Raw genomic sequence first — 721,093 nt, forward strand, 5'->3', positions numbered from 1 at the left:
CCATACCGTTGGGCAGGCGCTGGCCGTGCCAGTGCACCGCCGTGCTCTCCGGCAGCTTGTTGGTGACGTAGATGCGGACCTTGTCGCCCTCGACCGCCTCGATGGTCGGGCCGGGCGACTGGCCGTTATAGCCCCAGAGATAGCCCTTCATGCCGGGCGCGAACTCGCGCACCACGGGCTCGGCGACGAGATGGAACTCCTTCCAGTCGCCGTTCATGCGCCAGGGCAGCGACCAGCCGTTCAGCGTCGCGACCGGCTGGTAATCCGGCCCCGTCGTCGGAACCAGAGGCGCCTGCGTCGTCGCCTCGGCCATGGTGGGTGCCTCCGGCACAGCGGCGAAGGCTGTGCGTCCCGACACTGCGGTTGCTCCGGCCAGGACGAGCCCGGACGAGCCGATGAAGCCTCTGCGCGATAGCGTGGTCATTGTTCCGCTCCTTCCGCCCGCTCAGTGCCCGCCGCCGCCGGCATCGCCGCCGCCCGCTGCGGCTACCGTGGCCGCGCCTCCGCCTCCGCTGCCGCCACCGATCAGTGCGTGCTTGAAGTCGGTATGAGCGATCCAGAAATCGCGCCGGGCATTGATCGCCGCGACATTCGAGAGGATGCGGTTGCGGGCATCGGTGATCAGGTCGGTCACGTCGTTGAGCATGCCGCTGTAGTGCAGCAGCGACTGCTCCTGGATGATCTTGCGCAGCGGCAGGACGTTGTTCTGGTATTGCCGGGTGATGTCGTAATTGGCGCGATAGGCGGTATAGGCCTCGCGCGCCTCGGAGCGGGCATTGACCGCCTTCTCTGCCAGCTTGTTCGCCGCCTGCATGTAGGTCTGCTCGGCGAGCGCGACCTTGGACTGGCCGAAATCGTAGATCGGGATGTCGATCTCCAGCTCCAGCGTCCGGCTGCGGCTGGATTCGCGCTCGACATGACCCTCCGCGTCGACGCTGCGGCCGCGGTCATAGGTGCGGCGCCCGAGCAGGTCGATATCGTTGACGAAGCGCGTCGCATTGGCGAGGCCGAGCGACTTCGCCAACGTGTCGAGCTCCGCCCGGGCGATCTGGACGTCGACGCGCTTGCGCAGAGCTTCGGCCTCGATCGCCTTGACCGATTGCAGTCGCGGCAGCGGAGGCAAGCTGCCGAGCCGGAATTTCAGGTCGTCACCCCAAAGCCCGAGCTGGCGGACGAGGCGCTCGCGCTCCTGCCGTTGCTGCTGGCGCGCCTGGGCGAGTTGAACCGTCAATTCGGCCTCGAAGGCGAACTCGCGCGCCTGGTCGATCTTGTTGACGCCGCCGGACTCGCCGAGCCGTTTGAACAGTTCGGAGGCGGCGTCGGCAGAGGCCTTGGCCTCCTGATAGAAGGTGACTTGCGCATTGGCGGCGACGGCCCGGTAGTACTGGCGGCGGGCATCGGCTGCGAGCCGAAGCACCGCCTCGATCGCGCGCAATTGCGCGGTCTTGAAGCGATCGCCGGCGATCTCGGCCCTCGCCGGCAAGGTGATGAGCGCGAGCAGGCTGCCGACGATCTGGCGCTCGACCTCAACCTCGAAGCGGCCGGAGAGCTTGGAGATGCCGAAGCGCGGATTGGGCGGCAGGCTGGCGGCGACCATCTGCGCCTCGGCAATCCCGAGCTCGTTGAAGGATGCTTGCAGCCCGCGATTGCCGAGCAGCGCGACCTGGACGGCGCTGTCCGCGGTCAGCGGCTTACGCAGCAGCTGGTCGACACGCGCCTTCGCCGTGAGCGCTATCCTGTCGTCGCCGATCTTGACCACGTCCTTGCCGATATCGGCGTAAGTCGCCGCCTGGATCGGCGCCATCCCGCCATCGGGCGAGAAGCCGGCACAGCCGCCGAGCAGCGCCGCCGTGCCGGCGAGCAGGCCCCAGCGCAGCAGGCGGCGGGCATTCGGCATGGTCGGAGCGATCAAGGTCGGCCTTTCAAGCGACGGAGCAAGCGAAGTGATCGGTTGGACGGGCAGCGTCATGATTTCGGCCCGACCTGGCGGTTGAGCTCGCGCCAGTCCTTGGGCTCGGCCGGGCGGAAGCTCGCGGCGCCGGCCGTCACGCTGCGATAGCCGACAGCCGGAACGCGGGCGTTCGGATCGGCCGGCCGCGCCAGATGGTCTGGGATCGTTGCGGTGCAGGCGCCCAGCGCCAGACCAACCGCCATCAGCAACGGCAACTTCACCAACCTCACGACTCGGCATCCCCTGTTTCGATGCAGCAGGGGTAGCAGCGGCCTTTCGCGGGCGTCCGTTACAAATTGTTTCAAAGCGGCGCGGGCGGTTGGCCGACGAGCGCGCTATTGTGCTGGCGAGATGACAGGAGCCCGCTCGCGGGGACACGGACATTCCAACGCAAGCACAGCCAGAGATGGAGCAGGCTCCCGTCGCGACGACCGTCGACGACCACGGCCATATCCTGGTGGTCGACGACGATCCGCAGATCAGGCTGCTCGTCGCGCGCTTCCTGCAGCGGCACGGCTATCAGGTTACCGGCGCACCGGACGGGCGGGCGATGCTGGAGGCGCTGGCGCACAGCGCCATCGACCTGATCGTGCTCGACCTGATGCTGCCCGGCCGCTCCGGCGTCGAGCTCTGCCGCGACGTGCGCGCGACATCGCAGGTGCCGATCGTGATGCTGACGGCGCGGACCGAGGAGAGCGACCGCATCACCGGCCTGGAGGGCGGGGCGGACGACTACGTCACCAAGCCGTTCAGCCCGCGCGAATTGCTGGCCCGGATCCGGGCGCTGCTGCGCCGGGCAAGGGCAGGGCAGGGTGCGGCCATCGCGCAGACGAATGCGATCGTGAGCTTCGATGGCTGGCACATGGACCTGAGGCGGCGCGAATTGCAATCGCCGTCGGGAACGCTGATCGACCTCTCGACCGGCGAGTTCGACTTGCTCGTCGCCTTCGTCGAGCACGCCAACCGGGTGCTGTCGCGCGAGGCGTTGATGCAGTTCGCCAAGGCGCGGATGAGCGACGATCCCTTCGACCGCACCATCGACGTCCAGATCAGCCGCCTGCGCCGCAAGCTCGAAGCCGATGCCAGGGGCGGCCAATTGATCAAGACGGTCCGCGGTGCCGGCTATCTATTCGCCTCGCAGGTCGACCATCAGCAAGGACAGTCCGCTTGACGAACCTCGCCAAGCGGCTCTGGCCCGACACCGTCGCCAGCCGCGCCATCCTGATCCTGGTCGCGGCGCTGCTCGCCTTCCATCTGCTCGGCTACTGGGCCTATCGCGTCGGCGTCGAAAACCTTGCGACGGCAGGCCAGGATCGCGGCCTCGCCGAACGCATCGTCTCGATTAAGCGGGCGATCGCGAGCCTGCCGCAGGCTCCGGAGCGCGACCGCGTCGCGCACGACCTGTCGAGCGCCAGCCTCGAAGTGCATTGGAGCAAGGTCAGCCTGGTTCTCGGCACCGCCCCGATGACCGAGCGGACCCGGGCGATGGAAGCCCGGCTCAAGGAACTGGCGCCGGAGCTGGCGGCGGAATCCTTCCGGGTCGGTTTCGCCGACGATGGCGCGCTCGGCGCCGGCGAGGCCAATGCCTACAAGCACATGATGCTGGTCTCGGTCCGTCTCGACGACGGTTCCTGGGTCAATTTCTCCTCGTCGGCGCTCGGCGCCTCGCAGCATCTCGACTGGGGCCTGACGGCGATCATGATCTGCTTCGCCGTCGCCATCGTCGTCGTTGCGCTGCTGTTGCTGCGCTGGGCGACGCGGCCCCTGCGCGATCTCGCTTTGGCGGCCGAGCGCTTCAGCCTCGATCAGGTCCTCCAACCTCTTCCCGAGACCGGGCCCATCGAGGTGCGCCGCGCCGCGCGGGCCTTCAACACGATGCGCGAGCGCATCCGAAACCTGGTCACCGAGCGCATGCAGGCTATGGCCGCGGTCTCGCATGATCTGCGCACGCCGATCACGCGCCTCAGGCTCCGGTCCGAATTCCTGGAGGACGATGCCACCCGCGCCCTGATCGACGCCGATCTCGGCGAGATGGAGGCGATGATCGACTCGACGCTGGACTATCTGCGCGGTGGCACCTCGAACGAGCCCTTGCGGCCGGTCGACCTCGCCTCGGTGATCGAGACCATCGTCGACGAGCATGTCGACCAGGGCCATTTCGTCCTGCTGGTCGGGCTGAACTCCGCCCCGGTCTTGGGCAGATTGCTCTCCCTGAAGCGCGCCGCCTCCAACATCATCGGAAATGCCGTGAAGTATGGCGAGGAGGCCAAGGTCAGCATCACCGATGCCGGCGACAGCTTCGCCGTAACTGTCGAGGACAAAGGGTCCGGCATTGCCGAGGCCGATCGGGAGCGGGTGTTCCATCCCTTCGTGCGGCTGGAGGAATCGCGCGGCCGTCAGACCGGCGGTTCGGGCCTCGGCCTCACCATCGCGCTGGCCATCGCCCGCTCGCATGACGGCTCGATCACGCTGGAGAACCGGCCAGAGGGCGGCCTGCGGGTAACGCTGCTGCTGCCGAAACTCGATCGGGCGGCCGGGCCCGCGGCCGATATGCGGGGATGACCGTCAGCCTCTTCGCCAGGCGCAGGGCAGCTCGCTTGCCTCGCTTCGGAGCAGCCCTAGACTGGTGCCATGGCACACTCCCTCAAAGCCGGCGCGACGCCGGCAGCCGTCTCCGCTGGCCTGAACCAGCCGAACCTCGATTCCGACGCGGTCTGGGAGGCCCGGCGCGATCTTGCCGCCTGCTTCCGTATGGCGGCGCGCTATGGTTTCGAGGAGGGCATCTGCAACCACTTCTCGGCGCTGGTGCCGGGCTATGACGACCTCTTCATCGTCAACCCTTATGGCTGGGCCTTTCGCGAGCTCACCGCCTCCAGGCTGCTGATCTGCGACTTTCACGGCAATGTCGTCGCCGGCGAGGGCCAGCCCGAAGCGACTGCTTTCTACATCCACGCCCGCGTCCACAAGAACCTGCCGCGCGCCCGCGTCGCCTTCCACACCCACATGCCCTATGCGACGGCGCTCTCGATGACCGAGGGCGATCCGCTGATTTTCGCCGGGCAGACGGCGCTGAAGTTCTATGGCCGAACAGCGTTCGACCGCGACTATAACGGTCTGGCCCTCGACGAGCGCGAGGGCGACCGTATCGCCGGCGCGGTCGGCGATGCAGACATCGTCTTCATGAAGCACCACGGCGTGATGGTGCTCGGCCCCAACATCGCCGAGGCCTGGGACGATCTCTATTATCTCGAGCGTGCTTGCGAGGTGCAGACCCTGGCGCTTTCGACCGGCCGCCAGGTGCTGCCGGTGAAGCCGGAGATCGCCGAGGCGGCCTATCAGCAGATGCGCGAGGGCGATCCGGAATCGGCGCGCCTGCACCTGGCCTCGATCCGCCGCCAGCTCGATACGGAAGAGCCGGTGTATCGGGATTGAGGGCTAGGAGCCCAGCTCCAACAGCAAGCCATCCAGCCGCGCGATGCCGGCCGCGATCTGTGCTTCGTCGAGCGCCGCATAGCCGATGACCAGGCCGGCACGGCGGTCGGGATCATCAGGCCGGTCATAGAGCCCGCTGACGCCATAGAGGCCGAGCGCCACCGCCGCAGCCCGCTCCGTCAGCTCGCTCTCGCGTGCTTGCGGCAGCCGGTTGATCCAGGCGAGGACATGCAGGCCGGCATCGGTGCCGACGATGCTGACGCGCTCGCCGAGCCGCTCACGCAGGGCCTTCAGCAGGGCGGCTCGCCGTTCGCCATTGCGGCGCCGGATGCGGCGGACATGCCGCTCATAGGCGCCGTTCGCGATCAGCTCGGCCAATGCGGCCTGTTCGAGCTCCGGCGTATGCCGGTCGACCATGCGCTTGGCCCTGGCAAAAACCTCGCGCAGCGCCGGCGGTAGGACGAGATAGCCCAGCCGCAAGGTCGGCGAGAGCGTCTTCGAGACTGTGCCGAGATAGATCACGCTGCCGGCCCGATCGAGCGAGCGCAAAGGCGGCACCGGGCCGACGCCATGGCGATATTCGGCGTCGTAATCGTCCTCGATGACGAAGGCGCCATGGCGCGCCGCCCAGGCGAGCAGTTCCTGCCGGCGCGGCGCCGACAGGATGCTGCCGAGTGGCAATTGATGCGAGGGCGTGACGAAGGCGAGCCGTGCCGGCGGCAGCGTCGCGGTCTGCATGCCCTCGCGATCGACCGGCTGCGGCCAAAGCTCGGCGCCGGCCGTCAGGAAGGCCTGGCGGGCCAGATTGTAGCCGGGGTCCTCGATGACGACGCGATCGCCGGGATCGAGCAGCAGCCTTGTACAGAGATCGAAGCCCTGCTGCGAGCCATTGACGACGAGGATGTCATCGATTTCGCAGCGCATCCCGCGGGCGCGCCAGAGATAGCCTTGCAGCGCCCCGCGCAGCTCTGGCAAACCGCGCGGATCGCCATAGCGCAGGCGGGCGGGTCGCTTCGTCACCGCATTTGTCAGCGCCCGTCGCCAAGCCAGCGTCGGAAAGTCGCCGCCGGCAAGCTCGCCATAGCGGAAATCGAGCGCGAAGGGCTGCGGGTTCCACGGAATCGGCGCGGCGGCCGCCAGCCGTCGGCCATAGGCGGAGAGCTCGGTCGTGCGAGGTGAAGGAGCGTCTCTTGCTGCCGGCTCTGCCTGCGCCAACCCAGCTGCGACCCGGGCCCGTGCGCCAGCCTTCGTTTCGAGATAGCCCTCGGCTGCCAATTGCTCGAAGGCGGCCGTGACGGTGGTGCGCGACAGACCCCATTCGGCCGCGAGCGCCCGGGTCGATGGCAGGCGCGAGCCGGGCGCATGGATACCGGCGGCGATCTCGCGCTTGATCGCCGCGATGACCCGGCGCTGGGCGCCAATCTCGCTTTCGACTGGTCCAGTTGGAATGCTCGAAACTGGCCGTTTCATACGGGCCAGATTAGCGGCATCAGAGCGGCGACCGCAAGGAGACCCATACGATGTACACGCCGCCGGCCTTCCGCATCGACGACCGCGCCGAGATCCACGCGATGATGCGCGCCTGCCGGCTCGCTACCCTCGTCACGGCGACGGCCGAGGGGCTGCTCGCCACGCCGCTGCCGCTGATCCTGGCGGAGGAGGAGGGCGAGTTCGGCGTGCTTCACGGCCATCTCGCCCGCGCCAATCCGCAATGGCAGAAGGCGGCGATCGGCGAGGCCATGGTCCTGTTCAACGGGCCCGACGCCTATGTCACGCCGTCCTGGTACGAGACCAAGCGCGAGACCGGCAAGGTCGTCCCGACCTGGAACTACCAGGCGGTGCACGCCTATGGGCAGGCCGAATTCTTCGACGATCCCGAGCGCCTGCTCGAAGCGGTCACGCGCCTGACAAATCTGCATGAGGGCACGCGGGCGCAGCCCTGGGCGGTCGATGATGCGCCGCCCGCCTTCGTGCAGGCGCAGCTTCGCGGCATCGTCGGCTTGCGCATCCCAATCACCCGGCTCGAAGGCAAGCGCAAGATGAGCCAGAACCGCCCGCTGGCCGATCGTGTCGGCGTTGCCGAGGGGCTGTCCGCGAGCGAGCGTCCCAGCGATCTGGTCGTCGCCGCGATGGTGCCGACCGCGGGCTGATGATCAGTCCTGCGTCTCGCCCTCATAGGGCGTGGCGCGCATCGACGGGCGCTGATTGAAGCGGTCATACCAGCCGGCGAGCCTTCGTGCTCGCGCGCGGAAATCGGGCAGACGCCGGAAGCTCAGCCAGGCGAGGGCCGTCGCGAGCCCGATCTGGCCGACAGTCACCGGCCCGTCGAGATCGGCCTGCGCTTCGAGATAGTCATAGGCCTCGAGCAGCTTGGTCGTTTGCCCCTCGGCGAGCGGCGGATAGCGTAGCGCTTCCGGCCGGCGCTCAGTCTCCCAGCGCACCGCGATGCCGGCATCGCACAGGCCTTGCGCCAGCGCCTGCAGGCGTAGAGCTTCGTAGCGCGCCGGTGCCTCGCGCGGGATCAGCGAACCCTCACCGGCGAGCCGGTCGAGATAATCGCAGATCACCACGGAATCGAAGAGGGCGCCGGCATCGGGCGTCAGCAGCACCGGCACCTTGCCGAGCGGGTTCCGGGCGAAGACGGCATCGTTGCGATTGGTCGGGCTGGTCTCGTGGTGGACCACATCGAGGCGCTCGACCAACCCGAGCTCATGCGCGCAGACCAGGACCTTGCGGGCATAGGGCGAGTGGCTCTGGTAGAGCAGGGTGAGCTTGTCGGACATCACGCCGTCCCGGCGACTTCGGCCGGGGTCAGCCCGACCAGCTCGGCGTAGCGCTCCGGATCGGTCGCGCCCTCGGTGACGACAGCGAAGACGCGGGAGGACGCGTCGAGCTTCAGCGCGGCGCGCGCTTGCGGATCGCGTAGCGCCGCGAGCAGCCCGGCGAAGCCGGCCGCGCCGCTCTCGCCAGCGACGATCGCCGGATCGCTGCCGGCCGGGCGTGCCAGCCGGTTCATCGCTTCGACCGCGACCTCGTCCTCGACCGTCATGAAGGCATCGGCCGTGCGCGACAGCACGCGCCAGGCGAGCGGCGAGGGGTCGTAGCATTCCAGCATCGCCATTACCGTCGGCGCGCCATGGGCGATCTTGGTCGGCTGCCCGGCGCGGGCGCTCTCGAATACACAGGCGGCGCGGGCGGGATCGACCACGGTGAAGATCGGCCTGCTGTCGCCGAGCACCAACGACAGCTGCGCCGCGATCGCCGCGGCGATGCCGCCGACCCCGGCCTGGACGAAGACATGCGTCGGCGCCTCCGGCAATTGTCGCAAGGCCTCACGGATGATCGCGGTATAGCCCTGCATGACGAGGCCGGGGATGCGCTCATAGCCGTCCCAGGAGGTGTCGGAGACGGTCGTCCAGCCCTGTTTATTGGCGACGCGCGCGGCCTCGACGATGGAATCGTCATAGGTACCGGGGACGCGCACGATCTCGGCACCGAAGCGGGCGATCGCCGCAGCCCGCGGCTTGCTGACGCCGCCATGCATGAAGATCACTGAGCGAGCCCCGACAAGCTGCGCACCCTGCGCGACCGAGCGGCCATGGTTGCCGTCGGTAGCGCAGGCGAAGGTCATCCCGGCCGCGACCGCACGGACTTCGGGCGAGGTCAGATCCGCCTCACCAAGCGTCCGCCCGAGCCGTTCGCTCGCCGCTTCCAGCACCAGGCGCGTCACGGCATAGGCGCCGCCCAGAGCCTTGAAGCTGCCGAGGCCGAGCCGCTGGCCTTCGTCCTTGAGATGCAACGCGCCGATGCCGAGCGCGGCGGCAAGGCTGGGCAGGGCGCAGAGCGGTGTCGGCACATGTTCGGCTCTGCCTGCGAGATGCCGCTCGATCGCGTCGGCACCGGTGGGGCCGAGTGTCAGCGCATCGACCGGGTGGAGCGGCTGGCGGAAGTCCGGGAGCTGGTTGAGCAGGAGCACGGCTTGCCTCATTGAGATGTCCAGGTGAAGAGATATTGCAAGCTTCGCGAAAAAGGCGCTGCAATCACCCATCGGCCTTGCAAGTTTGTTTCACGATCATTGCCCCTGGAGCTGCGCTTGAGTGAAACGTCCGCTTCCGCCCTCGATGCCTTCGACCGGGCGATCCTCGCCATCCTGCAGCAGGACAACACGACGCCGCAGCGTGTGATCGGCGAGAAGGTCAACCTGTCGGCGCCGGCCGTGCAGCGTCGCATCCGCCGGATGGAGAAGGACGGCGTCATCACCGCTAATGTCGCGGTCGTCGAGCCGGCGGCGCTCGGTCATCCGATCACGCTCTTCGTCGAGGTCGAATTGGTCAGCGAGACGGCGAAGGACATCGATGCCGCCAAGCGCGCCTTCCTCGCCGCGCCGGAGGTGCAGCAATGCTACTACGTCACCGGTGAGGTCGATTTCATGCTGGTCGTGCTGGTGCCGAGCATGACGGCCTATGAGGCGCTGACCCGCCGGCTCTTCTTCGCCGACGCCAACATCCGCAAGTTCCGGACCTTCGTTGCGATGGACCGGGTCAAGACGGGGCTTAGCGTGCCGGTGGGATGAGGCGCCGCCTTACGACGTCAGCGCGCCCGCGGTCATGCCCTGGACCATGAACTTCTGCAGGAAGATGAAGGCTATCACCAGGGGCAGGCTCGCCAGAACCGAGAAGGCCATCATCGTGTTCCAGTCGGTGACGAACTCGGCCATCAGGCTGTAGATCGCCATGGTCAGCACCCGGTTCTCCCAGGATTCAATCAGCACCACCGCGAACAGGAACTCGTTCCACGCAAGCAGGAAGGTGTAGAGCCCGGCGCCGATGAAGGCGGGGTAGGACATCGGCACCAGCGTCCTGAAGATCGCGCCGAGCCGCGAGCAGCCATCGACCATCGCCGCCTCCTCGATGTCGCGCGGGATATTGATGAAGTAGCTGCGCAGCATCAGGATGCAGAAGGGCAGGGTGAAGGTCAGGTAGACCACGATCAGCGAGGTTCGGGTGTCGTAGAGCCCGAGCGTGATGAAGATCCGGAAATAGGGGATGCAGAGCAGCACGAGCGGGAACATCTGCGTGGTGATCAGGAACATCAGCACCGCCCGCTGGCCGGCGAACTTGAAGCGCGCCAGCGCATAGGCCGCCATCGCGCCGAGGATCAGCGAGAGGGCGGTCACCACCAGCGAGACCACCATCGTGTTGGCGAAGACGAGGAGATAGCGCGGGCTCGCGAAGATCTTGCGGTAGCCCTCCAGCGTGAACACCTGCGGCAGCCATGTCGGTGGCATCCGCATCACCTCGATGTTCGGCCTGACCGAGACCGTCAGCATCCAGGCGAGCGGGAAGAACACGATCGCGATCGCGATCAGCAGTAGGAGATAGGAGGCGGCGTTGATCAGTCGCTCACGCCCGCGAATGCCGATCTTGCCGAGATAGGGCCGTGTGTGCGCTACAGCGCCGTACTGGGCGACGGTCATTGCTGATTGCTCATGGTTCGGCGGACATAGATGGCGCTCACGATGAAGAGCACGATGAACATGACCACGGCCTCGGCCGACGCGTAGCCGAACTTCAGCTTCTGGAAGCCGTCGAAGTAGATCGCCGTCGCCAGCACCTCGGAAGAATGGGCCGGCCCGCCGCCGGTCATCACATAGACCGGGTCGAAGGCGCGGAAGGTCCAGATCGAGTCGAGCAGCACGATCGTGGTGATGACGCCGCGCAGCTGCGGCAAAGTGATGTGCCAGAACTGCCGGAACAGCGAGGCGCCGTCGATCTCGGCGGCCTCATAAAGCTGCTTGGGGATCGCCTGCAGGCCGGCGAGCAGCATCACCATGAAGAAGGGGAAGGCACGCCAGACATTCATCGCCGTCACCGATCCCAGCGCCGTCGAGGGATCACCGAGCCAGGAGATGGTGAAGTTGGTGTCGATGATGCCGAGCGAGGCGAGCAAGCCGTTGAGCACGCCGAAGGGCTGCAGCATCAGCACCCAGATCATGCCTGCGACGGTCGGCGCCAGAAGCCAGGGCACGATCAGGAGGCCGCGTGCGACGGTGCGGAAGGCCGGGTCGAGATTCATGTTGAGCAGCAGCGCCAGGCCGAGCCCGATCACCAGATGCAGCAGGACGCTGAAGACGGTGAAGACGACGGTCTGCCAGAAGGCGCGCCAGAACAGCGGGTCATTGGCGAGCGCGATATAGTTGCCGAAGCCGACCCAGACCTCGCGCTGGAGGTTGCTGTCGTGGAAGCTCAGGCGGACCACGTCTATCAGCGGGTAAATCAGGAGCGCGACGAGGATGAGCAGGGACGGCCACAGGAAGGACGCGGCCAGCAGTTCCTCGCGATATTTGCGTTTGAGCGTAAGCAGCATGACTCGCCGATCGTTGCGGGGCGGCAGCACATCGCCACCTCTCAGAATGATCCGAGTCATCCCGGACAAGCGGCGTAGCCGCGCCGATCCGGGATCCATGCCGGAGCCCCATAGATGAAGGCTCAGGCATGGGTCCCGGGCCTCCCTTCGGTCGCCCGGGACGACGAGTGTCTTGGCGTCACTTGGCCGCGGAGAGGACCTTGTTCCACTCGGCCGCGGCGTCATCCAGCGCCTGCTTTGCGGTCTTCTTGCCCTGCACTGCATTCTGGATCTCGGTGCTCATCACCTTGTTCATCTGCACGGCGTTGGGCATCGACAGGAACGGCGACTGTGCGTTCGGCTGCGCCATTTGCGTCACGAAGGCCTGGAAGAGCTTGCGCTCCTTGAACCAGTCCTGGTTGGCGACGTCGGTGCGGGCCGGGAAACCGCCCGAACCCTTCGCCCACATCTCGATGCCCTTCGGGCCCGAGAGCCACTTCATGAAGGTCCAGGCGGCGTCCTTGTCCTGCGCCTGGCTGCTGATGGTGTTGAGCGAGCCGCGCACCATGGTGCCGGTGCTCTTGCCCTTCGGCAGCGGGGCGATGTCGTAGTTGAGGTTCGGGTTGAGCTGCTTCTGGATGGCGACGCCCCACGGCCCCTCGAACATCATCGCGACATTGCCCGAGGCGAAGTTGGCGCGCTTTTCCTTCTCGCCATTGCTCAGCACGCCCGGCACCGAGACTTTGTCCTTGTTCACCCGGTCGATGTACCACTCGATCGCGGCGACGCCCTCCGGGCTGTTGAACACGGCCTTGTTGGTCGCCGGATCCATGAGCGTTGCGCCGCCCTGCAGCAGCAGCGGGTAGATGTCGTAGGTCATGTTGGTCGGCGGCTCGGCCTGGAGCGTGCCGGTGATCGCGAACTGGCGCTTGTCCGGATTGGTCAGTTTGCGCGCGTACTCGGCGAACTCGTCCCAGGTCTTGGGCGGGCCGGAAAGTCCGGCTTCCTTGAACCGGTCGGTGTTCCAGAACAGCGCGACCGCGCCGCTCTCGATCGGCAGATAGTACTGCTTGCCCTTCCACTTCGCATGGAAGGTCTCCGGGATGTTCGAGAAGAACGCCGCCGGCTCCTTGGCGATGCGCGCATCGATCGGCTCGATCATGCCGAGATCGGCGAATTCGGCGACCCAGTCGACCTGGACTAGCAGCACGTCCGGCAGCTTCTTGGCCTGGTGCAGCACGATGGCACGGTCATGGAAGCCGGTGAACGGCGAGTCGACCGGCGTCAGCTTGATGTCGGGATGGTCCTTCTCGAAGGCGGCCTTGAGCTCGCCCATGAACTTCTCGCCGACCTCGGTGCCCTTCCACTGACCCCAGCGAACCTCCTTCTGCTGGGCGAGAGCGAGCGTCGGCAGGCTGATCGCCGAGGCGAGCGCCATTGCCGCGAGCGTCAGCAAGGAAGACCTGCGATGCTGATCCATATGCGTTTCCTCCCGGTTGATTGTCGTTTTTGGGCTTGAGCGGCGCATCCGTCGTTGCGGGCGCGCCGTAGTCGCGAGGTAGCTTTTAGGCTGCGCGCGCCTTGCGCAGGGCCTCGGGCACCGGCGGGGCGACCTTGACCAGCGTGGTGTTGTCGTCGACCAGCTTGCTCGTCCCGCCCACATTCATCCAACTGAACATGTTGCGGAACATCTCCTGCAGCGAGGCCATGATCGCGGTCTCTGCCTCCTTCGGCATCTCCCAGAACGGCTTCTTCATCACCTTCCAGGACTTCTTGCGGGTGTTGTAGAAGAACTGCGCGTCGGTCTCACCCGCCCCCTTCTCCGAGAGGTGATTGGCGAAGGTGTAGTCCCGGATCTGGTCCCTCAGTGCTTGCGGCAGGGCAGGGTGGTCGAAGATCAGGTTGTTGAAGCCGAGCGCGAGATGGACCTCGACCGCCTCCGCCTTGGGGAGCTTGGCGAGCTGCGTGCCCGGCAGGGTCGAGGCGCCGTGCTGGACCGCGCCCGCCATGTTGTAGTCCTTGCGGCAGATCGTCGAGATCGTCTTCAGCAGCTCGTAGTCGACGTTGACCTGCGCGAGCGTGCCGTCCGGCAGCACCTTGCCGCCGTGATAGGTGCCGGAATTGATCGAGATCTTGCTGACGATCGGCAGCTTGGCGCTGCGCTTGGCCATTTCCTCGAGATAGACCTTCATGAAGGCGCGCAGCTCTTCCGGCGTGGTGTTCTCATGGCCGACCTCGCCGATCTCGGCGCCGAGCGAGATCGAGACGCCCCTGGGCTCGATGCCACGGACGAACTCGGTGAAATGCGCTGTCAGCTCGGCATTGACGCGCTGCTGGTCCTCGACCGTCGCCAGCGACAGGTCGACCACCGTCGAGGCGTCGATGTCGATGCTGTACATGCCGGCCGCTACCTGCTCGCGCATGATGTTTTCAAGCTTGCGGACCTCTGCCTTCGGGTCGGCGAGATAGGCTTTGGCGTTGATCTGGTCGTGGTCGGCCTGGAGGAAGACCGGGCCGGTGTGGCCCTCACGCAGCGCCGCGGCGAGCACCGCCGCGGCGTATTCGAGCGGCGGCTGCTGGGCGTAGAGCGCTTCGCCGACCGCCTGCTCGAAGATGAAGAGCTTGGAATCGAGTTCCTTGCCGGCGCGGAAGACGGAGCGGCAGGTGTGGTAGCTCCAGCCGCGCAGGTTCATCGCCGGCACGGTCTTGCCCGACCATTTGCCGGCGGCGCAGGCAAGGTAGAGTTCCTGGATCGAGGCGGGCACGATGCCGGCGGCATGGGCAGCCTCGCGGATCGCCCAGATCGCCACCGCGCGCGTCTCCGGCTCGGCCAGCGCCGCCGTCTCGGCCCAGCGGTCGATCATCGCATCCGGCGGCCGCTTGCTTTTGCTGAAGTCGGGCGAGGAACCGGCGAGGTCGACGCCGATCGTCTTGAGGTCGTCGGTCAGCTCAGCGAGCGAGGCGCATGCCATGGGTCATACCTTCGAAAACGGCTTCGAAACGGAGAGCGTCGGCGGGCTTCCGGGCTTCCGGCAGGGCGGGCTGGAAGCCCGCCTCATCACGTTCGCAATCAATGCATGGTGTTTTCGTTATCGCAAGTCATATTATCGTTTTCGCGCATTGCAGCATAAGTCATGTTGCAATGCGCAATCGCTCCGCCCCTCAGTTCGGATATGTCTCGCCGGTTGCCAGCAAGGCCTGGACGGCAGCACGATCGGGCATGCCGTCCCAGCCATTGGCGCGCTCGGCCTTGAGGGCCGCGACGGCCGCCGCCAGGCGCGCTGCTTCGACCGGTCTTTGCCCCTCGCACAGCCCGAGCGCATAGGCGCCGTGGAAGACGTCACCGCAGCCCGTCGTGTCCTTCGCCGCGACCTTGAAAGCCGGAACGCTGACGAGTTCGCCATCGATCAGCCAGAGGCTGCCGGCGCTGCCGCGCGTCACGGCGAAGACCTTGCCGGAACTGTTGGCGCAGCGTCGCAGCAGCTCTTCGGCCGGGCCGTCCCCGGCGAAATCGCGCAGGCCCTCGGCTGAGAAGACGATGTGATCGGCCTTGGCGATCAGGCGGCGATTATCCTCCGGCGTGCCGCCGTCGACATCGAGCACGCTCGGGATGCCGGCTTGATGGGCGCGATCCAGGACGATTCCCGCGCCGCCCGGCCAGCGCGTATCGGCCAGCACCGCGCCAGCCTGGTCCAGCCCCTCCTGCGGCAGCACGCTCGTATCCTGCGACAGGCTGCGCCGGTTCGAGACGATGCTGCGCTCGCCGCGCCGGTCGACCAGGACGATCGCCCGCAGCGTGCGCCCCTCTGGCAGGATGGCGACGCCGCTGCAGTCGACGCCGTGGCCGCGCAGCAGCCGCAGGCCCGTCTCGCCGGCAGCATCGGCGCCGACCCGGCCCCAATAGGCCGCTTCGCCGCCGAGATGGCAGATCGCTACGGCGGCCGTCGCGGCCGGCCCGCCGAAGCGCTCGGTATAGCCGAGCACGCCGGTCTTGATGCCGGCCGAGGGCAGGGCCTCGACCTCGAAGACCTCGTCCTGGACGAGATTGCCGACACAGACGATCAGGCGGCGGCTCATGCCCAGCATCCCTTGCCGGGAAAGGCGATCGATTCAACGAGGCGTATCCGCCGGCTTCCTGGCCGCGTGGTCAGCATATTCCGTCCCGCCGGATCTCGTTCTCTGTCGTGCCGGCAGGATCCGATTGCGCGGCGAAGGAGATGATGCCCTACGCTTTCACTTTCGCAACACCATTTTCGCAAACGCGCATTGCGTGAAGAGTGCGACTGGTCGTAGAGACGGTTTCATCGATAGGTTGATACAACCCATCCGGGTTCGGCTCTGAAGCAGGCCTGCAATGGAACCGCTGAGCAAACGTCACGCCGACATTCTCGATATCCTCGGCAAGCGCGGCTATGTCGCGATCGAAGAGATCGTTTCCGCCTTCAACGTCACGCCGCAGACGGTGCGGCGCGATCTGCAGGATCTCGCCGACCGCGGCCTGCTGCGACGCCATCATGGCGGAGCGAGCGCCAATCTCTCGACGGCGAACACCGACTACGGCCTTCGTGTCGTCGAGACGGCGGGCGAGAAGGCCGCGATGGCACAGGCCGCCGCCGAGCTGGTGACGCCGGGCACCTCGCTGTTCATGACGCCGGGCACGACGATGGATGCGCTCGCCAAGGCGATCGCCGAACGCCGCCCGCGCGGCCTGCGTGTCGTCACCAACAGCACGGCTGCCGCTGCGATTCTCGACAAGTGCCCGGAGATCTCGATCCTGATCACCGGCGGGCACTGGCTCGGACCGAACCGCGCCTGCGGCGGCATGCACGCCGCCGCCTTCATCGAGAACTATCGTTGCGACCTGCACATGACGAGCATCGGCGGCATCGACGCGGCGGGGAACCTGCTCGAATATCGCGACGACGAGGCCGTGGTCGGGCGCACCATGCTGCGCAACGCGCGCCGTTCGGTCCTGCTCGCCGACCACACCAAGTTCAGCCGGGTGGCGATGTCGCGCCTGGCGCATCTCAGCGAGATCTCGACGCTGGTCACGGACCGACAGCCGGCTCCTGCGACTGCACAAATGATCCGCGACACCCGCTGCGAATTGATCGTAGCCGGCTGATCACGCAACGGTGAGCACCGGCGCGTTGCGCGCCGCGGGGGTGGGCTCCTATCCTGTGTGAAGGCCGCCCCGCGCCATATGGGCGATCCCGCCGCGGCCGCGTCAGTCAAAAAAATCCTATCGTCGAAAGAGACACGTCATGCGCTATCAAACGCTTGGCCAGACCGGCCTGCTCGTCTCCGAATTGTGTCTGGGCACCATGACCTTCGGGGGCGGTGACACCGGCATCTGGGGCAATATCGGCCGGCTCGACCAGCAGGAGGCCGATGCGCTGGTGAAGACCGCGCTCGATGCCGGCATCAACTTCATCGACACCGCCAATGTCTACGCCGAGGGCAATTCCGAGCAGATCACCGGCCAGGCCCTGCGCAATCTCGGCATCGCCCGCGACGAGGTCGTCGTCGCGACCAAGGTCTTCGGCCGGATGGGGCAGGGGCGGAACGGCTCAGGCGCCAGCCGCTACCACATCCTCGAACAGGCCAAGGCCAGCCTGAAGCGGCTCCAGCTCGACCATGTCGACCTCTACCAGATCCATGCCTTTGACAGCGTCACGCCGATGGAGGAGACGCTGGAAGCGCTGGATGCGCTCGTCCGGCAGGGGTTGGTTCGCTATGTCGGCGTCTCGAACTGGGCGGCCTGGCAGGTCGCCAAGGCGCTCGGCATCTCGGAGCGCCGGCATCTTGCCCGCATCGCCTCGCTGCAGGCCTATTACACCATCGCCGGCCGCGACCTCGAGCGCGAGATCGCGCCGATGCTGCTCTCCGAGAAGGTTGGGCTGATGGTCTGGAGTCCGCTCGCCGGCGGCCTGCTCTCCGGCAAATACGATCGCCGCAACGAGCAGGGCGGCGAGGGCAGGCGCGCCAGCTTCGACTTCCCGCCGGTCGAGCGCGAGCGCGGCTATGACGTGATCGACGCGATGCGTCCGATCGCCGAGGCACACAAGGCCAGCGTCGCGCAAGTGGCGCTCGCCTGGCTGCTGCACCAGCCGGCCGTGACCAGCGTGATCGTCGGCGCCAAGCGGCCCGAGCAGCTCGCGGAGAACATTGCCGCGAGCGAGATCTCGTTTACAGCCGAAGAGCTGGTGAAGCTCGACGCCGTCAGCGCTCTGCCGAAGGAATATCCGGGCTGGATGCTGGAGCGCCAGGGCGCCAATCGCAGCAAGCCTGATCCGCGCCGGGTGGGCTGAGCTCTCAGAAGCGGTCGCTGGCTTCGAGATAGAGGCTGGCGATCGCTTCGATGCCGGCCTGGTCGTCGGCGTCGAAACGGCCGGGCTCCGGGCTGTCGAGATCGATCACGCCGATGACCTCGCCGTCACGGATCAGCGGCACGACCAACTCCGAGCGCGAGGCGGCGTCGCAGGCGATATGACCGGGGAAGGCGTGCACGTCCTCGACCAGCATCGACTCGCGCCGGGCGCCTGCCGCGCCGCAGACGCCGCGTCCCACCGGGATGCGCACACAAGCCGGCTTGCCCTGGAACGGGCCGAGCACCAGTTCGCCGCCGCGCATCAGGTAGAACCCGGCCCAATTGAGAGCCGGCATCGCATCGTAAAGCAGCGCCGAGAGGTTGGCGGCGTTGGCGATCGCGTCGCGCTCGCCATGCAGCAGGCCTTCGAGCTGCTGCATGAGCTCTCTGTAGAAGCCGGGCTTGTCGCTGGCTGAGATCGTCGCCGCCTGGAACATCGTCGCCTCCGTAAAGTCGAGGCTGGATATGCGCCGCCTGGGCGGATTTTGCGAGGGTTATGGCCGGTCGGAGGGCGGGGGGCAGCTGCGCGTCCAGAGCAGGAAGGCGGAGAGCCGCCGCAATTGCCGTGTGGCGAAATAGAGCACGTAGACCATCATGCGTCTCCAGACTGGGAGCCCACGAAAGTCTCGTGGCGCTTTTAGCTTTGGTGACGCGGTGCAAGCTGCTCCAGCAAATCCCGCGACCGGCCCGCATCGCTGCGGTTCGATCTTCAAATCATTCGCAATCACCGCTGCGGGGTCAATGAAACGGCTGTTCAAAGATTTGATGACAGCAGGCGGAATTGTCCCCGGCGGCGGCCCGCCGGGGAATATTCAGGCGAAATGCCGGTTGGCCGGCCGCGGCAGGCCGAGATGGTCGCGCAGCGTCGACCCCTGATACTCCCGGCGGAACAGGCCGCGTCGCTGCAGTTCCGGCACGACCTTGTCGACGAAGTCGTCGAGCCCCTCCGGCAGGTAGGGGAACATCACGTTGAAGCCGTCGCTGCCGCGCTCGGTGAGCCATTGCTCCATCTCGTCGGCGATCGTCTTGGGTGTGCCGACGAAGGCGAGGCCGCCATAGCCGCCGAGGCGCTGGGCGAGCTGGCGGACGGTCAGGTTCTCGCGGCGGGCGAGCGCGATCGTCCGCTCGCGGCCACTCTTGCTGTGGTTGGTGTCCGGGATCTCGGGGAGTGGCCCATCCGGATCGAAGCCGGTCGCGTCATGGCCCAGCGCGATCGAGAGCGAGGCGATGGCGCTGTCATAGTGCACGAAGGAATCGAGCAGCGCCCGTTTCTCGCGGGCTTCGTCGACGCTGTCGCCGACGACGGTCAGCACGCCCGGCAGGATCTTGAGATGGTCGGGATTGCGGCCGATCGCCTCCATCCGACCCTTCACATCGGCGTAGAAGGCCTGGCCGGCCGCGAGCGTACCATGCGCCGCGAACACGACCTCTGCCGTCTCGGCCGCGAGCTGGCGGCCGGGCTCGGAGGCGCCGGCCTGGACGATCACCGGCCAGCCTTGCGGCGGCCTAGCGATGTTGAGCGGACCTCGGACCGAGAGATGCTCGCCCTTGTGATCGATGCGTCGCATTTTATCCGGGTCGAAATAGAGCCCGCTGTCGCGATCGCGGATGAAGGCGTCGTCGGCGAAGGAATCCCAGAGCCCGGTGACGACGTCGTAGAACTCGCGCGCCCGGTCATAGCGCTCGCCATGGTCGACCTGGGCGTCGAGGCCGAAGTTCAGCGCAGCGTCCGGGTTGGAAGTGGTGACGATGTTCCAGCCGGCGCGGCCGCCGCTGATGTGGTCGAGCGAGGCGAAGCGCCGGGCGATGTGATAGGGCGCGTCGAAGGTGGTCGAGGCGGTGGCGACGAGGCCGATGCGCTCGGTCGCGCCGGCCAGCGCCGAGAGCAGGGTGAACGGCTCGAACGAGGTCACCGTGTGACTACGCTTCAGGGCCTCGACCGGCATGTTCAGCACGGCGAGATGGTCGGCCATGAAGAAGGCGTCGAACTTGCCGGCCTCGAGCTTCCTGGCGAAGCGCTTGAGGTGCCCGACATTGAAGTTCGCATCGGGATAGGCGCCGGGATAGCGCCAGGCGCCGGTATGGATGCTGACGGGGCGCATGAAGGCCCCCAAATGAAGCTGGCGCGCGGTCGTCATGGCTGGCCTCGGCAGGCGGTTGCTCAGTGGAAGCTGAGCTATGCCTGCGTCCGCCGCTGCGCCATGGCGCCGCGCAAAAAGCCAAAGACAATCTCCGACACCGGCCCCAGGAGAGAAGAAATACTCCTGGTAGCCAGTGTCGAAAACGCAATCGATCTACCGCCTCAGGCGGCCCTCAGACCGCAGCCTTCTTGATCGCGTCCAGTGTCTCGCTGCCGTACTTGCCGACGAACTCCTTCTCGACCTCGGCGGTGACGACCTTGGCGAAGGAGTCGCGGTCAGGGGTCTCGACCGCCTGCATGCCAGCCTTCTTCAGCTCGGCGAGGCTCGAGCCTTCCGTGTCCTCGTTCATCTTGCGCTGAATGCCGGCGCATTCGAGCGCGATGGCGGCCAGCATCTGCTGGATATCGGCCGGCATTGCGTCGAACTTGCTCTTGTTCATCACGACCGGGCCGGTGGTGAAGGCGTGGCGCGTCAGCGAGAGATGCTTCTGCACCTCGTTGAACTTGGCGTTGAGGATCAGCGTCACCGGGTTCTCCTGGCCGTCGACCGTGCCGGTCTCCAGCGCGGTGAAGAGCTCAGTGAAGGCCATCGGCGTCGGGATCGCGCCGAGCAGCTGGAAGGCCTTGATATGAGCCGGGTTCGGCGTGGTGCGGATCTTGAGGCCCTTGAGGTCGGCGGCGGCCGCGACCGGGCGGCGGTTGTTGGTGAGGTTGCGCCAGCCGATCTCCCAGGTGGCGAGAGCCTTGAGGTTCGAGCCTTCGAGCTCCTTGCGCAGGTCGTCGCCGATCGGGCCGTCCATCACCGCGGCCGCGTGCTTGCGGCTCTGGATCAGGAAGGGCAGGTCGAGCACGTTGAGCTTGGGCGCAAGCCCGGTGAAGAACGGGTTGCCGGTCAGGCAGATGTCGAGTGAGCCGCCGCGCACCGCGCTGATCGTCTGCGCGTCCGAGCCGAGCGCACCGTTGGCGAAGACCTGGACCTCGTAGCGGCCCTGGCTCTTGGCCTTGACCTGCTCGGCGAAGAGCAGCGCGGCCTTGTGCCAGCTATCGGCTTCCGGATGCGGGTGGGCGAAACGCAGCTTCACCGCCTGCGCCAGGGCCGGGCGGCCGATGGCGAAGAGGGTGATGCCGGCGCCGGTCAGCGCAGTCCTGCGGGTGATGGTCATGAGCTTGTCCTCCCTGTTTTGTTGTGGGGGCGGGCGCCTCAGCGCCCGTAGAGCCAGCGCGCCGGGACCGTGATGATCTCGGGCACGAAGATAAGCAGCAGCAGCACGGCAAGCTGAGCGAGCAGGAAAGGCATGACGCCGCGAATGACCTTATCCATCGGGATGCGGCCGACAGCGCAGACGACGTTGAGCACCGTGCCGACCGGCGGGGTGAGCAGGCCGATGGCGTTGTTGATGATGAACATCACGCCGAAATAGACCGGGTCGATGCCGGCCTGCTTGACGATCGGCATCAGCACCGGCGTCAGGATCAGCACGGTCGGGATGAAGTCGAGCGCGGTGCCGACGATGACGACGAGGAACATCATCGCCAGCATCAGCAGCGTCTTGTTGTCGATCAGCGGGCCGAGCAGGGCGGAGACCTGGGCGGGGATGTCGGCGATGGTGATCAGCCAGGCCGAGACCATCGCCGCCGCGACCAGGAACATCACCGCCGCCGAGGTCTTCAGCGCCGCGAGCAGGGCGGGGCGCAGATGCTCGAACTTCAACTCGCGATAGATGAAGCCGCCGACGAAGGCGGCATAGACCGCGGCGACCACCGCAGCCTCGGTCGGCGTGAAGGCGCCGGCTTTCATGCCGCCGATGATCAGCACCGGCAGGCCGAGTGCCCAGAGTCCGTCGAGGACGGACTGGCCGATCTCGCCAAAGGAGGCGCGCTTGACGCGGGCAGCCGGTTCGTCGCGGGCAACGATGTACCAGGTGATGAGCAAGGCGACGCCCATCAGGATGCCGGGCACGATGCCGGCGATGAACAGCCGCGTGATCGAGACACCGGCGGCGACGCCGAAGACGACGAAGCCGATCGAGGGCGGGATCACCGGCGCGATGATGCCGCCGGCCGAGATCAGCCCGGCGGCGCGCGGCAGGTTGTAGCCGGCCTGCTTCATCATGGGCAGGAGGATCGCGGCGAGCGCCGCAGTGTCGGCGACGGCCGAGCCGGAGATGCTCGCCATCACTAGCGCCGCCAGCACCGCGACATAGCCGAGGCCGCCGCGGACATGGCCGATCAGCGTCACTGCCAGGGCGATGATCCGGCGCGAGAGGCCGCCAGCATTCATCAGTTCGCCGGCGAGCATGAAGAAGGGCACCGCCATCAGCGGGAAGGAATCGGCACCGCCGATCAGGTTCTGCGCCAGAATCTGCGAGTCGAAGGTGCCGAGCTGCAGCATCAGCGCGACGCCGCAGACCAGCAGCGCCATCGCGATCGGCATGCCGAGCGCCATCGCCCCGATCAGCGAGCCCAGGAAGATGAAGACGGTCATCAGCGCTTCTCCGCCGCCTGCTGGTTTTCGAAGGCGGTGAGCTCTTCCGATTCCGCCCCGACGACGAGCTCGTCATCGGGCATGCGGCCGCTCAGGAGCCGCATGAGCGCGATCAGGTTGAGCGCGCCGATGCCGATGCCGCCGACGAGGCCGGCGAGATAGGTCACCGCCACGGGCACGCCGGTGACCGGCTGGTGGTTCTCGATGTTGATCGAAGCCTGCTGCCAGCAGCCGACGACCAGCATTCCCATGCAGAACAGCGACATCGCCTCGACTGCGAGCCGGCACCACCAGCGGCCATTGCGGCCGAGCATGGTGACGACGGTGGTCATGCCGAGATGCTGGCCGTCCTTCGCTACCAGGAAGGCGCCGCCGAAGGTGAGCCAGACGAAGATCAGTCGCGACAATTCCTCCGAGGAGATGATGCCGGAGCTGAAGGCGTAGCGCAGCACGACATTGCCGAAGACCATCGCGATCATCACGACGAAGCCGGCGATCAGCACGTCTTCGGTCAGGCGCAGGAGCAGAGCGCGTAACTTCATGAAATGGCTCCCTTGGCGGCGAGCCCGTACCAGCGCGCGGCGTTGTCATGGAACAGTGCGAGGCGCTCAGTTGCCGGCCGCTCGCGGACCGCCGTCTTGAACACGTCGAAGATCGTGCCGAACGGGGCGCAGAGGCTGTCGACCGGGAAATTGCTGGCGAAGGCGCAGCGACTGGCGCCGAAGGCCGAGATGACACCATCGATCACCGGAGCCTGCAGCTCCAGCGTCCAGGCCTGCCCGGGCATGCCGATGCCAGATATCTTGGCGACGACATTCGGCTCGCGGGCGAGCCGGTCCAGCGCCACGCGCCAGGCGGAAAGGCCCTCGGCGCTGCGATCGGCCGGCAGGCCGGCATGGTTCAGGATGATCGTGGTCTCAGGGAAATCGCGGGCGAGTTCGGCGGCTTCGCCCAGATGCCACCACGGCGTCTGCAGATCGAAGCTGAGCCCGGCTCCGGCAAGCAGGGCATAGCCGTCGCGCCATTTGTCATCGCGCATCGAGCCGGGCGCGGCGAAATCCGGACGGTGATCTGCGCGGGCGACCGCCTTGGGCTTGTGCCGGACGCTGCGGACCAGAGGCATCTCGCGATAGGCCGCGACGACCTTGCCGACATCGTCGCGGTCGAGCCAGATCTGACCGATCGCGGCGCTCGGCAGGCCATGCCCGCGCGCGACCTCGGAAGCCCAGCGCATCTCACCGACCGGATCGCGCGGATCCCATTCGCCTTCCATCAGCACGCTGCTGACGACGAGATGCCCGTCGATGGCGCGGCAATAATCGGCCGGCATGAAGTCGCGCCTGATCGCGCTGTAGTCGCCATAGCGGAAGGCGACCGGGTGGTCGCTGAGCCAGGGGTGATAATTGCGGGTGAGGTCGAAGAAATGGTGGTGGGCGTCGATGATCGGCAGGTCGTCATCGGCGCCGGAGGCGAGGAAGCGGGCACGCTGGTCGGAACTTGCCGGCATGGCTCAGCTCCGCCGCTGCGGAAGGCGGGTGTGAGTCAGGCTGTGTCCGGCCGGTCCGGTGCTCGCGCCCGTCATCCCTGCCTCCCGATCGTTTCCTCAGCGGTCGCCCGCTTTCGATTAGCTTTGTTTGACTATTGTATGCTGCATACAGAATGTTGCCGCAAAGTCAAAGCGCGCCCGGGTTGAACAGCGCGTCCTGCTCGCGGCGCAGGCGAACCAGCGTGGTGGTCTCGTCGAGCGCGATGTCGGCGCAGGTGACAACGGCGCCGCGCGCTACCTTGCGCACAACCGGTCGACCGGAAGTGAGGTAGTAGGGGACAGGCTCGCTCGGCCCGAGCGGACGGGCAGGGGTCAATTGCGGCTCCAGCCCTTCGATGACGTGGCGATAACCCATGGTCAGGGTCTCGCCGGGTTCCAGGTCGCGGCTCGCCCGCGCCGTCAGGTCGACGCGCGGCAGGATCTCGGCCCCGCCGGTCGATTGGCCAAGGAGAGCGGCCGAGAGCGCCGACATCGGCGCTTCCGCCCCGAGCAGGTGCACGGGATTATGCAGCAGGACATAGCGGCCATCCGGCGAGCAGGGGATTCCCTTGCCGGCAAAGAGCTTGCCGGTGGCGAGGTCCGGCGTCTCGGCGATGACGAAGACGCCGCCGGCGAAGGAGAGCTCGTCCGGCCTTCTCAGGCAGTTGAACATGTCGACGCGGCCGGTGCCCAAGAGCAGGCCGCCCTCGGCCGCCGGCCGGAACAGGCTTGGCAGCTCGGTCGTGCGCGCGATCGGTGCATGCATCGCCGCCACGTCCGGCATCAGCCCGGTATGGTTGGCGACGATACCCATCTCGCAAAGATCGGGCACGGTGGCGCGCGGGAAGGGCAGCTGGGCGCGGGCGTCGAGCAGGCCACGCGGATCGCTGCCGAACTTGCCGAAGGCCGCGGCGAAATCGGCGGCCGGCACCACCTTCTCCCAGGCCGTGACCGTGCCGGCCTCGGGATCCCAGACGAAATCGGATTCGCTCGACTTGCCGGCGGCGACGATCGGCAGGCCGAGCACGCGGGCCCAGCCGATCAGGCCGATCAGCAGGCTCGGCTGGTCGCCGTCGACCGGGGTATGCACGATGCCGTTCTGCCTGGCGCGATGGGCCAGGATCGGGCCGATGATGCATTCGGCCTCCTTGGTCACCATGACGAGATGGCGGCCGGCCTCGATCGCCGCGAGCGCAGTCATGGCCGCGCCTTCCGGATCGCCGGTCGCCTCGACAACGACGTCGACCGGCAGTCCTTCGAGATGGGCGGCATCGCCGATCAGCGCGACGAGCCCGCGATCAAGCGCGGCCTTGGCCTCGGCGGCGCTATGGCAGTCGACGATCTCGGCCTCGCTGAGGCCGCCGGCGAGCGCTGCCTTGCGGGCGCGGCCGATATCGAGGTCGCAGACGACGCGCGGCTCGATATGCGGGGTGCGCCGGGCCTGGCCGATGAAGCTCGCGCCGAATTCGCCGGCGCCGACCAAAGCAGCGGAGATGACGCGGTCGGGCGCGCTGGGCTTCAGCGCGAACAGGTTCTCGATGTTCACTGGGGTCGCTTTCGTTCAGGCAGGGCAGGGCGGCGGCCGTCAGACGGCCAGGCCCTCGATGGCGTAGATGCGGGCAGGGGCGCCGTCGGCGTTCGGGATCAGCAGCGGCGCCGCCGAGAACAGGTTGCGCGGCGCCGTCAGCTTGCTGGTGTTGACGACGTATTCGATCAGCGTGACGCCATGGCTGAGCAGGACATGGTGCGTCACATGCTCGGGCTTTGGCACCTCCTTGCCTTCGAGCAGGAGCCGGATCGGGTAGTCCTGCGGGAAGTCGAAGGCGACGGCGCTCGGCTTGCGCTGCGCCAGCCACTGCGCCGCCTCCAGCGTCAGCCAGGGTGCTTCAGTCCAGAAGCTCTTGTCGTTGTAATCGCGCCGGTCGTTCCACTGCGTCGCCAGCAGCAGGATCTCGCCATCGGCCCCGCCGGGATCGGCGGCGGCGAGATGCTCGGGGCCGATCGGCTGATTGGCCGGGCGCGCACTCAGATCGAGCACTCGGCAGGGGCCGACCACCTGGCTGAGCGGCGTCGCCTCGATCGTCGGCGCTCCGGCGACGAAATGCGCGGCGGCGTCGACATGCGAGAAGCCATGGCAGGGACCGTTGATCTTCGAGACCCGGAACTGGTCGCCCGCCGCGATGTCGCCCTTGATCGAAAGCTCCACCGGCCAGCGGAAATGCGGCGCGATCGGCATGGAAAGGTCGACGATGTGCATGGCGCTGTCCGGATTGCGGAAAGGGACGCCGGCAACCCGGCGGCTCCGTTCTAGGGGCCGAAATTCTTGTATGCAAGAATTTTTCGACAGCGGAGCGGCCACGCGATATACAGAGCGTCATGGATAGTCCGGCCGACACGACCCCGCTCGCAGCGCTTCTCGCCAAAGTTCCGCAGCCCGAGCCGGGCCGGCGCAAGGGCGCCCTGCACGGCAGCACGGTTGCGCAATTGCGTAATCTGATCGTCACAGGCGCGCTCGCGCCGGGGGCCAAGCTGAACGAGCGGGAGCTCTGCCTCCAGCTCGGCGTCTCGCGCACGCCGGTGCGCGAGGCGATCAAGACATTGACGCAGGACGGTTTGCTGCGCGCGCTGCCAAACAAGTCCTCGGTGGTCGCCGAGCTCGATGTCGGCGAGATCGAAGCGCTGATCGATGTCGTCTCGACGATCGAGGGCTTGGCCGGCGAGCTCGCCGCAGCGCGCGCCACCGATGAGGCAGTCGCCGAGATCGGCATGCTGCACTACCGGATGATGCTGCATCACACCCGCGACGAGCTGCCGGGCTATTTCGAGGCCAACAAAGCCTTCCACCGCCGGATCGTCGAGCTCGCCGGCAATCCGGTCCTGCTCTGGATCTGGGAGTTGCTGGCGCTCCGGGTCGACCGCGCCCGCTACTCGTCGAATCTCTGGCCGAAGCGCTGGAAGATGGCGATCCAGGAGCATGAGCAGATCCTGGCGGCGCTGACCGCCGGGGATGCCGCACTGGCGAGCCAGCGCCTGCGCGAGCATGTCCGCAACGGCTTGTCAGGGCTCGTCGCGGCGCTGAAAGAGAGGGGTGAAGCTGCCAAACCGGGCAGCGCCTGATCGCGGGTCAGTGAGAGGGCTTCCCAACCTCCGGCAGCATCTTCAGCACTGCGATCGCGTCGAGTTCGCTATCGCCCTGCGCGACCAGCATCCGATAAAGCGTCGTCGCCTGCGCAACCATCGGCATGGCCAAATGCTGCTCGCGCCCGGCCTCCATCAGCATTTCCAAGTCCTTCAGCACCTGCCGGGCATAGCCCTTCGGCGCGAAGTCGCGCGCGACCATGCGGGGCATCATCGCCTGCAGCACCGCCGAATTGCCGAGGCCGGGTGCCAGCGCGGCCGGGATCTTGCCGGCGTCGACGCCATAGGCTTCGGCCAGCCGCAGCGATTCCGCCACGACCACGTAATTGGTCAGGCACAGTACCTGGTTGACCAGCTTGGTCGCCTGGCCGGCGCCGACCGCGCCCATATGGGTAAAGAGACCGAGGCTCTCCGCCAATGGCCGCACCGCGGCGATCATCTCGGGCGCGCCGCCGGCCATGATCGCGAGCTTGCCCGCTTCCGCCGCCGGTGGGCCGCCGGAGACCGGCGCGTCGATGAAGCCGATGCCAGCCTCCGCCAGCGCCGCCGCGAGCGCCTTGGTCACGCCGATCTCTGTGGTCGAGAAATCGATGACGATGGCGCCTAGCTGCAGCTTCGCCGAGAGGATGCCGCCGTCGCCGCTGACCACGGCCTGCACCGCCTTGGTGGTGGTCACCGCGATGCAGACGGGATTGGCGCGCTCGGCCACCTCGGCAGGCGAGGCGGCGAGGACGACGCCGAGCGCTTCGGCTTCAGCCCGCCGGGCCGGGTCGAGATCGTAGCCGACGACGCTGCGGCCGGTCGCGATCAGGCGCTTACAGAAGCCCGCGCCCATCAGCCCGAGGCCGATGAAGCCGATGGTCTCGCTCATCTGCCTTGCCAGTTCGGCGTGCGCTTGCCGAGGAAGGCTTCCATGCCCTCGCGGAAATCGGCGCTGGTGTAGCAGAGGGTGACGAGGTCATCGCCGTCGACATCGGCGCTGGCCGCCTGTGTCAGCCGGCGCAGCGCCTCCTTGGTGGCGCGCATGGTCAACGGCGCGTGGCCGCGGATCGTCTCCGCCAGCTCCTTCACCCGCGCCATCAGCGCGGCATGGTCGGCGACGAGCTCGTTGTAGAGGCCGATGCGATGGCCCTCCTCAGCCTCGACCAGCCTCGCGGTGAAGATGATGTCCTTGACGCGGGCCGGGCCGAGCAGGCTGGCGAGCCGGGCGTAGTTCGCCATCGACAGGCAGTTGCCGAGCGTGCGCGCCACCGGGAAGCCGAAGCGGGCCGATTGCGTTGCAATCCTGAGGTCGCAGGCGCAGGCGATCGCCGCGCCGCCACCGGTGACCGCGCCGGCGATCGCCGCGATGGTCGGCACCGGGCAACTCTCGATCGTGGTGATCACCCGCTCGATCCGGTTCTCATAGGCGAGGGCATCTTCCGCCGTCTTGAACTCGCGGAACTGGGAGATGTCGGTGCCGGCGGCGAAGGCCTTTTCGCCGGCGCCGGTCACCACGAACACCTTGGGTGCGCCGTGCTTTTCGGGATTTCCGAGGATCTCGGCCAGTCCCTCATACATGGCGAAGGTCAGGGCATTTCGCGCCTGCGGCCGGTTGAGCGTGACCGTGCCGACCCCTTCGGCGACGTCATAGAGGATCTCGTCGTTCATCGGCTGCCTTTCAGATCGCGCCTTCGGCCTTGAGGTCGGCGATGGCCGCCTCGTCGAAGCCGAGCTCGGTGAGGATTTCGAGGTTGTGGTCGCCGGCGTCCGGCGTCGGCGTCGCGATGCTGGACGGTGTGCGCGACAGGCTGACCGGCTCGCCGACGACGCGGATGTCGCCGAGCTTGGGATGCCGGACCGGCTGCGCGATGCCGAGGTGCTGGACCTGCGGGTCGTCGAAGACAGCATCGACCGCGTAGATCGGCCCGGCCGGCACCGAAGCCTTCTCGCAGGCTGCGAGCCAGTAGGCGCTGTCCTGCGTCGACATGATCTCCTCGAGCAGCGCGCGCAGTTCCGGCCGCGCCGCGAAGCGCTTCTCCATATTGTCATAGCGCGGATCGGTCGCGAGCTCGGGCCGGCCGAGCGCGCCGCAGAAGGAGCGCCAGTGCCCCTCGGCGCCGACGCCGAGATTGATATGGCCGTCGCGCGTCGCATAGACGCCCATCGGCGTCGCATAGGGGTGGTCGTTGCCGGCCTGCGGCGGCACCTTGCCCTCGACCAGATAGCGCGCGACCTGAAAGTCCATCATGCCGATCTGCGCTTCGAGCAGCGAGGTCTGCACCCATTGTCCCTTGCCGGAGACGGCGCGCTCCTGCAGCGCCACCAATGCGCCGATCGCGCCATAGAGCCCGGCGGCAGAATCGGCGACGGCGATGCCGGCGCGCACCGGCCCCTGGCCGGGCAGGCCGGTGACCGACATCATCCCGCCCATGCCCTGCGCGATCTGGTCGAAGCCCGCGCGCAGCCGATAGGGGCCGCTCTGGCCGAAGCCCGAGATCGAGACCAGGATCAGGCGCGGATTGAGTGCATGCAGCGTCTCGAAATCGAGGCCGAGCCGCTCCTTCACATCCGGCCGGAAGTTCTCGACCAGGAGATCGGCATCGGCGATCAGCTTGCGCAGGATCGCCTTGGCCGGTTCCTTCTTCAGGTTGAGCGTCAGAGAGCGCTTGTTCCGGTGCAGGTTCTGCATGTCGTAGCCATGCCGAGGCCCGCTCATGTTCTCATTGGGATCGATACCCGGCGGGCTTTCGATCTTGATCACGTCCGCGCCGAAATCGGCGAAGATGCGGGCGCAGGTCGGCCCGGCGCGTACGCGCGTCAGATCGAGCACGCGCAGGGCTTCGAGGGCGGTCGACGGCTTCGGGCGAGGCATGATGATCCGGATGCGTCACAAGGGCCGCGACTATCCCGTCATCGTCCCGGGGCGTCAATCTTTAGCTTCATCTTGCATGCAAGATCGGCAGATGAGCCATGCGCCAGCCGGACGACGGGAGGTGGCGAGTAGCGGAAAATCGGCGTTGACCTCCGGCGGAAAGCCCTGCGAGCTTGGCGGGACAGCGTCGGCAACGGACGCGGAAGCCCGGAGGATGACGATGACGGTGGTCGCACTGTTCGGTGCCGGCGGCAAGATGGGCATGCGCCTCGGCCGCAATCTCGCCCGCTCGCGCTTCGAGACCCGCCATGTCGAGATCAGCCCGGTCGGCCGGGAGCGCATCCGCGAGGCCTTCGGTGTCGCTTGCATCGAGCCGGATGCCGCGATCACGGGGGCGGAGGTCGTGATCCTGGCCGTGCCGGATACCGCTGTTGGCGCGGTGGCCGCCGGCCTCGTGCCGAAGCTGGCGGCCGGGACGATCGTCGTCATCCTCGATGCAGCGGCGCCCCATGCCGGCCATTTGCCCGTGCGGGCCGACATCACCTATTTCGTTACCCATCCCTGCCATCCGCCGATCTTCAACGACGAGACCGAGGAAGCTGCACGGGCGGATCATTTCGGCGGCATCGCGGCCAAGCAGCATATCGTCAATGCATTGATGCAGGGGCCGGAGGCGCATTACGCCCTCGGCGAGGAGGTCGCGCGGGCGGTCTGGGCGCCGGTGATGCGCTCGCATCGCGTCACCGTCGAGCAGATGGCGATCCTCGAGCCCGGCCTGTCGGAAACCGTCTGCGCGACGCTGCTCGATGCGATGCGCGAGGCGATGGAGGAGACGATCGCCCGCGGCGTGCCGCGCGAGGCGGCGCGCGACTTCCTGCTCGGCCACATGAACATCCTGGCGGCGGTGACCTTCGGCGAGGTCCAGGGCGTGTTCTCCGACGCCTGCAACAAGGCGATCGTCTTCGGCAAGGAGACCATCCTTCGGCCGGACTGGAAACGCCTGTTCGAGCCGGGCGAGATCGCCGACAGCGTCAGGCGCATTACCTGAGGTTGCCCGGCGAGGCTTCGGCCGATCTCGAAGCCATGTTATGCCTCCTTCGCCGGCTGGCCCGGCATGCCTTCGGAGAGTGAGATGAGCGCGATCAGCGAGAAGCCGAGCCTGACTGTCGAGGATCCGGCGCAACTGCGCTCACTGGTCGGTGAAGTGCATCCGCTCGCGCAGAAGAAGGTGCTCGATCGGCTCGACCAGTTCTGCCGCGATTTCATCGCGCTCTCGCCGTTCCTCGTGCTGGCGAGTGCCGATAGCGAGGGCAGGGCGGATGCCAGTCCGCGCGGCGACGGGCCAGGCTTCGTCCAGGTGCTCGACGAGCGGACATTGCTGATCCCCGACCGGCGCGGCAACAACCGGGTCGATTCCCTCGGCAATGTCCTGAGCGCTCCCGGTGTCGGCCTCGTCTTCTTCGTGCCAGGGATCAACGAGACCCTGCGCGTCAACGGCCGGGCGCGGATGACCACGGATGCGGCGCTGCTGGAGCCCCTGGCCATGCAGGAGAAGGCGCCGAAGCTCGGCCTGATCGTCGACGTCGACGAAGCCTATTTCCACTGCGGCAAGGCACTGATCCGCTCGAAGCTCTGGGGTCAGGAGTCACAGGTCGAGCGGGGCAGCTTCCCGACGCTGGGGCGTATCGTCGCCGAGCAGACCAAGGCAATCGACGCCGCCGAAGCCGACGCCAATATGGAAGAAGGCTATCGCACGCGGCTCTATTGAGCGCGCGCGGCCGCGGAGGGCCGGGCATGTCCAAGGCTGACCAGTCCTTGCCGGCGACGCGCTTCAGCTTCCGGCTCGACTTCACGCCGGGCGGACGACTCGGCCCCGGCAAGGTGCAGCTCCTGGAGGCGATCGGCGAGACCGGCTCGATCTCGGCCGCCGGCCGCTCGATGAAGATGTCCTATCGCCGCGCTTGGTTGCTCGTCGACGATCTCAACCGCATCTTCCGTGCGCCGCTGGTCGAGGCGCAGCCCGGCGGCGCCAAGGGCGGTGGCGCCCATTTGACGGCGCTCGGCCGCGAGATCGTCGCCAATTATCGCGCCATCGAGGCGAAGACGCTGGCGGCGGGGGCAGAGGAGATCGCGGCGCTGCGTGCGGCGGTCTCGCTGACGGCTCCACAGCGCGAGCCCGGCAAGAAGGCCTGAGCGCCTAGGGCGTATCGATCGAGACGCTCTTGATCACGGCATAGACAGGGCTGCCGGGCTTCAGCTGCAATTGTTCGGCCGATTTCACAGTGAGGCGGGCGAGCAGGCCGGCGCCATTGCAGTCGAGCCTTACTTCGAGCGCCCCGCCATCGCCATGCCGGGCGCCGATCGCCGAGATCTGCCCCGGCAGGACGTTGAGCGCGCTGATCCCATCGAGCGGCTTGAGGCTCAGCATCACGTCGCTGGCGAGGATGCGCACGCGCAGCGTCGTCCCTTCGGGCACCTTGCGCCGGGCGATCTGTAACGGCCCGGCCGTAGTCTCCAGGATCGTCAGGCCGTGCTCCGGCTCATGCCGCAGCACGCGCGCCTCGAGGATTGCGCCGGCCTCCGCCGAGGCGGAGAGGATCGGCACGTCGGGCCGGGACATCAGCTCGGGGGTCGGCCCGCTCATCGAGGCCTTGCCCTGGTCGAGGATGACGAGATGGGTGGCGAGCCGTGCCACTTCGGCGATCGAATGCGAGACATAGACGATCGGGATGCCGAAGCCGTCGCGCAGGCGCTCGATATAGGGCAGGATCTCGGCCTTGCGCTCCTCGTCCAGCGAGGCGAGCGGCTCGTCCATCAGCAGCAGTCGCGGCTTGGCCAGCAAGGCGCGGCCGATTGCGACGCGTTGCTTCTCGCCGCCCGAGAGCGCGCCCGGCTGCCTCTGCAGGAGATGGCCGATGCCGAGCAGGTCGAGCACGTCGTCGAGCGTGCTGCCGCCATCCTCGGCCTTGGGCGCGAACCAGCGGCCATAGAGCAGGTTCTGCCGGACGGAGAGATGCGGGAAGAGCCGCGCTTCCTGAAAGACATAGCCGATGCGGCGCTTGTGCTTGGGTACGAAGAGGCCGGCGGCGCTGTCGACCATCACCCGCCCGTCGATGACGACGCGGCCGGCCTGCGGCCGGATCAGCCCGGAGATCACGTTGACGAGCGAGGTCTTGCCCGAGCCGGAGCGGCCGAACAGCGCCGTCAGGCGTCCATCCGAGGCGAAGTCCGCGTCGAGCGCGAAGGCGCCCAGCCGGTGCGCCACGGAAACCTCGATGACCGCGCTCATTCGACGGCGATCCGCCGGCCGACCAATCGCGCCAGGAACTCCGAAGCGAACAGCGCCGCGACCGAGATCGCGATCGAGATGAGGGTCAGCCGCATCGCGCCGGCATCGCCGTTCGGTACCTGGGTGAAGGTGTAGATCGCCGAGGGCAGGGTCTGCGTCTCGCCGGGAATGTTGGAGACGAAGGTGATGGTCGCGCCGAACTCGCCCATTGCCTTGGCAAAGCACAGGATCATGCCGGCGAGGATGCCGGGCAGAGCGAGCGGCAGCGTCACCGTCAGGAACACCCAGAACGGCCCGGCGCCGAGCGTTCCGGCCGCATCCTCGAGCTTGCGGTCGATCGCCTCGATCGAGAGCCGGATCGCCCGGACCATCAGCGGAAAACCCATCACGGCGCAGGCGAGCGCGGCGCCCGTCCAGCGGAAGGACAGGACGATGCCGAACCAGTCATAGAGGAACTGGCCGATCGGCCCACGCCGGCCGAAGCCGATCAGCAGGAGATAGCCGGTGACGACCGGCGGCAGGATCAGCGGCAGGTGGATGACGGCGTCGAGCAGCGACTTGCCCCAGAAGCGCCCGCGCGCCAGCAGCCAGGCGATGGCGAGCCCTAAGGGGAGGCTCGCCAGCATGGCGGTGGTGGCGACGACAAGGCTGAGGCGGACGGCCGTCCACTCCTCCGGGGACAGCCAATCGCTCACGAACAAGTCCCTACGAGGAGCTGGCGGGCTTGTTCAGGACCGTGAAGCCCTGCTTCTCGAAGCTCGCCTTGGCGCCATTGCCGCGCAGATAGCTGAGGAAGCCCTGCGCGTCGGGATTGGCCGAATCCTTGGTGATGGCGACGGGATAGACGATCGGCGGATGGGTGTCCTCGGGGAAGGTCGCGATCACCTTGACCTTCGGATCGGCGGCCGCGTCGGTGGTGTAGACGATGCCGAGCGGTGCTTCGCCGCGCGAGACCAGCAGCAGCGCGGCGCGGACATTGTCGCTCTGCGCGATCTTGTCCTTGACCTTGTCCCAGCCGCCGAGCTTCTCCAGCGCCGCCTTGCCGTATTTGCCGGCTGGCACCGAATCGACATTGCCCATGGCGAGCCGGCTGGAGCCGAGTGCGGCGGAGAGATCGACGCCGGGCGCCAGCGTTACAGTGGTCGTGGCATCGGCCGGCGCGATCAGCGCGATCCGGTTGGCGAGCAGGCTGACGCGGCTCTCCTTGTTGATCAGGTTCTTCTGCTGGGCGTAGTCCATCCAGTCGAGATCGGCCGAGAGGAAGAGATCGGCCGGCGCGCCCTGTTCGAGCTGCTTCGCCAGCGCATTGCTCGCCGCATAGGAGATCTTCGGCGCCGGCTTGCCGCTTTCCTTGACCCAGTTGGCCGTGGCTTCGTCGAGCGCGTTCTTCAGGCTCGCGGCGGCGAACACCACCAGCTCCTTGCTCTGGGCGAAAGCCGGACCGGTGAAGGAAGCGACGCCGATCAGCAGTGCGGCGGTGAAGCCCAGGAAGCTGAAGCCCGCGTGACGGCGGTTCGATGTCATGAGGGTCCTCGCTGCGGTTGCTGTCGCTATGTGCGGCCGAATATAACGGCGAGTGACCAAAGGTCGAGTCCGGCAAGAGCCGGCTCGCAAGCTTGTCAGATTAAGGAGACCGATATGAAGATTTCCGCCCGCAACCAGCTCAAGGGCACCATCGTCGAGATCGTGAAGGGCGCGACCACCGCCCATGTGAAGCTCGATGTCGGCGGCGCCATCGTCACCTCGGCGATCACCAATGCCGCGGTCGACGAGCTCAAGCTCGCAGTCGGGCAGCAGGCCTATGCCGTGGTGAAGGCCTCCGACGTGATGATCGCGATCGATTGATCGTTGCGTGGCCGATGCCGGCCGCGTTAGCCTTCCCGCAAAGAAAAAGGCCCACGCCGGAGCGCAGGCCCAAGTCTAGGGAGGAAACGCCCAAGGAGGGCGCCGCAACATCGCTGCTGCGGTGCACAAGAGATAGGGCGCCCCAGGCCAGGCTGCAAGGGGGAAGGGACAGCGAAGCTGACCTTATTTTGAGCAGATTGCGTTTTTTCGCGCCGATCGGACGAAATGGCGGGTGAAAAGCAAATGCCTGAGACGAAACGACGCGGGGCGAACGTTTGCCGAAATGGATTTTCGGCACTGTTCATCACTGTGGCAATGAACGCGGCCGGGGCCGCCGGCGCTCAGGTTCCGCCATCGTTGGCCGAGGTGTCCGCGTATGACGGGCTGCATCTGTCGGCCTATCGCGGCGATCTTGCAGCCCTTCGGCAGGCGATCGCGACCGGCCGTGGCCTCGAAGCCCGCGACGGCGAGGGCCGTACCGCATTGCTTACCGCTGCCCATGCCCGCCAGCGCGAGGCGATGCGCGAGCTCGCCAAGGCGGGTGCCGATCCGCGCGCGCTCGACAACCGCGCCTATGACGCGATCACCATCGCGGCGGTCGCGGATGATATCGAGACGATGCGCACCGCGCTCGCGATCGGCGGCGACCCGCGCGCCATCACCAGCCCCTATCTCGGCACGGCTCTGATCGCGGCCGCCCATCTCGGCCATGACGGCGTGGTGCGCGAATTGATCGCGGCCGGCGCGCCGCTCGACCATGTCAACAATCTCGGCTGGACCGCCCTGATCGAGGCGGTGATCCTCGGCAATGGCGGGCCGCGCCATGTCGAGACGGTGAGGGCGCTGGTCGGCGCCGGTGCGCGCCGCGATCTCGCCGACCGCGAGGGCTCTACCCCGCTCGAACATGCCCGCCGCCGCGGCTATGCGGCGATGGTCGCGCTGCTGCAGTAGTCAGGCGGGGAAGTCCGGCGCGGGCAGGCTTGCGACCAGCGCCGTCAGTCCGTCGCTGTAGCGCTGGCGCAAATCGGCCCAATAGGGGTGGTTGCTGTCGTATTTGGCGAGATGCCGGGTCGAGAAACTGTCGGCCTCATAGCGCAGCAGGTCGATCGGTGGCGCGACCGAGAGGTTCGAGCGCACCGTCGCATCGAAGGACAGCAGCGTGAGCTTGGCCGCTTCGTCGAGACCGCTCGCCTCCTGCAGCGCCCGGTCGAGGATTGGCTTGCCGTATTTTGTCTCGCCGAGCTGGAGGAACTGGGTGCGTCCCGAGGCCTCGACGAAGTTGCCGGCCGAATAGACCTGGAACAGCCGGTGCGGCTCGCCGGCGATCTGGCCGGCGACGAGAAAGGAGCCGTTCGGGTCGCCATAGGGTTCGACGAAGGCGCGATTGGCGCGCAGCACCTCGCGCAGCACGCCGCCGACGATCTGCGCCACGTCGAACATGGTGCGCGCCGCCAGGATGTCGCGGTTCTCGCCGCCGGCAGCGCTGTCCTGCTTATGTCTGGTGTACTGCCGGATCATGGTGATCACGGCCTGCGTCGTCGCCAGGTTCCCGGCCGAGAGGATCGCGATCACGCGCTCGCCCGGCACCTCGAACAAAGCGAGCTTCTTCACCACCGCGATCTGGTCGACGCCGGCGCTGGAGCGGGAATCGGAGGCGAGGATCAGGCCCGACGGCAGCAGGATCCCGAGGCAATAGGTCATGGGTAGCTCCTCGGCACGGGCGCAGCATGCGCAGGGGCAAGGGCTTTGCCAAGCTCTCTCCGTCGCGATTGCGACATGGTCGGGCGAATGCCAAGTTCGCCTTCGATCAGGCCGTGGCGGAGTTCGGACATGCGCAACCTGTCGGACATCGTCGCTTCCGTTCATGACGACCTCGCCGAACATGTCGGCGCCGGCAAGGTCGCCGACTACATCCCGGCATTGTCGCGGGTCGATCCGCGCCGTTTCGGGCTCGCCGTCGTCACCTGCTCCGGCGAGCATGCGCAAGCAGGCGACGCCAATGTGCCGTTCTCGATCCAGAGCATCTCCAAGGTCTTCACCCTGACGCTGGCGCTGGAGCGGGTCGGTGCCCGGCTCTGGCACCGGGTCGGGCGCGAGCCGTCGGGATCACCGTTCAATTCGATCGTCCAGCTCGAACAGGAGCGCGGCGTGCCGCGCAACCCGTTCATCAATGCTGGAGCGCTGGTCGTCACCGATGCGCTGCTGACCGGCCGGACGCCGAAGAAGACGGCGGCCGAGATCCTCGCCTTTCTGCGCAAGTGCTCGGGCGATCGCACGGTCGCGATCGACCAGGAGGTGGCTGGCTCGGAGGCGCAGACCGGCTTCCGCAATGCCAGCCTCGCCAATTTCATCCGCGCCTTCGGCAATCTGAAGAACCCGGTCGCCGAGGTGCTCGACGTCTATTTCCATCAATGCGCGCTGAGCCTGAGTTGCGCCCAGCTCGCCCGCGCAGGCCTCTTCCTTGCCGGCGACGGTGTCGATCCCTTGACCGGCGCCGTGGTCTGCCGTCCGGCGCGGGCGCGCCGCGTCAAGGCGCTGATGATGACCTGCGGCCATTACGACGCGTCGGGCGAATTCGCCTTCAAGGTCGGCCTGCCCGGCAAGAGCGGCGTCGGCGGCGGCATCCTCGCCATCGTGCCGAAGCAGGCGGCGATCGCGGTCTGGTCGCCGGGGCTCAACGCCGCCGGCACCTCGCATGTCGGCGCGCTGGCGCTCGAACGCCTGGTCGAGCGCACCGGCTGGTCTGTCTTTTGAAGGCTCAGCCCTTCGCCGGCCCGGTCGCGACGGGACGGTCGCTCGCGCCCCATTCCGACCAGGAGCCGTCATAGACGGCGCGGGTCGGCTTGCCGATCGATTCCAGCGCCGTCGACAGGATCACGGCGGAGACGCCCGAGCCGCAGGTCGTCATCACCGGCCGGTCGAGATCGACGCCGGCGTCCTTGAAGGCGGCGAGGATGGCCTCGGGCGATTTGAGCTTGCCGTCCGCCACGAGCGCCGAAGAAGGCACATTGAGCGAGCCGGGGATATGGCCTGAACGCAGGCCGGCGCGCGGCTCCGGCGCCTCGCCGCGGAAGCGGTCGGCGGCGCGCGCATCGATGACCTGGGCCGAATTGCTTTCGATGGCGCGCGCAATGTCATCGGCATCGGCGACGGCGGAATGGTCGAGCCTGGCGGTGAAGCTGCGCGGTGCGCGTGGTCGCGGTGCGCCGTCCTCGACGGGCCGGCCTTCCGCCAGCCATTGCGGCATGCCGCCTTCGAGGATCACCACGTCCTTGGCACCGAAGGTCTGGAAGGTCCAGCGCACGCGCGGCGCCGAAAACAGGCCGAGGCCGTCATAGACGACGATGCGCATGCCATCGCCTATGCCCATGGCGCCGACCGCAGCGGCAAAGGCATCCGGCCGCGGCAGCATGTGCGGCAGGCTCGAGCCCTTGTCCTTGACCACATCGATGTCGAAACGCACTGCGCCCGGAATGCGCTGCTGTGCATATTCGGCATTGGCGTCGCGGTTCTGGGCCGGCAGGTAGTACGAGCCCTCGACCACGACGATGTCGGGGGCGTCGAGCCGCTCGGCCAGCCATTGCGTGGAGACGAAGATGTCGTTGCGGGCCATGCGCGTGTCCTCGAAAGAGTCTGTTCTCAGGCTGTTATGGCGGAATGTTCAAGCGAGCGCGATGCGAACGCGCCGGTTCTGCTTGCCCTTCTTCTCGACATCGGTGACGACGACCGCGCCGATCTCCGAGGTGTTGCGGACATGCGTGCCGCCGCAGGGCTGCAGGTCGATGCCCTCGATCGAGACCAGCCGGACGCGGCCTGAACCACGCGGCGGCTTGACCGACATGGTCTTGACCAGGCCGGGATTGGCGTCGAGCTCCTCGTCGGTGATCCAGCGTTCGCTGATCGCCGCATTCTTCGCCACCAATGCGCTGAGCTTCTCGGTCAGCTCCGCCTTGTCGAGCCCGCCTTCGGGGATGTCGAAATCGAGCCGGCCGTCGCCGCTATCGCCGATCGCGCCGCCGGTGACCGGATAGGGCAGGATGACACTGAGCAGGTGCAGTGCGGTGTGGATGCGCATGCGCTTCAGCCGGCGTTCCCAGTCGAGCCTGGCGATCACCTTGTCGCCGACAATCGGCGCCGCCTGGCCTTCGAGCGGGACGTGCAGGATGCGGCTCTTGTCCTCGGGATTGTAGATCGCCGTGCCGATTGTGATCTGCGACCCATCGCTGCGGACGAGCACGCCGGCATCGCCCGGCTGGCCGCCGCCAGTGGCGTAGAATACGGTCCTGTCGAGCTCGATGCCACCGCGTTCGTTGATCGCGACGACGGTCGCGGGCGTCTCGGTCAGATAAGCGTCGTCTCGGAACAGCAATTCGGTCGGCATCGCGATCTCCTTCATCGCCTGAACTTATCGCAGGCGCGGCCGGTGCGGAAAAGATGGTGGGTAGCCAAGCGGAGATGCCGCTGGCAGGGCTTCCGCTGCGGCTTCCGCATCACTAGGGTCCGGCCAGGACTGCCGCGGCATGGAGGCCCGATCGCAACATGACCCCGCCGCGCATGCAACCCAAGGACGGCGTCGCCTGGGTGACCGGGGCGAGTTCGGGCATCGGCGCGGCTGTGGCACTCGAACTGGCACGGTGCGGCTGGACGGTCGCAGCGACCGCGCGCCGGCTCGACAAGCTCGAGGCGCTGGCGCTCAGCGCAGACGGGCTGCCGGGGCGGATCGTCGCCCATGTCGGCGACGTCGTCGATCCCGCCGCGATGGCGGCGGTGGTCGAAGGCATCGAGAGCGTGCATGGGCCGATCGCGCTCGCCTTTCTCAATGCCGGCATCGCACCGCGCAATGGGCCGGGCCTGATCGACGTCGCAGCCTTCGAGCAGGTCTTCGCGGTCAATCTTCTGGGCGTCGTGCGTGGGGCGGCCGCCGTTGCGGCGCGCATGGCCTCGCGCGGCAAGGGCCAGATCGCGGTCAACGCCTCGCTGGCGGGCTATCGCGGCTTGCCGGGCGCGGCGGCCTATGGCGCCTCCAAGGCGGCCGCGATCCATCTCTGCGAGGCACTGAGGTTCGATTGCGAGCGGCACGGCATCCGCCTGCAACTGGTCAATCCCGGCTTCGTCGACACGGCCATGACCCAACGCAACAGCTTCCCGATGCCGTTCATGCTGCCGCTCGACGAGGCGGCGATGCGGGTCGTCGACGGCTTCGCCCGCGGCGGCTTCGAAATCACCTTTCCCCGCCGACTCGCCTGGCTGATGAAGGCGCTGCGGCTGCTGCCCTATCCGGTCTATTTCTGGATGGTGCGCAGGCTGGCCGGCGAGCATCGTGGCGGCCGCCGTGACGGCGCGGTGTAACCGCAGAAGACTCCTGACCCAATGGGTTGCGCCAGGAAGCTCATAGTCGAGGTGAGGACGAGCCGAACCGCGACTCCAGCCAATCGACGCCGAAGGCGGTGATCGCAGCAGCCTCGACCAGTACGGAATGAGCGGCGCCGATCGGGCCTTGCCGGCCTTGCCGGCCTTGGCCGGCGGCAAGGAATTCCGTGACGATTCCCGCAAAATAGTCATTGTCCAGCCCGGCTACGACCGGGTCGCCGGTGTCGAACTCCTCGATCATGCGCCATTGCGTGCCGATCGATGTCGCCAGCGGCACCTCTATCCGCCGGATGCGCTTGCCGGGGATGTCGGCCAGATGCTCGGCATGGTGCAGCAGGGTCAGCGTATCGAGCGGCGCCCCGAGCATCAGCACCTTGCCGCCGGCCTCGACCAGCTTCGCCAATGGCGAGCCCGCACCATAGCCGTAGTCGAGCGGGTGGTCGGCGGTGAACCACTCCGCCCTTGCGCCGAGCGCAACGATGGAGGCGCCGGGATTCCCGCTGCGCAGCGCGCCCGGCGTGGTCCGCAGAAACTCCGGCAGCACGCCATTGTCGCGGATCGCGCGCGAACGCTGCGGGTCGAAGGGCGGGATATGCTCGCGCCACTGCAGCGGAACGCGGCCTTCGTCGTCCACGAGGTCCTCGTAACGCGCTTCCCAGTCGGCATATGCGAGGACCGTGCCCTGGGGGCCGACTGCGTCGCACAGAGCGGCGATGATGGTGTCGGGGCCGTCGAGCAGGCGGCCGACCTTGCTCACGGCGGCGTGGACCATGACGACGTCGCCGGGCGCAAGGCCGAGCCGGGACAGGTCGGCAGCAAGCGAAGCGCGCGTGACGAAGGAGGCGAGAGGCGATGCCATGGTGATCAGTTAGTCCGAACGGAGGGCGGCGAAGGCGTCGAGGGCGCGCCGGCGGCCGAAGTCGAGGGCGATGATCGGTTTCGGATAGTCGCTGCCCAGGACGATCCCAGCCTTTTTCAGTTCGCCCGCAGGTGCATCCCATGGACGGTGGATGAGCTTGTCGTCCAGCTCTGCCAGTTCCGGAACGAAGCGCCTGACATAAGCGCCCTTCGGATCGAATTTCTCGCCCTGCGTCACCGGATTGAAGACGCGGAAATACGGCGCCGCATCGGCGCCGGAGCCGGCGACCCATTGCCAGCTCGCCGGGTTGTTGGCGGGGTCCGCATCGACCAGCGTATCCCAGAACCAGGTTTCGCCGGCGCGCCAGTCGGTCAGCAGATGCTTGATCAGGAAGGAGGCCGTGATCATCCGGACGCGGTTGTGCATCCAACCGGTCTGCCAGAGCTCGCGCAGGCCGGCATCGACAATCGGATAGCCGGTCAGGCCTTTCTGCCAGGCGCTCAACCCGATTTCGTCCTTCTCCCAAGACATCGCGTCGAAGCGGCGATCATAGTTGACGCTGGCGAAATCGGGATTGTGGAAGAGCAGATGGTAGGAGAACTCGCGCCAGCCGATCTCGCTGAAGAACTTTTCGATATCGGCGGCCGAGCCCGGCGTGTTGCCGGCCTCGCGTGCGGCTTGGATCGCATGCCAGATCTGGCGCGGGCTGATCTCGCCGAAGCGCAGATGCGGTGACAGCCGTGAGGTCGACAGCCGATCCGGCAGGTCGCGAGCCTCGCGATAGCCGGCGATTGTCTCGTCGAGGAAGGCGTCGAGCCGACCCCGTGCCCCATCCTCGCCCGGCGTCCAGGCTTCACGCAGCCCGCCGGCCCAGTCGGGTGTCGTCGGCTCCAGAGCGAGATCTGCGACCGTGAGCGCCTGTTCGCGCAGTGCCGCCGGCAATCTCGCCTTGCTCAGGCTGGTTGGGGCAGGGAGCGGCGCCGAGGGCTCGCCGGCTTCGCGCACGGCGCGCCAATAGGGCGTGAACACCTTGAACGGCCCGTCCGCCTTGGTCTTTACCTGCCAGGGCTCATTGAGCAGATTGGCGTTGAAGCTCTCGACCTCGACACCGGTGTCCGCGAGTTTCGCCTTCAGCGCCTTGTCGAGCGCAATCGCGGCGCTGTCATAGCGCCGGTTCCAGGCGACATATCCACTGCCGGTGCGCTCAACGACATCGGGCAGCAGCTCCGCCGGATCGCCGCGCAGGATCAGCAGTTCGCCGCCTTTCGCCGCGATGGCGTTCGACAGCGCCGTCAGCGAGCGCGATAGCCACCAGCGCACAGCGCCGCCGAGCGGCCGGCGCTCCGCCGATGTGTCGAGGATGTAGAGGCAGATGAGAGGGTCGTGTTCGCTCGCCGCTCTCAAGGCTGGATTGTCGGACAGGCGCAGGTCGTCGCGGAACCAGAGCAGGGCAGGGCGTGCGGTCACTCGATCGGGCCTTCTCGATGCGATGCTCTGATACGCCGCCGGGGTTGGATTGGTTTCATGGCGCAAAAGGATAGTGCCGCCGTGAGCCACGCCTGTTCGTGATAGATTGGGTCGGCTGCGCGCAAAAGAAGGGGGACGCATCCATGGCGACGCCGGAAGTCGAGGCCTTGAGTCGTCGGGTCGCTGCGCTCGAGGCGCAGCTTGCCGCCCTATTGCAGGCAGTCACTGTCGGGCGCGGCGGCATGGTCGCCATCAACGCTCCGCTCGGACTGTCGATCACCGCCGGCGGTCCCTGCACCATCAATGTCGGGGCCGAGCTGGCGCTTACGGTCGGAAGCAATTTCCGGACGGTGGTGGGGGCGGCCTATGTCGTCAATGTCGGCACCGGCATACGGGCGACCGCTGGCACGGCCATCAACCTCATCGCAGGCACGGCACTCAGCAGAGCGCCAATCGCGAGATCAGTCTGGCGACCCGCGCCTTCGAGGTCGCGGCTGCGGTCAGCATCGATCTCGACAGCAGCAAGGATTTCGAGATCGCCAGCGGCAAGTCGCTCGCGGTGAAAGCTGCCGACGCCATCCTGCTTGATGCGGGTGCCGCGGATCTCGCTCTGAAGAAGGATGGATCCATCGATCTCAAGGGCAAGGACGTCACGATCCGGGCAAGCGGCAAGATCAATGCGACGGCGAGCTCCGACGTCGTGATCAAGGGCTCGAAGATCAAGCAGAATTGAGCAGCAGCTCAGTCGCCCCCGCCACCGCCACCGCCGCAGCCCCCGCCATCGCCACCGTCGCTTCCACCACTGTCGGAGCTGCTGCCGTCGGAGGAACTGCTGCTGTCGCCGAAGCCGTCTGTGCCTCCGTCGACGGATGAGCTCGAGAAGTCGCCGCCGCATTGCGTGCCACGGTCGCCATTGCGCCTGAGCGCCTCGCAGTCGGGCGCATAGACGAAGCCGTTTGCGATCCTGAGCTTGGTATCGAGCGCGAAGAGCAGGGGCAGGCGCGTCGGGCGGGCCGGGTCGATATTCTCGTCGCGGCAGCATTGCCACCAGACGCGGCGCAGGGCCGAATTGTCGCGGCGCGCGCCTTCACGCAGCATGACGGCCGGCGTGTGATGCAGGAAGCGCCCGAAGGCCTGGTTGCAGAAGCGGCCGTAGTCGCGGGTGTAGAGGATGAACTCGTGCCAGAGATCGTCCGCGACCTGCGAGGGCATCGCGACCTCGCGCCGCCCGGAATTGAGATAGGCGAGGAAGAACTGGCGCAGGCCCTCGGAGACCAGCGCCGACTCCTTGCGGGTGAACCCCGGGTGATGCTGGGCGAGCTTGTCGAGCAGCCCGCGCGGCCAGGGATAGCGCCGGATGAATTCCGCCCGGCGCAGGCGCTTGTACGAAGCGAGCGCATTGCCCGCGACGATCAGGAGAACGACCGCCACCACCATGCCGACGATGATGGTGGCGGCGTTCATTGCGCTACCTCGTCAGTGTGCCTGCGGCGTCGCCTGCTTCGGCTCGGCCGGCTTCTTGCGGCTGCCGAGCTCGGCGAGCCAGCGCACCACGACGTAGAACACCGGGGTGAACAGCAGGCCGAACAAGGTGACGCCGATCATGCCGGAGAACACGGCGATACCCAGAACCTGCCGCATTTCCGCGCCGGCGCCGACAGAAGTCGTCAGCGGCAGAACGCCGAGGATGAAGGCGAGCGAGGTCATCAGGATCGGCCGCAGCCGGGTCCGGGCCGCCGCGATCGCGGCATCGCGCCGGCTCATGCCCTCGTCCTCGGCCTGCTTGGCGAACTCGACGATCAGGATCGCGTTCTTCGCCGCGAGGCCGACGAGCACGACAAGGCCGATATCGACGAGCACGTTGCGGTCGAAGTCCTTGTAGCCGACGCCGATCATCGCCGCGAGGATACACATCGGCACGATCAGGATGACCGCCAGCGGCAAGGTCCAGCTTTCGTACAACGCCGCCAGCAAGAGGAAGACGAAGACGACGGCGAGGCCGAAGGCGATGATCGCGGTATTGCCGGCGAGCTTCTCCTGCAGCGCGATCTCGGTCCATTCGAAGCCGAAGCCGGCCGGCAGCACCTGGCTCGCGATTTTCTCCACCGCCGCGATGCCCTGGCCGGTCGAGTAGCCGCGCGCCATCGACATCTGCACTTCAGCCGCCGGATAGAGGTTGTAGCGCGGCACGCGATAGGCGCCGGTCGTGTCGGAGAAAGTCGCGACCGAGCCGATCGGCACCATCTCGCCATCGGCATTGCGCGTCTTGAGATCGGCGACGTCGCGGATATCGAGACGCTGCGGATTGTCGGCCTGGGCCGTGACCCGGAAGGTGCGGCCGAGGATGTTGAAGTCGTTCACATAGGCCGAGCCCATATAGATCGACAGCGTCTCGAACACGCGCGTCACTGGGACTCCGAGCATCTCCGCCTTGGTCCGGTCGATATCGGCATAGATCTGCGGCGTCCTGGTCGAGAACAGCGTGAAGGGCTGCTGGATGCCGGGCGTCTGGCCCGCTGTCCCGGCCACGGCCCAGGTCGCGCCTTCCAGCGCTGCCAGGCCCTTGCCGCCACGATCCTGGACATAACCCTTGAGACCGCCGCCATTGCCGATGCCGGGAACCGCCGGGGGCTCGATGATCAGCGCGAAAGCCTCGCCGATCGAGAACAGCTGGGTACGCAGATCGTTGAGGATGCCCTGGGTGGTGAGACCCTGCTTGGCCCGTTCCTTGAAGTCGGTGAGCGTGACGAAGGCGACGCCGGCATTGGGGGCAAGCGTGAAGGTCGCGCCGTCGAGGCCGGCGAAGGCGACGGCATGGGCGACGCCCGGCCGCGACAGCAGGACATCGGTCGCCTTGCGGATGACCGCGTCGGTTCGGGGCAGGGAGGAGCCGGGCGGCAGCTGGAAGACCGCGATGAAGTAGCCGCGGTCGAGCTGCGGGACGAGGCCGGTCGGGATTGCGGCGAGCCGTTGGCCGGCGACCGCAATCAAGCCCGCATAGACCAGCAGCATGATCACGCCGAAACGGATCAGGCGCGAGGTCGCCGAGCCGTAAGCGTGCGAAAGCCAGTCGAAGGCCTTGTTGAAGTACTTGAAGAACCAGCGCAGCGGCGCGCTGAGCATCGCCAGGAAGCCCTTCGGCTCCTCATGGCTGTGCGGCTTCAGGAGGATCGCCGCCAGGGCCGGCGACAGGGTCAGCGAGACGAAGCAGGAGATCGCCGTCGAGGCCGCGATCGTGACTGCGAACTGCTGGTAGAAGGTGCCTTGCAGGCCGGTGATGAAGGCGGTCGGGATGAACACGGCGCAGAGCACGAGGGCGATCGCCAGCAGCGCGCCGCCGACCTCGTCCATCGTCTTGTGTGCTGCGTCGACCGCGCTCATTCCCTGCGCCAGATAGCGCTCGACGTTCTCGACCACGACGATCGCGTCGTCGACGACGATGCCGATGGCCAGCACGAGCGCCAGCAGCGAGATCGTGTTGAAGGAGATTCCGACCGCACTCATGATCAGGAAGGTGCCGACCAGCGAGACCGGGATCGCGATGATCGGGATGATCGCGGCGCGCCAGGTCTGCAGGAACAGGATCACGACGATCACGACGAGCACGATCGCTTCGAGCAGCGTCGCGACGACGGCCGAGACAGATTCCCTGATGAACTCGGTCGGGTTGTAGACGATGGTGTACTCGACGCCGGCCGGGAAGTTCTTCGACAGCGTCTGCATCGTCTTGATGAGCGCCTCGGAGGCCGCCAGCGCATTCGTCCCTGGGCGCTGGAAGACGCCGATCGCGACGGCCTCCTTGTTGTCGAGATAGGAGTTCGACAGATAGTCCTGCGCGCCGAGCTCGACCCGGGCGACGTCGCGCACACGGATCGTACCGCCGGCGGCATCAGAGCGGACGACGATGTTGTAGAACTCGTCGATGCTGGTCAGGCGTCCGAGCGTGTTGACCGAGAGCTGGAAAGCCCCGTCCGACTTCGCCGGAGGCTGGTTGATCGCACCCGCCGCGACCTGGATGTTGGCGGCGCGGATCGCCGCGACGACGTCGCCGGCGGTCAGGTTACGCGCCGCGACCTTGGCGGGATCGAGCCAGACGCGCATCGCATAGTCGCGCGCACCGAAGACCTGGACGTCGCCGACGCCCTCGACGCGGGTCAGCACGTCCTTGACGTTCAGCGTGGTGTAGTTCGAGACATATTGCTGGTCGCGCGAGCCGTCCGGAGACAGCATGTGGATGACCATCAGGAAGTCCGGCGAGGCCTTGCGGACCTGCAGGCCGAGCGTGCGGACTTCCTGCGGCAGGCGCGGCTCGGCCGCGGAGACGCGGTTCTGGACGAGCACCTGGGCCTGGTCGACGTCGGTGCCGGCCTTGAAGACGACGTTGATCGTCACGCGCCCGTCGCCGGTCGACTGCGACGAGATGTAGAGCATGTCGTCGACGCCGTTGACTTCCTGTTCGATCGGCGCGGCCACCGTCGAGGCGACGACCTCGGCCGAGGCGCCCGGATAGTTCGCGGTGATCGTGACGGTCGGCGGCGCGATCTCGGGATATTCGGCGATCGGCAGGGTGCGCAGCGTGATGGCGCCGGCGATCGTCAGCAGCACCGAGAGCACGGTCGCGAAGATCGGCCTGTCGATGAAGAAATGGGCGAAGCGGAACATGCGATGGTCCTGGCCTTAAGCAATTCCAGGAAAAGTGGAGACCAGTTTTCCGTTCGGAATTGCGGCGAACACGAAGGCTTGGGCAGGGCGGACGGACAATGCCGTCCGCTCTTTGGTACGGCCTGTTGCGGCCGTCAGTTGGCGGCGGCCGCCTTGATCTCGGTCGGCTGCGGCGTCACAGCGACGCCCGGGCGCACCATCGGATTGGCGATGCCGTTCACGATCACCTTGTCGCTCGCAGCCAGGCCCTTGGTAATGACGCGCAGCCCGTCACTGATCGCGCCGAGCTGAACCGGCTTCGGCACCACCTTGTTGTCGGCGCCGACCGTGAACACGATCTTGTTGGCCTGGTCGGAGACGATGACCGCATCCGGCACCAGCAACGCGTCGCCTTCGCCGGCGAAGAGCCGCAGCCGCCCGAAGGTCCCAGGCGTCAGCTGCCCGTCAGGATTCGGGAAGACCGCGCGGGTCCGGATCGTCGCCGAGCGGGCGTTCAGCGCGTTGTCGACGAAGTCGATCTTGCCTTCGCGGTCCCATTTGGTTTCGCTCGAAAGCCGCACGCGCACCGGCGTGCCGGGCTTCCGCAGATCCTGCGACTTCGCATAGCGCAGATAGTCGGCCTCCGAGGCGTCGAAGACGAACTTGATCGGATCGACGGCGACGATCGTGGTCAGCAGCGTCGCGCCCGACTGGCCGCCGGCGATCAGGTTGCCCTGGTCGACGCGCTTGTTCGAGACGCGGCCGGCGAGCGGCGCCCGCACCTGCGTCCATTCGAGGTTGAGCTCGGCCGTCTTCAGATTGGCCTCGGCCGCCTGCTGGCTGGCGATCGCGCCGTTCAGGTTGGCACGACGCTGGTCGATGTCGCGGGCGGTGATGGTGCGGTTCTGCGTCAGCGCCTCGGCGCGCTCGACCTCGTTCTGGTTGAGGTCGACCTGCGCCTTGGCGCGCGCCACCTCGGCCCGGGAGGCATCGACGGCGAGCTTGTAGGGCCGCTGGTCGATGGTGAAGAGCAGGTCGCCGGCCTTGACCAGGTCGCCGTCGCGGAAATGCACCGAATCGAGGAATCCGGAGACGCGGGCGCGGACTTCGACCTGTTCGCTGGCTTCGAAGCGGCCGGTGAACTCGTCCCAGTTGGTGACGCGCTTGGCGAGTGGGGTCGCGACCGTGACCGGCGGAGCCGGCGGCGCACCTTGGGCGAGGGCCTCGGCTGAGAGGGCCGGGAGCAGGGCCGCCAGGGCAACGAGGGCCCGGCTGGAGCGGCGGATCATGTGAAACTCCGAAAATGCGGGCGCGGCGCAACCTTCACGGTTTCCGGCCAATGCGCAACAACTCCATCACACTGACGATTGTCAAGTTTCTTCACTCGACATTTTGCTGCAATTTTCACCCGAACGGGCCATGTTCGCTCCATCGCCGGCTGGAACCGGTACAACAGGCGCTTGCTGGCGACGGGCCGAAGCTCTACCTGAGGGACGCACGCGACAGCGTCAGCAGCAACATCTCGTGGAAGTCCCCTCATGAATGCGCATGTCCGCCCCGCCGACCCCAAGAAGCTGATCAAGGGTGCGACCGGCGACTGGGAAATCGTGATCGGCCTCGAGATCCATGCGCAGGTCACTTCCAACGCCAAGCTGTTCTCGGGCTCCTCGACCGCCTTCGGCGGCGAGCCGAACGCCCATGTCAGCCTGGTCGATGCGGCGATGCCGGGCATGCTGCCGGTGATCAACGAGGAATGCGTGCGCCAGGCGGTCCGCACCGGGCTCGGCCTCAACGCCCAGATCAACAAGCGCTCGGTCTTCGACCGCAAGAACTATTTCTACCCCGACCTGCCGCAGGGCTACCAGATCAGCCAGTACAAGCACCCGGTCGTCGGCGAGGGCGAGATCGCGGTCGACCTGTCGCCGACCGAGCAGATCAGCGTCGGCATCGAGCGCCTGCATCTCGAGCAGGACGCCGGCAAGTCGATGCACGACCAGCATCCGACCATGAGCTTCGTCGACCTCAACCGCTCGGGCGTGGCGCTGATGGAGATCGTCTCCAAGCCGGACCTGCGCTCGGCTGACGAGGCCAAGGCCTATGTCTCGAAGCTGCGCACCATCCTGCGCTATATCGGCTCCTGCGACGGCGACATGGAGAAGGGCAACCTGCGCGCCGACGTCAACGTCTCCGTGCGCAAGCCGGGCGCGCCCTTCGGCACGCGCTGCGAGATCAAGAACGTCAACTCGATCCGCTTCATCGGCCAGTCGATCGAGGTCGAGGCCCGCCGCCAGATCGGCATCCTCGAGGATGGCGGCACGATCGACCAGGAAACCCGCCTCTATGATCCCGGCAAGGGCGAGACCCGCTCGCTGCGCTCCAAGGAAGAGGCGCACGACTATCGCTACTTCCCCGATCCGGACCTGCTGCCGCTGGAGTTCGACGACGCCTTCGTCGCCGAGCTGAAGGCGCAGCTGCCGGAGCTGCCCGACGCCAAGAAGGGTCGCTTCATCGCGCAGTACGGGCTTTCGCCCTATGACGCCTCGGTCCTCGTCGCCGAGCGCGAGCAGGCCGACTATTTCGAGGCGGTCGCCAAGGGGCGCGACGGCAAGGCCGCTGCCAACTGGGTGATCAACGAGCTGTTCGGCCGCCTCAACAAGGAAGGCAAGGACGTCGCGGATTCGCCGGTCTCGGCGGCGCAGCTCGGCGGTCTCGTCGACCTGATCGGCGAGGGCGTCATCTCCGGCAAGATCGCCAAGGACCTGTTCGAGATCGTCTGGACCGAAGGCGGCGACCCGCGCGAGATCGTCGAGGCCCGCGGCATGAAGCAGGTCACCGACACTGGCGCGATCGAGAAGGCGGTCGATGAGATCATCGCCGCCAACCCGGACAAGGTCGAGCAGGTCAAGGCGAAGCCGACCATGCTGGGCTGGTTCGTCGGCCAGGCGATGAAGGCCTCGGGCGGCAAGGCCAACCCGCAGGCGCTGAACGAGATCCTGAAGAAGAAGCTAGGCATCGAGTGACGCAGAAGGACTTGATCATCCGCGATGCGCTCGCCGCCGATCTGCCGGCGGTCCGCTCGCTTTTGGTTGAGACCTGGCACGACACCTATGACGGCATCTATGGCTGGCGCCGTGTCGCCGAGATCACCAATGCCTGGCATTCGCTCGACGCGCTGAATGCCCAGCTCGGCCGCGACAGCGGCATCTTCCTGGTCGCGCTTCTGGGCGAGGAAGTCGTCGGCACCGCCTCGGCCCGGCGCGAAGCCGACCGCGCCGCCATGCTGACCCGGCTCTATGTCTCGCCGACCAGGCAGGGCGAGGGCATCGGGCGCACGCTGCTGCAGGTCGCGCTCGCCTGCTTTCCCGATGCGCCGGTGGCGCGGTTGGAGGTCGAGAGCCAGAACGAGCTCGCCATCGCGTTCTACGAGCGCATGGGCTTCTTCCTGCAGCGCCAGGCCCGCTTCGACGGGCGCGAGGACACGCCCAATACGCTGATCATGGCGAAGCGCCTGGTGATGATCTGAGCGCAGGCCTGGCGAATCCCCGATGGAGACGATGATGACCGAGGCAGCTGATCTTGCCGCCGTGACGATGCGCGAGGCGCGGCGGGAGGATGCCGCGCGCGTCGCCACCCTGATCATGCTGGGCGCCGCTACGCAGACGCGCACGCTCGCTGAGATCGAGGAGGAGGCGCAGAATCCAGCCTATCTCGCCGCCTTCGCGGAAGTCGACGCCAGCCCCTACAATACGCTTTTCGTTGCCGAACTCGACGGCAAGGTCGTCGGCACCTTGCAGCTCACCCTGATCCCGGGCCTGGCCTATCGCGGCCGCAAGCGCGCCAAGCTCGAGAGCGTCCATGTCCACCCCGACCTGCGCGGCCGGCGCGTCGGCGAGGCCATGGTCGCCCATGCCGTCGAGGTCGCCCGCCAGAAGGGCGCCGGCCTGGTCGAGCTCACCTCGGACAAGGCGCGCGAGGCGGCGCATCGCTTCTACCTCCGCATCGGCTTCAACCAGAGCCATGAGGGCTTCAAGCTGGTGCTGTGAGCGCCGCATGCCGCGCCCGCTCCGGGCGCACGGCCCCGGCGCTTACGCTGGCGGGGCTCACGACCTAGATATCCTCTCGACCCGCAACAACCCGCGAGGACTGGGACATGGCAGCAGTGCAGGGCAAGCCGATCGATCTCCATTACTGGCCGACGCCGAACGGCTGGAAGATCACCATCATGCTCGAGGAGACCGGGCTGCCCTATAATGTGATCCCGGTGAACATCGGCAAGGGCGACCAGTTCAAGCCGGAATTCCTGGCGATCTCGCCGAACAACCGCATGCCGGCGATCGTCGATCCCGACGGGCCGGACGGCAAGCCGATCTCGATCTTCGAATCCGGCGCGATCCTGCAATATCTCGGCCGCAAGACCGGAAAGTTCTATCCGACGGACGAGCGCGGTCGCGTCGCCGTCGACGAATGGCTGTTCTGGCAGATGGGCGGCTTCGGCCCGATGCTCGGCCAGACCCACCATTTCCGCATCTACGCGCCGGAGAAGGTGCCCTACGCGATCGATCGCTACACCAACGAGGCCAACCGCCTCTATGGCGTGCTGAACAGGCGCCTCGAAGGCCGCGACTATATCTGCGACGCGTATTCGATCGCCGACATGGCCTGCGTCGGCTGGGCCCGCGGCTGGGAGCGCCAGGGCCAGGACATCAAGCAGTTCCCCAATGTCGGGCGCTGGCTCGACACGGTGCTGGCCCGTCCCGCCGTGAAGCGCGGCATCGCCGTCGCCGAGGAATTGCGCAACCCGGCCGGCATCTCGACGCCGGAGGAAAAGGCTGTTCTGTTCGGCCAGAAGGCGCGCTGAGCCGAGCGTCATGCTCGGCCTTGACCCGAGCATCTCCGAACGAGAAATCCTCGGGTCTGCGCTTCGCTTCGCCCGAGGATGACGCTCCTGAGCAATCAGTTGCTGCGCGACCACTTCACCGAACGGCAGATCATCCCGCCGAAGACGCAGCCGGCGGTGGTCAGCGTGTCGCCCGAGAGCGACATCGTGCCGGAATAGGTCTTGCCGTCCTCGGGATTGAAGGCGCTGCCGTTCCACTTGCCGGCACTGGCCGGCTTCATGTCGTAGAAGATGCGCTGGCCGACCTTGGCCGGGCCATTGGCTTCCTTGAGCCAGGAGATCGTGCCGCACATCGCCTCGCCGCATTTGGTGAAGCGCACCTTGGAAGCGCCGGTGTCGCGCAGCCAGGTGCCGGTGACATCCTGCGCTGCAGCGGGAACGGCGAGCGCGAGCAGCAGGCCGGCAGCGGTGATGATGGGGCGAATGGCCATGGCGTTCCTCCTCGGTGATGGCGATCTTCGTCGCTCAGATGGTTCAGATATAAACCATATCCGAAGCCGCGCTGGCTTCCAAGATGGCACTTCATGAAGGCGTGCTCGTCAGGCTGACCTTGGGGCAAGGTGAATCGCGGGTTGACACGCCAGTCGCTGCCGAATTTCGATCATATTGAAATCGCTTGTGAATTGGCAGAATGAGTCTGAATCGAATCTTGCTTTAACCGCTCGTTTGCGACTCGTTGAGCTTCGATTCATCTCAAAATTTAGCGGGTTGTTTTACCGCCCGGCCCGAACCTCTCCTCACAAGCCGCGGCCTCCAAACGGGCTGGCATCGAAGGAAAACAGGGAGAGTTTGTCATGGCACGCATGGAAATGAGCGCGATCCCGGCCTCGCTGGCGATCCCGATGGAAGCCTCCGCCGACGCCTATTACGAGCTCGGCCTGATGCATGCGTCCGGCCGCTCCGGCCCGGTCGATCTGGTCGCGGCGCAGACCTGGTTCAACGTCGCCTTCGCCAAGGGCTGTGCTCGCGCCGCCTCGCATCGTTCCGAGCTGGCGCTGGAGATGAGCCGCGACGAGGTCGCCGAGGCGCTGCGCGAGGCCCGCCGGTTCCTGACCCGGCACTGAGCTTCAGCTTCGCAGCCGCGCCATGGTGAGCGCATCGGCATAGGCGCCGGCGCGGAAAGCGTAGGCGCGCAGAAGCCCTTCCGGTTCGAAACCGAATTTGCGGTAGAGCGCGATCGCCGCCGCGTTGTCGGCGTAGACCGTCAGTTCGAGCCGCTTCAGGCCGAACCAGTTGTCGGCAGAATCGACGAGTTCGCCGAGCAGTGCCGTGCCGATGCCGGTGCCATGATGATCGTCATGCACGCCGATGCCGATATACGCGACATGGGACCTTCGACCGCGATAGCGCTCGAAGCCGGCCTGGCCGACCAGCTCGCCGTCGCGAAGCGCGACGATGTTGAGCCCATCGGTGTTCGGATCCTCCAGCCAGCGTCGCGTCACTTCGGTGCGTTGATAGGGCAGGCGCAAGGTGCCGGCACGAAAGCCCGGCAGGTTGACCAGCGCTGTCAGCGCTTCCAGGTCATCGCTGCGCGCAGCCCGGATCAGCAGCCGGCTGGAGCCAGGTAGCTGTTTCGCCTGGTCGGGTTGATCGGCTCTTGTCAGTGTCATGCTGCTCTCCGAGATGACCGGGAGAGCCGAATTCCATCGAACCCTGCTCGCCGCGGCAGGGTTTGCGAGGGATGATCGCTGCGTACTTAGCGCAACGCCGATCCCGCACACCCTTCCAGGTGCGTCGACATCAGGATTACGAGGGCGGTTGCGGCGATCATGGCGCGGATCATAACGGCAGATCGCGCGCCGACAAGGTGGTCGCAGCCTTGTGGCCGGGGGAGGGCATCGCTATAAGCGCGCCGCATTCCCCCGATTTCCCGCAAGGATAATAACGATGGCTGTCCAGCGTACCTTCTCCATCCTCAAGCCCGACGCGACGAAGCGCAACCTCACCGGCGCGGTCAACGCGGTCATCGAGAAGGCCGGCCTGCGCATCGTCGCGCAGAAGCGCATCCAGATGACCACGGCGCAGGCGCAGACCTTCTACGCCGTCCACAAGGAGCGCCCCTTCTTCGGCGAGCTCGTCGAGTTCATGACCTCGGGCCCAGTCGTCGTGCAGGTTCTCGAAGGCGAGGACGCGATCGCCAAGTACCGTGAAGTGATGGGCGCGACCAACCCGGCCAATGCCGCCGATGGCACCGTCCGCAAGCTCTTCGCCCAGTCGGTCGGCGAGAACACCGTGCACGGCTCGGACGCGCCGGAGACCGCCGCGATCGAGATCGCGCAGTTCTTCGCTGGCAACGAGATCGTCGGCTGAGCCGATAGTCCGTTCTGGAAACAAGAAGGGCGGGTCCGCTGGACCCGCCCTTTTTCTTTGCCTGGCTGAAGCGCCTCAGAAGCCGAGATCGAAGGCGTAGCTCGCCGAGATGCCGAAGGTGACGGAATCGCGGTCACCGAAGGCCTTGACGATCGGCGTCTTGGCGGCATCGCCCATCAGGCGCTTGTATTCGACATAGGCGGTGGTCTGCAGCTTGTCGGACCAGTGATAGGTCGCCTGCGCGATCGCACCGACCGAGTGCACGCCGGCATTGTAGCGCTGCAGCAGGCCGCCGGTGCCTGCGGTCGTGCCGCCGAAATAGGTGCGGACATAGTCGGCGCCGACGATGGTCATGCGCGGGCCGACGCCGAGCGACCAGGCGCCGATGCGCTGGAAGACGTCGACCTTGGCCTCGGCCACCATCGCATCATGGGCGACGATGCCGCGGCGCAGGTCGATGCGGGTGCGCAGCCAGGAGGTCGGGTAGAATTCGACGAAGGCGCCGGCCTCGGCACCGAACTTGGTGTCGGGCACGCCCATGATGCGCAGGGCGACATTGGTGTCGGCCTTGCGCTGCCAGAGCAGGTTGCCGGAGAAACCGACGCGCCAAGCCTGACCCGAGAAGAAGCCGATGCTGATCGCGTCGTCCTCGGAGGTCCACCAGGTGCTCTTGGTGCCGCGCCCCAGCGAGATGATCGGCCGTGGCCGGAAGACGTAGTCGTTCGAGCCGGAATAGTCCGGTTGGTAGCGCAGGCCGGCGCCCAGCGTCAGATGCCAGTTCTGCACCTGCTCGGGCGAGGTGTACTGCGCATACTGGGAGGACTGTGCCTTCGCCGGCGCGGTCAGCGCCAGGGAAAGGCAGGCGGCTGCAAGGCCGGCAAGGAACGCAACGCAACGCATCGTCAGAACTCCGGCGCGTGAGCGCCTTGGACTACTCGGATGCGGTCAACTTGAATCATTAGTCTTAACCCGGAGTTGACGAGCAGCCGCCTGCGGCATCGCTGCTCGTTTGGCTGATGGCCCGGCCGAATCCCCAGCCGCCGGATAAAGGCACCTTGCGCCGCCGCCGCAGGGCAATGCAACCGCCCGGCTTCCGCCGACCCTGGACCTGTTCTAGGAAGGAGGCATGACAGAGCTTCCTCGTATCGCGCGCCTGCCTTCGGTCTGCCCGCATGATTGCCCCTCGGCCTGCTCGCTCGAGGTCGAGGTCATCGACGGCCGGACGATCGGCCGTGTCCGCGGCAATAAGCGCCAGAGCTACACGGACGGTGTGATCTGCGCCAAGGTCGCCCGCTACGCCGAGCGCATCCATCACCCGGACCGGCTGCTGCATCCATTGCGCCGCGCCGGCCCGAAGGCCTCCGGCGCCTTCGAGCGCATCTCCTGGGACGAGGCGCTGGACGAGATCAGCAGGCGTTTCCTTGCGATCGAGGCCGAACATGGCGCCGAGGCGGTCTGGCCCTATTACTATGCCGGCACCATGGGCCTCGTGATGCGCGACGGCATCAACCGCCTGCGCCACGCCAAGCGCTATTCCGGCCAGTTCTCGACGATCTGCACGACGACGGCCTGGACCGGCTTCATCGCCGGCACCGGCCGACTCGCCGGCCCCGATCCGCGCGAGATGGCGAAATCGGACTGCGTGGTGATCTGGGGCACCAATCCGGTGCACACGCAGGTCAACGTCATGCACCACGCCGTCAAGGCGCGGAAGGAGCGGGGCGCGAAGATCGTTGCGATCGACATCTACCGCAACGCCACGCTCGACCAGGCCGATCTGCCGCTCGTCCTCAAGCCCGGCACGGACGGTGCTCTCGCCTGCGCCGTCATGCATGTGCTCTTCCGCGACGGCCATGCCGATCGCGACTATCTCGCCCGCTTCGCGGATGCTCCGGAGGAGCTGGAGGCCCATCTTGCCACCCGCACCCCGGAATGGGCGGCGGCGATCACCGGCCTCAGCGTCGCCGAGATCGAGGAATTCGCCACCCTCGTCGGCACGCGCAAGAAGAGCTTCTTCCGCCTCGGCTATGGCTTTGCCCGCCAGCGCAACGGCTCGGTCAACATCCACGCGGCCTCCTGCATCCCGACCGTGACCGGGGCCTGGCAGTACGAGGGCGGCGGCGCCTTCCACTCGAACAGCGGCATCTACAAATGGCGCAAGGGCCTGATCGAGGGGCTCGACAAAGTCGACCGCAGCGTGCGCCAGCTCGACCAGTCGCAGATCGGCCGCGTCCTCACCGGCGATGCGCAGGCACTGCGCCAGGGCGGACCGGTCAAGGCGCTGTTCATCCAGAACACCAATCCGGTCACGGTCGCGCCCGAGCAGGAGCTTGTGAAGCGCGGCTTTGCCCGCGACGACCTCTTCACCGTCGTGCATGAGCAGTTCATGACCGAGACCGCGCAGATGGCCGACATCGTGCTGCCGGCGACGCAGTTCATGGAGCATGACGACCTCTATCAGGGCGGCGGCCACCAGCACATCATGTGGGGCGGCAAGCTCGTCGACCCGCCGGGCGAATGCCGCTCCAACCATGAGCTGATCTGCGCCCTGGCGCAGCGCCTCGGCGCCGAGCATCGCGGTTTCAGCATGACGCCGCGTGAAATCGTCGACTGGACCTTGCAGGAGACCGGTCGCGGCACGCTCGAAGAGCTGGTCGCCAATGATTTCATCGACATCCAGCCGGATTTCGAGACGGCGCATTATCTCAAGGGCTTCGGCTGGCCGGGCGGCAAGTTCCGCTTCAAGCCGGACTGGACCAAGGTGCCGAACAGCAATGCCGGCCTGGTCGGCCCGCACGAGACGCTGCCCTCATTGCCCGATCATTGGGCGGTGATCGAAGCGGCCGACGCCGAGCATCCGTTCCGGCTCGCCACCAGCCCGGCGCGCAACTTCCTGAACTCGAGCTTCACCGAGACGCCGACCTCGCAGAAGAAGGAAGGCGCGCCGACATTGATGCTGCATCCGGCCGATGCGGCGGCGCTCGGCATCGCCGCGGGCGACCATGTCACGGTCGGCAACCGGCGCGGCACGGTCGAGCTCGACGCGGTGCTGTTCGACGGGCTGGTGCGTGGTGTCGCCATCGCCGAATCGATCTGGCCGAACGGCGCCCATCGCGGCGGCCGCGGCATCAACACTATCACCGGCGCCGACTCGCCGGCGCCCTATGGCGGCGCCGCCTTCCACGACAACAAGGTCTGGATTCGCAAGGCGGTGTGACCTTTGCGTCATTGCTTTTTCGCTGGCGCTATGGACCATCCGCGCCCGGGCGACGGCATGGCCTGTCAAGGGGAGATTCGGGTCTCCCGGGCTTGAGCCGCGGAAACGGACAGTGCGAACAATGATCAAGCGGCGGGTTGGTGCGGTCCTCTGGGCCGCTGGGTTGTCCTTGCTGGTTTCCGCCGGAGCGGCGTTGGCTGCCGGCAGCACGAGTTCCCTGCCGCCACCGGATCCGACGGCGAAGAACCTGACGCCCTACATGATCCAGCTGCGTGCCTTCGACGCCTGCCTGGTCACCCAGTCGCAGCTGATGAGCACGACCCGCGAGGCCGTGCACACCCCGTGCAGCTGCTACGCCAAGGGCACGGTCAACGCCATGACCAAGGACGAGCTCCAGGCCTTTCGCGACACCGGCTATTTCAACGACTCGGCCCGCGAGAAGGGCTTCGAGTTCATCGACCGCTGCAAGCTTAAGCGGCCCTGACAGGACGGCGGCCTACGCCGCCGCTTCCTTGAAATAGCGCGAGCGCATGCGCCCGGCATAGGCGACGAGGTTGGCGTGCTCCTGCAGCGCGCCACGGATCGGCGAGTCGAAGACGTCGCATAGCCCTGCGATCATGAAGGCACCGAGCGTCGCATCGGCCCCGGATGGATCGGGCCCGGTCAGGTAGGGATTGCCACCAAGGATTCCGGCGAGCGCGTCGAGCGCCCGCCGCCCCAGCTCCAGCCGCTCGGCGTCGCTGTGACGGCCGATGCCGTGGCCATGCAGATTGCGGCTGATCCGGCGCTTGATCATCGCGATGACCAGCGGCCGCAGCGGCGCGGGCACGGCGTCGAAGAAGCGGCGCGGCCCGCGGTCGAAATTGGCAGGATTGGCCCAACGCTCCTGCACCACCAGCCAGTAGACCTGATCCTCGAGCATCTTCTCGACCGCCCAGGCCGTGCCGCGCTGCTCGGCTGACAGGCCCTTGTCGAAATCGACCCTGTAATTCCGCTCCAGATACATCCGGATGAAGGTGGTGTCGGGGATTGTCTTGTCACCGTCGCGCAGCACCGGGAACTTGCCCTTCGGCGCCTTCTGCAGATTGCCGCGAACCCGGGTGTAGGGCAGGCCGGACATCTCCATCAGGATGATGCCCTTCATGCAGAACGGGCTCGGGTCAGGCTGGCCGAAGGCGGGCCCGAAGACGTGAAGCTCCAGCATGTTTCCTCCCGGCCGATGCATTCGGTATGCAGCATGCGCTGCTGCCACACTCCTGACAATTGATGTCAGGGCGAGTAGAGCAAGATCAGCTTACGCCATCTTCCTATCAGCGGAACTATGCCATGCAACGTGCTGAACGTTTGCTCGATCTGATTCAGGGGTTGCGCCGCCGGCGTCGCCCCGTTACGGCCGAGACGCTTGCTTCCGAGCTCGATGTCTCGGTCCGCACCGTCTATCGCGACATCGCCGCGCTGTTGCGCCAGGGCGTGCCGGTGCGCGGCGAGGCCGGCATCGGCTATGTCCTCGATGCCGGCTTCGACCTGCCGCCGCTGATGTTCTCGCCTGACGAGATCGAGGCGGTGCTGGTCGGCATGCGCTGGCTCTCGGAGCGCGCCGACCCGACGCTGGCGCGCGCCGCCGAGGACGTCGTCGCCAAGGTCGCGGCGGTGCTGCCGCCGCATTTGCGCCCGATCCTGCTCGACGGCGCGCTGTTCGCGCCGGCCTATTGCAAGGATTCGGCGATCGTCGACCAAGTCGACGCCGCCGCGATCCGCGCCGCAATCCGCAATGGCCGCAAGCTCGACATCGCCTATCGCGACGAGGCCGGGGCCGAATCGCGGCGGATGATCTGGCCGATCGGCATGACCTTCTTCGACCGGGTCCGCGTCGTCATCGCCTGGTGCGAGCTCAGGCAGGCCTTCCGCCATTTCCGCACCGACCGCATCGCCGAGCTCACCGCCCGCGAGGAGCGCTATCCCGCCCGCCGCGCCGACCTGTTCCGGCGCTGGCAGAAGGAGGAGCAGGAGGCGGCCGCCCGCCGGGCGATGGAGCATCAGGCCCTGCAAGGAGAGGCGGTGCCGGTGCAGTAGCCCGAATGCGCGTAATGCTCGGGCTTGACCCGAGCATCTCAGGCCGGAAGTGGCCCCGGTTGGTGTCTTCTCATTACGAGATTCCCGGGTTTGCGCTTCGCTCCGCCCGAGAATGACGCATGGGGGAAGCTAAGCGCCGACCGCCACCCCGTCTTCCAGTTTCACAGCTCCTGACGCAACCAGCGCCAGCGCCTCCGGATAGATCCTGTGCTCCTGCTCGAGCACGCGGGCCGACAGGCTCGCCTCGTCGTCGCCGGGCAGCACGGGCACTCTGGCCTGCAGAATGGTCGGCCCGGCGTCGAGTTCGGGCACGACGAAATGGACCGTGCAGCCATGCTCGGCGACGCCGGATTCGAGCGCGCGCGCATGGGTGTGCGTGCCGCGGAAATCGGGCAGCAGCGAGGGGTGGATGTTGATCATCCGGCCCTGCCAGCGCGTCACAAACCAGGAGGTCAGCACGCGCATGAAGCCGGCGAGCACGACGAGCTCGATGCCGTGGGCCTGCAGTTCCGCGTCCAGCGCCCGCTCGAAAGCCTCGCGGTCTTTGCCGAAGGGGCGGTGGTCGACGCTGGCCGTGGCGATGCCGGCCGCGGCCGCCCGCTCCAGCCCGCCGGCATCCGGCAGATTGGCGGCGACCAGCACGATCTCCGCCGGAAAGTCGGCAGCCTTGGCAGCTTCGATCAGCGCGATCATGTTGGAACCGCGCCCGGAGATCAGGATCGCGGTCCGAACCCGCCTTGCCGTGCTCACAGGGCGAGCTTCCCGCGATAGGTGACGGCCTCCTCGGCGTCACGCGCCGTGACCTCGCCGAGCCGCACCGGCTTCTCGCCGGCCTCGGTCAGCGCCGCCATGACGGCGTCCGCCTGCGCCGCCTCGGCGACGACGATCATGCCGATGCCGCAATTGAAGGTGCGCAGCATCTCGCGCTCGGCGACGCCGCCGACGCTGGCGAGCCAGCCGAACACCGGCGGCACGGCGATCGCCGGCAGGTCGATCGCGACGCCGAGATCGTCGGGCAGGACGCGCGGGATGTTGTCGGGGAAGCCGCCGCCGGTGATGTGGGCGAGCGCCTTGATGCCGGGCGCCGCCTTCAGCGCTTGCAGCAGGCTCTTCACATAGATTCGGGTCGGCTCCAGCAGCGCCTCGGCCAGTGTCTTTTCAGAAGCGAAGGGGGCGGGCGCCTCCCAGGCCAGGCCGGAGAGGGCGACGATGCGGCGGACCAGCGAATAGCCGTTCGAGTGCACACCGGAGGAGGGCAGGCCGAGCACGACGTCGCCGGCGACGACATCGGCGCGCGGCAGCAGCGTACCGCGCTCGGCGGCGCCGACGGCAAAGCCCGCGAGGTCGTAGTCGTTGCCGGCATACATGCCCGGCATCTCGGCGGTCTCGCCGCCGATCAGGGCGCAGCCGGCCTGGCGGCAGCCCTCGGCGATGCCGCGGACGATCTCGACGCCGGCCTGCGGGTCGAGCTTGCCGGTGGCGTAGTAGTCGAGGAACAGCAGCGGCTCGGCGCCCTGCACGACGAGGTCGTTGACGCACATGGCGACGAGATCGATGCCGATGGTCGAATGCCGGCCGCTCTCGATCGCGATCTTGACCTTGGTGCCGACACCGTCATTGGCCGCGACCAGGATCGGATCGCTGAAGCCGGCGGCCTTCAGGTCGAACAATCCGCCGAAGCCGCCGATCTCCGCGTCGGCGCCGGGCCGGCGCGTCGAGCGCACCAGCGGCTTGATCGCATCGACCATGGCATTGCCGGCATCGATGTCGACGCCCGCCTGCGCATAGGTCAGCCCGTTGGCGCCCGGTTTGGTCATCGGCTTCGCTCCTTAGAGCCTGTTTTACGGCTCAGGTCGCTTTGACCTGACCAGATACTGCTCATGCTGCGCGAGCGAATAGGCAAGGGCAGGGCTGCGGGCAAGCCCTTCTGCGAAAGCGTTTCGCACTTCTCCCGCCCATGTTCTACCCTGAGCTGCGATTCAGTCGGCAGGTTTCCCGCGATGACGCTTCCGAACCTGATCACCATCGCCCGGCTGATCCTGGTGCCGCTGGTGATCGTCATGATCGTCAACGGCCGCTGGGACGAAGCCTTCTTCCTGTTCGTCGCGGCCGGCGTCTCCGACGCGATCGACGGCTTCATCGCCAAGCGCTTCGACATGAAGAGCGAGCTCGGCGCCTATCTCGACCCGCTCGCCGACAAGGCGCTGATCGTCTCGATCTACATCACCCTCGCCATCATCGGCATCATCCCGGTCTGGCTGGTAATCGTCGTCGTTTCGCGCGACATGATGATCGTCACGGCGGTCATCCTGTCCTGGCTGTTGGAGAAGCCGGTGACGATCGCGCCCATCGTCGTCAGCAAGCTCAATACCGCGGCCCAGCTCGTCTTCGCGGCTCTGGTGCTCGGTTCGAAATCCTTCGAGATCGACGTCGGCGCCATCATGCCGGCGGCGCAGATCATCGTTGCGGCCTTGACGCTCGCCTCCATGGGCGCCTACCTCGCGCTCTGGCTGCGGCACATGGCCGGCTGAACCGACAGCTTGGATGGTTCGGCGCGGATCACCATAATCAGGGCCGATAGGTTCCGTAGAGGCGAGTGCATGAGTCTTCAGCGTCAACTGCTCTTCTGGCTGCTCGCCCTCGCCAGCCTCGTGCTCGCGCTGATGCTGTTCCGGGACGTGCTGCTGCCCTTCATCGCGGCGCTGGCGCTGGCCTATCTGCTTGATCCATTGGCCGACCGGCTGGAGCGGTGGGGGCTCAGCCGGCTCACCGCGACGATCGCGATCCTCTGCCTGTTCCTGCTCGTCTTCGTCGCCGGGCTGGTGCTGCTCGCCCCGCTGCTCAGCCAGCAGCTCGCCGGGCTGGTGGCGCGCCTGCCGGGCGACGCTGCCAAATTGCAGGCGCTGATCATGGAGCGTGGCGCGCCGCTGATCGAGCGCTTCGGCGGGGCCAAGCTGGCGCAGGATGCCCAGAGCTCGCTCGGCAACCTCGTCGGCGAGGCGACGAGCTGGGTCGGCAAGCTGCTGGGCTCGCTCTGGTCCGGCGGCACCGCGATCATCGGCGTGTTCTCGCTCTTGGTGCTGACGCCCGTCATCGCCTTCTATCTGCTCGCCGACTGGGACCGCATGGTCGCGACCGTCGACAGCTGGCTGCCGCTCGACCATCGCGACACGATCCGTGGCCTGCTGCACGAGATGGACGTCGCCATCGCCGGCTTCCTGCGCGGTCAGGCACTGGTCTGCCTGCTGCTCGGGACGTTCTATGCGATCGGCCTGTCGCTGGTCGGGGTCAATTTCGGCGCGCTGATCGGCATCATCAGCGGCTTTCTCTCCTTCATCCCCTATGTCGGCTCTCTGACCGGGCTCGTGCTCTCGGTCGGCGTCGCCACCGTGCAGTTCTGGCCGGACTGGACGATGCCGCTGTTGACGCTCGCCGTTTTCGCCATCGGCCAGTTCATCGAGGGCAATATCCTGCAGCCCAAGCTCGTCGGCGACTCGATCGGCGTGCATCCGGTCTGGCTGATGTTCGCGCTGCTCGCCTTCGGCTCGCTCTTCGGCTTCGTCGGCCTGCTGCTCGCCGTGCCGTTGGCGGCGATCATCGGCGTGCTTGCCCGCTTCGTGCTGCGGCAATACCTCGCTAGCCCCTATTACCGTGGCCAGACTGGCCAGGCTTCGAAGATTCATGCCGAACCTTGAGCCGTCGGTGAAACCGCGCCAGCTCGCCTTCGACTTGCCGGTCGACAGCCGCCACGGCGTCGAGGATTTCCTCGTCGGCCCCTCGAACGAGCAGGCCTATGGGCTGATCGAGAGCTGGCCGGGCTGGCCGGCCTCCTGGCTGCGCCTGGTTGGCCCGGAGGGGGCGGGCAAGACCCATCTCGCCGCAATCTGGGCGGCGCGTGCCCATGCCTGGACGCTGTCCGCCGCCGAGCTCGACGAAACGCAGGTGCCGCATCTGGCCTCCGGCGGGGCATTGGTGATCGAGGATTGCGACCGCGCTCCGCTCGACGAGCCGGCGCTGTTCCATCTGCTCAACGCCACCAAGGCGCGTGGCGCTTCCGTGCTGCTGACGGCGCGGACCGAGCCAGGGCAATGGGGGCTGAAGGTGCCGGACCTGCTCTCGCGCCTGCGCCTCGCGCCGCAGGCCGAGATCGCACCGCCGGACGATGCGCTGCTGCGCGCGCTTTTGGTCAAGCTCTTCGTCGATCGCCAACTCATCGTCGACACCGGCACGATCGAAGCGCTGGCGCTGCGGATGGAGCGCTCTTTCGCCGCGGCGCGCGATCTTGTCGATGCACTCGACAAGCTCTCGCTCGAGCGTGGCCGGCGCGTCACCCGCGCCATGGCCACCGAGGTGGTCGCCTCGCTTTTCCCGGACGAGTGACCGCTCAGGCCTTCGCCGTATTCGCCGTGCCGGTCAGGCGGGCATGGATCGTCTCGATCAGGAGGTCGTGCGCCCGCGCCGCGATCGCGTCGAGCGACGGCGTCTTGACGAACATGGCGGCTGCCTTCTCGGCCAATTCCTCGCGGCTCGGCAGGGTCGGCATGTGCCACTGCGCAATCGCGTCCTGCGCCTGCGCCTGCATCGCATGCAGTTGCTCGCTGGCCCGCGCCTGGAGCGCGGCGAGCGCCTCGCGGAACTCGGGTAGCGTCAGCGTCGGCAGGTGCAGCTCGGGCAGGCCGGGCACGTTGGCATAGGCATCGCGCACGGATTGGACGATGCGTTCCACCGGGACGGAGGCGGCGAGCCGCTCGGCCGAGCGCTCGATCACGCGCGGCGGTAGCGCCTGCGAGCGCTCGACCACCGCCCGCGGTGGCGCTTTCAGATCCCAGGTCAGGCGCAGCTTCGACAGGCCGAGGATCAGGTAATAGGTCGGATCCCACTGCCACCAGCGAAAACCCTGGCGAACGCTGTACTGATAGGCGTGGTGATTGTTGTGCCAGCCTTCGCCCATGGTGATGATCGCCAGCCACCAGTTGTTCCGGCTCTCGTCGCCGGTGACATAGTCCTTGTCGCCATGCACATGCGCCAGCGAGTTGATGCAGAAGGTGCCGTGGTAGACCGCGACCGTCGACCAGAAGAAGCCGACGAACAGCCCGCTCCAGCCATCGATGGCAAAGCAGATCAGCGCCAGCGCGAAGGCCGGCAGCAATTCGAACCTGTGCAGGAAGGCGAGCTCGGGGAAGCGCGTCAGGTCGGTGACGGTCGAGGTGTCGCAACGATCATGGCCGTTGCTGAAGATCCAGCCGACATGGGAATAGAAGAACGAGGTCAGCACCGGCGAGTGCACGTCGTGCTCGGTGTCGGAGAAGCGATGGTGATGCCGGTGCTTCGAGGCCCACCAGATCACGCTCTTCTGCGCCGTCGACTGGGCGAGAAGGGCGAGCAGGAACTGGCCGGCCCGGCTGGTCTTGTAGGTCCGGTGCGAGAAATAGCGGTGGTAGCCGCCGGTCACCGCGAACATGCGCAGCCAGTACAGTCCGAAGGCGAGCCAGAGCGAGGTCGCGCTGACACCGCTCCAGAGCGCACCGAAGCAGGCCAGATGCGCCAGCACGAAGGGAATGGCCGAGGGGTAGACGATGTCGCCGTGGTCGTCGGCGTGCTGGTTCTGCTCTGACAAGTTCGCTCTCTGGACTACGTCTGAAGGCATGCGGGATTCACATGCCGACCAAACAGCAGGGGCGTGACAGGTGCAAGCGCCGTCAGCGTCGCAGCACAGGAAATGGCAGGAAGCTGACGATCAGGCGCAGCGCGGCGGCGCCGAGTAGCACGCCGATGAACGGCCAGTACACCATGTCGGGCTGGGCGCGCTTGCCGAACGTGACCATGAAGCTCAGCCAAATATACCAGGCGCCGAACAGGTGCAGGCGGCGCCAGGCGACCGCGCCGATCCATGCGGCCGTCCGATCGAAGGAGGTCGCCGCCATCACCGCGATCACGAGATAGGCGCTGCCGCCGGCGACCAGCATGCTCGACCCGCCAAGCTCCGCGAACAGCTTCGGATCGGCGACGGCAAGCGCGACGATGGCGATGGCGTGCAGCAGATGCGAGACGGCGAAGCTGAGGCCGAGCTGTCGCCGGTTGCGCAACTGCCAGCGCGTCCACGGATTCGGGCAGATGCGGAACAGCGCGGAGGCGATGAAGGCAAGCAGGAAGAGGACGAGCGAGGTCCGCGCCGTCAGTTTGATCGCCATGCGGATACCTTCGCTGCCGCCGATGGAGGCGAAGGCGGCAAGGGCTGCAACCGTCAAGATGGCCGCGAGCATGCCTGCCAGGGGCCAGCCTTCCAGGCCGGCCGGAAGAGCCGGGCTGCGCCTTGTTTCGTTCGACATTGTCGCTCCCCTCTTGCGTGCCTTCAGCATGTAATCAGTGATTACATGCTGGTGAGAGTGGGACAATGGAATGTAATCGGCGATTACATGATCGTGATGGCCCGGTATGGCGGCTTAAGCTCGGCTGCTGCTGGCTGGGGAACTCGGCTAGGCTCGCTGCGATGAACACGACGAAAGCGAATCGGACGGAACCGAGCGGGGACGCAGCGAGCGCCTCGTCCTATCATCACGGCAATCTGCGCGAGGCGCTGATCGCGGAAGGGATGGCGCTCGCGGCTGAAGGCGGGCTCGATGCGGTCAGCATTCGCGAGGTGGCGCGCCGCGTCGGCGTCTCGCCGGCGGCGCCCTTCCGGCATTTCCCCGACAAGGTCGCGCTGATGACGGCGGTGGCCGAGGAGGCGATGGCGCGCTTCCGGGTCGAGATCGCCGCCGCGCTGGCTCGCGAGACCAGCGACGACCCGATCCGGCGCATCCGCGCCATCGGCAAGGCCTTCCTCGACTGGGCAAGGCGCAATCCGACGCATTTCGAGATCATCTCCTCGCGCCGGGCGATCGATTTCGCCGGCTCGGTCTCGCTGGGCGCGGACAATGCCCAGATCCAGGCGCAAATGGTGAGCCTGCTTGAGGAGGCGGGCCGGCGCGGGCTCCTGCGCGTCGGCGATCCGCAGCTGATTCAGATCACCGGGCGGGCGCTGGTCTACGGTCTGGCGCGCATGTTGATCGACGGGCAGTTCCCGAGTTGGGGTATCGCGGAGGACGAAGCGGAGAACGTGATGGAACGCTCGCTCGATCTTTTCCTTGCCGGTCTGCTGAAACATCCGGTGACCGAAGAGCGTTCATGACGTTTGCGCCTCGCCTGTCATCGAACCGTCACGCTACGATGGCTTCAAGGCGGTGGCGGCCGCTTCGGCTGCAAGCAAACCGACACATAGCACAGCTACAGGACCGGCAGTGGCACGAGCGGCGTCGACAGCGAGAGCAAAGCGCATGACCCAAGATGTGGCGGAATTGCCGGTCCCGAAGACGGTAGCCCCGGTTCCCCCGGCAGCAGTGCTGCATCTCGACGAGGAGCTCAGGCAATCGCCGAAGCGCTTCATGAATCGCGAGCTGTCATGGCTGCAGTTCAATCGCCGGGTGATGGAGGAGGCCTCCAACCGCAACCATCCGCTGCTGGAGCAGCTGCGCTTCCTCTCGATCTCGGCGAACAATCTCGACGAGTTCTTCATGGTCCGCGTCTCCGGCCTGCGCGAGCAGCTCAAGGCGGGCGTGGTGACGCCGAGCCAGGATGGCCTCAGCCCGGCCGAGCAGCTCGCGGCCCTGGGCGAGGGCGTCGCGGCCCTGACCCGCGACCAGCAGATCCGCTGGACCGAGCTGAAGCAGGACCTGGAAGCGAACCGCATCATGCTGCTGCGCCCCGCCGATATCGGCGCGCAGGACCGCATCTGGCTGGAAGACCGCTTCCTGCATTATGTCTTCCCGGTGCTGACGCCGCTGGCGATCGACCCGGCCCATCCCTTCCCGTTCATCCCCAATCTCGGCTTCACCATCGCGCTCGCGCTGGAGCGGGTCAGCGACGGGCGCGCGCTCGACGCGCTGATCCGCGTGCCGGTGAAGGTGGACCGTTTCATCGAACTGCCTGACCTTGCCCGCGAGGGCGTCCAGCGCTTCATCATGCTGGAGGACCTTGTCTCGCTCTTCATCGCCAAGCTCTTCCCTGGCTACGAGGTCAAGGGCACCGGCTCCTTCCGCATCATCCGCGACTCCGACCTCGACATCGAGGAGGAGGCGGAGGACCTGGTCCGCGTCTTCGAGACCATGCTGAAGCAGCGTCGCCGCGGCGTCGTTATCCGTCTCGAACTCCATTCCGACATGCCGGCGCATCTGCGCAGCATGATCATCCGCGAGCTCAAGGTCGATCCCGACGAGATCGTGGTCGTCGATGGCATGATCGCCCTGAACGAATTGTCCCAGCTCGTCGGCGCCGACCGGCCGGACCTGAAGTTCAAGCCTTATAATGCCCGCTTTCCCGAGCGCATCCGCGAGCATGGCGGCGACTGCTTCGCCGCCATTCGCCAGAAGGACCTGATCGTCCACCACCCCTATGAGAGCTTCGACGTCGTCGTGCAGTTCCTGCAGCAGGCGGCGCGCGATCCCAACGTGGTCGCGATCAAGCAGACGCTCTATCGCACCTCCTCGAACTCGCCGATCGTCCAGGCCCTGGCGGAGGCCGCCGAGGCCGGCAAGTCGGTGACCGCGCTGGTCGAGCTCAAGGCGCGCTTCGACGAAGAGGCGAACATCCGCTGGGCCAAGGACCTCGAGCGCGCCGGCGTCCAGGTCGTCTACGGCTTCATCGAGCTCAAGACCCACGCCAAGCTCTCGATGGTGGTGCGCCGCGAGGCGGGCCAGTTCGCGACCTATTGCCATATCGCGACCGGCAACTACCACCCGATCACGGCGCGCATCTATACTGACGTCTCCTTCTTCACCGCCGACCCGGTGATGGCGCAGGACGTCGCCCGCGTCTTCAACTTCATCACCGGCTATGCCGAGCCGGCCGAGCTCGAGCGCATGGCGGTCTCGCCGGTCAACCTGAAGAAGCGCCTGCTCGACGACATCGCCGAGGAGGTCGCGCATGTGAAGGCTGGCCGCAAGGGCGCGATCTGGGGCAAGTGCAACTCGCTGGTCGATCCGGAGATCATCGACGCGCTCTACGACGCCAGCCAGGCCGGCGTGCAGATCGACTTCGTCGTGCGCGGCATCTGCTGCCTCAGGCCCGGCGTGCCAGGCCTCTCCGACAATATCCGCGTCAAGTCGATCGTCGGGCGCTTCCTGGAACACACCCGCGTCTATGCCTTCGGCGCCGGCCACGGCATGCCCTCGGCCAAGGCCAAGCTCTACATTTCCTCGGCCGATCTGATGCCGCGCAATCTCGACCGCCGCGTCGAGGCGCTGACGCCGATTCTGAACGCGACGGTCCACCAGCAGATGCTCGAGCAGATCATGCTGGCGAACTTTCTCGACAACGAACAGAGCTGGACCATCTTGCCCGATGGCGGCTCGCGACGCATTGTCCCGCCATCGGCCGAAGAGTCGTTCAACGCCCACAAGTATTTCATGACGAATCCGAGCCTGTCTGGTCGTGGCAAATCTCTCTCCAGTTCGAGCCCTCGCAGCCTCTCCCGCCGCGCCGGCAAGAAGGCCTGAGCAGGCTTCGGGCCGGCTGAGCGTCGACGACACCATTGCGATCATCGACATCGGCTCGAACTCGGTCCGTCTCGTCGTCTATGAGAACCTGTCGCGGGCGCCCGCGCAGGTCTTCAACGAGAAGGAGATGGCGGGCCTCGGCCGGCAGGTCGCCTCGACCGGCATGCTCGCGCAGGATGCGATCGACAAGGCGCTCTCGGCGCTGGTGCGCTTCCGCATCCTCTGCGAGGCGATGCATGTCGGGCAGCTCCGGGTCATCGCCACGGCGGCGGCCCGCTATGCCTCGAACGGCCCGGACTTCATCGCACGGGCGGAAGCGGCCGTCGGCCAGAAGATCGAGCTGATCTCCGGCGACCGCGAGGCCTATCTCTCGGCGCTCGGCGTGATCTCCGGCTTCGACCAGCCGCACGGCGTCGTCGGCGACCTTGGCGGTGGCTCACTCGAATTGATCTCGGTCGACGGCGACAAGGTCGGGGAGGGGATCAGCCTGCCGCTCGGCGGCCTGGCGCTGATCGACCGCTCGAGGAGCTCGATGAAGGCGGCCGAGAAGATCGTCCGCGACGATCTCGACCATCATCCGCAGCTCGCCGCTATGCGTGGGCGCGATTTCTATGCCGTCGGCGGCACCTGGCGTGCGCTGGCGACCCTGCATCAGCGCCAGTCGGGCTACCCGCTCAACGTCATGCACGGCTATATCGTGCCGGCGCGCGAGGCGAGCGACTTCGTCCGGCTGGTCGAGCGCGCCGACGCCTCGATGCTGGAAGCGATCGAGGCGGTCTCCTCGGCACGGCGTCCGCTGCTCGCCTATGGCGCGCTGGTGCTCGACCAGATCATCAAGCGCGGCCGGCCGCGCAATGTCGTGATCTCCGCCAATGGCGTCCGCGAAGGCCTGCTGCACGAGCAGCTCGACGAAAGCGAACGCTCTGCCGACGCGCTGCTGCGCGGCGCCGAGGACTACAACCAGCTGCGTGCCCGCGATCCGCGCCATGCCGCCGACCTGATCGCCTGGACCGACAAGCTCGTCGCCAGCGCCTATCCGCACGACGATCCGGCGTTGCAGCGGCTGCAGCTCGCGGCCTGCCTGCTCTCCGACATCGGCTGGCGCGCCCATCCCGACTATCGCGGCGAGCAGACGCTGAACGTCATCGCCCATGCCTCGTTCAGCGGCGTCGATCATGCTGGCCGCGCTTTCCTCGCGCTGACGGCGTTCTATCGCTATGCCGGCCTGAAGGCCTCGGCGCCGGCGGCCGAAGGGCTGCGACGGCTGCTGACGGTGCGCCTGCTCGAACGCATGCACATCCTCGCCGCGGCCTTCAGGGTCGCTTATCTGATCTCGGCCGGCATGCCGGGCATCCTGTCGCGGGCGCCGCTGGCCTGTGTCGACAGCCGGCTCGTCCTGCGCCTGCCGGATGATCTGAAGTCGCTGGCGAGCGAACGCGTCACCGGGCGGCTGAAGCAGCTCGCCAAGCTGCTCGGGCGTGAGATCGACATCCGCTGAGCCGCGAGATCTTTTCTAGCGCGTTTTCAGACCTTGGAAGGCCGTCGGCTGGATCGAGATCCGGCCGACGAATGGCCGATCATGCGCCAGGATGACGAAATAGGCGGCCGAGGCGACCAGTAGATAGAGATGCGCGGCGACGACCTGCATGCGGAAGGCATGGCTGTTGCAGATGATGATTGCGAGCAATGTCGTCGTCGAGATCAGCCACATTGCGCACCACTGCGCCCAGGTGATGCCGGCGATCGAGGCTGCCAGCCGCGCCTGTCGGGCGTGACGGATCTCAAGAAGCTGGTTGAGCAGCGGCGAATAGGCCGCCGCAGCATTTTGCCGGGACACCAGATGGATGGCGCCGAGCAGGTGCTTTTCCGACTGATCGAAGACGGGGTCGCTGAGCAGCCTGCTTCTGGCCATCGCCGGCCAGTCGATCGCGACGACCTCGCGCAGATAGGCTTGTAGCCCGCTGGTCAGCTCGGACCGCGTCTCCTCCGGCAGCACCACCGAAAGGGTGAGCGCGGTCTCCACTGCATCGGCCTCGCGCTGCACCGCTGTTCGTGCCGACACGGCATCGTTCCAGATGCCGGCGGCTGAGAAGGCGACGATCAGCGCGAACAACCCCCCACAGGCATTGATGACGGAATCGCGGATCGGCAGCGGCTGGTCCAGCCGGTAGCCGAGCCGCGGGATGGCGAAGCGCACGAGGCCGATCAGCAGCCAGCAGATCGCAAGGCTCAGCGCCAGCACGGCGAGGAACATCGCCGCCAGCGGCAATTGATGGAACAGGATGAACACGTTGCCCCCGAGAATCTGTCTGCGCTCGAACGATCGCAACAGACCTCAGTTTCGTCGCGGCGGACAAGCCCCGCCTTCCGAATAGGGGAGAACAGTCTTTTCCGGCGATCGTCTAGCCGACCGTGACCCGCCCGCGCACGATCTTGAGCGAGAGCGAGCCGTTCTTCAGCGCCAGCGCCTTCTCGCCGAAGATCTCGCGGCGCCAGCCATGCAAGGCCGGCACGTCCGCTTCGTCGTCGCCGGCGATCTCCTCGAGGTCGTCGGTGGAGGCGATGATCTTCGGCGCGACGCGCTCGGCATCGGCGGTCGCCTTGAGCAGCACCTTGAGCAGGTCGAGCACGGCGCCGTTGCCCGGCCGGCCGCGCTCGCGCTCCAGCCGGGGCAGGTCGCGCGGATCGATCGCCAGCGCCCGCTCGATCGCGGCGAGCACCTCGCCGCCGGCGCGCGAGCGTTCGAAGCCGTTCGGCACGGAGCGCAATTCGCCGAGCGCCTCGGCCGAGCGCGGCGCGCGCTGGACGATGTCCATCAGCGCATCGTCCTTGAGCACGCGCTGGCGTGGTACGTCACGATGCTGCGCCTCGCGCTCGCGCCAGGCGGCGAGCTCCATCAGCACGGCCAGCTCCTTCGGCTTGCGCAGGCGGCCCTTGAGCCGCTGCCAGGCGTTCTCGGGCTTGACCTCATAGGTGCCGGGCGAATTCAGCACCGCCATCTCCTCGGCGACCCAGCTCTCGCGACCGCTGGCGGCGAGATCGGCCTGCAGCGCGAGGTAGATGTCGCGCAGATGGGTGACGTCTGATTCGGCATAGACCAGCTGCGCCTCGCTGAGCGGGCGGCGCGACCAGTCGGTGAAGCGCGAGGACTTGTCGACGCGTGCCTTGGCGAGGTCGTTGACCAACTGCTCGTAGCCGACCGAGTCGCCATAGCCGCAGACCATGGCCGCGACCTGCGTGTCGAACAGTGGCGTCGGCAGCACGCGGCCGAGCATCCAGACGATTTCGAGGTCCTGCCGGGCCGCATGGAAGACCTTGACCACGTTCTGGTCGGTCATCAGCGCCATGAAGGGGGCGAGATCGAGCCCCTCGGCCAGCGGGTCGACCATGACGGCCTCGTCCGGCGAAGCGATCTGGACCAGGCAGAGCTTCGGATAATAGGTCGTCTCGCGCAGGAATTCGGTGTCGACGGTGACGAACGGGTGCGCGGCGAGGCGGGAGCAGGCGTCAGCCAGCTCTTCGGTGGTATTGATCAGCTTCATGGCAGGCGCTCTTAGCAGATGAAAGCGCGCCATGTCGCGGGCGTTCTTGATCAGGGCAATTGCTGGAAAGTGGTGCGCGTTCCCTTCCCCCCGCTTGCGGTGGGGAAGGGTTAGGGATGGGGGGCCGCAAAGCAAAGGCCCGGGCCTTCTTCCAGTTCAGCGTCGAGCGGCACTGCCCCCCACCCAACCCTCCCCACCGCAAGCGGGGGGGAGGGCTTGCGCCTGTCATCGACGGTGGAGGTTCCCTTCGGCAACGATCCTGCGTTCTTGACAACCGCGCTGCGCGCGTGTGGTTACGGCGCCAAATCGCTTGCGCGCCCGACCACGGCCGCATGGACGCCCGGAAAGCTGAACCCGTGACCCTGCATCGCTACCGTTCCCACACCTGCGGCGCGCTCCGCGAGAGCGACATCGGCGCGTCCGTGCGCCTCTCCGGCTGGTGCCATCGCATCCGCGACCATGGCGGCGTGCTCTTCATCGATCTGCGCGACCATTACGGCCTGACCCAGGTCGTGGTCGATCCGGATTCGCCGGCCTTCGCCGATGCCGAGAAGGCCCGTTCGGAATGGGTCATCCGCATCGACGGCAAGGTCAAGCCGCGCCTGGCCGGCACCGAGAACGCCAACCTCGCCACCGGCGCCGTCGAGGTCTTCGCCACGGGGCTCGAAGTGCTGGGCCCCTCGGCCGAACTGCCGCTGCCGGTCTTCGGTGACCTCGAATATCCCGAGGACACCCGTCTGAAGTACCGTTTCCTCGACCTGCGCCGCGACAAGCTGCACAGCAACATCATGCTGCGCACCAAGGTGATCGACTCGCTGCGCCAGCGCATGAAGTCGTCCGGCTTCTCCGAGTTCCAGACGCCGATCCTGACCGCGTCGAGCCCCGAGGGCGCGCGCGACTTCCTGGTGCCGAGCCGCCTGCATCCGGGCAAGTTCTACGCCCTGCCGCAGGCGCCGCAGCAGTACAAGCAGCTGATGATGATGGCGGGCTTCGACCGCTACTTCCAGATCGCGCCCTGCTTCCGTGACGAGGACCCGCGCGCCGACCGCCTGCCGGGTGAGTTCTACCAGCTCGACGTCGAGATGAGCTTCGTCGAGCAGGAAGACGTCTTCGCCACCATGGAGCCGGTGATCGCCGGCGTGTTCGAGGAGTTCGGCGAGGGCAAGTCCGTCACCAAGAACTGGCCGCGCATCCCCTATGCCGAGGCGCTGCGCAAATACGGTTCCGACAAGCCTGACCTGCGTAACCCGATCGAGATGCAGGACGTTTCCGAGCATTTCCGCGGCTCGGGCTTCAAGGTCTTCGCCCGCATCCTCGAGGGCGAGAAGAACCGCGTCTGGGCGATCCCTGCGCCGGGCGGCGGCTCCCGCGCCTTCTGCGATCGAATGAACTCCTGGGCGCAGGGCGAGGGCCAGCCCGGCCTCGGCTATCTGATGGTCAAGGAAGGCGGCGAAGGGCAGGGTCCGATCGCCAACAACATCGGCCCCGAGCGCGTCGCGGGAATCGTCGCCCAGATGGGCCTGAAGGCCGGCGACGCCTGCTTCTTCGCCGCGGGCGACCCCGACAAGTTCTACAAGTTCGCCGGCAGCGCCCGGAACAAGGTCGGCTCCGAGCTCGGGCTGATCGACGAGAACGCCTTCGCCTTCGCCTGGATCGTCGATTTCCCGATGTTCGAGTGGAACGAGGACGAGAAGAAGGTCGACTTCTCGCACAACCCGTTCTCGATGCCGCAGGGCGGCCTGAAGTCGCTGACGGAAGACGATCCGCTGGTGATCAAGGCGTTCCAGTACGACATCGCCTGCAATGGCTACGAGCTCGCCTCCGGCGGCATCCGCAACCACCGCCCCGAGGCGATGGTGAAGGCCTTCGAAATTGCCGGCTATGGCGAGGAGACGGTGATCGAGCGCTTCGGCGGCATGTACCGGGCCTTCCAGTATGGCGCGCCGCCACACGGTGGCATGGCTGCCGGTGTCGACCGCATCATCATGCTGCTCGCCGGCGCGACGAACCTGCGCGAGGTCGCGCTGTTCCCGATGAACCAGCAGGCCGTCGACCTCCTGATGGGCGCGCCCTCGCCGGCGACGCCCAAGCAGCTGCGCGAGGCGCATCTGCGCGTGAACCTGCCCGAAAAGGAAGGCTGAGCGACCCATGGCCTTCCTGCCTGCCGGGCGAGCCTTGCTGCTCGCCTGCTTCGTCGCGCTGCCGCTCGGCGCCTGCGTCGCCGGCCACTCCGAGACTGCCGCCGGACGCGCCTCCCTGCTGGCGACGACCGTGTCGCGCGCCATCGCCTGCAAGGCCGGCTCGCCCCAGCGCACGACGTTGGACCGCTTCCTCGCCGCCGAGAAGGCGCGCGGGGCGAGCGACGACCAGCTTGCGGCGGCCCGCTCGGCCTATGTCTCGATTTCCGAGGCCGAGACGATCAACCAGGACATCCGCCCGCAGCCTTGCACCGCCGAGGAGCGGGCGACGCTGCGGGGCAAGATGAACGATGTCCGCGCCGGCCGCTTCGAAGCGCCCTGACCGTCCATGATTGCGCTGAAGCCCAGTCTCGTCGCACTCGCGGCCGTCAGCCTTGCCGGCTGCGCTACCGTGGGGCCGATGCCCGGCACACCCGAGTTCACGGCCGCGCAGGTCTCGCGGGCCTATGATTGCGGGCTGAGGGTCGACCGCGGCCGTATCATCGCGCGCCTGCCGGCCGAGCAGCGCGGCCGCTTCGTCGCCGCCAATGCGAGCTATGCGGTGAAGTCCTACAACGCGCCGCGCCGCTGCGAGGCGCAAGAGCGCGAACGGCTCCAGGCGGAGTTGCGCCTGGGTTCCAAGCGCTGATCGGCTCTTGCCGAAAGCTGCTCATCCCGCGCAGATGCAGGCCATGAGCCATTCCGCCACCGACGTTACCGCCATCGTCGTCAGCTTCGACAGTGAGCAAGTGCTGCCGGCCTGCCTCGCCGCGCTGGCAGGCGAGGGCGTTGCGGCCATCGTCGTCGACAATGCCAGCAGCGACGCTTCAGCCGAGATTGCGACGCTGCACGGGGCCAAGGTCCTGCGCAACGAGCGCAACGAGGGCTATGGCCGCGCCAACAACCAGGGGGCGCGCGCGGCGACGACGTCCTTCGTCCTGATCGTCAATCCCGATCTCGAAATCCAGCCCGGCGCGGTCGCAGCCCTGCTGGCCGCGGCGCAGGCCTATCCCGACGCGGCCGCCTTCGCGCCGCGGCTGGTCGAGCCTTCGGGCCGGGTCTTCCTGCAGCCGCGCTCGCTGCTCTCGCCTAATCATCTCAACCGGGCGCGCCGGATCGTCCTGCCTGAGGGCGATGCCTGCCTGCCCTTCCTGTCGGGCGCCTGCCTGCTGCTGCGGCGGGAGGCCTTCCTGGGGCTCGGGGGCTTCGATCCCGCGATCTTCCTGTTCTACGAGGATGACGATCTCTGCCGTCGCCTGCGCGAGGCCGGCCAGGCGCTGGTCCATGTCGACGCCGCCCACGCCCGGCATGGACGCGGCAAGTCGAGCGCGCCATCGCCGCAACGCCGCTTCACGGCGCGCTGGCACCTCGCCTGGTCGGAACACTATGTCGCGCGCAAATGGGGGCTGCCGCTGCCAGGTTCAGGAAAGATCGCCGAAAACCTCGCCAGGGCAATCGGTTACGGCCTGATCTTGAATCGCGACAAGATGTACGCCCATGCCGGCTCGGCCCTGGGGGCGCTCGCCGGCCGGGCCGGCCGCAGCGCGCTGGCGCGACAGGGGCTGAGCGAGCAGCCGCTCCTTGCTGGTGCGGACCCTCTCTCGCGATGACCTAGGGTGCAGCGCCGGGCAGGTCCTCGATCCGTTCGGACAGAAGCGTCGGAATGAGCCGTCTGATCTCGGATTCCGGGAGCAGCCACCAACTGCTGCGCAGCAGCGCTGCGATGTGCTCCTCGCTCATCCGGTAGCGTACGATCCGGGCCGGATTGCCGGCGACGATCGCATAGGGCGGCACATCCCTGGTCACGACTGCGCGCGCAGCCACGACCGCGCCATGGCCGATGTCGACGCCGGAGAGGATGAGCGCCTGCGAGCCCAGCCAGACATCGGAGCCGATGACGACGTCGCCGCGCGTGACATCGGCTCCGTCCAGGCCCGCGGCGTCGGGCCAGAGGCCGAGCAGGGCGGAGAAGGGATAAGTCGTCGCCCATTCGGTGCGGTGGTTGCCGCCGAGCAGGATCTCGATCCCGTCGGCGATCGAGCAATAGCGGCCGATCGTCAGCTTCGCGCCGCTCTCGGCGAAGCGCACCTTGGGCCTGCCATAGGAATACGCGCCGATCGTGATCTGGCCCGGCCGGCGTGCCACCAGATTGGCGAGATGAAGGCGCGTCTGGTTATGCGGGTTGATCCAGCGGCGCAGAAAGCCGCGTGGGCCGGTCGGGAGACCGGCCCACCAGGTGGTAAGGGCACCCGGACGCCAGTCGGCGTCCGGAGCAGGCAGGATTGGCGAGCTCAACGCGCCGACCTCACTCCGCCGTGGCGTCGACATTGATCTTGTCGAAGATCTCCGTCGGTTCGCCGAGCGCGATCACATCGGCGAGGCCGAGACCAGCCGGCGTCTTGGCGGAGGCCTTGACGGTCAGCGTGCCCGGCTTGGCGACGAATCGGGCGACCGCGTTCGCCAGCGCCTTGGCGCCGTCGGACGGGCCGAGGATCGCGGCGAGACCGAGGCTCGCCATCATGCCGTATTCGCGGCGGACGTCCTCGACCTTGCGCTTCGACTTCTTCGCCTCGTTCTCGATCAGCTTCTCGGCGAGGCCGAGATTCTGCAGCTTCAGCTCGACATTCTTCGCGGTGGCGCCGAGCAGCGCGACCTGCGCGAGCGCGATATCACCGGTGAAAACCTCCTTGCCGATATTGCCGAGCATGCCGGTCGCGTCGAGCCTGGCCATGCCGGCGCCGCCAAGCGAGAGCGTGCGGATGGCGAACTCCTTGCTCGCCTCCTGCCAGGCCAGCGAGAGCTTCGCCGAAAGGTCGATATTGCGGTAGCCCATCGCCAGCAGGTCCTTGGCGGCGGGGTTGTCGGCGCTCTCGACGATCGGGAAGGTGATCTTGTCGAGGCTCAGCGTCATGTCGGTCGGGATGCCGTTGAGCTGCTCGCCGGCCTTGAGCTCGAAATTGCCGAGGCCGACTTGGATCGGCGGCCCGGCCGGGCGGCCGCGCTTGCCGTCCTGCGGCACGCTCATCTGCACGCCGCTCATCTTGACCGTGCCGAGCTTCGGGATGAAGCGGCGGAAGTCGAGCGTCTTGATGTCGACCGCGGAGTTGGCGACGGCTTTGACCTCGCGGATGACACCTTCCAGCGAGAAGCCGGAATAGCCGAACAGGCCGATGACGCCCTTGGCGCCGCTGCCTTCGAACTGCAGCCCCTCGATGGCGACGCCCGACTTCTCGGGGGCGTCCTCGCCGAAGGCGATGCGCGAGAAACGCATGTCGACCGGCTCCGCCTTGGCGCCGGGCTTGGGCGGCGTCTTCAGCGCCATCACGATGTCGCGGACCTCGCCGCTGCCATAGTCGACGGCGTCGAAGATCTCGGCCATGGCGACGAGGAGCTTGCGGTCGCGCGCCTCGCCGATCGCCGGGTCTTCCTTGCTGTTGAGATTACGCGAGGCCTTCTCCGATTCGTCGCTGAGCTCGGCGATGCGGGCCAGGAGCGCGCCCATCGGCTCGGAGGCGACGCGCGCCTTGAAGCCGCGCATCGAGGCCTTGCCGGCGGTGACCTTGCCCTGCTCGCCGAGGTCGAGGACATAGCCGTCCAGGTCCATCTTGCCGATGATCGGCTGCAGCGGGGCGGCCTCGCCGGGCTTGGCCTTCTCGCCGAAGATGCGGGCGATCTGCATGAGGTCGAGCACTTCGAAGCTGGTGCGCTTGATCTCGCCGTTCATCGGGCCGGTGGCCGCGCCCTCGACCTTGATCGTGCCGTCGCTCGATTCGCCGCGCCCGATCCGGCCTTCGCTGATGTCGAAGAACTTGATGTTGCGATAGGTGGTGACCTGCTTCTGCGGGCCGAAAGTCTGCTCCATCACCAGCGTCGGGGCGCTGATCTCGCTGGCTGTGAGCTTGCCGAGCCGGGTGATTGCGCTCTCGCCGGGCTGGACCGCCTGGCTCGCGCCGGCGATCGCACCGGCCACGCCGCCGGCCGGGGGGGCGCTGGTGCCCGACAGGAGCAGCGCGCGGAAGCTGTCGCGGTCGAGCGGCGTGCCCTTCACATCGAGCTTCGGGATCGACACGACGAACTTGCCGAAGTCGAGCTTCAGATTGTCGAGCTGGAAGTCGGCGGCGGAAGCTGAGCCCGTCAGAAGGAGGAGCAGGAGCCCCGCCGTGGGCAGCGGCCGGGAGCTGGCGAGGCGGCGGCCGGACAAGATCGTCATTGATGGTCTCCTGAAGCATCGTCGAGGCCCGCGAGCGCATAGCCCGGGCCAAGCTCCGATTGGCGGCGTCAGAGGCGGATTCGCCGACGGCGCGGCGAATTCGCTTCCGCTGGGAAGTCGGCGCAGACCCTGCCGCAAGGCGGCGGCGAAAGGAAGATGCGAGCGGCCTCGATCGGCGAAAAGCTTGACGGCGGGGCGCAGCTTCGTGCCATTGGCCCCAGAACCGCCACGAGGCCGCGGCAAGGCTGCCGCGGGGATGGCTGTCGGGCGCGAGGCGCGATGATGTCTGTTGTAGAACGTGTGCTGCGGGGCGTCTTTGCCGCCGTGCTGGTCGTCGGCGCCTTCGCCATGCTGCCCAAATCCGCCGAAGCGCAGGGCGCGCCTGCTGCGGGGCTGGAGCCGCTCGCCATCGTCACGAGCTCCGGACGTCACGCCTTCCAGGTCGAGGTGATGCGTACGCCCGATCAGCGTGCGCGGGGGCTGATGCACCGCCAGTTCATGCCGGCCGATCGCGGCATGCTCTTCGACTTCAAGCAGGTCGAGCCGGTCGCGATGTGGATGCAGAACACCTATATCTCGCTCGACATGCTGTTCATCCGCGCCGACGGCACGGTCGCGCGCGTCGCCGAGCGGGCGGAGCCGCTCTCGACCCGGACGATTCCCTCGGGCGAGCCGGTGCTCTCAGTGCTCGAGCTCAACGCGGGTATCGCCGAGAAGCTCGGCATCAAGCCCGGCGACAAGGTCGAGCACCCGCTGTTCAAGCGCTGATATCCGTCTCTAACTTATTGATAGAGAACGCGTGATCCGACCGGGTTGCTACGCAGCCTGATCGGCGCGTGCTCTAGGCCGGGCTTCCGGCTCAGCCCAGCTCTTCGGAAATGGCGCGACAGGTGGCGAGCAACGCCGCCAGCGCCTCGCGATGCTGCGGGCGCGCTTCGCGCCGGTTCAGATAGGGCACGACGATGCTGGCGATCGCCTGCCCCTTGCGATCGAGGATCGGAGCGCTGATGTCGGTCACGCCGACGACATCGTGGCTGTCGGCGATCAGGAAGCCATCCGCGGCGATGGCTTTCAGACCTCGATCCGAATCGGTGCCGTCCCGGAAGGCGAGGATGACCTGGCCGGAGGTCGAGGCGCAAGCAGGCCGGCGATAGCCCAGCCGCAGCGTGAAATTGATGTCGCCCGGCCCGGCGACGGCGACGATCACCACGGTCTCGCTCTTGCTCAACACGACCAGATGCGAGGATTGGCCGATTGTCTCGCTCAGGGTCTCCAGCGCCGGCGTTGCCACCTCGACCAGGTCGCGGGCGCGCGGCACCCGCATGCCGAGCTCGAACAGGCGGTTGCTGAGCGCGATCTCGTCGGTCGCCGGATCGCGATCGAGATAGCCGCGCTCGATCAAGACGAACAGCATGCGGAAGATCTCGTTCTTCGAGCGCCCGAGCCGCTCCGCGATCGCCCGCGCCGAAAGCGGCGTTTGCGCCAGCGCCAGCAACTCGATGATCTCCAGGCCTTTTTCCAGAGCGGGCGCCGGATAGGGGCGGGAGCGGGCATCGGCGGCGGTCTCGGCCGTCATCTGACGTCTCCAGGTTGATTTATTAGCGAAGCTTGACTGCATATACGAAACCGATAGCATTCCGCTAGGTCATTGCCGTTGCTGCCGGGGAGGGCAGGTGCGACTGGCCGCCCGGCTGCGAAGCAGTCGGCACCAACGATAAATCGGGGGAGCATCATGGGACGCGGTTTCAGATCGACGTTGTTTGCCGCCCTTGCCCTGTTTGCCGGGCTCGTCGCCAGCCTGGAGGCCCATGCGGACAAGCTCGACGACATCCTGTCCAAGGGCGTAGTGCGCATCACCGTCTTCGCCGATGTGCCGCCCTTCGGCATGATGAACGCCAAGCGCGAGCTCGAAGGCTTCGACGTCGACATGGCCAAGCTCGTCGCCAAGTCGCTCGGCGTGAAGCTGGAGCTCGTGCCGGTGCCGGCGGCGAGCCGCATCCCCTTCCTGCTCACCGACAAGTCCGACATGAACATCGCGGCGATGTCGATCACCGCCGAACGCGCCCGCCAGGTGATGTTCAGCGCGCCCTATGCCGACACCGCACTTGCCGTCTACGGCGCGAAGGCGCTGGCGGTGAAATCCGGCGCCGATCTCGGCAAAAGCCGCATCGCGGTCGCCAAGGGCACGACCGAGGATCTCGTGCTCTCCGCGCTGGCGCCCTCGGCCGACATCATGCGCACCGAGGACAATGCCACGGCGGTGCAGGCCTATCTGGCCGGCCATGCGCAGTTGCTCGCGGCCAACAGCGTCGTCGTGGTCGAACTCGCCAAGCAGAACCCGTCCAAGGAGTTCGACTTCAAATTCGCTTTGCGGCGGGCTCCGGCCCACATCACCATCCGGCGCGGCGAGCACGACCTGTTGCGCTGGCTCGACACACTGATCTTCCAGAGCACGCTGAACGGCGATCTCGACGAACTCCACAGGAAGTGGCTCGGCGGGCCGATGCAGCCGCTGCCGGCGCTCTGAGAGCGGCGCGGGAGATGTCGAGGCACGACTTCGCGGTCGAAGAGTTCGCCGAACGGCGCGCCCAACTGCGACGGACGATGGCGGAGCAAGGGCTGGACTGGCTCGTGCTCTTCCATCCCGTCTCGATCCGCTGGCTGATCGGGTCGGACGCCAAGAGCTATCAGGAGTTCCAGTGCCTGCTGATCCCGGCGGCCGACGGGCCGCTGGCGATGATGGCGCGCGAGGGCGAGCGCGCCGAGATCCTGGACGATGCGCTGGTCGACCGGTTGGAGACCTTTGGCGGCAACGAGAACGAGGATCCGGTCCCGCGATTCGCGCGCCTTGTCGACGAGCTCGGCCTGCTGGCGGGCCGCGTTGGCGTCGAGGTGCCGGCCTATTACCTCCACCCGCATCACCACATTGCGATCCGCGACTTGTTCGGCTCGGGCTTCGTCGAGGCGACCAATCTCGTCCACGACCTCAGCCTGGTGAAATCGCCGGCCGAGCTCGGTTACATCAAGAGGGCGGCGGCGATCGCGGACGAAACGCTGACCGTCTTCGGTGCGGCGCTACGCCCCGGCCGCAGCGAGCTCGAGATCGCTGGCGAGGTTTATGGCGCGTTGCTGGCGCGCGGCAGCGGCCTGTCGGCGAGCCCGATCAACCTCGTCTCCGGCGAGCGCTCCTGCTACAGCCATGGCGCGCCGACCGAGCGCCGACTGCAGGCCGGCGACTATGGCAGTGTCGAGTACGGCGCGACGGTCCGGCGCTACACCGCGACGCTCGGCCGACAATTCTGCCTCGGCCAGCCCACCACCAGAATGCGCGAGCTCTACGAGATCGTCCGCCGCGCCTGCGATGCCTGCATCGCCGAGATCCGCGACGGCGCCCCCGCGACCGCGCCACACGAGGCGGCCAAGCGCGTGATCGGCGAGGCTGGCCTTGAGCATGGCCGCGTCCACACCTCCGGCTACGGGCTGGCGCCCGGCTTCCCGCCGAGCTGGGGCGAGCCGATGCATATGATCGGTGGCAGCCGCTACATGCTCCGCGCCGGCATGGTCGTCAGCGTCGAGCCGCCGGTCTTCCTGCACGAGGAAGGGTTGGGCGCGCGTCTCATCGACAACGTCCTCGTCACCCAGGGCGGCTGTGAATTGCTGTCGCGCAGCTCGCGCGATCTGATCGTCGTGTAGAGCGTTTTCGAGCGAAGCGGGCACCGGTTCGCGCGAAAATGCGATAACGCAAGCACCCGGATCATCTCCATGTTTCGGGGAAACGCGGACATGATCCGGCTTTGCGACGCCGCGAACTGTTCCCATCCCGTCTGTTCGATGCTATGGCGTAGCGCGTCGCTGCGTCTCGCAAGGATGCTGTGGCGGTTCGGCAAGTGATTCCATGCACTTGCAGGACATTCGGGGTATAGCGCAGCCCGGTAGCGCATCTGCTTTGGGAGCAGAGGGTCCCAGGTTCGAATCCTGGTGCCCCGACCATTTTGGGCTTTGCCGGAAGGCGAGGGGGAGCATGACGGCACGCATCTATTCGCCGGCCCGCAACGCGATGCAGTCCGGCACGGCCAAGACCGGCCGCTGGCTGCTGGAATACGAGCCCGAGCGGCCGCGCGAGATCGAGCCGCTGATGGGCTGGACCTCGTCGGGCGACATGAAGAGCCAACTCAGGCTCTGGTTCGACACGGCCGAGGAGGCCGTCGCCTACGCGACGCGCAACGGCATCGCCTACCGCCTGGAGCAGCCGCATCAGGCCAAGCGCCGCGCCATGACCTACTCGGATAATTTCAAGTTCAACCGCGTCGGCCAGTGGACGCATTGAAATTCAAGTGAACGGCGGACACCAAGTCTGCCGCTCCCTTCAGGGCCCGTAGCTCAGCTGGATAGAGCAGCAGCCTTCTAAGCTGCTGGTCACAGGTTCGAATCCTGTCGGGCTCGCCATCGTTTTCGTTATGAATTTATTTTTCTCCCGCTTTCCGTCGTGACCCGCCAACTGCTGGTCGGTCTGACTTTCGGCCGCCGTCCGTTCGCACGGCGCGGCGCTTTTGGGCGCCATTTACAATCCGTTTCACGGTCTCTTTGAACGTACCGCGATAGCTCCTTCGGCGATATCTGCGTCGATCGTGCCAGTATCTCGCGATCGGTCAGGTCGCCGTGTCGGAACGATGTGATCGACAGTTCATCGATGAGGTCGGCGGCACGGATGAGGCGCTTCACTCGTCCGCATCTACTCAGGCTGGCCCGTTCCCGATGGCCCCGGGGCAAGCGCCGGACGGGCCACCAGATTGGCTTGTCGCACCGCAAGCCCACAGTTTAATATCACTTCGCAGACGAGGCCTGCATTCCGCCAAATGTGCTGACGATGCCCACCTTTTCTAGGAGGAGCCGTGATGTCGCTATCTCCAGCGGACAAAGTGCATATCAATGTCGATTTCGCGACGATCCTCGCAAATTATCCGGCAAACAATCAGCTTCCACCCGCGCTTCAGAAGCTGATAGACGACCTGAACAAACCCTATTTGCCGAAAAAGCCGAACACATCCTGCTGCTTGCAGGTGTGTCACGCGTTCAACAAATCTGGCATCCGTGTCCCTTCGGGCAACTTCAGACCTGGAGACCCCAAGCGCGTAGCAGAGGAAATCCCTCGGAAGTCTGGCGTTTACTATCTCATGGCCGTCGACGAGATGATCAACTACATGTCGGGCGCTTTCGGCCCGCCGATCGTTTTGGGGGCAGCGCGCAGTACAAGCCGAGCCGATGTCGCGGCGCTTACGGCGATGGTACAGGGGCTCGAAGGTGTCATGACCTTCGGCAACGGCCATATCGAGCTTTGGAACAAGTACAACATCGTCCAGGATTCCGGTGCGATGGTCATGGACGCCGGCTGGGTCTGGAGCAAGAAGCCGATTCGGTTCTGGCGGATCGGCTCTTCCAGCGCGACTGCCTTTTCGGGAACGGATTCCCTGAGATTCGCCGGCTGGTGGGACGTCAACGACGGCCAGCAATACTACTATTACATCGATGGAAAGAGCGGAAAAGTCTCCTATACAAAGGCGCGGCCGGCAAACAGCACGATCAAGAACATGAATGTGCACCTGAATAGCGGCGATACCACCATTGCCGGCACCAATATCATATTCGACTGGGACCCCGCCGATGGCGGTGCGACCCGAGAGACGTTCACATTTGATGCCAGCGAACCGACGACCATGAAGGGACGCTCGAACCGCTACGGAGACTTGCTTGCGAAGAAGATGTTCGTCTGACGGACCGCACTTTCTGCAAAGAAAGCCCGACCAGACGCCGATGACCTGTCCGGAGCTCTTCCGCGAGCGTCAGCTCGCGCGCTGTGGTGCCGACGGGAGGCGCGGCTTCCGCTGTTGTTGAGGCCGTCCGAGCCGGAATGACGATGAGAGTTCGCGGTTCACTAGGCCAGTTCAGCCCTCCGCCTCGTCCCGGCGCAGTTCGAAGGCGAGCATGGCGTCTGCCAGCGCTTCCAGCTCGCGCTCCTTGTCCTTGCTGTCGGGCGCGGCGTTGAGCTCGGTCACGCGCTGCTGGGCGCGCTCATAGTCTTCATCGGTGTGAACGGCGATCGGCATCTTCATCGTGCTCCTGCCTTCCTGATGCGTGTACGGTCTCGCGGGCGTCCGGCGCGCCGTGCGCACAAGCAACCCCCGGCGCAATCTAGGGTTCCTTCGCGCGTTTCGCCATGTTCAGGACAAACTTGGCCTCGAATGCGAGCCTGCCAGGGTCGGAACGTGCCGACCCGCGTCACTGTGGATTGCGCCTGCGCGCTTGCCGCGAGCGATGCGAGGCCGTAAACGCGCCGCGGCCAACCCGATTGCCTGTTCGCCGGTCCGCTGCCCGCAAGGGGTGGGCCATGCATGGTTCGGCCACAAGGAGTGTCGATGATCTCGCTCGGCTCCGGTCTCGACCGGCTCGCTAGCTTCGCGTCCGCGAGCCACCGGCGCGCCTGCCTGCTGCTCGTCCTGTTGTCGCTGTCGGCGTTCCTGCCGGGCTTCGCCAGCCTGCAGCCCTTCGACCGCGACGAGCCCCGCTTCGCGCAGGCCAGCAAGCAGATGCTGGAGACGCGCGACTTCGTCGACATCCGCTTCCAGGACGAGGCGCGGCACAAGAAGCCGGTCGGCATCTACTGGCTGCAGGCCGCAAGCGTCGCCGCCGGCGAGGCGCTCGGCGTGCCGCAGGCCCGGACCACGATGTGGCTTTACCGGCTGCCCTCGCTCATCGGCGCGGTCGCGACCGTGCTGCTGACCTATTGGGCGCTCCTCGCTTTCGTCGGCGCCCGCCTCGCTCTTCTCGGCGGGGCCCTCATGGCGGCGGCCGTGCTGCTCGGCGTCGAGGCGCGTTTTGCCAAGACCGACGCATTGCTCGCCGCCTGCGCGGTCGCGACCATGGGCGCGCTCGCCCGCGCCTGGCTCGACTGGACGCGCTCGCTCGCCTTCGTGCCGAGTCGCCACAACTGGCTGGTGTTCTGGTCGGCGACGGCGCTCGGCCTGCTGCTCAAGGGGCCGATCGTACCGATGGTCTGGGGCCTCGCGGTGATCGTGCTCAGCCTTCGCGAGCGTTCGCTGCGCTGGTTCGCGCCGCTGCGTCCGGGGCTCGGCCTGTTGCTTTGCCTCGTCGTGGTGCTGCCCTGGTTCGTCGCCATCGCGATCAAGACCGGCGGTGATTTCTTCGCCGAGAGTGTCGGTAAGGACATGCTCGCCAAGGTCGGGGAGGGGCAGGAGAAGCATTGGGGCCCGCCCGGCCTCTATCTGCTGCTGTTCTTCGGCACCTATTGGCCCTCGGCCGCATTCGCAGCGATGGCGATCCCCTTCGCCTGGGTGAAACGCCGCGAGCCGCAGATCCTGTTCCTCCTCGCCTGGATCGTGCCGTCCTGGATCGTCTTCGAGGCGGTGCCGACCAAGCTGCCGCACTACGTTCTGCCGCTCTATCCGGCGATCACGGCGCTGCTCCTGCTCGCTCTGGTCAATGGCGGCATCAACCGCTTCCGCCGTGGTTCCGACCTGACCGCCTTCCTCGTCGTCGCTGTGCCGGCGGCGCTGGTCGGCGTGCTGCTCTACGGCACCTGGACGCTCGACCGGACCTTGCCCTGGCTCGCTTTGCCGGTACTGGCGCTGGCGCTCATCGTCGCCTTCCGCAGCTTCCTGGCCTATCGCGAGGGCGCCTTCGAGGGCGCGCTCTGGCGTGGCGTGGTCGCGAGCCTGCTGCTTGGCGCCGGCGTCTACGGCCTGGCCTCGCCGAGCCTGCGCGGCCTCAAGCTCTCGCCGCGGCTGGCCGAGGCGGTGCAGGCCGTCGCCTGTCCGAATCCCGAGGTCATGACCGTCGGCTATCGCGAGCCGAGCCTCGTCTTCCTGGTCGGCACCAATCTGCGCATGGGTGCCAACGGCAGCACTGCCGCCACCTTCCTGCGCGAACCCGGCTGCCGGGTCGCACTGGTCGAGGGCCGTTTCCTCGACGGTTTCCGGCAGGGCCTCGCTGCCTCGGGACAGTCGCCGCGGCTGCTGACCACGATCACCGGCTTCAACCTCAACGGCGGCAAGCGCCTCGAGATGAGCGTCTATGTCCGCGAGTGATCGGCGCTTGCCCCGTCGCGACGCTTGACGCAGTTTGCGCGCCGCCATGCAGAAAGACTTCAATCCGTGACCGAACCCGCGCCTTCAGACGGCCAGCCCCGGCTCAGCATCGTCGTGCCTGTCCGCAACGAGCAGGGCAACATCGCCCCGCTCGTCGGCGACATCGAGACGGCCTGCGCCGGCATCGGCGCCTTCGAGCTGGTCTATGTCGATGACGGCTCGAGCGACGGCACCGCCGCGGCACTCGCCGATCTCGCACTGACGCGGCCCTGGTTGCGGGTCGTCCGCCATGCCCAGTCCTGCGGCCAGTCGGCGGCGGTGCGCAGCGGGGTGAGGGCGGCAAGGGCGCCGATCGTCGCGACGCTCGACGGTGACGGCCAGAACGATCCGGCCTTCATCCCGGCGATGCTGGCGCAGATCGAGGCGGCCGGTCCCTCGGCCGGTCTGGTCCAGGGCCAGCGCGTCGGCCGCAAGGACACCGGCTTCAAGCGCATGCAATCGCGCATCGCCAACAAGGTCCGCGGTGCCATCCTCAAGGACGGCACGCGCGACACCGGCTGCGGCCTGAAATGCTTCCGGCGCGAGATGTATCTGGCGCTGCCCTATTTCGACGCGCTGCACCGCTTCATGCCGGCGCTGGTCGTGCGCGAAGGCTTCACCGTCCTGCATCACGACGTACGCGATCGCCAGCGCCTCACCGGCGTCTCGAACTATGGCTTCTTCGACCGGCTCTGGGTCGGCATCCTCGATCTCGTCGGGGTCTGGTGGCTGATCAGGCGCCGCAAGCGCGTGCCGCAGATCGTGACGGAGGCGCGCTGATGCTCATCGACCTGCAGAACATGATCGGGAACTATTTCCACGACGTCTTCGTCAACAATGTCGATTGGTGGGTGCTGCTCGGCGTGGTCGCGCAGGGCCTGTTCACCATGCGCTTCGTGGTGCAGTGGCTCGCCAGCGAGAAGGCGCAGCGCTCGGTCGTGCCGATGACCTTCTGGTGGTTCTCGATCGGCGGCGGCATGCTGCTCCTGATCTACGCGCTCTACCGCCGTGATCCGGTCTTCATCCTCGGCCAGGGCTTCGGCGTGTTCGTCTATCTGCGCAACCTGCAATTCGTCCTGCGGGCCAAGGCGCGCGGCGAGGATACGAATTCCGGGCCGGGCTGAGGCGAGACGTCAGTATTCGCCGACGGGGAAGCCGTGGCGCGCCATCATGGCGCGGTGCCAGTCGCTGCCAATAAGGCTTTCGAGGGCGGCATTGAGGCGCTCCCGCAGCGCGGCGTGCTGCTTGCCGAAGGCGAAGGCTCCGGCCGCTGGCGTGCTTTCGCTGGTGGGCACGCTGACGACCGCCAGTTTTGCATCCGGCTGGCGGGCGAGGTAGCCGCGATGGGCCATGGCGACGCTGGCATAGGCGTCGGCCTGGCCAGCCCTGACCGCTGCTACGGCCTCTTCCTGCGTCGCGACGCGGATCGTCCGCTCCGGTGCGATGCCGGCCGCGAGCCCGGCTTGCTCCTGAACCTGCCCGCCGACGACGACGAGGCGGGCGCCAGCCGCCGCGACGGCACGATAGCCGGTCAGCCGCCCATGATCGGCTGACCGGACCAACAACCCGTCGGCAAGCGTCCAGACGGGGCGGCTGAAATCGACGAGCCGCTGGCGCTCTGTCGTGACGAAGAGCGGCGTGGTCACGGTCCAGCGTCCGCTGGCGAGCCCGGGCAGCAGCTCGGCGAAAGTCGTCAGCTGCTGCTCGAACTCCGTGATGCCGAGCGTCCGAAAAGCCGCCGTCACCAGCTCGACGTCGCAGCCTTGCGCAGTGCCGCTGGCTGCCGGCCAGCAGAAGGGCGGCTCGTCGAGATAGGCGAAGACGATCGGCCGTTCCGACATCGAGGTGGCGTTCAGCTCGCCGCCCTCAGCCGCGTGAAGCCGGCGTCGAGATCCTCCTTCAGGTCCTCCAGGTCCTCGAGGCCGATATGGAGACGGATCGTCGGGCCGTTGAAGCCGGGCTTGGTCGCGGTGCGATAGCGCTTGCAGTCGAAGGGCAGCACAAGGCTCTCATAGCCGCCCCAGGATGCGCCCATGCCGAACAAGGCGAGCCCGTCGAGCAGGGCGGCCACCGCCTTCATCGAGACGGGTTCGAGCTCGATCGAGAACAGCGAGCAGGCACCGGTGAAATCGCGCTTCCAGAGGGCGTGGCCGGGATCGCCGGGCAGCGCCGGGTGAATTACACGGGCGACCTCAGGGCGCGCGGCCAGCCAGCGCGCCATTTCCAGCCCGGCAGGTTGCTGTTCCTTCAGCCTGACGGCCAGGGTCCGGATGCCGCGCAGCGTCAGATAGGCGTCCTCGGCGGCGATGATCACGCCGAGTGCGTCCCAGGTCAGCTTGAGCTGAGCATAGTACTCCGGTGTGCGGGCCGACACCGTGCCGATCAGCACGTCGGAATGCCCGGCGTAGTATTTCGTCCCGGCCTGGACCGAGACGTCGACGCCGAACTTGTGCGCATCGAAGAAGAGCGGTGTCGCCCAGGTATTGTCCATCATCACCATGATATCGCGGGCATGCGCCGCGGCCACGATCGCCGGGATGTCCTGGACCTCCAGGGTCTGGGAACCCGGCGACTCCGTCCAGACCGCCCTCGTGTTCGGCTTGAACAGCTCCGCGATGCCCTCACCGATGAGCGGGTCGTAATAGGTGACCTCGACACCGTAGCGCGGCAGCATCCGGTCGCAGAAGTTGCGCATCGGATGGTAGACGCTGTCGGTCACGAGGAAATGGTCGCCCGCCCTCAGGAAGGCGAGCGTGGGCAAGGTGCAGGCGAGCAGGCCGGAGGAGCAGGCGAGGACGCCGGCGCCGCCCTCCATCGTGTCGGCGGCGGCAAGCAGCGCGTCGATGGTCGGGCTGCCCGACGTGCCGTAGCTGTAGCGCGCCTTGCGGACGAGGAAATCCTCGGTGTTCGGGTAGACCACCGTCGAGCCGCGGACGATCGGCGGGTTGACGAAGCCATAGCTGTCGGACGGGTCGCGGCCGGCGAGGGCAAGGCGGGTCTTCTCGCGCAGCCGCGCGAATTCGGGCTTGGACAGCTTTTTCATGGGGCGGGAGACGAGCCTGGGCGGGATCGGGATGGGGCAGGTTGTGGCCGCACTTGACCACCCCCCGAAAGTCGCATGTGATGTCAGCCGTGAAAAGAGGCAGATATACCAGCTGCCCTTGCTTGACGCTCATGCATGGCTCTGGCAATCGGCCAGCGCCGAACTTCGCATAAGTTTTGGGCATCGAACGGGGCAGCAAGTCGCGACGATGCGAGGGGACCGGCACGTTCCGGCTGGCAAACGCCGGCAGGGCCATCAACGGGAGAAATCGATATGAAGAAATTCATGGCAGCCGCGGTCGCCGGGTTCGGCTTCGCGCTGGCGGCGGCGAGCGCACAGGCGCAGGCGCCGCAGACCCTTAGTCAAGTGAAGAGCCGCGGCATCCTGAACTGCGGTTCCAACACCGGCCTCGCCGGTTTCGGCGTGCCGGATGCGCAGGGCAACTGGACCGGCCTCGACGTCGAGTTCTGCCGCGCTATCGCCGCCACGGTCTTCAACGATCCGGGCAAGGTGAAGTTCATCCCGCTCTCGGCCAAGGACCGCTTCACGGCCCTGCAGTCGGGCGAGGTCGACGTGCTCGTGCGCAACTCGACCTGGACAATGTCGCGCGACACCGCGCTCGGTCTGCAATTCACCGGCGTCAACTATTATGACGGCCAGGGCTTCCTGGTCCGCAAGAAGCTCGGCGTGACCTCGGCCATGCAGCTCAATGGCGCCTCGGTCTGCACCCAGCAGGGCACCACGACCGAGCTCAACCTCGCCGACTTCTTCCGCGCCAACAACCTGAAATACGAAGTCGTCGCCTTCGCCACCTCGGACGAGACCGTCAAGGCCTATGATTCCGGCCGCTGCGACGCCTTCACCACCGACGCTTCGGGCCTCTACGCCGAGCGCTTGAAGCTGACCGCTCCGGACGATCACATGGTCCTGCCGGAGATCATCTCGAAGGAGCCGCTCGGACCGGCGACCCGCAACACCGACGCCCAGTGGTTCGGCCTCATCAAGTGGGTCCACTACGCCATGCTGAACGCCGAGGAGCTCGGCGTGACCAAGGCCAATGTCGACGAGATGCTGAAATCCAGCAATCCCGAGATCAAGCGCCTGCTCGGAACCGAGGGCAAGTTCGGCGAGAGCATCGGCCTGACGACGGACTGGGCCTACCGCATCATCAAGCATGTCGGCAATTACGGCGAGAGCTTCGAGCGCACAGTGGGCCAGGGCTCGCTGCTGAAGATCGCCCGCGGCCAGAACGCGCTGTGGACCAAGGGCGGCCTGCAATACGCGCCGCCGGTTCGCTAAGAGCCCAAGCGGGGCGGGCGCTTTCAGCGTCCGCCCCGATTCTTTTCCAGGGTACTGGACAAGGTGGTTTGCGGGACCGTGCCGGTCACGGCCCGCCCACCCACCGACCGAGAACGGGACGAACCCGTTACGCCAGACAGGGGACATGCATGATCAGGATCATCAGCGCGGCACTGTTCGCCGTCGCGGCGTTGTTCGGCTCCGTGAGCGCGCAGGCGCAGCAGACCCTTGCTCAGATCAAGAGCAGGGGCGTCCTGAACTGTGGCTCCAACACCGGCCTGATCGGCTTCGGCGCGCCTGATCCGCAGGGCAACTGGAGCGGCCTCGACGTCGAATATTGCCGCGCCATCGCCGCGGCGATCTTCAATGATCCGACCAAGGTGAAGTTCATCCCGCTCTCGGCCAATGACCGCTTCAAGGCGCTCCTGGCCAGCGAGGTCGACGTACTAGTGCGCAATTCGACCTGGACGATCAGCAACGACACCCCGCCCGGCCTGCTCTTCACCAACGTCAACTATTATGATGGCCAGGGCCTGATGGTGCGCCGCAAGCTCGGCGTCATGTCGGTGATGCAGCTGGCCGGCGCCTCGATCTGCGTGCAGCGTGGCACGACGACCGAGCTCAACCTCGTCGACTTCTTCAAGACCAATAACCTGCGCCACACGATCGTATCCTTCGACACCGGTCCGGAGACGCTCAAGGCCTATGATGCCGGCCGCTGCGACGCCTTCACCACGGACGCCTCGTCGCTCTATTCCGAGCGCCTGAAGCTGACGGCGCCGGACGACCACATGGTCCTCGTCGAGATCATCTCGAAGGAGCCGCTCGGCCCGCTGACCCGCGACAACGATTCGCAATGGTTCAAGCTTGTGCGCTGGGTTCATTTCGCCATGCTGAACGCCGAAGAGCTCGGCGTGACCAAGGCCAATGTCGACCAGATGCGGGGCTCGACCAACCCGGAGATCAGGCGCCTGCTCGGCATCGACGGCAAGTTCGGCGAAGGCCTCGGCCTGACGGCCGAGTGGGCCTACCGGATCGTCAAGCATATCGGCAATTACGGCGAGAGCTTCGAACGCACCGTCGGCAGCCGCTCGATGCTGAGGATGTCGCGCGGCCAGAACGCGCTCTGGACCAAGGGGGGCTTGCAGTACGCGCCGCCGATCCGGTGAGGTTGCGGCGGCGTAGGCGCCGACGGATCGGTGCGGTGGTTTTGTCCGGGAGAATGGGAAAGGAGGAGGCGGCCGGTGGGGACTGGCCTGGAGCTTGCTAGCTAATCGAGAGCGGGAAAACCCGTTCCGCCAAACAGGGGACAACAACAATGAAACAGATCATTGGCGCGGCGCTCATCGCCGTCTCCGCCGCCATATGCGCGAGCGGAGCGCTAGCCCAGTCGCCTACTCTGGCGCAGGTCAAGAATCGCGGCATCCTGCACTGCGGCTCCGGCACGGGTCTCGCCGGTTTCGGCATCCCTGATCAGCAGGGTAACTGGAGCGGCATGGACGTCGACGTCTGCCGCGCCGTCGCCTCGGCCGTCTTCAACGATCCGACCAAGGTCAAGTTCATCCCACTCTCGGCCAAGGACCGCTTCACCTCGCTGCAGTCGGGTGAGGTCGATCTGCTGTCGCGCACGACGACCTGGACGCTCTCACGCGATACCGCGCTCGGCCTGAACTTCGCCGGGGTCAACTATTATGACGGCCAGGGCTTCATGGTGCGCAAGAAGCTCGGCGTCGATTCCGTGCTGAAGCTCGCCGGCGCCTCGATCTGCACCCAGCAGGGCACCACGACCGAACTCAACCTCGCGGACTATTTCCGCAGCAACAAGATCAAGTACGAGGTCGTCGCCTTCGCCTCCAACCAGGAGACGGTCAAGGCCTATGAGGCCGGCCGCTGCGACGCCTTCACCACCGACGCCTCGGGCCTTTACGCCGAGCGTCTGACGCTCTCGACTCCGGACGACCACATGGTGTTGCCGGAAATCATTTCGAAGGAACCGCTCGGCCCGGTCGTGCGCCATGGCGACGATGTCTGGCTCGATATCGTCAAATGGTCGCTCTTCGCTATGGTCAATGCCGAGGAGCTGGGCATCACCAAGGCCAATGCCGACGAAATGCTCAAATCCGACAACCCGGAGATCAAGCGTTTCGTCGGGACCGAAGGCAAGTTCGGCGAGCCGATGGGCCTGACCAATGATTGGGCCTATCGGATCATCAAGCACGTCGGGAACTACGGCGAGAGCTTCGAGCGCAATGTCGGCTCTGGCTCGCTCCTCAAGATCGCGCGCGGCCAGAACGCGCTCTGGAGCAAGGGCGGGCTGCAATACGCGCCGCCGATCCGCTGAGAACCACCGATGCGCGGCATCCACCGCGCATTGATCCTTGAAGCTGTCTTGTTCCGGCGAACCGGATAAGAATACCGGCCGGCAGTGACCCTCTCGGGTCGCTGCCGGACCCTCGGTCGCCAACACTCGAAAAGGGCGTCAGACGTGTCGACCACTTCCGCAGAGATCAAGCCGGGCAAGGCCTCGCTGCTCTACGACCCGAAGATCCGGGGCTATGTCTATCAGTTCCTGCTGCTCGCCATTGTGGGCTTCCTGATCTGGTCTGCAGCTTCGAACGCGATCGAGAACCTGCGGGCGCAAAAAATCGCCTCCGGCTTCGGCTTTTGGCACAACGCCTCCGGCTTCGACGTCAACCAGAAGCTGATCCCCTACGACGCTTCGACCGGTACTTATGGTCGCGCTTTCTGGGTCGGCCTGCTGAACACGTTGCTCGTCGCCTCGATCGGCATCGTGCTGGCGACCTTCCTCGGCTTCTTCGTCGGCGTCGCCCGGCTGTCGAGCAACTGGATCGTTTCGAAGATCGCGATGATCTATGTCGAGGTCATCCGCAACGTGCCGCTGCTGCTGCAGCTGTTCTTCTGGTACAATGCGGTGCTGAAGCCGCTGCCCAACCCGCGCCAGTCGATCGTGCTGCCGGCCGGTTTCCTGCTCAACAACCGCGGGCTCTACGTTCCCGATCCGCAGTTCGGGCCCGGCGGCAACCTGATCATCTGGGCGTTCCTGATCGGCCTCGTCGCCACCTTCGTGTTCCGGTCCTGGGCCCGCAAGCAGCAGGCCGCGACCGGTAAGCAATATCCCATCGGCCTCGCCGCCCTCGGCCTGGTCATCGTCCTGCCGGCGCTGGTCTATTTCGCCACCGGCCGGCCGATCACCTTCGTCTATCCCGAGCTCGCCGGCTTCAACCTGCGCGGCGGCATCCAGATCTTCCCGGAATTCGTCGCGCTGCTGGTCGGTCTGACGACCTATACGGCGGGCTTCATTGCCGAGGTGGTCCGCGCCGGCATCCTCGCCGTCTCGAAAGGCCAGACCGAGGCTGCCAACGCACTCGGCCTGCGGGCTGGGCCGACGTTGAAGCTGGTGGTGATCCCGCAGGCCATGCGCGTGATCATCCCGCCGCTGACCTCGAACTATCTCAACCTGACCAAGAATTCCTCGCTCGCGGTCGCGATCGGCTATCCCGATCTCGTCCAGGTCTTCACCGGCACGGTGCTGAACCAGACCGGTCAGGCGGTCGAGGTCGTCGCCATCACCATGGCGGTCTACCTGACCATCTCGCTGGTCACGTCTTTCTTCATGAATATCTACAACAAGCGCATGGCGCTGGTGGAACGGTGAGGGCGCCCCGATGACCGACGCAACCACCGAAATGGCCCCCTTCGCCTTCGTCCGCAAGGAAACGCTGGAGCAGCAGCCGGCGCCGCTCTCCGTCGCCGGGCCGCTCGCCTGGGTCAGGCTGCACCTGCTTTCCAGCCCGCTCAACATCGCGCTGACGCTGATCTGCCTTTATCTCGTCGTCGATACGGTGCCGGGGATGATCAGGTTCTATTTCCTCGATGCGGTCTGGTCCGGCACCAGCCGCGACGCCTGCCTCGCCGACAAGGTCGGCCGGCCCGTGGGCGCCTGCTGGGCCTATATCGCCGATCGCTTCCAGTACTTCATCTACGGCTCCTATCCGATCGCGCAGCGCTGGCGTGTGAACATCGTCTTCGCCATGTTCGCGCTCGGCGTGGTCTGGCTGCTCTGGAACAAGGCACCGCTGAAGCAGGTCGGAGTCTTCTTCTTTTTCGTTCTGCTGCCGATCAGCGCGTATGTCCTGCTGCTGGGCGGAAACAATGCCGCGTTCGTGACCAGCTTGGCCCTGTCACTATCCATTGCAGTCGTGGCCGCGCTCTTTGTTCTCTCGGCGTTTCCCGACCTCGCAGGTGCTCTCATCGGGGAGGGGGCGCTCTCCTATGAGAAAGCGAAGCCCATATCCAAGCGCTTCTCGGGCCAGAAACGAATTGCGCTTGCCGCGCTTGTCGTGTTCGGACTGCTTGCTTTCGTATCCTGGGCTCCACCCAAGGCCGATGCTGCCGACGAAGCTCTCGTCGCGTTCGTCAACTTCCCGACTTATGTAAAATACACGCTCTACAGACTCTCCGTGGTCTTGGGACCTGCGGCGTTTGTGTTGCCCAGGGTCGATACCGGCCTCTGGGGCGGCATGACCGTGACCTTCCTGATCGCGGCGGTCGGCATCGTCTTCTCGCTGCCGCTCGGTGTGGTCCTGGCGCTCGGCCGGCGCTCCAAGCTGCCGATCATCCAGCTGCTCTCGGTGATCTTCATCGAGTTCGTCCGCGGTGTGCCGCTGATCACCGTGCTGTTCATGGCCAACACCATGCTGCCGCTGTTCGTGCCGCAGGAATATTCGCCGGACCGGCTGCTGCGCCCGCTTGTCGGCGTCGCGCTCTTCGCTGCCGCCTATATGGCGGAGGTGGTGCGCGGCGGCCTGCAGGCCATGCCCAAGGGCCAGTATGAGGGCGCGATGTCGCTCGGCCTCGGCTATTGGAGCATGATGCGGCTGATCATCCTGCCCCAGGCGCTGCGGATCGTGATCCCGGGCATCGTCAACACCTTCATCGGGCTGTTCAAGGACACGACGCTGGTCACCATCGTCGGCATCTTCGACTTCCTGCGCACCATCGAGGCGACCCTGGTCGATCCGACCTGGGCGACGCCGACCACCCGCGCGACGGGCTATGCATTCGCTGCGGTTTTCTATTTCCTGTGTTGCTGGGGCATGTCTCGCTACTCGATCGCGGTCGAGAAGCGGCTCGCCGCCGGCCAGAAGCGTTGAGGGGATCAAATCATGGCTATGGCAGAAACCACCAGCTCGCGCCCGTCCGCGCTGAAGCAGACCGCGCTCAATACCGCGACCGCCGTCGAGATGATCGGCGTCAACAAGTGGTACGGCGAGTTCCACGTGCTGCGCGACATCAACCTGAAGGTGTCGCGCGGTGAGAAGCTGGTCATTTGCGGCCCGTCCGGCTCGGGCAAGTCGACGATGATCCGCTGCATCAACCGGCTGGAAGAGCACCAGAAGGGCCAGATCATCGTCGACGGCACCGAGCTCACCAACGATCTCAAGAAGATCGACGAGATCCGCCGCGATGTCGGCATGGTCTTCCAGCACTTCAACCTGTTCCCGCATCTGACGATCCTGGAGAACCTGACTCTGGCGCCGATCTGGGTTCGCAAGATGCCCAAGAAGGACGCCGAGGAGATCGCGATGCACTATCTCAAGCGCGTCAAGATCCCCGAGCAGGCACTGAAATATCCCGGCCAGCTCTCGGGCGGACAGCAGCAGCGTGTCGCCATCGCCCGTTCGCTCTGCATGAGCCCGAAGATCATGCTGTTCGACGAGCCAACCTCGGCGCTCGATCCGGAAATGGTCAAGGAGGTGCTCGACACCATGGTCTCGCTGGCGGACGAGGGCATGACCATGCTCTGCGTCACCCACGAGATGGGCTTCGCCCGCCAGGTCGCCGACCGGGTCATCTTCATGGACGCCGGCCAGATCGTCGAGATGAACGAGCCCAACGAGTTCTTCAAGAACCCGCAGCACGAGCGCACCAAGCTCTTCCTCAGCCAGATCCTGCACTGATCCGGCTGGTCTTGCCGGCCACGACGGCGCCCTTTGCGGGCGCCGTTTGCGTTGGTGACATCACATCCGGAGGCGGCGTCGAAAGGGAACCTTTGCCGGCGCTCGCCGTTGCTTTTCCCAACACAGGAGGAAAAGCCGATGAAATTGCTTGCATCGACCCTGGCCGCGGGCCTGCTGCTCGCCGGCTCCGGCGCCTTCGCGCAATCCGTGGATATCGGACCGGGCGGCGTCAGGATCGACCCGCGCACGCCGCAGCAACGCGCGATGGATCGCGAGGATCGCTGGCGCGAGCGTGATCGCTGGGAGCGGCGCCGGGACTATCGCGCCGAGCGTGATTGCCGCACCGAGACGCGGATTCGCGAAACCCCGCGTGGGGAGGTGCGTCGCACGGTGCGGGTCTGCGATTAAGTCGCGTTGAGTTGTGTCGCGTAAACGAGACCGCCGCACCCAGTTGGTACGGCGGCCTCGTTTTGCGGCGTGGTTACTTGGCGTTGCGCGCTTTCACAGCCTGGTCCGGGAAGTCCGAGAACAGCCCGTCGATGCCGAGCGCCAGATAGGCCTTGTACTCGGCCGCCGGGTCGCCCTTGAAGTCGGAGGCGAGGCGCTTGGGCTCGCTGCGGAAGGTCCAGGTGTGGACGAACAGGCCGACGGCGTGGGCGTTCTTCACCACGTCGGTCGGCGGCAGCAGCACGCGGTCGCGCTCGTCGATCGTGCCGTCGCCGTTGAGGTCGCGCGGCTTGCCGTCGTCGCCGATCACCTGCTTGGCCGGCATCAGATAGGGCTTCCAGGGGGCGACGCCATCGGCATAGGTCTTGATCTCCTTCAATCCCTCGGCCGTAACGAGGTCCTTGAAGGTGCGCTTGTCGCCGGTGACGACGAAGTCGTAGGGCTTGTCGAACGGGGCGGCGAGGACGATGCCGCCATCCTTGTCGACATCGTCGGCGTCGACGAGCTGGATCAAACGCAATTGCGTCTTGCCGCGCAGATATTTGAGGTTGGCGGTCTCGAAGCTCTGGATGATCACCGGCGAGGTTTTCTCCGTCCAGCCGGCGGCCTTGAGCTGATCGAGCAGCTTGTCCTCGATCGCCAGGCCCAGGGCCGAGTGATAGGTCGAGTGCTTGATCTCCGGATAGATGCCGATGGTGCGGCCGGTGCGGGCGCTCTCGGCCTTGGCGAGATCGATGACCTGCTGCAGCGTCGGGATCTCATATTTGCCGTTATGCGACTGGTCGCGATCGGCGAAGGCCTGCTTGGCCCGCAGCGTCTTGATCTCGGTGAGCGTGAAGTCGGAGGCGAACCAGTCGGTGGTGTCGACGCCGTCGATCTTCCGGGTCGTCTTGCGCGCGGCGAATTCCGGCCGGGTCGCGACATCGGTGGTGCCCGACATGATCGGCTCGTGGCGGACGACGAGATGGCCGTCCTTGGTCGCGACCAGATCAGGCTCGATGAAGTCGGCGCCTTGCTCGATTGCGAGCTTGTAGCCTTCGAGCGTGTGCTCGGGCAGATAGCCGCTGGCGCCGCGATGGCCGGCAATCAGGGCCGGCTTTCCGTCGAGCGTCGGCACGGGGCTCTGCGCCTGGGCCGGCACGGCCAGTGCGAGGGCAAAGGTCGCCAGCATGGTCGCCGGCTGCAACAGGGGCTTCATCTCGTCCGATCCTCGTTTCCTGCGGAAAGGCGGCGAAACTGCTCGGCGGATATGACAGGCTGGTGAAGGCTTCTTGCCCCTGCGCAGCGCCTCGAACATGTCGTCCATGGGCGCTGCGAAGGAGAGTATCGGGAACTTGTCGAGGCGCTCGCTCGCCATGCGGCTGCGGGCGCCTCCGGACGCTCAGCGGCGGCCTTCCAGCGAGGTCTTGGCGTCCAGGCGCTTGGCCGGCGGCGGCGTGGTGTCGACCGGCTGGGTGGCGCAGGCGGCGAGCGACAGGCAGAACAGGCCGGCAAGCGCGAGGCGGGAGAGGGCGGTCATTGCAGAGTTTCCTGGGCGGTTGGCGTTGCGGAAGGAGTTGTATCGTCTTGCGCCCTGTGGGACGAGGGCGTCAAGGGTGCTGTCGCGCTTCGGAATCGTTCCAAATGGCGCCGGGCTCGAGGGCCGCAATGCAAAGCAAGCACAGGAACTGCCGGACATGACTCCCGCCGCCCGCATCAGCGCCGCCATCGAAGTCCTGGCGGACCTGATCGAGCGCCGGCGCCCGGCGGCCGACGCGCTGAAGGACTGGGGGCTGTCACGCCGTTTCGCCGGCTCGAAGGATCGCGCCGCCGTCGCTTCGCTGGTCTATGACGCGTTGCGCCGCCGCGCGTCCTCGGTGCATGCGCTTGGTGAGGAGACGCCGCGGGCGCTCGTGCTCGGCATGCTGGTCAGCCAGCGCGGCCTGGGCGTCGAGGAAATCTCGGACCTCTTCAGCGGGCAGAATCACGCCCCCGCACCGCTGACCGAGTTCGAGGTCGCCGGGCTCGCCGCCTTCGATCTCAACGCCGCGCCCGGCTGGATGCAGGCCGATGTGCCGGACTGGCTCTGGCCCTCCTTCATGGCTGGCTTCGGCGACGATGCGGTTGCCGAAGGGCAGGCTCTGGCGGGCCGCGCGCCGGCCGATATCCGCACCAATCGGCTGAAGATTGATCGCGACAAGCTGCGCGCAGCGCTGAGCCATCTTCAGCCGGAGCCGGGCGCCTGGTCGCCCGATGCCTTGCGCTTCCTGCCAGGCCCCGATGGCCGCGGCCCGTCGCTGCAGAGCGAGCCGAGCTTCTTCAACGGCGAGTTCGAGATCCAGGACGAAGGCTCGCAGCTCGTGACGCTGCTCGCCGGCGCACAGCCTGGCATGAGTGTCGTCGACCTCTGCGCCGGCGCTGGCGGCAAGACGTTGGCGCTCGCCGCGGTGCTCGGCGGAGAAGGGCGTATCTTCGCCACCGATCTCGACAGCCGCCGGCTGGCGCCGTTGCATGACCGGCTCACCCGCTCCGGCGCCGCCAATGTCGAGGTCCGCGTGCCCAGGAGCCGCGGCCATGACGCGCTCGCCGATCTCGCCGGCACGATCGATCTGGTGCTCGTCGATGCGCCCTGCACCGGCTCCGGCACCTGGCGGCGCAATCCGGATGCGAAATGGCGGGTGCGCCCCGGCGCGCTGGCCGAGCGCGTCAAGGAACAGGCGCAGGTGCTCGCGCGCGCCGCCGGCCTGGTGAAGCCAGGCGGGCGCATCGCCTACATCACCTGCTCGATGCTGCCGGAGGAGAACGACGGCGCGGTCGAGGCCTTCCTGGCGCGCCATGCCGGCTTCGTGCCGGTGGCGACGCGCTCGCTGCTCGACACCGGCGAGGTCGATTTCGGCCTGCTCGGCCGCTTCGCCACGCGCTTTGGCCTGCAGCTCTCGCCGCGGCGGACGGGGACGGACGGATTCTATCTGAGCTGCCTTGCGGCGCCGGGCTGAACCTTGCCCCAGCTCGACGACGGTATCAGTCCTGTTCCTAAGGGCGCGATTTGTGCGTCTTGCTTCGGGGCAGGCTGGGCCGATATCTCCGGCATCTTCCCCAGCAAGGTGCGCCGACCATGACGAGCCCCATCGACGAGACTCTGGTTTCCATCGCAATCCTGAAGGCAAAGCCGGGTCAGCGAGAGGCGTTGCGCGAGAGCCTGCTCGCGCTGATCGAGCCGACGCGGGCCGAGCCGGGCTGCCTCGACTATGTGCTGTTCGAACTGCGCGACGAACCCGGCACCTTCTACATGCGCGAGGCGTTCACGAGTTCTGCCGCCCTCGACCTCCACAAGGCGACGCCGCATTTCCAGGCCTTCGCCGCCAAGGCCGGTGATCTGCTGGCCGAGCCGCTGCGGCTGGTCTTCCTCGACCGTGTCTCGTCCTGAGGCTTCTCGCAATGCCGGCCTGATCCGCTCTCAGCGCCGTTGCGCGCTCGCGCGCGATGGCGTAACCGGGCGCGATGAGCGCTCAGCCCCAGAACCCCGCCCATCACGACTCCATCCTGATCATCGACTTCGGCAGCCAGGTCACGCAGCTGATCGCGCGCCGGGTCCGTGAGATCGGGGTCTATTGCGAGATCGCGCCGTTCCAGTCGGCCTCCGAGGCGTTCCAGCGCCTGAAGCCGAAAGGCGTGATCTTCTCCGGCGGCCCGGCCTCGGTACCCGACGGCAATTCGCCGCGCGCGCCGCAGGAGGTGTTTTCCGCGGGGCTGCCGCTGCTCGGCATCTGCTATGGCCAGCAGACCATGGCCCATCAGCTCGGCGGCACGGTCGAAGGTGGTCATGCCGCCGAATTCGGCCGCGCCGATGTCGAGATCGTCACCCCCTCGGCCCTGTTCGCGGGCGTCTGGGAGCAGGGCGGGCGTTATCCGGTCTGGATGAGCCATGGCGACCGCGTCACGCAGCTCCCCGCTGGGTTCACCGTCAAGGCGACTTCGGAGAACGCCCCCTATGCGGTGGCGAGCGACGAGGAGAGGCGCTTCTATTCGACCATGTTCCACCCTGAGGTGGTGCATACGCCGGACGGGGCCCAGCTGCTGCGCAACTTCGTCGTCGACATCTGCGGCTGCAAGCCGGACTGGAGCATGTCGGCCTATCGCGCCGAGATGATCAAGAAGATCCGTGACCAGGTTGGTACGGGCCGCGTGATCTGCGGGCTCTCCGGCGGTGTCGATTCCGCGGTTGCCGCCGTGCTGATCCACGAGGCGATCGGCGATCAGCTCACCTGCGTCTTCGTCGATCACGGCCTGATGCGGATGAACGAGGCCGAGGAGGTCGTGCGCCTCTTCAGAGATCACTACAACATCCCGCTGGTCCATGTTGCGGCCGAAGAGCTTTTCCTGAGCGAACTCGCCAAGTGCGGTGCCGATCCGGAAGCCAAGCGCAAGACCATCGGCCGGCTCTTCATCGACGTCTTCGATGCCGAGGCGGCCAAGCTCGCAAGTGATGGCAAAGGACCGGCCGATTTCCTTGCCCAGGGCACGCTCTATCCCGACGTGATCGAGAGCGTCTCGTTCAGCGGCGGCCCGTCGGTGACGATCAAGAGCCACCATAATGTCGGCGGCCTGCCCGAGCGCATGAAGATGAAGCTCGTCGAGCCGCTGCGCGAGCTCTTCAAGGACGAGGTCCGCGTGCTCGGCCGCGAGCTCGGCCTGCCCGAGGCCTTTGTCGGCCGCCATCCCTTCCCGGGCCCGGGCCTCGCCATCCGCTGCCCCGGCGAGATCACCAAGGAGAAGCTCGACATCCTGCGCAAGGCGGATGCGATCTATCTCGATGAGATCCGCAAGGCCGGCCTCTACGACGTGATCTGGCAGGCCTTCGCCGTGCTGCTGCCGGTGCGCACCGTCGGCGTGATGGGCGACTACCGCACCTACGACCATGTCTGCGCTTTGCGCGCCGTGACCTCGGTCGACGGCATGACAGCGGATTTCTATCCCTACGACATGGCCTTCCTCGGCCGCACCGCGACCCGCATCATCAACGAGGTCAAGGGCATCAACCGGGTCGTCTACGACGTGACCAGCAAGCCCCCCGGCACGATCGAGTGGGAATGATTTGCCGCAAGCCAACCATGGACGAGCCTGAACCGGCCGCTCATTGGGGCATGCCAAAGGGGGGGTTAAGCTTCCCGCGTTGCGGAACGCTTTGCCTGCCGCTTCGCCCAAATCGGCCGCTCCATATGAAAGTGGTCGGTCGAGCGCAGATACCCCCCGCTCGCATGCAGGCGGGCAATGAGCTTCAGCCCCGGCGTGTCGATGTAGCGGCGCTCGGCATCGATGACGAAGCGGTCGTCGATATGGGCATTGAGCACCCTGCCGATCACGATGGTTTGGAGCGGTCCCGTGACCAGAGAGGTCAGGACTTTGCATTCGAGCGCGACCGGTGCCTCGCCGATGCGCGGCGGCTGGACGGCGTGCGACGGCAGCGGCGTCAGCCCCGCCAGCGCGAGTTCGTCGACCTCGGGCGGCGCGTCGATGCAGGTCTCGTTCATCGCTTCCGCATTCGCTTCCGCGACGAGATTGACCACGAACTCGCCGGTTTCGAGGATGTTGGCGGCGGTATCCTTCAGCCTGCCGTTCTGGGGCATGATGCCGATCGCGACCGTCGGTGGGTCGTTGCCCATCATGTTGAAGAAGCTGAAGGGCGCGGCGTTGACGATGCCTGCGCGTGACAGGGTGGTGATCCAGGCGATCGGGCGCGGCACGATCGTGGCGGTCAGGATCTTGTAGCGCTCCTGCGCCGGCAGCGCTTCCATGTCGAACAGCATCGAGGTCAGTCCTGCCACGTGATATCTTTGCCACCGAGCGTCGCGACGGCGCGCTTGGGCCGGTCATCGACCGTGAGCTGGAACACGTCCGGCCTGGCATAGTGCCCGGCCACGTCGAAATCGAATTTGCCGCGGGCGATCTGCCCGAGATCGATCTCGGCGTAGAGGATCGTTTCGCCTTCGAAGTCGGGCCCGGCCAGGACGGCGCCGAGCGGATCGACGATGGCGCTGCCGCCGCGCATCAGCACGGTCTGCGGGTCATCGCCGAGCGCGCATTCGTAGTCGCCGGCATAGGCACCGCGGCGGATGTGCTGGCATGCGCTCAGTACGAAGCAGCGGCCCTCCAGCGCGATATGACGCATGGAGGGCAGCCAGCTGTCGCGATCGTCGGCGGTGGGCGCGCAATAGATGCCGATGTTCTGCGCAAACATGTGCATGCGCAGCATCGGCATGTAGTTCTCCCAGCAGATCACAGCGCCGATCCGGCCGAGCGAGGTTTCGATGACGGGCATGGTCGAGCCGTCGCCGAAGCCCCAGATCAGCCGCTCCCCCGCGGTCGGCATCAGCTTGCGGTGCTTGCCGACCAGACCCTGCGCGCCGTCGAAGAACAGGACCGTGCAATAGAGCGTGCCACCGTCGCGCTCGATGCAGCCGATGACGGCGAAGAGACCGGTCTCGGCCGTCGCTTCGGCGATCAGCGCAACCTCGGGTCCGTCGAGCGCGATGGCCGCTTCCCAGTAGCGGCGGAACGCCTCCCGGCCCTCCGGCTTGCGCATGCCGACCGGCGCACCGAAGGAATGCCCCTTCGGATAGCCACCGAGAAATGCCTCCGGAAATACGATAAGGCGCGCGTCGGCCTGCGCCGCCTGCCTGATCAGCCCGGCGGCCTTCGCCGCTGAAGCCTGCGCATCATCCGGAACGGAGGCTGCCTGCGCGACGGCAGCCTTGTAGCGTGGCAGGGGTGGCTGCTGCATCGGATCAACTCACTTCAGTCGATGATTGGGAGTGCACGCGGCAGCCCGGATCGGAGCCGCCGCGTGGCTGAGGGGATCAGTTGCCAGGCTCGAGCTCGGGACGGTTCGGCAGCAGCAGCGATCCGATCACGCACACCACCGCGGTGATGACGATGGGATACCAGAGCCCGGCGAAGACATCGCCGACCGACAGCGACAGCCAGGTCGCGAAGAACGGCAGGAACCCGCCGAAGATTCCGGCGCCGATGTGGTAGGGGAAGGACAGTGCCGTGTAGCGGATATTGGCAGGGAAGAACTCGACCAGGAAGGATGCGACGGGGCCGTAGACCATGGCGACGATCAGCGTCATGGCGACGATCAGCGCGACGATCCGGCCTGATGCGACTTGCGCCGGGTCGGCCTTGGCGGGATAGCCCGCCGCGGTCAGCGCCTGCCGGTACGCCGGCGGATCGAAGCCGGGAACGGTCGTTCCCGCGACGCTGACGGCCACTGGCGTACCGGCGACCGGCGTGCCGTACTGGAAGTTGATTCCGCTCGCGATCAGCAGCTTCTTGGCCTGGACGCACGGCTTGGCGTGGTCGGGATGCGAACTGATGAGCGAAGCGGTGAGGCCGAACCGGCAAGCGTCGCTGGCGGCATCGGCATGGACCGTGACCGGTGCGGTCCGCATCGCCGCGAGAAGGGCGGGATTGCCGGCTTCCAGCAGTGACGAGAACAGCGGCTTGTAGAGCAGCGCCGAGAGCGCCAGGCCCGTCATCATCAGCCATTTGCGCCCGACTCGGTCGGACAGCCATCCAAAGAGGATAAAGGCGGGGGAACCGATCAGCAGCCCGATTCCCATCAGCGTGTAGGAGGTCTGCAGGTCGATCTTGGCGACCTGCTGCATGAAGATCATCACGTAGAACTGGCCGGTGAAATAGGTCGCGCCCATTCCGGCGGTGACGCCGAACAAGGCGATCAGCACGAGGCGCAGGCTCGACCAGCGGCCGAACGTGTCCTTGACCGGCGTAGGCGACAGCCGCCGCTCCGCCTTCATCCGGGCGAAAACCGGCGATTCATGCAGCCTGGCGCGGATGTAGACGGAGAAGGCCAGCATGGCGATCGAGAGGATGAAGGGCAGCCGCCAGCCCCATTCCCGGAAGGCGGCATCGCTCATCGCCGCCTGCGTCCCGAGGATGACGAGGATCGAGAGGGCGAGCCCGATCGAGGAGGTGATCTGGATCCAGCCCGTCAGCAGTCCCCGCCGCGCCGGGGCAGAATGCTCGGCGACATAGATCACCGCCCCGCCATATTCCCCGCCGACCGCGAGCCCCTGAACGAGCCGCAGCACGACGAGCGAGATCCAGGCGGCGTGGCCGACCGCCGCATAGCTCGGCAGGAAGCCGATCAGCGCCGTGCTCGTGCCCATCATCACAATGGTGATCAGGAAGGTGTACTTGCGGCCGACGAGGTCGCCCAGCCGGCCGAAGAAGATCGCGCCGATGGGACGGATCACGAAGCCGGCAGCGAGAGCCCCGAGCGATGCGAGCAAGGCGGCGGTCGGATTGTCCGGCGGGAACAGGACCGAACTCATGAAGACGGCGAGCGAGCCGTAGATGAAGAAATCGTACCACTCGAAGATCGTCCCGAGCGTCGAAGCGAGGACGACCTGCTTCTCCTCCGAGCGTGTCAGATCGTGATGGGCCGCTCCGGCCCGCATCGCGGTGTCCATGATATCCCCCGTTCCCCGGTTGTCGTGCTTAAGGCCGACGCCGGAAGCACCTGCATTTTCTCTATAGTCAAATCTGATTGATATTATCAAATGTCGCAAGCTTGAAATTCCATCCCGCCTTGCCCACAATTCAGGCACGCCGCGAATGGGGTTATTCAATTGACGAAAAAGGGAAATTCGCCGGGCGCTTCCGATTCGGCGGCGCGCCTGGCCCGGTCGCGATCCACTTCATCCTCGCAAGCCGAGCGGCCCAGGCCGGCCGCGGAACAGTTCTTCGCGGGTGCAGATGACAAGGCCGCACGCCCGGCTCGGCGCGGCATCCAGTCGATCGAGATCGGCTTCCGCATCCTCGATCATCTGCGCATGGCGCTGCGGCCGGTGCCACTCAAGGCCATCGCCGCGGGCACCGGCATGTCGGCTGCCAACGTCCACTACTATCTGGTCAGCTTCCAGGCGGTGGGCATCGTGCGGCAGGAGGAGGACACCGGCTGCTATGCTCTCGGCCCTTATGCGCTGAAGCTCGGTCTGGCTGCAATCGAGCAGTTCGACGTGTTCACGGCCGCGAGACCGGTCATGACCGGTCTCGCCGAGGAGATCGGCCAGACCGTCTTCCTCGGGGTCTGGGGCAATCGCGGGCCGACGATCATCTACCGCGTCGAGGCCGGCGGGAATCGCCCCATTCTGGAGCTTCGCGTCGGCAGCGTGCTGCCGCTGCTTCGCTCGGCGCTCGGGCGCAATTTCGCCGCGCATCTGCCGCCCGCGTTCAGCGAGGAGCTCGTTGTGGCGGCGCTCAAGGAGGAGCGGACGCGGCATGAGCGGGGAGGGCCTGACGACACGCCGCGCGATCGTGGCGAGCTCGAGACGATGCTGGCCTCGATCCGCGCCGCAGGCATCAGCCGCTGCCGTGACGCGCTCCTGGCGAATTTCACGTCGCTCTCGGCCCCGATTCTCGATCAGACCGGGTTGATGATCGCGGCGATCACCCTGATGGGACCGATCGGCACCATGGACGACGATCTCACCGGTCCGATCGCCGAGGCGCTGCGTTCACGCGCCGCCGCCATATCCAGAGCCGCGGGCTGGGGCGATTGATCGCGGCGGACGCCGAAAGGGGCGCGGAAGCGCCCCTCAGGCCGGGCCACTTTGCTCCGGCAGCGCCGCCTTCAGCGGATGATAGCGGCGGTCGAACCAGATCACGGTCTCGGCCGCCTGCGTCGATTTGAGCAGGGCGACGACCCTCGCATAGAAGACCGAGTGACTGCCTATTGCGCGACGCTCCATGATCCGGCAGTCGAAGGCGGCGACCGCGTCCACCAGTACGGGCGCTCCGGTCTCCAGGGTCATCCAGCTGCCGGTCTCGAAGCGGGTCGTATCGCCGCGCCCGGCGAAGGTGTCCGCCAACGCGACGTGCCTGCCGGCGAGGACGTTGACGCAGAGATTGCCGTTGCCGTTGAAGACGTCGTGCGAGCGGTTCTTCTGGTTCACGCAAACCAGCAGCGTCGGCGGACTGTCGGTGATCGAGCAGACGGCCGAGGCGGTCATCCCATGGCGCCCTTCGGGACCACCCGAGGTGATGAGACTGACCGCGGCGCCCAGGCAGCTCATGCCTTCACGGAAGCTCGTGGCGCTGACATCCATCGGCTCTCTCCCTCGAATTTGTCCGGCGCGTCGCGCTTCAGCGCATGAAGAGCCCGCCATTGATGTCCCAGCAGGCCCCCGTCACCGAGGCGGCGGCCGGCGAGGCGAGCAGCACGATCATCTCGGCGACGAAGCCCGGGTCGATCAGTTGCCCCACCGGGATGTTGGCGAGCAGGCCCTGCATCTTCTCCGCCGGCACAAGCGCATGGACGAGCGGGGTGTCCATGGGGCCCGGCGCGATCGCATTCACGGTGATGCCGAAGGGCGCCAGATCGCGCGCGAAGACCTTGGTCAGGGTCAGGATCGCGCCCTTCGACGCGGCATAGTGGGCGCCGGTCGCCGTGCCGCCGTTCTGTCCGGCGAGCGAGGCGAGGTTGACGATGCGGCCGTAGCCGCGCTTCTTGAAGTGCCGGCCGAGGATTTGGCTGCCGGCGAAGACCCCGCCTGCATTGGTCGCCATCACGGCGTTGAACTCGGCTGGCTCGATCTCCAGCAGCGGCCGCGCAACCGTCACGGCGGCGTTGTTGACGAGAATCTCGACCGAACCCCAGTGGCCGATCGCCTTGTCGCGGACGCGTTCGAAATCCTCCGGCCGGCGGACATCGAGTACGGCCGCAATGACGCTCGCCCCGGCAGGGTCGAGCTCCATGGCCAGACGCCGTGCCGCGTCACCGTCGATATCGGTGACGACGACCCGGTGGCCGGCCTGGTGCAGCGCGCGGACGGCGACGGCTCCGAAGCCTGAGGCCGCGCCGGTGACGATGGCGGTGTGGGGGGTGTCGCTGGCGGTCATGCGAGCTCCGTGCAGGCGATGGGCTGCCTTCAGAGATTGGTCGGAACTTCCAGGGCCCGGCCCATCCGGGCCTCGACCCGGCAGTACTTCCAAAGTCGCTCGTCCGTGTCGCCCACGGGCGTGGTGCGGAAGAGGTTGCAGGCCAGCCGCACGGTCTCGCGGTCCGGAACGTCGGCCATGATGTAGGCCGTCCAGGGGAAGCCGGCCGGAGATGTGCCGACCATGGTTTCGTCGTCGTCGAGCATGCCAAGGATCGTGACGCCGGGCAGGTCCGAAATCCCCTTCATCATCGTGCCGAACGCTTTCCAGACCGGGCCGATCTGCGAGAAGGGGAGGTCGAAGAAATTCTGCTGCACGGCGATGCAGAAGAGCACGCGGATAGGCTTTGCTTGGGTCATTTTCGATCTCCTTAGATCACGATGATTTTGGACAGAATCGGTCCAAAATCATAAAATGTGATCGATTCTAAGAGTTTAGAGCAGGATTCTTGCGAAAAACCGGTTCCCACTTTTTCGCATCCTGCTCTAGGGATAGCCGGGGAAATTGGGCTGGCCGAGCAAGGCCGCGCCGGCGGATGTCCAGGTGCCCTGGCCGAGGAAGGCATGTTGCGCCACGGCGGCGGCATCGAGCATGCAACGCGAGATCAGATGGCCCCTGCGAATGGCCTCCGACCCGGCCATGACGAAGGCCATGCGGGTGACCTCGGCGCCGGCCGCGGCCGCCTCGGTCGCAGCCAGCCGCAGGCGGATATGGACATCGCGCTCGAGTTCGTCGCCGGCGAGAATATCGTCCCACGCCTCTTCGATCGCCTCGTAGAAAAAGCTGCGGGCTGACCGCAGCCTGGCCTCGGCCCGGCCGAGTTCGGCCTGGATGTGCGGGCGGGCGCCGATCGGCGGAGCGCCGGTGATCGCCGGCTTGTCGCGTGCCTCGCGATGAAGCCAGTTCAGCGCCTCGCGGGCGGTTCCCAGTCCGACGACCGCCAGCACCTGGGCGGCCAGCGCCATCGACGGATAGCGGAAGATCGGCTCGTCGCGCAGGGCGCGCCCGCCCCGGATGAAGGTCCATTCCTCCGGGACGACCACGCAATCGACCACCACGTCATGGCTTCCGGTGGCGGACAGCCCGAGCGTGTCCCAGCTGTGCTTGATCTGGACCTTGTCGCGCGGCATCACCGCCATGCGCGGCAGGCCCGAGGATGAGCCTCCCTCGACGCGGATGCCGGCTCCGATCAGGCTCGCCCCCATGCATCCCGAACAATAGGGCCAGCGGCCCTGGACTTCGAAGCCGCCCTCGACCTCGCGTGCGGCCTGCGGTGGGAAAAGCGCTCCGGCGAAGACGGTGTCGGGGTCCTGGCCGTAGATCGCCTTGAAGGTCGCGGGCGGCAGGGCGGCGAGATAGACCGCGGAGACGCCGAAGCTCGCGACCCACCCGGTCGAGGCATCCGCCTCCGACAGTCGTTCGATGAGCCGGCAGAATTCGGCGGGGCTGCTTGCGTCGCCCCCCAGCTCTTTCGGCACGAAGGCACGATAGGCTCCGACGGTCTTGAGCTTGCCGACCATGTCTAGGGGCACATAGGTCAGCTTCTCGAATTCGTCGCGGCGCGCGCGGATCTCGTCGAGAAGTGCGCTCAGGACGGCGTCTCGAGCCGCGCCGGGGTTCAAGGCCTTGTTCATGGCTCTTCCCTCCACAGTTTGCGCTGCGCCTGTCCGGCCACGTCAGCGGCTTGGCCGCACGGCGGTCGATGGCATGCGGGCGAGTTCCTCAATATTATTTACGTGATTATTCACGTAATATGACGCATCCCTACCGCGTTGGCAATCCCTCTTCCCGCTACCCTTCGGCCATATGCACAAAGGGCGCCGGAACGCCCGCCAGTCCCGTGGGGTGAGGAGCGCGAACGGGGGCGCTCAGCCCGGCAGGCGATCGAAGACGCTGGCGAGCAGGTGGTTCAAACGCTGCCGCTCGAGCTCATCGATGCCAGCGAAAGCGTGGGCAAGGACACTCTCGGCGATCGCCCAGGCCTGGTGGCGCAGAGCCTCGCCTTTGGGCGTCAGGCTGACTTCGGTGACACGGCGGTCGCTTAGACTCGGCCGTGTCTCGACCAGCCCGTCCTTCGCCATGCGTTGGACGATCCGCGTGGCGGTGCTGAGCTTGATCACGCAGGCATCGGCGATGGCGGAAACGCTGACACGACGATCTTCGTAGAGCGTCATCAGCACACGATAGCTGGGAACGTCGATGCCGATCCGCTCCAGCGCTGTCTCCATGGTCTGGAAATAGCGGCCGGTGACGCGCGCGATCCAGTAGAACGGCCATTCGGCACGATGGAAATGCACATCAGCTTGCGGTGCTTCGGTCATCGCCGCGAGATTCCGCAATTCGGCGGCGATGTCCAGCAGGTTCGAGATGCACGACCGTGTGCGACCGACTTACCGTCGTCAGGCGGTCTGCTGCCTCAGCGCGGCCGCGACGTTCGCCGCCAGGACGCTGTCGCGCTCGCCGAGGCTGAGGGCTATGTCGAAATGGTTATGATGCGGCATGGCGACCGTTTCGCCGCGATGTCCGGCATCGGCCCAGGCCGCGGCGTAAGCTGAGGTCTGGCGACGAAATTCGCTGGTCTCGAGCCCGCCGACAGCGCTGATCAGCGTCGTCGACGAGCGGCTGGGGATATGGTGCATGGGGCTGTTGCGATCGATCATCGCATCGTCGAGCGAGAGCCAGCTATTGACCTCGATGTGACGAAGCGGCTCGAGCTCGTGCAGGCCGGAGAGGTCGAGCGCGACCTCGATCACATCCTCTGGCATGCCGTAAGCGGCATGCCAGCCGCCGGCGAGCAGCATTGCGGTGAGGTGTCCGCCGGCCGACGAACCGCCTACCGAAACTCCGCCGAAGCCGTAGCGCGCCCGCTCGCGATGGAGAAAGCCAAGGGCGGCGCGGGTTTGGCGCACGATCTCGTCGAGCGAGGCTTGCGGCGCCAGGGTGTAATTCATCACCGCGACGGCAAAGCCTTGCGCCTTCAGGCCGGGCACGACGAAGGCATTGTCGTCCTTCGAGGTCGCCCGCCAATAGCCGCCATGGATCCAGAGGAAGAGCGGTGCGCCCGGTTCGGCGGGATAGATGTCGAGCGTCTCGCCGCTGGCCTCGTCATAGACGATGTCGGCGATGCGCCGATGCTCCCGCTGCGCCGTTTCGCTGCTCGCGAGGTAGCGTGCATATTCCGCGTCGAAGGAGGCGACGCTGCCGCGCGCATCGTATTCGCGCGCCAGGGTCGCCCTGTCCATGCCGCGATAGAGGATCGGTGCCTGCGTCATCCTTCCGCCTCCGTCAGATGCCGAGATAGCGCTTGGCGAGATCCGCCTCGCGATCGAGCTCGCCGGGCGTGCCTGACCAGACCACGCGGCCCTTCTCGACGATGTGGTGGCGGTCGACCAGCGCGGCCATCTCGCCGAGGTTCTTGTCGATGACGACGATGCTCTGCCCCGCCTGCTTGAGCTGGTGCAGGCAGCGCCAGATTTCGGCGCGGATCAGCGGCGCCAGTCCCTCCGTCGCCTCGTCGAGGATGAGCAGGCGCGGGTTCGTCATCAGCGCCCGGCCGATCGCCAGCATCTGCTGCTCGCCGCCCGACAGCGTCCGCGCAGACTGCCGGTGACGCTCGCCGAGGCGCGGGAAGAGCGCCACGACCCGCTCGAGCGTCCACGCATCGCTGCTTTGCGTGTCGGCGCGCGCGGTGGCGACGAGGTTCTCCTCGACCGTCAGCGATGGGAAGATCCGCCGTCCCTCCGGCACGAGCCCAAGTCCCAACCGCGCGATCGCGTGCGGCGCGAGGCCGGCGAGCGTGCGGCCTCCGAAGCTGACACTGCCGCCGGTCGGACGGGTCATGCCCATGATGGCGCGCACCGTCGTCGTCTTGCCCATGCCATTGCGGCCGATGAGCGAGACAACCTCGCCGGCCCGCGCGACCATCGACAGGCCGAACAGGACCCGGCTCTGTCCATAGCCGGCTTCCAATGCCTCGATCGTCAGCATGGCCGATCCTCCCCGAGATAGGCGGCGCGGACTTCCGGATGCCCGCGAACCTCCTCGACCGTGCCCGTGAACACGACCCGCCCATAGACCAGGACGCTGATGCGGTCGGCCAGCGCGAAGACAGCATCCATGTCGTGCTCGACGAGCAGGATGGCATAGCGGCGTTTCAGGCTCTGGAGCAGCCGGGTCAGGCTCGCCGATTCCTCCGCTCCCATCCCCGCCATCGGCTCGTCGAGCAACAGCAGCTTGGGCTGGCGGGCCAGCGCCACCGCGATCTCGAGCTGCCGGCGCTCGCCATGCGCCAGCTCCGCGACCGTGCGGTCGCCCTGCGCTGCAAGGCCGACCTGATCGAGCCAGTCCCGCGCCAGCTCGAGATGGGCGGCATTCCGGCGCGGATTGGACAGCATGTCGAAGGAGCCACCATGCCGCGCCTCGATCGAGAGCAGTACGTTCTCGACCGCGGTGAAGTCGGGGCAGAGTTGCGTGATCTGGAAGGTGCGGCCGAGGCCGAGCCGCGCACGCGCTGGCGCCGGCAGTCCGGTGACGTCGCGGCCGTCGAACAGGATGCGCCCGGCATTCGGCCTGATCTCGCCGCAGATCTGGGTGATCAGCGTCGACTTGCCGGCGCCGTTGGGCCCGATCAGCGCGTGCAACTCGCCGGGGCCGACTTCCAGCGAGACATCGTCGGTCGCGACCAGCGCGCCGAAGCTCTTGCGAAGCTTTTCGATCGCAAGGACGGGCGTCGCGGCGATCCGGGGAAGGGCATCAGTCACGACGGCCTCCGAACAGGCGGCCGGTGATGCCACGTCGGCCGAACAGTGCAACCAGCGTCAGGATCGGTCCCATCACGATCATCCAGTGCTCGGTCCAGGTCGAGAGGAGTTGCTCGAGCGCGATGAACACTGCCGTGCCGGCGATGGGGCCGAGCAGGGTGCCGAGCCCGCCCAGCACGACGATCGCCATGAACTCGCCGGACTTGCTCCAGGCGGCCATGTCCGGGGTGACGAAGCGCGCATAATTCGCCCACAGCACGCCGGCGAGCCCGGTTCCGACCGCTGAGATCACGAAGGCCGCAAGCCGGAACGGGAAGGGGCGGATGCCGAGATTGATGGCGCGCCGCTCGCTCTGGCGCAGCGCCTGGAGGACGAGGCCGAAGCGCGAGTTGACGATCGAGGCGCAGATTGCCGTCCAGGCCACGAGCAGCGCCAGACAGAGATAGTAGAAGGTCTGCGGCCGGGCGAGATCGATCAGTGGCAGTTGGTTGCGCCGCTCCAGCATCAGCCCGTCGTCGCCGCCATAAATCTGCAGCGAGACCAGGACGAAGAAGACCATCTGCGCGAAGGCGAGCGTGATCATGATGAACTGGACGCCGCTCGTTCGCAGCGCCAGCGCGCCGACCACCAGGGCGATGAGCGCGCAGACAAGGAGCGCGAGCGGCCAGACGATCAGGGCGGCGTTCGTGCCCGACCAGCCGAACAGCGGATCGCCGCCGAAGGTGTGGTGAGCGACGATCCCGACCGTGTAGCCGCCGAGGCCGAAGAACATGGCGTGGCCGAAGCTGACCATCGCCCCGTAGCCGATGATCAGGTCGAGGCTGACCGCGGCGATCGCATAGATCAGAATGCGGTTCGCAAGGCCGAGCAGGGCCGGGCTGCCGCTCGCATCGGCAGCGGGCGGAACGGCCAGGAAGAGTGCGAGGCCGAGCAGGATCGCCATCGTGCGCAAGGGGAGGCGCATCTGTCAGCTCCGCGCGGGCAGGAGGCCGAGGGGCCTCACGAGCAGAACGATCGCCATCAGGACGTAGATGCTCGCCGAAACGAGGCCCGCGCTGAGCGTATCGGCGACCGAGGGCGGCAGCAGCATCTGCAGACCTTGGGGCAGGTAGGCGCGGCCGAGGCCGTCGACCATGCCGACCAGCAGAGCCCCGACGAGCGCCCCGCGGATCGAGCCGACGCCGCCGATGACGATGACGACGAAGGTGGTGATCAGCACCCTCTCGCCCATGCCGATCTCGACCGCGAGCAGCGGCGCCGCCATGACGCCGGCCAGTCCGCAGAGCAATCCGCCGAGACCGAAGACCAGCGTGTAGAGACGGCGGATATCGACGCCGAGCGCAGACACCATCTCGCGGTCGTCGGCGCCTGCCCGGACCAGCATGCCGAGCCGTGTGTGGTTGACGAGGAGCCAGAGGCCGATGGCGACGAGGCCGCCGACGCCGATGAAGGCCAGGCGCATCAGTGGATAGTCGAGTCCGGGAAGGACAGCCACCGAACCCTGCAGGAAAGGCGGGATGTCCATCAGGGGCGGGCGGCGGCCAAAGATCAGGCTCACCGCCTCGTTGGTGAACAGGATCAGCCCGAGCGTCGCCAGCACCTGATAGAGATGATCGCGGCGATAGAGCCATTGCACGACAGCGAGCTCGAGCACGACGGCGTAGAGCCCGGCGCCGGCCAGGGCAGCGGCGATGCCGACGAGAAAGGACCCGCTCTTCAGCACCGCAAAGGCAGCGCAATAGGCGCCGACCATGTAGAGAGAGCCGTGGGTCAGGTTGATGACGCCCATGATACCGAAGATCAGCGTCAGTCCGGACGCCAGCATGAACAGCATGGCGCCGTATTGCAGGCCATTCAGGACCTGCTCGATCAAGAGGATCATCCCCGGACCGCCCCTTTATGGATTGAGAACGCCGCCGCTCGACCGCCGGCGGCGCGCGACGTCAGTCGATCTTGCAGCGCGCGGCGTAGGCGTCGCCGTAGTCCTCGGCGACTTTCCTGATGATCGTCTGCACGATCTCGCCGGAGGCGTTCTTCGCGAACTTCGTCAGGTAGTAGTCCTGGATCGGGTGCTGGTTCGGCCCGAGTGAGAACTTGCCCCGTACCGCCGTGAACTGCGCCTTTCGCAGGGCGTCGCGGAACTCCGCCTGTTTGCCGATGTCGCCGTTGACCGCCTTGAGCGCGCTGCCGATGAGGTTGGCCGTATCGTAGGCCTGCTGGGCGTACATCGTCGGGGTGCGCGAATAGGCCTTGCGAAAGGCTTCGACGAAGGCCTTCGACGCGGGATTGTCGAGTTCCGTGGTCCAGACCGCGGAAGCATAGATGCCGTCGGCGGCCTCGCCGGTGGCGCCGATCATGCGCGCATCCATCGAGAAGCTCGGGATCAGCATCGGAACGGACTTCGACAGGCCGGAATTGGCATATTGCTTGGCGAAGTTGATGCCGGCGCCGCCGGGATGGAACTGGTAGATCGCGTGGGGCTGGAGCGAACGCACGCGCGCAAGTTCGACCGAGAAATCGGTCTGGTCGAGCTTCGTGTAGATTTCGGCGATGATCTCGCCCTTGAAGGTCCGCTTGAACCCTTCAAGCGCGTCACGCCCGGCCTGATAGGCCGGTGCGAGCAGGACGACGCGCTGGTAGCCCAGCCGATTGGCGGACAGGCCCGCCGCCTCGTGGAAGGCATCGTTCTGGTAGGACGCGACGAAATAGTTGCGGTTGCACTTCTCGCCGGCGAAGACCGACGGCCCGGGATTGAGGCTGACATAGAAGCCGCCCGCTTCGAGGACGCCTGGCACGACTGCCGCCAGCACGTTCGAGAAATTGACTCCGGTGAAGAGCTTGATGCCGGACTGTACCATGCGGTCGGCCGCCTGCTTGGCATTGGCCGGCTTCAGGCTGTCGTCCTCGATCTCGAGCTTGACCGGCACGCCGCCGAGCGTGCCGTCTTTCAAGGCAAGCTGGAAGCCGTCGCGGATGTCCTCACCGATGTAGCCTGCCGGGGTCGAGAGCGTGGTGATGAAGCCGATCGTGGTCGGCGTCGCCGCGCCGCTCTGGGCGCTGGCCGGCGTGGCCAGAGTCGCGGCGAGGAAGGCCGCGGCGATGGCCGGGCGCGATAAGGCTATCCTTGTCATCTAGTCCGTCCCCTCTTGTTTCGTTGGAATAAAATCAGCCGTCTCGACTCGTCACACCGCCACGACCGGATGGCGGATCGTGCCGATGCCGTCGACGCCGGCTTCCACGATGTCGCCCGGCCAGAGCCATTCCTGCGGTGTCCTGCCGGCCCCAACGCCGTCCGGCGTGCCGGAGGCGATGATGTCGCCGGCTTCCAGCGTCATCGCGGCGCTGATGTCGGCGATCAGCGTCGGGATCTTGAAGAGCATGTGGCGCGTGTTCGACTTCTGCTTGATCTGTCCGTTCACGGTCAGCCACAGGTCGAGCGCGTGCGGGTCGCCGATCTCGTCGGCGGTGACGATGCAGGGCCCGAAGGGTGCGTAGGTGTCCTGTCCCTTCGAATAGATCCACTGTCCGGCGCGGCGGTTGTCGCGCGCGCTGACGTCGATCAGCACGCTGTAGCCGAAGACATGGGCGAGGGCGTCGGCCTCCGAGACGCGCCGGGCGGTCCGGCCCATGACGACTGCGAGCTCGACCTCCCAGTCGAGTTGCTGGGTGATCGCCCGGTTGTGCTCGATCGCATCGCCCGGCCCGATGACGCTGGTCGGTGGCTTCGAGAAGATCACCGGCTGCTTCGGCAGTTCCTTGGATGTGTCGAGCGTGCGAGCCGATTCCGCGACATGCTCGACATAGTTCAGGCCGATGCCGAAGATGTTCTTGCGTGGGCGCGGGATCGGCGCCAGCAGCCGGACATTGCCGAGCGGCAATGCCGCGCCCACCAGCCAGCGCCCGCGTTGATCGTCGAGCGCCTGGCGCAGGGCCGCCAGGGCGGCCGGCCCGAGCTCGATGAATGCGAGCATGGTGGAAGGGAAGCCCAGTCCGGCCTTGGCACCGAGCTGCTCGACATCGACGACGAGATCGTCCTCGATCACGCCGAGGCGGGCCGCAGCGTCGACGACGCTGCGATAGGTCACGAAACGCATGATTGAAGGTCCTCAGGCCGTCAGGGGCTGCTGTCCGCCGTTTTCGCCGAAGGCCTCCTCGCGGTAGAGGCCAAGCGCGTTCATCACCGGCATGTCGTTGAAGCAGAACAGGACGGTGTCCTCGCTGCCAGAGGCGTTGGCGTGCTCGTGCCAGGCCCAGGCCGGCACGCAGAAGATGTCGCGCTCCTGCCAGTCGAAGCGCTTGCCGTTGATGATCGAGTAGCCTTTGCCCTTTGCCGCCTGGTAGATGAAGCTGCCGGTGTGGCGATGGGCCTTGGTGCGCTCGCCGGGGCGCAGCAGCTGCATCGATGCGCCGATCGTCTGCATCACCGGCCCGCCGGTTACCGGATTGACGTAGTTCATCAGGATGCCGTCGAAGGCGGAGCCGTCCGTGACCTTGGCGTAACGCTGCAGTGCCTCGTAGGTCGGCGCCCATTCGTATTTCAGCAGCGGCGAATAGGGCTTGTCCCATTGTGTGCCGTAAGGGCGCAGGCCCGGGTTGCCCCAGGTCCCCGTGGCGTCGTCGACGGGATAGCCGACTGCCTGCTGCAGATCCTCATGGACGGCGTAGAAATTGGCTTCGAGGGTGTTGACGAGCGGGATGTCGAGACCGTCCTGCCAGAGACAGGGCGAGCCGTCCGCGGCGACGCCGTGCTCATGCCAGGTTCCGTTCGGCGTCAGCACGAAGTCGTTGGCGCCCAGCGTCATCTTGTGGCCATCGACGATGGTGTAGGCACCCGAGCCTTCCATGATGAAGCGCAACGCCGAGGCCGAATGAGCGTGAGCCGAGGCGACTTCGCCCGGATTCATCACCTGAAGGCCGGAATAGAGCCAGCCCACGGCTGCTGAGACGTCGCGACGGCCCGGATTGTTGAGATAGATCACCCGCCGCCCCGCCTTTTCCGGCGTGACGAGCTCGATCGAGCGCAGCACGTGCTCGCGCAGATCGCGATAGCGCCACAGCACCGGCTCGGACTTCGATTTCGGCTGCCAGGGCTCGATCTTGTTGGCGACGGTCCAAAGTGCGCCGGCTTCGAGGCGTTCGAGCTGATCGTAATAGGCCAGCAGCTCCGGCGTGTCTTCGACGTTCGCGCGACCGGCGACGTCCTCGCGGTGGTTCTCTCGGGAATTGGACATGCGAGCCTCCCTTCGGATCACGATGGGGTTTATATGGCATGACATATTTTCGAAAGAAAGATATTTTTGCGTTAGACTTCGCGCTGGTGTAGAGCCAGAGGGGAAAGACGAATGAGGAGACACCGGGTGCGTGTGGGGCGAAGCGGAGCACAGCCGGCGAATGACGAGATCCTGGATTCTCAGGGCGGGGCCGCGACCTTGGCAGAGGCCGCCTATCGGCGCCTGCGCCAGGATATCGTCGCCGGCGTCTTCGCGCCGAGCCAACCCTTGCGGCTGGAGCTGCTCAAGCAGCGCTACGGGCTGAGCTTCTCACCTCTGCGCGAGGCCCTGAATCGGCTCCAGACGGAGCGTCTGGTCGCGACCGCGCCGCTGCGCGGCTTTTCGGTCGCCCCGGTTTCGATCGAGGAGATGTGGGATGCGACCGAGACGCGCATCCTGGTCGAGTGCGAGGCGCTGCGTCGTTCGATCGCCCATGGCGATGACGATTGGGAGGCCGGCATCGTTGCCGCCTTCCATGCGCTCGATCTGCAGGTTCGTCGCAAGGCAGCCGCAGGCGGAATTGGCAATGACGAGCTGATCGCGCTCGAGACGCGGCACCAGGATTTCCACCGCGCCCTGATCGCCCGTTGCCGGTCGCGTCGCCTGATCGACATTGCCGACCAGCTCTATGTCGAAACGCAACGCTACCGCCTGCCGACGCTGGCAGGCCAGAATCCCGCCGCCAGCCGCGACGTGGCGCTCGAACACCGTCAGATCATGGAAGCGACGCTGGAGCGCCGTGGCGACGAGGCCGTAGCGCTCCTTGCCGCGCATTACCGCAAGACCTCGACCATCGTCGAAAGCTATATGGAGCGCGCGCCGGCCAAGTAAGCCGGCGCGCCATTCCAGGGGTCAGGGCAGGAGCTTCCAGCCGCCCTGTTCGCTCTTCACTAGAACGCGAGAGCGCTCGTCGACACCGAAGCTGCTTTGCGGCGTGAAGTTATAGACGGCGTGGGTGCCGACGACCTCCTTGCTCGACATCAGCGCCTGGCGCAGCGCCTCCTTGAAGGCGGGTGTGCCGGGCTTGGCACCGCTCTCCAACGCCCGCCTGGCGGCATCGGTGAACACGACCCAGCCGTCGAAAGCATAGGCGGAGAAGCCGTCCGTCGGCTTGCTGCCGTTCGCCTTCTCGTAAGCGGCTCGATAGGCCAGCGCGACCGTCTTGATCGGATTGTCGTCCGGCAGTTGCTCGGCGACGGCGACCGGCCCGGTCGGGCAGATCAGGCCATCCGCAGCCTTGCCGGCGACGCGCAGGAAATCCGTGCTGATCATGCCGTTATTGCCGTAGATCGGGCCCTTATAGCCGCGTTCGCTGAGCGCCAGCACGGGTAGGGCGCCCGGCGTGGCGGTGCCGCCGACCATGATCGCGTCGGGGCGGGCTGCGGTCGTCTTCAGCACCTGCGGCATCACCGAGGTGTCGGTGCGGGCATAGCGCTCGTTGTTGATGACCTTGATGCCGGCTTCCTGTGCCGCCGCGGTCAGCGAATTGTACATCAGGTCACCGAGCGCATCGCTGAAGCCGATGAAGCCGGCGGTCTTGACGTTGCGCTTCTTCATATCCGCGACGACGCCTTGCGCCAGCAGCATCTGTGGGTGCGGGATCTGCACGACCCAAGGGCCGCCATCGCCCTTCGCCGGCTCTGCGATCGGCGAGATCGCGACCATCGGCACCTTGAGCTCGGTGGCGACCGTCGCCATCGCCACTGTCTGGGGAGCGCCTGAGGTGCCGATCAGGAAATCGACTTTCTCCTGCTCGACGAGCTTGCGGGTATTGCGGACCGCGGCCGTCGGGTCGGAGGCGTCGTCGAGCTGGATGATGCGGATCGTCTCGCCGCCGACCTCGCTCCTATAGGCTGCGCCCGCCGCGATGCCCTTGGCGTTGGGGATGCCGATCGACGAAATCGGCCCGCTCAGGCCGGTGACGAAGCCGACCACGATCTCCGCGCGTGCGGACGTTGCAGCAAGTACGAGCGAGATGGCCGTCGCGGCGGCGCAGATCCGGTGACGCATCGAGATTTCCCCTGTTGCTGATGGTGATCGTTTGGAGCGTCGCCATTCGCGGCACGCCATCTGCATCTGCGTGGCATGGCCTCGTCCAATCGCAGGATATTTGCGACCCTGCGGTTTACGTGACGTGGCCGTGCGCGGTGGGACAATCCGTGCCTGAACAATCACTGTCAAGTTTTTCGATGAAATGGAATTCTTACGAAAATATGTGAAAGAGGATATCGTGAGGAATCTCAAAGCCTTGCCTTAGAGGCGGACAGAGCAAAAGCAGGGTCTCGCCCGGTGGCAGGCTTGACGTGAATTAGTTAAGGCATAAAGTAATTGACGGGAGAGCCTGAAGACCGTGCGGTTCGGCTCGTGCGCCCCGAGGGGAGGGAGCGTGCATCGAGCGGTTCCGCCGTCGGCTCGGCGTGGAGGGATCGATGGCGGAACGCTCATTTGCGCGCGAGGTCGAGGATCTGCGCCTCGGCGAGGGCGAGATCTTTCGTGGCGAGGGCATCCTCGCCATCACCAAGGCGCTTCTGCAATCCGGTGTGTCCTATGTCGGAGGTTATCAGGGCTCGCCTATCTCCCATCTGATGGACGTGCTGGCCGACGCCAAGGACGTGCTCGACGAGCTCGGTGTCCATTTCGAATCCTCGGCCTCGGAAGCGGCCGCCGCCGCTTCGCTCTCGGCTTCGGTGATGTACCCGCTGCGTGGCGCCGTGACCTGGAAGTCGACGGCCGGCACCAATGTCGCCAGCGACGCCTTGACCAACCTGGCCTCGGGCGGCGTGACCGGCGGTGCGCTCATCATCCTCGGAGAGGATTACGGCGAGGGCTCCTCGATCCCGCAGGAGCGCAGCCACGCCTTCGCGATGAAATCGCAGCTCTGGCTGCTCGACCCCCGTCCTAACCTCGAATCGATCGTCAAATCGGTCGAGGACGGTTTCGAGCTCTCCGAAGCCACCAACACGCCGGTCATGCTGCAGGTCCGCATCCGCGCCTGCCATGTCCACGGCCAGTTCGTCGCCAAGGACAACCGCAAGCCCGCCTTCACCATCCGCGAGGCGCTGGAGAATCCGCAGCGCGATCTCAACCGCATCGTGCTGCCGCCGGCCTCGATGCTGCAGGATCGGCAGAAGCTGGAACAGCGTTGGCCGGCGGCGGTCGATTTCATCAAGCGCCACAGGCTCAACGAGTTCTTCGGCCCCGATGCCGGCGAAATCGGCATTGTCATGCAGGGCGGAATGTACAATTCCGTGATGCGTGGGCTGCAATATCTCGGCCTGGCCGACGCCTATGGCGACAGCAAGATTCCGCTCTACGTCCTCAACGTCACCTATCCGCTGGCGGACGACGAGGTCGCCGATTTCTGCCGCGACAAGCGCGCCGTGCTGGTCGTGGAGGAAGGGCACCCGGAATATATCGAGCAGGCGATCGGCACGGTGCTGCGCCGCCGCGGCATCGCGGCCAAGCTCGCGGGCAAGGATGTGCTGCCGCTCGGAGGCGACTATACCGCAGCGGTGCTGAGCAAGGGCATCGGCGCCTTTCTCGACCAGAACGCTCCGCACCTGCTCGGCAACCGCCCGCCGCTGCCGAGCGCGGATGCGATCGTTGCGGCTGCCCCCGTCCAGCAGCTGGTCGAGATCGTGCCGCCGCGCCCGGCCGGTTTCTGCATCGGCTGTCCCGAACGGCCGATCTTCGCGGCGATGAAACTCGTCGAGAAGGAACTGGGCGCGCATCAGATCTCGGCCGATATTGGCTGCCATCTCTTCTCGATCCTGCCGCCTTTCAATCTCGGCGGCACGACGATGGGCTATGGCCTGGGGCCCGCTTCAGCTTCAGCCTTCAATGTCGAGGCCGGGAAAAAGCCGATCTCGATCATGGGCGATGGCGGCTTCTGGCATAACGGCCTGTCGTCGGGCGTCGGCAACGCCGTCTTCAACAAGCAGAACCAGGTCATCATGGTCGTCGACAACTATTATTCGTCGGCGACCGGTGGGCAGGACATCATGTCTTCGCGCGCCGACAATGACCGCCGCTCCACCAAGAACCCGATTGCCAGGGCGGTGCGCGGCATCGGCGCCAAATGGGTGCGCGAGATCGACCGCACCTATGACGTGGCCAAGATGCGCGACACTCTGAAGGCGGCGCTGACGTCGAAGGAGGAGGGGCCGAAGATCATCATCGCCTCATCCGAATGCATGTTGAACAAGCAGCGCCGTGTGAAGCCGCTGTTCAACAAGGCGGTCAAGGAAGGCAAGCGCTCGGTCAAGCAACGCTTCGGCGTGGACGAGGATATCTGCACCGGCGACCATGCCTGCATGCGTCTCTCCGGCTGCCCCTCGCTCTCGGTCAAGCATATCGACGACCCGCTGCGCGACGATCCCGTCGCAGCGATCGACAACAACTGCGTCGGCTGCGGCAATTGCGGCGAGGTGGCGGAAGCTGCCGTGCTCTGCCCGTCCTTCTATCGCGCCGACGTCATCTACAACCCGACGCGGCTCGATCGCTGGATGGCGCGGCTGCGCGGCGCCGTGATCGGCTATCTCCAGCGCCGCCGCGATGCGCGCCGGGTGGTGTTCTCGTGAATGCCGTGATGCCCGTAAGCCCTGCCGGTTTGCCAGCCTTCGACCGCCCCCTGTCGATCGCCGTGCTCGCCATGGGCGGCCAGGGCGGCGGTGTCCTGACCGACTGGATCGTTGCCGCAGCCGAACACGCCGGCTGGATCGCGCAATCGACCTCCGTGCCCGGCGTGGCCCAGCGGACCGGTGCGACAATCTACTATGTCGAAATGCTGCCGCCGCGCGACGGACGCCATCCCGTGCTCTCGCTGATGCCGACGCCAGGCGATGTCGATGTCGTGGCTGCCGCCGAATTCATGGAAGCCGGCCGCGCCATGCTGCGGGGCCTCGTCACGCCGGACCGGACGACGCTGATCGCCTCGACCCATCGCAGCCTGGCCGTGAGCGAGAAGGAAAAGCCTGGCGACGGCATCGCATCCTCCGAGCCGGTATTCGAAGCTTCTGATTTCGCCGCGCGCCACGCGATTCAGTTCGACATGCAGGCGCTGGCGGAGCGGAACGGCAGCGTGATCTCGGCCGTGATGTTCGGCGCTCTGGCCGGGTCCGGCGTGCTGCCGTTCCCGCGCGAGACCTTCGAAGCCGCCATCCGCGAGGGCGGTAAGGGTGTCGAGCCCAGCCTGCGCGCCTTCGGAGCCGGCTTCGAGCGGGCCTCGCATCCGGCCGAGACCGCTCCTGTGCCCGAAGCGGAAGCCCCGCCGCCGGTCCCGACGAGTGTCGGCGTGCCGCAGCTCGATGGTTTGCTGGCGCGTATTCACGGCGAGTTTCCGGAGACCGTGCGGCCGATGCTGTTCGCCGGCGTCAAGCGCCTGACGGACTATCAGGATGTCGCCTATGCCGGCGAATATCTCGATCGGATGCGGGATTTGCTGGCGCTCGACCGCCGTCATGGCGGGGAGGTTGCAGGCCATGCCTTCACCGATGCCGCCGCAAAATATCTCGCCGTCGCCATGGCCTACGACGATGTCATCCGCGTCGCCGACCTCAAGACGCGGGCGTCACGTTTCGAGCGAATCGACAAGGAGATCGGCAAGCGAGACGACCAATTGCTCTACATGACCGAGTTCATGCACCCGCGCATGGAGGAGGTCATCGGCACCATGCCGAAAGGGCTTGGCCTTTGGCTCGAAGGCAAGCCCGGCCTCGTCCGCCTGCTGGACCGCGCGGTCAATCGCGGCCGCCGCGTCAAGACGGGTCATGTCAGCTGGTTCCTCTCGCTCAATCTCGTCGCGGCGCTGCGCCCCGCGCGCCGGAGGCTGCTGCGCCATGCGCGCGAGACGGCTCATATCGAGGGGTGGCTAACCCTGGCTACGCGGATCGTCGCGCAGGATTATCCGCTCGCCGTGGAGGTCCTGGGCTGCCGGCGGCTGATAAAGGGCTATTCCGACACCCACGCGCGCGGCGAGTCGAAGTTCGACCGGGTCCTGTCGGCAGCGCCCGGCCTTGTCGGCAAGCCCGACAGCGCCGGCTGGCTGCGCCGCCTGCGCACCGCGGCATTGGCCGACGAGCAGGGCGAGGCATTGGCGGGCGCGCTCATGACGCTGGAGCACGCCTTCGAGGCGTGAGCGTCATAGAGCGCGAGCGGCGACCTCGTGGGCAGTGTCCTAACGCTGCGGGTCGCTCCTGTTGGCGATCAATGCGCGCTTGAGCAACGCAAGCTTCTTGCCGATCTCCTCGATTTCCTCTTCGGGGAATCCAGCCATCGCATCCGCCAGCCAGGCGTTGTGCTTTTTGGCCATGCGGCGGAATTTCTGCCGGCCTTCGATCGTCAGGCAGATGATCTGGATGCGCCGATCCAGATTGGAGGGGCTGCGGGTGACGAAGCCGTCGGCGATCAGGCGCTCGATGATCGGCGTGACATTGGCCTGCGAAACCATCAGCCGCTTTGATAGTTCGCCTTGCACCAGACCGCCGGGCTCGCGGTCGAGCTGCGCCAGGATGTCGAAGCGCGGCAGGGTGAAGTTGAAGTTCTCCCTGAATTGCCGACGCAATTCGGCTTCGATCAGGGTCGAGCAAGCGAGCAGCCGCAGCCAGAGGCGCACTTCGCCCCGGTGATCCTGATCGCCGCCGGACCGCTCGCCGAGGCGGAGATCGTCCAGATCCTCTTGGATGCTCAATGCATAATCCTTTTGAGCTTTAGCCGATCGGTCGGCCTCATATCCGTCATCGCTGATATCGCGCAAAAACATGCGCAGTGGAACCAATCTTTTTGCCGGAAGCGCGTTTGATGCTCGACAGCCCCGATGGTGCTGGTTATGAATTAATTAGTGCCTTAACTAAATGCGAGGGCCCATGTCGCGGTTCGTTCCCCTGCGGTCGAACGATCTCTCGCCAGCTGTCTGGCGTCATACTCTTGCGATCCATTTCGGCCATTGCGACCCGGCCGGCATCGTCTATACGCCGCAATATTTCCATCTGTTCAATACCATCCTCGAAGAGTGGTACGGGCAGGCGCTCGGCATCTCCTATTACGATTTGATCGGCGCGCGTCGTACCGGCCTTGGCTATGCCCACGCCTCGGCCGATTTCGCGATGCCGGCCCGCATGGGCGAAACGCTGGAGGTTGCCGTCGTCATCGAGGCGCTCGGCCGCAGTTCCGTGACGCTGACGCTGCACGCCTTCAAGGATGGGGTCGAATGCGCGCGGGGGAATTTCGTCACCGTCGTCACGTCGCTGGTCGATCACAAGGCCATGCCGGTCCCCGACGATCTGCGCGCGGCCTTCGAAGCCTACCGCCGACGCTGCAGTGCTGCAGAGCAGCCGATGCGCTCGGCGGGTTGAGGAGGCAGGGCGGTCCCCGCCCCCTCAGCGCTTCACCTGATAGCCTGACTTCTCGCGGTCCCAGGTGTTGGGATGCAGGCCGCTCTCGCGCAGCGTCGGCTTGCTGATCTTGCCGTTCTCGGTCAGCGGCATCGCCTCGACGAAGGTCAGGAAGCGCGGCAACGCGAAATAGGCGAGCCTGTCCTCGCAATGGCGCAAGATCTCTTCCGGCGTCAGCGCTGCGTTCGGCTCGAACTGGATCGCTGCCGCGACCTCGTCCTCGCCGAGTTCGGAGGGCAGGGGATAGACGGCGCAGGCGCTTATCGCGGGATGGGCGAGCAGGATCTGCTCGACCTCCCAGGAGGAGACGTTCTCGCCGCGCCGGCGGATCGTGTCCTTGATGCGGTCGATGAAGCGGTAATGGCCGCCGGGCTCGCGCAGGACGCGGTCGCCGGAATGGAACCAGAGATTGCGCCAGGCTTCGACCGTCTTCTCGGCCATGTTGTAGTAGCCCGTGGCGAAGGAATAGGCCTCGGTCGGGCGCAGCAGCAATTCGCCCGAGACGCCGTCCGCGACGGGCGCGTCGTTCTCGTCGACGATGCGCGCCTCGATGCCATCAGCCAGATAGCCCAGGCTGCCGGGATGGTCGGAGGGGATCGGGCTGGCGAAGGCGAAATTCGTCTCGGTCGAGCCATAGCCGTCGAGCAGCGGTACGTTGAACCGCTTCAGGAAGACGTCATGGAAACGAGCCGGCACGCCGCCGCCGAGCGCGACGCGCAGCTTGTGTTCGCTATCCTCGGGGCGCTCCGGCTGTGCCAGCAGGATCGCCGCCATGGCGCCCAGCAGATAGCCGACATTCGCCTCGTGGCGCCGGATCGAATCCCAGAAGCGCGAGGCCGAGAATTTCGGCTCGAGCACATAGGTGCAGCCGTTGATGATCGCCTGGTAGAAGGCGTTGAGCGCGTTGGTGTGGAACAGCGGCAGCGTCGTCAGCAGCGTCTCGCCCTCGCGGATATCGAGCGCGCGGGCCGAATAGACGCCCCACCAGAACATCTGCGCCTGCGGGCAGCAGACGCCCTTGGCGGGGCCCGTCGTGCCGGAGGTGTAGAGGATCGCGACGGTGTCGCCGGGCTTCACCGCTCCTGGCGCGATGCCTTCGCCCAATGCCGGCAGGCCGGTCCAGTGGGCGGGCGCGTCCGACGGTGCTTCGTCGCCGACGATCCAGACCTTTTCGGGCAGCAGCTTTGCGTCGATCGTGCCGAGCGCCGGGATGGAAGCGTCCTCGACCACGAGGAGGGCAGGGCCGGCATTGCGCAGCACATGTTCGAGCTGGCCGCCGCGCAGCGCCAGGTTGATCGGCACGGCGATGATGCCGAGCCAGGCGCAGCCGAGATAGATTTGCAGGAATTCCGGCCGGTTCGAGCACAGGATCGCGACGCGGTCGCCATGGCGCAGGCCCACATCGGCGAGCGTCCGGGCCGAGGCCGCTGCGATCCGGGCGGTATCGGCAAAACTCCAGATCGTGTCGCCGAAGACGAGGAGGCGGCGATCACCATAGCGTTCGGCCTGACGCTGCAGGAGGATCGGCAGCACGCGTTCCGCCGGCTGGAACCGCTTCACCGCATCGGCCGACTCCAGCGGATTGCGATCGAGGTCGCCCATGCGGTTCTCCCATCTCTCGCGAAAGCGATGCGCCCGATGTGGCGCGGGTGTCGTTCTGCAAATTTAGTTCATGCTTGAAGTAATTTGGCAAGTGGCTATCGCGCGTGAGGCAAGATAGCTTTATAGATGAGAAGCTTCCAATCCGGAGAAAGCTTCATGGACGTTCTTGGCCGCTTCTCGTCGCCGCATGACGCCTTCCAGAACGCTGCTCTCCGATCGCCGGGTGCGCCCTTCCTCGTCGCGCCCGCGAGCGCCCAATTGCCCTATGCGCGTGACGGTTTCCGCCTCGCCTACGGCGCGGTCGGAGTGCAGGTCGAAGCGGCGAGGGCAGCTTACGCCCGCGCCGGCTACGGGCGTGGCGCGCGGGTGGCGCTGCTGCTCGACAGCCGCCCGGAATTCTTCGTGCACTGGCTCGCGCTCAACGCGCTCGGCGTGTCGATCGTGCCGATCAATCCGGATCTGCGGCCGGAGGAGCTCGCCTTCCAATTGACCCTTGCCGATGTCGACCTTGCCATCGGGACGGGAGATCGCATTGCGCCGCTTGCCCGTGCGCCCGAATTTGCCCGTTTCCGGCTGATCGAGCTCGGCGCGCCCGTTCCCGATTGCCGCAAGGCGGTGACGGCGCAGGCCGGCGATCTTGCGGCGGAATGCGCGCTGCTTTTCACCTCGGGCAGCACGGGCAAGCCCAAGGGCTGCATCCTCTCGAACCGCTATTTCCTGCAGGTGGCGCAATGGTATCACGGCCAGGGCGGCATCGCCGCCTTGCAGCCTGAGGGCGAGGTCAATCTCACGCCCCTGCCGATGTTCCATATGAACGCGCTGGGCTGCAGCGCTGTCGGCATGATGGTGCAGGGCGGGGCCGTCGTGCCGCTCGACCGCTTCCATGCCAGCCGCTGGTGGGCGAGCGTCGCCGATAGCGGCGCGACCATCATCCATTGCCTCGGGGTCATCCCGGCCATCCTGCTGCAATTGCCGCCGAGCCCGGACGAGCGCCGCCACAAGGTGCGCTTCGCCTTCGCGCCCGGCGTCGATGTGCGTCATCGCGCTGCCTTCGAGGAACGCTACGGCATCCGCATCGTCGATGCCTGGGCGATGACCGAGACCGGCGGCGCCGCTGCGACCACCACAGCCAAGGTCCCCTCCGGTTTCGGCGCGCGCTGCATCGGCGAGCCGGCTGCCGGCATGGAGTACCGGATCGTCGACGAGCAGGGCGGCGACGCCGGAGTGGGGCAGGCGGGTGAGCTTCTCGTCCGCGCGGCCGAGGCGGATCCGCGCGCCGGCTTCTTCAGTGGCTATCTCGACGATCCCGTCGCGACCGAGGAGGCCTGGCAGGACGGCTGGTTCCATACCGGCGACTTCGTCCAGGCTGGCGACGACGGCCTGCTCTACTTCTTCGACCGCAAGAAGAGCATCGTGCGGCGCAGTGGCGAGAATATCGCCGTCCTCGAGGTCGAGTCGGTATTGCAACGGCAGGAGGGTGTGCGCGCCACGGCCGTGACGCCGGTGCCCGACGAACTGCGCGGCGAGGAGGTCTTCGCCTTCATCGTCGCCGACGACGTGGCGGACAAGACTGCCTTTGCCGAGCGGATCGCACGCGAGAGCGCGGCGTTGATCGCCTATCACAAACTGCCGGGTTATGTGGCCTTCGTGCCGGAACTGCCGCTCTCGGCGACGAAGAAGCTCGCGCGCGGCGAGATCAAGCAGCTCGCCGCCAAGGCGGTGAGCGAGGGCACGGCCATCGACCTGCGCGCCCTCAAGGCCGGGCTGCGCAAGCATTGAGGCGCAGCCCAGGGGCGCTGGTTCAGGCGCTCGCCCCGACCAGCGCCAGCACGCGCACCGGGCTGCCCGAGCCGTTCACGATCTTGAGCGGCGTCGCGATGATGATCGCGCCGGTCGGCGGCAAAAGGTCGAGATCGCGCAGGCATTGCAGCCCGTAGCGCCCGCCGCCATGCAGGAAATGATGCGCGGGGAAGGGCGGCTCCAGATGCGCGGCCTGGCCGGCATCGGTGCCGATGGTCTCGGTGCCGAAGCCGATGATGCCGCGCTCCTCGACCAGCCAGCGCATCACAGCAGAATCCGGCCCCGGCGTATGCGGGCCGCCCTCGCCGAGATTGGCATAGTCGCGCCCCTGGCGCTTCGACCAGTCGGTGCGCAGCAGCACCCAGTTGCGCTCGGGAATGCGGCTGTGGCGCGCCTCCCAGGCCTCGACATCGGCGATGCTCAGGAGGAAGTCCGGATCGGCCGCGGCCTGCGCCGAGCAGTCGATGACGCAGGCCGGCGCGATCAGGTCGCGCACCGGCAGGGTGTCGACCGCGTTGTTGGGCAGGTCCTTGCCGGTGAACCAGTGGATCGGCGCGTCGAAATGCGTGCCGGTATGCTCGCTGAGCGTGATGTTGTTCCAGTACCAGGCGGGGCCGGCGGCATCGTAGCGCGAGATCTGCTCGACCCTGAGCGGCGAAGCCTGGCCGAATTCGGGCGGCAGCACGATCACCGGGAAATCCGGGCTCAGCGTGAAGGTGAGGTCGATTACCTTCACCGAGCCGTCGGCCAGCGCGGAGGCGAAGGTCGTGAGGTCGAAAGCGGCCATGGCAGGCTCCTGTCGAGACGATGAAGTCGTTGAATCAGCCCAGTTCGCGTTCGAGCGCCTTGGGGTTGGCGGCGAGGCGGCGGTGGACATCCTGTGCCACGTCGCCGACGAACACCTCTTCCAGCCCGTTGCGCAGGCCCGAGACGATCGCCTCTGCGACGGCGCGCGGCGCCACCTTCGGCGGCGGCAGGGTCTGGAACCAGTCGCCGTCGATCGGCCCGGTGAAGACGTTCATCACCTTGACCCCGCCGCTGCGCAGTTCAGCGCGCAGGCAGTGGGACAGTGAGAGGCAGCCGGCTTGGGCCGCGGCATGGGCTCCAAAGGGAGGCCAGTTCGCCAGCGCATAGACGGAGAGGACATTGACCCAGGCGGCGGCGCTGTCGATGCCGTCGGCGCCGCGCATCCGCATGGCCGGGCCGAAGCTCTGGGCGAGATGCACGAGACCCATATAGGTCTCGGCCAGCTCCATCTGGAAGAAGCTGGTGCCCTGGCGGTCGGTGAGTCCGCCCGGCCGCACGAACTCGGCCGTATTGACCAGGATATCGGTCTTGCCCGCGATGTCGGCGGCGAGGTCTCTGACCGAGCGCTCGTCGCCGAGATCGAGCGGCACGAGCTTGACGGCGGGCAGGGCGCGCAGCCGCTCCTCCTCCGGGAAGGGCTTCCAGTTGTCCGGCACGCCGACATGGACCGTCCGCGCTCCGGCCTTGACCAGGGCATCGACGGCGGCAAGCCCGACTGCGGAGCGCCCATTCGTCACCAGGATGCGGCGGAATTTCGGGTCGGCGGTGAGTTCCCGCCATTGCCGGTCATCCTGCATCGCCGGAGTCTCCTCTTGTGGCTTGGCGAAGGCGACCGCCTGTCCGCTCTTGTCGAGCTGCAGCGAGAGGCGCACCCGCTCGCCTTCGACGCAATCGCCGTGGAGATGGGAGACCAGGATCGGGCCGCAGTCCAGCTCGACCAGGCCGATGCGCCAGGGCGCCCGCTCGCGGAAATAGACGTCCGCCGGTACCAGCACCAGCGTCTCCGACACGAGCTTGCCGCCGTTCGGTGCATCGACGAAGGGCAGTTCCGTCGACAGGCATTGCGGGCAGATGTCGCGCGCCGGATAGCAGAACGTCCCGCAATGGGCACAGCGCTGCAGCGCGAAACGGCCCTCCGCCGCGGCGTGTGTCAGCCCGTGCGAGGTACGGCTGCGTGCCGCCGGCGGCTGCGAGGGAAGGCGCGTCCGGTTGAGCGGACTGCGCTTGCGCGGGGGTGAGAGCGGCTCGGTCATGCCGATGGTCCCGTGAGGATCGCGGCGCCGGAAGACAGCCCGCGGTCATAGTTGATCATGCCGAAGCCGGAGGCCAGCGCCGTGCACGCGCCTTCGACCTGGGTCGGGCCAGCCATGCCGAGGACCTGGCGCAGGGCCTCGGTCATCCCGAGATAGCCGCCGCCGGCTCCGGCCTGGCCGACCGAGAGCTGGCCGCCGGAGGTGTTGTGCGGGAAGTCTCCGCCGATGGTGAGATCGTGCTCGCGGACGAAGCGCGGTCCCTCGCCCTTGGCGCAAAAGCCGAGATCCTCGAACTGCATCATCACCATGAAGGGATAATCATCATAGGTGAGGACGACGTCGATCTCGTCCGGCCGCAATCCCGCCATGCCGTAGAGATCGGAGACGTCCATCGCCCAGCCGCCGCGGGTCTGGACGACGTCCTCGGCGAAGGCGTTGTGGCGCTCGATCGTGCCGGCGATCCGGGCCGCCGGCAGCTTGAGCGAGGCCGCGATGTCCTCGCGCATGACCAGGAAGGCCTCGGCGCCGGCGCAGGGCATCACACAGTCGAACAGGTGGATCGGGTCGGAGATCGGCCGCGCCGCCATATACTGCTCCAGCGTCAGCGGAGCCTTCATCAGGGCATGCGGGTTGCGCAGCGCATTCGCCCGCTGCGAGACGGCGATCCGGCCGAAATCCTCCCGCGTCGCGCCAAAGCGCGTCATGTAGTGCCGGGCGATCAGGGCGAAGCTGGCATTGGCGCCGCCGGCGCCATAGGGATAGGCGGCATCCTGGGCGAAGCGGGAGAAATTCTCCAGCGTGCGGCGGAAGGTGTCGACCTGGTTGGTGTCGCCGGCGATGCAGGCGACGACATCGGCATCGCCGGCCTGGACGGCGCGCGCCGCCTTGCGCAGGCCGGCGATGCCGCTGACGCCGCCAAGGGGGATCGTGTCGAGCCAGCGCGTGCTCAGCCCGAAATGCTGGGTCAGCGCGACGGCGGAGTCGGGCTGCAGCGTGAAACTGGACACCACCAGACCGTCGATCGCGCGCTTGTCCAGACCCGAGGTCTCGACGAGTGCCTTCAGCGCCCGGCCGATCCACCATTGCGCGCTCTCGATCGAGTAGCGCTCATAAGGGATCGTCACTGGCGCCGCGACGACCACGCCGTCATAGGGGCGGCGCAGCCTCGCCGCTTCGCTCATCTCAGACGACCGTCAGCACGACGGGGACGTTGCCGCGCGTCGCGTTGGAATAGGGGCAGCGCTGATGCGCGCCTTCGACGATCTGCTGCGCCAAAGTCCGCTCGACGCCCGGCAAGGAGACCCTGAGCTCGACTGCTAGCGCATAGCCGGTGGCGATTGGGCCCATGCCGACCTTGGCGGTCACGCTGGCATCGTCCGTCAGCGGCACCTTGCTGGTGCGGGCGACGAGCTTGACCGCGCCCAGGAAGCAGGCGGCATAGCCGGCTGCGAAGAGCTGCTCGGGATTGGTCCCCTCGCTACCCGGCCCGCCGAGCGCCTTCGGCAGCGACAGCGTCAGGGCGAAAGCGCCGTCGGGGCTGCTCGCCGTGCCTTCGCGGCCGCCGGTCGCAGTCATCTCGGCCTCGAAGAGGATCTTGTCCGGAACGATGGTCATGGGTGGTCCTCGCTCGATGCTGCTGTGATGGAGGCGCCGCCATGTCGGGCAAGGCGGCTGAAATCGTCTCGCGCGCGCCGGCTGGCGAGCGCGAAGCTCGGGCCTCTACTCGGCTGCGTACCGTTGAGGCGCTGGAGCTGAACCCACATCTCGGCCGATTTCAGCGCTACGGCTGCGCAATTCACCACCGGCGCATGGGCGACTCTGAGATTGTGCTCGGAACAGAGCAGCAAGCCGGGCAGGACGCCTGCCGGCACCAGCACGTCGCAGCCTGCCTCGATCAGGGGCTGGGCGCAGACGGTGAAATCGGCGAGCATGCTGAGTCTGGCACTCTCGTTGCCGGCGAAGGCCTCTGAGAAATCCTCCGGCTTGCAGCCGAGGCCCACGATGCCGCCGATGCGGCTGCCGAGGCCGTAGCGATCGGCCTGCTCGTAGTGATAGGTCGCAAACACCTTGTCGATCGTCACCAGCCCAAGGCGGCGGCCGAGTTGGGAGGCCGCCAGCAATGTCGCCTCGCCGGTGCCGACGACAGGGATCTGAAGGGCCGAGCGCAACTCGTAGAGTCCGGGGTCCTGGAAATGGCCCATGACATAGGCGTCGAAGCCGTCATCTTCGGCTTTCAGCCCGTTGTCGATCGCTGCGACGGCACAGCGCAGTTCGCTGAGCCGGCCGAAATCCCGGTCGGGTGGCGTCAGCCCGGTGACATGGACGCTTGTGCCCGGCGCCGCAATCTCGTTCAGATAGGAGGAAAGCTTGCTGAGATAGGGTCCGTTGAGGCTCGCATCGACGAAGCTTTGCCAGAAAATCTTCATGAGCCGCGAGATCCCTCGGGGTGCGGGCATCATCGCTCATGCCCGAATTAATTAAAGCACGAAGAATCTTTCGGTCAAGCGCGGGTGGCGGCGATCCGATAGGCGACGCTCTCCTCTTATGTTCGGCTGGGCCGCGCTGATCCGGCGCGTTTTGCCGCGATCTCATGCGGTTTTGTCAGCTTCCGTCAGCTGAGAGATACGGAAAGCCAGCGCATGACGGTTGACGGATTTTCGAAAGATATTTAGGACATTAAATAATTGCTCCCCGCCGCTCTCTCCGAGGCGAGGTGAGCCGAAGGGGAACGGAGAAGACGATCGTGGCGAAGCTCACTTTGTCTGCGGAAGGCATCCCATTCCCGGGATCAGCAGCCATGGTCGCGCAGGAAGCCATCGACCTGCTCGGCGAAGATCGCCGGCATCTGGTCGGGGAAGGGCACCTGCGCACCTGGGATGCTGCGCATCACGCTGCCGCAGATCGCAGCTGCGACCGCATTGCCGGATCGGGCATTCGGGTCATTCTCGGGTACCAGCACCAATGTGGGGCAGGCGATCAGGCCGAGCCGGTCTTCCATGCGGTAGCGATTGACGACGCGGTGGCCTTCCACCGCCATCGGCCCGCTGCGCAACGCGTCCGCCATGAAGCGGCGCAGCAGCTCGGTGTCGTTTTCAGGATAGAACGGGCGGCGGCGGTTCCAGAGTTCGGCGAGATGGCTGCCGTCGGCGCGCTCGGTCACGTCGTCGATGACGCGCTGGTTCGCATGGCGCTCTCGGCGGGCGGCGTCGACGAAGGGGCAGGCCGAGAGCACGGCCGCCGCGACGCGATCCGGCGCGCGAGCGGCGATCTCGACTGCGATCGCGGCGCCGGTGTGATGGCCCACGACGGCGAAACGCTCGACAGCCAAGGCGCTCAGCAGCTCCAGGGCAGCTGCCGCCCAGTCCTCGATCGTGGGCATGCCCGGCAGCGGCTCGGAATCGCCGAAGCCCGGCGTATCGATCGCGATGGCGCGCCGGTGTCCGCCGATCAGTGGCAGGACGTCGCGATACTCGTCCCAGGAGCGTGGGGTCTGGTGCAGCAGCAGGACGGGAAAGCCCGTGCCGCACGTCGCGGCGTGCATGCGGCCATGTTCAACGCCGACGAAGTTGCGTTCAACGATGGGATCAGCTTTCGGCATGAGAGATGCATTCCGGAAACAAGTGATCTTCGATGATGGGTGTGTTCAATACTGCTATTGATCTTCGATAACTGATGTCAACCAGGTGAGGGGAAATAAGATGTCACGCTTTGGCAAGACCTGTATTTCGTTCGCTGCTCTCGTAGCGATGACGTCCGTCGCCCGCGCCGACATCACTGTCGGCTTCGTCACCTCGCTGAGCGGGGCAGGTTCCTCGATCGGCATTCCCTATGGACGCGGCATCGCTGCGGCCTTCGCCTATCGCAGCGAAGTCGCGGGCCAGAAGATCAAGCTGATCCAGCTTGATGACGCCTCCGATCCGTCCGCCGCCACCCGCAACGCGCGCAAGCTCGCGGAGGAGGAGAAGGTCGATATCCTGATCGGCACCGCGACCGCGCCCTCGACCATCGCGATGGCGGCCGTCGCCAGCGAGCTGAAGGTGCCCTTCATCGCCGTCTCGCCGATCCAGCCGACGGCCGACCCGAACAATCAATGGGCAATCGCGATCCCGCAGCCGGCGCCGCTGCTGGTCAAGGTGGTGGCCGACCGCATGAAGCGCGACGGCGTCAAGAAGGTCGGCTATATCGGCTTTTCCGATGCTTGGGGCGATCTCGTCTACAATGGCGCCAAGGCTGCCGAAAGCCGCGGTGACATCGAGATCGTCACCAATGAGCGCTATGCCCGCACCGACACCTCCGTCACGGGCCAGATCCTCAAGGTCGTCGCCGCCCGTCCGGACGGCGTCCTTGACGGCGGCTCGGCGACACAGGGCGCGCTGCCGCTGCTGGCGCTGGCTGAGCGCGGGTACAAGGGCAAGACCTACGGCACGACGGCCCTGGTCAATCCCGATTTCGTGCGTGTCGGCGGCAAGGCTGCTGAAGGCATCCTGGTCTCGACCGGTCCGGTCATCGTCGCGGATCAGCTCCCGGACGGCCACTTCTCCAAGGCGCTCTCTGCCTCCTTCCGGGAAGCGTTCCTGAAAGCCAACGCGGTTCCGTCGACCGACGGCTTCTCGGGTTACTCGTTCGACGCCTGGCTCGTGATGCTCGACGCGGTGCCGCGCGCGCTCAAATCCGCGCAGCCGGGTTCGCCCGAATTCCGCACCGAGCTGCGCAACGCCTTGCTCTCGACCAAGGAAGTCCCGGGCGTCCATGCCGTCTACAACTTCAAGCCCGGCACGAGCCACGGCGTCGACGAGCGCAGCCTCGTGATGGTTCAGCTGAAGAACGGGGCCTGGACCTACGCACCCTGACGCGCGGCCAGGCGAGGATAGAGAACCATCGGCATGACGAGCGATATCGCGGCGATTCTCGCCATCGACGGAATAGCGACCGGCGCCATCTATGTTCTGGTTGCGGTCGGGACGGTGCTGATCTTCACGGTCACCCGCGTGATGTTTATTCCCTTCGGTGACATCGCGGCCTTCACGGCGCTGACCCTGGCGGCTCTCGAAACCGGGCATCTCCCGGGAACGGTCGGCCTCGTCCTGGTGCTTGCAGGGCTGGCCTCCTTGGCCGAGTGCTGGTCGCTGGGCCGGAGCGGGAGGGCGCGTCAGATCCCGAAGGCGCTGGCCTTTTATCTGCTGCTGCCAGTGCTGATCGTCCTGTTCGTACGGTTGGCCCTGCCGCTGGCGCCGTCCATGCCGGTCCGCATCGTGCTGGCGCTGCTGCTCGTCATGCCGATCTCGCCGCTGCTCGACCGGATCGTCTTCAGGCCGATCGCGGATGCGAGCGTGCTCCTCCTGCTGATCGTCTCGATGGCGCTGCACTTCGCGCTGGTCGGGCTCGGCCTGCTCTTCTTCGGGCCGGAAGGGGTGCGCACCCAACCGCTGACGGATTCCGCCTTCGCGGTGCTCGGCGTCCACGTCAACGGCCAGACGCTGCTGATCGTGATCGCCTCGATCGTGTTCAGCGGGCTGCTCTATCTGTTCTTCGGCTTCACCCTGACCGGCAAGGCCTTGCGTGCCACGGCGGTGAACCGCACCGGAGCGCGGCTGATGGGCATCCGGCCGGCCAGGTCGGGCACCATCGCCTATCTCGTCGGCTCGCTGATGGCGGGCGTCTCCGGCATCCTGGTCGCGCCGGTCAACACCATCTTCTACGATTCAGGCTTCCTGCTCGGCCTTAAGGCCTTCGTCGGCGCGATCATCGGCGGACTGGCCAGCTATCCCGGCACCGCTATCGGCGCCATCTTCGTCGGCGTGCTGGAGAGCTTCGCTTCCTTCGAAAGCAGTGCGCTGAAGGAGGTGATCGTCTTCTCCCTGCTCATCCCGATCCTGATCTGGCGCTCGATCGTGTCGCCGCATATCGAAGAAGAGGTCGAGGAATGACACGCGCCCAGCTTGCCACCGTGAAGATCGTGGCCGTGCTGGCGCTCGCCGCGGCGCCTTTCCTGCTCAGCCCGTTCTCGATCACGCTGCTGAACTATGTCGGCATCTACTCGCTCGTGGCCGTCGGCCTCGTCCTGCTCACCGGCATCGTCGGCATCATCTCCTTCGGGCAGGCCGCCTTCATCGGCATCGCGGCCTATGCCACGGCCTGGGTCTCGGCGATCAACGGCCAGTCGCCCTGGCTCGGCCTCGGCCTGGCGATCGTGCTCACCTGCACCGTCGCGGCCGTGCTCGGACTGGTGACGCTGCGCCTGCAAGGGCATTTCCTCTCGCTCAGCACCATCGCCTGGGGTCTGTCGATCGGCTTCCTGTTCGGCAATATCGACGGGCTCGGCGGCTTCAACGGCCTGTCCAACATCCCGCCGATCTCGATCGGCTCCTATGCGCTGAGCGAAGGCTGGCAGATCTACTACCTGATCTGGGCGTTCGTGGTGCTCGTGCTGATCCTGCTGCACAACCTGCTGAACTCACGCCTTGGCCGGGCCATGCGCACCATGCGCGGCGGCAAGACGCTGGTCGAAAGCCTTGGCGTCAGCGCCTATTGGGTCAATCTCACCGCCTTCGTCATCGCCGCCTTCCTCGCGGCGCTGTCGGGCTGGCTCTATGCCCATCTCAGCCGCTTCATCAGCCCGACGCCATTCGAGCCGCTTGCCGGCATCGAGTACCTGATGATGGCGATGATCGGTGGTGCGACCAGCCTGCTCGGCGGCATCGTCGGCGCGGCGGTCATCATCTTCCTGAAGAACGCAGTGCAGGACTATCTGCCGCTGATCGCCAAGGGCGCCTCGGGCCAGCTCGAGATCGTCGTCTTCGCCAGCATCTTCATTTTGTTCCTGCAGCGTGCGCGGCAGGGCATCGTGCCGTTCCTCTCGCGTTTCCTGCCTCAGCCGCAGCCGAAGCGCCCGGAGCCTGCGCCGCCCCTGCCGCTGCGCAAGCAGCCGGCGCCGGGCGAGGTGCTGCTGCAGGTCGAAGGCGCCGAGCGACGCTTCGGCGGGCTCATCGCCGTCAACAAGGTCTCGTTCGAGGTCCGCGCCGGCGAGATTCTGGGGCTGATCGGCCCCAACGGCGCCGGCAAGAGCACAATGTTCAACCTGCTGACGGGTGCGCTCGCCTGCAACAGCGGCAAGATCGTCTTCGCCGGCCGCAACATCGAGCGGCTCTCGCAAGCGAAGATCGCGCGTGCCGGCATCGCCCGCACCTTCCAGCATGTGAAGCTGCGCCCGCGCATGACGCTGCTCGACAATGTCCTGCTCGGCACCTATTCGCGGACCAAGGCTGGTCTCATCTCCGGCGCCTTCCGGCTGGAGCGGCAGGAGGAGGCGAGCGCCCGTGCCGAGGCGATGCGGCAACTGGAACGCATCGGCCTCGGCGATAATCCTTTTGAACTCGCCGGCAACCTTCCGCTCGGCAACCAGCGGCTGCTGGAGATTGCCCGTGCGCTGGCCGCCGATCCGCTGCTGCTCGTCCTCGACGAACCGGCAGCCGGCCTGCGCCGCAACGAAAAGCAGAAGCTCGCCGAGCTTCTCGCCAATCTGCGCCGCGACCATGTCACCATCCTGCTGGTCGAGCACGACATGGAATTCGTCATGAACCTCGTCGACCGCATCGTCGTCATGGATTTCGGCACCAAGCTCTGCGAGGGCGATCCGGCCGCGATCCGCAACGATGCCCGCGTGCAGGAAGCCTATCTGGGGAGCACGGTCTGATGGCGCTGCTATCCCTCCGCAACGTCAGCGTTTCCTACGACAAGGTGGAGGCCGTGCGCGGCGTCTCGCTGGATGTCGAGGCGGGCCAGATCGTCTCGGTGATCGGGCCGAACGGAGCCGGCAAGACGACGATGATGCTGGCGACCATGGGGCTTCTGCCGTTGGCGGGGGAGGTGACCTTCGAGGGCTCCAGCCTCACCGGGCTCGAGGTCGAGGAGCGCGTCGAGCGTGGCATCTGTCTCGTGCCGGAAAAGCGCGAGCTGTTCGCCGATATGTCCGTCGCCGACAATCTGATCCTCGGTTCGTACAGCCTGAAGGACCGCTCCGGCGTCGATGYGGCCCTGCAGCAAGTCTACCAGCGCTTCCCGCGGCTGCAGGAGCGTCGGCGTCAAAAGGCGGGCACGCTGTCGGGCGGCGAGCGCCAGATGCTGGCGCTAGGCCGCGCCCTGATGGCCAGGCCGAAGCTGCTCATCCTCGACGAACCGAGCCTGGGTCTGGCGCCGCTGATCGTGCGCGAGATCTTCAGGACGATCTCCTCCCTGCGCGAGCTCGGCGTCTCGGTGTTGCTGGTCGAACAGAATGCCCGCGCCGCACTCGAGACCGCCGATTACGGCTATGTGCTGGAGACCGGCGAGATCGTCCAGCAGGGCAAGGCAGATACCTTGATCCACGATCCAAAACTCATCGCCGCCTATCTTGGGGGCGGCGAGGGGCACTAGACCGTTGCGCCGGCTTGCCAACGCATTGCTAGAATGCGCGACAGCATTCATGGCCGACAAAAACCCGAGTTTCGTCGGTAAGGGCGAGAGTTTCGCTGACTCGATCGCCAGAGGCGGCTGGCGCTTCCGCCTGGGAAATCTGCCGGCGGCGCTTTCAGGGATATGCGGATGACCGAAGAAGAGCGCATCGCCAGAAGCGCAAGGCCCGTCACGGTGGCAAGCCTCGGGAGAGACCTGCTGTCGCTGGGGGTAGCGCCTGGAGACACGCTTCTCGTCCACGCCTCCCTCAGCTCTCTCGGCTGGGTGAATGGCGGGCCGGTCGCTGTGATCCACGCTCTGCTTCAGGCGGTCGGGCCTGAGGGCACCATCGTCATGCCGGCGCAGTCGGCGGACCTGACCGACCCTGCCAACTGGGGCGCTCCGCCCGTTCCGGCGTCATGGCATCAGACGATCCGCGAGACGATGCCGGCTTATGATCCCGGCACAACGCCGACGCGGGACATGGGCAGGGTCGCCGAGCTGTTCCGTGGCTGGCCCGGCGCCGTGCGCAGCGATCATCCGTCGGCCTCGTTTGCGGCGCTGGGCCCGCTCTCCGGGCAGATCATCGGCCATCACGATCTGGCCGATCCGCTGGGGGAGGGCTCGCCGCTCGGCGTACTCTACCGCCTCGATGCCAGGGTCCTGCTGATTGGTGTCGACTTCGACAAGTGCACCGCCTTGCACCTTGCCGAGCGCCGGGCCTGGCCCGACCGGCCGAGGATCACCGAGGGTGCGCCTCTGATGCGCGACGGGCAGCGGCAATGGGTCGCCTTCGACACCCCGAGCGTGATGGACGGCGATGCGTTTCTGCCGATCGGAGCGAGCGCGCTGCGATCGGGAATGGCCACTGCGCGTTCGCTCGGCGAGGGCCGGGGAATCCTGGTCGGGATGCGGCCGCTCGTCGATCACGCCGTCGGGCTATGGGCGTCGGGCCGGTGAGACGCCTCCTCATCGTTGCGATCCTCGCCGGATTGGTCTGCCTGGCGGTGCTGCTTGCGGCTCTGGCCCTTTCCGGCTTCGCCGATGTGCCATGCCAGGACGGCAGCTGGGACGCGGCGAAGAAGACGTGCATTCCCGACTGAGAATGATACCTGAAAAGACGAAGCGCTTGTCCGTATCTGACAGGCCTATCGTCCTTGGTTGCGCCGCATCCGTGCCTTGGGCGCGGTCATGATCGTGACGATGGATGTCCGGCAGGCGCGCGTGGCGATCGAGACCGATCCGAAGAGCAGCAGAATCCTCCGCGCTTATTGCGGGTGAGGCGGTTGCTGCGCTGTTCGCCGGGCCGATGCGGTAATCCCGAATGGTCGGCAGGGATATCTTCCTGCGTCGTTGCCGATGCCCTCATCGGCGCTAGCGTGACGTGCAGAAGCCATTCGCCGAGAGGCGGTTCAGATGGTCACGGCGTTCGCCAGCCTCACGGCGGCTTATCCGGTGATTGCGAGCCTGATCGCGCTCAATTCGGTTCTTGAAGCCGAGCGTGACCGGCTCACCGCGAAAGACATCCTCGTCATCGCTCTGGTCTGCGCCATCTGGCCACTCGTCGCCTGTGTCCTGCTTCTGGCACTGGGACGCCGGACGCTCGGTCCTGGGAAGCGCCAATGTCTGCCCACGATGCGCTGATGCGTCAGCGCCGGACAAACGGCATCCCGGCGGGCTGGAATGGCCCGTCGGGATGTGGTTTGGCCAGAGCAGCCGGACTGGTAGCTGGGCAGATCAGAAATGCGCTTTCGGCTGAAGCCTCAGCGTCGCACGCGTCGAGTCGGCCACCTTCGACAGCAGCCAGTCGGGATTGCCGAGGTTGAAATAGGTCTTCAGCAGGACCCGCCAGAACAGGCGTTCCGCCTGCGATGAAGGCCCGTGCTGGGCGTAGATCCTCGCGCATTCGGCGGCGGTGCGGCTGCCATGGATCGCACTGTTGTTGACGCCCGTCCGTCGGAAGCAGGCGATCGGCTGGGTGATCCGGCCATAGAGTTCCTTCACCAGGGCCCGGCAGAACATGTCGTAGTCGCCGGCATCCCTGTAGGCGATGTCGAACCCGCCCAGTTCCTCGAAAAAGGTCCGGGAGAAGTAGGTCGCCATATGCATGATCGGGTTCCAGCCCAGGCAGACGAGCATGGCCGGCGTCATCCAGTTCGGAGGCGCTGCGAGCCCGCCGAGGCTATGTCCGTTCGAATCGATCCATCGGATCGCGCCGACCACCCAGCGCCGCCGGCTCTTGCGGTAGGCGTCGACGACCGCCGCCGCGGCGCCCGGGAGCATCACGTCGTCGGCGCCCAGGAAGCCCAGCAATTCGCCCGAGGAATTGAAGGAGCCCTTGTTGATGGCGTCGAAGATGCCGCTGTCCTTGCCCTGCATCACCTTCAGCCCGTAGCTGCGGGCGAGCTCCACGGTTCCGTCGGTGCTGCCGCCATCGACGATGACGTGCTCGATCTCGATCCCGCGCGTCGCATTGCAGCGCGCGGATTCGATGCATTCCTTGAGAAAGTCGACGGCGTTCAGCGTCGGGGTCACGATTGTCACGATCATTGGCGCAGTTCCGCTGCTGGAGCCGGTGCGGTCAGACGTGCCGAGGCGCGATTGCCATCTCGGGCCTCGCGGGGATCATCGGCAGCGGCGCGTCCTCCGTCGCCTCGGCCTCTTCGACCACCGGAATCCGGGTCACCGCGTTCTGCATCGCCCACATCGCCGCCTGGGTCCGGTTCCTGACCCGCACCTTCCGAAGGATCGCCTTGACGTGCACCTTCACGGTGGCTTCGGCGATCTCCAGCTTGCGTGCGATCACCTTGTTGGACTCGCCGAGCATGAGCCCTTCCAGGATGCTCACCTCGCGGGCCGAAAGCCCCTGGAACGGGGAGCCGTCAGCCCGGCGCTGGACGCCCTGCAGCAGGCGCTGCGGCTCGACCGCCACTTCGGAGAGTTGCGATAGCAACTCTGGCGGGAACACCGCACCATTGGCGATGACGACTTCCAGCGAGGTGATGAGATCTTGCGCCGAGACGGACTCGACGAGATAGCCGACCGCTCCGAGCTGCATCGCGCGATGCATCAACTCCCGGCTACCGCGCAGGGCGAGCGCGACGATCTTGGCGCTCTTGAACTGCCTCTTGATGTCGCCGACGATGGAGCAGGACATGTCGTCGATCACGACGATGAAGAGGTCTGGTGTTTGCTGGCCGATATCGTATCGGTGAAGATCGAGACTGGCGGTTCGCTGGCTTACGTGGAAGCGAGCGCCATCCAACAACTTGGTTATGCCTTCGCGAAGAAGGGCGTTGTCGCTTAGTACAGCGGTCTCGATGATGTCTGACATCGGTACTTCCCTCTTACTCGACACAAAACTGGGGTGGCGGACGCAGCAAGGCGCATGTAGCCCAGCCGCACCAGCGGAGGTATTCCGTAGCGCTGTTTGAGAAATTCTGAGATGAAGCAGGCGGTGACTAATCCGAAACGGCCACAAAGTGACACTGAGGGATGCAAGCACCCTGAATGTCATCGTTAATAATTAGTTCATTCGGATGTAGTCGTCTTGTCAGGAAAAATACGATCCCGTCAGGAAAATCCTTACACGCGACCTGCGACAAAGCGTCCGATTTCACCAGCTTGGCTTGCAAGCTGGGAGGGAGATTATCTTCAGGTTGCCGTAGAGGAAGACACCGATGCTGGGCCGCTTTCCGCGCGAGCCGCGTCAGCCGGTCGGGTCGGTCTTGAGGATGCGGATCAGATCCTTGGCGAGCACGGCCGCCTCGGTGCGATTGCGGACGTTGAGCGTCCGCATCAGTGCGGAGACGTGGATCTTGGCCGTCGGTTCCGCGATATGGAGGGCCTGGGCGATCTCCCGGTTCGAGAGCCCGTCCGCCAGCAGCGTCAGGACGTCCCGCTGCCGGCGCGTCAGCCCGAACGGATCCTGCTGCGAGCTGCTCCGGCGCTGCGGCGCCTCGCGAGAGCGGTAGGCCTCGGCGGCGGAGCCGAACGGGGTGAGGCCGCGGGGCACCGCGAGGCGGCCGGCGAGGACCTCCTGGACCGCCTCGATGATCTCGTCATCCCGCTGCAGCTTCGAGATGAAGCCGTGGAACCCCTCCGCGATATAGTGCAGGACCTGGTCGAAGGTGCCGTTACCCGAGATGACGACGTAGCGCGTCGTCGGGGAGGCCCGCTTGAAATCCCAGATGATCGCCGGATCGGTGGATCCCGTCAGGCCAAGGCTGACCAGCACGAGATGGATCGGCTGTTCTTCCATCAGGTTGCGCATCAGGCCGTCGAAGCCTTCGGCTTCGAGAAGTTCGGCCTCCGGCAAGGCGGCCTGCAGGATCGTGCGCAGGCCCGTGCGGTAGAGCGCATGTTCGTCGGCAACGAGAATCCTTGCCATGGTCGTGCCGCCGCTCTGGTCGCTTTTTCGGTGGGGATGCGGCCGTGATGTCGGGCTCCGCTGGTCGAAGGCGGTTCCCGAGCGCAGGCCTCTATCCCCGGCCTGTCGTAGCGGGAACGGCTCTTCAAGTCGCGACGCTCTTCGGGAGATGCCGTTGCGGGGGCGTGGCCATTATTGTGCCAGTCACGCCAAGCTGAGTACTCCGCACAGGAGCAAGTCTGGCAATTCAACGCGCCAACGGCTTAGTCAGTATCGTCAGACGTCGAGAATCCAGCCATGGCTGGCGCCGTATCTGATGATGTCGAGACGTGAGTGCAGCATCAGCTTCTTGCAGGCCCTGTAGCGGTAGGTCTCGACCGATTTGATGCCGAGGCCGACGCGCCGGGCGATCTCCTTGTTGGAGTGGCCGACCGCAGCCAGGCGCAGGACCTGCATCTCGCGATAGGTCAGCGTGTCGCTCGCGGTCGCCGTGCTCACGCCGGCCGCCGGACACAGCTTGCGGATCCATTCCGAGCGGAAATCCTCCAGCTCGGAATCGATGTAGACCCCGCCGCTCAGGACCGTCCTCAGTGCCTGGGCCACCTTGTCGTCCGCCGATGCCTTGAGGACGTAGCCGCGAATGCCGGCCCGCAGCGCCTTCTGGACATAGCTCGGCTCTTCGTAATGGGTCAGCATGACGATCAGGGTGTCGGGCAGTTCTTCGAGGATGCGCTCGGCCAGCGTCAGACCGCTCATGCCGGGAAGCCCCATGTCGAGGACAGCGAGGTCCGGGCGTTGTCCGCGGACGAGCGCGAGCGCCTCCGCCGCGCAACTCGCCTGTCCCACCAGCTCGAAATCCGGCAGGCCGAGCACGAGGGCCTTCAGTCCGGCCAGAACGACCGGGTGGTCGTCGACCAGGATGATCCGCGTCGTCACGAGGGGACGCTCCGCGGCGCGACGCCGGTCAGGGGAGCGACCGCGGTGACGATCGTGCCCTTGCCGCAGCGTGGCCCGATACCCAGCGTCCCGCCGAGATCCGCCATGCGCTGGCGCATGCCAGGAAGCCCGATGCCGGTGTGGATGCCATCTCCCGGCCGCTCGGGCTGGCTTCGAAGCCCGGCGCCGTCGTCGGCTATGGTGAGCGAGACAGACGTGCTTGCGAAGTCCAGGACGACATCGAGCTTTCGCGCGCCGAGCGCGTGTTTGAGGGTGTTCGTCAGAGCCTCCTGCGCCACCCGGTAGAGTGCGTCCTCGATGACGGCAGGCATCGGGTCGGGCTCGGGCCCCTTCTTCCTGAAACAGAGATGGAGCCGCCCATCCGCGGCGAACGAGGTCGCCATGGCCTCGATGGCACGGCTGAAGCCGAGCTCCTCGACGATGCGGGGGCGGCCGCTGATGACGGCATGGTGGATCTTTCGCCCGACCCCGGCGACATGTTCGACGATCTCTTCGACGCGCCGTCTCGCCAGTCCCTTCGTGCTCTCCTGCAAGACTCTCAGCTCGACGAGGACCCGGGCCATCTCTTGCCCGGCATGGTCGTGCAGGTCCCGTGCTATGCGCTCGCGCTCGTCGGTCCGGATGTGGTTGAGCTCGTCCTGGAGTTGATGCGTCCGCGCCTCCACGACCCGCAGCGCCTCGGCGACGAAGCAATATTGCTCGACCAGCCGGAGGCGGTCGCTGCGCAACTCGTCGAATTGCTGCATGGCAAGGCGACGTTGCCGCTCGGCCGTCAAGCGTCTCAATCGCTCCGCAACTGCCGAGAACCGCGGATCGAGCAGGGGAAAGAGCCGCAGGAGGAGCGTCGCCGGCTGGCTCTTGCGCCGTGGGACCAGGACATTGCCGAAGCAGCGGTAGTCGCTGGCGCCATCGGGGCCAGTGAAGCCGACCCTTTCGATCAGGGGCTGGCGCGAGCCCGAGCAGGCGAGGAGATAAGTCCGCAAGGCATCGACCCGGCTCGCGCAGATATCGAGCAGCGACGTGGCTGCGTGGCCGGGGGCAAGCAGCTGGCTTGCGGCGCGATTGAGCGCACGGATGCTTCCGTCGGTCAGGGCGATGACCGATGGCTCGAGATAGACCTCGAGATCCAGCTCATGCCGAAGCTGCAGATGCATCATCTCGGAAATATTCCCTCGTCCCCGGGCCCGGCTCCATCCGCTTCAGATGGAGGACCACACGGCATCCAGCTGCCCCTGAGGCAATCGTCTCCTCCAGATCGACCGCGGCGTACCCGACTGCGTTGGCGGTCAGGCGGCCGAAGATGTTCGATGTCAGCATGCACAGTGAGGGATGGTTCGCTGCCGCCCGACCGAGCGGGCACGAGCAATTGCTGAACACGACCCGATCTTCGTCCTGCTCGACGATCGAGAATGCACCGCCGGCGCGGTTTTTCAGGTCGATCAGGATCTCGAGCAGTTGATCGCGGTTGAGGCGCTGGACTCCGAGTGCCGTCTTGTACTGTTTCTCGATATCGGTGCCCAGGCGCGCGGCGATTCCACTGACATAGGCGCAGGCATCTTCGACCCCTGCGATGCTTTCCAGCAGCTCGGCCATGTCGGCCACCAAGGTGTTGAAAAGACCATGATGGTCGAAGTCGATATCGAGAGCGCCGATACTCGGCGAAATATTGGAGACGGATGGAGTCACGCTCGCTAGCCCCCCTGAATTGACAGATGTCCCAAGCGAATACTTTTCGCACGCACCTTTGTACGAGGCTACTGATTCGCTAGAGAAGTTGGAATAAGAGCCTTTCTCCGATGGCATTCGGGAAGGATTAGTTCAGAATTTTATCTCTTTGATCAGAGATACATTTCTTGGTATAGTTCTCTTATTACATCGAGGAGTCGCTTATATAGTAATTTTTCTCGTGGATAAATTGAAATATAGTTCAAAATATCAAGTATGTTGCAACTATGGTTTACAAAACGAGGTCAGTCTCCAAAAGCATAAAATATTGAACTAAATCGTTCTCTTGAGATGGCCCCGCTCAAATTCTGCCGAGATTTTTATGTTGGATATGCCGACGAAAAACACAGGAGATCAGCGGCCGGTAAGGCGTCAATAGAACGGATCGTGCGAGCCGTCTCAGCTCGGAGTGCTTATCTTCAGGGTGATAATAGCACATTATCGGCGTTTGTCTGCCCTGAATCGAGGATGTATTTCCAAAACGGTTTTTTTGAATTACGAATTCTAACATAAGTTGTATCGTCGATTCTGTTTCGAATTTTAGAGAGCTGATGTTGCCGCCCCCTGGGTCGAATAGATAAAGAAATAGGAAAATATTATTCAAATATATATTCTATTTTAATATTTGAAATAAGGTTCAAACAATTTGCAGGTGATTGTCGGCGACGATAAATAAGCTTAGAATCTATAATAGTTGATAGTTCAGACTAGATGTGGCTAATTTTTGCTCATCTAAAATGATTCGTATCTGTACGAATGATGGCGGGCCGCCAAATCATCCTCCCGGTAAGAATTTCGTGATCGATGCGTCCACACGCGCGATTCCGCGGCGAAAACGGCGCGCAAGGCATCGGCGTGCTCGGTTGCCGCTAGGTCAATGTTGACGGCCGTTCACATTTGTCAAGATCTTGGCCGCAACAGAATTCCGTTGCGTCATTCGGCCGGCAGATTCGGCAGGCGAATGTGCCGAGGACGAGGCTGCGAGATCAGCTTGCGAAAGCGTCGCCAGGCAAAGGGCAGAAAGCCCTGTTCGGCGTGATCGCGAGGCGTGCGCAGCGCCAGATCGGGGTCGATCAGCATCGCTCCGCCGGTCAGGGCGGCGAGGCGGCGATTGAAGACGAGGTGCTCGCAGATGGCAGGGCCTGCCTGACGATAGCTGCCGAGACGATACGTCTCGGCGCGATAGAGGCACAGGCCGTTGAAGGTCGAGGCGCAGGCGATCTCCCGATCGGAGGTGAGGGCGCGCTGGTGCGGATAGATGCGTGAGCAGAAGAAACGGTAGTATCTGACGATGTCGGATCGATTTCCCGCGAGTTCATCGAGCAGTGTCGTGAAGGATCTGTGCTCGTCTTCGTAGGCTAGGAGATCGTAATAGTGCGGGCGTGAGCTCGCCGACACTCCGAAGACACCCGGCCGGTCCAGTTTAGCGGCGGCGGCGAGCAGCGCCGGGATCGGGGGCGGCACGGCGATGACGTTGTCGATGTCGAGCACGCAGATGAAGCGGGGTTCGAGGCCCGATGCTTCGAGCTCGCTCTTGAGCCGCTCGCGGCCGAGCGCCATCCGCCTGAGCCGCTCCGGCTCGCTTGCCATGAACGCGGTCGGGACGAGAATGATCTCCCCGCGCATCTGGGCCTGCTCGAGCAACGCCTGCGTTTCGTCATGCGAGCCGTTTTCCCCGACGAAGGCGGCAACGCTCGAGCCGCTGCGCCGCAGCGTTTGCAGTAGCTCCAGAAAAGGCGGGATCGTGGCGGCACAATCCTTGGCCAGGGCCAGGAAGGCGAAATCCGGCCGGATGTCGCCCGCTTGTCTCACGTCTCGGGAGCCCTGATGGCGATCAGCGATTTCGGCAGGAACAGGACGTTCTCGGTCAGGATCTCCGCGTCCGGAAAGAGCTCGGCGAGCTGGGCCCGGTCGAGCATCGTGGTGCCTTCGACGATCTGCATCGCCTGATCGAGGGAGGCGGCCTTCGCGTAGAAGCCGCGGGCCCTGCTCGATACCATCCGCCGCTGCAGCGGCTGCGGCAGCCAGTGCATGATCGGCGCATTGCTGTGCGGGTCGAGCGGAAACCAGAAGTTCGGTGTCTGCACGTAGTAGTTCGGCGCCAGCCGTCTGATTTCGGCCGCAACGCGCTTCATGTCGGCCCAGCGGCCGACATGCTCGATCAGCGAATTGGAGTGGACGAAGTCGAAGCTCTGGTCGCCGAACGCATCGACGTCGCGCGCGTCGCCCTGGACGACGTGGAAGCGCGGATCGGGCGAGGGGGGCTTGGCTTCGATGTTCAGGAGCCAGATCTCCACCCCCGAAGGCGGCAGGTCGAACTGCCAGTAATCGGCGTCTCCTCCGAGGTCGAGGATGCGGCAGGAGCCCCGCTTCTCGATCACCGCGTCGATGATCGGGCGGACATAGGTCTTGAACCGCTCCTCGCGGAACTGGGAGCGGCGGAACGAGCGCGGAATCATGTTCATGAGCTCTTCGCCTCGCGATGACGTGCGGTTCCCGTGCGCGATCCTAGCGCTGAGCGTTCGGTCGGCAGCTTGGTCCGACGACTGAGCGCTAGGGTTTCTGGACTAAGCCGTTCTGGGCAGGCGGCCCCTGATCGGCCCGGATGATCCGGCCGTTCGCCTCCTGGCCGAGATCGCGGAATCGTTCGTAGGAGACCGGCTCTCCGCCCCAGATGAAGAGCGGGGCATTGGCCGGTCCGCGCAGCACATAGGTGTTGCGGTCGAAGCGGTTTCCACCGGTTTCAATGATCCCGAAGTTCGGATTGGAATCGGGAACGTCGCTTGCTCCGCCGGACAGGCCGGAGTTTCCGTCGTAGACGATTTCGTTGTCGTGCACGGCGTTGCGCGCCGTCAGGTAGAACAGCTTCTTTTGGCCGTCCTTGAGCCTGGGTTGATCGAGCCGCTCGCGGCCCTGGTCGACGATGACGATGCCGGTGCCGCCCGAAGCTACGGTGACCTTGTTGCCGTAGACGCTCACGCCTTCGGATGCCGCGATCTGGATGCCGGCGCCCCAGATCCAGGCGCTGCCCTGCTGGCCGCCCCGTCCGGTCCCGTTCAGGCGAACCGTATTGTTGCGGATGATGGCGTCGAAGCTGATCTCGTAGAAGATTCCGGCGTCCGAATTGCGCTCGACGAGGTTGTTCTCGAACAGGACGTTGCGGCAGTCGACATCGCACCAGAGCCCCGAGCCATAATTGTCGTGCACATGATTGCCGCGCAGCGTCAGGCGCTCGACCTTGCCGGCCTTGACGCCGCCGGCCTCCCAGGCGGCGTCGAAGCCGTAGATGTTGTTCTCGTAGATCTCATTGTCCTCGATCACGACATCGCTGCCGTTTGGCGAGATGCCGAGCTGGCCGTTATGATGGACCTTGTTGCGCCGGACGACGCTCCTCTCGCCGGTCGCGATCCCCGATCCGCTGTTGAAGCGGACCTCGTTGTCCTCGATCAGCCAGTCGGTGGCGCGAGGATGCTCGTCGCCGAAGATTGCACCCTGCTGGGCTGGTGTCGCATATTTCTCGACGATCAGGCCTTTGACGGTAACGCCGCGCGCGCCTCGATTGTTGAACGCATAGAGCAGGCGCGTCCGCTCCAGGGACCGGCCGCGCGGATCGTCCGCGAGATAGCTCAGCCCTGTCGCAGCATCGGAGTAGACGCGGCCCGGCTGCAGCTCGGCACGGTCAGCGACCGGCTCCAGCGGTTGGCCATCGAGAAAGAAGCGTCGCGGATCGTTGCAGCGGGCGCGATTGGGCAGGCAGGAACCGAACGGCTTGATCCCGAACTGGGGCATCGCAGTCACCCAGAAGGAGTCCTTCCGGCTGATATTGGTGATCAGTTCGGCGCCGTTCAGGACGGCGCCGGGCTGGCCGATGAAGGTCTGCCGGTCCTTTGGCGAGACCAGCTGGCCCCGATGAGTGCCGGCTGCGATGCAGAATGTAGCGCCCGGCGCGGCCTTGTCGACGAGCGCCTGGATGGATCCGCCGACCGGAACCAGGATCGAACCGGACGGGCAATACGCATTTCCGGCGGCTTCGGAGCGAGAGCTGCCCAGCAATGTCATCGCTCCGAGAAGAGCTGCACCGGCGATGTGCGCGCCGCCGCGTGCAGCGCGACCGAAGCGGACCGGCGGCTCGACGATGTGCCAGGCGCGGTAGACCATCAGCGAGCCGAAGCCGATCCCGAACAGGATCCAGAAGGGGATGCCGAGCATCGGTCCCTCGAGCGCGACGTCGAAGGAGGCGTCGATGACGATCGAGGCGAAATAGCAGACCAGGAAGACGAAATAGCGCGCCCAGTCGAGGTCGCCGCGCCGCCAGGCGAGATGGGCTGCCCGCAGCAGCGCGATCGTCCAGCTGCCGATGGTCAGGAGCCAGAGGGCGAGGCCGGGCACGCCGCCCCGGGCGAGATAGGTCATGTGTACGCTGTGAGGGCTGCGCACGGTCGGTCCGCCGCGCTCGAGGCCGACGACGAAGCCGTCCGCCTCCGCCAGATTCATGCCGAAGCCCTTGCCGGTCCAGAAATAGGGGCCGTGGACGGTGTAATTGCGAATGGCTTGCCACCAGCCCAGCCGCCATTGCTTGGTCCCGTCGAGATTGTTGGCGTCGCTCGATCCGGCGACGCTGGCGAGGTTCTCGACCACGGCGGCCGCGCTGATCGGCCGCTCGCCCCGGGGCAGGTCGATCTCGAGATCGGCGGCGTAGGCCACGAGCATCACGAGCGTGAGGGCGGCGGTGATGGTTGCGAGGCGGCCGATCTGGCCGGTCAGGACCATGGCCAGAAGCAAGGGAAGCAGCAGGGCCAGCATGCCGCCGCGGCTCTGGCTCGCGATCAGCAGGGCCGCACCGAGCGCGATGACGATCCAGGTCCGGCTGACTTTGCACAAGCCGACGAGGACGAGCACGAGCGCGCCGCAGAGGTGCGCGGCGAGTTCTCCCGAGCGCACCGAGATGATCTCGACATTCTGGCCGGGGAGTTTCGGGATCGAGGCGAAGAAGAACCGCGCGATCAGATAGAGGACGATCGCGATCGGGATCAGCACCCGCGCATGGACGCGAAAATAGCCCATGATCTGGGCAATGCGGATCGGACGCTCCACGATCAGCGCCGCAACGATGAAGGCGAAGCCGCCATAGAGCGCGACCGCGCCGTCGCGCAGCGCGTCGACCCCGTAGGCACCAACGCCTTGCAGCGTCCGTAGCAGGACCCAACCCATCAGCAGGGCCGCGCTGAGCGCCGGCACGGTTGTGAGCAGCGTCGTGGTGCAGCCCGAGGCGAGGAAGGCGAGCAGGCCGAGTGCGAACAGCATCTCGCCGACGAAGAGCGGCGGCAGGCCGAGATAGGCGAAGCTCTTGCCGAGAACGACATAGCCGGCAAAGCCGAACGCCAGGATCGGCAAATAGCGATCGGTCGCTCGCCGGTCACTCGCGACGCCCGCCGGTGCTCGTGGCATTCCCTTCACGGTCGACCCTTGCTCTGCGCGGCGGCTGCCGTCTCGCGAGGAGCGTAACTCCCGGCCGGGCCGAAGCAGGCTGGGCATCCGAGGTAGCCAGGCCGGCGAGACAGCTGGCCCACCTTCCTTATGGGCAGTCCCTATGCCCAGCGCCGTCAGGACAAGGGCGACGCTAGACTTCGCCCGAGAAGATGCGACCGGACAATCGTCAGCGGAGGCCCGATGACGTTCAGCGCGGGCAAGATGGGTGGGTATTTCGGCCGGGCGCGGCTTGAGCCGGGTCGTGTCCCCGCAGATCAGCGCGGGCCCGGCAAGGTATCCGAGGGCATGAGGGCACGCCTCCGGGCAATGCGTGATCCGGCGTTGTCCTTTACCGACCAGGCGCTGTCGAGCGCCTGCAATTTCCTGACGACCATCCTGCTCGCCCGCGCGCTCGGGCTCGAAGCCTTCGGGATCTACACGATGGTCTGGCTCGCGCTCTATCTGGCGATGAGCCTTCAGCTCGGCCTCATCGTCAGCCCGATGATGAGCATCGGCACGAAGGAGCAGGGGGCCGAGGCCGAGGCCTACTACACCGTGGTCTTCCTGCATCAGGCCGGTTACGTCGTCGTCGCGACCGCCGCGATCTTCGCCGCCCTGGTCTTCGCGGCAGGCGCGGACTCAGCGCTGGCCGATGCTGCGCTGCCGGGCGCGATGGCCGCAGCCTCCTATCTGACGCAGGATTTCCTGCGCCGTTATCTGTTCGCCCGCCGGCGGCCCGCCGGAATCCTGCTGATCGACGCGATCAACCAGTTCCTCAAGCTCGGCGCGCTCGCAGCCCTCTGGCAGGTGGGGATGATCAGCGTCGCGAATGCGCTATGGGCCGTCGCCGGCGCCGCCACCGTCTCGACGCTGTGCGGATTGAGCATGTCGGGGCCGCTGCTGTGGCGGCGACAGATCCTGACCAGCGTCACCGTGCGGCAATGGCGCTCGGCGCGCTGGCTCGTCCTGACCGGCTCGGTGCAATGGGTGCTGAGCTATAGCGGGCTCCTGGTGACGGCTGGCCTGTTCGGGCCGAAGGTGCTCGGCGCGCTCCGGGCGGCGCAGAGCCTGCTCGCCGCGCTCAACGTGGTGCGCGAGGCGCTGGAGAACATCGTGCCGCCGATGGCCGGGAAGGCCTTTGCCGAGGGCGGCATGCAAGGTCTCCACCGGACTCTCGGTCGCGCCATGCTGTTCGCCGGCGTCGTCGGGGCCGCGACGGTTCTCGGTCTCGGCCTGTTCGGTCCTTGGCTGCTGCACCAGCTCTATGGCGGCGAGATCCTCGAATTCGACTGGGTGATCATCTGGTACGCCTTCGCCTTCCCGATGACGCTGACGAGCCTGGTCCTTGGTTGCGCCTTCCGGGCGCTGGAGCGCACGCGGCCGGTCTTCCTCGCATCGCTCGTCGGAGGTTGCTTTAGCCTGCTGACGGTCTATCCGGCGGCGGCCACCTTCGGCGTGGCCGGGCTGATCGCGGTGACCCTGCTGTCGGAACTCGCCGCTCTCGTCGTCCTGGTGATGCTCGCGCTGCGGGTTCCGGGCCTGCTCGCCCGCCCGCCGGCTGTGCCGGTCAGCGGCCGCATGATGACGGCGCCCTCGCCATGATGCAGCTGCCGCCATCCCAGGTGCATCTCTGGTGCTGTCGTGTCGACCTGCATGCGGCGGAGGCGGCCGGGCGTCGCGCAATCCTGTCGGACGAGGAGCGCGCCCGCGCCGACCGGTTCCATGATGCGAAGGCGCGGATCGCTTTCGTCGTGGCGCGCAACTGGCTGCGGCGCGTCCTGGCGCTCTACGTCCCGATTCCGCCGCCCCGGCTCCGCTTCGGCGAGACGGCTTTCGGCAAGCCGTTCCTCGTGAACGAGTACAGTGGGCGCCCGATCGCGTTCAATCTCAGCCATTCCGGCGAGCTCGCGATCGTAGCGGTCGCCGAGGGCATGCCGGTCGGCGTCGATATCGAGCGGATCAGGCCGGTTTCGGCCGATCTGCTGGCGGGCTGTCTTGCGCCGCGGGAGTTCGCCATGCTCGCGGCTCTGACGCCTGAACTGCGCGAGGAATCCTTCATCCGCTGCTGGACGCGCAAGGAGGCCTGCCTGAAGGCGATCGGCGTCGGCCTCAACGGCTCGCCATCGAGCTTCGAAGTCTCGCTCGATCCGTTCAGGGCGCGGCTTCTGACGGTGGAATCCGACCCGGCCGAGGCCGACCTCTGGCAGCTCGCCGATCTGGAGCCGGCGCCCGGCTATTGCGGTACGCTGGCCGCGCGCCATCGCGGTTGGTCCCCGGTCTGGATGGCCCGGCCCTGATCCTCGCCGACCAAAGGCGCCGCGATCAGCCCCGGCTCCGCCCTGTGACCTCGAGGATGCGTTCGGCCATGGTCCGCGATCCGGCTTCGGAGAAGGCGCCTTCATGGCCTTCGCCGTCGACCGAGACGCAGGGCGTGCCCGGCGCGAGATGGCCAGCCCAGCCCAGCGTTGCATCCGGCGGCCAGCCGGCCGGGATCGCGCCGCTCCTGAAGATCAGGACGCGCCCGTCATAGTTCGGCAACGCGTAGCGCTGGACCAGGGCCTCGAGCTCGTCGGTCGTCCGCCAGAAATCGGCCTCGTCGGCTGCTTCCTCGGCCGGGCGCCAGAAGATCAGGCGCTTCGCCTGCCTGGCGGCGGCGGTCGATTGCAGCCAGAACGACATGCGCGTCACGAAGCTGCGTGGCCCGCCCTGCCAGAAGCGCCGGGCGAAGCGGCCGGCACGCTTCAGTCGGAACCAGAGCCGTGCGCCATAGGGCTGCCGCAGGAAGTAGCCGGGCGCCCAGCAGTCGATCAGCATCACCAGATCGACCTGCCTGCCGCTCGCTACCAGCTGCTTTGCGACCTCCACGGTGATCACGCCGGAGCGGCAGAAGCCCGCCAGCCGATAGCGGCCATCCGGCTCCGTCGCGATGATCGCTTCGCAATAGGCGGCAGCGAGTTGTTCGATCGAGCTCGGCGCTGCGCCGTTCACCAGCGGGTCGAGCAATTGCAGCGCGGCGAAAGGCTGGTCGGGCCCGAGTTCCTGCGCCAGCGGCCGATACAGGCGCAGATTATGGGCGGTGTGGTTGAGCGCGAACAAGGTCGGCTGTGTGCCGTTTTTTTGCAACCAGGTCCGGCGCAGGCCCGTCACGTCGATCACCGGCGGCAATGCCGGCGTCGCCGGCAGCCAGAGCGGCGATGCGATCGGCAGGGAGGTCGGTGCCGGGCGCGGCAGATGGGCGGCCGGGTTGGCGGCGAGCGTCTCCGCCAGGCTCTCGAACTGCGCTGCCAGCTCGCTTGCGGTCGCCTCGTCATAGAGGTCGAGATGATACTCGCAGGTCAGGCGCCAGCCTTCCTCGCGCTCGACCAGGATGAAGTTGAGGTCGTAGAGCGCGCCCGGCAAAGGCGATGGAATCCCTGATAGCTGAAAACTGTCATTGGCGAGCTCGCCGATGAAGGCGCGCTGGACGATGAAGTTGACCGAGATCGGCGGCCGGCCGGTGTCGCCATGGCTTGGCAGCAGTTCCATGAGCCTGTCGAACGGCCATTGGTGATGATCGACCGCGTCCTCGAAGGTGTCGCGCGCGGCCTGGCAGAGATCAAGGAAGCTCTGTTCCTCGGAGACCTTGGTCCGAAGCACGAGCGTGTTGACGAAGGGGCCGACGATCGCCTCAAGCTCGACATCGTCCCGGTTCGCCATTTGCGTGCTCAGCACGAGGTCGCAGGCGCCGGTGCGTTGCCGGAGTAAGGTCAGGAGAACGGCGTAAGCGACTGAAAAGAAAGTCGTACCTTCCTTGCGCGCCAGATCGGCGAGGCCCGCGGTCAGGCGGCGGGGAAGCAGCCGCGACAGCGAGGCGCCGTGCGTACTCCGCGTCGCCGGCCGTGGACGATCGCCCGGCACCTCGACGATAGGCAGTTCGGCGAGCTTGCGTTGCCAATAGGCCTCCTCGCGTGCGAGCGCGCCGCCTTCCATGCTGTCCTGGCTGCCTTCGGCGAAGTCGGAATATTGCAGGGGAAGCTCTGAGAGGACCGGCTCGCGGCCACGGCTGAGTGCCTGGTAGGCCGCGACGAAATCCTTGGCGATGAGACCCATCGACCAGCCGTCGCTGACGATGTGGTGGGCGACGACCAGGATCACCGCCTCGGCGCGGCTCTTGCGCAGCAGAGTCGCCCGCAGCAGCGGCGCTTCGCCGAGATCGAAGCGCGTGCAGGCTTCGTTCTGGGCGATGCGATCGGCCTCCCGGGCCCTGTCCGCCTCGGGCAAGCCGGACAAGTCGATCTCCGGCAGCTTGAAGGGAACCTGCTCGGCGATCGCCTGGACGGGCCGGCCATCCTCCAGCCGAATCGCCGTCCGCAGGGATTCATGGCGATTGAGGATCGCCTGGAACGCATCCTGCGCCAGCGACGCGTCCAGATGCCCGCGGATCCGCCATTTCACGGCGATGTTGAGCGCCGGCGTACCGGGATCCCTGGCGTCGATCTCCCAGTAGCGCTGCTGCGTAGATGAGCACCTGGCCGTCATCACGATGTGCTCTGGCTCGCGCAATTGCGGCTCCGGTTCGCGGGTGAACTGGTTTGCCATGATCGTTCACCCTCTCTCGCGCTGCGAGGCGGCGCTCGGCTCGTTCGGCTGCTGCGCACCGTCGCGCGGGCGTCGCCATGGCCGCTTCCAGAACGTCGCGGCAGGCGCGGCGGCTTCGGCGGCGGGCTCATCGGGAAGCGCGGCTGCGACGGCGGCGATCGTCCGGTTCCGGAAGAAATCCCGGGCCGCGACCTTGAGGCCTTCCCGGCGGGCACGGCTGGTGATCTGGAAGATGCTGAGGGAATCGGCGCCGAGGTCGAAGAGGTCGTCGTGGACATCGATGTCCTCGCGCCGCAGCACCTCGCTCCAGATCCGGATCAGCGTCTCCTCGACAGGGGTTCGCGGCGCAGCGTTGTCAGCCGCCTTCTCGACCTTGGGCGCTGTGCTCTGGGCATCCGGCGCCGGCAGCGCGGCACGGTCGAGCTTGCCGCTCTGGTTCAGCGGCAGGGCCGGCAGGCCGACCCAGGCGGTCGGGACCATGTAGTCCGGCAGGTCCTGCGCCAGCGCCGCCCGCAACTCGGCCAGTGGCGGAGCGTCCGCGCTGGTGACGTAGTAGCAGACCAAACGCGGCTCGCCCGGCACGTCCTCGCGCAGGATCACGACCGAGACGATGCCGGCTTTGCGGGCGAGCACGGCCTCGATCTCGCCGGGCTCGATGCGGAAGCCGCGCAGCTTCACCTGGTGGTCGAGCCGCCCGAGATGCACGATGCGACCGTCGGGAAGGTATTTGGCACGGTCGCCGGTGCGGTAGGCCCTGGCGCTGGTGCCGGGATCGACCGGGTTGGCGATGAAGCTCCTGGCGGTGAGCTTGGGATTGTTGGCGTAGCCGCGCGCCAGGCCCGTGCCGGCGATCAGCAGCTCTCCGGGGATGCCGACGCCGACGGGCTCGTTATTGTCGTCGACGATGTAGAACTGCGTGTTGGCGATCGGCAGGCCGATGGTGACGACCTCGTCCTCTGGCTGGATGCGGGCGAGCGAGGACCAGATCGTCGTCTCGGTCGGCCCGTACATATTCCAGAGCTCGCCGCCGCCTTCGAGCAGCTTGCGGGCAAGGTCGAGTGGCAGCGCTTCGCCGCCGCAGAGCATGCGGAATCCTGGCCGTGAACGGAAGCCGGCTTCGAGTAGCAGGCGCCAGGTCATCGGCGTCGCCTGCAGCACGTTGGCGCTGCTCTGCTGCAGCCGTGCCAGCAATTCGGCGCCGTCCTTGGCCTCGTCCGAGGTCGCGATCGCGACGCGGCCGCCCTGGATCAGCGGCAGCAGCAATTCGAGCGCGGCGATGTCGAAGGTCACCGTGGTGACGGCGAGCATCGTGTCGGAGCTGGAGAAGCCGGGCTCGCGCGCCATGGCGAAGAGCAGGTTCGACAGCCCGCCATGGCTGACCTCGACGCCTTTCGGCGCACCGGTCGAGCCAGAGGTGTAGATCACATAGGCGAGCTGGTCGGGCGCGATCGCCGCCGTCCGGATTCCGGCGAGATTCGCCGTGGTCTGGTCGACATCGATCAGCATGAGGTGCTCGTCCGCCTCGACGACGGCCGGGTCGAGCGGACCTGCGGTGAGAAGCGCGGCGGCCTCGGAATCCCGCAGGATCCGCTGGATGCGCGCCTTCGGCATGACGGGATCGAGCGGCACATAGGGGAAGCCGGCCTTGAGCGCGCCGAGCATGCCGGCGACCAGCGCGGGTGAGCGTTCGATCAAGAGGCCGACGCGGCTTTCGGCAACGTCCACGCGCGCTATCAGCTCGGCCGCGATCCGGTCGGCCCAAGCGTTGAGAGCGGCATAGGAGAGTTGCTGGTCGCCGCATGAGACGGCGATCGCCTCGGGCTGCTGCAGGACCTGGCGTTCGAAGGCCTGGACCGTGCCGTCGTCGCTCTGGAGCGCGACCTGCGTGTCGTTGATCTCGGAGACGAGGCGCTGGCGCTCGTCGCCCTCGATGAGCGGCATCGCCGCTATGATCATATCGGGGTTGGCAACGAAGGCGGCGAGCAGCGTGCGATAGTGGCCGAGCCAGCGATCGATCGTCGCCGCGTCGAAGAGATCGGCGCCATAGCAGCAGTCGATCCGCAGGCCATCGTCGGATTCGCCGATGTTGAAATAAAGATCGAAGGTCGAGAAGGCCTTGGGATTGGGCTCGGCGCTGGCCTTGACCGCAGGACCGAAGTCGAGATTGCCGGCGAGCCGCTCGAGGTTGAACTGCACCTCGACCAGCGGCAGCCGCCCGGACACCGGCGGAACGCGCAGCCGCTTCAGCAGGGCGCCGAGCGTGAAGCTTTGATGGTCATAGGCGTCGAGGATGAGGCGTCCGACCTTGTCGAGATGAGCCGAGAACGGCTCGGCCGGATCGATGCCGCCGCGGATCGGCAGGAAGTTGACGCAATGGCCGACGGGCGAGGGGCCTTCGAGCTGCGATTGCCCGGCGGCGGGGACGCCGATGACGAGGTCGCGCTGGCCCGAGAGCCGCAGCAGCAGCACCTGGAAGCTGGCGAACAGCGTGGCGAACAATGTCCGCCGGCGCTTTGCACCCGCCGCCTTCACCTGGCGATAGAGCTCGGCCTCGATGAAGCTTGTGCGCGTCCCGCCATTGAAGCTGCGCGGCGCCTGCCGCGGCCGGTCGGTAGGCAGTTCGAGCGGCGCGGGAAGCTCCGCGAACATCTTGGTCCAGTAGGCCGCGGCCTCTTCCGTGCGCGGGTCTTGTCGGGTTTCCGTAGCGTAGTCCGCGAAGGGCATCGCTGCCGGCAGTGCGTCGATGTTGGAGCGGTAAGCCGTGGCGATCTCGTCGAGCAGGACGTTGGTCGACCAGCCGTCGCAGACGATGTGATGCGCCGACAGGATCAGGACATGCTTCCGCTCGCCGAGCCGGATGATCTCGGCTTCGGCCACCGGCCCTTGCACGAGGTCATAGGGGCGGCTCGCATAGGCCTCGATCCTTGCCTGCAACGCGGCCTGCGGGTCGGGCTCGCCGCGCAGGTCGCTGATCGCGACCGGGAACATGCCCGAAGGCGAAACCTGCATGGTCTCGCCATCGGCGGAGAAGCGCGCATGCAGGATCGCGTGCCGGCCGGCGACTTGCCTGACGGTCTCGGCAAGGCGCAGCGCATCGATATCGCCGTCGAGCGTCAGGCTGACGGATTCGTTGAAGGCGGCGCTGGCCTCGGGGCCGGTCTGGTCGGATAGCCAGATTTCGGTCTGGGCCTCGGTCAGCGGAAGCTCGATCTCCGATGTCGGGGCGGGCATGTCCGGCCGCAGGCTCTCGGCTGCGGCTCCAGGCAGCATCCCATCCCGGCGCATCAGGGCGAGGCTGTCCTCGAAGGCGGCGATGATCGCCGCGATCTCGGCGTCGCCGTGCTGGGTCGTCAGGAAGCAGGGATAGTGTTCCTGGATGAAGATACCGCGCGCGCGCAGATGGTAGTGTAGCAGGCTGCCGAGGCGGTGATCGCGGCCCGGCTCGAAATAGGCGACGCTGCCATAGCTCTCGATCGACACGTCCCAGCCGACCCTCGCGAAGGCGCGCCGCAACGACTCGACGAGGCTCTGCATGCGCTGTGTCAGGGCATCGGTCAGCGCTGGCCCTTTTTCCTTGACGTGCCTGAGAACGGCGACCGTCGCTGCCAGCGCCAGCGGATGCCGGACGAAGGTGCCCGCAAAGAAGGTGACGCCGACCTCCGGCACGCTGTCGTCGCCGAAGCGCCAGGCGCCGCCGTCGAGCGCGTCCATGAAACGCGGGGTGCCCGCCAAGAGGCCGACGGGCAGGCCGCCGCCGACGACCTTGCCGTAGGTGGCGAGGTCCGGCTTGATGCCGAGCAGAGCCTGCACGCCGGCGGGATGGACACGGAAGCCGGTGACGACCTCGTCGAGCACCAGCGCGGTACCAGCCTTCTCGGTAATGGCGCGCAATTCCTTGAGGAAGGCGACGGGCAGGTAGCCTGGCCTGCGACTCTGCACCGGCTCTACCAGCACCGCGGCGAGCTCATGCGCGTGCTCGCGCAGCCAGGCGAGGCTTTCATCCGTGCCGTAGTCCAGAATGGTCATGCGCCCGACGGCCTCAGCCGGAATCCCGGGGGCCGCAGGCACCGAGCGGTGCTGCTCGCCGACGCCGCGCACCAGGACTTCGTCGAACTGACCGTGATAAGCGCCTGAGAACGCAACGATCCTGTCGCGACCGGTGACGGTGCGGGCGACCCGCATCGCCGCCATCACCGCTTCGGAGCCGGTATTGCAGAAGGCGACGCGGGCATGGCCGGTCAGTTCGCAGAACAGCGTCGAGGCCTCGTGCGCGAGCGGCGATTGCGGCCCGATGGCGAAGCCGTCGGTCAGCTGTGCCTGAACCGCCTCGACGACGAAATCGGGCGCATGGCCGAAGGCGGTCTGGCCGTAGCCATTGACGAGGTCGACATAGGCGTTGCCGTCGACATCCCAGATCCGGGCGCCTTTCGCCCGGGCGGAGACGATCGGGTAGACCATCTCCTTCCAGTCGGCGGCGAAGCCCGAGACGGTGCGAGGATCGGCCAGGACAGGGCGGTGCTGGTCGGCGAGCCGCTTCGAGGTCGCGGTCCTGCCGACATAGAGCTTGGTCAGCCGGGCGATGTGGGCGCGCTGGGCTTCCGTCAGGGTCTCGTTGCCCGTGCGGATCAGCGGCTTGAACCGTGCCGTCGAACCGGCTGCGTTTTTCGCTGAGGCTGGAGGGGCGGGCTGAATCTGTACGACCGCCGGAGGCTGTGGGGCAGCCGAGGGTTGCAAGGCCGGCATTGCGGTTGCGACGGTCGGTACCGCAGCCTGGCCGCTCAGGGTCTGGAGCTGGCGCTCCATCAGGCGCGCCATCACGTCGAGCTGCTCGCGCATCAGCGCGTCCAGGCTCGAGCCGGCCGGTCGCTCAGCCATGATGGCGGGTGCGGGCGCGGCGGGAGCGGGAATGAGGGCTGTGGGAGCCGGTGCGGCCGGTGCGACGGCCAGCACGGGGGCAGCCGGCTTCACCATCTCCTGCGGGCAAAGCTCGGCGATATGGCGCGTGACGTCGTCGACGCTCGGGAGATCGTCGAGCAGCTGGCGGAAGCGGATCTGGACACCGAAGGCCGTCTGCAGGCCCTGCGCGGCCTGCGTCAGCAGGAGCGAGTCGAAGCCGAGCTCGAGGAAGCTCGCACCCATCTCGTCCGCACCGAAGGGGCGCCCGGACAGGTTCTCGAAGATCGCTGCGACCCGGCCGCCGAGTTCCGAATGGCCCAGAGGGATGTCGGTGTCAGCGTGGGGAGCCATGGCCGGTTCCTGCTCGGGTTGAGTGGGAAGGGGTTGAATGGAGGCAGCGGCAGGCGCGGCCACGGAGGTGGTGGTCGAGGCGACTGGCGCTTCGACCCAATGCCGGCTGCGTTCGAACGGATAGGTCGGCAGCGAGACGCGCTTCGGCTTGCTGCCGGCCTGATAGGCCGACCAATCGGGCGCGATCCCGGCTGTCCAGAGGCGTCCGATCGCAGCCGCCAGCATGCCTTCGGCATCGCCCTGCGCATCGGGCAGGCAGGAGATGGCGGCCCGGCCCGCACCGGCACCTTGCAACGCAAAACTGGCCAGTGCGGCGCCGGGTCCCACTTCGAGCAGGATGGGCGACAGGCCGCGGGCCAGCGTCGCGATGCCATCAGCAAAGCGCACGGGCTCGCGGGCGTGCCGCGCCCAATAGGACGGATCGGTGGTCTGTTCGGCGCTGACCCAATCGCCGGTCACGCCGGAGATGTAAGGCAGCTCCGGCGCATTGAGGCGAATGGCCGCGACCGCCTCGGTGAACGGCGCGACCAGCGGGTCGATCATGGCGGAGTGGAAGGCATGCGAGGTTTGCAGGCGTCGATGCGTCGCTCCGCGCTGCGCGAGCTCCGCTTCCAGCGCCTCGATCGCCTCGAACGGCCCGGCGAGCACGCCCATGCCGGGTGCGTTGATCGCCGCCACGCTGACGCTGCCCTGCACCAGCGCCGCGATCTCGGCGTCGGGCAGGCGCACGGCGAGCATGGCGCCGCCAGGCAGCTCCTGCATCATGCGGCCGCGCCTGGCGACGAGCGAGAGCGCATCCTCCAGCGAGAAGACGCCGGCGATGCAGGCGGCGGCGAACTCGCCGACGCTGTGGCCGATCATGGCGGAGGGCTGCAGGCCCCAGCTCATCAAAAGCTGCGCCAGGGCGTATTCGACCGTGAAGATCGCCGGCTGGGCGAGCAGCGTCGCCGAGAGCCGCTCCGGATCGCCGCCATTGCTCGGATAGAGCAGGCTGCGCAGGTCGAGCCCGAGGTCGGGCTTGAGCAATTCGCAGCACAAATCGACTGTCCGGCGGAAGACCGGCTCGCCGGCATAGAGCTCCCGCGCCATCTGCGGATATTGCGAACCCTGTCCGGGGAACATGAAGACGAGATCGCCGACGCCGGTCACGGCCGTGGCGCGCTCGGTGTTCTGCTTGCGCAGGGCCGCGGCAGCCTCGGTATGATCGCCGGCGACTACCGCGAGACGGTGCGGGAAGAGCCGTCGCCCCGCCTGCAAGGTGAACGCGATGTCGGCGAGGTCTTGCTCGGGGTGCGCTTCGACATGCTCCGCCAGCCTGTCCCGCGCCTTCCCGAGCGCCGCTGCGCTGCGGGCCGAGAGCGTCAGGAGTTGGTTGCGACGGGCGGGCGCCACGGCTTCGCTTTCGGGGGCCTGCTCCAGTACGAGATGAACATTGGTTCCGCCGAATCCGAAGGCGCTGACGCCGGCGCGGCGGGGCCCGTTTTGCCCGGCCCACTCCTGACGGTGGTCGGCGATGAAGAACGGGCTGTCGGGTAACTCCAGCGCCGGGTTCGGCTGCGTGACGTGCAGGCTCGCCGGCAACACCCCGCTCTTCACCGCGAGCGCGGTCTTGATCAGTCCCGTAACGCCGGCGGCGGCGTCGAGATGGCCGACATTGGATTTGACCGAGCCGAGCGCGCAGAAACCACGATCCTCGGTCGTCAGCCGGAAGGCGGCGGTGAGGCCGGCGACCTCGATCGGGTCGCCCATCGGCGTGCCGGTACCGTGGCATTCGACATAGCCGATCGAGCGCGCATCGACATCGGCGGCGGCGTGCGCCATGGCGATCGCCGCGGCCTGGCCGTCGACGCTCGGCGCGGTGAAGCCGACCTTGCCTGCGCCGTCATTGTTGACGCCGACACCGCGAATGACGGCGTAGATCTGGTCGCGATCCGCGACCGCATCCTCCAGCCGTTTCAGGACGACGAGGCCGGCGCCGCTGCCGAAGATCGTTCCGTTGGCGCCGGCGTCGAAGGGGCGGCAATGGCCGTCCGTCGAGACGATGCCACCCTCCTGGGCGAGATAGCCGCGCCGTTGCGGGAAGGTGATCGAGACGCCGCCCGCCAGCGCCATGTCGCAGCCATGGCAGAGCAGGTTCTGCACGGCCTGGGCGATCGCCAGCAGCGAGGTCGAGCATGCCGACTGGACGGCGACGCAGGGGCCGGTCAGGCCGAGCTTGTAGCCGATCCGCGTCGCGGTGAAATCTGCGGCCGAACCGACCAGCAGCGGCAGGTTGCCGATCTGGAAGCCCGAGGTGTAGTCGGCGATGGCCGAGCGGTCGTGCAGCAGGTTCTGCAGCAGATAGGTGCTGGAGGTGGCTCCGGCGAAGACGCCGATGCACTGGCCGGGCGCCGCGGGGTCGTAGCCGGCATCCTCGAGCGCTTCCCAGGCGCATTCCAGCAGAAGGCGCTGCTGCGGATCGGTGAGCGCGGCCTCGCGCGGCATCATGCCGAAGAAGGGCGCGTCGAACTGATCGATGTCGTCGAGCACCGGCTTCACCGCAACGAAGTTCGGGAGCGCGCGCGTTGCTGCGTCGAAGCTGTCGTCGAGCTCGGCGGGGTCGAATTTCGTGATCGACTCCACGCCGTCCAGCAGGTTCTGCCAGAGCGTGCCGACAGTCGGCGCGCCGGGGAAGCGGCCGGCCAGGCCGATAATCGCGACAGCGCGCTCCGGGAGGGGGTCAGTCATGCGAGCCACCTAGCGACGCGCTGTCGGGAAAGGACGCGGGCAGGCCGCGCGAGCGCAGGCCGCGTTCGCGTGCCGCAGCAAGGCTGCCGAGCACGCTGGGCTTCTGTGGCGTCAGATGGCCGGCCAGAGCCCGCACATTCGGGTAGCGGTAAAGGTCGACCAAGGCGAACCAGGGCAGCTCCCTGACGAGGCGCCGGTGCAGTTCGGCGACGAGCAGGGAATTGCCGCCGAGATCGAAGAAATTGTCGTCGATGCCGACGATATCGATCTGGAAGACGTCGGCGACAGCATCCGCAAACCGCCGTTCCATGGCATTGCGGGGCGCAGCATAGGGCACGGCTGTCTCCGGCCGGGCGCGGCCGGGCACCGGCAGCGCGGCACGGTCGAGCTTGCCGTTCACGGTCAGCGGGATCTCGGGCACGAAGACGAAGGCCGCCGGCACCATATGCGCCGGCAGGGTCTCGCCGAGGCGAGCCTTCAGTGCTGCGGCCGAGGGGCGTTCCGTGCCATTGGCCACGAGATAGCCGACGAGCCGCTCGTTCCCATCGTCCGAGCGGAGCAGCACGGCGGCCTGCCCGATGCCGGGATGGGCCATCAACGCGGTCTCGATCTCGCCGAGCTCGACGCGGAAGCCGCGGATCTTCACCTGCTGGTCGGCTCGGCCGAGATATTCGTAGTCGTCCTCGTCGACCTGGCGAGCGAGGTCGCCCGAACGGTAGAGCCGGGCGCCGGGCTCGTCCGGATGCGGCACGAAGCGCGCGGCGTTGAGCTCGGGCCGGTTCAGATAGCCGCGGGCCAGTCCTGCTCCCGCGACGAAGATCTCGCCGATCTCGCCGCGCGGCACCGGACGCATGGTTTCGCCATCGAGCAGCTGCAGCTTGAGGTCCGGGATCGGCCGCCCGATCAGGCTCGACCGCTGTTCCGTATCTGCGGGGGAGAGCGGACGATAGGTGACGTGCACCGTCGTCTCCGTGATCCCGTACATGTTGACGAGATGGGCATGCTCGCCGCGGCGCTGGTACCAGCCGGCGAGGCGGCGCGGATCGAGCGCTTCGCCGCCGAAGATCACCAGCCGCAGGGAGAGCTGGTCGCGTCCGCCGCGGTCATGATCGGCGCGGTCGAGGGCAGCGAAGGCCGACGGTGTCTGGTTGAGCACCGTGACGCCCTCGTCGGCGAGCAGCCGCAAAAAGGCGGCGGGGTCCCGCGTCGTGCTCTCCGGCACGATCACGAGACGCCCGCCGTGAAGCAGCGCCCCCCAGATCTCCCAAACCGAGAAGTCGAACGAGACGGAGTGGAACAGGGTCCAGACATCGCTGGAGCGGAAGCCGAACCAGTTATCCGTCGCACTGAAGAGCCGCGTGACCGCCGCATGCTCGATGGCGACGCCCTTCGGCTTGCCGGTCGAGCCGGAGGTGTAGATCACATAGGCGAGGTCGTCGGCCGCAGCCGCGCGCCGCGTCGGCGAAGCTGCCGTCTTGGCGCCTTCGGCCGGATGCGGGTCGATCCGTTGCCGGCCGGGTGGCAGCCAGTCGGTGTGCTCGGAGGCGATGATGAGCGAGGCATCGGCATCCTCGACCATGAAGGCGAGGCGCTCGCCCGGATAGGCCGGGTCGAGCGGCAGATAGCCGGCGCCGCTCTTCAGGATCGCGACCAGCGCGACGATGAGGTCGAGCGAGCGCGGCAGGCAGAGCCCGACCATTGCGCCGGGGCCGGCGCCCATCGCGGTCAGCTGCTCGGCCAGTCGCTCAGCGCGCGCATCGAGGTCCGCATAGGAGAGATGGGTCGCGCCGAAGGACAACGCGACGGCGCGTGGCCGGGCCGCGACTTGCGCGGCGAAGAGATCGACCAGGGTCGCTGGCGCGGTTCGCGGCGCTTCCTGCCGGGTGACCTGCGGGCGGGTGGCTCCAGCGAGATCGGGAGCGGCGGACGCCCGAGGCCGGCTACGACGCGGGGCCTGGCGGGCAGATTTCCTGTCGATGGTCTGTGTCATACAGGAAAGGCTATGCGCCAAGCCCCCGCGACAACATTGGAGCAGTTGGAGTAACGCCATCTTCCCAAGGGGTAGGTGCGCGGGGCGCGGATGACGCGTGCCAAGCGCACTCCGCCGGGCGGAGCATGCCCGAAAGGGCTGTGGATGCGGGGGGGGGGGGGTCGGGGACTTCAGGATCCTAGCCGGAAGTAGAGTCCCGAATAGGTCTCGACATGGCATTCCGGATGGAAGGGCACGTCGAGGCTGCGCGGCTTCTCCCAGGAATCCACGAGCTCATAGCCGAGCGCGAGCAGGCCATCGATGAAGGCGGTGCGCGCCGGAACGCTGTAGGGACAGAACGAGACCTCGCCCGTTCGCGTGATCACCGACTGGATCGTCACGAAGGAGTGCCGCGCGTGGAGTGGCGTACGCTGGACGATCAGGTGCCGGGGACGCTTCGGCCAGGCCTTCAGCCTCTCGTGCAGATAGTTCTCCGGCAGGTATTGCAGCGAGCCTGCTGCGAGCAGGATCTCCATGCCGCAGCCATCGTCGACGCCGTTGGTGAAGCGCAGGCGCGAGGTGGGCTGGCGTTCGGCGATCGCCTCTCCCGCCCGGGTGATGTGCGGCAGGTCGAAGACGGTCCAGCGGAAGTCATCTGGGAAGCCGAGATACCGGTCGTATTGGCGGAAGGCGTGCCCGACATAGCCGCCGAGATCGAGCAGCGTCCGGGCGCCTTCGTCGAGCGCGCCGCGCAGCCAGAACAGCAAGGGATACTCGGTCGCCGGCATCGGCTCGATCCCGCCGGCCATGGTGGTGTAGTGGTCGATGTCCGCCATCGCGTCATGGTCGAAGCCGGAAAGGCCGGTCGGCAAGGCGCGCTCGGCCGCCTCGAAGCCGGCAAACCTGCCGCTGTAGCCGCAGTGATATCGGCCGGCGCGAAAGCGGGCTTCGTAGAGCTTCCGGCGGAACTGGGCGATGCCGGGCCAATGCGCGGAGGCCGTGCGGGCGCTCAGGCGCAGGCTCTGTTTCCATATGGCGCTGGCGGACATCGTTCAGGCCTCGCCGGCGCGTTTTGCCTCGGGGCGAGGGCTCGGTTTCAGTAGCGGCGCCTTGCCGCGCGGCGAGACCTCGGCGGTGCCGGCCCGCTCGGGCCGCGGCGCGAAACCCAACAGCCTGGCGGCAGGCGTGGCAAAGAGCACGGCCAGGATGAGCAGGAGCAGGGCGACTGTCGCCCGGAAACGGGAGGGGGCGGGCGCACTGTGCGAAGCGGGCGTCGAAGAGGTTGAGGACTGTGCCGCCTTGTTCGGAATGGGCGGGGGCGGTGCCCGCCGGGCGGGCGCACCGAACACGGCCTTGGTCAGCTCCGCGCCGCCTTCGTCGATGGCGAGCCAATGCTTGGCGAAGGCGGAGTTCCGGACCGCCGGAAGCAAGGGGGCGGTGCGTGCGCTGCTGCCATCGTCCCGGCTGTGCTTCTCCGAACTCGTCAAGAGTGCCTCCGTCCTGGCCGGGAGAGGGCTTGCTCTCCCCGTCGTCTTGGGATCGCCCGATCATTGAACTGGATCGCGCTCGGCAACGTCGTCGACGGCTGCCCTTTCAGGCATCGCGGCGCGGCTGGCGTGAGCCGTGACAAGGTCATTGCTGGCTGGCGAGGCCGGTAAGCTGGCGTACCGGTGTCTTTGCCGCCTCCCCGGGAAGGGAGCTCTCCGCAGCGCGCGTCTTCGGGGTCACCTGGACGATGTCGCCGGGTTGCAGGGTGGTTTCGAAATTCGCCTGGATCGTCACCGGCGTGAGGCCAGCCTGTCGCGTGATCCTGATGTCCCAATCCGCAGCCGCACCGGAGCCCTGGCTCGCCACAAGTCTGCGACGCCGGCTTTCGGCGATCTCGCGCGCGGTCGGCAGGCTGCGCTCGACCTCGAGGGTCTTCTGCCGGGTTTCCTGGAGCTCGAGCACGACGCGCCGCATATAGGTGGTGTCGAGCTCACGCAGCCGCAGCGTCAGCTCGCCGAGCGCCGTCTCGCTCTTGGCCAGCTCCGCCCGCAGGCGCGCCGCTTCGCCCTGCGTGCGGGTATAGTCGCGCTCGCGCTCAACCTGGACGGTGCGCAAGCCATGGCCGGTCGTCGCCAGCTTATTGTATTCGCTCGATTGCTCGCGCGTCAGCTCGACCTGCCGCTCGACCAGTCGGGCTTGCTCGGTCAGGGCGGCCTTTTCGGACTGGAGCCGTGCCACCTGCTGGCTCAGCAAGTCGCGCTCGCCCTCGCGCGCCCGGCGCTGGAAGTCGAGGATCTCCTGTTCGCCGGCCAGGATCTGGACGCTGCCTGCGCTTCGTGCATCGGCCACGAGCTGCTTGACGCCGTCGCGCTCGGCTTCGAGGCGCTGGCGGCGCGCCGTCAGCGTCTGGAACGAGGCGGTGAGCAGCTGCTCGCGCTCGTCGGCGAGCAGGAGCTCGGATTTGAGCACGGCGATCGACTCGTCGCCGACCCGGTAGCCGCCGGCCAGCGCGACTGCGGCGAGGACGGTGAGCCCGTGCCGGAAGGGATAGGTCCCCGGCGAGCGCACCTCGCCCATGATGTAGACCGGCTTCAGCTCGGCGATCCGCAGGCTGACCACGGCATCGCGCAGATAGCCGTCCATCAGAGCGCTGCGGATCCGCGCTTCCGCTTCCGGTGCCGAGAGCCCGGCGATCCTGATCCGCCCGGCCAGCGGCATGTTGACCGCGCCAGAGCCGTCGAGGACGAAGTCGCCGGAGAGATCGCTCTGGCCGAAGACCGAGATCGTCACCTTGTCGCCGATCGAGAGCGTGTCGGCTGCCTCGCGCTCGGCGGCCGAGACGGTCACGACCAGGATGAGTGCCCAAGCCACCAGCGCCAGGATGAGCGGCCGGAGCCAATGCCGCCCCGATGGGACGGCGAGTGCCGCGGCGCGCGAGGCATGGTGAGATTTCCGGGGGTGGATTGACGTGTCCAAAGCCGGCTCCGACCGTCTTGCCCATAGAGGGGCGATGCGATGCCGGCAGGATGTCAGGGCAGGGCCGCTTTCCGCATTGGCATTCGGGCCAAGGCGTGTCGCTACCGGATTAATCCCATAGTCGAGCGCTGCGGCCATCCTCGGGCCGAGGTGCCACTCGCATCGCGTGGGAGTAGCCCTTCCTTGTTCGCGCCGGGGCGCTCACCTCCCAAAGCGTCCTTTGAGAAGGCGGCGCTTGCAGCAAAGCTTTTGGCTCCTTCCCGTGCACGATCCGGCGGAGCTCAGACATGCAGAAGCGTATCCTCGTCACTGGCGGCGCCGGCTTCCTCGGCTGCCACCTCTGTGAGCGGCTGGTCGCCCAGGGGCACCAGGTCATCGCGGTCGACAACTACTACACCGGGCGCCGCGAGAATCTGACGGCGTTGCTCGGCCTGCCCAATTTCGAGACGCTCAGGCACGATGTGACCTTCCCGCTCTATCTCGAGGTCGACGAGATCTACAATCTCGCCTGTCCGGCCTCGCCGGTGCATTACCAGCGCGACCCCGTGCAGACCACGAAGACCAGCGTGCTCGGCGCGATCAACATGCTCGGCATGGCCAAGCGGCTCGGCATCCCGATCCTGCAGGCCTCGACCAGCGAGATCTACGGCGACCCGGACGTTCACCCGCAGGTCGAGGATTATCGCGGGCTGGTCAGCATCAGCGGTCCGCGCGCCTGCTATGACGAAGGCAAGCGCTGCGCCGAGACGCTGTTCTACGACTACAAGCGGCGCCATGGCGTCGAGATCCGCATCGCCCGCATCTTCAACACCTACGGGCCACGGATGAATCTCGAGGATGGCCGCGTCGTCTCCAACTTCATCGTCCAGGCGCTGCGCAACGAGCCGATCACGCTCTATGGCGATGGCCGCCAGACCCGCGCATTCTGCTTCGTCGACGATCTGGTCGAGGGGCTGATGCGCCTGATGAATGTGACCCAGCCTTTGGACAGCGCGGTCAATCTCGGCAATCCGGTCGAGACCTCCATGGCCGAGATCGCCGAGCTGATCATCTCGCTGACGGGCTCGCGCTCGCAGATCGTCTTCAGGCCGCTGCCGCAGGACGATCCTCGCCAGCGCTGCCCGGACATCAGCAAGGCACACGAGCTGCTGCACTGGCGGCCCAAGGTGCCCCTGCAGGACGGGCTGAAGCGGACGATCTCCTATTTCGAAGGCGTGCTGTCGAAGATGCACGACCCGGTGCGCCGGGTCGAGGTCGCGAGGGCGAGCTCGTGACGCAGGACTGCACGCTTCCCCGCGCACGCATCATGGGCGTCAACGTCAGCGCCATCACCATGGCCGACGCCCTCGATGCGGTCGAGGGCTGGATCGCCCGTAGAGACCGGAACTATGTCTGCATCACCGGCGTCCACGGCGTGATCGAGAGCCAGTCGGATCCCAGGCTCATGGCGATCCATGAGCGTGCGGGTATGGCAACGCCCGACGGCATGCCGCTGGTCTGGATGGCACGCAAGCTCGGCCATGGCCGGACCGAGCGGGTCTACGGCCCGGACCTGATGCTGCGGCTCACGGCGCTGTCGGCCGAGAAGGGCTATCGCCAATATTATTTCGGCGGCGCGCGCGGCCTTGCCGAGCGCCTGCGCGAGCGTCTCACCGCGCGCTTTCCCGGGCTCGCCGTCGCGGGCACCTTCTCGCCGCCGTTCCGCCCTTCATCGGCGGAGGAGGACGAGGAGATTGTGCGCATGATCAACGCCGCCAAGCCGGACATCGTCTGGGTCGGGCTCAGCACGCCGAAGCAGGAATACTGGATGGCCGCGCATCTCGACCGGATCGAGGCGCCGGTCATGATCGGCGTCGGCGCCGCCTTCGATTTCCTCGCCGGCACCAAGCGCCAGGCCCCGGCCTGGATGCAGAAGCGCGGGCTCGAATGGCTGTTCAGGCTGCTCTCGGAACCGCGGCGGCTCTGGCGCCGCTACGGCAAGATCGTGCCGCAGTTCATGCTCGGCGCCAGCCTGCAACTGCTCCGGCAGAGGACCGTGCTCGCTGCTACCTCCAAGAGGTAGGTCTAACCCCAAGAGATAACTCGTCCCAAAAGGGTTATAGTTCCGTTTAACCACCTGATTTAAAAAGATAAAACCGCTATCACTGAGTTCCATTCTTCAATGGAGCGAAGTAATGTCCAAGAAATCTGTGCTGGTTGCCGGCGCTGGCGGCTTTATCGGCTTCCATCTTGTCAATTACCTCAAGGATCGAGGCTATTGGGTCCGAGGAGTCGATATCAAGGACCCGGAGTACCAAGCCAGCGCGGCGGATGAATTCCGCATCCTCGACCTGCGCGAGATGGATGATTGCCGCGAAGCGGTCCAGGGCATGGACGAGGTCTACAATCTCGCCGCCGACATGGGCGGCATCGGCTACATCTCCGGCGCGCACGCTTCGATCACCTTCAACAACACGATGATCAGCGCGCAGATGCTGAAGGCGGCCTACGACGCCAAGGTCAAGCGCTTCCTGTTCTCATCCTCGGCCTGCGTCTATCCGCAATATCTCCAGGACGTACCTTCGGTCGTGCCTCTGAAGGAGGACGATGCCTTCCCCGCCGATCCCGAGCCGGGATACGGGCTGGAGAAGCTCTATACCGAGAAGCTGTGCGAGTATTTCACGGAGGATTACGGCTTCCAGACCCGGCTGGTCCGCTTCCACAATGTCTACGGCCCCCTCGGCACCTGGGACGGCGGCAAGGAGAAGGCGCCAGCCGCCATCTGCCGCAAGGTTGCGATGGCGAAGTCGGGCGAGGCGATCGAAGTCTGGGGCGACGGCAAGCAGACCCGCTCTTTCATGTACATCGACGACTGCGTCGAGGGCATTTACCGCATCATGCGCTCTGACTATTCCGGGCCGCTCAATCTCGGCACGGACGAGCTGGTCGATGTCAGCGGGCTGGTCGACATCATAGCCGGCATCTCCGGAAAGACGATCCACAAGCGCTTCAACATCAATCGTCCGCAAGGCGTGCGCGGCCGCAACAGCGACAACAACCGCCTGCGCGAGGTCCTCGGCTGGGAACCCTCGATCCATCTCGGCGAGGGGTTGATCCCGACCTATGCCTGGATCTCGGGCGAGGTGAAGGCGAGGGCCGAGCGCGAGGCCGGCATCGAGCACATCCCTACGATCGCGGCGCAGTAGCGCCGCCGCCCTCTGCCTGATCGACCGAGATCCCGGGAGGCTGTCATGCCGGATGTAGTCACGACTGTCGTGCCCGCCTCGATCGGCATGGCAAAGCCGGGCCGGCTGCTCGGCGCCAATGTCACGCCAGCCGAGCGGCGGCGGCTTGTCGCCGCCGCTCTGATGGTCGGGGACCTCGTCACGCTGACCATCGTCGCCGGGTTGCTGCAGTTGGGCGCGGCTATCGCCGTGTCGGACACCGACACCAATATGGCGAGCCTGATGCTGGTCTGGGCCCTGGCGCTATGCGGTGCCTTGGGCGGCTTCGGGCTTTATGGTTCCGACCGGTCCGAACCGGTCGACCGCTTGCGCCGGCGCACGCTCGGCAACGTCGTCGCCGCTGCCGTGGTGCTCGCCTGGCTCGCGCTGGATGATCCGGCCAGCCATCTCTGGGGCTTCGTGGTCGCCGGCGCGGGGTTGTCGGTCGTGCTCGGCTATTATGTCGAGGCGCTGGTCCGTGGCGCGTTGGTGCGGCGCGATCTCTGGTCCGCCCCGACCGTGCTCTACGGCACGATGCCGGCCTGCCTGGCCCTGGCGCGCGATCTGGCTTCACACCCGGAGCTCGGCCTGAAGCCGGTCGCCATCCTCACCGACGAGGAGGCCGATGTGCTCACCGAGGCTTTGGAGACTGCGGGCCTTCCGGTGATCACCCGCGGCCAGGCCAACATCATCTCGCCGGGGATCGAGGTCGCGCTCTGCGCCTCGGGGGATCTCCATGTCGAGAAGGCCGACTGGCTGGCCCGCCTGCCGCTGCGCCAGATCTTCGTGGTCCACGACGCCTCGATGCTGCAGGTCCTCAATCCCCAATTGCGGGCCATGGGCGGGCTACTCGGCCTCGAATTGCGCAGCGCCATCCACATGCCGCGCAATCTGCGCCTGAAACGGGTGCTCGACCTCGTCGTCGCGGTCCCGCTCGCCCTTCTCGCTCTGCCCGTGATCGCGGTGCTCGCATTGGCGGTGAAGGCGGTCGACAACGGGCCCGCCTTCTATGCCCAGCCGCGGATCGGCCGGAACGGCCACGTCTTCAAGGTCTACAAGCTGCGCAGCATGTATGCTGACGCCGAGGCGCGGCTCGCCGCGCATCTGGAGGCCGACAGCGCGGCGCGGCAGGAATGGGAGCGCTTCTTCAAGCTGCCGAACGACCCCCGAATCCTGCCGAGGATCGGCCAGCTCATCCGCCGCACCAGCCTGGATGAGTTGCCGCAGCTCTGGAACGTCCTGCGCGGCGAGATGAGCATCGTCGGGCCGAGGCCGTTCCCGGCCTATCACAACCAGTGCTTCGACACTGCATTCCAGGCGCTGCGCACCAGCGTGCCGCCCGGCCTGACCGGCCTTTGGCAGGTCACGGACCGCAGCGACGGCGATCTCGTCGTCCAGAAGCGGCAGGACAGCTTCTACATCCACAACTGGTCGTTCTGGCTGGATTTCTACGTGCTGCTGCAGACGGTCCCGGCCGTTCTGCACGGGCGCGGCGCGAAGTAGCGCAAGGCGATCTGAGCCGGAGCCGGTCGCTCGCGAGGCGCCGGCCGGTTCGGTCGGTATCCCCGGGTGAAACCGCAGGCGAGGCACGAGGCCATGGATCTCTTCAGCGACATGCGAGGCCCCCGTCAGCCTGTGACGCTCGCCAGGCATTATGATGTGGTGACCTTCGACTTCCTCTCCATGCTCTGGCGCCGCAGATTGCTGATCGCCGCAGTCACCTGCGGGGTCATGTTGATGACGGCCCTCTATCTGATGGTGACGCCGCAGCGCTACACCGCCGACCTGGTGCTGCAATTCGACTTCACGCGCGAAGACAGCGGCGGGGGCGGCAAGGCGAGCAGCGTCGCGCTCGATGCCTCGACGCTGGTCGAAAGCGAGGCGCGGATCATTCGCTCGCTCGCGACGGCGCGCGCCGTGGCGGCGCGCCTGGGTCTCGACCAGGCTGTGTCGAGTCAGCCCTCGTCGTTGTCCCGCCTGTTGACGGGCGCGACCGAGCTGGTCTTCCCGACATCGGTTCGCAATACCTTGCACAGTCTGACTGGCTTCGGCGGTGGATCGGCCGAGCCGACCGCGCGCGACATCGTCGCCCAGAGGCTGCTCGGATCGCTCGGCGTCGGCAACGATACCAAGGCCTATCTGGTCACGCTGACCTATCGCGACACCGATCCCGACCGTGCGGCGCTGATCGTCAACACCTTCGGGAACGAGTATCTGCGTCGAAAGATGGAGGCTACGGCGAACGCCTCGCAGCGCTCCAGCCAGTGGTACGGGGCGCAGGCTCAGGAGGCCCGCGCCAATCTGGGACGGATCGAGAAGGAGATCGAAACCTTCCGGGTACGGACCGGCTTCGTCGAGCTCGGACAGGACGGCGCCGACATCCAGCAGCAGCAGCTTCGCGACATGCTGACCCAGCTCAACACGGTTTCCGCCGCGCGGCTCGCCGAGGAGACCCGCCTGCAGCGCGCGCGGGTCTCGCTTGCGGCCGGCAACGTCCCGCAGACCAGCGATCTCGGCAGCTCGCCGGTGGTCCAGCAACTCCTCGACGAAGAGGGCAAGGCCCGCCGGGCGCTCGACGAGATGGTCGCAGTATCGGGCGAGCGTCATCCGGCCGTGCAGCGGCTGCGGCTGTCGCTGACGGCGGTACAGGAGCGGCTGCAGAAGCAGCTGGCGCAATCCGTCGCCAATATCGAGACCGACGTCCAGGCCGCCCGCGCCGCCGAGGCCGCGCTGCGTGAGCGCGTCGCCGCCCTGCAGACCAAGTCGATCGAGGCGAGGGGGCTGGAGGGACAGCTGCGCACCTTGCAGGCCGAAGCGACGGCGGCGCGCGACCGCCTGAAGCAGCTTTCGGATGCCCATCAGCAGGCCAGCGCCGTGAGCGAACTACGGCCGATCATCGCCCAGATCGTCGCGCCGGCCGATATTCCCTCGCTGCCGAGTTCGATCAAGCCGTCGCTGGTGCTGGGGCTGGCCATGGCGGGCGGGTTGATGGCCGGGGCAGGGCTCTCCTATCTGCTGGAGAAGCGCGATCGCGGCTTCCGCAGCGAGAACGAGTTCGCCACCGAGACAAGGACCAACTGCGTCGGCCTTCTGCCGAATCTCGAGCATTATCCGGGCGGGCTGGAGAGCCTGGTCTTCGCCGAGGCGGTGCGCTCGATGGTGGCCGAGCTGTTCCCTGCCAGCAATCCTCCCAAATTCGTGCTGATCACCTCGTCGGCGCCGGGGGAGGGCAAGTCCTTCGTCGCCTCCGCCATGGCGCGCGTGCTGGCGATGATGGGCCAGCGGGTCCTGGTCGTGGACGGCTCGCCCCGGCGCCTGCTGCTCGGCCAGAACTTCCCGCACGAGGCGCTGCTCGACCAGTGCCTGCCGCAGGTCGGTGACGCCGGCGGTCCGGGAACCAGCCCGGTCGCCACGGTCCGGCGCGCGTCCGGCCTGCGCGACAGCCAGAACGTCTATTCGAATCCGGCTTTCGAGGCGATGTTGCGCGAGGCGCGGGCGCGCTACGACGTCATCCTGTTCGAGGTGGCGCCGGTGCTGCTCTCCGCCGACAGTGCCTTGCTGCGCGAGCACGCCGATACCGTGCTGCATGTGGTCAGATGGAACGACACGCTGAAGAGCACCGTCTCCGCGACGCTCGACCATCTCGGCAAGCTCGGTCTGGATGTCGCAGGCGTCGTGCTCAACGGCGTCGATCTCGAGGAGCAGGGCCGGTACGACGTCTCCGACCGCGGCCGGGTCTATCGCAACTACAAGTCCTTCTATCAGGCTTCGGCATGAGCCGGCGCTTGCATCGTTATGCAGCGCTGCTTGCGCCCCCGGACATTGGCGCGCCTGCGCCATCGACGGGCGGCGGGTTCAGCTGCAAGGAGTGCGGGTCGCCCGCCGTCCACCTGCCGAGCGACCTGTCACCCGAGGCGCTGGTCATCTGCGATGGCTGCCAGCGCCCGGTCGGAACGCTGGCGGCCTTCCGCTCCTATGTCGATCGCCTGGCTGCGAGTGCCCAGTTCTGCGACCATCATCTGACGGTCTGCCATTCGGACGGTGGAACCGGGGCGGACCCGACCGCGTTGACATAAGCGGTGATTTCGCCTTCTGGTTTCGAGAATAAGGCCATTTGAGGGCCCGATCTGCGAGGCAAACCGCTGCCTCGGGGCGTATGAGGCCAATCCATCAACAGGATGAGGCTGGCGACGCCAAGAATTAATCCATTGATATATTGTGCCAAAACATGACGATTAGTCCGTTCGGATTAATCCTTCGGAGTAAGGGCTCGTCGGTTTAGGTAGCACCGAATCAGGTCTCAAGGGTATCTAGGCAGCGATCACTTAATGTGTTCCCGCCAAAAAAGGAGCCCCTTTATGGCCACAATTTATGTCTCGACCACCGGAAACGACAACAATACAGGATCGGATGCAAATTCATCTTTCCAGACTTTGGAGCGGGCGGTGGAAGCCATGCACCAGAGCAATGGGGCAGACACGATCTACATTGCCGGTGGCACCTATTATGTGGACGACGCACTCCAGCTGACCTCCGCTGATTCCGGTTCGTCCTTCGTGGCGACCTCCGGAGAGGAGGTCGTGATCAGCGGCGGCACGCAGGTGACCGGCTGGACTGAAGGCGCAGACGGCATCTGGACGGCGCATGTCGATGCCGAGGATGTCCAGCAGTTCACCGTCAACGGCGAGAAGCAGACCGAGAGCCGCTACCCCGACGTCGATCCGAACGATCCGGTTCATGGCGGTTGGCTCTGGGGGCAGGATCTGCCGAGTGGATACGACGCCCAGAAGTCGATGGCGTACAACCCGTCGGATTACCCGGCCGGCGAGGAGCCGAAGGCCGGTGACACGGTCACCGTCTTCACCGAGAACGGCTATTCCAGCGAGGTGCTGACCATCGCCTCGGTTGAAGGCAATGTGATGACCTTCACCACGGAGGCCAATTACGATCTCGGCGCCGCGAGCCGCTACTATGTTTCGCAGGACACGCCGGACAATGTCGGCGAGTGGTCCTACGACGCCGAGACGCAGACCATTTCCTACAAGGCTCCGGACGGCTTCACCGGCCAGGGCGGAGTCGTCTCCGGCGATCACAGCATCTTCGTCGTCGATGGCGCCGACAACGTCTCCTTCAAGGGCATGACCTTCACTGACACCGCCTCGAAGTCGGGTGACCCGACCACCGCGGCGATCGAGGCGAATGATGCGACCGGGCTGGTCGTCGAGGGCAACCACTTCGTCAATGTCGGCGTCGGCGTTGCCCTGCACGGCGACAGCAGCGGGAACCTCGTCTCGGGCAACAGCTTCGAGCACACCTGGTCGAGCGCCGTCGCCATGACGGCGGGAACGAGCGACAACCGCGTCACCAACAATACCGTCGACCATTCGAACGAGGTGTTCGTCCAGTACGGCTCCGTCGACATGCAGGAGTCGGCGGGCAACCAGATCGATCACAACACGATCACGAACGTGCCGCGCTTCGGCATCTCCGAGATCAACTACGATCCCGACAACCAGTCCGGTGGAAACACCATCGAGTACAACGATATCCGCCATTCCGGGCAGCAGACGCCCGATACCGGCGCCATCTACCTGTTCTCGGCCGACGATTCCGGCGCGGACGGCAGCACCATCCGCTACAACACCATCGTCGACACCGGCGGAACGAACACCAAGGATGGCGGCTTCGCGGAAGACTGGAGCTCCGGCATCTATCTCGACAACATGGCGAGCAATGCCCAGATCTACGGCAATTTCGTCCAGGGGACGACGTTCAGCGGCATCCTCGTCCATGGCGGATCGAACAACGAGATCCATGACAACACGCTGCTCGACAACGGCAAGTACGGGATCTCGACGATCACGGCCGACGACAATCCGATCAACGGCAACGAGACCTACAACAACTTCATCCAGGTCTCCGGAGACGGCAGCAACACGATCGATACCGACCAGACCGATCCGAGCCTGATCCACGATAATGTCTACTACAACCCGGATGGTGGCGAGCTGACCATCGCCGACGTCTCGCTGGCGAGCTTCCAGCGCCAGGGCGGCGATTCCGGCAGCACGGAAACGAGTCAGGCGGGCTTCGTCGACGCGGCGAACGGCAATTATGGTTTCGTCTCGGGGTCGGTGGCGCAGGCGCATGGCATCGACTCGGTGCCGTTCGACTTGGTCGGTTCGGCGCTGACCGGGACCTCGCCCGAGGTCGAGACGCCGTCGAGCGGGAACGGGAGCGGCACGCCGCCGACGACCTCCGAGCCGGTCACGGAGACACCGCCGGCAACTTCCGAGCCGGTCACAGAGACGCCTCCGGTGACCGCCGAGCCGTCGACGCCGAGCGAGGAGACGCCGACGACGCCTGCGACCGGGGAGGGCACGACGCCCGGCACCTCCGAGCCCGGCAGCGAGGCCCCGCCCGTCACCGCCCAGCCCGAAACACCGCAATCGGAAACGCCGGTCTCCAATCCGTCCGAGAACCCGGACGTGATCACCATCCCCGATGTCGATACCGGTACTGGCGGAACGGATGCGGAAACCCCGTCGAATTCCGGACATGGTGGCTGGAGCGGCCACGGTGGCTGGGGCGGCCTCAGTGGTGGCCGCGGCTGGTCCTGGGATGGCGGCTCATCGCGCGGCGACGACCATGGCGGCGGCCGCAACGGGTCGCGGGACAGTCAGGTGGCCAGCGACGACACCAGCCGCAACGACTGGCGAGGCGGCCAGTCGCGCCATGACGACGGCGACAACGACCACCACAGCCAGCTCTCGCACTGGCACTGGTAGCGCCTGGAGCATCGGGCCGAAAAGTGGAATCCACTTTTCGGGAAATCCGATGCTGAAACAAAGAGCTAGGTCGCCATTTCACGTCTGTTAGGACGCACGGCGATCTAGCCGCTGCCTCGAGGCGACCCGGCCATGACGGCCGGGTCGCCAATCTCCGCGACGAGCTTCGCGGGGGCCATGCCTTCCTCTCCCAATGATTGCCACCCGCCCGGATACGCCGGCGTCGACGGCGGCAATCGCGCCAAGGAAACCGACGGACATGCTCTCGCAAACGGTTCGCAAGCTGACGCCCGCATTCGCATCGCTGTTCGGGCTTTCCTTCGTGCTGAACCTGTTCGTCTTCGTCTCCCCGCTCTACACGATGCAGATCTATGACAGGGTGCTGACCAGCCGGAACGGCACCACGCTGGTCATGCTGTCGCTGATCGTGCTCGCTTTGTTCGCGGCCTATGCCGCGCTGGAGCATTTCCGCAGCCGGGCGCTGGTCCAGCTCGGCCTCTGCGTCGACAAGGCGCTGTCCGAGCCTGCCTTCGAAGCCGCCTTCCACGGCGCGCTCGACGCGAAGGGCTCGCCGACCCTGCCCATTCGCGATGTCGAGACATTGCGGGCGACGCTCTCCGGCAGCCTGGTGCCGTCGCTGATGGATGCGCCCTGGATTCCGATCTATCTCGCCCTCTGCTTCATCCTGCATCCGGCGATCGGTGCCGTCGCCACGCTCGGCGCCATCGCGATCCTGGGTGTCGCCCTGCTGAACGAGCGCATCACCAAGGGATCGCTGATCCGCGCTTCCGAGCTCAGCCATGGCGCGAACGATCGGCTGACGGCTTCGCTGCGCAACGCCGAGATCATCAAGGCGCTCGGCATGGGCCAGCCGATCCGCGGGCAATGGCAGCGCCAGCGCAGCCAGGCGTTGGCCTACCATACGGCTGCCGCCGATTGGGGTGGGACCCTGCTGGCCGCGACGAAGCTGCTGCGGCTGACGCTGCAATGCGCGGTGCTCGGCGTCGGCGCCTATCTCGCGATCAACCAGAACCTCGCGGCCGGCGCGATGTTCGCGGCATCGCTGATCATGGGCCGCGCGCTCGCGCCGATCGAGGGTGCCGTCGGCCAATGGAAGAGCTTCGTCTCCGCTCGCAGCGCCTTGCAGCGCCTGAACCGGACCCTGAAGGCACCGTCGGATGATACGATGCCGATGACCCTGCCGAATCCGGCCGGCTCGCTGCGGGTCGAGGGCCTGAGCGTGCGCAGCCCGAACGGGAACGCCTTGCTGCTGCACAACGTCTCGTTCGAGGTGGAGCCCGGCGAGATCGCAGCCGTGGTCGGGTTGACCGGTTCCGGCAAGTCGTCGCTGGCCCGGGCGCTGGTCGGCGTCTGGTCCCCGGCCCATGGCGTGGTGCGGCTCGACGGCAACGACATCAGGCATTTCCCCGACGAGCAGCGCGGCCGCATCCTCGGCTATCTGCCGCAGGATGTGGAACTCTTCGCCGGGAGCGTGCGCGATAACGTCACCCGCTTCGATCCCGACGCGACTGACGAGGCCGCCGTCGCTGCCGCCTCGGCCGCATCCGCGCATGAGCTGATCCAGGGCTTCCCGGACGGCTATGCCACTCAGATCGGCGAGGGCGGAGCGATCCTCTCCGGCGGGCAGCGCCAGCGCATCGGGCTGGCACGCGCGCTTTACGGGCAGCCGGCGCTGGTCGTGCTCGACGAGCCGAACGCCAATCTCGACATGGATGGCGATGCTGCGCTGGCGCGCTCTTTGGCCGGCCTGCGCGATGCCGGCGCGATCGTCGTCGTGATCACCCATCGCCCGCAACTGCTCTCGCAGGTCGACAAGATCATCCTGATGCAGAAGGGCCAGGCCGTCAGGGTCGGCGGGCGCGACGAAATCCTGCCGGTGCTGCTGCAGCCGGGCAATGGCGCACGCATCCAGCCGCCACAGCGCGGCCAGACAGGACAGGTCGAGCCGCTCTCGGCAGCAAGGTGGGCACGTCGATGAACTCCGTCCTGAACAAGCTGAAGCTCGTCCCGAACACAATGAAATCCGTCCTCAACCGGCTGGCCTGGCGCCGGCGCCTCGAACCCCTGCTCGCGGTCGCGAGGCAATGGCTCCAGCGCACGAGCTTGCCCGCTGCGGGGGATGGCGATTGGCGCGCCCCGGTGCGCAAGGGCTATGTCGTGGTCGGCCTCGCGCTGGGGGCCGGCGGCCTCTGGTCGGTGACCGCGCGCCTCGACAGCGCCGTGGTGGCGCATGGCAGCATCGTCGTCGAGAGCGATCGCAAGGCAGTGCAGCATCTCGAAGGCGGGCTCGTCGAGGCGATCGCGGTGCGCGACGGGGCCGACGTCAAGGCTGGCGAAACCCTGCTGCGCCTCGATACGACGCAGGCGGCGGCGCAGCGCAGTGTAGCGCGGCTGATCGTGTTGCAGGCCCTGGGTGAGGAGGCGCGCTTCACGGCCGAAATCGACCGGCTCGACCGCATCACCTTCCCGAGCGAACTGCTCGATACCGCCGAAACAAAGGAGGCGCGCCGGGTCATGCTCGACCAGGAGCGTCTGTTCAAGGAACGGCAGTCCACGCAGAAACTGGAGGTGTCGATCCTCAAGGAGCGGCTGACGCAATCCGAAAAGCAGTACCAGTCGAACGAAGCGCAGCGCGAGGCCGCGATCGGGCAGGCCGCGAGCATCAACGAGGAACTCGTCAGCCTGCGGCCTCTCGCCGACAAGGGCTATGTCGCCGCGACGCGGATCAATCCGCTCAAGCGCTCGCTGACCGAATTGCAGGGCCGCATGGGTTCGCTGGAGGCCGATCTGGCGCGGCTTTCGGTCGCCAATGACGAGATCCGGCTCCAGATGAGCCAGATCGGCCTGAAAGCCTCCGAAGAGGCCTCGACCAAGCTCGCCGAATGCCGGGTCAAGCTCGCCGATGCCCGCGAGAAGCTGCGCATGGCAGAGGATGTGCTGGCACGCGCGGAAGTCCGCGCGCCGCGCTCCGGACGGGTCGTCGCCTCCAAGGTCCACACCGTCGGTGCCGTGGTCAAGCCGGGCGATACCCTGATGGAGATCGTGCCGCAGGACGATGAGCTCATCGTCACTGCCAAGGTCTCGCCGATGGACGTGAACAACCTGCATCCGGGCATGGCCGCGGAAGTGCGCCTGCCGTCGTTCAAGGGGCGAGCGACGCCCTTCACCGTCGGCGAGGTCAAGTCGGTCGCGGCCGACGCGCTGCGCGACGAGGTCCTGCAGCAGATGGTCTACGAATTGCGCGTCAGCGTCTCGGCCTCGGGCTTCCCGCCCAAGGTCAGGGCCAAGCTCCGGCCCGGCATGCCGGCCGAGGTCTATGTCCCGACCGGCGAGCGCACGGCCATCGCCTATCTGATGCAGCCGCTGACCGACTCGATGCGGTCGAGCTTCCGGGAGGAGTGAGCGCGGACGGGGTAGGGCGATCGGAGGAGCCGATCGCCCGAGGATGCGGCAACTTCGCTCGGGAGATCAGCCGAGATGGCCGCTTGAGCCCGCCGGTTTCTCTTCCAGTATTGCGGCGCGATCAGCAGCCGCTTTCTGGGAGCAGGGCCCATGCCGAAGATCATCCCGGTCGTGATGTGCACGGGACATGGCGCCGGCCTCTGGCCGATCGCGCGCGCGACGATGCCGAAGCAGTTCATCCCGTTGTTCGGCCGGGATTCCTCCTTCCAACGCACGCTTCGGCTGCTGTCCGATCCGGATGTGTTCGATCTGCCGATCGTGGTGACGGACGCGGACCAGCGCTTCACCGTCGCCGACCAGCTGCAGGTGATCGGCCTCCGCGCCGAGATCGTGCTGGAGCCGAGTGGGCGCGGCGCCCATTCAGCCGCGGCGATCGCAGCTGAGCTCGGCCTCGCCCGAAGTGAAACCGCGCTCGTTGGCATCTTCCCCGCCGACCATGTCGTGCAGGACGGCAAGCTCTTCGTCGAAACCTGCGCCAGGGCCGCGGCGGTCGCCGCACAGGGCCGCATCGTCGCGATCGGCATACCGCCATGCTATCCGGCGACCGCCTACGGCTATATCCGCCCGGGAACGGAGATCGCCGAGGGCGTACGCGGGGTCGAGGACGTGACGGCGAAGCCCGACGCGGCGCTGGCGGCGCGCTATCTCGCCGACGGCTATCTCTGGAACTCCGGCAATGTCGTCTTCGACGCGGCGACGATGCAGGTCAGGCTCCAGGCGGCCACAAGAGGCGCGATCGGCAACTCTGCGGCGATGGCGGCCAACCTTGGAATCCGCATGCTCGAAACCGAGGGGTCGGCCGTTCTGCCGGCGATCGCGGCAGAGCCTCCGGGGCTGGAGCAGGCCGATACGGCGGCGGTGATCGCCGGTCATTTCGGCTGGTCGGATGTCGGCAATTGGAGCGCGGTCTGGCAGCTTTCCGAGAAAGGTGCTCACGGCAACGTCGTCCAGGGCCGCGGCTATGTGCTTGATGGTGCGAACAACCTGGTCCGCTCCGAAGATGCGGTCGTCGCGGTCGTCGGGCTGGACGATGTCGCCGTCATCGCCACCCGCGACGCCATCCTGGTGACGTCGAAAGCCAAGGCCGACAAGGTCAAGGACGTCGTCGCGCTGGTCGCGGCGAACCATGAGCCGGAAGCAGCCAGCCATCGCGAGATCCACCGGCCCTGGGGCAAGTATCTCTCCGTCGATCTCGACGAGCGCCATCAGGTCAAGCGCATCACGGTCAAGCCGAACGGGGTGTTGTCTCTGCAGAAGCACCATCACCGCGCCGAGCACTGGGTCGTGGTCCGCGGTACCGCGCAGGTGACTCGCGACGATGAGACCATCCTCGTGCACGAGAACGAGGCGATCTACCTGCCGATCGGCTGCGTCCACCGCATGGCCAATCCGGGCAAGATCCCGCTCGAGATCATCGAGGTGCAGGTCGGCTCCTATCTCGGCGAGGACGACATCATCCGCATCGAGGACATCTATCAGCGCTGCTGAAAGCGCCGCAGCTACCGCACCTCGTTGACGTAGATATGGGCCCGCGTCGTGGCGCGGTGCCAGCCGAGGATCGTCGGGACCCCGGCCTGGTCATAGGCGACCTCGTCGATCGTCAGCACCGGATCACCAGCGGCGAGCGCCAATAGCGCGACGTCCTCCGCGCTTGCGAGGTCGGCGGTGATCTGCTCGCGCATGGCCGAAATCCGGATGCCGTAGCGCTCGAGCAGATGAAGGTAGAGCAAAGGCGGCAGCTCGGCGATGTCGCGCGGCCAGTCCGGCAGCCGCTCCTGCGCCAGTACCAGCTTGTCGTGCATCACAGGATGGCCGTCGGCATGGCGGATGCGATGGACGCTGATCACGCCGCGGGCCTTGATCTGGAGGGTCTCGGCCTGTGCCTGCGTCGCAGGCAGGGCCTCGACGCTGAGGAACTGGCTGGTCGAGCGCACCAGGCTGCCATCGGCCCGGTGGAGGCGGAAATACTGGAAGACGAAGCGCAGGCTGTGATGCGGCGTGCGTCCGGTCACCACCGTCCCGGTCTTGCGGCGGCGCGTCAGCAGCCCTTCTGCCACGAGATCCGCCATTGCCCGGCGGACCGTGCCGACCGCGATGCCGAAGCCCTGGGCCAGCGAGGTCTCGCTTGGCAGCACCATGCCGGGCGGCCATTCGCCGACGAGGATCGCCTCCGACATGTGCCGTTTCACGCGCTCATAGAGCGGCGCGGCTTCCCCTGCGCCGAAATTCGGCAGGGCCGGCGCCGAAGCCCCGGCGCCGTTGCCCGTTCCGGTGGCAGTGGCCGTCGCTTTTTTGGCATTGACAGGAGGCATGCCGTTCGTTCCTATTTCTATATAGTTTATATGAAAGAGAGGTATCCGCAAATGGCGTTGCCAACTGCGGCTTTTCGAGGGTTCCATCGCAGATCACGCTGCCGCTGGACAAGCGCGGCGTCGTTGGGCTGAGCGATGAGTGAGCCCGCATCCCTGTCGCGTGGTGAAAAGGCGCTGGCCGAGGCCAGCAGCTGGATCGCCGACAATATCGAAGGCGCCGTCGCCGAGCTCCGCCGGATGATCGCGGTCGACACCTCGTTCCCGCCGGGCCTGGGCTATGACGACTTCGCCGAGCTGATGGAAGAACTCGTCGCGCCGCTCGGCTTCGCGACCGAGCGCGTCACCGTGCCGGAGCCGCTGTGGCGGGTTCCGAACGGCCCGGCCGCCGGCCCGCGCACGAATCTGATCGCTCGCCGCGCCAGCGGGCGGCCGGTCTGCGGCCTTTATTTCCACGTAGACACCGTGCCCGCCGCAGCCGGCTGGCAAACCGATCCGCTGCGGATGAAGCGTGAGGGCGATTGCCTGATCGGCCTTGGCGCTGCCGACATGAAGGGTTGCGTCGCCGCGGTGTTGCTGGCTTTGCGGGCGGCCCAGGCCTGCCGCATCCCGCTCGCCTATGACCCGATGCTGCTGCTTTGCACGGACGAGGAAGGCGGGCTGTATCCCGGCATCCGCTACCTCGCCGAGCAGTGCCGGCTCGAGGGCCACATCGTCAACTTCAACGGCAGCGCCGAGGCGCGGATCTGGGCCGGCTGCTTCGGACTGTTCAACCTGCTGGTGCGAATCCATGGCGAGGCGGTTCATGCGGGCGAGGGCAATCGTCGCGGGCTCGGACACAACGCGATGGACGGGGCGCTGCCGCTGCTCAATGCGCTCGCCGCGCTGAAGGCACGGATCGTCTCGCGCGCCTCGGCCCTGCCGCCTCCGCCCGGCAAGCCGCCGCTCACGGGACAGCTCAACGTCGCCACGATCAAGGGTGGCACGTCCGGCGGCCAGGTTCCTGCGCTTGTCGAATTGACGCTGAACCGCCGCTACGCACCCGAAGAATCCTTCGAGACCGTTCTGGCTGAGATCGAGGAGACCATCAGACGCGCCGTCGCCTCCGTCCCCGGCCTGACCGTGGAGACGGCGCTCGTCGGTCATCTAGCCCCGACCGACGATCCGGACGGCCCGCACTGGTCGCGCTGGCAGGCGGCGGTCGGCGCCGGCTTCGGCTATGCGCCCGAGGAATTCCGTCGCTGGGGCGCTGCGAGCGCCTCCGATTTCGGTTGGGTCCAAGGCGCGACCGGGCGGAAGGAAGTCCTGCTCGGCGGCCTTGGGCGGCCGTCTCGCAATATCCACGCGCCGGGCGAGCACACGACTGGCGGCGATATCGTCTCGCTGGCGCAGGCCGTGCTGAATTACCTCGCCGCCGATTTCCGGCCCGACATCAATCCCGATCTGAGCCCGTCCCTGAGCTGAAGGAGCGTTCCATGCCGCGTATCCATCGTCGCGATTTCCTCGCCGCTTCCGCCGCTCTGAGCGGCCTCGCCCTGTCGGGCGCCCCCGCCTTCGCGCAGACGCCGCGCCGCGGCGGCACGCTGCGCGTCAGCGTCGACCAGGCGGTCTCCAAGCTGAATCCGCTCGTGACGCGGGTGAATCCGGAATATCTCGTCGCCGAGCTGCTCTATTCGAGCCTGACGCGCCTCAAGGTCGATATGAGCGCGGAGCCCGACCTCGCGGAGTCCTGGACGAATTCAGCCGACCTCACCGAATGGACCTTCGTGCTACGCAAGGGCCTGATCTTCCATGACGGCTCGCCTTGCACGGCGGCCGACGTGGTAGCCACCTTCGAGGCGATCCTCGACCCGAAGACGGCTTCGCCCGCACGCCAGAACATTGGCCCTGTCGCGAAGGTCGCCGCCAAGGACGAGACGACGGTGGTCTTCACGCTCTCGGCGCCCTTCGCCGATCTGCCGGTGACGCTGGCCTACCTCAACGCCAAGATCGTTCCCGCCGCCGTCATCAAGGGCGGCCTTGAAAAGCTCGACCGCCAGGCGATCGGCACCGGCCCGTTCAAGCTCGTCTCGTTCGAGCCGGAGCGACAGGTCGTGGTCACCCGCAACGACGCTTATTACGACAAGGCCCGCCCCTATCTCGACAAGATCGAGGTCCTGGTCTTCCCGGATGTCAGCGCCGAGGCTTCAGCTCTGATCGCCGGCGACACCGATCTGCTCGGCTCCACGCCGCCGACCGAGTTCGGCCGGCTGCAGAAGGCCTCCGGCGTCAAGGCGCTGCGCCTGGCCTCCGGCCAGTTCTGCAACGTCAATTTCGGCTGCGACCAGAAACCCTTCAACGATGTCCGCGTGCGCCAGGCCCTGGCGCTGACCATCGACCGCGCCGCGATGGTCGACTTCGTCACCGAGGGCTTCGGCTCGCCCGGCAACGACACTCCGCTCAACCCAGCTTACCGCTTCTACGCCGACCTGCCGGCCAAGAAGGCGGACATCGCCAAGGCCAAGGCGCTGCTCGCGGAAGCCGGCTATCCCAAGGGGCTCGAGGCGACGCTGATCGCCTCCGACCGGCCGGGCCAGCGCACGCAGCTCGCCGTCGCGCTGCGCGAGATGGCCAAGCCCGCCGGCTTCGACATCAAGGTCGAGACCATGCCGCACGCGACCTATCTCGACCAAGTCTGGAAGAAGGGCTCGTTCTATGTCGGCTTTTACAACATGCAGGCGACAGCCGACGCCATCTTCTCGTTGCTCTACACCTCCAACGCGGCCTGGAACGAGACGCGCTGGAACAACGCCGCCTTCGACAAGCTGGTCTCCGAGGCCCGCACCACGGTCGACGACGCCAAGCGCCGCACGCTCTATGCCGAGGCGCAGAAGCTGATGTACGCGGAGGTGCCCTCGATCATCCCGGCCTTCTTCGATCTGCTGGCGGGGCAGCGCGATTGGGTGGACGGCTATCAGCTCCACCCGCGCGGCTCGGTCTACCGACTCGATTTTGTCTCGCTCGGCGCCAAGGCGCCGAAGCGCGGCTGAGCGAAAGCGGGCAGCGGACGTGTCGCCGGCCTATATCCTCAAGCGGATCCTGCTGATCGGCTACACGCTGCTGGTCGTGTCGCTGATCGTCTTCGCGATCACCCAGGTCCTGCCGGCCGATGCCGCCGTCATGATGCTGGGCGAGAATGCGACGCCGGACGCGCTGGCAGCGCTGCGCGCCAAGATGGGGCTGAACGACCCGATCTGGATGCAGTACCTGCACTGGCTTTCCGGCGTGCTGCGCGGCGATTTCGGCGTCTCGATGCGCACCGGCCAGCCGGTGGCGCCGGCGATGCTGGAGGCTCTCGGCCGCTCGCTGCTGCTCGCTTTGTTCTCGATCACGCTGATGCTGGCGGTGGCGATCCCGCTCGGCATCGTCGCCGCGGTCAGGCGGGGCAGGGCGGCTGATCTCGGCGTCGGCTTCCTCTCCTATGTCGGTGTCTCGCTGCCGGAATTCGTCACCGCGACGCTGATCGTGCTGGTGCTGGCCGACTGGCTGCAATGGCTGCCGGCGACCGGCTATGTGCCGCTGACCGAGGATCCGCTGCGCGGTCTGAAGCACCTCGTCCTGCCGGTGCTGACGGTGTCGCTGATCCTGATCGCCCATGTCTCGCGCATGGTGCGCTCCGAGCTCGTCGACGTCTTGCACTCCGACTACATCCGCGCTGCCCGGCTGAAAGGCCTGTCGAAGCGACAGGTCCTGTTCAAGCACGCGCTGCGCAACGCGCTGCTGCCGACCATCACCATCGTCGCGCTCGATGTCGGCTATCTGCTTGGCGGTGTCATCGTGGTCGAGGAGATTTTCGCGCTGCCCGGGATCGGCCGGCAGCTCATCGTCGCGATCCAGGCGCGTGACCTGCCCTCGATCCAGGCCGGGGCGCTGATCATGGCGACGACCTATGCCATCGCCAATTTCCTCGCTGACCTCGCCTATGCCTGGCTCGACCGGAGGATCCAGTATGATTGAGATCCTCAGGCGCATGTTGCGTTCCCCGCAAGGCGCGCTCGGCCTCGTGATCGTCGGGCTGATCCTGCTCGTCGTCATCGTCGGGCCCGCCTTCGCGCCCTACGACCCCGAGAAGATGGCGCCCTTGATGCGCTACAAGCCGCCGAGCGCGCAGTTCTGGCTCGGCACCGATCAGTATGGCCGCGACATAATGAGCCGGCTGCTGCACGGCGCGCGCGCCACCGTCCTGCTGGCCGTGCTGGCGACGGCGCTGGGCACGCTGGTCGGGGCGGTCATCGGCACTGTCTCCGCCTTCCTTGGCGGGCGCAGCGACGAGGCGATCATGCGCACCGTCGACGCGATCATGTCGATCCCGAGCCTGCTGCTGGCGCTGCTGATCGTGAACCTGCTTGGCAAGAGCAGCCTCAATGCGCTCTTCGCCATCGCGCTCGCCTTCGCGCCAGGCATGGCGCGCGTCACCCGTTCGGTCGCGCTCTCCGTGCGCAAGCAGGACTATGTCAACGCCGCCATAGCGCGCGGCGAGAGCGCTGCCTTCATCGTCGGGCGCGAGATGCTGCCCAACGTGGTCGCGCCGATCGTCGTCGAGATGACGATCCGCGTCGCCTTCGCCGTGATGCTGTTCGCGACGCTTTCCTTCCTCGGCCTCGGAGCCCAGCCGCCGGCCTCCGAATGGGGGCTGATGGTCTCGGAAGCCCGGCGCTTCATGCACTTAAGCCCGTGGATGATCCTGTGGCCGAGCCTTGCCGTCGCGCTGGTCGCGATCGGCTTCAACCTGCTCGGCGATGGCCTGCGCGACGTGCTGAACCCGAGGAGCTGAGGCGATGGGCGAACCGATCCTCGACATCGCCGGCTATAGCCTCGACTACGCGACACCGGGCGGTTTCACCCGCGCGCTCGACGACGTCACGCTCGCGATCGCCAAGGGTGAGGTGCTCGGCCTCGTCGGCGAATCCGGCTCCGGCAAGACCTCGCTCGCCTGGGCGATCATGCGTCATCTGCCCAAGGGCGCGCGCGAGGCCGGCAGCATCCGCCTGACCGGGCAGAATCTGCTCGAGGCCTCGGAGGCAGAGATCGAGGCGATCCGTGGCAGGCGCATCGGCATGGTCTTTCAGGACCCGAGCACCTCGCTCAACCCGACCCTGCCGCTCGGCGAGCAGCTCGCCGAGGTGCTGGTGCGCCATCGCGGCCTGACGCGTCGGCAGGCTTGGGCCGAGGGCGAGGAGCGCCTCGCCCATGTCGGCTTGAAGGTGCCCGGACAGATGATGCGGCGCTATCCGCACGAGGCCTCGGGCGGCGAGAAGCAGCGCGTCGTCATTGCCACCGCCTTCGCCTGCCAGCCCGAATGCATCATCTTCGACGAGCCGACGACTGCGCTCGACGTCATCACCGCCCGGCAGATCCTCGACCTATTCAAGGCCCTGCAGGAGGAGACCGGCGTCGCCTCGCTCTACATCTCGCATGATCTCGCGCTGGTCTCGCAGATCGCGACCCGGGTCGCGGTGATCCATCGCGGCAGGATCGTCGAGCAGGGTGGGGTCGGCGAGGTCTTCGCCCGGCCGCGCGACGCCTATACGCAAAGGCTGCTCGCCGCCGTGCCGCGGCCCGGCCATCGCCTTGTCGAGGCGGCTCCCGAGACGGCGGACAAGCCGCTGGTCGAAGTTGAGAAGGTCAGTGTCCATTACGGCCGCAAGCCGTTCCTCGGACGCCTGCTCGGCCGGACGAACACGCAGTTCACCGGCAATCGCGAGGTCAGCCTGTCTGTGAAGCCGGGCGAGATCCTCGGCATCGTCGGGGAGTCTGGTTCGGGCAAGTCGACGCTGGCCAAAGCGATGACAGGCCTGAACCGCTTCGAGGGCGAGATCCGCTTCGCTGGGCGCAGGATCACGGGCCTTTCCGACATGGACCGCGCCTATCGCCGCGATGTCCAGATCATCTTCCAGCACCCGGATTCCTCGCTCAACCCGCGCCAGCGCATCCGCGAGATCCTGTCGCGGCCGCTCGCGCTCTATGGCGAGCCGGGTGCGCGCAAGGATGCCGCCGCAATCGGCGCGCTTTTGGAGCAGGTCCGCCTGCCGGCGTCCTATGCCGAGCGCTATCCGCACCAGCTTTCCGGCGGCGAGAAACAGCGCGTCGCCATCGCCCGCGCCTTCGCCTCCAGGCCGAAGCTGGTGATTTGCGACGAGATCACCTCGGCGCTCGACGTCTCCGTGCAGGCTTCGGTGATCGAGCTTCTGGTCGATCTGCAGCAGCGTTTCGGCACCGCCTATCTCTTCATCACCCACGACCTCAACCTGGTCCGCCAGATCGCCCACCGGATCGCGGTGATGTATCGCGGAGACCTCGTCGATCTCGTCGACGTCGCCGCACTCTCGGGCGCGGACCTCCACCCCTACACCCGCTCCCTGCTCGCCGCCGTGCCCGCCCCGGCCACGGCCGCCGCCTGACCTTGCGAGGCTGACGATGAACCCCCGTGACCTGATCCATGTGCTCGACGAGAAGGCCTGCCTCGCGCTGCTCTCCGACTGGGTGAAGCACAAGAGCTACAGCGAGACGGAAGGCGAGAAGGCGCTCGTCCACCATGTCGTCGGGCAGATGCAGGCGATGGGCATCGAGGCTGAGGCGCAAGCTTTCGACGAAGGCCGCCGCGCCAACGCGATCGGCCGCTGGAAGGGCACGGGCGGTGGCAAGAGCCTGCTGTTCAACGGCCATCTCGACACCAACCCGGCGACCGAGGGCTGGACCGTCGATCCCTGGGGCGGGGTTGTCGACGACGAGTTCATCTACGGCATCGGCGTTTCCAACATGAAGGCTGGCGATGCCGCCTCCTATTGCGCGGTCAAGACGCTGCGCGACGCCGGCGTCAAGCTGAAGGGCGACGTGATCCTGACCTATGTCGTCGGCGAATTGCAGGGCGGCGTCGGCACGGTCGCGGCGATCCGCAGCGGCATCCGGGCCGACTATTTCGTCAACAGCGAGCCGACCGACGTGCAGGCCGTGACCATGCACGCCTGCGCCTTCTCCTTCGTCATCGAGCTCACCGGCAACACCCGCCATCTCTCCAAGCGCGAGCAGGCGGTCGATGCGATCATGGCCGCCTGCGACCTGATCCCGAAGCTGAACGCCATGACCTTCTCCGGCGCGCCGTCGCCCGAGCATGAATCGATCAACCGCGTCCATGTCGGCGTCGTCCATGGCGCGCTCGGCAAGGAGCTGCACGAATGGCGCGCCCCGCAGGTCTCGGACTATTGCAAGCTCAAGGGCTCCGGCCGTTATGCGCCGGGGCAGACGCAGGAAGGCGCGCTCGCCGACATGCAGCGCGAGCTCGACGCGCTCGAGCTGCGCTTCCCCGGCCTCAAGGCCTCGATTCGCATCGAGAAGAAGGAAGGGCACCAGTCGATGCCGGCCTTCGAGGTCGCCAAGGATGCGCGGATCGTGAAAAGCATCAACGCCGCCTACCAGATGGTGCGCGGCGAGAAGCAGCCGACGGGTGCGATCAAGCCGCCCGGCTTCTTCGGCACCGATGCCGGCCATCTCTATGCCGAGGCCGGCATGGAAGGCATCGTCTGCGGCCCGGGTGGGCGCTACAACACCATGCCCGACGAGCGCGTCGAGATCCGCGACTTCCTCGACATGGTCCGCATCTACATGCTGACCATCCTCGATATCTGCGAAGTGGCGTGAGCCCGCTTTTCCCACGCGAGGAGTTCGCTGGCCGGGTCGCCAGGGCTCGTGCGGCGATGGCGCAGGCGGGCGCCGAGCTGCTGCTGGTCGATCATGCCGAATTCCTGGCCTGGCTGACCGGCTATACCGTCTCGGAGACGATGTACCGCGCCGCCTTCCTGCCGCGGGAGGGCGAGCCCTGGTTCGTGTTGCGCGCGCTCGATGCCGGCCCCTGCCGCGATGCCTGCTGGTTCTCCGACATCGTCGGCTTTGCCGATACGGCCGAGCCGCATGCGGTGATGGCGCAGGAGATCCGCCGCCGCGGCTTCGCGCAGGCAGCGATCGGCGCCGATCATGCCTCCTACGGCTTCACCGCCGCGACCCGCGAGCGCTTCGCGGCTCTGCTGCCCGAGGCGCGCTTCGTCGATCTTCCGCGTGCGAGCGATTTACTGCGGGCGGTGAAGTCGCCGGCTGAGATCGCCCTGATCGCACAGGCTGCCGGCATTGCCGACAAGGCGATGGCCGCGATCACAGCCAAGGCCCGGCCAGGGCTCTCGCCGCGGGCGGCTGCTGCGATCGCCGCCACCTGCTTCCTGGAGAACGGCGCCGACACCGGCGAGACCGGGCCGATCCTGCCCGGCGTGGGTGACCACGAATTCCTGCACGGAGTCATGACCGGCCAGCCGCTGGCGGACGGCGACATCCTGCATGTCGAGCTGATCCCCAAGGTCCGCAATCACGGTGCCCGGCTGATGCGGCCGGTGCTGATCGGCGATGACCGTCGTGGCCTCGCGCCGCTGGCCGAACGCCTCGTCGCACTGCAGGATCGGCAGTTCGCGGCGATGCGCCCGGGCGCGCTCGCCTGCGAGGTCGACGCCGTCCTGCGCGAGGCCGTGCTCGCCGAGGGTCTGCGCCCGGTCTACGATAACGTCACCGGCTACACGCTCGGCCTCTATGGCCGCACGCCGCGCACCAGCGATTTCTCCCGCGTCTTCCTGCCGAACGCGCGCTGGCGGCTGGAGGAAGGCATGGTCTTCCACATGTACGTCTCGGCTGGCGGCCTCGGCTTCAGTGAGACCATCGTCGTCGAGGCAGAAGGCTGCCGGAGGCTGAGCGCGACGCCGCGCAAGCTGCTGACCGACCGCATCGACTGAGAGACGGCGAGGGGCGGGCCGGTCGCCCGCCGGCGTTCCTGTGTTCTTTTGAATTAGCATTGACTAATGAATTAGTGATTGCTAATTGGTATCGCATGCTTGAGATCGCTTCCGTCTCCACCGTCATGCGTGCGCTCGCCGACCCGACACGTCGGGCCGTGTTCGAGCGCATTTCCGCCTGTGACGAGATCACCGTCGCCGAACTCACCCGCGGCAGCGGCGTGACGCAGGGCGCCATCTCGCAGCATCTCAAATCGCTGAAGCAGGCGGGCCTCGTCGCCGAGCGGCCGGAGGGCCGCAACGTCTTCTATCGCGCCGAGCCGGAAGGCCTGGCGCCGCTCGTCGACTGGATCGGCCATTACGGCGTGTTCTGGCGCGAGCGCTTCGCCAACCTCCGCACCCTTCTCAAGGAGATCGACCCATGACCGCTCTCGACCTGCAGCCCGTGACGCAGGACATCGTCGTCGACGAAATCCTTCCGCACGCCCCGGAGACGATCTGGAAGGCGCTGACCTCGAGCGCGCTGATCGCCCGCTGGATCATGGAGCCCTCCGGCTTCGCACCGGTGGCCGGGACCCGCTTCACCTTCAAGACGACGCCGGCCGGCGCCTGGGACGGCACGATCCGCTGCCAGGTGCTGGAGGTGATCCCGAACGAATGCCTAGCCTACTCCTGGAAGGGCGGCGACGACGGCAATGCCGGCTACGGCTCCCGGCTCGACACCGTCGTCACCTGGACGCTGTCCAAGGAGGCCAACGGCACCCGCGTGCGCCTCGTCCACTCAGGTTTCGAGCTGCCGCGCAATGAGGTCGCGTTCACGAATATGGGCCGCGGCTGGAAGAGCATCCTGCCGCGCCTCGGCGACGTCGCCGGCGAGCCGGCCTGATACAGCAAGATAGCTGCCTGCTCCTGATCTCTTGAGGACATCCGATGAGCCACGCCTACACCGGCGGCTGCGCCTGCCGCGCGATCCGCTATGAGATTTCGGCCGAGCCGATCGAGAGCAATGACTGCCAATGCCGCCAGTGCCAGCAGCAGAGCGGCACCGGCCACAGCTCCTATCTGAGCTTCGTCGGAGCGTCCGTTACGGTCGAGGGCAAGGCCAGCACCTGGGACGTGGTCGGCGAGGGCGGCACGGTCAAGCGCTGCGCCTTCTGCCCGACCTGCGGCTCACCGGTCTATCTGAGCTTCCCGGATATTCCCGACCTGTTCATCATCCGCGCCGGCAGCCTGGACGAGCCCGGCCGCTACAAGCCGGAGATGGTGTTCTGGCATTCGGTCGCCCAGCCTTGGGACCATGTGCCTCCAGGCATTCCGAAGCACGAGAAGCTGCCGCCGCGGTGAGGGCCGGGCGCCGCGGCGGCCCCACCCTCAATAGGGCAGGCCGACATAGTTCTCGGCGACGCTGGCGAGCGCGGCCTGTGACTGCGTGAGGTAGTCGAATTCGGCGCGCCTGATGCGCTGGTCGAAGGCGCTTGCCTCCGGGAAGAGGTGAAGCAGATTGGTCATCGACCAGGAAAAGCGCACTGCCTTCCAGACCCGCGCCAGCGCCTTCGCCGAATAGGCGTCGAGTCCGGCATCGGAGCGCTCCGCATAGTGCTCGCGCAGCGCCTCGAACAGGTAGTGCACGTCGCTGGCCGCCAGGTTCAGCCCCTTGGCGCCGGTCGGTGGCACGATGTGGCCGGCATCGCCCGCAAGGAAGAGCCGGCCGAAGCGCAAGGGTTCGGCGACGAAGCTGCGCAGCGGCGCGATGCTCTTCTCCAGCGACGGCCCCGGCATCACCGCTGCCGCGACTTCCTCCGGCACGCGCCGGCGCAACTCGTCGAAGAAGCGCTCGTCCGACCAGGCTTCGACCTTCTCGTCGAGCGGCACCTGGACATAGTAGCGGCTGCGGGTCTGCGAGCGCATCGAGCACAGCGCGAAGCCGAAGGGCGAGCTGGCATAGACCAGCTCATGCGCCGCCGGCGGCCGATCAGTGAGCAGGCCGAGCCAGCCGAAGGGATAGACGCGCTCGAAGGTCTCGATAGCCCCTGACGGCACCGAGGCGCGGCAGATGCCGTGGAAGCCGTCGCAGCCGGCGATGAAGTCGCAGGCGATCTCGCGCCGCTTGCCCTCGACGATGAAGCTGACGCGCGGCGATGTGCCGTCGAAATCATGGAGCTGGACGTCCTCGGCCTCGTAGAAGGTCGTCGTGCCTCCCGCCTGCCGGGCTTCCATCAGGTCCTGCGTCACCTCGGTCTGGCCATAGACCGTCACCTGCTGGCCGGTCAGGCCCTTGAGGTCGATGCGCTGCAGGTGCTCTTCGAAAGCGAGCGAGAAACCGTCATGCGGCAAACCCTCTGCGGCGAGGCGCTGGCCGACACCGGCTTCGTGCAACAGGTCGACTGTGCCCTGTTCGAGCACGCCGGCACGGATGCGCGAGAGCACATAGTCGGCGCTCTTGCGTTCGAGGATGATGTTGTCGATGCCCTGGCGGCTCAGCAGCTGGCCTAGCAGCAGGCCTGATGGCCCGGCGCCGACGATCACGACCTGGGTGCGCATGGCGTTCTCCCATGAATCCAGTGCTCGCCGAGCCCCGGTACTTTCACACGAATCTGCCATCGTGAGCGCTTGACCGGAATGGAGCTTTCACCCAACCTCTTGGACAGAACGAATATCGGATTGTGCGATGACGCTCGCATCGGTGCCCGCCTACTGGCTCTATGACGAGCCGCGCGAGCAGCGTTTCCCGGATGCGCTGCATATCGAGCGGATCAGCGCTCGCAGTGCCCCGCGCGACTGGCGGATCGAGCCGCATCGCCATCAGGACATGGCCCAGTTCTTCCTGATCGCCTCGGGCGGCGGGCTGGTGCGGATCGACGGCACGGACCATCGCCTGGTCGCGGGCACGGTCCTGCTGCTGCCGCCGCTGGCGATCCACGAGTTCCGTTTCGAGCCGGACACCGAGGGCTTCGTCGCCAGCGTCGCAAGTCCGACCCTGGCGCCACTGATCGAGGCCGAGCCCGCGCTCGGCGCCGTGCTGGGCGAGGCCTTCGTTGGCAGGCGCGGGCCGGGCGACGCCAGCATCATCGAGCTCGCGGCGATGATGGAAGCGGCGCTTGCCGAGTTCGGCCGCAATCGCGGCAGCCGCGAGCTCGCGCTCGCCGCCCATGCGCGCCTGATCGCGATCTGGTTCACCCGGACTGCGCGCTCTCATGCGGTCGCGATCAGCGGCGCGGGTGATGCGCGTGCCGTCCTGGTCCGCCGCTTCATCGAGCGGGTCGAGAGCCATTTCCACACACATGAGCCGCTCGATGCCTATGCGCGCGATCTCGGCGTCACCGGCCCGCATCTCACTCGCGTCTGCCGCGAGCTGCTTGGCCATTCCGCCATGCGGGTGATCCAGGGCCGGCTGATGATCGAAGCGCGGCGGGACCTCGTCTACACCCGCTCGCCGGTCTCGCAGATCGCCTTCCGGCTCGGCTTCTCCGACCCGGCCTATTTCTCCCGCTTCTTCGCGGCGCGGGCGGGGATGTCGCCGTCGGAATATCGGGCGGCGGGGTGAGGGGGATTGTATTTGTTCTTTATTTGTTCTAGGTACTGGAGATGGGAAAGCCGTCTCCGGATCAACCAGATCTGTTCGGTTGGGATCCCCGGTATGGGATTGCGGCGGACCGCGACTGGTCGAAAACCCCAATTGTACCCGGTTGGGTCAGATACTTCTTCGCGGTGGTGCCGCCGCCGGAGCACGCCGCGGCAATCCACGCTTTCGCGCATGCTCTGCGCAGATCGCACGGCTTGCGCGGGTGGCCAATCGGACCGGAACGCTATCACCTCACCTTGGGTGGCATCGAGCGTTACGGCGGGGCCACCGATGAGGAGATCTCGACTTTGGAGAGGATCGCCGCATCCATTGTCGCGTCGTGTTTCTCTGTCGCCTTCGACCATGTCGCGGGGTATGGCGGCCCGGGCGATCGGCAGGCCATCTTTCTGGAGACGAGCGAGACGTTCTCGATCCTCGATAGGCTTCAGAGGAGGCTACGTCGCGAGATGCGGGCGAGAGGCTTTTGGATGCCATCCAAATTCGGGCCGCACGTGACGCTGCTCTACGATGAATGCCCATTCGACAAGCCGATAATCCCACCTGAGAGCTTTCCAGTCCGGGAGTTCGTGCTCATCCGCAGCGTCCATGGCGCAAGCCATCACGACCATCTTGCTCGCTGGCCGTTGCGCGATCGCGCCGCCTCCGCCTAGTCGCCTTCGCCTTCCGGCGCCGTTCGCGGCACTGTGCGCAGCACCTCCGCGGTGATGCCGCCTTGGGCAAGGCGCTCGCGACCGCCCATGCCCTCGATGTCGAAGACGAAGAGCGCCGTGTCGCAATGGCCGCCGAGCCGGCGGATCAGCCGCGCAGTCGCCAGCGCCGTGCCGCCCGAGATCAGGCAATCGTCGATGATCGCGACATGGCGGCCCGCCAGCCGGGCGCCTTTCGAGATCACGACGCCTTCGCCGAGCTCGTAATTCGCCATGATGCTGCGCATCACCTCGTTGCGCAGCGAATCGACCTTGCGGATGTCGATGAAGCCGAGGCCGTTGCGGTAGGACAGCGCCCCGGCAAGGCCGAGCCCACCGATGTCGAGACCGGCCAGCACCTCGATCTCGGCAGGGATCCGCGACGCAAGGGCATCGATGATAGGGCGGGTTCGGGCCGCTTCGCTGGTCGCGATGGAGAGGTCGGGAAAATCCACTCCGACAGCCGGATGATTCTTCCAGGAGCGGAACGGAATATCGAGGTCGTCGTCGCGTTTCGCGACCTGTTGCAGCTGATCGATCATGATGCGTCCATGCGATTCCCTGCTCGCCCGATACGCGCCATCGTTGCCGATCGGATGACGGAACGCGAGAGATGGCTGGTTGTCCGCGCTATTCGAAGTCCAACCCGCGTCTTGGCGCGCGGACGCCTTGTGGTCCGCCTGCTTGATCTCGTGCGGCCGCCATGCCACCCCCGCGCCGACGGCAATCAGGGACGGTCGGGACGATGGTCACGCTCTACGGCATCAAGAACTGCGACACGATGAAGAAGGCCTGGAGCTGGCTCGACGCGCACAAGATTCCCTACGCCTTCCACGATTACCGCGCCTCCGGCATCGACAAGGCGAGGGTCGAGGCCTGGTGCCGCGAGCTTGGCTGGGAGAAGGTGCTGAACAAGGGAAGCACGACCTTCCGCGAGTTGCCAGAGGCCGACAGGCAGGGCCTCGACGAGAAAAAGGCGATCGCGCTGATGCTGGCGCAGCCGACCATGATCAAGCGCCCGGTGCTCGATCTCGGCGAGCGCCGCATCCTCGCCTTCAAGCCCGATGTCTACGCGGCTGCTTTCTCCCGGGCGCGATAATCCGAGAGCAAGCGGACTTGTGTCTTGTCGATCAGGGAACTGGCAGACTGACCGGGTTTAATTAGCTGGCCGTTCAAGGTTTTATTGAACGATATGCGGGATGTCGGATCTCCGCTCTGCACGGCAAATTGCATTACCTTCGGTCTCCTATGGCCCGTTTCGTCACATCGGGGCGGTGCCGTGGCTGATATTGGCTGCGTGGATGCGTGTGCTCGCATTCGCCGGCGGACTGACCGCTGTGCCCGCGATCGTGATCGCCGACGTCTCATTGCTGATGGCCTTCGTGACCGTGACGTGGCGCATGGTCATGGCCAGCCATGGTCGAACCGGCCTTGGGCAATTGGGGTTGCCCGCGAAGCTCAAGATGGCGCGGAGCGTGCTGCTGCCCGTATTTGGTCTGCTGGTCATGGCCGCGATTGTTGCCGCTGGATCCGGCCTTTTCGCCCGGCCGCAGGAGTTCATTCTGGGATTTGACGGCATCGCCTTCGATCAGCGGACGCACCCCGGCCGGGTCTGGAGCGCGTTCGTAGCGGCGGTCGTCCTGATGATGGTTCTGCAGGTCGATGAAAACGCCAAGCCCAGCTTGCCTCGTGCAATCAAGGAGATCGGTCGGCATGCTCTCTGGCTCGTGCCTGGCATTCTTCTGGCAGCCGCGGCTTCGATCCTGCTCCATCCGATCCAGGGCTGGTTTCGGGAAGTGATCGTCGACGCCTGGTTTAAGAAGGGAGCACCGCAGGACCTCAAGATCGTGCTCTTCTTCAGCTATGTCCTGATTTTCGCGACGATCCGGCTCTGGCTGACGGTTGCAATTCTGGTGTTCGCGTTGCGGCAATCCTACCGCACTCGGATGAGCGCCTGAGGGCGGACGCCACGGCACGGATGGCCTTTCGCAAGGCTGCCGATTGCGCTACCTCGCGAACCATGACCTCACTGCCTGACATGTCCGAGCCGCAGGTGTCACAACCCGGCGCGACCGATTTCAGCTTCCATCTCCTCGGCCGGGACGGCGCAGCGCGCACCGGCGAGGTTCGCATGCCGCGCGGCGTGATCCGCACGCCGGCCTTCATGCCGGTCGGCACCGCCGCGACGGTCAAGGGCATGTACCCCGAGCAGGTCAAGGCGCTCGGCGCCGATGTCGTGCTCGGCAACACCTACCACCTGATGCTGCGGCCCGGCGCCGAGCGCGTCGCCAGGCTCGGCGGCCTGCACAAGTTCATGAACTGGCCGCACCCGATCCTGACCGATTCCGGTGGCTTCCAGGTGATGTCGCTCGCCAACCTGCGCAAGCTGACCGAGGAGGGTGTCACCTTCCAGTCGCATATCGACGGCTCCAAGCATGTGCTGACGCCGGAGCGCTCGGTCGAGATCCAGAACCTGCTCGGTTCCGACATCGTCATGCAGCTCGACGAATGCGTCTCGCTGCCGTGCGAGGACAAGGTGGCCGAAAAGGCGATGCATCTGTCGCTGCGTTGGGCCGAGCGCTGCAAGAAGGCCTTCGGCGATCCGGCGGGCAGGGCGCTGTTCGGCATCGTCCAGGGCGGCGCCGTGCCGTCCCTGCGCGTCGAGAGCGCCCGCGAACTCGCCGCCATGGACCTCAAGGGTTACGCCATCGGCGGGCTCGCAGTCGGCGAGCCGCAGGATGTGATGCTGGCGATGATCGAGACGGTCGAGCCGCATCTGCCGCTGGAGAAGCCGCGCTATCTGATGGGCGTCGGCACGCCGGACGACATCGTCGAGGCGGTTCGGCGCGGCGTCGACATGTTCGATTGCGTGATGCCGACGCGGGCCGGACGTCACGGCCAGATCTTCACCCGCTTCGGCCGGATGAACCTGAAGAACGCCAAGCACGCCGAGGATGTCAGGCCGGTCGATCCGCAATCCTCCTGCCCGGCGGCGAACACCTATTCGCGCGCTTATCTGCACCATCTGGTCAAGGCCGAGGAAATGCTCGGCAAGATGCTGCTGACCTGGGTCAACCTGGCCTACTATCAGGAGCTGATGGCCGGCCTGCGCGCCGCCATTGCCGCCGGTCGCCTCGAGGACTTCATCGCTGAGACCAAGGAAGGCTGGGCCAAAGGCGAGCCGGCGTGATCGATCCCGGGTTCGGCTTGCTGCTGCTGAAGATGGCGGTCGCGGCCGCCATCGTCGTCAGCTGTTCGATGCTGGCCGAACGGAGCGGGCCATTGCTCGCGGCGATGATCGCGACACTGCCGATCTCGGCCGGGCCGGTCTATGTCTTCCTCGCGCTCGACCACGACGCCGCCTTCATCTCGGCGAGCGCGCTCGGCAGCATGAGCTCCAACCTGTCGAATGCCGGGCTGTCGCTGGTCTATGTACTGCTGGCTCAGCGCTTCGGCACGGTGATCAGCCTTGCTGCGGCGCTGTTGACCTTCTTCCTGCTCGTCTCCGGCCTGCAGGCTCTGGCCTTGCCTTTCAGTGTTATGCTTGTGGCGACACCGGTCGTCTTCCTGATCCTGCACCGTATCGTGCGTCCCTATCTCGCCGCGCGCCCCGCGATCACGCCGCGGCGGCCCTGGTATGCCATCCCGCTGCGGGCTGCTGCTGTTGCGGCGCTGGCCGGCACGGTCACCACGATCAGCGCGCGTGTCGGCCCGGCCTGGTCGGGCGTGCTGGCGACCTTTCCGATCGTGCTGTCGAGCCTGATCGCGATCCTGCAGCCGCGCATCGGCGGGCCGGCCAGCGCCGCGGTCATCGCCAACAGTCTGCTGGGGCTGCTCGGCTTCGGCTTCGCGATGGCGCTGGTCCATGTCACGGCCGTACCGCTCGGCTCCTGGCCAGCGCTCGGCTTCGGCCTGCTGGTCTGCATCGTCTGGAATCTCGGCCTGATGTCACTGGCGCGACGTCGGCGCCGGGTATCGTAGCGCTCTGCCGCGTCGGCTGCGGTCGTTGAAGCGAGGAGTTTGGCGCGATGTATCAGAGGATCGTGCAGGCGCGGGTGCGCGCGCTGTTCGACGCGGTGAACAGGAGTGACGCGGAGCCGGTGATCGCCGCCTTCGCGCGAACCTTCGAGCATCGCTTCCTCGGCGACGACCACGCGCTCGGTGGCTCGCGCATCTCGCTTTTGGCTGTGCGCGACTGGTATGGGCGACTCTACCGGCTGCTGCCCGACATCCACTTCGATCTCGAGCGGATCGATGTCGCCGGGCCGCCATGGAACACGGTCGTGGTCGTGGACTGGCGCGAGACCAATAGCGGCACCGACGGCGTACGCACCTTCAACCGCGGCCACCATGTCCTGCATCTCGCCTGGGGGCGGGCGACGCGCCTGTTGATCTGCCCGGACACGACGCTGCTCGCGGCGACGCTCGACCGGCTTTTCGCGGCTGGCAATCTGGAGGCGCATGCCCCACCGATCACGGGATGATCGCGGCAAGAGCCCGAAAGGCTAGCGCGCCGCCGCGCGGCGCCACGAGGCGACGAACAGCCCGGCGATGATCAGCGCGATGCCGCCGATCTGCAGCCCGCTCGGGATCTCGCCGAGCACGGGGATCGCAAGCAACGTACCGACGACCGGGATCATCGGCGGAAAGCGCCCGGCGACGGATGGGCCGAGTATCGGCGTCGACCAGCTCCAGATCCACAGGCCGACGATGACGTTGAGCACGCCCTGATTGATCGCGTGCAGCAGCAGGACCCACCAGGGCGCAACGTCGAAGCCGCGGAAATAGAAGGCGAAGTAGATCGGCAGATAGGCCATCGACAGCACTGAAACCACGGCCGTGGCCTTGAGTGCATTGGCCCGCCAGAGCTGGATTAGCAGCGGATAGCCGCCCCAGACCAGTCCGACGCCGAGGAAGCAGAGATCGCCGAAGACGATACTCGGGTTGGAGTGTGTCGTGCCGGCAATGCCGAGGCAGGCGAGGCCGATGAGCACCGCGATCACGCCGAGCACGAGCTGCCGCGTCAAGAGCGCACCGAACAGGACGACGCTGCCGACGATGCCGATCACCGTGACGGTGCCCGGCCCGATCACTGCGCCGTGCGCAGCCGGGGCGAAGGTCAGCCCGGTCATGAGCAGGAAGCTCATCGGGAAACCGCTCATCACCGCCAGGACCAGACCGCGCTTCCAGCCGAGACCGGCGCAATCGCGCAATCCTCCGGCCATCATGAAGCTCGGCAGCAGCAGGAAGCCGGCGGTGACGAAGCGCAGTGCCAGCATGTCGTGCGAAGACAGCCCGTTCAGCACGGCGTGCCGGCTGACGACGAAATTGGCCCCGAAGATCAGCATGGCGAATGTCATGCCGGCAAAGGCGAGTTGCCGGCGCCGGCGCAGCCGCTCGTCCGAAAGGGGCACGGATTGATGCATGCTCCAGCCTAGTTCGAAGCTGGAGCATGCGGTTAGTGGTATCAGCGCATGGCGTGGCCGCGCCGCTGGCTATTGCAGCGCAACAAACTCAGGCCAGCGCCTTCAGCGCCGAGCGGCCGGCATAGACCGCCTGCGCGCCGAGCTCTTCCTCGATGCGCAGCAGCTGGTTGTACTTCGCCGTCCGGTCGGAGCGGGCCAGCGAGCCGGTCTTGATCTGCCCGCAATTGGTTGCGACGGCGAGATCGGCGATGGTCGCGTCCTCGGTCTCGCCCGAGCGATGCGACATCACCGCGGTGTAGCCGGCGCGCTGGGCCATCTCGACGGCGGCCAGGGTCTCGGTCAGCGTGCCGATCTGGTTGACCTTGACCAGGATCGAGTTCGCCGTCTTCGACTTGATGCCTTGCGACAGGCGGGTGACGTTGGTGACGAAGAGGTCGTCGCCGACGAGCTGGCACTTGTTGCCGACGAGATCGGTCAGCGCCTTCCAGCCCTCCCAGTCGTCCTCGGCCATGCCGTCCTCGATCGAGACGATCGGATAGCCGGCGACCAGCTTGGCGAGGTACTTGGCTTGCGCCTTCGGATCGCGGGTTTTACGTTCGCCTTCATAGGCATAGGCGCCGTCCTTGAAGAATTCGGTCGCGGCGCAGTCGAGCGCCAGCGCGACGTCTTCGCCGGGCTTGTAGCCAGCCTTCTCGACCGCCTGCATGACGAAGTCGAGCGCCGCTTCCGCCGACTTGATGTTGGGAGCAAAGCCGCCTTCGTCGCCGACATTGGTGTTGTGGCCAGCGTCGTGCAGGGCCTTCTTCAGCGTGTGGAAGATTTCAGCTCCCATCCGCAGCCCCTCGGCGAAGGAGGGCGCGCCGATCGGCATCACCATGAATTCCTGGAAGTCGATCGGGTTGTCGGCATGGGCGCCGCCATTGACGATGTTCATCATCGGAACGGGGAGGACGCGGGCCGAGGTGCCGCCGACATAGCGATAGAGCGGCAGGCCCGAAGCATCCGCCGCAGCCTTGGCGACGGCGAGCGAGACGCCCAGAATGGCATTGGCGCCGAGCTTGCTCTTGTTCGGCGTGCCGTCGAGCTCGATCATCGCCTGGTCGATCGCGGCCTGGTCTTCGGCGTCCATGGCGACGATCGCCTCGGCGATGTCGACGTTGACGGCCTCGACCGCCTTGAGCACGCCCTTGCCGAGATAGCGGCTCTTGTCGCCGTCGCGCAGCTCGACCGCCTCATGCGCGCCGGTCGAGGCGCCCGACGGCACGGCGGCGCGGCCCATCGAGCCGTCTTCGAGCACGACATCGACCTCGACCGTCGGGTTGCCGCGGGAATCGAGGATCTGGCGGCCGATGATGTCGATGATCGCGGTCATGTCAGGCTCCGGAGCTGAGGTGGGCAAGCGATGCCGCGCTTCTAGACACAAGCGACGGCGACGGGAAGGGGCGGTGGCATTTATCCGGGCCGGGGATTAAAAGCCGCGACAACTCAGCGTCCGCCTGCGGCGGATGTCCATCTATCAGGACCACGACATGACCATCGACGCCTCGACCCTCCAGCTCGGCAAGGCGAGCGACCTGCCGCGGTCGCCGGAGGAAGCCCGCCTCGACCGCGTGCCGAACCCGCATTCCGGCACCGACTATCTCGCGCGCTTCACCTGCCCGGAGTTCACCTCGATCTGCCCGGTCACGGGCCAGCCCGATTTCGGCATCCTGGTGATCGACTATCTGCCGGGCGACTGGCTGGTCGAATCGAAGTCGCTCAAGCTCTATCTCGGCGCCTTCCGCAATCACGGTGCCTTCCACGAGGACTGCACCGTCGGCATCGGCAAGACGCTGGTCGAGCTGCTCGAGCCGAAATGGTTCCGCATCGGCGGCTACTGGTATCCGCGCGGCGGCATCCCGATCGACGTGTTCTTCCAGACCGGCGAGGCCCCGAAGGGCCTCTGGTTGCCCGACCAGGGCGTCGCGCCCTATCGCGGGCGCTAACGCTCAGCGCTGAACCTCTAAGTCCGGCTGCCGGCCAGCGGCAGGATGCGCGGCGTTGCGAAGCCGAGCAGGGTGATCCCGGCGGCGAAAAGCAGGATTGCGCCGCTGGTGCCGAACAGGTGCAGGGCGGCGCCCATCAGCACTGGCCCGAGCGCATGGCCGCAGAACAGCGCGCAGGCGAACAGCGCCACGGCCGAGCCGCGGGCGGTCGGCGCGAGTTCGGTCGCCTGCGCCTGGAAGGTGCCGTGCATCAGGAAGAAGCCGAAGCCGCTCAGCGTGAAGATCGCGACCGCGCTCCACCAGGGCAGGAAAGCGAGCGAGAACAGGGCATAGGCGAAGCCCATCACGATTCCGCCCAGGGTCGTCATCCGGGTCGGCCCGAGCCGCTCGACCAGAATCCGGGTCAGGACGCCGTAGATGATGCCGCCGAGCCCGGTGCCTGCGATGACGAGACCGGCTTGTGACGGGCCGACATCGGCACGCTCGTGCAGGATCGCGGCGATATAGGGCGGCATGCCGAAGATCAGGCTACCCTCGACCACGACGAGACCATAGAGCAGCTTCGAGCGTGGATTGGCGAAGACGGCGGCATAGCTGGTCAGCGCGGTCTTGAAGCTGAGCGGCGGGCGCGACGCGTTCGGCCGGGGCTTCAGCACCAGCACGACCAGCATCCCGGCGATTCCGGCGATCGCACCCGCCATCACGAAGACGTAGCGCCAGCCGAGATGCTCGGCGATCAGCCCGGAGCAGGCTGCGCCGACCATCTGCCCGACGATCATCAGCACCAGGAAGCGGCCGAGCATGATCTGGCGTTCGGCCATGGGCGCGCGGTCGCCGATCGCCGCCATGGCGACAGGAATGACGCCGCCTGCGGCGACGCCGGCAACCGTGCGGACGCCTGTCAGCATCTCGAAAGAGCCGGCGAAGCCGGCGGCGAGCGAGAGCAGGGCGAGCACGCCGAGGCAGACCGCGATCGTCCTGAGCTTGCCGATCGAATCCGCGATCGGGCCGAGAAAGGGCTGGCCAACCGCATAGGCGAAGGCGAAGGCCGTCGCGACCGCGGCGACCTGCGCGATGCTGCGCGTGAACTCCGCCGCCAGCGTCGGTACCAGCGGGTCGAGCAAACGCATGGTGAAGGTCGAGGCGAAGCCGCACGCCCCGAGCACCAGGATGAGCGACTTCAGCGAACCTTGCGGGGGTGCGGGCGGAACCGTGCTGGCGGGCGTTTCAGACATACGCCAGCGTAGAATGCGTCGTGCGCTTGGCAAGCCGATCGAACTCTTGCAGCTCTGCGATCAGCGCATGGAAGTCGCGCAGTGGCACCATGTTCGGCCCGTCAGACGGGGCGTTGTCGGGGTCGGGATGGGTCTCGATGAAGACGCCGGCGACGCCGACCGCGACCGCGGCACGCGCCAGCACCGGCACGAATTCGCGCTGGCCGCCGGTCGAGGCGCCCTTGCCGCCGGGCTGCTGCACCGAATGGGTGGCGTCGAAGATCACGGGCGCGCCGATCTCGGCCATGATCGGCAGGGCGCGCATGTCGGTGACCAGCGTGTTGTAGCCGAAGGAGGCCCCGCGCTCGGTCAACATCACGTTGGGATTGCCGCTCTCGGTCACCTTGGCGGCGACGTTGACCATGTCCCACGGCGCCAGGAATTGGCCCTTCTTGACGTTCACGACCCGGCCGGTCTTGGCGGCGGCGACGAGCAGATCGGTCTGCCGGCAGAGGAAGGCCGGAATCTGCAGGATGTCGACCACCTCGGCGACCGGCGCGCACTGGCTTACATCGTGGATGTCGGTCAGCACCGGCAGGCCAGTGCGCTCGCGGATCTCGGCGTAGACGGGCAGGGCGGCGTCCAGGCCCATGCCGCGCTGGCCCTTCACGCTGGTGCGGTTGGCCTTGTCGAAGGACGCCTTGAAGACCAGCCCGATGCCGAGCTTCTCGGACGTCTCCTTCAGCGCCAGGGCGATCTCCAGTGCGTGATCGCGGCTCTCCATCTGGCAGGGGCCGGCGATCAAGGCGAGCGGCAGGCTGTTGCCGAAGCGGACGGGCCTGGCGAGGTCGGCGCCCACGGTGACGATGGCGTTGGCGGTCATGGCAGGCTCCTAGAGTCCGTTCCGATCGGCTTGTACCGCAAGCTGATCGGAAAAACGGTCTCTGACTAAAAGTGAGAGACGGATTCACCGATCAGGTTGCTTAAACCTGATCGGATCCGGCTCTTGCCGAGGCGGCCGGTTTAGAAGCCACTCGTCGCCATGACAAGTCGAAGCAGGCAAGGAAGCCACTTGCCTTGAAGGACGACGCATCATTGATTAATATCATAGCATTGATGATCGGGAGCGAGCCATGACGGGCATGACGATCCGCAATCTCGACGATCAATTAAAGAAGCGCCTGCGCATGCGCGCTGCCTCGCGCGGACGCTCGATGGAGGAGGAGGCGCGCGAGATTCTGAGAGCAGCCCTTTCGGCCGACCCTCATCAGAACCGGCGCAATCTCACCGATCGAATTCGCAGCCGGATCGCGAAGGTCGGGGGAGTGGAACTGGAAATCCCGGGGCGCGAGCCGATCCGGGAGCCGATCGATTTCGGCTGATGATCATTCTCGACACCAACGTCATCTCCGAACTCCTGCGTCCGAAACCCGATGGCGCCGTGGAAGCATGGCTGGCCGACGAGCCACCGGCGTCAATCTTCACGACGGCGATCACGGAGGCCGAGATTCTCTACGGCATGCGCCTGCTTGCTGACGGCAAGCGGAAGACGGAACTGCTCGCGGCCGTCCAGCCGATCTTCGCCGAAGATTTCGACGGGCGCGTATTGCCGTTCGATCAGGATGCGGCGGGTGCCTATGCCACGCTCGCCGTCGCGCGCCGACAGGCTGGTCGGCCGATCAGCCAGTTCGACGCGCAGATCGCGGCGATTGCCGCCTCGCGCGGAGCCGCCATCGCGACCCGCAACGTCTCCGATTTCACCGATACCGGCGTGGTCGTGATCAACCCATGGACTTATCAGGGCTGACGGTTTGCCCGTCTCCGAATCGATCGCGCTTGCGCGTTGCCGAGCGCTTCACGTCACCTCGAACCAGCTCCACAGCCCGCGGTCGAAGCGCTCCAGCACGGTCGAGGAGATCAGCCAGCGCCCGGGATTGTCGGCGATGAAGGCGATGTGCAGGCGCTTGCCCTCGGGAATCTGCACCGTATCGAGGAAATAGGGCTCCCAGCCGTCGTCGAGCGGATGCAGCAGGCGGAAGCAGTGGCCGTGAACATGGAAGGGCTGCAGGAAGGCGGTTTTGTTGGTGATGCCGATCACCACCGGTGATCCGCGCCTGACGCTGAACAGCGGCTTGCCCTTCGGATCGCCCTGGCCGCCATTGACGGTCCAGGGCCTGGCGAGGTCGATGCCGGCGAGGTCGAGCTTGTTCTCCGGCGTGACCTTGGCGCCGCCCTCGATGATCATCTCGGAGCGCCGGGCGTCCTGGAGCCGCACCGCCGCCGGCAGCGCCGGATTGAGTGGCATGGCCGTGATCGCCGGGCGCGCCGGCTTCGCCGTCCCGTCGCTGACGAAGCGCACCAGCGGCACGCCGGGGCCGATCAGCGCGGTGACGCTGGCGGCGGCGCCGGCCGTCTCCGGCATGTCGAAGATCACGTCGTAGCGCGTGCCCGGCGCGAAAGGCAGCTGGCCCCGGACCGGCTCGAAGGTCTCGGTCGGCTGGCCGTCGACCGCGGCGACGAAGGCCTTCATCTCGTCGAAGCGCAACCGCATGATCCGGGCATTGCAGGCATTGGCGAGACGAAGCCGGACGCGGGCGCCGGGCGGAAGCTTGACCGGCAGTGGCGGCGGCTTGCCGTTGACCGTCAGCCAGCTGCCGAGCCGGCCGGCCGCCGCGCCGTCCTGCGCGTCCGCCGCAAAGGGCAGCAGTTTCTGGTCGTCGCCGAGCAGCCAGTCACCGATCAGGGCGGGCAAATCGAGATCGACCGCAGGCGGCTCCTTCTCCTCGACGATGAGCAGGCCCGAGAGCCCGCGCCCGGCCGGCTCGGAGGAGCCGCCGAGCAGCATCGGACGATAAAGGAAGGTGCCGGAATCAGGTGGCGTCAGTCGGTATTCGAACTGCCCGCCCGGAGGCACCGGCTCTTGGTTGAAGCCGCCCACACCATCCATGGCGTGATCGGCGCGCAGGCCGTGCCAATGCAGCGAAAGCGGCTTGTCGGTCCGATTCTGCAGATTGAGCCGCAAGGTCTCGCCCTGCTTCACCTTGAGGACGGGCCCCGGGGTCGCACCATCGAAGGCCCAGATCTCGGTCTCGGGCGCCGGTGCCGGTCGCAAGCGCAGCTTGGCGGGGGCAGCGACGAGATTCTGTAAGGCGCCTGCCGACGCGGCTTGCGGCGCAGGCGGCGCCTGTTGGGCCAGTGCGGACAGCGGCGAGAGCAGGGTCGCCATGCCGGCGCCCTGCGCGATGACGAGGCGTCGACTGGGATGAGGGCGCGAGGCCGGCGGCGAAGCGTCTTTGCTCATGCTCGCGACATAGCCTCACCGGGTCATTCTGGCGAGCGCAAAGCCACTTGGAAGCCGCCTTCGCAGAAGTGTCGCATTTTTTTGCTGCATGACGCGCCCGAAATGGTATAGCGGCGCGGCCTACGGTGCTGCTGTCGCGAGGACTGCGATGTGGCGCACCGGGTCGGCGGGCGTGGCGGAACTGGTAGACGCACTGGTTTTAGGTACCAGCGGCGAAAGTCGTGGGGGTTCGAGTCCCTCCGCCCGCACCAGGATTCGGATTTCGCGAGCGCGGCGGCGGTCACCCGGCGTCGCGCTTTGGACATTGAAGTAAAGAGCTGTTGAGCGGATCAGAACGATGAACGTGACCGAAACCCTGTCCCAGGGCCTCAAGCGCGAATTTCAGGTGGTGCTGAACGCCACCGACCTCAAGACCAGGCTGGATGACGGCCTCGCCGGTCTGCAGGGCAAGGCCCGCATCAACGGCTTCCGTCCCGGCAAGGTTCCGGTCGGCCATCTGCGCCGGCTCTATGGCCGTTCGGTCATGGCCGATGTCGTCCAGAACGCCGTCAACGAGGCGAACCAGAAGATCGTCGCCGACAACGGCCTGAAGCTCGCCTTCGAGCCGCAGATCAAGTTCCCCGAGAACAAGGACGAGATCGAGGCCGCGATGGAGGCCAAGGGCGATCTCGCCTTCACCGTCGCGCTCGAAGTCCTGCCGAAGATCGAGGTCGCCGACGTCTCCGACGTCTCGCTCGAGAAGCCGGTCGCGGAGGTCCCCGAGGCCGATGTCGATGCAGCGCTTGAGCGCATGGCCTCGCAGAATCGCGCCTTCGAGTCGAAGAAGGACGGCGCCAAGGCCGCCAAGGGCGATCGCCTGCTGATCTCCTTCGTCGGCACACTCGAAGGCAAGCCCTTCGATGGCGGCACCGGCTCGGAAATCCCGCTCGAACTCGGTGCGGGCCAGTTCATCCCGGGCTTCGAGGAGCAGCTCGAGGGCGTCAAGAAAGGTGAGCAGCGCACCGTTTCGGTGACCTTCCCCGAGAACTATGCGGCTGAGAACCTCGCCGGCAAGCCGGCCGAGTTCGCCGTCACCGTCGACGACGTCCAGGCTCCGGGCGAGCTGAAGATCGACGACGAGCTCGCCAAGGGCTTCGGCATGGAGTCGCTCGAAGCGCTCAAGACCGCGATTCGCGAGCAGATCGGCCGCGAGTTCGGCGAGCAGTCGCGCCGCAAGATCAAGAAGGCCCTGCTCGACGCGCTTGACGGCAAGTACAGCTTCGAGCTGCCGCCGACCCTGGTCGAGCAGGAGTTCGCAGCGGTCTGGAGCCAGGTCGAGGCGGACATGAAGAACGCCAACAAGACCTTTGCCGACGAGAACGCCACCGAGGACGAGGCTCGCGCCGAGTACCGCAGGATCGCCGAGCGCCGCGTGCGCCTCGGCCTGGTGCTGGCCGAGATCGGCGAGCAGGCCAAGGTCCAGATCTCGGATGACGAGGTGACTCAGGCCCTGATCGCGCGCGCCCGCCAGTTCCCGGGCCAGGAGAAGGAAGTCTGGGAGTTCTATCGCAAGAACCCGCAGGCGCTCGCCGAGATCCGCGCCCCGATCTTCGAGGAGAAGGTCGTCGACCATCTGCTCGGCCAGGTGAAGGTCTCCGACAAGTCGGTCTCGCGCGAGGCGCTCTTCGCCGACGACGAGGACGAAGGCGCTGCCGAGGCCAAGCCGAAGGCCGCCAAGGCGAAGAAGACCAAGAAGGCTGCGACCGAGGCGGCGGACGAGGCCTCGGCCTGATCCTTCCCAGCTGATCGATGATATCGGCGCCGTCCGCACTCTGCGGGCGGCGCTTCCCTTTTCAGCCGCCGTAGGCATGCTTATGTGGGGTCTTCGCCGCTATCGGCTGATTCCCGCCCGCTTTGACCCCAAGGACCGACGATGATGCGTGACCCGATCGAGACCTATAACAATCTCGTCCCGATGGTGGTCGAGCAGTCGAGCCGCGGCGAGCGCGCCTTCGACATTTATTCGCGCCTGCTGCGCGAGCGCATCATCTTCCTGACCGGCCCGGTCGAGGACTACTCCGCCTCGCTCATCGTGGCGCAGCTGCTGTTCCTCGAGGCCGAGAACCCGAAGAAGGAAATCTCCTTCTACATCAACTCGCCCGGCGGCGTGGTCACCTCGGGCTTGTCGATCTACGACACCATGCAGTTCATCCGCTGCCCGGTGACGACGCTTTGCGTCGGCCAGGCCGCCTCGATGGGCTCGCTCCTGCTGACCGCCGGCGCCAAGGACATGCGCTTCGCGCTGCCGAACGCCCGCATCATGGTCCATCAGCCGTCCGGCGGCTTCCAGGGCCAGGTTACCGACATCCTGATTCACGCCCGTGAGGTCGAGAGCCTGAAGCGGCGCCTGAACGAGATCTACGTCAGGCACACCGGCCGCTCCTACGAGGATATCGAGGGCGCGCTGGAGCGCGACAATTTCATGACCGCCGACCAGGCCAGGGAATTCGGCCTGATCGACAAGGTCATCGACAAGCGTGCGGATGAGGCGGCCTAAGGCTGTCGCGGTACCTCGCGCCTGTGGGTTGGCGAGCGGCTCGCGAAGGGCCATATTGCCTTAAGACTAGGCCCCATGTTTGCATGGGGCATCTGAAGGGCGCGGCAAGGCGCTCGAGCGGTCCGATTTTGGGTCAGTTTCGTCGCCGCCTGCGCCAGAGCGACGCGTTAACCTAAAAATCGTGATCTGAGCGCCTATTATGACGGGGAGACGACATCAGCCTGCCGTTATTCGGTGGCGGATTTTGTCCTCCGAGATGGAGAATCACGATGACTAAGGCCAGCGGCGGCGATTCCAAGAGCACGCTCTACTGCTCCTTCTGCGGCAAGAGCCAGCACGAAGTCCGCAAGCTGATCGCGGGCCCGACCGTGTTCATCTGCGATGAATGCGTCGAGCTCTGCATGGACATCATCCGCGAGGAATCGAAGTCCGCGCTGGTGAAGTCCAAGGACGGCGTGCCGACCCCGAAGGAGATCCGCAAGGTTCTCGACGACTACGTCATCGGCCAGGACCACGCCAAGAAGGTCCTCTCGGTCGCGGTCCACAACCACTACAAGCGGCTCAGCCACGCGACGAAGCACAACGACGTCGAGCTGGCGAAGTCGAACATCCTGCTGATCGGGCCGACCGGTTCGGGCAAGACGCTGCTCGCGCAGACGCTCGCCCGCATCCTCGACGTGCCGTTCACCATGGCCGATGCGACGACGCTGACCGAGGCCGGCTATGTCGGTGAGGATGTCGAGAACATCATCCTGAAGCTGCTCCAGGCCTCCGACTACAATGTCGAGCGGGCGCAGCGTGGCATCGTCTACATCGACGAGATCGACAAGATCAGCCGCAAGTCGGACAACCCCTCGATCACCCGCGACGTCTCGGGCGAGGGCGTGCAGCAGGCGCTGCTCAAGATCATGGAGGGCACTGTCGCCTCCGTGCCGCCGCAGGGCGGGCGCAAGCATCCACAGCAGGAGTTTCTGCAGGTCGATACCACCAACATCCTGTTCATCTGCGGCGGCGCCTTCGCCGGGCTGGACAAGATCATCTCCAGCCGCGGCAAGGGCACCTCGATCGGCTTCGGCGCGACCGTGAAGTCTCCTGACGACCGCCGCACCGGCGCGATCTTCCGCGAGGTCGAGCCGGAGGATCTGCTGAAGTTCGGCCTGATCCCGGAATTCGTGGGTCGTCTGCCGGTGCTGGCGACGCTCGAGGACCTCGACGAGGCTGCGCTCAAGACCATCCTCACCGAGCCGAAGAACGCGCTGGTCAAGCAGTATCAGCGTCTGTTCGAGATGGAGGACACCGAGCTCACCTTCACCGACGAGGCAGTCAGCCTGATCGCCCGCAAGGCGATCGAGCGCAAGACCGGCGCGCGTGGCCTGCGCTCGATCATGGAAGGCATCCTGCTCGAGACCATGTACGAGCTGCCGGGGCTGGAAGGCGTCGAGCAAGTCGTCATCGGGCCCGAGGCGGTCGAGTCGAAGTCGCGTCCGCTGTTCATCTATGCGGACCGCGAAGAAGAGACCAAGTCGGCCTCTGCCTGAGCAATAACCGGATTCCGGTTCAGTTCGGAACGCGCGCCCCTGGCGCGCGTTTTGCTTTGTCGGGCTTGATGGATCCTCCTGCCCGAAACTGCTTTTCCCCTTGCCGGATCCCTCACGGCCTCGTGTGCCGATTGCGGCGGAAGCGGCGGTGGACTGCGTGAGGCGTCGCTTGAAAGCCGGCGTCGAAACATCCACCTTATGATTACCTGTGAGACTCGCGTGCCTGTCGAGGGCGCGATCCGCGGGGGCGCCTGGCGCGAATGGTCGCGCCGCGCGGTACGTCCGCTCGATTGCCTTTCAAAGGGGTCGGCCGGGCGAAAACTTGAAGGACTAGACATGACTGGCTCGACGCCCCGCGCCCCGCTTGTCCCCGGCACGACCGATACCTATCCGGTCCTCCCGCTGCGCGACATCGTCGTATTCCCGCACATGATCGTGCCGCTCTTCGTCGGCCGCGAGAAGTCCATTCGCGCGCTTGAGGAAGTCGTCAAGAACGATGGCCTGATCCTGCTCGCCACGCAGAAGAACGCCGGCGACGACGATCCGGAAACCGGCGACATCTATGAAATCGGCACGCTCGCCCGCGTGCTGCAGCTGCTCAAGCTGCCCGACTCGACCGTGAAGGTGCTCGTCGAGGGCATCGGCCGGGCCAAGGCGACGACCTATACCGCCACCGACAACTTCTATGAGGCGCAGGCCGAGGCCCTCGCCGAGGAGGACGGCAAGAAGGTCGAGGTCGAGGCGCTCGCCCGCTCGGTCGTCAGCGAGTTCGAGAACTATGTGAAGCTCAACAAGAAGATCTCGCCCGAGATCGTCGCGGCGGTTTCGCAGATCGACGAGCCGGCCAAGCTCGCCGATACGGTCGCCTCGCATCTGGCGGTCAAGATCGCCGACCGTCAGGCCGTGCTCGAGGTGATGAACGTCGCGCACCGGCTCGAGAAGGTGCTCTCTTTGATGGAGAGCGAGATGTCGGTGCTGCAGGTCGAGAAGCGCATCCGCTCGCGCGTCAAGCGCCAGATGGAGAAGACCCAGCGCGAGTACTATCTCAACGAGCAGATGAAGGCGATCCAGAAGGAGCTGGGCGACGGCGAGGAAGGCCGTGACGAGCTGGCCGAGCTGGAAGAGCGCATCGCCAAGACCAAGCTGACCAAGGAAGCGCGCGACAAGGCGCTCGCCGAGGTCAAGAAGCTCAGGCAGATGTCGCCGATGTCGGCCGAAGCCACGGTCGTGCGCAACTATCTCGACTGGCTGCTCGGCATCCCGTGGGGCAAGAAGTCGAAGATCAAGAAGGACCTCGCTGCAGCCCAGAAGGTGCTCGACGACGACCATTTCGGCCTCGACAAGGTCAAGGACCGCATCGTCGAATATCTCGCCGTGCAGCAGCGCGCCAACCGGCTCGCCGGCCCGATCCTGTGTCTCGTCGGCCCTCCGGGCGTCGGCAAGACCTCGCTCGGCAAGTCGATCGCCAAGGCGACCGGCCGCGAGTTCGTGCGCATGTCGCTCGGCGGCGTGCGTGACGAGGCCGAGATCCGCGGTCACCGCCGCACCTATATCGGTTCGATGCCCGGCAAGATCATCCAGTCGATGAAGAAGGCCAAGACCTCGAACCCGCTCATCCTGCTCGACGAGATCGACAAGATGGGCCAGGACTTCCGCGGCGATCCGTCGGCGGCCCTGCTCGAGGTGCTCGATCCCGAGCAGAACTCGACCTTCAACGACCATTACCTCGAGGTCGATTACGACCTGTCGAACGTGATGTTCGTGACCACGGCGAACACGCTGAACATCCCGCCGGCCCTTTTGGACCGCATGGAGGTGATCCGCATCGCCGGCTACACCGAGGACGAGAAGGCCGAGATCGCGCGCCGCCACCTGATTCCGGGGACGATCGCCAAGCACGGCCTGCAGTCCAAGGAATGGTCGATCGACGACGAGGCCCTGACGACGCTGGTCCGGCGCTACACTCGCGAGGCCGGCGTTCGTAACCTCGAGCGCGAGATCGCCAACACCGTCCGCAAGGCGGTGAAGGAGATCGTGCTGTCGAAGAAGAAGAAGGTCGCGGTCACGCCTGCGGTGCTGGAAGAGTATCTCGGCCCGCCGCGCTATCGCTATGGCATGGCGGAAACCGAGGATCAGGTCGGTGTCGTCACCGGCCTGGCCTGGACCGAGGTCGGCGGCGAGATGCTGACGATCGAAGGCGTGATGATGCCCGGCAAGGGCAAGATGACCGTCACCGGCAACCTGCGCGACGTGATGAAGGAATCGATCTCGGCGGCGGCGTCCTATGTCCGCTCCCGCGCCATCGATTTCGGCATCGAGCCGCCGTTGTTCGACCGGCGCGACATCCACGTCCACCTTCCCGAGGGGGCGACCCCGAAGGATGGTCCGTCGGCGGGCATTGGCATGGCCACGGCTATCGTCTCGGTCATGACCGGCATCCCGGTCCGCCGCGATGTCGCCATGACCGGCGAGGTCACGCTGCGGGGCAGGGCGCTGCCGATCGGCGGCCTCAAGGAGAAGCTGCTTGCCGCTCTGCGCGGCGGCATCAAGAAGGTGCTGATCCCGGAGGACAACGCCAAGGATCTGGTCGATCTGCCGAAGTCCGTGAAGAACGGGCTTGAGATCGTCCCGGTCTCGCGGATGGACCAGGTGCTCCAGCACGCGCTGGTGCGCCAGCCGACGCCGATCGTCTGGGAAGAGGATTTGAAGGCACCTGTGCCCAAGGGCACTGAGGACGACGCAGCCGCGGCTGGCATCGCCCACTGAGCCCAGCGCTCGCGAATGATGAGGCCGCCGGCATCGCCGGCGGCCTTTTTTGTTGGCCGGGCCCTTGAGCCGCACTCTGCGTCATAGCTTAGCGCTGGGTCAGGAGGTGCCGATGAGCGTGCGAAATACGGGTGAGATCTGGCTCGAGGCCAATGAGTGCGCAGCCCGGATCGGTCTGTCGAAGCGGGCTTTGCGGCTCTACGAAGAGCACGGCCTGATCCGGCCGCGGCGAACGCAGAAGGGCTGGCGCCTCTACGGCGCCGACGAGATCGCCCGTTTGCACGAGATCCTGGCGCTGAAGCGATTGGGGTTCAGCTTGAAGCGGATCACCGCGCTGTTGCAGGGCAAGGCGGTCGATCTCGCCGGTATCCTCGGCATCCAGCGCGACCTGCTGACAGAACAGCGCGAGCGGGCCGAGCAGGGGCTTGCCCTCGTCCGCGCCGCACAGGCCAAGCTCGCCACCGGTACCTCCCTCACTGCCAACGAACTGATCAGGCTCGCGAAGGAGGCCAACATGACCGAGACCAGCACCGACACCGTCGCCTGGCGGCGCTACGAGCAGGCGCGGCCGCGCACCGAGGTCAAGATCGATCCGCGCCGCTTCGAGCGCTGCACCGGCTTCTACCGCCATCCCACCGGCCTGATCATGGCCGTTACCCGGGAGGGCGATCGCCTCTTCCTGCAGCTCACGGGGCAACCGAAGTTCGAGCTCTTCGCCGAGAGCGAAAGCAATTTCTTCCTGAAGGTCGTGCCGGCGCAGCTCACCTTCGCGGCGACTGGTAATGACCGGGCCGAGGCGCTGACCCTTCATCAGGGCGGATACGAGGCAGTCGCCACACGTATCGACGAGGCGGAGGCGAAACGCCAGCGCGAGGAGCTCGGCGAGCGCGTGCGCAATCGGGTTCCGCATCCGCGCAGCGAGGAGACCTTGCGCGAGGTCCTCGAACAGCAGCAACACGGCACCATGCCGTTCGAGCTTCTGAGCGAGGAGCTCGCGGAACTCGTGCGCGAGCAGCAGCCGATCGTCAGCGCCGAGCTCGAAGCGAAGGGCCGTTTGCAATCGCTCGGATTCCGCCGCGTCGGCGAGGACGGCGTCGACATCTACGAAGCGCAGTTCGCTCGAGGCTCCCTGCAATGCGGCATCGGCTTCGGCGGGGATGGCCGGGTCCACACGCTGTGGATGCTGCCAGCCTGAGTCGCACGATGGGAAGGGTTGGTGGGCGGTGACGGGCTCGAACCGCCGACATCCTCGGTGTAAACGAGGCGCTCTACCGACTGAGCTAACCGCCCTTGCCCGCCGTTTAAGGCTACGGGGCCGGCTTCGCAAGCCACAGGACGCGAAGTGCGCAGCTTTGCCCAGCGGCGAGTTTCGCGGCGAAGGGCGCGGGGCGGTCTGAACGGCTCCAGGCCGCCATGCCGGAACGACGCAACCGTGGAGACCGCCGCCCAGATTCGCCGTCGCTGGCCGGGCACGCCGATCGATCAGCATGCGTCGGCTCGATCGCAGAGCTGGAGAACTGCCAGTTTCAGCCTCTTTCCACGGACTTTGGAGATGATCGATATTTTGACGGCTTCTGTGCTTGACAGTCAGGGCCGGGGGCCATAATCCCAACGCCGCCGGGGACGAGTTCCTCCGCCGCCCGCGCGGGCGTAGCTCAGTTGGTTAGAGTGCCGGCCTGTCACGCCGGAGGTCGCGGGTTCGAGCCCCGTCGCCCGCGCCATTTTCAGCACATGATCCCAGTAGGTTGAAGCTCTTGCTTCATGTCGTGCTGAAGCTGTTCGGATGCAGCCTCGCATCCTCCCGTAAATTGCGTGACCGTGCCGGAAGTCGCTCCTGGTTCGGCTCCCCGTCGTGCGGCTCGACGGTCGCCAATGCCGTGCTGAGGCGGCTAGGGAAACGACCGCTAAGGTCCGGGTCGGTTCAGGCCCATGAGCTCCGGGCAGGGCCTGGCATCCGCTCACCAGGGCCGGCGCGGGCCGGTGTCGATATGGATCAGCCCGTTCCAGTAGACCTTGTTGCCGCCGACCTCGGGCAGGGTGCGCGCCCATTCCAGGACGGTGCGCGGCCTCACTCCGGGCACACGGAAATCCATCGCCTCGCAGCGCTTGTGGAAGGAGCCGCGCCGCGCCCGCCAGGGCGGGCGCCAGGTCGAGGTCACCTTCACCGCCCCGTATTTGTCTGAGATCTTGCCGAGAATCGCCTTCAGCACCGGCGGCAGGCAGACGATCGAGGTGCCTGGATCGGTCGAGATGCCTGGCCTGTCGGGCTTCTCGTTGGGATCGAAGGCGGGTTCCTCGGCGGTCTGCCCCGGCGTGCGCTGCGGCCATTCCGGCCCTTCGTCGTCGTCGGGCTGGGCGAGGGTGGGCGCGGGGCCCGGTGTCGTCACGACGCTGGCTTCGACCGGAGCCTGTGGAAGCACGACGATCGGCGGTGCGCCCGGCTTGACCTGCAGGTCAAGATCGAACGGACGCCCGGGCGGCAAGGGCGCAAGCATCATCTGAGCCGCGGCCTCGGCGCCGAACGCCATCGCGACGGCGCAGGCGAGCGCTGTCCTCCGCATTGCGCTCATGCGATCCGGGATGCCGATGGCAGGGCTGCGGCCAGGAGTGCGCGATCACGATGCGTTGTTGGCCACGGCATTCCCGCAACGGTGCTCCTGACGCATCGGCAGCGCTTGCCGACGAATCGTGCCGGCGCCGAAGACTTAACGTTACGTCCCCGTTTGCCATGCTTCTGCGCGCTGCGACAACCGTCTTGCGCCCGGCGTCGCCAGTCACGAAAATCGGCGCCGAAACGGCAGAGAATCGTGACACTTCCGCGGGCCGCTCGCGCATATGCGGCAAAGACATGGCGACAGGCGCGTTGTGCGGCGCGGCGAACCCTTGCGTGATTCTAAAGCAGGGTCTAATCGACTGGCGAGATTGAGGGCGCCAGTCGCGGCGCCGGGTTGAAGCGGGGTGACAGATGCAAGCTCTTCCTGTGCAGTCCCTGCTGTCGGACTACCTGCCTCTGGTGATCTTCATCGGCCTGTCGCTGGTGATCGGCCTCGCGCTGCTGATCGCGCCTTTCGCCGTGGCCTATTCCAAGCCGGACGCCGAGAAGCTCTCGGCCTATGAATGCGGCTTCAACGCCTTCGACGACGCACGCATGAAGTTCGACGTGCGCTTCTATCTCGTCGCCATCCTCTTCATCATCTTCGATCTCGAGGTCGCCTTCCTCTTCCCCTGGGCTGTCGCCTTCGGCGGCCTCGGCTGGGTCGGCTTCTGGTCGATGATGGTGTTCCTCGGCGTGCTGACGGTCGGCTTCGTCTACGAGTGGCGCAAGGGCGCGCTCGAGTGGGATTGATCGCTTTGTCGCAGAGACCTGATACGCTCCGGTCCGTGTTCTTGCATTCGACGAAACCTAAAGGTTCGAACTGATGGCCATGACAGCGATCGATCGTGGTGATCCGCTGGTTGCGCCCGCGCCGCGGGGCCTGCTCGGCCCGGACGGCAAGCCGCTCGGCGCCCGCGATCCCTACTTCGCCGAGATCAACAACGAGCTGGCGGACAAGGGCTTTCTCGTCACGGCGAGCGACGACCTGATCAACTGGGCCCGCACGGGCTCGCTGATGTGGATGACCTTCGGCCTCGCCTGCTGCGCGGTCGAGATGATGCAGCTCTCCATGCCGCGCTACGACGTCGAGCGATTTGGTTTCGCTCCCCGGGCCAGCCCGCGGCAATCGGACGTGATGATCGTCGCCGGCACGCTGACCAACAAGATGGCTCCGGCCCTGCGCAAGGTCTACGACCAGATGCCGGAGCCGCGCTACGTCATCTCGATGGGCTCCTGCGCCAATGGCGGCGGCTATTACCACTACAGCTATTCGGTGGTGCGCGGCTGTGACCGCATCGTGCCGATCGACGTCTATGTGCCGGGCTGCCCACCGACCGCGGAAGCGCTGCTCTACGGCGTGCTGCTACTGCAGAAGAAGATCCGGCGGACCGGGACGATCGAGCGCTGAGGCGCTCGTGGACCGGTGGCTTGCGAAGGTGATGCGATGAGCGAAGCGCTCGTGACATTGGGCGAAGAGATCAAGGCGGCGCTGCCCGGCGCAGTGACCGATATCGTCGTCGCCTATGACGAGCTGACCGTGCTCGCCGAGGCTGCCTCGATCGTACAGGTGCTTAAGACCCTTTATGACGATCAGCGCTTCCGCTTCGTCAATTTCACCGACATCGCCGGCGCCGACTATCCGCAGCGCGAGAAGCGCTTCGAGGTGGTCTATCACCTGCTCTCGCCGCGCCATAACCGACGCATCCGCGTCAAGGTCCAGACCGACGAGGCGACCCCGGTCCCCTCCGTGATCGAGGTCTTCCCGGCCGCGAACTGGTACGAGCGCGAGGCCTACGACTTCTACGGCATCCTGTTCTCGAACCATCCGGATCTGCGCCGCATCCTCACCGATTACGGCTTCGAGGGCTATCCGCTGCGCAAGGACTTCCCGCTGACCGGCTTCGTCGAGGTCCGCTATGACGACGAGCAGAAGCGCGTCGTCTACGAGCCGGTGAAGCTGAACCAGGAGTTCCGCAACTTCGACTTCCTCTCGCCCTGGGAAGGGACGGAATACGTCCTGCCGGGCGACGAGAAGGCCAAGGCGGGCTGAGCGGATGGGCGAAGGCCACAAACTCTCCGGCGGCTGTCTCTGCGGCTCCGTTCGCTTCACGGCGACGATGGCGAAGCCCGAGATGGACGTCTGTCATTGCGACATGTGTCGCAAATGGAGCGGCGGCGTGCTGATGACCGTGCCCTGCGCGGACGTGGCGGTGGCCGACGAGACGCATCTTGCCGTCTACACCTCGTCGGAATGGGGCGAGCGCATCTTCTGCCGCAACTGCGGCACCAGCCTGTTCTGGCGCCAGCGCTCGGGGCAGGGCCATGTCGCGGTGGCGTTCCCGAGCCTCGACGATCCGTCCGGCCTCGTCTTCGCCGAAGAGATCTTCATCGACGAGAAGCCTGACCTCTACGCCTTCGCGGGCGAGCGCCGGCGCAAGACCGGCGAGCAGCTGATCGCCGAATTCCATGCCGCCCAGGAAGGCCGGACATGACCGAACACAACATCCGTAACTTCTCGATCAATTTCGGGCCGCAGCATCCGGCGGCGCACGGCGTGCTGCGCCTGGTGCTGGAGCTCGACGGCGAGATCGTCGAGCGCGTCGATCCGCATATCGGCCTGCTGCATCGCGGCACCGAGAAGCTGATCGAGCACAAGACCTATCTCCAGGCCGTGCCCTATTTCGACCGGCTCGACTATGTCGCGCCGATGAATCAGGAGCACGCCTTCGCGCTTGGCGTCGAGAAGCTGATGGGCGTGACCGTGCCGCGCCGCGGCCAGCTCATCCGCGTGCTCTATTCCGAGATCGGCCGCATCCTTTCACACATCCTCAACGTCACCACGCAGGCGATGGACGTCGGTGCGCTCACCCCGCCGCTCTGGGGCTTCGAGGAGCGCGAGAAGCTGATGATCTTCTATGAGCGGGCCTGCGGCGCGCGCATGCACGCGGCCTATGTCCGGCCGGGCGGCGTCCACCAGGACCTGCCGACCTCGCTGATCCACGACATCGCCGAATGGTGCGATCCGTTCCTCAAGGTCTGCGACGACCTCGAAGGCCTACTCACCGACAACCGCATCTTCAAGCAGCGCAATGTCGACATCGGCGTCGTCGATCTCGAGACCTGCTGGAAGTGGGGGTTCTCGGGCGTGATGGTGCGTGGCTCCGGCGCGCCCTGGGACCTGCGCAAGTCGCAGCCCTACGAGTGCTACGAGGAGATGGAATTCGACATCCCCGTCGGCAAGAACGGCGACTGCTACGACCGCTACTGCATCCGCATGGAAGAGATGCGCCAGTCGGTGCGGATCATGAAGCAGTGCTGCGAGAAGCTGCTCTCCGCCGACGGCGGCGGGCCGATCTCCTCGCTCGACGGCAAGATGGTGCCGCCCAAGCGCGGCGAGATGAAGCGCTCGATGGAAGCGCTGATCCACCACTTCAAGCTCTACACCGAGGGCTACAAGGTGCCCGAGGGCGAGGTCTATGCCGCCGTCGAGGCGCCCAAGGGTGAATTCGGCGTCTATCTCGTCTCCGACGGCACCAACAAGCCCTATCGCTGCAAGATCAAGGCGCCGGGCTTCGCCCATCTCCAGGCCATGGATTTCATGTGCCGCAAGCACATGCTCGCCGACGTCTCTGCGATCCTCGGCTCCCTCGACATCGTCTTCGGGGAGGTCGATCGGTGAGATTGGCCGCTGCCTTGATCGGTCTGCTCGGATGCACGATCGCCGCTTGCGGCGCGTCGGCGCAGTCGCGGCCGACCTATCAGCAGCTTGAAGGGGCCGGGTACCGCTATGTTGCCAAGGATCAGCCTGGCTATGTGAGCTGGTGTTCCTGGATTTATGTGCGCCGCTGCTCGGATGCCGTCTACAGCTGCAGCTGTGGCGGCCAGGATCCGAACTATGGGCGTTGCGCGCCGGCCTTGCCGCGTGCCGCCGCTCACTATCGAAGCTATTGCCAGGGTTGAGAGCATCGAATGTCCGTCCGTCGCCTCGCACCCGATCATGTTCAGCCGGCCTCCTTCGCCTTCAATGCGGCGAACGAGAACTGGGCTGACCAGCAGATCGCAAAGTACCCGGAAGGCCGCCAGGCCTCGGCCGTGATCCCGCTCCTGTGGAAGGCGCAGGAGCAGCATCATGGCTGGCTGCCGCGCGCCGCGATCGAAGCGGTTGCCCATAAGCTCGGCATGGCGCCGATGCGGGTGCTGGAGGTCGCGACCTTCTACACCATGTTCAACCTGCAGCCGGTGGGCACGCATTTCGTCCAGCTCTGCGGCACGACGCCCTGCGCGCTGCGCGGCGCCGAGGCGCTGAAGAAGGTCTGCGAGGACGTGATCGGCCCGCAATCGACCGTAACCCCTGACGGCAAGCTGTCCTGGCTCGAGGTCGAGTGCCTCGGCGCCTGCTGCAATGCCCCGATGGCGCAGATCAATTTCGACTACTTCGAAGACCTGAATCCTGAGAATTTCCGCAAGCTGCTCGAGGATCTGCGCCACGGCCGCCCGACTAAGCCCGGCCCGCAGGTCGACCGCTCCTGTTCGGAGCCGCTTGGCGGCGGCGACACGCTGAAGGATCCGGCCCTGTACAATGGCTCGGTGATCGGCGCCGGCGACTGGCAGAAGCGCATTAGCAGGCAGCGCGAAGAGGCCGCGATCAGGATCGCTAGCGAGAAGGCCGCGGCCGAGGCCAAGGCCAAGGCGGAAGCCGAGACTGCAGCAGCGACGGCCAAGGCCGGCCCGACCGACGTCAAGACCGCGCCGGCTCCCGAGTCCGCTGCGCCGGCGCGTCCCAAGCCGTCCGAGCCGAACCAGCCGGCTAGCGCCGCGCAGGATACTCCCTCCGCGACCGGCAAGGCGATCAAGGATACCCTGGCCAAGGCGCCGGCGGCCAACGCTGCTCCGGCGGCCGAGCCGGCTCTTGCCGTGGCCGAGTCCAAGCCGCAGCTGCTGACTGCGGCCCGCGGCGGCAAGGGCGATGATCTCGAGCTGATCTGGGGCGTCGGTCCCAAGCTCGGCAAGATGCTCAACGAGATGGGCGTCTGGCACTTCGACCAGGTCGCGGCCTGGACCCCGGCCGAGCTCGCCTGGGTCGATGCAAGGCTGACCGGTTTCAAGGGCAGGGCCGTGCGCGACGACTGGATCTCGCAGGCGAAGAAGCTCGCTACCGGCTGGCGGCCGGAGAGCAAGCTCGGCGACAAGCCGGCGAACTGAGGCGATAACGATGCTTGCTGATCGCGACCGCATCTTCACCAATCTCTACGGCCTCCACGACTTGTCGCTGAAGGGCGCCATGCAACGTGGCGCCTGGGACGGCACCAAGTTCCTGCTCGAGCAGGGGCGCGACTGGATCATCGACGAGATGAAGAAGTCGGGCCTGCGCGGGCGCGGCGGCGCCGGCTTCCCGACCGGCCTGAAATGGTCGTTCATGCCCAAGCAGAGCGATGGGCGCCCGCACTATCTCGTCGTCAACGCCGACGAATCGGAGCCGGGCACCTGCAAGGATCGCGAGATCATGCGCAACGACCCGCATACGCTGGTCGAGGGCTGCCTGATCGCCTCCTTCGCCATGGGGGCGCATGCGGCCTACATCTACATCCGCGGCGAGTATGTCCGCGAGCGCGAGGCGCTGCAGCGCGCTGTCGACGAGGCCTATGAGGCGAACCTCATCGGCAAGAACAACAAGCACGGCTATCCCTTTGATCTCTATGTCCATCACGGCGCCGGCGCCTATATCTGCGGCGAAGAGACGGCGCTGCTGGAGAGCCTCGAAGGCAAGAAGGGCATGCCGCGGCTGAAGCCGCCTTTCCCGGCCAATGTCGGCCTCTATGGCTGCCCGACCACCGTCAACAACGTCGAGTCGATTGCGGTCGCGCCGACCATCCTGCGCCGCGGCGCCAGCTGGTTCTCTTCGATCGGCACGCCGAACAATGTCGGCACCAAGCTGTTCTGCGTCTCGGGCCATGTGAACAAGCCCTGCAACGTCGAAGAGGCGATGGGCCTGACCTTCCGCGAGCTGATCGACCGCCATTGCGGCGGCATCCGCGGCGGCTGGGACAATCTCAAGGCGGTCATTCCCGGCGGCTCCTCGGTGCGCATGGTGCCGGCCGAGCAGATCATCGACACGCCGATGGATTTCGACTCGCTCTCCAAGCTGAAGTCGGGCCTCGGCACGGCGGCGGTGATCGTGATGGACAAGTCGACCGACATCATCCGCGCCATCGCCCGCATCAGCTATTTCTACAAGCATGAGAGCTGCGGCCAGTGCACGCCGTGCCGCGAGGGCACCGGCTGGATGTGGCGTGTCGTCAACCGCATGGCGGAAGGGCGCGCCCAGAAGCGCGAGATCGACATGCTGCTCGACGTTTCCAAGCAGATCGAGGGCCACACCATCTGCGCGCTGGGCGATGCTGCCGCCTGGCCGATCCAGGGCCTGATCAACCATTTCCGTCACGAGATCGAGCAGCGCATCGACGACTATGCCGCCAACCCGCATGGCGAGCCGGTCAGGCTCATGGCGGCGGAGTGAGACCATGACCAAACTCCTCATCGACGGCATCGAGGTCGACGTCCCGCCGGAGTACACCGTGCTCCAGGCCTGCGAGGCGGCGGGCGCCGAGGTGCCGCGCTTCTGCTTCCATGAGCGCCTCTCGATCGCCGGCAATTGCCGCATGTGCCTGGTCGAGGTGAAGGGCGGCCCGCCGAAGCCGCAGGCCTCCTGCGCCATCGGCGTGCGCGATCTGCGCCCCGGCCCGAACGGCGAGCCGCCGGTCGTCTCGACCAAGTCGCCCATGGTCAAGAAGGCGCGCGAAGGGGTGATGGAGTTCCTGCTCATCAATCACCCGCTCGACTGCCCGATCTGCGACCAGGGCGGCGAGTGCGACCTGCAGGACCAGGCCATGGCCTACGGCGTCGACACCTCGCGCTATGCCGAGAACAAGCGCGCCGTCGAGGACAAGTATATCGGCCCGCTGGTCAAGACCTCGATGACGCGCTGCATCCAGTGCACGCGCTGCGTCCGCTTCACCACCGAGGTCGCCGGTGCCTCCGACCTCGGCGCCATCGGCCGCGGCGAGGACATGGAGATCACCACCTATCTCGAGCACGCGATGAGCTCGGAGCTGCAGGGCAATGTCGTCGACCTCTGCCCGGTCGGCGCCCTGACCTCCAAGCCCTACCAGAACAAGGCCCGGCCCTGGGAGTTGACCAAGACCGAATCCATCGACGTGATGGACGCGGTCGGCTCGGCGATCCGCGTCGACTCGCGCGGCCGTGAGGTGATGCGGGTGCTGCCGCGCATCAACGAGGCGGTGAACGAGGAGTGGATCTCCGACAAGACCCGCCACATCGCCGACGGCCTCAGGACCCAGCGTCTCGACCAGCCTTACATCCGCGAGAACGGCGCGCTGCGCCCGGCGAGCTGGACCGAAGCGCTCGCGCTGGTCGCGGGGAAGCTCAAGGCCGCCAAGCCTGAGCGCATCGGCGCGATCGCCGGCGATCTCGCCGCGGTCGAGGAGATGTATGCGCTTAAGGGCCTGATCGTCGGCCTCGGCTCGAACAACCTCGATTGCCGCCAGGACGGGGCGAAGCTCGACCCGGCTTTCGGCCGCGCTGCCTACATCCTCAACACCGGTATCGCCGGCATCGAGGATGCGACCTCGCTGCTGATCATCGGCTCGAACCCGCGCCGCGAGGCGCCGATCGTCAACGCCCGCATTCGCAAGCGCTGGCTGCGCGGCGACTTCAAGGTCTCGCTGATCGGCGAGAAGGTCGACCTGACCTATGCCTATGACTATCTCGGCGCAGGCGCCGAGACGCTGGCCGATCTGGTCAAGCGCGCCGGTCCTGCTGGCGAGCGGCCGATGGTGCTGGTCGGGCAGGGCGCTCTCACCCGCGGCGACGGCGCCGCCGTGCTCTCGCTCGCGGCCAAGGCGGCCGAGGTGCTCGGCGCGGTCAAGGATGGCTGGAACGGCTTCGGCGTGCTGCACACCGCGGCGGCCCGCGTCGGCGGTCTCGATCTCGGCTTCGTACCGGGCGAGGGTGGTCATGACGTCGCCCACATGACGAGGGAGGGCGCGCTCGACGTGCTCTTCCTGCTTGGCGCCGACGAGATCGAGGTGCCGGCCGGCGCCTTCGTGATCTACCAGGGCAGCCATGGCGACAAGGGCGCGCACCGCGCCGACGTGATCCTGCCGGGTGCGGCCTATACCGAGAAGTCCGGCACCTTCGTCAATACCGAAGGGCGGGTGCAGATGGCCGCTCGCGCCACCTTCCCGCCCGGCGACGCCAAGGAGGACTGGGCGATCCTGCGGGCGCTCTCCGCCTCGCTCGGCAAGCCGCTGCCCTTCGATTCGCTGTCGGCACTGCGCCGCGAGCTCTATGCCGCCCATCCGCATTTCGCTGCGGTCGACATGGTCGCCGAAAGCGATCGTGCCGGGCTGGCGAAGCTGGCGGGGCAGGGCGGCGCGACCGACAAGGCCGGCTTTACCCCGGCGGTCGCCGATTTCTACACCACGAACCCCATCGCCCGCGCTTCGGCGGTGATGGCGGAATGCTCGGCGCTGGCCTCCGGCCGCATGCGCCAGGCGGCGGAGTAAGCCTCGATGAACTGGGACCTCGTCCTCGATCTCGCGATCATCGCCGGCAAGAGCCTGCTGCTCCTGGTCGCGCTACTGGTCTTCATCGCCTTCATGCTGCTGGCCGACCGCAAGGTCTGGGCGGCGGTGCAGCTGCGCCGCGGCCCGAACGTGGTCGGCCCCTTCGGCCTGCTGCAGAGCTTCGCCGACCTCCTGAAGTTCGTCTTCAAGGAGCCGATCATCCCGTCGGGCTCCAACAAGGGTGTGTTCCTGCTGGCGCCGCTGGTCACCTGCCTGCTCGCGCTGGCGGCCTGGGCGGTGATTCCGGTGGCGGAAGGCTGGGCGATCGCCGACATCAATGTCGGCGTGCTCTACATCTTCGCGATCTCCTCGCTCGGCGTCTACGGCATCATCATGGGCGGCTGGGCTTCGAACTCGAAGTACCCGTTCCTCAGCGCGCTGCGCTCGGCGGCGCAGATGGTCTCCTACGAGGTCTCGATCGGCTTCGTGATCGTCACCGTGTTGCTCTGCGTCGGCTCGCTGAACCTGTCGGCGATCGTCGAGGCGCAGAACACCAAGGCGGGCCTGTTTGGTTGGTACTGGCTGCCGCTCTTCCCGATGTTCATCGTCTTCTTCGTCTCGGCGCTGGCCGAGACGAACCGGCCGCCCTTCGATCTGGCCGAGGCGGAATCGGAGCTCGTCGCGGGCTTCATGGTCGAGTACTCCTCGACCCCGTATCTGCTGTTCATGCTCGGCGAATACGTGGCGATCATGACCATGTGCGCGCTGACCACGATCCTGTTCCTCGGGGGCTGGCTGCCGCCGTTCCCGATCGCGCCCTTCACCTGGCTGCCGGGCGTGGTCTGGTTCGTGCTGAAGGTCATGCTGGTCTTCTTCATGTTCGCCATGGTGAAGGCCTTCGTGCCGCGCTACCGCTATGACCAGCTGATGCGGCTGGGCTGGAAGGTCTTCCTGCCGCTGTCGCTGGCTTGTGTCGTGATCGTTGCGGCGGTGCTGCAGATCACGGGTTGGGGCCCCGCGCCCTGATGTCGGGGCAGGCCGGCCTGATTGGAGCCCTGATCGGCTTCGTCGTCGGTCTGATCGAATATCGGCTCGTCACTGGGCTGGTGGTCGGCGCCTTGCGCCGCACCGACAGCTCCACGACGCAGGCCGAGAAGGATGATTACGAACGGCGCATCCGCCTGTTGAAGGCGGCGGTGCTGGTGGTGTCGGTGGGTGGTTTGCCCATCGTCGGTTACCTGGTCGGCCGGACTCTGTTTGGCTGAGACGAGAGAAGGACGAGACTGATGTCACTCGCGCAAGCCGCCAAGGGACTGCTCCTCAAGGAGTTCGTCGGCGCGTTCGCCTTGTCGATGCGCTATTTCTTCAAGCCGAAGGCGACGCTGAACTACCCCTTCGAGAAGGGCGTGCTCTCGCCGCGCTTCCGGGGCGAGCACGCGCTGCGCCGCTATCCGAACGGCGAGGAGCGCTGCATCGCCTGCAAGCTCTGCGAGGCGATCTGCCCGGCGCAGGCGATCACGATCGAGGCCGGCCCGCGCCGCAATGACGGCACCCGCCGCACGACGCGCTACGACATCGACATGACCAAGTGCATCTATTGCGGCTTCTGCCAGGAGGCCTGCCCGGTCGATGCCATCGTCGAGGGGCCGAATTTCGAGTTCGCCACCGAGACGCGCGAGGAGCTGTTCTACGACAAGGACAAGCTGCTCGATAACGGTGCCCGCTGGGAACGCGAGATCGCGCGCAACATCGCGATGGATGCGCCGTATCGCTGAGGACTACGGCCCGTCGCGCGGTTGTCGCGTCCGGCGGGCCTGACTATAGACGCTCCAAACTGCGGCGGGTCGCGACCCGCCGCTTGATGAAACGAGGGCCGCCCGCAAGGGCGGAAAGGCTGGCGAAGATGAATGCCGCAGCGGCTTTCTTCTATCTCTTCTCAGGCGTCACCATCGCCTCGGCGCTGATGGTGATTTCGGCGCGCAACCCGGTGCATTCGGTGTTGTTCCTGATCCTCGCCTTCGTCAACGCGGCGGGCCTGTTCCTGCTGCTCGGGGCCGAGTTCCTGGCGATGCTGCTGGTCGTCGTCTATGTCGGCGCGGTCGCGGTGCTCTTCCTTTTCGTGGTGATGATGCTCGACGTCGATTTCGCCGAGCTGCGCCAGGGCTTCCTGCAATACCTGCCGATCGGCGGCCTGATCGGCCTGATCTTCGCGGTCGAGCTGCTGCTGGTCGTCGGCGCCTGGGTGATCGACCCGCAGATCGTGCGTGCGCCCGTCGCGGCGATTCCCGCGGGCGTCACCAACACCGCCGCGCTCGGCCAGGTGCTCTACACGAAGTACATCTACTACTTCCAGGCGGCCGGCCTCGTGCTGCTCGTTGCGATGATCGGCGCGATCGTGCTGACGCTGCGCGATCGCAAGGGCATCAAGCGCCAGGATATCCCGACGCAGAACGCCCGCACCAAGGCTGCGGCGATGGATGTGAAGCAGGTGCCCTCGCGCGCCGGCGTTCCGGAGGAGATGGCGTGATGGTCGGGCTTGGATCTTATCTCGCGGTCGCTGCGATCCTGTTCACGCTTGGCGTGCTTGGCATCTTCATCAACCGCAAGAACGTCATCGTCATCCTGATGTCGATCGAGCTGATCCTGCTCTCGGTCAACCTCAACTTCGTCGCCTTCTCGAGCTTCCTGAACGACATCGTCGGCCAGGTCTTCGCCATGCTGGTGCTGACCGTCGCTGCTGCCGAGGCCGCGATCGGGCTCGCCATTCTCGTCGTCTACTTCCGCAACCGCGGCACGATCGCGGTGGAAGACATCAACATGATGAAAGGCTGAGCGCGGCAACGCGCCCGTAACCTGCCATGTATCAAGCGATCGTCTTCCTTCCCCTGATCGGCTTCCTGATCGCCGGCCTCTTCGGCCGGCTGATCGGCGCCCGCGCCTCGGAGATCGTCACCACCACGCTGCTGCTGGTCTCGGCGGCGCTGTCCTGGGTCGCCTTCTTCCAGGTTGGCTTCGGCTCCGGCACCACCCGCATCCAGGTTGCGACCTGGCTGGCGTCGGCCGATCTGCGCGTCGACTGGGCCTTCCGGATCGACACGCTGACCGCGGTCATGCTGGTCGTCGTCAACACCGTCTCCTCGCTCGTGCACCTCTATTCGATCGGGTACATGCACGAAGACCCGTCGCGGCCGCGCTTCTTCGGCTATCTCTCGCTGTTCACCTTCGCCATGCTGATGCTGGTGACGGCCGACAACCTGGTTCAGATGTTCTTCGGTTGGGAAGGCGTCGGTCTCGCTTCCTATCTCCTGATCGGCTTCTGGTATCAGAAGCCCTCGGCCAACGCCGCGGCGATCAAGGCCTTCGTCGTCAACCGCGTCGGCGATTTCGGCTTCCTGCTTGGCATCTTCCTGGTTTTCGTGCTGACCGGTTCGGTCGCCTTCGACAGCATCTTCCCGCAGATCGCCGGTCTCACGGAGCGCAGCTTCCGCTTCCTCGGCTATGACTGGAACGCGCTGACGCTGACCTGCCTGCTGCTGTTCATGGGTGCCATGGGCAAGTCGGCGCAGTTCATGCTGCACACCTGGCTGCCGGACGCGATGGAAGGCCCGACGCCGGTCTCGGCGCTGATCCATGCCGCGACCATGGTCACCGCCGGCGTCTTCATGGTGGCACGCCTGTCGCCGATCTTCGAATACGCCCCGGTCGCGCTGACCGTCGTCGTCGTCATCGGCGCCACCACCGCCTTCTTCGCCGCGACCGTCGGCCTGGTGCAGAACGACATCAAGCGCGTCATCGCCTATTCGACCTGCTCGCAGCTCGGCTACATGTTCGTGGCGATGGGCGTCGGCGCCTACTCGGCCGGCATCTTCCACCTGTTCACCCACGCCTTCTTCAAGGCGCTGCTGTTCTTGGGCGCCGGCTCGGTCATCCATGCGATGCACCATGAGCAGGACATGCGGAACATGGGCGGCTTGCGTAAGCACATCCCGTGGACCGCGGCCGCGATGACGATCGGCACGCTGGCGCTGACCGGCTTCCCGCTCTTCGCTGGCTACTTCTCCAAGGACGCGATCATCGAGAGCGCCTATGCCTCGGTGGCGCATGGCGGCTTCGCCAGCTCCTACGCCTTCGTGCTGCTGGTCGTCGCCGCGCTGATGACCTCGTTCTACTCCTGGCGGCTTTACTTCATGACCTTCGAGGGTGCCCCGCGCTGGGGTGGCCACGGCCATGGTCACGACGATCATGCGCATGGTCACGGGCATGACGATCACGCCCATGCCGCGCATGCTCACGATGATCACGGCCACGGTCATGGTCACGACCACACGCCGCATGAGAGCCCGCTCGTCATGCTGATCCCGCTCGCCGCGCTCTCGCTCGGTGCGCTGGCGGCCGGCTACGTCTTCAAGGAGGCGTTCATCGGCCACGACTACGAGCACTTCTGGAAGGCCGCGCTGTTCACCGGCAAGGACAACCACATCCTGCACGCCATGCACGAAGTGCCGAAATGGGTGGTCTGGTCGCCCTTCGTCGCGATGCTGGTCGGGTTCCTGCTGGCGCTCTACATGTACGTGCTGCGCAAGGACGTGCCCGGCAAGCTCGCCGCGGCCAACCCGGTGCTCTACAAGTTCCTGCTCAACAAGTGGTACTTCGACGAGATCTACGACTTCCTGTTCGTGCGTCCGGCGATGTGGCTCGGCCGCTTCCTCTGGAAGAAGGGCGACGGCGCCGTCATCGACGGCCTAGGCCCGGACGGGGTCTCGGCCCGTGTCGTCGACGTGACCAACCGGGTCGTGCGGCTGCAGACCGGCTATGTCTACCACTATGCCTTCGCCATGCTGATCGGCGTCGCCGGGCTGGTGACCTGGTACCTCATGGCCCGCGGGTGAGATGATGTTAGGCTTCGGTATCCTCACCGGTCTCCTGGTCCTGCCGCTGGTCGGCGCCGCCTTCATCCTGGCGCTGCGCGGCGACGAGGCCTCGGTCAATTCGAACGCTCGTTGGGCGGCGCTGTTCTTCACGACGGGAACGTTCGTCCTAGCGCTGATTGCCTGGGGGCGGTTCGACTCGGCCAATCCCGGCTTCCAGATGGTCGAGACCCATGCCTGGGTCTCCGACATCATCAAGTTCAAGCTCGGCGTCGACGGCTTCTCCTTCCCCTTCGTGGTCCTGACCGCCTTCCTGATGCCGTTCTGCATCCTGGCGTCCTGGACCTCGGTCGAGAAGCGGGTGCGCGAGTACATGGTCGCGTTCCTGATCCTCGAGACGCTGATGATCGGCGTCTTCGTCGCGCTCGACCTCGTGCTGTTCTACCTGCTGTTCGAAGCCGGCCTGATCCCGATGTTCCTGATCATCGGCATCTGGGGCGGCAAGCGCCGGGTCTACGCCTCCTACAAGTTCTTCCTCTACACGCTGCTCGGCTCGGTGCTGATGCTGCTCGCCATCATGGCGATGTACTGGAACGCCGGCACGACCGACATCCCGACGTTGCTGGCGCACAAGTTCCCCGTCCAGATGCAGCCCTGGCTCTGGCTCGCCTTCTTCGCCTCCTTCGCGGTGAAGATGCCGATGTGGCCGGTCCACACCTGGCTACCCGACGCGCACGTCGAGGCGCCGACGGCGGGCTCCGTCATCCTGGCGGCGATCCTGCTGAAGATGGGCGGCTACGGCTTCATCCGCTTCTCGATCCCGATGTTCCCGGACGCCTCGGCGATGTTCGCGCCGCTGGTCTTCGCGCTCTCCGTCATCGCCATCATCTACACCTCGCTGGTGGCGCTGATGCAGGAGGACATCAAGAAGCTGATCGCCTACTCCTCGGTGGCGCATATGGGCTTCGTCACCATGGGCCTGTTCACCCTGACGCCGCAGGGCATCCAGGGCGCGATGTTCCAGATGGTCAGCCACGGCCTGGTCTCCGGCGCGCTCTTCCTCTGCGTCGGCGTGATCTACGACCGCATGCACACCCGCGAGATCGCCGCCTATGGCGGCCTGGTGAACCGGATGCCGCTCTATGCGGTGGTGTTCATGATCTTCACCATGGCCAATGTCGGCCTGCCTGGCACCGCCGGCTTCGTCGGCGAGTTCCTGACGCTGATGGGCGCCTTCAAGGCCAATCCCTGGGTGGCGTTCCTGGCGACGACCGGCGTGATCCTGTCGGCGGGCTATGCCCTCTGGCTCTATCGCCGCGTCGTCTTCGGCGAGCTGGTGAAGCCCGAGCTCAAGGACATCACCGACCTCAACGCCCGCGAAATCGCGATCTTCGTGCCGCTCGTCCTGCTGACGATCTGGTACGGCATCGCGCCCGGCACGATCCTCGACGCCTTCGCGGCGCCGACCGAAGCCCTCATCAAGAACTATCAGGCCGCCATCACCGCCGCGAAGACGGCGATGCTGGCAGTCCAATAAGGTTGCTCCGATGACCACCTTGCCCGCTTTCGGTCCGGCGCTTCCGGAAATCGTCATGGCGCTGGGCGCCATCGCCATGGTGCTTTACGGCGCGATCCAGGGTGAGCGCTCGACGCGCGCGCTCGAGATCGCGGCGCTCGCGCTGCTGGCTCTGGCGCTGGTGCTCGTCCTGCGTGGCGAGGGCAAGGTCGTCACCTTCAACGGCGCCTTCATCGCCGATGGCTTCGCCCGCTTCATGAAGGTGCTGACGCTGATCGGGGCCGCGGCCGCGATCGTGCTTTCGGCCGATTTCCTGCGCCGCGACGGCGCCATGCGCTTCGAATTCCCGATCCTCGTCGTCCTCGCCACCATCGGCATGATGATGATGATCTCGGCCAGCGACCTGATCGGGCTCTATGTTGGCCTGGAGCTGCAGTCGCTCGCGCTCTACGTCGTCGCCGCCTTCGATCGCGACAATCCGCGCTCGACCGAGGCCGGCCTGAAATATTTCGTTCTCGGCGCGCTCTCCTCGGGCATGCTGCTCTACGGTGCGTCGATGGTCTACGGCTTCACCGGCACGGTGAGCTATGCCGGTATCGCCGAAGCGGTGAAGGGCGGTCATCCCGGCATCGGCCTGATCATCGGCCTCGTCTTCGTCGCCGCCGGCGTCGCCTTCAAGATCTCGGCCGTGCCGTTCCATATGTGGACGCCGGACGTCTATGAGGGCGCCCCGACCCCGGTCGCCGCCTTCTTCGCCTCGGCGCCCAAGATGGCGGCGATGGCGATGACCGTGCGCATCTTCGTCGGTGCCTTCCCGGGCGCGCTGCACGACTGGCAGCAGATTATCCTCTTCATGGCGATCGCCTCGATGGCGCTCGGCGCCTTCGCCGCGATCGGCCAGACCAACATCAAGCGACTGCTCGCCTATTCCTCGATCGCGAACATGGGCTACGCGCTCGTCGGCCTTGCCGCCGGCACGCCGGCCGGCGTCCAGGGCGTGATGACCTATATGGCGATTTATCTCGCCACCACGCTCGCCGCCTTCGCCTGCGTCCTGATGATGAATCGCAATGGCAAGCCGGTCGAGGAGATCGGCGAACTCGCCGGCCTGTCCCGCACCAATGGCTGGATGGCCTTCGCGATGTCGATGATGATGTTCTCGCTCGCCGGCATCCCGCCGCTCGCCGGCTTCTGGGCGAAGTGGTACGTCTTCCTCGCCGCGATCGAGGCCAAGCTCTACGTGCTCGCCGTCGTCGGCGTGATCACCAGCGTCGTCGGCGCTTACTACTATCTGCGGATCGTCAAGCTGATCTATTTCGACGATGCCAAGCCGGCCTTCGACAAGGGCGACGCCGGTGTGCGCACCGTGCTGCTGATCTCGGCGCTGTTCGTGCTGGTGCTGTCCTTCCTGCCGGCGCCGCTGTTCGACTCCGCTGCTGCGGCAGCGAAGTCGCTGTTCTGAGGACCTGGGTGCTCGGCGAGGGCGCTCGCGCCGCCGGCTATCGCCTGATCGTCCGCGACGAGGTCGCCTCCACCATGGAGGAGGCGCGGCGGGCGCTGGGCGAGGGCGACCCTGGGCGGCTCTGGATCGTCGCGAAAAGCCAGAATGCCGGCCGCGGCCGGCATGGCCGGCGTTGGGGCTCGCCGCCCGGTAATCTCTACGCCAGCCTGCTCCTGGTCGCGCCATGCGAGCCGGCGCTGGCGCCGCAGCTCGGCTTCGTTGCGGGCCTTGCCTTGCACGATGCTGCTGCAGCCGTGACCGGCCTTTCCGCGCCGACACTCGCCCTGAAATGGCCGAACGACCTGCTGATCGGCGGGGCCAAGACCTCGGGCCTGTTGCTCGAGGGCGAGAACCGGGCAGGGCGCTTCAACGTCGTCATCGGTATCGGCGTGAACATCGCCTCTGCACCGGAGGGGACGCCTTATCCTGCCGCTGACCTTTCCGCGCATGCAGCGGACGTGACCGTAGAGCGCCTGCTGGCGGCCTTGTCGGATGCCTGGCACCAGCGCTTCTCGGCCTGGTCGCTGCCGGGTGGTTTCGGCCCGACCCGCGCCGCCTGGCTGGAGCGCGCCGCCTATCTCGGTGAGACCATCACCATGCGCCTGCCGGAGGGGCCGGTCTCCGGCCGCTTCCTTGGCCTCGACGCCTCTGGACGGCTCGAATTGGAGACGGACGTCGGCCGACGGCTGATCGATGCCGGCGATCTCTATTTCGGCGCTGCCGCGCCAACTTCTCCGATCCAGAGCTGATATGGGCGGGTGCTCCTGCCGCTATGGAGGCAGGGGCGAGGGCATGCTAGAGCGGGGTTCGTTTTGGCGGATACACAGTCCGTCATCCCGGACAGGCGGTCTTGGCCGCGCCATCGCGGCCGAATCGACGGTCGATTTCCTTAGCCCGTGACTTGCGTCAGGATAGCCAGTGACCCGTTCCAGCGACCAGCTCGTCTTCGTTCCGCTCGGTGGCCTCGGCGAGATCGGCATGAACGCCGCGCTCTACGGCTTCGGGCCGGAAAAGAAGCGCAAATGGATCCTGGTCGATTGCGGGCTCTCCTTCGCCGGGCCGGAGGCGCCGGGCGTCGACATCGTCCTGCCCGACCTCAGCTACATCATCCAGGATCGGGCCAACCTGCTCGGCATCGTCATCACCCACGCCCATGAGGACCATATCGGCGCGCTCGCCGCGCTCTGGCCCTCGCTGCGCGTTCCGGTCTGGTGCACGCGCTTCGCCGCCGGGCTGCTGGCGACCCGGCGCCTCTCCGAGCCGGGCGCGCCCAAGGTCGAGATGAACATCGTCGCCCAGGGCGGGCGCTTCACGCTCGGCCCGTTCGACATCGAGTTCGTCCCGGTGGCGCATTCGATCCCGGAATCGAACGCGCTCGCGATCCGCACCCCGGCAGGCCTCGTCGTCCATACCGGTGACTGGAAGATCGACCCGACCCCGCGCGTCGGCCTGCCGACCGACGAGGCGCGCCTGCGCGAGCTCGGCGAGGAGGGCGTGCTGGCGCTGATCTGCGACTCCACCAATGTCCTGCGCGACGGCATCAGCCCGAGCGAGGCGGATGTCGCCGCCAAGCTCAAGGAGCTGGTCGCCTCCGCCCCGAACCGCGTCGCCGTCACCACCTTCGCTTCGAATGTGGCGCGCCTGCGCGCCGTCGCCGAGGCTGCGATGGCCAATCAGCGCGAGGTCGTCGTCGTCGGCCGCGCCATGGACCGCGTCATCGACGTCGCCCGCGAATGCGGCTTCCTCGACGGCATTCCCGCGTTCCGCGGAGTCGAGACCTATGGCTATCTGCCGCGCGACAGGGTCGTGGCGCTCGTGACCGGCAGCCAGGGTGAGCCGCGCGCCGCACTCTCGCGGATTGCTGCCGACGACCATCCCGAGATCGCGCTCTCGCCGGGCGACCGGGTGATCTTCTCCTCCCGTACCATCCCCGGCAACGAGAAGGCCGTCGGCGCTATCCTCAATCGGCTGGCGCGCGACAATATCGAGATCATCACCGACCGCACCCATCTCGTGCATGTCTCCGGCCACCCGCGGCGCGAGGAACTGGCGCGGCTCTATGGCTGGCTGAAGCCGAAGATCGCGATTCCCGCCCATGGCGAGGATCAGCACCTGACCGAGCACGCCACCTTCGCCCGCAGCCTCGGCGTCAAGCATGTGCTGCGCGCCGGCAATGGCGATGTCGTTGCGATCGCCGAGGACGGGGCCCGCAAGCTCACCGAAGTCCAGCATGGCCGGCTCTACCAGGATGGCGAGCTCCTGATCGGCGCTCTCGACCGCACCATTCCCGAGCGCCGCAAGCTGTCCTTCGCCGGCGTCATCTCGATCGCGGTGGCGTTGGATGAGAAGGGCGAACTCGCCGGTGACCCGGAGGTCGCGCTGATCGGCCTGCCGCTTGCCGCCAAGGATGGCACGCCCTTCGACGATATCGTCGCCGACGCGGTCGAGGACCTGATCGAGGGCCTCCCCAAGGGCAAGCGCCGCGATCCCGAGGCCGTGCGCAACGCGCTCGAACGCGGCGTGCGCGCTGCGGTCAACGAGGAGTGGGGCAAGAAGCCGCTGGTGAACGCGCTGGTGATCACGGTGTAGGATCGGGCATATCGCCCGCTGAACGCTGCGCCTGAACGGAGTCTTTGCATGATCGGACGCCTCAACCACGTCGCCATCGCCGTGAAGGATCTCGCCGCCTCGACCGCGCTCTATCGCGACACGCTCGGCGCCCGCGTCTCGCAGCCGCTGCCGCAGCCGGAGCATGGCGTTACCGTCGTGTTCGTGGAGCTGCCGAACACCAAGGTCGAGCTGCTGGAGCCGATGGGCACGGATTCGCCGATCGCCAAGTTCCTCGAGCGCAATCCCGACGGCGGCATCCACCACATCTGCTACGAGGTCGACGACATCCTCGCGGCGCGTGACCGGCTGAAGGCGCAGGGCGCGCGCGTGCTCGGCTCGGGCGAGCCGCGCATCGGCGCCCATGGCAAGCCGGTGCTCTTCCTGCACCCCAAGGATTTCTGCGGCACGCTCGTCGAGCTGGAGCAGGCCTGAGCCATGACCTCCGAGATCGCATTCTTCGGCGAGCCGGAAGCCGGCTCGCTGCGCCCCTTCAGCCTCGCGACGCGGGCTGGTGGCCTTGTCTTCGTCTCCGGCCAGTCGGCGCCCCATGAGCCGGCCAAGGGCATCCTGCGCGGCGAGACGCCGGCCGAGCAGGTGCGGCAGGCGCTGGCGCATGTCGCCGCCATCCTGGCCGAGGCCGGCAGCAGCCTCGATCGCGTCGTGCAGATGACGATGCTGATCACCGACCCCAGCGATTATGCCGCCTGCAATGCTGAATATGTGAAGCATTTCCCGAATGGCTTGCCGGCTCGGCACACGGCGCGCTTCGGCGTGCCGACGCAGGCCAAGGTCGCGTTCGCATGCATTGCCCTGGGTGGCGAGGGCAGGTCGTCATGACGATCGGCGGAGGTCTCGCGGTCTATTTCGTGATCTGGTGGACGGTGCTGTTCGCCGTGCTGCCTTTTGGCGTGCGCAGCCAGTCGGAAAGTGGCGAGGTCGAGAAGGGCACCGATCCCGGTGCTCCAGTCCTGCCGGGCCTGGTCAAGAAGGCGATCGCGACGACAATCCTCGCAGGCATCGTCTTTTGCATGGTCTGGTATGTCTGGACCCAGCTCGATGCCTGAACAGTGTTCAGTAGAGCTTAGCGTATAGACCAAAACAAAAGGCAAGGCTTGCGCCTTGCCCTTGGAAGTCTGTTTTTTTACCGCAGTATCGGCGCGCCGTTATTCCCGCGCACTCATATACCAGACGGCTGTTTGTTCCTCCCGAGACCTGGTCCGCGGCGCCCTGAAAACGGTCGGGCGAGCCCAGCGCCAGAGTGATTAGCCGATCGCAATAATGTTGTCACCTGTTTAGGCAGCTTGCGCCCGAACTTTTTGCAAAATTATTCCAGTTTGTTCTTGTGCGGTGCAACATTGTTCGCCGTGCACGATTCTGCGCCTTGTTCCAGTCATAGGATGCCGCTACCTCGCAACGTCAGATGCGCCGGGCCGTTCCGGCGGTCAGGAGAGGTTTTTCGATGCTTCGCACCACGCTCGCCGCCCTGGCACTTTCCGCTTCGATCGGCCTGGCCCAGTCTCAAGCAAACGCCCAGGCGCCGGCGCCGGCTAATCTCGATCCGCAGAACACCCTGGCACTCGACACCAAGGACGGGCGCGTCACCATCCGCCTGCGGCCGGACCTCGCGCCTAAGCATGTCGAGCAGATCAAGGCCCTGACCAAGCGCGGCTTCTATGACGGCATCGTCTTCCACCGCGTCATCGACGGCTTCATGGCCCAGACCGGCGATCCGAAGGGCGACGGCACCGGCGGTTCCGACCTGCCGAACATCCCGGCCGAATTCACCCCGACCCCCTACAAGGCCGGTTCGGTCGGCATGGCCCGTTCGCAGAGCCCGAACTCGGCCAATTCGCAGTTCTTCATCTGCTTCGAGGGCTGCGGCTCGCTGACCGGCCAGTACACCCTGTTCGGCGAGGTCGTCTCGGGCATGGACGCCGTGCGCAAGATCAAGAAGGGCAGCAGCGCCAACAACGGTTCGGTGAGCGGCCCTGACAAGATCATCCGCATGCGCCTGCTGGCGGACGCCAAGTAATCCGATGCGCCGCTCGCGCGTGCCTGCGCTCATGCTTGTGCTGCTGGCCTGCGCCAGCGGCTCGGCGCAAGCGCAGGACACGCGCGACCTCGGCCTGCCGCCCGCTTCGGGCTTCCAGAACCCCGTGCTGCCACCGCCTTCCGGCTCGCAGAACCCGGTGCTGCCGCCGCAGTCGGGCCAGCGCTACATGCCGGGTGTCGGCGGCCCGTTCGGCGAGGGCGCACGCCGCCCGGTGGCGCCGTCGCCGACGCCCGGCGTCGATCGCGGCGTCATCGGCACCGTCAATCCCGAGACGATCGGCTTCGGCGAAGCGACCGTCGATCGGCTCGACCAGATCGGCCCGGCACTGCGGCGCTGCTGGAAGCCGCCTGCGCTCGATGCCCAAAGCGGCGGCGCCAGCGCCAGTGTCCGCTTCAGCCTGCGCCGCGACGGCACGCTCTTCGGCCAGCCGCGCGTCACCTGGGAGATGCGGCGCGCGCCGCCCGGTTTGCGCGAGCGTTTCAGCGACTCCTTGATGCGTGCGGTGCGCGATTGCACGCCGATGAGGTTGTCGCCGGGGCTCGGAGGGAGTATCGCAGGCCGCCCGATTACCATCCGCTTCTTCGGCCGTGTGCCGACCAACGAAAGATCAGTCTGATGTCGCTCGATCCCGAGAACACCCTCGTCATGGAGACCACCAAGGGCCGCGTGGTGATCAAGCTGCGGCCGGACCTCGCCCCTAACCATGTCGAGCGCATCAAGCTGCTCGCCCGCGAGGGTTTCTATGACGGCATCGTCTTCCACCGCGTCATCGACGGCTTCATGGCACAGGTCGGCTGCCCGCATGGCACCGGCACCGGCGGCTCGAGCTATCCGGACCTCGCCCAGGAATTCAACGCCGAGCCGCATGTCCGCGGCATCTGCTCGATGGCCCGCGCCCAGAATCCGAACTCGGCCAACAGCCAGTTCTTCATCGTCTTCGACGACGCCCGCTTCCTCGATAAGCAGTACACTGCCTGGGGCCAGGTCGTGGAAGGCATGGAGGTCGTCGATACGATCAAGCGTGGCGAGCCGGTGCGCGATCCCGACTCCATCGTCTCGCTGAAGGTGCAGGCGGACGCCTGAGGCGTTCCCACACGCCGCGAACAAAGTCATCCCGGGTCGACTTGGTCGGCCCGGGATGACTTTTTAGGATCGGTCCATGGACGTCGGCCTCTTCGACTTCGACCTGCCCGAGGAACGCATCGCACTGCGGCCAGTGAGCCCGCGCGATGCGGCAAGGTTGCTCGTGGTGCGCCCAGATACCCCCGAGCCATTCGAGGATCGTGGCATCCGCGACCTCGTCGAGCTGCTCCAGCCGGGCGATGCGCTGGTGCTGAACGACACCCGCGTCATCCCGTCCAGGCTGTGGGGGCGGCGCTATCGCGGCGAAGCCTCGGCCCGTGTCGAGATCATGCTGCACAAGCGCGAGGCGGATGACCGCTGGCGCGCCTTCGCCCGTCCGGCCAAGAAGCTCGCCGTTGGCGAAACGATCGTCTTCGACAGCGACGGTGCCGGCAATGCCTGCGAGCTCGCCCGGCTTCAGGCCGAGGTCGAGGACAAGGGGGAGGGCGGCGATATCGGCCTGCGCTTCTCGCTGACCGGTCCCTATCTCGACGAGGCGATCGCGCGGCTCGGCGAGTTACCGCTGCCGCCTTACATCGCCGGCAAGCGCGCGACCGACCAGGCCGACGCCCACGACTACCAGACAACCTATGCCCGCGAGGAGGGCGCCGTCGCCGCCCCAACGGCCGGCCTGCACTTCACGCCCGAGTTGTTCGCCGCACTCAAGGATCGCGGCGTCTCCAGCCACTTCGTCACGCTCCATGTCGGCGCCGGCACCTTCCTGCCGGTCAAGGCCGACGACACCGACGAGCATCGCATGCATGCCGAATGGGGCACGGTCAGCGCCGCGACCGCCGACGCGCTCAACGCGGTCAAGGCTGCGGGCGGGCGCATCGTCGCGGTCGGCACGACCTCGCTGCGCCTGCTCGAAAGCGCGACCGGCGAGGATGGCGTCATTCGGCCGTTCTCGAGTGATACGGCGATCTTCATCACGCCGGGCTATCGCTTCCGCGCCGTCGACCTGCTGATGACCAATTTCCACCTGCCGCGCTCCACGCTGTTCATGCTCGTCAGCGCCTTCAGCGGGCTCGATGTGATGAAGCGTGCTTATGCCCACGCCATCGCCGAGGGCTATCGCTTCTACTCCTATGGCGATGGCAGCCTGCTGTTCCGGGCCGATAAGACGGCCTGAGCTCTACTTCGCCGGCAGCGGCGGCACGCCCTTCTGCCACTCGCCCCAGTTGCCGACGATGTGATCGACGACGCGCGAGCCGACCGCCTCGACATTGGCGACGGTCTCGGCAAAGCCGCCGGCCGTCTGGCCCGGCGCCGGGTCGAGATGCTGCTGGGTCGTCTCGTTCGGATTGCCCTGGTCGAAATTGACTGCGCCGCGCAGGCTGAGGATCCGGTCGGTGCCGAACTGGCGCTTGATCACCAGCGTGATCGCCGCCGCCTCCATCTCGGTGATGACATAGTCGTCGGCGCCATAGAGCTTCGCCATGTACTGCGCCTCCTTCGACAGGCCAGGGCCGTGGAAGAAGGTGTCGCCGGTCATATGCGTGCCGGTCTGGACGGAGGGCGCCGCCCGCGCCTTCTCGTTCGGGTAGCGCTGGCGATATTGCTTCGCCGACTCCGAATCCTGCAGGTTGACCCCGGCGCTGAGCCGCGTCGCCCAGCCGATCAGGGTCGGGTTGAGCTTGAAGACCCGGTACTCCTCATAGCCCTTGCGCGGGATGAACACCGGCTCGCCCGGCTTGCCCTCCTCCGGCGCCCAGCGATGGCCGAGATCATAGTCGACCAGCCAGGTTCCCCAGGAGACGTCGCCGATCGTGCCGCGCGAGGGCGGTGTGCCGGCAACGCCGGTGATGACGAAATAGGCCTGCGAGAAGTCGTAGTCCGGATCGAGCAGGATCGCCTGCATCGAGGAGGACGAGTTGACCTTGCCCATGCCAAGCACCGCGCCGCAGACGCCGTCGTCATTGCAATAGGCCGGCTTCAGCGCGCCGCGCACCTGGTGCGGCTGGCTCTTCTGCCAATAGCGCTCATACCAGTGCTGGAACTCGCCGGCCCGGTCGCCGGTATTGGCGCCGATCTCGAACATCGAGGCGACGAAGACCTTGACCTTGGTCGGTGCCGCCTCGGCCGCGCCGCCAATGCCGAGCGGGGCGAGGCTGAGAAGGGCTGCTCCCAGCCCGCTGGCGATCCGGTTCATGGCGCTCTCCTTGCCCCTGCGTGATGGTGGACGCAGAAGCAAGGTGCCTGCCACGAACGGTGCGATCAAGCGTGGGCTTCGGGCGGGGCGGTCATCGGGATCGGCTTGATCACGTCGATCAGCACGCCGCTCGGATCGGCGGTGATGAAGTGGCGCTGGCCGAACCATTCGTCGCGCAACTCCTGCAGGATCGGCAGGCCGGCTGCCGTCAGCCTGGCATATTCGGTGTCGACGTCCTCGACCTCGAAGTTCAGGATCAGCCCGGAAACGCGTCCGCGGCCGGGGAGGGGGATGGTATCGTGGCTCCCATTCAGCACCGCCAGCGTCACCCGTTCGTCGACGGTCGACTGCAAATGGACATACCAGTCCGCCTCGAACAGGGCCTGGAACCCGAAATGAGCGATGTAGAAGGCGGTGGTCTCAGCGACCTTCTCGGTCATGATCACTGGGTAATAGCTACTGACTTTCATAGGCTTGCGTGCCTCTTCACATAAACATACAGTCTGCATGTTTATGTGAAATAACATACAGGCTGTATGTATGCAAGAATTGGCGCGCCGATCCAACAAGGATCGCTCCGACACCACCCGCGCCGCATTGATCGCGGCGGGGCGCCAGCTCTTCGTCAGCCGTGGCTACGCCGAGACCGGCACGCCGGAGCTGGTGGCCGAGGCTGGCGTGACGCGGGGCGCGCTCTACCACCACTTCGCGGACAAGCGGGCGCTGTTCCGGGCCGTGGTCGAGGCGGAATCGGCGGCGGTGGCGCATGAGATCGAGAGTGCGGCCCGGCCCGGCCTGGCACCGTTGAAGGCGCTCAGCAAGGGCGGAGCGGCCTTCCTGGAAGCGATGCGGGCACCGGGCCGGACCCAGCTGCTGCTGATCGATGCCGCCGCGGTGCTCGGCCGCGAGGAACTCGACGCGATCGATGCTCGTCACGGTGGGCGGACTCTTCGCGAAGGGCTCGCAGCGGCGATACAAGCTGGTGCGCTGCCGAAGCTGCCGCTGGCGGCGACAGCCCAGTTGCTCGGCGCGGCTTACGACCGCGCTGCTCTCGCGATTGTGGCCGGAGCTGACCCGGGCGAATGGCACAAGCTCATCGATGCGGTGGTTGCTGGCCTGGCTGCGCCGGACGCGCCATCGAGATAGGCTTGCGCTGACGGCGCTGTGTGGCCGTTCCGGCTCGCATTCCGCCGGCAAAGATGCTACCCGGCATGCCGCAGCTTTTCAGCTTTGCGCGAATTCTGTTCGCTCGGCCGATTTGGGTCGAGCGGATGGTGCGTGAAGATCAATTCGAGGCGTCATGTCCGATATTTTCCGCGAGATCGACGAGGAGGTCCGCCGCGACAAGGCGGCGGCCGTCTTCAAGAAGTATGGCAATGTCTTCATCGCTATTGGGGTGGTGGCGGTGGCCGGCGTTGCCGGCTGGCAGTTCTGGCAGCAGCAGGAGCGCAAGAAGGCCGAGGCCGTCGGCGCGACGTTCGAGACCGCGGTCCGCGCCTCGCGCGACAACAACGCCAGCGCGGCCGAAGCGACGTTGACCGAGCTCGCCGCCAATGCGCCGGCAGGCTACCGGCTGCTCTCGCGTTTCCGCCTCGCGGCCGAGATCGGCAAGCGCGATGCGGCTGCTGGGGCGACCGCCTTCGACGCGGTCGCCAACGATGCCTCGCTCGACCAGTATTATCGCGATCTCGCCCGCCTGCGCGCCGGCCTGCTGCGCGTCGACACGCTGCCTTATGCCGAGCTGCGCAAGGAGCTCGAGCCGCTGGCGACGCCGACCGGGCTGTGGCGCCATTCGGCTCGGGAGTTCCTCGGCATTTCCGCGCTGAAGGCCAATCTCTTCGAGGATGCCGGGCGCTGGTTCGACGCCATCGTCGCCGACCCGCAGACGCCGCAGGTCCTGCGCCAGCGCGTCGAGCTCTATCTGACGCTGGTGCGCGGCGGCCCCGTCACCATCAAGAACTGACATCGGGCGCCGCCGCCAGAGGCGGTCGCCCTCCAGGCTTGGGCCTCTTCCGGACAGTGGAGCCACTTTCCGGACGAGGCCCAATGCTGCATTAAAGACGGATCATGAGCGCCATCATCGCCATCGTCGGCCGGCCCAATGTCGGCAAGTCGACCCTGTTCAACCGGCTCGTCGGCAAGAAGCTCGCGCTCGTCGACGATCAGCCTGGCGTCACGCGCGATCGCCGCGAGGGCGAGGCCAGCCTCGGCCATCTGCGCTTCACGGTGATCGATACCGCCGGCCTCGAAGAGGCCGACAAGGATTCGCTCGCGGGCCGCATGCGCGCCCAGACCGAAACCGCGATCGACCAGGCCGACGTCATCCTGTTCATGATCGACGCCAGGCTCGGCCTGACGCCGATGGACCAGCCTTTCGCCGATCTGGTGCGCCGCTCCGGCAAGCCCGTCATCCTGCTCGCCAACAAGGCCGAGGGGAACAAGGGCAAGGACGGCGTCATGGAGGCCTACTCGCTCGGCCTGGGTGATCCCGTGCCGTTCTCGGCCGAGCATGGCGAGGGCACCTCCGACCTGCTGGAGGCGCTGGCGCCTTACGTCGACGACGAGCCCGAAGAGGACGAGGAGGAGGCTTGGGCCGATGTGCCCGCCGATGCCCCGTCCGATGAGGATGCCGACCCCAACCGGCCGCTGCGCGTCACCATCATCGGCCGCCCCAATGCCGGCAAGTCGACGCTGGTCAACAGGATGATCGGCGAGGAGCGCCTGCTGACCGGCCCCGAGGCCGGCATCACCCGCGACACCATCTCGGTCGAATGGGAATGGCGCGGCCGGCCGGTGAAGCTGTTCGACACCGCCGGAATGCGCAAGCGCGCCCGCATCGACGAGAAGCTTGAAAAGCTCGCCGTCGCGGATTCGCTGCGTGCCATCCGCTTTGCCGAAGTCGTGGTCGTCCTGCTCGACGCCACCATCCCCTTCGAGAAGCAGGACCTGACCCTGGCCGACCTGACCGAGCGCGAAGGCCGGGCCGTCGTGATCGGCTTGAACAAATGGGACCTCGTCGCCGACAAGCAGGGCCTGCTCGCCGAGCTCAAGGAGAAGGCGCATCATCTGCTGGCGCAGATCCGCGGCGTCGAGATCGTGCCGCTCTCCGGGATCGCCGGCGAGGGCATCGACCGGCTGATGCAGGCGGTCTTCCGCTCCTATGAGGTCTGGAACCGCCGCGTTTCCACCGCGAAGATCAATCGTTGGCTCGAAGGCGTGCTCTCGGCCCATCCGCCGCCGGCTGTCGCCGGCCGGCGCATCAAGATCCGCTATATGACGCAGGCCAAGGCGCGGCCGCCGACCTTCGCGCTGTTCGGCAACCAGCTCGAGCATCTGCCGATCTCCTACATGCGCTACCTGACCAATAATCTGCGCGAGGCCTTCGAGCTGCCGGGTACGCCGGTGCGGCTCCATACCCGCGGCGGCGGCAACCCCTACGACAAGAGCAAGGGCTGATGCTGGAAACCGTCAGCGCGCTCTTCCTGCGCGCCGACGGGCGGGTGTTGCTTGGCCTGCGCGCCTCCTGGAAGCGCGCCTGGGCCGATCATTGGGATGCGATCGGCGGCCGGGTCGAGGCGGGCGAAGCGCTCGACGAGGCGCTGTTGCGCGAATGCCGCGAGGAGGTCGGGCTGGTGCCGCAGACCTACCGGTTGATGCTCTCCGCAGAAGAGCGCTTCCCGGAGCGCAACGGCGCGGCGCTGCACCACATCTATGTCGTCTCGGGCTGGGAGGGCGGCGAGGCGGAGAACCTGTCCGACGAGCATGTCAGTATCGGCTGGTTTTCGCTCGACGAGATGGCGGCCCTGCCGAATCTGACGGTGCCGGACCTGATCGCGATGGTGCGGGAATATGCAGGGGCGGCGTAAAGAGGGCGTCATGCTCGGGCTTGACCCGAGCATCTCGTGACGGAAGAGCGCCTTTTCCGGCCGGAGATTCTCGGCTCTGCGCTTCGCTCCGGCCGAGAATGACGGCAGCCGCTACGCCGGCATCTGCGGCGTCAGCACCTTGGCCTGCGGGAAGTCGAAGATCTTGCCGGTCTCGCTCCACTCCGGCGAAGCGATCGCGACCAGATGCGGCGCCAGCTCTTCGGGCGTCTTCAACGTCATCGGGTCTTCGCCCGGCATCGCCAGGGCTCGCATCCGGGTGCGCAGCGGGCCGGGGTTGACCAGCATGACCCGCAGATTGGTGTTCCGGGTCTCGTCGGCATAGCTGCGCGCCATCGCTTCGAGCGCCGCCTTGGACACCGCATACGGTCCCCAATAGGCCAGGCCCTTATGCGCTGCACCAGACGATACGAAGATCGCGCGGCCGGATTCGGAGGCCTTCAGCGCCGGCTCGACTGATTTGAGCAGCCGCCAATTGGCGCTGACATTGACGTCGAAGACCTCTGCCCATTCCTTGGCGCTGACATGAGTCAGCGGCGCGAGCGGACCAAGGATGCCGGCATTGGCGAGCAGGACGTCGAGCCTGCCCCAACGCTCGAGCAGGGCAGGGCCCAGCTTCTCGATCGCGGCGGCATCGGCGAGGTCGGCCGGCACCAGTGTGGCGCTGCCGCCGATCGCCCGGATCTCGTCGTCGAGCTCTTCCAGCGCGCCGGTGGTGCGCGCCAGCGCGATCACATGAGCCCCTGCCTCAGCAAAGGCGAGCGCTGCGGCGCGGCCAATCCCGCGCGACGCGCCGGTGACGAGCGCGATGCGCCCTTCCAAAGGCTTGGTCATCGAAATCCCGTCGAAAGGCTCAGCCGGCGGCCAGGAGCGAGATCTGCTGCTTGGCGCTCTCGCCGATGACATCGGTCAGCGAGGTCGGATAGTCGCCGGTGAAGCAATGGTCAGTGAACTGCGGCCGGGTCGCGTCGCGCTGCTCGTGCCCCATCGCCTTGTAGAGGCCGTCGACCGAGATGAAGGCGAGCGAATCGGCGCCGACGAACTGGCGCATCTCCTCGAGCGTATGGGTCGCGGCGAGCAGCTTCTGCTGGTCGGGCGTATCGATGCCGTAATAATCGGGATGGGTGATCGGCGGCGAGGAGATGCGGAAATGCACCTCGCGGGCGCCGGCCTCGCGCATCATCTTGACGATTTTCAGCGAGGTCGTGCCGCGCACGATCGAATCGTCGACCAGCACGATGCGCTTGCCCTCGACCACGCTGCGATTGGCCGAGTGCTTCAGGCGCACGCCGAGCTCGCGCACCTTCTGCGTCGGCTCGATGAAGGTGCGGCCGACATAGTGATTGCGGATGATACCGAGCTCGAACGGGATGCCACTCGCCTGGGCGTAGCCGAGTGCCGCGGGCACGCCGGAATCCGGCACCGGCACGATCACGTCGGCCTCGGTCGGGGCTTCGGCTGCGAGTTGCGCGCCCATCGCCTTGCGGCGCTCATAGATGCTGCGGCCCTTCACGATCGAATCCGGCCGGGCGAAATAGATGTACTCGAAGATGCAGGGCCGTTCCGGCACCGGCGGGAAGGGCTTGTGGCTCTCGATGCCCTGCTCGGAGATGACGATGACTTCGCCATTCTCGATCTCGCGGACGAACTTGGCGCCGATGATGTCGAGCGCGCAGGTCTCGGAGGTCAGGATCGGGCAGCCATTGAGGTCGCCGAGCACGAGCGGGCGGATGCCGAGCGGGTCGCGCGCGCCGACCAGCTTCTTGTTGGTGATGCCGACGAAGGCATAGGCGCCCTCGATCTGCCGCAGCGCGTCGATGAAGCGCTCGATGAACTTGGGCTTGCGGCTGCGCGCGACGAGATGGAGCAGCACCTCGGTGTCCGAGGTCGACTGGTAGATCGCGCCGTCACGGACGAGGTTGCGGCGCAGCGTCAGCCCATTGGTCAGGTTGCCGTTATGCGCCACCGCGAAGCCGCCGCCATGCAGTTCGGAGAACAGCGGCTGGACGTTGCGCAGGATGGTCTCGCCGGTGGTCGAATAGCGGACATGGCCGATCGCCTGCTTGCCCTTGAGCTTCTCGATCACGCTCGCATCGGAGAAGGCGTCGCCGACCAGGCCGAGCTGGCGCTCGGTGTGGAAGCGCTTGCCGTCGAAGGAGACGATGCCGGTCGCCTCCTGGCCACGGTGCTGGAGCGCATGCAGGCCGAGCGCGGTCAGCGCGGCGGCGTCCTCATGGCCGAAGATGCCGAAGACACCGCACTCCTCGCGCAAACGGTCGGCGTTCGGATCGAACACGGCGTCGGCATCGTGGATCAGGCTCATCGCAAGGCTCCATCGCGGCTTCAATAGGTTCTCCGTTCCGCGGACGGCCGAACGGAGAAAATCTGCCAACTACTTGTTAGAGCGTGGCGTCATCGCAAGAACGGGTGCCGTTTTTGTGATGAGGCCAGGCTCTGGTTCCAAATCAGGGCCGGCGTTGCGCCGGGGCGGGCGTCGCGCCGGTGGCGGCCGGGGCAGTCGTATCGATCACGCGCTGCAGTGCCTGCCGGTCGGTGGCAGGCGCCTGGGTGCGGCGTTGCGGATCGGCAGGTGCGGTGCCGCCGGCCGGCGGGTTGGTGCCCGGCGTGCGCGGCTCCTCGGCCGGTGCGTCGGTCGATTCAGGCGTCTTCGGCTGCAGCAGCTTCTTCACGAATTCCGAATCGATATCCTGCGGCAGCATTGTGAGCAGGCTGCGGCCGGTTTCCTCCAGCAGGGGCTTGGAGCGCGAATCGCGTGCCCAGGCCGGCTGCATCTTCTCCGGCACCAGCGCGGTGAAGAAGAGATAGCCGACGACGGCCAGCAGCAGGCCGCGGGCGGCGCCGAAGACGAAGCCGAGCGTGCGGTCGAGCGCGCCGATGCGCGAATCGAGCACGAAGTCCGAAATCCGCGCCGTGATCAGCGAGACGACGATCAGCGTCCCCAGGAACAGCGCAGCGATCACCGCGACGAGCGCCACGGTCTTGTTCGGGATGTGCTGCTGCACCAGCGGCAGCAGCTGCGGATGGAAGATCCAGGCGACGACGGCGGCGGCGGCCCAGGAGGCAATCGCCAGCACTTCGCGCGTCAAGCCGCGCACGGCTGCGAGCAAAGCCGAGATCAACACCACGCCGATGACGACGAGATCGAGAATGGTCACAGGCATGTCAGGGCCGCTTCGCTGCAAAATCGGGGCCGGCACGCGTCAAATGGGTGGGCCGGACGGATTTTGCTATACCTGCTCGCGTGCCGCACGTCACCCATCCAGTCGGCTCATTTTGCACTGCGGGAGCCGGATTCGATCAGGTTATCCAAGCTGATCGGAGAATCCGCCTCTCCGCTCTGACATCGGGCCCGCTTCACCGGTCTGCTTGCGGTGCGCGCTGGCTGGAACGGGCACGGGGAGCGCTTGCCGCGATTTCGGCAACGAGCTCGCCGACATGGCTGAGACGCCGCAATCTCAGGCCGTTGCCGTCGCCGATATCGGCTCCCGCAGAAGGTAGTACGGCGCTCTCGAAACCCAGCTTGGCGGCTTCGCGCAGCCGCGCGGCCGTCACCGAAACCGGCCGAATCGCGCCAGACAAAGCGATTTCGCCGAAATGGACCGCGCCGGACGGCAGGATCGCCCCGGTCAGCGAGGAAACGAGCGCCGCGGCGACGGCAAGGTCGGCCGCCGGCTCGCCGACGCGCAGGCCGCCGGCGACATTGAGATAGACGTCGTGCTGGCCGAGCTTTAAGCCCCCATGCGTCTCCAGCACAGCCAGCACCATGGCGAGGCGGCTGTTCTCCCAGCCGACCACGGCGCGACGCGGCGTGCCGAGCGCACTCGGCGCCACCAGCGCCTGGATCTCGACCAGCACCGGCCGCGTGCCCTCGATGCTGGCGAGCACGGCGGCGCCCGGCGCATCCTGGTCGCGTCCGGCGAGGAACAGGGCGGAAGGGTTACCCACTTCGGAGAGGCCGGCGCCGGTCATCTCGAAGACGCCGATCTCGTCGGTGGCGCCGAAACGGTTCTTCTGGCCGCGCAGGATCCGGAAGGAATGCGTGCCTTCGCCTTCGAACGACAGCACCGCATCGACCATGTGCTCGACCACGCGCGGGCCGGCGATCTGGCCATCCTTGGTGACGTGACCGACCAGGATCAGGCAGGCACCAGAGGTCTTGGCGTAGCGGATCAGTGCCTGGGCCGAGCCGCGCACCTGCGTCACCGTGCCGGGCGCGCTCTCGACCTCCGAAGACCACATGGTCTGGATCGAATCGATCACCACGAGGGCAGGGCGCTCGCCCTGGCCGAGGGTCGCGATGATGTCCTCGATATTGGTCTCGGCGGCGAGGTCGACCGACGCCTCGGCGAGCCCCATGCGCTGGGCCCGCAGGCGAACCTGGCTGGTCGATTCCTCACCCGAGACATAGACCACGCGCCGGCCGGTCATCGCCATGGCGGCGCAGGCCTGCATCAGCAGCGTCGACTTGCCGATACCCGGATCACCGCCGATCAGTAGGACCGAGCCCGGCACGAAGCCGCCGCCGGTGACGCGATCGAGCTCGCCGATCCCTGAGACGATGCGCGGTGCGTCCTGCGTCTCGCCCTTCAGGCTCTCCAGCGCGAAGATGCGGCCGCGGGCTCGCCCGCCGGAGGGCACCCGGCCGCCACCGGGGACCGGCGCGGCCTGAGCCTCTTCGGAGAGCGACGACCAGGTGCCGCAGGAATCGCACTTGCCCTGCCAGCGGTGGTAGACCGCGCCGCAGGCCTGGCAGATGTAAGTCGGGCCGCGCTTGGCCATTTACGCCCTAGAGCCCGACATAGCGCCGCGCATGGCGGCGGCCGAGACTGGTCAGGATCTCGTAGCCGATCGTCTTGGCTCCGGCGCCGACCGCCTCCAGGTCGAGTTCGCCGCCGATCAGCGTCACGGCTGAGCCGCGCTTGGCCGCCTCGGTCGGGGCGTCGGAGACGTCGACGATGATCAAATCCATCGAGACGGTGCCGACGAAGGGGCAGCGCACGCCGCCGACCAGCGCCGAGCCGCCCTGCGAACGATCGGTCCAGCTGGCATTGCGCGGGTAGCCGTCGGCATAGCCCAGGCAGATGGTGGCGAGCTTGCGCCGACCCTTCGCCGTCCAGGTGCCGTTATAGCCGACCTGCGTGCCGGTCTCGACCTCGCGCAGCTGGATGATCTGCGCCTCGAGCCCGACCACCGGCCGCATCGGATTCGGCTTTCCGGGCGTCGGATTGCCGCCATAGAGCGCATAGCCCGGCCGGGTGATTTGGTAGGAGGGGCAACCCGGCAGGAAATGGCCAGAGGAATTCAGCAGCGAGGCGGGCACGCCGGGAAAGGCCGCGGCGACTTCGGCGAAGGCGGATACCTGCCGGGCGTTGGCCGGGTCGTTGATCACTTCCGAGGCGGCGAAATGGCTCATCACCAACCCGATGCCGGCGGCGGCGACCACCCCGCTCTTCTCGCGCGCCAGGTCGAGCCCCTCGCCGGGCCAGAGCCCGAGCCGGTTCATGGCGGTGTCGACATGCAGAGCCGCCGGCCGAACCTTGGCGCCGCTCTGCCGGAAGCCGGCCCATTCGAGCAGCTCCTCATGCGAGCCCAGTACCGGCGAAAGGTCGTGCTCGGCGTAAGTCCCGCCGGTTTCCGGCGCGAGGCCGTTGAGCACATAGATCGCCGCTTCCGGCGCGACGGCACGGGCGCGCACCGCCTCGGACAGATGCGCAACGAAGAAGGTCCTGCAGCCGGCCTTGGTAAGGGCCGTGACGGCCGGCTCGATGCCGATGCCATAGGCATTGGCCTTGACCACGGCGGCGGCCTCCGTGCCGGCGCGCTGCTTCAGCATGCGCCAATTGGCGACGAACGCGCCGAGGTCGATCGTCAGGATGGCGCCGTGGCCGGCATTCTCGGGCGTGTCGAAGGCGTTCATTCGAGGCGCTCCGGTAGATGGCTCTGATCGGCCCTGTCGGAGAAGCGCGTCACGTCGGCGTCGAACTGCAGCGCGACGGTTCCGGTCGGGCCGTGGCGCTGCTTGCCGATGATGAGCTCGGCGAGCCCATGGGCTGCCTCCATCTCCATCACCCACTTGTTGTGCTCGTCGGTGCCCGGCCGGGGCTCCTTGCCCTTGAGATAATACTCTTCGCGATAGACGAACATCACGACGTCGGCGTCCTGCTCGATCGAGCCGGATTCACGCAGGTCCGAGAGCTGGGGGCGCTTGTCGTCGCGGTTCTCGACCTGGCGCGAGAGCTGCGAGAGCGCGACGATCGGGACGTTGAGCTCCTTGGCCAGCGCCTTCAGGCTGGTGGTGATTTCGGTCAGCTCCTGCACACGGTTCTGGCCGGCCTTCGAAGAGCCGGAGAGCAGCTGCAGGTAGTCGATGAACAGGATGTCGAGCCCCTTCTGGCGCTGCAGGCGGCGGGCGCGGGCGACGAGCTGGGCGATCGAGATGCCGCCGGTCTGGTCGATATAGAGCGGCAGTTTCTCGATCTGGGCGGCAACGTCGGTCAGCCGGGCGAAATCGCCCTCGGTGATGCGGCCCTGCCTGATCTTGTAGGAGGAGATACCCGACTGCTCGGCGACGATACGGGTGGCGAGCTGGTCGGCCGACATTTCGAGCGAGAAGAAGCCGACGATGGCGCCGTCGGCCGACTTGATCGTGCCGTCCTCCTGGCGCTCGCCGCGCCAGGCCTTGGCCATGTTGAAGGCGATATTGGTCGCGAGCGAGGTCTTGCCCATGGCCGGCCGGCCGGCGAGCACGATCAGGTCGGAGCGCTGCAGGCCGCCCATCCGCGCGTCGAGATCGCGCAGCCCCGACGAGATGCCCGAGAGGCCGCCGGCGCGCTGGAAGGCGCTCGCAGCCATGTCGATGGCGAGCCGCAGCGCCCCGTCGAATTTCTGGAAGCCGCCCTCGTAGCGGCCCTTCTCGGCGAGCGCGTAGAGCTTGCGCTCGGCATCCTCGATCTGCTCGCGCGGCGCCATCTCGACCGGCGCGTCATAGGCGACGTTGACCAATTCCTCGCCGACGCCGATCAACTGGCGACGGACGGCGAGGTCGTAGACGGTCCGGCCATAGTCGGCGGCGTTGATGACGGTCGTCGCCTCGGCCGCGAGCCGGGCGAGATATTGCGGCGCGGTGATGCCGCCGAGATCGATCTCGCCGACGAAGGTCTTGAGCGTGATCGGCGTCGCGATCTTGCCCGCCCGGATCATGCTGCTCATCAGCTCGAAGATCCGCCGGTGCAGCTCCTCGAAGAAGTGCTCGGGCTGCAGGAAGTCCGAGACCCGGTAGAAGGCGTCGTTGTTGACCAGGATGGCGCCCAGCAGCGCCTGCTCCGCCTCGATATTGTGCGGCTGGACGCGGAAGTTCGCCTCGTGACTGGTCTCGAGGCGGGCGACGAGGGCGGTGGCAGTGGCCATAGCCTGCAGGCAATCTCGCTAGGATGAGTCGGAACTGGTTCACTCTAGCATTTGCCGGCGCTTGGCGAGTGTCAGGAACGCAATCCACCCCAGTTCACAGGCGATACGAAAAGGGCGCCGTGTTGCCACGGCGCCCATTGACTCGTGCAAGCCCCTGAAAGGGCTCAGCGGTCGTCGCCGGCCTCGGCCAGCGCCGCGCCGACTTCGAGGCCGAGATCGTCGAGGTCGAACTCCTCGCGGGCGGTGACGTTCTCGCCGGCGGCCTGGCGCTGGGCCTCTTCAGCCGAGCGGGCGATGTTGACGGTCACGGTGACCGAGACTTCCGGGTGCAGCACGACCGGGACGGTGTGCAGGCCGAGCGTCTTGATCGGGGTGTTGAGCGTGACCTGGTTGCGGTCGACGGTGAAGCCCTCGGCGCCGAGCGCCTCGGCGATGTCGCGGGTCGAGACCGAGCCGTAGAGCACGCCGGATTCACCCGACTGGCGCAGGATCACGACCGACTGCCCGTTCAGGCTCTCGGCGACCGAGTCGGCCTCGCGCTTCAGCTCGAGGTTGCGGGTCTCGAGCTGGGCGCGCTGGGTCTCGAAGCGCTTCTTGTTGTCCTCGGTGGCGCGCAGGGCCTTGCCGCGGGCGAGCAGGAAATTGCGGGCATAGCCGTCGCGGACGCGGACGGTCTCGCCCATCTGGCCGAGCTTGGCGACGCGTTCGAGCAGGATCACTTCCATGGGTCTTCTCCTTTGAGTTCTTGAGAGGCGTTTGGGTTCAGGCAGCAGGCGACGCCGGCGGCTTGCGCCGGCGAAGGTCGATCAGCGCGTCGGCGATGCCGAGCAGCGCGAGGAACGGGAAGACGGTGATCAGCATGACCACGAGCGCGAGATAGATCGCGAGCAGGGTCGGCGTCCGCCAGGACTTGCCCCGGCTGAGGTCGTGGACGGCGGCGAGCCCGGCTAGGCCGAAGGCGGCGATCAGCGCGCCCGCTAGGGCTGCGCCGACCAGGCCGATGAAGCCGCCGGCGAAGCTGAGCAGGATGCCGCCGACGAGCCCGGCCACGGCCTGCGCCGGCAGGCGGGTCGAAGGGATGAGGGGCCAGGGCCGCGGCAGGCGGCCGGAGAGCCGCACGGCCTTTGCCGCCAGCCAGAGATTGGCGACGATCATCGGCACGAAGGAGGCGCCGGCGGCGGCAGGCACCAAAGCGGCGAGCTGGGCCGCGATCTCGGTGGCGTCGACGCCGGCCGGCAGCCGTACCACCGGGCCGATGCCTTCGCCGCCGCTGAGCACGAGCTGCAGGCCGTGCGTCATCACGCGGCGATAGGTCTCGAAATCGGTTGAGATCGCGAGCGCGCCGCCGACCGTCACCAGCGTCGCGACGGCGGCGATCCAGACCAGCAGGCGTCCGAGCGGATACCATTCGCTGTTGCCCTGGTCGTCATTGCGGGCCAGCAAAGCGAGATAGGCGATCCACCAGGCCGGCAGGGCCGCGCCGATGGCGAAGGCGAGCCCGAGCGAGAGCTTGAGCACGAGGGTGACCGCGAGCGTGCCGGAGGCGACAGCAACCAGCCCGGCGCGGTGGTTCCAGCCGAGCGCTGCGATGAAGACGGGGAGCGGGGCGACATAGGACAACAGCAGCGCCAGCGGCGATCCGGTGATCACCACTGTGAACAGAAGGGCTGAAACCAGCCCGGCGCCGATGCCGACGATGGGGAGCATATCCGTCCTGCTGTCCCGCTGCTCGAAAAGGGCAGGGTGAGAGGCATTTGGCCTCAACATACCAGATGGGTTTTCACCGCCTGGCGACTCAGAAGCATCGGCCCGAAAAGTGGAAACTGGTTTTCGGAAAAGCCGATGCTGTAGGCTTATGTCAGTTATTAGAAAACCCGGCGGCGCTTGGCGCCGCCGGGAGAACTCTCACCCGCTCAGCGGATGACGTAAGGCAGCAGGCCGAGGAAGCGGGCGCGCTTGATCGCCTGGGCGAGTTCGCGCTGCTTCTTGGCCGAGACGGCCGTGATGCGCGACGGCACGATCTTGCCGCGCTCGGAGATGTAGCGCGAGAGCAGGCGCACATCCTTGTAATCGATCTTCGGCGCGCCCTCGCCCGAGAACGGGCAGGACTTGCGGCGGCGGAAGAAGGGGCGGCGGGCGCCGGCGGATGCAGTCGACATGCTCAGGCCTCCCCAGCGGTGGTTTCGGTGGTCGCTTCGTCTTCACGACGCGGGCGCTCGCGGCGCGGGCCGCGGTCGAAACGGTCGCCGCCCGGACCGCGGTCGAAGCGGTCGCTACGCTCGTCGCGGTCGCGCTTCTGCAGCATGACCGACTGACCTTCCTCGAGCTCCTCGACGCGGATGGTCATGAAGCGCAGCACGTCCTCGTTGATGCGCATCTGGCGCTCCATCTCGGCGACGGCCGCCGAGGGAGCGTTGATGTTTAGGAGCGAGTAGTGCGCCTTGCGGTTCTTCTTGATGCGATAGCCCAGCGACTTCACACCCCAGTACTCGACCTTGGGGACGGAACCGCCATTCGCCTCGACGATGCCCTTGAACTGCTCGACAAGGGCCTCGACCTGCTGCGCGCTGACATCTTGCCGCGCGAGCAGAACGTGCTCGTACAATGCCATGATTGGCCTTTCTTCGTTCACCGGTTTCGTTCGACGCGGAGCCCTCCGAGCCCTGGATAAAGGCCCGACAGGATTTCTTCGAAGGCGGAGACACGGGACGGCGGCCCTTTGATGAGGAGCCTACGAAACGCTTCCTTGTGGGAATCGCTTCGCCGTCCGTTCAGCCTCCGGCCGAACAAACCGAGGCGGTCGTTACAGCGGGACGTCCCGGCATGCAAGCGCAAAACACCGAAAAATGCCGGTGAAGGTCGACTTTCGTCGCGTAAGCGCCTTGACTTGGCCGGCTGCACGGTGCGACTGCGCCTCGACTTGTTAACCAAGCATCGTTTTCAGGACCATTGCGACATGGCGACGGCTTTCATCTTTCCAGGGCAGGGTTCGCAGGCGGTCGGCATGGGCAAGGCGCTCGCCGAAGCCTTTCCGGTGGCGCGCGCCGTCTTTGAGGAGGTCGATGCCGCGCTCTCGCAGAAGCTCTCCACCTTGATGTGGGAGGGGCCGGGCGAGGAATTGACCCTGACCGCAAATGCCCAGCCGGCGCTGATGGCGGTGAGCCTGGCCGCGATCCGCGTGCTCGAGGCCGAGGCCGGGCTCTCGCTCAAGACTGACGCCGCCTTCGTCGCCGGCCATTCGCTCGGCGAGTACTCGGCGCTGGCTGCGGCCGGCACCTTCTCGATCAGTGATGCGGCCCGCTTGCTGCGCATCCGCGGCGACGCCATGCAGAAGGCGGTGCCGGCCGGCGAGGGCGCCATGGCGGCGCTGCTCGGCGTCGAACTCGACCAGGCCCGCGCGATCGCGGCCGATGCCGCCGAGAGTCAGGTTTGCCAGGTGGCCAATGACAATGGCGGCGGCCAGGTCGTGCTCTCCGGCGCCAAGGCTGCGGTCGAGCGGGCGATTGCGCTTGCCGGCGAACGCGGCGTGCGCCGCGCGATGCTGCTGCCGGTCTCCGCGCCCTTCCATTGCGCCCTGATGCAGCGGGCGGCCGAAGCGATGCAGGCGGCGCTCGCCGAGGTCGCGATGCGGGCGCCGGTGGTGCCGGTCATGGCCAATGTCGGCGCCGCGCCTCTGAGCGATGCGGCCGCCATCCGGGCCTCGCTGGTGGCGCAGGTCACCGGCACCGTGCGCTGGCGCGAATGCGTCGAGGCGATGGCGGCGGCCGGCGTCACTCAGTTCTATGAGGTCGGCTCGGGCAAGGTGCTCGCCGGTCTGGTGAAGCGTATCGCGGCAGGAACCGCTGCGGCGTCGATCGGCACCCCCGACGACATCGCGGCTTACAAGGCCCAGAAGGGCTGACCGGCTGCAAGCCGGGATAGGGGAGGCACAATGCTCGATCTGACGGGTAAGAAGGCGCTGGTCACCGGCGCCACCGGCGGCCTCGGCGGCGCCATCGCGCGCAAGCTCCATGCCCAGGGCGCGACCGTGGCCTTGTCCGGCACGCGTGTCGAGGCGCTGGAGGCGTTGGCGAAAGAGCTCGGCGAGCGGGCCGAGGTCACGCCCTGCGATCTGTCGGATCGCGATTCGGTCGAGGCGCTGGTGCCGGCTGCCGAGGCCAAGCTCGGCGGGCTCGACATCCTCGTCAACAATGCCGGCGTCACCCGCGACAATCTCTTCATGCGCCTCAAGGACGAGGACTGGGACCTGGTCCTCGCCGTCAACCTGACCGCGGCCTTCCGGCTCTCGCGCGCGGCAGTGAAGAGCATGATGCGCCGGCGCTATGGCCGCATCGTCTCCATCGGCTCGGTGGTCGGCACCAGCGGCAATCCGGGGCAGGGCAACTACGCGGCATCCAAGGCCGGCCTGATCGGCATGTCGAAGTCGCTGGCCGCGGAGGTTGCGAGCCGCAACATCACCGTCAATGTCGTCGCTCCCGGTTTCATCGAGTCGCCGATGACCGACGTGCTGAACGACAAGCAGCGCGAGGGCATCCTCACCGACGTGCCGATGGGCCGGCTCGGGCAGGGGGCGGACGTTGCGGCGGCCGTGGCCTATCTCGCCAGCGAGGAAGCGGGTTACGTCACCGGGCAGACCCTGCACGTTAATGGTGGAATGGCAATGATCTGAACAGGTTGGCTTGGTCTTCTAATACACTCGAAGGTTTGAGTTCCGCTCTCGCCAGCCTATTACGAGTGTGTTAATGACCCAGCCGGCCAAGCGCCGATCGGTGTTCTGGAGCCGGATCCGATCTGGTTGGATCAACCTGATCGGTGAATCCGTCTCCAGGTTCTTGTTGGAGAGCGCGTGCTTCGATCAGATAGCGTTGCAATCTGGTCGGCGCGTGCTCTTGGGACTTGACGCCGGCCCGGTTGTTGCGTTTGTGCAGCCATGAACTCCCGGCGTGGTCCGCCGCCAGGCGAAGGATCCGGGCCGGGAAATCAGTTTCACCCACGCGTCGCTGTCAGCGGTGTGTTTTCGAGGTTTGAGGGAAAGACCCATGAGCGATGTCGCCGAGCGCGTGAAGAAGATCGTGATCGAGCACCTCGGCGTTGAGCCGGAGAAGGTTGTCGAGGGCGCCAATTTCATCGAGGACCTTGGTGCCGACAGCCTCGACACCGTCGAGCTGGTCATGGCTTTCGAGGAAGAGTTTGGCGTCGAGATCCCGGACGACGCGGCCGAGACGATCGTGACCGTCGGCGACGCGGTCAAGTTCCTGTCGAAGTCGGCCTGACAAGGCCTTGGCACCGGCGCGCGCCGGAGCCGGATGATTTCAGCTGGAAACGCCTTGCGTTTCCAGCTGAAATCTGAATCCGTCTCTCAACTGTAGTTGGAGCAGGATTCATGCGAAAAGCCGGTTTCCACTTTTCGCATCCTGCTCCAGCGCGCCGGAGCTGAATTGAGGAAGACCGATGCGGCGTGTCGTCGTCACCGGACTGGGCATGGTGACTCCGCTCGGATGCGGGGTCGAGCCGAGCTGGTCACGCATTCTGGCTGGCGAAAGCGGTGCCGGCCCGATCACCACTTTCGATGTCTCCGACCTGCCGGCCCAGATCGCCTGCAATATCCCGCGCGGCGATGGCTCGAACGGCACCTTCAATCCCGACGATTGGATGGAGCCGAAGGAGCAGCGCAAGGTCGACGATTTCATCGTTTTCGCCATGGCTGCGGCGACGCAGGCCCTGCGTGACTCCGGCTGGAAACCTGAAAGCTATGAGGACCAGATCGCGACCGGCGTCGCCATCGGTTCCGGCATCGGCGGGCTTGGCGGCATCTATGAAGCCTCGCTGCTGCTGAAGGAGCGCGGCCCGCGCCGGCTCTCGCCCTTCTTCATCCCGGGCCGCCTCAGCAATCTTGCCGCCGGCTATGTCTCGATCGAGCACGGGCTGAAGGGCCCGAACCACGCGGTCGTCACCGCCTGCTCGACCGGCGCCCACGCCATCGGCGACGCTGCCCGCATGGTCGCGCTCGGCGATGCCGAGGTCATGCTGGCGGGCGGCGCCGAATCGGCGATCAACCGCATCGGCATTGCCGGATTCTGCGCCTGCCGCGCGCTCTCGACCGGTTTCAACGAGACGCCTGAGAAGGCCTCGCGCCCCTATGACAAGGATCGCGACGGCTTCGTCATGGGCGAGGGCGCCGGCGTTGTCGTGCTCGAGGAACTCGAGCACGCCAGGGCCCGTGGCGCGCGCATCTATGCCGAGGTCGTCGGCTACGGTATGTCGGGCGACGCCTATCACATCACCTCGCCTTCCGAGGATGGCGACGGCGCCTATCGCTGCATGCAGGCGGCGCTGAAGCGCGCGGGTCTGCGCGCCTCAGATGTCGACTACATCAACGCGCACGGCACCTCGACGCAGGTCGGCGACGAGATCGAATTGCGCGCCGTCGAGCGCCTGCTCGCCAATGCGCCGAACCGGCCGGCCATGTCCTCGACCAAGTCGGCGACCGGCCATCTGCTCGGCGCGGCTGGTGCGATCGAGGCGATCTTCTCGGTGCTGGCGATCCGCGACCAGATCGTGCCGCCGACGATCAATCTCGACAATCCGTCCGTCGAGACCGAACTCGATCTCGTGCCGCACAAGGCCAAGAAGCGGAAGGTCGACATCGTCCTGTCGAATTCGTTCGGCTTCGGCGGCACCAATGCCTCGCTGGTGATGCGCCGCCTCGTCGACTGAGGACAAGCGCGCTTTCGCCACAATTTTCGCTAGGCATATTCCGCAAAAGTGGAACCCACTTTTGYGAGGAGAATATGCCCAGCATATTGAGCTTGCGCGAATTCGTTTCGTTCGGCTGGTTCCAGCCGAACGGAAAGCGCGCTAGCCTGTCGCCGCCGTCGTGCCAGTATGCGGCCGGCATTGCCACTAGAGCCGGATCCGATCAGGTTGACTCAATCTGATCGGTGAATCCGTCTCTCACTTTGAGTTTAGAGACCGTTTTACCGATCAGCTTGCGGTGCAAGCTGATCGGAACGGGCTCTAGGTCGGATCGACGCTGGTAGCGCCGGTCGCGATGTCAGGGAATCGGGCGAAAGCATCATGAGTCAGCCGCCTCGCGTCGCGCCGCGGAGTCCCAACGAGGCGCTGAAGCCTGTCGCCCCGCCGGCCCCGCCGCCGAAGGCGCGCAAGCGTCGGCGCTCGCCCTTCATCGCGCTGCTCAGCGGGCTGTTCACCACGACTCTCGTGCTGGCCGGCGCCCTCGGCGGCGGCATCGCCTATCTAGACAGCCGCAGCAAGGCGCCCGGGCCGCTCGCCAATGATCGCGTGCTGATCATCCCGAAGGAGAACGGGGTGACGGAGATCGCCGACCTGCTGCAGCGCGAGGGCCTGATCGAGCATCCCTGGGCGTTCAAGGTCGCGGCCTACACCTCGGGCAAGGCCGCCAGCCTCAAGGCGGGCGAGTACCTGTTCAAGGCGCGCGCCAGCCAGAAGGACATCCTCGACGTCATCGCCGAGGGCAAGGCGGTCGAGCATTCGATCACCATCCCCGAGGGGCTGACGAGCGAGCAGATCATGGCGCGCCTGCAGCAGAATGACCTGCTGACCGGCGACGTGATCCAGGTCCCGCGCGAGGGCGCGATCCTGCCCGATACCTACAAGTTCTATCGCGGCTCCACCCGCCAGGCGATCGTCGACCGGATGACGCGCGAGCAGCGCACGGTTCTGAACCGGGTTTGGGGTGCCCGGCCAGCCGACCTGCCGATCAAGACGCCGCAGGAGCTCGTCATCCTCGCCTCGATCGTCGAGAAGGAGACAGGCCGCGCCGATGAGCGACCGCGCGTCGCCGGCGTCTTCATCAACCGGTTGAACCGCAAGATGAAGCTGCAATCCGACCCGACGATCGTCTACGGGCTCGTCGGCGGCAAGGGCACGCTCGGCCGTGGCATCACGCGCCCCGAGATCACCCAGGCGACACCCTACAACACCTATGTGATCGAGGGCCTGCCGCCTGGGCCGATCGCCAATCCGGGCCGCGCGGCGCTGGAGGCGGTGGTCAACCATTCGCGGACCAAGGATCTCTACTTCGTCGCCGATGGCAGCGGCGGCCACGCCTTCGCCGAGAGCCTCGAGCAGCACAACCGCAACGTCGCCCGTTGGCGCCAGGTCGAATCGGCGCGGCGCGACTCCGGACGCCCTGCGGTCGAGGGCAGCGTCGATCGCGCCGAGCCGCCTCCGGGGCCGGATCAGCGCACCGAGGCGCCGGCCGCCGGCCGCCCGGACAGCCAGGCAGCGACGGCGCCCGACCAGTCCGAGCCCGAGACCTATCCGGTTCCCGGCAACCGCCGTGCGGCGGCCGGCCAGCCGGTGCAGGCGGGTGCCGCCGGCACGCGGGCACGCGCCTTCGATGCTTCCGAAGGCACGACGCGCGATCCGCTGCTGAACAAGACCTTCGACCTCAACAGCCCCAAGCAGGTCCCACAGCTGAAGCCCTGAGCGACCTTTCCACATCTCGCGCTTGTAGAGCAGGCCGGGCCTGAATAGGGTCCGCGCGCATCGCGCATTCCGCTCGGCCGTTCCGATCGAGCGATCAGAATTCGCGTCAGCATATGAGTTGCGAGAAGGAAGACGGCGGCCTATGGCGATCGAAAGCATGACGGGGTTCGCGCGCGCGGCCGGCACGACCGGGGCGCACGCCTTCGCCTGGGAGGTCCGCAGCGTCAATGGTCGTGGCCTCGATGTCCGCGTCCGCGTCCCCACTGGTTTCGACAGCTTCTCCGAGGCGGCCCGCAAGCAGTTCTCTGCCGCCTTCACCCGCGGCACCCTGCATGTCAGCCTCGCCATCACCAGCGAAGCCTCGGCCCCGCGACCGCGCATCAACCAGGAGGCGCTCGCCGCGCTGATCGAGGCCGCGAGCCAGGTGAAGCTGCCCACGGGCATCGCCCCGGCGACGCTTGACGGCCTGCTGGCGATCCGTGGTGTCGTCGAGGTCTCCGAGGAGAGCGGGGATGTTCTGTCCGAGCTTGAAAAGCCCGTGCTTGCGGCGCTCGCGGAGACGATCGCGGCGTTGAGACAGGCGCGGCTGGCCGAGGGGCGGGCACTCGAAGCCATCATCTCCGGCCATCTCGACACCATTGCCCGCTTGACCTTGGCCGCGGAAGCCCATCCCGGCCGCAGCGTCGAGGCCATCCGCGCCCGGCTCGCGGGACAGGTCGCCGCGCTGCTCGAAGCCAGCAATGCACTGGAGCCGCAGCGTTTGCACCAGGAGGCGGCGCTGCTGGCGGTGAAGGCCGATATCCGCGAGGAGATCGACCGGCTCCATGCCCATGTCGCGGCCTTGCGTGAGCTGCTCGCCCAGGGCGGCCCGATCGGCCGCAAGCTCGATTTCCTGGCACAGGAATTCGGTCGTGAAGCCTCGACGCTCTGCGCCAAGGCCGGCGATCCCGGATTGTCGCGGATCGGGTTGGAGCTGCGCACGGTCGTCGACCAGCTGCGCGAACAGGTTCAGAACGTGGAGTGACGGCGATGGCCGATCTCATTCGCCCAGCCCGTCGCGGCCTGATGCTGGTCCTGTCGTCACCGTCCGGCGCCGGCAAGTCGACGCTGACGCGGACCTTGTCGCAGAAGGAGACCAATCTCGACCTGTCGATCTCGGTGACGACGCGCGGACGGCGCCCCTCCGAAATCGACGGCGTGCACTACCGCTTCATCGATCGCGAGGCCTTCGACCTGCTGCGCGATCGCGACGATCTGCTGGAATCGGCCGAGGTCCATGGCAATGGCTATGGCACGCCGCGCAAGCCCGTCGAGGCGGCGCTGAAGGCCGGCCGCGACGTCCTGTTCGACATCGACTACCAGGGCACGCAGCAGATCCTGGAGAAGGCGCGCGAGGACGTCGTCGCGATCTTCATTCTGCCGCCCTCGATGGCGGAGCTGCGCTCGCGGCTGGTCCGGCGAGCAGAGGACGAGCCGGAGGTGATCGCTCGCCGGCTCGCCAATGCCCGCGATGAGATCGCGCGCTGGAACGTCTACGACTACGTCATCATCAACGACGATCTCGGTGCCGCCTACGAGTCGGTTCGCTCGATCCTGGCGGCCGAGCGGCTGAAGCGCAGCCGTGCCACCGGCATGCCGGCCTTTGTTGAAACCTTGCTGGCCGAGCAGATCGGCTGATCAGCTCCGCGCCGCCGCCAGCGCGTTGGCAAGCGCGACGAAACCGCTGACCGAGACCTCCTCGGCCCGCATCGTCGGCGACAACCCGGCGGTCTCGATCATCGCCGCTGGGTCGGGGAGCACGGCTTTCAGGCTCTGGCGCAGCATCTTCCGGCGCTGGCCGAAGGCGGCGAGCGTCACCCGCTCGAGCAGGCGCCGGTCGCAGGGTTCCGGCTGCTGGCGTGGTACCAGCTGGACGATCGACGAGGTGATCTTCGGCTGCGGCACGAAGGCGGTCTTTGGCACGTCGAACAGGATCTTCGTCTCGCAGCGCCAGTTGGCGAGCACGGCGAGCCGGCCATAGGCAGCGCGCTGCTCCGGCTTCGCCACGATCCGCTCGGCGACCTCCCGCTGGAACATCAGGGTCAACGAGCTCCACCAGGGCGGCCAGGACCCGGCACTGAGCCAGCCGACCAGCAGCGGCGTGCCGATATTATAGGGCAGATTGGCGACGATCCGGGCGGGGCTGCCGCCGAGCAGGCCGGAAAGGTCGACCGCGAGCGCATCGCCGTCGACGACGTCCAGCCGGCCCGGATAATGGGCGGCGATCTCGGCCAGCGCCGGCATGCAGCGCCGGTCGCGCTCGATGGCGATGACGCGCCCGGCTCCGTTTGCGAGCAAGGCGCGGGTCAGCCCGCCGGGACCGGGGCCGATTTCGACGACGGTCTGGCCTTCGAGCGGGCCGGCGGCGCGGGCGATCCGGCCGGTGAGATTAAGATCGAACAGGAAGTTCTGGCCGAGCGCCTTCTGCGCCATCAGCCCGTGGCGCTCGACCACCTCGCGCAGCGGCGGCAATCCGTCCTGGGCGGCAATGCTGCTCATGCGGCTGCTCCGCGCTCGGCCGCAGCCATGCGGGCGGCCAGCCGCAGCGCGGCGCAAAGGCTGTCCGGCCGCGCGATGCCCTTGCCGGCGATGTCGAAGGCAGTGCCATGGTCCGGCGAAGTCCGGATGAAGGGCAGGCCGAGCGTGACGTTGACGCCGTCGTCGAAGGCGATGGTCTTGATCGGGATCAGCGCCTGGTCGTGATACATGCCGAGCGCCACGTCGTAGCCGGCGCGAGCGCGCGCATGGAACAGGGTGTCGGCGGGATAGGGCCCGCTCGCCTCGATGCCGAGCGCTCGCAACTGGTCGATCGCCGGTGCGACCACTGCCGCATCCTCCTTGCCGAGCGCGCCGCCTTCGCCGGCATGCGGGTTGAGGCCGCAGAGCGCCAGCCGTGGGCGTGCGACACCGAAGCGGCGCTTGAGATCGACGGCGGCGATCCGGCCGGTCTCGACGATCAGCTCGGTCGTCAGCTGCTCCGGCACCGCCTGCAGCGGGATGTGGATGGTGACCGGGATGACCGCGAGTTCTTCCGACCAGATCATCATCACAGGCCGCGATGTCGCTTCGCGTCCGCGACCGGCGAGCTCGGCCAGGAATTCGGTATGGCCCGGATGCTGGAAGCCGGCAGCGTAGAGCACGCTCTTGGCAATCGGGTTGGTGACGAGCGCGGCGGCCTTGCCGGTCTCGACGGCTTCGACCCCGCGTTCGATCGCTTCGATTACGCCCGCCGCGTTGGCAGGGTCAGGCCGGCCGGATTGCGCCTGCGCGCGATGCTCGAGCTCGATCACGGGTAATGCGGTGTCGAAACAGGCCTCGGCCTCGTCCCAGTCGACGCTGCGCAGCGGAACCGGCAATCCCAGCCGTTCCGCCAATGCCGAAAGCGTCGCGCTGTCGCCGAGATAGGCGAAGGGCGGGATGCCTCGCTGCTCGCGCTGCCGCCAGGCGGCAAGCGTGAGCTCGGGGCCGATCCCCGCCGGATCGCCTTGCGTCAGGGCAAGCAACCGGCGCAACTGCGCTTAGCGGCTGCTGGAGGAGACGCCGTCGCCCGAGCTGCTCGAGCCGAGACTCTGCGAATAGCTGATCTCGCCGAGCGTGCGCAGTTCCAGGCGGAACATGACGGTCCGCGTGTCGTTCGTTCTGGCTCCGTTGACCGCGCGATCGGCGTAGGACTGGATGTACGAGACGTCGAAGATCGTGCACTCGTCCTGATAGCGCAGCCCCACCGAAGTCGAGGCCGTCTGGAACGGGCCGGTGTTCGGATAGGTCGGGTTGGAGTAAGCGGCAGGATTCGACTGGTAGAGCGCCAGGGCGTCGCGGTAGCGCTCGCGATCGTATTTGTACTTGTCGAGATCGAACAGAACGCTGCCGCGCACGCTCCAGTATTGGGCGAACGAGACGGACTGGGTGATGCTCAGGCCTTCGCGGCGGCGGGTGATGCCCAGATCCGGCTGCGGCTCGTAGCGGCCGTATCCGACCGAGGTCGACAGGAATTTGTAGCTGAACACGGCCGAGGCATCGATGCGCTGTGCTTCGAAGTTCGACTCGTTGAAGCGCCCGCCAGCCTGGAGCAACAGGCCTTTGAAGGGCTGGTACTGCGCCTTGGCGACATAGTCGGAACGGCGGGTGTCCAGTCCCGAATTGAGGCCGGCATTGACGAGGTCGCCGCTGGCGTAGGAGTTGCGGCCGCCCAGGTGATAGGACTGCCCGACCAGCAGGTTGGCGTAGGACTCGGTGCCGAAGGTGCCGCTGTAGCGCAGGCCGACATTGGCGCGGCTGCCGCCCTCGACCCGATCGTAGCCCGAGAACTTGTTCCACTCGAACAGGTTGGTGTCGTCGAAAACCATGCTCTGTGAATCTTCGTTGGCGACGCGCAGGCTGTTGGTCTCGTTCGGCCGTGCGACGACCTGCGCGACCGGCTCGAGGATATGCGTGCCCCAGGAGGTCGAGGCGATGAAGGGGAAGCGATACATCAGGCCGATCGCCGGCATTGCACGGCCGAAGACCTCGTCCGATGCGTCGGCGATCGTCGTCACGTTGGCGTTGGCATATTTCGTCGTGTTCGGGTTGATCGAGAACAGGTCGGCCCTGAGCGAGGCGTAGGGCGTCCAGACCTGCCCGATCGGGTCGACGATGTTGCGCCGCCAGTCGACCTCGGCGGTCGCCCGCGAGATCGAGCCAGCGAGGCCGGTCACCAGGCACTTGCCCTTCTGATAGACGACGCATCCGTCGAACAAGGAGTAACCGAGCTGTCCCGCGCTGGCGTTGCCGGGATTGGTGATCAGATAGCTCTGATTGCTCGGTGTCAGCGCCTTGAAGGAGGCCGCCTCACGGGTCAGGCTCGTGAGGTTGACGGTGAACGACAGCTCGCCGCCGATCATCGACGGCTTGTGGATCCGCTTATTGTAATCGACGACCGGCGCGACGACCGGTTGCTGCTTCTGCCAATCGTAATAGGTCAGAGGCTGGAAATAATAGCCGCGCATGTCGAACCAGGCGTCCGCGCTCTGGCCGTTGAGCGAGACTGTCGAGGTCGATTCCTGCAAGTAGCTCGTGGTGGTGAGGCTCTCGCTGCGGATCCGGTAGTTCTTGAAGAAGTAGCGATCGGTCGCGCCGGCGACATCCCAGCTGAAGGTCCAGCGCGGGTTGAGGAAGACCTTGCCGGAGGTCTCGAGCGAGCCGCGAAAGGTGTCGTCGCCAGCCCCGAGCGGGCTTTTGAGGTAGGCGTCCTTGTCCTGCTGGAAGATGCCGGCGGCGCGGATGTTGTACGAGCCGTTGACGAAACGATGCCGCCACTCGGCCTGGCCGAGAAAGCCCTGGCGCGACAAATAGGTCGGCGTCACCGTCAGATCGTAGTTCGGCGCCAGATTGATGAAATAGGGCAGGCCGACGCCGTAGCCGAGCGCCGCGGTGTTGATGAACTTCGGCGCGAGGAAGCCGGTCTTGCGCTTAACGGTCGCGTCAGGTCCCGACATATAGGGGATGTAGGCGATCGGGACGCCGGCGAACTCGATCCGGGCCTCCTCGTAATAGATCATCTGCTCGGACTTCTTGTGGATGATCCGGGCCGCGCGCACCTGCCAGAACGGCGGGCGCTCGGGCTGGTCCACGCAAGGCTCGCAGGCCGTGTAGATGCCCTTGTCGAAGACGAAGACCTCACCGTCGGTGCGTTCGGCGCGCGGCGCCGAGAAGCGGGTCTTGTCGGTGTTCACGACGCGTAGCGAATCGATGAAGCCGTCGCGGAAGTCGTCGGTCAGATTGAAGCGGTCGCCGGTGATCACCGTGCCGTTGGATTCGGTGATGCGGGCATTGCCGGTCGCGACCACGCGCTTGCTCTGGCGGTCGTAGACGACACGATCGGCCTCGATCGTGCGGCCCTGATAGAGAATCTGGACATCGCCGACCGCGGAGACGGTGTTGTTGTCCTTGTCATAGACGAGCTCGCGCGCGTCGACGACCATGCGTTCTCCGGGCTTACCGGCCGGAGCTTGGGCATAGGCAAGACTCGTCCAGCCGAGGACCGGGGCGAGCGTCGTCACCAGCGCGGTCGCAGCCGCAAGGCGCCGGATGCGTCTTACGCCGGAAGCCATGAACTCAATCCAAAATTAACCATAGCCACCGTATTCTCAGCCATCTTCCTGATGGAGGAGCGCAAGCGCGCCGAGCAGCGTGCCCACGGTCGCGGGCAGCCAAGCGGCCACCGAGGCGTTGACGATCCCCGATGAGCCCAGCTCCTCAGACAACTGTGTCGCGACATAGAGCACGAACCCCGCAGCGACGCCACCTACCACCAATCTGGTCACACCACCAAACCGGAAAAATCTTAAGGAAACGGATGCCGCTACCAGGATCATGGCGATCAGCAGCAGCGGCCGTGCCTTGAGCGATTCGTAACGCAGCTCGTAGCGCGTCGTATCCAGCCCAGCCTTCTGGGTTCGATCGAGCACGGCCGGCATCGACCAGAACCCGACCGAGTCAGGCGGGGTGAAACTTTGTCGCACCTGGTCGGGCTCCAGCGTCGTCGCAACGAGGTATGTCGAGTACGTCTGTGGCTCTTCCGTGGCCGAGGTGACACGTGCCTCCGACAATTCCCAATAGCCGCGATAGAGCACGGCCTGCTTCGCCTCGATGCGCTCTCTGAAGCCGCCATCGGGCGAGAAGGCAAAGAAGGCGACCTGGGCGAGCCCGACGCCTCCATCCAGCGCTGCGGCCGCCCGGATGATCGCCTGGCCGTCGACGCTGCGCTGGCGAATCCAGATTTCCTTGCCGACGACCTGCCCGGTTTTGGCGAAGAGCGAGACTTCGAGCACGGTGGCGCGCTGTTTCAGTTCGGCTGCGATCGGATTGTAGATGCCGACCGAGACCAGTCCGACCAAGCCGGCGACCAGCGCGGCCGGCTGCAGGAACTGCCAGGCGGAGATGCCGACCGAGCGGGCGACCACCAGTTCGAGCTTTCGGCTGAGGTTGAGCAGGGCGAACATCCCCCCGAACAGCACCGCAAACGGGAAGATCTGTTCGGCGACGGAGGGCGCGCGGTAGAGCGCGAGCTGGATGATGCTGGGCGTCGTCGCGGTCGGGGAATCGCCGGCGCGGCGCATCAGCTCGACGAAGTCGAGCGTCGCGATCAGGAAGAAGAAGGTGCCGAACACGCTCAGGATCGCGCGCAGGAAACGCTGCGTCAGATAGCGGCCGAAGGTCTTGAACAGTAGCATCAGGCGCGCCGGAAACGGGCCGCGAGGGCGAGGAAGGGCGCGATCAGCGGCTCCGTCAGCTTGTCGATGAAGACACGCGTCCGCGAACCGAAGCCGATCGCAAGGGCCGCCAGCAGGATCGTACCCAGCGGCAGGACGTAGAGCAGGACGGCGGCGACGGGGGAGCGCACGCTGGCGGTCCAGGCGGCATAGGCGCCGATCCTGATCGCGCCGACCAAGAAGATGGCGATCTGGATCGCGGCGGCGCGCCCTTGCCGGGTCGTGCGGGCCTCGCCGAGGATGGCGAAAGCAACCAGCATGAAGGCGATCGGGTAGAGTGGCGCCGATAGGCGATTGTGCAGTTCGGCCCGGAAACGCCCTTCCTGGATCTTGTAGTAGGGCTCGTTCTTGTCCTGTGTGAGCAGCGCCCAGGTCGTCCGTTCACGCGGCTTGTAGATCACCTTGGCGCCGTCCTCGCCACCGGCCCCGTCGGAATCGCCGGTCAGCGCCGACAGATTCAGCGCGTAACGCTCGAACGAGATGATCGAGCTCGAATTCTGGTTGCGGCTCTCGCGCTGGATCGTGCCTTTCTCCAGCATCAGGAAGCTGTTGCCGTCAGCCTCGGCCGACTGGCCGCGCTCGGCGATGTAGACGGCTGGCTGGTTGGGATCGCGCCGGTCCTGCATGAAGATGCCGAGCAGCGCCTGCCCCTGCTTTTCGCGGTAATGGAAGGTGACGCCGGAATCGAGCGAGACGAACTGGCCTTCCTTGATCACGTTGGCGACGAAGTCGGCGCGGATCAGCGTGATCAGGTCGCGCAGCGCCCGGAAGCCGGCGGGCATCACCACCAGCGACATCCAGCCCACCAGCGCGGCGGTGATCAATGTCAGCGCGAAGAAGGGGCGCGTCAGCCGGTGTGGCGCGACGCCGGCCGCGTTCATCACGATCAGCTCGGAATCGCTGTTGAGCTTGTTGAGCGTGTAGAGCGTCGCCATGAACAGCGCGACCGGGGCGATGCCGGCGATCAGCGCCGGCAGCGACAGCAGCGTGACCGTGAAGAAGATCAGGATCGTCTGGCCCTTGCCAGTGATCAGGTCGACCTCACGCAGCGCCTGCGTCACCCAGATGACGCTGGTCAGGCCGACGAGCAGAATCACCGCCGCGCCGGCGGCGATCTTCAGGATGTAGCGGTCGAGAAGTCCAAAACGCACGAGGGTGACGATCCCGGGGCCTGCATCCTTGAAGAAGGCGCTCCCCTTGGACGGCTCGCCTCGAACTCCCTATGGTATAGCTTCGATCATGGCGCAAACGGGAATCGTTTGTGGCCTTTGCTGGCCTTCCGGGGTCGGCGCCCCGCAAGTCTTTTTCCCGCAACCCGTGAGCCGTCGATGTCGCAGCGCCTGAAGCTTGAGGTCAAAGCCCTGAACGCCATTGCCGGGGAGGATCTGGTCATCCTCGTCTCGGACAGGCTGGCGCCGCCGAAAGTGGCCGAGGATTGGATCGGCTCGGGCGCCCATGCCCTGATCGCGCGTGCCGCTGCCGCGGAACGCTTCAAGGGCAAGGCGCTGTCCGGGCTGACGCTGCTTGCGCCGGAAGACGCAGGCTATGAGCGTCTGATCCTGGTCGGAACCGGGCCGGAATCGGAGCGCGACAAGCTCGATTTCGCCGCGCTCGGCGGCGCCATCGCCGGCCGTCTCGGCCATGGCCGCAGCGTCGACATCATCGCCGCGCTGCCCGAGGGCGAGCTTGCCGCCGCCGATATCGCCGAGATCGGGCTCGGCCTTCGCCTCAGAAGCTATGCCTTCGACCGCTACAAGACCAAGAGCCGCGACAAGGACCAAAACGAGCCGAAAACGGTGACGCTCCGCGCGCAGGACCCCGCCGCGGTCAAGAAGGCGCTGAAGGCGCGCGAGGCGATCGCCGGCGGCGTCGAGCTCGCTCGCGATCTCGTGAACGAGCCGCCGAACGTGCTTTTCCCCGAGGAGTTCGCCGAACGCGCAGGCAAGCTCGACAAGCTCGGCGTCGAGGTCGAGATTCTCGACGAGAAGGAATTGAAGAAGATCGGCATGCGGGCGCTGCTCGGCGTCGGCCAGGGCTCGCATCGCGAGAGCCGCGTCGTGGTGATGCGCTGGAACGGCGGTGACAAGGGCGACAAGCCCGTCGCCTTCGTCGGCAAGGGCGTGACCTTCGACACCGGCGGCATCTCGATCAAGCCGGCCGGCGGTATGGAGGACATGAAGGGCGACATGGCCGGCGCCGCCTGCGTCACCGGGTTGATGCAGGCGCTCGCCGCCCGCAAGGCCAAGGTCAACGCCGTCGGCGTGATCGGCCTGGTCGAGAACATGCCAGACGGCAAGGCCCAGCGGCCTGGCGACATCGTCACCTCGCTCTCCGGGCAGACCATCGAGATCATCAACACCGATGCCGAGGGTCGGCTCGTCCTGGCCGACGTGCTCTGGTACACGCAGGAGCGCTTCAAGCCGGTCTTCATGGTCAACCTGGCGACATTGACCGGCGCGATTCTGGTCGCGCTGGCGCAAGAGAATGCCGGCCTGTTCTCCAATAATGACGAATTGTCGGAGCGGCTCTTCGCCGCCGGCAAGGCGACCGGCGAAACCGTCTGGCGCATGCCTCTCTCGGCGGCTTACGACAAGATGATCGATTCCAAGTTCGCCGACATGAAGAACTCGGCCGGCCGCCATGGCGGTTCGATCACGGCGGCGCAGTTCCTGCAGCGCCATGTCAACGACACGCCCTGGGCGCATCTCGACATTGCCGGCACCGGCATGGGCTCGCCGAACAGCGAGACCAACCGCTCCTGGGGCTCGGGCTGGGGCGTGCGCCTGCTCGACCGGCTGGTGGCGGATCACTACGAGAGCTGATTCGGCTCATCAGCCGAATCATACAAGGCATTGAACTGGCTTACCTTATGGCCGAGGTCCTGTTCTATCATCTGCTGGGACGCCCGCTCGAGCAGGTCCTTCCGACCCTGCTCGAGCGTTCGCTCGCCCGTGGCTGGAAGGCAGTCGTCGAATTGTCGAGCCGCGAGCGTCTGGCCGGGCTCGACGACCGGCTCTGGACCTATGCGGACGAATCCTTCTTGCCGCATGTGACGGCCGCCGAGCCGGACGCCGCCGCGAACCCGATCGTGCTCACCGCGAACTCCGACAATCCGAACGGCGCGCAGGTGCGCTTCTGCGTTGACGGTGTTCGCATTCCCGACGCATTGGACTCTTACGAGCGCGTCATCCTGATGTTCGATGGCGACGATCCCGATGCGCTCGCCTCGGCGCGTGAAGATTGGAAAAAGCTGCGGACGCTCGGCATCGCCGCCACCTATTGGCAGCAGGACGAGACCGGCCGCTGGGAGAAGAAAGCGTGAAAGTTCTTGTTGCCCTGGCCTTGGCGGCTGCGCTTGCCGGCTGTTCCGTCGACATGGGCGGGTTTTCCTTCGTTTCCAACGAGCGCGGCACCCGCACCAGCAGCGCCTCTGCCCGCGTCTCGACGCAGGAGGCGATGCTGACGCCGGAGGGCGAATGCAGCGCCGATGTCTCGCTCGATCCATCGACGCGCCCGCTGCCGAAGGAGATCGCGATCGGCATCACCGAGTGCGAGCTCGTCAGGCTGAAGAACAAGCGGCCGACCGACGTCCTGATTGGCGACAATGGCCGGGGTCAGCGCGAGGTGCAGGTGCTCTATTCCGAGCCGGCCAATCGCGAGATCTACATGTTCACCGACAACCGCCTGAGCCGGATCGTCAAGCCGGGCCAGCCCGAGCAGCAGGGCTGACGCTCGCCAGCTTGTGAACGCTCGGTTCGTCCGGGCTCCGCTAAGCGATCTGATCTGCCGCATGCGCAAGGATGGATCGCCAATGCTCGTATCGCTCGCCCGCTGGAGCCGCATCGCCGTCATGGCGCTTGCGGTCGCATTCGTCACGCCCGTCGCCGCCCAGCCGGCTGCAACTGCGGATACGGCGGCGAACAAGGCGCTCGTGCTCGCCTTCTGGCGCAACGTCTTCGATGCGCAGGACTGGACCAAGGCCAAGGGCTATTTGTCCGAGGGCTACATCCAGCACAATCCCAACGTCGCGAGCGGGTTGAAGGGGTTCACCGACTATTTTTCGAAGCTGTGGCCGGCTCCGAAGCTGGCCGGGAGCGTGGTCGAGACGCAGTTCGCGGCCGTTCTGGCTGAAGGTGATCTCGTCCAGCTGATGATGCGCCGCCCGCGCCCCGAACCGGCCGACGCGACCAAGACCTATGACAGCTATTGGTTCGACCTCTTCCGCGTCAAAGACGGCAAGATCGTCGAGCATTGGGATTCGGCGCTGAAGCCCGCCAAGTGACCGATTGATGAAGCTGGAGAGCGCTCAGGCGCCGCCAACTTATCGCTCAACATTTCTTCGGCCGCGGTGAGCGCGTCGGTCAGCCCGAGCAGCAGGGCTGACACGCGTTCATCGCGCGAGGAATCCGCCTCTGATGCGACCAAGGCAACCGTTCGATCGATTGGCTCGTTGATGAGGTGATCGGAACGGGCGATCGCGCAGAGACGGGAGTGTCGAGATGCAGCTTCAACGGCAGAGGTGGGTGGTATTCGGTGGCCTTGGGCTTTTGGGCGCTGCGCTCATGGCCTTGCCCGCAGCGGCTCAGGTTGTCGATTTCCGCTCCTCCGACCGCGAGATGAACCGCGCAATCGAGCAGGCACGCAAGACGTTGCCGGACTTTGTCGCGCTCTATCGCAGCGGCAAGGGCGAGCGTCATGCCGTTAAGGTCGCGATCCCCTATGACCGAGGGCGCGAACATATCTGGATGAACCTGACGGCCGTTGAAGGCGACGTCTTCATCGGCAAGATCGCGAACGATCCCGTCCATCTCGACAAGCTGAACCGGGGCGACGGCTACCGGGTCGGCAGCGCGATGGTCAGCGACTGGAACTATATGTCGGGCGGCCAGATGTACGGCAGCTACACGACCCGCGTCGCGATCAAGAAGCTCACCCCGACGCAGGTCAGGGAACTCGGCCTCAAGCTCGCGCCGCTGCCCTGAGAGCGCCTCACGCGCTCTCCAGTTCCTCGCTCAGCGTCAGCCATTCCTCTTCGGCCGCAGCCAGCGCCTCTGTCAGCTCGCGGCGCTGACGCGACAGCAGCAGTGCCTTTTCCGGCTCGCGCGCAAAAGCGCCGTTGGCGAGCGCGCCGTCGACCTTTTCGATCAGCCCGGTCAGCTTGGCGATGCGCGCTTCAGCGAGGTTGAGCTTCTGCCTGAGCGGTCCCTGCGCCTGGCGCTTTGCCGCCGCGCCCTTGCGCTCCTCGGCCTTGCCTGCGGCTTCGGCATCGGACTTGCCGCGCTGGGCCGGCTTGTCGCGGCCGAGCACGAAGTCGCGATAATCGTCCATGTCGCCGTCGAAGCTCTTCACCGTGCCGTCCCCGACCAGCCAGAGCCGGTCGGCGCAGGCCTCGATCAGGAAGCGATCGTGGCTGACCAGGATCACGGCGCCGGGATAGTCGTTGATCGCGTTGACGAGGGCGGTGCGGCTGTCGATGTCGAGATGGTTGGTCGGCTCGTCGAGGATGAGCAAATGCGGGCCGCCGAAGGTGGCGATGCCGAGCATCAACCGGGCCTTTTCGCCGCCGGAGAGGTTCTTCACCGGCGTGTCTGCCTTGTTGGCGGGAAAACCGATCTGCGCGGTGCGCGCCCGGACGCGCGCTTCCGGCGCATCCGGCATCAGCTCGCGGATATGGCCGACCGGGGTGTCCTCCATCCGCAACTCGTCGAGCTGGTGCTGGGCGAAATAGGCCGTCTGCAGCTTCGAGGAGCGCCGCATCTCGCCCGAAAGCGGCGCGAGCCGCCCGCCGATCAGCTTGCAGAAGGTCGATTTGCCGTTGCCGTTGGAGCCGAGCAGCGCGATGCGGTCGTCCGGCGCCAGGCTCAGATTGAGCCGCTGCAGCACCTTGCGCTCGCCATAGCCGGCGCTGGCGCTCTCCAGCACGATCATCGGCGGCGAAAGCGGCCGCTCGGGCGCCGGGAAGCTGAACGGCTGGACGTCGCGATCCTGGACGACCGCGATCTCCTGCATCTTCTCCAGCCGCTTGACGCGCGACTGGGCCTGGCTGGCCTTCGACGCCTTGGCCTTGAAGCGATCGACGAAGGATTGCAGGTGCTTGCGCTCGGCCTCCTGCTTCTCGCGTGCCTTGGCGAGATGCGCCTGCTTCTCGGCCCGGAGCTTCTCGAAATCGCTGTAGCCGCCGCGGTAGATGGTGAGCTTGCCCTGATCGAGATGCAGGATGTGATCGACGCAGGTGTCGAGCAATTCGCGATCGTGGCTGACGACCAGCACCGTATGCGGATAGCGCTCGAGATAGTCGTAGAGCCAGAGCGTGCCTTCGAGATCGAGATAGTTGGTCGGCTCGTCGAGCAGCAGCAGGTCGGGCTCGGAGAACAGCACGGCGGCAAGTGCGACGCGCATGCGCCAGCCGCCGGAGAAATCGGAGCAGGGGCGCTGCTGCGCCTCCTCGTCGAAACCGAGCCCGTACAACACGGTCGCGGCCCGCGCCGGAGCGGAATGGGCGCCGATATCGGCGAGTCGCGTCTCGATCTCGGCGATCCGCATCGGGTCGGTCGCGCTCTGCGCTTCCTTCATCAGCGCCGCACGCTCGATGTCGGCAGCCAGCACGACCTCGATCAGCGTTTCGGGCCCGCCTGGGGCCTCCTGCGCCACCCCGCCGATGCGCATGCCCTTTGGCAGGGCGACGTTGCCGCCTTCCGGAGAAAGATCGCCGGTGATGATGCGGAACAGCGTCGTCTTGCCGGTGCCGTTGCGGCCGACGAGGCCGACGCGCGAGCCGGTGGGCAGGAAGGCGCTGGCCTTGTCGAGCAACAGGCGCTCGCCGAGGCGATAGGTGATGTCATTGAGGGTCAGCATGGCGAGCGGGGTGTAGCGCGCTTTCGACCCCGCTGGAAACGGCATGACGACAGGAAATTGTCAGCGCGGCAGGCAAGAGCATGGCTGCCGCAGAGGCATGCCATGGTTTCTCCACTTTTCCGCCACGGCATGGCCGGGCGCTCGCGACACGCATGGACTGGGTAACGCACTGATTCGTATCGAGGATCCATGCAGTTCGACTCTCTGGTCCGGCGGCCGCGCCGGGTGTCGCTAGCAGCCGTCGCCATCGCGCTGTTCACCGTAGTTCTTGGCGGCGCCACCGCGCTCGCCGCCTTCGCGCCGCTGCCAGGCGTCTTGTAAGGCCGTTGCGGCGCGTTAGGCGCTTCAAGCAACGTTAACTGCGCTCGTGTTGGCTGTTCTCGTACAGTCGATGTCGGGCGGAGACCTGATTCGTGTTCAGTCTCAGGATCAGGCTTCCGGTTGCCATGCTCGCCCTGGCCCTGCTCGCCGCATTGGCAGTGGGCTCGTCCGCCTATCTCGCCGTCTCGAACTGGGCGCAGGGTGCCGTGCGCGAGCGCATGCACGCGCTGGCCGAAAGCCATGTCCGCGCCATCGAGCGGCGCTGGTCGCAACTGCGCGCCGAACTCGCCGTCCAGGCCCGCAGCGCCTTCACCGTCTCGGCGCTCGACGAGATCGGCAAATGGCTGGAGCTCGGCCCGCACGATTACCGCAGCATCATCGGCTATTATCAGGGTGACGGTTCGCTCTCGCTGGCCGAGCGCGTCGCCCGCACCGGCCGCGAGCACCAGCACGGCTATTCCTGGCGGCATGTGCCGGTCCACGAGACCTATTCGGCGGCTCTCAAGCAATTCAACTACGCCGATATCTACCTGGTCTCGCGCAAGGGCAGGGTGGTCTATAGCGTCACCAAGGGCCCAGAGTTCGGTCGCCTGCTGAGCGACGAGGATCTCGCCGGCACCGGGCTGGCAAGATCGGTGGCGCTAGCGCGCGGCAAGGCGGCCGGCGAGCAGGTGGTGCTCGACTTCGCACCCTATGACCCGGTCGGCGGCGATCCGCGCGCCTTTCTGGCGGCGCCCTTCTACGATGCCGAAGCTGGGACGGGCGAACAGGTCGGGACGATCGTCATAGCCGTCGACACGCGCCTGATCGACGACGTCCTCGCCTTCAACCCGGCCGGTTCCGGGGCCGAGCGGATCTTCGTCATTGGTTCCGACGGCTTCATGCGCTCCAATCCGGCTGCCCGGCGCAATAGCGCCTCACCGCGCGAAACACTCGATCGCAGTCGACTGGCCGGGCAGCCGGAGCATGCGCTCATCCGCATGACCAGCCATGACGGCCGCTCGCTTGTCGCCAGTGGGCAGGAGGTTGTCATTGGCGATTGGCGCTGGCTGCTCTGGCTGACCGAGCCGGAGGCGAACGCCTTTGCCGTCGTCGGCACGATCCGTAGCGCCGTCGTCTCTGCCGGTTTGCTGGTGCTGCTGCCCTTGTTCGGCATTGCGATCCTGCTCGGCTGGTCGGTGGCTCGCCCGATCGCACGGTTGTCCGACAGGCTGGCGGGCGTTGCCGCGGGCCGGACCGAGGAGGGCATTCCCGGAGCCGGACRCCGCGACGAGATCGGCGGCATCGCCAAGTCGATCGACATGATCCGCGAGACCTTGCGCGGCGAGGCGCAGCGACGGGAGGCCGAGCAGGGGATCCGCCTTGCCGACGCCGAGCAGCACCGCCGCGCCTTGCTGAACGAGCTGGCAGGCGAACTCGAGGAGTCGGTCAGGACCGTCTCGGCCTCCGTCTCTGTCTCAGCGGAGACCCTTGGCACGACAGCACATCAGCTTGCTGAAGGCGCGCGCGAGACCCAGGCCGGCGCCGCCGATACAGACGGGGCGACCGGCAATGCCATCCGCAGCGTTAAGTCGATCGAGCGCGCGGCGCAGGATTTGCTCGGCGCCGTCGACGCGCTCGCCGCCGAGGTGCGCTCCTCGGATGCGACCGCCGGCCAGGCGCGCGAGCATGCGGATTCGGTCAGCCGTATCGTCGATGGCCTCTCCAACGGCGCGGCGCGGGTCTCGGAGGTGGTCGGGCTGATCTCGGCCATCGCCGGCCAGACGAATCTGCTTGCGCTCAACGCCACGATCGAGGCGGCCCGCGCTGGCGAGGCCGGCAAGGGCTTTGCCGTCGTCGCCAACGAGGTGAAGTCGCTGGCGACACAGACCGCCACTGCGACGCAGGACATCGCCCGCCAGATCGAGGCGATGAACCAGGCGACCGCCGCGACAGTCGAGGGCATCACCGGCATCCGCGCGCTGGTGCAGGAGCTGAACGAGGCGACGCGCCGCACCAGCCAGACCATGCGGCGCCAGCACGAGGCAGCCCACGCCATCGCTGCCGACGTCCTCGCCGCGACTCAGGAGATCGTGCTGATCGGCCAGGCCACCAGCCAGGTCGCACTCGCCTCGCGCAACACCGCGGGCGCGTCGGACGCGGTGCTGAAGGCGGCGAGCGAACTGACCGGGCTGGCCCAGGCGCTGAATGCGCGTGTCGACCATGTCATCGGCGAACTGCGCGTGGCCTGAATGGCTTGTCGCGGGAGCCTGCGTTGGCTAACGCTCAGGGCATGAGCCACACCGCCTTCTACGCCGGGTCGTTCGACCCCGTCACCAACGGCCATCTCGATATGATCGAGGCCGCCTGCCGGCTGGTCGACAAGCTGGTCCTCGCCATCGGCGTCCACCCCGGCAAGACGCCGATCTTCTCCGCCGAGGAGCGGGCGGAGCTGCTGCGCGCCATCGCCGGCCCGGTCGCAGCGCAGTTCAAGACGCAGCTCGAGGTCACGACCTTCGCCGACCTGACCATCGACGCGGCCAAGCGCGCCGGCGCGACCATCCTGGTGCGTGGCCTGCGCGACGGCACCGACCTCGACCTCGAAATGCAGCTCGCCGGCATGAACCACACCATGGCGCCCGAGCTGCAGACCGTGCTGCTGCCCTCGACGCCGCAGGCGCGTCACATCACCGCAACTTTGGTGCGCCAGATCGCCGCGATGGGCGGCGATGTTTCCGCCTTCGTTCCGCCCGTTGTCAGCGACAGGTTGAAGGCGAAGTTCGCCAAGCGCTGACGCCCTCCGGACAATGCGATCTGCATTTTTCGCTGAATGCGATCTGCATTAGCGTTTGCAATTTGCAAACGCCGATGGTGTCTCTGGACTAATCTGAATCGGTGCGCGCTCGGTGCATCGCCCCTTCGACGAGTGTTCCATGCGCCTGTCCCGCTACTTCCTGCCGATCCTGCGCGATACGCCCAAGGAGGCGGAGATCGTCTCGCACCGGCTGATGTTGCGCGCCGGCATGATCCGTCAGCAGTCTGCCGGGATCTACTCGTGGCTGCCGCTCGGCCTGCGCGTGCTCAACAAGATCAGCGCGGTGGTCCGCGAGGAGCAGAATCGCGCCGGCGCCGTCGAGATCCTGATGCCGACCATCCAATCGGCCGATCTCTGGCGCGAGAGCGGGCGCTACGACGCCTATGGCAAGGAGATGCTGCGGATCAAGGACCGGCACGACCGCGACATGCTCTACGGCCCGACCAATGAGGAGATGGTCACCGAGATCGTCCGCTCCTACGTCAAGTCTTACAAGGATCTGCCGCTCAACCTCTACCACATCCAGTGGAAGTTCCGGGACGAGGTCCGCCCGCGCTTCGGTGTGATGCGCGGCCGCGAGTTCCTGATGAAGGACGCCTATTCCTTCGATCTCGACAAGGAATCGGCCCGGCACGCCTACAACCGCATGTTCACCGCCTATCTGCGAACCTTCACCCGGCTCGGCCTGAAGGCGATCCCGATGCGTGCCGACACCGGCCCGATCGGCGGCGATCTCAGCCACGAATTCATCGTGCTCGCATCGACCGGCGAGAGCGAGGTCTTCTGCCACAGCGACTACCTGACCTTCGACACGCCGGCCGCGGACACCGATTTCGACAGCGTGTCCGGCCTGCAGGGCATCTTCGACAAGTGGACGAGCCTCTACGCCGCCACCGAGGAGATGCATGACAAGGCCGCCTTCGAGGCGATGCCTGAGGACAAGCGCGTCTCGGCGCGCGGTATCGAAGTCGGTCATATCTTCTATTTCGGCACCAAGTACTCCGAGCCGATGGGAGCGAGTGTCACCGGTCCGGACGGCCAGCAAGTGCTGCTGCATGGTGGTTCCTACGGCATCGGCCCGAGCCGTCTCGTCGCCGCGCTGATCGAAGCCGGTCATGACGAGGGCGGCATCGTCTGGCCCGACGAGATCGCGCCCTTCGACATCGCCGTGCTCAACCTCAAGACAGGTGATGCCGCGACCGACGGCGCCTGCGAGCAGCTCTACAAAGGGCTCGCCGCGAAAGGCTACGACATGGTCTACGACGACCGCGACGAGCGCCCGGGCGGCAAGTTCGCCACTGCCGACCTGATCGGCATCCCCTGGCAGATCATCGTCGGTCCGAAGGGGCTGGCCGAGGGCAAGGTCGAGATCAAGCGTCGCGCCGGCGGCGAGCGCGAGCTGGTCTCGCTCGAGGCGGCGCTGGCGCGTTTCCCGGGCAAAAGTGCGGAGACGAACGCGTGAGCGGAGGAGGGCGGTCATGAGCGCCGTCGCCGAGGCTCGGGAGAGCGTGCCGACCGGCACGAAAGCCTTCGCCGGCTTCGAATGGCTGCTCGCCGGCCGCTATCTGCGCACGCGCCGGCGCGAGGGCTTCGTCTCGGTCATCGCTGGCTTCTCCTTTCTCGGCATCCTGCTCGGCGTCGCGACGCTGATCATCGTGATGTCGGTGATGAATGGCTTCCGCAAGGAGCTGCTGGAGAAGATTGTCGGCGTCAACGGCCACATCTTCGCGACCCCGATCGACCGGCCGCTCGACGATTACGAGCAGGTCGCGGCCAAGCTGCGCCAGGTGCAGGGCATCAAGCTCGCGATCCCGCTGGTCGAGGGACAGGCGCTGGCCTCCTCGCAGGTCGGCAATGGCGGCGTCCTGGTGCGCGGCATCTCGGAGGACGACATCAAGTCGATCCCCTTCATCGCGGGCAATGTCCGCCAGGGCACGCTCGACGGATTTGCTGCGGCCAACGGCGTCGCGATCGGCCGGCGGCTCGCGGGCTCGCTCGGCCTGCAGGTCGGCGACACCATCACCATCGTCACTCCGCGCGGCGCTTCGACGCCGTTCGGCACGGCGCCACGGATCAAGGCCTATCCGGTCACGGCGATCTTCGAGATCGGCATGTCGGAGTTCGACGCCTCCTTCGTCTTCATGCCGCTCGCCGAGAGCCAGGCCTATTTCAACCGCGACGGCGACGTGAACGTCATCGAGATCTTCATCGACAATCCCGATCAGACGCAGGCAGTGCGTGACCGGATCGAGGCCGATCCGCCGCGGCCGCTCGTGCTGTCCGACTGGCGCCAGCGCAATCGCACCTTCTTCAATGCGCTCGAGGTCGAGCGCAATGTCATGTTCATTATCCTGACCCTGATCGTGCTGGTCGCGACGCTGAACATCGTCTCCGGCCTGATCATGCTGGTGAAGGACAAGACGGAGGACATCGCGATCATGCGCACCATGGGCGCCTCGCGCGGCACGGTGCTGCGGGTCTTCCTGATCACAGGCGCAGCGATCGGCGTGGTTGGCACGTTCGCTGGGTTCGTCCTCGGTCTCCTCTTCGCCAAGAACATCCAGACCATCAACAAGGGCTTGAGCAAGCTGTTGGGTATCAATCCCTGGGATCCGACCGTGCGCTTCCTGAGCGATATTCCCTCGGTGATCGACTGGCGCGAGGTTGCCACCGTCGTGGTGATGACGCTCGTCCTGTCGCTGCTGGCGACGCTCTATCCGGCCTGGAAGGCGGCGCGGCTCGACCCCGTCAAAGCCCTGCGGATGGGTTGAGGACGCGACAATGGCAACCGAGACGCCGGCGCTCTTCCTCTCCCAGATCGAGCGCTACTATCCCCAGTCCGACGGTCCGCTCGAGATCCTGCGCAAGGCCGATTTCGCGATCTGGCCGGGTGAGCTCGTGGCACTCGTCGCCCCGAGCGGCACCGGCAAGTCGACCCTGCTCCATGTCGCCGGCCTGCTGGAGAGCCCCGATAGCGGCGAGGTCTTCATCGGCGGCGTGCCGACCTCGCAGCTCGACGACAAGGGCCTGACCCGGCTGCGGCGCACCGAGATCGGCTTCGTCTATCAGTTCCACCATCTCCTGCCGGAGTTCACCGCGCTGGAGAATGTCGTCCTGCCGCAGCGCATTCGCGGCCTCGGCAAGGCCGAGGCTGCATCGCGCGCGACCGAGCTGCTGAGCTTCCTTGGTCTAGGCGATCGGCTCGATCATCTGCCGGGCGAATTGTCGGGCGGCGAGCAGCAGCGCGTCGCCATCGGCCGCGCCGTCGCCAATGCGCCGCGCGTGCTGCTGGCCGACGAGCCGACCGGCAATCTCGACCCGCACACGTCACTGCACGTCTTCAACACGCTGGTGGCGCTGGCGCGCGCTTCGGGCCTGGCGGCGCTGATCGCGACGCATAATCTCGACCTCGCCTCCCGCATGGACCGCCAGGTCACGATCCGCGACGGAATGGTCGTGCCGCTGGGCTGAGATTTTGGCTCAGCCCCCGCCGCGGTCGTAGCACTCGGCGAAATAGAGCATGAAGGCGTCGACCAGCCCGTCCTCGTAAGGAGCGGTCTTCGCTTCCCAGCGCGCGACATAGGCGTCCCAGAGCTTGCCCTTGCGCGAGGAGAGCAGGCCATCGAGCCCGCGCCCGGCGTCGAGCCCCTCGGCGACCGCCTGCGGATCGAGGTCCTCGACCAGCATGCGCAGCGCGTGCTGCATCGCCGAATAGGTCTTGATCTGGTGGACCTTGAGGTCCCTGAAGCTCTCCTCGAACGCCTTCTGCGCGTTGAGGTAGCCGCTCGTCGGCCGGCCGAAGATCAGCTTCAGCGCATCCTCGATCGTCGGCGAGAACTTCAGCGGGTTATTGTCCTGCGCCTGGATCATCGTCTGGTTGGAGCTGCGCGCGATACGCTTGCTCTCGGCCCGCGCCGCCAGCAGCGCCTTCAGCTCGATGGCGATCAGGCGCATCAGCGCGCCGGTCTGCTCGGCGAAGGCGCCGGGATCCTGCCAGGACAGTTCCTCGGCCGGCAGGCCGGCTCCGCGGGCGAAGCGGGCGATGAACTCGGCCGCCGAGATCGACGGGCCACCCGCCGGGGCGCCCGTGGGCGGCGGGGGAGGTGGCGGCGGCGCCATGGGCCGGGGCGGCGGTTCGTAAGGCGCGTCGAAGCTCGGGCGTGCTGGCGGCCCGGCCGGCGCCTCGTCCCAGGGATTGCCGGCGGGCGCGGCCGAGGGGGGGCGGCGCGGCGTCGGGATCGGGGCGATCGGCTCGGGCTCGGGCACCGGCGGCGCCTGGTATGGCGCCCAGGCAAGATCGTCCGGCCGTGACGGTTGAGGTGGCGGAGCCGGCGGCGCAACATAGACCTGCGCCGATTCCGACGGAGTCGGGATATCGGCGGCCCAGTCGATGAACGGGGCGTGCACGGGCTGGTATTTCTGCGGCGGAATCAGGTCACGGCGGGCGATCGGCGGCGCCTCGTCGCCGTTCGAATCCCATAGCGATTCGCCGGGCGGCGGCGGCATCGGCGCCCGCTCTGCCGGGCCGGGCGCTCCGCGCTCGGCCTCGTCGATCGCGACCGCTATGATGTATTGGCCGATCTCGAGCCGGTCGCCATGCTGCAACCGATAGGGTGACTGCACCCGGTAGGCACCGCCATTGACGAAGGTGCCGTTGGTCGAGATGTCGCGCAGCCAGTAGGCGTTGTCGTTGAAGCGGACTTCGCAATGGCGCCCGGAGATGGCACGGCTCGGATCCGGCAGGCACCAGTCGAGATGCTGGTCGCGGCCGATATCCAACCCGCGCCCGCCGCTCAGCGTCACGCTGAGCGGGCCGCCATCCGGCAGCGAAGCCTGGTTCTCGATCGTCAGCGTCAGCGCCATGTCGGGCCGCCCGCCTCGTCATAGCCCGACACCGGCTGCCGCATCGGCGCCGGGGCCATGCTATGCTCTCGTCCTACCGCTTTCGTCATCGATCAGACGAATGCATGCTTCGACGCAATTTCGCAATGCGGCATCGCGCTCTGGCTCGGATACCCGTCCGAGTGCGGTTAATACCGCGATCCGCGCCGTCTGCGCGGTCAAGTCCGGTGGTGCGGGTACGGCATGGCTCGCCACCATGCTGCCGCCGGAATAGCCGGCCGCGAGCGCGACCCAGGTGCCGAGGCTGGCGTGATGGCCGCTTTCGCCGAGCGCCAGGGCAGCACGGCGCGTCTCGTCGGTCGGGTCGCGCACCCAGGTTTCGGCTGCCTTCAGGCCGGGATCGGCCGGGGCTCCGGGCGGCTGCATGCGCTGGACGCTCTGTAGGGCCCACCAGACCGTCTCGCGGCGGGGCATCAGGAAAGCGCAGAAGCCGATCGCGTCCTTGTGATCGCCCGCCGCAACGAGCTTGCGCAGGAAGCTCAGCGGCGGCTCGGTGGTCGGCGCGGTCTGGATGATCTCGCGCGCGGCGGGGAAGGTTTCGAAGACCTCCTGCGCCGTGCTGAACCGAAGTTTCGACATCGCGGCCTCAGTTGATCTTGACGACGCCGCCGGTGATGATGGTCGCACCGCCGCCGTTGATCTCGGTCTTGGCCGTGCTCTGCACCGTGATCGTCGGCGAGGAGATGGTGATGTTGGTCGGCGTCATCGTGATCTCGCTCTGGCCGCAGACCAATTTGATCTCGAGCGCAGCCTCGACATAGCGCTTGCCCTGCTTGACGTGCAGCTTGTCGCTGCCGCTCAGGATCTGGGTCGTGCGGGCGAAGTCGGTTGGACCACCCTCGAATTTCTTGCCGACGTCGCGGGTCTCGAGGTTGAAGACCTCGGTCTTGTGGTCGCGCTCGGCCTGCATGGAGAAGATCTCCTTGCCGGCCAGGTCCTCGAACTTGATCTCGTTGAACTTGCCCGACTTGCCGCCGCCATCGGTCGATTCCGATTTCAGGCCGGACTGGGTCTTGTTGGCCGGCAGGTCGTAGGGCGGCATGTGCTGGTCGTTGACCACGGCGCCGGTGATGATCGGCCGGTCAGGATCGCCGCCGATATAGGAGACGACGACCTCCTGGCCGATGCGCGGGATGATCTGGCCGCCCCAGTTCTTGCCCGACCAGGCCTGCGCCACGCGCACGCGGCAGGAGGTCGACTCCTTCTCGCGATCCCAGTGGAAGCGCAGCCAGATGCGGCCGTATTTGTCGACGTCGATGTCACCTTCCTCACCCTTGTTCTTCTCGCCGACCACCTTGGCGGTGTCGGGGCCGATATGGAGTGGGGAGGGCGTCAGCAGCGGGGCGCGGAAGCGCTTGGTGGCTTTCTGGAGCTCGTAGGAGCCGTGATAGATCGCCTGGTCGGTGCGCTTGGAGGAGCGATAGCTCTGCACGCCGTAGCTGTGCGTCGCCCGCACCACCAGGAACTCGGCGTTCTCCGAGCCGACCGGGTGATCGGCCAGCGTCATCAACGTCCCAGGATTGAGGCTTGGCGCATCGCCGACTGCGAGGCGCCGCTCGTCCTGCGCCTGCTCGGCCTGGACCTGGATACGGGCGAGCTTCTCGCCCTTGCCGCGGTCGAGATAGGCGCCGGGATAGTCGAAAGCCTCGTAGGACTTGGTGCGCGGGAAGCCGTCCTCGGCGCGCGCCGTCAGGTCCGAGGTTGATTTCTCGAAATCATAGTCCTTGATCTCGATCTTGCCGGTCCGCAGCCGCCGCTGCGCCGACCATTGCGTCAGATGCTCGATCCGGCGCCTCTGGGCCCCGTCCGTCGGCATGAAGGGGTAGGCGGCGCCGGCTCCGGTGAAGCTCGGCTCGGCCGCGGCAGTCACCGCATCATGCGAGTTGCGCGCATCCGAGAGGACCAGCTTGTGGTCCCCCTCCGTGTGCTTGAAATAGTAGTAGATGCCGTATTTCTCCATCAGGCGCAGGACGAAGTCGAGATCGGACTCGCGATACTGCACGCAATAGTCGATCTCCGGCGGCGGCTCGCTGACGCGATCCTCGAAGCTCGCCTTGTCCTCTTTCCCGAAGATCGTCTTGATGATGTCGAGCGCCGTCTTGTTCTTGAAGATGCGGCAATCGGAGCGCTGCGAGAGCAGCCAGAGCCAGGGCCGCAGCACGAAGCGGTAGTGGTCCAGATCCTTCTCCCGACCGAGCCACTGCGCCTCGACCAGCACGCCGTTGAAGATCCGGTCTTCACCGTTCTTCAGCGTCATTTTGATATGACATTTCTCGCCAATTAAATTTTGAAGATCGTCGCCTCGAGCAGTACTCACAGCCTCGATTTGATAGACAAACAATTCGCTGAGAGCTTCGCGCGCCTCAAACTTGAGAAGTGAGAAGACATCTTGACCCGCCGGTGTCGTAAAGGAGGCAAGTCTTTTCGATTGTCCTGGAGCGGCGGGCATCAACCAAACCTCGTGGCTTGCGACAAGAGACGACTATTGACGCAGCAAACGCTGCGAGGCATAATTCGCGCCGTCAGTCTTCAACCGCCTCAGCGAACCTAAACGGGAGGAAGACCGTGCGCAAGCAGGCCCTTGTCATGGTTAGTGCCGCTCTTGCCGCAGGCTTCTGCGTCCTGTCGCCGCTTTTTGCGCAGGCGCAAGCCTACAAGTCGGATGATATCGTCAAGCACTTCGGAGCCGCGAAGCCGAATCTCGGCGTCTCGCGCGGTCTGTGCGTCGGCACAGAGGCCGAATGCAACAAGGCCGGCCACGTCGTGAAACCGCCGACCGCCTTCGATCTCGTCGTCAAGTTCAAATACAATTCCGACGTGCTCGAGTCCGAGGCGCGGGTGAATCTCGACGAGTTCGCCAAGGCGCTGAAGGACCCGCAGCTTTCGGCGAGCAGCTTCCTGGTCGAGGGGCACACCGACGCCAGCGGCACCGCGGACTACAATCTGAGTCTGTCGGAGCGGCGGGCCAAGGCGGTCGTGCGCTATCTCAGCGAGCGTGGCGTCGATACCGCCAAGCTCGTGCCGCGCGGTCTTGGCCAGAGCAAGCCCGTCGTTTCCGACAAGTTCTCGGCCGATAATCGCCGGGTCGAGACGCGGCTGCAGGTGGAGTGACGGCCAGGCGGCCGGCCCGATAATCTCGATCGACCGTGAGGGGGCATGGCCGCGCTCAATTTCGCTGATCTGGCGAAGCCGATTTCGGCCGACGACCCCTGCGGTCCCGATCCGGATGCCGATCCCGACGTCATGAACGTCATGGCGCGCCTCGAAGTGGCGCTGCCGACCTCCTATTTCCGCCGCGACGACGAAGGGCGGCAGATTCCGTTCGATCGCAGCACGATCGATTTTCCCGTAGCCTTCGGCGATCTCGGCAAGGTGCTGAAGCAGAGCCGTGACCTGCGTGGCTTCGTCCTGGCGGGCAAGCTTTGTCTGCTCAATCGCGACATTGCCGGTTTCGCCGCGAGCCTCGGGCTGATCGTGAGCTATCTCGGCGATTATTGGGAGGAGGTCTATCCTCGGGCCGAGGACGGCGACTTCATCATGCGCGAGGTCGCGCTGCAGGGGCTCGACGAGAACGCCACCGTCGCCTTGCCGCTGCAGCATGCGCCGCTGTTCCTTAGCAAGCGGCTGGGACAGGTGATGTTCCGCAGCCAGCTCGTCGCCTCGGGCGAGCTGCGCCCCGGCGAGGATGAGCAGCACCCGGACGCCGGCGGGATCAATGCGGCGCTGAAGGAGGCGGAGCTTTCCGACCTGACGTCTATGCTCGGCCATGTCAGCGCGATCCGGGACGCCCAATCCCGGTTGCGTGCGATCTGGAGCGAACGGCTCGGCGCCGACCAGGCGGTGACCTTCCCGCGGCTGGCCGCCCTGGTCGGGCAGATCATCGTCTTTCTCGAGGCCGCGATCGAACGGAAAGCGCCGGGCGGGCAGGGTGTTGCCGTCGCCGACGCGCCTGCTGCCGGCGGCGGTGTTGCGGCTGCTGGGCCGATCGCGGCTGCGGCGCTTCCGGCCGGCGTCTGCACCTCCGTCGACGAGGCCCAGGCCGCGCTCGCCGGCTGTCTCGGCTATTTCCGCCGGGTCGAGCCGTCCAGCCCGGCCGTGCTGTTGATCGGGCAGGCGCAGCGCCTGATCGGCAAGTCGCTGATCGAGGTCATCCAGATCATGTTCCCGGAGCACGTCGACAAGGCGATGCTCGAGATCGGCGACGACACGAAATACCAGCTGCCGCTGGAACGCCTCGGTGGCGACGGTTCTGGCAGCGGCTATGGCGACGATAGCGGTGATGACGACGGCTACGCCTCCGATGGCGACGAAGAGAGCTCGTCCTACGACGACGAGGAAAACTCGTCGGATGCCGAGGAGACGGACGCCGGGGACGGAGCTGACGAGGAAACCGACGACGAAGGGGAGCAGGGCGCCGACGAGGAGGCTGAGAGCGAGCAGCCGCGGGCCGAGACCGAATCCAGAGCGAGCGCTTCCGCGGCGGCCGCATCTGTGCCTGCGATCACCATCGCGAGCCGGGCCGAAGCGATCGCCCGGATGAAGGCCGTCGCCGGCTTCTATCGTCACGCCGAGCCGTCCAATCCGGTTCCCTTATTGATGGACAAGGCCTGCGCGCTGGCACAGCAAGATTTTCTCTCGCTCCTGAGCGATATCCTCCCTGAAGTCGGCATAAGGCAGAGCAGCGGCGAATAGGCCGCGACGGTCCCTTCGTGGAGCGCCGCGCCTCATTCGTTCGGTGGATGCGATAACGTCATCCACCTGCAAAGCTGAGCTGGCTGAATCACCTCATGCAGCCGATGCGAGCAGTTCGACGAGAACTGTCAAGCGGTCGGCAAGTGTGTATGGTATAGCGAGCTCGATCGTAAGCGTGGCATCACGCTCTCCTTGCGTGATGCCTCTAAAGGAAGGGGCGCCGTCATGGCCGGAGATTCGGGGCAGAAATTCATTCGCCGCAACAGGCCGCCGCGGGTCCACATTACCTATGAGGATCCCTACAATGCCGATCAGAAGGTCGAGCTGCCCTTCGTGATGGGGGTTCTCGCCGATCTCTCGGGCAATGCCTCGGCGGTCGAGAAGCCCGACGTCGGCGAACGCAAGTTCCTCGACATCGACATGGACAATTTCGATCAGCGCATGGCCGCGATTGAACCGGGCGCGGCCTTTGCCGTCCCCAACCGGCTCGGCGATGGGAGCGACAAGCTCTCCGTGTCGCTGAAGTTCAAGAAATACGAGGACTTCAACCCGGCTGCGATCGCCCGCCAGATTCCGGCGACGGCCAAGCTGCTGGAGGCGCGCGAGCAGCTCGCCAACCTCCTGCGCTACATGGATGGCAAGGTCGCGGCCAGCGACCAGCTCAAGGCCCTTCTGGCTGATCCGCAATTGATGGCGGCGCTGAAGGACAAGCTCGGCGAAAAGCCGGCTGGTGACGACAAGCAGGACGGTAACGGGTAAGCGAGGCGGCCATGGCGGAAGCACAGATCCAACACCCCGGCGCGGCAACTGCTGAAACGCAAGGCGCCGACGATTTCTCGGCACTGCTGAAGCAGAGCTTCAAGCCGAAGACCGAACGAGCGGCGAGCGAGGTCGAGAATGCGGTCGCGACCCTGGTCAACCAGGCTCTCGCCGACTCGACGCTGATCAAGGGCGACGTACTCGACACGATCGAGGAGATGATCGCCCGGCTCGATGCCAAGCTCAGCGAGCAGATGAACGAGGTGCTGCACGCACCGGAATTCCAGAAGCTCGAAAGCGCCTGGCGCGGCCTCAACTACCTCGTCTTCAACTCCGAGACCGACTCGCAGCTGAAGATCAAGGTGATGAACGTCGGCAAGACCGAGCTCTATCGCAACCTCAAGACCTATCCCGGCGCCCGCTGGGACCAGAGCCCGCTCTTCAAGCAGCTCTACGAGCAGGAGTTCGGTCAGCTCGGCGGCCAGCCCTTCGGCGCGCTCGTCGGCGACTATCACTTCAGTCACGCTCCCACGGACGTGCAGTTGCTGCGCGATCTCTCCAAGGTCGCGGCCGCCGCTCACGCGCCGCTCTTCACCGGCGCCGATCCGAACCTGATGGGCATGGACTCCTGGACGGAGCTCTCCAACCCGCGTGATCTCGGAAAGGTCTTCGACACCCCCGACTACGCGGCCTGGAAGGGCCTGCGCGACGCGGCCGACTCCCGTTATGTCGGCCTGTGCCTGCCGCGGGTGCTGGCGCGGGTTCCTTACGGCGCCAAGTCGGAGCCGGTCGAGGAGTTCGCCTTCGAGGAGGACACCGACGGTCACAAGGGCGAGAAATACGCCTGGATGAACGCAGCCTATGCCATGGCGGTGAACATCAACCGGGCCTTCAAGGAGTATGGCTGGTGCACCCGCATTCGCGGCGTCCAGTCGGGCGGCGAGGTCCTCAACCTGCCGACCCACACCTTCCCGACCGATGACGGCGGCGTCGACCTGAAGTGCCCGACCGAGATCGCGATCAGCGACCGCCGCGAGGCGGAGCTGGCCAAGTCCGGCCTGATCCCGCTGATCCATCGCAAGAACACGGACAAGGCGGCGTTCATCGGAGCGCAGTCGCTCTACAAGCCCAAGGCCTTCTTCGGGCCCGACGGCGTCGCGGCGACTGCTTCCGACAATCTGTCCTCGCGTCTGCCTTACATGTTCGCCGTGTCGCGCTTCGCGCACTATCTGAAGTGCATGGTTCGCGACAAGGTTGGCTCCTACAAGGAGCGCGAACCCCTGCGCCGCTGGCTGCAGGAGTGGATCACCGAATATGTCGACGGCGATCCGCTGAACTCCAGCGAGGAGACGAAGGCGCGCAAGCCCCTGTCCGAAGCGCGCATCGACGTCTTCGAGGACGAGGAGAACCCCGGCTACTACTCGGCCAAGTTCTACCTCCGGCCGCACTTCCAGCTCGAGGGCATGGATATCGGTCTGAGCCTCGTCTCGCGCCTGCCGGCGCCCAAGACCTGAGACCCAGGCGCGTTCCAAGGCGCGCCGGCCCCCCAGGACAACTGTTGGCCCTGCGCTTATCGCGCAGGGAGAGTGGCGACGCATGGGGGGAGCTCTCCAGGCGACGCGAGTTCTATGCCTAAATCACCGCAATCAGCCAATCATTGGAGAGCATCATGGCAAGTGACTTCCTGCTTGAGATCGAAGGCATCAAGGGCGAAAGCCAGGACGCCAAGCACAAGGACACGATCGAGATCGAGTCCTTCTCCTGGGGTGTCAGCAACTCCGGCACGCATGCTGCGGGCCATGGCGGCGGCGCCGGCAAGGCCAGCTACCAGGACCTGCACTGCACGGCGAACGTCAACAAGGCCTCGCCGACGCTGATGCTGAAATGCGCCACCGGCGAGCACATCAAGAAGGCCGTGCTGCACGTCCGCAAGCAGGGCAAGGGCCAGCAGGAGTTCTACACGGTCACTCTCGAGGATCTGCTCGTGTCGAGCTATCAGTCGGGCGACTCGACCGGTGGCAACCCGGTGCCGACCGACCAGTTCTCGCTGAACTTCGCCAAGATCAAGTACGAGTACAAGCCGCAGAACAAGGACGGCTCGCTCGGCTCGACCGTGACCGGCACCTACGACCTCAAGAAGAACCAAGAGTAATACGCCATTCCAGCCGGGTCCGCTCAGGCGGGCCCGGCTGGAGGGCAGCTTCCGGCGTCTTGCCTCGACCGGCGTCGCCGATCCTGTCACGCTCCGCACGGACTCCCCGCGATTGCGGCAGCAATCACCGGGAGTCCGTCGCATTGAGCAGCTTCGTTCGGGATGACCCATATGCTCGACCCCAAGGCGAAGAACCGATTGCGACCGCCGTTGATGTTCGCCTTCCGCGAGGCGCATCGCGCCAAGGACGCCAAGGTCCAGCTCGACCTGCGCGACGCCGGCGGCGAGCGCGTGGTCGCTGGACGCCGCGCCGCACCGCGGACCGCGATCACCGAGAGCAAGCTGCGCCAGGAGATCGCGATCGACCTCGAAGCTCTGGTCAACACGATCAATTTCGGTTCCTCGACCGATCTGTCGCGCTTCGAGCATGTCCGCCGCTCCGTGCTCAACTGCGGCTTTCCGGACGTCCAGAACAAGTCGATCGATGAGCACCGCGTCGGCGCGATCAAGGACGAGCTCGCGCAGGTGCTGCTCGCCTACGAGCCGCGGCTCATGAAGCAGTCGATCGTGGTCGAGCGCGACGAAGGACTCGATAAGGCGGAGCTCAAGATCCGCTTCATCGTGCGGGCAGATCTCAATTGCGAGCCGTTGAATATTCCGGTGCAATTCGTCGCCGATGTCGAGCTCGACACCGGCAAGATCGCGATCAAGAACCGGTAGCGTGGAATGAACCAGGAATTCCTCGATTTCTACAATCGCGAGCTCAGGCTCTTCACCGAGCATACGAAGGAGTTCGCCGAGGAATACCCCGGCATCGCCGAGCGGCTCGGCGGGCTGGTCGGCGAGCGCATGGACCCGATGGTCGGCGGCCTGCTGGAGGGAGCGGCCTTCCTTGCCGCGCGTGTCCAGCTCAAGCTCAAGCACGAATTCCCCGAGTTCACCAACAATCTGCTCGAGCAGCTGATCCCGAACTATCTGGCGCCGACGCCGTCGGCTCTGCTCGCCGGGATCGCGCCCACCTATGGCGATCCGGCTCTGCGCGAGGGCGTCGAGGTGCCGCGCGGCTCCTATCTCGACGCAACCTATGTCGAGCGCGACCGACGCGTCGCCTGCCGCTACCGGCTGAGCTCGCCCGTCACGATCTGGCCGTTCGAGGTCGCCTCGGCCGAATACATCGCCGCGCCGGGGCGGCTGCAGGCGCTGGGGCTCCCGGCCGATGGGCGGGTGCTGTCTGGACTGCGCCTGTCGCTGACCCATCGCATCGCCAGCGACCCGGCCGAGGAGCCATCGCCGGAGCAGGCGAGCAAGCTGCCGAACAGCTGGTTTGCCGGCTGCAAGACGCGCGATCTCACGTTGCACCTGCTCGGCACGGAAGCCGATGCGATCGCGCTCTACGAGCAGATCTTCGCCGATCGCCTCGGTCTCTATTTCCGCTATCTCGACGAATTCGGCGATCCGGTGGTGCTGTCGGGGGCGGAGTGTGGGCTGGAGCAGATCGGCTTCGATGAGGACGAGGCACTGCTGCCGGCAGATACGCGGGTCTTCCGCGGCTTCGACCTGCTGCGCGAGCAGTTCTGGTTCCCGCGCAAATTCCTCGGCTTCAAGCTGACCGGCCTCGACAAGGTGATGTCCCGGCTCAAGGCCAAGACGGTCGACATCATCTTCGTCTTCGATGAGGTCAATACGCGCCTGCCGGCGGCGGTCCAGCGCGAGCTGTTCGCACTCTATGCCGCTCCGGCGGTGAACCTGTTCGAGAAGACGACCGACCGCATCCCGGTACGCCGGAACGAGCACGAGTATCACGTCGTACCCGATCGCAGCCGCATGCTCGACTATGAGCCGCACTCGATCCTCGACGTCTATGCGCATTATAGCGGCGGCCGCGACAAGCAGCCGGTCCACCCGCTCTATTCCTCACCCGAAGGCGCTTCGCCGACCCATGGTCTGCTCTATACGCAGCGGCGGCTGCCGCGCCGGCGCTCTTCGGCCGAGCGCCGCGAGGGGCGGGCGTCCGACTATACCGGCACCGAGATGTTCATCTCGCTCTACGAGCCGGCGACGGTCTCCGATGCCGCAGCCGTGGCCGAACTCAGCATCCGGGCTCTCTGTTCCAATCGCCATCTGACCGAGCATCTGCCGACCGGGGTCGGCGGCGCCGATTTCCGCCTGATTGACAATGTCGTGCTCGACGTGACCTCCCTCGCCGGGCCGACACCGCCGCGCGAGCCGATCGTCTCGCAGCTCCGGCTGCGTTCGGAGACGGCGAGCACCGGCGTCGTCACCTGGCGGTTGATCAATCTGCTCAGCCTCAACCATCTCGGCCTGGTCCAGCGTGGCGCCGGCGAGAACGCCGAGGCGCTGCGCGAGATGCTCTCGCTCTTCGCCGACCTCGCCGACAGCGCCACCGAGCGCCGCATCCGCGGCATCAAGAGCGTCGACAGCCGCCCGGTGATCCGGCGGTTCCCGCAGCGGGCCGGGACAGGCGCCGCCCGCGGGCTCGAGATTACCGTCCTCTTCGACGAAAAGGCGTTCGAGGGCAGCGGCGTCTTCCTGCTGGGGGCGATCCTCGACCGCTTCTTCGCTGAATATGCGGCGATGAACCATTTCACCCAGACGGTGATCCGCACCGTCGAGCGCGGCGAGGTCATGCGCTTTCCGCCGCGCGCCGGCACGAGGCGCATCCTGTGAACAAGAGCGCGCCAACCCTGCCGCCACCGGCCGCGCTCGACGATCTGCGCGTCGAGCCGCCCTTCGTCGAAGGGCTGCGGGCCGAGCCCTGGCGGCATGATTTCTACGCGGCGCTGCGCCGGATCGAGCGCAGCTTCCCCGAACGCGAGCGCATCGGCGACGTCGCCGCCAGGCGCGACGAATACATCGCGCTCGGCGAGCAGCCCTATTTGGATTTCCCAGCCTCGACCATCGCCGAGGCCGATCGCGACCTGCAGGGTCGGCTGCGGCTCTTCGTCAAGTTCCTCGGCCTGCTCGGCCCGCAAGGTGCGCTGCCGCTGGCGACGACCGAGGAGAGCTATCACTGGCAGCTCGTCCGCGACGACGCCTTCCCGCGCTTCCTCGACATCTTCAACAACCGCTTCCTGCAGCTGTTCTACCGGGCCTGGGCGGATTCGCGGCCGGTTGCGCAGCACGACCGGCCCGACAGGGACCGCTTCATCGCCTATGTCGGCAGCATGACGGGCCTGGGCTCGCAGCCCTATCAGAACCGTGACAGCGTCCCCGATCCCGAAAAGCTCGCCCATGCCGGGCTCACCGGCGCGCAGGCCAAGTCGGCTTCGCGCCTGCGCAGCCTGCTCGCCGGCCTCTTCGACATCGAGGTCGAGGTCGAGCAGTTCGTCGGCATGCGGCTGGTCTTCGACCCGGAGGACCGGACCAAGCTCGGCCGCGGCCAATGCGCCCTGGGCAGCAATGTCCTGCTCGGCGCCAGCGTCTACAGCGTCGAGGACAAGTTCCGGGTCAAGCTGGTCGCGCGCGACCTCGAGCAGTTCAACCGGTTCCTGCCGAATGGCGACCGCTGCGAGCCTTTGGCCGATGCCGTGTTCTTCTATCTCGGCGAGCAGTTCGAATGGGACGTCGAGCTCGCTTTGCCGGTCGGCAAGGTCCAGCCGATGCAGCTCGGCCGCTCCGGCGCGCTCGGCTGGTCGAGCTGGATCTCGCCGAACTGGAACGTCCCGGACGGCAGTCTGCGCCGCGATGCCCGTTTCCACCCCGCCGAACGCATGCGCCAGAAACGCAGCCGGAAAAGCCAGAACTTGACCAAGCAAGCTTCCACCAAGCCAGCTTCATCGAAACAAACCTGATCCAAAAAGACAGACGATAGGGGACCGCCATGGCCGACATCAGTCTCGAAGCCGTCACCGGCAAACTCAACCGCGTCGGCTATGAAGCCTTCATCCAGGCGCTGCGCCAGGCCAAGGGGGCCGGCAACCGCAATGTCGAGCTGGCGCACTGGCTCGCCCAGATCCTGCAGCGGCGCTCGACCGATATCGGGTTGACCGCGCAGCATTACGGCCTCGATATGGCCCGCCTTGCGACCGATATCGGCGGCGTCATCGAGGGCTTTCGCAAGAACGAGACGGAGATGCCCGGCGTCGCCAACAACGTCGTCGACGTGCTCGACCGCGGCTGGCACTACGCCACCCTGTTCTTCGGCGAGACCCAGATCCGGAGCGGCCACGTCCTGGTCGCGGCGCTGAAATCGCTCGAGCTCAAGCGGGCGCTGACCGGCATTTCCAAGGAGTTCGGCAAAATCCCGGTCGAGGAACTCGCCGCCGGTTACGCCAAGATCTGGAAGGACTCCGAAGAGGAGAACCTGCGGCCGATGGACGGCTCGGGGCTGCGCGCCGCCGGCACGCCGGGCGCCGAGCAGGCGGATGGCGCCAAGGGCACCACCGCGCTCGACCGCTTCTCGCAGGACCTGACCGAAAAGGCACGCTCGGGCACGATGGACCCGATCCTCGGACGCGACGACGAGATCCGCCAGGTCATCGACGTGCTGATGCGCCGGCGCCAGAACAACCCGATCCTCACCGGCGAGGCCGGCGTCGGCAAGACCGCGATCGCCGAAGGCTTTGCCCAGCGCATCGTCGCCGGCGACGTGCCGCCGCCCTTGCGCGGCGTCAAGGTCTGCGCCCTCGACATCGGCCTGATGCAGGCCGGCGCCTCGATGAAGGGCGAGTTCGAGCAGCGCCTGCGCTCGGTCATCGACGAGGTCCAGTCTTCGCCGACGCCGGTGATCCTGTTCATCGACGAGGCGCATACGCTGATCGGCGCCGGGGGGCCTGCCGGCACGGGCGACGCCGCCAACCTGCTGAAGCCCGCTCTGGCCCGCGGCACCTTGCGCACTGTCGCGGCGACGACCTGGTCGGAATACCGCCAGTATTTCGAGAAGGATCCGGCGCTGACCCGGCGCTTCCAGCCGGTGCAGGTCGATGAGCCGGACGTCGTGCGCTGCTGCACCATGCTGCGCGGCCTGATCGGGCCGATGGAGAAGCACCACAAGGTCCGCATCTCCGACGCTGCCATCGTCGCCGCCGTCCAGCTCTCCTCGCGCTATATCCCGGCGCGCCAGCTGCCCGACAAGGCGGTGAGCTTGCTCGACACGGCCTGCGCCCGCGTTGCGATCAGCCAGACCGCGACACCGGCTGCGATCGAGGACGCCCGTGTCGCCATAGCGGCGCTCGAAAAGGAGAAGATCGCCCTGATCGCAGACAAGGATCTCGGCGACGCCACCGACGAACGCCTCGGCAAGATCGACGAGGAGAGCGCTGCGCTGAAGGCGAAGCTGGAGACGCTCGAAGCCGACTGGGCCTCCGAGCTCGCGATTGTCGAGGAGATCACGCTGCTGCGCGGCAAGCTCGGCGAGAAGGCGGCCGCTGAGGCTGCAACCGCCGACGGCGAGGCAGCGGCCGAGGCTGCGCCTGCCGAGGCGCCGGCCGATCCCGAGGCGACGCGCGCCAGCCTGCGCGAGAAGTTCGACACGCTCGGCGCGATCGATCCGGCCAACCGGATGATCTACGCCCATGTCGACGAGCAATCGGTCGCCTCCGTCGTCTCCGACTGGACCGGCATTCCGGTCGGCCGCATGGTCAAGGACGAGATCGAGACCGTGCTCAACCTTGCCGCGACGTTGAACAAGCGCGTGGTCGGGCAGGGGCACGGCATCGGCATGATCGCCAAGCGCATCGAGACCAGCCGCGCCAAGCTCGACAATCCGAACAAGCCGATCGGCGTCTTCATGCTCTGCGGCCCCTCCGGCGTCGGCAAGACCGAGACGGCGCTGGCGCTGGCGGAATCGCTCTATGGCGGCGAGCAGAACGTCATCACCATCAACATGAGCGAATTCCAGGAGGCGCACACCGTCTCGACGCTGAAGGGAGCGCCTCCCGGCTATGTCGGCTATGGCGAGGGCGGACGCCTCACCGAGGCCGTGCGCCGCAAGCCCTATTCGGTGGTGCTGCTCGACGAGGTCGAGAAGGCCCATCCCGACGTGCACGAGCTGTTCTTCCAGGTCTTCGATAAGGGCCAGATGGAGGATGGCACCGGCCGTCGCATCGACTTCAAGAACACGCTGATCATCCTGACCTCGAATGTCGGCACCGACGAGATCATGCGCATGGCCGGCGACGAGAGCAGCCGCCCGGATTCCGAAGAGCTCGCAATTGCGCTGCGGCCGGCGCTGCTCAAGGTCTTCCCGCCGGCGCTGATCGGCCGTCTGGTGACGATTCCCTACTATCCGCTTTCCGGCGAGATGCTCGGCGGTATCGTGCGCCTGCAACTCGGGCGCATCGGCAAGCGCCTGCGCGACAATCACAACGCCGCCTTCACTTATGACGACGCGGTGGTCGAGCACATCGTCGCCCAGTGCAACGACCCGGATTCGGGCGGGCGCATGATCGACAACATCATCACCAACTCGATGCTGCCGGCGCTCTCACGCAGCATCCTCAACCTGCAATTGGAGAAGAAGCCGCTGACCGAGGCGAAGGTCACGATCGAGGACGGCGCCTTCCACTACGCCTGTAGCTGAGGAGCGGCCGGCGCGATCGTCATCGCAAGCGTAAGCGACGCAATCCAGGGCGGCCGCGTCCGGCCGCACTGGATTGCTTGGTCGCTGGGCTCCACGTGGCGATGGGGCAGAGGCCGGGCTCAGCGAAAGTATCGCTGTCGGCCTGTGTCTGAGGTATACTTGCGCAGCGGGATCGGAGCGGAAACAGAGACGTGCAACCGGTTCGCCTGAAGCGACGGCCTGACGAGGCTGCGAGTACACCCTCTCTCCAGCCGGAGAGCGAGACGCTGCGGCGTCCGCGTAGCGGTGGCGGACGGTCGGGGTCGGGACGCGGCAGCGTGCTGCCCTGGATTCTGGCTGTGCTGGCGATCGTCGGCGCCGGCGTCACCGGCTATCTGCTCTATGAAGAGAAGAGCCGCGTTGCCGCGCTCCAGCAGGAGCAAGCCATCCTGCAGAGCAGTTACGACGAGAAGCTCAAGGCACTGCAGCGCCGCCTCGTCAGCGCCATCGTCGCCTCCGGCAATTCGCCCGGCCTGCCGTCGCAGCCGGGCCAGCCCGCGGCCAGCGGCAAGGCGGGCGACCAGCTCGCCGACCTGATCACCCGCCAGATCGAGCTCGAGGCCCGCCAGGCCCTGCTCGGTGCGCTGACCGGCCAAGCGGTCGGACCGATCCTGCCGCAGGGCGGCGCCAGGGCGCAGGGCGGCAATCAGTTCGCTGACGGCCAGAACGTCCTCGACCGCGTCAATCCCGCCATATTGGCGCAGCAGCGTCGTCAGGTGGCGGCGGCGGTCAAGGCGAGCGAGACGATGTCGCTCGACCAGCGCATCGCCATACTCGGCCAATCGCTCGACCGGGTGCAGAACGGCCAGAACCAGCAGCTCCCGGCGCTCGGGCGCCAGCTCGTCGGCCGCGTGCAGGAGGTGAAGACGGCGCTGTCCGAGATCGGGCTCGACCCCGCCAAGGTCAAGCTGCCGCCGGGCCAGCCGGGCATGGGCGGCCCGCTCATACCGATGACGGTGAAGCCTGGCACCTTCGAGCACGCGCTGATGCAGCTCGGCGAGGCGCGCGCGCTCTTCGGCCGCTGGCGTGATCTGGCGATCATCGTGCCGTTCCAGCGCCCGCTCGAAGGTGACGACAGCACCACCAGCAATTTCGGCCCGCGCTCCGATCCGTTCACAGGCGGCACGGCGATGCATGCCGGCATGGATTTCCGCGGCGAGACCGGCACGCCGATCCGCGCGCCCGGGGCAGGAAAGGTGCTGCGTGCCGAGGTCGCCGGCGGCTACGGCAATCTGGTCGAACTCGACCACGGCAATGGCATCACCACGCGCTACGGCCACCTCTCGGCCTTCGACGTCAAGGAAGGGCAGCTGGTCGCCGCCGGCCAGATCATCGGCCGTGTCGGTTCGACTGGCCGCTCGACCGGCCCGCATCTCCATTACGAGACGCGGCTGTCGGAGGAGGCGCGCAATCCGCTGAAATTCATCCAGATCGGCGAGAAGCTGACGGTCGGGCCGAGCGGCCTACGCTGAGTGAGCGCAAGGCGGGGGCCTGGCGCCTAGCTGGAGCTCACGAAGAAGGACACAAGCCGTTCGCTCAGTTCAGCTGGGCGCTCTTCGGGAACATAGTGCCCGCTATGCGAGGCGATCCAGCCCTGTGGATCTGCCGCGACCCGCTGCATCGTCGCGAGTGCTGCGCCGCGATAGCCGTGCTCGGCGCCGATTGCCAGGACCGGAAGCGTCAGCTTGCGCCCGCCGAAATCCAGATTGTCCTGAAGGTCATGTGACAACAGGGTTCTGTAATAGGCGAACATGCTCCGCAGGCAGCCGGGGGCGGCCGCTGCCGTGGCATAGACCGCGATGTCCGTCTCCGCGACGGCCGTGCGGTCCCACAGCCCGACCTTGTCGCGATGAAGCATATGGCGGATGAACATGTGCTCGCGGCCGGCGACCAGGGCCTCGGCAATGTCGCCCGCGGCGTTGAAGCCGAAATGCCAGCTCCCACCCTGCGCGATGTTCATGGCGTTCTCCTGGCCGAAGCCGGGCAGGCCGGATTCGATGAACACCAGGCCCTTCGCCCGCTCCGGCCATTGCGCGACGAACGGATAGGCCACCTGTCCGCCCATGTCGTGACCGACCACCCAGCATGACGGGATGGCGAGACTGTCGAGCAGTTCGAGCAGGTCGCGTGCGACGCTCTTCTTGTCGTAACCGTCCGGCGGCTTCGAGCTGTGGCCGAAGCCACGTAGATCCACCGCGATCGTCCGGTACCCGGCTTGTGCAAGCAGCGGTGCGACGTGCCGCCAGGCATAGGATGTCTGGGGCCAGCCATGCAGGAGCAGGACCGGCTCGGCATCCCGGGACCCGAATTCCGTCAGATGAAGCCGGATCCCGCTGGGCAGGAATGCCGCAGCAGGACGGACCTCGTTCCGATCACCAGCACTCATCGACGCTCTCGCCTCCGCTCCGACGTCGATAGCGCCCCGGCAAGACCAGCTGCAAGTGAGAGATCAGGCATCCCGATCTCACCTGGCTATCAGGTTGCGCTTGAACCGACTTCCCGCCACGCGCTTCCGGTATCGTAGAAGAAGCGCTCTTCGGCGATGCGGTCGCCCCGCCAGCGCTGGAAGGCGAGCTCTTCGAGCCGGCGCGTCACGCCTGTCTTGTCGGTCGCGTCGAAGATCCAACGCACGACGACATGGTCTCCGTCGACCAGCACCGCGACGGGCGGATGCGTGTGCATCTTGTTGAGCCGCTCCAGCGCCCGCGCTTCGTGAGCCATCAGCACTTCACGGCCGCGGCGCGGCTCGTTGGCGTTCTCCTGCATGGTTGCGTCGTCGGTGTAGAAATCGCGGATGGCGCCGACATGGTCGCCGCTGACCACTGCGGCGACGAAGGCATCCACTCTGGCGCGCTCAGGCATAGTCATCTCCATCTCGTCCAGCCGAGATGGAGAGACTAGCTGCGTCCACAACGGAGCCTGTCAGCATCAGCTCCGGCGCTCGGGCGCGCCGGGCTTGGTCGGGCTTTCCGGTGCGACTGGATCACTGGCGGGAAAGGTGTCCTCCAGCGCCCGGTCGAGCTGACGGTCTCCCTTGCCGCCCGCCTTCTTCTCGTCCTTGCGCTGCTCGCGCTGCTCCTTGCGCAAGCTCTCCACCGCCTGGTTCGCGGAATGTGCCACGGCATTCCCCCTGTTGCGTCGCAGGGCCAGCCTGCATGTCCATTCAACGCAGGAGCCGGAGCGAAAGTTCCTATCGCAACGGCTCAGACGCGCCTGTGAGTACGATGCGGAGTACGTGGAGCAGGAAGGATTTTCTCCTTCTTCCTCGAAATAAGAAAATTCACGCTATCTGATGTAAATTGATTGGCCGGCATTCAGGTTATATGTGGATTGTTCGATTTACAGAACATCCCACTGACCGTTGGTACGGCAGGTGGCGGCAGGCGAGGGTGGCGTCGAGCTGTCCGCGTCGACCTCGCCTGCGCAGAGCAAGCACATGTTCGAGTTGCAGGACCAGGCCGAAAACCTCAATGCTGCGTTCGGAACGTCGGATGCAGCCGAGCGCCTCGCGGGATTGGTGCGGCAGATCGCAGGCCGCCTCGTCTTCACCACCAGCTTCGGCCTCGAGGATCAGGTCGTCACCCACCTGATCGCCACGCAGAACCTGCCGATCGAGATCGTCACGCTCGATACCGGCCGGCTCTTCGGCGAGGTCCATGCGCTCTGGGCGGAGACCGAGGCGCGCTACGGCATCACGATCACGCCGTTCTATCCGCGCCACGACGCGGTCGAGGCCTTCGTGCTCGGCCACGGCATCAACGGCTTCTACAATTCAATCGAGGCCCGCAAGGCCTGCTGCAATGTCCGGAAGGTCGAGCCGCTCGGCCGGGCGCTCGCCGGAGCCGCCGCCTGGATCACCGGCCTGCGCGCCGACCAGTCGGCCGCACGCGGTGGCGTCACGCTCGCCGAGGCCGACCGGGAGCGCGGCCTGATCAAGCTGACCCCCCTGCTCGACTGGTCGCGCGATGAGGCGCTGGCCTTCGCCCGCAAGCACGACGTCCCGCTCAACCCGTTGCACGAGCGGGGTTTCCTCTCGATCGGCTGCCAGCCCTGCACCCGCGCCATCCAGCCGGGCGAGCCGGAGCGGGCGGGGCGCTGGTGGTGGGAAGAAGAGGCCGCCAAGGAGTGCGGCCTGCATGTCGGTCCGGACGGCCGGCTGGTGCGGTCCAAGCCGGCCGCGGAGGTTTTGGCGTGATCCAGCTCAGTCATCTGCAGAAGCTCGAAGCCGAGGCGATCTTCATCATCCGCGAGGTCGCTGCGACCTGCGAGAAGCCTGTGCTGCTCTATTCGATCGGCAAGGACTCGGCGGTGCTGCTGCATCTCGTCATGAAGGCCTTCTATCCCGGCAAGCCGCCATTCCCGCTGCTCCATGTCGATACGACCTGGAAGTTCCGGGACATGATCGCCTTCCGCGACCAGACCGCCAGCCGGCTCGGGCTCGACCTGATCGTGCACATCAACGAGGAGGGCGCGCGCACCGGCGTGAGTCCGTTCGCCTCCGGCTCGCGGCTCCATACCGACGTGATGAAGACGCAAGGGCTGAAGCAGGCTCTCGACAGATACGGCTTCGACGCAGCCTTCGGTGGCGCCCGTCGCGACGAAGAGAAGAGCCGGGCCAAGGAGCGGGTGTTCTCGCTGCGCTCGGCCCAGCACCGCTGGGATCCGAAGAACCAGCGGCCGGAGCCCTGGCGTCTGTTCAACACGCGCAAGGCGCAGGGCGAGAGCTTCCGCGTCTTCCCGCTTTCCAATTGGACCGAGAAGGACGTCTGGGACTACATCGCGCTCGAGAATATTCCGGTCGTGCCGCTGTATTTCGCCGCGCCTCGTCCGGTCGTACGGCGCAACGGCGCCTGGATCATGCGCGACGACGAGCGCATGGAGCTGCTGCCCGGCGAGACGCTGGAAACGCGCATGGTCCGCTTCCGCACGCTCGGCTGCTATCCGTTGACCGGGGCGGTCGAGAGCGAGGCGGCGAACCTCACCGACATCATCGCGGAAATGCGGGCGTCACGCTCCTCCGAGCGCGAGGGTCGTGTCATCGACCATGACGGCTCCGGCTCGATGGAACAGAAGAAGCAGGAAGGCTATTTCTGATGGCGGCGCTCGCGAAGTTGAAGGGCCAGCCCGCTCCGGCTGGCCAGCCGCATCCCGCCAACGACCAGAGCCAACGCACCGAGGGCAGCGCCCGCGCTTTGTTGCGTTTCATCACCTGCGGTTCCGTCGACGACGGCAAGTCGACGCTGATCGGCCGTATTCTCTACGAGGCCGGTGCGGTCTTCGACGACCAGCTCACCGCGCTCGACAGCGATTCCCGCAAATTCGGCACGCAGGGTGCGGCGCCGGACTTCGCCCTCCTTGTCGACGGTCTCACTGCCGAGCGCGAGCAGGGCATCACCATCGATGTCGCCTATCGCTATTTCTCGACCGACCAGCGCAGCTTCATCGTCGCCGACACGCCCGGCCACGAGCAATATACCCGCAACATGGCGACCGGCGCTTCGACCGCCGACCTCGCCATCATCCTGATCGATGCCCGCAAGGGCCTGCTGCCGCAGACGCGCCGGCACTCCTTCATCGTCTCGCTGGTCGGCGTCCGCCATGTCGTCGTCGCCGTCAACAAGATGGACCTGGTCGGCTATGACGAGGCGGTCTTCCGCCAGATCGAGCAGGACTACCGCAAGGCGGTCGCGGGCCTGGGGTTCGCCAGCATCGACTTCGTCCCGGTCTCGGCCCGCGACGGCGAGAACGTCACCAGCCTCTCCAAGCTGATGCCGTGGTATCGCGGACCGGCGCTGCTGCCTCTGCTCGAATCCGTCGTGGTCGTCGCCGAGGCGGAAGTCGAAGCCGGCTTCGCCTTGCCGGTGCAATGGGTCAACCGGCCCGATCTCGACTTCCGCGGCTTCGCCGGCACGGTCGCGCGCGGGCGGCTGCGCGTCGGCGATGCGGTCGCGGCGCTGCCGTCTGGCCGACGCAGCACGATCGCGCGCATCCTCGCGCCCTCCGGCGACGTCTCGCAGGCGAGCGCCGGCCAGTCGGTGACAGTCACGCTCGCGGACGAGATCGACATCTCGCGCGGCGACGTCATCGCCTCGGTCGCGCATGCCCCGATGGTGAAGCAGGAATTGCAGGCGCGCCTGCTCTGGACCGGCGAGGCGGCTTTGCGCGAAGGCGGCGAGTTCATCCTCAAGCTCGCCACTGCGAACGCCAACGCCCAGATCGTGCGGCTGCACCACAGCGTCGATATCGAGAGCTATGCCGAGGCGCCGGCGGAGAGCCTGGCGATGAACGGCATTGGTCTCGCGACGCTGACGCTCGACCGGCAGCTCGCAGTGCTCGACTACACTCATAGCCGCGAGCTCGGCGGCTTCATCCTCATCGACAGGCTCAGCAACCAGACGGTCGCCTTCGGCTTCGTCGAGACCCGCACGGCTCCGAACAAGGTTCGTTCGATCGCCGAAGCTGGCGGCGCCGCTCGTACGGTTCTGCGTCTCGTCGGCTGGCGTGGCGCGCAGGAACGCCGTGCCTGGTTCGAGGCGATGAGCTGGCGCCTGGCGAGCGGATTGTTCGTCTTCGCCGTCGTGGCGCTGTCGACGGGGCAGTGGGGTCTCGCGGCCGTGCTTGCACTCGGCGATATCGCGTTGCGGCCGCTGCTGAAGGGCCTGCATGCTCGCTTGTGGGCAAAGAAGGCGCCGCCTTCACTCTATGACGGGGCGGGCATCTGAGGCTTAAGAGCGCCGGACGGCCTTCTGCCGGCCCGGCGTTGCGCAAGCGGTGACTAGGCCGCCTGGGAATAGGTCGCGCCAGCAGAAGCCCTTGCTCCGAGCTGGTAGGTCTGGCCATAGGCCTCGGATGCACCGCTGATCTCAGCCGGCGGCGGTGGCGGAGGCGGCCGGTGCGAGGCGCGTTCTTCCATCTGCTTCTTGAAGTCGGCCATCTCCTCCTTGGAGACCTTGCCGTCCTTGTCCGCATCCATCGCGGCGAAGAGCCGGCTGAGCAGGCCGTTCGAGCTGTCTCCGTCGGGGGCGACCGCCTTCAGGAATTCGTCCTTGGCGACGCTGCCGTCTGAATCGGCATCGAGCTTGGCGAAGTAGTTCTTGTCCTCGCCATCCTTGGCGTCGGGCTTCTTCGCCGTCGTGGCGTTGGCCGTATCCGACTGGAGCATCAGCAGGAGGGCCTGCGTCTGCTGGTCGGCCTTCTCGAACTTCGCCTTGAAGGCGTCCGATTCCGCCTTGCTGACCGAGCCGTCCTGGTCAGTGTCCATCGCCTTGAACAGTTTCTCTGTCTTGGCGTTGTCGGCGCCTTTCGGCGCGCCGGCGGAGAATTCGGCGAGGTTGAGCACCCCGTCGCTGTTGCCATCGAGCTTGTCGAAGCTCGGCGGCTTTCCTGGCGGTGGCGGGCGAAAGCCCCCAGCGCCGCTGATACTCGTCATGCGATACTCCTGACGATGCACCGCCCGGACTGGGCGGCGCCGTCGAGTATCGTGGCTAATTCTTGGTAAATTCCTACGGGGAGATTTAGCCAGCCAGCACCGCTGTCGCCTCGATCTCGACCATCGCCTCAGGCTCGACCAAAGCGGGGACGGAGACCACCGCCATGGCCGGGAAATGTCGGCCGAGATTGGCGCGATAGGCCGGCCCGAGCTCGGCGAGGCTGTTGCGATAGGCCTCGATGTCGGTGACGTACCAGGTCAGGCGTACGATATCTTCGACCTTGCCGCCGCCGGCCTCGACCACCGCCTTGATGTTGGCGAGCGTCTGGCCGACCTGCGCGACGAAGCCCTTGGCGAAGACGCCCTGGACGTCCCAGCCGACGAGACCACCAGTCACCAGAACCTTGCCTTCGGCGACCATGCCATTGGCATAGCCGCGCGGCTGCGGCCAGCCTTCGGGCAGGACCGCGCGGGCGCGGCGCGAAGCGGAATCGGAGGGCGGGGTGCCGCTGGTCATGGGCGTGGTCTTTCTCAAGCAATAATCAGGAAGCCGAAGCTTCCAGGCGCGCGATCTCGCGCAGGGCGAAGCGCTGTAGCTTCCCGGTAGAGGTCTTCGGCAGGGTTGTCACGAAGGCGATGGCGCGCGGGTATTTGTAGGGCGCGATCGTCGCCTTGACGTGGTCCTGCAGCGCCTTGGCCAACGCGGCATCGCCAGTGAAGCCCTCACGCAGCAATACGTAGGCCTTCACGATCTGGCCGCGCTCGGGGCAGGGCGCACCGACGACGCCGCATTCGGCCACCGCCGGATGCGTCAGCAGGCAGGCCTCGACCTCCGGCCCGGCGATGTTGTAGCCGGCCGAGATGATCATGTCGTCGGAGCGGGCCTGGTACCAGAAATAGCCATCGCCATCGCGCAGATAGGTGTCGCCGGTGACGTTCCAGCCGTCGAGGATGTATTTGGCCTGGCGCGGATCAGCGAGATAGCGGCAGCCGGTCGGGCCGCGCACGGCGAGGCGCCCGGGCGTGCCGTCCGGCACCTCCTTGCCGTCCTCATCGACGATCTTCGCCTCGTAGCCGGGCACCGGCAGGCCGGTCGAGCCCGGCCGGATCTTGCCCCGCGGCGCGCCGATGAAGATGTGCAGCATCTCGGTGGCGCCGATGCCGTCCATCAATGGCAGCCCGGTCGCCGCCTGCCAGGCATCGAAGGTGGCCTTGGGCAAGGCCTCGCCGGCCGAGACGCAGATTCGCAGCGAGGAGAGATCACGCTCGCCGAGCTTGCCGAGCATGGCGCGATAGGCGGTGGGCGCGGTGAAGCAGACCGTCGCCCGGTAGCGCTCGATCGCCTCGGCGAGATCAGGTGGCGCGACCTTGGCCGGCAGGATGCAGGCGGAGCCGATTCGCAAGGGGAAGAGCACGATGCCGCCGAGCCCGAAGGTGAAGGCGAGCGGCGGCGAGCCGATGAAGCGGTCGTCCGGAGCAGCCTGCAGCACGCGCGCGCCATAGGCGTCGCAGATTGCCAGCAGGTCGCGCTGGAAATGCATCGTGCCCTTGGGCTCGCCGGTCGTGCCCGAGGTAAAGGCGATCAGGCAGACATCGTCCTGCGCCGTGTCAGCCGGCTCGAAGACTTCGTAGCCGGCTTTGCCCATCAGGGCTTCGAGCGCGCCGTCGCCCCATGTAATGACAGTCGAGAGTTCCGGCGCAAGTTGTTGTGCGGCCTTGAGTTCGTCGACCAGCGTCGCGTCGCAGAGCGCCAGACCGATCTTCGCCTTGCGGATCGGATAGGCGAGCTCGCCGGCGCGCAGCATCGGCATGGTCGCGACCACGACGCCGCCGGCCTTGAGCACTGCGAAATAGGTCGCGACCATCATCGGCGTGTTGGCGGCGCGCAGTAGCACCCGGTTGCCGGGCACCATGGCCAGATCACGGGTGAGCACGTTGGCGATGCGGTTCACGATTTCGGCGAGCGCCTGATAATTCCAGGTCTCGCTCGGGCCGATCACCGCATCGCGTTCGCCGCGCCCCTCGGTGACATGGCGGTCGACGAACTCGGTGACGACATTCAATCGCTCGGGATAGCTCAGCCCGGCGGCTGCGAGGTCGAGGCGCGGCCAGCTTTCGCGCGGCGGCAGATTGTCCCGCGCGAAACTATCCACATGTCCCGACCGCATGAGATCTGCGGTACCCATCTCGTTCCCCTGGTCTATTTTTCGAGCATGGTCCTGTCGCAAAGCCGGCTCCCCCGTTTGCGGACGATGCTCGTGCCTACTTCAGCAGGTCGCGTGCGATCACGACCTTCTGCACTTCGCTGGCACCCTCGTAGATCCTGAGCGCCCTGATCTCGCGATAGAGTTCCTCGACCTTGACGCCGCGGGTGACCCCGAGCCCGCCATGGATTTGCACGGCGCGATCGATCACCTTCTGGGCGTTCTCGGTCGCGACCAGCTTGGCGAGCGCCGCCTCGCGCGTGACGCGGGCTGCGCCGCGATCCTTGGTCCAGGCGGCGCGGTAGACCAGCAAAGCGGCGGCGTCGACCTCGGTCGCGCTGTCGGCGATCGCAGCCTGCGAGAGCTGGAGGTCGCCCAGCGTGCCGCCGAAGAGCTTGCGGTTCTTCGCATGTGAAACCGTCTCGTGCAGCGCGCGGCGGGCGAAGCCGAGCGCGGCAGCGCCGACCGTCGAGCGGAAGATGTCGAGCGTCGCCATCGCAACCTTGAAGCCGTCGCCCGGCCCGCCGATGCGGTTTGCCGCGGGGATGCGGCAGCCATCGAAGCGCAGGGTCGCCAGCGGATGCGGCGCGATCACGTCGATGCGCTCGGTGATCGAGAGGCCGGGCGTATCGGCCTCGACCAGATAGGCAGAGAGGCCGCGCGCCCCCGGCGCTTCGCCGGAGCGGGCGAAGACGACGTAATGGTCGGCGATGCCGCCATTGGAGATCCAGGTCTTCTCGCCATCGATCCGGACATGGGTATTGCCGTCCGGCGTCGCGGTCGTCGCCAACGCGGCGACGTCGGAGCCGGCCTCTTTCTCGGAAAGGGCGAAGGCGGCGATCTTGTCGCCGCGCGCCACCGCCGGAAGAATGCGCGCCTTCATCTCGGGTGAGCCGGCGACGGTGATCGAGCCTGTACCCAGCCCCTGCATGGCGAAGGCGAAATCGGCGAGCCCGTCGCGGGCGGCGAGGATCTCGCGTGTGAGGCAGAGCGTGCGCACGTCGAGCGCGGCATGCAGTCCGCCATATTCGGCCGGCACGGCGGCCCTGAGGAAGCCGGCTTCGCCCAGCGCTTTCACCCGGGCCCGGCAGGCCTCGTCGACATCGTCATGGGGCAGGCCGGGCAGGGTGGCGTCGGCCCAGTCTGAGAGCCTCTCCGCGAAATCGCGGTGATGCGCCTCGAAGAAGGGCCAGTCGAGCGTGTCGCCAAGAATACCGACGCCAAGAATGCCTGTGCCGAGCGAAACCATCTCAGTTGCCCTCGAACACCGGCTTCCGCTTCTCGGCGAAGGCGTGATAGGCGCGGGAAAAGTCCTCGGTCTGCATGCACAGTGCCTGTGCCACCGCCTCCGCCTCGATCGCGGACTCGACCGACATCGCCCATTCCATTTCGAGCATGCGCTTGGTCATGGCGTTGGCGAAGGTCGGCCCGTCAGCGAGCTCGATCGCGAGCGCCTGCGCCTCGGCGAGCACGCTCTCGCGGGCGATGAGCCGGTTGAGGAAGCCCCAGCGCTCGGCCTCCTCGCCCCTGAGCACGCGGCCGGTATAGAGCAGCTCGGCGGCACGGCCCTGGCCGATGATGCGCGGCAGCATCGCGCAGGCGCCCATGTCGCAGCCGGCGAGGCCGACGCGGTTGAACAGGAAGGCGATCTTGGCCTCGGCCGTGCCGAGGCGCAGGTCCGAGGCCATTGCGATGATCGCGCCGGCGCCGGCGCAGATGCCATCGATCGCGGCGACGATGGGCTGCGGGCAGGCGCGCATCGTCTTGACCAACTCGCCGGTCATCCGGGTGAACTTGAGCAGGTCCTTGGTTTCCATCGCGACCAGCGGTCCGATGATCTCGAAGACGTCACCGCCCGAGGAGAAATTGCCGCCGGCGCCAGTCACGACGATCGCCTTGACTGCCTCCTCCTTCTGCGCCGCCAGGAAGAAATCGGTCAGCTCGCGATAGCTTTCGAACGTCAGCGGGTTCTTCTTCTCCGGCCGGTTCAGCGTCACGGTCGCGACCTTGCCGGCGACGGTGAGCTGGAAGTGCTGTGGCTTGAAGCCAGAGAGCGGCAGGGTGACGGGGTTTGCGCTGGTCATTCGGTGTCTCCCGCCGCGGGCGGCGCGCCGTTCTGGCGATTGCTGATGGCCTGGTGCAGCGAGGTCTTGACCCCACCGAGCAGGCGGAAGAGCTGGCCGATCTCGGCCGGCCCGAGGCCGGCGAAGAGCTCGGCGATCCAGTCCTCATGGCGCTCGGCCATCGCCTTGAAGGCGCGCCGGCCCTGCGCGGTCAGCGTCAGCACCTGGACGCGCCGGTCCTGCGCCGCCGGGCGCTTGTCGACCAGCCCGTCGGTGAGCAGGCCGGCGACGACGGCCGTGACGTTGCCGTTCGAGACCATCAGCCGCTGTGAGACCTCGCCGACGGTCATGCCGGTGGTCGATTTTTCGAGCTGCGCCATCAGGTCGAAGCGCGGCAGCGTCGTCTTGAATTCCTCGCGCAGGCGGGTGCGGATCTCGCTCTCGATCAGGGTCGAGCAGGTCAGCATCCGCAGCCAAAGCCTAAGCTCATCCTTGTGGTCGCCGGGGCGTTCGCTTGCTTTGGTCTCGCGATCGAGCAGGGGGGCGTTGGACGGGATCTCCATGGTCAGAACTCCCCGCCATTGATCAGGATGGATTGCCCGGTGATGCCGCGGCTTTGCGGGCCGCAGAGATTGAGGACGGCGGCCGCGACTTCCTCCGGCGTGATCAGCCGGTGCTGCGGATTGTCCTTGGTCAGCTCGGCCAGCGCCTCGTCGCGGCTCTTGCCGGTCTTGGCGGCGATCGTGGCCAGGCTGCCGGCGACCATGTCGGTGTCGGTATAGCCGGGGCAGACGGCGTTGACGGTAACGCCGCTGCGCGCCGTTTCCAGGGCGAGTGAACGCACGAGGCCGACGACCGCATGCTTGGCCGCGACATAGGCCGAGACATAAGCATAGCCGCGATGCCCCGCGGTCGAGGCGATCGCGATCAGCCGGCCGGAGCGACGCTGGGTCATGGCGGGCAGGGCCGGCCGGAAGCAATTGACGGTGCCGATCAGGTTGATCTCGACCATGCGCCGGAATAGCTGCGCATCGCTGCGCTGGAAGCTGGCGCTTTCGGCGGCGCCGGCATTGGCGACGACGATGTCGAAAGGCTGTTCCGCGGCGAGTCCTGTCATCGCCTCGCTCACGGCGCTCTCATTGGTCACATCGACGGAACGGGCGGCATCTGCCGCGCCGTCGAGCACAGCCTGTTGCAGGATGTCGTGATTGCGGCCGATGATCGAGACGCGGGCGCCGGCCTGGCGCAGGGTGGAGGCGATGGCGCGGCCGATGCCGCGTCCGCCGCCGCTCACCAGGGCATGCTGTCTCGCCAGAGCCGATGCCATGCCGTTCACTCCCTCTTGTCAGTCAATATATTTTAGGTCTGAAACATTTTGCAAGAGGGAGAGTGAGGTATGGGTATGAGTACAAATATCGTCGATATGACAATCGATTATACTGAGTTTGAGCTGGATTGGCCCGCCTGCATCAAGGTCGGTAATGCGGCCGATCAGTCAGGGCTTGAGCCAAAATTATTTTAGGTTTAAAATGATTTCGTGAGCTAGGGAGAGCGTCATGCGCATTGCGGTGGTGGGCGGCGGGCCGGCAGGTCTCTATTACGCGCTGCTGATGAAGCGGGACTGGCCGGCGCTCGACGTTACCGTCTTCGAGCGCAACCGCCCCGACGACACGTTCGGCTTCGGCGTCGTCTTCTCCGACCAGACGCTCGACCTGTTCAAGGCGGCCGACCTGCCGAGCTATGAGGCGATCGTCCGCAGCTTCGCCTATTGGGACGATATCGAGATCCATTTCAAAGGCACGGTGCGTCGCGTGCCCGGCAACGGCTTCTGCGGCTGCTCGCGCCGCACGCTCCTGACGCTGCTGCAGGAACGGGCGCGTCAGGTCTGCGTCAAGCTGGTCTTCTCGCAGGAGATCGAGGATGTCGCTGCGCTGAAGCGCGATTACGACCTCGTCGTCGCCGCCGACGGCATCAACAGCCGCATCCGCGAGGGCGACCGCGAGCGCTTCGCACCTGAGGTTGATCTCAGGCCGAACCGCTTCGTCTGGATGGGCTCGACCCGGCCCTTCGACGCCTTCACCTTCTTCTTCAAGCAGACGCAGCACGGCGTCTTCATCGCCCATTGCTACCAGTACGAGCCCGGGCAATCGACCTGGGTGTTGGAAACCGACCCCGAGACCTTCGCCCGCGCCGGGCTCGAGGACCTGGATGAGGCCGGCACGGCCGCTTTCCTCGAGCAGGTCTTCGCCGAGGAATTGCAGGGCCACCGGCTGATCACCAATCGCTCGCTCTGGCGGCAGTTCCCGATGATCCGCTGCAGCAACTGGGTGGTCGACAATGTCGTGCTGCTCGGCGACGCCAAGGCAACGGCGCATTTCTCGATCGGCTCCGGCACCAAGCTCGCCATGGAGGATTCGATCGCGCTGCACCGCGCCTTCCATCGGGCCGGGCTCGACGTCAAGGCGGCGCTCGCTGCCTTCGAGACCGGGCGGCGCGAGGAGGTCGAGAAGACCCAGCACGCCGCCGACGTCTCGCTGGTCTGGTTCGAGCAGCTCAAGCGCTTCTGGGATTTCGAGCCGCTGCGCTTCGCTTTTGGCCTGATGACCCGCTCCAAGGCGATCACCTACGACAACCTTGCCCTGCGCGCGCCAGACTTCGTCGCGGCGATCGACAGGCTGGTCGCCGACGATCTTGGCGCCGACCAGGCGACGCGCCGCGACGGCACGCCGGTGCCACCGGCCTTCCAGCCCTTCGCCCTGCGCGAGATGAAGGTGGCGAACCGCTTCGTTGTCTCGCCGATGTGCCAGTATTCGGCGCAGGATGGCCTGCCAGGCGACTGGCATCTGATGCATTACGGCGCGCGCGCCATTGGCGGGGCAGGGCTCGTCTTCACCGAGATGACCTGCGTCTCGGCCGATGCCCGCATCACCCCCGGCTGCACCGGCCTCTACAATGACGAACAGGAAGCCGGCTGGAAGCGCATCGTCGATTTCGTCCACGGCAACTCGGCCGCGAAGATCTGCCTCCAGCTCGGCCATGCCGGCCGCAAGGGCGCCAGCAAGCTGATGTGGGACGGGATGGACCGCCCGCTCGCGGAAGGCGCCTGGCCGATCGTCTCGGCCTCGCCCTTGCCGTATTATCCGGAGAGCCAGGTGCCGCGCGAAATGACCCGAGCCGACATGGACCGGGTCAAGGCCGACTTCGTCGCGTCAGCCAAGCGCGGCCTGCGCGCCGGCTTCGACATGCTCGAGCTGCACTGTGCCCACGGCTATCTGCTCGCGAGCTTCCTGTCGCCGCTGACCAATCAGCGCGCCGACGAGTACGGCGGCTCGCTCGAGAACCGCCTGCGCTTCCCGCTCGAAGCCTTCGCCGCGCTTCGCCAGGCCTGGCCGGCCGACAAGCCGATGTCGGTGCGCATCTCGGCGACAGACTGGCAGGAAGGCGGCATCAGCGCCGAGGATTCGGTCGCGATCTCTGAGGCCTTCGCTGGGGCCGGCTGCGACCTCGTCGATGTCTCGACCGGGCAGACCACGCCGCGGGCCCGACCGCTCTACGGCCGCATGTTCCAGACCTCCTTCGCCGACCGCATCCGCAACGAGGCCGGTGTCGCGACCATGTGCGTCGGCGCCATCACCACGGCCGACCAGGCCAATACGATCGTCGCCGCCGGTCGCGCCGATCTCGTCGCGCTGGGGCGCCCGCACCTCGCCGACCCCTCCTTCGTGCTCAGGGCTGCCGCCTGGTATGGGGCGGACGTCGCGCAGCCGGTGCAGTACCAGCCCGGCAAGGACCAGCTCATGCGCAACACGCCGCGCGAGCGCGAGGAACTCCAGGACCTCAAGCTCAAAGCCAAGCCGAGCCGGCATGGCGGCACACCGGCAACTCCGATCGCACGGGCGGCGGAGTAGCCGGAACCTTATCACGCCATGGCGGGTTGATCTCCGAACTCATTGATCAGCTTCGGAGATTCGCCATGATTGCCAGGCCGACGATGCTCGCCTTGCTGACGACGGTCGTGCTCATGGTAACCGCTGCTGCGCAGACACCGCAGACCAGCAAGACGCCCGACAACTCCGGCGTCGGCCCGACTACGACGCATCCGAGCCAGGTCGACAAGGGTCAGAACATGATCCTGCCTTCGGCGGGACAGGCCGGGCAGTCGGCCGCGCCGACCATGGTCTACGACTGCAAGAACAAGCCACAGGATTGCACCATGCCGCCGTCACCGGGTGACAAGAGCAGCATGCCCAAGCAATCGTCGCCGCCGACGAAATAAGCTGGCTCATTGCATTCATGCAATTTATGATTGGATGCGCGCCGTCTTTATGGCGCGGACGCAAGGACTATCTTGGTGGGCAACGCAAGCGCTTCGTCAGATGAAGCGCGCAACCAAGGGGTCCACATCATGCAGCTCACTGGCATCCACCACGTCACCGCCATCACCGCCCAGGCAGCGCAGAACCGGCGCTTCTATGTCGAGACGCTCGGCCTGCGCCTGGTCAAGAAGACGGTGAACCAGGACGACACGTCTGCCTATCACCTGTTCTACGCCGACGTCGCCGGCTCGCCCGGAACCGACCTGACCTTCTTCGATTGGCCGACGTCTCCCGCCCGGCGTGGCACCAACTCGATTACCCGCACCTCGCTCAGGGTCGCCAGCGAAGCTTCGCTCGACTTCTGGCGTGAGCGGCTGACGGCGGCCGGAGTCGCCGTCTCCGACACGCGCCTGCTCAATGGCCGCGCCATCATCGATTTCGAGGATCCGGAGGGTCAGCGCCTGACGCTCGTCGTCGATGGCGGCGCGATCCCCTTCGTCGCCTGGGAGAAGAGCCCGGTTCCGGCCGAGCATCAGATCCGCGGCCTCGGGCCGGTGACGATCTCGGTGCCGCAGATCGAGCGGACCGAGCTTGTCCTGACCAAGCTGCTGGGGCTGGAGCGGATAACGGACTATCGCGATGCGGCCCACGGCTCCGGCGACATCCATGTCTTCCGGATCGGCGAGGGCGGCCCGGCGGCCGAGCTCAATGTCGCGGTCGAGCCCGGTCTTGCTCCGGCTCGCGAAGGCGCCGGCGGCGTCCACCACCTGGCTCTGCGGACGCCGAGCTTCGGGGAGTACGACGCCTGGGCCGAGCGGCTGCGTGCCTCCGGCTATCCCAATAGCGGGCCGGTCGATCGCTTCTATTTCCGCTCGCTCTATCTGCGCGAGCCAAATGGGGTGCTGATCGAGATCGCCAGCGACGGGCCGGGCTTCGCCACCGACGAGCCCTTCGAGACCATGGGCGAGGGGCTTTCGCTGCCGCCTTTCCTGGAGTCGAAGCGGTCGGCGATCGAGGCAGGCCTGAAGCCTCTGGTCTGAGGAAATTCAGGCTATCGAAACGCGCTGCGGCCACGCCGGCCGCAGCGCGAACGGCATTTCGTAAAACTGTTTCGATTCATCGGGAATTAACCAGGTTCGCGCTCAATGCGGAGACGAGGTTGGGGCCTCCCGAGACTGACGAACAGGCCGCTGCGGTCTGCCCGGCGCAATCGAGCGCGATGGCGAGACGAGTAGGGCGCTGCGCCTCAGTGGGAAGCCTGCACGGTGTCCCGAGGCGTTGCGTATGCGTAGCTCGAACAAGTTTGCCGGTTATTCCTATAGCCTGAAGCGCCGGCGCGGCAGCCCCTTCATCCGCCTTGGCGTCCTCGTGGCCGTTGCCGCCAGCGCGATGGCGGGTGTGTCGGTCTGGTCTAGCAGGCAGGCCGAGCAGGCGACGGCCACGCTGCCGCCGGCCCAGAAGCACGCGCTGGCCCACGTGGCTCCTGCCCACAGCGCGACGCCGCTGCTCCGTCCCGGCTATGTCGTCGGCTATGTCGCTCAGTCGCTCGCAGACAGCGCGCCGCTCTCCGGTCGCTTCCAGTCGGCGCCGCAGGCTGTCGTGTTCGATCCGGAAACCACCGGCTCGATCGCGCCGTCCGAGCCGGTCGCTCCGAGCGTGGCGACGACCACGATCGCGATCCAGCCCGCGGTCGAAGCGCCGCGGATCGCCCTGATCGCGCCGCGTCCCGTGCCGCGCCCGTCCGACCTCAAGCTGCCGACGCCGCCCGAGCCGCGCGTCGCGGCGCGCGCGACCTCGCGCCAGGGCAAGGACGTCGTCGCCAAGGCCGAGCCTGCTCCCGACAACCGCTCCTTCTTCGAGAAGCTCTTCGGCGTGAATGCCAATGCGCCGCAGAGCTCCGGCGAACGTCTCGCCTATGCCGCGCCGCAGGACGACATCACCCAGCGCAGCGGCCGCGGCAGTGGCCTCACCGTCACTCCGGCGCCCATGCCTGTGCCCATGTCGTCGGCGACACCGGGGGCCAGCGGCAAGACCGCGGTCTACGACATCAGCGCCCGCGTGGTTCATCTGCCCAATGGCGAGCGGCTGGAGGCCAATTCCGGCCTCGGCGAGATGATGAACGACCTGCGCTTCGTCCATGTCCGTATGAAGGGGCCGACGCCGCCGCACGTCTACAATCTGACCGAGCGCGAGGCCCTGTTCCACGGCGTGCGCGCCATCCGCATGCATCCGGTCGGCGGTAGCGGCAAGATCTTCGGCCGCGCCGGCTTGCTGGTCCATAATTACCTGCTCGGCCCGCGTGGCGATTCAAACGGTTGCGTCTCGGTCAAGGACTACGACCGCTTCCTGCAGGCCTTCCTGCGCGGCGAGATCAAGCAGCTCGTTGTCGTGGGCGGGCGGAGCTGAAGCGCTGCCGCCTGCCTTGCGCCGTGAGGGCCCTGCTGCTCTGATCGGCGGATGACGAGACCGGCCAATCTTGTGACATGCCTGCTGGCGCTTGCCGCGCTGGCGCTCCCTCTGGCGGTGGCCGCTCCGGCCGCCGCCGAAGTGCGTTTCGGCAACAATGTCCGCATTGGCGGGCACGATGCCTCGAACCAGCGCTTCGATCGCCGGAATCGCGGCGTCTACCACATCTACGAAGGACGGCCGCGCAATCCCGGTTGCTCCTGGCGTTCGGATGGCAGAGGCGGGCGGGTCAAGGTCTGCCATCTGCAGCGCATCAGGCGGCGCTGACGAACGAAAAAGGGGCCAGCGTGCAGCTGGCCCCGACCATGTCCCGGTTCAAGCAGTGCGCGGGGGCCCCGGAGTTGCCGCGGCCCCGCGCCGAAGGTTCTGTTTCAGAACTCTTCCCAGCCCGCGTCACCGCCACGGGCATTGACGACCTTGCGGGCAGGGGCCGGCATGGGGGCGGGCACAGCACGTTCGCGGCGCGGTGCCGGCTTGTGCTGGGCAAAGGCGGCTTCCGCACGCTGCTGCAGCCGTCCGGGCTCCGAAGCATTGGCCGATACGAACGCAGCCGATTGTTGCGAGGCGGCGCCCGCGCTCTCACTGGTCCGGAAGCCGGAGACCAGCGCATTGAGCTCGCCGATCTTGCTCGACAGCGCGCCGGCCGAGGCAGCGCTCTGTTCGGCGAGCGCCGCGTTCGCCTGGGTCATTTCGTCCATATGGGCGACGGTCTGGCTCATCTCCTCGATGCCGTTGGCCTGTTCGCTCGAGGCGGCAGCGACCTCGGAGACGGTCGCCTGGACGCTCTGCGAGGCGGAGACGATGCGGGTCAGCGCGTCGCCGGCCTGGCGAACCAGCTTCACGCCCGCTTCGACCTCGGTGTTCGAGGAGGAGATCAGACCGGTGATGTCCTTGGCCGCCTCGCTCGAGCGCTGGGCGAGCGTGCGGACTTCCGAAGCGACGACCGCAAAGCCCTTGCCGGCATCGCCGGCGCGGGCCGCTTCGACCGCCGCATTGAGCGCCAGCAGATTGGTCTGGAAGGCGATGTCGTCGATCACGCGGGTGATGTCGGAGATCTTCTTCGAGGCCTGCTCGATGCGCTCCATTGCCGAGACCGCGTCGGTGACGATGTTGCCGCCGGCCTGTGCGACCTGCATGGCCTCGCCGGCCTGGCGCACCGCCTGCTGGGCGGCCTGGGCCGCGGCCTTGACCGAGGCAGCGAGCTCTTCGGTGGTCGCGGCGCTCTCCTCCAGCGAGGAGGCCTGCTCCTCGGTCCGCTTGGAGAGATCGTCCGCTCCCATATTGATCTCGCGCGCCGACAGGCCGACATCCGCCGACATGGTCTGGATCGTGCTGACGGTCGCCGACAGTCGTGACAACGTCTCGTTGATCGCATCCTTCAATTCGGCGAAGCGGCCGCGATAGGCCGTCGGCACCTGATGGGTCAGGTCGCCGGCGGCGAGCGCCTGCAGCACCGCGACGAACTCCGTGGTGGCGTTGTCGACCACCGCATTGATCTCGTTGATCCCGGCGACCAGCTTCTGCATCTGCTCGTCGCCATGATCGATCTGGAGCCGAGCCGAGAAATCGCCCGCGGCGGCTGCGGCGACGACCTCGCCGACATCCGACACGACCGAGGCCATCGCATCGGCCGAGTGGATGCGCGCGGCGGCGGCGGCGCGCTCCTGCTCCTGCAGCAGCGCGACCTGCTCGGTGCTCTGGCGCAGCACCGAGACTGCCCGGGCCATCTCGCCGATCTCGTCGCGGCGTTTGGTGTGGGGAACCTCGATCTGGGTCTCCCCGGCGGTCAGGCGGCTCATCGTGCCGCCGAGGTCGACGAGAGGACGGATGATCGAGCGCCGGGAGAAGACCAGCGCGCCGAAGATCGCGCCGCCGAGCACCACGATTAGCGCGACGGGCAGCCAGGTCCGCACCTGCCCCGAAAAGGCGCTCGAGGCTGCATCGACCTCGTTGGCGAGCGTCTCGTTGAAGCTGCTCAGCGAAGTGATCTCTTCCTGCAGCGTCGCGCGGTTCTTCTTGCTGGCGTCGCTGTTGCCCCAGGCTTCCGCCGCACGGGCCGAGATCTCGCGGACCATGCGCGTCGTCTCCAGCCTGATGGCGACGAATTCGGTGATCAGCGCGCTGATCTTCTCCATGCGCTCGCGTTCGGCCGGCGGGATGAGCTTGGCGAGATCCTTGCGGCGCTCCTCGACCCTGGCGAGGCCGCCCTCGACCGTCGTCGCGGCGATGCCGGCGAAATGCGGGTTGCGGGCGGTGTAGACGAGGTAGGAATCGGCGACGACGAGATTGACGGCGGCATTGAGCCGTTCGGCAGCGAGGGCGACGTGGTTCTGCTGTGACGAACGATCGTTCATCGCGTCGATGCGGGTCATCGCCAGCAAGGCGCAGCCGAGTGCAACCAAGGCGCCGGCCGCGACGATCGCGATCAGCCCCAGAATCTGGGTCCTGATGGATTTCATGATGTCCCCTCGCAGGCCGCTAGTTCGACTGCGGCGCTGCAAGGTAACGAGAGGCTTTGAATCTGGAGTTAACCGTGGCCGGCTTCAGCCCTCGGCGGCGCCGGCTTTCTTGGCCTTGGCACTCTTCGCCTTTGCCGGCGCCTTCTTGGCCGCCGCCGGCTTCTTGGCAGGTGCCTTCGCCTTGGCAGGTGCCTTCGTCTTGGCCTTGCCGCCGCCGCCAGCCGCGGCCTTGGCGTTGACCAGTTCGATCGCCTGCTCGGTGGTGATGCTCTCCTGCGCCATTGTTTTCGGCAGCGTGGCGTAGACCTTGCCCCAGGCGACGTAAGGCCCGTATTTGCCCGCCCTGACCTCCATCTTGCCGCCCTGCGGGTGCTCGCCGAGCTCACGTCCCGGCGTCGCCGCAGCATTGCCGAAACGGCGGCCGCCCGCACCGCTCTCCTTGGCGACGATCAGGTCGATCGCACGGTTGGCGCCGATCTCCAGGATGTCGTCTTCCTTGTCGATATTGGCGTAGGTCTTGCCGTGCTGGACGTAAGGGCCATAGCGGCCGATGCCGGCGAGGATCGGCTCGCCACTGGTCGGATGCTTCGCGACCTCGCGCGGTAGCGAGAGCAAGGCGAGCGCCTTCTCCAGCGTCAGCGAGCCGACGGTCTCGCCCTTCGGCAGGCTGGAGCGCTTCGGCTTCTCGCCCTCGCCAAGCTGGATATAGGGGCCGAAGCGGCCGTCGCGCGCAGTGACCTCGAGATCGCTGACTGGGTCCTTGCCGAGGATGCGGACGCCATTGACGGCCTGCCCGCCTTCGGCAGAGGCCTCACCCTCGGCGGCGGACGCCGTGAGCGGGCGGGTGAATCGGCATTCGGGATAGTTCGAGCAGCCGACGAAGGCGCCGAACTTGCCGAGCTTGAGCGAGAGCGTGCCGGTGCCGCAGACCTGGCAGCTGCGTGGGTCGCCGCCATCGGCACGTTGCGGGAAGACGTGCTGACCCAGAATACCGTTCAACGCTTCCAGAACGTCGCCGACGCGCAGTTCCTTGGTCTCGCCGATCGACTTGGTGAACTCGTCCCAGAATTCGCGCAGCAGGACCTTCCAGTCGACATCGCCGCTGGAGACCAGATCGAGCTTCTCCTCCAGGCTCGCCGTGAAGTCGAACTCGACATAGCGCTTGAAGAAGGACTCCAGGAATGCCGTGACCAGCATGCCCTTGTCCTCGGGCACGAGGCGCTTCTTCTCGATACGGACATATTCGCGGTCGCGCAGCGTCGCCAATGTCGCGGCATAGGTGGAAGGGCGCCCGATCCCGAGCTCTTCCATGCGCTTGACCAGGCTCGCTTCCGAGAAGCGCGGCGGCGGCTCGGTGAAGTGCTGGTCGGCGGCGATGGCGCGCTTCTCCAGCGGATCGCCGGCCTTCATCGGGGGCAGCTTCTTGGAGTCTTCGTCTTCCTCGTCGTCGCGGCTCTCCTGATAGAGCGTCAGGAAGCCGTCGAAGAGCACGACCTGACCGGTCGCGCGCAGTTCGAGCGCGCGGGCGCCGACCTGGGCGGCGATGTCGACCGTGGTGCGCTCCATCGAGGCCGATTCCATCTGGCTGGCGATGGTGCGCTTCCAGATCAGCTCGTAGAGCTTGGCCTGCTCCGGCTCGAGATGGCGCGAGACCATCGCCGGCAGACGGCCGAGATCGGTCGGGCGGATGGCCTCGTGTGCTTCCTGCGCGTTCTTGGCCTTGACCGTGTATTTGCGCGGGGCGTCCGGCACGTAGTTGTCGCCGAACTCCTTGCCGATGACCCGCCGCGCCGCCGTGATCGCCGAGACGTCCATGTCGACGCCGTCGGTACGCATATAGGTGATCAGGCCGACGGTCTCGCCGCCGATGTCGACGCCCTCATAGAGACGCTGTGCCACCTGCATGGTGCGGGCCGGGGCCATGCCGAGCTTGCGCGAGGCCTCCTGCTGCAGCGTCGAGGTCTGGAAAGGCGGCTGGGGGTGGCGCCTGACCGGCTTGGCCTCGACTTCGGCCACCGAGAACCTTGCGGTCTCCAGCGCGGCCTTGAAGGCCGCGGCCTCATCGCCTGTGCCGATGTCGAGCCGCGTGATCTTCTTGCCGTCAGCGCCGCTAAGGCGCGCGTCGAAGATTGCGCCGCTGGCGGTCGCGAGCGTCGCGATCAGCGACCAGTATTCGCGTGCCCGGAAGGCCTCGATCTCGCGCTCGCGGTCGCTGACCAGGCGCAGCGCGACCGATTGCACGCGGCCGGCCGAGCGGGCACCGGGAAGCTTGCGCCAGAGCACCGGCGAGAGGGTGAAGCCGACGAGATAGTCGAGGGCGCGGCGGGCGAGGTAGGCGTCGACCAGCGCCTGGTCGATCGGGCGCGGATTGGCCAGCGCCTTCTGCACCGCGTCTTTGGTCACGGCGTTGAAGGTGACGCGCTCGACCGGGATGCCCTTGATCGCCCGCTTCTGGTTCAGCGCCTCCAGCACGTGCCAGGAGATCGCCTCGCCCTCGCGATCCGGGTCGGTTGCGAGAATGACCTTTTCGGCGTTCTTGGCCGCCCGCGCGATCTCGGCGACCTGCTTGGCGCCGCGCCCCTCGGTCTCCCACAGCATGGCGAAGTCGTTCTCGGGATCGACCGAGCCGTCCTTCGCGGGGAGATCGCGAATGTGCCCGAACGAGGCGATGACCTCGTAATCAGGGCCCAGATACTTATTGATCGTCTTGGCCTTGGCCGGCGACTCGACGACGAGGAGCTTCATGACGCTTTCGATCTCATAGACAAGGGTAAGGCGGGCACTAGCGACCAGCCTCGCCGAACTTGGCGCGGGGCGCGTTGATAGCGGTTCGGGATTGCGCGCGAAAGTGGTTCACCCGGCCGGTCCTGTCAAACCCGATTCTGCTTTTCGAGGGCAGGGTGGTCAGGCTAGGTCACCAGCCGATGCCGTTTTGATGTATGTCATGGAGACCCAGCATGTCGTCGCAGAACCGGACAAGCCGGCTGACCTCGCTCGATATCCGGGGGCGCAAGGGCGGCGAACCGCTCGTCGCCCTGACCGCCTATACGGCGCCGATGGCGAAGATCGTCGACGAGGTCGCGGACATCGCCCTGGTCGGCGACTCACTCGGCATGGTCGTCTACGGCCTCGATAGCACCGTCCCGGTGACTCTGGAGATGATGAGCCTGCACGGCCAGGCGGTGACACGCGCCACGACACGTTCCCTCGTCGTGATCGACATGCCCTTCGGCAGTTATGAAGAGGGCCGCGAACAGGCCTTCCGTAACGCCGCCCGGCTGCTCAAGGAGACTGGCGCCGGGACCGTGAAGCTCGAAGGCGGCGCGAGGATGGCCGAGACGGTGCGCTTCCTCGTCGACCGCGGCGTGCCGGTGATGGGCCATGTCGGCCTGACGCCGCAGGCGGTCAACACGCTCGGTGGCTACAAGGCGCAGGGTCGCAGCAAGGCCGAGTGGCCGGCCCTCATCGCCGACGCCACGGCGATCGCCGATGCCGGAGCATTCTCCCTGGTGATCGAGGCGGTGGCCGAGCCGCTGGCGGTGGAGATCACCAAAAAGGTCGCGATTCCGACCATCGGGATCGGCGCCTCGGCGGCCTGCGACGGGCAGGTCCTCGTTCTCGACGACATGCTGGGCCTCACCGGCCGCGTGCCGAAATTCGTGAAGGCCTATGGCGATCTCGCAGCACAGGCCCGGGAGGCGGTGCGCGCCTACGCCGCCGAGGTGCACAGCCGCCAGTTCCCAGGTGAAGCACATGTCTACGCGTTGAAAGCGGAGTGACTCACTGAAGAACATGCACGCCGCCTTGCGCCGGCCACGACTCGCCCCTAAACAGCGGTCTTCAAATGACATCGACCGTACCGCTCTATCCGCACCGGCACCTCCTCGGGATCGAGGGGCTGTCCCATTTGGATATCGAGGCGCTGCTCGAGCGCGCCGAGACCTATGTCGCGCTCTCGCGCCAGATCGAGAAGAAGACGGCGACGCTGCGCGGCCGCACCCAGATCAACCTGTTCTTCGAACCGTCGACACGGACGCAGGCCTCGTTCGAGCTCGCGGGCAAGCGTCTGGGCGCCGATGTGATGAACATGTCGGTCGGCTCCTCCTCGGTGAAGAAGGGCGAGACGCTGATCGACACCGCCGCGACGCTGAACGCGATGCGGCCCGACATCCTGGTCGTGCGCCACCACGCCGCCGGCGCGGTCAATCTGCTCGCCCGCAAGGTCGACTGCTCGGTCGTCAACGCCGGCGACGGCGCCCATGAGCACCCGACGCAGGCCTTGCTCGACGCCCTGACGATCCGCCGCAACAAGGGCCGGATCGCCGGGCTGACCGTCGCGATCTGCGGCGACATCGTGCATTCGCGCGTCGCCCGCTCCAACATCATCCTGCTCAACGCCCTTGGCGCCAAGGTGCGTTTGATCGCGCCTTCGACCCTGCTGCCGACCGGTGTCGAGCGCATGGGCGTCGAGGTCTTCCGCGACATGAAGAAGGGGTTGGAGGGCGTCGACATCGTCATGATGCTGCGCCTGCAGCTCGAGCGCATGAACGGCGCCTTCGTTCCGTCCTCGAAGGAGTATTTCCGCTATTTCGGGCTCGACCGCGACAAGCTCTCGCTGGCCGCGCCGGATGCGCTCGTCATGCACCCCGGCCCGATGAACCGCGGCGTCGAGATCTCGTCCGAGGTGGCCGACGGCGCCCAGTCACTGATCCGCGAGCAGGTCGAGATGGGCGTTGCCGTGCGCATGGCGGTGCTCGATGCGCTTGCGCAGCATCTCCCGAATGGCTGAGCCGGATGGAGCTCTTCCTCGCCTGGCTGCTGCGACAGATGCACCGGGCTCGGATCGTCTTCGTCGGACTCTATCTCGTGGTCGTAGCCGGCTTCGTCTATGCCGAGCCGCGCTCCGCCTGGACCTGGCTGATCGCACTGCTCGGCGCGCTCCTCTGCATCGGCATCTGGGGGCTGGTCGGGTTCTGGCATTATGTCTTTACGCAGCGCCGCGAGCGCATGAACGGGGTCGAGCGTAGCGATGGCTGACAGCAGCGAGCAAAAGAGCGGCTGTGCGATCCTCGGTGCGCAGCTGGTCGATCCAGCCTCCGGCCGCGAGGGCGTTGGCAGCGTCCTGATCCGCGACGGCGTGATCGCCGATGTCCATTGGGGTGGCGACCGCCCGGAACTGCCGGCCGGAATCGCGGTCGAGGATGGCCAAGGCCTCGTGCTGGCGCCCGGTCTCGTCGACCTGCGCGCCTTCCTCGGCGAGCCCGGTGCCGAATTCCGCGAGACGCTCGGGACCGGCTCGCAAGCCGCCGCGGCCGGCGGCGTCACCACCGTGATCTGCCGCCCCGACACCGATCCGCCGATCGACGATCCCTCCGTCATCGATTTCATCAAGCGCCGTGCCCGCGACAAGGCGATCGTCAACGTCCTGCCGGCGGCAGCGCTGACCAAGCGGCTGGCCGGCAAGGAGATCACCGAGTTCGGCCTGCTGCTCGAGGCCGGCGCGGTCGCCTTCAGCGACGGCGCCTACGGCGTGCGCAATCCGCAGCTCATGCGCCGCGCCATGATCTACGCGCGCGATTTCGACGCGCTGCTGATGAACCATGTCGAGGATCCCGACCTGCGCGGCGTCGGCGTGATGAACGATGGCGAATTCGCCAGCCGCAAGGGCTTGCCGGGCATTCCGCACGAGGCCGAGACGGTGATGCTGGAGCGCGACCTGCGCCTCGCCCGGGCCAGCGGAGCCCGCTACCACGCCGCCATGATCTCCTGCTCGGATTCGCTCGATCTGATCCGCCGGGCCAAGGAGGATGGGCTTTCCGTCACCTGCGGCGTCTCGATCAACAATCTTTGCCTGAACGAGAACGACGTCGGCGAGTACCGCACCTTCTGCAAGGTCTCGCCGCCGCTGCGGCACGAAGACGAGCGGCTGGCGATGATCGAGGCGGTGGCCGAGGGCCTGGTCGACGTCATCGTCTCCGATCACGATCCGCAGGACGTCGAGACCAAGCGCCAGCCCTTCGCCGAGGCCGCCAATGGCGCGCTCGGCATCGAGACGCTGCTCCCGGCGGCGCTCAGGCTCTATCACGGCGAGCAGATCGGCCTTGCCTCGCTGTTCGCCGCCCTGTCGAGCCGGCCTGCCGAACTGCTGGGCTTGGGCTGCGGTCGACTGGTCGTTGGCGCACCGGCCGATCTCGCCTTGATCGACATCGACGCGCCCTTCGTCGTCGACAAGCGCAAGCTGAAATCCCGTGCCAAGAATTCGCCCTTCGACGAGGCGCGGCTGCAGGGGTTGGTGCAGGCGACCTGGGTCGGCGGCCGGGTAGTCTATCGCGGCGAACCCGCGTAAGCTTGGGCCGAGACGGGCAGGGGAAGTTGCATGGCTGAGGCGTTCGCTTGGGCGTATCCGAGCCCGATAGGGCTCGCCGCGCTCGTCCTCGGCTATCTCCTCGGCTCGATTCCGTTCGGCATCATCCTGACCCGGCTGAGCGGCGGTCCAGACCTGCGCACGATCGGCTCCGGCAATATCGGCGCGACCAATGTCCTGCGCACCGGCAACAAGAAGCTGGCGGCGCTGACGCTGCTCGGCGACATGTTGAAAGGCACGGCCGCGGTCCTGCTTGCCGGCTGGTTGCTGGGCGGCAAGAGCGCGGCGCTCGCTGCCGGCCTCGGCGCCTTTCTCGGCCATCTCTTCCCGGTCTGGCTGCGCTTCAAGGGCGGCAAGGGCGTCGCGACCTTCCTCGGTATCCTGATCGGACTGAAATGGTCGATCGCGCTGATTTTTGCGGCGGTCTGGCTCAGCATCGCCTATCTGACCAAATATTCCTCGCTCTCGGCCCTGATCGCCAGCCTGCTGACGCCGCTGCTGCTCTGGTTCTGGGTGCGCGACGTCCAGATGGCCGGGCTGATGGCGATCCTCGCGTTCTTGCTCTGGTTCATGCATCGCGAGAACATCGCGAGGCTACTCGCCGGCCGCGAGGGCAAGATCGGACAGAAGGGCTGAATGGCGATGGCCGGTTTCGCTCTCGACGACCGGCAACGCCTCGACTGGCTCCGACTGATCCGCAGCGAGAGCATCGGTCCGCGCACCTTCCGCACCTTGGTCAACCGCTTCGGCGGTGCAGCCGGCGCGCTGGACGCCTTGCCGGATCTCGGCCGACAGGCCGGCCGAACGCTGAGGCTGTGTACGCCTGCCGAGGCCGAGCGGGAGTTCGAGGCGCTGCGCCGGCGTGGCGCCCATCTGATCGCGCTTGGCGAAGCCGCCTATCCCGTGCCGCTGCAGGCGATCGATTCGGCTCCGCCGCTAATCGCGATCGAAGGCGACCCGGCGGTGCTGGGTCGCCCTTGCGTCGCCCTGGTCGGCTCGCGCAATGCTTCCGCCGCCGGGCTGAAATTCACCGCGACGCTCGCGCGGGAACTGGGCGAGGCCGGCTTCGTCGTCGTCTCCGGGCTGGCCCGCGGCATCGACACGGCCGCGCATCAGGCGAGCCTGGAAAGCGGCACGATCGCCGTGCTGGCCGGCGGGCTCGACGAGGTCTATCCGCCGCAGAACATCCCCTTGCTGGGGCGCATCAGCGAGCGCGGCGCCGCGCTGAGCGAGATGCCGCTGGGCTGGGCGCCGCGCGGGCGCGATTTCCCGAGGCGCAATCGGCTCGTCTCGGGGCTGGCTTTGGGAACGGTCGTCGTCGAGGCCGCGCGTAAATCCGGCTCGCTGATCACCGCTCGCTTCGCCAATGAGCAGGGCCGTCAGGTCTTTGCCGTCCCAGGCTCGCCGCTCGATCCGCGCGCCGAGGGCGGCAATCACCTGATTCGCGAAGGCGCGATCCTTTGTGCCGATACGGCGCATGTCGTCGATGTGCTGGCGCCGATGCTCCGGCAGGGCGATCTGTTCGGGTCCGCACCCATTCTGGCGCGCGAGGAAACCGGACCGGAGCGCCGGAAGGAAGCGCTCTGGGACGAGCTCGATCTGCCTGAGGTCCTGCCGGCCCCGAAGCTCGAACTCGAAGGGGAGCCTCCGCTGCAGGAGAGCCACGTTGAAGACGCTCCGCGTCGACGACTGCTCGACCTGATCGGGGCAACGCCGATGGCAGTGGACGATCTCGTTCGCGCCAGCGGTCATCCAGTGCGCGAGGTCAGCCGCATCCTGCTGGAGCTGGAACTGGAAGGCATGGTGCAGCGTCACGCCGGCGGCGCTCTTTCGCGATCGACATGACCCTGGCGGCGAGACGGTCAGCCCGCCGCGTCGCCCCAGCGGCTGCGCTCGCGCTCGGCCTCCGGCACCGCAAGCTCGAGGAAAGTCACCAGCAGGTCGAGATCGGCGGCGCGAGCCTGGTTGCCAAGTTCGGCGAGCAAATTCGCCGCCTTTACAGCGACAGCGCGCTGCAGATCGCATTGACGGGCTCGTTTCTCGGCCAGAAGCTGCAAGGCTAGAGCCTCCGGTTCGCCGTGGCGGTACAGGCCTTGCGAAGAGAGAGGGGCGCTGCGAGGGCAGGCGGTCGTCGGAGAAGCCGGCTTCGGGCACTCCCGCTAGGTTGCTGAATGATATTTTTGCAACCTATAGATTAATAATCTGCAAAGTCCGACCTCAGGGCGAGCTGTCGGGATCGGCCACGTCGCCGAGTTGCAATTGGCAGGTCCGTCGATTGATCGCAGCCTCAAGCCGCGTCATTTCGACGAAATAGGCGAGGCTGCTGAGTTGCGCCGCCCGGGCCATGGCGCCGAGCTCGATGGTGATCTCTTCGATATAGGATGCAACCTCCAATTGCATGCGCGCCAGCGCGTCCATGCTGTACGGACCGGGCGAGGCCGAGGCGCTGCGGCCGATACGGGAAACTTGAGGCAAGCAATTGTCATCCCGATAGATTTTATCCTCCTTGATTCGCCGTGATGCTGCTTTCCTCATCTCGCCCACCCCCCGTGGCCGCATTAAATCTGGGAAACGAACCGGCGTTCGACGAAGCTATTCTTGCTACTCGATTTCCAGAAATGCAATCACTGCGTGTAATTATTTTCTTGAAAGGAACACTTTCCGGATTGGCGTGTTGATCTCCAGTCGCAATTCCGCCGCGATTGGTTCAGGCCCGGTTCAACCGGAGCGGGCTAAAACGGGCGTCAAGGCGGGGACCCGCCGAGAAGGAGAATGCCATGTCAGCTTTCGGAAAGAGCCGTTTCCTCGTGACGCTCGCCGTCACCGGCAGCGTTCTGGCAGCGGGCCTGACGCCCGTCATGGCGGGCGAGACCCGCCCGGTCGGCTTCGACAAGAGCCGCCTCGATGCGGCACAGGTGGACTACTCGCAGTATTATCGTCGCGGCTGGCGCGGCGGCAATCGCGGGGCGGCGATCGCGGCCGGCGTCGGCCTCGGCCTCCTCGGTGCGGCGGCGATCGCTGCCAGCCGCCCGGCCTATGCCGAGCCGGTCTACGGCTATGATGACGGCTACTATGACGAGCCGGTCTATGTGGCGCCGCGCCGCTACTACGCGCCGCGTTATTACTACCCTGACAACATCCGCGACCCGGCCGGCGGCAGCTATCGCTGAACGCCGACCAGGATAAACAGCCTTAATCAATTCTGAACGCCTGGCGCCTAGGCTCGAAGGGTCGCTTCCGTCGCATGACGGGGCGGCCCTTTTCATGGCCTACGGGAGCTCGCGGCTCCGATCCCGGGGCTGTCGCTTTGCCGCCCTTGGAGAAAGACGATGAAACCCTCGCTCAAGACACTGCTGTCCGGCTGCGGCGCGGTCGCCCTGGCGGTGCTCTGCTCCAGCGCGGCAATGGCCCAGTACTATTCCGACGACGGCTACGGCCGTCGTCGCGGCTATGACCGGGGCTATGACAATAGTTACGATCAAGGCCGCCGCGACAGGGGCTATGGTCGCGACGATCGCGGCTATGGTCGCGACGACCGGCGCTATGGCCAGGACGGTGGTGGCTATCGGCGCGGCCCCAATCCCAGCAATCCGCTCGCTGGCATGAGCATCGACGACCAGAAGCGGGCGATCAAGAACCATCGCGACGCGCAGAAGAAGGCGATCAAGCGCGGCTACGTCATTCCGTAGCCCAGTCTTCCTCCGGTTCGCTCCCATCCGATCTGAGATGGCCGAGCCGGTCGAGCGCGCCCTGCAGGATATAGGCGGCGGCCATCTTGTCGACGACGGCCGCGCGCCTGGCCCGTGAGGCATCGGCATCGAGCAGCGTGCGGGTGACCGCGAGCGTCGACATCCGCTCGTCCCAGAACACGATCGGCAGCGCCGTCAGCGGCGCGAGATTGCGCACGAAGGCGCGGGTCGACTGGACCCGCGGACCTTCCGTTCCATCCATGTTGAGCGGCAGGCCGATCACGAGGCCGGCGATCGCATGCTTTTCCGCGACTTTCAGCAAAGCCACGGCATCCTGCCGGAACTTGATGCGCTGGATCGTCTCCAGCGGCGTCGCGATCCGGCGCTCGACATCGGACAAGGCGAGCCCGATCGTCTTGGTGCCGAGGTCCAGCCCGAGCAGGCGTGCGTGCTCGGGCAGAGCGAGGAAGTGGTCCAGGGCAACGAGATTGCTCATCTGCCGCCGGTAGCATGGGCCGCCCGCATAGGCGAGCGGCCCGCTTGAGCATTTTCGAGCGAAGTGGATACCGGTTCGCGTGAAGAAAATGCGATAAGACAGAAACTTTGAGCTTCTCCGCAATTCGAAGAATGCGGAAAAGCTCAAATTCAATTGGCGTTCTGCGGCGTCAGCCCGGCGGCCTTCAGCGCCGTTCCCCATTTGGCGACCTCGGTGGCGAAGCGCTTGGCATGGGCCTCGCGCATCCATTCGCTCGCCGGGAAGGCGCTGGTGCCGACGGCCTTGAAGCGCTCGAGCACGACAGGGTCCTTCAATGCGGCCTGCAGCGCGCCGTTGAGCTTGTCGAGCGCAGCGGTCGGCGTGCCCCTCGGGGCATAGAGCCCGTGCCAGATCGTCATGTCGATCTCGGTGCCGACCTCGCGCGAGGTCGGGACGTTGGGCAGCACGCCGAGCCTCTCCAGCGAGGTCACCGCATAGGCTCGGATCTTGTCGGACTGGATTTGCGGCACCGCCGTCGTCGACTGGTCGCAGAGCACGTCGACCTGGCCGCCGACGAGGTCGTTCATCGCCGGCCCGGTGCCGCGATAGGCGACCTGGGCGAGCTTGACGCCCAGCGCCTGCGAGATCAGCACGGCGCACAGATGCGCATTCGAGCCGACGCCGGCATGGGCCACGGTGAGTTTCTCGGCCTGCTGCTTGGCGTAGGGGAAGAAGGCCTTGCCATCGACCGGAGGCAGCGCGAGCTTGCCGGCGATGACCATCGGCCCGGTGTTCACGAGCCCGACCGGTGCGAAGGCGGTCTGGGTGTCGTAGCCGAGATTGCTGTAGAGCGCCGGCGCTGCGGCGAGCGCGAGGTGGTGGATGAGCATGGTGTGCCCGTCCGGCTCGGCCGCGACGAGGCGCTTCGCGCCGGCCGTGCCGCCTGCGCCGGCGATGTTCTCGACGATGACCTGCTGGCCGAGCGTGCGGCCCATATGCTCGCCGAGCAGGCGGGCGATCACGTCGCTGGGGCCGCCGGCGGCAAAGGGCACGATCAGGGTGATGGGTTTGGTCGGGAAGCTTTGGGCCGAGGCGGCTGTGCCTAGTCCCAGGAGGGCCAACCCTGCCAGGGCGCCGCGGCGCGTCATGAGGAATCTGCGGAAATGGGCGATCATTCGTTTCCTCCAGTAGGGCGGCCGCTCTGCGTCGGCTTGGTCGAAATCTCGTGGCTCTCGGCCCTCGAGTTTGGTTCGCTCAGTTTCAAGCGGAACTTTAGGAAACTTCAGCAACAAGCTGATCTTGTGCCGATACAGATGATCGGTTCTCGCACGAAATGGGCAGGGACGGCTCAGCGCAGGTCCGACAGGTAGTGAACCTCCTGGGTCAGACACAGGCTGAGCCTATGCTCGACGGGCGTGCCGTCGAGCGACAGGGCGATACGGTCGATCTGCAGGGCCGGTTCGCCAGCCGAAGCTCCGAGCGCGGCAGCGTCCTCCGCCGAGAGCGCCACCGCCTTCAGCCGCTCTCGCGCATTGGCGATGGTGATGCCGTAGTGCCCCGCATACAGGCTGTAGAGATTGTTCGGGATCGGCCCGTCCTCCAGCCCCGGGAAGAGCTGCTGCGGCAGGCTGACTGTCTCGACGATCAGCGGCGCGCCGTCGAAGGAGCGCTGCCGACGGATGCGGATGACGGCGGCGTCCTCGGCGAGGTCCAGAGCTGCGCGCTCGGCTTCATCGGCGAGAGTAGTCGTCACCAAGAGCACGACGCTGTCGGGAAAACGCGGCGCACCCTGGTCCGGCGCCAGCTTGAAGAACTGGAACAGGATGCGGCGCTCGTCATGCTCGGCGACGAAGGTGCCGCGCCCCTGGCGCCGCACGACGAGGTTCTCGGCGGCAAGCTCGTCGAGCGCCTTGCGCACCGTGCCCTGGCTGACGCCGATCTCGGCGGCGAGCTGGCCTTCGCTCGGCAGAATCGCACCGGGGGCCCAGACACCATCCATCAGCCGGCGCACGAAGATCGCCTTTACCTGGCGGTAAAGCGGCCGGAAGCCGAGCGTCTCCGGCATATCGGGCTCGCGAGGCTGCCCTGCGATTTCGAGCTTGTGCACACTCATATGTCTTATATAAGACTTGGACACAGCCGCGTCGAGCCCGATTTCGCTGAAGCGGGCGACGACGTCGAGGATCACGGGAAACGGTCAGGGATATCAGCCATGAGCAAGCCGCATCTGCTGGTGCACGAGAAGAAGGACACGGTCGGCGTCGTCGTCGTCGAGGGCCTGAAGGCCGGGACCGACATGCTCTGCGTCGTCACCCACGACAATTCCGACTTCCGCCTCGCTGCCAAGATGGACATCCCGATCGGCCACAAGGTCGCGCTCAAGGACATCAAGAAGGGCGATACGATCTGGAAATACGGCCAGGACATCGGCAAGGCCGTCGCCGACGTGAAGCAGGGCGAGCATCTCCACGTCCACAACGCCAAGACCAAGCGCTGGTGAGCGCTGGCCTTCGTCCATCCCGATTCTAGGGCTCCCTTCGGGTCGAGCCCTCAACCGTCCAGGAAACGCCAATGTCCTCCATCGTCGCCAATTTCGACCTCGTCAAAGGCAAGCTCGCCCGGGTGAAGGGCCGCAAGATCGAGGCGCCCGAGTTCAAGACGCCCTTCGTCAAGCGCCCGACCGGCCGCAGCCTCGATTCCTTCATGGGCTGGCGTCGCGAGAACGATCGCGTCGGCGTGCGCAACCATGTGCTGCTGCTGCCGCTCGACGATCTCTCCAATGCCGCCTGCGAAGCCGTCGCCAACAACATCAAGGGCACGCTGGCGATCCCGCATGCCTATGGCCGCCTGCAGTTCGGCGAGGATCTGGAGATCCATTTCCGCACCCTGATCGGCACCGGCTCGAACCCGAACGTCGCTGCCGTCATCGTCATCGGCATCGAGGACGGCTGGACCAAGCGCGTCGTCGACGGCATCGCCAAGACCGGCAAGCCGGTGGTCGGCTTCGGCATCGAGGGTCATGGCGACATCGCCACCATTGCGAAGGCTTCCTATGTCGCCAAGGAGTTCGTGCAGTGGGCGACCGAGCTCCAGCGCGTGAAATGCGGCATCGAGGAGCTCTGGGTTTCGACCAAATGCGGTGAATCGGACACCACGACAGGTCTGTCTTCCTGCCCGACCGTCGGCAACATGTATGACAAGTGGATCCCGCGCGGCGTCTACGGCGTCTTCGGCGAGACTTCGGAGATCACCGGCGCCGAGCATCTCTGCAAGGCGCGTGCGGCCACGCCTGAGGTCGGCGAGCGCTGGTACAAGATGTGGAAGGCCTATCAGGACGACGTGATCGAGGCCCACAAGACCGACGATCTCTCCGATTCGCAGCCGACCAAGGGCAACATCGCCGGCGGCCTGACCACGATCGAGGAGAAGGCGCTCGGCAATCTCGAAAAGATCGGGCGCGAGTGCAAGTTCATCGACATCCTTGAGCCGGCCGAGGCACCGCAGAAGGGTCCCGGCCTCTACTACATGGACACCTCCTCGGCGGCGGCGGAGTGCGTGACATTGATGGCGGCGGGCGGCTATGTCGTGCACACCTTCCCGACCGGGCAGGGCAACGTCATCGGCAACCCGATCGTCCCGGTCATCAAGATCACCGGCAACCCGAAGACCATGCGGACCATGCCCGAGCACATCGACGTCGACGTCTCCGGTATCCTGCGCCGTGACCTGACCATCCCGCAGGCCGGCGACGCGCTGATCGAGAACATCGTGCGCACCGCGAATGGCCGCCTCACGGCTGCCGAGGCGCTCGGCCATCGCGAGTTCTCGATGACCAAGCTATACCGCAGCGCCTGAGGAACTGCACTTCCGGGCGCGACGAGGCAAAAGTGTCGGATAGGATCGTTTCCAAGCTCGTTTCACTGCATGCGCCGGGGCGGGATGTCTTGCCCGCCTATGTCCGTGCCCTGGAAGCGGGCTGGTCCCCGAACACGATGCGCAATGTCGCGCCCGAACAGCTGGCGGCGATCGCGGCCGATCCGGACGCCTTCGTCGCCGGGCTGAACAACCGCGGTGGTACGATCCGCCTGCATGACGGCAGCGAGGTCGCGCGCTTGCCGGACATGATCCGCTGGATCATTGCGACCGACCGGCCGGAGCATCCCTTCGTCGGCAGCATCAATCTGCGCTGGCAGGAGGACGAGGCCGGCAGGCCGGTCACCGAGCTGCCGCCGCATGTGCTCGGCCATGTCGGCTATACAATCCTGCCGGAGCATGCCGGGCGCGGCTATGCCAGCGCGGCCCTGGCGGCAGTGCTCATCGAGGCACGTACTATCGGCCTGCCATTCCTGAAGATCACCTGCGATGCCGGCAATGCGGCCTCGCGGCGGATCATCGAGAAGACTGGCGGGCGTTTCGTCGAGAACTTCGTTGCTCCATTCTACGGGCCGGAGGAGCGGCTGATGTATCGGATCGAATTGCAATCATGACCGAAACGGCCACTTTGCGCCTGACGAACGGACTCGGCCGGCTCGCACCGGGCATCGCCCTTTCGGCGGTGGTGGCGATCGCCTCCGTCCTGGCCGAGCCCATTGTGAAGCAGCTCGCTGGCGGGCGCGTCGGCATTCCGGCCGTCGTCATCGCTCTGGTGATCGGCATGATGCTGCACCCGATCGCCAACACCAGGCGCTTCGAGCCCGGCATGACCTTCTGCGTCAAGAAGCTGCTGCGCTGGGCAATCGCACTGCTTGGCCTGCGCGTCGCGCTCGGCGACATCGCCGCGCTTGGCCTGAGCACCGCCTTGCTCGTCATCGTCGCGATGACCGCGACCGTCGTCAGCGGTTTCGTGCTGGCGCGCCTGCTTGGCCGTGAGTCCGGCGTTGGGGCCTTGGGAGGCGTCGCCACGGCCGTCTGCGGCGCCTCGGCCGCGCTCGCCACCTCGACGGTCGTGCCCGACTACCGCAACAAGGCCGCCGACACCGCCTTCACCGTGATCGCGATGAACGTGCTCTCGACGATCGCGATGCTGGCCTATCCATTGCTCTGCACCTGGCTCGGCCTCTCGCAGCAGCAGACCGGTGTGATGCTCGGCGCGACCATCCATGACGTCGCGCAGGTCGTTGGCGCCGGCCAGGCCGTTTCGGACGAGGCAGCGAACGCGGCAGTGATCGTCAAGCTGTTCCGGGTCTTCCTGCTGCTGCCGGCGGTGCTGATCGTCGGCTGGTGGCTGACCCGCCATGGCGAGACCCATGGCGATGCCAAGGTTCCGGTCCCGGTCTTCGCCTTCGTCTTCCTGATCATGTGCCTGATCAACAGCGTACTGAGCACGCAGGCAGGGCTCGCGGGCATCTACCTGCCGATCCGCGACATCCTGCTCGAGATCTCACGCTGGGGCCTGCTGATCGCGATCGCGGCGCTTGGCCTTGGCACCTCGATCGCGGCGATGGCCCGGCTCGGCTGGCGCCATCTCGCCGTGGTCACCGGCACCAGCCTCGTCATCCTCATCGTCGCCACGAGCGGGATCATCCTGCTCGGCTGACTGAACCTCACAGCGGAAACAGCCATGACCGACATCGTCATCACCGAATTCATGGACGAGGCGGCAGTGGCGGCGCTGAAGGCGCGCTACAGCGTGCACCATGACCCCGAGCTCTTCGGCAAGCCGGACGAGCTGGCGCGGCTGGTGGCCGACATCCCCGCGCTGATCGTGCGCAACCAGACGCAAGTCCGTGGCGAGGTACTGGCGGCAGCGAAGAAGCTGAAGGTCGTCGGCCGGCTCGGCGTCGGGCTCGACAATATCGACATGGAGGCGTGCGCGGCGCGTGGCATCCAGGTCTTCCCGGCGACCGGCGCCAACAGCCTGTCCGTAGTCGAGTACGTGATCGGCGCGGCGATGACGCTGCTGCGCGGCGCCTATTTCGCCAATGCGGCGATGATCGCCGGCGAATTCCCCAAGACCAGGCTGATCGGCCGCGAGATCGCCGGCAAGCGCATGGGCCTCGTCGGCTTCGGCGCGATCGCCCGCGATGTGGCGCGTCATGCCAGGGCGCTGGGCATGACCGTCGCCGCCTATGACCCTTATGCTCCCGCTGGCGATGCCTGGCAGGGCATCGAGAAGCTCGAACTCGACGCTTTGCTCTCGACGTCCGACGTGATCTCGATCCATCTGCCGCTGACGCCCGAAACGCGCGGGCTGATCGGCGAAGCCGCCTTCGCCAGGATGAAGCCCGACGCGATCCTGATCAACGCGGCGCGCGGCGGCATCATGGACGAGGCGGCACTGGTCGCGGCGCTGAAGGGCGGGCGCCTCGGCGGTGCGGCGCTCGACGTCTTCGAGCAGGAGCCGCTCAAGGCCGATGGCGCAAAACTCTTCGCCGGCACGCCCAATTTGATCCTGACGCCGCACATCGCCGGCAATACGGTGGAATCGAACGGGCGCGTCTCCGGTCTCGTGGCAGAGCGGGTGATGGCGGCGCTGGAGGGCAGGGCATGACGAAGCTCTCGCTGGAAGCGGCCGAGCAGAAGGTCGCGGATCTCTTCATCGAGGCTGGCGCCTCGCCCGCCAATGCGGCGTCCGTCGCGCTGGCACTGGTCATGGCCGAGGCGGATGGGCTCAAGGGCCACGGCCTGTCGCGCGTGCCGACCTACATCTCCATGCTGCGCTCCGGCAAGATCGACGGCCAGGCCGTGCCGATCGCGCGCCAGCCCAAGCCCGGCGTGCTGGCGATCGACGCCGCCCACGGCTTCGCCTATCCGGCGATCGACCTCGCCGTGATCGAACTGCCCGAAATCGCGCGCAAGCAAGGCATCGCCGCCGCGCCGATCCGCCGCTCGAACCATTGCGGCGCCGCCGGACTGCATGTCGAGCGGCTGGCGGAGCAAGGGCTCGTCGCGCTGCTTTTCGCCAACACACCCGGCGCGATGGCGCCTTGGGGCGGCGCCAAGCCGGTCTTTGGCACCAATCCGATCGCCTTTGCTGCGCCGCTGGCCGGCCGCGAGCCGCTGGTGATCGACATGGCCTTGTCCAAGGTGGCACGCGGTCCGATCGTCGCAGCGAAGCAGAAGGGCGAGCCGATCCCCGAAGGCTGGGCCCTCGACGCCGCCGGCAAGCCGACCACCGATCCGGCGGCCGCGATCGCCGGCACCATGGTGCCGCTCGGCGATGCCAAGGGCGCGACGCTCGCCATGATGGTCGAGATCCTCGCCGCGGCGCTGGTCGGCACCCATTTCGCCTTCCAGGCTTCGTCCTTCCTCGACGACCAGGGCGGTCCGCCCGATACCGGCCAGCTCATCCTCGCCATCGACCCGGCGAGCATGGGCGGCAACTGGTTCGCCGAGCGCATGAAGCTGCTGACCCATGCGATCGAGGAGCAGCCGGGCACGCGCCTGCCGGGCATGCGGCGCTACGGCTTGCGAGCCAAGGCGCGGGCAGAGGGGATCGAGGTCGCTCTCTGAGCCTCAAAGCCGCAGTCGGCAGTGTGACGCGAGGGAATAATACCGCGACTTTTAGCGGACTTTCTCGCGAAAATTGAAGAACCCCGGAGCTAATCACGACGGCGGTGCGGCCGACGATATGGCCGCGCGGATTTCGTTTGGGGGGACTATGAAGACGATGCTCATCGCCGCATGCGCCGCGGCGTTGCTGGCCGGCTGTCAGACGACAGAGCAGGCGGCCCAGACCATGCGCAGTGACTGGATTGGCGAGAGCGCCGATTCCTTCTTCGTCGCCAACGGTCCGCCGGTTTCGAGCTTTCCGCGCGATAGCGGCGGTCAAATCTACACCTGGCGTGGGGGCGAGGCGAGCATCATCCGGCCCGGCAGCTACCAGACCCGGCGTGTCCCGACGCAGACGCTCGACGGGCGCCGCAGCACCACGACGACGGTGACCTATCAGCCGCCTCAGCGCGTCAACTATGTCTGCGAGGCCCAGATCGCCGCCGACGCGCAGGGCATGATCGAGTCGATTCGCATCAGCCGCGACACCGGCGGGATGTTCCTGTCGTTCTCGCGCTGCAGCGAGCTCTTCAATCGGGGCTAGACAAAGTCGAATCGATCAACATCGACAAGGCCTTTGTCGGTGATCTTGAGATGCGGGATCACCGGCAGGGTCAGGAAGGCGACCTGCAGGAACGGCTCGGCCAGCACGACGCCGAGCGACTTCGCCGCCGCGCGCAAGCCTTCCAGCTCGTGCCGCACCGTCTCGAAAGGCTGGTCGCTCATCAGCCCGGCGACGGGCAGCGCAAGCTCGGCCACGACCTTGCCGCCCTCGGCCACCGCGAAGCCGCCACCGGTCTCGATCAGCCGGTTGGCCGCCGCCGCCATCGAGGCCTCGTCGACACCGACGACGCAGAGATTGTGGCTGTCATGCCCGACCGATGAGGCGATGGCGCCGTGCTTCATGCCAAAGCCATGGACGAAGCCGCTGGCGATGCCGCCATTGCGACCATGGCGCTCGATCACCGTGACCTTGACCGCGTCCTGATCGAGATCGGACAGAGCGAAGCCATCTCGTTCTGGCAGGCGCATCAAAAGGCGCTCGGTGATGATCCTGCCCGGCACGACGCCGATCACCGGAGTACCGCCATCGCGCGCCTCCGCCGCGAAATCCTCCGGCGCGAGCCTGCGGCTGCGAACGCTGCCGAGGCCGACGGGCGGAACCGCCTTCCTGTCCGCGAACAGCCCATCCTCGACCAGTCGGCCGCCGGCGAACACCTGTTTGATACGGCAAGTGGCGAGATCGTTGACCAGCACGATGTCGGCGCGCTTGCCGGGGCCGATGAAGCCGCGGTCGAACAGCCCGAAATTCCGCGCCGCCGACAGGCTCGCGATGCGATAGGTCGCGAGGATGTCGGCGCCGTGCGCGATCGCGGTGCGGATCATGTAGTCGAGATGGCCTTCCTCGGCGATGTCGAGCGGGTTGCGGTCGTCGGTGCAGAAGGCGAGGAAGGGCGAGGCGTCGCGCGTGATCAGCGGGATCAGCGCATGCAGGTCCTTCGAGACCGAGCCCTCGCGGATCAGGATGGCCATGCCCTTGGCGAGCTTTTCGCGGGCCTCGTCGGCCGTCGTGGTCTCATGGTCGGTACGGATACCGGCGGAGAGATAGCCGTTGAGATCGAGCCCGCGCACCAGCGGCGCATGGCCGTCGATATGCCGGTGCGAAAAGGCTTCCAGCTTGGCGAGGCAGCCGGGATCGCGATGCAGCACGCCAGGGAAGTTCATGAACTCGGCAAGGCCAATCACCTTGGGATGGTCCATGAACGGGGTGAGGTCGGCAGCCTCGAGCGCCGCGCCCGCTGTCTCCAGATGCGTCGCCGGCACGCAGCTCGAGAGCTGGACGCGCAAATCCATCCGCATCGCCTCGGCGCAGGCGAGGAAATAGCGGATGCCCTCGGCGCCGAGCACGTTGGAAATCTCGTGCGGATCGCAGATCGCGGTGGTGACGCCGTACGGCAGCACGCAGCGCTCGAATTCGAGCGGCGTCACCAGCGAGGATTCGACATGCAGATGCGTGTCGATGAAGCCGGGGACGGCGATCAGGCCGGCAGCATCGAAGCTCGCCTTGCCCTCATAGCGGCCATAGGTGCCGACGATCGTGTCACCGCAGAGTGCGATGTCGGTCTCGACGAGATCGCCCGAGACGAGGTCGAACAGCCGTGCGCCGCGGATCACGAGGTCGGCCGATTCGTCGCCGCGCCCTTGCGCGATCCGGCGGGCGAGGGTGGCTGCGTCGGTCATAGGTGAAGCTCCGGGTTCAGGCCGGCTTGGCTACGCCATCTCGCCGGCCTAGACAGGCGCTGTCCAGTCGCCTTTTCGCGGAGACCATCATGCAGCTTACCTGGTTCGGCCATTCGGCGTTTCGGCTCGACCTGCCCGGCGCTTCGGTCCTGATCGATCCGTTCTTTACCGGCAATCCGGCCTTCGAGGGCGATGTCGCGGCGGCGAGCAAGGGCGTCAGCCATATCGTAATCACCCACGGCCATGGCGATCATGTCGGCGATACGCTCGCCATCGCCGCAGCGAACGATGCCACGGTGATCACCAACTACGACCTGTGCATGCACCTCGCCTCGAAGGGGCTGAAGACGTTCCAGCCGATGAACACCGGCGGCAGCGTCGATCTCGGCGCCTTCTCGGTGACGCTCGTCCGCGCCGATCATTCCGCCGGAATGGGTGAGGCGGGCGTCGCTGTCCCGGTCGGCAACGCCAATGGCGCGATCATCAAGGCGCCGGGCGAGAAGACGCTCTGGCACATGGGCGACACCGATATCTTCTCCGACATGGCGTTGCTCGCCGAGATTCATGGCGTCGAGGCCTGCATCTGTCCGATCGGCGATCGCTTCACCATGGGCGCCAGGACGGCGGCGCTGGCGATGACCCGCTTCGTCAAGCCGAAGCTCGCGATCCCCTGCCATTACGGCTCCTTCCCGATCATCGCCCAGGATGCGGCCGTTTTCGTCGAGGGGCTGAAGGGCAGCAGCGTCGAGGCGCTGGTGCCGGAGAAGGGCAAGGCGGTCACGGTCTGACGCCACCATCATTCTGGGGCGTGCACTCCCGGCGGACCGCAAGTAAGTGCTGACTTACTGGCGGTCCCCGCGCTATAGCGCTGGCGAACCATTACCGGCGCCGTTGCGCCGATCCCTGCAGGAGCCAGCCCATGTCGGTCGACGCCGCCACCGTCAAACGCGTCGCGCATCTCTCGCGCATCGCCGTCGATGATGCGGATGTGCCGAAGCTGCAAGGCGAGCTCAACGCTATCCTCGGCTTCGTCGATCAGCTCAACGAGCTCGACGTCACAGGTGTCGAGCCGATGACCTCGGTGACACCGATGGTGATGAAGAAGCGCCAGGACGTCGTGACCGACGGCGAGATCGCCGACGAGATCGTCGCCAATGCGCCGGCCTCCGAGGACGACTATTTCATGGTGCCGAAGGTGATCGAGTGAGCGCCTGACGCGCTCCGCTTACCCTCATCGCCCGTTCCTATTACGTTTTACGGATATTTCCCGTGACCGATCTCACCCGCCTGACCCTGACCGACGCCCGCGACGGGCTGAAGGCCAAGCAGTTCTCTGCCACCGAACTAACGAAGGCGCATATCGCCGCCGTCGAGCAGGCGCGCGCGCTCAACGCTTATGTGCTGGAGACGCCCGAGCATGCGCTGAAGCAGGCCGCCGCCTCCGACGAGAAGCTCGCGAAGGGCGAGGCCGGTCCGCTCGAAGGCCTGCCCCTCGGCATCAAGGACCTGTTCGCAACCAAGGGCGTGCGCACCACCGCCTGCTCGCGCATCCTCGGCAATTTCGTGCCGGCCTATGAGTCGACGGTCTCGTCGCAGCTCTGGCGCGACGGTGCCGTCATGCTCGGCAAGCTCAACAATGACGAGTTTGCCATGGGCTCGTCGAACGAGAGCTCGGCCTTCGGCCCGGTGGTCAATCCCTGGCGCCGCCAGGGGTCGAATGTCGGGGCAGGGGCTGCCGGCGCGATCGAGGGCAACCATCTTGTGCCCGGCGGTTCGTCCGGTGGCTCGGCCGCGGCCGTTGCCGCGCATCTCTGCCTCGCCGCCACCGCGACCGATACCGGCGGCTCGATCCGCCAGCCGGCCGCCTTCACCGGCACGGTCGGCATCAAGCCGACCTATGGCCGCTGCTCACGCTGGGGCATCGTCGCCTTCGCCTCCTCGCTCGATCAGGCTGGGCCGATCGGCAAGACCGTGCGCGACACCGCCGTGATGCTGCGCTCCATGGCCGGGCACGACCCGAAGGATACAACCTCGGTCGACCGCCCCGTGCCGAACTACGAGGCGGCTGTCGGCCGTTCGATCAAGGGCATGAAGATCGGCATTCCCCGGGAGTATCGCCTGGAAGGTCTCAACCCCGAGATCGACGCGCTCTGGCAGCAGGGCATCGACTGGCTGAGGGCTGCAGGGGCCGAGATCGTCGAGATTTCGCTGCCGCACTCCAAATACGCGCTGCCGGCCTATTACATCGTCGCGCCGGCGGAAGCCTCGTCCAACCTCGCCCGCTATGACGGCGTCCGCTACGGCCTGCGCGAGCAGGGCCGCGACATCGTCGAGATGTATGAGAAGACCCGCGCCGCCGGCTTCGGCGCCGAGGTCCGGCGCCGCATCATGATCGGCACCTATGTGCTGTCCTCGGGCTATTACGACGCCTATTACCTGCGCGCCCAGAAGGTGCGCACGCTGATCAAGCGCGATTTCGAGCAGGTCTACGACCAGGGCATCGACGCGGTGCTGACGCCGGCGACGCCGTCCTCCGCCTTCGGCATCGGCGAGAAGGGCTCGGCCGATCCGGTCGAGATGTATCTCAACGACGTCTTCACTGTGACGGTGAACATGGCCGGCCTGCCGGGCATTGCCGTGCCGGCCGGCGTCGACAGCCAGGGCCTGCCGCTCGGCCTGCAGCTGATCGGCAGGCCCTTCGACGAGGAGACGCTGTTCTCGCTCGGCCAGGTCATCGAGGAGGCGGCTGGCCGCTTCCCGGTCAGCGAGCGCTGGTGGGCCTGAGCACCGGACCGAAAAGTGGAATCCACTTTTCGGGCGAATCCGGTGCGGCTGGATCAGAGCCCATCGGCGCTTGATCGGTCGCATTCCGAATCCTGACTTCCCCGGCGCTGCACCGGGTGGCAGTCTTCGCGCCTGATCAGGCTGCCGGAGACCGCCATGCCGTCCTATCCGTTCGAAACCGTCGACGTCTTTACCGACCGCCGTTTTGGCGGCAACCAACTCGCCGTCTTCACCGATGCGCGCGGCCTCTCGGATGCCGAGATGCAGGCGCTGGCGGCGGAGATGAACTACAGCGAGACGACCTTCGTGCTGCCGCCGAGCGATCCGGCCAACACGGCGCGCGTCCGCATCTTCCACCGCACTGCCGAGATGCCCTTCGCCGGCCATCCCAATGTCGGCACCGCCTGCGTGCTCGCCGGCCATGGCCGCGACCGCGACGGCATCCTGCTGTTCGAGGAGATCGCGGGCCTCGTCGAGGTCCGGATCGCGCGCGATACCGCCGGGCTGGTGACGGGCGCGACCATCGCCGCGCCGCAGGCACTTTCGCTCGACATCCAGCTGACGCCTGACGCGATCGCCGCCTGCGCCGGGCTCAGCCCGCAGGACGTCCTCACCGGCCGCCATCCGCCGCAGCAGGCCTCGGTCGGTGTCAAGTTCGTGCTGGCCGAGGTCACGCCGGAAGCGTTGACACGGGCGACGCCGGACATCGCCGCCTATCGCCGGCTCGAACAGGCCAATCCGGCCCTTGAAGGGCGGCTGTCGATCTTCTTCTACGCCTGGGACGGCGACAGGGTTCGCGCCCGCATGTTCGCGCCGCTCGCCGGCACCTGGGAAGATCCTGCAACCGGCAGTGCCAGCGCGACGCTGGCGGCGCTGACCCTGTCGCTCTCCGACAAGGACAGCGTGGCGTTCGAGATCGCGCAGGGCGTCGAAATGGGCCGGCCGAGCCTGCTGCAGGTCGCGGCGCGGCGTGTCGGCGGCGATATCCGCGCCACCGTCGGCGGCGGTTGCGTGCCGGTGCTGCGCGGCGAAGCGACGCTGTGAGGAGCTCCGCTCTATAGAGCGCGGGTCGTCCCGGCCGGAGCGAAGCGCAGAGCCGGGACCCATGCCTGAACCTTCGTCGGTTAGGCTCAGGCATGGGTCCCGGGTCTCCCTGCGGTCGCCCGGAGTGACTCGCGCGTTTGGAATGGGAGGATCAGGCGGATAGCCCGAGTTCAGCACGCAGCTTCCGCGTCAGCCCTGCCGCGACCAGCCGGTGGCTCTCGCGCAGATAGTCGCGGAAGGCGTCGTCCGGCAGGCCCTCGTCGGAGAAGCGCTGGATCCACTTCATCCCGCGCGAGGCAAGATAAGGCGCCGGGCGGCAGCCGGGCGCGTCGCGCAGCATCTCATAGGCCAGCGGCGAGCATTTGAACGAGACGAAGAGGGCTCCCTCGGCATCGTCGCGACCGAGCGCGAACACCTTGCCGCCGACCTTCCAGACATCGGCGCCGCCCCATTGCACGACATGCGTGGTTACGGGCAGGGCAGCGCAGAAGGCGTTGTATTCGGCGAGTGTCATATCGTCCTGCTGTCGTGGGGGCGCTGCGTCGGATCGATTGATAGCCCAAACGACACCCGTTGGTGACGGGAGCCGCCGCTTCGATCCACATCGTTCAAGCGCGCTACCTCCGCCAGAAGGGCTTGGCGATCTCCATCTCGACTCGCTGTTTCGTCAGGCCGATATCTTTGAGCAGATGCGGATTCTCCTGCGCCATCTGCGCCAGCTTCCAGCGGACGCGAATCCGCTCGCGCCAGGTCGCGAGGATGCCTCGTTGATCGGCCGTTCCGGTATGGCCCGCATGCGACGCGAGAGTGGGAGCATCGTTCATGGCAACCTCCCATGGTTCGTGAGCGCTCTGCGCCCGGAGTGAAGGGAGGTCTCGTTCTGCGCGATGCAGGCGGCGCGGTCCTTTAGCCCGCCCGAAGAGTTCCAAAAACTTCCAAACGGGCTATGGATTCAGCCCATGCAGGGATCGCGCTTCGCCTTCGGCCCTTTCGTGCTCGATTCAAGCGCGGGAACGCTCCTTGAGAACGATATCCCTGTCACCGCCAGCTATCGCGGCCTGAAGCTCCTTGCGGCACTCGTCGGGCGGCCGCGCGATATCCTGAGCAAGGCCGAACTGCTGGATGCAGCCTGGCCGGGACTGGCGGTCGAGGAGGGCAATCTCACCGTCCAGATCGCGCAATTGCGCAAGCTGCTCGGCGCCCCCGCCGATGGCGGCGAATGGATCGCGACCATCCCGCGCATCGGCTATCGCTTCGTGGGGACCGTCGAACAGCTTGGCGATGCGACGCGGAAGCCCTTGCCTCTGCCCGGCAAGCCGTCGATCGCCGTGCTGCCTTTCGTCAATGTCAGCAACGACCCTGAGCAAGAAAGCTTTGCGGACGGACTGACCGAAGACCTGATCACGGATCTGTCCAGAACCGCGGAGCTCTTCGTCATCGCGCGCAACTCGGCCTTTGCCTACAAAGGCCAGGCGAGAGATGCGCGCGCGATCGCCGAGGAGCTCGGCGTGCGCTATCTGCTGGAGGGAAGCGTCAGGCACGCCGCCGGGCGAGTACGTATCAATGCCAAGCTCATCGATGCCTCGAACCGCGACCATCTCTGGGCGGAACGCTTCGACCGCAAGCTGGACGATATCTTCGCCGTTCAGGACGAGGTCACGGCCCGGATCATCGAGGCCTTGCTCGGCCGGCTGCGCACCCCGCCGCCCCGTCAGCGGCCGAAAAGCCTCGAAGCCTATGACCTCTGCGTGCGTGCGCGCCGGCTGATGGACGATGCGCCCCAGGCGGCGCAGGAAGCGCATCTGCTGCTGACGCGCGCGATCGCGCTCGACCCGGACTATGCCGAAGCCTATCGCTGGCTGGCCTTGAACCATTGGATGGGCTGGGTGCACTCCGGCGGCCCGACGGAGGCGTCGCGCGGGATCGCCCTGGATCTGGCGCGCAAGGCCGTGGCGATCGATCCCGCTGATGCCGGCTGCCGCTGGGCCTTAGCCTATCTGCTCGCCTATGAACGCAGCTTCGCCGAGGCGGACACGGAATTCGCTAGGGCGCTAGCACTCGATCCGAACGAAGCCGATGCCTGGGCGGCGCTCTCCGATATCACCGTCCTGGCCGGGCAGATCGAGGACGGTCTCGAACACATCCGCAAGGCCTTCCGGCTGAACCCGTTTCCGGCGAGCTGGTACTATCTGCCTCTCGGCCAGGCGCTCTATGCCGCCGGCGAATATCAGGCTGCCGTCGAGGCGTTGCGCCGGGACGAGACCCATCGGACGAGCTCGCGCCGTTTCCTGGCGGCGAGCCTCGCTCAATTGGGACAGCTTGATGAGGCGCGCGCCGAGGCCGAGCTCTTCCTGGTCGGCAATCCGGATTTCAGCATCCGCCACTGGGCGATGATGGAGCCTTTCCGCGACGATGCCTTGCGCGAGCGCTTCGTCGCCGGCTTCCGCAAGGCCGGCCTGTCGGAGTGAAGCGGCCCAACACTGGTCATACGGGCAGAGACATCGTCAGATCGAGACTCTGGAACCGGTCCGGCCATAGCCCGTTGATCTGCCGCTCGACAATGTGAGGCGACGATGAAACTCTCGGGCGGCTGCAATTGCGGACAGGTCCGCTACGAGCTCGACGGCGAGCCGGTCCGTGTCGGGATCTGCCATTGCGAGACCTGCCGGAAAGGCTCCGGCTCGACCTTCTCCTATTTCGGCATCTGGCCGAGGGCGAGCGCGACCCTGTCCGGTGAGCTCGCTTGCTGGCAGAGCCGCGCCGGTGGCGAGCGCTTCTGCCCGGCTTGCGGCTCGCTGCTGTTCTGCTGGGCGGAGGGCTCGGACGAAATCGAGATCAAGCTCGGCACATTGGACAGCCCGCCCAGCGCACTGGTTCCGGCCTATGAGCTCTGGACCATCCGCCGCGAGCCCTGGCTGGCGCACCAGAGGGGCGCCGAGCAGCATAGGCGCGATCGTGAGGAGCTCGACACCTAATCGCCGTTAGAAATTCTCGGCATCGACACCATGAGCCTTGGCGGCGGCGACGATCTGCGACCAGGTCTCGTCGTCGAGCGGAATGCCGTCGCGCTCGCGCTCGATCCGCGTCGCGCGCTCCTTGTCGCCCGGCGCCAGCACGGGCTGGGACGGATCCTGTGGCGCGGCAGCTCGGACGAATTTGAGATAGCTCTCGATCCGCTGCTGACGTAAGGCCGCATCCGGCTCGAGCCGGGCAGGGTCGATCAGCACGCCGAACAGCGAATTGATGATCCAGGTCTTATGCGGCTTCTCATCGATACGGGCCGCGCCCATCAGCCCGGCCGAGAGCAGTTCGGCGATCAGCGAGAGGCCGGCGCCCTTGTGATCGCCGAAGGGCAGCAGTGCGCCGAGCGGCACATCTGGCTGCGCGAAGACGTGGCGGGGCTCGACGGTCGGCCGGCCTTCGCCGTCTATGATGTAGCCTTCCGGTACATCGACGCCCTTGTTGAAGGCGACGCGGGCCTTGCCATGCGCCATGCGGCTGGTGGCGAAATCGAGGATCAGCGGCTCGCCGCCGGGCACCGGCAGGCCGATCGAGATCGGATTGGTGCCGAAGCGTGCCTGCTTGGCGGCGAAGGGCGCGACGATCGGCGGTCGGCCGGCGACATTGACCCAGAACACCGAGATCAGCCCGGCAGTCGCCGCGACCTCGGAGTAATGCCCGATGCGGCCGATATGGTGGGAATCGAGCAGGTTGAGCACGGCGACGCCACCTGTCTGCGCGATGGTGATGGCGCGGTCGACAGCATTGCGGGCCGTCGGCTGGCCGAGCGCGACATTGCCGTCGACGATCAGGAAGGAGCCGAGCTCGCTGCGGACAGCGAGCTTGGACTGCGGCTTCAGATTGCCGTCGGCGAGCGAGTTGAAATAGAGCGGCAGCATGCCGACGCCATGGCTGTCATGGCCGCTGAGATTGGCCAGCACCAGATGCTCGGCCGTCTCCTTCGCCTCGTCCTCGCTCCAGCCGGCGGCGGTGATCATAGCGCGAGTGAGGGCACGGAGCGCCTCGGGCCGGTGCAGGCGATAGGATGTCATGGCTGTCTGTCGGATGCTGGGATGATGTGGCCAGAGTGCACGGGCGTGCGCTCCATGCAATGGACGCAAGCAAATGGCGCCGTCCCGGCCGGTGCATCTCGACGTTGCGCTCACCAATCCTTATGTTGCTGTCAGCAATCCTGTTTTCACCGGACCTTGAATCCGGTCGAGGAGGGACGAGGAATGTTTTCGATACCCGGCCTGAAGGTGGTTTCGCTGACCGATGCCGCCGCTCGGCGCATTCGCGAGATCATGGCGCAGTCGGCGCGCGACAATCCGGATTCGCCGGCGCTCGGCTTGCGCGTCGGCGTCAAGAAGGGCGGTTGCGCCGGCATGGAATACACCTTCGAGGTCGCGCGCGCGGCCGGGAAGGGCGACGAGGTCGTGACCGAGAAGGACGCGACCGTGATCGTCGACGCCAAGGCGGTGCTGTTCCTGCTCGGCACCGAGCTCGACTTCAAGACTGACCGCTTTTCCTCGACCTTCGTCTTCAACAACCCGAACCAGGTCTCGGCCTGCGGCTGCGGCGAATCGGTCGAGATCAAGCCGCGTTCGGAGACGGTGCTGGCGGCCCAGTAGCCAGCGATGGATGCCGCCGCCGTCGCGGAACTGTTCGCGCCGGTGGTTGCGGTTCGTACGCGCCGCATGTTCGGCGGACTCGGCATCTATGCCGGCGAGGCGATGTTCGCGCTCGCCTTCGATAGCGAGATTTTCCTGAAGACGACGGAAGCGATGCGGCCGGAACTCATGGCGGTCGGCAGCGAGCCCTTCCGCTACATGGCGCGCAGCCGCGAGCGCGAACTTGGCTATTGGCGTTTGCCGGCGGCGGCTTTCGACGACGAAGATGTGCTGCGCCACTTCACTGAGCTCGCGCTTGCCGCGGCGCGCGAGGCAGCGCTCAAGAAAGGTATCAGGCCGCTCAGGCGACCTTCGCGGCGTCCTGGATCGCGTCCTCGGTGACGGTGCGGTTGCGGCCGTCGCGCTTGGCCTGCAGCAGCGCATTGTCGGCCCGCTCGACGATCGAGCTCGCCGTGTCGCCGCGCCGATAGACCGAGACGCCGAGCGAGATGGTGATCCGCCCGAGGCTCTCATTGGTCGAGCGCTTCACCAATTCGCGGGTCAGCAGCGCCTGGCGCACCGTCTCGGCGCCGAACTTGCCGGCGACGACATCGGCTTCCGGCAGGATGATGGCGAACTCTTCGCCGCCGAAGCGGGTGATGGTCGCCTTGTCCTTGAACTTGTCCTTCATCGTCCGGGCGACCAGGCGCAGCACCTGATCCCCCGTCAGATGTCCGTGCATGTCGTTGAAGTGCTTGAAGAAGTCGATATCGGCCATGACAAGGGCGAAGGGCTCGCGCCGCAGCGTCGCCTGATCGATCGCCTTCTGCAGCATCTCCTCGAAATGGCGGCGATTGGCGAGGCCGGTGAGCGGGTCGGTCAGCGCCTCGGCCCGCGTCGATTCCAGCGCCTCGCGCAGATTGCGGATCTCATGCGCGCTTTCGCGCAGCTGGCCTTCGAGCTGGGTCTTGCGGGCGACCTCCTCACGGGTCGACAGGACCAGCGCCTCGACCCATTCGCGCAGCTTCTGCCGGTCGGCGGACGGGGGTACTTCCTCCGACATGGCGCAGAGCCGGCCATGATACTGCTCGCTGGAGCTGAGCGCCCGGTCGACCAGCACCATCATGCTCTCGATCTCGGCGAGCACCTGCAGGCTGGTGCGCTCCGCCTGTCGCGACAGGCGGTCGGTGCTGACGAATTTCTCGTAGAGCGTGTCGATGTCGGCGACGCCGACTTCGCCATTGCTGGCGGCGATCACGGCCTGCATCGCCATGCTGAGCGCCGGCATCTCGCCGCTGAGATGGGCGTACCAAACTTCGAAAGCGCGCGGATACCCAGGGGAATAATGCTGTCGCATCGCTGCGACGACCTGCTCGGCGAGGTCGTGAGCCTGCGGCGAGCCTGAGCTGCTGTTGGTCATGACATCCTGTCCCCTGCCGAGCGCGAAATTCTTCCGCGCCCGCTACGCGCCTGACCCTAGGACAGACGAAGTTAAAGCAAGGTTGCCAGGAAACGTGTTTTAGCCGACGCGGACGGGGCGCAGCAGGAAGGCAGGGACGTGGTCGCCGAGGCCCTTGACCTTGGGGCCGTCATCGAGGTCGTCGCGGCGGGGAGACCGGCCACGATTGCCGTGCGGCGCGCCGTTGCCGGAGGCTTCTTCGCGACGCGGCGCGCGCGGTGCCTCGTTGCTGCGCGCAGCCTCCACCTCGGCCCGTTCGGGGCGGCTTTCGGACCGAGCGTGCTCGCTCCTTGGCTCGCCCCGCGGCGGCTTGCCATCGCGTCCACCGCGTTGCGGGCGGCCGGCCTTTCGGTCGTCGCCACGGCGGCCACGGCGCTCTTCACGCGGCTCGGCTGCCGGCAAGCTCTCGAGGCCCGGCCCGGCCCATTCGATGCTCTGGCCGGTCAATTTCTCGATCGCGGCGAGGAGCTTGTCGTCATGGCGGGTGACGATGGTGAAGGAGGCGCCCTCGCGGCCGGCGCGGCCGGTGCGGCCGATGCGGTGGACATAGTCCTCGGCATGGGTCGGCACATCGAAATTGAAGACGTGGCTAACAGCGGGGATATCGAGGCCGCGCGCCGCGACATCGCTCGCGACCAGGATCGGGTTCTCGCCCGTGCGGAAGGAATCGAGCGCCGCCATGCGGGCGTACTGGTCCATGTCGCCATGCAGCGCGACGGCCGGGAATCCGTGCTTCAGCAGGGACTTGTGCAGCGTCGCTACATCGCGCTTGCGGTTGCAGAACACGATCGCGTTCTGCAGATCCTTGGCGTCCTTGATCAGCTTGCGCAGCGTATCGCGCTTCTCGTAGTCCTGATTGTGCGAGGCGACCAGGCGCTGTGTGATGGTCGCGGCGGCGGTCGCCGGCCTGGCGACTTCGATGCGAACCGGATTGTGCAGGAACTGCTCGCTGATCCGGGTAATCTCAGGCGGCATCGTCGCGGTGAAGAACAAGGTCTGCCGCGTGAAGGGAACAAGCTTGCAAACCCGCTCGATGTCCGGGATGAAGCCCATGTCGAGCATGCGGTCGGCTTCGTCGATGACGAGCAGCTCGACGCCGGTCAGCAGCAGCTTGCCGCGCTCGACATGGTCGAGCAGGCGGCCGGGCGTAGCGATCAGCACGTCGACGCCACGGGTGATCTTGGCATCCTGGTCGCCGAAGGAGACGCCGCCGATCAGCAGCGCCACCGAAAGCTTCTGGTTGACGCCGTAGCGGACGAAGTTTTCCTCGACCTGCGCGGCGAGCTCGCGCGTCGGCTCCAGGATCAGCGTGCGCGGCATCCGGGCCCGGGCGCGGCCGGTCTCCAGGATGGTCAGCATCGGCAGGGTGAAGGCCGCGGTCTTGCCGGTGCCGGTCTGGGCGATGCCGAGCACGTCCTTGCGGGCGAGCACGTGGGGGATAGCCTGGGCCTGGATGGGGGTAGGCGTCGTGTAGCCGGCGGTCGAGACCGCGGTTAGAACCTTATCGCTCAGGCCGAGTTCGGCAAAAGACATCGATAGTTGCGCTTCTCAAGGGTCGGGGACACGTGGCGGGATGACCGATCGACCGCAACGGTGGCGCGACTTTGCTGGGTTGCGCGCCTTCGGACGCCCGTGCAATGCAGAAAAAACGGGGCAAAGTCAACATTCTAGAGCCTCTTCCGATCTGCTTGCATCGCAAGGCGGTCGTCCGAACGGTCTCTGAACAAAAAATGGGTACGGATTCACGACCGGCTTGCTTCAACCTGGTCGGGTCAAGCCAGAGCAGGATTGGTGAAGAGTGAGCACGATGCAGAGCAAGATACCCGAAGCACTTGTCCTGGTCCCCGGCCTGAATTGCACGCCTGCACTCTATGCCCCGCAATGGCTCGCCTTGGCTTCGGGCCGGCAGATTCTGGTCGCTGACAACGCCACCGACGACACGATCTCCGCCACGGTCGAGCGTTTGCTGGCTACGGCACCTGAGCGCTTTGCGCTGTGCGGGTTGTCTATGGGCGGCTATGTCGCCCTGGAGGCGATCCGTCGTGCACCGGAACGGGTGACGCGACTTGCCTTGCTCGACACCACCGCCAAGCCGCCGACGCCCGAGACCAACGCGCCGCGCGAACAAATGATCGCGCTGGCGGAGAAGGGCGCCTTCGACAATGTCGTGGCCTTGCTCTGGCAGAAGCTGGTCGCGCCCGACCGGCTGGCCGACGAGGCGTTGCGGCTGGAGGTGCGGGCGATGGCCGAGGCGGTGGGACCGCTAGGCTTCATCCGCCAGCAGCGCGCCATCATGGGCCGGAGTGATGCCAGGCCGGTCCTGAAGACGATATCCGTCCCGACGCTGGTCGTGGTCGGCGCAGAGGACGCGATCACGCCGCCCGACGAGGCACGCGAGATCGCCGGCTGCGTCGGGACGAAGGCGCGTTATCTGGAAATACCGGGCTGTGGCCATCTGTCGACGCTGGAAGCGCCGGAGATTGTCACGGCGGTTTTGCGCGACTGGCTCGCTTAGGGCTCAGCGCGGGACCACGCAGGGGTCGAGTTTCGTCTCGTTGGCGCGCTTGACGATCGAACCGGTGACCAGCGGGTCGATTGCCTGGCCCTTCGCCGCGGCCTGGGCGACCTCGCGCATCGCGTCGCGATCGAGCTGTGCGGTGTGGTTCGAGACGAAATTGGCAGCGATGACGGAAAGGAAGGCGATCGCTGCGCCGGCCTTGGCGACATCGGCGACCATGGTGCCGCGCTTGTTGCGCAGGAAGGCGATGACGAGCTGCATCGCAGAACTCCGGAAAGCAAATGGCGTGGATCGCCGATAGACAGAGCATGCGGCAGCGGCTGTAAAAACTTGGTTAGCGAAGCGTCTCTCGCTCAGTTCGCGATCGCTTGGCGCGAATAAACGACTTACGCTAGGACAGTCAGTGGTCGTCACCGTCAAAGGGGCGTCGCATGCTGAAACTGGGTGCCCGGGGTGAGCCGGTCCGCTTGCTGCAGAACCAGCTCAACCTGCTGCCGACGCGGCTCGTCAAGCTCCTCGTCGACGGCATCTTCGGCACGCGGACACACGGCCGGGTACTGGAATTCCAGGGCAACAATCAGCTCGAGAGGGATGGCGTCGTCGGCCCGCTGACCCTCGATCTGATCGCCAATCTGCTCAAGAATCTCAACAACATCCTGCCGGTACCACCACCCATGCCGGTTCCCAAGAAGCCGTCGGTAGTCCGGCTGGTCACCGACGAAATCCTGGGCACCTTTCCCTCCGCGAACAACCTGATCACGCAGGTCATCCCGCCGATCGCGGTCATCCAGACCGCGACCTACAAGCAGGGGGCGGGTGGCCCGCCATTGGATTTCCAGATCATGCCGGCGACGACCGGGCGGCTCGCGATCTTCGCCGCCCGCAACAAAGACGGCATCGAGCGCGCGGTGATCCTGCTGCTGCCGGCGCAGGTCAAACCGGATCGCCTGCTGATCTGCATCAGCCACGGCTTCGGCGGGCAGGGGCCGAAGACGCGGGCCAGACTCGCGGCGCTGAACTGGACCAACCCGCTGTCGAAGCCCTTGATCGACTATGTGCTGCTGAACCACGTCGTCAATCGCTGGGGCGCCCAGACGCTTGCGGCCCAGAAGCGCAATCTCGGCTACATGCAGATCGTCCGTTCCGGCGCAGCCGGCGGCGAGCTCGGGCCCTTCGCGAGGGATGCCGCCTTCCTGCGGCAGGTGCTGACCGAGATGAGCGATCTCACCAACGGCGCCTTCTCGTTCGACACCCTGGAGACGATGACCTTCTCGAGCGGGATCAGCGATCACAACCTGTTCGTCTCGCATGCCGAGAAGCAGTTCGACATCGCCGCCAGCTATGCCATCGATCCCGTACCGCAGACACGGCCGGCGACCTCCAAAGGCAAGAAGCGGCTGTTCCGCAGCGGGGTGACGTCGCAAGGGCCGCCGCTGCCCGGCTCGGATTTCCTGCCGGTCGGTCGCTGGCGCAATGAATGGGCGAATTTTCGCCTGAAGACCGACGGCGAATACGACTACATGCACAATTGGACGATGCCGTTCTACTGCCTCTATCTCGGCATCCAGACCTCCTAGCAGGCGCTCAGCCGCGTCCCTCCAGCTTGCCACGATGCTCGCGGAACAGCTGGCGCAGCCCATCGAGAACCGCCAGTACCGCCGGCCGCTGTCGGCTGCTCTCATGCGAGACCAGGAATATCTCGTCGGCGGTCGCCTCGGGCGGCTCCTCCAGCCGGATCAGCCCCGCATCGGCATCCGCCAGGAAACAGGGCGCCATCGAGACCGCGCCGGACGAGCGGATGCTCTCATAGCGCGCGGCGGAATCGCCGACGCGGGCGGCGATCGGCCGTCCGGCCGCCCAGGCGAGGATGTGCTGCTCGATCCGCGAGGAGACGTCGCGGCTGACCGAGATCACCGGCGCGGTCGTCGGATCGACATCGCGGCGGACATAGAAGGCCTGCGCCAGCTTGCCGACCTTCTGGCCGAAATAGCCGGCGTCACCCGGCGGCTTGCGCATGCGGATGGCGATCTCGGCCTCGCCGCGCGCCAGGTCGAGCCGATCGCGGGTGCTGATGATGACGATCTCGATGCCGCCCGCAGCAGCCGAGAGGCGGGCGGCGTGCTGGGTCAGGAACAGGCTGATCGACGTCGTCGCCGTGATGCGGACGGGTGCGTCGCCGCGGGCGCGGGCGGCGTTCGCCCGCGTCTCGAAGCGCGCGACGGCCTCGGCCGCCGCTGTCGCATCCTCGGCGAGCGAGAGGCCGATCTCGGTCGGGATCAGCCGGTTGGCGCCGCGCTTGAACAGCGGCAGGCCAAGCCGCGCCTCGAAGGATTTCAGGCGTCGCGCGACCGTCGTCTCGCTCAGTCCGAGCGCAGACGCTGCCAGAGCGAGGCCGCCTGTGGCGGCGATGGCGTGGAAGATTTCGAGATCGGCCCAGAGCGAGGTCTGGGCCGAGGCCAGGGCATCGCGTCGAGATGGAGAGGCAGGAGGCTCGCCCATGTGCTCAAGGGCCGGAGATAGGGCGCGGACTCGTGGCGCTGGGCGGGATCATGGTCGGCATCGTGCGGGTCGGTCGACATGCGCCCAAGGTGAGCGCATGTCGGTGGCAAGACAGCCCGGCAGGCTTGCCGGGGAGCCCGGCGCGCAAGCCGGCCAAGCTTCGCCTCACAGGTCGATCAGCTCGCCGGCGAAGGCGGCCCGCTCCTGGATGAAAAGGAACCGCGCTTCCGGCTTGTTGCCCATCAGCCGCTCGACCGTGTCGGAGGTCTCTTCCTTCGCCTCGTGGTCGACCATGACCTTGAGCAAGGAGCGCTTGCTCGGGTCCATCGTGGTCTCCTTGAGTTCGGCCGGCATCATCTCGCCCAGGCCCTTGAAGCGACCGATCTCGGGCTTCTTGCCCTTGAAGACTGTCTCGATCAGCTCGTCCTTGTGGGCATCGTCCCGAGCATAGACGGACTTGGTGCCATGACGCAGCCGATAGAGCGGCGGCACGGACAAATAGAGATGCCCCTTCTCGATCAGGCGCGGCATCTGGCGCCAGAAGAAAGTGACCAGGAGCGAGGCGATATGGGCGCCGTCGACGTCGGCGTCGGTCATCACGATGACCTTCTCGTAACGCAGGTCGTCCTCGCGGAACTGGCTGCCGATGCCGCAGCCCAGCGCCAGGATCAGGTCGGCGAGTTGCTGGTTGGCATTGAGCTTTTCGCGCGTCGCATTGGCGACGTTGAGGATCTTGCCGCGCAGGGGCAGGATCGCCTGGTTGGCGCGATTGCGCGCCTGCTTGGCTGAGCCACCGGCGGAATCGCCCTCGACGATGAAAAGCTCGGAGCCTGCCGCGCCAGCATTGCTGCAATCGGCGAGCTTGCCGGGGAGCCTAAGCTTGCGCGTCGCGGTCTTGCGCGAGACTTCCTTCTCGAGGCGCCGGCGCTGGCGCTCCTCGGCCCGGTCGACCGACCAGTCGAGCAGCCTCAGCGCCTGCTGCGGCGAGGCGGCGAGCCAATGGTCGAAAGCATCGCGTATCGCGTTCTCGACGATGCGGGCCGCTTCCAGCGTCGCCAGCTTGTCCTTGGTCTGGCCCTGGAATTCCGGCTCGCGGATGAAGACCGAGAGCATGGCGGCGCAGGTCGCCATGACATCGTCGGCGGTGACCTGCGCCATGCGCTTTGACTGGCCGATGCGCTCGGCATGGTCGCGCAGGCCGCGCAGCAGGGCGATGCGCAGGCCGGATTCATGCGTGCCGCCTTCCGGCGTCGGAATGGTGTTGCAGTAGGACGAGGAGAAGCCGTCCTCACCGGTCGCGAGCCAGGCCACCGCCCATTCGAGCGAGCCGTGGCCGCCTTCCTTGGTGATCTTGCCTGAGAAGATCGGCTCGGCGACGAGGTCCTTGCCCTCGATCTCGCGGGCGAGATAGTCGCGCAAGCCTCCGGGGAACTTGAATACTGCCTCGGCCGCGACGTCGCCTTCCGGCTGCAAGCGCGACGGCGCGCAGCGCCAGCGGATCTCGACGCCGCCGAAGAGATAGGCCTTGGAGCGGGCCATGCGGAACAGCCGCGCCGGGACGAAATGCGCGCCTTCGCCGAAGATCTGCGCATCGGGATGGAAGCGCACGCGGGTGCCGCGCCGGTTCGGCGCCCGGCCGACTGTCTCCAGCGGTCCGAGCGGGATGCCGCGCGAGAAACTCTGGCGATAGAGCATCTGGCCGCGCGCGACCTCGACCTCGACCAGATCGGAGAGCGCGTTGACGACGGAGACGCCGACGCCGTGCAGACCGCCCGAGGTCTCGTAGACCTTGGAGTCGAATTTTCCGCCGGCGTGCAGGATCGTCATGATCACTTCGAGCGCCGACTTGTCCGGGAACTTCGGATGCGGGTCGATCGGCATGCCGCGGCCATTATCGGTCACCGCGAGCGAGCCGTCGGCGAAGAGCTCGACATCGATGAAGCTGGCATGGCCGGCGACGGCCTCGTCCATGGCGTTGTCGATCACCTCGGCAAAGAGGTGGTGCAGCGCCCGCTCGTCCGTGCCGCCGATATACATGCCTGGCCGGCGCCGTACCGGCTCCAGCCCCTCGAGCACCTCGATGGTGGACGCGTCGTAGCCAGCCTCGGAGGCCGTGCCGCTGCGCGGGGGTGGGGTAGGGCGCGCGGCCGGCTTCGGCGCAGGGGCGGGCGCACGCGATTCCTCGCGCATCTCCTTGCCGCCATCTTCGCCGAAGAGATCGTCCGTCATCGTCACCGCACTCGCTGATTCGCTCAGATCGCAGGATAGCGTATCGGCCTGCCGACCGCCTGCCGGAGCCCCTATAACCCGCCGCTCTCCCGCAATAAACCGATCGGATTGCCGCCGGAAGTCAGGATCAGCGAGACCGTCGCCGAACCGTCATCCCGGGATGGCACAGCCGGCCAAGGAACCTTGGCCGCCGCTGGTCGGTTCAGCAGCCGTTAAGGGCCTCGGTTTCATCATCGTGATGCGAATCGGGACTGGTCCCGACAGCGCATTCGGCTAAGCTGGCTAGAGGGGGAAGGTCTCGTGGCGTCGCGTTCCGCAGTACCCAATATCCGCATTGTCGGCCTCGAGCGGGCCGCGCGTTTCGCTGGCGAGGCCTTCGCCTACGAGGAACTCTCCAGCGCCGAGACGCGGCACGATGCCGAGAGCGCGCAGCTGCGACGGCTCTGGTGGGGCGCCGCCATCGTCGCGTTGATCGGTCTGGCGATCGTCGCGCTGCGCTGAGCGCCGCGGATTCGTAATTCAGGCAGGCGCCTTCAAGCCGTCATAGAAGCTGAGATGGGCGAGGGCGGCTTCGTCCCATAACCTGGCGAGATCGACGCCGATCGCCTCCGCCTTGCGGGCCTGGGCGGCGAGCACGGCTTCGGCGAAGCGCTCGGGCGTGGCGTCGACCGGGCAGAGCACCGTCGCCGGATTGTCGATCTTCGCCTTCAACGCCAGCGCAAGCGCGAACTCGTCCTGCCGCTCCGGTTCGGTCGAGACCAGCGGGATCGCGAGCTGGCTGACCGCCTGGAAGCTGCCGCGCCGCGTGCTGATCCCGTCGGTGAAGGGCAGCAGAAAGACATCGGCGGCGCAGAGCGTCGCCATCAGCTCGCTTTCGTCGTCGATCCGGCCGCGGAAATCGAGCCAGTCGGCGACGCCGAGCTCACTCGCGAGCGCAAAGAAGGCTTCGCGATCGCCAGGTTTGTCCCACAGGAAATCGCCGCAGATCAGCAAGCGCGCCTTGACGCCGCGCTCATGCAGCGCCTTCGCCGTGCGCAAGAGGACATCGGGCCGCTTGCTGGCATAGAGCACGCCGAAATAGCCGATCACGATATCGGCTTCGCTTGCGCCGCTGCCGCGCAGCTTCACCCGTTCCGCCGCGACCCGCTCGGGATCGATCCGTGCCGGCATGATGTTGGGGCCGATCGGGATGACCGGCGCCGCCCGCTTCTTCGCCGCGCCGACCAATGGCGTCGTCAGGAAGTTCTCGCGCTGTTGCGGCGAGACGAGGACGAAGCCGTCGCAGGCCAGGATGTCCGGTACCATCGAGAGATAGCGCAGGCGATTGAGCGAGGCCCATTCGTGCAAGGTGATGGCGATACGGCCCTTGCGGGTCATCAATCGCGCCGCCATCAGCGCCGAGCCCGGCACGACGCTGTTGCCCCAGCCTTCGATCGGCATCTGGAAATGCACGATGCGGTCGCGGCGCAGTTCCTCGGCGATGGCGCCGATGAAGGCGGCCGGGCGTTCCGGTTCGATCGTCCGGATCGCGACGAGGCCTGGACGCAACGCATTGACGGCGCCGGCAAGCCGATAGGCATAGTCCATCACCGCGCAGGTGACGGGCCTGGCCGAGCCGAAGATGACGACGGAGGGGGCGGGAGAGGGTGAGTGCATGCGCCTGCGGTCTTGTGGAGGATGAGGCACGGTCTATCGCACAGCTTTCCTAAGCTTGCGTTGAGTCAGGCAGTCGCGTCCAGCGGGCCGAAGCTCGCGACCAGATTGCAGCGCCGCTCCGGAATGCTGCCGATCTTCTCTGCCCAGCAGGAGTAGCCAAGGACCAGCCGCTTCATCTCCTGAAGCGGGCGGCTGCCATCATCACCGGTCTCGCGCAGGCACGACAGCGTGTCGTAGCCGGCGGCGCGCAACTCGGCCCAGGCCTTCTCGCCGTCCGGCTTGTGGTTGCTCTCGAAGGTGAGGATCGGGCGATGGCGCGCGAAGGTTTCGCGCAGCCCGGCGAAGACGTCGGCCTCGAACCCCTCGACATCGCATTTCACGAAGCCGATCCGCTTCGTGCCATTCGCGATCTCCGGTTCGTGCTGCGCCAGATAGTGGTCGCCCTGGCGCACCGGCAGCACGATGTCGCCCTTGCCGGAGGCGAAGCTGCCGCTGCCGTCATTGCCAGCCTGGAGCAGTGAGAAATGGAGTTCAGCGTCCGCCTGCCCCAGTCCGACCTCGTGCAGGCGGACATTGCCGGCCCCGGACAGCAGAAGATTGGTCTTGAACAGCGATGCGATCGGTGGATTGGGCTCGAAGGCGATCACCTCCGCAAAGGACCCTGCCAGCGATATGGAATGATTTCCTATATTACCGCCAATGTCGAGGAAGGTCGTGCTCTGCAGGTTCCGAGCTTGGAATATGGCCTTGAGCAGCTCGATCTCGCGGCGCTCGTAAATGCCGTTCCCGATGATGGAGATGCCGAGATAATCGGTTGGAATGACGGCCAGCCGGGGAGCGGGCGGGAGGTGCTTCCTGGCGCCGGGCACGATCGCTTTGGCCAGCAGGTCGTAGGCGCGCCGGATCGCATAGGTCGCGCGCGTCTCGTTGATCCTCAGCATGGCCGGCTCATTCGTTGAGATCACAGAACGCGCATCCCTAGCAGCGATCCTCTACGGAACATTTAACCTGCGGTTGCGGCCGCTCGCAGGTCTGAAAGCCGCCCACGAGGAATGGTCGAGCGCCAGGAGCTTGACATTCGAGGAATTTTATCCCATATATGTTCCCGTTATGTTCTAATTGATTCATTGAGGAGAAGCGCATGCCTTCTTTTGCTCTGTTCGACGATACCGTTGTCGCGCGTACTGCCGCTGCCAGCACGGGCTGGACGGCGTTCACCAATCTGCAGACCGTCTTCGACTACGCCCGCAGCCAGAACCGTCCGCTGTTTTTTCAGCCCGGCGTCTATGATTCTCCCACGACCACGATTCTTCCCAGCAATGGCAGCGGCCGGCCGCTCTTCGCGCGGGCCATGCCCGGATCGGTGGTGTTGCGCTTCAACGGCGTCAACACGTTCCTGCGGATCGAAGGTCAGAACCAAGTCCATTTCGAGGGCATCACCTTCGATGGCCAGAACCTGGCATTGTCCGACTATGTGTCCGGCCGCCCGGCGCTGATTGCTATCGCCAATAATGCCCAGGACATCTCGTTCGAGAACTGCCAGGTGATGAACTCGCCGGGCATCGCCGCCTATATCGCGAGTTCCTCCGGCGCTGTGTTCCGCGCATGCTATTTCGGCAACCACTCGGTCGGGATCTGGAGCGAGAACGCGCAGATCAAGGCGCTGAACAATACGCTTGCGGGCATGCAGAACAACGGCATCGCGGTCTGGCGCGACACCATCACCGGTGACAGCTCCACGATCACAGGCAATGTCATCAACGGCGTCGACACCGTCGCCGGCGGGACCGGGCAGAACGGCAACGGCATCAGTGTCTTCCGGGCGATCGGCGTCTCGATCACCGACAACAAGATCTTCAACACGAAGTACTCCGCCATTCGCTGCAATGGCGGCGGGCTGCACAATGTCAGCAACAACAACATCTACAATACGCGGGAGGCGGCGATCTTCATCGAAGCCCCCGGGCCGGGTATCGACCTGACCGGTTGCATCGTCTCGAACAACAGCCTCGACACCGTCGGCTCCGGCATTCTCGTCGGCAACTCCGGTCAGTTCAATGACGGCGTTTCGCGCAGCGTCATCGTCGAAGGCAATCGGATCTCGAACATCACCGACAATCCGATCCCGGATGCGGGCTATTACCCGCCCTCGACCATCGGCAACGGCATCGTCGTCGAGCAGGACTGCGTGGTCTCGGGCAACCTCATCGAAGGCGCGCCGCGCGTCGGCATCATGGCCGGCATCAACACCGGTGCCCGGGACCTCGTCGTCACCGGCAATCTGGTGCGCAGCGTCGCCATCGGCATCGGCGTCTCGAACGAGGCGATCACCAATGCCGGCCGATCGGTCGTGGTCTCCGGCAACATCGTCCGCAGCGCCAGCATCGGCGGCATCGTGCCGGCGGTCTTCACCGGCACGACGATGAACCGCGTCGGCACGGCTGAATACGGCAACGACCTCGCCACCGCGGTCGGCAGCGTCACCTTCGGCCACAACCGCTATCTCTGAGCCGCTTGCGACGGGCTCGGCCCGTGCTCCTTGAGCCAACAAAAAACCGGGGCGTTTCCGCCCCGGTTCGAAGGTGGACTGCGGATCACCGCAGCCAGGAGGAAATCCTGTCCGGACCCGAAGCCCGGTCGGAAACCTGCTCAGTAGGAATAGTACATCGTGAACTCGACCGGGTGCGGCGTCATCTCGAAGCGCGCCACGTCCTGCATCTTGAGCTCGATATAGCTCTCGATGAAGTCGTCGGTGAAGACGCCGCCAGCCTTGAGGAAGGCGTTGTCCTTCTTGAGTGAATCCAGCGCCTCACGCAGCGAGCCGCAGACGGTCGGGATCTTCTTCAGCTCGCGCGGCGGCAGGTCGTAAAGGTCCTTGTCCATCGCCGGGCCGGGATCGATCTTGTTGAGGATGCCGTCGAGGCCGGCCATCGTCAGCGCGGCGAAGGCGAGATAGGGGTTCGCCATCGGATCGGGGAAGCGGACCTCGACGCGCTTGGCCTTCGGCGAGGTTGTCCACGGGATACGGCAGGAGGCCGAGCGGTTGCGCGCCGAATAGGCGAGCAGCACCGGCGCCTCATAGCCCGGGACCAGGCGCTTGTAGGAGTTGGTCGACGGGTTGGTGAAGGCGTTCAGCGCCTTGGCGTGCTTGATCACGCCCCCGATGAACCACAGGCACTCCTGCGACAGGTCGGCGTACTTGTTGCCGGCGAAGAGCGGCTTGCCGTTCTTCCAGATCGACAGATGGACGTGCATGCCCGAGCCGTTGTCGCCATAGACGGGCTTGGGCATGAAGGTCGCGGTCTTGCCGTAGCTCTGCGCGACGTTGTGGATCGCGTACTTGTAGACCTGCATGGTGTCGGCCATGTGGGTCAGCGTGTCGAACTTCAGGCCGAGCTCGTGCTGGGCCGAGGCGACCTCGTGGTGGTGCTTCTCGACCTTGGCGCCCATCGCCGCCATGGCCGCAAGCATCTCGCCACGCATGTCCTGCGCCGAATCCTGCGGCGGAACCGGGAAGTAGCCGCCCTTGATCGCGATGCGGTGGCCGAGATTGCCGCCCTCATACTCGGTCTGGCCGTTGATCGGCAGCTCGACGCTGTCGAGCTTGAAGCCGGTGTTGTACGGATCGGCCGAGAACTTGACGTCGTCGAAGACGAAGAATTCGGCTTCGGGGCCGACATAGACGGTGTCGCCGATGCCGGTCGACTTCAGATAGGCCTCGGCCTTCTTGGCCATGCCGCGCGGGTCGCGGCTATAGGGCTCGCCGGTCGCCGGCTCGAGCACGTCGCAGTTGATGACCATGGTCGAGGCCGAGAAGAACGGGTCGATGCAGGCCGTCGTCGGGTCGGGCATCAGCAGCATGTCGGACTCGTTGATCGCCTTCCAGCCGGCGATCGAGGAGCCGTCGAACATCGTGCCCTCGGCGAAAATCTCCTCATCGATCATCGAGATGTCGAAGGTGACGTGCTGCCACTTGCCGCGCGGGTCGGTGAAGCGGAAGTCGACGTATTTGACGTCATTGTCCTTGATCGCCTTCAGGACTTCTTTGGCGTTCTTCATCTCACGACTTCCTTTGTCGACTGCTAGGGTCTCACGACTGACGCTGCCTGCGGTATCCGCGGGCGCACGCATTCCTTATGGTGTCGGGGAAATATCCTCAGATCGCGTCCGCGCCGGACTCGCCGGTGCGGATGCGGATCGCCCCCTCCACGCTCGATACAAAAATCTTGCCATCGCCGATCCGGCCGGTCTGGGCGGCCTTCTTGATCGCCTCGATCGCACGCTCGACCATGTCGTCGGCCAGCACGATCTCGATCTTCACCTTCGGCAGGAAGTCGACCACGTATTCGGCGCCGCGATAGAGCTCGGTATGTCCCTTCTGGCGGCCGAAACCCTTCGCCTCGAGCACCGTGATGCCCTGGAGGCCGACCTCCTGCAGCGCCTCCTTCACCTCGTCGAGCTTGAAGGGCTTGATGATCGCTTCGATCTTCTTCATGCGCCGACCGACCTCCTTGGCGTGACCTTCGACCACTGTACGCAGCCTTTTTCCGTTCTGACCATGGCGATCGGCCCGGATCAACCTCGGCGCGTCCAGCAAAAACCTCGCCTGTGCTGCTCATAGCATCGGCGCAGTCTGGCCGCCATGACGCCCCCCGGGGCAAAGCGCCTCTTGAAGAGGCTAAAAACCGTCCAAAAAATATGCAGATGCCTATATTGAGTGCAAACAGGGAAATTGCCCGCATCCTTGCCTCGGCGCCTGTGCCGGCAGACAATCATCGTATGATGATGGCTGCCGATGTCTCGCCCCTCGCTTTGCTCAGCGTCGCCGAGATGGCAGCGGCGGACGCGGCGACGATCGCTACCGGCACGCCGGGCATCGTCCTGATGGAGAGGGCGGGCAAGGCGGTCGCCGACGCGGTGATGCGGCGCATCCGCCCCGGTCAGAGCGTCCTCGTACTGTGCGGCCCCGGCAACAATGGCGGCGACGGTTTCGTCGCGGCCCGCCTGCTGGCGGAGCGCGGCTGTCGGGTCACGCTGGCGCTCGTCGCCGACCCCGCCGCCTTGAAGGGCGATGCCGCGCTGGCGGCGCAGGGCTGGACAGGCCCGGTCGCAGCGGTCGGTCGAATCGACCCGGCCCGGCATGACCTCGTGGTCGATGCCCTGTTCGGCGCCGGGCTCAGCCGTGCGATCTCCGGCGAACTCGCGGCACTGGTCGAGCGGATCAACGCCGCCGGCAAAACCGTCGTTTGCGTCGACGTGCCGAGCGGGATCCACGGCGATACCGGGCTCGCGGATGGCCCCGCCAKCCGCGCCGACGAGACCGTGACCTTTTTCCGGCTGAAGCCCGGCCATCTGCTCCAACCTGGCCGATCGCTCTGCGGTGTCGTCACCCTTGCCGATATCGGTATCCGGCCCGAGACGATCTTCGCGCCGGGCAGGATCACGCTATCGACCTTCCGCAATGCGCCGGGCCTCTGGCGCGCTCACTGGCCGGACCATGACGCAGGCGTTCACAAATATGCCCGCGGTGCGGTTGCAGTCGCGGCGGGCGGATTGTCCGGTGTCGGGGCGCCGCGGCTCGGCGCGCGTGCCGCGCTTCGCATCGGCGCGGGGCTCGCGACGATCATCTGCCGGCCGGAGGCATTGGCGGCGCATGCGGCGCGCGGTCCCGACGCCCTGATGCAACGCGCGGCGGCCGACCCAGCGGCCTTCGAGGCGATGCTATCGACGGGCAGGGTCGGCGCGCTGCTGATCGGGCCGGCGCTTGGCCTCGACGACGAAGCGCGCTCCTGGGTGGCGGCAGCTCTGCGCAGCGACCGGCCTTGCGTCTTCGATGCCGATGCGCTGACTCATATCGGCGCGCAGCGGCCAGCCTTCACCGATCTGCTGCTGCAGCGCGCGGGGCCGGCGGTGCTGACGCCACATGAGGGCGAGTTCAAGCGCCTCATCGCCGATGTCGCAGGCTTCGAGTCCGAGCGCGGCAAGCTCGAGCGGGCGCGCCGCGCCGCCCGCCTGATGGGAGCAGTCGTCGTCCTCAAGGGGCCGGATACGGTCATCGCCGCGCCTGATGGGCGCGCTGCGATCAACAACACCGGTTCTCCCGCCTTGGCCACGGCCGGCTCCGGCGACGTCCTCGGCGGGATCGTCGCCGGCCTGCTGGCGCAGAAGATGCCGGCGTTCGAGGCAGCCTGCGCCGCAGTCTGGCTGCATGGACGGGCCGGCGAGGAGCGTGGCATGGGCCTCATCGCCGACGACCTGCCGGAGGCACTCCCTGGCGTGCTGGCCGAGCTCCACGACTGAGACACCCGGCGAAAAAAAGCCCGCCCCGGAGAGGGCGGGCCTTCATTGAGCCTTGTCGGGCCGTTCTCAGCGGGCGGCGTAAGTCACGGCCGGAGCGGAGGTCAGCTGCTCCTTGGTCATCGTGATCTTGCCGTGGTCCGGATACATCTCCGGGCCCTTCTTGGCGGCCGGCGGCGCGTTCATCGCGGTACTGCCACCGGCTCCGGTCCCGCCTGCGGGGGCAGGCGCCGGCGTAACCATCGGCTCCTCGCTCCACTGAACCTGCTCGAACGGGATCGCGACATCCTTGGTGCCGATGCCGAGGAAGCCGCCGACGCCGACGGTGACGATCTCGATCTTGCCGGTCTTGTCGAATACCACCTCGGTGACATCGCCGACCTTCTTGTTGTCGGGGCCGTAGATATCGACGCCCATCAGCTTCGACGCCCGCCACTTGCCCTGGCCGGCGAGGTTGTTCTCCGGAGCCTTGGCGGTTTCGGCGGTCGCCGCCGGGGCAGCTGGCGCGCTCGTCGCGGGCGCGGTCGGCTGCGGGCTCGGCGGCTGGTTCGAGGGCGCGCTGGTCTGCGCAACAGCAGCGGCGGCAAGCATGACGCCGCCGATAGCCGTCAATGCAACGTGACGCTTGTACATCGTAATCCTCCTGTCATGTCCGCACGTGCGGAATGACTGAACAACGCGGAAACGACGCTTTGGTTCGCGTATAGGGAGCATGCACCTGCCGTTTGACGGAGACGGAAGCGCGGGGCGCCTGTCGGCTTAGCGCTTCGGTAAGGCCTGTGCGCTTTGCTGACGGCCCGCCATGAGAGCTAGGAGCCTGACAGGATGCGCAGGAATCTCACGCTTCTGAGCCTCGCCGCCCTCGGCATGATCGCGACGACGGTGCCCGCCGCGGCCTTCTGGGAGCGCTCGCAGTGGCGCGTCTGCTCGGAAGGGACGACGGCAGCCGACTACCAGCGCTGGCGCTGCTGGGAGCTCGACGGCTATGCCGGAGCAATCGCGCCGTCGGGAGGCCAATCCTTCGGTGGAAGGGCGCTGCGGCAACCGCGAGGGAAGCCGCCGGGCGGCATCGTCGAACGTCTGGGCTGAGACGGTAGGGCAGGGCGGTCTGCCCATCCAAATGAAGGACTTCCGGCGTCTCGCCTTGCCTCATGCTGGCGGCATCGTCCGCGCTTCTCCCCGATCGAACACCTTATCGAGCAGATCGCGGCCAGCCATGCCGCATACAACCTGTCTGCCATGCCCGAGGCGAGCCGCCTTGTTTCAACGGGCTTGATTCAGCGCCGGGGGGCTGACGGCGTGGGGAAACAGGAGGCGACACCTCTCGCCCATCCTCTTGCCCACGCCAGCATTGCCTTGTCCTTCTGCTCGATCATGACGAAGCTCCGATCAGCAAGGATCGCTGAAATCGCCAGAACAAGCACGGCCTGGACGATGCCATAGAAAAGGGGGTCCGGAAAGGCTTGCGGATACAGATTGAGGAGGCCGATCCAGGTCAGCGCCATCACTGGGTAATGGATCAGATACAGGGAATAGCTTCGGTTCCCGATCCAAAGCAAGCCTCGATAGACAAGGGAGTTTTTGCTTGGGAATGCGTTCTCCCGAGAGGCCAACAATACTGCTATCGCGAAACAAATACCAATTAACGGCTGTCCGATGCCGTCCATCAGCCTTCGTGATTCGGCGTTGAGCGGGTCTCCGCATGCGATCGCAATCGCAAACGGGGCACAGAGAGCTGCAGCGGCGATAACCTTCCCGGCGCGCCAGTTTGCGAAGTCGGCCCGAGAGGCAAAATAGGTCAGCGCGCCTAGGGCCATGAAGTCGAAGCGCCACGCTGTGAGGTAGACGGAAGTTGACGTATTCACTGCCGGAACGGCGCCGGCCGTCGCTATCGATAATCGATCCCACATGATCAGCGCGTAGACCGCAGCCGCGAGGGAAAAGATAAACGTGCGGGCAAGCCGAGGGGAAAGGCGCAGCGCCGTGACAGCGGCCAGCGCCAGCGCGAAGGCGGTATAGAACTGGAACTCCACCGAAAGCGACCACATGGCGCTATTGGGGTAGAAGCTCTGATTCGTACGATTGATGTGGTAGCCGCCCAGTATTGACAGTGATTGTGCTATGAACTCTTTTCGCGTGGGGGTGAGGTTTGCTACCGCCCATGCGTTTTCGCTGGCAAATTTATAAGCAGCGAGCGCCGTCAGGCCGCTGAGCGCGACGAATCCCAACATCGCCGGGAGCAATCGGAACGCGCGCCGCGACAGGAAGCGGCCCGGGGACATTGATGAGCCTTCGACAATCGTCTTCGTGACAATGAATCCTGATATCACGAAAAACAGTTCGACCCCGAAGAGCCCGATCCAGTAGGTGCTTAATGGCTTCCCTGGCACCATCGCCAACAGCGTGGCAGGCAGGCTGAGGTGAGCGCACAGCACCAAAATGATTGCGAGAGCTCGCAGTAATTGCAGGTCGGCGATCTTTTCGCGCGGAGCAACTGGCAGGCTCGTCGGGGACATCGCGGCTTCCTGATGGGGGCGTCTCTATGACATGCCACAAAAAGTGCAGCAACCGCGCTGTGCGGTGCAGATGAGCTTCTGGATGCGCCTGGTCCGGCATCGCGAGGTGCCAGATGCCATTCGTTCTATCCGATGCCGATGAAAAGAAGCTTTCCGGGAACCACCCTAAGCCTATTGCCCTGATCCGCCGGGCTATCCGCTGGTGCCGTCATCGAATTGGAAGAGCGCGCTGCAGCAGGCGCGTAGCGATTCGGATCCCATAGGATTCGACGCTTCCCGGCGGTCGATCTGCTTCCCAAACTCCCGATCGGAAAGTATTCCGGGAAGCGTTATCTCAAAAAATGTCGCTAAATCAATGATTTGCGATGGTGAGCGGGGAGGGGATCGAACCCTCGACCACATGATTAAAAGTCACGTGCTCTACCACTGAGCTACCCGCCCTCACCGGCGCGCTTCCCGTTCGCTCGATCAGCGAAACGATCGTGCAGCGCGCCAATTCAGTCTGCTCTGGTGCGCTGACATAGGCAGGTGGCGCGCGCCGGTCAACATTGTTCCGGCGGGCGCATCGTGGCAGAAGCCGTGCCGATGGCGAACGAGCGTGCAACCGGAGCAGCGTCGAGCGGCGCACCGCAATACTGGCGCGGCTGGACCACGGCGTTCGTGCTTGCCGCCGTGACGCTGACGGCCTTGCTGCTCGGCTTCATCGTCGTGCTCGATCCCTATGGTGCGCGCCTGCGGGCCGGCCAGCCTGCGCGGCCGCTGATGGATCTCAACCAGCGCTTCATGTACCCGCAGATCATCAGATCGGGCGCCTTCGATTCGGCGGTGTTCGGCACCTCGACGCTGCGCCTGCTCGATCCGCAGATTCTGTCGAAAGGGTTGTCCGCCCGCTTCGCCAATCTCGGCATGAACGCCGCGACGCCCTGGGAGCAGAGCCAGATCGCCGGCCTGTTCGCGCGCAAGGTCCCGGCCCCGAAGGTCGTGATCTGGGGCATCGACCAGACCTGGTGCGAAGCGGATGCGGCCGACGAGGCGCGCCGGTTGACGCCACGGCCGTTCCCGCCCTGGCTCTATGACGACAGCGCCTGGTACAACTGGCCAAAGCAGCTCAACGTCACCACGCTGGAGATCGCGCTGCGCCTGGCTGCCCACTGGCTCGGCCTGCAGCCGGAGCGCCTGCGCGGCGACGGCTACGAGGTCTTCACCCCGCCCGAAGAGACGTACGATCTCGCGCGCGCGCGCTTCTATCTCTATCGCAGCCATGGCGGTAAAGTGCCTGATCTGGCGCCTCAAGCGCCTGCCGCCGAGGTGTCGGCCGCCGAGCGCGCGAGCTGGCGCTTCCCGGCACTCGCCTGGCTGGAGCAGGGCCTCGCCGCATTTCCGGCGTCGACGCGGCGTCTGATCGTGCTGCCCCCGATACATGCCGGCGCGATGCCGCGCGAAGGCGGCGTGGCCTGGCAGCGCTTCGAAGCCTGCAAGGCGCAGATCGCAGCGATCGCGGCACGTCAAAAGGCAGTGGTGGCCGACTACACCCATCCGTCGGGGTTGACCCGCGAGGATTCCAACTACTGGGATCCGCTGCACTATCGGTTGCCGATCGCGCGCCGGCTCGAAGCCGATCTGATCACGCTGGGGCTAGGGGAGCGAGCTCCGGACGACCCGGCCCTGATCGTGATCGGCGCCCCTCGTTAACGGCGCATCAACCAAGCGACTCTACCGTGACGGCATGGTCATCCGCCGTGGTCTCCGCTCCGTCCTCGTCACGCTCGCGCTCTATCTCGTGTCGAGCGCCGTGGTCGGCTATTTCCTGTTCCACGCGCAGCATGGCGCGCGCGGGCTCGAGACCTCGGCTGGCCTGCGCGAGAAGCTCGGCGAGATGGAAGCGGAACTCGCCAGCCTGAACGGCGAGCGGCAGGACTGGGAGAAGCGCCTGGGACTGATGCGCGACGAGGCCATCGATCGCGACCTGCTCGAGGAGAGGGCGCGTGCCGTGCTCGGGCGCATCCACCGCAACGACATCGTCGTCATGGGGCGTTGAAGCCCCGGCCGTGCCCCTGAGGCGAGGCCAGCGAGCCGACGTTCCCACTTGGAAAACAGCTTTACCGATCGGCTGCGAGGCCCTGGTCGAAAGCGGCGCTGAGCCGGCTTTCCCAACGTCAATGGTCGCAAAAAGATCGATTAACTGATAATCGGTTAAATCACATTATCTCAGGTACAGCAGATACTTAGCCTATGTTGCAGTGCGAGATACCCGTCTCGCCAAGGTCTGGGGCTTCCTCTACAACCAAAGCAGTAGAGCTCGGGAGGACCGTTCATGGCCATTGCCGCACGGAAGACGAAAGCAGGGGCGCCTGCGAAGGGGGCCGCAAAGGCGCCAGCGAAGAGCGCTTCGAAAGGTGCGACCAAAACGCTTTCGAACGTCCCGACCTTCAACAAGGACGAAGACCTCCACGCCTATCGCGAGATGCTGCTGATCCGCCGCTTCGAGGAGAAGGCAGGCCAGATGTACGGCATGGGCCTGATCGGCGGCTTCTGCCATCTCTATATCGGCCAGGAAGCCGTGGTCATCGGCATGCAGATGGCCTCCAAGGAGGGCGACCAGGTCATCACCGGCTATCGCGACCACGGCCACATGCTGGCTTGCGGCATGGAATCGCGTGGCGTGATGGCCGAGCTCACCGGCCGGCGCGGCGGCTATTCGCACGGCAAGGGCGGCTCGATGCACATGTTCAGCCGCGAGAAGAACTTCTATGGTGGCCACGGCATCGTCGGCGCCCAGGTTTCGCTCGGCGCCGGCCTCGGCTTCGCCAACTGGTATCGCCAGGACGGGCGCGTATCGATGGCCTATTTCGGCGACGGCGCGGCCAATCAGGGCCAGGTCTATGAGAGCTTCAACATGGCCGAGCTCTGGAAGCTACCGGTCGTGTTCGTGATCGAGAACAACCGCTACGCCATGGGCACCGCGGTCAACCGCGCCTCGGCCCAGACCGATTTCTCCAAGCGCGGCGTCTCCTTCGGCATCCCGGGCGAGCAGGTCGACGGCATGGACGTCCGGGCCGTGCGCGAAGCCGCCAGCCGCGCCATCGAGCATGCCCGCTCCGGCAAGGGCCCCTACATCCTGGAAATGCAAACCTACCGCTATCGCGGCCATTCCATGTCCGATCCGGCGAAGTATCGCTCGAAGGACGAGGTCCAGCGCATGCGCGAGGAGCACGACCCGATCGAGCAGGTTCGCGCCCGCCTGACCCGCGAGCACAAGGTCGGCGAGGACGAACTCAAGGCGATCGACGCCAAGGTCCGCGAGATCGTCAACGACGCCGCCGAATTCGCGACCCATGATCCCGAGCCGGACGTCTCCGAGCTCTGGACCGACATCCTGCTGGAGCCGGCGCAGGCCTGACGGCCGCGCTCGATCCTCCCCGCCCTTTCAGCCCTCGCGGCCATCCCAGAAATCCGGGTGCGTAAATGCCGATCGACATTCTGATGCCCGCCCTGTCGCCGACCATGGAACAGGGCAAGCTCGCCAAATGGCTGAAAGCCGAGGGCGACAAGATCAAGGCCGGTGACATCATCGCCGAGATCGAGACCGACAAGGCGACCATGGAGGTCGAGGCGGTCGATGAAGGCGTGCTGGCGAAGATCCTGATCGCCGACGGCACCGACAACGTCGCAGTCAATACGCTGATCGGCCTGATCGCCGCCGATGGCGAGGACGTATCGGCCGCCGCGAACGGCGCTGCGAAGGCGGTCCCGGCTCCGCAGGCAGCGGAGGCCCCGGCGGCACCGGCCGAAGCGCCTGCCAGCCCGGCTCCTGCCGCGGCAGCGAGCGTTCCGGCACAGGCGAAGTCCTACGACGCCTCCTCCGAATTCCCCGCCGGCGCCGAGATCGTCTCGATGACGGTGCGCGAGGCGCTGCGCGACGCCATGGCCGAGGAGATGCGTCGCGATGCCGACGTCTTCGTCATGGGCGAGGAGGTCGCCGAGTACCAGGGCGCCTACAAGGTCACGCAGGGACTGCTGCAGGAGTTCGGCGCGCGCCGCGTGATCGACACCCCGATCACCGAGCACGGCTTCGCCGGCATCGGCGTCGGCGCGGCGCTGACCGGCCTGAAGCCGATCGTCGAGTTCATGACCTTCAACTTCGCCATGCAGGCGATCGACCACATCATCAACTCGGCCGCCAAGACGCTCTACATGTCCGGCGGCCAGATGGGCTGCCCGATCGTCTTCCGCGGCCCCAACGGCGCCGCCGCCCGCGTCGGCGCGCAGCACAGCCACGACTACGCCGCCTGGTACTCGAACGTGCCCGGCCTCAAGGTGGTGATGCCCTACAGCGCCTCCGATGCGAAGGGGCTGCTGAAAAGCGCGATCCGCGATCCCAACCCGATCATCTTCCTCGAGAACGAGATCCTCTACGGGCGCTCCTTCGACGTACCGAAGGGCGATGATTTCACGATTCCCATCGGCAAGGCCAAGGTCGTGCGCCCGGGCAGCGACGTCACGATCGTCTCCTTCGGCATCGGCATGACCTATGCGCTCGGCGCGGCCGAGGCGCTGGCCAAGGAAGGCATCGAGGCCGAGGTCATCGACCTGCGCACCATCCGGCCGATGGACATCGAGACGGTCATCGCCTCGGTGCAGAAGACCAATCGCTGCGTCGCGGTCGAGGAAGGCTTCCCGCAGTCCGGCATCACCGCCGAGATCGGCATGAAGATCATGGAGGCGGCCTTCGATTATCTCGACGCGCCCGTCGCGCGCGTCACCGGCAAGGACGTGCCGATGCCCTACGCCGCCAATCTCGAGAAGCTGGCGCTGCCTAATATCGGCGAGGTCGTCGCGGCGGCCAAGGCCGTCTGCTACCGGGCCTGACCATGCAGGTGACGATCGGAGCCATGCTGGTTTCGGTCGGCCTCGCGGCGATCGGGGGGCTGGCGAGCTATGCCTATGTCCAGCCCCGTAAACGGCTGGCGCCGCGCCCGCTGACACCGAAAGACCTCGCCACGACGCGGCTCTATCTGCACCGTGTCGACGTGCTCTCTTTTGTGCTCGCCGCCGCCGGCGTGCTGACGCTGATTCCGGAAAGCGTCCAGGCTTTCGCGCCCGAACTCATGGCCGGCACGACGCTGGCCGGCACGGCGCTGGAGCATCTCGACTATATCGCCTTCGTTCTTGTCTCCGTCAGTTTCGGCATGGGCGTCATCCGCCGCATGCTGTTCATCGCATTGGAAAAAGCGAGCCTCCAGCCATGCCCGTGAACATCCTGATGCCCGCGCTCTCTCCGACGATGGAGAAGGGCAATCTCGCCAAGTGGCTGAAGAAGGAGGGTGACGCCATCAAGTCCGGCGACATCATCGCCGAGATCGAGACCGACAAGGCGACCATGGAGGTCGAGGCGGTCGACGAGGGTGTGCTCGCCAGGATCGTCGTGCCGGAAGGCACCGCCGACGTCGCCGTCAACGAGGTGATCGGCGTGATCGCCGGCGAGGGCGAGGATGCCAAGAGCGTATCCGCGCCGGCCAAGGCCGATGTGCCCAAGGCCGAAGCCGCCAAGCCGGACGCGCCTGCGTCAAAGGCGGAAGCCAAGCCTGAATCGACGCCGCAGGTCACCGCGGAATCCGGTTTGAACACCGGTGGCAAACCGGTCTCAGGTGATCGCCCCTTCGCCTCGCCGCTGGCACGCCGCCTCGCCAAGGAGGCCGGCATCGACCTCGGCAAGGTCCAGGGCTCGGGCCCGCATGGCCGTATCGTCGAGAAGGACATCGAGGCCGCCAAGCAGGGCGGGGCGGCCAAGGCTGCGCCTGCTTCCGCAGCCGGCGCTCCTGCCGCGCCGAAGCCTGCGGCCGCGCCGCTCGCGACCGGCCCTTCGGACGAGCAGACCAAGAAGCTGTTCGCGCCGGGCTCCTATGAGGAGATCCCGCATGACGGCATGCGCAAGACGATCGCGCGCCGCCTGACCGAAGCCAAGCAGACCATTCCGCATTTCTACGCCACGCTCGATTGCGAGCTCGACGCGCTGCTCAAGCTGCGCGCCGAGCTCAATGCCGCGGCGCCGGAGAAGGACGGCAAGCCGGCCTACAAGCTCTCGGTCAACGACATGGTGATCAAGGCTCTCGCCCTGGCCTTGAAGGCGGTGCCCGATGCCAACGTCTCCTGGACCGAAGGGGCGATGCTGAAGCACAAGCACGCCGATGTCGGTGTCGCGGTCTCGATTCCAGGCGGGCTGATCACGCCGATCATCCGCGACGCCTGCCACAAGACGCTCTCCCAGATCTCCAACGAGATGAAGGACATGGCGGCACGGGCTAAAGCGCGCAAGCTGAAGCCCGAGGAGTACCAGGGCGGCACCACGGCCGTTTCCAATCTCGGCATGTTCGGCATCAAGGACTTCGCCGCGGTGGTGAACCCGCCGCATGCGACGATCCTGGCGGTCGGCGCCGGCGAGCAGCGCGTGATCGTCAAGGGCGGCCAGCCGGCCGTCGCGACCGTGATGTCGGTGACGCTCTCGACCGACCACCGTGCCGTCGACGGAGCGCTCGGCGCCGAGCTGCTGCAAGCCTTCAAGGGCTATATAGAGAAGCCGATGGCGATGCTGGTGTGAGGCGGCGATGACCCGCCAGGCCCGCATCCTCGCCTTCGGCGATTCTCTCACCTGGGGCCGGATCGCCAACCGGCCGGAACGGCATGGCGACGATGTGCGCTGGCCGCGCGTGCTGGAAAAGGCGCTCGGCGGCTATGCCACCGTCATCGAGGAGGGACTCAACGGCCGCCGGATCGCGCTTGAGGATCCGTTGCGGCCTTATCGCTCCGGCATCTCGCTGCTGCCGCTCTTCATCGAGTGCCATGCGCCGCTCGATCTCGTCATCCTGATGCTCGGCACCAATGACTGCCAGCGCCAGCACTCTCTCGCCCCTTACGATGTCGCCCGCTCGATGCGGATGCTGGCGCAGGTGGCACAGCGTCCGCCGGTCGAGCCCGGCATGCCGGTACCGGAGGTGCTGATCGTTGCCCCGCCGCTGGTGCGCAGGCCCGAAGATCCCGAGCACGAGGCCAATTTCTTCATGGAGGGCGCGCCCGAGAAGATGGCGCTGCTGGCGACCTATTATCGCCGCATCGCCGACGAGATCGGCGCCAGCTTCTTCGACGCGGCGGCGGTCGCGACCGTGACCGGCGAGGACGGCATCCATCTCGACGCCGAGAACACCCGCGCGATCGGGCTGGCCTTGGCGCCCGTCGTCGACGGCCTGCTCGGCCTGCCGCTGCCGGCACGTGGGCCGGCGCTGCGGATCGCAGGCCCGTGAACGAGGTTCGACCGGGGCCTTGCCCCGCAACAGCAACGCTGCCCGCGGTGGGCGGAAAGAGCCGAGGCATTTCCCATGGCTGACTACGACATCATCATCATCGGCTCCGGCCCCGGCGGCTATGTCGCGGCGATCCGCGCGGCGCAGCTCGGCTTCAAGACCGCGATCGTCGAGCGCGAGCACCTCGCCGGCATCTGCTCGAACTGGGGCTGCATCCCGACCAAGGCGCTGCTGCGCTCGGCCGAGATCCTGCATTACGGCCAGCACGCCAAGGATTACGGGCTGACGCTGGAGGGCTCGTTCAAGGCCGATCTGGAGGCCGTGGTGAAGCGCTCGCGCGGCATCGCGGTCAGGATGAACAACGGCGTCCAGTTCCTGATGAAAAAGAACAAGGTCGACGTGATCTGGGGCGAGGCCAAGCTCACCAAGGCCAACACCATCGTGGTCGCGCCGACCAAGAAGCCGGCGATGCAGCCGCAGGGGCCGGTGCCGAAAGGCGCCAAGGGCGAGGGTACCTATACCGCCGACCATATCATCGTCGCGACCGGCGCCCGTCCGCGTTCGCTGCCGGGGCTGGAGCCGGACGGCAAGCTGATCTGGACCTATTTCGAGGCGCTGGTGCCGCCGACCATGCCGAAATCGCTGGTGGTGATGGGCTCGGGCGCGATCGGCATCGAGTTCGCCTCGTTCTACCGCACGCTCGGCGCCGAGGTGACGGTGGTCGAGGTGATGCCGCAGGTCGTTCCGGTCGAGGATGCCGAGATCGGCGCCTTCGCGCGAAAAGCCTTCGAGAAGCAGGGCATGAAGATCCTGACCTCGACCAAGGTCACCAAGGTCGAGAAGGGGGCGAACTCGGTCACCGCCCATATCGAGGACGACAAGGGCAACAAGCAGACGATTACCGCCGAGCGGATGATCTCGGCGGTCGGCGTTGTCGCCAATGTTGAGAATCTCGGCCTGGAGGCGCTCGGCGTGAAGCTCGACCGCGGCGTGATCGCGATCGACGGGTTCTGCCGCACCAATGTGAAGGGCATCTACGCGATCGGCGACGTCGCCGGCCCGCCGATGCTGGCGCACAAGGCCGAGCACGAGGCGGTGATCTGCGTCGAGGCGATCAAGGGCCTGCACCCGCACCCGATGGACAAGGCGATGATCCCGGGCTGCACCTATTGCCACCCGCAGATCGCCAGCGTGGGTCTGACCGAAGCGAAAGCCAAGGAGGCTGGGCTGCAGCTCAAGGTCGGTCGCTTCAACTTCGTCGCCAACGGCAAGGCCGTGGCGCTCGGCGAAGACAGCGGCATGGTCAAGACGATCTTCGACGCCAAGACCGGCAAGCTGCTCGGCGCCCATATGGTCGGCGCCGAGGTCACCGAACTGATCCAGGGCTTCGTGGTCGCGATGAACCTCGAGACCACCGAGGAAGAGCTGATGCACACCATCTTCCCGCATCCGACCCTGTCGGAGACGATGAAGGAGGCCGTGCTCGACGCTTACGGCAAGGTGCTGAACGCCTGAGCGTTCACATCCGCTTCACATAAGCTCAGCGATCCTCCCGTCATTGTTTCGGGAGGATCGCCATGGACCTTCGTGCCGTTCTCGTCGCCATCGCCATCGGCGCCGTCGCCGGCTGGCTCGCCAGCATCGTCATGGGTGGCGGCGGCCTGATCCGCTACATCATCACCGGCCTGATCGGTGCTTTCGTCGGCAGCTTCCTGCTGCAGTTCCTTGGCATCAGTCTCGGCATCGGCAATCCGTTGATTTCGCAGATCGTCACCGCGACGATCGGGGCGATTGTCGTGGTCTTTCTCGCCCGGCTGGTTGCCTGATCGGCGGGCGCTGGCATTTGTCGATGGTGCAAGCCATATCCGGCCGATGAGCCGTGCCCGCAAATCCGCCAGGCCCGACAAGATCGTGCCCGACGAGAAGATCGAGATCCTGCCGCCGCGGCGAGGTCCGACGCTCGACTGGCATCGCCTCCTGCCGCCGGTCGCCTTCGGCACGGCCGCGGGCTTCATCGCCAGCCTGGTCGTCGGTGGTGGCGGCTTCCTGCGCCATGCCGTGGTCGGCCTGCTCGGCATGCTGGTCGGCCAGGGCATCGTGCGGGTCACCGGCTGGCGGGCGAGCACCGGCTACCGCTTCCTCGACTCGATGGCGATGGCGGTGATCGGCGCAATCCTGGTGGTGCTGCTGGCGCGCTTCATTGCGTGACGGAACCAGGCCGCGTTCAGCGCGTTGTGGTTGGCGGCCGGAGGGCCGGTTTTCGAGGGCAGGGGGATTGCCATGAACGACCAGATCTACGCTGCGCTCGGCACGCCGGGCTATGGCTTCTTCATGACGCTGCTGATCGGCATCATCGCCGGCTGGATCGCCGAGCGCGTCACCTCGTCGGATCATGGCCTCTTCACCAACATGATCGTTGGCGTCGCCGGCTCCTTCGTCGGCAGCCGCATCGCCGAACTGCTGGACATCCCGATCTTCGGCTTCTGGCGGACTCTTGTCGCGGCGATCGCCGGCGCCTGCCTGCTGATCGTGGTCTGGCGCGCGGTGCGCAACTGAGTCCCATCTCGCGCGGGTTGCCCGAGCGGCGCTTCGGCATTAGCTAGACGGGAGTGGCTGCCCGTCGTGGCGGCAGCAGGAAGCGGACCCGTCCATGGCCGTCGTGCTCGACCTTCTCAACCGCGATCCGCGCCCCAATGCCGGCAACCCGAAATCCGAGGTGAAGCCGGAGCTGCGCCACCCGGAAAAGCAGAAACGGCCGGAGAACCCGATCCTGCGCAAGCCGGACTGGATTCGCGTGAAGGCCCCGGGCTCGCCGAAATGGGCCGAGACCCAGAAGATCGTGAAGGCCGAGAAGCTCGTCACCGTCTGTGAGGAGGCGGGCTGCCCCAATATCGGCGAGTGCTGGGAGAAGAAGCACGCCACCTTCATGATCATGGGCGACACCTGCACGCGCGCCTGTGCCTTCTGCAACGTCAAGACCGGCGTGCCCGAGGCACTCGATCATGACGAGCCGCGCAAGGTCGCCGATGCCGTCGCCAAGCTCGGCCTCGAGCATGTCGTGATCACCTCGGTCGACCGCGACGATCTCAAGGATGGCGGCGCCGAGCATTTCGCCCGCGTCATCCGCGCCATCCGCGAGGCTTCGCCCGGCACGACGATCGAGATCCTGACGCCGGACTTCCTGCGCAAGCCCGGCGCGCTCGAAGTCGTCGTCGCGGCCAAGCCCGACGTCTTCAACCACAATCTCGAGACGGTCCCCGGCAAGTACCTGAAGGTGCGTCCCGGCGCCCGCTATTTCCACTCGCTGCGGCTGTTGCAGCAGGTCAAGGAACTCGACCCGACCATCTTCACCAAGTCCGGCATCATGGTCGGCCTCGGCGAGGAGCGGAACGAGGTCCTGCAGCTGATGGACGACCTGCGCTCGGCCGAGGTCGATTTCATCACCATCGGCCAGTACCTGGCCCCCTCGCGCAAGCACCACGCGGTCATCCGCTTCGTCACGCCGGACGAGTTCAAGAGCTTCGAGACCATCGCCTATGTGAAGGGCTTCCTGATGGTCTCCTCGACGCCGCTGACGCGCTCCTCGCACCATGCCGGCGAGGACTTCGCCAAGCTGCGGGCAGCACGCGCGGCCAAGCTCGGTAATTGATCGGCCCATATCCATGCCGATGTTCAACAGCACCCGCCGGGTGAAGCATTCGCCCGCAGAGATGTATGCGCTCGTGGCGGATGTCGAGAAATACCCGCAATTCCTGCCGCTCTGCGAGGGGCTGACGGTTCGCCGGCGCACGCCGCGCGACGGCGGTGGCGAGGTGGTGCTCGCCGACATGACCGTCGGCTACAAGGCGATCCGCGAGACCTTCACCAGCCGGGTCACGCTGGACCCGACAAACTTTAAGATCCTGGTCGAATATGTCGACGGGCCGTTCCGCTATCTGGAGAACCGCTGGAGCTTCAAGCCGCACGATAAGGGCTGCGAGGTCGGCTTCTTCATCTCCTATGAGTTCGCCAGCCGCATGCTCGGCCTGCTGATGGGGGCGATGTTCGACAAGGCCTTCCACAAGTTCGCCGAAGCCTTCGAGAAGCGTGCCGACGCGATCTACGGCAGCAGCCCGGCGGCGCTCACCTAGTTTTAAGCGGCCTGCACCATTGTTCCCTCGTTCCGGCAGGGGGAAGGCATGGAAGCTCCAGTGGTGCAGACGCGTGCCGGTGTCGGGGCGCGTCGGATGAGCGCGGTGTTGCCGGTCTTCGCCGGCACGATCTTCCTGTCCGCCTTCCTGCTCTTCGGCATCCAGCCGATGTTCGCCAAGATGGTGCTGCCAAGGCTTGGCGGTTCGCCGGCCGTCTGGTCGACGGCCATGGTCTTCTTCCAGGCCATGCTGCTCGCCGGCTATGCCTATGCGCACTGGCTGGTCAGCCGCTTCAGCGTACGGCGCGCCGCCTTGATCCACATCGCCCTGATGATCGTCGTCGTGGCGACCTCGCTGCCGATCGGCATTGCTGCAGGCTTCGAACGCCCGCCGCAACGAGGCGAATTCGCCTGGCTTCTGCTGCTCTTCACCGCGTCGGTCGGCTTGCCGTTCTTCGCGGTCTCCGCGAACGGGCCGTTGCTGCAGGCCTGGTTCGCGCGCACCGGGCATGCCCATGCCCGCGATCCCTATTTTCTCTATGCCGCCTCCAATATCGGCAGCTTCCTGGCTTTGCTCGCCTATCCATTCGCGGTCGAGCCGACGCTGAGGCTGGCGACACAGGCCTCGGCCTGGGCGTGGGGCTTTGGCCTGCTGCTCGCCGGTATCACGGCCTGCGCCGGATTATGCGTCGGGCGCTCGGCGAGCGGGCTCGACACGACACTGCTTGTCGCAGAGCCCGTCCCGGCCAGCCGCAAGCTGCACTGGCTTTTCCTGGCCTTCGTGCCATCGGGCCTGCTGGTCGCAGTGACCGCTCACATCTCGACCGACGTCGCGTCAGGCCCGCTGCTCTGGGTCGCTCCGCTGGCGCTCTTCCTGCTGACCTTCGTCATCGTCTTCCAGCGCAAGCCGCTGCTGCGCCATGGCTGGATGTTGAATGCGCAGCTGCTGCTTGTCCTTTGCTATATGGCCGCGACGATGCTTCATCTGCGCCTGGGCTGGGGCGGTGAGATCGTCCTCCACCTCGCCATCCTGTTCGTCACGGCGATGGTCGCGCATGGCGAGCTGGCGCGGCTGCGGCCATCCGCGGCCGGGCTGACGGGCTTCTATCTCTGGATGTCGCTCGGCGGCGTGCTGGGCGGGGTGTTCGCCGCGTTGCTGGCGCCCTTGCTGTTCAATTCGGTCGCCGAATACCCGCTTCTGGTGGTGGCGGGCATGCTCTGCCGTCCGGGCTTCACCTCGATCCGGTTGCGGCGCTGGCAGAGCGTTGCGCTCGCCTCCGTCGCAGCTCTCGCGAGCGTGAGCCTGGTCGCGCGCGAAATGGTGCGAACGGACTCGGTTCGCTCGTTCTTCGGCATCCATCGCATTACCGAAATCCAGGATGGCCGCTTCCGCGTGCTCAGCCACGGCAGCACGGTCCACGGTGCGCAGCGCCTGCGCCAGGACGACGGCACGCCGGTGTCCGGGCGCCCCGAGCCGCTGACCTATTATTTCACCGGCGGCGGCATCGCTGACGGGATCGCCTCCGTTCGCCAGGCGAGGGGAGGCACGCTTGCCGCGGTCGCGGCCGTCGGTGTCGGCACCGGCTCGCTCGCCTGCCAGGTCCGCACCGGCGAGGACTGGCGCTTCTACGAGATCGATCCGGCCGTGATCAGGATTGCGACCGATCCGGCGCGCTTTGGCTTCTTCAGCGCCTGCGCGCCCGCACCGACCTTCGTGATCGGCGATGCGCGGCTGACACTCGGCGATGCGCGTGACGGATCGCTCGACCTGATCGTCGTCGATGCCTTCTCCTCCGATGCGATCCCTGTCCATTTGCTCACCGGCGAGGCGCTGGCGCTCTATATGCGCAAGCTCAAGCCGGATGGTGCCGTGCTCCTGCACATTTCGAACCGGAACATGGAGCTCGCTTCCGTTGTGACCGCGACCGCCGCCGCACAGGGGCTCGCAACCTGGCTCAACAAGCCCGTCCGCACGGCCGAGGATCTGCGGGCGATGAAGACTGCACCAGAGGTCGCCCTCGTCCTGCGTCCGGGCGTCGACCCTGGCCCGGCCGTAAGGACATGGAAGCAACAGGTCGGCCCGGGAACGACCCGCCCCTGGAGCGACGACTATGCCGACGTCGTCGGAGCCATCTGGCGGCAGTTTTCGCTGAAATAGAAGCCGCGGCCTACTCTGCCGTCAGCGCGGCTTCGCGCAGCAGATCGAGCGCCTCCAGCACGCTGAGGCGCCTGATTTCGTCGCGTCCCTTCGCGCCGAAGCGCTTCTCGCGATGCAGCGTCCGTGCCCCGTCGGCGCAGGCGAAATGCACCAGCCCGACCGGCTTCGCCTCGCTGCCGCCGTCCGGACCGGCGATGCCGGTGATCGAGACGGCGAGCCGCGATGACAGCCGCTCGCGGCCGCCTTCCGCCATGGCGCGCGCGACCGGCTCGCTGACCGCGCCATGCTGGCGGATCAGCTCGGCCGGGACGCCGGCCAGCACCGTCTTCGCCTCGTTGGAGTAGGTCACGAGGCCGCCGAGCACCATGCTGGATGAGCCGGAGATCGCTGTCAGAGCGCCCGCAACCAGTCCGCCCGTGCAGGATTCGACCGTCGCGACAGTGATGCCGCGCTCGCGCGAGATGTTCAGCAATTCGGCGGCCAGCGAACGGATATCGAGATCGAACATGGCCTCACTCCGGTTCCGGCAGGCGGATCGTCGCGGTGGCGAGTGCGGCGAGGCCCTCGCCACGCCCGGTGAAGCCGAGACGCTCCGAGGTCGTCGCCTTGGTGCCGACCTGGTCGAGGCGCAGGCCCGCGATCTCGGCGATGCGAGCACGGATGGCATCGCGATGCGGGCCGACCTTCGGGCCCTCGCAGACGATGGTCAGGTCGAGATGATCGATCCGCCCGCCGCGCTGCCGGACGCGTTCCGCGGCGAAGGCAAGGAAACGGTCCGAGGAGGCGCCGCGCCATTGCGGATCGCTCGGCGGGAAATGGCTGCCGATATCGCCATCGGCCAGGGCGCCCAGCACGGCATCGGTGAGCGCGTGCAGGGCGACGTCGCCGTCGGAATGGGCCGTGACGCCGCGGCTGTGCGGGATGCGCATGCCGCCGAGCCAGACATGGTCGCCGTCGGTGAAGGCGTGGACGTCATAGCCGGTGCCGGTGCGGGTGACGAGCGGGCGGGCGAGGCGCTGCTCGGCCAGCTCGAAATCGCCGGGATAAGTCAGCTTCAGGTTCATCGGATCTCCGGCGAAGGTCGCGACCCGGTGGCCGGCCCATTCCATGATGGCGGAATCGTCGGTGAAGCCGCCGGCTCCGGCGGCATGGGCGGCCCGGTGCGCGGCGAGGAGCGGCTGGAAGGCGAAGGCTTGCGGCGTCTGCACCGAAACGAGCTGCTCGCGCGGTAGGGTCTCTTCGATCAGGCCTGATGTGTCAACGCGCTTGACGGTATCGGTGACCGCGAGGGCCGGGATCGCGGCGGTGTGCTCTGCGCTCGCCGCCAGTGCCAGCTCGATCAGGGCTAATGAAACGAAGGGGCGGGCAGCATCATGCACGAGCACGCTGCCCGCGAACCCGGCGGCTGCGAGCGCCTCCAGCCCTGCGCGAACCGAATCCTGCCGGGTCTCGCCGCCTTCGATCGGTGCAGTCAGCCGGGCACGGGCCGCCTCCGGAAGATGGTTGATCGCATAGTCGTAGCGCGCGGCGTCACCCGCTCCGATCACCACCAGCGCGGTGACGATCCGGCTGTCCGCCAGGAAGGGCTCGAGCGTGCGGCACAGCACAGGCAGGCCGCCGAGCCGTCGGTATTGCTTCGGAGCCTCGGCTCCGGCGCGCAGGCCGCGCCCGGCGGCAACGATCAGGGCTGCGACGGCCGGTGTCATCGATCCTCTTGGGTCCAGATTATGGGGCCTCGCTGATAGGACGGCAAAGGCCTGCCGCCAAGTCATCAGCACGTCGAAGCGGAAAGCGACATGATAATCCGTCTCCACGCATGTCGATATTGCATTGCAACATGGCGTGAAATTCTCTTGCGCGGCGCACCATTTGTCCAATAAATCGGCAGAATGGAAACTGCCTCAAATTCGGGCGAGCGCAAAGGGTCGATCGGCGGGCTGCTGCCGGTCTCGCGCGCTTTCCTCGCGCCAATGTCGGGCGTGACCGATCTCGCTATGCGCCGGATCGCCGCGCGCTTCGGCGCCGGGCTCGTGGTGTCCGAGATGGTCGCGTCGGACGAGCTCGTCCGCGGCAGCGAGGAGGCGCGGCTGCGGGCCGAGGGCGCCGGCGTCACGCCGCATGTCGTCCAGCTCGCCGGCTGCGAGGCGCACTGGCTCGCCGAAGCCGCGCAGGTCGCCGAGGCCTCTGGCGCAGAGATCGTCGACATCAATATGGGCTGCCCGGCCAAGCGCGTCGTCGGCGGCTGGGCCGGCTCGGCGCTGATGCGCGATCTCGACCATGCCGTCGGCCTGGTCGAGGCCGTCGTCGCGGCGGTGAAGGTGCCGGTCACGGTCAAGATGCGGCTCGGCTGGGACGATGCCAGCCGCAACGCGCCGGAGCTGGCGCGCCGGGCTGTCGTCGCCGGCGCGGCTGCGATCACCGTTCATGGCCGCACGCGGCAGCAATTCTACAAGGGGCAGGCCGACTGGGCCGCGATCCGCCTGGTGCGCGCAGCAGGCGCGTTCCCGCTGGTCGCCAATGGCGACATCGCGACATCGGCGCAGGCGCGATCCTGCCTGGAACGGTCGGGCGCCGACTATGTCATGGTCGGTCGCGCTGCGATGGGCCGCCCCTGGCTGCCCGGCGCGATCGGCGCCGAGCTCTCTGGCCGCGAGCCGGTGGAGATTTCGCTCGCCGCCAAGCACGACATCGCCCGCGAGCATTATGAGGGCCTGCTGTCGCTGATGGGGCGCGAATCCGGCGTCCGTCATGCCCGCAAGCACCTTGCTGCCTATGCCGACGAAGCGCTCGCCAGCGGGCTGGAGCCCGACGAGAGTGCCCGCCGCGAGCTGCTCACCACCACTGAACCCGCGCGCGCAATCGCTGCGCTCGGGCAATTATTCTCAAGCGACCGCCTCGGCGCCGCCGCCTGATCACGAAAGTCCGCATATGACGATGGCGATGTTCAACGACGGTGTGGAGGGGCGGCGCGATCCTTTGTCCGACCTGCTCGAAATCCAGGCACTGAACGTCCTGCCCATGCCCGTGCTGGTGATCGGGGAGCGGCATGGCATTCTCTACGCCAACACCGCTGCCGAAGATTTTTTCCAGGCCAGCGCGCTTGTCCTGAAGCGCCAGCGCCTCGATGACCTCGTCGCCTTCGGCTCCCCGGTCCTGGGACTGGTCGAAGAGGTGCAGCGCCGCGGCGCCAGCGTCAGCGAGTATCGGCTCGAGCTCGCCTCACCCCGGCTCGGCCTCGACCGGATCGTCGACGTTTTTGCCTCATTGCTGCCCAGCCAGCCCGATGCCGTAGTGCTTCTGCTGCAAGAACGGACAATTGCCGAAAAAATGGACAGGCAATTGACGCATAGAGGGGCAGCCCGCTCAATCACGGCGCTCGGCGCCATGCTGGCGCATGAGATCAAGAACCCGCTCTCGGGCATCCGCGGTGCGGCGCAATTGCTCGAGGCTTCGGTCGGCGACGAGGATCGCCTGCTGACGCAGTTGATCTGCGACGAGGCCGATCGGATCGTGAAGCTGGTCGAGCGCGTCGAATTGTTCGGCGACGAGCGTCCGAGCGAGCGCGGGCCGGTCAACGTCCATGACGTGCTCGACCATGTGAAGCGGCTGGCGCAGTCGGGCTTCGCCCGACACATCCGCTTCAGCGAAGCCTACGATCCGTCGCTGCCTCCGGTCGCCGGCAATCGCGACCAACTCGTCCAGGTGCTGCTCAACCTGGTCAAGAACGCGGCCGAGGCGATCGGCCAGGATGCCATGGACGGCGAGATCACGCTGACCACAGCCTATCGTCCGGGCATCCGCATGCAGGCGCCTGGTTCCGGTGCCCGGCTCGCCCTGCCGCTCGAGATCGGCGTCCGCGACAACGGGCCTGGCGTGCCGCCCGACCTGCACCAGCTCCTGTTCGATCCCTTCGTCACCACCAAGGCGCAGGGAAGTGGCCTTGGACTTGCACTCGTCGCCAAGGTGATCGGCGATCACGGTGGAATCGTCGAATGCGAGTCCGTGCCGCGACGCACGACATTCCGCATTCGATTGCCCCTGCACGAGGCGAAACCGTCTCAGGCCGGGTGAAAAGACGAGTAGGACACGGAAAAAGCGCATGCCGACGGGTAACATCCTCATCGCCGACGACGACGCCGCGATCCGCACCGTCCTCAATCAGGCGCTCGCCCGCGCCGGTTACGAGGTCCGCACTACCGGCCAGGCGGCGACGCTCTGGACCTGGGCGGCACAGGGCCTCGGTGATCTCATCATCACCGACGTCGTGATGCCGGACGGCAACGCCTTCGATCTCCTGCCGCGCATCAAGCGGGTCCGGCCCGAGCTGCCGATCATCGTGATGAGCGCGCAGAACACCTTCATGACCGCGATCAAGGCTTCCGAGCGCGGCGCCTATGAATACCTGCCCAAGCCCTTCGACCTGAAGGAACTCGTCGCCATCGTTGGACGAGCGCTGTCGCGGCCGCGCGGCGATGCGCCGCGCAGCCATGCCGCCGAGCCCGAGGACATCCCGCTGGTCGGCCGCTCGCCGGCGATGCAGGACGTCTACCGCGCTCTGGCGCGGCTGATGCCGATTGACCTCACCGTGATGATCAACGGCGAGTCCGGCACCGGCAAGGAGCTGGTCGCCCGCGCCCTGCACGACTACGGCAAGCGCCGCAACGGCCCCTTCGTCGCGATCAACATGGCGGCGATCCCGAAGGACCTGATCGAATCGGAGCTGTTCGGCCACGAGAAGGGCGCCTTCACCGGAGCGCTGACCCGCTCCTCCGGCCGCTTCGAGCAGGCCGAGGGCGGCACGCTCTTCCTCGACGAGATCGGCGATATGCCGATGGAGGCGCAGACGCGCCTGCTGCGCGTGCTGCAGCAGGGCGAATACACCACCGTCGGCGGCCGCACCCCGATCAAGACCAATGTCCGCATCGTCGCCGCGACCAACAAGGACCTGCGCATCTCGATCGCGCACGGGCTGTTCCGCGAGGACCTGTTCTTCCGCCTCAATGTCGTGCCGATCCGCCTGCCGCCGCTGCGCGAGCGCGTCGAGGACATTCCGGATCTCGTCCGCCATTTCTTCGCGATGGTCGAGAAAGAGGGACTGCCACGCAAGCAGATCGATTCGGAAGCGATGGACGTGCTGCGGCGCTATCGCTGGCCGGGTAATGTCCGCGAGCTGGAGAATCTGGTGCGGCGTCTGGCCGCGCTCTATCCGCAGGAGACGATCACGGCGCCGATCGTCGAAGCCGAGTTGCAGCCGGCGACCGGCGCCCCTCTGCAAGCCGGGAGCAGCAGCAGCGCGCCGGAGCGGGCGGAAACCCTGTCGGGCTCGGTCGAGCGCCATCTCGGCCAGTATTTCGGCGGTTTCGGCGACCAGATCCCGCCGCCCGGCCTCTATCACCGCATCCTGCGCGAGATCGAGCCGCCCCTGATCGCCGCCGCCCTGGCTGCAACGCGCGGCAACCAGATTCGCGCCGCGGAGCTGCTGGGGCTCAATCGCAACACTCTGCGCAAGAAGATCCGCGAGCTCGACATGCAGGTGGTGCGCTCGCCGCGCTAGAGCCCGTTCCGATCAGCTTGCGCCGCAAGCTGATCGATAAAGCGGTCTCAAAACTCAAGGTAAGAGACGGATTCACCGATCAGGTTGAATAAGCCTGATCGGATCCGGCTCTGGCCGCCACTGTGGCTGCCTTGCATCTGTCATATTTTGACAACACCGTTGCGGCGGCGCATCAGTGCGCTGTGCGGCGGTTCCGGTGACGGAACGCCGTGGCAATGGAGCTCAGATCCCGTCTTGACCACCTCGACCGGCGACATGCGCATGACGCCCCGGAGCGACGACCCGCCACGCCGGGTCTCGGGCTGGCTCGGCGCGCTCGTCGTCGGCTTCGCGCTGGTCTCGGCGCTCACCACCTTCCTCGTGCTTTCGGGCGCGACGCCGGTCGCACCCGTCCACGAGGTCGTGGTCGGCGTCTTCATCATCAACGGCCTGCTGATCCTGCTCCTGCTGATTATCGTCGCCTTCGAAGCGGCGGTGTTGATCCGTGCCAGGCGCAAGGGTGTCGCAGCAGCCGGCCTGCATGTGCGGATCGTCAGTCTGTTCAGCATCGTTGCTGCATTGCCGGCGGTGCTCGTCGCGATCATCGCGACCGCGACGCTGGAGCGTGGCCTCGAGCCCTGGTTTTCCGACCGGATGCGCGACGTGATCTTCAAATCCGTCGAGGTCGCCGACGCCTACACAACCGGGCAATGCCGTTCGCTCGGCCGCGAGATCAGGCTGCTCGCCGACGACCTCGGGCGGGCGAAGACCGCCTACGACGCCGATCGGCGCTGGTTCGAGACCTTTCTGACGGCGCGTGCCACGGCGCTCGGCCTGCCGGTGGTCTGGATCATGAAGCCGCCGGACACCGTCGTCGTCCGCGCCAATATCGACGTGCTGCGCGACCCTCACAAGCCGAATGCCGACGCATTCGACGATGCGCAGAGCTCGCCTGAGCCGATCTGCGTGTTGCCGTCGGAGGGGCGGGTCTTCGGCGCGCTGATGAAGCTGCCGAGCTATGACGGCGCCTTCCTCTATGTCGCCCGCGAGGTCGATCCGCTCGCCGTCGAGTTCCCGGCCGTCGCCCGCGGCGCCGTGGTCGAATATCTCGGCATCGACGCGCGCCGGAAGGGCGTGCAGGTCGCCTTCGCCTCGATGTACGCGCTGATCTCGGTGATCCTGCTGCTCTCGGCGATCTGGCTCGGCCTCAACTTCGCCAATGGCCTGGTCGCCCCGATCCGGCGGATGATCCACGCGACCGACCAGGTCTCCAGCGGCAATTTCTACGTCCAGGTGCCGATACGACGAGCGGAGGGGGATCTCGCCCATCTCGGCGAGACCTTCAACAAGATGACCGCCGAACTGCGCCGCCAGCGCGACGGCCTGGTCACGGCAAGCGAAGTGATCGACCGGCGCAGGCGCTTCACCGAGACGGTGCTCTCCGGCGTCTCCTCGGGCGTGCTCGGCATCGACGAGGACGGGCACATCACCCTCAGCAACCGCTCGGCCGAGGCCCTGCTCGGCTCCGGCGGTCGGCTGCTCGGCGAGCCGGTCGCACGCGTCGTTCCCGAGATCGCGGGCTTCGTCTCCGAGGCCCTCAGCAATCGCCAGCGCCTGAGCTCCAGCCAGGCGGCGATCACCCGTGGCGGCCGCGAGCGCATGCTCAACATCCGGGCAACGCGCGAAGGCGAGGGGGCGGGTGCAGGGCTGGTCGTGACGCTCGACGACATCACCGATCTCGTCTCGGCGCAGCGCACCGCCGCCTGGGCCGACGTCGCCCGCCGCATCGCCCATGAGATCAAGAACCCGCTGACGCCGATCCAGCTCTCGGCCGAGCGCATCCGGCGCAAGTTCGGCCGCGTCATCGTCGACGACAAGGAGATCTTCGACCAGTGCACGGCGACGATCGTGCGCCAGGTCGAGGACATCCGCCGCATGGTCGACGAGTTCTCCTCCTTCGCCCGCATGCCCAAGCCCTCGCCGGCACGGGACGACATCATCGAGACGGCAAGGCAGGTCACCTTCCTGATGCGGGTCGGCAATCCCGAGATCGACATCACCGACAACCTGCCGGAGGTGCCGGTTCTGGCGCATTTCGACCGGCGCCTGATCTCGCAGGCCCTGACCAACGTCATCAAGAACGCGACCGAGGCGATCCAGGCCGTACCCGCCGAGGAGCGCGGCAAGGGCCGCATCGAGATCGGTTTCGAACGGACACAGGACGGCCGGATCGTCATCGACATCCTCGACAACGGCAAGGGCCTGCCGGCGGACCAGCGCCAGAAGCTGCTCGAGCCCTACATGACCACCCGTGACGGCGGCACCGGGCTCGGCCTCGCCATCGTCGGCAAGATCCTCGAGGACCATGGCGGTGGCATCGAATTGCTCGACCGCCCCGACGGCGCCCGCGGCGCCCGGATCAGGCTCTGGTTCATCGAGACCGGACCGCCGCCCGCCGACGAAGACAGGCCGGAAACAGGCAAGATCACGGCAAATTCCGCCGCACGACAAGTAAACGGGACGAAGGCATGAGTGCTGACATTCTCGTCGTCGACGACGAGGTCGATATTCGCGAACTGGTGGCCGGCCTCCTGGAGGACGAGGGCTATCGGACGCGCAAGGCGGGCTCCGCCGACGAGGCGCTGGCCGCGATCGCGGCACGGCGACCCAATCTCGTCTTCCTCGACATCTGGCTGCAGGGCAGCCGGCTCGACGGCTTGCAGGTGCTGGAGCTGATCAAGGAGGGCCATCCCGACCTTGCGGTGGTGATGATCTCCGGCCACGGCAACATCGAGACCGCCGTCTCGGCGATCAAGAGCGGTGCCTACGACTTCATCGAGAAGCCGTTCAAGGCCGACCGGCTCGTGCTCGTCGCCGAGCGGGCCCTGGAAGCCTCGCGCCTCAGGCGCGAGGTGCGCGAGCTCAAGACCCGCTCGGTCCAGGCCAGCCGCATCGTCGGCCGCTCGACCGCAGTCAACCAGCTGCGCCAGACGCTGGAGCGCGTCGCGCCGACCAATGCCCGCGTGCTGATCACCGGCGAGCCGGGCTGCGGCAAGGAGCTGACCGCGCGCACCCTGCACGACGCTTCGACCCGCTCGGCTGGCCCCTTCGTCGTGATCAATGCCGCGACGATCACGCCCGAGACCATGGAAGAAGAGCTGTTCGGCATCGAGGGCGGCGACGGGCGCTCGCGCCGCGTCGGCGCCCTCGAGGAGGCCCATGGCGGCACGCTCTACATCGACGAGATCGGCGACATGCCGCGCGAGACGCAGAACCGCATCCTGCGCGTGCTGGTCGACCAGAACTTCCAGCGCGTCGGCGGGGCGACCCGCGTCCATGTCGACGTCCGGATCATCTCTTCCAGCAGCCGCGACCTCGCCAAGCTGATCGCCGACGGCCAGTTGCGCGAGGACCTCTATCACCGGCTCGGCGTAGTGCCGATCCGCGTGCCGGCCCTGTCGGAACGGCGCGAGGACGTCCCCGAGCTGATCGAGTTCTTCATGGACCAGATCTCGGTCGCGTCCGGCCTGCCCAAGCGGCGGATCGGCGGCGACGCCATGGCGATCCTGCAATCGCATGAATGGCCGGGCAATGTCCGCGAGCTGCGCAACAATGTCGAACGGCTGATGATCCTGACCAAGGGCGAGCCGACGGCGGAGATCACGGTCGACATGCTGCCGGCCGAGGTCGGCGCCATGGTGCCGACGACGCCCTCCGGCTCGGGCGGCGAGAAGCTGATGAGCCTGCCGCTGCGCGATGCCCGCGAGATCTTCGAGCGCGAATATCTGATGGCGCAGATCGCCCGCTTCTCCGGAAACATCTCACGCACGGCGGAGTTCATCGGCATGGAGCGTTCAGCCCTGCACCGTAAGCTGAAATCGCTTGGAGTGGGCTGAAATCCGGCCGCCGTGTTGCACTGCACGCAAGGCGGTTGGCCGAAATTGGCGTTCCGCAACCCTTGCGCGTTCTTGCCGGGTCGCGATCTAATGGAGTGTCGGTGTTCCGACGGCCCGGCGATTGGCGCCGAAGCCGAACGGAACGATCTGGATCGCAAGGGCAAGCCGATTGCGATCCCAACAACAGGGATTACCCATGGCCGCCGAACGGGCTCAAAATCTCCAGGACACCTTTCTCAACCACGTCCGCAAGCAGAAGATTCCCCTCACCATCTTTCTCGTGAACGGCGTCAAACTGCAGGGCGTCGTCACCTGGTTCGATAATTTCTGCGTGCTGCTGCGCCGCGACGGGCATTCGCAGCTCGTCTACAAGCACGCGATCTCGACGATCATGCCGGGCCATCCGGTGCAGCTGTTCGAGCCCGAGGAAACGGACAAGGCCTGACCGTGGGCGGCAAGGCCGGCAGCTCGACGACGGGCAGCGGAAACGCAATCGGGATTTCGATCGACGCGGCCGAGCATGCCTTGGCCGCGGATACTCGCGCATTTGTGATCGGTCCCTATCTAGCGCGCCATGCCGCCAGCCGGGCCGCCGCAGGCGACGAGAACCAGCGCAGCCACGCGGCGCGGCTGGACGAGGCCTTCGGCCTCGCCGGCGCCATCGATCTCCAGATCGTCGAGGCGATCCCCGTGGTGCTGACGGCGCTGCGGCCCGCGACCTATCTCGGCAAGGGCAAGGTCGAGGAGCTCGCCGAGCGCATCAAGATCGAGGAAATCGGCCTCGTCGTGATGGACTGCGCCCTGTCGCCGGTGCAGCAGCGCAATCTCGAAAAGGCATTCGGCTGCAAGGTCATCGACCGCACCGGCCTCATCCTCGAGATCTTCGGCCGGCGCGCCCGCACGCGCGAAGGCGCGCTGCAGGTCGAGCTCGCCCATCTCAACTATCAGAAGAGCCGCCTGGTCAGGTCCTGGACCCACCTGGAGCGCCAGCGCGGCGGCTTCGGCTTCCTCGGCGGCCCCGGTGAGACCCAGATCGAGGCCGACCGGCGCATCATCCAGGAGCGGATGACCAAGATCGAGCGCGATCTCGACAGCGTGAAGCGCACCCGCTCGCTGCATCGCGCCAGCCGCAAGCGCGTGCCTTATCCGGTCGTCGCGCTGGTCGGCTACACCAATGCCGGCAAGTCGACCCTGTTCAACCGGCTGACTTCGGCGCAGGTGCTGGCGCAGGACATGCTCTTCGCCACGCTCGACCCGACGGCGCGGGCGCTGAAGCTGCCGCATGGCGCCAGGATCATGCTCTCCGACACGGTGGGCTTCATCTCCGACCTGCCGACGCAGCTCGTCGCCGCCTTCCGCGCTACGCTGGAAGATGCGATCGAGGCCGATGTGCTGCTGCATGTCCGCGACGTCTCGCATGAGGACACGCAGGCTCAGGCCGCCGACGTCCAGGGCATCCTGCGCGATCTCGGCATCGACCCGGAGGATGGCGACCGTGTCATCGAGGTCTGGAACAAGGCCGACCTGCTTTCGGGCGACGAGCGCGAGCGCCAGGCGGCGCTGACCGAGCTCAGGCCCGGCGCCTCGCGGCCGGTTCTGGTCTCCGCCTTGACCGGCGAGGGCATGGAGCGGCTGACCGATGCGATCGAGCGGCGCATCGCACGCACGCGGCCGGTCTATCGGCTCACGCTGGAACCGGGCGACGGCAAGTCCCTGGCCTGGCTGCACGCTAATGGCGAGATCCTCGAGCGCGAGGATGCGGAGGACGGCACGCTCGACCTGCTGGTGCGACTGCCGCCCGAGCGGGAAGGGGCCTTCGGCGTACGCTTCCCGCAGGCCGAACGCGTCGGCGGCAATCCCTGAGGATGAGTTCGGTCAAGCTCGCTGTGGTCGCAGCCTGAAGCGCTGGGGCTTCAGGTCGGCGAGCACGGAGCGGGCCGCATTGTGCCCCGGCGCGCCGGTGACGCCGCCGCCCGGATGGGCGCCGGAGCCGCAGAGATAGAGGCCCGGCACCGGCATGCGATAATCGGCATGGCCGAGCACTGGGCGGGCGCTGAAGAGCTGGTCGAGCGTCAGACGGCCATGGAAGATATCGCCGCCGACCAGTCCGAAACGCGCCTCCAGATCGCTCGGCGCCAGCGCCAGCCGGCCGATCACGGACGCACGGAACCCCGGAGCGTAGCGATCCACGGTGTCGATCATCAGATCGGCCACCGTATCGCGATGCGTGTCCCAGCTCTCGCCGTTCGGCAGCTGTGGCGCGACATGCTGGCAGAACAGGCTCGCGACATGCCGGCCGGGCAGGGCGAGGCTGTCATCCAGCGTCGACGGGATCAGCATCTCGACGATCGGCTCGCTCGACCAGCCCGACAGCCGCGCCTGCGCATGGGCCCGGTCCATATAGGAAAGCGACGGCGCGATGATGATGCCGGCGGTGTGATGGTCGCCCGGTTCGGGCAGGCAGGCGAAGCGCGGCAGTTCCGACAGCGCCAGATTCATCCGGAAGGTGCCGGAGCCGGAGGCATAGCGGCGGATGCGCTCGCTGAAGTCGGCGGGAACGATCGCCGGATCGACGAACCGCTCGAACAGCAGGCGCGGGTGCAGGTTGGACACCACAGCGCGCGCCCTCACCACATCGCCCTGCTCGGTCACGGCACCGGCGACCCGGCCTTTCTCGGTCAGGACTTGCGCGACCGGCGTCTCCAGCCTGATCTCGACGCCCTGTTCCACGCAGGCCCGTGCCATTGCCTGGGTGATCGCGCCCATGCCGCCGAGCGCATGGCCCCAGGCGCCGCGCTTGCCGTTGACCTCGCCGAAGACGTGATGCAGCAGCACATAGGCCGAGCCGGGCGTATAGGGGCTGGCATAGTTGCCGACCACGCTGTCGAAGCCGAACAGCGCCTTGACCGGATCGCTTTCGAACCAGCCGTCGAGCCAGTCGCCGGCCGATTTGGTGAAGAGGTCGAGGAGATCGCGCCGGGCGGACTGGTCGAATCCGGCGATGCGCCGCCCGAGCGCGGCCGCGTCCAGCATCTGGGGCAAGGCGGCAAGCCAGCCGCCATCACCGATATTGGGCGGCGCCTGCAGCACGAGATCGCGCAGCATGGCGGCGATCCGCTCCAGCCGCTCGCCGTAGGCCGATAGCCGCTCCGCGTCGCGGGCGGAGAATTTTGCCACCTCCGCTTCCGTGCGCCCCTCGCCGGCGGCGAGATAGCGCCCATCCGGCAGCGGCAGGAAGTTCGCCATGCGCCGCTCGACGATGCGCAGTCCGTGCCGTGCCAACTCCATCTCCGCGATGATGCGCGGATTGAGCAGGCTGACGGTGTAGCTCGCGGTGGAATTGCGGAAACCGGGGTGGAACTCCTCGGTGACTGCCGCGCCGCCGACGACGGCGCGCCGCTCCAGCACGGTGACCTTCAGCCCGGCCCTGGCGAGATAGAAGGCGCAGACGAGGCCATTATGGCCGCCGCCGAGAATGACGATGTCGGCATGGCTGGTGCTCACGAAACTACTCCTTCGTCAGCACGCTGCATGTCGATTGGAAGGCTGGCGGATCAGTTCAGCTCGGCCTTGTCGAGCCGGTACTTGCCCTTGCGGTCGCGCCGGAAATATTCGCGTGCCTGCGGATGACGGATCGGCTGGCCCGACTCGTCGATCACGAGGTTTTGTTCCGAGACATAGGCGACGTACTCGGTTTCCTCGTTCTCGGCGAAGAGGTGATAGAAGGGCTGGTCCTTGGACGGGCGCAGGTGCTCCGGGATAGCCAGCCACCACTCGTCCGAATTCGAGAACACCGGATCGACATCGAAAATCACGCCCCGAAACGGGTAAACGCGATGGCGCACAACGTCGCCGATGCGGAATTTCGCCGTGCGTGATTCCATGATCCTCGTTCAGCCCAAACCCGGCCCGTCACAGCCGATGTCGCCGCGACCCTGCGCTTGACGTAGGATTACGTCGCAAATGCGTCAATATCCGCGGATGTCGCGGCCAAGGCTTTTTCAGAAGCCGTAGCGCGCCGCCAGCGCGGGATCGCGGGCCGCAACCTGCCGCGCCAGGTCGACGATGACCTTGGCCTGCTTCCAGGTCGCGTCGTCCTGCATCTTGCCGTCGATCATCACTGCCCCCGAGCCGTCCGGCATCGCCTCCAGGATGCGTCTGGCGAAGGAAACCTCGTCCGGATCGGGGCTGAAGACGCGCTTGGCGATCTCGATCTGCGAGGGATGCAGCGTCCAGGCGCCGGCGCAGCCGAGCAGGAAGGCGTTGCGGAACTGCGCCTCGCAGGCGGCTCCATCCGAGAAATCGCCGAACGGGCCATAGAAGGGCTTCAAGCCGGCCGAAGCACAGGCATCGACCATCTTCGCGAGGGTGTAATGCCAAAGATCCTGCTGTGCGATCGCGCGCGAGCCACCATCGGGCGCAGGATCGGCAATGACCTTGTATTCGGGGTGGCCGCCGCCGACGCGGGTCGTCTTCATTGCGCGTGAGGCGGCGAGGTCCGCCGGGCCAAGGCTCATGCCGTGCATGCGCGGGGAAGCCGTGGCGATCGCATCGACGTTCTTCACGCCCTCGGCGGTCTCAAGGATGGCGTGGATCAGGATCGGCTTGGGCAAAGCGTGTCGCGCCTCGTACTGCGCCAGCAACTGGTCGACATAATGGATGTCCCAGGGCCCCTCGACCTTCGGCACCATGACGACGTCGAGCTTGCCGCCGATCTCGGACATGATCGCGGCGATGTCGTCGAGGAACCACGGCGAGTTCAGCGCATTGACGCGGGTCCACAGGCCGGTTGCGCCGAAATCGGTGGCCTTCGCCAGCTCGATGAAGCCGTCGCGCGCCGCCTGCTTGGCCTCGACCGGGATCGCATCCTCGAGATTGCCGAGCACGATGTCGACCTGGCCGGCGAGCTCGGGAACCTTGACACGCACCTTCTCCAGATGCGGCGGCACGAAATGGATCATCCGCTCCAGCCGCAGCGGCAGCTCGCGATAGGGCTCGGGCGCGCCGATCGCCAGCGGGCGGAAGAACTGGCGCGGCGTCTTGGTCGTCATGCTCGGCTCCATGCTGCAACGCAGCGAATGTGCCGGAAGGCCCGCCTGCCGTCCATCGGTCTTTCGGCGGGATTTGGGTGAATTATCCTAGGGCAGAAAGCCTAGGATAATTATCTCAATGCCATTCAGTTTCGCGAAAACGGCGTCTGCAGCACGACGCGCGCCGGATTGGCAATCGGATCACGCGGGGTGAGCACGCCACGCAGGCCGAGCGCATCGGCGTCGCTGGCATAGCTGTCGTCGTGCAGGCTGGCCTCGCGCACCCGCATCTGCCGGCGCAAGGCGCGGAGCTGCGCTTCCCGATGCGAGACGCCGACCTTCTCGTCGATCTTGCGGCGGTCGCTGGCAGTCAGGTCGGGCGCACCGCGGAAATCGCGAAAATCAGCGGTGTTGTAGGGCCATTTGCCGCCGGTGAAGGTCCGCACCCGTCCGTCGAGCACGATGCTGTCGCCCGGCCGCAAGGTGAAGTCGCGCAGCAGCGAGACGCGGCGATCCTTCGCGGTCGCGATGGCGGGGCGGCAGGCCGGATCGGCGCCGCGCTCATAGGCATAGGCCATCGGCAGGTGGCGATAGGTTTTGCCATCATTCGCCACGGCATCGTCGATCGTCGCGGCGCCGGCCGCGACCTTGAAGACCTTGACCGGCACGCCGGGGTTGGCGGCCTGGCAGAGCGCCTCATGCGCCTTGAGATCGGACTGGCTGCGCAGATGGCCGATCGGCGCCTGGAAGCCGTCGCAGAGGCGCACGCAGATGGTGCGTGTCACATCAGCCGCGCCGGACACCGTGTCGTAGCGGATCGCCGGCAGCTTCGGCTTCTGCTGCACCTGCTTTCGCGCCGCCTGGACCGGCTTGAACGGATTGAGCTCGACCGGCGGTGGTGCAAGGCGCCCATCCGGGCGGGCCTGCTGGAAGAAGGGCACGGACCAGGTCTGGCGGGCCGGGGCATAGGCCGACACAGGAACGGAGGCGTAGGCGGCCCGTGCCGGCACGCGCTCGGCCCGGCGGACAGCCTCCTCACGATAGAAGGCGCGGATGCCGGCATCGTCCTCGGCCTGGACCAGCGAGACGGTCAGGATCGTGCCACTCGCGCCGAGCGCGAGCCCGACACCGGTCATGGCGATCAGACGCAGGCCGCTGCTGCGACCGCGCAAAGCCGAATTCACCTTTGTCGAGGAGCTGGAACCGGTCGGCGGGACAGGATCGGAACGCAGGCAATCGACATTACGGACACGAAGCACCGCGATATCTCCATCGCTCGCTAGTTCATTGTCCGCCGCAGGTTTGGTTTAGTTTACTTTTCGTTAAGACTCAACGGCCGCACAGCAGCCGTCACCGCAAAGCCGGCGTCATCGTTAACACCGAAAAGGCGCAGGTCGTCCCGGGCGACCGAAGGGAGACCCGGGACCCATTCCGGAACCTTATTCGGAAAGGCTCCGGAATGGATCCCGGATCGGCGCAGCTGCGCCGCTTGTCCGGGATGGCCGAGGATGAAGTTGAACGCTCTTTCAATCCTGCTGGCGGTGCACGGCCTGCGGGATCGCGACCGGGATTGCACCCGGCACCGACGCCGCTTCTTCCCGTTCGCCGCGACCGCGGCCGGAGATGAAGCTGTCGACCTTGTCGAGATAGAAGTAGACGACCGGCGTGATGTAGAGCGTCAGCAATTGCGAGACGACGAGGCCACCGACCACGGCAATGCCGAGCGGCTGGCGCAGCTCCGCGCCGGCACCAGCCCCAAGTGCGATCGGCAACACGCCGAAGATCGCGGCAAAACTCGTCATCATGATCGGTCGGAAACGCACCAGCGCCGCATCGCGGATCGCCGTCAGCGCGTCGTCGCCCATCTTGCGGCGCTCGATCGCGAAGTCGACCATCATGATCGCGTTCTTCTTGACGATGCCGACCAGCATCAGGATGCCGATGATCGCGATCACCGACAGGTCCATGTGGAAGTACTGCAGTGCGAGGAGGGCGCCCAGGCCCGCAGAGGGCAGGCCGGACAGGATCGTGATCGGGTGGATGAAGCTCTCGTAGAGGATGCCGAGGATGATGTAGATCACCAGGATCGCCGCAAAGATCAGCAGGCCCTGGCCCTTCAACGCATCCTGGAAGAGCTGGGCTGAGCCGGCGAAGCTGGTGACGATCGAGGCGGGCAGGTTGATGTCGCGCTCGGCGGCGCGGATCGCGTTGACGGCATCGCCGAGCGAGACGCCCGGCGCCGTATTGAACGAGATCGTCACCGCCGGCTGCTGCGAGATCCGGTTGACCGCGAGCGGCCCGACGCTCGGCTTGATCGTCGCGACCGTCTCGAGCGGCACGTTCTGGCCGTTGGCGGCCTTGAGCATCAGGCGTGACAGCACCGCCGGGTCCTGCTGGTAGGCGCGGTCGGCCTCCATGATCACCTGGTAGTCGGTCGATGGCGTGAAGATCGTCGCGATCTGGCGCGAGCCAAAGGCGTTGCCGAGCGCCTGGCGGATCTGGTCGCTGGAGATGCCGAGACTGGCGGCGCGCTCGCGGTCGATGTCGATCGAGAGCTGCGGGTTGCGCAGTTGCAGGTCGATATTGGCGTCGCGCAATTGGGGCAGCTGCGACAGGCGCTGCTGCATCAGCGGCGCGTAGTTGAAGAGGGCGCCAAGATCAGGCCCCTGCAGCGAATAGAGGTACTGCGCCCGCGAGGCGCGGCCGGCGTTGAGGTTGATGTTCTGGACCTGCTGGAACACCGCCGTAATACCCGGCACCTCGGAGACGGCGCGGCGCAGGCGCGCGATCACGACCTCGGCCTTGTCGCGCTGCTCCTTCGGCTTCAGCGCGATGAACATGAAGCCGTTATTGGTGGCGTTGAAGCCGCCGATATTCGAGGTCAGGTAGTCGATCGCAGGATCGGCCTTGACGATCTCGGCGAGACGGATCTGGCGCGCCGCCATCGCCTCGAACGAGGTGTCGGGCGGGCCTTCCGTCGAGCCGCGCAGGAGGCCGGTATCCTCGGTCGGGAAGAAGCCCTTGGGCACGTCCATATAGAGCTGGACCGAGACATAGACGGTGCCGAGCGTCACCAGCAGCATCAGGACGCGCGCCTTGAGCACGAGGTCCAGCGTCCAGCGATAGGCGGAGAGCATGCCCTGGAAGCCGGCTTCGAACACGCGTTCGACGATATTCGGCTTCTTGTGATGGTCATGCGCCTTGAGGAAGCGGGCGCACAGCATCGGCGTCAGCGTCAGCGAGACGAAGCCGGACACGATGATCGCCGCCGCGATCGTGCCGGCGAATTCGGCGAAGACCTTGCCGACCACGCCGCCCATGAAGAAGACCGGGATGAAGACGGCGACCAGCGAGATGGTGATCGACAGGATGGTGAAGCCGATCTCGCGCGAGCCGTCGAGCGCTGCCTGGAACGGCTTCTTGCCCATCTCGATATGCCGGATGATGTTCTCCAGCATGACGATGGCGTCGTCGACGACGAAACCCACTGCGAGCGTCAGGGCCAGCAGCGAGATGTTGTCGAGCGAATAGCCCAGCGCGAACATGATCGCGAAGGTGCCGACCAGGGAGATCGGCAGCGCCAGCGTCGGGATCACCGTCGCGGCGAAGCTCTTCAGGAACAGGAAGATTACCATGATCACGAGGGCGATCGCGATCATCAGCGAGACCTCGACGTCCTCGACCGCCTCACGGATCGGGATCGAACGGTCGTTGAGGACGTGCAATTCGATCGCCGCCGGCAATTGCGCACGATAGGCGTCGAGCTTACTCTTGATGCTGTCGACGACCTGGACGGTGTTGGCGTCCGACTGGCGGTAGACCGCCAGCATGATCGAGCGCTGGCCGTTATACCAGCTGCCGGTCTGGTCGTTCTCGACGGAATCGTAGATCTGCGCGACGTCGTTGAGCCGGATCGGCACACCGTTCTTCTGCGAGATGATCAGGTTGCCGTATTCGCCGGCGCGTTCCATCTGGCCGGTGGCGCCGAGCGTCAGCCGCTGGTTGGAGCCGTTCAGCGTGCCGACCGGGGAGTTCGAATTAGCGGCGGCGATGGCGGTGCGGACTTCGGCGAGGGAGAGGCCGCGGGCCGAGACGGCGTCGGGGTTCACCCGCACCCGCACCGCATATTTCTGCGCGCCGAAGATGTTGACCTGGGCGACGCCCGGAAGCTGCGAGATCTGCTGCTGCAGGATGTTCTCGCCGAACTCGTGGACCTCGTAGAGCGGCTTGGTCGCCGAGGTCAGCACCATGAACAGCACCGGCTGGTCGGCCGGGTTGACCTTCCTGAAGCTCGGCGGGGCCGGGAGCTCCGGCGGCAGGCGCCGCACGGTGGCGCTGAGCGCCGCCTGCACGTCGAGCGCGGCGCCGTCGATGTTGCGATTGAGGTCGAACTGCAGCGTGATCGAGGTCGAGCCCTGCTGCGAGACCGACGACATCGAGGTGATGCCGGAGATCGAGGCGAACTCGCGCTCCAGCGGCGCCGCGACCGAGGAGGCCATCGTCTCGGGGCTCGCACCCGGCAGGCGGGCGCTGACATTGATGGTCGGGAAATCGACCCGGGGCAGCGCCGCGACCGGCAGCTGCTTGAAGGCGAACAGCCCGAAGATCAGGAACGTCGCCATCAAGAGGGTCGTCATGACCGGGCGACGGATGCAGAGCTCGGGCAGGTTCATCAGCCGGCGCTCCCCCGCTGGGAGGTGAGATTGGGTGCCGGCGGGCTCTGTCCGCCGCGGCCGCGCTCGATCGTGCGCGCGCCTTCTGTCAGCAGCAGCTGCCCGTCGATCACCACGGTCTCGTCACCGGTCAGACCGGAGGCGATGACGGCGCGGTCGTCGACATTGCGAGCGACGACGATCGGCCGAGCGCGGGCGACATTGTTCTCGATCACGAAGACATAGGAACCGTTCTGGCCGGTCTGGACGGCCTCGCGCGGCACGGTGACGGCATCGGGCTCTGTCCGCAGCGTCAGCCTGACCTGGCCGAGCGCGCCAGGCCAGAGCGTCTCGGCGGGGTTGTCGAAGCTGGCGCGGATCTGGATCGTGCCGGTCGTCGCATCGACTGCGTTGTCGATCACCGCGATCGTGCCTTCGACGCTTTTGCCGGCGCCCTGCTGGGTCGCCTGGACGACCGCCGTCTTCGTCTGCATCGCCTCGCGGATCTCGGGCAGATAGCGCTGCGCCACGGCGAAGCTGACATAGATCGGATCGATCTGGTTGATCGTCGCCAGCATCGCCGAGCTGTCGCCGCTCTTGGCGATGTTGCCTTCCTTGAGAGCGGCGACACCGACGCGGCCCGAAACCGGCGCGCTGATCGTATAATAGCTGAGCTGGACGCGCAGGCTGTCGACAGCCGCTTCACCGCCACGGATCGCGGCACGCAGCGTACTCACAGCCGTGCGGGCCGTGTCCAGCCGCGCGTCGGTGGCGATTTCGCGCCGGGAGAGCTCTTCGGCCCGGCGCAGATCGGATTCAGCCGCGATAAGCGAAGCCTTGTCGCGCGCGACATTCGCCTCGGCCTGACGCAACTGCGCCTCGAGTTGGCGTGAATCCAGCCGGAACAGCACATCGCCCTTGTTGACCATGGCGCCGTCCCGGAATTCGACCGCCATGATCTGGCTGTCGACGCGCGAGCGGATGTTGACGGTGGAGATCGCCTGGACGGTGCCGATCGCATCGATCCGCACCGGCATCGCCCGGCGCTCGACTTTGGCGGTGACGATCGTCACAGGCGGGCGGTTGGCCTGGCCGGAGCGGTTGTTGCCGCCCGCTGCGGGGGCTGATGCCGTCGCGACCGGCTTGGCCGGGCTAGGGATCACCTTGCCGTAAGGGACCTGATCGAGCGGCCAGGGAACGGGACGGCCCGTGTAATGAAGAAACGCGCCCGCGGCGAGCACGCCCGCGGCCGAGAACAGAGCCACACGCCCGAAAGTCAGCACTGCCATAGAAAGCCTTGCGCCACGGGAACGCCGTATCCGGCTAATCCGGACGGTCGCTCCCCACATTGTCCTCACCGCAAGAATTTAGCATGAAGACGGCCCGGTTTCGACGCAAGTGTCTAACACGGTTTATTGAGCGCTGTAGCGACGAGGTGACAGGACGACAATTCGGTCGGTCGAAATCGACGCCACACGTCTTGCGTGCGATAAGCAAAGGCTGTTCAAAGAACAGCAATCACGATGCCGACCCACATGAAGAACAGGCAGGCAATGCCGGCTGCGAAGATGAGCGCGCGCTGCTTCAGGCTGTTGGTTCCAGTGTGAACCAATGTATGGACGACACGCGTCGCAACATAAGCCCAGGCCAGCGCCGCCATGACATATCCGGTCGCGCCGACATGAATCGCGATCAGGATCAATGCGAAGAACAGGACCGGCGTCTCGAACTGATTACTGAAATTGGCCGCAGCGAGCCGGGCCGAGTCAGGATAACGCTCGGTCGAGACGGCGATATCTGCGAGCCCGACCTCGCGATTGGCGAAGGCCTGCTTGCGGCGCCGGAACATGATGACGAGGACGACGAAGCTCCAGAGGATCTGGGCCAGCGCCGGATAGATCAGCTTCAGGGTCATGTCGTCCTCTTCGCGGAGCGGCGGACCGACAACTGGGTCCACCCTCCGGAAGTATCTGATGCCCGATCCAAAAAGGACAGATCGCCGTGAGGCGCTCCGAGATCAGGAGCGCGTCGGGTAGTTCGGGCTTTCGCGGACGATCGTCACGTCGTGGACATGGCTCTCACGCAGGCCGGCGCTGGTGATGCGGATGAATCGGGCCTTGTTGCGATAGTCCTCGAGGTTGCGGCCACCGACATAACCCATCGCAGCGCGCAGACCGCCGGCGAGCTGATGCAGCACGCCCGAGACCGGGCCCTTATAGGCGACCTGGCCCTCGATGCCCTCAGGCACCAGCTTCAGCGCATCCTTGATGTCCTGCTGGAAATAGCGGTCGGCCGAGCCGCGTGCCATCGCACCGACCGAGCCCATGCCGCGATACGCCTTGTAGGAGCGCCCCTGGTAGAGGAAGGTCTCGCCCGGCGTCTCGTCGGTGCCGGCGAGCAGCGAGCCGACCATGGCGCAGGCCGCGCCGGCCGCGAGCGCCTTGGCGAGGTCACCGGAATATTTGATACCGCCATCGGCGATGATCGGGATGCCGGCTTTCTGCCCAGCCGAGGCCGCATCCATCACCGCAGTGAGCTGCGGCACGCCGACGCCGGCGACGATACGTGTGGTGCAGATCGAGCCCGGGCCGATGCCGACCTTGATCGCGTCGGCACCGGCATCGATCAGGGCTTGCGCGCCGCCGGCGGTGGCGACGTTGCCGGCGATGACCTGGACGGCATTGGAGAGCTTCTTCACCCGCGTCACCGCCTCCAGAACCTTGGCCGAGTGGCCATGGGCGGTGTCGACGACGATGAGGTCGACGCCGGCGTCGATCAGCATCTCGGAGCGCTCGAAGCCGAGGTCGCCGGTCGTCGTCGCTGCCGCAACGAGGAGCCGGCCCCGGCTGTCCTTGGCGGCATTGGGATGCGTGACCTGCTTCTCCATGTCCTTGACGGTGATCAGGCCGATGCAGCGATAGTGATCGTCGACCACCAGCAGCTTCTCGATGCGGAACTGATGCAGCAGGCGGCGGGCTTCATCCTGTGCGACGCCCTCGCGGACCGTGATCAGGCGGTCCTTGGTCATCAGCTCCGAGACGGGCTGTTCCGGATTGGCGGCAAAGCGCACGTCGCGATTGGTCAGGATGCCGACCAGCTTGCCGTTGTGCCCCTGTGGCCCGCGCTCGACGACCGGGATGCCGGAAATGCCGTTGTTACGCATCAGCGTGAACGCGTCTGCCAGCGTCTCGTCGGGATGGATCGTGATCGGGTTGGCGATCATCCCGGATTCGAATTTCTTGACCAGGCGGACCTGGGCGGCCTGCTGGTCGGGGTCGAGATTGCGATGCACGACGCCGAGGCCGCCGGCCTGCGCCATGGCGATCGCCATCTTCGCCTCGGTCACCGTATCCATCGCCGAGGCGATGATCGGCAGGTTGAGCGAGATCGTCTTGGTGAGCTTGGTCGAGATGTCGACATCGCCAGGCATCACCTCGGACGGGCCGGGCTCGAGCAGCACGTCGTCGAAGGTGAAACCGTCGCGAATGAGGCCGTCAGTGATCGTCGCCATCGTCAACTCCGGGGCCGGTGCGGCCGGCACTGAAAAGTGGCAGGGCGGGTGTGCCCTAAGCCGAGTTGACGAGGCCCGATATCACGCGTGTGACGTGCCCGCTAGGGGCGTCGTGACAAAAACTGTCGAGGCGGTCGCGGCATGAAGCCACGACCGCCTCGATCATCACCGGCAAACCGTCACTGCTTCCGGACGGGACGCGTCTGACTGGCCTGCGCCGCGGGAGCTGCAGCGTTGGGCATCACGAAGAAACAGCCATTGCCCATCATCATGCTGCCCTGGGCGTTGGCCATCTGCTGGCAATCCTTCTGACGGCCGCAATTGGTGGTCCGCAGAATGTCGCCCGAGCCCGGCGTGACGACACGCATCGCGCAGCCTTCCTCCCAGCTGGTCGATTGCGCAAGGGCCGGCGCTTGCCCCGCCCCGAACAGGGCGGCTCCGGCGAGCAGCGCCAATGCGGCTCCGTGACGAAGCGCGGTCGAAGTGAACAAGCGGACGTTATGGTGAGTGGAGTTGGTCATGAGACACCTCTTGCCCGCGGACCGGCCGCGTCGGCGTATGCGAAATCATCGCCCCTTCAACTCACAGATAGGTACGGTTCAGCCGAATTGTCTTGCCGCAAACGCATAACGGAGCCGCTTTCACGTCCTCGTGACGACTTGAGAGCAGATCGGAAGCCGGCTTTCCCTGAATAGCCACAGTCCACGCGCCATGCACCGCGTGCAACCCTCGTCACCACGCCTGGATCGGCCCTCGCCAGCTGGATAGAGCCGCATTAAAGGGGCAGCGGGCGGCCAAAATCCGAAAGTCCGATTCCTTGCAGCGCGCCAAGCTCCTGCCCCTGATCGTCGCCTGCGCGTTGTTCATGGAGAACACCGACTCGACGGTGATCGCGACCTCGCTGCCGGTGATCGCCAGGTCGCTCGGCGAGGATCCGATCGCGCTGAAGCTGGCGCTGACCTCCTATCTCGTCAGCCTCGCTGTCTTCATCCCGATCTCCGGCTGGATGGCCGACAGGTTCGGGGCCCGCACCATCTTCAGGACGGCGCTCTGCATCTTCATGTTCGGCTCGGTGCTCTGCGCCTTCTCGAACTCGCTTGGCGCCTTCGTCGGGGCGCGCTTCATTCAGGGCATGGGCGGGGCGATGATGGTGCCGGTCGGCCGGCTCGTCATCCTGCGCAGCGTCGAGAAGTCGGAACTGGTCAGTGCGCTGGCCTATCTGACAGTGCCGGCGCTGGTCGGCCCGGTCGTCGGCCCCGTGGTCGGCGGTTTCATCACCACCTATTTCGACTGGCGCTGGATCTTCTTCATCAACCTGCCGATCGGCCTGCTCGGCATCGCGCTCGCCACGATGTTCTTCGAGGATATCCGCGAGGAGGACGTCGCTCCGCTCGACATCAGGGGCTTCCTGTTGTCCTCGACCGGTTTCGCCGCGCTGATGCTCGGCCTTGCCACCGGTGGGCGCCATCTCGTTCCGCTGGCAGTCTCCTATGGCTGCGTCGTCTTCGGTGTCGCGGCGCTGGTCGTCTACTGGTTCCATGCCCGTCGGCTGGCCTATCCGGTGCTCAATCTCTCGCTGCTGCGCATTCCGACCTATCGGATCGGCGTCCTCGGCGGCTCGATCTTTCGCGTCGGCATCGGCGCGATCCCCTTCCTGCTGCCTTTGATGCTGCAGCTCGGTTTCGGGCTCGACGCGCTGCAATCTGGCCTGATCACCTTCGCTTCGGCCGCCGGCGCCCTCGTGATGAAGACGCTGGCGAAGACGATCCTCGCCCGCTTCGGCTTCCGCGGCGTGTTGACGTTCAACGCGCTGATCGGCTCGGCCTTCCTGGCAGCTTCAGGCCTGTTCACGCCGACGACGCCGCACTGGATCATGCTCGGCGTGCTCTTCGTCGGCGGCTGCTTCCGCTCGCTGCAGTTCACCGGCATCAATGCGCTGAGCTATGCCGACGTCTCGAACCGCGACATGTCGAGCGCGACCAGCTTCTCCAGCGTCGCCCAGCAATTGTCGCTCAGCCTCGGCATCACCGTCGGCGCCTTCGCCCTCGAAGCCGCCAATCTCTACAATGGCGGCAAGAACCTCAGCGCCGGCGATTTCTGGCCGGCCTTCGTCCTGGTCGGCCTGATCTCGGCCTCGTCGGCGCTATGGATGATCAGGCTGAAGCCCGATGCCGGCGCCGAGGTTTCCGGGCATGCCCCGGTGAGCGCCCGCAAGGTCACCGCTCAGGCGATCGAGGACCAGAAGCCGCTCGAGTGATGCACCGATTGACGAAGCCGCGCCGCTGCGCCAGCGGTGGCGCATGACCCTCGGCCAGAATCGCCTGTTCCTCGGCGTCGGGCACTCCGCCCTTGGACGCCCCTGGCGCAACCGCCTCGATCCTGCCGGCCTCGCGCAAGCCGAGGCGCTGGCGCAGGTCGAAGGCGTGCCCGACACGCTGGCGCGCGTCCTGGCCGGCCGCGGCGTCGCCTCCAGCGAGGCGCTGCGCCATCTCGAACCGAAGCTGCGCGACCTGCTGCCGGACCCGTCCGTGCTGCGCGATATGGACCGCGCGGCCGCGCGGCTGGCACAAGCAGCCATCGCCGGTGAGAAGGTCGCGATCTTCGGCGACTACGACGTCGACGGCGCCTGCTCGGCCGCGCTGCTCGCCGGTTTTCTCGCCGAGGCCGGAGCGAAGCCACGCATCCATATCCCCGATCGCCTGATCGAGGGCTATGGCCCGAATGCCGAGGCGATCACGATGCTGGCCGGCGAGGGCGCGACGCTGCTCGTCACGGTCGACTGCGGCACGACCAGCCACGAGCCTCTACAGCAGGCGACTCGGCTCGGTCTCGACACTGTCGTGCTCGACCATCACCAGGCGCCCGAATTGCTCCCCGAAGTCCAGGCGCTGGTCAATCCGAACCGGCAGGACGATCTCGCCGGCCTGGGCCATCTCTGTGCCGCCGGCGTCGTCTTCCTGACGCTGGTCGCGACCAATCGCGAACTGCGCCGGCGCGGCGCCTGGCAGGCGAGGGGCGGTGAGCCCGATCTGCTCGCAGCGCTCGACCTCGTCGGGCTTGCTACGGTCGCCGATGTCGTGCCGCTGATCGGCCTCAACCGCGCCTTCGTGCGCCAGGGCATCGTCATGATGCGGCTGCGCCAGCGGCCGGGCCTCGCGGCATTGCTCGATGTCGCCGGCCTCGATGGGCCCGTGCAGGCCTGGCATCTCGGATTCCTGCTCGGGCCGCGCATCAATGCCGGCGGGCGCATCGGCGACGCGGCTCTCGGCGCACGGTTGCTCCTGACATCGGACGAGGTCGAGGCCCGTACGATCGCCGCCGAGCTCAACCGGCTCAACCAGGAACGCCAGGAGATCGAGCGTGCCGCGGTCGAGGAGGCGGTGGCCGAGGTCGAACATCGCTTCGAGGATGCAGCCTCGCATCCGGTGCTGGTCGTCGGCTCGGCCGATTGGCATCCGGGCATCGTCGGGCTGATCGCGGGCCGTTTGAAGGAACGGTTCAACCGGCCGGCCTTCGCGCTGGCGCGCAACGCCAATGGTGGCGCGACCGGCTCGGGCCGCTCGATCGCCGGCGTCGATCTCGGCTCGGCCGTGCGCCATGCGGTCGAGGCCGGCCTTGCGGTCAAGGGCGGCGGCCATGCCATGGCGGCCGGCGTGACGCTGGCGCCAGGGCAGGAGGACGCCTTCGCCAATTTCGTCAGCGAACGGCTGGCTCGCGGCGTCGCCGGCTCGCGCGAGGCCGAAGCCCTGCTGATCGACGCGGCGATCAGCGCCGGCGGCGCCAATCCGCGCCTGCTCGCCGAGATCGACCGGGCCGGCCCCTTCGGCGCCGGCTGCCCGGAGCCGGTCTTCGTGCTGCCGGCGCACCGCCTGACGGAGGTGATCGAGGTCGGCGCGGGCGGGCATCTGCGCGTCAAGCTGCGGGCTGGCGATGGCGCCACGATCGGCGGAATCGCCTTCCGGGCCGCGCGCGAGCCGCTCGGCCAGGCGTTGCTGGTGGCACGTGGCGAGAGCGTGCATCTGGCTGGCACATTGACGCTGAATCGCTGGGGCGGCAGCGAGCGGGCCGAGCTGCGTGTGATCGATCTCGCTCGGCCGCTGTGAGCGGATGCGAAAAACCCTGAAAACGGGGTTGCCCAAGCTTCGCCGGGACACTATAGCTCGCCCCGCCTCGCAAGAGCGCTTCGCGCTCAGGCCCGCGGTCTTCGTCTATCGGTTAGGACACCAGCCTTTCACGCTGGGGAGACGGGTTCGACTCCCGTAGACCGCGCCATTCTCGCCAGCGCTACAAGCATTGCGACGCGACCTGGCAATCGTCGCCTCGGCTTTCCGAGATCGGCTACTTCCTCAGATACATGTCCCAGCAGGGCGACAGCGCGACGAGCTGGCGGCCTTCCAGGGCCTGGGCGAACTGCGCCCAGATCGCCGCCCGCTTGACCTCGTAGGGGCATTTGGGCCGCATGATCGCGTCGATGTCGCGCAGAGCCTCCAGCATCTCGCGCGTGACCTTCGGATTGGTGCGCTCGGTATCGATGCCGAGCGCGACGTGCTGCGGGGCGGCGCGGCCGAGCAGATGGTTGAACGGGTTGACGAAATCGAGAGCGAAGAAGCCGTTCAGCTGGCGACGATTCGCCGCCTCCCAGCGCTTGATCGCATCGAGCCCCTGCTGCACTTCGAGCAGCCAGGTCGCCTGGTGATCGATCTCCGAGAACAAGGTCGCCGACGGCAGCAGGCCCTGGCGAGCAAGGTCTTCGTAGGCCTCTTTGTATTTCGGATAGTGGTCGATCTGGGCTATCGCCCGCTGTGCGAGTTCAGGCTTGAGGCTGACGCGGCCGAGCGGTCCGACATCCGGCACCTCCAGCGCCTGGTAGCGCGGCGCGGCGATCAGCGCCCGTGCGCCCCGCTCCAGGAAGATCACGGCGCTGGGCAGCCAGACGGCCATGACGAGCATCAGCACCCACGGGCGCAGCTGGTCGCCGGACCTGTGGTGATGGTCCTTGAGGATCAGGATCAGGACCGGCCAGAGCCCGATGAATTCGAGCGATCCGCTGTTCTGCGTCTCGCCGAGGACCAGGGCGAAGAGGCTTGCGCTCAGCCAGCCCAGCGGCGAGGTCAGCAGGCTCGCCGGCGACAGCCTGTCTCTCCGAGCCGTGTAGGCAAGGACGCCGATCAGCGCCAGGCAGGGCGCGATCACATTGAACTTGATCGAGCCCAGCGTCAGGAAACGCCGCAGGAACGAGGCGGAGTTGAGCATGGCGAGGTCGATGATGTCCTCGACATAGGCATAGACCACGCCGGTCGCGAATTCGATCAGGCCCAGGCACGCTATGACCGCGCCGGCGGCGATCGTCGCATCGCGAAAACGCATGCGCCCGGCCAGGACCGCATAGCCGACGAGGGCGGCGCCCGATACCGGGCCCGTGACCTTGACCAGGAACAGCGAGACCATCAGCGCCGCGACGAGCGTCGTCAGCAGGATCCGGCTTTCGACGAAGAGGAGCGCCGCCAGCAGCAGATAAAGCAGCAGGGCGACATGGCGGTTGTAGTAGCCGAACCCGTCGAAGCCGGGCGACGGGTAGAGGCTATGAAGATTGATCGGCAGCGAGGTCAGGAACAGGAACGGTATGACGATCGCCAGCGCCAGCTTGCGCGAGCGTGCGCCGATGTCCCAGGCGATCAGCGCAGCGATCGGCAGCGAGATCGGCACGATCGCCCAGTTGGCGAGCAGGGCCGGCTGCGCCTGCGGGAACAGCGCCTTGATCCCGGCGGTGAGATAGAAGCCGAGCGGACCGATCGAGGTGAAGAAGTCGATATTGGGAATCTGGCCCTGCCGGATGCGCTGGGCAGCGTCGAGATAGATGTCCGTATCCCAGTAGTTCGGCCCGAGAGGCAGACGGATCGGGAGCGCGAGCCCCAGGATCACCATCACCAGGAACGCCACGATCCAGAAGGTCGGAGACGTGATCGAATATCGCCAGACTGCCCCGGACACCGGACTACCTGTCGCCGCTTGAGAGCCGCTCATCATCGCCTGTTCCATGAGCCATTCAGGGAACATGGCAGAAATATGTTACCCGATCGCTTCCAGCTTTGTCGAAAGCTGCAATTTTTAGTTGCATGAAGCGCGGGGGCGGAACTCGGGCAGCGGGCTCATCGCAACGGCGTTCTGCAGCCGGCGCAGGGATGTGCGTCCCTGCCGGGTTCTCAGGCACCGACGCCCATCTTATAAGGCGGCGCCGTCGCCATCGTCGGTCGAGCGAGAATGCCGCATGGCCGACATCGCCAGCCTGTTCAATCTGGTCGCGCCCTTCTTCGGGCTGATCCTGCTCGGCTTCCTGATCGGCCGCTACAAGCGCCTGCCGGGCGAGGGGCTCGCCTGGATGCAGTTCTTCCTGATCTATGTCGCGCTGCCTTGCCTGTTCTACCGGCTGATCGCCGACAAGCCGTTGAGCGAGTTGACGAACTGGCGCTTCGTCGCGGTGACGACGCTCGCGACGTTTTGCGCCTTCGTGCTCTCCTTTGCGCTCGGCTGGCGCCATACCCATGGCGACATGCCGCAGGCAGTGATGCAGGGCGTCGCCGGCTCCTATTCCAATATCGGCTATATGGGCCCGCCGCTGATCCTGGCGGCCCTGGGGCCGGCAGCCAGCGCCCCGGTCGTGCTGATCTTCGTCTTCGACAACCTGCTGCTGTTCTCGCTGATCCCGTTCCTGATGGCCCTGGCCGGCGTCGAGAAGCGCAGCTTCGCCGCAACGGCGGCCGAGGTGATCCGGCGGGTCGTCACCCATCCCTTCAATGTCGCGACCGTCGCCGGCGTACTCGCGGCCTTCCTCAAGCTCGAACTGCCGACCGCGATCGACAAGATGACGCTCTGGCTCTCGCAGGCGGCCGCACCTTGCGCGCTCTTCCTGCTGGGGGTGACGGTGGCGTTGCAGCCGATACGGCAGATGCCGAGCGAGCTGCCCTGGCTCGTTGCCATCAAACTGCTGCTGCACCCGCTGCTGGTCTGGCTGCTGCTCTCGGGCCTCGGCGATTTCTCAGCGCCCTGGGTCTATGCCGCCGTGATCATGGCGGCGTTGCCGCCGGCGCTGAACATCTTCGTGATCTCGACTCAATATCGCGTCGGCATCGAGCGCGCCTCGGCCTGCATCCTCGTCGGCACCATCGTCTCGACGGTGACGCTGACGGGCTTCCTGTGGCTGGTGAAGACAGGCAGGATGCCGGCAGACCTGTTCCACTGAGGGCCCATAAGGGCCTGCCTTTCCGGGCCCATCGATGCAGCCGCTCTCCGATCTCCTCGTCCTCGATTTCTCGACTTTGCTGCCTGGTCCACTGGCGAGCCTCTTCCTCGCCGAGGCGGGGGCCCGCGTGATCCGGATCGAACGGCCGGATGGCGAGGACATGCGCCGCTTCCCGCCGCGCTTCGGCGAGACCTCGGCCCCCTTCGCCGCGCTCAACCGCGGCAAGCAGAGCCTCGCCATCGATCTCAAGACGCCAGATGCGCTGGAACGGCTGACCCCGCTGATCCAGCAGGCCGACATCGTGATCGAGCAGTTTCGCCCCGGCGTGATGGCGCGTCTCGGCTTCGGCTACGAGGCGCTCAAGGCGCTCAACCCGCGACTGGTCTACTGCTCGATCAGCGGCTACGGCCAGGACGGCCCGCGCGCCTCGCAGGCCGGCCACGACATCAACTACCAGGCGATCGGCGGCCTGCTCGGCCAGTCGCTCGCACCCGGCAGGCAGGCGCCGTTGCCGCCGACCCTGGTCGCCGACATCGCCGGCGGCGCCATGCCGGCGGTGATCAACATCCTGCTCGCCTTGCGCGAGCGCGACCGCGCCGGCCAGGGCTGCCATCTCGACATCGCCATGACCGATGCGATGCTCGCTTTCTCCTGGTACGCATTGGCACAGGGACAAGCCGCCGGCCGCTATCCCAATGGCGGGGAGGGGCTGCTGACCGGCGCCAGCCCGCGCTATGGCCTCTATGCCACCGAAGATGGCTGGTTCCTCGCCGTCGGCGCGATCGAGGAGAAATTCTGGACCAGCTTCTGCGAGGGCATCGGCCTCGACGCCGAATTGCGCGACGACCGGCGCGACCCGGCAGCGACACAGGCCGCAATCACCACGATCATCGCGTCCCGGCCAGCCGCTCATTGGCGGGAAACGATCGAACCGCTCGATTGCTGCTGCACGGTGGCCAGGACGCTCGACGAAGCCTTGGCCGATCCGCAGCTGACCGCGCGCGGCCTGTTCGACCGACAGGTCGAGGAACCGGGTGGGCGGCGCATGGTGTCGACGCCGCTGCCGCTCGCGCCTGTCTTCCGCGATGCCGCGCCGGCACTGCGGACAAGCCCGCCGGTCGGCGATTACGAGATCTGAAACTCAGCCCGCCGCCGTACCGCCGGCCAGCCCCTGCCGCATCACCAGCCGGCGTAAGGGCGCGATCCGCGACAGCGCCAGCAGCCCGGCGCCGCGCATCAGGTCGGCCGGCAGCAGGTCGGTCAGCAAGGTCCGGTTGAGCGCATCGACCGCACCGGTGCGCAGGCGCACGTCAGCCTGGCGCGAACGATCATAGGCTGACAGCGCCTCGACCTCGCCGGGATCATCCGCCCCGGCGACGACATCGCGCAGCGCCGCGACGTCGCGCAGGCCGAGATTGAGCCCCTGCGCCCCGATCGGCGGGAAGACATGCGCGGCCTCGCCGATCAGCGCCATGCGCGCCGCGGCGAAACGATCGACCGAGAGCCCGCCCATCGGCACGCGCCCGCGTGGGCCTGCGAGCGTCAGCGCGCCGAGGATCGAATGGGTCCGGCGTTCGACCGCGCGGGCGAAGGCGAGGTCGTCCATGCCGGCGAGCCGGTCCGCGTCATGCGGCTCGACCAGCCAGACCAGCGAGGAGCGCCGGCCCGACATCGGCACCAGCGTGCAGGGTCCCGAGCGGGTGTGGAATTCGGTCGAGGCGTCCTGATGTTCGCGGCGATGGCACAGGATCGCCGTCAGCGCCACCTGTGGATAGCTCCAGTCACGCGTCGTGATGCCGGCAGCCTCACGAACCCGCGACTTGCGACCATCGGCACCAACCACGAGGCGTGCGTGGACCGGTGTGAAACCTTCGCCCGCCAGCTTGACGCTGTCAGCGCCTGCCGCGATCTCCGTCACCGCCTGTGGGATCATGCGGATACGCGGCTCGGCCGCCGCCTTTGCCGCCATCGCCTCGACCAGCACGGCATTCTCGATATTCCAGCCGAAGGCCGGCAGGCCAAGCTCGGCCGCCTTGAATTCGACCGGTGGCTGCCGGAACAGGCTGCCGGTATCGTCGACCATCCGCATCAGCGCAAGCGGCGCGGCGAGCGGGTCCAGCGCCTGCGTCAGGTCGAGCGCCTCGAGCAGCCGCCAGGAGCCGTCGAGCAAGGCGACGGTGCGTCCGTCGCGCGGCGCAGCTGCCTGCCCGAACAGCACGACCTGCCGCCCGGCAGCGGCGAGCGCGAGCGCTGCCGCGAGCCCGACCGCACCGGCCCCGACGATAGCGATGTCGCAATGCTGCTGGTCCGTCATGGCCTTTCGGTAGCCGATGCCGGCGCCGCTGGCGAGCGCGCCCTTGCCGCAGCTATCCCCAGACCACGCCCTTGCCGGGCTTCTGGGCGATCTCCCGGAACGAGACGATCCGCTCGTCGATGCCCTCATGGCCGAGCACGGCGCGGACCTGCCGACCGGCGCCGCGGATCTCGACGGCCGAGCCATGGCGCAGCGCCTTGTCGATCATCGCCTTGAGCGAGACCGCCGCGCTTGAATCGGCGAAGGGCACGCCGGAGAGATCGAGCACGATCCGCTCGGGGAAGGGGCCGACCCGGTCGAGCACGGTCGCGACATGGCTGCTGGCGCCAAAGAAGAGCGGGCCGGTGATCTTGTAGTGGAAGGTCTCGCCGTTGCCGTTGCCATTCGCCTGCAGCTCGTCATGGCCTGCTTCGTCATAGTCGACGAGGCCTGCGTCCATGCCGGCCTCGACCGTGACGATATTGGCCATGCGGTGCATGAAGATCAGCGACCCCAGCACGACGCCGACGCCGATCCCGACCATCAGGTCCTCGAAGACCACCAGCAGGAAGGTCGAAAGCAGCACGAGCGAGTCGGCGCGCGAATGCCTGAGGATCGCGGCGAAGGCGGCCTTCTCGGCCATGTTCCAGGCGACGACGGCAAGCACGCCGGCGAGCGCCGCCAGCGGGATGTACGAGGCGAGCGGCGCCGCGACCAGCATGAACAGCAGCACGAAGGCCGCATGAAACATCCCTGCGACCGGCGTGACGCCGCCGGCACGGATATTCGTCGCGGTGCGGGCGATCGTACCGGTGACGCAGATGCCGCCGAACAGGGGCGAGCCGATATTGGCGACGCCCTGCGCCACGAGCTCCATGTTCGAACGATGCCGGCGCCCGCTCATCCCGTCGGCAACCACGGCCGAGAGCAGCGATTCGATGCCGCCCAGCACCGCGATCGAGAGCGCGGCCGGCAGCACCGCGATCAGCTTGTCGAGGCTGAAGGCCGGCAGATGCGGAGCGGGCAGGGTGCGCGGAATGCCACCGAAGCGGCTGCCGATGGTCTCGACCGGCAAATTGAGCAGGAAGGTCGCGGCGGCGGCGAACGCGACCGCAATCAGCAGCCCCGGCCAACTCGGCCGCCAGCGCCTCACCGCCAGGATCGTCGCGATGGTCAGGGCCGAAAGGACGAGCGCCGCCGGGTTCAGCGTGCCGAGCGCGGCCATGAGCGCCTGCAGCTTCGGGATCAGCGCCGCCGGCTCCTTGCCGGGCAGCGTCAGCCCCAGGAGGTCGCGGACCTGGCTGGCGAAGATGATGATGGCGATGCCGGTGGTGAAGCCGACCAGTACCGGATGCGGGATGTACTTGATGTAGGTGCCGAGCCGCAGCAGCCCGACCGCGATCAGCATGGCGCCGGCCAGCATGGTGGCGAGCAGCAGCCCGTCGAAGCCGTGCTGATCGATCGTCGCGGCGACGAGGACGATGAAGGCGCCCGCCGGCCCGCCGATCTGGTGACGGCTCCCACTCAACGCCGAGACGAGGAAGCCGCCGATGATCGCGGTGAACAGCCCGGCGGCCGGCGTCGCGCCGCTGGCGATGGCGATCGCCATGGAAAGTGGCAGCGCGACGATCGCGACCGTCAGTCCTGAAAGCGCGTCGGCCCGCATGCGGGCGAGGCCGTAGCCTTCGCGCAGGGCAGAGATCAGCTTGGGCGTGAAGGCCTCGCGCAGGATCGGATGGCCGCCGAGATGAGCGCCTTGCCTGTTCATGTCAGAGACCGATCATGCAGTGATGCCAGACCGACTCGGCGTTTGCGCGGGTCTGCCGTGCAGTGCAGCCGTTGCGCCGGAGGAAGGCAAGTCCCTATCGTTGCGGCCATCGACATCAGGAGATCGCCATGGCGAAAGCAATCCGCGTACACAAGACCGGTGGCCCCGAGGTTCTGCAGCTCGAGGAGGTCAGCCTGCCGGCGCCGGGGGCGGGCGAGATCCTGATCCGCAACCGCGCCATCGGCCTCAACTTCATCGACACCTATTTCCGCACCGGCCTCTACCCCGCGCCGCTGCCGTTCACGCTCGGCAACGAATCGGCCGGCGACGTACTCGCGGTCGGCCCCGGCGTCACGGAATTCAAGCCGGGCGACCGTATCGCCGTCGTCGCCGCCCATGGCGCCTATGCCGAGGAGCGCATCGTTCCGGCTTCAGCCGTGGTCGCGCTGCCCGACAACGTCTCCTATGAGGCCGCGGCGAGCATGCTGCTGAAGGGGCTGACCGCCGAATACCTTCTCCACCGCACCTATCCGGTGAAGACGGGCGACACGATCCTGGTCCATGCCGCGGCGGGCGGCACCGGCTCGATCCTCTGCCAATGGGGCAAGGCGCTGGGCGCGACCGTGATCGGCACTGTCGGCAGCAAGGAGAAGGCCGAGCTCGCCAAGGCGAACAAGGCCGACCATGTCATCCTCTACCGCGACGAGGACGTTCCGGCGCGGGTCAAGGAGATCACCGGCGGCAAGCTCTGCAACGTCGTCTATGACGGCGTCGGCAAGGACACTTTCATGGGCTCGCTCGACTCGCTGCGGCCGTTCGGCCTGCTGGCGAGCTTCGGCAACGCCTCGGGCGCGGTCGAGGCCTTCAATCTCGGCATCCTCTCGGCAAAGGGCTCCCTCTACGTCACCCGCCCGACGATGAACACGCACACGGCCAACCGCGAGACGCTGGTCGCAATGGCGAAGAACCTGTTCGAGGCAGTCGGCTCCGGCAAGGTCGCCGTCGCGATCAACGCCCGCTTCGCGTTGAAGGACGCCGCCGAGGCGCATCGCGCGCTGGAAGGACGCGGCACCACCGGCTCGACCGTGATCATCCCGTAACTCTCACCGGTCCTGACGAACAGCAGACGGCCGCCTTCAAGGGCGCCGTTTCCGTTTCAGAAGAAAAAAACGAAAGCCTCGAAACCCAAAAGCGAAAGCGCACCTGGAGCCGGCAAAGCAGGGCCAAGAACAAGAACTTTGGTCCTTACGTCATGTCCCCGTTTCTTCGCCGCGTCGGTTTCATCCTCTCCTTCGCCATCATCGCGATGGCGCTCCAGGCGCAGCTCTCCGCCCGTCCGACGCTCCAGCTCGCCACGCAGGTCAGCGATGCCCAGGTCGTCTTCGAGAAGTCGTCCAGGCCCCGCACCGGCCGGGTCACCCAGTTGCGCCGGATGCCGCGGCCTGTGCCGGCCGAGCTTGCCTGATCAGACCGCCATGCCGTGCAGATCGTAGGCGTCGGCACGCTCGATCTTGACCGTGACGATATCGCCGGGCCGAAGCGGTCGGCGGCTCGAGACATAGACGTTGCCGTCGATCTCCGGCGCATCCCATTTCGAGCGGCCCTTGGCGACGGTCGGGCCGGCTTCGTCGATGATCACCGGGATGCGCTTGCCGACGCGGCCCTTGACGATGCGGGCCGAGACCTCGGCCTGCGTCTTCATGAAGCGATGCCAGCGCGCCTCCTTCTCGTCCTCCGCGACCAGCGGCAAGCCGAGATCATTGGCGGTCGCGCCCTTGACCGGCTCATATTTGAAGCAGCCGACCCGCTCCAGCTTCGCTTCCTTCAGCCAGTCGAGCAGGAAGTCGACGTCGTCCTCGGTCTCGCCGGGGAAGCCGACGATGAAGGTCGAGCGGATGGCGAGGTCGGGGCAGATCTCGCGCCACTTCCTGATCCGCTCCAGCGTCTTCTCGTGATGGGCCGGCCGGCGCATCGCCTTCAGCACGGAAGGCGAGGCATGCTGGAACGGGATGTCGAGATAGGGCAGCACGTTGCCCTCCGCCATCAGCGGGATGACCTCGTCGACATGCGGGTAGGGGTAGACATAGTGCATCCGCACCCAGACGCCCATCTGGCCGAGCTCGCGCGCCAGCTCGAAGAAGCGGGTGCGAACCTCGCGATCCTTCCAGATCGACGGCGCATACTTGATGTCGAGCCCATAGGCGCTGGTGTCCTGCGAGATCACCAGCAGTTCCTTAACGCCGGCCTTGACCAGCTTCTCGGCCTCGCGCAGCACATCGCCGATCGGCCGCGAGACCAGGTCGCCGCGCAATTTCGGGATGATGCAGAAGCTGCAGCGATTGTTGCAACCTTCTGAAATCTTTAGGTACGCGTAATGCCGCGGTGTCAGCTTGATGCCCTGGTCCGGGACCAGGTCGAGGAAGGGGTCGTGCTTGGGCGGCACGGCCTGGTGCACCGCCGAGACGACGCTCTCATAGGCCTGCGGGCCGGTGATCGCGAGCAGGTTCGGGAAGGCGTCGCGGATCTGCTCGGGCTCGGCGCCCATGCAGCCGGTGACGATGACCTTGCCGTTCTCGGCCATGGCCGAGCCGATCGCCTCGAGCGATTCCTGCTTGGCGCTGTCGAGGAAGCCGCAGGTGTTGACGATGACGACGTCGGCGCCCGCATGGCTCTTGCTGAGCTCATAGCCCTCGGAGCGCAGCGAGGTGATGATGCGTTCGGAGTCGACGAGCGCCTTCGGGCACCCGAGGGAGACGAACGAGATTTTCGGCGCGACGGCGTTCATCGGCGGCGGGACTCTGAAAACGGAGCAAGGGAAGGGCGCGGCGAGGCCGGCGCGTTGGCGCCTCCTTTGATCCTTTTTGGTCGATTTTGCAACTCGCCTCGCTTGCGGCACCACCCACCCAACGGCGCAAGGCTCCCTCAATCCTCGGCGGGAACAGTCATAGCCCTGAGAGGCAGGGCCTCTGTGACTGGAGACCGCAATGCGCAGGATTCGCACCATTTCGGGCATGGGCATCACCATGTTCGCCCTCTGGAACTCGCTCGCCTCGGCCCAAGGCGGGGAACGGCCCTATTCGCCTTGCCGTGACGGGCGCTTCAGCTCTGGACGGCCGATCGACTGCGAAGCGGAACTGCGGCGCCTGCGTCAGGGCCTGCCGGCCTACGATCCCTGCACCGACGGGCGCTACAGCCATGGCAGGCCGCGCGATTGCTATGCGGAGCTGCGCGCCTGGCGCTGGCGGGAGGAGGGGCAGGACCGTCGCTCCTGGAAATAGCCTCGTCCTCAGCCAGCTGGAGCCTGCCTGGGGAAGGTCATCCGCAGGCAGGCGCCGCCCGAGGCGGCATCGAGCGCGATCACCTCGCCGCCGTGACGATGCATGATCTCGCGGACGAGGTTGAGACCGAGGCCAAGCCCGCGGCTCTGTGAGCGCAGGCGGCTGAACGGCTCGAAGATATGCTCGCGCTGCTCCGATGGAATGCCGCCGCCCTCGTCGTTGACCTCGATCGTCGCGGCATCGACCCGGATTGCGATGGTTCCCGTGCGGCCGCCATGCTCGATCGCATTCTGGACAAGATTGGTCAGGGCGCGCTCGATCGCCGGGGCGTCGCCCCACACCGGGACCCTTTCGCTCGCCGCTGCGAATTCCATCTGATAGCCGGCGAGGAAGGCAAGCGGAGCAAGGTCGACCACCACCCGCTGCGCGAGCTCGGCGAGATCGAGCCGTGTGAACGAGGCAGCCTGCTGATCGAGCCTTTCTAGATCGAGCAATTGCTCCGTCACCGTCGCGAGACGGGTGACATCCTGCAGCAGGCGCGTCTTGTCGGGACCGGGGGGAAGCGATGCCAGCCGGGTCTGCAGGATCGCGACGGGCGTGCGCAGCTCATGGGCCGCGGCCGCCAGGAAGCGCTTGTGGCGCTCATGCCCCTTGTCGAGCCGTGCCAGCGCCGCGTTCACCGCCGAGACCAGCGGCACGACCTCGACCGGCACATTGTTCAGCGGCAGGCGAACCCCGCGCTGTTCGACCTCGATGCGCTGCGCTTGCGCCACTGCCTGGCCGAGGCCGGCGAGGGCGCTTCTCACCACCCAGGGCGTCACCAGCAGCGCTGCGGCGGCCATGACGGCAAGGACCGGCAGGACCTCCTTCAGCAGTACCAGGGCGATGCCTAGGACCATCAGGTAGGTCGAGATCGGAGTCTCGGTGCCGGTGACGATCTGGATCTCGCCGACTGCGCTCTGAACCCATCTGACGCGCGCCGTCGGCCGGGGCGGGTCGCCGATGTTCCAGCCCAGCCGGGCCTGGCCGACCTGATCGAGCGCGCTGCCGAGGGCGCCATATTCGGCCGGAACCGTCCCTTCCGACAGCTGCTGCCCGGCGCGGTCCCGGATGACGAACCAGAGATCGGGAGCCTGCGTCCGCATCCGCAAGAGCTCGCGCGTCGGGCGCAGCGCCAGCTGGTCGCCGGGACCGCGGGTCACGGCCCCACGCAACGTCTCGATCGTATTCTCTTCCGACCTGAAGCTCATCAGCACGCCGCTGGCGAACAGACCTGCGACGATCAGGACGACGACGATCGCCTGGAACCCCATCAGGCGCAGGACCAGCCGGCGTTCGAGCGAATGGGAACCAGCCATCGTCAGGCGGCTTCACGCAGCAGGTAGCCCACGCCCCGGATGCCGTCGATCACAGCTCCCGACGAGGCTTCGGCCAGCTTTCGGCGCAAGCGGGAGACATGCGTGTCGAGCGCGTTCGACTGGATGTCGTCGTCCAGGCCGAACACCGCCTCCATCAGAAAGCCGCGCACCACCATGCGCCCGGTCCGGCGGGCGAGTGCTTCGAGGACGAGCAGCTCGCGCCGCGGCATCACCAGCATCACTCCGCCAATGCGAGCCTCCCGATGCATGAAGTCGAAGGAGAGGTGCCCGATCCGAACAATGTCGGGCCGCAATTGTGGCGGACGACGCAGGATGGCGCGCAGCCGCGCCAGCAATTCCTCGAACGCAAAGGGCTTTCCAAGATAATCGTCGGCGCCGCCATCGAGGCCGAGAATCCGTTCGCCGAGATCGCCGCGCGCCGTCAGCACCAGCACGGGCACGGTGTCGCCGGCAGCCCGCAGCGTGCTGACCAAAGCGAGGCCGTCTCCATCCGGCAATTGGCGATCGAGCAGCACGGCATCATAGGCGCCCCGGCCTTCGCGCAACGCCGCCTCTGCCTCGGCCCGGGTCGGCAGGTGGTCGACCACCATGTCCTGGCGGGTCAGGGCGTCGCGCAAGGCCTGCGCCATCGCCGGCTCGTCCTCCACCAACAAGATGCGCAAGCCGCTTCCTCCCATCGTTCGCAAGCGGCTTGGAACAGGTTGATTGCGTCTGCATTGCAAAACGCGGGAAGTCGGTTCGGCCGCACGTCTCCTGTCGGCGCCGCCGATCATGACAGGCAGGCTCAATGCAGCCGCGTGATATCGGCAGGCCTGTCATCCGCTTGCGAGATTGCCTGCAATGCCGCCCAGATCCCTGTCCAATGCCGCCAATCCGACGCCGAGCGACGCCACAAGCCGGATACGCTCCGACGCCTGGTCCTTCTTTCGCGCCTGGCTGGAGGCGCCGCTACGCGTCGCGGCCGTCGCGCCATCGAGCACCGCTCTGGCCGAGCTGATCACGCGGGAGATCACACCGGCGACGGGGCCGGTGCTTGAGCTCGGGGCTGGCACTGGTTCCTTCACGCGCGCCCTGATCGCGCGCGGTATCGCCGAGAACGACCTCACCCTGGTCGAATTCGGTTCGGATTTCGCGCGGCTGCTCGAAATGCGTTTTCCCGCGGCAAGGGTGCGCTGGATGGATGCGGCCTGCCTGCGCGAGGCCAACCTGTTCGCTGGCCCGGTTGTCGGCGCGGTGATCAGCGGCATGCCGGTGCTGTCGATGTCACCGCGCAAGGTCATCGCCATCCTGAGGGGGGCGTTCGGCTATATGCGGCCGGGCGGCTCGTTCTACCAGTTCACCTATACGACGCGCTGCCCGATACCCGAGGCGATCCTTACGCGCCTCGGCCTGAAGGCGACGCGGATCGGCTCGACCTTGCGCAACCTGCCACCGGCAGCGGTCTATCGGATTTCGCGGCGGCCGCCATCGCCGCTGAGACTGGCATAGTGCTGGTCCCGAGGGGCCGAGACGAACAGGTGCAGCCGGGCCGGGAAATGGCGTGCCTGCTTCCTCTGGAACTTGCCCCTCCCAAGCGTCAGCGCGCCTTCAGATCGCGACGATGCTGTTCCTCGGCGCTTCCCTCGACAAGACCCGTGCAGCTCCCGCAACTCGGCGCGGCAGTTGCCTCGGCCGACGCATCTGGCAGCGCTGCGCAACAACCTTTGGGAGCGCTGTGCGAAAGGGACGGAAACAGAAACAAGCTCAAGAATGTTCACCGGGAGTCCGGCCGAGCAGGCCCCGCCGGAAGAAGCCTAACGCCCAGGCGCAACGGCATAAGTCGCCGCGCCAACCCCTTTGAGGAGACTGGCTATGGCTACGTTTTTCTCTCGTACCTCGCACCTGGTGTTGGTCGCGTGCTGCCTGTCCGCACCGTTGGCTTCCGCCGTTGCTGGCGAGGGCGGCGGAGGTGGTGGTGGGGGCGGTGGCGGCGATGACCGCTGGGCCGTGTTCCACAACCAGCCCCAGCTCGGGCAGACTGCGCGCAGCTATGGTCACGGCGGCCGGGCGGGTCGCGCCGCGGGCCCCCGCGCCGGCGGTGGCGCCATGCAGCATCAGGTCGGCGTCGCCTCGGCCGAGACCGTGTTGCCCGATGGCACGCGCATCCGCTCGATCGGCCTCGCCAGCGGCGACCGCTTCGTCACCACGATCACGCCGGATGGCATGATTCGCACCGGCTTCCGTCCGGCCGGGCAGCGCGCAAACCAACTAGGCGCCCCCAGCCGCACCACCTATAATCCGCAGACCGGTATCACCTCGACCTGGACCACCCAGGCCGACGGCACCCGCGTCGGCGTCCATGTCGACCGCCAGGGCAACCGCGCGGTCTCGACCAGCCGATAAGCGAGTTTCCTACCGGAGAGCTGGAGCTGCCGCTCGGGCGCCTCCAGCCTCGACTGGCCGCTCCGGGTCCTGCGTCCAGTCGGTCATCGAGCCATCGTAGAGCGAGACCTCCTCGCGCTCGAGCAACTCCGACATCACGAACCAGTTCAGCGACGCAGTGTGGCCGGTGTTGCAATAGGAGATCGCCGGGCCGTTCGGCACCGAGCCGAACAGCGTGCTGAGCTCTCCGGCAGGCTTGAACCGCCCGGTCGACGGATCGAAGGCCGCCGCGTAGTCGCGCGAGACGGCGCCGGGAATGTGCCCGGCGCGGGTGGCCTCGGCGGCCTTTTCCTTGCCCTCGAAATAGCTGGCCGAGCGGGCGTCGACGAGCGTCGCCAGCTTGCTGCGCGAGGCGACGAGCGTGGCGTCGGCGGTGCTGCGCAGCTTCTGCTGCACCACGACCGGGTAGGGCGAGGCGGAGGCCGGCTTGGACGACCCGGTCTCGATTGGCAGGCCGAGCGAGGTCTGCCAGCCCTTGAAACCACCATCCAGGATCGCCTGCTGGCCGTGGCCGATCAGCTTCAGCGTCCAGTAGACGCGCGTCGCGGCCGCAAGGTCGCTGGCGGTGAGGCCTGCCGGGACGATCACGACCTTGGTCGGCGGCGTCACGCCGAGCCGGCCCGCCAGCTCGGCGAGATGGTCGAGCGGCGGCAGCATGCCGGGCGCATTGCCGACCTTGGCGCGCCAGCCATCGGCGGCGTAGTCGCTGTGCACGGCACCGGGGATATGGCCGGCCTCGAAGGCCTGGCGCCCGCCCTCGGCAGCGGCGCGAATGTCGATGATGACGAGATCGGGCGAGCCCAGCGCTCCGGCCAGGACTTCGGGGGATACCAGCCCCGAGATCGGGATATCCGTCATTCAGCGGCCTCCTGTTGCAGTTCGTCGATGACCACCAGCGAAGTGCTCATCTCGGCGGTCGCCCCCAGCATGATCGAAGCGGAACAGTACTTTTCCTTCGACAATGTGACGGCGCGTTCGGCCTTGGCTCGCAACAGGCCACGACCACTGACGCGATAGGCGATGTTGATCTTGGTGAAGACCTTGGGGTCCTCGGTCGCGCGCTCGGCCTCGACCTCGACCTCGCAGCCGGTCACGGCCTCACGGCCCTTCTTCAGGATCTGCACAACGTCGAAGCCGGTGCAGCCGGCGAGCCCGATCAGCAGCATCTCCATCGGCCGGATGCCGATATTGCGGCCGCCATACTCAGGCGCACCGTCCATGACCACTGCATGGCCGCTGCCGGCTTCGCCCAGGAAGGCCATGCCCTCGACCCATTTCGCTCGTGCCTTCATGGCCGTCTCCTGTCGTCAGAACGCGTCAGGCGACAGGCATAACCCGCTCGGCACGCGAAAGGCGAGGGTGGCTTCGTCGCATGTTCCGCAAAAGTCGAAACCACCTTTGCGATCAGAACATGCACCAACATACAGATCTGTCGCGAATTCTGATCGCTCGGCCGGGACGGCTGAGCGGAATGCGCGCTAAGCCGCGGCGAAGAGATTGCCATGCGTGATGCGCAGCCGGATGCGCTCGCCGATCGCCGGCGCGACCTGGCTGGCGAGATCGACGTCGAGCCGTTTCGGCAGCCCTTCGACGGCGACCTCGGCACGGCGCAACGGCCCGTTGCGGCGCAGATGCTCGACCACGCCAGGGAGGGCGAGCGGCGCATCATCGACGATGCGCAGATGCTGCGGCCGGACGAAGAGCGAGGCCGGCCCGCCCTGGTTCTGCCGCAGGCCTCCGAGCACTGGCCGGTCCTGGAAGAAGGCCTGACTGCCGACGACCTTGACCGGCAGGTGGTTGGCGTCGCCGAGGAACTGGCAGACGAAGGGCGTCGCCGGATGGTCGTAGACATCGTCGGGCGAGCCGACCTGCTCGAGCCGGCCGTCAAGCAGGATCGCAACCCGGTCGGCGAGCTCCAGCGCCTCCTCCTGATCGTGCGTGACGAAGACGGTGGTGTGACCGGTGCGCTGGTGGAGCTGGCGCAACCAGGCGCGCAGGTCCTTGCGAACCTTGGCGTCGAGCGCGCCGAAGGGCTCGTCGAGCAAGAGGACGCGCGGCTCGATCGCAAGCGCCCGGGCGAGCGCGATGCGCTGGCGCTGACCGCCGGAGAGCTGGCTCGGATAGCGCTGCTCGAGGCCGGGCAGCTGGATGAGCTCCAGAAGATCGGAGACGCGCTTCTTGATCTCGGTCGGACTCGGCCGCTCGGCGCGCGGGCGTGACTTCAGCCCGAAGGCGATGTTCTCGGCGACGCTCATCGTCTTGAACAGCGCGTAGTGCTGGAAGACGAAGCCGATCCGGCGCTCGCGCAGCGAGAGCTCGCGGGTGTCGGTCTCGCCGAAGAGCACGCGGCCGCGCTCGGCCTGCTCCAGCGCGGCGATGACGCGCAGCAGCGTCGTCTTGCCCGAGCCGGACGGGCCGAGCAGCGCGACGAGTTCGCCCGGCTGGATGTCGAGCGAAACGCCGCGCAGAGCGGGGAAGTTCTGGAAGCGCTTCTCGACGCTTTCGATGGTGACTGCGACCGACATGGGCTCTTCCACTCAGTGACGACGGCTGGCGGCGATCGCGTCGGCGAAATGCCATTCCAGGACGGTTTTCAGGACGAGCGTGACAAGGGCGAGGCCCGCCAGCAGCGAGGCGACGGCGAAGGCGGCGGCGCCCATGTACTCGTTGTAAAGGATCTCGACATGCAGCGGCATGGTCGTGGTCACGCCACGGATCTTGCCGGAGACGACGGCGACGGCGCCGAACTCGCCCATGGCGCGGGCATTACAGAGCAGCACGCCGTAGAACAGGCTCCATTTCACGTTCGGCAGCGTCACCGTGAAGAAGGTACGCCAGGGCGAGGCGCCCAAGGTCAGCGCCGTCTCCTCGTCGGCCGAGCCGAGCGACTGCATGTGCGGGATCAGTTCGCGCGCGACGAAAGGGAAGGTGACGAAGATCGTCGCCAGCAGGATTCCCGGCACGGCGAAGATGATCTTCAGGTCGTTGGCTGCAAGCCAGGGACCGAAATAGCCCTGTGCGCCGAAGAGCAGCACGAAGACCAGGCCAGAGATCACCGGCGAGACCGAGAAGGGCAGGTCGATGAAGCTGATCAGCAAGCTCTTTCCGCGGAACTCGAACTTGGCGATCGCCCAGGCGGCCGCCAGTCCGATGATCACGTTGAACGGCACCGCGATCGCGGCGACGAGCAGGGTCAACCGGATTGCCGCCAACGCGTCGGGCTCGAGGATCGCCTCGCGATAGGCGTGCCAGCCACGCGCCCCGGCCTCGACGAAGACCGAGATCAGCGGCAGGAACAGGAAGAGGCAAAGGAAGATGAGCGAAACCGCGACCAGCATGACCTGGACGATGCGGGATTCGCCCTTGACGCGCCGCGCGGCGCGGGCGGGCGCGAGGTCCTCGATCTGATAGGGCAGGCTGGAGTCAGACATCGCCGAACCTCCGGCGGGCGCGAGCCTGGATCAGGTTGACCAGCAGGATCAGCGAGAAGGAGAGCAGGAGCATGATCGTCGCGACCACGGCCGCCCCGGCATAATCGAACTGCTCCAGCCGGATCACGATCAGCAATGGCGCGATCTCGGAGACCATCGGCACATTGCCAGCGATGAAGATCACCGAGCCGTATTCGCCGACGGCGCGCGCGAAGGCGAGGACGAAGCCGGTCAGCAGTGCCGGCAGCACCGGCGGCAGCAGCACAGTGAAGACAGTGCGCCAGCGGCTGGCCCCAAGCAGCGCCGCCGCTTCCTCGATATCGGCAGGCAGTTCCTCCAGCACCGGCTGGATCGTGCGCACGACGAAGGGCAGGCCGATGAAGATCAGCGCCACCATCACGCCGAGCGGCGTATAGGCGACCTTGATGTTGTAGGGGGCAAGCAAGCTGCCGACCCAGCCATTGGGCGCGTAGATCGCGGCGAGCGCGATACCGGCGACGGCCGTCGGCAGGGCGAAGGGCAGGTCCACCGCAGCGTCGATCAGGCGCCTGCCGGGAAAATCATAGCGGACGAGCACCCAAGCCAGGATCAGCCCGAAGACGGCATTCACCGTCGCGGCGAAGAAGGCCCCGAAGAAGGACAGCTTCAACGCGGCGAGCGTGCGTGGCGAGGTCGCCACCGCCCAGATGTCGGCCGGACCGGCGCTCGCCGCCTTGATGAAGAGCGCGGCGAGGGGGATCAGCACGATCAGCGACAGCGCCGTCACGGTGATGCCCAGCGCCAGGCCGAAGCCTGGCAGGATGCTGGGCTCGCGCCAGCGGAAGACTGCCGCCGTCATGGCTCAGCGCGCCGGCTTGTAGAGCTGGTCGAAGGTGCCGCCGTCACCGAAATGGGTGGGCTGCGCCTTGGCCCAGCCGCCGAAGCTCTCGTCGATAGTGACGAGCTCGACCTTCGGGAAGCGGGCGATGTCCTTGGGGTCGGCAGCTTCCGGATTGCGCGGACGGTAGTAGTTCTTGGCGATGATCGCCTGGCCCTTCGGCGTGTAGAGGAATTCGAGATAGGCCTGCGCCTCGGCGCGGGTGCCCTTGGTGTCGACATTGCCGTCGACGATCGCGACCGGCGGCTCGGCCAGGATCGAGAGCGAGGGCACGATGATGTCGAACTTGTCCTCGCCGAACTCCTTCAGCGCCAGGAAGGCCTCGTTCTCCCAGGACAGGAAGACGTCGCCGATCCCGCGCTGGGTGAAGGTCGTGGTCGCGCCGCGCGCGCCGGTGTCGAGCACCGGGACATTGCCGAGCAGCTTGCCGATATAGTCGCGGACCTTGGCCTCGTCCTTGTTGAAGGCTTTCTCCGCATAGGCCCAGGCGGCGAGATAGTTCCAGCGCGCGCCGCCCGAGGTCTTCGGGTTCGGCGTGATGATCTGCACGCCGGGCTTCACCAGGTCGCCCCAGTCCTTGATCGCCTTCGGATTGCCCTTGCGGACGAGGAAGACGATGGTCGAGGTGTAGGGCGAGGAGTTCTGCGGCAGACGCTTCTGCCAATCGAGCGGCAGCTTCTTCGAGCGCTCGGCGACGGCGTCGATGTCGCCGGCGAGCGCCAGCGTGAGTACGTCGGCATTGAGGCCATCGATCACGGTGCGGGCCTGCGCACCCGAGCCGCCATGCGACTGCCGGATCGTGCTGATCTTCTTGGCGTTCTTGCCGTTCCAGTCTGCGATGAAGGCCGTATTGATCTCGCGATAGAGCTCGCGGGTCGGATCGTAGGAGACGTTGAGCAGCTCGGTCTGCGCGCGCGCACCGCTGATCACGCCGAAGCAGACGGCGAAGGCTCCGAGCGCCAGACCGGCTTGCAGCAAGCGGTGAAGTCTCTGTCGCGTCATCTCAGTGCTCCGTGTCGGACAGTTCAGAAAACCGCGTGAACGGCTCAAAAAACTGTTCTGAAAAACAAACAGAACGTACTGAATTGGCGGTCATCGCTCAACTAGCGGGGGCAGTAGAGCTCTTCCAAACTTTTCGCGCCAGAGAGAAAACGCATCTCCGGCGGTTTGGTTCATTTCAGCCGTGCGCCAAATTTCCGCTCGCTGCAGCCGGCAGCGCGGCGCCCATGGCGTGGCCGATCAGGACGAGAACCGGCCCCCGGCTCGGAAGCTCGCCGAGCCGCTCCGGCAGCTGAGCGATCGTGCTGGCGATGCGCGTTTCCGCCGGGGTGGTGGCGCCGAGCACTGCGATCGCCGGCGTCGCCGGATCGAGCCCGGCGGCGAGCGCCTTCTCACGGAACAGCGGCAGAGTGGCACGCGCCATATAGAGCACCGTGGTCGCGGCGGGGTCGGCGAGAGCCTTCCAGTCGAGATCCTGCGGCAGCTTGCCGTCGCGGGCATGGCCAGTGACGAATTGCAGCCGGCGGGCATGGTCGCGATGGGTGAGCGAGAGGCCGAGCGAAGCGGCCGCGCCCTGCGCCGCCGAGATGCCCGGCACGATCGCGACCGGGATGCCGGCACGCTGGCAGGCCTCTATCTCCTCGCCGGCGCGGCCGAAGATGCCGGGATCGCCACCCTTCAGGCGGACGACATGCTTGCCCTGGCCGGCGAGCGAGACCAGCATCGCATTGATGTCGTCCTGCTTCACCGCCGGACCGTAGCCCTGTTTGCCGACCAGCATGCGCTTGGCCTCGCGCCGCGCGAGCTCGAGCACGCCTGCCGAGACGAGGTCGTCATAGAGGATGATGTCGGCGCTCTGCAGCGCGCGGATCGCCTTCAGCGTCAGCAATTCCGGATCGCCCGGCCCTGCGCCGACCAGCGTGACCCGGCCGTTCGTCGTGCCGCCGCGCTCGATCTCGTCGAGCGCGCTGGAGAGGCTGTCCCGATCGCTCTCGTCAGGCCGGCGCTGCGGCTCGGCGAGGGCACGGCTGGTGAAGCGCTCCCAGAAATCGCGGCGCAGCGGAAAGGCGAGCTCGCGTGCCTTGACCATTGGGCGCCAGTCATGCGCCGCCTGCGCCCAGGCCTTGAGGCCCGCAGGCAGAAGCGCCTCGATCTTGGCGCGAATCGCCTGGCCGAAGACGGGGGCAGCGCCATCGGTCGAGATCGCGATCACGAGCGGCGAGCGGTTGACCAGCGAGCCGAAGGCGAAATCGCAGAACTCGGGCTTGTCGACGATGTTGACCGGCACGCCGCTCTGCCGTGCGGCAGCGGCAAAGGCCTTGGCTTCGTCGAGGGACTCGATGTCGGCGATGGCGAGCGCGGCGCCGTCGAGATCATCAGCCTGCCAGGCGCGCGGCAGCACCGTCACCGAACCGGCCGGCGGGTCGGCAGCGAGGCCAGCGAAGACCTCCGGCCGATCGCCAGCGAGGATCAGCAGCTCGGAGCCGGCAGCGGCGAGCAGTTCAGCCTTCCAGAGCGCGCCCTCGCTCGCGCCCGCGAGCACGACCTTGCGCCCTTCCAGCTTGTGGAAGAGCGGCAGGGTGGCGAGCCGGTCGATCCGGCGCGGGGCGGTTGTCTCCGGGCGTCTTGCACTCATCGTTGCGTCGCTGCGGCCTTCACATCGAGTTGCGTCCGGGTGTCGCCCGCAGGTGGCATGAACAGCCACAGACCGGCAAGCACCAGGATGATAAGCCGGAAGCAAAGATCGAACCAGCGCTCGCGCGGAGCGGGAACGGACTGGCTGATGGCACGGTCGATGTCGGTCAGCATGGCTTCCTCCCATTCATCGTCGCTGTGGCGATCGGCCGGCCGTCGCAGGCTGGATTGGGCCGAACCGTGCATCGTCTCAGCCCGCCGCGGCATGCTTCAGCCGGGCCGAACGGCGCCGGTCGAGGATGTTGCCGCTGTCGCCATAGCCGCGCTGGTAGCCATGGCTGATCTGGCCGAGCGCGTTGACCCATTGCTCGACCGGCTGGCGCGCGGCACTCGCCTCCGGCAGTTCGACCTCGTCGAAACCGCAGGCGAGGGCATAGGCGAACTGGTCGGCGATCAGCGGGCCGCTGGCGCGCAGCGTGCCGGTGAAACCGTGATTGCGGATCAGTCGCGCCAGACTGAAGCCGCGCCCGTCGCCGAAGGAGGGGAAGCTGATCGCGATCAGCGAGAGCTGCCGCATCAGGAGCTTGAGCTCGGGAATGCGCACGGTGTTGGGGATGACGACACCGATGCGCTGGTCGCGCGTCTTCTGCGCCAAAGCCTCCGGAAGCGCCGCCCAGTCGACAAGCGCATGCGAGATATTGTCGATCGCCGCGCCTTCGCTGCGCGTCCAGATCTCGGCCTTGGCGCCGTGACGATCAAGCAACGGCATGGCTGACCTCCTGAAAGGCCGCCTTGAACGGCGCAAGGCCGATGCGGCGGACATTGTCGATGAAGCTCTCGCCGGCCTGGCGCTGCGCCAGATAGACCGCGACGATGCGCTCGATCGCATCCGGCACGTCCTCCGCCGCCAGGCCGGGGCCGAGGATCTCGCCGATCGCGGCGTTCTCGGTCGCGTCGCCGCCGAGCGTGATCTGGTAGGATTCGATGCCGCGCTTCTCGAGGCCGAGAATGCCGATATGGCCGACATGGTGGTGGCCGCAGGCATTGATGCAGCCGGAGATCTTGATGTTGAGCACACCAATCTCCTTCTGCCGGGTGGGATCGGCGAAACGTTGCGCCAGCGCCTGCGCGATCGGGATCGAGCGGGCCGTTGCCAAGGCGCAATAATCGAGGCCGGGGCAGGCGATGATGTCGGTGATCAGCCCGGCATTCGCCGTTGCAAGCTCGGCCTCGCCGAGGCGCTGCCAGACAGCGAACAGATCCGACAGCTTAACATGCGGCAGGACCAGGTTCTGCGCATGGGTGACGCGGATCTCAGACAGCGAGAACTCGTCCGCCAGATCGGCGACGACCCGCATCTGCTCGCTGGTGGCATCGCCCGGAGGCGCACCGATCGGCTTCAGCGAGATCGTCAGGGCGGCATAGCCCGGCTGGCGGTGCGGCGTGAGGTTGGTCTCGACCCAGCGGGCGAAATCGGGATTGCCGGCCCTGGCCGCCTCGAAGGCACCGCTGGTCGCCGGAAGCGTTTCATAGGCCGGCGGCGCGAAATAGGCGGCGATGCGCGCGACCTCGGCTGGATCGGCATTGACCGAGGGGCCGTCGAGCCGGGCGAACTCCTCCTCGACGCGACGGGAGAACTCCTCAGTGCCGATCTCGTGGACGAGGATCTTGACCCTGGCCTTGTACTTGTTGTCGCGCCGGCCTTCGAGATTATAGACCCGCATGACCGCCTCGAGATAGGCGAGCAGGTCGGCCTTGGGCAGGAATTCGCGCACGACCTTGCCGATCATCGGGGTGCGGCCGAGGCCACCGCCGACGATGACCTCGTAGCCGATCGCGTGCGTGTCGGGATGGCGCAGGATGCGCAGGCCGATATCATGCGCCTTGATCACGGCGCGGTCGTGCTCGGCGCCGGTGACCGCGATCTTGAATTTGCGCGGCAGGTAGTCGAACTCGGGATGCAGGCTCGACCATTGCCGGATCAATTCGGCGGTCGGGCGCGGATCCTCGATCTCGTCCTGGGCGACGCCGGCGAAATGGTCGGCAGTGACATTGCGGATGCAATTGCCCGAAGTCTGGATCGCGTGCATCTCGACATCGGCGAGCAGGTCGAGAATATCCGGAATGTCGCGCAGCTTCGGCCAGTTGAACTGGAGATTGGTGCGCGTGGTGAAATGGCCGTAGCCGCGATCATAGCGCTCGCCGATCAGCGCAAGCTGGCGCATCTGCTTTGAGGACAGCGTGCCGTAAGGCACCGCGATCCGCAGCATATAAGCATGCAGCTGCAGATAGACGCCGTTCTTCAGGCGCAGCGGCTTGAACTCGTCCTCGGTCAGCGAGCCGTTCAGCCGGCGACCGACCTGGTCGCGAAACTGCGCGACGCGCTCGCGGACAAAGCGTTCGTCGAACTCGTCGTAACGATACATGCGTCAGGCTCTCAGAAAAGCTTGGGCGAGCGGCAATTCGGCCTGCTTGCCGAGATCGCGCCGGATGCTGGGGCCGGTCGTCTTCATCCGCTCGCGGTAATGACGCGGCACCGGCACGCCATCCTCGATCGCGACATCGACGAGATAGGCGTCGACAACATGCTGGTTGCCGAGCTCTGCGGCGGCGAAGGCGTCGAGCCGATCGGCGGTCGCATCGTCATCGCCGACCAGCGCCGCACCGGGATCGCGCGACCAGTGCAGGCCTTTGGCATCGCCGGCCGCGAAGACGACGTCGCCATCGAGCAGGTCGTTGGCCAGCAGGATCACCGGCAGGGCAGGGCGCTTGGCGGCAGCCATGAATGATGCTCGCTACGTTCGCTATTACGAACGTTTTACATAAGGCAGCGGCCTTCGAGCATCAATTCACGTCTGGTAGTGTGATTTTTCTTATTCCCGTTCAAAAAGAGGAAATCTCTCTTCGGAGCGCTGCAATCGGATGTGCGGCTGGAAAAATCCTGCTGCGGCGGCCTCAGACCAGCCCGCCCAGCCGATAGCCCACACCCGGTTCGGTCTCGATCAGCTTCGGCTCGGCCGGATCGTCCTCGAGCTTTTGCCGGAGCTGGCCGACGAAGACGCGCAAATACTGCACATCGTGCTCATGCGCCGGCCCCCAGACCGCAGTGAGGATCTGCTTGTGGGTCAGCACCCGGCCATTGCCCTGGGCCAGGCAGGCGAACAGGTCGTATTCCTTTGGCGAGAGCTTCACTGCCACGCCACCCTTGTTGATCCGGCGGTTGACGAGATCGATCTCGACATCACCGACTTGCAAGGCCGGCTCCGAGCCCTGGCGTTCGAGGCGATGGCGCAGCGCGACGCGCAGGCGCGCCAGCAACTCGCCGACGCCGAAGGGTTTCTCGACATAGTCGTCGGCGCCGGCGTCGAGCGCGTCGATCTTCTCGGTCTCCCGGTCGCGGGCGGAGAGGATGATCACCGGCCCGTCATAGAAGGCGCGCGCCTTGGCGAGCGCCTCCTTGCCGTCCATGTCGGGCAGGCCGAGATCGAGCACGACGGCATCAGGCGGCTTGCGGGCGATCTCGCGCAGGCCGGTGGTGGCATCGTCGGCCCGGATCGGCTCATAGCCAGCGGCGTCGAGCGCCGGGCCGAGGAAGCGGTGAATCTGCGGCTCGTCGTCGATGACGAGGATGCGCGGGCGAAAGGCGGTCATGGCTGCGAACTCTTGCTCTCTGCGCCCGCAATGTCCTTGCGCAGGCTGATCAGGATTCGGGTGCCGCCCTTGCTGCCGTCCGGGCGGTCATGGATCGGGCTGGCGGCGGCGATGCGCCCGCCCATGGCCTCGACGAAGCCCTTGGCGATGGCGAGGCCGAGGCCTGCCCCCTTGCCGCGCTCGCCGCCGCGATCGATCGATTCCTCCAGCCGCCGGAACTTCTCGAAGACGCGCTCCAGCTCCGCGGTCGGGATACCTCGGCCCTCGTCCTCGATCGAGATCACGACATTGCCCCGATCCTCATAGGCGGCCGCCTCGATCAGGGCGCCGTCCTCGCTATAGGCGATAGCGTTCTCGAGGATGTTGACCAGCACCTGTTCGAGCAGGCCGGCATCGGCCCTGACGAGCGAGAGCTCGGCTGGGAAGTCACGCTGGACCTGGCGCTGGCCGAGCCGGCGCGAGATGCGCGAAAGCGCCGCTGCGATCACGTCGCGGACATCGATCCAGTCGCGCCGCGCCACCAGCGCCCCGCCTTCGAGCCTGGTCATGTCGAGCAGGTCGCCGACATAGCGGTTCAGGCGCTCGGCCTCCTCGCGGATCGAGAGCAGAAGATCGTCGCGCACGGCGGGCCGCATGCCCTCGCCAAAATCGATCAGCGTCGTCGCCGAGCCGAGCACGGTGGCGAGCGGCGTGCGCAGATCATGGCTGACCGAGTTGAGCAGGGCCGAGCGCAGGCGGTCGCTGCGGCGCAGCGCCTCGGCATCGACAGCGGCAGCGGCGAGCTCGGCGCGTTCGATCGCGATCGCGCCCTGATCGAGCAACGCCAAAGCGAAGCGGGCGTTCTCGGCCGTCGCCAGCGCCTTCGGCTCGAAGCCGACGACGCCGGAGCGGGCCCGCACGCCCTGCAATGGTCGGAAGGTCCAGGCGACGTTCGGCAAGGTGCCGGTGCCCGCGCCAGCCGGCTCGCCGCGGTTCCAGGTCCAGCGGGCCGCGGTCATATCGGCGGTCGAGAGCACATCGAGCTCAGGGGCGCCGGCTGCGGGAGCGATCTCGCCGTTGACCGGCAGCAGCACCACGACCTTGCCGGAGGTCGCGGCCGAGACCTGCTCGGCCAGGATCGAGGCGACGTCCTCGCGACGGGCCGCGGCCGAGAGTCGGCGGCTGGCGGCGAGCAAGGCGGTGATCGCCGAAGCGCGCCGCGCCGTCGCCTTCGCCTGGTCGCGGATCCGCCCGGTCAGGCCGCCGGTGGTCAGCGCTACCGCGAAGAAGACGAGGAAGGTCAGCACATCCGCCGGGTGGCCGATCCAGAAGGACAGCCGCGGCTCCAGAAAGAAGAAGTTGTAGGCAAAGGCCGCGAGCGCCGCCGCCGTCACAGCCGGCCAGAGCCCGAAGGCAAGGCCGGCGCCGAGCACGCTGACCATGAACAGCATGGCGAGATTGACGTTCTCGACCCGCTTGTCGATCAGCTCGGCGAGACCGATCACGGCCCCGACCATGGCGATCGCGCCGAGATGGGCGAGCCAGCTGAACCCGGCGGGCGACGTGGTCGGGCTCGCAGGCTGAACCGGGCCGCTCGTCACCTCGGTGATGATGTGCAGCGCCGCACCATTCTGCGCCTTCAGCAATTCCGGCGCGAGCGAGCGATGGAACCAACCGCGCCAGCCCTTGCGATGCGATTTGCCGACGACGATCTGGGTGACGTTGTTGCGCCGCGCATAGTCGAGCACGGTGCCGACCAGATCGTCCCCGTTCAGCACCACGCCGGCGCCGCCGAGCTGTTCGGCCAGCTTTAGCGCTTCCGCTAGATGGGCGCCCCGGCCGGCATCCGGTTCCGAGCCACTGGGCCGCTCGACATAGGCGACGGTCCACGGCGCATCCATCATCATGTCGGAGAGGCGCCGCCCGGCCCGGACCAGCGACCCGGCCATGGCATCCGGGCCGATCAGCACGAGGATGCGCTCGCCCGCCGCCCAGGGACCCTCGACGCCGGCGCGCTTCATCGCCTGGCTGAGCTGGTCGTCGACCGTCTGGGCTGCGCGCCGCAGCGCCAGCTCGCGCAGCGCCGTCAGGTTCTCCGGCTTGAAGAAATTGCCGGCGGCAAGCCGCGCCGTCTCGGGGACGTAGACCTTGCCCTCTTCCATGCGCTGGCGGAGTTCGGTCGGGGTGATGTCGATCAGCTCGATCTCGTCGGCGCGGCTGAGGGCACTGTCCGGCACCGTCTCGCGCTGGCGCACGCCGGTGATCTTCCAGACCACGTCGACCAGGCTTTCGAGATGCTGGACGTTGAGGGTGGTCCAGACGTCGATGCCGGCCTGCAGCAGTTCCTCGACGTCCTGCCAGCGCTTGGGATGGCGGCTGCCAGGAGCGTTGGAGTGAGCGAATTCGTCGACCAGCAGCAGCCTCGGCTTCAGCGCGAGGGCCGCGTCGAGATCGAACTCCATCATCAGCCGGCCGCGATGCTCGAGCGGCCGGCGCGCCATCACCTCGAGCCCGTCGAGCAGGCTTTCAGTCTCGTGGCGGCCATGCGTTTCGACCACGCCGACGAGGACTTCGCCATGCTCCTTCTGGGCGCGCCGACCTTGCGTCAGCATCTCGTAGGTCTTGCCGACGCCCGGCGCCATCCCGAGAAAGATCTTCAGCCGGCCACGCTTGCCGCGGCCGGCTGAAGCCAGCAGGGCGTCGGGGTCGGGCCGCCCTGCCTCACGGAACTGGGATTCGTCGGTTGCCATCGAACCTAACGTTGAGCGCGCGGCCAGCGCGCGTCGAGTGCCAAATTGACGGCGAGCACATTGACGCGCGACTCGCCGAGCAGGCCGAAGGTCGAGCCTTCGGTGTTGGCCGCGATCACGGCCTGAACCTCCGCTGCCGGAGCCTTGCGGGCCGCGGCGATACGGGGGACCTGCCGGGCCGCATTGGCCGGCGAGACATGCGGGTCGAGACCCGAGGCCGAGGTGGTGACGGCATCGACCGGGATCGGCTCCTTGCTCTCAGTACGCAGAGCCTCGGCGTCGGCCTTGATGCGGGTGGCAAGATCCTCGTTCAGCGGCCCGAGATTGGAACCCGACGAGCCCGAGGCATCATAGCCGTCCTTGCCGGCAGCCGAGGGGCGGGGCCGCAGATAGGCCTCGTCCTTGAAGTTCTGCCCGATCCAGCGCGAGCCGACGATCTCGCCGGAGGCGTTGCGGATCATCGAGCCGCCGGCCTGCGCCGGAAACAGCGCCTGCGCCAGCCCGGTGACGCCCAGCGGGTAGGCGAAGCCGAGCAGGGCAGTGAAGAGGACCATCGAGACGATGGCGGGGCGAAGATTGGCGATCATGACCTGTGTCCTGTTCTGACCATCACGCGAGCCCGAAGGCCGCGACGATGAGATCGATCAGCTTGATGCCGACGAACGGCGCGATCAGCCCGCCGATGCCGTAGAGGGTGAGGTTGCGCGAGAGCAGCTTGGCCGCACCGATCGCCCGGTAGCGCACGCCGCGCAGTGCCAGCGGAATCAGCGCGACGATGACGAGCGCGTTGAAGATCACCGCCGAGAGGATGGCACTCTGCGGGCTCGCCAGTCCCATGATGTTGAGCGCGCCGAGCGCCGGCAGCGAGGCGACGAAGAGCGCCGGGATGATGGCGAAGTACTTCGCGACATCGTTGGCGATCGAGAAGGTGGTGAGCGCGCCGCGGGTGATCAGCAATTGCTTGCCGACCTCGACGATCTCCAGAACCTTGGTCGGGTCGCTGTCGAGATCGACCATGTTGCCGGCCTCGCGCGCCGCCTGCGCGCCGGTCTGCATGGCGACGCCGACATCGGCCTGAGCGAGGGCAGGGGCGTCGTTGGCGCCGTCGCCGCACATGGCGACGAGCCGGCCCTTGGCTTGCTCAGCGCGGATGATCCGCAGCTTGTCCTCCGGCGTCGCTTCCGCAAGGAAGTCGTCGACGCCGGCCTCCGAGGCGATCGCCGCGGCGGTGACGGGGTTGTCGCCGGTGATCATCACCGTGCGCACGCCCATGCGACGGAGATCGGCGAAGCGCTCCTTGACGCCGGGCTTCACGACGTCCTTGAGATGGATCACGCCGACCAGCGCGCCGTTTTCGCTGACGGCGAGCGGCGTGCCGCCCGAGCGGGCGATGCCGTCGACCGCCTGGCGCAATTCCGCCGGCACCTGGCTCTCCGTGAGGTCGAGCGTCCTGATCACCGCGTCGACCGCGCCCTTGCGCCAGGACTTGCCATCGAGATCGAGCCCCGACTGGCGCGTGGTGGCGCTGAACGGGATGGTGGTCGCTCCCGCCGGAACCTCGGCAGTGACGCCCTGGTTGCGGGCGAGCTCGACGATCGAGCGGCCTTCCGGCGTCTCGTCGGCGAGCGAGGCCATCAGCGCGGCCCGCAGTGCCGCATCGGGGCGCACGCCGGGGACCGGGATCACCTCGACCGCCATGCGGTTACCGAAAGTGATCGTGCCAGTCTTGTCGAGCAGCAGCGTATCGACGTCGCCGGCGGCCTCGACGGCCCTGCCTGAGGTCGCCAGAACATTCACTTTCAGGAGCCGGTCCATGCCAGCGATACCGACAGCGCTGAGCAGGCCACCGATCGTGGTCGGGATCAGCGTGACGAAGAGCGCGCCCAGCACCATCGGGTCGAGCGAGACGCCGGAGAAGGCCCCGAGCCCGGTCAGGGTGACGACCGCGATCAGGAAGACCAGGGTCAGGCCGGCGAGCAGCACGGCGAGCGCCAGCTCGTTCGGGGTCTTGCGCCGATCGGCGCCCTCGACCATCGCGATCATGCGATCGAGGAAGGACGAGCCCGGCCGCGAGGTCACGCAGACCTTGAGCCAGTCGGAGACGACCGTGGTACCGCCGGTGACGGCCGAGCGGTCGCCGCCGCTCTCGCGGATCACCGGAGCGGATTCGCCGGTGATCGCAGCCTCGTTGACCGAGGCGACCCCCTCGATGATCTCGCCATCGGCGGGGATGACGTCACCGGCCTCAACCAGGACGATGTCATCAGGCGCGAGTTCGTGAGCCGGCGTCGGGATCATCGCATTGCGCGAGGCGTCGATGATCAGCTTGGCCTTGGTGGTGACGCGGGTGGCGCGCAGCGAATCGGCCGCCGCCTTGCCGCGTCCTTCGGCGATCGCCTCGGCGAAGTTGGCGAAGACGACGGTCAGCCAGAGCCAGATCGCGATCTGGATCGGGAAGCCCGCAGCCTGGCCATTGGCGATCGCGACGCTGGCCGAGACGGTAGCGAGCGCAGCCACCACCTCGGTCGCGAGGATGACCGGGTTCCCGGTCAGCTTGCGCGGGTCGAGTTTACCGAAGGCGCTTTTCAGCGCCGTCAGCACGATGGCCTGGTTGAAGGCGCTGGATTTGGCGAGTGAGACACTCATCGAACGAGTTCCTTTGTCGGCTTAGCGAGCAGCCGCAAGCACTTGGAAGTGCTCGACGATCGGCCCGAGCGCGAGCGCGGGGAAGAATTGCAGGCCGCCCAGGATCAGGATGATGCCGATGAGCAGGCCGACGAAGAGCGGGCTATCGCTCGGCAGCGTGCCGGCTGTCGGCGCGAGCTTCGGCTTGGCCGCGATGGCGCCCGCCATGGCGATCACCGGGACCATGTAGGCGAAGCGGCCGAGCAGCATGGCGATGCCGAGCGTGGTGTTCCACCAGGGCGCGTTGGCGGTGAGGCCGGCATAGGCCGAGCCATTGTTCCCCGTCGCCGAAGAATAGGCGTAGAGGATCTCTGTGAGCCCGCGTGGTCCCTTGTTCAGCAGCCCCTCGAGCGCGACCGGCAGCACGGCGGCGATGGCCGAGAAGCCGAGGATGGCGAGCGGCAGGATCAGCACCGCCAGCATGGCGAACTTGATCTCGCGGGCCTCGACCTTCTTGCCGAGATATTCCGGCGTGCGCCCGACCATCAGGCCGGCGACGAAGACCGAGAGCAGCGCCATCACCACCATGCCGTAGAGGCCGGAGCCGGCACCGCCGGGGACGATCTCGCCGAGCTGCATCAGGAACATCGCGACGCCGCCGCCGAGCGGCATGAAGGAGCCGTGCATCGCATTGACCGAGCCGTTGGCGGTGCCGGTGGTCTGGGCCGCCCAGGCGGAGGAGGAGGCGGCGCCGAAGCGCACTTCCTTGCCTTCCATGTTCGCCGGCGCGTCGGTGATGCCGGCTGCGACCATGGCCGGCTGCGGCGTCAGCGTTTCCGAGGCATAGATCGCCGCGGCGCCAACGCTGAGCAGGATGACCATCGCCGCGATCAGCGCGCGCGCCTCCTTGCGAGCGCCGGCGATGCGCCCGAAGGCGACGACGGTGGCGAAGGAGATCGCATTCAGCGAGATGACTTCGATCAGGTTGGTCAGCGGCGTCGGGTTCTCGAGCGGATGGGCCGAGTTGACGTTGAACAGGCCGCCGCCATTGGTGCCCCATTGCTTGATCGCTTCCTGGCTGGCGACCGGGAAGAGGGCGATGATCTGGTCGGCGCCTTCGAGCGTCTTGGCGGTGACGTTGGCGAGCAGGCTCTGCGGCACGCCGGCGGCAACGAGCGCGAGCGCAGTGACGATCGAGACCGGCAGCAGCAGATAGAGGGTGTTGCGGGTCACATCGACCCAGAAATTGCCGAGCGTCTCGCCGCGGTCGGCGGCAAAGGCGCGCGCCACGGCGGCCGCAACCGCAAGCCCAACCGCGCCCGAGACGAAGTTCTGCACGGTCAGCCCCGCCATCTGGCTGAGGCTGCTCATCGTGGTCTCGCCGCCATAGGACTGCCAGTTCGTGTTGGTGACGAAGCTGACCGCCGTGTTGAAGGCGAGATGCGGCGACAGGCCGTCAAAGCCCTGCGGGTTGAGCGGCAGCAGGTTCTGGAAACGAAGCTGCAGATACAGCAGCACAAAGCCTGCGGCGCTGAAGGCGAGAACGGCGGCGGCATAGCCGAGCCAGTTCTGCCCCTTGTTGCGGTCGACGCCGAGCGCGGCGTAGAAACCGGCCTCGACCGGCTTCAGTATCAGGTCGAGCGGGGTTTTCTCGCCCGCCCAGACGCGCGCCATATAGATTCCGAGTGGCCAGCCCACAGCCACTGTCAACGCGATCGTAAAGACGATCTCGGCCCAGCCCCGCCAATCCATGCGAGGTCTCCTTTTTAAGGTTGTGTCAGAAGCGGTCGGGGCGCAGCAGCGCGGCGACCATGTAAATTGCGAGCCCGAGGGCTGCGGCGGCATAGAGCAAGGTCAGGCCCATGGCGTCAGACCTTGCGCAGCAGCGCTGCGTACCAGCCGAAGAGCGCGAAGGCCCCGGCTCCGAGCGCGAGAAAGACGATATCGGCCATGACGGATCTCCAGCCTGGTTTCAGACCGGAGATGTGGTGCCGCCCCTGCTAAGCGGTCGAGCCGGAAGGGCAGGCGGGAGCATAAGGGCCGCGTAAAGATGCCCGGAGCGGGCCACGCGAGAACCTTGGCGCACGCGACACAGCATCGACTGCGCGACGAAGTCAGAAGGAGACTTGGATATTGGAAGAAGAAGCGTCAGCTCGCCGCTTCCAAGCCCACGATGGCGAGGAAGCCCGATAGCGCCAGGCCCGCCCAGAAGAAGTCGTTGAGAACGCCCTGCAGGGGCGCGGCCCCCATGGTCACCGCAGACAGGCCGCCGGCCAGGAACAGCGCCGACGCCGCAACAAGGCTGTTCATGATGTCCTCCCGCATTTTGGCTTCGAACACGGTGGGAGCGATTCCGTTCCCTCGATTCGATGCGGTATCAAATCAGTTGTTTTGATAGGTTCTATCGCACGCCTATGATTGCCGTGATGTGACAACGCACGAAGGGAACCAATTGGCATGACATATCGCTGGAATGGCGGCTGTCATTGCGGCGCGATTGCTCTCGAATTGGCGCTGCCGCGCCCGCCCGAGGAGGAGATCGTCGGCGCCTGCCAGTGCTCCTTCTGTCGCAAGCACAATGCCCGGACGGTTTCCGATCCCAAGGCGCAGGCCCGGCTGGTCGTGCACGAGCCGGCAGAACTCCAATGCTATCGTTTTGGGCTCGAAGCCTCGCAGGTCGTCCTCTGCCGCCGCTGCGGCGTCTACATCGCCATGCTGATGGCCGAGGACGGAAAGGCCTGGACCACGATCAATATCGATGCGCTCGACGAGCGCGCTCGCTTCACCAGGCCTGCCGAGCCACGCGATTTCAGCGGCGAGGCACTCGAGGGGCGGCGCGAACGCCGCAAGGCGCGCTGGACGCCGACCGAGCTGGTCGGCTGGCCGGACAGGAGCGAGTAGGTCACCCAGTCGCACAGACACTCTTGAGCGCCTGCCATTCCGCATCGGTGAGGATAGGCGGCCCTGCCGTCTCCGGCGCCGCCCGCTTCATCCGCTCCAGCCTTTCGCTGCTGACGGGATGGCTGTCGATGATCGTCGTCTTGCCGCCATTTCCCGTGATGCGGACCAGGAATTCGCCGAGCGGTGCCGGCGAGCGGCCGAGCTGCGTCATCGCCCGGATCGCGAAGTCGTCGGCGGCCGTCTCGGCCTCGCGCGAATGGGAGGCGTCGAGCAGGGTGCGCGACGCGAAGATCACGGCGCCGCTGCCGGTGATGTCGCCGAAGAGCAGGCCGAACAGGAAAGAGGTGCCGCCGGTCCGGATGACTCCGCGCAGTCCGTCGCGATGCTCGGCATGGCCGATCTCGTGCGCGATCACCCCGGCGATCTCGTCCGGATCGCGCGCCCGCTGCAGCAATCCTTCGAACAGATAGATCCGTCCGCCCGGCAAGGCGACTGCGTTCGGGATGGGTGAGGACAATATCTGCGCTTCGAGCGGGATGGCGCTGCCGCCGGCGACTTTCAGCGCATCCACCATCTTGGTGAAGGCGCGCTGGCCTTCTGCGCCGGTACAGTGCTTGCCGCCCATCAGCGCCCGAATTTGCTTGTCGACAGCATCACCGAGGCGCTGTTCTACCGAGACCGGAACGATCGGAGCGAGCCGGTCGGCAACCAGCGGAATGCCGTAGAGCGTCATCAGTACGATGGATGCGGCAGCGGCAAGTGACCAGGCGACGATCCGCACCGCCTGGCCGCCACCGCGATCCTGATCGAGCGCGGTACAGCGTGCCATTAGCAGGCGCTGGACCGCCTCGTCCTCGATCTCCAGCCGGGCTTGCGCCGCCGATAGCGACGTCAGCCTCAGGCTGCGGCTGCCATCAACGCGCCTGATGTCGTCATAGCGCCAAGTCGCCAGCACGATATCGTGCTCGGCGATGTCGAGTTGTGCGCCGAGCCGCAGCTCGACCTGCCGCTTGCGGCTGGAAATCCCGTCATAATAGACGGCCGGGTGGGTGCCATCGCGGATCGCACTCATCGCAGGGCAGAACTCCGCGCTCAGAATCCGGCGACATCCAGCCCGTCGGCAAGGCCTTCGCCGACAGCGCCGACAATCTCGCCCTGGCCAGCGACGTCGGCGGCGGCTGCAAGGTTATGGACGATCGTGCTCTGCGCGACGAGCCTCCAGACATCTCGGTTGAGATAGAGTCGAATGACTGCGCCGACAGCAAGGGCGGCGAGCAGATAGCCGATCACAAAGAGCGCCAGCATCGCCGGATGCTGCGATGCCGTAAGGAAGCGCTCCTGACTGTTGTCACCTGTCGCAATGAGCGGAGAGACGAACAGGAACGCCCCTGTGCACCAGAGCGCGAATAGAAGCAGAAAAAGTGACGCCCAGCCGATCACTTTCCAGTAGCAGCCATTCAACCCGTCGGCTGCAAGGTTCGACTCGAAGCGGACCTCACCGAAACGCAGTCCTGACACCCACCAGCGCCATTCGATCGCTTTGAAGGCCGCGTACACAAAAGGCGACAGTACGGTGAAGAGCACAATCAGGATCAACGGCAGCAAGGCATCCGACCGGCTGGCCGGCGGGGCAACGATCGGGATGGCGAAGATGATCACCACCGCGAGCAATGCCGCGAGCCAGAGCCCCCAAGCCCGCTTGAAGAAGTCGCCACCGGTGCCGTCGAAGCGCCCCTGCAGGCTACCATAGGCGGTATGGCGCATCTTGAAGCATTCGAGCGCGGCCAGCCGCCAGGGCAGTGCAAGCCCGAGCGAAACGATGACCAGCAGCCACCAGAGACCCGAGCGCCAGCTATAGCTCCAGCCCGAGCCGCCCATCGAGAAGCGCAGGCCGCGCCAGAGCGTGCGGGTCACGCGATAGCGACGCGCCCGGTAGCGGGCGAATTCGGTGAACAGGTAGAAGAAGACGATGAGCGGGAGGCTGGCGAAGGCCTGCAGTCTCTCGGCTTCAAGGCCGATCAGGAAATAGGCGAGATAGACCGGCACCAGGATTGCCAAGGCAATCAGGAAACCGATCAAGAGCTCCTTTGCCCGCCCGGTATATTCGGCCGGGTCGCCACCGACTGACGTATGAGACCAGAGATGGCGACGGATATCGGTCGCCAGCCAGAAGCGGTAGAAGCCGAAGGTGACGAGCTCCAGCAGGGCGCCGCGCGTCACGAGCTTGCGGAAAACCGGGCGTTCGCCCGAGAACGCGACCTGGTCGGCCGGCAAAGCCGGGTTGGCAACGACTTGATGCATGTCTGTCACAGCTCCGGCGACAGAATCGGGCCGCTCGACGAACTGCCCCCCGCATCACCTTCGCTGACGACGTTTGGGCATGCAACCATGAGTTACATCCAGCCGCAATCTGAACGTCGCTGGCTCTGGAGCCAAAGCCGCGTTACCCCGCACTCGGTGGCGTCAGTGCGAGCAGTTGCTGCCGTACCGCCTCGGAGAACGGCTTTGCCTTGCGCGTCGCCTCGTCCATCTGGACCATCACCGTGATGCCGCTGGCAACGCAGCGCTCGCCCTGGAAGATCGCCTGCTCGAGCCGGACCGAACTGCGGCCGACGGAGGCAACACGCGTGCCGATCTCGACCTCGCCGGGCCAGAGCAGCTCCGCCCTGAAATCCATCTCCAGCCGGGCGATGACGAAGGCCGTCCCCGGCTCGACCAGCCGGCGAGTGCGATCATAGATCAGCTCGACGCGCCCGGTCTCCAGGAAGGTCGAGAACACCGCGTTGTTGATGTGACCCTGGCGGTCGGTGTCGCCGTAGCGCAGTTTGTCCTGCGCCCGCAGCGGGAAATCGGTGATGGCGAGTTCGTCCGGCATGGCAGGCCCCGTTCTGTGACGGAGCCTTCAAACGCGATCGGCCGGCGTGAGGCAAGCCGAGACGGACGAGGGCCCCTCAGGCCAGCACGTCGCGGTAGTCGGGATGGCGATGCGCCCAGGCGGCGACGAAGGAGCAGCGCGGCACCACGCGCCGCCCGCTGGCCCGCGCGATCCTGAAGATGCCCTCGGCCAGTTGCGAGCCGATGCCGCGCCCGTTGAAAGCCGGCGGAACCTCGGTATGGGTGACGACGATCCGGTCGCCGTCGCCACGATAGACGGCAAAGGCCCGCCCGCCCGGGAAGTCCAGCTCGAAACGCCCGGTCTCAGGCCGTTCGACGACCTCGGCCCGGTCAGCCTCCATATGCTGCGTCATGCCTCGCCTCCGCTCACACCTTCGACCACAATGTGGGCGTGGCGCCACCGCTTGTCTTCGGTTGCGATCATGCGGAGGGCGAATGGCAGGGCTGCGGGCGAACCACAGCCCCGCAGGACTTGGGTCAGGACAGCCATTCCTGCTCGCGGCGGCGGGCGCGCTCGCCCTTGAGCTCGTCCTCAGCACCGTGATCGACGGTCTCCTCGCTGCGGTTGCGGAAGGTCCAGATCGCCTTCGCCGCCTCCCAGTGCTCGTGATCGCGGCCTTCCGGCTGTCCTTCTTCCATCCAGAGCGCATGGGCGATCTTCCGGATCTCGCGCTCGGCCTTGCCAGTATGACTCATCTCGTCCTCCTGGTTCCCTTGCGGTCGACAAGGAAACGACGGAACGCCATGGGCGTTCCGCGCTTCCAGGGGCATCTTGCCACGGCAATATGGCGCTCGCATGAGCCCCATCGGAGGCAGGTGACGGCTCCTTCGGGAGAGGCCGGCTTTATTCGGCCGCCGCCGCCGGGGCAGGGGCCGTCATCTGCTCGAAGCAGTCGAGAGTGCGCGCGGAATAGACCAGCGCCGCACCGGCATTCATCGCGATCGCGACGCCGAGCGCCTCGGCGATCTCCTCGCGGCTGACCCCGGCCTTGATCGCCGCATCGACATGGCTCGTGATGCAGCCGTCGCAGCGCGTGGTGACGGCGACGGCGAGCGAGATCAATTCGCGCGTGCGGGCGTCCAGATGCGTGGTCTTGGCCGCCCCGCCGGCGAGCGCGACATAGCCGCGAAGCGCGTCCGGCGCAGCCTTGCCGAAATCACCGACGCGGCCCTTCAGCTCGGTGCGATAAGTGGTCCAATCCAGCATGGTGCTGCCCTCCGTCGTGAGATCGGCCCGGTGATCGGCCGGCGACGATTGTTAGGCAGAGGGGCAGGTACGCGCCAGTCTCGGGCGGGTATCGAAGAGCCGAGCGAACCTTGCGCTTCCGTCGTGAGACGGTGCCGGCGCTTGTTCTGGGCGGGGGGGCGCCATGCGCATGCTTGAAGAAAGCGAACCCCACCCCAAATGCCGATGAAAGGGTGCCATCGCCTCCTGTGAAGCGGAGCTCGCCATGAACCAAGAGAAGCTGAAGCAATTCCGCAAGCAATCGATCGAGAAGGCCCTGCGTGCCGGGCTCCCTGCCTATTTCCTCGACGAATGCGAGGATGAGGGGGTGATCCGGGTCAGGCCTGGCGGCGCAGCCGAGCGGATCATCATCCTGCAGGGCCGGGCACAGGTTCAGCCCTTCGAATGCCGGGCCTGCTGAGCGGCGAACCTCGATCGTCCAGCATCAAGACTACCCGACAAGACGAAGAAGGCGGCGCCGGAGCGCCGCCTTTACATTGTGCGGACAGGACTGCTCTTCGACAGCCAGACCGCGATCTCTGAAGGCTTCAGACTCGCGCTTCGAGTTTCCCGCCTCCTGCGGCAAAGCAGGAGACCGGCGCGTCGTGCTCTAAGCATAAATGGCGGAAGGGGTGGGATTCGAACCCACGGTGGGCTTGCACCCACGGCGGTTTTCAAGACCGCTGCCTTAAACCACTCGGCCACCCTTCCGGCGCCCCGTCATTGCCGTTCCCAGCCGATTTTTGCAAGCCGCATGCGGAACGATCATGGCAATCTTTGCCCCGACTCCGGAGAATACGCGCATTTTCAAGAGTTTGCGGTGAGGCTCCGTCCATCTCGTCAAGCCGCGCCATGAAGCCCGCTCGGGCGTTGCGGCTGGGTCACGCTCCACCGAAAAATGGCGACGGAAAGGTGGCGGATTGACAGTTGCCGCATTTCCGACACCTTTATGCCCGCCCAAGGGCAGCGCTGGGTTTCCGTTGACGGTCATGCGTTCGCGCTGCCGCCGCTTAACGATCCCTTAATGGAATTGGTCGAAAACTGCGACCTTGCCACGATGGTGGCTTGGGCGGCGCAGCGTTTTTGGCGCGACGAACAGGAATGCGGCATGATGCGAGGCACGAGCGCAGCGGCGGAGACCTCCTCTGTGGCCGAGTCCGGCGACGCCCCTCGTAGCTCATCGTCCTCCCTGTCCACGGCGACCCGCCTCGGCTGTGTCGTGCTGGCCGGCCTGTTTCTCGCCAACTGCGCCAACAATCAGGTCGCCCGCCGCGGCAAGTCGAAAGAGATCGGCGCCTTCCCGTCCTCGAAATACGGCCCCGCCAGCGCCCGCGTCGTCGAGGATGGCCAGCCGGTGCCGAAGGGCGGCGGCCGCGAGCTGATCGGCCGCAGCTACACCGTCGCCGGCAAGCGCTACACCCCTTACGAGAAGCCGGTCGGCTACACCGCCGTCGGCACCGCCTCCTGGTACGGCGAGGCCTTCCATGGCCGGCGCACCGCCAATGGCGAAGTCTATGATCGCATGAGCATCAGCGCCGCACATCCGACCATGCCGCTGCCGGCCTATGCCCGCGTCACCAACGTCACCAACAGCCGCTCGATCATCGTGCGCGTCAACGATCGTGGCCCGTTCCATGGCGGCCGTGTCATGGACGTCTCGCAGAAGACCGCCGATGCGCTCGCCTTCCGGCATCTCGGCACGGCACGCGTCAAGATCGAGTATCTCGGCCAGGCCTCGCTCGCCGGCTCCGACGACCAGATGCTGCTCGCCTCGCTGCGCACGGACGGCTCGGCGGCCTCGATCCCGGGCCAGAGCAGCCGGACGATGATCGCGAGCGCTGCATCTCAGGTCGATCTCGGCCGCTCCGCCGGGCCGGATCTCGACGACGAAGCCGCCAGGCCAGCTCCCGCCCCGACGCCGGTCCGCACTGAGCCTGCGCCGGTCGAGGCGCAGCCCGTCGTTCAAGCCTATGCTCCCGAGCAGCCGCGCACCATCGCCGCGCAGAGCCCGATCGTCGCCAGCGTCGCGACCGCGCCCACCGCGGCAGGCGTCCCGATCAGCGGCGTCCGCCTGCCGCCGTCCCGGCCCTTCGATCTCGGTGCCGCCGGCCATGCCGGCAAGCCGGTCCTGGGCTTGCGTCCGAATGTGACGACGCCGCTGCCAGTGCCGCGCATCGCCAGCCTCCCTGCCGCCACCGAAAAGGCATCGGCCCTGCGTCTTGCCAAGGGCTCGCCGCTGTCCACCGGCGCGAAGCAGCAGCCGCTGGCGCGGAATTGATCCTGCTCCGGGCTTGACCGCCCGGACTGGCGCATCATCTGATCTCGATATGACGCAAGGTCGATCAGGGATGGCGCGCGACCGTTCTTCGCCAGTCTCCGGCGGAATTCTCGCCGTACTCGCCCTATTGCTTGCGCTGGTTCCGGGGCTTGCCCGTGCCCAGGCTTTCCAGTCGGCCGCGCCCTACGCGATCCTCGTCGACTCTTCCAGCGGCGCCGTGCTCTACGAGAAGGCCGCCGACGAGCTGATGGTGCCGGCGAGCCTCGCCAAGCTCGCCACCGCGCTCGTCGCTTTCCAGGAGATCGAAGCCGGCAAGATGACGCTGGAGACCGAGATCTCGATCTCGGAGAACGCCTGGCGCAAGGGTGGCGGCGTCTCCGGCGGCTCGACCATGTTCGCCATCGTCCATAGCCGGGTAAAGCTCGGCGACATCCTGCAGGGCCTGATCGTGCACTCCGGCAACGATGCCGCGATCGCGTTGGCCGAGGCCGTCGCGGGCGACGAGGCCAGCTTTGCGAAGATCATGACCGAGCGTGTCCACGCGCTTGGTCTGACCAGGTCGCAGTTTCGCAACGCCACCGGCATGGCCGATCCGCAGCAGAAGGTGACGGCGCGCGAGCTCGCCTTCCTGGCCGACCACATCATCAAGACCTATCCGGAGCTCTACAGGATCTTCGGCCAGCGCGACTTCACCTGGAACAAGATCAAGCAGAGCAACCGCAACCCGCTGCTCGCCATGGACATCGGCGCCGACGGCCTGAAGACCGGCAATATCGACGAGACCGGCTACGGCCTCGTCGGCTCGGCCGTCCAGAAGGGCCAGCGGCTGATCGTCGTGGTCAACGGGCTGAAGAATGCGCGTGATCGCGCCAGCGAGGCCCGCAAGCTGCTCGAATGGGGCTTCCGCTCCTTCGAGCAGCGCCAGGTCTTTGCCGAGGGCGAGACCATCGGCGAGGCCAGCGTCTTTGGCGGCGAAAAGGGCCGCATCGCGCTGAAGGCCAAAGGGCCGGTCAATTTGCTGGTACCACGCGGCAGCAGCGAGCGCCTCGCCGCCCGCATCGTCTATCGCGGCCCGCTGCAGGCACCGGTGGCAGAGGGAACGGAGATTGGCCGCCTGCTGGTCACGCGGGGCGAGATCAAGACGCTGGAGATCCCGCTCTATGCTGCCGAGTCGGTCGCAGCCGGCAGCCTGCAGCAGCGGGCACTGGATGCGCTGATGGAGGCCGCGACCGGCTGGGTCCGCAAGGCCCTGAAGCGGAGCTGAGCGTGGCCAAAACGAAGCTGCGGCCCTCGACCGGGCATTTCATCACGCTCGAAGGCGGGGAGGGGGCCGGCAAGTCGACCCTCGCCAAGGCGCTCGCGGCGCGGCTGGAGGCGCATGGGCTTACCGTCGAGCTGACACGCGAGCCCGGCGGCTCGCCCAAGGCCGAGCGCATCCGTGAGGCGCTGCTCGCTGGGCGGATCAAGCCCTATGGCGCCTTCGCCGAGGCGCTGATGTTCCAGGCTGCGCGCATCGACCATGTCGACAGCCGCATCAGGCCTGCGCTCCAGCGGGGAGCCTGGGTGATCTGCGACCGCTTCATCGATTCGACCCGCGTCTATCAAGGCACGCTGGGCGAGATCGCCGCGGACAAGCTCGCGGCGCTGGAAGCGGTCGCAATCGCCGGCCTGATGCCTGAGCTGACCTTCATTCTCGATCTCGCGCCTGAGACGGGCCTCGCCCGCGCCGCCCGCCGCCGCCAGCCGGGGGAGGCGACTGATCGTTTCGAGGGTGAAACGATCAGCTTCCATCGCCGCCTGCGCCAGGGCTTCCTCGACATCGCCGCCGCCGAGCCGCAGCGCTGCGTCGTGCTCGACGCCAGCTTTCCGCCGGAGACTCTGGCGGAAACCGCCTGGCAGGCGCTTTCCAGCCGGCTGCCCTTGCCGCAGATTGCGCCGGCATGATCGAATCGAGCAACGAACCCGACCGCCTGCCGAACGCCCCGCATCCGCGCGAGACGTTGGCGCTCATCGGCCATCACCGCCAGGAAGAGGCTTTCCTGACGGCGCTGCGCTCCGGCCGGATGCACCATGGCTGGCTGCTCGGCGGCCCGGAGGGGGTCGGCAAGGCGAGCTTCGCCTATCGCGCCGCCCGCTTCATGCTCGCTGATGGCGATCCGCTGCGTCGCGCCGAAGCCGCCCGCGACCTCGCCGTGCCGGAAACGGACGGGGCCACCCGCAAGATCGCGGCGCAGTCGCATCCCGACCTGCATCTGCTGCGGCGCATCGCCAAGCCGGACGGCAAGAGCTTCACCAGCAATATCCCGGTCGATCTCGTGCGCCGGATCATCGACCGCTTCGGCTCCAGCGCGGGCGAGGGCGGCTGGCGCGTCGCGATCGTCGATTCCGCCGAGGACCTCGACCGGCCGGGCGCCAACGCCCTGCTGAAATTGCTCGAGGAGCCGCCGCCGCGCTGCCTCTTCCTGATCGTCGCCCATGCCCCCGGCCGCGTGCTGCCGACGATCCGTTCGCGCTGCCGGCTGCTGTCCTTCGAGCCGCTCGGTGAGGACGACGTCGCCCAGGCCGGCGCGATCGCGCTGGAGCGCATGCGCCTGCCCTATGACGCCTCGGCGCTCGGCCGCGCCGCGGCCTTGTCCGAGGGCTCGGTCAAGCGGGCACTGACCTATGTCGACCCGGAAACGCTGGCGCTGGTCGAGGCGGTGAGGGCGCGGCTCGACGCATTGCCCGCAGTCGACCTGACCGCGCTGCTGGCGCTCGGCGAGGATGTCGCGGGCAGGGCGGGCGAAGCCGATTTCGCCGTCATGATCGAGACCGTGCAGGGCTGGCTCGGCGCGCACCTCCATGCGCATGCCGCTGCCGGGCCGGCCCGGCTTGCGCCCCTCGCGGAGGTGTGGGAGAGACTTGCACGCGCCGCGAACGAGGTCGAAACCTACAATCTCGATCGCCGCCCCCTCGTCATGTCGCTGTTTCACGATCTGTCGGAGGCGGTTTCCCGTTCGCGCGCGGCCTGAAACCAGTTGATACCGGACAGACCAATGGCCTCGGCCCCGAAGTTCTATCTGACGACCGCGATCCACTATACCAACGGCCCGCCGCATATCGGCCACGCCTATGAGATGGTGTCGGCGGACGCGATCGCCCGCTTCAAGCGCCTCGACGGCTATGACGTCTTCGCCATGACCGGCACCGACGAGCACGGCCAGAAGGTGCAGCGCACCGCTGCGCAAAATGGGCTCTCGCCGAAGGATTTCGTCGACGGCATCGCGGTGCGCTTCGAGGAGATGGAGCAGCGGCTCGGCTGCTCGTTCGACCGCTTCATCCGCACCACCGACGCCGACCACCTGCCCTCGACGCAGGAGCTCTGGCGCCGGATGGAGGCCAATGGCGATATCTACCTCGCCAAATATTCCGGCTGGTACTCGGTCCGGGACGAAGCCTTCTATGGCGAGGAGGAGACGACACTCCAGCCAGACGGCACGCGCCTGGGCGGGCAGGGCACGCCGGTCGAATGGGTCGAGGAGGAGAGCTATTTCTTCCGCCTCAAGGCCTATCAGGACAAGCTGCTCGCGCTCTATCGCGACGTGCCGGACTTCGTCTCGCCGGAGACGCGCCGCAACGAGATCGTCTCCTTCGTCCAGGGTGGGCTCGAGGATCTCTCGATCAGCCGCACCACCTTCGACTGGGGGCTGCCTGTCCCGGGCGATCCAAAGCATGTGATGTATGTCTGGGTCGACGCGCTCAACAACTACGTCACCGGCTGCGGATTCCCCGACGAGAACGATCCGCGCTGGCACTATTGGCCGGCCGATGTCCACATCATCGGCAAGGACATCGTGCGCTTCCACACGGTCTACTGGCCGGCCTTCCTGATGTCGGCGGGGCTGCCGCTGCCGAAGCGCGTCTTCGGCCACGGCTTCCTGCTGAACAAGGGCGCCAAGATGTCGAAATCGGTCGGCAACGTCGTCGACCCGTTCGGGCTGGCAGATGCCTATGGCGTCGACCAGCTGCGCTATTTCTTCCTGCGCGAGGTCTCCTTCGGCCAGGACGGCAACTACAGCCACGAGGCCATCGTCGGGCGCATCAACGCCGACCTCGCCAATGATCTCGGCAATCTGGCGCAGCGCTCGCTGTCGATGATCGCCAAGAACTGCGAGGGCAGGGTGCCGTCGGCCGGTACGCTGACGGAAGGCGACCGCGCCATGCTGGCGCAGGCCGACGGGCTGCTGGCGAAGACACGCGCCGCCATGCAGGATTTCGCCCTGCACGTCGTGCTGGCGGACATCTGGGCCGTGGTCGCCGAGGCCAACCGCTATTTCGCCAACAATGAGCCGTGGAAGCTCTCCAAGAGCGACCCGGCCCGGCGCGATACGGTGCTCTACGTCACGATCGAGACGATCCGGCAGATCGCGATCCTGACCCAGCCGGTGATGCCGCAATCGATGGCCAAGCTGCTCGACCTGCTGGCGGTTCCCGTCGAGGCGCGGACCTTCGCGTCGCTCGGCGAGGCCGGCCGCCTCACCTCGGGCACGGCGTTGCCAGCCCCGAGCGCGGTCTTCCCGCGCTATGTCGAGCCGGAAGGCAGCGAGACCGCCTGATGCTGATCGACACGCATTGCCATCTCGATTTCCCGGATTTTGCCGAGGATATCGGAGCTTATGTCGGCCGCGCCGAAGCGGCCGGCGTCGGCCGGATGGTGACGATCTCGACCCGCGTCGCGCGTTTTGCGACCTATGCGGCGCTGGCCGAGCGTTTCCCGTCGGTCTGGTGCACGGTCGGCACGCATCCGCATGGTGCCCATGAGGAGCTCGACGTCACCGCCGGGCAGCTGGTTGCGCTGTCGCGCCATCCGCGCTGTGTCGCCATCGGCGAGGCCGGGCTCGACTATCACTACGACAAGAGCCCGCGCGAGGCGCAGGAGCAGGGCCTGCGCACCCATATCACCGCGGCCCGCGAGACCCAGTTGCCGTTGGTGATCCATTCGCGCGAGGCCGACGAGGACATGGCGGCGATCCTGCGCGAGGAGATGGGGAAGGGCGCCTTCCCCGCCATCCTGCACTGCTTCACCGCTGGCGAGATGCTGGCCCGCACCGGCGTCGAGCTCGGGCTCTACGTCTCCTTCTCCGGCATCCTGACCTTCAAGACCTCGCAGGCGCTACGGGATATCGCGCGCGATATCCCGCTAGAGCATCTGCTGGTCGAGACCGACGCGCCCTACCTTGCCCCGACGCCTTATCGCGGCAAGCGCAACGAACCGTCCTATGTCGTCGAGACCGCGAAGGTCCTGGCCGAGGTCAAGGGCGTGTCCTTCGATGAAATCGCCAGGATCACGACTGAGAACGCCAGGCGCTGCTACTGGAAGATGGACCACGCCGCGCCTGTGGCGCAGGTCGCCTGAGGCAAGCCGGCCGCATGAGCCTGACCGTCACCATCCTCGGCTGCGGCTCATCCGGCGGCGTGCCGCGGCCGGGCTCCGGCTGGGGCGCCTGCGATCCGGCAAATCCGAAGAACCGGCGCCGCCGCTGCTCGCTGCTGGTCGAGCGCCGCGGCCCCGGCGGCGCGACGAGCGTGCTGATCGACACCACGCCGGACCTGCGCGAGCAGCTCCTGTCAGCTGAGATCAACCGGCTCGACGCGACGCTGTTCAGCCACGATCATGCCGACCACACCCACGGCATCGACGATTTGCGCGCGCTCGTCCTGCACATGCGCAAGCGCATCCAGGTCCATGCCGATGCCGTGACCAGTGCGACGCTGCGCCAGCGTTTCGGCTATCTGTTCGAGACGCCGCCAGGCAGCCTCTATCCGCCGATCCTCGACCTCGCGCCGCTCGCAGCCGGCGAACCGCTCGTGATCGACGGCGCCGGCGGGCCGATCGAGACATTGCCGTTCCGGCTTGAGCACGGCCCGAACTATGACGCGCTCGGCTTCCGCTTCGGCGATTTTGCCTATGCGCCTGATGTCAGCGCGATCCCGCCAGAAGCGATGGCGGCGATGAGAGGGCTCGACACGCTGATCCTCGACTGCCTGCGTGAATCGCCGCATCCCAGCCACTTCAATCTGGAGCAATCGCTGGAAGCGATCGCACAGCTCAAGCCACGCCGCGCGATCCTGACCAATCTCCATGTCGATCTCGATTATGCCAGTCTGTCCAAGCGCTTGCCGGTCAACATTGAACCGGCGTTCGATGGCATGAAGCTGACGGTCGAGAGATAGGCTGGCATCGCCGCGGCATTTCTGGGCGTCAATTTAAGTTCCATAATATGTCTTATGCGAATCTGATTTGGGCTGGTGGAGCGCCTCTCTCCAGCCCCTCCACTCTGCCTTCCAACGCCTGGCGCAATTGCACCAGGCGTCGAAGCGATGAGCCGATCGCGTTGAGTGCCCGCGCCATCGCGGCGCGCAAACGCTTCACGCCATGGCCATCTCTTCCCGCTTCTCGGGAAACGGCCTGAAGGTCCACAGGATCAGCATCGCCGCCAGCCCCAGGATCCAGGAGCCGACATACATCGGCGCGTAGGTGCCGAACCGGTCGTAGATCAGGCCGCCGAGCAGCGGGCCGGTCGACATGCCCAAGCTGCCGGCCATCGCCGTGCCGCCGATGATCGTGCCCATCATCTTCAGCGGGAAATTCTCGCGGATGATCACGGCATAGAGCGGCATGGTGCCGGCGTAGATGAAGCCGACGATCACCGCCACGGCATAGAAGCCGCCGAGCTCGCCGACGAAGGCATAGGCCAGCACGCCGAAGGCCTGGGCCAGCAGCCCGAGGATCAGGACTCGCTGCGCGCCGAACCGGTCTCCCGCCAGGCCGAAGCCGAGCCTGCCGAACATGCCGGCCAGCCCCTCGACGCTATAGATCGATACAGCCGCGAGCATCGGGATGCCACAGGTCACGGCATAGCTCACCGTGTGGAAGATCGGCCCGGAATGGGTGGCGCAGCAGAAGAAGTTCGCCAGCATGAGCGTGACGAACTGCGGCGAGCGCACCGCCTGGCCGACGCTCATCTCCGACTGCGTCTCCTCCGCCGCCTGCGTCTGCGCGCTTGCTTCCAGAGCCGGCGGGCGTCGTACGAGGAGCGCCGCGGGGATCATCAGTGCCGCCGCGATGCCGGCGATGATCTGCATCGAGGCGCGCCAGTCATGGATGGTGACCAGCCAGGCTGCGAGCGGCGCCATGGTCATCGGCGCCATGCCCATGCCGGCGGACACGAGCGAGACTGCAAGGCCACGCTGGGTGTCGAACCAGCCGGTGACGCAGGCCATCATCGGCGCGAAGACGGCTGCCGTCGCCGCGCCGACCAGAAGGCCGAAGAGCAGCTGGAATTCGATCAAGGAATCCGCCCTGCTCGCCAGCGCCAGGCTCGCAGCCAGGACGATCGATCCGGTCAGCACCACCGGGCGCGGCCCATAGCGATCGGAGAGATTGCCCCAGACCATGCTGGCCGCCGCCATGGCGAGGAAACCGATCGTCATCGCCGTGGAGATGCCGGTGACCGACCAGCCGGTATCCTGCGACATCGGCCGCAGGAAGACCGGCAACGAGAACATGGCGCCGATCGCGACGCAGCCGAGCAGGCCGCCTGCGGCGACGATCACCCAGCGATAGGACTGGTTCATGGTTTTCTCCGGGATGTTCGATGAGCGCCCCGGTCAGCCGTCCCCGGCCTCGCGGGTGCGCTCGGTACCCAAGGACGCATCGGCCTTCGCCCTGCCGACATCCCGTCGCCGTTTTTTTTGCGGATCCGGCCGGCTCAGCCCTGCGGCGGCTTCCAGTCGGCCGACGGGATGGTGTTGACCATCCACGGGATCCCGAACTTGTCGACAAGAGAGCCGAAACCAGGCGACCAGAAGGTCTCGCTGAACGGCATCACTGCCCTGCCCCCATCGGCCAACTGCTCGAACCAGCGCTGGCCCTGGGCCTTGTCGTTGGTGTGCAGGGTCACGTCGAAGCCGTTCTTGGGTTTGTCGATGTTGGAAGCCCAGGCGGTGTCCATGTCGGCGCCCATCAGCGCCTGATCGCCGACCTCGAGCCAGCAATGCATCAGCCAGCTCTTGTACTTCTCGTCGGTGATCGGCATGCCCGGAGGGGCATCGCCGTAGGGCATGGCGGCGGTTATCTTGCCGCCCAGGACCTTGGCGTAGAACTCGAACGCCTCGCGGCACTGCCCCTGGAAGCTCAGGCTGGTCACGATCTTCATGGTCGTCTCCTTTTTTGTCTGAGATCGGCGCGAATCGGACGGAATCGACCGACCGAAACGCACCCGGTTAGGTGGTGACCCAGCCCACGCCCTAGTCGGAGCCGTCCTTGTCCAGCGGCGGCGCAGCATGTCTTCGCCAACCGGCGACTTTGCCCATGCGGCTCCTGCTCATCGCCAAACGCACCCTGTCGAGGAAGGTTCAGGCCAGCCGTCATAGCCATCAAGTTGAGCGCTCGATGTATGTTGATATCAACGTAGGTGACCAGTGAATGTCAATCTCCGTGACGAACGCTCCTGCCAACCCACTGGCTTCGACGTGATGCAAAACGCCTGGATTTCCCGGCCGATTTCGGTCGCGGCAATCCTGACAGCCAGTTCGGTCGGCTGCCATGCTCACGGGCTCAGCGCTGGCGAAACGCGCTGCGGCGCTCCTCGCGTTCCTGCGCGAACGCTTCAGCGATCCGCGCACGCGCATCATGTGCGCCAAATGGCTCGCCGCAGGCCGAGCAGATCAGCGTGAGGCTTGTCGCCTGCCCGCAGCCACAATGAACCACCTCGAGCGCAGGCGGATCGCCACCGTCGAAGCCGCTCCAGCTTTCTCCCCATGACTTGAGGCCGAGCAGGATCGGATAGAGGGCGAGCCCTTTCTCCGTCAGGCGGTACTCATGCCTGGCCGGGCGGTCGCTGTAGCGGCGCCGGCAGATCACGCCATCGCTCTCCAGCCGCTTGAGACGGCTGGAGAGAAGATGGGACGACATGCCGGTCTGGGCCTGGAACTCCTCGAAACGACGCGTGGCCAGGAAGAGTTCGCGCAGGATGAGCATCGTCCAGCGATCGCCGACGACCGCGAGCGCACGCGCGATGGGGCAGAGAGTGCCTCCGACCTCGGACCAGCCCATATTGACTCCCTTCAAAAATTGAAGTGACTTTGCCTGCACCGGCTTGCCCCGACAAGAGGAAGGCCCATGCACATGAAGGACGGTGCGCCTGCCCGAACCAAACCGCGATATCTCGAGGATTTCGGCACCGGTGACCGCATCGCCTCCGGCAGTTTCGAAATCACGGCGGAACTGATCCGATCTTTTGCCGAGCTCTACGACCCGCAGCCCATGCACATCGACGAGGATGCGGCCCGCCAGACGATCTTTGGCGAGCTGGTCGGCAGCGGCTGGCAGACGCTGGCGATCACCATGCGGCTCCTCGTCGATGCCAGACTGCTCGGCGACAATCCCATCGTCGGCGCCGAATTCGCGAACCTGCGTTTCTACCGCCCGGTGCGCCCGGGCGACAGCCTGAAGGCGATCGCCGAAGTGCTCCGGACCCGTCCGTCACGGAGCCGCACGGATCGCGGGTTCATGGACCTTGAGGTCACCACGACAAACCAGCGCGACGAGACTGTTCTCACCCAGGCCTGGACCCTGATCGTACCGACACGCGCGACAGCTGGCAGCTGACGAGCCGGCAGACCCTGCTTTGGTCGGGTTGCCATTCAGGCGTCGCGATGCCCTAATCTGCCGCAACGCTCGGCATTTCGCCTGAAGCGATCGCAAGGACCTTGAAGAGTCCGGATAGTCCAAGGGAGATCAAATCGATGTCGAAGTCCGGCTGGCTCGGCGCGCTTGCGCTTGCCACCCTCACCCAGCTCGTCCCCGCGACGCCGGCGACGGCTCAGGCCTGGCCGCAGAAGCCCGTCAGCTTCATCGTGCCATTCCCGGCCGGCGGCGGCACCGACGCCTTCGCCCGTCCCCTCGCCGCTCAGCTCGAACAGCAGCTCGGCCAGCGCATCCTGATCGACAATCGCGGCGGTGCCGGCGGCACGGTCGGCGCTTCGGCCGCCTCCAAGGCCGCGCCCGACGGCTACACCTTCTTCATCGGTGCCGCGCACCACGCCATCGCGCCGGCGCTCTACCCGAAGCTCGACTACAACATCCAGACCGATTTCATCCCGATCGGGGTGATCGCCCAGCCGCCGCAGGTCGTGGTCGTCCATCCCGGCAAGGTCCAGGCCAAGACGCTGGCGGAACTGATCGACTTCGCCAAGAAGAACCCCGACAAGCTGAACTACGGCTCGGCCGGTAACGGTACCACGCACCACCTCGCCGGCGAACTGTTCAAGCTCACCACCAAGATCAATCTGACCCATGTGCCCTATCGCGGCGCCGGCCCGCTGATGCAGGATCTCGTCGCCGGTCAGGTCGATCTCGCCTTCGACGGGCTCGGCTCTTCTGCCGCGCAGATCTCCAGCGGCACGCTGCGGGCGCTCGCCGTCGCAGCGCCCAAGCGCGCCAGCGCCTTCCCCGATGTCCCGACCACGGCCGAAGCCGGCGTGCCGGGCTACGAGGTCTCGACCTGGTATGCGATGTGGGCGCCGAAGAACACACCGCCCGAGATCGTTGCCAGAATGACGGCCGAGCTGCAGAAGGCGCTGGCCGTGCCTATGGTGAGCGAGGCCTGGAAGAGGAACGGCTCCGAGATCCCGAACCTCTACGGCGCCGCCTTCGGCGACTTCGTCAAGGTCGAGGTCGCGCGCTGGGGCAAGGTCGTGGCCGAGGCCAACGTCAAGCCCGATTGATTGGTCCGGCGGTCACCCGCCCTCGCCCGCGTCGTCGATCACGGCGCGGGCGATCGCCAGGCTGAAGCCGGCCCGCGCCAGCGCGGCGATATGCTTTTGCCGCTGCGCGGCGCGATCACTGCGGCTCCATGGTCCGAGGCGCTTGCGGCGGGCCGCGATGCGCGCGGCATCCAGCTCTGCCTCCTCGTCGGCCACCACCACCTCGGCGACGAGGCCGCGCTCGACGCCCTTGGTCGCGAGCCCGGCCGCAACGGCCCGCGCCGAGCGCCCCTTGCGGCGCAGGCTCTGCGCCCGCGCCTCGGCGAAACGGCGGTCATCGACGAGGCCCGAGGCGACGCAGGACATGACAATCTCCTCGACCGCAGTCCGGAACGCCTGCGGGTCCTGCCCGTGATGCCGGCAGCTGCGCTCGACCTTGCGCAGCAGGACGCGCTGCAATTGCGCCGCGGGCACGCTGTAGCGTTCGAGGTAATGGAGAGCTGCGCGCCGCAGATAGTCGGCCGTGATCCGCTTGGGCGCCGGCCGTGCCCCCGGCAACGCCCCTTCCCGTTCGACCTCGCTCACACCAGTCCTCCTGCCCGCACTTTCGCCGGTGCTGCGGGAATCGCCGCATATTGGGCCTGACTAAGGCGTGGCTCCCGCGAAATCACCTTTGAAATCTCTCAGAACGGTCAAACCCCGCCGCTTGCATCGTGCGTGCGTCGTTCGCGCTTCGAAAAAAGCGCGGCACCCGATCGCCTTGCGGGCGGCGTGACAGATCGGCCGCGACCCCGTCGCGCCCCCTAACGAGGAGAAGCTGATGAAAGCTATCAAGACGTCCATGATCGTGCTCGCCGCGTCGGCCCTGCTGGCCGGCCCCGTCCTGGCCCAGGGTGTCACCACCGATATCCAGACGCGTGGCCAGGCCAAGGGGACGACCTCCGCGCCCGGTGCCGCCGGCGGCGCCGAGACCGGCGTCGATACGCAAGTCGGCGCTCCCGGCGCGAAGGCCGGCGTCAAGGCCAAGGCCGGCACGGCAGGCGGCATCGAGGCTCCGACGACGGGCGCCGTCAAGGGCAGTGCCGGCGCCGCCGGCAAGGCAGGCACCGAGATCAAGCGCTGACGGGCTCGGCCCGTTCGTCGACTGCTGTCGATATCAGGGTGAGGCCGAGCCATCGGCCTCACCTTTTTTGCTGTTCGCAAACCCTAATCCAGGCGTGGCCTGCCTCGGCCTGACTTGACCGAGGAGCGCTTGTCCTTCGAGGCCAGACGCCGCTCCTTCGAGGCCTTGGTCGGCTTGGTCGCCCGCCGGACCTTCGGCCGCACTTCCGCCTGCCTGATCAGCTCGACCAGCCGCGCCAGCGCCTCCTCGCGGTTGCGGCTCTGGCTGCGATGCTCCTGCGCCATGATGACGATCACGCCATCCTGCGTCAGCCGGCTGCCGGCGAGCTTCATCAGGCGGAGCGCGACATCATTGGGCAGCGAGGCCGAGCGGCGCGCGTCGAACCGAAGCTCGACCGCGGTCGAGACCTTGTTGACGTTCTGCCCGCCCGGACCGGAGGCGCGCACGAAGCTCTCCTCGATCTCGCTGTCGTCGATCGCGATGGACGGAGTCACTTGAATCATGGGAGGACGCTACCCCAACCTGAGAAGGATTGCAGCGATGAAGCCAGCTCGCGACATCGAGCGCCTGATCGAGATCATGGCCGCGCTGCGCACCCCGGGCACCGGCTGCCCCTGGGATCTCGAGCAGGACTTCGCCTCGATCGCGCCCTACACGATCGAGGAGGCCCATGAGGTCGCCGATGCCATCGCCCGCGGCGATCTCGTCGATCTCAAGGACGAACTCGGCGACCTCTTGCTGCAGGTCGTGTTCCACGCCCGAATGGCGCAGGAGCAGGGCAGCTTCGCCTTTCCCGACGTCGTCGAGGCGATCACCGCCAAGCTGGTCCGCCGGCATCCGCATGTCTTCGGCGATGCGCGCGATCTGTCACCCGCTGAGGTCAAGGCGCTGTGGGGGCAGATCAAGGCGCAGGAGAAGGCCGACAAGGCACGCGCCAGAGCCGAGGCCGGGCTGCCGGAGCCTGCCGAGGCCAAGGGCGTGCTCGCCGGCGTGCCGACCACCCTGCCCGCGCTGACCCGCGCCTGGAAGCTGCAGGCCAAGGCTTCGACGGTCGGCTTCGACTGGAACAATGCTCGCCTCGTGCTGGACAAGGTCCGTGAAGAGACTGCCGAGATCGAAGAGGCGCTCGCCGGCGGCGACAAAGCTGCGATCCAGGAGGAGATCGGCGACCTGCTCTTCGTGGTCGCCAATCTCGCCCGCCATGTCGATGCCGATCCAGAGGCCTGCCTGATCGCCGCCAACGCCAAGTTCGAACGGCGCTTCGCCGGCATCGAGGCGGCGCTGGAGCACCAGGGGCGCGAGCCGCGGCAGGCCACCCTGGAAGAGCTCGAAGAGCTCTGGCAGCAGGTCAAGCGCACCGAGCGCATGACCCCTTGAGCAAATAAAAACGCCGGGCACGAGGCCCGGCGTCGATATCGGTTCTGCCTAATCGATCGATCAGGGCTTCGGAGCCGGCGCAGGCGTCGCGCCCGGAGCCGGGGCCGCCGGCGTACCGGGGGCCGGCGCCGCGCCAGGCGTGGCCTCGGCGCCGCCGAGGCGCTTGCGCAGCTCCTCCTGGCGCTTGGCGAGTTCGTCCTGCAGCGCCTTCTGCTGCTCTTCCAGAACCTTCGGATCGATCGGCGCGCCGTCGAAGGCCTTGGCGAATTCAGCCAGCGGGATGGCGAAGGTGACCTCGCGCGCGCCCTGGTTCTGCACGCTGATGTTGAGGGTGGTGCCCTTCTTCATCGCGTTGATGAAGTCGTCCTTGACCTGCGCCTCGGCGAAGCAGCCGTTCGGGAAGCAGATCGCGTAGCGGCCGGGCGTCGGCTGCGCGTTGTCGACGCCGAAGCGGATGCCCGGCTGCAGCAGCAGGCCGAGCGGCATCAGGAAGCGCACGATCTTGTTGGCGTCGCCCTTGACGTCGTAGACCGCGGCGGCAAGCACCGGCTGGCCCTGGTCCGAGACGAAGTCGCGGGTGGTGTAGCAGATTTCCTTGTTGGCGGCCTGGTCCTTGCCGCAAACCTTCGTCCAGCTCGTCTGCGACGGCTCGGGCTTGACCTGGACGACGGTCGGGCCGGTCTGCGCAGCCTGGCCCTGGGCCGGCTGAGCCGGAGCGGGCTGCTGCGCCGGCGCGGCCGGGCGGCTCGCCGGGCGCTGCGGCTGCGCCTGCTGCGCGCTCGCGGCGATCGGGGCTAGAGCGACGGCGGCGCCCAGGATGAGCGCGAGGCCGCGGACCGTGCTCTTCGCGGTGGCGCCCTGGCTCCGGGACAGGCGGGTCGAAGCTGACATCTGCGTTTCCTTGACCATGAAACTGGTTCGGCCGCCGTATCCGGCGGCATGCATCACCCAAGGCTCAACCAGCAAGGGTGCCGGAGCCGGTGGCGGCGTGAGCACATCAAGCGAGATTGCGGCGTTTGGATGACGCCCGGCCTGCGTTTAGCGAGTTCCGTCGCAGGTTTCCAGCCCCGAAGAGCCCGGCGCGACAAGTTTGATCGCATGTTATCCTGCGGCAGGGAATCAGTTTCGAGCATGCATCGACCTTTCAGCGCAGCGGCGCGTTCCGCTTGGTTTCTCGGGCTCGTCCTGGCGGGCTTGGCGGCTTTCGGGCCGATGGGGAACCCGCGCGCTGCTGCGGCCGAGAACGATGCCGCCATCGCCATGCATGGCGAGCCGGAACTGCCCAAGGGTTTCGATCACCTGCCCTATGCCGATCCGCAGGCGCCGAAGGGTGGGCGAATCATCTACGGCCAGCAGGGCACCTTCGACAGCCTCAATCCGCTGGTGGTGTTGGGTGTCGCCCCCGACGCTGTGCCGCGCTATGTCCAGCAGAGCCTGCTGTTCCGCTCCGCCGACGAGCCTTTCACCGCCTATGGCCTGCTGGCCAGCAAGGTCGAGCTCAACTCGGAACGAACCCGCCTCGCCTTCCAGATCGATCCGCGCGCCCGCTTCTCCGATGGCAAGCCGGTGACGGCGGACGATGTGATCTTCACCTTCGAGATGCTGAAGACCAAAGGCAAGCCGTTCCACCGCTCGAGCCTGGCGCGCGTGACCAAGGTCGAAGCCCCCTCGCCCGATCGCGTCGTCTTCGAGCTCGGCGACGGCTCCAACCGCGAATTGCCGCTGGTGATCGGCGCCATGCCGATCTTCGCCAGGCACGCGACCGACGCCGAGAAATTCGGCGACACCAGCTTCAAGCCGGCGCTCGGCTCCGGCCCCTACCTCGTCGAGGAGGTCAAGCCAGGCGAGATGCTCCGGCTGAAGCGCCGCAAGGATTTCTGGGCCGAGGATCATGCCCTCACCCGCGGCCTCTTCAACGCCGACGAGATCCGCTACGATTTCTACCGCGATTCCAATGCCTTGTTCGAGGCTTTCAAGGCAGGACTTTATGACGTCCGCCTTGAAAGCGACCCGACGCGCTGGATGACCGGCTATGACGTCCCGGCCGTGCGCGAGGGCCGGATCGTCCGCGACACCTTCCGCTTCCAGACGCCCAAGGGCATGACCGGGCTGGTCTTCAATACGCGCCGCCCGCAATTCGCCGACATCCGCGTCCGCGAGGCGCTGGCGATGCTGTTCGACTTCGAATGGGCCAATCGCAACCTGTTCCACGGCGTCTACCGACGCGCCGGCAGCTTTTTCGCCGACAGCGAGCTCTCGGCGCTCGGCATGCCGGCCGATCAGCACGAGAAGGCATTGCTCGCCGCCTTTCCCGGCGCCGTGCGCGACGACATCCTCGCCGGAACCTGGGCCCCGGCCACGACCGACGGCTCCGGCCGCGACCGCGACCAGGCCCGCCGCGCGCTCGACCTGCTGGAAGCCGCCGGCTACCGGCTGAACGACGGGCAGCTGCGCAAGGACGGCCAGAGCGAGGCTTTCGGCTTCGAGATCACCGTCACCAACCGCCCGCAGGAGCGGCTGGCGCTGAACTATGCGACCTCGCTCGCCCGCCTGGGCATCACCGTCTCGGTGCGGTTGATCGACGACGTCCAGTACTGGCGCCGGCTCTCGACCTTCGATTTCGACATGATCCAGTGGACCTGGCCGGCTTCGGCCTCGCCCGGCAACGAGCAGATCGGACGCTGGGGCTCGGCCAATGCCGAGCGCAAGGGCGCGCTCAACTATGCCGGCGCGCGCTCGCCGGCCATCGACGCGACGCTGCAGGCACTGCTGGCGGCACGCTCGCGCGAGGATTTCGTCGCCACGGTGCGCACGCTCGACCGTTTGCTGCTGTCCGGCTTCTACGTCGTGCCGCTCTACTATCTGCCGGAGACGTGGCTGGCGCGTGCGCGTGAGATCGTCCTGCCCGAGCGGCGACCGAAATTCTTCTTCTCCAATGAGACGCTGGCGCGGTCGCCCTCCCCGCCCGCGCCCGCCAACTAGGTCCGGCGATGCGGATGGGCTCCGACGAAATCTCCATCGGCGCGCTGGTCGAAGGGCTCGATTTCGACAGCCTGCTGAAGGCGCTCGCCGCCCGCCGCGGCTATGAGCCGGCCTTCCGCGACCCGCCGGGCCGGCGCGACTGGAGCGATTTTTCGCCCAACGCCTTCGGCTTCGCCGAGCTCGACAGTCGCGTCGACCGGCTCGCCAATCTCCTCCTCCTCGCCAAGCCACAGCCCGGCGCCTGCGTCGCGATCCTGGCGCCGCTCGGGCCGGAGGCGTTGGTCTCGATCCTCGCCAGCCTGCGGGCCGGCCTGTCGCCGATGCTCCTGCCGACGCATGCCAAGGACACTGAACTCTTGCCCATTATCGAGCGCTCCGGCGCCGTCATGGCGCTGGGCGTGCCGCGGATCGGCGAATTGCAGCCTTTGCACCTGCTCCGGGACGTCGCCGCCCGCTCCTTCGGCATGCGCTTCATCGGCGGCTTCGGCGCGCGCGTGCCCGATGGCGTCGCGGCGCTGGATCCGCTGCTCGGCCATGGTGCCACCCCCTCGGCGTTGCCGCCCGCCGCGATCCGGGCGCCGATCCGCATCGTCGATGGCCACAGTCTCGCCGGCCCCTTCGCGGTCAGCGAGAAGGAGGTGCTGGCCAAGGCGCTCGAGATCTCTCGCGTGCTGAAGCCGCTCGCGTCCTCGCGCGTCATCACCACGCTGGTCGGCGGCGATCTCGCAGCGCTCGCGACCGGCCCCGGCATTGCGCTGCTCACTGGCGTCGAGCTCCTGCCGCTCGGCCTGTTCGTGCTCGACGACCTGCGCGCCTGCCTCGAAGGCGGGCGCATGGTCCATCTCGTCATTCCCGCAGCACTGGAGCCCGCGCTCGCCCGCTCACGGCTCGGCGGCCACAAGGCACTGACCAGCCTGGTCGTCACCCGCCGTGCCGGCGAGGACGACGGTTTGCCGCGCCTCGACCGGCCCGACCTCGCCATCGTCGACGTGATCACGCACGCGCCCGAGCGCGTCGAGATCAGGCGGCGCAATCCGGGCTGAGCGCAGCCGGGCGCTCCGTCATGCTCGGGCCTGCCCCGAGCATCTCAGGCCGGAGGAGACTCCAACCCGCGCCTTCTCTTCATGAGATTCTCGGGTCGCCGCTGCGCGTTGCCCGAGAATGACGGATGAGGCCCTAAGCCGCCTTCTTCCGCTCGGCGATCCGCGCGAGATCGGTGAGCAGCCGGCGCGTGCCGGTCAGGCGCTGCTCGGCCGTCTCGAAATCGTCGATGAAGACGACGCGCATGTCGGGGCGGACCTTGGCCAGCGTCCCGATCTTCGCGACATACGAGACGAGCCCCTCTGGATTGGCGAACTCGTTGTCGCGGAAGGCGACGATGATGCCCTTCGGCCCGGCCTCGACCTTCTCGACATTGGCGCGCTTGCAGAGCGCCTTGATCGCGACGATCTCCAGCAGCTGCTTGACCTCCTCCGGCAGCGGGCCGAAGCGGTCGATCAGCTCGGCGCCGAACGACTGCAGGTCGCCGTCGTCGTCCATCGTCGAGAGGCGCTTGTAGAGCGTCAGCCTGAGCGTCAGATCGCCGACATAGTGCTCGGGGATCATCACAGGCGCGCCGATCTGGATGCTCGGCGACCAATGAGCGTCGCTCTCGATCTCGATGCCGGCCTTGAGCGCAGCCACCGCCTCCTCCAGCATCTGCTGGTAGAGCTCGTAACCGACCTCCTTGATATGGCCGGACTGCTCGTCACCGAGCAGGTTGCCGGCGCCCCTGATGTCTAGGTCATGGCTGGCGAGCTGGAAGCCGGCGCCGAGCGTATCGAGCGACTGCAGCACCTTGAGGCGCCGGTCGGCCTGCTCGGTCAGCTTGCGGTTGGCCGGCACGGTGAAGAGCGCATAGGCGCGCACCTTGGAGCGGCCGACGCGGCCCCTGAGCTGATAGAGCTGCGCCAGGCCGAACATGTCGGCGCGATGGATGATCAGCGTATTGGCGGTCGGGATGTCCAGACCGGATTCGACGATCGTCGTCGAGAGCAGAATGTCGTACTGCCCCTCGTAGAAGGCCGTCATCACGTCTTCCAGCGTGCCGGCCGCCATCTGGCCGTGGGCGATGCCGACCTTGCATTCGGGCACCTGCTTGTCGAGGAAGTCCTTGACCTCGGCGATGTCCTCTATGCGCGGCACGACATAGAACGAGCGCCCGCCCCTATAGCGCTCGCGCAGCAGCGCCTCGCGCACGATCAGCGGATCGAACGGTGTGACGAAGGTGCGCACAGCGAGCCGGTCGACCGGCGGCGTCGCGATGATCGAGAGCTCGCGCACGCCGGTCATGGCGAGCTGGAGCGTGCGCGGGATCGGCGTCGCCGTCAGCGTCAGCATGTGGACCTCGGCGCGCATTTCCTTCAGTCGCTCCTTGTGGGCGACGCCGAAATGCTGCTCCTCGTCGACGATGACGAGGCCGAGATCCTTGAAGTCGATGCCCTTGCCAAGCAGCGCATGCGTACCGACGGTGATGTCCATCGTCCCGTCGGCAATGCCCTGCTTGACCGCCTTCAGATCGGGCGCCGAAACGAAGCGCGAGGCCTGGCCGACCTTGACCGGCAGGCCAGCAAAGCGCTCGGCGAAATTGCGGTAGTGCTGGCGCGCCAGCAGCGTCGTCGGCACCACGACCGCGACCTGCTTGCCGGCGAGTGCGGCGGTGAAGGCGGCGCGCAGCGCCACTTCGGTCTTGCCGAAGCCGACATCGCCGCAGACCAGCCGGTCCATCGGACGGCCGGCCGCGAGATCCTCGAGCACGGCATCGATCGTGTTCTGCTGGTCCTCGGTCTCCTCATAGGGGAAGCGGGCGCAGAACTCGTCGTAGAGCCCGTCCTGCGGGATCAGGCGCGGCGCTTCCTTGAGCGCGCGGGCAGCCGCGATCTGGATTAGCTTGCCAGCCATCTCGCGGATGCGCTGCTTCAGCTTGGCCTTGCGCGCTTGCCAGCCGCCGCCACCGAGCCGATCGAGCACAACCTCGGTGTCCTCCGAGCCGTAGCGCGAGAGCAGCTCGATATTCTCGGCCGGCAGGAACAGCTTGGCGTCGCCGGCGTAGTGGATTTCGAGGCAGTCATGCGGCGCGCCGGCCGCCGTGATCGTCTGCAGGCCGACGAAGCGGCCGATGCCGTGATCGACATGGACGACGATGTCGCCGGGGGTCAGCGAGGACAGCTCGTTGATGAAGTCCTGCGGCCGGCGCGTCTTCTTGCGCGGACGCACCAGCCGGTCGCCCAGGATGTCCTGTTCGCCGATGACGGCGAGCCTGCCGGCCTCGAAGCCGGTCTCGACCCCCCAGACGGCGAGCGCGGTGGTGCCGGGCTTGAGGTCGAAGGCCGCCCGCAGGCTACCGGTCATCTGCACGGTCTTCAGGCCATGATCCGCCAGCACATGCGCCAGGCGCTCGCGCGAGCCCTCCGACCAGGCGGCGAGGATGACGCGTCGCCCGTCCGCCTCCAGTGCCTTCACATGCGCCACTGCCGCATCGAAGACGCTGCCGGAATTGTCGGCGCGTTCCGCCGCGAAGCTGCGCCCCTGCTTGCCGCCGAGATCGACGACGAGCTTGCCTTCGCTCTCCGGCAGCTGGAACGGCGTCAGCGAGGCGACCCCGGCCTCGCCGACGATGCCGCGCCAATCGGCCGGCGAGAGATAGAGCGCCTCCGGCGGCAGCGGCTTATAGGGTATCGAGCCCGGCGACGGCTGGTCGAGCGCGCTCTTGCGGGCGTCGTAATAGTCCTTGATCAGGCTGATGCGCTCGGCCACCGCATCATCGGCGTGATGGTCGAGGACGATCGGGACATCGGGCAGATAGGTGAAGAGCGTGTCGAGCTTCTCGGCCAGCAGCGGCAGCCAGTGCTCCAGGCCCGCAGGACGCCGGCCTTCGCTCACAGCCTCGTAGAGCGTGTCGTCGCGACCGGGCGTGCCGAAGGTCGCGATATAGGACTGGCGGAAGCGACGGATCGAGTCGCTGGTCATCTGCGCTTCGGACATCGGCACGAGGTCGAGCCCGCGCAATTGCCCGGTGGTGCGCTGCGTCTCCGGATCGAAGGTCCGGATCGATTCCAGCGTGTCGCCGAAGAAGTCGAGCCGGATCGGCGCCGGCATGCCCGGCGGGAAAAGGTCGACGATGCCGCCGCGCACGGCGAACTCGCCGGTCTCGCGCACGGTCGAGGTCCTGAGATAGCCGTTGACGTCGAGCCAGCGCGCCAGCTCCTCGGTGTCGACCATATTACCCGGCGCGGCCGAGAAGCTCTCCGAGGCGACCTTGCCGAACGCCGGCACGCGCTGGAGCGCGGCATTGACGGTGGTCAGCAGCAGGCGCGGCCGATCGCCCGATTTGGTCCGGGCGAGGCGCGACAGCGTCGTCATCCGGTGCGCGACGATCGAGGGCGCCGGCGAGACCCGGTCATATGGCTGGCAGTCCCAGGCCGGGAAGGTCATCACCTCGAGATCGGGCGCGACGAATTGCAGTGCATTCTCCAGCACCTGCAGGCGCTGGCCGTCGCGGGCGACGAAGACGATCAGCGCCGGCCCTTCCGACTTCTTGGCGCGGGCGCGGGTGAGATCGGCGAGGATGACCGCGTCGAAGCCATCGGGCACGCCGGAGAGCGTCGGCTTGTCGCCGCGGTTCAGCGCATCGAGGACGCGCTCGAGCTGCGGCTTGGCGATCTGGGTCGGAGGCGGAATGCTCATCGGGACAATCAATCTCAAGGCGTCATTCTCGGGCTTGTCCCGAGAATCTCAGGACCAGAGCCCGCTGGTTTCCGAGATGGTCGGGTCAAGCCCGACCATGACGGCCGTTCAGACATGAATTGGTTTGTCGTGCTGGTGGAAGGCCTTCAGCCGCCGGAAGACGTCGCTGTCGTAATTCTCCGGCACCTGCGCTTCGCCCGTCACCCAGCTCAGCAGGTCGCGGTCGAGCACCTCGATCAGCCGCTCGAACTCGTCGAGCTCGGCATCGCTGAGCCCACCGATCTCGGAATCGGCGAAGCGGCCCATGATCAGGTCCATCTCGCGCATGCCGCGATGCCAGGCGCGGAACAGGATCTTGCGCCGGCGCGGGTCGAGGTCGGCGCTGCTACGGGTCGAGCCACTCATCATCGGCCTCGCAAAATAGAGATAGGGCCGGCCCCGTCGTGGTGCCTGCCTCGGATAGCTATCTGGCTGATTAGCGATATAGCTATGCCCTTTCGCGAAGTCAGCGGCATTCGTGCCGCAGGGCTCGCACTCCTGACATGCCGTGAAGCCATTGCGTCCATCCGTCCTCGATCCGCTCTTCGCCCCGGCCACGGCCCTATCCGGGGTCGGCCCCAAGCTCGCCAAGGCGCTCGACAAGCTCTTGGGCGACGAGACACACGCCGCCCGCGTCATCGACCTGATGTTCCACCTGCCGACCGGCGCGATCGACCGGCGGCCGAGCGAGAGCATCATTGAGGCGCCGATCGGCGAGGTCGCGACCTTCTCGGCGCGGGTCACCGAACATCGTCCTGCCCCGCCGACCAAGGCCAAGGCGCCCTATCGCATTATCGTCGAGGACGAGACCGGCGACGTGACGCTGGTCTTCTTCCATGCCGATGTCCGTCATCTCCTGCAGACCCTGCCGATCGGCGCCTACCGCATCATCTCGGGCAAGCTCGAGCTCTGGGACGGCATGCGCCAGATGGTGCATCCCGACCGCATCCTCGACCCGAAGCTCGCCGCGACGATGCCGTCGGTCGAGCCGGTTTATGGGCTGACCGAGGGCATTGGCGGCCGCGTCATGGCGCGCATCGCCGCCGGCGCCGCCGAACGCTGTCCAGAATTGCTGGAATGGCAGGACGAGGCTTTCGCTGCCCGTAACGACTTCGTGCCCTTCCGCGATGCCGTCCACGCTCTGCACCACCCGGTCGACCTCAAGGCGGCGACAGGCGAGACGGTCGTGCGCCGGCGCATCGCCTATGACGAATTGCTGGCGAGCCAGATCGCGCTCGCCCTCGTGCGCCGTCAGCAGAAGAAGGCGGCGGGCCGGGCTACGGCCGGCGATGGCGTCCTGCGCCGCGCCATCGAGACCGCCCTGCCCTTCACACTGACCGACGGCCAGCGCAAGGCGATCGCCGACATCCATGACGACATGGAAAAGCCAGAACGCATGCTGCGCCTGCTCCAGGGCGATGTCGGCTCGGGCAAGACCGTGGTGGCGCTGATGGCGATGGCAGCCGCAGCCGAGGCCAACAGGCAATCGGTGCTGATGGCGCCGACCGAAATCCTCGCCCGCCAGCACGCCGAGCGCCTGGCGCCTCTCGCCGACAAGGCCGGGCTCAAGCTCGCTTTGCTGACCGGCCGCGAGAAGGGCGCCGGCCGCAGGCAGGTACTGGAAGGTTTGGCGAACGGCGAGATCGACATCGTCGTCGGCACCCATGCGCTGTTCCAGGAAGGCGTCGCCTTCCATGATCTGGCGCTCGCCGTCGTCGACGAGCAGCACCGCTTCGGCGTGCACCAGCGCCTGCTGCTCGGCGCCAAGGGCGAGGCGGTCGACATCCTCGTCATGACCGCGACGCCGATCCCGCGCACGCTGGCGTTGACCTGGTTCGGCGACATGGACGTCTCGATCCTCTCCGAGAAACCGGCCGGCCGGAAACCGATCACGACACGGGCGATCTCGCTGGAGCGCTATGACGAAGTCGTCGGCGCGGTCGGGCGGGCGCTGGAGAGCGGCGCGCAAGTCTACTGGGTCTGCCCGCTGGTGCAGGAATCCGACACGCTCGACGTCGCAGCCGCGCAGGAGCGCTTCGAGGCGCTGCAAGCCCTCTTCGGCGACAAGGTCGGGCTGCTGCACGGCCAGATGCCAGGGCGCGACAAGGACGCCGCCATGGCCGCCTTCTCCGGCGGGCAAACGCGCGTGCTGGTCTCGACCACGGTGATCGAGGTCGGCGTCGACGTGCCCAACGCCTCGGTGATGGTGATCGAACATGCCGAGCGCTTCGGCCTCGCCCAGCTCCACCAGTTGCGCGGGCGGATCGGCCGCGGGTCGGCCGCCTCGACCTGCCTGCTGCTCTACAAGGGCCCGCTCGGCCAGGTGGCGGAAGCGCGCCTCACCATCATGCGCGAGAGCGAGGACGGCTTCCGCATCGCCGAGGAGGATCTGCGCCTGCGCGGCGAAGGAGAGGTGCTCGGCACGCGCCAGTCCGGCTCGCCCGACTGGCGCATCGCTCGCCCGGAGATCGACGGCGATCTCTTGGCGGCAGCGCGGGATGACGCCCGCCTGCTGATCGAGCGCGACCCGCAGCTGGAGACCCCGCGCGGGCGGGCGATCCGGACGCTGCTCTATCTGTTCGAGCGCGACGTCGCGATCCGCCTGCTGCGGGCGGGCTGAGGCAAGACTCAGTTCGGATTGCTCGCTGCGGCAGCAGCCGGAATGCGGGCGATCACCTTGAGCTCGAAATCGAAGCCGGCGAGCCAGGTCACACCGACAGCGGTCCAGGTCGGATAGGGCGGCTCGCCAATCTCTTCGGCGCGGATCGCCATCATCCTCTCGAACTGTGCCGGCGGGTCTGTGTGGAAGGAGATGACGTCGATCACGTCATCAAAGCTCGCTCCCGCCGCAGCCAGAACCGCGCGCAGATTGGCGAAAGCCCGCCGGACCTGATCCTCGAACACCGGTTCGGGCGACCCATCCTCGCGGCTGCCGACCTGCCCCGAGATGAAGAGCAAATCGCCATGCCGGACGGCGGCCGAGTACTGATGGAGATCGTAGAGGGCATGTCGGTCGGCGGGGAAAATGGCGTCGCGTTTGGCCATGTCGGTTCCTATCCTGAATGTTCGATGGGTGGGCTTGATGCGATCGGGGCCTGCGCACGCAGTCAGAGCCGCGCGAGCTCGGCTTCGGTGAAGTCGGCAGCGAGCGAGATGTCCTGCTGGCGCTCGAGCTCGATCATGCGATCGCCGAGCGCCTTGCGGATGTTCGCGTAAGCGTCGGCACCGAGCGCCAATCGCTTCGGAAGCGGGCTCTTCTGGTCAGCAAGTGCGATCATCGCGTCGGTCACCCGTTCGGGATCGCCCTTGACGATCCAGGAGCCGCGAACTGCCGCGCGGATCTGGCCGACGGGCGTCTCCTCATAGGCTGCGATCGGATCGGCATGGGCAAGATTGCCGCCGAACTCCGTTCGGGTCGGCCCCGGTTCGACGAGGGTGAACTCGATGCCGAACGGCGCAACCTCCAGCGCCACGGTCTCGACGAAGCCTTCGATACCCCACTTACTCGCGTGATAGAGGCTCAGGCCCGGATAGGCGATCTGGCCGCCCTCGCTCGACACCTGCTGGATGCGTCCGCCGCCCTGCTTGCGCAGATGCGGCAGCGCCGCCTGGATCAGGGTGATTGAGCCGACGAGGTTGGTCGCGATGATGTCGCGGACCTGCTGATCGCTGACCTCTTCGGCCGCGCCGAGCAGGCCATAGCCGGCATTGCTGACGATGATGTCGATCCGACCGAACGCTCCGAACGCCTGGTCGACCGCGGCGCGCACCGAGCCTTGATCCCGAAGGTCGAGTGGGAGAATGCGCAGCCGTTCCGGATAGCGTTCCCGCAACTCTGGAAGCGCATCCTCTCTGCGGCTGGTTCCGACGACCCGGTCGCCGCGCGCCAGAGCCTTCTGCGCCAACAGCCGGCCGAAGCCGGACGATACGCCGGTAATGAGCCAAGTCTTGTCCATGTCCCATGCCTCTCGGTTGGTTACCGATACGAGATAGGGAAGAGGCATTGTTCGGATTAGTCGTTGAAAATCGTACGACCTGATGCAAAATCACCAGCAATGGCTCGTCCCTCGCTCAACGACCTCACGGCTTTCGTCAGCGTCGCAACCCTTCGCAGCTTTCGGCGCGCGGCCGACGAGCTCGGCACGGCGCCCTCGACCTTGAGCCATGCGATGCGGGCGCTTGAGGAACGCATGGGCGTGCGCCTGCTCAACCGCACCACTCGCAGCGTCGCACCGACCGAAGCCGGCTTCGAACTGCTCAGCCGCCTGCAGCCGGCGCTCGCGACGCTGGACGCGGCTCTGGACAGCATCGCCACGTTCCGCGGCGGTGTCGCCGGCAGCGTCCGCATCAACGCACCACGACTGGCTGCCGCATTGCTCGTCCGAGAGGTTCTTCCCGCGATGGCGGAGCGCTTTCCGGACGTCGCCGTCGACCTCGTCGTCGAAGGCAAGCTGATCGACATCGTGGCTGCAGGATTCGACGCCGGGGTGCGCCTCGTCGACTCGATCCCGCGAGACATGGTCGCCGTACCGTTCGGCGGCCTCGTCAGCTTCATCTGCGTCGCATCGCCGGCCTATCTCGATTGCTTCGGTGTGCCGGACACACCCGATGCCCTCCAGCATCACCGCTGCATCGGCCACCGCATGCCGAGCGGCAAATTCTATCGCTGGGAGTTCGAGCGCGCCGGACAGGAGCTGACGGTCGATGCCAGCAGCTCGGTCATTCTCGACGATGAGGAACTCATGGTCGAGGCAGCGACAGGAGGCCTCGGCATCGCCTATGTCGCCAGCCCGGCGGCAGACATGGCCCTAGCGGATGGACGTCTTCGCCAGGTTCTGACTGCCTGGGCGCCCGCTCCCGAGCGGATCGCGATCTATTATCCCGGCCACCGCGCCGTGCCACCGGCGCTGCGGGCCTTCCTCGATGTCGCCAAGGCTGCGCGCTAGAAGCGAGAGCAATCCCGATCAAGCGCGGCTCTGTTGCCTCCGCCATGGTGCCGGCGTTTCGTGAGTGAGCCATGGACCCGATCAAGAAAGCCCTCTGGTGCATCGAAAGCCGCTTCGCCTCCGAGCTCTCGCTCGACGAGATCGCGGAAGTCAGCGGCGTCTCTCGCTTCCATCTCAGCCGCGCCTTCGGCGTGGCGACCGGCCGCTCGGTGATGCGCTATGTGCGCGAGCGCCGGCTCTCGGAAGCGGCGCGCCAGCTCGCCGATGGGGCGCCCGACATCCTCCAGGTCGCGCTCGACTGGGGCTATGGCTCTCACGAGGCCTTCACCCGCGCCTTTCGCGAGCAGTTCGGCATCACGCCGGAGGACCTGCGCTCGAGGCGAGACCTGTCATCCCTTGCTCTCGTGGAGCCTCTGTCCATGCACGCTGCAAATCGCACTCCCCTCGCCGAGCCGCGTATCGTCACCGGCAAGCCCCTGCTGATCGCCGGCTTCAACGGCCATTTCTCGGTCGACAACACGCAAGGCATCCCGCTGCTCTGGCAGAGAATCGTCCCGCATTTCGGCCATATCCCCGGCCAGAAGGGCTATGTCGCCTATGGCGCGAGCTACAACTGCGACGATGTCGGCGCCTTCGACTATATCGCCGGCGCGGAAGTCGCTTCATTCAGCGATCTCCCCGACGAGTTCGCGCGGCTGAGCGTGCCGGAGCAGCTCTGTGCCGTGTTCGAGCACAGCGGCCACATCACCGGCATCAAGCAGACCTATGAGGCGATCTGGCGCGACTGGCTGCCGAAATCCGGCCGTGAACCGGCGATGGGCGTGACACTGGAGCGTATGGACCAGCGCTTCGACGGCGCAACCGGCAACGGCATCGTCGAAATCTGGGTGCCGCTGAAGGTCTGAGCTATTTCGCTGCGTCCGACATCGGCTCGCCGGGCTGGATCAGCCCGGCCGACATGATCAGCTTGGCGCCATCCTCGACCGAGATCGCGACTTCGACGATCTCGCGCCGCGGCAGGTAGAAGAAGAAGCCGGTTGTCGGGTTCGGCGTGCAGGGCAGGAAGACACCGATCTGCTCGTCACCATCGGGCAGCTTGCCGGCGATCTCGGGTGCCGCCTCCTGGGCGATGAAAACGATCGACCACATTCCCGGCTGCGGGAACTGCACCATGCCGACCTTACGGAACGAGGTGCCGGATTGCGAGAAGATCGTCTCGAAGATCTGCTTCACGCCCTTGTAGAGGCCGCGCACCACCGGCATCCGGTTGAGGATCGATTCGCCGGCGCCGATCAGGGTGCGCCCGACCAGGTTCGCGGCGAAGAAACCGATCACCGTCAGGCCGATCAGGGCGATGATCAGGCCGAAGCCGGGCAGCGGGAACGGCAAATGATTCTCGGGCCAGAACTGCGCCGGCACCAGCGGCTTCACCATTCCGTCGACCAGATTGATGAACCACCAGGTCACCGAGGCGGTGATGGCGAGCGGCGCTGCCAGCACGAGACCGGTCAGGAAATAGCGCCTGAGCCTGGTCCCGAAGGTTGGCCGCAGCAGGTCGGGCTGGACGACCAGGCGCGGATCGGGCGTGCGGGCAGTCATAGGCGATCCGGGTCTCCGTCGCTCTTGCGGCCTGACCATATTGCGCCGCACTATCGAACGATAGCCGAGCGCAAGCCGCTGGCCACCCCCGATTCGCCGGGATCGACGAGTTTCGTGTCCGAACCTTCCAGACCGCAACGCCGCTGGCATCGGCCGCTCTATCTTGCGGTCGGCTGGCTCTGCGTGCTGCTTGGCATCATCGGGCTGATCCTGCCGGTGATGCCCGGCACCGTCTTCCTGATCGCAGCGGCCTGGTGCTTCTCGCGCTCCTCGCCGCGCTTCGAAAGCTGGCTGGTCAACCATCCCCGGCTCGGCCCGCAGGTCATGCGCTGGCGGGAAACCGGCGCAATCGCCCGCAGGACGAAATATGTCGCCTGCGGCTCGATGCTGCTGAGCTTCGTCATCGTGGCGGCAACCGATGCGCCGCCGATCGCGCTCTGGCTGAGCGGCGCCGGCCTGATCGCAGCCGGCACTTATGTCGCAAGCCGGCCAGAGCCGGAGGCCGAATAAAACGACGGCTGGACTTTTTGCGTCTTTCCGGGGCAGGCCGCAGGCCTGAGCCCGGAACCCAGAACCGATGCCTTGTCCGGAGAAATCCTACCGGCTCCCGCGCCTTCACCACAACCGACATCGGTTCTGGGTTCCGGGCTCGCCGCTGCGCAGCGCCCCGGAATGACGGCTCACTCCACCGTTACGGATTTCGCCAGATTGCGCGGCTGGTCGACGTCCTTGCCCATGAAGACGGCCGTCTGATAGGCGATCATCTGGATCGGCACCGCGTAGACGATCGGCGCGAACAGCGGATCCATCTCCGGCATGATGATCGTCGCTTCAGGCACGATCCCGGCTTCGGCCGCGCCCTTGGCATCGGTGATCAGGATGATCCGGCCGCCGCGCGCCGCGACCTCCTGCATGTTCGAGGCGGTCTTCTCGAAGAGCGCATCGTGCGGGGCGATGACGATGACCGGCATGTCCTCGTCGATCAGCGCGATCGGGCCATGCTTGAGCTCGCCCGCCGGGTAACCTTCTGCGTGGATGTAGCTGATTTCCTTGAGCTTTAGCGCGCCTTCCAGCGCCAGCGGGAAGGCTGTGCCGCGGCCGAGATAGAGCACGTCGCGCGCCCTGGAGAGCTTGCGGGCGAGCTTCTCGATCTCGGGCTCCAGCGTCAGCGCCTGCGCCATCAGGCCGGGTAGCGCGATCAACTCCTGGACATAACGCGCTTCCTGCTCTGCCGAGAGCGTGCCGCGGGCGCGGGCAGCGGCGATGGCGAGGCCGGCGAGCGCGGTCAATTGGCAAGTGAAAGCCTTGGTCGAGGCGACGCCGATCTCGGGGCCGGCGAGCGTCGGGGCGACGACATCGCTCTCGCGCGCGATCGTCGAGGTCGGCACGTTGACGACCGACATGACGTGCTGGCTTTCCTGGCGGGCATAGCGCAAGCAGGCCAGCGTGTCGGCGGTCTCGCCCGATTGCGAGACGAAGAGCGCGAGCCCGTTGGCAGGCAGCGGCGCCTCGCGATAGCGGAACTCCGAGGCGACATCGATCTCGACCGGCAGGCGGGCCAGCTTCTCGAACCAGTACTTGGCGGTCAGACCGGCATAATAGGCCGTGCCGCAGGCCGAGACAGACAGGCGCGACAGGCTCTTCCAGTCGAACGGCGTCTCGAAAGGCAGCCGCGTCACGCCATTCGCCATGTCGATATAATGCGTCAGCGTATGGCCGACCACTTCCGGCTGCTCGTAGATCTCCTTGGCCATGAAGTGGTGATGGTTGCCCTTCTCCACGAGGAAGGCCCCGGCCGCGACGCGCTGGGCGCGGCGCTCAACCTGCTGGCCGTCGGCATCGTAGAAGGTCGCGCCCTTGCGGTTCAGCACCACCCAGTCGCCCTCGTCGAGATAGGCGATCAGATTGGTGAAAGGCGCCAAAGCCAGCGCGTCCGAGCCAAGATACATCTCGCCGTCGCCGATGCCGACCGCGAGCGGCGAGCCTTTGCGGGCGCCGATCAACAGGTCTTCCTGTCCCTCGAACAGGAAGGCGAGCGCGAAGGCGCCGCGCAAGTGCGGCAGCGACGCTCCGACCGCCGCGACCGGATCCTTGCCGCGGTCGAGCTCGCGGGTGACGAGATGGGCGATGACCTCGGTGTCGGTCTCGCTGGCGAAGACGTGGCCGTCGGCCTCGAGCTCGGCCTTGAGCTCGCGGAAGTTCTCGATGATGCCGTTGTGGACGACCGCCAGCTTCTCGGTGGCGTGCGGATGGGCATTGGTCTCGGTCGGCTTGCCATGCGTCGCCCAGCGGGTGTGGCCGATGCCGATCAGGCCCTCGAGCGGCTCGTTGGAGAGGCGCACTTCGAGATTCTTGAGCTTGCCTTCGGCGCGGCGGCGGCTGAGCCGGCCACCTTCGAGCGTCGCGACGCCGGCTGAATCATAGCCGCGATATTCGAGCCGCCGCAGCGCCTCGACGACCTGGCCGGCGACGGCCTGCTTGCCGAGAATGCCCACGATCCCGCACATGGATGTGCCTCATCCGTTGATATCGATGTGCATCGCAATAGTCCGAGGACACGCGAATGCGAAATCACGTTGAATGTCGAACTGTGAACGAAATGCCTTGCAAATCGCCTATTGCCGGGCTTTTCGGGCCTGGGCGGCAGCCCTGAAGGCCGAAGCCCAGCCCTCGCGCTCCATCTGCCGGCCGCGCGCGACGGCCAGAGCGTCCGGCTTGACGTCGCGGGTGATGACCGAGCCCGAGCCGACATAGGCGCCCGCCCCGATCGTCACCGGCGCGACCAGCGCCGAATTGGAGCCGACGAAGGCACCCTCGCCGATGATGGTCTTCGCCTTGAAGAAGCCGTCATAGTTGCAGGTGATCGTGCCGGCGCCGATATTGGCGTTCGCGCCGATCTCGGCATCGCCGATATAGGTGAGGTGGTTGACCTTGGCGCCCTCGCCGATCGCCGCCGCCTTGATCTCGACGAAGTTGCCGACCCTGGCGCCCTTCGCCAGATCGGCACCCGGCCTCAGCCGTGCATAGGGGCCGATCGAGGCGCTTGGGCCGACGCTCGCCCCTTCGAGATGCGAGAAGGCATGGATGACGGCATTGTCCGCGACCTTGACGCCGGGGCCGAAGACGACATTGGGCTCGATCAGAACGTCGCGGCCGATCACAGTATCATGGCTGAAGAACACGGTTTCGGGCGCGATCAGCGTGGCGCCGGCCAGCATCGCCTCCAGCCGCCTGCGGCGCTGGAAATCGGCCTCGACGGCCGCGAGCTGGGCCCGATCGTTGACCCCCTGCACCTCGGCCTCGGGCGCGACCTGGGCGACCGCCTTCAGACCTTGCGCTCGCGCCACCGCGACGGCATCGGTCAGGTAGTATTCGTTCTGCGCATTGGCGCAGCCGATCGCGTCGAGGATGGCGAGCGCCTTGCTGCCGTCGAGCGCCATCAGCCCGGCATTGCAGAGCGTGATGGCGCGCATCGCCTCGTCGGCGTCCTTGTGCTCGACGATCGCCTGCAACGCGCCATCCTGAGTGACGAAGCGGCCATAGCCGGTCGGGTCGCGCGCCTCGAAGCCGAGCGCGGCAACGCCGACACCGCCATGCAATGCCTTGCGGAGGTCGGCGAAGGTCTCCGGGCGCACCAGCGGCGTATCCGCAAAGGCGACCAGCACATCATCGTGCTTGCCCGCCAGGCTCTCGCGGGCCGCCAGCACCGCATGCGCGGTGCCCTTGCGCTCGCTCTGGACGAAGATCGCGGCGTGCGGAGCGTGCTTCTTGACCTCGGCCGCCACATCGGGACGATCGGGCCCGATCACCACGGCGAGCGCATCGGCGCCGGCAGCCGTCACGGCCGCCAGGACATGGCCGAGCAGCGAGCGGCCGGCCACCTCGTGCAGCACCTTCGGCCTTGCCGATTTCATCCGGGTTCCCTCGCCCGCGGCCAGCACGATGGCGAGACAGGTCCGAGCGGGCTGCATTTCCGTCATGATCGTCCTGTCACATGCTCTTTAACGAGGAAGCGCGGCCACGACCGGCCGTCGTCGCGGGGGCGCAGGCAAATGCCGCACCGGCGGTGGATAGCCGATAGCGAGCGGATTTGGCAAAGCCCAGTAGACGATGCGCCCAGACGCCGGCCTCTGACGAGCCATTTGGCACGGCTTCGTTTTCAGCATGGCATTCCTGCATGCTAGGCGCTCCTTTTTTCGCCTTTGGCCTTGCACTGCGCTTTTCAGCCCCGCGCGAAATGCTCTAGAAGCGCAAGTCGGCAGAGCTTTGCCGACCCAAGTTGGATATCATGTCGAAATCCTTGAATCGCCGTCGATTTTTGAGCCTCGCAGCGACCGGCGCCATCGCGCAGCGGTTTGCCGTCGGCACTGCGGCGGCGCAGGCCCCGACGACATGGGCCGGGCTGGTGCAGTCGGTCATCGCCGAAGGACAACGCTTCGATCCCGCGCTCGTCGTCGAAGCCGCGCGCGTCCTCTCGCGCCGGCCGATGGTGCCATTGGTCGCGACCGACCTGCCGGAAGGCTACGCCACCCTGCCCTACGACCAGTATGTCGGCATCAGGGCGCAGCCCTCGGGCATGATCTGGGCCAGCGAAAATCGCGGCTTCACCGTCGAGCCGCTGCACCGCGGCTATGTCTTCTCGTCGCCAGTCAGCCTGTTCACGGTCGAGGACGAGGTGGTAAGGCGGGTCGCCTTCGACCCCGGCAAGTTCAACTATGGCCGCGTGACGCCGCCGCCGTCAGGGGCCGACCTGCAGTTCTCGGGTTTCCGCGTCTCGGCCGGTCTGGAGCGTCCCTATGAGCTCGCGCTGTTCCAGGGCGCGACCTTCTTCCGTTCGCTGGCTCGCGGCCAGAATTTCGGGGCGCTGGCCCGCGCCTTGATCCTGCGGCCGGGCGAGCAGCGCGGCGAGGAGATTCCGTTCTTCCGCGCCTACTGGATCGAGCGGCCCAGCCCCGCCGCCGGCGTGCTGATCATCCACGCACTGCTCGATTCCGAGAGCGTCACCGGCGCGGTCCGCATGACGCTGCGCCCCGGCGACGTCACCTTCATCGATGTCGAGATGACCCTGTTCGCCCGCGCCAATCTCGACCATGTCGGCTTCGGCTGCGTGATGGGCACCTATCTCTCCGGACCGCAGAGCCGGCGCGGCTTCGACGATCTGCGCCCGGCGGTCCACGAGGTCTCCGGCGTGCAGATGCTCACCGGCAATGGCGAATGGATCTACCGGCCGGTCAGCAACCCGGCCAATCTGCAGGTCTCGTCCTTCCAGGATTCCAATCCGCGCGGCTTCGGCCTGGTCCAGCGCGAGCGCGATCCCAACGCCTTCGTCGACGACGACCAGCGCTTCGAGCTCAGGCCAAGTGTCTGGATGGAGCCGCTCGGCGAGTGGGGGCCAGGCTCGGTCCAGCTGATCGAGATCCCCAGCGAATCCGAGCTCAACGACAACATCATCAGCTATTGGCGCCCGCGCCAGCCGATCGCCGCCGGCAGCGAGACGACGGTTGCCTATCGGCAGGCCTGGTGCTGGCAGCCGCCCGAGCGCCCGCCGCTCGCCACCGCGACGCGCATCCGGCAAGGCCGCGGCTCGCAGGCGCGCCGGCGCCGCTTCCTCGTCGACTTTACCGGCGACAGGCTCGGCGACGCTGCCCTTGTCGCCGCCATCCGCGCCAATGTGACGGCAACGCCGGGCTCGATCCAGAACCTGCGGCTCTGGCCCTATCCGGAGCGACGCACCATGCGCGTTGCCTTCGAGGTCGACCCCGGCAGCGAGACACTTTCGGAACTTCGCCTCGTGCTCGACGCCGGCGGCCAGCCGGTTTCGGAAACCCTGCTCAATCGGTGGACCTGGTGACTGTGGACGTAGCTGCCCGCCCGGCCGAGATCGAGGTCGCGACCGGCTATCCCGCCCCGGTCGAGGCGACGCCGCCCGAGAACCGGCTGGAGATGCCGGTACAATCCTTCCGCAGCTGGAACGCCTCGGAGGGGCGCCAGCGGGCTGTGCCGCAAGCCTGGCGTACGCCCTGGCTCGCCCGGATCTTCGTCTTTGGCGGCGCCTGGGCGCTGACCGCCTACGGCGCCTGGGAGATGTACCATGTCGTGTCGGTCAGCCGCACGACCTTCCTGCAGTACGTGCTGCTCGTTCTCTTCACGGTGAACTTCTCCTGGATCGCGCTCGCCTTCACCAGCGCGATCCTCGGCTTCTGCGCACTGCTCTTCCGGCTGGTGAAGAGCCCGCGCGCCGAGACGCTGGCGCAGAAGACCGTCGTGGTCATGCCGATCTACAACGAATCGACGGCGCGGACCTTTGCGGCCGTGGCGGCGATCCGCGAGTCGATCGAGGCGACGGGCCTAGGCGACCATTTCGACTATTTCATCGTCTCCGACACCACCAATCCCGACATCTGGGTGGCGGAGGAACGCGCTTTCCTCGCCCTGCGCCAGCGGCTCGGACCGGATGCGCGCATCTACTATCGCCACCGGCCGAAGAACCATCACCGCAAGGCCGGCAACATCGCCGACTTCGTCACGCGCTGGGGCGGCCACTACCCCCATATGGTCGTGCTCGACGCCGACAGCCTGATGACCGGCACCTGCATCGTGCGCCTCGCCGCGGCGATGGAGGCCGATCCCGACGCCGGCATCATCCAGTCGCTGCCGCTGATCATCAACCGCAACACCTTCTTCGCGCGCCTGCAGCAGTTCGCGGCGCGGGTCTACGGCCCGGTGATCGCGACCGGCCTGGCGATCTGGTCCGGCCGCGACGGCAATTACTGGGGCCACAACGCGATCATCAGGACAAAGGCCTTCGCCGATCACTGCGGCCTGCCCGACCTCAAGGGCAAGCCGCCCTTCGGCGGCCACGTCCTCAGCCACGACTTCGTCGAGGCGGCGCTGATCCGGCGCGCCGGCTGGTCAGTCTACATGTTGCCCGACCTGACGGGCTCCTATGAGGAGAGCCCGCCCTCGCTGATCGACATCGCGACCCGCGACCGGCGCTGGTGCCAGGGCAATCTCCAGCATTCGCGCGTCATCGGCGCCAAGGGCCTGAAGCTCTCGACCCGCCAGCATTTCGCCACCGGCATGATGGCCTATCTCGCCTCGCCCTTCTGGCTGATGCAGCTGGTGGTCGGCATCCTGATCGTGCTGCAGGTCAACTACGCCAGGCCGGAATATTTCACCGAGGAGTTCAGGCTTTTCCCGGTCTGGCCGCGCTTCGACCCCGAGCGCGCGCTCAACCTGTTCGGGCTGACCATGGCGATCCTCCTGGCGCCGAAGCTGTTCGGCCTGCTGCTGACGCTGTTCGACGGCAAGCTCAGGCGCGCCTGCGGCGGCGGCATCCGCCTCGTCCTCTCGGCGCTGCTCGAGATCCTGTTCTCGGCCTTCTTCGCGCCGATCATGATGGTGATCCAGTCCGGCTCGGTCTTCCAGATCCTGGTCGGCCGCGACACCGGCTGGAATCCGCAGCGCCGCGACGACGGCTCGATCCCGCTCAAGGACATCACCCGCCGACACCGCGCCCATACGCTGCTCGGCCTCGTCGCTGGCCTGTCGGCCTTCATGATCGCGACCTCGCTCTTCGCCTGGATGTCGCCGACGATCGTCGGCTTGCTGCTGGCGATCCCGCTATCCTGGGCCTCGGGCAACCTTGCGCTCGGCCTCTGGCTGAAGCGGCGCGGGCTCTTGATGACGCCGGAGGAAGGCGATCCGCCGGCGATCGCCCTGCGGGCCAACGCGCTCCAGGCCGAGTTCTCGCAAGCCGGATTCGACGACGCCGACGGACTTGCGACGCTCCACGCCGATCCGATGCTGCGCGCGACCCATGAAGCCATGCTGCCCCAGGTCCAGCCGCGCCGGCGCGGCGAGATCGAGCCCGACCGCGCCGTAGCTCAAGCGAAGCTGATCGATGCCGAGACGATTGCCGACGCAGTGATCTGGCTGAAGCCGAAGGAGCGCATGGTCGTGCTGCACGACCGCGCTTTGCTCGGCCTGCTGGCCAATCTGCCCGAAGGGCCGGCCCATGCTGGCGCCGAGGCGCCGGGACGCTGATCGAGCGTCAGCCGAGCTCGAAGACGATCGCGCAGCCAAGCGCCGCACTCGCCGGGACGACGATACGCGCGCCTTCCCGATGGTGAGCGATGCCCCGCTCGGCGAGTCGCGACCGAATCGGCTCGAGCTCGGGAACAGCGACGGCGAAGCCAGCAAAGTGAGGCTGCTCCGACTGGCTCCCGCCGTCGAGCCTGACTGCGGCCGCCTGCGGTGTCAGCACCTCCAGGCGCCCACGCGGCAGCGGCAGGCGCAAGCCCGCCTCCGGTGTCGCGAAGCTCCCGGCGCCAGAGAAGGCGCTGAGGAAAGCCGCCTGCGCAGCCGGCTCCTGCGCCACCTGGAACACGGCGGACAGCCCGCTCGCGCCGTTCTCGTGCTGCTGGAAAGCCGGGTTCCAGAAGTTCTGCGGCTCGTGCTGCTGGCAGACGAAGAAGCCGCACTCGGGTGCCTTCTGATTCTCGGCGAAGGCGAGTGAGAAGGCGACGCGGACCTCGTTGCCATCCGGCCGGCGCGCTTGGCGTTCGAAGAAGAAGGGCTCGAAGTCGCCGATGCCCGCGCTGCGGAAGCTCTCGGCATCGCCTGTCGAATCGCGGCTCTCCAGCACCAGCATCGACATCCCCTCGTCTCGCGCCAGCGCGTCGCGCACGAAGGCGCCAAAGGAGAAATGCCGCGGCGCATGCGGCGGAATCAGCGTGGCGTCGCCGACGGTGATCAATTCGAGGAAGGCGCCGGGGAACTGGACGATCCGGTTCTCGGTCCCCCAGGGATGGCGGTTGCGCGCGCCGACGCGGAAGCCGAGATCGGCATAGAAGGCTCCGGCCGCATCGAGATCGGCGACGCCGATGACGAGATGGTCGAGGCTGCGGGCATTTGTTTCAGGCATGAGGCAGACCGTAGGCGTTGGGCGCTACGGCTCGATGACGTGCGGCACGAAGCGCGAGGTGTTCTTGGTGATCGGAGTCGTATCCTCACGGATGCCGAGCCCGCAAGGCTGCGAAGCCACCAGCCAGGAGCCGAGCACCGGATAATTGCCGTCGAAGTTCGGCAGCATCGCGGTCGCCTGCACGATGAAACCCTCGGCGCCATAGGGCCCGTCATCGCTGTCGCGCACCGCCCCGCCCTCGATCAGCGTCACATTGGCGCCCTCGCGCGAATAGAGCGGCTTGCGGACATGGTTCGCACCCAGCTCCGCGCAGCGCGGATCGTCCTCGAAATAGGCCGGCAGGAGGTTGGGGTGGCCGGGCGCCATCTCCCAGAGATAGGGAAGCAGCCCCTTGCTGGAGACCAGCGCCTTCCAGGGCGGCTCGACGAACTGGCAGCGCGAGCTGGCGAGCGCCGAGGCGTACTGCTCCCGGAACAGCCACTCCCAGGGATAGAGCTTGAACAGCACCTCGATCGGCAGGCTGGCGCCGTCGCAGAAGCGCCCGTCGGCGAGCAGCCCGACCTCCTCGATATAGGTGAAGCGGGCATCGATCCCGGCCTGGCCGGCGCAATCGATCAGATAGTCGACCGTGCCCTTATCCTCGACGCTGCCCTGCACGCAGGTGAAATGCATGCGTTCCGGCGTCGGACTACGCAACTGGCCGAAGGCCGCGATCAGGCGCTCATGCAGCGAGTTGAACTGGTCGCAGCCGCGCGAGACCAGGCCCTGCGCCATCGCCTGCTCGAGCCAGTCCCACTGCACCACGGCCGCCTCGAACAGCGAGGTCGGCGTATCGGCATTGTATTCGAGCAGCTTGGCGGGCCCCTTGCCGTCATAGGCGAGGTCGAGCCGGCCATAGAGATTGCGGTCGCCGCGCTGCCAGCTGTCGCGGATCAGGCTCCACTGCGCCTCCGGGATGGCGAGCCGGCGCAGGATCTGCTCGTCCTTGAGGGCACGCTCGACGAAGGCGAAGCAGAGGCCTTCGATCTCGCCGGTCGGCGCCTCGATGTCCTCCTCGATCTCCTTCAGCGAGAAGGCATAGGCGACGCTCTCGTCCCAATAGGTCTCGCCGTCGAGCGTGTGATAGGCGAAGCCGAGGCGCTCGGCCTCCGCCTGCCAGTTCTTGCGGGGTGCTACGCGAAGCCGCTCCATCGGTCAGGACGAGGAATGAGAGGAGAAGGAACGCGAGGTCGAGCCGAAGCCGCCGCGCGAGGCGACGCTCGGCGTGCTCGCCATGCCGGTCGAGGAGATGTTGCGGGCGACCATCGCCTGGCCGGAGGTCGTCGTATAGGCGCGCGAGCGGCTGCTGCTGCCGCCATAATAGCCGCCACTGGACGATGAAGATGACGAGGACGAGCTCCGGGCGGGCTGCTCGCATTCGGGGCGCCCGGAGCCGGGCTGGCGCGTCCCTGGCGGACAGGCCGCGCTGGTCGGCGGCAGCAATGGCTGCGCCGCGCCACCGCCGGACATGAATTGCCGCGCCAGCATGATCCCCGCCAAGGCCGGAATGAAGACCTGCGCCCCGTTCCAGACGGCGCTCTGGCAGCCGCTGGCGCCGAACTCCTGCTCGCAGGAGGCGCTGCTGGTGAACTTCTTGGCGTCGCGCAGATGGTTGGCGGAGGCCTCGTTGAAGCGCTGCTCGCACTGACTGGAGCCGAGCAGGTTGGCAGCCCGGCACTCGGAGAGATTGCTGTAGACCAGCGAATCGTCGGTCTCGCCGCCGGAGAGCGACCAGTAGGTCGCCACCAACACCACACCTGCCGCGGCGAGCCCGATCTGGGTCGAGCGCTTCATTGCGGCCTCCTACAAGCTCATGCTGGCAGCAGCGAGCGTGCCACTGATCACGGCGATCACGGCCAGCATCGCTGCCGAGGGAATCCGGTCCTCCTCGATCTTGCGCGAGAGGTCGGGGATGACGATACAGGCAAAGCCATAGGCGCCAAGCTGGACGACCATGGCGATCACCGCCCAGATCACCAGGTCGGGAATGCTGGCGGCTTGCTCGATCGCCGTCTCCAGCGGCACCGAGAAGCCGACGAGATTGCCGCCGAAGGCGATCGCAGCGGAAAGATTGCCGCCGCGGATCAGCGCGATCTCGTCATGGTTGGTGAGCCGCATGTAGACCGCGGCAAAACCGGCGATCAGCGCGAACCCGACGCAGAAATACAGAATGAACGCCGGTAACCCGGCCATCGAGATCGTCATGCCGCCGCCCCTTGCATGCCATGATGGTCAAGGAGGTCACTATACGTCAGCGGCGACGGCGCGCCAGACTGTCGCAGGGCGGATGGGAACGGCATTGTGCGCCTCGCCTCCGAAGGGAAGATGCGAGACGCGCCTTGTAACGGTCAGGGCGGCTATCGCCGGGAAGAGGCGATCAGACCAGGCGGCTCTGCACCACCGCCGCCTCGATGAAGCTGGCGAAGAGCGGATGCGGCTCGAACGGCCGCGACTTCAGCTCGGGATGGTACTGCACGCCGATGAACCAGGGGTGGTCGGGATATTCGACCGTCTCCGGCAGCAGCCCGTCGGGCGAGACACCGCTGAAGCGCAGGCCCTTGGCCTCGAGCATCTCGCGATAGCCCATATTGACCTCGTAGCGGTGGCGGTGCCGCTCGGATATCTCGGTCGAGCCGTAGATCTTGGCGATCTTGGTGTCAGCCGAAAGATTCGACTGATAGGCGCCGAGCCGCATCGTGCCGCCGAGATCGCCGCCGGAGAAACGCTGCTCCAGCTCGTTGCCGCGCATCCACTCGGTCATCAGGCCGACGACGGGCTGCTCGGTCGGGCCGAACTCGGTCGAATTGGCGTTCTTGACACCGGCGAGTGAGCGCGCCGCTTCGATCACCGCCATCTGCATGCCGAAGCAGATGCCGAAATAGGGCACCTTGCGCTGCCTGGCGAAGCTCGCCGCCTTGATCTTGCCTTCGGCGCCGCGATGGCCGAAGCCGCCCGGCACCAGGATGCCGTGGACATGCTCGAGGAAGGGCGCCGGGTCCTCCTTCTCGAACACCTCGGACTCGATCCAGTCGAGATTGACCTTGACCCGGTTGGCGATGCCGCCATGGGTCAGCGCCTCGATCAGCGACTTATAGGCGTCCTTCATCCCGGTGTACTTGCCGACGATGGCGATGGTGACCTCGCCTTCCGGGTTCTTGATCCGCTCGGAGATGCGCCGCCAGTTGCTGATGTCGGGGGCGGTCTTGTCGTCCAGGCCAAACGCGGCCAGCACCTCGGTGTCGAGCCCCTCGGCGTGATAGGACAGCGGCACGTCATAGATCGAGGCGACGTCGCGGGCCTCGATCACCGCAGTCTCGCGGACATTGCAGAACAGCGCGAGCTTGCGCCGCTCCTCGACCGGGATCTCGCGATCGGTGCGGCAGAGCAGGATGTCGGGCTGAATGCCGATCGAGCGCAGCTCGGCGACCGAGTGCTGGGTCGGCTTGGTCTTCAGCTCGCCCGCGGTCGGAATATAGGGCAGCAGCGTCAGGTGCACGAAGATGCACTGGCCGCGCGGCAATTGCTGGCCGGTCTGGCGGATGGCCTCCAGGAAGGGCAGGCTCTCGATGTCGCCGACCGTGCCGCCGATCTCGACCAGCACGAAGTCGTAGCCGTCATTGCCGGAGAGGACGAATTCCTTGATGGCGTTGGTGACGTGCGGGATCACCTGGATGGTGGCGCCGAGATAGTCGCCCCGGCGCTCGCGCGTCAGGATGTCCATGTAGATGCGGCCGGTGGTGATGTTGTCGCCCTTGTTGCAGGGCCGGCCGGTGAAGCGCTCGTAATGGCCGAGGTCGAGATCGGTCTCGGCGCCGTCGTCGGTGACGAAGACCTCGCCATGCTGATACGGGCTCATCGTGCCCGGATCGACATTGAGATAGGGGTCGAGCTTGCGCAGGCGGACCTTATAGCCACGCGCCTGCAGGAGAGCAGCCAGAGCCGCCGCCGCCAGGCCTTTGCCGAGCGAGGACACCACGCCGCCGGTGATGAAAACATACCGCGTCATGGGAGGTCACCTTTAACGCTTCGAGTTCGATTCGCTAAGCACATCGATGCAGGTCGTTCCTGCGCCTTGCGCTTGTCCACAAAAGAGAAGGGCCGGTTTCCCGGCCCCTGCCCTTGTCTCGTTCCGGTCACCGCGTCGGTGTGCCCGGCTGCGGCGGCTGTGAACCACCTTGGTTCTGCATCTGCCGGAGCTGGTCGAGCACCCCGCCGGCATTCGGCGCCGAAGGTCCGCTCGGGGCAACCGGCGCGGTCATTCCGGCTGGCGCCGGGGCGCCGTCGATGATCGAGCGCTGCGTACGGCCATGCGTCGCCATCACCGCGAGCGCAATCGAGGTGATGAAGAACAGGCCGGCGAGAATCGCCGTGGCGCGGGTCAGCGCATTGGCCTGGCCGCGGCCGGTCATGAAGCCGCCGACGCCGCCTCCGCCGCCCGAGCCCATGCCGAGCCCGCCTCCCTCCGAACGCTGGAGCAGCACGACGCCGACGAGCGCGATCACGATCAACAAGTGGATGACGATGAGGACGTTCTGCATGGCTCTCGAAATGGGTATGGCGCGGGCGCCTGCCAAGATGGCGGCATCCCGCGGAACGGCGCTGGCCATAGCATGGGCTTTCCGCCCATGCCACCTGCGATTTCAATCTCCCCCGGGATCAGGCGCAGGCGCGCGCGATCGAAAGGAAATCCTCGGCCTTGAGGCTGGCGCCCCCGACGAGCGCGCCATCGACATTGGCAACGTTCATCAGCTCAGCCGCGTTGCTCGGTTTGACCGAGCCGCCATAGAGCAGCCTGACGCCGGCGGCAGTCGCCTTACCAAGGATGCGCCCGAGCTCAACCCGGATCGCTTCGTGCATCTCGGCAACATCCGCCACTGTCGGCGTCAGGCCGGTGCCGATCGCCCATACCGGCTCATAGGCGACGACCAGCGAGGCTGCCGTCACACCCTCGGGCACGGAACCGCGCAGCTGCTTCTTCACGATCGCCAGCGCCTTGCCGGCCTCGCGCTCGTCCTTGGTTTCGCCAACGCAGACGATCGGCGTCAGCCCTGCCGCCAGCGCCGCCTCGGCCTTGGCCTTCACCTGCGCATTGCTTTCGCCATGCAGGGTCCGGCGCTCGGAATGCCCGACGATCGCATAGCTCGCGCCGGCATCGACCAGCATCGGCGCCGAGACCTCGCCGGTATAGGCGCCGCTGGCGTGAGCGCTGCAATCCTGCCCGCCAGTCGCGATGCGCGAGCCGATCAGCGAAGCCGTCAGCGTGAACAGCAGCGTCGCGGGCGGGCAGATGGCAAGGTCGACGGCCCGCCGCAGCGTGGCGTCATGGCCCTTGGCAACCTCGGCTGCGATGGCGAGGTCCGCCTTCAGCCCGTTCATCTTCCAGTTGCCCGCCACCAGCGGCTTGATCGTTCGCGTCACGGCTGCTCTCCAAATCTTGTTCCTTGCGCTCTAGCAACGCCGTCACATGATCGCAATCGAGGCCAGTCGCAGCGATTGCCGGAAGGCGCCGCTCTTCCTATAAGCGGCGCGCAGCGGCACAGCCGCGAGAGAATTGGGAAGACCGGACCATGATGATGCAGGGCCTGCGCAAGGCGGGACAGAGCCTGATCGGCAGGATCGTCGTCGCGATCATGTTCGGCTTCCTGATCATCTCCTTCGCGGTCTGGGGCATCGGCGACATCTTCCGCGGCTATGGCCGCAACGCCGTCGCCGTCGTCGGCAAGACCGAAATCGGCCTCGAGCAGGTGCGCACGGCCTATCAGAACGAGATCCAGCAGTTGCAGCGCCAGCAGCGCCGCCAGATCAGCCCCGATCTGGCCCGGGCGCTCGGCCTCGACCAGCGCGTGCTCTCGCGCCTCGTCACCGACGCGACGTTGGACCAGACGGCCGCGAAGATGGGTCTCGCCGTCTCCGACGAGACCGTGCGCAACATCCTCTTCACCGACCCGAACATGAAGAACGCCGCCGGCCAGTTCGACCCGGCCCGCTTCAACGAGCTGCTCCGTGCCATTGGCATGAACGAGCAGCAATTCGTGCGTGAGCAGCGCGCCGTTACGATGCGCCAGGAAATCGCCGAGATGGTCGTCGGCGCGGTCACAGCCCCAGTCGCGCTGCAGGAGCTCGGCCATCGCCTGCGCCATGAGCAGCGCGAGATCGCCTATATCACCCTGCCCGAGAGCGCCGCCGGCGAGATCCCGGCGCCGAGCGCCGAGGTGCTGCGCAAGTATTTCGATGAGCGCAAGGCCGCCTTCCGCGCGCCCGAGTACCGTACCGCCAATGTGCTGGTCCTGACGGCGGCCAGCCTTGCCGACCCGAGCAAGGTCAGCGATGCCGACGCCCGCGCCCGCTACGAGCAGGTGAAGGCCCAGCGCTTCGGCTCGGCCGAGCGCCGCACTGTCCAGCAGATCGGCTTCCCCTCGATGGAGGAGGCCAAAGCGGCCAAGGCGAAGATCGACGCCGGCGAGACCTTCGAGGCGGTCGGCGCCAGCCGCAATGTCGCCGAGGCCGATCTGACGCTCGGCACCTTCACCCGCGAAGGCCTGTTCGATCCGGCCGTGCGCGATGCCGCCTTCGCTTTGGCGCAGGGCGCGGTCAGCGAGCCCGTGCAGGGCGGCTTCGGCGTCGTGCTGCTGCGCGTCCCGGCGATCGAGGCGGCCCGGCTGAAGAGCTTCGAGGAGGTCGCCGACGAGGTCCGCCGCGATGTCGCGACGAGCCGCGCCGCCGAGCAGCTCACTGACCTGCACGACAAGGTCGAGGACCAGCGCGCGTCGGCCAAGCCGCTGCCGGAGATCGCCAAGGAGTTCAATCTCGCCTTGCGCAACTTCGGCCCGGCCGATGCCAGCCTCGGCAAGGCCGACGGCACGCAGGAGACCTCCCTCCCTGGCGGCGACACGACGCTGCAAGCGCTGTTCCGCTCCGATATCGGCGTCGACAACGAAGCCGTGCGCCTGCCCAACAATGGCGGCTATGTCTGGTACGACGTGACCAAGATCGATCCGCCGCGCGAGCGCGGCTTCGATGAGGTCAAGGCCGAGGTCGAGAAGCAATGGCGCTCCGACGAGGTCGCCTCGCGCCTCTCGACCCAGGCCCGCGAGATCGTGCAGAAGCTCGACGCCGGCGAGAAATTCGACGCGCTCGCCTTCGCGCAGGGGCTCGCCTTCGAGGACGCGACGCTCGGCCGCCAGGACCAGAGCGACGCCCTGCCGCGCAATGTCGTCTCGCTGGTCTTCGGCACGCCGGCCGGCAAGGCGGGCTCGGCTGCGGTCGAGAACACCGGCCGCGTCGTCTTCCAGGTCAAGTCGGCGACGGTCAGCCCCTATGCCCGCACCACCGAGGATGCCGAGAACTTCGTGCGGCTGCTGACGTCGAGCATCAGCGAGGACCTCCTCGCCCAATATGTCGGCAAGCTGCAGAACGATCTCGGTGTCCAGCTCAACCAGGCGGCGTTGCGTAACGCCACCGGCGGCCAGAACTGAAGCAGGACGCATGGATCCGGCCGCCGATTTCGCCCGCTTCGCCGCCGCCTACGCGGCCGGCGAGCCGCAATTGCTGACGCTCTCGCTGGTCGGCGATTGCGAGACGCCGGTCGCCGCCTTCCTGAAACTGCGCCACGCCTATAAGGGACCGGCGTTCCTGCTCGAATCCGTCGAGGGCGGCGCCGTGCGCGGCCGCTATTCGATGATCGGGCTCGACCCCGACCTGATCTGGCGCTGCCATCGCGGGCAGGCTTCGCTTCGCCGCCTCGCGCAGGATGAGGATTTCGTCGCCGATCCGCGCCCGGCCTTCGAGTCGCTGCGCGCCTTGCTCGCCGAGAGCTCCATCCCCGATCGCGACGGCCTGCCGCCTATGGCCGCCGGCGTCTTCGGCTATCTCGGCTATGACATGGTGCGCCTGATGGAGCGCCTGCCGGACGCGAAAGCCACCGGTCCGGGCGTGCCCGACGCCATCCTGACGCGGCCGACGCTGATGGTGGTGTTCGATTCGATCCGCGACGAGATCACGGTGGTGACGCCAGTGCGCCCGCTGGCGAACGTCCCGGCTCGCGCGGCGCATGAACGGGCGCAGGAGCGCCTCGATGCGGTGGTACGGGCCCTCGAAGGCTCCCTGCCCGACGAAGCCGGCATCGACATCTCGGCGATCCCCCACCCGGAATCGACCTCGAACACCAGCGAGGCCGAATTCCACGCCATGGTGGCGCGGGCGCAGGAATATGTCCGCGCCGGCGACATCTTCCAGGTCGTGCTCTCGCAGCGCTTCGAGGCGCCGTTCGAATTGCCGCCCTTCGCGCTCTATCGTGCGCTGCGGCGGGTCAATCCGGCGCCCTTCCTCTGCTATCTCGATTTCGAAGCCTTCCAGATCGTCTGCTCCAGCCCGGAGATCCTGGTCCGGCTGCGCGACGGCAAGGTCACGATCCGGCCGATCGCCGGCACGCGACCACGCGGGGCGACGCCGGCGGCCGACGAAGCCCTCGCCGACGAATTGCTGGCCGACCCCAAGGAACGGGCCGAGCACCTGATGCTGCTCGACCTCGGTCGCAACGATGTCGGCCGGGTCGCGGAGATCGGCAGCGTCAACGTCACCGATTCCTTCTTCATCGAGCGCTACAGCCAAGTGATGCACATCGTCTCGAACGTCGAGGGACGCATCTCCGGCGAGCACGATGCTCTGTCGGCGCTCGCCGCCGGCTTCCCGGCAGGCACCGTCTCCGGCGCACCGAAGGTGCGCGCCATGGAGATCATCGACGAGCTGGAGAAGGACGGACGCGGCGCCTATGGCGGCTGCATCGGCTATTTCGGCGCCAATGGCGAGATGGACACCTGCATCGTCCTGCGCACAGCCGTCGTCCAGGATGGCCGCATGCAGGTCCAGGCCGGCGCCGGCATCGTCTACGATTCGAACCCCGCCTCCGAGCAACTCGAGTGCATCAACAAGGCCAAGGCCCTGTTCAAGGCCGCCGAGGAAGCCGTTCGCTTCGCCGCGCGCAGCCGGCGAGGACAGTGATCCGGTAGCAATAGCCTGCATACGCACACCCCGAAGACGCATGTCCGCTGACTTGCGCGGGGTGTTTTGGCCCGCGCATATTGCCGGTAGTCGAGATCGCCGCTCACTAGCCTCAAGGTTGTCGTGGGTGGCCACTCAGCAATCACAACCGGCCCTGCCCGCTGGCGCGGATGCCTGAAGCGGGCTGACAGGGCCGGGCAACAAGACGGAGGAAACCATGCGTTTGCGCGCAACCATGATCGGCAGCGGTCTTGCCCTGGCGCTTCTGGCCGGCACGGCCGCCATCGCCCAGCAGGCCCAGAAGGTGACGGTCGCCGTCACCGCCATCGTCGAGCACCCGGCGCTCGATGCCGCCCGCGACGGCGTCAAGAAGGCGCTGGAGGAGGCCGGCTACAAGGACGGCACCAACCTCACCGTCCGCTATGAATCGGCGCAAGGGTCCCCGGCGACGGCGGCACAGATCGCCCAGAAATTCGCCGGCGAGAACCCGAACGTGATCGTCGCGATCGCGACCCCCTCGGCCCAGGCCATGGTGACGGCGACGCAGACGATCCCGGTGGTCTTCACCGCCGTGACCGACCCGGTCGCCGCCCAGATCGTCAAGGATAGGCAGGCGCCGGGCGGCAACGTCACCGGCATCTCCGACTTCTCGCCGCTGGAAGCCCAGTTCGACCTGATCAAGGAGTTGGTGCCGTCTGCCAAGAAGATCGGCGTCGTCTACAATCCCGGCGAGGCCAACAGCGTCGCGCTGCTCAACGCCGTCAAGGCGCTGGCTCCGGCCCGCAGCCTGCAGATCGTCGAGGCCTCGGCCGGCCGCACCGCCGATGTCTCCGGCGCGGCGCAAAATTTGGTCGGAAAGGTCGACGCGATCTACCTGCCAACCGACAACACCATCATCTCGGCGCTCGGCACGGTTCTGAACGTTGGCGCCGACAACAAGCTGCCGGTCTTCACCGGCGACACCGAGTCGGTCCAGAAAGGCTCGGTCGCCTCGATCGGCTTCGACTATTTCCAGGTCGGCGTCGAGACCGGCGCGGTGGTCGTGCGCGTCCTCAAGGGCGAGAAGCCCGGCGCCATCCCGGTCAAGAACGCCAGTGGCAGCAATCTGGTCATCAACGCCAAGGCGGCCGCCGCCATGGGCGTCACGATCCCGGCCGCCGTGCAGGCCCGCGCCAAGCAGGTGATCAACTGATCTGACGAGCGGCGGCGTTCCCACGCCGCCGCTTCCGGCCGCCTACCCATTCCAGAACAGAACAAGCAGGGCGACCGATGAGTCTCATCGCCACCCTGGGCGCCATCGAGATCGGACTGGTGTTCGCTCTCGTGGCACTCGGCGTCTACATCACCTTTCGCGTCCTCGACTTCCCCGACCTGACCGTCGACGGCACCTTGCCGCTCGGCGCCGCCGTCGCGGCGGCGATGATCGCCGGCGGCGTCAATCCGGTCTTCGCCACGCTGGCGGCGATCGTCGCCGGTTGCCTCGCCGGCACGGTTACCGCCTGGCTCAATATCCGCTTTTCGATCCTGCATCTGCTCGCCGGCATCCTGACGATGACGGCGCTGTTCTCGATCAATCTGCGGGTGATGGGCGTGCCCAACATACCCTTGATGAACCGGCCGACGGTGATCGACTTCTTCACCTGGCTCAACCCTTTCATCGCTGCCATGGGGCTGCCAGCCCGCCCGACCCTGCGCGTGCTCGCGCTGCTGATCATCGTCACTGTGATCGCCGCGTTGCTCGCCCGCTTCCTCAAGACCGAGTTCGGGCTCGCCATGCGTGCGACCGGCGCCAATCCGCGCATGGCGCGGGCGCAGGGCATCCGCACCGACATGTACATCTATGTCGGCGTCGCCCTCTCCAACGGCCTCGTCGCCCTGGCCGGCGCCCTGTTCGCGCAAACGGCCGGCTTCGCCGATGTCAGCATCGGCACCGGCACCATCATCGCCGGCCTTGCCGCCGTCATCCTCGGCGAGACGATCTTCCGCACGAAGTCGATCGTCATCGCGGTGTTCTCCTGCCTGATCGGCGCGATCGCCTATCGCCTCGCCATCGCGCTCGCCCTGAACGCCGGCTGGCTAGGCCTGCGCGCCTCCGACCTCAACCTGGTCACGGCGGTGCTGGTCGGCATCGCCCTGATGCTGCCTGGTGTCGCCAATCCGCTGCGCAGCCTGTTCAAGCGGAGCGCGCCATGATCAGCGTCCGGGATGTCCATGTCACCTTCGGGCGCGGCACGCCGCTGGAGAACCGGGCGCTGCGCGGGCTCGATCTCACCGTACCCGATGGCGAGTTCATCACCGTCATCGGCTCGAACGGCGCCGGCAAGTCGACGCTGCTCAACGTCCTCAGCGGCGATGCCCGGGCCGAGCGCGGCACGGTCGAGGTCGACGGCATCGACGTGACCCGCTGGCCGACGCCTAAGCGCGCCGGCCTGATCGCCCGCGTCTTCCAGGACCCGATGGCCGGCACCTGCGAACGCCTGACGATCGAGGAGAACATGGCGCTGGCCCAGGCGCGCGGCCGCGCCCGTGGCCTTGGCGCAGCGCTCGACCGCCCGCGCCGGTCCCTGTTTCGCGACAAGCTGGCGGTGCTCGGCCTCGGCCTGGAGAATCGTCTCAGCGATTCGATGGGCCTGCTATCGGGCGGTCAGCGCCAGGCCGTCAGCTTGCTGATGTCGACGCTGGCGGGTACCAAGACCCTCCTGCTCGACGAGCACACCGCCGCGCTCGATCCGCGCACCGCCGCCTTCGTGCTCGACCTCACCCGGCGCATCGTCGAGGAACAGAAGCTGACCGCGCTGATGGTCACCCATTCGATGCGCGACGCGCTCGACCATGGCAGCCGTACCGTGATGCTGCACGAGGGCAAGGTCGTCTTCGACATCGCCGGCGAGCGCCGCAAGGCGATGGACGTGCCGGACCTCTTGCGCCTGTTCAAGCAGGTTCGTGGCGAGGAACTCTCGGACGACAGCCTGCTGCTGAGCTGAGGTTTCGGGCTGTCAGGCTCGAATCTTCACGTTCCGCGCCAGGAAATCGATGAAGGCACGCATCCGCGCCGGCACGAAGCCGCCCTGCCCGAGATAGACGGCGTGGATGACCTCGATGTCGCCGGGGTTGAAGTCGTCGAGCACCGTGACGAGCCGGCCAGCAGCGATCTCGGCCTCGACATGGAAGCGCCCGAGCCGGGCGAGCCCGATGCCGGCGACGGCGAGCTGGCGCGCGATCTCGCCATCGCCGACCTGCGTGTTGCCGACCGCGGCGATCGAGATCAGCGCGCCGTCGACGCGGAAGGGCCAGCCCTCGACCGAGCGGGCGAAGTTGAAGCCGATCAGGTTATGCTTCACCAGATCGGCCGGCGCCTTCGGCTCGCCATGGCGGGCGAGATAATCCGGCGACGCGACCACGGCGACGGCGCTTTCGCCGATCTTGCGTGCCATCAATTGGTTGCCGCGCAAGGGACCGGGCGCGACTCGGATCGCGATATCCGCCCGCTCCTCGATCAGGTCGACAACCTGATCGGTGAAGACGAGGTCGATCGAGAGCTCGGGGTGCTCTGCCAGGAAGGCCGGCACCAGCGGCAGCAGAACTTGGTTGCCGAAGGCGACATTGGCGTTGACCCGCACCCGCCCGCGCGGCGCCCGTCCCGCTGCCGCCTCGCATTCCGCCTCGGCGATGTCGGAGAGGATGGTGATACAGCGCTGGTGGAACGCCTGCCCTTCCGCCGTCAATTGCAGCTTGCGCGTCGAGCGATTGACCAGCCTCGCGCCGAGCCGGCCCTCCAGCCGCGTCACCAGCTTGCTGACGGCAGACGGCGTCATGCCGAAGAGCTTGGCGGCAGCGGAGAAGCCGCCGCGCTCGACCACGGCCGCGAACACTTCCATCTCGCCGGAGCGGTTGCTGAGCAGAGCTGCCATGATGAACTCAAGTCACAAGTGATGTTACTTCCGGCATCCTAGTTCAAACCACTGCGTTGCACCATCTGGCTGGGACCCGTTCCCATGCGGGCACGTTCCGCAAAAGTGGAGACCACCTTTGCGATCAGAACATGCCCCAACCCTTTGATGAGAGACGGATTCAGCTCTCTGATGGAAGCGCGGGGCGCTCCCATCAGAGAGCATCCGGCTCTAGCGCGGAGCCTCCCATGCCCATTGCCGTCTATGCTCTCACCGCCGGTGCCTTCGGCATCGGCACCACCGAATTCGTGATCATGGGCCTGCTATTGCAGGTTGCCGGCGACCTGCAGGTCTCGGTCGCGATGGCCGGCCTGCTCATCTCCGGCTATGCGCTCGGCGTCTTTGTCGGCGCGCCGGTGCTGACGCTGGCCACGCGCAAGCTGCCGCGCAAGCAGGTGCTGATCCTGCTGATGGCGATCTTCACCCTCGGCAACATCGCCTGTGCGCTCGCCCCGAGCTACAGCCTGCTGATGGCGGCGCGCATCGTCACCTCGCTGGCGCATGGCACCTTCTTTGGCGTCGGCTCGGTCGTCGCGACCAGTCTCGTGCCCGAGGACAAGAAGGCCTCGGCCATCGCCGTGATGTTTACCGGCCTCACCATCGCGACCTTGCTCGGCGTGCCCGCCGGCGCGTGGCTCGGCCTAAACTTCGGCTGGCGCGCCACCTTCTGGACCATCGCTGTGATCGGCGTCATCGCCATGCTGGTGCTCGCCCGCCTGGTTCCGGCCGACAAGGGCAAGGTCGAGGTCGCGCCGCTGCGCCAGGAACTCGCGACCCTCGCCGACCCGCAGGTCCTGCTCGGCCTCGCCATGACCGTGCTCGGCTTCGGCGGCGTCTTCGCGGTCTTCACCTATATCCAGCCGATCCTGGTCGAGATCACCGGCTTCTCGCAGGAGGCGGTCTCGCCGATCCTGCTGCTCTTCGGCCTCGGCCTGATCATCGGCAACATGCTGGGCGGCAAGTTCGCCGACCGCAACCTGCCGGTCGCCTTGCTCGCGACCACTGCGACGCTCGCCATCGTGCTCTTCGCCATGACGGCAGCGCTGCGCTCGCCCATCGCTGTGACGATCTTCGTCGGCCTGATCGGCGCCGCCGCCTTCGCCACAGTCGCACCCTTGCAGATGCGCGTGCTCGACAAGGCCGGCCCGGCTGGGCGTAATCTCGCCTCCAGCCTCAACATCGCCGCCTTCAATCTCGGCAATGCCTTCGGCGCCTGGCTCGGCGGCGTCACCATCGAGCACGGGCCGGGGCTGGCGGCCGTGACCTGGGTCGCCGCTTTGGTGCCGCTGGCGAGCCTGGTGCTGGCCGTGATCAGCCTGCGTCTCGACAAGCGCGAGCGGGTGGGGCTGCAAACTGCCCCCGCCTCCTGTCAGTAACCAGCATTATCAAAAGCTTCGCAGAAGGAATTCCACCATGGACTACAGATATCTCGGCCGCTCCGGCCTCAAGGTCCCGGCTCTCAGTTTCGGCGCCGGCACCTTCGGCGGCCAGGGCCCGCTCTTCAGCGCCTGGGGCACCAGCGACGCCAAGGAGGCGACCCGCCTCGTCGACATCTGCCTCGAGGCCGGTCTCAATCTGTTCGACACCGCCGACGTCTATTCGAACGGCGCCTCCGAGGAGATCCTCGGCGCGGCGATCAAGGGCCGGCGCGACAAGGTCCTGATCTCGACCAAGATGACGCTGCCGATGGGCGACGGTCCCAATGATGCCGGCTCCTCGCGCAGCCGGCTGATCGACGGCACCGAGGCCGCGCTGCGCCGGCTCGGCAGCGATCATATCGACCTGCTCCAGCTCCATGCCTTCGACGCCTTCACGCCGATCGAGGAGGTGCTGTCGACGCTCGATGCGCTCGTCCGCGCCGGCAAGATCCGCCAGGTCGGCGTCTCCAACTTCGCCGGCTGGCAGTTGATGAAGTCGCTCGCCCTCGCCGAGAAGCACGGCTTCCCGCGTTATGTCGCGCATCAGGTCTATTATTCGCTGGTCGGCCGCGACTACGAGTTCGACCTGATGCCACTCGGCCTCGACCAGGGCGTCGGCGCCCTGGTCTGGAGCCCGCTCGGCTGGGGCCGCCTCACCGGCAAGATCCGCCGCGGCCAGCCCTTGCCCGAAGGCAGCCGCCTGCACCAGACCGCCGATTTCGGCCCGCCGGTCGACGACGAGAAGCTCTATGCCATCGTCGACGTGCTCGACGCACTCGCCAAGGAGACCGGCAAGACGGTTCCGCAGATTGCGATCAACTGGCTGCTGCAGCGCCCGACCGTCGCCTCCGTGATCATCGGCGCCCGCAACGAGACGCAATTGCGCGATAATCTCGGTTCTGTCGGCTGGGCTCTGACGCCGGAGCAGATCGCGAGACTCGACAAGGCGAGCGCAACGGTGCCGCCCTACCCGGCCTTCCCCTATCATCGTCAGGAGGGCTTCGCCCGGCTCAACCCGCCGGTCGTCTAGGTCTCCAAACCCTTCCTGGTCATCCCGGGTCGGGCTACGCCCGCCCGGGATGACTTGGTTTGAACGCAGCTTGATTTTTTTCGCGCCGCCTTGTCGGCTGCCGGCCCGGCCGAACGTCCTTGGCCTGAACCGGAGCGCCGCGCATGCACTACGCCATCCTTTGCTATCATTCCGAGGAGGTCGTCACGGCCTGGACGAAGGAGCAGAACGAGGAGGTCATGGGCCGCCTCGAAAAGGTCCGCCAGCGCATCGCCAAGGAAGGCAAGCTCGGCCCGGTCGCGCGCCTGCTGCCGACCACGGCAGCGACGACCCTGCGCAAGGACCGCGACCCGCCGCTGATCATCGATGGCCCCTTCGCCGAGACCAAGGAGCAGTTCCTCGGCTTCTACATTGTCGACGTCGCCGATCTGGACGAGGCGCTCGGTATCGCGCGCGAGCTCGGCGAGGCCAATCCGGGCGGCGCCTTCGAGATCCGTCCGCTCGCCGTCTACTATCCGGCCGGAGTCTGATCATGGCGGAGATCGCCTGGATCCATGCGGCGCTGACCTCGGCGCGCCCTCAGGCGATCAGCGCTTTGCTGCGCTATTTCCGCGATCTCGACATTGCCGAGGAGGCCTATCAGGAGGCCTGTCTCCGGGCGCTGCGGACCTGGCCGCAGAACGGCCCGCCGCGCGATCCCGCCGCCTGGCTGATCTTCGTCGGCCGCAATGTCGCGCTCGACCAGGTCAGGCGGCAGAAGAAGCAGGAAGCTCTGCCCGACGAAGACAGGCTCTCCGATCTCGGTGACGCCGAGAGCGAGGTCGCCGAGCGGCTCGACGGCGATCATTACCGCGACGACATCCTGCGCCTGCTGTTCATCTGCTGCCACCCCGATCTGCCATCGACGCAGCAGGTCGCGCTCGCTTTGCGCATCGTCTCGGGCCTCAGCGTCAAGCAGATCGCCCGCGCCTTCCTCGTCGGCGAGAGCGCGATGGAGCAGCGCATCACCCGCGCCAAGGCGCGGGTCGCCGCAGCCCATATACCCTTCGAGACACCCGGCCCGATCGAGCGCGCCGAGCGCCTCGCCGCGGTCGCGGCGATGCTCTACCTCGTCTTCAACGAAGGCTATTCCGCCAGCGGCGCCGAGGCCGACCGCCGCCGCCCCTTCAGCGAGGAGGCGATCCGGCTGATGAGGCTGCTGCTGCGACTGTTCCCGACCGAGCCGGAAATCATGGGGTTGCTGGCGCTGATGCTGCTGCAGCACGCCCGCGCCCCGGCCAGACTCGACGCCGACGGCCAGATCGTCCTGCTCGACGATCAGGACCGGAAGCTCTGGGACCGCGAGATGATCGCGGAAGGGCTTGCTCTGGTCGACAAGGCGATGCGCCATCGCCGGCCCGGTCCCTACCAGATCCAGGCAGGAATCGCTGGCGTCCACAGCCGCGCAGCGCGGGCGGACGAGACCGACTGGGCCCAGATCGACATCCTCTACGCCACGCTGGAGCATATCCAGCCCTCGCCGGTGATCACGCTCAACCGCGCCGTCGCCGTCGCCAAGCTGCGTGGGCCTGAAGCTGCGCTCGCCATGGTCGAGCCGCTGGAGCAGCAGCTCTCCGGCTATTTCTACTTCTTCGGCTTCAAGGGCTGGCTGCTGATGCAGCTCGGCCGCGATCGCGAGGCGCGTACCATCTTCGACCGCGCCATCGCGCTCGCTGGCTCGGCCAGCGAAGCCGCCCATATCCGCCAGCATATCGACCGGCTGATGCGCGAGAGCGGGCAAGTTGCGGCCGGCTGAGGCCTGAGACCGAGCATCGCTGAAATTTTTTGAGGTGCCGTGTCGGCACCGCGCTTGCCCGTTCGTCCTTGCTTTAAAGGGGCGACGAGCGAATGGCGTCGGCTGAATAAGTCCGCGCCCAGAAACTCGTCGATGACAACAGCTTGCTTCGAAATCCTCAGTTCAAGGATCGGAAGCGGCCATTGCAGCGAGGAGACCGACCATGACGCAGACCACCGTCAGCAAGGAAGACTGGATCGCCGCCCGCAAGGCCCTGCTCGTCAAGGAGAAGGAACTGACACGGCGGCGCGATGCGATCGCCGCCGAGCGCCGCGCCTTGCCGCGCATCCGGATCGAGAAGGAATACGTTTTCGACACGCCGGCTGGAAAGCAGACGCTCGCCGACCTGTTCCGAGGTCGCAGCCAGCTCATCGTCAAGCATTTCATGCTCGCGCCCGGCCAGATCGAGGGCTGCGTCGGCTGTTCCTTCGAGGCCGATCATGTCGAGGGAGTGCTGCAGCATCTCGAACGCCACGACGTTGCCTATGTCGCGGTAGCGCGTGCGCCGCTCGCCGAGATCGAAGCCTACAAGACCCGCATGGGCTGGCGCTTCCACTGGGTCTCGTCCCATGGCAGCGACTTCAACTACGACTTCGACGTCTCCTACACGCCGGAACAGCTCGCCAACGCCTTCTACAATTTCGAGACGATCGCCTCGCCGCTGGAGGACCTCTCCGGCCATACCGTCTTCGAGAAGGGTGCCGACGGGACGATCTACCAGACCTATTCGACCTTCGGTCGCGGCGCCGAGGAGGTGCTCGGCACCTATATGTACCTCGACCTGACGCCGAAGGGCCGCAACGAGACCGGCCCTGCGGGCAACCTGACCGACTGGGTCCGCCCGCACGACCGCTACGACACCCCCGGCAAGACCGACATGACCGGCCGCTGGCGCGAGGAGCCGGCCGCGTCCTGCTGCCACGCTCCGGCGGCGGGCTGAGGGGCGAGCGCGGCTCTAGACCGATCCGCTATCCATGCTCTCCAGGCTGAGCGCGAGTTTGCGCAGCAGCACCGCCAATTCCTCCTGCTCGCGCGCGTCGAGGCCCGCGAGCAGGCGCTTCTCCAGCGCCATATCCTCGCGAAACGTCGCCTCGGCCTTGGCGCGGCCGGCCTCGGTCAGTTCGACCAGGAGGCTGCGCTTGTCCTCCGCCGCCTCCCGCCGCTGGATCAACCCAGCCGCCTCCAGGCGATTGAGGCGAGCCGTGAGCCCGCCTGAGGAGATCATCAATGTGCGGTAGAGCTCGGTCGGCGTCAGTCGCCACGGGGCTCCGGATCGTCGCAGCGTCGAGATCACGTCGAACTCGCCGGCATCGAGACCATGGCGGGCAAAGACGGCCTCGATTCCCGGCCGTAGCCGCAATGTGATCCGGCGCGCCCGGCCGATCACCGCCATGGGCGACGTATCCAGCTCCGGCAGCTCATGCTGCCATTGCCCGCGCAGCCGGTCGATATGATCGCCGCCCTGCTCCGTCTTGTCGCTCATCCCGGCCTCCGCTGATCCGACAGACGGCATGATGTAGGTATCTTGACATCGAGACAATATCGGATTTATCTTTCTATCAAGATAAATTGCAAAATGGCGGCGCGAAAAAAAATTCACTCACCCTGTCGGAACGTCCGGAGCGCCAACGTCCTCGTGGCAGATCACCGGATACGCCGGCCCCGAACCTCAGACGAAACCCTGCTCACCCGACCCCGGAGCTCGACAATGTCCCAAGCAGCAGAAGCCATCCAGCCGCAGGCCCAGCCCGAGACCCGCGGCGGCGTCGTCGCCTATCTCAGCGTCGACGGCGCGGTGAAGGCCTCGGAATTCTACCAGAAGGCCTTCGGTGCGCAGGAAGTGGCGCGCATGCCGGTCGACGAGAAGGGCAGGACCATGCACGTCCACCTCTACGTCAATGGCGGCTCGCTGATGCTGAGCGATCCCTATCCGGAACACGGCTACGCCTGGGAGAAGCCCCAGGGCTTCACCCTGACCCTGCGCGTCGACGACATCGATTTCTGGTGGAAGCGCGGCGTCGAGGCCGGCATGGAGATCGTGACCCCGGTCGACCTGATGTTCTGGGGCGACCACTACGGCCAGTATCGCGACCCGTTCGGCGTGCTCTGGGCCCTGGTCTCAGCGCCCAAGTAAAGCGCCGGCGCCGGGCGACCGACGCCATTCACATCGTCATGCGTCCCCATCCGGCTGCCTTCGCAGCCGGGCCGGCGGAGCCTTGCATCCAATCGGAGCATCCCATGCAGTCCGACTTCATCAACAATACCACGCCCGCCGGACAGCTCTGGACCGGGCGCATCATGAGCGGCCTCGTCGTCGCCTTCCTGGTCTTCGATGGCGCCATCAAACTCGCGCCGCTGGCCATCGTCACCGAGACGATGCAGCAGCTCGGCTATTCCGGCTCGCAGGAGCTGGCGCGCGGGCTCGGCGTGATGACGCTGGTCATCGCCCTGCTCTACGGGTTGCCCCGCACGTCGGTGCTCGGCGCCATCCTGCTGACCGGCCTGCTCGGCGGCGCCATGGCGACGCATCTGCGCGTCGGCAGCCCGCTCTTCAGCCATCTCCTCTTCGGCCTCTATCTCGGCCTCCTGGCCTGGGGCGGCCTTTACCTGCGCGATGCGCGGCTGCGCCGCCTGATCCCCGTCCGTCTCGACGCCTGACCCTCGACCCCACCCCACACAGGAGAGTGCCATGCTTACCTATATCGCCATCGCCGTGCTCGCCCTTGTCGCCGGCCTCCTCATTGTCGCCGCACGCAAGCCCGATCTCTTCCAGGTCAGCCGTTCCGCGACGATCCGGGCGACGCCCGAGCGCATTTTCGCCTTGCTCGCGGACTTCCAGGAATGGGGCGCCTGGTCGCCCTATGAGAAGAAGGATCCGGCAATGACGCGCAGCTTCAGGGGCGCGACCTCCGGCGTCGGCGCCGTTTACGCCTTCGACGGCAACAAGCAGGCCGGCACCGGCGAACTTGCGATCGTCGAGGTCCAGGCACCGACCAAGCTCGCCGTCACGCTCGACATGACCAAGCCGATGGCCTGCCACAACCTGATCACCTTCAGCCTCACCCCGGCAGAGGGCGGCACGCTGGTGACCTGGCACATGCAGGGTGCCTGCCCGTTCATGGGCAAGCTGATGGGCACGATCTTCAACATGGACCGCATGGTCGGCGGCGATTTCGAGAAGGGCCTCGCCGCGCTCAAGCAGGCCACCGAGCGGCCGCAACTGGTTGCTGCCGCGGCCTGACCGCCGCGCATTCGACAGTCCATCGCAAAGAAGCACGCAAAGGAGGAACTGCTATGACCAACGCCACGGAGCACGACAAGACCCAGGCCAACGACATGAGTGGCTGCATGCCGGCCAAGCCCCAGGCGGAGCATGAATGGCTCCACCAGCTCGTCGGCGACTGGACCTATGAGGCCGAGTGCCTGATGGGTCCGGACCAGCCGCCGATGAAGTCTTCGGGCACGCAATCCTTTTCGTCCTTCGGCGGGCTCTGGCTCGTCGGCGACGGCACCGGCCAGATGCCGGACGGCAGCCCTGCCGTAACCCGGATGACTCTGGGCTACGATCCGCAGAAGGAGCGCTATGTCGGCTCCTTCATCGGCTCGATGATGGGCAATCTCTGGGTCTATACCGGTACGCGCGACGCCACCGGCACGGTGCTGACGCTCGACACCGAAGGCCCCGACTTTACCAAGCCTGGCAAGATCACGGCCTATCAGGACATCCTCGAGATCAAGAGCCCGGACCATCACGTCCTGTCTTCGCAGACAAAGGGCGAGAACGGCGAATGGGTCCAGTTCATGACGGCGCATTACCGCCGGGTGAAGTGACGGCTCGGCGGCGACGCAACTGAGCACCTTTCGAGGGCGCGGAGCGACCAGCTCCGCGCCCTCGTGCTTGACCGGCACGCGCGTTCGGGGGCATGTGCAAGCCCTAAGAAACTGGGTGGGGACGGCCCCAAGACGATGCGCATCCTGCTGATCGACAATTACGACAGCTTCACCTGGAACCTGGTCCACCTGATCGGCGGGCTCGGTGCGCAGGTCGACGTGCGCCGCAACGATACGCTCTCCGTCGATGAGGCCCTCGCCGGCGACCATGACGCGATCGTGCTCTCGCCCGGCCCCTGCACGCCGAACGAGGCCGGCATCTGCCTCGATCTCGTGCGCGAAGGCGCTGACAGGAAGCCGATCTTCGGCGTCTGCCTGGGCTTGCAGGCGATCGGCCAGGTCTTCGGCGGCGAGGTCGTACGCGCGCCTTTGCCGATGCACGGCAAGGTCTCGACCATCACACACCGGGCCCGCGGCCTGTTCCACGGCATCAATGGCCCGCTCGAGGCGACGCGCTATCACTCGCTGGTTGTCCGCAGGGAAAGCTGCCCGGCGGAGCTCTCGATCGAGGCCGAATCCGGCGACGGCATGATCATGGCGCTGTCGCATCGCGACCTGCCGGTCCATGGCGTGCAGTTCCATCCCGAGAGCATCGCCTCGGAGCACGGCGCGACGATCTTGCGCAATTTCCTCGATCTCGCCGAGCGATGGTCGCGCCAGAATCAAAAAGCCGCCCTTTCCGCGACAGCCTGATCGATCGAGTTCCCATGGACGACTTCAAACCCTTCATCGCCAAGGTCGCGACCGGCGCCTCGCTGTCGCGCGAGGAGGCCCGCGACGCCTTCGAATCGATGCTTTCCGGCGAGGTCACCAACGCGCAAGCCGCCGCCTTCCTGATGGCACTGCGCGTGCGCGGCGAGACCACCGAGGAGATCGCCGGCGCCGTCACCGCCATGCGCGCCCGCATGCTCACCGTCGAGGCCCCGGCCGACGCGATCGACATCGTCGGCACCGGCGGCGATGCCTCCGGTTCCTATAATGTCTCGACGCTAGCCTCGATCATCGTCGCGGCCTGCGGCGTGCCGGTCGCCAAGCACGGCAACCGCGCGGCATCCTCGCGCTCCGGCGCCGCCGACGTGCTGACCGCGCTCGGCGTCAAGGTCGGGCTGGAAGCGGCCGGCACCGAGCGCTGCATCGCACAGGCCGGCGTCGGCTTCATGTTCGCGCCAACCCACCACGCCTCGATGCGGCATGTCGCGCCGGTGCGCACCGAGCTAGGCACCCGCACCATCTTCAACCTGGTCGGTCCGCTCTCGAATCCGGCCGGTGTGAAGAAGCAGCTGATCGGCGCTTTCTCCGAGACCTGGCTCGAGCCGATGGTCAAGGTGCTGCAGTCGCTGGGGTCGAAGACGGTCTGGGCCGTGCACGGCTCCGACGGCCTCGACGAGATCACCACCACCGGCCCGACCCGCGTGGTCGCGCTGAAGGACGGCAAGATCGAGAGCTTCAACATCGCGCCGGAGGATGTCGGCATCGCCCGCGCTAAACCCGAGGATCTGCGCGGCGGCGAGCCGGCGCAGAATGCGCTGGCCTTGCAGGATGTGCTCGGCGGGGCGAAGGGCGCCTTCCGCGACATCGCCGCCTTCAATGCCGCCGCCGCGCTCGTCGTCGCCGGCAAGGCTGCTGAGCTCGGCGAGGGGCTGGCGCAGGCCTATGCGGTGCTGGACAATGGCAAGGCCAAGGCCGCGCTCGCGGCTCTCGTCGCCAGCTCCAATGCGTGAGGCCATCCATGTCCGATATTCTCAGGCGGATCGAGGCCTATAAGCGCGAGGAGATCACGGCGGCGCGCGCCGCGGTGCCGCAGGCCGAGATCGAAAAGCGCGCGGCGGCTGAGCCCGCCCCGCGTGATTTCGTCGGCGCGCTCGAAGCCAAACACCGTGCCGGCGGCCCGGCTTTGATCGCCGAAATCAAGAAGGCCTCGCCCTCCAAGGGCCTGATCCGCGCCGACTTCGACCCGCCGGCGCTGGCGAAAGCTTATGCCGCAGGCGGTGCCGCCTGCCTCTCGGTCCTGACCGACACGCCCTCCTTCCAGGGCCGGCCGGAATATCTCGCGGAGGCGCGCGCCGCCTCCGGCCTGCCGGGCCTGCGCAAGGACTTCATGTTCGAGCCCTATCAGGTCTTCGAAGCCAGGAGCTGGGGCGCCGACTGCATCCTGATCATCATGGCCTCGCTCGACGATGCCGCGGCGCGCGAGCTCGTCGCCACCGCCAAGGCGCTCGGCATGGCGGCGCTCGCCGAGGTCCATGACGAGGCCGAACTGGAGCGCGCGTTGACCCTCGACACCAGGCTTGTCGGCATCAACAACCGCGACCTGCGCAGCTTCGAGCTCAACCTCGCCGTCACCGAGCGCTTGGCGCCGCGCGTGCCGAAGGACCGCCTGCTCGTCGGCGAGAGCGGCATCTTCAGCCATGCCGACATCACCCGCCTGCAGGCTTGCGGCGTCAACACCTTCCTGGTCGGCGAGAGCCTGATGCGCCAGGCAGACGTCACCGCAGCCACGCGTGAGCTCCTGACCGGCAAGACCACCGAGGCGGCGGCGTGAGCCGCCTGACTCATCTCGACCAGAAGGGCGAAGCCCATATGGTCGATGTCGGTGACAAGGCCGAGACCGTCCGGGTCGCCATCGCCGAAGGCCATGTCGTCATGCAAGCCGAGACGCTGGCCATCGTCCGCGATGGCGAAGCCAAGAAGGGCGACGTGCTCGGCACTGCCCGCCTCGCCGGCATCATGGCCGCCAAGCGCGCCCATGAACTGATCCCGCTCTGCCACCCGCTGCTCCTGAGCAAGATTTCCGTGGACCTATCGATCGACGAGGCCCTGCCGGGTGTGCGCGTGCGCGCCGAGGTCAAGCTGACCGGCAAGACCGGCGTCGAGATGGAGGCGCTGACCGCCGTCAGTGTCGCCTGCCTCACGGTCTACGACATGGTGAAGGCGGTTGATCGCGCCATGCATATCGAGGGCGTCCGACTCGTGCATAAATCCGGCGGCAAGTCCGGAACCTACGAGATCGCAGGACCATAGGCATGAGCCTCACCCCCGTCCCGGTCGCGCTCAAGGCGCTGCTCGACAGCGTGCCCGGCCCGACGCCGGCCGAGACGCTGGCGCTGGCGCACTGCGCCGGCCGCGTGCTGGCCGGGGATGTCGCCGCACTCCGGACCCAGCCGCCCTTCGCCAATTCGGCCATGGATGGTTACGCCGCCCGCGCCGCCGATCTGGAGCCGGGCAAGGAGCTTAAGGTCATCGGCGAATCCGCCGCCGGCCGCGGTTTTTCCGGACCGATCGGCCCGGGCGAAACGGTGCGCATCTTCACCGGCGCGCCCATCCCCGACGGTGCCGACGTGATCCTGATCCAGGAGCATGCCGAGGGCGTCGGTGGCCCGGTCATCCGGGTCACCAAGCCGGCGAGCAGGGGCCAGTTCATCCGCCCGGCCGGACTCGATTTCGAGACCGGCGAGATCTTGCTAAAAGCTGGCCGCCGGCTCGACAGTGCTGCGCTCGGCCTTGCCGCAGCGGCGGGGCATCCGACGCTTTCCGTCCGTCGCAAGCCGCTGGTCGCGATCCTCGCCACCGGCGACGAGCTCGTCCTGCCCGGCGAGCCGGTCGGGCCCGACCAGATCGTCGCCTCCAACAGCTTCGCGCTCGCCGCTCTGATCGAACAGGCCGGCGGCACGGCGCTCGACCTCGGCATCGCCCGCGACAACCATCCCGACCTCGCCGCCAAGATCGACGCGGCGCGCAACGGCGGAGCCGATGTCCTGATCACCCTCGGTGGCGCTTCGGTCGGCGAGCACGATCTCGTCCAGGCGGCGCTGAAGGCGCAGGGCATGGAACTCGGCTTCTGGAAGATCGCGATGCGCCCGGGCAAGCCGATGATGATGGGCCGGCTTGGCACCGTGGTCGCGCTCGGCCTGCCCGGCAATCCGGTCTCCTCGATCGTCTGCGGCCATCTCTTCGCGATGCCACTGGTCGAAGCCCTGCTCGGCATCGACGATCCCGAGCGCGATCGCAGCGAACCCGCCATCCTCGCCGTCGATCTGCCGGCCAATGACGAGCGCCAGGACTATCTGCGCGCCACTGTCGAGACCATCGATGGCGAGCGGCGGGTCAGGCCCTTCACCAAGCAGGATTCCTCGATGCTGGCGAACCTGTCGCGCGCCGAGGCGCTGGTGATCCGCCCGGCCTTTGCCGAAGCGGCCAAGGCGGGTGATCCCTGCCGGATCATCCGGCTGCGCTGACCCGTTCACCTCGCGGCAGGATGCGGCTTGCGGAACACAAAGCGAACAGTTATGGTGTTCGTGCTTTGTTTCGATTCTAGCCCGAGAGGCGAGCGGCGCGACCATGCTGACACGCAAACAGTTCGAACTGCTTCGCTTCATCCATGAGCGCCTGCGCGAATCCGGCGTGCCGCCCTCTTTCGACGAGATGAAGGACGCGCTCGACCTGCGCTCCAAGTCGGGCATCCATCGTTTGATCATGGCGCTGGAGGAGCGCGGCTTCATTCGCCGGCTTCCGAACCGGGCCCGTGCTCTCGAAGTCATCAAGATGCCGGACGGCATCGGCGGACCGCAGGCGCAGCGCGGCCGTTTCAGCCCCTCGATCGTCCAGGGCGGGCTCGGCCAGACGCCGTCCGCTCCTGCTGCAACGCTGGCGAAGCCGCGCCCGCCGGCTGAAGAGAACGGGCGTTCGACGGTTTCCATTCCCGTCATGGGCCGCATCGCCGCCGGCACGCCGATCTCGGCGATCCAGGATCGCAGCCATAGCGTTACGATGCCCGCCGACATGCTCGGCGGCGGCGAGCATTACGCCCTCGAAGTCCGCGGTGATTCGATGATCGAGGCCGGTATCCTCGACGGCGACACCGTCGTGATCCGCAAGCAGGATACCGCCAATACCGGCGACATCATCGTCGCCCTGATCGACGACGAGGAAGCGACGCTGAAGCGATTGCGCAAGCGCGGTTCCTCGATCGCGCTCGAAGCCGCCAACCCCGCCTATGAGACGCGCGTGCTCGGCCCGGACCGGGTCAAGATCCAGGGCCGGCTCGTCAACCTGATGCGGCGCTACTGAAGCGCCTCGGCGTCCTGTGACGGCTCCGCAGTTGCGGCTGTCGGCACAGGCGCAGCAGCGGACTCGGGCACCGGCCTTGGTTCCGGTCGGGCTCGGGTCCATGGACGCAGGCGTGTGACCTCGTCGGCCGTATAGGCGCGCCAACCGCCGCGAGCCGCGTGATAAGCGGTCGCGCCGTCGCGGATGAGGGAGCTCCGGTCGATCAGGCGGGCGGCGCACGGTGCCGTCCAATAGAGCGATGTCACCACGAGATCGGCGCGCTGGCAGTCCTCGACCAGAGCGATCCGGTCACGCGTATAGGCGACGCTGCGCCCGTCCGGCAGGCGGATGATGCAGCCGCGCGCATCGCAAGCGGCGCCATTGCGCAAGGCCGTATCGTCAGGCGCGCGCGAATCGCCGTCGGCATGCAGCCATTGCGTCAGCACGAAGCGGCTCGGCTTGCCCGCCAGTACCATCTTCCCCTCCTGCCCCCGCACCAGCACGCCCGAGCCGTCACGCTCGATCAGGATGTCGGGCCGTGACGGGGCCGAGGCCAGCGCCAGCCCGCCGACCAAGGGCAGCGCGGCAAGGAAGCGCAGCGCCGTCGTCCACAAGGTCAGCCAGAGCAACGACAGCGAGAACAGAATCAGGGCGGTCGAGCCGAAGGCGGGCAGCACCACGGTCGAGCGGTCGATGCCGGCGACCCAATGGGCAAGCTGGAGCACATAGCCGGAGGCCCAGCCCATCAGCGCCCAGGCCGGCCAGTCGAGCCCGAACGGATAGGCGAGCACGCCGAAGACTGCGGCGGGCATCACGATCAGCGAGACGAAGGGCAGCGCCAGCGCATTGCCGAGCAGGCCGAACGGGTTGAAGGTCTGGAAATGGTAGACGCCATAAGGCGCCGTCGCCGCGGTCGCGACCATGGTGGTGGTCAGAATGCCGACGGCCGAGAGCCAGAGCGGCCGCAACGGCCAGGGCCGGAGGCCGCCGCGGCATCGGGCGCCCGCTCCTGCCAGCGCTCGGCGAAGGCGATCAGCGCCGCGACCGCACCGAAAGACATCTGGAAGCTCGGCCCGAGCAGCGCCTCCGGCTCGCGCAGCAGCACAATGATCGCGGACAGAGCGAGGTTGCGCATGGAGAGCGCCGGCCGGTCGACCAGGATCGCCCCGAGCATGACCAGCGTCATGATCAGCGAGCGCTCGGTCGCGACATCCGCGCCGGAGAAGATGCAATAGGCGGTGGCGCCGAGCATGGCGACGAGAGCCGCGAGCTTCTTCACCGGCCAGTGCAGCGCCACCGTCTGCGACAGCGTAAGCAAGGCCCGCACCAGCCAGAAGATGGTACCGGCAGCGAGCACCATGTGCAGGCCCGAGATCGAGACAATGTGGTAGATTCCGGCGGCGCGCAGGTCGTTGTTGGTCGCTTCGCTGATCAGCCCACGCTTGCCGGTGACGAGGGCCGCCGCCATCGCCCCGGCCTGCCCGCCGCCGCTGGTCGCGATCCGCTCGGTCAATGCGTTGCGGGCCTGGTCGATCGCGACCGCCAGAGCAAGCCGGCGCGGCATCGGCACAGGAGCCGGGGAGAGCGTGATCTTGCCGGCTATGTTGCCGACGGCGCCGACACCCTGGAAGAAGGCATCGCGGGCGAAGTCATACCCCCCGGGACGCGCCGGCCCAGGCGGCGGCAGGAGACGCGCGGTGGCGCTGATATGGTCGCCGGGCTTCAGCGTCGTTACCGGCGTGGTGACACGCACCCGCCGAGGCCGCTGCCCGGGATCGACGCCCGGCAGGTCCGTGACCTGGATGACGATGCGCACGCCCTTCTCGCGCTGCTCCAGCGCCTCGACGAAACCGGTGAGCTTGCCGACATGATTGCGGGCGAGCGCCGGCGCCGCGATGTTTGCCGTCCGCCAGGTCGCGGCCGCAAAGCCGGCAAAGGCCGCCGCGATCGCGATGCAGACCGCCATGACGGCGCGGCGCCGGCGCATCAGCAGCGCGGAGAATGCAGACAGCACCAGCCCGGCCAGGGGCGCGGCCAACCCCGGCTCGCGATCGGCCAAGAAATAGAGCAGCACGCCGGCGCCCATGCAGACTGGAAGCCAATTGAACAGGCGACGGCGCTCGATCTCGGTTTCAAGCGCCTGGCGAAGGCGCCCACCCCAATCGGGCAAAAAAGCAGATAGTGGCTGGGAAAAATGGGCGACGCGCCGCAAGCGCGCAGGCAGAGCCAGCACGCCCACCCTGCTACGGCGCTGTTCTGGCCCGTAGGAGAGCATCAGTCCCCCCGCACGGCCGCGCGATGATCGTGCCCCCTCCCCGCAGGAGGCTCTTAACGGCAGCCGGCAAGCCATGTTACAGCGGCGGCGCCGGATGTCAGCCCCGGCCGAGGCCCGTATCCCAATCGCCCTCGCCTCACGCTTACCCGTTCCGCCGGAGCCTCCCTTCATGAGTGACACGGTCGTCACGCGCTTCGCGCCGTCGCCTACCGGATTCCTGCACATTGGCGGCGCCCGAACTGCGCTGTTCAACTGGCTCTATGCCCGCCGCCATGGCGGCAAGATGCTGCTGCGCATCGAGGATACCGACCGCGAACGCTCGACAGAGGGCGCCATCGCCGCGATCCTCGACGGCCTCGCCTGGCTCGGCCTCGATTGGGACGGGCAGACGGTCTACCAGTTCCAGCGCGCCGCCCGCCACCGCGAGGTCGCCGAGCAGATGCTGGCGGCCGGCAAGGCCTATTACTGCTATGCGACGCCGCAGGAACTCGACGCGGAGCGCGAAGCAGCGCGCGCCGAGGGCAAGCAGTGGCGTTATGACGGGCGCTGGCGCGACCGCGACCCGTCGACCGCGCCCGAAGGCGTCAAGCCGGTGATCCGCCTCAAGGCGGATCAGACCGGTGAGACCGTGGTCGAGGACGAGGTCCAGGGCCGCGTCACCTGGCAAAACGAGAATCTCGACGATCTCGTCCTGCTGCGCTCGGATGGCAACCCGACCTACATGCTCGCCGTCGTCGTCGACGATCACGACATGGGCGTCACCCACATCATCCGCGGTTCGGACCACCTGACCAATGCCGCCCGCCAGACGCAGATCTACCAGGCGCTCGGCTGGATCGTGCCGAGCATGTCGCATATCCCGCTGATCCACGGGGCCGACGGCGCCAAGCTGTCGAAGCGGCACGGCGCGCTCGGCATCGAAGCCTATCGCTCGATGGGTTATCTGCCGATCGCACTGCGCAACTACCTGCTGCGCCTCGGCTGGAGCCATGGCGACCAGGAGATCTTCTCTCCCGAAGAAATGATCTCGCTGTTCAACCTGTCCTCGATCGGCCGCTCGCCGGCTCGCTTCGACTACGCCAAGCTCGAGAACCTCAACGGCCTCTATATGCGCGAGTCCGCCGATCACGAATTGATGACGGCGCTGAAGGCGATCTGGTCGGAGATCGGCCCGCCGCGCGGCATCGGCACGGAGCCGTCTCCCGAGCTGGAGGCCAAGCTGATGGCCGCCATGCCCGGCCTGAAGGAGCGCGCCAAGACGCTGATCGAGCTGATCGACAGCGCCTCCTATCTCTACGCCCAGCGTCCATTGGCGCTCGAGCCCAAGGCGGCCGCCTTGCTCGACGAGGCTGCGCGCCAGCGTATGCCCAAGCTGGCGGAAAAGCTCTCGGCGGTATCGGATTGGGCGCCGCCGCCGCTGGAGAGCGCGATCCGTGATTTCGCCGAGGAGAGCGGCGTCAAGCTCGGCCAGGTGGCGCAGCCCCTGCGCGCGGCGCTGACCGGCAAGACCACCTCGCCCGGCCTGTTCGACGTGATGGCGGTGCTCGGCCGCGACGAGGTGCTGGCGCGCCTCGCCGACGCGGCCTGACGCGTCAGAAAGGCTAATGACCGCTCGGTTGAACCCCTCGCGGAATTGGTCTAGCAACGCGCTGCGGACCGGCTGCTCCCGCTGCCGGTCCGGCATAAAAAATGCTTCAAAATCAGTTCGATGAACCCTGCCCGCCCGGACGTCCCGACATTCCCGTCATGGAGCCGTCATCGTGGGCCGTTCGGATGACGCCGGAACGCGACACGCAGCCGGTGCCCCCGTTCGACCGGGCACATGACTGAAGAACGAGCCTGAAAGGATCGGACCCATGAGCGGAAATACCAGCCAGTTGGCTGTCGAAGGCAAGACCGTCGACATGCCGGTCAAAGCGGGTTCGATCGGGCCGTCGGTCATCGATATCAGCAAGCTCTACGGCCAGACCGGGATGTTCACCTACGACCCCGGCTTCACCTCGACCGCCAGCTGCGAGTCGCAGATCACCTATATCGATGGCGACGAGGGCGTCCTGCTCCATCGCGGCTACCCGATCGAACAGCTTGCCGAGCACGGCGACTTCCTCGAGACCTGCTATCTCCTGCTCTACGGCGAGCTGCCGACGGCGGCGCAGAAGGCTGACTTCGACTATCGCGTCACGCGCCACACCATGGTGCACGAGCAGATGGCCCGCTTCTTCCAGGGCTTCCGCCGCGATGCGCACCCGATGGCCGTGATGGTCGCCTCGGTCGGCGCCATGTCGGCGTTCTATCACGACTCGACCGACATCTCCGATCCGCAGCAGCGCATGATCGCTTCGATGCGGATGATCGCGAAGATGCCGACGCTGGCGGCGATGGCCTACAAGTACACGATCGGCCAGCCTTTCGTGTACCCGCTCAACTCGCTGGACTACACCTCGAACTTCCTGCGCATGTGCTTCGCCGTGCCGGCCGAGGACTACAAGGTCAATCCGGTTCTCTCGCGCGCGATGGACCGCATCTTCACCTTGCACGCCGACCATGAGCAGAACGCCTCGACCTCGACGGTCCGGCTCGCCGGCTCTTCCGGCGCGAATCCCTTTGCTTGCATCGCCGCCGGCGTCGCTTGCCTGTGGGGCCCGGCGCATGGCGGCGCCAACGAGGCGGCGCTGAAGATGCTCGAGGAGATCGGCAGCGTCGACAACATCCCGAAATACATCGCCAAGGCCAAGGACAAGAACGATCCGTTCCGCCTGATGGGCTTCGGTCATCGCGTCTACAAGAACTACGACCCGCGCGCCAAGATCATGCAGAAGACGACGCATGAGGTCCTGGCCGAGCTCGGCGTCAAGGACGATCCGCTGCTCGACGTCGCCATGGAGCTCGAGCGCATTGCCCTGCACGACGAGTACTTCGTCGAGAAGAAACTCTATCCGAACATCGATTTCTATTCGGGCATCACCCTCAAGGCGATGGGCTTCCCGACCTCGATGTTCACCGTGCTGTTCGCGCTCGCGCGCACCGTCGGCTGGATCGCGCAGTGGAAGGAGATGATCGAGGATCCGTCCCAGCGCATCGGCCGCCCGCGCCAGCTCTACACCGGTTCGCCCAAGCGCGATTACACGCCGATCGGCCGTCGCTGACAAGCGCCGCGCTGGAACAACAAAGGCCGCGACGGAACCCCGTCGCGGCCTTTATTGTTTCCCGAGATTGATGCATCCAATGCAGATGACGGTTGCACGCAGGGCGCTACAGTCGCCGACCCACAAAGGAGTGTCCTCGCCCATGTCGAAAACCGAAGGTCTCAGCCGCCGCGGCTTCCTGGCCGGCGCATCGGCCCTGCCTCTTGCCGGCACCGCCTTCGCCCAGGCCCCGTTCCCGACGCGGCCGATCTCGCTGATCGTGCCCTTCGCCGCCGGCGGCTCGACCGACATCGTCGCGCGCCTTGTCGGCCAGAAGATGGGCGAACTGCTCGGCCAGTCGATTGTGATCGATAACCGCGCCGGCGCCGGCGGCAATATCGGCTCGACCGCGGTGGCTCGTGCCACACCCGACGGCTATACCCTGCTGCTCGGGACGATCTCGACCCATGCGTTGAACCCCGCGATCCTGAAGACCGTCACCTTCGATGCGGTCAAGGACTTCACGCCGATCTCGCTGCTCGCCGTGGTGCCGAATGTCATGGTCGTGCATCCGAGCTTCCCGGCCAAAACCGTGCCGGAGGTGCTGAAGCTGCTGAAGGACAATCCGGGCAAGTACTCCTATGCCTCCTCCGGCGTCGGCACGCCGCTGCACCTCTCCGGCGAGCTGTTCAAGTCGCTCGGTGGCGTCAGCATGAACCATGTGCCCTATCGCGGTGCCGGCCCGGCGCTGAACGACGTCGTCTCCGGCGCCGTGCCGATCATGTTCGACAACCTGCCCTCCTCGGCGCAATTCATCCGCAGCGGCCAATTGCGCGCCATCGGCGTCACCACCAAGGAGCGCGTCTCGTCCTTCCCCGATCTGCCGACCATCGCCGAGGGCGGGCTCGCCGGCTACGAGACCTATACCTGGAACGCGCTGTTCGGCCCGGCCAACATGCCGCGCCCGGTGGTCGACAAGATCAACGCCGCCGCCAACGACTCGCTCAAGGACGCCAATGTGAAGCAGCGCCTGGAGGACGTCAGCGCCGTGATCGTCGGCTCGACGCCGGAAGCGCTCGGCGAACACGTCAAGGCCGAGCTGGCGAAATGGGCGCCGATCGCCAAGGCGTCTGGCGCGGTGGTCGAGTAATCGGCAGTTAGCCGCCTGTCGGCTCACGAACAAGGGCGAGCGCCGCGCTGACGGCGTTCGCCGCCGGGCTCGAGCCCGCGCTGCGCATGGTCTGCTCGACCGTCGCGAAGCCGTCGAGCTGGCGCTGCCGGGCCGGGCCATCGGCTGTTGCGGCGAGAAGCGCTCCGGCCAGGGCCTGTGGCGAAGCCTCGTCCTGGATGAATTCCGGTACCACGCTCTCGCCAATGATCAGATTCGGCAGGATTACGCTCGGCAGCTTGATCAGGCGCCGCGCCAGCACGGCTTCCCAGGCCGCGCCGCGATAGGCGGCGACCGTCGGCACCTGCGCCAATGCCAGTTCGAGCGTCACGGTGCCGGAGGCGGCCAGGGCCGCTCTCGCCTCGCGAAAGGCCGCGAGCTTGGCCGCCTCGCCCGTCACGATCTCCGGTTTGACCCGCCAATCGGCGGTGAGTTGCGTGACCGCCTCGACCAGGCGCGGCACGGCGGGCAGCACGAAGCGAGCCTGCGGCAGCTGCTCGGCGACCAAAGCAACCGCTTCGCCGAAGGGCGGCAGCAGATGCCGGATCTCCGAACGCCGGCTGCCTGGCAAGATCAGGATGATCGGAGCCTCCAGATCGTCCCGGCGCGCGGCCTCATCCGGCCCCGGCCGATACTCCTGTAGCCGCTCGATCAGCGGATGGCCGACATAGACGGTTTCCGGTCCACCGAGCCGCGCCAACGCCGCCGGCTCGAAGGGCAAGAGCGCCAGGATCCGGTCAACGTGCGGCTTCATCCGCTTGGCCCGGCCCTGCCGCCAGGCCCAGACGCTCGGGCAGACCCAATGTGCGATCGGCACGGTGGGCGCGAGCCGCCTCACCTTCCTTGCGACGCGCAGGCTGAAATCGGGCGCATCGATGGTGAGCAGGAGATCAGGCTTGAAGGCAGCTGTGGCTCGCGCCGCGTCCGACATCCGACGGAGCAGCAGCGGCAGGCGTGCCACCACCGGGCCAAAGCCCATCACGGCGATGTCTTCCTGCGGAAAGGCGCTGTGCAGCCCCTCCGCGATCAAGGCCTCGCCGCCGACGCCCGAAAGCTCGAGCGAGCGCTCGCCCAGCACGTCGCGCAGCCGCGCGACGAAGCGGGCCCCGAGCGCGTCGCCTGAGGCTTCGCCGGCCACGATGAACAGCCTGAACGGGCGGGTCACGCCACGCCCTCGATGAACAGGCCCGAGGCATCCGCCAGCATCGCCAAGCGCTCACGATCGCCGATCAGAACGCTGCCGGCCTTCACCGCGATGCCGGCAAGGCCTGCGGCGGCGACGCGCGCCAGCGTCTCCGGACCGATCGCCGGCATGTCGACCCTGAGGTCCTGCCCGAGCTTGGGCGCCTTGATCAGCACGCCGTCGCCCTTGCCGGGCTTGAGGCGTCCCGCCTGGACCAGGCCAGCGACGCGCTCGATCATCGCATCGGTGCCTTCCGCCGCCTCGACCGCGACGACGCGATGGTCGGCGACGATCGCTGCCTGCCCGATGTCGAAGGGCGAGAGCGCCGCGAGCAGGTTGAAGCCGGTCGCGATCGCCTCGCGCGCGACGGCAGATGGCTTGTGGCGCCCGAGCGCTCCAACCGGCGCAACGAGATCGGGCGCGAGATCGGCCGGGCCGAGAACGCGCAGCCCCTGACCCTCGAAGAAGGAGACGACGCCGCGCAAGAGATGGTCATCGCCGCCCTGGAAGGCGCGGGCGAAATGCGGCAGGTATTTCAGGGTCGACAATTCCGGCGCCAGCGAGCCGAAGCTCGGCCGCGGCAGGGCGCCGACCATGACGATCTCGTCGATCTGGCGACGCTTGATCTCGTCGAGGAAGCGCCCGAGCTGACCCAGGCGGTATTCCCTGGCATCGTAGGCGGCATAGTCGGCCGGATCGCCCGCGCCGGTGAGCACGGCGACATAGACGCTGGCGCCCTGCGCTACGGCCGCGCCCGCAACCCGCACCGGATAGTCACCACGGCCGGCCAGGACGGCGATACGCCGCCCCTGCGGCCGCCCTGCCGCATCGACCGCCTTTGTGCTCACCGCTCGGGCGCGTTCACGTCGCGCGGCACGGAAATGCCGCGATCGCCGCCGGCGCGGATGAAGTCGAGGATCTCGTGGATCAGCGGATGCTCGGCGAACTCGGCAGCGACGTCTTCGACCCGCTCCGAGAGCGTGCCTTCATCGGCGAAGAGCAGGCGATACGCCCGGCGAAGCTCATGGATCTGCTCGCGCGAGAAGCCGCGGCGCTTGAGGCCGACAAGATTGAGTCCGGCGAGATGGGCCGGATTGTCGCGCACCATCCCGAACGGGATGACGTCGAGCAGGACACCCGAGCCGCCGCCGATGAAGGCGTGATCGCCGATCCGAACGAACTGCTGCAGACCGGTGCCACCGCTGACGATGACGAAATCGCCGACCGTGACGTGCCCGGCGCACATGACGTTGTTCGAGAAGATGACGTTGTTGCCGATCACGCTGTCATGACCGACATGCGAGTTGGCCAAGAACAGGCCGCGATCGCCGACGACGGTCTTCATGCCGCCGCCCTCGGTGCCCGGATTCATCGTCACGCCTTCGCGGATCACGCAATCGGCGCCGATCGTCAGCGTCGACGGCTCGCCCTTGTACTTCAGATCCTGCGGCGGGTGGCCGATCGAGGCAAAGGGATAGATCTTCGTGCGCGGTCCGATCGTCGTGCGCCCGGTAACGACGACGTGGCTGATCAGCTCGACGCCGTCACCAAGGGCGACATCGGGACCGACCGTGCAGAACGGGCCGATCTTGACGCCCGCGCCGAGCTTGGCGGACGGGTCGACGATCGCCATCGGATGGATCGAGGTGCTCATGGCGGAATCCTGCGGCTGGTCGGAAGCGGGAGCGTGCATCGCGGTCCCCCGGCTCACACGACCATGGCCGACAGCTCGGCCTCGGCGACAAGCACGCCGTCGACCCTGGCCTCGCCGCGGTAGAACCAGATGTTGCGCTTGTGCGCCAGCTTGGTCAGGTGGAAGCGCAGCGTGTCGCCCGGAATGACGGGCTTGCGGAACTTCGCCTTGTCGATGGTGGTGAACAGCACGGTGGTGACCGCAAGATCGTCACTGCCACGCGCGCTGACCACAAGCACGCCCGCGGTCTGCGCCATCGCTTCGATCATCAGCACACCGGGGAAGACCGGGCGGCCCGGAAAGTGGCCGGTGAACTGCGGCTCGTTGAAAGTGACGTTCTTGATGCCGACGCCGGACGCATCCCCGTCGATCTCGACGACCTTGTCGACCAGCAGGAACGGATAGCGATGCGGAATGCAGGCCATGATCTTCTGGATATCGGCCACGCCGAGCGCTTTGGTCGCATCCGTCATCGTGTCGTTTCTCCTCGAACGCCCTGCGCCCCGCGCCGAAGCACGTCACCTGTCATACAAAGCTGCTTTTGCCGGAAGTCGGCGTGAGATCAAGCGTTTTCGCCGCCGCTCGGCCCTTTGCCGCGCTTGGCCACGAGTTGCTTGAGCAAGGCAGCCTCGCGCGCCCAGCTCAATGCCGGCTGCGCCGGATAGCCGCCATAGCGCGCCCCGCGCGGAACGTCGCCGGCAACACCGCTCTGCGCCGCGATCTGCGCGCCCATGCCGATGGTCAGATGGCCCGCCAGTCCAACCTGCCCGCCGAGCACGGCGAAATCCTCGAGCGTGCTGGACCCGGCCATGCCGACCTGAGCACAGATCACGCAGTGGCGCCCGACCACGCAGTTATGGCCGATCTGCACGAGGTTATCGATCTTGCTGCCCTCGCCGATCACCGTGTCACGGCTGGCGCCGCGGTCGATCGTCGTGTTGGCGCCGATCTCGACATCGTCCTGAATGATGACGCGGCCGACCTGCGGCACCTTCATGTGCCCTTTCGGGCTCATGGCGAAGCCGAAGCCGTCCTGGCCGATCCGCGCGCCCGGATGGATGATGACGCGGTTGCCGATCAAGGCCGCCTGCAGCGTCGAGCCGGCGCCGACCGAGCATTGCCGCCCGATCCGGACCTGTGGGCCGATGACAGCGCCCGGGCCGATCACCGTGCCGGCGCCGATCTCCGCACCCGGGCCGATCACCGCGCCGGGATCGACCGTGACATCGGCTTCGAGCCGGGCCGTCGCGTGCACGAAAGCGCCGGGAGCAACACCGGCCGAGCCGAACATCGAGCCCGGCCGCAGCGCCTGCGGATGGAAGGTCGACAGCAGCTTGGCGAAGGCATGGTAAGGCGCCGGCGTGACCAGCGCGACGGTGCCGGCCGGCACGCGCTCGGCGAAACGCGGGGAGACAAAGCAGAGCCCGGCCGCCGTCCCGGTCAGCGCCGCGACATATTTCGGGTTGTCCATATAGGCCGCATCGCTGCCACCTGCCGTTTCGAGCGGCGCAATGCCCTCGATCCGGCGCTCGGGATCGACGCCTCCGGGCAAGGCGACACCCGACAAGGAAGCGACCTCGCTGAAGGACAGCGAGGTCGCAATCGGAAAGAAATTGGGATCTGCCATAAATTGATCCGTTGCAGGGCGCGGGAGCGCCCCGCCGGTCAGAAGCGGGCGCCGCCCGAGAAACGGAAGGCCTGCGTACGGTCACCGCCGTACTTGGCAGTAATGCCAGTGCGCGGATCGGTTCCGATCTGACCATCATCCTTCGACAGGGCATAGGCATAGTCGAAGCGGATCGGGCCGAGCGGCGACTGCCAGAGCAAGCTCACGCCGATCGAGGAGCGGATGACGTTCTTGTCACGCACGCAAGCGACGTTGTTCTGGTAGGTGGAGGAGCCCACGTTGACGTTGAACTGACGCCCCTCCGAACCAGCCGGGCAGCCCAGGAAGCTTCCGTTGGTAATGCTCTTCGAGCCGCCGTCATAGTTGAACAGCGTACCGGCATCGGCGAAGATTGCGCCCTTCAGGCCGAGATCGCGCGGCAGGCCGAAGATCGGGAACTGCACTTCGAGCGAGCCGCCGAAATAGGTGGTGCCGCCGAGTGCGTTCGCGGTCGGGTCGTTCGAGACGTCGCGCGGGCCGATGCCGGACGGCGCGAAGCCACGCACCAGCGTCGGTCCGAGGAAGTAGTGGTCGATCATGCGCAGATCGCCGCTGGTCGCCTGGACGTGGCCGCCCTGGATACGAGCGATACCGACGAAGTCCTCGAGGAACTCCTTGTAGTAACGGGCATCGGCGCTGACGCGCAGGAACTTCGAGTCGCCACCGACGCCCGCGAACTCCGGCTTGATCTCGGCGACGAAGCCGTTGCGCGGGTTCTGGTAATTGTCGAGCGAGTTGTAGTTGAAGTTCAGGCCGACCAGCGAGGTCAAGGTGGTGCCCTGAGCCTCCTTGACCGCGACCGTCGCTTCGCCGTTGGTCAAGCAGTTGAAGTTATTCGACGCAGCCGGCGAACCATTCACTACGGGCGTGATCCCGTCGAGCGGCCGGGAGCAGTCGTTATACGGCTTCGCAGCAGTGTTGGGGATCTTGATCTCGGTCGTGTAGATCGAATAGCGCGGCGTGATCGAGAACTCCTCCGTGATCGGGAAGGAGAAGCGGACCTGGCCGCCGGTCACCCGGCTCTCGAAATAACCGATATTGGTGTTGTCGTTGAACTTCGAGAAGAGATCGAAGCCCGCGGCGATCCGATGGCCGAGGAAATACGGCTCGGTGAACGAGAAGTCGATACCCTGGGTGCGCTGGCCCATCGTGCCGGCGATACGGACGAACTGGCCGCGACCGAGGAAGTTCGACTCCGAGAGCGAGACTTCGCCGATGATGCCGTCCGAGGTCGAGTAGCCGCCGGCGATCGAGAACGAGCCGGTCGCCTTGTCCTCGACGTCGATGTTGACGACCACGCGGTCGGGCGCGCTGCCCGGCTCGTTGGTGATGCGGACCTTGTTGAAGAAGCCGAGATTGTTCAGGCGACGCTCGGCGCGGTCGACGAAGACCTTGTTGTAGGCGTCGCCTTCACCGAGATCGAGTTCGCGGCGAACGACATAGTCACGGGTCCGGGTGTTGCCGCGCACGTTGATGCGCTCGACATAGACCCGAGGGCCTTCCTCGACGACATAGGTGATGCCGATCTGCTGGCCGGCCGCGTCACGCTCGCCGCGCGGGCGGACCTGCGCGAAGGCATAGCCGCGCTTGGCCACCTCGGTGGTCAAGGTGACCAGCGAGCGCTCGACGGCCTCGGCATTGTAGGTGTCGCCGGCAGAGGTGTTGACCAGCGACTGCAGCGCAGCCGGATCGACGTCGCGCAGACGAGAATCGACCGCGACATTGCCGACCTTGTATTGCGGGCCTTCATCGAGGGTGACGTCGACGACCCAGCCGCCGGCCGCATCGTCGAAGCGCGCATCGCTCGAAACGATGCGGAAGTCGGCATAGCCGTTCTTCAGGTAATAGCGGCGAATCAGCTCCAGATCGGAATTGATACGGTCGGGATCATAGACGTCGGAGGTCTTGATCCAGCTCAGGAAATTCGACTCGGTCGAGGTCATCAAGCCACGCAGGCGCGACGACGAATAGACGCCGTTGCCGCTGAAGTTGATCGACTTGATGCCGGTCTTGCCGCTTTCCGAGATGGTGAAGACCACGTCCGAGCGGCCGTTCGGCAGCGGCTGGATGCGACCGCTGATCGTGGCAAGGCCATAGCCGGCGCGGCGATAGACTTCCTTGAGGCGCTCGACGTCCGCATCGATGAGCTGCTGGCTCAGCGGACCACGCGCCTTGGACTGGACCTGACCGAGCAGTACCTCGCCCTTCAGGCGGCGGTTGCCCTCGAAGGCGACGCGATTGATCGAGTCGTTCTCCTGGACGGAGACGACGGTCTGCGCCCCGCGGCGGCTGACCTGAACATTGGAGAACAGGCCCGTCGCCATGAGACTCTGGCGAATCTCCTGCGGGTTGTTCGATCCCTGACCTGTCGCATAGGAGCGGATCGTCTCCGCATCGACACGACGGTTGCCTTGGACAATCACGGACTGCGCGAAGACCACGCCGCCGCTGACGGCCACCATGACGGCCGCAAGTCCGACTGATCGAGAGAGCCGCATGCGCAAGGACCGGCTCTGAAGCGTCGACGTCATCGGGTCGCCTATTCCATTCTTTGGGTCACCTCCCCGCGAACGGGGAACCCCGCTACGGGCGAGGCTCGGTGACATTGAAGACCAAACGCTTCTACAAAGTTTCCCGCGGGGTGCAAACCGCCATTGTCGTTAACAAAAGATTTTTGCGGGGGTCGTTGCTGGTAGGTCACGCGCGCCAGCCGAAAAACCGGCCCAGCCCGCGAAAACAGGCCATAAAAAGCCACAATCCATCGATGCAGGCGGCCTTGGCCGCCGATCGTGTCAGCCCCGTGCAAGCTGGTTTGCACGAGGCTGACAGGGCTCAAAGCAATGAGCGGACGTGGACGAGATCGTTCCAGGTCACGAACAGCATCAGCATCAGCACGAGCCCGAGCCCGAGCCGGAATCCGAGCTCCTGCGCGCGCTCGCTCAGGGGTTTTCCCCGCAGCGCCTCGATTGCATAGAACAGCAGGTGCCCGCCATCGAGCATCGGCACCGGGAACAGGTTCATCAGCCCGATCGAGACCGAAAGCAGCGCCGCCAGATTGATCAGCGCCAGGAGCCCGCCGCTGGAGGCGACCATGCCCGAGACCTGGGCGATACGGATCGGCCCCGACAATTGGTCGGTCGATTCCTTCCCCTTGATCAGCTTGGCGATGTAGTCATAGGTCCGCTCGACCACGAACCAGGTCTCGCTCATGCCGAGCAGCACGGATTGGCCGAGGCTGAAATGCTGCGTCGTCCAGTCCTCGGGCTTTGCCGAGGCCTGAACCCCGATGATCCCGAGCCGCTGCTTGCCTAGCGGCGAGGAGGTCTCGACCAGATCGGGCGTCACCGAGAGGACGACCGGGGCGCCGCCCCGCTCGACCGTCACCGGAAAGGTCTCGCCCGGGCGAATCGAGATCGCCCGCTGCAGGTCGGCGAAGCTCTTCACCTCGCGACCATCGACCAACTGGATCAGATCGCCCGACTGAAGGCCGGCGCGCGCCGCCGCTCCGCCCACGGTGACCGCATCGACGCGCGGCGCCAACACCGGCTTGCCGACGAAATAGGCCGTCCCGCCGAAGATCAGGATGGCGAGCAGGAAATTGGCGATCGGCCCCGCGGCGACGATGGCCGCCCGCTCCGCGATCGACTGTGCCGGGAAGGAACGCTCGCGTTCCTCGCGGCTCATGCCGGCGAGCGCAGCGCCATCGGCCGAGCTGGCGGCATCGGCATCGCCCGAGAATTTGACGTAGCCGCCGAGCGGGATCATCGCGAAGCGCCAGCGCGTGCCGTGCCGGTCGTTGAAACCGAACAGTTCGCGGCCGAATCCGATCGAGAAGGTCTTCACATCGACGCCGCACCAGCGCCCGACCAGGAAATGGCCGAGTTCGTGCACGAACACGACGAGGGTGAGGACGAACAGGAACGGCAGCAGATAGCCCAGCAGAAAGCTCGCCGCGTGCCAGACCGATCCGACGATATCCATAAAACTCTCCGGGTTTCCGCCACTAAGTGACAGTGAAGCGGCCCCCGGACAAGAGCGAGCGGGTCCGGTTTCTCGCATCGTGGTCAACGGCGAGCGCCTCCGTGACATCGGAAGGCGGCGACAGGAAGGCACCCGCCATCTGCTCGCAGACGGCCTCGACCAGGGCCGGAATCGCCGGAAAAGCAATGCGTCGATCGAGGAAGGCCTCGACGGCAATCTCGTTGGCGGCGTTCAGCACGGCCGGCATGGCGCCCCCTTCGGCAAGGGCCGCGATGGCGAGGCCCAATGCCGGGAAGCGGACGAGATCGGGACGTTCGAAAGCGAGCGGGCCGGCCGCGACCAGATCGAGGAAACGGCTTTGCGGCGCATCGAGCCTGCCATCGACCCCGAGGCAATGGGCTGCCGCGACGCGCATGTCCGGCACGGCCATGCCGGCGCTGACCGAGCCGTCGCGGAAGGTGACGAGCCCGTGCACGATCTGCTGCGGATGGACCAGCACGTCGAACTGGTCGGCGCCCAGCCCGAACAGGAACGAGGCCTCGATCAGCTCCAGCCCCTTGTTCATCATGCTGGCCGAATCGATCGTGATCTTGGCGCCCATCGCATAGTTCGGATGGGCGAGCGCCTGTTCCGGCGTGGCGGCGGCGATCCTGTCGGCCGGCCAGGTCCGGAACGGCCCGCCCGAGGCGGTCAACGTCATCGTGCGGACAGCCGAGATCGGCTCAGCTCCCAGCACCTGGAACAGGGCATTGTGCTCGGAATCGAGCGGCAGCATGCGGGCGCCGACAGCGCTTGCCCGCGCCATCACCGCGGTACCGGCGCAGACCAGGCTTTCCTTGTTGGCGAGCGCGACGACCCGGCCCGGCGTCAGCGCTGCAAAGGTCGCCTCCAGCCCGGCCGCCCCCGAGATGGCGCTGACCACGATATCGCTATCGAGCGAAACCGCCTCGAGCACCGCCTCCCGGCCGGCGCCATGGCGGATGCCGCTGCCGGCCAGCGCCGCGGCGAGCTCTGCGCCCTGCCCTTCATCCGCGATCGCGGCGAAGCTCGCCCCGGTCTCGCGGGCAATCTGCGCCAGCCCGGCCGCATCCCGGCCGGCGACCAGCGCAGCGATCCGCAGCCGCTCCGGATTCTCGGCAATGACGGCGCGCGTCGAGCGGCCGATGGAGCCGGTGGCTCCCAATATGGTGACTGTACGAGGCATCTGGTGGTCAGTGTCCCAGGCGCGCCAGATAAAGCAGCAGGCCGGCGAAGACCAGCACGGCCCAGTAGCCGTCCAGCCGGTCGAGGAAGCCGCCATGGCCGGGAATGAGGCGGCTCGAATCCTTGGTGCCGAAGCGCCGCTTGATCGACGATTCGAACAGATCGCCGGCCTGGCTCGCGACGGACGCGGCGAGCGAGACGGCGAGCACCGGCCAGAGGCCCGATGGCAGCCCCGGGAAGAACCAGGCCCAGACCGCCGTAGCGCACAAGGTCCCGGCCAGGGCACCGCCGAGCGCGCCCGACCAGGTCTTCTTCGGGCTGACGCGCGGCAGCAGCTTCGGCCCACCCAGCGCGCGCCCGGTGAAATAGGCGGCGATATCGGTGAGCCAGACCACCGCGAAGGTCCAGATGATCAAGGCCAGCCCGAGCTCGGGCGTCTCGCGCAGCGCCGGCGTCACCAGCGCGAAGCAGAGCGCATAGGCGACGCCGCAAGCTTCGAGCAGGCGCTGGTTGCCGGTCTGTGTCGTCGCGATCGCGGCGACCAATCCCGCCAGGGCCGACACGCCCGCGAGCGCCGCGGCGCTCAAGGGCAGAAAGCCGAACGCGAGCCCGGCCAATCCGACGCCGATTCCAGCCGCGACCGCGTTCCTGCGGCTGACCATGGTCAGCCATTCATAGGCGACGACGCCGGCAACGGCGGTCCAGATCAGGCGGAAGGGCCAGCCACCGAACAAGGTGACACCAAGGATGACCACGGCAAGTACCAGCGCCGATATGACCCGCAGGCGAAGTTCGGATGCGCCCGCGCCGGCGCCGGCCGCATTCACGCGACCCCCATCTTGGCTTCGGCCGGTTGGCCGACGCCGCCATAGCGGCGTTCGCGGCGATGGAACTCGGCCAGCGCATCCTCGAGCGCCTTGCGGTCGAAATCCGGCCAGAGCACCGGCGTGAAGATGAATTCGGCATAGGCCGCCTGCCAGAGCAGGAAGTTCGAGATACGGGTCTCGCCCGAGGTCCGGATCACCAGATCCGGATCCGGGAGCGCGCCGGTGTCGAAATGCGACGACAGCATCGCCTCGTCGATCGCTTCGGGAGCGAGTCGGCCGGCCACCGCCTCCTGCGCCAGGCGCCGCGCCACGCGTGTGATCTCGTCGCGCGAGCCGTAGTTGAAGGCGACGACCAGGGTGAGACCGGTATTGCCCGCCGTCATCGTCTCGGCCCGCTCCACGAGCGCGCGCAGGTCGGGCGGGAGATTCTCGCGGTTTCCGATGATCCGCACGCATACGCCGGCCTGTTTCAGCTCGGCGAGATCGTTCTCGACGAAGCGGCGCAGCAGCCCCATCAGGAAGGAGACCTCGGTGATCGGCCGGCGCCAGTTCTCGGTCGAGAACGAATAGAGCGTCAGGACGCGGATGCCGAGATCGGCGGCATTGCGCACCGTGCGACGCAACGCTTCGAGCCCGCGCCGATGCCCTTCCTGCCGCGGCAGGCCACGCATCTGCGCCCAGCGGCCATTGCCGTCCATGATGATGGCGACATGGGCGGGAACTGCCGGGCGCGCGCCGTCTGACATCAAATGCCTCTTCCGGGCCAAACGTTCATGCGTCGATGATACAGGACGGTACCGCGTCGCGCACTTTAGACGTGCAGGATTTCCTTTTCCTTGGCGGCAAGCGACTGGTCGATATCGCCGATATGCTTGTCGGTCGCCTTCTGGACGAGGTCGGTCTGCTTGGTGACGTCGTCCTTGGGCATATGCCCGTCCTTCTCCAGCTTCTTGATCAGGTCCATGCCATCGCGGCGCACATGCCGGACGGCCACCTTGGCATCTTCGGCATATTTGTGCGCGACCTTGACCATTTCCTTGCGGCGCTGCTCGTTGAGCTCCGGAATGCGGATGCGCAGCACCTGGCCCTCGGTCTGGGGGTTGAGGCCGAGGTCGGATTCACGGATCGCCTTCTCCACCGCCTGGACCATGCTGCGGTCCCAGACCTGCACCGAGAGCAGGCGCGGCTCGGGCACGCTGACGGTGGCAAGCTGGCTCAGCGGCGTGCGCGCGCCATAAGCCTCGACCGTGATCGGATCGAGCACATTGGCCGAGGCGCGGCCGGTGCGCAGCGAAGCCAGGTCGCTCTTGAATTTCTGCACGCCGCCGTCCATGCGGCGATTGATATCGGCGAGATCGAAAGTGGTCTGGGCCATCGTCTTCAAAACCTTGTCGAAACCCGGCAAACGCAACGCCGGAAATGCGCGCGACCATGGCGAGCAGCCGTCGCAGGGTCAAGGATTTATGCGTCAACAGCATTTTCCTCGACTGGTCCGCAAGCAGAATCGGAATTCCCCGGCTTTTTGCATGACCGGCAAGGATCGCCTGAGTTCTGGCCAAGACCAGGAGCACATCCTAGCTCAAGCTAAGGGCCGCACGAACGATCCCGGCCCCGCGAGGAGGATATCCCATGCCCCGGCTGAACCGCATCGTCGAAACCGCGCTCTATGTCGACGATCTCGACCGCGCCGCCGCGTTCTACGAGGGGACGCTGGAGCTCTCGTCCATGCTCAAGACCAGGACGCTGTTCGCCTACGACATCGGCGGCCAGAACGTCCTGTTATTGTTCCTGCGCGGCGCCTCGATCGAGACGCAGATGTCGGAACGCGGCAGCATCCCGCCGCATGACGGCCATGGACCGCTGCACATCTGCTTTGCCATCGACGCCGACGATCTCGCCTCATGGGAGGAGCGACTCGGGCAGCACGGCGTCGAGATCGAGGGCCGCATGCGCTGGAATCGCGGCGGGACAAGCCTCTATTTCCGCGATCCAGACGGCCATCTGCTCGAGATCATGACGCCCGGCAACTGGCCGAACTACTAATCCGTTAGGGCGTTACGTAGGTCGCCCTGCCCTCGCCGCGCAGCACGGCCGCGAGCATGCCCGGCGCGGCGATCGAGAAGACGACGATGGTGAGCGCGGCATCGCGCGCGAGTGCGAAAGCAGCAGTATCCATCACCTTGAGATCGCGCCTGATCGCGTCCTCATGGGTCAGCGTATCGTAGCGGGTCGCGCTCGGATCCTTCTTCGGATCGGCCGAATAGACGCCGTCGACCTGCGTCGCCTTGAGGAGATGGCTGCAATCGAGCTCGGCAGCGCGCAAGGCCGCACCGGTATCGGTCGTGAAATAGGGATTGCCGGTGCCGCCACCAAGGATGACGACCTTGCCGTTGGTGAGATGGTCGAGTGCCCGCTTGCGGGCATAGCTCTCGCAGAGCGAGGGCATCGGTACCGCCGACATGGCGCGCGCCGGAGCGCCGGCGCTCTCGATCGCATGTTCGAGCGCGAGCGCGTTCATCACCGTGCCCAGCATGCCGATCGAGTCGGCGCTGGTGCGGTCGAGCCCCTTGGTGAGCCCCTGGACGCCGCGGAAGAAATTGCCGCCGCCGACCACGATGCCGATCTCAACACCCTCGCGCGAGGCATGGGCGATGTCGGCGGCGAGCGCAGTGAGCGTAGCGCCGTCGAGGCCGTTTCCTTGAGGCCCGGCAAGGGCTTCGCCGGAGAGCTTCACGAGAACGCGTTTAGGTCTCATCGGGGCTCTCCTTGGTTCGCAACTGAAACAGGCCGAATCGACCACAGCCTCTTCTTACAAAAAAGGCCGCGCGAGGCGCGGCCTTTCTGAACGCTATCAACGAGCTTGTCAGCCCGTGGTGCCGCCGGCGGCGGCGACCTCGGCCGCGAAATCGGTCTCTTCCTTCTCGATGCCCTCGCCGAGCGCGAAGCGGGCGAAGCCGGTGAGCTTGAGCGGGCCGCCGACCTTGCCTTCGGCCTCCTTCAGCACCTGGGCGACCGACTTCGAGCCGTCATGGATATAGGCCTGCTCGAGCAGGCAGTATTCCTTGGCGTAGCTCTTCAGGCCGCTCTCGACGATCTTGGCGAGCACGTGCTCGGGCTTGCCGGCGTTCTTCTCGGCCAGGATCGCCTTCTCACGCTCCAGCACGGCCGGGTCGACCGAAGCAAGGTCGAGCGCGACCGGGTTGGTCGCGGCGACGTGCATGGCGAGCTGGCGGCCTAGGCCGGCGAGCTCGTCACCCTTGCCGCTGGTCTCCAGGCCGACGATGACGCCGATCTTGCCGAGACCGTCGGCGACCGCGCCATGGACATAGGAGCCGATCACGCCGGCCGAGACGGAGACCTGCGCAACGCGGCGCAGCGTCATGTTCTCGCCGATCGTGGCGATGGCGTTGGCGATCGCGTCGGCGACGGTGCCGCCGCCCGGATAGTGATGGGCAGCCAGCGCCTCGACGTCGCCGCCGCGCTCGAGCGCGACATCGGCGATGGTGCGGGCCAGAGCCTGGAATTCGAGATTGCGGGCGACGAAGTCGGTCTCGGAGTTGACCTCGACTACGACACCGCTGTTGCCGCGCACGACGACGGCGACGAGGCCCTCGGCGGCGACGCGGCCGGCCTTCTTGGCGGCCTTGGACAGGCCCTTGGCGCGCAGCCAGTCGATGGCGGCTTCCATGTTGCCGTCGACGGCCGAGAGCGCGGTCTTGCAGTCCATCATGCCCGCGCCGGTCTTGTCGCGGAGTTCCTTCACCATGCCGGCGGTGATCGCAGCCATTTGCGTCGTCCTTGCTGTCTTGCGGCCTTCACCCGGTGGCGCGCCGCATCGTCGAAAAAGCGAAGCCTCGATCGGCAAACGCCGACGCTCCGTTTCCGGCGTCGGCGCTGCTTGAGCTTCAATCAGGTATCGAAGTGCGACGCGCCGATGACGCGCCGCGGTCTCGAACAATCAGGCGTCGGCGAGATCGCGCGCCTGGGCAACCCAGCCCTGGCTCTCGATGCGGCCGGCGAGCTTCAGATCGTGATCGACCTTGGTGACATCCGCCGGGCTCATGGCAGCGACCTGCCAGAAGTGGAAGATACCGCCATCGTTGAGCTTCTGCACGATCTCCGGGCCCATGCCCGAGAGCTTCATGAAGTCGTCCGGCGCGCCGCGCGGCCCGGTCAGCAGCTCGAAGGCCTGAGCCTGGCCTTCGACAGCCACCGGCTCGTCAATCGCCGGCTCGACGATCGGGGCCTCGGCGGCGCCGAGGTCGATGCCATGGTCGCCCGAAGCGCGCGAGATGCCGTCGATGGCCGAGCGGGCGACGAGGTCGCAATAGAGCTGGATGGCGCGGCCGGCGTCGTCATTGGCCGGGACCGGGAAGGTGATGCCGTCCGGATCGCTGTTCGAGTCGATGATGGCCGCGACCGGGATGCCGAGGCGCTGGGCCTCCTTGATCGCGAGCGCTTCCTTGTTGGTGTCGATCACGAAGATCATGTCGGGCGTGCCGCCCATGTCCTTGATGCCGCCGAGCGCCTTCTCGAGCTTGTCGCGCTCGCGCGCCAGCATCAGGCGCTCCTTCTTGGTCAGGCCAGAGCCGCCGCCGGAGAGCAGCTCGTCGACCTTGCGCAGGCGCTGGATCGAGGCCGAGATGGTCTTCCAGTTGGTCAGCATGCCGCCGAGCCAGCGGGAGTTGACATAGTACTGGGCCGAGCGCTTGGCAGCATCGGCGATGGCATCCTGCGCCTGGCGCTTGGTGCCGACAAAGAGGACGCGGCCGCCGCGGGCGACGGTGTCGCTGACCGCCTGCAGGGCGCGCGAGAGCATCGGCACCGACTGCGACAGGTCGAGGATGTGGATGTTGTTGCGGGTCCCGTAGATGAACGGCGACATCTTCGGGTTCCAGCGGTGCGACTGGTGGCCGAAATGGGCGCCGGCCTCGAGCAGCTGACGCATGGAGAAATCGGGCAGAGCCATGGTATTCTTGTCCTTCCGGTTGAGCCTCTGGGGAGCGAATGAGCCGGCCATAAGCTGACCAGTCACCGGAACGCCTCGGTGTCGAGGTGATGCTCCCCATGTGGGATAAGGCGCGCCTTACACGCCATGGCGCCGGAATGCAAGGCTTGCAGTCGGCTCGTCAGAGCGACCCGACCTCGTAGGCGACGTCGTAAGCCCCCGGCACGGCGCGTTCCAGCAAGGGGCGCACGCGCGCCAGATGGCTGGCGAGACGCTCGTCGCGGGCAAAGCGCAGCGCCGCCGCCTCGGATTCGAACATCGTCACCAGGACGACATCGCGATCCTCGCGCGAGCGGAACAATCGCCCGCCGATCAAACCCTCGACCTTGCCGCGGACGGCATGGTGCTGGGCGAGTTGCAGCTCCATGAACTCAGCGAAGCACTCGGGCTTCGGCGTGATGACGCTGATGTTGACGACCGGTTGATCGGGCATGCCCGGCTCCTTCGATGCAGATGCAGGAGCCGGGTCTATGCGACCTCGAGTACGGTTGAGGTCAAGCCGCGCCCCGCCAAAACCTGGCAGGAGCGGCCTCAATGGCGCTTACTTCGGCAGCGAGGAGGCTGCGAGTTTCACGGCGTCACCGAGCTGCTTGCAGAAGGCTGCGGCCGTGCTGCCCTGCGCCTTCGAAACCACCTCGATATCCTGGGTCACGCCCATCATCGAGAGCGTGCCCTTCTTGCCGAGCGCCTCGGCGGCATCGCCTGCGCTCTTGTCGGCCGGCAGCGGGATCAGGGCCAGCACCTTGGTCTGGATCTCGACGACGTCCGCCCCGACATGCCCCTTCTCGGCGCAGTAGCTGATGACGCCGAGCTGGTTGCGGCCGGCCTGATAGGCGGCAGCGAGCTGATCCGCGGGGTTCTGGGCGAAAGCCTGGCCACTGGACAGTGCGGCGAGCACGGCAAAAGCACTGAAACGCTTGAAGGAAAACAGCATGATAATCTCTCTCAAGTTGAAAGCACCCGCAGATGCACGCTCAACTTTCCCAGCGCCGGAGTGGCCTTCCGCGGGATACGGCAAGCCGCCCGGGCGCGCTGCGAAAGCGCGCCTCCCTTGTGAACGCCTGATGACGTTTCGCCCTAAGCCCCGCCTGCCTGCCGCCCTGTCAACACTGGCGGAATGCCATCTGTATTTCGCCCGGCCTTCGGTTTTCCGCTTCGGCCCGCCCCCCATCCAGCCATAACTTCTCGCGCCAGACGATGTGCTGCCGAACGTCTGCGAGGAGGAAACCATGCAGATGATCGCCCATAATCCGAGCCGCGGCGTTTACCCGGCCACTTCGGACTACGCCCACGCCATGGAGGTTGTCGCACCCCAGCGCCTGCTCTTCGTCAGCGGCACGATGGGGCTCGACGAAGCCGGCAAGCCCGGCGCGACCCTCGACGAGCAACTCGCGCTGATCTGGAGCAATCTGCGCGCGATCCTCGCTTCGGCGAATATGAGCGTCGACAACATCGTGCGCCTGACCAGCTATCTGCGCGACCCCGGCTTCGTCGAGGCCAATCAGAACGCCCGCCTCGCCGCTCTCGGTGGCCGCGCGATCCCGACCACTGCGATTGTGGCGCAGACCCTGCGCGAGGATTGGCTCGTCGAGATCGAGATCCTGGCGGCGGCGTAAGAATCAGCCCGCGAGATTTTGTGCGGTCGCGCTCATGGCCGTCTCTACGCGGCGGAAATCGGCCTCGCCGATCGCCAGCAGGCCGAACCGGAGCTGATAACCCCAATTCGACGCCTCCCGAGTGAAATCCAGAAGGCCGGTCAGCGGGCGTATCGGGGCTGGCAGCGCCTGCTGCCAGACGACGTCGCGCCGGAACGGCACGAAGCCGCTGCCCATGTCGAAGCGATAGGGCTCGCCGTCGCGGACGCGGCCGATGGCGGTGAACGACTGCAGCCGATCGCCGCCGCCGAGCCGCGTGCTCGGCGAATAGTAGACCACGCCATCGCCAGGCCGGATCCGCCGTAGCGGCGCCGCCTTGCCATGGCAGACCTGCATGAAGCCGCCGTCGATGCCGCGGCGGACATGATCCGCACAGGCGACTGCGATCCAGTGTCCCGTCATTGCCCGCGACCTCTAGCCTTCGGCCGGGCAGAAGACGCGCAGCCGATGCCCATCCGGATCGCTCGCGACGAAGGTGCGGCCGAAATCGAGATCGGTCGGCGCCTGCAGGATCGCAACGCCGCGCCGCTGCCAGTCGGCGTGGGTCGCATCGACAGCCTCGCTGCTGCCGACCACCATGGCGATCTCGCCGCCGCCTCCGGCGGCTTGCGCGCCCGGCTCGACGGTGTGGCGCGACCACAGGCCGAGCTTCGCCCCTGACGGCAGCGCGAACATGGCGAAGGTCGGCGAGGTCTCCAGCGCCTCCGAGCCGATCAGGTCGGCATAGAAGCGGGCGCTGGCCTCAGGGTTGTCGACATAGAGGATGATGAAATTGGCATCGAGCATCGGGGCATCTCCGGTTTTGGGAACCCGCGCATGATCGCTGTAGATGCTGCCAATTTCCGGCAGTGTATCTCAAGCCGGTGATGGAATTCCCTCGCGCTCGCGCCATTGCTTGAGCAGCGCCTGGCGCCTGCGCGGATAGCGGATGTCGACCAGCTCGGCCTGCGCAATGCGGTCGGCGCGGAAATGCCGGAAGTCGTTGCGCAGCTCGCACCAGGCGACGACGACGCGGACATGATCGAAGAAGCCGAGTGCGAACGGCCAGATCAGGCGCTGCGTCGCCGCCGCCTTGCCGTCCTGATAGGTCAACTCCAGCTTGCGTTCCGAGCGGATCGCCTTGCGGACCAGGCCAAGATCGACGCCGGACGTGGCAGCGATCCTGGCGCCGGGACCGACGAGCAGTGCCGAGGCATCGGCCTTGTCGCGCAGATCCGCCGGCAGCACCGCGACGATCTTGGCCATGGCGTTGCGTGCCGCCCCCGCAAGCCGGTCATCGGCCCGCCCCGCGACCCAGCGCGAGCCGAGCACCAGCGCCTCGATCTCGTCCTCGTCGAACATCAGGGGCGGCAGCATGAAGCCCGGCTTCAGCACATAGCCGAGCCCGGGCTCGCCCTCGATCGGCGCGCCCTGCCCCTGCAAGGTCGCGATGTCGCGATAGAGCGTACGGATGCTGACGCCTGTCTCCTCGGCGAGCTTGCGGCCACTGACCGGCCGGCGATGCCGGCGCAGCACCTGGACGAGGTCCAGCAGGCGCTCCGAGCGCGACATAGCTCAGCCGTTCAGCTCAGCGAGCCGCGCCCGCCTGACGCCGAGCGCCGTCATCTCCGCCCAGGCGCGATCGAGCGAGCCGTCGAGATCGATGGCGCGGCAGGCCTCCTCGACCACGAACGTCTCGAAACCCTGGCGCGCAGCGTCCTGCGCCGTCCAGTTGACGCAGAAATCGGTGGCGAGGCCGACCACCGCGACACGGGCGATGCCGCGCTCCCTGAGATAGCCGCCAAGCCCGGTCGGCGTGGTGCGGTCGGCCTCGACGAAGCCGGAATAGCTGTCGACCTCGCGGCGGCAGCCTTTGCGGATGACCGCCTGCGCCATGGAAAGGTCGAGCCCCGGATGGAAAGCCGCGCCGGCGCTGCCCTGGAGGCAATGATCCGGCCAGAGCACCTGCGTTCCATAGGGCATGGCGATCGTCTCGAAAGGCGACTTGCCGGGATGGCTCGACGCGAAGGAGGAATGCCCCGCCGGGTGCCAGTCCTGCGTGAGCGCGACCGTAGCGAAGCGCTTGCCGAGCTCGTTGACGAGCGGGACGATCTCGTCGCCGCCAGTGACCGCCAGGCTGCCGCCGGGACAGAAATCGTTCTGGACGTCGACGACGATCAGCGCGGTCCTGGCATCGATCACAGGCTTGCCCTCATGCGGCGGCGCTCCGCGTCATCCGGGTGATGCCTTTGCGGGCGGCGAACATGCGGCCATAGACGTCGCCGGCGAGATCGGGGCGGTAGCAGCGCTGCTCGAGCAACGGATCCCAGATGTGCTCGACCGTGTCGATCAGCTCGAAATCGGCTTCAAGACGCGCCTCCAATTGCAAGCGATTCTTGCGGTTCTGGTATTCGAGCAGCACCAGCGAGGTCTTCGACAGGTCGAGATGGTCGAGCACGTCGCCCTCGCCACCTTCGATATCGATCTTGACGATATCGGCCGAGGGCAGGCTCGCCGGATCGATGACCGCGACCTCATAGCGCTCGACCATGGCCCCGGCGACGAAGGTGTCGCCGGCATAGGAGGCGAGCCCGGACTCGCCATCACCGGCGAAGCGGCTGAGGAAATTCGCGGTCTTCTGCCCGCCGGGGAACAGCGCCGCGTTGATCGTGACGATGTCGCGGCGCCGATCGGTATTGCGCTTCAAGAGTTCGTAGGTGCCGGGATGCGGCTCGTAGGAGGTCACAATGCTGCCCGGCCAGCGCGCGCTCGCCCAGAGCGCGAAGGAGCCGACATTCGCGCCGATGTCGAGGATGTCGAGGCCGACACCATCAAAGCCGCATTCGTACTCGCCCTCGAGCACGTCCTTGATCGCCCAGTGCATCGCCTCGGGCACGGCAAGGCTCATCGGAATGCGCGCGACGTATTGCTTCATCGTCCCCCCGGAGACTGTCGTTGTCTGCGGGCACTCTGATGCCTTGGCCACGGGCAGCGCAAGGGTCGGCGCTGGCGAAGCCCATCAGCGCAGTTCGACGTTCACCACCCCCGGCGCGGCGCGCACCGCATTGGCGAGCTGCTGGTTGACCGGATAGCGCCCCGGCAATTCGATCTCGATCTCCTGGGCGCCGTCGTCGAGGATCATCACCAGCGAAATCTTGCCATCGGAGCGCACGCCGTCGCGCGGCTTCACCCGCTCGGCGATCGAGGACAGCGCCTTGTCGTCGCGCAGGAAGATGCAGAGGTCCTGCTTCTGCCGGCCGGCGAGATCGTCAAGCCGCTCGACATCCTCGATGCGCGGCCTGACCTCTTCGCCGTCGAGCACGGCCGAGAGCCGGATCACCAGCGCTGCGCCCGGCTCGAGCAGCTCGCGATAGCGCTGCAGCCCTTCCGAGAACAGGATCGCCTCGAACTGGCCGGTCGGATCGGAAAGCTGGACGATGCCCATCTTGTTGCCGGACTTGGTCCGCCGCTCCGATCGGTCGATGACGGAGGCCGCAACCTTGGCGATCGAGGTGCCGCTGGCGCGGACATTGCGGGCGAAGTCGGCATAGCTCTGCACCCGCAGGCGCTTGAGCACATGCTCGTATTCGTCGAGCGGGTGGCCGGACAGGAAGAAACCGACCGCCTCGTGTTCGCGCTTCAGCCGCTCGGCCGGGGCCCAGGGCTCCACCTGCGGGATACGGAATTCCTCCTGCACCACCCCGCGGCCGAGCATGTCGAGCTGTCCGGCCGCCGCTTCGTCGCGGGTGCGGTTCGACAGCGCCAGCATGCCATCCACTGCGACCATCGCCTTGGCCCGCTCGGGCTCGATCTCGTCGAGCGCGCCGGCCGAGATCAGCGCCTCGATCGTGCGGCGGTTGACCAGGCGCGTATCGATTCGGCGGGCGAAATCGGCGAGGTCGCGGAACGGGCCGTCCTTGGCTCGCGCCGCAACGATCGATTCGACAGCGGCGCGGCCAACACCCTTGATGGCGCCGAGCGCATAGCGGATCGCCCCGTCGGCAACGTCGAAATCGACGCCGGAGCGGTTGAGCGAGGGCCGCTCGACCTTGATGCCGAGACGCTCCGCGTCGCGCCGGAATTCCGAGAGCTTGTCGGTATTGCCGATGTCGAGCGTCATCGACGCAGCGAGGAACTCTACGGGAAAGTTCGCCTTCAGATAGGCGGTCTGGAAGGCGACGACGGCATAGGCCGCCGCGTGGCTCTTGTTGAAGCCGTAGTCGGCGAACTTCGCCAGCAGGTCGAAGATCTCGGAGGCGAGGTCCTTCTTCAGGCCGGCGTCGATCGCGCCCTTCACGAAACGGTCGCGCTGGGCGTCCATCTCGGCCTTGATCTTCTTGCCCATGGCGCGGCGCAAAAGGTCGGCTTCGCCGAGCGAATAGCCCGACAGCGCCTGCGCCACCTGCATCACCTGTTCCTGGTAGACGATGATGCCATGCGTCTCGGACAGGAACGGCTCCATGCCGGGATGGAGATAGGTCGGGTCCTCCAGCCCGAGCTTGCGGCGGCAATAGGTCGGGATGTTGTCCATCGGACCGGGGCGATAGAGCGCCACCAGAGCAATCAGGTCCTCGATCCGGTCGGCCTTCATCTCGACCAGCGCCTTGCGCATGCCGACCGATTCCACCTGGAACACGCCGACCGTCTCGCCGCGGGCCAGCATCTCGTAAGTCTTCGGGTCGTCGAAGGGCAATTGCGCCAGGTCGACCGCGATGCCACGCTGGGCGATGAGCTGCACCGCAATGGTCAGCGTCGTCAGTGTCTTCAGGCCGAGGAAGTCGAACTTCACCAGCCCGGCCTGCTCGACCCATTTCATGTTGAACTGGGTGACGCGCATGCCGGTGCGCGGATCGACCGAGAGCGCGACGAGCTGCTCCAGCGGCCGGTCGCCGATGACGACGCCGGCAGCGTGGGTCGAGGCGTGGCGGTGCAGGCCTTCGAGCTTCTGGGCGATTTCGAGCAGGCGCCCGACGACCGGCTCCTCGGCCGCCGCCTCCTGCAGCTTCGGCTCGCCGGCGATCGCTTCCGGCAGCGTGATCGGCTTGGCCGGATTCTGCGGCACCAGCTTGGTTAGCTTGTCGACCTGGCCATAGGGCATCTCCAGCACGCGGCCGACGTCGCGCAGCACGCCACGCGCCTGCAAGGTGCCGAAGGTGATGATCTGGGCGACGCGCTCCTCGCCGTAGCGATGCTTGACGTATTCGATCACCTCTTCACGCCGGTACTGGCAGAAGTCGATGTCGAAGTCCGGCATCGAGACGCGGTCGGGATTGAGGAAGCGCTCGAACAGCAGGCCGAAGCGCAGCGGGTCAACGTCGGTGATGGTCAGGGCATAGGCCACGAGCGAGCCCGCGCCCGAGCCGCGGCCGGGCCCGACCGGGATGTCATGATCCTTGGCCCATTTGATGAAGTCGGCAACGATGAGAAAATAGCCCGGAAATTTCATCCGGGTGATGATCGAGAGCTCGAAGGCAAGCCGCTTTTCGTAATCTTCGACCGTGAAGCCCGCGGCTGGTCCATGCTTGGCCAGCCGCGCCTCGAGCCCCGCCTTCGCCTGGCTCTCCAGCTCATCCGCTTCATCGCGCCCCTCCTCGCCGAAGCGCGGCAGGATCGGCTTGCGCGTGCCGACGCGCCAGGAGCAGCGCCGGGCGATCTCGACCGTCGAAGCCAGCGCCTCCGGCAGATCGGCGAAGCGGCGCTTCATCTCCGCACGGCTGGCGAAAAAATGCGCCGGCGACACACGCCGGCGCTCACCATCGGAGAGCAGCCGGCCCGCCGCCACCGCGAGCAGCGCGTCATGCGCTTCGAAATCGGCTGGCTTGCCGAAGAAGGGCTCGTTGGTCGCGACGATCGGCAGATCGTTGTCATAGGCGAGCCGGAGCAAACCGGCCTCGATTGCCGGCCCGTCCTCGCGCTCATGGCGCTGGATCTCGACATAGAGCCTGTCGCTGAAGATCGCCGTGAGGCGGTGCAGCCGCGCTTGCGCTTGAGCCGGCTGGCCGGCGCGCAAGGCGAGATCGAGCGGCCCGCCCGCCCCGCCGGTCAGGGCGATGATATCGGCATGATAGGCAGAAAGATGCTCGACGCTCGCGACCGGGTTGCCACCGGCGGCGGCGAGGCAGGCTTCCGTCACCAGCTTCATCAGATTGCCATAGCCGGCTTCGCTGGTCGCGAGCAGGACGACATGCGGCGTCACGCTCTGCACCGGCTTGCGCCCGCCGGTATCCTCATCGGCAAAATCGACCGAGAGCTGCACGCCTGCTATCGGCTGGATGCCGGAGCTCGCCAGCTTCTCCGAGAATTCGAGCGCGCCGAACAGGTTGTTGGTGTCGGTCAGCGCCATGGCCGGCTGGCCGTCGCCGGCGGCGAGCTTGGCGAGCGCACCGACCTGGATCGCGCCTTCGAGCAGCGAATAGCTCGAGTGGACATGGAGGTGGACGAAGCCGACCTCGCCCTGAACCTGTGTATCGTCTTTACGGTCGGTCATCGCGCCCTCCGGCGCGTCACCCGCTCAGCCGATGGGCCGAGTGAGAGGAACTGCGCCGATTCTTGATCCCAAGAGCATGCTCGGAATCGGTTATTGCGCGCCACCCCTCGCCGGTCGAGCCGATCCATTTGCGAGGCTGTGGACACGTCCGCGCATGGCGCTCGGTTCCCGCCTCCAAGGACCGCTCAGACATGCGGTCCAGAGGCGAGCGCAGCCCAGACCCAGATCATTCCGACGAAGAGAGCCAGCGCCAGGAATTCCACGGCTCCGACCATCAGCTTGCGGGCAATCACCATGTCCGATCTCCTATGTTCTCTATATGTTCAGTTTAATTCCCTCTTTGTTCACGTCAATATCGCAAGGTCAGCTGACGCAGGAAGACGCGCCGGACAGTTAACCCGGATTTACCGGGGCTGCGGAAACGTTAACAGCAGCGCTGCTGCCATGGCAGAATCAGATAGGGTCGGCGCCATGCCTCCTTCCCCCGATCAGGCGCACCGCAAACTGCGCAGCGAGACGCTCGGCGTGGTGCTCATGGCGATCGCGATGCTGATCATCCCGACCTCGGACGCCATCGCCAAATATCTCAGCGGTGCCCATTCACCGGCCTTCCTCAGCTGGGTGCGCTATGTCGCGGCGCTCGGTTTCATCCTCCCGGTCGCGCTGATCCAGCGTGGACGAGCGCCGGAGCGCGCGTCCGCATCGCCAGCCGGTACTGGCTCTCGCAGATCCTGCGCACCGCCTTCCTCGTCACGGCGATGACACTCTATTTCGTGGCGATCGCGCGCATTCCACTGGCCGATGCGCTCGGCGCCTATTTCATCGCGCCTGTCGCGGCGCCCCTGCTTGCCGCGATCGCGCTGCGCGAGCGGCTCGACCGGCGAAAGCTGCTTGCCGTCGCCCTCGGCTTCGTCGGCGCCATCCTCGTCGTGCGCCCGGGCACCGAGACCAGCGCCGACACATTGATTGCGCTCGCTTCCGGCTTCTGCATGGCCTGCTATCTGGTGTTGACCCGCGCCACCGCCCAGGACAGGCCGCCGGTGGCGACACTGACGATCCAGCTCGTGCTCGGCATCCTGATGCTGCTGCCCTTCGCGGTGCTGCAATGGACCACGCCGACGCGCGAGGGTCTGCTGCTCATCTTGCTGATGGGCCTGGTCTCGACGCTGAGCAACCTGATGACGATCAGCGCCTTCCGCCTGGCGCAGGTCCAGACGCTCTCGCCCTTCGTCTATCTTGAGCTGATCGGCGCGACCGCGCTCGGCTTTGCCCTGTTCGGTGACCTGCCCTCGCCGATGACCTGGGCCGGGATCGCGGTGATCGTCGCAGCCGGGCTGATCGTCGCGACGGCACCATCGGCCACACGGCGTACGCCGTCCTGAGCCTGCACAGTATTCAGTTCACCAGCGCACTCAGCGCCGCGATGACGGCCCGCGGCTCGATCTCGCGCGGCATCTCGTCGAAGGCGACGCGATAATAGTCGAGCATGCTGAGCTGCTCGAAACTGTTCCAGGTATCCTCGTCGTTCATCGCCTGGCTGCGCTCCTCGAGATTGAGGATCATGCCGTAGTCCTCGGGGCCGCTGCCATAGACCAGAGGCGGCGGCAGCGCCTCGGTGCGCAATTCGTTCTCGGCGGCAGCGATCGCGGCGAGCGCGCCCGGCACCCAGGCGCGATGATAGGCGTTGGAGACGTCGCGCTCGGCGTCTCCCGTGCCGGTCAGCACGGCGCGACAGGCGGAGGCGAAGGCGTCGACCATGCCGTTGCGCTCGGCCAGCCGGTCGGCCGCGTTGTAGTTGGCGTGGATCGGATCGACATAGGCGAATTCGTTCTGCAGCAGCCGTGCCGGCTCGCCCTGCAGGAAGAGCCAGGGATAGGTGTTGTCGATCAGGATCTGCCCCGGCAGCAGATGCGCCGCCTGGTTCTCGCCGGACGCGCTGAAGAACTGCTGCTCCGCGCCCTTGCAGGTCACGTTCGGATTGGCCGTCAGCGGCAATCCCGGCCGATCCGGCATCCGGATTGCCGCCATGTAGACGAGCACCTTGGCGACCCGGGTGTTGCGTGAGCGCCCGTGCCAGAGCGCCTTCTCAGTGTCGGAGGAGAAGCGCTGGACCCGCAGCAGGCGGAAGCGCTCCTCGGCTGCCACGGCGCGGTCGGGTGAACGGCGACGCCCCATCTCAGCCGCCGATCAGCACGGTCGGCTCGCCCATGGCGATCTTGTTCGGCGGCCCGACCGCCTCGATGATCGTGTCGCCCATGCGGCAAAGCGGCAGGCCGTTGACCAGCACGGTCTGCGAGCCGTCGATCACCACGCCCGGCCCATGCGGCGGGATCGGCAGCGGCGTCGCGCAGATATGGATGTCGGCTCCGCCGGCGGCGCTCGTGATCGTCGAGCCCATGCTGGCCGCGGCCGTCGCCTTCGCGGTCTCCTCGGCCACCTTCGCCGCTGGCGCGCCGGGTGTGCCTGCGGCGGCCAGCGTCGCCGCCTCGGCCACCTGGATTGCCGCGTCGGAGACCGCCTTGGCCGACTGGATCGCCGCCGCGGCGCCGGCCGGAACGCCGCGCCAGGCGAGCTTGTTGCCGATGATCACGTTGAAGCTCCCCGGGCCTGGCTGCAGCATGCCGGGCAGCGGGTGGATGACAGGGTCGAGGACGCGGGCAGCGGGGCGACCGGCTCCACCTCCTCCACCACCTCCGCCGCCGCCTCCACCACCTCCGCCCGGCGTGGATGCGGAGGGTGGCGCCGGCGGCGTGAAGACTTTTGCGCGCGCCTCGGCGGAGGGCCAAAGCGTGCTGAGCGCCACGTTCGGATCGGGTGGCAAAGATGCGATCGGGATCCCGTTGATCGTCGAGCCGGGTAGCTTGCCGGCCGCACAGGCAGCCTGAAGCGCCGGGAGCTCAACAGCCCAGAACACCTTCTGGACGGGGCGCCCCAGCAGCAGGACGACGTGCCCGGACGCGCCTTCGGCGAATTCGCGCGAAGCCTCGCCCCAGAACGAGCTCTGCAACGCCGCCGCATCGCTCTCGACACCGAACATGGCGGCGTTGCCGATGATCGCCGCCGCCTTGTCGGGATGTCCGTCCGGCAGACGACCACCCTGCATCAGATTCTCGACCGCGCGCTTCGGATTGGGCTCGGTGATTCCAGCCGCACGCGCGACCGCCAGCAGGAAATCGCCGTCCGACAGGAAGGTGGCGCGCTCGGTATCGTCGATCAGCGCGTAGCCGGTGCCAGCCTGGCAGGCCCGCTTCGCCGCATCCGAGACGGCGGAATAGAGGATGACATCGGGACCTGCAGGCGCGGCCGAGACCTGACGCGCCAAGGCGCGCAACTCGTCCAGGGTCGCTCCCGGCTTGATCTGCGCAATCGCATCCGCGGGGCTGAGCTTGGCCATGTCAGAAGATCTCGACCATCGGATCCTCGGCGACGAAATCGACGCCGCTGATCCTCTCTCCGAACAGCGGCAGCGGATGGAGCATGGCGTAGATGCGCAAGCGTTCCTGGATCCGCACGAGCATGGTCGGGGTGAAGTTCACCGGTGGCAATGGCGATCCGCCGAGCTTGGCGCCGATATGCGAAGCGACGATGCGGTTGTCGTTCGGAGCCGGCCTGCTTGTCGAAAACCGCCAGCCGAAATGGAATGCCGGAAGCCCCGGCGCATGAACCCGCAGGGCATGCGGGCCGCCCGGATAGAGCATCCGGTTGAGATCGACGATCTGCCAGCCATCCTCGTCGATCGGGAACCGACCGCTACGATCGTAGTCTGGCGCCTGGCTCTGGTTCATCCTGCTGCCCCAATAGGCGACGGCCGGTCGGCTGTGCCTCACGCTACATCCATCTGCGCGCACTTGCGATCGTTTCGCAGCGCCCCGGCGAAATGCGCCCTGAATCCGGCAATGGTCGAGGCATCGATGACATTGCAATGGTGACGCTCGGGAACGAGCCGTATAGTGTCCTGGATAGGCCTTGAGATAGCGAGAACTGGATGTCGTGGTACAGTAAGGTCGTCTGGTCCGAAGGCTTGTTCCTGCGGCCGCATCATCTGCAGCAGAACGATCGCTATCTCGAGAATCTGCTGGAGAATCGCGTCCGGCACGTCACGCCTTATCCGTGGGGGTTCTCGGTGCTCGAGATCGACCGCGACCTGGCACAGCAGAGCCGCATCGGGCTCCGGCGCGCCGTCGGCGTGATGCCGGACGGCACGCCCTTCGCCATGCCTGACAACTCGCCTTTGCCGCCAGCCATCGAGGTGCCGGAGAACGCCGCCGGCCAGATCGCCTGGCTGTCGCTGCCGCTCGCCGCCTCCAACACCCGCGAAGTCGAGGACAGCCTCAACGGCTCGGCCAGCCGCTTCTATCCGGCGACCGAGATGCTGATCGACTCGACCGCCTCGCTGCGCGTCGACGAGGAGATCGACATAGCCCATCCGCGCTTCGGCCTCGAACTGCGCAAGACGAGCAAGCCCGGTTATGTCGGCCTCGCGCTTGGGCGCATCCTCGAAGTGCGCGACCGCGCCATCCTGTTCGACGAGAAGTTCGCCCCGCCGGTGCTGCTCTGCTCGGCCCATCCGGTGGTCGACGGCTGGATGGACCGCGTCATCGGCTGGATCGACAACAAGCTCGAGGAGCTCGCCCGCTACGCCGCCGACCCGACCGCCGGCGGTGGCCTGCAAAGCGCTGACTACTTCATCCTGCAATTGCTCAACCGGCACATCCCGGTGCTGAAGCACCTGCGCGGCTCGCGTTTCGTCCATCCCGAGCGCCTGTTCATCACGCTGCTCTCCATCGCCGGGGAGCTCGCCACCTTCACCACCGCCGAGCGCCGCGCCCGCGACTACCCGGCCTACGACCATGACGACCTGGAGGGCTGCTTCACCCCGGTCGTGCGCGATATCCAGGACTTCCTTTCGGCCCAGCTCGGCCGCCGCGCCATCCGCCTCGAGATCGTCGAGCGGGCGCAGAACGCCTTCATGTCGACGATCCGCGACCGCGCCTTGATGCGCAACGCGACGCTGGTCCTGGAAGTGGCCGCACGCCGCCCGCTGACCGAGATCCAGTCGCAGTTCCCGCATCTGTTCAAGATCGGCCCCAACACCAAGATGAACGAGATCGTCCATGCCCATCTGCCGGGCATCAATCTCGTCCACCTGCCGACACCGCCGCCCCAGATCCGCGCACTGACCGACCACGTCTATTTCTATCTCGACCGCACCTCGCCGCTCTGGCCGGAGTTCAGCACGGCGAGCTCGATCGGCATGCATTTCTCCGGTGACTGGCCCGATCTCGAAATGGAGCTCTGGGCCGTGCTCGAGGGTAGGCGATGAGCAACGACGGCTCCGATCCGTTCGGCCGTTCGGACCGGACCTTCATCCGGCCGAACCCGGCCGGACGGCGCGTGCCGCAACCCTCACGCCCGGCGCAGGATGCAGGTCCGGGCTATCCGCCCCAGGGGCAGCCCTACCCGCCCCCGAACGCACCCTATTCACCTCCGCCCGCCGGCTATCCGCCGCAGGGCTCGCCCTATGCGCTCTCCGGCGCGCCGCAATACCCGCAGTCGGCGCCCTCGCCAGGCGTGCCCGGCGGCGAGGAATGGCTGTCGCAGCCGCAGCAGCGACCAAGCGCGCCGCCGCCTCCACCGCAGGGCTATGTGCCGCAGGCCTTGCCCAAGCGCGAGCAGATGCTCACGCCGAACACCAATCCGCTGCTGAAGGCGGCCGGCCCGCTCCTGCTCCTGCTCGGGCGCCTGCGCGCCAATATCTCCAGAGCGCCGGCGACGCAGATGATCGGCCAGGTCGGCGAGACGATCGAGGCCTTCGACCATGAGGTCCGGGCGGCCGGCTTCACCGCCGAGCAGACGCGCACCGCCAAGTACATCATCTGTGCCTTCGCCGACGACATCGTCCAGAACATCCCGGGCGAGGACCGCCATGTCTGGACGCAGTACAGCATGCTCTCGCGCTTCTTCGGCGAGCGCACCGGCGGCGTGCGCTTCTTCGAGGAGTTGGAGCGCGCAAGGAAGGATCCGTCAGTCAATTACGACCTGCTCGAACTGATGCATGTCTGCCTGGCGCTCGGCTTCGAGGGCGTGCACCGCACCTCGGCCGGCGGCGCCGCCAACCTGCAGATGATCCAGCGTGGCCTGTTCGAGACGCTGCGGCGGGTGAAGCAGCCCGATCCGGAATTGTCGCCGCGCTGGCAGGGCCAGGCCCTGACCGCTCGGCTCGCCGGCTTCAAGATTCCGGTCTGGTCGATCGCCGCCGTCGCGGCGGTCGCCGTGCTCGGCCTCTATTTCATTTTCCGCGCCCTGCTCGGCGGCAATGCCGAGGCTTCGGCCAGCGCCCTGCTCACAGTGCACCCCAAGGGCGACATCGAGATCCTCCGCAGGGTCGCCGCCCGGCCACCGCCGCCGCTGCCACAACCGCCGCCGGCGCAGCAGCCCAAGGTCTGCGCCACCGTGCAGCCGCCGATCACCTGCCAGGTGACGCCGAACCTGATCATCGTGCGCCTGATGGGCATCACCCTGTTCGAGCCCGGCCAGGCCGTGGTGCGCGACGAATTCCGGCCGCTGATCGAGCGCATCTCCACAGTGCTCAACGAGGAAGGCGGTGCGATCAAGGTCGTCGGCCACTCCGATTCCGACCCGATCCGCACCGCCCGCTTCCCCAACAACCTCGAATTGTCGAAGGCGCGCGCCGTGGCGGTCGGCGACCTCCTTAAGACCAAATTGAAGCAGTCGGACCGCATCAGCACCGACGGCAAGGGCCCCGACGTGCCGATCGACACGAACGCGACCGCGGCCGGCAAGGCGAAGAACCGACGCGTCGAGATCCTGATCCAGCGCAACAGCTAGGACCAGGTGACGATGCAGGAGACGGGTAGACGATGAATCTCGCGACATGGCTCAGGATCGCAGCCATTTTCATCGGCGCGCTGGCGCTGGCGCTGCTGATCTGGTTCGGCGGCCCCTTCGTCGCCTTCGGCGAGGTGCGCCCGTTCGAATCGTTCTGGGTCAGGCTGCCGATCGCCCTGATCTTGATGCTCGGCGCGCTCGGCTGGAGCGCCTGGATCGTGATCAAGCGGCGCAAGGCCGTCGCCGCGCTCTCCGACGCGATGGCCAAGGAAGAAGCCCAGACCGGTGACGGCGCCGCACTCTCCGCCTCCATGCGCGATGCGCTGGCGACGCTCAGGCGCACCCGCGGCAAGGATGGCGGCGATTATCTCTACGACCTGCCCTGGTATGTCATCATCGGTCCGCCGGGCGCCGGCAAGACCACGGCGCTGGTCAATTCCGGGCTGAAATTCCCGCTCGCCCGCGGCGGCCAGACGCCGGCCGCGGTGGCCGGCACCGGCGGCACCCGCTATTGCGACTGGTGGTTCGCCGAGGACGCGGTGCTGATCGACACCGCCGGGCGCTACACCACGCAGGACACCGATACCAAGGCCGAACGCACGAGCTGGCTCGCCTTCCTCGATTTGCTCAAGACCAACCGGCCGCGCCAGCCGATCAACGGCGTCATCGTCGCGATCAGCGTCGAGGACCTCCTGACCTCCTCGCAGGAGGAGATCATCGCCCATGCCGACGCGATCCGCGCCCGCCTGCTCGAGCTCAACGAGCGGCTCAAGGTCGACTTTCCGGTCTATGCGGTCTTCACCAAGGCCGATTTGATCGCCGGCTTCAACGAGTTCTTCGCCGCGCTTTCCGAGCCGCAGCGGCGCATGGTCTGGGGCCATACCTTCCAGACCGTCGACAAGACCCGCAACATGATCGGCGACGTGCCGCCGGAGTTCGACGCGCTGATCGAGCGCCTGAACGAGCGGCTGTCCGACCGGCTGCAGGATGAGCACAACCCGACCTCGCGCGCCAAGCTTTTCGGCCTGCCGAGCCAGATGGCGACGCTGAAGCCGCTCATCATCGACTTCCTCGGCCGCGTCTTCGAGCCGACGCGCTACCAGTCGAGCGCGACCTTGCGCGGCTTCTACTTCACCTCCGGCACCCAGGAAGGCACGCCGATCGACCAGCTGATCGGTGCGCTCTCGCGCAATTTCGGCAGCGACCACGCCGATTCCGGCTCCTATTCCGGCCGCGGCAAGAGCTTCTTCCTGACCGATCTGATCCAGAAGGTGATCATCGGCGAATCCGGCTGGGTCTCGACCGACCTGCGCGCCGCGCGCCGTTCCACCCTGCTGCGCATCGCCAGCTTCAGCGCGATCGCGCTGGTCTCGCTGGCGCTCGGCGGCATGTGGTGGACGAGCTATGCCCGCAACAGCGACCTGATCAACCAGAGCAATTACGGCCTCGCCGATTATCGCTCCAGCGCCGCTCCGGTGCTGCAGGAGACCACTCTCTCCGATCGCAATTTCAGCCGCGTCCTGCCGCTGCTGCACAAGCTGCGTCATATGCCGGCCGGCTATGCCGACAAGGACGAGCCGACGCCAGTCGCCGCCACCTTCGGCCTCAGCCAGCGCGAGCGCCTGCAATCGGCAGCGCAGGAAAGCTACCACCAGGCACTGGAGCGGCTGCTGCGCTCGCGCATCATCTTCCGGCTCGAGGAGCAGCTCGAGGCCAACGTCAACAATCCCGGCTTCATCTACGAGGCGCTCAAGGTCTACCTGATGGTCGGCGGCCGCGCCCCGCTCGACCGCGACCTCGTGCTCGCCTGGATGCGGCAGGACTGGGCCGAGAACCTCTTCCCCGGCGCCGCCAACGCCAAGGGCCGCGAGGCGCTGGAGGAACATCTCATCGCCCTGCTCGACCTCGACGACGGCGGCGAGCCGGTGGTCAAGCTCAATCAGCCATTGATCGAGAGCAGCCAACGCACCCTGCGCCGGCTCAGCATCGCCGAGCGCGCCTACGAACTGCTGCGCACGCAAGGGCGCAACGCCAGTCGCGACTGGGTCGCGGCGACCCGCGGCGGCTCCGATGCGCGGCTGGTCTTCGAAGGCGTCTCCGGCGAGGACCTCGACTCGATCCGGGTGCCGTATTTCTACACCTATGACGGCTTCCAGGGCGCCTTCGTCGACCGGCTCGGCGATATCGGCGAGCGCATCGAGAAGGAGCGCTGGGTCCTCGGCGACAATGCCGACCAGGCGGCGATCACCTCGCAATATGCCAGCCTGTTCCAGGACCTGCTCAAGCTCTACGCCCGTGACTTCACCGCCTCCTGGCAGAAGGCACTGCGCCGGCTGAAGCTGCGGCCGCTCAACGCCGACAAGCCGAAATACATCGCGCTCTCCGCAATCTCGGCGCCGACCTCTCCCTTCAAGCAGTTGCTCGAATCGATCCGCGACGAGACGCAGCTGACCAAGGAACGGGCAGCGAAGCGGCCCGCTGCGGCGCAGGCCGCCGAGAAGATGGCGGGGCAAGTCGCCGACAAGGCGGCCAAGACCCTGGAGGAGCGCGCTAATTATTCGCTCAGCCGCCTCGGCACCAGCCTGCCGCTCAGCGCGCCCGGCGTCGATCGCGTCATTGCCGGCGGTGGCGGCGGCGAGGCGCTCGGCGCCAATATCGAGGCGCAGTTCAAGGCCTTCCACGTCCTGGTCGAGGGCGATGGCGGCAAGCGGCCGGTCGATCAGGCACTCCAGATCTTCGCCGAGATCAACCAGAACCTCGCAATGGCCGCGACCACCCCGGCGCAGGCCGCCGCGGCCAATGCCGCGCTGGTGCCGCTGATCGCCTCGCTGCGCGGCAACTCCTCGCGCTATCCGGCACCATTCGATGCGATGATCGTCGCCGCCGTGAACGATTTCGAGGGCGACGCCACCGGCGCGACCGTCTCGCTGCTGCGTCAGGCCCTGGCCAGCGAGATCACCGGCCGCTGTTCCAGCCTGCTGGCCAATCGCTATCCCTTCGCCAAGGGCAGCACGAGCGAGATCGGCCTCGCCGACTTCGCCCAGCTCTTCGCGCCGGGCACCGGTGCGATGGACAAGTTCATGAAGGAGCGGCTCGACCCCTATATCGACAAGTCCGGCCAGAACTGGAGCTGGCGCCAGGACAGCCGCGTCGCCCGCGCGCTCTCGCCGACGACGTTGCGCGAATTCCAGCGCGCCAACGACATCCGCGAGGCCTTCTTCCCGACCGGCGGCAACCTGCCGAACTTCCAGATGGTGGTGGTGCCGACCACCCTCTCCTCCGACGCCTCCGGCGCCAAGCTCGAGATCAACGGCTTCACCGTGGCGAGCCAGCAGGGCGTCAACACGCCGACGCCGGTGATGTGGCCGGGCGGAGGCCTCGCCAAGACCTCGATCACGCTGACGATCGGCAGCGCCGCTGCCGCCAACAACAATGCCGGCGGCATCTTCGGTGGCGGCTTCTTCTCCAACAGCCCGACGCCGGCGGCGCCGACCGAGGTGAAGATGTTCGACCGCACCGGTGTCTGGTCCTTCTTCCGCCTGCTCGATGCCGGCTCGGTCCTGCGCCAGGGCGACAATGTCGTCTTCACGCTTGCGGCCGGCGGCCGTCAGATCGGCTACCAGTTCGGTGTCGGCTCGCTGAAGAACCCGCTGGTGCTGCCGGCGCTGCGTGAAATCCGTTGTCCGGCGGGGATTTGAGATGGCGTGTGGGTTGTTCGGGAAGCTTCCGGGCAAGCGGGATTTCATCGCGCTGAATGCGCCGACGGCCTTTCTTTCGGCTTATGAGCGCTGGCTCCAGGGCGGGCTCACCGCCAGCCGGGTCGAGCTCGGCGCCGGCTGGCAGGAGGCCTTCCTCAACGCGCCGATCTGGCGCTTCTGGTTCGGCAGCGCCTTCTGCGGCACCACAGTCGCCGGCGCCTTCATGCCCTCGGTCGACGGCATCGGCCGCTATTTCCCGCTGACGGTCTTCGCCCTCGCCGGCCCCGGCGCCGCGATCCCGCCGCCCGAGCTCGACCCGCAGGATGCATGGTTCGCCCAGGCCGAGGACTTCCTCCTGCGCGCGCTCGAACCCGAGGCGAGCTTCGAGGCCGTCGCGCATGCGTTGGGTGGGCTCGCTTTGCCCAATGACGATCTCAAGGCGGCCCCGCCCGCCGACATGGTGCGCCTCTCCGACGGCACCATCGTCAGCGCGCTCGATTCCGCGACCTTCCCGGCCAGGCTCTCGGCGCTGCGCGTCGAGGACCATACCCGCGCCTATGCCCATGCCAGCTATCTCTGGACCATCGGCGGCGACGATTTCGAGCCGCTCGCTTTGGTCGGCCATGGCCTGCCCAGCCCCTATCTCTACACCGGTCTCCTGACCGGACGCTTCGATGCTTTCCTCGGCGCAGGATCGACGGCATGAACGAGCACCGCACCGGCTCCAGTTTCGAGACGGGCGCGGTCAGCCACGCCGGGCGCGTGCGCAGCCATAACGAAGACAACCTGGTGGTCCGGCCCGAACACGGGCTCTGGGCCGTCGCCGACGGCATGGGCGGCCATCATAACGGCGCCATGGCGAGCGCCACCGTGGCGGCCAGCCTGTCGGCCATCGGCGCGGCCGGCTCCGCCGCCGAACTGCTCGACCGGCTCGAACGCGGCGTGGTCGAGGCGAATGCGGAACTGCGCCGCAAGATCCGCGAGCATGACGGCGCCACAATGGGCGCGACGCTCGCCGTACTGCTCGCCCATGACCGCCATTTCGCCTGCGTCTGGTGTGGCGACAGCCGGGTCTATCTCGTCCGCAGCGGGCAGATCACCCAGGTCACTCGCGACCATACCGAAGCCCAGGACATGATCGAGCGCGGCCTGCTCACCATCGAGGAGGCACGGACCTGGCCGCGGCGCCATGTCATCACCCGCGCCATCGGCGTGCATGACCGGCCCGAGCTCGATATCGACCATGGCGAGCTCGAAGGCGGGGACGTCTTCGTGCTCTGCTCGGACGGGCTCACCGACCATGTCCGCGACGAGGAGATCCTACGCGCGACCGTGACGGCCGGCGCCCAGGCCGCCTGCGATGCCCTGCTCGCGCTGACGCTGGAGCGCGGCGCCACCGACAATGTCACCGTGATCGTGGTGCGCTATCATCACGACGGCGGAGCCGAGAAGACGCGCTGGGTGCCGAACATGCGCCAGCGCAGGAGCGATGCGCCATGAGCGATTCCGACCGCACCGTCTTCCTGCCGCGCACGGGCCTGGCGCCCGGCGTGCGGCTGAACGGCATCTACGAGATCGAGCGCCTGATCGCCACCGGCGGCATGGGCGAGGTCTATCAGGGCCGCGCCATCCAGACCGGCGACGCCGTCGCGATCAAGATCGTGCGCTCCGACATGGCGCAGGACGCCAATGTCATCGCCCTGTTCCGCAACGAGGCGTCGGCGCTGCACAACCTCTACAACGAGGCGATCGTCCGCTATTACGTCTTCACCGTCGACCCGGCGACGCAGGCGACCTATCTCGCCATGGAGTTCGTCGACGGCAAGTCGCTGTCCGACCTGTTGAAGCAGGGTCCGCTGCCCTTCGAGGAGGTCGACCTGCTGCGCCGGCGCATCGCGTCCGGCCTGCATGCCGCCCATATGCTCGGCATCACCCATCGCGACGTCTCGCCCGACAACATCATCCTGCCCGGCGGCCAGGTCACGCGCGCCAAGATCATCGATTTCGGCATCGCCAAGTCGAAGCTGGCCGAGAAAACGGTGATCGGCTCCGGCTTTGCCGGCAAATTCAATTATGTCTCGCCCGAACAGCTCGGCCTCTACGGCGCCGAGGTCACCGGCAAGTCGGACATCTACAGCCTCGGCCTGGTGCTTGCCGAAGCGCTCGGCGGCCGCCCGCTCGACATGGGCGGCACCCAGATGCAGATCCTGGAGAAGCGCCGCCGCGTTCCCGATCTCGCCACCATCGACAAGCGCATCCGCCCGCTGCTGGCGCGCATGCTGGCGCCCGATCCGAAGGACCGCCCGGCCGACATGGCCGAGGTCGCCTCCTGGCAGGCGAAAGGCGGCGCGAACTCTGCCGGCGGCAGTGGGCGCGCCTTTCCCTGGCCGCTGGTCGCCGGCGTTGCCGCGCTCGCGCTGCTTGCCGGGGGCGGGTTCTTCGCCTGGAAAATGCTGGGCGGTAGCACTCCGGTCCAGCAGGCGATGAACAGCCCTCCGCCCGCCTTGAGCGACGAGCGCCCGCCAGCCTCGCCCAGCGCCGGGTCGAGCACCCCGGTGCCGGAACTCACGCCCGCAACTCCGCCTCCACCAGCGAACCCGGCGCCCTCGCCGCAGCCGGCAAGCCAGAGCGAGCCGCCCGCACTGCAATCGCCCACGCCTCCCGGGCCAGTTGCGCCGCCGCAGCCATCTGCGTCTTCGCAGTCCCCTGCGCCCGCGACACCGGAATTGAAGCCGGCGCCGACACCGCCGCCGGCCACCCCAACCTCGACAACCGGCCCGAAATCGACGCCGGTCGTTCCGCCGCCAGCCTCAACGGCTCCGGAGCCCGAGCCGCGCACTGCCGCCGAGCGGACGGCGCGCTATGTCGCCGACTATGACGGCGGCGCCTGCTTCTTCCTGTGGCCGACGGCGATCGCCGACAAGCGCACCACGATCGAAGGCTTCGGCAGCACGGCCGAGCCCTTCGTCAGCTTCGATGCCGCCTTCAAGAAGGCGCAGGGCTACGAGGCGCAGATCAGCCTGCGCACCATCACCACGGCGCAGTGCCCGATGGTCGACTTCCTGCGCCAGCTCGGCCGCGGCATCGACCGCAGCCCGGTCATGCAGATCGGCGCCTTCACCATGAGGAGCGGCGACACGCTGTCCGGCACGGTCGAAAGCGACCCGGGCAAGAATCTCGACATCCTGCTGATCGGCGATGACGGGCTGGTCTACAACCTCGCCAATTACACCCGCCGCGAAGGCGGCAAGGCGAGTTTCACCCTCAAGCTGGAATCGACGGCGGCTTCGGGCGCGCCCGTGCGGCCGCAGACCGTGCTTGCGCTGGTGAGCCAGGCGCCGCTGCCGGCGCTGTCGGGCCCGAACCCGGCCCCGGCCGGCGACATCTTCCCCGGCCTGCACCAGGACCTCGCCCGCGCCGGCGGCAAGGTCGGCGTCGGTATCAAGTATTTCCGGATCGAGTGATTGTCGGAGGCGTCATTCTCGGGCGGAGCGTAAAACCAAGGCCGTCCAGCGAGCGTCAACCGAGAGAGTACGCGCGGGATCCCCTCTCCTGAAAGGAGAGGGGTAGGGGTGAGGTGTTCGGAAGTTGAATCGTTTGCCTGGACAAGCCGCGCGGTGACCGCTCGCGGAACTGGTAGAACGGCCTACACCTCACCCTGCCCTCTCCTTACAGGAGAGGGTTCCCCGCGCCTCAATCGTCTCTGATCAAACGAACCGGATAGCCAGTCCGGAGCCAAGCCCAAGCATGACGGCGGTTGTGTCAATCCTCGCGGTAGAGCTCGCCCCAGTCGTCCTGCCAGAGACCTTCGGTGTCCTCGACGACGATCGGTGCCTTGATCTCGTTGGCCAGGCGCACCGCCGAGCGAAAGCCCTCGACCGGTTCGAGCTCGTCGCTGACGAAATCATTGGTGAGATGGCCTGCCGCCAGCTCTGCCGGGCAGGCGATGCGAGCGAAAGTCTTGCCGTCGCGCTGGCCAAGGCTCAGCGTGATGGCGTCGGGTTGCGGCTCATCGACCTGCTCGAACCGGTTCTTCGCCATCGTCGTCTCCTCGCCTCTAGGATAGGTCGATCATGGGCCATCGCCGCCATCGCGGCAAATTCGCTGCCCGCGATCGCTTTGGCCGGACCTGGCCGGTATTCGCTTGCAGAACTCTACTTCTGTTGCTGCCGCGCCGGGGCGGCAGCAGGCCCGCCGCGCACCACCTTGTAGCGGTCGAGCCTGACCTTGATCATCTCGTCGAACTTCTTGTGCACCTCGGAGACCGAAAGCGTCTTGGTCTCGCCGCCGGCCTGGGCATAGAAGATCGGCCGGTTGGCTTCGGCCGGCTTCGGCAGCAGGGCTGCCGCGCTCGCGCCGGGCGTCTCCTCCATCGTTTCGATGAAGGTCTGCGCCGCATCCGGCCCCAGGAAATGGATCAGGTAGATCTCGCCGCCGGTGAGATGGCGCCCCATCGCTTTTTCCAGCCTGAGCGTGTCGCGCTTCAGCATCTCGCCCGCCAGCAAGGCCGAGAGATAGGGCTCGCGCCTGAGGTCGAGGATGCGCTGGCGCTCATTGGCGTCGGCGATGACGAACTGTCGGCCGTTGCGGCTGATCAGCGCCGCCTCGGCGACGAGCCCATGCTTGCGGCCGAACTCGAAGATCACGCCGAACCAGGTCTGCTCGATGAACTGGTAGAGCCCGGTCGCCGAGGAGGTCTTCGCCTTCACCTCGGTCGCGAACGAGGACTCCTTGTCGGCGACCGCCATCAGCAGGGTCGGGTCGGCGCCGACGACACGCCCTGCCCTGACAATCATCTCGACCAGATGCCGGCGGATCTTGATCGGCCCGAAGGTCAGGACCTGGTTGGGGTCGCCGGTATAGTTGATCGGCGCCTGCGGCAGCTGGCTGCGCGGCGCCGCAGCCGGAGCGCCCGGCTTGCCCGGCAGCGTCGGCGGCACCAGGATGATGTTCGAGGGCGGCATCACCGGGATGGGCATCCCCGGCTGGTTCGGCATCTCCGCCGCGACCTGCTCCTTGATCGCCGCGAGCGATGGATCGGCGTTCAGCGCGAACTGCGTCGCCTGCCTGGCAGCCTCGAGATCGCCCTCGACCGAAGACAGGATCAGCGATGGCCGGGTCGGTGCCTTCAGCGCCGGCGCCTCGACGCTCTCGATCGGCTCGAAGCCGCCGGTCACCTCGGTGGAGCCGGGCTTCAGCGTCGCAACGGCGATACCGCCGGCGATCGCCAGTACGAGCGCGCCACCGCCGATCAGGGAGACGAGCCGCAGCCGCGAACCGCCATCCGCAACCGCGAATGGCACGCCGGCGGCAACATTGGTGGCGCTGGCGCCGCCGGCCACAGCCTTTTGCGCCAGCACCAGCCAGTCAGGAGGCTTGCCGTCCTTGCTGGCGCGCTCCTGCAATTCGGCGATCATCCGGCGCGCCTGCTGAGCCGGGACATCCGCATCGCGCTCCAGCGTCGTGGCTGCGCTGCGCGCGCCCTGCTCGGTCAACGCCTTGAGCGCGAAGAACCAGAGCTGCAGCGAGATGCGCCGGCTCTCCAGCGGCGTGCCCTGGCAGGGCGAGACCAGGAAATTGCAATGCGGGCAGGCATAGGCGCGCAGCTTCACCCGCGGCGCGAAGGCCGAGGTCTTGCCGCAGGCCGAGCAGGTCAGCGTCGTGCCGCCCCGCCGCGCCCGCATGATGGTTTCAAGGCAGGCATCCTCCTGGAATGCGGCCTGAAACTGCTTGAAGCGCTGCCCCATCCTTCGCTACCGCTGCTGCCGCGCCCCGCCATACGCAGCCGGCGCGGCCTCGACAAGCCTTGCTCTCAACCTGCCAGCAGTGCCAGCCGCGCGACATCCCTCAAATGCATGTCGACCTCTGCCGCCGTCGCCTGCTTCGGCAGGGCCGGGCCGCCGCGCCCCGACTCATGCGCTTCAGTCAGGAAAGCGTTGAGCGCGTCGAGCAGCATCGCCGGGGTGCGCGTGCCGTCGAGCAGGCTGACGAATTTGCGCACCACCACGCCGTCGAGAGCAACAGCCCGATGGCGCAGATCGGTGACTTCGTGGCTGGCCAGCGCCTGGCGTCGCGCCAGCAGGCTTGCGACCGGTCGCTCGCTGATCCGCGTCGCCAGCCGATGCGGCTCCAGGCCGATCTCGATCAGGCCGGCGCGGTAGATCGCGGTGAGCGCCTCGTTCAGGCGCTCGATCTCGCGCTCGCGATCGGAACCGGCTCCGGCCTCCTGCAAAGCGAGGGCGACCAGCTCGTCATAGCGGATATTGCCCGGCCACGTCCGCCCGAGCGCCCGCAGCGCTGCCTTGGCCGCCGGCAGGTCGACGGCAAGACGAACGCCGTCAGCGAACAGGAAGCTCACTGCCCCGGGCCGCTTCTCGTCGACCTTGCCGTCTTCTTCCTGGACATTGGCGGCGAGATGATAGGGCGCGAAGCTGAAGCCGGCGAGGCCACGATGCAACTCGACATCGGCACGGCAGAGCAAGGTCTGGCGGAAGCAACGGCCGATCAGCAGGTCGAGCGCCTGCTCCTGCCGGAGCGGCTCGGAGATCGGGATCGCGTTCAGCACCTGCTGGGCCGGCCCGCGCGCGCCGCCGAAATTGTTCGGGAAGGAGGTCTCGGACAGGAACTGCAGCCCATGCGGCTCGGCTGCGGCCAGCACCTCGTGCAGGGCGAAGGCGCGCGCGCCGGGGTTGAGATCGTCATGATAGAGGACATTGTCCGGGATATCCTCGATCTGCTTGGCCCGCTCGCGCAGCGCGACGCCGTAGAAGGTCTCGGCATCGGTCGCCTCTGCGAAGCGCTTGATCGCCGCCCGCGCCACCCTGACCTTCTCGAGGGGATCATCGATCTCGCGCGTCTCGAACAGCATGACATCGCGGGCAAGATCGCGCAGCCGGCAGCCTGGCAAGGCGTTGTAGCTGACATAGGCGATGCCCTGCGGCGCCAGCAGCTCGCCGAAGAGCGCCAGGATCCGCTCGCGCACCGGCTGTGGCACCCAGGAATAGACGCCATGGACGATGATGTAGTCGAACTGGCCGAGCCCCGTGGTCACCGCCATGATGTCGCGCTGCTCGAAGCTGACATTGCTCAGCCCCAGCTCGGCCGCCTCCGCCTTGGCGCGCGCGATCGCCCGGCCGCTCAGATCGATGCCGACGAGCTGCGCTCCCGGGCATTGCAGCGCCATCGGGATCAGGTTGCCGCCACTGCCGCAGCCGAGCTCCAGCACCCGCATCGTCGCGGTCGGCGCCGGGGTCATGCCATGGATATGCGCGATCGTCGCCAGATGCGCCGGATGCGTCTGCGAGAATGCGTGCCCGGGATAGGCGACGGCATCATAGGGGTTCGTCGCCAAGTCTCTCGTGGCCATGTCGTTCATCGAGGAATTCCGTCTATCCCATTCGCATCGTTGCAGGTTCCGAGGCGCGCTCAGCAGCCGATCACCTTGAACTCGACCCGGCGGTCGAGCGCGTCGCTGGCATCGTCCTTGCCGGTGCCGACCAGGTTCTCGTTGTAGCCGCGCCCGCTCGCGATCATGCGGCCACGGCTGTCGGGCGCGCCGGCCTGGAGCAGGTCCATCACATATTGCGCCCGCAGCACCGAGAGCCGCTCGTTGACCTGCGGCAGACCGGTGCGCGAGGTGTGGCCGACGATCTCGATGCAGGCGCCCTTCTGCTGGGCGCGGGTCGCGATCTGGCTCAGCCACATCGGATAGGGCTCGGTGATCTGCGGATTGGCGATGAACTGCGTCGAGCCCGGCTGGAACAGCAGCTTGACCATCAGCTGGTTGCCGGAAAGGCCGCTGTCGACGAGGTCGCCGAAGGCTTCGACGGCATCGTCCTTGCGCCCGAGCTTGCTGCTGGCGAGATAGGCGCCGATGCGGACACGGTGCTGGTCGCCGCCCGGCAGCACCCGCGCCGTCCGATAGAAGGCAAGCGCCTCGCGATAGTGCCGCGCCTCGTATTCGAGGATGCCGTCATTGACCAGCGCCGCGACGTTGAGGCGGTCGGCATAGAGCGGATCGATCGCGTCGCCGAGCTTCGTGCCCTGACAGGTCTTGATGTAAACCTCGGTCGCCGGGTCCTTCGACCACATCGGTGAGTCCCGGTAATAGGTCGTCGGCGTGGCGTCGATGCCTTCCGGCTTCGCCCGAGCGACGCCCTTCGACACGACCCGCTTCGATTTCATGTCCAGCAGCGTCAGGCAGATCCGGTAGGCGTCGCGCGCGCCCTTCGCATCCCCGGCATTGTTGACCGCGGTGAAGGTCCCGACCAGCACCGCCGGATTGCGCGCCAACGCCTCGGCCGAGAACGGCTGCACCTGGAAGCGCGGATAGGATTTGCCGACCAGCTCGATCAGGCTCTGCTGCATCGAGCGTGTCGAGGTCGATTGCGCGCCGGAGATGCCGTCGATCAACGGGTCGATCACCAGCGTGACGCGTTCACCCTCGATCTGCGCCTTGGAGAACAGATCGTTCGCCGCCCGCTCCAGCGCCTGCGGAAACGGGATCGGTGTCGGGGCTGCGGCCGGAGCCGGGCTCGGGGCCGGCTGCGTCTGAGCCAGGGCCGGCGAAGCCAGCAGCCCCAGCAAGACCATGCAGGCGAGCGGAGAACGACGCATCGAAGCCCCCAATTGCATCCTGTCCGAGGCGATGTCTGGCCTTCGCCGACGGCGAAGGCCGCTTCGCAATTGTGTCAGCGGCAGTTCTTCGGGACGCTTCCGCCATCGCCGAGCTGGGCCCGCATCAGCGCATCGGTGCAGTCCACCGTCCCGCCAACGCCCGGCCGACGCTTGTTGCCGCGCGGCTCCGGGGCAGCCTCGACGCCGCCAGTCAGGATGCCGGTCGACTTGCGATCGAGCACGACACGCGGCTGCTGGACCTCGCGCGGCTCCTGCCGCTGCGGACGCGTGGCGGGAACCGTCGGCAGCAGCGGCTTCTGCGGAGCCGGCAATTCGGTCACGCCGCCGGAATTCATCCGCGTCGCCACCGCCTTCTCGCGCTCCTCACGCTCCTGCGACAGCTTGGCCTTCTCGGCCTCGAGCGCGGCGAGTTCCTGCTCCTTCTTGGCCAGTTCCTTGGCGAGGCGGTCGCGCTCATTCGCATCGGTCTGCTTCGCCGGCGTCACTTCGCCCGGCTTCGGCACGGCGCGCTCGGTGTCGGCGGTCTTGCCGGCATCGCGACCGGCGAGATCGGTCGCCGCCTTGACGCGGTCCTTCTCGGCCTGCTGCACGCGGTCCAGCAAGGCCTTCTCCTTCGCGGCGAATTCCTGCTCGAGCTTCTCACGCTCTCCCGTCGCCAGGCCACGGCGCTCGATCAGATCGAGCCTCGTCTTGGCGTCGACGGCGAAGAAGCTGGTCGGGAAGCGCTGGATGAAGGCCTTGATCTCGGCCGGGTTGTCGCTGCTGCGCAGGCGCTTCCAGATGTCGGCGTCAGTCTCCTCGCGGTTGAGGTAGAAGTCGCCGAGCAGGGAAAGCGAGAGTTCCGGCGTCTGCTTGCCACCGGTGGAATCGTAGACCGCCTTCTGGACGCGGCGGAACATGGTGGCGATCTCGAGGCCGGGCTGCTGGATCTCCTGCACCAGCGCCGCCGTGAACGGGCTGTTGCGGCCGGCACCGTCGGCGGCGACGTCGTTGGCCTGGGTCGCATAGGCGGTCACCATGCCCTGCGCCTTCACGATCGGTGCGAGGCCGGAGCCGACCGACATGCTGCGCGTCGTCGACTTCTTCGAGAGCTGGGCGAGGAAGGGATTGTTGCGGCAGGCGTCGAGCACCATGATCTTGACGCCCTTGGCGAAGCCCAGCGCCGTCGTGACCTCGCTCAGCTTGACGGTCTCGAACTGGACCGAGACCTCGTCATCGATCTTGGCCTCGACCGGGACCAGGAAGTTCTCGCCGTTGAACTGGAAGCCGTGGCCGGCATAGTAGAACATCACCGCATCGGCATCCTGCGCGAGGCGCGCAAAGCGCGACACGGCGGCATCCATGCCGCGCTTGTCCAGATCGACGCCATCGACCACCTCGAAACCGACCTTCCGCAGAGCTTCGGCGGTGTCGCGCGCATCGTTCGGCGTGTTGGGCAGGGCGGGAGCGTTCTTGTAGGCGGAGTTGCCGATCACCAGGGCGACGCGGCGTTCCTGCGTCTGTGCCAGCGCCGGCACGACGACGAGCTGCGCAAGAAGAGCGATCAGTGCACAAAATCTGACGGCAGCAGTCATGGCACCATTCCCTGCGTCATCCTAAAGAAAGCGACGGTGAAAATCCAGATTTATCCGCCTGCCATGACAGACGGTTTGCTTGCTCCCCACCCGGCCCGCTGCTAACTTTACGGCGGTTACGCGCCGCGAGGAAGAGCGCCGATGCGGAGGCTTCGACTTAAACTCATTGTCGGAGTTACGGCCGTTTTCGCCGCGACCATCTCCGCGGGCTTCGCACAGGAGCGCGCCCGGGCGCGCAGCCCTGCCCCCACCGGCGCGAAGCTCTCCTTCATCGACCTGCAGAACAATGCCCGCATTCCCGGCAAGGCGACGATCCGCTTCACCATATCAGGCATGGAGATCGCACCGGCCGGCACAGCGCGCCGCAACACCGGCCACCACCATCTGCTGATCGACACTGAGCTGCCGCCGCTCGGGCAGCCGATCCCGAGCGATTTCAACCATCTGCATTTCGGCGGCGGCCAGAGCGAGGCCGAGATCCTGCTCTCGCCCGGCCGCCACACGCTGCAGCTTCTCTTCGCCGACCACGACCATGTCCCGCACGATCCGCCGGTGCTGTCGGAGAAGATCACCGTCGAGGTCATGGCCGCGCCGGAGGAGAAGCCGCGAACGGCTGCGGCTCCGAACGCCCGGGTGTTCTTCGTCGGCCTGCAGGACGGCGCCATGATCCCGCCGCGCTCGCTCGTCCGCTTCGGCCAGGAGAACATCGCACTCGTCCCTGCCGGCACGAAGCAGGACAATGCCGGCCATCACCATCTCCTCGTCGACACCGACCTGCCGCCACTCGACCGCGAGATCCCCAGCGATTTCAACCACCTGCATTTCGGCCGCGGCCAGACGGAAACCGAGCTCACCTTGCCGCCCGGCGAGCACACGCTCCAGCTCCTCTTCGCCGACCATGAACACGTCCCGCACGATCCGCCGGTGATGTCGCAGAAGATCAGGGTGCGGGTGCAGGAAGCGTCGATGGCGACCCCGGCCCCGGCCCCGGCTGCGCCTCCGCCTGCCCGCACCACCTCCGGCCGGACAGCGGCGCCCAACGACGCCGCGGTCTACTTCATCTATCCGCGCGACGGCACGCGCATCTTCGCGACCTCGACCATTCGCTTCGGCCTGCGCAATATGGGCGTTGCGCCGGCCGGTGTCGTCAGGCCCAACACCGGCCACCACCATCTCCTGATCGACGTGCCGACGCCGTCGCTCAATGCCGCGATCCCCGCCGATCTCAACCACATCCATCTCGGCAACGGCCAGACCGAACGCAAGATCACGCTGCCGCCGGGCGAGCATACGCTGCAGCTCATCCTCGGCGACGACCAGCACGTCCCGCACGATCCGCCGATCATGTCCGAGCGCATCACCGTTTATATCGGCGCTCCCGCCAGGCGGAGGGCGCGCCGATGACTGCCGGGATGAAGCGACTGGCCACTGTTCGGCCCGGCCTCGCACTACTCGCAGCGCTTCTTCTCGCGCCCTCGCCGCTCTGGGCCCAGACCGCCACCCCGCGCCAGCCGGCGCCGCGCAACGCCATGGTCTATTTCCATTATCCGCTCGACGGCCTGCGCGTGCCCGAGCGCTTCACCGTGCGGATCGGGCTGAAGGAGATGGGCGTCGCCCCGGCCGGTATCGACAAACCGGGAACGGGGCACCATCACCTGCTGATCGACACCGATCCTGGCCCGCCGGACCAGCCGATCCCTTCGGACTACAACAATATCCATCTCGGCAACGGCCAGACCGAGGTGGTGGTCACGCTGCCGAAGGGGACGCATACGCTGCAATTGCTGCTCGGCGATCACACGCACACGCCGCATCGGCCGCCGGTTATGTCTCAGAAGATCACAGTCTACGTCAGATGAGGGATCGATGCGGCTCGGCCGCATCGCCAGCGAAAGGCCGCAGCGAAGGATGAACGCCATGTCCTGGTATCGGTGCCTTGCCGTCGCCGTGCTGGCCCTGCTCGCGCCGTTCGCTCCGGCCCTCGCCCAGGGCGGCAACGGCCAGCCGCCGCGCATCGCCCTGGTCGTCGGCAACACCGCCTATCGCGCGGCGCCCTTGGCCAACGCCGCCGTCGACGCCCGTGCCGTCGCCGACGTACTGCGCCAGGGCGAGTTCGACCTCGTCAGCATCGAGAACGCCGATCGTCCTGCGCTGGAAAGCGCGATCGCGACCTTCCGCGGCAAGCTCGCGCGCGGCGCCCAGGTCGTCGTCTTCTATTCCGGACACGCCGTGCAGTCGCGCGGCCGCAACTTCCTCGTCCCGGTCGACGCCGCGCCGCGCGGCCCGGCCGAGGTCGCACGCGACGCCATCGACCTCGACCAGCTTCTCGATGCGCTGATCGTCAGCCGGCCGGCCAGCGCTGTGATCGTGCTCGACGCGGCGCGCGACAATCCCTGGCAGGCCGGGCTCGGCGGCGGCAAGGGGCTCGCCCCCATCGAGCAGATCGAGACGATCGCGATCATGGCGCCGGCGGCGCCGGGAAAGACCGTGGCCGAGACGCAAGGTCGCGCCGATCCGGCGATCGACGAATGGCTGAAGGCGATCCGCACGCCAGGGCTCGACATGACGACCGCCCTGACCCGCACGCGTGACGCCGTCAGCCGCGCGACACGGCGTTCGCAGCAGCTCTGGTTGTCCTCGATGCCCCCAAGCGGGCTCGTCGTCACGCCGATTGGCCGACCGGTCGCCACCGCCCTCAACACCACCCGCGCCATCACCACCGCGCCGCCGCCTCCCGGACCGCAATCCGACCAGCTCGGTCCCTACGAGCTTTCCTTCTGGGAGACCATCAAGGACAGCCGGAATCCGGACGAGTATCGTGCCTATCTCGAAGCCTATCCGAACGGCCGCTTCGCCGGGCTCGCCCGCACCCGTGAGCAGTCTCTCAGGGCCCAGCGGGCGGCAGCGACGCAGCCGCCCGCGCCCTCCCCGGTGCCGGCTCCTGCGGCTTCTGCGCAAGCCCGGACCATGCGCGATTGCGATGACTGCCCCGAACTCTCCCTGATCCCGGCCGGCAGCTTCGAAATGGGCTCGAACGAGATGTTCGAGTTCGAGAAGCCGATACACGCCGTCACCATCGCCCGGCCGTTCTATCTCGGCACCGACGAGGTCACCTTCGCGCAGTGGGATACTTGCGTCGCCGAGGGCGGCTGCAGCCACCGCCCGAGCGACCGCAATCTCGGCCGCGGCAAGCGCCCGGTCACCGACATCCACTGGAACGACGCCAACGCCTATCTCGTCTGGCTGTCCTACAAGACCGGGCGCAAATACCGGCTGCCGACCGAGGCGGAATGGGAATACGCCGCCCGGGCCGGCACGACGGCCAGCTATCCTTGGGGCAATTCGGTCGACAAGGAGATGGCCAACTGCCTCGGCTGCAACGCGCAGCAGCGCCGCCAGGCGAGCGAGGTCGGCCAGTTCCCGCCGAACCGCTTCGGCCTGCGCGACATGGCCGGGAACGCCGCCGAATGGGTCGCCGACTGCTGGAGCGAGAATTATCGCGCCGCCCCCCGCGACGGCAGCGCCTACGCGCCCGCCGGCTGCCGCGAACGCGTGCTGCGCGGCGGCTCCTTCAACAACGACCCGCGCTATCTGCGCTCCGCGGCTCGCTTCAAATACGAGAGCGATGTGCGCTTCTACACCAACGGTTTCCGCGTCCTGCGTGAGCCCTGACCCGGCGCGGGGTAGCGGGCCGGGCGCCGGGCCGGTGGCAATTTGCTCACAGAGTCGAAGCGAAGGCCGCCAGGCGGCAATTTGTTGTTCTCTTCATAACCACGCTGCCGCTAATCTCTGCCTCGCTAAGGGTAAGCGTAAGAGACGAATCAGCAGCGGCTGGGCTTCGGGCCGGACCGCCGAGGAGGCGCCATGCGGACCGGCCTGCGGCTACCCATCTGCATCCTGCTGGCGCTCGCCGCCATCGCAAGCGCCTTCGCTCTCGCGATATCGCCTGCCGTCGCGCAGCAACGGCGCTTCGCCTTCGTCATGGGCAATGGCGCCTACCAGAACATCGCCAAGCTGCCGAACGCTCTCGGCGACGCCAATGCGACGCGCGCCATGCTGCAGGAGGCCGGCTTCGACGTCACCGCCGCGACCGACCTCTCGCTTGCCGGCCTGCGCAGCGCACTCGATGTCTTCGTCGAGAAGGTGAAGCAGAGCGGCGCCGGCGCGACCACCCTCGTCTACTATGCCGGCCACGCCGTGCAGCTCGACGGCGCCAACTACATCCTGCCGACGGATGTCCGCGTCGAAACCTCGGCGAACATCCCGAACCAGTCGCTCTCGCTGACCGAGATCCTGCGCAAGCTCGACGCCGCCGGCGCCAGATCGAAGATCGCCATCCTCGACGCCTGCCGCAATAACCCCTTCGCCGGGCGTGAATTGTCGCGCGGGCTGGCGCTGCAGATGGTCGACGGCGCCAACGAAGGTATTCGCAGCGAAGCGGGCCTCGCCCGCATCGATTCCAGCAGCGGCACCTTCGTTGCCTTTGCGACCTCGCCCGGCTCGACCGCGGCCGACGGCACCGGCCCCAACAGCCCGTTCACCACCGCCTTCCTGCGCGAGGCGCGCGAGCCGGGGCTGCCGATCGAGCAGGTCTTCCGCCGCATCCGCCTCGCCGTCTACGACGCCACCAGCGGCGTCCAGATCCCCTGGGACACCTCTTCACTCATCACTGATGTCAGCTTCTTCCAGCGCCCGGCCGGCGCCACCCCCGCACCGTCGGCAGGCRCTCCCGCAGTCGCGGGCGCCGTTCCGCTCGCGGCGCGCCCGACCCCGGCTGCGCTGCGCGCCATGTCGCCCGCTGACGCCTACCGCACCGCCATCGCCTGGGATCGCCGCGACATCTACCGTAGCGCCCTCGCCATCAACCCGGACGACCAGAGCGCCCTGAGACTGCATCGCATCCTCGCGCAGCGGACCGAGGAGACCGCCTGGGCCGAGACCGTTCTCGCCGGCGACGCCGAATCGCTCAAGCTCTTCGCCCGCCTCTATCCCGGCTCGCAGCACGAGAACGAAGCGCTGCGCCTGGCCGCGAGCGCCCCGAGCCGAAACCGCGTCCAGGTCGCCCAGACCTGCCCGATCTGCCCGGCTCTGCAGCCACGCGTGCGCCGCGCCGACTATACGCCACGCTCGCCTTCGCCCAGCACGCCGCGACAGCCGCGCGCGGTCCAGTCCGCACCGGCCACTTATGCACCGCCGCTTCCCGTCATCCTCCCCAACCAACCGCGCTGGACCGGCTTCTATGTCGGCGGCTCGCTCGGCGGCGGCCAGCAGAGCGGCCGCACGACCGTCGACGGCCCCTATGGCACCCCGACAGTCACGCCGACGACCACGACGACCAACACGACGAACACGACCACGACCACCACCACGACCGCGACGACGGTGACGACCGTGGAACTGGGTTCGACCACGGCCACAACGACAACCACGACGACGAACGCCACCACGGCCACTTCGACCAATACCACCGCCAACACGGTGGTGGGGACGCCGACGCCTGCTTCCTGGGCGATCAATCCGTCGGCGGTCCCGCGCAGCCTGGCGCCCGATGGCGCCGGCGCGGTCGGCGGCGCCCAGTTCGGCTTCAATTACCAGATGGGCGCGATCGTGATCGGCGCCGAGACCGACCTCTCCGCCACCCGCCTTGGTGGCAGCAAGAGCGTCTCCGCCAATCCCGGCACGCAGTTCACCACCCGTGCCAGCAACGAGCTCTCGATGCTCGGCACGGTACGGGTGCGCGCCGGTATCGTGCTCGGCAATTTCCTGATCTACGGCTCAGGTGGCTATGCCTATGGCCTCGTCGAGCAGAAGGGCTCGATCACGCCCGACAACACCCGGACCACCTCGGCCGTCAGCGGCTCGCGCTCGGGCCTCATCGGCGGCTGGGCGGTGGGCGGCGGCGTCGAGTACGCGATCGCTCCCGGCATGACGGTCCGGCTCGACTACACCCACTACGAACTCGGCCAGAAGCGCCTGCTGCTGCAGGACTATACCGGACTGGCGCCCGATCAGTACGCGGCCATGCGGATCCGCACCGCCGGCGACATCGTCAAGGCCGGCTTCAACTTCGGCTTCTGACGGACATCACGACAACGAAAAAGGCCGCTGCATCGCAGCGACCTTTTCAGTTTTGCAAGGATGGTGAGGCTCCCGCGCTCACCACATGTCGAGCGCGACCCTTGCTTCATCCGACATGCGCGACTGGTCCCAGGGCGGGTCAAAGGTCATGTTGACCGTCACGCCCGAGACGCCCGGAACGGCGCCGACCGCATTCTCGACCCAGCCCGGCATCTCGCCCGCCACCGGGCACCCCGGCGCGGTCAGCGTCATGTCGATCGCGACCTGCCGGTCATCGGCGATGTCGACGCGGTAGATCAGGCCGAGCTCGTAGATGTCGGACGGGATCTCCGGATCGTAGACGGTCTTCAGCGCCGCGACGATGTCGTCGGTCAGCCGGTCGATCTCCTCCGGCGGCAGGCCGGAGCTTGCGCCCATGGTCGGTGCGTTCGGCTTGAACTCTTCGGCAACGGTCTCGGTCATCGCAAAACTTCCATTCGGCGCAAGGCTGGCTTGGCAGCCTGGCGGAGCATCATGAGAACAGCTCTTCCGCCTTGCGCAGGGCTTCCACCAATATATCGACTTCCTCCAGCGTATTGTAGAGGCCGAAGGACGCACGGCAGGTCGAGGTCACGCCATAGCGCGCGAGCAGCGGCATGGCGCAATGCGTGCCGGCCCGGACCGCGACGCCGGCCCGGTCGATCACCGTGGCGACGTCATGGGCATGCGCGCCGGCGAGCTCGAAAGCGATGATCGCGCCCTTCTCCTTCGCCTTGCCGAAGATGCGGATCGAGTTCATCTGCCCGAGCCGCTCCATCGCATAGGCGTTGAGCCTGGCTTCGTGCGCCGCGATGTTCTCGCGTCCCAGCGCCATCATGTAGTCGAGCGCCGCTCCCAGGCCGACCGCCTCGACGATCGCTGGCGTGCCCGCCTCGAAGCGATGCGGCGGATCGTTATAGGTGATCGCGTCCTCGCTGACGGTCGCGATCATCTCGCCGCCGCCTTCATAGGGCGGCAGCTTTTCCAGCCATTCGCGCTTGCCCCAGAGAATGCCGGAGCCGGTCGGCCCATAGGTCTTGTGGCCGGTGAAGGCGTAGAAGTCGCAGCCGAGCGCCTGCACGTCGACCGGCAGGTGCACCGCCCCCTGCGAGCCGTCGACGACCAGCGGGATGCGATAGGCCTGGCAGATCTTCGCGACCTCGGCGATCGGGACGATGGTGCCGATCGCGTTCGACATATGGGTCAGCGCCACCACCTTGGTGCGCGGCGTGATCAGCTTCTCGAATTCCTCGATGAGGAAATTGCCGTCCTCGTCGACTCCAGCCCATTTGATCACGGCGCCGTGGCGTTCGCGCCAGTAGTGCCAGGGCACGATGTTGGAGTGGTGCTCCAGGATCGAGAGAATGATCTCATCGCCTTCCTGGATCTTGAGGTATTGCCCGAGCGAGGAGGCGACCGTGTTCAGCGCCCCGGTCGAGGAGCGGGTGAACAGCACCTCCTCGATATGCGCCGCATTGAGGAAGCGGCGGGCGCTCTCGCGCGCCGCCTCATAGGCCTCGGTCGAGGCGTTGGCGAGGTAGTGCAGGCCGCGATGGACGTTCGCATAGTCCTCGCGCATCAGCCGCGTCATCGCCCCGATCACCGCTTCCGGCTTCTGGGCCGAGGCGGCATTGTCGAGATAGACCAGCGGCTTGCCGTAGACCTGCCGCGAGAGGATCGCGAAGTCCTTGCGGATCGTCTCGACGTCGTAGGGCTTCGCGATCGCGTTCATCTCAGGCCTTTCCGGCGGGCTCTGTCGGCCGATCGGCAACGAGGATGCCGGCATGGCCCCAATCCTCGCGCTCGATCTCCTGGATCACGATATGGGTGGCCTGCGGGTTCTTGCCGAGCACGCGGACCAGCGTCTGCGTGAACTCCTTGACGATCTCGGCCTTCTGCGCGCGGGTCGCGCCCTTGGTGATCTGCAGGTTGACGTAAGGCATCAGGCGGCTCCGAGTTTGGGTCCAGCGTCGCGCTGGCCGAGCCAGCAATCGATCTCGCGGCCGACGATCTCGCGAACGCCCTCGTCGCCGACCATGTCGGAAACCTCGCCGACGAAGGCGGCGAGCACCAGCGCCTCGGCCTGCGGCCGCGGCAGGCCGCGCGCCATCAGGTAGAAGAGCTGCTCGGCGTCAACCTGCGCCACGGTCGCGCCATGGCCGCAGACCACGTCGTCCGCGAAGATCTCGAGCTCCGGCTTGTTGAACATGGTCGCGCCATCGTTCAGCAGCAGCGCATGGCTCTTCATGCTGCCGTCGACCTTCTGCGAATGCTGCCGGACGATGACCTTGCCCTGGAAGACGCCAGTGCCCTCGCCCTCGATGATGGTCTTGAACAGCTCGCGGCTCTCGCCATGGGCCGCCGCATGGTCCATCACCAGCGTGACGTCGGAGTGCTCCTGCTTGCGCAGCAGGTTGATGCCGCGCAGCGCCGCGCGGCTGTGCTCGCCGCCATAGCGCAGGAAGCTCTGCTGGCGCAGGACGCCGCAGTTCACGGCGACCGCGATGGAATCGAAGGTGGCATGGCCGCCGAGCTCGACCAGCAGCGACTGCACCTGAACGGTCTCGGCCCGCTGTCGCGAGACCATGCGCACATGCTCGACCTGCGCGCCCTCACCGATGACGAAGGAGGTCGCATGGTTGACCTGGACCGGCGCCGGCCCGACGCTTTCCTGCAGCTCGACCACGGTGACCTTGGCGCCGGTGCCAATCTTGACGAGCGAACGCGAGACGATCGACGCCTCGCTCGCACCCGTGCCGAGGGCCAGCAAAACGATCGGCTGGTCGAGCTCGGTCCCATCAGCGACCTCGATCACCACGCCGTCCTGGGCGAAGGCGGCGTTGAGCATCAGCGCGCCGTCGTCGCGGGCGACCTCCGGCACAGCGAAGGCTGCGGCGATCTCGTCCGGGCTCTCGGTCAGAGCCTCAGCCAGGCTGCGCGCCGTGATGCCGGCGGGCAGGCCCTGCAGATCGGAATCGGCAGCGCTGAACACGCCGTCGATGGTGACGAAGCGCCGGCCGGCGATGGTCTGCAGCGCCAGCCGGTCTGCGATCGCCTGCGGCCGGGTCGGGCGGCGCGCCAGCGGCTTCGCCTCGCGCCAGAGCGCGCGCAGATCGGTATAGCGCCAGGATTCGAGCCGGCGATGCGGCAGGCCCTTGGCCTCGAAGCCGGCGAAGGCATCCTCACGGACCTTGCGCATCGCGCCGGCGCCCGGCAGCTCGGCCTTGATATTGGCGAACTGCTCGGCGAGCTGCTGCTCGGCCGCCGTCTTGAGCGGGGTGATGATCGCCATCACGCAGCCTCGCCATAGGAGGCATAGCCACTCTTCTCGAGCTCGAGCGCCAGCTCCTTGCCGCCGGTCCTGACGATCCTGCCCTTCGACATCACGTGCACGGTGTCGGGCACGATATGGTCGAGCAGGCGCTGATAGTGGGTGATGACCAGGAAGCCGCGGTTCTGGGCGCGGAGCGCATTGACACCATCGGCGACGATGCGCAGCGCGTCGATGTCGAGGCCGGAATCGGTCTCGTCGAGGATGCACATGGACGGCGACAGCAGCGCCATCTGCAGGATCTCCATGCGCTTCTTCTCGCCGCCGGAGAAGCCGACATTGAGCGGCCGGCGCAGCATCTCGCGGTCGATGCCGAGCTTGTCGGCGGCGCCGTTGACTTGGCGGATGAAGTCCGGAGTCAGCAGCTCGGCCTCGCCGCGCGCCTTGCGCTGCGCATTCATCGCCGCCTTGAGGAAGGTCATGGTGGCGACGCCGGGGATCTCCAGCGGGTACTGGAAGGCGAGGAAGATGCCGGCGGCCGCGCGGGCGTCTGCCTCCATCTCCAAGAGGTTCTCGCCATTGAGCAGGATCTCGCCGTCGAGGACCTCATAGTCCTCCTTGCCGGCGATGACATAGCTCAGCGTCGACTTGCCGGAGCCGTTCGGCCCCATGATCGCGGCGACCTCGCCGGCGTTCACGGTGAGGTTGAGGCCGTTGAGGATCTGCTTGTCCTCGTCGGCGATCTTGACGGTGAGATTGCGAATTTCGAGCATCGTTCGGAGTTCCATTCTGCTGGAGATGGTCGGGTCAGGCCCGACCATGACGCGCTTCATTCAGGCGTCATGCCCGGGCTTGACCCGGGCATCTCGGAAACGATCGGGCGTCAGCCCACGGAGCCTTCAAGGGAAATCGTGATCAGCTTCTGCGCCTCGACGGCGAACTCCATCGGAAGCTGCTGCAGCACCTCCTTGACGAAGCCGTTGACGATCAGCGCCACCGCCTCCTCCTCGGAGAGGCCGCGCTGCTGGCAATAGAACATCTGGTCCTCGCCGATCTTCGACGTGGTCGCCTCGTGCTCGAAGATCGCGGTCGATGTCTTGGCCTCGATGTACGGAATCGTGTGTGCGCCGCACTGGTCGCCGATCAGCAGCGAGTCGCAATTGGTGAAATTGCGCGCGTTCGTCGCCTTGCGGTGGGCCGAGACCATGCCGCGATAGGTCGAGTCGGACTTGCCGGCGGCGATGCCCTTGGCGATGATCTTCGAGGTCGTGTTCTTGCCGAGATGCAGCATCTTGGTGCCGCTATCGACCTGCTGGGCGCCATTCGACACCGCAATCGAGTAGAACTCGCCGCGCGAGCCGTCGCCGCGCAGGATGCAGGACGGGTATTTCCAGGTGATCGCCGAACCGGTCTCGACCTGCGTCCACGAAATCTTCGAGTTCTTGCCACGGCAGTCGCCGCGCTTGGTCACGAAGTTGTAGATGCCGCCCTTGCCCTCGGCATCGCCCGGATACCAGTTCTGCACGGTCGAGTATTTGATCTCGGCATCGTCGAGCGCGATCAGCTCGACCACCGCCGCATGCAGCTGGTTCTCGTCGCGCTTGGGCGCCGTGCAGCCTTCGAGATAGCTGACATAGGAGCCTTCGTCGGCGATGATCAGCGTGCGCTCGAACTGGCCGGTATTCTGCTCGTTGATGCGGAAATAGGTCGACAGCTCCATCGGGCAGCGCACGCCCTTGGGGATGTAGACGAAGGAGCCGTCGGTGAAAACCGCGCAGTTCAGCGTGGCGAAGTAGTTGTCGGTCACCGGCACGACGGTGGCGAGGTACTTCTTCACCAGCTCGGGATGCTCCTTGATCGCATCCGAGATCGAGCAGAAAATCACGCCGGCCTGCGCCAGCTCCTTCTTGAAGGTCGTGACGACCGAGACCGAGTCGAACACGGCGTCGACCGCGACCCGGTTCTCCGGCGCGACGCCGGCCAGGATCTCCTGCTCACGCAGCGGGATGCCGAGCTTCTTGTAGGTCTCCAGGATCGCCGGATCGACCTCGTCGAGTGATTTCGGATCGGCGCCCGTCTTCGGCGCGGCGTAGTAATAGATGTCCTGGTAGTTGATCGGCGGATAGTTGACGCGCGACCAAGTCGGCTCGGTCATGGTCTTCCAGCGGCGGAAGGCGTCGAGCCGCCATTCCAGCATCCATTCCGGCTCGTTCTTGCGGGCCGAGATGTAGCGGACCGTGTCCTCGGTCAGGCCCTTGGCCGGCTTGTCGACCTCGATCTCGGTGACGAAGCCGTATTTGTACTCGGTCACGTCGATCGACTTGACCTGATCGATGGTCTCCTGGACCGCTGCCATCTCTAAACTCCTGTCGCGGGTTCAAGGCCCGCCGGTTCGGTCTTGGTTTTGCGCAAGGCCTCAGGCGGCTGCCTGAACCTTCCGGTTCGGGTTCGCGGCCAGCGCCTTGGCATAGGCCGCGATGAATTGGTCGATGTCCGCCTCGCAGGTGGTCCATCCAAGCGAGGCGCGCAAGGCCCCTTCGCTCATGACAGGGTCGACACCCATGGCTGTCAGCACGTGCGAGCGCCTGACCTTGCCGGAGGAACAGGCCGAGCCCGAGGACAGGGCGACGCCGGAAAGATCGAGCATGATCAGCGCCGTCTCGGCCTTGATGCCGGGCGTTGCGAAGGCGGACGTGTTGGGCAGGCGCGGAGCCTTGCTGCCGAACACGGCCGTATCCGGGGCCAGGGCCACCAGCCGGGCCTCCAGCTGATCGCGCAGTCCGGCCAGCCGGGTCGCCTCGGTGGCGAGCGCCTTGGCTGCCTCTTTGGCTGCAACGCCGAAGCCGACGATGCCCGGCAAGTTCTCGGTGCCGGCACGCCAGCCGCGCTCCTGGCCGCCGCCACGCAGGGGCTTGTCGATGAGTTCGAGCGCACCGGTCAGGAAGACGATCGCGCCGACGCCCTTGGGGCCACCGATCTTATGGGCGGACAGCGTCAAAGCATCGACGCCCAAGCTATTGATATCGATCGCGATCTTGCCAGCGGCCTGGACCGCGTCGGAGTGTACGAGCGCGCCATGCTGCCTGGCGATGGCGACGATCTCGGCGATCGGCTGCAGAACGCCCGTCTCGTTGTTGGCGAGATGGACCGAGACCAGCGCGCGCTCGTCCGGCCGCTCCGCCGCAACGCGCGACAGCCGCTCACTCAGCCAGCCGAGATCGATGAGGCCTTCGCCATCGACCGGGATCGCCTCGGCCTGACCGGCCGGGAAACGATGGCCATCGCGCACGCAAGGGTGCTCGCTGGCGCTGTGCAGCAGCAGCGTCACCGGCACCCGCACGCAATCGCGCGCGCCGCTGCAATCGCTCAGGCCGGGTGACAGGATCGTCGCATTGGCCTCGGTGCCGCCGCTGGTGAAGACGACATTGCTCGCCTTGGCGCCGCAAAGCGCCGCGACCTGCTCGCGGGCCTGCTCGATCGCGCCGCGGGCCGCCCGGCCCTCGTTATGGACGGAAGACGGGTTGCCCGGCATCTGCAAAGCCCGCAGCATCGCCTCCGCCACGGCCGGGCGCACCGGCGTCGTGGCGTTATGGTCGAGATAGCTGCGGGTCGTCGCGAACACCTGCGCTCATGCTCCGCTTTGGAGGGCTTGCCCGAAGACGCGGCACGAAATGCTTGAAATCGCACCCCTGCGCCGTGCTATAGCCGCCCATCCGAGCCGCGATGGACCGGAACCGCAAGCCGCTTCAACTCGCGTGTTCCAGTTCTGTTCACGGCTGTTAGAACCATTCTAAGCGCTTGATGTAGGGCGCGAGCGGCGGGGTCGTCAAGGGTGAGCAGGCTTTTCAGTGGCAGCAAAGCCGCTTTTCAGCCGGCCGCCCGCGTGCCTCGCCCGACAAAAGGCGAGATGTGATGCCAGAGGTGATTTTCAACGGACCGGCCGGCCGGATCGAGGGCCGCTACCAGCCCGCCAAGAAGCGCGGCGCGCCGCTGGCGATCATCCTGCATCCGCACCCGCAATTCGGCGGGACGATGAACAACCAGATCGTCTACAACCTGTTCTACACCTTCGTGAACCGCGGCTTCTCGGCGCTGCGCTTCAACTTCCGCGGCGTCGGCCGCAGCCAGGGCCAGTTCGACCACGGCGCCGGCGAGCTCTCGGATGCCGCAGCCGCGCTCGACTGGATGCAGGCCCTGAACCCCGAGGCCAAGAGCTGCTGGATCACCGGCGTCTCCTTCGGCGCCTGGATCGGCATGCAGCTCCTGATGCGCCGCCCCGAGATCGAAGGCTTCATGTCGATCGCGGCGATGGCGAACCGCTACGATTTCTCCTTCCTCGCCCCCTGCCCGTCCTCCGGCCTGTTCGTCCACGGCTCGGAAGACCGCGTCGCGCCGGTCAAGGAGGTCATGGCGGTGATCGAGAAGGTCAAGACCCAGAAGGGCATCCAGATCGAGCACGCGGTGGTCGAGGGCGCCAACCACTTCTTCGACGGCCGCGTCGACCAGCTGATGGAGCAGGTCAGCGCCTATCTCGACCGCAAGGTCGGGCCCGAGATCATCAAGAGCGAGCAGGAAAAAGCCTGACCCGCCTGGCTCACGCTGATGAGTGGATCAAGCCCCGGCTCGAGGCCATGAAGGGCAGCGTAATCTCCGCTGCCCGCGCCTCCGCCAGTACCCAGTCCCGGAACAGCCTGATCTTGCGCTCGCGCTGGCGTTCCACGGGATAGACGACCCAGTAGGCCCAATGGTCGCGTATGGCATGCTCCACTGCGAAGACGAGCCGCCCGGCCGCGATATCGTAGGCGAAAAGCTCGGGCACGGCCATCGCGACGCCGTGCCCGCGCATCGCGGCCTGGACATTCATCGCCTGCATCTCCAGCGACATCGCCCGGGCGCCTTGCTGAGGCTGGTCGAGGCCGAGATCGGCGAACCAGACCTTCCAGGGCGTCTCGTCGGGACTGAGCAACGGCGCGCGCAGCAGATCGGCCGCCTCGCGCAATTGCAGCCGGTCGCGCAGTTCGGGCGAACAGAGCGGCGCATAATGGCAGGCGAACAGCTTCTCCGCCGCGACACCTAGCCATGAGCCCGGCCCGTAGCGCACGGCAAGATCGACAGCCTCGGTGGCGAAGTCGACGAGATGCTGCGAAGTCCGGACGCGCACGGCGAATTGCGGGTTCTCGATCTGGAATTGGGCCAATCGCGGTGACAGCCAGTTGATTGCCATAGTCTGCAGCGAGGAGATCGTCAGAACCGTCTGGTTTGCCTCGCAGATGTCGCGGAACACCGTCCCGATATCGGTCAGCGCCTTGCCCACAGGCCCGGCGAGCCGTTGGCCGATCGCCGTCAGCACGACCTGGCGCGGTTGGCGCACGAACAGCGCAGCTCCGACACGATCCTCCAGCAGCCGGATCTGATAGCTCACGGCAGCCTGCGTCATGCCGAGTTCCTCGGCAGCGCGGGTGAAATTCTGGTGGCGCGCCGCAGCCTCGAAAACGCGGACCGCGGCGAGAGGCGGAAGCTTCGGCGGCGGCGGAGGCGCGGGCATGCCAAAGCATAAGCTCTCTTTATGGCAGGTGACAATCTTCCGCTTTGTCGCCCTGCCCCGTCTGGCCCAGGCTCACCTCACATCAGCGGCACTGCCGCCTGCTCCTGCGAGGATCCGATCATGACTTGCCTTTCGCAAACAGCGCCGCTCCCCCGCGGCAGCGCTTCCCTCCTGCACGACCTGCTGGCGCTCTGGCAGCGCCACGCGAGCGCCGCTCGCACGCGGTACCCTCTCGCGACGCTGGACGACCGCGCGCTCCGTGACCTGGGGCTGACACGGGACATCCTGGAACCGCCGCACCGCAGCGACCCCGCCAGGCTATGGCTCGATCGCATTCCCGGATGACGTCCGGGGGCGCTTTCGCCGCAAAAGCGGTTTCCACTTTGGCGGAACATGCTCTAGACGACGGCGGAACGACAAAGATCAGATCGCAAGCTGCCATGACCGCCTTCAAGTCCGATTTCCTGCGCGTGCTCGACGAGCGCGGCCTCATCCACCAGATCTCCAACCCGGAGGAGCTGGACAAGCTCTGCCGGCAGGGGCCGCAGACGGCCTATGTCGGCTATGACGCGACCGCGACCAGCCTGCACATCGGCAACCTGATCTCGGTCACCATGCTCTACTGGTTCCAGGAGACCGGGCACCGGCCGATCACGCTGATGGGCGGCGGCACCTCCATGGTCGGCGATCCCTCCTTCCGCGACGACCAGCGCAAGCTGCTCTCGATCGAGGAGATCAACACCAATATCGAGAGCATCAAGAAGGTCTACTCGCGCATCCTGCGCTATGGCGACGGCCCGAACGATGCGCTGATGGTGAACAACGCCGACTGGCTGCTCAAGCTCAACTATGTCGAGTTCCTGCGCGATGTCGGCCGGCACTTCTCGGTCAATCGCATGCTCTCCTTCGATTCGGTGAAGCTGCGGCTGGATCGCGAGCAGTCGCTCTCCTTCCTCGAATTCAACTACATGATCATGCAGGGCTATGACTTCGTCGAGCTCAGCCGCCGCTACGATTGCCGCCTGCAGATGGGCGGCTCCGACCAGTGGGGCAACATCATCAACGGCGTCGATCTCTCGCACCGCATGGAGGGCAAGCAGCTCTTCGCGCTGACGACGCCGCTGCTGACGACCTCGTCGGGCGCCAAGATGGGCAAGACCGCCAGCGGCGCCGTCTGGCTCAACGGCGACCTCTTCAGCCCCTATGAGTTCTGGCAGTATTTCCGCAACACCGAGGACGCCGATGTCGGCCGCTTCCTCAAGGTGTTCACCCGCCTGTCGCTGGCGGAAATCGCCAAGCTCGCCGCGCTCGGTGGCTCGGAGATCAACGAGGCCAAGAAGGTGCTCGCGACCGAGGCCACCGCGCTGCTGCATGGCCGCGAGGCGGCGGAAGCCGCTGCCGAGACCGCCCGCAAGACCTTCGAGGAAGGCGGAGCCGCCCAGGACCTGCCGAGTATCGAGGTGCCTGCGGCGGAGCTGAAGGCCGGCCTCGGCGTGCTCAGCGTATTCGTCAGCGCCGGCCTCGTGCCCTCGACCGGCGAGGCCCGCCGCCAGATCAAGGCCGGCGGCCTACGCGTCAACGACGCCCAGGTCTCCGACGAGCGCGCGACGCTGTCGCCGGCCGATCTGGTCGACGGCGCGGTCAAGCTCTCCTTCGGCAAGAAGAAGCACGTGCTGCTGCGGCCGGTCTGAAGAGCGCTGTGCGGCCAACCTGGGCCGGCCGTTCAGCTGAAGTGATACCGTGTGAACCGGTCGAGCTGGTCGTAATACACCAGCGTCGTCCCGCAGCTCCTGTCGGCGACGCTGAAGATATTGGTATCGTCGTAGCCGGTCAGAACCACCCAGTGATTGACGGTCCCTTCATTGGTGATGTGGGCGACGATGCCGGCGCCCGACTTCAGCCAGCGGCTGACCTCGCCAAAGCTGGTTTCCGCGCCCTTGTATTGCCGGTAGAGCCAGACACGCTTGCCGAATGCGCCGGTCAGGAGCCCGAAGTCGAGGTCGGAGCGCTGCTTGCTGCGATGCGCGTAGCCTTGCGCCTCGTGCGACATCCAGGCTTCGAGCGTGGCCGGCGTGACGATCGCCGGGTCGAGAGGGTAACCGGGATTCTTGCTCGCCAGGACAGTCTTGACCGTGTCGAGATGCGGCGGGGTAAACCTGATGTTCTTCGAGGCGATCATCGTGGCGCAAGCCGTCAGCGCGCACCCCTTGGCCCGGATCTCGTCGGCCGTCCCGTTCAGCGTCTGGTCGCCCCAGCGATTGTCGCCTTGCGAGTAGTTGCAGGCCGGCGCCACCGTGAAGGTGGCCCTGATCGCGGCACTGACGGGATAAGGCCGCGAAGGATCGGGCTCGGTCAGGCGGCCCGCATAGAAATTGAGCGCCTTGAGCGTAGGCCGCTGCAGGCCGGGACTGACGATGCCATCGCCGCCGCCGACGCGCGCGATGCGCTGGAAGTAGCGGATCCTGTCCTTGAAGTTCGACCGGTCGGCGTCAGGGCTGCCGCCGCTGTAATCGTCGATCTCGCGCAACAAGGTGATGATCTTGTCGACATCCTCGGCCTTGTTGGGCGAGTTTCCGGCTCCGACGGCGAATTTGATCTCAAGTGGTGGCCCAGGCACATCGACCTCGCTCGTCCCCAATGGAGCAGCGAGACTCTAGCCGAGCATTCCCTTAGGTCAACATGCCACGAACCCGCGCCCTGTTGGCGCGCTCAGCGTTCCGCCGTGCCGGGCGCCGGCACATTGGTACCCGGCCGCCCTTGCCCCACCGGTCCGCCGCCAAGCGGGTCGACGAAGCGGCGCAGGATGCCGGGCGCGATCGCCGAGAGTGGATTCACTGTCATGGTCGGCTGGCTGGCAGAGCCCGAGACGCGGAAGTTCACCGCGAACAGCCCACCATATTGCCCACCACCGAGGATCATGCCGACCACCGGCACCTGGGCGAAGGCGTTGTTGAAGGCATAGCCCGGCACGAAGGTGCCGCCGATATCGACGCGGTCGCGGCCATAGTCGACATTGCCCTGGATGGTGAAGCCGACCTGCTGGCCCCAGAGCACTGCGTCGTTGATGTCGATCCGGCTGGCGCTGCGCACGAACTCGGCGCGCAATTTGGTGAAGGCGACATCGCTCGCATCGACGCGCGGGGCTGGCGCGCCGGTGCTGTCGAGCGCGCCCGGCGCCTGGGAGCCCGGCGGGCCGACGACGCGGCGCAGGGCCGGCTCGTCCCGCACCGTGAAACTGCGCAGGAGCAGTTCGCCCGGCTGGCGCCCCTCGCCGGCCCCGATCTGCAGCACCAGATCGCCGCCATAGGCGCGGCGATAAAGGTCGAGGAAACGCAAGGTGGCGCCGCCGTTCTCCGACTGCACCACGATCGACCCCGGGCCCTCGCCTTGCCTGGCCTGCTTGATCGAGAGGTCCGCCTTGCCGATCCGGCCCTGATAGGCGATCGAGCGGACGGCGCCGTTGCGGCGCGAGAGCTTGAGCTGTGAATTGCCGAGCGCCTCGCTGTTGAAGCCGGTCAGGATCGGCACGTCGAGGTCGAGGTCGAAATCAGGTCCGGACGCGGCGTTCTGGCCGCCGCGAGCGCCGCTCCTGGTGGGGGCGGCAGGCGCATCGAACAGATCGCGGATGAAGGGCCGGGCATCGAGCACCGCCCCACGCACCGAGAGCTTGGTCACGCCGCCGTCGCGGCCGATCTCGACCTTGGTCAGGTTGTCGCCCGGCGACAGGCGCAACTGCGAGAAGCTCGCGCTCTCGAACGCGTTCTGCCTGGTCAGCGAGATCCGTCCCTTCGCCAGCAGCGGCGCGCTCTCGATCGTCAGATCCTCCAGATCCGAACCGTCATCGTCGACGACATAGGTGAAGACCGCCTTGCCTGCCCGGCCGGCAGGCTTGCCGACGCCGGGCACGCCCGTGTCGATTGTGGCTTTGGTCAGGTCAACCTCGATGCGCGGCGGCGCCTCCGGGATCTTGCCGAGCGGTTTCACGACCTTGACCTGCATCGACCCACTGACGCCGGTCTCAGGGCCGAGGCCACGCCGCTTCAGCGCGGCATTGTCGAGATTGAGCGAAACGGTCGCCTCGCCCTGCCCTTTCGCATTCTGCCTGAGCTCGATCGGCGCCTTGTCGCCGCCGACCCTGCCGTCGCCCTTGATCGAGAGTTGGCCGCGGTCGTAGTTCAGCGCCAGATTGGCGCCCTCCAGCTTTTCGCCACCGAGCAGATTGTCGGAGGCGACGTTCGAGAGCATGCCAGTGCTGCGAATCAGGACGTCATTGAACGTCAGATCGTTGACCAGCGGCAGTGAGAGCTGGTTGGTCAGATCGATCGCGCCGCGCAGCGCCCCCGGCTCGATCTTGAGCGGCGAGAATTCGCGCAGCGACGGGAAATTGAGGAGCGCGACCAGCGCGTCCGCCGAGCCAGTCGACTTGAAGCCGATCCGCGCCTGCGGCCGCTCCGCCCAGGTGTCGGACATGGCGAAGGTGCCTTCGCCGAGCTGGAGCTTGCGGCCCTCGCCGACCTCGGCCATGGCCTGCGAAATGACAAGGTCGACGGTGCGGCCTGTCGTGGAGCCGACGACGCGGGCATCGGTGAGGAGCGGCAAGCCGGGATTCGGCAGGAAACTGACCTGCGAGGCCTTCAGGCTCACGGCAACGGCGTCGTCATCCATGCCTTTGCCGTCCGCCAGCCGGGCGTTGGCCTCCGGTGACATCGCCAGCTTGACGTCGATCTCCTCGACCCGCCCGCTCTTCACCATCTCGACCAGGGCCGCATGCAACCCCGGCGAAGTCACCGCCGGCCAGACCGCGAGCGCCGCCCGCATATCGGTATCGACCGCCCGGATCTGGAAGCGATGCGAATTCTTGTCGTCGCGCCGGCGCGCCATGCCGGAGCCTTCGGCGTTGATCAGCGGCCCCTTGAACGAGAGCTGGCCCATCCGCACCTCGCCCGCGCCGGGGTCGACCTCGAGCTGCGTGCGCAAGCTCGAAAGGACAACCGCCGCATCCTTGCCGATACCGGCCACCTGCCCCGCACCGTCGAGCGCCAGCCGCCAGATGCCCCCCTCGTTGCGCGCCTCTCCGCTTCCGGCGAGCCTGGTCTCGCCGGCCTGGAGCTGGGCAGTCGTGACCTTGACCGTCTTGAGGCCGTCATCGCTGGTGAAGTCGAGCTTGGCGCCCTGGACCTCGATCGGGTCGAGCCCGGCATTGTGAAGCTTGACCACCCCCGGTGCGACGGAGAGCCCCGCGGCGATCCTGCGTTCGCCGCCGCCGGTCTGGGTCAGCGAGATCTTGCCGCTGAGCGCCAGACCATCGAGCGCAACCATGGCGTTGCCGAAGGCCAGCGCCACCGCCTCTGCCGGCTCGAAGCGCTGGATGTCGATCGTAGCGCTACGCGTACCGTCCGGCGCACTCGCCAGATCGATCGCCAGCTCCTTCCAGCGCGGCCCGATGCGCCCTTTCATCGACAGCCGCGCCTGTCCGCCGCCGAAGCGCTCCAGCCGGATGTCGACATCCTCCAGGCCGGAGCGTTGCCGCCCGGCCGGGTCGATCAGCGTCACCCGCGCCCCGCCGATGCCGGCGACCTCGAGCGAGCCGAGCAGACCGTCATTCGAGACCAGCGCGCCGATCGCGTTCATCGCCCCGGCAAAGGCGTCCCAGTCGACGGGATCGCCCGCGACCGGCGTTTTCGGAGCCTGCTCCGGCTGGACATCCTGTTCCAGCAGCAGCAAGCCGTCCTGCCTGACGCCGAGTCGGATGTTGACGCCGCGCAAGTCGAGCGAGACCAGGCGGATATCGCCGCGCAGCAGCGCCATCGGGTCATAGCCCAGCACCGCCTCCGGCGCCCGGAACGAAGCCCCGCCGGCATGCTTGAACGAGACTTCGCGAACCCGCAGGCGCGAGCGGCCATCGACGCGGTCGAGCTGGGCGTGCTCGGCCGTGACTTTCCAGTTCGGCCCGAGCCGTTCCTCGATGGCGGTGGAGATGCGGCCCTCAAGCCCTGAGAGCGGAATGAAGCCGCTGACCAGCAAGGCGGCCGCGGCGAAACCCAGCATGACGACGGCGACGCAGACCGTGAGCGCGATGGTGACGATGCCGCGCCAGGCGCGCTTGGCCACGGCGACCACCTCCTGGCACTCCGTGTCGGAAGCCGTGCCGGCTGCGGGAGCCGCGGCGATCTTGCTGGTCTCGGTCAAACGGAATCGCTTCTTGTCTTGCTGCTCGAATCATGCGGATCGATGCGGTGGCTCCGGCAGCCGGGCCGCCGTAGCATCCGCATGATGCGCCTGATCCGGGGAGCGGTACAGCAGCGGCAAGCTAGCTGATTCGCTCCCGGTCGGTTCTGGTCTGTGGTCGGAGCCGGCTTATTGCCTGCGGCTTACCCGGCCCTTGCATGTGATCGCGACCAAAGGAAGGCGAAGATGGCATTGAACGAAGGCGTACCGGCCCCCGACTTCACCTTGCCGACAGATGGCGGCGGCTCGCTCACGCTCTCCGGCCTGCGCGGCCGCAAGGTCGTGCTCTATGCCTATCCGCAGGACGACACGACGAGCTGCACCAACGAGGCGCTCTCCTTCGATGCCTTGCGCGACGATTTCGCCGCGGCAGGCACGACGGTCATCGGCATTTCGCCGGATTCGGTGAAGCGCCATGACAAGTTCAAGCAGAAATACAGCCTGCAGCTGACGCTGGTCTCGGACGAGGAGCGCAAGGCGATCGGGACTTACGGCCTGTGGGTCGAGAAGCAGATGTATGGCCGTCACTATATGGGCGTGGAACGCAGCACCTTCCTGATCGACGAGGCCGGCAGGATCGTCCGCGTCTGGGCCAAGGTCCGGGTCAAGGGCCATGCCGAGGCCGTGCTCGCAGCCGCCCGCGAGATCTGAGGCCAGGGCTCGGATACCCGCAAAACCCGCTGCGATTTGCGATTGGTTAACCCTAACGAGGTCTAATCATCCTATCGCAGCGTCACTTCCGGTTTTGCGTATGACCTCCTTGGATTCCCGTGCTCAGGCCGCCGGCCACGAGCTTGCCGTGACTGGCATTCTTGCCCGCCGCAGCTTCACCGTTCGCCGCTCGACCGCGTTGCTCGGTCTCAGCCTCCTCGCGCTGACCACTGCCTGGAGTGGCGCGACGAGCTGGTACATCCTGCGCAAGGACGACCTCGCCGCGCGGTTGATCAGCCGCGAGACCTCCCGCCAATACGCCTATGAGGATCGAATCGCCGCCCTGCGCGCCGACGTCGACCGGCTCGCCAGCCGCGCGTTGCTCGACCAGGACGGCGTCGAGGCCCGTGTCGGCGAGATCGCCACGCGCCAGGCCGAGCTCGAATCGCGGCAATCCCTGGTCAGCGCGGTCGCCGAAAGCCTGCAATCGGCCGGGATCGGCGTGTCGCAGGCCGCCAAGAACCCGCTGCGCCAGCGCATGATCAAGCCCGAGGAACCGGTCCGCGCCTCCGGCGTCACCAGCTTCGCACCCTTTGCCTCGGGCAAGCCGACCCCGGCGCCTGAGACCCTGCCTCTGCGCGGCGCCGACGACCGCCCGGCGCCCTGGCAGTCGGGCGAGGTCGAGGCGCCGGTCGCGCCGGCCAAGCGCGTCGCCGAGGCCCTGACCCAGCTCGACCAGTCGATCGAGCGCAGCTCGGCCACGCAACTCGCGGCCCTACGCGAACTCGACAGGAATCTCGGCGATACCCAGAAGACGTTGCGCAGCGCCCTTGCCGAAACCCGCCTCGACACCGACAAGCTCGCCGTCGCCGCTCAGATTCCGAAGGGCGTTGGCGGCCCCTTGGTCCCGGTCAATCTCGATCCCTCGGCGGGGCCGTTCGAGGCGAGCCTGAGTTCGCTGCAGCCGCGTATCGCGACCGTCTTCCGCCTGCGCGGCCTCGTCGAGCAACTGCCCCTGCGCCGGCCGCTCGCGGGAGAACTCGAGCTGAGCTCCAATTACGGCTATCGCGCCGACCCCTTCACGCGCGGCGCGGCCCTGCACACCGGCATGGACCTGCGTGCCGAGCACGGCTCGCCGGTGCGCGCGACCGGCCCGGGCAAGGTCGTGACGGCCGAATATTCCGGCGGCTACGGCAATATGGTCGAGATCGAGCATGCCAGCGGCATCACCACCCGCTATGCCCACATGTCGGCAATCCTGGTCAGCGAGGGGCAGATGGTGACAGCCGGCACGCTGGTCGGCCGCGTCGGCTCCACCGGCCGCTCGACGGGCCCTCATCTGCACTACGAGACCCGCATCGACGGCGAGCCTGCCGATCCGAATCGCTTCCTGCGCGCCGGCGACAAGCTAGCCGGGCAACTCTGACAGAGCGCCACTAACCCGCACAAATCCTCACAACCGGCCGCAGCTTTCAGCCGCAACCGGTTGTTTTGATTCGACAAGCCAGTCGAAGTGAGCCCGCTCTCAGTCGATATCCTCGACTTCGACGCTCGTGCCGTAGACGCGCTGGGCCAGCGACGCTTCCATGAACGGGTCGAGCTCGCCGTCGAGCACGTCGGAGGGCGCCGTCGAGGTAACGCCCGTGCGCAGGTCCTTCACCAGCTGATAGGGCTGCAGCACATAGGAGCGGATCTGGTGGCCCCAGCCGATATCGGTCTTGGAAGCCTGCTCGGCGTTGGCCTTCTCCTCGCGCTTCTTCAGCTCGGCCTCGTAGAGGCGCGCGCGCAGCATGTCCCAGGCCTTGGCCCGGTTCTTGTGCTGCGAACGCTCCTGCTGGCAGGCAGCCACGATCCCGGTCGGGATATGGGTGATGCGCACCGCCGAATCGGTGGTGTTGATGTGCTGGCCGCCAGCGCCCTGGGCCCTGTAGGTATCGATGCGGCAGTCGGATTCCTTGACGTCGATGACGATGCGGTCGTCGACGACCGGGTAAACCCAGACCGACGCAAAGGAAGTCTGTCGACGCGCATTCGAATCAAACGGCGAGATGCGCACCAGTCGATGCACACCCGATTCCGTCTTCAGCCAGCCATAGGCATTGTGGCCCTTGAACTGCAGTGTCGCCGATTTGATGCCGGCCTGGTCGCCATCCTGGTATTCCAGCATGTCGACCTTGAACTTCCGCCGCTCGCCCCAGCGCCGATACATGCGCAGCAGCATCTCGGCCCAGTCCTGGCTCTCGGTACCACCGGCACCGGGATGGATCTCGACATAGGTGTCGAGCATGTCGGCTTCGCCGGAGAGCAGCGATTCGACCTGCAGCCGGCCGGCCTCGACCTCGACCGTCTTGATCGCGGCTTCGCCCTCGGCGATGGTGGCCGCGTCTTCTTCCATCTCGCCGAGCTCGATCAGGGTCAGCGCATCCTCGACCTCACGCTCGAGCCGCGTGATGCCCTCGATCTGGGTCTCAAGCTGAGTGCGTTCGCGCATCAGCTTCTGCGCGGATTCGGCGTCGTTCCAGAAATCGGGGCCTTCGGAAAGCGCGTTCAGCTCCGCCAGGCGTCGTTGTGCGACATCCCAGTCAAAGATGCCTCCTCAGCAGTCCGATCGACTGCTTGGCGTTGTCGAGTTGCGTCTGGATTTCTGGGCGCATGATCGTCGTCTTTAAATCCGTCGTTTGAGGCTGACTGGCAAGAGAACGCTTTTCCGATCGGGTTGCATCGCAAGCTGATCGGAAAAGCGTTCTCTATCATAAAGTTAGAGACGGATTCACCGATCAGATTGAGCCAATCTGATCGGATCCGGCTCTAGGCGCTGACATAGGCACGAAGCGCAGCCGTGTAAATGGCACAGGCGCCGCCAGCTCCGTCAGAACGCGCAAGCGAGGCATTCACGGCCGTGGCGATATTCCGCTTTCCAGTAATGCGGGTCGCCGATCACCTCATAGACCAGCCCGTCGGTGAGCGGATAGCGCTTGCGGAATGGCCGGGCGAGCAGGACGAAGAGGTCGCAATGCGGCGGCCAGCCACCGCTGTCGAGAACCCGATTGCCCCCCGCCAGCTCGGCCTCGAGGATCGCCTGGAGTGGCGCGGCCATGGCGACCGCGCCCTTCCTTCTCGTCAATAGAGGCCGCCAGTACCGGAGCCGACCGAGCGACCGCCAGCCGGCGCGACGCTCATCGCCCCGCCACTGCCGTCGGAGGCGCCGATCACCGAATAGCTGTCCGGCGGCGCCGTGCCCGGCTTGAACGCTTCGAGGATGCCGCCTTCGCCGCCGGCACGCATGCCGGTCCGAGGATCGACGCGGATCAGCTTGATGCCGGGTGGCACACGGAACGGCGTCGCCGGCTTGTCCTTCAGCGCGACGGTCATGAAGTCGCGGAAGATTGGCGCGGCGTACTGGCCGGCGGTCGCCGAATTGCCCAGCGACTTCGGCTTGTCGAAGCCCATATAGACGCCGACGGCGAGGTCCGGCGAGAAGCCGACGAACCAGACGTCCTTGGCGTCGTTGGTCGTGCCGGTCTTGCCGGCGAGCGGCTTGCCGACCGACTTGACCACCGTCGCGGTGCCGGCATTGACGACGCCTTCGAGCATCGAGACCATCTGGTAGGCGGTCAGCGGATCGAGGACCTGCTCGCGATTGTCGATCAGGCGCGGCTCACGCTGATTGCTCCACTTCTCGGCCTCGCAGCCCTCGCAGGTACGCTGGTCGTGCTTGAAGATCGTCGCGCCCCAGCGGTCCTGGATGCGGTCGATCAGCGTCGGCCGAATGCGCTTGCCGCCGTTCGCCAGCATCGAATAGGCCGCGGTCATCCGCATGACCGTGGTCTCGCCGGCGCCGAGCGACATCGAGAGCACCGGCAGCATGTCGTCATAGATGCCGAAGCGGCGGGCATATTCCGCGATCAGCGGCATGCCGACATCCTTGGCGAGGCGCACCGTCATCAGGTTCTTCGAGAACTGGATGCCGTAGCGCAGCGTGCGCGGTCCGGTGAACTTGCCGTCGTAGTTGCTCGGCGTCCACATGCCGAGGCCGCCGCCCTGGTCCACCTCGATCGGCGCGTCGAGCACGATGCTGGACGGAGTGTAGCCGTTGTCGAGCGCGGTCGCGTAGACGAAGGGCTTGAAGGACGAGCCCGGCTGGCGCAGCGCCTGCGTCGCCCGGTTAAACTCGGACTGGTCATGCGAGAAGCCGCCGACCATGGCGAGCACGCGGCCCGAGAACGGGTCCATCACGGTGATCGCGCCGTTGACCTCGGGCATCTGCCGCAGGCGCACCTGGCCCGGCTTGCCGTCGATCGGCTCGACATAGACCACGTCGCCGGCCGAAACTGCCTGCGAGACGCGGGTACGCCGCGTCCAGCGGATGCCGTCCGGTCCGAGCGTCACTGTCTCGCGCTCCGGACGGAGCTGGCCTGAGGCTTCGCGGACCGGCTGCAGGCCGAGGCGAGCACTGTCGCCGCTGGCGTCGAGCACGACGGCCAGGCGCCAGGGCTTGACGTCGCCGAGCACCGGAAGCTCGGCGATGGCGAGGCCCCATTCGCGGCTCGCGGCGTCGATCTTCTGGATCGGGCCACGCCAGCCGCGCGCCTCGTCGAAGCGCACGAGACCGTCGACCAGCGCCTTGCGCGCCATCAGCTGCATCTTGGGATCGACCGTGGCACGCACCGAGAGGCCGCCTTCGAGCAGCTTCTTCTCGCCATAGCGATCCTGCAGCTCACGCCGGATTTCCTCGGCGAAATAGCCAGCTGCGATCTGGTTCGGCGAGACCGTGCGCGGATTGACGCCGAGCGGCTGCTTCTTCGCCGCATCGGCATCGGGCCGCTTGAGGAAGCCGTTCTCGGCCATGCGGTCGAGCACATAGTTGCGGCGTTCGATCGCGCGCTCGCGATTGCGGAACGGGTGCAGGTCGGTCGGCGCCTTCGGCAGGGCGGCGAGATAGGCCGCCTCCTGCGCATTGAGCTCGTGCACCGACTTGCCGAAATAGTTCAGCGCCGCGGCGGCGACGCCGTAACTGCCCTGCCCCGGAGCCGGCGCACCGAGATAGATTTCGTTGAGGTAGAGCTCGAGGATCTTGTCCTTCGAATAGGTCGACTCGATTCGTAGCGCGATCAGCGCCTCGCGAATCTTGCGCTCGAGGCTCTGCTCGGAGCCGACCAGGAAGTTCTTCGCCACCTGCTGGGTGATGGTCGAGGCGCCCTGCGGCCGGCGGCCGGAGCCGCGATTGCGGAAGTTCGAGACCGCGGCGCGGGCCAGGCCCTCGGGGTCGACGCCGAAATGCTTGTAGAAATTCTTGTCCTCGGCCGAGAGGAAGGCGTCGATGATCAGCTTCGGCACCGCCTGGATCGGCAGATAAAGCCGCCGTTCACGCGCGAACTCGGCGATTAGGCTGCCGTCGCCGGCATGAACACGGCTCATCACCGGCGGCTCGTAATTCCGCAGCTGCGCCGAATCGGGCAGGTCCTTGGAGTAGTGCCAGATCACGCCGGCCGCGCCCGCGACGCCGATCACGAACAGGATCGTACCGACGGCGAACGCCCATCCGAAAAGGCGCAGTATGAACCGCATCGAGAATTTTGACCCTGGCTAGCGGCAGTATCGGCGCCCTCCCCCTTTGGCGTCGCGACCTGCCCGGCTGATCTTCAACTCATTCCTATATCACGGCAGAAATGGCGGAACCGTGGCTTTGCGACCACAAATCGCCATCTTCGACCGTCGAACAGTCAAGGCTTGCTTTGCGCGGCCTTGCCCGACACCTGCAGGCGCTCGAAATACTGGTCGACCGCCTGCTGGACGGCCGCGGAAGCCTGCGTGCGCCAGCCCTCGGAATTCAAGAGCTCGGCATCCCTCGGGCTCGACATGTAGCCGAGCTCGATCAGCACCGACGGCACGTCAGGCGCGGTCAATACGCGAAAACCTGCCGAACGCAACGGTACCTTGTGCATCTTCACCGAGCCGCCGAGCCTTTCGACCAGGTTTCGCGCGAAGATCGTCGAGAAGCTGCGGGTCTCGCGCTTGGCGAGATCCATCAGGATGCCCGCGACATCATGCACGTCCTCGCTCGAATCGAGGCCCGCGACGGCATCGGCCTGGTTTTCCTTGGCCGCCAGCCGCGCCGCCTCGGCATCGCTGGCGCGCTCCGAGCCGGTGTAGACGGTGGCGCCGCGCACATCCTGGGCCTGCGCCAGCGAATCGGCGTGGATCGAGATGAAGAGGCTGGCCTCGACGCCGCGCGCGATGCGGACACGGTCGTTCAACGAGATGAAGGTGTCGTCCGAGCGGGTCATGATCACCCGGTAGCGCCCCTGCGCCTCGAGCTGTTCCTTCAGCTTCAGCCCGAAGGCGAGGACCACCGCCTTCTCGGCGATCGCCGCGACCTGGGTGCCGGGGTCGATACCGCCATGGCCGGGATCGATCACCACGATCCGGCGCGAATCGCCCTCGGCCTTGCGCTCGACCGGGATGCTCGGCAGCTGCGTCTTCGCCGTCGCCTCACGGGCGAGCGCGGCGAACTCCTCGCGGCTCGTCCGCTTCAGCTCGACGACCAGCTCGCCGAAGCCGCCGCGCACCGGCTTGACCGATACGCTTGCCACCGTAGCCGGCTGGGCGAGGTCGAGGATGATGCGGGATCGGTCGGCCATGAACAGGCCGTAGCGGAAGCCGGAGACGAAGCCTGCGGACTTTCGCCCCTGCTTAGGCTCGACCTGGAAGTTGATCGAGGGCAACTCGACGATGACGCGATCGGGCCCTGCCATGACCGTGGCGCTCGCGCTCACCGGCCGGGACAGCGCCATGGTCAGCCGGACGATCTCGCCATGGACTTCGAGCCGCGCGTCGGTAGCGACCGGAAGGTCGGTGGCGGGACGCGCCGGCGAATTCGCAGTTGCGAGTGAGAGAGAGGACAGCAGCAATGCCGCACATGCGAAAAGCCGCAAGGCCGGCATGGCGATGCGGTGCGGGACGCCCTTTGCGGAGAGGCGAAGCCGGTGAAGCAGGAGGAATCTCCTCGATTCGCTGGTTCGACGCTTAACAAGACTTAACCATAGCGTCGCCAATCGTTGACAACCCGTTACCACGGGCAGCCGACAGCTGAAACCGCGCCGGCCCGATCACCCACCGTTAACGCGCTTGCAAAAATGCATCGCCTGTCTGTAATGGAGACGGTTGCATCGCGAAGGCTACCGCAGCGCGCAAACCGGGTCCCTGGCCCGCTGACGCCCTGCGAACTGGCCGAACGACCGGATCATCCCGATCCGTGCCGGCGCGAAGGCAGCCAGCAACGGAATCGTCCGCGGACGGGCTTGCGCCAGGCAGCAATCGGCGCCGGTCTTCTTGTCCACGAGCGTGTCAACGCGGTGCGCCCCGCCTTCGAGGCGCGCTGCAGGTCAAAGGTAAGATGCCGGAGCAAACGACGCCGTTCTCCTTTTCGGTGTTTCGTCGAAACCTCTCAGGTGGCGACGGGCTGATTGCCCGCTCCGCCGCCCGCTTCCGTCGTCCGTCCCAGACCGAACTCCTCTCCCTGCAACAGGCCGGCTTCAGCCGGCAAACGCGCGGTGCCCCTGCCCGCGGCCGCGGATTGACGTCCGCAGCCCGGCGGATTGCCAAGGCCGCCGCGCCAATGGAATTGTCCCATGGCCAACAAGATGCTCATCGACGCCACCCACCCGGAAGAGACCCGGGTCGTGGTGTCCCGCGGCTCGCGTATCGAAGAGTTTGATTTCGAATCAGCCAGCCGCAAGCCGCTCCGCGGCAATATCTATCTGGCGAAGGTGACGCGGGTGGAGCCTTCGCTCCAGGCCGCGTTCGTCGAATATGGCGGCAACCGCCACGGCTTCCTCGCCTTCTCCGAGATCCATCCCGACTACTACCAGATCCCGGTCGCAGACCGGCAGGCCCTGCTCGCCGAGGAAGCCCGCGCCGAGCGCGAGGAAGAACGCGACGAGGAGAAGCGCGAGCGCCGTGGCCGCCGCGGCCGTCGCGATCGTGACAACCGGCCCAAGCGCACCGCCGAAAGCGGCGAGACCGTCAGCGCCGAGGTCGAGGCCGGCGCCGCCCAGCCCGGGGACCTGGTCGAGACCAACGGCAAGGAAGCGGCCATGGTCAACGAAGGCGCCCCCGCCTTCGGCGAGAGCTTCGCGCCTGAGATCGCCGAATCCGCCAATGAGGACGCGGCCGAGAATTCCGCGCCGCTGACCTTCGAGACCACCGCCGAGGCGCCCGCCTCCGAGGAGGGCGACGACGCGGCTAAAGCACGCCGCCCGTCGCAGGAGGACGAGGACGGCGAGGAGAACGGCAGCGACGAAGCCCAGGAAGAGCCGGAGCATCTCGGCGGCGGCGACGCCCTCGACGACATGCCCGAGCGCCCGCGCAATCTGCGCCGCCAGTACAAGATCCAGGAGGTGATCAAGCGCCGCCAGATCATCCTGGTTCAGGTCGTCAAGGAAGAGCGCGGCAACAAGGGCGCCGCCCTCACCACCTATCTCTCGCTCGCCGGCCGCTATTCGGTGCTGATGCCGAACACCGGCAAGGGCGGCGGCATCTCGCGCAAGATCACCAATGCCGAGGACCGCAAGCGCCTCAAGGAGATCGCCCAGGAGCTGGAGGTGCCGGAGGGGATGGGCATCATCCTGCGCACCGCCGGCGCGTCCCGCACCAAGCCGGAGATCAGGCGCGACTACGAATATCTGATGCGGATGTGGGAGAGCGTGCGCGAATTGACGCTCGGCTCGGTCGCTCCGGCGCTGGTCTATGAGGAGGGCAACCTCGTCAAGCGCTCGATCCGCGACCTCTACAACAAGGACATCGACGAGGTTCACGTCGCCGGCGAGAGCGCCTATCGCGAGGCCAAGGACTTCATGCGCATGCTCATGCCGAGCCATGCCAAGAGCGTGAAGCCTTATCGCGAGCAGACCCCGCTCTTCGCCGCCTTCGGCGTCGAGAGCCAGCTCGACGCGATGTTCTCGAACACGGTGACGCTGAAGTCGGGCGGCTACATCGTCATCAACCAGACCGAGGCGCTGGTCGCGATCGACATCAACTCCGGGCGCTCGACCCGCGAGCACAACATCGAGGACACCGCCCTCAAGACCAATCTCGAAGCGGCCGAGGAAATCTCGCGCCAGCTGCGCCTGCGCGACCTTGCCGGCCTCATCGTGATCGATTTCATCGACATGGAGGAGAACCGCAACAACCGCGCGGTCGAGAAGAAGCTGAAGGAGTGCCTGAAGAACGACCGGGCCCGCATCCAGGTCGGCCGCATCTCCGCCTTCGGCCTCTTGGAGATGTCGCGCCAGCGCATCCGCACCGGCGTGCTGGAGAGTTCCTCGGTGCCGTGCCCGCACTGCGCCGGCGCCGGCCTCGTCCGCTCGACGCCGTCGATCGCGCTGCAGATCCTGCGTGCCCTCGAAGAGGCGCTGATCAAGAGCGCCTCGCATAATCTCGAGGTCCGCACCCGGCCGGAGGTCGCGCTCTACGTGCTCAACCAGAAGCGCGCCCATCTGCGCGACCTGGAAGAGCGCTTCAACATCGCGATCACCATCTCGGCTGATGCGGCCCTGCTCGGCACCCGCTATTTCGAGGTCGAGCGCGGCGAGTTCGTCGGCAACGAGAACCGCGTCGTGCCGGTCTCCAGCATGCGCGCCGAAGCGATCATCGACGAGCCCGAGGACGAGGACATCGTCGAGGTTGAGGCCGAGGCCGAAATCGAGGTCGAAAGCGAAAGCGAAGCCGAGAGCGAGACGGCTCGGCACGGCTCTGCCGAAGGCGAAGGCGAAGGCGAAAGCCAGGAAGGCCGCGACAGCCGTCGCCGTCGCCGTCGTCGCCGTCGGCGGCGTGGTGGCGAACGTGACGGCCAGCCGCATGCCGAGGGCGCTGCCGACGAGGCCGGCGACCATGACGAGGGTGAGGACGGCGACGACGCAACCGTCGGCGAGTCCGATGATGCGGCGCCGGTTGCGGCAGCTACTTCCGTCGAGGCACCGGCCGCGCCTGTGAGCGAGGCTCCTGCCGCCGAAGCGGAAGCAGAGACCAAGCCGAAGCGCGCCCGTCGCAGCCGCAGCAAGAAGGCGGAGACGGAAGCAGCGACCGAGACGGCCAAGGCTGCCGATGTTGCGGATGTCGCGACCGAAGTCGTCGCAGAGCCGGCTGAAAAGCCCAAGCGCAGCCGCTCGCGCAAGAAGGTCGTGCCGATCACCGAGGACGGCGTCGCCGCCGCCCCGGCTGAAGTCGCGCCCGCTCCCGAGCCGGCAGCGCCTGAAGCCGTTGCCGCTCCGGCTCCCGAACCGGTCGTTGAAGAGGCGCCTGCTCTACGGGTCGTCGAAGAGCCGGTCGCGGTCGTGCTGACGCCGCCGGATCCGGATCGGCCGAAGCGCGGCGGCTGGTGGAACAAGCTGGCCGGACGCAAGTGAGATCGAGGCCGTCGCGAGAGATCGCGGCGGCCTTTTCCTTAGGCGGAGAGCATATGCGGCCACCTCGAAGCCCCGAGCGAGTCGTGATCGCCGCCCTTGCCTGCGCCGGCTTGATCGGCTTGGCCGTCATCGCCCAGCAGGCAATCGGCTGGCTCGGTGTCGGCCTCATCGGCCTGTTCACCCTTTTCGTTGCGGTGCGCTACGAGCTCGAGGGCAATCTGCCGGTCGGCCCGCAGATGACGCCCGACCTCTATGCCAGCCAGTTCCGCAAGCACGGCCGCGAGCATGAAGCCGAGCGCGCCGATCGGCGCCATGAATGGAAGGGTCAGCTCTCGGCCGCCCGCCTCGCCGCCGGCATGGGCGCACTTCTGGCCCTGCTCGGCTTCGGCTTCTTCCTCATTCTGGAATTCGGGCAGTAGCCGAGCTGCGCCCTATCGCAGCGAATCCGCTCCGCAGCGATGCCAGCTCATCTGCGCGCCGATCTGCCCGCGGCGCCCATGGCAATAGCCGGCCTGCTGCAATCCAGCGACGACGCGATCCCGCTCAGCGCAGGCTTTTTGCGTGCGAGGATCATCTCCAGACCCGCCACGACAGATGCTGTTGAGCGCGCGATAGTTGGCGATCAGCTCATCGCCCGACTGCACTTGTGCCATTGCGATGCCCGCGACCATGATCGCCGCCAGGACCAGCGCCACATATCCCGATCGCGCGACACCACGCATGCCTCGCTCACTCGGCGGCCGGCGCCAGCGGCGTCGGCGACGGCACGGTCGCAATCGCAGCGGCAGCGCTCTTGCCGCCTCCTTCCTTCACGGTGACCGCGTTGGAGGCGAACGGCACCTCGGCCTCGATCAAGCCGCGATAAACCCGCTTCAGCGCCTCGCGCTGCAGCATCGAGGCATGGTTCGGCTTGGCGGTGAACTTCAGCCTGATCACGATCGCCGCATCGGTGATGTCTGCGACCCCCTGCATCTTGAGCTGGGCGATGAAATGCGGCCCGTGTTCCGGGTCTTCCAGCAAGGCGAGACCGATCTTCTTGATCGTCTTGCGCGCCTTCTCGATATCGGCGGAGTGATCGAGCCGGACATTGAACTTCACCGTCGCCCAATCGCGGCTGGCATTGGTCAATGACTGGACCTGGCCGAACGGCACGGTGTGGACCTGGCCGCTCTGATGGCGGAGCTGCATCGAACGCAGCGAGATCTTCTCGACCGTGCCCTTGAGCCGGCCGGTATCGACATATTCGCCGACGCGGAAGGCGTCCTCGAGCATGAAGAAGAATCCGGAGACGATGTCGCGCACCAGCGCCTGCGAACCGAACGAAATAGCGAGGCCGAGGATGCTGAAAGCCGCCAGCAGCGGACCGATATCGACGCCGAGGCGCGACAGCAGGACGAGCCCGGTCAGGCCGAACACGGCGGTGAGCACCACGCCGCGCAGGATCGGCATCACGGTCGCCAGCCGTGACGGCACATGGTCGTGCGGAACCGCATCCTCATCGGCCGGACCGGCCGCGGCCTGGTGCGGCGCATAGGCGTCGAAGAAGCTGCGCAGGAAAACGATCGCGACCCAGCCCGCAAAGGCGAGCACGGCGACGCCGCCCGCCTGGCGCATCAGCACGGCGAACTGATCGGAGCTGACACCAAAGAGGAAGCCGGCCCAGAGCCGCGCCAACAGATAGAAACCGCCGGCCCAAATCGCTCCGCCCGCGGCAGCCCGCAGCGCATATCCGACCGCAAGCGAGAGCGGCGCCTTCTCGCCCATCGCTGCCGCATGGGCCTGCCGGCAGGCCATCAGGCTGGTGACGCCGACCGCCAGGATCGGAGCCAGCACGATGATGAACTGTGTCAGCGCGGCAGCCTCCGCCCAGCGCGCGCCCCCCTCCATCATCGAGGACGCATTGCCGACCATCCAGATCAGCACGGCAAGCGCGGCATAGAGCCAACCCGTCGTCAGCGCGATCACGCGGCGCGCCGGCCCGGGCTCATGCGCTGAACCGAGGATGAGCGCCGCAAGATCGTGCCGTGCATCGATGAACCACCAGACCTTGAACAAGGTCGAGACAATGCCGACCAGGGCGAACAGCCCGACAACGGTTCCAGGACCGGTGGCATGCTGGATCGACACCGTCGCCGTCAGCAGGACGGGCGTGAGAATGCCGAAGAAGATCAGGAATTTGAAAGCCCGCTCGGCCCGCGGCAGCGGCATAATCCGACGTTCCGAGGCCCCGGGAGCGAGCAGGAAGCGTCCGAGGATCAGATATCCGGAGCCGATGGTGAGGCCGTTGGCGATCGTGCGCAGCACCATGTGGGCGAGGTCGGGCTCCGGCAGCCAGAATCTGCGCACCGCATGCAGCACTGCGAGCCAGAGCCCGAGTGTCGCCAGGTCCTGCAGCAAGCCCCAGGACGATGCGATCAGGCGCGGCGTGAACTCCGGCCCTTGCGGCTGCAGCCGGCGCGTAAACCAATTTTTGGTCGTGAGCCGAAACAGCCCGGCCACGGCAAACGCGAGTACTAGGCCCACTGCAAGCCACCAGCCGGCCGAACCATTGCGGTTCTGCGCCCAGGCAGTACGCCAGGCGTCCGGTATCTGGGCAAGGCGCGGCACGGCTCCGAGGCCTTGCGTCACGCCATCGACGAAATGGTCCCAGAAGGCCTCGGCCGGAGTCTCGTGCTCCGCCGGAGCGCTGCTCGCCACTGCGACGCCGGTGCCGGCTGCCAATGCAGATGCTGCCGGAGCTGCAGCTGCCTCCCCTTTACCCGCGATCCTGATCTCGACCTTGCGTCCACCGGCCGACAGGGCATCGACGAGCTTGCGCACGGTCTCGGGCGTCTCGTCGCCACGCAGCGTCAGAACGGGCGCGGCGTCCGTCTTGGCGTGTTGCGCCGCGACCGGGCCTGCGATGACGCCGGCCAGCAGCGCCGCCGCGCACAACGCCATGGTCTTCAGCCAGTTCCGCATTGCGACCATGTCCTGCCCCCAGCCGGATCAGATTGAGTCCACCGCTTCGCCTTGGCAAGCGCTAGAGCTCAGCGCGCCTTGAGCCAGCGCCCCAGCCGCGCGACCGCCTCCTCGCATTCGGCCAGCGAACCGGCGAAGGAGAGCCTGACTGTGCGCGCCCCGCGCCCCTCGTCGAAATCGAGCCCCGGCGTGATCGCGACGCCGGCATTTTCGAGAGCATCGCGGCAGAAGCTCATGGAATCGTTCGAATATCGGCCGATGTCGAGATAGATGTAAAAGGCGCCGTCGACCGGCAGGAAATCGCCCAGCCCGATCTCCGGCAGCGCCTTCAAAAGATAGGCACGGTTCTGCGCATAGCCGGCCTTGATCGCCTCGCATTCCTCGCCGGCGTCGAAGGCCGCCTCGCCGGCGACCTGGCTCAGCATCGGTACCGAGATCGAGAAATTCTGCTGCAGCCGCTCGATCACCCGCACCAGCCGCTCCGGCACCACCAGCCAGCCGACACGCCAGCCGGTCATGCAATAGTACTTGGAGAAGGAGTTGACGATGATCGCGTCGGGGTCGGCGGCGAGCGCCGTCGTCGCCGGCCGCTCATAGGTCAGGCCGTGATAGATCTCGTCGGAGATGTACCAGAGTCCGAGCCGCCGGCACTCGGCGGCCACCGCAGCGATAGCCTCGGGCGTCATCACCACGCCGGTCGGGTTGGCCGGGCTCATCGTCAGCACGCCGGCGAGCGGCTTTTCGGCATGCGCTTTGGCGATCAGCTCCGGCGTCAGCGCATAGCGCGTCTCCGGTCCAACGGGGATCGCGACCGGCTCGAGCCCGAGCGCGATCAGGATGTTGCGATAGGCCGGATAGCCCGGCGCCGTGATCGCGATGCGCGCGCCCGGCTCGAAGCAGGCGAGGAAGGAAAGGATGAAGCCGCCGGAGGAACCGGTCGTCACCACGACGCGCTCGGCCGGCACCTCGACGCCGTAGGTATCGCGATAATGCCGCGCGATCCGGGCCCGGAGCGAGCCGATGCCAAGCGCCTGGGTATAGCCGATCCGGCCGTCCTCCAGCGCCCTTGCCGCAGCAGCCCGGATGCTGGCCGGCGTCGCCGCCGAGGGCTGCCCGACCTCCATGTGCACGACCGAGCCGCCGCGCCGCTCGATCGCCTCGGCCGCATTCATCACATCCATGACGATGAAGGGCGAGACGCCCTGCGCGCGTTGAGCGGGCTTCGGCGCCGGCGGCAGGCCGGTAGCGGCGATGGTCATGGCGTCCTCGATAGCAGTCACGTTGCCCGAGCCATGCCCTGTGGGCGCGCCGACCGCAAGCGGCTCAGAGGTCGAGCGAGCCCTGCCGCGAAGACAGGACTCGTGCGCTCTCGCCGGATCTCAGCTCGCTATGGCGCACGATCGCGGCGCTCATGCTGACCCGGTAGCGCGCGCTCAGCGCGGTCGCGTCGAGCCGGCGCACCGCCGGCGTATCCGGAATCAGGAAGGCGGCCGCATAGCGCCGCGCCTGATACTCCATCGAGCGCAGCCTGGCCGAGACCCGCTCGGCCCGTCCGCCGGCCGGCCCCCGGTTCAGATTGCCCTCATGGCCGAGCAACGCATGGCCGACCTCGTGCGCAACCGTCATCAGCGCCCTGCCCTCGCCGCGTTCGGCTGACTGGAACACGGCCTCCGGAATCAGCAGCCGCCTGGCTTGTGAGTCCCATTGCGCCTCGGCCTCGCCGAGCGCGCCGTCCGGCACGCGCTCATGGGAGAATTCGGGATAGCGCGCCTTGAGCCTGCCCAGCAGAACAGCGACCTCGACGGCCTCGTCGTCGCTAAAGCCGAGCCCGCGCCGATGCGCCAGGGCGCGAGCGTCGATCTGCGCGTCGGTGAGGAAGGCATGGCGCATCGGCAGGCCTCCTGAGCCCGCCGATCATAGACCTCCCGCCATGTCGCCTCAATGAAGGCGTCAGCTCGCCAGGATCGCCTCGACGATCTCCTGGACATTCAGCGCTTCTTCCAGCGTCGCCAGCTGGTGCGGCTCGCCGCGCGCCAGCTTCGCCACGCCCTCGAGCTGCCGCTTCAATGCGACCGGACGCGCCTCGAGCTGCGTCAGGGCGTCCGGCGCCCGCTGCCAGGAACCGTCCGGCTGGCGCTGCTCGGCCAGCGACCAGTCGCAGAGCCGGATCGCGCCGCCCTCGCCTTCCAGCATCCAGATATTGTGGTCGTCCTTTGGCGTCGTGCCGACGCTGCCGGTCAGCGTCACCGGGATGTCGCCCGCCATCAGGCGCGCCTCGATCCGGCGTTCAGACTTGCCCGCCTCCGGGAAGGAGGCGCTCGCCTGCAGGCCGTGAAGCACCCCGCCCAGCCGGCGGCTCAGGAAGAGGAAATGCGAGACGACCTCGCGGGTGAAACCGCCCTGCTCGCGCCGGTCGAGCCAACCGGCCGCATCGGCCTGCCAGGAGCGCGGCCAGCTCGCGAAGGCGACCTCGATCACGATCCGCCGGTTGCCGCCGACGCCGCCGGCCCAGTCCTGCAATTGCGCGACCGCGGGCGAGGAGGCGAAGGGGAAATTGACCGCCCCGCGCCCACCCGCCTCGGCGACGAAGGCACGCGAATCCGCGACGTCGATCGCCAGCGGCTTCTCGCAGAACACGCTTTTCCCCGCCGCGAGCGCGGCGCGGGCATGGCCGAGATGGGAGGCCGGTGGCGAGGCGACGTAGACGCAGTCGCTGCCTGCGATCACGGCGGCCGCATCGGGCTTCTGCGCGACTTGCGGCAGCTCGCTGCCGATCCGCGCCAGCGCCTCGCCGGACGGGTCCCAGATCCCGGCGGCGCGCACCAGCTCCGGAGATTGCGCCAGGATCGCGCGCAGCATGCGCTCGCCCATGATGCCGGCGCCGATCAGGCCGATGGAAACGGGTGCGGACATGGCAAATCTCTCATCGCGTCAGGACGGACGCCGCATAGCAGCTCGGCAGCGCAACAGGCTACCCCGCCAGACGTTCGCCGCCCTTGCCCAGCTCGACCCGGTTCCGGCCCGAGGCCTTGCCGGCATAGAGCGCCGCATCGGCGCGCCGGTAGAGATCGACCGCCGTCTCCTGCCCGTCGAAGCCGACCGCCCCCATGCTGACGGTGATGTATTGCGCCGTCGGCGATGCCGCGTGCTCGATCCGGAGCTCGGCGATCGCCTGCGCAACCCGTTCCAGCCGCTCCTGCGCCTTCTGCGGCGCGGTGTCGTAGAGCAGCAGGCCGAACTCCTCGCCGCCGAGCCGCCCGACCATGTCCATCGGCGGGCGCAGCTTGCTGTCGATGGCGCGGGCGATCAGGGCGAGCGCGATGTCGCCGGCCTGGTGGCCATAGCGGTCGTTGTAGCGCTTGAAATGGTCGACATCGAGCACCGCGAAGACGACCGGCGACCGCTCGCGCCGCGCCTGCAACAGTGCCATCGCGACATGCTCCTCGAAGCCACGCCGGTTGGCGATGCCGGTGAGCGCATCGGACATTGCCCGGCTGTGCAGCATGCGGCGCAGCAGGAACTGGTCGCGCTCGGCCCTCTCGCGCAGCCAGGCACCGACGGCACTGACGAAAACGGCGAAGAACAGCAGGATCGACAACCGTCCGTGCTCGGCCAGTTGCGCCGGCTCGAGCATCAGCAAGCCGAGCACGGTGGTGAACACCGCGATCAGCAGGGCGATGCCCAAGCTCTGCAGGAAGGTCAGCCCGACAGGCAGGAACACGGCGGCGATGATCACGAGTTGCGCGATGTCGGCCTGCGGCAGGCCGCGCAGCTTGTACATGTTGGCGATGAAGGCGCAGGTCACGCCGATCAGCGCCAGCGCCAGCATGGTGAGGTGGTGATAGGCATGGGCCTGGCGGTTGCGGCGCACGATCCAGACCAGGCGCAGGATCACGGCGAGCGTCCCCAGCCGCAGCACGATCGCGAGCTCGACGAAGATGTCGCGGCTGCCGATCGCGACGAGGTTGTCGAGGCGCGTCAAGTCGAGCCCGATGAAGGTCAGCCAGATGCCGAGCGCCGTGATCAGGCAGACCAGGGTGCTGCGGTGCTGGTCGGCGCGCATATGCTGCCGATACTCGCGTTCCAGTACCGGCTCGAAGCCGAGGCCATCGAGGCGACGCGCCACCGTCCCGCCGCTCGGCGGTTCGCTCGCCGGCTCGGCATGCCTGGAGATCGGGTCGTGGCGTGGGGCGTGCACGCGCAGGACAATGCCGGCAACTGGCTAACGCCGCTTTGATGGCGGGTGCTGGGCACACAGCTTTCGCCCGACAGGGTTTCGCCCGCCTTGCCGCGATGGCCTGCATTCGACCGATTTCGGTGCCGCTTGACCCTCCACCAGATGGAGACGCTACGACGATCCCATGACCGCAAACGACCAATGCTACACCATCGGCGAGCTCGCTCGTCTCTGCGGAGTGCCCGTCCGGCGCATCCGCTTCTATTCCGACAAGGGGCTGCTGCCGCCGGCGACCCGCACCGTGGCGAACTACCGCGTCTATTCCAACGCCGACGCGGCACGGCTCGACCTGATCCAGGCCTTGCGGGCCATGGGCGTCGGCCTTGCGGCGGTCCGGGGCATCCTCGCCCGCAAGGGTTCGCTCGCCGAATTGCTGGCGCTGCGCCTGTCGGCGCTGGAAGCCGAAATCGCCGGCAAGCGCCGGATCGCCGCGACCTTGCGCGCCGCACTGCGCAATCCCGAACCCACCGCAGACGACATTCGGAGACTATGGACCATGACCAGCCTGTCCAATGCCGACATGCGCGCTTTGACCGAACGCTTCTATGACGAGGTCACCGGCGACAGGATGAACCCGGAATGGCGGCAGAAGGCGATCGCAGCCGGCGCGCCCGAACTTCCCGATGACCCGACGCCGGAACAGATCGACGCCTTCGCCGAACTCAGGGCGATGCTGTCAGACGAAGCTGCCATCGCCAGCGCCAAGGCCGATGCCGAGCTGATGTGGACGCCCGATTTCGACCCGGCCGCCTATCACGCCGCCGCCGAGCGCATCTTTGCCGACGTTCGCGGGGCGATGGCCGCAGGCGAGGCTCCGGACTCGGACAGAGGCCGCACCATCGCCGACGACTGGCTGGACGCCTCGGCCAAGGCGATGAAGCGCGAGCCCGACGAAGCCTTCCGCGCCTGGCATCTCGACCAGTATCGCCGCCATCATGAGCGCTCGCTGCGCTACCAACAGCTCCTCGCAACCTTGCGCGGCGAGGCTGCACCCGGCCGCGAATGGTGGTGGATCAATGAGGCGATGACGGCGCTCGCGCTCTAGCGAGAAGCTGCCGCGGCTTCCTCCGATCGCCGGCTGGGCTAAGACTGCGGCCAGCGATTCCCGTTGCGAGAGGGCGGCCGTGGACATCTTCGACAGGTTGAAGGCTGCCGCGGCAGCGGATTGGGCCTCTTACGTCGAGCACGACTTCGTCCGGCGGATGGGCGACGGCACGCTGCCCGAAGCCGCCTTCCGGACCTATCTCGTCCAGGACTATCTCTTCCTGATCCAGTTCGCCCGCGCCCATGCGCTGGCGGCCTATAAGAGCCGCAACCTCGCCGACATGCGCGCCGCCAAGGCCGGCTTGTCGGCGATCCTCGACCTCGAAATGGACCTGCATGTCCGGCTCTGCGGCCGCTGGGGCCTGTCGCCCGAGCAGTTGGAAGCCGCGCCCGAGCATCAGGCGACGGTCGCCTACACCCGCTTCGTGCTCGATTGCGGCGTCTCCGGCGACCTGCTCGACCTGCACGTCGCACTCAGCCCCTGCATCGTCGGCTATGCCGAGATCGGCGCCCGGCTCGCCAGGGAGCTCGGACCGGCGCTCGACAACCATCCCTATCGCGACTGGATCGGCGAATATGCCGGCGAGCCCTATCAGCAGGTCGCCCGCGATGCGCGCCGCCATCTCGACGCGCTGGCGGCGCGGGCGATGACGGAAGCGCGCTTCTCCGAGCTTGCCGCCCTGTTCGGCCAGGCTTCGAAGCTGGAGGCCGATTTCTGGCAGATGGGCCTCGACACGCCGCAAGCCTGAACCGTCTGGCCAGGAATGTCTGTGAGATCCCAGGCTATTTCGACTGATGCCGAGTGCATCGAGTCATCGCTTCATCGATTTCCGCAAGAGTGATCCTGCCGATCTCTGCGATGAAGACGATCCGAGTGTCGCCTCGCGCCTGCTCGTCGCGATCGAGAGGCGCCAGCGTGGCTCTCCCGCCCGCGAGCTGGAAGAGATATCGGTCATCGGGCTTCTCGATCGTCGCCAGAAATCCCTTCGCGCGAACGAGCCGGGGCGCGAGCCGGCCGACGGCTTGCTGAAACCCGGCGAGCGAGATCGGCGCGCTGGATGTCCAGTTGAAGCTTTCGAAACGGTCGATGCTCGGCCTCTTGGGGCGCGTCACCCGCGCGCGGGCCGTCCCGACCTCAGGAAAGACGAGATCGAGCGGAACATCGCCGCCGGTTGCCTCGATGAGGGTGGCCCGGCGGTTGATCTGCGACAGTGACCGACAGCGCTCGTCGAGAGATGGCCTGTCGATGAGGTCCCCCTTGCTGACGGCGAGAAGATCGGCGGCGCGCAGCTGGCTCAGGAACAGCGGGTCGCCGGGAGCCGCCTCCGGTGACGACGCATCGACAACGCAGAGCACCGTCTCCAATGGCGCTTCGCGCCAGATCACCGGGTCCATCAGGTTGCGGATGATGTCGTCCGGATCAGCCACCCCACTGGTCTCGATCACGATGGCTTCGGGGCGCGGGGTTCGCCGTAGCAGATTGGCGAGCGTCCGCAGCAGGTCGCCTTCCAGCGAGCAGCAGATGCAGCCATTGGCGAGGCTGACGACCCCGTCCTCCGCCCCGGCGATGAGCTCCGCATCGATATTGATCGCGCCGAAATCATTGACCACGGCGGCGATGCGTCGCCCGTCGGCCTGTTGCAGGATGCGATTGACCAGCGTCGTCTTGCCGGCTCCGAGAAAGCCCGTCACCAGCAGGATCGGAACCGGCATGGCCTTTAAGCCGCCGCGCCGAAGGGGCGGCGCACCGGCCGGCCCGGCCGGGCCGCGACATTCATGACCCCATCGGCGATGACCGGCTCGCCGCTGACGACAAGGTGCCGAACGCCCTCGGCGGGGCGGTTCATCGCCGAAAACTCCGCCCGATCCGTGAGCTGCGCCAGATCGAACACCACGACATCGGCATCGGCTCCAGCCTTCAGCCGGCCCTTGTCACGCATGGCCGGCGTGCTCGCGGCCAGGATCTCGGCGGGGATCAATGTGCACTTTGCGATCCCCTCCTGCAGGCTGACCGCCTGCCGCTCGCGCACCCAATGCCGCAGGAAGCGGGTGAAGGTGCCGGATGAGCGCGGATGCGAGGTCGCTTCATCAGGCAGCGGCCAGGCATCGCCGGTATAGGTCGATCCGTCCGGCATCGACCAGGGCATGGCGTCCGATGCGATCGCCCCGCCCGGATACAGGACCGAGAGGTCGAGCATGTCGCGATGGCGGGCGTTGTTCTCGGTGTCGAGCACATGCCACAGCACCAGCTGCGACGGGTCTTCCGATTGCGCCGAGAGCAGATCCTCGCGGTCCTGGATCCGGCGCCCGCTCGTGACGAGCTGGATCTGCTCGTAGCGGGTGTCGTTGCGGCGCTCGAATTCGGGGTCGCTGAAGAAGGCGGCCGCGATCACCGTCGAGCCCGTGCCGTAGGGATAGGCTTCCACCGTGATCGGCAGGCCCTGCTCCTGCGCCTGCTTGATCAGCCGCGCGCAGCGCACGACATCGGTCTTGCTGGAGCTGTTGAAGTGGCAGATGTGCATATGCGCGCCGGTCGCGCCGGCATAGCCGATCAGGCGGATATAGGCCTCGGCCGCACTCTTCGGGTCGGTGTTCGCCATATAGGCGATATGGGTGAAGGTCGGCACGCCGCGCTCGGCAGCGAGCTGGCAGAGCGCTGTCAGTTCCTGCACGCCGGCACCCGGAGCATAGGCGTTCAGGATGCCGATGCCGATGCCGCCCTCGTCGAGCCCGGCCGCGATGCGGTCGAGGATGTTCTGCTGCTCGGTGGGTGACGAGATATTGTCCATCCAGCGCGGATCGCGCATCGCACGTCCGAACGCTTCCAGGGACGATTCCTCGTTGATCCCGATCATCGCGCCGATCCGGGCGAAGGCCCAGTTCGTGGCGGCGCCGTAGTTCAGGATGCGGCCCTGCTCCGCTTGGCGGCGATACCAGGACGCCACCGGCAGCACGCCGGCCTCGAGATCCAGCGTCGTCGTGACACCGTCGAAGGCCTGCATGCGGTCGGCCGGGATCGACTGGCCATGGGCATGAAGGTCGATGAAGCCGGGAGCGACGACCAGCCCGCGCGCGTCGATCACGCGTTCGGCGCTGCCGAGGCCGGAGCCGATCGAGACGATTTTTCCGTCTGCGACGGCGACATCGGCGATGTCGTCATGGCCGCTTTCCGGATCGACGACGCGGCCACCCGTGATCAACAGTCCGCTCATCTGCTCTTGCCCTCATCCCTCAGTTGGCCCGCGATCAGTGACCGCGAACCAACCGATGTTGGCCGATCGGGAATTGCCGAGACAAGCGCGTTGCCGGTGAACCGCCTTGGCCAATAACGCATGCCGGATCGGCTGCTGGCCTACGAAGCGGGGGCAACCTCGCAGCCCCAAAATCAATGCGCTGGAACCTCGCCCAACCTTCTCCCGGATGGGAGAAGGTGGCGCGGAGCGCCAGATGAGGGCCTGCCATCTCGGCAGAAGGCCGCAACGGCTCCGTTGCGCTCCGATGATCAGCGGCGATCCCTCACTCCTGCCCCTCTCCGATCCGGGAGAGTGGTCCCCCGCGCCCTTGTCGTCACGCCTATCGGCATCGCCGCCGGCGACATCCTAAGCTGCTCGGTGGCGCGAAATTCGGGAGGGGTGATCGCGCGCTTAGGCATCGCGATCCGGAAGGTTGAAGCTATACAAACAAAGCCTACGTTTCCGGCTCAGTGTCCAACAGTAGTGCAACCCCGATTTTCCGCCGTCTGATGCGCGGGGATACCTGCTTAGTTGTTCGCCCGAACCACGCGATGAACTGATTTAACAGGTTGTCGATTTCCTGATCGAGGTGAGCAAAGGCCAATCTATTTGAAGTCGAGCGGAAGGCATCTCCCCATCCGCGCGTCTTCTTGTCGATCAGGATGAGCGTTTGGAGGAACATCGGCTGTGCACGCCGGGGAGCATGACCTGCCTTCTCGATAACCTTTTTGGCGTCGCGAATTGTATGCCGGAGCCCCTTGATAAATTTGAGCCGAGCTTCCTTGGATGGAGCGACGCTCTGATCATCGATCCGAAACGAGAGGAAAACGAACCCCTTGTTGACTTCGCCCATGGAGGCCTTTCCGGTCTGCTTCGTTGGCTCATGAGCTGTCAGACCGGCGTCAGTGAGCAGTTTCAAGGCTTGAGACCAAGCCTTGTCCGCAGCTTTTTTTGTTGGCGCCAAAATCACAAAATCGTCGAGATATCGAATCGTAGTGATGCCACGCCTGTTCATCTCTCTATCAAATTCTGCAAGGATTATATTTGCACACAACGCTGATAGAGCTGAGCCTTGCGGAACACCTTCGTCGTGAATCGGAAAAAGATCGAGATCTTTCCGAACGTCCTCTTCATTCGAAAGTTCGGTCTCAAGCGCTCGCATAAACAATGAAACAAAATCATGATCATCTATGCTGGCACGTAAGAAACTCTCAATTTTCGATTTTTTAATATCAGTGAAGAAATTAACTAAGTCAGACCGCACATACCACTTAGCTCCCGAACGAATAGCCGACCGTAGAAGCTGGACTGCCTCAGGGACACCCTTGTTTGGCAGACCCCCAACGCTTGTAGTACAAGCAATTACCTGAGGCAAATTACCGAGTTCTTTTCGGATCTTCGTATTCTCAGTTTGGCAAATATCAAGAATCGCTCGTTGAACAATACGATTAACAATCGGCGCGACCACAATTGGTCTTGGGCGCTTGCCTTTTCTAGGCTTGGCATAGGCGCGTTGAGGCTCGAAGACAAAGGTGCCTTTCCCAAGCCGCCTGCATATAGACGCAATTTCGCGCTGTGGATTCTCCCGAAATACCGCTAAGGCTTTTTGGGTTTTCTCATCTGGCGAACTTGCCGCGCGTCGTTCAACATGAAGCCAAGCACGTTGCAAGTGCGCGCGTGCTCGGACACGCTTGGCGAGGTTTATTACTCGTTTTGCCGCGTTGTGGGTCGGGCTCATCATCTGCCGCACATGCCCAGCCCTCAAGTCACTGGCGTCTCTTGGAGGTCGAACCCTGACCGTGGTCACGGTTCAACGCGATCCTCGCAGTGACCGACAAGCAGCCACTGTGACCGCGCCACCAATCACCAGCACCCGAAAGCCCGGCGACTGTCAGCACGAAAGAAACCATGATCAACGCCGCCGTAGCGACAGAGATCATCGCGCGCTTAGCGCGTTTTTGGGCGTGCTCATCAACTTTCCCCCAGCCTCGACCCTAACAGGTTTTTGGCGATGTCAAGCGGTTCGCTGGCCCGGCCTCCCCGCCCCCGGCTCTTTAGAAACCTATCCGCCGTTTGATGTTTGCACACGCTCAGTGCGGCAACGGCTTCGAGGTCACTCGACGAGGGCTGGCGTCTCTTGGAGGTCGAACCCTGACCGTGGTCACGGTTCAACGCGATCTTCGCGGTGACCGACAAGCAGCCACTGTGACCGCGCCACCAATCACCAGCACCCGAAAGCCCGGCGACTGTCAGCACAGAAGCGATACGCTAAACATGTGAAACAAATGAGGCAAATTCAAGGCGGTGGAGATGCGGATACGAATACAAACGGATATCAAAGCCGAATTGAGCGCTAGACACTTACGTCATAAGAATGAACCGACTTTATTTTTTTGGTATTCAAATCCCAGCAGCCTCCAACATAACTTTGCACGACGCACGTAATGGAAACGGCCGGAGCAAGCTCCGGCCGCCATAGGGCATCTCAACTGAAGTTAATCTTTATGAACACCCAGTCGTAGAGCCGCAGGTGTTGCACTTCAGGCAGGTGCCGTTGCGCACCAGCGTGAAGTTGCCGCACTCGCCGCAGCTGTCGCCGACATAGCCCTTCATGATCGCCTCGGCCCGGCGCTCCGACGCCGTCGGCTGGGCGGCCGGCGCGGCGAAGCCGAGCTTGCTCATCTCAACCTCGCCGAATTCCTCCGGCTCCTCCTTCAGCGCGGTTGCGCCGGCGGTGGCAAGGCCGGTGACAGTGCTCGTCGAGCGGGCGACCGCGTCATTGGCCGCAGCCCCGCCCTGGATGGCGAGCAGGTTGATCGGCTTGCCGCGGCGGAAGCCCGAGGAGGCCAGCGGGGTCGAGGTGATCGGCCCGGCCGCATCCGGCGCCCGGCCCTGCTCGACGCCGCCGCCCATCACGTCATGGCCGATCTCGCTGGGATCGACATGGGCGAGGTCGTGCCGGCCGAGATAGGAGATCGCCAGCTCGCGGAAGACATAGTCGAGGATCGAGGTCGCGTTCTTGATCGACTGGTTGCCCTGCACGAAGCCCGAGGGCTCGAACCGGGTGAAGGTGAAGGCCTCGACATACTCCTCAAGCGGCACGCCGTATTGCAGGCCGAGCGAGACCGCGATGGCGAAGTTGTTCATCATTGCCCGGAAGGCCGCGCCCTCCTTGTGCATGTCGATGAAGATCTCGCCGAGACGCCCGTCGGAATATTCGCCGGTGTGGACATAGACCTTGTGGCCGCCGACCACCGCCTTCTGGATGTAGCCGGTGCGACGCGCCGGCATCTTCTCGCGGTCGCGGACGCGCTCGACCCGCTCGACGATGCGCTCGACGATCTTTTCGGCGATCTGCGTGGCGCGCGCCGCCTGCGGCTGCTGGTAGAGCGCCTCGGTCACATCGTCGGCGTCGTCGTCCTCGTCGGCGATCAGGGCCGAGTTCAGCGGCTGCGACAGCTTCGAGCCGTCGCGGTAGAGGGCGTTCGCCTTCAGCGCCAGCTTCCAGGAGAGGAGGTAGGCGCTCTTGCAATCCTCGACGGTGGCGTCGTTCGGCATGTTGATGGTCTTCGAGATCGCGCCCGAGATGAAGGGCTGCGCCGCCGCCATCATGCGGATATGGCTCTCGACCGAGAGATAGCGCTTGCCGATGCGCCCGCAGGGATTGGCGCAGTCGAAGACGTTGTAGTGCTCCTTCCTGAGGTGCGGCGCGCCTTCCAGCGTCATCGCCCCGCAGACATGGACATTGGCGGCCTCGATCTCGGCCTTGCTGAAGCCGAGGAAGGGCAGCAGCTCGAACGACATGTCGCTGAGCTTCTCGGCCGGCACCTTCAGCGTGCCGGTGAGGAAGTCCTCGCCCAGCGTCCACTTGTTGAAGACGAACTTGATGTCGAAGGCGCTCTTCAGCCCCTTCTCGATCGCCTCGATCTTCTCGTCGCTGAAGCCCTTGGCCCGCAGCGAACCGGGGTTGATGCCGGGCGCCTGCTTCATCGAGCCATGGCCGACGGCATAGGCCTCGATTTCCGCGATATCGGCCTCGCGGTAGCCGAGTGCGCGCAGCGCATCGGGAACCGCGCCGTTGATGATCTTGAAGTAGCCGCCGCCGGCGAGCTTCTTGAACTTCACCAGCGCGAAATCGGGCTCGATGCCGGTGGTGTCGCAATCCATGACCAGGCCGATCGTGCCGGTCGGCGCGATCACGGTCGACTGGGCGTTGCGGTAACCGTGCTTCTCGCCGAGCGCCAGCGCCTCGTCCCAGCTCGCCTTGGCCCGTTCCGACACCGTCACCGAGGAGCCGCCGAGGCGTTCCAGCGTCGCATGGTCGAGCGGCACCGGCGTGACCTGCAGGCCCTCATAGCCCGAAGCCTGGCCATGCGCCGCGACGCGGTGGTTGCGGATGACGCGCAGCATATGCGGCGCGTTCTTCTTGTAGCCCGGGAACGGGCCGAGCTCGCCCGCCATCTCAGCCGAGGTCGCATAGGCAACGCCGGTCATGATCGCGGTGAGGCCGCCGGCGAGCGCCCTGCCCTCGTCCGAGTCGTAGCCGAGGCCCATGGTCATCAAGAGGCCGCCGATATTGGCGTAGCCAAGACCGAGCGTGCGGTACTCATAGGACAGCTCGGCGATTTCCTTCGAGGGGAACTGCGCCATCGTCACCGAGATCTCGAGCACGATGGTCCAGAGCCGGCAGAGATGCTCGTAACCGGCGACGTCGAAGGCCTTGGTCTGCCGGTCGTAGAACTGCAGCAGGTTGGCCGAGGCCAGGTTGCAGGCGGTGTCGTCGAGGAACATGTACTCCGAGCACGGGTTCGAGGCGCGGATGCGTCCCGAGGCCGGGCTGGTGTGCCAGTCGTTCATCGTGGTGTTGAAGTGCAGGCCGGGGTCGGCCGAGGCCCAAGCGGCGTAGCCGATCTTCTCCCAGAGGTCGCGCGCCTTCAGGGTCTTGGTGACCTTGCCGGTGGTGCGGCCGACGAGGTTCCAGTCGCCGTCATTCTCGACTGCGCGCAGGAAGTCGTCGGTCAGCGAGACCGAGTTGTTCGAATTCTGGCCGGAGACGGTGAGATAGGCTTCCGAATCCCAGTCGGTGTCGTAAGTGTCGAACTGGATCTCGGTATAGCCCTGCTTGGCGAACTGGATGACGCGCTTGATGTAGTTGTCCGGGACCAGCGCCTTGCGGGCGAGCTTGATCTCGCGCTTCAGCGCCGGGTTCTTCTCGGGGTCGAAGCAGGCATCGTCGGCGGCCTCGCAGTTCACGCAGGCCTTCATCACCGCCTTCATCGCCTTCTGGACGATCTTGGAGCCGGCGACGAGCGCCGCGACCTTCTGCTCCTCCTTCACCTTCCAGTCGATATAGGTCTCGATATCCGGGTGGTCGACGTCGACCACGACCATCTTGGCGGCGCGGCGGGTGGTGCCGCCCGACTTGATCGCGCCGGCGGCACGGTCACCGATCTTGAGGAAGGACATCAGGCCGGAGGAGCGGCCGCCACCGGCGAGCTTCTCGCCCTCGCCGCGCAGCATCGAGAAGTTCGAGCCGGTGCCGGAGCCGTATTTGAACAGGCGCGCCTCGCGCACCCACAGATCCATGATGCCGCCCTCGTTGACGAGGTCGTCCTGCACGCCCTGGATGAAGCAGGCATGCGGCTGCGGGTGCTCGTAGCTCGACTTCGACTTGACGAGCTTGCCGGTCTTGAAGTCGACGTAGAAATGGCCCTGGCTCGGGCCGTCGATGCCATAGGCCCAGTGCAGGCCCGTGTTGAACCATTGCGGCGAGTTCGGCGCGACCATCTGCGAGGCCAGCATAAAGCGCAGCTCGTCATGGAAAGCGTGGGCATCCTCCTCCGAGGAGAAATAGCCGCCCTTCCAGCCCCAATAGGTCCAGCAGCCGGCGAGCCGGTCGAAGACCTGCTTGGACGAGATCTCGGAGCCGAAGCGCTTGTCTTCCGGCAGCTTGGCGAGCGCGGCCTCGTCGGGAACCGAACGCCAGAGGAAGGACGGGACGTCGTTCTCCTCGACCTTCTTGAACGCGGCCGGGACGCCGGCCTTGCGGAAATACTTCTGCGCGAGCACGTCGCTCGCGACCTGCGACCAGGCCTCCGGCACCTCGATGCCCTCGAGGCGGAAGACGATCGAACCATCGGGATTGCGGATCTCGCTCACCGCCGAGCGGAACGGGATCGCCGAATAGGGCGACTGGCCAGCGGTGGTATGGCGGCGCTCGATGCGCATAAGCTTCGTCCCCAATGCTTGCCGCGGGCGTAGCAGACGCTCCGCGCGGCCGGTTGCTCACCGGCTCCTGATGTCAGTCCAACTCGGTTTGATGCCCCTGGATCCCGCGGCGGTGTCACCCCACCATCGGTTTCCTGATGCGGCCAGCCGGAGCACACACGTCGCCGTTCGCCGTCGCCATCTCTGGCGCGCCGCGGTGATCGCCTTGACCCGTCTGGGAACTCGTTTCGCGGGTCGAAAAAGGCGTCTCCGCCAACCGTCACGCGACCGTCAAAATTTAGTCCCGATTGGGTCGCGCCGTCAAGGATTAGTGCGGGGCGATAGGTGTGGATACGACATCTTGTAGGAAGATGTGGATCATGGGGATAAGTTTCAAGGCACCTGCTAAGCCCAAGGAATCACATGTGGAATCGCGGCGCCGTTGCGAGCTTGCAACGATCCTTGCCGGTGTGAAACCACTAAAATCCGCCGGACCATGGTTAACGGAGCGTCAACCGGACCCGGCAACCCCTACTAGTGGAAGCGCTCTCTGCAGGAGCAGCCACAAGTGCTTGAATCCGCGCGAAGCTTGGCCGGCTGGCGCGTTAGCGAGGCTCTGCGGAGGCGCTCCGAATCATGACCGAATCGTGGCGATGACCGCAGCGACGCTGCTGACGGGATTGGGCGTGCCTGCCGCCTAGCTGCAAGGGCAGCTGGAGGGCTCCCATGACCGACACCGTTTTCGAACTGCGGCGCTACACCCTGAAGCCCGGCGCGCGCGGCACCCTGATCGACGTCTTCGACAGCCATCTCGCCGAGACGCAGGAAGCGGTCGGGATGAGCGTCGTCTGCCAGTTCCGCGATCCCGCGGCGCCCGACCAGTTCGTCTGGTTCCGCGGCTTTCCCGATCAGGAGGCGCGGACCCGCGCCCTCCCCGCCTTCTATGGCGGCCCGGTCTGGGCGCAGCATGGCCCGGCCGCGAACGAGACCATGCTGGAATGGCACGATGTGCTGATGCTGAAGCCGGCAGCACCCGGCTCCGGCTTCGACACGCGCGGGCTCCGGCGGCTGCCGCCAGGCACCGTCGATCTCGAGGATGGTCATTCTCATCTCGCGGCTGTTCATCATCTCGAGCCGGACGCCACCGACGATGCAGCCGCGCTTGTCGCGAAGGAGATCGCGGATGCGGTGCGCGCCATCGGTGGTGAGGTCCTTGCCAGCCTGATCAGTGACCGCAGCGAGAACGGATTCGCACGCCTGCCCGTGCGCGAGGGCGAATGCGTCGCGGTCACGCTGATCCGGCCCGCGGTCCCCCAGGCGATACCGGCGCTCGAGGCGGCCCTGCGCGAAACGGCGCCAGGTACCGGCCGCGCCCCCGATATCGCCCGCCTCTTTCCGACCGCGCGCTCGCTCCTGCGCTAGAGTTTGAGCCTCGCGCCGCAGAGTCGCCGGGATTGGCCGGCCTGATGGCGTCCGTACGCCGGAGGCCGGATCGATGAATCGCCTGCTCGCCCTCATCGCGCTCTGCCTTTCAGTGCTGCCGGCCTGGGCAGAGCCTGGCCGGCACTGGCAGAGCATCGATCCGGCCTCTGCCGGCTGGTCCGCGACCGCGCTGCAGCCATTGCGAGACTATGCGGATTTGCGCAGGCCGACGGCCCTGATGCTGGTGCAGAACGGCGCCGTCCTTGCCTCCTTCGGCGATTCCGCGCGCAAGGTCGGCGTTGCCTCGGTGCGCAAGAGCCTGCTGAGCTCGCTCTATGGCAACGCCGTAGCCGATGGGCGGATCAGGCTCGACGCCACGCTCGCCGAGCTCGGCATCGACGAGAAGGCACCTGGGCTTGCCGATCAGGAAAAAGGCGCCACCGTCCGCGACCTGCTGACCGCCCGCTCCGGCATCTACCTGCCGGCGGCGCATGAGACGCCCGATATCAAGGAGAAGCGGCCGGCCCGCGCCAGCCACCCACCGGGCACGTTCTGGTTCTACAACAACTGGGATTTCAATGCCCTGAGCACGATCTATCGCCAGCGCACCGGCGAGGACATCTTCGAGGGCTTCGTCCGCCATATCGCTGCGCCGATCGGCATGGAGGATTTCTCCGCCAGGGATGGCCGCTACGCGCTGTCGCCGGTCTCGATCCATCCGGCCTATCCGTTCCGGCTGAGCGCGCGCGACCTCGCCCGTTTCGGCGTGCTCTTCGCCAATGGCGGCAGCTGGGAGGGGCGACAGCTCATACCCGCAGGCTGGGTCAGCGAATCGACCGCTCGCCATTCCGCAAGCGACCGGCCCGGCCGCGGCTATGGCTACATGTGGTGGACCCTGCCGGAGGACGGCTTCGGCAAGGGCGCGGCGCTCGCCTCCGGCTATGACGGGCAGCAGGTCGCCGTCATCCCGGGCAAGCGCCTGGTCCTGGTCCAGACCGCCGAATCCGGGAGCGACGGGAAAGGTCAGCGCACCCGTGACTTCATCGCGATGCTGCGCAAGATCGTGGCCGCGGCGCCGTAGCAATCGATGCCCGCAGCGCCCGGCCGCACTGGACATCACGGCCCTGCATCTTCATAAGTCGCGCGACGGCCCAAGGCCTGCGCGGACGCGAAGCGATGACCAAGACCCTGCTCCAGCTCTTCACTTGGTGGAACGGCCAGACCATCGGCACGAGGTTCCACACCTGGCGCTTCGGCGAGAAGGTCGGCGAGGATGAGTTCGGCAATGTCTACTACCGCACCAAGGGCGGCGTGAAGGACAAGGCGCTCGGCATCCAGCGCCGCTGGGTGATCTATAACGGCCCGATCGAGGCTTCGACGATCCCGTCGGGCTGGAACGGCTGGCTGCACCACACCGTCGACGTCGCCCCGTCCGAGGAAAAGTATACCCCGCGCGAATGGCAGAAGCCGCACCAGCCGAACCATACCGGCACGGCCCTGGCCTACCGCCCGCCGGGCTCCACGCTGGGCGAGAACAAGACTCCCGCCGCCACCGGCGACTACCAGGCCTGGACGCCAGGCCGCTGACAGGCGGACGAGGATGAAAGATCACACCGGCGGTACCACGCATCGCCGGTTTTTTTGTGCCCGGACGTAAGGGAACCGCGCCCGCTCTCGCCCGTTGATCCGCGCGCCACTCCGGCTAAGAGATCGATATGGGCCCTGATCGCACCGCTTCGGCTCGCGGGCCGCTCGACGCGCTGAATTTCTTCCTCGCCGATGTGCGCGACGGCCTCGGCCCCTATCTCGCGATCTACCTGTTGACGGTGCAGCACTGGGACGAAGCCTCGATCGGCTTCACGCTCTCGGCGGCGGGGATCGCCGGCATCATCGCGCAGACGCCCGCCGGCGCGCTGATCGATACGGTGCGGGCAAAACGCGCCGTGCTCGTCGCCGCGGCGGTCGCCATCACGGTCGCCTCGCTCGCCATTCCGCTCTTTCCCGGCCTGGTGCCCGTGACGATCCTGCAGGCGATCTCGGGGGTCGCCGGCGCGATATTCCCTCCGGCGATCGCCGCGATCACGCTCGGCATCGTCGGGCCGAAGGCTTTCGCCGCCCGGATCGGCCGCAACGAGGCCTTCAACCATGCCGGCAACGCTGTCGCCGCACTGCTCGCCGGTGCCCTCGCCTATTGGCTCGGCCCCGTCGCCGTCTTCTGGTTGATGGGGGCGATGGCCACGGCCAGCATCGTCGCCACGCTGAGCGTGCCCGCCGCCGCGATCGATCACGACGTCGCACGAGGCCTCGACAGCGCGTCCGCCGGCTCAGGCGAGGCGCGCCCGTCGGGTTTCAGCGTGCTTCTCGCCAGCCCGCCTTTGCTGGTCTTCGCTGCGTCGACCACGCTCTTTCATTTCGCCAATGCGGCAATGCTGCCGCTCGTCGGCCAGAAACTGGCGCTGGCCAATCCGGAGCTCGCCACGACGCTGATGTCGGCCTGCATCGTCGCGGCCCAGTTGGTGATGGTCCCGGTCGCCCTCGTCGTGGGCGCGAGGGCCGATCGCTGGGGCCGCAAGCCGATCTTCGCGGTGGCGCTGGCGGTGCTGTGCCTTCGTGGCCTGCTCTACCCGCTCTCGGATGCGACGCCCTGGCTGATCGGCGTCCAGCTGCTGGATGGCGTCGGCGCCGGCATCTTCGGCGCACTCTTTCCTCTCATCGTCGCCGATCTTACTGCCGGCACCGGCCATTTCAACGTCGCCCAGGGCGCCATCGCGACTGCGCAAGGCATCGGCGGCGCCTTGAGCACCTCTGTCGCCGGGGCGATCGTCGTCGGCTACGGCTATGGCGCGGCCTTCATCACGCTCGGCATCGCGGCCGGCGTCGCATTGGCGCTGCTGCTTCTGCTGATGCCGGAGCCCAGCGCCCGGACTATCGCGAAGGCAACCGCGCCATGAACGCCCGGATGCGCTCCGCGATCTCGCCGGCATGCGTCTCCAGCGCGAAATGGCCGGCATCGAACAGATGCACCTCGGCGTCCGGCACCTGCTGCTTCAGATAGTCGACCCCCTTGAGCGTGAAGAACGGATCGTTCTTCCCCCAGACGATCAGCATCGGCGGCTGGCGTTCAGCGAGGTAGCGCTGCCAGGCCGGATAGGCCGCGAAATTGCTCTGGTAGTCGTGCAGCAGCTGCAGCTGGATCTCGCGATTGCCCGGCCGATCCAGCCCGGCCTGATCCATCGTCCAGGCATCGGGCGAGAGCCGCTCGGCCCGCGTGGCGCCATGGACGTACTGGAAGCGCGTCGTCTCCGGCTTCAGCAGGTCAGCGAAGGGCTTCTCGGTCTCGGCATTGCGCTCGCGCCAGAACGACGCCATCGGCGCAGTCACATCCGCGCTCCAGCCCTCGGCATTGGCGACCGCGTTCTGCACGATCAGCCCACGCACGCGCTCCGGCCGGCGCAGTGCCAGGCGGAACCCAACCGGTCCGCCATAATCCTGCAGGTAGAGCACATAACTCTTCAGCCCGAGCCGGTCGACCAGCGCTTCCACCACATCGGCGAGGCGGTCGAAACGATAGTCGAACTCGGCCGGCGCCGGCGCGCCGCTGTGGCCGAAGCCGGGATAGTCCGGCGCGATCACCCGGTACTGCCCGGCCAGGCGCGGAATCAGGTCGCGAAACATGTGCGAGGAGGATGGGAAGCCGTGCAGCAGCAGCAGCGCCGGCGCGTCCTGCGGCCCGGCCTCGCGATAGAAGATCTCGGTGCCGGCGATCGTGGCGGTGCGGAAATGGGTCGGAACGGGCTCGGCAGCTGTCACGGACGTCATGGCGAGAACTCCAGCGGCAAGGGTGATGGCGGCAAGGCGGCAGAGGGAGCGGGTCATTGTGAGAGACGTAACCTCTGTTTGTATCTTTCAACGGTGTCACTTGATTTGACACCTGTCAATAGATAAATAAACGGTTACAAACTGACATGTCCCTCCGAGGTCCGAAATGGCGTCCGCGACAGAGGCTTCCAGCGAATTCCGCGACGGCTTTCCCTTCGTCGGCGGCGCGACATGGCTGGATCTGCTCAACACCACGCCGGCCGGCGAAACCGGCCCCCAGGAGCTGATCGATGGTCCCGAGCGGGCATTGGCCTGGCTGAGAGCGGCCGGGCTCGGCGATGCGGCCGGAGATGCAGACGAGGCAATGGCCGATCTGCGCGCCCTGCGCGCGGAACTGCGGCCGGTCTTTGAGAAGCTTGAGGCAGGCCGACCGCTGTCCGATGCGGTTCTGACGTCAGTCAACCGCCGGCTGGCCGGCCTCAACGGCCACCATGTCCTGCAGCGTGGCGAGCATGGACCAACGCTCGGATTCGCGTTCGATCCCGCCGGGCCCGCCGCACTGATCGCGTTCGATCTCGCCCGTTTCGTCTGCGAGGCCGAGCCGGTGCGGCTGAAGCGCTGCGCTGCCGATCATTGCACGCTCGTCTTCTACGATCGCGGCCGCAACAACACCCGGCGCTGGTGCACGATGAGCCTCTGCGGCAACCGCGACAAGGTCGCCCGCTTCCGCGCCAGGCGCGCTACGCGTTAGAGCCGGATCCGATCGGGTTGAATCAACCTGATCGGATCCGGCTCTTGCTTTGAGTTTGGAGCCCGCGCAGCCGGAAAGGCCGCGCCGCCGTGCCTCAGCCTGCTCCGCCGACGAAATCGACCAGCAGCTTGACGTTGAGCGCCGCGATCACCACCGCGATCAGATAGGCGAAGGCGACGAGCCAGCGCGGCGCGACGAGCTCGCCCATCTTGGCCTTGTCGGCGGTGAACATCACCAGCGGGAAGACGGCGAAGGAGAGCTGCAGGGAGAGCACGACCTGGGTCAGGATCAGGAGGCGCGCCGTGCCGGAATCGCCGTACCAGATCGTCACCGCCGCCGCCGGTATGATGGCGATGCCCCGCGTGATCAGCCGGCGCAGCCAGGGCGCCAGCCTGATCTTCAGGAAGCCTTCCATCACGATCTGGCCGGCGAGCGTCGCCGTCACCGTCGAGTTGATGCCGCAGCAGAGCAGCGCGATGCCGAACAGGGTCGGTGCGATCGCCATGCCCAGCAGCGGGCCGAGCAGCTTGTGCGCATCGCCGAGTTCGGCGACCTCGGTCTGGCCGGTCTTGTAGAATGTCGCCGCTGCCAGGATCAGGATCGAGGCGTTGATCAGGAGCGCGAACATCAGCGCGACCGTCGAATCGATCGTGGCGAATTTCAGCGCCTGGCGCTTCTCCGGCAGGGTTTCGCCATAGGCGCGCGTCTGCACGATGCCCGAGTGCAGATAGAGGTTATGCGGCATCACCGTCGCGCCAAGGATGCCGAGCGCCAGATAGAGCATCTCCGGATTGGTGACGATCTCGGTGGTCGGCGCAAAGCCGCGGATCACCTGCCCCCAATTGGGATCGGCGAGCGCGATCTGGATGGCGAAACAGACCGCGATCACGCCGAGCAGCGTGATGATCAGCGCCTCGACCCAGCGGAAGCCGAGCCGCTGCAGATAGAGGATCAGGAAGACGTCGAGCGCCGTGATGATGACGCCGAGCTCGAGCGGGATGCCGAAGATCAGGTTGAGGCCGATCGCGGTGCCGATCACCTCGGCGATGTCGGTGGCGATGATCGCGGTCTCGGCGAGGAACCAGAGCGCATAGGCGACGGGCTTGGGGAAAGCGTCGCGGCAGGCCTGGGCGAGATCGCGGCCGGAAGCGATGGCGAGCCGCGCGCAGAGCGACTGCAGCACGATCGCCATGATGTTGGAGACCAGCGCGACGACGAGCAGCGTGTAGCCGAACTTGGAGCCACCAGCGATCGAGGTCGCCCAGTTGCCCGGGTCCATATAGCCGACGGCGACGAGATAGCCCGGCCCGACGAAGGCGGCGGCACGGCGCCAGCCTGGTCCCGAGTTACGCACCGCGATCGAGCGATGGACATCGGCCAACGAGGCCTCGCCCCGCTCATTGCGCCAGCCTGCGGGCAACTTCTCGACCCGAGCGTCCATGCTTGATCCAAATCCTGCTCTTGCAATGCATTCGCAGGATAGAGAATTGCAAACGGTTCGCAAGAGCGAAAACCTTACTCGACATGCGTCTCGATGCCGGCTCTGCCCAAGGAAACGCATGACCGGCGACGGAGCGTCGTCGCAGCTTTCGGTGCGAGCCTGGGCTTTGAGTGCCTTCCCGCCCTTTTTCCGCTGCGATTGCCGTGCTACTGCGCCCCATCGCGGCTCGGGCCCGCTTGAAGAGAATCGCATACCGGCATGCCTTCGCTCCGCAGGATCCTCGCCCTCGCCGCCGTCTCCGGCGCAGCGCTCGCACTGGCCGTCCCCGCCAAGGCCGACCGCATCCGCAATCCGACGGCGGTCTTCGCCGGGCTCGACAAGATCACCGGCCGGATCATCTCCTTCGAGGTGGCGATCGACGAGACCGTGCAGTTCGGCGCGCTGCAGATCACGCCGCGCATCTGCTGGACCCGCCCGCCGACCGAAGCACCGCAGACGACCTCCTTCACCGAGGTCGACGAAGTCACCTTCAACAACGAGTACCGGCGGATTTTCACCGGCTGGATGTATGCGTCCAGCCCCGGCCTGCATGGCGTCGAGCACGCGATCTACGATGTCTGGCTGACCGACTGCAAAGGCGGCACCGAGCTGGTGGTCGATCCGAAGGAGCCGGAGACCGCGCCCCCGCCTCTCACTCCCGAGCAGCGTCGCCCGGCCCGTCCCGCCCAGCAGACGCCGCCGCCGAACCAGCGCATCGACGTCGCCCCGCCGCAGGGCGTGCCGGTGCAGCCGCGCCAGACGCCGTCGCAACGCTTCTTCCCGACCAACCCGGTCCAGGGCCGCGACCCGGCAGGCAACAACTGACCATGGCGCGGGTCACCGGCATTGGTGGCCTGTTCTTCCGCGGTCGCGACCCGCAGGCTCTGTCGGCCTGATACGAGCTTCATCTCGGCATCGCCGACATGAGCAAGGCGGTGTGGAGCCAGGAAGCCGGCCCGACCATCTTCGGCCCTTCGCTGCAACGACGGACTATTTCGGCAGGCCGGACCAGCAATGGATGGTCAATTTCCGCGTCGACGATCTCGATGCGATGATGGCTCCGCGCCGCCGGCATTGCGGTCGAGACCCGACCAGAATGGGATTCGGAAGTCGGCCGCTTCTGCCACATCCACGATCCCGAGGGCAATCCGATCGAGCTCTGGGAACCCTCGCCGATGGCAAGCGGCGGACAGGCGACCTGATCGGCTCTCAGCCGGACAGCTCCGCGAGCGCCTCGCCGCCGGTGACCGCCTGCCCGGCGGGCCAGGCCCACCAGTCGCCATCGGCCGCGACCGCCGTGTCGAGCAGTTCGCGATAAGCCTCGCGCGGGACCTCGCGCGTGCCGAACTGGGAGAGATGCGCGGTCTGGAACTGGGTATCGAGCAAGCGGTAGCCGCCGCGCCGGAGCCGGGCGATGAGATGGACCAGCGCCACCTTCGAGGCGTCGGTCTCGCGGTGGAACATGCTCTCGCCGAAGAAGGCACCGCCCAGCGACAGGCCATAGAGCCCGCCGACCAGCCTGTCCTCGCGCCAGCATTCGACGGTGTGTACATAGCCGAGATGGAAGAGCTCGCCATAGAGCGCCCGGATGCGGCCATTGATCCAGGTCTCGGCCCGGTCCGGCCGACTTTCGGCGCAGGCCGCGATCACACGGGCGAAGTCGTGGTCGATCCGGATCTCGAAACGATCGGAGCGGACAGTGCGCGCCAGCCGACCCGGCAGATGGAAGGCGTCGAGCGGGATGATGCCGCGGATTTCCGGCTCGACCCAGAACAGGCCGGGATCGTCGGCGCTCTCCGCCATCGGGAAGACGCCGGCCGCATAGGCACGCAGCAGGATATCCGGCGTGATCGCCGGCGCGCGCGCGGGTATGGAACGGGCCTTCATGCGGCGATGGGAGCGCGGGTCGGCGGTTGAGTCAAACGTTGACCGTCATTCTCGGGCGAAGCGAAGCGCAGACCCGCGAGTCTCAGGACGAGAAGGCGCCGATCAGAACCCTTTCCGGCAAGAAATGCTCGGGTCAACCCCGAGCATGACGGTGTGTGCCAGGCTCACACCTCGCCCGGCTGATCCATGCCGCCATTGGCCAGGAATTTCTCCAGCCAGTGGATGTTGTAGTCACCGTTCAGGATGTCCGGGTTGCGCACCAGCGTGCGGAACAGCGGCAGCGTGGTATCGACGCCGTCGACGACAAACTCGTCGAGCGAACGGCGCAGGCGCATCAGGCATTCTGCCCGGTTGCGGCCGTGCACGATCAGCTTGCCGACCAGCGAGTCGTAATGCGGCGGGATGACATAACCCTGATAAGCGGCCGAATCGACGCGCACGCCGAGACCGCCCGGCGTGTGGAACGAGGCAATCTTGCCCGGCGAGGGCCGGAAGGTCGCGTGATGCTCGGCATTGACGCGGCATTCGATGGCATGGCCCTCGATGACGACGTCCTTCTGGCTGATCGAGAGCGGCGCACCGGCGGCGATCCGGATCTGCTCGTTGACCAGGTCGATACCGGTGATCATCTCGGTGACCGGATGCTCGACCTGGATGCGCGTGTTCATCTCGATGAAATAGAACTCGCCGTCCTCGTAGAGGAACTCGATCGTGCCGGCGCCGAGATAGCCCATATCGGCCATCGCCTTGGCGCAGACATTGCCGATCTTGTCGCGTTCGCCGGCATTGAGAGCCGGGGACGGCCCCTCCTCCCAGACCTTCTGGTGGCGGCGCTGCAGCGAGCAATCGCGCTCGCCGAGATGGATCGCCCGGCCCTTGCCGTCGCCGAGCACCTGGATTTCGATATGGCGCGGCTTTTCGAGATATTTCTCGATATAGACGGCATCGTCGCCGAAATTGGCCTTGGCTTCGCTGCGGGCCGTGGCGAGCGCGACGGAGACCTCGTCCTCGCTGCGAACCACCTTCATGCCCTTGCCGCCGCCGCCGGATGCCGCCTTGATGATGACGGGCAGGCCGATCTCTCTGATGATGCGCAGCGCCTCCTCGTCATCGGCGACGCCGCCCTCGGAGCCCGGCACGCAGGGGATGCCGAGACGCTTGGCGGTGCGCTTGGCCTCGATCTTGTCGCCCATGCTGCGGATATGCTCGGCCTTGGGGCCGATGAAGGCGATGTTGTGCCGCTCGAGGATCTCGGCGAAGCGGGCGTTCTCGGACAGGAAGCCGTAGCCGGGATGGACCGCGTCGGCGCCGGTGATTTCGCAGGCCGCGATCAGGGCGGGGATGTTGAGATAGCTCTCGCGCGCCGGCGGCGGGCCGATGCAGACGCTCTCGTCGGCGAGGCGCACATGCATGGCGTTGGCGTCGGCGGTCGAGTGGACCGCAACCGTCGCGATGCCGAGTTCCTTGGCGGCCCGCAGCACCCGCAGCGCGATCTCGCCGCGATTGGCGATCAGGATCTTGTCGAACATCTTGAGCCCGCTCCCGCCCGGATGAATCCTCACTCGATCACCAGCAGGGGCTCGCCGTATTCGACCGGCTGGCCGTCCTCGACGAGAATCGCGACGACCTTGCCGGCACGCGGGGCGACGATATCGTTGAAGGTCTTCATGGCCTCGACGAGCAGCACGCGCTCACCGGCCTTAACCTCCTGGCCGATCTCGATGAACGGCTTGGCCTCTGGCGAGGGCCGGCGATAGGCGGTGCCGACCATCGGCGAGTTGACCGTGCCGGGATGGGCGGCTGCCTTGGCGTCGGCCGGAGCGGCAACGACGGCCGCCACAGGCGCAGGCGCGAAGGCCGGCGCAGCCGCGACCGGCGCCATCACCGTCGCGGTGATGGTACGGGCGACGCGGATGCGCAGGTCGCCCTTCTGCACCTCGATCTCGGTCAGATCGGTCTCGTTGATCAGCTGCGCCATCTCGCGCACGAGTTCGGGATCGATGGGGCTCTTGGTCGCCATGGCGGATTTCACCGTCTTCGTGAGCTCGATTGGGCGGGACGGCAGGTCCCGAAGAGGATGCGCATATGCGAATGAATGGCGCCGGATCAAGCCGGCAGCCTCGCGATGTCGCGCGTCTTTACCCGGAACCGAGCATCAGGAAAAGGGTGAAAGGTGCCCCGTCCAAGGCGAAACGGGGCTGGTCCCCTTTCTCAGGCGCCGGGCAGCGCCAGAATGGCGTCCGTATCAAGCACGTCGGCGAAGGTGTCGGCGAGCGCCACCAGCGACGACCGGTGCAATTCGGCATGCGGCACGGCCACCCCGTCCGGCCCGGTGATGTCGCGCGTGGCGCAGGCATCGGCCGCGACGATGACAGCGTAGCCGAGCGGGACTGCGTCGCGCGTTGCGCCTGCAACGCAGGCATGGGTCATCAACCCGCTGACGATCAGGGTCTTCACGCCGCGGGCCTTGAGCCGGGTATCGATATCGGTGGTCGGAAAGACGCTGACCGAGCTCTTCCGCACCGTCTCATGGTGCGGCGCCGGCGTGACCAGCGGATGAAAGGCGACAGTCTCGCCATCTTCGGCGAAGATCGGCGCACCGGCCGGCGTCACATGTTGGATGTGGTAGACCGGGATGCCGGAGCCGTCGGCCTTGTCGATCAGCCGCCTGGCATTGGCCAGGGCCTTGGCCCCGTCCGGGATCGGCATGGCGCCGTCGAAATACTCTTTCTGGAAATCGATCACCAGCAAGGCGCTCGTCGCTGAATCGAGGGCCTCGGGGGCGCTCGCGCCGATCATCTGTCGAATGGTCTGGGTCATGGCTGGCTCCTTCGTCATGTCTCTTGGGCCGTGTCGGTTGCTGCCCAAGACTGACCGATTGCCGGCTGTGCGAAAGTGGCCCGAAAGACAATATGTGATAGGATCCGGCCAAATCATCTGATGACCGGCCTTGCCATGCACACCGTCGCCGTCCTCGCCTATGAGGGGGTCATCCCCTTCCATCTCTCGATCCCCTGCATCGTCTTCGGCGACGATCTGTTGAAGCTGGGGGCGCCGCGCTACCGCCTGCTGATCTGCGGCGAGAAGGCCGGGCTGATTCCGACCATCTCCGGCTTCCAGATCGGCGTGGAGCATGATCTCTCCGCCCTCGCCGAAGCCGACACCGTGATCGTCCCGGCCTGGCGCGATCCGATCGACCCGCCTTCCGACGCTCTGCTGAATGCCCTGCGAACCGCCCATGCGCGCGGCGCCCGGATCGTCGGACTATGCCTGGGAACCTTCGTCCTGGCGCGGGCGGGGCTACTGGAGGGCCGCACCGCGTCGACGCACTGGGCCTGGGCCGACGAATTCGAGCGGGCCTATCCGGACGTCGCGCTGGATCGCAACGCGCTCTATGTCGACGATGGCGATATCCTGACCTCGGCGGGAACGGCGGCGGCGATCGATTGCTGCCTGCACCTGATCCGCCGCGACCACGGCGCCGAGATCGCCAATCGCATCGCCCGGCGGCTGGTGGTCGCGCCACATCGCCATGGCGGGCAGGCGCAGTATATCGAGACCCCCCTGCCCGCCTTCGGCAATCGCGATCAGCTCTCGTCGACGCTGGAATGGGCGCTCGCGCATCTCAACCAGCCGCTCGGCCTGGAGCAGCTGGCGGCGCGCGCCGGGATGAGCATGCGCAGTTTCACGCGCCGCTTCAAGCAGAAGACGGGCGTGACCGTCGTGCAATGGCTGCTGAACCACCGCCTCGCCGAGGCGCAGCGGCGGCTCGAAACCGGCGACTGCTCGATCGAGCAGATCGCCGAGATGGCCGGCTTCGGCTCGGCCGTCTCGCTCCGGCAGCATTTCACCCGGGCTTTTTCGATCTCRCCGGCCAGCTATCGCCGGCAATTCAGGAAGAACGCGGCCTAGGTCCGCAACGCCTCCGATCTCACCAAACAAAAAGGGCAACCCGGCGTGACCGCTGGATTGCCCTCGTTACGTCCGGCGATCGCTGTTCGCGGTCTCAGCCGCTGCAGGTCGCCTTGCCGCATTTGCGGACGGCTTCGATCTTCTGCTTCAGCGCCGCCTGGCCGACCGCGCCGAACACCACCTCGTCGCCGATGATGAAGGCCGGTGTGCCGGTGAGGCCGAGCCGATCGCCGAGCGCGACCGTCTGCTCGATCACGGCGCGCGTCGCCGGAGCATCGATCTCCTTCTTGACGCGCTCGATGTCGGCGCCGGCTTCCTTGGCGATCTCCAGCGCCTTGGCACCGTTGATCCGGCCCTTGGTCGCCATCAGCTTGAGATGGAAATCCCAGTATTTCTGGCCCTGGAGCTGGTTCTTCACGGCGATAGCGACGCGGCTGGCCTCGACCGAGTCAGGGCCGAGGATCGGGAAGTCCTTGATCACGACCTTGAGCTTGGGATCGTCCTTGGCGAGGACGCGGACGTCTTCCATCGCCCTTTTGCAGAAGCCGCAATTGTAATCCATGAACTCGACGAGAGTGACGTCACCCTGCGGGTTGCCGGCGATCACTGAGGTCGCGGGGTCGGTCAGGCTCGCCTTCTCGGCCGAGAGCGCATTGCGCTGCGCCTCGACCTGCGCGACCTGGTTGCGCTTCTCCAGCTCGACCAGCGCCTCCTGGATCAGCTCCGGATTCTTCAGCAGCGTCTCCTTGATCAGCTCGACCACGGCGCTGCGTTGCTCGGCCGAGAGCGACTGGGCCTGAGCCGGCGCGACGGCAACGCCAAGCGCACAGGCGGCGATGCCGGCGAGCGCCAGACGGCGCAGCGAAGAGAAGATCATGGCGACGGTCCTTTCCAGGGCGCGATTCGCGCGCACTATCATTGTTTGTCGGGAGGAACATACCCGATGACGGCACCCGCGCGCAGTGCCGCAGGCGATCCCTGCGGCAATTTGGCCGGCGCCCGGCTCGCCTCGATGTAGGAGGCGAAAGGCTGAAAAATCCCTCAATTCTTGTCCTCCGCGGGCGAGGCTGCGTCAATTCACAGCTTTGCCAGCGGGGCGATCGCGCCCTCCTGCAACAAGATCGTGATCCTGCCATGGCAGCGAGCGAAAAGACTTGTCGCGTCCGCAAAGGGCGACAACATAACGTTCGCACCGCAAGAGGTCGTCATGTCGAAGCTGCTCATCCCCGTCCTCGCTCTCGGCATCGCCCTGCCGTTCTTCGCGACTGCGACTCCCGCAGCGGCCCAGAGCTGCGAGGACCTCTGGTACCAGCGCAACGAGATCTACAAGGCGCAGGGCTACTGCTTCCGCACCCAGCGCGGCATCAGCGCCTTCGGCAATGCCGGCTGCCAGTATGACAATGTCGAGGACGTGCCGCTCTCGGCGACCCAGCGGCGCGTCATCGCCGACATCCAGCGCGCCGAGCGCACGAGCCGCTGCCCGCGCTGAACGACGATTGTCATTCACCGTCATTCCGGCCGCAGCACCGGAATGACGGACTATTTCAAGGCCGCTAGCTCGCGGCCTGGAAACGCACCTCGCCCTCGTTCAGGAAACAGCTCTTGCTGAACAGCGAGAGGTCGAGCGGGTTCGGCAGGCGGATATCGCTCAGGTCCGGGCAGGGCTTCAGCGCGGGATCGTAGGAACGGTCGATCTGCGAGATGAAGGCCAGGATCACGCCCGTCGTCTCCGCAAAGGCCTTGAGAGCGCAGATCTGGACGCCCAACTCGGGATTGCCATGCTTCTGGTCGAGCAGTTGCAGATAGTCGACGATCGCCAGCGTGCCGCGCGGCGCCTCTGCCAGTGCCCGCATGATGTGGTCGGCGCTGATCGCCTCCGAATCGTTGAAGGAGAACAGCGCCTCGAATTGCGCGGGATCGACGCCGAGCGTCCGAAAGCGGCCAAGCACATCCCTGGCCGTATATTCCAGCGTGAAGAAGACCGCGCGGCGGCCGGCCTTCATCGTCTCGACCGCGAGCTGGAGGCTGAGCAGCGTCTTGCCATGCCCAGGCCGCGCGCCGATCAGCAGCAGATCTCCCGGCTCCAGGCGAACCAGCAGCCCCTCGGCGGGTAGGGTTTCGGCCGATCTGGCGGCGAGCAGGCTCCAGCCGCCGAAACCTTCGCCGATGGCGACGCGGTCGAGCGCGAGATGGAGCGGAATGTCGTCCTTGCGCGCCAATTCCTTGGCCTTGCGCTTCAGGCGATAGACGGGTGCGGAAAGCTTCATCGATGGACCTCCTGATGCGAGCTAAATCCGCAACCCCTCCTTATGCGCAGCGCTCGAACAGTCGGTTCGATGGTGGAGATACCCTGCACGGCAGCGTGCTTCCCTGATGGAGGGTGGAGGCGCGGGCAGCGCCTAGAATCAGATCATAGCCGATCCCGTTCTGGTCGTCGCCTTGCGCCTGTCCCAATCGAAGCCACGCAGATGGTCCACCAGGGCGCGCAGCTTCGGCGCCATGGCGCGGCGGCTGGGGTAGTAAAGATAGAAGCCTGCGAAATACGGGCAGAACTCCTCCAGCAGCGGCATCAACTCGCCACGCGCCATCGCGGGCCGAAAACTCTCCTCCATGCCGAAGGTGATGCCGGCGCCCGCGACCGCGAGCTTGATCATCAGCGCCATGTCGCTTGTGGTGATCTCCGGCGCGACGGCGACGCTGAACTCCTTGCCGTCCTCGGCGAACTCCCAGCGATACGGCGGCAGCCTGGGCCCCGGTCGCCAGCCAATGCAGCGATGCGTTGCCAACTCGCGCGGATGCGAAAGCATGCCGAAGCGCTCGCGATAGGCCGGTGCACAAACGGCGAGCTGGCGCTCCTCGCCGCCGATCGAAACGGCGATCATGTCCTGCTCGATGACCTCGCCAAGCCTGACGCCGGCATCGTAGCCGGCGGCAACGATGTCGAACTCCTCGTCAGTCACGGTGATGTCGAGCTCGACCTCCGGGTTGGCCGCAGCGAAGCCGGCGAGAAACGGCCCGGACAGGAAGCGCTCGGCGATCGACGACACCGCGAGGCGCAGGCGCCCGCGTGGACCGGCGCGCAGATCCCGCGTCGCCTCGACGGCAGCGCGCAGCTCCGACAGCGCCGGTTCGAGATCGGCGAGGAGTCGTTCGCCTGCCTCGGTCAGGCTGACGCTCCGCGTCGTGCGCTGCACCAGCGCAATGCCGAGCCGCTCCTCCAGTTTCCTGATCGTCTGGCTGACTGCTGAGCGTGTCACGCCGACGCGGTCGGCCGCGCCGCGGAAACTCCGCTCTTCGGCGACGAGCGCGAACACGGCGAGCGCGTTGAGATCCATCTCCATTGGTTAGAAAAACTCTCCAGACTTGAAAGGAATGAGCGGCTTATCGCGACAATGGCCTGCTCCTAGCTTTCGGGCAACCGCAACACAGCGGTTCGACGAAACAACCAGACGGAGCAGACATGGCCATCGACAAGGTCGTCCTCATCACCGGCGCTTCCAGCGGCATCGGCTCCGGCATCGCCCGCGAGCTCGCGGCGGCCGGAGCCAGGCTGATGCTCGGCGCAAGGCGTACCGAGCGCCTCGATGCGCTCGCCGAGGAACTCAACGCGAAAGGCGGCAACGTGCGCACCCGCCGGCTCGACGTCACCGACCGCGCCGATGTCGCAGCCTTCGCCGAGGCGGCGCACGAGGCCTTCGGCCACGTCGACGTCATCGTCAACAATGCCGGCGTCATGCCGCTCTCGCCGATGGCCTCTCTCAAGGTCGACGAGTGGGACCAGATGATCGACGTCAACATCAAGGGCGTGCTCTACGGCATCGCCGCGGTGCTGCCGCAGATGCTGGCGCGCGGCTCCGGCCAGATCGTCAACATCGCCTCGATCGGCGCCCTCGCGGTGTCGCCGACGGCGGCCGTCTACTGCGCAACGAAATACGCCGTGCGGGCGATCTCGGATGGCCTACGCCAGGAGCACTCTGAGCTGCGCGTCACCTGCATCCATCCCGGCGTGGTCGAGAGCGAGCTCGCAGGCACGATCACCGACCCGGCCGCGGCCGAGCTGATGCGGAGCTATCGCGCCATCGCACTCCAGCCTGATGCGATCGGTCGCGCCGTGCGCTTCGCGATCGAGCAGCCCGAGGATGTCGACGTCAACGAGATCGTCGTCCGCCCCACCGCCACTCGCTGAGGAGACCGCCATGAACGGCGTCCTCATCCCGAACCGCCGGCTGACGGCAGCGGCCTGCCTCTGCCTCATAGCCATCTCCCTTACCGCAGGCTCCCAAGGATCCACCCGCATGACGATCGCCCAGGCAGCAGCTGCCGAAACCACGCAGCCCCACCCTTATGTCGGCATGTGGGTCACAGCCGACGGCCAGGTCCGTCACGAGCTGCTGCCGAACGGCCGCTATGACGAAGCGCGCGGCAGTCGCGAGAGCGCCTACCGCGGCCGCTACAAGGTCGCCGGCAGCTATATCGAATACTGGGACGACACCGGTTTCACCGCCGACGGCACCTTCGTCGACGCCGATACGCTGCATCATGGCGGGATGATCCTGCGACGGCGGCCCTGACCGAGACCGGTGCCCGCCGCGCAAAGCTGTGGAATGCCGGCAGGGCCTTGCCTTACTTGCCCGCGGGCATGCTAGAAGCGCCGCCTTGCGTTTCCCGCCATGGCAAGGAGCGGCCTGGATTCCGGCATGAAGACTGGCATCGACATGGGGTCGACGCGCGGCGGCGAGCCCGCCGAGCTCGACCTTGCCGAATTGCTGGCAACGCGCCTGCTGGTCCAGGGCAATTCCGGCTCGGGCAAGTCGCATCTGCTGCGCCGCCTGCTGGAGCAGAGCGCGCCGCTGGTGCAGCAGGCCATCGTCGACCCCGAGGGCGACTTCGTCTCGCTGGCCGACCAGTTCGGCCATGTCGTGGTCGATGGCACCGCAAGCCCGGTCGAACTGCAGAAGATCGCGCTGCGCGTGCGCCAGCATCGCGTCTCGGTGGTGCTCAACCTCGAGGAGCTCGACGCCGACGAGCAATTGCGCGCCACCGCCGCCTTCCTCGGCGGGCTTTTCGATATCGACCGCGCCCACTGGTATCCGATGCTGGTCGTGGTCGACGAAGCCCAGCTCTTCGCGCCGGTGATGGCGGGCGAGGCCTCCGACGAGGCGCGGCGCCTCTCGCTCGGGGCGATGACCAACCTGATGTGCCGCGGCCGCAAGCGCGGCCTTGCCGGCGTGATCGCGACGCAGCGCCTCGCCAAGCTCGCCAAGAACGTCGCGGCCGAGGCTTCCAACTTCCTGATGGGCCGCACCTTCCTCGACATCGACATGCAGCGCGCCGCCGACCTGCTCGGCATGGACCGGCGCCAGGCCGAGATGTTCCGCGATCTCGAACGCGGCCAGTTCGTCGCGCTCGGCCCCGCTCTGTCGAAGAAGCCGCTGCCGGTCCGGATCGGCCCGGTCGCCTCGGTCGATCGCGGCGGCGCGCCTGGCCTGCTGCCTTTGCCCGACCAGGCGCCGGAAGACGCCAGCAAGCTGATCTTCACGCCCAGTGAGGACGAGGTCGCGCCGGCGCCCTGGCCGAAGCAGCCGCGCCCGCGTCCGGCAGTGGCGCCCGAGATCATCCGCCGGATCGAGACGCACCAGCCGGTGCCGCCGCCCGAGCCCGAGATCGAGATGGATCCGGCCGAGCGCGCCGCCGCTCTGGTCGAGATCCTGAACGAATTGCTCGACGATCCCGAGGCGCGCGACCGGCCGGTCGCCGTGCTCTATCAGGATTTTACCGTTCGCTGCCGGATGCGCCGCGTCAGCGGGCCGGAGACGAGCCTGGATGCCTTCCGCAAGCGGCTCGCGGTCGCCCGCGCCGGGGCGAGCGAGGAGGTCCTGTCCTCCGATGCCTGGGAAAAGGCGCTGACCGCGGCCGAGACCTTGCCGGAAGACCTGCACGGGCTCTTCCTGTTCATCGCCCGCAGCGCCATCGAAGGCGCGCCCTGCCCGTCGGACGCCGAGCTGGCCGAAGCCTATGGCAGCCATTCGCCAAGCCGGGCGCGCCGCCTGATCGGCTATATCGAGGAGCGCGGCCTCCTCGTCTGCCATGTCGACTTCCGCGGCCAGCGTACGCTGGCCCTGCCCGCGCTCGGCGTCGAGACCGCGCCGGGCCTTGCCTCACCGCTGGTCAAGGGCCTGCCGCCGAGGCGGGCGCGGGGCTAGACGTGATCCGCGCCGTCCTCGTCGATGTCGATGGCGTGCTGGTCACCGGGCGGCCGGCGGATGGGTTGCACTGGAGCCATGATCTCGAGCGCGATCTCGGCATCGCGCCCGAGCTGCTTCAGCGGCGGTTCTTCGCCCGCTACTGGACGGACATCGTCACGGGTCGCGCCGAACTGCGCGAAGCGCTTGCGCCGGTCATAGCCGAGATCGCTCCTTCAGTGAGCAGCGAGGCTCTTTTGGAGTACTGGTTCGCGCACGACGCACGGCTGGAGGAGGCCGTGCTGCAGGATGTCGCGGCGTTGCGTCGCGACGGCCTGATCGTCGCATTGGCGAGCAATCAGGAGCATCTGCGCGCACGCCATCTTTCGGAGCGGCTCGGCCTCGCAGGCCATGTCGACCACTTCTACTATTCGGCAGCGATCGGCGCCCGAAAGCCGGATTCCGCCTTCTACCGCCACATCGAAAGCGATCTGGGCGAGCCTCCCGAAGCGCTTCTCCTGATCGACGATACCATGGAGAACGTTCACGCCGCGCTGCAGGCCGGCTGGCGGGCCGCCCACTGGGCGGCCCCACGTCGCCTGAGTGATATCGTGGCCGAGGCTAATTCGTAGCCCTCAATGCCCCTTGCTGGTGCCGCTGAGCGTCATCCGGTCGACCCAGGCGATGCCCAGCGCCGAGAAGATGAAGATGGTGTGGATCAGCGTCTGCAGCAGCACGCCCGTGGTGGTGTAGTTCGTCGCCGTCGGCCCGCCGATATTGCCGGCCTCGATGAAGGTCCGCAGCAGGTGGATCGACGAGATGCCGATGATCGCCATGGCGAGCTTGATCTTGAGGATCGAGGCATTGACGTGACTGAGCCATTCCGGCTGGTCCGGATGGTTCTGCAGCCGCAGGCGCGAGACGAAGGTCTCGTAGCCGCCGACGATCACCATGATCAGCAGGTTGGAGATCATCACCACGTCGATCAGGCCGAGCACGACCAGCATGATCTGCTGCTCGCTGAAGTCGAAGGCGTGGGTGACGAGATGCCAGAGCTCCTTGAGGAACAGGAAGACGTAGACGCACTGCGCCACGATCAGCCCGAGATAGAGCGGCACCTGCAGCCAGCGCGAGGCGAAGATCACCATCGGCAGCGGCCGCAATGGCCCTTTGGCGGAAAGGTCGGCGGGTTCGGCGGAGTGCGACATGGGTCTCCCGGATCAATTATGCAAAGCGGAAACGCGAAATGGGGCCTGATGCGGCGACGCGCAAGCCGAAAAGCGCCGAAAGCTGTCGGAAGTCGTTGAAATTTGGTCGCGTTTTGCGTCTAGTCCTAACGCTGAGGTGACAGTGTCCGGGCGATGCCGGTAGGTTCGCGCGGAAATCCTCCCATCCGGGAGGTACAAGGAGTTCGAGATGATCAGGACGACGATGATCGCCGCCGCCCTTGCCGGCGGTTTTGCCTTCGCGACGCCGGCCGCCGCCGCTCCGCTCGCGCCGGCCCAGGCAAGCGTTGCGACCGTCGGCTCGACCAGCCTCGTCGAGCAGGTGCAGTACCGCCGCTATTACGGGCCGCGCTATGGCTATCGCGGCGGCTATTATGGACGAGGCTATCGCTATAACCGCGGTGCTGCCGTCGGCGCCGGCATTGCTGCAGGTGCTCTTGGCGCTCTTGCCGCCGGCGCCCTCCTCGCCCCCGGCCCGGTCTATGCCGAGCCTGTCCCGGTCTATCGTGGCCCGGTCTACGCCGCGCCGGATGGCGATGCGATCGCCTATTGCTCGCGCCGCTTCCGCAGCTACGACCCCGAGACCGGCACCTATATCGGTAGCGGCGGCGTGGTTCGCGCCTGCCCGTAAGGCACGGCCGATACGCTGAACGATCAGAACCTCCCGGTCCTGACCGGGAGGTTTTTTATGACCGCTGCTGACTTGCATTGACGGCTTGGCCGGCTCTTAGTCTCCGCTCGTCTGAATCGGAGCCGGCCCCGTGCGCATCGCCACCTGGAACGTCAATTCGATCCGCCAGCGGCTGACCCATGTCCTCGCCTTCCTGAAGGAAGCCGAGCCCGACGCGCTCTGCCTGCAGGAGCTGAAATGCGTCGACGCCGATTTCCCGCGCGCCGAGATCGAGGAAGCCGGCTGGCAGGTCACGACCCACGGCCAGAAGGGCTTCAACGGCGTCGCCATCATCTCGCGCAGTGCGCTCGAGGATGTCCGGCGCGGCCTGCCGGGCAATGAGAGCGACGAGCAGGCGCGCTATCTCGAAGGTGTGCTGCCACATGGCGACGGCGTGGTGCGCCTCGCCTCGATCTACCTGCCCAACGGCAATCCGCCGAACACCGAGAAATACCCCTACAAGCTCGCCTGGATGGAGCGGCTGGCGGTGCATGCCAAGGGCCTGCTGGCCCATGAGGAACCGCTCGTCCTCGCCGGGGATTACAACGTCATCCCCGAGCCGCGCGACGCCCGCGATCCCGCCGCCTGGACCGGCGACGCGCTGTTCCTGCCGCCGACCCGCACCGCCTTCCGCAAGCTGCAGAGTCTCGGCTTCACCGAGGCGCTGCGCGCCACGACCGACGCACCCGGCCTCTACACCTTCTGGGATTATCAGGCCGGCGCCTGGCAGCGGAACAACGGCATCCGCATCGACCACCTCCTGCTCTCGCCGCAGGCGGCCGACAGGCTCAGCGCCGTCTCGATCGCCAAGCATGTCCGCGGCTGGGACAAGGCCTCGGACCATGTCCCGGTGCTGATCGAGCTCAACTGAGCATGCTGAAGGTCATCGCCCAGGACTTCATCAGGCTCGAAAGCGTCGAGTTGGTGAAGCCGCTCTACCGGGAACTCGTCGAAAAAACGCGGGCCGAGCCGCTCTGCCTCGCCTATGATCTCTTCATCGACCGGAAGGACCCCGGCCATTTCGTCTTCGTCGAGCAGTGGCCGGACCAGGCGGCGCTCGACGCGCATTGCCGGAGCGAGCACTTCACCCAACTGGTGCCGCTGATCAACCGGCATCAGAGGCAGGATTGCATCGTCACACTGATGGACGCGTTCGAGGTGTAGGCAGTTGGCCGCGGTCGCGGCGGTTACTGAGGTGAGCCCCGCCTGACGCCGTCTTTGACGAACACCCGGAACGGCGTCGTGCCGCTGGCACTGCCATCGGCAGAACGCCATTTGCCGTTCATGCAAAGCACGCCGCCCTGGCTCTCCACCGCCTCGAACTCGATCAGGTTGTGATAGGTCGTGCCATCAGGCTCGACGGCGCGGAACTTCGTCGTGCATTTGCCGCCGGCGACGACCGGGTCGTAGTCATGGATCATGATGCCGCCGCCACCCGTGCTCGGGAACGGATTCGTCAACACGGGCCAGTCCTCGAAGCGCTCCTGCGCCCCCGCGCCATGAATGACAAGCGCCGCGAAGGCGGCGATGAAGCTGAGGCGTGCGGCGTGGCGCATGGTAGAAGCTCCGAAGTTAGATACCTCGGCTACTTTGGCCTGCAGACCTTGGATGCAGTCAGCGCCGCTCGGCGCGGATGTGCTGGCGCTCGACCAGGGCCAGCGCGGCCGTCCGGTCGCCCGCGCTCGCATTGGCGAAGGCGGCGTCATAGCGCTCGACGATCCAGCCCTCGCGAGCGGTGTCGGCGCCCTCGCGGGCCAGCGCCAGCCACATCAGGCCCATGATCGGGTGGCGTGGCACGCCGTCGCCACCGCGCAGCAGCATGTCGCCGAAGACGGCACGCGCCGGGGCATGACCCTTCTCGGCCGCGAGCTTCATCCAGCGCGCCGCCTGGCGCGGATCGCGCGACACGCCGGTGCCGTTGAGATAGAGCCGGGCAAGATTGTACTGGCCGTCCGGGTCGCCGAAATAGGAGGCGGCGTAGTGGAACATGTCGAAGGCGCGGTCGGGGTTGGGCTTCACATAGGTGCCCTTGACCCCGTCGAGGAAATAGCCGCCAAGCGCGACGAAGGCGGCCGCGACGATGCGCCCATCCGAGGTGCCGGGAATCTCGTCGGCATTCTCGTCCGCGATCTTCGAGAAATACTCGAACGCCTTGAGATCATTGGTCGGAACGCCATCGCCGCTGGCATAGACCCGGCCGAGCTTGAACTGCGCGGCGAGATGGCCCTGCGCAGCCGCGTATTCGAGCGCCTTGACCGCACCGGCCTGATCACCGGCGGTCGAATCGCGCATCCAGGCCTTCAGCGCGTCGCGGGCGCTGCTGAACGGAGCGATCGGCAAGGCGGTATGGGCGGCAGGCCCGCTCGGTGCCGGCGCGATCGCGCCGCGGCCGGGAGCGAGCGGCACGGGCGCAACGCGGTTGTCCAGCTCCGGCTCCGGCAGCGCGGCGCCTGGAATCGGGAGCGGTGGCAGCGGCACGCGCTCCACGGGCGCATTCTGCGCCCAGGCTGCCGACTGGCAGCCCAGAGCAAGCAATGCTCCTGCAATGATGGCCTCAGATATCCGCATAGCACTGTATCTCGGCTGCGCCTCCCGGATGGGTGACGGCGCCGCCCTTGGCGGATCCGACCGTCTGCGCGTATTTCCAAAGCGCGCCCGAGCGATAATCCGTCTGGCGCGGCGTCCAGGCCTTACGACGCACTTCAAGTTCGGCATCAGAAAGGCGGACTGCGAGCTTTCCTGTGATGGCGTCGAGCTCGATGATGTCGCCGTCGCGGATCAGGCCGATCGGCCCGCCGACAGCGGCCTCGGGGCCGACATGGCCGACGCAGAAACCGCGGGTCGCGCCCGAGAAACGGCCGTCGGTGATCAGCGCGACCTTGTCGCCCATGCCCTGGCCGTAGAGCGCCGCGGTCGTCGACAGCATCTCGCGCATGCCCGGGCCGCCCTTGGGACCCTCATAGCGGATCACCAGCACGTCGCCGACCTTGTAGTCGCGGTTGGTGACGGCCTTGAAGGCGTCCTCCTCGCAGTCGAAGCAGCGCGCCGGGCCGGCGAAGACAAGGCTCTCGGTCGGCATGCCGGCGATCTTCACGATCGCACCTTCCGGAGCGAGATTGCCCTTGAGGCCAACGACGCCGCCGGTCTGCGTGATCGGCTTGTTGGCGGGATGGACGACGTCCTGCTGGTCGTTCCACTTCACCGAGGCGAGGTTCTCGGCGATGGTGCGGCCGGTCACGGTCATGCAGTCGCCGTGCAGGTAGCCGTGGTCGAGCAGCGTCTTCATCAACAACGGAATGCCGCCGACCTCGAACATGTCCTTGGCGACGTATTTGCCGCCCGGCTTCAGATCGGCGACGTAAGGGGTCTTCTTGAAGATCTCGGCGACGGCGAACAAGTCGAAGTCGATGCCGCATTCATGCGCGATCGCCGGCAGGTGCAGCGCCGCATTGGTCGAGCCGCCCGAGGCCGCGACGACCATCGCCGCGTTCTCCAGCGCCTTGCGGGTGACGATGTCGCGCGGGCGGATGTTCCGGGCGATCAGGTCCATCACCATCTCGCCGGCGGTGTAGCAGAAGGTGTCGCGCACGTCGTAGGGCGCCGGCGCGCCACAGCTATAGGGCAGCGCCAGGCCGATCGCCTCAGCGACGGTCGCCATTGTGTTGGCGGTGAACTGGGCGCCGCAGGAGCCGGAGGACGGACAGGCGACCTCCTCGAGCTCCTTCAGGTCCTCGTCCGACATCGCGCCGACCGAGTGCTTGCCGACCGCCTCGAACACGTCCTGGATGGTGACCGGCTGGCCCTTGAAATTGCCGGGCAGGATCGAGCCGCCATAGATGAAAATCGAGGGCACGTTGAGGCGCACCATCGCCATCATCATGCCGGGCAGCGACTTGTCGCAGCCGGCGAGGCCGACCAGCGCGTCATAGCAATGGCCGCGCATGGTGAGCTCGACCGAGTCGGCGATGACCTCACGCGAGGCCAGCGACGACTTCATGCCCTGGTGGCCCATGGCAATGCCGTCGGTCACGGTGATCGTGCAGAACTCGCGCGGTGTGCCCTGGGCCGAGGCGACGCCCTTCTTCACGGCCTGGGCCTGGCGCATCAGGGCGATGTTGCAGGGCGCGGCCTCGTTCCAGCAGGAGGCGACGCCGACGAAGGGCTGCGCGATCTGCTTCGCGGTCATGCCCATCGCGTAATAATAGGAACGATGCGGAGCACGGGCCGGCCCGACACTGACGTGCCGGCTGGGCAGCTTCGACTTATCGAATACGCGCGCGTCCATTCAAACTCTGTCCCGCCACCCCACCTGGCGGGCGCCAGATGTGCCACGCCGCCGCCCGCTGGTGCAATCATCCGCCCCCGAGCCGGCCGCGAAGCATTTTTCTGCTCCACATCCTGCCTGAAGGGGCTTAATTCTTCCGTATCTCAGATAGTTACTGAAGTTTGCAGCTGGGGCCGCTTTGTGGCGGCTTCACGGCAATCGTGGCAGCCCGCCGCCGCAACGCTGCAATAGCTGCCGATGTTGTAGAAAAGTCACGGCATCACAGCTCGCGGCAGCATCGGCTGCGGCTCTGCCCACAATCCCAGCGTGCAGCTGGACATCGCCGGCGGCTCACGATCCCGGCACCGGGCCGGATGCCGTGAGGACGAAGCAAATAATGCCAGCCAGGCAGGCGCCAATCCGAACCGGCTTCGGGCACGGCGAAACCTCTCGACCAAATCATTGAAGTCTTGCGACTTTTAAACCAGCCGGCCGACACCGACCGCGCCTCTGCCGAGCCTTCAGGCCCTTCAGATTAGAATTTATCTAATAAGAATCCAGTTTAGAATAGATATAACACCTTGAAACAAAAGGGATATTCCCTTGACCGCCTCGACTTGCCGGACTACCGCTCCCTCCCGAATGGCCGATTTTGATAGCCCCGCCCGAAGGAGCGAAACATGACCATCCGCACCGCGCTCGCCGCGACAGCCCTGGCGTCCTGCCTGCTGGCCGCCCCTGCCCTTGCGCAGAGCGCCAACCTCTACACGACGCGCGAGCCGGCTCTGCTCAACCCGGTGATCGAGGCCTTCACCAAGGACACCGGCATCAAGGTCAACGCGGTCTTCCTCAAGGACGGCCTGCAGCAGCGCATCCAGGCCGAGGGCGCCAACAGCCCGGCCGACGTGATGCTCGTCGTCGATGTCGGCGAGATCCAGGCGGCGGCCGATGCCGGCGTCACCCAGCCGGTCAAGTCGGCGCTGGTCGACAAGATCGTGCCGGCCCAGCTGCGCGGCGCCGGCGACAACTGGATCACGCTGACCAAGCGCGCCCGCATCGTCATCGTCTCCAAAGATCGGGTCAAGCAGGACGCGATCACCTATGAGGACCTCGCCGATCCCAAGTGGAAGGGCAAGTTCTGCATCCGCTCGGGCCAGCACCCCTACAACACGGCGCTGTTCTCGGCCTATCTCAGCCATCACGGCGCGGAGAAGACGGAAGGCTATCTCAAGGCGCTCAAGGCCAACACCGCCCGCAAGCCCGGCGGCGGCGACCGTGACGTCGCCCGTGACATCCTCTCGGGCCAGTGCGACATCGCCATCATCAACACCTACTATATCGGGCTGATGAGCAAGGCGACGAACGAGCAGAAGGGCTGGTACGAGGCGATCAAGCCGCTCAAGACCACCTTCGCCAATGGCGGCACCCATGTGAACGTCTCGGCCGCCGCGATCGCCAAGCACGCGCCGAACAAGGAGAACGCCGTCAAGCTGATCGAGTACATGCTCAGCGAGAAGGCGCAGCACATCTATGCCGACGGCAATTTCGAGTTCCCGGTCAATGCCGACGTCAAGGAGGCCGAGGCCGTGAAGCTGCTCGGCGCCGTCACTCCGGACAAGCTGCCGCTCGCCGACATCGCCAAGAACCGCAAGGCCGCCTCCGAGCTGGTCGACAAGGCCGGCTTCGACAATTGAGCCTGAGCGCATCCGCAGCGCATGCAGAACGGCTGCCGGTTCGCTGGCGGCCGTCGACGCGTCTGGTCTATCTGACGGCCGCCGCCGCCTGCCTGGTCGCGCTGCCCGTGCTGGCGCTCGCCTTCACCGCATTGTCGCGCGAGGCGCTGACGGTCTGGCCGCATCTGACTGCCAACGTCCTGCCGGTCGCGCTTTGGAATACTGCGCTGCTCCTCGCCGGCGTCGCCCTGTTCTGCGGGGCGGTCGGAACCGGCGCCGCCTGGCTGGTGACGCAATACGACTTCCCCGGCCGCCGCAGCCTGGAATGGCTGCTGGTCGTGCCGCTGGCGCTGCCGACCTACATCACGGCTTACGTCTACGTCGAAATCCTCGGCTTCCAGGGGCCGTTCCAGAGCGCGCTCAGGGCGCTGACCGGCTGGCGCTCGCTGCGCGACTACTGGTTCCCCGACCCGCGCAACCTGCCGGGCGCGGTCTTCATTCTCGGGATCGTGCTCTACCCTTATGTCTATCTCAGCGTACGCGCGCTGTTCTCGATGCAGAGCGCCGCGCTGATCGAATCCGCCCGCACCCTCGGAACAAGGCGCTGGCCGCTGTTCTGGCGCATCGGCCTGCCGATGGCTCGTCCAGCCCTCGCCGCCGGCCTGACGCTCGCTCTGCTCGAGACGCTGAACGACATCGGCGCTAGCGAATATCTCGGCGTCCGCTCGCTGACGATCTCGGTCTACACCACTTGGATCAATCGCGGCTCGCTGGCCGGCGCCACCCAGATCGCCTGCGTCATGCTGCTCGTCGTGGTCGGTCTGATGGCTGCCGAGGCGCGCACGCGCGGAGCGCGACGCTTCGCACTGCCCGTGAAGCGGCCGCGGCCGGTCGGCCGCATCCAGCTCTCCGGCGCTCGGGGCTGGATGGCGTCGCTCGCCTGCTTCCTGCCGGCGCTGTTCGGGGCGGTGCTGCCACTCTATTACCTGCTCGGCGAGTTGTGGCGCCGCGATCTCGTCGCCCAGGCTGATCCGACGCTCTGGCGAGCGCTCGTCAACACCGTCGCGATCTCGGCACTCGCCGCGGTGCTGATCGTCGCGATCGGCATCGGCATCGCCGCGGCGCTGCGGCTTGGGCGTGAGCGTGCCTTGCCGCTGCTCGCCCGTATCGCCTCGCTCGGCTATGCGCTGCCCGGCACGGTTCTGGCGCTCGGGCTGCTGGTGCCGCTCGCCGCCTTCGACAACCTCGTCGCCGATGCCAGCCGCGCGCTCTTCGGCGCGAGCCCGGGCCTGCTTCTGCTCGGATCGGGCGCTGCATTGGTCATTGCCTATCTCGTGCGCTTCCTGACCATCGCCGTGAACGGGGTCGAGAGCGGCTATGCCCGCATCTCGCCGCGCATCGACGACGCCGCGCGCTCGCTCGGCGCCGACAGGCGCGAATTGCTGCGCCGGCTGCATTGGCCGTTGATGCGCCCGGCCATCGCCGCCGCCGCCCTGCTCGTCTTCGTCGACTGCATGAAGGAACTACCGGCGACGCTGCTGCTGCGCCCACTCAACTTCGACACACTCGCCACGGTGGTCTACGGCCACGCCGCCCGCGGCGTCTTCGAGGACGGCGCGCTGGCGGCATTGCTGATCGTGGCGATCGGCATCTATCCGGCGCTCAGGCTCGCCCGCGCCGGCGAGCAAACGTCGGTTTCGCGCGAAAATTGAGATGTTTCCCCGGCCTTTCGACGTCCGAAGGGGTGGCGAACTCGACATTCCCGGGCCGGAGGACTAAACCCTTGCCGCGCGACGATATGCAGGCCGCCCGGTCGAATCGCTCGCGTTATCGGATTGCGTGACGACGGGCCCCGCCGTCACGCAGATGAAGGCCACACACCAGGCCATGTCACGACGCGCACTCCTGATCGGCCTCGCCGCGGCCGCTGCGCTGCTGCTCACGCTCGGGCTGCGGTCGTGGAATCTCGCTCTGTCGCAGGTCGAGCGCTCCGTTGTCGCCGGCATCGAGACCCGTACCGGCCTCAAGGTGACGGGGCTGCGCCGGGCCGAGATCGCGATCCTGCCCCTGCCCCGGATCAGCCTTTCCGACGTGACCTTCGCCGATCCGCAGGGCGTGCTCGCCGGCAAGGCGGCGCGCCTGCGCGCCCGCGCCCGCCTGCTCCCTTTGCTCACAGGCCAGCTCGACTTCGACCGCATCGACCTGGTCGCCCCCGAGATCGACGTCGCATCCGACGAATCCGGCGGCGGGTATGCCGGCTGGCTCGATCGCGTCCTCGGCTATCTCGCGCGGCTCGATGGCCAGACCAGGCTCATCCTGACTTCCGGCAGCGTCATGATGCGCGCCGACCGCACGGTCCTGACGACGCTGCGCGACGTCAACCTGGTGATCGAGGAACGGACGGCGCAGGCGCCGGTCGCGCTCGCCGGCTCCTTCACCTGGCGCGGCGAGGCCACCAAGGTCGACATCCTCTGGCCGGTGGCCGGCGAGCGGGCCCGCACCGCCTTTTCGTTCGGCTCGCGCCTGATGAACCTGCGTCTCAACGGCACGCGCTCGGCCGCCCAGGGCACGACCAGCGGCCAGATCGAGTTCAGCACGAAATCGCTGTCCGATGCCCTGGCCTGGATCGGCCCGCGTCCGCGCATCGCTTCGCTCGCCCGGCAGGTCGAGCTGACCGCGCAGGCCCAGATCAACCAGAGAAGTGTCGCGCTCGATTCAGTCGTCGCCATGGTCGACGGCGACCAGCTCGAGGGCGCTCTCAAGCTCGACGGCGCAATGCCGAACTGGGCGCTCTCCGGCACGCTCGCCGGCGCCGAGTTCGATCTCGGGCGCCTGCTGCGCCAGGCCGAACCGCAGGCACCGACCGCCGGCGGCGACAACGCTGGCACGCCGCTCGAGTTCGACGGCTGGACCACCAATGATGTCGACCTGCGCCTGTCGCTCGACTCCGCCCGGATCGGCGCGGCTCGGTTCGGCGATCTCGCGGCCCAGCTCCTGATCCGCAAGGGCCGCTTCGAGGCCTCGCTGCTGCGCGCCTCGGCTTATGGCGGCTCGGCCCGTGCCCGCATCCTCGCCACTCCCGTCACCGCAGGCGCGGACGTCAAGCTGCAGCTCGGCCTCGAGAAGGTGAATCTCGCACTGGTCGCCGATGACCTGCCGACGCTCGCCCGCCTCAGCGGCACCGCGACCGGGCAGCTCGCCTTCGACGGCATCGGCAGCAGCCTGGAACAGGTGGTGAGTTCTCTCACCGGCCGCGCCGGCCTGACGATCCGGCAAGGCGAGTTCCGTGGCATCGCCTTCCCCGATCTGCTGCGCAAGGCGGAGAAGCCGCCGACCTCCGCGCGCGACTGGCGTCAGGGCAAGAGCGCTTTCGAGACCCTGCAGCTCTCCGCGCTCGCCAATCTCGGCGTGCTCTACGTCACCGATACGCAGATCGCCGGCTCTGGCTATAATGTCGTCCTCAACGGCACGGCCGATCTCACCCGGCGCTGGCTCGACCTCAACGGCGCTTTGAATTCGACGACGACCTCGACGCGCGTGCCCTTCGACCTGCGCGGCCCGTTCTTCGGCGCCGCCTTCACACCCGAGATCGATGCGGCCTTGCGGCCGATCGGCTCGGCGATCCCGCTGCTGCGCTGACGCACCTCCGCGTCATTCGCAGGCAAAGCGAAGCGCAGAACCAAGAACCTCCAGACGAAAGAGGCGCCCATGAGGGCGCCTCCTTTGGCCGGCGATGCTCGGGTCAAGCCCGAGCATGATGCCTGACTGATCGGGCCGACGCCGCACCGGAGAGGAGGCTCACGCCTCCCCGGCCGGCTCCTCACCCGCGCCATTCTCGGTCTCGTCGGCCTCGCCCTCTTCCTCGCTCTCCTCGCCGATGCGCTCGACCGAGACGACCTTCTCGCCGTCGCCGGTGTTGAACACGGTGACGCCCTGCGTCGAGCGCCCGGCGATGCGGATGCGGTTGTTCGGGCCGGCATCGACCGGCACGCGGATCACCTGCCCGCCATCGGTGACGAGCATGATCTGCTCCTTCTCCTCGGCCGGGAACGAGGCGACGAGCCTGCCGTTGCGATCGTTGACGACCATGGCAACGATGCCCTTGCCGCCGCGCCCGGTCACCCGGTACTCGAAGGACGACGAGCGCTTGCCGTAGCCGTTCTCAGACACCGTCAGGATGAACTGCTCGGCAAGCTGCATCTCCAGCCGCTTGGCGCCGAGTTCGACTTCGCCGGCGGCCTCCTCACCCTCGGCGGCCGAAACCTCGGTCTCCTCAGCTTCACCGCTGAGTGCCCTGCGCTGAGCCGCCGCGTCCTTCAGATAGGTCGCCCGCTCTTCCGGCGTCGCATCGAGGTGCTTCAGGATCGCGAGCGAGATCACCTCGTCGCCATCGGCGAGGTTGATGCCGCGCACACCGGTCGAGTCGCGGCCCTTGAAGACGCGCACCTCGGGCACGGCGAAGCGGATGCACTGGCCGCCGGCGGTGGTCAGTAGCACGTCGTCATGCTCGGAGCAGATCTGCACGTCGACGATGGAATCGCCCTCGTCGAGCTTCATCGCGATCTTGCCGTTGCGATTGACCTGGACGAAGTCGGAGAGCTTGTTGCGCCGGACATTGCCGCTCTTGGTGGCGAACATCACGTCGAGCCGGCCCCAGCTCTCCTCGTCCTCCGGCAGCGGCATCACCGTGGTGATGCGCTCGTCCTTGTCCAGCGGCAGCATGTTGTTGAGGAACTTGCCGCGCGCATTCGGCGCCGAAAGCGGCAGCCGCCAGACCTTCTCCTTGTAGGCCTGGCCCAGCGAGGAGAAGAAGATGATCGGCGTATGCGTGTCGGCGACGAAGAGGCGGGTAACGAAATCCTCCTCGCGGGTCGACATGCCGGAGCGGCCCTTGCCGCCGCGCTTCTGCGACCGATAGGTCGAGAGCGGCACGCGCTTGATGTAGCCGGCATGGGAGACGGTAACGACCATGTCCTCGCGGGCGATCAGGTCCTCGTCGTCGAGATCCGAGCCCCAATCGTGGATCTCGGTGCGACGCGGCGTCGCGAAGGCGGTCTTCACCTCCAGGAGCTCGGTCTTGATGATCTCCTGGATACGCACCCGCGAACGCAGGATATCGAGATAGTTGGCGATCTCCTTGGCGAGCTTCTCGAGCTCGTCGCCGATTTCGTCGCGACCGAGGGCCGTCAGGCGGGCAAGGCGCAGCTCGAGGATCGCCTTGGCCTGTGCGTCCGACAGGCGGTAGGTGCCATCCGCATTCATCGGATGGCGCGGATCGTCGACCAGTGCGATCAGCGGCGCGATGTCGTCAGCCGGCCAGTCGCGCGCCATCAAGGCCTCATGCGCGGCCGACGGCGTCGGCGCGGTGCGGATCAGGCGGATGACCTCATCGATATTGGCGACGGCGGTGGCGAGACCGCAGAGGACATGGGCGCGCTCGCGCGCCTTGTTGAGCAGGTAGCGCGTACGCCGCGAAACGACTTCCTCGCGGAACTCGACGAAGGCGGAGATGAAGTCCTTGAGGTTCAGGACCTCCGGCCGCCCACCGGTCAGCGCCACCATGTTGGCGCCGAAGGAGGTCTGCAGCGGCGTGAAGCGGTAGAGCTGGTTCAGCACCACGTCGGCGACGGCGTCGCGCTTGATCTCGATGACGACGCGCACGCCCTCGCGATTCGATTCGTCGCGCAGGTCGGAGATGCCCTCGATCCGCTTCTCGCGGACGAGATCGGCGATCTTCTCGACCATCGTCGCCTTGTTCACCTGATAGGGAACCTCGGTGACGATGATCGCCTCGCGCTCCTTGCGCAGCTCCTCGATATGCGTCTTCGAGCGCATCACGATCGAGCCGCGCCCGGTGTGATAGGCCGAATGGATGCCGCTGCGGCCCATGATCTGGGCACCGGTCGGGAAGTCCGGGCCAGGCACGATCGCGATCAGGTCGTCGATCGAGAGCTCGGGATCGTCGATCAGCGCGATGCAGGCATCGATGACCTCGCCGAGATTGTGCGGCGGGATATTGGTCGCCATGCCGACGGCGATGCCGCCGGCGCCGTTGACCAGAAGGTTCGGATAGCGCGCCGGCAGGACGGTCGGCTCATGTTCCTTGCCGTCATAGTTCGGCTGGAAGTTGACGGTGTCGAGGTCGAGATCCTCGAGCAGCGGCATCGCCGCCTTGTCGAGGCGCGCCTCGGTGTAGCGATCGGCCGCCGGGCTGTCGCCGTCCATCGAGCCGAAATTGCCCTGACCATCGATCAACGGCAGGCGCAGCGAGAAATCCTGCGCCATGCGCACGAGCGCGTCATAGACCGCGAGATTGCCGTGCGGATGGTACTTACCCATCGTGTCGCCGACGATGCGCGCGCATTTGGTATAGGGCCGGTCGGGCAGGTTCTTGTTCTCGTGCATCGAGAACAAGATGCGCCGGTGCACGGGCTTGAGGCCGTCGCGAACGTCCGGGAGAGCGCGGCTCACGATCACGCTCATGGCGTAATCGAGATAGCTCTTCTTCATCTCGTCGGTGATCGCGATCGGCTTGATGTCGCCGCCGAACTGCGGGCCGTCGTCGCGCTTGTCGTCGTTGTCTTCGCTCAAGGGAAAAAGTCCCGTTTACCGCTGGTTTTTCAACGCTCTGGCTACCCGATTCCGGCGGGCGAAGCCAGCGAAACGCGAATCTATTCAGAGAAAATAAAAGCGTTTCATTGCAGCAGCTTATGCGGGGTTTTTGATTCGCTTTCGCGCACCCTCCGCATTCTCGCCATGTTTGGCGCGAGGTCGCATGCTGAAATTGGCGAAACCGTCGTCCGAAGCCTGCGCGCTAGACATTCCGAACCTGCGGGGCGAACCGCCGAAAGGCGGCGTCGATCTCCTTTTCTCCGCCTGCAACCCCAGCCAGGGAAAGGCGAACCCCGGACCTCGGGAACGGCCAAGGCCTCCGGAACCTGGTGAAATCCAGTATATGCGGCCGATATAATTTGGGCTCGATCAGGCCGACGCTGAGAACCAATTCCTTGTTTCTGCCAGGGTCGAACGAGTAACTCTGCACGGCGGTCCAAGGCACCTTGCGTGTAAGGATGTCGGGAACCGTCAGCCCCTCCTCGTCGAACGCCAAATGCACTGAGCGATCAAGATCGCGGGAGGCTCTTCCAAGGGCGAAAAGCACGAGCGGAGCGATGAGCAATCCTCCAACGATCGGTGCCGATCCGCCTGTGCGTATGAAATTTATGAAGGTGGTGACGATGGCCCCGGCAGCACAAAGATAGAAACCCATTTCCCAGCGGCGCCCATTGCCGCGAAATTCGATGCGGTTCGGCGCGTTGGTTTCGGCCGGCACGTCGACGGCGCTCATCTCGTTTGCCTCGCTTTCAAGCCCCATCCGCAGCCTCGCCATGCATGGCAGCGCACGGCACCGCCGGGCTATTCGATGGTGATCTTGGCTTCCCGCGCGATCCTGCCGAACTTCTCGTACTCGGATGCCGTCAGCGTCCCGAGTTCCGCCGCGCTCGATGCCTTCGGGTTGAAACCAGCCTGCAGCAGCCTGTCCTTGACCTCCGGCGCGCCGAGCGCCTCGACGAAGGCCGCGTTGAGCGCCTCGGCGATCGCTGGCGGCAAGCCGCTCGGTCCGTAGACGCCGAACCAGGGCTCGACCGCATAGCCCGGCAAGCCCGCTTCCGCGATCGTCGGAACGTCCGGCAAGGCCGGTGAGCGCGCTGCGCTCGCGACCGCCAGAGCGGTGAGCTTGCCGGCCTGGATATGCGGCAGCGAGGCCGGAAGGTTGTCGAACATCGCGCCGAGATGGCCGCCCAGGAGATCGTTGATGCCGGGAGCGCTGCCGCGATAGGCGACATGGGTCAATTGCGTGCCGGTCATCTGCCCGAACAGCACCGCGGCGAGATGCATCGAGGTGCCGTTGCCGGCGGTGCCGTATTGCAGCCCCGGCTCGGCCTTCGCCCGGGCGATGAATTCGGCGACGGTCTTCACCGGCAGCTTCGGCCCGACCTCGAGCACGATCGTCGAGGTGCCGAGCAGGCTGATCGCAGTGAAGTCCTTGCGCGGGTCGAACGGGACGCTCTTGTAGATGTGTGGGTTGAGCGCGTTGGTCGAGATCGCGCCGAAACCGATGGTGTAGCCATCCGGCGCCGACTTGGCGACCGCATCCATGCCGATATTGCCGCCGGCGCCCGGCCGGCTCTCGATCACGACCGGCTGGCCGAGGCGTGCGCCGACCTTCTCGCCGACGAGGCGGGCGACCAGATCGGTGGTTCCCCCGGCGACATAGGGCACGATGAAGCGGATCGGCTTGGCGGGATAGGCCTGCGCCTGCCCCTTGCCCGCGATGGCGATCAGCGGCGCCGCTGCAAGGGCGGCAGTCAGCTGTCGACGGGACAAGGCATGGTCCATCTGGATACTCCGGCTTTGCGGCGAGCCGCCGCGCATGTCCGATGCTCGCCAATCCCGGTGCGTCGCGCAACTGGCGGCAGGAGGCCGGCTCTAGCCCGGGCTGCCTCATCGCATTCGTCCGCACAATCGAGCTGGACAAGCCGAGCAGGCCGCGCAAACCCGGGTTTCCCTCGAAGAGTATTGGGCTCTACGATGGAATCAGGTGCCCGCCGAGACGGCAAGGGCGCGGCAAGAGCAGCACAATAAGCTCGGGGCGAGACATGCTGACCGAATATCTCTCCTCCGCGCTCGTCACGTTGCTGGTGACGCTCGATCCGCCGGGGCTGGCGCCGATCTTCCTGTCGTTGACGCGCGGCATGTCGGCGAGCGAGCGGCGGCAGGTCGCGGTGCGCGCCTGCATCATCGCCTTCTGCATCATGGCCTTCTTCGGCCTCGCCGGCGACGTCGTGCTGAAAGCGCTTGGCGTCTCGCTGCCGGCCTTCCGCATCGCCGGCGGTTTCCTGCTGTTCTGGATCTCCTTCGAGATGGTGTTCGAGCGCCGCAACGACCGCAAGCAGGCGACAGCCGACACCGCCATCACCAAGGATCATATCCGCAACGTCGCCGCCTTCCCGCTGGCGATCCCGCTGATGGCCGGCCCCGGCGCGTTGACCGCGATGATGCTGCTCGCCGGCCGCGCCAATGGCGACATCGTAATGCTCTCCTCGCTCGCGGCGATCTGCGGGCTGGTGATCCTCTCCTGCCTCGCCGTCTTCTTCCTGGCGGTGCCGATCGCCCGCCTGCTCGGCGTCACCGGCAATGTCGTGCTCACCCGCCTGCTCGGCGTGATCCTGGCCGCGCTGGCGGTGCAATTCGTGATCGACGGCGTGCGGGCTGTGATCCGGAGCGGCTGAAAGACATAGCCGAATGCCTGGTAACAGGTTGTCAAATATAGAATTTCTTCCACTGACTACCGAGATTAGTTCTCGCAAAGCTGAAGCCTAGCTCCTCGTGAGCTAGGATTGGCTCTATCGTTTTGTCCTTGGCGACAACGTGGTTCAAGCCAACAGGGCGAAAGCCCTTGGCAAACTCATCTCCATCTCCGTGATCATCTTCTCCGCAATCCACTTGGATTTCCCCGTCTTCGAAGAAAGCGATATGGCAGACGGGCCTTTCGTTCAGGAAGACGTGGTCACACACGAAGCATCGTCGCTCCATTCTTTAGTCCCCTGCTTTTCAAACCGTGCCGCTAGCCCCTATTCGGCACGACCATCCCTCACCAATCGACTCATACCGTACCGCATACGAACGAAGGTTTCGTTGTCGTGATCCGGAGCAGCGGAGCCGCTCCGGATCGATGTCTGGCTCAAGCGGCTCGTGCCAGCCGCCAGCGAGCGAGGTCGACGAGCAGGAAAGCCACGAGGCTCACGCCGGCCAGCGGCAGCGCCCAGCCCATCCCCGCCGTAACGACGACCGCCATCACCCGGCCAGGCCAGCCGAGCCGCAGCCAGGCCTGGACCAGCGTGCGCGGCAGCGAACCCGCCGCCGGCCGCTGCCGCCACCAGATCCGGTAGCCGAGCAGCGTCGTCAGCATCAGCGCGAGGCCGAGCCCCGCCATCAGCAATTGGTTCGGCCAGCCGAACAGGATGCCCATATGGGTGTCGATGCCCCAGCGGATCAGCTTGGCGATGAGCGGAAAGGTCTCGAAATCGGCCCGGCTGACCACCGAGAGATCACGCGGGTCGAGCGCAACCGTATCGACCTGCGTCGGCCAGCTCCGGTCGTATTCCCGGACCAACCAGGCCTGGCCCTCAGCCCGAGGCGGCCGCATCTCGACATGCGGGGAATCGATCCCGGCCACCTTGGCGGCAGAGAAGACCGCATCGAGCTGCTGGACGCTACCTGGAGCCGCCGCCCCCACGGACGGGCCATGATCGCTGTGATGGGCGTGAGCGTCAGCCGCGGGCGCCGCACCGAGCTTCAGCGAGACCGAAGGGGTCACCCAGCCGAGACTGGCCCGCAAAGCATCGATCCGGTCGCCGGCATGGTTCGACCAGGTCAGGCCGGTGATCGACAGGAAGACGAGGCCGAGCGAAAGCGTCAGCCCGATCAAACCGTGCCAGCGCCGGTCGCGCAGCGCCGGATTGGCACGCGCCCGCTCGGACGCCCTCGGATTGCGCCGCCAGAACCACATCAGGACGCCGCCGAGCACCACCGCCCAGAGCCAGGACGCCGCCAGCTCGCTGTAATTCCGGCCGAACTCGCCGAGCAGCAGGTTGCGATGCAGATAGTCGAGCTGCGTCCGGAACGGCAGGATGCCGCTGGTGCCGTAAACGATGAGATCGCCCTTGATCGCCAGCGAGACCGGATCGACGAAGATCGCCCGGCTTTCGGAATCGCCGAGGCCAGCTTGAGCGAACATCACGCGCGTGGTCTGGCCAGCGGCTGGTGCGGGGCGGATGGCGAAGAAGCGCGGCCCCTCGCCGATATGCTTTCGCGCGGCCTCCGTCTGGCCGGCGAGCGAAGCGGGCTCGCCGGCGGCGGTCGCGGTCAATTGCTCGCGATAGATCAGGTTCTCGATCTGCGGCGTCAACACATAGAGCGTGCCGGTCAGCGCTGCGACCAGGATGAACGGGCCGACGAACAGCCCGGCATAGAAGTGCAGCCTCGCGATGAAGGCCTTGAATTCGGAGGATAATGCGAAGGCGCGGCCGGCATCGGCGCGCGTCTGGACATCCGCGTGAGCGGTCATGGCTGGATTTCCCGAAATGGACCTGCCGAAATGCCGCTGGCGCGCTGGCTCAGCAGAACATTCGGTCATTGCGACGGAAAGCGGCCTCAAAGGCCGCTGCGGCGTCAGGCCCGGACGGGCGGTCCTCTCGGGCGGGCAGCGAGCCGCTCCTGCCCCGGCAGCGGCCGTGCCGTCAGGTCGTCGAAGCGGACAATCGTGACGCCGGGCTCGACATCTTCGGGGAGAGCCGGCCGGTCGGGTGGCGCATAAGCTGCACCTATCCAGGAGCAGCCGAGCAGGCAGCAGGCCGGCAGATGCGGCGCAGGCTCCTCGCCCGGCAGCGGCACGCCCTCGCCACCCGGCGCGCACAGCGTCAGATGTGCGGCGCGGTCGAGCAGCGCCGGGGCGAGGCTTTGCCCGGAAAGCGCCGCGCCGAACAGCCCCTGCAGCACGAGCACATAGGCCGCGATGATCGCGACCCAGGGCCTGGCCCGGTTGCATCTGCTTGCGATCAAGACTGAGATCCCGTTGAGCACGCTCTACGGCAACAGCTACCAGTTTCGCGCCGGGGGAACATGCTCAACTTGCTGATCTTTCGTGAACGATCTTCCCTGCGATGAGCCTGAGAGAGCGAAATGCCTCCCGGCGCAGCCGGCAGCATCTCTACGCCTTGACGTAGACGAACGCTTCCTTGCCGGAAGCCAACCGGACGCTGATGCGCTTGTAGTCGGCGACCTCGTAGCGGTCGGCAGCCGCAAGTTCCTCGGCGGAGATGGCGAAGACCTTGCCGGCCACCCTGTCGGCCGGATCGTCGCTCGGTGCGACCACCGGGTGGAAGCGCTTGCCGCTGGTGCGGATCACCTCGGGATCGGTGATCTCCAGCATGGTCTGGGCAAAGCCCGGCATGGCGTCGTCATGGCCGTCGAGCAGCCGACCGAACGAGGCGAGCTGGACGTTCTCCTGCTGCAGCGTGCCGTAGGAGAACAGAAGGATGCTGCGCTCGCTGGCCATGCTCGCTCCGCTTCAACGGCGGCTAGAGTGCCGCCAGCAGCTTTTCGCGCGCGGCGCGCGAACCGGCAAGGCGCTGCCTTGCCGCAGCCAGGATCGCCTCCGGCGCCTCCTGCGGCGTGCCGGCTCGGAACGGCGGCTGCGGCGCATATTCGAGCGAGAGCTGGATCGTCTGCGCTTCCTCCTCGCCGAGCAGTTCGGCGATCACGGTGAGCCCGAAATCGATGCCGGAGGTGACGCCGCCGGCGGTGATCAGATTGCCGTCGCGCACGACGCGCCCCTCCGTGGGGATCGCGCCGAAGCGCGCCAGCAGGTCATGCGCGTTCCAGTGGCTGGTCGCGCGCTTGCCCTTCAGCAGCCCAGCCATCCCGAGCACCAGCGATCCCGTGCAGACCGAGGTGAGATAACGCACCTGCCCGGCCCGCTCGCGCAGGAAGGCGAGGACGGTCTCGTCATTCAGCAGCGGATTGACCCCGCTGCCGCCCGGCACGCAGAGCACGTCGAGCGCCGGGCATTCGGCGAAGGTCGTGGTCGGCGTCAGCGTCAGCCCGGTCGCGGCCTTCAGCGGTGCCGTATCCTTCCAGATCAGATGCACCTGCGCTCCCTTGGCCGAGGCGAAGACCTCATAGGGGCCGGTCAAATCGAGCTGCTGGACCTGCGGGAAGACGAGGATGCCGAAGCTGAGGGACATGGGCAGAACTCCTGATTGACGGGAGCAGCCTAGCGGGCAAAGCTCTGGCCGAACTGCCAAGCATCCCTCGCTTCATGCCAAACATGCGCCGCATCGAGATCCTGACCTTCCCCGGCGGGCAATTGCTCGACGTCGCCGGTCCCTTGCAGGTCTTCGCCACCGCCAACGACCTCGCCCACCTCGCCGGCCGGTCCCTGCCCTATGAGACCGCGGTCGTCGCCGCCGAGGGCCGCGTCGTCACAAGCGCGCGGCTCGAACTCGGCGCTGCCCCGCTTCCCGAGCCGGATGCGCCACTGCATACGCTGGTCATCGCCGGCGGCTATGGCGTCAACGCCGCCTGCCGCGACGAGGCGCTGGTTGGTTGGGTCCGTCAGCGCGCCGCAACGGCTGAACGCACCGCCTCGGTCTGCAGCGGAGCCTTCCTGCTCGCATCGGCCGGCCTGCTCGACGGCAAGCGCGCCGTGACGCATTGGGGTCGCTGCGATGAATTCCGGGCGATGTTCCCGTCCGTTCGGCTCGAGCCCGACCCGATCTACATCCGCGACGGCGCCGTCTGGACCTCGGCCGGCGTCACCGCCGGGATCGACCTTGCTCTGGCGCTGGTCGAGGCCGATCTCGGCCGCGAGCCGGCGCTCGCCATCGCCCGCCAGCTCGTCGTCTTCCTGAAGCGCCCCGGCGGCCAGGCGCAGTTCAGCGCCGCATTGACCTTGCAGGAGAAGGACGAGCGCTTCGACCTCCTGCATAGCTGGATCGTCGAGAATTTGCGCCGCGACCTCTCGCTGGAGGCCCTCGCCGGGCAAGCCAATATGAGCCTGCGCAGCTTCGCCCGGCATTACCGCCAGGCGACGGGCCGCACGCCGGCCCGCGCCGTCGAGGAGATCAGGATCGAGACCGCGCGCCGCCTGCTCGAACAGGGCCTCTCCGTCGCGCAAGCCGGTCGGCGCTGCGGCTTCGGCTCCGAGGAGACCTTGCGCCGCGCCTTCCTGCGCCGGCTCGGAGCCAGCCCGCAGGCCTATCGCGACCGGTTCGCGGGGTAGATGGGCGATTCTGGCCCGCTACCCCTTTCCATACCTTGCCTATGAGGCTTTGCCGGCGTCGAACAGATGCTGCCAGGCTTCGTAGAGATCCTCGCCCTCGTCGCGAACGCGGACATGGGTCAGCTGCATCTCGCGTTGCTCGGCGGGCCGCCTCAATTCGACATAGCCGCGCTCGGCGGAGAGATCGTAAGGAGCCCCGTCCTCGTTGGAATAGGCGTAGTAGACCCGGGAAACGCCGGACAGATACATGGCCGAGCAGCACATCGAGCAGGGAGAGCCGCTGGCATAGACCACGGCGCCGCTCAGGTCGGTCGTCCCCAGCGCCTTGGCTGCGGCGCGCACGGCCTGCATTTCGGCATGGGCGCTGGGATCACACAGGCTTTCCACCTGGTTGACGGCACGCGCGACGACCTTGCCATCCTTGACCAGCACCGCACCGAACGGCCAGGTCCGGCGCTCCCTGACGTTCTCCATCCCGAGCCTGATGGAATCGACAAGGTGCTTTTCGATTTCGGCGCTTGACATTTTCGTTTCCTCTTTATGGATCACATTGATTTCATTGAAGAAATCATATTTTTCTCTAGGCAACAAACGGATCTGCGGTCAACGTGAGCGGAAGAATAACTCCTTGAACCCAGAGTGACGGCTATGGCCTTCCGTCTCCCACACTATGATCAGCGTCGATGATCCTGAGATCGCGCAGGAATTCGCATGCTGAGCATCGCTGAAGCAGAGGAACTGGTCGCGCAGCATCTCGGCGATGCGCCGCGAGCCAACCATTCGCGCGTCGTCGCCCATGTCATGCGCAGGCTCGCACAGGTTCTGTCGCAGCCGGCCGAGCTCTGGGAGGTCGTCGGCCTCTGCCACGACCTTGATTTCTTTGCGGTTCAGGGCGATTGGAGCCGCCACGGCCCGATGGCGGTGGAATGGCTCGGCGACCGCATTCCGCCGGAGGCACAGCAAGCGATCGCAGCCCATGACCACCGCACCGGCATCGCGGCGGATTCACTGCTCGCGGATTCGCTCAAGGTCGCCGACGCCATCACTGTCATCGACGAGAAACTGGGACGCCCGGCGCTCCGCGCCATCGATGTCGCGAGCCCCTATACGACGCTGCGCAGCCAGCTTGGCCGGCGCTCATATCTTGCCGACATGGTCGAGCATTTCACGCAGAAGCATGGACTTCCATTCGAGCGCCTCGTCGAAACGATCGTCGACGCGCCCGAACAGCCCCTGCCGGCCTAGGCGCTTACAGCGCCAGTTCCATCAGCCTTTCGCCATTGGCGCGGGTCTCCCCCGTGTCGCGGAAGCCTTGCGCCAGATAGAAGCCGTGCGGCCCAGCCTCGCCGGGCAGGTAGCTCAACCGCGCAAGTGTGTATCCCAGCGTCGGCAGGCCCTTCAGCCAGAGCGCGATCGCCTCGCGCCCATAGCCTTTGCCCTGATGGCGCCCGTCGATCATGAAGCGCCAGAGGAAGCAGCTCGCGCCATCATCCTCCGGCCGCCACATGATGAAGCCGACCGGCTCCTCACTGGCATAGATCGCCCGAAACGCGGCTGCCGGGTTGAAATGGGCCTGCGCGATCGAGACCGCATTGGGCGCGACGAAGCCGCTCTGCTCCTCATGCGGCTCGAGATCGCAGATTGCGCGCACGGTCTCGGCCGTGATCTCGCGCAATGAGACGACGGGCACGTTCAAGCCATGCCCTCACTTCTCCAGGAAGGCCTTCACCGCCCCTTCGGCCTGCTTCATCGAGATCACGCCGTCGAGATGGCCGCGCGCGCCCTGGATGGTGACGTGAGTGACGTCGCGACCGGCCTTCTTCGCCTCGGCCACGGTGCGCTGGATCATCTCGTCGGGGAAGACCAGGTCCTTCGGCTGGTTGACGATCAGCAGCGGCGCCTTGATCCGGCTCATCGCGTCCGCAAGCGACTTGCCGCCGGCGGTATAGAGCTGGTTGGCCTTGACCAGATAGAGGAAGTGGTTGGCGTCCGAGACTTTCGCACGCGCCTCGCCGGCATTGTCCAAAATGCTCTGGACCTGGAACTTGTTGCCGAGCGCCTTGGCCGGGTCCTCGCCCTCCTTGGCCGGGCGGCGGCCGAAGGTGCCGTTGGTCCAGTCGCTGTGGTTGGCCTGCAGGGTAACGACGGTCAGCGCCTTGGCGAGGCCGGCGGTGGGCGGCGTCTTGCCGTAATAATCGCCCTTGTTCCAGTTCGGATCGACCAGGATCGGTGCCGCCCAGACGTCGAGCCAGGCGATCAGCTGAGCATCCGCTTCCGCCGCGCCGATCACCGCCATCGCCTTGCCGACCATGTCGGGATAGCTCGCCGCCCATTCATAGGTCTGCAGCGCGCCCATCGAGGGGCCGGCGACCATGACGAGCTTCTTGATGCCAAGACTCTCGACCAAGGCTTTCTGGACGTTGACGAAATCGCCGATGGTCACGACCGGGAAATCGAGTGCATAGGGTTTGTTGGTGTCCGGATCGATCGAAGCCGGGCCGGTGGTCGTCACCTTCGGGTCGCCGGTGTTGAGGTTCACCAGCGTGTCGGAGGACAGGACGAAATACTTGTTGGTGTCGATCGCCTTGCCGGGGCCGATGATCGCGTCCCAATAGCCCGGTGCGGCATCCGCAGCGGCATATTTGCCGGCGGCGTGCGAATTGGCCGAGAAGAAATGGCAGATCAGGATCGCATTGGATTTGTCGGCGTTGAGCGTGCCGTAGCTCTCCCAGCCGACCTTGACGTTCTTCAGCGTCCGGCCACCCTGCGTGGTGTAGCTTGGCAGCTCAAAGACCTTCTTCTCGGCGATCAAATCCTGCGCCTCAGCCATTCCCGTCACCATCACGCCAACGACACCAAGCACTCCTGCGATCCAAGCCTTCATGCCGCACTCCTCCGCTCCGGCCGGGTTCTCGGCCTTGGGCTGGATCAGAGCGGATTTGTCCGGCTAACGGAAGGGGGCTTCTTCCTTCTCCCCTCCGGGGGAGAAGGTGGCAGCGCGAAGCGCTGACGGATGAGGGAAGGATGGCCCCAGCCTATCTCCCTCCCACCCAGTCGCACCGCCCTCATCCCCCTGCCGGGACCTTCTCCCCCGAGGGGAGAAGGAAGCTCACAGCGTCTCGAGCAGCCCCTTGATCAGGGCCCGGCGCGGCGCGATCGAGGAAATCAGCGCGTATTCCTGCAAGGTGTGGGCGCCATCGCCGTCGATGCCGAGGCCGTCCAGCGTCGGGATGCCGAGCGCCGCGGTGAAGTTGCCGTCCGAGCCGCCGCCGGTCATCGGGCAGTCGTGCAGGTCGAAGCCGACCTTCGCCGCCACCGCCCGCGCCTGCTCATAGAGCGCCGCGACTTCCGGAGATTTCTCGTAGGGCGGCCGGTTCATGCCGCCGGTGATCGAGAGCTTCACATCCGGATCATGGGCCTTCAGGCACAGGATGCGTTCCTCCATCGCCACGCCATCAGCCACCGTGGTGACACGGCAATCGACGCTGAACCAGGCATGCTGTGGGATGACGTTCGCCGCGGTGCCGCCGCCGACCAGCGCCACCGTCGTGGTGATGCCGCGCGAATAATCGGTCATGCCCTCGATCGCGAGGATCTGATGTGCCGCCTCGCGGATCGCGTTGCGGCCGTCGGCATGGCGCGAGCCGGAATGCGCCGGCCGGCCTTCGAGCTTGACCTCGAAACGGCCGACGCCCTTGCGCGCCGTGACGATCTTGCCGCCCTCGCGCGCCGGCTCGGTCACCAGCACCGCCATTGCTTCGCGGCCGATATCCTCGATCAAAGCCCGCGAGGTCGGCGAGCCGATCTCCTCATCCGGCGTGAACAGGAAGACCAGCGGCCGCTGCACCGTGCCAGACCTGGCCGCATCCTTGAAGGCCTGCAGCGCCAGCCAGGCGCCGCCCTTCATGTCGTAGACGCCGGGGCCGTAGAGCCGGTCGCCCTCGACGCGGACGGCTAAGTCCTTGGCGCTGGTCCCTACCGGATGGACGGTGTCGAGATGCGACATCAATGCGATCGCCTTCTCGCCGTTCCGGACACCGGCACGCAGGATCAGGTTGTCGCCGAGCCCGTCGCGGCCGGGAACGCGCTCGACCGCGATCGGCAGGCCTTCGACCTCCCTTGCGACGAGGTCCATCATGCCGTTGACGCCGGGCACGTGATGGGTGGGGCTCTCCAGCGCTACCCAGACGGTAAGCGCGGGGACGGCAGGATCGTGAATGGTCATGATGGGGAAGGTTTTCGCAGGAAAGCGTGGCGATAACAGGACATTGGCCGATTTGGAGTCTTTGTCCATGGTGAAACGCGCCTAGCAGCCCTGCGGGGGCGGCGTTTCAGAATTTTTTCGACGCAGTGTCGGCAGCGCCGATCCTCGTCCGTCCTCGACGCAGACCCGCCGAGGACCAGACCATGCGCCTGCCTGCCGCCCCAGCCATACTGCCGGCCCTGCCCCGGTTGCGCGGCCTCGTGGCGGCGCTTGCCGGCTTCGCCGCGGTCCTCATACTCGCGCTCCTTGCCGACCAGGCCCTGCGCGCGATCGGCCTGCCGCCGCCGGCGGCCCAGCCCATGCCGGAGCTCGGCCGCCAGGCGCTCACGTCCTGGCTCCGAGCAAGCTGCCTTCTGATTAGCGGCCTCCTCGCAAGGGCCGCGTTCGCTAGACGCGCTTGACGTTCCAGAAGGTCGGGAAGCTCGGCAGCACGCCTGTGAGCTTGCGATTGAAGGCCGTCGGCTGGAAGTACTGGCCGAGCGGCGCATAGGGCACGTCCTCGAAAACCTGCTTCTGGATCTCGGTTGCGAGCTTCTGCTTGGTCGCCAGGTCGGAGGCATCCATCCAGGCCTCGCGCAGCGCCTCGATCTTCGGCGCGGTGGGCCAGCCCGGCCAGGCCGCAGCGCCATTGCCCCGCAGCGAGATGTGGCCGACAGGGTCAAGGATGTCGATGCCGTTCCAGCCGGTGAAGAAGCAGTTCCAGCCACCTTGTGCCGGGGGCTCCTTCTTGGCGCGGCGCGTCACCACCGTACCCCAGTCCATCACCTGGTAATCGACGTTCATGCCGATGCGTTTAAGCATCTCGCCCGCGACCTCGCACTCGGCCTTGAGGTTGGCGAGATCGGTGACGCCGAGCAGCACGACCTTCTCGCCATTGTAGCCAGCGGCAGCCAGTGCCTGCTTGACCTTGGCGATGTCGCGCGGGCCATTCAGCACCTCCATGCCGGCATCGTTGGCCATCGGCGTGCCGGGCGGGAAGACACCGACGCCAGTGCGCCACAGCGTCTTGTCCGGTCCGCCGACCGCCTCCATGAACTCGGCCTGGTCGATCGCCAGCAGCATTGCGCGGCGGATCGCCGGATTGTCGAAGGGCGGATGCAGGTGGTTCATCCGCATGATCGCGATGGCGCCGGTCGTCTCCTTGACCGCGACCTCGAGCTTCGGATCCTTCGCCAGGAGCGGCAGGATGTCGGGCAGCGGCTGCTCGACCCAATCGATCTCGCCGCTCTGCAAGGCAGCCGCCGCCGTCGCGGGGTCCGGCAAGGTGTGCCATTCGATCCGCTCGACATGGGCGATCTTCGGCCCTGCCGTGCGCCCGGGCCTGCCGTCGCCACGCGGCACGTAACCCGCGAACTTCTCGTAGACCGTCCGGCTCCCGGACTGGCGTTCGCTGGCGATAAAGCGGAACGGACCACTGCCGATGACTTCCGTGACCTGGGTCGCCGCATCGGTCAGAGCCAGCCGCTCCGGCATGATCACCGGCACCGAGGCCGTCATCTTGGCGAGCGCGTCAGGTAGCAGCGGGAACGGCTTTTTCAGCCGGAAGCGCAAGGTCCTGTCGTCGACGGCAGCGAGTTCTTCGGTCTGCGCCATCAGCGTCTGGCCGAAGGAGTCGCGCTTGCCCCAGCGGTTCAGGCTGGCGACGCAGTCCTTCGCCAGCACTGGCGTGCCGTCATGGAACTTGAGGCCCTCGCGCAGCTTGATAGTCCAGCTCTTGCCATCCGCCTCAGCGAGCGCGCCCTCGGCCATTTGCGGCTGCGCCTTGTAGCTCTCGTCCTGCCCGAACAGCGTGTCATAGGCGAGAAAGGCGTGGTTGCGGGTGACGGTCGCCGTCGTCCAGATCGGATCGACGACTGCAAGGTCGCCCTGAGGCACGAACTTGATCACGTTCTTGTCGGCCCCACGGCCGATATTGGGTTTGCTGACCGCAAAAGCGGCAGCCGTGCCTGCGATGAACGCGCGACGTGTCGGCATGTCAGGCTCCCTGGAGCCGGTTCCGATCAGCCTGCACCGCGAGCCGATCGGCAAACGGTCTCCAAACCAAAAGGAAGAGACGGATTCACCGATCAGATTGGAACAACCTGATCGGATCCGGCTCTGCAACAGGGCGTCGATCCGGGATGGTGAGGCCCTGGCGATACGGCGGGCTGCAGGCAACCAGCATGCCAGCGGCCGGTCAAGCCGGCTGCCTGCTCACCCGGATCGTTCAGGCCGCGTCGCGCAGGTCGCCGAGATCGAGCTCGATCAGGAAGTTTGGATCGGCCTCGACCAGCAGCGCCAGCGCCGCATCGTCGGCGAGCGAATCCGCCAGCGTCCGTGCTTCGTCGCGGGCCGCCTCGGCGTCGAGCCGGCGCAGCAGCGCCATCAGCGCATTGGCCCCAGGCCCTTCCAGGCCTTCGCAAGCGATCAGCACCTCCGCCAGCAGGTCGCGGTCAATACCGCCCCTGCCGTGCAAGCCGGGGCCTGCTCGCTTCAGCGCTTCCACGGCGGCGGCGAAGGCCGGAAGCAGGGCCTCCGGCATCGCTGCCTTGCGATAGAGCGCCTTCAGGCCGGCCCCGCGCCGATCCCAGAGCAGTGCCCGCACCCGCTTCAGCGGCAAGTCGGACAGTGCCGCGAAGGCGGATTCGGCCAGAGCCGGCTCGCCGCTCAGCAGCGAGCGCAGGATCACGCCCGGCGTCAGGCGGCCATTTTCGCGCAGGCAATCGACGATCGCCGGGGCATCGCTGGCCTCGCCACCGGCCGCGAGCGCGACTGCGACCCGCTCGGTCGATTCGCGGGCGAGCCGGGCGCTGCGCTCCTCGGTCAGCCAACCGCACCCTGAGACGAAGGCGGCGAGCGCATCGGACACCTTGGCGGCGATCGCCTGGCGCAAGCCCGGTGGCAAGTCGTTACGCGCCAGCATCGCCTCGCGCACCGCGCCAGCCTCGCCCTCGCGCTCGAAGATGCGCTCCAGCGAGAAATCGGGAATCTCGGCGGTCGGGTTGGCGAGCAGCACAACCAGTGCCTCCTCGCAGCCGACCTCGGCCAAGGCAGCGCAGATGCCGGGCGACAAGCAGGACCGCTGCGCAATCGCGCGCTGCGCGAGGCCGTCGCCGATCGCGGCGGCATCGACGAGGTCGGCCTCGGTCAGCACCGGCGACTGCGCCAGCAACAGGGCGGCGATGTCGCTCTGCTCGGCGATCAGCCCGAGCACCAGATTGCGCGGGGCCTGCGGTGCGGCAGCGAGTTCCTCGGCCAACGCACGGCGGACCAATGGCGATGGGTCGTCGATCAGCGCGATCAGCGCTGTCTCGGCCTCGCGCCTGTCCTCGGGCGACATCGCCGAGCGCAGATAGGCGCCAGCCAGCGCGGCAGCCCCTTTCGCCCGTGCCTCAGCGGGGGCGGTGCGGGCCCAGAGCAGAAAGCGGCGGACGATCATCCGCGCCTCCCATGGAGCATGAACTGGCTGAGATCGAGCGGCCCGCGCCGTGGCTTGCGGGGCGTGGCAACTTCGCTGGAGGCGGTCTGCGTATCCGCGACGGCGAGGTCGCGCGGCCGCGACGGTGGCAGCGGCGCGTTGACGGTGGTCGAAGCGGTCGTGCCGCTCGCGCTTTCTGTCTTGGCGGCCTTGCCGGCGGATGAGGCCTCGCCTTCGCTCGCCGTGGCGTTCACACGCGGGAAATAGCGGGTCGCCGGATCGTCGTCGGTCGTACGGGACGTGCCGTTGCTGCGCGGCGTGGTCCAGAGATTGGCGACGGCCTTCGAGACCGGCGCACGCGATCCTTCGGTCGAGAACAGGCCGATCAGCCCCCTCGCCCGATCCGGCGCCAGCGCCGCGGCGATCGGCGCGACCGGCGGCTCGGCGGCATAGGCCGCGGCAGTGGTGGCCGCTCCAGTCGGCTTGGCCTGCGCCAGCATGGCGCCGGTCGTCGCCGCGACCTGGGTGTTGGCATGGCTGGCGGCGAGCAATCCGTAGACCTCCTGGGCGCTGCGGGCCCGGCCGGCCTTGTCGTAGAAGATCGAGCGATTCGCCGCGGCTGCCTCCGGGAAATCGCGCGCGGCGGCACGGGTCGGATCATTCCCGGCCGTGCGGATCAGGTCGGTAGCGCCACGCGCACCCAGCACATGCGCCATATAGAGCTCGCCGGCCTGCGGCTGGCGCCCGAGCGCCTGGCCGAGCTGCTCGGCATTCTTCTGCGTCAGCGCGCCCGCCATCACGGTTGCGACTTGCGGATCGGTCCGCAATTGCAGAATCTTCTCGCGCAGCGCCGGGTCCGACACGGTCAGGCGGCCGCTGCCGTCCTCGCTGATCGCGCCGGCATAGTTGGCCATGCCCTGCTTCGGCCCTTCCTGGCGCATGATCGACAGCCAGGTCTGCTCGATGAATTGGAACAGACCGGTCGCGCTCGAGGTGCGCGCCTTCGCATCCGGCTCCAGCGAGGATTCGCGTTGCGCGGTCTTCAGGAGATAGTCGAAGCCGACGCCGGTCTTGTCCGCGCCCTGCTTGATCGCACTGACGACAGGATTGGCAGGCGTTGTCTCACGGGTACTCGGCGTGCTGAAAAGGAACATTGGGTCACTCGGGCCGCTGCCGTTCCAGGCGGATCGGAGCACCCGCAGAGACTGGACCGATTATGGTAAGCGAACCGTTAAAACGGTCGTTTGCCGACCCCGGCCCGGAACCGAAAAAGAGCCACAGGAGCAAGACGATGGCGGAAGCGGTGCGGCATAAGCGGGGTGGGCTCTACTTCGAGGATTTCGAGATCGGCGTCTCGATCGAGCATCGGCTGACCCGCACGGTCACGCAGATGGACAACATGTTGTTCTCCAATATGACGCTGAATCCGCAGCCCTTGCATATCGACGCGCATTTCTGCGCGACCGAGACCGAATGGGGCAAGCCGCTGATGAACTCGCTGTTCACCCTCGGGCTGATGATCGGCATCTCCGTCAACGACACCACGGTCGGCACGACGATCGGCAATCTCGGCATGACCGACGTCACCTTCCCGGCTCCGCTTTTCGAGGGCGACACGGTGAACTGCGTCACCGAGATCGTCGCCAAGCGCGAATCGAAGTCGCGGCCGGACGCCGGCATCGTCGACTTCCATCACCGCGCCTACAAGCAGGACGGCACCTTGGTGGCTCAGTGCCGCCGCCAGGCCTTCATGAAGAAGCGTCCCGTCGAAGGACAGGCCTGATGCGCTCGCTCCTTTTCGTTCCCGCCGACAACCACAAGAAGCTGCAGAAGGGCCTGGAGAGCGGCGCCGATGCACTGATCCTCGACCTCGAGGATTCGGTCGCGCTCGACGCCAAGCCGGCAGCGCGCGACCTCGCCCGCGACTTCCTCAAGGAGGTGAAGACCCGCGCCAAGCGCCCGCGCCTGATCGTGCGCGTCAACGCATTGACGACGGGGATGACCGAGGCCGACCTCGATGTGGTGATGCAGGGCAGCCCGGACGCGATCATGCTGCCGAAATCCGAAGGCGGCCCCGATCTAAGCCATCTCGCCGCCCATATCGCGGTCCGCGAGGCCGAATATGATCTGCCCGACGGCGGGACCAAGATCATCGCGATCGCCACCGAGACCGGCAAGGGCATCTTCGGCCTCGGCAGCTATGCCGGCGCCAGCCATCGGCTTTCCGGCCTGACCTGGGGCGCCGAGGATCTTTCGGCCGATCTTGGCGCCGAGACCAACCGGCTCGAGGATGGCAGCTATGCCGATCCCTATCGGATGGCACGCTCGCTCCTGCTCTTCGCCGCTTCGGCGGCGCAGGTCGACGCGATCGACACCGTCTTCACCGCCTTCCGCGACGAAGCCGCGCTCCGTGCCGAATGTATCGCAGGACGGCGCGACGGCTTCACCGGCAAGATGGCGATCCATCCGGCGCAGGTGCCTGTCATCAACGAGGTCTTCTCGCCCTCGCCCGAAGCGCTCGCCCGGGCGGAGGCGATCATCAAGCTCTTCGACGAGAACCCCGGCCTCGGCGTGGTCGGGCTCGACGGCGAGATGCTCGACCGGCCACATCTGCTGCGCGCCCGCCGGCTGAAGGCGCGCGCGCAGAAGCTGGGCTGACCACGGCCTCAGGCATCGGACTCGGCGCAGGCGACCGCTGCGCCGGCCTGCGCCGGGCGCTTGGCGGGACCGAAGATCAGGACGCTGATCGCGGCCAGGACACCAGCGCTAATGCCGCCATAGAGCATCACCCAGCCAAAGCCCTGCACCAGCGCCGCATGCGCTCCGGCACCGGACGGGTCGTGCAGCGCCAGCGCCGGATAGACCTCGCGCAGCGAGCCGAGATTGCCGGCGGCGATCGAGGAGGCCAACGCCTGCAGCTGCGAGCGATCGAAGGCGGTCGACACCGCATCCGGCAACGACCGCCTGATGCCCTCGACCAGGATCAGCCCCATCACCGCGATGTTGATCGCGAGCGCGATCAGCCGCGCGCTGATGTCGATACCTGACGCCATGCCCGCGCGGTCGCTCGGAACCGATCCCGTGGTCGTATTGGTCACGGCCGGATTGGTCAGGCCAAGACCGATTCCGGCCAGCAGGGCGCCGGGCAGCAGGGTCATCCAGTTCGGTTGGGCAAGGCCCCTGCCGAACCACATCGCGATGAAACCGGCGCCGATCGTGAGCATCCCCAGGGGAATGACGACCTGCGGGCCATGACGCCGCAGCAAGTGGTCGGACACGGGCGGCATCAGCATGAAGGGCACGGTATAGGCCAGCAGCAGGAGCCCGGCGGCCTCGCTCCCGAGGCCGAGCCCGCTCTGGAAGTAGATCGGCAGATAGATGATGAACGGCCAGTAGCTGAAATTCATGCCGATGCAGCCGATGATCGCGCCGCTGAAGCGGCGGATCCGGAACACGGAGAAATCGAACATCGGCTGCGCGGCGCGCCGCTCCGCCACCAGGAAGGCGAGGAAGCTGGCAAGAGCCAGGCCGGCGAGGCCGAGCGCCGTAGCTGTACCCAGTTCGGCGCCCTGTGTAATGACATAGGAGAAGCCGAAGACCGCCAGGGTCAGCGTGACGATGCCAGCGACGTCGAGCGTCTTCGCCTGCGGATCGCGCGATTCGCGGATACCGATCGCAGCGGGCACCAGTGCCAGGACGGTCAGCGGGACATGGATCAGGAAGACCCACTGCCAGCCGGCCAGGCTCGCGATCACGCCGCCGATCACCGGGCCGAAGCCGAGCCCGACGCCGGTGACGACGCCCCAGATGGTGAAGGCCCTGCCCCGCTCGCGCCCGTCCGGAAACTGGTGCGAGATGATGGCGACGGCGCAGGTGAGCATGGCGCCGCCGGCCATGCCCTGCAGGAACCGGCCGGCGATCAGGATCGCGGCGCTCTGTGCCAATCCGCAGATCAGCGACGTCACGCCGAATGCCGCGGTCGTCGCGATGAAGACCCGCTTGCGACCATAGCGGTCGGCGAGTGTGCCCGTCGCCATCAGCACCGCCGTGCAGGCGATGGTGTAGGCGTTCATGATCCATTGCAGGGCCTTGAAATCGGCCGGCAACACCGCTTCCAGTGTCGGCAGGATGACCGGTACGCTGGATATCTCGAGGCCGAACATCAGCGTCGCCAGACAGGCGCCGGCCAGGGCCAAGGCATTTCGTGAGGATGGAGATATCGCCATGACGAGACCTTTCGGGTTCGATCCGCATCGCTCGGGATCGAGGAAGGCCTCTCGTCTAGGGGCAGCTTTGGCATGATAGAAATGATTTAATTTCGCAGTTTTCAGTATCTGTGATAATAAATCTCGGTCATGGATTTTGCTCCCGAACTGTTGCGCGCGCTCGTCGCCGTCGCCGAAGCCGGCGGGTTCACCCGCGCGGCAGAACGCCTGCACCTGACGCAATCGGCGGTCAGCCACCAGATCCGCAGGCTGGAGGAGCAGATCGGCGCGCCGCTCTTCATTCGGACCACCCGCAAGCTGGCGCTGACCGAGGATGGCGAGGAGTTCCTGCGCCATGCCAGGCAGATTTTGCAGGCGCACGCCGCCTTGAGCCAGCGCTTCCAGGCATCCACCCTCGCCGGCGCAATCCGGTTCGGCGTGCCGGAGAACTTCCTGGGCGATGAGCTGCCGCACTTGCTGAGCCGCTTCGCCCGCGCCTTCCCGGCCGTGCGCCTGGAAGCCTCGGTCAGCCTCTGCCAAGACTTCAGCGCCAGGATCGAGAGCGGCGAGCTCGACCTCGCGGTGGCGATGCGCCGAGCCGGCGAAACTGGCGGGACCGTGCTGCGACGGTCGCGCTATGTCTGGGCCGCGGCCGAGGATTTCACGGTTCCGCCCGGCTCGTCGCTGCCGCTGGCGCTGTCGAATCCGCCCTGTCTGTGCCGAACCGTCGCCATCGAGGCCCTGGCCGACTCCGGTGTCGAATGGCATATCGGCTTCACATCGGCCAATCTGCACGGGCTGCGGGCGGCGATGCTGGCTGGACTCGGCGCTTCGATCATCGCTCATGACGAGCTCGAGCCGGGCATGAAAGTTCTCGCGCCGAGCTACGGCCTGCCGCCGCTCCCCGATCTGGAATTCGCGCTGATCTGGTCCGCCAACGGCAAGATGCCTTGCTCCCGCGAACTCGGCCGGCTGATCGCCGACGCCGCAAGACGTCTCGGTGGCCCCGTGCTGAATCGACCAGCGCAGCGCAGGACACTCGCTGAGACGCAGGCTTAGCCGAAGGCACCAACCGATTCGACTGATTCGGGTTTTCCGGCTTCCCAGAAGAGCGACGCGGCTATTCGGACTGGCACGCGCTCACCTGATCTGCCAGCATTGATGCCGCGCCGCGCTCGCCAGGCACTCCTGCGCCTTCTTGGCGGCGTCGAGCTCGCGCAGCAGCCAGAACCCCGCCCCGACCATCACCAGCACGGCGATGATCGCAAGCAGGTTCACGGTCATGCGCCATTGCTCGTCCGGCTCCTCGTCCTGGCGCCGGACCATGGCGCTCAGCCCCCGGCCGGCCGGACGATCGAGAACAACTCGCTGACTTCGGCATAGTCGTTGTAGCCGCAGCGCGCGATCGGATTGGCCTTGGCCGTGTCGAAGCGGCCGTCATGGACGAAGGCTTCGCCGACATAAGCCGCGACGACCTGGCCGAGCACCATCCAGCGCGGCACGTCGTTGCCGTCGATATCCTTGAGCTGCTGGATCGAGAGCAGCTTGCATTCGAGCGCCGCGGGGCTGGCAGCGACCCGCGGTGGCTTGACGATGCGCGAGGGCGCCATCTCCAGCCCGGCATGGGCGTATTCGCTTGTCCCGCGTGGCAGCGGCGCCGAGGTCAGGTTCATCTGCTGGTCGAGCGCCTTGCTCACCAGGCTGCAGGTGAACTCGCCGGTCTCCTCGATGAAGGCGACTGCATCCTTCTTGTTCTCCGAGGAGAACATCACGATGTTCGGCCGCGACGAGATCGCGTTGAAGAAGCTGTAGGGCGAGAGATTGACCTCGCCCCTGGCGTTGACCGCGCTGATCCAGCCGATCGGCCGAGGCGTCACGATCGCCTTGAACGGGTCGTGCCTGAAATCGAGATCGCGCCCTTGATCGGTGTAGTACATCGCGCTCATGCCTCGAACCGGCTGACGATGGCGGCAAGGTCCGGCCGCTCGCGGTCGGCCGGGCGGCCATCCGCCTTGCCGAGATGGACAAAGCCGGCGATGCGCTCGTCCGGCTCGAGCCCGAAGGCATCGAGCACCTTGCGATCGAAGGCGAACCAGTTGGTCAGCCAGGAGCCGTTGAAGCCGAGTGCCTCGGCAGCGATCAGCATGTTCATGCAGACGGCGCCAGCCGAGAGCTCCTGCTCCCATTCCGGGATCTTCTCGTGCTTGCGGGCCCGCGAGACCACGGCGATCACCACTGGAGCGTGGAGCAGGCGCTTGCGCTCGAAGGCGACCTTCTCCTCGTCGGCCTGCGGATTGCGTTCCCTGAAGACATCCGCGACGATCTCGGCTGCCTTGTCCTTGGCGGCCCCGGAGAAGACGATGAAGCGCCAGGGCGCGAGCTTGCCATGGTCCGGCACGCGCGCCGCCACGGTCAGGATCTCGCGCAGCTGCGCATCGTCCGGCCCCGGAGCGATGAGAAATTGCGGTGGCACCGAGCGACGGAGCTTGAGCAGGGAGAGCGTGTCGGTCATGAACGATCCGGAAGATGGCGCAGCGACGGGGATGATGGTTCCCAGTTAAGGTTTCGCCATGATGAGGACAAGCGAGCCTGCTCCTTCCCCGGTGCAAGGACGATGACGGCACAGCGCATGTTTCAACGCGACGAGTTCCAGACGGTGGCAACGCCATTGCGGCATGGGCGGCGAGGCCCACTAATGTCGAACCGCCCCTTTCTGCACGCCCCCCCATCCCWAACCCTTCCCCACCGCAAGCGGGGGGAAGGGAATATGGCACCGCGCTTGTCAGCGGTCGGGCCAACAAGCGCGGTTGCCGCTACAGTACCCCTTCCCCCCGCTTGCGGTGGGGAAGGCTGGGATGGGGGGCCGTGATGCAGGGCAAGACGCGGAAGGATCCGCGCACCGGCAATGCAAGACGCCTCAGGCGCGAAATGACACCAGCCGAGAAGCGGCTATGGGCTCAGTTGCGTCTGCTGGAGCTACCGGGAGGCCATTTCCGCAGACAGGCACCTATGGGCCCCTATTTCGCAGACTTTGCACATTTCCACTCCAAACTCGTGGTCGAACTCGACGGGGACCAGCACGGGCTTCCCGAAGCGCAAGCTCATGATGCCGCACGCACTGCCTACTTGGCTGCGCATGACTATCGCGTCTTGCGCTTCTGGAATCGTGAGATCACTGAGAATCTTGACGGCGTCGTAGAGACGATCTTTCGCGCCGTGCACGCCGCATCGCCAGCACCAACGACAATCGTGAACCGAAAAACCTTCTGTACCAATCTTATCCTGGCAGCGTTGAGCACTCTGGCTCTGAGCGCTCCCACCCTCGCCCAGACGCCAGGTGCGACGCCCTCGGCCACGACGCCCGGCTCGCCTCCGCCGGATATCGTCCCCGCCATCCGCCCCGGCCAGGCGATGCTCAGCCTCAGCGCCCAGTTCTCCGGTAACCGCAAGCCGGTCCGCTCCGGACTGGTCTGGCGCGTGTTGAGCGAATCCGCCGACGGCTCGCCGCCCAAGATCATCGCCCGCTCCAGCGCGGCCGAGCCCAGCTTCCCGCTCGATCCCGGCGTCTATCTGCTCCATGCCGCCTATGGTTTCGCCAGCGCGACCAAGCGCGTCACGCTCGGCGCCCAGGGCCTGACCGACCGGCTCAGCATTAGCGCCGGCGGGCTCTCGCTTGCCGGCTCGATCGGCGAGACACCGATCGCGCCCAACCTGCTGAACTTCTCGGTGTTCGTGCCGCTGCAGGGCAATTCGGAAGGCCGCCTGGTGGCGTCGAACGTCAAGTCCGGCGAGCTGATCCGCCTGCCCGAGGGCACCTATCACATCGTCTCGACCTATGGCGATTCGAACGCGATCCAGCGCTCCGACGTCAGGGTCGAATCCGGCCAAGTCACCCAGGCGACCCTGCATCACCGCGCCGCGCAGGTGACCTTGAAGCTGGTCGCCGGTCCCGGCGGCGAGGCCTTCGCCGGCACCGCCTTCAGCGTGCTCACCCCGGGCGGCGACGTCATCCGCGAGGCGATCGGCGCCTTCCCGCAGGTGATCCTGTCCGAGGGCGACTATGTGCTGATCGCCCGCCAGGAGGGCCAGGTTTTCTCTCGCGACTTCAAGGTCGAGGCCGGACGCGACCGCGACATCGAGGTGATCGCGCGCTGAGGCGCGCTCAGGAGCTCAATTGGTAGGCTTGCCCGGCCCACCGCCCTCGCCAAGCTCGGCGACGATCCCGTCGGCGAGGCGGATGGCGAGGCAGCGATAGCCGGCCTCGACCACCTGCAGCCCGTCCATGCCGACGATCTCCTCCTCGCTGAACTGCTTCGAGCCCGACCAGTTCTTCATCATCGCGTAGCGCGGGAAGACCGGCACGCCGCTCTCGCTCGCCGTCTTGGCCAGAACGGCGCGGTAATCGTCATACTTGGGATAGCGGCCCTCGCGCGGCAGCCAGGGCATGTCCATCAGCACGAGGTCGATCCCGGCCTCCTGCAGCTTGTGAGTGCCCTTGCGCAGGATCTTGGCGAGCTTCTCCTCGCCGATATCGCGGATGGCATCGTTCACCGCCGTCTGCCAGATCACCAGCGCCGGCTTCTCCGGGATGACCTCGGCCTCGAGCCGCAGATACATCTCATAGGCCGACTGGCCGCCGACGCCGAGGTTGAGCACCTTGACCTCGCGCCCGGGCAGGCGCCGGCGCAACTCGGCTTCGAGCACCGCAGGATAGCTGCGATCGGCGTCGCTCGTACCCGTTCCAGCTGTGGTCGATGATCCGAGCGTGATGATACTGAGCCGGTTAGTCTCGGCCAGATTCCGCTTGGAGGCCGCCAAAACCGGCTTGAACGGGTGCTGGGCCGCCCCGGCCCGGCAGCGCCCATCCACCATCTGAGCGAGCGGCTTGGGCCCGGCAGTGGCCGGCAAAGCCGACGCCAGGAGCAGAAGGACAGCGCTCAGGCCGTAGCGGCCTGCTCGCGCGGGGCGCTGGCGGCGCGTGCCGTAAGCGTCTTGTACCACGACAGAAACGTTCCTAGCCCGAGCAGGATGGTAATCCCGCCCAGCGTCACGAGCAACTGGACCCAAAGGGTGAAGGAGGTCTCCGCAAGGATGATCTGCCCGGCGATCGCCAGGACTATGCCGGCGCAGAACACTTCGAGCGAATGCCGCCCGAGCGCAGCCAATCGCCGGCCGGCCAGTCCAGTCAGAATGCGCGCATCGGGCCGCAGGAAGCGCAGCACCAGCCAGGCCAGCGCCGCCAGATGCGCGACGCGCGGCCAGGCGAGGTTGGTCTTGTCGGTGCCGATCTGCAGGCTGTCGATCCAGTCGTTCATGAGCGCGATGCCGAACGGATTGCCCGAGGACAGCTTCACCATCGCAGCGAACAGGACGACGACGATGGCCGCAGCGTCGACGAGGCGCAGCTTCGGCACGCCGGCGCCGACGAGTCCGAGGCGACCGATGACGACGCCGAGCGTGAACAGCATCTGCCAGGCGAAGGGATTGAAGAACCAGCCGCCTTCGCCCGGATGGTTCGGCAAATTGAATCCGGCATGGGTGGCGCCCTGCCAGATCGCGACGGAGACAGCGACCGCCGCCAGCGGGCTGGTTCGGGCGGTGACGTAAATCAGCGGGAAGGCCGCCAGTAGCACGATGTAGAGCGGCAGGATGTCGAGATAATAGGGCTGGTAGACCAGCCCGAGCGCATTGACGATCGCCGCCGGCGTGTCGCTGAAGAAGGGCTGGATGTTGATCGCCTCGACGTAGAGCGCGTTCTGGGTGCGCACCACCGCCGTCGCGACGATGCCGCAGACCAGCACGAACAGCGCCAGATGGGCGATGTAGAGCGTCCAGATCCGGGCGCCGACCTTGAGCGAACCGACGAGGAGCCCGCGCTGGTCGATCAGGCGGCCATAGGCGAAGGTGGCCGAAACGCCGGCCAGCAGCACGAAGATGTCGGCCGCATCCGAGAAGCCGTAATTATGCGGCATCAAGGACGAGACGATGTTGCCCGGCATGTGATTGACGAAGATCACCAGCAGGATCAGGCCGCGGATCACGTCGATGCGCAGGTCGCGGCCGGGCGAGGCCGCATCGCGCGGACCCTTTCCGAACAGCATCAGGCGCCAGAATCCGCTCACGTCACCACCGCATCCATCTGCACGGCCTGTGAGACGGCCGCACATTCGTTCATCTGCCGTTCATCTTAACATTGTGTTGCGAGCAAGGCTCCGCAGCCAGGGATCACAACCCTGTGCATCAACGTGACGAGGACGCTTTGGTTCGCAGGTGGCGGGCGCATGCGGCAAAGCGATCCGCCTGCGGCTTCAACAGCCTGGGACGGATCGCATCACTATTGAACGAGTGATCACATGAGCTGGGCGGGTAGCCGAGCTGCGTCAGGCGCCTGCGTCCTCGGCCGCCTTCGTCGCATCGCGCTTCTTCTCGACCCGGCGCACCGAGAACACCGAGAGCTCGTAGAGCAGCAGCATCGGCACTGCGAGCATCAGCTGCGAGATCACGTCGGGCGGGGTCAGAACCGCCGCGATCACGAAGACGAAGACGATGGCGTAGCGGCGCTTGTCCTTCAGGAACTGCGCATCGATGATTCCCGCCTGGCCGAGCAGGGTCAGGATCACCGGCAGCTGGAAGGAAATGCCGAAGGCGAAGATCAGCGTCATGATCAGCGAGAGGTACTCGCTGACCTTGGGCAGCAGCGCGATGCCGGCCTGTCCTTCGCTCGCCGCCTGCTGCATGCCGATGGAGAACTTCATCAGCACCGGCATGGCGAAGAAGAACACCAGCGCCGCGCCAAGCAGGAAGAAGATCGGTGTCGCCGCCAGATAGGGCGCGAAGGCCTGCCGCTCGTTCTTGTAGAGACCGGGCGCGACGAACTTGTAGATCTGCGTCGCGATCACCGGGAAGGCGAAGAAGCCGGCGCCGAACGCCGCGACCTTGATATGGGTGAAGAGCAGCTCGAGCGGGCCGGTATAGATCAACTGCGCATTGGCGCTCGACCCCGCCGCCCAGACATAGGGCAGCACGAGGGTGTTGTAGATCTGCGTCGAGAAGGCGAAGCAGATGAAGAACATGATCAGGAAGGCGACCAGCGACTTGATCAGCCGCGAGCGCAGTTCGATCAGGTGGTCGATCAGCGGGGCGCGCGAGGCCTCGATCTCGTCCTCGCCCGCGCGCTTCGTCTCGGTATTGGTCTCGACGACGCTCATGCCGTCTCTCCGCCCTCGGTCTCGGCGACCTTCGCTTTGCGCTTGCGGGCGGGCTTGGCCGGCGGCTCTTCAGCAGCGATCTCGGCCGACTCATCGGTCGCAACCGTCTTGCGGCGGCGCTTGGGCTTTTCTTCCGGCGCGGGCTCGGCGACGGGCGCCGGCTCGATGCTGACAGGCGCCGGCAACTCGGGAGCCGGCAACGCGGCGAGCGTCGCCTCGGCCTCCTGCATCGCCTTGTCGTCGGCCGCAGCCTGCTTCGAGGCGTCGGTGGCGCCGAAATCCTTCATCGGCTCGATCGGATCGAAATTGGTCGAGGCCTGAATCGAATTGCCGATGTCGTCGACCTGCTTCTTCAGGTCGGTCAGCTCGGCCTCGCGCATGGCGTCGTTGAACTGGCCCTGGAATTCGGCCGCCATCCGCCGAATCTTGCCGATCGCCTGCCCGGCCGTGCGCAACGCGCCGGGCAGTTCCTTGGGGCCGATCACGACGAGCGCGACGCCCCCGATCAGCAGCATTTCGCTCCAGGCGATGTCGAACATCGACGGCCGATCCTCTGGAAACCCTGTAGGGCGCCTCAGGAGGCGCCGGAATCGGAGCCGATCAGGGTTTCCCCGATCGGCAAGTCCGCTCCTACGAGATCAGGCCTTGGTCTCGGCCTTGGCCGGCTGCGGGCTTGCGGTCTGGGCCGTCTGGTCGATCACCTTGGGATCGGCCGGCTGCTGCGCCGCCGGCGGAGTCTCGTCCTCGGCCATGCCCTTCTTGAACGACTTGATGCCCTTGGCGACATCGCCCATCAGTTCGGACACCTTGCCGCGGCCGAACAGCAGCATGACGATGACGCCGACGACGATCCAGTGCCAGATGCTGACGCCACCCATGGCGGTACTCCTCCGAATTTGAACGCGCGGCCCCAGTTGTGCCGAGGGGCCAGATGCTTGTGCCGGAAACTAGGTGTCCCCTACAGGGAACACAAGGACTTCGTCCATCGCAATGTCGATGCCGACATCGTCGCCCTCGGCGACCGAACCGCGCAGCGGCAGCCGCGCCACCAGAGGCTTGTCGAGACCATCGACCGCAAGCTCGACATGGTCGACCTCGCCGAGGAAGCGCCGCGTCATCACCCGCCCCTGCAGGCAGAAGCCCTTCGGCACCAGCCGGATCGCTTGCGGCCGGACACCGATGACTGCCGGCGTGCCCTCGGGCAGACCAGGCGCCGGGAACCGTCCGAGCGGGGTATCCACCGCGCCGTCCCGCGCAACGGTCTCGATTTCGGTAAGATCGCAGAAAAATCGGGCGGCAAAGAGGCTTGCGGGCCGGCGATAGAGCTCTTCGGCGGTGCCGCTCTGGACGATCCGGCCTTGCTGCATCAGCACGATCCGGTCGGCGACGCGCATCGCGTCCTCCGGGTCATGGGTGACGATGATCGAGGTCGCGCCGATCTCCTGCAACAGCGCCATCGTCTCGTCGCGCACGACGTCGCGCAGGCGTCGGTCGAGATTGGAGAAGGGCTCGTCCATCAGCAGCACGCCGGGGCGCGGCGCCACGGCCCGCGCCAGCGCCACGCGCTGCTGCTCGCCGCCGGACAGCATATGCGGATAGGCCTCGGCGAGGTCGGCGAGGCCGACGCGGGCGATCGCGCGCAGCGCCGTCGCATCGGCTTCGGCATTGCCGTAGCCGCGCAGGCCGAAGCGGACGTTCTCGCGCACCGAGAGATGCGGAAAGAGCGCATAATCCTGGAAGACGAGGCCAACCCCCCTCGCCTCCGGCTCGACGAAACTGCCAGGCGAAGAAACATCCCGGCCTTCGAGCAGGACCCGCCCCGAACTCGGTCGCTCGACCCCGGCGGCAAGCCGCAGCAGCGTCGTCTTGCCGCAGCCGGAATGGCCGAGCAGCGCGACGATCTCGCCGGGCGCGACGCTGAGCGAGACCTGGTCGAGCGCGGTCACCGAGCCGAATCGCTGGGTGACGCCATCGAAGCCGAGCGCCATCGGGATGGCGGCGCCGGCGGTGCCGCGCCGTCCCCACCCCAGCCAGCGCATCTTGCTTTCGGTTCGAGCCAAGTCGTTCTCCTGCCAGCCCGCCGGGCTCGATTGCCTGCGCTGTGCTAGCTGGCGTCGCCGTCGTCAAGCGGTGTGAACAGGTCGCCGAGCGGATCCTCGTCGTCGCGCAAGCCCGGATCGTCGTCGGGCACCGGCACGGTGAGATCCTTGGCGAGGCGCCCCTCGATGAAGCCGGCGCCTTTCAATTCCTCCAGCCCCGGCAGGTCGTCGATACGGTCGAGCCCGAAATGGTCGAGGAAGGCAGGCGTCGTGCCGAAGGTGACCGGCCGCCCAGGCGAGCGCCGTCGGCCGCGCAGGCGCACCCAGCCGGCTTCGAGCAGAATGTCGAGCGTGCCCTTGGCAGTGGCGACGCCGCGGATCTCCTCGATCTCGGCCCGCGTCACCGGCTGATGGTAGGCGATGATGGCGAGCGTCTCCAGCGCGGCGCGCGAGAGCTTGCGCGGCGCCTCGGCCTCGGGCGCCAGCAGATAGGCAAGATCGGGTGCGGTGCGGAAGGCATAGCCGCCGGCGACGCGATGCAGCGTCACCCCGCGCAGCGCATAGGTCTGCTGCAGCTCGGCGATCACCCGTTCGATCGGCACATTGGCCGGCACCGATTTCGCGAGATCCTCGGCCGAGAGCGGCTGCACCGAGGCGAACAGCAAGGCCTCGACGATACGGCAGGCGCGCGCCAGCGCCTCGTCGGCATCCCAGTCCTCCTCGTCCTCGCGTTCGGCTTCAGCCACGGCCATCAGCGCCTCACAGGCCGAGCGTCGGCGGCCGCGCCGAGCGGCGGCGGACATAGAGCGGCGAGAAGGCGCCGTCCTGGCGCAGGTCGAGCAGGCCCTCGCGCACCATCTCCAGCATGGCCGAGAGCGAGGAGGCTCGGACCGTCGCGGTCATCGTCTCGACGGGCAGGCCATGGCTGCTCATGTAGCGGGTGAGATAGCCGTCGATCGCGGTCCACTCGCCGGCCTCGCCGACCAGCCGCGCCAGCGCCTCGCGCGCCTCGACCAGCGACAGCACCTGGCGATGGCCGACGCTCATCGGCTGGCGGATGCGCTTCTGGCGCTGCTGCGCATAGGCTGCGAGCAGGTCGTAGAGCTCCGCCTCCCAGGCGGGCCGCCCCTCGGCAGCGATCACCTCGGGCGCGCCGCGGGCGAAGACGTCGCGGCCGAGCCGTTCGCGGGTAGCGAGCCGCTGCGCCGCCGCGCGGATCGTCTCCAGCCGCTTCAGGCGCAGCGCCAGCGCGGTCGCAAGATCGGCCGCGCTCGGCTCCTCGCCCTTGGGCGGCTCCGGCAGCAGCATGCGGGATTTCAGATAGGCGAGCCACGCCGCCATCACGAGATAATCGGCGGCGAGTTCGAGCCGCAGCGCCCGCGCCGACTCGATGAAGGAGAGGTACTGCTCGGCCAGCGCCAGGATCGAGATGCGGGCGAGATCGACCTTCTGGCGGCGGGCGAGATCGAGCAGCAGGTCGAGCGGCCCTTCATAGCCGTCGACGTCGATCACGAACGAGGGTTCGCCGGACGCGCGTTCCGGCGTGCCGTCCTCCTGGAATGGCAGCTCAGCGGCCATCGATGGCCAATTCCCCATGTCCTGCCTCGCCCTTTTGGCGAGGCCTCAGCCCGGGGAGAGAATCGGCCTAACCGCCGCTCAAAGCAAGGGCGCTGGCAAGCTGGGCCCGGGTGCTGTCCACATCGAGCGGCTCGGGCTCGTGCCTGATGCGCGCCAGCGCCATCGCGGCGCGACGGCCGCGCTGGCCGCTCATCTCCGGAACAGCACCGGCGACCGCGACCATCTCATCCATGATGCCATGGCAGTGCAGCACCACGTCGACCCCGGCCCGGATCGCCGCCTTCGCCTTGTCCTCGAACGAGCCCGACAGCGCCTTCATCGAAATGTCGTCGGTCATGATCAAACCGTCATAGCCGAGCTCGCCACGCATGATCTCTCTGATGATCTTGCGCGAGATCGTCGCCGGCCGCCGCTTGTCGAGCGCGGTGAAGACGACGTGCGCCGTCATCGCCAGCGGCATGTCGGCGAGATGCCGGAACGGCCGGAAATCATGGGCCCGCAATTCGTCGAGGCTGGCTTCGACCACCGGCAGGTCGTGATGGCTGTCGGCCTTCGCCCGGCCATGGCCGGGCATGTGCTTGATCACCGGCAGCACGCCGCCGGCCATGAGCCCCTCGGCAGCGGCCCGGCCGAGCGTCGCCACCATGGCGGGATCACGGGCATAGGCGCGGTTACCGATCACGTCATGGCTGCCGGCGACGGGAACGTCGAGCACCGGCAGGCAGTCGACATCGATGCCGACGCTCTTCAGGTCATGCGCCATCAGCCGCGCCGAGAGCCGGACGATTTCGCGCTGCTGCACGGGATCGTTGATGGCGAGGAAGGCCAGCGCCGGCGGATAGGGCGGCCAGTGCGGCGGCCCCATGCGCTGCACTCGCCCGCCCTCCTGGTCGATCAGGATCGGCGCCTGCCAGCCGACGCAATCGCGCATCTCAGCCGTCAGCGCAGCCACTTGCGCCGGGTCCTGCGTATTGCGCTTGAACAGGATGAAGCCCCAGGGCCGGGCGTCGCGGAAGAAAGCCCGCTCGTCGGGGGTGAGGCTCGTGCCGAGGCAGCCGGCGATGAAGGCGCGCGAGGTCATGGCGCCGTTATCGCCGATTCGCTGGCAATGGGCATTGCGTCATTGCGGAGCGCTGCCGGCATCAGGCCAGAGCCCAGTCATCATTCTCGGGCGAAGCGAAGCGCAGACCCGAGAATCTCCGGACAAGAGGGCGCTGGCCGGAGTCGCCTCCGGCCAGAGATGCTCGGGTCAAGCCCGAGCATGACAGCACCTATCGCAGCGACTGCGACGCCTGCGCGTTGAACGCGTCGAACGGCAACTCGGCGACGCGGAACCAGAGCTGCTCCTTCTTCCAGTACGGCAGGAACGAATCCCACATCGTCTTGAAGTTCGGGTTCTTCGCCGCCTGGTCCGCATAGAGCGCGAAGGCTTCCTTGAAGGCAGCCTGCATCACGTCCTGCGGGAAGGGGCGCAATTCGGCGCCGGCGGCGATCAGGCGCAGCAGCGCGTCCGGGTTGCCGTGGTCGTATTTCGCCATGCAGAGCGCGTTCGCCTCGGCGCAGGCCGCCTCGACGATGGCGCGATAATGCGCCGGCAACCCGGCCCACTTCTCACTGTTGGCGATGAAGCTGACATTGGCGCAGCCTTCCCAGAAGCCTGGGTAGTAATAGTACTTCGCCACCTTCACGAAGCCGAGCTTCTCGTCGTCATAGGGGCCGGAGAACTCGGCCGCGTCGATCGTGCCGCGCTCCAGCGCCGGATAGATGTCGCCGCCGCCGAGCGTCTGCGGGACAACGCCGAGCTTGGCCATGATCTGGCCGCCAAGTCCGGCGATGCGGAACTTGAGGCCCTGGAGATCGGCGACGCTCTTGATCTCCTTGCGGAACCAGCCGCCCATCTGGGCGCCGGTGTTGCCCGAGGGGATGGTGTGAACGCCGAACTTCTTCATCAGCTCGCGGCAGAGCTCGATCCCGCCGCCCGCATAGAGCCAGGCATTCTGCTGGCGCATGTTGAGGCCGAAGGGCAGCGAGGTCTCGAAGGCGAAGGCGGTGTCCTTGCCGATATAGAAGCTCCCCAGCGTGTGGCTGCACTCGACCGTGCCGTTCTGGACGGCGTCGAGCGCCTGCAGCGCAGGCACGATCTCGCCGGCGGCAAAAGTCTGGATCTGGAAATTGCCGTCGGTCGCCTCGGCGACGCGCTTGGCGACATGGGTCGAGATGCCGAACAGCGTGTCGAGGCTCTTCGGATAGCTCGAGGTCAGGCGCCAGCTGATCTTCGGATTGGTCTGCGCGATCGCCGGCGCGGCGATCGTCGCGGCAGCGGCCCCGGCGGCGGTCGTCTTGAGGAGCTTGCGGCGATCCATGGTGGTTCCTCTCACTTGCAGGCCTTCCGCATTTTCAGACCGGATTAGGCCGCGGATTCGGGGTGAAGCTAGAGCACGCGCTGACCGTGCTCCAGCCATGGCGCCGCAACGCGCGCATGTCCGGATCGCGGGAGCAATCCGGGATTCCTGCACAGCGGCATGGGGATGAGGTTCAGCCGCCTGCGCTGCGAGCAAGAAGGCCGGCTCCGAGCATGGCCAACCGGCAGACCGTGCGGGTGCCGAGGCCGTCGATATCGGCCTCCGGCACGAATTCGACGATGTTGAAGCCGATGATCGGCGCCCGCTCCGCCACGCCGTTCAGCAGCGTGACGACATCGCCGTAGGTGAGCCCGCCGGGCGTGCGGCCGAGCACCCCGGGCACCACGGCGGGATCGAAACCGTCGACGTCGAAGCAGACCACCACCGGCCGTCCCGGCGGAACGGCCTCGATCGCCGGTGCCATCCCCCTCGCCCGCAGGATGCTCATATCGATCAATTGCGCTCCGGCCACCCTCGCCTCCGCCACGTCAGAGGGTCGGGCGCTGCCGGTGCCGCGCGCGCCGACCTGCACGATCGTCCTGACGCCGTCGAACTCCGAGGCGCGCCGCATCGTGCTCGACAGGCCGAAGCGTTCGCCCTCGACCTCCTCGCGCCAGTCGATATGGGCATCGACCTGCAGGATCGTGATCTCGCCGCGTGCCGCGAAGGCGCCGAGCGCCGGGATCTGGACACTGTCGTCGCCGCCGAGCAGGAGCGGCGCCGCACCACGCGCCAGCAACGTCTGATAGGCATCTGCGATTCGCGCACGGTTCCCGGGCAGGTCGGCCGGATCGAAGGCGAGATCGCCGCAATCGACCAGCCGCCCTCCCGCCGGCAGCAGCGCCCCGCCGAGATCGAAATCGTAATGCGTGAGCTTGGCGACCTGGGCCGCACTGGCGCGGCGGATCGCGGCCGGTGCGGCTTCGCTATGGGCCCGGCCCGACCGATAGGGCGTCGCGGCCGGAATGCCGATGACCGCGACGGCGCCATGCGGCACGGCTTCAGGCGCCGAGCTCTCGCAATCGAGGAAGCGCGGGTCGGCGGCGCGGCCAGGAATTGGATCGGGAGACATCTGGAAGCCTGCATCGCTGGAGATCCCGACCAGCCTGCCCCGCCGGCGAAGCCCCACGCAAGCAAAAGCCGGCCGCGACGATCGCGGCCGGCTTTGGTTCTATCGGCGGCGGAACCCTCGGCTCCGCCCGCGCCTGCTCAGTTCTTGGCGATGAAGCACTGCCCGCCGGCGGCCTGCAGCGCCGAGCACATCGAGCTCGCATCCTCGCGAGAGTACGGGCCGACGCGCAGGCGGTAGACCGTCTTGCCACCGGCGAGCTCAGTCTTGCGCACGATCGGGCTCTGGCCGTTGAGCTGGCCCGGATATTTGCGCTGCAGCGCCGCGAAGGTGGCCCGCGCCTCGGCCTCGCTGCCCGGCGCGCCAAGCTGCACGGCAAAGCCGCCATTCGGGTCGGCTCGCGGCGCGGTGGCCGCCGGCTCGGCCTGCTGCGGTGCGAGCGCGGCGGTACGGGTGTTGGCGGCAGGCGTCTGGGCAGCCGGCGGAGTCGCCGGAGCGGCGGCGCGCTCCTGCGTCTTCGGCGCCGCGGCGGGCGTCGCGCCCGGCTGCTGCGGACGCTGAGCGGCCTGGGCGGTCTGGGCCGGGGTCGCCGAGGCCGGGCGGTTCGCCGGAGCCGAGCCGGTCACGATGCCCTGTCCCGGGGCACTCGACGCAGTGGCATTGGCCGGCGCCGGCGTGCCATCGGGGCGGATCGCCACCGTGCGGACCTTGCGCGGCTCGCCGAGGCCCGGCACGGCCGGAATCGGCACCAGGCCGGGCTCGGAGGAAGCAAGGCCGGCGGCCGCGGTATCGGTTGGCGTGATCGCGCCGTTCGAGCCCTGCGTCGGACGCGGCGCCATGGAGCGCGCCGCCTGCTGCACGTCGACGGGCTGTTCCTCGCGGCTGACCACCTTGGTCTTGTCGGCGCTGGCGTCGCCGCTGCGCTCGTAGATCTGCTTGTTCTGGTTCGGGATCTCGGCGCCGCCCGGATTGACGGGAGCGACCTTGGACGGGCCGGTATCGGCCGCGATCACCGGCGGCTGGCCGTTGACGCCTGCCGGCTTGCCATTGCGGAAGACCATGGCGGCACCGACGCCGCCGACCGCGACGATGACCAGCGCCGCCGCCGTCAGCATGCCCTTGCGCGACCGCGAGCGCCGGAAGTCGCGATGCTCGTCCTCGACATCCTGATGCTGCGCGTCATAGTCCGGCGCAGCCTGATGATAGTCGGGTGCGGGCTGGGGAGCATAGGCCTGCGCCTGCACATGGCTGTGCTTGGCAGCCTCGTCGAGATCGCGCGGCTGCTCGGGAACATAGGCGTGCGGCCCGTCCTGCATCGCGTAGGGTTGCGCGCGCACCGGGAGCGGCTCCGGCTCGTCATAATCATGCGCCGGCGCGGCGGGTGCCTGCGCAACAGGCTGCGGCGTGGTCCGCACCGGCTCGGTCCGGCGCAGCAGGGCTTCGAACTCGTCGAGCGCACCGCGCACATCGGCCGGCGGCGAGACCGGCTGCACCGGCGGGGCGGTGAGCAGCGTCGGCTGGAAGCTGGGCTCGGTCCGAGCCCAGGAGGCGGGCTGCGGCGCAGCCGGGGCCGCGGGACGCGCCTGCTCGGCGGGGCGGCCGGCGAAGAGCTCCTTCAACGGATCGTCCTGGCCGACGAGACGAGTCAGCTCCATCAGCGGATCGGAGGCAGCGCCCGCCTTCTGCGGCTGGGCCGCTCCACGCAGCTGGCGCTCGAGATCGTCGAGATCGAGGGCGAAACGGTTTCTAGCTGGCTCGCTCATGACATGATCCATTCCAGCGCACGCCGCCATCCATCAAAGGATGCCGCCACAGCGCGGTCAATCTGACGAAAGCCCAGCCGACCCGCCTTTCGGCATATCGGCCAACACCGCCTTCGTATCGGACCCGGCGGGCGCTGGCCGGATCATCCTGATCCGCAAAGCACCCGATGCGCCGGGATGGACCCCGTCAGCGCATCTCCTCCGGCGCCGTCACCCCAACGACCGCCAGACCGGAAGCAAGGACGCTGCGTACCGCATGCACGAACGCCAATCTTGCCGATGTCGACTTTCGATCAGTTTGATTAACGAACCGTAATTGCGGCGAGTCTTTGCCCTTGTTCCACAGCGAGTGGAAGGCGCTGGCCAGGTCGTGCACGAAAAAGGCGACACGATGGGGCTCGTGTGACGAAGCCGCGGCTTCGATCATCCTGGGATATGCCGCGATCATCTTGACGATGCCGATCTCCGACTCGTCGGTCAGCAAACCGAGATCCGCCTGCGCCAGCGCCTGCGGCGTAAGGTCGAGGTCCGGGAAGGCCTCGGCCGCCTGGCGGAAGATCGAGGCGCAGCGCGCATGCGCGTACTGGACGTAGAAGACCGGGTTGTCCTTCGACTGCTCGACCACCTTGGCAAGATCGAAGTCGAGCGTCGCGTCGTTCTTGCGGAAGATCATCATGAAGCGCACCGCATCGCGGCCGACCTCGTCGATGACCTCGCGCAGCGTGACGAAGTCACCAGAGCGCTTCGACATCCGGACCTGCTCGCCATTGCGCAGCAGGCGGACCATCTGGCAGAGCTTGACGTCGAGCGCGCCCTGCCCGTTCGTCACTGCCTTCACCGCGGCCTGCATGCGCTTGACGTAGCCGCCATGATCGGCGCCCCAGACGTCGATCATCTCGGCGAAGCCGCGGGTGAACTTCGAACGGTGATAGGCGATGTCGTTGGCGAAGTAGGTGTAGCTGCCATCCGATTTCAGCAGCGGCCGGTCGACGTCGTCGCCGAATTTCGTGGCGCGGAACAGGGTCTGCTCGCGATCCTCCCAGTCCTCGTCCTTCTGGCCTTTGGGCGGCGGCAGCCGACCCTCATAGATCAGGTCGCGGGCGCGCAGATCCTCGATCGTCTGGTGCACGGCGTTGGAATTGCCGTCGCGGCCCTGCAGCGAACGCTCGGAGAAGAAAAGGCTATGGACGACGCCGAGTGCGGCAAGATCGTCGCGGATCATCGCCATCATGCCGTCGATCGCCGCCTGGCGCACCAGCGGCAGCCAGTCCCATTCGGGCTTGTCGCGCAGCGACGGGCCATGTTGCTCGGCGAGCGTCTGCCCGACCGAGACCAGGTAGTCGCCGGGATAAAGCCCTTCCGGGATCGCGCCGATATCCTCCCCCAGCGCCTCGCGGTAGCGCAGGAAGGCGGAACGGGCGAGCACGTCGACCTGCGCGCCGGCATCGTTGATGTAGTATTCGCGGGTGACGTCGTGCCCGGCGAAGGCGAGCAGGCTCGCCAGCGCATCGCCGAACACCGCGCCGCGGCCATGGCCGACATGCATCGGCCCGGTCGGATTGGCCGAGACGTACTCGACATTGATCCTGGGTTCGCCCTTGGTGGCGCCGCGGCCATGCTCGGTGCCGGCCAGCACAGCCGACTTCAGAACCTTTGTAAAAACAGCAGGTTGCAGCGTCAGATTGATGAAGCCGGGCCCGGCGATCTCGGCCTTGAGGACATCGCCGTCCTTGGCCAGCTCGGCGACGATCAGCTCGGCGAGCGCGCGCGGCGCCATGCCGGCCTCCTTGGCCAGCACCATGGCGGCGTTGATCGCGAGATCGCCATGGGCCGGGTCCTTGGTCGGCTCGACCACGACGCGCGCCAGCGACAGACCGGCCGGGATGCGGCCGGCTTGCGCCAGTCCGGCAAGGACGGTGGCGAGGCGCGCGGAGAAAGTCTCGAAAATGTTCATGGCGACCAAGAATGCGTAAGGAAGCGCCCGGCCCTATCGCAGCGACGGGGTGGCGTCAAACAGGCGCCGGTGCTCGTCGAGCGCGTAGGAATCGGTCATGCCGGCGATGTAGTCGGCGATTCGGCGCGAAAGACGCGCTTCGTCGAGCGCGTCGCAGCCCGCCGCCCACTCCGAGGTCATCGCCTGCGGCTGCGCCTTGAAGCGTACGAACAGGTCGCGGACGATGTCGGCCGCCTCCTTGCGGATCACACCGATGCGCGGATGGCGATACATGTTGGGATAGAGAAAACCCTTGATCGCCTTGTCGGCCGCGGCCATCGCCGGCGAGAAGGCGACGACCGGCGCCCCGGCCCGCCTGATCGCGTCGGCATCCGCCGGCGCCAGCGCCGCGATCCGCTTTTCGGATTCGACGATCACATCCTCGACGAAGCGGGTGATCACCCGGCGCACCATTTCGTTGATCGCGCGCGGGCGCTCCAGCCCGGGGTGCAAGGCGTCGATCTCGTCGAGAAGCCCGGCGAGGAAGGGCACCGCGCGCAATTCGGGAAGGTCGAAGAGCCCAGCGCGCAGGCCGTCGTCGATATCATGGGCGTTGTAGGCGATATCATCGGCGAGCGCCGCGACCTGCGCCTCGGCCGAGGCATGGCTGTCCAGCCAGAGGTCCTGCTTCTCCTGGTATTCGAGAATCGCGACCGGGATGCCGGTCGCGGCATAACGGTCGGTCGGCTTGCCGTCGGCGAAAAGCAACGGGCCGTTGTGCTTGACCAGCCCCTCCAGCGCCTCCCAGGTCAGGTTGAGCCCGTCGAAGCCGGCATAGCGCCGCTCCAGCCGGGTGACGATCCGAAGCGTCTGGGCGTTGTGGTCGAAGCCACCGAAGCCGGCCATGCATTCGTCGAGCGCGTCCTCTCCGGTATGGCCGAAGGGCGTGTGGCCGAGATCGTGGGCCAGCGCCAGCGCCTCGGCCAGGTCCTCGTCGAGCCCGAGCGCACGAGCCAGAGCGCGGGCGATCTGGGCCACCTCGATCGTATGGGTCAGGCGGGTGCGGAAATGGTCGCCCTCATGCGAGACGAAGACCTGGGTCTTGTGCTTCAGCCGGCGGAAGGCGGTGGAATGGATGATGCGGTCGCGGTCGCGCTGGAACGGATTGCGCGTTGCCGAGCCGGGTTCCTCGACCAGCCGGCCGCGGCTCGTCGCCGTGCGGCAGGCGTAGACCGCGCGCCAGCGGTCGCCGGGCTCGCGCGTCTGAGCTGTGGTGTTCTCGTGTGCTTGCGGCATAGCGGCCCCTGGGGCAGGCGCGGCTTGAAGCGATGCGCCTGCGCCATTACCTTTGCAATCGAGGCAGGAGCAAGGATGTTCTGCGCATGACCATGGCGATCGAAGCCAAGCCGCACGCGATCTCGCTGACCGACAAGGCCGCGAGCCGTATCCTCGCGGTGATGGCGAGCGAAGCACCGGGCTCGATGCTGCGCGTCAGCGTCGCCGGCGGCGGCTGCTCGGGATTCCAGTACGTCTTCGACATCGACCGGCAGAAGACCCCGGACGATATCGTGATCGAGCGCGACGGCGCGACCGTCCTGATCGACGAGACCTCGCTCGAATTGCTCGATGGCTCGACCATCGATTTCGTCGACGACCTCGTCGGCCAGTCATTCAGGATCATCAATCCGAACGCGACGAGTTCCTGCGGCTGCGGCACCTCCTTCGCGCTCTGAGCCTCAGCCGGGCAGCACCACGGCCCGGAATGCCCGCAGCAGGTCGGCATCGAGCTTGGCGCCCATCCCGACCAGCACGGAATAAGCTTCTTCCGGCGCCATCGGTTCCTTGTAGGAGCGTCGCTCGATCAGCGCCGCATAGATGTCACAGATCGTGACCATCCGGACGACGTCCGAGATCTCGTGCGCCTTCAGCCCCTGCGGATAACCGGTGCCGTCGAGATATTCGTGATGGCTGCGCGTGGCGTCGACGACCTCGCGGGCGAAGGCGCCCTGCCGCAGCAGCATCTCATAGCCGGTCTGCGGGTGCTCGCGCACGATCGCGAGCTCCTCCGTCGTCAGCTTGCCGGCCTTGTGCAGGATCGCGAGCGGAACGCGTGCCTTGCCGATGTCGTGCAAGACGGCGGCGCTGGTGACCTGCTTGCGCGCCTCTTCGGGAAAACCGAGTTCCCGCGCGAACGCCGCTGCAAGACCTGCCACCAGCAGACAATGCTGATAGGTGGCATCGTCATGGTTCCAGACCAACTCGAGCCAGGCGCCGAGTTCGCGATCGTCGGCAGCGCGGTTGATCGCCTCGACGCTGCCCTCGATGGCTGCCACCGGCAAGGCCCGACCTTCGGCGGCAGCCGAAAGCATGTCGGCCATGCCGGCGGATGCCGCGATGAAGTTCTGCTGGATCGCGCCGTATCCTCCAGGATTGAGAATGCGGCCGATCTCGTCGAGCAGGGTCTTTGCCGGAAGGCCTGCCGGCAGGATCGCGCTCGCTCCGATCGCGTTGGCCTGGATCGTCAGGCGCGGAGATTGGTCCCGCAGCAGGCAGAGAAAGGGCATTCCCTTGCGCCGGTGCGCCGCGACCCGATCACGAACGGCCTCGACCGCGACGCGGTTCGACAGATCGACGTCGCTGACGAGCAGTCGCGTCGGCACCGGCCCGCCTTTCGCCGGACGATGCAGGTCGACGACACCGCACGGCCCCCAAAGCGACAGCAATCGCTCGAGCTTCTTGTTCTGCTCCGGACGGTCGGTGATCAGCAGCACGGCAATCGGCATGTCCCCATAACGAAGACACCCTAGCCGCAGGTTCCTTGAGGTCGGGTGAAGCCGATTCGCTCAAATTCGCCGTTTCGGTTCAGAAGCGGCTGAAGTCATGAACTCCGGGCCTGCCGCCGCATCGCGCTCGCCTCGGCATATTGCAGCAATCGGTCGAGATCCTCGCGCGCGATGTCGAAGGATTCGCCCATCTGCGCCAGCGCCTCATCGATATCGGGCGCGCTGAACATCGCCGGGGCCGCCACCTGCGGGGCGACCGTCCCGGCCACCTGCGACCGATGCGGGTAGCTTCGCCGGGTCAGGCCATGGAAGGCGACGCCGAGCGCGACCAGGGACAGTGAACACAGCCCGATCGGCACGAAGGGAAACAACAGGCCCCATTTCATCACGGCGGGACCGCCAAGCACGGCCGTCAGCGCGACCGCCCCGCCCGGCGGGTGCAGAGAGCGCGTCAGCGACATGGTCGCGATGGCCAGCGCCACGGCAAGCGCCGCCGCAATGGTCAGGTCCGGCACGGCCCAGCCGACCGCGAGCCCGACCAGCGCCGAGATCACATTGCCGCCGATCACCGGCCAGGGCTGTGCCAGCGGGCTTGCCGGCACAACGAAGACCAGCACGGCCGACGCGCCGATCGGCGCCACCACCAGCGGCGAGTTGGTCGGGAAGACATATCCAGCGGCCGCCGTGAGCGCGATCGCGGCGAAGACGCCGGCACAGGCGATAGCGCGCTCGGCCAGCGTCGCGCCGGCGAGGATCGGATGGAACAGCTTCACAGCAGATTCTCCGAAGCTCGTCCCGCCAGCCGTCAGCCAAGCAGAACGTGCTCCAAAATCAATCACGATCTGCCTCTATCATGTGCATTACGCACAATTCAACGGCAAAATAGCGTATTCACAACAGACGACGTGAATTACCTAAGTCAATCTCCGCAGCCACCTGCAACACAACAAAAAAGGCGCCCGAAGGCGCCTTTTCAAAGAGAGTTTTTCTCAGTGCGAACTGGGCGGCCCGCCCTGCTCGAACCGGATCTCGGCCGCCATCAGCCCCTTCGGTCCAGGCCCATAGCGCACCAGCACGGTCTGCCCCGGAATCAGCTCGACGATGCCGTAGCGGCGCAGCGTCTCCATATGGACGAAGATGTCGGGCGCGCCCTCGCCGGCCGAGACGAAGCCGAAGCCGCGCAGGCGGTTGAACCACTTCACCACCATGCGCTCCAGCCCGCTCGTCGGCGTCACCGTCGCATTGGTGCGCGGCATCGGCATCTCAGCCGGATGGCGCGCCGCGGAGGTGTCGATCGAGAGCACCCGCGTGGCCTGGCGACCGCGCGCCTTGGCAACCGCCTCGAGCACGATGCGCGCGCCCTCGGCGATGGCATGGAAGCCGTCGCGTTTCAGGGTGGTAACATGGACCAGGACATCGCTGCCGCCATCCTGTGGCACCACGAAGCCGTAGCCTTTGCTCACATCGAACCATTTGACGTGGCCGATGATCTCGACCACCTGCTCGGCGATCGTCTCAGGCCCGTCCAGTCGCACGATCCGGTTGAGCGATTGCAGCGGGCCGACCGGTGGCCTGCCTCCGTCGCCGTATTCGTCGGACATGTTCCGCTCATCTCCGCCGCGAACGTGATTCGTGACGTGACGATAGCACCCCGACGAAGCCGGGAAACAGCCGCTTCCCGCTCATCCACATCATCAGCATGCGCAAAGCGCGTGTAGGGCCGCCGAAAGCTGCGCCTTGTCGCTTCCGCGCATCAGGTCGATGATCGGCCCAAGAGTCGCAGGCGAGAGTCGGAGAACAGCCATGCGCATCGCCCGTATCGAGCCCTTCATCCTCCATATCCCGGTCACTGGCGGCTCGATCGCCGACTCGACCCACCGGATCAGTCATTGGGGCGTGGTCGGCACGAAGGTCGTCAGCGAGGACGGGCTCACCGGCTACGGCTTCACCGGCACCCATGCCGATCTCGCCTCCGACCGGCTGATCACGTCGTGCATCCGCGATTGCTACACGCCGCTGCTCGTCGGCGAGGACGCTTCCGAGCATTCGCGGCTCTGGCTGAAGCTCGCCCGCCACCCGGCGCTGCAATGGGTCGGCCGCGCCGGCATCACCCAGCTGGCGCTGGCCGCCGTCGACATCGCGCTCTGGGATCTCAAGGCGAGAAAGGCGGGCTTGCCGCTCTGGCATCTGCTCGGCGGCGCCAGCAAGACCAAGCTCGAAGCCTATAATACCGATATCGGCTGGCTCTCGATCCCCAAGGACGAGCTGGTCGAGGGCGCACGCATGGCGGTCGAGCGCGACGGCTTCCACCGCATCAAGATCAAGGTCGGCCATGCCGATCCGATGACCGATATCGGCCGGCTCGAAGCGGTCCGCCGCGCGGTCGGCGACCATGTCACCATCGCGGTCGACGGCAACGGCAAATGGGACCTGCCCACCTGCAAGCGCTTCTGCGGCCGCGCCGAGGCGCTCGACCTGTTCTGGTTCGAGGAGCCGCTCTGGTACGACGATATCGGCTCGCATGCCGAGCTCGCCCGCTCGACCTCTATTCCCGTCGCGCTCGGCGAGCAGCTTTATACGGTCGATGCCTTCCGCGCCTTCATCCAGGCCGGCGCGATCCATTATGTCCAGCCCGACGTCACCCGCCTCGGCGGCATCACCGAATACATCCAGGTCGCCGAGCTGGCGCTGGCCCATCGCCTGCCGGTCGCGCCCCATGCCGGCGAGATGAGCCAGGTCCACGTCCATCTCGCCTACTGGCATCAGGCGACGCCGGTGCTCGAATACATCCCCTGGATCAAGGACGCCTTCGCCGAGCCGGCCAATGTCGCCGACGGCTCTTTCCTGCGTCCGCAGCAGCCGGGCGCCGGCACCACGCCGACCAGGGACGCCTTCCAGCGTTTCGCCAAGCCGCTGGCCTGAAGGACCCTGCTATGCTCGACGCCACGACGCTCGTTCTGTTCACCGCCGCCTGCGCCGTGCTGACGGCGACGCCCGGCCCCGACATGCTGCTGATCGCCTCGCGCAGCATGAGCCAGGGCCGTGCCGCCGGCTTCATGACCTATGCCGGCATCGCCACCGGCAGCTATCTCCAGGCACTCGCCGCCGCCTATGGCCTGTCGCAGCTCTTCCTGCTCGTGCCGGCCGCCTATGACGCGCTGCGCTGGGCCGGCGCCGCCTACCTCGCCTGGCTCGCCTGGAAGACCCTGCGCTCGCCCGCAACGCTCTTCGCTCCGACGGCCGACGCTGCACGCTTCCCGCTGCGCCAGATCTTCCTGCAGGGGCTGCTGACCAATCTGCTCAATCCGAAGATGGCGCTGTTCATGCTGGCACTGCTGCCGCAGTTCCTGAAGCCTGAGGCCGGCTCTCTCCTGCTCCAGGTCGTGGTGCTGGCGACGATCCTCAACGTCATGGGATTGATCGCGAACGGGATCGTCATCCTGACGGCGAGCCGGCTCGGCCGCGCCATCGCCAGCCGCCCGCATCTGGCGCTCTGGCCGCAGCGCATCCTCGGCGTCGTCTTCGGCGGGCTGGCGGTGAGGCTCGCCTTCGCCTCGCGCGACTGATCAGTTCGCCAATCGCGCCAGCACCGGGCCGATCTCGCTCCGTACGACGAGATCGGCGATCGGATCGAGGTCGGTCGGCTCGCGATTGAGGATGACGAGCTTGGCACCATTCCGCTTGGCGATGACCGGAAAGGTCGCGGCCGGAAAGACGACAAGCGAGGAGCCGGCGACCAGATAGAGATCGGCGGACATCGTCAGCTCATGCGCCCGCAGCATCGGTTGCTGCGGCATCTGCTGGCCGAAGGAGATCGTCGCCGTCTTCACGATCCCGGCGCACATCACGCAGGCGGCCGGCTCGCCACTCGCTTCGAACTCCGCCCGGATCGCCGCAAGCTCATGCCGCCAGCCGCAGGTCAGGCAGGTCGCATAGGTGCCGTTGCCGTGCAATTCGATCACGCCATCCTCGGCGATGCCCGAGGCCTGGTGCAAACCATCGATGTTCTGCGTGATCACGCCGGGCGAGCGCCCCTCCGCCATCAAAGTCGCCAACGCCCGGTGGCCGCGATTGGGCCTGGCATCGCGATAATGGTCGTCCATCGCGAATTTGCGCCGCCAGGCCTCGATCCGCGCCTCCCGGCTGGCGAGGAACATCTCGAACGGGATCGGCTTGTTCTGCATCCAGGGCGAGCCGGGCGACCGGAAATCCGGCACGCCCGATTCGGTCGAGATCCCCGCCCCGGTGAACGGCACGATCACCCGGGCGCGGTCGAGCATGGCATGCAGTTCCTCGATCGCGTCCTCGGTCGCCTCGTCCATGCCGTCAGCCTCGCCTTGTTCCGGTTCGAATATGGGGCGTACCAGCGCTGCGCTCCAGCCCTGCCAGCGAAGCCGTTGACGCCGAAAGAAACGCGCCGCAAAGCTCAGCCATGTCCGCGTCCTCTCCCGCCCCGCTCAATCCCGACCTCATCGACACCGCGACCCCGCCGATCCCCGAGGCCAAGGCCTGGGCCCGCGGCTATGCCGGCGGCAATGGCCCGCTGATCGACCTGTCGCAGGCCGTGCCGGGCTCGCCACCGCCCACCGCCTTGCTGGAACGCCTCGCCGAGGCAGCTGCCACGCCCGAGAGCACGCGCTATGGGCCGATTATGGGCGACGACGTCCTGCGCGAGGCCTATGCCGCCGAGAGCAGTGCCTTCTATGGCGGGACGATCCGGCCGCAGGAGATCGCAATCACCGCCGGCTGCAATCAGGCCTATGTCACCGTGATGATGGCGCTCGCCCGCGCCGGCGACAATGTGTTGCTGCCGACGCCGTGGTATTTCAACCACGAGATGACGCTGAACATGCTCGGCGTCGAACCGCGCCCGCTGCCTTGCGATCCGCAGCGCGGCTTCGTGCCGGATGCCGAAACCGCTGAGGCGCTGATCGACGAGCGCACCCGCGCCATCGTGCTGGTGACGCCGAACAACCCGACCGGCGCCGTCTATCCGCCTGCGACCATCGCCGCCTTCGCCGCGCTCTGCCGCAAGCGGAAAATCTGGCTGGTGCTCGACGAAACCTATCGCGACTTCCTGCCCGAGGGCGCCGACCGACCGCATGAGCTCTTCGCCGCAAGCGACTGGCAGGATTCGCTGATCGGCCTCTGCAGCTTCTCCAAGGCCTATGCCGTGCCTGGCTGGCGATTGGGTGCGATCACCGCCGGCGAGGCGGCGCTGGCCCAGATCGGCAAGGTACTCGACTGCGTCCAGATCAGCCCGGTGCGCGCCGGCCAGAGCGCCGTCGCCTGGGGCATCGAGGGCATCCGCGCCTGGCGCGAGGCGAACCGCGCCGAGATGAACTCCCGCGCCGCGCTCTTCCGCCAGGCGATCGCGCCGCTGAACGGCTGGAACGTGCTCGCCGCCGGAGCTTACTTCGCTTACGTCGCCCACCCCTTCGAAGGCGTGCCAGCGGCCGAGGTCGTCCGCCAGCTGGTGCAGGAGCGCGGCGTGCTCGCTCTGCCCGGTCCCTATTTCGGCCCCGGCCAGGAGCAGCACTTACGCATCGCCATCGCCAATGTCGCGGCCGAGCGCATCGCTGAGCTGGGCGAGCGGCTGAAGGGTTTTTCGCTCTAGCTTTTCAGTTCCTTCGTCCCTTGAGACCTCATCCTGAGGAGCCATTCCGTCAGGAATGGCGTCTCGAAGGATGCTCAAGGAGGCTCCGGAGACAGCTGGAACATCCTTCGAGACGCGGGCTTCGCCCGCTCCTCAGGATGAGGGCTATTAGATGTGCGAGCAGCCCCTTCACCCCTTCGCCGCCGGGCACTTGCTCTCCGATAGCGGCCAGACCGTTTCCTCGGGCGCGATCTTGCGCACGATCTCGAAATAGTCCCACGGCCCCTTCGAATCCGCCGGCTTCTTGACCCGGGCGAGATACATCTCGCGCAGCACCCGGCCGTCGGCGCGGATTTTCGCATCTTTGGTGAAGGCGTCGTTGATCGGTATGGCGCGCATCGCGGCGGCGACCTTGTCGGGATCGTCGGTGCCGGCCTGCTTGATCGCCTTGAGATAGTGCACCACCGAGCCGTAGACGCCGGCATGCAGCATGGAGGGCATCATCCCGGCCTTCTCCAGGAACTGCTTCGACCAGGCCCGCGAGGGCTCGTCGAGATCCCAGTAGGAGGCGGTGGTCAGATAAGTGCCCTGCGTCGCCTTGAGGCCGAGGCTGTGCACGTCCTGCAGGAAGAAGATCAGTGCCGCGAGGTTCTGGCCCTGCTCCGCCAGTCCGAATTCGCCAGCCTGCTTGATCGCGTTGACCGTGTCGTTGCCGGCATTGGCGATACCGATCACCTTGGCGCCAGACGATTGCGCCCGCAGCAGGAAGGAGGAGAAGTCGGCATTGTTCAGGGGATGGCGCACCGCGCCGACGACCTTGCCGCCATTGGCCTCGACCACATCGGTCGCGTCTTTCTGGAGCTGGTGGCCGAAGGCATAATCTGAGGCCAGCATGAACCAGGAGGTGCCGCCCGCCTTGACCACCGCCGAGGCGGTGCCGCGGGCGACGCCATAGGTGTCGTAGGTCCAGTGGAAGCCATAGGGCGAGCACTGCTCATTGGTCAGCGCCGTCGTGCCGGCGCCGGAATACATCACGATCCGCTTCTTCTCGCGGGCGAGCGACTGCAGCGCCAGCGCCACCGCGGAATTGGGCACATCGACGACGGCATCGACCTTGTCGATGTCGAACCATTGCCGGGCGATCGAGGTGCCGAGATCAGCCTTGTGCTGATGGTCGGCGGCGACAATCTGGATCGGCTTGCCGAGCACGGTCGCGCCGAACTCCTTGACCGCGAGCTCGGCCGCAATCACCGAGCCCTTGCCGCCGATATCGGCGGTGACGCCAGCCATATCGGTGAGCACGCCGATCTTGACGACATCGTCGCTGACCTGCGCCAGCGCCGGCATGGAGACGAGCGCCATCAGGGCGCCGCCTGCAAGAAGCGACCGCATCACAATCCTCCCGAGCTATCGTCCGGCAGTGCCGCCGGTTCGAGCTTCAAAGACCCCTAGTCTCCAGCCAGGCGACGATCAGGGCCGCGATCTCGTCGCTGTTGTCCTCGCACATCGGCATATGGCCGTTGCCGGCGATGCCGCGCTCCGGCAGGAAGACGAACTGCGCGCCGAGATAGCGCGCCGTCGCCTCGTCGACCGCGCGCGGATGGCGCGGATCGCTGTCGCCGGTGACGATCAGGATCGGCAGAGCGGCAAGGTTCGCCGGATCGGCGATGCACAGGCCCTTGCCGCCGATATTGAAGCGCTCGTTCATCAGACGCGCGCTCTCGGGCACGATCGAGCGGCGATAGGCCTCGAAGGCCTGCTGCGGAAAGCGCTCGGAATTGGCCCAATAGGCGCGCATGAACTCCGGCGGGATGAAGAGCGGCTTGTCTTCCTCGACCCGGACGGGGCAGCCCAGGCTCTCATCGTCCTTGAGTTTGGCCACCGCCTCAGCATCATCGGGCAAGACCGGTAGAAGATTGGCCGGACCGCCCGGCGCGACGCCGACGATCGCCGCGATCGCCTTTGGAATCCGCTCGGCGATCCACCAGGCCATCGGCCCACTCGCCGAATGCACCAGCAGCACCGCCGGCCCGATCTCCTCCAGCAGATGCTGCAGGCTGGTCGCGATCTCGACGCTCGACAGCGTGGCGAAATCCGGCCGCATCGGCGAGCGGCCATGGCCCGGCCAGTCCGGCACGAAGACCTCGCGGCCGCAGGTGAAAAACGGTGCCCAGCCCGGCCGCCCGTCCGGCGTCGTCAGATAGCAGGCGCCGGTATGCCCGCCGCCATGGACGAGGACGATCGGCAAGCGTCCCGCTTGGGCCACCCCGAGCCGGTCGACATAGATCGGATGAGCGTCCGTGCCCGAATAGAAGCTCTTCGGCGCGCGCAAAAGCGCCTGCCGCCTTGTGGCACCAGCCTGGTCCATCGCCTCCTCCCGGCACGGCAAAACCGTGCCATTCCTTAGCGAGGATGCTAGGACCGGCTCATGGCGCGCGCAACAAAAAAGTCCAATATGAGACTAATTCCGCAGGACGAGGCCGGCGAGCTCGACGCCGGGCAGCGGCGCGCGATCCTCGACGGCACCGCGATCCCGACCGCCTACAAGATCGGCTACATCCTGAACTTCTATCGCGAGCCGTCCTTCCGAGCGATCGAGATGGAGTTCGGGCTGACCCGGCCGGAGATCGTCATCCTGATCTTCCTGACCGTGCGCGACGGCGCCACCGCCAGCGAGTTCTGCGAGTTCTCCGGGCATCTCAAGGCGAGCGTCAGCCGCGCCGTGATCCTGCTCGAGAAGAAGAAGCTGATCCGCCGCGAGCCTGACATGGCCGACAGCCGCCGCCAGCTCCTCTTTCTGACGGCGGAAGGCCGCGCCCTCTACGAGCGCTACATCCCGGCCCTCAAGGCCAGGGAGGCGGCGATGCTCGATTGCCTGGCCGGCGAGGAGCGGGCCCAGCTCGGGCGGCTGCTCGATAAGCTCGCCGCCCATGTCCCGCAATGGGGCTTCGCCTCCGAGCTGTGAGGCTCGGAAGCGTCAGCGCAGCAGCGCCGCATAGCGCTCGCGATAGGCATAGACCAAGAGGCCGCCCGTCACGATCAGGATGATCGCGACCGGGATGCCGGCCGGGTTGATGGCGAAGTGGAACAGCACGATCACCGCCATCACCGGCGCGATCAGCGCGAGCCCGAAAGCCGGCACGACGTTGAACAGCAGGCTCAGGCCGCCGGCGAGGTTCACCGCCTTGAGGAAGGGCCAGAAGAACCCGGAGTTCTGCAGTGCGGCTTCGAAGACGAGTCCGCGTTCGGAAGTCGGCGGATGGATCAGGTGAGTGCCGGTGGCGAGCCACCAGAAACCGTCGACCGCGCTGACGATGAAGAGCAGGCCGAGGGCGATACGGGGCAAGGTGACCATCAGAAAGTTGCGCATAGTCCGTTTTCTTATCGGTTGAAGCACCGGACGAAAGCCGGCGCGCCTGCATTGCGACCGCCTGAGCGGGTTTTGCCCCTCGCGCCCTTGTGACATGCATGCCGCCGCGAAGAATGCTCTGCACGGCCGCAGCGGCAATGCGCCGCGACCGGAACTGGTGACGATGACGATCGCATTGACGAGGCGGACCCTGCTGCAGCTCGCCGGCACCACCTCGCTCGCCATGGCAGCCGCTGCGGCTGCGCAGGCGGAGGGACCAGCGCCCGCCGGGGCAGACTCGGGATCGGGCTTTGCCGGCAGCGCGCCGATCCGCTGCGGCGCGATCGGCCTGCGCGTGCGCGACCTCGACAGAATGAGCCGCTACTACCAGTCCGTGCTCGGCCTCGGCGTCATCTCGGCCAGCGCCGATGGTGTCATCCTCGGCGCCGGCAATGTGCCGCTGGTCTGGCTGGAGTCGCGACCGCAGGCTGCATTCGAGCCGCGCAGCGCCGCCGGCCTGTTCCACACCGCTTTCCTGATGCCGTCGCGGCACGATCTTGCCCGCTGGCTCGTCCATGTCGCGCGCAACCAGACGCCACTCACCGGCTTCGCCGACCACAGCGTCAGCGAAGCCGTCTATCTCGACGATCCCGAGGGCAACGGCATCGAGGTCTATGCCGATCGCGATCCACGACTCTGGCGCTGGGAAGGCGAGCGCGTCGTCATGGGCACGCACCGGCTCGACGTCGACGGCATCCTCGCTTTGACCGATGTGAACCGCAGCGACTATCGCGAGGCCCCTGCCGGGCTGCGCATCGGCCACATGCATCTGCGCGTCGGCGACATCGCCCAGTCCGAGACCTTCTACCGCGACGCGATCGGCCTCGATTCGACCTCGCGCCGCGACACGGCGAGCTTCCTCTCATCCGGCCGCTATCATCACCACGTCGCGCTCAACACCTGGAACAGCGCCGGCGCCGGGTCGCGCGACCGGGCCCAGACCGGCCTAGACTGGTTCTCGCTCGAGGTCGCCGATCCCGCTCTGCTGGCGACGCAGCGCCAGCGCATGGCAAGCGCCGGCTATGCACCGACAGCCGTGGCTCGCGGCTTCGAGAGCACCGACCCGTGGGGAACCCGGCTCAGGCTGGTGAGTACCTGATCGAAAAGCCTACCTGGCGCGTATCATGCCGGCCGAAGCGAAGCGGAGAGCCGGGATCCATTCCTGAACCGTTCAGGCATGAATCCCGGATCGGCGCCGCTTCGCGGCTTGTCCGGGATGACCGCCTAAAAAAGTGCGCAGTTGCGCGCTCTCACATCGTCGCGCCGATCTGCCAGGGCACGAACTCGGCGTCGCCATAGCCCATTTCCTCGGACTTCGACTTCTCACCCGAGGCGATCTTCAGCAGGTAGTCGAAAATCTCCTTGCCCTTCTCCTCCAGCGTCACGCCGTCGAGGACATCGCCGCAATTGAGGTCCATGTCGTCGGTCTGCTTCAGATACATCGGCGTGTTGGTCGCGAGCTTGACCGAGGGCGTCGGCTTGCAGCCATAGGCCGAGCCGCGGCCGGTGGTGAAGGCGAGGATGTTGGCGCCGCCGGCGACCTGCCCCGTCGCGGAGACCGGATCATAGCCGGGCGTGTCCATGTAGACGAAGCCCTTGCTTCGGACCGGCTCGGCATAGTGGTAGACGGCGGCCAGCGTCTTGGTGCCGCCCTTGGCGGCAGCGCCGAGCGACTTCTCCAGGATGGTGGTCAGGCCGCCCGCCTTGTTGCCGGGCGACGGGTTGTTGTTCATGTCCATCCGGGCGCGGGCCGTATAGTCCTCCCACCATTTGATGATGCCGACGAGCTTCTCGCCGACCTCGCGCGTCGCAGCGCGGCGGGTGAGCAGGTGTTCGGCGCCGTAGATCTCCGGCGTCTCGGAGAGGATCGCGGTGCCGCCATGCTCGACCAGGAGGTCGACGGCCTTGCCGAGCGCCGGGTTTGCGGTAATGCCGGAATAGCCGTCCGAGCCGCCGCACTGCAGAGCGAGCATCAGCTCGGAGGCCGGCACGGTTTCGCGCTTGGCCTGGTTGGCGATCGGCAGCATCACCTTCAGCGCCTCGATCCCGGCCGCGACGGCCTTCCTGGTGCCGCCGGTTTCCTGGATGGTCAGCGTGCGGAAGACATCGCTCTCCTCGACGCCATAGGCTTCCTTCATCCGCTTGATCTGGAAGCCCTCGCAACCGAGGCCAACGACGAGTACCGCCGCCATGTTCGGATTGCAGGCATAGCCCCAGGTCGTGCGCTTCAGGACTTCGAAGCTCTCGCCGTTGTAGTCGATGCCGCAGCCGGTGCCGTGGGTCAGGGCGATGACACCGTCGACATTGGGATAGTCGGCAAGCAGGCCCGAGCGCTTGACCTCCTCGGCCATGAAGCGCGCGGCCGAGGCCGAGCAGTTCACCGAAGTGAGGATGCCGACATAGTTGCGCGTGCCGGCATTGCCGGCCTTGCGGCGAAAGCCCTCGAAGGTCGCCTGCTGCTCGACCGGCAGCACGAACTCCGTCTTCGCCTCGGCGGCATAGGCATAGTCGCGCTCGAAGGCGTGGAAGCCGGTATTGTGCTCGTGCACCCATTCGCCAGGCGGGATGTCGAGCGTGGCGAAGCCGATGATCTGGCCGAACTTGCGGATCGGCTCGTCCTTGGCGATCCGGGTCAGCGCGATCTTGTGGCCGCGCGGGATGCGCTTCAGCGCGGTGACCCCGGCAGCACTGACACCGACATCGATCGGATCGACGGCGACCGCGACATTGTCGGCGGCATTGAGCTTCAGCGTGCGCGGCGGAACGGCTTTGTCGAGCATGATGATACCTTGGGACCGGCGGCTCCCCCGCCTCCCCTAAGCAATGCTCTGATTGCGGCCTTTTTTCAATCGGTTGAAACTGGGAGCTGAGTTGCGCCAGTCGCGGGCAACAGCCAGCGATGCAGGCTCGATGCGGAACCACGCCGTCTTTCCGGGACTTCGCGCAGCGAAGGGCCCGGAATCCAGAACCGATACCGGTCGGGATTATGGCGTGGCGACCGACGAGCTATCCGATCTCCGTCTCGGTTCTGGATTCCGGGCTCAGCCCTACGGGCTGCCCCGGAAAGACGGCGCGGCTTCATCGGAAATCTACCGCTCGACCGAAACGTCGAGCCGCATCGCCGGGTGGATGCCGCAATAGAGCTCGTAGCGTCCCGGCCGCGCGAAGGGCAGCGTCACCGACTGGCCGGGCTCCTGCGCGCCGGAATTGAACGGCCGCAGCCCGGTATCGAGACGGACATTATGGGTGCGGACATCGTCGTTGACGATCGTCAGGCTCTGCCCGGCCCGCACGCGCACCGCCGGGGGCTGGAACAGCTTGTCCTTCTGCGAGATCACCGTGCCTTCGCGCGCGGCCGGCGGAACGGCAGGGCTCGCCGCGACCAAGGGCGCCGGCACCGGCGGGTTCTCGCTCGACAAGGTCGCGAGAAAGGCGAGCAGCGCCGCCCGCTCCGGCTCGGTCAGTGTCACCAGCTTAAGGTCGGGCGACAGGCTCGGGCGCTGGACGACGCCATGGTCGTAATGGTCGAGCACCGCATCGAGAGTCGCCAGCGAACCGTCATGCATATAGGGCGCCGTCCAGGCGAGCTCGCGCAGCGACGGGGTCTGGAAGGCATGGTCGGCAGCCGGCAGGCCGATGACCTTGCCGCGTCCGAGATCGCTGCCGGGCAGGCCGATGTCGTGGAAGGCCCTATCGGTGAAGGCCCAGCCGGAATGGCAGTTGCTGCAGCCGGCCCTGCCGTTGAAGAGCGCGAAGCCCGCCTTCTCTTCGGCATTCAGCGCCGCCTCATTGCCCTCCGCCCAGGCGTCGAAGCGCGTTTTCGGCGAAACCAGGCTGCGGACATGGGTCGCGAGCGCGGCGGCGATCTGATCGGGGCCGATCTGCGGATGCTGGGGAAACGCCTCGGCGAAGGCCTTGCGATAGGAGCGGTCGTGCCCGAGCTTGCCGGCGAGACGGGGCAGGCTCTCGCCCATTTCGAGCGGGTTCTCGATCGGCCCGCGCACCTGCTCCTCGAGCGTCCGCGCCCGCCCATCCCAGAAATAGGCGGCGCCCCAGGCGAGGTTCCACAGATGCGGCGTATGCCGGACGAGCGGCTTCTTGGCGACGCCGCGGCCGATCGGCACGCCGTCACTGAGGCCGAGCGCCGGATCATGGCAGCTCGTGCAGGAGACCGCTCCGTTCACTGACAAAGCTGGATCGGAAAACAGCCGGCGACCGAGCGCGTGTCTGGCCGGCGTCGGCGGATTGGCCTCGGGAAACGGCACGCCGTCCGGGCGGCGATAGAGTGGACGCAAGGCCACCAAGGCAGCCTCGCCGGCCCCCGGCGCCTGCTCCTGTGCCTGCGAGCCTCCGGTCAGCGCGAGCGCGGCCGCCAGCATGCCAGCGAGGAATGCCCTGGGCAGCGATGGCGCCGGCTTCATCTCGTTCGGGGTGACGACAGCCAAGGCCCGTCGCCTCAGCGCAGGAAGTTCCCGGCCTGCAGCTCGACGCGGGCAATGTCGGAAAGGACGTCGCTGGCATCCTTGACCGGCTTCTTCGGCGCGACGGCAGCCGGCCAGGCTTTCTTGAGATTCGCGAGCGCGCCACGCAACTCCTTGAGCGCCTCGGCATCCTTGGTCTGCAGGTCGGCGGCGACGGCCTCGACCATTGCCTCGGCATGCCAGACGAACCCACGCGAATCCTGGTACTCCACCGCCTTGGCGATGCGGCCCTTCTCGATCGCATTGCCATATTCGTCGGCCGCGACCTTCAGCGTCTCCAGCGCGGTCTCGACCGAGAAGCGCGGCCAGTTCTGCTCCGCTGCCCGCAGGCCGACATCGGCCTCGGCGAGCCGCTCCTGCACCTGCTTGAGCGCGCCGTCATAGGCCTCCTTCTTCTTGGCCTTGACCGTCTGCACCAGCGCCTTCAGCGCCGCCTCGAAGGGGCGGACCTTGTAGGTGGCAAGATCGCCCTTGATGCCGCCATAGATCTCCTCGGCCGGATGCAGGAAATGCGGCAGCGCCTCGCCGAAACGGCCCGCGCGCACCAGTTCGTCACCGACCAGCAGATGGCCGCGGATCAGGGCGACCGAGCGTGCAAATTTCAGGTTCGGAGCAAGCCCACCGGCCTTGCCGCCTTCACCACCCTCTCCGCCTTCGCCGCCCTGCCCCTTGGCAGGCGTCGCCGGCGCGCCATGGCTGCCGGCCGCATGCTGCGCCAGCTGGATACCGTCGCCCTGGCGCAAGCCGGGCGCCGCCGCGACCTGACCGAGATCGGCGCCCGCCAGGCCTGTGCCAGCGGCGATCACGGTTCCGAGGCCGAGCCAGAGTTTGCTGGTGGTCTTCATCGCGGCCTCCTGTCATCGGGCCGGCACAACTTGGCCCGCAAAGTCGTCGCAGCGGCATGAGCCCGAATTCTCGGGCAGTCAAGGAAAGAGGCTAGGCTGAAAGCTTGATTATAGTTGTTCTAAAGAGACTTAAACCGAACTCTGAAGGTGTTCGCGGTGGACAGCGCCCACCGCGCCACCGATGATGACCGCACTCGCCGTGAAGGTCCCGCCATGATCCTGCCGATCGGCAATGTCCTCAGCCCCGCCGAAGTCGACGAGGCCCGCGCCGAGCTCGCCGCGATCCGCTTCGAGGATGGAAGTGGCACCGCTGGCTGGAACGCCAAGCTGGTCAAGAACAATCGGCAGGCCGCCCCGGGCGCAGGCAGCGAGGCGCTCAGGCAGAAGCTCGCCGAGCGCATCCTCGCCAACGAGGTCTTCGCCGCCGCCGTGCGGCCGAAGGCGCTGACGCCGCTGTTGTTCAGCCGCTACGAGCCCGGCCACGCCTATGGCAGCCATGTCGACGATGCGCTGATGGGCGGGCTGCGCACCGATATCTCCTTCACCCTCTTCCTCGCCGCGCCCGAGAGCTACGAGGGCGGCGAATTGGTGATCGAAGGCACCTCCGGCGACGAGTGGATCAAGCTGCCGGCCGGCTCGCTGATCGCCTACCCCTCGACGACGCTCCACCATGTCGCGCCGGTGACGACAGGCGAGCGCCTCGCGGCGGTCGGCTGGGCGCGCAGCTTCATCCGCGATGGCGGCCAGCGCGAGATCCTGTTCGATCTCGACCGCGCCCGGCGGGCCCTGTTCAGCCGCGACGGCAAGACCGCCGAGTTCGACCTCTTGTCGAAATCGCTCGCCAACCTGATCCGGATGTGGGCGGAAGACTGAGGCATCAGCGCACAAGTCACCTCCCCGCGTTCGTTCAAGTGCCATAGAACGAACTGCACGCAATGCGCGCTTGCAGCGAGTGCTCGACGGGCGCAGGCTGCCGATCGGACGGGATATGCCCGTCTCATGTGAGCGGAGAGACATCCGTGCACACCGCCGATCGCTCGCAAGCGCCGCTGCTGCCGCTGGTCCTGGCATATCTCCGGCACAGGATGGGGCTGCTCATGGCCTCGCTCAGGCCCCGCCATCGCGCCCAGGATATCGCGGCGCTGACATCGCGGGATAGCGCGCCGCCGGGCGGCTAGCCCAGCCGCAGCTCCCGCACCACCTGCTCGACGATCGCCTCCCTGCTCGCCTCGACCTGGACGACGAGCGGCTTCTCGTCGGCGCCCGGTTCCTCCAGAGTCGCGAACTGGCTGTCGAGCAGGGCCGGCGGCATGAAATGGTGCTGGCGGGCGGCCATGCGCTGGCCGATCAATTCGCGCGAGCCCCTGAGGTAGACCAGCGCCACGTCCGGCCGATTTCCCACGATCACGTCGCGATACGCCTTCTTCAGCGCCGAGCAGGTGACGATGCCGTTACCGCCGGTCGTCCGCAATTCATCGATCCAGGCCGCGATCGCCACGAGCCATGGCTTGCGGTCCTCGTCGGTCAGCGGAATGCTGGCCGACATCTTCGCGACATTCTCCGGCGGATGGAACGAGTCGGCATCGCGGAACGGCCAACTCAGCTTTTCGGCGAGCCGCTCGCCGAGCGAGGTCTTGCCCGAGCTCGCCACACCCATCACGACGATCACCGCCGGTTTCCCGGCGCCATTGGCAAAGGTCATGCTCGCTCAGCCCTGCTTCTTCGGCTCGACATGGCCGCCGAAGCCGGCGCGCATGGCAGAGAGGATTTTTTCGGCGAAGGTATGGTCCTTGCGCGAGCGGAAGCGGGTGTAGAGCGAGGAGGTCAGCACCTCGGCCGGCGTCGCGGTCTCGATCGCCGCCTGCACCGTCCAGCGCCCCTCGCCCGAATCCGAGACATGGCCGGAATAGGCGCCGAGCTCCTCGTCGGCCGCAAGCGCCTCTGCGGTCAGGTCGAGCAGCCAGGAGGTCACAACCGAGCCGCGCCGCCAGACCTCGGCGATCTCGGCGACGTCGAAGTCGAAGCCGTATTCCTCCGGCAGGCCGTCCTTGGCCGAGGCGTTGCGCAGGAGGTCGAAGCCTTCGGCGAAGGCCTGCATCATCCCGTACTCGATGCCGTTATGGATCATCTTGACGAAATGGCCGGCGCCGGCCGGGCCGCAATGCAGATAGCCCTGCTCGGCCGTCGGATTGCGTCCTTCGCGATGCTTGGTCGGCTCGATCTCGCCCTTGCCCGGCGCCAGCGCCTTAAAGATCGGCTCCAGCCGGTCGAAGGTCGCCTTGTCGCCGCCGACCATCAGGCAATAGCCGCGATCGAGCCCGTGCACGCCGCCGGAGGTACCGATGTCGAGATAGTGCAGGCCCTTGGCCTCGAGCTCGCGCCCGCGCCGGACATCGTCCTTCCAGAAAGCGTTGCCGCCATCGATCAGCGTATCGCCGGGGCTCATCATCGCCGCGAGATCGGCGAGCGTCTTCTCGGTGATCTCGCCGGCCGGCAGCATGATCCAGATCGCGCGCGGCGCCTCAAGCTTCGCCACCATCTCCTTGAGATCGCCGACATTGATGGCACCGTCCTTCGCCAGCGCCTCGCCCGGCTTCGGGTCGCGGTCATAGACCACGCAATTGTGCCCGGCGCGGTGCAGCCGCCGGACGATATTGGCTCCCATGCGGCCGAGGCCGACCACTCCAAGCTGCATAGCGAACGCTCCTGCTGCCGGCAGAGAGCCGGCTTTGGCGATGCTAAATGCCCCGGCGAAGAGCAGCCGGCAAGCGTTGGCCGGCCGGCACGCTAGCTGCATCATGTTGTCCGGGCGCTCTGGCGGCCGAGCCAAAGCTTGCCTAAACCGCCTGGGCGCCTTCTGTTTCGAAGGCACGGATATCCACAGCGAAGGCAGGCAAAGGGAGCGTTATGGCGGCTGAAGGCTTCTCTCAGGATCTGGTTCAAGCCGTCGGGCTTCTGGGAGCGGGCGTCATCGCTGTGCCGATCTTCCGCAAGCTCAAGCTCGGCTCGGTGCTCGGTTATTTCGCCGGCGGCCTTATCATCGGGCCCTCAGGCATCGGCCTGTTCTCCAATCCTGAAAGCGTGCTCCACGTCGCCGAATTCGGCGTCGTCATGTTCCTGTTCATCATCGGGCTGGAGATGCAGCCCTCGCGGCTCTGGAACCTGCGCGGCGAGATCTTCGGCCTCGGCGTCGCCCAGGTCGGGCTCTGCGGCGCGCTGCTGACCGGGGTCGGCATTCTTGCTGGCCTCCCTCCCGCCGCCGCCTTCATCGCGGGCATGGGCTTCGTGCTGTCCTCCACCGCGGTCGTGATGCAGATGCTGAACGAACGCGGCGAAGCCTCAACGCCGCAGGGCCAGCAGGCGGTCTCGATCCTCCTGCTCGAAGACCTCGCCATCGTGCCGCTGCTCGCCGTGGTCGCCGTACTGGCACCGGCGAAAGCAGCCGAGAGCAGCGGGATCATGCCGCTCTTGATCGGCGCCGGCTCGCTGATCGGCCTCGTCGTCGCCGGCAAATGGCTGCTCAACCCGATGTTCCGGCTGCTCGCCAATGCCCAGGCTCGCGAGGTCATGACAGGCGCGGCCCTGCTCGTCGTGCTCGGCTCGGCGCTGGCGATGCAGCTCGGCGGCCTCTCGATGGCGATGGGCGCTTTCTTGGCTGGCGTGCTGCTGTCCGAGTCGACCTTCCGCCATCAGCTCGAGGCCGATATCGAGCCGTTCCGTGGCCTGCTGCTCGGCATGTTCTTCCTGGCGGTCGGCATGTCGCTCGATCTCAAGCTGATCGGCCAGGAATGGCGGGCGGTCGCCCTCGGCGTCGCCGCCTTCATGCTGGTCAAGGCGGCCGGCATCTTCATCGTCGCCAAGCTGTTTCGCACCCGCACGCGCAACGCGATCACCCGCGTCGCGCTGTTTTCGCAGGGCGGCGAGTTCGCCTTCGTTCTCTACAGTGCCGCCGCCGCGGCGGGCATTTTCGACGCGCGTATCAACGCCATCGCCAGCGCCATCGTGATCCTGTCGATGGCGATAACGCCGCTGGTCGTGCTCGCCATCGACCGCTTCATGCCGGCCGAACAGGAATCGCTGGACGGCGTCGTACATGCCGAGGGGCTCAAGGGACGCATCCTCGTCGTCGGCTTCGGACGCTTCGGCCAGGTCGCGAGCCAGGCCCTGCTCGCCCGCGGCTGCAGCATCTCGCTGATCGAGACCGATGTGGAGATGATCCAGGCCGCCGCGACCTTCGGCTTCAAGGTCTATTACGGCGACGGCACGCGCGCCGACATCCTGCACGCCTCGGGCGCCCATCAGGCCGAGGCGATCCTGGTCTGCGTCGAGAAGCGCGAGACGGCCAACACGATCGTGCGGGTGGCGCAGGCCGAGTTCCCGCATGCCAAGCTGTTCGTGCGCGCCTTCGACCGCGGCCATTCGATGGACCTGATCCGCGCCGGCGTCGACTACCAGATCCGCGAGACCTTCGAATCCGCCATGGTCTTCGGCGGCGAGGTCCTGCGCGCGCTGGGCGTGCCGGAGGAGGAAGCTGCCGAGATCGTCGAGGATGTCCGCCGCCGCGACGCCGAGCGCCTCGATCTGCAGGTCGCTAGCGACATCCATGCCGGCCATGACCTGATCCACGGCAACCAGCCGACCCCCGCCCCGCTCACCAAACCGAAGGCGCAGGGCACGGTCGTTGGCGACCTGCCGGACGGGGCCGGCGCCAGGCCGTAACGGCCGGCGCCGGACCTCTATCAGGGGAACATCAGCGGCAGCGGCTCGGCCTGCCAGACGGCTTCGAGCGTAAGCAGCCTGAGGGCGGTAGCGCCGAGTCCGTCGCCGATCGCCTCGACGACGAAGCTCTCTGCCTCGGCCTGCCTCGGGAAGGCAACCGCCAGCATCACGCCATCGCCCAGCTCCCGATCACGGGCGACGAAGTTCAGCTTCGCCCGCCCGTGGAGGCCGAGCCGGCCGATGCGCGCGAGCAAGGCTTCGCGCAGATCCTCGCGACCCGCCGCGATCTCACAAAGGACGAGCGCTTCCATGGCGCTCAACCATTGCGGAAAGTGTAGCTGTAGCCATTGATCGCCGGCACGCCGCCGAGATGGGCGTAGAGCACCTTCGAGCCGGCCGGGAAGAAGCCCTTCTTCACCAGGTCGATCATGCCCTGCATCGATTTCCCCTCATAGACGGGGTCGGTCATCATGCCTTCGAGCCGGGCCGACAGGCGGATCGCCTCGATCGTCTCCTGTGAGGGCACGCCATAGACCGGATAGGCGTAGTCCTCGTTGAGGACGATATCGTCGGCTGTGATCTGCTTGCCGCCGACGAGCTCGGAGGTCTTCTGCGCGATGTCCAGCACCTGCGCTTTGGTCTGCGCCGGCGTGAACGAGGCATCGATGCCGATGACGTTGCGCTGGCGTCCATCCCTCGCGAAGCCGACAACCATGCCGGCATGGGTCGAGCCGGTGACGGTGCAGACGACGATGTAGTCGAACTTGAAGCCGAGCTCTTCCTCCTGCGCCCTCACCTCCTCGGCAAAACCGACATAGCCGAGCCCGCCGAACTTGTGCACGGAGGCGCCGGCCGGGATCGCATAGGGCTTGCCGCCCTTGGCCTTCACATCCTCAAGCGCGTTTTCCCAGCTCGCGCGGATGCCGATGTCGAAGCCCTCGTCGACCAACTCGACATGGGCGCCCATCACCCGCGACAGCAGGATGTTGCCGACCCGGTCATAGACCGCGTCCTCATGCGGCACCCAGCTCTCCTGCACGAGCCGGCACTTCATGCCGATCTTGGCGGCGGTCGCCGCGACCATGCGGGTATGGTTCGACTGGACGCCGCCGATCGAGACCAGCGTATCGGCGCCGGACGCGATCGCGTCGGGGACGATGTATTCGAGCTTGCGCAGCTTGTTGCCGCCGAAGGCGAGGCCGGAATTGCAGTCCTCGCGCTTGGCAAAGAGCTCGACGGCGCCGCCGAGATGGGCGGAGAGGCGCGGCAGCTTCTCGATCGGCGACGGCCCGAAGGTCAGCGGGTAGCGTTCGAACTTGGCGAGCATGGCGGGTTTCCCTTCCGAAATGACCCGCAAAAGCTAGCAAAACGCTCCTGAAAGGTGCTCCCGAACTTCGCTTCCGATTTTTCTTCTACTTTCACACAATCTGCAATCTGCTAGCTTTGAGCGACATTAGCTGCGCCAAAAACGGAAGAATCATTCATGGAGGCAGAACTCGACCGGACCGACCTCAAAATCCTGCGTTTGCTGCAGGCGGACGGGCGCATGGGCAATGCCGAGATCGCCAAACGCGTGAACACCAGCGCCGCCACCTGCCATCGCCGCATCCAGCGCCTGTTCGCCGAAGGCTATGTCACCGGCGTGCGCGCGCAGGTCGATCCGCACAAGGTCGAGAAGGGCACGCTCGCCATTGTCGGTGTGGTGCTCGACCGCTCGACGCCGGAGAGCTTTGGCCTGTTCGAGGAGGCGGTGAAGCAGCTCCCCGTCGTGCTCGACTGCCATATCGTCGCCGGCGACTTCGACTATTTCCTCAAGATCCGCGTGCGCGACCTCGCCGACTTCAACAAGCTGCACGCAAAGACGCTGCTGGCGCTGCCCGGCGTGCGCCAGACCCGCACCTTCTTCGTGATGAAGGAGGTCATCGACAACGCGCCGCTGGAGTTTTGAGGCGGCGCACGGCCCTCGAAAAAAGTTTCGCCGACCGCATTGACTTAGAGTGCGCTCGAACTCGTAGCTTCCCCGGCGTCGTGATGAGAAGGCGGCCATGAAGATCGGTGAACTTGCCAGGCGATCGGGACTATCGGCCCATACGATCCGCTATTACGAGCGGATCGGGCTGCTGCCCTATGCCGACAGGGACCGGTCACGCCAGCGCGACTACGACGCCTCGATCCTGACCTGGATCGATTTCCTCGGCCGGCTCAAGACCACCGGCATGCCGATCCGCGAGATGCTGCACTATGCGGCACTGCGCGAAGAGGGAGCCGGCACGGAAGCCGATCGTCGTAGTTTGCTGGAACGGCACCGCGAGCAGGTTCGCGCTCGCGTCGCCGAACTCGAAGCCTGCCTTCTCGTCCTCGACACCAAGATCGCCGGCTATGCCGACATCGAGAAGAGGATCGAAGACCATGACGCACACCAACGCACACGCCGAAACCAGCAGGCTGGAGCGCGGCAGGCGGGCTCTCGCTGAGATCGACGGCGAGGCCGGTCACAAGGTGATCGCGGCGCTCGCCGACATCGCGCCCGATTTCGCCAACTACGTGTTCGAGTTCTCGTTCGGAGACATCTATTCGCGTCCGGGGCTCGACCTGCGTTCCCGCGAGATCGCGACGATCGCAGCGCTGGCCGCGATGGGCATCGCCCAGCCGCAGCTCAAGGTCCACATCGAGGCGGGGCTGAATGTCGGCCTGTCGCGCCAGGAGATCACCGAGATCCTCATCCAGATGGCGGTCTATGCCGGCTTCCCGGCAGCGCTCAACGGGCTGTTCGCGGCGAAGGAGGTCTTCGCCGCGCGCGACCCCGCTGCTTGAACCGAGGTTGCATCGGACCCGCTGACTGCTGATCAGCGGGTCTCACCTTTACACCTGGATCAACCGCTGCACCTGGTTGCCGTCGAGCTCCGCCATCGGCCCCGCGAGCACCACCTCGCCGCGGTCCATTACGAACATCGTGTCGGCGAGGTCGCGGGCGAAGTCGAAATACTGCTCGACCAGCACGATCGCCATGTCGCCGCGCTGGCGCAGATAGTCGATGGCGCGGCCGATATCCTTGATGATCGAGGGCTGGATGCCCTCGGTCGGCTCGTCGAGAACCAGCAATTTGGGTCGGGTGACCAGCGCTCGCGCGATGGCGAGTTGCTGTTGCTGACCGCCCGAGAGGTCTCCACCGCGCCGGCCCAGCATGGACTTCAGCACGGGGAATAGGTTGAAGAGCTCGTCCTGGATGTAGCGCTCCTTGCGCGGCAAAGGCGCGAAGCCGGTCTCCAGGTTCTCCTTGACGCTGAGCAGCGGGAAGACCTCGCGGCCCTGCGGAACGAAGCCGATGCCGGCGCGCGCCCGGTCCTCGGTGCGCAAGGTCGAGATGTCCTCACCGCCGAAACTGATCCTGCCGCCGCTGATCGGCTGCTGGCCGACGATGGCGCGCATCAGCGAGGTCTTGCCGACGCCGTTGCGGCCCATGACGCAGGTGACCTTGCCGATCTCGGCGGTTACCGAGACGCGTCGCAAGGCCTGGGCAGCACCGTAATGGAGGTCGATGGCTTCGACGTTCAGCATGAGCAGTTGTCCCGCCGCATGATCTGATCGGAGAACCGGTTTTCACGTGTCCAGATCATGCTAGCGCCCCAGATAGACTTCGACCACGCGCTCATTGGCACTAACCTGATCGAGGGGCCCCTCAGCCAGCACCGAGCCCTCGTGGAGTACCGTCACCTTCACGCCAAGCTCGCGGATGAAGCCCATGTCGTGCTCGACAACGATGACCGAGTGATCCCGGGCGATCTCCTTGAGCAGCACGGCCGTCTGCGCCGTCTCGCCATCGGTCATGCCGGCGGCCGGCTCGTCGACGAGGAGAAGCTTGGGATCCTGTGCCAGCAGCATGCCGATCTCGAGCCACTGCTTCTGGCCGTGGGAGAGCGAGCCGGCGAGCCGCTCGCGCTTGTCGGCGAGCTTGATGATGCCGAGGATCTCGTCGATCCGCTTCTGCTGGGCACTCTCCGTCTGCCAGAACAGCGTCTTCAGCACTGTACGCTTCGATTTCAGCGCCAGGAGGATATTGTCCTCGATCGTGTGGAAGTCGAACACGGTCGGCTTCTGGAACTTGCGGCCGATGCCGAGATTGGCGATCGCGGCCTCGTCGAGCCGGGTCAGGTCGACCGAGCCACCGAACATCACGGTGCCTTCGTCCGGCCGGGTCTTGCCGGTGATGATGTCCATCATGGTGGTCTTGCCGGCGCCGTTCGGGCCGATGATGGCGCGCATCTCGCCGGGTTCGATCGTCAGCGACAGGCCGCGGATCGCCTTGAAGCCATCGAAGGAGACGCTGACGCCGTCGAGATAAAGCAGCGAAGAGGTCAGCGCGCCGGGTGTGGGAGCGTTCATGTCAGTTACTCCGCCGGAGCCGGTTCGGCTGCTGGCACGGGCTCGCGCCGCTTGCGGCTCTCCCACCAGCCCTGCGCGGTGCCGAGAATGCCCTTCGGCATGAACAGCGTGACGAAGACGAAGAGCGCTCCCAGCGCGAACAGCCAGTACGGCGCCATGAAGCCCGAGGTGAACACCGTCTTGGCCCAGTTGACCACGACGGCGCCCAGCGCCGCGCCGACCAGCGAGCCGCGCCCGCCGACCGCGACCCAGATCACGGTCTCGATCGAATTCGCCGGCGCGAATTCACTGGGGTTGATGATGCCGACCTGCGGGACGTAGAGCGCCCCGGCGACGCCGGCCATGCAGGCCGAGACGGTGAAGACGAAGAGCTTGAAGCGATCGACCCGGTAGCCGAGGAAGCGCGTGCGCGATTCGGCGTCGCGGATCGCGATCACCACCTTGCCGAGCTTCGACGAGACGATGCCGCGCGCGATCAGGAAGCCGGAGATCAGCATCACGCAGGTCACCGCGAACAGCGCCGCGCGCGTGCCTTGGGCCTGCACGTTGAAGCCGAGAATGTCCTTGAAATCGGTCAGGCCGTTATTGCCGCCGAAGCCCATATCGTTGCGGAAGAAAGCGAGCAGCAGCGCATAGGTCAGCGCCTGGGTGATGATCGAGAGATAGACGCCGGTGACACGGCTGCGGAAGGCGAACCAGCCGAAGACGAAGGCGAGCAGGCCGGGGACCAGCAGCACCATCAGCATGGCGAACGGAAAGGAGGAGAAGCCCCACCAGTACCAGGGCAATTCCCCCCAGTTCAGGAACACCATGAAATCGGGCAGGATCGGATTGCCGTAGACGCCGCGCGAGCCGATCTGGCGCATCAGGTACATGCCCATCGCGTAGCCGCCGAGCGCGAAGAAGGCGCCGTGGCCGAGCGAGAGGATGCCGCAATAGCCCCAGACCAGATCGAGCGAGATCGCGAGCAGCGCGTAGCAGAGATATTTGCCCCAGAGCGACATGGTCGCGGTCGAGACGTGGAAGGGCGAGCCGGCGGGCATGAGCAAGTTCGCCAGCGGCACCAGCAGGCCGATCGCGGCGACGATGGCGAGGAAGGCGTAGCCCCGCTTGTCCATGTTCGAGAGCAGGAAGCGCGTGATCATGCTTCCACCGCCCTGCCCTTCAGCGCGAACAGGCCGCGCGGGCGCTTCTGGATGAACAGAATGATGAAGACCAGCAGCGCGATCTTGCCGAGCACGGCGCCGGCATAGGGCTCCAGCAGCTTGTTGGCGACGCCGAGACTCATGGCGCTGATCAGCGTGCCCCAGAGATTGCCGACGCCGCCGAACACCACGACCATGAAGGAGTCGATGATGTAGCTCTGGCCGAGATTGGGGCTGACATTGTCGATCTGAGAGAGCGCGACACCGGCCAATCCCGCGACGCCGGAGCCGAGCCCGAAGGTCAGCGCGTCGATCCGGCCGGTACGGATACCCATCGCCGAGGCCATGCGCCGGTTCTGGGTGACCGCCCGCATCTGCAGGCCCATCGGCGTCAGCTTGAGGATGGCGAGCAGCGCCGCGAAGACGAGGCCCGCGAAGACGATGATCCAGAGCCGGTTCCAGGTGATGGCGAGGCCGCCGAGCTCGAAGGCGCCGGACATGAAGGCTGGCGCGCCGACCTCGCGATTGGTGGGGCCGAAGGCGGTGCGCACCGCTTGCTGCAGGATCAGGCTGATGCCCCAGGTCGCGAGCAGCGTTTCCAGCGGCCGCCCGTAGAGGAAGCGGATGACGCCGCGCTCGATCGCGATGCCGACCGCGCCGGCGACGATGAAGGCGGCCGGGATCGCGATCGCCAGCGACCAGTCGAACAGCCCCGGAAAGCGCGCCCGGATCACCTCCTGTACGATGAAGGTGGTGTAGGCGCCGAGCATGACCATCTCGCCATGGGCCATGTTGATCACGCCCATCACGCCGAAGGTGATGGCGAGGCCGATCGCGGCGAGCAGCAGCACCGAGCCGAGCGAGAGCCCGTACCAGAGGTTCTGCCCGGCCCGCCACAAAGCGAGCTTGCCCTCGATGTCGGAAATGGCGCGTGCCTGCGCTTCCTTCAGACCCGGCGAGGCATCGCCCGGCAGGGCACGCAGGGTCGCCAGCGCATCCTGGTCGCCGCGCTCGCGCAGCACGTCGACGGCGGCAATGCGGTCGAAGGGCGGCGCATCGGTCTTGACGATCAGGATCGCGGCCTGCGCCTCGCGCAGCGCCCGGCGCGCCCGATCATTGGTCTCCTTGGCGATGGCGGCTTCGAGCACGGGCAGGACCGAGACATCGCGCGCCCGGAAGACAGCTTCGGCGGCAGCGACGCGCTTGCCGGGATCGGGGTTGATCAGCCCGAGCCCGCCGAGCGCGCCCTGGATCACCCGCCGCACATTGTTGTTGAGCCTGACCGCCTTCACGCCTGCGGGCTCGGCCGTGAGTGCCTGGCCGGTCTTCGCGTCGAGAAAGCCGCCTTCCCTGGTCTTCACCGCGACCGCGCCGCCGCCAGCGAGCAGACGCCCGTCGGCCAGCGCCTCGATGATCACGGCCGCATTCGGATGCGCGCTCTGCACGAGGATGTCGATCGCGCGCGCCGTGTCCGAGAAGCTGTCGGCGTTGAGGCGGGTGAAGGCATCGTCGCCGCTCTGTGCGAGCGCGATGGCCGGCGCAAAGGCAAGCGTCATCGCGAGCGCAAGCATGCGCAGGAGGCTGGGAAGGATCCGCATGTCTCGCTTCGATTGGCTGGTCGGCTGTACGCATGCCGCCGGCCGATCCGGCGGCATGCTCAGGCAATTCGAAGGGCGGCCGGGCTTTCCGACCGTGCCGCCCTTCCCCCTCTTAACTCAGGCGCCGCCGCCGCACTTGCCGGTCTTGACGTTGAAGTTGCCGCACTTCTTCTCGACCCAGTCGCCGACCAGGTCCTTGGAGCCGTCGAGCTCCTTCGACCAGGCGTCGCCCGCGACGAGGCCGGTCTTCGAGACCACGTCGAACTGGCCGTCGGCCTTGATCTCGCCGATCAGCACCGGCTTGGTGATGTGGTGGTTCGGCAGCATCTTCGAGACACCGCCAGTCAGGTTCGGCGCCTCGATGCCGGGCAGCGCGTCGATGACCTTGTCGGGATCGAAGCTCTTGGCCTTCTCGACCGCCTTGACCCACATGGCGAAACCGATGACATGGGCTTCCATCGGATCGTTGGTGACGGCCTTGTCGTTCTTCTTGTAGGCCTTCCATTGCTTGATGAAGGCCTCGTTCTCCGGCGTCTTGACCGACTGGAAGTAGTTCCAGGCAGCGAGATGGCCGAGCAGCGGCTTGGTGTCGATGCCGGCGAGTTCTTCTTCACCGACCGAGAAGGCGACGACCGGAATGTCCGTCGCCTTGATGCCCTGGTTGCCGAGTTCCTTGTAGAACGGCACGTTGGCGTCGCCGTTGATGGTCGAGACCACGGCGGTCTTCTTGCCGGCCGTGCCGAACTTCTTGATGTCGGAGACGATGGTCTGCCAATCGGAATGGCCGAACGGCGTGTAGTTGATCAGGATGTCCTCCTTCTTCACGCCCTTGGCGAGAAGATAGGCCTCCAGGATCTTGTTGGTCGTGCGCGGGTAGACGTAGTCGGTGCCGGCCAGGACCCAGCGCTCGACCTTCTCTTCCTTGGCAAGGTAGTCGACAGCCGGGATCGCCTGCTGGTTCGGCGCGGCGCCCGTGTAGAAGACGTTGCGCTCGCTCTCCTCGCCCTCGTACTGGACGGGGTAGAACAGGATCGAGTTCAGCTCCTTGAACACCGGGAGCACCGACTTGCGGGAGACCGAGGTCCAGCAGCCGAATACGGCTGAGACCTTGTCCTTGACGATCAGCTCGCGCGCCTTCTCGGCGAAGAGCGGCCAGTTCGAAGCCGGGTCGACCACCACCGCCTCGAGCTTCTTGCCGAGCACGCCGCCCTTCTTGTTCTGCTCCTCGATGAGCATGAGCATGACGTCCTTCAGCGTCGTCTCCGAGATCGCCATCGTGCCGGAGAGCGAGTGCAGGATGCCGACCTTGATGGTCTCTTGCGCCGCCGCCGGCAGCAGCGAGGAGAGAACCGTGGCGCCTGCTAAGGCGGCGCCGATGACCGTGCGACGAGTGAGTTTCACTGCGATGTCCCCTGAGGTCCCTGTTGACCACGCCCTTGCCGGGCGCCAGCTGCCGTTCCGGCTGGCGGGGAAGTTCGCAAGCGGCATGCCAACCCGGTCCAAGGGCATATCGACACCGCAACAAGGCGTGTTCACGGCAGCTTTTGGAGCGATTTCCTGCCGGCAAGACGCCTCCCCACGCAAACATCATGTGCGGCGGCGGCAGATGACTATTCAGCAGGCAAGTTGGTCGCCCAGAAAATAGGCAGCATCGCCACCAGTCCGCCCAATGCCTGTTTTCACTGCAGTCATGTGATCTGTGATCCGCCGAATCTTTGCCATTTACGCCGGCGACGGAATCACCCTAGCCTCCTCCTTGTCGGTAACAACTGAAAGGAGGTGATCCAGTGTCTCATTGTCATCAACCGCTGTCGCGGGGGGCGCATGGCCTGGACTCGTCCCATGAGGGGTTCGGTTGCGCGTGAGTTTCCGTGACGCTTAGCCCTGTTACCGGGGCTGCGGTTCGGCAATGGAAGGGCTGCCCGCAAGGGCAGCCCTTCTCCGTTTCGGATGGCAGTTCTGCACAGACCGTTCTGGCGCCCTTGGCCACGGCATGGCAGAAACCCTTCATGTCTTTTGCGCCCAGCAGCCGTTGACGAGGCCCGAGCCTTTGTCCCGCCCCGACGCCGACCTCTCCCGCGACGCCATCCTCGCCTTCATCGAGGAGGAGCGCGCCGCCGGCCGCGAGCCCGGCCGGCGCGACATCGCCAAGGCCTTCCAGCTCGATGGCGGCGGCAAGATCTGGCTGAAGCGCCTGCTGCGCGAGCTCGAGCTGGAGGAGAATGGCGGCTCCGGCCCGGTCAAGCCGCATGCCGCCCTGCCCGCCGTCCTGCTCTGCGAGATCAAGACGCGCGACCGCGAGGGCGACCTGATCGCCGCTCCGCTCGAATGGAACGAGGCCGACCAGGGCGAAGCGCCGAAGATCCTGCTCGAACGCCAGCGCGAATTCCGCCGCCAGCCAAAATCCCCGACTGCGGCCGCCCCCGGCGTCGGCGACCATGTCCTGCTCAAGCTGACGAAGCTGCGCGGCGTCGAGGGCTATCAATGGTCCGGCCGCACCCTCAAGGTGATGGGCAAGGCCAAGGCGCAGGTGCTCGGCATCTTCCGTGCCCTCCCCGACGGCTCCGGCCGGCTCGTCCCGGTCGACAAGAAGGCGCAGGGGCGCGAGGCGCTGATCCCGAAGGGACAGACCGGCAACGCCGAGGATGGCGACCTCGTCTCGGTCTCTCTTGCGCGCGAAAGCCGTTTCGGCCCGCCACAGGCCAGGGTGCGCGAGCGGCTCGGCTCGCTGAAATCGGAGCGCGCGGTCTCGCTGATCGCGATCCACGCCCATGGCATCCCGAACGAATTCCAGCCGGCGACGATCACCGAGGCGGAAGCGGCGAAACCCGCCACGCTCGCCGGCCGCGAGGATTGGCGCGCTTTACCGCTGATCACCATCGATCCGGCCGACGCCAAGGATCATGACGATGCGGTCCATGCCGCGCCGGACGATGATCCGGACAACCCCGGCGGCCACATCGTCACCGTCGCAATCGCCGACGTCGCCTCCTATGTACGCCCCGGCTCGGCGCTCGATCGCGAGGCGCTGGAGCGCGGCAACTCGGTCTATTTCCCCGACCGCGTCGTGCCGATGCTGCCGGAGCGCATCTCGAACGATCTCTGCTCGCTGCGCGGTGGCGAGGACCGCCCTGCCCTTGCCGTTCGCCTGATCCTCAAGGCCGACGGTTCCAAGAAGAGCCACAGCTTCCACCGCATCATGATGCGCTCGGCGGCGAAGCTCTCCTACCAGCAGGCCCAGGCCGCGATCGACGGCAAGCCGGACGACGTCGCCGCCCCGATCCGCGACAGCATCCTGATGCCGCTCTGGGCGGCCTATGGCTCGGCCGCCCGCGCCCGCGACGCCCGCCAGCCGCTCGATCTCGATCTGCCCGAGCGCAAGCTCGTCCTCGATGCCAATGGCAAGGTCACCCGCGTGATCGTGCCCGAGCGGCTCGCCGCGCACCGGCTGATCGAGGAGTTCATGATCCTCGCCAACGTCGCCGCCGCCGAGACGCTGGAGAAGGCGAAGAGCCCGCTCATCTACCGCTGCCATGACGAGCCCTCGCTCGAGAAGATGCGGGCGCTCGGCGAGGTCCTGGCCTCGATCGGCATCAAACTTCCCAAGGACGCGGCGCTGCGGCCGGTGCTGTTCAACCGCATCCTCGCCATGATCAAGGGCTCGGAGAACGAGCTCCTGATAAACGAGGTCGTGCTGCGCACCCAGGCGCAGGCCGAATATGTCGCCGAGAATTACGGGCATTTCGGCCTGAACCTGCGCCGCTACGCCCATTTCACCTCGCCGATCCGCCGCTATGCCGACCTGATCGTGCACCGTGCTCTAGTCACGGCGCTGAAGCTCGGCGATGACGGCCTGCCGAAATCGACCTCGCTCGCCGAATTGCGCGAGGTCGCGACCCGGATCTCGGCGGCGGAGCGGCGCGCCATGGCGGCCGAGCGCGAGACCACCGACCGGCTGATCGCGCATTTCCTCGCCGACCAGATCGGTTCGAGCTTCGACGGGCGCATTGCCGGCCTCAACCGCGCCGGCCTCTTCGTCAAGCTCGACGGCACCGGCGCCGATGGCTTCATCCCGGCCTCGACACTGGGCGCCGACTATTATCGCCATGACGAGCGCGCCCACGCACTGGTCGGCGATCGCACCGGCGAAAGCTGGCGCCTGGGCGACCGTGTCCATGTCAAACTGGTCGAAGCGGCGCCGGTCGCAGGAGCACTTCGCTTCGAGTTGCTCACAGAGGGCAGGCCCGCGACATCCGACCGCTCTGGCAAAAGGTCACGGCCTGCTTTACCTATGGGGCGAAAGCAGGGCCGCCCCCCGCCCAAACGATCGGGCCGCAAGCGCTGACGCCCCGCATTAACGAAGACATCCCATGTCCATACATTGTCACCAACCCAAGCCGGTCCAGGCTCGCGACTGGCGTCAGGCTATGCGTCGCGGCCTCTTCGGTCGCTGCCCGCATTGCGGCGAAGGCAGGCTGTTTCGCGCCTTCCTGAAGCCGGTCGATTCCTGCGAGGCCTGCGGCGAGACCCTGCACCATCAGCGTGCCGACGATCTGCCGCCCTATATCGTCATCACCATCGTCGGCCATGTCATCGTCGGCGGCATCCTGCTGGCTGAGAAATACAGCGACTGGTCGATCGCGCTGCACCTCTGGGTCTGGCTGCCGCTGACCGTCTTCCTCAGCCTGGCACTGATGCAGCCGGCCAAGGGCGCGGTCATCGGCCTGCAATGGGCGCTGCGCATGCACGGCTTCGGCGGCGCCATGCCCAAGCCCGAGCGCCAGCCCGCCATGAAGGCAATCGGCGGCCGATGAGTGACCACACCATCACCCTGACCCAGGCCGAGCGGGCACGCACCAACGTCAACCTGCGCCCGCGTGACGCGGCGACCATGCTGATCCTCGATCATTCCGGGAAGAAGCCCAGGGTACTGATGGGCAAGCGCCATGCCGGCCACAAGTTCATGCCGGGCAAATACGTCTTCCCGGGCGGACGCATCGAAGCCGGTGACCGCCGCATGGCCGCGACCGGCGCTCTCGCCGGCCCCTGCGAGCAGCGCCTGCTCGCCCGCTGCGTGCGCCCGAGCCTGCAGCGCGGCCGGGCACTGGCGCTGGCGGCGATCCGTGAGACCTTCGAGGAGACCGGCCTGATCTTCGGCAGCGCCGAGTATGGCGCCCCTGAGAGCCCGCCCCAAGGCGTCTGGGCCGAGTTCGCGGCCAAGGGCGTCTTCCCCGACCTCGGCGCCATCACCTTCGTCGCCCGCGCCATCACGCCGCCGCGCCGGCCCAAGCGCTTCGACACCCGCTTCTTCGCCGTCGATGCCCGTGCCGTCGCCGGCAAGGTCGAGGGCGTGATCGGCCCCGATTCGGAGCTCGTCGACCTCGTCTCCGTCACCTTCGACGAAGCGCGCGAGCTCGACCTGCCGACCATCACCAAGGTGATCATCGCCGAGGTCGAGGAGCGTCTGAAGGCCGGATTCGCCCAGTATCTGCCGGTTCCGTTCTACTGGGAGAAGCGCGGCAGCTTCGTGCGCGAGCTGCTCTGACACCGTCGGGCGGCGGAAAATCCGTATGCCCGCCCGATATTCCTTGACTTGCCGACGCCGATACGGCATTCCCCGCCCATCGGATTGCCGGGCTCGCCCGGCCATTTTGTTTTCTGCGCGGGCCGACGGCGGCCCCATCTATTCGAGGGCTCCGCCATGGCCAAGGCCGTGACCATCAAGATCAAGCTTATCTCGACCGCGGACACCGGGTACTTCTACGTGACCAAGAAGAACTCGCGTACCATGACCGAGAAGATGTCGAAGAAGAAGTACGACCCGGTCGCGCGCAAGCACGTCGAGTTCAAGGAAACCAAGATCAAGTAAGGCGATCCGCCTAATTGCTTGATTTGGTTTAGAAGAACCGCCCTCTCAGGGCGGTTTTTTCGTTTTGGGCGAAGCGCGATCCTGGAGCAATTCCAGCAAAAGCGCGGAGCGGTTTTGCGTCGGGAATTGCGCAGAAACAAAGCGATGGAGCTTTGAAGGCGAACCCGTATTCGCCGAAAATGCTCCAGCCTGTCTGGGCGATTGCGTGGCGCCGGCCCGCTTGCGGTCCTGGCCGGAGACGCCTTCGGCTATCCAGTGGAGAGCCTCGGCAGAACGGCGCGCGCCGCTGACCAGCGACGTGCTGGCGGCAAAACGCTGGGCCGATGATCCGCGCCGGCGATGCCGCGAGGCCATTCAGAATAAGCCAGGGGCGCCCCAGCCCGTCGCTTGCGACGTCATCCTTCCCCCGCCGAGCGCTCTTTCAGCAGCTCGTTGAGGCGGTCCTGCTTCTCGTTGAGCAGATCCGTCAATCTCTCCTCGCTCCCGGAGCCGGACACGGCGGTAGCCTGTTCCGTCAGGTCGGAAATTTGTCGACGCAGCAGCGCGATCAGATCGTCCAGCGCTTCGTGATTGCCGTTTCCCGCCATGGCTGCTGTCTCCATCCCTCTCGATGCCGAGCCGCGAGTGACCAGCGCGATGACCGCAAAGCGGAATCGTGGCTGCCATGCGATAACCCGGCAGCTCACAGATTTGCTCCATGGCGATGCAAATTCAATCGGCGCATTCGCGCCGGCGGCTCCCCCTTTCAGAATCGCATCTCGACCCTGCCCTTGAGGGCGTGGTCTCTGGAGCGTTCGCCGATGGCGGCGGAGTAGGTCAGGCCGAGCGCGGTGGCTTGGGAGATGCGCCAGTCGAGGCCGGCTTCGGCCACCAGCGCCTCGCGATCGATCTGGGCGGCGAAGACCGTGGCCGGTGTGGTGCCGGCGACGAAGGCGGTGCGGGCCTGCGGGGTGAGCTCGCCAAAGCCGTGGCGCCAGCCGAGCATGGCGCGCGCGAACAGCGGCATCGCCCCGAGCTGCGCCTCGGCCCGCAGGCCCAGCGTGGTGAAGCCGAGTGTCTGGTCGCTGGAGAGCACGCGCAGGGCCGCAGCCCCGCCGCGCTCGGTGCCGGCGTCCGTGCTGACGCGGATCAGCGCCAACTGCGCGAAGGGTTCGAGCGCGACCCCGCGGAAGGCGAAGGCATAGCCGAGCTCGGCAAAGCCCTGCGTCACCGAGCCGGACGCTGCAGGCGCAGGAGATCGCCGAAGCCGCGGATCTGGACCTGGCGGCGGATGTCGCTCTCCGACCAGCTATAGGCTGCACCGGCATCGAGCCTGAGCTGGCCGAAGCGGGCCCCGGCATAGAGCGCGGCATGGCCGCTCTCGAGCTTGCCGGTCGAGAGGCGGGCATCGAGATCGAAGCGCGACTGGCTGTAGCCACCGGCGACGCCAACCTTCAGCGACGAACCCGGCGCGTCATAGACCATCAAATCGGCGCCGAGCAGGGCCCCACCGCTGCGG

674 protein-coding genes, 8 tRNA genes and 3 pseudogenes (1 of these 685 running past the window's edge) are annotated in these 721,093 nt (G+C 66.7%); 342 read left to right on the forward strand and 343 right to left on the reverse strand.

From position 1 onward, the window contains the following. The 3 genes in view from AC1DS0_RS00550 to AC1DS0_RS00560 are tightly spaced (at most 53 nt apart) and all read right to left on the reverse strand, a layout consistent with a single transcriptional unit that may run on beyond the window. Positions 1-424 carry the 5' end (the start) of a multicopper oxidase family protein gene (locus AC1DS0_RS00550; protein WP_476812464.1) on the reverse strand. Its footprint begins 1,013 nt before the window's first position, so only the first 424 of its 1,437 coding nucleotides appear in the window; the start codon lies at positions 422-424; the stop codon falls past the left edge of the window. A gap of 21 nt (positions 425-445) precedes the next feature. Then, positions 446-1,912: a TolC family protein gene (locus AC1DS0_RS00555; protein ID WP_476812465.1), complete on the reverse strand. Its 1,467-nt coding sequence runs from the start codon at positions 1,910-1,912 to the stop codon at positions 446-448. A 53-nt stretch (positions 1,913-1,965) separates the two neighbouring features. Then, the gene (locus AC1DS0_RS00560; RefSeq protein ID WP_476812466.1) at positions 1,966-2,181 is read right to left on the reverse strand and encodes a hypothetical protein; all 216 of its coding nucleotides are present in this window, start codon (positions 2,179-2,181) and stop codon (positions 1,966-1,968) included. A 176-nt stretch (positions 2,182-2,357) separates the two neighbouring features. Between AC1DS0_RS00560 and AC1DS0_RS00565 the strand changes: the two genes are divergently transcribed. The 3 genes from AC1DS0_RS00565 (at position 2,358) to AC1DS0_RS00575 (ending at position 5,383) form a co-directional block, all read left to right on the forward strand. After that, on the forward strand, positions 2,358-3,122 hold the full coding sequence (locus AC1DS0_RS00565; protein WP_476812467.1) for a response regulator: 765 nt from the start codon (positions 2,358-2,360) through the stop codon (positions 3,120-3,122). Then, a complete protein-coding gene (locus tag AC1DS0_RS00570; protein ID WP_476812468.1) occupies positions 3,119-4,513 on the forward strand; it encodes an ATP-binding protein in 1,395 nt (464 codons plus the stop codon). The genes AC1DS0_RS00565 and AC1DS0_RS00570 overlap by 4 nt, the downstream gene beginning before the upstream one ends. A 69-nt stretch (positions 4,514-4,582) precedes the next feature. Next, a complete protein-coding gene (locus AC1DS0_RS00575; protein ID WP_476812469.1) occupies positions 4,583-5,383 on the forward strand; it encodes an aldolase in 801 nt (266 codons plus the stop codon). A 3-nt stretch (positions 5,384-5,386) separates the two neighbouring features. On the opposite strand, the gene pdxR is transcribed toward AC1DS0_RS00575, so the two are convergent. Further along, a complete protein-coding gene (gene pdxR, locus AC1DS0_RS00580; protein WP_476812470.1) occupies positions 5,387-6,853 on the reverse strand; it encodes a MocR-like pyridoxine biosynthesis transcription factor PdxR in 1,467 nt (488 codons plus the stop codon). A gap of 50 nt (positions 6,854-6,903) precedes the next feature. On the opposite strand from pdxR, the gene AC1DS0_RS00585 reads away from it, so the two are divergent. Further along, positions 6,904-7,533 (forward strand): FMN-binding negative transcriptional regulator, encoded by a 630-nt coding sequence (locus tag AC1DS0_RS00585; RefSeq protein WP_476812471.1) that lies wholly within the window; start codon positions 6,904-6,906, stop codon positions 7,531-7,533. Positions 7,534-7,536: 3 nt separating this feature from the next. Here AC1DS0_RS00585 and AC1DS0_RS00590 read toward each other — a convergent pair whose 3' ends face one another. Both AC1DS0_RS00590 and AC1DS0_RS00595 read right to left on the reverse strand, forming a co-directional pair. Next, positions 7,537-8,166, reverse strand: a complete 630-nt coding sequence (locus AC1DS0_RS00590) for a glutathione S-transferase family protein (RefSeq protein WP_476812472.1) — start codon at positions 8,164-8,166, stop codon at positions 7,537-7,539. Continuing rightward, entirely contained in the window at positions 8,166-9,359 is a 1,194-nt protein-coding gene (locus tag AC1DS0_RS00595; protein WP_476813067.1) for a diaminopropionate ammonia-lyase, read from the reverse strand. The genes AC1DS0_RS00590 and AC1DS0_RS00595 overlap by 1 nt, the downstream gene beginning before the upstream one ends. 117 nt (positions 9,360-9,476) lie before the next feature. Here AC1DS0_RS00595 and AC1DS0_RS00600 point away from each other — a divergent pair, with 117 nt between their 5' ends. Next, positions 9,477-9,956 carry an Lrp/AsnC family transcriptional regulator gene (locus AC1DS0_RS00600; protein WP_476812473.1) on the forward strand — a complete coding sequence of 160 codons (480 nt, stop codon included), beginning with the start codon at positions 9,477-9,479 and terminating at the stop codon, positions 9,954-9,956. 9 nt (positions 9,957-9,965) lie between these two features. On the opposite strand, the gene AC1DS0_RS00605 is transcribed toward AC1DS0_RS00600, so the two are convergent. From AC1DS0_RS00605 to AC1DS0_RS00625, 5 genes are all read right to left on the reverse strand, one after another. Next, positions 9,966-10,859 carry a carbohydrate ABC transporter permease gene (locus AC1DS0_RS00605; RefSeq protein WP_476812474.1) on the reverse strand — a complete coding sequence of 298 codons (894 nt, stop codon included), beginning with the start codon at positions 10,857-10,859 and terminating at the stop codon, positions 9,966-9,968. Continuing rightward, complete coding sequence (locus AC1DS0_RS00610; RefSeq protein ID WP_476812475.1) at positions 10,856-11,749, reverse strand: carbohydrate ABC transporter permease; 894 nt, start codon at positions 11,747-11,749, stop codon at positions 10,856-10,858. Before AC1DS0_RS00610 ends, AC1DS0_RS00605 begins: the two co-directional genes overlap by 4 nt. A 178-nt stretch (positions 11,750-11,927) precedes the next feature. Beyond that, positions 11,928-13,208 (reverse strand): ABC transporter substrate-binding protein, encoded by a 1,281-nt coding sequence (locus AC1DS0_RS00615; RefSeq protein ID WP_476812476.1) that lies wholly within the window; start codon positions 13,206-13,208, stop codon positions 11,928-11,930. Positions 13,209-13,293: 85 nt separating this feature from the next. Next, positions 13,294-14,700, reverse strand: a complete 1,407-nt coding sequence (locus tag AC1DS0_RS00620; RefSeq protein WP_476812477.1) for a class II fructose-bisphosphate aldolase — start codon at positions 14,698-14,700, stop codon at positions 13,294-13,296. A gap of 190 nt (positions 14,701-14,890) precedes the next feature. Continuing rightward, entirely contained in the window at positions 14,891-15,805 is a 915-nt protein-coding gene (locus AC1DS0_RS00625; protein WP_476812478.1) for a PfkB family carbohydrate kinase, read from the reverse strand. 277 nt (positions 15,806-16,082) lie between these two features. Here AC1DS0_RS00625 and AC1DS0_RS00630 point away from each other — a divergent pair, with 277 nt between their 5' ends. Next, complete coding sequence (locus AC1DS0_RS00630) at positions 16,083-16,853, forward strand: DeoR/GlpR family DNA-binding transcription regulator (protein WP_152014405.1); 771 nt, start codon at positions 16,083-16,085, stop codon at positions 16,851-16,853. 139 nt (positions 16,854-16,992) lie between these two features. Then, a complete protein-coding gene (locus AC1DS0_RS00635; protein WP_476812479.1) occupies positions 16,993-18,039 on the forward strand; it encodes an aldo/keto reductase in 1,047 nt (348 codons plus the stop codon). A gap of 4 nt (positions 18,040-18,043) precedes the next feature. Here the strand turns inward: AC1DS0_RS00635 and AC1DS0_RS00640 are convergent, their stop codons facing one another. From AC1DS0_RS00640 to AC1DS0_RS00675, 8 genes are all read right to left on the reverse strand, one after another. After that, a complete protein-coding gene (locus tag AC1DS0_RS00640; RefSeq protein ID WP_476812480.1) occupies positions 18,044-18,535 on the reverse strand; it encodes a GAF domain-containing protein in 492 nt (163 codons plus the stop codon). 375 nt (positions 18,536-18,910) lie between these two features. After that, positions 18,911-20,236 carry an LLM class flavin-dependent oxidoreductase gene (locus tag AC1DS0_RS00645; protein WP_476812481.1) on the reverse strand — a complete coding sequence of 442 codons (1,326 nt, stop codon included), beginning with the start codon at positions 20,234-20,236 and terminating at the stop codon, positions 18,911-18,913. A gap of 175 nt (positions 20,237-20,411) precedes the next feature. After that, positions 20,412-21,401, reverse strand: coding sequence for a TRAP transporter substrate-binding protein (locus AC1DS0_RS00650; protein ID WP_476812482.1), 990 nt, complete (start codon positions 21,399-21,401; stop codon positions 20,412-20,414). 38 nt (positions 21,402-21,439) lie between these two features. Next, positions 21,440-22,723, reverse strand: coding sequence for a TRAP transporter large permease subunit (locus tag AC1DS0_RS00655; RefSeq protein WP_476812483.1), 1,284 nt, complete (start codon positions 22,721-22,723; stop codon positions 21,440-21,442). After that, the gene (locus AC1DS0_RS00660) at positions 22,723-23,265 is read right to left on the reverse strand and encodes a TRAP transporter small permease (RefSeq protein WP_476812484.1); all 543 of its coding nucleotides are present in this window, start codon (positions 23,263-23,265) and stop codon (positions 22,723-22,725) included. Before AC1DS0_RS00660 ends, AC1DS0_RS00655 begins: the two co-directional genes overlap by 1 nt. Further along, positions 23,262-24,230, reverse strand: coding sequence for an amidohydrolase family protein (locus AC1DS0_RS00665; RefSeq protein ID WP_476812485.1), 969 nt, complete (start codon positions 24,228-24,230; stop codon positions 23,262-23,264). Before AC1DS0_RS00665 ends, AC1DS0_RS00660 begins: the two co-directional genes overlap by 4 nt. A gap of 166 nt (positions 24,231-24,396) precedes the next feature. Beyond that, positions 24,397-25,794, reverse strand: coding sequence for a flagellar biosynthesis protein FlgA (locus AC1DS0_RS00670; protein ID WP_476812486.1), 1,398 nt, complete (start codon positions 25,792-25,794; stop codon positions 24,397-24,399). Between the two features lie 39 nt (positions 25,795-25,833). Beyond that, on the reverse strand, positions 25,834-26,505 hold the full coding sequence (locus AC1DS0_RS00675; RefSeq protein ID WP_091829730.1) for a cyclase family protein: 672 nt from the start codon (positions 26,503-26,505) through the stop codon (positions 25,834-25,836). Between the two features lie 119 nt (positions 26,506-26,624). Between AC1DS0_RS00675 and AC1DS0_RS00680 the strand changes: the two genes are divergently transcribed. Next, the gene (locus AC1DS0_RS00680; protein WP_091829729.1) at positions 26,625-27,365 is read left to right on the forward strand and encodes a GntR family transcriptional regulator; all 741 of its coding nucleotides are present in this window, start codon (positions 26,625-26,627) and stop codon (positions 27,363-27,365) included. Positions 27,366-27,372: 7 nt separating this feature from the next. Here AC1DS0_RS00680 and AC1DS0_RS00685 read toward each other — a convergent pair whose 3' ends face one another. The 3 genes from AC1DS0_RS00685 to AC1DS0_RS00695 are packed head-to-tail and all read right to left on the reverse strand — an operon-like array spanning position 27,373 to position 30,240. Further along, entirely contained in the window at positions 27,373-28,257 is an 885-nt protein-coding gene (locus AC1DS0_RS00685; RefSeq protein ID WP_476812487.1) for an NAD(P)-dependent oxidoreductase, read from the reverse strand. After that, the gene (locus tag AC1DS0_RS00690; protein ID WP_476812488.1) at positions 28,254-29,036 is read right to left on the reverse strand and encodes an enoyl-CoA hydratase/isomerase family protein; all 783 of its coding nucleotides are present in this window, start codon (positions 29,034-29,036) and stop codon (positions 28,254-28,256) included. Before AC1DS0_RS00690 ends, AC1DS0_RS00685 begins: the two co-directional genes overlap by 4 nt. A 10-nt stretch (positions 29,037-29,046) precedes the next feature. Further along, a complete protein-coding gene (locus tag AC1DS0_RS00695; RefSeq protein WP_476812489.1) occupies positions 29,047-30,240 on the reverse strand; it encodes a CaiB/BaiF CoA transferase family protein in 1,194 nt (397 codons plus the stop codon). 220 nt (positions 30,241-30,460) lie between these two features. Here AC1DS0_RS00695 and AC1DS0_RS00700 point away from each other — a divergent pair, with 220 nt between their 5' ends. From AC1DS0_RS00700 to AC1DS0_RS00710, 3 genes are all read left to right on the forward strand, one after another. Continuing rightward, entirely contained in the window at positions 30,461-31,288 is an 828-nt protein-coding gene (locus tag AC1DS0_RS00700; protein ID WP_476812490.1) for a phosphogluconate dehydrogenase C-terminal domain-containing protein, read from the forward strand. Positions 31,289-31,372: 84 nt separating this feature from the next. Beyond that, positions 31,373-32,008, forward strand: coding sequence for a pyridoxamine 5'-phosphate oxidase family protein (locus AC1DS0_RS00705; RefSeq protein ID WP_476812491.1), 636 nt, complete (start codon positions 31,373-31,375; stop codon positions 32,006-32,008). Positions 32,009-32,034: 26 nt separating this feature from the next. Continuing rightward, positions 32,035-32,433 carry a winged helix-turn-helix domain-containing protein gene (locus AC1DS0_RS00710; RefSeq protein WP_476812492.1) on the forward strand — a complete coding sequence of 133 codons (399 nt, stop codon included), beginning with the start codon at positions 32,035-32,037 and terminating at the stop codon, positions 32,431-32,433. Between the two features lie 4 nt (positions 32,434-32,437). Here AC1DS0_RS00710 and modC read toward each other — a convergent pair whose 3' ends face one another. Genes modC through modA form a run of 3 tightly spaced genes read right to left on the reverse strand, consistent with a single transcriptional unit; the run spans position 32,438 to position 35,053 of the window. Further along, positions 32,438-33,529: a molybdenum ABC transporter ATP-binding protein gene (gene modC / locus AC1DS0_RS00715; RefSeq protein WP_476812493.1), complete on the reverse strand. Its 1,092-nt coding sequence runs from the start codon at positions 33,527-33,529 to the stop codon at positions 32,438-32,440. After that, a complete protein-coding gene (gene modB, locus AC1DS0_RS00720) occupies positions 33,526-34,224 on the reverse strand; it encodes a molybdate ABC transporter permease subunit (RefSeq protein WP_476812494.1) in 699 nt (232 codons plus the stop codon). The genes modC and modB overlap by 4 nt, the downstream gene beginning before the upstream one ends. Before the next feature lie 10 nt (positions 34,225-34,234). Beyond that, positions 34,235-35,053 (reverse strand): molybdate ABC transporter substrate-binding protein, encoded by an 819-nt coding sequence (modA, locus tag AC1DS0_RS00725; RefSeq protein WP_476812495.1) that lies wholly within the window; start codon positions 35,051-35,053, stop codon positions 34,235-34,237. A 114-nt stretch (positions 35,054-35,167) separates the two neighbouring features. Between modA and AC1DS0_RS00730 the strand changes: the two genes are divergently transcribed. Together AC1DS0_RS00730 and AC1DS0_RS00735 are read left to right on the forward strand one after the other, a co-directional pair. Beyond that, complete coding sequence (locus AC1DS0_RS00730) at positions 35,168-35,374, forward strand: TOBE domain-containing protein (protein ID WP_476812496.1); 207 nt, start codon at positions 35,168-35,170, stop codon at positions 35,372-35,374. 366 nt (positions 35,375-35,740) lie between these two features. Further along, complete coding sequence (locus tag AC1DS0_RS00735) at positions 35,741-36,325, forward strand: ankyrin repeat domain-containing protein (RefSeq protein ID WP_476813068.1); 585 nt, start codon at positions 35,741-35,743, stop codon at positions 36,323-36,325. Here the strand turns inward: AC1DS0_RS00735 and AC1DS0_RS00740 are convergent, their stop codons facing one another. Then, on the reverse strand, positions 36,326-37,075 hold the full coding sequence (locus AC1DS0_RS00740; protein WP_476812497.1) for a proteasome-type protease: 750 nt from the start codon (positions 37,073-37,075) through the stop codon (positions 36,326-36,328). A gap of 129 nt (positions 37,076-37,204) precedes the next feature. Here AC1DS0_RS00740 and AC1DS0_RS00745 point away from each other — a divergent pair, with 129 nt between their 5' ends. Beyond that, a complete protein-coding gene (locus AC1DS0_RS00745) occupies positions 37,205-38,128 on the forward strand; it encodes a glutaminase (protein WP_476812498.1) in 924 nt (307 codons plus the stop codon). A gap of 4 nt (positions 38,129-38,132) precedes the next feature. On the opposite strand, the gene sseA is transcribed toward AC1DS0_RS00745, so the two are convergent. Together sseA and AC1DS0_RS00755 are read right to left on the reverse strand one after the other, a co-directional pair. Further along, positions 38,133-38,987, reverse strand: coding sequence for a 3-mercaptopyruvate sulfurtransferase (sseA, locus tag AC1DS0_RS00750; RefSeq protein WP_476812499.1), 855 nt, complete (start codon positions 38,985-38,987; stop codon positions 38,133-38,135). Positions 38,988-39,035: 48 nt separating this feature from the next. Continuing rightward, positions 39,036-39,755 (reverse strand): alanyl-tRNA editing protein, encoded by a 720-nt coding sequence (locus AC1DS0_RS00755; protein WP_476812500.1) that lies wholly within the window; start codon positions 39,753-39,755, stop codon positions 39,036-39,038. 158 nt (positions 39,756-39,913) lie between these two features. Here AC1DS0_RS00755 and AC1DS0_RS00760 point away from each other — a divergent pair, with 158 nt between their 5' ends. Further along, positions 39,914-40,723 carry an SDR family NAD(P)-dependent oxidoreductase gene (locus tag AC1DS0_RS00760; RefSeq protein WP_476812501.1) on the forward strand — a complete coding sequence of 270 codons (810 nt, stop codon included), beginning with the start codon at positions 39,914-39,916 and terminating at the stop codon, positions 40,721-40,723. Between the two features lie 40 nt (positions 40,724-40,763). Here the strand turns inward: AC1DS0_RS00760 and aac(3) are convergent, their stop codons facing one another. After that, a complete protein-coding gene (gene aac(3) / locus AC1DS0_RS00765; RefSeq protein ID WP_476812502.1) occupies positions 40,764-41,603 on the reverse strand; it encodes an aminoglycoside 3-N-acetyltransferase in 840 nt (279 codons plus the stop codon). Between the two features lie 9 nt (positions 41,604-41,612). Continuing rightward, the gene (locus AC1DS0_RS00770) at positions 41,613-43,070 is read right to left on the reverse strand and encodes a cryptochrome/photolyase family protein (RefSeq protein WP_476812503.1); all 1,458 of its coding nucleotides are present in this window, start codon (positions 43,068-43,070) and stop codon (positions 41,613-41,615) included. Between the two features lie 143 nt (positions 43,071-43,213). Between AC1DS0_RS00770 and AC1DS0_RS00775 the strand changes: the two genes are divergently transcribed. Together AC1DS0_RS00775 and AC1DS0_RS00780 are read left to right on the forward strand one after the other, a co-directional pair. Then, positions 43,214-43,633, forward strand: a complete 420-nt coding sequence (locus AC1DS0_RS00775) for a hypothetical protein (protein WP_476812504.1) — start codon at positions 43,214-43,216, stop codon at positions 43,631-43,633. After that, complete coding sequence (locus tag AC1DS0_RS00780) at positions 43,630-43,803, forward strand: hypothetical protein (RefSeq protein WP_476812505.1); 174 nt, start codon at positions 43,630-43,632, stop codon at positions 43,801-43,803. Before AC1DS0_RS00775 ends, AC1DS0_RS00780 begins: the two co-directional genes overlap by 4 nt. 8 nt (positions 43,804-43,811) lie before the next feature. Here AC1DS0_RS00780 and AC1DS0_RS00785 read toward each other — a convergent pair whose 3' ends face one another. The 3 genes from AC1DS0_RS00785 to AC1DS0_RS00795 all read right to left on the reverse strand — a co-directional run bounded on the left by AC1DS0_RS00785 (position 43,812) and on the right by AC1DS0_RS00795 (position 49,000). Continuing rightward, the gene (locus AC1DS0_RS00785; RefSeq protein WP_476812506.1) at positions 43,812-44,534 is read right to left on the reverse strand and encodes a glycine-rich domain-containing protein; all 723 of its coding nucleotides are present in this window, start codon (positions 44,532-44,534) and stop codon (positions 43,812-43,814) included. A gap of 12 nt (positions 44,535-44,546) precedes the next feature. Further along, the gene (locus AC1DS0_RS00790) at positions 44,547-47,732 is read right to left on the reverse strand and encodes an efflux RND transporter permease subunit (protein WP_476812507.1); all 3,186 of its coding nucleotides are present in this window, start codon (positions 47,730-47,732) and stop codon (positions 44,547-44,549) included. Positions 47,733-47,866: 134 nt separating this feature from the next. Further along, positions 47,867-49,000 (reverse strand): efflux RND transporter periplasmic adaptor subunit, encoded by a 1,134-nt coding sequence (locus AC1DS0_RS00795; protein ID WP_152014436.1) that lies wholly within the window; start codon positions 48,998-49,000, stop codon positions 47,867-47,869. A 249-nt stretch (positions 49,001-49,249) separates the two neighbouring features. Here AC1DS0_RS00795 and gatB point away from each other — a divergent pair, with 249 nt between their 5' ends. From gatB to AC1DS0_RS00815, 4 genes are all read left to right on the forward strand, one after another. Next, positions 49,250-50,731 (forward strand): Asp-tRNA(Asn)/Glu-tRNA(Gln) amidotransferase subunit GatB, encoded by a 1,482-nt coding sequence (gene gatB, locus AC1DS0_RS00800; protein ID WP_476812508.1) that lies wholly within the window; start codon positions 49,250-49,252, stop codon positions 50,729-50,731. After that, positions 50,728-51,234: an N-acetyltransferase family protein gene (locus tag AC1DS0_RS00805; protein WP_476812509.1), complete on the forward strand. Its 507-nt coding sequence runs from the start codon at positions 50,728-50,730 to the stop codon at positions 51,232-51,234. The genes gatB and AC1DS0_RS00805 overlap by 4 nt, the downstream gene beginning before the upstream one ends. Before the next feature lie 34 nt (positions 51,235-51,268). Beyond that, positions 51,269-51,754 (forward strand): N-acetyltransferase family protein, encoded by a 486-nt coding sequence (locus tag AC1DS0_RS00810; RefSeq protein ID WP_476812510.1) that lies wholly within the window; start codon positions 51,269-51,271, stop codon positions 51,752-51,754. Positions 51,755-51,861: 107 nt separating this feature from the next. Beyond that, a complete protein-coding gene (locus tag AC1DS0_RS00815) occupies positions 51,862-52,569 on the forward strand; it encodes a glutathione S-transferase N-terminal domain-containing protein (RefSeq protein WP_476812511.1) in 708 nt (235 codons plus the stop codon). A 95-nt stretch (positions 52,570-52,664) separates the two neighbouring features. Here the strand turns inward: AC1DS0_RS00815 and AC1DS0_RS00820 are convergent, their stop codons facing one another. After that, positions 52,665-53,039, reverse strand: a complete 375-nt coding sequence (locus AC1DS0_RS00820) for a DUF2147 domain-containing protein (RefSeq protein WP_152014442.1) — start codon at positions 53,037-53,039, stop codon at positions 52,665-52,667. Between the two features lie 363 nt (positions 53,040-53,402). On the opposite strand from AC1DS0_RS00820, the gene AC1DS0_RS00825 reads away from it, so the two are divergent. Next, positions 53,403-53,672 (forward strand): SEL1-like repeat protein, encoded by a 270-nt coding sequence (locus tag AC1DS0_RS00825; protein ID WP_082613718.1) that lies wholly within the window; start codon positions 53,403-53,405, stop codon positions 53,670-53,672. Between the two features lie 3 nt (positions 53,673-53,675). Here the strand turns inward: AC1DS0_RS00825 and AC1DS0_RS00830 are convergent, their stop codons facing one another. Next, positions 53,676-54,218, reverse strand: a complete 543-nt coding sequence (locus tag AC1DS0_RS00830) for a GNAT family N-acetyltransferase (RefSeq protein WP_476812512.1) — start codon at positions 54,216-54,218, stop codon at positions 53,676-53,678. Between the two features lie 277 nt (positions 54,219-54,495). On the opposite strand from AC1DS0_RS00830, the gene ndk reads away from it, so the two are divergent. Next, on the forward strand, positions 54,496-54,918 hold the full coding sequence (gene ndk, locus AC1DS0_RS00835) for a nucleoside-diphosphate kinase (protein WP_346359655.1): 423 nt from the start codon (positions 54,496-54,498) through the stop codon (positions 54,916-54,918). Between the two features lie 75 nt (positions 54,919-54,993). Here ndk and AC1DS0_RS00840 read toward each other — a convergent pair whose 3' ends face one another. Next, positions 54,994-55,818 carry a MipA/OmpV family protein gene (locus AC1DS0_RS00840; protein WP_476812513.1) on the reverse strand — a complete coding sequence of 275 codons (825 nt, stop codon included), beginning with the start codon at positions 55,816-55,818 and terminating at the stop codon, positions 54,994-54,996. A gap of 226 nt (positions 55,819-56,044) precedes the next feature. On the opposite strand from AC1DS0_RS00840, the gene AC1DS0_RS00845 reads away from it, so the two are divergent. Both AC1DS0_RS00845 and AC1DS0_RS00850 read left to right on the forward strand, forming a co-directional pair. Further along, a complete protein-coding gene (locus tag AC1DS0_RS00845) occupies positions 56,045-58,135 on the forward strand; it encodes a molybdopterin-dependent oxidoreductase (protein WP_476812514.1) in 2,091 nt (696 codons plus the stop codon). Between the two features lie 121 nt (positions 58,136-58,256). After that, a complete protein-coding gene (locus AC1DS0_RS00850; RefSeq protein ID WP_476812515.1) occupies positions 58,257-58,619 on the forward strand; it encodes a hypothetical protein in 363 nt (120 codons plus the stop codon). Positions 58,620-58,631: 12 nt separating this feature from the next. Here the strand turns inward: AC1DS0_RS00850 and AC1DS0_RS00855 are convergent, their stop codons facing one another. Beyond that, positions 58,632-59,339 (reverse strand): glutathione S-transferase family protein, encoded by a 708-nt coding sequence (locus AC1DS0_RS00855; RefSeq protein WP_476812516.1) that lies wholly within the window; start codon positions 59,337-59,339, stop codon positions 58,632-58,634. Positions 59,340-59,461: 122 nt separating this feature from the next. On the opposite strand from AC1DS0_RS00855, the gene AC1DS0_RS00860 reads away from it, so the two are divergent. Continuing rightward, on the forward strand, positions 59,462-60,208 hold the full coding sequence (locus AC1DS0_RS00860) for a helix-turn-helix transcriptional regulator (protein WP_476812517.1): 747 nt from the start codon (positions 59,462-59,464) through the stop codon (positions 60,206-60,208). A 129-nt stretch (positions 60,209-60,337) separates the two neighbouring features. Here the strand turns inward: AC1DS0_RS00860 and purN are convergent, their stop codons facing one another. After that, the gene (purN, locus tag AC1DS0_RS00865; protein ID WP_476812518.1) at positions 60,338-60,958 is read right to left on the reverse strand and encodes a phosphoribosylglycinamide formyltransferase; all 621 of its coding nucleotides are present in this window, start codon (positions 60,956-60,958) and stop codon (positions 60,338-60,340) included. After that, the gene (purM, locus tag AC1DS0_RS00870) at positions 60,955-62,025 is read right to left on the reverse strand and encodes a phosphoribosylformylglycinamidine cyclo-ligase (RefSeq protein ID WP_476812519.1); all 1,071 of its coding nucleotides are present in this window, start codon (positions 62,023-62,025) and stop codon (positions 60,955-60,957) included. Before purM ends, purN begins: the two co-directional genes overlap by 4 nt. Positions 62,026-62,208: 183 nt before the next feature. Here purM and AC1DS0_RS00875 point away from each other — a divergent pair, with 183 nt between their 5' ends. The 3 genes from AC1DS0_RS00875 (at position 62,209) to AC1DS0_RS00885 (ending at position 64,588) form a co-directional block, all read left to right on the forward strand. Further along, positions 62,209-62,739 (forward strand): CDP-alcohol phosphatidyltransferase family protein, encoded by a 531-nt coding sequence (locus AC1DS0_RS00875; RefSeq protein ID WP_476812520.1) that lies wholly within the window; start codon positions 62,209-62,211, stop codon positions 62,737-62,739. A gap of 69 nt (positions 62,740-62,808) precedes the next feature. After that, positions 62,809-63,903, forward strand: coding sequence for an AI-2E family transporter (locus AC1DS0_RS00880; RefSeq protein ID WP_476812521.1), 1,095 nt, complete (start codon positions 62,809-62,811; stop codon positions 63,901-63,903). Between the two features lie 7 nt (positions 63,904-63,910). Further along, positions 63,911-64,588 (forward strand): P-loop NTPase family protein, encoded by a 678-nt coding sequence (locus tag AC1DS0_RS00885; protein ID WP_476812522.1) that lies wholly within the window; start codon positions 63,911-63,913, stop codon positions 64,586-64,588. Positions 64,589-64,592: 4 nt separating this feature from the next. Here the strand turns inward: AC1DS0_RS00885 and AC1DS0_RS00890 are convergent, their stop codons facing one another. Next, on the reverse strand, positions 64,593-65,825 hold the full coding sequence (locus AC1DS0_RS00890; RefSeq protein WP_476812523.1) for an acyl-CoA desaturase: 1,233 nt from the start codon (positions 65,823-65,825) through the stop codon (positions 64,593-64,595). Between the two features lie 82 nt (positions 65,826-65,907). After that, the gene (locus AC1DS0_RS00895; protein WP_476812524.1) at positions 65,908-66,537 is read right to left on the reverse strand and encodes a hypothetical protein; all 630 of its coding nucleotides are present in this window, start codon (positions 66,535-66,537) and stop codon (positions 65,908-65,910) included. 161 nt (positions 66,538-66,698) lie between these two features. Here AC1DS0_RS00895 and AC1DS0_RS00900 point away from each other — a divergent pair, with 161 nt between their 5' ends. From AC1DS0_RS00900 to ppx, 3 genes are all read left to right on the forward strand, one after another. Continuing rightward, positions 66,699-67,379: a TetR/AcrR family transcriptional regulator gene (locus AC1DS0_RS00900; protein ID WP_476812525.1), complete on the forward strand. Its 681-nt coding sequence runs from the start codon at positions 66,699-66,701 to the stop codon at positions 67,377-67,379. A 145-nt stretch (positions 67,380-67,524) separates the two neighbouring features. Beyond that, positions 67,525-69,741 carry an RNA degradosome polyphosphate kinase gene (locus tag AC1DS0_RS00905; RefSeq protein WP_476812526.1) on the forward strand — a complete coding sequence of 739 codons (2,217 nt, stop codon included), beginning with the start codon at positions 67,525-67,527 and terminating at the stop codon, positions 69,739-69,741. After that, positions 69,677-71,239: an exopolyphosphatase gene (gene ppx / locus AC1DS0_RS00910; protein WP_476812527.1), complete on the forward strand. Its 1,563-nt coding sequence runs from the start codon at positions 69,677-69,679 to the stop codon at positions 71,237-71,239. The genes AC1DS0_RS00905 and ppx overlap by 65 nt, the downstream gene beginning before the upstream one ends. Positions 71,240-71,254: 15 nt before the next feature. On the opposite strand, the gene AC1DS0_RS00915 is transcribed toward ppx, so the two are convergent. Together AC1DS0_RS00915 and rnd are read right to left on the reverse strand one after the other, a co-directional pair. Further along, positions 71,255-72,031 carry a bestrophin-like domain gene (locus tag AC1DS0_RS00915; RefSeq protein ID WP_476812528.1) on the reverse strand — a complete coding sequence of 259 codons (777 nt, stop codon included), beginning with the start codon at positions 72,029-72,031 and terminating at the stop codon, positions 71,255-71,257. Positions 72,032-72,143: 112 nt separating this feature from the next. Next, positions 72,144-73,283 carry a ribonuclease D gene (rnd, locus tag AC1DS0_RS00920; RefSeq protein WP_476812529.1) on the reverse strand — a complete coding sequence of 380 codons (1,140 nt, stop codon included), beginning with the start codon at positions 73,281-73,283 and terminating at the stop codon, positions 72,144-72,146. Positions 73,284-73,645: 362 nt separating this feature from the next. Between rnd and aspS the strand changes: the two genes are divergently transcribed. Genes aspS through AC1DS0_RS00940 form a run of 4 tightly spaced genes read left to right on the forward strand, consistent with a single transcriptional unit; the run spans position 73,646 to position 77,070 of the window. After that, complete coding sequence (gene aspS / locus AC1DS0_RS00925; RefSeq protein WP_476813069.1) at positions 73,646-75,424, forward strand: aspartate--tRNA ligase; 1,779 nt, start codon at positions 73,646-73,648, stop codon at positions 75,422-75,424. A gap of 7 nt (positions 75,425-75,431) precedes the next feature. Continuing rightward, the gene (locus AC1DS0_RS00930; protein WP_476812530.1) at positions 75,432-75,803 is read left to right on the forward strand and encodes a hypothetical protein; all 372 of its coding nucleotides are present in this window, start codon (positions 75,432-75,434) and stop codon (positions 75,801-75,803) included. Positions 75,804-75,809: 6 nt separating this feature from the next. Next, the gene (locus AC1DS0_RS00935; protein ID WP_476812531.1) at positions 75,810-76,109 is read left to right on the forward strand and encodes a hypothetical protein; all 300 of its coding nucleotides are present in this window, start codon (positions 75,810-75,812) and stop codon (positions 76,107-76,109) included. Positions 76,110-76,152: 43 nt separating this feature from the next. Continuing rightward, complete coding sequence (locus tag AC1DS0_RS00940) at positions 76,153-77,070, forward strand: glycosyltransferase family 2 protein (protein ID WP_476812532.1); 918 nt, start codon at positions 76,153-76,155, stop codon at positions 77,068-77,070. A 1-nt stretch (position 77,071) separates the two neighbouring features. Here AC1DS0_RS00940 and AC1DS0_RS00945 read toward each other — a convergent pair whose 3' ends face one another. Further along, positions 77,072-77,659 carry a CatB-related O-acetyltransferase gene (locus AC1DS0_RS00945; RefSeq protein ID WP_476813070.1) on the reverse strand — a complete coding sequence of 196 codons (588 nt, stop codon included), beginning with the start codon at positions 77,657-77,659 and terminating at the stop codon, positions 77,072-77,074. Between the two features lie 106 nt (positions 77,660-77,765). Beyond that, the gene (locus AC1DS0_RS00950) at positions 77,766-79,670 is read right to left on the reverse strand and encodes a hypothetical protein (RefSeq protein WP_476812533.1); all 1,905 of its coding nucleotides are present in this window, start codon (positions 79,668-79,670) and stop codon (positions 77,766-77,768) included. Positions 79,671-79,952: 282 nt separating this feature from the next. On the opposite strand from AC1DS0_RS00950, the gene AC1DS0_RS00955 reads away from it, so the two are divergent. Then, positions 79,953-80,438, forward strand: coding sequence for a DUF192 domain-containing protein (locus AC1DS0_RS00955; RefSeq protein WP_476812534.1), 486 nt, complete (start codon positions 79,953-79,955; stop codon positions 80,436-80,438). A gap of 91 nt (positions 80,439-80,529) precedes the next feature. Here AC1DS0_RS00955 and AC1DS0_RS00960 read toward each other — a convergent pair whose 3' ends face one another. After that, a complete protein-coding gene (locus AC1DS0_RS00960; RefSeq protein WP_476812535.1) occupies positions 80,530-81,246 on the reverse strand; it encodes an IclR family transcriptional regulator in 717 nt (238 codons plus the stop codon). Between the two features lie 156 nt (positions 81,247-81,402). On the opposite strand from AC1DS0_RS00960, the gene AC1DS0_RS00965 reads away from it, so the two are divergent. The 6 genes from AC1DS0_RS00965 (at position 81,403) to AC1DS0_RS00990 (ending at position 85,441) form a co-directional block, all read left to right on the forward strand. Beyond that, positions 81,403-82,197: a transporter substrate-binding domain-containing protein gene (locus AC1DS0_RS00965; RefSeq protein ID WP_476812536.1), complete on the forward strand. Its 795-nt coding sequence runs from the start codon at positions 81,403-81,405 to the stop codon at positions 82,195-82,197. A 14-nt stretch (positions 82,198-82,211) separates the two neighbouring features. After that, positions 82,212-83,363 carry a M24 family metallopeptidase gene (locus tag AC1DS0_RS00970; RefSeq protein ID WP_476812537.1) on the forward strand — a complete coding sequence of 384 codons (1,152 nt, stop codon included), beginning with the start codon at positions 82,212-82,214 and terminating at the stop codon, positions 83,361-83,363. 220 nt (positions 83,364-83,583) lie between these two features. Then, a tRNA-Pro gene (locus AC1DS0_RS00975) sits at positions 83,584-83,660 on the forward strand. A 31-nt stretch (positions 83,661-83,691) separates the two neighbouring features. Next, positions 83,692-83,997, forward strand: a complete 306-nt coding sequence (locus tag AC1DS0_RS00980) for an ETC complex I subunit (RefSeq protein ID WP_100959032.1) — start codon at positions 83,692-83,694, stop codon at positions 83,995-83,997. 42 nt (positions 83,998-84,039) lie between these two features. Next, a tRNA-Arg gene (locus tag AC1DS0_RS00985) sits at positions 84,040-84,116 on the forward strand. Positions 84,117-84,565: 449 nt separating this feature from the next. After that, the gene (locus AC1DS0_RS00990; protein WP_476812538.1) at positions 84,566-85,441 is read left to right on the forward strand and encodes a hypothetical protein; all 876 of its coding nucleotides are present in this window, start codon (positions 84,566-84,568) and stop codon (positions 85,439-85,441) included. Positions 85,442-85,612: 171 nt separating this feature from the next. Here the strand turns inward: AC1DS0_RS00990 and AC1DS0_RS00995 are convergent, their stop codons facing one another. Next, on the reverse strand, positions 85,613-85,774 hold the full coding sequence (locus tag AC1DS0_RS00995; RefSeq protein WP_476812539.1) for a hypothetical protein: 162 nt from the start codon (positions 85,772-85,774) through the stop codon (positions 85,613-85,615). Between the two features lie 309 nt (positions 85,775-86,083). On the opposite strand from AC1DS0_RS00995, the gene AC1DS0_RS01000 reads away from it, so the two are divergent. The 3 genes from AC1DS0_RS01000 to AC1DS0_RS01010 all read left to right on the forward strand — a co-directional run bounded on the left by AC1DS0_RS01000 (position 86,084) and on the right by AC1DS0_RS01010 (position 88,935). Further along, positions 86,084-87,772: an ArnT family glycosyltransferase gene (locus AC1DS0_RS01000; RefSeq protein ID WP_476812540.1), complete on the forward strand. Its 1,689-nt coding sequence runs from the start codon at positions 86,084-86,086 to the stop codon at positions 87,770-87,772. A gap of 66 nt (positions 87,773-87,838) precedes the next feature. Beyond that, positions 87,839-88,591 (forward strand): glycosyltransferase family 2 protein, encoded by a 753-nt coding sequence (locus tag AC1DS0_RS01005; RefSeq protein WP_476812541.1) that lies wholly within the window; start codon positions 87,839-87,841, stop codon positions 88,589-88,591. Next, on the forward strand, positions 88,591-88,935 hold the full coding sequence (locus tag AC1DS0_RS01010; RefSeq protein WP_152014474.1) for a lipid-A-disaccharide synthase N-terminal domain-containing protein: 345 nt from the start codon (positions 88,591-88,593) through the stop codon (positions 88,933-88,935). The genes AC1DS0_RS01005 and AC1DS0_RS01010 overlap by 1 nt, the downstream gene beginning before the upstream one ends. A 9-nt stretch (positions 88,936-88,944) precedes the next feature. Here AC1DS0_RS01010 and AC1DS0_RS01015 read toward each other — a convergent pair whose 3' ends face one another. Both AC1DS0_RS01015 and metC read right to left on the reverse strand, forming a co-directional pair. Continuing rightward, positions 88,945-89,652 (reverse strand): transporter substrate-binding domain-containing protein, encoded by a 708-nt coding sequence (locus AC1DS0_RS01015; protein WP_476812542.1) that lies wholly within the window; start codon positions 89,650-89,652, stop codon positions 88,945-88,947. A gap of 11 nt (positions 89,653-89,663) precedes the next feature. Beyond that, positions 89,664-90,854, reverse strand: coding sequence for a cystathionine beta-lyase (metC, locus tag AC1DS0_RS01020; protein WP_476812543.1), 1,191 nt, complete (start codon positions 90,852-90,854; stop codon positions 89,664-89,666). 273 nt (positions 90,855-91,127) lie between these two features. Between metC and AC1DS0_RS01025 the strand changes: the two genes are divergently transcribed. The 7 genes from AC1DS0_RS01025 (at position 91,128) to AC1DS0_RS01055 (ending at position 98,542) form a co-directional block, all read left to right on the forward strand. Beyond that, positions 91,128-92,153 (forward strand): amino acid ABC transporter substrate-binding protein, encoded by a 1,026-nt coding sequence (locus AC1DS0_RS01025; RefSeq protein ID WP_476812544.1) that lies wholly within the window; start codon positions 91,128-91,130, stop codon positions 92,151-92,153. A 149-nt stretch (positions 92,154-92,302) separates the two neighbouring features. Next, a complete protein-coding gene (locus AC1DS0_RS01030; protein WP_476812545.1) occupies positions 92,303-93,322 on the forward strand; it encodes an amino acid ABC transporter substrate-binding protein in 1,020 nt (339 codons plus the stop codon). Between the two features lie 149 nt (positions 93,323-93,471). Then, positions 93,472-94,494 (forward strand): amino acid ABC transporter substrate-binding protein, encoded by a 1,023-nt coding sequence (locus tag AC1DS0_RS01035; protein ID WP_476812546.1) that lies wholly within the window; start codon positions 93,472-93,474, stop codon positions 94,492-94,494. A 144-nt stretch (positions 94,495-94,638) separates the two neighbouring features. Further along, positions 94,639-95,829: an amino acid ABC transporter permease gene (locus AC1DS0_RS01040; RefSeq protein WP_476812547.1), complete on the forward strand. Its 1,191-nt coding sequence runs from the start codon at positions 94,639-94,641 to the stop codon at positions 95,827-95,829. Positions 95,830-95,839: 10 nt separating this feature from the next. After that, positions 95,840-97,327, forward strand: coding sequence for an amino acid ABC transporter permease (locus tag AC1DS0_RS01045; RefSeq protein WP_476812548.1), 1,488 nt, complete (start codon positions 95,840-95,842; stop codon positions 97,325-97,327). A 90-nt stretch (positions 97,328-97,417) separates the two neighbouring features. After that, the gene (locus AC1DS0_RS01050) at positions 97,418-98,134 is read left to right on the forward strand and encodes an amino acid ABC transporter ATP-binding protein (RefSeq protein WP_057193382.1); all 717 of its coding nucleotides are present in this window, start codon (positions 97,418-97,420) and stop codon (positions 98,132-98,134) included. Between the two features lie 138 nt (positions 98,135-98,272). Continuing rightward, positions 98,273-98,542: a hypothetical protein gene (locus tag AC1DS0_RS01055; RefSeq protein ID WP_476812549.1), complete on the forward strand. Its 270-nt coding sequence runs from the start codon at positions 98,273-98,275 to the stop codon at positions 98,540-98,542. A 73-nt stretch (positions 98,543-98,615) separates the two neighbouring features. Here the strand turns inward: AC1DS0_RS01055 and AC1DS0_RS01060 are convergent, their stop codons facing one another. Together AC1DS0_RS01060 and AC1DS0_RS01065 are read right to left on the reverse strand one after the other, a co-directional pair. After that, positions 98,616-99,779, reverse strand: a complete 1,164-nt coding sequence (locus AC1DS0_RS01060; protein ID WP_476812550.1) for a glycerophosphodiester phosphodiesterase — start codon at positions 99,777-99,779, stop codon at positions 98,616-98,618. 183 nt (positions 99,780-99,962) lie between these two features. After that, positions 99,963-100,100 carry a hypothetical protein gene (locus AC1DS0_RS01065; protein ID WP_167561506.1) on the reverse strand — a complete coding sequence of 46 codons (138 nt, stop codon included), beginning with the start codon at positions 100,098-100,100 and terminating at the stop codon, positions 99,963-99,965. 157 nt (positions 100,101-100,257) lie between these two features. On the opposite strand from AC1DS0_RS01065, the gene AC1DS0_RS01070 reads away from it, so the two are divergent. The 3 genes from AC1DS0_RS01070 to guaA all read left to right on the forward strand — a co-directional run bounded on the left by AC1DS0_RS01070 (position 100,258) and on the right by guaA (position 103,654). Continuing rightward, a complete protein-coding gene (locus AC1DS0_RS01070; RefSeq protein ID WP_476812551.1) occupies positions 100,258-101,556 on the forward strand; it encodes an RsmB/NOP family class I SAM-dependent RNA methyltransferase in 1,299 nt (432 codons plus the stop codon). A 119-nt stretch (positions 101,557-101,675) separates the two neighbouring features. Then, positions 101,676-101,987 carry a putative quinol monooxygenase gene (locus AC1DS0_RS01075; RefSeq protein ID WP_476812552.1) on the forward strand — a complete coding sequence of 104 codons (312 nt, stop codon included), beginning with the start codon at positions 101,676-101,678 and terminating at the stop codon, positions 101,985-101,987. Between the two features lie 74 nt (positions 101,988-102,061). Beyond that, positions 102,062-103,654 (forward strand): glutamine-hydrolyzing GMP synthase, encoded by a 1,593-nt coding sequence (guaA, locus tag AC1DS0_RS01080; protein ID WP_476812553.1) that lies wholly within the window; start codon positions 102,062-102,064, stop codon positions 103,652-103,654. Positions 103,655-103,719: 65 nt separating this feature from the next. Here the strand turns inward: guaA and AC1DS0_RS01085 are convergent, their stop codons facing one another. The 3 genes from AC1DS0_RS01085 to AC1DS0_RS01095 form a co-directional block, all read right to left on the reverse strand. Then, the gene (locus AC1DS0_RS01085) at positions 103,720-104,385 is read right to left on the reverse strand and encodes a flavin reductase family protein (protein ID WP_476812554.1); all 666 of its coding nucleotides are present in this window, start codon (positions 104,383-104,385) and stop codon (positions 103,720-103,722) included. Beyond that, positions 104,373-105,341 (reverse strand): carbon-nitrogen hydrolase family protein, encoded by a 969-nt coding sequence (locus AC1DS0_RS01090; protein WP_476812555.1) that lies wholly within the window; start codon positions 105,339-105,341, stop codon positions 104,373-104,375. Before AC1DS0_RS01090 ends, AC1DS0_RS01085 begins: the two co-directional genes overlap by 13 nt. A 76-nt stretch (positions 105,342-105,417) precedes the next feature. Beyond that, a complete protein-coding gene (locus tag AC1DS0_RS01095) occupies positions 105,418-107,052 on the reverse strand; it encodes an MFS transporter (RefSeq protein ID WP_476812556.1) in 1,635 nt (544 codons plus the stop codon). A gap of 159 nt (positions 107,053-107,211) precedes the next feature. Between AC1DS0_RS01095 and AC1DS0_RS01100 the strand changes: the two genes are divergently transcribed. Then, the gene (locus tag AC1DS0_RS01100) at positions 107,212-108,144 is read left to right on the forward strand and encodes an IclR family transcriptional regulator (RefSeq protein ID WP_476812557.1); all 933 of its coding nucleotides are present in this window, start codon (positions 107,212-107,214) and stop codon (positions 108,142-108,144) included. Between the two features lie 36 nt (positions 108,145-108,180). Here the strand turns inward: AC1DS0_RS01100 and AC1DS0_RS01105 are convergent, their stop codons facing one another. The 13 genes from AC1DS0_RS01105 to AC1DS0_RS01165 form a co-directional block, all read right to left on the reverse strand. Then, positions 108,181-108,690: a flavin reductase gene (locus tag AC1DS0_RS01105; protein ID WP_476812558.1), complete on the reverse strand. Its 510-nt coding sequence runs from the start codon at positions 108,688-108,690 to the stop codon at positions 108,181-108,183. Positions 108,691-108,727: 37 nt separating this feature from the next. Continuing rightward, positions 108,728-109,483 (reverse strand): SDR family NAD(P)-dependent oxidoreductase, encoded by a 756-nt coding sequence (locus AC1DS0_RS01110; RefSeq protein ID WP_476812559.1) that lies wholly within the window; start codon positions 109,481-109,483, stop codon positions 108,728-108,730. A 29-nt stretch (positions 109,484-109,512) separates the two neighbouring features. Further along, positions 109,513-109,881: a hypothetical protein gene (locus tag AC1DS0_RS01115; protein ID WP_476812560.1), complete on the reverse strand. Its 369-nt coding sequence runs from the start codon at positions 109,879-109,881 to the stop codon at positions 109,513-109,515. Positions 109,882-110,007: 126 nt separating this feature from the next. Next, positions 110,008-111,156, reverse strand: a complete 1,149-nt coding sequence (locus tag AC1DS0_RS01120) for an acyl-CoA dehydrogenase family protein (protein ID WP_476812561.1) — start codon at positions 111,154-111,156, stop codon at positions 110,008-110,010. A gap of 234 nt (positions 111,157-111,390) precedes the next feature. Beyond that, positions 111,391-111,843, reverse strand: a complete 453-nt coding sequence (locus AC1DS0_RS01125) for a MarR family winged helix-turn-helix transcriptional regulator (protein WP_476812562.1) — start codon at positions 111,841-111,843, stop codon at positions 111,391-111,393. Between the two features lie 78 nt (positions 111,844-111,921). Beyond that, positions 111,922-112,794: an alpha/beta hydrolase gene (locus AC1DS0_RS01130; protein WP_476812563.1), complete on the reverse strand. Its 873-nt coding sequence runs from the start codon at positions 112,792-112,794 to the stop codon at positions 111,922-111,924. 13 nt (positions 112,795-112,807) lie between these two features. Continuing rightward, positions 112,808-113,509, reverse strand: coding sequence for an ABC transporter ATP-binding protein (locus AC1DS0_RS01135; protein WP_476812564.1), 702 nt, complete (start codon positions 113,507-113,509; stop codon positions 112,808-112,810). Next, positions 113,503-114,282, reverse strand: coding sequence for an ABC transporter ATP-binding protein (locus AC1DS0_RS01140; protein WP_476812565.1), 780 nt, complete (start codon positions 114,280-114,282; stop codon positions 113,503-113,505). The genes AC1DS0_RS01135 and AC1DS0_RS01140 overlap by 7 nt, the downstream gene beginning before the upstream one ends. Beyond that, positions 114,275-115,246: a branched-chain amino acid ABC transporter permease gene (locus tag AC1DS0_RS01145; protein WP_476812566.1), complete on the reverse strand. Its 972-nt coding sequence runs from the start codon at positions 115,244-115,246 to the stop codon at positions 114,275-114,277. Before AC1DS0_RS01145 ends, AC1DS0_RS01140 begins: the two co-directional genes overlap by 8 nt. 3 nt (positions 115,247-115,249) lie before the next feature. After that, positions 115,250-116,164 (reverse strand): branched-chain amino acid ABC transporter permease, encoded by a 915-nt coding sequence (locus tag AC1DS0_RS01150; protein WP_091829591.1) that lies wholly within the window; start codon positions 116,162-116,164, stop codon positions 115,250-115,252. A gap of 61 nt (positions 116,165-116,225) precedes the next feature. Beyond that, positions 116,226-117,413: an ABC transporter substrate-binding protein gene (locus AC1DS0_RS01155; protein ID WP_476812567.1), complete on the reverse strand. Its 1,188-nt coding sequence runs from the start codon at positions 117,411-117,413 to the stop codon at positions 116,226-116,228. A gap of 51 nt (positions 117,414-117,464) precedes the next feature. Next, a complete protein-coding gene (locus AC1DS0_RS01160) occupies positions 117,465-118,376 on the reverse strand; it encodes a fumarylacetoacetate hydrolase family protein (protein ID WP_476812568.1) in 912 nt (303 codons plus the stop codon). A gap of 12 nt (positions 118,377-118,388) precedes the next feature. Next, a complete protein-coding gene (locus AC1DS0_RS01165) occupies positions 118,389-119,513 on the reverse strand; it encodes a cupin domain-containing protein (RefSeq protein WP_476812569.1) in 1,125 nt (374 codons plus the stop codon). Positions 119,514-119,639: 126 nt separating this feature from the next. Here AC1DS0_RS01165 and AC1DS0_RS01170 point away from each other — a divergent pair, with 126 nt between their 5' ends. After that, a complete protein-coding gene (locus tag AC1DS0_RS01170; RefSeq protein ID WP_476812570.1) occupies positions 119,640-120,383 on the forward strand; it encodes a GntR family transcriptional regulator in 744 nt (247 codons plus the stop codon). A gap of 21 nt (positions 120,384-120,404) precedes the next feature. On the opposite strand, the gene AC1DS0_RS01175 is transcribed toward AC1DS0_RS01170, so the two are convergent. Further along, positions 120,405-121,562, reverse strand: coding sequence for an ABC transporter substrate-binding protein (locus AC1DS0_RS01175; protein ID WP_476812571.1), 1,158 nt, complete (start codon positions 121,560-121,562; stop codon positions 120,405-120,407). A gap of 419 nt (positions 121,563-121,981) precedes the next feature. On the opposite strand from AC1DS0_RS01175, the gene AC1DS0_RS01180 reads away from it, so the two are divergent. Together AC1DS0_RS01180 and AC1DS0_RS01185 are read left to right on the forward strand one after the other, a co-directional pair. Beyond that, positions 121,982-124,132 carry a thiamine pyrophosphate-dependent enzyme gene (locus AC1DS0_RS01180; RefSeq protein ID WP_476812572.1) on the forward strand — a complete coding sequence of 717 codons (2,151 nt, stop codon included), beginning with the start codon at positions 121,982-121,984 and terminating at the stop codon, positions 124,130-124,132. Positions 124,133-124,140: 8 nt separating this feature from the next. After that, positions 124,141-125,688 carry an indolepyruvate oxidoreductase subunit beta family protein gene (locus AC1DS0_RS01185; RefSeq protein ID WP_476812573.1) on the forward strand — a complete coding sequence of 516 codons (1,548 nt, stop codon included), beginning with the start codon at positions 124,141-124,143 and terminating at the stop codon, positions 125,686-125,688. A gap of 39 nt (positions 125,689-125,727) precedes the next feature. On the opposite strand, the gene AC1DS0_RS01190 is transcribed toward AC1DS0_RS01185, so the two are convergent. Further along, the gene (locus AC1DS0_RS01190; protein WP_476812574.1) at positions 125,728-126,312 is read right to left on the reverse strand and encodes a MarR family winged helix-turn-helix transcriptional regulator; all 585 of its coding nucleotides are present in this window, start codon (positions 126,310-126,312) and stop codon (positions 125,728-125,730) included. 103 nt (positions 126,313-126,415) lie between these two features. Here AC1DS0_RS01190 and AC1DS0_RS01195 point away from each other — a divergent pair, with 103 nt between their 5' ends. Then, a complete protein-coding gene (locus AC1DS0_RS01195) occupies positions 126,416-126,904 on the forward strand; it encodes an acyl-CoA thioesterase (protein ID WP_476812575.1) in 489 nt (162 codons plus the stop codon). A 24-nt stretch (positions 126,905-126,928) separates the two neighbouring features. Here AC1DS0_RS01195 and AC1DS0_RS01200 read toward each other — a convergent pair whose 3' ends face one another. Then, positions 126,929-128,545, reverse strand: coding sequence for an ATP-dependent acyl-CoA ligase (locus AC1DS0_RS01200; RefSeq protein ID WP_476812576.1), 1,617 nt, complete (start codon positions 128,543-128,545; stop codon positions 126,929-126,931). A gap of 156 nt (positions 128,546-128,701) precedes the next feature. Here AC1DS0_RS01200 and AC1DS0_RS01205 point away from each other — a divergent pair, with 156 nt between their 5' ends. Beyond that, positions 128,702-130,324, forward strand: coding sequence for an AMP-binding protein (locus AC1DS0_RS01205; RefSeq protein ID WP_476812577.1), 1,623 nt, complete (start codon positions 128,702-128,704; stop codon positions 130,322-130,324). A gap of 22 nt (positions 130,325-130,346) precedes the next feature. On the opposite strand, the gene AC1DS0_RS01210 is transcribed toward AC1DS0_RS01205, so the two are convergent. The 6 genes from AC1DS0_RS01210 to AC1DS0_RS01235 form a co-directional block, all read right to left on the reverse strand. Further along, positions 130,347-131,132: a cyclase family protein gene (locus AC1DS0_RS01210; RefSeq protein ID WP_476812578.1), complete on the reverse strand. Its 786-nt coding sequence runs from the start codon at positions 131,130-131,132 to the stop codon at positions 130,347-130,349. 34 nt (positions 131,133-131,166) lie between these two features. Next, entirely contained in the window at positions 131,167-132,405 is a 1,239-nt protein-coding gene (locus AC1DS0_RS01215) for an SDR family NAD(P)-dependent oxidoreductase (RefSeq protein ID WP_476812579.1), read from the reverse strand. Next, on the reverse strand, positions 132,402-133,586 hold the full coding sequence (locus tag AC1DS0_RS01220; RefSeq protein ID WP_476812580.1) for a thiolase family protein: 1,185 nt from the start codon (positions 133,584-133,586) through the stop codon (positions 132,402-132,404). Before AC1DS0_RS01220 ends, AC1DS0_RS01215 begins: the two co-directional genes overlap by 4 nt. 1 nt (position 133,587) lies before the next feature. Beyond that, a complete protein-coding gene (locus tag AC1DS0_RS01225; RefSeq protein ID WP_476812581.1) occupies positions 133,588-134,019 on the reverse strand; it encodes an organic hydroperoxide resistance protein in 432 nt (143 codons plus the stop codon). Continuing rightward, positions 134,016-134,831: an aspartate/glutamate racemase family protein gene (locus AC1DS0_RS01230; protein ID WP_476812582.1), complete on the reverse strand. Its 816-nt coding sequence runs from the start codon at positions 134,829-134,831 to the stop codon at positions 134,016-134,018. The genes AC1DS0_RS01225 and AC1DS0_RS01230 overlap by 4 nt, the downstream gene beginning before the upstream one ends. Before the next feature lie 362 nt (positions 134,832-135,193). Next, positions 135,194-135,946, reverse strand: coding sequence for an alpha/beta fold hydrolase (locus AC1DS0_RS01235; RefSeq protein ID WP_476812583.1), 753 nt, complete (start codon positions 135,944-135,946; stop codon positions 135,194-135,196). Positions 135,947-136,103: 157 nt separating this feature from the next. Here AC1DS0_RS01235 and AC1DS0_RS01240 point away from each other — a divergent pair, with 157 nt between their 5' ends. The 7 genes from AC1DS0_RS01240 to AC1DS0_RS01270 all read left to right on the forward strand — a co-directional run bounded on the left by AC1DS0_RS01240 (position 136,104) and on the right by AC1DS0_RS01270 (position 142,479). Further along, the gene (locus tag AC1DS0_RS01240; protein ID WP_476812584.1) at positions 136,104-137,255 is read left to right on the forward strand and encodes an ABC transporter substrate-binding protein; all 1,152 of its coding nucleotides are present in this window, start codon (positions 136,104-136,106) and stop codon (positions 137,253-137,255) included. Between the two features lie 33 nt (positions 137,256-137,288). Then, positions 137,289-138,332, forward strand: a complete 1,044-nt coding sequence (locus AC1DS0_RS01245) for a branched-chain amino acid ABC transporter permease (protein WP_476812585.1) — start codon at positions 137,289-137,291, stop codon at positions 138,330-138,332. Then, a complete protein-coding gene (locus tag AC1DS0_RS01250) occupies positions 138,329-140,098 on the forward strand; it encodes a branched-chain amino acid ABC transporter ATP-binding protein/permease (RefSeq protein ID WP_476812586.1) in 1,770 nt (589 codons plus the stop codon). The genes AC1DS0_RS01245 and AC1DS0_RS01250 overlap by 4 nt, the downstream gene beginning before the upstream one ends. Continuing rightward, positions 140,098-140,817, forward strand: a complete 720-nt coding sequence (locus AC1DS0_RS01255; RefSeq protein WP_476812587.1) for an ABC transporter ATP-binding protein — start codon at positions 140,098-140,100, stop codon at positions 140,815-140,817. The genes AC1DS0_RS01250 and AC1DS0_RS01255 overlap by 1 nt, the downstream gene beginning before the upstream one ends. A gap of 162 nt (positions 140,818-140,979) precedes the next feature. Further along, a complete protein-coding gene (locus tag AC1DS0_RS01260) occupies positions 140,980-141,795 on the forward strand; it encodes an AAC(3) family N-acetyltransferase (protein ID WP_476812588.1) in 816 nt (271 codons plus the stop codon). Continuing rightward, positions 141,792-141,938, forward strand: coding sequence for a hypothetical protein (locus AC1DS0_RS01265; RefSeq protein ID WP_476812589.1), 147 nt, complete (start codon positions 141,792-141,794; stop codon positions 141,936-141,938). The genes AC1DS0_RS01260 and AC1DS0_RS01265 overlap by 4 nt, the downstream gene beginning before the upstream one ends. A gap of 313 nt (positions 141,939-142,251) precedes the next feature. After that, positions 142,252-142,479, forward strand: coding sequence for a hypothetical protein (locus AC1DS0_RS01270; RefSeq protein WP_476812590.1), 228 nt, complete (start codon positions 142,252-142,254; stop codon positions 142,477-142,479). Between the two features lie 93 nt (positions 142,480-142,572). Here AC1DS0_RS01270 and AC1DS0_RS01275 read toward each other — a convergent pair whose 3' ends face one another. The 9 genes from AC1DS0_RS01275 to AC1DS0_RS01315 form a co-directional block, all read right to left on the reverse strand. Next, complete coding sequence (locus AC1DS0_RS01275; RefSeq protein ID WP_476812591.1) at positions 142,573-143,385, reverse strand: glycosyltransferase family 2 protein; 813 nt, start codon at positions 143,383-143,385, stop codon at positions 142,573-142,575. Positions 143,386-143,416: 31 nt separating this feature from the next. After that, positions 143,417-144,169, reverse strand: a complete 753-nt coding sequence (locus AC1DS0_RS01280) for a LuxR C-terminal-related transcriptional regulator (protein WP_476812592.1) — start codon at positions 144,167-144,169, stop codon at positions 143,417-143,419. 375 nt (positions 144,170-144,544) lie between these two features. Then, positions 144,545-145,225 carry a LuxR C-terminal-related transcriptional regulator gene (locus AC1DS0_RS01285; RefSeq protein ID WP_476812593.1) on the reverse strand — a complete coding sequence of 227 codons (681 nt, stop codon included), beginning with the start codon at positions 145,223-145,225 and terminating at the stop codon, positions 144,545-144,547. Between the two features lie 255 nt (positions 145,226-145,480). Further along, a complete protein-coding gene (locus AC1DS0_RS01290; RefSeq protein WP_476812594.1) occupies positions 145,481-146,140 on the reverse strand; it encodes a response regulator in 660 nt (219 codons plus the stop codon). Beyond that, entirely contained in the window at positions 146,137-147,318 is a 1,182-nt protein-coding gene (locus AC1DS0_RS01295; RefSeq protein WP_476812595.1) for a sensor histidine kinase, read from the reverse strand. Before AC1DS0_RS01295 ends, AC1DS0_RS01290 begins: the two co-directional genes overlap by 4 nt. Next, positions 147,293-147,847: a methanogen output domain 1-containing protein gene (locus tag AC1DS0_RS01300; RefSeq protein WP_476812596.1), complete on the reverse strand. Its 555-nt coding sequence runs from the start codon at positions 147,845-147,847 to the stop codon at positions 147,293-147,295. The genes AC1DS0_RS01295 and AC1DS0_RS01300 overlap by 26 nt, the downstream gene beginning before the upstream one ends. 972 nt (positions 147,848-148,819) lie before the next feature. After that, a complete protein-coding gene (locus tag AC1DS0_RS01305) occupies positions 148,820-149,530 on the reverse strand; it encodes a glycosyltransferase family 2 protein (RefSeq protein WP_476812597.1) in 711 nt (236 codons plus the stop codon). Positions 149,531-149,694: 164 nt separating this feature from the next. Further along, positions 149,695-150,351: a class I SAM-dependent methyltransferase gene (locus AC1DS0_RS01310; RefSeq protein ID WP_476812598.1), complete on the reverse strand. Its 657-nt coding sequence runs from the start codon at positions 150,349-150,351 to the stop codon at positions 149,695-149,697. 88 nt (positions 150,352-150,439) lie between these two features. Next, positions 150,440-153,280 (reverse strand): right-handed parallel beta-helix repeat-containing protein, encoded by a 2,841-nt coding sequence (locus tag AC1DS0_RS01315; RefSeq protein ID WP_476812599.1) that lies wholly within the window; start codon positions 153,278-153,280, stop codon positions 150,440-150,442. Between the two features lie 381 nt (positions 153,281-153,661). Here AC1DS0_RS01315 and AC1DS0_RS01320 point away from each other — a divergent pair, with 381 nt between their 5' ends. Both AC1DS0_RS01320 and AC1DS0_RS01325 read left to right on the forward strand, forming a co-directional pair. Continuing rightward, entirely contained in the window at positions 153,662-154,957 is a 1,296-nt protein-coding gene (locus tag AC1DS0_RS01320) for a lipopolysaccharide biosynthesis protein (protein ID WP_476812600.1), read from the forward strand. Then, positions 154,954-155,652, forward strand: coding sequence for a 4'-phosphopantetheinyl transferase family protein (locus AC1DS0_RS01325; RefSeq protein ID WP_476812601.1), 699 nt, complete (start codon positions 154,954-154,956; stop codon positions 155,650-155,652). The genes AC1DS0_RS01320 and AC1DS0_RS01325 overlap by 4 nt, the downstream gene beginning before the upstream one ends. Positions 155,653-155,677: 25 nt before the next feature. Here the strand turns inward: AC1DS0_RS01325 and AC1DS0_RS01330 are convergent, their stop codons facing one another. From AC1DS0_RS01330 to AC1DS0_RS01355, 6 genes are all read right to left on the reverse strand, one after another. Further along, entirely contained in the window at positions 155,678-157,933 is a 2,256-nt protein-coding gene (locus AC1DS0_RS01330; protein ID WP_476812602.1) for a condensation domain-containing protein, read from the reverse strand. A gap of 6 nt (positions 157,934-157,939) precedes the next feature. Next, positions 157,940-165,907: a hybrid non-ribosomal peptide synthetase/type I polyketide synthase gene (locus tag AC1DS0_RS01335; protein WP_476812603.1), complete on the reverse strand. Its 7,968-nt coding sequence runs from the start codon at positions 165,905-165,907 to the stop codon at positions 157,940-157,942. Beyond that, on the reverse strand, positions 165,900-167,897 hold the full coding sequence (locus AC1DS0_RS01340) for an amino acid adenylation domain-containing protein (RefSeq protein ID WP_476812604.1): 1,998 nt from the start codon (positions 167,895-167,897) through the stop codon (positions 165,900-165,902). Before AC1DS0_RS01340 ends, AC1DS0_RS01335 begins: the two co-directional genes overlap by 8 nt. A 170-nt stretch (positions 167,898-168,067) precedes the next feature. Then, complete coding sequence (locus AC1DS0_RS01345) at positions 168,068-168,925, reverse strand: methyltransferase, TIGR04325 family (RefSeq protein WP_476812605.1); 858 nt, start codon at positions 168,923-168,925, stop codon at positions 168,068-168,070. A 3-nt stretch (positions 168,926-168,928) separates the two neighbouring features. Next, positions 168,929-169,363 carry a hypothetical protein gene (locus AC1DS0_RS01350; protein WP_476812606.1) on the reverse strand — a complete coding sequence of 145 codons (435 nt, stop codon included), beginning with the start codon at positions 169,361-169,363 and terminating at the stop codon, positions 168,929-168,931. A gap of 145 nt (positions 169,364-169,508) precedes the next feature. Further along, positions 169,509-170,735 carry a polysaccharide biosynthesis/export family protein gene (locus tag AC1DS0_RS01355; protein WP_476812607.1) on the reverse strand — a complete coding sequence of 409 codons (1,227 nt, stop codon included), beginning with the start codon at positions 170,733-170,735 and terminating at the stop codon, positions 169,509-169,511. Positions 170,736-171,127: 392 nt separating this feature from the next. Between AC1DS0_RS01355 and AC1DS0_RS01360 the strand changes: the two genes are divergently transcribed. From AC1DS0_RS01360 to AC1DS0_RS01405, 10 genes are all read left to right on the forward strand, one after another. Then, complete coding sequence (locus tag AC1DS0_RS01360; protein WP_476812608.1) at positions 171,128-172,114, forward strand: UDP-glucuronic acid decarboxylase family protein; 987 nt, start codon at positions 171,128-171,130, stop codon at positions 172,112-172,114. Positions 172,115-172,146: 32 nt separating this feature from the next. After that, positions 172,147-172,902 carry a WecB/TagA/CpsF family glycosyltransferase gene (locus AC1DS0_RS01365; RefSeq protein WP_476813071.1) on the forward strand — a complete coding sequence of 252 codons (756 nt, stop codon included), beginning with the start codon at positions 172,147-172,149 and terminating at the stop codon, positions 172,900-172,902. 112 nt (positions 172,903-173,014) lie between these two features. Next, on the forward strand, positions 173,015-174,025 hold the full coding sequence (locus tag AC1DS0_RS01370; protein WP_476812609.1) for an NAD-dependent epimerase/dehydratase family protein: 1,011 nt from the start codon (positions 173,015-173,017) through the stop codon (positions 174,023-174,025). Between the two features lie 45 nt (positions 174,026-174,070). Then, complete coding sequence (locus AC1DS0_RS01375) at positions 174,071-175,546, forward strand: exopolysaccharide biosynthesis polyprenyl glycosylphosphotransferase (protein WP_476812610.1); 1,476 nt, start codon at positions 174,071-174,073, stop codon at positions 175,544-175,546. 93 nt (positions 175,547-175,639) lie between these two features. Further along, positions 175,640-177,820: a GumC family protein gene (locus AC1DS0_RS01380; protein WP_476812611.1), complete on the forward strand. Its 2,181-nt coding sequence runs from the start codon at positions 175,640-175,642 to the stop codon at positions 177,818-177,820. 8 nt (positions 177,821-177,828) lie between these two features. Then, positions 177,829-178,119 carry a hypothetical protein gene (locus AC1DS0_RS01385; protein ID WP_476812612.1) on the forward strand — a complete coding sequence of 97 codons (291 nt, stop codon included), beginning with the start codon at positions 177,829-177,831 and terminating at the stop codon, positions 178,117-178,119. A gap of 378 nt (positions 178,120-178,497) precedes the next feature. Then, a complete protein-coding gene (locus tag AC1DS0_RS01390; protein WP_476812613.1) occupies positions 178,498-180,831 on the forward strand; it encodes a right-handed parallel beta-helix repeat-containing protein in 2,334 nt (777 codons plus the stop codon). A gap of 259 nt (positions 180,832-181,090) precedes the next feature. Then, on the forward strand, positions 181,091-182,830 hold the full coding sequence (locus tag AC1DS0_RS01395; RefSeq protein WP_476812614.1) for a type I secretion system permease/ATPase: 1,740 nt from the start codon (positions 181,091-181,093) through the stop codon (positions 182,828-182,830). Next, positions 182,827-184,254 (forward strand): HlyD family type I secretion periplasmic adaptor subunit, encoded by a 1,428-nt coding sequence (locus AC1DS0_RS01400; RefSeq protein ID WP_476812615.1) that lies wholly within the window; start codon positions 182,827-182,829, stop codon positions 184,252-184,254. Before AC1DS0_RS01395 ends, AC1DS0_RS01400 begins: the two co-directional genes overlap by 4 nt. Positions 184,255-184,404: 150 nt before the next feature. Then, complete coding sequence (locus AC1DS0_RS01405; RefSeq protein WP_476812616.1) at positions 184,405-185,802, forward strand: mannose-1-phosphate guanylyltransferase/mannose-6-phosphate isomerase; 1,398 nt, start codon at positions 184,405-184,407, stop codon at positions 185,800-185,802. 11 nt (positions 185,803-185,813) lie between these two features. Here AC1DS0_RS01405 and AC1DS0_RS01410 read toward each other — a convergent pair whose 3' ends face one another. After that, positions 185,814-186,626: a GntR family transcriptional regulator gene (locus AC1DS0_RS01410; protein ID WP_476812617.1), complete on the reverse strand. Its 813-nt coding sequence runs from the start codon at positions 186,624-186,626 to the stop codon at positions 185,814-185,816. A gap of 135 nt (positions 186,627-186,761) precedes the next feature. On the opposite strand from AC1DS0_RS01410, the gene AC1DS0_RS01415 reads away from it, so the two are divergent. The 10 genes from AC1DS0_RS01415 to AC1DS0_RS01460 all read left to right on the forward strand — a co-directional run bounded on the left by AC1DS0_RS01415 (position 186,762) and on the right by AC1DS0_RS01460 (position 196,777). Next, on the forward strand, positions 186,762-188,087 hold the full coding sequence (locus AC1DS0_RS01415) for a M20 family metallopeptidase (RefSeq protein ID WP_476812618.1): 1,326 nt from the start codon (positions 186,762-186,764) through the stop codon (positions 188,085-188,087). A gap of 11 nt (positions 188,088-188,098) precedes the next feature. Beyond that, positions 188,099-189,652: an ABC transporter substrate-binding protein gene (locus AC1DS0_RS01420; protein WP_476812619.1), complete on the forward strand. Its 1,554-nt coding sequence runs from the start codon at positions 188,099-188,101 to the stop codon at positions 189,650-189,652. Positions 189,653-189,671: 19 nt separating this feature from the next. After that, positions 189,672-190,619 (forward strand): ABC transporter permease, encoded by a 948-nt coding sequence (locus AC1DS0_RS01425; protein ID WP_476812620.1) that lies wholly within the window; start codon positions 189,672-189,674, stop codon positions 190,617-190,619. Then, a complete protein-coding gene (locus tag AC1DS0_RS01430) occupies positions 190,612-191,436 on the forward strand; it encodes an ABC transporter permease (protein WP_476812621.1) in 825 nt (274 codons plus the stop codon). The genes AC1DS0_RS01425 and AC1DS0_RS01430 overlap by 8 nt, the downstream gene beginning before the upstream one ends. Positions 191,437-191,440: 4 nt before the next feature. Then, the gene (locus AC1DS0_RS01435; protein WP_476812622.1) at positions 191,441-193,063 is read left to right on the forward strand and encodes a dipeptide ABC transporter ATP-binding protein; all 1,623 of its coding nucleotides are present in this window, start codon (positions 191,441-191,443) and stop codon (positions 193,061-193,063) included. Between the two features lie 16 nt (positions 193,064-193,079). Next, positions 193,080-194,300: a M20 family metallopeptidase gene (locus AC1DS0_RS01440; protein WP_476812623.1), complete on the forward strand. Its 1,221-nt coding sequence runs from the start codon at positions 193,080-193,082 to the stop codon at positions 194,298-194,300. Continuing rightward, positions 194,297-195,433: a M24 family metallopeptidase gene (locus AC1DS0_RS01445; protein ID WP_476812624.1), complete on the forward strand. Its 1,137-nt coding sequence runs from the start codon at positions 194,297-194,299 to the stop codon at positions 195,431-195,433. The genes AC1DS0_RS01440 and AC1DS0_RS01445 overlap by 4 nt, the downstream gene beginning before the upstream one ends. A gap of 95 nt (positions 195,434-195,528) precedes the next feature. After that, on the forward strand, positions 195,529-195,858 hold the full coding sequence (locus AC1DS0_RS01450; protein ID WP_152014550.1) for an ArsR/SmtB family transcription factor: 330 nt from the start codon (positions 195,529-195,531) through the stop codon (positions 195,856-195,858). Then, positions 195,855-196,319 (forward strand): SRPBCC family protein, encoded by a 465-nt coding sequence (locus AC1DS0_RS01455; protein WP_476812625.1) that lies wholly within the window; start codon positions 195,855-195,857, stop codon positions 196,317-196,319. Before AC1DS0_RS01450 ends, AC1DS0_RS01455 begins: the two co-directional genes overlap by 4 nt. A 44-nt stretch (positions 196,320-196,363) precedes the next feature. Continuing rightward, entirely contained in the window at positions 196,364-196,777 is a 414-nt protein-coding gene (locus tag AC1DS0_RS01460; RefSeq protein WP_476812626.1) for a GFA family protein, read from the forward strand. A 27-nt stretch (positions 196,778-196,804) separates the two neighbouring features. On the opposite strand, the gene pobA is transcribed toward AC1DS0_RS01460, so the two are convergent. After that, the gene (pobA, locus tag AC1DS0_RS01465) at positions 196,805-197,974 is read right to left on the reverse strand and encodes a 4-hydroxybenzoate 3-monooxygenase (protein ID WP_476812627.1); all 1,170 of its coding nucleotides are present in this window, start codon (positions 197,972-197,974) and stop codon (positions 196,805-196,807) included. Between the two features lie 127 nt (positions 197,975-198,101). Between pobA and AC1DS0_RS01470 the strand changes: the two genes are divergently transcribed. Continuing rightward, the gene (locus AC1DS0_RS01470; RefSeq protein WP_476812628.1) at positions 198,102-198,977 is read left to right on the forward strand and encodes a helix-turn-helix domain-containing protein; all 876 of its coding nucleotides are present in this window, start codon (positions 198,102-198,104) and stop codon (positions 198,975-198,977) included. A 41-nt stretch (positions 198,978-199,018) separates the two neighbouring features. Beyond that, positions 199,019-199,666, forward strand: a complete 648-nt coding sequence (locus AC1DS0_RS01475) for a 2'-5' RNA ligase family protein (protein ID WP_476812629.1) — start codon at positions 199,019-199,021, stop codon at positions 199,664-199,666. Here AC1DS0_RS01475 and AC1DS0_RS01480 read toward each other — a convergent pair. Next, positions 199,663-200,244, reverse strand: coding sequence for a phosphoribosyltransferase family protein (locus tag AC1DS0_RS01480; protein ID WP_476812630.1), 582 nt, complete (start codon positions 200,242-200,244; stop codon positions 199,663-199,665). The genes AC1DS0_RS01475 and AC1DS0_RS01480 overlap by 4 nt on opposite strands. A gap of 203 nt (positions 200,245-200,447) precedes the next feature. Between AC1DS0_RS01480 and AC1DS0_RS01485 the strand changes: the two genes are divergently transcribed. From AC1DS0_RS01485 to AC1DS0_RS01505, 5 genes are all read left to right on the forward strand, one after another. Continuing rightward, on the forward strand, positions 200,448-200,801 hold the full coding sequence (locus AC1DS0_RS01485; protein ID WP_476812631.1) for an ArsC family reductase: 354 nt from the start codon (positions 200,448-200,450) through the stop codon (positions 200,799-200,801). Positions 200,802-200,901: 100 nt separating this feature from the next. Then, positions 200,902-201,660, forward strand: a complete 759-nt coding sequence (locus AC1DS0_RS01490; protein ID WP_476812632.1) for a hypothetical protein — start codon at positions 200,902-200,904, stop codon at positions 201,658-201,660. A 95-nt stretch (positions 201,661-201,755) separates the two neighbouring features. After that, on the forward strand, positions 201,756-202,892 hold the full coding sequence (tgt, locus tag AC1DS0_RS01495; protein ID WP_476812633.1) for a tRNA guanosine(34) transglycosylase Tgt: 1,137 nt from the start codon (positions 201,756-201,758) through the stop codon (positions 202,890-202,892). Then, positions 202,889-203,683 carry a hypothetical protein gene (locus AC1DS0_RS01500; protein ID WP_476812634.1) on the forward strand — a complete coding sequence of 265 codons (795 nt, stop codon included), beginning with the start codon at positions 202,889-202,891 and terminating at the stop codon, positions 203,681-203,683. Before tgt ends, AC1DS0_RS01500 begins: the two co-directional genes overlap by 4 nt. Positions 203,684-203,730: 47 nt before the next feature. Next, positions 203,731-204,186, forward strand: a complete 456-nt coding sequence (locus tag AC1DS0_RS01505; protein ID WP_476812635.1) for a nuclear transport factor 2 family protein — start codon at positions 203,731-203,733, stop codon at positions 204,184-204,186. Between the two features lie 21 nt (positions 204,187-204,207). Here the strand turns inward: AC1DS0_RS01505 and AC1DS0_RS01510 are convergent, their stop codons facing one another. Both AC1DS0_RS01510 and eno read right to left on the reverse strand, forming a co-directional pair. Continuing rightward, the gene (locus AC1DS0_RS01510; RefSeq protein ID WP_476812636.1) at positions 204,208-205,128 is read right to left on the reverse strand and encodes a DMT family transporter; all 921 of its coding nucleotides are present in this window, start codon (positions 205,126-205,128) and stop codon (positions 204,208-204,210) included. Positions 205,129-205,216: 88 nt separating this feature from the next. Continuing rightward, positions 205,217-206,500 carry a phosphopyruvate hydratase gene (eno, locus tag AC1DS0_RS01515; protein ID WP_476812637.1) on the reverse strand — a complete coding sequence of 428 codons (1,284 nt, stop codon included), beginning with the start codon at positions 206,498-206,500 and terminating at the stop codon, positions 205,217-205,219. A 157-nt stretch (positions 206,501-206,657) separates the two neighbouring features. Here eno and queF point away from each other — a divergent pair, with 157 nt between their 5' ends. After that, positions 206,658-207,113, forward strand: a complete 456-nt coding sequence (gene queF / locus AC1DS0_RS01520; protein WP_476812638.1) for a preQ(1) synthase — start codon at positions 206,658-206,660, stop codon at positions 207,111-207,113. 17 nt (positions 207,114-207,130) lie between these two features. Here queF and AC1DS0_RS01525 read toward each other — a convergent pair whose 3' ends face one another. Both AC1DS0_RS01525 and kdsA read right to left on the reverse strand, forming a co-directional pair. Then, on the reverse strand, positions 207,131-208,348 hold the full coding sequence (locus tag AC1DS0_RS01525; protein WP_476812639.1) for an MFS transporter: 1,218 nt from the start codon (positions 208,346-208,348) through the stop codon (positions 207,131-207,133). After that, on the reverse strand, positions 208,341-209,210 hold the full coding sequence (kdsA, locus tag AC1DS0_RS01530; RefSeq protein WP_476812640.1) for a 3-deoxy-8-phosphooctulonate synthase: 870 nt from the start codon (positions 209,208-209,210) through the stop codon (positions 208,341-208,343). Before kdsA ends, AC1DS0_RS01525 begins: the two co-directional genes overlap by 8 nt. 250 nt (positions 209,211-209,460) lie before the next feature. On the opposite strand from kdsA, the gene AC1DS0_RS01535 reads away from it, so the two are divergent. Continuing rightward, positions 209,461-209,709, forward strand: coding sequence for a FitA-like ribbon-helix-helix domain-containing protein (locus tag AC1DS0_RS01535; protein ID WP_476812641.1), 249 nt, complete (start codon positions 209,461-209,463; stop codon positions 209,707-209,709). Next, positions 209,709-210,134, forward strand: coding sequence for a PIN domain-containing protein (locus tag AC1DS0_RS01540; protein ID WP_476812642.1), 426 nt, complete (start codon positions 209,709-209,711; stop codon positions 210,132-210,134). Before AC1DS0_RS01535 ends, AC1DS0_RS01540 begins: the two co-directional genes overlap by 1 nt. Positions 210,135-210,182: 48 nt before the next feature. On the opposite strand, the gene AC1DS0_RS01545 is transcribed toward AC1DS0_RS01540, so the two are convergent. Next, on the reverse strand, positions 210,183-211,628 hold the full coding sequence (locus AC1DS0_RS01545) for a multicopper oxidase family protein (protein ID WP_476812643.1): 1,446 nt from the start codon (positions 211,626-211,628) through the stop codon (positions 210,183-210,185). Positions 211,629-211,794: 166 nt separating this feature from the next. Between AC1DS0_RS01545 and AC1DS0_RS01550 the strand changes: the two genes are divergently transcribed. The 6 genes from AC1DS0_RS01550 to AC1DS0_RS01575 all read left to right on the forward strand — a co-directional run bounded on the left by AC1DS0_RS01550 (position 211,795) and on the right by AC1DS0_RS01575 (position 219,663). After that, positions 211,795-211,879, forward strand: a tRNA-Leu gene (locus AC1DS0_RS01550). An 86-nt stretch (positions 211,880-211,965) separates the two neighbouring features. After that, entirely contained in the window at positions 211,966-213,399 is a 1,434-nt protein-coding gene (gene tig / locus AC1DS0_RS01555; RefSeq protein ID WP_476812644.1) for a trigger factor, read from the forward strand. Between the two features lie 144 nt (positions 213,400-213,543). After that, positions 213,544-214,164 (forward strand): ATP-dependent Clp protease proteolytic subunit, encoded by a 621-nt coding sequence (locus tag AC1DS0_RS01560; RefSeq protein WP_476812645.1) that lies wholly within the window; start codon positions 213,544-213,546, stop codon positions 214,162-214,164. A gap of 269 nt (positions 214,165-214,433) precedes the next feature. Continuing rightward, entirely contained in the window at positions 214,434-215,702 is a 1,269-nt protein-coding gene (gene clpX / locus AC1DS0_RS01565) for an ATP-dependent Clp protease ATP-binding subunit ClpX (RefSeq protein ID WP_152014568.1), read from the forward strand. Positions 215,703-216,038: 336 nt separating this feature from the next. After that, on the forward strand, positions 216,039-218,468 hold the full coding sequence (gene lon, locus AC1DS0_RS01570; RefSeq protein WP_476812646.1) for an endopeptidase La: 2,430 nt from the start codon (positions 216,039-216,041) through the stop codon (positions 218,466-218,468). Between the two features lie 112 nt (positions 218,469-218,580). Further along, entirely contained in the window at positions 218,581-219,663 is a 1,083-nt protein-coding gene (locus tag AC1DS0_RS01575) for a MerR family transcriptional regulator (RefSeq protein ID WP_476812647.1), read from the forward strand. A gap of 19 nt (positions 219,664-219,682) precedes the next feature. Here AC1DS0_RS01575 and AC1DS0_RS01580 read toward each other — a convergent pair. After that, positions 219,683-219,758, reverse strand: a tRNA-Val gene (locus AC1DS0_RS01580). Between the two features lie 354 nt (positions 219,759-220,112). Between AC1DS0_RS01580 and AC1DS0_RS01585 the strand changes: the two genes are divergently transcribed. Beyond that, a tRNA-Asp gene (locus AC1DS0_RS01585) sits at positions 220,113-220,189 on the forward strand. Positions 220,190-220,426: 237 nt separating this feature from the next. Here the strand turns inward: AC1DS0_RS01585 and AC1DS0_RS01590 are convergent. Continuing rightward, positions 220,427-221,038 carry a YcbK family protein gene (locus AC1DS0_RS01590; protein WP_476812648.1) on the reverse strand — a complete coding sequence of 204 codons (612 nt, stop codon included), beginning with the start codon at positions 221,036-221,038 and terminating at the stop codon, positions 220,427-220,429. 410 nt (positions 221,039-221,448) lie between these two features. Between AC1DS0_RS01590 and AC1DS0_RS01595 the strand changes: the two genes are divergently transcribed. The 25 genes from AC1DS0_RS01595 (at position 221,449) to queA (ending at position 244,451) form a co-directional block, all read left to right on the forward strand. Further along, entirely contained in the window at positions 221,449-221,814 is a 366-nt protein-coding gene (locus AC1DS0_RS01595; RefSeq protein WP_091830508.1) for an NADH-quinone oxidoreductase subunit A, read from the forward strand. Positions 221,815-221,893: 79 nt separating this feature from the next. Continuing rightward, positions 221,894-222,472, forward strand: a complete 579-nt coding sequence (locus tag AC1DS0_RS01600; protein WP_152014951.1) for a NuoB/complex I 20 kDa subunit family protein — start codon at positions 221,894-221,896, stop codon at positions 222,470-222,472. Between the two features lie 36 nt (positions 222,473-222,508). Further along, positions 222,509-223,114 (forward strand): NADH-quinone oxidoreductase subunit C, encoded by a 606-nt coding sequence (locus tag AC1DS0_RS01605; protein ID WP_476812649.1) that lies wholly within the window; start codon positions 222,509-222,511, stop codon positions 223,112-223,114. A 4-nt stretch (positions 223,115-223,118) separates the two neighbouring features. Then, positions 223,119-223,556, forward strand: coding sequence for a GFA family protein (locus tag AC1DS0_RS01610; RefSeq protein ID WP_476812650.1), 438 nt, complete (start codon positions 223,119-223,121; stop codon positions 223,554-223,556). Next, positions 223,553-224,743 (forward strand): NADH-quinone oxidoreductase subunit D, encoded by a 1,191-nt coding sequence (locus tag AC1DS0_RS01615; protein ID WP_454027339.1) that lies wholly within the window; start codon positions 223,553-223,555, stop codon positions 224,741-224,743. The genes AC1DS0_RS01610 and AC1DS0_RS01615 overlap by 4 nt, the downstream gene beginning before the upstream one ends. Positions 224,744-225,033: 290 nt before the next feature. Next, positions 225,034-226,266, forward strand: coding sequence for an NADH-quinone oxidoreductase subunit NuoE (gene nuoE / locus AC1DS0_RS01620; protein WP_476812651.1), 1,233 nt, complete (start codon positions 225,034-225,036; stop codon positions 226,264-226,266). Positions 226,267-226,276: 10 nt separating this feature from the next. After that, on the forward strand, positions 226,277-227,581 hold the full coding sequence (gene nuoF / locus AC1DS0_RS01625; RefSeq protein WP_092154251.1) for an NADH-quinone oxidoreductase subunit NuoF: 1,305 nt from the start codon (positions 226,277-226,279) through the stop codon (positions 227,579-227,581). A gap of 4 nt (positions 227,582-227,585) precedes the next feature. Beyond that, positions 227,586-229,649: an NADH-quinone oxidoreductase subunit NuoG gene (gene nuoG, locus AC1DS0_RS01630; protein ID WP_476812652.1), complete on the forward strand. Its 2,064-nt coding sequence runs from the start codon at positions 227,586-227,588 to the stop codon at positions 229,647-229,649. Between the two features lie 6 nt (positions 229,650-229,655). After that, complete coding sequence (nuoH, locus tag AC1DS0_RS01635) at positions 229,656-230,675, forward strand: NADH-quinone oxidoreductase subunit NuoH (RefSeq protein ID WP_152014577.1); 1,020 nt, start codon at positions 229,656-229,658, stop codon at positions 230,673-230,675. Next, positions 230,675-230,914: a hypothetical protein gene (locus AC1DS0_RS01640; protein WP_476812653.1), complete on the forward strand. Its 240-nt coding sequence runs from the start codon at positions 230,675-230,677 to the stop codon at positions 230,912-230,914. The genes nuoH and AC1DS0_RS01640 overlap by 1 nt, the downstream gene beginning before the upstream one ends. Positions 230,915-230,935: 21 nt before the next feature. After that, the gene (gene nuoI, locus AC1DS0_RS01645; protein ID WP_057192642.1) at positions 230,936-231,424 is read left to right on the forward strand and encodes an NADH-quinone oxidoreductase subunit NuoI; all 489 of its coding nucleotides are present in this window, start codon (positions 230,936-230,938) and stop codon (positions 231,422-231,424) included. A 128-nt stretch (positions 231,425-231,552) separates the two neighbouring features. After that, positions 231,553-232,176 carry an NADH-quinone oxidoreductase subunit J gene (locus AC1DS0_RS01650; protein ID WP_476812654.1) on the forward strand — a complete coding sequence of 208 codons (624 nt, stop codon included), beginning with the start codon at positions 231,553-231,555 and terminating at the stop codon, positions 232,174-232,176. Continuing rightward, positions 232,173-232,481, forward strand: a complete 309-nt coding sequence (gene nuoK / locus AC1DS0_RS01655; protein ID WP_091829440.1) for an NADH-quinone oxidoreductase subunit NuoK — start codon at positions 232,173-232,175, stop codon at positions 232,479-232,481. The genes AC1DS0_RS01650 and nuoK overlap by 4 nt, the downstream gene beginning before the upstream one ends. A 26-nt stretch (positions 232,482-232,507) precedes the next feature. Next, positions 232,508-234,538: an NADH-quinone oxidoreductase subunit L gene (gene nuoL, locus AC1DS0_RS01660; RefSeq protein WP_476812655.1), complete on the forward strand. Its 2,031-nt coding sequence runs from the start codon at positions 232,508-232,510 to the stop codon at positions 234,536-234,538. A 4-nt stretch (positions 234,539-234,542) separates the two neighbouring features. Continuing rightward, on the forward strand, positions 234,543-236,054 hold the full coding sequence (locus AC1DS0_RS01665) for an NADH-quinone oxidoreductase subunit M (protein ID WP_476812656.1): 1,512 nt from the start codon (positions 234,543-234,545) through the stop codon (positions 236,052-236,054). A gap of 10 nt (positions 236,055-236,064) precedes the next feature. Further along, positions 236,065-237,495: an NADH-quinone oxidoreductase subunit NuoN gene (gene nuoN / locus AC1DS0_RS01670; RefSeq protein ID WP_476812657.1), complete on the forward strand. Its 1,431-nt coding sequence runs from the start codon at positions 236,065-236,067 to the stop codon at positions 237,493-237,495. An 8-nt stretch (positions 237,496-237,503) separates the two neighbouring features. Continuing rightward, positions 237,504-238,283, forward strand: coding sequence for a biotin--[acetyl-CoA-carboxylase] ligase (locus AC1DS0_RS01675; RefSeq protein ID WP_476812658.1), 780 nt, complete (start codon positions 237,504-237,506; stop codon positions 238,281-238,283). 169 nt (positions 238,284-238,452) lie between these two features. After that, a complete protein-coding gene (locus AC1DS0_RS01680; protein WP_476812659.1) occupies positions 238,453-240,123 on the forward strand; it encodes a ribonuclease J in 1,671 nt (556 codons plus the stop codon). Positions 240,124-240,171: 48 nt separating this feature from the next. Beyond that, positions 240,172-240,576, forward strand: a complete 405-nt coding sequence (gene mce / locus AC1DS0_RS01685; RefSeq protein ID WP_476812660.1) for a methylmalonyl-CoA epimerase — start codon at positions 240,172-240,174, stop codon at positions 240,574-240,576. A gap of 3 nt (positions 240,577-240,579) precedes the next feature. After that, positions 240,580-240,981, forward strand: a complete 402-nt coding sequence (locus tag AC1DS0_RS01690; RefSeq protein WP_476812661.1) for a RidA family protein — start codon at positions 240,580-240,582, stop codon at positions 240,979-240,981. Further along, a complete protein-coding gene (locus tag AC1DS0_RS01695) occupies positions 240,978-241,208 on the forward strand; it encodes a DUF1467 family protein (protein ID WP_476812662.1) in 231 nt (76 codons plus the stop codon). Before AC1DS0_RS01690 ends, AC1DS0_RS01695 begins: the two co-directional genes overlap by 4 nt. Positions 241,209-241,603: 395 nt before the next feature. Then, positions 241,604-242,176 (forward strand): peptidylprolyl isomerase, encoded by a 573-nt coding sequence (locus AC1DS0_RS01700; protein ID WP_476812663.1) that lies wholly within the window; start codon positions 241,604-241,606, stop codon positions 242,174-242,176. A 4-nt stretch (positions 242,177-242,180) separates the two neighbouring features. After that, positions 242,181-242,813 (forward strand): hypothetical protein, encoded by a 633-nt coding sequence (locus AC1DS0_RS01705; RefSeq protein WP_476812664.1) that lies wholly within the window; start codon positions 242,181-242,183, stop codon positions 242,811-242,813. Further along, complete coding sequence (locus AC1DS0_RS01710; protein WP_476812665.1) at positions 242,813-243,280, forward strand: peptidylprolyl isomerase; 468 nt, start codon at positions 242,813-242,815, stop codon at positions 243,278-243,280. Before AC1DS0_RS01705 ends, AC1DS0_RS01710 begins: the two co-directional genes overlap by 1 nt. Positions 243,281-243,356: 76 nt before the next feature. Then, the gene (queA, locus tag AC1DS0_RS01715) at positions 243,357-244,451 is read left to right on the forward strand and encodes a tRNA preQ1(34) S-adenosylmethionine ribosyltransferase-isomerase QueA (RefSeq protein ID WP_476812666.1); all 1,095 of its coding nucleotides are present in this window, start codon (positions 243,357-243,359) and stop codon (positions 244,449-244,451) included. Positions 244,452-244,454: 3 nt separating this feature from the next. Here queA and AC1DS0_RS01720 read toward each other — a convergent pair whose 3' ends face one another. Further along, positions 244,455-245,471, reverse strand: coding sequence for a purine-nucleoside phosphorylase (locus AC1DS0_RS01720; protein ID WP_476812667.1), 1,017 nt, complete (start codon positions 245,469-245,471; stop codon positions 244,455-244,457). Between the two features lie 65 nt (positions 245,472-245,536). Then, positions 245,537-245,941, reverse strand: a complete 405-nt coding sequence (locus AC1DS0_RS01725) for a VOC family protein (RefSeq protein ID WP_476812668.1) — start codon at positions 245,939-245,941, stop codon at positions 245,537-245,539. A 70-nt stretch (positions 245,942-246,011) separates the two neighbouring features. On the opposite strand from AC1DS0_RS01725, the gene AC1DS0_RS01730 reads away from it, so the two are divergent. The 4 genes from AC1DS0_RS01730 (at position 246,012) to AC1DS0_RS01745 (ending at position 249,337) form a co-directional block, all read left to right on the forward strand. Continuing rightward, positions 246,012-246,617 (forward strand): TetR/AcrR family transcriptional regulator, encoded by a 606-nt coding sequence (locus tag AC1DS0_RS01730; protein ID WP_476812669.1) that lies wholly within the window; start codon positions 246,012-246,014, stop codon positions 246,615-246,617. 154 nt (positions 246,618-246,771) lie between these two features. Then, a complete protein-coding gene (locus tag AC1DS0_RS01735; protein WP_476812670.1) occupies positions 246,772-247,434 on the forward strand; it encodes a tetratricopeptide repeat protein in 663 nt (220 codons plus the stop codon). 104 nt (positions 247,435-247,538) lie between these two features. Next, positions 247,539-248,927, forward strand: coding sequence for a ribosome biogenesis GTPase Der (gene der, locus AC1DS0_RS01740; protein WP_476812671.1), 1,389 nt, complete (start codon positions 247,539-247,541; stop codon positions 248,925-248,927). After that, positions 248,927-249,337 (forward strand): NUDIX hydrolase, encoded by a 411-nt coding sequence (locus AC1DS0_RS01745; RefSeq protein ID WP_476812672.1) that lies wholly within the window; start codon positions 248,927-248,929, stop codon positions 249,335-249,337. Before der ends, AC1DS0_RS01745 begins: the two co-directional genes overlap by 1 nt. A gap of 111 nt (positions 249,338-249,448) precedes the next feature. Here the strand turns inward: AC1DS0_RS01745 and AC1DS0_RS01750 are convergent, their stop codons facing one another. The 10 genes from AC1DS0_RS01750 to rpsF all read right to left on the reverse strand — a co-directional run bounded on the left by AC1DS0_RS01750 (position 249,449) and on the right by rpsF (position 259,394). Beyond that, a complete protein-coding gene (locus tag AC1DS0_RS01750; RefSeq protein ID WP_476812673.1) occupies positions 249,449-250,189 on the reverse strand; it encodes an SDR family NAD(P)-dependent oxidoreductase in 741 nt (246 codons plus the stop codon). Between the two features lie 19 nt (positions 250,190-250,208). Next, positions 250,209-251,678 (reverse strand): amidophosphoribosyltransferase, encoded by a 1,470-nt coding sequence (gene purF, locus AC1DS0_RS01755; RefSeq protein WP_476812674.1) that lies wholly within the window; start codon positions 251,676-251,678, stop codon positions 250,209-250,211. 142 nt (positions 251,679-251,820) lie between these two features. Continuing rightward, complete coding sequence (locus AC1DS0_RS01760; protein ID WP_152014595.1) at positions 251,821-252,537, reverse strand: CvpA family protein; 717 nt, start codon at positions 252,535-252,537, stop codon at positions 251,821-251,823. A gap of 193 nt (positions 252,538-252,730) precedes the next feature. After that, entirely contained in the window at positions 252,731-254,155 is a 1,425-nt protein-coding gene (radA, locus tag AC1DS0_RS01765) for a DNA repair protein RadA (RefSeq protein ID WP_476812675.1), read from the reverse strand. 7 nt (positions 254,156-254,162) lie between these two features. Further along, positions 254,163-255,293, reverse strand: coding sequence for an alanine racemase (gene alr, locus AC1DS0_RS01770; RefSeq protein ID WP_476812676.1), 1,131 nt, complete (start codon positions 255,291-255,293; stop codon positions 254,163-254,165). Beyond that, positions 255,290-256,783, reverse strand: coding sequence for a replicative DNA helicase (locus AC1DS0_RS01775; RefSeq protein ID WP_476812677.1), 1,494 nt, complete (start codon positions 256,781-256,783; stop codon positions 255,290-255,292). The genes alr and AC1DS0_RS01775 overlap by 4 nt, the downstream gene beginning before the upstream one ends. Positions 256,784-256,947: 164 nt before the next feature. Continuing rightward, positions 256,948-257,508, reverse strand: a complete 561-nt coding sequence (gene rplI, locus AC1DS0_RS01780) for a 50S ribosomal protein L9 (protein ID WP_476812678.1) — start codon at positions 257,506-257,508, stop codon at positions 256,948-256,950. 37 nt (positions 257,509-257,545) lie between these two features. After that, positions 257,546-258,490, reverse strand: coding sequence for a DUF2232 domain-containing protein (locus AC1DS0_RS01785; protein WP_476812679.1), 945 nt, complete (start codon positions 258,488-258,490; stop codon positions 257,546-257,548). Positions 258,491-258,696: 206 nt separating this feature from the next. Then, positions 258,697-258,942, reverse strand: a complete 246-nt coding sequence (gene rpsR / locus AC1DS0_RS01790) for a 30S ribosomal protein S18 (protein ID WP_038367644.1) — start codon at positions 258,940-258,942, stop codon at positions 258,697-258,699. Between the two features lie 2 nt (positions 258,943-258,944). Beyond that, positions 258,945-259,394 (reverse strand): 30S ribosomal protein S6, encoded by a 450-nt coding sequence (rpsF, locus tag AC1DS0_RS01795; RefSeq protein ID WP_476812680.1) that lies wholly within the window; start codon positions 259,392-259,394, stop codon positions 258,945-258,947. A gap of 345 nt (positions 259,395-259,739) precedes the next feature. On the opposite strand from rpsF, the gene fabD reads away from it, so the two are divergent. From fabD to gmk, 7 genes are all read left to right on the forward strand, one after another. Further along, positions 259,740-260,684 carry an ACP S-malonyltransferase gene (fabD, locus tag AC1DS0_RS01800; RefSeq protein ID WP_476812681.1) on the forward strand — a complete coding sequence of 315 codons (945 nt, stop codon included), beginning with the start codon at positions 259,740-259,742 and terminating at the stop codon, positions 260,682-260,684. 30 nt (positions 260,685-260,714) lie between these two features. Further along, entirely contained in the window at positions 260,715-261,452 is a 738-nt protein-coding gene (gene fabG, locus AC1DS0_RS01805) for a 3-oxoacyl-[acyl-carrier-protein] reductase (RefSeq protein ID WP_476812682.1), read from the forward strand. A 370-nt stretch (positions 261,453-261,822) separates the two neighbouring features. Further along, a complete protein-coding gene (locus AC1DS0_RS01810) occupies positions 261,823-262,056 on the forward strand; it encodes an acyl carrier protein (protein WP_043236751.1) in 234 nt (77 codons plus the stop codon). Between the two features lie 178 nt (positions 262,057-262,234). After that, a complete protein-coding gene (gene fabF, locus AC1DS0_RS01815) occupies positions 262,235-263,500 on the forward strand; it encodes a beta-ketoacyl-ACP synthase II (RefSeq protein WP_476812683.1) in 1,266 nt (421 codons plus the stop codon). Between the two features lie 360 nt (positions 263,501-263,860). Then, positions 263,861-265,255, forward strand: a complete 1,395-nt coding sequence (mltG, locus tag AC1DS0_RS01820) for an endolytic transglycosylase MltG (RefSeq protein ID WP_476812684.1) — start codon at positions 263,861-263,863, stop codon at positions 265,253-265,255. 142 nt (positions 265,256-265,397) lie between these two features. Continuing rightward, the gene (locus tag AC1DS0_RS01825) at positions 265,398-266,279 is read left to right on the forward strand and encodes a YicC/YloC family endoribonuclease (protein ID WP_476812685.1); all 882 of its coding nucleotides are present in this window, start codon (positions 265,398-265,400) and stop codon (positions 266,277-266,279) included. A 5-nt stretch (positions 266,280-266,284) separates the two neighbouring features. Then, on the forward strand, positions 266,285-266,932 hold the full coding sequence (gene gmk, locus AC1DS0_RS01830; protein WP_476812686.1) for a guanylate kinase: 648 nt from the start codon (positions 266,285-266,287) through the stop codon (positions 266,930-266,932). Here the strand turns inward: gmk and rsmA are convergent, their stop codons facing one another. The 5 genes from rsmA to lptF are packed head-to-tail and all read right to left on the reverse strand — an operon-like array spanning position 266,933 to position 273,695. Then, entirely contained in the window at positions 266,933-267,784 is an 852-nt protein-coding gene (rsmA, locus tag AC1DS0_RS01835) for a 16S rRNA (adenine(1518)-N(6)/adenine(1519)-N(6))-dimethyltransferase RsmA (RefSeq protein ID WP_476813072.1), read from the reverse strand. Positions 267,785-267,789: 5 nt separating this feature from the next. Continuing rightward, positions 267,790-268,806 (reverse strand): 4-hydroxythreonine-4-phosphate dehydrogenase PdxA, encoded by a 1,017-nt coding sequence (pdxA, locus tag AC1DS0_RS01840; protein ID WP_476812687.1) that lies wholly within the window; start codon positions 268,804-268,806, stop codon positions 267,790-267,792. Between the two features lie 6 nt (positions 268,807-268,812). Then, positions 268,813-271,383, reverse strand: a complete 2,571-nt coding sequence (locus AC1DS0_RS01845; RefSeq protein ID WP_476812688.1) for an LPS-assembly protein LptD — start codon at positions 271,381-271,383, stop codon at positions 268,813-268,815. A 36-nt stretch (positions 271,384-271,419) separates the two neighbouring features. Further along, entirely contained in the window at positions 271,420-272,505 is a 1,086-nt protein-coding gene (gene lptG, locus AC1DS0_RS01850; RefSeq protein ID WP_152014612.1) for an LPS export ABC transporter permease LptG, read from the reverse strand. Continuing rightward, complete coding sequence (lptF, locus tag AC1DS0_RS01855) at positions 272,505-273,695, reverse strand: LPS export ABC transporter permease LptF (RefSeq protein ID WP_476812689.1); 1,191 nt, start codon at positions 273,693-273,695, stop codon at positions 272,505-272,507. Before lptF ends, lptG begins: the two co-directional genes overlap by 1 nt. A gap of 177 nt (positions 273,696-273,872) precedes the next feature. Here lptF and AC1DS0_RS01860 point away from each other — a divergent pair, with 177 nt between their 5' ends. The 5 genes from AC1DS0_RS01860 (at position 273,873) to AC1DS0_RS01880 (ending at position 277,526) form a co-directional block, all read left to right on the forward strand. Beyond that, positions 273,873-275,366, forward strand: a complete 1,494-nt coding sequence (locus AC1DS0_RS01860) for a leucyl aminopeptidase (protein ID WP_476812690.1) — start codon at positions 273,873-273,875, stop codon at positions 275,364-275,366. A gap of 47 nt (positions 275,367-275,413) precedes the next feature. Further along, entirely contained in the window at positions 275,414-275,866 is a 453-nt protein-coding gene (locus tag AC1DS0_RS01865; protein WP_476812691.1) for a DNA polymerase III subunit chi, read from the forward strand. Further along, entirely contained in the window at positions 275,863-276,273 is a 411-nt protein-coding gene (locus AC1DS0_RS01870) for a hypothetical protein (protein WP_476812692.1), read from the forward strand. Before AC1DS0_RS01865 ends, AC1DS0_RS01870 begins: the two co-directional genes overlap by 4 nt. A gap of 82 nt (positions 276,274-276,355) precedes the next feature. Then, complete coding sequence (locus AC1DS0_RS01875) at positions 276,356-276,826, forward strand: nuclear transport factor 2 family protein (protein ID WP_476812693.1); 471 nt, start codon at positions 276,356-276,358, stop codon at positions 276,824-276,826. 280 nt (positions 276,827-277,106) lie between these two features. After that, a complete protein-coding gene (locus AC1DS0_RS01880; RefSeq protein WP_476812694.1) occupies positions 277,107-277,526 on the forward strand; it encodes a DUF2314 domain-containing protein in 420 nt (139 codons plus the stop codon). A 7-nt stretch (positions 277,527-277,533) separates the two neighbouring features. On the opposite strand, the gene AC1DS0_RS01885 is transcribed toward AC1DS0_RS01880, so the two are convergent. Next, positions 277,534-279,399: an ABC-F family ATP-binding cassette domain-containing protein gene (locus tag AC1DS0_RS01885; RefSeq protein WP_476813073.1), complete on the reverse strand. Its 1,866-nt coding sequence runs from the start codon at positions 279,397-279,399 to the stop codon at positions 277,534-277,536. Between the two features lie 189 nt (positions 279,400-279,588). On the opposite strand from AC1DS0_RS01885, the gene AC1DS0_RS01890 reads away from it, so the two are divergent. The 6 genes from AC1DS0_RS01890 (at position 279,589) to AC1DS0_RS01915 (ending at position 285,985) form a co-directional block, all read left to right on the forward strand. Continuing rightward, positions 279,589-279,720 (forward strand): hypothetical protein, encoded by a 132-nt coding sequence (locus AC1DS0_RS01890; RefSeq protein ID WP_476812695.1) that lies wholly within the window; start codon positions 279,589-279,591, stop codon positions 279,718-279,720. Between the two features lie 92 nt (positions 279,721-279,812). Then, positions 279,813-281,951 (forward strand): methyl-accepting chemotaxis protein, encoded by a 2,139-nt coding sequence (locus tag AC1DS0_RS01895; protein ID WP_476812696.1) that lies wholly within the window; start codon positions 279,813-279,815, stop codon positions 281,949-281,951. 41 nt (positions 281,952-281,992) lie between these two features. Continuing rightward, positions 281,993-282,493: a pantetheine-phosphate adenylyltransferase gene (gene coaD, locus AC1DS0_RS01900; RefSeq protein ID WP_476813074.1), complete on the forward strand. Its 501-nt coding sequence runs from the start codon at positions 281,993-281,995 to the stop codon at positions 282,491-282,493. 139 nt (positions 282,494-282,632) lie between these two features. Next, entirely contained in the window at positions 282,633-283,976 is a 1,344-nt protein-coding gene (proS, locus tag AC1DS0_RS01905) for a proline--tRNA ligase (RefSeq protein WP_476812697.1), read from the forward strand. Between the two features lie 16 nt (positions 283,977-283,992). After that, a complete protein-coding gene (locus AC1DS0_RS01910; protein ID WP_476812698.1) occupies positions 283,993-285,285 on the forward strand; it encodes a lipoprotein-releasing ABC transporter permease subunit in 1,293 nt (430 codons plus the stop codon). 10 nt (positions 285,286-285,295) lie between these two features. Further along, positions 285,296-285,985, forward strand: a complete 690-nt coding sequence (locus AC1DS0_RS01915) for an ABC transporter ATP-binding protein (protein ID WP_476812699.1) — start codon at positions 285,296-285,298, stop codon at positions 285,983-285,985. A 9-nt stretch (positions 285,986-285,994) separates the two neighbouring features. Here the strand turns inward: AC1DS0_RS01915 and tagH are convergent, their stop codons facing one another. Genes tagH through AC1DS0_RS01930 form a run of 3 tightly spaced genes read right to left on the reverse strand, consistent with a single transcriptional unit; the run spans position 285,995 to position 289,865 of the window. Next, positions 285,995-287,377, reverse strand: a complete 1,383-nt coding sequence (tagH, locus tag AC1DS0_RS01920) for a type VI secretion system-associated FHA domain protein TagH (RefSeq protein ID WP_476812700.1) — start codon at positions 287,375-287,377, stop codon at positions 285,995-285,997. 60 nt (positions 287,378-287,437) lie between these two features. Further along, positions 287,438-287,995 (reverse strand): DUF6931 family protein, encoded by a 558-nt coding sequence (locus AC1DS0_RS01925; protein WP_476812701.1) that lies wholly within the window; start codon positions 287,993-287,995, stop codon positions 287,438-287,440. Between the two features lie 7 nt (positions 287,996-288,002). Then, on the reverse strand, positions 288,003-289,865 hold the full coding sequence (locus tag AC1DS0_RS01930) for a type VI secretion system Vgr family protein (protein ID WP_476812702.1): 1,863 nt from the start codon (positions 289,863-289,865) through the stop codon (positions 288,003-288,005). Positions 289,866-289,981: 116 nt separating this feature from the next. On the opposite strand from AC1DS0_RS01930, the gene AC1DS0_RS01935 reads away from it, so the two are divergent. From AC1DS0_RS01935 to AC1DS0_RS01980, 10 genes are all read left to right on the forward strand, one after another. Next, positions 289,982-290,527, forward strand: a complete 546-nt coding sequence (locus AC1DS0_RS01935; RefSeq protein ID WP_476812703.1) for an OmpA family protein — start codon at positions 289,982-289,984, stop codon at positions 290,525-290,527. Between the two features lie 45 nt (positions 290,528-290,572). Next, positions 290,573-292,108, forward strand: a complete 1,536-nt coding sequence (locus AC1DS0_RS01940; protein ID WP_476812704.1) for a type VI secretion system protein TssA — start codon at positions 290,573-290,575, stop codon at positions 292,106-292,108. Between the two features lie 225 nt (positions 292,109-292,333). After that, complete coding sequence (tssB, locus tag AC1DS0_RS01945; protein WP_152014624.1) at positions 292,334-292,867, forward strand: type VI secretion system contractile sheath small subunit; 534 nt, start codon at positions 292,334-292,336, stop codon at positions 292,865-292,867. An 11-nt stretch (positions 292,868-292,878) separates the two neighbouring features. Then, positions 292,879-294,381 (forward strand): type VI secretion system contractile sheath large subunit, encoded by a 1,503-nt coding sequence (gene tssC / locus AC1DS0_RS01950; RefSeq protein ID WP_476812705.1) that lies wholly within the window; start codon positions 292,879-292,881, stop codon positions 294,379-294,381. A 155-nt stretch (positions 294,382-294,536) separates the two neighbouring features. After that, a complete protein-coding gene (locus tag AC1DS0_RS01955; protein ID WP_152014626.1) occupies positions 294,537-295,019 on the forward strand; it encodes an Hcp family type VI secretion system effector in 483 nt (160 codons plus the stop codon). A 171-nt stretch (positions 295,020-295,190) separates the two neighbouring features. Beyond that, positions 295,191-295,739: a type VI secretion system baseplate subunit TssE gene (locus AC1DS0_RS01960; protein WP_476812706.1), complete on the forward strand. Its 549-nt coding sequence runs from the start codon at positions 295,191-295,193 to the stop codon at positions 295,737-295,739. A 6-nt stretch (positions 295,740-295,745) separates the two neighbouring features. Further along, on the forward strand, positions 295,746-297,707 hold the full coding sequence (gene tssF / locus AC1DS0_RS01965; RefSeq protein WP_476812707.1) for a type VI secretion system baseplate subunit TssF: 1,962 nt from the start codon (positions 295,746-295,748) through the stop codon (positions 297,705-297,707). Further along, positions 297,704-298,831 (forward strand): type VI secretion system baseplate subunit TssG, encoded by a 1,128-nt coding sequence (tssG, locus tag AC1DS0_RS01970; protein ID WP_476812708.1) that lies wholly within the window; start codon positions 297,704-297,706, stop codon positions 298,829-298,831. The genes tssF and tssG overlap by 4 nt, the downstream gene beginning before the upstream one ends. Positions 298,832-298,860: 29 nt before the next feature. Then, complete coding sequence (gene tssH / locus AC1DS0_RS01975; protein ID WP_476812709.1) at positions 298,861-301,560, forward strand: type VI secretion system ATPase TssH; 2,700 nt, start codon at positions 298,861-298,863, stop codon at positions 301,558-301,560. Between the two features lie 317 nt (positions 301,561-301,877). After that, complete coding sequence (locus tag AC1DS0_RS01980) at positions 301,878-303,071, forward strand: peptidoglycan DD-metalloendopeptidase family protein (RefSeq protein ID WP_476812710.1); 1,194 nt, start codon at positions 301,878-301,880, stop codon at positions 303,069-303,071. A gap of 26 nt (positions 303,072-303,097) precedes the next feature. Here the strand turns inward: AC1DS0_RS01980 and AC1DS0_RS01985 are convergent, their stop codons facing one another. The 3 genes and pseudogenes from AC1DS0_RS01985 to AC1DS0_RS01995 all read right to left on the reverse strand — a co-directional run. Further along, positions 303,098-303,985, reverse strand: coding sequence for an alpha/beta fold hydrolase (locus AC1DS0_RS01985; RefSeq protein WP_476812711.1), 888 nt, complete (start codon positions 303,983-303,985; stop codon positions 303,098-303,100). Between the two features lie 89 nt (positions 303,986-304,074). Further along, complete coding sequence (locus AC1DS0_RS01990) at positions 304,075-304,467, reverse strand: nuclear transport factor 2 family protein (protein WP_476812712.1); 393 nt, start codon at positions 304,465-304,467, stop codon at positions 304,075-304,077. A gap of 63 nt (positions 304,468-304,530) precedes the next feature. Beyond that, positions 304,531-304,719: pseudogene (locus AC1DS0_RS01995) on the reverse strand (hypothetical protein); the annotation flags it as partial. 316 nt (positions 304,720-305,035) lie between these two features. Between AC1DS0_RS01995 and AC1DS0_RS02000 the strand changes: the two are divergent. Genes AC1DS0_RS02000 through cysN form a run of 3 tightly spaced genes read left to right on the forward strand, consistent with a single transcriptional unit; the run spans position 305,036 to position 308,321 of the window. Continuing rightward, positions 305,036-305,794 (forward strand): phosphoadenylyl-sulfate reductase, encoded by a 759-nt coding sequence (locus AC1DS0_RS02000; protein ID WP_476812713.1) that lies wholly within the window; start codon positions 305,036-305,038, stop codon positions 305,792-305,794. Beyond that, the gene (cysD, locus tag AC1DS0_RS02005) at positions 305,791-306,693 is read left to right on the forward strand and encodes a sulfate adenylyltransferase subunit CysD (RefSeq protein ID WP_476812714.1); all 903 of its coding nucleotides are present in this window, start codon (positions 305,791-305,793) and stop codon (positions 306,691-306,693) included. The genes AC1DS0_RS02000 and cysD overlap by 4 nt, the downstream gene beginning before the upstream one ends. Next, positions 306,693-308,321, forward strand: coding sequence for a sulfate adenylyltransferase subunit CysN (gene cysN / locus AC1DS0_RS02010; RefSeq protein WP_476812715.1), 1,629 nt, complete (start codon positions 306,693-306,695; stop codon positions 308,319-308,321). Before cysD ends, cysN begins: the two co-directional genes overlap by 1 nt. Before the next feature lie 53 nt (positions 308,322-308,374). On the opposite strand, the gene AC1DS0_RS02015 is transcribed toward cysN, so the two are convergent. From AC1DS0_RS02015 to AC1DS0_RS02045, 7 genes are all read right to left on the reverse strand, one after another. Then, positions 308,375-309,028: an EF-hand domain-containing protein gene (locus AC1DS0_RS02015; protein WP_476812716.1), complete on the reverse strand. Its 654-nt coding sequence runs from the start codon at positions 309,026-309,028 to the stop codon at positions 308,375-308,377. Positions 309,029-309,113: 85 nt separating this feature from the next. Further along, the gene (locus AC1DS0_RS02020) at positions 309,114-309,545 is read right to left on the reverse strand and encodes a RidA family protein (protein ID WP_476812717.1); all 432 of its coding nucleotides are present in this window, start codon (positions 309,543-309,545) and stop codon (positions 309,114-309,116) included. Positions 309,546-309,570: 25 nt separating this feature from the next. Then, positions 309,571-311,214: an AMP-binding protein gene (locus AC1DS0_RS02025; RefSeq protein WP_476812718.1), complete on the reverse strand. Its 1,644-nt coding sequence runs from the start codon at positions 311,212-311,214 to the stop codon at positions 309,571-309,573. 76 nt (positions 311,215-311,290) lie between these two features. After that, positions 311,291-312,481 (reverse strand): acyl-CoA dehydrogenase family protein, encoded by a 1,191-nt coding sequence (locus AC1DS0_RS02030; RefSeq protein WP_476812719.1) that lies wholly within the window; start codon positions 312,479-312,481, stop codon positions 311,291-311,293. Between the two features lies 1 nt (position 312,482). After that, on the reverse strand, positions 312,483-313,316 hold the full coding sequence (locus AC1DS0_RS02035; protein WP_476812720.1) for an enoyl-CoA hydratase family protein: 834 nt from the start codon (positions 313,314-313,316) through the stop codon (positions 312,483-312,485). Next, the gene (locus AC1DS0_RS02040; RefSeq protein WP_476812721.1) at positions 313,313-313,858 is read right to left on the reverse strand and encodes a MarR family winged helix-turn-helix transcriptional regulator; all 546 of its coding nucleotides are present in this window, start codon (positions 313,856-313,858) and stop codon (positions 313,313-313,315) included. The genes AC1DS0_RS02035 and AC1DS0_RS02040 overlap by 4 nt, the downstream gene beginning before the upstream one ends. A gap of 2 nt (positions 313,859-313,860) precedes the next feature. Continuing rightward, positions 313,861-314,622, reverse strand: a complete 762-nt coding sequence (locus AC1DS0_RS02045) for an SDR family NAD(P)-dependent oxidoreductase (RefSeq protein WP_476812722.1) — start codon at positions 314,620-314,622, stop codon at positions 313,861-313,863. A 229-nt stretch (positions 314,623-314,851) separates the two neighbouring features. Between AC1DS0_RS02045 and AC1DS0_RS02050 the strand changes: the two genes are divergently transcribed. The 5 genes from AC1DS0_RS02050 (at position 314,852) to AC1DS0_RS02070 (ending at position 320,344) form a co-directional block, all read left to right on the forward strand. After that, positions 314,852-317,203, forward strand: coding sequence for a bifunctional salicylyl-CoA 5-hydroxylase/oxidoreductase (locus tag AC1DS0_RS02050; RefSeq protein ID WP_476812723.1), 2,352 nt, complete (start codon positions 314,852-314,854; stop codon positions 317,201-317,203). A gap of 65 nt (positions 317,204-317,268) precedes the next feature. Further along, positions 317,269-317,571: a hypothetical protein gene (locus AC1DS0_RS02055; RefSeq protein ID WP_476812724.1), complete on the forward strand. Its 303-nt coding sequence runs from the start codon at positions 317,269-317,271 to the stop codon at positions 317,569-317,571. Positions 317,572-317,700: 129 nt separating this feature from the next. Continuing rightward, positions 317,701-318,651, forward strand: coding sequence for a ring-cleaving dioxygenase (locus AC1DS0_RS02060; RefSeq protein WP_476812725.1), 951 nt, complete (start codon positions 317,701-317,703; stop codon positions 318,649-318,651). A 244-nt stretch (positions 318,652-318,895) separates the two neighbouring features. Continuing rightward, positions 318,896-320,017, forward strand: coding sequence for a DUF2778 domain-containing protein (locus tag AC1DS0_RS02065; RefSeq protein WP_476812726.1), 1,122 nt, complete (start codon positions 318,896-318,898; stop codon positions 320,015-320,017). Between the two features lie 51 nt (positions 320,018-320,068). Continuing rightward, positions 320,069-320,344, forward strand: a complete 276-nt coding sequence (locus AC1DS0_RS02070; RefSeq protein ID WP_476812727.1) for a hypothetical protein — start codon at positions 320,069-320,071, stop codon at positions 320,342-320,344. Between the two features lie 104 nt (positions 320,345-320,448). Here the strand turns inward: AC1DS0_RS02070 and AC1DS0_RS02075 are convergent, their stop codons facing one another. After that, the gene (locus AC1DS0_RS02075; RefSeq protein WP_476812728.1) at positions 320,449-322,536 is read right to left on the reverse strand and encodes a methyl-accepting chemotaxis protein; all 2,088 of its coding nucleotides are present in this window, start codon (positions 322,534-322,536) and stop codon (positions 320,449-320,451) included. A gap of 84 nt (positions 322,537-322,620) precedes the next feature. Then, positions 322,621-325,281, reverse strand: a complete 2,661-nt coding sequence (gene topA / locus AC1DS0_RS02080; RefSeq protein ID WP_476812729.1) for a type I DNA topoisomerase — start codon at positions 325,279-325,281, stop codon at positions 322,621-322,623. Between the two features lie 212 nt (positions 325,282-325,493). On the opposite strand from topA, the gene panB reads away from it, so the two are divergent. The 6 genes from panB to dprA all read left to right on the forward strand — a co-directional run bounded on the left by panB (position 325,494) and on the right by dprA (position 330,745). Continuing rightward, entirely contained in the window at positions 325,494-326,315 is an 822-nt protein-coding gene (gene panB / locus AC1DS0_RS02085; RefSeq protein WP_476812730.1) for a 3-methyl-2-oxobutanoate hydroxymethyltransferase, read from the forward strand. 65 nt (positions 326,316-326,380) lie between these two features. Further along, complete coding sequence (locus AC1DS0_RS02090) at positions 326,381-327,325, forward strand: aspartate carbamoyltransferase catalytic subunit (RefSeq protein ID WP_476812731.1); 945 nt, start codon at positions 326,381-326,383, stop codon at positions 327,323-327,325. Between the two features lie 5 nt (positions 327,326-327,330). Next, positions 327,331-327,573, forward strand: a complete 243-nt coding sequence (locus AC1DS0_RS02095; protein WP_476812732.1) for a hypothetical protein — start codon at positions 327,331-327,333, stop codon at positions 327,571-327,573. Next, positions 327,566-328,882 carry a dihydroorotase gene (gene pyrC, locus AC1DS0_RS02100; protein WP_476812733.1) on the forward strand — a complete coding sequence of 439 codons (1,317 nt, stop codon included), beginning with the start codon at positions 327,566-327,568 and terminating at the stop codon, positions 328,880-328,882. The genes AC1DS0_RS02095 and pyrC overlap by 8 nt, the downstream gene beginning before the upstream one ends. A gap of 30 nt (positions 328,883-328,912) precedes the next feature. Next, on the forward strand, positions 328,913-329,536 hold the full coding sequence (plsY, locus tag AC1DS0_RS02105) for a glycerol-3-phosphate 1-O-acyltransferase PlsY (RefSeq protein WP_476812734.1): 624 nt from the start codon (positions 328,913-328,915) through the stop codon (positions 329,534-329,536). Further along, positions 329,537-330,745 carry a DNA-processing protein DprA gene (dprA, locus tag AC1DS0_RS02110; RefSeq protein WP_476812735.1) on the forward strand — a complete coding sequence of 403 codons (1,209 nt, stop codon included), beginning with the start codon at positions 329,537-329,539 and terminating at the stop codon, positions 330,743-330,745. A 17-nt stretch (positions 330,746-330,762) separates the two neighbouring features. On the opposite strand, the gene AC1DS0_RS02115 is transcribed toward dprA, so the two are convergent. Together AC1DS0_RS02115 and AC1DS0_RS02120 are read right to left on the reverse strand one after the other, a co-directional pair. After that, positions 330,763-330,957 carry a hypothetical protein gene (locus tag AC1DS0_RS02115; protein ID WP_476812736.1) on the reverse strand — a complete coding sequence of 65 codons (195 nt, stop codon included), beginning with the start codon at positions 330,955-330,957 and terminating at the stop codon, positions 330,763-330,765. 160 nt (positions 330,958-331,117) lie between these two features. Beyond that, positions 331,118-331,435: a hypothetical protein gene (locus tag AC1DS0_RS02120; RefSeq protein ID WP_476812737.1), complete on the reverse strand. Its 318-nt coding sequence runs from the start codon at positions 331,433-331,435 to the stop codon at positions 331,118-331,120. A 242-nt stretch (positions 331,436-331,677) separates the two neighbouring features. On the opposite strand from AC1DS0_RS02120, the gene AC1DS0_RS02125 reads away from it, so the two are divergent. Then, positions 331,678-332,070, forward strand: a complete 393-nt coding sequence (locus tag AC1DS0_RS02125; protein ID WP_152014654.1) for a hypothetical protein — start codon at positions 331,678-331,680, stop codon at positions 332,068-332,070. 159 nt (positions 332,071-332,229) lie between these two features. Continuing rightward, the gene (locus tag AC1DS0_RS02130) at positions 332,230-332,589 is read left to right on the forward strand and encodes a DUF5320 domain-containing protein (protein ID WP_476812738.1); all 360 of its coding nucleotides are present in this window, start codon (positions 332,230-332,232) and stop codon (positions 332,587-332,589) included. Here the strand turns inward: AC1DS0_RS02130 and ruvX are convergent. The 3 genes from ruvX to AC1DS0_RS02145 form a co-directional block, all read right to left on the reverse strand. Continuing rightward, positions 332,579-333,085 (reverse strand): Holliday junction resolvase RuvX, encoded by a 507-nt coding sequence (ruvX, locus tag AC1DS0_RS02135; RefSeq protein ID WP_476812739.1) that lies wholly within the window; start codon positions 333,083-333,085, stop codon positions 332,579-332,581. The two genes, AC1DS0_RS02130 and ruvX, sit on opposite strands and share 11 nt — an antisense overlap. A 149-nt stretch (positions 333,086-333,234) precedes the next feature. Next, the gene (locus AC1DS0_RS02140; protein ID WP_476812740.1) at positions 333,235-334,239 is read right to left on the reverse strand and encodes a tripartite tricarboxylate transporter substrate-binding protein; all 1,005 of its coding nucleotides are present in this window, start codon (positions 334,237-334,239) and stop codon (positions 333,235-333,237) included. Between the two features lie 173 nt (positions 334,240-334,412). Then, positions 334,413-335,171 (reverse strand): GntR family transcriptional regulator, encoded by a 759-nt coding sequence (locus tag AC1DS0_RS02145; protein ID WP_476812741.1) that lies wholly within the window; start codon positions 335,169-335,171, stop codon positions 334,413-334,415. 105 nt (positions 335,172-335,276) lie between these two features. Between AC1DS0_RS02145 and AC1DS0_RS02150 the strand changes: the two genes are divergently transcribed. From AC1DS0_RS02150 to AC1DS0_RS02180, 7 genes are all read left to right on the forward strand, one after another. After that, on the forward strand, positions 335,277-335,564 hold the full coding sequence (locus AC1DS0_RS02150; protein WP_427358449.1) for a UxaA family hydrolase: 288 nt from the start codon (positions 335,277-335,279) through the stop codon (positions 335,562-335,564). A gap of 203 nt (positions 335,565-335,767) precedes the next feature. Beyond that, on the forward strand, positions 335,768-336,919 hold the full coding sequence (locus tag AC1DS0_RS02155; RefSeq protein ID WP_476813075.1) for a UxaA family hydrolase: 1,152 nt from the start codon (positions 335,768-335,770) through the stop codon (positions 336,917-336,919). A gap of 32 nt (positions 336,920-336,951) precedes the next feature. Beyond that, positions 336,952-337,551, forward strand: a complete 600-nt coding sequence (locus AC1DS0_RS02160) for a GNAT family N-acetyltransferase (protein WP_476812742.1) — start codon at positions 336,952-336,954, stop codon at positions 337,549-337,551. Further along, on the forward strand, positions 337,548-338,600 hold the full coding sequence (locus AC1DS0_RS02165) for a YeiH family protein (protein ID WP_476812743.1): 1,053 nt from the start codon (positions 337,548-337,550) through the stop codon (positions 338,598-338,600). Before AC1DS0_RS02160 ends, AC1DS0_RS02165 begins: the two co-directional genes overlap by 4 nt. A 24-nt stretch (positions 338,601-338,624) precedes the next feature. Next, entirely contained in the window at positions 338,625-339,554 is a 930-nt protein-coding gene (locus AC1DS0_RS02170; RefSeq protein ID WP_476812744.1) for a hydroxyacid dehydrogenase, read from the forward strand. Continuing rightward, positions 339,551-340,516: an Ldh family oxidoreductase gene (locus AC1DS0_RS02175; RefSeq protein ID WP_476812745.1), complete on the forward strand. Its 966-nt coding sequence runs from the start codon at positions 339,551-339,553 to the stop codon at positions 340,514-340,516. Before AC1DS0_RS02170 ends, AC1DS0_RS02175 begins: the two co-directional genes overlap by 4 nt. Before the next feature lie 148 nt (positions 340,517-340,664). After that, positions 340,665-341,099, forward strand: coding sequence for a hypothetical protein (locus tag AC1DS0_RS02180; protein ID WP_476812746.1), 435 nt, complete (start codon positions 340,665-340,667; stop codon positions 341,097-341,099). Here AC1DS0_RS02180 and ade read toward each other — a convergent pair. Next, a complete protein-coding gene (gene ade, locus AC1DS0_RS02185; protein ID WP_476812747.1) occupies positions 341,096-342,796 on the reverse strand; it encodes an adenine deaminase in 1,701 nt (566 codons plus the stop codon). The two genes, AC1DS0_RS02180 and ade, sit on opposite strands and share 4 nt — an antisense overlap. Positions 342,797-342,885: 89 nt before the next feature. Here ade and AC1DS0_RS02190 point away from each other — a divergent pair, with 89 nt between their 5' ends. The 4 genes from AC1DS0_RS02190 to AC1DS0_RS02205 all read left to right on the forward strand — a co-directional run bounded on the left by AC1DS0_RS02190 (position 342,886) and on the right by AC1DS0_RS02205 (position 346,624). Continuing rightward, entirely contained in the window at positions 342,886-343,584 is a 699-nt protein-coding gene (locus AC1DS0_RS02190) for a metal-dependent hydrolase (RefSeq protein WP_476812748.1), read from the forward strand. A 131-nt stretch (positions 343,585-343,715) separates the two neighbouring features. After that, the gene (gene gatC, locus AC1DS0_RS02195; RefSeq protein WP_152014666.1) at positions 343,716-344,003 is read left to right on the forward strand and encodes an Asp-tRNA(Asn)/Glu-tRNA(Gln) amidotransferase subunit GatC; all 288 of its coding nucleotides are present in this window, start codon (positions 343,716-343,718) and stop codon (positions 344,001-344,003) included. A 62-nt stretch (positions 344,004-344,065) separates the two neighbouring features. Further along, positions 344,066-345,580, forward strand: coding sequence for an Asp-tRNA(Asn)/Glu-tRNA(Gln) amidotransferase subunit GatA (gene gatA / locus AC1DS0_RS02200; RefSeq protein WP_476812749.1), 1,515 nt, complete (start codon positions 344,066-344,068; stop codon positions 345,578-345,580). A 156-nt stretch (positions 345,581-345,736) separates the two neighbouring features. Further along, positions 345,737-346,624 (forward strand): PhzF family phenazine biosynthesis protein, encoded by an 888-nt coding sequence (locus tag AC1DS0_RS02205; RefSeq protein ID WP_476812750.1) that lies wholly within the window; start codon positions 345,737-345,739, stop codon positions 346,622-346,624. A gap of 151 nt (positions 346,625-346,775) precedes the next feature. Here the strand turns inward: AC1DS0_RS02205 and AC1DS0_RS02210 are convergent, their stop codons facing one another. Beyond that, complete coding sequence (locus tag AC1DS0_RS02210) at positions 346,776-347,138, reverse strand: MmcQ/YjbR family DNA-binding protein (RefSeq protein ID WP_476812751.1); 363 nt, start codon at positions 347,136-347,138, stop codon at positions 346,776-346,778. 103 nt (positions 347,139-347,241) lie between these two features. After that, on the reverse strand, positions 347,242-347,448 hold the full coding sequence (locus AC1DS0_RS02215; RefSeq protein WP_476812752.1) for a DUF1127 domain-containing protein: 207 nt from the start codon (positions 347,446-347,448) through the stop codon (positions 347,242-347,244). A 135-nt stretch (positions 347,449-347,583) separates the two neighbouring features. Between AC1DS0_RS02215 and AC1DS0_RS02220 the strand changes: the two genes are divergently transcribed. Continuing rightward, entirely contained in the window at positions 347,584-349,092 is a 1,509-nt protein-coding gene (locus tag AC1DS0_RS02220; RefSeq protein WP_476812753.1) for a winged helix-turn-helix domain-containing tetratricopeptide repeat protein, read from the forward strand. Between the two features lie 105 nt (positions 349,093-349,197). Continuing rightward, entirely contained in the window at positions 349,198-349,599 is a 402-nt protein-coding gene (locus AC1DS0_RS02225) for a GFA family protein (RefSeq protein ID WP_476812754.1), read from the forward strand. Positions 349,600-349,605: 6 nt separating this feature from the next. Here the strand turns inward: AC1DS0_RS02225 and AC1DS0_RS02230 are convergent, their stop codons facing one another. Continuing rightward, positions 349,606-350,676 carry a malate/lactate/ureidoglycolate dehydrogenase gene (locus tag AC1DS0_RS02230; RefSeq protein ID WP_476812755.1) on the reverse strand — a complete coding sequence of 357 codons (1,071 nt, stop codon included), beginning with the start codon at positions 350,674-350,676 and terminating at the stop codon, positions 349,606-349,608. A gap of 183 nt (positions 350,677-350,859) precedes the next feature. Here AC1DS0_RS02230 and AC1DS0_RS02235 point away from each other — a divergent pair, with 183 nt between their 5' ends. Both AC1DS0_RS02235 and AC1DS0_RS02240 read left to right on the forward strand, forming a co-directional pair. Then, on the forward strand, positions 350,860-351,255 hold the full coding sequence (locus AC1DS0_RS02235; protein WP_476812756.1) for a HesB/IscA family protein: 396 nt from the start codon (positions 350,860-350,862) through the stop codon (positions 351,253-351,255). A gap of 6 nt (positions 351,256-351,261) precedes the next feature. Next, entirely contained in the window at positions 351,262-351,636 is a 375-nt protein-coding gene (locus tag AC1DS0_RS02240) for a TfoX/Sxy family protein (RefSeq protein ID WP_476812757.1), read from the forward strand. Here AC1DS0_RS02240 and AC1DS0_RS02245 read toward each other — a convergent pair. Continuing rightward, on the reverse strand, positions 351,596-352,654 hold the full coding sequence (locus AC1DS0_RS02245) for a GGDEF domain-containing protein (protein ID WP_476812758.1): 1,059 nt from the start codon (positions 352,652-352,654) through the stop codon (positions 351,596-351,598). The two genes, AC1DS0_RS02240 and AC1DS0_RS02245, sit on opposite strands and share 41 nt — an antisense overlap. A gap of 99 nt (positions 352,655-352,753) precedes the next feature. Next, a complete protein-coding gene (locus tag AC1DS0_RS02250) occupies positions 352,754-354,226 on the reverse strand; it encodes a DEAD/DEAH box helicase (protein ID WP_476812759.1) in 1,473 nt (490 codons plus the stop codon). Between the two features lie 274 nt (positions 354,227-354,500). On the opposite strand from AC1DS0_RS02250, the gene AC1DS0_RS02255 reads away from it, so the two are divergent. Next, positions 354,501-355,208 carry an alpha/beta fold hydrolase gene (locus tag AC1DS0_RS02255; RefSeq protein ID WP_476812760.1) on the forward strand — a complete coding sequence of 236 codons (708 nt, stop codon included), beginning with the start codon at positions 354,501-354,503 and terminating at the stop codon, positions 355,206-355,208. Positions 355,209-355,211: 3 nt separating this feature from the next. Here AC1DS0_RS02255 and AC1DS0_RS02260 read toward each other — a convergent pair whose 3' ends face one another. Then, positions 355,212-355,472 (reverse strand): hypothetical protein, encoded by a 261-nt coding sequence (locus AC1DS0_RS02260; RefSeq protein ID WP_476812761.1) that lies wholly within the window; start codon positions 355,470-355,472, stop codon positions 355,212-355,214. Positions 355,473-355,642: 170 nt separating this feature from the next. Here AC1DS0_RS02260 and AC1DS0_RS02265 point away from each other — a divergent pair, with 170 nt between their 5' ends. After that, complete coding sequence (locus AC1DS0_RS02265) at positions 355,643-356,788, forward strand: peptidoglycan-binding domain-containing protein (RefSeq protein WP_476812762.1); 1,146 nt, start codon at positions 355,643-355,645, stop codon at positions 356,786-356,788. Positions 356,789-356,795: 7 nt separating this feature from the next. On the opposite strand, the gene AC1DS0_RS02270 is transcribed toward AC1DS0_RS02265, so the two are convergent. Both AC1DS0_RS02270 and parE read right to left on the reverse strand, forming a co-directional pair. Next, positions 356,796-357,710 carry a LysR family transcriptional regulator gene (locus AC1DS0_RS02270; RefSeq protein ID WP_476812763.1) on the reverse strand — a complete coding sequence of 305 codons (915 nt, stop codon included), beginning with the start codon at positions 357,708-357,710 and terminating at the stop codon, positions 356,796-356,798. Between the two features lie 165 nt (positions 357,711-357,875). Continuing rightward, positions 357,876-359,939 (reverse strand): DNA topoisomerase IV subunit B, encoded by a 2,064-nt coding sequence (gene parE, locus AC1DS0_RS02275; protein WP_476812764.1) that lies wholly within the window; start codon positions 359,937-359,939, stop codon positions 357,876-357,878. A 300-nt stretch (positions 359,940-360,239) separates the two neighbouring features. Here parE and AC1DS0_RS02280 point away from each other — a divergent pair, with 300 nt between their 5' ends. Then, a complete protein-coding gene (locus AC1DS0_RS02280) occupies positions 360,240-360,440 on the forward strand; it encodes a hypothetical protein (RefSeq protein ID WP_476812765.1) in 201 nt (66 codons plus the stop codon). An 18-nt stretch (positions 360,441-360,458) separates the two neighbouring features. Here AC1DS0_RS02280 and AC1DS0_RS02285 read toward each other — a convergent pair whose 3' ends face one another. After that, positions 360,459-361,595 carry a glycosyltransferase gene (locus AC1DS0_RS02285; protein WP_476812766.1) on the reverse strand — a complete coding sequence of 379 codons (1,137 nt, stop codon included), beginning with the start codon at positions 361,593-361,595 and terminating at the stop codon, positions 360,459-360,461. A gap of 65 nt (positions 361,596-361,660) precedes the next feature. Next, the gene (locus AC1DS0_RS02290; RefSeq protein ID WP_476812767.1) at positions 361,661-362,536 is read right to left on the reverse strand and encodes an FkbM family methyltransferase; all 876 of its coding nucleotides are present in this window, start codon (positions 362,534-362,536) and stop codon (positions 361,661-361,663) included. Between the two features lie 200 nt (positions 362,537-362,736). Here AC1DS0_RS02290 and AC1DS0_RS02295 point away from each other — a divergent pair, with 200 nt between their 5' ends. Further along, positions 362,737-364,104: a TIGR03808 family TAT-translocated repetitive protein gene (locus AC1DS0_RS02295; protein WP_476812768.1), complete on the forward strand. Its 1,368-nt coding sequence runs from the start codon at positions 362,737-362,739 to the stop codon at positions 364,102-364,104. A gap of 140 nt (positions 364,105-364,244) precedes the next feature. Here AC1DS0_RS02295 and glnA read toward each other — a convergent pair whose 3' ends face one another. Both glnA and AC1DS0_RS02305 read right to left on the reverse strand, forming a co-directional pair. Beyond that, entirely contained in the window at positions 364,245-365,654 is a 1,410-nt protein-coding gene (gene glnA, locus AC1DS0_RS02300; protein WP_476812769.1) for a type I glutamate--ammonia ligase, read from the reverse strand. A 97-nt stretch (positions 365,655-365,751) separates the two neighbouring features. Further along, the gene (locus tag AC1DS0_RS02305; RefSeq protein WP_057192756.1) at positions 365,752-366,090 is read right to left on the reverse strand and encodes a P-II family nitrogen regulator; all 339 of its coding nucleotides are present in this window, start codon (positions 366,088-366,090) and stop codon (positions 365,752-365,754) included. 284 nt (positions 366,091-366,374) lie between these two features. Between AC1DS0_RS02305 and AC1DS0_RS02310 the strand changes: the two genes are divergently transcribed. Then, entirely contained in the window at positions 366,375-367,895 is a 1,521-nt protein-coding gene (locus AC1DS0_RS02310; protein ID WP_476812770.1) for an NAD(P)H-hydrate dehydratase, read from the forward strand. A gap of 66 nt (positions 367,896-367,961) precedes the next feature. On the opposite strand, the gene AC1DS0_RS02315 is transcribed toward AC1DS0_RS02310, so the two are convergent. Then, complete coding sequence (locus tag AC1DS0_RS02315) at positions 367,962-368,525, reverse strand: PRC-barrel domain-containing protein (protein WP_476812771.1); 564 nt, start codon at positions 368,523-368,525, stop codon at positions 367,962-367,964. A gap of 192 nt (positions 368,526-368,717) precedes the next feature. Here AC1DS0_RS02315 and AC1DS0_RS02320 point away from each other — a divergent pair, with 192 nt between their 5' ends. Further along, the gene (locus tag AC1DS0_RS02320) at positions 368,718-368,981 is read left to right on the forward strand and encodes a hypothetical protein (protein WP_476812772.1); all 264 of its coding nucleotides are present in this window, start codon (positions 368,718-368,720) and stop codon (positions 368,979-368,981) included. A gap of 188 nt (positions 368,982-369,169) precedes the next feature. Here the strand turns inward: AC1DS0_RS02320 and AC1DS0_RS02325 are convergent, their stop codons facing one another. Both AC1DS0_RS02325 and AC1DS0_RS02330 read right to left on the reverse strand, forming a co-directional pair. After that, complete coding sequence (locus tag AC1DS0_RS02325) at positions 369,170-370,408, reverse strand: acyltransferase family protein (RefSeq protein WP_476812773.1); 1,239 nt, start codon at positions 370,406-370,408, stop codon at positions 369,170-369,172. A 366-nt stretch (positions 370,409-370,774) separates the two neighbouring features. Further along, positions 370,775-370,849: transfer RNA gene (locus tag AC1DS0_RS02330), tRNA-Lys, on the reverse strand. Positions 370,850-370,993: 144 nt separating this feature from the next. On the opposite strand from AC1DS0_RS02330, the gene AC1DS0_RS02335 reads away from it, so the two are divergent. The 14 genes from AC1DS0_RS02335 (at position 370,994) to AC1DS0_RS02400 (ending at position 383,993) form a co-directional block, all read left to right on the forward strand. Beyond that, entirely contained in the window at positions 370,994-372,100 is a 1,107-nt protein-coding gene (locus AC1DS0_RS02335) for a hypothetical protein (protein ID WP_476812774.1), read from the forward strand. A gap of 34 nt (positions 372,101-372,134) precedes the next feature. Continuing rightward, positions 372,135-372,446 (forward strand): FtsB family cell division protein, encoded by a 312-nt coding sequence (locus AC1DS0_RS02340; protein ID WP_476812775.1) that lies wholly within the window; start codon positions 372,135-372,137, stop codon positions 372,444-372,446. 276 nt (positions 372,447-372,722) lie between these two features. Further along, a complete protein-coding gene (gene pdhA / locus AC1DS0_RS02345; RefSeq protein WP_476812776.1) occupies positions 372,723-373,808 on the forward strand; it encodes a pyruvate dehydrogenase (acetyl-transferring) E1 component subunit alpha in 1,086 nt (361 codons plus the stop codon). A gap of 65 nt (positions 373,809-373,873) precedes the next feature. Beyond that, a complete protein-coding gene (locus AC1DS0_RS02350) occupies positions 373,874-375,277 on the forward strand; it encodes a pyruvate dehydrogenase complex E1 component subunit beta (RefSeq protein ID WP_476812777.1) in 1,404 nt (467 codons plus the stop codon). 2 nt (positions 375,278-375,279) lie between these two features. Further along, a complete protein-coding gene (locus tag AC1DS0_RS02355; RefSeq protein ID WP_476812778.1) occupies positions 375,280-375,663 on the forward strand; it encodes a hypothetical protein in 384 nt (127 codons plus the stop codon). Beyond that, a complete protein-coding gene (locus AC1DS0_RS02360; RefSeq protein ID WP_476812779.1) occupies positions 375,654-377,006 on the forward strand; it encodes a pyruvate dehydrogenase complex dihydrolipoamide acetyltransferase in 1,353 nt (450 codons plus the stop codon). Before AC1DS0_RS02355 ends, AC1DS0_RS02360 begins: the two co-directional genes overlap by 10 nt. A 7-nt stretch (positions 377,007-377,013) precedes the next feature. After that, positions 377,014-377,706: an SGNH/GDSL hydrolase family protein gene (locus tag AC1DS0_RS02365; RefSeq protein WP_476812780.1), complete on the forward strand. Its 693-nt coding sequence runs from the start codon at positions 377,014-377,016 to the stop codon at positions 377,704-377,706. A 75-nt stretch (positions 377,707-377,781) separates the two neighbouring features. Continuing rightward, a complete protein-coding gene (gene lpdA / locus AC1DS0_RS02370; protein ID WP_476812781.1) occupies positions 377,782-379,221 on the forward strand; it encodes a dihydrolipoyl dehydrogenase in 1,440 nt (479 codons plus the stop codon). A gap of 62 nt (positions 379,222-379,283) precedes the next feature. Then, the gene (locus AC1DS0_RS02375; protein ID WP_152014697.1) at positions 379,284-379,532 is read left to right on the forward strand and encodes a GlsB/YeaQ/YmgE family stress response membrane protein; all 249 of its coding nucleotides are present in this window, start codon (positions 379,284-379,286) and stop codon (positions 379,530-379,532) included. A 46-nt stretch (positions 379,533-379,578) separates the two neighbouring features. Continuing rightward, positions 379,579-379,914 (forward strand): GlsB/YeaQ/YmgE family stress response membrane protein, encoded by a 336-nt coding sequence (locus AC1DS0_RS02380; RefSeq protein WP_476812782.1) that lies wholly within the window; start codon positions 379,579-379,581, stop codon positions 379,912-379,914. Positions 379,915-379,986: 72 nt separating this feature from the next. Further along, the gene (locus AC1DS0_RS02385; RefSeq protein ID WP_476812783.1) at positions 379,987-380,262 is read left to right on the forward strand and encodes a GlsB/YeaQ/YmgE family stress response membrane protein; all 276 of its coding nucleotides are present in this window, start codon (positions 379,987-379,989) and stop codon (positions 380,260-380,262) included. A 94-nt stretch (positions 380,263-380,356) separates the two neighbouring features. Further along, the gene (gene lipA / locus AC1DS0_RS02390) at positions 380,357-381,355 is read left to right on the forward strand and encodes a lipoyl synthase (protein ID WP_152014700.1); all 999 of its coding nucleotides are present in this window, start codon (positions 380,357-380,359) and stop codon (positions 381,353-381,355) included. Positions 381,356-381,368: 13 nt separating this feature from the next. Further along, entirely contained in the window at positions 381,369-381,836 is a 468-nt protein-coding gene (locus AC1DS0_RS02395; RefSeq protein ID WP_476812784.1) for a type II toxin-antitoxin system RatA family toxin, read from the forward strand. Positions 381,837-381,884: 48 nt separating this feature from the next. Continuing rightward, on the forward strand, positions 381,885-383,993 hold the full coding sequence (locus AC1DS0_RS02400) for a fused MFS/spermidine synthase (RefSeq protein WP_476812785.1): 2,109 nt from the start codon (positions 381,885-381,887) through the stop codon (positions 383,991-383,993). A 10-nt stretch (positions 383,994-384,003) separates the two neighbouring features. Here AC1DS0_RS02400 and AC1DS0_RS02405 read toward each other — a convergent pair whose 3' ends face one another. Both AC1DS0_RS02405 and AC1DS0_RS02410 read right to left on the reverse strand, forming a co-directional pair. After that, positions 384,004-384,501: a CinA family protein gene (locus AC1DS0_RS02405; RefSeq protein ID WP_476812786.1), complete on the reverse strand. Its 498-nt coding sequence runs from the start codon at positions 384,499-384,501 to the stop codon at positions 384,004-384,006. Between the two features lie 4 nt (positions 384,502-384,505). Continuing rightward, positions 384,506-385,699: a bifunctional 2-C-methyl-D-erythritol 4-phosphate cytidylyltransferase/2-C-methyl-D-erythritol 2,4-cyclodiphosphate synthase gene (locus AC1DS0_RS02410; protein ID WP_476812787.1), complete on the reverse strand. Its 1,194-nt coding sequence runs from the start codon at positions 385,697-385,699 to the stop codon at positions 384,506-384,508. A gap of 183 nt (positions 385,700-385,882) precedes the next feature. On the opposite strand from AC1DS0_RS02410, the gene dusB reads away from it, so the two are divergent. The 7 genes from dusB to hflX all read left to right on the forward strand — a co-directional run bounded on the left by dusB (position 385,883) and on the right by hflX (position 395,285). Beyond that, positions 385,883-386,905, forward strand: a complete 1,023-nt coding sequence (gene dusB / locus AC1DS0_RS02415; protein WP_476812788.1) for a tRNA dihydrouridine synthase DusB — start codon at positions 385,883-385,885, stop codon at positions 386,903-386,905. Positions 386,906-387,011: 106 nt separating this feature from the next. Then, the gene (locus tag AC1DS0_RS02420) at positions 387,012-388,064 is read left to right on the forward strand and encodes a two-component system sensor histidine kinase NtrB (RefSeq protein WP_476813076.1); all 1,053 of its coding nucleotides are present in this window, start codon (positions 387,012-387,014) and stop codon (positions 388,062-388,064) included. 28 nt (positions 388,065-388,092) lie between these two features. Further along, complete coding sequence (gene ntrC, locus AC1DS0_RS02425) at positions 388,093-389,547, forward strand: nitrogen regulation protein NR(I) (RefSeq protein ID WP_476812789.1); 1,455 nt, start codon at positions 388,093-388,095, stop codon at positions 389,545-389,547. 234 nt (positions 389,548-389,781) lie between these two features. Next, positions 389,782-392,058, forward strand: a complete 2,277-nt coding sequence (locus tag AC1DS0_RS02430; RefSeq protein WP_476812790.1) for a sensor histidine kinase NtrY-like — start codon at positions 389,782-389,784, stop codon at positions 392,056-392,058. Beyond that, a complete protein-coding gene (gene ntrX / locus AC1DS0_RS02435; RefSeq protein WP_152014706.1) occupies positions 392,055-393,422 on the forward strand; it encodes a nitrogen assimilation response regulator NtrX in 1,368 nt (455 codons plus the stop codon). Before AC1DS0_RS02430 ends, ntrX begins: the two co-directional genes overlap by 4 nt. A 196-nt stretch (positions 393,423-393,618) precedes the next feature. After that, complete coding sequence (gene hfq, locus AC1DS0_RS02440; RefSeq protein WP_069880868.1) at positions 393,619-393,867, forward strand: RNA chaperone Hfq; 249 nt, start codon at positions 393,619-393,621, stop codon at positions 393,865-393,867. Positions 393,868-393,914: 47 nt separating this feature from the next. After that, the gene (gene hflX, locus AC1DS0_RS02445; RefSeq protein ID WP_476813077.1) at positions 393,915-395,285 is read left to right on the forward strand and encodes a GTPase HflX; all 1,371 of its coding nucleotides are present in this window, start codon (positions 393,915-393,917) and stop codon (positions 395,283-395,285) included. 12 nt (positions 395,286-395,297) lie between these two features. On the opposite strand, the gene AC1DS0_RS02450 is transcribed toward hflX, so the two are convergent. From AC1DS0_RS02450 to AC1DS0_RS02490, 9 genes are all read right to left on the reverse strand, one after another. Continuing rightward, positions 395,298-396,926: a phytoene desaturase family protein gene (locus AC1DS0_RS02450; protein ID WP_476812791.1), complete on the reverse strand. Its 1,629-nt coding sequence runs from the start codon at positions 396,924-396,926 to the stop codon at positions 395,298-395,300. A 50-nt stretch (positions 396,927-396,976) separates the two neighbouring features. Then, the gene (gene hspQ / locus AC1DS0_RS02455; protein ID WP_091829030.1) at positions 396,977-397,306 is read right to left on the reverse strand and encodes a heat shock protein HspQ; all 330 of its coding nucleotides are present in this window, start codon (positions 397,304-397,306) and stop codon (positions 396,977-396,979) included. A gap of 117 nt (positions 397,307-397,423) precedes the next feature. Continuing rightward, positions 397,424-398,473: an HpcH/HpaI aldolase/citrate lyase family protein gene (locus tag AC1DS0_RS02460; protein ID WP_476812792.1), complete on the reverse strand. Its 1,050-nt coding sequence runs from the start codon at positions 398,471-398,473 to the stop codon at positions 397,424-397,426. A gap of 125 nt (positions 398,474-398,598) precedes the next feature. Then, the gene (locus AC1DS0_RS02465; protein ID WP_476812793.1) at positions 398,599-399,711 is read right to left on the reverse strand and encodes a DUF2865 domain-containing protein; all 1,113 of its coding nucleotides are present in this window, start codon (positions 399,709-399,711) and stop codon (positions 398,599-398,601) included. A gap of 267 nt (positions 399,712-399,978) precedes the next feature. Further along, positions 399,979-403,125, reverse strand: coding sequence for an efflux RND transporter permease subunit (locus AC1DS0_RS02470; protein ID WP_476812794.1), 3,147 nt, complete (start codon positions 403,123-403,125; stop codon positions 399,979-399,981). Then, positions 403,125-404,393 carry an efflux RND transporter periplasmic adaptor subunit gene (locus AC1DS0_RS02475; RefSeq protein WP_476812795.1) on the reverse strand — a complete coding sequence of 423 codons (1,269 nt, stop codon included), beginning with the start codon at positions 404,391-404,393 and terminating at the stop codon, positions 403,125-403,127. The genes AC1DS0_RS02470 and AC1DS0_RS02475 overlap by 1 nt, the downstream gene beginning before the upstream one ends. A gap of 215 nt (positions 404,394-404,608) precedes the next feature. Beyond that, the gene (locus tag AC1DS0_RS02480) at positions 404,609-405,019 is read right to left on the reverse strand and encodes an MAPEG family protein (protein ID WP_476812796.1); all 411 of its coding nucleotides are present in this window, start codon (positions 405,017-405,019) and stop codon (positions 404,609-404,611) included. Between the two features lie 102 nt (positions 405,020-405,121). Beyond that, positions 405,122-406,615 (reverse strand): IMP dehydrogenase, encoded by a 1,494-nt coding sequence (gene guaB, locus AC1DS0_RS02485; protein WP_152014713.1) that lies wholly within the window; start codon positions 406,613-406,615, stop codon positions 405,122-405,124. A 179-nt stretch (positions 406,616-406,794) separates the two neighbouring features. Beyond that, positions 406,795-407,070: a hypothetical protein gene (locus tag AC1DS0_RS02490; RefSeq protein WP_476812797.1), complete on the reverse strand. Its 276-nt coding sequence runs from the start codon at positions 407,068-407,070 to the stop codon at positions 406,795-406,797. A 362-nt stretch (positions 407,071-407,432) separates the two neighbouring features. Between AC1DS0_RS02490 and AC1DS0_RS02495 the strand changes: the two genes are divergently transcribed. From AC1DS0_RS02495 to AC1DS0_RS02505, 3 genes are all read left to right on the forward strand, one after another. Then, positions 407,433-408,872 (forward strand): MFS transporter, encoded by a 1,440-nt coding sequence (locus AC1DS0_RS02495; RefSeq protein WP_476812798.1) that lies wholly within the window; start codon positions 407,433-407,435, stop codon positions 408,870-408,872. A 43-nt stretch (positions 408,873-408,915) separates the two neighbouring features. Next, entirely contained in the window at positions 408,916-410,718 is a 1,803-nt protein-coding gene (gene recJ / locus AC1DS0_RS02500; RefSeq protein WP_476812799.1) for a single-stranded-DNA-specific exonuclease RecJ, read from the forward strand. A 94-nt stretch (positions 410,719-410,812) separates the two neighbouring features. Beyond that, a tRNA-Glu gene (locus AC1DS0_RS02505) sits at positions 410,813-410,887 on the forward strand. Positions 410,888-410,953: 66 nt separating this feature from the next. Here the strand turns inward: AC1DS0_RS02505 and AC1DS0_RS02510 are convergent. Next, positions 410,954-412,639, reverse strand: coding sequence for a hypothetical protein (locus AC1DS0_RS02510; protein WP_476812800.1), 1,686 nt, complete (start codon positions 412,637-412,639; stop codon positions 410,954-410,956). A 244-nt stretch (positions 412,640-412,883) separates the two neighbouring features. Between AC1DS0_RS02510 and AC1DS0_RS02515 the strand changes: the two genes are divergently transcribed. Together AC1DS0_RS02515 and AC1DS0_RS02520 are read left to right on the forward strand one after the other, a co-directional pair. After that, a complete protein-coding gene (locus AC1DS0_RS02515) occupies positions 412,884-413,855 on the forward strand; it encodes an AEC family transporter (RefSeq protein ID WP_476812801.1) in 972 nt (323 codons plus the stop codon). A gap of 34 nt (positions 413,856-413,889) precedes the next feature. Next, on the forward strand, positions 413,890-414,993 hold the full coding sequence (locus tag AC1DS0_RS02520; protein ID WP_476812802.1) for a CaiB/BaiF CoA transferase family protein: 1,104 nt from the start codon (positions 413,890-413,892) through the stop codon (positions 414,991-414,993). Between the two features lie 3 nt (positions 414,994-414,996). On the opposite strand, the gene AC1DS0_RS02525 is transcribed toward AC1DS0_RS02520, so the two are convergent. Together AC1DS0_RS02525 and AC1DS0_RS02530 are read right to left on the reverse strand one after the other, a co-directional pair. Then, complete coding sequence (locus AC1DS0_RS02525) at positions 414,997-416,169, reverse strand: UbiH/UbiF family hydroxylase (protein WP_476812803.1); 1,173 nt, start codon at positions 416,167-416,169, stop codon at positions 414,997-414,999. Positions 416,170-416,221: 52 nt separating this feature from the next. After that, the gene (locus AC1DS0_RS02530) at positions 416,222-417,916 is read right to left on the reverse strand and encodes a SulP family inorganic anion transporter (RefSeq protein ID WP_476812804.1); all 1,695 of its coding nucleotides are present in this window, start codon (positions 417,914-417,916) and stop codon (positions 416,222-416,224) included. A 128-nt stretch (positions 417,917-418,044) separates the two neighbouring features. Here AC1DS0_RS02530 and AC1DS0_RS02535 point away from each other — a divergent pair, with 128 nt between their 5' ends. Together AC1DS0_RS02535 and AC1DS0_RS02540 are read left to right on the forward strand one after the other, a co-directional pair. Then, a complete protein-coding gene (locus tag AC1DS0_RS02535; RefSeq protein ID WP_476812805.1) occupies positions 418,045-419,016 on the forward strand; it encodes a quinone oxidoreductase family protein in 972 nt (323 codons plus the stop codon). A 152-nt stretch (positions 419,017-419,168) separates the two neighbouring features. After that, on the forward strand, positions 419,169-419,381 hold the full coding sequence (locus AC1DS0_RS02540; protein WP_476812806.1) for a hypothetical protein: 213 nt from the start codon (positions 419,169-419,171) through the stop codon (positions 419,379-419,381). On the opposite strand, the gene rimO is transcribed toward AC1DS0_RS02540, so the two are convergent. Beyond that, positions 419,382-420,701: a 30S ribosomal protein S12 methylthiotransferase RimO gene (rimO, locus tag AC1DS0_RS02545; RefSeq protein ID WP_476812807.1), complete on the reverse strand. Its 1,320-nt coding sequence runs from the start codon at positions 420,699-420,701 to the stop codon at positions 419,382-419,384. 199 nt (positions 420,702-420,900) lie between these two features. On the opposite strand from rimO, the gene AC1DS0_RS02550 reads away from it, so the two are divergent. After that, positions 420,901-421,194 carry a hypothetical protein gene (locus AC1DS0_RS02550; protein ID WP_476812808.1) on the forward strand — a complete coding sequence of 98 codons (294 nt, stop codon included), beginning with the start codon at positions 420,901-420,903 and terminating at the stop codon, positions 421,192-421,194. An 8-nt stretch (positions 421,195-421,202) separates the two neighbouring features. Here AC1DS0_RS02550 and AC1DS0_RS02555 read toward each other — a convergent pair whose 3' ends face one another. Together AC1DS0_RS02555 and AC1DS0_RS02560 are read right to left on the reverse strand one after the other, a co-directional pair. After that, a complete protein-coding gene (locus AC1DS0_RS02555) occupies positions 421,203-422,552 on the reverse strand; it encodes a sensor histidine kinase (RefSeq protein ID WP_476812809.1) in 1,350 nt (449 codons plus the stop codon). A 2-nt stretch (positions 422,553-422,554) separates the two neighbouring features. After that, complete coding sequence (locus AC1DS0_RS02560) at positions 422,555-423,235, reverse strand: response regulator transcription factor (RefSeq protein WP_476813078.1); 681 nt, start codon at positions 423,233-423,235, stop codon at positions 422,555-422,557. A gap of 178 nt (positions 423,236-423,413) precedes the next feature. Between AC1DS0_RS02560 and AC1DS0_RS02565 the strand changes: the two genes are divergently transcribed. Further along, positions 423,414-424,061, forward strand: a complete 648-nt coding sequence (locus AC1DS0_RS02565; RefSeq protein WP_476812810.1) for a class I SAM-dependent methyltransferase — start codon at positions 423,414-423,416, stop codon at positions 424,059-424,061. Positions 424,062-424,424: 363 nt separating this feature from the next. Continuing rightward, positions 424,425-424,955 (forward strand): hypothetical protein, encoded by a 531-nt coding sequence (locus AC1DS0_RS02570; protein WP_476812811.1) that lies wholly within the window; start codon positions 424,425-424,427, stop codon positions 424,953-424,955. A gap of 9 nt (positions 424,956-424,964) precedes the next feature. Here AC1DS0_RS02570 and AC1DS0_RS02575 read toward each other — a convergent pair whose 3' ends face one another. The 18 genes from AC1DS0_RS02575 to AC1DS0_RS02660 all read right to left on the reverse strand — a co-directional run bounded on the left by AC1DS0_RS02575 (position 424,965) and on the right by AC1DS0_RS02660 (position 443,251). Beyond that, positions 424,965-425,852 (reverse strand): sulfurtransferase, encoded by an 888-nt coding sequence (locus tag AC1DS0_RS02575; RefSeq protein ID WP_476812812.1) that lies wholly within the window; start codon positions 425,850-425,852, stop codon positions 424,965-424,967. Continuing rightward, positions 425,849-426,286, reverse strand: a complete 438-nt coding sequence (locus AC1DS0_RS02580; RefSeq protein ID WP_476812813.1) for an OsmC family protein — start codon at positions 426,284-426,286, stop codon at positions 425,849-425,851. Before AC1DS0_RS02580 ends, AC1DS0_RS02575 begins: the two co-directional genes overlap by 4 nt. A 186-nt stretch (positions 426,287-426,472) precedes the next feature. Next, complete coding sequence (locus AC1DS0_RS02585; protein ID WP_476812814.1) at positions 426,473-427,519, reverse strand: sulfate/molybdate ABC transporter ATP-binding protein; 1,047 nt, start codon at positions 427,517-427,519, stop codon at positions 426,473-426,475. A 12-nt stretch (positions 427,520-427,531) separates the two neighbouring features. Further along, complete coding sequence (gene cysW, locus AC1DS0_RS02590; protein WP_476812815.1) at positions 427,532-428,425, reverse strand: sulfate ABC transporter permease subunit CysW; 894 nt, start codon at positions 428,423-428,425, stop codon at positions 427,532-427,534. Next, positions 428,418-429,263 (reverse strand): sulfate ABC transporter permease subunit CysT, encoded by an 846-nt coding sequence (gene cysT / locus AC1DS0_RS02595; protein WP_476812816.1) that lies wholly within the window; start codon positions 429,261-429,263, stop codon positions 428,418-428,420. Before cysT ends, cysW begins: the two co-directional genes overlap by 8 nt. A 3-nt stretch (positions 429,264-429,266) precedes the next feature. Continuing rightward, the gene (locus tag AC1DS0_RS02600) at positions 429,267-430,304 is read right to left on the reverse strand and encodes a sulfate ABC transporter substrate-binding protein (RefSeq protein WP_476812817.1); all 1,038 of its coding nucleotides are present in this window, start codon (positions 430,302-430,304) and stop codon (positions 429,267-429,269) included. Positions 430,305-430,479: 175 nt separating this feature from the next. Beyond that, positions 430,480-431,937: a siroheme synthase CysG gene (cysG, locus tag AC1DS0_RS02605; protein ID WP_476812818.1), complete on the reverse strand. Its 1,458-nt coding sequence runs from the start codon at positions 431,935-431,937 to the stop codon at positions 430,480-430,482. Next, entirely contained in the window at positions 431,934-432,110 is a 177-nt protein-coding gene (locus AC1DS0_RS02610; protein ID WP_476812819.1) for a hypothetical protein, read from the reverse strand. The genes cysG and AC1DS0_RS02610 overlap by 4 nt, the downstream gene beginning before the upstream one ends. A gap of 76 nt (positions 432,111-432,186) precedes the next feature. After that, positions 432,187-432,705 (reverse strand): DUF934 domain-containing protein, encoded by a 519-nt coding sequence (locus AC1DS0_RS02615; protein WP_476812820.1) that lies wholly within the window; start codon positions 432,703-432,705, stop codon positions 432,187-432,189. Then, positions 432,692-434,362: a nitrite/sulfite reductase gene (locus AC1DS0_RS02620; RefSeq protein ID WP_476812821.1), complete on the reverse strand. Its 1,671-nt coding sequence runs from the start codon at positions 434,360-434,362 to the stop codon at positions 432,692-432,694. Before AC1DS0_RS02620 ends, AC1DS0_RS02615 begins: the two co-directional genes overlap by 14 nt. Positions 434,363-434,365: 3 nt before the next feature. Beyond that, complete coding sequence (locus tag AC1DS0_RS02625; RefSeq protein ID WP_476812822.1) at positions 434,366-434,719, reverse strand: DUF2849 domain-containing protein; 354 nt, start codon at positions 434,717-434,719, stop codon at positions 434,366-434,368. A 172-nt stretch (positions 434,720-434,891) separates the two neighbouring features. Beyond that, positions 434,892-435,587 carry a winged helix-turn-helix domain-containing protein gene (locus AC1DS0_RS02630; protein ID WP_476812823.1) on the reverse strand — a complete coding sequence of 232 codons (696 nt, stop codon included), beginning with the start codon at positions 435,585-435,587 and terminating at the stop codon, positions 434,892-434,894. Then, a complete protein-coding gene (locus AC1DS0_RS02635) occupies positions 435,584-438,316 on the reverse strand; it encodes a DUF4118 domain-containing protein (RefSeq protein WP_476812824.1) in 2,733 nt (910 codons plus the stop codon). Before AC1DS0_RS02635 ends, AC1DS0_RS02630 begins: the two co-directional genes overlap by 4 nt. A gap of 5 nt (positions 438,317-438,321) precedes the next feature. Continuing rightward, positions 438,322-438,903, reverse strand: coding sequence for a potassium-transporting ATPase subunit KdpC (gene kdpC / locus AC1DS0_RS02640; protein WP_476812825.1), 582 nt, complete (start codon positions 438,901-438,903; stop codon positions 438,322-438,324). Positions 438,904-438,925: 22 nt separating this feature from the next. Beyond that, positions 438,926-440,962, reverse strand: a complete 2,037-nt coding sequence (gene kdpB, locus AC1DS0_RS02645; RefSeq protein WP_476812826.1) for a potassium-transporting ATPase subunit KdpB — start codon at positions 440,960-440,962, stop codon at positions 438,926-438,928. A 21-nt stretch (positions 440,963-440,983) separates the two neighbouring features. Beyond that, positions 440,984-442,693, reverse strand: coding sequence for a potassium-transporting ATPase subunit KdpA (gene kdpA, locus AC1DS0_RS02650; RefSeq protein WP_476812827.1), 1,710 nt, complete (start codon positions 442,691-442,693; stop codon positions 440,984-440,986). 25 nt (positions 442,694-442,718) lie between these two features. Beyond that, complete coding sequence (gene kdpF / locus AC1DS0_RS02655) at positions 442,719-442,805, reverse strand: K(+)-transporting ATPase subunit F (RefSeq protein WP_126116082.1); 87 nt, start codon at positions 442,803-442,805, stop codon at positions 442,719-442,721. Positions 442,806-443,089: 284 nt separating this feature from the next. Next, positions 443,090-443,251 carry a hypothetical protein gene (locus AC1DS0_RS02660; RefSeq protein ID WP_159650421.1) on the reverse strand — a complete coding sequence of 54 codons (162 nt, stop codon included), beginning with the start codon at positions 443,249-443,251 and terminating at the stop codon, positions 443,090-443,092. Between the two features lie 147 nt (positions 443,252-443,398). On the opposite strand from AC1DS0_RS02660, the gene AC1DS0_RS02665 reads away from it, so the two are divergent. Beyond that, entirely contained in the window at positions 443,399-443,842 is a 444-nt protein-coding gene (locus tag AC1DS0_RS02665) for a GFA family protein (RefSeq protein ID WP_476812828.1), read from the forward strand. 1 nt (position 443,843) lies between these two features. Here AC1DS0_RS02665 and AC1DS0_RS02670 read toward each other — a convergent pair whose 3' ends face one another. The 6 genes from AC1DS0_RS02670 to AC1DS0_RS02695 form a co-directional block, all read right to left on the reverse strand. Beyond that, complete coding sequence (locus tag AC1DS0_RS02670) at positions 443,844-444,914, reverse strand: M48 family metallopeptidase (protein ID WP_476812829.1); 1,071 nt, start codon at positions 444,912-444,914, stop codon at positions 443,844-443,846. 20 nt (positions 444,915-444,934) lie between these two features. After that, a complete protein-coding gene (locus AC1DS0_RS02675; RefSeq protein ID WP_476812830.1) occupies positions 444,935-446,143 on the reverse strand; it encodes a DUF898 family protein in 1,209 nt (402 codons plus the stop codon). A gap of 142 nt (positions 446,144-446,285) precedes the next feature. Next, on the reverse strand, positions 446,286-446,717 hold the full coding sequence (locus AC1DS0_RS02680; RefSeq protein WP_476812831.1) for an acyl-CoA thioesterase: 432 nt from the start codon (positions 446,715-446,717) through the stop codon (positions 446,286-446,288). Between the two features lie 76 nt (positions 446,718-446,793). Continuing rightward, positions 446,794-447,090, reverse strand: coding sequence for a GNAT family N-acetyltransferase (locus tag AC1DS0_RS02685; RefSeq protein ID WP_476812832.1), 297 nt, complete (start codon positions 447,088-447,090; stop codon positions 446,794-446,796). Positions 447,091-447,214: 124 nt separating this feature from the next. Continuing rightward, complete coding sequence (locus tag AC1DS0_RS02690; protein WP_476812833.1) at positions 447,215-447,433, reverse strand: DUF2934 domain-containing protein; 219 nt, start codon at positions 447,431-447,433, stop codon at positions 447,215-447,217. Between the two features lie 148 nt (positions 447,434-447,581). Then, entirely contained in the window at positions 447,582-447,944 is a 363-nt protein-coding gene (locus tag AC1DS0_RS02695) for a carboxymuconolactone decarboxylase family protein (protein WP_476812834.1), read from the reverse strand. Between the two features lie 244 nt (positions 447,945-448,188). Here AC1DS0_RS02695 and AC1DS0_RS02700 point away from each other — a divergent pair, with 244 nt between their 5' ends. Beyond that, on the forward strand, positions 448,189-448,383 hold the full coding sequence (locus tag AC1DS0_RS02700) for a hypothetical protein (protein ID WP_476812835.1): 195 nt from the start codon (positions 448,189-448,191) through the stop codon (positions 448,381-448,383). Between the two features lie 200 nt (positions 448,384-448,583). Here the strand turns inward: AC1DS0_RS02700 and AC1DS0_RS02705 are convergent. Beyond that, positions 448,584-448,673, reverse strand: a tRNA-Ser gene (locus tag AC1DS0_RS02705). Positions 448,674-449,070: 397 nt separating this feature from the next. On the opposite strand from AC1DS0_RS02705, the gene AC1DS0_RS02710 reads away from it, so the two are divergent. The 7 genes from AC1DS0_RS02710 to AC1DS0_RS02740 all read left to right on the forward strand — a co-directional run bounded on the left by AC1DS0_RS02710 (position 449,071) and on the right by AC1DS0_RS02740 (position 456,453). Continuing rightward, a complete protein-coding gene (locus tag AC1DS0_RS02710; RefSeq protein WP_476812836.1) occupies positions 449,071-450,240 on the forward strand; it encodes a septal ring lytic transglycosylase RlpA family protein in 1,170 nt (389 codons plus the stop codon). Between the two features lie 70 nt (positions 450,241-450,310). Next, a complete protein-coding gene (locus AC1DS0_RS02715; protein ID WP_476812837.1) occupies positions 450,311-451,504 on the forward strand; it encodes a D-alanyl-D-alanine carboxypeptidase family protein in 1,194 nt (397 codons plus the stop codon). A gap of 2 nt (positions 451,505-451,506) precedes the next feature. Next, positions 451,507-452,184, forward strand: a complete 678-nt coding sequence (gene tmk, locus AC1DS0_RS02720) for a dTMP kinase (RefSeq protein ID WP_476812838.1) — start codon at positions 451,507-451,509, stop codon at positions 452,182-452,184. Then, positions 452,181-453,251 carry a DNA polymerase III subunit delta' gene (locus tag AC1DS0_RS02725; protein WP_476812839.1) on the forward strand — a complete coding sequence of 357 codons (1,071 nt, stop codon included), beginning with the start codon at positions 452,181-452,183 and terminating at the stop codon, positions 453,249-453,251. Before tmk ends, AC1DS0_RS02725 begins: the two co-directional genes overlap by 4 nt. 24 nt (positions 453,252-453,275) lie before the next feature. Then, positions 453,276-454,835, forward strand: a complete 1,560-nt coding sequence (gene metG / locus AC1DS0_RS02730; protein ID WP_476812840.1) for a methionine--tRNA ligase — start codon at positions 453,276-453,278, stop codon at positions 454,833-454,835. Next, the gene (locus AC1DS0_RS02735; protein WP_476812841.1) at positions 454,835-455,635 is read left to right on the forward strand and encodes a TatD family hydrolase; all 801 of its coding nucleotides are present in this window, start codon (positions 454,835-454,837) and stop codon (positions 455,633-455,635) included. Before metG ends, AC1DS0_RS02735 begins: the two co-directional genes overlap by 1 nt. A gap of 14 nt (positions 455,636-455,649) precedes the next feature. Beyond that, entirely contained in the window at positions 455,650-456,453 is an 804-nt protein-coding gene (locus tag AC1DS0_RS02740) for an MBL fold metallo-hydrolase (RefSeq protein ID WP_476812842.1), read from the forward strand. Between the two features lie 195 nt (positions 456,454-456,648). On the opposite strand, the gene AC1DS0_RS02745 is transcribed toward AC1DS0_RS02740, so the two are convergent. The 3 genes from AC1DS0_RS02745 to AC1DS0_RS02755 form a co-directional block, all read right to left on the reverse strand. Continuing rightward, entirely contained in the window at positions 456,649-457,857 is a 1,209-nt protein-coding gene (locus tag AC1DS0_RS02745) for an MFS transporter (protein WP_476812843.1), read from the reverse strand. Between the two features lie 134 nt (positions 457,858-457,991). Beyond that, positions 457,992-458,438 carry a VOC family protein gene (locus AC1DS0_RS02750; protein ID WP_476812844.1) on the reverse strand — a complete coding sequence of 149 codons (447 nt, stop codon included), beginning with the start codon at positions 458,436-458,438 and terminating at the stop codon, positions 457,992-457,994. A gap of 401 nt (positions 458,439-458,839) precedes the next feature. Further along, positions 458,840-459,337, reverse strand: coding sequence for a winged helix-turn-helix transcriptional regulator (locus tag AC1DS0_RS02755; RefSeq protein WP_476812845.1), 498 nt, complete (start codon positions 459,335-459,337; stop codon positions 458,840-458,842). Between the two features lie 72 nt (positions 459,338-459,409). Here AC1DS0_RS02755 and AC1DS0_RS02760 point away from each other — a divergent pair, with 72 nt between their 5' ends. Together AC1DS0_RS02760 and AC1DS0_RS02765 are read left to right on the forward strand one after the other, a co-directional pair. Beyond that, positions 459,410-459,892, forward strand: a complete 483-nt coding sequence (locus AC1DS0_RS02760; protein WP_476812846.1) for a MaoC family dehydratase — start codon at positions 459,410-459,412, stop codon at positions 459,890-459,892. 137 nt (positions 459,893-460,029) lie between these two features. Next, the gene (locus AC1DS0_RS02765; protein WP_476812847.1) at positions 460,030-461,010 is read left to right on the forward strand and encodes a Bug family tripartite tricarboxylate transporter substrate binding protein; all 981 of its coding nucleotides are present in this window, start codon (positions 460,030-460,032) and stop codon (positions 461,008-461,010) included. 12 nt (positions 461,011-461,022) lie between these two features. Here the strand turns inward: AC1DS0_RS02765 and AC1DS0_RS02770 are convergent, their stop codons facing one another. Beyond that, positions 461,023-461,574: a regulatory protein RecX gene (locus AC1DS0_RS02770; RefSeq protein WP_476812848.1), complete on the reverse strand. Its 552-nt coding sequence runs from the start codon at positions 461,572-461,574 to the stop codon at positions 461,023-461,025. Between the two features lie 235 nt (positions 461,575-461,809). Here AC1DS0_RS02770 and AC1DS0_RS02775 point away from each other — a divergent pair, with 235 nt between their 5' ends. Next, a complete protein-coding gene (locus AC1DS0_RS02775; RefSeq protein WP_476812849.1) occupies positions 461,810-462,112 on the forward strand; it encodes a hypothetical protein in 303 nt (100 codons plus the stop codon). An 83-nt stretch (positions 462,113-462,195) separates the two neighbouring features. On the opposite strand, the gene arfB is transcribed toward AC1DS0_RS02775, so the two are convergent. Then, positions 462,196-462,615 carry an alternative ribosome rescue aminoacyl-tRNA hydrolase ArfB gene (gene arfB, locus AC1DS0_RS02780; protein WP_476812850.1) on the reverse strand — a complete coding sequence of 140 codons (420 nt, stop codon included), beginning with the start codon at positions 462,613-462,615 and terminating at the stop codon, positions 462,196-462,198. Between the two features lie 37 nt (positions 462,616-462,652). Between arfB and mazG the strand changes: the two genes are divergently transcribed. Continuing rightward, a complete protein-coding gene (gene mazG / locus AC1DS0_RS02785) occupies positions 462,653-463,489 on the forward strand; it encodes a nucleoside triphosphate pyrophosphohydrolase (RefSeq protein ID WP_476812851.1) in 837 nt (278 codons plus the stop codon). Between the two features lie 60 nt (positions 463,490-463,549). Here the strand turns inward: mazG and AC1DS0_RS02790 are convergent, their stop codons facing one another. Next, entirely contained in the window at positions 463,550-464,380 is an 831-nt protein-coding gene (locus AC1DS0_RS02790) for an invasion associated locus B family protein (RefSeq protein WP_476812852.1), read from the reverse strand. A gap of 321 nt (positions 464,381-464,701) precedes the next feature. Here AC1DS0_RS02790 and AC1DS0_RS02795 point away from each other — a divergent pair, with 321 nt between their 5' ends. After that, a complete protein-coding gene (locus AC1DS0_RS02795; protein ID WP_476812853.1) occupies positions 464,702-466,471 on the forward strand; it encodes an extracellular solute-binding protein in 1,770 nt (589 codons plus the stop codon). A gap of 14 nt (positions 466,472-466,485) precedes the next feature. Then, complete coding sequence (locus AC1DS0_RS02800) at positions 466,486-467,514, forward strand: AMP-binding protein (protein ID WP_476812854.1); 1,029 nt, start codon at positions 466,486-466,488, stop codon at positions 467,512-467,514. A gap of 133 nt (positions 467,515-467,647) precedes the next feature. Here the strand turns inward: AC1DS0_RS02800 and mfd are convergent, their stop codons facing one another. Continuing rightward, positions 467,648-471,196: a transcription-repair coupling factor gene (gene mfd / locus AC1DS0_RS02805; RefSeq protein ID WP_476812855.1), complete on the reverse strand. Its 3,549-nt coding sequence runs from the start codon at positions 471,194-471,196 to the stop codon at positions 467,648-467,650. A 108-nt stretch (positions 471,197-471,304) separates the two neighbouring features. Continuing rightward, on the reverse strand, positions 471,305-471,601 hold the full coding sequence (locus AC1DS0_RS02810) for an FAD assembly factor SdhE (RefSeq protein WP_476812856.1): 297 nt from the start codon (positions 471,599-471,601) through the stop codon (positions 471,305-471,307). A 151-nt stretch (positions 471,602-471,752) separates the two neighbouring features. Between AC1DS0_RS02810 and recG the strand changes: the two genes are divergently transcribed. Further along, the gene (gene recG, locus AC1DS0_RS02815; RefSeq protein ID WP_476813079.1) at positions 471,753-473,855 is read left to right on the forward strand and encodes an ATP-dependent DNA helicase RecG; all 2,103 of its coding nucleotides are present in this window, start codon (positions 471,753-471,755) and stop codon (positions 473,853-473,855) included. A gap of 8 nt (positions 473,856-473,863) precedes the next feature. Here recG and AC1DS0_RS02820 read toward each other — a convergent pair whose 3' ends face one another. Together AC1DS0_RS02820 and AC1DS0_RS02825 are read right to left on the reverse strand one after the other, a co-directional pair. Beyond that, positions 473,864-474,280, reverse strand: a complete 417-nt coding sequence (locus tag AC1DS0_RS02820; protein ID WP_476812857.1) for a RidA family protein — start codon at positions 474,278-474,280, stop codon at positions 473,864-473,866. Between the two features lie 62 nt (positions 474,281-474,342). Then, positions 474,343-475,191 carry an SDR family oxidoreductase gene (locus tag AC1DS0_RS02825; RefSeq protein ID WP_476812858.1) on the reverse strand — a complete coding sequence of 283 codons (849 nt, stop codon included), beginning with the start codon at positions 475,189-475,191 and terminating at the stop codon, positions 474,343-474,345. Between the two features lie 99 nt (positions 475,192-475,290). Here AC1DS0_RS02825 and AC1DS0_RS02830 point away from each other — a divergent pair, with 99 nt between their 5' ends. Beyond that, positions 475,291-476,181: a LysR family transcriptional regulator gene (locus AC1DS0_RS02830; RefSeq protein ID WP_476812859.1), complete on the forward strand. Its 891-nt coding sequence runs from the start codon at positions 475,291-475,293 to the stop codon at positions 476,179-476,181. A 71-nt stretch (positions 476,182-476,252) separates the two neighbouring features. Continuing rightward, positions 476,253-477,086, forward strand: coding sequence for an AraC family transcriptional regulator (locus AC1DS0_RS02835; RefSeq protein ID WP_476812860.1), 834 nt, complete (start codon positions 476,253-476,255; stop codon positions 477,084-477,086). Position 477,087: 1 nt separating this feature from the next. On the opposite strand, the gene AC1DS0_RS02840 is transcribed toward AC1DS0_RS02835, so the two are convergent. Beyond that, positions 477,088-477,780: a DUF502 domain-containing protein gene (locus tag AC1DS0_RS02840; protein WP_476812861.1), complete on the reverse strand. Its 693-nt coding sequence runs from the start codon at positions 477,778-477,780 to the stop codon at positions 477,088-477,090. Positions 477,781-477,894: 114 nt separating this feature from the next. On the opposite strand from AC1DS0_RS02840, the gene AC1DS0_RS02845 reads away from it, so the two are divergent. Next, positions 477,895-478,290 (forward strand): YbaN family protein, encoded by a 396-nt coding sequence (locus AC1DS0_RS02845; RefSeq protein WP_476812862.1) that lies wholly within the window; start codon positions 477,895-477,897, stop codon positions 478,288-478,290. Between the two features lie 170 nt (positions 478,291-478,460). On the opposite strand, the gene glmS is transcribed toward AC1DS0_RS02845, so the two are convergent. After that, positions 478,461-480,287 (reverse strand): glutamine--fructose-6-phosphate transaminase (isomerizing), encoded by a 1,827-nt coding sequence (glmS, locus tag AC1DS0_RS02850; protein ID WP_476812863.1) that lies wholly within the window; start codon positions 480,285-480,287, stop codon positions 478,461-478,463. A 108-nt stretch (positions 480,288-480,395) separates the two neighbouring features. Then, positions 480,396-481,751, reverse strand: coding sequence for a bifunctional UDP-N-acetylglucosamine diphosphorylase/glucosamine-1-phosphate N-acetyltransferase GlmU (gene glmU, locus AC1DS0_RS02855; protein WP_476813080.1), 1,356 nt, complete (start codon positions 481,749-481,751; stop codon positions 480,396-480,398). A 317-nt stretch (positions 481,752-482,068) separates the two neighbouring features. Between glmU and AC1DS0_RS02860 the strand changes: the two genes are divergently transcribed. Continuing rightward, a complete protein-coding gene (locus AC1DS0_RS02860; protein WP_476812864.1) occupies positions 482,069-483,631 on the forward strand; it encodes an OpgD/OpgG family glucan biosynthesis protein in 1,563 nt (520 codons plus the stop codon). Between the two features lie 92 nt (positions 483,632-483,723). Then, positions 483,724-485,826: a glucans biosynthesis glucosyltransferase MdoH gene (gene mdoH, locus AC1DS0_RS02865; protein ID WP_476813081.1), complete on the forward strand. Its 2,103-nt coding sequence runs from the start codon at positions 483,724-483,726 to the stop codon at positions 485,824-485,826. A gap of 7 nt (positions 485,827-485,833) precedes the next feature. Here mdoH and AC1DS0_RS02870 read toward each other — a convergent pair whose 3' ends face one another. From AC1DS0_RS02870 to tpiA, 7 genes are all read right to left on the reverse strand, one after another. Further along, positions 485,834-486,706 carry a VOC family protein gene (locus tag AC1DS0_RS02870; protein WP_476812865.1) on the reverse strand — a complete coding sequence of 291 codons (873 nt, stop codon included), beginning with the start codon at positions 486,704-486,706 and terminating at the stop codon, positions 485,834-485,836. 24 nt (positions 486,707-486,730) lie between these two features. Beyond that, on the reverse strand, positions 486,731-487,897 hold the full coding sequence (locus AC1DS0_RS02875) for a glutathionylspermidine synthase family protein (protein WP_476812866.1): 1,167 nt from the start codon (positions 487,895-487,897) through the stop codon (positions 486,731-486,733). A 3-nt stretch (positions 487,898-487,900) separates the two neighbouring features. Then, positions 487,901-488,539 carry a DUF1190 domain-containing protein gene (locus AC1DS0_RS02880; protein WP_476812867.1) on the reverse strand — a complete coding sequence of 213 codons (639 nt, stop codon included), beginning with the start codon at positions 488,537-488,539 and terminating at the stop codon, positions 487,901-487,903. 9 nt (positions 488,540-488,548) lie between these two features. After that, on the reverse strand, positions 488,549-488,950 hold the full coding sequence (locus AC1DS0_RS02885; protein WP_476812868.1) for a DUF350 domain-containing protein: 402 nt from the start codon (positions 488,948-488,950) through the stop codon (positions 488,549-488,551). Positions 488,951-489,122: 172 nt separating this feature from the next. Continuing rightward, a complete protein-coding gene (locus AC1DS0_RS02890) occupies positions 489,123-490,751 on the reverse strand; it encodes a CTP synthase (RefSeq protein ID WP_476812869.1) in 1,629 nt (542 codons plus the stop codon). Positions 490,752-490,878: 127 nt separating this feature from the next. Next, positions 490,879-491,283 carry a preprotein translocase subunit SecG gene (secG, locus tag AC1DS0_RS02895; RefSeq protein ID WP_476812870.1) on the reverse strand — a complete coding sequence of 135 codons (405 nt, stop codon included), beginning with the start codon at positions 491,281-491,283 and terminating at the stop codon, positions 490,879-490,881. A gap of 118 nt (positions 491,284-491,401) precedes the next feature. Continuing rightward, positions 491,402-492,163, reverse strand: a complete 762-nt coding sequence (tpiA, locus tag AC1DS0_RS02900; protein WP_476812871.1) for a triose-phosphate isomerase — start codon at positions 492,161-492,163, stop codon at positions 491,402-491,404. Positions 492,164-492,312: 149 nt separating this feature from the next. Here tpiA and AC1DS0_RS02905 point away from each other — a divergent pair, with 149 nt between their 5' ends. The 5 genes from AC1DS0_RS02905 to AC1DS0_RS02925 all read left to right on the forward strand — a co-directional run bounded on the left by AC1DS0_RS02905 (position 492,313) and on the right by AC1DS0_RS02925 (position 498,729). Then, positions 492,313-494,220, forward strand: a complete 1,908-nt coding sequence (locus AC1DS0_RS02905; RefSeq protein ID WP_476812872.1) for a peptidylprolyl isomerase — start codon at positions 492,313-492,315, stop codon at positions 494,218-494,220. Positions 494,221-494,230: 10 nt separating this feature from the next. Then, positions 494,231-495,745 carry an anthranilate synthase component I gene (gene trpE, locus AC1DS0_RS02910; protein WP_476812873.1) on the forward strand — a complete coding sequence of 505 codons (1,515 nt, stop codon included), beginning with the start codon at positions 494,231-494,233 and terminating at the stop codon, positions 495,743-495,745. 217 nt (positions 495,746-495,962) lie between these two features. Next, positions 495,963-496,937: an ABC transporter substrate-binding protein gene (locus AC1DS0_RS02915; RefSeq protein ID WP_476812874.1), complete on the forward strand. Its 975-nt coding sequence runs from the start codon at positions 495,963-495,965 to the stop codon at positions 496,935-496,937. Between the two features lie 77 nt (positions 496,938-497,014). Next, on the forward strand, positions 497,015-497,938 hold the full coding sequence (locus AC1DS0_RS02920; RefSeq protein WP_152014787.1) for an ABC transporter permease: 924 nt from the start codon (positions 497,015-497,017) through the stop codon (positions 497,936-497,938). After that, positions 497,935-498,729, forward strand: coding sequence for an ABC transporter ATP-binding protein (locus AC1DS0_RS02925; RefSeq protein WP_476812875.1), 795 nt, complete (start codon positions 497,935-497,937; stop codon positions 498,727-498,729). Before AC1DS0_RS02920 ends, AC1DS0_RS02925 begins: the two co-directional genes overlap by 4 nt. A 12-nt stretch (positions 498,730-498,741) precedes the next feature. Here AC1DS0_RS02925 and AC1DS0_RS02930 read toward each other — a convergent pair whose 3' ends face one another. Then, positions 498,742-499,656, reverse strand: coding sequence for a LysR family transcriptional regulator (locus AC1DS0_RS02930; RefSeq protein WP_476812876.1), 915 nt, complete (start codon positions 499,654-499,656; stop codon positions 498,742-498,744). Between the two features lie 227 nt (positions 499,657-499,883). On the opposite strand from AC1DS0_RS02930, the gene AC1DS0_RS02935 reads away from it, so the two are divergent. The 5 genes from AC1DS0_RS02935 (at position 499,884) to AC1DS0_RS02955 (ending at position 504,896) form a co-directional block, all read left to right on the forward strand. Continuing rightward, positions 499,884-501,071 carry an MFS transporter gene (locus AC1DS0_RS02935; protein WP_476812877.1) on the forward strand — a complete coding sequence of 396 codons (1,188 nt, stop codon included), beginning with the start codon at positions 499,884-499,886 and terminating at the stop codon, positions 501,069-501,071. Between the two features lie 37 nt (positions 501,072-501,108). Continuing rightward, positions 501,109-502,143: an aldo/keto reductase gene (locus AC1DS0_RS02940; protein WP_476812878.1), complete on the forward strand. Its 1,035-nt coding sequence runs from the start codon at positions 501,109-501,111 to the stop codon at positions 502,141-502,143. Between the two features lie 143 nt (positions 502,144-502,286). Next, on the forward strand, positions 502,287-502,652 hold the full coding sequence (locus AC1DS0_RS02945) for a YciI family protein (RefSeq protein WP_476812879.1): 366 nt from the start codon (positions 502,287-502,289) through the stop codon (positions 502,650-502,652). Between the two features lie 2 nt (positions 502,653-502,654). Continuing rightward, on the forward strand, positions 502,655-503,917 hold the full coding sequence (locus AC1DS0_RS02950) for an RNA polymerase sigma factor (RefSeq protein ID WP_476812880.1): 1,263 nt from the start codon (positions 502,655-502,657) through the stop codon (positions 503,915-503,917). 202 nt (positions 503,918-504,119) lie between these two features. Then, on the forward strand, positions 504,120-504,896 hold the full coding sequence (locus AC1DS0_RS02955; RefSeq protein WP_476812881.1) for a DUF899 domain-containing protein: 777 nt from the start codon (positions 504,120-504,122) through the stop codon (positions 504,894-504,896). Positions 504,897-504,911: 15 nt separating this feature from the next. On the opposite strand, the gene AC1DS0_RS02960 is transcribed toward AC1DS0_RS02955, so the two are convergent. Then, positions 504,912-505,439 carry a MarR family winged helix-turn-helix transcriptional regulator gene (locus AC1DS0_RS02960; protein ID WP_476812882.1) on the reverse strand — a complete coding sequence of 176 codons (528 nt, stop codon included), beginning with the start codon at positions 505,437-505,439 and terminating at the stop codon, positions 504,912-504,914. A gap of 225 nt (positions 505,440-505,664) precedes the next feature. On the opposite strand from AC1DS0_RS02960, the gene AC1DS0_RS02965 reads away from it, so the two are divergent. The 10 genes from AC1DS0_RS02965 (at position 505,665) to lexA (ending at position 512,914) form a co-directional block, all read left to right on the forward strand. Then, a complete protein-coding gene (locus AC1DS0_RS02965) occupies positions 505,665-506,090 on the forward strand; it encodes a VOC family protein (protein WP_476812883.1) in 426 nt (141 codons plus the stop codon). Between the two features lie 104 nt (positions 506,091-506,194). Then, positions 506,195-506,614, forward strand: a complete 420-nt coding sequence (locus AC1DS0_RS02970; RefSeq protein WP_476812884.1) for a DoxX family protein — start codon at positions 506,195-506,197, stop codon at positions 506,612-506,614. 31 nt (positions 506,615-506,645) lie between these two features. After that, the gene (locus AC1DS0_RS02975; RefSeq protein WP_476812885.1) at positions 506,646-507,197 is read left to right on the forward strand and encodes an SRPBCC family protein; all 552 of its coding nucleotides are present in this window, start codon (positions 506,646-506,648) and stop codon (positions 507,195-507,197) included. 53 nt (positions 507,198-507,250) lie between these two features. After that, a complete protein-coding gene (locus tag AC1DS0_RS02980; protein WP_476812886.1) occupies positions 507,251-507,787 on the forward strand; it encodes a DUF1579 domain-containing protein in 537 nt (178 codons plus the stop codon). Positions 507,788-507,922: 135 nt separating this feature from the next. Next, positions 507,923-508,540 carry an anthranilate synthase component II gene (locus AC1DS0_RS02985; RefSeq protein ID WP_476812887.1) on the forward strand — a complete coding sequence of 206 codons (618 nt, stop codon included), beginning with the start codon at positions 507,923-507,925 and terminating at the stop codon, positions 508,538-508,540. A 14-nt stretch (positions 508,541-508,554) separates the two neighbouring features. Further along, complete coding sequence (gene trpD / locus AC1DS0_RS02990) at positions 508,555-509,568, forward strand: anthranilate phosphoribosyltransferase (protein ID WP_476812888.1); 1,014 nt, start codon at positions 508,555-508,557, stop codon at positions 509,566-509,568. 8 nt (positions 509,569-509,576) lie between these two features. Continuing rightward, entirely contained in the window at positions 509,577-510,389 is an 813-nt protein-coding gene (gene trpC, locus AC1DS0_RS02995) for an indole-3-glycerol phosphate synthase TrpC (protein ID WP_476812889.1), read from the forward strand. Next, on the forward strand, positions 510,386-510,868 hold the full coding sequence (gene moaC / locus AC1DS0_RS03000; RefSeq protein WP_476812890.1) for a cyclic pyranopterin monophosphate synthase MoaC: 483 nt from the start codon (positions 510,386-510,388) through the stop codon (positions 510,866-510,868). Before trpC ends, moaC begins: the two co-directional genes overlap by 4 nt. 2 nt (positions 510,869-510,870) lie before the next feature. Then, the gene (locus AC1DS0_RS03005; RefSeq protein ID WP_476812891.1) at positions 510,871-512,082 is read left to right on the forward strand and encodes a molybdopterin molybdotransferase MoeA; all 1,212 of its coding nucleotides are present in this window, start codon (positions 510,871-510,873) and stop codon (positions 512,080-512,082) included. A gap of 103 nt (positions 512,083-512,185) precedes the next feature. Further along, on the forward strand, positions 512,186-512,914 hold the full coding sequence (lexA, locus tag AC1DS0_RS03010) for a transcriptional repressor LexA (protein WP_476812892.1): 729 nt from the start codon (positions 512,186-512,188) through the stop codon (positions 512,912-512,914). Here lexA and AC1DS0_RS03015 read toward each other — a convergent pair. Together AC1DS0_RS03015 and AC1DS0_RS03020 are read right to left on the reverse strand one after the other, a co-directional pair. Beyond that, positions 512,908-513,861, reverse strand: a complete 954-nt coding sequence (locus AC1DS0_RS03015; protein ID WP_476812893.1) for a ComEC/Rec2 family competence protein — start codon at positions 513,859-513,861, stop codon at positions 512,908-512,910. The two genes, lexA and AC1DS0_RS03015, sit on opposite strands and share 7 nt — an antisense overlap. Further along, positions 513,825-515,126 carry a ComEC/Rec2 family competence protein gene (locus AC1DS0_RS03020; RefSeq protein ID WP_476812894.1) on the reverse strand — a complete coding sequence of 434 codons (1,302 nt, stop codon included), beginning with the start codon at positions 515,124-515,126 and terminating at the stop codon, positions 513,825-513,827. The genes AC1DS0_RS03015 and AC1DS0_RS03020 overlap by 37 nt, the downstream gene beginning before the upstream one ends. 211 nt (positions 515,127-515,337) lie before the next feature. Here AC1DS0_RS03020 and gltX point away from each other — a divergent pair, with 211 nt between their 5' ends. From gltX to AC1DS0_RS03035, 3 genes are all read left to right on the forward strand, one after another. Further along, positions 515,338-516,756, forward strand: a complete 1,419-nt coding sequence (gene gltX, locus AC1DS0_RS03025; RefSeq protein WP_476812895.1) for a glutamate--tRNA ligase — start codon at positions 515,338-515,340, stop codon at positions 516,754-516,756. Between the two features lie 268 nt (positions 516,757-517,024). After that, positions 517,025-518,314 (forward strand): citrate synthase, encoded by a 1,290-nt coding sequence (gene gltA / locus AC1DS0_RS03030; RefSeq protein WP_091828742.1) that lies wholly within the window; start codon positions 517,025-517,027, stop codon positions 518,312-518,314. Positions 518,315-518,456: 142 nt separating this feature from the next. Further along, positions 518,457-519,443: a Bug family tripartite tricarboxylate transporter substrate binding protein gene (locus tag AC1DS0_RS03035; RefSeq protein ID WP_476812896.1), complete on the forward strand. Its 987-nt coding sequence runs from the start codon at positions 518,457-518,459 to the stop codon at positions 519,441-519,443. Between the two features lie 7 nt (positions 519,444-519,450). On the opposite strand, the gene lpxB is transcribed toward AC1DS0_RS03035, so the two are convergent. The 11 genes from lpxB to frr form a co-directional block, all read right to left on the reverse strand. Next, a complete protein-coding gene (gene lpxB, locus AC1DS0_RS03040; RefSeq protein ID WP_476812897.1) occupies positions 519,451-520,626 on the reverse strand; it encodes a lipid-A-disaccharide synthase in 1,176 nt (391 codons plus the stop codon). Next, complete coding sequence (locus AC1DS0_RS03045) at positions 520,623-521,492, reverse strand: LpxI family protein (protein ID WP_476812898.1); 870 nt, start codon at positions 521,490-521,492, stop codon at positions 520,623-520,625. The genes lpxB and AC1DS0_RS03045 overlap by 4 nt, the downstream gene beginning before the upstream one ends. Continuing rightward, complete coding sequence (gene lpxA / locus AC1DS0_RS03050) at positions 521,489-522,298, reverse strand: acyl-ACP--UDP-N-acetylglucosamine O-acyltransferase (protein ID WP_476812899.1); 810 nt, start codon at positions 522,296-522,298, stop codon at positions 521,489-521,491. The genes AC1DS0_RS03045 and lpxA overlap by 4 nt, the downstream gene beginning before the upstream one ends. A 53-nt stretch (positions 522,299-522,351) precedes the next feature. Beyond that, complete coding sequence (gene fabZ / locus AC1DS0_RS03055) at positions 522,352-522,810, reverse strand: 3-hydroxyacyl-ACP dehydratase FabZ (RefSeq protein WP_091828735.1); 459 nt, start codon at positions 522,808-522,810, stop codon at positions 522,352-522,354. Positions 522,811-522,899: 89 nt separating this feature from the next. Continuing rightward, entirely contained in the window at positions 522,900-523,964 is a 1,065-nt protein-coding gene (gene lpxD / locus AC1DS0_RS03060; RefSeq protein ID WP_476812900.1) for a UDP-3-O-(3-hydroxymyristoyl)glucosamine N-acyltransferase, read from the reverse strand. Between the two features lie 38 nt (positions 523,965-524,002). Further along, positions 524,003-526,534: an outer membrane protein assembly factor BamA gene (bamA, locus tag AC1DS0_RS03065; protein WP_476812901.1), complete on the reverse strand. Its 2,532-nt coding sequence runs from the start codon at positions 526,532-526,534 to the stop codon at positions 524,003-524,005. Positions 526,535-526,835: 301 nt separating this feature from the next. Beyond that, positions 526,836-527,984, reverse strand: coding sequence for an RIP metalloprotease RseP (rseP, locus tag AC1DS0_RS03070; RefSeq protein WP_476812902.1), 1,149 nt, complete (start codon positions 527,982-527,984; stop codon positions 526,836-526,838). 22 nt (positions 527,985-528,006) lie between these two features. Then, a complete protein-coding gene (gene dxr, locus AC1DS0_RS03075; RefSeq protein WP_476812903.1) occupies positions 528,007-529,188 on the reverse strand; it encodes a 1-deoxy-D-xylulose-5-phosphate reductoisomerase in 1,182 nt (393 codons plus the stop codon). A 7-nt stretch (positions 529,189-529,195) separates the two neighbouring features. After that, a complete protein-coding gene (locus AC1DS0_RS03080) occupies positions 529,196-530,014 on the reverse strand; it encodes a phosphatidate cytidylyltransferase (protein ID WP_476812904.1) in 819 nt (272 codons plus the stop codon). Beyond that, positions 530,011-530,760 (reverse strand): isoprenyl transferase, encoded by a 750-nt coding sequence (locus AC1DS0_RS03085; RefSeq protein WP_476812905.1) that lies wholly within the window; start codon positions 530,758-530,760, stop codon positions 530,011-530,013. Before AC1DS0_RS03085 ends, AC1DS0_RS03080 begins: the two co-directional genes overlap by 4 nt. Before the next feature lie 65 nt (positions 530,761-530,825). Further along, positions 530,826-531,389, reverse strand: a complete 564-nt coding sequence (gene frr, locus AC1DS0_RS03090) for a ribosome recycling factor (protein WP_476812906.1) — start codon at positions 531,387-531,389, stop codon at positions 530,826-530,828. A gap of 254 nt (positions 531,390-531,643) precedes the next feature. Here frr and AC1DS0_RS03095 point away from each other — a divergent pair, with 254 nt between their 5' ends. Continuing rightward, positions 531,644-532,057: a VOC family protein gene (locus AC1DS0_RS03095; RefSeq protein WP_476812907.1), complete on the forward strand. Its 414-nt coding sequence runs from the start codon at positions 531,644-531,646 to the stop codon at positions 532,055-532,057. A gap of 4 nt (positions 532,058-532,061) precedes the next feature. Here AC1DS0_RS03095 and pyrH read toward each other — a convergent pair whose 3' ends face one another. The 5 genes from pyrH to AC1DS0_RS03120 all read right to left on the reverse strand — a co-directional run bounded on the left by pyrH (position 532,062) and on the right by AC1DS0_RS03120 (position 535,956). After that, a complete protein-coding gene (pyrH, locus tag AC1DS0_RS03100; protein WP_476812908.1) occupies positions 532,062-532,769 on the reverse strand; it encodes a UMP kinase in 708 nt (235 codons plus the stop codon). A 108-nt stretch (positions 532,770-532,877) separates the two neighbouring features. After that, complete coding sequence (gene tsf / locus AC1DS0_RS03105; protein WP_476812909.1) at positions 532,878-533,801, reverse strand: translation elongation factor Ts; 924 nt, start codon at positions 533,799-533,801, stop codon at positions 532,878-532,880. Positions 533,802-533,972: 171 nt separating this feature from the next. Next, positions 533,973-534,983 (reverse strand): 30S ribosomal protein S2, encoded by a 1,011-nt coding sequence (locus tag AC1DS0_RS03110; protein WP_476812910.1) that lies wholly within the window; start codon positions 534,981-534,983, stop codon positions 533,973-533,975. A 160-nt stretch (positions 534,984-535,143) separates the two neighbouring features. Further along, positions 535,144-535,455, reverse strand: coding sequence for an antibiotic biosynthesis monooxygenase family protein (locus tag AC1DS0_RS03115; protein WP_476812911.1), 312 nt, complete (start codon positions 535,453-535,455; stop codon positions 535,144-535,146). Positions 535,456-535,563: 108 nt separating this feature from the next. Further along, on the reverse strand, positions 535,564-535,956 hold the full coding sequence (locus AC1DS0_RS03120) for a pore-forming ESAT-6 family protein (protein ID WP_476812912.1): 393 nt from the start codon (positions 535,954-535,956) through the stop codon (positions 535,564-535,566). A gap of 295 nt (positions 535,957-536,251) precedes the next feature. On the opposite strand from AC1DS0_RS03120, the gene AC1DS0_RS03125 reads away from it, so the two are divergent. Beyond that, complete coding sequence (locus AC1DS0_RS03125; protein ID WP_476812913.1) at positions 536,252-536,638, forward strand: RidA family protein; 387 nt, start codon at positions 536,252-536,254, stop codon at positions 536,636-536,638. 3 nt (positions 536,639-536,641) lie between these two features. Here AC1DS0_RS03125 and AC1DS0_RS03130 read toward each other — a convergent pair whose 3' ends face one another. The 6 genes from AC1DS0_RS03130 to dnaE form a co-directional block, all read right to left on the reverse strand. Next, complete coding sequence (locus tag AC1DS0_RS03130) at positions 536,642-537,079, reverse strand: EVE domain-containing protein (protein WP_476812914.1); 438 nt, start codon at positions 537,077-537,079, stop codon at positions 536,642-536,644. A gap of 12 nt (positions 537,080-537,091) precedes the next feature. Then, positions 537,092-537,463: a VOC family protein gene (locus AC1DS0_RS03135; protein WP_476812915.1), complete on the reverse strand. Its 372-nt coding sequence runs from the start codon at positions 537,461-537,463 to the stop codon at positions 537,092-537,094. Positions 537,464-537,532: 69 nt separating this feature from the next. Then, on the reverse strand, positions 537,533-538,228 hold the full coding sequence (locus tag AC1DS0_RS03140) for a helix-turn-helix transcriptional regulator (RefSeq protein WP_476812916.1): 696 nt from the start codon (positions 538,226-538,228) through the stop codon (positions 537,533-537,535). A 3-nt stretch (positions 538,229-538,231) separates the two neighbouring features. Then, positions 538,232-538,858: a bifunctional nicotinamidase/pyrazinamidase gene (gene pncA, locus AC1DS0_RS03145; RefSeq protein ID WP_476812917.1), complete on the reverse strand. Its 627-nt coding sequence runs from the start codon at positions 538,856-538,858 to the stop codon at positions 538,232-538,234. Positions 538,859-538,868: 10 nt separating this feature from the next. Further along, the gene (locus tag AC1DS0_RS03150; protein ID WP_476812918.1) at positions 538,869-539,591 is read right to left on the reverse strand and encodes an FkbM family methyltransferase; all 723 of its coding nucleotides are present in this window, start codon (positions 539,589-539,591) and stop codon (positions 538,869-538,871) included. A gap of 84 nt (positions 539,592-539,675) precedes the next feature. After that, positions 539,676-543,143, reverse strand: coding sequence for a DNA polymerase III subunit alpha (gene dnaE / locus AC1DS0_RS03155; protein ID WP_476812919.1), 3,468 nt, complete (start codon positions 543,141-543,143; stop codon positions 539,676-539,678). Between the two features lie 471 nt (positions 543,144-543,614). Between dnaE and AC1DS0_RS03160 the strand changes: the two genes are divergently transcribed. After that, positions 543,615-543,905 carry a hypothetical protein gene (locus AC1DS0_RS03160; protein ID WP_476812920.1) on the forward strand — a complete coding sequence of 97 codons (291 nt, stop codon included), beginning with the start codon at positions 543,615-543,617 and terminating at the stop codon, positions 543,903-543,905. Continuing rightward, a complete protein-coding gene (locus AC1DS0_RS03165; protein ID WP_476812921.1) occupies positions 543,902-544,525 on the forward strand; it encodes a DMT family transporter in 624 nt (207 codons plus the stop codon). The genes AC1DS0_RS03160 and AC1DS0_RS03165 overlap by 4 nt, the downstream gene beginning before the upstream one ends. A 13-nt stretch (positions 544,526-544,538) precedes the next feature. Here the strand turns inward: AC1DS0_RS03165 and AC1DS0_RS03170 are convergent, their stop codons facing one another. From AC1DS0_RS03170 to AC1DS0_RS03180, 3 genes are read right to left on the reverse strand one after another with little or no spacing between them, the layout of a single operon-like run. After that, positions 544,539-545,318, reverse strand: coding sequence for a hypothetical protein (locus AC1DS0_RS03170; protein WP_476812922.1), 780 nt, complete (start codon positions 545,316-545,318; stop codon positions 544,539-544,541). 1 nt (position 545,319) lies between these two features. After that, the gene (locus tag AC1DS0_RS03175; RefSeq protein ID WP_476812923.1) at positions 545,320-546,537 is read right to left on the reverse strand and encodes a PAAR domain-containing protein; all 1,218 of its coding nucleotides are present in this window, start codon (positions 546,535-546,537) and stop codon (positions 545,320-545,322) included. Between the two features lies 1 nt (position 546,538). After that, complete coding sequence (locus AC1DS0_RS03180) at positions 546,539-546,970, reverse strand: hypothetical protein (protein WP_476812924.1); 432 nt, start codon at positions 546,968-546,970, stop codon at positions 546,539-546,541. Positions 546,971-547,128: 158 nt separating this feature from the next. Here AC1DS0_RS03180 and tssK point away from each other — a divergent pair, with 158 nt between their 5' ends. The 6 genes from tssK to AC1DS0_RS03210 are packed head-to-tail and all read left to right on the forward strand — an operon-like array spanning position 547,129 to position 557,154. Next, positions 547,129-548,466, forward strand: coding sequence for a type VI secretion system baseplate subunit TssK (gene tssK, locus AC1DS0_RS03185; protein ID WP_476812925.1), 1,338 nt, complete (start codon positions 547,129-547,131; stop codon positions 548,464-548,466). After that, entirely contained in the window at positions 548,463-549,992 is a 1,530-nt protein-coding gene (icmH, locus tag AC1DS0_RS03190) for a type IVB secretion system protein IcmH/DotU (protein ID WP_476812926.1), read from the forward strand. Before tssK ends, icmH begins: the two co-directional genes overlap by 4 nt. Before the next feature lie 32 nt (positions 549,993-550,024). Then, positions 550,025-553,690, forward strand: coding sequence for a type VI secretion system membrane subunit TssM (gene tssM, locus AC1DS0_RS03195; protein ID WP_476812927.1), 3,666 nt, complete (start codon positions 550,025-550,027; stop codon positions 553,688-553,690). Positions 553,691-553,703: 13 nt separating this feature from the next. Then, the gene (gene tagF, locus AC1DS0_RS03200) at positions 553,704-554,396 is read left to right on the forward strand and encodes a type VI secretion system-associated protein TagF (RefSeq protein ID WP_476812928.1); all 693 of its coding nucleotides are present in this window, start codon (positions 553,704-553,706) and stop codon (positions 554,394-554,396) included. Continuing rightward, positions 554,393-555,190, forward strand: a complete 798-nt coding sequence (locus AC1DS0_RS03205; protein ID WP_476812929.1) for a PP2C family protein-serine/threonine phosphatase — start codon at positions 554,393-554,395, stop codon at positions 555,188-555,190. Before tagF ends, AC1DS0_RS03205 begins: the two co-directional genes overlap by 4 nt. Beyond that, complete coding sequence (locus AC1DS0_RS03210; protein ID WP_476812930.1) at positions 555,187-557,154, forward strand: serine/threonine-protein kinase; 1,968 nt, start codon at positions 555,187-555,189, stop codon at positions 557,152-557,154. Before AC1DS0_RS03205 ends, AC1DS0_RS03210 begins: the two co-directional genes overlap by 4 nt. A gap of 298 nt (positions 557,155-557,452) precedes the next feature. On the opposite strand, the gene AC1DS0_RS03215 is transcribed toward AC1DS0_RS03210, so the two are convergent. The 5 genes from AC1DS0_RS03215 to AC1DS0_RS03235 form a co-directional block, all read right to left on the reverse strand. Beyond that, positions 557,453-557,731, reverse strand: coding sequence for a hypothetical protein (locus AC1DS0_RS03215; protein WP_152014835.1), 279 nt, complete (start codon positions 557,729-557,731; stop codon positions 557,453-557,455). A gap of 113 nt (positions 557,732-557,844) precedes the next feature. Further along, positions 557,845-559,374: a transglycosylase SLT domain-containing protein gene (locus AC1DS0_RS03220; protein WP_476812931.1), complete on the reverse strand. Its 1,530-nt coding sequence runs from the start codon at positions 559,372-559,374 to the stop codon at positions 557,845-557,847. A 128-nt stretch (positions 559,375-559,502) separates the two neighbouring features. After that, positions 559,503-561,056 carry a methyltransferase regulatory domain-containing protein gene (locus AC1DS0_RS03225; RefSeq protein WP_476812932.1) on the reverse strand — a complete coding sequence of 518 codons (1,554 nt, stop codon included), beginning with the start codon at positions 561,054-561,056 and terminating at the stop codon, positions 559,503-559,505. 59 nt (positions 561,057-561,115) lie between these two features. Further along, positions 561,116-562,306 carry an OmpA family protein gene (locus AC1DS0_RS03230; RefSeq protein WP_476812933.1) on the reverse strand — a complete coding sequence of 397 codons (1,191 nt, stop codon included), beginning with the start codon at positions 562,304-562,306 and terminating at the stop codon, positions 561,116-561,118. A 74-nt stretch (positions 562,307-562,380) separates the two neighbouring features. After that, positions 562,381-563,901 (reverse strand): caspase family protein, encoded by a 1,521-nt coding sequence (locus AC1DS0_RS03235; protein WP_476812934.1) that lies wholly within the window; start codon positions 563,899-563,901, stop codon positions 562,381-562,383. A gap of 141 nt (positions 563,902-564,042) precedes the next feature. On the opposite strand from AC1DS0_RS03235, the gene AC1DS0_RS03240 reads away from it, so the two are divergent. The 4 genes from AC1DS0_RS03240 to AC1DS0_RS03255 all read left to right on the forward strand — a co-directional run bounded on the left by AC1DS0_RS03240 (position 564,043) and on the right by AC1DS0_RS03255 (position 569,979). After that, a complete protein-coding gene (locus AC1DS0_RS03240; RefSeq protein ID WP_476812935.1) occupies positions 564,043-565,305 on the forward strand; it encodes a DUF4399 domain-containing protein in 1,263 nt (420 codons plus the stop codon). Next, positions 565,302-565,760 carry a DUF4399 domain-containing protein gene (locus AC1DS0_RS03245; RefSeq protein WP_476812936.1) on the forward strand — a complete coding sequence of 153 codons (459 nt, stop codon included), beginning with the start codon at positions 565,302-565,304 and terminating at the stop codon, positions 565,758-565,760. The genes AC1DS0_RS03240 and AC1DS0_RS03245 overlap by 4 nt, the downstream gene beginning before the upstream one ends. 58 nt (positions 565,761-565,818) lie before the next feature. After that, entirely contained in the window at positions 565,819-567,573 is a 1,755-nt protein-coding gene (locus AC1DS0_RS03250) for an SUMF1/EgtB/PvdO family nonheme iron enzyme (RefSeq protein ID WP_476812937.1), read from the forward strand. Positions 567,574-567,765: 192 nt separating this feature from the next. Beyond that, positions 567,766-569,979 (forward strand): caspase family protein, encoded by a 2,214-nt coding sequence (locus AC1DS0_RS03255; RefSeq protein ID WP_476812938.1) that lies wholly within the window; start codon positions 567,766-567,768, stop codon positions 569,977-569,979. Positions 569,980-570,057: 78 nt separating this feature from the next. On the opposite strand, the gene AC1DS0_RS03260 is transcribed toward AC1DS0_RS03255, so the two are convergent. From AC1DS0_RS03260 to AC1DS0_RS03290, 7 genes are all read right to left on the reverse strand, one after another. Beyond that, positions 570,058-570,396: an SUF system Fe-S cluster assembly protein gene (locus AC1DS0_RS03260; RefSeq protein WP_236846693.1), complete on the reverse strand. Its 339-nt coding sequence runs from the start codon at positions 570,394-570,396 to the stop codon at positions 570,058-570,060. A gap of 94 nt (positions 570,397-570,490) precedes the next feature. Then, positions 570,491-571,729: a cysteine desulfurase gene (locus tag AC1DS0_RS03265; protein ID WP_476812939.1), complete on the reverse strand. Its 1,239-nt coding sequence runs from the start codon at positions 571,727-571,729 to the stop codon at positions 570,491-570,493. Position 571,730: 1 nt separating this feature from the next. Beyond that, complete coding sequence (locus AC1DS0_RS03270) at positions 571,731-571,940, reverse strand: tautomerase family protein (protein WP_326871995.1); 210 nt, start codon at positions 571,938-571,940, stop codon at positions 571,731-571,733. Next, on the reverse strand, positions 571,940-573,289 hold the full coding sequence (gene sufD / locus AC1DS0_RS03275) for a Fe-S cluster assembly protein SufD (protein ID WP_476812940.1): 1,350 nt from the start codon (positions 573,287-573,289) through the stop codon (positions 571,940-571,942). Before sufD ends, AC1DS0_RS03270 begins: the two co-directional genes overlap by 1 nt. Beyond that, positions 573,289-574,041, reverse strand: coding sequence for a Fe-S cluster assembly ATPase SufC (gene sufC / locus AC1DS0_RS03280; protein ID WP_476812941.1), 753 nt, complete (start codon positions 574,039-574,041; stop codon positions 573,289-573,291). Before sufC ends, sufD begins: the two co-directional genes overlap by 1 nt. A gap of 110 nt (positions 574,042-574,151) precedes the next feature. After that, on the reverse strand, positions 574,152-575,624 hold the full coding sequence (gene sufB, locus AC1DS0_RS03285) for a Fe-S cluster assembly protein SufB (protein ID WP_476812942.1): 1,473 nt from the start codon (positions 575,622-575,624) through the stop codon (positions 574,152-574,154). Between the two features lie 60 nt (positions 575,625-575,684). After that, complete coding sequence (locus tag AC1DS0_RS03290; RefSeq protein WP_476812943.1) at positions 575,685-576,890, reverse strand: cysteine desulfurase family protein; 1,206 nt, start codon at positions 576,888-576,890, stop codon at positions 575,685-575,687. A gap of 290 nt (positions 576,891-577,180) precedes the next feature. Here AC1DS0_RS03290 and AC1DS0_RS03295 point away from each other — a divergent pair, with 290 nt between their 5' ends. Beyond that, positions 577,181-577,852: an alpha/beta hydrolase gene (locus AC1DS0_RS03295; RefSeq protein WP_152014849.1), complete on the forward strand. Its 672-nt coding sequence runs from the start codon at positions 577,181-577,183 to the stop codon at positions 577,850-577,852. Positions 577,853-577,862: 10 nt separating this feature from the next. Here the strand turns inward: AC1DS0_RS03295 and gcvA are convergent, their stop codons facing one another. Beyond that, positions 577,863-578,813 carry a transcriptional regulator GcvA gene (gcvA, locus tag AC1DS0_RS03300; protein ID WP_476812944.1) on the reverse strand — a complete coding sequence of 317 codons (951 nt, stop codon included), beginning with the start codon at positions 578,811-578,813 and terminating at the stop codon, positions 577,863-577,865. 120 nt (positions 578,814-578,933) lie between these two features. Between gcvA and AC1DS0_RS03305 the strand changes: the two genes are divergently transcribed. After that, a complete protein-coding gene (locus AC1DS0_RS03305; protein WP_476812945.1) occupies positions 578,934-579,158 on the forward strand; it encodes a DUF1127 domain-containing protein in 225 nt (74 codons plus the stop codon). A gap of 95 nt (positions 579,159-579,253) precedes the next feature. Then, positions 579,254-580,504 carry a tyrosine--tRNA ligase gene (gene tyrS, locus AC1DS0_RS03310; protein WP_476812946.1) on the forward strand — a complete coding sequence of 417 codons (1,251 nt, stop codon included), beginning with the start codon at positions 579,254-579,256 and terminating at the stop codon, positions 580,502-580,504. 32 nt (positions 580,505-580,536) lie between these two features. Here tyrS and AC1DS0_RS03315 read toward each other — a convergent pair whose 3' ends face one another. Together AC1DS0_RS03315 and AC1DS0_RS03320 are read right to left on the reverse strand one after the other, a co-directional pair. Beyond that, the gene (locus tag AC1DS0_RS03315) at positions 580,537-581,430 is read right to left on the reverse strand and encodes a C39 family peptidase (protein WP_476812947.1); all 894 of its coding nucleotides are present in this window, start codon (positions 581,428-581,430) and stop codon (positions 580,537-580,539) included. A gap of 92 nt (positions 581,431-581,522) precedes the next feature. Then, positions 581,523-585,002, reverse strand: a complete 3,480-nt coding sequence (locus AC1DS0_RS03320) for a hypothetical protein (protein WP_476812948.1) — start codon at positions 585,000-585,002, stop codon at positions 581,523-581,525. Between the two features lie 225 nt (positions 585,003-585,227). On the opposite strand from AC1DS0_RS03320, the gene AC1DS0_RS03325 reads away from it, so the two are divergent. Together AC1DS0_RS03325 and AC1DS0_RS03330 are read left to right on the forward strand one after the other, a co-directional pair. Then, the gene (locus AC1DS0_RS03325; RefSeq protein WP_476812949.1) at positions 585,228-585,692 is read left to right on the forward strand and encodes a peroxiredoxin; all 465 of its coding nucleotides are present in this window, start codon (positions 585,228-585,230) and stop codon (positions 585,690-585,692) included. Between the two features lie 148 nt (positions 585,693-585,840). Then, the gene (locus AC1DS0_RS03330; protein ID WP_476812950.1) at positions 585,841-587,118 is read left to right on the forward strand and encodes a M23 family metallopeptidase; all 1,278 of its coding nucleotides are present in this window, start codon (positions 585,841-585,843) and stop codon (positions 587,116-587,118) included. Between the two features lie 99 nt (positions 587,119-587,217). Here AC1DS0_RS03330 and prfB read toward each other — a convergent pair. The 4 genes from prfB to AC1DS0_RS03350 all read right to left on the reverse strand — a co-directional run bounded on the left by prfB (position 587,218) and on the right by AC1DS0_RS03350 (position 592,603). Continuing rightward, a protein-coding gene (gene prfB / locus AC1DS0_RS03335; protein WP_476812951.1) for a peptide chain release factor 2 occupies positions 587,218-588,346 on the reverse strand; the annotation gives its coding sequence in 2 pieces (ribosomal slippage) (positions 587,218-588,276 and positions 588,278-588,346; 1,128 coding nt in all). A gap of 215 nt (positions 588,347-588,561) precedes the next feature. Then, a complete protein-coding gene (locus tag AC1DS0_RS03340; RefSeq protein ID WP_476812952.1) occupies positions 588,562-588,789 on the reverse strand; it encodes a hypothetical protein in 228 nt (75 codons plus the stop codon). Positions 588,790-588,812: 23 nt separating this feature from the next. Beyond that, positions 588,813-591,260, reverse strand: coding sequence for a penicillin-binding protein 1A (locus AC1DS0_RS03345; RefSeq protein WP_476812953.1), 2,448 nt, complete (start codon positions 591,258-591,260; stop codon positions 588,813-588,815). Positions 591,261-591,415: 155 nt separating this feature from the next. Further along, on the reverse strand, positions 591,416-592,603 hold the full coding sequence (locus AC1DS0_RS03350; protein ID WP_476812954.1) for an N-acetylmuramoyl-L-alanine amidase: 1,188 nt from the start codon (positions 592,601-592,603) through the stop codon (positions 591,416-591,418). A 720-nt stretch (positions 592,604-593,323) separates the two neighbouring features. Here AC1DS0_RS03350 and AC1DS0_RS03355 point away from each other — a divergent pair. Next, a complete protein-coding gene (locus AC1DS0_RS03355) occupies positions 593,324-596,098 on the forward strand; it encodes an Rne/Rng family ribonuclease (protein WP_476812955.1) in 2,775 nt (924 codons plus the stop codon). Positions 596,099-596,181: 83 nt separating this feature from the next. After that, entirely contained in the window at positions 596,182-596,517 is a 336-nt protein-coding gene (locus tag AC1DS0_RS03360; protein ID WP_476812956.1) for a hypothetical protein, read from the forward strand. 12 nt (positions 596,518-596,529) lie between these two features. Here the strand turns inward: AC1DS0_RS03360 and AC1DS0_RS03365 are convergent, their stop codons facing one another. From AC1DS0_RS03365 to AC1DS0_RS03390, 6 genes are all read right to left on the reverse strand, one after another. Continuing rightward, positions 596,530-596,820 carry a hypothetical protein gene (locus tag AC1DS0_RS03365; protein ID WP_476812957.1) on the reverse strand — a complete coding sequence of 97 codons (291 nt, stop codon included), beginning with the start codon at positions 596,818-596,820 and terminating at the stop codon, positions 596,530-596,532. A gap of 7 nt (positions 596,821-596,827) precedes the next feature. Further along, a complete protein-coding gene (locus tag AC1DS0_RS03370; protein WP_476812958.1) occupies positions 596,828-599,068 on the reverse strand; it encodes a mechanosensitive ion channel family protein in 2,241 nt (746 codons plus the stop codon). 59 nt (positions 599,069-599,127) lie between these two features. Then, positions 599,128-600,318 carry a pyridoxal phosphate-dependent aminotransferase gene (locus tag AC1DS0_RS03375; protein WP_476812959.1) on the reverse strand — a complete coding sequence of 397 codons (1,191 nt, stop codon included), beginning with the start codon at positions 600,316-600,318 and terminating at the stop codon, positions 599,128-599,130. A gap of 64 nt (positions 600,319-600,382) precedes the next feature. Next, entirely contained in the window at positions 600,383-600,949 is a 567-nt protein-coding gene (locus AC1DS0_RS03380; RefSeq protein WP_476812960.1) for an ImmA/IrrE family metallo-endopeptidase, read from the reverse strand. A gap of 60 nt (positions 600,950-601,009) precedes the next feature. Continuing rightward, positions 601,010-601,972 (reverse strand): Gfo/Idh/MocA family protein, encoded by a 963-nt coding sequence (locus AC1DS0_RS03385; protein WP_476812961.1) that lies wholly within the window; start codon positions 601,970-601,972, stop codon positions 601,010-601,012. A gap of 58 nt (positions 601,973-602,030) precedes the next feature. After that, the gene (locus AC1DS0_RS03390) at positions 602,031-603,257 is read right to left on the reverse strand and encodes a GGDEF domain-containing protein (protein ID WP_476812962.1); all 1,227 of its coding nucleotides are present in this window, start codon (positions 603,255-603,257) and stop codon (positions 602,031-602,033) included. Positions 603,258-603,420: 163 nt separating this feature from the next. On the opposite strand from AC1DS0_RS03390, the gene AC1DS0_RS03395 reads away from it, so the two are divergent. Next, on the forward strand, positions 603,421-604,341 hold the full coding sequence (locus tag AC1DS0_RS03395) for a MerR family transcriptional regulator (RefSeq protein ID WP_476812963.1): 921 nt from the start codon (positions 603,421-603,423) through the stop codon (positions 604,339-604,341). Positions 604,342-604,420: 79 nt separating this feature from the next. Beyond that, a complete protein-coding gene (gene tenA / locus AC1DS0_RS03400) occupies positions 604,421-605,089 on the forward strand; it encodes a thiaminase II (RefSeq protein ID WP_476812964.1) in 669 nt (222 codons plus the stop codon). Between the two features lie 34 nt (positions 605,090-605,123). On the opposite strand, the gene AC1DS0_RS03405 is transcribed toward tenA, so the two are convergent. The 4 genes from AC1DS0_RS03405 to AC1DS0_RS03420 form a co-directional block, all read right to left on the reverse strand. Beyond that, positions 605,124-606,053, reverse strand: a complete 930-nt coding sequence (locus AC1DS0_RS03405) for a CobW family GTP-binding protein (RefSeq protein WP_476812965.1) — start codon at positions 606,051-606,053, stop codon at positions 605,124-605,126. 5 nt (positions 606,054-606,058) lie between these two features. After that, positions 606,059-607,552: an amidohydrolase family protein gene (locus AC1DS0_RS03410; RefSeq protein WP_476812966.1), complete on the reverse strand. Its 1,494-nt coding sequence runs from the start codon at positions 607,550-607,552 to the stop codon at positions 606,059-606,061. 475 nt (positions 607,553-608,027) lie between these two features. Further along, entirely contained in the window at positions 608,028-609,311 is a 1,284-nt protein-coding gene (locus tag AC1DS0_RS03415) for a reverse transcriptase domain-containing protein (RefSeq protein WP_476812967.1), read from the reverse strand. 764 nt (positions 609,312-610,075) lie between these two features. Beyond that, complete coding sequence (locus AC1DS0_RS03420; RefSeq protein ID WP_476812968.1) at positions 610,076-613,801, reverse strand: vitamin B12-dependent ribonucleotide reductase; 3,726 nt, start codon at positions 613,799-613,801, stop codon at positions 610,076-610,078. Positions 613,802-614,506: 705 nt separating this feature from the next. On the opposite strand from AC1DS0_RS03420, the gene AC1DS0_RS03425 reads away from it, so the two are divergent. From AC1DS0_RS03425 to AC1DS0_RS03440, 4 genes are all read left to right on the forward strand, one after another. After that, a complete protein-coding gene (locus AC1DS0_RS03425; RefSeq protein WP_476812969.1) occupies positions 614,507-615,202 on the forward strand; it encodes an NIPSNAP family protein in 696 nt (231 codons plus the stop codon). 73 nt (positions 615,203-615,275) lie between these two features. Beyond that, positions 615,276-616,283 (forward strand): serine hydrolase domain-containing protein, encoded by a 1,008-nt coding sequence (locus AC1DS0_RS03430; protein ID WP_476812970.1) that lies wholly within the window; start codon positions 615,276-615,278, stop codon positions 616,281-616,283. Between the two features lie 95 nt (positions 616,284-616,378). Beyond that, entirely contained in the window at positions 616,379-616,789 is a 411-nt protein-coding gene (locus AC1DS0_RS03435; protein WP_476812971.1) for an NADH:ubiquinone oxidoreductase subunit NDUFA12, read from the forward strand. 128 nt (positions 616,790-616,917) lie between these two features. After that, positions 616,918-618,153: an MFS transporter gene (locus AC1DS0_RS03440; protein WP_476812972.1), complete on the forward strand. Its 1,236-nt coding sequence runs from the start codon at positions 616,918-616,920 to the stop codon at positions 618,151-618,153. On the opposite strand, the gene AC1DS0_RS03445 is transcribed toward AC1DS0_RS03440, so the two are convergent. Then, complete coding sequence (locus AC1DS0_RS03445) at positions 618,128-619,021, reverse strand: alpha/beta fold hydrolase (protein WP_476812973.1); 894 nt, start codon at positions 619,019-619,021, stop codon at positions 618,128-618,130. The genes AC1DS0_RS03440 and AC1DS0_RS03445 overlap by 26 nt on opposite strands. A gap of 166 nt (positions 619,022-619,187) precedes the next feature. On the opposite strand from AC1DS0_RS03445, the gene AC1DS0_RS03450 reads away from it, so the two are divergent. Then, complete coding sequence (locus tag AC1DS0_RS03450; protein ID WP_476812974.1) at positions 619,188-619,772, forward strand: CGNR zinc finger domain-containing protein; 585 nt, start codon at positions 619,188-619,190, stop codon at positions 619,770-619,772. 94 nt (positions 619,773-619,866) lie between these two features. Here the strand turns inward: AC1DS0_RS03450 and AC1DS0_RS03455 are convergent, their stop codons facing one another. Then, a complete protein-coding gene (locus AC1DS0_RS03455) occupies positions 619,867-621,213 on the reverse strand; it encodes an Nramp family divalent metal transporter (protein ID WP_476812975.1) in 1,347 nt (448 codons plus the stop codon). A gap of 258 nt (positions 621,214-621,471) precedes the next feature. On the opposite strand from AC1DS0_RS03455, the gene AC1DS0_RS03460 reads away from it, so the two are divergent. Beyond that, positions 621,472-622,077: a DUF2155 domain-containing protein gene (locus tag AC1DS0_RS03460; protein WP_091828605.1), complete on the forward strand. Its 606-nt coding sequence runs from the start codon at positions 621,472-621,474 to the stop codon at positions 622,075-622,077. 2 nt (positions 622,078-622,079) lie between these two features. Next, positions 622,080-622,454, forward strand: a pseudogene (locus AC1DS0_RS03465) (VOC family protein). A gap of 7 nt (positions 622,455-622,461) precedes the next feature. Here the strand turns inward: AC1DS0_RS03465 and aat are convergent. From aat to AC1DS0_RS03485, 4 genes are all read right to left on the reverse strand, one after another. Further along, positions 622,462-623,139 carry a leucyl/phenylalanyl-tRNA--protein transferase gene (gene aat, locus AC1DS0_RS03470; RefSeq protein ID WP_476812976.1) on the reverse strand — a complete coding sequence of 226 codons (678 nt, stop codon included), beginning with the start codon at positions 623,137-623,139 and terminating at the stop codon, positions 622,462-622,464. Positions 623,140-623,303: 164 nt separating this feature from the next. Next, a complete protein-coding gene (gene accC, locus AC1DS0_RS03475) occupies positions 623,304-624,668 on the reverse strand; it encodes an acetyl-CoA carboxylase biotin carboxylase subunit (RefSeq protein WP_476812977.1) in 1,365 nt (454 codons plus the stop codon). A gap of 29 nt (positions 624,669-624,697) precedes the next feature. Further along, positions 624,698-625,159, reverse strand: a complete 462-nt coding sequence (gene accB / locus AC1DS0_RS03480; protein WP_476812978.1) for an acetyl-CoA carboxylase biotin carboxyl carrier protein — start codon at positions 625,157-625,159, stop codon at positions 624,698-624,700. A gap of 191 nt (positions 625,160-625,350) precedes the next feature. Then, entirely contained in the window at positions 625,351-625,959 is a 609-nt protein-coding gene (locus AC1DS0_RS03485) for a cysteine hydrolase family protein (RefSeq protein WP_476812979.1), read from the reverse strand. Between the two features lie 120 nt (positions 625,960-626,079). Between AC1DS0_RS03485 and AC1DS0_RS03490 the strand changes: the two genes are divergently transcribed. Beyond that, positions 626,080-627,051, forward strand: a complete 972-nt coding sequence (locus AC1DS0_RS03490; protein ID WP_476812980.1) for a GlxA family transcriptional regulator — start codon at positions 626,080-626,082, stop codon at positions 627,049-627,051. Positions 627,052-627,145: 94 nt separating this feature from the next. On the opposite strand, the gene AC1DS0_RS03495 is transcribed toward AC1DS0_RS03490, so the two are convergent. Further along, the gene (locus tag AC1DS0_RS03495; protein WP_152013963.1) at positions 627,146-627,928 is read right to left on the reverse strand and encodes a DsbA family protein; all 783 of its coding nucleotides are present in this window, start codon (positions 627,926-627,928) and stop codon (positions 627,146-627,148) included. A 330-nt stretch (positions 627,929-628,258) separates the two neighbouring features. On the opposite strand from AC1DS0_RS03495, the gene AC1DS0_RS03500 reads away from it, so the two are divergent. Continuing rightward, positions 628,259-628,540, forward strand: a complete 282-nt coding sequence (locus AC1DS0_RS03500; RefSeq protein ID WP_476812981.1) for a YARHG domain-containing protein — start codon at positions 628,259-628,261, stop codon at positions 628,538-628,540. 64 nt (positions 628,541-628,604) lie between these two features. Here the strand turns inward: AC1DS0_RS03500 and AC1DS0_RS03505 are convergent, their stop codons facing one another. Both AC1DS0_RS03505 and AC1DS0_RS03510 read right to left on the reverse strand, forming a co-directional pair. Beyond that, a complete protein-coding gene (locus AC1DS0_RS03505; RefSeq protein WP_476812982.1) occupies positions 628,605-629,318 on the reverse strand; it encodes a DNA helicase in 714 nt (237 codons plus the stop codon). Between the two features lie 138 nt (positions 629,319-629,456). Beyond that, positions 629,457-630,392, reverse strand: coding sequence for a LysR substrate-binding domain-containing protein (locus tag AC1DS0_RS03510; RefSeq protein WP_476812983.1), 936 nt, complete (start codon positions 630,390-630,392; stop codon positions 629,457-629,459). Between the two features lie 119 nt (positions 630,393-630,511). On the opposite strand from AC1DS0_RS03510, the gene AC1DS0_RS03515 reads away from it, so the two are divergent. The 4 genes from AC1DS0_RS03515 to AC1DS0_RS03530 all read left to right on the forward strand — a co-directional run bounded on the left by AC1DS0_RS03515 (position 630,512) and on the right by AC1DS0_RS03530 (position 633,865). Continuing rightward, positions 630,512-631,237: an SDR family oxidoreductase gene (locus AC1DS0_RS03515; RefSeq protein WP_476812984.1), complete on the forward strand. Its 726-nt coding sequence runs from the start codon at positions 630,512-630,514 to the stop codon at positions 631,235-631,237. Between the two features lie 10 nt (positions 631,238-631,247). Beyond that, positions 631,248-631,622, forward strand: coding sequence for an Atu4866 domain-containing protein (locus AC1DS0_RS03520; protein ID WP_476812985.1), 375 nt, complete (start codon positions 631,248-631,250; stop codon positions 631,620-631,622). Positions 631,623-631,748: 126 nt separating this feature from the next. Further along, the gene (locus tag AC1DS0_RS03525; protein WP_476812986.1) at positions 631,749-633,254 is read left to right on the forward strand and encodes a helicase HerA domain-containing protein; all 1,506 of its coding nucleotides are present in this window, start codon (positions 631,749-631,751) and stop codon (positions 633,252-633,254) included. 2 nt (positions 633,255-633,256) lie between these two features. Next, positions 633,257-633,865 (forward strand): HAD-IA family hydrolase, encoded by a 609-nt coding sequence (locus AC1DS0_RS03530; protein ID WP_476812987.1) that lies wholly within the window; start codon positions 633,257-633,259, stop codon positions 633,863-633,865. A gap of 3 nt (positions 633,866-633,868) precedes the next feature. Here AC1DS0_RS03530 and AC1DS0_RS03535 read toward each other — a convergent pair whose 3' ends face one another. Then, positions 633,869-634,441: a TIGR00645 family protein gene (locus tag AC1DS0_RS03535; RefSeq protein ID WP_476812988.1), complete on the reverse strand. Its 573-nt coding sequence runs from the start codon at positions 634,439-634,441 to the stop codon at positions 633,869-633,871. 208 nt (positions 634,442-634,649) lie between these two features. Here AC1DS0_RS03535 and AC1DS0_RS03540 point away from each other — a divergent pair, with 208 nt between their 5' ends. From AC1DS0_RS03540 to AC1DS0_RS03550, 3 genes are all read left to right on the forward strand, one after another. Beyond that, a complete protein-coding gene (locus AC1DS0_RS03540; protein WP_476812989.1) occupies positions 634,650-635,090 on the forward strand; it encodes a BA14K family protein in 441 nt (146 codons plus the stop codon). Between the two features lie 130 nt (positions 635,091-635,220). Then, positions 635,221-636,000: an exodeoxyribonuclease III gene (gene xth / locus AC1DS0_RS03545; RefSeq protein ID WP_476812990.1), complete on the forward strand. Its 780-nt coding sequence runs from the start codon at positions 635,221-635,223 to the stop codon at positions 635,998-636,000. A gap of 2 nt (positions 636,001-636,002) precedes the next feature. Next, the gene (locus tag AC1DS0_RS03550; RefSeq protein WP_476812991.1) at positions 636,003-636,293 is read left to right on the forward strand and encodes a putative quinol monooxygenase; all 291 of its coding nucleotides are present in this window, start codon (positions 636,003-636,005) and stop codon (positions 636,291-636,293) included. Between the two features lie 23 nt (positions 636,294-636,316). On the opposite strand, the gene AC1DS0_RS03555 is transcribed toward AC1DS0_RS03550, so the two are convergent. The 3 genes from AC1DS0_RS03555 to ilvD all read right to left on the reverse strand — a co-directional run bounded on the left by AC1DS0_RS03555 (position 636,317) and on the right by ilvD (position 639,414). Continuing rightward, positions 636,317-636,685 carry a hypothetical protein gene (locus AC1DS0_RS03555; protein ID WP_476812992.1) on the reverse strand — a complete coding sequence of 123 codons (369 nt, stop codon included), beginning with the start codon at positions 636,683-636,685 and terminating at the stop codon, positions 636,317-636,319. Between the two features lie 58 nt (positions 636,686-636,743). Then, a complete protein-coding gene (locus AC1DS0_RS03560) occupies positions 636,744-637,535 on the reverse strand; it encodes a tetratricopeptide repeat protein (RefSeq protein ID WP_476813082.1) in 792 nt (263 codons plus the stop codon). Positions 637,536-637,683: 148 nt separating this feature from the next. Continuing rightward, positions 637,684-639,414: a dihydroxy-acid dehydratase gene (ilvD, locus tag AC1DS0_RS03565; protein WP_476812993.1), complete on the reverse strand. Its 1,731-nt coding sequence runs from the start codon at positions 639,412-639,414 to the stop codon at positions 637,684-637,686. A 659-nt stretch (positions 639,415-640,073) separates the two neighbouring features. On the opposite strand from ilvD, the gene AC1DS0_RS03570 reads away from it, so the two are divergent. The 3 genes from AC1DS0_RS03570 to AC1DS0_RS03580 all read left to right on the forward strand — a co-directional run bounded on the left by AC1DS0_RS03570 (position 640,074) and on the right by AC1DS0_RS03580 (position 644,705). Then, complete coding sequence (locus AC1DS0_RS03570; protein WP_476812994.1) at positions 640,074-641,087, forward strand: extracellular solute-binding protein; 1,014 nt, start codon at positions 640,074-640,076, stop codon at positions 641,085-641,087. Beyond that, positions 641,084-642,778: an ABC transporter permease gene (locus AC1DS0_RS03575; protein ID WP_476812995.1), complete on the forward strand. Its 1,695-nt coding sequence runs from the start codon at positions 641,084-641,086 to the stop codon at positions 642,776-642,778. The genes AC1DS0_RS03570 and AC1DS0_RS03575 overlap by 4 nt, the downstream gene beginning before the upstream one ends. 175 nt (positions 642,779-642,953) lie before the next feature. Then, complete coding sequence (locus AC1DS0_RS03580; RefSeq protein ID WP_476812996.1) at positions 642,954-644,705, forward strand: AsmA family protein; 1,752 nt, start codon at positions 642,954-642,956, stop codon at positions 644,703-644,705. Between the two features lie 159 nt (positions 644,706-644,864). Here AC1DS0_RS03580 and gyrA read toward each other — a convergent pair whose 3' ends face one another. The 3 genes from gyrA to AC1DS0_RS03595 all read right to left on the reverse strand — a co-directional run bounded on the left by gyrA (position 644,865) and on the right by AC1DS0_RS03595 (position 649,451). Beyond that, positions 644,865-647,657 (reverse strand): DNA gyrase subunit A, encoded by a 2,793-nt coding sequence (gyrA, locus tag AC1DS0_RS03585; RefSeq protein WP_476812997.1) that lies wholly within the window; start codon positions 647,655-647,657, stop codon positions 644,865-644,867. A 223-nt stretch (positions 647,658-647,880) separates the two neighbouring features. Continuing rightward, positions 647,881-648,411 carry a hypothetical protein gene (locus tag AC1DS0_RS03590; protein WP_476812998.1) on the reverse strand — a complete coding sequence of 177 codons (531 nt, stop codon included), beginning with the start codon at positions 648,409-648,411 and terminating at the stop codon, positions 647,881-647,883. Between the two features lie 68 nt (positions 648,412-648,479). Continuing rightward, positions 648,480-649,451 (reverse strand): Bug family tripartite tricarboxylate transporter substrate binding protein, encoded by a 972-nt coding sequence (locus AC1DS0_RS03595; RefSeq protein WP_476812999.1) that lies wholly within the window; start codon positions 649,449-649,451, stop codon positions 648,480-648,482. A gap of 272 nt (positions 649,452-649,723) precedes the next feature. Between AC1DS0_RS03595 and AC1DS0_RS03600 the strand changes: the two genes are divergently transcribed. After that, positions 649,724-650,356, forward strand: a complete 633-nt coding sequence (locus AC1DS0_RS03600; protein ID WP_476813000.1) for a MarC family protein — start codon at positions 649,724-649,726, stop codon at positions 650,354-650,356. Positions 650,357-650,808: 452 nt separating this feature from the next. Here AC1DS0_RS03600 and AC1DS0_RS03605 read toward each other — a convergent pair whose 3' ends face one another. The 4 genes from AC1DS0_RS03605 to AC1DS0_RS03620 all read right to left on the reverse strand — a co-directional run bounded on the left by AC1DS0_RS03605 (position 650,809) and on the right by AC1DS0_RS03620 (position 653,872). Continuing rightward, positions 650,809-652,194 (reverse strand): PepSY-associated TM helix domain-containing protein, encoded by a 1,386-nt coding sequence (locus AC1DS0_RS03605; RefSeq protein WP_476813001.1) that lies wholly within the window; start codon positions 652,192-652,194, stop codon positions 650,809-650,811. A 104-nt stretch (positions 652,195-652,298) separates the two neighbouring features. After that, the gene (locus AC1DS0_RS03610) at positions 652,299-652,688 is read right to left on the reverse strand and encodes a hypothetical protein (protein WP_476813002.1); all 390 of its coding nucleotides are present in this window, start codon (positions 652,686-652,688) and stop codon (positions 652,299-652,301) included. 148 nt (positions 652,689-652,836) lie between these two features. Then, a complete protein-coding gene (locus tag AC1DS0_RS03615; RefSeq protein WP_476813003.1) occupies positions 652,837-653,184 on the reverse strand; it encodes a gamma-glutamylcyclotransferase family protein in 348 nt (115 codons plus the stop codon). 22 nt (positions 653,185-653,206) lie between these two features. Next, positions 653,207-653,872 carry a DJ-1/PfpI family protein gene (locus tag AC1DS0_RS03620; RefSeq protein WP_476813004.1) on the reverse strand — a complete coding sequence of 222 codons (666 nt, stop codon included), beginning with the start codon at positions 653,870-653,872 and terminating at the stop codon, positions 653,207-653,209. Between the two features lie 83 nt (positions 653,873-653,955). On the opposite strand from AC1DS0_RS03620, the gene AC1DS0_RS03625 reads away from it, so the two are divergent. Continuing rightward, positions 653,956-654,909, forward strand: a complete 954-nt coding sequence (locus AC1DS0_RS03625) for a GlxA family transcriptional regulator (RefSeq protein WP_476813083.1) — start codon at positions 653,956-653,958, stop codon at positions 654,907-654,909. Positions 654,910-654,948: 39 nt separating this feature from the next. Here AC1DS0_RS03625 and AC1DS0_RS03630 read toward each other — a convergent pair whose 3' ends face one another. Continuing rightward, on the reverse strand, positions 654,949-655,434 hold the full coding sequence (locus AC1DS0_RS03630; protein ID WP_476813005.1) for a nucleoside deaminase: 486 nt from the start codon (positions 655,432-655,434) through the stop codon (positions 654,949-654,951). Between the two features lie 186 nt (positions 655,435-655,620). Between AC1DS0_RS03630 and AC1DS0_RS03635 the strand changes: the two genes are divergently transcribed. Beyond that, positions 655,621-656,154 carry an HD domain-containing protein gene (locus AC1DS0_RS03635; protein ID WP_476813006.1) on the forward strand — a complete coding sequence of 178 codons (534 nt, stop codon included), beginning with the start codon at positions 655,621-655,623 and terminating at the stop codon, positions 656,152-656,154. A 4-nt stretch (positions 656,155-656,158) separates the two neighbouring features. On the opposite strand, the gene AC1DS0_RS03640 is transcribed toward AC1DS0_RS03635, so the two are convergent. The 6 genes from AC1DS0_RS03640 to AC1DS0_RS03665 form a co-directional block, all read right to left on the reverse strand. Continuing rightward, a complete protein-coding gene (locus AC1DS0_RS03640) occupies positions 656,159-656,599 on the reverse strand; it encodes a GNAT family N-acetyltransferase (RefSeq protein ID WP_476813084.1) in 441 nt (146 codons plus the stop codon). 15 nt (positions 656,600-656,614) lie between these two features. Beyond that, the gene (locus AC1DS0_RS03645; RefSeq protein ID WP_476813007.1) at positions 656,615-657,793 is read right to left on the reverse strand and encodes an E22 family MetX-like putative esterase; all 1,179 of its coding nucleotides are present in this window, start codon (positions 657,791-657,793) and stop codon (positions 656,615-656,617) included. Between the two features lie 225 nt (positions 657,794-658,018). Beyond that, positions 658,019-659,134, reverse strand: a complete 1,116-nt coding sequence (locus AC1DS0_RS03650) for a M20 family metallopeptidase (protein ID WP_476813008.1) — start codon at positions 659,132-659,134, stop codon at positions 658,019-658,021. 426 nt (positions 659,135-659,560) lie between these two features. After that, positions 659,561-661,147 (reverse strand): ABC transporter substrate-binding protein, encoded by a 1,587-nt coding sequence (locus AC1DS0_RS03655; protein ID WP_476813009.1) that lies wholly within the window; start codon positions 661,145-661,147, stop codon positions 659,561-659,563. Positions 661,148-661,379: 232 nt separating this feature from the next. After that, the gene (locus AC1DS0_RS03660) at positions 661,380-662,591 is read right to left on the reverse strand and encodes a DUF2336 domain-containing protein (protein ID WP_476813010.1); all 1,212 of its coding nucleotides are present in this window, start codon (positions 662,589-662,591) and stop codon (positions 661,380-661,382) included. Beyond that, positions 662,588-663,724 (reverse strand): transglycosylase SLT domain-containing protein, encoded by a 1,137-nt coding sequence (locus tag AC1DS0_RS03665; protein WP_476813011.1) that lies wholly within the window; start codon positions 663,722-663,724, stop codon positions 662,588-662,590. Before AC1DS0_RS03665 ends, AC1DS0_RS03660 begins: the two co-directional genes overlap by 4 nt. A gap of 137 nt (positions 663,725-663,861) precedes the next feature. On the opposite strand from AC1DS0_RS03665, the gene AC1DS0_RS03670 reads away from it, so the two are divergent. Both AC1DS0_RS03670 and AC1DS0_RS03675 read left to right on the forward strand, forming a co-directional pair. After that, the gene (locus tag AC1DS0_RS03670; protein ID WP_476813012.1) at positions 663,862-664,353 is read left to right on the forward strand and encodes a MaoC family dehydratase; all 492 of its coding nucleotides are present in this window, start codon (positions 663,862-663,864) and stop codon (positions 664,351-664,353) included. Further along, on the forward strand, positions 664,353-665,228 hold the full coding sequence (locus AC1DS0_RS03675; protein ID WP_476813013.1) for an HpcH/HpaI aldolase/citrate lyase family protein: 876 nt from the start codon (positions 664,353-664,355) through the stop codon (positions 665,226-665,228). The genes AC1DS0_RS03670 and AC1DS0_RS03675 overlap by 1 nt, the downstream gene beginning before the upstream one ends. A gap of 8 nt (positions 665,229-665,236) precedes the next feature. Here the strand turns inward: AC1DS0_RS03675 and AC1DS0_RS03680 are convergent, their stop codons facing one another. Beyond that, entirely contained in the window at positions 665,237-666,796 is a 1,560-nt protein-coding gene (locus AC1DS0_RS03680; protein ID WP_476813014.1) for an MFS transporter, read from the reverse strand. 129 nt (positions 666,797-666,925) lie between these two features. On the opposite strand from AC1DS0_RS03680, the gene AC1DS0_RS03685 reads away from it, so the two are divergent. After that, positions 666,926-667,834, forward strand: coding sequence for a LysR family transcriptional regulator (locus tag AC1DS0_RS03685; protein ID WP_152013926.1), 909 nt, complete (start codon positions 666,926-666,928; stop codon positions 667,832-667,834). 81 nt (positions 667,835-667,915) lie between these two features. On the opposite strand, the gene AC1DS0_RS03690 is transcribed toward AC1DS0_RS03685, so the two are convergent. Genes AC1DS0_RS03690 through AC1DS0_RS03700 form a run of 3 tightly spaced genes read right to left on the reverse strand, consistent with a single transcriptional unit; the run spans position 667,916 to position 669,287 of the window. Next, entirely contained in the window at positions 667,916-668,101 is a 186-nt protein-coding gene (locus AC1DS0_RS03690; protein ID WP_476813015.1) for a hypothetical protein, read from the reverse strand. 5 nt (positions 668,102-668,106) lie between these two features. Continuing rightward, a complete protein-coding gene (locus AC1DS0_RS03695) occupies positions 668,107-668,712 on the reverse strand; it encodes a flavin reductase family protein (RefSeq protein ID WP_476813085.1) in 606 nt (201 codons plus the stop codon). Positions 668,713-668,717: 5 nt separating this feature from the next. After that, entirely contained in the window at positions 668,718-669,287 is a 570-nt protein-coding gene (locus tag AC1DS0_RS03700) for a nitroreductase family protein (RefSeq protein WP_476813016.1), read from the reverse strand. Positions 669,288-669,643: 356 nt separating this feature from the next. Between AC1DS0_RS03700 and AC1DS0_RS03705 the strand changes: the two are divergent. After that, positions 669,644-669,982, forward strand: a pseudogene (locus AC1DS0_RS03705) (endonuclease domain-containing protein); the annotation flags it as partial. An 84-nt stretch (positions 669,983-670,066) separates the two neighbouring features. Continuing rightward, a complete protein-coding gene (locus AC1DS0_RS03710) occupies positions 670,067-670,930 on the forward strand; it encodes a hypothetical protein (RefSeq protein WP_476813086.1) in 864 nt (287 codons plus the stop codon). Between the two features lie 15 nt (positions 670,931-670,945). Here the strand turns inward: AC1DS0_RS03710 and AC1DS0_RS03715 are convergent, their stop codons facing one another. The 14 genes from AC1DS0_RS03715 to AC1DS0_RS03780 all read right to left on the reverse strand — a co-directional run bounded on the left by AC1DS0_RS03715 (position 670,946) and on the right by AC1DS0_RS03780 (position 686,063). Then, entirely contained in the window at positions 670,946-671,683 is a 738-nt protein-coding gene (locus AC1DS0_RS03715; RefSeq protein WP_476813017.1) for an SGNH/GDSL hydrolase family protein, read from the reverse strand. A 29-nt stretch (positions 671,684-671,712) separates the two neighbouring features. Beyond that, positions 671,713-672,897 (reverse strand): OpgC family protein, encoded by a 1,185-nt coding sequence (locus AC1DS0_RS03720; RefSeq protein ID WP_476813018.1) that lies wholly within the window; start codon positions 672,895-672,897, stop codon positions 671,713-671,715. Positions 672,898-673,155: 258 nt separating this feature from the next. Continuing rightward, positions 673,156-673,983: a twin-arginine translocase subunit TatC gene (gene tatC, locus AC1DS0_RS03725; RefSeq protein WP_476813019.1), complete on the reverse strand. Its 828-nt coding sequence runs from the start codon at positions 673,981-673,983 to the stop codon at positions 673,156-673,158. Further along, positions 673,980-674,522, reverse strand: a complete 543-nt coding sequence (gene tatB, locus AC1DS0_RS03730; protein WP_476813020.1) for a Sec-independent protein translocase protein TatB — start codon at positions 674,520-674,522, stop codon at positions 673,980-673,982. Before tatB ends, tatC begins: the two co-directional genes overlap by 4 nt. A 99-nt stretch (positions 674,523-674,621) precedes the next feature. Beyond that, a complete protein-coding gene (locus tag AC1DS0_RS03735; RefSeq protein WP_152013918.1) occupies positions 674,622-674,861 on the reverse strand; it encodes a twin-arginine translocase TatA/TatE family subunit in 240 nt (79 codons plus the stop codon). A 69-nt stretch (positions 674,862-674,930) separates the two neighbouring features. After that, positions 674,931-676,043 carry an ABC transporter ATP-binding protein gene (locus AC1DS0_RS03740; protein WP_476813021.1) on the reverse strand — a complete coding sequence of 371 codons (1,113 nt, stop codon included), beginning with the start codon at positions 676,041-676,043 and terminating at the stop codon, positions 674,931-674,933. A 44-nt stretch (positions 676,044-676,087) separates the two neighbouring features. Then, a complete protein-coding gene (gene scpB / locus AC1DS0_RS03745; RefSeq protein ID WP_091830439.1) occupies positions 676,088-676,774 on the reverse strand; it encodes an SMC-Scp complex subunit ScpB in 687 nt (228 codons plus the stop codon). 7 nt (positions 676,775-676,781) lie between these two features. Then, on the reverse strand, positions 676,782-677,600 hold the full coding sequence (locus AC1DS0_RS03750; protein WP_476813022.1) for a segregation and condensation protein A: 819 nt from the start codon (positions 677,598-677,600) through the stop codon (positions 676,782-676,784). Positions 677,601-677,667: 67 nt separating this feature from the next. Further along, positions 677,668-678,681, reverse strand: a complete 1,014-nt coding sequence (gene nagZ / locus AC1DS0_RS03755) for a beta-N-acetylhexosaminidase (RefSeq protein WP_476813023.1) — start codon at positions 678,679-678,681, stop codon at positions 677,668-677,670. Between the two features lie 190 nt (positions 678,682-678,871). After that, a complete protein-coding gene (locus tag AC1DS0_RS03760) occupies positions 678,872-679,963 on the reverse strand; it encodes a TRAP transporter substrate-binding protein (protein WP_476813024.1) in 1,092 nt (363 codons plus the stop codon). Between the two features lie 172 nt (positions 679,964-680,135). Beyond that, positions 680,136-681,074 carry an arginase family protein gene (locus AC1DS0_RS03765; protein WP_476813025.1) on the reverse strand — a complete coding sequence of 313 codons (939 nt, stop codon included), beginning with the start codon at positions 681,072-681,074 and terminating at the stop codon, positions 680,136-680,138. 137 nt (positions 681,075-681,211) lie between these two features. Further along, positions 681,212-682,834 carry an SPOR domain-containing protein gene (locus tag AC1DS0_RS03770; RefSeq protein ID WP_476813026.1) on the reverse strand — a complete coding sequence of 541 codons (1,623 nt, stop codon included), beginning with the start codon at positions 682,832-682,834 and terminating at the stop codon, positions 681,212-681,214. A gap of 187 nt (positions 682,835-683,021) precedes the next feature. Then, positions 683,022-684,788 (reverse strand): arginine--tRNA ligase, encoded by a 1,767-nt coding sequence (gene argS, locus AC1DS0_RS03775; protein ID WP_476813027.1) that lies wholly within the window; start codon positions 684,786-684,788, stop codon positions 683,022-683,024. A 33-nt stretch (positions 684,789-684,821) separates the two neighbouring features. After that, positions 684,822-686,063 carry a deoxyguanosinetriphosphate triphosphohydrolase gene (locus AC1DS0_RS03780; protein ID WP_476813028.1) on the reverse strand — a complete coding sequence of 414 codons (1,242 nt, stop codon included), beginning with the start codon at positions 686,061-686,063 and terminating at the stop codon, positions 684,822-684,824. An 86-nt stretch (positions 686,064-686,149) separates the two neighbouring features. Between AC1DS0_RS03780 and AC1DS0_RS03785 the strand changes: the two genes are divergently transcribed. Further along, positions 686,150-686,500: a HesB/IscA family protein gene (locus AC1DS0_RS03785; RefSeq protein WP_476813029.1), complete on the forward strand. Its 351-nt coding sequence runs from the start codon at positions 686,150-686,152 to the stop codon at positions 686,498-686,500. Between the two features lie 3 nt (positions 686,501-686,503). On the opposite strand, the gene AC1DS0_RS03790 is transcribed toward AC1DS0_RS03785, so the two are convergent. The 3 genes from AC1DS0_RS03790 to AC1DS0_RS03800 all read right to left on the reverse strand — a co-directional run bounded on the left by AC1DS0_RS03790 (position 686,504) and on the right by AC1DS0_RS03800 (position 689,151). Beyond that, a complete protein-coding gene (locus AC1DS0_RS03790; protein ID WP_476813030.1) occupies positions 686,504-687,550 on the reverse strand; it encodes an HD-GYP domain-containing protein in 1,047 nt (348 codons plus the stop codon). 95 nt (positions 687,551-687,645) lie between these two features. Beyond that, the gene (locus AC1DS0_RS03795; protein WP_476813031.1) at positions 687,646-688,323 is read right to left on the reverse strand and encodes an HPP family protein; all 678 of its coding nucleotides are present in this window, start codon (positions 688,321-688,323) and stop codon (positions 687,646-687,648) included. A gap of 216 nt (positions 688,324-688,539) precedes the next feature. Further along, entirely contained in the window at positions 688,540-689,151 is a 612-nt protein-coding gene (locus tag AC1DS0_RS03800) for a cold-shock protein (protein WP_091828504.1), read from the reverse strand. A gap of 202 nt (positions 689,152-689,353) precedes the next feature. On the opposite strand from AC1DS0_RS03800, the gene AC1DS0_RS03805 reads away from it, so the two are divergent. Both AC1DS0_RS03805 and AC1DS0_RS03810 read left to right on the forward strand, forming a co-directional pair. Next, the gene (locus AC1DS0_RS03805; RefSeq protein ID WP_476813032.1) at positions 689,354-690,472 is read left to right on the forward strand and encodes a mandelate racemase/muconate lactonizing enzyme family protein; all 1,119 of its coding nucleotides are present in this window, start codon (positions 689,354-689,356) and stop codon (positions 690,470-690,472) included. Between the two features lie 11 nt (positions 690,473-690,483). Next, positions 690,484-691,116, forward strand: coding sequence for a LysE family translocator (locus AC1DS0_RS03810; RefSeq protein ID WP_476813033.1), 633 nt, complete (start codon positions 690,484-690,486; stop codon positions 691,114-691,116). On the opposite strand, the gene AC1DS0_RS03815 is transcribed toward AC1DS0_RS03810, so the two are convergent. Further along, positions 691,117-691,872: an SIR2 family NAD-dependent protein deacylase gene (locus AC1DS0_RS03815; RefSeq protein WP_476813034.1), complete on the reverse strand. Its 756-nt coding sequence runs from the start codon at positions 691,870-691,872 to the stop codon at positions 691,117-691,119. A 110-nt stretch (positions 691,873-691,982) separates the two neighbouring features. Between AC1DS0_RS03815 and AC1DS0_RS03820 the strand changes: the two genes are divergently transcribed. Further along, a complete protein-coding gene (locus tag AC1DS0_RS03820; RefSeq protein ID WP_476813035.1) occupies positions 691,983-693,167 on the forward strand; it encodes an aminotransferase in 1,185 nt (394 codons plus the stop codon). A 168-nt stretch (positions 693,168-693,335) separates the two neighbouring features. Here the strand turns inward: AC1DS0_RS03820 and AC1DS0_RS03825 are convergent, their stop codons facing one another. Beyond that, entirely contained in the window at positions 693,336-694,538 is a 1,203-nt protein-coding gene (locus AC1DS0_RS03825; RefSeq protein ID WP_476813036.1) for an ABC transporter substrate-binding protein, read from the reverse strand. Between the two features lie 46 nt (positions 694,539-694,584). Then, positions 694,585-695,514 carry an alpha/beta fold hydrolase gene (locus AC1DS0_RS03830; RefSeq protein ID WP_476813037.1) on the reverse strand — a complete coding sequence of 310 codons (930 nt, stop codon included), beginning with the start codon at positions 695,512-695,514 and terminating at the stop codon, positions 694,585-694,587. 87 nt (positions 695,515-695,601) lie between these two features. Between AC1DS0_RS03830 and AC1DS0_RS03835 the strand changes: the two genes are divergently transcribed. After that, positions 695,602-696,111, forward strand: coding sequence for a MarR family winged helix-turn-helix transcriptional regulator (locus tag AC1DS0_RS03835; RefSeq protein ID WP_476813038.1), 510 nt, complete (start codon positions 695,602-695,604; stop codon positions 696,109-696,111). Positions 696,112-696,123: 12 nt separating this feature from the next. Here the strand turns inward: AC1DS0_RS03835 and AC1DS0_RS03840 are convergent, their stop codons facing one another. Continuing rightward, positions 696,124-696,516: a hypothetical protein gene (locus AC1DS0_RS03840; RefSeq protein ID WP_476813039.1), complete on the reverse strand. Its 393-nt coding sequence runs from the start codon at positions 696,514-696,516 to the stop codon at positions 696,124-696,126. 163 nt (positions 696,517-696,679) lie between these two features. On the opposite strand from AC1DS0_RS03840, the gene AC1DS0_RS03845 reads away from it, so the two are divergent. Further along, the gene (locus AC1DS0_RS03845) at positions 696,680-697,654 is read left to right on the forward strand and encodes a VOC family protein (RefSeq protein ID WP_476813040.1); all 975 of its coding nucleotides are present in this window, start codon (positions 696,680-696,682) and stop codon (positions 697,652-697,654) included. A gap of 151 nt (positions 697,655-697,805) precedes the next feature. Here AC1DS0_RS03845 and AC1DS0_RS03850 read toward each other — a convergent pair whose 3' ends face one another. The 3 genes from AC1DS0_RS03850 to AC1DS0_RS03860 form a co-directional block, all read right to left on the reverse strand. After that, entirely contained in the window at positions 697,806-699,335 is a 1,530-nt protein-coding gene (locus AC1DS0_RS03850) for a UxaA family hydrolase (protein WP_476813041.1), read from the reverse strand. A 309-nt stretch (positions 699,336-699,644) separates the two neighbouring features. Beyond that, entirely contained in the window at positions 699,645-701,000 is a 1,356-nt protein-coding gene (locus AC1DS0_RS03855; RefSeq protein WP_476813042.1) for a cytochrome c peroxidase, read from the reverse strand. Positions 701,001-701,011: 11 nt separating this feature from the next. Beyond that, positions 701,012-701,881 (reverse strand): hypothetical protein, encoded by an 870-nt coding sequence (locus tag AC1DS0_RS03860; protein WP_476813043.1) that lies wholly within the window; start codon positions 701,879-701,881, stop codon positions 701,012-701,014. A 213-nt stretch (positions 701,882-702,094) separates the two neighbouring features. On the opposite strand from AC1DS0_RS03860, the gene AC1DS0_RS03865 reads away from it, so the two are divergent. After that, a complete protein-coding gene (locus tag AC1DS0_RS03865) occupies positions 702,095-702,754 on the forward strand; it encodes a Fe2+-dependent dioxygenase (protein WP_476813044.1) in 660 nt (219 codons plus the stop codon). 301 nt (positions 702,755-703,055) lie between these two features. Here AC1DS0_RS03865 and AC1DS0_RS03870 read toward each other — a convergent pair whose 3' ends face one another. Beyond that, positions 703,056-703,583, reverse strand: a complete 528-nt coding sequence (locus AC1DS0_RS03870) for a gluconokinase (RefSeq protein ID WP_476813045.1) — start codon at positions 703,581-703,583, stop codon at positions 703,056-703,058. Positions 703,584-703,589: 6 nt separating this feature from the next. Then, the gene (gene gnd / locus AC1DS0_RS03875) at positions 703,590-704,576 is read right to left on the reverse strand and encodes a phosphogluconate dehydrogenase (NAD(+)-dependent, decarboxylating) (protein WP_476813046.1); all 987 of its coding nucleotides are present in this window, start codon (positions 704,574-704,576) and stop codon (positions 703,590-703,592) included. A gap of 212 nt (positions 704,577-704,788) precedes the next feature. Between gnd and AC1DS0_RS03880 the strand changes: the two genes are divergently transcribed. Continuing rightward, positions 704,789-706,600 carry a monovalent cation:proton antiporter-2 (CPA2) family protein gene (locus tag AC1DS0_RS03880; protein WP_476813047.1) on the forward strand — a complete coding sequence of 604 codons (1,812 nt, stop codon included), beginning with the start codon at positions 704,789-704,791 and terminating at the stop codon, positions 706,598-706,600. Positions 706,601-706,620: 20 nt separating this feature from the next. Here AC1DS0_RS03880 and AC1DS0_RS03885 read toward each other — a convergent pair whose 3' ends face one another. Both AC1DS0_RS03885 and AC1DS0_RS03890 read right to left on the reverse strand, forming a co-directional pair. Then, on the reverse strand, positions 706,621-706,911 hold the full coding sequence (locus tag AC1DS0_RS03885) for a hypothetical protein (RefSeq protein ID WP_476813048.1): 291 nt from the start codon (positions 706,909-706,911) through the stop codon (positions 706,621-706,623). Between the two features lie 5 nt (positions 706,912-706,916). Beyond that, positions 706,917-707,927 (reverse strand): 1-aminocyclopropane-1-carboxylate deaminase, encoded by a 1,011-nt coding sequence (locus tag AC1DS0_RS03890; RefSeq protein WP_476813049.1) that lies wholly within the window; start codon positions 707,925-707,927, stop codon positions 706,917-706,919. Positions 707,928-708,083: 156 nt separating this feature from the next. Between AC1DS0_RS03890 and AC1DS0_RS03895 the strand changes: the two genes are divergently transcribed. The 3 genes from AC1DS0_RS03895 (at position 708,084) to AC1DS0_RS03905 (ending at position 709,414) form a co-directional block, all read left to right on the forward strand. Then, complete coding sequence (locus AC1DS0_RS03895) at positions 708,084-708,548, forward strand: Lrp/AsnC family transcriptional regulator (RefSeq protein WP_476813050.1); 465 nt, start codon at positions 708,084-708,086, stop codon at positions 708,546-708,548. Between the two features lie 97 nt (positions 708,549-708,645). Beyond that, positions 708,646-709,074 (forward strand): MerR family transcriptional regulator, encoded by a 429-nt coding sequence (locus AC1DS0_RS03900; protein ID WP_476813051.1) that lies wholly within the window; start codon positions 708,646-708,648, stop codon positions 709,072-709,074. Further along, positions 709,010-709,414 carry a carboxymuconolactone decarboxylase family protein gene (locus tag AC1DS0_RS03905; RefSeq protein WP_476813052.1) on the forward strand — a complete coding sequence of 135 codons (405 nt, stop codon included), beginning with the start codon at positions 709,010-709,012 and terminating at the stop codon, positions 709,412-709,414. Before AC1DS0_RS03900 ends, AC1DS0_RS03905 begins: the two co-directional genes overlap by 65 nt. Positions 709,415-709,462: 48 nt before the next feature. On the opposite strand, the gene urtE is transcribed toward AC1DS0_RS03905, so the two are convergent. The 5 genes from urtE to urtA all read right to left on the reverse strand — a co-directional run bounded on the left by urtE (position 709,463) and on the right by urtA (position 715,103). Then, positions 709,463-710,158 carry an urea ABC transporter ATP-binding subunit UrtE gene (gene urtE / locus AC1DS0_RS03910; RefSeq protein ID WP_476813053.1) on the reverse strand — a complete coding sequence of 232 codons (696 nt, stop codon included), beginning with the start codon at positions 710,156-710,158 and terminating at the stop codon, positions 709,463-709,465. Between the two features lie 60 nt (positions 710,159-710,218). Continuing rightward, complete coding sequence (urtD, locus tag AC1DS0_RS03915) at positions 710,219-710,983, reverse strand: urea ABC transporter ATP-binding protein UrtD (RefSeq protein WP_476813054.1); 765 nt, start codon at positions 710,981-710,983, stop codon at positions 710,219-710,221. Positions 710,984-710,988: 5 nt separating this feature from the next. Further along, the gene (urtC, locus tag AC1DS0_RS03920; RefSeq protein WP_476813055.1) at positions 710,989-712,128 is read right to left on the reverse strand and encodes an urea ABC transporter permease subunit UrtC; all 1,140 of its coding nucleotides are present in this window, start codon (positions 712,126-712,128) and stop codon (positions 710,989-710,991) included. Beyond that, complete coding sequence (gene urtB / locus AC1DS0_RS03925; RefSeq protein WP_476813056.1) at positions 712,125-713,726, reverse strand: urea ABC transporter permease subunit UrtB; 1,602 nt, start codon at positions 713,724-713,726, stop codon at positions 712,125-712,127. The genes urtC and urtB overlap by 4 nt, the downstream gene beginning before the upstream one ends. Positions 713,727-713,843: 117 nt before the next feature. Next, positions 713,844-715,103, reverse strand: a complete 1,260-nt coding sequence (gene urtA / locus AC1DS0_RS03930; protein WP_476813087.1) for an urea ABC transporter substrate-binding protein — start codon at positions 715,101-715,103, stop codon at positions 713,844-713,846. A gap of 616 nt (positions 715,104-715,719) precedes the next feature. On the opposite strand from urtA, the gene rnr reads away from it, so the two are divergent. From rnr to rpmG, 4 genes are all read left to right on the forward strand, one after another. Continuing rightward, a complete protein-coding gene (gene rnr, locus AC1DS0_RS03935; protein ID WP_476813057.1) occupies positions 715,720-718,071 on the forward strand; it encodes a ribonuclease R in 2,352 nt (783 codons plus the stop codon). 25 nt (positions 718,072-718,096) lie between these two features. Next, positions 718,097-718,540 (forward strand): DUF983 domain-containing protein, encoded by a 444-nt coding sequence (locus AC1DS0_RS03940; protein WP_152013884.1) that lies wholly within the window; start codon positions 718,097-718,099, stop codon positions 718,538-718,540. Continuing rightward, complete coding sequence (locus tag AC1DS0_RS03945) at positions 718,537-719,271, forward strand: NUDIX hydrolase (protein ID WP_152013883.1); 735 nt, start codon at positions 718,537-718,539, stop codon at positions 719,269-719,271. The genes AC1DS0_RS03940 and AC1DS0_RS03945 overlap by 4 nt, the downstream gene beginning before the upstream one ends. A gap of 156 nt (positions 719,272-719,427) precedes the next feature. Continuing rightward, positions 719,428-719,595, forward strand: a complete 168-nt coding sequence (gene rpmG / locus AC1DS0_RS03950) for a 50S ribosomal protein L33 (protein ID WP_091828458.1) — start codon at positions 719,428-719,430, stop codon at positions 719,593-719,595. Positions 719,596-719,640: 45 nt separating this feature from the next. Here the strand turns inward: rpmG and AC1DS0_RS03955 are convergent, their stop codons facing one another. The 4 genes from AC1DS0_RS03955 to AC1DS0_RS03970 form a co-directional block, all read right to left on the reverse strand. Further along, positions 719,641-719,949, reverse strand: a complete 309-nt coding sequence (locus AC1DS0_RS03955; RefSeq protein WP_476813058.1) for a hypothetical protein — start codon at positions 719,947-719,949, stop codon at positions 719,641-719,643. Between the two features lie 41 nt (positions 719,950-719,990). Beyond that, positions 719,991-720,182 (reverse strand): hypothetical protein, encoded by a 192-nt coding sequence (locus AC1DS0_RS03960; RefSeq protein WP_476813059.1) that lies wholly within the window; start codon positions 720,180-720,182, stop codon positions 719,991-719,993. Between the two features lie 158 nt (positions 720,183-720,340). Then, positions 720,341-720,805, reverse strand: coding sequence for an autotransporter outer membrane beta-barrel domain-containing protein (locus AC1DS0_RS03965; RefSeq protein WP_476813060.1), 465 nt, complete (start codon positions 720,803-720,805; stop codon positions 720,341-720,343). Next, positions 720,802-721,093 (reverse strand): autotransporter outer membrane beta-barrel domain-containing protein (locus tag AC1DS0_RS03970; protein ID WP_476813061.1); only part of this gene is annotated, 292 nt, incomplete at its 5' end. The genes AC1DS0_RS03965 and AC1DS0_RS03970, both read right to left, overlap by 4 nt.

The sequence above is a fragment of the Allobosea sp. P4_H5 genome, assembly GCF_056400825.1.

Excerpts from the sequence above, each read along its gene's own strand:
- AC1DS0_RS02470 (WP_476812794.1), bottom strand. The coding sequence starts at position 403,125 with ATGAACCTGCCCGAGCTCTGCATCCGTCGCCCGGTCATGACGACCCTC.
- AC1DS0_RS02260 (WP_476812761.1), bottom strand. The coding sequence starts at position 355,472 with ATGCAGCTCGTCATCGCCTTCCTGCGCAACAAGCGCGGCACCATGGTC.
- AC1DS0_RS02675 (WP_476812830.1), bottom strand. The coding sequence starts at position 446,143 with ATGCATCAAGTCGTTGCCAACCCGGCTTTGCCGGCCGACCAGGTCGCG.
- AC1DS0_RS03645 (WP_476813007.1), bottom strand. The coding sequence starts at position 657,793 with ATGAAGGCTTGGATCGCAGGAGTGCTTGGTGTCGTTGGCGTGATGGTG.
- lon (WP_476812646.1), top strand. The coding sequence starts at position 216,039 with ATGACTGGCTCGACGCCCCGCGCCCCGCTTGTCCCCGGCACGACCGAT.
- rnr (WP_476813057.1), top strand. The coding sequence starts at position 715,720 with ATGGCAGAAACCCTTCATGTCTTTTGCGCCCAGCAGCCGTTGACGAGG.
- AC1DS0_RS03130 (WP_476812914.1), bottom strand. The coding sequence starts at position 537,079 with ATGACGGGACACTGGATCGCAGTCGCCTGTGCGGATCATGTCCGCCGC.
- AC1DS0_RS01590 (WP_476812648.1), bottom strand. The coding sequence starts at position 221,038 with ATGAGCGCAATGCGGAGGACAGCGCTCGCCTGCGCCGTCGCGATGGCG.
- tssM (WP_476812927.1), top strand. The coding sequence starts at position 550,025 with ATGAATCTCGCGACATGGCTCAGGATCGCAGCCATTTTCATCGGCGCG.
- fabF (WP_476812683.1), top strand. The coding sequence starts at position 262,235 with ATGCGGCGTGTCGTCGTCACCGGACTGGGCATGGTGACTCCGCTCGGA.
- tssK (WP_476812925.1), top strand. The coding sequence starts at position 547,129 with ATGTCGTGGTACAGTAAGGTCGTCTGGTCCGAAGGCTTGTTCCTGCGG.
- nuoI (WP_057192642.1), top strand. The coding sequence starts at position 230,936 with ATGTCACTCGCGCAAGCCGCCAAGGGACTGCTCCTCAAGGAGTTCGTC.
- AC1DS0_RS02555 (WP_476812809.1), bottom strand. The coding sequence starts at position 422,552 with ATGGCTGGTTCCCATTCGCTCGAACGCCGGCTGGTCCTGCGCCTGATG.
- AC1DS0_RS03785 (WP_476813029.1), top strand. The coding sequence starts at position 686,150 with ATGACCATGGCGATCGAAGCCAAGCCGCACGCGATCTCGCTGACCGAC.
- coaD (WP_476813074.1), top strand. The coding sequence starts at position 281,993 with ATGAGCCACACCGCCTTCTACGCCGGGTCGTTCGACCCCGTCACCAAC.
- AC1DS0_RS02050 (WP_476812723.1), top strand. The coding sequence starts at position 314,852 with ATGCGCATTGCGGTGGTGGGCGGCGGGCCGGCAGGTCTCTATTACGCG.
- AC1DS0_RS02165 (WP_476812743.1), top strand. The coding sequence starts at position 337,548 with ATGACCGAAACGGCCACTTTGCGCCTGACGAACGGACTCGGCCGGCTC.
- AC1DS0_RS02620 (WP_476812821.1), bottom strand. The coding sequence starts at position 434,362 with ATGTATCGTTACGACGAGTTCGACGAACGCTTTGTCCGCGAGCGCGTC.
- AC1DS0_RS03905 (WP_476813052.1), top strand. The coding sequence starts at position 709,010 with ATGACGCACACCAACGCACACGCCGAAACCAGCAGGCTGGAGCGCGGC.
- AC1DS0_RS01745 (WP_476812672.1), top strand. The coding sequence starts at position 248,927 with ATGCTGGAAACCGTCAGCGCGCTCTTCCTGCGCGCCGACGGGCGGGTG.
- AC1DS0_RS03805 (WP_476813032.1), top strand. The coding sequence starts at position 689,354 with ATGCGCATCGCCCGTATCGAGCCCTTCATCCTCCATATCCCGGTCACT.
- AC1DS0_RS01410 (WP_476812617.1), bottom strand. The coding sequence starts at position 186,626 with ATGCCTCCTGTCAATGCCAAAAAAGCGACGGCCACTGCCACCGGAACG.
- AC1DS0_RS03615 (WP_476813003.1), bottom strand. The coding sequence starts at position 653,184 with ATGGCCAGCGAGCGCAGCATCCTTCTGTTCTCCTACGGCACGCTGCAG.
- AC1DS0_RS01725 (WP_476812668.1), bottom strand. The coding sequence starts at position 245,941 with ATGAAAGTCAGTAGCTATTACCCAGTGATCATGACCGAGAAGGTCGCT.
- AC1DS0_RS01575 (WP_476812647.1), top strand. The coding sequence starts at position 218,581 with ATGAGCGTGCGAAATACGGGTGAGATCTGGCTCGAGGCCAATGAGTGC.
- AC1DS0_RS02840 (WP_476812861.1), bottom strand. The coding sequence starts at position 477,780 with ATGACTGCCCGCACGCCCGATCCGCGCCTGGTCGTCCAGCCCGACCTG.
- AC1DS0_RS02130 (WP_476812738.1), top strand. The coding sequence starts at position 332,230 with ATGAAACCCTCGCTCAAGACACTGCTGTCCGGCTGCGGCGCGGTCGCC.
- tyrS (WP_476812946.1), top strand. The coding sequence starts at position 579,254 with ATGACCGCCTTCAAGTCCGATTTCCTGCGCGTGCTCGACGAGCGCGGC.
- rnd (WP_476812529.1), bottom strand. The coding sequence starts at position 73,283 with ATGAAGCTGATCAATACCACCGAAGAGCTGGCTGACGCCTGCTCCCGC.
- AC1DS0_RS03850 (WP_476813041.1), bottom strand. The coding sequence starts at position 699,335 with ATGCTCGACAAAGCCGTTCCGCCGCGCACGCTGAAGCTCAATGCCGCC.
- guaA (WP_476812553.1), top strand. The coding sequence starts at position 102,062 with ATGAGCGCTCAGCCCCAGAACCCCGCCCATCACGACTCCATCCTGATC.
- AC1DS0_RS03375 (WP_476812959.1), bottom strand. The coding sequence starts at position 600,318 with ATGACCATCGCCGCTACCGGCCTGCCGCCGGCGCCGAAGCCCGCTCAA.
- AC1DS0_RS02630 (WP_476812823.1), bottom strand. The coding sequence starts at position 435,587 with ATGACCGCCTTTCGCCCGCGCATCCTCGTCATCGACGACGAGCCGCAG.
- AC1DS0_RS03110 (WP_476812910.1), bottom strand. The coding sequence starts at position 534,983 with ATGGCTCTGCCCGATTTCTCCATGCGTCAGCTGCTCGAGGCCGGCGCC.
- AC1DS0_RS01885 (WP_476813073.1), bottom strand. The coding sequence starts at position 279,399 with ATGCTGACCCTCAATGACATCACCTATCGCCTCGGCGAGCGCCTGTTG.
- mltG (WP_476812684.1), top strand. The coding sequence starts at position 263,861 with ATGAGTCAGCCGCCTCGCGTCGCGCCGCGGAGTCCCAACGAGGCGCTG.
- AC1DS0_RS03260 (WP_236846693.1), bottom strand. The coding sequence starts at position 570,396 with ATGGGCGCAAGCTCCGGCCTGCCGCCGGAGGAGATCGACCGGCTGACC.
- AC1DS0_RS02225 (WP_476812754.1), top strand. The coding sequence starts at position 349,198 with ATGAAACTCTCGGGCGGCTGCAATTGCGGACAGGTCCGCTACGAGCTC.
- AC1DS0_RS03435 (WP_476812971.1), top strand. The coding sequence starts at position 616,379 with ATGACCAAGACCCTGCTCCAGCTCTTCACTTGGTGGAACGGCCAGACC.
- AC1DS0_RS00565 (WP_476812467.1), top strand. The coding sequence starts at position 2,358 with ATGGAGCAGGCTCCCGTCGCGACGACCGTCGACGACCACGGCCATATC.
- AC1DS0_RS02565 (WP_476812810.1), top strand. The coding sequence starts at position 423,414 with ATGCCGCCCAGATCCCTGTCCAATGCCGCCAATCCGACGCCGAGCGAC.
- AC1DS0_RS03655 (WP_476813009.1), bottom strand. The coding sequence starts at position 661,147 with ATGCCGACACGTCGCGCGTTCATCGCAGGCACGGCTGCCGCTTTTGCG.
- AC1DS0_RS03420 (WP_476812968.1), bottom strand. The coding sequence starts at position 613,801 with ATGCGCATCGAGCGCCGCCATACCACCGCTGGCCAGTCGCCCTATTCG.
- pobA (WP_476812627.1), bottom strand. The coding sequence starts at position 197,974 with ATGCGCACCCAGGTCGTGATCGTCGGCGCCGGGCCATCAGGCCTGCTG.
- AC1DS0_RS00895 (WP_476812524.1), bottom strand. The coding sequence starts at position 66,537 with ATGTCGAACGAAACAAGGCGCAGCCCGGCTCTTCCGGCCGGCCTGGAA.
- ruvX (WP_476812739.1), bottom strand. The coding sequence starts at position 333,085 with ATGAGCAATCTCGTTGCCCTGGACCACTTCCTCGCTCTGCCCGAGCAC.
- AC1DS0_RS01245 (WP_476812585.1), top strand. The coding sequence starts at position 137,289 with ATGACGAGCGATATCGCGGCGATTCTCGCCATCGACGGAATAGCGACC.
- AC1DS0_RS00705 (WP_476812491.1), top strand. The coding sequence starts at position 31,373 with ATGAGCGCGATCAGCGAGAAGCCGAGCCTGACTGTCGAGGATCCGGCG.
- AC1DS0_RS01160 (WP_476812568.1), bottom strand. The coding sequence starts at position 118,376 with ATGCGTTTCGTGACCTATCGCAGCGTCGTCGACGCTGCGGCCCGCCTC.
- AC1DS0_RS01190 (WP_476812574.1), bottom strand. The coding sequence starts at position 126,312 with ATGTTTTTGCGCGATATCAGCGATGACGGATATGAGGCCGACCGATCG.
- AC1DS0_RS03810 (WP_476813033.1), top strand. The coding sequence starts at position 690,484 with ATGCTCGACGCCACGACGCTCGTTCTGTTCACCGCCGCCTGCGCCGTG.
- AC1DS0_RS02755 (WP_476812845.1), bottom strand. The coding sequence starts at position 459,337 with ATGGGCTGGTCCGAGGTCGGAGGCACTCTCTGCCCCATCGCGCGTGCG.
- AC1DS0_RS00875 (WP_476812520.1), top strand. The coding sequence starts at position 62,209 with ATGACGCTTCCGAACCTGATCACCATCGCCCGGCTGATCCTGGTGCCG.
- lipA (WP_152014700.1), top strand. The coding sequence starts at position 380,357 with ATGGCCGTCGTGCTCGACCTTCTCAACCGCGATCCGCGCCCCAATGCC.
- AC1DS0_RS02670 (WP_476812829.1), bottom strand. The coding sequence starts at position 444,914 with ATGAGTGCGATCCGCGATGGCACCCACCCGGCCGTCTATTATGACGGG.
- AC1DS0_RS03735 (WP_152013918.1), bottom strand. The coding sequence starts at position 674,861 with ATGGGTGGCGTCAGCATCTGGCACTGGATCGTCGTCGGCGTCATCGTC.
- AC1DS0_RS01185 (WP_476812573.1), top strand. The coding sequence starts at position 124,141 with ATGCCCGTAAGCCCTGCCGGTTTGCCAGCCTTCGACCGCCCCCTGTCG.
- AC1DS0_RS01460 (WP_476812626.1), top strand. The coding sequence starts at position 196,364 with ATGAGCCACGCCTACACCGGCGGCTGCGCCTGCCGCGCGATCCGCTAT.
- AC1DS0_RS01450 (WP_152014550.1), top strand. The coding sequence starts at position 195,529 with ATGCTTGAGATCGCTTCCGTCTCCACCGTCATGCGTGCGCTCGCCGAC.
- AC1DS0_RS02120 (WP_476812737.1), bottom strand. The coding sequence starts at position 331,435 with ATGAGGAAAGCAGCATCACGGCGAATCAAGGAGGATAAAATCTATCGG.
- AC1DS0_RS03450 (WP_476812974.1), top strand. The coding sequence starts at position 619,188 with ATGGCGTCCGCGACAGAGGCTTCCAGCGAATTCCGCGACGGCTTTCCC.
- AC1DS0_RS03460 (WP_091828605.1), top strand. The coding sequence starts at position 621,472 with ATGCCTTCGCTCCGCAGGATCCTCGCCCTCGCCGCCGTCTCCGGCGCA.
- AC1DS0_RS02570 (WP_476812811.1), top strand. The coding sequence starts at position 424,425 with ATGGCTACGTTTTTCTCTCGTACCTCGCACCTGGTGTTGGTCGCGTGC.
- AC1DS0_RS01115 (WP_476812560.1), bottom strand. The coding sequence starts at position 109,881 with ATGACCCAAGCAAAGCCTATCCGCGTGCTCTTCTGCATCGCCGTGCAG.
- AC1DS0_RS01510 (WP_476812636.1), bottom strand. The coding sequence starts at position 205,128 with ATGCATCAATCCGTGCCCCTTTCGGACGAGCGGCTGCGCCGGCGCCGG.
- AC1DS0_RS02740 (WP_476812842.1), top strand. The coding sequence starts at position 455,650 with ATGAGCCTGACCGTCACCATCCTCGGCTGCGGCTCATCCGGCGGCGTG.
- kdsA (WP_476812640.1), bottom strand. The coding sequence starts at position 209,210 with ATGACCGCCAACGCCATCGTCACCGTGGGCGCCGACCTCGCCAGGCCC.
- AC1DS0_RS03940 (WP_152013884.1), top strand. The coding sequence starts at position 718,097 with ATGTCCATACATTGTCACCAACCCAAGCCGGTCCAGGCTCGCGACTGG.
- AC1DS0_RS02040 (WP_476812721.1), bottom strand. The coding sequence starts at position 313,858 with ATGGAGATCCCGTCCAACGCCCCCCTGCTCGATCGCGAGACCAAAGCA.
- AC1DS0_RS02265 (WP_476812762.1), top strand. The coding sequence starts at position 355,643 with ATGCTGAAACTGGGTGCCCGGGGTGAGCCGGTCCGCTTGCTGCAGAAC.
- accC (WP_476812977.1), bottom strand. The coding sequence starts at position 624,668 with ATGTTCGACAAGATCCTGATCGCCAATCGCGGCGAGATCGCGCTGCGG.
- AC1DS0_RS00685 (WP_476812487.1), bottom strand. The coding sequence starts at position 28,257 with ATGAGCGAGACCATCGGCTTCATCGGCCTCGGGCTGATGGGCGCGGGC.
- AC1DS0_RS02055 (WP_476812724.1), top strand. The coding sequence starts at position 317,269 with ATGATTGCCAGGCCGACGATGCTCGCCTTGCTGACGACGGTCGTGCTC.
- AC1DS0_RS02180 (WP_476812746.1), top strand. The coding sequence starts at position 340,665 with ATGAAGACGATGCTCATCGCCGCATGCGCCGCGGCGTTGCTGGCCGGC.
- AC1DS0_RS03510 (WP_476812983.1), bottom strand. The coding sequence starts at position 630,392 with ATGGAGATGGATCTCAACGCGCTCGCCGTGTTCGCGCTCGTCGCCGAA.
- AC1DS0_RS01890 (WP_476812695.1), top strand. The coding sequence starts at position 279,589 with ATGCAGTTCGACTCTCTGGTCCGGCGGCCGCGCCGGGTGTCGCTAGCA.
- rplI (WP_476812678.1), bottom strand. The coding sequence starts at position 257,508 with ATGGAAGTGATCCTGCTCGAACGCGTCGCCAAGCTCGGCCAGATGGGC.
- AC1DS0_RS02065 (WP_476812726.1), top strand. The coding sequence starts at position 318,896 with ATGCGTAGCTCGAACAAGTTTGCCGGTTATTCCTATAGCCTGAAGCGC.
- AC1DS0_RS01540 (WP_476812642.1), top strand. The coding sequence starts at position 209,709 with ATGATCATTCTCGACACCAACGTCATCTCCGAACTCCTGCGTCCGAAA.
- AC1DS0_RS02835 (WP_476812860.1), top strand. The coding sequence starts at position 476,253 with ATGGACCCGATCAAGAAAGCCCTCTGGTGCATCGAAAGCCGCTTCGCC.
- fabG (WP_476812682.1), top strand. The coding sequence starts at position 260,715 with ATGCTCGATCTGACGGGTAAGAAGGCGCTGGTCACCGGCGCCACCGGC.
- AC1DS0_RS03680 (WP_476813014.1), bottom strand. The coding sequence starts at position 666,796 with ATGGCGATATCTCCATCCTCACGAAATGCCTTGGCCCTGGCCGGCGCC.
- AC1DS0_RS02945 (WP_476812879.1), top strand. The coding sequence starts at position 502,287 with ATGCACTACGCCATCCTTTGCTATCATTCCGAGGAGGTCGTCACGGCC.
- AC1DS0_RS03605 (WP_476813001.1), bottom strand. The coding sequence starts at position 652,194 with ATGACCGCTCACGCGGATGTCCAGACGCGCGCCGATGCCGGCCGCGCC.
- aat (WP_476812976.1), bottom strand. The coding sequence starts at position 623,139 with ATGAAGGCCCGTTCCATACCCGCGCGCGCGCCGGCGATCACGCCGGAT.
- AC1DS0_RS03830 (WP_476813037.1), bottom strand. The coding sequence starts at position 695,514 with ATGGACCAGGCTGGTGCCACAAGGCGGCAGGCGCTTTTGCGCGCGCCG.
- AC1DS0_RS03750 (WP_476813022.1), bottom strand. The coding sequence starts at position 677,600 with ATGGCCGCTGAGCTGCCATTCCAGGAGGACGGCACGCCGGAACGCGCG.
- argS (WP_476813027.1), bottom strand. The coding sequence starts at position 684,788 with ATGAACATTTTCGAGACTTTCTCCGCGCGCCTCGCCACCGTCCTTGCC.
- AC1DS0_RS02250 (WP_476812759.1), bottom strand. The coding sequence starts at position 354,226 with ATGTCTTTTGCCGAACTCGGCCTGAGCGATAAGGTTCTAACCGCGGTC.
- AC1DS0_RS02735 (WP_476812841.1), top strand. The coding sequence starts at position 454,835 with ATGCTGATCGACACGCATTGCCATCTCGATTTCCCGGATTTTGCCGAG.
- glmS (WP_476812863.1), bottom strand. The coding sequence starts at position 480,287 with ATGTGCGGGATCGTGGGCATTCTCGGCAAGCAGGCCGTCGCCGGCCAG.
- AC1DS0_RS01130 (WP_476812563.1), bottom strand. The coding sequence starts at position 112,794 with ATGACGCAGGCACCGATCCTCTATCGCGGCATGGACAGGGCGACCCTG.
- AC1DS0_RS03035 (WP_476812896.1), top strand. The coding sequence starts at position 518,457 with ATGTCGAAAACCGAAGGTCTCAGCCGCCGCGGCTTCCTGGCCGGCGCA.
- AC1DS0_RS02550 (WP_476812808.1), top strand. The coding sequence starts at position 420,901 with ATGCGCAGGATTCGCACCATTTCGGGCATGGGCATCACCATGTTCGCC.
- frr (WP_476812906.1), bottom strand. The coding sequence starts at position 531,389 with ATGGCCCAGACCACTTTCGATCTCGCCGATATCAATCGCCGCATGGAC.
- proS (WP_476812697.1), top strand. The coding sequence starts at position 282,633 with ATGCGCCTGTCCCGCTACTTCCTGCCGATCCTGCGCGATACGCCCAAG.
- AC1DS0_RS03860 (WP_476813043.1), bottom strand. The coding sequence starts at position 701,881 with ATGAAGACCACCAGCAAACTCTGGCTCGGCCTCGGAACCGTGATCGCC.
- AC1DS0_RS03685 (WP_152013926.1), top strand. The coding sequence starts at position 666,926 with ATGGATTTTGCTCCCGAACTGTTGCGCGCGCTCGTCGCCGTCGCCGAA.
- AC1DS0_RS01155 (WP_476812567.1), bottom strand. The coding sequence starts at position 117,413 with ATGACAAGGATAGCCTTATCGCGCCCGGCCATCGCCGCGGCCTTCCTC.
- AC1DS0_RS03550 (WP_476812991.1), top strand. The coding sequence starts at position 636,003 with ATGCTGAAGGTCATCGCCCAGGACTTCATCAGGCTCGAAAGCGTCGAG.
- AC1DS0_RS02285 (WP_476812766.1), bottom strand. The coding sequence starts at position 361,595 with ATGCACTCACCCTCTCCCGCCCCCTCCGTCGTCATCTTCGGCTCGGCC.
- AC1DS0_RS02480 (WP_476812796.1), bottom strand. The coding sequence starts at position 405,019 with ATGACCCTGAAGCTGATCTATCCGGCGCTGGCCCAGATCCTCTGGAGC.
- glnA (WP_476812769.1), bottom strand. The coding sequence starts at position 365,654 with ATGAAGAACGCCAAAGAAGTCCTGAAGGCGATCAAGGACAATGACGTC.
- kdpC (WP_476812825.1), bottom strand. The coding sequence starts at position 438,903 with ATGATCGCCAATCTTCGCCCCGCCATCGTCTCGATGGTCCTCTTCACT.
- AC1DS0_RS02710 (WP_476812836.1), top strand. The coding sequence starts at position 449,071 with ATGATGCGAGGCACGAGCGCAGCGGCGGAGACCTCCTCTGTGGCCGAG.
- arfB (WP_476812850.1), bottom strand. The coding sequence starts at position 462,615 with ATGATTCAAGTGACTCCGTCCATCGCGATCGACGACAGCGAGATCGAG.
- ntrX (WP_152014706.1), top strand. The coding sequence starts at position 392,055 with ATGAGTGCTGACATTCTCGTCGTCGACGACGAGGTCGATATTCGCGAA.
- AC1DS0_RS01435 (WP_476812622.1), top strand. The coding sequence starts at position 191,441 with ATGGGCGAACCGATCCTCGACATCGCCGGCTATAGCCTCGACTACGCG.
- AC1DS0_RS03695 (WP_476813085.1), bottom strand. The coding sequence starts at position 668,712 with ATGTACTACACCGATCAAGGGCGCGATCTCGATTTCAGGCACGACCCG.
- AC1DS0_RS01475 (WP_476812629.1), top strand. The coding sequence starts at position 199,019 with ATGGGAAAGCCGTCTCCGGATCAACCAGATCTGTTCGGTTGGGATCCC.
- AC1DS0_RS03415 (WP_476812967.1), bottom strand. The coding sequence starts at position 609,311 with ATGAGCCCGACCCACAACGCGGCAAAACGAGTAATAAACCTCGCCAAG.
- AC1DS0_RS01205 (WP_476812577.1), top strand. The coding sequence starts at position 128,702 with ATGGACGTTCTTGGCCGCTTCTCGTCGCCGCATGACGCCTTCCAGAAC.
- trpD (WP_476812888.1), top strand. The coding sequence starts at position 508,555 with ATGGACGACTTCAAACCCTTCATCGCCAAGGTCGCGACCGGCGCCTCG.
- AC1DS0_RS02020 (WP_476812717.1), bottom strand. The coding sequence starts at position 309,545 with ATGACCAGCGGCACCCCGCCCTCCGATTCCGCTTCGCGCCGCGCCCGC.
- AC1DS0_RS01310 (WP_476812598.1), bottom strand. The coding sequence starts at position 150,351 with ATGAACATGATTCCGCGCTCGTTCCGCCGCTCCCAGTTCCGCGAGGAG.
- AC1DS0_RS03815 (WP_476813034.1), bottom strand. The coding sequence starts at position 691,872 with ATGGACGAGGCGACCGAGGACGCGATCGAGGAACTGCATGCCATGCTC.
- radA (WP_476812675.1), bottom strand. The coding sequence starts at position 254,155 with ATGGCCAAGCGCGGCCCGACTTACATCTGCCAGGCCTGCGGCGCGGTC.
- AC1DS0_RS02765 (WP_476812847.1), top strand. The coding sequence starts at position 460,030 with ATGTCGAAGTCCGGCTGGCTCGGCGCGCTTGCGCTTGCCACCCTCACC.
- AC1DS0_RS03250 (WP_476812937.1), top strand. The coding sequence starts at position 565,819 with ATGTCCTGGTATCGGTGCCTTGCCGTCGCCGTGCTGGCCCTGCTCGCG.
- AC1DS0_RS02210 (WP_476812751.1), bottom strand. The coding sequence starts at position 347,138 with ATGACACTCGCCGAATACAACGCCTTCTGCGCTGCCCTGCCCGTAACC.
- AC1DS0_RS02235 (WP_476812756.1), top strand. The coding sequence starts at position 350,860 with ATGTTTTCGATACCCGGCCTGAAGGTGGTTTCGCTGACCGATGCCGCC.
- fabD (WP_476812681.1), top strand. The coding sequence starts at position 259,740 with ATGGCGACGGCTTTCATCTTTCCAGGGCAGGGTTCGCAGGCGGTCGGC.
- AC1DS0_RS03125 (WP_476812913.1), top strand. The coding sequence starts at position 536,252 with ATGCAGATGATCGCCCATAATCCGAGCCGCGGCGTTTACCCGGCCACT.
- AC1DS0_RS03500 (WP_476812981.1), top strand. The coding sequence starts at position 628,259 with ATGTCGAAGCTGCTCATCCCCGTCCTCGCTCTCGGCATCGCCCTGCCG.
- AC1DS0_RS01090 (WP_476812555.1), bottom strand. The coding sequence starts at position 105,341 with ATGCAGCAGCCACCCCTGCCACGCTACAAGGCTGCCGTCGCGCAGGCA.
- dusB (WP_476812788.1), top strand. The coding sequence starts at position 385,883 with ATGGAAACTGCCTCAAATTCGGGCGAGCGCAAAGGGTCGATCGGCGGG.
- AC1DS0_RS03340 (WP_476812952.1), bottom strand. The coding sequence starts at position 588,789 with ATGGCCGCGCCACTCCAGGCGATCCTCGAGGCCGAGCTGGCGGGGGGC.
- AC1DS0_RS01750 (WP_476812673.1), bottom strand. The coding sequence starts at position 250,189 with ATGACCAAGCCTTTGGAAGGGCGCATCGCGCTCGTCACCGGCGCGTCG.
- AC1DS0_RS01055 (WP_476812549.1), top strand. The coding sequence starts at position 98,273 with ATGAAATTGCTTGCATCGACCCTGGCCGCGGGCCTGCTGCTCGCCGGC.
- hfq (WP_069880868.1), top strand. The coding sequence starts at position 393,619 with ATGGCCGCCGAACGGGCTCAAAATCTCCAGGACACCTTTCTCAACCAC.
- AC1DS0_RS01535 (WP_476812641.1), top strand. The coding sequence starts at position 209,461 with ATGACGGGCATGACGATCCGCAATCTCGACGATCAATTAAAGAAGCGC.
- purM (WP_476812519.1), bottom strand. The coding sequence starts at position 62,025 with ATGACCAAACCGGGCGCCAACGGGCTGACCTATGCGCAGGCGGGCGTC.
- gltA (WP_091828742.1), top strand. The coding sequence starts at position 517,025 with ATGAGCGGAAATACCAGCCAGTTGGCTGTCGAAGGCAAGACCGTCGAC.
- AC1DS0_RS03235 (WP_476812934.1), bottom strand. The coding sequence starts at position 563,901 with ATGACTGCTGCCGTCAGATTTTGTGCACTGATCGCTCTTCTTGCGCAG.
- AC1DS0_RS00635 (WP_476812479.1), top strand. The coding sequence starts at position 16,993 with ATGCGCTATCAAACGCTTGGCCAGACCGGCCTGCTCGTCTCCGAATTG.
- ilvD (WP_476812993.1), bottom strand. The coding sequence starts at position 639,414 with ATGGACGCGCGCGTATTCGATAAGTCGAAGCTGCCCAGCCGGCACGTC.
- metC (WP_476812543.1), bottom strand. The coding sequence starts at position 90,854 with ATGAAAAAGCTGTCCAAGCCCGAATTCGCGCGGCTGCGCGAGAAGACC.
- AC1DS0_RS02715 (WP_476812837.1), top strand. The coding sequence starts at position 450,311 with ATGGCGCGCGACCGTTCTTCGCCAGTCTCCGGCGGAATTCTCGCCGTA.
- AC1DS0_RS03555 (WP_476812992.1), bottom strand. The coding sequence starts at position 636,685 with ATGCGCCACGCCGCACGCCTCAGCTTCATCGCCGCCTTCGCGGCGCTT.
- AC1DS0_RS02025 (WP_476812718.1), bottom strand. The coding sequence starts at position 311,214 with ATGGGTACCGCAGATCTCATGCGGTCGGGACATGTGGATAGTTTCGCG.
- AC1DS0_RS03120 (WP_476812912.1), bottom strand. The coding sequence starts at position 535,956 with ATGCTGTTTTCCTTCAAGCGTTTCAGTGCTTTTGCCGTGCTCGCCGCA.
- AC1DS0_RS00790 (WP_476812507.1), bottom strand. The coding sequence starts at position 47,732 with ATGTTCCGCTTCGCCCATTTCTTCATCGACAGGCCGATCTTCGCGACC.
- AC1DS0_RS03225 (WP_476812932.1), bottom strand. The coding sequence starts at position 561,056 with ATGGCCACGAGAGACTTGGCGACGAACCCCTATGATGCCGTCGCCTAT.
- secG (WP_476812870.1), bottom strand. The coding sequence starts at position 491,283 with ATGCAGAACGTCCTCATCGTCATCCACTTGTTGATCGTGATCGCGCTC.
- AC1DS0_RS01760 (WP_152014595.1), bottom strand. The coding sequence starts at position 252,537 with ATGCCTGTGACCATTCTCGATCTCGTCGTCATCGGCGTGGTGTTGATC.
- AC1DS0_RS03295 (WP_152014849.1), top strand. The coding sequence starts at position 577,181 with ATGCCAGAGGTGATTTTCAACGGACCGGCCGGCCGGATCGAGGGCCGC.
- nuoE (WP_476812651.1), top strand. The coding sequence starts at position 225,034 with ATGTCCGTCCGTCGCCTCGCACCCGATCATGTTCAGCCGGCCTCCTTC.
- AC1DS0_RS01605 (WP_476812649.1), top strand. The coding sequence starts at position 222,509 with ATGAGCGAAGCGCTCGTGACATTGGGCGAAGAGATCAAGGCGGCGCTG.
- AC1DS0_RS03665 (WP_476813011.1), bottom strand. The coding sequence starts at position 663,724 with ATGTTCCTTTTCAGCACGCCGAGTACCCGTGAGACAACGCCTGCCAAT.
- AC1DS0_RS03305 (WP_476812945.1), top strand. The coding sequence starts at position 578,934 with ATGACTTGCCTTTCGCAAACAGCGCCGCTCCCCCGCGGCAGCGCTTCC.
- AC1DS0_RS02775 (WP_476812849.1), top strand. The coding sequence starts at position 461,810 with ATGAAAGCTATCAAGACGTCCATGATCGTGCTCGCCGCGTCGGCCCTG.
- AC1DS0_RS00625 (WP_476812478.1), bottom strand. The coding sequence starts at position 15,805 with ATGAGCCGCCGCCTGATCGTCTGTGTCGGCAATCTCGTCCAGGACGAG.
- AC1DS0_RS01415 (WP_476812618.1), top strand. The coding sequence starts at position 186,762 with ATGAGTGAGCCCGCATCCCTGTCGCGTGGTGAAAAGGCGCTGGCCGAG.
- AC1DS0_RS01775 (WP_476812677.1), bottom strand. The coding sequence starts at position 256,783 with ATGGCCACTGCCACCGCCCTCGTCGCCCGCCTCGAGACCAGTCACGAG.
- AC1DS0_RS01105 (WP_476812558.1), bottom strand. The coding sequence starts at position 108,690 with ATGGATGTCAGCGCCACGAGCTTCCGTGAAGGCATGAGCTGCCTGGGC.
- AC1DS0_RS03535 (WP_476812988.1), bottom strand. The coding sequence starts at position 634,441 with ATGTCGCACTCCGCCGAACCCGCCGACCTTTCCGCCAAAGGGCCATTG.
- AC1DS0_RS02920 (WP_152014787.1), top strand. The coding sequence starts at position 497,015 with ATGAGTCTCATCGCCACCCTGGGCGCCATCGAGATCGGACTGGTGTTC.
- AC1DS0_RS02315 (WP_476812771.1), bottom strand. The coding sequence starts at position 368,525 with ATGTACAAGCGTCACGTTGCATTGACGGCTATCGGCGGCGTCATGCTT.
- AC1DS0_RS02355 (WP_476812778.1), top strand. The coding sequence starts at position 375,280 with ATGCAGGTGACGATCGGAGCCATGCTGGTTTCGGTCGGCCTCGCGGCG.
- AC1DS0_RS01210 (WP_476812578.1), bottom strand. The coding sequence starts at position 131,132 with ATGGCCGCTTTCGACCTCACGACCTTCGCCTCCGCGCTGGCCGACGGC.
- AC1DS0_RS01940 (WP_476812704.1), top strand. The coding sequence starts at position 290,573 with ATGGCCGCGCTCAATTTCGCTGATCTGGCGAAGCCGATTTCGGCCGAC.
- AC1DS0_RS02460 (WP_476812792.1), bottom strand. The coding sequence starts at position 398,473 with ATGACGACCAAGACGCCGCGCCAGTTCTTCCGCCCGCTGGCGATCGGC.
- metG (WP_476812840.1), top strand. The coding sequence starts at position 453,276 with ATGGCCTCGGCCCCGAAGTTCTATCTGACGACCGCGATCCACTATACC.
- AC1DS0_RS01150 (WP_091829591.1), bottom strand. The coding sequence starts at position 116,164 with ATGATCCTCTTGATCGAGCAGGTCCTGAATGGCCTGCAATACGGCGCC.
- AC1DS0_RS02060 (WP_476812725.1), top strand. The coding sequence starts at position 317,701 with ATGCAGCTCACTGGCATCCACCACGTCACCGCCATCACCGCCCAGGCA.
- AC1DS0_RS03625 (WP_476813083.1), top strand. The coding sequence starts at position 653,956 with ATGCGCCGCATCGAGATCCTGACCTTCCCCGGCGGGCAATTGCTCGAC.
- AC1DS0_RS03630 (WP_476813005.1), bottom strand. The coding sequence starts at position 655,434 with ATGTCAAGCGCCGAAATCGAAAAGCACCTTGTCGATTCCATCAGGCTC.
- rpsR (WP_038367644.1), bottom strand. The coding sequence starts at position 258,942 with ATGTCGACTGCATCCGCCGGCGCCCGCCGCCCCTTCTTCCGCCGCCGC.
- AC1DS0_RS02045 (WP_476812722.1), bottom strand. The coding sequence starts at position 314,622 with ATGGCATCGGCTCTGGCGAGACAGCATGCCCTGGTGAGCGGCGGCGGA.
- parE (WP_476812764.1), bottom strand. The coding sequence starts at position 359,939 with ATGACGGACGATCTCTTCGGCGAAGATGGCGGCAAGGAGATGCGCGAG.
- tatB (WP_476813020.1), bottom strand. The coding sequence starts at position 674,522 with ATGTTCGACATCGCCTGGAGCGAAATGCTGCTGATCGGGGGCGTCGCG.
- pyrH (WP_476812908.1), bottom strand. The coding sequence starts at position 532,769 with ATGAGACCTAAACGCGTTCTCGTGAAGCTCTCCGGCGAAGCCCTTGCC.
- AC1DS0_RS01380 (WP_476812611.1), top strand. The coding sequence starts at position 175,640 with ATGGATCTCTTCAGCGACATGCGAGGCCCCCGTCAGCCTGTGACGCTC.
- AC1DS0_RS00575 (WP_476812469.1), top strand. The coding sequence starts at position 4,583 with ATGGCACACTCCCTCAAAGCCGGCGCGACGCCGGCAGCCGTCTCCGCT.
- AC1DS0_RS03700 (WP_476813016.1), bottom strand. The coding sequence starts at position 669,287 with ATGACCGACACGCTCTCCCTGCTCAAGCTCCGTCGCTCGGTGCCACCG.
- tssF (WP_476812707.1), top strand. The coding sequence starts at position 295,746 with ATGAACCAGGAATTCCTCGATTTCTACAATCGCGAGCTCAGGCTCTTC.
- AC1DS0_RS03570 (WP_476812994.1), top strand. The coding sequence starts at position 640,074 with ATGACCATCCGCACCGCGCTCGCCGCGACAGCCCTGGCGTCCTGCCTG.
- AC1DS0_RS01875 (WP_476812693.1), top strand. The coding sequence starts at position 276,356 with ATGCTCGTATCGCTCGCCCGCTGGAGCCGCATCGCCGTCATGGCGCTT.
- AC1DS0_RS03840 (WP_476813039.1), bottom strand. The coding sequence starts at position 696,516 with ATGCGCAACTTTCTGATGGTCACCTTGCCCCGTATCGCCCTCGGCCTG.
- mdoH (WP_476813081.1), top strand. The coding sequence starts at position 483,724 with ATGCCGGTACAATCCTTCCGCAGCTGGAACGCCTCGGAGGGGCGCCAG.
- cysT (WP_476812816.1), bottom strand. The coding sequence starts at position 429,263 with ATGACGGCGGCAGTCTTCCGCTGGCGCGAGCCCAGCATCCTGCCAGGC.
- AC1DS0_RS01360 (WP_476812608.1), top strand. The coding sequence starts at position 171,128 with ATGCAGAAGCGTATCCTCGTCACTGGCGGCGCCGGCTTCCTCGGCTGC.
- AC1DS0_RS02875 (WP_476812866.1), bottom strand. The coding sequence starts at position 487,897 with ATGGAGCGGCTTCGCGTAGCACCCCGCAAGAACTGGCAGGCGGAGGCC.
- AC1DS0_RS02725 (WP_476812839.1), top strand. The coding sequence starts at position 452,181 with ATGATCGAATCGAGCAACGAACCCGACCGCCTGCCGAACGCCCCGCAT.
- AC1DS0_RS00840 (WP_476812513.1), bottom strand. The coding sequence starts at position 55,818 with ATGCGTTGCGTTGCGTTCCTTGCCGGCCTTGCAGCCGCCTGCCTTTCC.
- AC1DS0_RS03590 (WP_476812998.1), bottom strand. The coding sequence starts at position 648,411 with ATGAGCGCCGTCGACGTGCCGGCCGAAACCAACGCGCCGAACCGCATC.
- AC1DS0_RS00695 (WP_476812489.1), bottom strand. The coding sequence starts at position 30,240 with ATGCCTCGCCCGAAGCCGTCGACCGCCCTCGAAGCCCTGCGCGTGCTC.
- AC1DS0_RS02475 (WP_476812795.1), bottom strand. The coding sequence starts at position 404,393 with ATGGCAGTGCTGACTTTCGGGCGTGTGGCTCTGTTCTCGGCCGCGGGC.
- AC1DS0_RS00880 (WP_476812521.1), top strand. The coding sequence starts at position 62,809 with ATGAGTCTTCAGCGTCAACTGCTCTTCTGGCTGCTCGCCCTCGCCAGC.
- AC1DS0_RS03635 (WP_476813006.1), top strand. The coding sequence starts at position 655,621 with ATGCTGAGCATCGCTGAAGCAGAGGAACTGGTCGCGCAGCATCTCGGC.
- alr (WP_476812676.1), bottom strand. The coding sequence starts at position 255,293 with ATGAACGCCTTCGACACGCCCGAGAATGCCGGCCACGGCGCCATCCTG.
- AC1DS0_RS02760 (WP_476812846.1), top strand. The coding sequence starts at position 459,410 with ATGAAGGACGGTGCGCCTGCCCGAACCAAACCGCGATATCTCGAGGAT.
- AC1DS0_RS02575 (WP_476812812.1), bottom strand. The coding sequence starts at position 425,852 with ATGACGGATATCCCGATCTCGGGGCTGGTATCCCCCGAAGTCCTGGCC.
- AC1DS0_RS03115 (WP_476812911.1), bottom strand. The coding sequence starts at position 535,455 with ATGCCCGATCAACCGGTCGTCAACATCAGCGTCATCACGCCGAAGCCC.
- AC1DS0_RS00585 (WP_476812471.1), top strand. The coding sequence starts at position 6,904 with ATGTACACGCCGCCGGCCTTCCGCATCGACGACCGCGCCGAGATCCAC.
- AC1DS0_RS03690 (WP_476813015.1), bottom strand. The coding sequence starts at position 668,101 with ATGGTCCGGCGCCAGGACGAGGAGCCGGACGAGCAATGGCGCATGACC.
- AC1DS0_RS03895 (WP_476813050.1), top strand. The coding sequence starts at position 708,084 with ATGGAGGCAGAACTCGACCGGACCGACCTCAAAATCCTGCGTTTGCTG.
- AC1DS0_RS02885 (WP_476812868.1), bottom strand. The coding sequence starts at position 488,950 with ATGACGATCTCGATGGCCGGGTTACCGGCGTTCATTCTGTATTTCTGC.
- AC1DS0_RS02970 (WP_476812884.1), top strand. The coding sequence starts at position 506,195 with ATGCAGTCCGACTTCATCAACAATACCACGCCCGCCGGACAGCTCTGG.
- AC1DS0_RS01705 (WP_476812664.1), top strand. The coding sequence starts at position 242,181 with ATGCGCCGCTCGCGCGTGCCTGCGCTCATGCTTGTGCTGCTGGCCTGC.
- AC1DS0_RS03620 (WP_476813004.1), bottom strand. The coding sequence starts at position 653,872 with ATGTCCCTCAGCTTCGGCATCCTCGTCTTCCCGCAGGTCCAGCAGCTC.
- AC1DS0_RS02930 (WP_476812876.1), bottom strand. The coding sequence starts at position 499,656 with ATGGCAGCTCTGCTCAGCAACCGCTCCGGCGAGATGGAAGTGTTCGCG.
- AC1DS0_RS00955 (WP_476812534.1), top strand. The coding sequence starts at position 79,953 with ATGTCTGTTGTAGAACGTGTGCTGCGGGGCGTCTTTGCCGCCGTGCTG.
- tssH (WP_476812709.1), top strand. The coding sequence starts at position 298,861 with ATGGCCGACATCAGTCTCGAAGCCGTCACCGGCAAACTCAACCGCGTC.
- AC1DS0_RS00700 (WP_476812490.1), top strand. The coding sequence starts at position 30,461 with ATGACGGTGGTCGCACTGTTCGGTGCCGGCGGCAAGATGGGCATGCGC.
- AC1DS0_RS00900 (WP_476812525.1), top strand. The coding sequence starts at position 66,699 with ATGAACACGACGAAAGCGAATCGGACGGAACCGAGCGGGGACGCAGCG.
- AC1DS0_RS03370 (WP_476812958.1), bottom strand. The coding sequence starts at position 599,068 with ATGGTCGCAATGCGGAACTGGCTGAAGACCATGGCGTTGTGCGCGGCG.
- AC1DS0_RS02075 (WP_476812728.1), bottom strand. The coding sequence starts at position 322,536 with ATGAAATCCATCAGGACCCAGATTCTGGGGCTGATCGCGATCGTCGCG.
- AC1DS0_RS02215 (WP_476812752.1), bottom strand. The coding sequence starts at position 347,448 with ATGAACGATGCTCCCACTCTCGCGTCGCATGCGGGCCATACCGGAACG.
- AC1DS0_RS02150 (WP_427358449.1), top strand. The coding sequence starts at position 335,277 with ATGAGCAAGCCGCATCTGCTGGTGCACGAGAAGAAGGACACGGTCGGC.
- AC1DS0_RS02685 (WP_476812832.1), bottom strand. The coding sequence starts at position 447,090 with ATGACGCAGCATATGGAGGCTGACCGGGCCGAGGTCGTCGAACGGCCT.
- lpxA (WP_476812899.1), bottom strand. The coding sequence starts at position 522,298 with ATGAGCACCTCGATCCATCCGATGGCGATCGTCGACCCGTCCGCCAAG.
- tagH (WP_476812700.1), bottom strand. The coding sequence starts at position 287,377 with ATGGCGCTGACGCTGACGATCGAGAACCAGGCTTCGCTGCCGGATGGC.
- AC1DS0_RS01240 (WP_476812584.1), top strand. The coding sequence starts at position 136,104 with ATGTCACGCTTTGGCAAGACCTGTATTTCGTTCGCTGCTCTCGTAGCG.
- AC1DS0_RS00655 (WP_476812483.1), bottom strand. The coding sequence starts at position 22,723 with ATGACCGTCTTCATCTTCCTGGGCTCGCTGATCGGGGCGATGGCGCTC.
- AC1DS0_RS01485 (WP_476812631.1), top strand. The coding sequence starts at position 200,448 with ATGGTCACGCTCTACGGCATCAAGAACTGCGACACGATGAAGAAGGCC.
- AC1DS0_RS01325 (WP_476812601.1), top strand. The coding sequence starts at position 154,954 with ATGATGCAGCTGCCGCCATCCCAGGTGCATCTCTGGTGCTGTCGTGTC.
- AC1DS0_RS03140 (WP_476812916.1), bottom strand. The coding sequence starts at position 538,228 with ATGTCGCGCTCGGAGCGCCTGCTGGACCTCGTCCAGGTGCTGCGCCGG.
- AC1DS0_RS00785 (WP_476812506.1), bottom strand. The coding sequence starts at position 44,534 with ATGAACGCCGCCACCATCATCGTCGGCATGGTGGTGGCGGTCGTTCTC.
- AC1DS0_RS02690 (WP_476812833.1), bottom strand. The coding sequence starts at position 447,433 with ATGAGTCATACTGGCAAGGCCGAGCGCGAGATCCGGAAGATCGCCCAT.
- AC1DS0_RS01120 (WP_476812561.1), bottom strand. The coding sequence starts at position 111,156 with ATGAACAAGGCCTTGAACCCCGGCGCGGCTCGAGACGCCGTCCTGAGC.
- AC1DS0_RS03405 (WP_476812965.1), bottom strand. The coding sequence starts at position 606,053 with ATGCCGGTTCCGATCCTGCTGGTGACGGGCTTTCTCGGAGCCGGCAAG.
- AC1DS0_RS01035 (WP_476812546.1), top strand. The coding sequence starts at position 93,472 with ATGAAACAGATCATTGGCGCGGCGCTCATCGCCGTCTCCGCCGCCATA.
- AC1DS0_RS01480 (WP_476812630.1), bottom strand. The coding sequence starts at position 200,244 with ATGATCGATCAGCTGCAACAGGTCGCGAAACGCGACGACGACCTCGAT.
- eno (WP_476812637.1), bottom strand. The coding sequence starts at position 206,500 with ATGACCGCGATCATCGACATCATCGGCCGCCAGATCCTCGATTCCCGC.
- urtD (WP_476813054.1), bottom strand. The coding sequence starts at position 710,983 with ATGAACGCTCCCACACCCGGCGCGCTGACCTCTTCGCTGCTTTATCTC.
- AC1DS0_RS01420 (WP_476812619.1), top strand. The coding sequence starts at position 188,099 with ATGCCGCGTATCCATCGTCGCGATTTCCTCGCCGCTTCCGCCGCTCTG.
- ntrC (WP_476812789.1), top strand. The coding sequence starts at position 388,093 with ATGCCGACGGGTAACATCCTCATCGCCGACGACGACGCCGCGATCCGC.
- gatB (WP_476812508.1), top strand. The coding sequence starts at position 49,250 with ATGAATGCGCATGTCCGCCCCGCCGACCCCAAGAAGCTGATCAAGGGT.
- pdhA (WP_476812776.1), top strand. The coding sequence starts at position 372,723 with ATGGCCATTGCCGCACGGAAGACGAAAGCAGGGGCGCCTGCGAAGGGG.
- AC1DS0_RS02790 (WP_476812852.1), bottom strand. The coding sequence starts at position 464,380 with ATGTCAGCTTCGACCCGCCTGTCCCGGAGCCAGGGCGCCACCGCGAAG.
- AC1DS0_RS02410 (WP_476812787.1), bottom strand. The coding sequence starts at position 385,699 with ATGACACCGGCCGTCGCAGCCCTGATCGTTGCCGCCGGGCGCGGCCTG.
- cysN (WP_476812715.1), top strand. The coding sequence starts at position 306,693 with ATGGCGGCGCTCGCGAAGTTGAAGGGCCAGCCCGCTCCGGCTGGCCAG.
- modA (WP_476812495.1), bottom strand. The coding sequence starts at position 35,053 with ATGACATCGAACCGCCGTCACGCGGGCTTCAGCTTCCTGGGCTTCACC.
- AC1DS0_RS03165 (WP_476812921.1), top strand. The coding sequence starts at position 543,902 with ATGACACTCTATTTCGTGGCGATCGCGCGCATTCCACTGGCCGATGCG.
- AC1DS0_RS02825 (WP_476812858.1), bottom strand. The coding sequence starts at position 475,191 with ATGGACAAGACTTGGCTCATTACCGGCGTATCGTCCGGCTTCGGCCGG.
- AC1DS0_RS01045 (WP_476812548.1), top strand. The coding sequence starts at position 95,840 with ATGACCGACGCAACCACCGAAATGGCCCCCTTCGCCTTCGTCCGCAAG.
- AC1DS0_RS02400 (WP_476812785.1), top strand. The coding sequence starts at position 381,885 with ATGGAAGCTCCAGTGGTGCAGACGCGTGCCGGTGTCGGGGCGCGTCGG.
- sufD (WP_476812940.1), bottom strand. The coding sequence starts at position 573,289 with ATGGCGATCATCACCCCGCTCAAGACGGCGGCCGAGCAGCAGCTCGCC.
- tsf (WP_476812909.1), bottom strand. The coding sequence starts at position 533,801 with ATGGCTGCGATCACCGCCGGCATGGTGAAGGAACTCCGCGACAAGACC.
- AC1DS0_RS01695 (WP_476812662.1), top strand. The coding sequence starts at position 240,978 with ATGACGATCGGCGGAGGTCTCGCGGTCTATTTCGTGATCTGGTGGACG.
- AC1DS0_RS02830 (WP_476812859.1), top strand. The coding sequence starts at position 475,291 with ATGGCTCGTCCCTCGCTCAACGACCTCACGGCTTTCGTCAGCGTCGCA.
- AC1DS0_RS02535 (WP_476812805.1), top strand. The coding sequence starts at position 418,045 with ATGGCGAAAGCAATCCGCGTACACAAGACCGGTGGCCCCGAGGTTCTG.
- AC1DS0_RS01200 (WP_476812576.1), bottom strand. The coding sequence starts at position 128,545 with ATGGGCGACCTCGATCGCAATCCGCTGGAGTCGGCCGATGCGGTGAAG.
- AC1DS0_RS00940 (WP_476812532.1), top strand. The coding sequence starts at position 76,153 with ATGAGCCATTCCGCCACCGACGTTACCGCCATCGTCGTCAGCTTCGAC.
- AC1DS0_RS03440 (WP_476812972.1), top strand. The coding sequence starts at position 616,918 with ATGGGCCCTGATCGCACCGCTTCGGCTCGCGGGCCGCTCGACGCGCTG.
- AC1DS0_RS02305 (WP_057192756.1), bottom strand. The coding sequence starts at position 366,090 with ATGAAGAAGATCGAAGCGATCATCAAGCCCTTCAAGCTCGACGAGGTG.
- AC1DS0_RS00845 (WP_476812514.1), top strand. The coding sequence starts at position 56,045 with ATGACAGAGCTTCCTCGTATCGCGCGCCTGCCTTCGGTCTGCCCGCAT.
- nuoG (WP_476812652.1), top strand. The coding sequence starts at position 227,586 with ATGACCAAACTCCTCATCGACGGCATCGAGGTCGACGTCCCGCCGGAG.
- AC1DS0_RS01110 (WP_476812559.1), bottom strand. The coding sequence starts at position 109,483 with ATGACCGCCAGCGACACCCCCCACACCGCCATCGTCACCGGCGCGGCC.
- AC1DS0_RS03395 (WP_476812963.1), top strand. The coding sequence starts at position 603,421 with ATGACCGCAAACGACCAATGCTACACCATCGGCGAGCTCGCTCGTCTC.
- icmH (WP_476812926.1), top strand. The coding sequence starts at position 548,463 with ATGAGCAACGACGGCTCCGATCCGTTCGGCCGTTCGGACCGGACCTTC.
- AC1DS0_RS02890 (WP_476812869.1), bottom strand. The coding sequence starts at position 490,751 with ATGACGCGGTATGTTTTCATCACCGGCGGCGTGGTGTCCTCGCTCGGC.
- AC1DS0_RS03675 (WP_476813013.1), top strand. The coding sequence starts at position 664,353 with ATGCGCTCGCTCCTTTTCGTTCCCGCCGACAACCACAAGAAGCTGCAG.
- AC1DS0_RS01395 (WP_476812614.1), top strand. The coding sequence starts at position 181,091 with ATGCTCTCGCAAACGGTTCGCAAGCTGACGCCCGCATTCGCATCGCTG.
- hspQ (WP_091829030.1), bottom strand. The coding sequence starts at position 397,306 with ATGGAATCACGCACGGCGAAATTCCGCATCGGCGACGTTGTGCGCCAT.
- AC1DS0_RS01440 (WP_476812623.1), top strand. The coding sequence starts at position 193,080 with ATGAACCCCCGTGACCTGATCCATGTGCTCGACGAGAAGGCCTGCCTC.
- AC1DS0_RS01390 (WP_476812613.1), top strand. The coding sequence starts at position 178,498 with ATGCACCAGAGCAATGGGGCAGACACGATCTACATTGCCGGTGGCACC.
- AC1DS0_RS01845 (WP_476812688.1), bottom strand. The coding sequence starts at position 271,383 with ATGGCTTCCGGCGTAAGACGCATCCGGCGCCTTGCGGCTGCGACCGCG.
- AC1DS0_RS02090 (WP_476812731.1), top strand. The coding sequence starts at position 326,381 with ATGACATCGACCGTACCGCTCTATCCGCACCGGCACCTCCTCGGGATC.
- AC1DS0_RS01735 (WP_476812670.1), top strand. The coding sequence starts at position 246,772 with ATGTCCGATATTTTCCGCGAGATCGACGAGGAGGTCCGCCGCGACAAG.
- AC1DS0_RS03220 (WP_476812931.1), bottom strand. The coding sequence starts at position 559,374 with ATGCGGGCGCGGCGGGGCGGCACGACGCTGACCTGCTCGGCCTGCGGC.
- AC1DS0_RS02635 (WP_476812824.1), bottom strand. The coding sequence starts at position 438,316 with ATGGCAACCGACGAATCCCAGTTCCGTGAGGCAGGGCGGCCCGACCCC.
- AC1DS0_RS02015 (WP_476812716.1), bottom strand. The coding sequence starts at position 309,028 with ATGACGAGTATCAGCGGCGCTGGGGGCTTTCGCCCGCCACCGCCAGGA.
- AC1DS0_RS02000 (WP_476812713.1), top strand. The coding sequence starts at position 305,036 with ATGTTCGAGTTGCAGGACCAGGCCGAAAACCTCAATGCTGCGTTCGGA.
- AC1DS0_RS00615 (WP_476812476.1), bottom strand. The coding sequence starts at position 13,208 with ATGGATCAGCATCGCAGGTCTTCCTTGCTGACGCTCGCGGCAATGGCG.
- dnaE (WP_476812919.1), bottom strand. The coding sequence starts at position 543,143 with ATGACCGACCGTAAAGACGATACACAGGTTCAGGGCGAGGTCGGCTTC.
- fabZ (WP_091828735.1), bottom strand. The coding sequence starts at position 522,810 with ATGACGGATGCGACCAAAGCGCTCGGCGTGGCCGATATCCAGAAGATC.
- AC1DS0_RS02365 (WP_476812780.1), top strand. The coding sequence starts at position 377,014 with ATGACCCGCCAGGCCCGCATCCTCGCCTTCGGCGATTCTCTCACCTGG.
- AC1DS0_RS03210 (WP_476812930.1), top strand. The coding sequence starts at position 555,187 with ATGAGCGATTCCGACCGCACCGTCTTCCTGCCGCGCACGGGCCTGGCG.
- AC1DS0_RS02420 (WP_476813076.1), top strand. The coding sequence starts at position 387,012 with ATGCCCGTGCTGGTGATCGGGGAGCGGCATGGCATTCTCTACGCCAAC.
- ade (WP_476812747.1), bottom strand. The coding sequence starts at position 342,796 with ATGACCGACGCAGCCACCCTCGCCCGCCGGATCGCGCAAGGGCGCGGC.
- AC1DS0_RS01700 (WP_476812663.1), top strand. The coding sequence starts at position 241,604 with ATGCTTCGCACCACGCTCGCCGCCCTGGCACTTTCCGCTTCGATCGGC.
- AC1DS0_RS03240 (WP_476812935.1), top strand. The coding sequence starts at position 564,043 with ATGCGGAGGCTTCGACTTAAACTCATTGTCGGAGTTACGGCCGTTTTC.
- mce (WP_476812660.1), top strand. The coding sequence starts at position 240,172 with ATGATCGGACGCCTCAACCACGTCGCCATCGCCGTGAAGGATCTCGCC.
- AC1DS0_RS03270 (WP_326871995.1), bottom strand. The coding sequence starts at position 571,940 with ATGCCTTACGTCAACCTGCAGATCACCAAGGGCGCGACCCGCGCGCAG.
- AC1DS0_RS02385 (WP_476812783.1), top strand. The coding sequence starts at position 379,987 with ATGAACGACCAGATCTACGCTGCGCTCGGCACGCCGGGCTATGGCTTC.
- AC1DS0_RS02525 (WP_476812803.1), bottom strand. The coding sequence starts at position 416,169 with ATGACGGACCAGCAGCATTGCGACATCGCTATCGTCGGGGCCGGTGCG.
- AC1DS0_RS00640 (WP_476812480.1), bottom strand. The coding sequence starts at position 18,535 with ATGTTCCAGGCGGCGACGATCTCAGCCAGCGACAAGCCCGGCTTCTAC.
- tatC (WP_476813019.1), bottom strand. The coding sequence starts at position 673,983 with ATGAGCGTCGTCGAGACCAATACCGAGACGAAGCGCGCGGGCGAGGAC.
- AC1DS0_RS03760 (WP_476813024.1), bottom strand. The coding sequence starts at position 679,963 with ATGGATCGCCGCAAGCTCCTCAAGACGACCGCCGCCGGGGCCGCTGCC.
- AC1DS0_RS02245 (WP_476812758.1), bottom strand. The coding sequence starts at position 352,654 with ATGACCAACAGCAGCTCAGGCTCGCCGCAGGCTCACGACCTCGCCGAG.
- AC1DS0_RS00810 (WP_476812510.1), top strand. The coding sequence starts at position 51,269 with ATGACCGAGGCAGCTGATCTTGCCGCCGTGACGATGCGCGAGGCGCGG.
- AC1DS0_RS00630 (WP_152014405.1), top strand. The coding sequence starts at position 16,083 with ATGGAACCGCTGAGCAAACGTCACGCCGACATTCTCGATATCCTCGGC.
- guaB (WP_152014713.1), bottom strand. The coding sequence starts at position 406,615 with ATGGCGACGATCACTGACGGCCTCATTCGCGACGGTTTCACCTTCGAC.
- accB (WP_476812978.1), bottom strand. The coding sequence starts at position 625,159 with ATGGCGACCAAGAGCCCCATCGATCCCGAACTCGTGCGCGAGATGGCG.
- pyrC (WP_476812733.1), top strand. The coding sequence starts at position 327,566 with ATGGCTGACAGCAGCGAGCAAAAGAGCGGCTGTGCGATCCTCGGTGCG.
- AC1DS0_RS03835 (WP_476813038.1), top strand. The coding sequence starts at position 695,602 with ATGAGACTAATTCCGCAGGACGAGGCCGGCGAGCTCGACGCCGGGCAG.
- AC1DS0_RS00660 (WP_476812484.1), bottom strand. The coding sequence starts at position 23,265 with ATGAAGTTACGCGCTCTGCTCCTGCGCCTGACCGAAGACGTGCTGATC.
- AC1DS0_RS03355 (WP_476812955.1), top strand. The coding sequence starts at position 593,324 with ATGGCCAACAAGATGCTCATCGACGCCACCCACCCGGAAGAGACCCGG.
- AC1DS0_RS02405 (WP_476812786.1), bottom strand. The coding sequence starts at position 384,501 with ATGTTCGATCTCGATATCCGTTCGCTGGCCGCCGAATTGCTGAACATC.
- AC1DS0_RS02625 (WP_476812822.1), bottom strand. The coding sequence starts at position 434,719 with ATGGCTGCCGCCAAGCGCCCTGCCCTGCCGGTGATCCTGCTGGCCAAC.
- AC1DS0_RS00775 (WP_476812504.1), top strand. The coding sequence starts at position 43,214 with ATGGCGACGCCGGAAGTCGAGGCCTTGAGTCGTCGGGTCGCTGCGCTC.
- AC1DS0_RS01370 (WP_476812609.1), top strand. The coding sequence starts at position 173,015 with ATGTCCAAGAAATCTGTGCTGGTTGCCGGCGCTGGCGGCTTTATCGGC.
- AC1DS0_RS03780 (WP_476813028.1), bottom strand. The coding sequence starts at position 686,063 with ATGCCGCAAGCACACGAGAACACCACAGCTCAGACGCGCGAGCCCGGC.
- AC1DS0_RS01650 (WP_476812654.1), top strand. The coding sequence starts at position 231,553 with ATGAATGCCGCAGCGGCTTTCTTCTATCTCTTCTCAGGCGTCACCATC.
- AC1DS0_RS01180 (WP_476812572.1), top strand. The coding sequence starts at position 121,982 with ATGGCGGAACGCTCATTTGCGCGCGAGGTCGAGGATCTGCGCCTCGGC.
- AC1DS0_RS01455 (WP_476812625.1), top strand. The coding sequence starts at position 195,855 with ATGACCGCTCTCGACCTGCAGCCCGTGACGCAGGACATCGTCGTCGAC.
- AC1DS0_RS02125 (WP_152014654.1), top strand. The coding sequence starts at position 331,678 with ATGTCAGCTTTCGGAAAGAGCCGTTTCCTCGTGACGCTCGCCGTCACC.
- AC1DS0_RS02175 (WP_476812745.1), top strand. The coding sequence starts at position 339,551 with ATGACGAAGCTCTCGCTGGAAGCGGCCGAGCAGAAGGTCGCGGATCTC.
- AC1DS0_RS03170 (WP_476812922.1), bottom strand. The coding sequence starts at position 545,318 with ATGGGGCGTCGCCGTTCACCCGACCGCGCCGTGGCAGCCGAGGAGCGC.
- lpxD (WP_476812900.1), bottom strand. The coding sequence starts at position 523,964 with ATGGCAGATCCCAATTTCTTTCCGATTGCGACCTCGCTGTCCTTCAGC.
- AC1DS0_RS02980 (WP_476812886.1), top strand. The coding sequence starts at position 507,251 with ATGACCAACGCCACGGAGCACGACAAGACCCAGGCCAACGACATGAGT.
- gmk (WP_476812686.1), top strand. The coding sequence starts at position 266,285 with ATGGCCGATCTCATTCGCCCAGCCCGTCGCGGCCTGATGCTGGTCCTG.
- AC1DS0_RS02360 (WP_476812779.1), top strand. The coding sequence starts at position 375,654 with ATGCCCGTGAACATCCTGATGCCCGCGCTCTCTCCGACGATGGAGAAG.
- AC1DS0_RS02325 (WP_476812773.1), bottom strand. The coding sequence starts at position 370,408 with ATGTCCCCGACGAGCCTGCCAGTTGCTCCGCGCGAAAAGATCGCCGAC.
- AC1DS0_RS03790 (WP_476813030.1), bottom strand. The coding sequence starts at position 687,550 with ATGCCGATTGCCGTGCTGCTGATCACCGACCGTCCGGAGCAGAACAAG.
- AC1DS0_RS01915 (WP_476812699.1), top strand. The coding sequence starts at position 285,296 with ATGGCAACCGAGACGCCGGCGCTCTTCCTCTCCCAGATCGAGCGCTAC.
- AC1DS0_RS01610 (WP_476812650.1), top strand. The coding sequence starts at position 223,119 with ATGGGCGAAGGCCACAAACTCTCCGGCGGCTGTCTCTGCGGCTCCGTT.
- AC1DS0_RS03095 (WP_476812907.1), top strand. The coding sequence starts at position 531,644 with ATGCCCCGGCTGAACCGCATCGTCGAAACCGCGCTCTATGTCGACGAT.
- AC1DS0_RS02580 (WP_476812813.1), bottom strand. The coding sequence starts at position 426,286 with ATGAAGGCACGAGCGAAATGGGTCGAGGGCATGGCCTTCCTGGGCGAA.
- AC1DS0_RS02870 (WP_476812865.1), bottom strand. The coding sequence starts at position 486,706 with ATGCCTGAAACAAATGCCCGCAGCCTCGACCATCTCGTCATCGGCGTC.
- AC1DS0_RS01525 (WP_476812639.1), bottom strand. The coding sequence starts at position 208,348 with ATGTCTGAAACGCCCGCCAGCACGGTTCCGCCCGCACCCCCGCAAGGT.
- AC1DS0_RS01010 (WP_152014474.1), top strand. The coding sequence starts at position 88,591 with ATGCTCATCGACCTGCAGAACATGATCGGGAACTATTTCCACGACGTC.
- cysG (WP_476812818.1), bottom strand. The coding sequence starts at position 431,937 with ATGAGTGCAAGACGCCCGGAGACAACCGCCCCGCGCCGGATCGACCGG.
- tssC (WP_476812705.1), top strand. The coding sequence starts at position 292,879 with ATGGCGGAAGCACAGATCCAACACCCCGGCGCGGCAACTGCTGAAACG.
- trpC (WP_476812889.1), top strand. The coding sequence starts at position 509,577 with ATGTCCGATATTCTCAGGCGGATCGAGGCCTATAAGCGCGAGGAGATC.
- AC1DS0_RS03150 (WP_476812918.1), bottom strand. The coding sequence starts at position 539,591 with ATGAAGCAATACGTCGCGCGCATTCCGATGAGCCTTGCCGTGCCCGAG.
- AC1DS0_RS01235 (WP_476812583.1), bottom strand. The coding sequence starts at position 135,946 with ATGCACGCCGCGACGTGCGGCACGGGCTTTCCCGTCCTGCTGCTGCAC.
- topA (WP_476812729.1), bottom strand. The coding sequence starts at position 325,281 with ATGAAGCTCCTCGTCGTCGAGTCGCCGGCCAAGGCCAAGACGATCAAT.
- AC1DS0_RS00930 (WP_476812530.1), top strand. The coding sequence starts at position 75,432 with ATGGCCTTCCTGCCTGCCGGGCGAGCCTTGCTGCTCGCCTGCTTCGTC.
- panB (WP_476812730.1), top strand. The coding sequence starts at position 325,494 with ATGTCGTCGCAGAACCGGACAAGCCGGCTGACCTCGCTCGATATCCGG.
- AC1DS0_RS01195 (WP_476812575.1), top strand. The coding sequence starts at position 126,416 with ATGTCGCGGTTCGTTCCCCTGCGGTCGAACGATCTCTCGCCAGCTGTC.
- AC1DS0_RS03385 (WP_476812961.1), bottom strand. The coding sequence starts at position 601,972 with ATGTCCGCACCCGTTTCCATCGGCCTGATCGGCGCCGGCATCATGGGC.
- kdpB (WP_476812826.1), bottom strand. The coding sequence starts at position 440,962 with ATGAGTGTCTCACTCGCCAAATCCAGCGCCTTCAACCAGGCCATCGTG.
- AC1DS0_RS01135 (WP_476812564.1), bottom strand. The coding sequence starts at position 113,509 with ATGCTGACGATCGAGGCATTGGAAGCCGGCTATGGACAGAGCCGGGTC.
- AC1DS0_RS02510 (WP_476812800.1), bottom strand. The coding sequence starts at position 412,639 with ATGAGCGGCTCTCAAGCGGCGACAGGTAGTCCGGTGTCCGGGGCAGTC.
- pdxR (WP_476812470.1), bottom strand. The coding sequence starts at position 6,853 with ATGAAACGGCCAGTTTCGAGCATTCCAACTGGACCAGTCGAAAGCGAG.
- AC1DS0_RS02240 (WP_476812757.1), top strand. The coding sequence starts at position 351,262 with ATGGATGCCGCCGCCGTCGCGGAACTGTTCGCGCCGGTGGTTGCGGTT.
- AC1DS0_RS01320 (WP_476812600.1), top strand. The coding sequence starts at position 153,662 with ATGAGGGCACGCCTCCGGGCAATGCGTGATCCGGCGTTGTCCTTTACC.
- AC1DS0_RS03660 (WP_476813010.1), bottom strand. The coding sequence starts at position 662,591 with ATGATCGTCCGCCGCTTTCTGCTCTGGGCCCGCACCGCCCCCGCTGAG.
- AC1DS0_RS02915 (WP_476812874.1), top strand. The coding sequence starts at position 495,963 with ATGCGTTTGCGCGCAACCATGATCGGCAGCGGTCTTGCCCTGGCGCTT.
- mazG (WP_476812851.1), top strand. The coding sequence starts at position 462,653 with ATGAAGCCAGCTCGCGACATCGAGCGCCTGATCGAGATCATGGCCGCG.
- AC1DS0_RS03205 (WP_476812929.1), top strand. The coding sequence starts at position 554,393 with ATGAACGAGCACCGCACCGGCTCCAGTTTCGAGACGGGCGCGGTCAGC.
- AC1DS0_RS02395 (WP_476812784.1), top strand. The coding sequence starts at position 381,369 with ATGCCGATGTTCAACAGCACCCGCCGGGTGAAGCATTCGCCCGCAGAG.
- AC1DS0_RS03955 (WP_476813058.1), bottom strand. The coding sequence starts at position 719,949 with ATGGCCTCGCGGCATCGCCGGCGCGGATCATCGGCCCAGCGTTTTGCC.
- AC1DS0_RS01285 (WP_476812593.1), bottom strand. The coding sequence starts at position 145,225 with ATGGCAAGGATTCTCGTTGCCGACGAACATGCGCTCTACCGCACGGGC.
- AC1DS0_RS03135 (WP_476812915.1), bottom strand. The coding sequence starts at position 537,463 with ATGCTCGATGCCAATTTCATCATCCTCTATGTCGACAACCCTGAGGCC.
- AC1DS0_RS00825 (WP_082613718.1), top strand. The coding sequence starts at position 53,403 with ATGGCACGCATGGAAATGAGCGCGATCCCGGCCTCGCTGGCGATCCCG.
- AC1DS0_RS00650 (WP_476812482.1), bottom strand. The coding sequence starts at position 21,401 with ATGACCATCACCCGCAGGACTGCGCTGACCGGCGCCGGCATCACCCTC.
- AC1DS0_RS00755 (WP_476812500.1), bottom strand. The coding sequence starts at position 39,755 with ATGCCGACCGAATTGCTGTTCCGAGACGACGCTTATCTGACCGAGACG.
- modC (WP_476812493.1), bottom strand. The coding sequence starts at position 33,529 with ATGAGCGCGGTCATCGAGGTTTCCGTGGCGCACCGGCTGGGCGCCTTC.
- AC1DS0_RS02190 (WP_476812748.1), top strand. The coding sequence starts at position 342,886 with ATGCAGCTTACCTGGTTCGGCCATTCGGCGTTTCGGCTCGACCTGCCC.
- AC1DS0_RS00605 (WP_476812474.1), bottom strand. The coding sequence starts at position 10,859 with ATGACCGTCGCCCAGTACGGCGCTGTAGCGCACACACGGCCCTATCTC.
- AC1DS0_RS02600 (WP_476812817.1), bottom strand. The coding sequence starts at position 430,304 with ATGACGCGACAGAGACTTCACCGCTTGCTGCAAGCCGGTCTGGCGCTC.
- plsY (WP_476812734.1), top strand. The coding sequence starts at position 328,913 with ATGGCTGAGGCGTTCGCTTGGGCGTATCCGAGCCCGATAGGGCTCGCC.
- AC1DS0_RS02905 (WP_476812872.1), top strand. The coding sequence starts at position 492,313 with ATGATGATGCAGGGCCTGCGCAAGGCGGGACAGAGCCTGATCGGCAGG.
- AC1DS0_RS00860 (WP_476812517.1), top strand. The coding sequence starts at position 59,462 with ATGCAACGTGCTGAACGTTTGCTCGATCTGATTCAGGGGTTGCGCCGC.
- AC1DS0_RS02950 (WP_476812880.1), top strand. The coding sequence starts at position 502,655 with ATGGCGGAGATCGCCTGGATCCATGCGGCGCTGACCTCGGCGCGCCCT.
- AC1DS0_RS02320 (WP_476812772.1), top strand. The coding sequence starts at position 368,718 with ATGCGCAGGAATCTCACGCTTCTGAGCCTCGCCGCCCTCGGCATGATC.
- AC1DS0_RS03670 (WP_476813012.1), top strand. The coding sequence starts at position 663,862 with ATGGCGGAAGCGGTGCGGCATAAGCGGGGTGGGCTCTACTTCGAGGAT.
- AC1DS0_RS02695 (WP_476812834.1), bottom strand. The coding sequence starts at position 447,944 with ATGCTGGATTGGACCACTTATCGCACCGAGCTGAAGGGCCGCGTCGGT.
- AC1DS0_RS02955 (WP_476812881.1), top strand. The coding sequence starts at position 504,120 with ATGACGCAGACCACCGTCAGCAAGGAAGACTGGATCGCCGCCCGCAAG.
- AC1DS0_RS02925 (WP_476812875.1), top strand. The coding sequence starts at position 497,935 with ATGATCAGCGTCCGGGATGTCCATGTCACCTTCGGGCGCGGCACGCCG.
- AC1DS0_RS03800 (WP_091828504.1), bottom strand. The coding sequence starts at position 689,151 with ATGTCCGACGAATACGGCGACGGAGGCAGGCCACCGGTCGGCCCGCTG.
- AC1DS0_RS01990 (WP_476812712.1), bottom strand. The coding sequence starts at position 304,467 with ATGACTATGCCTGAGCGCGCCAGAGTGGATGCCTTCGTCGCCGCAGTG.
- gatC (WP_152014666.1), top strand. The coding sequence starts at position 343,716 with ATGTCGGTCGACGCCGCCACCGTCAAACGCGTCGCGCATCTCTCGCGC.
- AC1DS0_RS01060 (WP_476812550.1), bottom strand. The coding sequence starts at position 99,779 with ATGAAGCCCCTGTTGCAGCCGGCGACCATGCTGGCGACCTTTGCCCTC.
- AC1DS0_RS03900 (WP_476813051.1), top strand. The coding sequence starts at position 708,646 with ATGAAGATCGGTGAACTTGCCAGGCGATCGGGACTATCGGCCCATACG.
- AC1DS0_RS02800 (WP_476812854.1), top strand. The coding sequence starts at position 466,486 with ATGGGCTCCGACGAAATCTCCATCGGCGCGCTGGTCGAAGGGCTCGAT.
- AC1DS0_RS02665 (WP_476812828.1), top strand. The coding sequence starts at position 443,399 with ATGACATATCGCTGGAATGGCGGCTGTCATTGCGGCGCGATTGCTCTC.
- AC1DS0_RS02070 (WP_476812727.1), top strand. The coding sequence starts at position 320,069 with ATGACGAGACCGGCCAATCTTGTGACATGCCTGCTGGCGCTTGCCGCG.
- AC1DS0_RS02745 (WP_476812843.1), bottom strand. The coding sequence starts at position 457,857 with ATGAACCAGTCCTATCGCTGGGTGATCGTCGCCGCAGGCGGCCTGCTC.
- AC1DS0_RS00995 (WP_476812539.1), bottom strand. The coding sequence starts at position 85,774 with ATGCCGATCGCCGTTCACACCGATGAAGACTATGAGCGCGCCCAGCAG.
- AC1DS0_RS03765 (WP_476813025.1), bottom strand. The coding sequence starts at position 681,074 with ATGTCTCCCGATCCAATTCCTGGCCGCGCCGCCGACCCGCGCTTCCTC.
- AC1DS0_RS01640 (WP_476812653.1), top strand. The coding sequence starts at position 230,675 with ATGTCGGGGCAGGCCGGCCTGATTGGAGCCCTGATCGGCTTCGTCGTC.
- AC1DS0_RS01880 (WP_476812694.1), top strand. The coding sequence starts at position 277,107 with ATGGCCTTGCCCGCAGCGGCTCAGGTTGTCGATTTCCGCTCCTCCGAC.
- trpE (WP_476812873.1), top strand. The coding sequence starts at position 494,231 with ATGGATCCGGCCGCCGATTTCGCCCGCTTCGCCGCCGCCTACGCGGCC.
- AC1DS0_RS03410 (WP_476812966.1), bottom strand. The coding sequence starts at position 607,552 with ATGAGCGGACTGTTGATCACGGGTGGCCGCGTCGTCGATCCGGAAAGC.
- AC1DS0_RS01785 (WP_476812679.1), bottom strand. The coding sequence starts at position 258,490 with ATGCTCCCCATCGTCGGCATCGGCGCCGGGCTGGTTTCAGCCCTTCTG.
- AC1DS0_RS03945 (WP_152013883.1), top strand. The coding sequence starts at position 718,537 with ATGAGTGACCACACCATCACCCTGACCCAGGCCGAGCGGGCACGCACC.
- AC1DS0_RS02820 (WP_476812857.1), bottom strand. The coding sequence starts at position 474,280 with ATGGCCAAACGCGACGCCATTTTCCCCGCCGACCGACATGCCCTCTAC.
- AC1DS0_RS03845 (WP_476813040.1), top strand. The coding sequence starts at position 696,680 with ATGACGATCGCATTGACGAGGCGGACCCTGCTGCAGCTCGCCGGCACC.
- AC1DS0_RS01000 (WP_476812540.1), top strand. The coding sequence starts at position 86,084 with ATGATCTCGCTCGGCTCCGGTCTCGACCGGCTCGCTAGCTTCGCGTCC.
- AC1DS0_RS03580 (WP_476812996.1), top strand. The coding sequence starts at position 642,954 with ATGTCACGACGCGCACTCCTGATCGGCCTCGCCGCGGCCGCTGCGCTG.
- AC1DS0_RS03230 (WP_476812933.1), bottom strand. The coding sequence starts at position 562,306 with ATGCGTCGTTCTCCGCTCGCCTGCATGGTCTTGCTGGGGCTGCTGGCT.
- AC1DS0_RS03085 (WP_476812905.1), bottom strand. The coding sequence starts at position 530,760 with ATGTCAGACGGCGCGCGCCCGGCAGTTCCCGCCCATGTCGCCATCATC.
- nagZ (WP_476813023.1), bottom strand. The coding sequence starts at position 678,681 with ATGACCTCGCGCGCCTTCATCGCCGGCTGCCTCGGCACGAGCCTCACC.
- AC1DS0_RS02680 (WP_476812831.1), bottom strand. The coding sequence starts at position 446,717 with ATGCCGGACGAACTCGCCATCACCGATTTCCCGCTGCGGGCGCAGGAC.
- AC1DS0_RS03540 (WP_476812989.1), top strand. The coding sequence starts at position 634,650 with ATGATCAGGACGACGATGATCGCCGCCGCCCTTGCCGGCGGTTTTGCC.
- AC1DS0_RS01955 (WP_152014626.1), top strand. The coding sequence starts at position 294,537 with ATGGCAAGTGACTTCCTGCTTGAGATCGAAGGCATCAAGGGCGAAAGC.
- AC1DS0_RS01270 (WP_476812590.1), top strand. The coding sequence starts at position 142,252 with ATGGTCACGGCGTTCGCCAGCCTCACGGCGGCTTATCCGGTGATTGCG.
- AC1DS0_RS00950 (WP_476812533.1), bottom strand. The coding sequence starts at position 79,670 with ATGACGATCTTGTCCGGCCGCCGCCTCGCCAGCTCCCGGCCGCTGCCC.
- AC1DS0_RS03430 (WP_476812970.1), top strand. The coding sequence starts at position 615,276 with ATGAATCGCCTGCTCGCCCTCATCGCGCTCTGCCTTTCAGTGCTGCCG.
- AC1DS0_RS02270 (WP_476812763.1), bottom strand. The coding sequence starts at position 357,710 with ATGGGCGAGCCTCCTGCCTCTCCATCTCGACGCGATGCCCTGGCCTCG.
- AC1DS0_RS00675 (WP_091829730.1), bottom strand. The coding sequence starts at position 26,505 with ATGCACATCGTCGACCTTTCCATGCCGATCGCGCCGCATTTCCGCTGG.
- AC1DS0_RS03525 (WP_476812986.1), top strand. The coding sequence starts at position 631,749 with ATGAAGACTGGCATCGACATGGGGTCGACGCGCGGCGGCGAGCCCGCC.
- dprA (WP_476812735.1), top strand. The coding sequence starts at position 329,537 with ATGGCGATGGCCGGTTTCGCTCTCGACGACCGGCAACGCCTCGACTGG.
- AC1DS0_RS01070 (WP_476812551.1), top strand. The coding sequence starts at position 100,258 with ATGACTCCCGCCGCCCGCATCAGCGCCGCCATCGAAGTCCTGGCGGAC.
- AC1DS0_RS01960 (WP_476812706.1), top strand. The coding sequence starts at position 295,191 with ATGCTCGACCCCAAGGCGAAGAACCGATTGCGACCGCCGTTGATGTTC.
- queF (WP_476812638.1), top strand. The coding sequence starts at position 206,658 with ATGACCATCGACGCCTCGACCCTCCAGCTCGGCAAGGCGAGCGACCTG.
- gcvA (WP_476812944.1), bottom strand. The coding sequence starts at position 578,813 with ATGCCCGCGCCTCCGCCGCCGCCGAAGCTTCCGCCTCTCGCCGCGGTC.
- lptG (WP_152014612.1), bottom strand. The coding sequence starts at position 272,505 with ATGCTACTGTTCAAGACCTTCGGCCGCTATCTGACGCAGCGTTTCCTG.
- AC1DS0_RS00905 (WP_476812526.1), top strand. The coding sequence starts at position 67,525 with ATGACCCAAGATGTGGCGGAATTGCCGGTCCCGAAGACGGTAGCCCCG.
- AC1DS0_RS01925 (WP_476812701.1), bottom strand. The coding sequence starts at position 287,995 with ATGTCGAAACTTCGGTTCAGCACGGCGCAGGAGGTCTTCGAAACCTTC.
- AC1DS0_RS02290 (WP_476812767.1), bottom strand. The coding sequence starts at position 362,536 with ATGCTGAGGATCAACGAGACGCGCGCGACCTATGCGATCCGGCGCGCC.
- AC1DS0_RS03890 (WP_476813049.1), bottom strand. The coding sequence starts at position 707,927 with ATGCTCGCCAAGTTCGAACGCTACCCGCTGACCTTCGGGCCGTCGCCG.
- AC1DS0_RS01400 (WP_476812615.1), top strand. The coding sequence starts at position 182,827 with ATGAACTCCGTCCTGAACAAGCTGAAGCTCGTCCCGAACACAATGAAA.
- AC1DS0_RS03885 (WP_476813048.1), bottom strand. The coding sequence starts at position 706,911 with ATGGAAGCGCTCGTCCTTTGTGAGATCGCGGCGGGTCGCGAGGATCTG.
- recJ (WP_476812799.1), top strand. The coding sequence starts at position 408,916 with ATGACCCTCGGCCAGAATCGCCTGTTCCTCGGCGTCGGGCACTCCGCC.
- AC1DS0_RS02035 (WP_476812720.1), bottom strand. The coding sequence starts at position 313,316 with ATGACCAGCGCAAACCCCGTCACCCTGCCGCTCTCTGGCTTCAAGCCA.
- AC1DS0_RS03505 (WP_476812982.1), bottom strand. The coding sequence starts at position 629,318 with ATGAAGCTTTCCGCACCCGTCTATCGCCTGAAGCGCAAGGCCAAGGAA.
- AC1DS0_RS02530 (WP_476812804.1), bottom strand. The coding sequence starts at position 417,916 with ATGAACAGGCAAGGCGCTCATCTCGGCGGCCATCCGATCCTGCGCGAG.
- AC1DS0_RS01230 (WP_476812582.1), bottom strand. The coding sequence starts at position 134,831 with ATGAAGATTTTCTGGCAAAGCTTCGTCGATGCGAGCCTCAACGGACCC.
- scpB (WP_091830439.1), bottom strand. The coding sequence starts at position 676,774 with ATGGCCGTGGCTGAAGCCGAACGCGAGGACGAGGAGGACTGGGATGCC.
- AC1DS0_RS03245 (WP_476812936.1), top strand. The coding sequence starts at position 565,302 with ATGACTGCCGGGATGAAGCGACTGGCCACTGTTCGGCCCGGCCTCGCA.
- AC1DS0_RS03820 (WP_476813035.1), top strand. The coding sequence starts at position 691,983 with ATGTCCGCGTCCTCTCCCGCCCCGCTCAATCCCGACCTCATCGACACC.
- AC1DS0_RS01340 (WP_476812604.1), bottom strand. The coding sequence starts at position 167,897 with ATGACACAGACCATCGACAGGAAATCTGCCCGCCAGGCCCCGCGTCGT.
- AC1DS0_RS01025 (WP_476812544.1), top strand. The coding sequence starts at position 91,128 with ATGAAGAAATTCATGGCAGCCGCGGTCGCCGGGTTCGGCTTCGCGCTG.
- AC1DS0_RS01405 (WP_476812616.1), top strand. The coding sequence starts at position 184,405 with ATGCCGAAGATCATCCCGGTCGTGATGTGCACGGGACATGGCGCCGGC.
- AC1DS0_RS02170 (WP_476812744.1), top strand. The coding sequence starts at position 338,625 with ATGACCGACATCGTCATCACCGAATTCATGGACGAGGCGGCAGTGGCG.
- AC1DS0_RS01365 (WP_476813071.1), top strand. The coding sequence starts at position 172,147 with ATGGGCGTCAACGTCAGCGCCATCACCATGGCCGACGCCCTCGATGCG.
- AC1DS0_RS03325 (WP_476812949.1), top strand. The coding sequence starts at position 585,228 with ATGGCATTGAACGAAGGCGTACCGGCCCCCGACTTCACCTTGCCGACA.
- AC1DS0_RS02350 (WP_476812777.1), top strand. The coding sequence starts at position 373,874 with ATGCCGATCGACATTCTGATGCCCGCCCTGTCGCCGACCATGGAACAG.
- rpsF (WP_476812680.1), bottom strand. The coding sequence starts at position 259,394 with ATGGCATTGTACGAGCACGTTCTGCTCGCGCGGCAAGATGTCAGCGCG.
- der (WP_476812671.1), top strand. The coding sequence starts at position 247,539 with ATGAGCGCCATCATCGCCATCGTCGGCCGGCCCAATGTCGGCAAGTCG.
- AC1DS0_RS01985 (WP_476812711.1), bottom strand. The coding sequence starts at position 303,985 with ATGAGTGCTGGTGATCGGAACGAGGTCCGTCCTGCTGCGGCATTCCTG.
- AC1DS0_RS01930 (WP_476812702.1), bottom strand. The coding sequence starts at position 289,865 with ATGCCCGCCGCTCCAGGACAATCGAAAAGACTTGCCTCCTTTACGACA.
- AC1DS0_RS02940 (WP_476812878.1), top strand. The coding sequence starts at position 501,109 with ATGGACTACAGATATCTCGGCCGCTCCGGCCTCAAGGTCCCGGCTCTC.
- AC1DS0_RS01335 (WP_476812603.1), bottom strand. The coding sequence starts at position 165,907 with ATGACTGACCCCCTCCCGGAGCGCGCTGTCGCGATTATCGGCCTGGCC.
- AC1DS0_RS00965 (WP_476812536.1), top strand. The coding sequence starts at position 81,403 with ATGGGACGCGGTTTCAGATCGACGTTGTTTGCCGCCCTTGCCCTGTTT.
- nuoL (WP_476812655.1), top strand. The coding sequence starts at position 232,508 with ATGTATCAAGCGATCGTCTTCCTTCCCCTGATCGGCTTCCTGATCGCC.
- AC1DS0_RS00795 (WP_152014436.1), bottom strand. The coding sequence starts at position 49,000 with ATGATCCGCCGCTCCAGCCGGGCCCTCGTTGCCCTGGCGGCCCTGCTC.
- AC1DS0_RS03865 (WP_476813044.1), top strand. The coding sequence starts at position 702,095 with ATGATCCTGCCGATCGGCAATGTCCTCAGCCCCGCCGAAGTCGACGAG.
- AC1DS0_RS01215 (WP_476812579.1), bottom strand. The coding sequence starts at position 132,405 with ATGACCGAGCCGCTCTCACCCCCGCGCAAGCGCAGTCCGCTCAACCGG.
- rimO (WP_476812807.1), bottom strand. The coding sequence starts at position 420,701 with ATGAACGCCGTCGCGCCGAAAATCTCGTTCGTCTCCCTCGGGTGCCCG.
- AC1DS0_RS02585 (WP_476812814.1), bottom strand. The coding sequence starts at position 427,519 with ATGTCGGTCGCAGTCACCATCGAAAGCGTCGAGAAGCGCTTCCAGAAC.
- AC1DS0_RS01050 (WP_057193382.1), top strand. The coding sequence starts at position 97,418 with ATGATCGGCGTCAACAAGTGGTACGGCGAGTTCCACGTGCTGCGCGAC.
- AC1DS0_RS02810 (WP_476812856.1), bottom strand. The coding sequence starts at position 471,601 with ATGAGTGGCTCGACCCGTAGCAGCGCCGACCTCGACCCGCGCCGGCGC.
- clpX (WP_152014568.1), top strand. The coding sequence starts at position 214,434 with ATGACTAAGGCCAGCGGCGGCGATTCCAAGAGCACGCTCTACTGCTCC.
- AC1DS0_RS01600 (WP_152014951.1), top strand. The coding sequence starts at position 221,894 with ATGACAGCGATCGATCGTGGTGATCCGCTGGTTGCGCCCGCGCCGCGG.
- urtB (WP_476813056.1), bottom strand. The coding sequence starts at position 713,726 with ATGCGGATCCTTCCCAGCCTCCTGCGCATGCTTGCGCTCGCGATGACG.
- AC1DS0_RS02375 (WP_152014697.1), top strand. The coding sequence starts at position 379,284 with ATGGACCTTCGTGCCGTTCTCGTCGCCATCGCCATCGGCGCCGTCGCC.
- AC1DS0_RS00730 (WP_476812496.1), top strand. The coding sequence starts at position 35,168 with ATGAAGATTTCCGCCCGCAACCAGCTCAAGGGCACCATCGTCGAGATC.
- mfd (WP_476812855.1), bottom strand. The coding sequence starts at position 471,196 with ATGAGCATTCCGCCTCCGACCCAGATCGCCAAGCCGCAGCTCGAGCGC.
- AC1DS0_RS02030 (WP_476812719.1), bottom strand. The coding sequence starts at position 312,481 with ATGGTTTCGCTCGGCACAGGCATTCTTGGCGTCGGTATTCTTGGCGAC.
- AC1DS0_RS02380 (WP_476812782.1), top strand. The coding sequence starts at position 379,579 with ATGAGCCGTGCCCGCAAATCCGCCAGGCCCGACAAGATCGTGCCCGAC.
- AC1DS0_RS01860 (WP_476812690.1), top strand. The coding sequence starts at position 273,873 with ATGTCGCAGCGCCTGAAGCTTGAGGTCAAAGCCCTGAACGCCATTGCC.
- AC1DS0_RS03455 (WP_476812975.1), bottom strand. The coding sequence starts at position 621,213 with ATGGACGCTCGGGTCGAGAAGTTGCCCGCAGGCTGGCGCAATGAGCGG.
- AC1DS0_RS03175 (WP_476812923.1), bottom strand. The coding sequence starts at position 546,537 with ATGGCCAAGCTCAGCCCCGCGGATGCGATTGCGCAGATCAAGCCGGGA.
- AC1DS0_RS03870 (WP_476813045.1), bottom strand. The coding sequence starts at position 703,583 with ATGACCTTTGCCAATGGCGCCGGGAAACCGGCGGTGATCGTCGTGATG.
- AC1DS0_RS03485 (WP_476812979.1), bottom strand. The coding sequence starts at position 625,959 with ATGACCCAGACCATTCGACAGATGATCGGCGCGAGCGCCCCCGAGGCC.
- AC1DS0_RS00820 (WP_152014442.1), bottom strand. The coding sequence starts at position 53,039 with ATGGCCATTCGCCCCATCATCACCGCTGCCGGCCTGCTGCTCGCGCTC.
- urtE (WP_476813053.1), bottom strand. The coding sequence starts at position 710,158 with ATGCTGAACGTCGAAGCCATCGACCTCCATTACGGTGCTGCCCAGGCC.
- AC1DS0_RS01470 (WP_476812628.1), top strand. The coding sequence starts at position 198,102 with ATGACGCTCGCATCGGTGCCCGCCTACTGGCTCTATGACGAGCCGCGC.
- AC1DS0_RS02700 (WP_476812835.1), top strand. The coding sequence starts at position 448,189 with ATGAACCAAGAGAAGCTGAAGCAATTCCGCAAGCAATCGATCGAGAAG.
- nuoH (WP_152014577.1), top strand. The coding sequence starts at position 229,656 with ATGAACTGGGACCTCGTCCTCGATCTCGCGATCATCGCCGGCAAGAGC.
- AC1DS0_RS03425 (WP_476812969.1), top strand. The coding sequence starts at position 614,507 with ATGACCGACACCGTTTTCGAACTGCGGCGCTACACCCTGAAGCCCGGC.
- AC1DS0_RS01545 (WP_476812643.1), bottom strand. The coding sequence starts at position 211,628 with ATGAGCAAAGACGCTTCGCCGCCGGCCTCGCGCCCTCATCCCAGTCGA.
- AC1DS0_RS00690 (WP_476812488.1), bottom strand. The coding sequence starts at position 29,036 with ATGAACGACGAGATCCTCTATGACGTCGCCGAAGGGGTCGGCACGGTC.
- AC1DS0_RS03600 (WP_476813000.1), top strand. The coding sequence starts at position 649,724 with ATGCTGACCGAATATCTCTCCTCCGCGCTCGTCACGTTGCTGGTGACG.
- AC1DS0_RS02515 (WP_476812801.1), top strand. The coding sequence starts at position 412,884 with ATGGCCGACATCGCCAGCCTGTTCAATCTGGTCGCGCCCTTCTTCGGG.
- AC1DS0_RS01710 (WP_476812665.1), top strand. The coding sequence starts at position 242,813 with ATGTCGCTCGATCCCGAGAACACCCTCGTCATGGAGACCACCAAGGGC.
- cysW (WP_476812815.1), bottom strand. The coding sequence starts at position 428,425 with ATGTCTGACTCCAGCCTGCCCTATCAGATCGAGGACCTCGCGCCCGCC.
- AC1DS0_RS02205 (WP_476812750.1), top strand. The coding sequence starts at position 345,737 with ATGCCGTCCTATCCGTTCGAAACCGTCGACGTCTTTACCGACCGCCGT.
- AC1DS0_RS01095 (WP_476812556.1), bottom strand. The coding sequence starts at position 107,052 with ATGGACACCGCGATGCGGGCCGGAGCGGCCCATCACGATCTGACACGC.
- tig (WP_476812644.1), top strand. The coding sequence starts at position 211,966 with ATGAACGTGACCGAAACCCTGTCCCAGGGCCTCAAGCGCGAATTTCAG.
- AC1DS0_RS00850 (WP_476812515.1), top strand. The coding sequence starts at position 58,257 with ATGATCAAGCGGCGGGTTGGTGCGGTCCTCTGGGCCGCTGGGTTGTCC.
- bamA (WP_476812901.1), bottom strand. The coding sequence starts at position 526,534 with ATGACGTCGACGCTTCAGAGCCGGTCCTTGCGCATGCGGCTCTCTCGA.
- AC1DS0_RS03445 (WP_476812973.1), bottom strand. The coding sequence starts at position 619,021 with ATGACGTCCGTGACAGCTGCCGAGCCCGTTCCGACCCATTTCCGCACC.
- AC1DS0_RS02610 (WP_476812819.1), bottom strand. The coding sequence starts at position 432,110 with ATGCTGACCGACATCGACCGTGCCATCAGCCAGTCCGTTCCCGCTCCG.
- rseP (WP_476812902.1), bottom strand. The coding sequence starts at position 527,984 with ATGGATATCGTCGGATCGGTCTGGCACGCGGCGAGCTTTCTGCTGGGC.
- AC1DS0_RS03380 (WP_476812960.1), bottom strand. The coding sequence starts at position 600,949 with ATGCGCCATGCCTTCCTCACCGACGCGCAGATCGACGCTCGCGCCCTG.
- ndk (WP_346359655.1), top strand. The coding sequence starts at position 54,496 with ATGGCTGTCCAGCGTACCTTCTCCATCCTCAAGCCCGACGCGACGAAG.
- AC1DS0_RS02795 (WP_476812853.1), top strand. The coding sequence starts at position 464,702 with ATGGGGAACCCGCGCGCTGCTGCGGCCGAGAACGATGCCGCCATCGCC.
- AC1DS0_RS02230 (WP_476812755.1), bottom strand. The coding sequence starts at position 350,676 with ATGACATCCTATCGCCTGCACCGGCCCGAGGCGCTCCGTGCCCTCACT.
- AC1DS0_RS03345 (WP_476812953.1), bottom strand. The coding sequence starts at position 591,260 with ATGCGGTTCATACTGCGCCTTTTCGGATGGGCGTTCGCCGTCGGTACG.
- AC1DS0_RS01690 (WP_476812661.1), top strand. The coding sequence starts at position 240,580 with ATGACCTCCGAGATCGCATTCTTCGGCGAGCCGGAAGCCGGCTCGCTG.
- AC1DS0_RS01490 (WP_476812632.1), top strand. The coding sequence starts at position 200,902 with ATGTCGGATCTCCGCTCTGCACGGCAAATTGCATTACCTTCGGTCTCC.
- AC1DS0_RS01560 (WP_476812645.1), top strand. The coding sequence starts at position 213,544 with ATGCGTGACCCGATCGAGACCTATAACAATCTCGTCCCGATGGTGGTC.
- AC1DS0_RS03365 (WP_476812957.1), bottom strand. The coding sequence starts at position 596,820 with ATGCGTGGTGTCGCGCGATCGGGATATGTGGCGCTGGTCCTGGCGGCG.
- AC1DS0_RS02155 (WP_476813075.1), top strand. The coding sequence starts at position 335,768 with ATGGGCTGGCGTCGCGAGAACGATCGCGTCGGCGTGCGCAACCATGTG.
- glmU (WP_476813080.1), bottom strand. The coding sequence starts at position 481,751 with ATGCAGCCCGCTCGGACCTGTCTCGCCATCGTGCTGGCCGCGGGCGAG.
- AC1DS0_RS02255 (WP_476812760.1), top strand. The coding sequence starts at position 354,501 with ATGCAGAGCAAGATACCCGAAGCACTTGTCCTGGTCCCCGGCCTGAAT.
- AC1DS0_RS00935 (WP_476812531.1), top strand. The coding sequence starts at position 75,810 with ATGATTGCGCTGAAGCCCAGTCTCGTCGCACTCGCGGCCGTCAGCCTT.
- AC1DS0_RS01260 (WP_476812588.1), top strand. The coding sequence starts at position 140,980 with ATGCGGATGACCGAAGAAGAGCGCATCGCCAGAAGCGCAAGGCCCGTC.
- AC1DS0_RS00960 (WP_476812535.1), bottom strand. The coding sequence starts at position 81,246 with ATGACGGCCGAGACCGCCGCCGATGCCCGCTCCCGCCCCTATCCGGCG.
- AC1DS0_RS03005 (WP_476812891.1), top strand. The coding sequence starts at position 510,871 with ATGAGCCTCACCCCCGTCCCGGTCGCGCTCAAGGCGCTGCTCGACAGC.
- AC1DS0_RS01430 (WP_476812621.1), top strand. The coding sequence starts at position 190,612 with ATGATTGAGATCCTCAGGCGCATGTTGCGTTCCCCGCAAGGCGCGCTC.
- AC1DS0_RS02335 (WP_476812774.1), top strand. The coding sequence starts at position 370,994 with ATGGCGAACGAGCGTGCAACCGGAGCAGCGTCGAGCGGCGCACCGCAA.
- AC1DS0_RS01825 (WP_476812685.1), top strand. The coding sequence starts at position 265,398 with ATGGCGATCGAAAGCATGACGGGGTTCGCGCGCGCGGCCGGCACGACC.
- AC1DS0_RS01015 (WP_476812542.1), bottom strand. The coding sequence starts at position 89,652 with ATGTCGGAACGGCCGATCGTCTTCGCCTATCTCGACGAGCCGCCCTTC.
- AC1DS0_RS00815 (WP_476812511.1), top strand. The coding sequence starts at position 51,862 with ATGGCAGCAGTGCAGGGCAAGCCGATCGATCTCCATTACTGGCCGACG.
- AC1DS0_RS01225 (WP_476812581.1), bottom strand. The coding sequence starts at position 134,019 with ATGACCATCGTTCCGGACAAGATCCTCTTCGAGGCCGAGATGACTGCG.
- AC1DS0_RS02615 (WP_476812820.1), bottom strand. The coding sequence starts at position 432,705 with ATGCCGTTGCTTGATCGTCACGGCGCCAAGGCCGAGATCTGGACGCGC.
- AC1DS0_RS01075 (WP_476812552.1), top strand. The coding sequence starts at position 101,676 with ATGACGAGCCCCATCGACGAGACTCTGGTTTCCATCGCAATCCTGAAG.
- AC1DS0_RS02750 (WP_476812844.1), bottom strand. The coding sequence starts at position 458,438 with ATGAAGATCGTGACCAGCCTGAGCTTCCAGGGGCAGTGCCGCGAGGCG.
- AC1DS0_RS03160 (WP_476812920.1), top strand. The coding sequence starts at position 543,615 with ATGCCTCCTTCCCCCGATCAGGCGCACCGCAAACTGCGCAGCGAGACG.
- lexA (WP_476812892.1), top strand. The coding sequence starts at position 512,186 with ATGCTGACACGCAAACAGTTCGAACTGCTTCGCTTCATCCATGAGCGC.
- AC1DS0_RS01345 (WP_476812605.1), bottom strand. The coding sequence starts at position 168,925 with ATGTCCGCCAGCGCCATATGGAAACAGAGCCTGCGCCTGAGCGCCCGC.
- sseA (WP_476812499.1), bottom strand. The coding sequence starts at position 38,987 with ATGGCCCGCAACGACATCTTCGTCTCCACGCAATGGCTGGCCGAGCGG.
- AC1DS0_RS00645 (WP_476812481.1), bottom strand. The coding sequence starts at position 20,236 with ATGACGACCGCGCGCCAGCTTCATTTGGGGGCCTTCATGCGCCCCGTC.
- AC1DS0_RS00990 (WP_476812538.1), top strand. The coding sequence starts at position 84,566 with ATGTCGCTATCTCCAGCGGACAAAGTGCATATCAATGTCGATTTCGCG.
- AC1DS0_RS01615 (WP_454027339.1), top strand. The coding sequence starts at position 223,553 with ATGACCGAACACAACATCCGTAACTTCTCGATCAATTTCGGGCCGCAG.
- AC1DS0_RS00620 (WP_476812477.1), bottom strand. The coding sequence starts at position 14,700 with ATGGCATGCGCCTCGCTCGCTGAGCTGACCGACGACCTCAAGACGATC.
- AC1DS0_RS03520 (WP_476812985.1), top strand. The coding sequence starts at position 631,248 with ATGAACGGCGTCCTCATCCCGAACCGCCGGCTGACGGCAGCGGCCTGC.
- AC1DS0_RS03880 (WP_476813047.1), top strand. The coding sequence starts at position 704,789 with ATGGCGGCTGAAGGCTTCTCTCAGGATCTGGTTCAAGCCGTCGGGCTT.
- AC1DS0_RS00855 (WP_476812516.1), bottom strand. The coding sequence starts at position 59,339 with ATGCTGGAGCTTCACGTCTTCGGGCCCGCCTTCGGCCAGCCTGACCCG.
- rpmG (WP_091828458.1), top strand. The coding sequence starts at position 719,428 with ATGGCCAAGGCCGTGACCATCAAGATCAAGCTTATCTCGACCGCGGAC.
- AC1DS0_RS02520 (WP_476812802.1), top strand. The coding sequence starts at position 413,890 with ATGCAGCCGCTCTCCGATCTCCTCGTCCTCGATTTCTCGACTTTGCTG.
- AC1DS0_RS02540 (WP_476812806.1), top strand. The coding sequence starts at position 419,169 with ATGTCCCCGTTTCTTCGCCGCGTCGGTTTCATCCTCTCCTTCGCCATC.
- kdpA (WP_476812827.1), bottom strand. The coding sequence starts at position 442,693 with ATGGATTGGCGGGGCTGGGCCGAGATCGTCTTTACGATCGCGTTGACA.
- AC1DS0_RS03960 (WP_476813059.1), bottom strand. The coding sequence starts at position 720,182 with ATGGCGGGAAACGGCAATCACGAAGCGCTGGACGATCTGATCGCGCTG.
- dxr (WP_476812903.1), bottom strand. The coding sequence starts at position 529,188 with ATGCCTCGTACAGTCACCATATTGGGAGCCACCGGCTCCATCGGCCGC.
- AC1DS0_RS01175 (WP_476812571.1), bottom strand. The coding sequence starts at position 121,562 with ATGCGTCACCGGATCTGCGCCGCCGCGACGGCCATCTCGCTCGTACTT.
- AC1DS0_RS01065 (WP_167561506.1), bottom strand. The coding sequence starts at position 100,100 with ATGACCGCCCTCTCCCGCCTCGCGCTTGCCGGCCTGTTCTGCCTGTCG.
- AC1DS0_RS00590 (WP_476812472.1), bottom strand. The coding sequence starts at position 8,166 with ATGTCCGACAAGCTCACCCTGCTCTACCAGAGCCACTCGCCCTATGCC.
- sufC (WP_476812941.1), bottom strand. The coding sequence starts at position 574,041 with ATGCTCGAAATTCGCAATCTCACCGTCAAGATCGCCGACGAGGACAAG.
- tssB (WP_152014624.1), top strand. The coding sequence starts at position 292,334 with ATGGCCGGAGATTCGGGGCAGAAATTCATTCGCCGCAACAGGCCGCCG.
- AC1DS0_RS03770 (WP_476813026.1), bottom strand. The coding sequence starts at position 682,834 with ATGAGCGAGCCAGCTAGAAACCGTTTCGCCCTCGATCTCGACGATCTC.
- AC1DS0_RS02860 (WP_476812864.1), top strand. The coding sequence starts at position 482,069 with ATGTCGAAATCCTTGAATCGCCGTCGATTTTTGAGCCTCGCAGCGACC.
- AC1DS0_RS02935 (WP_476812877.1), top strand. The coding sequence starts at position 499,884 with ATGCCCATTGCCGTCTATGCTCTCACCGCCGGTGCCTTCGGCATCGGC.
- AC1DS0_RS00665 (WP_476812485.1), bottom strand. The coding sequence starts at position 24,230 with ATGCCGGCAAGTTCCGACCAGCGTGCCCGCTTCCTCGCCTCCGGCGCC.
- AC1DS0_RS01910 (WP_476812698.1), top strand. The coding sequence starts at position 283,993 with ATGAGCGCCGTCGCCGAGGCTCGGGAGAGCGTGCCGACCGGCACGAAA.
- AC1DS0_RS00710 (WP_476812492.1), top strand. The coding sequence starts at position 32,035 with ATGTCCAAGGCTGACCAGTCCTTGCCGGCGACGCGCTTCAGCTTCCGG.
- AC1DS0_RS03825 (WP_476813036.1), bottom strand. The coding sequence starts at position 694,538 with ATGCGGTCGCTTCTTGCAGGCGGCGCCCTGATGGCGCTCGTCTCCATG.
- AC1DS0_RS02660 (WP_159650421.1), bottom strand. The coding sequence starts at position 443,251 with ATGAACAGCCTTGTTGCGGCGTCGGCGCTGTTCCTGGCCGGCGGCCTG.
- AC1DS0_RS01505 (WP_476812635.1), top strand. The coding sequence starts at position 203,731 with ATGTATCAGAGGATCGTGCAGGCGCGGGTGCGCGCGCTGTTCGACGCG.
- AC1DS0_RS01375 (WP_476812610.1), top strand. The coding sequence starts at position 174,071 with ATGCCGGATGTAGTCACGACTGTCGTGCCCGCCTCGATCGGCATGGCA.
- queA (WP_476812666.1), top strand. The coding sequence starts at position 243,357 with ATGGACGTCGGCCTCTTCGACTTCGACCTGCCCGAGGAACGCATCGCA.
- AC1DS0_RS00610 (WP_476812475.1), bottom strand. The coding sequence starts at position 11,749 with ATGCTGCTTACGCTCAAACGCAAATATCGCGAGGAACTGCTGGCCGCG.
- AC1DS0_RS01250 (WP_476812586.1), top strand. The coding sequence starts at position 138,329 with ATGACACGCGCCCAGCTTGCCACCGTGAAGATCGTGGCCGTGCTGGCG.
- AC1DS0_RS00980 (WP_100959032.1), top strand. The coding sequence starts at position 83,692 with ATGACGGCACGCATCTATTCGCCGGCCCGCAACGCGATGCAGTCCGGC.
- gltX (WP_476812895.1), top strand. The coding sequence starts at position 515,338 with ATGAGTGACACGGTCGTCACGCGCTTCGCGCCGTCGCCTACCGGATTC.
- AC1DS0_RS00740 (WP_476812497.1), bottom strand. The coding sequence starts at position 37,075 with ATGACCTATTGCCTCGGGATCCTGCTGCCGTCGGGCCTGATCCTCGCC.
- AC1DS0_RS01730 (WP_476812669.1), top strand. The coding sequence starts at position 246,012 with ATGCAAGAATTGGCGCGCCGATCCAACAAGGATCGCTCCGACACCACC.
- AC1DS0_RS02140 (WP_476812740.1), bottom strand. The coding sequence starts at position 334,239 with ATGATCGCCCATTTCCGCAGATTCCTCATGACGCGCCGCGGCGCCCTG.
- AC1DS0_RS02960 (WP_476812882.1), bottom strand. The coding sequence starts at position 505,439 with ATGAGCGACAAGACGGAGCAGGGCGGCGATCATATCGACCGGCTGCGC.
- AC1DS0_RS01665 (WP_476812656.1), top strand. The coding sequence starts at position 234,543 with ATGTTAGGCTTCGGTATCCTCACCGGTCTCCTGGTCCTGCCGCTGGTC.
- AC1DS0_RS01865 (WP_476812691.1), top strand. The coding sequence starts at position 275,414 with ATGGCCGAGGTCCTGTTCTATCATCTGCTGGGACGCCCGCTCGAGCAG.
- AC1DS0_RS02295 (WP_476812768.1), top strand. The coding sequence starts at position 362,737 with ATGCCTTCTTTTGCTCTGTTCGACGATACCGTTGTCGCGCGTACTGCC.
- AC1DS0_RS00970 (WP_476812537.1), top strand. The coding sequence starts at position 82,212 with ATGTCGAGGCACGACTTCGCGGTCGAAGAGTTCGCCGAACGGCGCGCC.
- AC1DS0_RS01295 (WP_476812595.1), bottom strand. The coding sequence starts at position 147,318 with ATGATGCATCTGCAGCTTCGGCATGAGCTGGATCTCGAGGTCTATCTC.
- urtC (WP_476813055.1), bottom strand. The coding sequence starts at position 712,128 with ATGATCACGCGCTTCCTGCTCTCGAACATGGACAAGCGGGGCTACGCC.
- AC1DS0_RS00680 (WP_091829729.1), top strand. The coding sequence starts at position 26,625 with ATGGATAGTCCGGCCGACACGACCCCGCTCGCAGCGCTTCTCGCCAAA.
- AC1DS0_RS03495 (WP_152013963.1), bottom strand. The coding sequence starts at position 627,928 with ATGATCTTCTCTTCGCTGCGCCGTCTGGCGCTCGCCGGCATCGCCGCC.
- AC1DS0_RS01810 (WP_043236751.1), top strand. The coding sequence starts at position 261,823 with ATGAGCGATGTCGCCGAGCGCGTGAAGAAGATCGTGATCGAGCACCTC.
- AC1DS0_RS01280 (WP_476812592.1), bottom strand. The coding sequence starts at position 144,169 with ATGTCAGACATCATCGAGACCGCTGTACTAAGCGACAACGCCCTTCTT.
- AC1DS0_RS01125 (WP_476812562.1), bottom strand. The coding sequence starts at position 111,843 with ATGACCGAAGCACCGCAAGCTGATGTGCATTTCCATCGTGCCGAATGG.
- AC1DS0_RS03215 (WP_152014835.1), bottom strand. The coding sequence starts at position 557,731 with ATGGCGAAGAACCGGTTCGAGCAGGTCGATGAGCCGCAACCCGACGCC.
- AC1DS0_RS01145 (WP_476812566.1), bottom strand. The coding sequence starts at position 115,246 with ATGCGCCTCCCCTTGCGCACGATGGCGATCCTGCTCGGCCTCGCACTC.
- AC1DS0_RS01330 (WP_476812602.1), bottom strand. The coding sequence starts at position 157,933 with ATGGCAAACCAGTTCACCCGCGAACCGGAGCCGCAATTGCGCGAGCCA.
- AC1DS0_RS00745 (WP_476812498.1), top strand. The coding sequence starts at position 37,205 with ATGCGCAACCTGTCGGACATCGTCGCTTCCGTTCATGACGACCTCGCC.
- AC1DS0_RS01720 (WP_476812667.1), bottom strand. The coding sequence starts at position 245,471 with ATGAACCGGATCGCCAGCGGGCTGGGAGCAGCCCTTCTCAGCCTCGCC.
- AC1DS0_RS02965 (WP_476812883.1), top strand. The coding sequence starts at position 505,665 with ATGTCCCAAGCAGCAGAAGCCATCCAGCCGCAGGCCCAGCCCGAGACC.
- AC1DS0_RS03515 (WP_476812984.1), top strand. The coding sequence starts at position 630,512 with ATGGCCATCGACAAGGTCGTCCTCATCACCGGCGCTTCCAGCGGCATC.
- AC1DS0_RS02975 (WP_476812885.1), top strand. The coding sequence starts at position 506,646 with ATGCTTACCTATATCGCCATCGCCGTGCTCGCCCTTGTCGCCGGCCTC.
- AC1DS0_RS02340 (WP_476812775.1), top strand. The coding sequence starts at position 372,135 with ATGGTCATCCGCCGTGGTCTCCGCTCCGTCCTCGTCACGCTCGCGCTC.
- AC1DS0_RS01165 (WP_476812569.1), bottom strand. The coding sequence starts at position 119,513 with ATGTCCAATTCCCGAGAGAACCACCGCGAGGACGTCGCCGGTCGCGCG.
- AC1DS0_RS00830 (WP_476812512.1), bottom strand. The coding sequence starts at position 54,218 with ATGACACTGACAAGAGCCGATCAACCCGACCAGGCGAAACAGCTACCT.
- AC1DS0_RS02985 (WP_476812887.1), top strand. The coding sequence starts at position 507,923 with ATGCGCATCCTGCTGATCGACAATTACGACAGCTTCACCTGGAACCTG.
- gnd (WP_476813046.1), bottom strand. The coding sequence starts at position 704,576 with ATGCAGCTTGGAGTGGTCGGCCTCGGCCGCATGGGAGCCAATATCGTC.
- AC1DS0_RS02220 (WP_476812753.1), top strand. The coding sequence starts at position 347,584 with ATGCAGGGATCGCGCTTCGCCTTCGGCCCTTTCGTGCTCGATTCAAGC.
- kdpF (WP_126116082.1), bottom strand. The coding sequence starts at position 442,805 with ATGGGCCTGACCTTGCTCTATGCCGCCGCAGCCCTCGGGCTCGCAATT.
- AC1DS0_RS01275 (WP_476812591.1), bottom strand. The coding sequence starts at position 143,385 with ATGATCGTGACAATCGTGACCCCGACGCTGAACGCCGTCGACTTTCTC.
- AC1DS0_RS03650 (WP_476813008.1), bottom strand. The coding sequence starts at position 659,134 with ATGACCATTCACGATCCTGCCGTCCCCGCGCTTACCGTCTGGGTAGCG.
- AC1DS0_RS01220 (WP_476812580.1), bottom strand. The coding sequence starts at position 133,586 with ATGAGCGAAGCGGCGAGGCTGCGCCGCCCCTATGACGGCGTGGTCGTC.
- AC1DS0_RS02095 (WP_476812732.1), top strand. The coding sequence starts at position 327,331 with ATGGAGCTCTTCCTCGCCTGGCTGCTGCGACAGATGCACCGGGCTCGG.
- AC1DS0_RS02880 (WP_476812867.1), bottom strand. The coding sequence starts at position 488,539 with ATGAAGCGCTCGACCCAGATCGGGCTCGCCGCGGCAGGTGTGGTGTTG.
- sufB (WP_476812942.1), bottom strand. The coding sequence starts at position 575,624 with ATGGCAGCGGTCCAGGAGACCATCGATCAGGTCAAGTCGATCGACGTG.
- AC1DS0_RS03265 (WP_476812939.1), bottom strand. The coding sequence starts at position 571,729 with ATGAACGCGATCGCGAAGCCCTACGACGTCGAGACGATCCGCAAGGAC.
- AC1DS0_RS01030 (WP_476812545.1), top strand. The coding sequence starts at position 92,303 with ATGATCAGGATCATCAGCGCGGCACTGTTCGCCGTCGCGGCGTTGTTC.
- lpdA (WP_476812781.1), top strand. The coding sequence starts at position 377,782 with ATGGCTGACTACGACATCATCATCATCGGCTCCGGCCCCGGCGGCTAT.
- purF (WP_476812674.1), bottom strand. The coding sequence starts at position 251,678 with ATGAGCCTGATCCACGATGCCGACGCCGTGTTCGATCCGAACGCCGAC.
- AC1DS0_RS00760 (WP_476812501.1), top strand. The coding sequence starts at position 39,914 with ATGACCCCGCCGCGCATGCAACCCAAGGACGGCGTCGCCTGGGTGACC.
- nuoF (WP_092154251.1), top strand. The coding sequence starts at position 226,277 with ATGCTTGCTGATCGCGACCGCATCTTCACCAATCTCTACGGCCTCCAC.
- nuoN (WP_476812657.1), top strand. The coding sequence starts at position 236,065 with ATGACCACCTTGCCCGCTTTCGGTCCGGCGCTTCCGGAAATCGTCATG.